This is a genomic window from Fulvivirga sp. AWR4_260 (assembly GCF_056158185.1).
On sequence record NZ_JBSWSU010000015.1, the window covers coordinates 1,499,459 to 2,422,204 of the forward strand.

General features: G+C 36.9%; 717 protein-coding genes, 4 tRNA genes, 1 pseudogene, 2 CRISPR repeat arrays and 1 riboswitch (2 of these 725 only partly in view). Of the genes and pseudogenes, 432 read left to right on the top strand and 290 right to left on the bottom strand.

Going from position 1 to position 922,746, the window contains the following annotated elements:
• From hisB to cysS, 11 genes are all read right to left on the bottom strand, one after another.
• Positions 1 to 978: the 5' portion of a bifunctional histidinol-phosphatase/imidazoleglycerol-phosphate dehydratase HisB gene (gene hisB, locus ACXACQ_RS12930; RefSeq protein ID WP_474976365.1), read on the bottom strand. 144 nt of this gene lie to the left of the window's left edge; the window shows 978 of its 1,122 coding nt (coding positions 1–978); it begins with the start codon at positions 976 to 978; its stop codon lies off the left edge, out of view.
• Positions 975 to 2,009: a histidinol-phosphate transaminase gene (gene hisC, locus ACXACQ_RS12935; protein ID WP_474976366.1), complete on the bottom strand. Its 1,035-nt coding sequence runs from the start codon at positions 2,007 to 2,009 to the stop codon at positions 975 to 977. The genes hisB and hisC overlap by 4 nt, the downstream gene beginning before the upstream one ends.
• A gap of 4 nt (positions 2,010 to 2,013) precedes the next feature.
• Positions 2,014 to 3,300, bottom strand: coding sequence for a histidinol dehydrogenase (gene hisD / locus ACXACQ_RS12940; protein ID WP_474976367.1), 1,287 nt, complete (start codon positions 3,298 to 3,300; stop codon positions 2,014 to 2,016).
• A 17-nt stretch (positions 3,301 to 3,317) separates the two neighbouring features.
• On the bottom strand, positions 3,318 to 4,178 hold the full coding sequence (gene hisG, locus ACXACQ_RS12945; protein WP_474976368.1) for an ATP phosphoribosyltransferase: 861 nt from the start codon (positions 4,176 to 4,178) through the stop codon (positions 3,318 to 3,320).
• A 232-nt stretch (positions 4,179 to 4,410) separates the two neighbouring features.
• Positions 4,411 to 5,391 (bottom strand): peptidoglycan DD-metalloendopeptidase family protein, encoded by a 981-nt coding sequence (locus tag ACXACQ_RS12950; RefSeq protein WP_474976369.1) that lies wholly within the window; start codon positions 5,389 to 5,391, stop codon positions 4,411 to 4,413.
• A gap of 4 nt (positions 5,392 to 5,395) precedes the next feature.
• Positions 5,396 to 5,923 carry a molybdopterin adenylyltransferase gene (gene mog, locus ACXACQ_RS12955; protein ID WP_474976370.1) on the bottom strand — a complete coding sequence of 176 codons (528 nt, stop codon included), beginning with the start codon at positions 5,921 to 5,923 and terminating at the stop codon, positions 5,396 to 5,398.
• Positions 5,920 to 6,948: an oxygen-dependent tRNA uridine(34) hydroxylase TrhO gene (gene trhO, locus ACXACQ_RS12960; RefSeq protein ID WP_474976371.1), complete on the bottom strand. Its 1,029-nt coding sequence runs from the start codon at positions 6,946 to 6,948 to the stop codon at positions 5,920 to 5,922. Before trhO ends, mog begins: the two co-directional genes overlap by 4 nt.
• Positions 6,949 to 7,061: 113 nt before the next feature.
• Positions 7,062 to 7,685: a hypothetical protein gene (locus tag ACXACQ_RS12965; RefSeq protein ID WP_474976372.1), complete on the bottom strand. Its 624-nt coding sequence runs from the start codon at positions 7,683 to 7,685 to the stop codon at positions 7,062 to 7,064.
• On the bottom strand, positions 7,678 to 8,691 hold the full coding sequence (locus ACXACQ_RS12970) for an amidohydrolase family protein (protein ID WP_474976373.1): 1,014 nt from the start codon (positions 8,689 to 8,691) through the stop codon (positions 7,678 to 7,680). Before ACXACQ_RS12970 ends, ACXACQ_RS12965 begins: the two co-directional genes overlap by 8 nt.
• Positions 8,692 to 8,789: 98 nt before the next feature.
• Complete coding sequence (gene yidD / locus ACXACQ_RS12975) at positions 8,790 to 9,026, bottom strand: membrane protein insertion efficiency factor YidD (protein WP_474976374.1); 237 nt, start codon at positions 9,024 to 9,026, stop codon at positions 8,790 to 8,792.
• Between the two features lie 19 nt (positions 9,027 to 9,045).
• Complete coding sequence (gene cysS, locus ACXACQ_RS12980) at positions 9,046 to 10,545, bottom strand: cysteine--tRNA ligase (protein ID WP_474976375.1); 1,500 nt, start codon at positions 10,543 to 10,545, stop codon at positions 9,046 to 9,048.
• 235 nt (positions 10,546 to 10,780) lie between these two features.
• Between cysS and ACXACQ_RS12985 the strand changes: the two genes are divergently transcribed.
• Positions 10,781 to 11,989, top strand: a complete 1,209-nt coding sequence (locus tag ACXACQ_RS12985; RefSeq protein ID WP_474978479.1) for a multidrug effflux MFS transporter — start codon at positions 10,781 to 10,783, stop codon at positions 11,987 to 11,989.
• A 10-nt stretch (positions 11,990 to 11,999) separates the two neighbouring features.
• A complete protein-coding gene (locus tag ACXACQ_RS12990; protein WP_474976376.1) occupies positions 12,000 to 12,593 on the top strand; it encodes a riboflavin synthase in 594 nt (197 codons plus the stop codon).
• On the opposite strand, the gene ACXACQ_RS12995 is transcribed toward ACXACQ_RS12990, so the two are convergent.
• Both ACXACQ_RS12995 and hemF read right to left on the bottom strand, forming a co-directional pair.
• Positions 12,577 to 13,152: a phosphatase PAP2 family protein gene (locus ACXACQ_RS12995; RefSeq protein ID WP_474976377.1), complete on the bottom strand. Its 576-nt coding sequence runs from the start codon at positions 13,150 to 13,152 to the stop codon at positions 12,577 to 12,579. The two genes, ACXACQ_RS12990 and ACXACQ_RS12995, sit on opposite strands and share 17 nt — an antisense overlap.
• Before the next feature lie 10 nt (positions 13,153 to 13,162).
• Complete coding sequence (gene hemF / locus ACXACQ_RS13000) at positions 13,163 to 14,056, bottom strand: oxygen-dependent coproporphyrinogen oxidase (protein ID WP_474976378.1); 894 nt, start codon at positions 14,054 to 14,056, stop codon at positions 13,163 to 13,165.
• Positions 14,057 to 14,225: 169 nt separating this feature from the next.
• On the opposite strand from hemF, the gene ACXACQ_RS13005 reads away from it, so the two are divergent.
• A complete protein-coding gene (locus ACXACQ_RS13005; protein WP_474976379.1) occupies positions 14,226 to 16,322 on the top strand; it encodes an alpha-ketoacid dehydrogenase subunit alpha/beta in 2,097 nt (698 codons plus the stop codon).
• 5 nt (positions 16,323 to 16,327) lie between these two features.
• Here ACXACQ_RS13005 and tamL (ACXACQ_RS13010) read toward each other — a convergent pair whose 3' ends face one another.
• On the bottom strand, positions 16,328 to 18,742 hold the full coding sequence (gene tamL, locus ACXACQ_RS13010) for a translocation and assembly module lipoprotein TamL (RefSeq protein WP_474976380.1): 2,415 nt from the start codon (positions 18,740 to 18,742) through the stop codon (positions 16,328 to 16,330).
• An 18-nt stretch (positions 18,743 to 18,760) separates the two neighbouring features.
• Here tamL (ACXACQ_RS13010) and ACXACQ_RS13015 point away from each other — a divergent pair, with 18 nt between their 5' ends.
• Positions 18,761 to 19,510: a TrmH family RNA methyltransferase gene (locus tag ACXACQ_RS13015; protein WP_474976381.1), complete on the top strand. Its 750-nt coding sequence runs from the start codon at positions 18,761 to 18,763 to the stop codon at positions 19,508 to 19,510.
• 17 nt (positions 19,511 to 19,527) lie between these two features.
• On the opposite strand, the gene ACXACQ_RS13020 is transcribed toward ACXACQ_RS13015, so the two are convergent.
• Both ACXACQ_RS13020 and smc read right to left on the bottom strand, forming a co-directional pair.
• Complete coding sequence (locus ACXACQ_RS13020; RefSeq protein WP_474976382.1) at positions 19,528 to 20,052, bottom strand: YfiR family protein; 525 nt, start codon at positions 20,050 to 20,052, stop codon at positions 19,528 to 19,530.
• 227 nt (positions 20,053 to 20,279) lie between these two features.
• Entirely contained in the window at positions 20,280 to 23,825 is a 3,546-nt protein-coding gene (gene smc, locus ACXACQ_RS13025; RefSeq protein ID WP_474976383.1) for a chromosome segregation protein SMC, read from the bottom strand.
• Between the two features lie 100 nt (positions 23,826 to 23,925).
• On the opposite strand from smc, the gene ACXACQ_RS13030 reads away from it, so the two are divergent.
• From ACXACQ_RS13030 to ACXACQ_RS13040, 3 genes are all read left to right on the top strand, one after another.
• Entirely contained in the window at positions 23,926 to 24,423 is a 498-nt protein-coding gene (locus ACXACQ_RS13030; RefSeq protein ID WP_474976384.1) for a hypothetical protein, read from the top strand.
• 225 nt (positions 24,424 to 24,648) lie between these two features.
• Positions 24,649 to 24,972 (top strand): hypothetical protein, encoded by a 324-nt coding sequence (locus ACXACQ_RS13035; protein ID WP_474976385.1) that lies wholly within the window; start codon positions 24,649 to 24,651, stop codon positions 24,970 to 24,972.
• Between the two features lie 47 nt (positions 24,973 to 25,019).
• Positions 25,020 to 38,510, top strand: a complete 13,491-nt coding sequence (locus ACXACQ_RS13040; RefSeq protein ID WP_474976386.1) for a T9SS type B sorting domain-containing protein — start codon at positions 25,020 to 25,022, stop codon at positions 38,508 to 38,510.
• Between the two features lie 108 nt (positions 38,511 to 38,618).
• Here the strand turns inward: ACXACQ_RS13040 and ACXACQ_RS13045 are convergent, their stop codons facing one another.
• Positions 38,619 to 39,623: an acyl-CoA reductase gene (locus tag ACXACQ_RS13045; protein WP_474976387.1), complete on the bottom strand. Its 1,005-nt coding sequence runs from the start codon at positions 39,621 to 39,623 to the stop codon at positions 38,619 to 38,621.
• A 113-nt stretch (positions 39,624 to 39,736) separates the two neighbouring features.
• Between ACXACQ_RS13045 and ACXACQ_RS13050 the strand changes: the two genes are divergently transcribed.
• Positions 39,737 to 40,084 carry a 4Fe-4S binding protein gene (locus ACXACQ_RS13050; protein ID WP_474976388.1) on the top strand — a complete coding sequence of 116 codons (348 nt, stop codon included), beginning with the start codon at positions 39,737 to 39,739 and terminating at the stop codon, positions 40,082 to 40,084.
• 39 nt (positions 40,085 to 40,123) lie between these two features.
• Here ACXACQ_RS13050 and ACXACQ_RS13055 read toward each other — a convergent pair whose 3' ends face one another.
• Positions 40,124 to 41,038 (bottom strand): DUF58 domain-containing protein, encoded by a 915-nt coding sequence (locus tag ACXACQ_RS13055; protein ID WP_474976389.1) that lies wholly within the window; start codon positions 41,036 to 41,038, stop codon positions 40,124 to 40,126.
• 168 nt (positions 41,039 to 41,206) lie between these two features.
• On the opposite strand from ACXACQ_RS13055, the gene ACXACQ_RS13060 reads away from it, so the two are divergent.
• The 4 genes from ACXACQ_RS13060 to cas6 (ACXACQ_RS13075) all read left to right on the top strand — a co-directional run bounded on the left by ACXACQ_RS13060 (position 41,207) and on the right by cas6 (ACXACQ_RS13075) (position 45,031).
• Positions 41,207 to 41,563 carry a DUF3276 family protein gene (locus ACXACQ_RS13060; protein WP_474976390.1) on the top strand — a complete coding sequence of 119 codons (357 nt, stop codon included), beginning with the start codon at positions 41,207 to 41,209 and terminating at the stop codon, positions 41,561 to 41,563.
• A 72-nt stretch (positions 41,564 to 41,635) separates the two neighbouring features.
• A complete protein-coding gene (locus tag ACXACQ_RS13065) occupies positions 41,636 to 42,739 on the top strand; it encodes an AI-2E family transporter (protein ID WP_474976391.1) in 1,104 nt (367 codons plus the stop codon).
• Positions 42,739 to 43,836 (top strand): redox-regulated ATPase YchF, encoded by a 1,098-nt coding sequence (gene ychF, locus ACXACQ_RS13070; RefSeq protein WP_474976392.1) that lies wholly within the window; start codon positions 42,739 to 42,741, stop codon positions 43,834 to 43,836. Before ACXACQ_RS13065 ends, ychF begins: the two co-directional genes overlap by 1 nt.
• A gap of 394 nt (positions 43,837 to 44,230) precedes the next feature.
• Positions 44,231 to 45,031: a CRISPR-associated endoribonuclease Cas6 gene (gene cas6, locus ACXACQ_RS13075; protein WP_474976393.1), complete on the top strand. Its 801-nt coding sequence runs from the start codon at positions 44,231 to 44,233 to the stop codon at positions 45,029 to 45,031.
• A gap of 31 nt (positions 45,032 to 45,062) precedes the next feature.
• On the opposite strand, the gene ACXACQ_RS13080 is transcribed toward cas6 (ACXACQ_RS13075), so the two are convergent.
• A complete protein-coding gene (locus ACXACQ_RS13080; RefSeq protein ID WP_474976394.1) occupies positions 45,063 to 46,271 on the bottom strand; it encodes a type IX secretion system plug protein in 1,209 nt (402 codons plus the stop codon).
• Between the two features lie 177 nt (positions 46,272 to 46,448).
• On the opposite strand from ACXACQ_RS13080, the gene ACXACQ_RS13085 reads away from it, so the two are divergent.
• Entirely contained in the window at positions 46,449 to 47,000 is a 552-nt protein-coding gene (locus ACXACQ_RS13085) for an RNA polymerase sigma factor (protein ID WP_474976395.1), read from the top strand.
• On the top strand, positions 46,984 to 48,777 hold the full coding sequence (locus ACXACQ_RS13090) for a hypothetical protein (RefSeq protein WP_474976396.1): 1,794 nt from the start codon (positions 46,984 to 46,986) through the stop codon (positions 48,775 to 48,777). The genes ACXACQ_RS13085 and ACXACQ_RS13090 overlap by 17 nt, the downstream gene beginning before the upstream one ends.
• Positions 48,778 to 49,289: 512 nt before the next feature.
• On the opposite strand, the gene ACXACQ_RS13095 is transcribed toward ACXACQ_RS13090, so the two are convergent.
• The gene (locus tag ACXACQ_RS13095; protein ID WP_474976397.1) at positions 49,290 to 51,206 is read right to left on the bottom strand and encodes an ABC-F family ATP-binding cassette domain-containing protein; all 1,917 of its coding nucleotides are present in this window, start codon (positions 51,204 to 51,206) and stop codon (positions 49,290 to 49,292) included.
• A 98-nt stretch (positions 51,207 to 51,304) separates the two neighbouring features.
• Here ACXACQ_RS13095 and ACXACQ_RS13100 point away from each other — a divergent pair, with 98 nt between their 5' ends.
• From ACXACQ_RS13100 to ACXACQ_RS13115, 4 genes are all read left to right on the top strand, one after another.
• Positions 51,305 to 52,483, top strand: a complete 1,179-nt coding sequence (locus tag ACXACQ_RS13100; RefSeq protein WP_474976398.1) for a PQQ-dependent sugar dehydrogenase — start codon at positions 51,305 to 51,307, stop codon at positions 52,481 to 52,483.
• 64 nt (positions 52,484 to 52,547) lie between these two features.
• Entirely contained in the window at positions 52,548 to 52,847 is a 300-nt protein-coding gene (locus tag ACXACQ_RS13105; RefSeq protein WP_474976399.1) for a DUF6970 domain-containing protein, read from the top strand.
• A gap of 261 nt (positions 52,848 to 53,108) precedes the next feature.
• On the top strand, positions 53,109 to 54,641 hold the full coding sequence (locus ACXACQ_RS13110) for a PhoX family protein (protein WP_474976400.1): 1,533 nt from the start codon (positions 53,109 to 53,111) through the stop codon (positions 54,639 to 54,641).
• 70 nt (positions 54,642 to 54,711) lie between these two features.
• Positions 54,712 to 56,526 (top strand): cytochrome-c peroxidase, encoded by a 1,815-nt coding sequence (locus ACXACQ_RS13115; RefSeq protein WP_474976401.1) that lies wholly within the window; start codon positions 54,712 to 54,714, stop codon positions 56,524 to 56,526.
• Positions 56,527 to 56,528: 2 nt separating this feature from the next.
• On the opposite strand, the gene ACXACQ_RS13120 is transcribed toward ACXACQ_RS13115, so the two are convergent.
• From ACXACQ_RS13120 to ACXACQ_RS13165, 10 genes are all read right to left on the bottom strand, one after another.
• Complete coding sequence (locus ACXACQ_RS13120) at positions 56,529 to 57,218, bottom strand: lycopene cyclase domain-containing protein (protein ID WP_474976402.1); 690 nt, start codon at positions 57,216 to 57,218, stop codon at positions 56,529 to 56,531.
• Positions 57,219 to 57,635 (bottom strand): sterol desaturase family protein, encoded by a 417-nt coding sequence (locus ACXACQ_RS13125; RefSeq protein ID WP_474976403.1) that lies wholly within the window; start codon positions 57,633 to 57,635, stop codon positions 57,219 to 57,221. It abuts the gene before it with no gap.
• A 56-nt stretch (positions 57,636 to 57,691) separates the two neighbouring features.
• Positions 57,692 to 58,168, bottom strand: coding sequence for an SRPBCC family protein (locus tag ACXACQ_RS13130; protein ID WP_474976404.1), 477 nt, complete (start codon positions 58,166 to 58,168; stop codon positions 57,692 to 57,694).
• Between the two features lie 2 nt (positions 58,169 to 58,170).
• Positions 58,171 to 59,625 (bottom strand): SDR family oxidoreductase, encoded by a 1,455-nt coding sequence (locus ACXACQ_RS13135; protein WP_474976405.1) that lies wholly within the window; start codon positions 59,623 to 59,625, stop codon positions 58,171 to 58,173.
• Positions 59,622 to 60,920: a cryptochrome/photolyase family protein gene (locus ACXACQ_RS13140; RefSeq protein ID WP_474976406.1), complete on the bottom strand. Its 1,299-nt coding sequence runs from the start codon at positions 60,918 to 60,920 to the stop codon at positions 59,622 to 59,624. The genes ACXACQ_RS13135 and ACXACQ_RS13140 overlap by 4 nt, the downstream gene beginning before the upstream one ends.
• An 18-nt stretch (positions 60,921 to 60,938) precedes the next feature.
• Positions 60,939 to 61,073 (bottom strand): hypothetical protein, encoded by a 135-nt coding sequence (locus tag ACXACQ_RS13145; RefSeq protein ID WP_474976407.1) that lies wholly within the window; start codon positions 61,071 to 61,073, stop codon positions 60,939 to 60,941.
• A 119-nt stretch (positions 61,074 to 61,192) separates the two neighbouring features.
• On the bottom strand, positions 61,193 to 61,690 hold the full coding sequence (gene idi / locus ACXACQ_RS13150) for an isopentenyl-diphosphate Delta-isomerase (RefSeq protein WP_474976408.1): 498 nt from the start codon (positions 61,688 to 61,690) through the stop codon (positions 61,193 to 61,195).
• Positions 61,691 to 61,698: 8 nt separating this feature from the next.
• Positions 61,699 to 62,535, bottom strand: a complete 837-nt coding sequence (locus tag ACXACQ_RS13155) for a phytoene/squalene synthase family protein (RefSeq protein WP_474976409.1) — start codon at positions 62,533 to 62,535, stop codon at positions 61,699 to 61,701.
• Positions 62,532 to 64,007: a phytoene desaturase family protein gene (locus ACXACQ_RS13160; protein WP_474976410.1), complete on the bottom strand. Its 1,476-nt coding sequence runs from the start codon at positions 64,005 to 64,007 to the stop codon at positions 62,532 to 62,534. The genes ACXACQ_RS13155 and ACXACQ_RS13160 overlap by 4 nt, the downstream gene beginning before the upstream one ends.
• Before the next feature lie 16 nt (positions 64,008 to 64,023).
• On the bottom strand, positions 64,024 to 64,530 hold the full coding sequence (locus ACXACQ_RS13165) for an RNA polymerase sigma factor (RefSeq protein ID WP_474976411.1): 507 nt from the start codon (positions 64,528 to 64,530) through the stop codon (positions 64,024 to 64,026).
• 561 nt (positions 64,531 to 65,091) lie between these two features.
• On the opposite strand from ACXACQ_RS13165, the gene ACXACQ_RS13170 reads away from it, so the two are divergent.
• On the top strand, positions 65,092 to 67,635 hold the full coding sequence (locus ACXACQ_RS13170; RefSeq protein WP_474976412.1) for a GEVED domain-containing protein: 2,544 nt from the start codon (positions 65,092 to 65,094) through the stop codon (positions 67,633 to 67,635).
• 219 nt (positions 67,636 to 67,854) lie between these two features.
• Here the strand turns inward: ACXACQ_RS13170 and rplI are convergent, their stop codons facing one another.
• From rplI to rpsF, 3 genes are read right to left on the bottom strand one after another with little or no spacing between them, the layout of a single operon-like run.
• Positions 67,855 to 68,298 carry a 50S ribosomal protein L9 gene (rplI, locus tag ACXACQ_RS13175; RefSeq protein ID WP_474976413.1) on the bottom strand — a complete coding sequence of 148 codons (444 nt, stop codon included), beginning with the start codon at positions 68,296 to 68,298 and terminating at the stop codon, positions 67,855 to 67,857.
• A gap of 19 nt (positions 68,299 to 68,317) precedes the next feature.
• The gene (rpsR, locus tag ACXACQ_RS13180; RefSeq protein ID WP_474976414.1) at positions 68,318 to 68,569 is read right to left on the bottom strand and encodes a 30S ribosomal protein S18; all 252 of its coding nucleotides are present in this window, start codon (positions 68,567 to 68,569) and stop codon (positions 68,318 to 68,320) included.
• On the bottom strand, positions 68,566 to 68,934 hold the full coding sequence (gene rpsF / locus ACXACQ_RS13185; RefSeq protein WP_474976415.1) for a 30S ribosomal protein S6: 369 nt from the start codon (positions 68,932 to 68,934) through the stop codon (positions 68,566 to 68,568). The genes rpsR and rpsF overlap by 4 nt, the downstream gene beginning before the upstream one ends.
• Positions 68,935 to 69,065: 131 nt before the next feature.
• On the opposite strand from rpsF, the gene ACXACQ_RS13190 reads away from it, so the two are divergent.
• Positions 69,066 to 70,127 carry a hypothetical protein gene (locus tag ACXACQ_RS13190; RefSeq protein WP_474976416.1) on the top strand — a complete coding sequence of 354 codons (1,062 nt, stop codon included), beginning with the start codon at positions 69,066 to 69,068 and terminating at the stop codon, positions 70,125 to 70,127.
• A complete protein-coding gene (locus ACXACQ_RS13195) occupies positions 70,124 to 70,915 on the top strand; it encodes a DUF547 domain-containing protein (protein ID WP_474976417.1) in 792 nt (263 codons plus the stop codon). Before ACXACQ_RS13190 ends, ACXACQ_RS13195 begins: the two co-directional genes overlap by 4 nt.
• Before the next feature lie 30 nt (positions 70,916 to 70,945).
• Here the strand turns inward: ACXACQ_RS13195 and ACXACQ_RS13200 are convergent, their stop codons facing one another.
• Positions 70,946 to 71,881 carry a coiled-coil domain-containing protein gene (locus ACXACQ_RS13200; protein ID WP_474976418.1) on the bottom strand — a complete coding sequence of 312 codons (936 nt, stop codon included), beginning with the start codon at positions 71,879 to 71,881 and terminating at the stop codon, positions 70,946 to 70,948.
• A gap of 117 nt (positions 71,882 to 71,998) precedes the next feature.
• Between ACXACQ_RS13200 and ACXACQ_RS13205 the strand changes: the two genes are divergently transcribed.
• The gene (locus tag ACXACQ_RS13205) at positions 71,999 to 72,580 is read left to right on the top strand and encodes a methyltransferase (protein WP_474976419.1); all 582 of its coding nucleotides are present in this window, start codon (positions 71,999 to 72,001) and stop codon (positions 72,578 to 72,580) included.
• Positions 72,581 to 72,745: 165 nt separating this feature from the next.
• Complete coding sequence (locus ACXACQ_RS13210) at positions 72,746 to 73,186, top strand: ferritin-like domain-containing protein (RefSeq protein WP_474976420.1); 441 nt, start codon at positions 72,746 to 72,748, stop codon at positions 73,184 to 73,186.
• A gap of 82 nt (positions 73,187 to 73,268) precedes the next feature.
• Here ACXACQ_RS13210 and ACXACQ_RS13215 read toward each other — a convergent pair whose 3' ends face one another.
• Positions 73,269 to 73,523 carry a DUF4235 domain-containing protein gene (locus tag ACXACQ_RS13215; protein WP_474976421.1) on the bottom strand — a complete coding sequence of 85 codons (255 nt, stop codon included), beginning with the start codon at positions 73,521 to 73,523 and terminating at the stop codon, positions 73,269 to 73,271.
• A gap of 195 nt (positions 73,524 to 73,718) precedes the next feature.
• Here ACXACQ_RS13215 and ACXACQ_RS13220 point away from each other — a divergent pair, with 195 nt between their 5' ends.
• Genes ACXACQ_RS13220 through ACXACQ_RS13230 form a run of 3 tightly spaced genes read left to right on the top strand, consistent with a single transcriptional unit; the run spans position 73,719 to position 77,930 of the window.
• A complete protein-coding gene (locus ACXACQ_RS13220; protein WP_474976422.1) occupies positions 73,719 to 74,009 on the top strand; it encodes a GNAT family N-acetyltransferase in 291 nt (96 codons plus the stop codon).
• A 32-nt stretch (positions 74,010 to 74,041) separates the two neighbouring features.
• A complete protein-coding gene (locus ACXACQ_RS13225) occupies positions 74,042 to 75,244 on the top strand; it encodes a Pycsar system effector family protein (protein WP_474976423.1) in 1,203 nt (400 codons plus the stop codon).
• 31 nt (positions 75,245 to 75,275) lie between these two features.
• The gene (locus ACXACQ_RS13230; protein WP_474976424.1) at positions 75,276 to 77,930 is read left to right on the top strand and encodes a BamA/TamA family outer membrane protein; all 2,655 of its coding nucleotides are present in this window, start codon (positions 75,276 to 75,278) and stop codon (positions 77,928 to 77,930) included.
• A 99-nt stretch (positions 77,931 to 78,029) separates the two neighbouring features.
• Here the strand turns inward: ACXACQ_RS13230 and ACXACQ_RS13235 are convergent, their stop codons facing one another.
• A complete protein-coding gene (locus ACXACQ_RS13235; protein ID WP_474976425.1) occupies positions 78,030 to 78,350 on the bottom strand; it encodes a phosphoribosylpyrophosphate synthetase in 321 nt (106 codons plus the stop codon).
• 316 nt (positions 78,351 to 78,666) lie between these two features.
• Here ACXACQ_RS13235 and ACXACQ_RS13240 point away from each other — a divergent pair, with 316 nt between their 5' ends.
• From ACXACQ_RS13240 to ACXACQ_RS13435, 40 genes are all read left to right on the top strand, one after another.
• Positions 78,667 to 78,933, top strand: coding sequence for a YtxH domain-containing protein (locus tag ACXACQ_RS13240; RefSeq protein ID WP_474976426.1), 267 nt, complete (start codon positions 78,667 to 78,669; stop codon positions 78,931 to 78,933).
• 50 nt (positions 78,934 to 78,983) lie between these two features.
• Positions 78,984 to 79,169 carry a CsbD family protein gene (locus ACXACQ_RS13245; RefSeq protein WP_474976427.1) on the top strand — a complete coding sequence of 62 codons (186 nt, stop codon included), beginning with the start codon at positions 78,984 to 78,986 and terminating at the stop codon, positions 79,167 to 79,169.
• A gap of 78 nt (positions 79,170 to 79,247) precedes the next feature.
• Positions 79,248 to 80,153 carry a mechanosensitive ion channel family protein gene (locus ACXACQ_RS13250; protein ID WP_474976428.1) on the top strand — a complete coding sequence of 302 codons (906 nt, stop codon included), beginning with the start codon at positions 79,248 to 79,250 and terminating at the stop codon, positions 80,151 to 80,153.
• Positions 80,154 to 80,180: 27 nt separating this feature from the next.
• The gene (locus ACXACQ_RS13255) at positions 80,181 to 80,612 is read left to right on the top strand and encodes an arsenate reductase family protein (RefSeq protein WP_474976429.1); all 432 of its coding nucleotides are present in this window, start codon (positions 80,181 to 80,183) and stop codon (positions 80,610 to 80,612) included.
• 208 nt (positions 80,613 to 80,820) lie between these two features.
• The gene (locus ACXACQ_RS13260; protein WP_474976430.1) at positions 80,821 to 81,723 is read left to right on the top strand and encodes a mechanosensitive ion channel family protein; all 903 of its coding nucleotides are present in this window, start codon (positions 80,821 to 80,823) and stop codon (positions 81,721 to 81,723) included.
• A gap of 15 nt (positions 81,724 to 81,738) precedes the next feature.
• The gene (locus ACXACQ_RS13265; protein WP_474976431.1) at positions 81,739 to 83,088 is read left to right on the top strand and encodes a dihydrolipoyl dehydrogenase family protein; all 1,350 of its coding nucleotides are present in this window, start codon (positions 81,739 to 81,741) and stop codon (positions 83,086 to 83,088) included.
• Between the two features lie 4 nt (positions 83,089 to 83,092).
• Positions 83,093 to 84,112 carry a DNA topoisomerase IB gene (locus ACXACQ_RS13270; RefSeq protein ID WP_474976432.1) on the top strand — a complete coding sequence of 340 codons (1,020 nt, stop codon included), beginning with the start codon at positions 83,093 to 83,095 and terminating at the stop codon, positions 84,110 to 84,112.
• Positions 84,113 to 84,117: 5 nt separating this feature from the next.
• Positions 84,118 to 85,434: a DUF2254 domain-containing protein gene (locus tag ACXACQ_RS13275; protein ID WP_474976433.1), complete on the top strand. Its 1,317-nt coding sequence runs from the start codon at positions 84,118 to 84,120 to the stop codon at positions 85,432 to 85,434.
• 189 nt (positions 85,435 to 85,623) lie between these two features.
• Positions 85,624 to 85,995 (top strand): hypothetical protein, encoded by a 372-nt coding sequence (locus ACXACQ_RS13280; protein WP_474976434.1) that lies wholly within the window; start codon positions 85,624 to 85,626, stop codon positions 85,993 to 85,995.
• A 45-nt stretch (positions 85,996 to 86,040) separates the two neighbouring features.
• Positions 86,041 to 87,198, top strand: a complete 1,158-nt coding sequence (locus tag ACXACQ_RS13285) for a baeRF7 domain-containing protein (RefSeq protein ID WP_474976435.1) — start codon at positions 86,041 to 86,043, stop codon at positions 87,196 to 87,198.
• 151 nt (positions 87,199 to 87,349) lie between these two features.
• On the top strand, positions 87,350 to 87,913 hold the full coding sequence (locus ACXACQ_RS13290) for a type 1 glutamine amidotransferase domain-containing protein (protein ID WP_474976436.1): 564 nt from the start codon (positions 87,350 to 87,352) through the stop codon (positions 87,911 to 87,913).
• 92 nt (positions 87,914 to 88,005) lie between these two features.
• The gene (locus ACXACQ_RS13295; RefSeq protein WP_474976437.1) at positions 88,006 to 88,440 is read left to right on the top strand and encodes an Ohr family peroxiredoxin; all 435 of its coding nucleotides are present in this window, start codon (positions 88,006 to 88,008) and stop codon (positions 88,438 to 88,440) included.
• The gene (locus ACXACQ_RS13300) at positions 88,440 to 88,889 is read left to right on the top strand and encodes a pyridoxamine 5'-phosphate oxidase family protein (RefSeq protein ID WP_474976438.1); all 450 of its coding nucleotides are present in this window, start codon (positions 88,440 to 88,442) and stop codon (positions 88,887 to 88,889) included. Before ACXACQ_RS13295 ends, ACXACQ_RS13300 begins: the two co-directional genes overlap by 1 nt.
• Positions 88,890 to 89,006: 117 nt before the next feature.
• On the top strand, positions 89,007 to 94,004 hold the full coding sequence (locus ACXACQ_RS13305; protein ID WP_474976439.1) for a translocation/assembly module TamB domain-containing protein: 4,998 nt from the start codon (positions 89,007 to 89,009) through the stop codon (positions 94,002 to 94,004).
• Positions 94,001 to 96,304: a translocation and assembly module lipoprotein TamL gene (gene tamL / locus ACXACQ_RS13310; protein ID WP_474976440.1), complete on the top strand. Its 2,304-nt coding sequence runs from the start codon at positions 94,001 to 94,003 to the stop codon at positions 96,302 to 96,304. The genes ACXACQ_RS13305 and tamL (ACXACQ_RS13310) overlap by 4 nt, the downstream gene beginning before the upstream one ends.
• A 136-nt stretch (positions 96,305 to 96,440) precedes the next feature.
• Positions 96,441 to 97,136 carry a YiaD family glycine zipper/OmpA-like lipoprotein gene (locus ACXACQ_RS13315; RefSeq protein WP_474976441.1) on the top strand — a complete coding sequence of 232 codons (696 nt, stop codon included), beginning with the start codon at positions 96,441 to 96,443 and terminating at the stop codon, positions 97,134 to 97,136.
• 75 nt (positions 97,137 to 97,211) lie between these two features.
• Entirely contained in the window at positions 97,212 to 99,167 is a 1,956-nt protein-coding gene (locus tag ACXACQ_RS13320; RefSeq protein WP_474976442.1) for a BamA/TamA family outer membrane protein, read from the top strand.
• Between the two features lie 184 nt (positions 99,168 to 99,351).
• Positions 99,352 to 99,525, top strand: a complete 174-nt coding sequence (locus ACXACQ_RS13325) for a hypothetical protein (protein WP_474976443.1) — start codon at positions 99,352 to 99,354, stop codon at positions 99,523 to 99,525.
• 7 nt (positions 99,526 to 99,532) lie between these two features.
• On the top strand, positions 99,533 to 99,742 hold the full coding sequence (locus ACXACQ_RS13330) for a hypervirulence associated TUDOR domain-containing protein (RefSeq protein ID WP_474976444.1): 210 nt from the start codon (positions 99,533 to 99,535) through the stop codon (positions 99,740 to 99,742).
• A 5-nt stretch (positions 99,743 to 99,747) separates the two neighbouring features.
• Entirely contained in the window at positions 99,748 to 100,122 is a 375-nt protein-coding gene (locus ACXACQ_RS13335) for a HepT-like ribonuclease domain-containing protein (protein ID WP_474976445.1), read from the top strand.
• A 49-nt stretch (positions 100,123 to 100,171) separates the two neighbouring features.
• Positions 100,172 to 100,612, top strand: coding sequence for an Hsp20/alpha crystallin family protein (locus ACXACQ_RS13340; RefSeq protein WP_474976446.1), 441 nt, complete (start codon positions 100,172 to 100,174; stop codon positions 100,610 to 100,612).
• A 462-nt stretch (positions 100,613 to 101,074) separates the two neighbouring features.
• On the top strand, positions 101,075 to 102,382 hold the full coding sequence (locus tag ACXACQ_RS13345) for a cytochrome c3 family protein (RefSeq protein WP_474976447.1): 1,308 nt from the start codon (positions 101,075 to 101,077) through the stop codon (positions 102,380 to 102,382).
• 36 nt (positions 102,383 to 102,418) lie between these two features.
• Positions 102,419 to 105,520, top strand: coding sequence for a TAT-variant-translocated molybdopterin oxidoreductase (locus tag ACXACQ_RS13350; RefSeq protein WP_474976448.1), 3,102 nt, complete (start codon positions 102,419 to 102,421; stop codon positions 105,518 to 105,520).
• Between the two features lie 61 nt (positions 105,521 to 105,581).
• Positions 105,582 to 106,949: an NrfD/PsrC family molybdoenzyme membrane anchor subunit gene (gene nrfD / locus ACXACQ_RS13355; protein WP_474976449.1), complete on the top strand. Its 1,368-nt coding sequence runs from the start codon at positions 105,582 to 105,584 to the stop codon at positions 106,947 to 106,949.
• Positions 106,950 to 107,477, top strand: a complete 528-nt coding sequence (locus tag ACXACQ_RS13360; protein WP_474976450.1) for a DUF3341 domain-containing protein — start codon at positions 106,950 to 106,952, stop codon at positions 107,475 to 107,477.
• Between the two features lie 16 nt (positions 107,478 to 107,493).
• Positions 107,494 to 108,126 (top strand): c-type cytochrome, encoded by a 633-nt coding sequence (locus ACXACQ_RS13365; RefSeq protein ID WP_474976451.1) that lies wholly within the window; start codon positions 107,494 to 107,496, stop codon positions 108,124 to 108,126.
• Between the two features lie 37 nt (positions 108,127 to 108,163).
• Complete coding sequence (locus ACXACQ_RS13370; protein WP_474976452.1) at positions 108,164 to 109,540, top strand: quinol:cytochrome C oxidoreductase; 1,377 nt, start codon at positions 108,164 to 108,166, stop codon at positions 109,538 to 109,540.
• 42 nt (positions 109,541 to 109,582) lie between these two features.
• Positions 109,583 to 110,653 carry a cytochrome c oxidase subunit II gene (locus ACXACQ_RS13375; protein ID WP_474976453.1) on the top strand — a complete coding sequence of 357 codons (1,071 nt, stop codon included), beginning with the start codon at positions 109,583 to 109,585 and terminating at the stop codon, positions 110,651 to 110,653.
• A gap of 11 nt (positions 110,654 to 110,664) precedes the next feature.
• Entirely contained in the window at positions 110,665 to 112,545 is a 1,881-nt protein-coding gene (locus tag ACXACQ_RS13380; protein ID WP_474976454.1) for a cytochrome c oxidase subunit I, read from the top strand.
• A complete protein-coding gene (locus ACXACQ_RS13385) occupies positions 112,526 to 113,593 on the top strand; it encodes a COX15/CtaA family protein (RefSeq protein WP_474976455.1) in 1,068 nt (355 codons plus the stop codon). The genes ACXACQ_RS13380 and ACXACQ_RS13385 overlap by 20 nt, the downstream gene beginning before the upstream one ends.
• On the top strand, positions 113,583 to 114,473 hold the full coding sequence (cyoE, locus tag ACXACQ_RS13390) for a heme o synthase (protein WP_474976456.1): 891 nt from the start codon (positions 113,583 to 113,585) through the stop codon (positions 114,471 to 114,473). The genes ACXACQ_RS13385 and cyoE overlap by 11 nt, the downstream gene beginning before the upstream one ends.
• 9 nt (positions 114,474 to 114,482) lie before the next feature.
• Positions 114,483 to 115,076, top strand: coding sequence for a cytochrome c oxidase subunit 3 (locus ACXACQ_RS13395; protein WP_474976457.1), 594 nt, complete (start codon positions 114,483 to 114,485; stop codon positions 115,074 to 115,076).
• Positions 115,077 to 115,093: 17 nt separating this feature from the next.
• Entirely contained in the window at positions 115,094 to 115,864 is a 771-nt protein-coding gene (locus ACXACQ_RS13400; protein WP_474976458.1) for a cytochrome c oxidase subunit 3, read from the top strand.
• Between the two features lie 24 nt (positions 115,865 to 115,888).
• A complete protein-coding gene (locus ACXACQ_RS13405; protein ID WP_474976459.1) occupies positions 115,889 to 116,221 on the top strand; it encodes a cytochrome C oxidase subunit IV family protein in 333 nt (110 codons plus the stop codon).
• Between the two features lie 115 nt (positions 116,222 to 116,336).
• Entirely contained in the window at positions 116,337 to 116,828 is a 492-nt protein-coding gene (locus ACXACQ_RS13410; RefSeq protein WP_474976460.1) for a hypothetical protein, read from the top strand.
• Entirely contained in the window at positions 116,812 to 117,336 is a 525-nt protein-coding gene (locus ACXACQ_RS13415) for a DUF420 domain-containing protein (RefSeq protein WP_474976461.1), read from the top strand. Before ACXACQ_RS13410 ends, ACXACQ_RS13415 begins: the two co-directional genes overlap by 17 nt.
• A 40-nt stretch (positions 117,337 to 117,376) precedes the next feature.
• Entirely contained in the window at positions 117,377 to 117,646 is a 270-nt protein-coding gene (locus tag ACXACQ_RS13420; RefSeq protein ID WP_474976462.1) for a hypothetical protein, read from the top strand.
• On the top strand, positions 117,606 to 117,995 hold the full coding sequence (locus ACXACQ_RS13425; protein ID WP_474976463.1) for a DUF983 domain-containing protein: 390 nt from the start codon (positions 117,606 to 117,608) through the stop codon (positions 117,993 to 117,995). Before ACXACQ_RS13420 ends, ACXACQ_RS13425 begins: the two co-directional genes overlap by 41 nt.
• Before the next feature lie 73 nt (positions 117,996 to 118,068).
• The gene (locus ACXACQ_RS13430) at positions 118,069 to 121,722 is read left to right on the top strand and encodes a sensor histidine kinase (protein ID WP_474976464.1); all 3,654 of its coding nucleotides are present in this window, start codon (positions 118,069 to 118,071) and stop codon (positions 121,720 to 121,722) included.
• Positions 121,712 to 125,146, top strand: coding sequence for a hypothetical protein (locus tag ACXACQ_RS13435; protein ID WP_474976465.1), 3,435 nt, complete (start codon positions 121,712 to 121,714; stop codon positions 125,144 to 125,146). The genes ACXACQ_RS13430 and ACXACQ_RS13435 overlap by 11 nt, the downstream gene beginning before the upstream one ends.
• On the opposite strand, the gene ACXACQ_RS13440 is transcribed toward ACXACQ_RS13435, so the two are convergent.
• Both ACXACQ_RS13440 and ACXACQ_RS13445 read right to left on the bottom strand, forming a co-directional pair.
• The gene (locus tag ACXACQ_RS13440) at positions 125,143 to 125,892 is read right to left on the bottom strand and encodes an ABC transporter ATP-binding protein (protein WP_474976466.1); all 750 of its coding nucleotides are present in this window, start codon (positions 125,890 to 125,892) and stop codon (positions 125,143 to 125,145) included. The two genes, ACXACQ_RS13435 and ACXACQ_RS13440, sit on opposite strands and share 4 nt — an antisense overlap.
• A gap of 2 nt (positions 125,893 to 125,894) precedes the next feature.
• Complete coding sequence (locus tag ACXACQ_RS13445; RefSeq protein ID WP_474976467.1) at positions 125,895 to 126,623, bottom strand: MlaE family ABC transporter permease; 729 nt, start codon at positions 126,621 to 126,623, stop codon at positions 125,895 to 125,897.
• Positions 126,624 to 126,762: 139 nt separating this feature from the next.
• On the opposite strand from ACXACQ_RS13445, the gene ACXACQ_RS13450 reads away from it, so the two are divergent.
• From ACXACQ_RS13450 to ACXACQ_RS13475, 6 genes are all read left to right on the top strand, one after another.
• On the top strand, positions 126,763 to 127,467 hold the full coding sequence (locus ACXACQ_RS13450) for an SDR family oxidoreductase (RefSeq protein ID WP_474976468.1): 705 nt from the start codon (positions 126,763 to 126,765) through the stop codon (positions 127,465 to 127,467).
• Between the two features lie 70 nt (positions 127,468 to 127,537).
• On the top strand, positions 127,538 to 129,523 hold the full coding sequence (gene ispG, locus ACXACQ_RS13455; protein WP_474976469.1) for a (E)-4-hydroxy-3-methylbut-2-enyl-diphosphate synthase: 1,986 nt from the start codon (positions 127,538 to 127,540) through the stop codon (positions 129,521 to 129,523).
• Between the two features lie 21 nt (positions 129,524 to 129,544).
• Complete coding sequence (locus tag ACXACQ_RS13460) at positions 129,545 to 129,757, top strand: DUF6728 family protein (RefSeq protein ID WP_474976470.1); 213 nt, start codon at positions 129,545 to 129,547, stop codon at positions 129,755 to 129,757.
• Entirely contained in the window at positions 129,754 to 130,110 is a 357-nt protein-coding gene (locus tag ACXACQ_RS13465) for an MmcQ/YjbR family DNA-binding protein (RefSeq protein WP_474976471.1), read from the top strand. Before ACXACQ_RS13460 ends, ACXACQ_RS13465 begins: the two co-directional genes overlap by 4 nt.
• A gap of 138 nt (positions 130,111 to 130,248) precedes the next feature.
• Entirely contained in the window at positions 130,249 to 131,022 is a 774-nt protein-coding gene (locus ACXACQ_RS13470; protein ID WP_474976472.1) for a hypothetical protein, read from the top strand.
• A gap of 9 nt (positions 131,023 to 131,031) precedes the next feature.
• Positions 131,032 to 132,519 carry a YfcC family protein gene (locus tag ACXACQ_RS13475; protein ID WP_474976473.1) on the top strand — a complete coding sequence of 496 codons (1,488 nt, stop codon included), beginning with the start codon at positions 131,032 to 131,034 and terminating at the stop codon, positions 132,517 to 132,519.
• 43 nt (positions 132,520 to 132,562) lie between these two features.
• Here ACXACQ_RS13475 and ACXACQ_RS13480 read toward each other — a convergent pair whose 3' ends face one another.
• Positions 132,563 to 133,600, bottom strand: a complete 1,038-nt coding sequence (locus ACXACQ_RS13480) for a GMP reductase (protein WP_474976474.1) — start codon at positions 133,598 to 133,600, stop codon at positions 132,563 to 132,565.
• A gap of 79 nt (positions 133,601 to 133,679) precedes the next feature.
• Positions 133,680 to 134,702 (bottom strand): endo alpha-1,4 polygalactosaminidase, encoded by a 1,023-nt coding sequence (locus ACXACQ_RS13485; protein ID WP_474976475.1) that lies wholly within the window; start codon positions 134,700 to 134,702, stop codon positions 133,680 to 133,682.
• Between the two features lie 219 nt (positions 134,703 to 134,921).
• On the opposite strand from ACXACQ_RS13485, the gene ACXACQ_RS13490 reads away from it, so the two are divergent.
• Positions 134,922 to 135,149 carry a hypothetical protein gene (locus tag ACXACQ_RS13490; protein WP_474976476.1) on the top strand — a complete coding sequence of 76 codons (228 nt, stop codon included), beginning with the start codon at positions 134,922 to 134,924 and terminating at the stop codon, positions 135,147 to 135,149.
• Between the two features lie 54 nt (positions 135,150 to 135,203).
• Here the strand turns inward: ACXACQ_RS13490 and ACXACQ_RS13495 are convergent, their stop codons facing one another.
• On the bottom strand, positions 135,204 to 135,623 hold the full coding sequence (locus ACXACQ_RS13495) for a response regulator (RefSeq protein WP_474976477.1): 420 nt from the start codon (positions 135,621 to 135,623) through the stop codon (positions 135,204 to 135,206).
• Positions 135,607 to 137,088 (bottom strand): sensor histidine kinase, encoded by a 1,482-nt coding sequence (locus tag ACXACQ_RS13500; RefSeq protein WP_474976478.1) that lies wholly within the window; start codon positions 137,086 to 137,088, stop codon positions 135,607 to 135,609. Before ACXACQ_RS13500 ends, ACXACQ_RS13495 begins: the two co-directional genes overlap by 17 nt.
• A gap of 397 nt (positions 137,089 to 137,485) precedes the next feature.
• Here ACXACQ_RS13500 and ACXACQ_RS13505 point away from each other — a divergent pair, with 397 nt between their 5' ends.
• Positions 137,486 to 137,935 (top strand): hypothetical protein, encoded by a 450-nt coding sequence (locus ACXACQ_RS13505; protein WP_474976479.1) that lies wholly within the window; start codon positions 137,486 to 137,488, stop codon positions 137,933 to 137,935.
• A 54-nt stretch (positions 137,936 to 137,989) separates the two neighbouring features.
• Here the strand turns inward: ACXACQ_RS13505 and ACXACQ_RS13510 are convergent, their stop codons facing one another.
• Positions 137,990 to 138,913 carry a right-handed parallel beta-helix repeat-containing protein gene (locus ACXACQ_RS13510; RefSeq protein WP_474976480.1) on the bottom strand — a complete coding sequence of 308 codons (924 nt, stop codon included), beginning with the start codon at positions 138,911 to 138,913 and terminating at the stop codon, positions 137,990 to 137,992.
• Positions 138,914 to 139,183: 270 nt separating this feature from the next.
• Positions 139,184 to 139,306, bottom strand: a complete 123-nt coding sequence (locus ACXACQ_RS13515) for a hypothetical protein (RefSeq protein ID WP_474976481.1) — start codon at positions 139,304 to 139,306, stop codon at positions 139,184 to 139,186.
• Between the two features lie 74 nt (positions 139,307 to 139,380).
• On the opposite strand from ACXACQ_RS13515, the gene ACXACQ_RS13520 reads away from it, so the two are divergent.
• On the top strand, positions 139,381 to 141,597 hold the full coding sequence (locus tag ACXACQ_RS13520; RefSeq protein WP_474976482.1) for an amino acid permease: 2,217 nt from the start codon (positions 139,381 to 139,383) through the stop codon (positions 141,595 to 141,597).
• Positions 141,598 to 141,750: 153 nt separating this feature from the next.
• Here ACXACQ_RS13520 and ACXACQ_RS13525 read toward each other — a convergent pair whose 3' ends face one another.
• Both ACXACQ_RS13525 and ACXACQ_RS13530 read right to left on the bottom strand, forming a co-directional pair.
• Complete coding sequence (locus ACXACQ_RS13525) at positions 141,751 to 142,989, bottom strand: sensor histidine kinase (RefSeq protein ID WP_474976483.1); 1,239 nt, start codon at positions 142,987 to 142,989, stop codon at positions 141,751 to 141,753.
• A gap of 90 nt (positions 142,990 to 143,079) precedes the next feature.
• Positions 143,080 to 143,817, bottom strand: a complete 738-nt coding sequence (locus ACXACQ_RS13530) for a TerC family protein (protein WP_474976484.1) — start codon at positions 143,815 to 143,817, stop codon at positions 143,080 to 143,082.
• Between the two features lie 161 nt (positions 143,818 to 143,978).
• Here ACXACQ_RS13530 and ACXACQ_RS13535 point away from each other — a divergent pair, with 161 nt between their 5' ends.
• The gene (locus ACXACQ_RS13535; RefSeq protein WP_474976485.1) at positions 143,979 to 146,141 is read left to right on the top strand and encodes a TIM-barrel domain-containing protein; all 2,163 of its coding nucleotides are present in this window, start codon (positions 143,979 to 143,981) and stop codon (positions 146,139 to 146,141) included.
• Between the two features lie 183 nt (positions 146,142 to 146,324).
• Positions 146,325 to 150,398 carry a hypothetical protein gene (locus ACXACQ_RS13540; RefSeq protein WP_474976486.1) on the top strand — a complete coding sequence of 1,358 codons (4,074 nt, stop codon included), beginning with the start codon at positions 146,325 to 146,327 and terminating at the stop codon, positions 150,396 to 150,398.
• Between the two features lie 14 nt (positions 150,399 to 150,412).
• Here ACXACQ_RS13540 and ACXACQ_RS13545 read toward each other — a convergent pair whose 3' ends face one another.
• Entirely contained in the window at positions 150,413 to 151,180 is a 768-nt protein-coding gene (locus ACXACQ_RS13545) for a class I SAM-dependent methyltransferase (RefSeq protein ID WP_474976487.1), read from the bottom strand.
• 285 nt (positions 151,181 to 151,465) lie between these two features.
• On the opposite strand from ACXACQ_RS13545, the gene ACXACQ_RS13550 reads away from it, so the two are divergent.
• Genes ACXACQ_RS13550 through ccoS form a run of 3 tightly spaced genes read left to right on the top strand, consistent with a single transcriptional unit; the run spans position 151,466 to position 154,891 of the window.
• Entirely contained in the window at positions 151,466 to 152,326 is an 861-nt protein-coding gene (locus ACXACQ_RS13550) for a universal stress protein (RefSeq protein ID WP_474976488.1), read from the top strand.
• Between the two features lie 21 nt (positions 152,327 to 152,347).
• Complete coding sequence (locus ACXACQ_RS13555) at positions 152,348 to 154,726, top strand: heavy metal translocating P-type ATPase (protein ID WP_474976489.1); 2,379 nt, start codon at positions 152,348 to 152,350, stop codon at positions 154,724 to 154,726.
• Between the two features lie 3 nt (positions 154,727 to 154,729).
• Positions 154,730 to 154,891 (top strand): cbb3-type cytochrome oxidase assembly protein CcoS, encoded by a 162-nt coding sequence (gene ccoS / locus ACXACQ_RS13560; protein ID WP_474976490.1) that lies wholly within the window; start codon positions 154,730 to 154,732, stop codon positions 154,889 to 154,891.
• A gap of 49 nt (positions 154,892 to 154,940) precedes the next feature.
• Here the strand turns inward: ccoS and ACXACQ_RS13565 are convergent, their stop codons facing one another.
• Positions 154,941 to 155,465, bottom strand: a complete 525-nt coding sequence (locus ACXACQ_RS13565; RefSeq protein WP_474976491.1) for a DUF4136 domain-containing protein — start codon at positions 155,463 to 155,465, stop codon at positions 154,941 to 154,943.
• Positions 155,466 to 155,569: 104 nt separating this feature from the next.
• Between ACXACQ_RS13565 and hemN the strand changes: the two genes are divergently transcribed.
• Both hemN and ACXACQ_RS13575 read left to right on the top strand, forming a co-directional pair.
• Positions 155,570 to 156,934 (top strand): oxygen-independent coproporphyrinogen III oxidase, encoded by a 1,365-nt coding sequence (hemN, locus tag ACXACQ_RS13570; protein WP_474976492.1) that lies wholly within the window; start codon positions 155,570 to 155,572, stop codon positions 156,932 to 156,934.
• 150 nt (positions 156,935 to 157,084) lie between these two features.
• On the top strand, positions 157,085 to 157,927 hold the full coding sequence (locus ACXACQ_RS13575) for a universal stress protein (protein ID WP_474976493.1): 843 nt from the start codon (positions 157,085 to 157,087) through the stop codon (positions 157,925 to 157,927).
• A gap of 34 nt (positions 157,928 to 157,961) precedes the next feature.
• Here ACXACQ_RS13575 and ACXACQ_RS13580 read toward each other — a convergent pair whose 3' ends face one another.
• Together ACXACQ_RS13580 and ACXACQ_RS13585 are read right to left on the bottom strand one after the other, a co-directional pair.
• Positions 157,962 to 158,870, bottom strand: a complete 909-nt coding sequence (locus ACXACQ_RS13580; protein ID WP_474976494.1) for a helix-turn-helix domain-containing protein — start codon at positions 158,868 to 158,870, stop codon at positions 157,962 to 157,964.
• Positions 158,871 to 158,885: 15 nt separating this feature from the next.
• The gene (locus ACXACQ_RS13585; RefSeq protein WP_474976495.1) at positions 158,886 to 159,611 is read right to left on the bottom strand and encodes an SDR family NAD(P)-dependent oxidoreductase; all 726 of its coding nucleotides are present in this window, start codon (positions 159,609 to 159,611) and stop codon (positions 158,886 to 158,888) included.
• 405 nt (positions 159,612 to 160,016) lie between these two features.
• Here ACXACQ_RS13585 and ccoN point away from each other — a divergent pair, with 405 nt between their 5' ends.
• The 10 genes from ccoN to ACXACQ_RS13635 all read left to right on the top strand — a co-directional run bounded on the left by ccoN (position 160,017) and on the right by ACXACQ_RS13635 (position 170,756).
• Positions 160,017 to 162,170, top strand: coding sequence for a cytochrome-c oxidase, cbb3-type subunit I (gene ccoN / locus ACXACQ_RS13590; protein WP_474976496.1), 2,154 nt, complete (start codon positions 160,017 to 160,019; stop codon positions 162,168 to 162,170).
• Positions 162,171 to 162,368: 198 nt separating this feature from the next.
• On the top strand, positions 162,369 to 163,340 hold the full coding sequence (locus tag ACXACQ_RS13595) for a cbb3-type cytochrome c oxidase N-terminal domain-containing protein (protein WP_474976497.1): 972 nt from the start codon (positions 162,369 to 162,371) through the stop codon (positions 163,338 to 163,340).
• A gap of 23 nt (positions 163,341 to 163,363) precedes the next feature.
• Complete coding sequence (ccoG, locus tag ACXACQ_RS13600; protein ID WP_474976498.1) at positions 163,364 to 164,776, top strand: cytochrome c oxidase accessory protein CcoG; 1,413 nt, start codon at positions 163,364 to 163,366, stop codon at positions 164,774 to 164,776.
• Positions 164,777 to 164,818: 42 nt separating this feature from the next.
• Positions 164,819 to 165,253 (top strand): FixH family protein, encoded by a 435-nt coding sequence (locus ACXACQ_RS13605; protein WP_474976499.1) that lies wholly within the window; start codon positions 164,819 to 164,821, stop codon positions 165,251 to 165,253.
• Positions 165,254 to 165,260: 7 nt separating this feature from the next.
• A complete protein-coding gene (locus ACXACQ_RS13610) occupies positions 165,261 to 165,959 on the top strand; it encodes a sulfite exporter TauE/SafE family protein (protein WP_474976500.1) in 699 nt (232 codons plus the stop codon).
• Between the two features lie 102 nt (positions 165,960 to 166,061).
• Positions 166,062 to 166,529: a hypothetical protein gene (locus ACXACQ_RS13615; protein ID WP_474976501.1), complete on the top strand. Its 468-nt coding sequence runs from the start codon at positions 166,062 to 166,064 to the stop codon at positions 166,527 to 166,529.
• Between the two features lie 224 nt (positions 166,530 to 166,753).
• Positions 166,754 to 167,125: a hypothetical protein gene (locus tag ACXACQ_RS13620; protein WP_474976502.1), complete on the top strand. Its 372-nt coding sequence runs from the start codon at positions 166,754 to 166,756 to the stop codon at positions 167,123 to 167,125.
• Between the two features lie 293 nt (positions 167,126 to 167,418).
• Positions 167,419 to 168,705, top strand: a complete 1,287-nt coding sequence (locus tag ACXACQ_RS13625; RefSeq protein WP_474976503.1) for an acetyl-CoA hydrolase/transferase family protein — start codon at positions 167,419 to 167,421, stop codon at positions 168,703 to 168,705.
• 190 nt (positions 168,706 to 168,895) lie between these two features.
• The gene (locus tag ACXACQ_RS13630; RefSeq protein WP_474976504.1) at positions 168,896 to 169,465 is read left to right on the top strand and encodes a YceI family protein; all 570 of its coding nucleotides are present in this window, start codon (positions 168,896 to 168,898) and stop codon (positions 169,463 to 169,465) included.
• Between the two features lie 22 nt (positions 169,466 to 169,487).
• Entirely contained in the window at positions 169,488 to 170,756 is a 1,269-nt protein-coding gene (locus ACXACQ_RS13635) for a hypothetical protein (protein WP_474976505.1), read from the top strand.
• Positions 170,757 to 170,872: 116 nt separating this feature from the next.
• Here ACXACQ_RS13635 and ACXACQ_RS13640 read toward each other — a convergent pair whose 3' ends face one another.
• The 11 genes from ACXACQ_RS13640 to ACXACQ_RS13690 form a co-directional block, all read right to left on the bottom strand.
• Positions 170,873 to 172,279 (bottom strand): alpha/beta hydrolase family protein, encoded by a 1,407-nt coding sequence (locus ACXACQ_RS13640; RefSeq protein WP_474976506.1) that lies wholly within the window; start codon positions 172,277 to 172,279, stop codon positions 170,873 to 170,875.
• On the bottom strand, positions 172,276 to 172,800 hold the full coding sequence (locus ACXACQ_RS13645) for a M23 family metallopeptidase (RefSeq protein ID WP_474976507.1): 525 nt from the start codon (positions 172,798 to 172,800) through the stop codon (positions 172,276 to 172,278). The genes ACXACQ_RS13640 and ACXACQ_RS13645 overlap by 4 nt, the downstream gene beginning before the upstream one ends.
• 25 nt (positions 172,801 to 172,825) lie before the next feature.
• A complete protein-coding gene (locus ACXACQ_RS13650) occupies positions 172,826 to 173,419 on the bottom strand; it encodes an NADAR family protein (protein ID WP_474976508.1) in 594 nt (197 codons plus the stop codon).
• Between the two features lie 73 nt (positions 173,420 to 173,492).
• Complete coding sequence (locus ACXACQ_RS13655) at positions 173,493 to 173,960, bottom strand: nuclear transport factor 2 family protein (protein WP_474976509.1); 468 nt, start codon at positions 173,958 to 173,960, stop codon at positions 173,493 to 173,495.
• 505 nt (positions 173,961 to 174,465) lie between these two features.
• Complete coding sequence (pckA, locus tag ACXACQ_RS13660; RefSeq protein WP_474976510.1) at positions 174,466 to 176,076, bottom strand: phosphoenolpyruvate carboxykinase (ATP); 1,611 nt, start codon at positions 176,074 to 176,076, stop codon at positions 174,466 to 174,468.
• A gap of 179 nt (positions 176,077 to 176,255) precedes the next feature.
• Positions 176,256 to 177,587, bottom strand: coding sequence for a hypothetical protein (locus tag ACXACQ_RS13665; protein ID WP_474976511.1), 1,332 nt, complete (start codon positions 177,585 to 177,587; stop codon positions 176,256 to 176,258).
• Positions 177,588 to 177,590: 3 nt separating this feature from the next.
• Entirely contained in the window at positions 177,591 to 179,705 is a 2,115-nt protein-coding gene (locus ACXACQ_RS13670; protein ID WP_474976512.1) for a hypothetical protein, read from the bottom strand.
• Between the two features lie 29 nt (positions 179,706 to 179,734).
• A complete protein-coding gene (locus ACXACQ_RS13675) occupies positions 179,735 to 180,400 on the bottom strand; it encodes a hypothetical protein (protein ID WP_474976513.1) in 666 nt (221 codons plus the stop codon).
• A gap of 211 nt (positions 180,401 to 180,611) precedes the next feature.
• A complete protein-coding gene (gene pckA / locus ACXACQ_RS13680; RefSeq protein ID WP_474976514.1) occupies positions 180,612 to 182,222 on the bottom strand; it encodes a phosphoenolpyruvate carboxykinase (ATP) in 1,611 nt (536 codons plus the stop codon).
• Positions 182,223 to 182,318: 96 nt separating this feature from the next.
• Positions 182,319 to 183,590, bottom strand: coding sequence for a hypothetical protein (locus ACXACQ_RS13685; protein ID WP_474976515.1), 1,272 nt, complete (start codon positions 183,588 to 183,590; stop codon positions 182,319 to 182,321).
• Between the two features lie 162 nt (positions 183,591 to 183,752).
• The gene (locus tag ACXACQ_RS13690; RefSeq protein ID WP_474976516.1) at positions 183,753 to 184,520 is read right to left on the bottom strand and encodes a universal stress protein; all 768 of its coding nucleotides are present in this window, start codon (positions 184,518 to 184,520) and stop codon (positions 183,753 to 183,755) included.
• Positions 184,521 to 184,757: 237 nt separating this feature from the next.
• Here ACXACQ_RS13690 and ACXACQ_RS13695 point away from each other — a divergent pair, with 237 nt between their 5' ends.
• Both ACXACQ_RS13695 and ACXACQ_RS13700 read left to right on the top strand, forming a co-directional pair.
• Complete coding sequence (locus tag ACXACQ_RS13695; protein ID WP_474976517.1) at positions 184,758 to 185,570, top strand: energy transducer TonB; 813 nt, start codon at positions 184,758 to 184,760, stop codon at positions 185,568 to 185,570.
• Between the two features lie 7 nt (positions 185,571 to 185,577).
• Positions 185,578 to 186,183, top strand: coding sequence for a hypothetical protein (locus ACXACQ_RS13700; RefSeq protein WP_474976518.1), 606 nt, complete (start codon positions 185,578 to 185,580; stop codon positions 186,181 to 186,183).
• Positions 186,184 to 186,221: 38 nt separating this feature from the next.
• On the opposite strand, the gene ACXACQ_RS13705 is transcribed toward ACXACQ_RS13700, so the two are convergent.
• The 3 genes from ACXACQ_RS13705 to ACXACQ_RS13715 all read right to left on the bottom strand — a co-directional run bounded on the left by ACXACQ_RS13705 (position 186,222) and on the right by ACXACQ_RS13715 (position 189,382).
• Complete coding sequence (locus tag ACXACQ_RS13705; protein ID WP_474976519.1) at positions 186,222 to 186,809, bottom strand: hypothetical protein; 588 nt, start codon at positions 186,807 to 186,809, stop codon at positions 186,222 to 186,224.
• Between the two features lie 70 nt (positions 186,810 to 186,879).
• The gene (locus ACXACQ_RS13710) at positions 186,880 to 187,953 is read right to left on the bottom strand and encodes a response regulator (RefSeq protein WP_474976520.1); all 1,074 of its coding nucleotides are present in this window, start codon (positions 187,951 to 187,953) and stop codon (positions 186,880 to 186,882) included.
• A 34-nt stretch (positions 187,954 to 187,987) separates the two neighbouring features.
• Complete coding sequence (locus ACXACQ_RS13715; RefSeq protein WP_474976521.1) at positions 187,988 to 189,382, bottom strand: PAS domain-containing sensor histidine kinase; 1,395 nt, start codon at positions 189,380 to 189,382, stop codon at positions 187,988 to 187,990.
• Here ACXACQ_RS13715 and ACXACQ_RS13720 point away from each other — a divergent pair.
• Together ACXACQ_RS13720 and ACXACQ_RS13725 are read left to right on the top strand one after the other, a co-directional pair.
• Positions 189,381 to 189,830, top strand: coding sequence for a universal stress protein (locus tag ACXACQ_RS13720; protein WP_474976522.1), 450 nt, complete (start codon positions 189,381 to 189,383; stop codon positions 189,828 to 189,830). The two genes, ACXACQ_RS13715 and ACXACQ_RS13720, sit on opposite strands and share 2 nt — an antisense overlap.
• Before the next feature lie 224 nt (positions 189,831 to 190,054).
• A tRNA-Arg gene (locus tag ACXACQ_RS13725) sits at positions 190,055 to 190,128 on the top strand.
• Positions 190,129 to 190,432: 304 nt separating this feature from the next.
• Here the strand turns inward: ACXACQ_RS13725 and ACXACQ_RS13730 are convergent.
• Complete coding sequence (locus tag ACXACQ_RS13730) at positions 190,433 to 190,894, bottom strand: Lrp/AsnC family transcriptional regulator (protein ID WP_474976523.1); 462 nt, start codon at positions 190,892 to 190,894, stop codon at positions 190,433 to 190,435.
• 203 nt (positions 190,895 to 191,097) lie between these two features.
• Here ACXACQ_RS13730 and ACXACQ_RS13735 point away from each other — a divergent pair, with 203 nt between their 5' ends.
• Genes ACXACQ_RS13735 through ACXACQ_RS13750 form a run of 4 tightly spaced genes read left to right on the top strand, consistent with a single transcriptional unit; the run spans position 191,098 to position 195,347 of the window.
• On the top strand, positions 191,098 to 192,102 hold the full coding sequence (locus ACXACQ_RS13735) for a DUF1852 domain-containing protein (protein ID WP_474976524.1): 1,005 nt from the start codon (positions 191,098 to 191,100) through the stop codon (positions 192,100 to 192,102).
• Between the two features lie 41 nt (positions 192,103 to 192,143).
• Positions 192,144 to 193,163, top strand: coding sequence for a methionine synthase (locus ACXACQ_RS13740; RefSeq protein ID WP_474976525.1), 1,020 nt, complete (start codon positions 192,144 to 192,146; stop codon positions 193,161 to 193,163).
• Positions 193,164 to 193,221: 58 nt separating this feature from the next.
• Positions 193,222 to 194,214, top strand: a complete 993-nt coding sequence (locus tag ACXACQ_RS13745) for a bile acid:sodium symporter family protein (RefSeq protein ID WP_474976526.1) — start codon at positions 193,222 to 193,224, stop codon at positions 194,212 to 194,214.
• A 50-nt stretch (positions 194,215 to 194,264) separates the two neighbouring features.
• A complete protein-coding gene (locus ACXACQ_RS13750; protein ID WP_474976527.1) occupies positions 194,265 to 195,347 on the top strand; it encodes an alkene reductase in 1,083 nt (360 codons plus the stop codon).
• Positions 195,348 to 195,841: 494 nt separating this feature from the next.
• Here the strand turns inward: ACXACQ_RS13750 and ACXACQ_RS13755 are convergent, their stop codons facing one another.
• Positions 195,842 to 196,849 (bottom strand): zinc-dependent alcohol dehydrogenase family protein, encoded by a 1,008-nt coding sequence (locus ACXACQ_RS13755; protein WP_474976528.1) that lies wholly within the window; start codon positions 196,847 to 196,849, stop codon positions 195,842 to 195,844.
• Positions 196,850 to 196,936: 87 nt separating this feature from the next.
• Here ACXACQ_RS13755 and ACXACQ_RS13760 point away from each other — a divergent pair, with 87 nt between their 5' ends.
• On the top strand, positions 196,937 to 197,302 hold the full coding sequence (locus ACXACQ_RS13760; RefSeq protein ID WP_474976529.1) for a winged helix-turn-helix transcriptional regulator: 366 nt from the start codon (positions 196,937 to 196,939) through the stop codon (positions 197,300 to 197,302).
• Between the two features lie 403 nt (positions 197,303 to 197,705).
• Here the strand turns inward: ACXACQ_RS13760 and ACXACQ_RS13765 are convergent, their stop codons facing one another.
• Positions 197,706 to 198,707 carry a zinc-binding alcohol dehydrogenase family protein gene (locus ACXACQ_RS13765; protein WP_474976530.1) on the bottom strand — a complete coding sequence of 334 codons (1,002 nt, stop codon included), beginning with the start codon at positions 198,705 to 198,707 and terminating at the stop codon, positions 197,706 to 197,708.
• Between the two features lie 103 nt (positions 198,708 to 198,810).
• Here ACXACQ_RS13765 and ACXACQ_RS13770 point away from each other — a divergent pair, with 103 nt between their 5' ends.
• Positions 198,811 to 199,233: a winged helix-turn-helix transcriptional regulator gene (locus ACXACQ_RS13770; protein WP_474976531.1), complete on the top strand. Its 423-nt coding sequence runs from the start codon at positions 198,811 to 198,813 to the stop codon at positions 199,231 to 199,233.
• 119 nt (positions 199,234 to 199,352) lie between these two features.
• Here ACXACQ_RS13770 and ACXACQ_RS13775 read toward each other — a convergent pair whose 3' ends face one another.
• The 6 genes from ACXACQ_RS13775 to ACXACQ_RS13800 all read right to left on the bottom strand — a co-directional run bounded on the left by ACXACQ_RS13775 (position 199,353) and on the right by ACXACQ_RS13800 (position 206,930).
• Positions 199,353 to 199,919, bottom strand: coding sequence for a DUF2652 domain-containing protein (locus tag ACXACQ_RS13775; protein ID WP_474976532.1), 567 nt, complete (start codon positions 199,917 to 199,919; stop codon positions 199,353 to 199,355).
• 14 nt (positions 199,920 to 199,933) lie between these two features.
• A complete protein-coding gene (locus ACXACQ_RS13780; protein ID WP_474976533.1) occupies positions 199,934 to 200,653 on the bottom strand; it encodes a siderophore-interacting protein in 720 nt (239 codons plus the stop codon).
• A 7-nt stretch (positions 200,654 to 200,660) separates the two neighbouring features.
• Positions 200,661 to 203,789: an efflux RND transporter permease subunit gene (locus ACXACQ_RS13785; protein ID WP_474976534.1), complete on the bottom strand. Its 3,129-nt coding sequence runs from the start codon at positions 203,787 to 203,789 to the stop codon at positions 200,661 to 200,663.
• 7 nt (positions 203,790 to 203,796) lie between these two features.
• Positions 203,797 to 204,897 (bottom strand): efflux RND transporter periplasmic adaptor subunit, encoded by a 1,101-nt coding sequence (locus ACXACQ_RS13790; protein ID WP_474976535.1) that lies wholly within the window; start codon positions 204,895 to 204,897, stop codon positions 203,797 to 203,799.
• The gene (locus ACXACQ_RS13795; protein WP_474976536.1) at positions 204,869 to 206,221 is read right to left on the bottom strand and encodes a TolC family protein; all 1,353 of its coding nucleotides are present in this window, start codon (positions 206,219 to 206,221) and stop codon (positions 204,869 to 204,871) included. The genes ACXACQ_RS13790 and ACXACQ_RS13795 overlap by 29 nt, the downstream gene beginning before the upstream one ends.
• A gap of 103 nt (positions 206,222 to 206,324) precedes the next feature.
• Complete coding sequence (locus ACXACQ_RS13800; protein WP_474976537.1) at positions 206,325 to 206,930, bottom strand: TetR/AcrR family transcriptional regulator; 606 nt, start codon at positions 206,928 to 206,930, stop codon at positions 206,325 to 206,327.
• A gap of 529 nt (positions 206,931 to 207,459) precedes the next feature.
• Between ACXACQ_RS13800 and ACXACQ_RS13805 the strand changes: the two genes are divergently transcribed.
• The 5 genes from ACXACQ_RS13805 to ACXACQ_RS13825 all read left to right on the top strand — a co-directional run bounded on the left by ACXACQ_RS13805 (position 207,460) and on the right by ACXACQ_RS13825 (position 214,247).
• Entirely contained in the window at positions 207,460 to 207,891 is a 432-nt protein-coding gene (locus ACXACQ_RS13805) for a hypothetical protein (protein ID WP_474976538.1), read from the top strand.
• A 176-nt stretch (positions 207,892 to 208,067) separates the two neighbouring features.
• The gene (locus ACXACQ_RS13810) at positions 208,068 to 209,150 is read left to right on the top strand and encodes an efflux RND transporter periplasmic adaptor subunit (RefSeq protein WP_474976539.1); all 1,083 of its coding nucleotides are present in this window, start codon (positions 208,068 to 208,070) and stop codon (positions 209,148 to 209,150) included.
• A 25-nt stretch (positions 209,151 to 209,175) separates the two neighbouring features.
• Entirely contained in the window at positions 209,176 to 212,337 is a 3,162-nt protein-coding gene (locus ACXACQ_RS13815) for an efflux RND transporter permease subunit (RefSeq protein WP_474976540.1), read from the top strand.
• Entirely contained in the window at positions 212,321 to 213,769 is a 1,449-nt protein-coding gene (locus ACXACQ_RS13820; RefSeq protein ID WP_474976541.1) for a TolC family protein, read from the top strand. Before ACXACQ_RS13815 ends, ACXACQ_RS13820 begins: the two co-directional genes overlap by 17 nt.
• Before the next feature lie 187 nt (positions 213,770 to 213,956).
• A complete protein-coding gene (locus ACXACQ_RS13825) occupies positions 213,957 to 214,247 on the top strand; it encodes an ArsR/SmtB family transcription factor (RefSeq protein WP_474978480.1) in 291 nt (96 codons plus the stop codon).
• Between the two features lie 56 nt (positions 214,248 to 214,303).
• Here the strand turns inward: ACXACQ_RS13825 and ACXACQ_RS13830 are convergent, their stop codons facing one another.
• Complete coding sequence (locus ACXACQ_RS13830; RefSeq protein WP_474976542.1) at positions 214,304 to 214,945, bottom strand: NAD(P)-dependent oxidoreductase; 642 nt, start codon at positions 214,943 to 214,945, stop codon at positions 214,304 to 214,306.
• Positions 214,946 to 215,044: 99 nt separating this feature from the next.
• Here ACXACQ_RS13830 and ACXACQ_RS13835 point away from each other — a divergent pair, with 99 nt between their 5' ends.
• The 3 genes from ACXACQ_RS13835 (at position 215,045) to ACXACQ_RS13845 (ending at position 218,304) form a co-directional block, all read left to right on the top strand.
• Positions 215,045 to 216,055 (top strand): 2-hydroxyacid dehydrogenase, encoded by a 1,011-nt coding sequence (locus ACXACQ_RS13835; protein ID WP_474976543.1) that lies wholly within the window; start codon positions 215,045 to 215,047, stop codon positions 216,053 to 216,055.
• 162 nt (positions 216,056 to 216,217) lie between these two features.
• A complete protein-coding gene (locus ACXACQ_RS13840) occupies positions 216,218 to 217,348 on the top strand; it encodes a T9SS type A sorting domain-containing protein (RefSeq protein ID WP_474976544.1) in 1,131 nt (376 codons plus the stop codon).
• Positions 217,349 to 217,404: 56 nt separating this feature from the next.
• A complete protein-coding gene (locus ACXACQ_RS13845) occupies positions 217,405 to 218,304 on the top strand; it encodes an alpha/beta hydrolase family protein (protein ID WP_474976545.1) in 900 nt (299 codons plus the stop codon).
• 232 nt (positions 218,305 to 218,536) lie between these two features.
• Here ACXACQ_RS13845 and ACXACQ_RS13850 read toward each other — a convergent pair whose 3' ends face one another.
• The 3 genes from ACXACQ_RS13850 to ACXACQ_RS13860 all read right to left on the bottom strand — a co-directional run bounded on the left by ACXACQ_RS13850 (position 218,537) and on the right by ACXACQ_RS13860 (position 219,952).
• Entirely contained in the window at positions 218,537 to 219,025 is a 489-nt protein-coding gene (locus ACXACQ_RS13850) for a DUF6567 family protein (protein WP_474976546.1), read from the bottom strand.
• 84 nt (positions 219,026 to 219,109) lie between these two features.
• The gene (locus ACXACQ_RS13855; RefSeq protein WP_474976547.1) at positions 219,110 to 219,619 is read right to left on the bottom strand and encodes a metallophosphoesterase; all 510 of its coding nucleotides are present in this window, start codon (positions 219,617 to 219,619) and stop codon (positions 219,110 to 219,112) included.
• A 24-nt stretch (positions 219,620 to 219,643) separates the two neighbouring features.
• Positions 219,644 to 219,952 (bottom strand): hypothetical protein, encoded by a 309-nt coding sequence (locus ACXACQ_RS13860; protein WP_474976548.1) that lies wholly within the window; start codon positions 219,950 to 219,952, stop codon positions 219,644 to 219,646.
• 228 nt (positions 219,953 to 220,180) lie between these two features.
• On the opposite strand from ACXACQ_RS13860, the gene ACXACQ_RS13865 reads away from it, so the two are divergent.
• A complete protein-coding gene (locus ACXACQ_RS13865) occupies positions 220,181 to 220,642 on the top strand; it encodes a DinB family protein (RefSeq protein ID WP_474976549.1) in 462 nt (153 codons plus the stop codon).
• 56 nt (positions 220,643 to 220,698) lie between these two features.
• On the opposite strand, the gene ACXACQ_RS13870 is transcribed toward ACXACQ_RS13865, so the two are convergent.
• The 13 genes from ACXACQ_RS13870 to ACXACQ_RS13930 all read right to left on the bottom strand — a co-directional run bounded on the left by ACXACQ_RS13870 (position 220,699) and on the right by ACXACQ_RS13930 (position 232,751).
• Positions 220,699 to 221,742, bottom strand: a complete 1,044-nt coding sequence (locus tag ACXACQ_RS13870; RefSeq protein WP_474976550.1) for an NAD(P)-dependent alcohol dehydrogenase — start codon at positions 221,740 to 221,742, stop codon at positions 220,699 to 220,701.
• Positions 221,743 to 221,825: 83 nt separating this feature from the next.
• Positions 221,826 to 222,710: a helix-turn-helix domain-containing protein gene (locus ACXACQ_RS13875; protein WP_474976551.1), complete on the bottom strand. Its 885-nt coding sequence runs from the start codon at positions 222,708 to 222,710 to the stop codon at positions 221,826 to 221,828.
• Between the two features lie 588 nt (positions 222,711 to 223,298).
• Positions 223,299 to 223,862 (bottom strand): cysteine hydrolase family protein, encoded by a 564-nt coding sequence (locus tag ACXACQ_RS13880; RefSeq protein WP_474976552.1) that lies wholly within the window; start codon positions 223,860 to 223,862, stop codon positions 223,299 to 223,301.
• A 138-nt stretch (positions 223,863 to 224,000) separates the two neighbouring features.
• Positions 224,001 to 224,258, bottom strand: a complete 258-nt coding sequence (locus tag ACXACQ_RS13885) for a hypothetical protein (protein ID WP_474976553.1) — start codon at positions 224,256 to 224,258, stop codon at positions 224,001 to 224,003.
• 276 nt (positions 224,259 to 224,534) lie between these two features.
• Positions 224,535 to 225,005, bottom strand: a complete 471-nt coding sequence (locus tag ACXACQ_RS13890; RefSeq protein ID WP_474976554.1) for an OsmC family protein — start codon at positions 225,003 to 225,005, stop codon at positions 224,535 to 224,537.
• 75 nt (positions 225,006 to 225,080) lie between these two features.
• Positions 225,081 to 226,469: a tetratricopeptide repeat protein gene (locus ACXACQ_RS13895; RefSeq protein ID WP_474976555.1), complete on the bottom strand. Its 1,389-nt coding sequence runs from the start codon at positions 226,467 to 226,469 to the stop codon at positions 225,081 to 225,083.
• Between the two features lie 95 nt (positions 226,470 to 226,564).
• The gene (locus ACXACQ_RS13900) at positions 226,565 to 226,720 is read right to left on the bottom strand and encodes a hypothetical protein (RefSeq protein ID WP_474976556.1); all 156 of its coding nucleotides are present in this window, start codon (positions 226,718 to 226,720) and stop codon (positions 226,565 to 226,567) included.
• A gap of 349 nt (positions 226,721 to 227,069) precedes the next feature.
• The gene (locus ACXACQ_RS13905; protein ID WP_474976557.1) at positions 227,070 to 228,626 is read right to left on the bottom strand and encodes a methyl-accepting chemotaxis protein; all 1,557 of its coding nucleotides are present in this window, start codon (positions 228,624 to 228,626) and stop codon (positions 227,070 to 227,072) included.
• A 219-nt stretch (positions 228,627 to 228,845) separates the two neighbouring features.
• The gene (locus ACXACQ_RS13910; protein ID WP_474976558.1) at positions 228,846 to 229,628 is read right to left on the bottom strand and encodes a YoaK family protein; all 783 of its coding nucleotides are present in this window, start codon (positions 229,626 to 229,628) and stop codon (positions 228,846 to 228,848) included.
• Between the two features lies 1 nt (position 229,629).
• Positions 229,630 to 230,112, bottom strand: coding sequence for a hypothetical protein (locus ACXACQ_RS13915; protein ID WP_474976559.1), 483 nt, complete (start codon positions 230,110 to 230,112; stop codon positions 229,630 to 229,632).
• Between the two features lie 3 nt (positions 230,113 to 230,115).
• Positions 230,116 to 230,604, bottom strand: a complete 489-nt coding sequence (locus ACXACQ_RS13920; protein ID WP_474976560.1) for a hypothetical protein — start codon at positions 230,602 to 230,604, stop codon at positions 230,116 to 230,118.
• An 87-nt stretch (positions 230,605 to 230,691) separates the two neighbouring features.
• Positions 230,692 to 232,059 (bottom strand): sensor histidine kinase, encoded by a 1,368-nt coding sequence (locus tag ACXACQ_RS13925; protein ID WP_474976561.1) that lies wholly within the window; start codon positions 232,057 to 232,059, stop codon positions 230,692 to 230,694.
• Positions 232,056 to 232,751, bottom strand: coding sequence for a response regulator transcription factor (locus ACXACQ_RS13930; protein WP_474976562.1), 696 nt, complete (start codon positions 232,749 to 232,751; stop codon positions 232,056 to 232,058). The genes ACXACQ_RS13925 and ACXACQ_RS13930 overlap by 4 nt, the downstream gene beginning before the upstream one ends.
• Positions 232,752 to 233,209: 458 nt before the next feature.
• Between ACXACQ_RS13930 and ACXACQ_RS13935 the strand changes: the two genes are divergently transcribed.
• Positions 233,210 to 233,374 (top strand): hypothetical protein, encoded by a 165-nt coding sequence (locus tag ACXACQ_RS13935; RefSeq protein WP_474976563.1) that lies wholly within the window; start codon positions 233,210 to 233,212, stop codon positions 233,372 to 233,374.
• A 153-nt stretch (positions 233,375 to 233,527) separates the two neighbouring features.
• Complete coding sequence (locus ACXACQ_RS13940) at positions 233,528 to 234,907, top strand: tetratricopeptide repeat protein (RefSeq protein WP_474976564.1); 1,380 nt, start codon at positions 233,528 to 233,530, stop codon at positions 234,905 to 234,907.
• Positions 234,908 to 234,914: 7 nt separating this feature from the next.
• Here the strand turns inward: ACXACQ_RS13940 and ACXACQ_RS13945 are convergent, their stop codons facing one another.
• Positions 234,915 to 235,547 carry a response regulator transcription factor gene (locus tag ACXACQ_RS13945; protein WP_474976565.1) on the bottom strand — a complete coding sequence of 211 codons (633 nt, stop codon included), beginning with the start codon at positions 235,545 to 235,547 and terminating at the stop codon, positions 234,915 to 234,917.
• Between the two features lie 228 nt (positions 235,548 to 235,775).
• Between ACXACQ_RS13945 and ACXACQ_RS13950 the strand changes: the two genes are divergently transcribed.
• Positions 235,776 to 236,561: a DUF3050 domain-containing protein gene (locus ACXACQ_RS13950; RefSeq protein ID WP_474976566.1), complete on the top strand. Its 786-nt coding sequence runs from the start codon at positions 235,776 to 235,778 to the stop codon at positions 236,559 to 236,561.
• 96 nt (positions 236,562 to 236,657) lie between these two features.
• Here the strand turns inward: ACXACQ_RS13950 and ACXACQ_RS13955 are convergent, their stop codons facing one another.
• Together ACXACQ_RS13955 and ACXACQ_RS13960 are read right to left on the bottom strand one after the other, a co-directional pair.
• Positions 236,658 to 237,896, bottom strand: a complete 1,239-nt coding sequence (locus ACXACQ_RS13955) for a hypothetical protein (RefSeq protein WP_474976567.1) — start codon at positions 237,894 to 237,896, stop codon at positions 236,658 to 236,660.
• Positions 237,897 to 237,924: 28 nt separating this feature from the next.
• On the bottom strand, positions 237,925 to 240,249 hold the full coding sequence (locus ACXACQ_RS13960; RefSeq protein ID WP_474976568.1) for a TonB-dependent receptor: 2,325 nt from the start codon (positions 240,247 to 240,249) through the stop codon (positions 237,925 to 237,927).
• A gap of 394 nt (positions 240,250 to 240,643) precedes the next feature.
• On the opposite strand from ACXACQ_RS13960, the gene ACXACQ_RS13965 reads away from it, so the two are divergent.
• From ACXACQ_RS13965 to ACXACQ_RS13995, 7 genes are all read left to right on the top strand, one after another.
• Complete coding sequence (locus ACXACQ_RS13965; protein ID WP_474976569.1) at positions 240,644 to 242,173, top strand: pyridoxal phosphate-dependent decarboxylase family protein; 1,530 nt, start codon at positions 240,644 to 240,646, stop codon at positions 242,171 to 242,173.
• A 47-nt stretch (positions 242,174 to 242,220) separates the two neighbouring features.
• The gene (locus ACXACQ_RS13970) at positions 242,221 to 243,552 is read left to right on the top strand and encodes a lysine N(6)-hydroxylase/L-ornithine N(5)-oxygenase family protein (RefSeq protein ID WP_474976570.1); all 1,332 of its coding nucleotides are present in this window, start codon (positions 242,221 to 242,223) and stop codon (positions 243,550 to 243,552) included.
• Positions 243,552 to 244,739, top strand: a complete 1,188-nt coding sequence (locus ACXACQ_RS13975; RefSeq protein WP_474976571.1) for an MFS transporter — start codon at positions 243,552 to 243,554, stop codon at positions 244,737 to 244,739. The genes ACXACQ_RS13970 and ACXACQ_RS13975 overlap by 1 nt, the downstream gene beginning before the upstream one ends.
• A 17-nt stretch (positions 244,740 to 244,756) precedes the next feature.
• Positions 244,757 to 247,201: a GNAT family N-acetyltransferase gene (locus ACXACQ_RS13980; protein WP_474976572.1), complete on the top strand. Its 2,445-nt coding sequence runs from the start codon at positions 244,757 to 244,759 to the stop codon at positions 247,199 to 247,201.
• A gap of 82 nt (positions 247,202 to 247,283) precedes the next feature.
• Entirely contained in the window at positions 247,284 to 247,883 is a 600-nt protein-coding gene (locus tag ACXACQ_RS13985; protein WP_474976573.1) for a nitroreductase family protein, read from the top strand.
• A 26-nt stretch (positions 247,884 to 247,909) separates the two neighbouring features.
• Positions 247,910 to 248,995: a heparan-alpha-glucosaminide N-acetyltransferase domain-containing protein gene (locus tag ACXACQ_RS13990; protein WP_474976574.1), complete on the top strand. Its 1,086-nt coding sequence runs from the start codon at positions 247,910 to 247,912 to the stop codon at positions 248,993 to 248,995.
• A 94-nt stretch (positions 248,996 to 249,089) separates the two neighbouring features.
• The gene (locus ACXACQ_RS13995; RefSeq protein ID WP_474976575.1) at positions 249,090 to 249,770 is read left to right on the top strand and encodes an SGNH/GDSL hydrolase family protein; all 681 of its coding nucleotides are present in this window, start codon (positions 249,090 to 249,092) and stop codon (positions 249,768 to 249,770) included.
• On the opposite strand, the gene ACXACQ_RS14000 is transcribed toward ACXACQ_RS13995, so the two are convergent.
• Positions 249,767 to 250,219 (bottom strand): MarR family winged helix-turn-helix transcriptional regulator, encoded by a 453-nt coding sequence (locus tag ACXACQ_RS14000; protein ID WP_474976576.1) that lies wholly within the window; start codon positions 250,217 to 250,219, stop codon positions 249,767 to 249,769. The genes ACXACQ_RS13995 and ACXACQ_RS14000 overlap by 4 nt on opposite strands.
• Before the next feature lie 436 nt (positions 250,220 to 250,655).
• Between ACXACQ_RS14000 and ACXACQ_RS14005 the strand changes: the two genes are divergently transcribed.
• Entirely contained in the window at positions 250,656 to 251,228 is a 573-nt protein-coding gene (locus ACXACQ_RS14005; protein ID WP_474976577.1) for a hypothetical protein, read from the top strand.
• 28 nt (positions 251,229 to 251,256) lie between these two features.
• Here the strand turns inward: ACXACQ_RS14005 and ACXACQ_RS14010 are convergent, their stop codons facing one another.
• Positions 251,257 to 253,212 (bottom strand): cellulase family glycosylhydrolase, encoded by a 1,956-nt coding sequence (locus tag ACXACQ_RS14010; RefSeq protein ID WP_474976578.1) that lies wholly within the window; start codon positions 253,210 to 253,212, stop codon positions 251,257 to 251,259.
• Between the two features lie 748 nt (positions 253,213 to 253,960).
• On the opposite strand from ACXACQ_RS14010, the gene ACXACQ_RS14015 reads away from it, so the two are divergent.
• From ACXACQ_RS14015 to ACXACQ_RS14025, 3 genes are all read left to right on the top strand, one after another.
• The gene (locus tag ACXACQ_RS14015; RefSeq protein ID WP_474976579.1) at positions 253,961 to 254,425 is read left to right on the top strand and encodes a helix-turn-helix domain-containing protein; all 465 of its coding nucleotides are present in this window, start codon (positions 253,961 to 253,963) and stop codon (positions 254,423 to 254,425) included.
• Between the two features lie 168 nt (positions 254,426 to 254,593).
• On the top strand, positions 254,594 to 255,106 hold the full coding sequence (locus ACXACQ_RS14020; RefSeq protein WP_474976580.1) for a hypothetical protein: 513 nt from the start codon (positions 254,594 to 254,596) through the stop codon (positions 255,104 to 255,106).
• 18 nt (positions 255,107 to 255,124) lie between these two features.
• Positions 255,125 to 256,426 carry a M64 family metallopeptidase gene (locus ACXACQ_RS14025; RefSeq protein ID WP_474976581.1) on the top strand — a complete coding sequence of 434 codons (1,302 nt, stop codon included), beginning with the start codon at positions 255,125 to 255,127 and terminating at the stop codon, positions 256,424 to 256,426.
• Between the two features lie 61 nt (positions 256,427 to 256,487).
• Here ACXACQ_RS14025 and ACXACQ_RS14030 read toward each other — a convergent pair whose 3' ends face one another.
• The 7 genes from ACXACQ_RS14030 to ACXACQ_RS14060 are packed head-to-tail and all read right to left on the bottom strand — an operon-like array spanning position 256,488 to position 267,931.
• The gene (locus tag ACXACQ_RS14030) at positions 256,488 to 259,508 is read right to left on the bottom strand and encodes an AsmA family protein (protein WP_474976582.1); all 3,021 of its coding nucleotides are present in this window, start codon (positions 259,506 to 259,508) and stop codon (positions 256,488 to 256,490) included.
• A 45-nt stretch (positions 259,509 to 259,553) separates the two neighbouring features.
• A complete protein-coding gene (locus ACXACQ_RS14035) occupies positions 259,554 to 260,315 on the bottom strand; it encodes a LytR/AlgR family response regulator transcription factor (RefSeq protein ID WP_474976583.1) in 762 nt (253 codons plus the stop codon).
• The gene (locus ACXACQ_RS14040) at positions 260,290 to 261,342 is read right to left on the bottom strand and encodes a sensor histidine kinase (RefSeq protein ID WP_474976584.1); all 1,053 of its coding nucleotides are present in this window, start codon (positions 261,340 to 261,342) and stop codon (positions 260,290 to 260,292) included. Before ACXACQ_RS14040 ends, ACXACQ_RS14035 begins: the two co-directional genes overlap by 26 nt.
• A 10-nt stretch (positions 261,343 to 261,352) precedes the next feature.
• Positions 261,353 to 262,369 (bottom strand): hypothetical protein, encoded by a 1,017-nt coding sequence (locus ACXACQ_RS14045; protein WP_474976585.1) that lies wholly within the window; start codon positions 262,367 to 262,369, stop codon positions 261,353 to 261,355.
• A gap of 7 nt (positions 262,370 to 262,376) precedes the next feature.
• Entirely contained in the window at positions 262,377 to 265,490 is a 3,114-nt protein-coding gene (locus ACXACQ_RS14050; protein WP_474976586.1) for an efflux RND transporter permease subunit, read from the bottom strand.
• Positions 265,491 to 265,502: 12 nt separating this feature from the next.
• The gene (locus ACXACQ_RS14055) at positions 265,503 to 266,561 is read right to left on the bottom strand and encodes an efflux RND transporter periplasmic adaptor subunit (protein ID WP_474976587.1); all 1,059 of its coding nucleotides are present in this window, start codon (positions 266,559 to 266,561) and stop codon (positions 265,503 to 265,505) included.
• 8 nt (positions 266,562 to 266,569) lie between these two features.
• Entirely contained in the window at positions 266,570 to 267,931 is a 1,362-nt protein-coding gene (locus tag ACXACQ_RS14060; protein WP_474976588.1) for a TolC family protein, read from the bottom strand.
• A gap of 377 nt (positions 267,932 to 268,308) precedes the next feature.
• Here ACXACQ_RS14060 and ACXACQ_RS14065 point away from each other — a divergent pair, with 377 nt between their 5' ends.
• From ACXACQ_RS14065 to ACXACQ_RS14075, 3 genes are all read left to right on the top strand, one after another.
• Positions 268,309 to 269,373 (top strand): sensor histidine kinase, encoded by a 1,065-nt coding sequence (locus ACXACQ_RS14065; RefSeq protein WP_474976589.1) that lies wholly within the window; start codon positions 268,309 to 268,311, stop codon positions 269,371 to 269,373.
• Positions 269,370 to 270,095 (top strand): LytR/AlgR family response regulator transcription factor, encoded by a 726-nt coding sequence (locus tag ACXACQ_RS14070; protein WP_474976590.1) that lies wholly within the window; start codon positions 269,370 to 269,372, stop codon positions 270,093 to 270,095. Before ACXACQ_RS14065 ends, ACXACQ_RS14070 begins: the two co-directional genes overlap by 4 nt.
• Positions 270,096 to 270,300: 205 nt before the next feature.
• A complete protein-coding gene (locus tag ACXACQ_RS14075) occupies positions 270,301 to 271,179 on the top strand; it encodes an FKBP-type peptidyl-prolyl cis-trans isomerase (RefSeq protein WP_474976591.1) in 879 nt (292 codons plus the stop codon).
• 52 nt (positions 271,180 to 271,231) lie between these two features.
• On the opposite strand, the gene ACXACQ_RS14080 is transcribed toward ACXACQ_RS14075, so the two are convergent.
• Both ACXACQ_RS14080 and ACXACQ_RS14085 read right to left on the bottom strand, forming a co-directional pair.
• Positions 271,232 to 271,672 carry an RrF2 family transcriptional regulator gene (locus tag ACXACQ_RS14080; protein WP_474976592.1) on the bottom strand — a complete coding sequence of 147 codons (441 nt, stop codon included), beginning with the start codon at positions 271,670 to 271,672 and terminating at the stop codon, positions 271,232 to 271,234.
• Between the two features lie 61 nt (positions 271,673 to 271,733).
• The gene (locus ACXACQ_RS14085; RefSeq protein ID WP_474976593.1) at positions 271,734 to 273,062 is read right to left on the bottom strand and encodes an ATP-binding protein; all 1,329 of its coding nucleotides are present in this window, start codon (positions 273,060 to 273,062) and stop codon (positions 271,734 to 271,736) included.
• 487 nt (positions 273,063 to 273,549) lie between these two features.
• Between ACXACQ_RS14085 and ACXACQ_RS14090 the strand changes: the two genes are divergently transcribed.
• Positions 273,550 to 276,435 carry a rhamnogalacturonan lyase family protein gene (locus ACXACQ_RS14090; protein WP_474976594.1) on the top strand — a complete coding sequence of 962 codons (2,886 nt, stop codon included), beginning with the start codon at positions 273,550 to 273,552 and terminating at the stop codon, positions 276,433 to 276,435.
• Between the two features lie 147 nt (positions 276,436 to 276,582).
• On the opposite strand, the gene ACXACQ_RS14095 is transcribed toward ACXACQ_RS14090, so the two are convergent.
• Positions 276,583 to 278,526: a sialate O-acetylesterase gene (locus tag ACXACQ_RS14095; protein WP_474976595.1), complete on the bottom strand. Its 1,944-nt coding sequence runs from the start codon at positions 278,524 to 278,526 to the stop codon at positions 276,583 to 276,585.
• Between the two features lie 209 nt (positions 278,527 to 278,735).
• Between ACXACQ_RS14095 and ACXACQ_RS14100 the strand changes: the two genes are divergently transcribed.
• The 3 genes from ACXACQ_RS14100 (at position 278,736) to ACXACQ_RS14110 (ending at position 283,436) form a co-directional block, all read left to right on the top strand.
• Positions 278,736 to 279,323, top strand: coding sequence for an adenylate kinase family protein (locus ACXACQ_RS14100; RefSeq protein WP_474976596.1), 588 nt, complete (start codon positions 278,736 to 278,738; stop codon positions 279,321 to 279,323).
• Between the two features lie 145 nt (positions 279,324 to 279,468).
• The gene (locus ACXACQ_RS14105) at positions 279,469 to 282,720 is read left to right on the top strand and encodes a T9SS type A sorting domain-containing protein (protein ID WP_474976597.1); all 3,252 of its coding nucleotides are present in this window, start codon (positions 279,469 to 279,471) and stop codon (positions 282,718 to 282,720) included.
• 77 nt (positions 282,721 to 282,797) lie between these two features.
• Positions 282,798 to 283,436 carry a CatA-like O-acetyltransferase gene (locus ACXACQ_RS14110; RefSeq protein ID WP_474976598.1) on the top strand — a complete coding sequence of 213 codons (639 nt, stop codon included), beginning with the start codon at positions 282,798 to 282,800 and terminating at the stop codon, positions 283,434 to 283,436.
• Here ACXACQ_RS14110 and ACXACQ_RS14115 read toward each other — a convergent pair.
• Positions 283,433 to 286,168, bottom strand: coding sequence for a tetratricopeptide repeat protein (locus ACXACQ_RS14115; RefSeq protein ID WP_474976599.1), 2,736 nt, complete (start codon positions 286,166 to 286,168; stop codon positions 283,433 to 283,435). The two genes, ACXACQ_RS14110 and ACXACQ_RS14115, sit on opposite strands and share 4 nt — an antisense overlap.
• Positions 286,169 to 286,639: 471 nt before the next feature.
• Here ACXACQ_RS14115 and ACXACQ_RS14120 point away from each other — a divergent pair, with 471 nt between their 5' ends.
• Positions 286,640 to 287,296: a pyridoxamine 5'-phosphate oxidase family protein gene (locus tag ACXACQ_RS14120; protein ID WP_474976600.1), complete on the top strand. Its 657-nt coding sequence runs from the start codon at positions 286,640 to 286,642 to the stop codon at positions 287,294 to 287,296.
• A gap of 76 nt (positions 287,297 to 287,372) precedes the next feature.
• Here ACXACQ_RS14120 and ACXACQ_RS14125 read toward each other — a convergent pair whose 3' ends face one another.
• The 6 genes from ACXACQ_RS14125 to ACXACQ_RS14150 all read right to left on the bottom strand — a co-directional run bounded on the left by ACXACQ_RS14125 (position 287,373) and on the right by ACXACQ_RS14150 (position 301,274).
• On the bottom strand, positions 287,373 to 289,076 hold the full coding sequence (locus ACXACQ_RS14125; RefSeq protein WP_474976601.1) for a basic secretory protein-like protein: 1,704 nt from the start codon (positions 289,074 to 289,076) through the stop codon (positions 287,373 to 287,375).
• Between the two features lie 182 nt (positions 289,077 to 289,258).
• The gene (locus tag ACXACQ_RS14130; RefSeq protein WP_474976602.1) at positions 289,259 to 289,780 is read right to left on the bottom strand and encodes a cupin domain-containing protein; all 522 of its coding nucleotides are present in this window, start codon (positions 289,778 to 289,780) and stop codon (positions 289,259 to 289,261) included.
• A 16-nt stretch (positions 289,781 to 289,796) separates the two neighbouring features.
• Positions 289,797 to 291,164: an amidohydrolase family protein gene (locus ACXACQ_RS14135; protein ID WP_474976603.1), complete on the bottom strand. Its 1,368-nt coding sequence runs from the start codon at positions 291,162 to 291,164 to the stop codon at positions 289,797 to 289,799.
• Between the two features lie 314 nt (positions 291,165 to 291,478).
• Positions 291,479 to 294,517 carry a glycoside hydrolase family 48 protein gene (locus ACXACQ_RS14140; protein WP_474976604.1) on the bottom strand — a complete coding sequence of 1,013 codons (3,039 nt, stop codon included), beginning with the start codon at positions 294,515 to 294,517 and terminating at the stop codon, positions 291,479 to 291,481.
• Between the two features lie 115 nt (positions 294,518 to 294,632).
• Entirely contained in the window at positions 294,633 to 296,870 is a 2,238-nt protein-coding gene (locus ACXACQ_RS14145) for a cellulase family glycosylhydrolase (protein WP_474976605.1), read from the bottom strand.
• 216 nt (positions 296,871 to 297,086) lie between these two features.
• The gene (locus ACXACQ_RS14150) at positions 297,087 to 301,274 is read right to left on the bottom strand and encodes a hybrid sensor histidine kinase/response regulator transcription factor (RefSeq protein WP_474976606.1); all 4,188 of its coding nucleotides are present in this window, start codon (positions 301,272 to 301,274) and stop codon (positions 297,087 to 297,089) included.
• Between the two features lie 432 nt (positions 301,275 to 301,706).
• Here ACXACQ_RS14150 and ACXACQ_RS14155 point away from each other — a divergent pair, with 432 nt between their 5' ends.
• The 14 genes from ACXACQ_RS14155 (at position 301,707) to ACXACQ_RS14220 (ending at position 312,184) form a co-directional block, all read left to right on the top strand.
• Positions 301,707 to 302,579: an AraC family transcriptional regulator gene (locus tag ACXACQ_RS14155; protein WP_474976607.1), complete on the top strand. Its 873-nt coding sequence runs from the start codon at positions 301,707 to 301,709 to the stop codon at positions 302,577 to 302,579.
• A gap of 205 nt (positions 302,580 to 302,784) precedes the next feature.
• On the top strand, positions 302,785 to 303,498 hold the full coding sequence (locus tag ACXACQ_RS14160) for a pirin family protein (RefSeq protein ID WP_474978481.1): 714 nt from the start codon (positions 302,785 to 302,787) through the stop codon (positions 303,496 to 303,498).
• Positions 303,499 to 303,658: 160 nt separating this feature from the next.
• Complete coding sequence (locus ACXACQ_RS14165) at positions 303,659 to 304,555, top strand: helix-turn-helix domain-containing protein (RefSeq protein WP_474976608.1); 897 nt, start codon at positions 303,659 to 303,661, stop codon at positions 304,553 to 304,555.
• Positions 304,556 to 304,642: 87 nt separating this feature from the next.
• Positions 304,643 to 305,065 carry an ester cyclase gene (locus ACXACQ_RS14170; protein WP_474976609.1) on the top strand — a complete coding sequence of 141 codons (423 nt, stop codon included), beginning with the start codon at positions 304,643 to 304,645 and terminating at the stop codon, positions 305,063 to 305,065.
• 127 nt (positions 305,066 to 305,192) lie between these two features.
• Positions 305,193 to 305,732, top strand: a complete 540-nt coding sequence (locus ACXACQ_RS14175) for a hypothetical protein (RefSeq protein ID WP_474976610.1) — start codon at positions 305,193 to 305,195, stop codon at positions 305,730 to 305,732.
• Positions 305,733 to 305,831: 99 nt separating this feature from the next.
• Positions 305,832 to 306,458, top strand: coding sequence for a LysE family translocator (locus ACXACQ_RS14180; protein WP_474976611.1), 627 nt, complete (start codon positions 305,832 to 305,834; stop codon positions 306,456 to 306,458).
• A 3-nt stretch (positions 306,459 to 306,461) separates the two neighbouring features.
• Positions 306,462 to 306,830: a DsrE family protein gene (locus ACXACQ_RS14185; protein WP_474976612.1), complete on the top strand. Its 369-nt coding sequence runs from the start codon at positions 306,462 to 306,464 to the stop codon at positions 306,828 to 306,830.
• Between the two features lie 164 nt (positions 306,831 to 306,994).
• Positions 306,995 to 307,852, top strand: a complete 858-nt coding sequence (locus tag ACXACQ_RS14190) for a hypothetical protein (RefSeq protein WP_474976613.1) — start codon at positions 306,995 to 306,997, stop codon at positions 307,850 to 307,852.
• Positions 307,853 to 307,862: 10 nt separating this feature from the next.
• A complete protein-coding gene (locus ACXACQ_RS14195) occupies positions 307,863 to 308,204 on the top strand; it encodes a hypothetical protein (protein WP_474976614.1) in 342 nt (113 codons plus the stop codon).
• Between the two features lie 73 nt (positions 308,205 to 308,277).
• The gene (locus ACXACQ_RS14200; RefSeq protein ID WP_474976615.1) at positions 308,278 to 309,225 is read left to right on the top strand and encodes a bifunctional helix-turn-helix transcriptional regulator/GNAT family N-acetyltransferase; all 948 of its coding nucleotides are present in this window, start codon (positions 308,278 to 308,280) and stop codon (positions 309,223 to 309,225) included.
• 3 nt (positions 309,226 to 309,228) lie between these two features.
• Positions 309,229 to 309,522: a hypothetical protein gene (locus ACXACQ_RS14205; protein WP_474976616.1), complete on the top strand. Its 294-nt coding sequence runs from the start codon at positions 309,229 to 309,231 to the stop codon at positions 309,520 to 309,522.
• Between the two features lie 159 nt (positions 309,523 to 309,681).
• Entirely contained in the window at positions 309,682 to 310,200 is a 519-nt protein-coding gene (locus ACXACQ_RS14210; RefSeq protein ID WP_474976617.1) for a hypothetical protein, read from the top strand.
• A gap of 331 nt (positions 310,201 to 310,531) precedes the next feature.
• Positions 310,532 to 310,810 (top strand): hypothetical protein, encoded by a 279-nt coding sequence (locus tag ACXACQ_RS14215; protein ID WP_474976618.1) that lies wholly within the window; start codon positions 310,532 to 310,534, stop codon positions 310,808 to 310,810.
• 63 nt (positions 310,811 to 310,873) lie between these two features.
• Complete coding sequence (locus tag ACXACQ_RS14220; RefSeq protein ID WP_474976619.1) at positions 310,874 to 312,184, top strand: DEAD/DEAH box helicase; 1,311 nt, start codon at positions 310,874 to 310,876, stop codon at positions 312,182 to 312,184.
• Here ACXACQ_RS14220 and ACXACQ_RS14225 read toward each other — a convergent pair whose 3' ends face one another.
• Positions 312,185 to 313,096, bottom strand: a complete 912-nt coding sequence (locus ACXACQ_RS14225) for a DUF6263 family protein (RefSeq protein ID WP_474976620.1) — start codon at positions 313,094 to 313,096, stop codon at positions 312,185 to 312,187.
• Between the two features lie 123 nt (positions 313,097 to 313,219).
• Between ACXACQ_RS14225 and ACXACQ_RS14230 the strand changes: the two genes are divergently transcribed.
• From ACXACQ_RS14230 to ACXACQ_RS14255, 6 genes are all read left to right on the top strand, one after another.
• Entirely contained in the window at positions 313,220 to 314,317 is a 1,098-nt protein-coding gene (locus tag ACXACQ_RS14230; protein ID WP_474976621.1) for a YARHG domain-containing protein, read from the top strand.
• Positions 314,318 to 314,417: 100 nt separating this feature from the next.
• Positions 314,418 to 314,519, top strand: a complete 102-nt coding sequence (locus ACXACQ_RS14235; protein WP_474976622.1) for a tyrosine-type recombinase/integrase — start codon at positions 314,418 to 314,420, stop codon at positions 314,517 to 314,519.
• Between the two features lie 95 nt (positions 314,520 to 314,614).
• Positions 314,615 to 315,106, top strand: a complete 492-nt coding sequence (locus ACXACQ_RS14240; RefSeq protein ID WP_474976623.1) for a hypothetical protein — start codon at positions 314,615 to 314,617, stop codon at positions 315,104 to 315,106.
• 246 nt (positions 315,107 to 315,352) lie between these two features.
• On the top strand, positions 315,353 to 316,351 hold the full coding sequence (locus ACXACQ_RS14245) for a ParA family protein (RefSeq protein WP_474976624.1): 999 nt from the start codon (positions 315,353 to 315,355) through the stop codon (positions 316,349 to 316,351).
• On the top strand, positions 316,348 to 317,211 hold the full coding sequence (locus ACXACQ_RS14250) for an SIR2 family protein (RefSeq protein WP_474976625.1): 864 nt from the start codon (positions 316,348 to 316,350) through the stop codon (positions 317,209 to 317,211). The genes ACXACQ_RS14245 and ACXACQ_RS14250 overlap by 4 nt, the downstream gene beginning before the upstream one ends.
• A 353-nt stretch (positions 317,212 to 317,564) precedes the next feature.
• The gene (locus ACXACQ_RS14255) at positions 317,565 to 318,359 is read left to right on the top strand and encodes a hypothetical protein (protein ID WP_474976626.1); all 795 of its coding nucleotides are present in this window, start codon (positions 317,565 to 317,567) and stop codon (positions 318,357 to 318,359) included.
• Positions 318,360 to 318,586: 227 nt separating this feature from the next.
• Here the strand turns inward: ACXACQ_RS14255 and ACXACQ_RS14260 are convergent, their stop codons facing one another.
• The 5 genes from ACXACQ_RS14260 to ACXACQ_RS14280 form a co-directional block, all read right to left on the bottom strand.
• Positions 318,587 to 324,937 carry a PKD domain-containing protein gene (locus tag ACXACQ_RS14260; RefSeq protein ID WP_474976627.1) on the bottom strand — a complete coding sequence of 2,117 codons (6,351 nt, stop codon included), beginning with the start codon at positions 324,935 to 324,937 and terminating at the stop codon, positions 318,587 to 318,589.
• A gap of 169 nt (positions 324,938 to 325,106) precedes the next feature.
• Complete coding sequence (locus ACXACQ_RS14265) at positions 325,107 to 326,660, bottom strand: RagB/SusD family nutrient uptake outer membrane protein (protein WP_474976628.1); 1,554 nt, start codon at positions 326,658 to 326,660, stop codon at positions 325,107 to 325,109.
• Positions 326,660 to 330,028 (bottom strand): SusC/RagA family TonB-linked outer membrane protein, encoded by a 3,369-nt coding sequence (locus ACXACQ_RS14270; RefSeq protein WP_474976629.1) that lies wholly within the window; start codon positions 330,026 to 330,028, stop codon positions 326,660 to 326,662. Before ACXACQ_RS14270 ends, ACXACQ_RS14265 begins: the two co-directional genes overlap by 1 nt.
• 108 nt (positions 330,029 to 330,136) lie before the next feature.
• Entirely contained in the window at positions 330,137 to 331,192 is a 1,056-nt protein-coding gene (locus tag ACXACQ_RS14275; protein WP_474976630.1) for a FecR family protein, read from the bottom strand.
• 126 nt (positions 331,193 to 331,318) lie between these two features.
• Entirely contained in the window at positions 331,319 to 331,927 is a 609-nt protein-coding gene (locus ACXACQ_RS14280) for an RNA polymerase sigma factor (protein WP_474976631.1), read from the bottom strand.
• A 224-nt stretch (positions 331,928 to 332,151) separates the two neighbouring features.
• Between ACXACQ_RS14280 and wrbA the strand changes: the two genes are divergently transcribed.
• Positions 332,152 to 332,763: an NAD(P)H:quinone oxidoreductase gene (gene wrbA / locus ACXACQ_RS14285; RefSeq protein ID WP_474976632.1), complete on the top strand. Its 612-nt coding sequence runs from the start codon at positions 332,152 to 332,154 to the stop codon at positions 332,761 to 332,763.
• Positions 332,764 to 332,801: 38 nt separating this feature from the next.
• Here the strand turns inward: wrbA and ACXACQ_RS14290 are convergent, their stop codons facing one another.
• Positions 332,802 to 333,887, bottom strand: a complete 1,086-nt coding sequence (locus tag ACXACQ_RS14290; RefSeq protein ID WP_474976633.1) for an agmatine deiminase family protein — start codon at positions 333,885 to 333,887, stop codon at positions 332,802 to 332,804.
• Complete coding sequence (locus tag ACXACQ_RS14295; RefSeq protein WP_474976634.1) at positions 333,877 to 334,752, bottom strand: carbon-nitrogen hydrolase; 876 nt, start codon at positions 334,750 to 334,752, stop codon at positions 333,877 to 333,879. Before ACXACQ_RS14295 ends, ACXACQ_RS14290 begins: the two co-directional genes overlap by 11 nt.
• Before the next feature lie 453 nt (positions 334,753 to 335,205).
• Between ACXACQ_RS14295 and ACXACQ_RS14300 the strand changes: the two genes are divergently transcribed.
• Complete coding sequence (locus ACXACQ_RS14300) at positions 335,206 to 335,940, top strand: DUF4395 family protein (RefSeq protein ID WP_474976635.1); 735 nt, start codon at positions 335,206 to 335,208, stop codon at positions 335,938 to 335,940.
• A 58-nt stretch (positions 335,941 to 335,998) separates the two neighbouring features.
• On the opposite strand, the gene ACXACQ_RS14305 is transcribed toward ACXACQ_RS14300, so the two are convergent.
• Both ACXACQ_RS14305 and ACXACQ_RS14310 read right to left on the bottom strand, forming a co-directional pair.
• Entirely contained in the window at positions 335,999 to 339,442 is a 3,444-nt protein-coding gene (locus ACXACQ_RS14305) for a PKD domain-containing protein (protein ID WP_474976636.1), read from the bottom strand.
• A gap of 150 nt (positions 339,443 to 339,592) precedes the next feature.
• Positions 339,593 to 342,508: a two-component regulator propeller domain-containing protein gene (locus ACXACQ_RS14310; RefSeq protein ID WP_474976637.1), complete on the bottom strand. Its 2,916-nt coding sequence runs from the start codon at positions 342,506 to 342,508 to the stop codon at positions 339,593 to 339,595.
• 280 nt (positions 342,509 to 342,788) lie between these two features.
• Here ACXACQ_RS14310 and ACXACQ_RS14315 point away from each other — a divergent pair, with 280 nt between their 5' ends.
• Genes ACXACQ_RS14315 through ACXACQ_RS14330 form a run of 4 tightly spaced genes read left to right on the top strand, consistent with a single transcriptional unit; the run spans position 342,789 to position 349,930 of the window.
• Positions 342,789 to 345,872: a SusC/RagA family TonB-linked outer membrane protein gene (locus ACXACQ_RS14315; protein ID WP_474976638.1), complete on the top strand. Its 3,084-nt coding sequence runs from the start codon at positions 342,789 to 342,791 to the stop codon at positions 345,870 to 345,872.
• Between the two features lie 5 nt (positions 345,873 to 345,877).
• Positions 345,878 to 347,356: a RagB/SusD family nutrient uptake outer membrane protein gene (locus ACXACQ_RS14320; protein WP_474976639.1), complete on the top strand. Its 1,479-nt coding sequence runs from the start codon at positions 345,878 to 345,880 to the stop codon at positions 347,354 to 347,356.
• 18 nt (positions 347,357 to 347,374) lie between these two features.
• Entirely contained in the window at positions 347,375 to 348,802 is a 1,428-nt protein-coding gene (locus tag ACXACQ_RS14325) for a PKD domain-containing protein (RefSeq protein ID WP_474976640.1), read from the top strand.
• A 9-nt stretch (positions 348,803 to 348,811) separates the two neighbouring features.
• Entirely contained in the window at positions 348,812 to 349,930 is a 1,119-nt protein-coding gene (locus ACXACQ_RS14330; RefSeq protein WP_474976641.1) for a glycoside hydrolase family 16 protein, read from the top strand.
• A 74-nt stretch (positions 349,931 to 350,004) separates the two neighbouring features.
• Here the strand turns inward: ACXACQ_RS14330 and ACXACQ_RS14335 are convergent, their stop codons facing one another.
• Positions 350,005 to 352,338, bottom strand: a complete 2,334-nt coding sequence (locus ACXACQ_RS14335; protein WP_474976642.1) for a PKD domain-containing protein — start codon at positions 352,336 to 352,338, stop codon at positions 350,005 to 350,007.
• Positions 352,339 to 352,703: 365 nt separating this feature from the next.
• Between ACXACQ_RS14335 and ACXACQ_RS14340 the strand changes: the two genes are divergently transcribed.
• Positions 352,704 to 353,237 (top strand): DUF4920 domain-containing protein, encoded by a 534-nt coding sequence (locus tag ACXACQ_RS14340; protein ID WP_474976643.1) that lies wholly within the window; start codon positions 352,704 to 352,706, stop codon positions 353,235 to 353,237.
• On the opposite strand, the gene ACXACQ_RS14345 is transcribed toward ACXACQ_RS14340, so the two are convergent.
• Together ACXACQ_RS14345 and ACXACQ_RS14350 are read right to left on the bottom strand one after the other, a co-directional pair.
• Entirely contained in the window at positions 353,234 to 353,605 is a 372-nt protein-coding gene (locus ACXACQ_RS14345; protein ID WP_474976644.1) for a hypothetical protein, read from the bottom strand. The genes ACXACQ_RS14340 and ACXACQ_RS14345 overlap by 4 nt on opposite strands.
• Complete coding sequence (locus ACXACQ_RS14350; RefSeq protein ID WP_474976645.1) at positions 353,602 to 356,046, bottom strand: penicillin acylase family protein; 2,445 nt, start codon at positions 356,044 to 356,046, stop codon at positions 353,602 to 353,604. Before ACXACQ_RS14350 ends, ACXACQ_RS14345 begins: the two co-directional genes overlap by 4 nt.
• A gap of 132 nt (positions 356,047 to 356,178) precedes the next feature.
• Between ACXACQ_RS14350 and ACXACQ_RS14355 the strand changes: the two genes are divergently transcribed.
• The 33 genes from ACXACQ_RS14355 to ACXACQ_RS14515 all read left to right on the top strand — a co-directional run bounded on the left by ACXACQ_RS14355 (position 356,179) and on the right by ACXACQ_RS14515 (position 392,308).
• Complete coding sequence (locus tag ACXACQ_RS14355) at positions 356,179 to 356,727, top strand: KdsC family phosphatase (protein ID WP_474976646.1); 549 nt, start codon at positions 356,179 to 356,181, stop codon at positions 356,725 to 356,727.
• A 3-nt stretch (positions 356,728 to 356,730) separates the two neighbouring features.
• Positions 356,731 to 357,567, top strand: a complete 837-nt coding sequence (kdsA, locus tag ACXACQ_RS14360; protein WP_474976647.1) for a 3-deoxy-8-phosphooctulonate synthase — start codon at positions 356,731 to 356,733, stop codon at positions 357,565 to 357,567.
• Positions 357,568 to 357,603: 36 nt separating this feature from the next.
• A complete protein-coding gene (locus ACXACQ_RS14365; protein WP_474976648.1) occupies positions 357,604 to 358,554 on the top strand; it encodes an SDR family oxidoreductase in 951 nt (316 codons plus the stop codon).
• A 27-nt stretch (positions 358,555 to 358,581) separates the two neighbouring features.
• The gene (locus ACXACQ_RS14370; protein ID WP_474976649.1) at positions 358,582 to 359,373 is read left to right on the top strand and encodes a polysaccharide biosynthesis/export family protein; all 792 of its coding nucleotides are present in this window, start codon (positions 358,582 to 358,584) and stop codon (positions 359,371 to 359,373) included.
• 67 nt (positions 359,374 to 359,440) lie between these two features.
• Positions 359,441 to 361,771 (top strand): GumC family protein, encoded by a 2,331-nt coding sequence (locus ACXACQ_RS14375; RefSeq protein WP_474976650.1) that lies wholly within the window; start codon positions 359,441 to 359,443, stop codon positions 361,769 to 361,771.
• Between the two features lie 13 nt (positions 361,772 to 361,784).
• A complete protein-coding gene (locus ACXACQ_RS14380; protein WP_474976651.1) occupies positions 361,785 to 362,783 on the top strand; it encodes an NAD-dependent 4,6-dehydratase LegB in 999 nt (332 codons plus the stop codon).
• Positions 362,783 to 363,664: a glycosyltransferase family protein gene (locus ACXACQ_RS14385; RefSeq protein ID WP_474976652.1), complete on the top strand. Its 882-nt coding sequence runs from the start codon at positions 362,783 to 362,785 to the stop codon at positions 363,662 to 363,664. Before ACXACQ_RS14380 ends, ACXACQ_RS14385 begins: the two co-directional genes overlap by 1 nt.
• Positions 363,642 to 364,700: an N-acetylneuraminate synthase family protein gene (locus ACXACQ_RS14390; RefSeq protein ID WP_474976653.1), complete on the top strand. Its 1,059-nt coding sequence runs from the start codon at positions 363,642 to 363,644 to the stop codon at positions 364,698 to 364,700. The genes ACXACQ_RS14385 and ACXACQ_RS14390 overlap by 23 nt, the downstream gene beginning before the upstream one ends.
• Before the next feature lies 1 nt (position 364,701).
• The gene (locus ACXACQ_RS14395; protein WP_474976654.1) at positions 364,702 to 365,508 is read left to right on the top strand and encodes a cytidylyltransferase domain-containing protein; all 807 of its coding nucleotides are present in this window, start codon (positions 364,702 to 364,704) and stop codon (positions 365,506 to 365,508) included.
• Positions 365,505 to 366,491: an N-acetylneuraminate synthase family protein gene (locus ACXACQ_RS14400; protein ID WP_474976655.1), complete on the top strand. Its 987-nt coding sequence runs from the start codon at positions 365,505 to 365,507 to the stop codon at positions 366,489 to 366,491. The genes ACXACQ_RS14395 and ACXACQ_RS14400 overlap by 4 nt, the downstream gene beginning before the upstream one ends.
• Positions 366,488 to 367,516 carry a nucleotidyltransferase family protein gene (locus ACXACQ_RS14405; protein WP_474976656.1) on the top strand — a complete coding sequence of 343 codons (1,029 nt, stop codon included), beginning with the start codon at positions 366,488 to 366,490 and terminating at the stop codon, positions 367,514 to 367,516. The genes ACXACQ_RS14400 and ACXACQ_RS14405 overlap by 4 nt, the downstream gene beginning before the upstream one ends.
• Positions 367,516 to 368,154 carry an SGNH/GDSL hydrolase family protein gene (locus tag ACXACQ_RS14410; RefSeq protein ID WP_474976657.1) on the top strand — a complete coding sequence of 213 codons (639 nt, stop codon included), beginning with the start codon at positions 367,516 to 367,518 and terminating at the stop codon, positions 368,152 to 368,154. Before ACXACQ_RS14405 ends, ACXACQ_RS14410 begins: the two co-directional genes overlap by 1 nt.
• Positions 368,147 to 369,556, top strand: a complete 1,410-nt coding sequence (locus tag ACXACQ_RS14415; RefSeq protein ID WP_474976658.1) for a lipopolysaccharide biosynthesis protein — start codon at positions 368,147 to 368,149, stop codon at positions 369,554 to 369,556. Before ACXACQ_RS14410 ends, ACXACQ_RS14415 begins: the two co-directional genes overlap by 8 nt.
• Positions 369,546 to 370,976 carry a hypothetical protein gene (locus ACXACQ_RS14420; RefSeq protein ID WP_474976659.1) on the top strand — a complete coding sequence of 477 codons (1,431 nt, stop codon included), beginning with the start codon at positions 369,546 to 369,548 and terminating at the stop codon, positions 370,974 to 370,976. Before ACXACQ_RS14415 ends, ACXACQ_RS14420 begins: the two co-directional genes overlap by 11 nt.
• Positions 370,966 to 371,679, top strand: a complete 714-nt coding sequence (locus ACXACQ_RS14425) for a CatB-related O-acetyltransferase (RefSeq protein WP_474976660.1) — start codon at positions 370,966 to 370,968, stop codon at positions 371,677 to 371,679. The genes ACXACQ_RS14420 and ACXACQ_RS14425 overlap by 11 nt, the downstream gene beginning before the upstream one ends.
• A 31-nt stretch (positions 371,680 to 371,710) precedes the next feature.
• Positions 371,711 to 372,580, top strand: a complete 870-nt coding sequence (locus tag ACXACQ_RS14430; protein ID WP_474976661.1) for a glycosyltransferase family 2 protein — start codon at positions 371,711 to 371,713, stop codon at positions 372,578 to 372,580.
• A 16-nt stretch (positions 372,581 to 372,596) separates the two neighbouring features.
• Positions 372,597 to 373,430, top strand: coding sequence for a sulfotransferase family protein (locus ACXACQ_RS14435; protein WP_474976662.1), 834 nt, complete (start codon positions 372,597 to 372,599; stop codon positions 373,428 to 373,430).
• A gap of 4 nt (positions 373,431 to 373,434) precedes the next feature.
• Positions 373,435 to 374,583 (top strand): glycosyltransferase family 4 protein, encoded by a 1,149-nt coding sequence (locus tag ACXACQ_RS14440; RefSeq protein ID WP_474976663.1) that lies wholly within the window; start codon positions 373,435 to 373,437, stop codon positions 374,581 to 374,583.
• Positions 374,584 to 374,591: 8 nt separating this feature from the next.
• Positions 374,592 to 375,230, top strand: a complete 639-nt coding sequence (locus ACXACQ_RS14445; protein WP_474976664.1) for a class I SAM-dependent methyltransferase — start codon at positions 374,592 to 374,594, stop codon at positions 375,228 to 375,230.
• On the top strand, positions 375,227 to 376,306 hold the full coding sequence (locus tag ACXACQ_RS14450; protein ID WP_474976665.1) for a glycosyltransferase family 4 protein: 1,080 nt from the start codon (positions 375,227 to 375,229) through the stop codon (positions 376,304 to 376,306). Before ACXACQ_RS14445 ends, ACXACQ_RS14450 begins: the two co-directional genes overlap by 4 nt.
• Positions 376,307 to 376,345: 39 nt before the next feature.
• Positions 376,346 to 377,458: a glycosyltransferase gene (locus tag ACXACQ_RS14455; protein WP_474976666.1), complete on the top strand. Its 1,113-nt coding sequence runs from the start codon at positions 376,346 to 376,348 to the stop codon at positions 377,456 to 377,458.
• Positions 377,448 to 378,392, top strand: a complete 945-nt coding sequence (locus ACXACQ_RS14460) for a GNAT family N-acetyltransferase (RefSeq protein WP_474976667.1) — start codon at positions 377,448 to 377,450, stop codon at positions 378,390 to 378,392. The genes ACXACQ_RS14455 and ACXACQ_RS14460 overlap by 11 nt, the downstream gene beginning before the upstream one ends.
• 151 nt (positions 378,393 to 378,543) lie before the next feature.
• Positions 378,544 to 379,629, top strand: coding sequence for a hypothetical protein (locus ACXACQ_RS14465; RefSeq protein WP_474976668.1), 1,086 nt, complete (start codon positions 378,544 to 378,546; stop codon positions 379,627 to 379,629).
• Positions 379,626 to 380,621: a polysaccharide deacetylase family protein gene (locus ACXACQ_RS14470; RefSeq protein WP_474976669.1), complete on the top strand. Its 996-nt coding sequence runs from the start codon at positions 379,626 to 379,628 to the stop codon at positions 380,619 to 380,621. Before ACXACQ_RS14465 ends, ACXACQ_RS14470 begins: the two co-directional genes overlap by 4 nt.
• Positions 380,614 to 381,762, top strand: a complete 1,149-nt coding sequence (locus ACXACQ_RS14475) for a glycosyltransferase family 4 protein (protein WP_474976670.1) — start codon at positions 380,614 to 380,616, stop codon at positions 381,760 to 381,762. The genes ACXACQ_RS14470 and ACXACQ_RS14475 overlap by 8 nt, the downstream gene beginning before the upstream one ends.
• A complete protein-coding gene (locus ACXACQ_RS14480; protein WP_474976671.1) occupies positions 381,755 to 382,360 on the top strand; it encodes a sugar transferase in 606 nt (201 codons plus the stop codon). Before ACXACQ_RS14475 ends, ACXACQ_RS14480 begins: the two co-directional genes overlap by 8 nt.
• The gene (locus ACXACQ_RS14485; RefSeq protein WP_474978482.1) at positions 382,360 to 382,959 is read left to right on the top strand and encodes an acetyltransferase; all 600 of its coding nucleotides are present in this window, start codon (positions 382,360 to 382,362) and stop codon (positions 382,957 to 382,959) included. Before ACXACQ_RS14480 ends, ACXACQ_RS14485 begins: the two co-directional genes overlap by 1 nt.
• Position 382,960: 1 nt before the next feature.
• On the top strand, positions 382,961 to 383,581 hold the full coding sequence (locus tag ACXACQ_RS14490) for an acetyltransferase (protein WP_474976672.1): 621 nt from the start codon (positions 382,961 to 382,963) through the stop codon (positions 383,579 to 383,581).
• A complete protein-coding gene (xrtF, locus tag ACXACQ_RS14495) occupies positions 383,578 to 384,105 on the top strand; it encodes an exosortase family protein XrtF (RefSeq protein WP_474976673.1) in 528 nt (175 codons plus the stop codon). The genes ACXACQ_RS14490 and xrtF overlap by 4 nt, the downstream gene beginning before the upstream one ends.
• Positions 384,106 to 384,538: 433 nt before the next feature.
• The gene (locus tag ACXACQ_RS14500; RefSeq protein WP_474976674.1) at positions 384,539 to 385,663 is read left to right on the top strand and encodes an aminotransferase class I/II-fold pyridoxal phosphate-dependent enzyme; all 1,125 of its coding nucleotides are present in this window, start codon (positions 384,539 to 384,541) and stop codon (positions 385,661 to 385,663) included.
• 52 nt (positions 385,664 to 385,715) lie between these two features.
• A complete protein-coding gene (locus tag ACXACQ_RS14505; protein WP_474976675.1) occupies positions 385,716 to 390,164 on the top strand; it encodes a T9SS type A sorting domain-containing protein in 4,449 nt (1,482 codons plus the stop codon).
• 1 nt (position 390,165) lies between these two features.
• Positions 390,166 to 390,372: a hypothetical protein gene (locus ACXACQ_RS14510; RefSeq protein ID WP_474976676.1), complete on the top strand. Its 207-nt coding sequence runs from the start codon at positions 390,166 to 390,168 to the stop codon at positions 390,370 to 390,372.
• A gap of 16 nt (positions 390,373 to 390,388) precedes the next feature.
• On the top strand, positions 390,389 to 392,308 hold the full coding sequence (locus ACXACQ_RS14515) for a polysaccharide biosynthesis protein (RefSeq protein ID WP_474976677.1): 1,920 nt from the start codon (positions 390,389 to 390,391) through the stop codon (positions 392,306 to 392,308).
• 89 nt (positions 392,309 to 392,397) lie between these two features.
• On the opposite strand, the gene ACXACQ_RS14520 is transcribed toward ACXACQ_RS14515, so the two are convergent.
• From ACXACQ_RS14520 to sucC, 3 genes are all read right to left on the bottom strand, one after another.
• Positions 392,398 to 393,309, bottom strand: coding sequence for a DUF6089 family protein (locus ACXACQ_RS14520; RefSeq protein ID WP_474976678.1), 912 nt, complete (start codon positions 393,307 to 393,309; stop codon positions 392,398 to 392,400).
• Between the two features lie 127 nt (positions 393,310 to 393,436).
• Positions 393,437 to 393,510, bottom strand: a tRNA-Arg gene (locus ACXACQ_RS14525).
• Between the two features lie 16 nt (positions 393,511 to 393,526).
• Entirely contained in the window at positions 393,527 to 394,738 is a 1,212-nt protein-coding gene (gene sucC / locus ACXACQ_RS14530; RefSeq protein WP_474976679.1) for an ADP-forming succinate--CoA ligase subunit beta, read from the bottom strand.
• A 130-nt stretch (positions 394,739 to 394,868) separates the two neighbouring features.
• Here sucC and ACXACQ_RS14535 point away from each other — a divergent pair, with 130 nt between their 5' ends.
• A complete protein-coding gene (locus ACXACQ_RS14535) occupies positions 394,869 to 395,519 on the top strand; it encodes an ABC transporter ATP-binding protein (RefSeq protein WP_474976680.1) in 651 nt (216 codons plus the stop codon).
• Between the two features lie 19 nt (positions 395,520 to 395,538).
• Here ACXACQ_RS14535 and mtaB read toward each other — a convergent pair whose 3' ends face one another.
• The 3 genes from mtaB to ACXACQ_RS14550 form a co-directional block, all read right to left on the bottom strand.
• The gene (gene mtaB / locus ACXACQ_RS14540) at positions 395,539 to 396,858 is read right to left on the bottom strand and encodes a tRNA (N(6)-L-threonylcarbamoyladenosine(37)-C(2))-methylthiotransferase MtaB (protein WP_474976681.1); all 1,320 of its coding nucleotides are present in this window, start codon (positions 396,856 to 396,858) and stop codon (positions 395,539 to 395,541) included.
• A 53-nt stretch (positions 396,859 to 396,911) separates the two neighbouring features.
• Positions 396,912 to 397,808 (bottom strand): DNA/RNA non-specific endonuclease, encoded by an 897-nt coding sequence (locus ACXACQ_RS14545; RefSeq protein ID WP_474976682.1) that lies wholly within the window; start codon positions 397,806 to 397,808, stop codon positions 396,912 to 396,914.
• Between the two features lie 136 nt (positions 397,809 to 397,944).
• The gene (locus ACXACQ_RS14550; protein ID WP_474976683.1) at positions 397,945 to 399,666 is read right to left on the bottom strand and encodes a phospho-sugar mutase; all 1,722 of its coding nucleotides are present in this window, start codon (positions 399,664 to 399,666) and stop codon (positions 397,945 to 397,947) included.
• Between the two features lie 356 nt (positions 399,667 to 400,022).
• Between ACXACQ_RS14550 and ACXACQ_RS14555 the strand changes: the two genes are divergently transcribed.
• Complete coding sequence (locus ACXACQ_RS14555) at positions 400,023 to 400,427, top strand: hypothetical protein (RefSeq protein ID WP_474976684.1); 405 nt, start codon at positions 400,023 to 400,025, stop codon at positions 400,425 to 400,427.
• A gap of 46 nt (positions 400,428 to 400,473) precedes the next feature.
• Here ACXACQ_RS14555 and trpS read toward each other — a convergent pair whose 3' ends face one another.
• Entirely contained in the window at positions 400,474 to 401,442 is a 969-nt protein-coding gene (trpS, locus tag ACXACQ_RS14560) for a tryptophan--tRNA ligase (RefSeq protein ID WP_474976685.1), read from the bottom strand.
• A 260-nt stretch (positions 401,443 to 401,702) separates the two neighbouring features.
• Between trpS and ACXACQ_RS14565 the strand changes: the two genes are divergently transcribed.
• Together ACXACQ_RS14565 and ACXACQ_RS14570 are read left to right on the top strand one after the other, a co-directional pair.
• Entirely contained in the window at positions 401,703 to 402,809 is a 1,107-nt protein-coding gene (locus ACXACQ_RS14565; protein WP_474976686.1) for a DUF1573 domain-containing protein, read from the top strand.
• Positions 402,810 to 402,908: 99 nt separating this feature from the next.
• Complete coding sequence (locus tag ACXACQ_RS14570) at positions 402,909 to 403,370, top strand: DUF4268 domain-containing protein (protein ID WP_474976687.1); 462 nt, start codon at positions 402,909 to 402,911, stop codon at positions 403,368 to 403,370.
• 38 nt (positions 403,371 to 403,408) lie between these two features.
• On the opposite strand, the gene ACXACQ_RS14575 is transcribed toward ACXACQ_RS14570, so the two are convergent.
• A complete protein-coding gene (locus ACXACQ_RS14575; RefSeq protein WP_474976688.1) occupies positions 403,409 to 405,157 on the bottom strand; it encodes a thiamine pyrophosphate-dependent enzyme in 1,749 nt (582 codons plus the stop codon).
• An 82-nt stretch (positions 405,158 to 405,239) separates the two neighbouring features.
• The gene (locus ACXACQ_RS14580) at positions 405,240 to 406,448 is read right to left on the bottom strand and encodes an acyl-CoA dehydrogenase family protein (protein WP_474976689.1); all 1,209 of its coding nucleotides are present in this window, start codon (positions 406,446 to 406,448) and stop codon (positions 405,240 to 405,242) included.
• A 77-nt stretch (positions 406,449 to 406,525) separates the two neighbouring features.
• Here ACXACQ_RS14580 and ACXACQ_RS14585 point away from each other — a divergent pair, with 77 nt between their 5' ends.
• The 7 genes from ACXACQ_RS14585 to ppk1 all read left to right on the top strand — a co-directional run bounded on the left by ACXACQ_RS14585 (position 406,526) and on the right by ppk1 (position 417,080).
• On the top strand, positions 406,526 to 407,488 hold the full coding sequence (locus tag ACXACQ_RS14585) for a tryptophan 2,3-dioxygenase family protein (protein WP_474976690.1): 963 nt from the start codon (positions 406,526 to 406,528) through the stop codon (positions 407,486 to 407,488).
• A 30-nt stretch (positions 407,489 to 407,518) separates the two neighbouring features.
• Positions 407,519 to 409,354 carry a toxin-antitoxin system YwqK family antitoxin gene (locus ACXACQ_RS14590; RefSeq protein WP_474976691.1) on the top strand — a complete coding sequence of 612 codons (1,836 nt, stop codon included), beginning with the start codon at positions 407,519 to 407,521 and terminating at the stop codon, positions 409,352 to 409,354.
• A 26-nt stretch (positions 409,355 to 409,380) separates the two neighbouring features.
• Positions 409,381 to 410,952, top strand: coding sequence for an NAD(P)/FAD-dependent oxidoreductase (locus tag ACXACQ_RS14595; protein ID WP_474976692.1), 1,572 nt, complete (start codon positions 409,381 to 409,383; stop codon positions 410,950 to 410,952).
• A gap of 1 nt (position 410,953) precedes the next feature.
• Positions 410,954 to 411,319: a CoA-binding protein gene (locus ACXACQ_RS14600; RefSeq protein WP_474976693.1), complete on the top strand. Its 366-nt coding sequence runs from the start codon at positions 410,954 to 410,956 to the stop codon at positions 411,317 to 411,319.
• Positions 411,320 to 411,702: 383 nt separating this feature from the next.
• On the top strand, positions 411,703 to 412,563 hold the full coding sequence (locus ACXACQ_RS14605) for a substrate-binding periplasmic protein (protein ID WP_474976694.1): 861 nt from the start codon (positions 411,703 to 411,705) through the stop codon (positions 412,561 to 412,563).
• A gap of 279 nt (positions 412,564 to 412,842) precedes the next feature.
• On the top strand, positions 412,843 to 414,798 hold the full coding sequence (gene gyrB / locus ACXACQ_RS14610; protein ID WP_474976695.1) for a DNA topoisomerase (ATP-hydrolyzing) subunit B: 1,956 nt from the start codon (positions 412,843 to 412,845) through the stop codon (positions 414,796 to 414,798).
• A 74-nt stretch (positions 414,799 to 414,872) separates the two neighbouring features.
• Positions 414,873 to 417,080, top strand: coding sequence for a polyphosphate kinase 1 (gene ppk1, locus ACXACQ_RS14615; RefSeq protein WP_474976696.1), 2,208 nt, complete (start codon positions 414,873 to 414,875; stop codon positions 417,078 to 417,080).
• Positions 417,081 to 417,100: 20 nt separating this feature from the next.
• Here ppk1 and ACXACQ_RS14620 read toward each other — a convergent pair whose 3' ends face one another.
• On the bottom strand, positions 417,101 to 418,000 hold the full coding sequence (locus ACXACQ_RS14620; protein ID WP_474976697.1) for a Ppx/GppA phosphatase family protein: 900 nt from the start codon (positions 417,998 to 418,000) through the stop codon (positions 417,101 to 417,103).
• 96 nt (positions 418,001 to 418,096) lie between these two features.
• Between ACXACQ_RS14620 and ACXACQ_RS14625 the strand changes: the two genes are divergently transcribed.
• Together ACXACQ_RS14625 and ACXACQ_RS14630 are read left to right on the top strand one after the other, a co-directional pair.
• Positions 418,097 to 419,104, top strand: a complete 1,008-nt coding sequence (locus ACXACQ_RS14625; RefSeq protein ID WP_474976698.1) for a homocysteine S-methyltransferase family protein — start codon at positions 418,097 to 418,099, stop codon at positions 419,102 to 419,104.
• A 155-nt stretch (positions 419,105 to 419,259) separates the two neighbouring features.
• Entirely contained in the window at positions 419,260 to 421,440 is a 2,181-nt protein-coding gene (locus ACXACQ_RS14630) for a bifunctional alpha,alpha-trehalose-phosphate synthase (UDP-forming)/trehalose-phosphatase (RefSeq protein ID WP_474976699.1), read from the top strand.
• Between the two features lie 243 nt (positions 421,441 to 421,683).
• Here the strand turns inward: ACXACQ_RS14630 and ACXACQ_RS14635 are convergent, their stop codons facing one another.
• From ACXACQ_RS14635 to pfkA, 4 genes are read right to left on the bottom strand one after another with little or no spacing between them, the layout of a single operon-like run.
• Positions 421,684 to 423,465, bottom strand: coding sequence for a glycoside hydrolase family 15 protein (locus tag ACXACQ_RS14635; protein ID WP_474976700.1), 1,782 nt, complete (start codon positions 423,463 to 423,465; stop codon positions 421,684 to 421,686).
• The gene (locus ACXACQ_RS14640; RefSeq protein ID WP_474976701.1) at positions 423,462 to 424,439 is read right to left on the bottom strand and encodes an ROK family protein; all 978 of its coding nucleotides are present in this window, start codon (positions 424,437 to 424,439) and stop codon (positions 423,462 to 423,464) included. Before ACXACQ_RS14640 ends, ACXACQ_RS14635 begins: the two co-directional genes overlap by 4 nt.
• Before the next feature lie 3 nt (positions 424,440 to 424,442).
• The gene (locus ACXACQ_RS14645; RefSeq protein WP_474976702.1) at positions 424,443 to 425,138 is read right to left on the bottom strand and encodes a hypothetical protein; all 696 of its coding nucleotides are present in this window, start codon (positions 425,136 to 425,138) and stop codon (positions 424,443 to 424,445) included.
• Complete coding sequence (gene pfkA / locus ACXACQ_RS14650) at positions 425,135 to 426,118, bottom strand: 6-phosphofructokinase (RefSeq protein WP_474976703.1); 984 nt, start codon at positions 426,116 to 426,118, stop codon at positions 425,135 to 425,137. The genes ACXACQ_RS14645 and pfkA overlap by 4 nt, the downstream gene beginning before the upstream one ends.
• A gap of 63 nt (positions 426,119 to 426,181) precedes the next feature.
• Here pfkA and ACXACQ_RS14655 point away from each other — a divergent pair, with 63 nt between their 5' ends.
• On the top strand, positions 426,182 to 426,898 hold the full coding sequence (locus tag ACXACQ_RS14655; RefSeq protein WP_474976704.1) for an NUDIX hydrolase: 717 nt from the start codon (positions 426,182 to 426,184) through the stop codon (positions 426,896 to 426,898).
• A 2-nt stretch (positions 426,899 to 426,900) separates the two neighbouring features.
• Here the strand turns inward: ACXACQ_RS14655 and ACXACQ_RS14660 are convergent, their stop codons facing one another.
• The 3 genes from ACXACQ_RS14660 to ACXACQ_RS14670 all read right to left on the bottom strand — a co-directional run bounded on the left by ACXACQ_RS14660 (position 426,901) and on the right by ACXACQ_RS14670 (position 429,744).
• Entirely contained in the window at positions 426,901 to 427,266 is a 366-nt protein-coding gene (locus ACXACQ_RS14660) for a methylglyoxal synthase (RefSeq protein ID WP_474976705.1), read from the bottom strand.
• A gap of 3 nt (positions 427,267 to 427,269) precedes the next feature.
• Positions 427,270 to 428,226: a transketolase family protein gene (locus ACXACQ_RS14665; RefSeq protein WP_474976706.1), complete on the bottom strand. Its 957-nt coding sequence runs from the start codon at positions 428,224 to 428,226 to the stop codon at positions 427,270 to 427,272.
• Positions 428,227 to 428,358: 132 nt separating this feature from the next.
• The gene (locus ACXACQ_RS14670) at positions 428,359 to 429,744 is read right to left on the bottom strand and encodes a vWA domain-containing protein (protein ID WP_474976707.1); all 1,386 of its coding nucleotides are present in this window, start codon (positions 429,742 to 429,744) and stop codon (positions 428,359 to 428,361) included.
• Positions 429,745 to 429,921: 177 nt separating this feature from the next.
• Between ACXACQ_RS14670 and ACXACQ_RS14675 the strand changes: the two genes are divergently transcribed.
• On the top strand, positions 429,922 to 431,271 hold the full coding sequence (locus ACXACQ_RS14675; protein ID WP_474976708.1) for an FAD-binding protein: 1,350 nt from the start codon (positions 429,922 to 429,924) through the stop codon (positions 431,269 to 431,271).
• A gap of 58 nt (positions 431,272 to 431,329) precedes the next feature.
• Here ACXACQ_RS14675 and ACXACQ_RS14680 read toward each other — a convergent pair whose 3' ends face one another.
• From ACXACQ_RS14680 to ACXACQ_RS14695, 4 genes are all read right to left on the bottom strand, one after another.
• Positions 431,330 to 432,181: a transketolase gene (locus ACXACQ_RS14680; RefSeq protein ID WP_474976709.1), complete on the bottom strand. Its 852-nt coding sequence runs from the start codon at positions 432,179 to 432,181 to the stop codon at positions 431,330 to 431,332.
• A gap of 84 nt (positions 432,182 to 432,265) precedes the next feature.
• Entirely contained in the window at positions 432,266 to 432,721 is a 456-nt protein-coding gene (gene bcp, locus ACXACQ_RS14685) for a thioredoxin-dependent thiol peroxidase (protein ID WP_474976710.1), read from the bottom strand.
• Positions 432,722 to 432,723: 2 nt separating this feature from the next.
• Complete coding sequence (locus ACXACQ_RS14690) at positions 432,724 to 434,634, bottom strand: M23 family metallopeptidase (protein ID WP_474976711.1); 1,911 nt, start codon at positions 434,632 to 434,634, stop codon at positions 432,724 to 432,726.
• Positions 434,621 to 435,232, bottom strand: coding sequence for a fumarylacetoacetate hydrolase family protein (locus ACXACQ_RS14695; RefSeq protein ID WP_474976712.1), 612 nt, complete (start codon positions 435,230 to 435,232; stop codon positions 434,621 to 434,623). The genes ACXACQ_RS14690 and ACXACQ_RS14695 overlap by 14 nt, the downstream gene beginning before the upstream one ends.
• A 122-nt stretch (positions 435,233 to 435,354) precedes the next feature.
• Here ACXACQ_RS14695 and ACXACQ_RS14700 point away from each other — a divergent pair, with 122 nt between their 5' ends.
• Positions 435,355 to 436,155 (top strand): M48 family metallopeptidase, encoded by an 801-nt coding sequence (locus ACXACQ_RS14700; protein ID WP_474976713.1) that lies wholly within the window; start codon positions 435,355 to 435,357, stop codon positions 436,153 to 436,155.
• Between the two features lie 28 nt (positions 436,156 to 436,183).
• On the opposite strand, the gene ACXACQ_RS14705 is transcribed toward ACXACQ_RS14700, so the two are convergent.
• Together ACXACQ_RS14705 and ACXACQ_RS14710 are read right to left on the bottom strand one after the other, a co-directional pair.
• Positions 436,184 to 436,996 carry an exonuclease domain-containing protein gene (locus ACXACQ_RS14705; protein WP_474976714.1) on the bottom strand — a complete coding sequence of 271 codons (813 nt, stop codon included), beginning with the start codon at positions 436,994 to 436,996 and terminating at the stop codon, positions 436,184 to 436,186.
• A 6-nt stretch (positions 436,997 to 437,002) separates the two neighbouring features.
• Positions 437,003 to 438,373 (bottom strand): UDP-N-acetylmuramate--L-alanine ligase, encoded by a 1,371-nt coding sequence (locus ACXACQ_RS14710; protein WP_474976715.1) that lies wholly within the window; start codon positions 438,371 to 438,373, stop codon positions 437,003 to 437,005.
• Between the two features lie 378 nt (positions 438,374 to 438,751).
• Between ACXACQ_RS14710 and dnaB the strand changes: the two genes are divergently transcribed.
• On the top strand, positions 438,752 to 440,302 hold the full coding sequence (gene dnaB / locus ACXACQ_RS14715) for a replicative DNA helicase (RefSeq protein ID WP_474978483.1): 1,551 nt from the start codon (positions 438,752 to 438,754) through the stop codon (positions 440,300 to 440,302).
• A gap of 161 nt (positions 440,303 to 440,463) precedes the next feature.
• Positions 440,464 to 441,456 carry a zinc-binding dehydrogenase gene (locus ACXACQ_RS14720; protein ID WP_474976716.1) on the top strand — a complete coding sequence of 331 codons (993 nt, stop codon included), beginning with the start codon at positions 440,464 to 440,466 and terminating at the stop codon, positions 441,454 to 441,456.
• Between the two features lie 7 nt (positions 441,457 to 441,463).
• On the opposite strand, the gene ACXACQ_RS14725 is transcribed toward ACXACQ_RS14720, so the two are convergent.
• A complete protein-coding gene (locus ACXACQ_RS14725; RefSeq protein WP_474976717.1) occupies positions 441,464 to 441,787 on the bottom strand; it encodes a tetratricopeptide repeat protein in 324 nt (107 codons plus the stop codon).
• Positions 441,788 to 441,879: 92 nt separating this feature from the next.
• Here ACXACQ_RS14725 and ACXACQ_RS14730 point away from each other — a divergent pair, with 92 nt between their 5' ends.
• The 5 genes from ACXACQ_RS14730 (at position 441,880) to recQ (ending at position 447,823) form a co-directional block, all read left to right on the top strand.
• Positions 441,880 to 442,617, top strand: coding sequence for an electron transfer flavoprotein subunit beta/FixA family protein (locus tag ACXACQ_RS14730; protein WP_474976718.1), 738 nt, complete (start codon positions 441,880 to 441,882; stop codon positions 442,615 to 442,617).
• 34 nt (positions 442,618 to 442,651) lie between these two features.
• Positions 442,652 to 443,608 carry an electron transfer flavoprotein subunit alpha/FixB family protein gene (locus ACXACQ_RS14735; protein ID WP_474976719.1) on the top strand — a complete coding sequence of 319 codons (957 nt, stop codon included), beginning with the start codon at positions 442,652 to 442,654 and terminating at the stop codon, positions 443,606 to 443,608.
• Positions 443,609 to 443,611: 3 nt separating this feature from the next.
• Positions 443,612 to 444,217, top strand: coding sequence for a bifunctional nuclease family protein (locus ACXACQ_RS14740; protein ID WP_474976720.1), 606 nt, complete (start codon positions 443,612 to 443,614; stop codon positions 444,215 to 444,217).
• 63 nt (positions 444,218 to 444,280) lie between these two features.
• Positions 444,281 to 445,573: a NupC/NupG family nucleoside CNT transporter gene (locus tag ACXACQ_RS14745; protein WP_474976721.1), complete on the top strand. Its 1,293-nt coding sequence runs from the start codon at positions 444,281 to 444,283 to the stop codon at positions 445,571 to 445,573.
• Between the two features lie 87 nt (positions 445,574 to 445,660).
• Positions 445,661 to 447,823 (top strand): DNA helicase RecQ, encoded by a 2,163-nt coding sequence (recQ, locus tag ACXACQ_RS14750; RefSeq protein ID WP_474976722.1) that lies wholly within the window; start codon positions 445,661 to 445,663, stop codon positions 447,821 to 447,823.
• A gap of 39 nt (positions 447,824 to 447,862) precedes the next feature.
• Here the strand turns inward: recQ and pckA (ACXACQ_RS14755) are convergent, their stop codons facing one another.
• Positions 447,863 to 449,488 carry a phosphoenolpyruvate carboxykinase (ATP) gene (gene pckA, locus ACXACQ_RS14755; RefSeq protein ID WP_474976723.1) on the bottom strand — a complete coding sequence of 542 codons (1,626 nt, stop codon included), beginning with the start codon at positions 449,486 to 449,488 and terminating at the stop codon, positions 447,863 to 447,865.
• A gap of 222 nt (positions 449,489 to 449,710) precedes the next feature.
• Between pckA (ACXACQ_RS14755) and ACXACQ_RS14760 the strand changes: the two genes are divergently transcribed.
• The 3 genes from ACXACQ_RS14760 to ACXACQ_RS14770 all read left to right on the top strand — a co-directional run bounded on the left by ACXACQ_RS14760 (position 449,711) and on the right by ACXACQ_RS14770 (position 452,335).
• Positions 449,711 to 451,243, top strand: coding sequence for a peptide MFS transporter (locus tag ACXACQ_RS14760; protein WP_474976724.1), 1,533 nt, complete (start codon positions 449,711 to 449,713; stop codon positions 451,241 to 451,243).
• Between the two features lie 134 nt (positions 451,244 to 451,377).
• A complete protein-coding gene (locus tag ACXACQ_RS14765; protein ID WP_474976725.1) occupies positions 451,378 to 451,923 on the top strand; it encodes a SiaB family protein kinase in 546 nt (181 codons plus the stop codon).
• A gap of 10 nt (positions 451,924 to 451,933) precedes the next feature.
• Positions 451,934 to 452,335, top strand: coding sequence for a DUF1987 domain-containing protein (locus ACXACQ_RS14770; RefSeq protein ID WP_474976726.1), 402 nt, complete (start codon positions 451,934 to 451,936; stop codon positions 452,333 to 452,335).
• Positions 452,336 to 452,422: 87 nt separating this feature from the next.
• Here the strand turns inward: ACXACQ_RS14770 and groL are convergent, their stop codons facing one another.
• Both groL and ACXACQ_RS14780 read right to left on the bottom strand, forming a co-directional pair.
• Positions 452,423 to 454,051 (bottom strand): chaperonin GroEL, encoded by a 1,629-nt coding sequence (gene groL, locus ACXACQ_RS14775; RefSeq protein WP_474976727.1) that lies wholly within the window; start codon positions 454,049 to 454,051, stop codon positions 452,423 to 452,425.
• A 56-nt stretch (positions 454,052 to 454,107) separates the two neighbouring features.
• Entirely contained in the window at positions 454,108 to 454,386 is a 279-nt protein-coding gene (locus ACXACQ_RS14780; protein ID WP_474976728.1) for a co-chaperone GroES, read from the bottom strand.
• Positions 454,387 to 454,623: 237 nt separating this feature from the next.
• On the opposite strand from ACXACQ_RS14780, the gene ACXACQ_RS14785 reads away from it, so the two are divergent.
• Entirely contained in the window at positions 454,624 to 455,340 is a 717-nt protein-coding gene (locus tag ACXACQ_RS14785) for a hypothetical protein (protein WP_474976729.1), read from the top strand.
• Positions 455,341 to 455,390: 50 nt separating this feature from the next.
• On the opposite strand, the gene secG is transcribed toward ACXACQ_RS14785, so the two are convergent.
• The 7 genes from secG to ACXACQ_RS14820 all read right to left on the bottom strand — a co-directional run bounded on the left by secG (position 455,391) and on the right by ACXACQ_RS14820 (position 462,287).
• Entirely contained in the window at positions 455,391 to 455,750 is a 360-nt protein-coding gene (secG, locus tag ACXACQ_RS14790) for a preprotein translocase subunit SecG (protein ID WP_474976730.1), read from the bottom strand.
• 12 nt (positions 455,751 to 455,762) lie between these two features.
• Entirely contained in the window at positions 455,763 to 456,764 is a 1,002-nt protein-coding gene (locus ACXACQ_RS14795) for a tetratricopeptide repeat protein (RefSeq protein WP_474976731.1), read from the bottom strand.
• A 56-nt stretch (positions 456,765 to 456,820) separates the two neighbouring features.
• Positions 456,821 to 457,351: an LptE family protein gene (locus tag ACXACQ_RS14800; RefSeq protein ID WP_474976732.1), complete on the bottom strand. Its 531-nt coding sequence runs from the start codon at positions 457,349 to 457,351 to the stop codon at positions 456,821 to 456,823.
• On the bottom strand, positions 457,338 to 458,624 hold the full coding sequence (locus tag ACXACQ_RS14805) for a sigma-54 interaction domain-containing protein (RefSeq protein WP_474976733.1): 1,287 nt from the start codon (positions 458,622 to 458,624) through the stop codon (positions 457,338 to 457,340). Before ACXACQ_RS14805 ends, ACXACQ_RS14800 begins: the two co-directional genes overlap by 14 nt.
• A 9-nt stretch (positions 458,625 to 458,633) precedes the next feature.
• On the bottom strand, positions 458,634 to 460,094 hold the full coding sequence (miaB, locus tag ACXACQ_RS14810) for a tRNA (N6-isopentenyl adenosine(37)-C2)-methylthiotransferase MiaB (protein WP_474976734.1): 1,461 nt from the start codon (positions 460,092 to 460,094) through the stop codon (positions 458,634 to 458,636).
• A 57-nt stretch (positions 460,095 to 460,151) separates the two neighbouring features.
• Complete coding sequence (locus ACXACQ_RS14815; RefSeq protein ID WP_474976735.1) at positions 460,152 to 461,456, bottom strand: anthranilate synthase component I family protein; 1,305 nt, start codon at positions 461,454 to 461,456, stop codon at positions 460,152 to 460,154.
• Between the two features lie 87 nt (positions 461,457 to 461,543).
• Positions 461,544 to 462,287 carry a YceI family protein gene (locus tag ACXACQ_RS14820; RefSeq protein WP_474976736.1) on the bottom strand — a complete coding sequence of 248 codons (744 nt, stop codon included), beginning with the start codon at positions 462,285 to 462,287 and terminating at the stop codon, positions 461,544 to 461,546.
• 96 nt (positions 462,288 to 462,383) lie between these two features.
• Between ACXACQ_RS14820 and ACXACQ_RS14825 the strand changes: the two genes are divergently transcribed.
• The 9 genes from ACXACQ_RS14825 to ACXACQ_RS14865 all read left to right on the top strand — a co-directional run bounded on the left by ACXACQ_RS14825 (position 462,384) and on the right by ACXACQ_RS14865 (position 480,074).
• A complete protein-coding gene (locus ACXACQ_RS14825) occupies positions 462,384 to 462,902 on the top strand; it encodes a gamma carbonic anhydrase family protein (protein ID WP_474976737.1) in 519 nt (172 codons plus the stop codon).
• Positions 462,903 to 463,222: 320 nt separating this feature from the next.
• Complete coding sequence (locus ACXACQ_RS14830; protein ID WP_474976738.1) at positions 463,223 to 463,786, top strand: hypothetical protein; 564 nt, start codon at positions 463,223 to 463,225, stop codon at positions 463,784 to 463,786.
• A gap of 12 nt (positions 463,787 to 463,798) precedes the next feature.
• Positions 463,799 to 464,557, top strand: a complete 759-nt coding sequence (locus ACXACQ_RS14835) for a rhomboid family intramembrane serine protease (protein ID WP_474976739.1) — start codon at positions 463,799 to 463,801, stop codon at positions 464,555 to 464,557.
• Between the two features lie 72 nt (positions 464,558 to 464,629).
• Entirely contained in the window at positions 464,630 to 465,262 is a 633-nt protein-coding gene (locus ACXACQ_RS14840; protein ID WP_474976740.1) for an OmpH/Skp family outer membrane protein, read from the top strand.
• Between the two features lie 141 nt (positions 465,263 to 465,403).
• On the top strand, positions 465,404 to 468,571 hold the full coding sequence (locus ACXACQ_RS14845; RefSeq protein ID WP_474976741.1) for a cyclic nucleotide-binding domain-containing protein: 3,168 nt from the start codon (positions 465,404 to 465,406) through the stop codon (positions 468,569 to 468,571).
• Between the two features lie 111 nt (positions 468,572 to 468,682).
• Entirely contained in the window at positions 468,683 to 471,808 is a 3,126-nt protein-coding gene (locus ACXACQ_RS14850; protein ID WP_474976742.1) for a WD40 repeat domain-containing protein, read from the top strand.
• Positions 471,808 to 472,878 carry a porin family protein gene (locus tag ACXACQ_RS14855; protein ID WP_474976743.1) on the top strand — a complete coding sequence of 357 codons (1,071 nt, stop codon included), beginning with the start codon at positions 471,808 to 471,810 and terminating at the stop codon, positions 472,876 to 472,878. The genes ACXACQ_RS14850 and ACXACQ_RS14855 overlap by 1 nt, the downstream gene beginning before the upstream one ends.
• Entirely contained in the window at positions 472,875 to 474,089 is a 1,215-nt protein-coding gene (locus ACXACQ_RS14860; RefSeq protein WP_474976744.1) for a hypothetical protein, read from the top strand. Before ACXACQ_RS14855 ends, ACXACQ_RS14860 begins: the two co-directional genes overlap by 4 nt.
• 105 nt (positions 474,090 to 474,194) lie before the next feature.
• The gene (locus ACXACQ_RS14865) at positions 474,195 to 480,074 is read left to right on the top strand and encodes a PKD domain-containing protein (protein ID WP_474976745.1); all 5,880 of its coding nucleotides are present in this window, start codon (positions 474,195 to 474,197) and stop codon (positions 480,072 to 480,074) included.
• A gap of 58 nt (positions 480,075 to 480,132) precedes the next feature.
• Here the strand turns inward: ACXACQ_RS14865 and ACXACQ_RS14870 are convergent, their stop codons facing one another.
• The 3 genes from ACXACQ_RS14870 to ACXACQ_RS14880 all read right to left on the bottom strand — a co-directional run bounded on the left by ACXACQ_RS14870 (position 480,133) and on the right by ACXACQ_RS14880 (position 483,890).
• Positions 480,133 to 480,462, bottom strand: coding sequence for a hypothetical protein (locus ACXACQ_RS14870; RefSeq protein ID WP_474976746.1), 330 nt, complete (start codon positions 480,460 to 480,462; stop codon positions 480,133 to 480,135).
• A gap of 123 nt (positions 480,463 to 480,585) precedes the next feature.
• On the bottom strand, positions 480,586 to 482,508 hold the full coding sequence (locus ACXACQ_RS14875; protein WP_474976747.1) for an ATP-binding protein: 1,923 nt from the start codon (positions 482,506 to 482,508) through the stop codon (positions 480,586 to 480,588).
• Between the two features lie 20 nt (positions 482,509 to 482,528).
• Positions 482,529 to 483,890 carry a sigma-54-dependent transcriptional regulator gene (locus tag ACXACQ_RS14880; RefSeq protein WP_474976748.1) on the bottom strand — a complete coding sequence of 454 codons (1,362 nt, stop codon included), beginning with the start codon at positions 483,888 to 483,890 and terminating at the stop codon, positions 482,529 to 482,531.
• Positions 483,891 to 484,203: 313 nt separating this feature from the next.
• Between ACXACQ_RS14880 and ACXACQ_RS14885 the strand changes: the two genes are divergently transcribed.
• Entirely contained in the window at positions 484,204 to 484,680 is a 477-nt protein-coding gene (locus ACXACQ_RS14885; protein ID WP_474976749.1) for a hypothetical protein, read from the top strand.
• 4 nt (positions 484,681 to 484,684) lie between these two features.
• Positions 484,685 to 485,245 carry a rhomboid family intramembrane serine protease gene (locus tag ACXACQ_RS14890; RefSeq protein ID WP_474976750.1) on the top strand — a complete coding sequence of 187 codons (561 nt, stop codon included), beginning with the start codon at positions 484,685 to 484,687 and terminating at the stop codon, positions 485,243 to 485,245.
• Positions 485,246 to 485,298: 53 nt separating this feature from the next.
• Here ACXACQ_RS14890 and ACXACQ_RS14895 read toward each other — a convergent pair whose 3' ends face one another.
• Positions 485,299 to 486,336, bottom strand: a complete 1,038-nt coding sequence (locus ACXACQ_RS14895) for a hypothetical protein (protein ID WP_474976751.1) — start codon at positions 486,334 to 486,336, stop codon at positions 485,299 to 485,301.
• A 241-nt stretch (positions 486,337 to 486,577) separates the two neighbouring features.
• Between ACXACQ_RS14895 and holA the strand changes: the two genes are divergently transcribed.
• The 16 genes from holA (at position 486,578) to ACXACQ_RS14975 (ending at position 512,837) form a co-directional block, all read left to right on the top strand.
• On the top strand, positions 486,578 to 487,600 hold the full coding sequence (holA, locus tag ACXACQ_RS14900; RefSeq protein ID WP_474976752.1) for a DNA polymerase III subunit delta: 1,023 nt from the start codon (positions 486,578 to 486,580) through the stop codon (positions 487,598 to 487,600).
• A gap of 156 nt (positions 487,601 to 487,756) precedes the next feature.
• Entirely contained in the window at positions 487,757 to 490,783 is a 3,027-nt protein-coding gene (locus tag ACXACQ_RS14905) for a tetratricopeptide repeat protein (RefSeq protein ID WP_474976753.1), read from the top strand.
• Positions 490,784 to 490,814: 31 nt separating this feature from the next.
• On the top strand, positions 490,815 to 492,479 hold the full coding sequence (locus ACXACQ_RS14910) for a TonB-dependent receptor (protein ID WP_474976754.1): 1,665 nt from the start codon (positions 490,815 to 490,817) through the stop codon (positions 492,477 to 492,479).
• Between the two features lie 134 nt (positions 492,480 to 492,613).
• Positions 492,614 to 493,480 (top strand): SPOR domain-containing protein, encoded by an 867-nt coding sequence (locus ACXACQ_RS14915; RefSeq protein WP_474976755.1) that lies wholly within the window; start codon positions 492,614 to 492,616, stop codon positions 493,478 to 493,480.
• Positions 493,481 to 493,488: 8 nt separating this feature from the next.
• A complete protein-coding gene (locus ACXACQ_RS14920) occupies positions 493,489 to 494,169 on the top strand; it encodes a MotA/TolQ/ExbB proton channel family protein (RefSeq protein WP_474976756.1) in 681 nt (226 codons plus the stop codon).
• An 8-nt stretch (positions 494,170 to 494,177) separates the two neighbouring features.
• Positions 494,178 to 494,567, top strand: a complete 390-nt coding sequence (locus ACXACQ_RS14925) for an ExbD/TolR family protein (RefSeq protein WP_474976757.1) — start codon at positions 494,178 to 494,180, stop codon at positions 494,565 to 494,567.
• Between the two features lie 3 nt (positions 494,568 to 494,570).
• A complete protein-coding gene (locus ACXACQ_RS14930) occupies positions 494,571 to 495,461 on the top strand; it encodes a hypothetical protein (protein ID WP_474976758.1) in 891 nt (296 codons plus the stop codon).
• Positions 495,462 to 495,515: 54 nt separating this feature from the next.
• Positions 495,516 to 496,808, top strand: a complete 1,293-nt coding sequence (locus ACXACQ_RS14935; protein WP_474976759.1) for a bifunctional folylpolyglutamate synthase/dihydrofolate synthase — start codon at positions 495,516 to 495,518, stop codon at positions 496,806 to 496,808.
• Positions 496,808 to 497,470 carry a tRNA (guanosine(46)-N7)-methyltransferase TrmB gene (gene trmB, locus ACXACQ_RS14940; protein ID WP_474976760.1) on the top strand — a complete coding sequence of 221 codons (663 nt, stop codon included), beginning with the start codon at positions 496,808 to 496,810 and terminating at the stop codon, positions 497,468 to 497,470. Before ACXACQ_RS14935 ends, trmB begins: the two co-directional genes overlap by 1 nt.
• A gap of 726 nt (positions 497,471 to 498,196) precedes the next feature.
• Positions 498,197 to 501,226: a SusC/RagA family TonB-linked outer membrane protein gene (locus tag ACXACQ_RS14945; RefSeq protein WP_474976761.1), complete on the top strand. Its 3,030-nt coding sequence runs from the start codon at positions 498,197 to 498,199 to the stop codon at positions 501,224 to 501,226.
• Between the two features lie 23 nt (positions 501,227 to 501,249).
• Positions 501,250 to 502,782, top strand: coding sequence for a RagB/SusD family nutrient uptake outer membrane protein (locus ACXACQ_RS14950; protein ID WP_474976762.1), 1,533 nt, complete (start codon positions 501,250 to 501,252; stop codon positions 502,780 to 502,782).
• 58 nt (positions 502,783 to 502,840) lie between these two features.
• Positions 502,841 to 506,167: a VCBS repeat-containing protein gene (locus ACXACQ_RS14955; protein ID WP_474976763.1), complete on the top strand. Its 3,327-nt coding sequence runs from the start codon at positions 502,841 to 502,843 to the stop codon at positions 506,165 to 506,167.
• Positions 506,168 to 506,277: 110 nt separating this feature from the next.
• On the top strand, positions 506,278 to 509,508 hold the full coding sequence (locus ACXACQ_RS14960) for a VCBS repeat-containing protein (RefSeq protein ID WP_474976764.1): 3,231 nt from the start codon (positions 506,278 to 506,280) through the stop codon (positions 509,506 to 509,508).
• A 27-nt stretch (positions 509,509 to 509,535) separates the two neighbouring features.
• Positions 509,536 to 510,870, top strand: coding sequence for a vanadium-dependent haloperoxidase (locus ACXACQ_RS14965; RefSeq protein ID WP_474976765.1), 1,335 nt, complete (start codon positions 509,536 to 509,538; stop codon positions 510,868 to 510,870).
• Between the two features lie 24 nt (positions 510,871 to 510,894).
• Positions 510,895 to 512,520: an alpha,alpha-trehalase TreF gene (treF, locus tag ACXACQ_RS14970; protein WP_474976766.1), complete on the top strand. Its 1,626-nt coding sequence runs from the start codon at positions 510,895 to 510,897 to the stop codon at positions 512,518 to 512,520.
• Positions 512,520 to 512,837, top strand: coding sequence for a hypothetical protein (locus ACXACQ_RS14975; RefSeq protein WP_474976767.1), 318 nt, complete (start codon positions 512,520 to 512,522; stop codon positions 512,835 to 512,837). Before treF ends, ACXACQ_RS14975 begins: the two co-directional genes overlap by 1 nt.
• A gap of 32 nt (positions 512,838 to 512,869) precedes the next feature.
• On the opposite strand, the gene ACXACQ_RS14980 is transcribed toward ACXACQ_RS14975, so the two are convergent.
• Positions 512,870 to 515,563: a family 43 glycosylhydrolase gene (locus ACXACQ_RS14980; RefSeq protein WP_474976768.1), complete on the bottom strand. Its 2,694-nt coding sequence runs from the start codon at positions 515,561 to 515,563 to the stop codon at positions 512,870 to 512,872.
• Between the two features lie 294 nt (positions 515,564 to 515,857).
• Between ACXACQ_RS14980 and ACXACQ_RS14985 the strand changes: the two genes are divergently transcribed.
• Positions 515,858 to 517,357 carry an alpha-amylase family glycosyl hydrolase gene (locus tag ACXACQ_RS14985; protein ID WP_474976769.1) on the top strand — a complete coding sequence of 500 codons (1,500 nt, stop codon included), beginning with the start codon at positions 515,858 to 515,860 and terminating at the stop codon, positions 517,355 to 517,357.
• A gap of 9 nt (positions 517,358 to 517,366) precedes the next feature.
• Here the strand turns inward: ACXACQ_RS14985 and ACXACQ_RS14990 are convergent, their stop codons facing one another.
• A complete protein-coding gene (locus ACXACQ_RS14990; RefSeq protein WP_474976770.1) occupies positions 517,367 to 517,900 on the bottom strand; it encodes a YfiT family bacillithiol transferase in 534 nt (177 codons plus the stop codon).
• An 86-nt stretch (positions 517,901 to 517,986) separates the two neighbouring features.
• Between ACXACQ_RS14990 and ACXACQ_RS14995 the strand changes: the two genes are divergently transcribed.
• A complete protein-coding gene (locus tag ACXACQ_RS14995; RefSeq protein WP_474976771.1) occupies positions 517,987 to 519,414 on the top strand; it encodes a PP2C family protein-serine/threonine phosphatase in 1,428 nt (475 codons plus the stop codon).
• Here the strand turns inward: ACXACQ_RS14995 and ACXACQ_RS15000 are convergent.
• Complete coding sequence (locus tag ACXACQ_RS15000; protein WP_474976772.1) at positions 519,411 to 520,625, bottom strand: pyridoxal phosphate-dependent decarboxylase family protein; 1,215 nt, start codon at positions 520,623 to 520,625, stop codon at positions 519,411 to 519,413. The genes ACXACQ_RS14995 and ACXACQ_RS15000 overlap by 4 nt on opposite strands.
• Before the next feature lie 167 nt (positions 520,626 to 520,792).
• Positions 520,793 to 520,907, top strand: a riboswitch (SAM riboswitch).
• Positions 520,908 to 520,992: 85 nt separating this feature from the next.
• Between ACXACQ_RS15000 and metH the strand changes: the two genes are divergently transcribed.
• From metH to ACXACQ_RS15015, 3 genes are all read left to right on the top strand, one after another.
• Complete coding sequence (metH, locus tag ACXACQ_RS15005) at positions 520,993 to 523,665, top strand: methionine synthase (RefSeq protein WP_474976773.1); 2,673 nt, start codon at positions 520,993 to 520,995, stop codon at positions 523,663 to 523,665.
• A 75-nt stretch (positions 523,666 to 523,740) separates the two neighbouring features.
• Positions 523,741 to 524,694, top strand: a complete 954-nt coding sequence (gene metF / locus ACXACQ_RS15010; RefSeq protein WP_474976774.1) for a methylenetetrahydrofolate reductase [NAD(P)H] — start codon at positions 523,741 to 523,743, stop codon at positions 524,692 to 524,694.
• A gap of 98 nt (positions 524,695 to 524,792) precedes the next feature.
• Complete coding sequence (locus tag ACXACQ_RS15015; protein WP_474976775.1) at positions 524,793 to 525,188, top strand: Hsp20/alpha crystallin family protein; 396 nt, start codon at positions 524,793 to 524,795, stop codon at positions 525,186 to 525,188.
• A 27-nt stretch (positions 525,189 to 525,215) separates the two neighbouring features.
• On the opposite strand, the gene ACXACQ_RS15020 is transcribed toward ACXACQ_RS15015, so the two are convergent.
• Genes ACXACQ_RS15020 through ACXACQ_RS15035 form a run of 4 tightly spaced genes read right to left on the bottom strand, consistent with a single transcriptional unit; the run spans position 525,216 to position 530,959 of the window.
• On the bottom strand, positions 525,216 to 526,430 hold the full coding sequence (locus ACXACQ_RS15020; protein WP_474976776.1) for a hypothetical protein: 1,215 nt from the start codon (positions 526,428 to 526,430) through the stop codon (positions 525,216 to 525,218).
• Between the two features lie 33 nt (positions 526,431 to 526,463).
• Positions 526,464 to 527,366: an outer membrane beta-barrel protein gene (locus ACXACQ_RS15025; protein ID WP_474976777.1), complete on the bottom strand. Its 903-nt coding sequence runs from the start codon at positions 527,364 to 527,366 to the stop codon at positions 526,464 to 526,466.
• 38 nt (positions 527,367 to 527,404) lie between these two features.
• Positions 527,405 to 529,132: a DUF1501 domain-containing protein gene (locus tag ACXACQ_RS15030; RefSeq protein ID WP_474976778.1), complete on the bottom strand. Its 1,728-nt coding sequence runs from the start codon at positions 529,130 to 529,132 to the stop codon at positions 527,405 to 527,407.
• Positions 529,133 to 529,156: 24 nt separating this feature from the next.
• Positions 529,157 to 530,959: a DUF1800 domain-containing protein gene (locus tag ACXACQ_RS15035; RefSeq protein WP_474976779.1), complete on the bottom strand. Its 1,803-nt coding sequence runs from the start codon at positions 530,957 to 530,959 to the stop codon at positions 529,157 to 529,159.
• A gap of 154 nt (positions 530,960 to 531,113) precedes the next feature.
• Between ACXACQ_RS15035 and ACXACQ_RS15040 the strand changes: the two genes are divergently transcribed.
• Both ACXACQ_RS15040 and ACXACQ_RS15045 read left to right on the top strand, forming a co-directional pair.
• Complete coding sequence (locus ACXACQ_RS15040; RefSeq protein ID WP_474976780.1) at positions 531,114 to 531,959, top strand: hydroxymethylglutaryl-CoA lyase; 846 nt, start codon at positions 531,114 to 531,116, stop codon at positions 531,957 to 531,959.
• A gap of 78 nt (positions 531,960 to 532,037) precedes the next feature.
• Positions 532,038 to 532,670, top strand: a complete 633-nt coding sequence (locus ACXACQ_RS15045) for a tetratricopeptide repeat protein (RefSeq protein WP_474976781.1) — start codon at positions 532,038 to 532,040, stop codon at positions 532,668 to 532,670.
• A gap of 78 nt (positions 532,671 to 532,748) precedes the next feature.
• Here the strand turns inward: ACXACQ_RS15045 and dprA are convergent, their stop codons facing one another.
• From dprA to ACXACQ_RS15080, 7 genes are all read right to left on the bottom strand, one after another.
• Positions 532,749 to 533,855: a DNA-processing protein DprA gene (dprA, locus tag ACXACQ_RS15050; RefSeq protein ID WP_474976782.1), complete on the bottom strand. Its 1,107-nt coding sequence runs from the start codon at positions 533,853 to 533,855 to the stop codon at positions 532,749 to 532,751.
• A gap of 9 nt (positions 533,856 to 533,864) precedes the next feature.
• Positions 533,865 to 534,203 carry a MerR family transcriptional regulator gene (locus ACXACQ_RS15055; RefSeq protein ID WP_474976783.1) on the bottom strand — a complete coding sequence of 113 codons (339 nt, stop codon included), beginning with the start codon at positions 534,201 to 534,203 and terminating at the stop codon, positions 533,865 to 533,867.
• 7 nt (positions 534,204 to 534,210) lie between these two features.
• The gene (locus ACXACQ_RS15060) at positions 534,211 to 535,392 is read right to left on the bottom strand and encodes a CapA family protein (RefSeq protein WP_474976784.1); all 1,182 of its coding nucleotides are present in this window, start codon (positions 535,390 to 535,392) and stop codon (positions 534,211 to 534,213) included.
• A gap of 52 nt (positions 535,393 to 535,444) precedes the next feature.
• The gene (locus ACXACQ_RS15065; RefSeq protein WP_474976785.1) at positions 535,445 to 536,251 is read right to left on the bottom strand and encodes a hypothetical protein; all 807 of its coding nucleotides are present in this window, start codon (positions 536,249 to 536,251) and stop codon (positions 535,445 to 535,447) included.
• A gap of 49 nt (positions 536,252 to 536,300) precedes the next feature.
• Positions 536,301 to 537,674 carry an alpha-amylase gene (locus ACXACQ_RS15070; protein ID WP_474976786.1) on the bottom strand — a complete coding sequence of 458 codons (1,374 nt, stop codon included), beginning with the start codon at positions 537,672 to 537,674 and terminating at the stop codon, positions 536,301 to 536,303.
• A gap of 132 nt (positions 537,675 to 537,806) precedes the next feature.
• Positions 537,807 to 538,781, bottom strand: a complete 975-nt coding sequence (locus tag ACXACQ_RS15075) for a peptidoglycan DD-metalloendopeptidase family protein (RefSeq protein ID WP_474976787.1) — start codon at positions 538,779 to 538,781, stop codon at positions 537,807 to 537,809.
• Between the two features lie 37 nt (positions 538,782 to 538,818).
• Positions 538,819 to 539,805, bottom strand: a complete 987-nt coding sequence (locus ACXACQ_RS15080) for a M23 family metallopeptidase (RefSeq protein WP_474976788.1) — start codon at positions 539,803 to 539,805, stop codon at positions 538,819 to 538,821.
• Positions 539,806 to 539,968: 163 nt separating this feature from the next.
• Here ACXACQ_RS15080 and alaS point away from each other — a divergent pair, with 163 nt between their 5' ends.
• The 4 genes from alaS to ACXACQ_RS15100 are packed head-to-tail and all read left to right on the top strand — an operon-like array spanning position 539,969 to position 546,695.
• Entirely contained in the window at positions 539,969 to 542,590 is a 2,622-nt protein-coding gene (gene alaS / locus ACXACQ_RS15085) for an alanine--tRNA ligase (protein ID WP_474976789.1), read from the top strand.
• 11 nt (positions 542,591 to 542,601) lie between these two features.
• A complete protein-coding gene (gene gatB, locus ACXACQ_RS15090; RefSeq protein WP_474976790.1) occupies positions 542,602 to 544,056 on the top strand; it encodes an Asp-tRNA(Asn)/Glu-tRNA(Gln) amidotransferase subunit GatB in 1,455 nt (484 codons plus the stop codon).
• A 7-nt stretch (positions 544,057 to 544,063) separates the two neighbouring features.
• Positions 544,064 to 545,203, top strand: a complete 1,140-nt coding sequence (locus ACXACQ_RS15095) for a redoxin domain-containing protein (RefSeq protein ID WP_474976791.1) — start codon at positions 544,064 to 544,066, stop codon at positions 545,201 to 545,203.
• On the top strand, positions 545,193 to 546,695 hold the full coding sequence (locus tag ACXACQ_RS15100) for an HNH endonuclease signature motif containing protein (protein ID WP_474976792.1): 1,503 nt from the start codon (positions 545,193 to 545,195) through the stop codon (positions 546,693 to 546,695). Before ACXACQ_RS15095 ends, ACXACQ_RS15100 begins: the two co-directional genes overlap by 11 nt.
• A 35-nt stretch (positions 546,696 to 546,730) precedes the next feature.
• Here the strand turns inward: ACXACQ_RS15100 and ACXACQ_RS15105 are convergent, their stop codons facing one another.
• Together ACXACQ_RS15105 and ACXACQ_RS15110 are read right to left on the bottom strand one after the other, a co-directional pair.
• Entirely contained in the window at positions 546,731 to 547,606 is an 876-nt protein-coding gene (locus tag ACXACQ_RS15105; protein WP_474976793.1) for an endonuclease/exonuclease/phosphatase family protein, read from the bottom strand.
• Positions 547,603 to 548,619 carry an endonuclease/exonuclease/phosphatase family protein gene (locus ACXACQ_RS15110; RefSeq protein WP_474976794.1) on the bottom strand — a complete coding sequence of 339 codons (1,017 nt, stop codon included), beginning with the start codon at positions 548,617 to 548,619 and terminating at the stop codon, positions 547,603 to 547,605. Before ACXACQ_RS15110 ends, ACXACQ_RS15105 begins: the two co-directional genes overlap by 4 nt.
• Before the next feature lie 193 nt (positions 548,620 to 548,812).
• Here ACXACQ_RS15110 and ACXACQ_RS15115 point away from each other — a divergent pair, with 193 nt between their 5' ends.
• The 13 genes and pseudogenes from ACXACQ_RS15115 (at position 548,813) to ACXACQ_RS15175 (ending at position 561,650) form a co-directional block, all read left to right on the top strand.
• Positions 548,813 to 551,539, top strand: a complete 2,727-nt coding sequence (locus ACXACQ_RS15115) for a TonB-dependent receptor (protein ID WP_474976795.1) — start codon at positions 548,813 to 548,815, stop codon at positions 551,537 to 551,539.
• A 46-nt stretch (positions 551,540 to 551,585) separates the two neighbouring features.
• Positions 551,586 to 553,004 (top strand): choice-of-anchor J domain-containing protein, encoded by a 1,419-nt coding sequence (locus ACXACQ_RS15120; protein WP_474976796.1) that lies wholly within the window; start codon positions 551,586 to 551,588, stop codon positions 553,002 to 553,004.
• Between the two features lie 18 nt (positions 553,005 to 553,022).
• Positions 553,023 to 554,717 (top strand): DUF5689 domain-containing protein, encoded by a 1,695-nt coding sequence (locus tag ACXACQ_RS15125; RefSeq protein ID WP_474976797.1) that lies wholly within the window; start codon positions 553,023 to 553,025, stop codon positions 554,715 to 554,717.
• Positions 554,718 to 554,883: 166 nt separating this feature from the next.
• Complete coding sequence (locus ACXACQ_RS15130) at positions 554,884 to 555,099, top strand: hypothetical protein (RefSeq protein WP_474976798.1); 216 nt, start codon at positions 554,884 to 554,886, stop codon at positions 555,097 to 555,099.
• 199 nt (positions 555,100 to 555,298) lie between these two features.
• Entirely contained in the window at positions 555,299 to 555,463 is a 165-nt protein-coding gene (locus ACXACQ_RS15135) for a hypothetical protein (RefSeq protein WP_474976799.1), read from the top strand.
• A 170-nt stretch (positions 555,464 to 555,633) separates the two neighbouring features.
• Positions 555,634 to 556,224 carry a hypothetical protein gene (locus ACXACQ_RS15140; RefSeq protein WP_474976800.1) on the top strand — a complete coding sequence of 197 codons (591 nt, stop codon included), beginning with the start codon at positions 555,634 to 555,636 and terminating at the stop codon, positions 556,222 to 556,224.
• A 165-nt stretch (positions 556,225 to 556,389) separates the two neighbouring features.
• Positions 556,390 to 557,082 carry an RHS repeat-associated core domain-containing protein gene (locus ACXACQ_RS15145; protein ID WP_474976801.1) on the top strand — a complete coding sequence of 231 codons (693 nt, stop codon included), beginning with the start codon at positions 556,390 to 556,392 and terminating at the stop codon, positions 557,080 to 557,082.
• Positions 557,083 to 557,592: 510 nt separating this feature from the next.
• Positions 557,593 to 558,090: a hypothetical protein gene (locus ACXACQ_RS15150; RefSeq protein WP_474976802.1), complete on the top strand. Its 498-nt coding sequence runs from the start codon at positions 557,593 to 557,595 to the stop codon at positions 558,088 to 558,090.
• 159 nt (positions 558,091 to 558,249) lie between these two features.
• On the top strand, positions 558,250 to 558,555 hold the full coding sequence (locus tag ACXACQ_RS15155) for a hypothetical protein (protein ID WP_474976803.1): 306 nt from the start codon (positions 558,250 to 558,252) through the stop codon (positions 558,553 to 558,555).
• A 271-nt stretch (positions 558,556 to 558,826) separates the two neighbouring features.
• Positions 558,827 to 559,579, top strand: a pseudogene (locus ACXACQ_RS15160) (hypothetical protein); the annotation flags it as partial.
• Positions 559,576 to 560,076 (top strand): hypothetical protein, encoded by a 501-nt coding sequence (locus ACXACQ_RS15165; RefSeq protein WP_474976804.1) that lies wholly within the window; start codon positions 559,576 to 559,578, stop codon positions 560,074 to 560,076. The pseudogene ACXACQ_RS15160 and the gene ACXACQ_RS15165, both read left to right, overlap by 4 nt.
• 193 nt (positions 560,077 to 560,269) lie before the next feature.
• Positions 560,270 to 561,028: an RHS repeat-associated core domain-containing protein gene (locus ACXACQ_RS15170; protein ID WP_474976805.1), complete on the top strand. Its 759-nt coding sequence runs from the start codon at positions 560,270 to 560,272 to the stop codon at positions 561,026 to 561,028.
• On the top strand, positions 560,994 to 561,650 hold the full coding sequence (locus ACXACQ_RS15175; RefSeq protein WP_474976806.1) for a hypothetical protein: 657 nt from the start codon (positions 560,994 to 560,996) through the stop codon (positions 561,648 to 561,650). Before ACXACQ_RS15170 ends, ACXACQ_RS15175 begins: the two co-directional genes overlap by 35 nt.
• 163 nt (positions 561,651 to 561,813) lie before the next feature.
• On the opposite strand, the gene ACXACQ_RS15180 is transcribed toward ACXACQ_RS15175, so the two are convergent.
• Together ACXACQ_RS15180 and ACXACQ_RS15185 are read right to left on the bottom strand one after the other, a co-directional pair.
• Positions 561,814 to 563,475: an RICIN domain-containing protein gene (locus tag ACXACQ_RS15180; protein ID WP_474976807.1), complete on the bottom strand. Its 1,662-nt coding sequence runs from the start codon at positions 563,473 to 563,475 to the stop codon at positions 561,814 to 561,816.
• Positions 563,476 to 563,637: 162 nt separating this feature from the next.
• A complete protein-coding gene (locus ACXACQ_RS15185; protein WP_474976808.1) occupies positions 563,638 to 565,296 on the bottom strand; it encodes an RICIN domain-containing protein in 1,659 nt (552 codons plus the stop codon).
• Between the two features lie 575 nt (positions 565,297 to 565,871).
• Between ACXACQ_RS15185 and ACXACQ_RS15190 the strand changes: the two genes are divergently transcribed.
• From ACXACQ_RS15190 to ACXACQ_RS15205, 4 genes are all read left to right on the top strand, one after another.
• Positions 565,872 to 566,051 carry a hypothetical protein gene (locus tag ACXACQ_RS15190; RefSeq protein ID WP_474976809.1) on the top strand — a complete coding sequence of 60 codons (180 nt, stop codon included), beginning with the start codon at positions 565,872 to 565,874 and terminating at the stop codon, positions 566,049 to 566,051.
• A 77-nt stretch (positions 566,052 to 566,128) separates the two neighbouring features.
• The gene (locus tag ACXACQ_RS15195; protein ID WP_474976810.1) at positions 566,129 to 566,830 is read left to right on the top strand and encodes a TVP38/TMEM64 family protein; all 702 of its coding nucleotides are present in this window, start codon (positions 566,129 to 566,131) and stop codon (positions 566,828 to 566,830) included.
• A 430-nt stretch (positions 566,831 to 567,260) separates the two neighbouring features.
• Entirely contained in the window at positions 567,261 to 569,663 is a 2,403-nt protein-coding gene (locus tag ACXACQ_RS15200; protein ID WP_474976811.1) for an Ig-like domain-containing protein, read from the top strand.
• 63 nt (positions 569,664 to 569,726) lie between these two features.
• Positions 569,727 to 572,129, top strand: coding sequence for an Ig-like domain-containing protein (locus ACXACQ_RS15205; RefSeq protein ID WP_474976812.1), 2,403 nt, complete (start codon positions 569,727 to 569,729; stop codon positions 572,127 to 572,129).
• A 60-nt stretch (positions 572,130 to 572,189) separates the two neighbouring features.
• Here the strand turns inward: ACXACQ_RS15205 and ACXACQ_RS15210 are convergent, their stop codons facing one another.
• The 3 genes from ACXACQ_RS15210 to ACXACQ_RS15220 are packed head-to-tail and all read right to left on the bottom strand — an operon-like array spanning position 572,190 to position 574,524.
• A complete protein-coding gene (locus tag ACXACQ_RS15210; RefSeq protein WP_474976813.1) occupies positions 572,190 to 572,783 on the bottom strand; it encodes a hypothetical protein in 594 nt (197 codons plus the stop codon).
• 7 nt (positions 572,784 to 572,790) lie between these two features.
• Positions 572,791 to 573,588, bottom strand: coding sequence for a metallophosphoesterase family protein (locus ACXACQ_RS15215; RefSeq protein ID WP_474976814.1), 798 nt, complete (start codon positions 573,586 to 573,588; stop codon positions 572,791 to 572,793).
• Between the two features lie 27 nt (positions 573,589 to 573,615).
• Positions 573,616 to 574,524: an outer membrane beta-barrel protein gene (locus ACXACQ_RS15220; RefSeq protein WP_474976815.1), complete on the bottom strand. Its 909-nt coding sequence runs from the start codon at positions 574,522 to 574,524 to the stop codon at positions 573,616 to 573,618.
• A 314-nt stretch (positions 574,525 to 574,838) separates the two neighbouring features.
• Here ACXACQ_RS15220 and ACXACQ_RS15225 point away from each other — a divergent pair, with 314 nt between their 5' ends.
• From ACXACQ_RS15225 to ACXACQ_RS15235, 3 genes are all read left to right on the top strand, one after another.
• Entirely contained in the window at positions 574,839 to 576,611 is a 1,773-nt protein-coding gene (locus ACXACQ_RS15225; protein WP_474976816.1) for an AMP-dependent synthetase/ligase, read from the top strand.
• Between the two features lie 58 nt (positions 576,612 to 576,669).
• Positions 576,670 to 577,047: a SpoIIAA family protein gene (locus ACXACQ_RS15230; RefSeq protein ID WP_474976817.1), complete on the top strand. Its 378-nt coding sequence runs from the start codon at positions 576,670 to 576,672 to the stop codon at positions 577,045 to 577,047.
• Positions 577,048 to 578,023: 976 nt separating this feature from the next.
• The gene (locus tag ACXACQ_RS15235) at positions 578,024 to 578,473 is read left to right on the top strand and encodes a hypothetical protein (protein WP_474976818.1); all 450 of its coding nucleotides are present in this window, start codon (positions 578,024 to 578,026) and stop codon (positions 578,471 to 578,473) included.
• 122 nt (positions 578,474 to 578,595) lie between these two features.
• On the opposite strand, the gene ACXACQ_RS15240 is transcribed toward ACXACQ_RS15235, so the two are convergent.
• The 4 genes from ACXACQ_RS15240 to ACXACQ_RS15255 all read right to left on the bottom strand — a co-directional run bounded on the left by ACXACQ_RS15240 (position 578,596) and on the right by ACXACQ_RS15255 (position 580,944).
• Positions 578,596 to 578,793 carry a hypothetical protein gene (locus ACXACQ_RS15240; RefSeq protein ID WP_474976819.1) on the bottom strand — a complete coding sequence of 66 codons (198 nt, stop codon included), beginning with the start codon at positions 578,791 to 578,793 and terminating at the stop codon, positions 578,596 to 578,598.
• A gap of 422 nt (positions 578,794 to 579,215) precedes the next feature.
• Positions 579,216 to 579,638 (bottom strand): hypothetical protein, encoded by a 423-nt coding sequence (locus tag ACXACQ_RS15245; protein WP_474976820.1) that lies wholly within the window; start codon positions 579,636 to 579,638, stop codon positions 579,216 to 579,218.
• 20 nt (positions 579,639 to 579,658) lie between these two features.
• The gene (locus ACXACQ_RS15250) at positions 579,659 to 580,240 is read right to left on the bottom strand and encodes a chorismate--pyruvate lyase family protein (RefSeq protein WP_474976821.1); all 582 of its coding nucleotides are present in this window, start codon (positions 580,238 to 580,240) and stop codon (positions 579,659 to 579,661) included.
• A 5-nt stretch (positions 580,241 to 580,245) separates the two neighbouring features.
• On the bottom strand, positions 580,246 to 580,944 hold the full coding sequence (locus ACXACQ_RS15255) for a class I SAM-dependent methyltransferase (protein ID WP_474976822.1): 699 nt from the start codon (positions 580,942 to 580,944) through the stop codon (positions 580,246 to 580,248).
• Between the two features lie 684 nt (positions 580,945 to 581,628).
• Between ACXACQ_RS15255 and ACXACQ_RS15260 the strand changes: the two genes are divergently transcribed.
• The 4 genes from ACXACQ_RS15260 to ACXACQ_RS15275 all read left to right on the top strand — a co-directional run bounded on the left by ACXACQ_RS15260 (position 581,629) and on the right by ACXACQ_RS15275 (position 585,116).
• Entirely contained in the window at positions 581,629 to 582,516 is an 888-nt protein-coding gene (locus tag ACXACQ_RS15260) for an alpha/beta fold hydrolase (protein WP_474976823.1), read from the top strand.
• A gap of 108 nt (positions 582,517 to 582,624) precedes the next feature.
• The gene (locus ACXACQ_RS15265; RefSeq protein ID WP_474976824.1) at positions 582,625 to 583,824 is read left to right on the top strand and encodes a porin; all 1,200 of its coding nucleotides are present in this window, start codon (positions 582,625 to 582,627) and stop codon (positions 583,822 to 583,824) included.
• Between the two features lie 87 nt (positions 583,825 to 583,911).
• Positions 583,912 to 584,628 (top strand): SDR family oxidoreductase, encoded by a 717-nt coding sequence (locus ACXACQ_RS15270; RefSeq protein WP_474976825.1) that lies wholly within the window; start codon positions 583,912 to 583,914, stop codon positions 584,626 to 584,628.
• 47 nt (positions 584,629 to 584,675) lie between these two features.
• Complete coding sequence (locus ACXACQ_RS15275) at positions 584,676 to 585,116, top strand: hypothetical protein (protein ID WP_474976826.1); 441 nt, start codon at positions 584,676 to 584,678, stop codon at positions 585,114 to 585,116.
• 32 nt (positions 585,117 to 585,148) lie between these two features.
• Here the strand turns inward: ACXACQ_RS15275 and ACXACQ_RS15280 are convergent, their stop codons facing one another.
• The gene (locus ACXACQ_RS15280) at positions 585,149 to 588,769 is read right to left on the bottom strand and encodes an RICIN domain-containing protein (protein ID WP_474976827.1); all 3,621 of its coding nucleotides are present in this window, start codon (positions 588,767 to 588,769) and stop codon (positions 585,149 to 585,151) included.
• A 694-nt stretch (positions 588,770 to 589,463) separates the two neighbouring features.
• Here ACXACQ_RS15280 and ACXACQ_RS15285 point away from each other — a divergent pair.
• From ACXACQ_RS15285 to ACXACQ_RS15300, 4 genes are all read left to right on the top strand, one after another.
• Positions 589,464 to 592,172, top strand: coding sequence for an outer membrane beta-barrel protein (locus ACXACQ_RS15285; protein ID WP_474976828.1), 2,709 nt, complete (start codon positions 589,464 to 589,466; stop codon positions 592,170 to 592,172).
• Positions 592,173 to 592,268: 96 nt separating this feature from the next.
• Positions 592,269 to 593,042: a prolipoprotein diacylglyceryl transferase gene (locus tag ACXACQ_RS15290; protein ID WP_474976829.1), complete on the top strand. Its 774-nt coding sequence runs from the start codon at positions 592,269 to 592,271 to the stop codon at positions 593,040 to 593,042.
• A complete protein-coding gene (locus ACXACQ_RS15295; protein WP_474976830.1) occupies positions 593,002 to 594,396 on the top strand; it encodes a radical SAM protein in 1,395 nt (464 codons plus the stop codon). The genes ACXACQ_RS15290 and ACXACQ_RS15295 overlap by 41 nt, the downstream gene beginning before the upstream one ends.
• On the top strand, positions 594,393 to 594,599 hold the full coding sequence (locus ACXACQ_RS15300; RefSeq protein ID WP_474976831.1) for a hypothetical protein: 207 nt from the start codon (positions 594,393 to 594,395) through the stop codon (positions 594,597 to 594,599). Before ACXACQ_RS15295 ends, ACXACQ_RS15300 begins: the two co-directional genes overlap by 4 nt.
• Before the next feature lie 30 nt (positions 594,600 to 594,629).
• Here the strand turns inward: ACXACQ_RS15300 and ACXACQ_RS15305 are convergent, their stop codons facing one another.
• A complete protein-coding gene (locus ACXACQ_RS15305) occupies positions 594,630 to 597,416 on the bottom strand; it encodes a carbohydrate-binding protein (protein WP_474976832.1) in 2,787 nt (928 codons plus the stop codon).
• 351 nt (positions 597,417 to 597,767) lie between these two features.
• Here ACXACQ_RS15305 and ACXACQ_RS15310 point away from each other — a divergent pair, with 351 nt between their 5' ends.
• Together ACXACQ_RS15310 and ACXACQ_RS15315 are read left to right on the top strand one after the other, a co-directional pair.
• A complete protein-coding gene (locus ACXACQ_RS15310; protein WP_474976833.1) occupies positions 597,768 to 598,184 on the top strand; it encodes a hypothetical protein in 417 nt (138 codons plus the stop codon).
• A gap of 107 nt (positions 598,185 to 598,291) precedes the next feature.
• Entirely contained in the window at positions 598,292 to 600,193 is a 1,902-nt protein-coding gene (locus tag ACXACQ_RS15315; protein WP_474976834.1) for an endonuclease, read from the top strand.
• Between the two features lie 31 nt (positions 600,194 to 600,224).
• On the opposite strand, the gene ACXACQ_RS15320 is transcribed toward ACXACQ_RS15315, so the two are convergent.
• A complete protein-coding gene (locus ACXACQ_RS15320; RefSeq protein ID WP_474976835.1) occupies positions 600,225 to 601,403 on the bottom strand; it encodes a glycosyltransferase family 2 protein in 1,179 nt (392 codons plus the stop codon).
• A gap of 220 nt (positions 601,404 to 601,623) precedes the next feature.
• Here ACXACQ_RS15320 and ACXACQ_RS15325 point away from each other — a divergent pair, with 220 nt between their 5' ends.
• The 3 genes from ACXACQ_RS15325 (at position 601,624) to ACXACQ_RS15335 (ending at position 605,381) form a co-directional block, all read left to right on the top strand.
• A complete protein-coding gene (locus ACXACQ_RS15325) occupies positions 601,624 to 603,051 on the top strand; it encodes an MBG domain-containing protein (RefSeq protein ID WP_474976836.1) in 1,428 nt (475 codons plus the stop codon).
• Positions 603,052 to 603,055: 4 nt separating this feature from the next.
• The gene (locus ACXACQ_RS15330) at positions 603,056 to 604,066 is read left to right on the top strand and encodes a PorP/SprF family type IX secretion system membrane protein (protein WP_474976837.1); all 1,011 of its coding nucleotides are present in this window, start codon (positions 603,056 to 603,058) and stop codon (positions 604,064 to 604,066) included.
• A 100-nt stretch (positions 604,067 to 604,166) separates the two neighbouring features.
• Positions 604,167 to 605,381: an OmpA family protein gene (locus tag ACXACQ_RS15335; protein ID WP_474976838.1), complete on the top strand. Its 1,215-nt coding sequence runs from the start codon at positions 604,167 to 604,169 to the stop codon at positions 605,379 to 605,381.
• A 52-nt stretch (positions 605,382 to 605,433) separates the two neighbouring features.
• Here the strand turns inward: ACXACQ_RS15335 and ACXACQ_RS15340 are convergent, their stop codons facing one another.
• Genes ACXACQ_RS15340 through ACXACQ_RS15360 form a run of 5 tightly spaced genes read right to left on the bottom strand, consistent with a single transcriptional unit; the run spans position 605,434 to position 609,304 of the window.
• On the bottom strand, positions 605,434 to 606,027 hold the full coding sequence (locus ACXACQ_RS15340; protein WP_474976839.1) for an HAD-IB family hydrolase: 594 nt from the start codon (positions 606,025 to 606,027) through the stop codon (positions 605,434 to 605,436).
• 1 nt (position 606,028) lies between these two features.
• Entirely contained in the window at positions 606,029 to 606,901 is an 873-nt protein-coding gene (locus tag ACXACQ_RS15345) for a decaprenyl-phosphate phosphoribosyltransferase (RefSeq protein ID WP_474976840.1), read from the bottom strand.
• Positions 606,902 to 607,264 carry an SxtJ family membrane protein gene (locus ACXACQ_RS15350; protein WP_474976841.1) on the bottom strand — a complete coding sequence of 121 codons (363 nt, stop codon included), beginning with the start codon at positions 607,262 to 607,264 and terminating at the stop codon, positions 606,902 to 606,904.
• Between the two features lie 7 nt (positions 607,265 to 607,271).
• Entirely contained in the window at positions 607,272 to 607,421 is a 150-nt protein-coding gene (locus tag ACXACQ_RS15355; RefSeq protein WP_474976842.1) for a DUF5989 family protein, read from the bottom strand.
• 14 nt (positions 607,422 to 607,435) lie between these two features.
• Positions 607,436 to 609,304 (bottom strand): carbamoyltransferase family protein, encoded by a 1,869-nt coding sequence (locus ACXACQ_RS15360; RefSeq protein WP_474976843.1) that lies wholly within the window; start codon positions 609,302 to 609,304, stop codon positions 607,436 to 607,438.
• 227 nt (positions 609,305 to 609,531) lie between these two features.
• On the opposite strand from ACXACQ_RS15360, the gene opgC reads away from it, so the two are divergent.
• On the top strand, positions 609,532 to 610,620 hold the full coding sequence (opgC, locus tag ACXACQ_RS15365) for an OpgC domain-containing protein (protein ID WP_474976844.1): 1,089 nt from the start codon (positions 609,532 to 609,534) through the stop codon (positions 610,618 to 610,620).
• 131 nt (positions 610,621 to 610,751) lie between these two features.
• Positions 610,752 to 612,974: an exopolysaccharide transport family protein gene (locus tag ACXACQ_RS15370; RefSeq protein WP_474976845.1), complete on the top strand. Its 2,223-nt coding sequence runs from the start codon at positions 610,752 to 610,754 to the stop codon at positions 612,972 to 612,974.
• A 75-nt stretch (positions 612,975 to 613,049) separates the two neighbouring features.
• Here ACXACQ_RS15370 and ACXACQ_RS15375 read toward each other — a convergent pair whose 3' ends face one another.
• Both ACXACQ_RS15375 and ACXACQ_RS15380 read right to left on the bottom strand, forming a co-directional pair.
• On the bottom strand, positions 613,050 to 613,610 hold the full coding sequence (locus ACXACQ_RS15375; protein ID WP_474976846.1) for a hypothetical protein: 561 nt from the start codon (positions 613,608 to 613,610) through the stop codon (positions 613,050 to 613,052).
• Between the two features lie 10 nt (positions 613,611 to 613,620).
• Entirely contained in the window at positions 613,621 to 614,565 is a 945-nt protein-coding gene (locus tag ACXACQ_RS15380; RefSeq protein ID WP_474976847.1) for a sulfotransferase family protein, read from the bottom strand.
• Between the two features lie 109 nt (positions 614,566 to 614,674).
• Here ACXACQ_RS15380 and ACXACQ_RS15385 point away from each other — a divergent pair, with 109 nt between their 5' ends.
• From ACXACQ_RS15385 to ACXACQ_RS15395, 3 genes are all read left to right on the top strand, one after another.
• On the top strand, positions 614,675 to 615,868 hold the full coding sequence (locus tag ACXACQ_RS15385) for a glycosyltransferase (RefSeq protein ID WP_474976848.1): 1,194 nt from the start codon (positions 614,675 to 614,677) through the stop codon (positions 615,866 to 615,868).
• 115 nt (positions 615,869 to 615,983) lie between these two features.
• On the top strand, positions 615,984 to 617,435 hold the full coding sequence (locus ACXACQ_RS15390; RefSeq protein WP_474976849.1) for an O-antigen ligase family protein: 1,452 nt from the start codon (positions 615,984 to 615,986) through the stop codon (positions 617,433 to 617,435).
• Between the two features lie 40 nt (positions 617,436 to 617,475).
• Positions 617,476 to 618,174: a TolC family protein gene (locus tag ACXACQ_RS15395; protein WP_474976850.1), complete on the top strand. Its 699-nt coding sequence runs from the start codon at positions 617,476 to 617,478 to the stop codon at positions 618,172 to 618,174.
• 86 nt (positions 618,175 to 618,260) lie between these two features.
• Here the strand turns inward: ACXACQ_RS15395 and ACXACQ_RS15400 are convergent, their stop codons facing one another.
• The 3 genes from ACXACQ_RS15400 to ACXACQ_RS15410 are packed head-to-tail and all read right to left on the bottom strand — an operon-like array spanning position 618,261 to position 622,516.
• A complete protein-coding gene (locus ACXACQ_RS15400; RefSeq protein ID WP_474976851.1) occupies positions 618,261 to 619,661 on the bottom strand; it encodes a choice-of-anchor Q domain-containing protein in 1,401 nt (466 codons plus the stop codon).
• A gap of 54 nt (positions 619,662 to 619,715) precedes the next feature.
• A complete protein-coding gene (locus ACXACQ_RS15405) occupies positions 619,716 to 621,347 on the bottom strand; it encodes a hypothetical protein (RefSeq protein ID WP_474976852.1) in 1,632 nt (543 codons plus the stop codon).
• Complete coding sequence (locus ACXACQ_RS15410) at positions 621,344 to 622,516, bottom strand: hypothetical protein (RefSeq protein WP_474976853.1); 1,173 nt, start codon at positions 622,514 to 622,516, stop codon at positions 621,344 to 621,346. The genes ACXACQ_RS15405 and ACXACQ_RS15410 overlap by 4 nt, the downstream gene beginning before the upstream one ends.
• Positions 622,517 to 622,632: 116 nt before the next feature.
• On the opposite strand from ACXACQ_RS15410, the gene ACXACQ_RS15415 reads away from it, so the two are divergent.
• Positions 622,633 to 623,964, top strand: coding sequence for a flippase (locus ACXACQ_RS15415; protein ID WP_474976854.1), 1,332 nt, complete (start codon positions 622,633 to 622,635; stop codon positions 623,962 to 623,964).
• 24 nt (positions 623,965 to 623,988) lie between these two features.
• Here the strand turns inward: ACXACQ_RS15415 and ACXACQ_RS15420 are convergent, their stop codons facing one another.
• The gene (locus ACXACQ_RS15420) at positions 623,989 to 625,059 is read right to left on the bottom strand and encodes an acyltransferase family protein (RefSeq protein WP_474976855.1); all 1,071 of its coding nucleotides are present in this window, start codon (positions 625,057 to 625,059) and stop codon (positions 623,989 to 623,991) included.
• 183 nt (positions 625,060 to 625,242) lie between these two features.
• Between ACXACQ_RS15420 and ACXACQ_RS15425 the strand changes: the two genes are divergently transcribed.
• Positions 625,243 to 625,974: an SDR family oxidoreductase gene (locus tag ACXACQ_RS15425; protein WP_474976856.1), complete on the top strand. Its 732-nt coding sequence runs from the start codon at positions 625,243 to 625,245 to the stop codon at positions 625,972 to 625,974.
• Positions 625,975 to 626,041: 67 nt separating this feature from the next.
• Here ACXACQ_RS15425 and ACXACQ_RS15430 read toward each other — a convergent pair whose 3' ends face one another.
• From ACXACQ_RS15430 to ACXACQ_RS15475, 10 genes are all read right to left on the bottom strand, one after another.
• A complete protein-coding gene (locus ACXACQ_RS15430; protein WP_474976857.1) occupies positions 626,042 to 627,118 on the bottom strand; it encodes an SGNH/GDSL hydrolase family protein in 1,077 nt (358 codons plus the stop codon).
• 11 nt (positions 627,119 to 627,129) lie between these two features.
• Positions 627,130 to 634,026 carry a fibronectin type III domain-containing protein gene (locus ACXACQ_RS15435; RefSeq protein ID WP_474976858.1) on the bottom strand — a complete coding sequence of 2,299 codons (6,897 nt, stop codon included), beginning with the start codon at positions 634,024 to 634,026 and terminating at the stop codon, positions 627,130 to 627,132.
• Positions 634,027 to 634,250: 224 nt separating this feature from the next.
• Positions 634,251 to 635,699 (bottom strand): PorP/SprF family type IX secretion system membrane protein, encoded by a 1,449-nt coding sequence (locus ACXACQ_RS15440; protein WP_474976859.1) that lies wholly within the window; start codon positions 635,697 to 635,699, stop codon positions 634,251 to 634,253.
• 20 nt (positions 635,700 to 635,719) lie between these two features.
• Positions 635,720 to 640,978, bottom strand: coding sequence for a PKD domain-containing protein (locus tag ACXACQ_RS15445; protein ID WP_474976860.1), 5,259 nt, complete (start codon positions 640,976 to 640,978; stop codon positions 635,720 to 635,722).
• 166 nt (positions 640,979 to 641,144) lie between these two features.
• Positions 641,145 to 642,035, bottom strand: a complete 891-nt coding sequence (locus ACXACQ_RS15450; RefSeq protein WP_474976861.1) for a hypothetical protein — start codon at positions 642,033 to 642,035, stop codon at positions 641,145 to 641,147.
• Positions 642,036 to 642,046: 11 nt separating this feature from the next.
• The gene (locus ACXACQ_RS15455; RefSeq protein ID WP_474976862.1) at positions 642,047 to 643,180 is read right to left on the bottom strand and encodes a glycosyltransferase family 4 protein; all 1,134 of its coding nucleotides are present in this window, start codon (positions 643,178 to 643,180) and stop codon (positions 642,047 to 642,049) included.
• Between the two features lie 21 nt (positions 643,181 to 643,201).
• Entirely contained in the window at positions 643,202 to 644,110 is a 909-nt protein-coding gene (locus ACXACQ_RS15460) for a glycosyltransferase family 2 protein (RefSeq protein WP_474976863.1), read from the bottom strand.
• A gap of 10 nt (positions 644,111 to 644,120) precedes the next feature.
• Positions 644,121 to 645,284, bottom strand: a complete 1,164-nt coding sequence (locus ACXACQ_RS15465) for a glycosyltransferase family 2 protein (protein ID WP_474976864.1) — start codon at positions 645,282 to 645,284, stop codon at positions 644,121 to 644,123.
• Positions 645,285 to 645,336: 52 nt separating this feature from the next.
• Complete coding sequence (locus ACXACQ_RS15470) at positions 645,337 to 646,476, bottom strand: sugar transferase (RefSeq protein WP_474976865.1); 1,140 nt, start codon at positions 646,474 to 646,476, stop codon at positions 645,337 to 645,339.
• Positions 646,473 to 646,868, bottom strand: coding sequence for a response regulator (locus ACXACQ_RS15475; RefSeq protein WP_474976866.1), 396 nt, complete (start codon positions 646,866 to 646,868; stop codon positions 646,473 to 646,475). The genes ACXACQ_RS15470 and ACXACQ_RS15475 overlap by 4 nt, the downstream gene beginning before the upstream one ends.
• Before the next feature lie 904 nt (positions 646,869 to 647,772).
• Between ACXACQ_RS15475 and ACXACQ_RS15480 the strand changes: the two genes are divergently transcribed.
• The 5 genes from ACXACQ_RS15480 to ACXACQ_RS15500 all read left to right on the top strand — a co-directional run bounded on the left by ACXACQ_RS15480 (position 647,773) and on the right by ACXACQ_RS15500 (position 655,352).
• Positions 647,773 to 650,103, top strand: coding sequence for a PAS domain-containing protein (locus ACXACQ_RS15480; RefSeq protein ID WP_474976867.1), 2,331 nt, complete (start codon positions 647,773 to 647,775; stop codon positions 650,101 to 650,103).
• Between the two features lie 165 nt (positions 650,104 to 650,268).
• Entirely contained in the window at positions 650,269 to 652,932 is a 2,664-nt protein-coding gene (locus ACXACQ_RS15485) for a PAS domain-containing sensor histidine kinase (RefSeq protein WP_474976868.1), read from the top strand.
• A 146-nt stretch (positions 652,933 to 653,078) separates the two neighbouring features.
• A complete protein-coding gene (locus tag ACXACQ_RS15490; RefSeq protein ID WP_474976869.1) occupies positions 653,079 to 653,444 on the top strand; it encodes a response regulator in 366 nt (121 codons plus the stop codon).
• A gap of 118 nt (positions 653,445 to 653,562) precedes the next feature.
• Positions 653,563 to 654,210, top strand: a complete 648-nt coding sequence (locus ACXACQ_RS15495) for an NAD-dependent epimerase/dehydratase family protein (protein ID WP_474976870.1) — start codon at positions 653,563 to 653,565, stop codon at positions 654,208 to 654,210.
• 5 nt (positions 654,211 to 654,215) lie between these two features.
• A complete protein-coding gene (locus ACXACQ_RS15500; RefSeq protein ID WP_474976871.1) occupies positions 654,216 to 655,352 on the top strand; it encodes an MBL fold metallo-hydrolase in 1,137 nt (378 codons plus the stop codon).
• A 69-nt stretch (positions 655,353 to 655,421) separates the two neighbouring features.
• Here ACXACQ_RS15500 and ACXACQ_RS15505 read toward each other — a convergent pair whose 3' ends face one another.
• The 6 genes from ACXACQ_RS15505 to ACXACQ_RS15530 form a co-directional block, all read right to left on the bottom strand.
• Positions 655,422 to 656,342: a DUF6607 family protein gene (locus ACXACQ_RS15505; RefSeq protein ID WP_474976872.1), complete on the bottom strand. Its 921-nt coding sequence runs from the start codon at positions 656,340 to 656,342 to the stop codon at positions 655,422 to 655,424.
• Positions 656,342 to 657,721 (bottom strand): HmuY family protein, encoded by a 1,380-nt coding sequence (locus ACXACQ_RS15510; RefSeq protein ID WP_474976873.1) that lies wholly within the window; start codon positions 657,719 to 657,721, stop codon positions 656,342 to 656,344. The genes ACXACQ_RS15505 and ACXACQ_RS15510 overlap by 1 nt, the downstream gene beginning before the upstream one ends.
• Before the next feature lie 2 nt (positions 657,722 to 657,723).
• Positions 657,724 to 659,985, bottom strand: coding sequence for a TonB-dependent receptor plug domain-containing protein (locus ACXACQ_RS15515; protein WP_474976874.1), 2,262 nt, complete (start codon positions 659,983 to 659,985; stop codon positions 657,724 to 657,726).
• 147 nt (positions 659,986 to 660,132) lie between these two features.
• The gene (locus ACXACQ_RS15520; RefSeq protein WP_474976875.1) at positions 660,133 to 660,897 is read right to left on the bottom strand and encodes a hypothetical protein; all 765 of its coding nucleotides are present in this window, start codon (positions 660,895 to 660,897) and stop codon (positions 660,133 to 660,135) included.
• Between the two features lie 83 nt (positions 660,898 to 660,980).
• Positions 660,981 to 661,568 (bottom strand): DUF2652 domain-containing protein, encoded by a 588-nt coding sequence (locus ACXACQ_RS15525; protein WP_474976876.1) that lies wholly within the window; start codon positions 661,566 to 661,568, stop codon positions 660,981 to 660,983.
• Positions 661,569 to 661,582: 14 nt separating this feature from the next.
• A complete protein-coding gene (locus ACXACQ_RS15530) occupies positions 661,583 to 662,290 on the bottom strand; it encodes an FAD-binding oxidoreductase (RefSeq protein ID WP_474976877.1) in 708 nt (235 codons plus the stop codon).
• A gap of 204 nt (positions 662,291 to 662,494) precedes the next feature.
• Here ACXACQ_RS15530 and ACXACQ_RS15535 point away from each other — a divergent pair, with 204 nt between their 5' ends.
• Entirely contained in the window at positions 662,495 to 663,052 is a 558-nt protein-coding gene (locus ACXACQ_RS15535; protein WP_474976878.1) for a hypothetical protein, read from the top strand.
• Between the two features lie 59 nt (positions 663,053 to 663,111).
• Here ACXACQ_RS15535 and ACXACQ_RS15540 read toward each other — a convergent pair whose 3' ends face one another.
• Positions 663,112 to 663,519, bottom strand: a complete 408-nt coding sequence (locus ACXACQ_RS15540) for a hypothetical protein (protein ID WP_474976879.1) — start codon at positions 663,517 to 663,519, stop codon at positions 663,112 to 663,114.
• A gap of 272 nt (positions 663,520 to 663,791) precedes the next feature.
• Between ACXACQ_RS15540 and ACXACQ_RS15545 the strand changes: the two genes are divergently transcribed.
• From ACXACQ_RS15545 to ACXACQ_RS15580, 8 genes are all read left to right on the top strand, one after another.
• A complete protein-coding gene (locus tag ACXACQ_RS15545; RefSeq protein ID WP_474976880.1) occupies positions 663,792 to 667,925 on the top strand; it encodes a hybrid sensor histidine kinase/response regulator transcription factor in 4,134 nt (1,377 codons plus the stop codon).
• A 292-nt stretch (positions 667,926 to 668,217) separates the two neighbouring features.
• Positions 668,218 to 671,076: a TIM-barrel domain-containing protein gene (locus tag ACXACQ_RS15550; RefSeq protein ID WP_474976881.1), complete on the top strand. Its 2,859-nt coding sequence runs from the start codon at positions 668,218 to 668,220 to the stop codon at positions 671,074 to 671,076.
• A gap of 153 nt (positions 671,077 to 671,229) precedes the next feature.
• Entirely contained in the window at positions 671,230 to 674,292 is a 3,063-nt protein-coding gene (locus ACXACQ_RS15555) for a SusC/RagA family TonB-linked outer membrane protein (protein WP_474976882.1), read from the top strand.
• 10 nt (positions 674,293 to 674,302) lie between these two features.
• Positions 674,303 to 675,895, top strand: a complete 1,593-nt coding sequence (locus ACXACQ_RS15560) for a RagB/SusD family nutrient uptake outer membrane protein (RefSeq protein ID WP_474976883.1) — start codon at positions 674,303 to 674,305, stop codon at positions 675,893 to 675,895.
• A 25-nt stretch (positions 675,896 to 675,920) separates the two neighbouring features.
• Positions 675,921 to 677,354, top strand: coding sequence for a hypothetical protein (locus tag ACXACQ_RS15565; protein ID WP_474976884.1), 1,434 nt, complete (start codon positions 675,921 to 675,923; stop codon positions 677,352 to 677,354).
• Between the two features lie 261 nt (positions 677,355 to 677,615).
• Positions 677,616 to 680,051: a beta-galactosidase GalB gene (gene galB / locus ACXACQ_RS15570; RefSeq protein ID WP_474976885.1), complete on the top strand. Its 2,436-nt coding sequence runs from the start codon at positions 677,616 to 677,618 to the stop codon at positions 680,049 to 680,051.
• 72 nt (positions 680,052 to 680,123) lie between these two features.
• Positions 680,124 to 682,292, top strand: coding sequence for a glycoside hydrolase family 3 C-terminal domain-containing protein (locus ACXACQ_RS15575; protein WP_474976886.1), 2,169 nt, complete (start codon positions 680,124 to 680,126; stop codon positions 682,290 to 682,292).
• A 7-nt stretch (positions 682,293 to 682,299) separates the two neighbouring features.
• The gene (locus ACXACQ_RS15580; protein WP_474976887.1) at positions 682,300 to 684,723 is read left to right on the top strand and encodes a glycosyl hydrolase family 95 catalytic domain-containing protein; all 2,424 of its coding nucleotides are present in this window, start codon (positions 682,300 to 682,302) and stop codon (positions 684,721 to 684,723) included.
• A gap of 145 nt (positions 684,724 to 684,868) precedes the next feature.
• Here the strand turns inward: ACXACQ_RS15580 and xylE are convergent, their stop codons facing one another.
• Genes xylE through ACXACQ_RS15595 form a run of 3 tightly spaced genes read right to left on the bottom strand, consistent with a single transcriptional unit; the run spans position 684,869 to position 689,137 of the window.
• Complete coding sequence (xylE, locus tag ACXACQ_RS15585; protein ID WP_474976888.1) at positions 684,869 to 686,278, bottom strand: D-xylose transporter XylE; 1,410 nt, start codon at positions 686,276 to 686,278, stop codon at positions 684,869 to 684,871.
• A gap of 4 nt (positions 686,279 to 686,282) precedes the next feature.
• Positions 686,283 to 687,617, bottom strand: a complete 1,335-nt coding sequence (xylA, locus tag ACXACQ_RS15590; protein WP_474976889.1) for a xylose isomerase — start codon at positions 687,615 to 687,617, stop codon at positions 686,283 to 686,285.
• Between the two features lie 32 nt (positions 687,618 to 687,649).
• On the bottom strand, positions 687,650 to 689,137 hold the full coding sequence (locus ACXACQ_RS15595) for a xylulokinase (RefSeq protein WP_474976890.1): 1,488 nt from the start codon (positions 689,135 to 689,137) through the stop codon (positions 687,650 to 687,652).
• A 105-nt stretch (positions 689,138 to 689,242) separates the two neighbouring features.
• Here ACXACQ_RS15595 and ACXACQ_RS15600 point away from each other — a divergent pair, with 105 nt between their 5' ends.
• Together ACXACQ_RS15600 and ACXACQ_RS15605 are read left to right on the top strand one after the other, a co-directional pair.
• Positions 689,243 to 689,920 carry an NUDIX hydrolase gene (locus tag ACXACQ_RS15600; protein WP_474976891.1) on the top strand — a complete coding sequence of 226 codons (678 nt, stop codon included), beginning with the start codon at positions 689,243 to 689,245 and terminating at the stop codon, positions 689,918 to 689,920.
• A 259-nt stretch (positions 689,921 to 690,179) separates the two neighbouring features.
• On the top strand, positions 690,180 to 692,150 hold the full coding sequence (locus tag ACXACQ_RS15605; protein WP_474976892.1) for an FGGY family carbohydrate kinase: 1,971 nt from the start codon (positions 690,180 to 690,182) through the stop codon (positions 692,148 to 692,150).
• Here ACXACQ_RS15605 and ACXACQ_RS15610 read toward each other — a convergent pair.
• From ACXACQ_RS15610 to ACXACQ_RS15620, 3 genes are read right to left on the bottom strand one after another with little or no spacing between them, the layout of a single operon-like run.
• Entirely contained in the window at positions 692,143 to 693,288 is a 1,146-nt protein-coding gene (locus tag ACXACQ_RS15610; RefSeq protein ID WP_474976893.1) for a glycosyl hydrolase, read from the bottom strand. The genes ACXACQ_RS15605 and ACXACQ_RS15610 overlap by 8 nt on opposite strands.
• Positions 693,272 to 694,849: a glycoside hydrolase family 43 protein gene (locus tag ACXACQ_RS15615; protein ID WP_474976894.1), complete on the bottom strand. Its 1,578-nt coding sequence runs from the start codon at positions 694,847 to 694,849 to the stop codon at positions 693,272 to 693,274. Before ACXACQ_RS15615 ends, ACXACQ_RS15610 begins: the two co-directional genes overlap by 17 nt.
• A 4-nt stretch (positions 694,850 to 694,853) precedes the next feature.
• Complete coding sequence (locus ACXACQ_RS15620; protein WP_474976895.1) at positions 694,854 to 696,500, bottom strand: sugar porter family MFS transporter; 1,647 nt, start codon at positions 696,498 to 696,500, stop codon at positions 694,854 to 694,856.
• Between the two features lie 551 nt (positions 696,501 to 697,051).
• On the opposite strand from ACXACQ_RS15620, the gene ACXACQ_RS15625 reads away from it, so the two are divergent.
• The 14 genes from ACXACQ_RS15625 to ACXACQ_RS15690 all read left to right on the top strand — a co-directional run bounded on the left by ACXACQ_RS15625 (position 697,052) and on the right by ACXACQ_RS15690 (position 719,471).
• The gene (locus tag ACXACQ_RS15625; RefSeq protein ID WP_474976896.1) at positions 697,052 to 700,072 is read left to right on the top strand and encodes a SusC/RagA family TonB-linked outer membrane protein; all 3,021 of its coding nucleotides are present in this window, start codon (positions 697,052 to 697,054) and stop codon (positions 700,070 to 700,072) included.
• Between the two features lie 18 nt (positions 700,073 to 700,090).
• Entirely contained in the window at positions 700,091 to 701,695 is a 1,605-nt protein-coding gene (locus ACXACQ_RS15630) for a RagB/SusD family nutrient uptake outer membrane protein (protein ID WP_474976897.1), read from the top strand.
• Between the two features lie 79 nt (positions 701,696 to 701,774).
• Positions 701,775 to 702,473 carry an NUDIX hydrolase gene (locus tag ACXACQ_RS15635; protein ID WP_474976898.1) on the top strand — a complete coding sequence of 233 codons (699 nt, stop codon included), beginning with the start codon at positions 701,775 to 701,777 and terminating at the stop codon, positions 702,471 to 702,473.
• 101 nt (positions 702,474 to 702,574) lie between these two features.
• The gene (locus ACXACQ_RS15640; protein ID WP_474976899.1) at positions 702,575 to 706,144 is read left to right on the top strand and encodes an Ig-like domain-containing protein; all 3,570 of its coding nucleotides are present in this window, start codon (positions 702,575 to 702,577) and stop codon (positions 706,142 to 706,144) included.
• Positions 706,145 to 706,519: 375 nt separating this feature from the next.
• Positions 706,520 to 707,131 carry an HD domain-containing protein gene (locus tag ACXACQ_RS15645; protein WP_474976900.1) on the top strand — a complete coding sequence of 204 codons (612 nt, stop codon included), beginning with the start codon at positions 706,520 to 706,522 and terminating at the stop codon, positions 707,129 to 707,131.
• A 120-nt stretch (positions 707,132 to 707,251) separates the two neighbouring features.
• Positions 707,252 to 707,929, top strand: coding sequence for a response regulator transcription factor (locus ACXACQ_RS15650; RefSeq protein ID WP_474976901.1), 678 nt, complete (start codon positions 707,252 to 707,254; stop codon positions 707,927 to 707,929).
• Positions 707,926 to 709,185 carry a PorY family sensor histidine kinase gene (porY, locus tag ACXACQ_RS15655; protein WP_474976902.1) on the top strand — a complete coding sequence of 420 codons (1,260 nt, stop codon included), beginning with the start codon at positions 707,926 to 707,928 and terminating at the stop codon, positions 709,183 to 709,185. The genes ACXACQ_RS15650 and porY overlap by 4 nt, the downstream gene beginning before the upstream one ends.
• Before the next feature lie 81 nt (positions 709,186 to 709,266).
• The gene (locus ACXACQ_RS15660; protein WP_474976903.1) at positions 709,267 to 709,710 is read left to right on the top strand and encodes a PepSY-like domain-containing protein; all 444 of its coding nucleotides are present in this window, start codon (positions 709,267 to 709,269) and stop codon (positions 709,708 to 709,710) included.
• Between the two features lie 9 nt (positions 709,711 to 709,719).
• Positions 709,720 to 710,571: an SdiA-regulated domain-containing protein gene (locus tag ACXACQ_RS15665; protein ID WP_474976904.1), complete on the top strand. Its 852-nt coding sequence runs from the start codon at positions 709,720 to 709,722 to the stop codon at positions 710,569 to 710,571.
• A gap of 156 nt (positions 710,572 to 710,727) precedes the next feature.
• A complete protein-coding gene (locus ACXACQ_RS15670) occupies positions 710,728 to 711,450 on the top strand; it encodes an SDR family NAD(P)-dependent oxidoreductase (RefSeq protein WP_474976905.1) in 723 nt (240 codons plus the stop codon).
• A 43-nt stretch (positions 711,451 to 711,493) separates the two neighbouring features.
• On the top strand, positions 711,494 to 712,411 hold the full coding sequence (locus ACXACQ_RS15675) for a helix-turn-helix domain-containing protein (RefSeq protein ID WP_474976906.1): 918 nt from the start codon (positions 711,494 to 711,496) through the stop codon (positions 712,409 to 712,411).
• Between the two features lie 410 nt (positions 712,412 to 712,821).
• A complete protein-coding gene (locus ACXACQ_RS15680) occupies positions 712,822 to 715,884 on the top strand; it encodes a SusC/RagA family TonB-linked outer membrane protein (protein WP_474976907.1) in 3,063 nt (1,020 codons plus the stop codon).
• A 13-nt stretch (positions 715,885 to 715,897) separates the two neighbouring features.
• Complete coding sequence (locus tag ACXACQ_RS15685) at positions 715,898 to 717,574, top strand: RagB/SusD family nutrient uptake outer membrane protein (RefSeq protein ID WP_474976908.1); 1,677 nt, start codon at positions 715,898 to 715,900, stop codon at positions 717,572 to 717,574.
• Between the two features lie 73 nt (positions 717,575 to 717,647).
• A complete protein-coding gene (locus ACXACQ_RS15690) occupies positions 717,648 to 719,471 on the top strand; it encodes an alkaline phosphatase (protein WP_474976909.1) in 1,824 nt (607 codons plus the stop codon).
• 76 nt (positions 719,472 to 719,547) lie between these two features.
• Here the strand turns inward: ACXACQ_RS15690 and ACXACQ_RS15695 are convergent, their stop codons facing one another.
• Positions 719,548 to 720,279 carry a DJ-1/PfpI family protein gene (locus ACXACQ_RS15695; RefSeq protein WP_474976910.1) on the bottom strand — a complete coding sequence of 244 codons (732 nt, stop codon included), beginning with the start codon at positions 720,277 to 720,279 and terminating at the stop codon, positions 719,548 to 719,550.
• A 101-nt stretch (positions 720,280 to 720,380) separates the two neighbouring features.
• Here ACXACQ_RS15695 and pdxR point away from each other — a divergent pair, with 101 nt between their 5' ends.
• The 3 genes from pdxR to ACXACQ_RS15710 all read left to right on the top strand — a co-directional run bounded on the left by pdxR (position 720,381) and on the right by ACXACQ_RS15710 (position 726,068).
• Complete coding sequence (gene pdxR, locus ACXACQ_RS15700; RefSeq protein ID WP_474976911.1) at positions 720,381 to 721,850, top strand: MocR-like pyridoxine biosynthesis transcription factor PdxR; 1,470 nt, start codon at positions 720,381 to 720,383, stop codon at positions 721,848 to 721,850.
• An 84-nt stretch (positions 721,851 to 721,934) separates the two neighbouring features.
• A complete protein-coding gene (locus ACXACQ_RS15705; RefSeq protein WP_474976912.1) occupies positions 721,935 to 722,582 on the top strand; it encodes an FMN-dependent NADH-azoreductase in 648 nt (215 codons plus the stop codon).
• Positions 722,583 to 722,817: 235 nt separating this feature from the next.
• Positions 722,818 to 724,959: a CRISPR direct-repeat array (repeat unit 30 nt; unit sequence GTTCTAATCGCACCTAACAGGAATTGAAAT).
• 914 nt (positions 724,960 to 725,873) lie between these two features.
• On the top strand, positions 725,874 to 726,068 hold the full coding sequence (locus ACXACQ_RS15710; protein ID WP_474976913.1) for a hypothetical protein: 195 nt from the start codon (positions 725,874 to 725,876) through the stop codon (positions 726,066 to 726,068).
• A 21-nt stretch (positions 726,069 to 726,089) separates the two neighbouring features.
• On the opposite strand, the gene ACXACQ_RS15715 is transcribed toward ACXACQ_RS15710, so the two are convergent.
• Positions 726,090 to 727,943, bottom strand: coding sequence for a tetratricopeptide repeat protein (locus tag ACXACQ_RS15715; protein WP_474976914.1), 1,854 nt, complete (start codon positions 727,941 to 727,943; stop codon positions 726,090 to 726,092).
• A 102-nt stretch (positions 727,944 to 728,045) separates the two neighbouring features.
• Here ACXACQ_RS15715 and ACXACQ_RS15720 point away from each other — a divergent pair, with 102 nt between their 5' ends.
• From ACXACQ_RS15720 to ACXACQ_RS15830, 23 genes are all read left to right on the top strand, one after another.
• Entirely contained in the window at positions 728,046 to 728,798 is a 753-nt protein-coding gene (locus tag ACXACQ_RS15720) for a LytR/AlgR family response regulator transcription factor (RefSeq protein WP_474976915.1), read from the top strand.
• Between the two features lie 113 nt (positions 728,799 to 728,911).
• Positions 728,912 to 729,961, top strand: a complete 1,050-nt coding sequence (locus ACXACQ_RS15725; protein WP_474976916.1) for a hypothetical protein — start codon at positions 728,912 to 728,914, stop codon at positions 729,959 to 729,961.
• A 39-nt stretch (positions 729,962 to 730,000) separates the two neighbouring features.
• Positions 730,001 to 732,805, top strand: a complete 2,805-nt coding sequence (locus ACXACQ_RS15730) for a hypothetical protein (protein ID WP_474976917.1) — start codon at positions 730,001 to 730,003, stop codon at positions 732,803 to 732,805.
• Positions 732,806 to 732,834: 29 nt separating this feature from the next.
• A complete protein-coding gene (gene cas7d, locus ACXACQ_RS15735) occupies positions 732,835 to 733,782 on the top strand; it encodes a type I-D CRISPR-associated protein Cas7/Csc2 (protein ID WP_474976918.1) in 948 nt (315 codons plus the stop codon).
• Complete coding sequence (gene cas5d, locus ACXACQ_RS15740; protein ID WP_474976919.1) at positions 733,782 to 734,450, top strand: type I-D CRISPR-associated protein Cas5/Csc1; 669 nt, start codon at positions 733,782 to 733,784, stop codon at positions 734,448 to 734,450. The genes cas7d and cas5d overlap by 1 nt, the downstream gene beginning before the upstream one ends.
• Positions 734,443 to 736,488: a type I-D CRISPR-associated helicase Cas3' gene (cas3, locus tag ACXACQ_RS15745; RefSeq protein WP_474976920.1), complete on the top strand. Its 2,046-nt coding sequence runs from the start codon at positions 734,443 to 734,445 to the stop codon at positions 736,486 to 736,488. The genes cas5d and cas3 overlap by 8 nt, the downstream gene beginning before the upstream one ends.
• 38 nt (positions 736,489 to 736,526) lie before the next feature.
• On the top strand, positions 736,527 to 737,324 hold the full coding sequence (gene cas6, locus ACXACQ_RS15750; protein WP_474976921.1) for a CRISPR-associated endoribonuclease Cas6: 798 nt from the start codon (positions 736,527 to 736,529) through the stop codon (positions 737,322 to 737,324).
• Between the two features lies 1 nt (position 737,325).
• Positions 737,326 to 737,826: a CRISPR-associated protein Cas4 gene (gene cas4 / locus ACXACQ_RS15755; RefSeq protein ID WP_474976922.1), complete on the top strand. Its 501-nt coding sequence runs from the start codon at positions 737,326 to 737,328 to the stop codon at positions 737,824 to 737,826.
• Positions 737,827 to 737,828: 2 nt separating this feature from the next.
• The gene (gene cas1b, locus ACXACQ_RS15760; RefSeq protein ID WP_474976923.1) at positions 737,829 to 738,833 is read left to right on the top strand and encodes a type I-B CRISPR-associated endonuclease Cas1b; all 1,005 of its coding nucleotides are present in this window, start codon (positions 737,829 to 737,831) and stop codon (positions 738,831 to 738,833) included.
• The gene (cas2, locus tag ACXACQ_RS15765; protein WP_474976924.1) at positions 738,834 to 739,094 is read left to right on the top strand and encodes a CRISPR-associated endonuclease Cas2; all 261 of its coding nucleotides are present in this window, start codon (positions 738,834 to 738,836) and stop codon (positions 739,092 to 739,094) included.
• A gap of 204 nt (positions 739,095 to 739,298) precedes the next feature.
• A CRISPR array of direct repeats spans positions 739,299 to 740,844; the repeat unit is 30 nt; unit sequence GTTCTAATCGCACCTAACAGGAATTGAAAT.
• A 288-nt stretch (positions 740,845 to 741,132) separates the two neighbouring features.
• Entirely contained in the window at positions 741,133 to 741,633 is a 501-nt protein-coding gene (locus ACXACQ_RS15770; RefSeq protein WP_474976925.1) for a hypothetical protein, read from the top strand.
• 128 nt (positions 741,634 to 741,761) lie between these two features.
• The gene (locus tag ACXACQ_RS15775; protein WP_474976926.1) at positions 741,762 to 742,301 is read left to right on the top strand and encodes a sigma-70 family RNA polymerase sigma factor; all 540 of its coding nucleotides are present in this window, start codon (positions 741,762 to 741,764) and stop codon (positions 742,299 to 742,301) included.
• Positions 742,302 to 742,343: 42 nt separating this feature from the next.
• A complete protein-coding gene (locus tag ACXACQ_RS15780; protein ID WP_474976927.1) occupies positions 742,344 to 743,294 on the top strand; it encodes a CE1 family esterase in 951 nt (316 codons plus the stop codon).
• Positions 743,295 to 743,399: 105 nt separating this feature from the next.
• Complete coding sequence (locus ACXACQ_RS15785) at positions 743,400 to 744,308, top strand: SDR family oxidoreductase (RefSeq protein WP_474976928.1); 909 nt, start codon at positions 743,400 to 743,402, stop codon at positions 744,306 to 744,308.
• A gap of 21 nt (positions 744,309 to 744,329) precedes the next feature.
• Positions 744,330 to 745,250, top strand: a complete 921-nt coding sequence (locus ACXACQ_RS15790; RefSeq protein WP_474976929.1) for a helix-turn-helix domain-containing protein — start codon at positions 744,330 to 744,332, stop codon at positions 745,248 to 745,250.
• A 67-nt stretch (positions 745,251 to 745,317) separates the two neighbouring features.
• Positions 745,318 to 747,003 (top strand): RluA family pseudouridine synthase, encoded by a 1,686-nt coding sequence (locus ACXACQ_RS15795; protein ID WP_474976930.1) that lies wholly within the window; start codon positions 745,318 to 745,320, stop codon positions 747,001 to 747,003.
• A gap of 178 nt (positions 747,004 to 747,181) precedes the next feature.
• On the top strand, positions 747,182 to 747,895 hold the full coding sequence (locus ACXACQ_RS15800) for a hypothetical protein (RefSeq protein ID WP_474976931.1): 714 nt from the start codon (positions 747,182 to 747,184) through the stop codon (positions 747,893 to 747,895).
• A gap of 105 nt (positions 747,896 to 748,000) precedes the next feature.
• Positions 748,001 to 748,870 (top strand): AraC family transcriptional regulator, encoded by an 870-nt coding sequence (locus ACXACQ_RS15805; protein WP_474976932.1) that lies wholly within the window; start codon positions 748,001 to 748,003, stop codon positions 748,868 to 748,870.
• A gap of 76 nt (positions 748,871 to 748,946) precedes the next feature.
• Positions 748,947 to 749,684 (top strand): SDR family oxidoreductase, encoded by a 738-nt coding sequence (locus ACXACQ_RS15810; protein ID WP_474976933.1) that lies wholly within the window; start codon positions 748,947 to 748,949, stop codon positions 749,682 to 749,684.
• Positions 749,685 to 749,975: 291 nt separating this feature from the next.
• A complete protein-coding gene (locus ACXACQ_RS15815; protein ID WP_474976934.1) occupies positions 749,976 to 751,013 on the top strand; it encodes a serine hydrolase domain-containing protein in 1,038 nt (345 codons plus the stop codon).
• A 224-nt stretch (positions 751,014 to 751,237) separates the two neighbouring features.
• Complete coding sequence (locus ACXACQ_RS15820) at positions 751,238 to 751,558, top strand: hypothetical protein (protein ID WP_474976935.1); 321 nt, start codon at positions 751,238 to 751,240, stop codon at positions 751,556 to 751,558.
• Positions 751,559 to 752,338: 780 nt separating this feature from the next.
• Positions 752,339 to 769,897, top strand: coding sequence for an Ig-like domain-containing protein (locus tag ACXACQ_RS15825; protein WP_474976936.1), 17,559 nt, complete (start codon positions 752,339 to 752,341; stop codon positions 769,895 to 769,897).
• 15 nt (positions 769,898 to 769,912) lie between these two features.
• On the top strand, positions 769,913 to 770,836 hold the full coding sequence (locus ACXACQ_RS15830) for a PorP/SprF family type IX secretion system membrane protein (RefSeq protein ID WP_474976937.1): 924 nt from the start codon (positions 769,913 to 769,915) through the stop codon (positions 770,834 to 770,836).
• Between the two features lie 163 nt (positions 770,837 to 770,999).
• Here ACXACQ_RS15830 and ACXACQ_RS15835 read toward each other — a convergent pair whose 3' ends face one another.
• The 11 genes from ACXACQ_RS15835 to ACXACQ_RS15885 all read right to left on the bottom strand — a co-directional run bounded on the left by ACXACQ_RS15835 (position 771,000) and on the right by ACXACQ_RS15885 (position 779,956).
• A complete protein-coding gene (locus tag ACXACQ_RS15835; protein WP_474976938.1) occupies positions 771,000 to 771,515 on the bottom strand; it encodes a DoxX family protein in 516 nt (171 codons plus the stop codon).
• Positions 771,424 to 772,176, bottom strand: a complete 753-nt coding sequence (locus tag ACXACQ_RS15840) for an SDR family oxidoreductase (protein WP_474976939.1) — start codon at positions 772,174 to 772,176, stop codon at positions 771,424 to 771,426. Before ACXACQ_RS15840 ends, ACXACQ_RS15835 begins: the two co-directional genes overlap by 92 nt.
• A gap of 1 nt (position 772,177) precedes the next feature.
• Positions 772,178 to 772,660: a DUF1097 domain-containing protein gene (locus ACXACQ_RS15845; RefSeq protein WP_474976940.1), complete on the bottom strand. Its 483-nt coding sequence runs from the start codon at positions 772,658 to 772,660 to the stop codon at positions 772,178 to 772,180.
• A gap of 11 nt (positions 772,661 to 772,671) precedes the next feature.
• A complete protein-coding gene (locus ACXACQ_RS15850; RefSeq protein WP_474976941.1) occupies positions 772,672 to 773,409 on the bottom strand; it encodes an SDR family oxidoreductase in 738 nt (245 codons plus the stop codon).
• A 143-nt stretch (positions 773,410 to 773,552) separates the two neighbouring features.
• Positions 773,553 to 774,449 carry a helix-turn-helix domain-containing protein gene (locus ACXACQ_RS15855; RefSeq protein WP_474976942.1) on the bottom strand — a complete coding sequence of 299 codons (897 nt, stop codon included), beginning with the start codon at positions 774,447 to 774,449 and terminating at the stop codon, positions 773,553 to 773,555.
• The gene (locus tag ACXACQ_RS15860; RefSeq protein ID WP_474976943.1) at positions 774,450 to 775,451 is read right to left on the bottom strand and encodes an aldo/keto reductase; all 1,002 of its coding nucleotides are present in this window, start codon (positions 775,449 to 775,451) and stop codon (positions 774,450 to 774,452) included. It lies immediately after the preceding gene.
• Positions 775,452 to 775,593: 142 nt separating this feature from the next.
• Positions 775,594 to 776,511, bottom strand: coding sequence for a helix-turn-helix domain-containing protein (locus ACXACQ_RS15865; protein WP_474976944.1), 918 nt, complete (start codon positions 776,509 to 776,511; stop codon positions 775,594 to 775,596).
• Between the two features lie 21 nt (positions 776,512 to 776,532).
• A complete protein-coding gene (locus ACXACQ_RS15870; protein ID WP_474976945.1) occupies positions 776,533 to 777,354 on the bottom strand; it encodes a helix-turn-helix domain-containing protein in 822 nt (273 codons plus the stop codon).
• Between the two features lie 68 nt (positions 777,355 to 777,422).
• The gene (locus ACXACQ_RS15875; protein ID WP_474976946.1) at positions 777,423 to 778,298 is read right to left on the bottom strand and encodes an SDR family oxidoreductase; all 876 of its coding nucleotides are present in this window, start codon (positions 778,296 to 778,298) and stop codon (positions 777,423 to 777,425) included.
• Between the two features lie 14 nt (positions 778,299 to 778,312).
• Positions 778,313 to 779,347 (bottom strand): SDR family NAD(P)-dependent oxidoreductase, encoded by a 1,035-nt coding sequence (locus ACXACQ_RS15880; RefSeq protein WP_474976947.1) that lies wholly within the window; start codon positions 779,345 to 779,347, stop codon positions 778,313 to 778,315.
• Between the two features lie 252 nt (positions 779,348 to 779,599).
• Positions 779,600 to 779,956 (bottom strand): EthD domain-containing protein, encoded by a 357-nt coding sequence (locus tag ACXACQ_RS15885; RefSeq protein ID WP_474976948.1) that lies wholly within the window; start codon positions 779,954 to 779,956, stop codon positions 779,600 to 779,602.
• 183 nt (positions 779,957 to 780,139) lie between these two features.
• Here ACXACQ_RS15885 and ACXACQ_RS15890 point away from each other — a divergent pair, with 183 nt between their 5' ends.
• From ACXACQ_RS15890 to ACXACQ_RS15915, 6 genes are all read left to right on the top strand, one after another.
• Positions 780,140 to 780,715: a Crp/Fnr family transcriptional regulator gene (locus ACXACQ_RS15890; RefSeq protein ID WP_474976949.1), complete on the top strand. Its 576-nt coding sequence runs from the start codon at positions 780,140 to 780,142 to the stop codon at positions 780,713 to 780,715.
• A 94-nt stretch (positions 780,716 to 780,809) separates the two neighbouring features.
• Positions 780,810 to 781,151, top strand: coding sequence for an EthD domain-containing protein (locus ACXACQ_RS15895; RefSeq protein WP_474976950.1), 342 nt, complete (start codon positions 780,810 to 780,812; stop codon positions 781,149 to 781,151).
• A gap of 50 nt (positions 781,152 to 781,201) precedes the next feature.
• Positions 781,202 to 782,134 (top strand): alpha/beta hydrolase family protein, encoded by a 933-nt coding sequence (locus ACXACQ_RS15900; protein ID WP_474976951.1) that lies wholly within the window; start codon positions 781,202 to 781,204, stop codon positions 782,132 to 782,134.
• A gap of 194 nt (positions 782,135 to 782,328) precedes the next feature.
• Positions 782,329 to 782,865: a hypothetical protein gene (locus tag ACXACQ_RS15905; protein WP_474976952.1), complete on the top strand. Its 537-nt coding sequence runs from the start codon at positions 782,329 to 782,331 to the stop codon at positions 782,863 to 782,865.
• 68 nt (positions 782,866 to 782,933) lie between these two features.
• Positions 782,934 to 783,539: a TetR/AcrR family transcriptional regulator gene (locus ACXACQ_RS15910; protein WP_474976953.1), complete on the top strand. Its 606-nt coding sequence runs from the start codon at positions 782,934 to 782,936 to the stop codon at positions 783,537 to 783,539.
• Between the two features lie 171 nt (positions 783,540 to 783,710).
• Positions 783,711 to 784,196, top strand: a complete 486-nt coding sequence (locus tag ACXACQ_RS15915) for an SRPBCC domain-containing protein (protein ID WP_474976954.1) — start codon at positions 783,711 to 783,713, stop codon at positions 784,194 to 784,196.
• Between the two features lie 118 nt (positions 784,197 to 784,314).
• Here the strand turns inward: ACXACQ_RS15915 and ACXACQ_RS15920 are convergent, their stop codons facing one another.
• Positions 784,315 to 784,740, bottom strand: a complete 426-nt coding sequence (locus ACXACQ_RS15920) for an ester cyclase (protein ID WP_474976955.1) — start codon at positions 784,738 to 784,740, stop codon at positions 784,315 to 784,317.
• A 146-nt stretch (positions 784,741 to 784,886) separates the two neighbouring features.
• Positions 784,887 to 785,747 carry a helix-turn-helix transcriptional regulator gene (locus ACXACQ_RS15925; protein WP_474976956.1) on the bottom strand — a complete coding sequence of 287 codons (861 nt, stop codon included), beginning with the start codon at positions 785,745 to 785,747 and terminating at the stop codon, positions 784,887 to 784,889.
• A gap of 197 nt (positions 785,748 to 785,944) precedes the next feature.
• Here ACXACQ_RS15925 and ACXACQ_RS15930 point away from each other — a divergent pair, with 197 nt between their 5' ends.
• Positions 785,945 to 786,763 (top strand): SDR family NAD(P)-dependent oxidoreductase, encoded by an 819-nt coding sequence (locus tag ACXACQ_RS15930; protein WP_474976957.1) that lies wholly within the window; start codon positions 785,945 to 785,947, stop codon positions 786,761 to 786,763.
• A gap of 68 nt (positions 786,764 to 786,831) precedes the next feature.
• The gene (locus tag ACXACQ_RS15935) at positions 786,832 to 787,722 is read left to right on the top strand and encodes a helix-turn-helix domain-containing protein (RefSeq protein ID WP_474976958.1); all 891 of its coding nucleotides are present in this window, start codon (positions 786,832 to 786,834) and stop codon (positions 787,720 to 787,722) included.
• A gap of 30 nt (positions 787,723 to 787,752) precedes the next feature.
• Here the strand turns inward: ACXACQ_RS15935 and ACXACQ_RS15940 are convergent, their stop codons facing one another.
• The 8 genes from ACXACQ_RS15940 to ACXACQ_RS15975 form a co-directional block, all read right to left on the bottom strand.
• Entirely contained in the window at positions 787,753 to 788,841 is a 1,089-nt protein-coding gene (locus ACXACQ_RS15940) for an alpha/beta fold hydrolase (protein WP_474976959.1), read from the bottom strand.
• A 37-nt stretch (positions 788,842 to 788,878) separates the two neighbouring features.
• The gene (locus ACXACQ_RS15945; protein ID WP_474976960.1) at positions 788,879 to 789,715 is read right to left on the bottom strand and encodes an AraC family transcriptional regulator; all 837 of its coding nucleotides are present in this window, start codon (positions 789,713 to 789,715) and stop codon (positions 788,879 to 788,881) included.
• A 57-nt stretch (positions 789,716 to 789,772) separates the two neighbouring features.
• Entirely contained in the window at positions 789,773 to 790,810 is a 1,038-nt protein-coding gene (locus tag ACXACQ_RS15950; protein WP_474976961.1) for an SDR family NAD(P)-dependent oxidoreductase, read from the bottom strand.
• Between the two features lie 142 nt (positions 790,811 to 790,952).
• Complete coding sequence (locus ACXACQ_RS15955) at positions 790,953 to 792,053, bottom strand: porin (protein ID WP_474976962.1); 1,101 nt, start codon at positions 792,051 to 792,053, stop codon at positions 790,953 to 790,955.
• Positions 792,031 to 793,368, bottom strand: coding sequence for a TrkH family potassium uptake protein (locus tag ACXACQ_RS15960; RefSeq protein ID WP_474976963.1), 1,338 nt, complete (start codon positions 793,366 to 793,368; stop codon positions 792,031 to 792,033). Before ACXACQ_RS15960 ends, ACXACQ_RS15955 begins: the two co-directional genes overlap by 23 nt.
• Before the next feature lie 5 nt (positions 793,369 to 793,373).
• Positions 793,374 to 793,721, bottom strand: coding sequence for a hypothetical protein (locus ACXACQ_RS15965; protein ID WP_474976964.1), 348 nt, complete (start codon positions 793,719 to 793,721; stop codon positions 793,374 to 793,376).
• A 253-nt stretch (positions 793,722 to 793,974) separates the two neighbouring features.
• Positions 793,975 to 794,652, bottom strand: a complete 678-nt coding sequence (locus ACXACQ_RS15970) for a response regulator (protein WP_474976965.1) — start codon at positions 794,650 to 794,652, stop codon at positions 793,975 to 793,977.
• Complete coding sequence (locus tag ACXACQ_RS15975; protein ID WP_474976966.1) at positions 794,645 to 795,715, bottom strand: sensor histidine kinase; 1,071 nt, start codon at positions 795,713 to 795,715, stop codon at positions 794,645 to 794,647. The genes ACXACQ_RS15970 and ACXACQ_RS15975 overlap by 8 nt, the downstream gene beginning before the upstream one ends.
• A gap of 327 nt (positions 795,716 to 796,042) precedes the next feature.
• Between ACXACQ_RS15975 and ACXACQ_RS15980 the strand changes: the two genes are divergently transcribed.
• The 6 genes from ACXACQ_RS15980 to ACXACQ_RS16005 all read left to right on the top strand — a co-directional run bounded on the left by ACXACQ_RS15980 (position 796,043) and on the right by ACXACQ_RS16005 (position 803,712).
• Positions 796,043 to 796,942: a GTP-binding protein gene (locus tag ACXACQ_RS15980; RefSeq protein WP_474976967.1), complete on the top strand. Its 900-nt coding sequence runs from the start codon at positions 796,043 to 796,045 to the stop codon at positions 796,940 to 796,942.
• A 726-nt stretch (positions 796,943 to 797,668) separates the two neighbouring features.
• Positions 797,669 to 800,095 carry a TonB-dependent receptor gene (locus ACXACQ_RS15985; protein WP_474976968.1) on the top strand — a complete coding sequence of 809 codons (2,427 nt, stop codon included), beginning with the start codon at positions 797,669 to 797,671 and terminating at the stop codon, positions 800,093 to 800,095.
• Positions 800,096 to 800,125: 30 nt separating this feature from the next.
• The gene (locus ACXACQ_RS15990) at positions 800,126 to 801,070 is read left to right on the top strand and encodes a DUF4625 domain-containing protein (RefSeq protein WP_474976969.1); all 945 of its coding nucleotides are present in this window, start codon (positions 800,126 to 800,128) and stop codon (positions 801,068 to 801,070) included.
• Between the two features lie 84 nt (positions 801,071 to 801,154).
• Positions 801,155 to 802,084, top strand: coding sequence for a DUF4625 domain-containing protein (locus ACXACQ_RS15995; protein WP_474976970.1), 930 nt, complete (start codon positions 801,155 to 801,157; stop codon positions 802,082 to 802,084).
• 244 nt (positions 802,085 to 802,328) lie between these two features.
• Entirely contained in the window at positions 802,329 to 803,156 is an 828-nt protein-coding gene (locus ACXACQ_RS16000) for a hypothetical protein (RefSeq protein WP_474976971.1), read from the top strand.
• A 64-nt stretch (positions 803,157 to 803,220) separates the two neighbouring features.
• Positions 803,221 to 803,712, top strand: coding sequence for a DUF4625 domain-containing protein (locus ACXACQ_RS16005; protein WP_474976972.1), 492 nt, complete (start codon positions 803,221 to 803,223; stop codon positions 803,710 to 803,712).
• 166 nt (positions 803,713 to 803,878) lie between these two features.
• On the opposite strand, the gene ACXACQ_RS16010 is transcribed toward ACXACQ_RS16005, so the two are convergent.
• Positions 803,879 to 804,856, bottom strand: coding sequence for a helix-turn-helix domain-containing protein (locus ACXACQ_RS16010; protein WP_474976973.1), 978 nt, complete (start codon positions 804,854 to 804,856; stop codon positions 803,879 to 803,881).
• Positions 804,857 to 804,957: 101 nt separating this feature from the next.
• Between ACXACQ_RS16010 and ACXACQ_RS16015 the strand changes: the two genes are divergently transcribed.
• Both ACXACQ_RS16015 and ACXACQ_RS16020 read left to right on the top strand, forming a co-directional pair.
• Positions 804,958 to 806,199, top strand: a complete 1,242-nt coding sequence (locus ACXACQ_RS16015) for an MFS transporter (protein WP_474976974.1) — start codon at positions 804,958 to 804,960, stop codon at positions 806,197 to 806,199.
• A 143-nt stretch (positions 806,200 to 806,342) separates the two neighbouring features.
• Complete coding sequence (locus ACXACQ_RS16020; protein ID WP_474976975.1) at positions 806,343 to 807,920, top strand: FAD-dependent oxidoreductase; 1,578 nt, start codon at positions 806,343 to 806,345, stop codon at positions 807,918 to 807,920.
• Positions 807,921 to 808,085: 165 nt separating this feature from the next.
• Here ACXACQ_RS16020 and ACXACQ_RS16025 read toward each other — a convergent pair whose 3' ends face one another.
• Entirely contained in the window at positions 808,086 to 808,412 is a 327-nt protein-coding gene (locus tag ACXACQ_RS16025; RefSeq protein WP_474976976.1) for a winged helix-turn-helix transcriptional regulator, read from the bottom strand.
• Between the two features lie 112 nt (positions 808,413 to 808,524).
• Here ACXACQ_RS16025 and ACXACQ_RS16030 point away from each other — a divergent pair, with 112 nt between their 5' ends.
• The 3 genes from ACXACQ_RS16030 (at position 808,525) to ACXACQ_RS16040 (ending at position 810,592) form a co-directional block, all read left to right on the top strand.
• Positions 808,525 to 809,298 (top strand): SDR family oxidoreductase, encoded by a 774-nt coding sequence (locus tag ACXACQ_RS16030; protein ID WP_474976977.1) that lies wholly within the window; start codon positions 808,525 to 808,527, stop codon positions 809,296 to 809,298.
• 211 nt (positions 809,299 to 809,509) lie between these two features.
• A complete protein-coding gene (locus ACXACQ_RS16035; protein WP_474976978.1) occupies positions 809,510 to 810,082 on the top strand; it encodes a Crp/Fnr family transcriptional regulator in 573 nt (190 codons plus the stop codon).
• Positions 810,083 to 810,139: 57 nt separating this feature from the next.
• A complete protein-coding gene (locus ACXACQ_RS16040) occupies positions 810,140 to 810,592 on the top strand; it encodes a DoxX family protein (RefSeq protein ID WP_474976979.1) in 453 nt (150 codons plus the stop codon).
• Positions 810,593 to 810,596: 4 nt separating this feature from the next.
• On the opposite strand, the gene ACXACQ_RS16045 is transcribed toward ACXACQ_RS16040, so the two are convergent.
• Together ACXACQ_RS16045 and ACXACQ_RS16050 are read right to left on the bottom strand one after the other, a co-directional pair.
• The gene (locus tag ACXACQ_RS16045) at positions 810,597 to 811,457 is read right to left on the bottom strand and encodes a helix-turn-helix domain-containing protein (protein ID WP_474976980.1); all 861 of its coding nucleotides are present in this window, start codon (positions 811,455 to 811,457) and stop codon (positions 810,597 to 810,599) included.
• A gap of 97 nt (positions 811,458 to 811,554) precedes the next feature.
• A complete protein-coding gene (locus tag ACXACQ_RS16050; protein WP_474976981.1) occupies positions 811,555 to 811,974 on the bottom strand; it encodes an OsmC family peroxiredoxin in 420 nt (139 codons plus the stop codon).
• 382 nt (positions 811,975 to 812,356) lie between these two features.
• On the opposite strand from ACXACQ_RS16050, the gene ACXACQ_RS16055 reads away from it, so the two are divergent.
• From ACXACQ_RS16055 to ACXACQ_RS16085, 7 genes are all read left to right on the top strand, one after another.
• Entirely contained in the window at positions 812,357 to 813,184 is an 828-nt protein-coding gene (locus ACXACQ_RS16055; protein WP_474976982.1) for an alpha/beta fold hydrolase, read from the top strand.
• A 156-nt stretch (positions 813,185 to 813,340) separates the two neighbouring features.
• Positions 813,341 to 813,919, top strand: a complete 579-nt coding sequence (locus ACXACQ_RS16060; RefSeq protein ID WP_474976983.1) for a DUF308 domain-containing protein — start codon at positions 813,341 to 813,343, stop codon at positions 813,917 to 813,919.
• Positions 813,920 to 814,379: 460 nt separating this feature from the next.
• Positions 814,380 to 815,138: an SDR family oxidoreductase gene (locus ACXACQ_RS16065; RefSeq protein ID WP_474976984.1), complete on the top strand. Its 759-nt coding sequence runs from the start codon at positions 814,380 to 814,382 to the stop codon at positions 815,136 to 815,138.
• Positions 815,139 to 815,201: 63 nt separating this feature from the next.
• On the top strand, positions 815,202 to 816,128 hold the full coding sequence (locus ACXACQ_RS16070) for a helix-turn-helix domain-containing protein (RefSeq protein ID WP_474976985.1): 927 nt from the start codon (positions 815,202 to 815,204) through the stop codon (positions 816,126 to 816,128).
• A gap of 143 nt (positions 816,129 to 816,271) precedes the next feature.
• Positions 816,272 to 817,009: a helix-turn-helix domain-containing protein gene (locus ACXACQ_RS16075; RefSeq protein ID WP_474976986.1), complete on the top strand. Its 738-nt coding sequence runs from the start codon at positions 816,272 to 816,274 to the stop codon at positions 817,007 to 817,009.
• Between the two features lie 104 nt (positions 817,010 to 817,113).
• Positions 817,114 to 818,058 (top strand): NAD(P)-dependent alcohol dehydrogenase, encoded by a 945-nt coding sequence (locus tag ACXACQ_RS16080; RefSeq protein WP_474976987.1) that lies wholly within the window; start codon positions 817,114 to 817,116, stop codon positions 818,056 to 818,058.
• Positions 818,059 to 818,230: 172 nt separating this feature from the next.
• On the top strand, positions 818,231 to 819,124 hold the full coding sequence (locus ACXACQ_RS16085; RefSeq protein WP_474976988.1) for an NmrA family NAD(P)-binding protein: 894 nt from the start codon (positions 818,231 to 818,233) through the stop codon (positions 819,122 to 819,124).
• Between the two features lie 75 nt (positions 819,125 to 819,199).
• On the opposite strand, the gene ACXACQ_RS16090 is transcribed toward ACXACQ_RS16085, so the two are convergent.
• Complete coding sequence (locus tag ACXACQ_RS16090; RefSeq protein ID WP_474976989.1) at positions 819,200 to 820,066, bottom strand: DMT family transporter; 867 nt, start codon at positions 820,064 to 820,066, stop codon at positions 819,200 to 819,202.
• A 300-nt stretch (positions 820,067 to 820,366) separates the two neighbouring features.
• Between ACXACQ_RS16090 and ACXACQ_RS16095 the strand changes: the two genes are divergently transcribed.
• The 7 genes from ACXACQ_RS16095 to ACXACQ_RS16125 all read left to right on the top strand — a co-directional run bounded on the left by ACXACQ_RS16095 (position 820,367) and on the right by ACXACQ_RS16125 (position 825,907).
• Positions 820,367 to 820,930, top strand: a complete 564-nt coding sequence (locus ACXACQ_RS16095; RefSeq protein ID WP_474976990.1) for a Crp/Fnr family transcriptional regulator — start codon at positions 820,367 to 820,369, stop codon at positions 820,928 to 820,930.
• Between the two features lie 73 nt (positions 820,931 to 821,003).
• Positions 821,004 to 821,330: a DMT family transporter gene (locus ACXACQ_RS16100; protein WP_474976991.1), complete on the top strand. Its 327-nt coding sequence runs from the start codon at positions 821,004 to 821,006 to the stop codon at positions 821,328 to 821,330.
• Between the two features lie 14 nt (positions 821,331 to 821,344).
• Positions 821,345 to 821,863 (top strand): GNAT family N-acetyltransferase, encoded by a 519-nt coding sequence (locus ACXACQ_RS16105; protein ID WP_474976992.1) that lies wholly within the window; start codon positions 821,345 to 821,347, stop codon positions 821,861 to 821,863.
• 211 nt (positions 821,864 to 822,074) lie between these two features.
• Positions 822,075 to 823,712, top strand: coding sequence for an ABC-F family ATP-binding cassette domain-containing protein (locus tag ACXACQ_RS16110; protein ID WP_474976993.1), 1,638 nt, complete (start codon positions 822,075 to 822,077; stop codon positions 823,710 to 823,712).
• 251 nt (positions 823,713 to 823,963) lie between these two features.
• Positions 823,964 to 824,446: a hypothetical protein gene (locus ACXACQ_RS16115; protein WP_474976994.1), complete on the top strand. Its 483-nt coding sequence runs from the start codon at positions 823,964 to 823,966 to the stop codon at positions 824,444 to 824,446.
• A 259-nt stretch (positions 824,447 to 824,705) separates the two neighbouring features.
• Positions 824,706 to 825,017: a DUF3784 domain-containing protein gene (locus tag ACXACQ_RS16120; RefSeq protein ID WP_474976995.1), complete on the top strand. Its 312-nt coding sequence runs from the start codon at positions 824,706 to 824,708 to the stop codon at positions 825,015 to 825,017.
• 230 nt (positions 825,018 to 825,247) lie between these two features.
• Positions 825,248 to 825,907 (top strand): porin family protein, encoded by a 660-nt coding sequence (locus tag ACXACQ_RS16125; protein ID WP_474976996.1) that lies wholly within the window; start codon positions 825,248 to 825,250, stop codon positions 825,905 to 825,907.
• A gap of 828 nt (positions 825,908 to 826,735) precedes the next feature.
• On the opposite strand, the gene ACXACQ_RS16130 is transcribed toward ACXACQ_RS16125, so the two are convergent.
• The 3 genes from ACXACQ_RS16130 to ACXACQ_RS16140 all read right to left on the bottom strand — a co-directional run bounded on the left by ACXACQ_RS16130 (position 826,736) and on the right by ACXACQ_RS16140 (position 829,107).
• Positions 826,736 to 827,422: a hypothetical protein gene (locus ACXACQ_RS16130; protein WP_474976997.1), complete on the bottom strand. Its 687-nt coding sequence runs from the start codon at positions 827,420 to 827,422 to the stop codon at positions 826,736 to 826,738.
• 174 nt (positions 827,423 to 827,596) lie between these two features.
• Complete coding sequence (locus ACXACQ_RS16135; protein ID WP_474976998.1) at positions 827,597 to 828,340, bottom strand: LytR/AlgR family response regulator transcription factor; 744 nt, start codon at positions 828,338 to 828,340, stop codon at positions 827,597 to 827,599.
• Positions 828,341 to 828,351: 11 nt separating this feature from the next.
• On the bottom strand, positions 828,352 to 829,107 hold the full coding sequence (locus ACXACQ_RS16140; protein WP_474976999.1) for a sensor histidine kinase: 756 nt from the start codon (positions 829,105 to 829,107) through the stop codon (positions 828,352 to 828,354).
• 873 nt (positions 829,108 to 829,980) lie between these two features.
• On the opposite strand from ACXACQ_RS16140, the gene ACXACQ_RS16145 reads away from it, so the two are divergent.
• From ACXACQ_RS16145 to ACXACQ_RS16155, 3 genes are all read left to right on the top strand, one after another.
• Entirely contained in the window at positions 829,981 to 830,574 is a 594-nt protein-coding gene (locus ACXACQ_RS16145) for an SMI1/KNR4 family protein (RefSeq protein WP_474977000.1), read from the top strand.
• 262 nt (positions 830,575 to 830,836) lie between these two features.
• Positions 830,837 to 831,295 carry a hypothetical protein gene (locus ACXACQ_RS16150; RefSeq protein ID WP_474977001.1) on the top strand — a complete coding sequence of 153 codons (459 nt, stop codon included), beginning with the start codon at positions 830,837 to 830,839 and terminating at the stop codon, positions 831,293 to 831,295.
• A gap of 153 nt (positions 831,296 to 831,448) precedes the next feature.
• On the top strand, positions 831,449 to 831,913 hold the full coding sequence (locus ACXACQ_RS16155) for a hypothetical protein (protein WP_474977002.1): 465 nt from the start codon (positions 831,449 to 831,451) through the stop codon (positions 831,911 to 831,913).
• A 259-nt stretch (positions 831,914 to 832,172) separates the two neighbouring features.
• On the opposite strand, the gene ACXACQ_RS16160 is transcribed toward ACXACQ_RS16155, so the two are convergent.
• On the bottom strand, positions 832,173 to 833,807 hold the full coding sequence (locus ACXACQ_RS16160) for a lytic polysaccharide monooxygenase (protein WP_474977003.1): 1,635 nt from the start codon (positions 833,805 to 833,807) through the stop codon (positions 832,173 to 832,175).
• Positions 833,808 to 834,217: 410 nt separating this feature from the next.
• Between ACXACQ_RS16160 and ACXACQ_RS16165 the strand changes: the two genes are divergently transcribed.
• Positions 834,218 to 834,601 carry a hypothetical protein gene (locus ACXACQ_RS16165; RefSeq protein WP_474977004.1) on the top strand — a complete coding sequence of 128 codons (384 nt, stop codon included), beginning with the start codon at positions 834,218 to 834,220 and terminating at the stop codon, positions 834,599 to 834,601.
• 410 nt (positions 834,602 to 835,011) lie between these two features.
• On the opposite strand, the gene ACXACQ_RS16170 is transcribed toward ACXACQ_RS16165, so the two are convergent.
• The 5 genes from ACXACQ_RS16170 to ACXACQ_RS16190 all read right to left on the bottom strand — a co-directional run bounded on the left by ACXACQ_RS16170 (position 835,012) and on the right by ACXACQ_RS16190 (position 838,298).
• Positions 835,012 to 835,089: transfer RNA gene (locus ACXACQ_RS16170), tRNA-Val, on the bottom strand.
• 94 nt (positions 835,090 to 835,183) lie between these two features.
• Positions 835,184 to 836,068: an ATP-binding cassette domain-containing protein gene (locus ACXACQ_RS16175; protein ID WP_474977005.1), complete on the bottom strand. Its 885-nt coding sequence runs from the start codon at positions 836,066 to 836,068 to the stop codon at positions 835,184 to 835,186.
• Positions 836,065 to 836,739 carry a molybdate ABC transporter permease subunit gene (gene modB, locus ACXACQ_RS16180; RefSeq protein WP_474977006.1) on the bottom strand — a complete coding sequence of 225 codons (675 nt, stop codon included), beginning with the start codon at positions 836,737 to 836,739 and terminating at the stop codon, positions 836,065 to 836,067. The genes ACXACQ_RS16175 and modB overlap by 4 nt, the downstream gene beginning before the upstream one ends.
• 41 nt (positions 836,740 to 836,780) lie before the next feature.
• Positions 836,781 to 837,545, bottom strand: a complete 765-nt coding sequence (gene modA, locus ACXACQ_RS16185) for a molybdate ABC transporter substrate-binding protein (protein WP_474977007.1) — start codon at positions 837,543 to 837,545, stop codon at positions 836,781 to 836,783.
• Between the two features lie 6 nt (positions 837,546 to 837,551).
• Positions 837,552 to 838,298: a DUF2490 domain-containing protein gene (locus ACXACQ_RS16190; protein WP_474977008.1), complete on the bottom strand. Its 747-nt coding sequence runs from the start codon at positions 838,296 to 838,298 to the stop codon at positions 837,552 to 837,554.
• 137 nt (positions 838,299 to 838,435) lie between these two features.
• On the opposite strand from ACXACQ_RS16190, the gene ACXACQ_RS16195 reads away from it, so the two are divergent.
• The 3 genes from ACXACQ_RS16195 (at position 838,436) to ACXACQ_RS16205 (ending at position 840,232) form a co-directional block, all read left to right on the top strand.
• Positions 838,436 to 838,708 carry an Rdx family protein gene (locus ACXACQ_RS16195; protein ID WP_474977009.1) on the top strand — a complete coding sequence of 91 codons (273 nt, stop codon included), beginning with the start codon at positions 838,436 to 838,438 and terminating at the stop codon, positions 838,706 to 838,708.
• A gap of 130 nt (positions 838,709 to 838,838) precedes the next feature.
• Positions 838,839 to 839,798 (top strand): hypothetical protein, encoded by a 960-nt coding sequence (locus ACXACQ_RS16200; RefSeq protein WP_474977010.1) that lies wholly within the window; start codon positions 838,839 to 838,841, stop codon positions 839,796 to 839,798.
• Between the two features lie 107 nt (positions 839,799 to 839,905).
• On the top strand, positions 839,906 to 840,232 hold the full coding sequence (locus ACXACQ_RS16205; RefSeq protein ID WP_474977011.1) for an MGMT family protein: 327 nt from the start codon (positions 839,906 to 839,908) through the stop codon (positions 840,230 to 840,232).
• Positions 840,233 to 840,239: 7 nt separating this feature from the next.
• Here the strand turns inward: ACXACQ_RS16205 and ACXACQ_RS16210 are convergent, their stop codons facing one another.
• Positions 840,240 to 841,235: an MBL fold metallo-hydrolase gene (locus ACXACQ_RS16210; RefSeq protein ID WP_474977012.1), complete on the bottom strand. Its 996-nt coding sequence runs from the start codon at positions 841,233 to 841,235 to the stop codon at positions 840,240 to 840,242.
• Between the two features lie 582 nt (positions 841,236 to 841,817).
• Between ACXACQ_RS16210 and ACXACQ_RS16215 the strand changes: the two genes are divergently transcribed.
• From ACXACQ_RS16215 to ACXACQ_RS16265, 11 genes are all read left to right on the top strand, one after another.
• Positions 841,818 to 844,427, top strand: coding sequence for a KR domain-containing protein (locus ACXACQ_RS16215; RefSeq protein ID WP_474977013.1), 2,610 nt, complete (start codon positions 841,818 to 841,820; stop codon positions 844,425 to 844,427).
• Between the two features lie 30 nt (positions 844,428 to 844,457).
• On the top strand, positions 844,458 to 847,688 hold the full coding sequence (locus tag ACXACQ_RS16220) for a beta-ketoacyl [acyl carrier protein] synthase domain-containing protein (protein WP_474977014.1): 3,231 nt from the start codon (positions 844,458 to 844,460) through the stop codon (positions 847,686 to 847,688).
• A 1-nt stretch (position 847,689) separates the two neighbouring features.
• Positions 847,690 to 849,165: a class I adenylate-forming enzyme family protein gene (locus tag ACXACQ_RS16225; protein WP_474977015.1), complete on the top strand. Its 1,476-nt coding sequence runs from the start codon at positions 847,690 to 847,692 to the stop codon at positions 849,163 to 849,165.
• A 32-nt stretch (positions 849,166 to 849,197) separates the two neighbouring features.
• Positions 849,198 to 849,836 (top strand): methyltransferase family protein, encoded by a 639-nt coding sequence (locus ACXACQ_RS16230; RefSeq protein WP_474977016.1) that lies wholly within the window; start codon positions 849,198 to 849,200, stop codon positions 849,834 to 849,836.
• A 23-nt stretch (positions 849,837 to 849,859) separates the two neighbouring features.
• On the top strand, positions 849,860 to 850,510 hold the full coding sequence (locus tag ACXACQ_RS16235) for a methyltransferase family protein (RefSeq protein WP_474977017.1): 651 nt from the start codon (positions 849,860 to 849,862) through the stop codon (positions 850,508 to 850,510).
• Between the two features lie 2 nt (positions 850,511 to 850,512).
• Positions 850,513 to 851,496, top strand: a complete 984-nt coding sequence (locus ACXACQ_RS16240) for an NAD-dependent epimerase/dehydratase family protein (RefSeq protein WP_474977018.1) — start codon at positions 850,513 to 850,515, stop codon at positions 851,494 to 851,496.
• 14 nt (positions 851,497 to 851,510) lie between these two features.
• Positions 851,511 to 854,234 carry a PEP/pyruvate-binding domain-containing protein gene (locus tag ACXACQ_RS16245; RefSeq protein ID WP_474977019.1) on the top strand — a complete coding sequence of 908 codons (2,724 nt, stop codon included), beginning with the start codon at positions 851,511 to 851,513 and terminating at the stop codon, positions 854,232 to 854,234.
• 39 nt (positions 854,235 to 854,273) lie between these two features.
• Positions 854,274 to 855,173, top strand: coding sequence for a UbiA prenyltransferase family protein (locus ACXACQ_RS16250; protein ID WP_474977020.1), 900 nt, complete (start codon positions 854,274 to 854,276; stop codon positions 855,171 to 855,173).
• A 529-nt stretch (positions 855,174 to 855,702) separates the two neighbouring features.
• Positions 855,703 to 856,434 (top strand): hypothetical protein, encoded by a 732-nt coding sequence (locus tag ACXACQ_RS16255; RefSeq protein WP_474977021.1) that lies wholly within the window; start codon positions 855,703 to 855,705, stop codon positions 856,432 to 856,434.
• 97 nt (positions 856,435 to 856,531) lie between these two features.
• Positions 856,532 to 857,068 (top strand): Crp/Fnr family transcriptional regulator, encoded by a 537-nt coding sequence (locus ACXACQ_RS16260; RefSeq protein ID WP_474977022.1) that lies wholly within the window; start codon positions 856,532 to 856,534, stop codon positions 857,066 to 857,068.
• Positions 857,069 to 857,138: 70 nt separating this feature from the next.
• Positions 857,139 to 857,522 (top strand): hypothetical protein, encoded by a 384-nt coding sequence (locus ACXACQ_RS16265; RefSeq protein WP_474977023.1) that lies wholly within the window; start codon positions 857,139 to 857,141, stop codon positions 857,520 to 857,522.
• Between the two features lie 120 nt (positions 857,523 to 857,642).
• Here ACXACQ_RS16265 and ACXACQ_RS16270 read toward each other — a convergent pair whose 3' ends face one another.
• Positions 857,643 to 858,029: a DUF3037 domain-containing protein gene (locus tag ACXACQ_RS16270; RefSeq protein ID WP_474977024.1), complete on the bottom strand. Its 387-nt coding sequence runs from the start codon at positions 858,027 to 858,029 to the stop codon at positions 857,643 to 857,645.
• Positions 858,007 to 858,804 (bottom strand): HipA family kinase, encoded by a 798-nt coding sequence (locus ACXACQ_RS16275; protein WP_474977025.1) that lies wholly within the window; start codon positions 858,802 to 858,804, stop codon positions 858,007 to 858,009. Before ACXACQ_RS16275 ends, ACXACQ_RS16270 begins: the two co-directional genes overlap by 23 nt.
• A gap of 676 nt (positions 858,805 to 859,480) precedes the next feature.
• Here ACXACQ_RS16275 and ACXACQ_RS16280 point away from each other — a divergent pair.
• Positions 859,481 to 861,265, top strand: coding sequence for a glycosyl hydrolase family 28 protein (locus ACXACQ_RS16280; RefSeq protein ID WP_474977026.1), 1,785 nt, complete (start codon positions 859,481 to 859,483; stop codon positions 861,263 to 861,265).
• A 574-nt stretch (positions 861,266 to 861,839) separates the two neighbouring features.
• Positions 861,840 to 862,310: a hypothetical protein gene (locus ACXACQ_RS16285; protein WP_474977027.1), complete on the top strand. Its 471-nt coding sequence runs from the start codon at positions 861,840 to 861,842 to the stop codon at positions 862,308 to 862,310.
• Positions 862,311 to 862,391: 81 nt separating this feature from the next.
• Here ACXACQ_RS16285 and ACXACQ_RS16290 read toward each other — a convergent pair whose 3' ends face one another.
• Positions 862,392 to 863,225, bottom strand: coding sequence for a helix-turn-helix domain-containing protein (locus ACXACQ_RS16290; RefSeq protein ID WP_474977028.1), 834 nt, complete (start codon positions 863,223 to 863,225; stop codon positions 862,392 to 862,394).
• 103 nt (positions 863,226 to 863,328) lie between these two features.
• On the opposite strand from ACXACQ_RS16290, the gene ACXACQ_RS16295 reads away from it, so the two are divergent.
• From ACXACQ_RS16295 to ACXACQ_RS16325, 7 genes are all read left to right on the top strand, one after another.
• A complete protein-coding gene (locus tag ACXACQ_RS16295; RefSeq protein WP_474977029.1) occupies positions 863,329 to 863,889 on the top strand; it encodes a sugar O-acetyltransferase in 561 nt (186 codons plus the stop codon).
• 70 nt (positions 863,890 to 863,959) lie between these two features.
• On the top strand, positions 863,960 to 864,952 hold the full coding sequence (locus ACXACQ_RS16300; RefSeq protein ID WP_474977030.1) for an alpha/beta hydrolase: 993 nt from the start codon (positions 863,960 to 863,962) through the stop codon (positions 864,950 to 864,952).
• A 697-nt stretch (positions 864,953 to 865,649) separates the two neighbouring features.
• Positions 865,650 to 866,228: a DUF6896 domain-containing protein gene (locus ACXACQ_RS16305; protein WP_474977031.1), complete on the top strand. Its 579-nt coding sequence runs from the start codon at positions 865,650 to 865,652 to the stop codon at positions 866,226 to 866,228.
• A gap of 232 nt (positions 866,229 to 866,460) precedes the next feature.
• Positions 866,461 to 867,063 (top strand): toll/interleukin-1 receptor domain-containing protein, encoded by a 603-nt coding sequence (locus tag ACXACQ_RS16310; RefSeq protein WP_474977032.1) that lies wholly within the window; start codon positions 866,461 to 866,463, stop codon positions 867,061 to 867,063.
• Positions 867,064 to 868,236 carry a toll/interleukin-1 receptor domain-containing protein gene (locus ACXACQ_RS16315; protein WP_474977033.1) on the top strand — a complete coding sequence of 391 codons (1,173 nt, stop codon included), beginning with the start codon at positions 867,064 to 867,066 and terminating at the stop codon, positions 868,234 to 868,236.
• A complete protein-coding gene (locus ACXACQ_RS16320; RefSeq protein WP_474977034.1) occupies positions 868,218 to 868,814 on the top strand; it encodes an SLOG domain-containing protein in 597 nt (198 codons plus the stop codon). The genes ACXACQ_RS16315 and ACXACQ_RS16320 overlap by 19 nt, the downstream gene beginning before the upstream one ends.
• Before the next feature lie 5 nt (positions 868,815 to 868,819).
• Positions 868,820 to 869,299, top strand: coding sequence for a TIR domain-containing protein (locus tag ACXACQ_RS16325; protein ID WP_474977035.1), 480 nt, complete (start codon positions 868,820 to 868,822; stop codon positions 869,297 to 869,299).
• 987 nt (positions 869,300 to 870,286) lie between these two features.
• Here ACXACQ_RS16325 and ACXACQ_RS16330 read toward each other — a convergent pair.
• The gene (locus ACXACQ_RS16330; RefSeq protein ID WP_474977036.1) at positions 870,287 to 870,439 is read right to left on the bottom strand and encodes a hypothetical protein; all 153 of its coding nucleotides are present in this window, start codon (positions 870,437 to 870,439) and stop codon (positions 870,287 to 870,289) included.
• A gap of 273 nt (positions 870,440 to 870,712) precedes the next feature.
• Between ACXACQ_RS16330 and ACXACQ_RS16335 the strand changes: the two genes are divergently transcribed.
• The 5 genes from ACXACQ_RS16335 (at position 870,713) to ACXACQ_RS16355 (ending at position 876,327) form a co-directional block, all read left to right on the top strand.
• Positions 870,713 to 871,192 (top strand): hypothetical protein, encoded by a 480-nt coding sequence (locus ACXACQ_RS16335; protein ID WP_474977037.1) that lies wholly within the window; start codon positions 870,713 to 870,715, stop codon positions 871,190 to 871,192.
• 173 nt (positions 871,193 to 871,365) lie between these two features.
• Positions 871,366 to 873,120 (top strand): hypothetical protein, encoded by a 1,755-nt coding sequence (locus ACXACQ_RS16340; protein ID WP_474977038.1) that lies wholly within the window; start codon positions 871,366 to 871,368, stop codon positions 873,118 to 873,120.
• Positions 873,121 to 873,674: 554 nt separating this feature from the next.
• Positions 873,675 to 874,466 carry a hypothetical protein gene (locus tag ACXACQ_RS16345; RefSeq protein WP_474977039.1) on the top strand — a complete coding sequence of 264 codons (792 nt, stop codon included), beginning with the start codon at positions 873,675 to 873,677 and terminating at the stop codon, positions 874,464 to 874,466.
• Positions 874,467 to 874,952: 486 nt separating this feature from the next.
• Positions 874,953 to 875,813: a hypothetical protein gene (locus ACXACQ_RS16350; RefSeq protein WP_474977040.1), complete on the top strand. Its 861-nt coding sequence runs from the start codon at positions 874,953 to 874,955 to the stop codon at positions 875,811 to 875,813.
• A gap of 256 nt (positions 875,814 to 876,069) precedes the next feature.
• Entirely contained in the window at positions 876,070 to 876,327 is a 258-nt protein-coding gene (locus ACXACQ_RS16355) for a helix-turn-helix domain-containing protein (RefSeq protein WP_474978484.1), read from the top strand.
• Between the two features lie 91 nt (positions 876,328 to 876,418).
• Here ACXACQ_RS16355 and ACXACQ_RS16360 read toward each other — a convergent pair whose 3' ends face one another.
• The 14 genes from ACXACQ_RS16360 to ACXACQ_RS16425 all read right to left on the bottom strand — a co-directional run bounded on the left by ACXACQ_RS16360 (position 876,419) and on the right by ACXACQ_RS16425 (position 901,100).
• A complete protein-coding gene (locus ACXACQ_RS16360) occupies positions 876,419 to 876,769 on the bottom strand; it encodes a hypothetical protein (RefSeq protein WP_474977041.1) in 351 nt (116 codons plus the stop codon).
• On the bottom strand, positions 876,770 to 879,463 hold the full coding sequence (locus tag ACXACQ_RS16365) for a DNA/RNA non-specific endonuclease (RefSeq protein ID WP_474977042.1): 2,694 nt from the start codon (positions 879,461 to 879,463) through the stop codon (positions 876,770 to 876,772).
• Positions 879,447 to 881,711: a fibronectin type III domain-containing protein gene (locus ACXACQ_RS16370; RefSeq protein ID WP_474977043.1), complete on the bottom strand. Its 2,265-nt coding sequence runs from the start codon at positions 881,709 to 881,711 to the stop codon at positions 879,447 to 879,449. The genes ACXACQ_RS16365 and ACXACQ_RS16370 overlap by 17 nt, the downstream gene beginning before the upstream one ends.
• A 7-nt stretch (positions 881,712 to 881,718) precedes the next feature.
• The gene (locus tag ACXACQ_RS16375; RefSeq protein ID WP_474977044.1) at positions 881,719 to 883,806 is read right to left on the bottom strand and encodes a fibronectin type III domain-containing protein; all 2,088 of its coding nucleotides are present in this window, start codon (positions 883,804 to 883,806) and stop codon (positions 881,719 to 881,721) included.
• A complete protein-coding gene (locus tag ACXACQ_RS16380) occupies positions 883,806 to 888,368 on the bottom strand; it encodes a hypothetical protein (RefSeq protein WP_474977045.1) in 4,563 nt (1,520 codons plus the stop codon). Before ACXACQ_RS16380 ends, ACXACQ_RS16375 begins: the two co-directional genes overlap by 1 nt.
• A 27-nt stretch (positions 888,369 to 888,395) precedes the next feature.
• Positions 888,396 to 888,854: a lipocalin-like domain-containing protein gene (locus tag ACXACQ_RS16385; protein WP_474977046.1), complete on the bottom strand. Its 459-nt coding sequence runs from the start codon at positions 888,852 to 888,854 to the stop codon at positions 888,396 to 888,398.
• 22 nt (positions 888,855 to 888,876) lie between these two features.
• Complete coding sequence (locus ACXACQ_RS16390) at positions 888,877 to 889,323, bottom strand: lipocalin family protein (RefSeq protein ID WP_474977047.1); 447 nt, start codon at positions 889,321 to 889,323, stop codon at positions 888,877 to 888,879.
• A 24-nt stretch (positions 889,324 to 889,347) separates the two neighbouring features.
• The gene (locus ACXACQ_RS16395) at positions 889,348 to 891,036 is read right to left on the bottom strand and encodes a hypothetical protein (RefSeq protein ID WP_474977048.1); all 1,689 of its coding nucleotides are present in this window, start codon (positions 891,034 to 891,036) and stop codon (positions 889,348 to 889,350) included.
• Complete coding sequence (locus tag ACXACQ_RS16400) at positions 891,029 to 892,498, bottom strand: PorP/SprF family type IX secretion system membrane protein (RefSeq protein ID WP_474977049.1); 1,470 nt, start codon at positions 892,496 to 892,498, stop codon at positions 891,029 to 891,031. Before ACXACQ_RS16400 ends, ACXACQ_RS16395 begins: the two co-directional genes overlap by 8 nt.
• A 1-nt stretch (position 892,499) precedes the next feature.
• Positions 892,500 to 894,956, bottom strand: coding sequence for an FG-GAP-like repeat-containing protein (locus ACXACQ_RS16405; protein WP_474977050.1), 2,457 nt, complete (start codon positions 894,954 to 894,956; stop codon positions 892,500 to 892,502).
• Between the two features lie 22 nt (positions 894,957 to 894,978).
• Positions 894,979 to 899,610, bottom strand: a complete 4,632-nt coding sequence (locus ACXACQ_RS16410) for a T9SS type A sorting domain-containing protein (protein ID WP_474977051.1) — start codon at positions 899,608 to 899,610, stop codon at positions 894,979 to 894,981.
• 225 nt (positions 899,611 to 899,835) lie between these two features.
• Positions 899,836 to 900,129, bottom strand: a complete 294-nt coding sequence (locus tag ACXACQ_RS16415) for a hypothetical protein (RefSeq protein WP_474977052.1) — start codon at positions 900,127 to 900,129, stop codon at positions 899,836 to 899,838.
• 25 nt (positions 900,130 to 900,154) lie between these two features.
• Positions 900,155 to 900,424 carry a hypothetical protein gene (locus ACXACQ_RS16420; protein ID WP_474977053.1) on the bottom strand — a complete coding sequence of 90 codons (270 nt, stop codon included), beginning with the start codon at positions 900,422 to 900,424 and terminating at the stop codon, positions 900,155 to 900,157.
• 466 nt (positions 900,425 to 900,890) lie between these two features.
• A complete protein-coding gene (locus tag ACXACQ_RS16425) occupies positions 900,891 to 901,100 on the bottom strand; it encodes a hypothetical protein (protein ID WP_474977054.1) in 210 nt (69 codons plus the stop codon).
• A 278-nt stretch (positions 901,101 to 901,378) separates the two neighbouring features.
• Here ACXACQ_RS16425 and ACXACQ_RS16430 point away from each other — a divergent pair, with 278 nt between their 5' ends.
• Entirely contained in the window at positions 901,379 to 901,828 is a 450-nt protein-coding gene (locus ACXACQ_RS16430; RefSeq protein ID WP_474977055.1) for a helix-turn-helix transcriptional regulator, read from the top strand.
• Here the strand turns inward: ACXACQ_RS16430 and ACXACQ_RS16435 are convergent.
• Positions 901,818 to 903,185: a tetratricopeptide repeat protein gene (locus ACXACQ_RS16435; protein WP_474977056.1), complete on the bottom strand. Its 1,368-nt coding sequence runs from the start codon at positions 903,183 to 903,185 to the stop codon at positions 901,818 to 901,820. The two genes, ACXACQ_RS16430 and ACXACQ_RS16435, sit on opposite strands and share 11 nt — an antisense overlap.
• 108 nt (positions 903,186 to 903,293) lie before the next feature.
• On the bottom strand, positions 903,294 to 903,491 hold the full coding sequence (locus ACXACQ_RS16440) for a hypothetical protein (RefSeq protein ID WP_474977057.1): 198 nt from the start codon (positions 903,489 to 903,491) through the stop codon (positions 903,294 to 903,296).
• Positions 903,492 to 904,300: 809 nt separating this feature from the next.
• On the opposite strand from ACXACQ_RS16440, the gene ACXACQ_RS16445 reads away from it, so the two are divergent.
• The 3 genes from ACXACQ_RS16445 (at position 904,301) to ACXACQ_RS16455 (ending at position 907,056) form a co-directional block, all read left to right on the top strand.
• The gene (locus tag ACXACQ_RS16445) at positions 904,301 to 905,203 is read left to right on the top strand and encodes a hypothetical protein (RefSeq protein ID WP_474977058.1); all 903 of its coding nucleotides are present in this window, start codon (positions 904,301 to 904,303) and stop codon (positions 905,201 to 905,203) included.
• A gap of 77 nt (positions 905,204 to 905,280) precedes the next feature.
• Positions 905,281 to 905,436 (top strand): hypothetical protein, encoded by a 156-nt coding sequence (locus ACXACQ_RS16450; protein ID WP_474977059.1) that lies wholly within the window; start codon positions 905,281 to 905,283, stop codon positions 905,434 to 905,436.
• Between the two features lie 3 nt (positions 905,437 to 905,439).
• Positions 905,440 to 907,056 carry a recombinase family protein gene (locus tag ACXACQ_RS16455; RefSeq protein ID WP_474978485.1) on the top strand — a complete coding sequence of 539 codons (1,617 nt, stop codon included), beginning with the start codon at positions 905,440 to 905,442 and terminating at the stop codon, positions 907,054 to 907,056.
• Here ACXACQ_RS16455 and ACXACQ_RS16460 read toward each other — a convergent pair.
• Positions 907,019 to 907,090 (bottom strand) — tRNA-Arg (locus tag ACXACQ_RS16460). The two genes, ACXACQ_RS16455 and ACXACQ_RS16460, sit on opposite strands and share 38 nt — an antisense overlap.
• 349 nt (positions 907,091 to 907,439) lie before the next feature.
• Between ACXACQ_RS16460 and ACXACQ_RS16465 the strand changes: the two genes are divergently transcribed.
• Positions 907,440 to 907,727 (top strand): hypothetical protein, encoded by a 288-nt coding sequence (locus tag ACXACQ_RS16465; protein ID WP_474977060.1) that lies wholly within the window; start codon positions 907,440 to 907,442, stop codon positions 907,725 to 907,727.
• Between the two features lie 2 nt (positions 907,728 to 907,729).
• Here the strand turns inward: ACXACQ_RS16465 and ACXACQ_RS16470 are convergent, their stop codons facing one another.
• On the bottom strand, positions 907,730 to 908,485 hold the full coding sequence (locus tag ACXACQ_RS16470) for a DeoR/GlpR family DNA-binding transcription regulator (RefSeq protein ID WP_474977061.1): 756 nt from the start codon (positions 908,483 to 908,485) through the stop codon (positions 907,730 to 907,732).
• Between the two features lie 185 nt (positions 908,486 to 908,670).
• On the opposite strand from ACXACQ_RS16470, the gene ACXACQ_RS16475 reads away from it, so the two are divergent.
• The 8 genes from ACXACQ_RS16475 (at position 908,671) to ACXACQ_RS16510 (ending at position 918,844) form a co-directional block, all read left to right on the top strand.
• Positions 908,671 to 910,236, top strand: a complete 1,566-nt coding sequence (locus ACXACQ_RS16475; RefSeq protein WP_474977062.1) for a glycerol-3-phosphate dehydrogenase/oxidase — start codon at positions 908,671 to 908,673, stop codon at positions 910,234 to 910,236.
• Between the two features lie 35 nt (positions 910,237 to 910,271).
• Positions 910,272 to 911,762 carry a glycerol kinase GlpK gene (gene glpK / locus ACXACQ_RS16480; RefSeq protein WP_474977063.1) on the top strand — a complete coding sequence of 497 codons (1,491 nt, stop codon included), beginning with the start codon at positions 910,272 to 910,274 and terminating at the stop codon, positions 911,760 to 911,762.
• A 1-nt stretch (position 911,763) separates the two neighbouring features.
• Positions 911,764 to 912,495 carry an MIP/aquaporin family protein gene (locus ACXACQ_RS16485; RefSeq protein WP_474977064.1) on the top strand — a complete coding sequence of 244 codons (732 nt, stop codon included), beginning with the start codon at positions 911,764 to 911,766 and terminating at the stop codon, positions 912,493 to 912,495.
• Between the two features lie 54 nt (positions 912,496 to 912,549).
• Positions 912,550 to 913,638 carry a formylglycine-generating enzyme family protein gene (locus tag ACXACQ_RS16490; RefSeq protein ID WP_474977065.1) on the top strand — a complete coding sequence of 363 codons (1,089 nt, stop codon included), beginning with the start codon at positions 912,550 to 912,552 and terminating at the stop codon, positions 913,636 to 913,638.
• A 356-nt stretch (positions 913,639 to 913,994) separates the two neighbouring features.
• On the top strand, positions 913,995 to 915,020 hold the full coding sequence (locus ACXACQ_RS16495) for a TRAP transporter substrate-binding protein (RefSeq protein ID WP_474977066.1): 1,026 nt from the start codon (positions 913,995 to 913,997) through the stop codon (positions 915,018 to 915,020).
• Entirely contained in the window at positions 915,020 to 915,496 is a 477-nt protein-coding gene (locus ACXACQ_RS16500; RefSeq protein ID WP_474977067.1) for a TRAP transporter small permease, read from the top strand. The genes ACXACQ_RS16495 and ACXACQ_RS16500 overlap by 1 nt, the downstream gene beginning before the upstream one ends.
• Positions 915,486 to 916,778, top strand: coding sequence for a TRAP transporter large permease (locus tag ACXACQ_RS16505; protein WP_474977068.1), 1,293 nt, complete (start codon positions 915,486 to 915,488; stop codon positions 916,776 to 916,778). The genes ACXACQ_RS16500 and ACXACQ_RS16505 overlap by 11 nt, the downstream gene beginning before the upstream one ends.
• Positions 916,779 to 917,047: 269 nt before the next feature.
• Positions 917,048 to 918,844, top strand: a complete 1,797-nt coding sequence (locus tag ACXACQ_RS16510) for a PP2C family protein-serine/threonine phosphatase (protein WP_474977069.1) — start codon at positions 917,048 to 917,050, stop codon at positions 918,842 to 918,844.
• Between the two features lie 28 nt (positions 918,845 to 918,872).
• Here the strand turns inward: ACXACQ_RS16510 and ACXACQ_RS16515 are convergent, their stop codons facing one another.
• The 5 genes in view from ACXACQ_RS16515 to ACXACQ_RS16535 are tightly spaced (at most 49 nt apart) and all read right to left on the bottom strand, a layout consistent with a single transcriptional unit that may run on beyond the window.
• Positions 918,873 to 919,403, bottom strand: coding sequence for an NADPH-dependent FMN reductase (locus ACXACQ_RS16515; RefSeq protein ID WP_474977070.1), 531 nt, complete (start codon positions 919,401 to 919,403; stop codon positions 918,873 to 918,875).
• A 4-nt stretch (positions 919,404 to 919,407) separates the two neighbouring features.
• Positions 919,408 to 920,151, bottom strand: coding sequence for a head GIN domain-containing protein (locus ACXACQ_RS16520; protein WP_474977071.1), 744 nt, complete (start codon positions 920,149 to 920,151; stop codon positions 919,408 to 919,410).
• Positions 920,152 to 920,156: 5 nt separating this feature from the next.
• Positions 920,157 to 921,263: an acyloxyacyl hydrolase gene (locus ACXACQ_RS16525; protein ID WP_474977072.1), complete on the bottom strand. Its 1,107-nt coding sequence runs from the start codon at positions 921,261 to 921,263 to the stop codon at positions 920,157 to 920,159.
• A 40-nt stretch (positions 921,264 to 921,303) separates the two neighbouring features.
• A complete protein-coding gene (gene kdsB, locus ACXACQ_RS16530) occupies positions 921,304 to 922,038 on the bottom strand; it encodes a 3-deoxy-manno-octulosonate cytidylyltransferase (protein ID WP_474977073.1) in 735 nt (244 codons plus the stop codon).
• 49 nt (positions 922,039 to 922,087) lie between these two features.
• Positions 922,088 to 922,746 carry the end of an NfeD family protein gene (locus ACXACQ_RS16535; protein ID WP_474978486.1) on the bottom strand. It continues 664 nt past the right edge of the window, so only the last 659 of its 1,323 coding nucleotides appear in the window; its start codon lies off the right edge, out of view; the stop codon is at positions 922,088 to 922,090.

Consider the following 922,746-nt stretch of genomic DNA (forward strand, 5'->3'; position numbering starts at 1 on the left):
CTTGGCGGCATCAGAAAAGGATTTGAAGAAGTGGTAGAACATTTCTGTAGGCATTTTTCCAACCATTTCCCGATTAAATTCAGCCTCCCAAACGATCCAGTTTCTGCCTCCAAAGTCGATGGCCACTTGTGCTAAAACATCGTCCATGGGTAAGCAAAAGCCATAGCGTTCAATGCCTTTTTTGCTACCTAGTGCCTGAATGAATGCTTCTCCAAGTGCAATGGCTGTGTCTTCAATGGTATGATGTTCATCTACATTCAAATCGCCATTTACTTTTATGTTCAGATCCACAAGGCCATGTTTAGCTATTTGCTCTAGCATATGATCAAAGAAGTCGATGCCAGTGCTTATCTCACTTCTGCCGCTTCCATCCAGGTTTACGGTAATAGCAATATCAGTTTCTTTGGTGGTACGGGTGATGCTGGCCTGTCGGGGCTTTTCTTGCAATAATTCGTAAATAGCTTGCCAGCTGGTAGTTACTAGTGCGCAATTAGCTTCTACATCAAACTCTTTTATTTGATGTTGCAGGCTGCCATTATTGATGAAAATTCCTTGAGCACCCAGGTTTTTGGCTAATACTACATCTGTAATTCTATCGCCAATGGTGAAAGATTTTTCTAAATCATACCCACCGCCAGTGTATTTGCCAAGCAAAGCTGTTCCTGGTTTCCTTGTGGGCTGGTTATCCTCTGGCCTGGTTCGGTCTATGATAATATCTTTGAACACTATCCCTTCATTTTTCAGGGTTTCAAGCATGCGGTTATGTGCCGGCCAGAAAGTGTCTTCAGGAAAAGTATGAGTTCCCAAGCCATCCTGGTTAGTCACCATCACCAGCTCATAGTCCATTTCACGACAGATTTTACCTAGCCAAGTGAAAACGCCAGGGTAGTATTCCAGTTTTTCAAGGCTGTCAATTTGCTCATCTTCTGGTTCAAGAATGAGGGTTCCATCTCTATCTATAAACAAGGCTTTCTTCATAACATGTAATCTTTAATGGCGGTGATTAGTTTTTTGTTTTCTTCGGCTGTACCAACGGTAATTCTCAGACAATTGTCTCCAAAGCGCACTTTTCTGCGGTCTCTAACTATGATCTCTTTTTCAATCAGGTAGTCAAACAGTCCTTTGGCATTTTGAAATTTAACCAGCAGGAAATTGCTATCGGATGGAAATATGAGTTCAGTTATTGAAAGAGAACTGAGTTGCTCTTGTAGCCAAGCTCGTTGTTCCAAGATTATTTGTATTTCTTGCTTTACCTTGTCCTCATTATTCAAAGCCTCTAAGGCAGCTTTTTGAGTAAGTGTGTTGATGTTGTACGGAGGCTTTACTTTATTGAACAAGCTTATAATTTCTTCTGAAGCGAAAGCCATTCCTAACCTTAGGCCAGCCATGCCCCAAGCTTTGGAAAATGTTTGCATGACAATGAGATTAGGATAAGCCTCTAATTTTTGGATGAAACTGGTAGAGCGTGAAAAATCAATGTAAGCCTCATCTACAACCACGATTCCCTGAAAATCGCTGATGAATTTTTCAATTTCACTAATATTGAGTGCGTTTCCTGAGGGATTATTTGGAGAGCAAATAAATGCTACTTTAGTCTCTGAGTCTACAGCCTTTAGCATCTCACCGGCTGAGAATTCAAATTGATCACTCAGTTGTACTTTAATTACCCCCACATTGTTAATGCCAGCTGACACCTGATACATGCCATAACTAGGATCAGAGATAATGATTTTATCTAAGCCAGGTTCGCAGAAAATTCTTATGATCAGATCAATGGCTTCATCACTTCCATTCCCCAAGAATATTTGATTGGGTAAAATACCTTTTATAGGAGCTAGCTTTTCCTTGATAGCCCGCTGATAAGGATCCGGGTACCGGTTTACCTCGGTCTCAAAGGGGTTTTCGTTGGCATCTAGGAATACCTCACCATTGCCGGTAAATTCATCTCTGGCAGATGAATAGGGGAGAAGAGCCTGAATATTGCTTCGAACTAAATTTTGTATGTTCATAGAATTAAGCGCCTAGTTTTTTTAACCTTAAGGTAACAGCATTTTTGTGAGCCTGAAGTAATTCTGCTTCTGCCATGGCTTCTATGGCTGGTCCAAGATTTTTAATGCCTTCCTCAGATACCTGCTGGAAAGTAATTTGTTTCATGAAGCTGTCTAAGGATACACCGCTGTATGCTCTGGCTGCTCCATTAGTAGGTAAAGTATGGTTGGTTCCTGAAGCATAGTCTCCGGCAGATTCCGGACTATAATTGCCAATAAAAACAGAACCTGCATTTACTACTTTTTCAGCAAGCTGTGGAGCATCATTGGTGGCCAAGATGAGGTGCTCAGGAGCGTAAGCATTGCTCACGGCCATAGCTTCTTCAATGTCCTTTACCAATATGAACTTACTATTTTTTAGGCTCTCTTTAGCAATTTCGTTTCTAGGTAAATCTTCTAACTGATCTTCAATAGCTTTTATGATGTTATCTATGGTGTTTTCATCTGGAGAGATAAGTACCACCTGACTGTCTTTGCCATGCTCTGCTTGAGATAATAAGTCGGAGGCAACAAACTCAGGCTCGCAGCTGCTGTCAGCTATTACAGCCAGTTCTGATGGTCCTGCTGGCATGTCTATGGCTACCCCGTCCATACTTACCATTTGTTTTGCTGCGGTAACATATTGATTGCCAGGTCCAAATATTTTGTCTACCTGCGGAATGCTTTCAGTGCCATAAGCCATAGCGGCTACTGCCTGTGCACCCCCAACTTTGAATATTTTGCTTACTCCAACAAGTGCCGCTGTGAATAGAATAGCCGGTGCCACTGTTCCATCAGCCGAAGGTGGAGTGCAAAGCACTATTTCTTTACTGCCAGCTATTGTAGCAGGAATGCCTAACATCAATACCGTTGAAAATAAAGGTGCCGTTCCGCCTGGGATATAAATACCTACTTTCTCGATGGCTACGGCTTTTCTCCAGCATTTTACTCCCACAGAAGTTTCAAGAGGCTGCTCGGCTCTTTTCTGGCTTTCATGAAACTTTCTGATATTTGAGGCTGCAGTCTCTATCGCTGCCTTTAGTTCATCAGAAATCTGTTCAGAAGCTTCTTTTATTTCTTCTTCGGTAACAGCAAGTGTATCTAGTTTTGCTTTGTCGAATTTTTCGTTGAATTCGAGAAGTGTTAAATCTCCACCTTTTTGTACTCGCGTGATGATGTTTTTAACAGTGCTTTCTAAGAAGTCCGTTTCAAAAACTGGCCTTTTTAGTATTTCCTTCAGCTCGTTCTGGGTAGGATATTTTATAATATTCATGTTGTAGGCTTCTTAAATTAGATAATCATTTTTTCAATAGGTACTACCAAAATCCCTTGCGCACCCAAGTCCTTTAGTTGATCAATGATCTCCCAGAAGTCATTTTCGTTGATTACCGAATGTAAAGAAGACCAGCCTTCTTGTTGAAGGGGTGTTACCGTAGGACTCTTCATTCCTGGTAATACTGCAGTAATGGCATCTATAGATTCATTAGGAGTGTTGAGTAATAAATATTTATTGTTTTTAGCGGTATTTACTGCTTTAATTCTGAATATGAGTTTGTTCAGTAGTTGCTGAATCTCAGGATCTAGCGTTTTGGTAGATACTAGTACGGCCTCTGATTTCATTACGGTTTCCACTTCTTTGAGGCCGTTGCTGAGTAGGGTACTTCCAGTACTCACTATGTCAACAATAGCCTCTGCTAAACCAATGCCAGGAGCAATTTCTACTGATCCACTAATTTCGTGTATCTCGGCTTCAATGTTTTTTTCTTTCAAGAACTGCTTAACAATATTAGGGTAGGAGGTGGCAATTTTTTTGCCGTTTAGAGATGCTGTGCCTGCATATTCTTTTTCTCTGGGGATGGCAATGCTGAGACGACACTTGGAAAAATCTAATTTTTCAATTACGGTTATCTCTTTTTGTTTTTCTATATACACATTTTCACCTACAATGCCTACATCTGCCACTCCATCTTCTACATACTGAGGTATATCGTCATCTCTTAAGAAAAGTATTTCGGCAGGAAAGCTGTAGCAAGAAGCTTTAAGTCTGTTGGGGCCATTGCTAAAACTAAGTCCACACTCTTTTAATAGTTTTACCGACTGCTCTTGTAGTCTTCCTGATTTTTGAATGGCAATTCTAATTTTCTTGGTCATGATTATTAGTGGTATAAAAACAAAAAAGGCTTACCGCACGGTAAGCCTTTTTTGTTTTTCGTTTAATATTTTATTTACGCTAAAACATATATCTCCCATGCATCAGATCGATGTTGAAATGATGGTGGTGGTGATGATATGTAGTTGCTATGAAAGTCATTTTTTTCTTCTTATGCCGCTAAGTAATACAATAGTTTTGAACTAGACAATTATTTTTAATATTAATTTTATGTTACATTCCAAGTGATTGGTTTTCTATAGAGGCTAATTCTATCACTTTTTCGTATTCTTTGGCATTTAAATCATTGAAGAAGTAATGTATAGGGTTGATCTTTTTATCGTTTTTTATTACTTCATAATGTAGGTGAGGCGCTGTGCTGACTCCTGTGTTACCTACATAACCTATCATTTGCCCTCTTTTAACTTTCTGCCCCTCTTTCACTATAAATTCGTGCATATGAGCATAATGAGTTTTATACCCAAACCCATGATCTATTTCAATGTGCTTGCCATATCCACCAAAGCTAATTTGTGTTTCAGAAACTACACCATCAGCAGTGGCATAAATAGGGGTGCCTATTGGCGCTGAGAAGTCAATGCCAGTATGCAACTTCTTTACTTTATAAATTGGGTGTATCCTATAACCAAATCCAGAAGCAATTCTAATTAGCTTTTTGTTGGAGATAGGCTGAATGGCCGGTATAGCAGCTATCATTTTAGCTTTGCTTTCGGCCATATCTAGTATGTCATCATAGCTCTTAGATTGGATATATATTTTCCTTCGAAGTTTATCTACTTCTTCGTTAAGAGCAATAATCGTTTCTTTATGTTTTATTTTTTTATTTTTAATTTCTTTATACCTGTCAACGCCACCTATTCCAGCATCTCTGATAGATGCATCGATAGGTTCTGCCCCTAGTACAACACGGTATACATCGTCATCTCTCTTTTCAAGAGCATTTAGTATTTGGTTAAGTTTTGTTACTTCTTCGTTTAAATTCTCGTAAAAGAACTCTAGCTCAGAAACTTCATGTTTGAGCATCACTTCTTTTGGAGATTCGAAATAACTATTGTATAACATTAATAAGCCAACTGCAACTGCCACGACCAGAGAACTCAACCCCAATAGGTTTAAGATAATATCCTGTTTTTTAACTTTTACTCTTTCGTATTTACAGGTTTCTGTATCGTAATAGTATTTTATGCGTGCCATAATATTATTTAGGTCTGAAAATTTTCACTACCTGGTTATCACATTCAATAAATGGCCCTTCTATAAGATCAATGCAATAGGGTATGGCTGGAAAAACAGCATCTAGGCATTGTCTAATAGCTTTTGGCTTGCCGGGTAAATTTACAATTAAGGTATTGTTTCTTATTCCCGCAGTTTGTCTTGATAGTATGGCTGTAGGCACATATTTCAAGCTTTCTGTTCGCATTAACTCACCAAAGCCGGGCATCATCTTCTGACAAACGGCTTCTGTTGCTTCTGGAGTAACATCTCTTTTTGCAGGTCCTGTTCCCCCAGAAGTAATAATTAAGCAGCAATTCTTTTCGTCTGCCATTTCTTTCATTTTTGCTTCGAGTTGATCTTGCTCATCGGGTATTACCGCATATTCGCTTTCCCACTCTGAAGTTATATATTCGTTTAATGTTTCTACTATAGCTTTACCCGGAATATCTTCATAAATTCCTTGGCTTGCTCTATCAGAAACATTAATAATTCCTATTCGGGCTTTGCTCATTTCTTAAAAGTGAGTTTTTCTGATCTACCTTTTTTAAATACTTGTCTTCCTAAATTACGACCCGATCTTAGTTTCTTTTGCTCTTCTTCGGGTAAATGTATAGTATCTACACATTCATCAGAACAACAGCCTTCATATTTTTTCGCACACTCATCACACTGAATAAATAGTAGATGACAGGCATCGTTTTTACAGTTGGTATGATCGTCACAAGGTTTTCCACACTGATGACAATTGCTAATGATATCTTCAGAAATTCGTTCGCCCAGACGTTCGTCAAAAACAAAGTTTTTACCTATGAATTTATTTTCTAAGTTCTGGTCATTTACCTGACGAGCGTATTCAATGATTCCCCCTTTTAGTTGAAATACATTTTTAAAACCTCTGTGCTTGTAGTAGGCACTTGCTTTTTCACAGCGGATGCCTCCTGTGCAATACATCAATAAGTTCTTGTCTTTATTTTCTTCCAGCATTTCTTCAATAATAGGAAGAGACTCGCGGAAAGTATCAACATCGGGTGTTATGGCGTTTTTAAAATGGCCTACCTCTGTTTCGTAGTGATTTCTCATATCGAGTAAAATCGTATTCGGGTCTTCAGCCAACTTGTTAAACTCTTCTGCTGTTAGGTGAACTCCTTTGTCGGTAACATCAAACGAATCATCTTCCAAGCCATCAGCTAGTATTTTTTTACGTACCTGAATTTTAAGTTTGAAGAATGATTTGCCGTCATCATCTATAGCAATGTTAAGGTGCGCACCGTTTAATTCAGCAGACATATTCATGTATGCTTCGTAGTTTTCTAAGTTCTCTTTAGGAACACTGATTTGCGCATTAACGCCTTCATTGGCAACATAGATTCTACCTAATACACCTAGTTTGGTGTAATCTACATAAAGTTTATCTCTGAACTCCTGAGGGTTGGGAAGTTTAACGTATTTGTAGAATGAAAGCGTAACTCGTTCAATATCGCTTTCTTCGATTTGTTTTTTGAGGACTTTTCCGTTTACTCGATTATGTAATATCATTTTGCAAGAATGATTTAGTTAAAAAATGAGTTGCAAAGTTAACATTTCAAAAAATAATTAACAATGCAAAATGCTTTATAACCAATCCATTCTGCTTGAGTAAAGTAACCGTGTTATCTTTTTGGCTCTAATTCGCCACGTAAGAGTTTGTTGTATTCTTCGCAAGTAAGGTTGCCATGGTCGTCACAGTATTGGCATGACTTGTAAATATCTCCAAATGAGCCTTTAGTAATGATTACTGTTTTTCCTTTGCATACAGGGCAAATTACCTTGCCAGAAGGGCCACAGTCAATATCATAATTTGATGTTAATATTTCTTGTGCTTCAGCTTGCTCAGTTTTTTTAACATCAACAAATGCTACTTTCGACTTTTCTAAATATTCAGCTGTCTCATCATAATGCGAGCCTTTGGTTCCCTTTAGTTCTACATATTTGTTTAGCCAATCAATACTTTGTCGATACTTGCCTAAATAGTAAGAGTTTTTGCCGAAGTAAAAGCATAAGTCTGAAGGTACTACTTTTGAATTTTTAAGCACGTACTTGAATTTTTCGTTGGCGGCTTCATACTCCTGATTTTCCATCAGGTCAACACCCTCATCCATAACTCGCATTACTCGCGCATGCTCTGCTTGTTTTTGATCCATAATTTGCTGCTGAATTTTCTCTTCTTGAGTTAGCTGTGCAAATAGTGGTGTGGTAAAAAATATGAGCGCAACAAAAAAAAGTAACTTATTCATTAATGTAATTTGTCTTGTCTAAATTAAGCCATTCTAAAGTAGCATTGCAAAAAATATCTTCAACGGTTTCTTTAGGTAGATTCATGTCTTCAATAAACTTGCCAATCTCCAAATCTCCTAAAGGAAAGGGGTAGTCAGATCCCAATGTTACTCTTTTTGATCCTTGTATATCAAGTACATAGTCTAGCATTTTAGCATCATGAGTGATGCAATCTACCCAAAATTTACCTAAATAGTTTCTGGGGTTGACATTATTATCAATGGCCACCAAATCAGGACGGCAGTTGAAGCCGTGTTCTATGCGGCCTATGGTAGATAGGAATGATCCACTGGCGTGTACAAAGTTGAACCTTAAGTTTGGTAAGCGCTCCATTGTGCCGGAGAAGATAAGTGAGCATATGGCGCGCGAAGTTTCTGCTGGCATGCCCACAAGCCATGGAAGCCAGTATTTACTCATGCTAGACATACCCATCATATTCCAAGGGTGTACCATTACGGCCATATCTAGCTCTTGGCAAGCTTCAAAGATGGGGGAAAATCTTTCTTCGCTTAGATTTTCATCATTGATATTACTACCTATTTGTATTCCAGGAAGGCCTAATGATTTGCAACGCTCTAGTTCTTCAATGGCCAAGTCAGTGTCTTGCATAGGTAAGGTGGCCAGACCAATGTAGTTTTTAGGGTATTCATTTACAATGCTTGCAATATGGTCATTAAGAAACATAGAAAGGTCAAGGCAATGATCGGGTTTGGCCCAGTAAGAAAACATTACGGGTATCGTACATATTACTTGTACCTGAGTATTAAAGGTAGCGTATTCTTTTTTTCTAAGTTCAGGATCCCAGCAGTTAGCTTTTATTTCTCTAAAAAACTGATTGCCTTTCATCATTTTGGCAGATCCTTGAATGTGATGCTGTAAATAGATGAAGTCTCCATACCCGAATTTTTCAGTCCAATTCGGCATATGTTCTGGAATGATATGGGTGTGCATATCTATTTTTAGCATACAGTGTAGAGTTTAGTAGGGTATTACAAATATGTAAATTATTGTTGGTAACCCAAGGGAAATGCAAGCTGAGCGGCTAAGAAATAGATTTGAGCTAATTAATTTTTATTAGGATTTTTAGGCACAGGGTCATGTCCACAACCACCCCATGGATGGCATCGGCTTATTCTTTTCATGCCCAGCCATATGCCTTTTATTGGGCCCCATTCTTGAATAGCTTCTATAGTATATTGAGAGCAAGTAGGGGAGTAGCGGCAGTTAGAGCCTAAAAGTGGGCTGATGGCTAGTTGATAAAACCTTACAGGAAGAATCGCTATGGTTTTAAAAATATTCATCAGCCCATGAAATGGTGTATTAATCAATGGAGAAATCAGTACCTTCTTTACTGTCTTTTAAGGTTACGCCTAATGCTTTCAGGTCATCTCTAATTTTATCTGAAGCAGCATAGTTTTTAGCGGCTTTGGCCTCGTTACGCATATTAATGAGTAGTTCAATAACTCCATTTGTGAGGTTATTATCGTTTTCGGCTTCTTCTTTTAAGCCAAGTACATCGTTAATTACCCCTGTGTAATGTTTTATCAATTCGTTAAAAGTGGCTTCTGAAAATTCTTCAATTTTAGTATTGCCTACTTTTATATTGTTCATCAAGGTGGTGATTTCAAATAACACAGCTAAAGTTTTTGCTGTATTGAAGTCATCGCCCATGTTGGTAAATAATTGTTCAATTAGCTCTTTAGCTTTATTTTCTGAGTTATCATTGATAGTGCCTTGGGTGTAAGTAAGGTTTTTACTGATTTTGTACCCTTCCATCAGTCTTTTATACCCTTTTTCAGCGGCTAGCAACGCATCGTTAGAAAAGTCAAGTGTACTGCTATAGTGAGATTGTAGCATAAAGAACCTCACTACCATAGGGCTGTAGCCTTTTTCTAAAAGCTTGTGATTGCCTTCGAATAATTCTTGAGGGAGGAATGAGTTACCCAAAGATTTACTCATTTTTTGGCCGTTGACAGTAAGCATATTCGCGTGCATCCAATAATTTACAGGGTCTTTTCCTGAGCTTCCTACAGATTGAGCTATTTCACATTCGTGATGAGGGAAAGTTAAGTCCATACCTCCACCATGAATATCAAAAGTTTCACCCAGATATTTTGTGCTCATTACAGTACACTCCAGGTGCCATCCCGGAAAGCCCTCTCCCCAAGGAGAGTTCCATCTCATAATGTGGCTAGGTGATGCCTTCTTCCAGATGGCAAAATCAATTTTATTGCGTTTCTCGTCTTGGCTGTCTAATACTCGGCCACTATCCATCAATTCTTCTATCTTTCTTTTGGATAATCTGCCATAGTTATGGGATTTGTCGTATTTGGCTACATCAAAGTATACAGAACCATTAACTTCGTAAGCCCAACCTTTTTCGATCAGGTCTTTTACCATATCAATTTGTTCTACAATGTGGCCAGTAGCAGAAGGCTCTATACTTACAGGTAGTATATTGAATTTCTCTAATACATCATGAAATCCCAAAGTATATTTTTGAGCTAATTCCATTGGCTCAAGCTCTTCTAAACGAGCCTTTTTAGCTATTTTATCCTCTCCTTCGTCTGCATCATTTTCCAAATGTCCCACGTCCGTTATGTTTCTTACATATCGTACCTTGTAGCCTAGATAACTAAGGTATCGATAGACAATGTCAAAGCTTAGGAAGGTTCTAACATTGCCCAAGTGTACGTCACTATAAACGGTAGGGCCACATACGTACATGCCAACTCTATCTTGATGGATAGGTTTAAATACTTCTTTTTGACTGCTAAGGGTATTGTAAATATTAAGCGGGTATTTTTCCTTTAGTGACATGTATATTTTATGCTAAGAATTTTTTACTAGAATATAAATAGGTCGTAAAATTAAGCTCATTTCTTTAAATATGGCCAACAATCGCTAATTAAATAGATGTAATGCTTGGTAATTGCTAGGTTTGTAGATGTAAGATTACTTTCATTAACGATTGATTTACAACCTTGTGATAGTACGATCGTTGAATATGATTGTTACATCTAAAGAATTGAAGGAAAAGGAATTTATGAAACAAATGTCTAGATATCAGTATTTTATGCTGATATTAATTTTAGGGCTTCTTTGTACGATAAGCCCATTTTCAATAGATATGTATTTGCCGGGCTTTAAAGCAATAGCAGCAGATCTTAATACTACTATTGATAAAGTACAACTTTCGTTGACCAGTTATTTTGTGGGGATAGGTTTAGGGCAGTTGATTTACGGTCCGTTACTAGATAGGTTTGGTCGTAAGGTGCCACTTTACGCTGGTTTGGCTGTTTATGTTATAGCATCTATTCTGTGCGCATTTACAGATTCAGTGGAGTCATTAATATTAATGCGTTTTATCCAAGCTATAGGAGGCTGTGCAGGAATGGTAGCGGCACAGGCCCTAGTTAGGGATTTATTTCCTGTTGATAAAACGGCTCAGGCTTTTTCTATGCTTACCTTAGTTATTGCCGTTTCTCCCATGATAGCACCTACCGTAGGAGGTTATTTAGTTACTGCTTATGATTGGCACTCTGTATTTATTGCGCTAGGAATAGTGACGGTGTTAATATCTATAGCAGTTTATTTTGCGCTGCCAGAAGGGCAGTTGGCTGATCGAAGTATGTCTTTACGGCCTAAAGCAGTATGGGATAATTACATATCCGTGCTCAAAAACCGACAGTTTTTAATTTATTCGTTTGCGGGAGGAATAGCCACAGCTGCTCCATTTGCATATATTGCAGGTTCGTCTGATGTGTTTATGAATATTTATAAAGTATCCGAAAAACAATACGGGTGGATCTTTGCCCTATTGGCATTTGCTATGATTGGGTCAACTCAGCTGAATCATGTTTTATTAAAGCATTTTACTAGTAGACAAATTATTAAGTTTGTAATGTTTTATCAGGTGATTACAGGTACTATATTGGTGGTGTTAGCAGCATTAAATATGCTTAGTATCACACTGATTATTGTGCTACTATTTATTTATTTAACAGGTCAAGGGTTGTGTAACCCTAATGCTGCAGCTCTTACTTTGGCTCCCTTTACCCAAAGGGCAGGTAGTGCTTCGGCATTAATGGGAAGTATAAGAATGACTGCTGGAGGCTTAGTGACTGCATCTGTTAGCGTATTGCATGATGGTACTACTATGCCTATGCTTATGGTGATGCTAATATGTGTTACTGCGGCATTATTTATTTTTATAATAGGTGAAAAGAAAGTAATTGGTTCTGCAAAAAGTTCAGTTGCATAAAATTTGAAATATGTTTACAGGTATAATAGAAACCTTAGGTAAGATAGAAGACATAACGAAAGAAGGTACTAATATTCACTTTGGGGTGATGTGCGATTTTTCTAACGATTTAAAAATAGATCAGAGTGTAGCTCATAATGGTGTTTGCCTTACTGTTACAGAAGTTAAGGATGGTAAACATTATGTTACAGCTATACAGGAGACACTGGATAAGACGAGTTTAGGTGCGTTAAAGGTTGGTGATGCTGTTAATATAGAACGCTGTATGCTGAATAATGGTCGGTTCGATGGCCATATCGTTCAAGGCCATGTGGATATGGTAGGTACAGTTAAATCTATTAAAGAACAAGATGGTAGTTGGATATTTGATTTTGAACATGAGTATTCTGAAAAACACTTTACGGTAGAAAAAGGCTCAATCACCATTAATGGGACAAGTCTTACATGCTTTAATTCTCATGATAATGGCTTCACTGTTGCTATAATTCCTTATACCTATGAGCATACCAATATGCAACATTTATCAGAAGGTGATAAGGTGAATTTAGAGTTTGATATTGTAGGGAAATATGTACAGAAAATAATGTCTAGGAGACAGAATTAAACTTCTTATTGATCACTTTCTTGGTTAAAAAGTGAAACAAAGCGCTGAAAATGCAACCTACTATGGCGCCTACTATAATGTCACCAGGAAAGTGAACTCCAAGATAAATGCGGCTGTAACTTACTACAGCAGCCCATACAAATAAAGTCCACGCGTGTTTGAAATATGGCTTAAGCAGCAAAAAGAAAAATAAGGCTACGGAAAATGAGTTGCCTGCATGAGAGGATGAAAATCCATATTTGCCACCAGTATAGTTGTTTACAATATAAACCATATGCTTAAGGGTTGGGTCTCTTGATGGTCTGAATCTTTCAAAGTAGCCCTTCATAAAGCCTGAACAAAACTGATCTGTAGCCGCTACTGCCAGAATAAGGCCAATAATCCAAAATATAGCCTGTATACCGTACTTTTTTGCGGTTAAGAATATCAATAATAGATAGAGAGGAATCCATATGTACCTGTCAGAGATCCAAAACATAATTGGGTCTAGCCAGTCTTGGTGTAGTCCGTTGAAGAAGAAAAATACTCTGTGGTCAAGTGCTATTAGCCAATCTATCATAAATCAATATTTATACCCAGTTAATGTCTTTTTTTAGTAGAGATAATGTCTGTTCTTCTTTACTGTTAGTTTCTGGGGTAAAATCATACACCCAATTGGCCTGTGGTGGTAAGCTCATTAAGATGGACTCTGTTCTTCCATCAGTATCTAATCCAAATTTGGTTCCTTTGTCCCAGACTAGGTTGAATTCTACATATCGGCCTCTACGCAATAATTGCCATTTTTTCTCCTGCTCTCCAAAGGGTAAATCCTTATTGTTTTGAATTAATTGAATATACGTAGGTGCAAATGTTTTTCCAACATCGAGAACGAAATCAAATAGGCTGTCTTTACTGCCTTCATTTTCTCCTAATCTATCAAAGAAAATTCCACCAATTCCGCGAGTTTCTTTTCTGTGCTTGATGTAGAAGTAATCATCTGCCCACTTTTTAAAACGGGTGTAATATTCACTATTATATTGATTACAAACCGATTGCAGCTGGGAGTGGAAAAATTGAGCATCAGATTCAACCACATAATGCGGAGTTAAATCTATTCCACCACCAAACCACCAAGTGCCATTACTCATTTCGAAGTATCTCACATTCATGTGTATTATTGGAACCATGGGGCTATTTGGATGTATAACTATAGATACACCAGTTGCAAAGAAATCTGCAGGTCCTAAATTTAACGCATCCAAGATATTCTGAGGTGTTTTACCTTGTACCGCGGAGAAATTAACACCACCCTTTTCTATCACATTCCCATCAGATATAACCCTAGTTCTACCTCCACCGCCTCCGGGTCGTTCCCACAAATCCTGAAAGAATGTAGCTTTTCCATCTTCTCTTTCTAGCGCAGTGCAAATACTATCTTGTAGTTCTTTAAATTTATTGGCTATTTCCTCTTTTGTAATGCTCATCGGGCAAAACTATTGAATCTTTCTTGCAAATAATACATCTTCCTTATTAATCGGAGATAGTGTTGTCCTTATTTCTATAGGGCTGAAGTGCTTGAAATTACCTATTTTTGTTAATGCAAACGATCGTTAGTTTGTTTCATATAAAACCCATCATAAACAACCACTTTATATGCAATTTAGCGAGGTAGAAAAAGAAGTTTCAGAGGAACAGCTGCAAGTAGATGACCTTTTAAAAGCTTATTTATTAATGTGTACTGCTAGAAAGCTTGCGCTCCATTACGATGAAAATAGAGAGGTATGCAGTAAGTATGTACACAGTACGTCACGAGGCCATGAGGCTATTCAGTTGGCAGCCGGTTTACAACTAAAGGCACATGATTTTGCCAGTATTTATTACCGTGATGAATCCATTCTTTTAGGGATGGGTATAACACCTTACGAGCTTATGTGTCAGTTAATGGCCAAGAGCGATGACCCTTTTAGCGGTGGGCGAACTTATTATTGTCACCCTTCATTAAAACGTGAAGGTATGCCTACAATTCCGCACCAAAGTTCAGCCACAGGCATGCAAGCTATACCAGCCGCAGGAATGGCTCACGGACTCAAATACCTTGACTCTCAAAATTTGTTAAATAAAGATGAGCCTCCTGTAGTGCTATGTTCTTTAGGTGATGGTTCTGTTACTGAGGGGGAGGTGTCAGAAGCATTACAGATGGCTGTTTTGAAGAATTTACCAATTGTATTTTTAGTTCAGGATAATGATTGGGGTATATCTGCTACGGGTAAGGAGATGCGGAATATGGATGCATATGAATTTGCTGCAGGCTTTAAAGGGCTAAAGCGAATGAGAACTGATGGAGCCAATTATGTGGAGTCTTTTAAAGCTGTGAAGAAGGCATTTACTTATGTGAGAGAAGGCAAGGGGCCAATTTTATTGCATGCTAGTTGTCCATTGTTGGGGCATCATACATCCGGAGTTAGAAAGGAATGGTATAGGGGGGATGTTGACTTGAAAGAGCATTCTAAATTAGATCCGATTCCTGTTTTTGAAAATATTTTGATTAAAGAGGTTGGTATAACCAAAACGCAACTTAAAAATATTCAGAAAGAGGCAGACCAATGGGTAGAAGACGATTATATAAAGGCATTAGCGGCCGATGAACCTGCTGCATCAACCTTAATGCAGCATGAGTTTGCTCCAACTCCAATAACAGAAGAAAAAGGGGAGAGGCATCCTGAGGGTGCGCAAAAAGTGGTAATGGTGGATGCTGCACTGCATGCTATTGATGATATTTTAAGAAAACATCCAGAAGCTCTGTTTTATGGACAAGATGTAGGGGGTACACTTGGAGGAGTATTTAGAGAAGCTGCTACACTGGCCAATAAATATGGCGATAACAGGGTTTTTAATACCCCCATTCAAGAAGCTTATATTATAGGTTCCACAGCAGGAATGTCGGCAGTGGGAGCCAAGCCAATAGTTGAGGTTCAATTTGCTGATTACATCTGGCCAGGTATTAATCAATTGGTAGAGGAGTTATCGAAAAGTTGTTATCTATCTCAAGGCCAATTTTCTATTCAGTCATTGATAAGAGTGCCAACAGGAGCTTATGGAGGAGGAGGTCCCTACCACTCAGGAAGCGTGGAGTCTACTTTGCTTACTATAAGGGGCATTAAGATTGTTTACCCGTCAAATGCAGCAGACATGAAAGGGTTAATGAAGGCCGCATTTTATGATCCAAATCCTGTGGTTATGCTAGAGCATAAGGGATTGTATTGGTCTAAAGTTCCTGGCACTTCGGAGGCCAAGACTTTTGAGCCAGATGAGGAATATATTTTACCATTAGGGAAAGCCAATGTGGTTCAATGTGCTAGTGAAGATGCTGTAAATGATGGGGAAAGTTGTGTGGTGATAACGTATGGAATGGGGGTTTATTGGGCTAAAGCTGCTAGCAAGGATTTGCCGGGAAGGGTAGAAATTATTGACCTAAGAACTCTGAATCCGTTAGACTGGGAGATGATTTCGCACCAAGTTAAAAAGCACGGTAGGGTAATGGTACTTACCGAAGAACCCCAGATGAACTCATTTGCAGAATCTCTTGCCGGTAGAATTTCATCTCAGCATTTTGAGCTTTTGGATGCGCCTGTGAGCATTATCGGAGCTGCTAATTTGCCTGCAATACCGTTAAATGTAAACTTGGAAAAGGAAATGTTGCCAAATGCCGATAAGGTAAAAGAGCAGTTGAAATTGCTTTTGAATTACTAAAGAAATTAAAAAGGGTAGCCGATTCCTATATTGATTACAACGGCTTCGGCTGCTCTTGGTGTAAATGGAGGGTCATAATAGCCTTTAGAGAGGATGAAACGTTTTCCTTTGGCTCTCGCAGGATCATAAACTTTTAGTCCTGCATCAAGTCTTAAAACCAAAAATGAGAAGTCAAAGCGCAGTCCTAATCCTGTACCTATAGCGATCTCTTCCATGAAACGGTCTAGCTTGAATTGAGAGCCTGGCCTTGAAGGGTCTTCTTCTATAGTCCAGATGTTGCCAAAATCAATGAAAGCAGCATAATCGATGAAACCAATAAGGTTTTTTCTTAGCTCTAAGCTGCCTTCAAATAATATTTCACCTTGCTGTTCAAAGTTATAGTTTACCCTATTTGATACCGTATCTACAGGAGAATATGACCCTGGTCCTAATCTTCGAGGCCGCCAAGCTCGTATTCCGTTACTTCCACCCGCAAAAAAGTATTTTTCATAAGGAAGTATCTTATTACTGCTATATGGCTTTGCTATACCGAAGTTAACTCGGTAAGCAATGGTGGTATTTTCATTGATGGGGTTTATTTTTCTTTTATCAGCATTGAATTTAATGTATTTATAATATTCTAAGCCTTCGTTTTTCAATGGCTGAGTACTCACTAAATTTAAGCTGGTACCACCACTTTCTAGGTATAACCTAAAAAAGCCAGAGTTTTTGAAATTGATACCATAACTATTAGTATTCCATGTAGCACTTAGGCTCATACTGCTCACGAAAGAAGGTTTAAAAGTGTTAATTAACCTATTGCCTCGCCTTTCTAACGATCGTAAAGTGTCTCTAAACTGTGTGCTAAGCTCAGAATTGATAATACTAATGTCTGTGGTAGTGAAGTTGAATAATGTTTGCTTTTCTGTTTGCCATGAGTATGTATTAGAGAAATTCAGGTTTTCTCTAACATATTCAGGCCTATCTGTGTAGGTGTAACCAGCTACTAATCTTGTTTTGGGGTTAATCCGGCCCAATTTCTCCTTTAGTTCAGCGCTGAAAGGGAATACGAATTGAGGGAAGGTTAGGGTGGCATTGACACCTCCTTCTACACTAGCATATACATCCTGCACCTCGGTAGCAGGAGCCACGCCTTCAATACCGATTCTACCATTGAGTTCAAGTATTTCTAAGCCTCTAAACACATTTCTTTTTTTGAAAGATAGATTGTAAAATGGACCAGGAAATCCTTGTGTTACATTTATTCCTATCTCGTTTGTCCACTGATATCTGCTAAGTGGGCTGGTGTAAATGTTAGCGATTAACTCATCTCCAATGGAATCATAATTGATATTAATGAATTTGAAGTGGTCAAGGTTGGCTAATTGTCTCTGTGTGCTAAAAGTGTTTCTTTTACTATAGACGCTATCCTTTTTAATGAAAACCCTTCTGCTTAAAATCTTGTTGTTATATAGCTTTTTATAATATTTAAATGTGATTCCCTTATATTGATCAGATTTTCGAGCTGAATCTAATAACATACCCTCATTTGCGTCTGTAGTAAAGTTTATTGAATCAACATGGTAAAGTTTGTGTTCTCCGTTGCTAGGCTCATTAACAATGGTTTGAATTGCAATTAACCTTTTTGCTTTAAAAGCAGTGTCAACATTGAATTCAACGTACTGACGGCTAAAATTCATGTAGCCATTATCTTTTAATAATTCATCTATTCGTTCTCTTTCTGCTCCTAATTTGGCTTGGTCGTAATTGTCTCCCTCTGAAAGTAGGCTTTTATCTTTACTCATTTGCAGAAGTTGAGTGATGGAAGAATCACCTGTTTGAAGCATTAAAGTATCTATGGTGTAGGGCTCACCTTCATGTATTTTATACCTTACCGTAACTTGCTTGTTAAAATGCTTTACGGTAGTATCTATTTTAGCTTTAAAATAACCTTTTGAGCTTAAGTAGAGCTTAAATCTATCTATAGTTAATTTGGTTAACGAAGAATCATAAGTGGCTATTGGCTCTCCCCATCTCATCCATACATTACCTTCCTGAATGGTTTTGTTGATTTTTGCTAAACGCTTTCTTTTTTTGCGTTCTAGCTTCGCTACTTTGTTTTTGTCATCACCGGCTTTTATTACCTTTTTATTCCATTTGTTTCTGGTGGCTTCCCTTTTGTTTTCATATTTATCAATATCATATTTTTTTACCCCAAAATAATAGAACCAAACATAAGGAGAGAATGGAATGATGGGGAACTGACGGTTGGGTTTTTGTGCATATAACTGTATAAGATCTTCTTTATTTACCTTATTACTACTTTTTATTTTCTGTTTATAGAGTAATTTCTGATCTTCTTTAAGATATTTGGTGCCCAAACAACCGGATAGCATCAAGCCAGTTAGGAATATTAGAATAAAAGAAAGTGCTATCCTCAAAATTTAATAGAATTAATAATGGTCTCTAAAAGTACTGCGAAGTTCATTAAATCCTTGCAATTAAAGAAATACAGGAAGCAAGAACAATGTTTTTTAGTAGAGGGAAAAAAAAGTGTGTTAGAGGTAATTAATTCTGATTACCAGATTAAGCAGGTTGTGGCTACCAACGATTTTATTGATACTCATGGAAATCAGCTTCGTGATGTGGAAGTTTTAGAGGCAAAAGAGAGTGAGTTGAGTAGTCTAGGCAGTTTTAAGTCTAATAATATGGCGCTGGCAGTAGTTAGGATGAAAAATGAAGAAGTTGAATTTAAAGCAAAAGGAGAAGGTTATATTCTCGCTTTAGATGATGTTAATGATCCTGGTAATTTAGGAACAATATTGCGTGTAGCTGATTGGTATGGAATAAAGCATATTATAGCTTCTGAAAACACTGCTGATTTATATAACCCGAAAGTTATCTCTGCCTCAAAAGGCTCTTTCTTAAGAGTAAACGTATATTATAAGGATTTAATGACTGTTTTGCCAAGTTTAGAGTTGCCTGTATATGGAGCTCTTCTCAATGGGGAAAACGTACATAATAAAAAGTTTACAACTGAAGGTGTGTTGTTGATGGGGAGTGAAGCTAATGGTATTTCAGCGAAACTACTTCCTTTCGTAAGCGAACGAATTACGATACCAGCTTTTGGAGAGGCAGAATCTTTAAATGTAGCCATGGCTACAGGTATCATATGTGATAATATAAAGAGGAGCCTTACTACAGAGTAAAGCTCCTCTTGTGCAATTTAGATTAAAATAGCTAGATCTATTAATTTACTAGATACTTTCAATCCTGACTTTTCTACTACCTGTTTATTGATTTCAAATCGAAGTTTTCCTTCTTTATTAATTAAATTTATAGCACTTCCCTTTTTTGCTAAACCCTCTTTTTCAGTCACTATCAGTGTTTTTTCGTCATCTAATGAGGCTATCTGCTCTTCATTTAGTTCCTTTTCTTTCGAAACAAATAACAAGTTGCAATCTTCCACATCAGCTATTGAATAAAACCTTTTAATAGTCACTTTTTTTGAAGTTGAACGTTCAGCAGCGGTTTCATTAAAAATTTCAACTAGCTCTTTATTGTCAGTGATGATACCTATAACAAGCTCATCACTTTCATCTGGCCATTGAATATACTTAGCTATTGAAAAAATAAACAGACTCTTAACTCTATGCTCTTCTTTTGGTGGTAATTCTGCATTTACCTCGAAGGAAGTTAAGGTTAAAAATGTTGTTGTGATTAGTAAAAAAAATGCGGTAATAGTTTTCATCTTGCGTTGTTGTAGGGTGAATATTTATAAATCAAATATGGCAGATGAAAAAGGATATTGTCTCAGGGGTATTTCTGAAGTTTATAAATAGGTGAAAAGTGGGGCGTAATTAGCCTATTTTGAGACCTTAGGCTTATGATCTAATTTTTATGTAATGATATTGGTTGTCAGTAAGTTATTGTATGAGGATACCACCTGAAAAGGTATATCGGGGAAAACCCCGATATTTAATCAACAATGTCAGAAAGTTCTCTTAAGTCTACTGGTACCACTCTAGATACTCCTTGCTCTATCATAGTAATACCGTATATCACATCAGTACTCGCCATAGTACGTTTGTTGTGTGTAACTATAATAAATTGAGATTCTTTGGAGAAAGTTTTAATAATGTTATTGAATTTGTCAATATTAGCATCATCTAATGGAGCATCTACCTCATCAAAAATACAGAAAGGAGCTGGCTTCAAAAGATAAATAGCAAATAGGAGAGAGGTTGCTGTTAGTGTCTTTTCTCCTCCTGAAAGTTGGTTAATAGTAAGAGGCCTCTTACCTTTTGGCTTAGCAATAATATCTATACTAGATTCTAATGGGTTTTCAGGGTCACTTAATCTTAAGTCACAGTCGTCTTCCTCTGTAAATAAACTTCTAAACACCTTCACGAAATTTTCTTTAATCTGCTCATAAGCCTTAATAAAGGTTTCTTTCGCTACAGAGTCTATTTCTCCGATGGTGGTTAAAAGAGATTCTTTAGCATTAAATAAATCTTCTCTTTGTGTGGTGATAAAATCATTTCTTTCTTTTATCTCTTGATAAGCCTCCATGGCCATAGGATTAATAGGGCCCATCTTATCAAGTTTATTTCTTATCTTTTCTACATTGTCACGAAGCTCTTCATCAGATAGCTTTGGCTCGTCTGTCTCTTCTTCGTTTTTGAGTATTTCACTAGGTTTAATATTAAATTCAACGGATAGCCTTTCTTTTACCGAGTTGAGTTGAAGTTTGGTTTCGTTCAATTTATTCTGAAGCTCCATTAATATTGTGTCAATATTTTCTTTGCTTCGTTGAATCTCACGACTATTTTTTTCTATGGTATCAATTTCACCTCTTGATGCGTAATAATCCTTTTCAGCTTCATTAACTCCGGCTTCGATACTATCTTTTTCCTCATACATTTCAATGAGTTCGTCATCATTAGTTTCAGCCTTCTCAAGCAGTTGTTTTATCTCTGCATCATTTTGTTTTAACTCGTTTTGATTTTTTTCAATACGACTTTTGCTGTTTTCAAAAGTATCAGTCTTATACTCAATTTCTTGTTCTAAGCTTTTTACTTTGTTTTCCTGCTGATGAAAGAATATGTTTTGCTCATTAAATGCAGATGACTTTTCGGATAAAGTTTCTGATTCTTCTTGAAGCTCTTCTGTTAGATCAGCTAACCTTCTTTCGTCTTTAATGAGATCCTGTTCGGTAGTTTCAGCCTTAGGTTTGTTTTCGTCAATTTGCTCCCTTAGCTCCTCTATTTTCTCTAAAATATCTTCTTTCCTAGTGTCAGCATCCGAAAGCATTTTAGAGAACTGTTCTTGTTTGGTCTTTATAGAAATATACTCCTCATTAATATATTTAATTTCTTCTCGGAGTTCCTCTACTTCTTGCTTTTTTGTATTGTTTTTCAGCTGTTCTAGCTCTTTTTGCTTCTCGCTTAAGCTTTGGCTGATTTCATTAATTTTCTTGTTAAGATCTTTTATCTCTTTTTCGAGCTTTTCTAAGTTTTTAGCTCTTCCTATTTTTTTTCCTTCAAATAGACCTACAGAACCACCCGAAATGCTATGTTTTCTCTTAGTTACCTTTCCGCTGAGGGTAATAAATATGTTGTTTTCATCTTTAGGAATATTGTTGCTATCTCCTTCCACTATGTATACCCCATCCAAAATGAAGCTCATGAGCTTGCGGTATTTTGCATCATACTCCATTATTTCCGTAGCAGGAAAAGCATTGTCGTATAGCGCAGCGCCAGTAGGGGTGAATTTATCAAAAGATTCAAGGATGAAGAAATTTGCTTTACCTCTAGCCGCATCACTCAAAATATTAATAGCCTCATACGCATCAGCCTCTTTTTCTACTATATAGTAATTCAGAAAAGGTTCCAAATAATTCTCTATCGTAACCCTGTATTTGTCTTCACAAGTTAATATGTCAGATAATAAAGGCGCATTTTTATTCCAGCCAGCTTTCTTTTTCAAGAATTTAATGGCTTCAGGAAAACCTTCTAAATTTTCTACAAGAGACTTGGTAAGGTTGTATTCGTTTTGACGAGCATCTAACTTTCTGTTGGTTTGAGTTTGCTCCTCTTTTATTACCTCAATTGTTTTAGTGGTGGATTCAATTCTGTTTTGAAGATCATCCTCTTCACTTATAAGTTTTTGATGAAGAGCATTTTTTACATTCAGTTCTTCTGATAATTCTGATACCTTGGTGTCAAATTCTACCAAACTTGCACTTTGTTCGTTAGTATCAGAGGCTGTTTTTTCTAATTCTTGCTTTAAAGATGAAAGCTGAAGCTCTTTTATCTCAACCGATTTTTTAAGCTGATATACCTCTTCTTGTTTTGTCTTCTGAGCTTTACGAATAGAGTCCACTTCTTCTTGCAAGCGAGTGGTGTTTCTTTTCTGAACTTCAAACTCTTCTTTTAAACCTCCTAATTTATAAGCTACTTCGTCTAATAAACGTTGTGCTGAGGCTTTTTCTTGCGTTAATCCTTCTAAGCTAAATTTAGCTCTTTCATTACTCTTTTTATCTTGCTCTATCTGATCGCGTAGCGAAGCTGATTTGTCATTTAAAAACCGTAGTCGCTCATTCTTAATTTTCTTTTCACTTTCATATTGCCTGATTTTTCCCACATGCTCGTTTAAAGCTTTCTGTCTTGATGAAAGTGCTTTTTCCTTAATAATTAATTCAGATTTTGCTTTTTCAAGCGTAGCCTCTTTTTCGCTCACTTGCTTATTGAGACTTATTTTCTTGTCATTTTCAGCTTCTACCTGTTTCTCTAGAGTTTTTTCGTTTTCCATAAATTTCTCTATGGAAAGTCGAGCAAGGAGAATACTAGACCTTTTATATTCTTCTTTTAATTTGTAGTATTTCTCTGTCTGTTTAGCCTGCCTTTCAAGAGATTTCATATTTTTCTCTATTTCAAAAAGCAAATCCTCTACACGCTCTAAATCAGCATCTGTGTCTTGTAATTTTTTAAGAGTTTCTTTTTTCCTTTTCTTAAATTTTGAAATTCCCGCAGCTTCTTCAAATAACCCTCTTCTAGAATGATCTTTATCATTAAGAATATCGTCCACCATTTTTAACTCTATAATGGCATAACTGTTAGATGCGATACCTGTATCTAAAAATAGATTGGTAATATCTTTTAACCTGCAGGTTACACCATTCAAAAGGTATTCACTTTCTCCTGATCGGTAATACCTCCTTGTTATGGTGATTTGCGAATATTCTGTAGGAAGTAAATTTTTGGTGTTATTAAAGGTAAGTGAAACCTCAGCCAACTGTGTGGGTTTTCGTTTGCGTGTGCCATTAAAAATGACATTCTCCATCTTCTCAGAGCGCAAAGTTCTACTACTTTGTTCTCCCAATACCCATCTTATAGAATCAACAATATTTGACTTTCCGCACCCATTCGGACCCACAATGCCAGTAATTCCCTCATCAAAGTTAATTGTAACCTTATCGCCAAAACTCTTAAATCCTTTTATCTCCAGTCTGGAAAGTTGCATCTATTCAGTAATTGTTTAAAAAATACAAATGCATTTTGCCTTTAATAATCAAGGCAAAGACGACAAATTTAAAATTAAAAATTATAAATTTGTTATAACCATGGATAAGGAATTAATAATATACCTCGTATTTATTGCCATAGCTATTATTAGCAGGTTTTTAAAAGCCAATAAAAACAAAAAAGAGATACCTCCGCAACCAAGGGGAGATCAAAAAGATGCACCAAAGAGTTTTGAAGATTTGCTAAAGGAATTCACGGCTGAAAAGGAAATAGATTCAGAGCCCGAATATTCCCATGAAACCAACACAGTTTCATTTGATGAACCCGAAACATTAGAAACTACAACTTCTTATGACGACATTTGGGAAGATGAAGAAATAAATGAAAAGTACAATGACTTGGTGAGGAACCAAGACCGGTTCAAAACTATTGATGAGCAAGTAGATTTAGACCAAGAGTTGAAGCCTACATACCTTAAAGAAGATACCACGGAAGAAGAAAATACTGTAGCCCAAAGTATTTTTGACGAGTTAAAAGATAAGGATGGTGCTCGTAAGGCTGTTATATACTCAGAGATATTCAGTAGAAAGTATTAAATAAAGTTTGTAAAGTTCAATTTCAGCTCCATCTCAGAAATCATCTAACGAAAAAAGTCATTTTTTCTTATAATTTATTGTCTCAATATTTAAATTGCCAACTGAAAAGTTCTATTTTGTTGGCAAAATTTTTTAATAAGATCTTAATTGTAATATTGTGGAAAAGGCAAAGCTTGGTTACTTTGCGCCACTTTTTTATATATATCATTATAACTTTTCTAGCGCATGAATTTATTTCTACTCCTATTAATTAGCTGCTTTTCCTTTAACCATTCTACTGGAGTGGATGATGGTCAGTGCCCTGATCTTAATTTAACGTCAGAAGTTGTGTATAATGAAACTAACGGATTATATACTATAAGTGTAGATGCAAGTGGTGGGCAGGAGCCTTATAAGTATGTGTTTATAAAATCTGGAAAAGGAAATAAAATGTTAAATCCGGATAGTTATTCAGACAATTATATAACGCTGAAATCAAAAGGTAGTTATTGGTGTGTTGTTTATGATAAAAATGGTTGTAGGAGTAAAATTCAATCTGAGGTAAAATGATTTTGAGGAAAAATACAGGTCAATTGAATTTAAGGAAAAATGTCGTTATGAAGAAGTTAATTTGGTCACTGTTTTTGTTGACTTTTTTCTTGGGAGTTGCTAATTCAACTTTCGGGCAAACCTTTAATTATACTAGTCCATCTTCATCATTTAGTGTAGATATTTTTGTGTCGCATCCATGTGATGGCCAAGAGAATGGTTATATTGAATTTACAGTCTTAAGTGCTTCTGGTGGAGCTCTAAATATTAGTATTTTTGGGCCTAGAAGTCAAGGTCCTATTAGGAGGATTTCCGTTGGAAATACTTGGCGTTTTGATGATAATGGTAATGGACTTCCTTTTGGTAATGAAACGGATACGCCTCCGTATGATTTATTTATGTCTGATGACGATGATGCAATAAGTACGCCTCTTGATAGTTATGATCCTCTAAATTTGTATGCATTATCTGATATAACAATAACAGATAATACAACTGTTGATAATACATCATGTATATCTCCGAATGGAACGATCGATTTTACTGTAGGTGGTGGATCACTTGATATAGGATATGATTTAAACTATACAATAACTGCAAATAATGGATTACCAGAATTGCCTTTTAGTGGCTCTACAGATGGTTCTGCGATAGATATATCTACAGTAATAGGAGCATCTGGATTGCCTGGAGGGACTTATACTATAACGGTAGATGATCCTAATTCCATTTGTGGAGCAACGAATTCATTTACAATACAAGATCCTGTAATAGATATTTATAATATTGTCACACCTTCTTCAATTACAGTTTGTGAGAATGAAGATGTTATTCTAGACTTAGATGGTAGCCAAGTGCCACCTGCACCTGAACAAGTAGAATATACTATAAAAGTAAACGGTGCATTAGTTGGTTCTACAATGGTTGTAGGAACAGGAAATGCTATATCATTAACATTGCCAAGTGGTAGCTTTAATAATGGTGATGTGTTGACAATTGAGGCTGATAATGCTAATTGTCAGGAAGTTGATATGAATGGCAGTGTAGTGGTAAATATTGAACCATTATCTATACCAGACTTCGTGTACGATGGTACACCTTATTGTATAACAGATGCGAATCCACTTCCTACGTTTATTAATGGGGGAGTAGCCGGAACATTCACATCGAGTTCAGCCTCTTTAGTTATTGATTCAAGCACAGGAGAAATAGATTTGAGTTCTAGTGTTGCAGGCACTTACACAATAACTAATACAATAGCCGCTACAGCTACATGTCCTGAAGTATTTTATACGTTTGATGTAACTATAACAGAACCTCCAGTTGCAGATTTTGAATATTCAAGTGCCAGCTATTGTAATAGTGATACTGATCCATCTGTAACATTTTTAAATGGAGGAATATCGGGTACATTTACGGCTTCTTCAGGGGGCTTAGTAATAGATGCCTCAACAGGAACGATAGATTTATCCGCTAGTACAGGAGGTACATATGTTGTTACAAATACAATAGCCGCAGCAGGCGGTTGTCCTGTAGTTACTTACGATTTCACTGTTAATATAGAGGAGTCGGCAGTGCCAGACTTTATGTATGATGGTACACCTTATTGTATAACAGATGCAAATCCACTTCCTACATTTTTAAATGGAGGAGTAGCCGGAACATTCACATCGAGTTCAGTCTCTTTAGTTATTGATTCAAGCACAGGAGAAATAGATTTGAGTTCTAGTGTTGCAGGCACTTACACAATAACTAATACAATAGCCGCTACAGCTACATGTCCTGAGGTATTTTATACGTTTGACGTAACTATAACAGAACCTCCGTTAGCAGATTTTGAATATTCAAGTGCCAGCTATTGTAATAGTGATACCGACCCATCTGTAACATTTTTAAATGGAGGAATAGCAGGTACATTTACGGCTTCTTCAGGGGGCTTAGTAATAGATGCCTCAACGGGAACGATAGATTTATCCGCTAGTACAGGAGGTACATATGTTGTTACAAATACAATAGCCGCAGCAGGCGGTTGTCCTGTAGTTACTTACGATTTCACTGTTAATATAGAGGAGTCGGCAGTGCCAGACTTTATGTACGATGGTACACCTTATTGTATAACAGATGCGAATCCACTTCCTACGTTTATTAATGGAGGAGTAGCCGGAACATTCACATCGAGTTCAGCCTCTTTAGTTATTGATTCAAGCACAGGAGAAATAGATTTGAGTTCTAGTGTTGCAGGCACTTACACAATAACTAATACAATAGCCGCTACAGCTACATGTCCTGAAGTATTTTATACGTTTGATGTAACTATAACAGAACCTCCAGTTGCAGATTTTGAATATTCAAGTGCCAGCTATTGTAATAGTGATACTGATCCATCTGTAACATTTTTAAATGGAGGAATAGCAGGTACATTTACGGCTTCTTCAGGGGGCTTAGTAATAGATGCCTCAACAGGAACGATAGATTTATCCGCTAGTACAGGAGGTACATATGTTGTTACAAATACAATAGCCGCAGCAGGCGGTTGTCCTGTAGTTACTTACGATTTCACTGTTAATATAGAGGAGTCGGCAGTGCCAGACTTTATGTATGATGGTACACCTTATTGTATAACAGATGCAAATCCACTTCCTACATTTTTAAATGGAGGAGTAGCCGGAACATTCACATCGAGTTCAGCCTCTTTAGTTATTGATTCAAGCACAGGAGAAATAGATTTGAGTTCTAGTGTTGCAGGCACTTACACAATAACTAATACAATAGCCGCTACAGCTACATGTCCTGAAACTTCTTTTAATTCAACCGTTATAATTGAAGATGAGGTTGTTGCTGATTTTCAATATACACAATCTACTTATTGTAATTCGGACACTGACCCTAGTCCCCAGTTTATTAATGGTGGTGTAGCAGGTACGTTTACGGCAAGCACTGGAGGATTAGTGATTAACGCCTCTTCTGGATTAATTGATTTGTCGGCAAGTGCAGCTGGAAATTATACAGTTACTAACACCGTTACGGGTACAGGAGCATGTGGAAATGATGTCGAAACATTTGCATTAACTATTGAAGCTGCACCAGTAGCAGACTTCATGTACGATAAAACGTCATATTGTTCTTCGGATATAAATCCCTCACCAACATTTATAAATGGAGGAGTAGCCGGTACATTCACATCAACTCCAGGTTTATCTATTAATGCTAGCACAGGAGAAATTGATTTAGCCAATAGCACACCGGGTGCGTATACTATAACAAATACAATTGCTGCTTCTGGTTCATGTTCTGAGGTTTCTTATAATTATTCTATTCAAATACAGGATGCCCCAGTCGCGGACTTTGAGTATGCAGAAACAGCATATTGTACATCGGATACAAATCCAACTCCTACATTTATTAACGGAGGTACTGGAGGTGTTTTTAGCTCAACTTCAGGGCTTGTTATAGATGCTACATCAGGAGTGATAGATTTAACGTTGTCATCACCAGGTAATTATATTGTAACCAATACAATCTTGGCCTCTGGTGCATGTAGCCAAATAGATGCTACTTTCTCTATTACAATTCAGGCAGCACCTATCGCAGATTTTGAATATAGTAATTCACCATATTGTTTAGGTGGAGGAAATGAAGCTCCTACATTTATAAATGGAGGAGTAGCAGGTACATTTACATCTTCTTCAGGTTTAATATTAAACTCAACTACTGGAGAGGTAGATTTAGCTAATAGTTTATCAGGGACATATACCGTAAGGAATACCATTAATGGTACTGGTGCATGTGGAGTGGTATTTTATGAGACTAGTATAACATTGCAAGCAGCCCCAATTGCTGAATTCAATTATTCTGATGCTCAATATTGCCAAGGAGCTGCAGACCCATCTCCTATATATAGTACAGGAGGAAGTGCTGGTACATTTACTGCTGTTCCTGGAGGCTTAAGCATAAATGGAGCAACGGGAACAATTGATCTATCTGCTAGTGCTGTTGGAAGTTATACTGTAACTAATACGATTAGTGCTACAACTACCTGTCCTGAAGAAAGCCATTCAATTACTGTTGAAGTAATCGCTTCACCAATTGCTGATTTTGAATATGCATCTTCTCCTTATTGTATAGATGCTGCTAACCCTGTGCCTAATTTTATTAATGGTGGAGTAGCAGGTGTATTTAGCGCAGATGCAGGAGTAACTATAGATGCTGCTTCGGGAGAGATCGATTTGTCAACGAGTTCACCAGGTGTTTATAATGTTGTTAATACAATTTCTTCTACAGGAACTTGTTCTGATGTAATATATACGACTACTGTTGAAATTTCATCTCCAATAAGTGCAGAGTTTGAATATACAAAAATACAATATTGCCAGGGGGAGACAGATCCTACACCTATAGTTATTAATGGAGGACAACTTGGTTCATTCAGTTCTACTTCAGGATTAGTAATTGATGCTAGTACAGGAACTATAGACCTGTCTGCTAGCACAGTTGGTAATTATACCATTACTAACACGGTTGCAGGAAATGGTACATGTTCGGGTAATACTTTTACGTTTGATATTGAGATCATACCATCACCAGTAGCAGACTATAATTATTCGCAATCTCAATATTGTCAGAGTGATGCTGATCCTTCTCCAAATTTTATAAACGGAGGTATTGCAGGTGTATTTAGCTCCACTTCAGGTTTAAGTATTGATGCAAGTGGAGTTATAGATTTAAGTGCATCGGTTCCAGGTACTTATATCATTACAAATACAGTTAATTCAGGAGGCACATGTCCTTCTTCTTCATATGATTTTACAGTAGAGATAATTAGTTCACCAAAGGCCGATTTTCAATTTGCAGAAACTATCTATTGTTTAGGTGGGGCCAATCCCGTGCCTAGTTTTATCAATGGAGGAGTAGCTGGTACTTTTACAGCATCAGGTGGACTTTCTGTGAATTCTGCGACAGGAGAGGTAGACTTATCTTCTGCTGTTGCGGGGAATTATACAATTACGAATACAGTAGGAGCCAGTGGGGCATGTCCTACTGCTGTGGCAAGTTTTGATATTGAAATTATAAATGCTCCTGTTGCTGATTTTACATATACTGAAATACAATATTGTCAAAGTGCCATTGACCCTTCTCCTAACTTCATTAATGGAGGAGTTGCGGGTACTTTTACATCTACTTCAGGTCTTGTAATAGATCCTTCCACAGGAGATATAGATTTATCAGCAAGTACTCCGGGTAATTATGTAGTAGAGAATACAGTAAATGGAGGAGCAACTTGTAATGATGTTACTGCCTCTTTTAGCATTGAAATATTGTCGGCCCCCGTTGCTGATTTCTTATATGATGATTCTCCTTATTGTTTAGGAGCTGGTACTAATCCTGTGCCTACATTTATTAATAATGGAGTGGCCGGTACTTTTTCTGCCGATGGAGGGTTAATAATTAATTCTACCACAGGAGAAGTAGATTTAGCGGCCAATGCAGCCGGAACATACGAAGTAAAGAATACTATTGCAGCTTCCGGTTCTTGTCCAGGAGTTGAGTATACTTTTACTATTGAGTTAATCAACTCGCCTGTTGCAGATTTTGAATATGCTCAAGCACAATATTGTCAAAGTGAAACAGATCCAACACCAAGCTTTATCAATAGTGGTGTTGCAGGTACATTTACTTCTAGTTCTGGGTTAGTGATTGATTCAAATTCTGGATTAATTGACTTAAGTGCTAGTTCTGCAGGTACGTATACAGTTACAAATACAATTGCTGCTAATAGTACCTGTCCGTTGGTGTCTTTTGATTTTACAATTGAAATACTAGGAAACCCAATAGCCGATTTTGAATACGCACAATTACAATATTGTCAAAGCGATATAGACCCGCTTCCTTCATTTATTAATAATGGAGAGGCAGGTATCTTTACTTCTACTTCAGGTTTGGTAATAGATGCATCGACAGGTGAGGTAGATTTATCCGCATCGAATGTAGGTGTTTATACTGTCACTAATACTGTAACAGGAACCGGAACATGTCCTGATGCGATTTATACATTTGATATTGAAATTAATTCCTCGCCAATAGCAGATTTTGAATATAGTCAAAATCAGTATTGTCAGAGTGATACGGATCCAGCTCCTGTTTTTATAAATGGCGGAGTGTCGGGTTCTTTTAGTTCTAGTGCAGGATTAAGTATAAATAATGCTACAGGGGTGATAGATTTGGCTTCTAGTACTCCAGGGATTTATGCGGTTATAAATTCTTTACCAGCAAATGGAACATGTAATGCTTCTAGTTATAGTTATACAGTAGAGATTATAGGTACTCCGTCTGCAGAGTTTGATTATTCTGATTCACCATTCTGTTTGGGAGGGACAAATCCATCTCCCAATTTCAATAATGGTGGTATAGCAGGAACTTTCACGGCTGATGGTTTAGGCTTAAATATTAACCCTACAACTGGAGAAATAGATTTAAATACAAGTACTGCAGGTACTTATACTATTACCAATACTGTTTCAGGAACAGCGGGATGTCCTGCTGTTGATTATTCTTTTACCGTAGAATTAATCTCGTCTCCTGTGGCTGACTTTGAGTATGCTGCTAATCAATATTGTCAAAGTGATGTTGATCCATCACCGAATTTTATAAATGGTGGAGTTGGCGGAGTATTTACTTCAACAACAGGTTTGTCGCTGGATACGAACACTGGGGTGATTGATCTTTCGGCTAGTGATGTAGGGACTTATGTGATTACAAATACAATAAATGCCAGCGGGACTTGTCCTGAAGTTAGCTATCAGTATACTGTGGAGGTAATAACATCACCTGTTGCGGATTTTGAATATAGCGAGGCCACTTTATGCGCAGGCGGAACAAATCAATTGCCTGTATTTTTAAATGATGGTATAGCAGGAACATTTACTGCAATTCCAGCAGGGTTATCAATTGATGGTGCTACTGGGGAAATTGATCTTGCAGCTAGCTCTATTGGTTCTTATACAGTTAGTAATACAGTCGCTGGTGCAGGTAGTTGTGCAGATGCAGTATATAATTTTAATGTTGAAATTATTTCAGCTCCTGTGGCTGATTTTGAATATGCACAGGCACAGTATTGTCAAAGTGAAGCAAATCCATTACCTAATTTCATTAATGGAGGGCAAGCCGGGGTGTTTACTTCAACTACAGGTTTAGTAATAGATGGTTCCACAGGAGAAGTTGATTTATCATCTAGTACTCCCGGTACATATATTGTGACGAATACGATACCAGCCACGTCATCATGTAATGAAGTGAGTTATACATTTAATATAGAGGTATTAACTTCACCAGTTGCAGATTTTAATTACGATAATTCAGTTTATTGTTTAGGAGGAGTTAATCCATCACCGGTTTATGTGAACAGTGGAGTAGCAGGTGTATTCTCATCTACGTCAGGTTTAATACTTAATTCGGCAACAGGAGAAATTGACCTTTCGGCTTCTACTGCTGGCGTATATACTATAACAAATACCGTTATTTCTGGAGGAGGATGTCCTGATGCTGTATCATCTTTTGAGGTGACTCTGCAAGCGCAACCATCAGCGGAATTTTCTTATGCTAGTTCAACCTACTGTAATAATGATTCTAACCCTGTGCCTACATTTATTAATGGAGGAGCGGCTGGTACCTTTACGTCAGGAGCTGGGTTAATCGTTAATAGTTCAACGGGGGAAATTGATTTAATCAATTCAACACCTGGAACTTATACTGTTACGAATACTGTAGCAGCTAATGGAGCATGTAATCAAGCTAGTTTTGACTTCGTGATTACTATTGATCAAGAATCAGTAGCAGACTTTGAATATAATGATAATGAGTTTTGTAATGCTGCAGGAACAATAGATCCTGTATATTTAAATGGGGGAGTAGCTGGTACTTTTACAGTATCACCTGCCGGTATAGCCATAGATGCTACTACCGGTCAAATTGATTTAGCATCAAGTACCGCAGGTTCTTATATTGTTACTAACACTGTGTTGGGCAATGGAGGATGCTCTGATGATATTGAACAATTTGCAATAGACATATATGATGCTGTTCAAGTTGATGCTGGAGCCGATCAAACCATATGTGAGGGTGACATAGTTACTTTGAATGGTACAATTGGAGGTAGCGCTTCGGCTACGAATTGGAATACCAGTGGAGATGGTACTTTTGCAAATGGGGCTAATCTTTCGACTACTTACACTCCAGGGGCTAATGATATAATTAATGGAAGTGTGCTACTTACGCTAGTTACAGATGATCCTTCAGGCCCGTGCTTGGCTGATTCTTCATCAATGACAGTAACTATAGATAGGGTAATTGTTGATGCGGGCAATGATCAGACTATATGTACGGATGGAGTAGCAGTCTTATCGGGGCAAGTTTCAGGTATAGTTACCACAGGCTTATGGACTACATCTGGTGATGGAAGTTTTGATGATCCAAACAATGCAAATGCCACATATACACCAGGCGCATCTGATATTGCTACAACAACAGTAACTTTGACATTAACGTCTGATACACCGTCTAATGGATGTCCAGGGAATAGTGATGATTTATTGGTGACTATTTCAGATGTTGGTGCTACGGCAGATGCAGGAGATAATGGAATAACATGTACCTATGAACCTTTTGATTTTGCATCTAGAGTCAATATATCTACGGCAAGCGATTACAGTACTTTACTTTGGACTACAGATGGAGCAGGTACATTTAGTGATGCGGGCGCATTAAACCCTATATATACTCCAGCAGTAAGTGATGGAGGGAAGACTCTTAACTTTACTTTATCAGCCCTGACAAATGGTAGCTGTCCTGATGCAGTGAGTACGATGACAATTGATGTCAACAATCCACAAGGGGTTCCTGATATTTATACTTTCTTAACTTGGCAAGCATATGTTTATGACAATTCTGGTAGTCCTTTTCCTCCTTTTCCTTCTTTTGATATAGCAGACTACAGAGGGTATGTTACATCAGTGGATATGGGAAGCTATAATGTTAATTCTTCTTATGATAATGCCAGCGATCAGTTTGATTTAAACCTAGGGACAGACCCAATAGAAGGTAATAACGTTTGTGGATCTTACGCTGATGATTTCGCATTATCATTTAAAATGACTAAGTCATTAACGGCAGGCCTTTATAGGTTTACTATAGGAGCAGATGATGGGGTGAAGTTTTTTAGACGTAGGATGGGGCAGCCAGCAACAAGAGAAGAAATTACTTTAGATAAGATAAATAGTACAGATCTAGACCCTGATGTTGAACACCCTTACACGACTTATACCGCTTTACTTTGTATAGAGTCTGGAGCATATGATTATGAATTGCAATATTTTGAAGGAGATCAATTATCTAGAATTTCATTTGCATATGAACTTCTAAATGTAAACGCTACATTGGTGGATTCAACTCATCCATCTACATGTAGTGCTACGGATGGAAGTATTACAATAAGATTTGAAGACTTAGGAACAGGTGTATTTGATGTATTGTATGAAGATGTAAATAACGTTACTCAAACGCTATCATCACAAACTGTTAATTTGGATACTCTAATAATTACCAATTTGAATGCAGGAGTATACAATAACATTCGGGTTAATGTAAGTAATTGTACTACTCTTGGTGATGTGGATGTCACTTTAAGCGATCCAGCTTCACCTATTTTGAGCATTAGTTCTTTCAATGATCCAACTTCATGTGGAGCGAATGATGGTCAGATTAACTTATCATTGATTAATGTATCAGATGGTAATTATGATTTTAATTATACAAATGCTTCAAATGATGTGATTACTATTAGTAATGTACCTGTGGTATCTGGAGAAGCTCAAATACTTGGACTATCAGCCGGAACTTACAATGATATAATATTAGCAATAGGTGCTTGTGTTAGTAATGATGTAGATGTTATTTTAAATAATCCTGCAGCTCCATCAATTACAGCTATCAGTAAAACAGATCCGACAGATTGTGGTTTACAAGATGGCTCATTAGAATTAACGGTAGCTAATTTATCAGATGGTCTTTATGATATTAATTATAAAGATGCGCTTGATGATCCTCAAATTATCTCAGATGTAAATTTAACCGGAGGTTCTGTAATAATAAATGGATTGCCTGCTGGTGAGTATAATGAAATAACAATACAATCTGGAAGTTGTGTTAGTGGAGAAGATATAAGTGAGATATTAGTTGATCCTGTTCCTTATTCAATTTCTATTACTGACCTTCAAGATCCATCTAGCTGTGGTGCAAATGATGGTGAATTAGAGTTTACCATAACTAATTTGCTTGATGGAGTTTATGATTTTGATTATGTCGATGGTGCTAGTAATATAGCTACAATTCCTGCTGTGCAAGTAACATCTGGGATCGCTAGAGTAACTGGTTTGGGTGCAGGAGCTTATAACAATATTACCTTAACTGTCGGTAACTGTACTACTAATGATAACTTAAATGTATTCTTATCTGATCCAGTGCCATTTAGCATAAGTTTTGATAATAAAATAGATCCTTCAGTATGTGGAGCAACAGATGGTCAAATCCAATTACAATTAAGTAATGTTCCGGATGGAAATTATGATTTCATGTATGATGATGCAGCTGGGAGTACTCAGACTATAGTTGGTGTTGATGTAAATACGGGTTCTGCTCTTTTGATAGGACTGGCTTCAGGCGAGTATAATAATATTAGAATTACTATTGGTGCATGTACTAACAATGATTTAGTGAATGTAACGCTTGATAGTCCGGTTAGCTTTAATCTGACGTTAGCAGGTTCTAGTAATCCATCGAGTTGTGGAGTTAACGATGGCTCAATATTGCTTGACTTAACAAATGTTCCGGATGGGACTTATGATTTTGACTATATTGATGATAATAACAATGCGCAGACTATTACAGGTGTTGTGGTAAATGCCAATCAGGCAGAATTGACTGGTTTGTCTGCAGGCATTTATAATAATATTACTTTGACAATTGCAGGCTGTACTTCAATTGAGGATATAAGTGTTGAGTTAACTTCTAGTGCTGCTATATCTATTACTTTTGATGGTAAGACAGACCCTACGAGTTGTACTAATGCCGATGGATCTATACAACTGTCCTTTAATAATGTAGGTGACGGTATCTATGATTTAGATTATGTTGATCAGAATGCTAATCCTATGGTTTTTAATTCTGTATCAATCGCATCAGGTTTGGCCTTAATAGATAATTTACCAGCAGGTGAATATAATAACATCAGTCTTACAATAGGTAGCTGTTCAACTGTTGAGGATATTGATGTGACTTTAATTGCTCCAGTTACATTTACTCTCAGTGCGTTAGTTCAAGATATTACTTCATGTGGAGGTAGCGATGGTGCTATTGATTTAACAGTAACTGGAGGTTCTGGCAATTATTCGTATACTTGGACTGGCCCTGCCTTCACTGCATCAACTGAAGACTTAGCTACTTTATCTAACTTTGGTAATTATACTGTAACTGTTACCGATATTAATACTGGGTGTAGTGATTCCGAAACTTACCTTGTTTCAAGACCCGGTGGTTGCGGAGGAACTGGCTGTGGGGCATTTACTAAGATTGAGCCTATAGCTGTGAGACCTACGTGTGAAAATAATGACAAAGGAAGTTTGTCATTCGATATAGAAGGTGGTTCCGGTACTTATTTTGTTGAGATGTTTGATACGCAGGGTAATCCATTTAGTTCTCAGGCAACCAAACCTTCATTGGTAGTATTTGATAACTTATCTCCAGAGACATATACTTATACAGTTAGAGATGTAATTACCGGAGAGCTTTGTGATGACGGTAGATCATATAAATTGGCTCCGAAAACTACTGTTGTTGCTGAAATAGTATCTGGAAGTATTGTAGGCCCTGAATGTTATGGTGATGCGAGTGGTAGAGTGACAGTACGTGTGACATCTGGCGGAAATGCTCCTTATTATTATGCAGTTAATGGATCTCCTATCGCAGGTACTTTGGCTGGCTCAGAGTTTGAGTATACAGGGTTAATTCCTGGTGATACGCAGATTAGTTTATTAATTGGTGATGATGCTAATGACCCTTGTCCATTTGAGCTGTTGGTTGATTTACAAAATGCTAATCCACAAATAGATTTTGATGCGGACGTTACCGGTGTTTCTGCATGTAATAGTGTTGATGGAGTAATCGCTGTACAATATCCTCCAACAGGAGGAACTGGAACAGGATGGGAGATTGCTATAGCAGAGGCATTTGGTTTCCCTACTAATTATCGTCCATTCAATACTGCAAGTGATGGTGTATTTGAACAGTTGGCATCTGGACTATACACAGTTTATATAAGAGATAATATAGGATGTGAGGTTACAAAGGACTATGATCTTGTAGCACCAAATGAAGTAAATATATCAATCTCAGATGTGCAAGATCCAAATTGTTCAGGTTCAGGAGCGAATGGTGGGTTTGCTATTAGCGCATCAGGAGTACCAGGTCCATTTGTATTAATTGTGACAGAAGGTAATGATGATAGCGATATAATATATCAGGATAATGACTATGATGGAAGTAGAGAAGTGTTAACTGGTTTGTACGCGGGGATTTACAATATAACTGTTGATCCATCGAGCAATGCTTACTGTCCAAGTAAGGTTACTCAATCACTTAATGGAGGGCCTAATCAAGTTTCTTTTGACTATAACTTGATTTGTGCAAATGCTGAAAATAATAGCTTTGATCTACTATTATCAGATATACAAGGAAGTAGTGATCCTACTGAATTATTTACTCTTGAAGTATTAGACAGAAACACTAACGTGGCTATTTTTAGCCCGCCAGCTTTCTCTCCTAATTTAGATAATGAGAAATTGTTTGAAGATTTAACTATTTTGAATGCTAATGCGGAGTATATCTTGAGATTAAGTCAATTCCAATCGACTTGTCCGGATCCAATAGTTTATAGACATCCTGAAAATTTATTAGTGCCAGGAAGATTAACTGCGCATATTGGTAACGAAACAAGTTCTTTGCCTGATAGGTATACTGGATCTTTTGATGTATTGAATTTCTCAGGAGGTATACCAGCATATTTAACTAGAATAGAATTGGATTCTGCGGCATTACCGGGTCAATCATTCATTACTGATTACGATACTGTAAGAGTGAATAGTAACTTTGATTATGTGATGGGATACAACGAAATTCCTGCCGGTAGATATAAAGTGGAAGTTACAGATGAATCAGGTTGCGTAATTGTATTAGATGCACTTGTTCCATTGAATACGGACATATTTATTCCAAACATATTTACTCCAAATAATGATGGTAAGAATGATGTATTCTATATTAGGAATTTGCCTGATGAAGATGTTCAGCTAATTATTAGTAATAGGTGGGGTAAGGAGTTGTATAGAGATGAAAACTATCAAAATAATTGGGATGGGGGAGAACTGTCTGATGGAGTTTATTTCTATAAAGTAGATACAGGTGAAGGAGTTTACAATGGTTGGATTGAAATACTTAGAGGACAACAACCATAAAGAATAATAAGTATAAAATAAAACAGGCCAGTTCATTTGAACTGGCCTGTTTTATTTTATACTTTAATTAATGGCGGATGTGGTGAGCTAAAGTTTTATATAAAACTGTTATAAATTTACTAAGAATGACATGGTGTCAATATTGTCAGCATAATCATTTACTGCTGGAAGTTGAGCGTCTCCAAAAGCTTTTGAATTGATATTGTCTAACTTTCCTACTATACACTGAATTTTAGCTTCGTTAGTGTTAAGCTTATCTTTTAGATTGTTTAGGTTATCATAATATTCGTAGTAGAGTACTGAAATAGGTGAAACCATTTGCTCATCTTCTTTTAGCATTAAAAAACCATTGTCATAATGCTTAATGCCATTTACCAAATAAATTGATTTGTTATAGTCATAGTTATTGTTGTACTTATGGTGGTGTATTACATCTTCATATAGGGCAATTCCTTCAAAAAAATTATTGAAATTGTATCCATTAGGAATGTATAGCTTTGATACGTTTCTACAGCCTAAACCATAATAAAGGAATATATCTTTTCCTAGACTTTTTAAATCGTTAGAGGTTTCGTTACCTGTTAATATGGCCGCTGAAGTTTTATTTTTTCTAATTACATGTGGATATTTTGAGAAGTAGTAATCAAAATATCTGCTTGAGTTGTCGCTGCCAGTGGCAATAACAGCATCCATATCATTAAGTCTTTCTCTAACTTCTATGAATTCTTTGAATTTACTGTTAATGGAGATGAGTGTATCAATAATAAAAGACATTAAAACTCTGTCATTACTACTTAGTTTAGCTAATAGTTTATTGCCGCTTATGAGTACCGTGAGTAAATCATGAAAGCCTACCAATGGAATATTGCCGGCCATCACGACTCCAACTTTAAGTTGCTGGTCTTTAATCTCATAGTTGTTAACCCACTCATAGAGTTTTTCTTCATGGAGTATGTAAGCAATACCTACTAACGCATTTTTGATATTATCTTCAGTAAACCAGCTATTTTCTGCTCTTGCTCGAATCGTTAAATTTGCAAGAGTATTCTCGGATAGAGCATTGATTTGTTTTCCTAATTCAATAAAAGCTTCTAATCTTTCCTTAATCTTCATCTAATAAACCTTTATAGTAACGTTTGCGTTATGCGTTTGATAGGTAATATTTACTTATTACTTTTGCAAAGATTCAAAATAAGATTGAAAGAAATAAAAAAATAGCTACTTGAATGGCAATAATGATAACAGACGAGTGCATCAACTGTGGTGCATGCGAACCAGAGTGTCCTAACACTGCAATTTATGAGGGTGGTTTGGAATGGAATTGGAGCGGAGGAACCGAGCTGACTGAGGTGGAATTAGAGGATGGTAGTGTAATGGAAGGTAAAGAGGAACAAGAGCCTCTTTCCGATGAGTTTTATTATATAGTACCAGGGAAGTGTACCGAGTGTACGGGGTTTCATGAGGAACCACAATGTGCAGCTGTATGCCCAGTAGATTGTTGCGTTCCGGATCCTGATTACGAAGAGAGTGAGGAGGAATTGATAGCCAAGAAAGAATGGTTGCATAACGAATAGGAAAAGAGGCAAAATTGTATAATATCAATTTTGCCTTTTTTATGACATCCTACTTCTTTTGATTAAATAGGCATTTAGTATTTCATCGAAAGAACTGTTAACATCAGCTTCAATAAAATCGATCTTCAACTGCGCGCATTTAAGTTTCAGATCTTTATAGTATGCTTCCATCTTTTCGGTATAGAAGCTTTGCACCTCAGAAGGGTGCAGTTTTATTTTTTCATTGGTCTCTAAGTCTATGAACTCATGGGGCCTTTCGTCAAATTCAAAGTTGTATTCTGTGCTTTTATCCGAGACATGAAAAAGCAGGATTTCATGTTTTTTGTGTTTTAAATGTTGCAGGCTTTTGAATAACGCTTCTGAATCTTCTTCGGAGTCAAACATGTCGCTAAAAATAATGATTAGCGATCTTTTATGGCTTCTTTCAGCTATCTGATGTAGTATGTTAGCAACCGCAGATTTCTGCTGTACATTTTCAGCTTCATAAAGCTCATTCATAATGGTAAGGATTTTACGTAAATGAGCAGATGTTGATTTTACAGGAGTGAGTAAATCAATATGATCAGAGAACGTAGCTAGTCCTACAGCGTCTCTTTGCTTCTGTAGTAGTGTGGCTATAGCAGCAGCGCAAAGCAAACTGAATTTAATTTTAGCTTTGCTTTCTTTAGGATAATGCATAGATGTAGAATTATCAACAACTAGCAAACATCTTAAATTTGTTTCTTCTTCGTACCGTTTGGTATATAGCCTATCCGTTTTTGCATAAACCTTCCAATCTATATGCCTTGTGCTTTCACCATTATTATAAAGACGATGCTCTGCAAACTCTACTGAAAAACCATGGTATGGAGACTTGTGTAATCCAGTAATAAAGCCTTCGACCAATTGGCGAGCAAGAAATTCTATGTTTCCTATGTTTTTTGATTCACTAAAGTCTATTTGCATCTCTTTCATTGATTATTAGCATATAAAGAAACTAAAAACTGGTGGGTAAACGATTTAAATTTTAAATTGTTTTACAATTAATAAATATAGACTTGCATTAAACGCAATTATTATACTATATTTAACTCGGATTTATGTAAAGTATAAGCAATTAATGTAAACTAAACTATTAGGATTGTGGAAGAGAATAATACTAATGAAAGAGAGGAGATATTTTCTGAAAGAGTACGTGCAGGAAAAAGGACTTATTTCTTCGATGTAAAGGCAACGCGTTCGAATGACTATTATCTAACAATTACTGAAAGTAAAAGAAGGTACAAGGATGATGGGTTTACTTATGAAAAGCACAAGATTTTCCTTTATAAGGAAGATTTCAACAAATTTGTAGATGCCTTGAACAACACTGTCAATCATGTTAAAGATGAATTGCTACCTGATGTTGATTTTACACAGTTTGACAGGTCTTTAGATGATGAAGAGGAATCCCTAGAAAGAAACGGTTCGGAAATGGATACCGAGCTTAGATGGGATTAAGTTAAATAATTATCACATTAAAAAAGCCCTTGAATTTCAAGGGCTTTTTTTATTTTTGTTAAAAATAGAATTATGTCAGGTAAGCCTTTGTTTTATTTGTTTTTAGCTATTGGTGCTTTAATTTTTCTAAGCTGGTTCTTTTCTGATATATTTATTTATACGGTAATAGCAATAGTTGTCAGTAGTATTCTTAGGCCACTGACACAATATATTGCCAATACTCAATTCTTGGGGTTAAGAGTTCCTCGTCTAATAGCGGTAATATTTTCTTATATTATACTAGTGATGTTTTTAACATCATTTGTAATCTTATTTATCCCTTTGATATCAGAGCAGATTGAAGTGATATCTAGACTTAACTATCAAGAACTTTATAATAACCTAAGTGCACCTCTAAAAAATGTAGAGATATTCTTGATCAATAATAACCTCACCACTAAAGAAAATGGTTTTATTGTTGATAATTTAAAAGAGAACATAGTTACTATAATATCTAATGTGCAATTTGGAAACGTAATTAATGATATAATTGCTGTTACAGGAAGCATTTTAGTTGGAATATTGGCAGTTAGTTTCATCTCGTTTTTCTTGCTTTATGAGATGGGCTCTATGCGAAAGAAGCTAATAAGTTTAGTTCCTAATAGATATTTTGAGGTAACGATAGCAGCATACAACAAAATAGAAAGGTTGCTTTCTAATTATCTAATTGGTTTGCTTTTTCAAATTTTCGCCATATTTAGTATAGCTTCTTTAGGGCTTAGCATATTAGGGATAAAATATGCACTTACTATTGCACTATTTGCGGCAGTAGCTAATTTAATTCCTTATTTAGGTCCGTTATTGGGGGCTTGTTTTGGGGTTATAGTAGGAGTTTCAACAGGAAATGATCTTACTACCACTCACCATTACTTATTTTTAATTTTGAAAATTGGTTCTGTATTCGCTACAGTACAGATAGTTGATAATATATTTCTCCAACCTTTAATATTTTCAAAGAGTGTAAAAGCGCATCCTTTGGAGATTTTTATAATTATATTTGCAGGCGCTTCTATAGCAGGGATACCAGGTATGATATTGGCCATACCAGTTTATACGGTAATAAGGGTATCGTTTTCCGAATTGTATCAGGGGTATAGAAGTTATACTGTATTTAAAACTCAGAAAACTAAAATTTAATGGCACTGAAATGTGGAATAGTTGGATTGCCAAATGTGGGCAAATCTACTTTGTTTAATGCGATATCAAATAATAAGGCAGAGGCAGCAAACTTTCCTTTCTGTACAATTGAGCCTAACGTAGGTGTAATTCCTGTGCCTGATGACAGGCTGCAGGTGCTTGAGGGATTAGTTAATCCACAGAGAGTAATGCCTACTACAATGGAATTTGTAGATATTGCAGGATTGGTAAAAGGAGCTAGTAAGGGAGAGGGGTTAGGTAACCAATTTTTAGCAAATATACGCGAGGTTGATGCAATAGCGCATGTAGTAAGATGTTTTGAAGATGATAATATTGTTCATGTTGATGGTAGGGTAAATCCTGTTACTGATAAGGAAGTTATTGATACGGAGTTACAGTTGAAGGATTTAGAATCTGTGGATAAGAAAATTCTAAGGATTCAGAAAATCGCAAAAAGTGGAGATGCTAAAGCGAAAAAAGAACTATCCATTTTAGAGCAATATAAAAATTGTTTGGAGTCTGGTAAAAATGCTAGAAGTTTAGAGATTGACGAAGAGGATAAGAAAGCTGTGGCTGACTTGCACCTATTGACCGCTAAGCCTGTTATTTACGTGGCTAATGTGGAAGAAACTGCCTTGCCAGATGGAAATCAGTTTTCCGAACAATTGAAAGAGGCTGTAAAAGATGAAAACGCTGAGGTTATTGTTGTTTCAGCATCAATAGAGGCGCAGATAGCCGAATTGGAAGACCCTGATGAGCGAGCCATGTTTTTAGGAGAATATGGTTTGAAGGAATCTGGGCTTAATAAGCTTATAAAAGCAGCTTATACCATATTGGATTTAATTACATATTTTACTGCAGGCGTACAAGAGGTTAGAGCTTGGACGATAAAAAAAGGATGGAAGGCTCCTCAAGCTGCAGGAGTGATTCATACTGATTTTGAGAGAGGTTTTATAAAAGCTGAAGTTATAAAATTAGATAATTATCAACAGTTTAAAACAGAAGCAGCTTGTAAGGAGGCCGGAAAAGTGGCCGTAGAAGGGAAAGAATATGTTGTTCATGATGGAGATATAATGCATTTTAGATTTAATGTGTAGGAATAATCCTAAAAACATATAAAAAGTAAATTATGTTACATGCTTTTATGTTATAATAGTATGTAATGTTTTAATGAGTCTTTTAACAATTTGCAATAAAAAAGTTGCTTTATGTTGTTAAAAGGCTCATTTTCTTTTGGTTAATATTATATTTGTATAAGACCAGACTATTTTGTTAGTTTAGGTCTATGATCTATAAGTAATGAATGAAATAATTATTACATCAGTTTTTAGAATAAGATTTTATACATTATTTTTAGTAAAATATTTTTTTAACCATAATAATCTGGCTTAAGATTATTCGGTCAACTTCTTTCTAACCAGATGAGTAGTTATTTGTTAAGAAGTTGGTTTTATATAAAGCCCTGATTTTTTGTCTATAATATAGGTCAAGTTGAGAGTTCGAATAATTTTTGTATTAAAAAATAGGGGAAATCACGTTCCATTTCACCATCAATATTTACTGGCTCAGTTAATAAAGGGTATTTTGGTGAAAGGAGGCAATGAGAAGTTTATTAATTATGCTTTTTATAATTTCTCCGGATTAAAGGGGCAGACTAAGATTAGCCGTAAAGGGCTTCATTACTATTCTTCCCGTGTTACTCTAGTGCTTTCAAGTCCTAGCAAGGAATTTATTGACTATTTTTTAATGAACTTGTTTGAGTTTGAGCAAGTGGAGCTAGGAGGATTGTTTTTAAAGCCAGAAATGGTTGAGCTAGAAGAAAGTGTTACGTTTGAAGATTCAGTGAAATTTATCTGCATATCTCCATTAGTAATTTTGAATTCATCTTTTAACGATAGCTCGGCTAAACGTTTTATTCCGCCAGAAACAGATAGCTTTTCAGATTTATTATATGAATCTACTATTAAGCGCATGCAGGATGCAGGCATGTACACTGATGAACAAATATCTGATTTTTATAAATTTCAATTAGTTCCTGATAAGGCATATATCTCGAGGTTAACTTCTAACCAGAAGAAGTTTGCACGTATATATCCGGTTTATGATCAGGATGTTAAATATGAAGTGCGAGGCTATACTTTTCCGTTTACGTTATATGCGGCTAAGGAAGTACAAGAATTTGTGTTTAACTGCGGTCTTGGAAAATTTACCCATAAAGGGTTCGGAATGTTAGATGTAGCTAATTCCAACCCAAATAATAGGGTTCTTAAATATGAATTTAATTACGCTTAGTCTTAGACTAAGCGTAATTTTTTTGCTCTTTCTAATTTTTGTTTACAGGGTTCATTACATAATGAGCGTAGCCAATAAGTAAATCTCCTCTTAGCGCTGGCGGTTGATAGTAAACCAATATCTCATATTCGTTTTCAGTCTCAAAATGGTTGCCTTCCAAATAATTATAATTAGCGCTGTCACTCTCTACATAGTACTGGTAATCATAATAGCCTTGCTTTAATATGATTTCTCCCTTGTAACTTTTAGATTGTTCATCGTATTTCATAGGGTTGTCTAAAGACCAGTTATTCATTTTTCCCATTACAAAAACATTTCCATTAATAGGTGCATCTGGTTGTAAGGTAAATTGAGTAGTGACATAGTCTGATTGTGTTTTACCATTACCAGTATCGGTATTGGCTATATAATAGTTACCATTTAACTCATCATATTGAGTGTATCTTTGATACTCTCTTGGCTTATCCACCATTATTTCCACAGTGGAAGGTCTTGTTCTTAAGTTTGTTTTTTGCACATTTTGCCCCGGATATCTTAGGCTTTTCATGTCAAAGAACCTAAACTCGTTTCCTGCAGGGAAGTTATTTTGAAAATTATAAAATTTATATTCTAATTCGCTATTAATATCGTTAATAGCAGATGGCTTTAAGTCAGTGATAGCATTATCCCATCTCTGGTTTTGTCTTAAGACTACTTTAATATTTTGCATTGGATTTTGTAATGGATAATCACCGTAGTTTATCGTGAAATCTAATTGTTGATTAGTCCTTTTCATTGAAGTTAGTCCCACTAAATTGCTGTTAAGCGTAATGCCAACCTGATTACTATAAATCATAAACCTTTTGGACAGAATAAGGTCGCTGTCATCACTACCTCTATAAACTACCAGTAAATAATTTCCAGGTAATTTAACCTGTGGCACTTTAAAGGTGTAGTGCACATATGCTATTTTGGTGTCTACTGATAATTGGTAATTGTTAATGTTGAACTCATTGTAATCATAGAGATAGTCTAGGCTTTTTATGCGGGAGGGTTGCCAGCTACTGGTGCACTTAATAATTTTCACTCTATAATTCTCTTGAGACTCTACCAGGTCGTCAAATTCTAATACTAAATTATTGTTATTAATAGCTGCTGCTGCTGGGGCTGTTTCAGCTAGTGTTCCTCCTTGTGGGTAGAGTTGTACTGTTCTTATTTCAAATTCATAGGTGGCGTCTTTGTATAGAAGCTTCTTTGCCACTAATTTATTGGGCGTATGATTAAATAATATTGAACTGAAAAACGTAAAAAGAAAGAGGAGTCTGATCATGGGATAATATTTGTATTTAATTTTATATCTTATTACTAAGATATCCATTACAACCTTAATAAGATAAGGTGTGTCATATATAACAGCGCGAATAGCTAATTATTATTAATGAATTCTGAAAAAGCACTAATAGACGGGTGTTGTAAGGGAGATAGAAAATCTCAAAGGCAGCTTTATGATCTTTATTCAAAAAAGATGATGGCTGTTGCTATGCGCTATTCTAAGTCAGATCAGGAGGCTGAAGATGTGATTCAGGAATCTTTTATTAAAATTTTTGATAAGATTTCGACTTTTCGAGGAGAATCCAGATTCGACTTTTGGATAAAAAGAATTGTAGTGAATACAGCGCTCAACCACCAGAGGAGCAAATTGTATTTATTTCCAATGACGGATGTTAATGATGTGAAACTGCATGAGGAGAGTAGTTTTTCATTGGCAGACTTTCATTTTAAAGAACTTTTGAAAATGATACAGGCATTGCCTGCGGGGTGTCAGGCTATTTTTAACTTATATGCAATAGAAGGTTATGCGCATAAGGAAATAGCTGAAATGATGGGGATAAGTGAGGGAACCTCTAAATCTCAATACGCAAGAGCGAAGTCGCTCTTGAAAGAGCAATTTGAACGAGAAGATAAACTTAGCTATGGACAAGCAAGATAGAACGGAATTTGAAAATCAATGGGCCGATGCATTTAATGATGCAGAAATTGATGTTTCCGATAATGTTTGGGAGAAAATAGAGATGAACGTGCTTCATGCTGATAATGAAAAGGTAAAACGTAGACTTTTGTTTTTTCAGATATTGGCAGCAGCTTCTATTGCTTTTGCTCTATCGGTATCGGGAATTGTGACTTATAAATATTATATAGAAAAAGGACAACAGATTGATGGAAATAACAACAATCTGTTGGGGAATAACAGTACAGTTGAAGCTAATGTGGAAGATGATATGGTTAGTGTAATTACTGAACCAGTAACCACTAACTCCAACTTAGAAGCAGGTACGAAATCTTCTAGAGATAATTTAACGAGCACAAATGGCCCTCGCTTCGTAGATGAAACAAAAGCCGCTGAAATAACAAGCAAAGAGCTTAGCGATGTAGCAGCCCCTCATGGAGAAAATAGTGTGAGTAGTGTAACAACTGATCATAAGAAAGAAAGGGGACAGTTACAGCTTAATTCTGTTGGTGATGATAAAGGAAATATAGCTGCTACACCGTCAATAGAAAATAATTTCTCTGACTTGCAGCAAGAACAAGGAGAGGGTGTATATACCTCTCGGATTATGAGAAATTATAAGTTGAAAGAAGCGCAAGACTTAGGGGATGTAAACAATTTAGTGGTTAATAATATAGCGTATAATAATGGTACTGTAGGGAGAATGAAATATGGTGGAAATATAATGTTAGACTCAGATGGAGCTGTAAATAAACCATATGCTATAGGTGTGAATGATGATGTACACAGAGCTTACGCGGTAAGAAATAGAAATAGTAAAGATGCTGAAGTTAGCGCTGAACATGGAAATGGAGCTGGTAAATCATATTTAAAATATAAGGGAGATGAGGTGCCTCTTTTATTAGATTCTCGTTCTGCTATGCTAGAGGTTGATTCATCTTTATTAAATCGAGAGATGGAAATGGTACCTTGGTTCTCTTACGCGCCAGCTCAAGAAGAAGAGGTAAATGAAGCGAAGGAAATGTGGGCAGGAGTTAATTTCTCGGCAGGTAAATTTGATCCTAATACTGGCGGTGTAGGAGGAGCTAGTGTGGCTCAAATGAATTTTGAAGGAAATAGCATTAATTATAAGCGTAACCCTGTGTTTGGAGGAGAAAGTAGCGGTCAGAGTATGAATGTGGGAGTTAATGTTGGTACGAAGATTGCCAAGAGGTGGGTGGTGCAAGGTGGTGTTGGCTACCAGCAGCAACAATCTAGTAGTACATCAAATGTAATTGCTACATCAGGTTATAGTGTAGCCGGAAAAGATGAAAGTAAGAAGACTGTGAAAAGTTTTAATAGCCTTCAGAATGATGATGCGGGCACCGAGTATTTATTTACATCGCCATATGAGGTGGTGAATACTTATGAGCTTTTTGAGGTGCCTATTCAAGCGGGGTATGTACTTATAGATCGTAAGTTTAATGTAACCGTACTGAGTGGTATTTCTAATAACATACTCATTAAGAATACATTCGATGATCAGGGTGAAGGCCTTGAGAAATTAACAATGAATGCGGGTAGTGAAAGCTTGTATAAAACCTATCAGATTAGTGGATTACTTGGCTCAGAGTTTAGTTATGAGTTCGATGAAAAATATATTTTGTCTATCATGCCTCAGGTTAGGCAGGCAATAAACTCAATCACTAAGTCAGAGGCGGATTTTGACAGTAGACCAACGATTTGGGAAGTAGGTTTCAGATTTAAGTATATTTTTTAATTTTTTATTCCAACCTATTAAAAAAAGATAGTGTCTAAGAAGTATACAACTTCTAAACATTTGAAAGTATGAAAAGAGCTATTATTAAAAATATATCGAAGGCAATATATTATCAGGTGGTTTTTCTAATCGCTTTATTAATATGGGCTGGTAGCATGCTTTGATGAAATAATATTTTGATGTTGATGCGGATTTAACATTCGAAAAGAATAATAAAAGGGTAATTTTCTTGAGTATTAAAAATATTATCTTTTATTAATTATAAAATAATATTAGATTTGCATCCGTTTTAGAAATTACTATTGTAACACACATAACAAATTATAAATACGAACTAAATTTTTATGAAAGCGTATCAATTGCAATTAAGGAAAATGATCTGGCGTTATACTATAGTTTTTGGGGTTAGCTTATTAATTATGTTCTTAATATAATCCTAAAGCTTTAATTGCTATTAATGAAATGAATAAAATAAGAAAGGCTCTCCATTTGGAGAGCCTTTCTTATTTATGTTAATCTTCGAGTTCGTCAATTTCAATAGCTAAACTTTCCCAGGTTTCATTAAGCGCTTCTAGTTCCGTTTTTAGTTTGTCGTATTTTGTATTATACTCTAAAAGCTTATCCGGATTCCCAAATATTTCAGGATCAGCCATCTTTTCTTCTAGTTCATTTACCTTTTCTTCTTGTATTTGAATGGCATCTTCTGTCTTGGCTAATTCTTTCTTTAAGCTTTTAAGCTTAATCTCACTGTCGGCAGTACGAGGAGGCTTTTGTTTTTTTTCTGCTGGCTTTTTCTTTTTTGCTTCAGGTTTGGCCTCATTGCCGTTATTGCTAGCATTCTGTTCTACCCAATATAAGTATTCTTTGTAGGTGCCAGGGTATTCTTTTATTTCTTGATCTTCAATATACCATATTTTGTTGGCCACATTGGATACAAAGTGCCTGTTGTGCGATACAGTAATAAAAGTACCTGTATACTGTTGTAAGGCTTGTATTAAAATGTTTTCTGATTGAAAATCCAAGTGGTTTGTAGGCTCATCAAGGAGTAAGAAGTTAGCTTCTGAAATTAATGTCTTAGCCAGTGCTACTCTTGATTTTTCGCCTCCAGATAATACCTTTATCTTTTTGAAAACATCATCGTTAGAAAACAAAAAGCAGCCCAAGACTTGGCGGAGTTGTAGCTCAGATTTATCAGTGCCAGCTTGTTTTAGTTCTTCTAAAATTTCATTATCTACTTGCAGAGATTCTAATTGGTGCTGTGCATAGAATCCCATGTGCACGTTATAGCCTTCTTCTCTCTTTCCTTCTATTTTTTCAGATCCAGCAATTATTCTCAGCAGAGTAGATTTCCCTTTACCATTAGCACCGATCAGGGCAATTTTATCTCCTCTTTCTATGTGTGCAGTGGTGGTTTTAAGGATTTGGAGGTCTCCATAGGCTTTACTTACGTCATCTAATCTTACTACATGTCTGCCCGACTGTTGCTTAAAATCGAATTTGAAGTTTACTACAGCATTGGTGTCTATGACTTCTTCCACTTTATCCATCCTATCCAGTGCTTTTACTCTGGATTGCACCTGACGAGCTTTAGTAGCCTTAGCGCGAAACTTCTCAATAAATCGTTCTGTTTGCTTTATCTTTTGCTGTTGGTTCTCAAATGCGTTTTGTTGTATTTCGGTCCTTAATTCTTTTTCTTCTAGGTAGAAGTCGTAGTTGCCTTCATAGGCTGTAAGCTGAGCATTACTAACTTCTACAATTTTTGAAATTGTATTATTTAGGAATTCTCGATCATGAGATACAACTATTACAGCGCCTTCATATGTTCTTAAATAGTTTTCTACCCACTCTATAGAAGGTAAGTCCAAGTGGTTGGTAGGCTCATCGAGCATTAGTAATGATGGCTTTTCTAATAATAGCTTGGCTAGCATTACACGCATTCTCCACCCTCCAGAAAACTGCTTTAAAGGTTTTGTAAGGTCGTCTGTCTTAAAGCCAATACCTTCCAATATTTCTTCAGCCTTGGCTTGCATAGAATAACCTTCCAGCCTTTCAAATTTTTCTTGAAGCTTAGTTAGCTTTTCTACTAAGTTATCTGAGTAATCTGTTTCTAATTTTTTAATGGTGGCTTCAATGGCTTTTTGAGTATCTACAGCTTCTCCAAAAGCCATCATAGCTACGGAAAGTATGCTGTCTTCTGACTGGTAAGAAAGTAAGTCCTGGTTCAAGAATCCAATACTACAATCATTACTTTTACTTATGTCGCCATTATCAGCTTGGTAGTCGCCATTGATTAGTTTTAATAGCGTAGACTTACCTTTTCCGTTAAGACCGATTAAACCTATTTTGTCTTTAGGCTTTATATGAAGAGAGGCGTCTTCGTAAAGAGCTCTGCCCCCAATGTAATAAGAAAGGTTATTAATAGATAACATGCTGCAAAGTTATTTGAAGCTCAACAGATAGTAAACCAATTTGGCTGATAGTTTTAATTCGATTTATAAAAACCTTATTTTAGATAAAAATCAAGAGTATGAAATTAAATCATTTGATTGTTTATATAGTAGCTTGTTTGTGTTTTTCGTGCGGAACCTCTAGTCATGATGAACAGAAATCAAATGAGGATACCACCGAATTAATAATGGCTGATAAGCCGGAGGTTGAAGGATCAAAAAATCAATTGGATTTAATAAACCTCCCGGAAGGATTTAAAATTGGTGTTTTTGCTGAAGTTGAAGATGCCCGTTCGCTTGCTGAGAGTCCATCGGGTGTTGTATATGTTGGTAATAGAGCCGAAAGCAAAGTATACGCACTGAAAGATGCTGATGGAGACGGTGTGGCAGAGGAGAAGTATATTATAGCTGATGGATTGAATTCACCTAATGGCGTGGCCTTTAAAGATGGAGACCTTTATGTGGCCGAAATTAGCCGAATTTTAAAATTTAAATCTATTGAAAAGGATTTGGCTAATCCTCCAGCTTACGAGGTAGTTTATGATAAATATCCAAGAGAAGGACACCATGGATGGAAATATATTGCTTTTGGACCAGATGGTAAACTATATGTGCCTGTAGGTGCTCCTTGTAATAATTGTAAAAGTGAAGATGAGATTTTTGCTACTATTACAAGGATGAATTCTGACGGATCTGGTTTTGAAATAGTAGCAAAAGGTGTACGTAATTCTGTTGGTTTTGATTGGAGTCCAGATGAAGGTAGCCTCTGGTTTACAGATAATGGTAGAGATAATTTAGGAGACGATTACCCTCCCTGCGAACTGAATAAAATGACGAAAATAGGAAGTCATTTTGGATATCCATTCTGCCATGGTGGAGATATTGCTGATCCTGTTTTTGGATCTGAGCGTTCTTGTTCTGATTTCGTAAAGCCTGCATTTAAATTTGGTGCGCATGTAGCTCCTTTAGGAATTGAGTTTTATACGGGGGGCATGTTTCCCGAAACTTATAAAGGTGATATTATAGTGGCTCAACATGGCTCTTGGAATAGGTCTAAGAAAGCAGGATATCGATTAATGCATGTGAAGGTTGAGAACGGTAAGGCTATAAACGCAGAGGTGTTTGCTGATGGTTGGTTAAATAATGCTACACAAGATAATTGGGGGAGGCCTGTAGATGTATTGCAGCGTTCTGATGGATCGCTTTTAGTTTCTGATGATTATGGTCATAAAATATATCGTATTACATATGAAAAATAATGTACTAATATACAGTTGGTTTTTAGTGTGTCTACTAATTTTTAACTGCAAAACTGAAGCACATATGAATGGTTGTTATGAAAAAAATGCAGTGCAAGAACTGAGTTGGTTGAAGCAAATAGTGGATAAACATCAAGAAAGTGATTTGAATCGAGAGGCCGTAATTTATGAATACAGTTTTAAAGGAGAACAAGTATTTTATGTAAATATGTGTGTGAATTGCCCAGATTTTATGACTATGGTGTACAACTGTAGAGGCGAGGTGATTTGCCAATCGGGAGGAATAATGGGAAGGAATACGTGTCCGGATTTTGAAGAAATGGCAAAGGATAAAAAGCTGGTCTGGAGTAATTCTAAAAAATAATAAGTGAAAAATAAAGAGGGCTTCTATTAAGAAGCCCTCTTTATTTAAAAACATTCTAATCAATGATGTTGAGGTAATATTTTATTAATCCATCTGGAAAGGTGATAGCATTATTTTTTATGTAATAAATTGAATGTTTGTTGTTTACGCTATAAATGGCTTAGATGAGGATTTCATTTAAGCTTAATGAAGTGGTTAAAATGGAGTCATATGCAGCAGGTAATATTGCAGTGACTTTAATCAACTGACAAACAAACAAAAATGAAATTATCTAAGAAGTTATTTTTAAGCCTATTAGTCATGGCAGTAGGAACTTCTTCAATCTTGTCTTCTTGTGAAGGAGATAAGGGCGAGGTGGGGCCACAAGGAGATCAGGGAGAGCAAGGACCTCAAGGGCCTGCAGGAGAAGATGGGGAAGATCTTACTTATGCAGACGTAGACATCGATACCATAGAATTTACTTCTATTACACCTGCTTTTATAACTGTTAAAGATGTTTCTGATGTAACAGTTAAGACCTTATTTAGTAGTGAAGATCAACTGCCATTATCATCAAATTATGTTTTTGGAGGTTCGGCTGATGGAGCTGGCCTGGTAGATATGGGTGATAAAGGGTATTGGTACTTTGTGAACAATGAAGATAATTATGCAATCTCTAAGATAGTTTTAAATAAGGATTTAGTGCCAGTGCATGGTTCTTATGTCTTAAATTCTTCTGCTTCAGGCACAAGGTTGTGCTCAGGCTCTATGGCCTACCCTGATATACATGGTTTTGGCCCCTTGTTTTTCTCTGCAGGAGAAAGTGGAAGAGAATCTCAGATCAAACGAGTAGATGTTTTAACCGCTAATGCCGGGTCAGCAGGTATACCAAGACCTATTACAGAATTTGGTAGGTGGAATGCTGAAAATGCCGCACCAATACCTTCTGCTGCTTTGGCTTCATTAAACGGAGTGAGCACGATGGTTATCATTGGTGATGATGATGGTAGCACTGGTAACTTGGGCATGTATGCGTCAGGATCTACTGGTGATTTAGTAAATGGCAGGGTTTATTTTCTTAAAAGAGATAATGAAAACCAAATAGAAACTCAGATGGAAGAAGGCGAGACTTATGACGTAACTTGGGAAGTTATAGAAAATGCTGCCGCTATGTCTGGAGAACAAATTAACAATTATATTAAAGATAATGGCGGTCTCGAGTTCGGTAGAGTAGAAGATGTAGACTACAGAAAAGGCAGTGGAGATGCTGGTCGTGAGGTTTGGTTTAATGTTACAGGTACTGATGGAGACAATAATGTTTCTTTAAATGGTAGGGTGTATAAATTGTATTTTGATGATGTAAATGATTTTACTAGTGCAAAGTTAACTTGTGTTATAGATGGAGATGTAGATAACAATGGAGCTATGTTTCATAACCCTGATAACATATGTGTAACAGAAAACTATGTTTATATTCAAGAAGATCCTAATGGTTATAATAGAGGTAATGCTCCTAGTAACGGGCAAGCGCATGCGGCTTACGTTTATCAGTATGATATAGCTAATAATACCATCAAAGTAGCTTTTGAAATAAATCAAATGGAGTCATACGGAGGGGGAGCACCAGGTGACTGGGAGTATGGTTCGTTAATAGATATAACAGATATCGTAAAATCAACTACACCTAAATTTATGTTAGGGGTGCAGGCTCATAAATGGCACGATGCCAAGTTTAAAGGTGCTGATGGTGGGGCCATTAGACCAGGTGAAGACCAGGGAAGTCAAGTGTTATTGATTGAAGGTCTTGGAAGATAATTTGTATCTACTCTTAATCTAATATACGTTCAAGAGGTAGGGGAAACCCTACCTTATTTTTGTTACTGCCGTGAAATATATCCTTCCTCTTATTATTCTTATCATTGCTTGCACCTCTGATAGACCTGTGAGCCATGATAATGCGAAAGTATTAAGCCAAATAGAAAGCCATTATAAAAAATCATTAGCCGATTTTTATCGTTCTACAGAGCAGCTAAAAACTGTTATTAAAACCGAATATAGAGATTCTGTAAAGGTAAGAAGTGCTTTCTATAATGCTCGCTTAAAGTATAAAGCGATAGAAACCATTGCAGAATTTTATAATCCGGATTATTGTAAAAGACTCAATGGGCCACCTGTTGATAAGGTAGATACTGGTGCTCCTGAGCGCATAATAGAAGCTACAGGATTGCAGGTCTTGGAAGAATACCTTTTCCCTAGCTATAATAAGGAAGTAGAAAAATTAGCTTTTACTGAGGCGGAGAGAATTTTTTACACTGCTGAAGTTTTAAGTAGAGAGAGCGAGGCATTAGTGCTTAATCATCAAAATGTGATAGAGGCGATTAAAGTAGAGTTCCTTAGATCAGTATCTCTGGGTATATCTGGTTTTGATAGTCCGCTTGCTTTTTATTCTTTAGAAGAAGCTCAGGCTATATATGATAATATTAGGCAGTTGATATTTATTTATGAGCCTTTAATTTCGGAGGAGTTAAAAGCCAAGTTGCGTGTGTCTTTCGATAATATTCATGAATACTTAAGTTCAGGAGATTTCAATAGTTTTGATAGGTTGCATTTTATTAAGCATCATTTACAGCCTTTGTACAGGTTAGTTTTTGACTGTCAAAATGAACTGGATATACCCAATAATCATATTTCATCTGCCATTAATTTTAGTGAGCCGGTATTGTTTGGTGCTCAATATTATAACCTGAATTACTTTGAGGGGCTTATGCCCAAAAATATCGATCATAAGGAGTTGACTCATTTGGGTGGTATGCTTTTTTATGATCAATCTTTAAGTAAAGAAAATGATAGGTCGTGTGCTACTTGTCATGTGCCGGCATTGGCTTTTACTGATGGACTTGCCAAAAGTATTGGGCTAGACAATAAAGAAATTATTAGAAATGCTCCAACATTGCTCAACTCGGGCCTTCAACAAGAATTATTTTACGATTCAAGAGCTAAAAGTCTTGAGACACAAATTGAAAATGTGGTGAATAATAAAAATGAACTTCATGGTTCAATGACTGAGATAGTGAAAATGTTGAAAGACAATGGGCACTACGATAGTATGTGGATTAAAGCATTTAACGATGGTGAAATAGATGCGAAAAAAGTAGAACTGGCTCTTGCTGCATATGTAAGATCATTGACCTCTCTCAATAGCCGTTTTGATCTATATTTGAGGGGAGAGGGGCAGTTGGATCGCCAAGAAATACTTGGGTTTAATTTGTATATGGGGAAAGCAAAATGTGGAACATGCCATTTCGCTCCACTTTTTAATGGTACAATACCTCCATTTTATACTGAAAATGAATCTGAAGTAATTGGCGTTTCAAAAACATCAGCAATGAAAACCTTAGACTTAGATTCGGGTAGATACCATATTTATGGAGGAGCGTTGAATTTATATGCTTTTAGAATACCCACCGTTCGGAATGTAGAGCTAACAGCGCCATACATGCACAATGGAGCTTTTACAACGCTAACCCAAGTAATTGATTTTTATAATAAGGGGGGAGGGAATGGTTTGGGCTTTAATATGGCGCATCAAACATTGCCTGAAGACAATTTGAATTTATCTAAAGAGGAGCAAGAATCAATAATAGCTTTTCTTAAAACGTTAACTGACAATCCCTTTGATAAACATAATTATTCGCTATAACCTTATTTATTTCTAGATCTAAAAAATTCAAATAAGGAAATATTAGACATGATCAATAGCATGCCGTAAAATGCGTCTTCAATTGGAATAGTACCCATTCTGAGGGCTAAGTTTTCATTGTTGTTATACCAGACCACTTCTTCTTCTATGCCAGTGCCGGTTAAAATACCATTAACGATGAAAAATGGAATTAACGTTACCAAATAAGTTAAGAGCATAGTGCCTGTATAGTGAGGTTTTTTTTTAATAATAACAATTAAGAAAATACTTAAAAGAAAAAATGTGGATGCGGTATACCACTTATCATTATTGAGTACAGCTAAAGTGAGTAGGAAGAATATTAAAAATGGGAATAGCGCAGCACCGACATGTTTAAGGTAATCTTTTTTAAATAAATGCTTAAAGGCGAAATAAGTAAAGGTGCATGCATAGGGCACACAAATAAAGAATAACCATTCTTCAATAGGAAGATGGAATATGTTAAGTCCCATTAAGTATTTTGGGTTAAAACCCCAAACACCAATAGCGGTGAAATACGCATCCCAAACAATGAAGATAGTAGCAACTATTGTCATAGCAGGAAAAAAGTTCTTCCACTCCTTGTAAAAAGAAGCCTTTTTATAAAAGCTAGCTATGAAGGGTATTGAGATAGTTAATATGTCGAGAATTAAGTAAAGGTATTTAGATTCCATTTATACCTTTTTTATATCCTTATTTTCATATTTTTTAGGTGCGTACAAAAAGCCAAATGCCTCACCTTCTTCTTTAGTGTGCTTTTTATGATGTATATGGTGGGCTCTAATCATTCTGTTTAGGTATTTGCTTCTGCTCTTGGGCCACCATTTTATCCGTTGGTGAACAATTACATCGTGAAAAATGAAATAGAAAATACCGTAGCATAAAATGCCTAAGCCAACTGCTACTAAATATGGGTTGTAAGTAACTATAGTAGCGTAGTAAAATAAACTAATGGAGATAACACTAAAAACTACAGCAAATAAGTCGTTACGTTCCAAGGTATGGTCGTGTTTTACATGATGCGATCTATGCCAGCTCCATAAAAAGCCATGCATTATATATTTATGGGTAAACCATGCTACAAATTCCATAAATAAAAAAGTGGCGATTGTTATTATAGCGCAGATTATGATAAGACTTGCTTCCATTAAATTTCTACTGACTTGGGGTTAAATACGGATTCTAACTTTTTAAATCGGTAATCAAATATACTGTTTACCTGTTTTTCTACAAATAAGGAGTTGGCGATACGGCCAAATATGCCAAAGGGTATGGCATAATTAACTTCATCATACATTTCTACTCCACCATTTACCTCTTTAAAATGATGTTGATGGTGCCACAAGGCATACGGGCCGAAGCGTTGTTCATCTACAAAATAGTAAGGTTCATCTACATGGGTGATTTCAGTGGTCCATTTTACAGGCACCATTGGTAATACATTTACCATATATTTAATAATCTGTCCTTGGTACATCTTGTCAGAGACAGAGATATATTTGATGTCAAACTTCATATGTGGAGGTGTAATTTCTTTTAGGTTTTTAGGACTTGAGAAATAATTCCACGCTTCATCAAGGCTTATTGGTAAAAACTGTTTTTTATGTAGGTTATATACTTTCATACTTAATGAGGCTTTGCGTTAACTATGTTTTTGGCCATGTGTGGAAATATGATAAAATGAAACGGTAAAACTGAATACCAATAAATTCTGCCCCATATGCCTAAAGGGCGAAATGTAGCTTTTTGAACGAGTTTTTTGCCATCTTCATTTTCTTTAATTTTAAATTCTAACCATGCTTCTCCCGGTAGTTTCATTTCGGCATATAATAACAAATGCCCTTTTTTAGGATCAGACTTAAGCACGCGCCAAAAGTCTAATGAATCTCCTGCTTTTAATTCATGCTGATCTCTTCTGCCTCTTCTTAAACCTACACCACCAACGGCCTTGTCCATAAAACCACGGATTTTCCATAAAAAATTGGCGAAATACCAGCCTGTAGTGCCTCCTATGGCCCACAGGTTTTGTTTCACAATATCGGTGTCCTTTTCAAATTTCACTTCTCTTATGTCATGAAAGCAGCCGTGATTAGGTACTTCTACAAAGTCCAGAAAGTTGTACCTGAATTTACGGTTCGAAATGGCATCTTTCCAGCTGGAAATGATGTTTTTTTGACTGATTTTACTAAATGCCATTTCAAGCATTTCTTGATAATTAAACAGCTTGAGAGGTACTATTTTCTGAATGCCCTCATTTTCCACTACTACATTGTGCTTCATGCTGTCTACCAAATTTCTGGCTAGAGAAAAAGAGGTAGAGGTCACAAAATATAGCCAAAGTGATGATAGCTTGGGGCTCAGCACTGGCACAGATATGATATTACGGTTTAGCTTACGACTTTTGGCATAGCCATACAACATTTCTTTGTAGGTCATAATATCTGGGCCACCTATGTCAAATACCTTGTCGTAACTCTCTTTTTGTAATAATAGGCCAGATAAGTACTCAATAACATTTCGTATTCCTATTGGCTGGCATTTACTTTTTAACCATTTTGGGGCTACCATTACCGGTAGTTTTTCTACCAAATCTCTAATGATTTCGAAAGATGCGCTGCCAGAACCTATGATTATTGCTGCTCTTAAAACAGTAAGCCCTTTTCCTTCTACCTTTAGTTTGTCTTCTACATTTTTTCGTGATTCTAAATGTTCTGACAGCTCATCGTCATTAGCAATACCACTAAGGTATATTATATGCTGAGCACTGGTGTTTTTAATATAACTGGCGAAATTCTCTGCGCTTCGCATTTCTTTTTCTGCAAAACCAGAATATGACCCGGTCATGGAATGAACAAGGTAGTAAGCAGCATCGATATCTTTAGGTAAACGAGTTAACGAGGAGTCGTCAAGTAAGTCCGCCTCTAATACTTCAACGTGCTGAAGAAAATCACTGTCGAAATCCTCCCAGTCAAATCTTCTTTTATCTCTTACAAGGCACACCACCTCGTGGCCTTCGTTGACCAGTACTGGAAGTAAACGCCTTCCTATATAGCCGGTGGAACCTGTAAGTAAAATTTTCATTTACCTAATGCTGTTTTGTAAGTATCTATAGCCTTTTCTCTCGCAGTCTTATGCTCTACAATAGGAGATGGGTAATCGTTGGTGTCATACTCTTTCACCCATTTTTTTACATATTTTAATTCAGGGTCAAATTTCTTTAATTGTGACTCTGGGTTAAATACTCTAAAATAAGGTTGAGCATCAGTACCTGTTCCGGCTGCCCATTGCCAACCACCATTATTTGAGGCTAGTTCATAATCTAACAATTTTTCTGCAAAATAAGCTTCGCCCCAGCGCCAATCTATCAATAAATGTTTTGTAAGAAAGCTTGCTACCACCATTCGTACTCTATTATGCATGTATCCAGTAGCATTGAGTTCGCGCATACCAGCATCTACTATAGGGTAACCGGTTTTTCCTTCGCACCAAGCCTTGAATTTTTCGTTGTCATTTTCCCACTTTAGGTTGTCGAACTTCTGATGGAAATTATCCTTTACCACTTTTGGGAAATGCCAGAGTATCATTTGGTAAAACTCTCTCCAAATAAGTTCGTTGATGTATGTGTCGCTAAGGTTTTGTGCCTGAGCCGCTAGTTTTCTAATGCTAATAGTGCCAAACCTTAAGTGCACGCCTAAGCGCGATGTTCCATCTATGGCCGGGTAATCTCGGTTTTTAGCATAATTGTTAAGTGTATGTTCACTTACGTTCTCAGATGGAATGGCTATGCTTGATGGTTGGAAACCCATATCATCTAATGTGATGGGGGTTTCAAATTTATGCTTTGCGAAGTTGCTAAAGTATAGAGCTGAAGGTGCTGACTCAAATGACTTTTTAGATAGCTTACTTTTCCATAATTTACTGTATGGGGTGAAAACAACATAAGGCGTGCCATCACTTTTAAGCACATCATCCTTCTCAAATATTACCTGATCTTTATAAGTTTTAAAAGTAATATTATTGTCCTTTAAAAGCTCGTTTATTTTTTCGTCTCGTTCACGAGCATATGGTTCGTAGTCTCTATTAGTATAAACTTCAGCTATATCATACTCTTTTATTAACGCCTCCCAGATTTGCTCTGGCGTTCCATATTTCACTTTTAAAGTGGAATCTTTTTCTTTTAGCTGTTGATTGATCCTGCTAACCTGATCATGAATAAAGCTAACCCTAGCATCAGATTTATTTTCAAGATCATCTAAAATATTTTTATCGAAAATGAATAGAGGTAAAATGGGATACTCACCTTCTAAGGCATTGTAAAGGCCAATGTTATCATCCAGTCTTAGATCCCTACGAAACCAGAATACAGATATTTTCATTGAATTGTTCACGTAATTCTAAATAGACTCAATCCTTTTAATCTCTTTTTGAATGGCATCTATTTCCATTCTTTTTAACGTATAAAGCTGCAATTCACCTTTCCGTTTCATGGTTTTCGCTTCCTTCACCATTCTGGATTTTCTTTTTTCCATCTTGGTCTTTTTGGTAGCAGTCTTATTTTGAAACAGTTTTAGAATTGAAATCATAGCACTATAGAAATGTAGTTTAAATACTAACACAATGACTAGTGCTATGTTTAACTAGGCTTATGTCAACTCATTTTTTCTACCAATATTTTAAACCAAGAAGTGTAGGCATTTGGGTTGCTGCTAATGTCTGACTTCAGGTCTTTTAAAGGTATGTATTTCCATTCCGCCACTTCTTCAGGGTTAATATTAGGGCTCCCTTCAAATTCACCAAGGTATACATGATCTAGTTCGTGCTCGGTCATGCCATGGTCTAAAGCAACTTTGTAAATGAACTTATACGCATATTCTGGCTGAAAACTGATGCCCATTTCTTCCATCAAACGCCTTTTAGTTGCCTCTTTTAATGATTCTCCAGGCCTGGGATGACTACAGCAAGTGTTTGTCCATAGCCCTCCGGAGTGGTATTTATGATTAGCTCTTTTTTGTATTAAAAGGTCACCGTTTTTATTAAATAAGATTACAGAAAATGCTCTATGCAATAAGCCTTTTTCATGAGCTTCTAACTTTTCCATAGTTCCTATTTCATTGTCGCGGCTATCAACAAGTATTACTTCTTCCATTTAAAGGGTTATATGAGATTAAGTCTGTGTTTTAGATAGGTAGAACACAGAAGTGAAAATTTACGTGGGTTGGGTATTCTAATTCGTTGTTTAAGAACATGGTTTGACGGTGTTCTTTTTATTTTTTCAAATAGTTGATAATAATAAACATATGCCAAGTATACGCCAAACTTAGCACAAGAAGGTAGTTTTTTTATCCCTTCAAAACCCATTTTGAAATCTTTCTCAATGTCCTTCTCAATTTCTTTTTTACTGATGTCATTAAATTGATTGATTTCAATCCCAGGGAAATAACTTCGGCCCATTTTTAGGTAATCGGCCTGTAAATCTCTAAGGAAATTTATTTTTTGAAATGCAGAGCCTAGTTTCATAGCGTAGGGCTTAAGGTGTAGGTATTCTTGTTCATTGCCTTTGCAAAATACTTTCAGGCACATTAAACCAACAACCTCTGCCGATCCCAAAATGTATTCTTCATATTTAGCCTGATCGTACGCAGTTTTATATAAATCCATTTCCATGCTGTATAGAAATTGATCAATAAGTGTATGGTCAATTTTAAATGTATTTACCACATGCTGAAAGCTATTAAGAATAGGGTTTAGGCTAATACCTTCCTCTATGGCTGTATAAGTATCGTCTTTAAAGCGGTTGAGTAGCACCTCTTTGTTGTAGTCATGAAAAGTATCTACAATTTCATCTGCAAAACGTACGAAACCGTATATGGAACAAATAGGGTCCCTAATTTCTTTTTCCAGACAACGAATGCCTAGAGAAAATGATGTGCTATATGCATGGGTTGTTAACCTGCTGCATTTCACAGAAACTTCATCGTAAAGTGCTTTCATTCTTTACTATTTATAATTTGCTGAGCTGCTACCTGACCTGAGATTAGTGCTGGAGGCACGCCAGGACCAGGAACTGTTAGTTGCCCAGTATAATATAAGTTTTTTATTTTAGTATTATGCATACTTGGTTTTAAAATGGCTGTTTGCTTTAGGGTGTTAGCTAGGCCGTAAGCATTTCCTTTAAAAGCATTATAGTCATCAATAAAATTTGAGTGAGCATATGATTTTTTATAAATCACATGATCTTTTATGCTGTCCTTCGTTAATTTTTCAAGGCGCTGCATTATAAGGTCATAATATTCTTCTTTTATGCTCTCAGAGTCTTCTAAGCCTGGCGCCACAGGTATTAGTATAAATATATTTTCCATGCCATCAGGGGCTACCGTATCATCCGTTTTTGAAGGGCAGCAGACATAAAATAATGGTGCTTTAGGCCACTTAGGGTTCTCGTATATTTCTGACGCATGTATTTTAAAATCCTCATCAAAAAATAGGTTATGATGAAGAAGGTTTTTTATCTTTTTATTAACCCCTAAATAGAAAATTAATGAACCAGGAGCTAGGTCTCTATTGTTCCAGTACTTTTCATCGTATTTTCTGTATTCCTTAGGAATCAAATGTTGCTCTATATGATGGTAATCAGCTCCTCCTACAAAATATTCATGTTTATAAGAAGCTTGGTGGTTGGTTAATGAAGTAGCTCTGTTATTGGCTATATTAATAGCCGAAATGTCTGTATTGTATTTAAAATCTACGCCTAATGACTGTGCTAATGTCACCATTCCGCTCACAATTTCGTGCATTCCACCCTGTGGATACCACGTGCCTAATGAAATATCAGCATAATTCATCAAGCTGTATAAAGCGGGTGTTTTTTCAGGCATAGCTCCCAAAAAGAGCACTGGGAACTCTAGTAGTTGAACAATCTTAGGGTTCTTAAAGAATGTTTTTATGTATTTAGATATAGACTGAAATACATGGAGTTTAAAAACACCTTTGATCAATCGCTTGTCATAAAACTCGGATATAGATTTACCTGGTTTGTAAACCAAGTCTTCCATACCCACTTTATACTTATATTCGGCTTCTTGTAAAAAAGCTTTTAGCTTATTTGCGCTCCCTTTTTCAAGGCTTTCAAATAGAGCATATATATCTTCTAATTTGGCCGGTATGTCAGTGTAATCGTCTTCACCCCAATAAACTCGATAGGAGGGATCTAGCCTGACTAATGAATAATAGTCTGCAGCTGATTTTCCAAACTTATTAAAAAAGCTTTCAAAGACATCGGGCATCCAGTACCAACTAGGCCCCATATCAAAAGTAAAGCCCTGGGCTTCGAACTTACGTGCTCGACCACCAGGGCTTTCATTCTTTTCGTATATTGTTACCGTGTAATCTTCTTTGGCAAGGGCACAAGCCGCGGCTAAGCTAGAGAAGCCCGATCCAATAATTCCTACATCTTTTTTTTTCATTAATTAATAAGGCTTATTATTTAGCATAAGCTACTAATTTTTTCTGTATTTCTTTTCTGGCGTGAAAAATTCTGTTTTTCACTGTACCGATCGGAATATCTAATTGATCAGCAATCTCATGATATTTATATCCCTCTACATGCATTTGGAATGGTTGAAGTAAGTCTCCTTTAACTTCATTTACACAGTCCATGATATCAGCATATTCGAAAGAACTATCAGGAGAGTTAAATGTATAATCATCAGCTACGTTTAAGTAGTATAACTCTTTAGTGTCATCATGAGTAGTTCTTGCTCTTTGAGCTTTTCTATAATTGTTAATAAAGGTATTTCTCATGATGGTATACAACCAACCTTTCAAGTTTGTGTTTTGTTTAAACTTATCTCTATAAGTTAATGCCTTAAGCACTGTGTCTTGAATTAGGTCTTCAGATTCTTCCTGGTCTTTGGTGAATCTTCTAGTAAACAGTTCTAATGTATCAGTTAAAGATGCAATTCTGTGGTTAAATTCGATAGCGGTCATTTTGTTTTATAAGTTAATCAGACGTTAAACATTTTTACTGATGCGGAGAATTGCTTTAGCTTGGAGAATGAGACAAAACTCTTGATCAGTTACAGGTCACAGTTGAAAAATCGTGCTAAAACTGAAAGAGGTGCTGCTTGGGAGAGGGTGGTGAAGGCTAAATCAGTTAATACTTATCAAAATCAATGTTTTTTTATCTGTAAAATGGGATGCCAAACTTTTAACAGTTGTAGGGTGCCTCGTTTTTTGTGGGGAATTGTGTGGAAAGTAGTGGACATAATTCCACAACTTTTTGGTTAGTAATTGGGGAATTGATTCCCAACTACACCGCAAATTCCTAGAGACTAACAGCAAATATCTATATAAAAGTTAGTTTTTAGAGATGGGTAAAAACATGTAAAAAGGTACATAGTCAGAATTTATTATTGTCATTATGTTTTATTTTAAATAATTACACCTGTTATTTGCGGATGTGTTGTGATTAAATTTGGTTTCTGGTTCAACTCGCTGACCAATTCTTTCATACACATTAATCAATTTTAAACCTAACCGAAACTATTTATGTTAAAACGTTTACTCGTTGGCTGCATGGTCGCATGTAGCTTATCATCGGCCTATGCCCAAAAAAGTGTGTCGCACCGCAGTTGTGCTGCGGAAGAAGTCTTAGCGAAACAAAACCTAGATCCTAAGACCGCAAGAAAAAGACAGCAGATAGCTGATTTAACACGTTCATTTATCGAAAAAAGAAAGAATGGACTTGTGGCTGCAAGAACAGGTGTACTTACAATTCCTGTTATAACTCATGTTATATATAATACTGATCAAGAAAATATCAGTGATGCGCAAATTCAGTCACAAATAGATGTGTTGAATGAAGATTTCAGAAAATTAAATAGCGATGTAGGAAATGTGCCAGATGAATTTGCTGGTGTTGTTGCTGATTTTCAAATAGAATTTGTGAACTCTCAAGTTACTAGGAAATATAGTACTAGAACTAGCTGGGGTACTAACGATGCCATGAAAAAATCATCGCAAGGTGGAGTTGATCCTATTGATCCTGCCCATTACATGAACATGTGGATATGTAATATAGGTGGAGGTATTTTAGGATATGCTCAATTCCCTGGTGGCCCGGCTGCTACTGATGGAGTAGTATTCTCTCCTCAGTACTGTGGTAGCATTGACAAAGAACCAGCTGGAGAGACTTTTTATTTAGATGCTCCATTTGACAAAGGTAGAACTGCTACGCACGAAGTGGGTCACTATTTAAACTTACGTCATATCTGGGGTGATGGAGGATGTTCTGTAGATGATTTTGTGAGTGATACTCCATTAGCTGCAGAGCCTAACTATGGTTGTCCTTCTTATCCATCTAAATCTTGTTCTTCAAATGGCGGATTTACAAGTGATATGTTCATGAACTACATGGATTATGTAGATGATGCCTGTATGGTGATGTTCTCTGCAGGACAAAAAGCACGTATGGATGCTATTTTTGAGCCAGGTGGACCAAGAGACGAATTGGGAACAGCAGAGCTTTGTGAGTTGCCTGCACCAACTGGTTTAGCAGTGGCTAATGTTGAAGATTACAGCTTTGACTTATCTTGGGATGCTGTTTCTGGAGCTTTATCATATGATGTTACTGTTGGTAGCTTATCATTCAATGTGTCCGACACTGAATTAACTGTTGATGGCCTTGAGTCTGGAACAACATACGCATGTAAAGTAAGAGCAAGATGCGAAGAAAGTGGAGGAGTTTTTAGTTCAGCATTAGAGGTGACTACTACTCTTAATAACTGTAATGTAGGACCAGTAACCCTATCAATTGAGTTTGACGAGTACCCAGAGGAAACATCTTGGACCTTAGTACAAGGCGAAACAGTTGTGTATGAAGGAGGGGGTTATTCTGGAGGTTCTATTACTGAGACTTTAGAGTTAGAAGCAGGAATGTATACGTTTTCTATATATGATACTTATGGAGATGGTATTTGCTGTGACTATGGAAATGGATTTTATTCTTTGTCTGATGGTAGTGGTGTTAGTATTATTTCTGGAGGAGCATATGGTAGCGGAGAATCTAAAGTATTCTGTATAGAAGGTGATTTACCTAACGATATTGAGGCGCCTACAGCCCCAACTGAGCTTGTAGCTACTGTTACTGAAACTACAGCTACTTTAACATGGACTGAGTCATCAGATAATGTAGAAGTGATCGGTTACAATGTATACCAAGACGGTACTTTATTAGCTGAGTCTGATAGTCTAAGCTATACTGCATTTAACTTAGTAGCGGGTACTAGTTATACATTCACTGTAGAAGCATTCGATGCTGCAGGAAATGTGTCTTCTGCCACTTCAGTAGAGGTAACTACTGCCGTAGTTGATGTTGAGTATTGTACATCTGCTGGTAATAATTCATCTGATGAATATATTAAGTCATTCACTTTAGGTAGTATCAATAATACATCTGGTAATGATGGCGGATATGGCGATTATACTTCACTTTCAACTAGCTTAACTGTAGGTGCTAGCTATAACTTCACTCTTACTCCAGAATGGACAGGTAAAATATATCGTGAAGCATATGCTATTTGGATTGATTACAATCATGATGGCGATTTTGATGATGCCAATGAAAAAGTATATAGTAAGTCTCTTTCAACAAGTGCATCTATCAGTGGATCATTCACTGTTCCATCAGCGGCTATCTCTGGTTTAACAAGAATGAGAGTAAGCATGAAGTACAACGGTACTCCTTCAGCGTGTGAAACGTTTAACTACGGAGAAGTTGAAGATTATGCCGTTATAATTGGTGGAGCAGCACGTTCAGTGATGTCTCAAATTGTAAACACTATTGATTTTAATGTTTACCCTAACCCAGCATCTTTAGAAGCCAACGTTAAATTTAATGTTTCAGGAGAAGCAAGAGATATTAATGTAGCGGTTTATGATAATATGGGTAAAGTAGTTTACTCAAAAGTATTAGCCGGTTTAGCTGGTAGCCATGAAGAGACTATTGATGTTAGCGGCCTTAAAACAGGTCTTTACCATGTGGTAGTTACAGGGGCTGCGCTTAAAGAAACTAGAAGTTTAATAGTTAAATAATTACAACTAGGTTCAATTATATGGAAAGGACTGCCTTAGGGTAGTCCTTTTTTTATGTCCTAATTAAGCTATTAATTGATGTTATTTATTTATAACCTTTTAAGTGTTATTAGCTTCTTGTCTGAGTATTAGATTACCTAAATACGGATGTTATAGAAAATAGGGCATAAAAAAAGCCTTACAGAAATGTAAGGCTTTTTTAGTAATAATGGATAATGCTTATTCAGCTACTACCACAATTTGGATGTCATGTTGTACATCTCTGTGTAGATCTAAAGTAGCACTGTATTCTCCGATATTTTTGATATTCTCGTTAAAGCCGATTTTCTTCTTATCGATTTCAAATCCTTTAGCTTTAAGTTTATCAGCTACTTGAGTAGTAGTGATAGCACCGAATATTTTACCGCTCTCACCAGCTTTAGTACCGATCTCAATAGTAAGATTTCCGATATTTTTAGCTAATTCTTCAGCGTCTTTTTTAATTTTCTCTGCTTTGTGAGCAGCTTGCTTGATGTTCTCAGCTATCATTTTCGCGTTTGATTTATTAGCGATGATAGCATATCCCTGAGGGATTAAATAGTTACGTCCATAACCTGGTTTAACATCAACTGTATCGTTTTTGTAACCAAGTCCTTGAATATCTTGCGTTAATATTACTTCCATAATAATTAATTCAATCTTATTATTTTAAAGAATCGGTTACATAAGGTAATAAACCTAGGTGTCTAGCTCTTTTTACAGCTTGAGACACTTTCTTTTGGAATTTAAGGCTTGTGCCTGTAATTCTTCTAGGTAAAATTTTACCTTGTTCGTTTACAAATTTCAACAAGAAGTCAGGATCTTTGTAATCGATATATTTTATACCATTTTTCTTAAAACGGCAGTATTTGCTTTTGTTTTCGTTCCTGTTTACAGGTTCGTTCATTAATGTCATTTCGCTGGCTCCTCCTTAGCCTTCTTCTTATCTTTTCTAAATGCACCTTTTCTACGCTTCTCGTTATACTCGATCGCGTGCTTGTCTAAAGAAACAGTTAAGAATCTCATTACTGCTTCATCCCTTCTGAATTCAGTCTCTAACTTGTCTACTAAGGTAGGTTCTGCCGCAAATTCTACAAGGTTGTAAAAGCCAGTAGACTTATGCTGGATTGGATAAGCCAGCTTTTTTAGTCCCCACTGCTCTTCGTTGATGATTTCTGCACCACCATCCGTAATTACTTGTACGAATTTTTTGACAGTATCCTTCATCTGCTCTTCAGACAAAACGGGATTTAGTATGAATACCGTCTCGTAATTTTTCATAGGATTACTAATTAATTGTTAAAAATTTGAGGGTGCAAACTTAAGTAATTTTTATCTAGGAAGGAAACTTGCTTATAAATTTTTATTAGCTATTTTCGTTAGCCTCTTCACTTGCTAACTATTTGTTTGCCATGCGAATTTACACCCTTTTATCTTTATGGTTACTATGTTACTCACTGGTTTATGCACAGCAGTCCAATGATGACATGAAAAATGCGTTATGGCTCCCGATAGATTCAGCTTATACATCTCAAACCAATGGTAATACGGTAGAAATTGACTGTATAGACGAAAAGCTGACAGGTAAATGCATTAAGTATCATAACGATCAATGGTTTTTGTTTACGGCCGATACCTCTGAATCATTATTTATAAATATTAGTGGGCAACGGTGTCGTGATTTCTTGGGAGTGCAATTAATTGTACTGGAAGGGGAGCTTTGTAGCCCTGAAACCTATTCGATACTACAATGTGTTTCTTTGGCTAATCATGATGATGTTTTTATAGAACTGCAGGATTTGACAGTAGGGCAGATGTATTGGTTAAATGTGGATGGTTATCTTAATGATTATTGTAAATATGATATAGAGGTGAGCCATAAGCCAAAGGGTGTCAATCCTATTTATGATGGCTCGTTGTTAAAGGATGTAACAATTGATAAAGTACCTGGGAAGAATGTAATAAAATGGAGTATTCCCGAAGAGCTAGTACCAAAAGTAAGTGTTACTTTGATTTATAGAAAGAGAACAAACGAATTTAAGTACCATCAAATTAAAAACGTACCGCTAATTTATAATGCTATCGGTGAAGTGAAAACGGATTATTCCGTAACCGATTATGTTACTTATGCAGTCGGCTATGAATATAAGCTGGTGGTGGTTATGAATGATAGTAGAAAGGTTAATGTTAAAGACTTCGCTGTTTCTATATCTTATGATAAAACTGCCATAATAAAATTGCCGACTTCTGAGGGGAAAAGGAATAACTATGAGGTGAAGGTATATACGAATAAAGATGAGCCTGAAGATACTTTTACTGTTTCGGGACTAGAAAAACGCTATGCTCACATTTCTATTTATAAACAGAAATACTTGGATCAGGGCATTCACTTTCTAAAAGTGGATGTCGTGTACTCTGCTTACACCGATAGCTTTTATGTAGACCTTGATAATAATATTATAAAGCCATTATGATGAAAGCATTCATCAGTTGCGTAATCATATTTCTGGCGCTGATAATATGTTCTTCATGCCATGAAGAACATACGTATAATCAGGCAGGTGCTGAAATTCCAAGTTATGCTCAATGGGCATATTTATTAAAGAAGCATGTCAACGAAGAAGGATTGGTTGACTATGAAGGTATACTGCTAGAAAGTGAAATGCTAGATAAGGTAGTAGATGAAGTAACACATGTTGCACCCGATACCAGTGCTTGGAGTAATGAGGAGCAACTAGCTTATTGGATCAATACTTATAATATCATGGTAGTGAAATTAATAGTAGATCATTACCCTGTCAGTAGTATTCAGCATTTAAATCCAATTTTATACATACCCAAATATCGCACGGTGTGGACTGATGAGTTCTTTGAAATAGGAGGAAAGCCTTGCAGTCTCGATCATATAGAACATCATATTTTGAGGGTGAAGTTTAACGAGCCTAGAATACACTTTGCTATCAATTGTGCGTCAATGTCGTGCCCTCGGTTAAAAGCTTCGCCATATACAGATTCTACACTCTATGATGATTTGGATGTGCAAGCTCAGTTGTTTGTTAATGACTCTACTCGTAATTATGTATCCGAAAGAGAATTAAAACTATCTAAAATATTCAAATGGTTTAAAGTAGACTTTACTAAACATGGTTCGCTCATAGATTTTATCAGTCAATACACTGAAGTTAAAATTGATAGTAATGTAGAGGTAAATTATAAAAGCTATAATTGGCAGATCAATAAACAAAAAGAGGCCGCTCATTGAGCGGCCTCTTTTTGTTTATGATTATGTGGGTTACTTTACTTCAAATTGTTCTGTACCCATTTTATAACTGTCGGTGTAAATGTCCATGGTATAAATGCCTTCTTCCCACTCACTACCTTTTTGGTATTCAAAAGTCAACTGTTGTTTTGTGTTGTCAAACAGTATTTCCTGACTTGCCGTGTAAAACTCCTCTTTACCATTGTACATAAATGTACCCGAACCTTTGGCTACATCAAATATAACCTGCCCATTACCATCAGTTATTTTAACTATAATGTCTTTGCCCTCAATAGGTGCTACTTTGTTTTCAGCTATGTTGAATACAACTTTCACCTTATCAATTTGTCTGCTTTTAAAAGGAGACTCTCTTTCTTTTCCTCTACTATTTACCGCTAATACTTGCACATTTTCAGCTTTCAATTGAGAAGCCACCGCCACTTTATCTTGTAGCTTTTCCTGAGTTTGTCTAAATCTGTGTATGCTATCAGATAGCTGATTTTTTTCTGTTTTTAAAGTAGTATTTTCAGTTAAAAGCTCATCGTTAACATTTTTTAAACGATTGATCTCTTCATCTTTAGCCTTTAATAGCACTTCGTACCCACCTACTTTATCTTTCAGGTTTCTTATTGTTCTTCGTGAAGCAGTTTGCTGGCGGGCGAGCTCTTTTTCAATGTCAGCCTTAGCCTTTTCAAGTTCATCCACATTTCCTCCGAGCTCACGGATTTGCTCAATTTTAAGATCTAATTCCGCTCTTATGTCAGTGAGCTTTTGCATAGTAGTGGCCAATTCTTCTTCTGTAGAAGCTAGCTCTGTTTCGCGTGCTACACTAGATTGGTGATCGAGGTAAATTTTAACGCCCTGTACTATAATTATAATAGCCAGAATAACAACAACTATTGCAGTCTTGCGATTAGACTTTTTCGATTCCGGTGTTGAAGTGTTATTGTTAGAATTATTTTCAACCATATATGTTAAATGCTTGCAGTTAATTTTTATTTGCTTGTAAATTTATTCTTTCTTAAGTATAAATCAATGAAAAGCGTTTCATTTTGAGCTATAACGCTTTCATAACCCATTAGTTTTATGGCATTAGATGAAAATTATTGGAGTAGCAGGTACAATGACGCAGACACACCCTGGGATATGGGACAGATTACCACTCCAATAAAAGAATATATTGATAGTTTAAAAGACAAATCTCTAAATATATTAGTGCCTGGAGCCGGCACAGGGCATGAGCCTGCCTATATTTATAAAAAAGGCTTTAAAAATGTGAAGGTGATAGATATCTCTGAGTTACCCTTGCAAAAGTTAAAAGCCAATTATCCTGATTTCCCTGAAGAAAACTTACATCATCAAGACTTCTTTCTATTTGAAGGTGAATTTGATTTAATTGTAGAGCAAACTTTCTTTTGTGCGCTAAACCCACAATTGCGAACAGATTATGCTCAAAAGATGCATGACCTATTAAAGCCTCAAGGAATTTTGGCGGGGGTATTGTTTAACTTTGAAGGAGATGATGGACCTCCTTTTGGAGGTAATAAAGAAGAGTACTTGACTTATTTTGAGCCATTGTTTGAAGTGATTAAAATGGAAGAGTGCTACAATAGCGTGGGTAGAAGGGCCGGTAAAGAATTGTTTATTCAATTAAAAAAGCGAGTATGATTGGAGAAACAATTTCACAATGTGTTAATTTTTTTAGACAAAAAAAGAGGCCATTATCCTATAAAACGGATTAAATAACTAGTTAACGCGGTTGGAATAGAATATGCAGATTCATAACTAAAAATAACAAATGGGTGCTATACCCTTAATTAAAAAAATAGAGTTATGGAAACTGAGAAAAAAGCAATACAAAACGTAATAGATATTTGTCATGATGGAGCTGAGGGTTATGAAAGGGCTGCCAGCGAAATTAATAACAACGAGTTTAAAACCATTTTTAATCGACTAGCTCAACAGCGCAAGTTGTTTATAGAAGAATTGAAAAATGACGTGCGTGACCAAGGAATAGAGATTAATGACTCAGGTACAGTAAAAGGTTATTTTCATCGTACTTGGATCGACATCAAAGAATCTTTTGCTAGCAAAGAAGATAAAGCAATTATTGAAGAAGCTAAGTTTGGAGAAAAAAATGCCATAAAAGTGTATGAAGAGGCCATTCATGCTGAAATTCCACAATACATTAGGGAAAAATTAGAAAAGCAAATGCATATGATTGCCGGTACTATAACTCAGCTCAATGAATTTGAATCTGAGTTAGTACATTAAATAAGGACATTGATCTCAAACATAAAAAAGCCAAATGTATTTACATTTGGCTTTTTGCATATATTCAAAGTTGAAAATTAATTCAACGTATCTTGGTTTTTAGTAGGTCTCGGGTCATAAGTCTTACCATACCCACCGCTGCACTGGTTACCACTGTCCACCCTATGACATAACCAATATTATGTTCATTATGTCTTAATGTTTCGGGTGGATTTTCTTTCTTAACTGATTTATATCCGTAGTCAAAACATTTTTTCAATGCTATGCCTGATGCTATAGCTAGCCCCGGAATCAGGTAAGAATTGAAATTATCTTTTCTTTTTAATGGGTTTTTCATAGTAAATATTCTTCAAAAATTATTCCATACCGGTATACTAAGTGGAAATAAGGAATGGGGAATAGGGCTGGGGAATTTTTTCCTCATTATGGATATGAGAAATACTCACTAATTAAGGTGTAAATAGCCTGTAGGGCTAAAAATGAGTTTGGCATATTTTTTACTATATCTACATCGAATCTAATACATCTTATTATGAATTGTTCCGTAAGATTAGACATGGCGGGTAAGAAGTTTACCACCACTATCGATGGCGCTGAATGCTATTTACAGTTTAAGCAAGTAAGCCCTGAAGTTCTTGATTTCGAATATGTACATGTGCCAGAAGCATTACGCTCTCGTGGTATTGCCAGTACATTATTATACAACGCTCTTATTTATATACAGAAGGAACATATGGAAATGATTGCCGGCTGTCCTTTTGTAGAAACATATCTTTCTAAGCACCCCGAATTTAGGTGTGTAGCATGGAAAGAGGCAGTGTAAACCATACTGCTACTAATACTTATTGACCTAATATGACAACAGATCAAACCGAAGAATCACACAACATTATCACAAAAGCAGAAAAGCATGTTTCCTCCTTGTTTAAGGAGGAGCTTTCTGATAAACTATTATACCATAGTATAGCTCATACTTCTGAAGTGGCAGAAATATCGGAAGCACTAGGAAAAAAGGCCGAGCTCAATGATGAGGAGTTAGAGCTGCTAGTACTTTCGGCATGGTTTCATGATACTGGTTATATAAAAAAATATAATGGTCATGAACATGAAAGTGCCATAATAGCTGAGGAGTGGCTCTCTCAAAACGGTTACGATGCAGGTAAAATTGATAAGGTGAAAAAGCTTATCATGAGTACTGTTGTGGGGCATAAGCCCGAAGACTTTTTGGAAGAGCTGATTCATGATGCAGATATGGCCCACATGGGGCGGAAGAGGTTTTTCCGAAAAGGAGAATTGTTAAGGGTAGAGTTAGAGAATTTTTTGGATAAAAAGTATTCTGAGCTTGATTGGGAGAAACATCAATATGACTTTTTAGTAACTAATAACTTCATTACTAAAGTAGGTAAGGAGGAATTTGAAAAGCGTAGGGTCAAAAATATAAAAGAGCAACGCAAAAATATACTAAAGGCTCGAAAGGTAACTATCCGTGAGAATACCGGAAAAGACTTCGGCCGTGGTATTGATACTTTGTATAGAGCCAACTATAGAAACCATATCAATTTAAGTGCTATAGCAGACGGTAAAGCTAATATGATGATTAGCATAAACACCATTTTAATATCTGTAATTGTAACACTTTCTGGTGCTAGCCTTTCTGTTTCACAAGGTTTTATAGTGGAAAATTTAAGGTTTACAGTGCCTATTATGATTTTATTAGTAGGGGCACTACTTTCTGTAGTGTTTGCGGTATTGTCTGCGCGGCCTAAGGTCACTGAGAAAAAAGTGAAGTTAGAAAAGGCAGAGAAAGGAAATAATAGTTTGCTTTACTTTGGTAATTTCTTGGGTATACCTAAAGAGGAGTTTATTCGCTATCTAAATGACCTTAAAAAAGATCAGAAAAAACTATACGAAAGCATGTCCGTTGATATTTATAACCTTGGACTTGTGCTAAAGGAAAAATACAGACTATTAAGTATTTCATATAACATTTTCATGGGCGGCTTAAGCCTTACAGTATTAGCTTTCATATTCATTTTTTTATATACGAATGCACAGTAAGAGAGCTATAAACCTAACCATTAATAAATAAATGATTAAATATATAAGAGGAGGGCTGGCAGTTTTGTTAGCCCCTATGTTTTTTTTATCGGGGTGTAAAGTTTCTAAATACTCTCATAATGAGTCTGTTAAGCAGCAAGCGATCTCTCAGGAGTCTGATTCTGTTACTGTGGTGGCTGGTAGGCTTTATGAGGCAGGAAGCTTCAAGAGATTTATGCTAGGAGATCATTACCGAGAGGTGTGGTTAGCGCCTGTAAAAGTCCCTATAATCAACTTAGAGACAGAAAAAGGAGGCTTCGAAATTCTCAAAAAGGGTGGAGGAATGCAGACCTATTCGCTTAAGCTAAAGGCTAAGAATGGTAAATTATATTCTTTAAGGTCAATACAGAAAGATCCTACACCTACATTGCCCACAGGGCTGCAATACTCTTTTGCTGATGATGTAATTCAAGATCAGATCTCAGCGTCTATACCTTACGCCCCTTTTATACTGCCTCCTATGGAAGATGCTATCGGTATGTATCATACCAATCCGCAGCTTTTTTATATTCCTGACACACCAATATTAGGGAAATACCGAAAAGATTTTGGAGGTGTGCTAGCCATGCTGGAGCAAGATGCTGATGAAGACTGGTCAGATTATAAAGATTTTGGAAATACCAAGAATGCAGTTAGCACCAACTCTGTAATGGAGGAGCTTAGAGATGATAATGATAGCTATGTAGATGATGAAAGCTTGCTAAAGGCAAGACTGTTTGATATTTGGATTGGAGATTGGGACAGACATCAGGGGCAGTTTAGGTGGGCTGAGTTAGAAGATGATGATGATAAGAAATTCTATAGACCTATTCCTGAAGACAGGGATAATATGTTTTTTAAATTCGATGGCTTTTTGCCATGGTGGGCCAGCAGAAAATGGGCACTGAGAAAGTTTCAGGATTTTCAACCCGAAATACGAGATATCTCTGGTTTTAATTTTAATGCACGTCATTTAGATAGAAGATTTCTTACAGAATTAACAGAAGATGACTGGGCTGATATGGCCAATTTCATGCAAGAGAAACTTACTGATGATATTATAGAGAAATCTCTTCATCAGCTACCTGATACTATTTATAATATTACAGGTGATAGGTTGGTGAGAATACTTAAGGCAAGGCGTGATAATTTGGAAACCTTTGCCAGAAATTATTATAAAGTTTTGGCTAAGCAGGTGGATGTTGTGGGCAGTGATCAGGACGAAGTATTTGAAATCATAAGAAAGGAAAATAATAATACTGAAGTCAATGTATATGAAGCAGGTAAGCATGGTAAGAAAAAGAGGCGTTATTTCCATAGGGAGTTTAAATATGGAGAAACAAAAGAAGTAAGAATTTATGGCTTAGGTGATGATGATTATTTCTACGTATCTGGTGAGAATAAAAAAGGTGTAAAGGTTAGGATAATAGGAGGTAAGGGAGAAGACACGTATCAAGATTCGTCTCATGTAGCGGGTTTAGCACGTAAAACCATTTACTATGATGATATAGATGAAGAGAATGATTTGGAAGAAGGTAAGGAAGGTAAGCTTATGCTATCACCTGATGCTGACAATAATGAATACAATTTCACGGAATTTAAATATGATTACTTTGGACCCGCACTCTATGTAGGCCTCAATAATGACGATGGAATATTTTTTGGAGGAGGTGTAGTGATAAAAACACAAGGGTTTAGGAAAGACCCATATGCTACTATGCATAAGATAGTGGCTAATTATGCTCCAAGTACTTCGGCTTGGAACTTTGATTACCAAGGAGATTTCATCAAGCTATTTGGAGATTTGGGACTCAACCTTGATTTATCGGTAAGAGCGCCTAATTTTTATACTAACTTTTATGGCTATGGTAATGGCTCTGAAGAGTTAGATAATGATGATAGCCAATATTACCGTGTACGGTATAAAGATATCACATTTAACCCCGGGCTTACCTATAACATTGGAAAGAAATCATCCATTAAATTTGGTCCGAGTTATCAGTATGCTAAGGTAGAGCATGACACTGATAGGTATATTGATATTATTGGGCCAGAGCTCAACCCTGAAGTCTTTGAAGGAAGTCATTTTGGTGGGTTTGAGTTTAAGGCTGATGTACGTACTACTGATAATTTACAAAAGCCAGAGAAGGGAGTGAGATGGATTACTACCAGCAAATGGATGGCCGAATTTAATAATGATAATAGTAGATTTAGTAAAATAGAAAGCGAATTGAGAGCTTACTACACCTTGGATTTACCTTTCAAAACCACTTTTGCAGTAAGGATAGGAGGCGCAAGTATTGCCGGGGACTATGATTTTTATCAAGCCCCCAACATAGGAGGAAACGCTGGACTTAGTAGACTGGGAAATGTAAGAGGTTATGGACGTAACAGGTTTACAGGCAATAGCAGCGTGTATCAAAATACGGAGGTTCGCATTAGACTTTTAAAGGTGCCATTTTATTATATGCCGTTTGAGTTCGGTATCAGTGGTCACTTAGACCAAGGTAGAGTTTGGTCAGATGTGCCTAATGAGTCGGGTAAGTGGCATCGAGGTGCAGGGGGTGGTGTTTGGATTGCTCCTGTAGGCCGTTGGGTTTTTACTGCGGTGTATACTGAAAGTGATGAAGACAGTAGGTACAACCTTAATTTAGGATTCTTATTCTAAGATAAAAGATATGGGGTGTATAACCCTCAGCAATAAAAAAGGCTCCGATAGGAGCCTTTTTTATTGAGTTGTATATGTGTATCTGATTACTTTATTTATTTAGTGCGATACTGCATCTTCACGGTTTACTTTTTCTAAGTATTCCTCTAATTCCATGGTAGTATCTGCTCCATAAGCATCTACTAGCAAGCCTTTCTCTTCTGCACTGGTTTCAATGGCATATAAAATTGATGAATCAGCAGGGTCAGATTCGCCTTCAAATCTATACTCTTCTTTGATAGTAATTTCTTCAGGAGCATAAGTTTTCTGGTTGCTGTCATTGTGTAATTCTCCGTCTCTATAATTAAAGTCGGCTTTATATCCTTGGTTGCGCAAGTCAGTCATTACTTCTGATAATGGCTTTAAATTATGTTTAGACATATCTATTGATGTTTTTAGTTTTAAATCCTTTAGTAAAATATGTGCTAAAGCTATGCCATAACATTAATCTGTTTGTACATGATATTATAGAGGGATTAGTGCTGGTGCCAATATTTGTATTTCCCCAGAGTGTGGAAAAAATTGTACATCACTTCAATGCTGTTAGCCATAATTGAAATCATAAAACCGCCCATATGGCTATATAGACCTGTTTTTTTATATCAATCAGAATTGGTACATCTTTTTCATAGTACTTACTAAACCTGATAAGAATTCGGGGGTATTGTTAAAAGTTTACATTATAAAACTATCAATTATGAACACGAATATTAAAATAATAGCTGGGTTTGCAGCAGGAGCATTAGCAGGAGCATTAACAGGATTATTATTAGCACCTGAGAGTGGTAGAGATACTAGAAAAAAATTAGGTACTGAGTCAGATAAACTAAGAGACAGTCTAAGTAAATCTTTAGCTGAAACGTTTGATGCTGCTAAGGTTAAATATAATGGCCTTTTAGACGAGTATATCGCAGAAGGCAAAAAGTCATTTACTAAAGTGAAAGATAAAGTAAATCTTAACTAAGGTAGCTGCATAAAAAAGCATTAGATAATATTCACTAAAACATTACAATTATGAACGATTTACAAGTAAAAGGAAACTGGAACGAACTTAAAGGTAAGTTAAAACAGAAATATGGAGATCTCACTGATGATGATTTAACCTTCGCTGAAGGTAAATATGACGAGATGTTAGGCCGTATTCAGAAAAAAACGGGCAAGTCTAAAGAGGAGTTGAAAGAAGAGATTGCAAGTTTATAATTAAAAATAACAGACAGAAAGCCTGAGTCTGCAGACTCAGGCTTTTTTTACTAATACTACCAAAACCAAATAATATTAATGGAAATAGAGCTAGCATCAGCATTTGATAAAGTTACAGATAAGCTAAACACTTGGTTAGAGACATTATTGGGCATGCTGCCTAATATGGCCGTAGCCATCTTGTTATTTATTGTATTTCTTTTTCTCGCTAAAATGGCTCAGCGCGTTTTTATTAAATTATTTTCACGAGCTTCTGCAAATAGAGCGTTAGAAAATCTCTTTTCTACAGTAATCTATTATCTTGTTTTAGGAGTCGGTATTTTCATAATACTTGGCATATTAAAATTAGATAAAACCGTTACATCATTACTTGCAGGGGTAGGAGTTATTGGTTTGGCATTGGGCTTTGCCTTTCAAGATATTGCCGCCAATTTTGTTAGTGGCGTCATATTGGCGTTCCGCAGGCCATTTAGGTTGGGAGATGTTATATCAGTGCAAGACTACATGGGCACGGTAAATAGGACTAACCTGCGTGTTACCACTATCAAAACCTTTCAGGGCCAAGAAGTTTATATTCCTAATAAAGATGTGCTTCAAAACCCGATTATCAACTATAGCATTTTAGGAGAAAGAAGAGTGGACTTGGCCGTTGGTGTTTCATATGGCGATGACTTGGATAAGGTAGAATCTTTAGTTACTGACACCATTCATTCGTTGGAGGGTATAGTAAGACCAAAGGACATGATATTCGATTATTACGAATTTGGCAGCAGTTCCATTAATTTCAATATACGTTTCTGGATAAAATATCCTGATCAGCCTGGTTTTTTGGCCATGAGAAATAAAGCTATAAAGAAAATCAAAGCTGCCTTTGATGAGCATGATATTACTATACCATTCCCAATCAGAACGTTAGATTTTGGAATAAAAGGTGGGGAGGCATTATCTGAAATGAAACTGAAGCTAGAACAAGCCCAATCTTAATAAATTACACATTAAATATTTAGAAAAATGAAAGCTGAAAAAAATGAAATTTTGTTTTTCTATAATTCTGAAAAACAGGAAGATAGAAAAGCATTTGGCTATGCTGAATCTATTGATAGCCATAAATTAAACGAGAGAAATATTATAAAGGATAATTTAACCGAAACTCACATAGCAGAAATAGCTGATGATATGCATGTGACAGTGGCAGAGTTAATAGATAAAAATAGTGAATACTATATGAATGAGCTTAAGGGGAAAGATTATTCATCAGCTGAGCTATTAGATATACTTGAAAGACACCCCGAAGCTATCAAAACTCCCATTGCATATGTGGGGAAAAAGGCATTTTTTGTTGAATCTGCCTATAGTTTTGTTAAGCAAGATATAGAAGTTAAGGGAGTTACTTCAGAGGCAGGTAATGCTTTTGAAAAGCCCGTAGAAGAACGAAATTTATAAAATAGTGGTAAGAAAAAACATGAAAGTAAATATTCGAATATTTATTATTTCATTAATCTGCCTTATCACTGCTATAGCTCTGCGCTGTACCCGTCATGAAGACCAACCAGTGCAGAGCTATAATCCTAAACATACTTCGCACCACAACGAAGATTCAACCCATCACCAATCTTCTACTAAAGAATGAGTGGTAAATACCCAATAACCCATGAGCGATAGTTTCAGATATCACTTCCATAAGTTGTACAGCAATGTTATGGAACATTTACCCGCATTCGTAACAGGCCTGATCCTTCTTGCTATTTTTATACTCATAGGTGCAATGCTTCGCGGTGTGGTAAAAAAGAGAATATCTCGAAAGGTTAAAGATCCACTGCTAACAAATTTCATAGGAAGATCTATTTTTCTCATTTGTTTGATAATAGGTATTATCTTATTTCTTGATCAGCTGGGGTTGACCAAGGCGGCTGGTGGAATACTCGCTGGAGCGGGTGTGTCTGCTTTAATAATAGGCTTTGCATTTAAAGATATAGGAGAAAATTTCTTGTCTGGCTTCTTTCTCGCCTTTAGTCGCCCTTTTAAAATTGGAGATATTATTCAAGTAGCTGACATTACCGGCACGGCAAAAGCACTCAATTTTAGGAATACACATGTGAGAGCTTTTGATGGCAGGGATATTTTCATTCCTAATTCTATGCTTATTAAAAATCCGCTAATTAACTATACCAAAGATGGTTTAATGCGGCATGAGTTTGTGATAGGTCTTGATTATGGAGATAAGATAGCTGATGCCTCACAGGCCATTTTAGATGAGCTTGATAAGCTACAAAATATTACCAAAATGGAAGGTTTAGAGCCTTTTGTTATTATCAACGATTTTGGTACCAGTACCATTAACCTCAAAATATTCTTTTGGATAAATACATATGATTTTCTTGGGTCGACCACTGTTTTGAAAAGCCAAGTAATGCAGCAGGTGGTGAACCGGTTAGCTGCCGAAGGGTATAATATGCCTGCTGATATTGTAGAATTAAAGATATATCAGGAAGGGCAACCGATACCTGTAAATGTAAACATGAACGATAAAACGCAAATTAAAGCTAAGCTTTGATGCACTAATAGATATATGGAAACGCAATTTGATGTAATAGTAATAGGAAGTGGACCCGCAGGAGGGAGCATAGCCGGTAAATGTGCCAATGCAGGAAAAAAGACGGCTGTTGTAGATGTAGAATTTGGTGGTACTTGCGCTTTAAAAGGCTGTACGCCTAAAAAGGTATTAGCTGTTACATCTGAAATTTTGCGGTACGCATGTCATTTGAGTGGTAAGGGTATTAAGCAAATCAATGTTGATTTAGACTGGGGGTCTTTAATGCATTTCAAACGGTCTTTTACTGAATTAATTCCAATGCATACCAAAGAAGCATTTACCAAAAATGGCATTACGGTTATTGAAGGGAGCGCCACGTTTGTAGATGCTAATATTATTGAAGTGGCGGGTAAAAGGTACAAAGCCAAGAAAATTGCCGTTGCAACAGGGGCAGTTCCTGCAGCATTGCCTTTTAATGGAGCAGAGTTGATGATTACTTCTGATCAGCTACTGGAATTAGACCAAGTACCTAAAAAGGTAGTATTTGTAGGAGGAGGATACATAGCCCTTGAGTTTGCTCAAATATTAAGAAAGTCTGGCTGTGAGGTAACTATTTTAGAAGCTAGTGATTTACCTGTGGATAAATTTGATCATTTTTTAGTATCTAAATTATGTGAGTCTTTCCAAATGGATGGAATTGACATCAGAACGAATTTCACTGTGGAGGAGATAAGAAAAGAGAATGACCATTTTGCTGTACAGGGGCATCATGAGCATGGTAATGTATCTATTGATTGTGATTTGGTAGTGCATGGGGCAGGGAGAATGCCTAATATTAAAACATTGAACCTTGAAAAGGCCGGTGTAAAATATTCTAAAAAAGGCATTAGTGTTAAATCAAGCATGCAAAGTGTATCTAATCCAGATGTTTATTGTGCAGGAGATGTGGCAGATACAGGTTTTCCTTTCACTTTGGTGGCAGATTATGAAGGTCATTTGGTGGCTACCAATATTTTGGAAAAAGACAGTGCCAAAAAGAAAACCTCATACCATGGAGTTCCTTATGTGCTTTTTACCGCTCCTAAATTGGCCTCGGTGGGCATGCTTGAAAATGAGCTTATAGAAAAACGCATTAACTATACTACTAAGCAAAAGGATACTAGTCATTGGTTAATTTCAAGAAGCTTGCAAGAGCACTACAGCGGGTATAAAATTTTTATTGGTGAGAAAGGTGAAATATTAGGAGCTCACTTAATAGGGCCAAAAGCTGATGAGGTGATTAATGGTTTCGCCATGGCTATACAGCATAATTTGTCAGCCGATGATATAAAGAAGACCTTCATGAGCTACCCCAGTGCATTTAGTGAAATTCGTAAAATGATTTAAACCTGTGGAAGCTATAGCCAAATGCCCTCCGGAAATTAATTATGTGCCTCATGACTGTCCGGGGTTAAAAAGAAAAAAGCATGGAAGAGGCTTCGCTTATTATGACTGCGATGGTAATAAAATAACGGATAAAGAAACCCTTGAGCGGATTAAGGCTTTAGTAATACCGCCTATGTGGACTGACGTATGGATTTGTGAAAATACCAATGGGCACCTGCAAGTAACAGGGCACGATTTAAAGGGAAGGAAACAATATATTTATCATCCCAAGTGGGTAGAATACAGGCAGAAAAGCAAGTTTTCAAAGTTGGTCGAATTTGGGCATAAGTTGCCATTAATCCGAAAAAGACTAGAGCAAGATATTAGTTTAAGAGGGTGGCCCAAAGAGAAAATTTTGGCTTTGGTAGTGATGATGCTCGATGAACACTACATAAGAATTGGCAATAAACATTACGAGCACGAAAATAAAACCTACGGGCTTACCACTTTGCGAAGAAAGCATATTGCAGAAAAAAACGGTAAGCTTTACCTGAGTTTTAAAGCAAAAAGTGGAAAAGAAAGAAAAATAAAGGTAGAGAGTAAGAAGCTAATAAAACTGATAAAAAAGACTTCTGAGTTGCCAGGCTATGAAATTTTTAAGTTTAAAGACGAAAATGGGAAGAGCCACCCTTTGCATTCACACGATGTGAATGAGTATCTAGAGGAGATTTCTGGCGAATATTTTACGGCTAAGGATTTTCGTACTTGGGGAGGAACCACGTTAGCTATTGAAAAAATGGACGAAGCGGTGGCAGAAATAGAGGAGAACCCTAGAAAAAAATTAGAAACAGCTTTAGTAAAAAAGGTTGCTTCTGTGTTAGGTAATACGGTGGCTGTCTGTCGTGAGTATTATATTCACCCCAAGGTATTAGACACATTGCTTAATGACAATTTAGGTAAGTATACTTCCAAAAAGCTAAACGGAATAAAATACAAAAGCGAATTAACAGACAGTGAGCAACTTGTATTGAAAATAATAGACTAAGCTACATGCGTAAATTACAGCGGGTATTTTTTAAGTTCTACTTAAATATTATAAACAGTATAGCCTTTTATCCTTCTCTTATAGCTATAGGGTTTTTACTGTTTTCATTTGCTGTGATGACCTTAGAGTACCAGCCTTTTATGATCGAACTCAAAGAGGCTATAAGTATTATGCTTGTACAAGGTACTGACAACGCCAGAAGCATACTTACTACCATAGCAGCAGGAGTTATTTCGCTTATGGTCTTTAGCTTTTCTATGGTAATGGTAGTGTTAAATCGTGCTTCCAGTACCTTGTCTCCGAGAGTTATTCCAGGGCTTATTACCAATAAACCTCACCAGATAGTGCTAGGAGTATATTTAGGCACTATTATTTATAGTTTAATATTAACCGTTAACATCCAATCGGCCGAAGCTAAGCATCAGATTCCGAGTGTAGGTATATTCATTTCTATGCTATTTGTGGTGGTGTGCTTGGCGCTGTTTGTTTATTTTATACATTCCATTTCAAGGTCAATTCAGGTAGACAATATCCTTGAAAAGATATTTTATGATACTAAAGAGCAGCTTAAAGCTGCAGGCAAAATAGAGAAAGAAGAAGTTCCTCACACTGAAGAGTGGCATACTATAAAAACGAAATATCCTGGATATATAAAGCAAGTAAAGGCCGACTCGCTTTTGAAGTTCTGTCAGAAACATGACCTGAAAGTGCAACTTACTGAACCTATAGGAACTTTTGTGGTTAAAGGTTTTCCTTTTCTAAAAGTAAACAAAGAGTTGGATAAGGAAGAGGAGTTGGATATTATCAATTGTTTTGTTTTTTATGCTGAGGAACACGTTAGAGATCACTACATTTTTGGATTTAAGCAGATAAGTGAAATAGCCGTAAAGGCCTTAAGTCCCGGAATAAATGACCCAGGTACCGCTATAAAGGCTATAGATATGCTTTCTATTTTGTACATAGAACGAATGATACGTAAGGAACGGATTTGCTTAATGTCGGACGACAAGCAACCGTACCTGTTTTTTACCCCAGTAAGTTTTTCTCAGCTGTTGTATAATCATTTGACCCCCATTCGTGAGTATGGGAAAAAAGATGCTTCTGTAATGCTCAATTTATTCGAATGCCTAAAGAATATGGCATTTGCAGATAAAGACAATAAGGATTATACCGAAATACTGGTTAAATACCTTAATGGGATGGCCAATTCATGTAAAGAGTATATTACTGATGGATTGGATAAAGAGCAGGTCAATAAGAAAATAGATAGTATCAATAGTTTGCTAGGAAACGATATTTCTGTAGAAAATATAGGACAGTAAACTGTGTAAACAATCGGCAAGTTTCCATTTGCCTATCATTTAAACCCATTTTTCTTTTACTCAAGTCTTTTTTTGATTCTTGGCACAGTATTCAACCCTTTAGATAAGTATGAAGAATTGAATATTAAAAGCCTTGCCTTAAGAAGTACCTGCTTCTGTGCGCAATGCATGACTACAAACTTTACGCACATGAAAAATTTAAACAATGAAATTCGCTTAAAAAATATCCTTAGCTGCATAGATGAAATAGGAAATTACTGCCCCGATCTCACTTACGAAGAATTTTGTGATGAAGAAATAAAGATGCCAGTGTATAGAAATTTAACCATGGTGGGGATAGAGGCGGACAATATTCAAGGTAGACACCCCGCATTAACTATACTTAAAAGTTTTAGAAAGGCAGACTTTATAGATGGTATTGGTAAAGACGCATATGCTGTTTATAGCTTTATAATGAGGGATTTGAGCAATCTGAGGCAGTCTTTGGTGAATACAGAGATTAGGGAAAAAGTAAGACGATTGATCAGGAGACCTCGATTGATGAGTGCAGGAGCCGCTTAGGTATACTATTTGAAACTTCTTAGGTATAATCTAAAAATCAACATTATGGATATATTTAAGAAAACAGATTTTATAGAATTATCAGAAATACAAAAACCACATTGTGTTTCTATTTACATACCAACAGAAAGAGACGGAGTAGAAGAAAGTAGATATAAGAACCGTACTCGTTTTAAGAATCAGATAAAAGAAGCCAATCAGCAGCTCCAAGTATACGGACTTACTAAAGGAGATGCTGATTTGTATTTGCAGCCTGCGAATGATTTGCTAGAGAATGAAAACCTCTGGACTGACTTATCTGATACGCTGGCCGTTTTTGTATATAGTGGTGAGATTAAATCCTTTGTTTTACCTATCCACACAGAGGAGTTTACTTACGTATCTAACCACCTTTACTTATCTCCATTAGCACCTGCATTGCGCGAAGATGGGCGACACTTTATATTAGCCCTTAGCCTTGGAGATGTGAAGTTTTATGAAGCTACCCAACACACAATAACACCAGTAGAAGTTGAAGGGTTGGTGCCTCAGGCGCTAGAGGAGACTGTAGGTGAGGAGTTAGAGGAGAGTGCCTTGCAGTTTAGAAGTGATAAAGGAGGACAAGGTGAGGCCATTTTTCATGGACACGGAGCCGGCAATGAGTCTGAGAAGAAAGAAGAAGCTCTTAAGTATTTCAGAGACATTAACGCAGGACTTTTACAAATGCTTCATGATGAGAAAGCTCCACTAGTTGTAGCATGTGTTGATTATCTTTTTCCGCTATATCAACAAGCCAATACTTACCAAAACTTAAATGCAATGCATATAGCAGGCAACCATGAGCATACTAACTTGCTTAAGTTAAAAGAGATGGCTTGGGAACTGGTGAAAGACCATTTTAATAATGAGGAAATCACGGCAGAGAGTCGGTTTACTGCAGGTTTGGACAATGGTAAAGCAGTGTACAATCCTGAAGAAGTGATTCCGGCTGCTATCATAGGACAGGCAGAAACATTATTCATAAAGCGAGGACATCATATTTGGGGTACCTATTCGCCAGATAATCATAAGGTGTCTATAGATGGGGTACACAAGTTGGGTAATGCTGACTTGGTAAATAAAGCAGCAGTAGAGACTATAAAACATGGTGGTAGTGTGTATGAAATAGAGGATGCCAATGAAGATGATGTAGATGTGAAAGCAGTTCTGAGGTATCAAATGTAAAATATACCTCAGAGTGTGAATGGTATTCACCAATTATAATATGTAAAAATGATGCTCTTCTTGCTTAAGCCTTAAAATACGATGTTGGCATCATTTTTACACCTCTTTAGTTAGAAAAGAGATTTTCTAACCAAACTAAAACGTAATAGATATGAATTTATTAGAAGATAAAAAAGTAGCAATATTAGTAGCAGATGGATTTGAAGAAGTAGAATTTACTGAACCAAAAAAAGCACTAGAAAAACAAGGGGCAACGGTTCATGTAATTTCCCCAAATGACAAAAAGGTGAAAGCTTGGGATAGCACTGATTGGGGAAATGAATATGATGTAGATAAAAATTTAGATGCAGCACTACCTAGCGATTATAATGCTTTGCTCCTGCCAGGAGGGGTACTCAATCCAGATCATTTGAGAGCCAATGATCAGGCTGTAGATTTTGTGAAGCATTTCTTTGCAGAGGGCAAACCCATAGCAGCTATCTGCCATGGCCCTTGGACCCTCATTGAGACCGGAGCGCTGAAAGGTAGACAAGTAACTTCATACAAGTCTATAAAAACAGATTTAATTAATGCTGGGGCAGAGTGGAAGAACGAAGAAGTAGTGGTAGATCAGGGGTTGGTTACAAGCAGAAACCCTGATGATATACCTGCCTTTTGTAAAAAAATGATTGAAGAATTCTGTGAAGGAGTTCATGAAGCACAAAAAACTCTGTAATCTTTTGTAATTGACAGAGTGTTGAATTAGCTGTATGCGATTAATACAGCTAATTTTTTATCAAATTTTATATAACTAAAAATCGAATAAAAATGCCAACCTTATATACAGCAGAAGTTACGGCTCAAGGTGGTCGTGGCGGAGAAGTAAAATCACAAGACGGAGTATTGAATCTTCAACTGGCTAAGCCCGATTCTATGGGGGGAGATGGAGCCGAAGGTACTAATCCAGAGCAATTATTTGCAGCAGCATGGGGACCTTGCTTTCTTGGTGCTTTGGGCAGTGTGGCCAAAAAGGAAAATGTCGACCTTGGTAACACAAAAATTGTGGTTAAAGTATCATTTAATCAGGAAGATGATAAAAAATATGGCTTATCTGCAGCACTTAATGTGATAGATGAGTCAGTAGAAGATGATGTGTTAAATGAATTAGTGCACAAAACACAGCAGGTTTGTCCATATTCGCGTGCTACAGCGGGCAATATTGATGTAGTATTAACTGCCAATAAAATAGAAGTAGAGGTATAATGTTACTGCATAATGGCATAGAAAAATTAAGAGAAAGTATAGCTACTATTGAGATAGCTATGCTTTCTACTGTAAACGAAAATCATGAGTTGGTAAGCAGGCCCATGTACACTTTGCAGTTAGATCATGAAGGGGTTTTGTGGTTTTTTACCACTAACAATTCGCCTAAAATGAGCGAAATAGAAAACGATAACCACGTAAATATTAGCTATGCGGATCATAATACGCATACTTATGTATCGTTATCTGGCACAGCAGTGTGCAAAAAAGATGAAGAACGAAAAAAAATATTTTGGAACGAAATACATGAAGCATGGTTCCCAAATGGCGTAAATGACCCTAATTTGTGCTTGCTTAAGGTCACTATGAAGTCGGCCGAAATTTGGGATCACGAAACAGCAACCATGGTTAAGGTGTTAAACAATCAAGACGTCATGCAGGAGGTATAAACATAAGCTTCTGATATTTCATGATTTAGAGGACCGTCTTATCTTTAAGATGGTCATTTTTTATTTAAAAAGTAGTTACACTTATTGTTGGGCCAGTTTACTGGTAGTTAATTTTAAATGAGTAAAAAGGGAGTAAAGGGGATATTATTAAAAATATTTAAAATCTTAGGATGGATTGTTTTAAGTGTAATTCTGTTATTGATAGCAGTTGTTTTTCTAATAAGACTGCCTCAAGTACAGCAGTTTATCACTGATAAAGCCATTAGCTTTTTTAATGATAAGGTTGATACCGAAGCCCACATCGATAGGCTGTATGTAGGTTTTCCTAAAAGTATAGTTATTGAAGGTATTTATGTGGAAGATCAAAAACAAGATACCTTGGCTTATGCTGATTATATTAGCATCAATACAGACCTGTGGGGGCTGCTAGATAATGCCTTCAAAATAAACGACTTGGAGGTACAAGGTCTTGTGGCTAATATTCATAATAGTGACTCCGATAGCCTTTTTAATTATCAGTTTATTATAGATGGCTTTACTGCAGTAGATTCCACAGCCCAACCTCAAGCTGATACCACTGCAAGTGAACCTTTTGAGTTCTCGATTGAAGAAATAGAGGTTGCAAATACTAGAATAGCTTATTTGGATAAGTTTAATGGCACCGAATTAGCATTAAATATTGGCGATTTATATACCTACATCTCTGAGTTTGATCTGCTCAACTCAAAAATATTAGTAGATGACATAAGGTTGAAAGACAGTGAAGGAAGTTTTAGAATTACTAAAGCATCAGAATCTGCTGATACCACTAGCTCCGAAATGATGGATATCAAAGGTGAAAACCTGATGGTACAAGACGTGAAATTTACTTTTGAAGATATTCCTGGTAAATTAAAATTAGATACCCGACTGGGCAAAATAGAAATAGTGGCTGACAGTATGAGCCTTGCAAGGCAAGTATATGTAGCAAAGAAAATTAATGTCGATAACTCGTTCATTTCTTTTGATCAGTTTGCGGGTAATGATACGAATGCAGAGCAGGCAAAGCCGGCAGATACCACAGCATCTTCACCTTTGCAATTGCTAGCAGGGGTAAAGGGGGCTAATATTACAAATACTTCTATCCGTTTTTATAACCACAATTATGATCCAGTAGAAGGTTTTGATCCTAATCATTTATGGATCCAAGAATTGAATACCAGCTTAAATGATATTGTATTCAAAAATGGCTACGCTAATGGTGTAGTTGAGAAGCTTAATGCTATAGAGAAGGAGGGGATGAGGGTATCAGAGATGCATGCCGATTTTAGTTATGGTGAGCAAGAGTCTTATGCTAAGTCGTTTAAATTAGTTACAGATAGGAGTGACCTTGCAGGTGACGTTACTATCATGTATTCTTCTTTAGATGCCATAAGTCAAAACCCGGCAGATTTAGAAGTTGATGCTAAACTGAAACCATCAAATTTAAATGTAAATGATGTATTTTATTTTCAGCCAGCTTTAAAGACGCAGTTAGCTACTTATATTAAAAATAACCAAAATGTAAAGTTTAAAGGAGATATTACAGGGAAAGTGAATAACCTGAAATTCAGTGGGGTTGAACTAAATGCATTAAATAATACGAAGTTGGCATTTTCTGGTGGGTTAAAAGGTTTGCCAGAGGTGCAAGATCTCATTTTTAATATTAAACTTAAAGAGCTTTCTACTTCTGAGAGCGATCTGCGATCGGTAGTAGCTGATACATTAATACCAGAAGATATTACCATCCCCACTAAGTTAGTGTTAACGGGAAACCTAAAGGGGAAAATGTCCGATTTTCAGACTCACCTAAATATTAGCAGTAGTTTAGGAGCAATTGATGCCAATGTGGGCATGAAAACATCTAAGGACAGTATTTATCAATATTCGGGTATAGTAAAGGTAGATAGCTTTAATGTGGGTAAGTTAATACAGCAAGAAGATCAAATAGGATACCTAACCCTTAATATGGAGGCTAATGGTGAAGGTTTTTCTATTGAAGAGCTTAATACAGAACTTAAAGGTGAGGTCAATTCTTTTGAGTACAATAATTATACATATCAAAATGTAGAGATTAATGGTAAGGTGGCAGCCAAAGAGTTTAACGGTAATCTTTCCATGGATGATCCTAATGCAGACTTTACATTTGAAGGACTAGTTAATTTAAACGATAGTGTACCTCAATATCAGTTTACTTTAGACCTGCGAACATTGGATTTGTATGCGCTTAATTTTACTAAAGAGAAGTTAAAACTACGAACACATGTGGTGTCCGATGTCAGAATGGCTTCAGTAGATAAGATTAATGGTAAGCTACAAATAGATGATTTTGTGATGGGGAAAGGTACTCATGTGTATAGAATGGATACTTTTTTATTAGAAAGTAAAACCACCGCAGATGAGACTGATATAAGTATAAGATCAAATGTATTACAGGCCAACTTTGAAGGTAACTTTGATATTGTGACGTTGCCGCAGGTGCTGCAGCAGCATTTTAATAGGTATTATAACCTTACCGGTGTAGAAAAGGTAGATAAGCTAACGCCTCAGAGTTTTACATTTGATATTGATATCTTAAGGCCAGGCTTCTTCTCAGACTTGTTGGTGCCCGAGCTCAAAGAGTTAATCCCGGGAGATATTAATGGAAAGTATAACAGTGAAGAATGGATGCTGGATATCAACATTGATATCCCTAAAATTGACTATGCAGGCAACCTAATTGATTCATTGGGTATTCAGATTAACTCAGATGAATATGCTTTAACCTATTCTACAAAAGTAGCACATATGGCTGCAGCGGGGTTAAATGTGGATAATATTGACTGGGAAGGAACAGTAGAGGCCGATCACATCAAAACTGAATTTATGGTAAATAATGAAAAAGGTGATGTGAGGTACATGTTCGGAGGTATATTTATCAGTAGTCCTGAGTATTATCGTTTTCAATTTACCCCAGGCGAGTTCATCGTCAATTATGCCGAGTGGGAGGTCAAACCGAGTAATACCATCGATATTTATCCTAGCGGATTATGGGTTCAAAATATGACGCTGCGTGATAGTGTTCAGCAAGTGGAAGTAGCCTCTGAAGTAGTAGAAGGTGATACCCTGTTAAATGTAAATATCGATGCCTTTAATTTAGCACGGTTAGGAAAAATTCAACAGATAGACCAATACTTTTTAGGAGGTATTTTAGATGGTGAATTAAAGTTGAACATGGCGAGCGACAAATTTGCTTTTACGTCTAACTTGGGCATAGATGATTTGAGTTATAAGGGCGATACCCTAGGTAATCTTGCTCTCGATGCCAATAACGAAAATGGAAATAAATATAACCTAGATTTATCGCTGACTAATCATGACAATAACCTTAAAGTGGGAGGATATTATTTAGCTGATAGTGTTCCGGAAATTCACCTTGATATGAACCTGGAAAACCTAGAGTTGGCATCTATTGAAACCTTAACCATGGGACAGCTTTCTGAAAGTAAAGGTAGCATTTCTGGTAATTTAAAGTTAAGAGGTACGCTGGCAGATCCAGACGTGATAGGGAAATTAAGGTTTAATAACGCCTCCTTTAAAGTCACTTATTTGCAAAGCGCATTTAATATTGATAATGAAACTATTGATTTTACTAAGTCAGGTATTGCTTTTAATAATTTCAAAATAAGAGATAAGAATAGCCATGAGGCTAATATAGATGGAGCTATTACTACTACTGATTACTCATTTTATAATTTTGATTTAAACATTAATTCAAACAAGTTTTTACTTATCGATACAGGAGAGAAAGATAACAGTCTTTATTATGGTCATTTAGAACTAAATAGTAAAGCCAGTATCACAGGTGATTCAAATTTACCAAAAATCAATCTCGATGTGAGTATGAGCGAAGGTAGTGAATTAACCTATGTATTGCCGGAGGAGGAGATTAAAGAACAACAAACGGAAGGTATAGTCACATGGTTTGATGCAGATGTGGTTAATGATCCTTTTTATCAAGAGTTTGATAGTGTAAATATAAAGAGAGATACTACCGAAGCTCAGATTACGGGTATAGATATAACGGCTGATATAAAGATCAACTCAGGCAATACGCTGAATGTAGTCATTGACCCAGTAACGGGCGACCGATTAACTGTTATTGGTACGGCCTCTCTAAAATTAGGGATTGAGCCTAATGGTGATATGAGCCTTGCCGGTAGGTATGAAGTGAAAGATGGTAGTTACAACCTCAATTTTTATGGGCTTGTAAAAAGGCAATTCAACATTCAAAAAGGCAGTTATTTACTATGGACCGGTGATGTAATGAATGCGCGTATGGATATTTCAGCTGTGTATAGTGTAAAGACAGCACCCCCTGCAGATATCTCTAACTCCGAAACGTCTAATCAGAAAATACCCTTTTTGGTGTATACAGATATAAAAGGGGAGCTACTACAGCCAGAAATTTCTTTCAGGCTGGGAATAGAAGATGGTTCTAGTGCTTCGCAAAATTTGGTCTCATGGGTGAGTCAGTTAAATACAAAATCAGATGAGCTAGATCAGCAAGTTTTTGGATTATTGCTGTTTAAAAACTTCTTATTAGGAGCTTCTACCAATAATAACGACAATGTAGCTCAGTCTACAGCACGAAATAGTATAAGTAGAATCTTAAACACACAACTTAGTAAGCTATCTAGCAAAGTAAAAGGGGTAGAGCTTTCGCTCAACCTAGAGTCATCGGGTGCAAGTAGTACTTCAGATGATCCTCTGGCCAATACTCAGTTAGAGTTAGGGCTCTCTAAGCAGTTATTTAATAATAGGGTAGTGGTAAAGGTGGCAGGTAATTTCAACTTGGATAATACCCAACAACAAAGCCAGCAGCAAAGTGTAAATGATTTTGCAGGAGACTTACGTATAGAATATAAATTAACTAAAGATGGTAGATATAGGTTAGTAGGGTTTAGAGAAAATGAATACGATAATCTGTTTCAAGGAGGAGAAGATATAGTGAAAACAGGTGTGGGGGTGATATTTGTGCGAGACTATGACTCTTTTAAGGAGCTGTTTAGTGTAAAGGAAGAAAAGGAGAATAAATCTAAAGAATCAAAAAAGTGATTAAAAGAGCTCAAATAGGCTATTTTATAATATTTGCTATCATCTTTTCGGGTTGTAGTGGTGTGAAACACCTCGAAGATGGACAAAATTTTTACGGAGGCACAGATATAGTGTTGAAGACTGAGCGCGAACTCAAAAAGAAAAACGAAATTAAAAATGAGCTCATGTCTTTGGTAGCTCCAGATCCTAACGCTAAGGTTTTAGGCTCAAGGCCCAAAGTATGGTTTTATAATTTGGCTGGAGAGCCTAAAAAAGACAAGGGGTTTAAGCATTGGATGCGAACCAAGCTAGGCGCACCCCCAGTGCTGATGGAAGATGTTAACATTACCCGAACGGCTCATCTTATAGAAACTCGATTGAAAAATGAAGGTGTGTTTCAGGCCCGTGTTAGCTATGAAACAAAAACCAAACACCGAGAAACGAAGGTGAAGTACTATGCTTACTTAAGCAGACCTTACCGGTACGATTCTATTTATATGCCTGAAGGCAACAGTACGCTTATCAATAGCATTAAAGAGCTACACGCACAGACAGTACTCAAAAAAGGAGAACGATATGATCTCAATGACCTTGAAGAAGAGAGAATGAGATTGCAAAAGGCTTTGAAAGATAGGGGCTTTTATTTTTTTGAAGACGATTTTATTTTATTTAGAGCCGATAGTACAGTAGGGAATAGGAGAGTGAATGTTTACCTTACTATCAAAGATAAAACTCCCGAAAAAGCAAAAAGGATATATACCATAGGCGAGGTAGATGTATTGCCAGATTATGAATTTGACTCCTCTGACACTTTAAAGGGAGGAAAAATTCAAATTATAGATAGCATTAATTACATCTCAGATTCTGATGAGTTTAGGCCAGAAACCATCACTAATAATGTGAAGCTTAGAGTAGGTGACATATATAATAAGGAGAATGAGGATATCACCATTGATAGGTTACTGCAGTTAGATGTATTTAAGTACGTGAATTTAAATATAACGGAGTCTTCAGATAGCACACTGAAGGTAAATGTCTATTTAACACCCTATAAAAAGAAATCTATTAGATTTGAGATACAAGGGGTGTCTAAATCTAATAACTACGTAGGCCCTAATTTCAATGCCAGTTACCGGAACAGGAACGCCTTTAGAGGAGCAGAACTTTATGAGTTAAGTTTAAATACTGGGTATGAGATTCAGATATCGGGCAATAACGGTGCGCAAGGTACTAATAGCGGAGCGGTAAATTCATATACAGTGGGGTTACAAAATACATTTACCATTCCACGGTTTATAGTGCCCTTCCATTATAATTTCAATTCATTTAAATACGTACCTCAAACGGTATTTAAAGCAGGGTTTTCCGTTCAGAAACGTCAGAATTTTTTCACATCTTATAACGCTAACTTAGGGTATGGTTTTAGCTGGAATGAAACACCAACCAAGAGGCATGAATTTTACCCTATAGATATTGATTTGATTCAGTTAAGTAATACTTCTAATGAATTTGAAGAATACTTAAGGGCTAATCCATTTTTAGCGCGCAGTTATGCAGAGCAATATATTTTAGGTACTAAATATTCTTTTTATTACAATTCTCAAGGCAGAAAAGAACGTAAAACCCGCACAAGCAATTATTATTTGAACGCCAATTTTGATGTGTCAGGTAATTTAATGCAACTTATACAGTCATCTACTAACACTAGTGGTGAAGAACCTTATGAGGTGTTTGGTTATCCTTACTCTCAGTTTATACGAGGAGATATCGACTTTAGGTACTATTTAAGGCTCGATGATAAGAATAAGATAGCAACAAGACTTATAGCAGGTATGGGCTATGCCTATGGCAATTCGCAAACCTTACCGTATAGTAAATCATTTGCGGTAGGAGGTAGCAGCAGTTTGAGGGCTTTTAGGGCCAGGTCTGTAGGTCCAGGAACTTTTGAACCAGACACTACCACTTTATTTATAGATCAAATTGGAGATATCAAATTAGAAGGTAATGTAGAGTATAGGTTCGATATTGTAGGAGCATTTAAAGGAGCGGTATTTTTGGATGCGGGTAATATATGGACATTACGTGACGAAGAAGAAAGGCCTGGCGGTAAATTTGATGTCAATCAGTTTTACAAACAGTTGGCCTTAGGAACAGGTTTTGGTTTCAGATTCGATGCCGATTTCTTCGTTATCAGGCTGGATGTAGGTTATCCTCTTAAAGATCCTGCTAAACAAACACCATCCAATACCACTTATGATGATCGTAATAGATCGGAGTTGAGTAAGCTGGTTTATAACATTGCTATTGGGTATCCATTTTAATTGTCGTGGAATTTTTTACACAAATGTATCACTATCTATATGCTAAATTGTGCGTAAAGCGTACTTTCGTACAGTTATTATAGATGGTATTTAATTTGGTAAGTATTAGTAAATCAAAAAAAACAACTTGAAAATTATGGAATCAGTGAAAAATAGAATAACATCCTTAGCAATGGCTGTTTTATTATTAACAGTTTTTGTTGCAGGGTCTTATTTAATGTCAGGGTGTCAAGCTAGTAATACTGCTAAAGGAGGTGCCTTTGGTGCTGCTGCGGGTGGAGCTATAGGCGCTGCTATAGGTAGTGGATCTAACAACACTGCAGTAGGGGCCATCATAGGAGCAGCAGTAGGAGGTACAGCAGGAGCACTTATTGGTAGAAAAATGGATAAGCAAGCCGAAGAGTTACGTAGAGACCTTGAGGGAGCACAAGTAGAAAGAGTTGGAGAAGGAATTAAGATTACTTTTAATTCAGGGCTTTTGTTTGATACAGACTCGTACACGTTAAAGTCTGCTACAAAACAAAATTTAACAGAATTGGCTTCTACCTTAAACAAATACCAGGATACTAATATTATTATAGAAGGACATACTGACAATACTGGTTCTGATAGTTATAACCAGAAGTTGTCTGTTCAAAGAGCTAATTCTGTTTCTAGCTATCTCGTTGGAGAAAACGTAGCAAGCACAAGAATTACTACTCAGGGTTATGGTGAATCTCAACCTATAGCTGATAACAATACCACTACAGGTCGCCAGCAAAACAGGAGAGTTGAAGTAGCAATTTTTGCTAATAAAAAGATGCAAAAAGCTGCTGAAAGAGGTGAGCTATAATCAAAGTTAAAGATATTGTACATCCCAATTCAGCCATGACTGAATTGGGATTTTTGTTATTTTAATCATATACTGTTGTCGTTTCGTAAATGTATTATATGGTTTTTTCCTCTGCTAATCTCTGCAACGGGATATGGCCAAATACCTATAGGCATTTATCCGGAAATGGACAGTGTACTTGTAAAAGGAAAGTCTTTCCTTATTTTAGGTGACTCTTCCATCTTTGTTGAAAAAGATACCGTTTTTATCCTACCAGATTCTATTGCCCTTCAAATAAAAAAGGATGAAACCCCTCGCTCTAGTGATTTTTACCTTAGGCTGAAAGAGAAGTTTTACAAAAAAAGATTTACAAAAGAACTTTACGATCTACTTTTTGTAGATGTCAACCGTAATAATAAGCCTAAGCAAACTATTACGCCTCCTAATATCAATGACCTTTATAAGGACTATGAAGGTAAAAGAATTAAGAGTATTGATATCAAAAAATTAGAAGTCTTTGGTACCAGTATTAATGATACCACCAAGCATACTAAATCATGGGCCATTGGCATGGCTAATAGTTTGCATGTATACACACGTAGTTATATTATTAAAAATAATATATTCTTTACTACAGGAGATCAAATAGATCCGGAGCTTATAAGTGATAGCGAGCGGGTTTTAAGGAGCTTATCTTTTATTAAAGATGCCAGAATATTTTTGGTGGATGATGAAGAAGACCCTGATTTGGTTAACGTACTTATAATCGTAAAAGATGTATGGTCTATTACCGGGGAGATCAGTATAGATGGCATAGACGCTTCTGATTTTGCTGTAATTGATCGTAATTTTCTTGGTTTAGGGCAAGAGTTTAGAAACGAATTTCTGTATGATACCGATAATACTCCTGTAGTTGGCTACAACGGTACTTATACTGTCAATAATATCAATAAGACATTTATAACAGGTGAGCTCAACTATGCTCAGTCGGAACCTTTAGATAGGTTTGGAGTCAGGTTTTATAGAAACTTTATTACACCGGAAATTAAATACGCTGGAGGAGCGGAGCTAAGTACCAATAAAGTACAGCAAGAGAGGGTTTACAGAGATACTACCATTCAGTATTACATTGATTACAACTTAAAAGATTTTTGGTTGGGCAGGTCATGGCTTATTAAAGAAGATGAAGACCTTGGGCGAACTAACTTGCAGTTGGGAGCATCGTTTAAACAATGGAAGTATAACGATAGACCAGTGATTTCTGAAGATACCAATCAGATGTTCTTCAATAGAGAGCTTTACCTGTATTCTATAGCGCTCACACGTAGAGATTATGATAAAAGTAGCCTTATTCTTGGTTATGGACGGACTGAAGATATTCCAAATGGTTATCTTTTAGAGTTTACTGCCGGTAAAGAAAAAAATCAGTTTTACGATCGTTATTATTATGGGGTAAGAACTGCCGTGGGGCAGTATATTCCGCGAATAGGTTACTTGCGGCCATCTTTTGAGCTAGGAGGCTTTATGCATAATGGTAATGTAGAACAAGGTACTGTTCGCTTGCAACTCAATTATTTCAGCTATCTATATAGGTATCATAAAATTAACTTCAGACAATTTTTTAGCTTTAACTATATCCGAGGCATTAATAGATATGAAGATGAGTTTGTTAACATCAATAATAAAAATGGTATAAGGGGATTAAGTGATACCTTTTTGCGTGGCACTCGCAAAATAAATTTTACTTCCGAAACTGTAGCTTTTACTCCTTTCTATTTAATAGGTTTTAGATTTGCAATTTTTGGTTTTGCAGACATAGGTTTAGTCAACTCTGACCATGCTCAAATATTAAAGAATAAATTGTATCAAGGCTATGGACTAGGACTTAGACTGAGAAATGAAAACTTGGCCATTAGTGCTATTCAAATTCGCCTAGCCTACTACCCACTATTGCCCAACGGAGGTTCTCCCATTGGTTTTGACATTACCGGGTCTAGCTCATTCCGCTTGCCAGACTTTAGGGTAAACGAACCTGCCCCAATAGAATTTTGATGTTTTTACACATCATGTGGAGCTAGATACTCAGCACTTTACTTATAATTAGCCCTAATGTCCGCCTTTCAGGCTTTCTTTCACTGGCATGACTTTTACTCCTATATATATGAGTATGCATTAATAAGAATCAATAAAAAATTCTTATTCGTGTAGACGATTATAAACTATAAGCTAGTCAACTATGAAAAGAATAATATTGATATTAACGTTAGGCGCGGCCTTTTTAGGAAGCATACAAAGTTGCCAACCAAAACAAGATACTATTGATGATAAAGGAGCTGTAAAAGGCGATACTTTAGATTCACGCCAAGGTAAAGGAGAGGGAGAAGTAGGTGAAGGTGTTTATGGTAGGTAATTAGGTAATGATAAGAGAAGGATCTAATGTAAAATGGAAATGGGGACAAGGTACTGCCGAAGGTAAAGTGAAGCATTCTTACGATGAAAAGGTGACTAAGACAATAAACGGTCAGCAAATAACTCGAAATGGTAAACATGGAGATAAAGCATTGCTCATTTTACAAAGTGACGGAACTAAGGTGCTTAAGCTCGAAAGTGAAGTAGAAAAAATATAGTAGGTATGGAAAAGGAAGAACAACAATTACACTTAAATAACATAATCAAGGGAATAGAGGAAGTCATTGAATTGACTAGAGACTTAGAATATCACCAATTTGAACAAGAGGAACAGATCAAAGAAGAGGTATATTCGAATATACAAATGATCGGTCAGGCAGCTTATGAATTAAGTAATCATGCGGAGGAAGCTGAGGACTTAAATTTTGATACCGATATTCTATCAGGTTTTAGAAATGCCCGATATAACGAAGAAATGGAAATGGATCATCATGCCATATGGTCTATAATTCAGTCTGATTTACCGTTAATTAGAGATGAAGCCATTGAGGCCTCTGCTAAGTTGGGTGTGCCAGAGTCAAGTGATGAGATATTATAGAAAAGCGGTTGTTGATCGTTTAGTAATTTTTAAATAAAAGTAAATTATCATGTTATACGATATAGAAAAAAGTAAAAAAAGAACTTCATTAAATGGAGGTATTTGGGATGATTTTATGAACAGAGATCTTTTTGAGGATTCTTCAAGGACTACGGCCAGCTCCATTCCGGCCGTAAATATTATTGAAAATAAAAAAGAGTTTCTGCTAGAACTCGCTTCCCCGGGTATGTGCAAAGACAACTATACATTAGAAATTGATAGAGATGTACTTACCATTTCGGGAGAGTTGAAAAATAAAAACGTAGAAGCTGAAACTAATTATACAAGAAGGGAGTTTAGGTATACTTCGTTTAGCCGTTCTTTTATGTTGCCAGAATATGTAGATGAAGACAAAATAGCAGCTTCATGTGCTGATGGTATACTTACCATCCATATTCCCAAACATGAAGGTGCAGCTATAAATCGGAAAAGAGAGATTGCAATAGCATAAATTATAAAAAATATTGCGCTACACTCTTTGTCTATACCAAATTTTTACTAAGGGTATTGATTAAGTTTTGGAGTTAGATAACATGGCCAATAGCCGGTTTTAGATGGGAGTGTAGTTAGCTCTATTAATAATTATAGAAATACTTTATAAGGCTTAATAAAAAGATAAATTAGGCTGTAAAAAAATATTTTTAGACCTATAAATTAAAACGGTTTCAGAATCCGAAAATCCTTCCAAAAAACGCTCATATTTATTTATAGAAATTCTAAATAACACCGTAAAACCGTTTTTTCTGGGTCAAAAAGCCGTTTTTGAGCACTTGTAACGGTAAAAGGTTTTCTTTTGTTGCAAAGTGGGTCAAAAGCAGGCTAAAATATGTTTGAAATAAAACAATCCAATAGTAGATTTGTGCCGGGTTAAGACATGCAAGTGGTTGCATGGAGAGTTATAAAATACATTAACATGGCGCAAAAAAAATCACTGTTACGCGTTTTTTTAGCATTTATACTAACAGGTTCAGTTTTATTTTCATTTACATCCTATGCTCAGGATTCAACTGCCACTGCAGCGGAGTCTACAGAAGCCTCGGGTGGAGGGGGTGATGCTCCTAGTGAAGTTCCAACAGATGAAAGCAGAATATCTGAAGGAAAATCTTTATTCGAGGGTAACTGTAAAACATGTCATAGAGTACATGAAAAGTTAGTAGGTCCTGCTTTAAAAGACGTTTATAACCGTGCACCTTCAATCGACTGGATTGTTGACTTCGTACATAATTCATCAAAAGTTATTGCGAGTGGCGATGATTACGCAAACAATCTTTACAATGAGTTTAACAAAACTCAAATGACAGCATTCCCAAGTTTTTCAAGAGATCAGATCTTGTCTATCATGGGATACATCAAACAACAAACAGACAAAGGGCCAGAAGTAAAAGCTGCTGCTCCTGCGGATGCTGCAGGCGGAGAAGCCGCTGCTGCTGGTAGTTCTATTCCAGAGAGTTATCTGGATGCGATTATGGTTGGTTTGATAGTAGTACTTATTTTAATACTTGTAGTATTATTATTAATAACAACTGTTCTACAGAAATACTTAAATCAAAGGGAAGACCTTGACGCTGAAGATAAAGAGATTGTAAATAGTACATTCAGCCTTTCATCTACAGTGAAGAGTCGTCCATTCATTTTCTTAGTTACTTTCATTTTTACAGCTATAATGTTCAAGGTAGTAATACATAACTTGTACGCTGTAGGTGTTCAGCAAGGATATGCGCCAAAGCAACCAATTGCTTTCTCGCACAAAATTCACGCTGGTCAGTACGAGATAGATTGTAACTACTGTCACACGGGAGTTAGAAAGAGTAAGAGTGCTAACATACCGTCTCCTAACATTTGTATGAATTGCCATAGCGCAGTAAAAACTGAGTCTCCTGAGATTCAAAAGATATATGCCGCTATTGAAAATAATAAACCAATAGAGTGGGTTAGAATTCACAATTTGCCTGATTTAGCCTACTTTAACCACTCTCAGCACGTAAAAGTGGGTGGCATTGAGTGTCAAACATGTCATGGCCCTATCGAGGAAATGGAAGTTGTTAGACAGCATTCTTTATTGACTATGGGCTGGTGTATTGATTGTCACAGAAAGACAGATATCAACAGTAAAGGCAATGAGTATTATGATAACTTAGTAGAGTTACATAATGAGGAGAGTAAAGAAGCTCTTAAAGTTGAAGATATCGGTGGTCTTGAATGTTCTAAGTGCCACTACTAAAAATTGATTTGATAAGATTCCATCCATAGATAGATTATGAGTGATAATAAAAAGACGTACTGGAAAGGTATTGAGCAATTATCGAATGATCCTGATTTCGTAAAAAACGCAAATAGCGAATTTCCTGAATTCCTTCCAATAAATAAAAATAGTGAAGAGGGTGGAGGAAGTAGCAGAAGAGACTTCCTTAAAATGATGGGTTTTGGCGTTGCAGCTGTTTCGTTAGCAGCATGTGAGGCTCCTATCAGAAAGGCCATTCCTTATGTTAATAAGCCTGTTGATGTGGATCCTGGTGTTCCTAATTATTATGCATCAACATACGTTAACGGAGGAGATTACTGCAGCATTGTAGTAAAAACTCGTGAGGGTAGGCCTATTAAAATAGAAGGTAACAAGTCTTCTAAAATCTCTAAAGGTGGTACTAGCGCTCAAGTGCAAGCTTCAGTGTTAACACTTTATGATAATGAGAGATTAAGAGGTCCTAAGGTAAATGGAAAGAACGGTAAGTGGGAAGACCTTGATAAAGAAGTAATAGCAAAATTAAGTAGCGTAGCTGCTAAGGGAGGTCAAATTAAAATAGTAAGTAATACTATATTAAGCCCTACTACGCTAGATGTAATAGAAGAATTTAAAGCTAAATACCCTACTACGGAACATGTGACTTACGATCCTGTTTCTTATGATGGTATATTAAAAGCTAATGAGGAATCTTTCGGACAGAGAATGATTCCTTCTTATGATTTTAGCAAAGCCGATGTTATTGTAAGTTTCGGAGCTGACTTCTTAGGTACTTGGGTTAACCCAGTAGAGTTTACTCATCAGTACAGTAAGAGTAGACAAGTTGGTGAAGGAAAAAACACTATGTCTAGACATTACCAGTTTGAGGCTAACCTTTCATTAACTGGGGCTAACGCTGATTACAGATTCCCTGTAAAACCTTCTGAAGAGGCTAAATTAGTGGCTGAGCTATATCAGGCATTAGGAAATAAAAAATCTTCTAATGAAGGAATTAATAAAGCGGCTAAAGATTTAAAGAAAGCACAAGGTAAATCATTAGTAGTTTCTGGTTCTAATGATCCTGCAGTTCAGGTTGTAGTAAATGCAATCAATAACTTACTAGGAAGCTACGGAACTACTATAGATGCAGCAACGGCTACCTATTATAAGAAAGGTGACGATACAAAAATGCAAAAGTTTGTATCTGATGCTAAAGCTGGTAGAGTAGGAGCGGTTATTTTCTATAACTGTAACCCACTTTATAACTACTATGGTGCTGAAGATTTAAAAGCAGGCTTATCTAAGATATCCTTAAAAATATCTACATCAGAAAGACCTGATGAAACGGCAAAAGAAGTTGATTTTGTTGCTCCTGACCATCATTTCTTAGAGTCATGGAGTGATGCTGAACCTAAAGCAGGAACATTCAGCTTTATCCAACCGTCAATAACTCCTATTTTCAAGACAAGGCAAGTACAAGAAAGCTTATTAACATGGGCAGGTGTAGAAATTGAAGATTACTACACTTACTTAACTAAGGCTTGGGCAGCTAAAGGAGTTAGTGATTTTGACGAAGTATTATATGAAGGCATTTATGAAACAGCCAAAACAACTACCACAGAAGAAGGTGATGTAGTGGCTACAGCTGCTGCAGTATCATTTGCTGGTAATGTTAGTGGAGCTATAAGTGCTATCAACAAAAATTATAAAGCCTCTGGTTTAGAATTGGCTCTTTACCAAAAAGTAGGTTTAGGTCATGGAGATCAGGCTAATAACCCTTGGTTACAAGAACTTCCTGATCCTGTAACCAAAACTACTTGGGATAATTACCTTACTGTTTCTCAAAAATGGGCATCAGAAAATGGTGTTGAATCATTTGAGGGTAAAACAAGTATGGCCAAGCTTACTGTAAATGGTAAGTCTGTTACTCTACCTATCTTAATTCAACCTGGACAGGCCGATGGTTCTGTAGGTTTAGCAATAGGATACGGAAGAACAAGTGCAGGAAAAGTGGCTAATGGAGTAGGTACTGATGCCTTCCCTTATGTGGGTACTTTAAACGGAACAGCCTTCTATAATGTATTAGGCGGTGTAGCTGTAGAAGTATTATCAGAGACTTACCAAGTAGCTCAAACACAAACTCACCAAACTTATATGGGACGTGAGAATGTGATACAAGAAACAGTACTTTCAGAATACCAAAAAGATAATAGCGCTGGTCGTTATCACCCAGAGGTGTCTACATGGCAGTCAGAAAATGGTAAGGTGGCATCTGGAGCATTAAGCTTATGGAAAGGTCATGAGTATAACAACCACCATTGGGGACTTGCTATAGACTTAAATACTTGTACAGGTTGTAGTGCATGTGTGGTATCATGTCACTCAGAAAACAACGTACCGGTAGTAGGTCGTCAAGAAGTAATTAACAGAAGAGATATGCACTGGTTACGTATCGATAGATACTACAGCAGTGATGCAGCTCCTAATGATTTAGAAGGATTGGAAAAAGCAGCAGCTAACCCTGAAGTTACTTTCCAACCAATGATGTGTCAGCACTGTAACAATGCTCCTTGTGAGACTGTATGTCCAGTAGCTGCTACTTCGCATAGTACAGAAGGTCTTAACCAGATGACTTATAACAGATGTATTGGTACAAGATATTGTGCTAACAACTGTCCTTATAAAGTAAGAAGATTCAACTGGTTCAAGTATCATGACAATGCTAACTTCGAAGGAGTTAACAGTGCTATGAACTCTGATTTAGGTAAAATGGTATTGAACCCTGACGTAACTGTAAGGTCAAGAGGTGTAATGGAGAAGTGTTCTATGTGTGTTCAAAGAATACAATATGGAAAACTTGAAGCGAAGAAAGAAGGAAGAAGACCTGTTGACGGTGAAATAGAAACTGCATGTTCAAGCTCTTGTACAGCAGGTGCTATCGTGTTTGGTGATATGAAAGATGAGAATAGCAGAATCTTTAAGTTATTGAAGATTAAGCAGAAGGAAGAGAATTACATCACTGAAAGTGAAATTCATAACCCTAGAGCATACCATGTATTGGAAGAGCTAGGTGTAAGACCTAATGTTACTTATTTGACTAAGATCAGAAATAAGGATTTAGGAGATAAAACAACAGCTTAATAAATTAAAGTTAACTGGCAACAGGGGACTATAACTGATAAATAATTTTAACGAAGAGAATATGCAAGTTACTTCATCCGTTCGCGAACCATTAGTAACCGGTGGAAAAACCGTTCACGATGTTACGGAAGATATCTGCAGACAAGTAGAAGGGAAACCAACTACATCATGGATGCTTGGTATGGCCATATCATTGGCCACACTTTGTGTCGGTGCTTATGCTGTATTCATGTTATTATGGGAAGGTATAGGTGTCTGGGGATTAAATAAAACAGTAGGATGGGCCTGGGATATCACCAACTTCGTATGGTGGGTAGGTATCGGTCACGCAGGAACACTTATTTCTGCAATCCTTTTATTATTCAGACAGAAATGGAGAATGTCTATTAACCGAGCTGCTGAGGCGATGACTATTTTTGCGGTTATCTGTGCGGCATGTTTCCCTGGTTTGCACATGGGACGTCTATGGTTAGGATTTTACTGGGCACTACCATTACCTAACGCATTTGGTTCGTTATGGGTAAACTTTAACTCACCACTACTATGGGACGTTTTTGCAGTAAGTACTTACTTCACTGTTTCATTAGTATTCTGGTATATTGGTCTTATTCCTGACTTTGCCTCTATTAGAGACAGAGCTACTAATAAGATTTCTAAAATGGCTTACGGAGCATTAAGTATGGGCTGGGATGGAGCCGCTAAAACTTGGATGCGTTACGAAGCTGTATCTTTAATATTAGCAGGTTTAGCAACTCCATTAGTACTTTCTGTACACACTATTGTATCTATGGACTTTGCTACTTCAGTAATACCTGGATGGCACACTACAATCTTCCCTCCATACTTCGTGGCAGGTGCGATTTTCTCAGGGTTCGCCATGGTATTAACATTAATGCTAGTAGTAAGAAGGGCTTTCAAATTAGAAGATTATATAACGATCAACCATATAGAAATGATGAACATCATCATTATCGTAACAGGTTCGATTGTAGGTATAGCTTATATTACTGAGTTCTTCATCGCATGGTATTCAGGTGTTGAAGCTGAACAGTATGCATTTATTAACCGTGCATTTGGTCCTTATTGGTGGGCATATGCTACGATGATGACATGTAACGTAATATCTCCACAGTTATTCTGGTTCAAGAGATTAAGAACAAACATCGCAGCTACATTCATCTTATCAATTGTAGTAAACATTGGTATGTGGTTCGAGCGTTTTGTAATTATCGTTACATCATTACACAGAGACTTCTTGCCTTCTAGCTGGGCAATGTTCTATCCTACGATTTATGACGTAGGGGTATATTTGTTTACTTTTGGTTTGTTCTTTACTCTTTTCTTACTTTTCTGTAAGTTCTTCCCTGTAATCAACATGGCCGAAGTGAAGAGTATTATCAAGTCATCATCTTTAAAAAGGAATAAATAAATGGAGAGCAATAAAAACTTTGTATTAGGAATTTATGATGATGAAGATGTTCTCTTAAGTGCCGTTAAGAAGGTTCGAGAGAGCGGAGTCAAAATAAAGGAAGTATATTCACCTTTTCCTGTTCACGGGTTAGATGAAGTATTAGGCTATGAAAGAACAAGGTTACCAAGAGTAGCATTCATGTTTGGCCTATTAGGAACTTCTTTGGCATTAACAATGCAATTTTGGATGTTAGGTTATGACTGGCCAATGATTATAGGTGGTAAGAACTTTGTTTCTTTACCTCCATTCATTCCTGTTACATTTGAGTTAACAGTACTTTTATCAGCTTTAGGTATGGTAGGTACTTTTATGATCATTAGTAACTTGAAACCATATGGCAAGGCTAACTTATTAGATATTAGAATTACTGATGATAAGCATGTAATGGCAATAGATTTGGCCAGCAACAAGCTTAGTCAGGATGATATCAAATCCATAATAGCGGATACAGGTGCTGCTGAGGTTAATTATAAAGAAGTAAAATAGGAATATCAATTATAGCATGAATATATATAGACATATAAAATTTGCTTTTGGTTTGGCATTGGGCGCTTCTTTAGTGTCGTGTGCGGCTGGAGGCGATGACCAAGGATTTGAATATGCTCCGAATATGTATCATTCTACTCCTTATGAACCATTATCGCAGATAGTGGATAAGGATGCTGGTACAATGGCAGAAGCACTGGATGCTGTAGAGGATGGTCATGGTGAATATTACAATTCAAACCCATTGAACCCAAATGGAATGACTATGAGGGTACCACCGGCACATACAGTAGCTAGAAATAAGAATGGTTTTTTACCATACCGTATTCCTAAAGACAGTTTAGAGTACGCATCTAGGACTTTAAAGAATCCATTAGCGGATACAAAAGAGGTATTAGAAGATGGTCACCAGTTATTCAATAGATTTTGTGAACACTGTCATGGCGGAGCCGGAAAAGGTGATGGTTTAGTAGCAGAGAAGTTTGCTGGTGTGGCTAACCTAACAGGTGCCGCTTACCAAGATATAACTGAAGGACATATTTTTCACGTGATTACTTGGGGTAAAGGAAGAATGGGAGCACATGCTTCTCAGCTTAGCCCTGAAGAAAGATGGAAAATAGCTAAGTTTGTTAAAACCCTTCAAAAGTAATTAGTTTAAATGCTTAAGGCATAAAATGCAAATTGAAATGACTGAAGAAAGATTTTCCTTTACCTCTGGAGCGAGAAAGACTTTAATGATAGTCGGAATTGTAGGCGTAGTTCTTCTTATTATTGGCGCTATCGCTAATATGGGAGGTGGTCACGGACATGGTGACGAGCATGCAATGATCGATACAAATAATACCAGCTTATTGGCCAATGCTGATGATGAGCATACAGGGTCGGCACATGCAGAGCATGGAGCTGAAGCTGGTGAGCACGAAGCTCACGCTGGTGGCGAGCATCACGAATCACCAGTATGGATTAGAAAAATATGGACTAACTTATGGATCAATAATGTATACTTTGCAGGGCTCGGTATAATTGGATTGTTCTTTGTGGCAATACAATATGCGGCTCAGGCTGGTTGGTCTGTAGGATTTAAGAGAGTATCATTAGCTATGGCACATTGGTTACCAATTGCCGGTGTTTTAATGGTAATTTCTTGGTTCTTGGTTAAGTCTGATGTTTTCCACTGGACGCATGCAGATCTTTACGGAGAGCACGGTGATGAAATTATTAAAGGTAAAGCAGGTTTATGGTACTGGCCGTTAGCGGGAGGTACTTTTCCTATCTTCTACCTAGTAAGAATGATTTTGTTCTTTGGACTATGGTTCATGTTCTTTAAGTATATTAAAAAGGAGATGCTTGAAGAAGATATTAACGGTGGTGTTAAACACTGGAATAAGGCAAGATATTATTCTGCAGTATTTTTAGTAATATTCGCTGTATCATCTTCTATAGCGGCTTGGGACTGGGTAATGTCAGTGGATCCACACTGGTATAGTACCATGTTCGGTTGGTATGTGTTTGCTAGCTGGTGGGTTACAGGGTTATCTGTGATAGCTTTGATCACTGTATTGTTAAAGCAAAATGGATATCTTTCTATCATTAATGCTAACCACTTACACGACATTGGTAAATTCATATTTGGGTTTAGTATTTTCTGGACTTACATTTGGTTCTCTCAATTCTTATTGATTTACTATGCTAACATTCCTGAAGAAGCAGTTTACTTCATTCAACGTTTAGATTCGCATAATTACTCTTGGGTATTTTTCACTAATTTGATATTGAACTTTATACTACCATTCTTCCTTTTAATGACAAGAGATGCGAAAAGACATATGTCTATTCTTAGATTGGTATGTCCTATTATAGTGGTAGGTCACTGGTTTGATTTCTACTTAATGATCACTCCTGGTGTAATGAAAACTGATGGTGGTGTTGGTTTCATTGAAATAGGTATGTTCTTAATATTTGGTGTTGCGTTCTTATTTGTAACGTTAAGTAGCTTAACTAAAGCACCGTTGTTTGCAAAGAACCATCCTATGTTAGAGGAGAGTTTGCATCATCATATATAACTAATTTAGAGAGTATAAAATTTAAGATTAATATATAGGGATATGTTCAACGTAATTATTGCTATAGGTGTCGTTCTTCTTTTGGTCATCCTATTAGTATTATTCAGAATAGGAACACTGGTCAATGTAGTAAAAGGCACGGATAAGAAGGTAGTAGGAGCTAGTAATAAGGTAAATGCCGGCTTATTGTTACTTTTCTGTTTCTTTGCTTTTGGTCTGTTCTTTTGGTATTCATTCACATATTTTGATGACTATACTTTACCAATAGCATCAGAACACGGAAAGTCGGTAGATTTCGCTTTCTGGATTACCATGGCAGCTACAGGTATTGTGTTTGTGTTAACTAACGTTTTATTGTTCGTTTTCAGTTACAAGTATCAGTATAAAGAAGGAGCAAGAGGTAAGTTTTACCCAGATAACACCAAGCTTGAAATTGCGTGGACAGTTGTTCCTGCAGTTGTTTTGGCTGCGTTAGTATTAACGGGTTTAAAAGCTTGGAATAATATTACAGCGAAGGCTTCAGATGATGCTGAGGTAGTAGAAGTAATGGGTTATCAGTTTGCCTGGGGTGTAAGATACCCGGGTTTAAAAGATGGCAAGTTAGGTGATTATGATTATAGATTAATTGATGCCAGTAATCAGTTTGGTATTGATTTAACTGACGAAAATTCTTATGATGATTTTATGCCATTAGAACTTCACATCCCTAAAGGGAAAGAAGTATTATTGAAAATCAGAGCAAGAGACGTTATTCATAGTGTATTTATGCCTCACTTCAGAGTTAAAATGGATGCTGTACCTGGTATGCCTACTAGGTTTAAGTTTACTCCAACTAAAAGTACTGAAGATATGAGGACTGAATTGGGAGATCCTGAATTTGATTACTTTATTACATGTACTGAGATATGTGGTAGAGGTCACTTTTCTATGAAGCTTAAAGTAGTGGTAGATGAGCCTGAGGCTTATGAAGCTTGGAAGGCTGAGCAGCCTACTTGGTTAAGCTTAAATGAGGATTACTTGGAAAAAGTACCTGAGGATAAAAGAGAGCTAGCTAAGATTAAAGCTGGAATAGAAGAAAAGGAAGAAAATACAGAAATTGAAGCTTCATTATAAGTTAAAATATTATGGCAACTGCTGATTTACATATTACAGAAGAAACACATCATGGAGGTCATGACCATGAGGAGCATCATGGTAATTTCCTGACCACGTACATATTCAGTATGGACCATAAAATGATTGCCAAGCAATACCTGCTTACAGGTATTTTCTGGGCTTTGATTGGTGGTTCATTATCTATCATATTTAGATTACAATTGGGTTTTCCTGATGCTGAACTAGGTTGGCTAAAACCTATTTTGGGTGAATGGATTACTCCAGAAGGTAAAATAGACCCTGAGTTTTATTTGGCCTTAGTTACAATGCACGGTACTATTATGGTATTTTTTGTATTGACTGCTGGTCTTTCAGGAACCTTCTCTAACTTTTTAATACCATTACAAATTGGAGCCCGTGATATGGCCTCTGGTTTTATGAATATGTTATCATACTGGTTCTTCTTTTTGTCTAGTGTGGTAATGTTTGCTTCATTGTTTATCGAAACAGGACCAGCATCAGGTGGTTGGGTTATTTACCCTCCATTAAGTGCATTGCCTCAGGCTGTTAACGGTTCAGGTTTAGGTATGACAATGTGGTTGGTAGCCATGGCATTATTTATTGTCTCTAGTTTACTAGGAGGTATTAATTACATTGCTACGGTAATTAACTTGAGAACAAATGGCATGTCATTTTCTAGATTGCCATTAACAATATGGGCGTTGTTCATTACAGCGGTAATTGGTTTATTATCATTCCCAGTATTATTTGCAGCAGCTTTATTATTAATTTTCGATAGAAGTTTCGGAACAAGTTTCTTCTTGTCTGATATATACATTAATGGTGAAGCATTACCTAACCAAGGTGGTAGCCCTGTTTTATTCCAGCACTTGTTCTGGTTCTTAGGACACCCTGAAGTGTATATCGTATTATTACCTGCTTTAGGTATTACTTCCGAAGTAATTGCTACGAATTCTAGAAAACCAATATTTGGATATAAGGCGATGGTAGGATCTATACTCTTCATTGCAATATTATCTTTCGTAGTATGGGCTCACCATATGTTCGTTTCAGGTATGAATCCTTTCTTAGGATCAGTATTTATGCTATTAACATTGATTATTGCTGTTCCTTCTGCGGTTAAGGTGTTTAACTACTTAACTACATTGTGGAGAGGTAATATTCGATTTACTCCTGCCATGTTATTTGCCATTGGTCTTGTTTCATTCTTTATCTCTGGTGGTTTAACAGGTATTTTCTTAGGAAACTCTGCTATTGATATTCAGTTACATGATACGTATTTCGTTGTGGCTCACTTCCACTTAGTAATGGGTAGTGCATCTTTCTTCGGTATGATATGTGGTGTTTATCACTGGTTCCCTAAAATGTTTGGTAGAATGATGGATAACAGATTAGGTTATATCCACTTCTGGTTAACATTTGTAGGTGTTTACATGGTATTCTTCCCAATGCACTATATCGGTATCGCTGGTTATCCTAGAAGGTATTATTCTTTCACTAACTTTGATACATTGAACGCATTTACTGATTTGAATATGTTTGTTAGTATAGCTGCTATTCTAACATTTACATCTCAGTTGGTATTTGTATTCAACTTCTTCTACAGCATGTTTAAAGGAAGAAAAGCATCAGCGAACCCATGGCAAGCCAATACACTTGAATGGACTACTCCTGTAGTACCAGGACATGGTAACTGGCCAGGAGCAATACCTCAAGTTTATCGTTGGCCTTATGATTATAGTAAGCCAGGTGCTCCAGAGGATTTTATCCCTCAGCATATTCCATTTTCTATGACTCCTGAATCTAACTTACCTCATGAAAATGACATGATTAAGTTAGAAAAGGATAATGATGTGAAAGTGGTTGTTGATGACAACAAAGGACATTAATATAAAAAGTAGGTACAGACTGATCAAAAAGGTCAGTCTGGCTACTTTAATAGCAATATACGTTCTGATCCTCGTAGGAGGGATAGTTCGTAGTTCGGGTTCAGGAATGGGATGCCCAGATTGGCCTAAATGTTTTGGTAATTATATACCTCCAACAGATGCCTCTGAATTACCCTCAGACTATAAAGAAATCTATTCTGCCAAAAGGGCGAAGAAGAATATTAAGTTTGCCAAGTATCTTTCTGCTATAGGATTCGATGAATCTGCCCAAAAAATACTTGATGATGCATCTATTCTTCATGAATCAGATTTTAATAAATACAGAACCTGGACAGAATATGTAAACAGATTAGTAGGAGTGACTATAGGTTTTTTAATACTTGCTACTTTTATTGTTTCTTTGAAATTTTGGAAAACGGACCCACCAATATTTGTTTGTGCTTTGTCATCGTTAATATTGGTAGTGTTTCAAGCTTGGACGGGCTCAATAGTAGTTTCTACTAATTTGGTACCATGGACTATTACATTTCATATGCTGTTGGCTATCGTAATAGTAGCATTGCTGGCATATATTGTTAATAAGACCTCTAATGAAGGTTTAAACATCAGCCGTGGTAAAGGCATTATCGAATTTGTTTTGATTATGTGCCTTATTTTGAGCTTAGTACAAATAATATTAGGAACTCAGGTAAGAGAAAATGTTGATGTAGTGGCATCTTCTTTTGATTACAAAGAGCGTAATCTTTGGATAGAAAATTTAGGTGTCGATTTTATCATACATAGATCTTTTAGTTGGGTAGTGTTGATTTTGCATGTTTTACTTTTTATACAATTACGTAAAAATGCTGCATTGTCAAAATTAAGTTATGGACTATTTAGTGTAGTCTTCATAGCTATTGTTTCGGGTGTAACCATGGCATATTTAGGTATACCAGCATTTGTACAACCGATACATTTATTATTGGGAACTCTAATTTTCGGTATACAGTTTTTACTGTTCTTAAAAATTAGATCTAACAATACGGATAAATTACAATATGATAGTTAATAACGCTTATAAAATCGCCTTGATAACAGAGAAGCTGAGATGTTATGTTGAGTTATTGAAGATGAGACTCTCGTTCTTAGTGGCATTTTCTTGCGGGTTTGGTTATATTTTAGGTGCAAAGTCGGCCGTTAATTGGATCGACCTGTTAATGTTATGTTTTGGGGGATTTTTAATTTCTGGAGCTTCAATTACGATAAACCAAATTATTGAAAAGGACCTGGATAAGTTAATGTCCAGAACAATGAATCGTCCTTTGCCTACCAATAAAGTATCAGTTAACGAAGCCATTATATTTTCGGCATTCATAGGTTTAACTGGTTTAGGTATTTTGTCATTATATGCCAATGGGTTGACCGTATGGCTTTCTGTATTATCAATGATACTCTATAGCTTTGTGTACACTCCATTAAAAAGAGTGGGACCTATAGCGGTATTTGTAGGAGCTATTCCTGGTGCTTTGCCTCCATTATTAGGTTGGACAGCGGCTACTGGCAGTATCACTTACGAAGCATTGATTATCTTTGGTATTCAGTTTATATGGCAATTCCCTCATTTTTGGGCTATTGCATGGGTAGCGGATGAAGATTACAAAAAAGCGGGATTTAAATTATTACCTAGTGGCGGCAAAAAAGATCTTAACACTGCGGTGCAGATAATGATATATACATTGTTTTTAATACCATTGGGATTATTACCAGCTAAATTCGGAATTACAGGAATTGATTCTGCAATAGTGGTAACCATCTCTGGGGTATTATTTTTATCGCAAACATTTTCTTTGATGAGACACGGTAATAGGAAGTCGGCATTAAGAATAATGTTCGGATCGTTTTTATATTTGCCAATAGTTCAAATAGCTTATTTGTTAGATAAAGTATAAGGAGGGGACATGGATACAACAGCGAATATTAAGATAGTAGAAAGTGCCAAGAAGCCTTTGGGGATGCATCCTCAAAAGTTTGCTTTGTGGTTATTTTTAATAACAGTAACGATGATCTTTATATCACTTACTAGTGCGTATATTGTTCGTCAGGCCGAGGGTAATTGGACTATGTTTGAGTTGCCAAGTGCCTTATGGGTTACTACAGGTATTATATTTTTAAGCAGTATTAGCATGCACTGGGCATACTTGGCTGCTAAAAAGGATAATTTAAGTATTGTTAAAATAGCGGTGGTAATTACTGCTGTTCTAGGCCTTTTGTTTACTGCCGGCCAGGTGTATAGCTGGAAGGAGCTCAGTGATCAAGGTTTATATTTTGTGTCTAATGATGTATCAGTATCTTTTTTGATAGTGCTTACATTTTTACACGCAGTGCACTTAGTCAGTGCCATTATTGTACTAATTGTATTATTAGTTTCCACCTTTAAGTATAAAGTGCATTCCAAGAATTTAACCAGAATTCAGATGTGCTCTACCTACTGGCATTTTTTAGATGCATTGTGGATTTATTTGTTTATATTTTTATTATTGAATCATAATTAGAGATTTAAAAAGTCATTATGTCAACTACCGCACAGACGATTGATAGCCCAAAAGGAAATATTTGGGATGGTGGTCAGTCACCGTTAAAGGCAAGTTATGGAAAACTAATGATGTGGTTTTTCTTGCTTTCCGATGCATTTACGTTTTCTGCTTTATTAATTACCTACGGACTTGTTCGCTCTGCTCATAAGGCGTACGAAGGTCCTATGGATGCGTTTACATTTTCTAAGGAATACTGGCCTGTGCCGGAAAAGGTATTTAACGCTGTACCATTTTTACATGGTGTAGATTTACCTTTGGTATTCGTAGGTATAATGACATTTATACTTATTATGAGTAGTGTAACTATGGTATTGGCTGTAGAGGCAGGCCATAGAATGGACCGTAAAGATGTAGAGAAATGGATGCTTTGGACAATCATAGGAGGTTTAGTTTTCTTAGGTTGTCAGGCTTGGGAGTGGTCTCACTATATAATTGGTACTGAAAGTGGTACTGTAATGAAGTTTTTAGAGAATGGAAGCTGGGTAGAAAAGACGATTTTTGGAGCTAATTTGTCAGTTAACCAATATGGTCCTTCTGATTTCTCTGCATTCTTCTTCTTTATTACAGGATTTCACGGAACGCACGTATTCAGTGGGGTTGTTTTAAACTTCCTTATCTATTATAACACTGTAAGAGGAGTATATGACAGAAGAGGTCATTATGAAATGGTTGAAAAAACCGGTTTATACTGGCACTTTGTGGATCTTGTTTGGGTATTTGTATTTACCTTCTTTTACCTTGTTTAAGTTAGACTTTAAAAATTAATTATAATGCATACTGAAGAAACAACGCATGTGCAGGTTCAGCCTGTAGATAAGGCAAAAGTGAAGAAGATATGGATGACGGCTCTCATCCTTGCTGTTATCACAGCTTTAGAGTTCTTAATAGCGTTTACTGTTCCATTAGAAATGGAAATGCTTAGAATAACTATTTTCGTGGCCATGACTATAGTTAAGGCCGTGTATATAGTTGGAGAATTCATGCACTTAAAATATGAAACTAAGGTTTTAATGTGGTCTATATTGGTGCCATTAGTCTTTATCGTTTGGATGCTTATTGCATTCTTATATGAAGGTATGGCTATATTTGATGTGCGTTATTAAAGCTTAGAAAAAATATATTCAAATATATAAGGCTAGTGTGTGAACTCTAGCCTTATTTTGTATCTGCACTTAGGAGATGAAGAATAGAATCATACAATTTAGTTTTTTAGTTATAATGCTGGTAATACCAGTAGCGATTTTTATTTTTTTAAAATTATTCGGTTCTAATAAGTTTGATATCCCTGTCTATTACACTGATGCCGATCAGTCCATAACCAAGCGCTGTACTGACCTGAAATTTCCTTATAAAGTAGAAGGTGTTAAGAAGGCTACTTTAGTCTATTTTTATAGTAACACTAATGATCAGGTGCACGAGTTAGAAAATGAATGGCTGAGGTTTGAAGATACCTTTGAAGGAGCTGTTCCTGAATTAATAATTTATAGTCGTGTGGCAGTAAAGTCTGAGGTTCTTGGAGATTTTGTTAAAGTAAGTGATCAAGAGTATAGAAACTTACTTACCTGCAAATACCTATCGCCTGCAAGTAGGAAATTTATCTTAATTGATACACATGGACAAATTAGGGGGTATTATGACCGAGATTTGGATGAACAAGATAGAATGATTGTTGAATTAAAAATTCTTATAGAGAATGGAGACAATAAATAAAGAGGTCAAATACAAAAAGTTAATAGTTACGCTATCTATAGTAATACCTGTGGCGGTGGCAGTGCTATTTAAAGTTAGAATAGAAGGTGTTGATTTGTCGTTTTTGCCTCCTATTTATGCTGGTGTAAATGGCGTAACAGCTATTTTGTTAATGGCTGGTTTTGTTGCTATTAGAAGAAATAATGTGAGCTTACACAATGGATTAATGAAGCTCTGTATTGGGTTGTCAGCAGCATTTTTGGTGATGTACGTGTTATATCATATGACTAGTGATTCTACGGCATTTGGCGGGGAAGGAACCATCAAATATATTTATTATTTCATATTAGTGACACATATTGTGCTGTCTATTGCAGTAATCCCATTAGTACTTTTTACTTTTGTAAGAGCATTAGCCGAGCGTTTTGATAGACACAGAAAGTTGGCAAGAATTACCTTTCCTATTTGGCTTTATGTAGCGATTACCGGAGTGGTAGTTTATATTATGATTAGTCCTTATTATGTCTAATTAAGAACGTTAGATTCATTATTCACGTTAATATTTTATGATGAGTAAGCTTATAAAATTAATATACAGCATAGGTCTACTAATGATATTCTCCATTGGTTCATCTTATGCACAGTGTGCCATGTGTAGAGCCACTGTAGAAAATAATGTAAGTAATGGAGATGTAGGAATAGGCGCAGGGCTTAATTTTGGCATTTTATATTTATTTGTAGCTCCTTACATATTGATAGGTACGGTGGCATATTTATGGTACAAACGAAGTAAAGCTGATGCAAAAAAAGAGCAGTATAAGCGCCATGTTGCATGGTAAATGCCCTCGATGTAGAGAAGGTAATATGTTTAAACATGCGGCTTTTAATGTAAAACACTTTGCTGATATGCATGAAGATTGCCCTAAGTGTGGGTTGCATTATGAGCGTGAGCCAGGATTTTTCTTTGGAGCTATGTACGTAAGCTATGCCTTTTCTGTGGCCATATTTGTAACAGTAGGAGTTGCGCTTAGTGTTTTGGGTGATTTTGGCCTACTTACCTATATTCTCACCACTACATTCACGGTAATGGCTTTATTACCCGTGCTGTTTAGGTATTCAAGAATACTTTTCCTTTATGGCTTTGGGGGTGTAGGTTACGATCCTGATTATGATAATAATTCTAAATGATTATATTTAGTGTGATCTAAATAATTCATTCATATTGCATCATAAACGCTTATACCTTTTATATTTTTTTTCATTGTTACTCATTGTAGTAGCAATAGCTATTCATTATAATGTTCATACCGAAAAACGGGTATCAAAACGATATATAAAGTCTGTAGAGCAGGGGTTGTCAGAACAGTTAGACCGCCTGCAGCAGGCAGTAGTCCCTTTATTAGAGAATGTAGAAACCAATCAGGTTTTTCAATTTTCTTCTATTCCTTCTTCTAAAAGCTTATTTTACCTTTATAAAAATGGCGAATTACTCTATTGGTCCAATAACGAGTATGTACCAGAATACAGAACTGTTAAAGGAGATTATACAGTAAAACTTATAAGGACTTTAAGGAAGGACTTCCTAAGTAGACGATGGCATATTCGAAATTCTTCTTACGAAATTATAGGGCTTGTGCCTTTAAGGAGTAATTATAAAGTAGATAATAACTACGTGCATTCTGGTTTTAACGATGAGGTTTTTACCAATAATGACCTTACCATTTTTGACTTAGATGAAAAGAAAGGAACTCCTGTTTGTGTAGAAGATCTGGGGTGTGTATTTAATATTGAGTTTGGACCAAATTACTATGTTGATTATGATGTTTGGAATGTAATTGTTGTCCTTATTTATGCTGTAGGGGTACTCTTATTACTCGTGCCTATTGTTATTACCACACTGAAGTTACAAAAAAAGGGGACCGAATATGCCTTCTTATTTCTGGTGGTAAGCCTAGTGGTTTTAAGGTTGGGGATATTATTTAGTGGCATACCTCAATCTATTATGGAGGTAACATTATTCAATTCTAAATATTTTGCCTCTTCAGTGTTGAACCAGTCGTTGGGTGACTTGTGCATAAACGTATGCTGTATTTTTGTGTTCATAGTGTATTTGTTTTGTTTTTACAGCAAACTTAAAGTCCTCAAAAAAATATATCGATTCAATTTACGAAGAAGGATCTTTATTTCGGGATTGATATTTGGCTTAGTATTAACGGTTTTTTTGTTACTGTTAGTAGTTATACAAACGGTTTACCATAATTCGCAATTGAGTTTAGACATCGAAAATAGTATCATTTTTGATGTTAACCGTGTTTTTGCAATTATTATAGTCATATTATGTTCTGCAGCTTGCTTTCTAAGTTTTCACATAGGTGGTCGCATTATCAGGTTTCTTTTAGGCAATGTATATCTCTCATATATCTCATTTGCTGTTGGAGCTTTGGCTTTTGCTCTCGTAAACATTATTATACAACAACGATTTGCCGTGGTGATCATAGTTGTGGCTGTCCTTTATTTAGTGGTTTCTATCACCAAATTGCACCATGCGCTGGGGCAGCTTAAGTATAAGAGTTTCCTTTATGTGTTTTTTGTTTTATTAGGCAGCTCTCTAATTACATCATGGGCTATTTATAGCTTTGAAAGTGAAAGAGAAAATGAAAGGAAGGTCAAGTTTGCAAATCAGTTTTTGATAGAAAATGATGCTTTGGCCGAATTTTTATTGAGTGAATTAAATAATAGTGTGCAAGCTGATGTATTTATTCAAAGTAGGATTTCGAGCCCATTTTTGAATAAGGACGTAGTAAGGTCGAAAATTAAGCAAGTTTATTTAAATAGCTATTTTGACAAATATAACATTGACATCTATCTGTATAATGCCAATGGAGAATTGTTTGAAGAAGATGTGCAGCAAGATACACCAGGTAAAATAGAAGAATTTATTAGTGAAGATTATCAAACTAATTATAAAGGAATCTATTTTATCAATAAGCTAGGGCTTAATGCTTCTAAACGGTACATCGACTTTTTAGAGATTAAAAAACGAGGTGTATTGGTAGGTTATATTATTTTAGACTTGAATTTAAAACGAGTTATTCCTGATAATGTATACCCGGAGCTTTTAGTCGATAACAGGTATTTATTTCCGTATCAAAATGCTAACTATAGCTATGCCGTATTCATCAATGGAGAGGTACGGTATCATGCGGGTAGTTTTAATTATAATCTTGATTTTGATAACGGTTTACTAAAGAATAATGAGCTTTATAATGATGGAGTTTTATATAATCATTATAAGCATATTGCTGTTCAGGATAATCAAGGCAGGGTGGTGGTGATTAGTAACTACAGCTATCCCTTACGATATATTGTTTCAAACTTTTCTTTTTTCTTTCTCATTCAGGTTTTTATACTGCTAGTTTTAACCGGAAGTTATTCTATTTATTACCTGATTAAGAAGATAACGCTAAATTATTCTACTAGAATACAGCTGTATTTAAACATGGCTTTTTTCTTGCCTCTTTTTGCGGTAAGTATTACCACTCTCAGTTTAATTAATTCTTCTTTTAAAAAGGAAGTAAATGAAGAGTATTATCACAAGGCAGAAAGTATTAGTAATAATTTGAGTGGTGACTTGTACGAATACGTAAAAAACAGAGCCTCAGGAAATAAAGATCAATTACGTCAAAGTCTTTCTGCCGCTTCTAAATTTGCTGGTGTAGATGTTAACCTATTCAGTATAAAAGGGAAATTATTAGCGAGTAGTCAGCCGCTTATCTACGAAAATGATTTATTATCTGATTATATACATCCCATTGCATATTCTAAAATTAAGGAAGAGGGGGAGAATGCTTTTGTAGAAAGAGAAGTAGTGGGAGAATTAAATTATAATACTACATTTTATGGTATAAAATCATCAGAAACGGGACAGTTAATCGGAATATTGAGCATTCCATTTTTTCAATCAGAGTATGCTTTAGAACAGAATCAGGTTGAGGTATTGACCAATGTGATGAATATCTTTAGTATGATATTTATAATATTTTTGTTGGTATCTTATTTTGTTTCCAAGTGGTTGACCTTTCCTTTGGTGTTGATTACCCAAAGGCTAAAGAAAACTACCCTTACAGGGTTTAATAAGCCTTTAACATGGAAGGCTGATGATGAAATTGGCCTGATGGTGAGGGAGTATAACCGTATGTTGGTTAATCTGGAAGAAAGTAAAAAGGCACTGGCAAGAAGTGAAAAGGAGTCTGCATGGAGGTCCATAGCGCAGCAAGTGGCCCATGAAATAAAAAACCCTTTAACCCCCATGAAGTTAACGCTACAGCATTTGAGTAGGCGCTTGACCAAGGAGCATTTGCAAGATGGTTTTGATAAGCCTGTCAACAGCTTGCTGGCACAGGTAGATACTTTAAATGATATTGCTTCATCGTTTAGCTCTTTTGCTAAACTTCCTATTCCTGAAAATGAGGTTTATCAGGTAAATGAGGTCATTGCTAATACCGTTAATTTACTGACTAATGCTGAGGGGGCTGATATTCAGTTGGCACTTCCTGAGGAGGAACTGTATACAAGAGGAGATGCACCTTTGATGAGCAGAATATTAACTAACTTGATATTAAACGCTATTCAAGCCTCTAAAGGTGAACTTTTGACTATTAGGATTGAGTTAAGAGAATTAAGCGAATTTAAATTAATGTTGTTTGTAGCTGATGACGGTGTGGGCATTGATTCCTCCATTCATAATAAAATTTTTATGCCCAATTTTACTACAAAAGAGACCGGTTCAGGAATAGGTTTGGCTGTAGCTAAACATGGAATAGAACATGCCGGTGGTAAAATCTGGTTTGAAACCGAAATGGGTGTAGGCACTACATTTTATATTGAATTACCTATCGTTAACCATGAGGTTTAAGGCGTATGTTATTACACTACTCATTTTTTTAGGATTCTCTGCTTATGGGCAAGATGTAACTAAGCGCTGTAAATGGATTAAAACGAATACCCCTGTACTTTTAGATTCATTGTCTCCTGTGCCGGGCTCTCTTATCATTTCGGGTAGTGCCTCAGCAGTTGAGCATGAGTATGATTATAACTCTGGTCTGGTGAAAGTTGAGTCGCAGAGTGACTCAGCATTAATTTGCTACTCGGTGTTGCCCTTTAGTCTTTCTCAAAAACACTATCATAGGGATTTAAGTGTATATGATAGCGGTGCGTATTTTAAAGATCCTGTGTCCACAGAGCAGGAGTCACTTTTAGGAAGAGAACAGCTTTTTGAAACAGAAGGTTTAAATAAGAGCGGTAGTATTAGTAGAGGTATTTCTTTCGGAAATAATCAGGATGTATTTGTTAACTCTACTCTTAACCTTAACCTTGATGGTAAACTTACAGACGACCTTTTTATAAGAGCCGCAATTACTGATCAAAATGTGCCCTTTCAGCCGGAAGGTAACACTCAACAGCTACAAGATTTTGATAATGTTTTTATTCAGCTTTATAATGATAACTTTTCTATCACTGGTGGTGATATAGTACTAAAAAGTGAGCCTTCATACTTTTTGAAATATTATAAAAACGTGCAGGGTGGCATAGCTCAAGTTGATTATAAAATAGGAGATACAGAAATATCAAATAGAGTAGGCATTTCTGTAGCTAAAGGCAAGTTCTCTACGGTGGTGATTGAGCCAATAGATGGTGTGCTGGGGCCATACCAGATACCCGGACCTCCTGGACAAAGTTATGTGATAGTATTGGCCAATTCAGAGAAGGTTTTTCTCGATGGTACCCAACTGGAGAGAGGTTATAACTATGACTATATAATAGATTATAATAGTGGTGAAATTACCTTCACCAATAATGTGTTGATTACGGAATTTTCGCGTATTCGTGTTGATTATGAATACTCAGACCAGAATTATAGTCGATCAATACTAACTGCTAGTCATTATCAGAAAACAGGTAAGTTAAAATTGTTTGTTAATGCATACAGTGAGAAAGATAATAGAAATCGTCCGCTTTTGGTTGATTTGAGTGTAGACGATAAGGTTTTATTAAGTGAAGCAGGAGATGACCCCAACAAGGCAGTAATACCAGGGGTTGACAGCGTAGAATTTAGTAATGAAAGGATTTTATATGCACTACGTAATTCGCCTAATATTGAAGGGCAAGTTTATACCTATTACGAATACAGCACTGATGCTACGGAAGCTTTTTATCAACTTACCTTCTCTAATGTGGGTATAGGGAATGGAAATTACATACAAGCTACCACTACGGCAAATGGAAAGGTTTACCAATGGGTGGAGCCTGTAGCAGGCGTGCCTCAAGGAACTTACGAGCCGGTTATTCAGGTGCCCCCGCCTAACAAGAAACAAATGATCAACATAGGAGCTGATTATGGCATTAATGAATATGAGAACATTAGCGTAGAGATGGCTTCTTCAACTTATGATATGAATTTGTTTTCAACGTATGATAGCAATGATGATGCGGGTAAAGCCATTCGAACTACTTTCAGCAGTAAGGGGAGAGCCTTGAAGCCTTTGAAGAATTATAAGTTTGAATATTTCTCTAGTTTTGAATTTGATGATAAGTATTTTAATCCGATAGATAGGATTAGGTATATAGAATTTGATCGTGATTGGGGCTTAGACCCGTCATTAACACTGTCAAAGCAAAATGATTTGATTATTGCTACTGGAGTTAAGTTTGAAAAATCCTATAATCAATCATTTGGATATGATATTTCATATAGAAGTAGGGGGAGTGCTGTTGATGGTTGGCAACAAAAAGCATTTGCAAATCAATCATTAGGGAAAATTAGACTGAGAACAGCCGCTTTTAACCTTAAAAATAATCAGGATTCTGTAAAGGTGAATTGGCAGCGTTTTTCTACTGATGTGTCTTTTCAAACTCCTTATATCGTTCCGGGGTATAGATTTACAAGTGATCATAATCAAATTAGTGCTAATGATGCTGATTCTGTAGTGAATAGCGCTATGTATTATGATGAGCACGCATTTTACATTAAAAATGGAGATTCAACCCAATGGCAATTGAATTTAGAACATGCTTTTAGAGAAGATAAGATGCCGTTGGAAGGCAAAATTGAACCTTATACATATTCAAATACGAGTAAATTGAATGTAGGAAGAGGTTGGGATAATCACAACTTGGATTTAATGTTTGTGTACAGAACCTTGGAGTATAAGCAAACAGGGAAATTGGATGAAACTATTTCTGGTAGATTAAATCTTAGCAATCAACTGTTGAATAGACACATTACCTCTGATTTGACTTACGCCATTTCTAATAGCAGAGAATTGAAGCGCGAGTTTATTTTTATTAAAGTAGCCTCAGGGCAAGGAACTCACACTTGGCGTGATTTAAATGAAGATGGAGTTCAAGATTTGGGAGAGTTTTTTGAAGCAATAAATGTAGATGAAAGAAACTATGCGAAGATATTTACTCCTACTAATGAATATGTAACTGCTTTTCAGAACTTACTGACCTATAGAGTTACTATGGAGATGCCTCGGAAATGGAGAGATGCTAAGGGTATTAAAAAAGTATTGGGCAAGTTGTCTAATGTTTCTTCATGGTCGGCCAATGTGAAAACCACTGACGATGATTTGAGTACAAGGGTTGTTGGGTTTCTTAAAGATGTGAATAATGATGAGCTTTTGGCACAGAAGAGCTCCGTTAAGTCAACCATTTTTTTTAATAGGTCAAATTTGAAATACGGGGCTGATTTCGGGTTTTATAATTTAAGGCAAAAGCAATTATTAATTAATGGCTTTGAAGCTCGTGACAATACGGAGTATTCATATAATTTCAGAGTTAATTTGTCTAGGCAATATAGTTTGAGGTTAGGAGGAACTCATGGAGATAAAGAAGTGACTTCTGATTACCTAGAAGACAGGAACTACCTCATTGATTATTATACTTTAAGTCCTGAGTTGTCTTGGCAGCCAAGTGGTAGCTTTCGTATAACGGGTAAATATCAGTATCAGGATAAATACAATAGCCAAGTTAACGAAAATAGGCAGTATGCAAAGTTTAATGAACTGTCTTTAGATGTTAAGTTTAATAAAGCAGTAACCAACTCCTTTAATTTACAAATGCGCTGGGTAGATATTGATTTCAATGGTGAAGAAAACAGTGCCTTGGGCTATGATATATTAGAGGCGTTAAGGCCAGGCCAGAATGTGACCTGGGGTTTATTTTGGCAACAAAAAATAGCCTCGGGGTTGCAGTTAAATATTAGTTATAACGGTAGAAAGTCAGAAGATTCAGACATAGTTCATGTAGGCAGGGTTCAGGTAAGTGCCTTGTTTTAGTTTTGTTTTAGCTTACGCATTACCTTGTTGGCAAATACAAAGTCGTCAAACTCCTTCACTCCACTATACATAATTTCGTTTTTGTTTCCTTCCCAGAGCTTTAGGCCTTTGTATAAGAACATGATTTTTTCTCCTATTCCCAGTACCGAGTTCATGTCATGAGTCACCACTACAGTAGTGATGTCATACTCTTCTGTAATTTCCATGATTAAGTCATCGATCAGAATCGATGTTTGAGGATCTAAGCCAGAGTTAGGTTCGTCACAAAATAGGAAACTAGAATTATTAACAATGGCTCTTGCAATACCTACACGTTTTTGCATACCACCACTTATCTCAGAAGGCATTTTATTATTTTGTCCTTCTAAGCCTACTCTTTCTAAGCAGAAATTAACACGGTCAATTTTTTCTCCTTTAGGCATAGTTGTAAGCACATCGAGTGGAAACATTACATTTTGCTCTACAGTTTTAGAATCAAATAGAGCGCCACCCTGAAATAACATGCCGATTTGCCTTCTTATTTCAGTTTTTACATTTCTGCTAGCATTGGTAAATTCATTGTCATCATAAAAAATATGACCTTCATCTGGCTGTACTAGACCAACCAAGCATTTTAAAAGTACACTTTTACCTGTACCACTAGCACCAATAATAAGGTTAGGTTTACCTCTTTCAAATACTCCGCTTATGCCTTTAAGAATCTCTTTGTCTTTAAAGGATTTCTTTATGTTCTCTATCTTAATCATAATTAAAGTAGTAATTGAGCTAGTAGATAATCGGCAAGTAAAATGGCAATTACGCTTTGTGTAACCGCTGAAGTACTGGCTTGCCCTACTTCCACAGCGCCACCTGTGGTGAAGTAACCTTTGAATGAAGATATAGAAGCAACCAAAAATGCAAATACAAAAGACTTTATCAAGGCAAAGGTTACCGTGTATTCATTAAAATCAAACCTAATGCCGTAAATATAGTCAGTGGCTGTAATTACATGTGATAAAATACCGGCTAAGTACCCACCAACCATGGCTAAAAGACCCGCTACTATTACCAGCATGGGGTACATTAGCATTGATGCTACTATTTTTGGTAACACTAGATAAGACGAACTATTGATTCCCATTACTTCTAAGGCATCAATCTGCTCTGAAATGCGCATTGTTCCAAGTCCACTGGCCATGCTAGATCCTACCTTACCTGCATAAATTACACCTATAATAGTTGGGGCTAATTCCAATATGGTCATGTCGCGCACTACTAGAGATATAACATAGTCAGGAATAAGCGGATTAATTAAATTATAGGCAGTTTGAATAGTAGTAACGGCCCCCATAAAAAATGCCACTAAAGAAACCAGAAAAACTGAGTTGATTCCTATAGATATACATTCCTCCATGATCAACTTAAAATAAGTTTTGAAGGATTCCATTTTCGAAAAAAGTGAACCGAGAAATATAAAATACCTGCCGAGTGTTTCCATTAATTCTGATATATTATCGCTAACCTAGGGTTAAATCTTTACCTTTATCCCGTCAAAGTCAAAAAGAAGGTAATATTATCATTAATGCCTTGTCTTTAAAAATGTTTTGATAAAAAATAATAAAGATTATTAATCTGATATGAATAAAACTGCAATTATCACTGGTGGCACCAAAGGTATAGGTAGAGCATTGGTAGATATTTTTTCTGAAAATGGATTTGATATAGCTGTTTGTTCCAGAAACTTAGAGGAACTACATGCGCTAAAAGATGAAGTCACTAACAAGTACAATAACAATGTATATGTGATGCGTGCTGACTTATCAGAAAGATCGGAAGTGGAATATTTCATAAAATATGTGAAAGAGCATGCTAAGTCGGTAGATGTGCTAATAAATAATGCAGGGCTATTTATTCCAGGAGAAGTGCATACCGAAAAGGATGGTACACTGGAGAAAATGATAGAGACCAATTTATATAGCGCTTATCATATGTGTAGAGGATTTGTAGAGGGTATGAAGAAACAAAAGCAAGGTCATATTTTTAACCTTTGCTCTACGGCCTCATTCGTGCCTTATGTTAACGGAGGTTCTTATTGTATATCAAAATTTGCATTGCTAGGGATGACCAAGGTGCTGCGTGAAGAGATGAAAAATTGTGGAGTAAAGGTGACTGCAGTAATGCCAGGGGCAACTTTTACAGCCAGTTGGGCAGGCACGGACTTACCTGAAGAGCGATTTATGGATGCTGATGATGTATCAAAGGCAATTTGGAATGCTTACGAAATGTCTGATCGTACTGTAATAGAGGAGATTGTAATGAGACCGCAGTTAGGAGACATTTAACAGTAACCTCATTTAAGAAGTAACAAAATAATTAATTATCAGTTAACTTTGCTTAGTAATTCTTAAACGCATGTTAGATTCGGAAATAATTAAGACAAAGCAATATTGTAATAGTTTAGTTCAGTATTCACGTAGGCTAAGCCGTGAGGTCAAAATTGGAAATGTTGCATTAGGAGGAAATAATCCTATTAGAGTGCAATCAATGACCACCGTAGATACTATGGATACTGAAGGTAGTATTGCTCAGGTAATAAGAATGGTTGAGGCAGGATGTGAATATGTTAGAATTACTGCACCAAGTATTAAAGAGGCTCAAAACCTAGAAGAAATTAAGAAAGGATTGAGAGCTAAAGGTTATGAGGTGCCACTAATAGCTGATATTCACTTTACTCCCAATGCTGCAGAACTTGCTGCCAGAATTGTAGAGAAAGTACGTATTAACCCTGGTAACTACGCTGATAAGAAGAAATTTGAGCAGATAGAGTATACTGATAGTAGCTATAATGCAGAACTAGATAGAATACGAGAGAAGTTTACTCCATTGGTAAATATCTGTAAAGAATATGGTACCGCTATGAGGATAGGTACTAACCATGGCTCGCTATCTGATCGTATTATGAGTAGATATGGAGATACACCTTTAGGTATGGTGGAATCTGCATTAGAGTTTTTACGTATTTGTGATGACTTAAATTACCATGACATTGTATTGTCTATGAAGGCAAGTAACACCCAGGTCATGGTACAAGCGTATCGCTTATTAGTAAATAAGCTTAGTGAGGAAGGGTTACAGCCTTATCCACTACATTTAGGAGTTACAGAAGCTGGTGAAGGAGAGGATGGACGTATTAAAAGTGCGGTAGGTATAGGACTATTATTAGAAGATGGACTAGGTGATACGGTACGTGTTTCTTTAACAGAAGAGCCCGAGAAGGAAGCGCCTGTTGCTCAAGTAATGATAGATCGATATGGAAACAGGGTGTCTCACAAAACAATTGCACCTGTTGAAAATAACCCTATTGATCCTTTTCAATATAAAAGAAGAGATTCAATAGAGGTCAATAATATTGGTCATTTAAATGTTCCGCGTGTTATAGCGGATTTAAGTAAGCTGGCACCAGAGTCTTATCACGATTTAAGAGCTATCGGTCATTTTTATCTGCCAGAGCCAGATAAGTGGAGAATGAATGATCTTGGGGCTGATTATGTGTATTCAGGAGACAGGGCTATTCCGTTTATGCTTCCTAATGGGTTAAAAGAAATTTTAAATTACGATACTTGGTTAAGCGTTAAGGAGGACAACAATAAAGTACCGTTGTTTACAGCTCAGCAATACAGATCTAATGAAGTTAGGCATGCATTTCTCAATTTTATTAATGTTCAGATCACTGATCTAGACGATACATTTTTAGAGGCCCTAAAGTCAGATGCTCATGCGGTTTTAATACTAAACACAGAAAATGAACATGGGTTGGCTGAGCAAAGGAGAGCCTTTGTTAAGTTGATTAATCATGGGGTGAACAATCCTGTAATCATAAAAAGAGCCTATCATGATCTTTCTGATGATCAGTTGCAGATATATTCGGCTACTGATATGGGCGGTTTATTAGTAGATGGTCTGGGAGATGGGGTAATGATGGGCGTTGAAAAGACATCTGATAAATCAAAAGATGAGTTTTTATCGTTAGCAGATAAATATAATAATATTGCTTTCGGTATTTTACAGGCGGCTCGCACGCGTATGACTAAAACGGAATATATTTCATGTCCGTCATGTGGAAGAACCTTATTTGATCTTCAAGAAACCACAGCCATGATTCGTAAACGCACTGATCACTTGAAAGGTGTTAAAATTGGAATAATGGGCTGCATAGTAAACGGGCCAGGAGAAATGGCCGATGCTGATTATGGTTATGTGGGATCAGGGAAAGGCAAAATTACGCTTTACAGAGGTCAGGAGGTAGTAAAAAGAGGTGTGCCTTCGGAAGAAGCGGTAGATGAACTAATAGAAATTATCCGTGAAGACGGGAACTGGATTAATAAAGAACAAGGTTAAGGGCATATAAATAAAATGGCCATGGCAGAGAATACAGAGAATAACATAGAAAGAAAAAATAGTTTTAAAGACTATTTTCAGGTAGGAGAGGTATTTGGCTACTTTTTTCGTAAGAAGGATCCTAATAGACCCACCAATATAAATTTAAAGATGATGCATGGAGTAAATAAAATCTCCATTATTATGTTCATCATCGCTTTAATTATTCTTATAAGCAGACACATTTTTAAATGAACATAGAGCAGTTCAGAGATTATTGTTTGGCAAAGGATGGTGTAACCGAAGGTTTCCCATTTGGAGAAACTACTCTCGTTTTTAAAGTAGGTGACAAGATATTTGCCCTAGCTAATGTTGAACTGTTTGAAAGTGTAAACCTTAAATGTGACCCAGAAAAAGCAGTAGAACTAAGAGAAATGTATAGCGAAGTGCTTCCTGGTTATCATATGAATAAAAAGCACTGGAATACGGTGCTTGTGAACGGATCTCTTTCTGATAATTTTATTATAGAATGTATAGATCATTCATATGAGTTAGTTTTTAATGGTTTATCTAAAAAAATACAACAAGAGGTAAGAAGTAACGTTTGAGTTAATACTTTGACCTACTATTTTTTAATTTTGCTTTAAATTATAGCTTTTTGAAGCTACCTTAGGAGTTTGGTAAGAAATATGCTTGGTAAATATCAAAACAGAATTAAACATACTAAGGCTACTTTTTAGGATTGCATGGCGAAACTTTACTATTGTATTATAGGATTTCTGATTATTATAAGTGTACAGGCTTGTACTGAACGCATGATCTGCCCTGCATATCAAAGTGCATTTATACATGATGAAGAGGCTTTGGCCAGAAGGTTTAGCTATTTTGATGAAGATACCATGCCCAAGGTATTGGAAGCCAGCAAAGATAGATACCTAGTTATAGAGCCTACCTCATATAAAAAGAAAGTTAAAAGCCTACAGACTATTCCAATGGAAGATGTTTACCCTGTGGAGGAGGATTCTACAGAGTTTGATGATGATGTTTTGTGGGCTGAAAGAGAAGGCTATGATTCTACTGCTGTAATAGCCGTAGATACCCTAGATGCTGCTCTGGCAGATAGCATATATGTGATTTCAATTAAGAAGGAAAATTTCAATATAGATCAGGAGTTATACTTATGGTATTTGAAAGATTATCTGGTATATCCTGATGTGCGTTTGCAGATGGAAACAGATGCTGCTGAAGAACAGGCCTTACAGCAAGCAGAGAAGAAGGAAAAGAAAGGTGTTTTTGGGTTCTTTAAAAATATCTTTAAGAAGAAAAATAAATCTGATAGCACTGAATGGGATGTAGAAACCTCTGCAACCAACTTGGATGATGGTAACTCCAAAAAGAAGAAAAAAGGTTTTAATCTATTTAAAAAGAAAAATAAAAGTAATGATACCGGAGATCTAAAAGAAGAAGATGATGAGCCGGATATCCAATCAGATCCTGATGGTGATGATGATGATTTTTAATTTTTTATTATGAAGTTTTCTCTTCGTTTTCCCACTCCGTATACAGTTTTATTTATTGTTATTATTCTTTGTGCAGTAGCTACATGGTTGCTGCCTGCTGGCCAGTACGATAGGCTCAGTTACAATGAAGATAATAATACCTTTGTAATAAAATCTGTGGCAGGAGATACTACCCTTGAGGCCTCTGCAGCCACTTTAGAAGAATTACATATACCTATAAGTATTGATAAGTTTAAGAATGGTAGTATAAAACGAACCATTTCCGTACCTGATACTTATCATAGTATCGAATCAAAACCACAAGGCTTTAAAGAAATATTATTTGCTCCTATAAAGGGAATGTATGATTCTATAGATATCATACTTTTTGTTTTGATAATAGGAGGGTTTATTGGTGTTTTTAATGATGCAGGCGCTTTTGATGAAGGCATAGGTTACCTTGCAAATAAGCTTAAAGGGAGGGAGGGGCTTCTCATTATCATAGTCACCACGCTAATAGCCATAGGAGGAACAACCTTTGGTATGGCAGAAGAAACCTTTGCCTTTTACCCCATATTAATCCCTGTATTTATTGCTGCAGGATATGATATGCTTGTGCCTGTAGCGGTCATTTTTGTAGGGTCGTGCATTGGTACTATGGGCGCACTGATTAATCCATTTGGTACTATTATAGCTTCTGATGCTGCGGGTGTAAGTTGGACTGTAGGCCTTTACAGTAGGCTTGCTATGTTGCTAGCGGGTACTACACTCTCCATTATTTATATATTACGGTATGCTAATAAAGTAAAGAAGAACCCGGTAAAATCTTTAGTTAAAAATAATCTAAGAGAGGAAGAAAAAAGAGCTATTGAGGAGGTGACAAGTTTAAAAGCCAGTACAAAATTGTTATTGGTGTTGTTTGCTTTGACTTTCTTAATAATGATATATGGTGTGGCAGCTTTAGGGTGGTGGTTTGAAGAAATGACAGCACTATTTTTGGTGGCAGCCATAGTGGTAGGACTTATTCAGCGAGTAGGAGAGCAAGAATTTGTGAAAGTATTTATGGCTGGAGCTAAAGATTTACTAGGTGTTACTTTTATTATAGGAATTGCCAGAGGGGTAACTTTTATCCTTAATGAAGGTCAGATTAGTGATACAATATTATTTTATGCCATCGGAGCAGTAGATAATATGCCGGTGGCATTATTCATGCCTGCCTTGATGGTTGTCTTTATGCTGATGACATTGTTTATTTCTTCATCTTCTGGATTAGCTGTGGTGAGTATGCCTATTATTAGCGCTCTATCTCCTGTAATGGGAGTGCCACCGGAAGAGATTGTAAATGCATATCTTTTTGGATTCGGAATAATGACTTTTATTACACCTACAGGTCTTGCCCTCCCTTCATTGGCAATGGTTAATGTGAACTACAACACTTGGTTGAGGTTTATTACACCGCTTCTTTTAATGCTCTCATTATTGGCTACACTAATATTATGGGCGGGAGTTTATATATAGAATAAAACAAAAAGGGAGCATTTAAAATGCTCCCTTTTTTGTTTTATTCTAACCAGTCGTTGTGCTGTTCTTCTACTCTAATAAATGTTGTGCGCTTAGTTAATTCTTTTAGTTGTTGAGCTCCTACATAGGTACAGGTAGATCTTATGCCACCGAGTATATCCGTTACAGTATCATGTACTGCTCCTTTGTAAGGGATTTTAACTGTCCTGCCTTCAGAGGCCCGGTATTCGGCCACACCTCCAACATATTTTTTCATGGCAGTGTCAGAACTCATTCCATAAAAAGATTTGAACTTTTCTCCATCTTGTTCTATAAGCTCACCACCGCTCTCATCATGGCCTGCAAGCATGCCTCCTAGCATTACAAAGTCAGCGCCAGCTCCAAAGGCTTTTGAGACGTCTCCGGGAGCTTTGCAGCCGCCATCGGAGATCACCTGTCCACCAAGACCATGAGCAGCATCAGCACATTCTATAATGGCCGATAGCTGAGGGTAACCTACGCCAGTTTTAATACGAGTGGTACATACTGAACCAGGGCCTATACCCACTTTTACTATATCGGCTCCAGATAGTAATAATTCTTCTACCATCTCACCAGTTACTACATTACCAGCCATGATCACTTTGTCGGGGTACTTTTCACGCGTACGTTTAAGGTAGTCCACAAAGTGCTCAGAGTAACCATTGGCAACATCTATACAAATAAATTTTAGATGAGGAAACGCTTTTAAAATAGCATCTGTTTTGGCTGCATCTTGCTCACCAGTACCAGTACTTACAGCAATATGGTTAGCCATGCTTTCGTCCTCATTACTGAGGTAATGCTTCCATTCCTCTACAGAGTAATGCTTGTGTATTGCCGTAAATAATTTGTGTTCAGCCAAAGCGCTGGCCATTTCAAAAGTACCAACGGTGTCCATATTGGCCGCTATTATAGGGATGCCTTCCCATTCGTGAGTAGCATGTAAAAATTTGAACTTTCTAACTAAAGAAACTTCTGATCTTGATTTTAATGTAGACCTTTTAGGCCTTATCATTACGTCTTTGAAGCCGAGTTTAACATCAAGTTCAATGCGCATATTTCAATGATTTTTAATTTCGAAAATAGAGCCTTTTGGCTCTTTGCCAGCTGGTTAAACGGAGAAATTAACGAATGGTTTACTCATAATATTCAAATGCATCGATAATATCAAGATAAACACCATCGAAACCTGCATTAAGAATCATTTTTAAGTAAGAGTTGTCATTTCCGTACATAATATCTTGCCAGTCACTATTCCAGTATTTTACTTTATAGTTTCCTTCCCATTCTGGATTTTCTTCATCAAGCCAAGCAGGAGGGTTGTTGCTCCATGAATCATTCCAGTAATATCTGTAATCCTCGGCCTCGCCAATAGACATATAACTAATCACTAATCGCTTGCCACCATTTTTCTTATTCTTTAACTGAGCAATTTGTGAAGCACTAAATGTAGTGTTATCATTAAAGAATAAGTCCATGATAAGTACATCATAATTAGTGTTTGTAACAGCGTCTATAAAGGCTTTTTTGCTGTTGAAGTTTTCAGGGTTAATCAGGTAAAGAAAATTCTTAGCATCGGCTAGTGAGCTGATGTTATTAGCATTTTCTTGATGAATAGTAGCCGGATAATCCGGTATTTGGTTCAGGTCTCTTTCATCAGCAGCAAATGATACATATCCTGCATTGTCACTTAATGTATAAGAGTTATCCATTTTACTGTGCGTAGAACAGTAGTTGGTAGCTAAAATAGTGTTACCTGCGTTTTTAGAAATATCTAATAAGCCTTCTAGGTATTCGCTATCTTCAGTGTTGGTGGCTTGATTGTCTTCATCATAGCCATAGTACAAATCTTCTTGACCATTACCATCAATAGCAGTTAAATATGCTGTGTTAGGACTACCATCTTCTTCTCCATTATTTGATACTAGTTCTATACCATTTTGTGGTATTACAGAAAAGTTAGCATTGGTTTGTTTTCCGTATTGGCTAATACCAATTACAAAGTTGCGCATTTCCTGGCGGTGATCTATTGCTAGAGATGCATCCGGAGAAGTGGGTGTAGTAGCTTCTGGTAGTACTGATGAGGCATCATCATCACTACTACAAGCGTTTAAACCAATTAAAGTTAAGCCGATTGCGGCAATTTTGAGTGTATTCATGTTAAAGGGTTATAAATTGAACTTTAAATTTGATATATGTAATTGTAATTAATAGGTTAAAAGTAACCTTACAGACACTACGAAAAGGTGAGGTGAAATAGTATTTTGAAACGGGATAATTTATTTAGTTTAATTATAAATTGTTCGTTTTTAGCCTGTTTGGTAAACTTTTCAGCAAATTCATGCTTTATAGTTGTATATTGAACAAAAAGTAAAACTATGGAAAATGTATGTAAAAATTGTAACCATTGGGCGCCAGATGCGGCTGTGGTTGCTGGTAAAGAAAATTACGGAGAATGTAATAAGCTAAGTCATATAGAGTCTAAAATGGATCCTGATTTTATTATTCCTGTTTTAAATGACGGTAAAGCTGTAGACAAAAATGCAAAAGCTATTGAATATATCACAGGAGCTGCTTTCGGATGTAACCAATTTGCGGAAGCATAAACGAAATCACAAGACGAAGTAAAGGCCGCTCAGTATCATACTGATGCGGCTTTTTTATTGTTTAGTTTTATAATATTTTTGAATCACCTCTTCTAACATAGCCTTAGTCAAAGGTTTGGTTTTAAAATCCGTAATGTCTAAAAATTCTTTCGCTCGCTCTCTGTCTTCGGGGTTTTGAGATGTTGTGAGCATAATTACCAAAAAACCTCCTTTCTGTTCATCAGGAAGCTTTTTATATTCGTCGAAAAATTCCCAGCCGTTCATGCCAGGCATGTTAATGTCTAAAAATATGAGATCGGGGCGGGGCTCACTTTTAGCATCGTCACAATTTGTTAAATATTCTAAGGCCTCTTCTCCTGATTCTCTGGCCACCACATGTTCTACTAATTGGCTTTTTTTAATTACCCTTTCGTGAATAAAGTTGTCATCAGGATTGTCATCGATTAATAGTATACAATTAATGATTGGCTTCATATAGATTTTTATATAATGTAAAATAAAACTTGCTGTAATGCTCAGGTACCGATTCTACCCACATTTCACCATTATGTAATTCCACTATTTTTTTACAGTTTGGTAAACCAATTCCAAAGCCTTCATAGGTGTTATGATTATGAAGCTTTTGAAACATTTCAAAAATACGGTCAAAGTGTTTTTCACTTATGCCAATGCCATTGTCTTTAATGCTAAATAAGAAGGTGTCATTTTCTTCTTTTACATCTATGGTTATAATTGGGGCAATATCTTTTTTTCTGAACTTAATTGCATTGTTTATTAAATTTTGAAATAATTGCCTTGCTTCCGTTTCATAGAGCATTAATGAGGGTAAGTTGTTGATGATTAAAATCTCTGCATTTGTTTTTTGTATTTGATGTTGTAAATCATTGATGATTTCACTGATGACGGCATTTAAGTTCACCAGCTTTAATTCTTTATTTCTACCTAGCCTGCTATATTCTAATAATGACTGAATCAAAACACTCATGCGGTTAGTGGCTTTGTGCATAGCATCAATATACTTTTTGCCATGGTCAGTATCATATATGCTAGAAAAGTCTTCTTTTATGACTTGTAAATAATTAGATACCGTTCTTAGTGGTTCTTGTAAATCATGTGAAGCGATATATGCAAACTGTTCTAGCTGTTTGTTTTTCAGCTTTAGTTGCATTTGTTCTTTGTATATCTTTTCCTGCTTCAGGTGCTCAGAAATGTCTATAATAGAAGCCAGAGTTACAGTGCCTTCTTCTGATTCAATAGAATTGAGCCCAATTTCGACAGGTATTTCAGTTCCGTCTTTTTTTAAGGCAAACAAAGATCGGCCTGGGCCCATTCGTCTGGTTGTTGGAGATTTTAAATACTGTGTTCTATAGGTAATGTGAGAAGAATGGAATCTTGCAGGTATTAAATTCTCTATTGTTAGTCCAATAATTTCAGCATAACTATACCCAAACAATTCTGTTGCCGCTTTATTGGCAAGAGTAATCACCCCTGTTTTATTTACTAATATCATGGCATTGGGAGATGCCTCTACTACCAGCTTAAAGCTTTTTTCGGCTTTTTTTCGTTCAGTAATATCTATGATAGAGGCCAATGTTAGCGTTCCTTCAACTGTCACCAAGGGATTAAGCCCTATTTCTATCGGTATTTCTAGGCCATCTTTTCTCATGGCAAATAGTTCGCGATCGCCACCCATAGCTTTCACTGATGGAGATTGGAAAAAATGATCACGGTATTGTGGATGCTTGTCTTGAAAGCGGGCTGGGATGAGGATTTCTACGTTTTGACCAATAAGCTCTGTACGCGAGTAGCCAAATAGTTTTTCTGTACGGTCATTTACGTAGGCAATTTTACCTTCCTTGTTTACTAATACGATTGCATTTGGAGCCGATTCTACAATCAACTGGAAAGTTAATTCGGTATACGGAGATTTTTGAGTCATATAATCTGCGTTTAAACTCCAAATAGATGATTACTAGATCAATACTAAGTGATGAGTTAAGTCATCTTGTATTAATTTATTGTAGTTGATTGATTGCCAGCTGTGGCTGACCAATCCAAAGTGTAAGTAAGGCTCGTATATACTAAAAATAACATATTTTAAGTATTAAACTAGCTTTGGTAGATCTATTTATTGTGATAACCATATGAAAGAGGTGTTATTAAGAACTTACAGCCAAAAGGTTACCGAGCTTTATAAAATCTTATAAACCAGTAGTTAGTGAGTAAATATTTTTATGCATATGATTTTAAATAAACTTTTAAAACCAGCCGTTTTTGTCGCTTTATTTTTTGCGCTATTGAGTTGTGATAAATTAGATGATTTAACACAATTCGAAATGAAATACGAACAAAGTGTGGTCATACCGAGTGCCTCTACATTAAACTTGCCTTTTGATATATTTACACCAGATGTAGAGAGCAATTCCGAATCGGAATTTGAAGTAAATGATACGAGAAAGGATATGATAGAGGAGATTAAGTTAACCTCTATGAACTTAGTAATTACTTCTCCTTCTGATGGAGACTTTGGGTTCCTTAAATCTATAACGGTTTATATTTCTGCTGATGGGTTAGACGAAATAGCCATTGCTTCAAAAGACGAAATAAGTGATGGCGTAGGTACCACGCTAGAGCTCGATACAAGTGATGATGACCTTAAGGAATATATTAAAAAGGACAAATTTAAACTGAGACTTAACACCGTAACAGATAAAGTGATAAAAGAAGATTATCATATAGATGTAAAATCAGTGTTTTTTGTTGATGCGAAAGTGTTAGGAATATAAAATAGTAAAAGAAGGCTTAGATGTAAGCCTTCTTTTTTTGGTTGTTTAGGTTAATTAATATATTCTTACCCATAGGCCTTTTCCATTACCTGTACCACCACTTCCTGAGGTGGTGATATGGCCTACATTTCCATTTCCATCGTAACCGGCAGCTTTGTTATAGCTCGATGTACAGTTGGTAACAGTGTGTGCTACATTTTGCCCTGCGCTACCTAACTTAAAGCCATTTCCATCTCCATTAGTGCCATAGCCGTTGTTTTTAGCTGTACAGTTGGTGATGTAAACGGTATAAGGTTGGTCGTAAAGATCCCAGCCGTCATCAGAGTTTTCTTCTGCCCAGCAGTGGTCAAATTGGTTGCCTGCACCGGCAGAAAGCTTACATGCAAAACCATCGGCATTTTCACCTCCATTGGCTACATCATAATTGTCATATGAAGTGCAATAGTTTATGCTGTTGTGATGCGATCCATTGTAAATTTGTAAACCGCTATCTTGGTTGCCGTGGGTGGTAACATTGTATACCCAGTTATAGCCTCCATGCTGAAATACAATACCACAATCGGGAGAGTTTTTGATAGTCATATTACTAATATTCCAGTAACTACCATTTACCTTAACTCCCCATCCTGAAGGAATTTGGCTACAATCTAGTGTACCTCCGGTAAAGTTGATTTTGCTACTAGAGGTTCCACTCTTTGCAAGTTCTAGGGTTTGGGTGAGCCTAATAGTACCACTAACAGTAATGATATCACCAGGGCTAGCGCTAGAGATAGCGGAGCGTAAATCTGATTCACTAGTAACGGTGGTGCTTCGAGCATTCTTGGTGCTTAAAAGAGCCAGGTTTTGTTGATTGATGAGTTCTAGTTCTCTGTCTGATTTGGCCTGTGAATCAGGCTTTACGATTTCAGAATCTTGGGAGCAGCTGAATATAAATAAACAAGCTGCCAAATACCACATGGAATTTTTTAGCGATTTCATGATTATACGGGGTTAGATTGAATAATAAATAAAAACAGTAGTTGTTTTATTATTCAAATGTCTGAATTACAGATGGTTTTTGGAATTCAATCAGGAGAGTGTCCTTACTTGGGATAGAATGACAACAAGTCTCATTAATTAAATGTATTAATTACATTTAATTGAGCGTGCGTAAATCTTTGTGCAAGATTTGCACTATAAAATGGTACTTATAAAAGTAGATTAGCTGGTAAATAATGGGAAATATGCAATAAAACTTACATCGTTTTTTTAGTTGCTGATCATTTCATAAATGAAATAGCCAATAATCATTACGATCATAGCTGCATACATGAGCAAATCTACGCGTACATACTCTTTATATTGGCGATACATTTCTTTGATCTTTTTCATGTTACAAAGATAGGTTTTTAAATTATTTTCTTTAATTAACAGCTGCTTTAGCGTTTAGTAATTTTATTTTTAATATGAGTCAAACAAAAAGTAGTGGTTTTGGTACCGGGCCAGTGTTTTTCACAGCTATTTCTACCATTCTTGGAGCTATAATGTTTCTGCGTTTTGGATATGCTGTAGGAAGTGTAGGTTTTGCTGGTACTTTGGGGATAATATTTTTCGCCAACTTGGTAACTATACCTACCGCTATGGCTATTGCAGAGATAGCTACAAATCAAAAAGTTGAAGGAGGAGGTGAGTATTATATTATATCTCGGTCATTTGGGATCAATGTAGGCGCAGCTATAGGTATTGCCTTGTTTTTATCTCAGGCGATAAGTGTTGCTTTCTACACCATTGCCTTTGCTGAAGCTTTTACTCCTGTGTTCGATTATGTAAATCATCAATTTGATCTTGATTTACACGATAAGCGTATTATTAGCTTGCCGGCTGTTATTCTTTTGAGCCTGTTAATGCTCAAAAAAGGAGCAGATTTAGGTATGAAGGCTTTGTATGTGGTAGTAGCGATGCTATTTATATCACTTATATTATTTTTTGTGGGTGATACAGGTTATTCTGCCGGAGAAGGCTCTTTAGAATGGACAAAGCATATTGAAAACCCAAGTACATTCTTTACTGTATTTGCAATAGTATTTCCTGCATTTACAGGTATGACTGCAGGAGTTGGGCTTTCTGGAGATTTAAAAGACCCCAAAAAGTCTATACCAGTGGGCACCTTGGCGGCTACGGTGGTAGGTATGTTCATATACATTTTTATTGCCTATAAGCTTGCCGTTTCTGCCTCACCGGCTGACTTGGTAAATAACCAGCTTATAATGATGGATATTGCAGCTTTTGGGCCTATTATTCCTATAGGCTTAGCAGCGGCCACTATATCTTCCGCATTAGGTAGTATAATGGTGGCACCCCGAACCTTACAAGCACTGGCTGGAGATAAAATTTTTCCTGTAGATAAACTCAATCAGTTTCTGTCAAAAGGCAAAGCCAAAACTAATGAGCCGATTAATGCTACTTTGATAACTAGCATTTTGGCAATTGTTTTTGTGTGCTTGGGTGATGTGAATGCGGTAGCAGAAGTAATCTCTATGTTTTTTATGATTGCATATGGATCGCTTTGTTTGATTTCGTTTTTACAGCATTTTTCTGCTGATCCTTCATATAGGCCTTCATTTAAATCTAAGTGGTATGTATCTCTCCTTGGAGCCATTTTGTGTGTGTACCTAATGTTTAAGATGAATACTCAGTATGCTATAGTGAGTATAATTTTTATGGTTGGTGTATACTTTTTTGTTACCCATGCTAATTCTTCCAAAGAAGGTATGGCCAAGATTTTTCAAGGAGTTATATTTCAGTTGAGTAGGCAGCTACAGGTGTTTTTACAAAAAGCGGAGCGTGGCGAAGAGAACTGGAGGCCGTCTGTTATATGTATATCTCCTGATTTCTTTAAAAGACATACTGCTTACCAGTTTATGAAGTGGATTTCTCATCGTTATGGCTTTGGTACTTACCTGCATTATATCAATGGATATATTTCCAAAGAAAGCTACTTTAAAGCGAAAGAGGAGATTCGGAGGGTGTTGAAAATAACAGAGTCTAGTAAAAGTAATGTTTTTGTAGATACACTTATTTCACCATCTTTTACCAGTGCAGTGGCTCAGGCTATTCAGCTACCTAGTATATCTGGTAAAGAAGTGAACATGGTGTTTTTCGAGTATAGCAAGGATGAGACTAAAATGATTACTGAGGTAGTAGACAATTTTACTTTAGTGAAGTCAGCTGAATTAGATATATGTATTCTAGGTTCGTCAGATAAAGAATTTGGTTTTCATAACAGTATCCATTTGTGGTTAACTCCCAACGATTTAAAAAATAGTAGCCTTATGATTTTACTAGGGTATATTATAATGGGGCACAAAGATTGGCGAAATGCAGAAATTAAAATTTTTGCTGTAGTTAACGAAAAAGACATGTCAGAGCAGGAGGAAAGTTTAGTGTCTCTAATAAAGACAGGTCGTTTGCCGATATCTCCTAAAAACATAGAACTGATAAAAAGTAAGCCGGATGTAAAGGTGAAGTCCATAATCAATGAAAAATCTCAAGATGCCGATTTAACTATTATTGGTTTTAGAGCTGAGGCTATAAAGCAAAAAGGTGTGGAGGTTTTTGAAGGATATGATGATATTGGCAATGTGTTGTTTGTAAACGCTTCGAAAGAGAAAGAAATTCAATAAACATAGGCTGATCAGCTGATTTTTCATGATGTATATCAATTGATTTTTGTACCTGTTGTTTATAAGGCAGTTAGAAGACGAGAAACATCAAATAAAAAAGCACTTCGAGATGTTCGAAGTGCTTAAGATATGATTAAGTGAAGTAATTACTGGCTATAACTGAGTCTTAAATTTTACATAGAAACTGGTGCCTCTTCCAATTTCACTTTCGCACCATATTTCGCCATCCATGGCATCTACATATTTTTTTACGATGGAAAGCCCTAAACCTGTAGAACTTTCATTTCCTGTAGGGCGCGCACTTAATTTTTGATATTTTCTAAACAGTTTCTGTTGATCATCTTTACTAATTCCTGGGCCTTCATCTTTTATTCTCAAAACTGCACTTTGGTTTTCTGAAAATAAACTTATGTTTAAAGTACTTCTCCTTGGAGAAAATTTAAGTGCATTTGAAATAAGATTTTCTACAATTTGATTTATTAAGTTTTCATCTGCCTCTACCGTAATATCGTCAATTATATCATTGTCTATCGAAATTTCCTTTTCTAAGGCCGAAAGTTCAAATTGCTTGAGGCAGTTGGATAAAACATGAGATAAATTAAGTGGTTTGAAATTAATATTTAGTTTCTTAGCCTCAATAGCTTCTACATTCAATATTTTGGCGATCATTTCATTTAGCTTGCCTGCTATAGACTCTATTGTGTCTAAGTACCCAAGCGTTTCTTTATCAAATTTATCGGGGTTAAGTTTTATCACACTAATAAGGCCTTGTATTCGGCTAAGTGGACTTTTTAAATCATGCGCCACAATGCCTATTAAGCTATTCTTTTCATTGTTTAAGCTAATTAATTCAATGTTTTTCTGTAGGATTTCGTCTTTCTGATTTTTTACTTCATTATGCATTTTGCTAATGGTCTCATTGGCCGTGTGTAAGTAATCAGCTTGGTCTTCCAATTCTTGGTTTTTAGCCAAAATGGCATCATTAGCTTCTTTGAGCTTCTGTGTCTGATCTGTAATGTGCCTTTTTTGCTCTATTAGCTCTTCATTTTTATGCCATATAGCCTCGTAGGCTTCTTCCAAACTATCCGCCATTAGCAATAATTCTTTTCTTTTATGTTCGAGCAGAAATTTATCGGACGTAATTATTTCATTATTCTTCTTTAAACGCCCCACTTCAATTCGTAGGTTTTCCACTTCTTTCTCTAGTTTTTTTACATGTGCCGGGTCAACATTTTTTTTCTCAGCACCATTAATACCTGCTTCATAAAGCGAAATAAGAGATTGCAATTCCTGATCATGGGAACTGGTAGCCAATTGTTTTAATTCAACAATGAAATCCTGAAGTGAAAGTGAAGATCCTATATTTTTTCTGCTTTGGTTTTTCTCACACATCTAATTTATATAATATTCCACAGAATTTTTATTAAAAGGTAAGCCAATAAGACTAATTATACTATCGTGTGTAAGAAAAATGAGAATTATCTACTCTTTTATTTTTTTGTTGAGTTTAACAGGGTTTTGGTGCTTTCTCATGCGAATGTTCAGAAACTCAACGACTAAGGAGAAGAAAACAGCAAAATAAATGTAGCCTTTAGGTACATGGTGATGCATGGCTTCAATACCCAACATAAAACCAATGAGTATAAGAAACGATAAAGCTAATATTTCTAGTGAAGGATGTTTGGATATAAAGTCACTTATTTTTTTAGAAAATAGCATCATAATAGCAATGGCTATTATAACTGCAATGATCATTAAAAGTAGTTGATCTGTGAGTCCGATTGCAGTTAATATAGAATCAAACGAAAAAATAATGTCTAAAACTACAATTTGAAATATTACAGCAGAAATTGTCGGTGCACCTTTAATTTTGTGTCCATGTTCTGCTCCTTCCATTTTATTGCCAATTTCTCTTGTGCTTTTAAATATTAAAAACAACCCTCCGGATAGGAGTATTATATCTCTTCCGCTAAAATCCATATTAAAAACGGAGAACAATGGTTGAGTGAAAGAGGTGATCCACGTAATGCCTAGCAATAATGCAACACGAAAAATAAGAGCCATGAGTAAACCAATATTCCGAGCTTTTGGCTGCTGGTGTACAGGAAGCTTATTAGAAACTATGGAAATGAAAATGATATTGTCTATTCCTAATACAATCTCCAAAAATGTGAGAGTTAAAAGTGCTATCCAAGCCTCTGTATGTAAGAATATTTCCATAATACAAATGTAGGTAATTATAATATTATTTAGAGCTCTTGCTAAGCGGTTATAAGTTGGTCAATTTCAATTAGTTCATTTATTTTCTATTTAGGACGTTTGTATAACTTCTGATGTTCGCTATATTTATTTCGTGAAAGCTTATGAATAAAAATTATACTATGAATTTTACTAGACTAGGTAAGTTATTGCCTCTATTAAGTTTGTTATTGGTATATACATCATGTACCAAACAAGAGAAAAAAGAGGATAACCCTAATGAGATGCTTGTCGAAGATGACATTGCAATTTTTTATCCTGATTATTTTGATTCAACTCAAACACTACCATCTTTAGCTATCATTAAAGACCTGAAGAAGGTGGCTTCGTTACCGGATGATTGGAAAGTGAAGCCAATTTTTACGAAGACCGATAGCGGTAGTAAGGTGAGTTTTGCTATTCCTGAAGGTACCGATTTATATGGTACAGGTGAGGTTACAGGAGATTTGAGAAGAAATGGTACTAAAGTAACTTTATGGAACACTGATAATTTTGGCTATGCCAAGTTTAATGGAAAGCAGTTGTATCAGGCTCATCCTTATGTTTTAGGGGTTAGACCTGATGGTTCTAGTTTCGGAATTGTAGCCGATAATACATGGAAGCAGACTATTGATTTAAAAGATTCTATCGTTTTTAATTCTGCTGCTCCATCTTTTAGAGTTTTAATTATTGAAAAAGAAACTCCGCAGGAAGTAGTTACTACTTTGGCTGACCTTACAGGTAAAATGAATTTACCTCCTTTATGGTCACTGGGATACCAGCAAAGTAGATATTCTTATTATCCAGAATCTCAGGTAAGAGAAGTGGCTAATGAGTTTAGAAGTAGGAAAATACCATGTGATGTTATCTGGATGGATATCAATTACATGGAAGGATTTAGAATTTTTACTTTTGAAAAGAAAGGTTTTCCTAACCCTAAAGCGCTTAATGAAGACTTACATGATTTGAAGTTTAAATCTGTTTATATGATTGACCCAGGAGTGAAAAAAGACTCTGCTTATTGGGTTTATCAGCAAGGCTCTGAAGGCAACCACTGGGTTATGGATGAAAATAGAAAAGAGTTTAATGGCGAAGTATGGCCAGGGCAGTGTGCTTTTCCTGATTATACAAGACCAGAGACAAGAAAATGGTGGTCGGGACTTTATAAAGACTTTATGGCTCAAGGAATTGATGGTATTTGGAATGACATGAATGAGCCAGCCGTTTTTGATGGCCCAGATGGAAGTATGCCAGTTACTAATATTCATAGAGGTGGTGGAGACTTACCCGAAGGACCACATATGAGGTACCACAATGCCTACGGATTACTTATGGTGAAAGCTAGCCGTGAGGGGATTCAGGCAGTAAATCCTGAGTTGAGACCATTTATTTTGTCTAGAGCTAATTACTTAGGAGGCCAAAGATATGCTGCAACGTGGACTGGTGATAATAAGTCTACCGTGGAAGATATGAAAATGTCTATACCTATGTCTGTGAATTTGAGCCTTTCAGGACAACCGTTTAACGGGCCCGACATTGGAGGCTTTACTCAAGATACCAATGAGGAATTATTAGCTCAATGGATGGCACTTGGTGCGTATTATCCATTCAGCAGAAACCACTGTGGTATAGATGCTGTAAACCAAGAGCCTTGGGCCTTTGGTAAGAAAACAGAAGATGTGTCTCGTACAGCTATTAACAGAAGATACAGATTGTTACCTTATTTATATACTTTATTTCATGAAGCTGCAGAAACAGGGATGCCAATTATGCGACCAGCCTTTTTTGCAGATTCTAAAGACCTTAAATTAAGAGGTGAAGATGAAGTGTTTATGCTTGGAAATGATCTATTAATTATTCCTTCTTGGTCAGAAGAACATAATTTACCTGCTGGAGATTGGGCTTCAATCAAGTTTGAAGATTATGATGATGGCTATCAGGCAGATGTGAAGTTAAGAGATGGTGCTGTTGTGCCGCTTGCTAACTTGGTGCAAAGTACAGTAGATTACTCTACAGATTCTTTAACATTACTTGCAAACCTTGATGAAAAAGGAATGGCCACTGGTAGTTTCTACGATGATGAAGGACAGGGCTATGGATATAAGAACGGAGAGTATGCTTTAACGGATTTCAATATTTCAAAAACAGAAGATGGTGCTTATAAATTAGAACTATCTAAAAAGGCTGGTAATTGGAATAAAAATAAAGTATATAAAATAGGTGTAGTGAAAGATGGTGAAGTAGAATATAGCGACTGGCAGGATAGTAAAAATTTAACTTTTAAAGTAGTTACTAAAGGAAGTTAATTAATAATATTCAAAAAAATTAGTAAACAAAAGACCTATAGCGTAATGTTATAGGTCTTTAGTGTATAAAGACATTTTATTTTTTAGAGTTGGCAACGCATTATGGGGCTAAGGCATAAGTATTTTAATTTACGGTCATCAAGACGATCAAGGAGAGGGTTATTGATCTCCCTTACGTTGTTTGTGATTGTTTTTATAATAGCTGTGCTACTCACATACCAAAAGATCATTAATTACTATGCTTATGATTTGTTTGGTAAAACGCTGAAGCGCACCATTGAGCTGCGTACCGATGGCCTGTATCAGATCTCTTACGATAGCATTCATGTTGACTTTGTAAGGCAACGTGCTACTTTGTATGATTTGCAAGTAGACATTGATAGCACTAAGCTTAACTTGCAAGACAAGACGCAAGCATTATTTTCTGCACATGTGCCGCGGGTACATGCTGATATTGTCAATTTATTAAGCGTTATTTTTAGTGATCAGCTGAAGCTTAAGGCTATTGTTATGGATAAGCCAGAAGTATGGATTGCTAAGCAAAGTAAGGAAGGAAACACCGGCATAAGTAGAGAAAGTGGTGATATTTACAAGGTGGTGAGTAATCAGATTAAAGAATTTAATCTGGGGAGATTTTCATTAAAGCATGCCAAAATACATTACAAAAGAGATATTGATGCCCAAGGGTACTCTTTTGTGGCTAATGACATTTCGTTTGTAATCAAAAACTTTGGATGGAGCGATAAGAAAAAAAGAAATCATAAATTCTATAGCGATAACCTTACCTTACTGGTAAGAGATCAGACTTTTAAATTACCAGATTCCCTGCATCAGGTTACACTCGATTCAGTGTATATATCTACTGATGCTTCAAAAATAAAACTTATCAATTTACACATGTATCCTCGCAGTGATAAGTTGATTGATAAAGAAAACGATAATATAAATAATGCCTATTTTATAGAGGTGCCTAAGTTGGCGCTAGAAGGAATTAATTTTCATAAAGCCTATGAAGAGAATATTTTAGCCATTCAGCAAATAGATTTAATGGCGCCCAAATTGGCATTAGACAACCTGCATAAATCTTCACACTCTAATAAACGTTCTACAGAGGAGCTTGCCAAATTAATGGCCCAGCTTTTTAATGTTATAGAGGTAAGCAAAGTAAATGTAGATGAAGGGGAAGTAAATATACTGAGAGACCGTGAGTCTAGTTCTTCCCGTTTTAGAGCGGATAAGATTTTTGCACATGTACAAAATGTGCGCTTAGACACACTTACCTATAAAGAAATAGCGTTTGATAGTGCCACAGTAGGGCTTAAAAACTACCTGTATACTTTGCCTGATAGTATTCATACCATGAAGGTGAAAAGCCTTTTTTTTACAACTACTGATAAATCTAATATACAGATAGACTCTCTGGCAGTTTTTGATAGATTGTCTAGTTATGAGAAAAATGTGCGGGGTGGAGTGGTCAACCTAACGGCACCTCATCTTAATATAAAAGGGTTTGAGTTTGATAAGTTTATTGATAATAATGAACTGGTCATGTCAAATGTGACCATTGATAGCCCCACAGTAAAAGGCTACCTGAAAAATAAACCCAGTATGAAAAAGAAGAAGCTAGACTTGGGTAAGCAAGTGGGAGATATCTTTAATTTCTTGTACACTGATAGTATTAAGGTAGTGCACGGAGAAATTGGCTTGTATAAAAAAGGGCAGAGGATTGTTTTAGCAGAAGATGTTAATACCACCATAGGTAACATTATTAATGGCAAAGGAAAAAGCAATCTTTACCCTGATAGCATTTCTATTAATTTAACAGCAGAGAAAGTACAATTTGATGTTAATCATAATCAAGCGCACTTGCAAGGGCTTAAGGTGCATCAGCACAGAGGTGTTACTATTAATGCTGATTGGATAGATTTTTCTACCGGTTCTACCGATAGGTTTAAAGCTAGGCTCTCAGGGCTTACACTAAAAGAGCCGGGTGTCTCCCTAATAGCGGAGTCGCCATATAAAGCCCTTAATGGTTTGAAGGTGGCTAATTTTGATGTGGAGGTAGATCTAAAGGCACCGCAGGTTAACCATAATGAAGAGGTAGAAGAGCAGATAAAAGAAAGGAATCTTAAGCTTTTGGACTTTGGGAAAGGCTCAGTTTCTATTAAAAATGGTGATAATTTCAAACTAACTACCAAAGTAAATCATTTTAAGGTTAAGGAACTGAAATTGAAAACAGGCCTATCTCCTAAAATAAATGGACTAGAGCTTGGGCTTGTAAATACGCTGCTAGTGACCAAATTGGATACCGTAAGCTTTAGAGAGATTAGCATCTCAGAGCGTAAAAATTTATTGTTAGCCAAAACGGTGATGGTGCATGGTAAAAATAATATTTCTGCTAATGCGGTGGCACTGGATGGTTTAAGAGTAGGAGAGTTGGTTAACAATAAAAAGCTATTTGCCTCTAATTTGGACGTAAAGAAGATGAATGTTTACCTCTCGGCAAGGCGGGAGTCTAAGCCAGTACAAAATAGCGATGCCAATGTATTTGAAACGGTAAGAGGTGCAATAAATAAAGTGTTACCAGAGGTTAAAATTGATCAGGCCAATTTTGAAGGTTTAAGTATTCAAAAGACAAGCCAGTTGATGATTAATAATGCCAATCTTGTTTTACAGCGTATTAGCATAAAAGAGAAGGCCGATGCCATGACAAGAATTCCTTTTGCTCAGGTATTGAACGGAACTATAAACTATTTAGGCATTAAAGATAGTACCACCAACCTTCAGGTAGGTGGGGTTAGAATCAACAGTCAGCTAGATAGGGTATACACCTCAAAAGTTGAATTGACAAAAGGAGAAGATGTAATTAAAATTCCTGAGATCAATTTTAGCTTGCCCGATATGTATGAGCTTGTCAATAATAAAAGGCTATATGTAAACAGTGTAAATATTGAAAAGCCCGATATACTTATAGTAAAAGATGAAGTAGGGCAAGGCAAAGGTTTTATCCTAAAGGAGGATGGCTTTGATGAAATTAAAATAGATCAATTTGCAGTCAATAATGGTACTTTCCTCCTTAAAAAAACTAAAAAGAGGGATTTTAAACTTAATGATTTTTCATTGTCGCTGAAGAAAGTCTTTATAGATCAGACCACAAACATCAAAAAGGATTTAATATTTTATGAAGCTTTTTCGGGTTCAGTACGAGATTTTACCATGGATACTAAAGATGGTCTCAGTGCTATGAATTTTAAAAGAGCAGACATCAATTCTTTAGATTCTTCAATAGTAATTAGTCAGCTAAATTTCCAGCCTAAATTTGATAAGGAAGGTTTTATGAAGCGAAAAAAATATGAGTGCGACTGGATAAAAGCTGATTTAAATAAAATTCACTTTTCAGGAGTAAATATTAGTAGGTTGCTCAATGATGAGGAGTTAGACTGTAAATTTTTAGAAATTACAGATGTAGACTTACAGGTTTATAGGGATAAGAATATGCCAGATGGCCCTTTGGTGGAAAAACGCATGTATCAAACTGCATTAAAGAAATTTAAGATACCGGTTAATATTGAATATGCCGCACTAAAAAATGTGGATATAGTATATACTGAGTTTGCAGAAAAAGCATTGAAGCCTGGCTATATAAGCTTTAATAAGCTTAACGCAGATTTTGTAAATGTTACTAACCGTAAAGACTTAATTGCGAATAACCCTTTTATGAAGGTGCATACTACCGCCAAAGTAATGAACCAAGCAGATTTAGAATTAAATATCAATTTTAATCTTAAGAGTAATAAGCAAGAGTTTACACTGAGAGGAAACCTGGCGGCTACACCATTGACTATCTTTAACCCTATAACGCGCTATAATGCTTTTATAGATGTTAAAGAGGGTATGTCAAACAGCCTGCAATTTGAGGTGAAAGCAAATAAGAATGTAGCCTATGGCACCATGTTATTTAGGTATGAAGATTTGAAAGTATCTATCCTAGACAAACAAACGGGATCATCATCAAAGTTGGGTAAATCCATAGTTTCGTTCTTTGCCAATACCTTTGTGATTAATAAAAATAACCCACATCTATTTAAGTTTAGAGAAGGTAAGATTTACTACAAACGCAACCCGAATAAATCATTGTTCAACTACTGGACCAAAACTTTCTTAAGTGGTCTTATTGCCAGTATTGGGGTTAATAATAACCGTAAAGAATTTGAAAGAATGGTGGACGGAGAGTATACCACTAATAGTGATGAGTAGTATAACTAACCATCCTATTTTTTTGTTGCAATAATTCTTATACGTACATAATCAGCATACCACTTATTGTTATAAAATAGAGCGGTTTGAAGAGCCTCTTGCACTTCATTAGTTATTTTTAGAATATCCTCTGTAGGAATATTATGAAAAAAATGCTGTCCAAACATAGTTAACCAGTCTTTAATACCTGTATCGGAGTCACTAAGTTTGGTAGGTCGTTCATACAGCCGCGCCATTGTAGTGGAAAATCCTGCTTCTTCTAAGGCTGTAGAATATTCGGCAATAGAGGGGAAATACCACGGGTTTATTTCAGCTTCCTTATGGTATCCATTTCTTCTCATGGCATGTTTTAATTCATAAATAATTGATTGCACATTGCCTTTACCTCCAAATTCTAAAACTAACTTCCCATTAGTTTTAAGGCTGTCGTACATGCAGCTGATCGCTTCTCTGTAATTTTTAACCCAGTGTAAGGTAGCATTACTGAAAATGGCATCAAAGGGCTGCGAAAAACGAAAGTCCGAAGCATCACCCACTTCAAATTGTATATGAGGATAATTTTGTTTTGCCATTTTGATCATTTCAGGAGAACTATCAAGTCCAATCACTTCGGCTTTCCTTTCCGCTATGCTATTGGTCAAAAAACCAGTGCCACAGCCCAGATCCAAAATTCTATCTGTAGGTTTTGGTTCCAATGATTCGATCAGCTCTTCACCGTAGTTATAGACAAAAGAATGTTTAGTGTCGTATAAGTGAGCATCCCATTTTGAAGGGGTTTCCATGTATGCTTGGTTATAGTATAAAAAATAAGTGAGTCAGACGGGGTAGCTCTAAGATATTATTTTCTTTTAAATAAGTATGCTTATATCTCCTTAATAATAAGTGGAGCATTGCATATGGTGTTTAAAGGCGGTTTTTCTAATTAAAAGAGAGCGATAAGGATTTACGATATGTGGAAAGTATAGTTTGAAAATAAGGCTGATCTTAATCATGTTTTTTGCTGATGCTAGTGCTGTTTTTTACATTCTTAAAACCTCATCTTTGAATTGTACTTAACAGAATAGGTCATGCAACGATTACTAGTTCCCATCGATTTTTCAGAGCAAGCCCAAAATGCGCTTCAGTTTGCAAGGGATATTGCACGCATGCACGAAGACGTTGAAATTACGTTATTGCATGCCATAGAGCATCCAATAGAAGGGTATATGGATCCTAGCGGTATCGCTATTACCTCTGGAGTAGAGGCAGACCTAATAGGAGTGCTTAGAGATAATGCAACTAAACAAATGACTACGTTTATTGGAGAGGTGTATAAAAGTAATATAGACATGCTTGTTAATGTTACCTCAAAAATAGAAATGGGTACACCCTACGAGGTCATAAGAGAAGAGTTATTACTTGGCGATTATCAGTTAGTGGTAATGGGCACAAAAGGTGCTAGCGGATTGAAGGAGCTGCTAGTAGGATCTAATGCCGAAAAGGTAGTGCGAACTGCCAACTGTCCGGTAATTACAATGCAAAATCACGTAAGTGCAGCACAAATCAGAGATATAGTTTTCGCTACAGCTACGTTAGATGACGTAACTGAAGAGTTGATAACTAAGGTTAAAAATTTGCAGAATTTATTTGATGCCACGCTGCACATCGTAAGAATAAACACCCCTAATAACTTTGAAAGGGACTATGTCGTGCACAAAGCCCTTAAGCATGTGGCACAGCGTTACATGCTTAAGGACTTTACACTCAACATTTACAATGATGAGTATGAAGAGCAAGGAATCTTATCTTTTGCTCAGCAAGTAAATGCAGGGTTGATAGCCATGGGCACGCACGGACGCACTGGTTTTGCTCACTTGCTTTCTGGCAGTATAGCCGAAGATGTAGTTAACCATGCGGGGCAACCCATCTGGACTTATCATATGAAGTAGAATTGTATTTTGTAATTTGAAATGTTAAAAGAGGCATTAGTCACGGAAAAGCTTATTTGCCACCACTGTGGAGAAGAGTGCAAAGATGAGCACTTGGAATATGATGAATATCATTTTTGCTGCAATGGATGCAAGGCAATATATGAGCTTTTTCAGGCTGATGACCTGCGCGAGCTGTACGAGCAGCGCAACAAGTCTAATCCTCATTTGGAGGGTAAATATGACTTTTTAACTAACGATGAAATAAGTAGCAATTTGTTGACTTTTAAGTCAGCAAAGCATAATGTAATACTTCTGTCGTTGCCCGATATACATTGCAGCTCATGCGTATATGTATTGGAGAACCTGACGGACTTTCAGGAAGGGGTGATTAGTTCGAAGGTGAACTTTGTAAAGAAAACGGCAGAAGTGCATTATGATCCAAGAATATTAACCTTACAAGAGGTGGCCGCTTTGTTGTCTTCAATAGGCTATCCGCCTCTTTTTAATGCTGAAGAACCTGTTAGTGAAAAAGCTGCTATTCTAAATAACTCTTTAACCCTGAAAATAGGAATAGCAGCTTTTTGTTTTGGTAATATTATGATGCTCAGTTTCCCTGAGTACCTTGGTATAAAAGAAGAGCTAACTCACGGGTTTGATCGTTTTTTTAATTACTTAAATCTTGCCCTATCACTGCCGGTATTAATATTTAGTAGTAGAGATTATTTTATATCTGCCTTTAAGGGGCTAAGATCAAAATTCATTAATATAGATGTGCCTATAGCACTAGGCATTGCGGTGCTGTTTATCAGAAGTTCTTATGAGGTTATTACAGCTTCAGGAGCAGGTTATTTTGATAGTTTGGCAGGCTTGGTGTTTTTCTTGTTAATAGGAAAATGGTTTCAAAGTAAAACATACGAAAACCTTTCTTTTGAGCGTGATTATAAAAGTTATTTCCCGCTAGCAGTTATGAAACAAACTGAAAATGGAGAAATAGCTGTGCCTATTAAAGATTTGCAGCCGGGAGACACCGTGCTGATCCGAAATCAAGAAATAATACCAGCTGATGCACGTTTGGTGAGTGAAAGTGCTTTAATCGATTATAGTTTTGTGACAGGAGAGGAGCGAGCTATTGAAAAACACTCAGGAGAAGAATTATTTGCAGGAGGAAGGCAGGCAGGAGGACGTATTACCATTGAAATTACCAAGGCCACTTCTCAAAGCTACCTAACTAGCTTATGGAACAATAAGTCTATGAAGGAGGCAGAAAATACCAGATCATTTTCTGTAGATAAAATAAGTAAACACTTTACATTAGTTATTTTGGCTATAGCATTTGCTTCAGCTATAGTGTGGTCGTTTATTGATATAAGCAAAATCTGGATAGTTTTTAGCTCTGTACTTATTGTGGCCTGTCCATGTGCTTTGGCACTTTCAGCACCATTTACTAATGGTAATACCATTCGAATTTTGGGAAGAAATAAATTCTATTTAAAAAGTGCAGAAATAGCAGAACAGCTTACCCATATTAGTAGTGTAGTTTTTGATAAAACAGGTACTATTACTTCGCCAGAAAGCACTATTCAGTTCGATGGAAATGAACTGACCGATGAGGAAAAGAGCGTGTTGAAAATATTGGCTTCAGGCTCTACACATCCATTAAGTAAAAGAATTTATGATTTCACTATTAGCAGCGATTGGCTAAGCATCAAAGGTTTTAGTGAAGAGCCAGGGAAGGGTACCAAGTGTAAATATGACAATAAAGAATATAAGTTAGGTTCGGCCAGCTGGGTAGGAGTAAAAGATACTGTTAGAAATGGACAGGTTGCTTTTAGTGTTAATGGTCGGCTGTTGGGATGGTTTGCTATTAATCATTCCTATCGTGCTGGTCTGGCTTCGCTTATATCAAGTTTACATAAGAGGTATAAACTGCACCTGCTATCGGGTGATAATAATAAAGAAGAGAGGCGTTTGCGTGGTATAGTGCCGGAGATTAGTGAAATGAGGTTTGAGCAAAAGCCTATAGATAAGTTAAATTATATAGAGAAATTACAAAACAAGGGAGAGCAAGTATTGATGCTTGGAGATGGGTTAAATGATGCCGGAGCTCTGGGTAAGAGCAATGTGGGTGTAGCTGTTACCGAAGATGTATCTACTTTTTCTCCAGCTTGTGATGCCATATTAGAAGGCAGCGAGTTGTGTAATTTAAATACGTTTCTTAAATACACCCACAGGGCTAAATATATTATCTACGGTAGTTTTTTGATTTCTTTTTTGTATAATATCGTAGGCCTTTCGTTTGCAGTTACAGGGAATTTGACACCTATATTTGCCGCTATATTGATGCCTTTAAGTAGTATTTCTGTAGTGGCATTTACAACCTTTGCTGGTAATATGGTAGCCAAGAATTTAAAACTTTAGATTATGTCTGTAATATTTGTTTTAATATTAGTGAGTATGGTAGTGGCCGGAGGTTTCTTGTCGCTTTTTATTTGGGCAGTAAGGTCGGGGCAGTTTGAAGATACCATGACTCCTTCTATGCGCATGCTGTTTGATGATAAAAAGAAGCGCAAAAAGAGTAAATGACTTAGGCAAGAGCACGGGCAGGGTATTATCAAGTTTTAATTGAATATTGCTATTCTACCTTTGGTAGTTTTTTCATAGTGTTTTTAATGCCGCGAACCATTTTTTTGTGAGAAAACTCACTGTGTATTGACATTAGTTTCTCGCTAACAGATTGCCATACAATTTTGTCTGTAGTATTGTCTATGGCTTCAACTCTTAGCGCTCCTTTCATGAAATGATAATAATCAGGCTGTTTGTAAGGGTTCCAATAAGCCAGATCTTCTTCGTTTACCCACCCTTTTTTAGTAGAGTCTTCAGTTATAAGAACGTGGAAGTTCAGCATGAGATCAGAGTTCTCATCTTCTTGTACATAGCCTTTTTCATACATTACTTGTGCTATGGTGTTGGCTATGGTATTAATAATAGTGCTGTCGTTAAACTCTAATGGACCATCGTAAGTAGGGCTACAATTATTTACCCAGCACCAAGTTTTGTAATCACTAAAACGAGCATTAGGAGATTTTTTAGTGCTGATTTTATAGTCGATACAGCTCATAAAAAGGAATAGTATGCCGCAGGTGATGAAAAAACGCATAAGGCTAAAGGTAATTAAAATATGATATAAAGATATGATGAATGTCAGCTATTCACTTGAGCGGAGTCATTAATTTTTATTAAAGAATGGGCATACTTTGTAACATGAAGATAACGGATGAACTCATAGAGAAATACAATGTACCGGTACCTAGGTATACTAGTTACCCTACAGTGCCGTATTGGGAAGAAGCACATGTGGACCAAAGTCGTTGGTTAAGAGCTACAAAAAAGGCGTTTGATGCTACTAATGATTTACACGGAATAAGTCTTTATATTCATCTGCCTTACTGCGAAAGCTTGTGTACTTACTGTGCATGCAATACAAGAATCACCAAAAATCATACTGTTGAAGAGTCGTATATCGATGCCGTGCTGGCGGAATGGGCAGTGTATTGTCATGCTTTTGTAGATAAGCCTATTATAAGAGAAATACACCTTGGAGGAGGAACTCCCACCTTTTTTAGTCCGGAAAACCTGACTAAGCTCATAGAGGGAATCACCACTAAGGCGGAGTTGCACCATGAATATAGTTTTTCTTTTGAGGGGCATCCTAATAACACCACTTACGAGCATTTGCAAAATCTATACAATGTAGGATTCAGAAGGGTGAGTTATGGTGTTCAGGATTTAGACTTTAAAGTACAGAAGGCTATCAATAGAGTGCAGCCTTATGAAAACCTGCTTAGAGCTACTGAAGATGCCAGAAGCATTGGTTATACTTCTATAAATTTTGATTTGGTATATGGATTACCATTCCAAACAGAGGCTAGTGTAGCTGATACCATTGAAAAAACACTGGAGCTGAAACCTGAGAGAATAGCATTTTATAGCTATGCTCATGTGCCTTGGAAAAGGCCAGGGCAGCGTGCCTATACAGAGCAAGACTTACCCGACAAGGGGATAAAAAGAAGATTATACGAATTAGGTAAAAAGTTATTACTTGATAGAGGATATATAGACGTAGGGATGGATCACTTTGCGCTTCCTGGAGATGAGTTATATAAAGCTTATCAGGTAAAGACAATGCATAGAAATTTTATGGGATATACGCACTCTCACACTGAGCTTTTGATTGGCTTAGGCGCAAGTGCTATAAGCGATGTGGGCACTGCTTATGCCCAAAACCATAAAACTGTAGAAGATTATAAGGCGCATGTTTTTAGCGGTGGCTTGGCATTAACCAAGGGTCACTTTTTAAATGATGAGGATTTGACCGTGCGCTCATTTATATTAGATATTGCCTGTAAAGGCGAATTATTTTGGGAGAACGCTCCTGAAATTATTGATCTCAACACACTTATACAACTCAATGTAATGGCTCAGGAGGGGTTACTAAAATTGTATGATAACGGATTGCGAATAACGGATCTTGGTATGGCGTTTTTAAGAAACATTTGCTCAGTATTTGACAAAAAGCTACGTACCGAACCTCGTAATCATCTTCAGCAATTTAGTAAAGCCATCTGACTTACGTTTCTTTTCTTCACTAAACAGGCCTTGAGTAGACAGGGCCTGTTTTTTTATGACCAAAATCATAGCAATATATCGGGGTATTTAATTGATTATAACTGATAAAAGTGCGATTTTATAGTAATGAATAAACAAAAGCTTTCTGTTATGAATACAAAAAAAAATACGGTTTTAGTGCCTCTGAATTTTAGCGAATATTCTCAGAAGGCATTAGCACTGGCTGCTGAAGTGGCCGGTCGTTGGCGCGCAAAGTTACTGATCTTACATGTGGTAGATATACCCGATTACTATGAGGTAGGAGGGGAAGAACGTAATAACTTTTTAAAAGCTGTAACTAATAATGTGAAAAGTAAGCTGGAGATAATGGCAGGGCAGGCAGCGCTCTCTGGTGTAGATGCCCATGTAATGGTAAAAGAAGGGAAAGTTGGTGCAGCTATAATAGATGTTTTAAATCAAGAGCAAGTAGCATTGGTGGTGCTTGGGTCTAAAAATTACAACCGAATGGCCGAGGTGTTAGCTGGCTCAGCATCTGAGCGCATACTGCGGTATGCTACCTGTCCCGTACTAACGGTGAAGGATGAAACGGTGATGGCTGGCTTAAAAAATATTGTGTTTGCTACTGATTTTAAATCTACTCCGCTATTTGTTAGTGATCAGTTAAGAAAACTCCAATTGATCTCTGGGGCTAAGCTTCATGTATTGAAAGTAAATACTAGAGAAAGCTGGATGTCGGATAAAGAGGCCGAAAAACATATGGAAGCTTTTAATGACATTCATCATTTTGATAATTATACCTTCCATGTTACCAATAGCGAAACGGTAGAGGATGGTATTATTCATTATTATAAAACTGTAAACGCACAGCTGGTGGCTATGGCTATTCATACCTTGCATGATCAGCCTTCTGTGGTGAATAACTATTTTATAACCGAAAAGGTACTGCAAAGCATGCCTGGCTTGCTATGGACTTGTCCTCAGCGTATGATTTGATTGTGATAAGAGGGGCATTTGCCTCTCTTTTTATTTAGTTAAAACTCATTCTAAATTCTTGAGGAGTGATACCCGTTTTGCTTTTAAATAATTTGCTGAATGATTGTGGATGCTCAAAGCCTAAATCAAAAGCTATTTGATTAATGGTGAGTGCTGTGGTAGATAGCTTTTCTTTGGCTAAGCTGATAAGCTTATTTTGTACAAATGTTTTCGTGCTTTGGCCTGTTAAAGTTTTAAGTAACCTGCTGAGGTAATTGGGGGAAATATTTAGATGATCGGCAATTAATGTTATTGAAGGAATACCCTCTGATGAAAGTCTTTCACTATTGCAATAGTCATTCAGGAATATTTCTAATGTATTGAGTACTAAGTGATGGGGCTTTTTGCGGGTTATAAATTGTCTTTGATAAAACCTCTCCGCATATTTTAAAAGCAATTCTAACTGGGCTATTATTATTTCTTGGCTATAGCTATCTATATTGGTTTGGTATTCTTGTTTTATGATCTCAATAATATTGATGATCAGCTTTTCTTCCTTTTCGGAAAGAAACAAAGCTTCGTTAGTAGCATAGCTAAAAAAATCATAATGCTTAATATTTATTGCTAGTGATGTATTCCATAAGAAATCTGGGTGGAATAGAATAAGTGAGCCGGTAAGCTGATCGTTATCGTCAGAGGCAAAAGAGAATACTTGATTAGGAGCAATAAAAGACATCATGCCTGCGTCAAAATCATAATTTTGCTGTCCGTAGCGCATTTTACCTTTAAAATCTCTTTTAATGGCGATAGCATAAAAAGAGAAGGCAAAAGTGATTTCTCTATTTTGTGTAGAAATATTTTTTAGGTCAACCACGCTTATAAGCGGATGGTCGGGACCTTCAATTTTCAGCAGCTGATGATATTCTGATATCGACTTTACCTTTATTAAAGTATTCTCTTTCACTGTAGTGCCATTTTATTACCAAGGCAAAGTACCTTCTTCACTAAAGAACTTACCTGTAGGCCCCTCTTTGCCCAAAGTGGCTGTTTTCACTATTATTTGAGCTGCAAATTCTGGTGTTCTTGTCCCTCTGAAATTGTTTAAATCCGTAGCAGTAGCACCTGGGTTGGCGCTGTTTACTTTAAAGTTACTATCTTTTAATGTATGAGCCAATGCTATTGTATAAGAGTTAAGTGCCGTTTTTGAAGCCATATATGCTACAGGTTTAATATTAGCATGTTGCCATGTTGGGTCACTCTGTAAAGTAAGTGAGCCTAGGTCACTGGTTACATTCACAATGCGCGGCTCAACTGATTTCTTGAGTAAGGGGAGAAATGCCTGAGTGGTTAATATAGCTCCGTACAAGTTTACATCTAATACCTCTTTGATAGTGTCTATAGTTACATTTTCAGGGTCTTGAGCTTGGCCTATTACTGAAATTCCTGCATTGTTGATCAGTACATCAAGTACTTCGGTTTTACTTTCCAAAGCTTTTTTTGCGAGAGTTATAGAGTCAGGATTAGCTACATCTATTATCAAAAGCTCTATGTTGTTAACACCCGTTTCATGAAGTGTTTTTATAGCTTTTTCTCCATTTTCTTTATTTCTGGACCCTAAATAAACGTAGTATCCAAGTTCGGCCATTTGTTTGGCAGTTTGAAGCCCAATTCCTTTGTTGGCACCAGTAATTAATACTTTTTTCATATTGTGTGAAATTTGTTTTGACAAAGGTCATTCCATACACAGTTAAAATATTAATCAAATCTATCCATCTACTCATCAAAACTGACTTTTTACAGCCTTTCCCTGAAGGTATAAATGAAATAATATAATCCTTGTGCTAATTATTGGTTAAAGTCAATTGGTGCAGGAGGCAAATTCGCATAGCACCTTATATACATAAGGTTTTGGTGTATTTAATGACTTAGTTCTGAGTGAAGAAACTCTTATAAATAACCTTTCTAAATAATGGTAACTGTATTTACAGTGCTTAATTCACGATTAGTATTTAAAACTGATAAAAATCAACTTTTGCCCTAACCTATATCAATATACCCCATCGAGCAGGTAGTTAATTTCACGTTGTAATTAATTAAGAATAAATTGCTTATGGAACTTGAAAAATTCAGTTATGATAATAAGATCGTCAAGGCTTTTATCATGGCTACCGTTATTTTCGGTTTAGTGGGGATGCTGGTCGGCCTTACAGCAGCCATTCAGCTATTTTACCCCATTTTTAACTTCGATACTCCATATACAACTTTTGGTCGTATTCGTCCTTTGCATACTAATGCTGTAATATTTGCATTCGTGGGAAATGCCATGTTTGCAGGAGTTTATTATTCTATGCAGAGGTTATTGAAAACACGTATGTTTTCAGATTTACTGAGCTGGATTAACTTTTGGGGTTGGCAGCTTATCATCTTGGCAGCTGCTATAAGCTTGCCTCTGGGTTTTACTACTTCTAAAGAGTACGCAGAGTTAGAGTGGCCTATTGATTTGGCTATTACACTCATCTGGGTGGTTTTTGGTATCAACATGATTGGTACTATTCTTAAAAGAAGAGAGAAGCACATGTATGTAGCTATCTGGTTTTACATAGCTACGTTTGTTACAGTAGCAGTGCTGCATGTAGTAAACTCATTTGAATTGCCGGTGAGCTTTATGAAAAGTTATAGCTGGTATGCTGGTGTGCAAGATGCATTAGTGCAATGGTGGTACGGTCACAATGCTGTGGCATTCTTTTTAACCACTCCTTTTTTAGGTTTAATGTATTACTATTTACCAAAAGCTGCTAATAGGCCAGTTTATTCTTATAAGTTGTCGATTATACACTTTTGGTCTTTAATTTTTATTTACATATGGGCAGGCCCTCACCACTTGCTTTATACATCATTACCTGACTGGGCTCAGTCTTTGGGTACTGTGTTCTCTATTATGTTAATAGCTCCTAGCTGGGGTGGTATGCTTAATGGTTTACTTACTTTAAGAGGAGCTTGGGACAAGGTAAGAGAAGACCCTGTTTTGAAATTTATGGTGGTAGCCGTTACAGCTTATGGTATGGCTACTTTTGAAGGACCCATGCTTTCATTGAAAAATGTGAATGCCATAGCTCACTTCACTGACTGGATTATTGCTCACGTTCATATTGGAGGTTTAGGGTGGAATGGTTTCCTTACTTTCGGTATGTTGTACTGGTTGGTGCCTAAAATGTGGGGTACAAAGTTATTCAGTACTAAATTGGCCAATGTTCACTTCTGGATTGGTACCCTAGGAATTATATTCTATGCGCTTCCATTATATGTAGCAGGTATTACTCAAAGCTTAATGTGGAAAGAGTTTAATCCTGATGGATTTTTAGAGTATAAAAACTTCTTAGAAACTGTAGTGCAGATATTACCCATGTATATGCTACGTGCTATAGGTGGTGGTTTGTACTTGTGCGGTGCTATTTTAATGAGTTATAACCTTATTAAAACAGCTAAGCAGGGTAGCTTCATTGCTAATGAAGATGCAGCTGCTGCTCCTTTAGAAAAGCACAAAAAAACTGTTGGAGGACACTGGCACAGTGTTTTGGAAAGAAAACCTGTATTGTTTACCGTATTAACCGCTGTGGCCATTCTTATCGGTGGATTAATAGAAATGGTGCCTACCTTTTTAATAAAAAGCAATGTTCCTACTATTAGCAGTGTACAGCCATATTCTCCACTAGAGTTACAAGGTAGAGATTTATATATAAGAGAAGGTTGTGTGAGTTGCCACTCTCAGATGGTAAGACCTTTTAGGTCAGAGACCGAAAGATATGGTGAATACTCTAAAGCAGGAGAATTTGTTTATGATCACCCATTCTTGTGGGGGTCAAAACGTACTGGGCCTGATTTACATAGAGTAGGACATAAATATCCTAATAGCTGGCATTTTAAACATATGCTAGACCCCGCATCTGTATCCGAAGGTTCTATTATGCCTCCATACCCTTGGTTGTTTGAGTCAGTAATAGATAAAAGTACTACTGCGGCTAAGATTTCGGCTATGAGAAAGCTCGGTGTGCCATACCCTGAAGGGTACGAAGAAATTGCTAATGCAGAGCTAGATAAGCAGGCAGAAGAAATAGCTAAGAGCTTAAAAGAGCAGATAGACGAGGAGGTGATGCCTGATGCGGAAATAGTGGCACTAATAGCTTATTTACAACGCCTTGGTACTGATATATCAGTGAAGCCAGAGCAAATGCAGTCATCAGATTTAGAAGCATCAAACCAGTAAAACTATGTTTAAGCATTATTTTGAACAAGTGCATAATGTGGAGGTTTGGCCCATTATCTCTTTAACAATATTTTTCATCTTTTTTATATGTCTAATCTTATGGGTTATTCAGGTGGACAAATCATATATAAAAACTATGAGTGAGCTACCGGTTGCAGATGAAAATGATGAATTGTCTCATACCAAAACACTACAATCATGACCTTAAAAAGTAAGTATAAGAAAATCGCTTTCATGGCCCTGTTGATGAGTTTTGGTGGCTTTGGGGTATATGCTCAGGAAGCAGCTATAAAAACGGCAGACCCAGTGTCTTTTTACATAGTAATGGGGTTTGTATTTGTTACAGCCCTTATAGTATTGCGCGTGTCTATGGTGATACTAAACCTGTTGAAAACCTTTGTAAGGCTAGAAGCCAAGAAAAAGGCCGAGGCCAGAGGGGAGGTTTTTGAAGAAGCTAAGCCCGACAATTGGTGGGGTAAATTTATTACCAAAGCTAATGATGCCATTCCTGTGGAAGAGGAGGAGAGCATTATTTTAGATCATGATTATGATGGTATTAAGGAGTTAGACAATCACTTGCCACCATGGTGGAAGGGCATTTTCTATGTTTCTATTGTGTTTGGTGTGGTGTATTTATGTGTTTATCATGTATTTGGTACTATGCCACTGCAAGTAGAGGAATATGAGTTGGCCATGACCGAAGCACAAGAGGCCGCATTAGTACGTCAGGCCAATGCTCCTGCAAGCAACATTGATGAAAGCAATGTAGAACAGGTTACTGATCCTGCATTACTAGCCAAAGGAGCACAGGTGTTTAAAAATAACTGTGCGGCATGTCATAGAGAAGATGGTGGTGGCGGTATAGGCCCTAACCTTACTGATGACTATTGGCTGCATGGAGGTGGTATCAAAAACATATTTTCTACCATTAAACATGGTGTGCCAGAGAAGGGGATGATTTCGTGGGAGCCTTTATTGTCTGCGGATCAATTGCAAAACGTGGCATCGTATGTAATGAGTATTCATGGTAGCAACCCTGCCAATGCTAAAGATCCTCAGGGAGAATTATATGTGGAAGAAGGAGGGGAGTCAGCCCCTGCAACTGAAGGTGTAGATAGCACCGCAATAGCGGCTCCCGCAGATAGCGCAGCCATAGCCATTGCGGAATAATAAACATTAGCCCAATAAGATCAATGGAAAATTTATATGAATTTGATCAGGAGTTTAAAGATACAATAGCTACTGTAGATGCTGAAGGGAAAAGGGTTTGGGTGTATCCCAAGAAACCTTCTGGTCAGTATCATAAAATGCGAAGCATTGTAGCAGTAGTTTTATTGACTATACTGTTTGCCGGGCCATTTTTAAAAATTAACGGCAGGCCGTTTTTATTGCTTAACATATTTGAACGCAAGTTTGTAATCCTGGGCCAGGCTTTCTGGCCCCAGGATTTCTTTCTTCTGGCGCTACTCTTAATTACTTTTTTTGTCTTCGTTATTCTGTTTACAGTAATTTTTGGACGGATTTGGTGCGGATGGGCTTGCCCCCAAACCTTATTTATGGAAATGGTTTTCCGTAAAATCGAATATTTAATTGAAGGAGATGCTAACCAGAAACGTAAGCTTGACCAGAGTAAATGGACAGCTGAGAAAATCCGTAAGAAAGGACTAAAACACTTAGTTTTTGTGGTAATAGCCCTTGTTATCTCTCATACAGTAATGGCCTACCTTATTGGTATAGATCAGGTTAAAGAAATAGTGTCTCAATCACCTACAGAACACTGGGCAGGTTTCATTGGACTAATGGCATTTACGGGCATTTTTTATGCTGTTTTTGCTTGGTTTAGAGAGCAAGCCTGTGTAGCGGTGTGTCCTTATGGCAGGCTGCAAGGAGTACTGTTAGATAAAAAATCTATAGCTGTAATGTACGACTGGCTCAGGGGTGAGCCTAGGGGTAAAATGAAGAAAAAAACTGGTGATGCACCCAAAGGAGATTGTATAGATTGTAAATTGTGTGTGCATGCTTGCCCTACCGGTATAGATATAAGAAATGGCACTCAGTTAGAATGTGTAAACTGTACTGCCTGTATTGATGCCTGTGATGATGTGATGTTGAAAATCAACAAGCCAAAAGGGTTAATAAAATACTCATCTTATGAGGCTATAGAAGAAGGTAAACAAAAAATATTTACCAAAAGAGCGGCTGCGTATTCTGTGGTTTTAGTTTTTCTTTTAGGTGTTTTAGGGTTTTCTCTAAGCACTCGGTCAGATATAGAAACTACCATTTTAAAAGTACCGGGGCAGCTATATCAAAAAACTGATGATGGTTATATAAGTAACCTCTATAACATACAGTTTGTCAACAAAACTTTTGATGAAATTACTTTAAGACTAAAGGTGGAAAATAACCCGCAGGCTATTATTACCAAAGTAGGGTCTGATTCAGTAATAGTGCCGGCCAATGGTCTTGCAGAAGGCGTTTATTTTATCAAAATACCCAAAGAAGAGGTGAAGTCTATGAAGACTAAGTTGGAAATAGGAGTTTACAAAGGTGGCGAGCAGATAGAAAAGAATACTGCTAATTTTTTGGGCCCTATGAGAGGTAAATAAACATATGCTGATTGAATAATAAGAATTTAAACTAATAAAGATATGAGCTGGGGTATAAGAATAGTTATTGCATTTACTTGTTTTGTAGCATTAGTGGCTACCATGGTTACTATAAGTATGAAGCAAGATGTTAGCCTGGTAGCGCAAGATTATTACGTGCAGGAAATTGCATATCAAGATCAGATAGAGAGAATAAAAAATGCACAATTAAAGAATGACGACCAGTTACTAGTTAAGCTAGATAGGGCTAATGGTCTATTGTCATTAAGTATGATCAATAAAAATATCGCTGAGGGCGAAGTCCATTTTTTCAGACCATCTAATGCTACATTAGATAAGAAATATGTGCTGAAATTTAATGATGCCGGTCAGCAGAATTTTGATCTACACCATTTTCAAAAAGGACTTTGGAAGTTAAAGATCAATTGGAATAAAAACGGTAAAGAATATTACGAGGAGCAGACTATAGTAATATAATCACAAGATGGATAGTTATATAATACCGGGATTTGTGGCTGGCTTTTTAGGTAGCATACATTGTGCTGTTATGTGTGGCCCACTGTCAATGGCAGTAAATGGTCAGCGTAATTTTTTGCAGCAGGTATTTTATAATACAGGTAGGCTAGTGACTTATGTAGGGTTAGGCATAGCCTTTGGTTTAATGGGGCGTGGGCTTTCCGTATTTGGCTGGCAGCAGGGGGTCTCAATAGTTATGGGGCTCGTGGTGATTGCTTTTGCTCTTTTTCCTAGGTTTCAGCATAAATTGTTGCAATCACCAATGCATCAAAGCATTATTCAACCATTACGCAGAAGCTTACAATCTGTGTTGAAGAATAAAAACCCATTTACCTTTATGGCTATTGGCATGCTCAATGGCTTATTGCCATGTGGATTGGTGTATATGGTGCTATCAATGAGTGTAGCTAGTGGCACAGTGGAGGGGGGCGCTCTAGTGATGCTTGGTTTTGCTTTGGGTACTTGGCCCATGATGTTGGGGGTAACCAAGCTATTTGCGGTCCTGAAAAAGAATAATACGTTTTCCTTGCAGTATATTATACCCTCATTGGCTGTAGTTATGGGTACATTGCTAATTCTCAGGGGGCTATCATTAAATATTCCCTATGTAAGCCCTGTTATATCTACCCTGGGGCTCGATTGGGGCATGTCGGGTTGCGGCATGTAAGCTTGAGTCTAGTAATAGTCCTTTGAATTAATTTTAAAATAAGGTAGCTTCATTGTTTTATTTATGTGGATACTGGGGTGCTCACCCTTATGATAAATAGCAATGAAAAAAATAATAATTTGGTTACTCTTTATATTAGCCTTACTAATGATTTCAGTAATGGGGTATTCTGAGGAATGGTTCAAACTCAAATCAAGTTTAATTTTGCCATATAAGTCAGTGGTAAGTGCTGGGTTTGGAGGATTGCTTTATTTATTCAGAGCCATGTATGTACAAAAATGTGTTCATAAAAGATGGGATAAGGAATGGGAATTATGGTATTATTTAAGGCCATTTACAAGTCTTTTGAGCGGAATAGGAAGTTATATTTTTTTAAAAGCTGGAGTATTAGTTTTAAATGCGGAGATTGAAATCTCAACCTCATCATTTGGCTTTATGGCTGTAGCATTTATTGCGGGCTTAAACGTAGATAAATTTGTCGATAAATTAGAAGACCTAGCTAAGGCCACATGGGGAGTGGATAAAACAAGAATGAATTCGAAAAAACAGGATGACGAAAAGCCTACTTAATTATTGATGATTGCTGTATGTTTTATGGCAAAGAGTTAACTGAAATACAGTAATTCGTGTGAATTAATATTTAAAGACTAAGTTTTTGCTTATAATTAGGTTTCTGATGAGGGAAGATATACTTTAAACAATTGAAATTCAGTTTCATATTTAATGAGGAGATATAGAAACCTTATGATGAAAATGGAGTTATTAGAATATAAATTTAACAAACCTTTATAATAATGAAGTACCTAGTGTTATGTGCTTGTCTATTTGTTTGTAATTATACATTGGCTCAGGTAGATACTACCACTTTGAGACAAGATGTGAGGCAATCTGAGATGTTAAACGCTAATCTTTTTATAGGCGATGTTACAGATGAAAATCAACCTCTTTACATCTACTTTATTGAGGGTGTGGCTTATGAAGATACCGAATTAACAGGAAAGGCCTTACAGCAAATTAACCTCAACGACATTGATGCCATAAGTATAATTACCGGAGATGATGCCTTTGATACTTATGGTGAGAAAGGTAAAAATGGAGTGATAGAAGTTTCTCTAAAAAATGAGAAGGTTACCGATAAGCAATATTTGAAGAAATGGAAAGGATAATTCTATTGTGCGTAAAAGAAATTGCGAAGGCCTTAAGTTAATTAAGGCCTTTTTTTTGCCCATGCCTATTATATGCTCACTACTAAATGTAGGTAAATATCTAACTATCAGTAGGTAATTTTATTTTTGAATATGACCTCTCGTTGAAATTATGACCGTTTTCAGGTTGCTGACTGATTCAGGTCATGTTCTGGTAAGCGCTTAGCTAATACATTTGTACTAATTAAAAGCACATGCAATAGCAGCATATGCTGATGACTTTATGTTAAGTATAACCAAAATTGATGTCACTGATGAATAATACATTAAAAATTGTAAGTGCAGAGGAAGCAGTTAAGGATATAAAATCGGGCAATAGAATTTTGATTCAAGGTGCAGCCATGACCCCAACGGTGCTGGTAGATGCCTTATGTAATAGATATAAAGAGCTTGAAGATGTAGAGGTAATACACATGCACACTGAAGGAGAGGCATTATACAGTGTAGAGCCTTATCGCGAAGCTTTTAAAATCAACAGTTGTTTTGTAGGTAAAAATGTTCGTGAAGCTATTAATTCAGGACATGGCGATTATATTCCCATTTTTTTAAGTGAGGTACATTTATTATTCAGAAGAAATATTTTACCTCTCGATGCCGCTATTATTCAAGTTTCGCCTCCCGACAGGCACGGATACTGCTCTTTGGGTACTTCTGTGGATGTAGTAATACCCGCATTAGAAACTGCAAAAATGGTTATTGCACAGGTTAACCCAAGGGTGCCGCGCACGCACGGTGATGGTATCATCCACGTGAGTAAGATAAATTATGCTATAGAGGCCGAAGTGCCTATTTATAGTTCGCATATAAAAACTCCAACAGAGATAGAAGAGCGCATAGGGCGCCACGTGGCTGGTTTGGTTGAAGATGGAGCTACCTTACAAATGGGGATAGGTGGTATACCCAACGTGGTATTGGCTAACTTAAAAGATCATAGAAGGCTGGGTATTCATACAGAGATGTTCTCCGATGGTGTTTTACCGCTAATAGAGGCAGGAGTAATTACTGGAGAGGAGAAGAAGGTGAAGCCAGGGAAAATAGTGAGCTGCTTTGCTGTGGGCTCTCAAAAGCTGTATGACTTTATGGATGATAACCCATTGGTAGATATGAAAGAAGCGGCCTATACCAATGATACTTCTATCATTAGAAGAAACCCAAAAGTTACGGCCATAAACAGTGCCATAGAAATTGATTTGTGTGGACAGATCTGTGCCGATACAATAGGAAAATTCCAATATTCTGGTGTTGGTGGGCAAATGGATTTTATCAGAGGAGCATCATTATCTCCAGGGGGTAAAGCCATATTTGCCATGCCTTCTATTACTAATAAGGGCATTTCTAAAATAGTGCCTTACCTTAAAGAAGGAGCAGGGGTAACCACTACCAGAGCTCACGTTCACTATGTGGCTACAGAGTATGGGGTGGTAGATTTATTTGGTAAAAACCTCAAACAGCGCGCTCATGCACTCATTTCTATTTCGCATCCCGATCATAGAGAGTCACTTGAAAGAGAAGCATTTGAAAGATTTCATGCGCTTGTATAGATAAAGAATTATTCCGTTAACTAGTGTAGAGAGGGTGGATTAGTGGAGCCAAAAGAGGCGCACTTTCCATCCTTCTTTTTTTTGCACTCAGCCAAGATTATTGCCGTCTTTAATCATGTTTTCTGCTGACTTAGGTCATATTCTATGCTTTAGTTTCAGAGTATCATTGTATTAACAAAACACTAGCACAATGATACGCAGAACTTACATTACAATTTTTTTAGTTGCTATGGCTGTTGTTGCTACAGCACAATCTCAATACACCGTTAACAACAAAGCTTCAGAGCTTGAAGTGACCGGTACCTCTACCTTGCACGATTGGGAATTGAAGGCTGAGAAGCTAACAGGTAAAGCCTCAGTAGAAATAGGTGGTGATAAGTTAGATATTGCATCACTAAACTTTTCAGCGGCCACTGAGGGGCTGAAGAGTGATAAAGATGCGATGGACAATAACGCCTATAAAGCATTGAAAAGTGATGAATACGCAAACATCACCTATACATTGGTTAAAGCAGAGCAAGTAAAGGGAAGCGGTAGCGCTTATACCTTATCTACATCTGGCAAGCTAACTATTGCTGGGCACAGCAAAAGCATTAATATGCCCGTAACAGCAACTACCAGTAGCAACAGCATTTCATTCAAAGGATCTATCACCTTTAAAATGTCAGATTTTAAAGTGGAGCCCCCAACCCTCTTTATGGGAACGCTCAAAACCGGAGATGAAATTACTATTAACTTCAATGTAACCTATTCTAAATAACCATTTTTAACAGTACAACACGATGAAAACTTCTATAAAATTAATTTTAGGTGCCGCCTTCATAGGTTTGGCAGGCGTGGCACAAGCTCAGCAAACACCTCAAAATCGTAATTTACAGTTTGAAAGACCTGCGGGTAGAGATGGGCTGAACGTATTTGAAACTTCAAAAGAAGATACTGTACAATATCAAGGACTCAAAGTGAGAGTGGGAGGTGATTTTGCTATGCAGTTTCAGGCATTGGATCAAGAGAATGCAGGCGACTCATTGGTAGAGCTGGGGACTAACTTTAACTTGCCATCAGCCAATTTGAATGTAGATGTACAATTAGCAGATGGTGTGAAAATGCACTTACGCACTTATCTTTCTGCAAGACACCACGAAGAGTCTTGGGTGAAAGGTGGACATATTCAGTTCGATAAATTAGACTTTATTAAACCTGGCTTCTTAGAAGGGCTAATGAAATTTACTACTATCCGCATTGGACTTGATGAATTCAATTATGGTGATGCGCATTTTAGAAGATCAGATAATGCCAGAGCAATTTATAACCCTTTTGTAGGTAACTACATAATGGATGCCTTTTCAACAGAAGCCTTTGGTGAAGTTACCTTACAGAAAAATGGTTGGTTAGGGGTGATAGGGATTACTAATGGTAAGCTCAACCAAAATGTAGTAGTAAACGATGCTAGCGATAATAAAATATCATTTTTTGGTAAACTAGGCTATGATAATCAACTGAATGACGATTTAAGATTAAGATTAACAGGGTCTTGGTACATGAACCATGGAACAACAACTGGTGCTTACCTATATGGAGGTGACCGTGGAGGAGCTAGATATTATTATGTAATGCACAGTGAAGTATTAGGAGGATCTGACTTTGATGGTAGATTTAACCCTGGCTTTAGTGAGTTGACAGCTATACAGGTCAATCCTTTTGTAAAGTATAAAGGCCTTGAATTCTTTGGGATTTACGAATTAGCCAGTGATGCTGCTGATAACGGAGGTTCTTTTACTCAGTTGGCAGGTGAAGTACTATACAGATTTGGTGCGGAAGAGAACTTTTATGTAGGAGGTAGATACAATACTGTAACAGGGGAGATGGTAGACGGTGCTCCAACACAGACAATAAATAGATTTAACGTTGGTGGAGGTTGGTTTTTAACCAAAAATGTGATGGCGAAAATAGAGTACGTAAATCAAGAGTATGACGATGCCGGCTGGAATGGCACTAAATATGAATCAGGTAAATTCAACGGATTTAATGTAGAAGCTGTAATTGGTTTCTAAATGATGATTCGAGGTTTAGGTTGATTAATAAAATAAAAAGGGAGTCGGTAGACTCCCTTTTTATTTGCATAAATATATCGGTAAAATAGCTTCTTAATCCATTATAGCACATTTTGCTATTTGCTTTCAGTGGTTTGGCGGATCCAAGTGGAAATGGTATTCAAAACTAGCGGGTTTACAGTTTGTTGAATTGTTCCATATTCTGCTGGGGTGCAAGTTTCACACTCTTGAAATAAATGGTTAAGATGAGGGAACACTTCTACCTTTACTTTTTTATTTCCGCTGCTTTTTAAAGCTTTTTCAATGGCCTCTGTATTCATTTTGGCCAGTACTTGCATGTCTTCTGCTCCGTTCAAAACCAATACAGGACATTTCACATTTACTAATGCTTCTTTTGGGTTGTATTTTATGAAGTAGACCATCCAAGGCGAACTTAAAGCACTAGCTTGTTTGGTAGCGTAACTTTCTTTGTTAAGGCCATTAGCCTTTATAAAATCCGGCTTCTGTTCTGCTACCTCTTTAAAGTAACTCTCAAGTTTGGAGTAAATCTTCTTTTGCTTATTGTTTTCTTTTACAATCTCAAAAGCCTTACTGCTGATTTCTAACTGACTTTTAATCATACTCTCGGTTGCCCCATTGGCTTTGGCTATTGCTTCGGTTTGGCTCACTAAAATTTCGTCTCCTGCTACCCCTGGGCTGGCCATAAGCACTACAAAATCTACAGATTCTGGCACAGCAGCAGCTACCATAGAAGCCACAATGCCTCCCTCGCTATGCCCTAATAGGCCTATGTTATTCTTCTTTACTTCTTTTCTTGTTTTTAAATAGTTTATGGCTGCTTTCACATCTTTAGTAAAGTCCTGTGTAGTAGAAATGTCGAAATTTCCGGTGGATTTTCCTGTGCCTCTGTCATCAAACCGTAATACAGCTATGCCTAAATTAGTGAGATGGTTAGCTAATACTAAAAATGGTTTATGACCAAGTATTAATTCGTCTCTATCTTGCTGACCACTGCCACTGATAAGGATTACTGCAGGGAAGTTGTTCCCATTTTTGGGGTAGGTGAATGTTCCTGCTAAATCAATGTTGTCTTCAGAGTTATGAAAAGTGATGTCTTCAGCATGGTAGGGAAAAGGTGCAACAGGCTCTTGAGGCTTGGGCTGCACGAAGCTATCAAACCCTTTTTGGCTGAAGTTAAGTTTGAAACTTTGCCCGGCCTGTGTAAAAGTACCATTGATAGTGCTATCACCGCTCATAGTGCCGGAGTAATTTACCATCAATTGATTAATTTCAAAATACAGTTTACTATCATTAAACCGTACTATATCTACAGGTATATCATATACATTCTGCATGGGACTATCAGCTTTAGCAGTTAGTCCACCATTTTGTTGGTCTACATGTAATACAAATTTCAGTGGCATAGAGGGGATTTCTATAATCCCGTTCCATGTGCCTGTAATTTTTTGAGCATAACCAATAGCAGATATGATCAATAGAAAAGAAAGTATAAGATATTTCATGAGGTTTTATTTTGGCCAAAATATGTGATTGGATTAAGATAGAACATCTTTTTCCAACCTTGTTTGTCAGTGTCTACACGCCAAATATATGGAACTAGCGTTGTAATTGAATAGTGAAGGTGCGCAGGCTTACCTTTGGCATTGCCCGTGTTACCAACACTTCCAATTATGGACTTATGATTTACAAAGCTGCCAGTGGAGGTAGAAATTTCATTTAGATGGGCGTAGTAATGTATTCGCCATTTTGGGCCAAGTATAACTACTATATTGCCACCCATTTTTATTTCTCCAGTATAAAGAACTATGCCTTTTGTTGAAGATTTAATAGAGGTATTGGCTTGCGCAAATATGTCTATCCCCTTATGTGTAACGGATTTACCCCATGGGTAGTACCAAAAAGATTCTGGATGATAGTCTTTGGTGGTGGCTCCACTTACAGGGTTAGTAAGGTGCTGAGGAATAAAAAAGCCCCCGATGATGATGAGGGCTAGTATAATAATGGTAAGATGTTTTTTTCTCAATTTTTTATTTTATATAACTGATTTCTTAGCTGTTAATTATATTTTCAGGCCAGTTTGTAATTACTAAGTCTTCTCTCAGCTGTGTAAGTATGCAGCCGAGCCAGTTAGTGCCCTGCCAGTTGGCTTTGTGTTCTATTAGTGGATTGTCTTCTGCCAGTCCTACACCCCAAATTTCATCATTAGGAGATGCTTCTACTAATAATTTACCATCAGTTTTAAGTAAATCGGACTTTAGGTCTAAGTTTTGACTGAATTTGTAGTAATTACCTTCGTAAACTATTCTTTTGGCATTTTCTTGCCACACATCTAAGTCAAAGTTTTGTACTTGTCTGCCAAGCTCTTTTTGCTTTTTTACATTATTGGTAGAAAGTATTTTGGCAGCAATGTCATAGTCTTCAAATAGCAGTGCTTTATTATACATCATGTACTGCTCGGCACTTGTAAAGTCTAACCCCATAGCATGAAAACTTCTCTTGTACCATTGCGAAAAAGGAGATTCGTTTTTCCAGAAGAAGTGAAACTCTTCATACTCTTGATAATTATCTAGTTCTATTAGAGCATTGATATCTTCGTTGGTGGAGTCGAGGTGTAGTCTTTGAGACGCTTCTACAGTATTCATGAGGTTAGAGTTTAATGGTTATCAAATGATCAAAGGGCGAAGAATCAATGAAGATCTACCTCACGCTTTGAGGTTAATTTCTGTTCTGAATATATTTTTGCAAGCCTGCGTTGGCCTGTGCATTGAGTTTCTTTTTAAACATTTTGGTCCAGCCGAGGGTATAACCAGAAAAGCCTAAAGCTTGTTTGGACCATCGGTATAGATTAAATGTATCAGTGTGTTTTATGATTTTTCCGTCTTCGAAAATAAAGCTGGCTTCAATAATGTTGTGAACTCTTTTTCCAGTTCTGGAAAATGTATAAAATGCTTCCCAGTGAGCACTTCCTGTGTTACCATTAGCTTTAACGTTGGAGTGAGTAACTTTAAAATCCTGTCCTTTTTGCGATTCGCAAAGCATTCTCCACATATTTCCCACTTGCTGTCCTTTGAGTTTGCCAAAGGCAGGATCTTCGAATTCAATGTTGGGGTGGTAACAGGAAATCATTCCTTCGGGATCAAGATTATTAAAAGCCTCGTAAAATTTCTCTACAGTAGATTCCATCGGGTTTGGGCTGATTTATATATTAAATTAATGTTATTTTAATAAAAATAAAAATAAAATACTGCTCGGTGTTGGTTTTGCGGTATTCTAAGTTATTCTTGTGAAGCAAATATAAGCAATGTTTTATGTGCTACTGGCGCTTATTGCCTAATTACTTTCTATGATGTGCTTTCAGCAGCTGGGGTTAATTTTATAAAATATAGCCCCGCAGGCAGTTAGTTAAATTCCATACACAGGTAAAATCTAGTAAGGCTTTGGGGCGTATGAATAAATTATAACTCTTTCCAATTTGAGAGGGTACATAGGTTTTAGTCTAGCGAAGTGTGTTGAATTAAATCTATATTCTATCACAGACCATTAATTATCCATAGTATTTGAATATGATACCTTAGGTGTAAGAAGGGGCGATGTTATGGTGGAGTGGGGGTCTCATGTAGCAAGAAAAAATCCCCGGGAGCATGAAGCCCGGGGATTTATCTAATCACCACAGTCTGTCTGGTAGGTTTTAGGCGTGATCAAGTTGAGGAGCACCAGACAAAATCTCCTCATTAGCGTATTCTTCGTAGTTTTTAAAGTTTTTGACAAAATCGTCAGCCAATTTTTGAGCTTTAAGGTCGTATTTGTCTTTGTCGGCCCAAGTATTTCTAGGGTTGAGAATTTCAGGAGGAACGCCAGGGCATTGTATAGGGAACCTAAGACCGAATATAGGTTGTTCGTCAAAAGTTACGTTATCCAGTTCTCCATTGAGTGCCGCAGAAATCATTCTTCTGGTGTGTTTAAGCGGTAGTCTGCTTCCTTCACCGTAAGGTCCTGCAGACCATCCTGTGTTCACTAACCAAATGTTCACCTCGTGTTCTTTAATTTTTTCACCTAGCAGCTCAGCATATTTGGTAGGGTGCAGTGGCATGAAAGGAGCTCCGAAACAAGCAGAGAATACACTTGCAGGTTCTGTCACTCCAGCTTCAGTACCAGCTACTTTGGCGGTGTAGCCAGAAATGAAGTGGTACATGGCTTGGCCTACCGTAAGTTTGCTGATAGGAGGTAGTACCCCGTAAGCATCGCAGGTAAGGAAGAAAATATTTTTTGGATGTTTACCTGTAGATGGTTTTTTAGCACCACTGATGTAATCTATTGGGTAAGAAACCCTGGTGTTTTCAGTTACTTGTTTGTTGCTGAAGTCTACCACGCTGGTTCCGGGTATAAACCTTGTGTTTTCAAGTAAAGATCCGAACTTGATGGCATCGTAAATTTGGGGTTCAGACTCTCTTTTAAGGTCAATTACTTTTGCGTAACACCCGCCTTCGAAGTTGAATACACCGTTGGCAGACCATCCGTGCTCGTCATCACCGATCAGGAATCTTTCAGGGTCTGCAGATAAGGTTGTTTTTCCTGTACCAGAAAGGCCGAAGAATATGGCAGTGTCATCCTCTTTGCCGGTATTAGCACTACAGTGCATAGAAAGTACGTGTTTTTTCTCAGGCAAAAGGAAGTTAAGTACGCTGAATATTCCTTTTTTAGATTCACCGGTGTATCCAGTGCCACCTACTAATATTATTTTTCTTTTGAAGTTAATGATCGCGAAGTTTTCAGCTCTGGTGCCATCAATGGCAGGGTTTGCTTTAAACTCTGGCACTGCCACTATGGTAAAGTCAGGCTCAAAGTTTTCTAGTTCTTCTTTTTCAGGTCTAATGAACATGTTGTAGCAGAACAGGTTGTGCCATGCTTGTGTGTCAATAACTCTAACTTTAAGTCTGTAGTCTTTGTCAGCGCCAGCATAAGCATCTCTAACGAAAAGCTTAGTGTGTCCAAGGCTTGCAATTACTTTATCGAAAAGGAGGTCAAATTTAACGGGATCAAATGGGATGTTGATGTCCCCCCACCATACTTTATCGCTGGTAATATCATCTTTAACAATGTATCTGTCTTTGGGTGATCTGCCGGTAAATTTACCAGTGTCACACATAAGCGCACCTGTGCTGGTAAGCACACCTTCACCATTTTTCACGGCCTCAGAAATAAGCTCAGCAGGAGTAAGGTTCCAAACTACACCCTTAGCATTGGCAAGTCCTAAGTCTGCCAGGCCATTGAATATTGATTCTAGATTTGATCGTTTCATGGTATTAGAGGTTTCGTTTAATTGTTACTTAAAGTACGCTCTTTTCTTTACCAAAAAACATGACCAATTAAGGGTTGAAACATGATAATAGTCAGTAATTATTAAGTAAATCTATTAAATGCTGGCTGTCAATAGGTTTATTTAAATAATTGGAGATGCTCGTGTGGTGCTGTATTTAATTAATTTAACATTTCGAATAATTGAGTGATGGTATTGATGTCTGTATTATTAAATTTTATTTCACCTTTAATTTGGAATCTGTTTCGGTCATTGTTGATGCCATTGAAATATAAGGTGTTGATAGTTTTAGTCACCTCAGTTTTAGGAATAATGTTATTTTCTGCGAGTTCGCTAACGTTAATGTTTAATTCAGTAAAGTAGTCTGACGAGGTAGGGGGTGTCAGTGCTTCATTTTTGTTGTAAAAGTGAAGCAAGTCATTGTTGTAATTATAATTTAGCTGATAAAGTGGTAGCACCTCTTTTTTTAAAGTGTTGCTAGTAATTATACCTGATTGTTTTAGGTAGTTGGTCATTTTATCAGTGTTGCCTTCTATGTAAACGTCTAAAACCGGTACTGTATCTTGTTTTGTGGTGAGAGTCTCTACCTTTTCGAAGTCATCATTAAATTCGTAGGTGATAATAGTGTCGTTTTGAATGGTAGTGCCATTTATGCTTATATTTATTAGCCCTTCTTGATATTGAGCCAGTTTATCTAGGTCGATGTTTTTGTTGCCCCATGTGATATCTCCAAACTGGTGAGGTTTGAAATTGATGTTGAGGTAAGCGAAAGATGAATTTTCTGCTTTAGCTGATTTATTTACTTTAGGTATTTCTATGAAATCGGGCACTACGCCAGTAAGAAAAAATGCTATGGATCCATTATTGAAATTGATACTGCCGGTTTGGTTGCGAGACCAGACGTTGATACCATTTTTTTCGCTTTTTAGGTATTCATAAGCCTTTTCGTGTGTTTTTATTTCTTTGTTTTCTTCTAGTAATAAGGCTAGTTGCTTGCTCACATCTTTACGGTTTGTAGATATTGCAAAGGTGATTTTGTCATCGTTATAAGTTGCTTGTAGCGTGTGTTTATTGTTGGAGAGGTAGGTATAACCTTGATCTTTTTTAAATACGTTTAGCTTTAACTTTTTGGTAATGTAGGCGTGTGCTTGGGCGCTGTCTTCAATTTGAAGCGATGTATACCATGTAGAGTTATTGTTAGGGAGGCTATAAATGAAAATATTAGCAGGTAATGAAATTCCTTTATCTTCTTTGTCTGAGTCTTCATCATCCTCATCGCTATCAGTGGCTGAGCTTAAGTAATAGCTTGGGTTGCTTAGTGTATTGAGTGCTATTTTTTGCAAAATTTTGTCTACACTAACCTTAATAACACAGGTAGCATTTGGAGGTACGTGTGCGTTATACGAAACGTACTGTCGGTATTGCAATAAAGCCCATAAAGAAAGAAGCAGCAGTACTACTAATACTGCTGCTATTTTAAAGAATTTTTTCATCTATTACTTTTTCGCCAGATTATTTAACATGTTAATGAAATACGCGATAGCGCTGCTATGTCCATCAGGTACATCCATAACCAACTCACCTTTTAAAGTGTTACCCTTCATCTTATAGCTATTCAATTTTATGTTTGATGAATTGGAGGTAATATACTCAAGATTTTCATTGTTTGTAACGCCAAGCATTGTTTTTGATGGCACACTCTTAATAGTGGCAGGCACATCTATAAACATAGACAAAGTACTTTTCTTAATGTCTTTTTTCTTACTGCCAGATATTTTGGCTTTGAAATTATTATTTACAATACTTTTCATTTCTTCCTTGGAAGTAGAGATGAAAAGGATGTCTTTATGAATGCTGAAGAACAATGGTATTGGCGATTTGAGAGATTCGTTGAGTTGGAAAAAGCCTTCTTCAGCTAATAGCAAGCTTTTGTTGTTTAAGTATTGCGTTAATTTTTGAGTGAAGTTGTTGTCTTTTGTAGAAACCATCCACAGAAACTTAGGCAGGTTTTCGGTCTTTGTTTTTTCTACTGTTTTGTAGTTAAACTCTTCATCATATTCATAGTCCATGTAGGTCACTTCTGTTTCCTCCAAACCTTCAAGAATAAAAAGCATATCTCCAGGCAAAATTTCTGCTACGGCTTCTTCATCTAGCAGCAATTTAAAAGTTTCAATACCTAACTTAATTTCCTCAGCATACTTTTGATCTAGCATACCAATGTATTTTGACTCGATAATTTCTGGGTATGCCTCTAAAAAGCTCTTTGTGTCTACATTATAACTTATATACCCCAATAGGTTATTTTCATTTACATATTTAAATAACTTATTGTTTACCTTATGCTTGGTCATACCTCTGTATAAATCAGCTTGATCTTCAGATATTTCTACTGCAGATGTTATTCTCATACTTTTATTTTCTAAGAATACATTTGCAGAAAATGACTTGTACTCTTCAAGTAACTCAGGGGTTATTTTAGGAGTGCCATACATAGGAGAAGGCATGTTTTTAGATATTAGCAGGTAAGCTAATTCTCCTATATTATTACCCCAGAAGTTGATCGCAGGAGCGCCTTTTGATTGCGATTTATATTCAGCATTTGCATTAATGTTTTGTGATGGTTTTACAAATAAGGTTTTAATTCTTTCGGAAGACCAGGTAGCGATCAAAGCATTAATTTTTTCTAGTGGATAAGTAGGCGTTTCTGCATCAAATACAATGTCGCTTTTTACCTCTAAGTCTTCGCTGTGTAGCGTAAGAGCATTGATCAGTTCATTAGCATGAGCAACGAAATCTTCATCATTGACTTCAGCTAGGTTTTTTTGCAGGTAGTAATTCTTGTTAGCAATAAAATTATCTAGTTTTATAGCATCAGAAGGGTAAATGGGTGATAATTCAGCAATGTATAATTTTACTCGGTCAGCATCATCATCCATTTGCTGTAATGTTTCCTCCGAAGGATTTTCTATTGCCTCTTTAACGCTTTCGGCAAATTGAATATAATTATTAACATAAAGCTGTAAGCTATATTCAATTATATATGGTTTGGTGTTGTAGTTTACTTCTTCACCAATTTCTACTTCTGTTTTTTCTTCCTCTTCTTCCGCGTCTTCAGTATCTCCATAATCGTAGTCATCGAAGTAGCTGAGTGTAGGGGTTCCTTTTATTAAAATAAGTACTGAATTGTTCCAGGCACATGAGAACTCATCCTCATTTTTAATAATATAGGTATCGTTATTAATGGTTTCTATTTCCATTTTTGCTGCCGTCATTACCTCTTTTAGGGTGGCAGCATCTTTTAAAGGAATAAAAAACTGAGAGTAACTAATGCTGTCAGTATAGTGTTGATAAAAGGCCGCTTTGCCTTTTAGGTCTATCCCTATTTTTTCTAAAGAAGTGATTTCAGCGTTAGTTTTTTTAGATATAGACTCTAGCATTTCGCTGAATGCAGGAATATCTTTGATTGCCGACAGAGCATCATCTGTGAAAAATTGACTGCCATCAAACGTGGCCACTACTTGTGCATCTTTAGGTACATAAGTACTCATGTCTTGTGCTCTTACTTGAGACAAGCTGCATAAAATTAATAGTATATAAAAAAGTTGTTTCATTTGGTATAATTATAAAAATGTCAGCGCCTTTATTTTAAAATAATTGTGTTGTTTAAATCCGTTTGCCCATAAATCAATTCTTTTGCGGGTATTTTTTGCATTAAAGCTTTTTTAGATTTAGATATTTTTGATTGTTTGTTTGAAGCACTAACGATATCGTCTTCAAACCTATAGATTGAAGTGTAGGTGGCTTCATTAAAAATATCTTGATCTTTTTTGTTTAGTTTGTCAAACTCCTCTTTCGCTTTAGCATTATAGGTGTGTTCTCTGTTAAATTTTCGCTCAGAGCTGTTGTAAGAGAATTTGTTTTGAATAGGTTTGATCTTAATTCTGCCATTTAGCTCGTCAGTTAGAGAGTTAATGTTTTCTATTGACTTGAAATCGCAACTGATACTAAATATGTAATTATCAAAATCTATTCTCTTCTTAACATTGGTAAGCCCCTCTTTCTCTTTTAAAAAAATAACGGCATCATCAATGGCTTTGGTAATGTCCTCTCTGTGCGGGATTTTATGACCATTAACACTATCCATTAGTATTATAGAGGCTAGCTTAGTTTTACTTTGGCTCAGGTTAACTGTCATAACCATGGAGCCAGTTCCATCATGATTTACTGTAACTTCTTCTATAATATCAAAGCAGGAAGATAAACTTATGGACATGATAAAAACCATTAAAATGGTCTTTATTCTCATGTTATTGCTGATGTTTAAAAATTTGTAATTCAATGTTTATTTCAGCTTTTAGTTAAAAAATAATGTAAAATTATGATATAAATTTATTTTTTAGAACTTAATGGCAGGGTATTTTATAATTATTAAACCCAGAGGGCTCTTTTTTTAAAAAAAAGAAATCCCCGGGATATTATCCCAGGGACTCATCTAATCACCACAGTTAGCCCGATAGTTAGGCAATGTCCATTGCAGGAGCACCAGACAAAATCTCCTCATTAGCGTATTCTTCGTAGTTTTTAAAGTTTTTGACAAAGTCATCAGCCAATTTTTGAGCTTTAAGGTCGTATTTGTCTTTGTCGGCCCAAGTATTTCTAGGGTTGAGAATTTCAGGAGGAACGCCAGGGCATTGTATAGGGAACCTAAGACCGAATATAGGTTGTTCGTCAAAAGTTACGTTATCCAGTTCTCCATTGAGTGCCGCAGAAATCATTCTTCTGGTGTGTTTAAGGGGCAGTCTGCTTCCTTCACCGTAAGGTCCTGCAGACCATCCTGTGTTCACTAACCAAATGTTCACCTCGTGTTCTTTAATTTTTTCACCTAGCAGCTCAGCGTATTTGGTAGGGTGCAGTGGCATGAAGGGAGCTCCGAAACAAGCAGAGAATACGCTTGCAGGTTCTGTCACTCCAGCTTCAGTACCAGCTACTTTGGCGGTGTAGCCAGAAATGAAGTGGTACATGGCTTGGCCTACCGTAAGTTTGCTGATAGGAGGTAGTACCCCGTAAGCATCGCAGGTAAGGAAGAAAATATTTTTTGGATGTTTACCTGTAGATGGTTTTTTAGCACCACTGATGTAATCTATGGGGTAAGAAACCCTGGTGTTTTCAGTTACTTGTTTATTGCTGAAGTCTACCACGCTGGTTCCGGGTATAAACCTTGTGTTTTCAAGTAAAGATCCGAACTTGATGGCATCGTAAATTTGGGGTTCAGACTCTCTTTTAAGGTCAATTACTTTTGCGTAACACCCGCCTTCGAAGTTGAATACACCGTTGGCAGACCATCCGTGCTCGTCATCACCGATCAGGAATCTTTCAGGGTCTGCAGATAAGGTTGTTTTTCCTGTACCAGAAAGGCCGAAGAATATGGCAGTGTCATCCTCTTTGCCTGTATTAGCACTACAGTGCATAGAAAGTACGTGTTTTTTCTCAGGCAAAAGGAAGTTAAGTACGCTGAATATTCCTTTTTTAGATTCACCGGTGTATCCAGTGCCACCTACTAATATTATTTTTCTTTTGAAGTTAATGATCGCGAAGTTTTCAGCTCTGGTGCCATCAATGGCAGGGTTTGCTTTAAACTCTGGCACGGCCACTATGGTAAAGTCAGGCTCAAAGTTTTCTAGTTCTTCTTTTTCAGGTCTAATGAACATGTTGTAGCAGAACAGGTTGTGCCATGCTTGTGTATCAATAACTCTAACTTTAAGTCTGTAGTCTTTGTCAGCGCCAGCATAAGCATCTCTAACGAAAAGCTTAGTGTGTCCTAGGCTTGCAATTACTTTATCGAAAAGGAGGTCGAATTTAACGGGATCAAATGGGATGTTGATGTCTCCCCACCATACTTTATCGCTGGTAATATCATCTTTAACAATGTATCTGTCTTTGGGTGATCTGCCGGTAAATTTACCAGTGTCACACATAAGCGCACCTGTGCTGGTAAGCACACCTTCACCATTTTTCACGGCCTCAGAAATAAGCTCAGCAGGAGTAAGGTTCCAAACTACACCCTTAGCATTGGCAAGTCCTAAGTCTGCCAGGCCATTGAATATTGATTCTAGATTTGATCGTTTCATGATTTTAGTGCTTTTTGTTATTGGTTTGAATATCCACCTTTTTATGGCTCTGTGGTATGATGAATGCTGGTATTTTATATGAGTTAGATCAGTTTCTTAACCTAGCTTTATTTGATACTGTATGAGTAGTAATCCTCTGCGTTTTTCTGCTGTTATTTCCTTTTCCTTTTCATAAAAAACAGGCCTGTTTTGGTAGCCAAAGGTTATTTTGCTGTGGCCATCGGGTAGGTATGTATTTAGTGAAAAGTCGTAAAACAAGGAAGAGGAATTCAATGCATCATAGTCGGCATATTGTATTGAAATGGATGGCTGGTAGCTGTGTTGATTGATAGTTTTTAAAATACCTAGTTGAGCTTCTATAATTTCACCTGAGCCGGCAGCAGGGTACCTGTTTCCCGCTCCATTAAAAGCTACGTTTTCATTATATGAAGCTGATACCGCATTGGCCCCAATATTTCTTATATAACCTTTGCCAAGGTGGGAGTGGATGTATGCAGCGTAGAAGGTAATAGAAGATTTGCTGGTTAGTGGCATGTGACCAAAAACATCCAAGGCTTCCATGTGGATAGATTTGTAAAGGGTATCTGTGCCCGATAGTATGCACATGGCTTTGTTTTGGTATAATTCGCCAATGCCTATATTAAAAATATTTTTATTATGACCGTAGGTGGCTGGCGCAAAGGCTGATTTTTGAGCTTCGGTGTCTCTGAATTGAAACTTAATATAACTGGATAGCTGCACGGAAGAGTAATGCATGGCCGGGTTGGCCTTGGTAGAGCTAATGTTTAACTCACTATTGGTGTTGTAGGGGGTGGCGAGCACTGCTCTATAGTCAATTTTGTTTGTTTTTCCATATAAGAAGAGGCTGGGTCTGCGCATCATATCATCATATATATTAATTAGCGGAAGGGCATTGTAGCTAATATCGGAGCTGAGTTGGCTGCTTGTAGCTGGTGAAGCATAGCGCGAGAGGCCAACCCATGCACTTTTGCCTACGCCTATGTTTATGGCTTTAGTGAGAGAATAGCAAGCGTAAACATCTAGCAGCTTTAGATTAGATTCTCTAGTGTTGAAGTTCATGTTGTTTTGACCTGCCTGTACAACAAAACTTAAACGATCCGTTATTTGTCCATAAATTTGAAATCGTAATCTTCTAACTGAAATGTCGTAATGATAATCTTTTTCGGTGCCATTAATTATGGTGCCCGGGTTGAGTTGTGTGGCTCTCATCCATAGCTGGGCAGATCCTTTAATGCCTATATAGTGCTGTTTTGTGGTGTCTAAATAATGCCTGAAAGTTTGAGCATATAGAATGTGCGAAGAGGTTATTAGCATTAGTGCTATAGTGTAGTGGTGTAGTGGTTTCATGGGGTTTGGGGTTAATTTTAGGTCAGGTATACATTATAATAAGTTTAGAAAAAAGGCCCACGCCAGTAGAGTGTGATGAGCGTACTCCATAGGCGTGGGCCGAGAATTGCAAGCCAAAAAAAGAACAATTAAGATGAAATGAAACAATCTTATTTTATGTGTCTAGCACAAGATGAACATCGGTATTTTTACAGTTTCTACTAGTTTGTAAATTAACTGGCCTTCTGATGTCATCTTATTGTCACCGTGGTCTCTGCTTAGTGTTACTAGCAGGTCTGCGTTTTCTTCTTGGGTGAATGACTCCACGGCAGTGACTAAATCTTTATCATTTATAGCCACATAGTCATGGTCAACGTGCTCTAAGAAATACTCCAAGGTACTTTCAGAGTTGTCTACCAATACAGGTTTTTTCTCTCTATTGATGTGAAATATTGACATTCGCGCCCCAAATTTTAAAGCTATATCCATCAATGTTTTATATACGCTAGACATTTTTATTTCTTTAAAATCATTAGCGTAGGCGATATGGTGTAGCTGATGATCCTTATATTTTTCAGGAACAGCTATTACCGGGCAGTCAAATGCTTTTAATAGTAATTGAGATATAGAAGTTTCATCAGCATTGAAGTTGTCTTTCAAGCCCATTATCACTAAGTCTGCCTGATGCTCTTCGGCAGTTTGAGTGAGCTGTTTTACTGTATCGCCATTATAAATATGAAACTCGAAGTGCGCGATATTATTGGCTACAGTTTTAATGAACTCTTTAAATTCATTTTCTATTTCTCCATCAGATTTAGAGTGGTCTTCTTTTACATAAGCTAAGATGAGGTTTGCAGGTTCTCCTCTAAATATAAATTTGGCATAGTTTACCGCATTTCTACTGGCTTCTGTAAAGTCTATGGGGATGAGTATTTTGCGTTGCTTTTCCATGGCTATAATATGTTATTTAGGTGATTAAACAAATTTTTTTTGAAGCTGGTAAGCTTCGTTTGCTTAATGCAATCTACCTATAGAAATATAAAAAATGGCTGATGTCCGTCACCTCCGAAATTGATATTTGTCAGCTTATAATACCTGATGTAGATCACATTCTCAGGTGTTGAAAGGTCATGTTTTTTGTAAGTATTAATAATCAACTTCGGGTATCAATCACAAACAATTACGATCATGTTAGTCGCGGAAAAAACCATAAAAAGTGCCATCGGTCAATATTATAAGGCCGCCAGCGAAGATGCACAGAGAAGAGCCGGTGAACAAGCGAAGTTGATAGATGATTTAATGGCAATAAAAAGAGAGAAATACCAACAAGGTAAATCTTTGAAGTTTTTATTTTTTACCATTGGTCTCTGTATGAGTATGGGGCTTGCAATAGCAGTGTTTCAATGGAAAACATACGATAGCGGTGATGCCCTTGAAGTAGCTACAGGAAGTGAGCCTATGGAAGAGTTGATAGACATTCCATCTACTCAGCAGCCACCTCCACCACCTCCCAAACAAGTAGTGCAGCAGCCAAACATTGTAGAGGTAGAAGAGGTAGATGAGCTTAAAGAGGAAATAAAAATTGATTTTGACATTGACATAAGTACTGAAGAGGTGATAGAGCAGATAGACAACAGTAACTTGCAGCTAGAGGATATACCTGATGAAGAAGTGGCCGAAGAGATTTTTACTATAGTAGAGACAAAGCCAGAGCCAACCATGGGTATGACTGATTTTATGAAATATATTTATGAAAGCATAAAATACCCTCCACAAGCTTTAAGAGCCAAAGTACAGGGTAAGATTTTCGTTCAGTTTGTAGTTAATTCTGATGGTAAACTCAGCGATTTTAACGTACTTAAGGGTATAGGAATGGGCTGTGATGAAGAGGCGGTTAGAGTACTGCAAAATGCCGAACCTTGGAAGCCTGGCAAGCAAAGGGGAAAACCCGTAAAAGTAAGAATGGTACTTCCTATCAATTTTGTGTACAGAGAAAGATAATAGAGCCATGTTAGAGCAATTGATAAAACCCTATTTAGATAAGTTTCAGGAAGAAAAAGGTTTCTTTACCGGTGACAGGGTAAAGCGTCTCTACTTCAAAAGTCACTTCGATAACAAAGAAGTCTCTGAGGTGATGCTGAAAATTAGCTTGATTGAAAGTGAAGCATTGAGAACTGTAATGCCAGATGTGCATCATCTGGCATGGGATATCACAGAATTAAACTTGGATGAAGCACTCAGAAATGGTGGCGAAGATGCGGTGAATCAACTTATGAGCCTCTATAAAGGTAGTGCAAAGGCTGAATTTTTAGCCTTCTGTAGTAACTACTGCAATTGGCACAATAGTAATGCTTACCCTGTATATAGCACTATAACCATTAGCTTAATTAAACAGTACTTGGATTTTTCATTAGAGGAGAGCTGCCATAATTATGGGTATTTCAAAAACATAATGGAAGAGGTTAGAAGGGCGCTGGGTATTGAGGTTTTGAATTATCATGAGTTTGATAAGTTCATCTGGGTATATAGCGATAGACTTCAGCAACCAGAAGTAATAGAGGAAGTTAAAAAAGCGTTAAAAGTTAAACGTGTAAATAGTTCAGGAGAGGTTTAATGTGGTCTTTCTTGTTGAATAAAATAGCTACTAATTAATTATTCTATTGAAAGGATGAGATCTAGGTTAATTGTAATCAGCTCATCTACCTTTACAAGGCCCATAAATAATGAAGGAGGTGTTAATTCAAAATCCTTCATATTGAATTGGGCCTTTATTTTTGTCATTATTTTTTCTCCCCCCATTTTTTTTGCTTCATAATTTAGAAGATACTCCTTGTCTACGCCTGCTAGTGATATTTTTACTTTAGCAGTAGAGTGGCAAGTTACCTCTTGGCTTAAAGGAATGAGTTGAAGAGTTAAAAGCTCAATGGTTATAAATGGAAAGTCTTGCGCCTGAAGTGTTGCACGCAGGTCGTTAGTCATTTTTTGATTATGGCAATCAAAATTGAATATATTGAGGTGTATAAAAGTACTGTCAAATGATAGTTTATTTTCTAAGGCTGTGTAAGTAGCTTTAATGGGGGTTGAGGAGAAGTGCTGGTTAAGTTCACAGCTAAATGTGTTGACATTAGAACGGCCATGTATGCTAAATGTGCTTTCATTTTCAATAATAACGTTGGGGTGGTGTTGTGCACTAAGGCTAAAAATAATAAGCTGAAGAAGTAGGGGAGCAAGCAACTTCATAGATGTAAATTAAAAAATGTAGAATAGGGGCTTTAAAAGAATAGCCCCTTTGGATTGTATGTTTTATTTTTTAGCGAACCACATGCCAGCGCTGTATTTGTGCTAGCTTGTCAAGGTTTAGTATTATTATTTTGCCTCCTTGGGTCTTCAGTATTTGCTCTTCTTTAAAATCAGAAATAACTCTTATTACTGATTCAGTAGCGGTGCCTACCATGTTGGCCAGATCGTCACGAGAGATGGTAAGTTCAAAATTAACCACGCTGTTAGGGTTGAACTTTTCACTGATGGCTATTAAAGCCTCGGCTGTTCTCTGTCTTACTGAATTATAGGCAAGGTTAAGTAGCTTTTGTTCTTTTTCAGAGACTTTATTAGAGAGTATTTCTATGAATTTTTTAGCCACTTCTCTATTGCTGTACACTAAATCGAAAAATTCCTCTTTCGGAATACTGATGATTTCAGACTCCTCCATTGTCTCTGCGCTGTCAGGGTGCTTTTTATTTTCTAGTATGGGTTCGTATCCAAAAAAATCTCCCTTAGTGTAAATGCCGGTAATGAGTTCTTTGCCGTCTTCATTAGTGCGTATACTTTTTACCTTGCCTGCAGCCACATAAAATAGATTTAAGGCAGATTCACCTTCTCTGTATATATCGTGCTTCTTTTTATAAGTTCGAGGTTTTTTGTCGGTATGTAGGTGGTTAAGATCGTGTACATCTTTTACATCCTTAATAAACTCATTGAACCCTTCTGCATTTTCACTGTAATCTTTTTTTAGCGCATTGGCTTTTTTTAATCTTATTTCAATAGCTTCTAGGAGCTCGGTGTCTTCAAAAGGTTTGGTTAAATAATCATCGGCACCAAGGCTCATGCCCTTTCTGATATCTGTTTTTTCTGCTTTTGCGGTTAAGAATATGAAAGGGATAGCAGCTGTAGCCTCCTTTTTCGATAGTATGTGCAACACTCCATATCCATCTAGTTCAGGCATCATTATATCACAAACAATTAAATCGGGCATTTCGGCAAGTGCCACCTGCACACCTACTTTTCCATTTTCTGCTTCAAAAGCCTGATAGCCATCGAGCTCTAATATTTCGGCTATATTTTCTCTGATTTCATTATTGTCTTCAATAATTAATATCTTTTTCATTTAGCTGGTTGTTTGTGAGTTTTGCAATATGGATTTAATACGGTAAAGTTATGGTAAAAGTAGTACCAATGTTAAGTTCACTATTAAAATCTATAGATCCTTCAAGCATATCTACATACTTTTTTACAATATTGAGGCCAAGGCCAGTACCTTGAATATTGGTGGCGTTTTTTGCTCTAAAAAATCTTTCGAACATATGCCTTTGCTCTTCTTCTGGTATGCCAATGCCGTGGTCGGTAACAGAAATGTGAATTAAACCTTTTCCTTTCTTAAGGTCAATATTAATTTCTGTATTGGGTTCAGAGTATTTTATTGCATTGCTGATCAGGTTAAACGATATGTTTTTTAGGATTTTACTATCGCTTTCTATTACAAAAGACTCTGGAGAGGCATTAAGTGTAATGAACTGACCTTCTTTTGCCAATGGGGTAAGCTCATCTATAATATCTGCCATTAGCTCTGGTAGGTTAATCTGAGATTTTAAAAGCTCTACCTTGCCTTCTTCTAGTTTTGATAAACTTAAAAAGTCATTTAAAATGGCCGTTAAGTTACTGATGGACGATTTTATTTTTTGCACATGGCGTTGGCGTTTCTCTTCAGTGCCAGGGGCGGTGTATCGTTCTATCAAAGACGCAGAGCTCAGTATGGTACTTAGTGGTGTTCTAAACTCATGAGATGCCATAGAAACAAATCTAGATTTCAATTCATTGAGTTCGCGTTCGCGGCCCAAGGCTATACGAGCTTCATCTTCAGCTTTTTTTGTAATGCCTATTTGTTCTTCAAGGTCAGCGTTGACCTCTTCTAATTTATGTATTGTTTGATCCAGCTCTTGGGTTCTTAAGTTTACTCGTTTTTCTAGCTCGGCTGCATAAATAATAAGCTGCTCTTCTGATTTCTTTAAAGCTTCTTCTATTTTTTTTCTTTCGGTTATATCTATTGCGAAAGCCAATGAATGCATTACACCATCTATTTCGGCTTGGTTAAGACTTATTTCTACAGGGAAACTTTGCCCATTTTTTTTTATCCCCAAAAGGTCCCTTCCTTTTCCCATTTGCCTGGGGGTAGGGTGCTTTTCATATTCTTTTCTGTATTTTACGTGTTCACTTCTGCCCCCATGCGGAACCAGGTTGTCTACGCTTAAGCCTATTAGTTCACCCTCTTCATAGCCAAATAAATGGTGAGAAGCCTTATTAGCCATTACAATTATGCCTTTATTACAAACTACTACTATACCTTCTTCGCAAGCTTCAAAAATAGCTTTGTAAGTGTCTTTATGGGTGTTTTTCACGAGATTGGAGGTGTTGTTTAAGGTTATTGTATTCAAAAATATGATAAAAATCAGTAAAGGCCTTGACTCAGACACATAATCAATGGTAAATCTACTTTTTATTTTAGTAGAAAAATTAGGAGATATTGATTCTATAACCATGTTTAAACGTATAATTTATCCTACTGACTTCTCTGAGTCGTCAATTAAGGCATTCTCTTTTGCTCTTGATATAGCTCAGGCGTATCAGAGTGAGTTAATTGTGCTGTATACCTACCGTTTAATTTCTGTAAATGGTGATGTTGAGGGGAAAAATAATATCTCCTTAAAGAGAGAACAGGAGCATGCTGCCATTCAAAAATTTAATTATTTGATGGAGTGTTACCCTGAAGTATTAAAGCTTGATCATTCTTTTTTATCTGAAGTTGGTTTTGCGGGTGAGAGAATATACTCTGCCGTTAAAAAATTTAATGCAGACCTATTGGTAATGTCTGAAGGATTACAACGCAAGCTGCAAGAGCGCTGGGATTATAGTGATGATAATTTGATAGAATCATTGCATTGTCCTGTGCTTTTAATCCCCGCTAAACAATTTTCTATGGTTGGATGAAATTTTCTTATAAACTATAAATATTTGATAATCAGATTATTGACCGAAACTCTGAAATTAAATCCAAAAAAAAATAGAAAAAAATTTAGCGGGTGTTTGCAGTTTAAATTCGTTTGATTACATTTGCACCACATTAAAGAAAAGGACGCTTGAAAAGGCAACTTCTTTAACAGAGAGAAGCTATCAGAAGAAGGGTTTTGGTGGCTTGTTTTAACCAAAAAAATGGTTCCGTAGCTCAACTGGATAGAGCAACTGCCTTCTAAGCAGTAGGTTCGGGGTTCGAGTCCCTGCGGGATCACAAAAAGGAATGCTTCTTAGCATTCCTTTTTTTTTGTCTTATCTCCAATCCTTCTTTTAAGTGCTTTTATTTATTTAGTAGTCAGGGTTCCATTCATTGGTAGCGTAGGTGTATTTGGGTTTACCAATGTTGCTTATACAGAAGTTCAGGTGTATTTTGAAATTAAAAACGGAAGAAAACTTATTGCTCTGACTGAAAGAATAAATAAAGTGATGCATCATTAGCCACTTGATATTATAAGTAGTTAGTAATGCACCTTAAGGTCGGCAAGCCCTAGTTGTATATGATTGGAAGATTTTTCAATTTAAAGAGGTACGGCATAGTCGTGTTTTATAACTCCCATCACAAAGGTACTATGCGCACTTCCAATATTTCTAATTGAGCCCAAATCATTGAGTACAAAATCTTGATAATGCTTCATGTCCCTCACCATCACCTTTAGTCGAAAATCATAATTGCCCGAGATATTATAACACTCACATACATACTTTGAAGCTGTGATGTCTTGGACAAATTGATGACCTATTTCTTTAGTGTGTTCTTTTAGGGTAATATCACAGAAAACGATTAGTCCTTTTCCAACTTTTTCGGCTTCTACTAATGCTACGTATTTTTTTATTATCCCTTCTCTTTCCAAACGTCTGATTCTTTCATAAACAGGAGTTGGAGATAGGTTAACCTGTAGTGCAATTTCTTTCGTGGTTAATTTTCCGTTTTGCTGAAGCAATTCTAATAGCTTCAGATCAATCTGATCTAAATCTGACATAGATAAATTTTCTTTTGATGAGTTAAATGTATAGGTGTAAAAGATGATTTATCTTTTAATTCCTTATTTATAGATTATGTATCTTAATTTGATGTTAAATTTAATTAATTAATCTTTTATTTTGACCTTTGTTGGAGATTAAAACTGAAAAAGAATACACGGCCGTTCTATTATAATATTCGATTACAAACCCAATGAAAGCCATGAAAGATACTCAGACTACACTCAAGAATGATTTTGTTTTTACGCTGAAGAGCACTTTTTTAGATGAAAACTACCACCCCTCAAGCCAAACGCGGCTAACCACCAATTTTGCAAACTTAGCAAGAGGAGAAAAGCGCCAGCAGAATTTACGCAATGCCTTAAATATGATTAATAATCGATTCAATGCATTGGCTCATTTGGATAATCCAAAAGGCGACCGTTACCATGTAGAACTTGAAATCATCACCGTAACGATGAGTATCGATGATAACAATGGGGTTAATGATATGCCAATGATTGAAGTTCTCAAAACGAATATTTTTGACCATAAAACAGGTCAACAAATAGAAGGCATTGCCGGAAATAATTTTTCTTCTTACGTGCGTGATTACGATTTCAGTGTTTTATTAATCGATTATAATAAAGACAAACCTAATTTCAGTGTCCCAGAAGATTTTGGTGATTTGCACGGAAAACTTTATAAGCATTTTGTGAGCTCAGACACTTATAAAGCGCACTTTAAGATGCCACCCATCATTTGTTTAAGTGTATCGAGCAATAAAACTTATACGCGCACTGATTATCAACATCCGGTTTTAGGAGTGGAGTATGTGCAGAATCAGTATTCTCTCACTGATCAATATTTCGACAAAATGGGCTTAAAAGTTCGTTTTTTCATGCCTCAGAACAGTGTGGCACCCATGGCTTTTTATCATTCCGGAGATCTACTTACTGATTATACTGATCTTGGACTCATCAGCTCAATTAGTACAATGGAGGCTTTCCAGAAGATTTATCGCCCTGAAATTTACAACGCCAATTCGGTGGCAGGGAAAGTCTTTCAACCAAGTCTTACACACGAAGATTATTCACTGACGCGCGTGGTTTATGACCGCGAAGAGCGTAGCCGACTAGCCGTAGAACAAGGTAGATATGCTGAAGAGTACTTCATTAAGCCTTATAAAAATACATTAGAACAATGGTCGGCCAATTTCAACCTTTAATAAATACAACCCATTAAAAATATTATATGACTAAGAAGTTATTGCTTCCAACATCAACAGTTGGAAGTTTACCTAAACCTGCCTGGCTTGCGCCCCCCGAAAAATTATGGTCTCCTTGGAAATTAGAAGGCGAACAGCTGATAGAAGGCAAGCAAGATGCGTTGCGAATCTCTTTGCATGAGCAAGAGTTAGCCGGAGTTGATGTTATTAGTGATGGAGAACAAACACGCCAGCACTTTGTAACTACATTCATCGAGCATTTAAGCGGGGTAGATTTCGAAAATCGTAAAATCGTAAAAATTCGTGACCGCTATGAAGCCAGTGTTCCTATGGTTATAGATGAAGTTGCACGTCAAAAGGCGGTTTTTGTGGAAGATGCTAAATTTTTGCGTAAGCAGACTGATAAGCCTATAAAATGGGCATTGCCTGGGCCGATGACAATGGTGGATACTTTGTATGACGACCATTATAAAAGCCGAGAAAAATTGGCGTGGGAATTTGCCAAAGCTCTAAATGAAGAAGCAAAGGAACTTGAAGATGCAGGAGTTGATATTATTCAGTTTGATGAGCCTGCATTTAATGTTTTCTTCGATGATGTAAAGGATTGGGGAATGGAAGCATTGGAAAGAGCCATTGAAGGTTTAAACTGCGAGACAGCGATACATATATGTTATGGCTATGGAATAAAAGCTAATAATGATTGGAAAAAGACCTTGGGTTCGGAATGGAGACAATACGAAGAAATTTTTCCTAAAATTCAGACTTCCAATGTTGACATAGTTTCATTAGAGTGTCATAACTCGCGAGTACCTTTAAATTTAATGGAACTCATTCGTGGGAAAAAAGTAATGGTAGGTGCAATTGATGTGGCAAATAATACTGTAGAAACACCTCAGGAAGTAGCCAATACACTTCGTAAGGCTCTTGAGTTTGTCGATATCGAAAATCTTTACCCTTCCACCAACTGCGGTATGGCACCTTTGTCGAGAAACGTAGCAAGAGGTAAGTTGAGTGCTTTAAGCGCGGGAGCAGAGATTATACGCCAAGAATTTGGAATTTAGTTCCCATTTATTAATTATCAATAATTTTGGGGCAACCAAAAAATATAGAAAGAGAACATTGAAGAAGTTATTAGGATTATTAAGCAAAGTAGGTTTCGATAGTTTTTTATTAATGATAGGCGTCATGATTCTACTGGCCTATTTTTTGCCGCAGCCTGGACTGGTCAAAGAACCTGTTTCGCTGCAAGAGATTGCCGGTGTTGGCGTTTCATTTATTTTCTTGTTTTATGGCTTAAGGCTGAGTGTTGATAAGTTAAAAGCCGGGCTGGCTAACTGGAAAATGCATATTGTTGTCCAATTGACAACCTTTTTGTTTTTTCCGCTTATCGTTTTGGCGTCCCGCCCCTTATTCACGAGCAACGATTTGGAGTTGCTTTGGTTAGGGGTATTCTTTTTGGCGTCTTTACCGTCCACAGTTTCCTCTTCAGTTGTAATGATTTCTATTGCTAGGGGTAACATTCCTGCTGCCATTTTTAACGCAAGTATTTCAAGTTTGATAGGAGTAGTGGTTACCCCGCTATGGGTGGGGCTCTTTATTGCGTCTGCAACAGGTGATTTTGATGTTAGTGAGATCATTATAAAGTTGTTTGTTCAAGTCTTATTGCCTGTTATCATCGGCATCAGCCTGAATTCCCGTTTTGGCGCCATAGCCGAAAAATACAAGAAGCAGCTCAAGCGATTTGATCAGGCAATTATCCTTACTATCATTTACACCTCGTTTTGTAAGTCATTTTCCGAGCATCTGTTTGAAGGCTTCACCGCCCTTGAACTTGCTGGACTCGCAGTAGGGATGATAGCTTTATTTTTTACCGTATTCCTTTGTGTAGGGCTGCTTAGTCGCTTGTTTGGTTTTTCGGTTGAAGATCGTATTACCGTTTTATTTTGTGGGTCTAAAAAATCATTGGTACATGGCACCGTTATGTCAAAAGTGCTCTTTCAACAGGCTACAATTACCGGTATTGTGTTGTTACCGTTAATGCTTTACCATGCCTTACAATTGATTGCTGCGAGCATCATCGCTCAATCTATGGCCAGACGAAAAGAAGTATAAATGCAAAGATAACGGAGTGGCTTCTCCTGTTCTTTGGCTAAAATATCAATATGAAACTTTTAGAAAAAATACAATTAGGCGATGCTAGTCTAAAAAACAGAATGGCCATGGCAGCGATGACCAGAGGCCGTACTGAAGAAAATGGCTTAGTGGGCGATATGACGGTAGAATACTATGCCCAAAGAGCAAGCGCAGGTTTACTGTTTACGGAAGCCATTCGGATTAGTGAAGACGCTACCGGAAGTCCACTCACTCCGGGTATTTTTACGGATCAACAAATAGAAGCTTGGAAGAAGGTTACAACTGCGGTACATGACAAAGGCTGTGTTATTGTAGCACAGCTTTGGCACACCGGCCGCATGGGGCATTCTATAGACAAGGGCGGTAAACTTCCTTTGGCGCCATCACCATTGGCTATTCGGGGAATGCAGCACTTTACCTCCCAAGGCAAGAAAGATTATGAGGTGCCTCAGGAAATGACAATCTCGGAAATCAAACAAACTGTAAAAGACTTTGGTCAGGCAGCAAAAAACGCTATAGCCGCTGGCTTTGACGGGGTTCAGCTTCATGCTGCCAATGGCTATCTTCCTAGTCAGTTTTTGGCTGAAAGTGCTAATCAAAGGACAGATGCTTATGGTGGTAACATGGCTAACAAAGCTCGCTTTATATTAGAGGTGATGCAGGAGCTGATTAGTGCTGTGGGAAGTGAAAAGGTGGGAATTAAAATATCACCATTCAATCCTTATGGTGATATAAAACTAGATAATCTGGTCGATACTTATATGTACTTAATTGATGAACTCAATAAGCTAGATTTTTCTTATGTGGAGCTTATGAGGTGCAGTCCAACTTCTGCTTCTCCTGAAAATAATGGCAGTGTTGATGAAATTGATTTATTTGGCAGGAAGATTCGACAGACAGTGATTGCTAATGCTGGATATGATAAGGTTGCTGCCGAAGCAGAACTTGAAAGAGGCATTGCAAAGCTAATTTCCTTTGGCAAATTATACATTGCAAACCCTGACCTGCCTGAGCGATTTGAAAAAAATGCTAAGCTTACTGATCCGGATTGGACAACAATTTATGGGGGAGGGAAGCAAGGGTACATTGATTATCCCTTATTGAAGGAATGATGCTTCACTCAGATAAAAGCAAACATAGAAGTGAAATCTGAAAGGAATGCGAACCTCTATTAAAACAGTATAATGGAAAACGCTGAGAACAAGCGAGAGACATTTTTGGTATTGACTGTAAGCAATATGATGAAATATAGTGGTAACTAATAATTATGTAAGGTGACAATAGAATAGGAGCAAAGACCGGCTCTACTCACCATTTAGAGTCAATTTACAGATAATTAGATTCTGACTGAAATGGCTACAGACTTTAAGCCCTAAGCTTGTAGAGATATTAATCTAAAACACAGATTATTATTAAGGTTACAGACGTAATGAGTGAGAGGAAAATTTCAAGAGATAGAACCCAAAACCTTTTTTTGAAAATCGAAGTAACTACTAATACCTTGAATAATGATTAAATTAATTCAAGTTTAGAAAAAGTGTCTGAGGCGGATCGCAACAGACACTAATTTTCTTTACATACTGATCATTATGATGGATAAAGGATTTTAGTCTACCTCTAGTATCACCTTACCAATTTGACTATTCTCCTCCATGAACTGGTGGGCTTCACTTGCCTTTGTTAAAGGAAATGTCTTGCCAATCGTTGGTGTTAAATCCCCTGAATTTACGCCTTCATTAATGAACTCTATTGCTGCCCTCGCTTTATCTTTGGCCATCAATAATTCGGTCATATCAAAGCCGCGGATAGTTAGCTTTTTAGAAAGCACCTCAATTGTTGACCAACTGGAATATTCCCGGCTTAGCGCACCGTAAACTATTAGTCGACCTCTTATCGCAGTGGCGGCAATCAATTTTTCGAACTGGGATCCACCAACAGCATCTAGTACAATTTCCACACCGTTGCCTGTTATTGAAAGTAATTCAGTCGTAATGTCCTGTTCACTGCTGATAATCACATGAGATGCGCCAGCTTCTAAAAGGGCTTTCTTCTTATAGCTTGAGGTAGTGATTGCTATCGGTATTCCGCCTATTTTTTTAACCATTTGTATAATAGCTAAACCAGTGCTGCTCGAAGCCGCATTAATTGCGACATACTGCCCTTTTTGTAAACCTCCTACGTCTATTACTAAGCCATAGGCAGCAAGAAAACTTACCCATAAACCTGCGGCCTGTTGAAAGGATAATCTTTTTGGGTATTTTTGAACAGCATAAGCAGGTAAAAGTATAAGATTACCGTAGGTGCCATAATTGTCATTTGAAAAAGCACCCATTACACTCACTTCATCGCCTGGAGACAGGTGCTGTACATCGCTGCCAATGGACTCCACTATCCCAGCTGCTTCAAAGCCAATCTTTGAAGGGAAAATGGGCTTTTTGCTGTACACTCCCTGGCGGTAAGAAAGGTCAACTCGGTTCAATCCGATGGCTTTAACCAATATTCTGACCTCATTTGAATCAGGAGCAGGAACATCTATATCTGTTAAGTGTAGTACTTCCGGGCCACCAACTTCATTGAACATTACCATTTTACCAGATTTTGTTTGTATATCCATATGTTGTTGTTTTTTACAATAGTAATTTTAAATGGCTACTTTTACGATGGAGATGTTAAATGTGCGATACATACAATAAAGTGCGTAATGGCTAAACTAAAGGAGAATTCAACTAATAATCACAATAGGAGATTAATGGCCGATTGTGATATGACCTATGCTATGCAAATAATTGGAGGTAGATGGAAATTACTGATTTTGGCAAGTCTCAACAAAGGCCCTATACGCTATGGCGATATAAAGAAGAGCATTAGTCAGATCACTGAGCGTATGCTAACTTTACAGCTTCGAGAAATGGAGCAAGATGGTTTGATTGCAAGAGAGGTTTTTCCTGAGGTGCCTCCCAAAGTCGAATACACATTGACAGAACTTGGGAAGGCGTTAATACCAATAATTAAGGATTTAAGTGCATGGGGTACCTCAGTTCGTGCATATCACGAGGCAACATCATAAAATGTACAAGTACAACCTAATCATCCCTTAAGTGGATGCTTACAAAACTGATAACTTTCTTTGAATGTATGATGGTTGAATACATTTATGGAAATCTACCTAATGTTTTTGTTAGAGTCTTGAGCGAGAATAAGGTGGAGTAAGAATTACTTTTCAAAGGATGTAAATACCGAAAATTGAATATAATATTTTGATGTAAAATCAATGTAACCTACTCATTAGTGCTTATGCTACCAATATATCAGCCAAAGGCTTAAGTTTTCTATTATTTGAGTCATCATATGGTTTAAAGTAAAGGAAAGGGCTGCAAAATTAACTGATTTGTAGCCCTTTTTTATTTTGCTTACTACTGCCAAACGCTTTGGTGCAGTGGATGAGGAAGTTAATGCATAGAATATCCTTTCTATGATATATCCTCAATTACTATCTTACCTATATTTTTACCCTTTTCTATTAAAGTATGTGCCTGTTTTATAGTTTCTTCTGTTAAGCCTTTTAGTCGCGTCTTAACTGTAGTTTTTATTTTGCCATTATCAATCAATACTCTTAATTGATTTAGAAATTTTGATTGTAACTCTGGCTGGTGTTCTTTCAGTATCCTTGTGAATATCATTTGCCAATGAATAGAGAATGAAGATGAATGAGTAGTGACCTGGTTTAATGCCTCGGGGCTTTCAATCAGTGATAAATGTCCGTAAGGGCTTAGTATATTCAAAATCCAAGGCATATGGACTGCTGTATGACTTGTAGAAAAAATCTGGTCTATTTGATTAAATCCAATATCTCTTAATTGCTGTTCTATATCTGCTAAATGATCAATTACAAAATCAGCTCCCATTTGTTTAGCCCAGGCTTTGGCCTCCTCACCCGAAGCGGTGGCGATGATCGTTAAATCAGTCTGTGCTTTGAGGTATTGTATGGCTATGGAACCGGTGCCTCCGGTACCTCCAAGAATAAGAATCGTTTTTACATTAGGGTAGGGGATGAAATTTTGATCTAGTATAGCTCCCATGGCTGTTAAAGCAGTTAATGGAATGCCAGCAGCTTCACTAAAATCTAATGACGAGGGCTTGTGAGCCACCACTCGGTAGTCTACAGCTACTAACTCAGCATAATTGCCATCTCTGGAAATATCACCTACACCAAAAACTGTATCGCCTACCGAAAAGCCACTGGTGTGCTTGCCAGTTTTTATGACAACGCCAGAGAATTCCCAACCTAAGATAATTCGTCCACCCTCTGGTGCATCAAATGACTGCCTAATTTTTGCGTCTCCAGGGTTTACGGAAAATGATTTTACTTGAATGAGTAGGTCCTTGTCTTTTATGGTTGGGTCTTCAACCTCCTCTAATTTAATGCTAAAATGCTCCAGCGTATTGGCCTTTTTGTAAATAAGTGCTTTCACAACTAAATAATTTATGTATTGATTTTTAAATGTAAAATTAACTTGCATATTGCAATGCAAATGTATGTTTATTTGCTTGTATTTTGCAAGCTAATTTGTGTTTATGAAAAATATAGAACCACGCTCGGAGTGTCCCATTAGCTATTCTTTGGATTATATAGGCGATAAATGGAGCCTATTGATTATTCGAGATATTATATTCTCAGGTAAAAATTCTTATAACGAGTTCTTGGATTCGGATGAAGGAATAGCCACTAATATTTTAGGAAATAGGCTGAAGTTATTGGAGGCAGAAGGGTTTCTTATCAAAAGAGAGTCTCCTATGAAAAAGTCTAAAAAGAATTATTTTTTGACGGAAAAGGGTATAGCACTTGTTCCGGTTATTGTTGAGTTGGTTTTGTGGGGGAGAATGTTTTCATCAGAAGGAAATAAGCATGAAGTTTTTGAAGAAATAGAAAAAAATAAGGAAGAGTGCATTCTGAAATATCAAAGGAAGTTGAGAAGGCAACTTAAGAGCGAAGAATAGATGTGAAAAATAGGGATATTAAAAGCTTCCAAATTATTGGTTTGGAAGCTTTTTAATAGGTTATGTCATAACCTGATAGACTTGCGGTTAGTTGTTGTCAGACTGATCTTTTTTATAGTCTAAATGTACTTGATCAGGCCCACGGAAGAATTGTACATGCAGGTGTTATATTTATCCGTTTTCACATTTTCATGTTGTTGATGATAATAATCCTTATCAATTGCATTTAAATACTGTTGAGAAAAAAGTATGTAGGGCTGCTGTTTTGCATAATGATATTTCAGAAGTTTATGTGCTTCTACCACTGTGGCACCATAAAGTTTTTTGAATTTACCTATTACATATTCTGAAAAAGATCCGTAGTGTACTATGAACTTTAATGATAGTAGAATGTTTGTTTGCAGTTGCTCATGTAATGATTGCAAACACTCTACAAAGGCATTTTTCATTACCATTGCCTGTTGAATTATACTCGACATGGCTGATGGTGTTCCGTATTTATAGAAAAGTACAGCATCTCCTTCTATTTCAGAAATTTCGAATGCCAATGTATTATGGTCAATAATTGTGCTTAGAAGTTTCTTGGTAATATAGCTGCCCATATCTAAACTATGGCTTAATACAAAGTCAGTAAATCCACTAAAGTCTGGAATTAAAATCACACCCTTTTGAGCTTCTTTTTCCATAGTCTTACTTCATTTTAAAGACCTTTTTTCCCTTCTAACCAAAATCCCTTAGCATATATTTTTCCTTTATGCTGCTCTTGCTTGAGTACTTTTCTGAAATTCTGTATGGCAGTAACATTTCCGGTAAGCACTACATTAGCATCTTTCCATTCATTATTTTTGATTATGGGTAATTCCTTTATTTTTTCTTTATCTCTAAAAACTTGTTGTTTAGAGAAAACAGTATAATTAGTCAATCCTAAAATTTCGGGTATGTCTTTATTTTGCTCATCAAGTTCTATGAAAAACTGATACTTATGGTTGTGTTGTTTTAACTGAGGTAAAAAAGCTACCATTAAGCTTAGCGAAGTCTCGTCACCAAAAATCAAATGTTTTTCCACTGCAGGGTCGTACTGCTTTTGTCCTGCGGGTATGCCCATTTTTATGATATCTCCAGGCAGGAGTTTTCTCATAAAATTGCATCCTGGGGCATCGCCATGGAGGTGAGCAATTACCTCAAGTATGCCGCCTTCACTATCTCCATAGCTTACCGTATAATGTCTGGTGTCTTTTTCGTTTATCCGAAATGAAATGGAATACCCAAGTTCAAAGCGTAATGCTTTAAAATCACCTTTAAACCGTACTTTTTTAAGATGCGGGTTAATGTATGTAGTTTCTACTACTTCAACCATCCTCATCATAGAAGAGGCTAGAGTTTCTAATGCATCGTTTACCCATTTTGGTGCTGTTGGCATAACATTATTATTTTGTGGTTATTAAATTATTGATGGCTTTTGTGTTGTGGTTTTTACGCTTAAATCTTGTCACTAGCTTGTCGAAGGCAGCATAAACAATTGGAACCACAATTAGTGTTAGAAATAATGAGCTAATGAGTCCGCCTATAATTACCCAAGCCAATCCATTGTTAAGTTCGGCACCGGCTCCCTTGGCCAAGGCGATAGGTATCATGCCAATTACCATTGCTATTGTAGTCATTAAAATAGGACGTAAGCGTGCGTGGTTGGCATTTATCAGTGCTTCAAAAGTGTCCTTACCTTCTGCTTTTTGATGGTTGGCGTAGTCGACTAGAAGTATCGCGTTTTTAGCTACTAAACCAATAAGCATTATGATTCCTAAAATGGTAAATATATTTAGTGCATTATTGGTTAGTGCCAGAGCCCAAAGTGCTCCAATAAAAGAAAGGGGAATGGAGAACAATACCACAAATGGGTAGAGGTAGCTATCATATAAAGCTACTAATATCAGATATACTAGCACTATGGCAGCTAATAATGCAATACCTAGTGTGCCAAAGCTGTCTGATTGATTTTCCATATCTCCACCCCAGATGTAGCTTACGCCATTTACTTGAGGAATTTTGGTAAAATTAGCTTCCCAGTCTGCTGCAATATCTCCGGCAGGTCTGCCTGCAGCCTGTGCAGAAATGGTTACGGCAGCACTTTTGTCTCTGCGTTCTAAAAAGCTGGGGCCTGTGCCTTCGGTAATAGCCGCAAATTGGGAGAGTTTTACTCTGTTATTTTCAATGTTTACAAAAGAGATATCCTCTACATCGCTCACCGATAATCTATGACTTTCATTATACCTGATATCAATGTTGTATTCATATGCTCCGGTGCGGAATTTTCCATCGGTATTGCCATTAAAGGCTGTTTGCATTGCTAACCCTACTTGCTGTAATGTAATGCCTAGGGCTGCCATTTTATCGCGGTCAATAGCTACTTGTATTTCGGGATTTCCCTTTTCTGCACTGGTTTTTATTTGTGTGGCTCCTGGAATTTTAGCTAATGCATCAAGTGCTTTTTTTGAAAAGCTTAAGGCATCTTTATAATCCGGAGCTATAATCGTTAATGATATGGGGGCATCGTCAGCACCGCCTACTATGCTAACAGTAGCTGTTTTTATTTTTACCCCGACCAATGCTTTTTGCAATTGCCGTTTTACCTTGGCTGCAAACACAGTGGTTTTGTCTTGGCGCTCCGATTTATCTACTAAAGCAACCGTAATTTCTGATTTATAGGGCGTTTCTTGCGTGCTGAACGTGCCGTCACTACTTTGTCCTACAGTGGTTACTAACCGGGTTACTTCAGGGTGCTGGTGTAGTAGTTTTTCAGCTTTTTGAGTGGCTAGGTTGGTGGTTTCTAAAGATGCATCTTTGTTAAGCTCTAGTTGCACTACAAATTGACCACGATCTACAGGAGGAAGAAATTCACCTCCTATAAAGCCCATTGCCAAAAGGGAGCATGAGCCTATAAATAATATGAGGACCACTATTGAAGTTTTACCTTTATTAACCAAAGACCATTTCAATAATTGGCTGATGAAGTAAGTGAATTTATCCAACCCTTTTTCAAAGCTCAGAATTATTTTTTCAAAGAAGTTCTTGCCTGTAATTTGGCCTAATTTGCCGAAACGAGAAGAAAGCCATGGTACAATGGTAAATGAAGAAAGTAATGAAAATAGGGTGGCCAGTATTACTGTAATGCAAAATTGGGCAATTAGATCAGAGACTAATCCGGTACTCATGGCGATAGGTAGAAATACCACCACAATTACCAAGGTGATGGCCGAGACGGTAAAGCCGATTTCTGTAGTGCCATCATAAGCTGCTTGAACGCGATTTTTTTGCATTTCCATATGGCGGTATATATTTTCTAGCACCACAATGGCATCATCTACCAATATGCCCACTACCAGAGAAAGGCCTAAGAGACTCATTAGGTTAAGTGTATACCCTAATAAGTACATACCAATGAATGTAGCTATGAGGGATGCTGGAATGGAAACCATTACAATAAAGGCATTACGGATAGTGTGCAGGAAAAATAGCATTACTACTGTCACCAGCACTACTGCTAATATTAGATCGTGCATAACGGCATCAGAGGCTTGTAAGGTAAATTCGCTGCTGTCATCCACTACAGGTAATTTTACTTTGTGGCTGGCATATTGTGCTTCTAGTTGCTGTAAAGTTTTGTGTATAGTTTTACTCACTTCTACCGCATTGGCATCTGATTGTTTCATCACCTGCATGATGATAGCATCTTGGCCATTAACACGAGCTACTTTGTTGATGTCTTTTTGAGTATCTCTTACCTCTGCTACATCGCGTACGCGTACTTGTACTCCATCTATTGAATTGATAACTAAATTTCTTAATTCATCTACGTTTTTATATTTCCCGGATAAACGGATGAGCATACGATGGTTGCGTGTTTTTAAATTACCAGTTGGATAATCAATATTGGAGGTTAAAATAGTGTTAACTACCTCTGGTAATGTCAGGTCAAACCCTTTTAGTTTTTCAGGGTCAATATTTACCTGTATTTCTCTTTCAGTACCACCTATTACGTTTACTTGGCCTACACCTCTAGTGCTGGAAAGTATTGGTTTTATTTTTTTGTCAAGCAAGTCATAAAAGTCAGTTTCACTCATGTTAGCCGTAGCTCCAATAGTGATGATGGGCAAATCACTAAGAGAAAATTTACTGAGTGATGGAGGATCTACATCTTCAGGTAAGTCTTTTTCAATAGCATTTACTTTACGCTGTGCTTCGTTTAATGATTCATTTTCATCAGCACTTGATTCTAGCGTTAGCATGACGGTAGAAAGCCCTTCAAAAGATTTCGATTCTATTTTCTTTACATTTTCTACAGAAGATATGGCGTCTTCAATTTTTTTAGTTACTGAATTTTCCACTTCACTGGACGAAGCGCCAGGGTAACTGGTGGAGATGGTAATTAGATTTAAGCTGAATTTTGGTAATAATTCATAGCCTAATCTATTATAACTGTATAAGCCACCTAAAATGAGAATAGTGAACATCACCACTACAACACTGGGGCGTTTGATAGGTATTGCTGCTAGTTTCATGTTGCTGTTATTGAATGATTTGAATTGCAGATTGATCTTCTAAATTGATCTGGCCGCTGGTTACGATAATATCACCAACTTGTAATCCATCAAGAATTTCTACTGTGTTGTTCAGGGTTCTTCCTGTTCTTACCTGTTGTAAGTGGACCTTGCCATGATTGACCACATAAACTTCACTTTCGCCTAAACCTTCAGTAAATGCATTTCTAGAAATGACCTTTACCGGTTTGGTTTTATCTATAGGTTCATTAAAAGTAGCAGTGGCATACATTCCGGCTTTTATGGGGTGTGTAGCACTATTTTGTAAGGTTATCTGTACTGGGAAGTTCAGTGAACGATCGGATTTTGCAGCTATAAAGGTGATTTTACCTGTAAAAGTAGTGTCGGGGTATACGCTTAATTTTATCAGCGCATTTTGACCTATATTGATATGAGACACCTGAAGTTCGGGTACGCTTACCTGAAGCTTTAAAGTTTTGATGTCTACAATTTCAAAAAGTGAAGTGGTAGTATTTACTACCGCTCCTGTTTCAATAGATTTTTTATTGACATAGCCGCTTATGGCTGCTTTTATTTTGGTGTCTTCTATGTTTAGATTCGCATTTTCGAGTGCGGTTTTAGCGTTGTTGAGCTGCAGTTGCATTTGCTCCAATTGCTCCTTGGTAACACCACCTGTTTTAAAAGCGCGTTTGTAACGGGCGTAGTTCTCTGAGGCATTCTGATAATTGGAGTTTGCATTTTGATAAGTAACATTGGCTTGGTCCTTTTTAAGGTAAGCTAATGTTTGCCCCTTGCTTACATAATCTCCCTCTTTGGCTAGGATTTTTATAATAGTGCCTGAAGTTTCTGGAGTTATGATTAATTCCTTGTCAGCTGTAAAGGTGCCGTTACTGCTATAGGTCCATTGTGGCGCTACACGTTTTACGGTATCTACTTTGATACTAACAGCATCATTTTTCATAGTGATGATGGCTGTTTCTTTTTGGTTCAGTTCCTTGTTGGAAAGTAGTGTGTATATTGCTCCAAAAAGCACTAAAACTAGAATTATAATTGTATATGCTGCTTTTTTCATTTCTATTTTATTGTAAAAGGGTGTGTAAATTGCCATTCGATTTTAGGTACTCTAGTTCTGCTAGTCTATAATCGAGTATGGCTTTGTTGTAATTATTCTGAGCTTCTATAAGAGAAGTTTCTGCGTCTAAAACATCGGTTAGTGGGGCGAGCCCATTGGTGTAATTGTTTTGGATATCTGCAACTACCTCTTTGGCTAGCGCTACATTTTGTTGTTGTTTTTCAATAGTAATCTCTGTGTTTCTGATTTGATTTCTAGCGTTTTCATAATCGGCAAGCAGAGATGATTTTTGGTCTTCTATGTCCAACTGAACTTTAGTGATATCAACCTGAGCTTGTTTAAGTTTAGAGCGTGTTTTGAAGCCCGAAAAGACTGGAATATTGAGGTTGAGTGAAATGCCGGAGTAGTCGGTCCAGTATACCTGTTGGTTTTCATCCTTTCCTATAGGGAATGAATTGCCCAAGCCTTGGTAATGATACTGAGCGCTGAGGTTAAGCGTGGGATAATATGCTGCTTTTATTTGCTTTAAGGCATAGAGGCGCAATTCTTTTTGTTTTAAGAGAGATTGATAAGTGTTGAGTGATGTGACTTCAAATTCTTCGTTAGTAAAATGAAGTAGCGGTGGGGGAGGAGCTTTTAGGGAAATGGCGGTTTGTATGGGTAATCCTATCAAGTATTTGAGTGTGTTTTTACTGATTTGGATAGAGTTATGAAGTTCTTGGCGTGTTGCATCGAGATTGAGAAGTTTTACCTGAATACGTTTTACATCTATGCCTTTAGCTAGTCCATTATTCAACTGATTTTGAATGACTTGATGAATTTTTAAGGTGTTTTGATAATTTGTGTCTACAGCAGCCAAGTTGGCTTGCATAATGAAGGTGTTATAATATTGAGATGCCACTTTCTCAATCAGCAATTCATCAGTGAGTTGTTTGTTTATTAAGTAAAAGTCGCGAGTAGTTTTTGCGGCCTTTAACCCAATGAAAACTGATTGATCAAATAACTTTTGAGTGAGGTCTATTCCTCCGTCTGCATTCCATTTTTGCCCTAATGGAGCCATTATTACAGTGCCCGGCTCACCAAGAATTTCTCCTGGTAATGCTGTTTCTTGAAGAATGGGATTATTAGTAAGGTTGCCATTTAAGGAAACAATAGGCATTATTTCAGCCCTTTTTTCCTGTATTTGGTATTCGCTTAACGTTATGTCTAATTGTCCTTTTTTTGCCTCAGCTTTGTTTTTCAGCGCATAATTCAAAGCTTCTTTTAATGTTAGCTCCACTGATTCTTGCGCTTGGAGTGTTATAGAGGTATTTAGAAATACTCCTGCGAAGAGGAGTAAAAGTTTAAGTTTTTGCTTCATTATCTATATTGTTTAATCCGACTGTTCGGTATGTTTAATGATAAAATAATATTATTTCGCGCTACAAAACCGACCATTCGGTTTGTTCTTATGTAAATTTTTTTTACGTTTTTAGGCTTTCATAGAGGCTGCTCCATACTTCTTTCACTTCATTAAAAAGTTCATCAGAACTGCTAATCATCACCATGTGCATTGCGATGCCATCACTGCTGTATACAAATTGTTTTGCCAAATTTTTAGGTGAAAATTTATCTGTAATTTCCCCTGTAGCTATGGCCTTTTCAATTACTTTTTCCCAAACCTGTAGTTCTTTTTGTATCCTGCTTTTTTGTTGTGCCTTTACTTCTGGTAATAGGCGGAGAGCATCAAATAGGATGTAATATATGTTATTAGGAAAATCACCATCAAAAGTCTCCTCATACCAACTGTGCAGCACCTTATCTTTGTCTTGTTGAATTTTTAAATTGGCCTGATAAAATGAGAGCAAGGAGTCAGAAGGTAACTTTTCATAGTCTAAATGGAGCATTTGACTGAAATAAACGTTTATTACTTCTTTAAAAACTTCCTCTTTACTTCTGAAGTAATGATAAAACGCTCCTTTAGAAAAGCCAGAGCCTTTTACAATTTCATTCATAGTTACTTCTTTGAAGCCTTTTTGCAAAAAAAGTAGCAGTGAAGTCTTTAATATATGTCCTTTAGAATCCTTCATGAAACCGAACGTTTGGTATGTAAAGGTAGTAAGAAAATTTTCTTCACCAAATGTATTGTTCAATTTTTGAATAGAGCCAGTTATTATAGGTAATACAGCAAGTAGTTTACTTCTCTATTATTTTACAGTAAAAGCAAATGTCTCCTGCTGGGGACTCTTTAATAATAGTGTTAATTTACTGCCGTCTTTCTAGTGTAGATAATTTAGGCTTTAATAGAATGGGGCATATGGCAAGCCTGCATTGGTATGAGAGTAGGTGTAAAATGTTCTATATTTTGTATTGTAGAGGGATTTTTACTAAAGATTATCCTATATGAATCCCTTATTAGAGGTGTTGGTTACATTTGTGTGAGTGGTAAATCATTTATTTACAGTAAGTTATTTTGATTGACTATGTTTGTGTGGATTGCAAAAAAAATAATTTTTGATGGCGGTTTAGAGCGCATTTGATATGATTTGGTTGCATTTAACATATAATTAACAAATTTGGATTTGTGTGTATAATCCACTTTGCTTAGTTTTGACCTCGATGATGAAGTTGTTAACCAAATGTGTTCTATCGCTAAGCGTGCTGCTGCTGACATTTACGTGCCAGCTGAATGCTATGCATAGTAACATTGCGGAGGTTTCATCATACACTCAACAAACTGAAATTGACCCTCTAATTCATGAGGCCGCAGGCCTTACCACAAAGGCCAATAGCGATCTTATTCACGAAAGATCCCATGGCACTAAAAAGAATCATGATACATTAGATGTGGCGGAAAATGAAGTTGAAGAAGATGAAATAATACTTACTAAAAAACTGCTTGAGGTGAGTAACTATTTCATTACTTTATTATTTGCACTGCTTTCAGTTTACTTACTACTAAATATTAAAACACGCTTACCCATCGGTAAGCTTTTTTATTGTCTACCTACTAATAGGAGACATCTTATCTTTCGGGTTATTATTATATGATGCACCCGCATTAGGCGCTCCTCATGTCGCCTAATCATCTCATTATTACATTTTTATTAATGCATGCTTTTTAAGGTTGGTTATCCTTTTAAGCGTCTTATATGTGTATTCTACTATACACAACACTTTATATAAATTATCCAAGTAAACCGTATTGCTATAAAGGCAAAATTATTATGAAGAGAATTCTCATGCTTATGAGCTTGTGTGCCTTGTTGTGTCACACAGGCTGTGAATCGAAAAAAGAAGAAAAGGAGAACGAAAGTAAATTTTCTGTTACTAGTCCTATAAAAATGGACACTTCTACCACTAAAGAATATGTGTGTCAGATACGTTCTATACAGCACATTGAGTTGCGGGCACAAGAAAAAGGTTATTTGCAGAAGATTTATATCGATGAAGGACAGTCGGTTAAAGAAGGGCAATTGTTATTTAAAATTATGCCTAAGGTATACGAAGCTGAAAAGTTAAAAGCGGAAGCGGAGGCTCAGGCAGCAGAAATAGAATTAAAAAATACTCAGGCGCTTGCTGATAGTAATATAGTGTCGCAGAACGAACTGGCAATGGCCAAAGCAGAATATGCCAAAGCTAAAGCAGAGTTGGCATTAGCTGAAGTACATTTAGGTTTTACTGAAATAAGAGCTCCATTTAACGGTATTATAGATCGATTTCATGTAAGACAAGGTAGTTTGGTTAATGAAGAAGACTTGCTTACAAACCTTGCGGACAACAGTGAAATGTGGGTTTACTTTAACGTACCAGAAGCAGAGTATTTAGAATATATGTCTAAAGTGAAGGGGGATAGTACTATGAATGTGAAGCTTAAAATGGCTAACAATCAGCTGTTTAAGTATCCTGGAGAAGTGAAGACTATAGAGGCTGACTTTAATAACGAAACTGGTAACATTCCTTTTAGGGCTACATTCCCTAACCCCGATGGATTATTAAGACATGGAGAAACAGGTAATATTTTAATTAATGTGCCTTTAACACATGCATTGTTAATACCCCAGAAAGCCACTTTTGAAGTGCTAGAGAAGAAATATGTGTTTGTGATAACAGAAGATCATAAAGTAAAAGCGAGACCAATCGAAATAGCTGCTGAAATGCCTCATTTATATGCTGTAAAAAGTGGATTGGCAGAAAACGATAAGATTCTTTTAGAAGGACTTCGTCTGGTAAAAGAAGGTGACGAGATAGAATATGATTTTATAGAACCTCATTCTGCGATAACTAGCTTAGATCTATACGCAGAATAAAAAAGTATCCTGAAAATCAGAAGACATGTTTAAGAATATTATACATAGGCCGGTTTTTGCGATTGTAATTTCGGTCATCATAGTTTTTGTAGGTACACTTGCCATTAAGCAGTTGCCTATATCGCAGTTTCCCCAAATTGCACCAACCACGGTTAACGTGGCCATTGCTTATCCTGGTGCGAGTGCTGATGTATTAGTGAAATCTACACTTATTACATTAGAAAACTCCATAAACGGGTGTCAGGGAATGAGATATATGGCTACAGATGCTACCAGTGCGGGTGAGGCCACGTTGAGGTTAATTTTTGAACCAGGTACTGACCCTAATCAAGCGGTTATCAGGGTGAAGACCCGGGTTGACCGGGTAATGCCTTTGCTGCCTGAGCTGGTGCAAAGAGAAGGGGTGGTAATCACACCTATTCAGCCAAGTATGTTGATGTACGTTAACTTGTACTCTAAGGAAAAAGGTCTGGATGAAAAATTTCTTTATAACTACGCCAACGTAACCATGATTCCTGAAATAAACAGGATAAATGGTGTGGCTAGTGCGCAAATACTTGGTAGCCGTAGGTACGCTATGCGTGTTTGGTTAGATCCAGACCGTATGAGAGCGTATAACGTATCTGTAGACGAGGTGATGGATGCCATGGCAGAGCAGAGTATTGTGGGGCGTCCGGGTCGTTTAGGTCGTAGTTCAGGTATTGAAGCGCAATCATTAGAATATGTACTTACTTATAAGGGTAGGTTAAGCAAGCCGGAAGAATATGATGATATCATCATCAGGGCAAATGCAGATGGAGAGAGCATCCATCTTAAAGATGTGGCCAGAGTAGAGTTGGGTAGTGAGTTCTTTGATATTTATTCTAACCTCGATGGTCATCCATCGGCATCTATCGTATTGAAACAAAATTATGGTAGTAATGCTAGTGATGTAATTGAATCAGTAAAAGATAAGTTAAAGGAGATGGAGGAAGCATTTCCTCCAGGAGTGGATTATAAAATCAGTTATGATGTTTCTAAGTTCTTGGATGCTTCCATTGAGCAGGTAATTCATACACTTCGAGATGCCTTTATTTTGGTGGCTTTAGTAGTGTTTATTTTCTTAGGAGACTGGAGGTCAACATTGATCCCGATTTTGGCGGTGCCAGTATCATTGGTAGGAGCGTTCTTCGTTATCCAGTTCTTTGGTTTATCTATTAACCTTGTTACGTTATTCGCATTAGTACTTGCCATTGGTATTGTAGTGGATGATGCCATTGTGGTGGTGGAAGCAGTTCATGCTAAAATGGAAGAAGAGCACCTTAACCCTTACAATGCGGTAAGAAAAGTAATGGGCGAAATTAGTGGCGCTATCATAGCTATTACAGCGGTAATGGTGTCAGTATTCTTACCTATCTCGTTCATGTCAGGGCCTGTGGGTACTTTCTACCGTCAGTTCTCTATTACTATGGCTAGTTCCATTGTGATTTCGGCACTTATAGCACTTACACTTACTCCGGTACTTTGTGCCATGTTATTGAAAAATACACATGGACAGCCTAAAAAGCGCAATATTCTTACCAGAAGTTTAGATAGCTTCAATAGAGGTTTCGATAAAATGACAGGTAGGTATACTAACCTGTTGAGGAAAATTGTAGATAGAAAGACCGTTACTTGGGGTATATTATTACTATTCTGTGTAGGTATTTTCTTTATGAATAAAATACTGCCAGGTGGATTTATTCCTAGTGAAGACCAAGGTACTATTTATGCCATTATACAAACACCTCCTGGTGCCACACTAGAAAGAACTAACGAAGTATCTCGTAAGCTACAGAAGATATGTGAGGAAGTAGAAGGAGTGGAGTCTGTATCGTCACTAGCCGGTTATGAAATTATGACGGAAGGTCGTGGGTCTAACGCAGGTACATGTCTTATCAACTTAAAAACATGGTCTGAGAGAGAGCACTCTGTAACTGAAATTATGGAGGAGTTAGAAGAGAGGTCTAAAGGATTAGGAGCTATAATAGAGTTCTTTGAACCACCGGCTATTCCTGGTTTCGGTTCATCTGGTGGTTTCTCAATGAGACTTTTGGATAAAACTACAACTACAGATTATCAAGATTTCGATAGAATAAATAAAGACTTTATCGAAAAACTGAAAGAGAGAAAAGAGCTAACAGGGGTGTTTACCTTCTTCGCAGCTAACTATCCTCAATATGAGTTGGAGATTGACAATAAAGCTGCCATGCAGAAAGGTGTATCTATAGGTAAGGCTATGGAAAACCTAGATATCTTAATTGGTAGTACGTACGAACAAGGCTTTATTCGCTTCGGTAGGTTCTTCAAAGTTTATGTTCAGTCAGATCCTAAGTTTAGAAGATTGCCTTCAGATGTATTGAACCTATTCATTAAAAATGATCATGGTGAAATGGTGCCTTATTCTTCATTCATGAAATTGAAGAAAACACAAGGGCCTAACGAGATTACAAGATATAATATGTATAACTCTGCCGCCATCAGGGGGCTTCCTGCTGCTGGTTACACCACTGCAGATGCTATCCAGGCTATTAGAGAAGTGGCAGCTACCAGCTTGCCTAGAGGGTATGACATTGCTTGGGAAGGTTTATCGTACGATGAAGCGCAGAGGGGTAATGAATCACTATACATTTTCCTAGTAGTATTAGTTTTCGTTTATCTAGTTTTAGCAGCACAGTATGAGAGCTTCATTCTGCCATTGGCTGTAATTTTATCGCTGCCTATGGGGGTGTTTGGGTCGTTCTTAGTGCTAAAAGCAATGGGACTTGCCAATGACATCTATGCGCAGGTAGGTTTAATTATGCTTGTGGGGCTGCTCGGTAAAAACGCAGTGTTAATTGTAGAATTTGCCGTGCAGAAACACCAAGAAGGGGCTACCATACTTGAAGCTGCTATTGAGGGAGCCAAAGTGCGTTTCCGTCCTATTTTGATGACTTCGTTTGCATTTATTGCAGGTTTGATTCCTTTAGTAATTGCCCATGGCGCAGGTGCTATTGGTAACAGAACCATTGGTTCTTCTGCCCTTGGAGGTATGCTTTTCGGTACTATTTTCGGTGTAATTGTCATACCTGGATTGTACTTTATTTTTGGAAAACTAGCCTCGGGTAGAAAGCTGATAAAAGATGAAGACGAAAATCCTTTAAGTGAAGATTATGTACATAACAAATAAGAGAAATTTATATAAATGTGTAGGAGTTATTTTGGTGACGTTATTTGCTGCGTCATGTAAAACTCCTTCCAAAGTAGATGATACGCCTCAAACAGATGTCCCTGCGAGTTATGGTAGCTCGCAGGCTACTGATACGGCTACGGTGGCACAGCTGAAATGGAAAGAGTATTTCTCTGATCCTTACCTCAATGCATTGATTGACACAGCCCTGAATAACAATCAGGAGTTGAACATTATGATGCAGGAGATCCAGATTGCTAAAAATGAAGTACGCGCTAAAAAAGGAGAGTACTTACCATTTTTGGGGGTTAGAGCAGGCGGAGAATTAGAAAAGGTAGGTAGATATACGAGCCAGGGCGCTAATGATGCAAACACAGACATTAAGCCGGGCGAGGAATTTCCTGATCCATTGGGAGACTTATCTTTAGAGGCCTTTGCTAACTGGGAGTTAGACATTTGGAAAAAGCTAAGAAATGCTAAAAAATCAGCTTTAACACGTTACTTGGCAAGTGTTGAGGGTAGAAACTTTATGGTTACTAACCTGATAGCTGAAATAGCAGACTCTTATTATGAGTTGTTGGCGTTAGACAATCAGTTGGCTATAGTACAGCAAAATATTAAAATTCAAAGTAATGCGCTTGAGATCGTGAAGCAGCAGAAGGTGGCTTCCAGGGTTACCGAGTTAGCGGTGCGTAAATTTGAAGCTGAGGTTTATCACACGAGAAGTTTACAGTTTGATATTCAGCAGGATATTATCCAAACTGAAAATAAAATTAACTTTTTGGTGGGGCGTTATCCTCAGCCAATTGAGCGTGATTTCGAAGCGTTTAAAAACCTTGTTCCTAGGACTGTACAAGTAGGAATACCCGCGCAGTTATTGGATAATAGACCTGACATTAAGCAAGCTGAGTTAGAGTTGGCCGCTGCTAAGTTAGATGTAAAAGTGGCAAGAGCTAGATTTTATCCATCTCTTGGTATTTCTGCAGGCGTAGGTTTTCAGGCTTTTAAATCGCAGTATTTGTTCACAACCCCAGAATCTTTAATCTATTCGGTGGCTGGTGATTTGGTAGCGCCTTTAATTAATAGAAATGAAATTAAGGCTGTCTACAACAGTGCCAATGCTAAGCAAATTCAGGCGGTTTTCAATTATCAGAAAACTGTTTTAAATGCCTATGTAGAGGTGGCTAACCAAGTAGCACGAATTGATAACCTAGAAAAGAGTTATGATTTAAAAGCTAAGGAAGTGGAAGCTTTAACGAGTTCCATTACCATATCTAATAACCTTTTCAAATCTGCAAGAGCTGATTACATGGAGGTTCTTTTAACTCAGAGAGATGCTTTAGAGAGTCGTTTTGAGTTAGTGGAAACCAAAATGCAGCAGATGAATGCAGTTGTGAACATCTACCAAGCCCTAGGTGGTGGATGGAAATAGTATAGAATGAAGTGCAAATAAATTGTGTTAAGGGTAGGATTCGGTGGTAGTTTATCAGCTGGATCTGAAAGCCTCCTGGGTCTTGATCTTGGAGGCTTTTTCTTTAGCGCTATAAAGTGGATTTATTTATAAGGCTTCATGGTTTCTTAATGATATTATTGATATGGAAGATATAGTGAGTTGAATGATGAAAAGAGATGTTTTTCAGGCTATTGCTGACCCAACAAGGCGTGCTATACTTGTGCTCATAGCTGACCAGGCAATGACCCCAGGTGCATTAGCGGAGCATTTTGATACTACCAGACAGGCAGTATCAAAACATATTCGTGTATTAAGCGAATGTAATTTACTAGAGCAAACTAAAAAAGGAAGAGAGATACGTTATGCCCTAAAAGTAGATAGAATGTGCGAGGTAGAGGAGTGGATCGCTCCATTTATAGAGCTGGCTATATTCAAGTTCTTGGATGAAGACCAATAGAGGCTACTATTAAAATTTGGGATATAGCCGCCATACAAGTGGCGGCTATATTTAAATTAGTTGTTAAAAAGGAAAGGAGCCTCTCTTTTGTAGGTATTGTTATTGATATGTTTTAATACAAAATCCACTAAATTTTTTACACTGATTTTATCTGATTTACAATCTTCCAAGCTCGCGTTGTAAGGTGTTAATTCTTCAGCAAGTGCTATCATAGGCAATCTTATTAAAGTCCAGTTAATCTGAGATTGGTCGAGTAGTTCATATTCCTCTTGCTTGTTTTTAGTTGAGGCAGGAAAAGTCTTGTGCATCCAATCTGTTGCCGATTGGTTTTGTGGTGACTTATGGTCTGCAGGTGTATCCACGTTTAATCCGGTGATAACTATATATCTTTCGATTTTAAATTTTGCCATAGCATTAAGGATATTTTTAGTGCTTGTTGTAAATATTTTAGGATCACTCGGGGGAGAACCCAATCCCAAAAAACTTATAACTACATTGCAACCCTCTACTAATTTCAATACTGACTTAGAGTCAGTTGCATCTCCGTGTATCACGTTGAGGAATTGATTTTTTTTAGGAGCCTTTTCTAGATTCCTTACCAGCATATTAAAAGGTATTTTTTGATTTAATAGCGTTTGGGTAAGGTATTGCCCTGATTTGCCTGTGCCTCCGATTAAGGCTATTTTTAGATTTTTCATTTTATCTCTTTATTGTTAATAGAATATAATCTCCCCTGTCCACTCATTGGAGCGGAGATAATAATGCTAGGGTGTGATATTTTATAAAGAGATTTTAATATGCTGAAGATAGTATATTATCATCAGTATGTAAAAGTTAAAATGATAACTTTACTCGATTTCTTAAAGCGAAAAGACCGTATGAGCATTGTTATAATCTTTAATAATAAGAATCCAGAGCCATGGCGTAAGGCATTGCAATCAGCTTTGCCTAATGAAATTGTGGAGGTTTATCCTGATGTGAAAAATAAGGAAAGTGTCACGTTCGCTTTAGTTTGGAAGCCTGATGATAATGTTTTCTTACAATTCCGCTCATTGAGGTATGTGCAATCAGTGGGTGCGTCAGTAGATCATATTATAAAATCTCAGCAGCCAAACGATGCTATTAGTATAGCCAGAATAGTAGATAGAAATCTAAGTAATGACATGTATGAGTATGTATTGGCAGTGATGTTGAGCGAGATGAAAAATCTAACACATTATCAGCAAAACCAACGCAGCAAAGAATGGGCGCCTATTGCTTATGAGCGGATGACTGATATACATGTTACCATACTGGGGTTGGGCGAAATAGGGAGGTACGTGGCTGAGAGGTTGGCCTACGTTGGTTTTAAAGTAAAGGGATGGGCAAGAACAAGCAAGGTCATAAAAAATGTAGATGTTTTTGCGGGTGAAAGTCAGCTTAATAATGCCATTGGCGAAGCTGATTTTTTGATTAATCTGTTGCCTCTTACTCATCTCACGGAAAGAATTTTAGGTTTAAAAACTTTATCGCAAACAAAGAAAGGTGCCTATGTAATTAACGTGGGTAGGGGAGAGCATATAGTAGAGGCAGGTCTAATTAAGCTTTTAGATAATGATCATTTGTTAGGAGCAACACTCGATGTTTTTGAATATGAGCCTCTGCCTAAATCAAATCCTTTATGGGAACACTCCAAAGTCAAGGTTACTCCCCACATTGCTAGTATTACGGATGTAAAAGCCGTGATAGAACAAGTTATATTTAATTATAAAAAATCGCTATTAGGACAAAGTATGATGAATGCTGTGTCTTGGGAAAAGCAGTATTAATAGTAATAATTTATTCCACGTGACGGAATGAACGTTTCCATTTTATGGAAAATAGGAGTGGTGTTCCTTTGTAAGGGGCAGATATTTAGTTGATTACATTTTTGGTCCGTTTGGTATAGGCTTTGGTTTACGCTGTTTAACCATCAATCAACCATAACCAAAATGTTTAGAATTATACTCTTCTTCGCTGCTACAGCACTAGCTATGCCTGTATTTTCTCAAACTATTATTTCTTCAGTTGATAATTACACAGGTTTTTGGAAAGATAATGCAAGTTGGATTGGAAATGTTGCTCCAAGCTCTACGGTCAGTGATCCTCCCGGGTCGGTAATGAATATTTATGGTTATTTAAGTCATGAGGGAGACTTGTCATTGTCGGGTAGAGGAACCATAAATATTTATGATACTCTTTGGGTTTCGGGCGATTTAGTTTTAAAAAATAAAGTTGTAGTTAATGTGGCTCGTGGTGGCCTGTTGATAGTTACTGGTAATAAAACTATTACTTCTACAGCTGAATTATATAATGATGGAACGGTAGTAGTTCAAGGTGCATTAACAGCTTCTGGTAGCTCTAATATATACAACGAATTAAGTGTTTTTAATACATATTATGCATTTAATGGAGTTACTCAAAACGGAGGAGCAAGGTTTAATGGTAGTAAGTTTGTTGTCGATGGATTTTTTAGGAGTGAGTTATTTATGATATTGAATAACATAGTATTGTTTAATTTTTTAAACGCAGGTCCATTGCCAGTAGAGTTTGTGTCATTTAATGCTTTGGTTGAGAATGATGCAGTGACTTTAAACTGGGCTACGGCAACAGAGCAGAATAATGATTACTTTGAATTAGAATATTCAACAGATGGTGTTAATTATAATGCTATATCGCGAGTTGCAGGCGCAGGAAATTCTGATGAATTGATTTCGTACCAGTATACCCATGAGGTCAATTACTCCGGTAATATGTTTTACAGAATCAAACAAGTAGATTATGACGGTGCTTTTGAATATTCTAATGTTCGAAAGGTAAAATTGCACACAGGAAGTTTTGGTGTTAATGTTTACCCAAATCCAACAACAGGTATATTAAATGTAGCACTCAGAGGAGGTGCAAACGAAACAGTTAGCGTTGAGGTTATTACCGCTACAGGTGAGGTTTCGGTGGAGCCACTAATACAGGATAGTTTTCAGTCACAATTGATTTTAGATTTAAGAGCTTACCAAGCAGGGGTGTATAGAGTGAAAGTGCAGTCAGGAGATAAGAGCAAAGTCATTGCTGTATTGGTTCAGTAAAGCCAATTAACGATCAATAGTCTTTAGTTTTAAGTATTAAAATAGTATTTTGTTATATGCAGCTTAGCAGAGTACTATTTTTTATTGCGGTCATATTTTTCATGAGCTGTAGTGGTTCAGGTAAGAGGCATGGCGCCTCCGTTATTATTAATGATTTTTATGAGCTTTATAAACCTAATGAAGAAGTAAAAGCTGTGCTCGTTTTATTTGGAGGCTTTCCTGAAAGCCCTAAAGACATTGTGAAGGAATCGGGGCTGGTCGTTGATGGTTTAAAAGAGAATGTAGCTATACTTTGTGTGAATTTTAATAATAAATTATGGTTAGACTCCATAGGGGAGGCGCAACTTGTGGGGCTGATAGAGCACGCATTCGAAGAGAATGACCTACCCGAAAGTGTATTTATTGGTGGTTTTTCTAGTGGAGGCAATATAGCTTTTGATTTGGCAGGGCATTTATGTGCTGTAAATCACCGATTAAAGCCCGAAGGGATTTTTCTGATAGATTCTCCTGTGGATCTTTTTGCTTTATATGAAAATGCTCAAGTGATGATCGTTAATCATCAGAATGATGAAATAGCGGAAGAAGCTAGGTTTTTAGTACACATGCTTCATGATGAATTGGGAAGGCCAGATATGGCCATGGATCAGTATGAAAGTAAGTCGCTCTATACAGCATACACTAATCATATTGCATTAAACTCTTGCTTGAAAAATGTTAAAATGCGGCTTTATACTGAACCTGACATAAAATGGTGGTTTGAAAACAGAGGCTTAATGTATGAAAATACCAATGCTTACTCCATATTAAAGATGACCGAGCAGTTGAAATTAGCAGGTTTTACGCAAGTTGATTTAATTCAAACACAAAATAGAGGTTATAGATCAGATGGAACAAGGCACCCACATAGCTGGAGTATTGTAGATCATCAGGAACTATTTCAATGGATTTTAGAATAAAAAAATAGCCCTCGAGAGGGCTATAATTAGTTCTATTTTTTTACAATACTATCTTTATTTACATAGAATTTCACAAGCTTTTGATTTATATTGTAGAGCCTTAATAGGTAGTTGTTACCTTCTTTATGTAGTAATTCTGCTGTAATAACTTTACCGTTGTAGTCAAATTGTGCTAATTCAGTTTTTGGAGATTGAGATAAGTGCAATGATGAAAAGTTGATGTTTTCGGTGATTAAGTGCAGCTTTTAGCATTCTTTAATTTTATCCAGCGGGTTTTGAAATTATTTTTTCCGTCAATGTATTGAACAATACACCTCCTGCCATCTATACCTATGATTTTTCCTTTACGTGATTGGATACTGACTGAATCTGATAATTTAATTTCGCTACCGTAGATGCCAGAAAAGTTTTGAATGTTTCTTTTAGTTTTTTCAAAATCTTGGTCTTCATTGCTAAAGTCTATTACTTCGGCAGATAAGGTGACTTTTGTAGTGGTAAAAGGGAAAACAAGGGTGTGTTTAAAATCGACAGTCATGTTGCCTAAGGCTTCACCTTTAGCTAGTGGTCGATTTGAGTATAAATTGCGCTTTGCTTCTAGCACTAAAGCATCTTTGTTGAAAGATCCTATGCCTAAAAATTTGGTGGTTTTTGCGGAGCCATAAGCAAAGTCGATACTTGAGAAGTTATCGTTAGTTATCATGGCGGATCCTCCACTTGTCATTCCAATGTGATATTAGCATGAGGTAAAGAGTATTACAGATAATAGTAATGTAAAGATGGTTTTCATAGTTGAAAATGGTTAGTATTAGGCTTGTTCTAAAGTGAAAATTGTTATTTCTGGGCGCACATTGTATCTTATTTGCCATGAGTGCCCAAGTGCTCTATTGATATATAATGTTCTATTGTTAGATAGTTTTATTTCTCCCGAAGAATATTTGGGGTTATTCACTGGAAGTACTGGGGGTTGTAAAAAGGGAAGTTTACATTGGCCTCCATGGGTATGTCCAGAAAGAATCCAGCCGTCATAACCATTCCAAATATCAATGTCGCAAACATCGGGGTTATGGCATAAGACCAAATTTGCTTCTTTAGGGATATAGTTTTTCATAGTTTTCTTGGGAGCGAAATTAAGTCCCCAATAGTCGTCAAAGCCGATAAAGTTCAGGCCATGGAGGTTTATTTTTTCATTTCTCAAGACTTTTATTCCTGTACTTTCAAGTTCATGGCAAATATTATTAGCTACGTCTGCCTCCGCCCAATTGTAGCCATAATCATGATTGCCCAATATGGCTAATGTTCCTAGTTTGCCTTTCACAGCATATTGCAGGACTTCTCTTAGTTAAGAAATCTGTTCTTTGTTTTCATAGCTAACGTAGTCTCCGGTATACACCATGAAGTCTGGGAAAAACTTGTTCGCTTCTTTAAATGAATCTATTATAAATTCATAATCAAATCTGTTGCCAACATGAATGTCGCTGATCTGCATTAAAGTCTTCCCTTTTAGCCTTTCTGGAAGGTTTTTGATAGGCATTGTTTTATTTACAAATTCTAACCTAAAGGGTTCTACTTGCCATGCATATAATCCATTGGCTGCCCCAAAAGTGGCTGATCCTACTATTGTTCTTTTAAAGAATTTTCTTCTCTGCATTTGCCTTGTAAAAGTAATCTTATTTTAAGATTTTATTAACGTATATCCTGTTTTATGGTTTTAGAATTAAAAATAATTAAGTTTGCTTGACTCATAAATGATGCCAAAAAATACAATTAATTATGGTTTTTTTTAACCTATTGATGCTCAGTTGAATGTAGTTTTGTGAGTAGAGCATAATTGATTAATAATTAGTTTTATTCGTTAAAAAGTAAAATAGCTAGTGAAATGAAGGATACTTTTAAAGCTTGGAAAACCAGCCGTGAGTTAACATTAAAGTTTATTGAGGGGTGTGATCTGAAACAGCTGAACTATGTGCCAAATGGCTTTAATAATAATATTATATGGAATTTTGCTCACCTTTTGGTAGCGCAACAGAGTTTGGTGTATAAAGGCTCTGGCTTATCAATGAATATTAGTGAAAAATGGGTAAAGGAATATGGGCCAGGGTCAAAGCCTCAAAGTGATGTATCCTTACAGGAGTTGACCCAGTTAAAAACAGAGTTTTTGGGCGTAATAGACCAAACCATTGATGACTATAATAAAGGTGTGTTTACTTCATATGAACCGCGCACGACTGGCACAGGTTTTTATATAGCTAATGTAGTTGATGCTATTCATTTAAATAATTATCATGAGGCTTTGCACTTTGGTGTAATGAGAAGTTTGAAACGTCTATCTGAAAGCTAGTAGTAAGAAGAAGATGTATTAAAGTGATCATGACTTTAATACATCTGGGATATCTGTTATTTTAGGCTATTCATATCAATGACAAACCTATACCTAACATCTCCTTTTTCCATTCTGTCAAATGCATGATGTATATCTTTAATGTCAATTAATTCTATGTCTGAAACTATATTGTTTTCTGCACAGAAATCTAACATTTCTTGAGTTTCTTTAACTCCACCAGCGCCTGAGCCTACTACTGCTTTATTGCCCATAGCAAAGTTAAAGGCATGAAGTTGGAATGGTTTTGAGGGCATTCCAACCAAGATTAATATACCTTCTGTTTTTAATAAACTCATGTAAGGTGCTATTTCATGGTTAGCGGCCACGGCATCAATAATGAAGTTCAAGCTGCTAGCAGCAGCCTTCATTTGCTCTTCATCTTTTGAGACTACAAAGTTAGTGGCACCTAGTTTTAATGCATCATCTTTTTTGTCTGGTGAAGTGCTGATGACAGTTACTTCAGCTCCCATGGCCACACCAAATTTTACGGCCATGTGCCCCAAACCTCCTAAACCTATTACACCTAGCTTATGGCCTTTGCCTATTTTCCATTTTTTAATGGGGGAGTAAGTGGTAATGCCCGCACATAATAATGGGGCAACAGCTGCCAAGTTTAATTTATCAGAAACTGAATAAGTGAAATCTTCGCTTACTACAATGTTATTGGAATAGCCTCCATAGGTGGGCTGTCCGTACTGATCTATACTTCCGTAGGTGATTACTGGTTCTACCGTACAGAAGTGCTCTTGGTGATTTTTACAATCGTCACATTCTTGGCAAGAATGAATCATTACCCCAACAGCTGCTAAATCTCCCGCTTTGAATTTGGTTACTCCTGAACCTACTTTGCTTACCCTGCCTACTATTTCGTGGCCAGGTACCATAGGGAAAATACCCGGAGCCCAATCATTTCTGATTTGATGAAGGTCAGTATGGCAAACACCACAGTATAAGATTTCTATCAAAACATCTTTAGGTGTTAATTCTCTACGTTCAAAATCCCACGGTGCTAAATCTGAAGTTTCGCTTTGTGCGGCATATCCCTTGGATTGTATCATAATTACTGAATTTTTGTTCGATACAAACGTAGGTTGATTCCTTTATGCATAGCATAAAGGAATCAAATCAATAATTATAGTTTTCAAAGATTCTTTCTGTAGCTTAGCGGGGTGCTGCTGGTGTGTTTTTTGAAGAAATTATTAAAGTAGGAGGCGTATTCAAAACCTAAAGAATATGAAATTTCCGAAATAGTCCAATCTGTGTTTTTTAATAATGACTTAGCCTCAATAACCAACTTATCGTTGATGTGCTCTGTTGTTGATTTTCCTGTTATTTCCTGTAAGGCAGCGTTTAAGTGGTTGACATGCACTGCTAATTCCGTAGCATAATCTTTTGGTTTTTTTAGGGTGACAGCATGGTTGGCTGACATAGGAGGGAATTGAGATTCTATGAGATTGAAAAACCTCTCACTAATTCTTGTATTGGCGGAGGAGGGGCAAGTGTAAACTTGCTGCGGATATATTTTTAATGCTTCTAATAATAAGATATTGAGATAGCTTTTTATTAGGTCGTACTTGAATGAGAATTCATTATTTGACTCGTTTCTAATACTGATGAATATGTTTTGAAAGAAAATGCTCTGCTCAGAATTCAAGTTAATTAATGGGGGTAATGATGATTGAGCAAGGTAAAGTTTTTGAAGCGTGGTGTTAAGTACTGGCTCGATAAATTCTTTAGTGAAAACGCAGAAGTATCCATCTGCATCCTGAGGGTCATCAATAGCTTGCCATGAATATGGTGTGCTTTGGTTAGTAAGTACTAAAGCAGGTCTGTCTATAAAAAAATGCTCATTCCTGTAAATGAGATTGCTTTTCCCCTTGGTTACAAGGCTTATTTTATAGAAGTCTTTTCTGTTATAAGATGACAGAGAACATTTGCCTTCATTAATTCTTGCTGCTTTGAAGTTAGATGAATTGGTGCTTAATGTATTGGATAAATCTGGATGGGAGGTGAATTGCTTTTTCATAATGAAAATTATAAATATCAAAGATATTGATAATCTTTTAAAACCTTTATTCAATAGTCTTAATTTCCTTTTGTCTCTATAAAGGGGAAGCTAGTAGCTATTGTGCATTTGCCGAAGGTAAAAGTGCCATTGTTACACGCTGTACATATTATGACTAGTGCTGCTATATTATAAACTGGCTGAGATGCTGAATTTGGAACTAGTATGTAACAAAAGGCGCTAGATCAAAAAGAATATCTGAACTTAGTATTCACGTCATGTCAGACCATAGTCTAAATGATTTTCATTTTGGCTTAGTAATGCCAAAGAATAAGAAAGCCAAGCAGTATGTAGAAACTTAAACGGCACACAAAGACATGAGTTAGTTCTGCGGGCATCAACGACAGATCAATCACTAAAATTGCTGTTACAATTGGTATAGATAAGAACACCTCAATTATCATTGGTCTGTTGATTCCAAGCGAGTAATGTTCTAGATGTTAAGATGATGTACTCCTAGATTACTGCTTTTGATAATTTTCGTTCACTTTTCAATGGTAGCTAACGATTAGGCTATGAATCACTGGGCGTTCTATATTTTTGAGCAATTTATATGTGTTGCTCATATTTTTCCTCAAAATATTGTTGAGTTGTCTTTACAGAAGCATAAAAATAGTTTAAAGCAGCTAAAAAACTATTTTGAACGTCTTCCGCTTTTACGATTTGTTCATTAATTTCTTGGTTTTTTGTTGCACAAGCATCTCCAATCAATACAATATTAAAGTCAAAGTCTTTTGCAGCTCTTGTTGTTGCATCTACGCACATATGAGTCATCATGCCACATATTACCAAATCTTTTATATTTTTAGTTTTTAAATAATCAAGTAATTCGGTTTCTCTAAAACTATTTGGAAAATGCTTGACGATGACTTTTTCTTGTTCTAAGGGCTTTACGTTGTCATGTATTTCAGCTCCTTTAGTTCCTTGGATAAAAAATGTTGCTGTTGGTCTTGTTGCAATATGTTGTATGTGAATAATTGGTAAACTATTTTTTCTAAACTCCTCAAGAATCATCTTTGCATTTTTACTTGCTTTTTCAGAACCTACGAGCGACATAGCTCCATTTTCAAAGTAATCATTCTGTATGTCTATAATTAGCAGTGCTGTTTTCATATTTTGTCTTATTTGATATTCATTGTGAATGAAAGGTTTACGAGTTGGTGTGCTTCTGCTTAGCAGTGGTTACTGCTCATTGCACTCTATTTAAACTATTAAATAGAACTGAGGAAAGAAGCTTCTAATTTTGTTTTTTTAGTCGGTTATTGCTCTATAAATCCATACGGCCAAGAAAACAACTACAATACCAAACATAGCTATTGCGCCAACGCCAGCTACTGTATTCAATAAAAATGCTAGCCCGGCTCTACTGTATTGTCCCGCGTATTTTTCGTCTTTTATCCTTTTAATTTTCTGCCTGTCACGGTACCAGATTAAGAGACAGATCCAGCCAATGGCCGATAAGACAACTTCAAATACAATAAAGATAATTGTTTCTATGACTATTTCCATTTTGGTTCAGTTTGTCAATGGTTATGTTGTATGCTCTATAATATTCTAGTTAAGCTAACTGCATTTTAATGAGGTTGAGGGGCAGTGTGTCACAAGCATGAGTATGTTATTATTAAGATACCAAAATATTCCTGAGGGTGAAAGTTTCGTATAGTAAGAAGCCATTGCCCCAAGGGTTTCATTATCATAGATTCTCTAATAGGTCCAGAGAATTTGGTTTAAGAATTAGACTTTAGTTCAGCCTTATAAGTATATATTTTTTGAAAAAATGTTATATCAATCTTCCACAATTATGTTTGGAGTATTACGGATAGGGAAGTTGCATGAATTGGCAATAAAGCAATATTTATGAGCTTCTTGGTGTAATGTTATAGCGAGATCTCTTTTGTCTTTTTCCTTTATAGTTACTGTAGGTTTTAGCATTACTTCACTGAAATGGCCAGAGCCATCGTTGTTTTCCTGCATAGTGCCGGTGGCAATGTCCGAGTAGTCTGTAACGGTTATTCTGGCTTGGGAGCACAGGTGTAAATACCACAGCATATGACATGATGATATGGAGGCTAAAAATAGTTCTTCGGGGTTATGTTTATTGGCATCTCCTCTAAAGGCAGGGTCTGATGATCCCGATATCTCAGGCTTATTGTTGATAGATATGCTGTAATCTCTGCTGTATGATGAGTAACTTTTTGTTCCTTCTCCTAAGTTTCCTCTCCAGGTAAGAAGAGTGTTGTATTGGTGCGACTTCATGATTTTATGTAAAAGTTATAGTCGCACTAATTTAATATTAGTTAGGAATAATTTAATGCATAAATGGTGCTTTCTTTACTCACTTTTGAGTACATGAAGAGCCATTTGTATAGTGTCATTTATTCTTGCTAATTCTTTCTTTCTTTTCCAGCTTATGAAGTAGATAGTTGCTAATGCTGAGATAAGTGTAATTATGATTAGTCCCACGGATTTTAAAATCATATACTTTTCATTGGTGATTTTTGCCTGTTTTACTTCAAAGTGATGACTTTCAATTTCTTTGGCTAAAGCCACTTTTAAATTATCTGAATCTATGGATTCTTCAAACTTCTTTTTTAATTCTTGTTGCTGTTCTTTCAGGTCATTTACCATAAAAAAGTCTTGATAATTTACTTTGTGGCCAGCGTCAACAAGTGCTTTTTGTGAGTTAGTGATTAAGTCCAAAGTCTTGTTGAGTGGTTCGTTAATGACTTCTGTATTGGCCGCAGCGATAGCTTTTTTATATATAGCAATGGCTTCAGTGTGGTTGTTTAATCTTGCCTGTAACTCTCCTTTTATATTCAAACTTTGTAATGACGATCTTTCTGATAGGTTTCCTTCTCTAGCGCTCAAGTCTGCTTTTTCAAGCCAAAAAATCGTTGATTTGTAATCTTCCAGAAACATGTACGCTTCGGCTATATTATACTCAGAACGGCTAATCAAAGATTTGTCACCAGTAAGCTCAGCTTTGTCTAGCGATAGCTCATAGTTTTTTATAGCTTTTTTAAAATCACCCTCTTTTATATTTAACCACCCAATGGCGTTATATATTTCATTTATAGCATGGTTGTTATTGCTCGATTGGTTTAATAATTCCAGTGCTTTGTTGTATAGTAGGTGTGCCTCCTTATAATTAGGAGTATTTTTTAAGGTAAATGATAAAGCTAAATTTTTGTAAGTATTTGCAGCATATTTGTCATCATTAATGGCGGAATAGACATTTACTGCTTTGTTAAAATATTCAATGGCTTCTTCGTAGCTGTTCATGCTATAAAAAATATACCCAATATTGTTGTAGTCATCACCAACTCTAGCCGTTTCTCCAATTTTTTCATTTATGTCTATGGCTTTTAAGTAAAAGTTCAACGCTTTAGGCATGTTGCCATTGGCTCTGTTAATAAGACCTAGGCTATGATATGCCCTCGCTTGATAATAGGTGTTGTTTTCTTCTGTAGCTAATGTCAAAAGATCTTTGTAAGATGCCTCTGCCTTCGTAGCATCGGTTTGCTTATTGATATTGCCTAGTTTTAAATAGGCTTCAAGCCTAAGTGCTGTGGCTGCGCTTTCATCTTCAGTAATGCTCTGTAGTGCGGTTGCAGATGAGGGTAAGTCCTTTTGAGGATTGATAGAATCTTGATTATTACAACTGGAGAGGGAGATAATAATGAATAGAGAAATTAGCTTTAAAGTTGTTGAGGTTTTCATCGGTCTAGGTTAATTATGACCTTGCTAATTTCTCTAATATTTGATGTTCGAACAATTTTAAATGTTCTGTTTACTTACATAGATGCTTGTTCATGCTAATCTCTGTCTGCTTCTGTAGCATCGCCTACAGTGTCTTCAGAATACTCATCTTGTAATTTTGGTTTTATGTCAGAATTTTCGTCACTGCATGACATTACGCATCCTGAGAAAATGATTATAAAAATTCCGAAAATTAAGCTCTTGGTTCTCATATTTAGGTTGTTTAAAGTTTATGTATTAGAGAAAATTCGAGTTACGACTAAGAAGTCTAAACTTTATTTATCTCCAAAAAAAATATTTATTGAGATTAATAAAGATACTCGTTTTTACTCTGATTTGTAATTAAGATAGCTTAAAATTTGAAATAAGAGATTATTTGAAAGGAGTTTTTTTTATTTAGAAGGTATAGGCTTTAATACTTGGTTAATTTTTAATCTGAAATATTACATTGCACGAAATTATTTTTCATGAAAACATAATTAATTCTTAATAAGAGGAGCGGAGTTGAAAAAATGAAATATGTTAAAACAAGAAGGCCGCTGTTAGCGGCCTTTATTTTGTTTAATTAAATTTATAGTCATCATCTAGTTTATAGAAGGCTACCGCGTCTTTAAGAATATCTGACTGGCTGCTGAGTTCGTCTGAGTTTGCTGCCAATTGTTCTGCGCTTGCTGCATTTTGCTGAACAATATTGTTGAGCTGCTGAATAGCCTGATTAATTTGATTGGCACCTTCATTTTGTTCTAAGCTAGCACCGCTTATTTCGGCTACTAGGTTGCTGGTTTTTTCAATTTCAGGCACTAGCTCACTGAGCATTTTGCCTGCGTTGCGCGCAATTTTTTCACTCCCATTAGATATTTCATCTATTTCTTTGGCGGCATTTTGGCTTCTTTCCGCGAGTTTCCTGATTTCTGATGCTACTACAGCAAAACCTTTTCCGTGCTCACCTGCTCTTGCTGCCTCTACAGCGGCATTCAGTGCTAGTAGGTTAGTTTGTCGTGCAATTTCTCCAATAATGGAGTTTTTATTAACGATCATGCTCATGGAATCGACCGTTTTTATAACTGCTAGGTTAGATTCTTCAACCTGTTTGTTAGAATTGCGTGCTATCTTTTCTGTTTCTTGTGAATTTTCTGCGTTTTGCATAATGTTAGCTGCCATTTCTTCCATAGAGGAGGATATCTCTTCTACTGAACTGGCTTGTGTGTTAGCACCTACCGACATTTGATTGGCTGAAGAGCTCAGCTCAACACTGGCTTTATTTATTTCAATAGCTCCTTGTTTAACGGCTTGTATAACCTGTCTTTGTTTATTCACCATATCTTCCATTTTTACCAAAAGGAAGCCTATAGGGTCTTTAGGATTGTACTTGTCTTTATCTATTTGGATTCTTAGGTCACCATCAGAAATTTTCTCTACTACTGACACCGCTTCATTTAAAGGTTGTGAGATGCTCGATTTAAGGTAAAGTCCACCAGCCAGAATAAAAACGAAAGAAATGAACACAATGATCATTGAGTTTCTAAAAATATTATCACTCAGGTTAATGCTTGAATTGTAAGCGTCTTCAGATGCGGTAAGACTAAGGTCTGTGTATTTATCCATGGCGGATCTCATGGGTTCGAATAAGCTTTGGTATTCATTGTAATAAATTTCAGAAGCAGCATCAAAATCATGTTTTTTGAGGAGCGCGATAATTTTGTTGCTTACTGAAGTGAGCTTTCTGTGGTTTGTTCTGAAAATATCGTCATACTTATCGTATTGATTGTATTTTTCTAATTTGGTAAAAGCGGATATTTCATAAAATTCAGAATACCTTTCATACACCTGTTCTAAATTAACATCAATCTCACTTACGGTAGACTCGAAAAGATCGGGGGTGTTTTGAACAGTAGTGGATAAAGTTTGTGAAATAGCTATGCTAGATTGGTAAGCGTCCCTGTCTGCCTCTATTAAATAATCGATGCTTAGTAGATTGTCATTATATATTTTATCAATTTCATCTTTCAGGCTTTGAGTTTGTAGGGTGTTGTAAAACGCTCCAGAGACGGAGATGAATAATACCAAAGTGAATACTCCAATTATTCTTTGGTTAGTAGTAAATTTCATCTGAGACATATAGTTGTATTTTAAGGTCGCGCATGAGTAGAAATAATGTTTATATTTTAATATAAACAAATTAGATTTCACGTACCAATAGGCATGCCAGAGATATAAAATCTTTCTTTATGATATGATTAATGAGGTTTATTAAAAAGGAAAACTTTCCCAATTAGAGAAAGTTTTCCTTTTTTGTGTTTGTATGATCCAGCTTTATCTCAGTAATGATAGTAACCGTTATATGGTTTCATATTTTTCTTTCCTGTTTCTTATTTTGTGGTAGGTATTGATGAAAATCGGTTTTTTGCTCATGTACCTCAATACCTTTATTTTATAGAAATCATAAAATATAACAAAAAGAAGAAACAGGCATACGATATAGAAGACGTTATACTTAATGTTAAGGTATATGAGGCCTGCAGTAACTCCCCCTGTGAGGTAAGAGACCATTATACTAATCTGTATTTTTGCTTTTCCGATAAGGAGTTTGTTTTCTCTAAATTCTTTTTTAGTAAACATAGATGCGAGCATCCCCAAATCCGTTGTTAAGCCAGTGAGATGGGTTGTTTTAACGGCAGAGTTAGAAATGGATGCTGTTAAGCCATTTTGTAAACCCATGGCGAACAGCATTAGTGCTACCAGCATTTCTGTTTCGGCTAGTGTTTCTTGGTAGAAAAACTGAACGTAGCTTCCCGTTATCAGTAAGCATATTATTTCGATGGTTATAGGTGCCGAATGGGCTAGGTATGGGTGATTTTTGTTAAAATGAATTATAATTAGGTTAGAAACAAAACCACCGAAGAAGAATAGGAAGATCCATCCTGCAACTACTCCTGTTTGGTACCAGTTACCTTTGGCTATTTCTCCTGCTAATACAGCATAATGTCCGGTTACATTAGATGTATAGGCAAAAAAGATAATTACGGATATTACGTTTACCATGCCCGCGGAAAATGCTGTTAAAGCACCAAGCTTAATATTATCTCTGAGCGATCTGCTGTTGCTGAATTTTCTTAACATGTTAGTTTTTGGATTTTTCAAAAATCATTTTCACTACACCACGTGCTTGCAAGTCAATGTTGAAATGTAGTTCGAGTTGATTTTCAGTAAGTTTTTGTACTTGGTAGTGTTCTATAGCTCCATTGGCACCGGTCAGTTGTAGAATGTGACCGCGCCCTTTTAACCTCCAGTTTAAGTGGTGTGGAGGACCATTTTCTTTATGAAAGAGTAGCCTTCCCGGAAACTGAAATTCCCAAATTTCTGCTTCATGAATCACTAATTCTTTACTTATCTCGCGTTGCTTTTGCTCGTCAATATGAAAAGTATCTTCGGTTTTTCCTTTATGGTCTACTTTTTCGTATTTCCATGCCACTTCTTTCCATACACCAAGTATCTGTTCTTCTGGGGTTTTAGAGCATGTCATAAGGGTGATGAACAAAACTATAAGTCCTCCGAAAAATAGCGTGTAGTATATGCCGATATGTTTAGAGCTTAAAAGTTTCATTGGTTATGGAATGAAAAAGAGTTCTGATAATTGGTTTTCAGTAATGATCATATCTGTGCTATTATCCCATTCCAGATTTTCTAGTGGGGTAGGAGAGTTAAGTATTAACTCAGAAAGATCGAAGCTTCTGCTGTGCGGGTATTTGTATATGTAGCTATCATACATGAAACTTTTGCATATGGAGCGAGCTTCGCAATAGTTATTAAATGCTGCTTGCGAGTTCCATGGTATTAATTCAATTTTTAATGATTTTAAAGTAGATGCATAAGTGTTTTTTATGAATTTGCATGCAGCAATAAAATCTTGAGATAGAAGTGAATTAATTAATTCTTTCTCATTGTAAAATAAAAGCTCAGTTATTGAGTCTGGCTTTAGAAGGCCGTGCGCTAGAATTAATTTTACAGGGGTTATTCCGCTGTATTTAACAACGGTTTTAGCGAGATTTAGAGATTTTACTGAAAAATCGGTTGGGATTAAAATAGTATTGCTCATAAGCGCTTTCTAGTGACTTAGCTCTGAACAAATTTATCTTTGGCTTATTAAAACGGTTTAAGGGTGAGATTAAGATGAGATTAAAATTTAATCAATATCACAAGGAAGTATTACTTGTACTGTGGTTCCTTTATTTACCTGAGAAGAAACTAATATTTCTCCCTGGTGTAATTTTATGATGTTTCTGGCTAAGGGTAGGCCTATGCCATAACCTTCATGCTCACCCGTGTTCGAGGCTCTGAAGTAAGGGTCGTAGATGAATTTTAATTCTTCTGCCGGAATCCCTATACCATCATCTTTAATGATGATGATGATTTTATTGTCAGCCACACCAATCCCTATTTTTACGGGAGCATAGTTAGAATATTTGCAGCCGTTTAAAATAATATTAGAAAAGGCAAGGTGCAGTAGTGGTTCATTGGCTTTTATTTTTAGCAAATATGGGTTTTCTGGCAGTAAGCTAAAGTCCATTATTATTTTGCACTCAGGGGCTATCTTTACCACAGTTTCTTTTACGTCTAATAGCAGCTGATCCATTCTAATGCGCAAAAACTTCTGTCTTTTGCCGTCAAATCCAGTTTGTGCTAGCATTAATAATGCCTTGGTTTTCTTTTCGAGCTTCTCAGCTTCTAGTAAAATAGTAGATAAAGAGTGTATGTACTCTTCCTTTTCTCGGGGCTTGCTTAGTGTAACCTCGGCCTCGCCCATGATAGAGGTCAGCGGTGTATTTAGTTCATGAGAGGCATTGCTAATAAAGTTCTTTTGGGTCTCAAAGGAGGTTTCTAGTCTAGTGAGCATATCGTTAAAAGTATTGCTCAGGTCATTGATAGTGTCTCTTTCATTTTTAGGGGCAGGAAGTCTTAAATGTAAGTTTTCTAGGCTGATTTCTTTGACCTTATTAATAATGTCGTTGATGGGTTGAATAATTCTTCTGGAGAATAAAAATGATATTATAAGTATCAGCAAAAAGGCAATGGCCAGAGATGTGAAGAGTAAGTTTCTTAGGTAATAGATGTGGTGAGAAATGAAGTAATTTTCAGCAGAAATCACCACCATATACTCTTCATTGTCTTCGGTGAAGTATCTTACGGCATAGTAGAAGGTTTTTTTATCGTTATACTGCGCTAAGCCTTGCTGGTATGCCTCATCTATAAAGGCCGGTTTGAAGTTGTTAAGTTCAGATCTCCATTTCTGATTATTAGTGATTTTTATAATGTATATTTTTTCGTCTTGAAGTTTTTCTAGATACTCTTGGCGTAGCTCACCTAGTATATTAGAGTGGTGCGGGGTTTCTAATTCTGATTTTGCTGTGGTAATGGCCCTAATCTCCAGTCTTTTGTAGAAGTCTGTGAAGGCGTAGTTAGAAATAGAATAATAGATAAACGCACTGAATAATAGCGTGTAGCAAATAAAAACAGTAAGTAGTATATATATGATTCTATTCTGAATTTTCATGAAGCTTCTTTTAAAACATATCCCATACCAATGATAGTATGGATGAGCCTGCTGTCGTTATTTTTTTCTAATTTTTTTCTCAAATAATTAACATACACATCTACCACATTGGTACCCATATCAAAGTCTATTCCCCAAACTTCTTCTAAAATGTCTATTCTTGAGAGTACTCTTTTTTTGTTTTTGATAAACATTTTCATTAGCCGAAACTCGGTAGAAGTAAGGGATATTTCTTGATTATTTCTTGTTAAAATTTTAGTGTCATCATTTAAAATAAGGTCGGAAAAGGTGTATATATTTTCGCTTACTGGTACGTTTTCGTCACCATATTCACCACGCCTGAGAAGCGTTCTTAACCTGGCAAGTAGCTCTATAAATTTAAAAGGCTTGCTTAAATAATCATCTGCTCCGGAGTCAAGGCCAAGTACCACATTTTCGGTACTTCCTAGGGCGGTTAAGAATAATATTGGTGTTTTTATTTGCTGGGATCTTATTTCTTTGCACACATCAAGACCACTTTTGCCGGGAAGCATAATATCTAAAATGATGATATCAAATTCATTGTTTAAGGCGAGGTTTAGCCCTGTGTTTCCATCCATTGCTATGGTTACTAGGTACCCTTCTTCTACTAAACCTTTATTAATGAAAGAACAAACATTGTTATCATCCTCTACTAATAATACCTTTTTCACCTTTAATCTTTATTGAAGTTCTAAAAATGCTTTTATAGAGCAACTGTAAATATACTCTAAGACTGAGCCTTAAGAAACGAAGAGCCAATCTATTTGTTACTTAAGCTCTGCTATAGTAAGTGTGTTTTATTTTGTCAAAACAAGTAAAAGAGAGCTCTTTTATATGATTGAAAGCAGAAAATGAGTGGTTATCAGTGTGTTATAGTTATATCTGTGATGTAAGTTTTAGGGTACTATTTGTATAAATAGTTTTTGAAAATTAAAGAAGGAGTATTCTATTACTAGTCTATAGTTGAAGAATAAAATGTTAAATGCTAATCAATATAATTGGGTTTCAATTATGTGCGATTTACGGTAAATGTGAATACAAAAGGGTACAGGAGTGCTTTTAGTGTGTATATAGATTAGATTGGTTCGTTAAGGCCTCCTATAATTGTACAAATATAAATTTATTAGCTATGAAACTAAAGAATCTACTTCTAATCCTTTCTATATGTTCTGCCGCAATGATCATTTCTTCGTGTGAAGATGATTCAGACAATATTTTGCCTAAGCCAGAAAAATCTTCTCAGCTAAAGATGATGACTGGAGGTAATAAAACAGAAAGCGTTAGAGAAATATAAAATTATTTTTCTCATTATTTTACTATAATGTAAGATATTGACTGGAATGTGTTTGTGTAGTTCTCAATTAAATATTCTATTTGAGGATAAAATAATTTAATTGAAACAACCTTAACCTTGGTCCTTTCATTTTTTAAGAAAACAATCTTATTAATGGCATGCGCGTGCGTGTTGTTAATGGGTTGCAACGATAATAATTTACATCCAGAAAAACCGACATTACCTTCAAGCAAAGTAGAGTTGGAATATATGCTGTATGGAGAAAAGTCTGCATCAGTAAAATATGACATCTTATATGAGTTGGCCTGCTTGCATTTGGATAATAATACGGATGCTGCTAAGAAATACGTAGGCGAGTGGTATGAGTTGAGTAAAGAGCAAGACGATTTACTTTCTTTATCACGCGCCTCATTTATGCAGGGGCTCATATATAAAATTGAGGGCGACTACTTGCCGGCAGTGGCCTACTACCTGGAGGCTGTGGATGGGTTCGAGAAATTGAACGATTTTAACCGTTTAGCTCCATCTTTAAATAATCTCGGTGATGTATTTAGCACTGTAGGTAATTTTACATATGCCATCAAGTTTTTTGAGAGTGCTCGTGATTTATACTCCAATCAACAAGATTTACACAAATTGGTTCTGGTAAATATTAATTTAGGCATATGTGAGTTTTCTAAAGAAGAACCAGATTATACCAAAGCGGAGAGTTATTTTAAATCTGCCATAAATTTCATAAAAAAGCTAGAAGAGCAGCATCATACTTACTACCTAAATAGGGTTTATAATCAAATGGGAACCATGTATTATAAACAAAAGGAGTATGCAAATGCTATTTTTAGTTATCAAAGTTCTTTAGAGTATTTGGTGAATAGCAATGCCAATGAAGAGGAGTTGGCCATTGGGTATGCCAATATTGCTGAGGTGTATTTAGCCAACAATCAAACTAAAGAAGCATTTGGGTGGATAAACAAAGCCTTAGACCTTATTGAGTTTCTTGATGGTGGCCAGGCAAGCATTGATATTTACAATATAGCAGGGCGAGTGTATGGTGCCAATAACTATTCCAATCAAAGTATTGAGTATTTGGAAGTAGCTATGGACATGGCTGATAAAGAAATTATCAATGAAAGTTTGCAAGAAACTTTGAAGTTACTGAAGGCTGCATATGACAAAAAAAGAAATATTGGTGAAGCTGTAACAGTTACACGTTATGCTAATTTACTAGATGCCTTTGCCGCACAGGAGTCAAAAGAGCACGAGTTAGTAGAGCAAACTAATTATAAGGCATTGCAGGCTGCTTTAAATAGTACTATAGAGTTAGAGTCAGCTATGAAGGCCAAGCAGCAAGAAACAGGGTGGAAGCGTGTATATAGTTATTTGGCTATTGCTGCTTTGATGCTAGCGTTAAGTATTGCTATTGTCTTAGGAATGCGAATTAAGAAAGCTCAACTTTTACAAGCCAAGTTAGACAAAGAGCTGAAGAAGGGGCTACACGTATTGAATAACTGGAATACCTACAAGTCAAATTGATATAGGATTAAGTTTCTACCAGTCCATTTTCCATGGCATAAACTATTAGCTCTAATGGGCTTTTTAGATTTAGCTTCTTCAGTATGTTCTTTCGGTGCGAGTTAATCGTATGAATACTCACATGAAGCTTTTCTGCTATTTCTGCCGTTTTATTACCTTGAGTAATAAGTGCTAATACCTCTTTTTCTCTGGGAGATAAAGTATTAGAAACAGATGGCGTATTGTAAGAGTTGTCAATTACAGCATCTAAAACTTTATTACATAAAAACCTTTCACCTTTTAAGGCACTTTTTATCGCTGTGGTAATTTCATCTTGGCTACACTGTTTGGTAACTATACACTTTACACCAACTTCTAATAACTGCCGCATAGCTGTTTTTTCTATAGAACCCGCTATAAGTAAAATTTCTGTATCGGTGTTACTTGCTATATCTTTTAAGGTAGTGGCGATCTCGTCATCGCTTTTATCAAACTCATGTATTAATAGCTTTGGTCTATGTGTAATTACCTGAGAGAATAACTCTTTAGCGCTTCTGCGAACAGTATGATAGTTAAATACAGAAGTGCATAGCGTATGCAAGCCTTCTTGTATTAAAAAGTCATTACCGGTGAGTAGTACAAGGGTAGGTTGTGATGTCATTGTTTAGAATAAATCTAAACAAAAATAAACATTATTTAGACATATTCTAAACAAGAGGAGGGTGATTTTAAAAAAAATTATTCTTTTAAAAATAGATAAAAGAGCCTCTATGTTTTTATGAAATTAAATTGCACTTCTTGAAGTTACCTCCGAGCTTTGCTTAATATATAAGTACATATTTAAGGATTTAAAGTTCAGGAAGTTATCCGTTAAAGTGACAAAGGATTTATGAAGGAATTAGAAATTATTGAAAGGGAATTGCAGCCATTTAAAGAAGCCTTAACTAATCATCAGTTGTATAAGCACTTGAAAAGCATTGATGATATTAAGACTTTTATGTCGTGTCATGTGTATGCAGTTTGGGATTTTATGTCATTATTAAAAGAATTGCAAATTGAACTGACTACCACGCAGGTTCCATGGGTACCTGTAGAAAACCCAGATCTCTCCAGGTTTATAAATGAAATAGTATTGGGGGAGGAGAGTGATGTAAATGAGATAGGAGAGGTGAAGAGCCATTATGAAATGTATCTGGATGCGATGGATCAAATAGGTGCAGATACTAAATCTATCAATGAATTTATTGAGCTTATTAATGCAGGAAAATCTGTAGCAGAAGCGCTTGATGTTACTAAACCAGAGCAAGGTGTAGTTGATTTCGTTAAATTCACTTTTGATGTTATAGGCACGAAAAAGCCTCATATGGTGGCTTCAGCGTTCACCTTTGGTAGAGAAAACCTAATTCCGGATATATTTATTGAGATTCTTAAAGAGGCAGATACCGATGAGGAGTCACCTTATAATAAGTTAATATATTACTTAGAAAGGCATATAGAGCTAGATGGTGATGAACACGGACCTTTGGCACTTAAAATGATAAGTGAGCTCTGTGATGAAGATAATCGTAAGTGGTTAGAGTGTATAGATATAGCGAAGAAGGCACTTCAGAAACGTATACAGCTATGGGATACTGTAGTAGAGAAGATTAAACAGAAAAATGCTGCTTTGGCGTAAGCTAATTGTATTTAATAGGTATTAAAAAAGGGTAGCTCAGCTACCCTTTTTCGTTGGTGAAGTCCTAAGACTTCGATTGTATATGAAAAGTGATCTTTATTCTGTTTCAAGAGTATAGAAGCCGTCAACATCCCCGCCCAAAATTTCAGCACCTTGAGTGGCTGTGGCATTGTCTACATCTACTTTATATATGAAAACTCCATCAACTGTAGTTAATTTTACATAGGCATATCCATCTTTTTGCGTAACGTTTAAGCGAGTTGGTCCGCCAGCGTATAGAGGAGCGTTGTCTACATAAGTGATCGATTTGGTATTTAAATCTAATATGGATAACCTTAAACCCATTTCGTACCATTTATTGGTTTCTTCAGTCTCTTTGGTAGCATAGATTCCTGCTAATACTTTATTGTTTCCGAGGTAGTAAGTATCGTTTACTTTTAATCCGTCAGTAATATTTTCAATATCAAAGAAATAATTTTGATCAAATGCACCATTCTTAATTCTTAAAATAGCAGATGGCTTTTCTTTTGTTTCAACACCAGACGCTTTCGAAGCAGTAGATACTGTGTAAATGTCTCCATTTTCTGTTTCAAAAATATGTCCTGATCCAGCATACACACCTATTACACCTGAGCGAGCATCTTTTAAAACAGTATCGAGCTCTAGAGAAGGGTAGTTAAATACTGCACAAAATGCAGTATCTGCATTGCTAGATGCCCAAGTTTGACTTGTGAGGTCTATAAGCATATAAGGCATATACAGTTTATTGTCTTTTAAGTGTATGCCTGTAAAATACGCTTGCTCTTGTGTGGCGCCTATAAGTTGTGTGTCAAAAACATTAGTTTGTGCCTTTTGTACCGAAGTTCCGTCTTTAGGGTTTATTTCATAGAAAGTGGCCAACTGAGAACCATCTCTTGGAATATTCATTCCTAATAAGGTATTTTCAGATACTTGCTCTATTAAATGAAGTTGAGGAACTGATATTTCATTTTCAGCCTCTAACTCACCGTTATCATTTAGTAAATAAGAAGTAGCTATATTTTCATCCTGGTAGCCTACAGTAAATAGTCTGTTATTGATTTTTTCATAGTAATGGAAACCAGTAAGTTCTATACCTTGTCCAATAACAGAAACTGTTCCTGAATCTAGGTTCTCACTGCTGATTAAATAGTCAGTAGTTTCTGATGCTGCACCTTCGCCACGAACAGCAAATACGAATTTTGATCCTTCAAAAGTTGCAGAGGGACCACTATCGTCATCACCGCAGGCTACGTTTAGAGCAACAACTGCAATAAATAACAGTAATTTGTTGGCAAGAGTAAGTAAATGTTTCATTAATTTATTTTTAGTTTAATGGAGTTAATTAAATTTTATTTAAAAAGTATCGTAGTTTAAGATAGAAAGCTCTTCCGGGTTTTTCTAACCTGAAGTTATCATATAAAATACTATCCGTGATATTGTTGCATTCGCCAGAGATATTGTATTTTCCATTACTTAAAGAGTAAGCAAAAGCTAGCTGGTGCGACCATTGTTCTGGAATGCTGTTCTTTGAGTCAGGGTCTCCGAGTACATCCCATTTTAAATAGTATTGATGGTTGTAGGAAAGTCCATAAGTAATACTAAAATGATCTTGGTCTTTTAATAAATCATCAAATTGGTAAGATACTGATGAGTTGCCATAAAAGTATGGAATGTTTGGTAGCCTTACCTCATATAAGGGGCTAACTTTACCAGGCTGATCTGGCTCATACTTATCGTTGTTGACTAAATTTTGATAAGTAGCATTCAAAGTTATCCTTAGTTTATCATTATAAGTATAGGTTATTTGGCTTTCAGCTCCAGAGTTTTTGGCACTTCGTAAATTGACGGCTACATTTTGGTTGCCTACAATCTCATTTCTAATAAAGCCATCCGCATTTCTGTAAATGAAATTCCCTTCAGCTTCTAGCATATGCTTTATGCCTAACTTAGTTCTAAACCTAGCTCCCACATTCAGGTTTTTACTCTCTTCTGGTTTAAGTTCAGGGTTTGCAGCTATTCTAATGCCATCACCGAAGATTTCGTCACCATCTGGTAGGCGACTGGCCAATTCGTATGATGCTTTTAACTGCCATTGTTTATTAATGTGATAGGAGAGTGCAGCACCATAGCCTAATTTATCGTAAGTAGGGTCCACTTTCTCGTATCTTGGGTCATCATAACTATCTACTTTTCTAAAGTATTCGCCTTTCAAACCAAAATATTTCACAAAGACGTTGGCATTCAGTTTTTCTTTAAAATTGTAACTGTAGCCTAAACCAAGTATGTTTTTCGTTATTGTTTGAGGAAATGCGTAAGCCTGATTATACGGATTAACTTCATCATGCCCTTTTCTGTCATACTGACTCCACACGTGGTTGAGGTCTATTCTATGTTGTGTGCCCAAGTTGTAAGAGATGCCCGCCCGCAGTAGTTTTAGGTGGTTTTTGAATGTATAAAGCGTTTTTATTAACTCGGCAGCTGTTGTGTCATTTAATTCTTTGTAGGATTGATCCCAATAATAAGTTCTGGCGGTAGTATCTATATTTTGAATTTCCCCATTGTTGTAAGAGCCATATAGGCTTACATTTAGTCCTTTGGTAAATAAATCTGCTTTGTCATATTTGATGCTTGGCATCACTGTGCTGGAGGTTCTTTTTACTTTTCCAAATACCTTATCCATGGTAGAACCGGTCTGAATATCCTTATCCGACTCAGAAAGGATAATACCTATCAATAGATTATCAGCATAAGATTTACCAACAAGCCCAGCATCTAGTTTGATGGTTTTAGAGTCATATGTATCGTGAAATCTTTCTGCATCAAAAGGTTCACTAAACTTACCATTGCTAAGAGGTACTCTTACATTGTGCACGGTGTAGTTATTGTCACTATAATTTTGGAATATGTTGGTTCTTACGGTTAGGCCTTTTTTAGAAGTAAAAGCAGCATTGATGGAAGACCTGTGTGTGTTAAATGAGCCGTATGAGTAAGATGCGTCTATATAATTATAAGAAGACTGATCTGTAATTAAATTAATGGCTCCACCCAATGCATCAGCGCCAAGGTGCACAGGTACCACTCCTTTGTATACTTCTATGCGTTTGGCTACATTAACAGGTATATTATTCAGGCTAAGCGATTCCCCAAAATTATCCATAGGTACGCCATCAAGGAAAAATTTAACCTGGTTGCCCGAGTAGCCATTGAGGAATAGGTTAAAACCGGAGCCAACTCCACCTTGTTGTCGTATTTGCACGCCAGGAATTTTTTGTAATACCTGATTTACGTCTGCAATGTTATTTTTTAGGAGTTTGGCGTCAATTGCGTTAACCACATAGGGCTGTTCTTGAACTTCTCGGGCTTCACTTTTACCCTCAATCTTTATCTCGTTAAGTGTTTTAGTGTTTTCTGAGAGCACAAAGTTAACTGTAGGGGTATCGGTGGTGATAGAAACATCTTTTTCAATGCTGTTATATCCAATAAAACTGCATATTAAAATAACTTGTTTTTCCTTTGGCGCTGCAATAGAATAGCGGCCATTAGCGTCAGTATTAGTTCCTTTTGCCGACCCCTTTATAGATATAGTTGCATAAGGCAGTGCTTTTCCCTTATTATCAGTAACTCTGCCTACAATAGTTTGCGCACAGACTGAACTGATACAGGCCATTACTAAAAAGAGGGTTAATAAGGGTTTGCTCACAATAATTATTATTTAGACTAATTTTAAATAATAATGCAAAGATAATTTCTATTCTTCCTTAATCAATAGCTATAAATAGTGCTTTTAAATCACTACTAGTAGTTATTAGTTCTATTAATGCTTAATGTTTTAATATATTGATTTCAATAGAATTAGCCTAAAACTACTATTGATAATGCTTAGAAAGGGCTAGTAATAGTTAGCTATTATTAGTTACTAAATACACTAATAATAGCGATTGCGAGTGAAGCATTGGCGCTCTACATTTGCTTCATAATTTATTTAGTCTAATTCTAAATAAGTGATAAATATTATCTAAACAATCGCAATACCACAGTTTCAACCTATTAAAATCTCTAACATGTTTCAGGAAAAGTATGGAGCCAATGTTGCTGATCTGCCAAAGGGAGATCAGCTATACAAGTATATTTTCAGTGATCTCCCAGAGAACAAGGCGTATTATCAAAAAAGTATTAACCAAACAGTAAATGCCGTACTAGAGCATTTAGAAACAAGACCCACACCATTTACAGGTGTTTCTATCAATGAAGTAAAGGAGCGTTTCAATAAAGTTTTTATTGATGACACCAGCATGGGCAATTCTTTACAAGAGGCACTTGATGAGTTAAAGGAGCTTTATATGAATGATGCTATTTCATTCCATAATAAAAAATATGTAGCCCATTTAAATTGTCCGATATTAACTCCTACGCTAGCCGCGGAGGTAATTATTAGTGCTATCAATACCTCAATGGATACTTGGGATCAAAGTGCTGGAGGAACTTTTATAGAATTAAAACTAATAGACTGGACCTTAAATAAAATAGGTTATCCTCAAAATAGTGATGGTGTATTTACTAGCGGGGGTACCCAGTCCAACATGATGGGACTACTGCTGGCCAGAGATCATTTTATACATAAACACTATGATATAGACCCTAAAATGGATGGGCTGCCTGCCGAGGCTAATAAATTCAGAATTTTCTGCTCTGAAGTAAGTCATTTTAGTTTGAAGAAAAATGCCTCTTTATTAGGCTTGGGGCAAAAGTCTATCGTGGCTGTGCCTGTTGACGAGTCATTTAAAATGGATGTTAAAGCTCTAGAAGCCGCTATAGAAGCAGAAAAGAGCGTGGGCAATATTCCAATAGCAGTAGTTGGCACTGCTGGTACAACTGATTTTAGCTCAATAGATCCATTAAAGAAGATAGCTCAGGTAGCCGAGGATAATAATATCTGGTTTCATGTAGATGCAGCCTATGGTGGAGGTTTGGTATTAAGTGACAACCATAAGCACAAACTTAGCGGAATTGAATTGTCAGACTCTACTACTATTGATTACCATAAGACATTTTTTCAACCGGTAAGCTCAAGTGGCTTTTTCATGCGTGATAAAAGTTATATTGATTATATCAAGTACCATGCAGACTACCTGAACTCTAAAGAGCAGGAAGATGATGGAGTGCCCAACATGGTTAAAAAGTCTATTCAAACCACAAGAAGGTTCGATGCGCTTAAATTGTGGATGACGTTAAGAATTATGGGGCGTCATAAGTTAGGGCAGTATGTAGATGATATGATAGATCTGGCACAGAAAACCTCTATAATGCTTAGAGAGAGAGGAAAATTTGAAGTGCTTAATCATCCGGAAATCAGTGCCATAGTATTTAGGTACAATCCTTTGCCTCAATCGCAAGCAGACCTTTGTGGTGTAAATGCCTACATTAGAAAAGCCATGTTTAATGACGGCAATGCCTTGATAGCAAGTACTAAAGTAGATGGAAAGGTCTACCTGAAGTTTACTTTGCTTAACCCCATTACTCAGCTTAGCGATATGGAAGAAATAGTAGAAATTATTGAAAAGCACGGACAAGACTATTTCAGAAATAACTAATCATTAATCATTACCAATCTAGATCAATACATTAAAACTTACATAAAATGAATAAGGATATCATATACGATTTTGCAGGAGTAGGCGTTGGCCCTTTTAACTTAGGCTTAGCTTGTCTAACTGATTCTATCGATGAACTTAATGGTATTTTCTTCGATCAGAGAGACAGCTTTAACTGGCATCCTGGTATGATGCTTCAAGACACAACACTTCAGATTCCTTTCATGGCTGACTTAGTGACCTTGGCTGACCCTACTAGTCCATATAGTTTTCTTAATTTCCTTAAGAAGCAAGGCAGAATATATTCTTTTTATATAAGAGAAAACTTTCTTGTGCTAAGGCATGAGTACAATAAATATTGCCAGTGGGTAATTCAGCAGCTTTCTAACCTACATTTTAATACTGCTGTTTCTAATATCACTTATGATGCCGATAGCAAGCTTTATTTGGTAGAAACTACAGATGCCAAAACAGGTGCCAAAACAGAGATAAGAGCTAAGAAACTGGTTCTTGGTACCGGAACAGCGCCTTATTTACCTCAATGTTGTGATGGGTTAGAAGGCGATGCGCTGCATACTGCAAGCTACCTTAATCATAAAAAGCAATTACAAGAAAAGAAATCGATAACAGTTTTGGGCAGCGGTCAAAGCGCAGCCGAAGTTTATTATGATCTTTTACAAGATATAGATACGTACGGGTATGAGCTGCATTGGATTACTCGTTCGCCAAGATTCTTCCCATTAGAATATAGCAAGCTTACTCTTGAAATGACATCGCCTGAGTATGTTGATTACTTCTTTAATTTGGCTCCATCTAAAAGAGATCACCTCATTAGTAATCAAAAACATTTGTATAAGGGCATTAACATGGACTTGATCGCCAGTATTTTTGATACTTTATATAATAAGAGACTGCTCAGCGATATCAAAGTAGGGTTACGGACTAATTCTGAACTTACTGATATTAGTTATGATAAGGCTACAGGCAAATATTATTTAGAGCTATTTCAGCATGAACAAGAAAAGGCTTTTGCACATGAAACCGAAGGGTTAGTTTTTGCTACAGGTTATGCTTATCGTCAACCAGCTTTTATAGATGGCATTAACGATCGTATAAAGTGGGATGATAAGGGAAGATATGATGTTAACCGCAATTATACCATAGATACTGACGGAGCAGATGTTTTTGTGCAAAATGCAGAGCTGCACACCCATGGTTTTGTAACTCCAGACTTAGGCATGGCTTGCTACAGAAATTCATATATCATTAAAGAAATTACTGGTAAGGAATATTATCCTGTGGAATCACGAATTGCATTTCAGCAGTTTGAAGTAACAGAGCAAGAAGCAATTGATAAATCTTTAGAACTGGCCCACTGATGACATTAAGGTTCTTTCTAATAGCGATGACGCTGCTGGCGGTGGTAAGCGATTCTATGTTGCATCCTTTCTTTCCGCAGTTCTTTTCTGAAACCTTTGGCGTTACAGATCCAAAGCATGTGGGCTACTATATAGCCGCCATGTGCCTTACGGTAATGTTTGCGTTTCCTTTTTGGGCATATGTAGCCAGAAAAGTGCCGGAATTAAAATTATTGGTGTACACCCAGCTGGCAGCTGGCTTACTTTGTCTCTATTGCTTTTGGAATACTTCCTTAATCTGGTTTTGGGTAGTGTCTTTAACCATGATTGTGTTTAAAGGTAGCTATCTTTTGATTTACCCTTATGTGATGAGCCTTGAGCAAAAAGAAAATCATACAAGTACTGTGGGTTTACTTTCTGTGGTGGTTCATTTCGGGAGTATTGTAGGTGCCATATTTGGAGGCTTATCTGTGGATTCATTTAACCCGAAATTCATTTTTCTGGTAATGGCTGCAGGAGACTTTTTTCAAATGGCAGTGAGTTTTTATTTAATCAAAAGTGACAAGTACGATACTAATCATACCTCTCCGGAGCCAGAAAAAAATGAAGCTGGTATTATGCCAAAAGGTTTTATTCTGAAGCTGGGCATAATAACCATGATTTTATACGGTAGCGCTTATATGATAAGGCCCTTTTTCTCGCTTTACTGGGAGCAGATTTCTATTTACGATAGCAAGCTGATTTCAGGTAGTATCTATGCTATACCGGGCTTAGTTGCATTATTGGCATTGTGGCTAGAAAAGAAGTTAAATGTTGGTGATAATGCATTTAATGCCATTATACCCTCACTGCTTTTGGGGGTAGTAGGCCTTTTGCTTCAAGGATCACAAATAGAGTTAGTAGTGATACTTGGCAGATTGATATATGGCTGGGCCATTTATCAAAGCATAGTAAAATTTGATGTGTTGCTATTTAAGCTGAGTAACCCCAAAGCCTATGCCACAGACTATAGCAAAATTCATTTTTTTCAGAATCTAGGAGTTTTAATCAGCTCTTTTTGTGTAGGTCTGCTGGTAGATAATTTTGGTTTGCAAATACCATTTTTGGTTGCAGTAATAGGCTTTTTGGTTACGCTAGTGCTGTATTATTTGTCATTTAAAACTGCCTATTTCTCGGTTAAGCAAAAACATGCGGCTACGAGTAAATAGGTGAAATAATATCAAACATGAATTCACAAAACGAAAATATAATTAGCCGAAAGGCAGTGTATAATAAACCCATACAAGGTATTGGTACTTTTTGTCTTTATCAATTCGATTTAGAAAATGATAGTGCCTATATCCACGATTGGGTAAATAGAGATTATGCCAAATATTGGGATATGCAAAATACTTCGCTACAACAAGTGAAAGATGCGTATTTGGAAATTATAAATGGGCATACTGAAGTGTTTATGGGCTATTTGAATGGAGAGCCTGCATTTATGTTGGAAAAATACAACCCAGCAAAAGACCTTATTGGTAACTACTATAATGTTGAGCCAGGAGATAGAGGTATGCATATACTGATAGCTCCTGCCTCTAATCCATTGCCAAATTTCACCTGGCATGTTTTTACTACCATAATGGATTTCATTTTTAGCGATAAAAACGCTCAAAGAATTGTAGTGGAACCAGACATTAGAAATGAGAAGATACATGTGTTGAATAAAAAGGCAGGCTTTGAATATCAGCACCCTGTAGAGTTACCTCATAAAACAGCTCACTTGGCTTTTTGTATTAGAAATAATTATGAAATGGCCATAAAAAAAGCACAAAATGAAGCCTCTAAGGCCGTTCAATTCACGAAAATGAATAATAACCCTGGTCATGCAGTGTCTCATTTAAGTGCAGAGAAGTGGCAAAAGGCTAACCGATTGCTCATTAGAAAGGGCATAGCAGAGTTTACCCACGAACTTATATTTAAACCAGAATTAATTACTCAAGAAGGAGTGCAAGGACATTACGCTCTGAAATCTGACAAAGCTGACACCATTTATTATTTTAAGGCTCAAAAGCTACATTTAGACCATTGGTCAATAGATGAAGCTTCTATTGAGAAAAAAGTAAATAATGAATCTCATGAGTTAGATGGCCTTGCCTTCATTCTTGATTTTAAAGATACATTAGGTATACCGGCAGAAATGCTTCCTACATACCTAGAGGAGATTACTAGCACGCTTTACGGTTGTGCATACATGCATAGCAAAAATACGCTTTCATCTAATGAACTTTTAGAAGCAGATTATCAGGCAATAGAACATGCTATGACGGCTGGCCACCCTTGTTTTGTGGCTAATAACGGACGCATTGGGTTCGATGCTAATGATTATAAGGTGTATGCACCTGAGGCAGATCAACCATTTAAACTAGTATGGCTTGCAGGGCATAAAAGCAGAGCCAATTATGCAGGAGTTGAAGGCTTGTCGTACAAGCAGCTCATTACAAAGGAGCTTGGCGCTGATGTAGTAGACCAGTTTAATGCAAAGCTCACCGATATGGGAGTGGATGCCAATGATTACTTTTTTATTCCTGTGCACCCGTGGCAGTGGTTCAATAAACTGGCAGGAGTGTTTTCTCCTGATATTGCTAACAAGCAATTAATATTTCTGGGAGTAGGCGAGGAGGAGTATTTGGCTCAGCAGTCTATTCGAACATTATTCAATATTACCAGCCCGAGTAAATTTTACGTAAAAACAGCGCTTTCTATATTAAATATGGGCTTTATGCGTGGTTTATCACCGTATTATATGGGCGGTACACCTGCCATAACAGAATGGGTAGAAGAAACGCTGGGCACAGATGAATACTTAAAAAGTCAGGGCTTCGAAATGTTAGGTGAAGTGGCTACAATGGGGTACCGTAACTTATATTTTGAAGAGCTTGGCCGCACCAGTGCTTATAATAAAATGCTGGCAGCGCTATGGCGCGAAAGTCCGGTCAATAAATTGGCAAAAGGACAGAAATTAATGACCATGGCTGCCTTGCTACACATAGATAGTGATGGCAACTCGCTGGTTGCGGAACTTATAAAAGCTTCAGGTCTTAGTGTAGAACAATGGTTAGAGGCTTATCTCAAGGCATACCTTAAGCCGCTACTGCATTGTTTCTATTATTATGATATTGTTTTTATGCCACATGGAGAAAACCTCATCCTTATTTTGGAAGACAATGTGCCGGTTAAAGGTATAATGAAGGATATTACTGAAGAAATGTTAGTAATTAGTGAAGGAGCCACTTTGCCTGAAGAGGTAAAAAGAATACATGCTCCTACGCCAGATGACGTAAAGTTACTTTCAATATTTACAGATGTATTTGATTGTTTCTTCAGGTTCTTATCCACGATTTTGGTAGAGCAAAACATATGTGAAGAGGATGTATTTTGGAAGGCTGTAGCCAAAAGTATACACCAGTATCAAGCTGAATGGCCTGAGTTAGCCTCTAAATTTGAAGCGTATGACATTTTTGCTGATGATTTTACAAGATCATGCTTAAATAGGCTTCAGTTAAAAAATAATAAGCAAATGGTAAACCTTGCTGACCCAGTGGGGGCATTACAGTTTTTTGGTAAGCTGGATAATCCTATTGCTCAATTCAGACATCAAACATCAGAAGAAACCACATTGATCTAGATGGTAGGGCAGGGGGAGTAGCCTTTTAAGGCTACCCTTCTGCTTGTTTTAATTACTAATAAGTATCCTGAATTATAATCATATGGTATCAGTATCAACAGATGAATCGGTAAATCAAAAGGTTATCACAGATGCAATAAGGCAGCGCAGAAGCATTTTTGCCGATGCGTATGTAGATAAAGAAATACCAAAATGCATACTGGAAGAAATATTGACTAATGCTATCTGGGCTCCTACTTATAAAATGACAGAACCATGGAGGTTTATAGTCCTCCAAGGGGCACAGCGCAGAAAATTTGGAGAGTTTATGGCTGAGTATTATAAAAATACACTTCCTGAAGACCAGTTTCCTCCTAAAAGGTACGAAAGGGTGAAGCACTATCCATTAAAAGCTGCTTGCATGATAGCGCTAATTATGCCCAGAAATACTAAGGTGGAGGAGTGGGAAGAAATAGCCGCGCTCTCTTGTGCAGTACAAAATATGTGGTTGAGTTGTGGTGCTTATGGTATAGGAGCTTATTGGGATACGTGTAAAGCTTGTATAGAATACGGCAAAGAATTAGGCATTGAAGAAGATGAAAGGTGCCTGGGCTTTTTCTATATGGGTTATTATAATACAGAAGAAAAAAACACCCAAAAACGAAGAACGCCAATCACCGAAAAAGTGACTTGGTTGAAATAATCTTAAAATCAGTACACTAAAATTAAATGGAAAAAAAGTCAACAAATCGAATTCTTGCCATAGATTTCGGTAGAGGAATGAGTGTTTTGGTGATGATACTTGTGCATACCCTTTGGGTGTATGGTAGTATTGAAACACAGAGGGATTCAACCCTTGGCCATGTGATACACTTACTAGGCAAAGGTACAGCCATGTTTTTGGTATCTATGGGGATTTCATACGTTTTGTCCAGTAGGCAAAGCTTAGGTGGATCTATAAAACGAGGCTTTCTTATATTAGGCGCAGGCTATTTAATGAATATTCTCAAGTTTATAGTGCCGTTAGAGGTATTTAATACAATGCCAGATGGATTTGTACAGGATTACGGCTGGACCAGACCATTAAGCTCTGGACAACTGTTGTTTTTAACTTCTCTTGGAGATATTTTACAGCTGGCCGGCTTGTCATTATTTTTTATGGGCTTAGCCAATGCTTTTATAAAAAACAAATATGGCTATGCTATAATAGCACTTTTAGTAGCTATTCCGTCTCGTGAGCTTAGCGGTATATCATCAGATATTTACGGACTTCACTATATATGCGAATTATTCTTTAGCGATGCTTGGCATGTGTATTTCCCGGTATTCCCATGGATGTCATTCATATTTGCAGGTATGTTTTTTGGTAAATGGTATCAAGAAAAATCGCACGATCAGGAGTTTATGTTCATGAAAATGCTTCAAATAGGAGCAGTACTATTGGCCATTGGTATAGGTCTTTGTTATATGAATTTCAGCTATCACTTTGGAGATTTCTTCCATCTGGGGCCTGGAGGGGTATTTTATTTATTAGGGTTGAACTTGATCGTTTTCTGGGTAGTTCATTTCTTTATCAAAAAGGCAAAACGCACAACCAAGTTTTTAGCTCTAGTTTATTATTGTAGTAAAAACGTTACTTCAATGTATGTGATACAATGGACTTTGGTTTTCTGGGGTACCATGTTTTTTGGGTATAAACAGCATTCTCCATTAAGTACAGCCTTAATAATGCCTGTAATTATGCTGGCAACATTTGGAGTTAATTACATATATAATTTAGCTACTACCAAAAGAAGAAATGTGGCTTCAGCTTAAAGAAAATAAGATGTTTTTTTAAATAAGTAGCCAGCCGGATGCTGAATATACCCTATTCTCATCCGGCTTTTTATTTAAATCAGTATCTTAAAGTATGAGAAAACTGTCAATAATTCTATACTTATTCATGAGCGTAACGATGAATACTATGGCTCAGGATTGGGCAAATTTGTCTAAATACAGAGAGGCTAATAATGAATTGAAAACGGAAAGATATGCTGCAGGTAGGGTGGTGTTTATGGGGAATTCTATTACTGAAGGTTGGGTAAATACATCTCCTGAATTTTTTAAAAAGCATTCATATATAGGTAGAGGTATTAGTGGTCAAACCACACCGCAAATGCTGCTTAGGTTTAGACAAGATGTTATTAATCTTTCTCCTAGTGTGGTAGTAATTTTGGCAGGCACTAATGATATAGCAGGTAATACTGGGCCATCAACTTTAGAAATGATTATGGATAATATCAAATCAATGACCGATTTAGCTTCATCCAATGATGTACAAGTAGTGCTTTCTTCGGTTTTGCCAGCATATGCGTATTCGTGGAGGCCGGAGATTAAACCAGCAGAAAAAATTGTAGCCCTAAATGAAATGATTAAAGCCTATGCCAAAGCCAATGACTATATTTATTTAGACTATTACAAAGCTATGGTTGATGATAGAGGTGGTTTGCCTAAAGAATATAGCAATGATGGAGTACACCCCACCGCAGCGGGGTATAAGGTAATGGAACCCTTAGTGGTTGATGCCATAAAGCAAGCGCTTAAAAATTAGGCTTCGCAGGCTAATGTTAGTCTATCATAAATTCCATCAAGTAATTCTGTTGATGATACTAGTATGTCTCTAGGAATTTCTCGCTGCATATTGTCATATAACTCCCTGAAAATAGGAATAAATATGTTTCGAAGCTCGTTCCCTTTTGCCGTGAGTAAGATAATCTTATTTCTTCGGTCTTTATCATCTTGCTGTCTTGTAACCAACTGTCTCTTAGTTAAATGATCGATAAGATAGGTGAGACTGGCTTTATCTTTTAAGGTTGCATCTGCTATTTCTTGTTGATTAACTGCATTTTTATTCCATAAGTAATGCAGCACTTCTAGCATCTCATAAGTAATGTCAATATCCTGCTCTCTTATAGCTTTTAAGATGAACTGTCGGGTGATGTGTTTTACGCGTAAAACAGATTTTAAAAACTCACGTGCTTCTTCCAGATCGGGAGTCATAGATGTATTTAATTTGGATTTATTATAATAACTAGTGGGGAATGTTGGCAATTTAAAACTGTACCAAAATCCGTTCTATATGATAAAATTGGTTTAAGTTTTAACTAATTTTAATTTTATTACTTTTTTATTGTTAAACAAATATAAATAAGGATTATTTAATTAATGCGTTTTGAGCTCGAATATCTCTCAAAATATAATATTATTTATATTTTTCCTAGGTTAATTCTCTCTTATGTCGCTTTTGCTACTATATCTTTCAGCAATATTTGCATTTATTAATCTCCTGCATCTTTCCATTTGGCGGAAATTGCTATTAAAATGAAACTTTTCATTAGCTGATTTTATTGTAATCCTCTGATTATTAGGATGGTGATTCTGTGGGTATGCTTTTGGTATTTCATGACTTGAACCAAACTAAAAACATTTAAGAGTTATGAGATACTTCCTGCCTATAGTTGTATTATTATTTAGTAGTTGTCAGTTTAGTATAGAAAATCCATTTAAAGAGGATCTAGAAAAAACATATTTGATTAAGAAAGGAGAGCACCAGTCTAATAGAATACCTCAACAATACGATTCTTCTGTGCTTAGGTTTGATGCTATGTTTGATTACTCAGCCATGTATGCTACTGACGATTCTTCAAATCAAACTGATATTAATAAGTTATTGGGCTTTTCAGATTGTGGAAGTAATCATAAAGAAAATAGTGCAAGGTTTGGTTGGAGATGGTATAATGATGAGTTGCAAATATTTGCCTACTGTTACATAGAAGGTAAGCGTTACTTTGAGTATATAACTGATGTAGCACTAAATCAGCTGAATAGTTATTCTATTACTATAACTGATAATGGCTATTTATTTGCCGTAAATGATGCGCATGAATTTGAAATGAAACGAAACCAAAACTGTGGCAATGACAGTAAATATTTGTTGTTTCCATATTTTGGGGGTAATGAGCCAGCCCCACAAGACATTATGGTTAGGATAGTGCGGTACGAAAAATAGAGGGGAAATATTCCCCTCTATTACATTGTTATTTGACCACTATTTTTCGATCTGTTTTAATTTCAGTATTAGAAATTAACAGGTGATAGACACCAGGTTTCAGATCAGAAGGAAGTTGTATCTCTATCTGATTTAAATTTACAGTGTTAGCGTATACTTCTTTACCCACCATGTCCATAACTTTTATTGATGTTTTTATGGCATTGTGAGTAGGTAATGCTATTGTAAATCTGTTTCCATTGATCGGGTTAGGAAATACACTTACTTCAGCAGCTGTATTTACAGCACCCATACGAGCAGAACCTGAAACGCCCCAAGTGAAAGCTTCCCATCCGCTTACTGAGCTTCTGTTGCACATCATTGGTGATGTGCCATTTTCACTGCTTACGTATTGGTTGTTGAAGCCTTTTAATGCCACTTGCCCGTTGCTAAGGTTTTCCCAGGTGAAAGCTTCCCATCCACTCACCGATGTGCTGTTACATGTTAAAGGATTTGTGCCTCCTCCATTGCTTACATAATTACCATTACTTCCTTTTAGGGCTATTTTACCATCAGAAGTAGCTTCTACGTAAAATAGCTCCCAGCCACCTACAGAGGCTCTATTGCACATCATGCTTGCAGTACCATTTTCTGATGATACATACTGGCCGTTATATCCTTTTAACCAAATAGTTTGTCCAATAGGAGCGCCACTACCCGAACCGCCACCGCCATCATCGTTACTACCGGTGTATTTTACAGCATTGTAAAAATCTTCATGCCATGTAAAACCAGGTACGCCATTGCCTATGTTGTTTTGACAGAAACTAATCATGTTATTATAAGCATTGGCAGGAGGTGTACCTCCATATTTGATATAATCTCTAACTGCATTATAAGCAGAGTTAGGGTTGATGGTCCAAAGGCATTTGTCATGGTACATTTTTTTGAATGACCAAGGGAAGTAGCTTACATTATGGTTTTGACACCAATCAGTCATAGAACGCAATACTGTGTTGTTGTTTTCACCGTACTCGCCCAACATAAGAGGAATGCCTAAACGGTTTGTTACGTCTAATCTACCATTAAGTGCATCCGGGCTATCGGCATAGTGGTGTGTTTGGTAAACCAAGTTGTTGTCCCATTTGGCAGTAATGCCAGTTTGGCTTTGAGTGTACCCGTTTTGCCAGTCTAGCTTAGACATATCAGATCCCCACCAACTGCCTTCGACTACTATTATATGATTATTGTCTACTTCTCTAATGGCATTACGCATAGTAACCATAGAGGGCATAAGCTCATACTCTCTGCCTCCTTGTGGCACGGGCTCATTGATAAGGTCGTAGCCCCAAACTACAGGCTCATTTTTATAATAGTTGGCAATATGCTTCCATACTTTAGAAGCAATGTTTACATTATCACCATCCCAAAACGTAACAGAGCCTCTTGGTTGACTGGAGTTAGAGTTGACATTGTCACTATGGTCTCCAGGGTTTTGATACCCAGGAGCTGCGTGCATATCTAACAGCACGTACATGCCATTATTGCGGCAGTACTCAATAACTCTATCTAGGTATTGAAAACCCCTGTCAGTTACGTTGTAAGTGCCATAATCCCAGAAAAGGTTAAAGTGGAAAGGCACTCTTACAGCGTTAAAGCCATTGTTTTTTAGGTCTACTATAGCTTGTTCATTAACATAGTTTAGTCTCCACTGGTGCTCAAATTCTATAGCTTTCCCTAAATCGTCACCAAAAGCGGATTTAATGCTATTGAAAAACTGTGTATGTGTTCTGTATTCGAAATCTCCCATCATTAGGTATCCTTCCCACAACAGCCAGTTGCCTAAGTTAATACCCCTAAAAAAGATAGGATTGCCGTTACCATCTACTATTTGAGTGCCCTGTGTATGTACATACTGAGCATGTAATTTTGTAAATGAAGACATTAACAGCATGCATAGTAATAGCATGATGCCAAGCCCTCGCTTAGCGTTAAAGTTTTGCATAATATTATTGGGTTTAGTTGAACTTTAGTAAACATGGTAACTCTCATTATGAGGCTGCAGCTGAGTTACTCAGTTTTACTTCTAAGTTTTAGTATGACAATTATACCCTTAGAAAATGGCAGATCGAAACTTCACTCTACACTTAAAACACTACAGCTTTCAAAATCGCTACGTCATGTATACTTTTTGTGTTTTAATTTCCTGTTATTCAATTAATTATGTGTTAATTTTAATGATTAATCTAATGGTGTAATGTCCGTTTTTAGCTGTTTTAGGAGTGTCTCTAATGGTTTATGCAAACGTTTTCTGTGTTATTGATGATATAAATAAAAGTAATTGAAGCGTGGTGGCTAAAAAAATTGATTTCCACTTTGAGATACCATTGGATTAGTGGTTGGGGCTAGTCACTCTCGATGTTTTTACTGCATGCCTGTAAGCTGTAAATTGGAGATGCAGAACTTAATAGTGTAAAATATGAAATGAACCCCTTTCATTTGTGGAGCATTAGACAAGAGTATATTTGCTAGGGTGAGGCTATGAGCAGTTAAATACTAGTAAACGAAATCCTTGCCTTGAGTAAATTTGCTGTATTTATCATTATGCTAAAAAAGTTGACTAACAATGCAGGTATCATTGCTACGAAAACGAGGATCTGAGATTATTTGATAAAGTATCCTAAATCAACATTGGGGTAGGGTTTAATGTATTTATAAAATGTGATTAAATTAGTGCCTGATAACTGAGGTAAATGGAAAATAACAAAATAGGATTAGGCACTAATTTAAAAAGGTTAAGAGAAGAAGCTGGCTACAGCCAAGAGGAACTGGCTATAAAAATTGGCGTTCAGAAGGCTGCTATCAGTAAATATGAAAAAGGGCTTACAGAACCTAAATTGACCTACCTTATTCTTTTTGCAGAGCTATTTAATGTTACACTAGATGAGTTGATACTGGCTGATGGTTATACACTTGATATTAATAAAAATCAGAGCGCAAATAAAGCTCCTGCTTTGTTTAATACACCGCAGGCAAGACCAAAAATCAGTGTGCAGCAACCACCTGTAGCCACAAATGTTACTCAGGGTAGCAATGTGGAGAGATGGGAAAAGAGGTTAGATGACCTGATGGAAGAGAATAAAATGCTCGTAAGAGAAAGAGATCAGGCGCAAAAGCAGCTAATATTTTGGTTAGAAGAGGCTTTAAAGAAAAAATAACGATTTGTATTTTTCATAACTGCATTTTTTGGTATTTCGGGTTGAAGTTGATCATAATTTTCATTTACTTCATCACTTCACCTAAACCTTAAATACCTTGATTAATTGTTCTATTTTGCCCCAAATGTCTGTTGACTGCATTTTTACACCCGAATTAAGTGCAATTCAATGAGATTCCCTTCATTCATAGGCAGTGTGTTTCTTGTAATTTGTTTGGTAGGATGTAAAACCACTAAAACAACCACACACACTTTGTCAGTACCATCTGGCTCTAGCACGGTAGAGAGCGAAACATCACATCAGATCATGATTATAGAACTGGCTGTGTCTGCGTCAGGAAATGATGAGCCAGACAGTATAGACCTTAAAAATATGATGATTGTTGAGGGGTTTCTGAAAAGTGAAATGCCAGATGCGCCAACAGTTCCGCAAGGAAAGTATAGGTGTAGTTTACTGGCCGAAAATGGAAATTTGATAAAAAGCATTGTAGTGGATAATCCTTTGGTGCAAACCTTGGAAATGCCTCCGCGCGATGAAAATGATGATTTTGTGGAGGCTAAGTTGAATTACAAAAAAGCATCAATGGTATTAAGAGTTAGGTATAATTCGAAAATGAGTAAGCTACAAGTGGAGAAGGGAGGCGCTGGTAATGTTTACATTTTCGACTTGAAAAACCAGTAATTAACAACCTAACCTTATATGAAAACTAATTTTACAAAAATTCTAATCATCCTATTTGTTGGACTGCAGGGCTTGGCTAATGCGCAGCAGTTTGAAGTAAGGAAGATAAAAAACAGTGGAAGTAATGATAGCAAGGTGAACATTGCCATTTTAGCTGATGGATACACGAGTTCGCAACTAAACAAATTTTGGAACGATGCACAAACTGTTGTGACTGGCGTTTTTAGCGAATATCCGTTTAGCGGATTAAGCAGCAGCTATAATGTATTTGCAGTTGGTGCCGTCTCTAATCAAACAGGAGCAGGAACATCGCCAAGCAATAAGGTAGACAATTATTTTGGATCTACTTTTTATGCCGATGGGGTTACACAGCGTTTACTTTACCCTTCTAATTCATCGCGAGTATGGTCTGTGGCAGCATCTCATGTGCCTACTTATGATGTGGTGCTGGTAATGGTAAATACTACCACGTATGGCGGTGCTGGAGGAGCATTTGCATGTATATCTACACACAGCTCTGCTATTGATCTTTTCTTGCACGAATATGGACATACCTTTGCTGGTTTAATAGATGAGTATTGGTATAGAGGGCAGGAAGGACCTAATATGACTCAGAATTATTCTAACCCACGCTGGAGTCAATATATTGGCCAGAGCGGAGTGGGAGTGTATCCTTATGAAGAAAATACCTCATGGTATCGTCCCCATCAAAACTGTAAGATGAGGTATTTGGCGGGCGATTTTGATTTGGTGTGTGGTAATACTTTAATTAATAAAACTAATGACCTTGTGGGGGGCGGTTGCTCTGCAGCGCCTGCTACACCAGAAGGTTTAACGGCACAAGGTAATACAGTAAGTTGGAATGCTCAGCAGGGGGTAACTAATTATAATTTACTGAGATGGACTGGTTCAGAATGGGTTACTGCTGCTACGCCAGCTACAAACTCTGCTACGTTGGGCATTACAGGCACTTATTATTTTACCGTTTCTGCCAGTAATGAATGCGGGACTAGTGGCTACAGTAGCTATCAATTATTGACTTTGTCCAATGGTTTGGCCAGAGAAGCAGTTGAAGATGAAGTGGATGAATTGAACATTTATCCTAATCCGGTAGACCAAAAGCTGCATGTGGATTTAAAATCATCTTTAAATGCTACTGAAATAAAACTTTATAATCTGAATGGTGAAGTAGTTGTTAATCAATTTGTTACTGGAATGTATCGGATTGAAATGGACTTAAATGCGATAAGTGCAGGAGTTTATATAATAAAGGTATTTAGTGATGATCAGGTGATAAGTAAAAAAATTGTAAAGCAATAAAATTAATGGACCGAGCCCTGTAATAGATACAGTTCTCGGTCCTGAACACACAAAATGGATCTTAATTGAGCAATTTTAAAATGGCCGCTCGTTTTTTAATTACAGATGAGTCTGCCTTAGCTTGCAACCGCTCTTTGTCTGAGAAAAGGTATTTATACTTTGCTTTGGTGATTTTTATATTATAATCATCTATGTTTCCACTTACATCTACACCGGCCTTAAATGGCATTGGCGATTTTAATACACTGATATGATAGTCGTATGACATGTCTAGGTTTTGAATGCCACCTACAGCCACTCGGTACCTATCTACGGTTATTAAAGATGGTAATATTTCCATGGCTTCATCCTTCACTATAAATTCAAAAGCTGCAGAATCTACAAAGTTTCTATCCTTGTTTTTGAACATTAAGGTTTTTGATAACTGCTGGAAATTCTCATCATCTAATATCACTAGGTTTTTACCTGCAATACGCCCTATGGCCGCTACAGAAGGAAGCTGTACTTCCATTTTGCTATCAAGTTTGCTTTTGCCTTTAACTTTAAAATTCACATGCCCCTCAAAAGATTTGGTCATAGGCAGTAAAGAATCCAATTCAGGAAGCAGCGTTACCAAGTTAGAGAGGTCTATATCGTCAAGGTCTAAGTCAAAATAAACATCAGCATTGGTGCTATCTTTAGCTACATAATTAACCGTAGCTTTTAGGTTAGCAGCCATGGTCTGCATTATTAGGTTTTGAAGTTTTACATGCTGATCTTCAATTTTTATAACTCCATCTATGTTATTAATATCCAGGTTTCTATAATGCACTTTGTCTATTTTACTGTCAAAAGTAAAATGCACTCCTTTTGGTATTACTATAAGAGGGAAGGCGATAGTGTCATTAGGAGTTTCTTCCTGTTGTTGTGCAGTAGTGGCTAGGGTAGTTGTGGAGTCCGTTTTGTTGGCCTGATCCTGAATATTGATTAATTCATTGACATCTATGTATTTTGAATAAAGAGAAAGCTCTGCTTTTAATGGGTGTTTCTTTAAAAACACTTTATCTAAGTCATATACTTTACCTGTGAGTTCAAAATCTGAGTTTCCTATGTTTAGATGTGCGTGTGCTAATTCTATAAAACCCTCCCTGAGCTGCACAGAGGTAGAAGGCAGCTGCATCCATTTTGGGAATGCAGGGGTGAAAATGTAAACCTTAGAAAAAGCAATGTCTCCGATGGCAGGCCAGTGCTTAGGGCCTTTTTTCACTATCTTAAAATCATACTCACCTTGTGTAATTCCTACAAAGTTTTCTAAGTATTTAAGTCCTATTGAATCTATATTGAAGGTGGTAGATATTTGTGGTTGCAGAAGATTTTCTGCTGTTGGTCCAAAATCAACCGTAGAGCGTATATTACTAGCTTTCACCTTTATAGTATCAGCAAGGTTAACCTTGGTGCCCTTAATGAAAATGGAAGATTTTACTTTCGAAATAGCAGTAGAGTCTTTAGCAGGAAGTGCACCAAAGCCCCAGTACAGTGAATCTGTTTCTAGAGTAAGGCTGTTTTTTATGTTAGCTTTTAGCCCTTTCACTTCAAGTAGTCCTCCTAATAATTTATTGTCATTCTTGAACTTCTGGATTTGCCCAAACCTTAAGTTTAGTTTTGGTAGCTCTGCTATTATACTGTCTTTTTTATAATTGATTTTTATGCTAGTAAGGTTAGTGTGTCCTTTTAAATCTATTTTTCCGTAGTCTTCATTCAAAATGTCATTTTTAAATGCTTTGCCAGTTACATCTATTTCTAAGTTACCGGCTATCTGTAGATCAGGAACTAGAGGGAAAGCCTTGTAAATTTCTTGAAGGTTTATATGTCCTTTGCTGTTAGCGTTGATGTCTGTATTCCTAAATAAATCTTGAGCCGAACCAGTGAGGTTAAGTTCTGATTTGCCCGCTCTAAAATGAAATTGATTAACTGTTATTTTACTCTCTTTATTAGTTGCCGAAGCATGAAAATCTATGTCGGCTTCTAGTTGGTCTATTTTAGTAGGGTTGTTTAGTGTAGAAAGTGAGCCATTTTTTACTAGCAGCTTAGCGGAGATATCGGGGCGTTTGTGGTGCCCATAAATGCCATTTACATTGGTGCTAAAGTTTACGGTTCCTGATGTAGTGAGCCCCCCTAAGTTAGTTTCCATTTGCTTGGGTAGTAAGCCAAGTACTGTTTCTAACGAAGGGACATTTAAGTTGCTTTCAAGGTTCATTTCCACCTCATGTGCATCGGGATGGTGAAGAAAATGGCCTTTCAAATCAAAAGCAATGTCTTTTATTTTAAAACTGGTGTTGTTGAGAGTGGCAGTATGTTGGGTTTTATCTATTGCAATTTCTGTTGAAAGTTGAAAGGGTAAATTATCAACTACTTTACCTTTTTCGTTGATAAAAGAAATGCTTTTGGCCTCTATTTGGGTTTTTAAATAACTGTTATTTTCATTTCTACTTACTTTTAAGTCTATGTTGAAGTCCTGAAGATGCGTGTATATTTTCGTCAACATGTCTTTATAAGTAACTTGGGCATGTGTAACCGATAGCTTTTGTAGATTAAAGTCTATGTTGAAGGCTGCCGTATCAGTTTTTTGCTGTGTAGTATCTTCAATTGCTGTACTAGGTTTTAAAATATCCCAATTGGTATTGCCCTCAGCATCCATACTTGCATGTATAATAGGACTATCTATAAGTACATGTTTTATCTTAATTTTTTTGTCTTTAAGGTAGGCTATAGGGTTAAATGCTACTTCACAGCTTTTGAAGGACAGTAATGAGTCAATACCAAATTTGTACTGAGAGCACAATAAAGAGTCTGTAAATTGGCATTCTCTGGATAAGGTTCCATTTTTTATTTCAAGGGTGAACCTAGGGAAAGACGAAAAGAAGGTCAATTCTATTTTTTCGGCATCAAGTTCTGCATTTAGTTGCTCATTAGCTTGCTCTATAATTATAGGTGTAATTTTTTCAGGAGTAAAAATTACGTTTAAAGCTATACTTATCGATAAAACTAAAAGTAAAAGCAGTGCGATAGTGACAAAGGCCAAGTCGCGCATTATTTTTTTCATTAATATTTTCATAAAGGTGATTTCAATAGTAAGAGTAAATGGGGTTTAGATGCCTTCGAGCCATTTAAAAAATAGTGGAGCTTTTTCTTTACTTACGGTCACACTTTCATCTTTGGCTACCTTAAGGTTAATCCATAATTTACGGCCTAAATGGTTGCTAACATCTATGATAGCATCTCTGTGTATTAGCGTCTGTCGGTTGGTACGAAAGAAATTCGTATCAGTTATTTTTTCTAATTCATCTAAAGTCTTTCTGATGATATATTTCTCTTTATTAAATGTGGTAAGGTGAACGATATTATCTTTCAAGTAGAATAAAGCTATTTCTTGTACTTTTATAGGCAGTATTTTGTCTTTGTAGTGCACCAATAAAGTTAATGGCAAACCCGAATTTCTGGATTCAAACAATTGGTTGAGCTGGCCATAAGAAACTTCACTTTTTTGTTCGTAGCCTGTTATATTTCTGAACTTAGTTAACGCAGCCTCTACAGAATGTGAGGTAAATGGTTTTAAAAGATACGCGATACCATTAGCATTAAATGCACTTAGTGCGTATTCATCATATGCCGTGCAAAATATGACGGGTATGGTAAGGTTTATGGTTTCAAAAATTTCGAAACTTAGCCCATCGCCCAGTTGTATGTCACTAAAAATTAAATCAGGCATCTCATTATTTTTAAAGTAGTCCATACCCGATTTTACCGATAGTATTTTGGCTACTATGGTAATGCTTTTATCTAATTCCTGAAGAGTTTCTGCTAAGTCTTCGGCAGTAAGTCTTTCATCCTCTATTATAACTATCTTCATCTTTTAATAATTTGATGCTCACTGAAAATTGGTTATTAGCTTCTTTTATTAAGATATCATCTCCCGAAAGTAACCTGTAGCGTTCTCTTAGATTGTACAGGCCTTGGCCTGTAGATATTTCATTGATATGCTTTGGTTGCAAGTTATTACTTACTGTTACATACTGCTGATCTATTCGCACATGAATATAAAGGGGCTTTTCTTCTGTTAATTCATTGTGCTTAATAGCATTTTCTAATAATGTTTGAATGGCAAAGTATGGCACAAATTTACTATTCCCCATTAAGTGGGTGTTGTCAAATTGACATTTAAGCGATTCGCCAAACCTCAACTTTTGCATAGCTATGTATTCATTGCATAGGTTAAACTCATAATCTAACGTTACCAATTTTGAGGTAGGGTTTGAAATAGATTCCCTTAAGAAGTTAGCCAAATGCACCAAGTATAGTTCACCTTTTTCTAGGTCTTTTTTGTATAAAGATTTTACCGTATTAAGGGCATTAAATAAAAAGTGTGGATGTACCTGCTGTTTTAGTAACTGGTTGGAGGTTTCACTTATGATAGATTTTAATTTCAGGTTTTCAATTTCAGCATAGAGCTTAGAATTTTGAAGGAAAATATACTTGTAAAGAAAACTGAAAATAAAAGTACTGATCCAGCTGGTGAGCAATATTATAATGGCCACTCTAGGATTAAACCACGTGTTAGTTGGTATTCTTGTTAGTGGCTTAAATAGTAGTGTTATTAAAAAATGGATACTGGGGTTTATAGCGTAAAGAGATAAATACCTGAATTTTGTAAACTGTTTTAGAGAGCTGTTACTTAAATCAAAATGTTTTGAGTTTAAGGTGATGAATGTGATAAGACCTTCAATAAATAATAAAGTAAGCCCCATCACGGAATATATAACCGCATTGTACGTGGGCATTTTACTTATAGAGAAAAATATGAATGAGATCAGGTTAATTAATAGGGAAACAATGAAGTTTACCTTTAATAAATCTGAAGAAAGTGGTCTTTTATTCATATAACAGTACTTATTTGTCTAATCCTTTCCAAAACGGCAAAAATGACACATCGAACTTAATATAAGGACTTATTTTTTGTTCATTTTTAACAAAAGGGTCTGTCGATTTATTTTGCTCTAAAATTTTGGATGACATAACAGAATTAGCCCCTGCTGCAAGAGTAAATATCATCTTGTTAGTGATTAATCGTTCGTATGCCAGCCCGGACTGTAATTCTAAAGTAGAGAAAACCGAATTATAGGGTAGGGGAGATTCTAGTTGCATTAAAGCCAAATTACCGGTTAAGTTATTGGAGAACATCACAGCTGCTTTGTCATTGCATTGTTTTCTAAACGTAACACGCGATGGGTCAATAAAAATATCCATAGAAGCATTGAAACGGTGCTGATAGCTAATCATGGGTATAATAGGAAATGGAGCAGAGGGATCTAGAGATAGTACAAATCCAAGCAGTAAAGAAGTGTTTTCATTCTTCTTTACTGGAGCCATAGCCAGTCCTGTGAAAATAACTTTGTTTTGTCCGCTCTCTGGGTCTATTATGCCTGATACTATAGCGTTGGAGATAATGGGCAAATGGCCTATAGTATCCATACGAGTCATAATAATGGAGCCATTGATGACTGTTTTGTCAATATCTACTTTTTCTTCATTAAAAGCAGGGGTATAGCTTTTCATTTTATCTAAATGAAAAGTTTGATGCTTGAAGCCAATATTTGAAGAAAACTTATTCTTCTTAATATGGAAGGCTGATGCAGTAAACTGTCCTGAATATCGCATGGCCATGAGCTTCGCATCAAAAATATCACTTCCGTCTAATTTGGAATTAAAATCAGTAGATGATATAGCTTCAGTAGAAAAATGTGCTTGTCTTAAAGATGGATTCTTTAGTGCCATCTTAGACATATATACGAGGGTGATCGAGTCTTTATAATGCTTTATTTGAGCTGCAGTAGGGGCTTGCCCTACTGCACTCAAACTTATTAATAATGTGAATATTAATAATGTTATTTTTGGGATCGAATTCATAGGTTAACTAGGCGTGTTGGGTCGTAATGTTAGGAGTACTTTTTGAAAACCTTTCTTTCAGGTTTTCGATAATGATGTACATGGCAGGTACTACAAAGAGTGTAAATACCATTGAACTTGAAAGCCCTCCAATAATAACCCAGGCCATTCCATTCTTAATTTCTGCACCAGGGCCACTAGCTATAGCTATGGGTAGCATACCCAAGATCATAGCCAGCGTAGTCATTAATATAGGACGCAATCTTTCTTTGCCGGCTTCTAATAATGCTTCGGTTACAGATTTGCCCTCTTCCTTTAATTGGTTAGTAAAGTCTACAATTAAAATGGCATTTTTGGAGACTAACCCAAGTAGCATTATTACCCCGATAATAGAAAATATATTTAAGCTCTCCATGGTAAGTGCTAAGGCTAAAAATGCCCCTATAAGTGCTACGGGTATCGAAAATAATACTACAAAAGGATATATAACGCTTTCGTAAAGAGCAACCATAATCAGGTAGACCAATATAATAGCCGAAAGAAGCGCAAGTCCTAAACTACCAAAGGCCTCTCCTTGATTTTTTACATCGCCCAAATACTCAATAGAGATGCCCTTAGGTAGCGTCATTTTGTTAATGCCTGCTTTAATATCATTGGCCACAGAGCCTACAGGCCTACCAACTACATTGGAGTTAACAGTGATGGAGCCCATTCTATCACTACGTTGTAGTACACTTTCGCCCAGAGCGTATCCTACTTCAGCAAACTCACTGAGCATAAAAGTTTGTCCATCATTATTAGTGAAAGATAAGTTTTTAACATCGGTGATGTCAGACTTACGCTCTGGCTCCATACTAATGTTAATGTCATACTCATTGCCATATTCTTTGAAGGTGTTCTGCTTATTTCCGCTGAAAGCATTTTGTAGTGCCCCTCCAACCTGCGAGGCATCAATTCCAAGTATGGTCATTTTATCTCTGTCGAGCTTAACCTCTATTTCCTGCTTTTGGTCTTTTACAGAGAGCTCTACAAACTGGGTGCCTGGTACTTGGGTCATCAGTGCCTGTATAGCTTCTGCTGTCTGCCTTACCTTGCCCAAGTCTATGCCTAATACTGCTATTTGAATAGGCGCTTGCCCGCCTCCACCAGTAATAGAAACAGCCGAAGAAGTGACTTTAACGCCTGGTGTGGTGGCAGTGATTAGTTTTTGCATTTTCAAACCAAAGGCTTGAGAGCTGATGTTTCTTTCTTTTTTATCTACAAGAGAGACTGTTAGCTGCGATAGGTTGGCATTATTGGTAGTACCAGCCACACTACCACTCACAAAACCTACGCTAGAGAATACCTGAACTACTTCGGGTTGATCTAAAATGATTTTTTCGGCTTGCTGTGTGGCTAAGTTAGTTTGGTAGATAGAAGCCGTAGGCTCCAGCTCTAAGTCTATGTTTAATTCACCCTTATCTGATTCTGGAATAAATGCAAAACCTATAAAGCCATAACCTATAAGCGTAAATGACCCTAGTATTAGTAAAATAACAGCAGATAATAACCAACGTTTTTTGCCAAGTAAATAGGCCAGTAGCTTGGCGTAATCATTTTTTATATTTGTAATGAGGCCTTCAAAGCCAAGATTAATTCTTCCCCAGAGTGAATCCTTGGTGAGGTGTTCGAGTTTTCCAAAACGACTGGCGAGCAACGGAGTCATAGTAAAGGATACAAACAAACTCATTAGCGTAGAGAAAACTACCACTAAAGAAAACTCTTTAAGGATATCACCTATTAACCCACCGCTGATAGCTAAAGGCAAAAATACCACCACATCAACCAAGGTGATGGCCATAGCCGTAAAACCAATTTCATTTCTTCCATCGAGGGCAGCTTTTCGCTTTTTAGATCCCATTTCCATGTGGCGGTAAATGTTTTCTAACACCACTATGGAGTCATCTACCAGAATACCAACTACAAGAGAAAGCGCCATCAGCGTCATCATATTAAGTGAGAAGTCGCACAGGTAGATAGCTATGAATGTGGGAATAATGGAGCAAGGCAATGCTACCATCACAAATAATGAACTTCTAAGGCTATGCAAAAATGCCAGCATTACTATACCTACAATGACCACAGCTAAGCCCAAGTCTTCCATTACGGCATTGGCACTGGCTAGTGTATAGGTGCTTTGGTCGTTGCTAATTTCGAATTTTAACTTCTCTTCTGCGTAGCTTTTCTCTAGTTCCTCAAATTTTGATTTTATTAAATCGCTTACGTCTACAGCATTGGCATCACTTTGTTTTACCACTTGAATACCTATTGATGGCAGCCCATTGATATGATTAATGGCTGTGATTTCTGCCGTGGCATCAACCACATTGGCTACATCTTCAAGGTAGATGGTGCTAAAGTGATTTTGGAGTATAATAAGTTTTCTTATTTGCTCAATAGAAGAGAGGTTAGCATCAAACCTAATGGCTACCGTTTGTGCCTGTGTTTCTACTTTACCGGCAGGAAAAGATTTATTGGCCTTGGTAACAGCTTGTGTTACTTGGCTAATATTGAGGTTGTACGCTTTAAGTTTCTCAGGAGAAACATTGACTCTTATTTGTCTTTCTGTACCTCCAATGATGTTTACTTTACCCACGCCTGGCAGGTTTTGAAGTACAGGCTTTATTTCATTGTCCACCAGGTCATAAAGTGAGCGAGGTGATCTTTCTGAGGTAATTCCAGCTCTTATTACAGGTACTTCATCAAGGCTTATTTTAGATACCAAAGGTTTGTCTGCATCTTCAGGGAGGTCGTTTATTATCTGGTCGGCCTTGCGCTGGATGTTGCGCTCGGCTTCGTCAAGGTCAGCAGTGCTTTTGAGGTTAATACTTATTTGTGATACACCCTCTTGAGATTTGCTAGAGATTTCATCCAAACCTTCTACAGAAGCAAAAGCATCTTCTAATTTTTTAGTTACAGAACTTTCAACTTCAGAAGCTGAGGCCCCAGGGTAGGTGGTAGTTACACTTACTGTGTTTACTGTGATATCTGGGAGCAGGTTATAGTTAAGTTTAAAATAACACATTACCCCAAAAAGTATGAGCACAGTAAATATTACCAGTATTAATAACGGTCTTTTAATTGCAATTTCTGAAATAGACATAATAAGATGTGGTTATTGAGCAACTTTAACTTCGGTGCCATTTTTTAAATTAATTTGACCTGTGGTGACAATAATGTCTCCATCATGAAGTCCATCTAGTATTTCTACTCTATCTACAATGCTGCGGCCTGTGGCCACCTGAGTTAAAGTGGCGGTACTATTTTTGACTAAATAAACCGTTGGTTGCTGCTGGTTTTCTATGAGTGCAGCCCTGTCAATGGTTAAGGTTTTGTCTTCAAGTGTTTGAGATAAGTCTACATACACAAATGTGCCCGACCTTAAAGCATATTTATCTGAATTGTTGAGCGTAATTTCTACAGGGTAATTATGAGCATCATCAGCTTGTGGGCTAATAAAACTGATAGTGCCCTTAAAAGTTACCCCAGGGTATATGTTAGTGGTAATGCTCACTTGCTGATGGAGTTCTACCTGATATACTTCAGTTTCTGTAAGGCTTACTTTTACTTTTAGAGTGGAGAGGTTAACTACGCTCGTAAGCTCATTTCCTGCATTGGCAAAAACTCCTTCTTCTAGTTTTTTGCTAGCAATGGTGCCTGTTATCGGTGCTTTTATATGGGCATCGCTAATTTTTTTTCTGAGCTGAGCCGCTTCGTTTACTGCCAGATCATAATTTTCTTGTAGTTCCAACACTTTTTCTTCTGTGGCTGCATTGCCTTTATAAAGCTCTGTGTAGGTTTCTAAATCTTTTTTGAGCTTAGTGATTTTTGTTTGTGTTTTTTCTAATTCAAGTTGGTTAGACTTATTATCTACTATGGCCAATACTTGACCTGCTTTTACCTGATCGCCCAGCTCAAACATTACACGTTGTACTATGCCACCCACAGGCAATACTACATTGCGTTCATTTTCACCTATGATGTGACCTGTTTTTTCAATGGTATATTTTATTGGCGTATGGTGCGCGGTATCAGTTTTTACAGGTATTACTATTGAGGTTTTGTCTTCAGCCTGATTTTGTGCATTGATTTTCCTTTTGTTTACAAATAGCTGGAAACCAATTAATATGACTACAACCAATACTATTATGACTATGATGTATTTTCTCTTCATGGTATAATTTATTGCAATGTGTTATGGAAATTTTTTAATGTGCCTTTAGCTTGCTCTAGTGATATGATTGCCTCATAGAATGAGTATAGAGAGCTGACATAGTTTGATTGAGACTCTTTAAGCGTGCGTTGAGTATTTAACCAATCTGTTAAATCTGTAGTGCCTTTGTGGTATTGTAAGTCCACCGCTTTAAAAACTGACTCTGAAAGCTCTAAGGTGCGTAAGTCATTATCCATATTAGCCTTAGCTTTTATCAGTTGGTTGTTGGCATTTTCATATTCCATAGTATATGCCTGCTCGTCAAGTTTTAGATTGCCCTGTGCTGTTAGTAGTTGGTAATGGGCTTGCTTTACTTGGGCACGTTTCTCAAAACCTGTAAATAGTGGTACGCTTAGTTTTAAGCCTATCGCAGAGTATTCGTTAAGGCTGCTAAAACTTTCAGATACATTGTCGCCAAAGCCTACGCTTCCATATTTAGCATAGCCAGTGAGCTTAGGCAATCCTTTTAGTTTCAAGCGTTGCTCGTCTATCATTAACTGCGATATGTTATTTTCCGAAAGCTTATAATCAGTTCTGTTCTTTACCTGATATTCAGTTTCTTCAATACTATTTTCTAAAATGGGTATTAAGGTTTTTAAAGATGTGGTGTCAATTTCAATGGCATCAGTTAAAGGGTATCCCATTTCTAACTTGAGCTGATTCTTAGAATTTTGTAAAGTATTCTGAGCTGCATTAAGCTGCGACATAGCATTGAGGTAGTTGACCTTAATTTTATCACCATCAACTTGTGTAAGCACCCCTTTGCTTACCTGTAGCGAGGCTATTATATCTTGCTCTTTGTACATATTGAGGTTAGCACTGAGGTACTCTACCTGCGCTAAGCTTACTAATACTTGTGAGTAGGCTGATGAAATATTGTAAATAAGCTTTTCATCATTTTGAGTTTTGTTAAGCGCAGCCTCTTGCTCTACATATTTATAAGCTTTAAAGGAGGTGATAAGCCCTTGGTCATAAATGGTCTGATCTAGCTGTGCAGATACATTGAGGCTATACTGTTTGGTGAATGCTACACGCTGATCTTCTGCAGCGCCTACCAATGCACCCGGTATTACAGAAGTCTGTACTTTTAGGTTGTCATCGAAAGCTCCGTTAAGGTTGATGTGTGGCAAATAGGCCGATTTACCTTGCTGAATGGAAGCTTCGGCATCTAAGATTTTATTGTTATAAATGCGGTTGCTTTCATGGTTGGCAAGGCCATAGTCGATACATTCTTTTAATGTTAGCGCTTGCTGTGCTTCTGCGTGTGTCCAGCACAGAAAAGCTAGTAAGCTAGCTACAAAATATTTAGCGTATTTAAATTTATTGTTCATAACAACTCAAAAATGAAATCTTTTATAGGTCTATTAAAGTGGTTAACTTCTGAACCAGACAAATGAAGTGCTGAACCAGAAAAAAAATAGGCTTAATCAAATGGGGTAAGCGGGTGATTTAATGCTACAGTTATATGCTATCATGCGATGATTGAAATAGTATTGATTATGAGTTTAGGTTCAGTCATGCTGCAAACCTAAAATAGTATGAATCATTATTTAGGATAATTAGACCAACCTAAGATTAAATTATACGAAATCAATTAATTATATTTCGTATAATAAATGAGAGGTTTCGTATAATAAAAAGGATTGTTTCTCTTTAGGAAAGGTAAGTTTGTAGATTGAAGTAATTGCTAAATAAAACCTAAAACGATTTGCAGCAAGACGAATGGCATATAGAGGAAAGTGACTTGATTCTAAACTTTCTAATTAAAGATAAATATAGAATATATAGGCATTTACTAAGTGTAGTGGGTTTTTTGCTTGTTTTTATTTACTCCAATATAAAGAAAGAATATGCAGGAGCTTATGATACATATAGTATGCTGATTATGTATTCAATTGTGATGGGCATGTTTTACTTTAACATGTACAAGCTAATGCCGGACTTTCTTTATCAAAAACACTATGGTAGTTATTTGCTTAGCTTGGTAGGGTGTTTAACGGTTGGTTTTATTGTATCTAAGGTATTGCATAACTGTTTTATTGAATCTCATAGAATAGTACCAAGAGAAGTGAGTTTGACGCTTAAAATTCAGTTTTTATACTTTTTGGTTTATTTAATGCCTTTTATTTTTTCATCTACAGCGCTTAAGATATTGCAGCGGTGGGTAATAGATAGGTCCAAAATAAAAGAATTGGAAAATAGAGCATTAAAAATTGAGTTAAAAGCCTTGAGAAATCAAATTAACCCTCACTTTTTATTCAATATGCTTAATAACCTGAATGTTCTTATTCAAAAAGATCAGGAAAAAGCATCTCTTATTACTATTAAACTTTCTGATTTTTTAAGGCATCATTTATATGAAAATAACAAACCTGCGGTGTTTCTTTCTGGGGAGGTAAATTTTATCAAAGACTTTTTGGAATTAGAAAAAATTAGACGTGATGATTTTAATTATTACGTAGCAGTAGACCATTCTGTACAGCGCTCGGTACAGGTGGCACCTAATATATTCACCGTTTTTGTAGAAAATGCTGTTAAACATAGTGTTGACCCTGAGCATAGTTCTTCAATAGAAATTCTCTTTACGGTAGAGCAAAATAGTTTGGTTTTCGACTGTAAAAATTCTAAATCTAGAGAATTTGCCGTACCTACTAATGGTTTAGGCTTAGATAATGTAAAACGCAGGCTAGAGCTCATGTACGAAGACCGGTATATGCTAAATATTAAAAATGAAGATGCTTATTATCAGGTTTTACTAAAATTACCATTATGAATTGTATAGTTGTGGACGATGAGCCTTTGGCCCGAGAAGGTGTGGTGGCATTGATCGAAAAACATGCTAACCTTAATTGTTTAGCGGTGTTTAACAATGCCATAAAAGCAGAACAATTTCTACATAATAATGAAGTAGACCTTGTTTTTTTGGATATAGAAATGCCTGGGGTTAATGGTTTAGATTTCGCCAGAAATATTGATAACTCCAATACACTAATCATATTTACGTCTGCCTATAAGGAGTATGCCATAGAGAGCTATGCCATTGATGCTATAGATTATCTCTTAAAACCTATTCTGATTTCACGCTTTGATAGGGCTGTTAAAAAGGCTTTTGCTTTTCATAAACTTATGAAAGACGAAGCCAGTGAGGTGAGTGACATTACGGGCGAGTATCTTTTCATCAAATCAGACAGGAAATACTTCAAATTGCTTTACAACAATATATTATTCATTGAGGGCTTAAAGGATTATGTTATCATTCACTTAAATGATGATAAAGTAATAACCGCTATGAATTTAAAAACAATACATAGCCGGTTGCCTCATGACCAGTTTTTAAGGGTAAGTAAGTCATATATTGTAAATGAAAGCAGTATAGATTCTTTTGATAATAATACAATATACATTAGAGAGCATGAGCTGCCAATAGGGAAAGTATACCACGATGACTTTTTTGAGAAGTTTTTAGGGAAAGATTGGCAAAACCATAATCGATAGCATGATATAATTATTCGCAGCAAGTCCCAACCCTTTCACCTTCAAATGTGTCTAGTATTTAATTCAACGTTCTCCACGTTGATACTTATTTTATAACATTAGAACAAACAATTTATTTGAATGGTGTGAATTATAATATGTTTTACGCTAAATATGCAGCTTAGAATAGTGTAGTGCACCAACTTGGATAATAAACTTACCCTATATGAAACAAAACAATTTTAAATTAATCATTCTGCTTTTTACTGTAATAACTGGCGCCACTTTGACTTCGTGTAACGATAATGATGGTGTTAGTGATGCTGAGCAATACGATAAAGAACAGGCTTTAATCAGTGAGTATCTCACAGCCAACGGGCTTACTGCTAAAACCGATACTTCTCAAGCCAAATTAAAATATATTATTAATACAGAAGGTACCGGAGACTATGGTACCAGAGATAGCGTTGGGCTGGTAGATTTAAAAGGTAATTTACTAACAGGTGAGTCTTTTCTTGATATGGATAGTACATACTTGAGAATTGATTACCAATACTGGATCACAGGATATTATTTATTGATGCCATACTTAAGAGAAGGCGGAGAGATGAGCATGTTTTTACCTTCATTCTATGCTTACGGAAAAGGTGGGTCTACAGATGGTAGCGTACCAGGAAATACACCAATTAAAGTAGACGTAAAGTTGAGAGAAGTGGTATCTTCATTGGAGTATGAGCAAAGAGTAATAGATGCATATTTGGATGAAAATAACCTTACCGCGCAGATAGATAGTGTTAAAGGCCTAAGATATATTATAGAAGAGGAAGGTACCGGTAATAAACCGACTATTTATGATGATGTAAAAGTAGACTATGAAGGTTATTTATTAGGATTAGATACGTCTTTTGATGATGGAACAGACGTGCAGTTTGATTTAACTAACCTAATTGATGGTTGGAAAATATTAATGCCTTATGTGAAAGAAGGCGGAACCATTACTATGTTTATACCTAGTAAGTATGGTTACGGCTCTGCAGGCAGTGGTTCTATACCAAGGTATGCTACTTTAAAGTTTACCGTAAAGCTAAAAAGTATAGTGCTTTAAATAATTGGGAAGTCGGTAATGCCGACTTCTTTTTTTTGTTCAATGTTTGGGATTAAGCGTTGCTGAGTTTGAGCTTTCCTAGGGCTAGGTCTTCATTAAAGTGACCAATAGAGGTGGTTTTTAGCATGGTGGAGATGTCTTGTCGGATCTTCTTAAAGTCTTCATGTAATGGGCACGGATTTTTTTCAGAGCAATTTGCCAAACCCATGCCACAGCCTGTAAATATTTTCTCTCCTTCTAAACAGGCTACTATGTCGGCTATGGGTCTTTCCAATCCGCTTTCACTAAGGTAGAATCCTCCTGACGGCCCTTTAGCAGAGCTGATAATGCCTTTTTTGCTTAACTCTTGCAGCACTTTAGCTAAAAAGTGCTCGGGAGAATCTACCTTTTGAGCTATTTCTTTTATGCCTACTTTTTTTCCTTCTTGAGAATTTTGAGCAATATAGAATACAGCCCTCATAGCGTATTCGCAGGTTTTGGAGAATACTCCCATATATAAAGTGTTAAGTGGATGAGGGTATACGCACTTTAACTAGTTTAAGTTTTGATCTTTTCTAAGATATTTTACCTTCTTTAGCTAGTTCACGCTTAATTCCTGTAATAATATCTTGTTCATATACTATATTTTCTTCCCTTTTAAGAGTCATAAGTGAGCAATATCTTAGTACGTTACCAATAGATGCGCCAGAAATTTCATAGTTTTTAGCTAAGTCTCTGAGTTTAATGCTTTTTTCTAACGTAAGATCATCAGCGAAGGCTTTGCGCCATAGTGTATACCTTTCTTCTACTCCAGGCATAGGGAAGTATATTACTGATTGAAAGCGCCTGAGAAATGCTTTGTCCATATTAGCTTTTAGGTTAGAGGCCAAAATGATCATTCCCGGATAGTCTTCCACTCGCTGTAGTAAGTAAGACACTTCTTGGTTGGCATACCTGTCATTAGAGCTGTTTGTCTGCGTTCTTTTGCCAAAAATCGAGTCTGCTTCATCAAAAAAGAGTATCCAGTTTTTGTTTTCCGCAGTATCGAATATGTGCTTGAGGTTCTTCTCAGTCTCGCCTACATACTTTGATACCAACATAGATAAGTCTATATGATATACTTTCATGCCATGCTTATTGCCCATGAGTGTGGCAGTGAGGGTTTTTCCTGTACCCGGAGGGCCATGAAACAATGCCCTGTAGCCTCTTTTGAATTTTTTGCTCAGGTTGTTCATTTGTTCCAAGTGACTGTGGTGAGACAACCACGCAAAGAGCTCGTCTAGCGATTCTTCGGTATCGTAATCCAAAACAAGGTCTTCCCAAGTGAGCTTTGTTTCCAATAATTTGGCGGGGAATCTACCGCTGAAGTTAGGCTTAAATTCTGTTTTATAGAAAATAGTATGTAAGCATTCATCAGTAGGTACTATTCTACCTGTTAATGGAGGCTCATCTAGCGGAGTAGGGTGGAGGTGTAGCAGGTTGTGTTTGTATAACTTATTATCGTTGTCAAAAATATTTTGTAGCTGAATACGCTCGCTGATGCTATTGCCAGAGCACAGAAACATAGCCGTTTCACCAGTAGGTAAAAAGGCACTGGTATTTTGACTTATACGGCCTCCAATTTGCGTAAAGGTGGTATTGGTAAAATTGTTCTTTAGGTAAAGCGGATCTAGGATTTCTGCTTTTAAATAACTGCTAAGTGAGAGTAAAAGCGTTATTCTTTCGTATGTGTTTAACTGTGTTTTTACCAAAAGTTGCTCGTAGCCTTCTTGCGAGTCAGCATCGGGTAGCTCAAACTTACAACTTAGCTCAGCTTCAGGAGCCTCGCATAATTCATTTAGCCTGATAGTAATCAGATTTTCTAGTTGCTCGAAGTCTTTTTCAAGCAAAGTGTGATTGTTCATAAAAACTAGGAATTAGCATTATGGGGAATACAATAATAGTAATTTAGATTAAGTTTAAGAACTTGTTTTATTTTTATTTACTAAGACTTAATGAGTTTTTTGTCTTGTGCTTTGTTCCCCACCTCACTTTTGTGAAATAGCAAAGAAATAATCTTTAAGGTTTAGCAGAGGAGTTTTTTAACTGATGTAAGTCATGAGTGTGCTGAGTGAGTTATAAATCCACCATATAAGTGTATAAAGTACAAATAATTGAAAGTTGTAGTATTAGCAGAGTAGTCTCTCTTATAATTAGTAGTAATGACCTCAATCGCCTTCTTTTAATGCAGCAACATGTAATGAATAAACTGGTACGCTGGCTAAACTAATGTTAAGGGCTATAATGTAGGTTTGAAACACACTAAAAGCAAAAGCATATGTTGTAGAAATCTATTGTACATCATCTTTTGTCTTTGAGTTGGCCATAAGTTCAACCTACAATTAACAACTCATGATTAATTTATTTAAAAAACAGTCTCCCTATTTCGAGGGGAGAGGGATTAGCATTCACCAAATGCATAATGTTGCTTTTGCGGCATTGTTAGTTTTATTGTTTTCAGTGCAGCTGAAAGCACAAAAGCATGTTGAAAGCCTCGATAGGGGTCTGGTAGCTGTAAGGGTAAATACCAGCAAGGTATTTGTTTCTTGGCGTATGTTGGGTACTGACCCTACAAATGTATCATTCAATTTATACCGCAATGGAGTGTTGCTCAATAGTACTCCCATCAGTAATTCTACTAATTATGAAGATAACACCAGCGCTAGCGGTACTTATTCTGTACGCCCTATAATAAACGGATCAGAGCAAGAAGCTTCTAAATCAGTAGGCGTCTGGTCTCAGCAATACCTCACACTAAATTTAAACAGACCGGCCGGAGGTACTACCCCCGATGGTGTTTCATATACATACAGTCCTAATGACTGTAGCGTAGGAGACCTGGATGGTGACGGTGACTATGAAATTATTGTGAAATGGGATCCTTCTAATTCTAAGGATAATAGTCAAAGTGGATACACCGGTAATGTTTATTTAGATGCGTATACTTTGGAAGGAAATCAGCTTTGGCGAATTGATTTGGGTAGAAATATTAGAGCTGGTGCTCACTATACGCAATTTATGGTTTATGATTTGGATAGTGATGGCCGAGCTGAAGTGGCATGTAAAACTGCAGATGGAACCATAGATGGGCGTGGAAACGTGATAGGAAGCTCAAGTGCTGACTATAGAAATTCTAGAGGTTATATTTTGTCAGGGCCTGAGTACTTAACCATTTTTAATGGATTGACTGGTGCAGCAATGGCTACAACTAATTACCTACCAGCAAGAGGAAGTGTTAGTAGTTGGGGTGACAGCTATGGCAATAGGGTAGATAGATTTTTAGGTGGTATCGCTTACTTAGATGGAACTAGACCGAGCCTTCTCATGTGTAGAGGGTATTATACCAGATCGGTGTTAGTAGCTTGGGACTGGAGAAATGGTCAGCTCACAAGAAGATGGACATTTGATTCTAACAGTTCAGGAAACAGCGCTTATGCAGGCCAAGGAGCACACAGCCTTACTGTAGGTGATGTGGATAATGATGGCAGAGATGAAATAGTTTACGGAGCTGCTACTATCGATGATAATGGTACCGGCTTATATTCTACTAGGTTGGGGCATGGTGATGCTTTGCATATGTCAGATATGAACCCTGATAGACCAGGACAAGAAATATTTATGGTGCACGAAGAGCCTGGAAGTTACGGTTCTCATGGAGTAGAGATGCATGATGCCGCTACGGGACAAATTTTATGGAGCCAATCAGGAGGAGGAACTGATGTAGGTAGAGGCGTAGCTATGGACATAGACCCAAGATACAGAGGATATGAATCGTGGGCTTCTCGTGGTAGTCTTGCAGCTAGCAATGGTCAAATTATTTCGTCTAGCCGACCTTCTCCTATAAATTTTGCTGTTTGGTGGGATGGAGACCTTATCAGAGAAATTTTAGATGATACTAAGATAGATAAGTGGGATTATAATAATTCACAAACAAGCAGACTGTTAACAGCTTATAACTATGGTGCTGCCTCTAATAATACAACTAAAGCTACGCCATCATTATCAGCTGACCTGCTAGGAGATTGGAGAGAAGAGGTAATTTGGAGACATAATAACAATCAACAATTACTTATTTTTACCACCACTATACCTACTACAAATAAGCAATATACGCTAATGCACGATACACAGTACAGAACGGCTGTGGCTTGGCAAAACTCGGGATATAATCAACCTCCACACCCAGGCTTTTTCTTAGGGTATGGTATGGCTGCGGCTCCAGTGCCAAATATAGTGGCAGTGGGTGGTGATAGCTCTCCGTTTGTGCAGCTAAGTGCCGAGGGTAGTAATAACGCTATTGAGTTAAACTGGAGCTCACTAGGCATTGCTAACAGCTACCAAATATATAGAGATACTGATGCAGACCCCTCAGGCAGAGTGCGTATTGCAACGGTATCTAATAGCTACTCAAACTATATAGATAACAGTGTTGAGAATGGAAATACGTACTATTACTGGGTGAAAACAGTAGATACTTCTGGAAATACCATAAATTCTAATGTAGCAAGCGCTACAGCTGGAGCTAATGTGTCAGCAGGGGTTTACATCATTAAATCTAAAATGAGTAATATGGTGTTAGATGTGGCAGGTAATAGTACCGCTAGCGGAGCTAACGTACAGCAGTGGGGTTATGCCGGACAAACGAATCAGCAGTGGCAAGTGACACCAAGAGGGGATGGTTACTATTCAATAATAGCGGTACATAGCGGCAAAGGCTTTGACATAGCAGGAGCCTCTCAGGATAATGGAGGAAATTTACAGCAGTGGGGAGCTGGAGAAGAAGACTGGCAGCAAGTCGCCTTAGAAGCAGTTGATGATACTTACTTTAAAATTGTAGCCAAGCACAGTGGAAAGTGCTTAGATGTTTATGAGCATTCTTTAGAAGCTGGTGCCAATATTGTGCAATGGGATTGTCATGATGCAGATAATCAATTGTGGTCATTTGAATCTATTAATGGTGTTAACAATGCCCGTAAGATAGAGTTAGATAATAGTTCTGAAAATTTAATTACATTTTATCCAAATCCATCTGACAAAATGCTACACTTGCAGTTAAGTGGAAGTGAAAGGTCTATGACTTTTAGTATTATTGATGTTAATGGTAAGGAAGTGAAAATAGGCACGCTTAATTCTGAACATACGCAAATAGCGGTAGCAGAATTAAATGCTGGAGTTTATACTATTATCATTAAAGATGAGCACGTTACAGAGCACCATAAATTGGTGATTAATCATTAAATAAAAGAAACTGCAAGTAACTCGGCTATTGCATAATAAGTCTGTTTTGGGTGAAATAAGGCTTTATATTAGGTTTAAGTGAAAGTTTAGCCTGTAGTGACTTGTATAAAGAGGCCTTCTCGGTATTTCGAGAGGCCTCTTTTTGTTTTATTCTGTGGTATGTACTTCTTGCCAGTCATCGGTTCTGAAAGGAACAGCCGGAAGCCTAGAAGAGTTAGTGAGGTTGCACGCAGGGTTATCAGCCCAGCCATATCTTACGGCTACTGGTTTTTTTACCTGTTTGGTACTTAAAATCACCTTGTTGTCTACTATTTTGGCCGTTGCCCAATAAAATTTATGGTTTTTGCCTGCTATAGCAAAGCCCTTAACAGGAGCATTGTCTGTGGTCATAAGTTGGCTCGTGGTATTGAAGTACAATTCAACTGTAGCATCAGATATTTTAAAATTATGATAGGTTGGACCAGATGCAACGACATCTTTATTATAGGTTTGCTTTTCAGCAATTAGCGCTAGTCTTCTACCTACTTCTTGCTTATTTTTTGGATGTATATTGTTGGCCTCACCAATGTCTATTATACAAGCCATACCTGTATTGGGAAGATGTGTGGTTAGTCTCTGGGCTTCTCTTAGCTCAGCCCAATCACTTTGTACGGGCTCTTCTTTTCTTTGCTTGTAATTGGCTAGTTGCACAAAGTAAAATGGCAGATAGCCCATTTTCCATCTTATTCTCCAGTCATTAATCATAAGTGGAAATAAGGTTTCATAATCATTGCCAGCTGTAGCATTATCTTCTCCCTGATACCAAATAAAGCCTGAAATGGCGTAAGGTATAATGGGGTTAATCATTCCGTTAAACAAGTAGGATGGGTACCTATGATAATTCTTGATTTCCGGTACAGTAGGTTCTAGGCCTGTTTTATATTTCCATTTTCCTGCTAGCGATACTTTGTGGTTGCCGTTAGTAATGTACATATTCTCTTCAGGAAGGTTGAAACCTCCGCCTCCCCATAGCACAGCCATTCTTACTGTTATCTGATTGGTTTCTTTAACTAACTCAGCAGGTATTTCATAACTATGGCTTTTATTAGCATTCCAGATGTTTTTACAAATTTCGTTTCCATTAAAATATAATGAATAGTTCATTTCAGGATGCCCTAAGTTGATCGTTAAGGAGGAGCCTTGCATGTCTGCAGGTAATTTTATTGCTTTTCTAAGCCAAACCATGCCTTCGTACGGAGCTAATCCCCAATCTTTGTACACGGTAGGCATGTTTACATATTCCCATTTGCTGTCGTCAAAGGAAAGCGAGGTGTAGTGCTTATCAGCTTCATTTTTAACATTGTAAACTATTTCCCAAAATTTCACTAAATCTAAACTGTCTTGCTCCATGTGCCCGTTAGTAATACTGTCGTTAGCCATTACCTTATTACGAGTTATGGGAGAGGATAGCAGCATTTCTCTGCTAGTCCATGCTTCTACGGGCGTACCTCCCCAGGTAGATTGAATAATGCCCACAGGGATATTTATGTCTTTATTAATTTTTCTTGCGAAAAAATAGGCTACTGCAGAATATGATTTCACACTATTACTATCGCAAACTGTCCAGTCACCTTTTTCAAAATCAGCCCGTGGGGTAATCTGTTTGTTGTGTTCTATTTGTATGAATCTTATGTGCTTATAATCGGCATTTTTAATTTCACTTTCAGCATTAAATGATTGCTGTACCTGCCACTCCATATTAGATTGACCCGATGCCACCCAAACATCACCTATAAGTACATCTTCAAATGTTAAGGTATCAGTACTAGAGGCTATTTGCAGCTGATATGGTCCTCCGGCAGGCAAAGATGGCAGCTCTGCGTACCAAGAACCATCATGGTCGCATGTGGTAGTTACACGGTTTTTGTCAATAGTTAACGATAATGTATGGTTGGCCTTATAGCTCCCCCAAATGGGAATCGTTTTGTTACGCTGCAGTACCATATGATCATTGAAAATCTTTGCTGCCGTAATTTGCGCGTAAGCCTGATGAGATAAATTAATGGATATTAGCAGAATTGCTAATATGGAATATTTAGTGATTTGTTTCATTGTAGTAATTAGCGTTGGAGTGTAGCAAATATATGTTATTAAATGTATTTGATACGTTTATGGCTCTAAACATTCGAAATCGAAATAATATAAGGTAATTAGCTCCTATTGCTCGTTTTATTGTGTAAATTAATTAAGAAGGTTACACCGATGATTAATCTTGTAATGCACAGCAATTTTATCTGTTTGATGCAAGTTTTGTACTAATAATGAAGAAATTAGGAGGTGATATGACTATTTATCTTGTTATGGGGCCGCCATTCTGCGGTAAAGGAACACAATGTGAAATGGCAGAAAAACTACTGGGGTATAAGCACATTTCAACAGGGGCTCTATGCCGATATGCTAAAGAAAAGGGAAGCGAGTTGGGAAATAAAATAGCAGAATATGAAGAAAGTGGAGATCTGGTGCCAGATCCTACTATCAATGAGTTAGTGTTAACCCACCTGCTGGGATTAAATAAAAACGATACCATATTATTAGATGGATATCCCAGAAATTTGTCGCAAGCAGAAAAGTTAATCGATTTTGTGAAATCTCATGGTATTTTTATTAGAGCAGTGATAAATATTAAAGTGGGAAGAGAAGAACTCATGCAACGTGCTCATAATAGAGCCCAGGCTTCTGATAGGCAAGATGATAAAGATATAAATATTCATAGAAAAAGAATTGAACTTTTTGAAGATGTTACCTTGCCAGTTATTCAGAGAATGACACAATTTGCTCAGGTTTTTAATGTAGATGGTATGGGGAGTGTTGAAGATACACATAAGGTTATAATGGACTGTTTAAGATAGGTTAAAGTATAAATTTATAATTTAATTATTGTATTTATGTTGTAGTATCTGTATGTAAGTATAAATCATTTTCTGGTTTGATAGCTTCCTAAAGGTTAGTTAAATTAAATAGTATCACGTTGTATTAATTAAAATACTATTTATTATGAATCGCCTTAGTTTACTTTTAGGAATGTGTTGTTTGGTGTGTTCTACAGGCTTTTCGCAGAAGGTAATTCTTGCAGAAAACTTTGAAGTTATACCCCTTTCTGATTCTTGGTTTCAGACCAACTCAGCTATAACTACAGATAATGAATGGGCTAATTTAAATCTCAATAGTTCTCTTTCTGCAGGAACTCGTGCAGTAGGAGTAACCAATAACGGAACTACTCATGCTTATGTTAATGGAACATCTGATCATTCGATATGGGTAACACCTAATTGGCCATCATCCATATCAAATTATGCTGTTAACGTGCAATACGATTATATTGCCGATGGTTTTAATTTGGCTCTTATTACGGATTTCATGTCTGTGTATTTAGTTAACCTTAATATGGTTACATACCCATCTGCCGTTAACCTTAATGGTTCTAATTCTATTCAACTGGCCTATTATTATAATAGAGATACATGGTCTAGGGCTTCTATAACATTGTCTGCCGCTCAAAAGTCATTTATAAATGCTGCTGGTAATAATGTAGCACTACTATTTAACTGGCGCAATGATGCTCTTAACATTGATCTGCCTCCAGGTGCATTCGATAATGTTTCTATAACAACTACTCCTAGTGTTCCGCAGCCTCTAAATGGTGCCTATACAGTAGGCAGGATAAAAAACAATGATTTTGTTAGTATTACTAGTGCGGTTAACTACCTCAATGCGTATGGATTAAGCGGTGATGTTATCTTTTATCTTACAGATGAAGATTATAATGCCAGTTTTGAGACTTTTCCTTTCATAATAGGAAATGGTACCACTAACCCATTTCCGGGTATGGGTACACATAATATTACATTTAAACCCCTGACAGGAAGTGCTGTAACACCAACCATTACAGGCAGTAACTTTACTGTTAGTCCTTATGGTGTTTTTACTTTTTATGGAGCTAACAATATTTCTGTGGATGGGTCAAATATTGAAGGAGGTACTTCCCGTGACCTCACAATTGTTTCGCAAGATGCCAGCACCACATTTATAGCTCCCATATTTTTAGGAGGCGTTAATGAGACTACAAGCCTTAGTGATATTACAATTAAGAATACAAACCTAACGACTAATTCTACCCAATATGGATTTGGAGTAATAGCTTCATTGTATGCAAACCCAAGTGTAGAAGCTAAATTTGATAACATTAGCATAACTAATAACGATTTTTCGACTATGAAAGAGGCCATACATATTGATGGGCTTGATGCATCTGGGTCTTTTTATACCACCAACAGCTTAGCTACAAACGTTACCGTAGCAGATAATGTAGTCCAAACCAATATCAAAGAGCGTGGAGTTCATTTTCTAGGTGTAAATAATGGGAGCATTGCAGGAAATCATATTGGAGGGTTTGTTCAAACTGATGATTATGTTGATGTAGGTATCATGATAGACAAAAACTCACAAAATATTAGTGTAGAAAAAAATCATATCTACTCCTTGGGTTATAGTGCCAATACTACAAGTGCTTTTGCTGCACACGGCATAGAGGTGAATACTGGTGTGCTAAATGCCAATGTAGAAGTGAAGAATAACGTGATCTATGACATCGGAGGCAATGGTGCTAGCAATAGTATTACAAATGATGGAATTTATAGAAATCCGGCAGCAGTAATGTTAGGGATGGGAGGTGAGAGAGGGTCCACTTTAATAGATGCCCAGTCGGGTATTAATGTATGGAATAACTCTATACATTTATATGGAAATCAGATGGATTTTGCTACCGCCAGTTCAGTAGGTGTATTTGCAGCTTCTAATACTACGAGTATAGATTTACGAAACAACGTAATTAAAAATACCTCTGGCGGAAGTTTAAGCATGGCCGGCAAAGCTCATGCATTAGCCGTATATGCGCAAGGCAGTTCTGCTCAGTTTTCTCAGTTAAATTATAATGCATATTTCGTAAATGCAGGCACTTCCAAAACTACAAATTATGTTGGTTTATTGGGCCCATTGTCCAATATTGCTCTCAACGGGACAATAACCATGAGCGAGTGGAGGAGCAATACCTCAATGGAAAGTAGCTCGGTTTATGGAGAGCCTGGTTTTACTAGCAACACCAATTTAGAACCTAGCATATTAAATGCTAATAGTTGGAATATTCATGGTATGGGTACGCATATAGCTAATGTTACTAATGACTATAAAGCCAACGGTAGGCCTGCTACTGTTTATGATGGCGCACCAGATTTGGGCGCTTATGAATTTACCATGCTTCCGGCAGCAGTGGAGCCAAGTGCCAGTGTGCAACCTGGGCCACTAGCTGTTAGCACTCCTTATGTTTTTAGCTTTAATCAAAGAGATTGGGTTTCCATCACCTTCTTGCCAGGCTCTGATTTGCCTGATGACTTAACGGTGAAATTTTATAGTGGTGTATGGGCTGCAAATCGTGAAAGCTACGATATAAGTAATTTTTATTTTGATATTATCGCTACTGAAAATGGTAGTACTAATTATTTATATAGCCTGTCTATTTATTATGATGAACCTTACTTAGGCAGTATCAATGATATTGTTAATGATTTGCCAGTCATTGCCCAAGATCCTTTAGGTGTTGGAGATTGGTCGGGAGATTTGGCCATATTAGATGCTGCAAACAGGAAGCTTACTGTGAGTAACTTAACCTCATTTGGGAGAACAACTATAACCACTGACGCTAGCCCACTTCCTATAGAGTTAACATCTTTTAATGGTGAGCTTCAAGGTGATGATATATTATTGAGCTGGACCACGGCTGAAGAGTTGAATAATGAAAAATTTGTAATAGAGCGTTTAAAACTATCTGGAGATGAATTGCAATGGATACCTATAGGAGAGAAGTTGTCCCTAGCGGCCAGGGGAGAAGAGGCGCAAGCTTATAATTTTGTTGACTATAGCGTAGAGTACGGTGATAATACATATCGCTTAAAGCAAGTAGATTATGATGGTAAATTCTCGTACAGTGGTATTGTTACTGTCACTTATGTGCCCAAATCATATTTTAAAGTATATCCAACAATTGTAGAATCTAGCATAACGGTTATAAATTCAATAACCGACCAGCCTTATGAAGTGGTATTGAAAAATCTATCTGGCGTGGAACTCAGTTCATGGAAAGGGATAAATGGAAAAGCAGAGCTAGAGCTGGTAGGATATGCTGCAGGGGTGTATTTAATAGAAATTAATAGTGAGGGACATAAAGAATGGCATAGGATAGTATTAAAATAACTTATTTATAATAAGCTAATTTGGATAATCATATTTATTTAAGGAATATCGCTGGCTCATTATAATTCCTAGGTTTTATGATTATCCGCACTATTGACAAAGACAATTGGAAGAGAAAAGAACATTTTGAGTTTTTTAACGATTTTGATGAGCCTTTTTTTGGGTTGGTCTCAGAGGTAGATTGTTCCAAGGCTTTTAAATATTGTAAGGCGAACGGCATATCTTTCTTTTCATACTATATGTATCATTCACTTTATGCTGCTAATGAAATAGAGGAATTTAAGTATCGTATTAATAATAATAATGAAGTTGATGTGTATGATGCGGTGCATTCTGGGTCCACTATAGGCCGGCCAGATGGTACTTTTGCTTTTTCATTTGCTCCTTTCAGTAAAGATTATGACACATTTGCCCAAGGGCTAAGCGCTGAAATTGATAGGGTGCAGCACTCTACAGGCTTGAGGTTTAATGATGAAGCCAAAAGAATGGATTTGATACATTACTCCACTTTGCCATGGCATCAATTTTCTGGCTTTACTCATGCCAGAAATTTCAAATTTAAAGATTCAACCCCTAAAATAACTTTTGGTAAGGCACATCAGGCTGATGGTACAATGAAACTACCTGTTTCTGTAAATGTTAACCATGCTCTTATGGATGGCTATCATGTAGGGAAATATTATCAGTTATTTCAGGAGTTGCTCAATACGCATTAATCTTCATCTATAGGATAAGTGTCAGGGTCTAATTCATAGGCCCTAATGGCATCTTCTATAGACTCGGTGTGGCAGTGCAGAAACTTATTCACTTTTGACCTTAAAAAGTAGGCATGTGGGTGATGGCTGTTCAATGCTATTAAGTGCTCTAGCTCAGTTTTAGATTTCTTATATTCCTGATTTTTATAATAAATTAATCCTTTGGCATAATATGCCTCTTCATGGTAAGGATCAAGCTTTATGGTCTGTGTGTAGTCCGATAATGCATCATCTTCATCGGTTTCTATTAATGCGCGGTTATAATATGCCTGCGCATATTCTGGATCAGCGTTAATAGCTCTATTGAAATCTTCCTTAGCTTTGTCATTAATGCCCAAGTTATGATACACCAAGCCTCTATTAGAGTATGCAATCGCACTTTTATCATTAATAGCTAAGGCTAGGCTATAATCTTCAATTGCTTTTGATGGGCGGTTTTGCTTCTTATGAATATTGCCTCTATTGATATGGGCATCTTCATAATGAGGGTACAATAGTAGCGCATGGTTATAATCATCAAAGGCTTCGTCTAGGTGGCCCATATTCTCATTGAGCACACCCCTGCTGTTGAAATATATATGGTTTTCTGGTTCTAGATAAATAAGCTTATCATAGTCTTCCATGGCTTCTTCGTATAAACCCAGGTTCTTTTTTAAAAACGCTCTGTCTAGATAGGCTTTAGTATAATCGGGCGCCAGGTCTAAGCAGTTTTGAAAATCCTCTAGTGCTTTGTGAGTGTCACCGTTATTTAAATAAGCTTTAGCTCTGTTATTATAAGCTTCAAAATCGTCTGGTACCAGTTTTAATAAAGTAGTATAATCCTTAATAGCATCTTGGTACTTTTCTAGGTTAGCATTAGATAGTGCTCGGTTAAACAGTGCCACCACATTAGTAGGTTCTAATGCTATAGCTTTATTACAGTCATGCAAAGCTCTGCTATAATCTTTTACAGTAATGTATACACTTGCCCGGTTAATGAATGAGCGAGCTTCGTTAGGAGAAATAAGTATGGCTTGGTTGTAGTCTTCTATAGCCGCGAGGTGATTTTGTAGTTTGCTATAAATGAAACCTCGATTATAGTAGTAGAGAGAAGCTTCAGGGTTTAAAGAAATGGCAGCTTCCAGATCAGCAATGGCTTTGTCATACTCTTTTATATAGGAATAATTATTTCCTCTTAAATTATACGCATCTGCATAAAATTCATTTAGTTGAAGCGCAAAGCCGGCATCGTGAATGGCTCCAAGGTAGTCTCCTTTTTTCTCTTTGCAAAGTCCTCTGTTATAATACAGTATATACCAGTCTGGGTATAGTTTAATCGCTTTTTCGTAATCAAACATAGCACCTTCATAATCACCATAGTCTACTTTAGAATTGGCTCTGGCATTGTAAATGGACGCATTCATAGGGTCAAAAAACAAAGCATGCTCAAAATCATCAAGTGCACCTATCCAATCTCCTAGCTTTGATCTTGAAATAGCTCGCTGGTAAAGGGCTTCGCTGTCATCACTACGATACTCTAAGGCTATATTGAAATCATCTATAGCGCCATGGTAGTCTTCAAGTTTACTTTTGGCCAACCCACGATTGAAGTAGGCTGTGCCTTCCCCATGTTCGTTTACTGCATAGTCAAAATCGTGTAAAGCATCCTGAACTTTGTTTAGCTGAAGCTTGGCACACCCTCTATTAATATAAGCCTGTGTGTAGTGGGGGAGGTAATTTAAAGTCATGCTATAGTCTTCTACAGCTCCTTTAAAATCTTCCATCATTTCCTTAGCTAACGCTCGGTTGTAATAAGTTAAGGCAATGTGTGGGTGAGCGTAATTTAACGCTTCATTAAATTCTATTATAGCAGCAGAATAGTTGCCTAGCTTATATTGTTGTAAACCTTTGCTTGCATAGGCCTCCGCTTTGTTGGGGTTAATATCAATGGCCTTTTCAAATTGAATAATAGCCATTTCATGATTTTTTAGAGCAGAGTAGCTGTTTCCTAGTTCAAGATAAACATTATAGTCGGTATCATTGAAGGTTAAAGCATTGTTTAATGAGTCTATTGCTTGCTCATATTGCTTTAGCTTGTTCATTACTGCGCCATAAGCTAATAGATACTCCGCATTATTTTCATCTAATGCCAAGGCTATTTTTAGGTCTTTTTCAGCTTCTTTATAATGAGATTCTCCTATGTGATTTTGCGCTCTTTCAAAATAGGCAAATGCCCTTTTGGGGTGAAACTCTATATACTGGGTTAAATTCTTATGTGCCTGGTCATAATGCTGAGATAAATGCTGTGCTATGGCTTTAAAAAACAAGGGGGTTTTGCTACTGGCAGTGTTATCTAATGCATTATAATAATTTATAGCCACATTACTTTGCTTGTTTAGCAAGTACAAATGAGCTAAGCTGAGAGCCTTTTCAGTGTGCTCTATTGGCTTTAAGCGGCCAATTAGAGTATTTATGTCTTCCTTAGATAGTGGCTGGTTAACTTGTAGCCAACTCCAACTTTTATATGCAGTAAGGCATTTTTCCATAGCTGAGTTTATTAAAACTATAGCTGAGCTATCATTCTCTTTTTGACACTGCACACTGGCTTCAAAAAGTTCACTTTGCCATTCACTGTTTAATGTGATTTCATTCTCTTTTTCCTTATTGGGTAGGGTATTAGCGTTGTTTGTAGGAATAGAGTTTTTGTCAGACATATATTGTTGGTTGGTTTTGCGAAACAAATATGTTGAATCCGTTATAGAATGGCCTCTTTTTGATGGATTTTTTTAAAAGAGTTATAGCTTCTATCTGTAAAAGCATACCACGGTTTATATATCCATCGTTGATTTTGCCCGTTAGTTAACTTCGATTTTTAATGGTATAACAGAGTCTGTAAATAGATTATTCAAAGATATTTCATCATGTCCATAGCTTTTTTAGTTGTTAAAAAGCCTTTACATTGGTTGTGTTTAATTGCTCTTACTTATCTAATATGTTATAAATCATTTTAATAAGTAATACGATTTTCTTGCTATTAATGAAATGATATTATATAATTAATAATTGATTATATGTGCGTGTAGTGTTGAATGAGTTATATCACATACTTGCCAGTTTTATGATGATACCAATGAATAATATTATTAAAATCAATTAAGCATTTGTTTACCTAATTATTAACCATTATGAGTGAATTGTACGGAGCTCAACAATTGAAATTACAGCATGAATTTGGGACTGAAGGTTTAGCCGCACGAGAAAAAGAATTGATTGTTGCTCATGAAATTAGCGACATGGATAAAGGCTTTATAGAGTCTCGAGATATGTTTTTTTTGACCACTGTAGACCATAGGGGATACCCTACTTGTTCTCATAAAGGTGGTGCTCCAGGTTTTATGAAAGTGCTGGACAATAAAACCATTGCTTTTCCGAGTTATAATGGAAATGGTATGTTTATGTCATTAGGCAATATATTGGAACATAGTAAGGTAGGGTTGTTGCTGATTGACTTTGAGACACCACACAGAATAAGAATACATGGCGAGGCAACTATTGATAGGCAGGATCCACTGCTAGCAGAATTTATTGGGGCAGAAGTGGTAGTAAGGGTAGAGGTGAGTGAAATATTTATCAATTGTCCACGTTATATACACAGGTTTAAAAAAGCTGAAACAAGTAAATATGTGCCGACAGAGCAAAATCTGAATCCGCCAACTCCACATTGGAAAAGAATTGATGCCATCCAAGATGTGTTGCCCCAGAAAGATTTAGAAAAAGTAGCTGATTTGGGTACTATCACCTTAGATCAATACGGAGAATTATTACAAAAAGGTGAAGGTTAAATAAGAACTATTAGTCTAGTTGATAAAATTGATGAGTGAATAAAAGCTCCTGCTAGCAGGAGCTTTTATTGTTTATTTATTCTTTAAAGAATTTTCTGTATTCTTTGCTACCATCAGTGTTGGATATAATAAGCATGTACAAGCCTGGTTTTAGATCCGAAATGTTTACTTCCATACTGTCAACAGCCTGCTGCATATTGATTTCAGTTTTACTTGATTTTTCAGTGGAATAAACAGCTACATTTTGTACTTTTTTACCTTCAGAAGCTTTTACGTAAAGCCTGTTGCTCGCAGGGTTAGGATAAACCTCGTCATTGGCCACTGTTCGTGCTTGTAAAGCATTGGCAGATAAGTACGCCTGATATTGGTCCCATAGAGACTGTACGCTTTCGCCTAAAATATTTTGACAGGCAGAATCCCAAGACCATGTGCTGTAATCTCTGGCCGACTGATTTAACTTAATGGCGAAATCAGGATCTTTGTGATCGGCTAACCAATCAATGAAAAAACCTGAATATTCATATCCATAAGTCCAATGCCCGCCCAAGCGCGGATATCTTTGTGGCTCAAAACCGGTAGTGTTGATTCTTACGTAATCAGCTAAGCCTTCAATAAAACCATAAAAATCGGTGCCGTAAGCATAATCTCCCGCATTTTTAGGTTCCCATTGATACCCATGTGTGCCCTCGTGTGCTAGTATTCCTTTTAATTCTTTAGCTACTGATTCGTAACTGCCTCCGTTATTGTTATAAACGTTTTCTAAATGGTTGGCACTTACAGCAATAAATATTTCTGGCGGACTTCCCCATTTTCCGGCTACACCATCAGTGTCTTCTAGTATAAGGTTAAGTTTAGTGAAATTCACTCTGGCGTCTGCATTGTTCGCATATATTTTTTTACATATCTCTAAACACATTTCGCGCATAGCATCCGCAATATTGGGCAGTGCGGTATTTAATATGTCCGAGCCAGTAGTGTAGTCTGCTTGGTTATCAAAAACTACAGTAGGGTATACGAAATTTTCCCAGCCTTCTAAATCTTTTTCAATTTTTAAAGAAGAGGTTTTGTCATTCCAGCTGTGTGCTACAAGGCAGCTTTCATCGTTTGAAAGTACAATTGAATTTCCTCCAAAGTTGTCATTTTCAAATAAGGTGATTTTAAAACCTTGTTTTACTTTTAAAGAAGATACATCATTAGATAATGCACCGGCTGCTTCTAACTCGCTTGTGGTATATTCACCAGTAGCAAGGTCTATTTGATAGCCGTCATAGTCACAATGTTCAAATAATGAAACTCCTATTTCCAGCTCAAAAAGTTCTAACTCGGCCAGTTGTAAAATATTGCCACTATTATTTTCCAAGTTGAGCCTAAAAAAACTATAAGCCTCAGTGTTGGTAAAACTATAAGAGTTTTTTTGCATTCGTGATGCAAAGTCTTCTCCACTACGGCTATCAAGGGTTGTCCAAGAATTGCCATCGTTAGAGGCTTGTAATGTCCAGCTTAAAGGGTCTCTTTCGGGAGCATCGTTGGCCGAGGTTAGTGAGTAGCTGTTGATAACTACAGCTGATGGAGCTGCAAACTGTACCCATGCAGCATTATGAAAAGTCAAAAATTTTGAGTTTGATTGATTGTCAATCAGCTTTTCAATACTCTCATAAGTAGGAGAATCATCATACTGTGTGGTGATAGATCCATTGGATGTAATGTCTGTTTGAGCAAAGGTACTGCTAGCGGGTATAAGCATACCAAGGCCCACCAATGGTAAGAGAATTTTTCTCATATTAAATCGGTTTAGTGAAAATGGTTTAGGTATTTATTTAGAGAAGGAAGATAGGATTATTTTTAATGAACAAAAAAAAATACAACGCGTTATTCGATGAGGTTACCGATAACGTAGGTGGATAGGCGGATGGTTATGCCAGTTGAAAATCAATGATATAGCAGAATGGAGGAGGGGCTATATTATTTCCAAAACTTTAAAAGTCCTTCCTTTTTACCAAAAATAGGATCGGTGTCAGGCTTTTTTAACGATTTGAGCTTCTGTGATATTAACGGTAATTTACCAGAGTTTATTTTTTGAAGGTCAGGCATTATGCCATTAGGATAGGCGCCTACCACGGCAAAAGTCTCAGAAGAACTGATGGATTTATGCGCTACACCAGCAGGGATGATGATGACATCACCAGTTTGAATTCTTAATATTTTACCTGTTACACCTCCCAGTTGTAATTCAGCTTCGCCCTGATAAACTCCCAGTACTTCATGGGTATTACTATGGAAATGATGATAGTCGTATATTCCCCATTTCCAGCTGTTGGTCCATCGGTTTTGATTAAACCTTGATTCTAGCCATAAGGCTCTTTTTTCACCTTCGTCATTAAAAAGGTAGCGATAAATCAATACCGGATACCTACTATTGGGAACTTCATCGTTTTCTTCAAACAAATGTTGTTCTATTTTAACTATTGTACATGTAGCGTTCATTGTAGTGTTGTTTTATTTAGCTCTTTGTTTGTGGAGGGCCATTACTCACTTTTTTACCATTTTGATAGACTGATTTAATGGTTCTAGTATTTTTTATGTTATTCTCAGGGTTCTTATTTAATATAATAAAATCTGCGCTTTTTCCCACCTGTAGAGTACCCGTTTTATCTTCAATTTTTAAAAGTTTCGCTGAATTTTTAGAGGCAATAGTAATCGCTTGTATGGGTGTAAGACCTGCATTTACCATAAGTTCTAACTCCAAATGCTCAGAAAAGCCCTGTGCCCTTTCTGGCTGAGCGCCCGAGTCTGTACCCAGGGCTATGAGTACGCCTGCATCATAAAGTTTTTTAAGGTTGATAGATGCTATTTGGAATGCGCGTTTCTTCATGATTAGGTTTGTAGTATCGGGCGAGCTAAGTTTTGCCTGTAATGAAGAGTACACTCCTTGTTCTAGTGAGTTTTGGAAGAACTCCTCCTCCCACCAAGGTATTGGTTCTGTAGAATTATAGATGTAAGCATATTTATCAAGTGCTAAAGTAGGTATGTACATGACTTCATGCGATTTGATGTTATCTATGGTGGCTTCGTCTAATTCTTTATCTCTTATGCTGTGCGCAATAATGTCAACTCCAGCATCAACTAAGTTGTTGGCGTCTTTGAGGTTATACACATGAGCGGCTACTCTCAGTTGTTTTTCGTGGGCATGGTTGATAATAGCATTGTAAATTGTAGGAGACATTTTCGGAGCTTTGCCATGATTGTCGTCAACCCAAATTTTTAATACAGCAGGGTGCAGTTGGTTAACTTCATCTACATCTTCAATGGCTTCAACTTCTGATTTAGGTCTATAAACCATGTCCATGCCGTAATCTTCGGGAGGTAATCCATTTGATACCCCAAATCCGTATCCGGCACTGTATAACAATGCTCCTTCAAATAATCCTTTGTTTAAGGAGTCGTAAAATTGATCTTTGAATAATACGGGCCTATCTGTACCTAATGCTAAGACGCAGTTTACACCATAAGATTGGTACTTATTGAGTTGAGATAATACATTGTCTCTGGTGTAATTTTGTTCTGTAGTGCTAGTCCCTTTAAGGTTGCCTACATGAGCATGTGTACAAATGAGTGACGGTATTATGGTTTTGCCAGTTGCGTCTATTGTATGCCCATCCACTTTCGGAAGGTCTTTGCCAATCATAGCAATTGCTCCATTTTCGATCAGCAGATCTGCCTGAAATGACTCCGAACCAGTTCCGTCTATTATTACAGCTCCTTTTATGAGCAATTGTTCGGTGTTAAGTTCTGATGATATGTGTTTGCAGGCTGGTAATATGAATATCAAACTGCATATAGCAAGTAGTTTATATCTTATATTATTCATAGCTTAAATATAACAAGTGCATATAGCGAATGTTCTTTTGCTAAACAGGCTGATCGAAAAGATTGTAGTTCTGCTCAGCTGGCTTTGGTACTTAGTCAAGGAGAAGATATTATACCCATTCTTGGTACAAGGAAGAGGAAGTACTTGCGGAAAATGTAAATAGTATACCGGTATCAGTAACCGATGAAGATAAGCTTGAAATTGATTGCTAATACCCTAATGCGGGAGATCGGTACAGCGAAGCATTAGAAGGAATTTGTAGACAAAAAAGAGTGATAAAAGGCCACCTCAGGGTGGCCTTTTAAATTTTAATCTTATTTGATGAAGACTGGTAGTGACGTTACCTTTCCTTCTTGAATGATTTTTACTAAATACATACCCTTGTGAAGTCCGTGGGTAGGTATCTTAATAGTTCCAGATTCTATTTTGCTATTCACTTGCTTAGTGATTTTACCAGATAGGTCTACTATGCTAATTTCTGCATTAGAAGAGATTCCTTGAATGATAAATTCGTAAGAAGCTGGGTTAGGGAATAATTCAATTTCAGTAGATGAAGTAAGGTCAGTATTGCCAATTCTTCCTGCGCTGCTACCGTTGATTTCGAAATGTGCCCAACCTACATTAGCCTCATATTGGATATAATATTTTCCATCTATTTTAGGAGGCATGCTATTAGACCAAGTATTAGTGAAATCAACACCGTTAATAGTTACAGAAGTTGTATTCCATGAGTTTATAAAACTCACAGTGCCTGATGTTACCCAGCATAAGCTACCTGCTCCATTATAAGCATACGAAAGTGTAATAGGAGATGGGTTGTCACATGCGCCACTAGGTGCTTCAGTTACTGATATAGCTACAGTTTCAGACGATGTCAATTCACCATCGCTTACCGTTAAGGTAATGGTGTAATTTCCTGCAGTTGTATATGTTTTGCTTGCAGTTACGCCTGTAGCAGATGTGCCATCACCAAAATCCCAAGAATAAGTGAGGTTATCACCGTCAGGGTCAGATGAAGCAGAAGCATCTACTGATACTGTTAAAGGAGCATCTCCAGAGGTAGGAGTAGCACTAAATGCTGCTACTGGAGCATCGTTGCCTGGGCTTGATACTTCTATATCAATAGTAGCTTGTGCTGATAATCCTGAGTCATCAGTTACAGTAAGTGTAGCTGTATACGAACCTATGCTGGTGTAGGTGTGAGTGGGAGCGGCACTTGTTGAGCTTGTTCCATCACCAAATGTCCATAAGTACGTAATAGGGTCTCCATCCTGATCGCTAGAGCTACTGCCATCAAACATTACAGTTAATGGGGCATCTCCTGTGGTAACATCAGAAGAAGCAACAGCAGTAGGTTTGTGGTTGACGTCAGTTCCTTCTCCAAAAAGTAATCCGTAGATTGCATTTGCTACCGCTACATCAGCCTGAGACCAGAAACGGTGGTAAGTAGTAGTATAATCGCTTCCAGAATTGTATGCTGCTTCTAATGCAGGGAAATCTGGGTCATTTCTATAGTCCGAACGGATGTCTAAAAATTTAATTCCAGGCTCAATTTCGTCTCCATTGGCCATTTCTCCTTGCCAGCCATTTGGCACATATACTTCTTGCTCAAAGAATCTGTTGTAGTCTCCTCTACTTTCTGGGTTGGCTACACCAATGCCATCTTCTTCGTAATAGTTATCCCAAACTCTATCTAATAAATCCTTAGCTAGGCCTTGTGCCTCCGTATTAAGGGTTTCGTATTTTTCTGTAGCTGCTGCATAGTAAGTTAGAGCTCTTGCAAGACAACCAGTAACACCTACATCTTGAGTGTAATTTTCTATACTTACGTGAAGTGAGCTGTTTGGTGTAGGGTTAGAAGGATTCCATGTGTTAGGAGCTCCTGACCAATTCAATGTAGAAGGAATTTGATAGCCATTACTAGTAATTTCTACTGAATTAAGTACCCAGTCCACCCAGTTATCTAATACATCTTTCGCTCTTACGTCATTGGTGATGTAGTAATATTCTGCAACACGCTCCATAGACCATGCTTGCCATCCAAACCATTCGTTACTGCCAGGGTCGCCATATACAGGGTGCTCTACATAAGCCATGTCATAAAATGTAGGTGTACCTGCAGGGTAGGCACTGTAATCTCCATTCCAGCTGTTAGTAGCACCACCGGCTATTGCACCTTCAGCTGATTGTAACCATTGGTAAAACTCTAACTGACGGTCTAAGCTTGTACCCCAGTCTTTAGCTCCATTTGGAGTTACAGGCTTTAATGGGTCAAATTCACTTAGGGCATAAGCTGCCACAGGGTTTTGGTAGCCAAAGTGGTTGTGGCTACAGCCTATTCTCCAAGCCCAGTTTTGAGAGGTGGAGATAGGGCCTCCCCAAGCATAATACCATGACATTAGATAGTGAGCACTTTCATAGCCAGTGGCTCCAGGTGCTGATGCACTTTGCACACCCATAGGCTTAAAGTATTTGTCAAACATAGCTAACCTTAGGAAGTCACCCATTTTGCTGGCATCAGCCACAGGCAAGGTGTTTTCAGGGTTTAAACCTTGCTCTTCTGCCCATAGGTAAGCCCAATACATTACTTGTACTGCTCTGGCATCTGCATCAGGAGCGTTGGTATACTTCCATTGCTTAGCAGGAGCCTGACCTTCGTCAGTGAATAGATCTAAATAGCCATACTGGCCTCCATAGCTGAAGTCATCCCAAGATGGTTGAGGTACTGTTTCCCATACTGACTCCTGAACACCTCTCTGGAAGGTATTGATGTAAGAAGGAGTACTTTCTCCATCAGCTTTGTTTCCATAGCCATAGAAGTTATCACTGTCTAATAACCAGTGCATTCCGTATACTCTAGATCCATAAGCAGAAGAAAGTTCTGAAGACACCGGGTCTTGCCCCACTGGTATTCCTGATTGCAATGGTGCAGGGTAATAAGATGGTAACGGAAATTCTGCAGCATAAGTAGCAGGAGAATTAGGGTTATAATTACCTGCTGTAGGCTGTAAGTCAGTAGTAGGGATGATATTGTCATCCATATTAGCCCAAGCGTCATTTAATGGTTGCCAGTCGCCTTCAATTCTACCATAAAGTGCTTCTAGCCAAAGCCAATAAGAATATGTTTCACTCACTGTTTCGTGCCCATAATCAGGAGCCTCTACAATTAAAGTTTCTACAGAGTGATAAGGAACACCATCAGGGCTAAAATATCCATTAGAGGGATTGTGTATTTTGTCTCTTAAAGACATAAACCGCTGAAGGTATTCATTGGTTTGTTGTTGCGCCAAGACCAAATAGGGGGCAAAAGCGCACAGCAAGGTTAAAGAATAGGTGATTAATTGTTTTTTCATAGTTGTCTCGTTTATTTATGAAATAGTTAGTTGTTTTAGTTAAAGCCACACTTAGACAGTAGTTGAGTTGTTTTTTTAGTTGATTGTGTGCTTAAATACTTTATTGAATTATGTTTTATTTTATGATTAGTTTTTCTGTGGTGATTAATTGATGCTTTTCATAAAGTTGGATGGTATATATTCCGTTAGGTAGCTCATCTATATCTATGCTGTTGGAGTCATTGAGCTTTTGATTAATAACTTTTTGACCGTTAGCATTGATGATAATGACGCTATATTCACTCGAGTTCTGAATCTTGAAAAGTAGCTTGTTTTTGGCTGGGTTCGGATAGCTCAGCCCATGCTTTTGGTCCGTTAAATGAGACATCCTACTTGAAGTAGAATTCTCATTTAACTCCATGTGTGAGTATGCAAAGTTACCCTTATAATGAATGTAGTAGTGATTATTGATTCTGTCAGGGAAAGTAGCCCCATACGTATTTGTGAAGTCTACTTCATTAATTTCAATGCTTTCCGCATTCCATGAATTGATGTATTGAATTGCCTGATCTGTAACCCAGCAATATTCTCCTGTACCATCGAAGCTAAAAGGTAAATTAATTTCAACAGGGTTGCTACAGCTCCCTTCGTTAGTCATTCCTTGTTGAATAATTTGTATGTCAACTGTGATGTCTTCTGCTTGAATTTCAATGAAGCCCTCTCTCGAAGAGTCACTGTTATTTTCTTCCACAGTAAAGGAAAGCGTGCCATTGGCATTGCCCGTAAAACTGTCGAGTTCTATCCATTCAGAGGCTGAAGTTGCGCTCCAAGTGGTATTGCACATAATAGAGGCAGATAGTTCTATTTCAGGGCTACTTAAATTGAAACTCTTCGGTGAGGCGTTAAGATATACGCTGTCATTAATTCCATTTTGAGAAATAAATAGTGTTTCAGTAAGGTTTCCTGAAGTGAAAACGATAGATGTTGACCTGGCATTACTTGTTGTATTGGCGGTGCTACTTATTGTAATGTCGCTATTTCCATTTCCAGAAGTTGCTGATAAAGAGATCCAGTCCGCATCATTAGTGGCCTGCCATGAGTTGTTTGCGGTTATGCTTAGTGAAGTTGAGTTTGCTTCGGTATTGAAAGTAATATTTTCTTTAGATAAGCTCAGTATATCACTAGGCGTTGATGATCCGTTAGGGATTTCTGCTGCCAAGTATGGAGCTAGCTTTTCCATTTTCCAAGTCACAACGTTGGCCCATTGCGTATCTAGTAGACCTCCGGTATCACCAGAGTTTGGGTTCCAGCACCAAAAAGTCCAGCTATAATCGTTGCCCATATATTCTAAAAAGCTGTCAAACCATATTTCATCTTTACCTTCAGCATCTCTAATGCCGAATTCTCCCACGAACATTGGGGCAATGTCTTGCTTGTAGATAAAAGCAAAGTGGTCTTCCCATATGGCAGGCATATTAGCCGGGAAATTAGGCACGTTGAACCAGTCTTGAGGAAAAACAGTAGGTCCGTATTCATGCGGAGAGTAAACTAATTTTGACGGGTTGGATAGCACAATAGGGTATTGTATGGCTCCCTTTAGGTTGCCTCCCCACCAGTATACATCTCCATTGAAGTCTTCAATGCCTTCTACCATGATTAAAACATCAGGGTTAACTTCTAAGATGGCATTTCCACACCTCTCTGCTGCTTTGTTCCAATCGGTGGCAGGGTTGCTGTTCCCCCAAGTGGCTGCGTCATGAGGCTCATTATTAAGGTCCATGGCTACTACAGCATCTACACCTTGGTATCTTTCAGCTATGAATACCCAGTCTGATATCCATTGGCTCTCAGGATAATTAGAAGTATACCAAAGATCTTCATTCATATAGCCTCCGGGCTCTCTTGAATGATTATCTAAAATAATCTTCATGTTATTGTTCTGGCACCAATCTACAATGATGTCAAGTATTTCTATTGGTTTTGTTTTTGTAGCTTCTTCAGCATTCATGGGGCTTACGCCCGTATAAGGGTCTGTACCAAAGCTATTGACCTTTGCGGTGGCTTCTGGCGCTAGCATGGCATTACACCAAGGGATTCTTATACAATTAAAGCCTTGGTCTTTGATCTGCTGGAGCATGCTTTTACAATCTCGTGCCCACAAGCCATGAGGCACTAATTCGTTAGTCTCAAAACCGAACCAGTTGACTCCCGTAAGCCGTACGGTATTGCCTTGGCTATCTAGTAGCTTGTTGCCTTCAGCAGTAAGATAGTTTTGAGCTCCTGCAGGTAATGATAGGAATAAGCTAAAAATGAGTAATAACAAACAGTACATAGACTGTCGTGGGGTAATTAATAGTGGGTAAGGCGTTTTCATTTTTCGTGAGGTTTAGTTAATCGAATTTAATCACCTCATTATTGCATTACAGACACTATTTTATCTTTCACTATGATTATTGTTGCGCACTTGTACTATAGTCTTCTTTTAGGATTATAGTCTTCTTATGTAGTTTAATCATACTTATAACAGGATTATATGAGCCTGTTATAAGTATGATTTCGTAATAAAGTTAAATTATGTAAGAAAGGCGTCTTAGCCTAGGTGCATGTAGTCAGTAGGGGATTGGCCATATAAATTTTTAAAACATCTGGCAAAATATCCTGGGTCACTGAAGCCCACACTATATGCTATTTCAGCAATGGTAAGGTCGGAGCTAGTGAGTAATTGGGCTGCTTTTTTGAGCCTCATGTTTCTGATGAGGATACTTACTGAGTGGCCCGATTCTTTTTTGACTTTTTTGTATAAATGAGAGCGACTGAGGTGCAGTATTTCAGCTAACTTTTCAGGGCCAAAGGTTTCATCGTGCATATGCTTATTAATAACCCGCTGTAGGTTGTCTAAGAAAGATGTTTTGGTTTTATCATTTTCCAGAGCAGGAGAATGGTTGAGAATAGTATGCGCAGAAATCTTGTCCTTTAGTTTAATGAGATTTAATAGTTTGTATCTCAATAAGGATATGTTAAACGGTTTGCATATGTAATCATCAGCTCCTACTTCAATACCCTTTAACTGATCTGAATCGCTGCTTTTGGCGGTAAGCATTATTACTGGGATATGGGCCGTTCTTGGATCTGATTTTAATTTCTGACACAGCTCTATGCCATTGATCTTGGGCATCATTACATCAGAGAGAATAATATCGGGCTGTATTTCTGTGGCTAACTTAAAGGCATCATATCCATTATTGGCTTCCCTTATGTTGAAGTTGTAACTCAAATCATCTTTTAGATACCAACGTAAATCGTCATGATCATCAGCTATTAAAAGTAAGGGTAGCTGACTGTTGTCATTGGTTTCTTGTGTTGAAATGGGGGCGTTAGAAATATTTTGATACGGATCAGGGCTTTTAAATATATGGCTGGAGTAAAAATGTTCGCTGATAGGAAGCGTTATTTGGAAATTAGCTCCTTCTCCGTGTTTACTAGTAATCCTAAATTGCCCTTTGTGGATGCTTACTATTTCTTTTACTATTTCTAAACTCGCAATTTTTTCGTCAAGTGATTCAAATGCGCTATGCTTGGGCTTTTCAAAAATATCTTTCAGTTCGTTTTTGGTTAATCCAGTGCCTGTGTAGCTGAGGTTGAGCTTGGCTGTAGCAATATTATGGGTATCTATAGTCAGTTTAAATGATACCTGACCACCATTATATGCGTAGGTAAAGCTATGCGAAAGTAAATTGTATAGTATTTTCTCTAATTTATCTTTATCGAAGAAGGCTATATGTTGTTCAACATTAAATTCGTGAGTAAACTCTATGTTGTTTTGATCTGCAGTGTAGAAGTAAGCTTCGGTAATTTGTCTGCAAAAATCTATAATATCATCTTCTGTAATTTCTAAAGGATTAGACGCTGATTCCCCATTATAGCTGGTGTTAAATTCATTTAAAATGTGGAGCAGCCTCTTAGTGTTCCTATTCATTAATGCGAGGTAGTCTTTTCTTTTTCGTTCATCTAATTTTTCGTCATCAGCTATTATTTTCTCTAGCGGTTCGTTAATAAGCGCCAGTGGAGCTCTTAGTTCATCAGAGAAGTGTGAAAGGAAACGAATTCTGAGGTGCTCTTTCGCTTGTTGCTCACTAGCAGAAAGAGCTTTTTGCTTTTCTTGGCGTTTTATTTTTAAAGTATTTAGCTTCCAGCGCAGCCATAATATTAATATAAGAGCGGAAATTAACACGTAAAATAGAAGCGCAGTAGCGGATAAATAAAAAGGAGGAGAGATGGTGAAGTTCAGGTTAAATATATCGGCTGAATCAATACCATAGAGGCTATACTTTAGTTGAAGTGTGTATTGGCCGGGAGGCAAGCTGCTGAATGCAATATTGTTTTTGTTGCCTATGTTTCTCCAATCGCTGTCTAAATTGGTTAATTTATAACTGTAGATAATGTCTTCGGGATTATTAAATGTAATTGCATTGAAGTCAATGGAGATATTGTTGAGTTCACTAGGAATGGTGAAGGTGTAATCATTCTGCGGGTTGAACACCTTGACACTATCATAATTATTAAAATAGGTTAGTCCATTAACATTGATTGGGATAGTAGGAGCTTTAGCTATCTTTTTATTAGGGTCAATTATTGTTAATCCTTGATTGCCTCCTAAATAGAATTTTCCGTTTTCACCCACTTCGGCCGCTTGGTGTATGATTTCATTGTTGTTGATGTCATAATGATTTTGGTAATTAATAAAGTGGTTGCGGCTTTCATTGTACAGGTAGATGCTATTTTTTGTAGTAACCCACAGGTTGTGATCTTTATCTTCTAAAATGGCGGTGATGTTGGGCATGTCAATACCTTCTTCTACTCCATAAGTCGTAAAAGATCCGTTGAAGGTGTCCGATGCTTTGTTTAAACCATTTTCAGTGCCTATCCATGTGTTGTTTTTGCTGTCGGTAAATACACATCTTACCTGATTGTGGGTTAGGTTGCTATTTTCCTCGTTGTATGTGGTAAACGAATTTTCATCGAGATTATAGTTGCTGATGCCCGCAACAGAACCTATCCATACCGTTTGGCTTTTGTCTATGGTAAGGGTGTAGGTCCAATCGTTAGATAAGCTGTGTTGCCAATTGAGGTAGTCTGCATTAAAAAGTACTAATGAGTCTTTAGCAGGTTTATAATATGCTACTCCTGCACCGTGTAAGCAGAGCCACAAGTTTCCAGATTCATCTTGAGTGATGTCCCTTACATCTATCTTTTTGTTGGTAGCAGCTAAATGGCTATTAAAATGTGAACTGAAAAAACTACGCGAAGAGGGGTTGTATACCTGTAAGCCGCCATCATAAGTGCCCACATAAATATTGTGCAGGTTGTCTTGAAATATAGAATAAACAGATCCTTTGCCTAAATTACCTTTGGCAGAGCCGGGTAAAAAAGTGGCTATTTCATTATTACTTTGTTTTAGTATTTGAATTCCACCGGCATAGAAACCTATCCATAAATTGCCTTCATGATCTTGTAGTATAGCTGAAATGCTTTTCTTTTCAAGCTTGTCGTATTGGCTATTATGGCTGGTGTTGTTGTCAAAATAGCCAGAAGAAAGCATAACAACCCCATGCTGATCCATACCAATCCAAAAGTTGTTTTCATCATCTTTAAACATACACTTGCTAGATAAGTAAGATAGTGAAGTCTTGATGAACTGCTTGGTGGCCATGGGAGCTTTCTGGTCAGCAGCTATGGTAAATGTGCCCATGTCGGTGCCTACCCAAACCTGTTGTGAGTTGTAGGCGTTGAGACTTTCTATACTGGTATGTGTTTCTGAAAATACTACTAGCCGCTCTTCTTTTTTGTTTACATCGTAACGAATCAAATTGCCTTCATTATCGCCTACCCACAAAATTGAATCTTTAAAAAGCAGAGCATTGATGTTTTTTATGGGTTCACCGTTTTTTTTATGTAGCTCTATATTCTCTAAATAGTTGCTGCTAGGGTTGAAATAGGAGAGACCATGATTGAGGTATCCTATCCATAGGTTGCCTTTTTTATCTGCAGCTAGGCATTGTATGTGTTCTGCATGGCGTTGGTTTTTAGAGTAGTTAAGGATAGTGCCAATATGCTTGTCTGTGGCCTCCGCTCCAATAAGATGGTGCAGTGAAGAGGTGAATTGTGTTACATTTTGGAATACTACATCTTGCAGGCCACTAATTTTATTTATGATGTTTTGGGGTATTACTGATTCTAGTTTTTCAATGCAGCTCTTGTCAATCAATATTTCCGTTTCATGAAAATACCTTTTGAAAGATTGATTTTTTTCATCGAATAAGTTTAGTCCCATACTTGTACCCACCCATAAATTATGGTTGGAATCTTCATTAATACAGGTTATGAAGTAATCTGTTAATGTGTTTTGGTCATAATCTTTATGGTTGTATCTAATAAATTGGTCTTTTTCGGGCACGTATAAGTTTAAGCCTTTTGTTTTCGTACCTACCCAAAGGTTGTTTTTATGATCTACAAATTGCGTAGTAATGTAGTTGTCAGAAATAGAGGTGGAATCTTTTTTATGAGTGTATTTTTGAAATTTTAATCCATCAAATCGATTTAGTCCTTCAGTGGTGCCAATCCATAAAAGCCCATTGTATGTTTGAGCAAAAGAGGTAATTATGTTTCCACTAAGGCCATTTTTGTTTGTATAACTTTTTATATTATCCGGAAATACTTGAGCTTTTAAATTAAGCTTCAAGCCCGCAATAAAGATTAATAGTATACCTATATATCTCATCTATTTTTCAGTTGTTATTATGTCGCTAAGCGACTTTTGATAAGTTAGTTAAAGCCACTACAACCGAATGGAAAAGCGCAGCTGCTAGTGAGGCTTTAAAAGCTTGCTTTTGTTAGTAATAGATTGATGAAAAAGCCAAAAGATAGAGGAGCCTGCGGGCTCAATGAGGTTAATTAAACTAAGCATAAATTTAGGTAGTAGGTTGAACGTTTATTATATAAGTTAGACAAAATAGAAATGAAAAAACAATATTAAGAGTGATTTTTACTTTTAATATTTTGAGGTTTATAGCGACCTAAATACTTGATTAAGCCTATTTTTAAATTTCCTAAAATTGTCACTTAAAAATGCAGAGATGTAATGCTTTGATATAGAGTTGTTTCTGCTTGGTTGAAGACATAGTGCGGGAGTATATTGTTAAGTTATTCAAATATGGATCCAATAAAAGTTTATAATAATGTAAATAAAAAAGATCCCGGAAAAGGTTTCGGAATATCTCGCATGGAGATTATATATGAGAAGCACCATGGGCAACCAGATGAACCCCACCGGCATGATTACTACACTATATTGCTAGTGAAGCAAGCGGCAGGAAAACACATTATTGATTTCAGTGAATATGAACTTAAAGGTGCTCAGGTTTATTTTTTAGCTCCGGGTCAGGTACATCAGCTCATTGAGACTGAAGCATCGTTGGGGTATTCACTTGTATTTTCTAGCCAATTTTTGGTTGACAATAACATTCCGGCCAGTTTCATAGCTGATCTCAATTTATTTTATGCATACGATCAGAATCCTCCTATTTTACTAGATGAGCTGTCTTTAGAGAGGTTATTAAAATACTGCGAGGAAATGGAGCAGTTTAACATGTCTGATGATAAATTCAAAGAACAGGCTATAGGCGCGGTTTTGAAGTTATTTTTGATATGTTGTAATAACTTGTGCTCACTGCCTCAAAATGTGGCACATAGCCAATATGTAGAGGCCGGTAACTCTATTCTAAGAAATTTTAAACAGTTAGTGGAAACTCATTTTACCGATTGGCACTCCACATCTCAGTATGCCGAAGCGCTGAGTATAACGCCAGATCATTTAAATAGGACAATTAAATCTTTGATAGGAAAAACTGCTAAGGAATACATTCAGGCACGCATCACTACCTCCGCAAAGCGTATGCTATTTTTTTCTGATTTGAGTACTAAAGAAATAGGTTATAGCCTTGGTTTTCAAGAACCGGCACATTTTAGTGCCTTTTTTAAAAAATGTACAGGAGAGAGTCCATCTTCATACAAAAAAAATAGCTGATATCGGATTTTTATAAGTCATTACCGATTTCTTGTAAGTAAATATTGTTAGAGCAGTCTCATCTTTGAAGAGTTGATAAAGCAGCCATATAAATGTTGAAAGGAGGATAAAAATGCTCAAGACAAAGAATATAAGGGTAAAGCACTCAGATTATGAGTTAATGATGAAATCAGTAGAACAACATAAAGATACAAAGGAGGATAAAATGAATACTATTTTGCACAAGGCAGGTACTAGGGGACATGCTAATCATGGTTGGTTAGATAGTCATCATACTTTTAGTTTTGCCAATTATTATGACCCACAAAGAATACATTTTGGAGCGCTAAGAGTACTTAATGATGATGTAGTGGCAGGTGGAAAAGGCTTTGGTACGCACCCTCATGATAATATGGAGATTATTAGCATACCACTTTCTGGTGATTTAGAGCATCAAGATAGTATGGGAAATGTAACGGTAATAAAAGAAGGCGATGTGCAAGTGATGAGTGCGGGTACCGGTATTTTTCATAGCGAATACAATAAAAACCCAGACAAGGAAGTGCGGTTTTTGCAAATATGGGTGTTTCCAAATAAAAAAAATGTAGAGCCTAGGTACGATCAGATAACCTTAACTAGTGGCAATACCAAAAATCAGTTTTATCAGATTTTATCTCCTAATACTGATGATGATGGTGTATGGATTCATCAAAATGCCTGGTTTCACTTGGGTGATTTTGATGAAAATGCTCAACAAACCTACCACTTAAAACAAAAGGGTAATGGTGTTTATGTGTTTGTGTTAGAAGGAGAGGTGTCTATCCACAACCAAAAATTGAGTAGGAGGGATGGCTATGGCATATCAGACACTGATAGCTTTGAGATGACTGTAACACCGGGAGCTAAGGTACTTTTAATGGAAGTTCCGATGCAACTTTAATATACCAAGCGAGTAAATGTAAGGGAGGCAGCTAATTTGCCTCCCTTTTTTATTGATATGGTTTCTTTTTTACTGTATTTAGCTTGACAAACACTACCTTGACTTGATATGAATTAAATACATTCACAAATTGTAAATGAAGCGATAATTCAACATTTGAATGGAATCATTAGAGGAGTTTTATAGGTCGAAAATGGGTGAATTACCTAGTGAGATAATTCATAGAGTGGGTAAGTTCAATGTATTTACAATGGATGCCTATGTTAATCCTGAGTCAGCATATCAGATGCCTTATAGCCGGAAAGATTTTTTTAAAATAGCGCTTATAAAAGGTGAAAACACAGTGCATTATGCAGATAAAACTATTGACATAAAAGATAACATGTTAATGTTTGCCAACCCTATGATTCCCTATAAGTGGACACCAGAAGATTCACCTCCCGCAGGTTATTTCTGTGTTTTTACTGATGAGTTTTTCAAGGGCTATGGAAATATTAACGATTATCCCATTTATAGGCCTGGTGGCATGCCATTGCTAGATTTGCCTACCAGCGAATACGATAAAATAGCAGATGTTTTTAGGTCTATGTTTGATGAGATGGAGTCTGATTATGCCTATAAATTTGATGTTTTAAGAAACATGGTTTTAGAAATTATTCATGATGCCATGAAATGGGAAAATCTCAATGTACCAGTGTCTCAAAAATCAAATTCTAATGCAGCTGAGCGTGTTACTTCTATTTTTATGGAGTTGTTGGAAAGGCAATTTCCTATAGAATCTCCTATGCAAAGGGTGCAATTAAAAAATGCTAGTGACTATGCAGATCAACTCAATATTCATTTGAATTATTTGAATAGAGTTTTAAAGAAGACTACAGGTAAAACCCCTTCGCAAATAATAGGACAAAGGTTTGCTGCAGAGGCCAGAGCTCTATTGAAACACACCAACTGGAACATTAATGAAATAGCACTTTGTCTGGGGTTTGAAGACTCTTCTTATTTTGTTAAATTTTTTAAAAAACATACAGAAGCCACACCAAGAAGTTACAGACAATAAACTAGTTTGAAAACCACCATTTTAGGTTTCTTAAAGTCTATCTACTCACGCACGCTCGCAGTTACTTTTGCATTAAATAAAAGTAATATGAAAAAAGAAAACTTATCAAATACGGGCTTAACTATTGAGGAAGAAAAATCAGTGAGAACATTATATAATGCATTTAACACCAAAGATGCGATGGCATCTTTAAGTGCTCTGTGCGAAGACTGGCAAGATATACCTTTACCTCCGGGACAAAGAGCCGGAGCAGTGGGTTTGATAGACTTGATCAAAAATGTTACAACAGTTTTTCCTGACATTCAGATTAGTATAAAGGATATAATAGGTAACAATCATATGGCGGGCGTAAGGGCCGAAATGTCTTTTACCTTCACGCATGATTTTATGGGTATAAAGGCTACAGGCAAGCACGTGAATGTAGCCTTGCATGAGTTTCATGAATTTGAAGATGGCAAAATTTTAAAAACTTGGCACCTTGAAGATTGGATTAAACTAAATTCAATGTAATTATCTTAATAATATAATTATTCTAATAAATAAAAATAGATAAAAAACATAGTCTCCCTTTCAAATCAAAATTACATTTACTATATTGCAATATATTTAATTATATAATATAAAATATAATAAAAAGATGAAAGAGGGTATTTTTAATGACAATAGTAGGGCTACATTTTTATATTCTTTTGTATTTGTGGCTTTAATAACTATTTTATTTTTGGGACTTTCTATTAATATGATTCCTGTGGCTATGTTTTCGGCTCTTATCATTATAGGTGCTTGTGTTCTTTTAGGAACATTGCTCTACTTTACAGAAAGAAATGATGGAAGTAAAACCTATCAGTGGTTTTATTATAGCATATTGTTGACTGTTTTTGCAATGTTTTTAACCGTAGTGGTTTCTGGTTGGCAAATGTCGCTAACTGAGAAAAAAGGAGATAGGGTAATTGCAGCTATTGAAAACTATAAGCAGAAATACGGAGAGCTTCCAAAAGCATTGGAAGAACTTGTTTCTACTAATGAAGTAGAAGAATTACCTTCATCATTTGTGGGGTTGAAGAGTGGTGATTTCAAGTATGTAAAAATGGATGATAAATTTAGATTAGAATATCATGCAGCATTCGGAATGAATTCTTTTTATACTCCGGACCAAGGTTGGGACTCTGAAGAGTAAAAGAATATTTGCTCACCTTATATAGTAATTTGGTGGCGGTTGTAAGCTGAGTTGTACTTATTATGTATATTCACCGTAAATATGTTTGAATATTTATTTATGGGAATACAAAATTTAACAACTTTTCTTATTGCCGCCACCATTTTTGTTTTAACTCCAGGTATAGATACCATTTTTATCTTAAACAAAGCACTGCAGCAGAGCAGGAAAAATGCTATTTGGGCGGCTATTGGCGTAGTTTCAGGTGGCATGGTTCATACATGTTTTTCCGCACTGGGGCTGTCTGTTCTTCTGGCTAATTCTGCTATTTTATTTTCTATAATTAAATATGCCGGAGCTGCTTATCTGGTATATCTAGGAGTAAAATCTATTTTTAGCAAAAAGGTTGAATATAAAATGGCCAATTCACCTAAGGCCGATACCATTTCAGCTAATTACTTCTCAGGTTTACTTACCAGTGTTTTCAACCCTAAGGTAGCGCTATTCTTCTTAGCGTTTTTTCCTCAATTTATAGAGTTTGAAGCTATTAATGAACCTACACCATTCTTTGTACTAGGATCTATTTACTCGATTTTAGGCTTAATATGGCTGTTAATAATAGTGTTTGGTGCTTCAGTTTTTTCTGTGAAATTAAAGGAGTCTCCTTATGTCAGTAAAATTATGAATAGGTTCTCAGGAGTCGTGTTTATTTTGATGGGGTTGAAAGTGGCGTTATCTAAGAAATAGTTGATGACAGGAAGTGAATTAGCAAGTCATAAGGTGGTAATGCAGGTGAGTGATGTAGATGCTGCAGAACAATTTACAATTATAGGTCAGATAAAGAATATACTTACCGCATTGCCCGATTGTAAGATAGAAATTATTACCAACGGAAAAGGAGTGGAGTTACTTTTGGAAGACAGCTGCAATGTGTTAGACTATATTCAAGAATTGCACAAAAAGAGGTCAGTACGGTTTTCTGCATGTTTTAATACATTAAATCGGTTGGGGTTAGATAATGTAAAGCTCATTTCGGAAGCCACTGTAGTACCTTCAGCATTGGCAGAGATTATATTACTTCAAGAAAAAGGCTATTCATATGTGAAGGGTGGAAGTTAGTAATCTTGCATTGATATAAGTACATTTATACTTTTGGTATAGTAAAGTACTGATTTAATCAATGTGAAATGATGCATGTCATTGAGTTTAAAAGTAAGAGTATACTTTTAATAGTCCCTTTTTTACTGTGTTTGCTTTCTTGCAAAACTTTAACAGACAGTCAGTTGTCTACTGTTAAAAGCTATGCAGCGGCAACTAAAGAATACAGTGCTTATCCTAATGAGTTAGTAGATGCATATGTTGATTATCAAAGATCATTATTTGCATTGTCGTCTCCACTTACAGCAAATCCGAAAATAGCGGCAAAAAAAATTAAGCGTAATGCTGAATTTAGCCATGCTTTAAAACTCGAAGCGGTTAAGTTAAATGCCTCATTTAATATTTTAAAAATATATGCAACCAACCTTGAGGCCTTAGCCACTACCGATGCGGATGCCAGTCTTAAAGAAAATGGAGACATCGTAGGAGTTGGACTTGATACGCTCATTTCTAAATACAATAGTCAATTTGAAGGAGATTTGCCTGTTGGTTTTGGAAAAATAGTTTTTGATGCATTGGCGTTTGCTGGTAAACAGGCCGTAACGCACAAGAGGTCTGATTACATTAAGCAGTATATGCATGAAGGGCAGGCATTAATCGATTCTATTAGTAGTTTAAGTAGTAATTTTTTTATTACTAAGGTGAAGAATGAGTGGTTGGTTGGCCTTGACGATGAGCTGGAAAGTACCCACATAGCCTTAAGAACACAGATACTGTCAGATACGGTAAATTATGGAAATTTGGTTTACGATATTTTGAAAATAGATGAGCGGGTGGCTGAAAAGTATGATCAATTATATGAACTAAGTGAAGCTAATGACAAACTGATAAGTACTATAAATGGAGCTAGTAAGGCACACCGTGCGGTTCTTAAGGAAATTCAGACTAAGAAGAAGCTCAAAACATACGCAAAAGAGCTTGGTGCCTTGGCAAGTGATGTGTCCGATTTGGCAGTAGAAATAAAGGATTTTACAGACCTGTAAATATAAATTTATGAATACCGAAAAACTCAATGGTATAAAAGAAATTAGGCTAGTACTTAATGAAACTAGAAAGCAAATTCCGCTTATGGCTGTAGGTAGTACAGAGCGTGATATGTTGGAAGAGGCGGCCTACGAAATGGAGGAATTAATACTGAAGTTGGTTAACGAAGATATTAAAGAGTTAGCTGAAGATTTGAAAACTACGCAAAAGAGAATGTCTGCACTGGCTAAAAAGGTGGCTAAAGCTAATGCCGATATAAAAGATATAAGTGTGAAGTTTGAGAAGGTGGCCAAGATAGTAGGCGCATTAGTTACTATAGTTCTAACCGCTGGTTCAGTTGGGTTATTATAATTTTTTTGAAGGTTTTTGTTTTTAGATGCATTTATTTAACTAGATTAGTAACTGGTTACGTAATTAATAATTTATGTTTTATCAAGAAGCAGGAAAAATGGTAATAGGTAGTCGTTTGAGACTACTTACTGATTTGATCACAGAAGATGCCAAGAGAATTTATAGCCAATATGGTATGGATATTAATCCCAAATGGTTTCCGATGTTTTATGTACTTGCAGAAGGCAAGCAATTAGGAGTTACAGACATAGCCCAGTTAATAGGACATTCGCACCCTTCGGTAAGTAAAATGGTTAGAGAAATGAATAAAGCAGGGTATGTGAAAGAAACTAAAGATAAGGCTGATGCTAGAAGAAATTTAATTTTACTTACCTCAAAAGGAGATGAGGTAAATGAAAAGTTAAAAGAACAGTACATAGATGTTAACGGGGCTATAGAGGAGCTAAGTAAGCGTACACGCAATGATTTATGGGAGGCAATAGGCGAATGGGAATATTTGCTAGCAGAAAAAAGTCTGTATAAGCGTGTAATGGACCATAGAAAAAACCGAGAAGCTAATCAGGTGAGATTGGTGAACTTTGAAGCAAAGTATGAATCAGCTTTTAGGGATTTAAATATTGAATGGATATCCAAATTTTTTAAAATGGAGGAAGCAGATTACCGTTCATTGGACGACCCTTATTCGGATATTTTGAGTAAAGGCGGAGCAATATTAGTAGCACTATATGATAATGAGCCTTATGGGGTTTGTGCCCTAAAAAAAATGGATGATCCGGAATATGATTATGAGCTTTGTAAAATGGCCGTGAGTCCAAAGGCTCATGGCAAGGGTATCGGCTATAAATTAGGCCTGGGTATACTTCAAAAGGCAAAAGAACTAGGAGCTAATAATGTTTACCTTGAAAGCAACACTATTTTGGTTCCTGCCATAAACCTATATGAAAAATTGGGGTTTAGAAAGGTTGTGGGGCATGCCACGCCTTATGAAAGGTGCAATATTCAGATGGCTGTTTATCTTTGATCTATGAGAAATTGGAGAAGGTCTATTGTATTAAATGTCATTGCTTTAATTGCTATTATATTGGTGTATATTTTATCGCCAGCTTCAGATGTAACAGATAGCGAACTTTTCAATTATAATAGCAGTGTAGTGCTTCCTTTTTTATCCACCAGTCTAATTTTAAATATATTGGGGTGGGTACTTTTTATCATTTTTTTATTTCAATTGAAAAAAGTACAGGCAAATAGTAAACAGATGACCATAGCGGGAATATTAAATGTCCTGCCTACACTATATTTTGTTTGGCTGATGCTGTAAAAAATTAGATAAGTACGTTATGAATTTACATAATAGTAATTGATTTTTTCTATGTAAGTTTGTTGAAATATCGATACGCAAATTGAATGCTAAAAGGATTATGGCGTGAAAATTGTAAGACGTAACGTTAATTGAATTAACTAAAACTTTTTAAATCAAATGATGAAGAAAATTGCAATCATGTGTTTCATGGTTTTGGCTGGAGTAACATTTGCAAGCGCGCAGGCACCACTGCAAGTAGGAGAGAGACAGCTTAACGCTGGTTTTGGATTCTCTGGTTGGGGTGTGCCTATTTATGCTGGTCTTGAATATGGAGTATATGATAATATCACTGCAGGAGGTGAACTTTCTTATAGAGGATATTCTGACCATTGGTATGATGCGAATGGTGATAGAAGAAGTTTCAATCACTCTATTTTTGGAGTTTCTGCTTTTGGTAACTACCATTTCAATGAGTTATTAGAAATACCTAGTGAATTTGACTTCTACGCAGGAGTGAACTTAGGAATATACATATGGTCTTCACCTTCTTATTATGATGGTAGCCATTCTTCTGGTTTAGGAGCTGGTTTGCAAGTGGGAGGTAGATACTTCTTTGATGATGACTGGGGACTTAACCTTGAATTAGGAGGAGGAACAGCATCAGGTGGTAAATTTGGAATCACTTATAAATTCTAAAACCATCCAACCATAAAACAAAAAAAGGAGCATTTAGTGCTCCTTTTTTTGTTTTAGCCTTTTATAATTTATAACCCTGCCTTAGCTTATAATTTGAGGTGATTAGATTGATTGCTTAACGTTATGTAATTATTAATTAAGACTTAATATTTGTGATATGTATAATTATAAAATATTATAATTTATATTAAAATATTTAGTTGTAAACTGTTTGATTATCAGTTAGAAGTGATTTGTTGGTGGCAATATAATACTGATCCTTATCATAAGTTATTCAAAAAGTGGTTAAACAATAATATATTTGTTGCACCACTATTTACTTATTTGAGTCATGATTATAACAGACAAAAGACTTAAGGACGAACTGAATGTATTTGATTTTTTAGAATTGATTATTATTTCTGCAACTGACTTAAGTGAAAGAGGAAAGTACATTCAGCTTACATCTGGTAATTTGGAGTCTGCCTCTAGAACAACAAGAGATACAATCAAATATTGTGAGGAACATGGATTTATCAAGATAGATCCCGTGGGCAAACGTTGTTCTGAATATTTCATTACCGAAAAAGGTTACGCCTTTTATAATGCCAATAAGAATAAAGAAGCTTAACCTAATTTTACTTTATTTTAATAACTATTAAAATCTCCCTTACTTAATACCTAATTTTGCTGCATGCAGTGGAACGGTATATCACATAATAGTATATTACAGAATTTAGGCTTTGATTCATATAACGATTTACAAAAGGAAGTACTTTCTGTAAGTAAGACATCGCCTCACCTTATAATAAGTGCCTCTACAGGAAGCGGAAAAACCGTAGCCTATCTTACAGCGGCCTTAGAAAAAGTAAAACAAGTCAAGGGCGTACAAATATTAATCATTGCGCCTACGCGTGAGTTGGTACTTCAAATAGAGACCGTTGCTAGGCAGATGAAAACCGGCCTTAAAATTAATGCCTGCTATGGTGGCCACTCTACAAAAGTTGAAAGGTTGAGTTTAGAGCCTGCGCCAACTCTCTTAATAGGTACACCAGGAAGGTTGGTAGATCACATCCAAAATAGAAATATTGATCTGCAAACGGTAAAGCATCTCATTTTTGATGAGTTTGATAAATCTCTTGAATTTGGCTTTGGAGATGAAATGAGTTTTATTTCAAAAAAACTTTCAAAGTTAGCGTCATGTATATTGGTTTCGGCTACCAGTGAGTTTGATTTGCCCAATTATTTGCCGGTAAGTAAGTTTGATACTGTTTCACATCAAAAGGAAGAAACCCTATTAAAACAAGAGTATGTAAACGTTTCTGATGCAGAAAAAACCGAAGTGCTGATAAGGCTAATTAAAGGTTTAAATGACAGTGAAAATGCAATAGTTTTTGCCAACCATAGAGAAGCCTGCAACCGATTAAGTGAGCACTTAGATGATTTACACTACCCATATAGCTTATTTCATGGAGGCTTAGAACAGGAAGATCGTGAGCTAGAGCTGGCTAAGTTTAGAAATGGAAGTACTAAAGTGCTAATAGCAACAGATGTGGCCGCACGGGGTATTGATATTCCATCTTTAAGTTATGTAATTCACTACCAGTTACCCAAAGACGATAAGACGTTTATACATAGGAATGGTCGCACAGCCAGAGTAGCAGAAAATGGTACAAGCATTTTATTTGTCACTTCTAATGAGCATTTGCCTGAGTATGTAAAAGAAGCTACTTTAAAAATTACTAGTGATGCAGATACTCATTTGGTTCTGCCAGATTATGTCACATTACATATTAATAAGGGCAAAAAAGATAAAATTAATAAGATTGACTTGGTAGGATTCTTTCTTAACGATAAGGGGATGGAAAAAAGTGATATTGGCCTTATAGAAGTCAAAGATTTTTACTCTTATGTGGCTGTAAAGCAAGAGAAAATAGAGCTTATTAGTAACTTCTTTAAAGGCCAAAAAATAAAGAAAAAATCGATTAATATAACAGTGGTATAATTAATCGGTAATTGTAGTCTCAGACTCAATAGTCATAGGTATGCTCATGCCATTAGGCATGTTAGCATTGCCTTTTAACTTAGAGGTTCCTTTCAGGTTTTGTTTTGCTGTAGTTTCTATAACCCAACCTGTAGATTTATCTATTTTGATAGTGCTAGTAATGCTACCCTTGAGATCATAAGCCATTTGCATGCCCTGCATTTCAGAGTAGTTTTCTTCGTCAGTGTCTAGAGTACCTGTGCCGGTGATAAGGTAATAGTCTTCGCCAGCTTCTTTTAAAGTGTACGTGCTATTAACGCTAGCAGGCATTTGGCCTTCTAAAACAGAAGTGCTAGTCCAGCTTTCGCCAATTTTCACCTTTTTGTCAGGGAAAATTGCAGTAGAAATTTCTAAGCTTGTTTTAATTGTTTTTGCTCCAAAAGCTTGTTTTAGTTGTGCTTTCATTTGTTCTTTTTGAGCAGCAGGCATGTTTTCAAACTTAGAGTCGAAATCACTAAATAGGTTATCAGTATTCTTAACTTCTAATATTTTTCCTTTATCAGACATTACTACAGTGAAAACTTTCCCCTTCATAGAGCTGAGGATTTGAGACATTTCATTGTCTTCTTTTTCAGAACTGAAATCTACTGTCATTTGAGGCATCACCATACCAAGAGCTAGGCTTAAATAGCTTACATCAAAATTGTAATTATTTCCCTCTATAGATTTTACTATATATTGTACGTCACCGTCCACAGTCATAGTCATGTCAATAGATTGGCCCGCCATAGTTTGGCTAATATTCATTTTAGAAGAACTTTTTTGCAAGTACTTTTCGCCTTGCTTTAAATGAAGACCAAGGTCTAGTTTTTGGGCTTGTAGGCTCAATGCAGAACCCAATAAAATAAGTGTATAGATTATTCTCTTTTTCATATGCAGTTTGGTTAGATCCGCAATTTAATGAACTTACATTATACTAAGATTATTTCAGCACAATTTTCTATAAGCTAATGTAAAATAAGTATAATTATTTATATTGATGTTTATTTTATGATTATGCTACATATGAGAGTGAAGTTTTTAATGATCTTGTTGTTAAATATTATATGCTTTTCAGTACAGGGAAACGATGGAGCTTTTTATGCCTCCGGTAATCAATTGGTTCCAAGCAGGGAAACTGACATTGTGATTAAAAAAGAGGTATTAAGCCTAAAACGAACAGCGGATGATTGGATAGAAGTTAGGGTAGAGTATTATTTTTATAATAATGCAAAAGAAAAAACTATTTTGATGGGGTTTGAGGCTCCAGCTCCAAATGGAGATGTGGATTGCCTTCCTAATAAAATAGGGGATCATCCTTATATTAAAAACTTTACCGTTGATTTAAATGGTTATCATAAGGATTATGATGTGAGTTTTGTCCCATTGGAATCATATTTTAAAAACGGGTTTGTTAATTCAATAAGTAGAGAAGATGCAGAAGCAGGTTCTGACTATAATTATGCGGATTTTAATTACGTATATTATTTTAATGCCACATTTGATCATGGGCTAAATCACATATTGCATACATATAAATATCAGATGGAGTCTTCTGTTATGGGAAAAAGTTTTGGTTATATATTAACTGCGGCAAATAGGTGGGGCAATAATGGTATTGATGATTTTACTTTAAAATTAGATATGCAACCGTTTCAAGATTTTAGTATTCATAATAATTTTTATGACGATATATCTGATTTTAGGCTGGATGGAAGTATAGAACAGTTGGATGATATATCAAATTTCTATGTGAATGATGGCATTGTCAGCTTTCGTGTCAATAATTTTCATCCTGAAGGCGAGCTCGGCATAGTTTTTCCAACTTTTAATATGTCAGCTTTTGACAGTAATTCGCACCAATTGCCCGTGGGGTTTGAAGCTATAAAAAGCGTGACAAACTCTAGAAATGAGAAGTCACTTAAAATATTGAGGAATTGGCCTTGGGCAGTTCGAGGGTATATATTTTCTACAGAAGAAATTAGAAATTATTATGAAAATATACCATGGTATCAACCTAATGAAGGTTATAAACCCAAGGGATCAGATTTGTCAGTTGACGAGGCTAAATGGCTAGAAGAAGTAAAGTTGAATGGTAGCCAAATAAGTAAATAGTATAAGGTTTACTATGAGATAGTGCTGAGCCAACAGGTATTGTGAAAAAAAAGGCCGTAGAAGAGTGTTAAATAACCAAAGGTATTATCTAAAACAAGATGTGAATGATATAAAGCATAAATGTATAATAGGCTTATTATATTCAGCTGGCTTGCGAAGAAGTGAGTTGCTACATCTTAAAATATCACATATAGATATGTAGTTATACCTTAATGAAATTGATTGAAAATCCTTTAGATTGACCACCATGATAGAAATAAGGGAATGTTTGTGTCCTTTATATAATTGATATATGCTATGAACGCAAATCCAAGCACATACCTACTTGACGAACGGAACGGTAGATTCCTACTGTATCTGGGTGAATATTCATCCGAACAAGGAATGTTGCTGCTTCCAAGAGAATTGAAGATTTCGAACATCTCACTTGGAACAAGCGATTACAAGAACTTGAGCTGGGCAACCGAAAGCGACTTTCCAACTTTTAGAACATCTGGCGAACTTTCAGACTTCCTGAACTCAAACGAAGTTTGGTTTTTAACCTTTGAAGTGGATTTTAAGGATTACGGTTCTTTAAAAACTCATGATGACGGAGAGTGTCATTTTGAACTTCTGAACAAGTCTGATGTAATCGAACTAATCAAGAAGTCAACTCCTGAACAACATTCTGACCTAATTCTTGCGAAACTTCTTGAACTGCCTAACAAGTACCTGACAGTCAACTCCAACGGGAAACTTCAAGCATATCATACTTTCGACCAATATCTGAACGAAAACCAAAGCATATAACAGACGCTGATCGGGCATATGTCTTAGCGCTTTCTGGCTGATTTCAGCGCGACTCGACCGTGAATCTGCCGCTGGGATACGGCAGTGCTTTCTACTATTTTTTGCTCGCAGGAGTTTTAGACTTTCGGAACGCAGTGCCATTTGGAACCGTTGCGAGCTTCGGCAGATTTCACTACTTTCGTGCTATTCACTAGCTGCGGACATACGCCCGATAGCTGGTCGTTAGGTAGCATAAAAAGGACACATATGAAATCAATAGTAGTATTCAATAATAAAGGAGGAGTCGGAAAAACAACTTTACTGTGTAATGTTGCTGCCTACTTACAAAAGGTAAAGAGTAAAAAAATTATGATTGTCGACATGGATCCACAGTGCAATGCTACTGCATATATGTTTCCATTTCCTCAAATTGAAGAAATATATTCAAAGTCAAAAAAAACGATTTATGAAATAGTTAAGCCCTTACAAAGAGGTATTGGGTTTCAAAAAGGTGAGTTACCAATATTAAAAAGTCCACATTTTGATGTAGATGTAATTGTTGGTGACCCTGATCTTTCTTTGAGTGAAGATTTTTTAAGTAAAGATTGGCTTGATGGAAAAGCTGGTGACTTTAGAGGTTTACAAACTACATTGATGTTTAGGGACTTATTGTCAAAACTAGATGATTATGACTTTGTATTTTTCGATGTTGGACCTTCTCTTGGTGCACTTAATAGATCTGTTCTAGCAGCTTCGGATTATTTTATAGTCCCAATGTCATCAGATATATTTAGTATTCAAGCATTAGAAAACATTGCTAAATCACTTAAGGAATGGAAAAAGCAACTCACCCGAGGACTTGAAGATTTCAAAGAAAAGGAAGGGGAAGCTTTTTTAATTGATCAAGAAGAGGTTAGTTGGCACATTCAATTTGCAGGATATATTACTCAACAATACACTGCAAAAACGGTCGGAGGCAAAAAACAACCGGTTAAAGCATATGAAAGAATAATTAAAAAAATTCCTTCGACTGTCAATAAACATTTGATGGCTTTGAATTCCGCTGAGATAACTAAGCCTAAAATTGGAGAAATCACAAACCTACATAGCCTAGTGCCTTTATCTCAAAATAGCAGTGTTCCAATTTTTGCTTTGAAAGCAGAGCATGGAGTAGTCGGAGCTCATTTTAATAAAGTGAAAGAATTTGAAGATACTTTGGAGGAGATCACAGTGAATTTATTAGAAAATTTAAATACGCTGTCATGATAAATTGGCCAGAAAGTCTAATTGAAGATATTGCTCGCAGAAAGTGCGTACTTGTGCTAGGTTCAGGAGTTTCTAAAAATTCAACAAATGCTGCAGGCGAAAGACCTAAAGATTGGAATGAATTTTTGATGCATGCATCCTCAAATATTATTGGGAAAACTGAAATTAGAAAACAAATAAAATCAGGAGATTACCTTACAGCATGCGAGCTAATAAAGAAAGAATTAGGCAGGGACGATTATAATACTTTGGTCAGAACTGAGTTTTTAACTCCAGCTTTTGAACCAGCGAAAATCCATGAACACATTTTTAACCTGGATTCAAGAATCGTAATTACACCAAATTTCGACAAAATCTATGACACTTATGCAAATACAGCTTCTCATGGCAATATAATTGTGAAGAAATATACGGAGACGGATATTGCTGATAGTATTAGAAGACCAGAACCGTTGATTATTAAAATACACGGTTCAGTTGAGTCCCCTGATGACCTAATATTCACAAGAAAAGATTATTCTGAAGCTAGGACCAAACATCGAGACTTTTATCATTTAATTGACGCTCTTTCAGTAACTCATACTTTTGTATTTATAGGCTGTGGAACAAACGATCCTGACATTCGGTTGATTCTAGAAGATTATTCTTTTCGGTTTGCTAGAAACAAAAAACATTATATCGTTATGGCTAAGAACGCTGTTCACTCTAAGGTTAGAGAGATTATTAGTGAAACCATGAGTTTGAAGCCATTACTTTATGATCCAAAAAATCATCATAACTTACTAACGATCTCTCTAGAGAAACTTGTAAATGATGTGGAACTTAAACGAGAAGATTTGGCGAATACTAGAAAATGGTAAACGCTACCTAATAGTATAGACGGCCGTGAGCTATAAACCCACGGTGCGCCTCGCACACCACGTAGCGTACTAGGCTCGTACTACGCAGTTCATTGAATCACAGGTTGAAGTTTTTGATAATATTCCAGCATACCTCACAGCAAATCACCTCACGGCTTGCTAACACTAGGAGAGACGACCCCCGCGCATAAAGTACTTTCAGCCTCTCAAATAATTTGGTACCTTCGATATCTGATGCCCATGCTGGGCACGCACATATGCTAAAATTTATAGGCTTATTGAGTTGACCGCAAAGGCTTTAGATGTGAACCTATGGATTTAGGCCGGACGTTACCAATAAGCTGAACCGACTATTGAAAATACTGCTTCACATAATAATTATTGCTTTCTTAACTGTTGTTACTCAAATTGGAGGAATAATTTATTTGATTGCTATTTTATTGATTAAGAAAAATGCAGAAAAGAAACGCTTGAAGCGGATTGGAATTTTCGCATTTCTATATTCGCTTACAACATTTTTAATCATTCCAAATGTAGCACCGATTTTCGGACGTGAAAAAATAAAAGAATCGGAAATTTTAAAGGCTCATTCTTTCTTTTACAAACTTGCCAACAGAAACTATGTGAGACCTGAATTGAATAAATCAGTTGGACAAATTGCAGCCGAATTTGAGCGACAAAATACAGGAATAAAAGTGCTCTATCTTGATGCGAATTTTCCTTTCATAAACAAATTTCCACTTTTGCCCCATTTGAGTCACAACGATGGAAAAAAAATTGATGTTTCTTTGGTTTACGAAAATGATAACGGATTATTGACAAATAGAAAGCCATCAGTCAGTGGATATGGAGTTTATGAAATACCAACCGAGAAAGAGTATGACCAAGCCGAAGTTTGCAGGAAAAATGGGAATTGGCAATATGATTTTTCTAAATATCTGACTTTAGGCACAATCAATGAAGATATTGAGTTTTCCGAAAAAGGAACTCGACAATTGGCAAATATGATTTTAAAACAAGAAAACATTGGCAAGTTATTTATTGAACCACATTTAAAAACCAGATTGAATTTGAATAACGTAAAAGTAAGATTTCATGGATGTCAAGCAGTGAGACACGATGACCATATACATTTTCAATTGGAATAAAGAAAAAAGCTTATTGGTCACAATGGCTATAAGTAATTGCTTGTTCTGGCCAACTTAAGAAAATCCGAGAGGATTTTTTAACTTGGTGTGTACTTGCAAATTTAAGCGCTAATCTGGAGTGTCTACCTTGGATGGTACTAAAAAAAAGAGAGATCGTAAATGATTAGATTTGAAACTCAAATATCAAAAAAGGCTGCCAAGTGGCAGCCTTTTTTGATAGCTTAAAATTATTCTACTATTAACCGTATCATTTCGGATTTGGTACTAGATTGATATTTAAGCATGTAAACACCAGACTTTAAATTTTCTATATTAATGTTGGTGTTTGATTCATTAACACTTAATTCTTTCACCAAATTGCCAGTAACATCATATATAATGATACGGCTTGGTGATTGTAATTTACCCTTCACCGTCAAGCTAATTTCCTTGCTGGCAGGGTTAGGATATACTGTTAATTGCTCATCAACATTGCCGTTCGTGGCTATTCTTGCAACAGTGCTTATAGGCTCTAGTTGCCATTGTGCACTTTGCCATTCTGGATAAGCGTTGCCATACTGAGCATAACCTTGTAGGTTTTCTACATGTATGTAAGCTTGTTGCCAAGCATTTTTAAATCTAACGTATCCTTCTCCAGCATCTTCTACAGCCCACTTTGAACTATACCAGCCGGAAGTTCTTGCTGTACATTGAACTTGACCTGTTAAGTTTTCTATGTGCATATATTCACCAGTGGCTACGTTTTTAATTTCCTGATAGCCTTCTCCTACATCTTCTAACACCCACTCGAAATTGCTTCCAGAGGCAGAAGTGTTGTAAGCCACAAGATCTCCACCATCACTTAAATAAGTGTTTTGCCATCTGTTTTTGATATGGTATGCCGTAGCGTTGTCACCACCACCGCCATTGTCATCAGCATTTTCAATCGTAATGGTAATATCATCACTTGCGGTGAGGCTGCCATCAGATACAGTAAGTGTAAACACATACACATTTCCGTTGGTTAAGCCAGTTACACTTGTAGTAGCAGCATTTGCATTAGTAATATTGGCTGCTGGGCCACTTGTTTGACTCCATGTGTATGATAGAGCATCACCATCACTGTCAGCACCTGTTCCATTAAGAGATGCATTAGTTGTGCCAGCAGAAAGGTTTTGGTCTTGTCCTGCATTGGCAGTAGGAGCATGGTTAGTTGGCTCATTACCTGTTCTAACTTCAAAATCACCATTGTTATTATAGTAGGCAATATCTTCGTTAGCTATGTTGCTAAAGGTTGTGTTGGATAGTTGTAAAAAGCCATCAAAAGTATTGTTTGAAGAGAAATTGGCAACATATATTCCATGTCCGCCAGTTTCACTATCTCCGTTATTATATTGAGAGCCATTGTTTACGTCTAATGCTACACCAGTACCGTTAATATTTACGTTGTTAAAGTAAATTTCATCTATTACATGATTGTTATCACTAGGCATGTAAGAGTGAATGAATACGGCATCGTGCTGCGAGTTGATAATGTCTATGTCAGTAAAATTAGCAAACCTTAAGTCATATGACTGACCTTGCGTAGGAGTTACTAATTCTAATTCTATAGCTCCGAAGCGATATGTCCAGATATTTTTGGTAGTACCACAACCTATAACCGTTACATCATGGATGTTAATGGCTTCTGATGAATTTGAGCCAAACGGATATGCGGGGAATTGAGTATTTAATCTAATTCCAGGGCCAGCAAAATTATCCTTAATTAATAAATGGTGAGCCTCGTGGCTATGTCCACCAAAGAAACCAAGGCCTGCAGCTCTTAAATTGTTCTCTACCGTGTTATATCTAAAAATATTTCCAACGCTAGGAGTAGGAGGTACGGCTTCCAGGTAATTTACAGACCAAACAGCCATAGCATCATCAATACAGTTTCTGAAACTAGTATGCTCTACCGTGGTATTTCTTGTTCCTTTGGCAAGGTTAACACCATCTGCATATACGTTTCTGATTCTACAGTTAGATATTACTAACCCATCAGTTACGTTCCATCCGTTAGATTGCATTGATGAAATCCAGAATCCGGTTTCGAAATGCTCAGCCCAAACGTTGCTTATAGTAGAACCACTACCAAGACTACCATTAATAGCTTTATTGCCGGCAATTCTTGAATTAGTAGCACTGTTCATGTAGAAATCTTTAATATGAACATTATTGGCATCAAATAAGAAACCTGCTCCGTTTTCAGAAGTACTGCTGAAATATACTTCAGTATGCCACATACCAGCACCTTGTATGGTTATGCCATCGTTAGGTATCCAAATGTTTCCACTAGGAGAACCATTACCTTGTCCATTGATAAACCTGCCAGCAGGGATATAAATACCTTTAATGCTAGGGTCTCCATTGGCTAAATCCAGACATGTTCTGAATGCCTGTGCATCGTTTGATTCATCATTAGGTGTAGCTCCATAATCCATAATGTTGAGGTAGCCAGCAGGTTGAGCTATAGCTCCTGGTATAGTTTCAAGCTCTATGAAATCTACCGCGTAACTGAAGTTATCACCATTATCTTTTTGGATTTTAACAACATCACCGTTATTCAGGGGAGTATTTAATTGGAAGTGAACTTCATCAAACCTCATGCGTGGCTCAGGGTTGCCTCCCTGCGGATTGTTAGAAGGAGTACCATTCGTAGAAGGACTCACATCGAAATATTGCCATGCCCAGTAAGAAGATAAACTGATGTCTCTTACTTTGCTTCCATTTACATACAGAGCCAATGAGCCTGTAGCGTTATCAGGGAGTGAGAATCTAAGTGTTAACCCATCCTGAGACTGACCATTAACGGTCCATTGTACATAACTGCCATTGTTATTTAAGCTCACGAATTTTCTATCAGTAGCTTCGGATGCTAATTGAGCCATATCGTAAGAGGGGCCTACTACTGCAGCTCCATTGCCAAAAGTACCGCTTTCTGACTCGTATCTTGTATAAGCAGCATCATAATAACCTCTGTCTTGTGCCATATCTGGTTCAGTGCTTACAGTCACTTGCACCTCGTCTGAAGCACTAGCACCATCGTTATCAATTACAGTTACTTTAAATGTATATGCTCCCTCAATTAACTCAGAAATGCTGATGTTGGCCGTGTTGTTAGCCGAAAGGTTGGCTGTGCTAGGGCCTGCTGTTTGTTCCCAAGTGTAGCTTGCAATATCACCGTCTTCATCGTTTGCACTAGCCGATAAGGTCGCTGTATTGTTAGGTAATTGAACCGCTACATTAGATCCTGCGTTTACTGTTGGAGCTTGGTTGCTACCCACCTTAACTACCACTATATCGGTTACCGTGGTGCCTTCACTAGATACCGCTAATTGGAAAGTGTAAGTGGTTCCATTAGTAAGTCCTGAGACATTAGCAGTTGCATTATTAGCATTAGCTATGGTAGCATTAGGGCCATCTAATTGAGACCAAGCATACGTTAAACTCCCAGGTCCAGAGCTAGCAGAGCCATCTAATGAGGTGCTGGTAGATCCTTTTGGTAGTGTAATATCAGCTCCAGCATTGGCTACTACTACCTCACCGCAGGTAGTTAAAAATACTGATCCGAAAAGGCTAGGGTTAGACCAAGCCATATCTGTAGTGGAGAATGCAGCTACTTGAGCATCTCTACTGCCACCTGCATCATCATCATCAATAATTACATCTATACCTATTGCATTCCCTACTGTTGGAGTAACACCAATAGTTGACCATGGAATGGCAACTTCAAGCGCATAACCATTGGATGTAGCAAACATGCTATGTTGAATACCAGTAGTGTTCTGCACAGAATTATCACCAACATGGATAGTGTTATCATTCCAACGGAAGCCTAATTGAAAATCGTTAAGACCATCGTAGCTGGTTCCTTTGCTGTTGTTGCCATCAATGAAGATGTTCATTACGTCATCGTTCCACCATTCTCCACCAGAATCATTATTTAAGCTATTATCACTAGCTTGCACTAACAAGTATAAATTGTTATTGTCAAACATGGCTTTATAGCTGCCATTAAAGTCATTTGGTAAAGAGCCAATAGTAGTGTTTGATATAGAAACGCCCTCTAACTGATTCCAAACAGCATCAATATTTCCATCAATGGCAGGTGTAGCATCAGTTAAACCAATATTAGGGGCACTGCAAGGAGGATTGTCGTTGTCTGCAATGTTTATTGTAGCTGAGGTAGTACCTCCAAGTTGGTATCCACTTCCGGGTTGTAGTGTAAGCGTTAAGGTTTCAGCTCCTTCAAAATCACTGTCGTTATTTGGTGTAATCGTGATTGTTCTTGATAAAGATGAGGGTGATAATGTTAAGCTTCCTGTTAATGCAGGTGATGCTACATAATCACTGCTACTAGCTGTGCCTTCAATTGAATAGTTTACATTGATGTTTTGAGCTATTTCAGCAATAGAAATAGTAAATGTTCCTACATCGCCACTTTCGCTTGCAGCATCATCGCTTGCCACAATATTAACTGCAGCTACAACATTAACGGTCACCTGATCAGAAAAACCACCTTGTTCTGATGTTACAGTAAGGGTGGCAGAACCTGTTCCATGGGCTACAATTTGACCTTCTACAGCATCATAAGTAGCAACACTATTATTTGAGCTGCTCCATGTCACTGTTTTATTGGTTGCATTGGCAGGGCTGAAGCTTACCGATAAAGGTTGTGTAGCCCCTGCAACCATATTAACCTCTTCTTGAGGCAATGAAATTCCTGTAAGGGGAATATTTTCATTTTGGATGACTAAGTTATAGCCCTGCTGAGATTGATATATGGCTGGGTCTCTTTCTATATTTTGCATAGAAAGGTTGTTGAAAACACTTGTTCCCTGACCTGCAAATACCATCACCGCGGCCCCTTCTAAAGGAATGGTGTACCTCGAATCTGTATATGGGTCTAGGCCGGTTCCATTGATGCTAATATTATCGAAGTTGGCATTTACTGATTGTGTGCTACCTATTTGTATCCCGTGTCTTTGGGCGTTAATGATATCGATATTCTCAAAGAATACATTTTGAATAGGATAGTTCGTAGCATTGATTTCAATAGCTCCTCTTTCAAAATCCCAAAGGTCATTGCTAGTACCACAACCTATAATAGTGTTTTCATAAATTCTGATGGCTGTTGTATTTTCGAAATGGTAACCAGGGAAATCTGTAGTTAACCTAATTCCTGAACCAGCAAAGTTGTCTTTTATAATACAATGATGAACTTCATGACCATTGCCACCAAAAATAGCAGCACCTGCAGCTCTATAAGTATGCTCTACAGTATTGTATTTAAATATGTTGTTTACACCTTCAGGGGCTGAAAAGTCACTGTTGGGCCATACAGCCATGGCATCGTCACCATTAGACCTGAAATTACAATGAGAAACCGTAGCATTAGAAGTACCTTGACAAAGGTTAATGCCATCAGCGTAGTTATTACGTATTCTGTTTCTTGTAAACTCTAGGTTGGTAGTTACATCAATTGGATATGGAGGATCATAACCTGCTATCCAAGCGCCACATTCAAAGTGAGTTATCCATACATCGTGAATGCTAGAGTTGCTACCATAAGTACCCATGAAGCCTTTATAAGTAACGTACTGGCCGTTTAAAAATCTTTGATTATTAACAGTGTTGAGGTAGAAATTGCCTATGTCCATATTAGAACAGCGACCTAGTATACCACCACTGAAAACGGCTTCGGTAGAGAAATAGATTTCAGTGTACCACATACCTGCTCCTGTGATGGCTATATTTTGCGTTTCTACAACAAACTTTTGAGAAAGCATAAACCTACCTTCGGGAATGTAAAGACCTGTGCCTGCATTCTGTGCCGCACTTAGTGCTGCTTGAAAAGCCGCTAAATCATCATTGTTGTCATTAGCTATGGCACCATATTCAGTGACAGAAACATAGCCTGCTGGTTTTTGTATTGCAGGTTCTACTTCTTCTAGCTCCACAAAGTCTACTCCATATTCGAAGGAATCGGCATTTGATTTTTGAATTTTTAATACATCACCAGCAGATAGCGCATTATCAAGTATGAAATGCACTTCATCAAATCTCATTCTGGGTCTGTCACCAGGATGATCTTCTGGTTCTTGTCCTGGAAAATATTGCCATGCCCAGTAGGAGGTAAGGTCTACTGTCTTTACTTTGCTGCCGTTAACATATACATCCAGTGAGCCATTTTGACCTTCTCCACCAGCGGCATCAGGCATAGTGAAGCGCATAGTAACTCCATTGGCAGGCTTATTTACTGACCATTGAACATACGATCCATTAGATGGTAAACCAACATATTTTTGGTCTGAAGCTTCTGCAGCAATAGGCTCAGCTAAAAACTCAGGATCTTCATAATATTTAGCACCACTACCGTAATTGCCACTTTCGGCTTCGTAGCGGGTATATGGCATTTGGTATGCCCCGCGCGGTAAACCATCGCTCTGGGCAAAAATCTGACTACTTACTAACGTAAGCAGTGCCGCACTGCTTAAGCATTTTGCCCATATATTGCCGGCAAAATGGCGTGCAGCATTGGAAAACGTATTTGTTTTCATAATTTTAGGTTTAGTTGAACAGTTTATTTAACTATTTAAAGCCAAATTTTAGGCTCGAATGGCAGTCTCGCACACTGCCATTTTTTTTAAGTCAGCTATAAACAATTGGGGTGTATTGGATTTAGTTTTATTTCATTGGCTATATATTTTATTCATAAGGGTGTAAAAATTATTTACTCATAGTAGCGGGGTTAAAATATTGTGTCAGGTTTGGGTTTAACAGTATCTCTTGCTGTGGTATGGGAAATACCCAATTGCTTTCATCAAATAAATCTCTAATAGGTAAAAAGTCTCCGGTGGCTTTTTTCGAAGGTCTATTAGCTTCTCCTAATAATCCTCTTCTCTGTAAGTCCCAGTAGCGGGGGCCTTCACCTGCTAGCTCTAATTTTCTCTCATTAAACACTGCTTCAAAAAAATGCTGCTTGCTTAAACCTGATGCTAATTCTGGTAAACCGGCTCTTTTTCTAACTCTATTAATGGCCATATAGGCATTAGGAGATGGTCCGTTGATTTCATTTTCAGCTTCTGCATATAGCAGCAGTATGTCTGCAAACCGATAAATAGTAATATCTCTAAATATTGAATTGTAAAAACCTCTTTTTACTGAGGATGAAACCCATTTATTGTAAATAGGCTTTCCGTACCGTGATTGGTTATACATTACAATTTTTCCGTCATGGTCGGAGCTGGGCCAAGAGGTAAGAAATGTTATTGGTTTTCTAGGGTCAGACTCAGGGTAGTTGTTATAGAATGCAATTTCTGCATTAAAATCTTGCCACCCCGGAGCAGTACTGTCGCTATTGACCCAGTCTTCAGGGCACATTCCGTGTGCCAGCATGCTGCCTAATTCTGCACTTCCTGAGTTGACTTCTTCTTCTGAGAAAACAAATTCAAAAATACTTTCATTGTTACCGTCATATTTCTCTTCCCTATTCCAAAGTGATGCAAAGTCTTTAATGTCTTCCAAGCCATCATTGTTAACATCTAACGAAAAAGGCCCTAGTACAATGTCTGATGCTATTTGTAGTGCATTTTTATATTTGGTAGCGTCATTAACCGGCCACCCGGCCCAGCTCATATATAAATATGACAAAGCCGCTTTAGCTGCCCATAATGTAGGTCTGCCAATATCATTTCCCCAATCTGAAGGGAGGTGTTGTTCTGCATATTTAAGGTCGCTCTCTATTTGCTGATAGAGGGTGACTGTTTTTGCTCGCAATTCGGTACCTGTGCCGTGCGAGCTTAAAATTAATGGAACAGCACCAAAATTTCTCGTTAGAATAAGGTAGGCGTAACCTCTTAAAAACTTCATTTGGGCAGCATAAATTAACTTCTCATCATCGTCAATATTTGCTTGATTGTAATGTTCTAAAAATGTGTTTACGTTATAGATGGCTTGCCAATATTCTCGCCAGGTTTTGCGGTAGAAAGCATCACTTTCATCATTAGGTGGGTTAAATGCGTCTACTCCTATATGATTCGGCTTGCCAGATCTTGTTGATATATCATCACTCATTAAAAACTGATAAAAATAATGGTTCATCAATGCGTGATAGGTAAAATCTTTATAAGCCCCCATTATAGCGGCATTTAGGTCTTTTTCATTGCTATAAAAATTATTTACTGATAGATCATAATCAGAGGTGTAGTCAAGCTCTTCATTGCACGTAATCAGTAGAATAGGTATTATAAATAAGGCGATATAGTGTCTCAGTTGTTTCATCAAAATTTTGCTGATATGCCTATTATGAAAGATTTGGATAATGGAATGAGCCCCATGCCTTGAATACCTGGATCAATATCATTACTTAATTCAGAAGTAATTTCAGGGTCATATCCGCTGAAAGCAGTGAAAGTATGTAGGTTTTTACCACCAATATAAATCCTTAAGCTTTGGAGTCTTAGCTTATTGACTATAGCAATAGGAAGGCTGTATCCTAAGGTAACGTTTTGGATTCTGGTGAATGTTGCATCTTCTACATACTGACTGCTGGTCAGCTTATTGGCATCGCTACTGCCGGTGAAGCCCGGAATTTCATTGCTAGGGTGGGAGGGAGTCCATCTGTTTAAAATATCTCTGTCTGTAGGTTGGGCAGTTTCTAAAAACCAGCCCATACGCACACCTTTAGAAAGGTTAAACACTTGCCCGCCTACTTTCCCATATACCGATACACTCAGGTCAAAGTTATGGAATACTAGCTGACCATTAAGTCCCCAGATAAAATCTGGATTGGCAGACCCTATGATTGTTTTATCATTGGCATCAATTACACCGTCCTCATTGATGTCTCGGTAGATAGGATCTCCTGGCTTCAGCCCATATCTGGAGGCATCATCTTCTTGGCTTAATTGATAAATTCCCTGAAAATCATAGCCATAAAATAACCCTAACGGACTACCAACTTTTAAAATACTTACGATGCCGCCTCCTGTGCCTTCGTAAAATTGAGAGCCTAGCGATATGTCTCTTGTAAGCGGTACTCTATTTCCATCCTTGTCAAAAGTGTAGCCTAGGTCTAAAACTTTATTTTTATTTAAGGATATATTACCATCTACTTGCCAAAATATTTGTTGTGAGGGTTCACTTTTCCAATCAAGTGAAATTTCAAAACCTTTATTTTCTATGGCTCCAATATTATCTATTAGCGTGTTGACTCCAACATAGGAAGGTAATTTCCTTTTCAAAATCAGGTTGTCTGCTTTTTTGTAATAGAGATCTACAGAAGCGACAAGCCTACCCTGTAGCATTTCTAGGTCAAGGCCGGTGTTAAATTGCTTATTTGTTTCCCAAGTGAGGTTTTTAGCGCTGGCAGTGGAAGTAGGAACAAAACCCAGCTGTGGTTCTCCATTAGAAACAGGATACGAAAAGTTGGAAGCAGGCCAATCGGCTTTTTCATCGTCCCAGCCAGGGAACATATCATAAAATCCTATTGTGAGCTTATTGGGGTTGCCTACATTTTGGTTACCTGTTATGCCATACGATATTCTCAATTTCATGAGGTCAATGGTTTCATCCATAAAGGACATAAAAGGCTCTGATGAGATTAGCCAACTAGCACCCATGGACGGGAAAAAACCCCACCGGTGGCTAGCATTGAAGTTGGAGCTACCATCATACCTACCAGTAATGGTAGCGTTATACTTACTCTTATAGCTGTAGTCAGCCCGAAGCATGTATGAACTGATCTTTTCTTTCCAGCCTGCAGGGGTTGTAGTAACGCTACGGGCAGATGATAATGCGTTTTCCTCTAATGCTTCAGAAACTAAATCAGCACCGGTGATATTAAGCTGCTGAATATCTAAAGCCTGATATTCTTCTACAGCATCTATTTTTAATGAGTGTTGATTGAAAACATTGCTGTATGTTAGCTGATTAGTGATGTTGTATCGGGTGTTTTGGCCATCAAACCATTTAATGTTAGTGGATTCACCCAATATAGCAGGGCTAAAAGTTTTGTTAACTCCATTGTAGAGCTCTGAGCCTACTTTTGTTTGCCAGCTTAAGCTATTATTGAGATGGAATTTGATGTATGCATTAGCGAAAATTTTTCTTTGATCTGCTACGTATTTTCTTAAGTCGGCTATAATTACTTCGTTTCTGTTGATGTTACCTACACTGCGCGGAGATGTTAAAATAATATTGCCGTTACTATTAAAGTAACTGGTAGTGGGGTCATAGGTTAAGGCATTATCTAATTGAACTATACTGCCTTGTATGTTTTCTTTGTTGAGGGATATATTGCTTCCTATTTCAATTTTATGATTGAGGTTATGTTCTAGGTTGGCTCTGAAGCTGTATCTATCATAAATTCTATTTTTTACAATGGCGTTTATTTTAGAATTATTGGCCGAAATAAAAAAAGTAGTCTTTTCAGAACCTCCACTAATAGATAAATTATGGTTATGGCTGGTTGTGTGTTCATTGAGGGCCTCGTGCTGCCAATCAGTGCCACCGCCATTGGATAGTCTTTCAATTTCAGTTTCAGAAAAAATTGGATTTCCATTGTTAGCCATGTTTTTAATATTGGCTTGCTGAGCAAATTCGGCAGGTGTAAGTGTGGCTATGTGTTTGGCAGGAGTTTCATGGCTGAAATAAGAATCAAATTGAATGTTTAAAGCATTGGGCGTCCCTTTTTTGGTGGAGATTAGAATTACCCCATTGGCACCTCGAGACCCATAAATAGAAGTAGCTGATGCATCTTTAAGTATGTTAATAGATTCAATATCATTTACGTTAATGGGGGAGATATCGCCTATAATTACACCATCTAAGATGTATAACGGGGCATTATTAAAGTTAATGGAGTTACTTCCTCTAATTCTCATCCTCATACCCGTAGCAGGATCTCCTGATGATTGAGTGAGTTCCAAGCCTGCTGCTCTGCCCTGTAGGGCATAATCTATATTAGTAATCGGTTGTTTCTCATAGCTTTTATGGTTTAATGCTACAATAGTACCAGATACCTCAGCTTTCTTTTGAGAACCATAGCCTACTACTAATACTTCATTAAGGCTAGTAATGTCTTGTTCTAAAGTGATTTCAAAATAATTTTGGGTACTAATATTGACTTCTTGCGGAACATACCCAATAAATGAAATTATGATTGAGGAGGAGTTTTGAGGTGCTTTAATATTAAACCTGCCTTGATAATCAGTTACTGTTCCAATGCTGGTGTCTTTTATAACTACTGCGGCACCCGGCAATGTATTCCCTTCTGTGTCAGTAACAGTACCTTCTAATGAAATAAAAGGAATTTCATTTTCAGAAGCATTTCTGACACTGATGGTGTTGTTTATTTGCTTAAACCTAAGAGCAGTAGTACTCATAATTTCTTCCAATAGTTCAGGTAGTGATGTGAAGCCCTTGCTAATTGTGATTTTTTGATCAAGATCTATAGATGCATTATAGAAAAAATGCATGCCAGTCTGTTTTTCAATAGTTTCAATTAGGGTTTTTAATGTATACCTGTGTTGTGTTAATTGAAATTTTTCATTTACAATGGGGCGTTCTTGTGCCAGCCCACCTTCTATAAAAAGGTGAGAAAAAATGAAATAACAGGTTAATATGACTGTGATTAGTGATTTAGCCATTTTGCGCTTATAGTGACTTTTGCATTTTTGATTACTCTGACTTGCAAATTTTCACTATAGCACAACGGCACGGCATGTGGTGTTTTAAGGATACTATAATTAGTATCCTTAATGGTTGATCGTATCGTTTTCATGTACAGTAGGTTTAGGGTTAAACATAATATTCACCTTCTCATGTTGAATATCAAATTTAAAATCTAAAGAAAAACCAATGGTAGTGAGCACATTCTGCAGGCTTTCATTATCAAATTGACCTGAGCATGTTAAAAGACGCTGGGGGGCATTCAGAACGTCTATTTTAACTCCATACCACCTTTCAATAGATTTTATAACTTCCTCGAAATTTGTATTATTAAAGTAGAGTACATCATCTTTCCACAATAATACATTTCTGGAGTCAATTTTCTTCTTTTTAAGGATTTGATCTTCAGTTATATAAGCTTGTTCTCCGGGGGTTAATAATATATTAGATTTTGTTTTAACATCAGAAACATCAACTTTACCCTTTATTAAAGTAATTATAGGCTTATTATAATTAAAATGATGGATGTTAAAGCTGGTGCCGATGGCTTTTGTAGATACGTCTCCTGAGTGCACAATGAAAGGCTTACTGTCATTATGTTTTACTTCAAAATAAGCTTCTCCCTCAAGGTATACCTCTCTGTTAGAAACATTATATGCTTCTTTATTATAAGATAGTTTACTGCCTGAGTTTAAGTTTATTTGAGTACCATCGGGCAGTTCAATAAATGATTTGTCTCCCATGGCTGTAGTTTGCACTACAATATTATTAGCGCTATGATGAGGTAGTAAGTAGTAGGCTACTATTAAAATGCCAATAAGAGATGCGGCTATTGCCATGATTTTTTGCCAGCTAAAACTAACTCCCACCTGTGCGGGAGCACTGTTTGAGTTGTTATCTATATTTTTCAGAATTTGTGACCATAAAGCCTTTTTCTTATCTTCTTCTACTTCTACATCTACATCTTTAAATCTTAAAGCCAATAATATCGATTTGGCCTCATTAAAGGCATCTTCGTGCTCAGGGTGCTGGCTTAGCCAATCGGGCCATTGTGAATGTGGGTTATTTAAAGGACTTAAAACCCACTCACAAAATGAGCTGTCATTTAAGAAATATTCTGTATCGTATTTATGGTTATTCATGGTGTAAAAATGCCATTTGCTGGCCTTCATTAATATAGAGATGCTTACTATCTGTACCTTATCAAATAATTTAATTTTTTTTATGTCATTTAATAAAAGTGATAGAGTACATTGCTGTTGGTTGGGTTATAGGTTTTTTGTTATTATGAAATATGCAGAGATTAAAAGCAAAATCAATGATGTTTTTACTTTAAGTGCTTTAATGGCTTTAGACATCAACACGTATACTGCCTCTACAGAAATTTCCATGACCTCGGCTATTTCGTCATAATCCATGCTTTGAAAAAATTTTAGATAAATAGCCTCTCGTTGTCTTTTGGTAAGAGACTGCAGGGCAGCCTTAAGTTTCTGTTTTAGCTCCGATTGGTAGCTTTGGGCAATAAACTTATCTTCAATGTTTTCTGCCAAGAATTCAAATTGATGGTCTTCGTGATTCTGATCTTTTCGTTGTTTTACGATGGCCTTTAAAACTCTTCTTCTGTAGGAAATGAGCAAGTAGTATTTTAAAGATCCCGAAATGTTTAATGCTTGTTTAGATTGCCAAATATCAACAAAAAGGTCATGAATATTGTCTTCAACAATGTTTTCGTCTTTAGTCAATTTTGTGCCATAATTAAATAGCACGGGCATATACTTCTCATATACTTTACTAAAAGACTGTAAATTTCCATTCCGGATTTCATCCCACAAGATTAGATCGTTTTTGTCAGGATCAGTAGGGCTTAGGTTGGTCATATTACGGCTAAAAAATATTTGGCAAAGGGGTAATTTAATCAATAAGATAGCCGTAAACTACTATATATATTTAATAAATAGTAGACAAATATATGTGGAAAAATGACTGAATCGTATGCGGATTGAAAAAGTACTTTTTATTAGAGGAAACATTCATTTTTTCTTTAACAAAAGCATAATATCTGTGTTTAATGTTTAAACAAGTTTTGATAAACGCAACGAGTATGAAAACATTAAAGGCAACAATAATATATTATAGTAGTACAGGCACTAATTATAAATTGGCCCAATGGGCCGAAGGGGCAGCTAAAGAACAAGGCATAGAAACAAGGTTAAGAAAGGTGAAAGAGTTGGCTACAGAGGAGGCAATAGCTAAAAACCCGGCTTGGAAAAAGCACTATAAAGCCACTGAGGAAATACAGGAGGCTTCGTTGGATGATCTTGAGTGGGCGGATGTAATTATTTTTAGTATGCCTACCAGATTTGGTAATTTACCCTCTCAAATGAAACAATTTATTGATTCTACTGGGCCTTTGTGGCAGCAAGGTAAGTTGGTTAATAAAGTAGTTACAGCGATGACAAGCGCCATTAACCCTCATGGAGGCCAAGAAGCGACTCTTTTAAGCTTATATACTACTATGTATCATTGGGGAGCGATAGTGGCTGCACCTGGTTATACAGATGAGGTGCTCTACAAAGCAGGAGGTAATCCTTATGGAACCAGTGTTTCTGTAGATATGGAAGGCAATATTCAGGGAGATAATGAAGTAATTCAAAAGGCTGTACAACACCAAGCCAAAAGGGCATTTAGTATTGCACATAAATTGCAAGAGTAGTAAATAAAAAAAGAGAAGCTATGGCTTCTCTTTTTGTTTTATACGCTTGGCTCTTGCTGACTCAGACAATGAAAAGATCCTAAGCCCCAAATAATATCCCAACTGTCGAGGCCTATTACTTCGCGGTCTTTAAATGCGCTAGCAATAATATCCAAAGCTTTACTATCATTCTTATCTCTAAAGGTAGGTACTATCACATGCTTATTGCTGATATAGAAGTTAGCATAAGAAGCAGGAAGTCGCATTTCTTCATAAATTACCTCATGCGGCATAGGTAGTTCAATAATGTTGAGCTGTTTGCCATTTATAAGTCGAGCTTTCTTTAGTAGCTCTAGATTTTTTTGTAATGGGAGGTGGTTTTCGTCTGACTTATTTTCTTCTACGGCAGTTATTACCGTGTCTTCATTTACAAACCTAGTAATGTCATCTACGTGTCCATCTGTGTCATCTCCAACTATGCCATCACCTAACCATAATATTTGTTCTATGCCATAGTAATTGGCCAGGTATTTTTCAATTTCGTCCTGGGTTAGGTGAGCATTTCTGTTCTTGTTGAGTAAACAAGATGTGGTGGTTAGCACCGTTCCCTTGCCATTGAAATCCACTGCGCCACCTTCCATAATAATACCAGGATGAACAACCGGGATTTCAAAATGCTCAGCAATTTTTGTAGGTATAATATCATCTAAGTCATAGGGAGGGTATTTATCTCCCCATGCATTATATCCCCAATCAACAATGACCTTTTTATACTTTTCAGCTTTTGTGTTAATAAGGAATGCAGGGCCATGATCGCGACACCAAGCATCGTTGGTAGGGTGAATAAAGAATTCTACATTCTTCAAATCAGTGTTATTCTTGATTAGAAACTGTAGTGCCTTCTCTTTCATTCCCTGATTAACCACATTTATTCTTACCTTTTCACTTTTAGCTAATATCTTTATAAAATCAGCATAAACAGGGTAAATAGTGTTTATTTTTCCTGGCCAAGAAGCCTCTTTATGTGGCCAGCTTAGCCATGTGGCTTCATGCGGAGCAAATTCTGCAGGGAAGAAATACCCTAACTCAGCCGGTGTTTTTCCTGCTGGTAGTTGGGGTAGGGCTGTTGCTGTTTTATTCTTCATCCAAAAATCTCTTAGTAATAGGTTGGTACGAATCTATTCTGCGGTCTCTCAAGAAAGGCCAATGCGTTCTGTATTGATCAGACTTAGCTAAATCTAATTCTTGGACATGGTTTTCTTCTTCGCTATGCGAGGCTTTGTATAATACTTTGCCAAATGAGTTGGTCACAAATGAACCGCCCCAAAATTTCATTTCACCTTCATTGCCTACTCTGTTTACAGACACTACAGGTACACCGTTAGCCACAGAATGGCTTCTTTGTATGGTGTGCCATGCCTGATATTGCTCATCATTAGTGTCAATATCTTGGTCTTTGTGCCAGCCAATAGCAGTAGGGTAAAATAATATTTCAGCACCTTTCAAGGCTGTAATTCTAGCACCTTCAGGGTACCACTGATCCCAACAGATAAGAATACCAATGGTGGCAAACTTTGTTTTGAATACTTTATAACCTAAGTCACCAGGAGTAAAGTAAAATTTCTCATAATATCCCGGATCATCGGGGATATGCATTTTTCGGTATTTGCCCAAGTAAGTGCCATCAGCATCTAGCACAGCAGTAGTATTGTGATAAATTCCTTGGGTTCTTTTTTCAAAAAGCGAGGCAATAATTACTACCCCTAGTTCTTTTGCTACCGCTGAAAGTTCGTCAGTAGATGGACCAGGTATAGCTTCTGCAAGCTTAAAGTTGTCATAATCTTCAACATCACAAAAATATAAAGAGCCAAATAGCTCTTGTAAACAGATGATTTGTGCTCCATCTGCAGCAACTGTTCTTATCTTGTCAATTGCTTTATTTAGATTCTGTTGTGGGTCTGAAGTACAAGACATTTGTACCAACCCTACATTAACTTTTTTATTGGTCACGTTATACAATTTAGGTTGTAAATATAGTATATCTAACTACTAATATTTTTAATGGCAATAAAAATTCGATGAACTGAAAATTCATTGCAATAAATGGCTATCAGGCCGCTATAGTCCATAAATTGAATTCAAATCAATGATTTTTACACCTTAAATTGTTGATTTTTAACTGGTTGAAATAAATCATAGTTGAGGTGTAAATGGGACTAGTTATCCTATATTGAGAACACTTTTCTACAAGCTTTGTAGCCTTTAATCTTATTTTCGTTAATAAGTGTTAATTTTTTTGATGAAAGAATGGTATTTAAAATTGATGTGATTTTAAATTACAAACATCAATGGTGTTATATAGTATAATGAAGAGGTGATGAATGATGCTAAGCTATGGTAAAACGGTTTTTTAATAAAATTGGGTACGAAATATGCTCATTGAGTTAAAGAGAAGTAAATGAAATGAATAGATACTTATTACAACAAGGATATTTACAATGTAGCTTAAATGAACTTAACGACATTAATTATAGCGTTAGGTTAATGCCATCTTTTTGTATGGTAATGGCCATTGTAGGATTATATTTTAATCAGCCTGTTGTTCACTTTTGTTTATTTTGCATAGGTAGTATCGGTTTTCTGAGTAAATCTTATCATCCTGTTGATGGACTTATTAATCGTATTACAAATCTTTTCGGTAAAAACACATCATTACCAGTTAATCCTAGGCCGAGAAGATTTGCGTGTATGATGGGGGCTTTGCTCAATTTACTAATAGGTGTGTTCCTTGTTAATGAAATGTTTTATTGGGCTTTAGCCGTCACTGTATTATTGGTTTCATTACTGGTAACGGTTGTATCTACACATTTTTGCTTAGGTAGTTGGTTGTACGAACTATTATATGAAAAATGGAATAAAGAGGAGCATATATCAGTGCTAAAAGCAAGAGAATTGAGGCTTGGAGGAGCGCTGCTTATCGATGTTAGAACTCCACAAGAATATCAGAAGCATAGTGTAAATGGAGCTTTGAATATACCATTATCCATTTTAGCAGATCATTCAATCTATAGAAATAAGGAAGTAGTTATTTATTGCAGCAGTGGTATGAGAAGTGCGCAAGCTGTAAATATGATTAATTCCAAAGGGTGGGGAAGGGCGTATGACCTCGGTACGTTTGATCATGCCCAGTTATTATAAAATAAAAATGCGACCCAAAAAATGAGCCGCATTTTAATGCTTATTTAATTTTAAAAGACTAGTTAATTCTAACTTTAAATCCTTGAATTTCAGGATTTTTGGTTTCTACTTTTATGATGTAAAGACCTGATGAAAGTTGAATGTCATCTAAAATTTCATCTTTAGTATTGCCGTCAGAAAGTGCATCTTTGATTTTTCTTCCATGGAAATCATAGACTTCAACTTTTTTCTCTCCGTTATCATCAAATTGATCTTCAATTTGTTGAGCCAAAGGAATATCCGCTACTCTGGCATTACCGTTAGAGTACCTTTTAGAAATATAAATTTCTGGGCACTGATCCACTGCACCTGGGTTGGCTGATGCAGAGTATGCACTTCCATACCATACAAATTCATTGCTACCACCAGTAAATTTAATGTCGGCTAGTCCAAAGACTGCAGCTCCAAAACCAGCTCTTAATTTAAACTCAACATCAGATACTCCACCGGCTAATTTTCCTGAGCTATGTTTGAAGTCACTTAAAGGAATGGAAACTTTAACCCAATCACTACCCACATTAGAAACATATTTTCCTATGGTCACCAACTTAGCTTGATAGCTAGCAGTCAGCACTACATCCATATTATTCCAATTAGGGTTGCCTTCAATTTCTTTGATATAGAATGTTAGTTTATTATTACCTCCAGAAACTACAGGTAAGTTGTACCCCTTGTCTTTTCTTGAGTTATAATACATGGCTAACACTTTACCACCTGCATCTTGCGTGGTTACTTCAGCGAACACACTTGGCGAATACGTGTTGTTATTAGAGTTGCTTCCACTATTTCTCTTTGAGATATAGAAATCAGAGGTTTGGTCTACTGATCCGGCCTGACCTGAAACGGTGTAGGCATCACCATACCAAACGAACTCTCTCGTACCCCCGGTAAATTTAATTTCATCTAAACCAAAAACAGAAGCTCCAAAGTTTGCTCTCATTTTTAGCTGCACGTCAGATACTCCTATAGAAAGTCTGCTAGCATCTAAATTAAAATCGCTAAGTGGAATACTTACCTCTACCCAATTAGCTCCAATTTGAGTCACATAGTCGCCTATGGCCACACCTTTTCTTTGATATGTAGCAGTAAGCTGCACCTCCATGTTGTTCCAGTTGGGGTTACCAGAAATTCTTTTCAACTTAAAAGTAAGCTTGTTGTTTCCTGTTGCTGTTACAGGCATTATTACATCAGTGTCTTTTTGGTTGTTATAATAAAGGACCAAAGCTTTTCCTCCAGTGTCTTTTGTTGTAGCTTCTAACCAGCTAGTAGAATTGTTGTCATCTGGTGTTTGGCTTGAACCACTCGATTTTCTCGCAGAAATGTATATGTCGCTATTTTGCACCACAGCGGCAGCAGATCCAGAAGTAGTATAATCATCTCCGTACCATACAAAAGCCTGTGAACCACCTGTAAATTTGATTTCATCAATTCCAAATACAGAAGCACCAAAACCTGAGCGCATTTTTAATTGGAAGTCAGATACTCCAATAGATATTCTGCTGGCATCAAATCCAAAGTCGCTAAGCGGTATAGTTACATCTATCCAGTTGCTACCTATGTTACGTACGTAGTCACCAATGGCCACTCCTTTTCTTTGGTAGGTAGCGGTTAATTGAGCTTCCATTTTTTCCCAGTCAGGAGTGCCCGAAACAACTTTTAACTTAAAGCTGAGCTTGTTATTTCCTGATGATGTTACTGGTAAGATAATATTGTTATCCTTTTGTGCATTGTAGTAAAGAACAAGGCTTTTACCACCTGCATCTTTGGTGGTAACTTCTAACCAACCTCCAGTGGTAGAGCCACTGCCACCATCATCATCGCTATCATCATCATTGTCGTCAGATGAACCGTCACTTTTTCTTCCAGAAATATAGAAGTCACTGGTTTCATCTACTGACGACTTGTTACCTGATATAGTATACTCATCGCCATACCAAACAAATTCACTAGAGCCTCCTTTAAATACAACTTCGTCAAGACCAAAAACGCTTTTTCCAAATCCACCAAGCATTTTTAGTTCGAATGATGAAACACCATCATTTAGCTTGCCATTGTCGAACTTAAAGGCGCTTAAAGGTATGCTAACCTGAGTCCAAGAGCTACTTACGGCACTCACATAGTTTTTTATAACCACTGCCTTTGTCTGGTAGCCAGCAGTTAATCTTACTTCCATATTTCTCCAGTCGGGATTACCCGATACTTTTTTTAATAGAAAAGTAAGTTTATTGTTGCCGGTAGCTGTAACGGGCAGCATGGTAGCTTTATCTTTCTGATTGTTATAATATAAGCTCACTACTTTACCTCCGCTATCCTTGGTAGTGAGTTCAAGCCAGCTTCCATCGTTATCCACCGGATCGCTAGGAGCAGGGTTTACAATAACTACTACATCGTCAGTATCTGATAGCGAATTATTATCAGTAACTTTTAACCTGAATTTGTATGTACCTTGCTTCAGACCTTCTAGTTTTAGGTCTTTAGAAGTTTTGTTGGTCAATGTAGCCGATGGTCCACTCAATTTGCTCCATAAATAACTTTTTATAGTGCTACTGCCACTTGTACCTTTGCCATGTATGGTAAGGGTGGTAGTAGGTAGCTGAATACTAATATCATTGCCTGCACTAGCTACAGGAGGTGTATTGTTAGTGTCATCATCATCATCATTACTACTGCTTCCTTTTTTCTGCTTTAGTAACCACTCATACAAGTTTGGGTTGTGTACTGAGTGATCGGTAGCGTAGGCACGAGACCATGAATTGTGTTTTACACCTTCGTATGTTGTGAATTTTAATGCTGCTTTAGCCTTAGGGCTAGTACAACTTTTAACAGCATTGAACATGTTCAACCCTTTATTATAGGCTACAGTAGGGTCTTCATCTCCGTGAAATGCCCATACTGCCATACCTCTTTCTGAGATAGTACAGCCTTTGTTCGTACTTCCCCATGAAGCTATAGGTGCTATTGCCGCAAACTGATTGGGGCTATTATAATCGCTATACGCATATGACCATACACCACCACCACCGAGGCTTAATCCTGTTAGGTAAACTCTGCTTTTGTCTACTTTGTAATTGCCACTGTTCAATACATGGTCCACAACAACGTCTACATAAGCAGGAGACCAAAGTCCTTTATTGCTAGCTAATTGAGGAGAAATTACAATAAAGCACTCTTCTTTGCCATTGACAGTAAAACACATGTCTTGGCCTTGTTTAATTTTTTTTGGAGGGCCGTTTTTGGCGACTTTATTATTTAAGTCCGAGGCACTGCCATCTCCACGTTCTCCTATACCATGCAGAAAGATGATTACAGGGAACTTTTCATTGGAATTGTCATTATAGCCGGGCGGCAAATATTCCAAGTATCCGATTCCGTCCACTTTCTTTGCAGTCTGTTGGGCCATTACCGGATAATTGAACATGCCTAACACTGCCAGTGTAAGACACAGGGTTAAAACGTTTTTCATAACCAGTCATTCAAGAGTTTCTTAATTCATTTGCCGCAAATATATCAGACTGATTTAAAGTGTTTTGCCTATATAAGATTAGTAATAATATATCTCGATGAGTGGGGATATGCTACGTTGAATTTTATCACCAATTATGTGGAATTTTTTTCAAAACTTTAAAATGAATTCTTGAAGGTTGACAGAACGTTCTAATTCCAATTTTTTTCTTAATCTATAACGACATATTTCAACGCCTCTTACCGAAATATTAAGTAAATGAGCTACTTCCTTTGTAGACAGGTTCATGCGCAAATATGCGCTTAATTTCATCTCCTGTGGACTTAAATTCGGATATGCTTTTTTAAGCCTATTGGTGAAATCTCCATGCACTTGATCAAAGTGGAATGAGAATTGTTCCCAGTCGTCATCTTGAGAGATATTTCTATCAATATCACCTACAATTTTCTTCAGCTCTTTTTTTACTTCTTGGTTTTTGCTTCGTTTAGAAATACTGTTAAGGTTACTTTTTATATTAGCAATAAAACCATTTTTGTTGATGATGTGCATGGTGGAAGTTGCTAACTCTTTGTTTTTATTTTCTATTTCGCTCTGAAGCTTATCATTTTTAAGACGTTGAATTTCTTCTTCACTTTGCTTGGTAATGGTTTCAATTTCGGTATTCTTTTTATGAATCTCTTTCTTTTGGTGCATAGACATCGCCTGCTTTTCTTTCTTGTGTTTTTTGTCAAACAGGTAGAATGATGTGAATAAGGAGCTAAGAATAAAGATTACGTAAGTGAAGTACGCTAGTGTAGTTCGATACCACGGAGGTAGAATCACGAAAGAGTAGGAGGCTGTTTCGCTAACTTTACCATAAATGTTCTTAGCTTTTACGTGAAACGTATATGTGCCTTCCGGTAGGTTCGTATACTCTTTATCTGTTTTTGTGGTCCACGGGCTCCACGATTTTTCTGAGTTTTCGAGCCAGTATCTATATTTCGTTTCTCGCAAACCGTCTACATATGGCGAACTGTATGATATTTGAAGTGAATTTTGCTTATAAGGCAATTCCTTGATGCAGTTTTTAGGTTGTATGTTAGATATTTCATTGTTATTTCTAAACATACCATTAAAAAGCTCGCCTTTGTGATCACCAGTAAGCTCTACCTTTCTAATCAGTACACTAAAATCTTGCTGCGTGATGTCGGTGCCGTTTACATTATAAAGTATAAAACCTTCTTTGGCTCCGAATAATATTTGGTTAGTACTTAGTACAGATATATTTTGCAGGTCATCATTAAGCATATTTTTTAGCTTATTAAATACACTGCTTTTTTTCTGAAAATCACCGCCAGCATCTTTTTCCAGAACTCCAATCTGTTTTGATGACAGGTAGTAAATATTCTGAAATGGATCTTCAGCTAATGTAGTGATCTGAGCATCGTCAAAAAACTGACTAAAAAATTCATCTTCTACAAATCTGTCAGATTTAGGGTCGTATCTATAAATTTGATGCTCACTAGTGAATACAAGTCTATTGCGAATGTTATAGACATTGATGAGTAGTTTACTGGGGAGTCCATCTTCAGGGCCATAATACTTGAGGCTGGCTACAGAGTCTAAAGCATCGTTTAGTTTTAAACGAAACACTCCTTTGTAGCCATGAGTCATCCAAATGTCACCATTTTCATCCTGCTCCATCACCCTAGATGATTCGCTAAAACCTTTAATGGTGTTTTGGAATACCAATTTCCCGTCAATTTCTTTTAGTAATAGCAGACCATTATATGTCCCTTCAATAAAGTAATCGGGGTGATTTTTTAACCTCATAAAGGTCCAAGCACCATAAGACTCTTTGATGAACTCTGCTTCTGTACCTTTTACTTCGAAAGCCCCTCTGTGGTGGCCCATGAGTAGGTGGCTCTTGATTTTATCAATAGAGTATACCTGACCATCGCTGTTTTGTACAAACTCAAAATTTTGATCAGAATTCAAGTCTTTATAATAAAGACCATTATTGGTGCCGAGATATAGCTTTTGGCCATCTAAATAGCCGTCATACCCAGTGCCTGGTAGCCCTGCTTGTTCGTTTATGTATCTAAAGGGCATTCCTAGCTCCACGTAGGTAATCCCGTTATTGTGACCCAGCCATAAGTTACTTTGGCTATCTTCAAACAGGCTGAGAATAGTGCGGTTGTTTAATCCCTTAGTTTTGTTGATGTGAAGAATTACTTTGCCACTAGCATTACAAATGATAATACCATTGTTTTGAGTTCCGAGAGCAAAATCTCCATTTCTAAGCCTTATAGCACAGTTAATGGTTGATTCTTTAATAATGTCAGGCTCTGCCGTTAACCATTTTTCCAGTTTGTTGCCGTCATATAAATAAATGCCTTTATCTGCTGTGGCTATCCATAAATTTCCATTAGAAAGACCTATAATTGAGCTTATGCGGGTGTTTATTAACTCTTCAGTGCCTGAAAGGGTTTTCATTTCACCATTAGATAGGTATGATAGGCCGTACTGCAGCTGACTTATATAAAGCTGATGGTTAGTGTAAAAGAAGTTTTCCGGAGCACTGTTAAAATCAATGATGTCAAACTTATTACTCTGTTTATTATAAATAAAGATGTTTTGGAAAGTGGCGAAAATAACTTGGTCAGTATCAAGGAATACCCTCCACGTTTCATCAAAGTTCCTATATTTTTGTGGTAAGCTATCAGCTAATGAGGTAAAGGTAAGATTACCTGATTTTTCAGGGAAGAAATATCCAAAATCACCTTGGCAGGCTACAAATATTTTTCCTTCATTATCAAGAGCAATGTGTCTTACTTTTACTCCTTGGCCGGGTACACATGTTCTCCAAGTAGTACCATCATATTCTAAGACCCCAAAGTTATTGGCTATATAAATTACTCCATATTTGTTCTGAGCAATGGCCCAGTTTTGAATACCCGCATTGTATTCACTTGAGGGATAATACTTTATAAAAGGTAGTCCTAGGTTATAGTTTTGAGTACTACCTGTTAAATAACCTGCCAGCATAAAAGCAAGCAAGAAGACTCTTTTCAATAAATTGGGCATAGTTTATAGTGGGTTGAGGCATAAAACTAAATAATTGCCGATGTAATTCAAATTTTTTTTTGTTGTAATGTGATGTATACTTTAAAATGCCTTATTTCAATACAATTAACTCTTTTATTGACTATAGGTGACCTATAGAGTAGGTTTCGATGAGGGTAAAAAGTAGTGTGATGTATTATTGATGTAGTGCTGATTTTGTACAGAAGCACTAAAAAAGGGTAATTGCATCTTCGAAATGCAATCGTTTTCGGAAAAACCGAAATTAACTAAACTATTTACAATGAAAAAAACACTACTCACTTATTTGTTTTTTCTCATGGCAATTGTGCTTCATGCGCAGGGTCAGCAAGTGTCTGGTTTTGTGTATGATGATGCTGGGGAGCCCCTGCCCGGGGTGAACGTACTTATAAAGGGTACAACAAAGGGAACTGTGACCGGAATTTCTGGTGATTATACTTTAGCTGTAGATGAAGGAGCTACTTTGGTTTTTAGCTTTGTAGGTTACCTTACTAAAGAAGTTGAAGTAGGTGCGCAATCTAAAATAGATGTTACATTGGGTGCAGATATTAAAGCACTTGATGAAGTAGTAGTAGTTGGATATGGAACTTCTAATAAAAAGGAAGTTACAGGATCAATTGCTGCTGTTAATGGAGACAAATTACAAGCGTTAAACCCACAAAGGGTAGAGCAAGCTTTACAAGGACAGGCTGCTGGTGTAAATATTACCTCTGCGTCTGGTTCTCCTGGTGGAGCTTTAAATATCAGAATTAGAGGTCTGTCTACCAATGGAAATAATAATCCATTGATTTTAGTAGATGGTGTTCAGTATTCTACTGATGGATTAAACTCTTTAAATCCTTCTGATATTGAATCAATCAACGTACTAAAGGATGCCACCGCTGGTATATACGGTGTAAGAGCTGCAAATGGTGTAATTTATATCACTACCAAAAAGGGAAAGAAAAATGTTGCGCCATCATTTACTTTTAATGGATATTATGGTATTCAGGAAACTTCTAACAAGATGGATTTATTGAATGCTCGTCAGTATGCTATTTTAAAGAATGAAACTTATGCTTCAGCCGGACAGGCTCCGTTATTTGAGAATGTGAATTTGGGTAAAGGAACGGACTGGCAGGATGAGGTTTTTGGGAGAGCACCAGTTCAAAATTATGGAATTACCGTTACTGGTGGTTCAGAGAAAACTACTTATTCAGTAGGTGGTTCATTCTTAGATCAAAAAGGTATAGTAGGTGATGATAAATCTAGCTTTAGAAGATATAACGCTAGATTAAACTTTGTAACAGAGCTTGCTCCGAAAGTAACTTTAGAAAATGTATTGTTATTTGCCAATGAGCAAAGAAGGACATTACCTGAAAATTCTATTGGTTCAATATTATACAATACAGTGAATGCTTCACCTGTAAGATCAACGAGAAGAGAAGATGGTTCTTATTCTTTGCTTGAGGAGGTAACTGAAATTGTAAACCCATTGGCATTGATTGATAACACATATAATCGTGCTATTACTAATAAAATTACTGGAAAGCAGGAAATTAGATATGAAATAAACGATGTATTAAAGGCAACAGCAAGAGCTGGTTATAATTATGCAAATGTTACTACTAAGGACTTCATGCCTCCGGCATACTATGGTAGTGGTAAATCAAATAACTCTGTAGCAAATGCCAATATGGATCCATTGACTATTACAGTGGGCGATTTGGATGTGCCATATTCTAATACTGTAAATCAGGGTAAAGAGACTTATTTAGATTATACTATTGAGGGTTTCCTAAATTATGATAATCTGTTTAATGAAGTACATGGATTAAAAGCTACTGCTGGTTTTTCTATGTTCGGAAGAAACATGAATGGTCTTTATGGAACTGCTTATAATGTGCCTTATGGCAAGTGGGAAAATGCTGAAATTAGATTAGCAAAGAGTCCATCAACTATTAATAATACCTCATCTTCTCGTGCATTAAATAGATTAATTTCGGGTTTCTTAAGAGCAGAATATGACTACATGGGAAAATATCTATTTTCTGCATTAATTCGTAGAGATGCTTCTACCAATTTCGGTGAAAATAATAAGTCGGGAATATTCACATCATATAGTGGTGCATGGGTAATAACTGACGAAGATTTCTTTGATGTTGACTGGTTGCAGTTTGCTAAGATTAGAGCAAGTTATGGTGTTTCAGGAAATGACCAAATTGCGGACTTTGCTTACAAGGAGAACTTAACAGGTGAAGGAGTTTATCCATTTAATGATGCATCTCAAATTGGTACCGCTATTGGCCAATATGGTAATAAAGATTTGAAATGGGAAACTACACATCAGGCTGACTTTGGTTTAGATGCTACAGTTCTTAAAGGTGACTTAGACGTTACACTTGATTATTATATCAAAACAACCAAGGATTTACTTTTTGCGCCAGAAGCTTCTGCTTTGATAGGTGCTTACGGACCTGGAGGATTGATGCCTATTATAAATGCTGGTAGTGTGAGAAACTCAGGATTAGAGTTAGCGCTTAGTTATAATAAAAGCATAGGTGATGATTTTAGTTTTAATGTAAATTACAACCTTACTACAGTAAAAAATGAAGTAATTGAAATGCCCGATGGTGTGCCATTTCTACAATATGGAAGCTTTAGCGTAGGAGGTGATTATACTTCTAGAATGATGACTGGGCAGCCTTTAGGTGTTTTTTATGGCTATAAAACTGATGGAGTATATCAAACTGAAGAAGAGATTGCTTCAAGAGGAGTTACACAGGCAAATGCACACCCTGGAGACTTAAGATTTAAAGATATAGACGGAAACGGAGAGATTTCTTTTGGTGATGATAATGACAAAACTGTTATTGGTTCTCCAATACCAGATGTTACTATGGGATTAAACTTGGGCGCGAATTATAAAAACTTCGATTTATCTATGAATTTTTACGCTTCCATCGGTAATGATATTCTAAGAAACTATGAAAGACAATTACCGAAAGCAAATCTTATGGCTTATAGAATGGATAGATGGACAGGGCCAGGAAGCACCAATGAAAATCCTCGATTGACAAACGAAGAAACTAATAATAACATTATTTCAGATTATTTTGTGGAGGATGGATCTTTTTTAAGATTAAAGAATATTCAAATAGGTTATAAAATTCCTTCGGAGTTATTAAAGCGTATAGGAGCAAACCAGTTTAGAGTTTATGCTTCAGTTAGTAACCTATTTACACTTACAAAGTATATGGGGTATGATCCAGATTTCAATTCAGGTAGTTCAACTGCGCCCGGTGTTGATTATGGTTTTTATCCTCAGCCTCGTACTTATATGTTGGGTGTTAATTTAAAGTTTTGATAAAGATGAAAAGTATATATAAAATAGGATCGCTAATCTTAGTATCACTCCTATTAACAACTAGTTGTAATGAATTTGTAGATGTTGATCCTCCAGCTCAGGTAGATAAAGAGGATTACTTTCAAGCTCCTGAAGATTACGATCAGGCTCTTATAGGAGCTTATGATTTGCTGCAGACCAGTTATTTGATAAATTGGATTGGTGAGATAGCTTCAGATAACTCAATTGCAGGTGGCGAAAGTGTGAATGATACCAAAGGGCTTCATGATATCGATCAAATGTTGCATAACGCTTCTACTCAAGAGTTAAAAACTCTATTTAGGTATTTGTATGCTGGCGTTGCTAGGTGTAACTATATTTTCGAAAATAAAGATAATATTGAGTTTGAGGGTAAAGAAGATATTTTAGCACAAGCCAAATTTTTGAGAGGTTACTATTATTTCCAATTAGTGAAATTTTTTGGTGGAGTTCCTTTACTCGTTGATCTTACTGTAGATAGATCTGAAGTTGCCAATTATGATAGGGCTACTGCTGAGGAGGTTTATGCTCAGGTAGAAATGGATTTAATAGAGGCTTCTGAGATTTTACCATTAACTCCTGCTGAAAAAGGTAGGGTAACTAAAGGAGCAGCTTTAGCATTGTTAGGGAAAGTTTATTTGTATCAAGATAAATTTGACTTGGCAGCAAGCACACTCGATCAGGTAATTGAATTAGGACAATACTCATTATTTGATGACTATTCAACTATGTTCCTTTTGGAAAATGAAGGTAACAACGAAGTTGTTTTTGATATTCAGTATATCGGAACAGAAGGAGGCTCATACGAATGTCTAGTTTGTTTAGAAGGAAATGCAGCTGTAGGATTTCAGGGTATAAGAAATTACAACGGCCCGTATTACTCTGATGGTAACGGTTATAATTTGCCAACACAGAATTTAGTAGATGAATTTGAAGATGGGGATCCTCGATTAGGAGCTAGCGTATTGGATATAGATGAATTTATTGCTGCGCAACCTAATGCAGATGAGATTACTTATGGTGTAGGAGCTGGCGGACATACTGGATATTATAATAATAAGTACATAAAGCGTACAGAGGAACTAGGAGCAGCAGATAATGATTTAACAAGTCCTCTTAATTTTCAGGTAATTAGATATGCAGATGTTCTTTTAATGGCCGCAGAAGCATATAATAGAAAAAGTGCACCTAATGATGGTACGGCTAGAGATTATTTAAATCAAGTGAGAGCCAGGGTAAACATGCCTAATGTAAATCTTTCTGGCAATGCGTTAACAGAAGCTATTTATCATGAAAGAAGGGTAGAGTTTTCAGGAGAAGGTTTGAGATTTTTCGACCTTGTAAGAACAGGTAAGGCAGCTCAAAGTATTGAAGGTTTCCAAGTGAATAAGAACGAGTTGTTCCCAATTCCTCAAGCTGAAATCAATACTTCAGGAGCTGGATGGGCACAGAATGATGGCTATTAATGATTAGATGATATTACTATGAATAAAATTATTAAGAATTTAACCATTTTACTTGGCATAGTAGCTGTCGTTATGGCTTGTCAAGATGATTATGAATTAGACAATACCGCTCCTAGTGAGTCTAGTGCGGAGTTTACAATTACTCCCTCTGATGAAACTCCTAATAAGGTGATTTTTAGTACTTCTTCAGAAGAGTTTATCAAATATTGGGATTTAGGTAATGGAAGTACAGGAAGCGGAAGTGAGATAATGGGGACTTACCCAAATGCAGGGGTATATTTAGTAAGTCTAACGGTATACAATGGAGCTGGAAGTGTTACTAAAACCAAAGAAGTAAATATACTTCAGGACGATCCTACATTATTAGATAACCCTCTATATAATAATTTAACAGGAGGTATCGATGCTATTGCAGGGAGAACTTGGTATATAGACTCAACAAAAGCAGGTCATTTTGGCTTGGGACCAAATAGTAATTATTGGCCAGAATATTATCAGGCGGAAGCTAATGCTAAGGGCGGATATGGTTTATATAACGATCGTTTTACTTTTAAACTTGCTGCTTATGGCTTTGAGATGAATACACAAGGTCAGGTATATGTAGATGATATGCAAGCATCTAGTTTTCCTGGTGCTTATAAAGCAGGTCCAGATGATAATGATTTTACTGCTCCATATGAAGGTCCTGAAAATTCAACTTGGAGTATGGTGGATCAAGATGCTGAAGGTTACCCTGTTTTAACATTAAGTAAAGGTAATTTCTTAGGTTTTTATACTGGAGTTAATTCTTATCAAATTCAAGAGATAGATGAGAAACATATGCTTTTAAGATATAAAGATGCCAGTAATGAGGCATTTAGATGGTACTTGAGATTGATTCCTACTGATGCTCCTACAGGGGAAGATCCTGATGATGGACCCGGAGAAGAGCCTACAGACTGTACCGCAGAAACAGGAGAGTCATTAGATGCTTCAAACGGCTTTAATTTTAATTTACAATCAGATATTGCGTTCGGTGGGTTTGAAGGTGTAACTGCCGAGAGAATTGAGAACCCTTTTAAGACCACTGCTAACCCTAGTTGTTATGTTAATTCATATATTAAGGCAAGTGGTTGTCAAACTTACTCAGGGGCGGCCTATGCACCATCTCCTGCTATCGATTTTTCAAATGCAAATCAGAAGATTTTCAAAATGAAGGTTTACGCTGTAAATCAAACTACAGATGTTACTTTAAGATTGGAAAGACAACCTTACCCTAATGCAGACCCTTCATTGGAGAGAGCCGCTACCATAACTCAAATTGGTGAATGGCAAGAATTAACTTTTGATTTTTCTGATGCTGCCTCTGATTTAACATTCAGTAGCATGATTGTGTATTTTGATAAAGATCAGCCATGTGATGATGATGTTTATTATTTTGATGATTTAAGACAAGTTCAACAATAACCTATGAACATGAAAAAATACATTTTTCTAATTTATACATTAATAGTCTTCACCGCTTGCGGTGAAGACTCAGATAATGAGACATTGGTATTGCCGTCTAATTTGGAAGTATCAACCACTACCGAAGGTATGGAAGTGATATTTTCTGCGCATGCTGATAATGCTAATTTTTATACCTTTTATTTTGGAGAGAATGAGGCTACGTTGCCAGAAGCTGTATCAAATGATGGAGCCGCCTCTTATACATTTGATGCATATGGAACATACGATGTAGTGATTCGTGCGCATGCTTCTGATGATCAATATACTGAAGTAACCGAGCAAATTATATTACAGGAAGAGGTTGAAGAAGATGATGATGAAGACCCGGTTGAGGAGCCAGAATCTGATATTCCTAGCCTTGATGGAATGCAGTTAGTTTGGTCTGATGAGTTTGATGGAAGCTCTTTAGATGAGTCTAACTGGACTTTTGAAATAGGTAATAATAATGGGTGGGGTAATAATGAGTTACAATATTACAGAGAAGAAAACACCGTTGTCTCTGACGGTGTATTAACAATAACGGCTAAGAAGGAGAATTACAATGGTTTTAACTATACTTCTTCTAGACTTAAAACAAAGGATAAGTATTATTTTAAATACGGAAGGGTGGATATTAAAGCCCAGTTGCCACAAGGACAAGGTATTTGGCCTGCTTTATGGATGTTAGGACAAAACATTGATGAAAAACCTTGGCCTGCATGTGGTGAAATAGATATGATGGAAATGGTTGGCGGAGAAGCTGTTGACAACCATGGTGATAATACTGTTAACAGCACTTTGCACTGGGAGAGTTCGGGACAAGCAGCAAATTACGGTACTTATACGCGTTTACAATCAGGCATATTTGCAGATGATTACCATATTTTTACCACTATTTGGGAAGAAGATAAGCTTACAAGTTATGTAGACGGAGTATCTTATTTTGTGATAGATATTTCTCCTGAAGATTTAAGTGAGTTTCATGAAGATTTCTTTTTACTAATTAACTTGGCTGTTGGTGGTAACTGGCCTGGTAGCCCTGATGCAGAAACTACTTTTCCTCAAGAATTTAAAGTAGACTACATTAGAGTGTATCAGCCTGAATAGTAAAGTTCAGTCATAAATAAGTAATAAAGGCCATCCAATTTGGATGGCCTTCTTTTTTGCACACCAGTAATTAATTATCGAATAATTACTTTAAAAGCCTTTAAGCCTGTGTTTTTACTAGAGGTTCTAATAAAATACATGCCAGTGCTTAAAATAGCATCATCTAATATTTCAGATTTTGTAATACCTGATGACTCAATTGATTTTACTTTATTACCCTTTAAATCATAAACGTTAACTGTAAATATTTTTCTTGATGCTTCATTATTATCAATGAAAGCTACTTTTGCCAAAGAGTTCATTAATCTATTAGAGATATAAAGGTCTGGACTGTCTAAGACTGATTCTTCTGCACCAGAAATCTCATAATCATTACCATACCATATGAATGGTGAGCTACCTCCGGTAAAGCTTATTTCATCAATCCCAAACACTGCAGCGCCAAATCCATATCTGGTTTTTAAATCTACTCTAGATACCCCGCCTTCAATTTTTCCTTGAGAGTGAGAGAAGTCCGATAATGGTATGTTAATTTCTACCCAATCACTTCCGATGATATCAATTATATAATCACCAATTGAAACACCTCTAGTTTGGTAAGAAGCAGTTATTTCAATGTCAATATTGTCATAATTAGCAGAACCATTGATTGTTTTTAGCTTAAAGCTTAAAGTATTATTTCCTCCTGAAGTAACATCCATATTAATACTTTCATCTTTTAGCGCATTATAGTATAGTGCTAATAATTTTCCTCCCACATCATTGGCGGTAACCTCAAGCCAGTTACCAGATTCTGGTTCATCTTCAGGAATGTCTCCTCCAGATGTAAACCTGCCCGATATATAAAACTCAGGAACTTCTATTACAGAATTTATATCTCCAGATAGCGTATAACTATCGCCATACCATATGAATGGAGATGTACCTCCGGTAAATATAATTTCATCTATGCCTAAAGTAGATGCTCCAAAATCAGATCTCATTTTAAGTTGAAAACTGGATATTCCAGTATTTAATTTGTCGGGGTCAAAGCCAAAGTCGGCCAATGGAATGGTTACGGTGGTCCAATTAGCAGCTTCGCTAACATAGTTACCTAATGTTACAGTTTGGGTTTGATAACCTGCAATTAGTTGAACATCCATTCTGCTCCAATCAACATTACCGGCTATCTTTTTTAAATTGAACTGTAAAGTATTATTTCCCGAAGATGTGGCTGGTTGCATTTCGCCATTTGATTTGTCGCTATTGTAATATAGGGCTAGCGTTTTGCCTCCTGCATTAGTTGTAGTCAATTGTAACCAACTACCTTCACCAATGATAGGCGCTGGTGATACAATTACATATACCGCATCAACTGCCGATAGACCATTTTCATCCGTAACTGTTACTTGAAATTTATATGAGCCAATTTGTAAATCGCTGATTGTTAGTGTTGTTTGGTTGGTGCCAATTAGTGTACATTCTGGGCCTTGTAGTTTTACCCATTCATAGGTTGCTATTGTGGAATTGTTACTAGTGGCAGTAGCGGTTAATGTGGTTGCAGTGGTAGGTAGTTCAATATTGAGGTTATTACCTGCATCAACCCTCGGAGGAGTAGGAGAAGCATCGCTATCATCTAAAGAGTGTTTAAGGAGCCATTCATAAACACTTTCTGGATGTAGTGAATGGTCGGTTTTATACGCTCGTGACCATGAGTTATGTCCAACATTTTCATAAGTGGTGAAACGTATATTTGCTTCAGTAGGATTGTTTGTACAGTTGTAAACCGCATTATACATGGCTAAACCTTTAGAGTATGCTACAGTGCCATCATTATCTCCGTGAAATGCCCAAATGCCCATTCCTGTTTCAGCAATGGTACAACCTTTACTATTTACTCCCCATGCAGCAATTGGTGCTATTGCCGCTAATTGATTAGGTTGATTGACAGAGTTGTAAGCGTAAGACCATGTGCCACCTCCACCAAGGCTTAAACCTGTCAAATACACTTTGTTTTTATCTATTTTGTAATTACCACTATTGAGTACATAATCTACGATTACATCTACATATGAGGCATACCAAGAATCTTTGTCGCTTGATAGCTGTGGTGATATTACAATGAAGCATTCTTCTTTTCCGTTCACTTCAAAACACATATTATGTCCATTTTTAATGTGTTTAGGAGGACCATATTTAGTTACTTTGCTAAGCAAATCTTCTTCGCTTCCATCTCCTCTTTCGCCTAAGCCGTGTAAAAATATCATTACCGGATAAGTTTCGTCACTAGAATCATCATACCCAGGAGGAAGATGCTCTAAAAAGCCGATGCCATCATACTCCTTGGCTGTTTGTTGACCTAATGATGCATTAATGTTGCTGATTACTATTAATGCTGTAATACACAAAACGAAAAAGTTCTTCTTCATAACCAATAAATCAAACATTCTAACTTGTTAACATTTTTATGTATTGTAAATATATTTTTTGATATTCCTTTAGTAGCAAGGGCAGGAGGTAAGGTAGTATAATAGTCGATGAAATGCGTATTGCAGCGATAAGCTTTATAACAATTTGAAAAACAGCAAAAAAAGGTCGTTTTTGGACATGGTTAGATATGTCAGTGAATTAAATCGAGAAAAGGAATTATTTGTAATACATGAATTTTTAAAGAATGAATTTTTGAAATACCCAAGTATGTGATAGGTTAAAATTTGATATATTCTATTTTCCTTGAATCTTAAAAAGTGTATTTTGAAAGCTTAAATTTAAACGAAGACCAAAAATCACTAATATGAATAAAACTTACATGAAGTTAAATTTGAATTTATTGTTTTCATTATTTTTCATCTCCTTATTATTATGTAATTGTGCTGGTGCGGATAAAAAAGATGAAAAAATAGCAGTGCAGCAAGAGGTTGATTTGGAATCGGGTACTGGTTATTATGGTGATAAAATTAATAAAGAAGGGGTGGTTTTAATGCCAGAAATGATGTCTAGGTTTTCAAATAATGATTCTATGGCTATAAAAGTAACCTCTACTATAACAGGGACATGCAAAAAGAAAGGGTGTTGGATGACCATTTCAAACCCTGGAAAAGAAGATATAAGAGTTACATTTAAAGATTATGGCTTTTTTGTGCCTAAAGAGGGTGTAGAGGGTAAAACAGTTATCATTGAAGGAGTGGCAAAGAAGGAAGTTACAGATATTGAGACCCTCCGACATTTTGCCAAGGATGCAGGTAAGTCGGAGGCAGAGGTAGCTGCAATTGATAAACCTCAAGAAGAGATTAATTTTATTGCTAAAGGTGTTATAATTGAAGATTAGGGGTTATAATAATTAGATCTTTTACTGCTAACTAATAAGCTTCTGAGTGCTGCTCCTGTAGCAGCACTAATGCCAGTAACAAACCCACCAATGCTTGCAGAAAGTGCCATTACACCCAAGTGTGATAAGTGAAAGATCTTGCTCATTCTTTCGGTAAGTATAGAGTGTGTACTGGCATCTATATAATATGCAAGGACAAACCAAATAATAAAAATGGTCATAAAGCCAGAAATAAAGCCTACCCAGGGTTTAGATATAAGAAGCGAAGTACTAACGAATGCTATCACGGCTAAACACCAGAAAGGTAAAAAGTAGTTGAGCACTATTGATGTCAGCGCTATGATTAAAATATTAATGATGGTTTTCATTTGTTTGCAGGGTAGAAGGTTTGACTATAAATCATGTTAGGGTTAAGCGAGTTGACTGTAAAGGTAACTGGAAGGTACTCCCCATCTTTCCAAAGGTCAATCATATTGTCGTATAAAGGGCTGCCAGGATTGCCAGATTGACCTCCGGGGTAAACAACCCATGCCTTTGGAGGTGACGACATTTCAACAATAAATCTTTGTGAAGGTCCATGATTCTTTTTGGTAGAATTAATGGCTTCGGCTACCCCATCAACCTGTATGTTGTATCTGCTAAAACCTGCTAGAGATTTATTTAAGTCAGCTAGGTGTTTTACAAATGTGCCTTTGTAGTTGCCCCATTTATTTTCTACTCCATTATCTTTTTGCCAGTCAAGTATTTCTTGTTGTGAAATTTTGAACGCTTTATTGATTACTGCAGTAAGTGATTCTTTTTCTTTTGAGCTCTGAATATCGACCCACTCATGGTTGCTAAGGTTTTTAATGAATAGATAGCTGTTATAGTCACCCGGAGGTCTTAATTGCGATCCGCTCGTAAGTATTTCATCCCATAAAAGAGTTTTTAGGTTGCTCCACCATGCTTCAAAGTAGGTAGGGGCATAATCATTGGCTCTATAGTTATAATCCCATTTTTGAAGAAGCGTGATGGCTTTTTGTTCTGTAGCGTCTAACTCTTCTATGTTAATGGAGTCTAAAAGTATGGGGAGCACTTCTTCAGCAAGAATGCTGTAACTGTTTAATTGTATGTTTTTGAGGTCTTCAATATTTAATTTATCATTATCCTCAAGCAGTCTATGAATAATACGGTTGCGGTAATACTCATTATTAGCATTGTATACCCAATAAGGATATAGAGAGTCTACTGAATGCTGGTTGGCAGAGCTGACAAAACCTCCTTTAGGGTTCAGTTCGTAAGGGTTTTCATTTTTTGGTATATCTTTTTGCCAAATATGAGTGGGGTTGTTTCCATCCATTATAAATTTACCCTGCCCAGTCCATTTTGCAGTATATTGCCCTTGTACTTTTAATGCTATGTCACCTGACGTGCTGGCAAAGGCAATGTTTTGAGGAGGTGCATCCCAGTTGGTAATAGCTTTAGCATAATCACCATAGCTTTTTGCACGGTTAAGATCTAACAAGGCTTTTTGTACTTTTGACGCTTTGTGTCCTATCCATGTGAGGGCATAACTTTGATTTTTATTGTTGCCAAAGTTTTTGTCATAAACAACCGGTCCGTGTAAAGTGTAGTATACGGTATCAATAAAGTCCTTGTCACCTCTAATTTTTATGGTTTCTAATCGTATTTTACTTTTTTTCCATTGGTTATTGTATTTATATTCTTTTTGAGAGTCATCTTTAAATTTAATATTATACCAGTCTCTATTGTCTCTAGGTGCATTGGTGAATCCCCATGCTACAGATTCGTTGAATCCTATGGTTATACCTGCAGCTCCTGTAAAAGTGAAACCATATACATTCACATCTGGCGACTGTAACTGTGCCATAATCCATAAGGAGGGTAGGTTCAGTCCTAAATGAGTGTCATTACATAAAATAGGGCGACCACTATAAGATTTACTACCTGAGATTACCCAATTGTTGCTACCATTGTCCGCATCAGGCTTAGGTAATATGTTATTGACTAAATCCGTAGGTAAATCTATCTGTGGTGTATCTAATGGTAACGTGGTAAAGTTCCAAAGGGAGTCCGGATTTGTTGTTATCACGGGTTCTACCCCTTCAGGACTTTCAGGAAACAGTAGGTTATAAGTGGTAAGCCCGAACAGCTTTATGAAGTTAGAGTCTTCAAAATCTTCATCTCTTCCAGTAAGGTTATCTACCATAAACTCTAAAATTAAAGCAGATTTGAAAGGCGTCCATTTTTCTGGTTCGTACCCTAGTAGTTTATATTCTAGAGGTAAATCTTTGTAATTTAACGATGATATATATTGGTTTACTCCATCTGCATAAGCTTCAATGGCTACCTTTACTTTTGGATTAGCCAACATGCTGGCGTATGTTTTTTCAGCGCCATACACCATACCTTTTCTTCTTTGCTTTCTATCAAATTCCAAACCATTTTCACCAATAATTTCAGATACTCTACCTGCCGCAGCATGGGTTTGAAATTCCATTTGCCATAATCTATGCTGTGCTATTACATAACCTTGTACACTGTATAAATCTCTATTGTTACTGGCATAAATGTGAGGAACAGCATTAGAATCATATTCGACCATCACCTTGTCAGATAAATGCTCTAAGTCTATTTGTTTGGAATATTCTAAACTGTCCGATTGGGCATTTTGCCAAAAACCATGGTTGGGGTCTAGTAGTTTGCCCAATGGAGGTACGGGAACGTTATATATGACTATTCTATTGTTGAAAAAATAGATGATGAAAATAGTCAGTAGTAAGAGTGTTGAAAATTTGATTAGCTTCATTATTACCGATAAATAGGAGACATTTTTTTCTTATTGCGATAGATTTTCAAAGTTTAATCTAATTATAAAAGCTAAAAATATTAAAGGTTAGCAAAAATATTACTGTTATATTTGATCGATTTATAACTAAGAATGGAAATTATTTTGAAAAAATACTCTCAATCTCAGATTGAGAAAGCTAAAAATATAAAAGCAATTATTTTTGATATTGATGGGGTAATGACTGATGGAGGCATTATCTATACAAATTCAGGCGATGAAATAAAACACTTCAATGTTAAAGATGGCCAAATTATTAAGCATTTAAAAGCAAATAATATTCTGGTAGGTGCTATAACAGGCCGTGAGTCAGATTTAGTGGCTAGAAGATGTAAAGAATTAAATCTCAATTTTTTCTACCAAGGGGTGAAGAATAAATATGAAATTTGTCTTAACCAACTAAAAAAATATAATTTAGAAGCTGAAAACGTAGCATACCTAGGTGATGATATCATAGATATTAAGCTGATTCAAGCAGTTGGTTTAGGTGTAGCTCCCAGTGATGCACTAAGTTATGTACGCAGCATGGCTGATTTGGTTACAGAAGCCAAAGGTGGCTGTGGTGTTTTAAGAGAGACTTCAGATTTTATATTATCTGCTCAAGGATTATTAGAAGGAATTATTAAATCGTATTTGGAATAACGAATGGATATTTTTAAAGAGAAAATGAAGATTGCCAATCATATTGAATTAGGCGGGGATGATTTAGTGCTTTTTGCAGGGCCGTGTGCAGCTGAAAGTTTTGATATATGTATGGAGACGGGTACTAAGGTGAAGGAGGTTTGTGAAAATCTAGGGATTAAATATGTTTTTAAAGCATCCTTCGATAAAGCTAATAGAACATCGGCTGGGTCATATAGAGGAAAGGGTATAGACGGAGGTCTACAAATTTTAGAAAGAGTTAAGAAGGAATTGCAAGTGCCTTTAGTTACTGATATACATGAATCATATCAGGCCAAAGAAGTGGCTGAAGTGGTAGATGTATTACAAATACCAGCATTTTTATGTAGACAAACAGACTTATTGTTAGCAGCAGCAGAAACCGGAAGGGCAGTTAAAGTGAAAAGAGGCCAATTTATGGCTCCAGAAGACATGCAGTATGCGGTTAATAAAGTAAGAAGTACAGGTAATGACAATGTGTGTTTAACCGAAAGAGGCGTGTCTTTTGGCTATCATAACTTGGTGGTTGATATGAGAGGGCTGCCAATAATGCGGCAATATTCTCCCGTAGTATTTGACGTTACGCATAGTGTACAACAACCTGGTGGTGCAGGTGGAACCTCTGGCGGACAACGTGAGTTTGCTCCGTTTTTAGCGAGAGCTGCAGCCGCTGCAGGTGTAGATGGCTTTTTTATTGAAACTCATCCAGACCCATCAAAGGCATTAAGTGATGGGCCAAATATGATTCCATTAAACGAAATCGAATCATTTATTACTATGCTAAAAGAAGTTTGGACTGTAGGTAGGAAGTATACTAAATAGTTAAGAGTTAGAATTTCGGAAAAGGTAAGATAAAAAATGAAAGTTATTATCACAGGTGGAGCTGGTTTTATTGGTTCAAACTTAGTTGAGGTTTTATTAAATGATTCAAGAGTGAAGCATGTGAGGGTTATTGACAACCTCTCTAATGGTTACTATTCTAATATCAAAGAGTTTATAGATCATCCAAAGTTTTCATTTTACGAAGATGACATTAGGGATTATGATCGAATGATAGAGTTGACAGAAGGTTTTGATGTCATATCTCATCAGGCAGCTTTAGGGTCAGTTCCACGTTCCATTGAAGACCCTATGATTTCAACAGAAGTTAACGTGTTAGGTACGGTAAATATTCTGCATGCTGCAGTAAAGAATAAAATTGGTAGAGTTATCTTGGCCTGTTCTTCGAGTACTTACGGAGATAGTAAGGCACTGCCAAAAGTGGAAGATGTAATAGGGAGTCCACTTAGCCCATACGCAATTACTAAATATGCTGTAGAGCTTTATGCAGAGGTCTTTAAAAAGACCTATGGTTTAAATTATATTGGCTTTAGGTATTTTAATGTATTTGGACCTAAGCAGAATCCTAAAAATCCTTATGCGGCAGTTATTCCATTATTTTGCCAGGCATTTATTGATGGCAAATCCCCGGTTATTAATGGAGACGGTCATACTTCGCGAGATTTTACATACGTAGATAATGCTGTTCAAGCTAATGTTAAAGCTATTTTTACGGAAGATAATCAAGCATTGAACCAAATTTATAATGTAGCGTGTGGAGAACAAACCAGCCTCAATGAAATGGTGGAAATGTTAAAAGATATTTCAGGGAGAGAGATAGACGTTAAATATGGCCCCGAACGAATAGGGGATGTGAAGCATTCTAAAGCTGATATTACTAAAATTGAAAGAGGCTTAGAATATCAAGGTAATGTTAAGTTTAAAGAGGGGTTAGCATCTGTGTATGCTTGGTATCAGAATAACATGTAACCAATGAAAGGTCATTTAACACATATTATGTCAAGAGTATTCTACTTATTTTTATTGTTAATTTTTGTAGCTTCTTGTGTTCCCAATAAAAAACTGGTTTACCTTCAAGAAAAAGATGAACTTAAGCATTTAAATGAAATACCGAAGGATTCAGTGTTAAGAACTCATCAAATGGATGTGCAAGAATACAGAATACAGCCCTTAGATGTATTATACATCAACTTTGAGAGTATTACTGATGAGGAATATGATTTTTTCTCCAAAGTGAATCCTAATACTGGAAACATGGGGGGCGGAAATAATATGAGTTTGAGAGGTGTGATGGTTGATGTTGATGGCAATGTAGAGTATCCAGTAGTGGGTAAAATTAATATTTCAGGATTAACTGTATTTGAAGCTCAGGATAAAATGCAGGTTATCGTTAATAAATACCTCTCAGATGCAGTGGTGAGGATTCGGCTCTTAAACTTCAGATTTACCGTATTAGGAGAGATTAATGGAGAAAAAGTAGTTACTTCTCAAAATACCAGAGTGACTATGATGGAAGCGATTGGTTTGTCTGGAGGTTTTACAGAGTTAGCAGATAGGAGCAATGTGAAAGTTATTAGGCAAAGAGGGAATACCTCCGAAATATTCTATGTGAATTTACTGGAGGAGGAATACATTGAGTCTGAGTATTATTATGTACAGCAAAATGATGTTATAATAGTTCCTCCGTTGAAGCAACGTGCCTTCAAAAGATATTTTTCTCAAAATCTAGGGGTAATTACCTCCACTATTTCATCAGTAGTTTTAGTTATAACGCTTTTAACTAGGTAATTGAGCTATGAGTACACCTGATTTGAATGAGTTGAATGACACTGTGAAGTATTCTAGTAGTAGCGGTATGCAGATTAATTATTTAAGGGTTCTCACAAGGGCTGCTAAACATTGGTATGTTTTTGTGCTGACCTTACTGATTGCTTTAGCTTGTGCATATCTATATAATAGGTATAGTACTGATATTTATCCTGTTAAAGCTTCAATTATAATTAAGGAAAGCGATGAGAATGCAGGCGCTAAGTTTCTGTATAATAATGCTTTGGTAAATCCATATCGAAATTTTTATAATGAATTGTACATATTGAAATCATACCCTTTATTACAAGGTGTTGTTGAGGAGTTAGGGTTTACTGTTAGCTTATATAGGGAGGGAAATATTAAGACTGTGGAGCAATATGATGTGGATTTTCCAATAAAAATAGAGCCCATACATGGAAAAAATGAACCATGGGGGAAGTCCTTAGGTTTTACTGTTTTAGATAATAATAAAGTTAGATTGGAGGAAATCAATGAGGAAAAAAGTGAAAGTATAATCTTTAATGAAGGTGTTAATTTCCGCGATACAATAGATATTGACGGCTATAAATTAATTTTTAATAAAATTGCTCCGATCAGTAATTCATTAATTAATAAACTGTTTATTATAAAGTTCAATGATCCTTTTGCACTTGCTAAAAGTTATGCCAATAGACTTGACGCCAGTTGGGCTCAACAAGGAGCTTCTGTGGTTAACCTATCTATAAATGGAGCTGTTCCGTCAAAGGAAATTGCTTTTATTAGTAAATTCATTGAAAAATACCAGCAATATGATGTGGATAAAAAGAACTCGGTGGCTACTAAGTCAATAGCTTTCTTAGATGCACAGATAGAGGATATTAAGGATTCTTTACAATATTTTGAAGACGCCATTTTAAGGTTTAAACAGGATAATTTATCAGTAAGTGTTGACGAGGAAACTACTAGGTTGTATGAAAGATTAGAGACATTAGAATCTAATAAAGTAAATTGGTTGTTGCAGAATAGTTATTTTGATTACATCACTGATTATCTTAAATCTGGGCAGAATTATGATAAAATAGTTACACCGACAAGTGTGGGTATTACAGATGCGGTGCTTGTGGGCTTAATTAATGAATTAATTCAGGTAGAGGGGCAAATTGCTGAATTTAAGAATAGAGGGTTATATGATCAAAATCCATTATTTAAACAGAAATCTGAACGAGTCTTACAGCTTCGAAAAGCGATTCTGGAAGGAATAAAAAATTACAGGTCTACGCAAAGAATTAATCTTAATTTTGTTAATAATCAAATTGATTTATTGGAAAAAGAGATGAGAACTCTGCCGAGATTGGAACAGCAGCTCTTGACCATTCAGAGAAATTATTCTCTCCAGGAAAATTTATATACTTTTTTATTACAAAAGAGAGCAGAGGCAGGGATATCTAAAGCATCAACTTCCTCTGATATTATTGTTGTTAATCCACCTATGGTATCAGGAGCCAAGCTAAGCCCAAAACCAATACAAATATTTGGGATTGCTACTGCCGTAGGTTTGTTAATTCCCCTTTTAGTTTTTTTTGTTATTGAATTAGTGAATAATAAGGTTCAATCTAAAGATGATATAGAGAATATAACTACTATACCATTTATAGGGGGGATTGGGCACAATGGGTTAAATACTAATTTGGTGGTCTACGAGAAGCCTAAGTCGTCTGTCGCGGAAGCATTTCGAGCTTTGAGATCAAACTTAAACTATTTTACTCAAGGAATGGAAAAAAAGGTATTTATGGTTAATAGTTCGATTAGTGGAGAAGGAAAAACATTTACAACTATCAATCTAGGTACCGTGCTATCCATTTCTGGTAAACGAACCTTGATAATTGGAGCAGACTTGAGAAAGCCAAGGTTATATGATGACCTTAAGTTGACTAATCATATAGGTTTAAGTAACTATCTTTCAGGCATGAATACTTTTGAAGAAGTTGTTCAAAGTACTATAATCGATAACTTGGATCTGTTAAGTGGAGGCCCAATACCTCCAAATCCTAGTGAATTAATTATGAGTGAAAGGATGGATTCCCTAATGTCTATTGCAATGGATAAATATGACTTTGTGATTTTAGATACGCCACCCATTGCTTTGGTTACTGATGCCTTTATTTTGTCAAAATATATAGATCATACAATATTTCTAGTGCGTCAAAATTATACTCCCAAGCCTGTGGTGAAAACAGCTCAAGAATTATATGAGCAAGGAAAGATACAGAAAATAAGTATTCTTTTTAACGATATAAAAAAGAGCGGGCCAGGTTACGGTTATGGTTATGGTTATGGCTATGGTTATGGCTATGGTTACGGTCAAAAGAATGATGGTCAGGGTTATTATCATGATTAAATATTTGTAAAGAATGAATTTGTTGAAAAAAAATATACTAGTCACAGGTGCGGATGGTTTCATAGGAAGTCATTTGGTAGAAAAATTAGTTGAAGATGGATGTAAGGTAAGGGCATTTGTTTACTATAATTCTTTTAGTTCCTGGGGTTGGCTAGATACTTTACCAAAACAGGTATTAGATCAAATTGAAATTTTTTCGGGCGATATTAGAGATCCCAATGGTGTGAGAACAGCTATGAAGAATATTGATGTTGTATTTCACTTGGCGGCTTTAATTGCAATACCCTTTAGCTATCATTCCCCTGATTCTTATATTGATACCAATATTAAAGGCACCTTAAATGTTATTCAAGCGGCAAAGGATTTGGGGACAGAACGTGTCTTGGTGACCTCTACGTCTGAAGTCTATGGGACTGCGCAATATGTTCCTATTGATGAAAGACATCCTAAGCAGCCGCAGTCTCCTTATTCTGCATCAAAAATTGGAGCTGATTGCATTGCAGAATCGTTTTTTAGGAGTTTTAATTTACCAGTAACTATAGTGAGACCTTTTAATACATATGGGCCAAGGCAGTCTGCTAGAGCTATAATTCCTACTATTATATCTCAGTTATTAAATGGCAGTAATGAAATTCAATTAGGAGATCTTCGTCCAACACGTGACCTTCTTTATGTAGCAGATACGGTGAGCGGATTTATAGAAATAGCTAAATCAGAGAAGACTATTGGAGAACATGTTAATATTGCTACAGAGTCCGAAATAAGGATGGATAAACTGGCTCAAGAGCTTATTGATATTATTAATCCTAAAGCTGTAATAGTAGCAGATGAACAACGTATTAGGCCTGAAAAAAGTGAGGTTTTTAGATTATTTGGATCTGCTCATAAAATTAAACAGTTGACTGATTGGAAACCTGAGTATGACATTAGAGTAGGTCTTAATAAAACAATAGAATGGTTTTCAAATGAAAATAATTTAAGGAATTATAAATCGGATATATATAATATCTAATGGGTAGGAATCTCATAGTCACTGTATACCATGATCAAATAGCTAACTATTTTGGTGAATTTTTGACATCCTTTTCATGTGACCCTTCTTCAGAATTTGAAGTCTTAATTTTTGACGATTCAGAAAGAGGAATTAACCTTGATCTACCGAAGTATAATTTAGATATACAGATTATTAAACTTCCCAGATTATCTCTATTAGAAAATAGATTATGGATTTTTAATTATTTAAAGGACAAGGATTGTGATTATATACACTTTTGTGACGGTGATGATACATTTGAGTTGAATTATTTAACTGATACGGTTCAGTGTTTAAAAAGAGTAAATATTGTAGTTCATGATTTTAATTTAATGAATGCTTCAGGTAGCTTAATTGAAAAAAACTGTTGGTCTAATAGACTAGGTGCTGAGTTCTTTTTCGATATGAATTTTATTGCAGATAAAAATATTGCTGGTCTTGGTAATACTTCAATTAATAAGAAGTTACTAAATCAATTATCTTTACAAAAAAGTGAATTAGTAACTATACCTGATTGGTTTATTTTTACGCAGATTTTGATAATTCTTGAAGAAAATGCTCTTTTCGTTAAACAGCCTACCTTTAATTACAGACAACATAACAATTTAGGAGATATTAAAAATGGCTCTTTTAGTAAATTAAGTAAAAGTATTAAACATGTAGTTAATCATTTTCAAGCGTTAACTCAAATTGGTATTCCTATAAAGAACGAATTAGAGTTAAGACTTTGTGATTTGTCGAATAACTTTACCGAAGAGTTATATAGTTTGTATGTTAATCAAAGACAAAAGAAACATTTTTTCTGGTGGGAAGAGGTGTTTTTAACCTTAAGTTATTATGAAAATAGAAATACAAGATAGATTTATTGAGAACTTTGGAAAGCCTTTTGTGATTGCAGAAATTGGATCTAATCATAATGGAGATATGCATCTGGCAAAAAGGCTTATCGAAAATGCAAAGCAATGTGGTGCTGATTGCGTGAAATTTCAATCATGGAGCAAGGATACCATTTTCTCAAGGAAGACTTATAATGATAATTACTTCATTGCGGATGATTACCGTAATAGAGAAGACCATACTTTAGAATCAATTGTAGAGGAATATAGCATATCTGCGTCAGAATTACTACAAATGAAAGAGTATGCCGATTCTGTGGGGATCGTTTGCACCAGTACACCGTTCTCTGTATCGGAAGTAGATTTTCTGGTGGATGATTTGAAAAGTCCTTTTATAAAAATCGCATCAATGGATCTTAATAATTATCCTTTTCTTGATTATATCGCACGAAAAGGTAAGCCAATTGTTCTATCTACTGGTCTTAGTGAGTTATATGAACTGGATAAAGCTATCAGAACTATTGAGGAGGCAGGTAATTATAATATTATAATTTTGCATTGCGTTTCAATTTACCCTCCTAAAGATGAGCAAGTAAACCTAAGACGAATTGAAACTTTACAAAAAACCTATCCTAATTATCCTATTGGTTTTTCTGATCATACACTCGGGTATGAAGTCCCTTTGGCATCCGTGGCATTGGGTTCTTGTATGATTGAAAAACATTTTACCTTAGATAAAAATATGGAAGGTTGGGATCATAAAGTTTCTGCTGATGAAAATGATTTAAAAGTGATAACTTCTGGTGCAGAGAAAATATGGAAGGCGTTGGGTACTAATAGAATATCTGTTCAGGAAGACCAAGAAAGAAAAGCTTCTTTTAGAAGAAGTATCGTGCTAAAACAGAACCTTAAGAAAGGGGAAGTAATTACTCGTAATATGGTTGATTTTAAAAGGCCCGGAGAAGGCATCTCACCAGAACATTTGGAATGGGTAGTAGGGCGAACGGCTAAGGTTGACATAAAAGAAGATTATCCTTTGTTAAAAGAATACTTAGTTTAGGATGAAAAAAACCGTAGCATGTATTATTGCTAGAACTGTTTCTAAAAGATTGCCTTTGAAGGTTCTAAGGAATATTACTCCCGATCATAGTATGCTTGATTTTTTGATTGATCGATTAAAATTAGTTGATCAGATTGATGATATATATATATGTACATCTACAGAAAATGTGGATGATATATTAGAGGATGTGGCAATCAAAAACGATATTAAAATATACCGTGGGAGTAGTTCCAATATATTAGAGCGAATGATATCTGTTGGCAGTAGCGAAAAAGCAGATTATCTAATAAGAATAACTGGTGATAATCCGTTAACATCATACGAATATATTGATCGGCAGATAGATCTGATCACGCAATATGAGTTAGATTATATCAGGTTGGTTGATGTGCCCATTGGTGCAACTGCCGAGGTGATGACTTTGGATTCATTGATTAAATGTTCTCAATTAATGAATCCAGAGTTTAGTGAATATCTTATGCTATATTTATTTGAACCTAAGAACTTTACTTGTGGCGTTCTTAAACCTTTTATTAATAATTATTCTGCCAGTTCTATAACTGTAGATACTCCAGATGATTTACTGAAAGTAAAAGGAATTCTTAATGCTGCTAAGGTAAAAGCAAAAGAACTTTCATTAAGCGAAATTGTAAATTACTTAGGTTTAATCGAGAATGGTCTACCGGAGAAATCCAAAGAAGATATACATATAAAACTTCCAGAAAATAAATCCATGTTGTTAAGTGATTTTATTAAGGATATGGATCGTAGAAAAGAGGAATCAGTAAATTTCACAATGCCTTGAAAAGTTACTTTTACATAGAGACTGCTTTCCACCATCAAGGAGATAAGGAATATCTTTTAGAATTAATTGATAAAGCTTGTGAAGTTGGGGTAGATGGGGTTAAACTTCAAGTTTTGACTAAGTCTTGTGAGTTCATTAGTACCAGACATAAGGATTTTGAATTGCTCTCCAACTTTTGTCTTACAGAAAAGGAGTGGTTAGAAATTTTTAGACACATAATATCAAAGGGCTTAGATATTATTCTTATGCCTCTAAATCATTCTACCTTTGATTTAATAGAAGATATTCCAATTAGATATATAGATATTCATTCAGTTTCTTTCAATGATCAGGTTTTGCTTAATAAAATCAAAGAAACAAAGATAGATGTGTTGCTAAGTATTGGAGGTCGTTTTTTTGATGAAGTTGAGAGATTAGCTTCATTTTTTGAGGAGCAACTAAAAGGTTTGTTGGTTGGTTTCCAAGGTTTTCCATCTAATCTTGAAGATGTTAAGTTGAGTCGCATACCTTATTTTAAAAATAAATATCCCGATTTAAATATTGGCTATGCTGACCATAGTAGGTATGATGAATTTAATGCGACCCAAAGTTTGATATATGCAAGACTTATGGGAGCAACAGTGTTTGAGAAACATGTGACATTGTCTGAGGGTGATTTATCAAGAGTTGATGCTGTGTCAGCAATTTCTTTCGAGAGGTTAAGTAGTGTTATTAAGGAAGTAAGGTATATAGAGGACATAGTTTTAAAGGATACTGAGATTCTGAAACATTCGGATGCTGAAAAAAAATACAGAGAGCGAGAATTGAAAGTTGTAGCTACAAGAAATTTATCTAAACAAGATAAAGTCTCTATTGATGATCTTGCATTAAAAATGATATCAGAGGATAGTGAATCATACAACACGATAGATGATCTAGTTGGAAAGAGTTTGACAAGAAATATTAAAAAAGACGAAGTTATTTTAATTGATGATATAATATGAATTGTCTAGTTCTAAATAGTGAAATTACACTTGAGGTGGCTATTAGAATGCTTGACGAGAATGGTAATGGTTTTTTACCAGTGACAGATTCAGAGAATGTGTTGCTAGGAGTTATAACTGATGGAGATTTAAGAAGAGGTATATTAAATAAGCAATCCTCTGTAGAATCCATTATGAACACTCATCCTATAACAATGCCTGCTGATACTCCATCAAGTGTAGTTCGAAAAAAACTTAGAGAAATTCATCGTAGGCAAATGCCTTTGATTGATAAGAAGGGGAAGCTTTTAGATGTAGTTGTACTAAATGACTTTGAGGTTTCTTCTAAGAATAATTGGGTGGTGATTATGGCTGGTGGACTTGGTAGTCGATTAGGAGATCTGACTAAGGACACACCTAAGCCCATGTTACCGCTTGCCGGTAAACCTATTTTACTTCATATAATAGAAAGTTTTATGGAGTATGGATTTAAAAAATTTGTTTTATGTGTAAACTACAAGGCTCATAAAATTGAAGAATATTTTGAAGATGGAAGTGAACTAGGTATTCAAATAAGATATACATACGAGGAAAAAAGAATGGGTACTGCAGGAGCCCTAAGTTTGCTTGAATCAAATATTGAAGGTGATTTCTTTGTAGTGAACGGAGATATTCTTACCACTCTTAATTTTGAGGATTTTCTAAATTTCCATACTCAAAATCATTCAATGGCAAGTATGTGTATTAAAAGGCATAGCTTCCAAGTGCCATTTGCTTGTGTTGGATACGATGAAGGAAAAAACTTAAAAAGTATATCTGAGAAACCTGAATACAATTTTCATATAAATGCAGGCTTGTATTTATTAAATCATTCTGTTTTGAAATTTATTCCTAACGATTCTTATTATGATATGCCGGAGTTGTTTGAGAAATTGGTGAGTGATAATGAGGTTGTTAAGGTGTTTAGTATGGAAGACTATTGGCTAGACGTGGGAAGACCGGATGATTACAAAAAGGGTAATAATGATTTTAATGTAAGTAAGTAATGAAAATCTTGATAGTATCTGATTCTTTAGCCTTACCCAGAGAACACCCCGAGTTATGCGAACACCATTATACTTGGCCATATTTATTGGGCCAAGAGCACGAAGTTTACCAATTATCTATGGGAGGGGCTACTATTTCAGAGATTGTAAGGCAATTGGAATACCATAAATTAGTAAAGGCAGACATAGTTATTGTTCAATCTGGAATAGTTGATTGTGCTCCTAGAGCCTTAAAAAGAATAGAATTAGAATTAATTAATAGGATACCATTAGTGTCCTCAAGAATTCAGAACTTAATAAAAAAATATAATTATGAGCTAAGGAAAAAAAGAAAGATCACTTACACATCTGTAAAGAACTATGGAGATAAGGTTCATAGAATATTTGATTTGTTTGAACGCTCCAGGGTTTTTTTCATTTCTATTCTTCCTGGTAGAGAAGGTTATGATGAAAAAGTTCCGGGTGTTGTTAAGAACATCAAGCTATATAACTCTATTCTTAATAAAGAATTAAACAAAAGCTCATTGATTGATATTTCTAACATGCCAAAGGAAGGTGTTATGAGTGACTATATTCACTTAAATAAAATAGGGCATAATTATATTTATGAATTGATAGTAGAAAAGATAAATGCTTAAAAAACTTTTCTCTCATACAGCGATTTATGGTTTGGCTCCTCAGGTAACGAAAGTTGCCTCTTTTTTTTCTTTGCCTTTTATTACCCGAGATTTGACAGGCGTGGATTATGGAGTTTCTGGTGTTTTAAATGCTTATACCGGTGCTATTAGTGTATTGGCAGCACTGGGTTTAAGAGTTGTGTTGGTCAACAGCTTTTTCAAATCGTCAGGCCACTTTAAGTGGGTGTGGAGGCAAATCTATGGTTTTTTGACATTGTGGAATTTTATCTATGCACTGATATTAAGTGCTATAATCTACTACATCATACCTAAGGAGGCTGAAGCTAATCGATGGTTGATTATAGCACTAAATGGAGCTCCACTAGTTTTTTTTGGCCAAACCTCAACTATTTGCACCACCTATTATCAATTGAATCAAAAGCCTTTACAAATTGCAATAAGAAGTGTTATTTTTGGAATTTTAACAATAGGACTTAATTTACTTTTCATTACAAAATATAAGATGGGTTATATGGGGTGGTTTTGGTCCTCATTTATTGTAGGCATATTATCTAATGTTTCATTTTATTATCCACTTAATTATATACTAAAAATTAAACCTATTTTTAACTATAAATGGCGTTTGATAAAAAATTCTTTAAGGGTTAGCCTACCTATGATTCCCCATTATTACTCTAGTTATTTGTTAGATAATTCAGATAAAATGGTGATGGATATGTTGGGTACTACCACTCAGCTAATAGGTAAGTATAATGTGGCTAATACTGTAGGAAGATTTACCAATTCACTAGGAACTGCGAGCGGATTAGCGGTTGGGCCTCTATTGAACAAATATTACAAAGAAAAGAATGATGAGGCAGCTAAATTGTTAATTTACGTACTTCAGATTGCCTTTTTTATAATAACATTTGGCCTTTGTCTATTTATGAAGGAAATTTTCTCTTTTTTAATTCGTAATGATGATTTGGCTCAAATGTATCCTCTCGGTATTTTGATAGTTATGGCTTATAACTACAGGCCAATGTATTTCGGAGCTAATTCGAAGCTAATGTTTTATGAAAAAACTAATGTACTATGGAAAGTTACATTTGGGGCGGGTATAATTAATGTTTTTCTAAATTTTGCCTTCATACCATGGTTTGGCTTTGAGGTTGCAGCGATGACGACTTGGATTTCTTATATGTTTATGGGGTATATTGGTTATTACTTTAAAGTTTATAAAAGTATCACTGAGGTCAAGTATAACCCTTTGAGATGGTTGGTTACGACTTTAATTTTAACTATTTGTGCCTACTACTGTGTAGAGTTGCCTGTAATAATTAAAGTAGTAATCGCGTCAGTAACAACATTAGTTGGAGTTATTTGGATTTTGAAGTTAAATAAGAGGTTAGATGGATTTTAGAGACCGACAAGATTTAATAATTAAAATTAATGAATTAGAAAAAGAGTTTCCTGTTCATACTTGGAAAATTTTAAACATAGATGTCTGGCCCTTAGTTAAATGCTTGATTTTTTTTGAAAACTTTAGGAAAATAGGTGATAATAATAACCTTAGTAAACCTGAGAAGTATAGAATTTTTGCTTTATTTTCAAGGTTTTTAAGGTATTTTAATGCTAAAGTGTTTTTGTTTTTCCTTCATCCAAAGGAAGTAAAGTACATTTTTTCTGGGGCACCTTCTCATCGTGTTTTATATAAGGATAAATGGTACAATAGATACTTTGATCCTATGATGGATTATTTAAAAGATAAATCTGTTAAATCTTACATTATTGAGTATAAAACGCTTTTACCTAATTTATATTCATCGAAAAGAATAATTGCTGCAAGCAGAATTCTTCCAGCCTTCCAAATAGACAATATTAATATTCAACAAGAGTTTGGGGATAGTCTTTGGGAGAACCATGATTTTCGTAAAAAGTTATTGAACCTCTATCCCTATTCTTCGGACAAGTTTCTACAAAATATTAAACAAAAGATTTCTGCTGTTTTAAAATGGAAAAAGTTATATACTTGGTTTTTCTCTAGGTCTAAACCTAAGTATGCTATTGGTCTTTGCTATTATAACAATGCTATGCATGGTATGATGTTAGCCGCTCGTTCAATGGGCATTTGTTGTGTTGACATGCAACATGGAACTCAAGGAGAATTACATGCTATGTATAATTTTGATAAATCGCCTGAAGGTGGTTATAATATACTCCCAACAGAATTTTGGACATGGGACAGAGGTTCAAAGAATGATTTAGATAAGTGGGGTAATAAAGAATATATCGTGAGGGTTGTAGGTAACCCTTGGCTAGAATTATTATCACCAGATGAAATGGAATTAGGTGTTAAAAAGAATTTGATCCTCTTAACTTTACAGCCTTTATCGAACCCTTTAGAAGATTATATTTTGTATGCTATTAAGGCCACTGTAAATTCATATGATTGGTATATAAGGATGCATCCGAGAATGTCAGATATCGATAGGAATATCCTTGAAGATAGGTTAAGAGAATTGTCAATTTTTGAAGATGTAAATATTAATGATGCATCTTCATTGCCACTTCCATTACTTTTAAGAAACGCCAGTTTGCATATATCTAAATACTCTGGATGTATAGCGGAAGCGGCCCTTATGAATGTGAAAAACCTTATTTTGGATGAAATAGGTGTTCGTTCGTATTCTGATTTCATGAAAAATGGTTTAGCTACAGCTTTTTTAGAAAAAGATGCACAAGGCCTTAAGTTGATGATTGATAAACATTGCAAAGGTAATTTAGTAGAAACTAACAGTTTTGAATTGAATAGTTATAGAAACATTTTAGATGATATTTGAGAAAATTTATAAAAGGATAATTAATAAAATAAAGTATAAGATATTAAGTGATCCTAATTTCAGTAATACTCTCAATTTATTTGGTAATTCGAAGATTCATAAATCTGTAAAATTGGTAAATTGTAATATCACAGGTAATGTATCGATAGGTGAAGGGTGTAAATTGATAAATGGAGTTAATATACTGAGTAATAGTGAGTTAAGTGTGGGTAGGTTTACAACCATCAATGGTCCTAACACTATGCTCAGGTGTGAATTTAATAAAATAATTATAGGTTCTTTTTGTAGCATAGCAAGAAATGTCGATTTTCAAGAGTATAATCATTATTTTGATCGGGTTTCTTCTTATTTCATTCATAAAAATATTATTAATGAAGGTCGAAAAGAGGATATATGGTCGAAAGGAGATATCGTAGTTGGCAATGATGTATGGATAGGTACACAATCCATAGTTTTAAGTGGGGTGAAAATTGGCAATGGATCAATAATAGCAGCTAATAGTACGGTGACAAAGGATGTGCCGCCATATGCCATTGTCGCGGGATCTCCGGCTAAGGTGATTAAATATCGTTTTAATGAAGATATCATTACCCAATTGGAGTTGTTAAGATGGTGGGATTGGGATCTTGATAGAATTAAGAAGAGCAGGGCTTTGTTTGAGTCAAAAGTCGATAGTATAGAATTTCTTAATAGATATTTATAACCTTATAATATATAGAAGTTTATAAAATAACATGGATTGTTTGTTTTCAATTATTTTACCTACTTATAACCGCTCTAATTATATTGAAAAGGCGGTTCTTAGCGTCATTAGTCAAACATTTCAATCATGGGAGTTACTAATTATAGATGATGGTAGTGATGATAATACTTCAAGTGTTGTTCAACCCTACCTCACTGATGGCAGGATAAAGTATATTTACAAGGAAAACGGAGGGGTTTCTTCAGCTAGAAATTTGGGGATTGAGCATTCTTCAGGAATTTATATTAGTTTATTAGATAGTGATGATAATTATTTTCCTGATTTTCTTCATCAGACTTATTTGAAGTATTCTTCAAGGCCTGACCTTGGATTTACATGGACAGGTGTACGGTTTGTTTCTGCACTAGAAAAATTTGATGAGGTATGGTCACCTAATTTTAGAAATAAAGAAGAGGCGTTGAAGTCTTTTGTGATTAAAAGAAGGATTGGTACAGGCTATGGAGTAACGATTCCTAAAAAGGTTTTTGAAAAGGTGGGGGTATTTGATGAAAAAATGAAAGCAGTAGTAGATACAGATCTTTTCATCAGAATATTGAGAGTTTATGAGGCACAAAACATCCCTGAGATTTTAGTTGAGATCCACCGACATTCAGAAGAAAAGTTGATGGTACCAAGTTTGAAAAGGCTTCATGGCTATGAAATTATTCTTGAAAAACATAAGGATATTATACCGGTTAGCTCCCAAGCTTTTTTTAATTTTAATGTTAAGATAATTGTCACATATCTACAGTTAAAGTATTTTCGAATGTCTTTAATGCATACAAAAAAGGTGATTTACAAATCAAGAAGACTTAAATTCTTATTTGTTTTTATTTATCATTTATTTAGAAACATAATATAGAGTTTGAAATAACATTATGAAGGTTGATTTTTTGATTTTAGGAGCTCAGAAAGCGGGTAGTACTTGGGTATATCGTAATTTAGATACACATCCTGATGTTTATTGTCCTTCAGAAGAGTTACATTTTTTCTCTAATGATGCGGAGTATAATAAAGGGTATTCTTATTACCATGAATTATTTGATCCTAAAGATTTCTCAAGGATCATAGGAGAAAAAACACCAGAATATATGAATGTTATATCTTCTTACAATCCTAAGGTAAGCCTTTCTACCCATTTACGTGTCTATAATTATAACCCGAATATGAAGTTTGTTATTGTATTAAGGGAGCCTATAGCGAGGTTGAAATCAGCAATGAATCATATGCTGAGAACTAGAAGAATGAGCCCTTTTGATAATGCATATGATATTATTTTTGGTTCAAAGAAGTATAAAGGGGAGGCATTTAGCTTAATAGAGAATGGGTTTTATTACCAGAATTTGAAGAAATATTTATCACAATTTGATCCAAATCAATTTTTAATATTGTTTTTTGAGACAGATATTACTTTACATTCTACAGAAACTTTGCAAAGACTTTGCTCTTTTTTAGAAATATCTTATTCATCTGATTATTTTCCAGACAAATCAGAAAAGAAAAATGAGTATAAAATGTCGAAACCTTCGTTAGTATTAAATCACTTTTTTCCTGCTTTACGTCAAGTTAATAATCGCTTAAATCATATTTTTAAGCCTTTTAAGCTTCAATTAGACAATAAGGTTATTATACAGCTTCAAGAGATTTATTCAGAAGAAAACGAAAATCTTAAAAAACTGGTAGGACCACTACCGAAAAATTGGAGATATTAATAGAGTGAAAATAATTTATTACACTACAGCTTATTACTCTACTCATGGAGGTAGCTTACATTCTCAAGCTTTTGTTAGAGAAGCCAGAAAGCATAAATGCGTAGACCGAATAATTGTTTTTCCTGAATATAAACGTTTCAATAATAAAATATCTGAAGGACTTGGAAGGAGTAAACTAAGATTATGGCTTCGTAAATTAGCACTGCTTCAGGTGTTTTTTTTTTATAGGAGAAATGATTTTCATTATACTAGATTAGTTGAATTTATTGAAGAGCAACAGCCTGATATTCTGCATATCAGAATTGATGCTAATTTTTTACAGATTAATAAAATTCGAGCAAGATATCCTGATTTGGTAATATCAACAGAGGTCAACTCCTCTTGTTTTGAAGAAGGTTTTAATAATATTGCATTTAAATCGTATTTCAAGAGATTAGAGAGAAATGCTCTATGCAAAGCTGATTTCAATTTTTTCGTTTCAGACTTTTTGAGATTAAACATTATGTCTCAAAAGGTAAAAGGGGTAAGAGACAAAGTAGTGCACAATGGTGTAGATGAGATATTTTATCGTCTAGGCGGTATGAACATAATAGAAGATAGTGATGATCTAATTCTTATATATATCGGCACTATTGACCATCACAAAAAAATTAAAGATTTAATTCAAGCATTTTATCTTCTGTGTGATATATATCCTCATATTAAATTACATGTTATTGGAGATGGCCCTGCTTTAGAGGAAACAAAAATCTTTTCAAAAACTTTATCCGTGGAGGATCGAATAGTATTCTTTGGGTGGGTTACTCATGATAAAATACCAAATGAGTTGGCTAAGGCTCATATTGCAATCCATCACTATGCTGAGAAATATATGAGCCCTTTGAAATTATTTGAATATATGAGCATGGAGTTGCCAGTTGTTGGACCAGATACTCCCTCTGTTTTGGAAGTTTTTAAAAATGAAGAACACCTTTTAGTGACGAATGGGGAAGTTAATGATATTGTTAAGAAGCTTCAAAAGCTTATTGAAAATAAAGCATTTTCTCGAGTTATAGCAAGAAATGGTCATCAGTTAGTCGTTGATAACTATACATGGGAACATAATTGTGATTTTATAATAAATAACTTAAATTATTTGCTAAAGAATAAATGATTTAAGTTATGAAAAAGTCAATTTTGCAACCCACATGGACTAAAAGCTCTAAGTCCGATCGCTTTAAGCAGTTAGAAGAGTTTTTTTATGATAAAGATGTTTTAGATATAGGTTGTGCAGTTGGTTATAAGAGGGGAGATTGGATGCATAAAGCAATTAAGGATAAGTCTAGAACTATATTTGGATTAGACTTGGATGTAAATGCAGTTCGAGAAATAAAGGAAAACGGTTATGATGTGGAATTCGGTGATGCCCAGAATTTTAGTTTGAGTAAACGTTTTAATTTAATTCATGCAGGAGAATTGCTAGAACATTTAAGTAATCCTTCAGGATTTTTGCAGGCAGTAAAGAGGCACCTAACTGTTGATGGTGTGTTATTATTAACAACGCCTAATGCTTTAAGAATATCGAATTTTGTTTATGCAGCTTCTGGTGGATTAAGAGTTAATGCAGAGCATACCTGTTGGTATTGTGAGTACACTCTGTCAACTTTACTTGAAAGGGAAGGGTTTAAAGTTAAACAGTTGGGCTACATAAAGCATACAACCATAAATGTATGGAGAAGAATGGCTCTTAAATTTAGAACTATGATTTTGCCAAAAAAAGTAGCTTTCAATACGCTTTTTGTGGTTGCCGAGATTAAATGAAAATCCTTCAAATTATACAAAAACCTCAACTCAGAGGAGCAGAAATATTTGCTTCCCAATTATCAGTAGAACTTGAAAAGTTAGGTCATGAAGTAGATGTCTTATATCTTTTTGATATGCCTGAAGTAGCTCTTGAATACCCACTGAATTACTTTGGGCTGAATGCTAATATCAATAAACGATTTACTGATTTTAAAGCGTACAAAAAGTTGGCTTCTCTTATTAGAGATGGAGGGTATGATATTGTACAAGCCAATGCTGGAGATACATTAAAATATGCTGCCTTATCAAGACTAATTCATGGTTGGAAGAATGCATTGGTATTTAGGAATGCCAATAAAATGGGAGCGTTTATAAAATCTCCTATTCATAAGAAGTTAAATCAATTTTTTTTAAAGCAAGTAGATCATTTTATATCTGTTTCAGAAAACTGTAGGCAGGATCTTATTCAGTTATATAATAATGCTGAGAAATGTTCAACAACTGTGACTATTGGCACATATACATTTGATGAAGTAGATACTATACCTTCCTATATTAATAATGTATGGATTAATGTAGGAAGCTTTGTGCCGGAAAAAAATCAAGAATTTCTTATTGAGATTTTTGCTGAGTATTTAAGGAAAAATGATGATACGCAGCTTTGGTTAGTGGGTGATGGTAAATTAAGGAAAAAGCTTGAGTCGAAAGTACTTGAATTGGACATTGTAAATGCTGTGAAATTTTTAGGATATAGGAAGGATGTTATTAGTTTAATTAAGGCCTCAACTATTATGGTCATGCCATCAAAGATAGAAGGTCTCCCAGGGGTTATTTTAGAGGCGTTGTCTTGTGGTAAGCCAGTCATAGCATCTAATGTAGGAGGAATTCCAGAAGTAATTGTGAATGCTGAAAATGGATATTGTATCCCTACTTATAATGTTGATGAGTATCTGTCAAAAATAGAGACTATACTTAGCGATGAAGACCTTTATAATACGATGTCAGTTAACGCAAAAAATCGAATAGATGACCATTTCCTTAATGAAGATATTGCCCATCAATTTGAGGACGTCTATAAGTTTGTTGCAAAATAAAAGCTTTTCGCTACAGTAACTAATCCCTATCTTCGAGCCATGAAAATCAAGGTGCTGCATGTTATTAAGTCTTTAGGCAGAGGCGGAGCTGAAATGCTTTTACCAGAGACTTTAGCTTTACATAATAAAAAACAATTCGAATTTCATTATATATATTTTCTTCCTTGGAAAGATCAAATGGTGGAGAGCATCGAGAAAGAAGGAGGAACGGTTACGTGCTTTAATGCTAGCAATAATATTAAGCTAATAGCAAAAAGGAGCGAATTGGTTCAATATGTGAAACAGAATGGAATTCAGCTTATCCATGCTCATTTGCCTTGGGCTGGTTTTCTTTCTAGGTTAGTAAATAAGCTTAATGGAATACCTGTTATTTATACTGAGCATAATAAGCAGGAGAGATATCACAAAATTACTTTTGCATTAAATAAAATCACCTTTCCTTGGCAAAATAAAGTTTTGGCAGTTTCTGGTGATGTGCATGAATCTATACTTAAAAATATAGGAGACAGAACTAAAATAGAGACTCTACTTAATGGAGTCAATACAGATAAGTTCAAGCGCTTACCTGTAGAAGTACAAAGGTCGTTTAAGCAAGAGCAAGGGATTCCGGAATCAGCGTTAGTAGTCGGAACTGTGGCTGTTTTTAGATTTCAAAAACGTTTGAAAGAATGGATGCAAGTTTTTAGTGATGCAGCAAAGTACAATCCTAATTTATACGGAGTTATAGTGGGAGATGGCCCTTTAAAAGATGAGCTTCTAGAGGAAAGAAGGAGATTGGGTTTAGAAAATAGAATCTTAATGCCAGGCCTCCAAATTAATACTCGTGATTGGTTTTCGATTATGGATATTTTTATGATGACATCTGTTTTTGAGGGGTTACCAATAGCATTGTTAGAAGCCATGAGTATGGAATGTGCAGTGTTGACTACTGATGCAGGTGGCATAAAAGAAGTAATTGAAGCCGATGAATCAGGAGTGATGGTAAGCGTTGATAATTGGAATCAATTATCAAATTCATTAAAAGACATTAATGAGTCGCAAATTGAAAAGTTGGGTAAAAATGCCAGGCAAAGAGTTGTTGATCGTTTCAGCCTGAATAATATGGTAAGTCGGTTAGAGCAAATTTATAAAGAAGAGTCTAATGGAAATTAGGAAGGCTACTAAAGAAGATATTGAAGAGGTTGTCAGTTTATTGAAATTAAGCCTTGGAGAATCTTTAATGCCGAAGTCAGTGGAGTATTGGACATGGAAGCATATAAATAATCCGTTTGGTGAGTCCCCAGTATTGCTTGCAATAGAAGGTGGAAAAATTATAGGTGTAAGAGCATTTATGAATTGGCAGTGGAAAAATGAAGAGAAGATCTATAAAGCAATTAGGGCGGTTGATACTGCCACTCATCCAGAACATCAAGGAAAAGGAATATTTAAAAAGTTAACTTTAGGCTTGCTAGATGATTGTAAGGAGCAGGGAGTAGATTTTGTTTTCAATACTCCGAATAACAAGAGCAAGCCGGGGTACTTGAAAATGGGCTGGGAGGCGGCGGGAAAATTACCTGTGAGACTAGGGTTTAAGAGGCCCATTAACATAGTCAAAAATAAATTGTTTGGAGGAGCTGAGACCGATTTTATTCCGGTTAAAGATAAAAAGTTTGATGTAGCTAAGTCGATAGATAAATGTGAGTTATCATTTTCTAAATCTTCTAAGGGCTGGAAAAGTAATTATTCGAAAGCATATTTATGTTGGAGATATGTGGATATACCATTGATTAAATATGGAGGCTTAGGCAGTGAAGAAGCATTAGTGATATTTCGGCTTAAACAAGGAGGTTTTGGAATTGAATTACGTATTTGTGAAGCTTTTGGCTCTTCAAAAGAGGTTGAAAGTATAATTCAAACGATATATAAAAAATGTAATTTCGACTATATATCAATAGATGCATTTAATTCTTATAAATTGCCTTCTCTTATCAAGAAGGTGTTAAGTAATGGCCCAGATGTTACTGTTAGGCCTTTAAATGCTGAAGTGACTGATTTTGTTCAATATAATCTATGGAGCCCAGTATTAGGTGACTTAGAAGTATTTTAGGAAAATAGCTAGAAGATTGCTTTACGGTATACTAATTATATTCATTTCATATTTTTTATCTCAACTGATAATCAATAAGGTGTTTCCTCCCGTTAGAGGAAATGAAAGAGATCGATTGATTTTAAATCGTTTATTCTTCTATCACCTTTTTTTGTCTTTTGTTTACTATTTGTATGCAGTTCTCAATCCCTCAGATTCCAACTATTATTATCAGAAGGTAATAAATTTTTTTAGAGGCCCAAATTGGTCAGATTTCTATGGTACAAGTACTACTTTTATAGAATGGACAGGTTATCCATTCATTCATTATTTAGGTTTCTCTTATGAAGCAATGATGGCTTTGTTTGCTTTTTTTGGTTGGATCGGGTTTATTTATTTTTATAAGTTTTTTAAAGAGCAAATTAATTTCCGAAATGAGATTTTAGGCTATGATTTACTAATCCTAATATTTTTGCTTCCAAACCTTCATTTTTGGTCAGGTTCTTTTGGTAAAGGGGCATTTATTTTTTTAGGAATAGCACTCATATTCCATGGTATGAGTAAGTTGAATGAGAGATTTCTGTATTTATTTCTGGGAGCCATTCTTACTTATCATATCAGGCCTCATATTATGTTCGTTATACTAATATCAGCAATAATAGGCTTTACGTTTAGCTCCAAGGGAATAGGATGGGGAGTGAAAATTTTGATGATAATGATTTCAGGAGCAGCCTTTGCTTTTATTTATCAGGATGTTTTAAGCATGGTAGGTATCGAAGAAGGGGAAGAACTCACACAAGGTCTTGATCTAACTCACCGGGCCACTGAGCTTCAAAAAGCTACGTCAGGAGTAGATATTACCAATTACAGTTTGCCTCTTCAGGTATTTACATTTTTATTTAGGCCTCTGTTTGTAGATGCTCCTGGGATGTTAGGAATTATTGTTTCGTTTGAAAATGTATTTTTGCTTTATATAACCATACTCTTTTTGTCCAGAGGGGGCCTAGGGTTTCTTATTAGAGGTGATTTTTTGGTGAAAACCGCTTTTCTAAGCTTTATTACCGTTTCTATAGCACTAGCTCAGATATCAGGTAATCTTGGTATCGCCATTAGGCAGAAGAGTCAGGTAATGATGCTTTTTCTTTTTGTGATCATTAAGCTCATGGATGAAAAGCAGATGAATGAGTATAAGAGGAAGTATGCTATACGGCAAAGGGAACAAATGATAAAAAAACAACAAGAGATTTTACAACAATGACCGGAGGTTGCTTAGTCATATCTTTAGATTTTGAATTGCACTGGGGAGGTTCTGAAAAATGGACCTTAAATGATTCTAAAAAGCAATATTTTGAGAATACAAGGAAATGTATCCCAACTCTACTTACCCTTTTTGAAAGCTCAGGAATAAGTGTGACGTGGGCCACAGTAGGTTTTCTCTTTTTTAAGGAGAAAAAGGAATTGTTAGCGAATCTACCTGAAGTGGAACCAACTTATAATGATAGTTCTATCTCAGCGTATAATTACCTGAAAAATAATTGGGTAGGTGATACAGAAGAAGAAGATCCATTTCATTTTGCTCACTCTCTTTTAGACTTGGTTAAAGCCACTAGAGGTCAAGAGATAAGTACCCATTCATTTTCTCATTATTATTGTAATGAAGATGGACAAACAGCCGAGCAGTTTTATTCAGATCTACAAGCGGCAAAAAGGGCGGCTCAAAAATTTGATGTTGTACCTAAGTCTTTAGTGTTTCCTCGAAACCAATATAATGCAGAGTATCTAAAAGCTTGCAATAGAGCTGGAATTGAAATAGTTAGAGTAAACCCTTTAGATTGGTGGTGGCAAATTGATAGTACTCAATCGGAGTCAAAATGGAAGAGATTAAATAGAGGAGCAGATGCTTATTTTTCAATAGGAGGTAAAACTTCATTCTCACTGAGTCAAATTAAAAAAGAGGAGGGAGTATGGTTATTACCCGCAAGTCGTTTATTGAGACCTTATAACCCTAAGGAGCTCTTTTTGAATGATTTAAAAATAAAGAAAATCAAAAAGGAGATGACCTTAGCAGCTAAAAATAATGAGGTCTATCACTTATGGTGGCATCCCCATAATTTTGGGAACTATACTCAAGAAAATATTAATGGACTAGTTGAAATTGTTAATCACTATCAGTTTTTGAATAAAGAGTATGGTATGAATAGCAAAAGTATGGGAGAAATGGCTACAATATTGAATAATCAACATGGCTAACAAGTTACTTAGAATTACTACAGTTCCTATTTCTCTTAACATTCTTCTTAAAGGTCAACTCAAGTTTATGAGAGAAAATGGCTTTGAAGTTATAACTACTAGTGCGGATGGAGTAGAAGTAGCAGAGGTAAGGGAAAGGGAAGGTGTAAGTCATATCATAATTCCGTTTACACGTGCAATTACGCCATTTCAAGACTTGAAATGTCTTCGTATGGTGGTTAAAGTTATTAAAGAAGAGAAACCGGATATTGTACATAGTCATACTCCTAAGGCAGGGTTGTTAGGCATGATGGCCGCAAAAATAGCAGGAGTCAAGCACCGATTACATACTGTTGCAGGTTTGCCGTTAATGGAAGCTACTGGTGGTAAAAGAAGTATTTTGAAATTCACTGAAGCAATTACTTATGCATGTGCTTCGAAGGTTTATCCTAATTCATTTAAGCTTCAGGAATATATTTTGAATAACCTGTCTATAAATAAGGATAAGTTAAAAGTAATAGGGAAGGGTAGTACCAATGGAATTGATTTAAACGTCTTTAATAAGTCTTCGGAAATTATTGATAAAGGAGAATGGTGGAAGAGTGAACTAAATATTCCAAATGAAGCCTTTGTTTATTTATTTATAGGAAGAATTGTTGGAGATAAAGGAATAAATGAATTGGTTAAGGCATTTATACAATTAAATGATAAATCATCTTATCTTGTGTTGGTGGGGCCTTTCGAAGAGCTGGATCCGCTATCGAAAGAAACCATGGATGCTATTGCCAACAATAAAAATATTATTGCTCCCGGTTTTCAATCGGACGTAAGACCATTTTTGGCATTTACAGATGTTTTTGTTTTTCCTAGTTATAGGGAAGGATTCCCCAATGTGGTTTTGCAAGCCTCTGCTATGGGAGTGCCAACAATTGCTTCTGATATTAATGGGTGTAATGAGATAATAAATCATGAAGAATCAGGATTACTCATACCTACAAAGCAAGTGCCTCCATTATATAAGGCAATGCAATTACTTAGAGATGATGAAAAGAAAAGAACTGAAATGGCGGGAGTTGCCTTAAAAAATGTTCATGAAAATTATGATCAGCAATTTGTTTGGAGCTGTTTAATTAAAGAGTATAAAGAACTACTTCATGTATAAGCAATTCTTAAAACCATTAGTTGATCGGCTCGTAGCTTTAATAGCATTTATTTGTTTGTTTCCTGTCTTCGCGATAGTGACGCTGCTTTTAATTGTGGCGAATAAAGGAAAAGCTTTTTTTACGCAAGTAAGACCAGGTTATAAAAATCGGATTTTTAAAGTCATCAAGTTCAAAACTATGACTGATGAACGAGATGCAGATGGTAACTTGCTGCCCGATAAAGATCGTCTTACCGCTGTGGGCAGTTTTGTAAGGAAAACCTCATTAGATGAAATTCCTCAGCTTATCAACGTGATTAAAGGTGATATGTCATTTGTCGGTCCTCGTCCATTATTGGTGGAGTATCTTGAGTTATATGATGAGGTTCAAATCAGACGACATGATGTAAAACCAGGTATTACTGGTTGGGCACAAGTGAACGGGCGCAATGCCATAAGTTGGCAACAGAAATTTACGTATGATGTATGGTATGTAGAGCATCAATCGTTTTGGTTAGATATAAAAATCTTATTTTTGACTGTCTTTAAGGTCTTTAAAGCAGAGGGTATTTCTGCTGAAGGACAAGTGACAATCGAAAAATTTAAAGGTAATAATTGATGTTTTTATTTGGTGCCAGTGGCCATGCTAAGGTCATATTAGACATCCTTAAGCTAACTAATGAACCTGTTACAGGTTTTTATGATGATGATCCCAATAAGAAGGAACTCTGGGGGATTCCTGTATTGGGACATACCGATGACTTTAAGCCCAATTCAGGCGATAGCATCATTACTATTGGAGATAACAACATTAGGAAGAAAGTAACACAACAGATATCGTCTTCATATGGCAAGGCAGTGCATCCTACTGCTGTGATTGCTGAAAAAGTAGCACTGGGACAGGGCACAGTGGTCATGGCTAATGTAACAGTGAACCCTGATACACAAATAGGAAACCATGTTATTCTTAATACTTCCTCCTCAGTAGATCACGATTGTATAATCGAAGATTTTGTTCATATAGCTCCTAACGCAACTCTGTGTGGCGGTATAAAAATAGGAGAGGGGACACTAGTTGGTAGTGGATCAGTAGTCATACCTAATGTTACTATTGGTAAATGGGTAACTGTAGGTGCAGGATGCGTAGTGACTAAAGATATACCTGATTATGCTGTGGTGGTTGGTAACCCTGGTAAGGTCATAAAATATAATCGATAATATGAAGCCTATAGCTATATATGGTGCCGGAGGTTTAGGGCGAGAGGTATTCACTATTATTAATGCCATTAATGAAGTAAAACCAACATGGGATTTTATCGGTTTTTTTGATGATGTGTTGGAAGGTGCTAATATACTAGGAGATATAAATTCATTAAATGGTTTTAATGATCCGTTTCATTTGGTCGTAGCTCTGGGAGACTCTTTACTTAAAAAGGAGCTTGTTAAACAGATTGTAAATGATAAGGTACAATATGCTACATTGATTCATCCAAGGGCAACAATCTCCAGTGAAACTATAAGTATCGATGAAGGTACTATTATATGTGCCGGAGCTGTGCTAACGGTTGATGTTGAAGTAGGGAAACATGTATTAATTAATTTGAACGCTACAATTGGGCATGATTGTAAAATTAGGGATTATTCGTCTATTATGCCCGGGGTCAATTTGGCAGGAGGGGTTGTGTTAAATGAGTCCGTATTGGTAGGTTCTGGAGCAAATATACTCAATGGCATTGTTGTAGGAAATAACGTTAAGGTAGGTTCAGGAGCTGTTGTTACCAAAGATGTTAAAGACGGTAAAACGGTTGTAGGAGTTCCGGCTAAACCAATTAGTAGATGAATTTTCAGGATTTTAAACCATCAATAATATTTATAGCTAAGTTTTTACTTAGCTATATCATACTTAATTTATTATATGGCTATTATGTAAGTAGTTATTCTCCAAGCCCTGATAAAATCACATATTTTGTTTCTCATAATGTTAGTAGTGTATTAAATCTTTTGGGCGAACCTACTCAATTGAAGCCGTATGTGGAGAAACCTGCTATCAGGGTAGGAGTAAAAGGTCAGCGAGGTCTTGAAATATATGAAGGCTGTAATGGAGTGAATGTGATGATAGTATTTTTCGTATTTGCATTTGGTTACGGTAAGTTACGAAAAGCGTTGATGTGGTATATCCCTACAGGTTTGATATTAATTTATATATGCAATTTGCTTAGAGTATTATTTTTATATTATATAAGCAGAAATTTGCCTCATCTCATGTATTTTTCTCATAAATTTATATTCACAGGATGCATATACTTGATTGTATTTCTTTTGTGGTTTTGGTGGGTGAAGTATCTTTACCCTGCTAAAGAATAAATCATGCTGAATGGAGGCTTATCTATTAAACAAGTTGGAATAGTATTACCTAGTATTTTAGGAGTACTGTTAGTCTATGTTTTGCAAAAGCATATACACTTTTTTTTTCAGGGTATATTTTCCTCTAGTTATATAGCCTTTATCGTTAGTAGATTATTTAGATTCGTTTTGAATGATTTGCTAATGATCGCTTTGATATATGGTATTTTTTTAAAAAAGGACTACGTTAAATTCGCTTTCTTTGTGCAAATAGCTGGTATAATATTTTTACTGATGCCTTATTTTATTATTAAATTTTACACTAATTATAATGGGCCATTAGTTTCTTTTCTTCATAGATTAATTGTTAATCCGTTGTTGATGGTAGTTCTTTTAGCATCTTTATTTTACCAAGAGTATCACTCATATAAGAGTTCAAAATAATAGATTTTTTATGAAAGACAGAGTTTATTTATCGTCTCCCCATATGGGAGCGAATGAATTATCGTATATAAGAGAAGCCTTTGAAACAAATTGGATTTCTCCTATAGGACCACATTTGAATCAATTTGAAGATAAAATAGCTGAATATACAGGAGTGAAATCTGTGGCAGCATTAAGTTCTGGTACAGCAGCTATACACTTAGCGCTAATATTATTGGGTGTAGAAAGAGGAGATGAAGTAATATGTAGTTCCTTTACATTTGCAGGGAGTTGTAACCCTATTGTATATCAAGGAGCAATACCCGTGTTTGTCGATTCCGAAAGGGAAACTTGGAATATGGATCCGCAATTGTTGAAGTACACAATTGAAGATAGAATAAAATTAGGTAAAAAGCCGAAAGCCATAATCCTGGTACATTTATATGGTATGCCTGCTCATATCGATGAGATAATTGAAGTAGCCAGAGAGTTTGAGATACCTGTTATTGAAGATGCGGCTGAAGGATTAGGTTCATCATATAAAAATCAGAAGCTGGGTAGTTTTGGGGATTTGAGTATTTTATCATTTAATGGTAATAAAATTATTACTACCTCAGGGGGAGGTGCGTTGTTATCCAATAATGAACACTTTGTTCAAAAGGCAAAGTTTTTATCTACCCAAGCACGTGATAGTGCAGTCCATTATGAACATACACATATTGGATACAATTATAGATTAAGTAACGTAAGTGCAGCGATTGGTTTAGGGCAAATGGAGGTCTTAGATAATCGAGTAACTAGAAGACGCGAAATTTTCGATATTTATAAAAATGAGTTAAATTCAGTAGAAGCAATTGTATTTCTCGAAGAGCCTCAGGGTTATTATTCCAATCGGTGGTTAAGTACAATTTATATCGATCGGAAATATGCAACCGTTGATCGAGAAGATGTAAGGAAGTTGCTTGAAAGTAACAATATTGAGTCAAGACCTTTGTGGAAGCCTATGCATCTACAACCTGTTTTCAAAGACAGTCCTAAGTATGGGGGAGAAGTTAGCGAAGATTTATTTAATTATGGGTTGTGTTTGCCGTCAGGTTCAAATATGAATGATGTAACTCTAAATAGGGTTATAGAATTAATAAAGAGCTTATTTTAGGTTACAAAAGTTGAGACTAATGTATAAACACTGATATTTAAACTTGTAAAAAATGACTCTTGTAAGTTTTTTGAATATGTGGGCGAATAAAATTTTACTTTCATTTAGTTTTTTGATACTTTCTTCGGTTTTGGTGCAAGCTCAAACCAATGGCGATTATCGAAGTCGTCAATCAGGAGATTGGTCTTCATCAACTACGTGGGAAGTTTTCAATAGTGGATGGGTAAATCTTGAAGATGCAGCTGCAGGGCTGTACCAAGATCAAATTCCAAGTGATGTCAGTGGTGCGATACTAATTTCAGCAAATAATACGGTTAATGTAACTTCAGGTACTATCTCCGTTGATCAACTTACTATTGCGGCTAATAATGCGGCCATTTTAAGTGTTAATAGTGGAGCTACCATGATTATCAATAATGGATCTGGAAATGATTTTTCTTTTTTAGCAGGCGGTTTTGGGGGCTTTATTGCAGGAGAGTTAAGAGTTAATGGAGTGGTTTCTTTGGAGGAAGGTGCAGTTATTAATAATTCTATAGCGAACAGGCTTTTTGTTAATGATGGAGGGGTTTTTAGACATAATTATACTACCACTGCTGGTACTATACCTACAGCAACTTGGGCTGATGGATCAACACTAGAAATCGCTGGTTATACGTCCAATGAGGTGCCTCCATCAGGTTTGTCTCAGAGCTTTTATAATTTTGTATGGGATACTCCGAATATATCTAATGAATTTGGTGTATTTGATTTAAATGGCGCTTTATCAGGCACAATTAGAAATAATTTAGAAATAAGAAATACCGGGTATATCTTTTTCGTATTTAGCCAATCGGTGGATTACAGCCTGATGATTAATAATGATTTCATAGTAGAAGGCAATTCCTTAATTGCATTTAATGGATTTGACCCTAGTATAACTCCAGAGGTGACCATTCTTGGAGATTTTATTTATAATTCAAATATTGTTGGGCAACCTAGTTGGTTATCTATTTTATCTACACTTACCCTTGATATTAATGGAAATTTGTTATTGCAAAATGGTGAAATTGACTTGATTAATACCACAGGGGCTGGAACGAGTTCAATGACTATCAATCTAGAAGGGAATCTAGAAATGGCGTCTGGTACCATCTTAACTTGTACTGACGGTGTAGCAGATTTTCACTTTGATGGTGTCAATCAAACTTGTACTATCAATGGGAGTCAAACAGGAAATATTAACTTTGAAATTGATGCAAATTTAAGTTTAGGTACCAGTGTGTTATCTGGAAATGGTTCATTGTTTTTACACGCTGGGGGTACATTAAGTGTTGGTTCTACAGACACCAATGGTGCAATACAATCCGGTCAAGTAGGAGGTAATATTAGGTTAACTGGAACAAGAACATATGCATCTGGCTCAACAATTTTATATAATGGTACATCTGCACAGTTTATAGGTACAGGTCATCCGCAAGGCAATGGTATCACTTTAAGTGTTGATAATGCTAATGGAGTTAGTTTGGCTTCTGATATAACAGTTGGGAATGCATTAAACCTAATTAGTGGAGATTTAAACGTAGGGAATTATACACTTACACTAAATGATGGAATAACAGGAGAAGGTCATATTATAATTATAGCGGGTTCAAGTATAATATTGAATGGTGCAGGTTCTAATGGAGTGTTTCCACTAACAACAGCCTCTACACTGAATAATTTAACGGTAAATCGTTCAGGAGGCGGAGTGGTGTTTGACCAAGACATAACAGTTAATGGAGTATTAAGTATGACTGCAGGTGAGTTAGATTTTAGTAATCAAAGACTGGCTTTAAATGGAACTTATGAAGGGACTGGAGTTTTAAGATCTAACAATGTGAGTATGCTAACGATTGGTGGATCAGGAGATTTTGGAACGATAGCTTTCTCTACTGAAGCGAATCAGCTAAGCCAGCTCACCATTGATAGGACTACTTCAGGAACGGTAAATCTGTTAGGAACATTATTGATTAATAATGCAATTACTTTAACGAATGGGCAGTTTGATATTTCATCAGGAGTCTTGCAAATGGTTAATGGAGCTGATTTCAATAAAAATTCTTCCGGTATTTTAAGTGGTAACAGTCCAGAAGTTACTGTAGGAGAAACTTATAACCTCAATTACTTAGGAGGTACTCAAACAACAGGGGAAGAAATGCCATTATCAACAGACCTTTCTTCTTTAGGAAACTTGACCATTAATTCATCTGGTGTGGTTACGTTAGATCAAGACATTCAAGTTAACGGTGAAGTAACATTAAGTTCGGGTACATTCGGTGTCGGTAGTAATATTGTAACGGTAAAGGGTAACTGGATAAGAAATAGTGGTGCATTATCATCCAATTATTCTGGGTTAATATTATTTGATGGCATTACGAATATTTCAGGTACAGGTACTCCTACGTTTACTTCAATTCAGGCTACAGAGTCAAGTTCATTAGTATTTCCATCTGGCATTGTGAATTTTACTGGTAATGTTCAAATTGATGCTGGAGCTGCTTTTAATGCAAATGGGGGTTCTGTTGTACTAATTGGTACAGCAAATCAATTATTAGCGGTAAGTGGTGCTCAACTGAATAACTTAACTATTAATAAATCTGCAGGCAATGTTTCTTTAAATAACAACTTGTCTATGATTGGAATACTTCAACTTTCAACCGCAACTACTTTAAACACCAATGATCAGCTGACTTTATTGTCTTTGTCAGAGGATCCTTCGCAGAATGCTTCTGTAGCTGCATTACCTGCTGGAGCTTCAATTGTTGGTGAGGTTGAAGTACAGAGGTATTATGGCTCAACATCCTCTGCTGTTTGGCGTTATATTTCTTCTCCGATAACAGATGCAACTATTGCTGAATGGAGCCAGAGTTTTGCTGTTTCTGTAAATTCAATCTACTATTATGACGAGACTGCCAGTGGTTCATCGCAAAATGGATATACTATTTATGTTAATGGCCCGGTAACAGTCGGAAGAGGTTATGCCGCATACTTTTTTGATGGTTCGGCAAAAAATATAAAGGTAAAAGGACCATTGAATCAGGGTACAGTTGATTTAAATGTGACCTATACTGTAAGTGCTCCAGCAGATACTTCTGATGGCTATAACTTAGTTGGGAATCCTTTTGCGTCCACAATAGATTGGGATAACACTGAAGGTTGGACTAAAACTAATATTAACGCCACTATTTCAGTGATGGACGATGAAGCTGGATACTTCAAATACTGGAATGGTACTACAGGGAGTTTAACAGGAGGTAGGTTAGCTCCTGGTCAAGCATTTTGGGTGAAAACAAACGCACCTAGTCCACAATTAGTTGTTAATGAAGCTGCTAAGACAAATACCCGAGCCACCATTTTAAGAGAAGCAGCCGATGAGCTTGAAAATGTATTGACTATAACCATGACGGAAATTCAAACCGGACAAATGGATGAAACATACTTGTTGTTCAATGCTGAGGCAACGGATGCTTATGATAATGATTTTGATGCTGTAAAAATGAATAATCCCAAATTTGATTTGGGTTCAATGAGTAGTGATTCTAGAACTTTGGCAATTAATGTGATGAGTAAGTTAGCCTGTTCAAAAACTATCAATCTTACAATAGCTGATGTTGAAGAGGGAACTTATAAGTTGAATTTCAATGGGGTCGCTTCGTTTAAAGATATCGAAAGTGTTTATTTACATGATAGCTATTTGGATCATTACCTCAATTTAAATGAAGAAGCAGTTTACATGTTTAATATCGATTCTCATCAATTATCAGGAACTAAAAATAGGTTTTCTATAATTTTTGATAAAAGTGAGCCTGCCATACAATTAGAAAATAGGGCTGTATGTACTGCGGAAGATTTGATTTTTTCTTTAGGTAGTATTAATTCTGCAGATTTAAAAATCACTGTTGATGGATATGAGGTCGAATACCAAATTACCACTGAAAATGTTGTTACAATAGATCATGCTAAATTAAAAAGTGGAGCTAATTTAGTAGAAGTAAAATATGTTTCAAGTTGCAATAATCAATCTATGTCTACAACATTTAATGTTGAAAATAAGAGTATAGATTTATCGATTAAATTCGATGGTAAAAGTTTAAAAACTCAAGAAAATGTAATTGGGAATTGGTATTATGAAGACGAATTAATCAGTCTTGAAAAGAGTTATATTGAACCAATAGCAAGTGGAAATTACAAGTTTATGTATGAGCAAGGAGGGTGTAGTAATACTTCTTTATACAACTTAACTTTAAACGAAGATGTGAGTATTGATGTATACCCAACTGTTACTTCTGATTTCATAAATATTCGTTCAAAAGAACAGATTAATGATATAAATGTTGTAGATGTAAAAGGGAAAACTTATGCGTCTTATTTTTCCAGTGATAATGATTCTTATAAAATTAATGTAATGTCATTGCCGTCTGGTGTATATTTGTTAAAGGTAAATACAGATAAGACCTATACCTTTAGATTTATAAAAAATTAGTATGAATACAACTAAGCCTATAATAAAACATTTCAAATGGATACTAGTGTTAACACTTTGTATGACCTGTTATGTTTCAGCAAACGCACAGCCTGGTAATCCAGGAGATACTCCAGATCCGCCAGTACCCATAGGTGGTATAGAAATTTTATTGGTAGCAGGGGGAGCTCTGGGTGTTCGTAAGCTTATAGGAAGTAAATCAAAGTAATTTAAAGTACTCGTTTTTGATTACAAAGTTTTTAATTCAACTAAGAATATTACCTAGATGGGTAATTATAATCCTGGATTTATTTATAGTAGGAAGCGCTACATTTTTGGCGTACCTATTGCGATTTAATTTCGAAGTAAATTTCTTAGGATATTTTAATGCTACTACAGGTATTGTACTAAATGTGACAGCTTGCCTGATCGCATTGTTGGTCACTAAAAGTTATGCTGGTATTGTCCGCTATACTGGGTTGCATGATGGTTTTAGAGTTTTTGCTACATTGGTATTAACTCATTTAATAACTTGTGTTATTAATTTGGGGTATCTAATTATTGAAGGGCGAAATTTAATTCCATATTCAGTTATTCTAATTTCATTCCTAGCGTCTTTTGTTTTTTTGTTTCAATATAGGCTGCTAATAAAAAATATATTTAGCTATTATAGAGGAGGCAAATTTAGTAGAAAAAATAAGGTTGTTATTTATGGCGCAGGGCAACTTGGTATAATCACTAAGCAAGTTTTGGATAGTAGTGAAGATGGTGAATATAAAGTTGTAGGCTTTCTGGAAGATGAGACTAATAAGGTCGGTAAAATTATAAATGGTACGCCCATTTATAACGGAGTTGATAATTTAAAGCAGGTGTTGTCAAGTCTTAAAGTTGATGAATTAATTATTGCAATTCCTTCGCTGTCATTAATACGGAAAAATGAAATAGTAGATATATGTCTTGAGGAAGATGTAAAAGTGAGTTCTATTCCGAAGGTTAAGGACTGGGTGAAAGGTGAGTTGAGTGTAAATCAAATCAAGGAAATAAATATAGAGGATTTACTAGGGAGAGAATCTATTGAATTGGATAATCAGCCTATAAAGGAAGAAATCAATGGTAAAAAAGTAATTATAACTGGTGCTGCGGGGTCTATAGGAAGTGAGTTGGTTCGTCAGATATGTAATTATAATCCCAAATCTTTGATTTTAATAGATCAGGCAGAATCAGCTTTATATGAGATAGAAAGAGAGATTTCGACTAAAGCTAGGGAAGGTATATTATGTTTTTATGTTGCGGATATCTCTAACAGTCGTAGAATGGAGGAAATATTCGAATTCCATAAACCTGATATTTTATTCCATGCAGCTGCTTATAAGCATGTGCCTTTGATGGAGCGTAATCCTTCAGAGGCTGTATTATGTAATGTTTTAGGTACAAAAAACTTAGCAGACTTATCTATTAAGTATTCCTTAGAAAAGTTTGTTATGATTTCAACAGACAAAGCTGTTAATCCTACGAACGTAATGGGCTGTTCTAAGAGGATAGCTGAAATATATGTTAGGTCGCTCTACAATTATTATCGTGCCGTTTCGACTGACTGTACACTCTTTGTTACTACCAGATTTGGTAATGTTTTAGGGTCTAATGGAAGTGTAATTCCATATTTTCAAAAGCAAATAGCTAGTGGAGGCCCTGTAACAGTGACTCATCCAGATATTACTAGGTATTTTATGACTATACCAGAGGCATGTCAATTGGTTTTGGAGGCAGGAGCTATGGGAAGGGGAGGAGAAATCTTTATATTTGATATGGGTAAGTCTATTAAGATTGTAGATCTTGCTAAGAAAATGATTCAGCTGTCGGGGTTGGAGTTAGACAAGGATATTGAAATAGTTTTTACGGGCTTGAGACAAGGTGAGAAGCTTTATGAGGAGTTATTGGCTAGTAAGGAAAATACGGTGCCAACTCACCATGAAAAAATAATGATAGCAAAGGTTCTAGAGTATGAATATGGACAAATTAGTGAATCATTATCGGAGCTAGAACTTCTTTTAAGGCAGGACGATGATTTCGAAATTGTTAGAAAAATGAAAAGTATTGTCCCTGAGTTCAAGAGTAAGAGTTCCAAATATGAATTATTAGATGAAGAAATGATCAAAGCTTCATGAAGATAAATTGGATAACAGGATGATTAGTTGACTAGTCGTCACTAAAAAAAAGGAGATGCGATCGCATCTCCTTTTTTTATTAGTCACCTTTATCGTCTCTTAGGTCTTCTTCTTCTATGATATGATTTCTTACGCTTATACTTTGATGTACTAATGATTTGAGCAGGCAGGTAGTACTCTAGTTTAATATTCAATATAAAGTATCCGTCATTGTCATTTGGGTTGCCACGTATATGTCCCTCTTCTTGACCTAAAGGTGTTAATGGAGGGTTTAGTGCGTGGCGTTTGTCAGCCATTGCTTGGGCTAAAGGATCTTCGAATGAAGAATGTAGTTTGTATGTTGTACTAACATCATCTAAATAATCTGTAAATGTTAACCTATATCCGCCTTCAATCCCAATATTAAAAAAAGGATTAATTTTATATTTAAAGCCCGCACCAAATGGAATTACCAGTGTCATGCGGCTATAGCTAACACCTTCTGTTTGTAGTGGTTGTAGGGCTATGTATTTCCCTGCCTCACTTAGTTCGTTTCCATTCCAGTCAGTAGCAGGAACTTCTCCCTTTGGGTTGAAATATAGAAAACCAATACCAGTGAATACATACGGGTTAAATTGAGGTCTTTGGTAAAATTTAAATCCTTGTGGGAACAGATGCAATAGTCCTGTTGCTGATATTTCAAAGTTGTCTGATCGGAAAGATAGGTTTCTTCGGTTTTTACCCGCTGTATCGGAGTCAATATCATCACCACCCATTCTGAAATATGCAGCTTCTATTCTTCCTGATATATTAGGGTGAAAGTAATATTGTAATCCCAAGTTAACATTAAGCTTTGGGTCTATGTAATCTCCATTATCTTTTAAGTCCCCGAAATAAGTAGATGTTCCTGTGCCAAAAGAAGCTATAAAATCTCTACTGTTGCCTAATTTATAGAAGCTTTGAGCTGCTATATCTAAGGAGGTTATGATTAAAAAAAATGTAAATAGGACAAGTTTGGGCATGAACATATACAGATCTAATACAAATTGACTACAATTTACGGATAATGTTTCTTTTTAGAAAAGAAGTGCTACAAAAGTATTGTAATATAAAATAAAAAAGCTTCACTAATTTTAGTGAAGCTTTACGTGCGCCCGGAAGGATTCGAACCCTCAACCCCCAGAGCCGAAATCTGGTATTCTATCCAGTTGAACTACGGGCGCAACATAGTACTAACTTTTATGCTAGTACTTCTTTAACTTTGGCTGCAGCATCTTTTAACAATATTGCTGAAGCTACTTTTAAGCCAGATTCTTCAATTATTTTAGCACCTTCTTCAGCGTTGGTACCTTGTAATCTTACAATAATTGGTATTTCAATATTCCCAATTTTCTTATAAGCTTCTACTACACCATTTGCAACTCTGTCGCATCTTACAATACCACCGAAGATGTTAATTAATATAGCTTTTACGTTAGGGTCTTGTAGGATAATTCTGAAACCTGCTTCTACAGTTTCAGCGTTGGCACCTCCACCTACATCAAGGAAGTTGGCAGGCTCACCACCAGATAATTTAATGATGTCCATAGTAGCCATAGCTAAACCAGCTCCGTTTACCATACAACCTACATTACCATCTAGTTTTACATAACTAAGTCCTGATTTTCCTGCCTCAACTTCTGCAGGATCTTCTTCTGTTATGTCTCTTAGTTCTTTAAGATCTTTATGTCTAAATAAAGCATTGTCATCAAGGTTAACTTTAGCATCTACAGCTAAAATTTTGTCATCAGATGTTTTCAATACAGGGTTGATTTCAAACATTGATGAATCAGTTGATTCATATGCACTATATAGAGAGTAAATGAATTTAACCATTTCTTTGAAGGCATTACCTTCTAAGCCCAAAGCGAAAGCTACTTTTCTAGCCTGAAAACCTTGAAGACCTACAGTAGGGTCAATCCATTCTTTAACAATTTTTTCAGGTGAGTTTTCAGCAACCTCTTCAATGTCCATTCCACCTTCAGTAGATGCCATGATAACATTACATCCTTTTGCTCTATCAAGAAGAATACTCAAGTAATATTCTTTAGGTTCAGAATCGCCAGGGTAATAGACATCTTCTGCTATTAAAACCTTACTTACTTTCTTACCTTCCTCACCAGTTTGGTGAGTTACTAAGGTGCCTCCAAGGATTCCTTTTGCTTTCTCAGGAACTTCTTCTAATGATTTAGCTAGTACTACACCATTTGAATCCGTTTCTTTAACTTTTCCTTTACCTCGGCCACCCGCATGAATTTGAGCTTTAACTACATACCAGTCAGTTCCTGTTTCTGCATGTAATTGCTTAGCTGCACTCAGGGCTTCTTCTGGAGTGTCTGCTACAATCCCCCTCTGAACTCTAACTCCGTAACCTTTTAATATTTCTTTTGCTTGATATTCGTGGATGTTCATGCTCTCAAAATTTTTGCACGAAAGTAGGCCATTTGCTTATATATTTCAAGTAATCGTGATTTAATATCTTTATTGTATTTATGGGAGGTGCAATTTTGTTATGTTTGAACTATTAAATACTAATAAGCGCATGTTAACAGCCCAGGGAATATATAAATCGTACAAAGAGTTACAGGTATTAAAGGGAATAGATTTAAGTGTAAAAGAGCAAGAGGTTATTTCTATTGTAGGTGCATCTGGAGCCGGTAAAAGTACTTTGTTACATATTTTGGGTACGCTGGATAAGGCTGATCGTGGTAGCTTGGAGATAAAAGGGCGAGAGGTTAATTCACTTTCTAGTAAAGAGAAAGCGGCTTTTAGAAATCAGTATTTAGGATTTATATTTCAATTTCACAATTTATTGCCGGAGTTCACTGCCTTCGAGAATGCCTGCATACCAGGGTATATTCGAAAGGCGAGCCCAGAAGCTGTTAAAAAAAGGGCTAACGAATTGTTTGATATTTTAGGGATATCTGGAAGAAAAGAGCATAAGCCTTCAGAGCTATCAGGTGGTGAGCAACAAAGAGTGGCAGTGGCGAGAGCTTTAATTAATAACCCCGCCATAATTTTTGCTGATGAGCCTAGCGGTAATTTAGATAGCAAAACAGCCAAAGAATTGCACAGTTTGTTTTTTCAGTTAAGAGATGAATTGAATCAAACTTTTGTGATAGTAACTCACAATGAAGAGTTGGCCGATATGGCTGATAGAAAGCTAGAAATGGTAGATGGACGAATTGTTTAATTCATCCATCTTATAAATATTAATGTGTGAGAATTTCTTGATTTAGCTCTTCAACTTCTACAGTTCCGTTATTGTTGATTGAAGTCAATTTTACTTTTTTTAGTTCATTGATGAGAACGGGATCGTACTTGGCGGCTACTCTTACGTAATTATTGGTAAAGCCATGCATGAAACCATTTTCTACATCATCTTCAAATAAAACAATGTCTTCTCGTTGCAAATTTTGTTCGTAGAAATAGCGTTTTTTCTTTTCAGACAAAGTCCTCAACATTTTAGAACGCTTGTTTCTTGTTTTTAAAGGGATTGCTTCCTCCATTTCTGCCGCCATGGTATTTGCTCTTTCGGAGTAAGTAAATACATGCAAATAAGAAATGTCTAACTCGTTTAGAAATTGATATGTGGTAAGGAAATCCTCTTCGGTCTCGCCAGGGAAACCTACAATTACATCAACACCAATACAGCAATGAGGCATAAGCTCCTTTATTTTAGCCACACGGTCGATGTATAGCTGGCTTAAATATCTTCGCCTCATGGCCTTTAATATTTTGTCAGAGCCAGATTGTAGGGGAATATGAAAATGAGGCACAAACTTTTTGGATTTGGCTACAAATTCAATGATTTCGTCATGTAGTAAATTCGGTTCAATTGAAGATATTCTTATTCTTTCAATATCTTCAACTTCATCGAGCGCCTTTATTAGGTCCAAGAATCTATCTTCTCTTTTTCCATTTCTAATACCAAAATCTCCAGTATTAACACCTGTTAGCACAATTTCTTTAACGCCAGATGCCGCTATTTCTTCGGCACTTTTAATAATGTTTTCGATAGTGTCACTTCTACTATTGCCTCGGGCCAATGGAATGGTACAGAATGTACATCCATAATCGCAGCCATCTTGTACTTTTAAGAATGTGCGAGTTCTATCATTGATTGAAAATGCATTATTAAATGTAGTTGCTTCTTCTATTTCTGATGCTAATACCTGAGGTTGTTCAGGTCTTACAAAGCCATCGAGCAACTCAATTAATCGAAATTTTTCTGCTGCACCTAAAACAGCGTCAACTCCGGGTATTTCTGATATTTCTTTTGGTTTTAATTGAGCATAGCAACCTATAATAGCTATGTAGGCATTAGAACTGATCTTTCTAGCTTCTCGTACAATCTTTTTACATTTTTTATCAGCATTTTCTGTTACAGAACATGTGTTGATAATATAAATGTCAGGGGTGTCGGTGAATTCTACCTTTTTATATCCCTTCTCCTCAAATTTTCTTGAAATCGTAGATGTTTCAGAAAAGTTAAGTTTGCAGCCCAGTGTGTAAAATGCGACTTTTTTCATTGGACTGCAAAGTTAGTAATTAAATCGCTAATGCGCAGATTACCCAGTAACTTTTAGTTAGTAGGGCCATTATCCATACGAGATTCAATTAGTTTTTGTATAGAAACAGATACATTGCTAAATAAATCATAGCCTCTTAGAGCCTCTATATTGTCTACAGTAGTTCTATAGTCAGGCCAATTTGTACTGATGTTTTGGTTGTTGGGAATGTCGACAGCAATAATTCTTGTAGTTGAATTGACTCTTGATAAATCGTTTGTTCCTTCAGGTAAAACCAATATTACCTTCCATATATTGCTAGGAACCGTGATTTTCCCCTCGGCTAAGGTAGTGGCATAACCATTTCTTCCTGTACCTCCGGTGCCATAACTGCCCATTATGATGTATAATTCATTTCCCTGTGCTACAAGCTTACGGCAGTAGCTTTCTAGGCTAGCCCAAACCCTTTGGTTGTTGTTGGGGGCTTGAGGAATTATATTAGTCATTAAGAAGGTATTTTTATTGTCCGTGGTATTAAGGGTTCTGTCCGCACTAGGGCAGTTATGCCCCCGGTCAAACCCACTGTTGGTATAGTCACCCGTATTTACGTGATACCAATCTGATGGAATTGATGAATCAATAGTGAAATTGTTTGATCTGGCCGATGAGCCTAACCAATCTTCATTAAGATGCCAGCTTACCCAATTGGGTGTGCCTCTATCTCTGTGATATGACATGGCATATTGATTTTTTTTGATGAGGTAATTCCAGTAGAAATAGGAGTTGTTGGAGGCGTTGCTGGGGTTGCCCATGAGTAAATTGTCATCTTTGCCATATCGGGCTTCTGTACTCCCTGCTTCGGTTTGAGTACCCTTTGATTGTTGTGTGGGTCTGACTATTTCTTCTGCACAAGAAAATATAACAGCGGACAGTGCTATTAACGCTATGCGTTGAGATTTGAAAAAATTCATTTAGTATTCTATTTAGGTTGATGCCTGTCAATATCTAAAATAAATACTAAATATAAGAGGAAAATATGTTATAGAAATATTAATTATTTAAGGAGGGAGTAAAAGTCGCATACAAAGGTGTATGCGACTTTGTATATTATAGACTCATTAAGTCTTTTTCTATTTTGATAATTAGCTCATCTAATTCAGCGTTTATTTTAGTGTAATCAGAAACATCTTTCATTTCTTTATTTACACTAATATAAAATTTGATTTTTGGCTCAGTACCAGAAGGTCTTGCTGAAATTTTATAGCCTTCTTCAGTGAAAAACTGTAACACATTAGATTTTTCGTAATCTATAGTTTTAGAGGTATTGTCTACAGTATTTAAGTCAGTGCTATTTTTGTAATCAATTACTCTTGTAACTTTTGATCCCCCAAAGCTTTCTGGTGCTTTATCTCTAAAGTTTTTCATCATTTGCTGTATTTCCTCAGCGCCTTGCTTACCTTTCTTGGTAATGGAAATTAACTTCTCCTTGTAGAAGCCACACTCTCGGTAAATTTCAAGAAGCAGGTCAAAAACAGATTTGCCTTCTGAACTTGCATAAGCACACATCTCTGCAATCATGGCACAAGAAGCTACAGCATCTTTATCTCTTACAAATTCTCCAATAAGGTAGCCGTAACTTTCTTCACCACCAGCAATGAAGGTACGTTCGCCTTCATTTTCTCTAATAATTGAAGCAATGTATTTGAAACCTGTTAATGTGTCGTATGAATCTACTTTGAAGTAATCAGCAATTTTCTTAATTAACTCCGTAGTTACAATGGTTTTAACAATGTATTCATTGCCTTTATATTTGCCTAATTCAGCCCATCTTTTCAAGATGTAATATATTAACAAACTACCTGTTTGGTTTCCATTTAGTAGTTGGAATTCGCCTTCGTTATTTTTTACAGCTATTCCTACTCTGTCAGCATCAGGATCAGTGGCCATTACTAGGTCCGCATCAACTTCTTTAGCCTTGTTTAATGCTAATTTTAATGCTTCTGCTTCTTCTGGGTTCGGATATACCACAGTAGGGAAATTTCCGTTCGGCTCAGATTGCTCTTTAACTACATATACATTTTCGAACCCATAATTTTTTAAGCACTGTGGTACTACCGTTACGCCTGTGCCATGAATAGGAGAGAATACTATTTTTAGGTTTCTTTGAGAAGCAACAATATCCGGAGATAACGATAAATCTTTTATTTCATCTAAATATAACTTATCAATTTCACTACCTATGGCGTGAATAATTTCTTTGTTAGCAGTGAATTTCACATCGTTGATACTGCTAATTTTATTGACCTCATCTATTACGTTCTTGTCATGTGGTGCTACCATTTGGGCTCCATCATTCCAATAAGCTTTGTATCCGTTATATTCTTTGGGGTTATGAGATGCAGTTAATACCACTCCGCTATGACAGTTAAGATGCCTAATAGCAAACGATAACTCAGGGGTAGGTCTTAATTCTTCAAAAAGAAAAACTTCTATGTCATTGGCTGAGAATACGGCAGCTACAGTTTCTGCAAAAAAACGACTATTATTTCTGCTATCATGAGCTATGGCTACTTTTACTTGCTCGTTAGGGTAAGTCTTTAATAAATAGTTAGCCAAACCCTGAGTAGCCATTCCTACTGTATATTTATTCATTCGGTTAGATCCCATGCCCATAATACCACGTAAACCTCCAGTGCCGAACTCTAAATCTTTATAAAAGGCTTCAGTTAAAGCTTCTTCATCATTCAGTAGAGCTTCAAGCTGTGCTTTTGCTTCATCATCTATGTTACTTTCAAGCCATTTTTGAGCTTTTTCTTTGATCTCACTCATGAATTGTAATTGATATTGTTTTGGAAAAAATGTTTGTAATATGTGCTTAGAACAGTAAAACCGTTAGGCCAATCTAATTGTTTAGAATCACCTGTTAATTTAACTGACATGTCAATTATAGAATAAAATTAACCTGAATTTTGGCTAAAGTACTATTAACACTTAATAATTTGTTTTTGCGAAAATAAAAAATATAATTAATTAGCTTGATGATGGGATTATAATTTTCAGTATATCAAAACTTTTTGCTCAAGTCTATGTTTCATATTGCTGATGTATAAAGATTAGAACGATATATTTTGGATGTTTATTCAAGTCTTTTGACTTTTGCAGACGCAAATATAAAATTCAGAAAAATGGATATAAATAAGCTTGATCAGGACCTTACTCTGCTAATTGAGAAGAAGATAGAATTAGAGAAGGTTGATTACAGTAGTGAGAAATACGATGATTTAGAAGAGGCTCTTCATGATCTTGAAGATGATTTCTTAGAGGAGTACGGAGATTATTTAGAGGATGCTTTTCACGAAGTGCATGACGAGTTTTGTCCTGATAGTGATGTGCTTTTGCCGATTGCTTATTTGCCCAATAAGGTGAGCAAGGTAGATGATAAATTTGTTACTACTGCTGACCAGGGAGTATATGTGGAGGTTGATGATTATGCAGGAAAAGATACTAAATTACTCTTGTTGCCACAGCCCACAAGAATTATACTTCATATAGATGCCAATAATAGCGAAGTTGTTTGGACTGCCAAATAACCGAAATATAATAAAAGGGTGAAGTTAACTTCACCCTTTTATTATATTAATATCCTAGTTTTATTCTTACCTTTTCAAGTACAGTTTTAGCTATCGCTCTAGCTTTATCCTCACCTTCTTTTAGTTTTTGATCTAGCTCGTTAGTGTTTTCCATATAATAATTGAAAATTTTACGAGGCTCTTCAAATTTAGCAAGCATTAATTCATAAAGCTCTTGCTTAGCGTGGCCATAACCGAAGTTTCCGGCCAAATATTTTGCTCTTAATGCTTCAGTTTCTTCAGTAGTGGCAATTAGTTTGTATATAGCATATACATTGCACGTATCAGGGTCTTTAGGCTCTTCTAAAGGTGTACTGTCTGTTACTATAGCCATAACTCTTTTTCGGAGCTGTTTTTCAGGTAAGAAAATATCAATGGTATTACCATATGACTTACTCATTTTCTCCCCATCAATACCTGGTATAGTCATTACATTTTCATCTATCTTAGACTCAGGCACTACAAATGTTTCACCATATTGGTTGTTGAAAGAAGTAGCAAGGTCTCTGGTAATCTCCAAGTGTTGCTTTTGATCTTTACCTACAGGCACCATATTGGCATCGTAAAGTAGTATGTCAGCTGCCATTAATACAGGGTAAGTAAAAAGTCCTGCGTTAACATCCGCTAGTCTGTCAGATTTATCTTTAAAAGAATGTGCATTGGCCAACATCGGAAAAGGAGTCATACAACTCAAATACCAGGCTAATTCACAAACTTCAGGAATTTTAGATTGTCGGTAGAATATGTTTGAAGAAGTGTCAAATCCAAAGGCAAGCCAAGCTGCGGCAATTGCATTTACATTTTCGATTCTTATTTCTGCATCTTTAATTGTTGTTAAAGAGTGGAGGTCTGCAATAAAGAATAATGATTCATTATTTTCTTTCTTCGATAATTCTATTGCTGGTTTAATGGCCCCAAGTATGTTGCCTAAGTGAGGTCTTCCACTACTTTGTATTCCTGTGAGGATTCTCGCCATGGTCGATTGTTTTTTGTACAAATAAACGGAAAACCTGTTAATTTTCTGTAGGGATTGAGGGTAGTAAAGTGAAAATGCGTTTTATTTTTTGGTTTTCAGAGGTTTATAATCCACTGTGATTCGCTTTTTAGCTCTGGCCTCTAGAAAAAGCGCTGGCTTTTTTCGGTTTTTAACTGTTATTGACTTGTTAATTAGTGAAAGCGTTATATTTAAGCATTGGATTTTTATTACTTTTACAAAAACTAAACCTTCTATTTACTATGAAATTGAAATATATTCTTATACTTATTTTAGGTGTTGCAGCTATTCAGCCTGTAATGGCTCAGCAAGTGGAAGAGCTGGTTTTTACGGAAAAAACGTATGATTTTGGTAAGGTGAAGGAGGCTGATGGACCTATTATTCATGAGTTTAGTTTTATGAATAAGGGGATGGAGCCCATTAAAATTACCAATGTAAAAGCCTCTTGTGGGTGTACTACACCTGATTGGAGTAGGGATGTTGTAAAACCGGGAGAAACAGGTTTTGTGCAGGCGCAGTATAATCCGCACAACAGACCAGGATCTTTTAATAAAAGCTTAACAGTAACTCTCGAAAATAAGAGTGAACCTATTCGTTTGTACATTAAAGGTCATGTAACTCCAAAATCTAATTCGCCCGAAACAGAATTGACTACGGATTTAGGGGCAATAAAGGTGAAGCACCGTTCTTTTAATATAGGAAAGGTATATACCTCTGAAGAACCTACTGTGAAAGAGTTTGAGGTTTACAACGATTCAGATAAACCAATTAATTTCAAAGATAAAATAGACGCGCCAGATTATATTAAGATTGATTTTGTGCCTAACACATTAAAGCCTAAGGAGCAGGGGGTGATGAAAATCTCTTACTTTGGAAATAAGAAAAATGATTATGGCTTTAGCTCTGATAATGTGAGATTTTTTACAGATGAGGCACCTGAGAATGCTGATAAATCAATAGCTATTTATGCCACAGTGTTGGAATATTTTCCTCCAATGAATCAAGAAGAAATACAGAGTGCCCCTAAAATTAAAATAATGGCTCCTGTTTATGATTTTGGTACTGTAAAAGCTGATAAGGAGGTGAAAACAACTTTTACACTTGTAAATAATGGTAAAAATGAGTTGAAAATTCGCCAAGTAAAGTCTAACTGTAGTTGTACAATGGGTAAAGTGAAGAAAGAGACTTTAAAATCAGGTGAAACAACCGAACTTGAAGTTGTTTTTAACTCAGAAGGTAGAAGAGGAAATCAACAAAAATCAATTACGGTTTATTCTAATGATCCTATAAACTCAGCACAGAGAGTTACTATAAAAGCTTATGTAGATAGAGAAGAGGACAGTAAGTAACCATTGCACAAGTTAAACTTATATATTGAGCCGCCAGTAATATGGCGGCTTTTCTTTTTTATAGAGTTTATATATTTGTGGGATAGTGAGTATTAAAAAATGTATAGTAAAGAACAAGTTTCAAAATTAAGACAGGAATTCTGGACCACTTTTGGGAAATATATTTCTCCACATTTGTCTGCAGAAGGATTAAAGGTAAACTGGATAAATTATAAAACAGGTATAAAGGATGTCTATTTCAGAATGCGTGCAGATAAAAAAACAGCATATATTGGAATAGAAATCACTCATCAGGATGAAGGCCTCAGAGAATTGTTTTATGAGCAGTTTTTAGAGCTTAAGTTAATGCTTGAGATGAATATGGAGGAAGAGTGGATATGGGACACTGAAGCTTATGATGAGGTTGGCGGTGTAATTAGTAGGATTTATATAGAGATCGGTGATGTGAATATTTTTAATAAGGATACATGGCCTGCGTTAATATCATTTTTTAAACCAAGAATAATAGCCTTAGATGCTTTCTGGGCTGATGGGAAATACGCTTTCGATGCGTTGAAATAAGAGCTAGCCTTTAATACTAGCTCTTAATATGATTTTTATTATTTAGCAAAGTAAGCCTTTATCTCACTCATAATATTTCCCCATTGTTTTTCATCCCCTTCTAATGCCAGTATAGCTTCTTTAGCTTTGGATTTGCCAAATCCATAGGCCTCTTCGAGAGTGATCTTTGGAGGTAAGGTTAATGCTCCGGCTGTTACTACCGCATCTATTACAAATGGCTTATCAGAGTCTATGGCTCTTTTAATGGCAACGGGGATGTCTTCAGCTTTTTCTACCCTCATGCCGTCAGCGCCACACGAACGAGCATAAGCTACGAAATCAGGATTTTGTAACTTAAGAGCTTCATCTGCCATAGGAAAACCCGCCTCTTCCATTTCCATTTTTACAAAACCTAATTCACTGTTATTGAAAATGATGATTTTGATAGGGTAGTTATACCTAACCGCGGTTACAAGGTCTTGCATACTCATGCCGAAGGCACCATCACCCACCAGTCCCCAAACTTGCCTGCCTGGATATGCCGCCTGAGCTCCCAAGCAAGAAGGAAGGCCTACAGCCATAGAGCCATGATTAAAACTTCCAATAATTCTTCTGTTGTTATTAAAAGTCATATACCTCACACCCCATACTACAGATTCTCCAGTGTCCATAGAGAAGATGGCATCGGTAGAGGCCTGGTTGTTAAGTTCGGCAGTGAATAAATTCGGTAAAAGTGGGGTGTGATCATTTTTAAGACTACTTTCTTCTTGCATTTTTTCTAACCACTTTTTATGAGCGCTTTGATGACTTAATAGAAAAGTGCTGTCTTCATTTACTTTTACGCCTTTATTAATTCTGTTTACGGTATTGGCAGCATCGCCAACAATGCCATGTGAGATGCTAGTTCTGTTCCCTAAGTTTTCTGGTCTAATGTCAATCTGAAGTATTTGTTTGTCGTGAGGCAAGAAATTGCTGTATGGAAAATCTGTGCCGACCATGATCAGGGTATCGCAATTGAGCACAGCGCTGTAACCCGGGTGGTTGCCTATGAGGCCAGTAAGTCCTACCACATTATCTATACTTGAGTCGAATACATCAGAAGCTTTTAAAGTATGCACAATAGGGGCCTTAAGTTTAGTCGATAATTCTAGAACCTCAGCTTTGGCAGTTCTAGCTCCACAACCAGCTAATATTGTAGTCTTACCACTTGCATTTAGCAGCTCTATTGCTTTAATAATATCAGTATCATCGCAAACTAATTTTGAATTAGACCTCATTATAGGGTGGTCAAAATAAGAGGCGTCTATTTTTTCTGTGGTGATGTCATGGGGTATTTCCAGTCTAACCACGGCCTTATCCCATAAGGCTATTTGTAAGGCTTTTGTAACTAATCGGGGAGTTTGATCGGCAGTTCTGATGATACCCTGAAATGCACAAATATCATCAAAGATTTTTTTAAGGTCTGTTTCTTGGAAATAATCAGTGCCAATATTGCTAGTAGGTACCTGCCCAGTTATGGCCAATACAGGAACTCTAGCTTTCTTTGCATTATATAGGCCATTGATTAAATGCAACGCACCAGGGCCTACTGTGCCGGCACAAACAGCAATGTCCTCTGTTAACTGCGCTGAACCATAGCAGGCAAAGGCTGCATTTTCTTCATGTCTTACTGAAATCCATTCAATATCATCATCTTTTTGAATGGCATCAGCAAAGGTGTTAAGCGCGTCACCTGTTACTGCCCAAATTCTTTTTACTCCTACTTCTTTTAATTTATGAATTATATATTCTGCTACTGTCTTTTTCATAAGCTTAAATGTTTATGATAATAACAAGTAGCAGAACAACATGTTAGCTCTGAAAGGCTAAAATTACACTCCAATTGAAGTTTTAGGAAGAAAATGCAGGTATGCCAGTAATTTCAGCGCCTAAAATTAACAGGTGTATATCATGAGTGCCTTCATAAGTGATTACTGATTCTAAATTCATCATATGTCTCATAATAGGGTAATCACCTGTAATGCCCATTCCTCCGTGGATTTGTCTGGCTTCTCTGGCTATTTGAAGTGCGGTGTCAACCGAATTTCTTTTCGCCATAGATATTTGTGCAGTAGTAGCTTTGCCTTCATTCATCATTTTTCCTAGCTTCCAGTTCAATAGTTGGGCTTTGGTGATCTCAGTAAGCATTTCTGCTAGCTTTTTCTGTATTAATTGAAATGAGCCGATAGGTTTATTGAATTGATGTCTTTCTAAAGAATATCGCCTTGCAGAATCGTAGCAATCCATAGCAGCACCAATCGCTCCCCAAGCAATACCATAACGTGCACTGTCTAAGCACATCAAAGGGGCGCCTAGTCCATTTTTTCCTGGTAAGAGGTTTTCTTTAGGAACTTTTACATTGTCAAAAACTAGCTCGCCAGTACAGCTGGCACGTAACGACCATTTGCTATGTATTTCAGGTGCAGTAAACCCTTCCATCCCTTTCTCTACAATCAGACCATGGATTCTTCCGGCTTCATTTTTGGCCCAAACTACTGCCACATCAGCATATGTAGAATTGGAAATCCACATTTTTGATCCATTTAATAAGTAATGGTCTCCTTTATCTTCGAAGTGAGTAGTCATGCCGCTAGGATTAGAACCATGATCTGGCTCTGTAAGACCAAAGCAGCCCAACCATTCTCCTGATGCCAGTTTGGGTAGGTATTTGTTCTTTTGCTCTTCTGAACCAAATTTATAGATAGGATACATGACTAAAGACCCTTGTACTGAGGCTGTGGACCTCATTCCCGAATCTCCTCGTTCTATTTCTTGCATTATAAGCCCGTAAGAAATGTAATCAAGCCCACCGCCTCCGTATTGTTCTGATATGGTAGGCCCAAAAGCACCTATATCGCCAAATTTCTTGACTATTTCGGTGGGGAAGTGAGCGTTTTGAGCCCATTCTTCAATGAAAGGACTTATTTCTTTTTTTACAAAATCGCGGATAGAGTTGCGAATGAGCTTGTGTTCTTCGGTGAGCAGGTCATCAATGTTATAAAAATCTGGAGATTCAAATAAATCATTCGATGCTTTTTTATTCGATGCGTTTATAGTCATGAGCGTTAATGATTTGGGTTATTCATTTATTAGTATCAAATTTACGCAACATTTAGCTAATTACCTGTTGAAGAAGTATGCAGAAGTCGGAGGTTGATCCCAAGATTTTGGATCAAATTAAAAAACTGGAAGAAAAGTACGAAGCCATGGGGCAAAATTTGTCAGCCTATTTAGATGGTCTTTTGTATTCAGATTACCTAACCTATTGGGATTATATCCATCTAGATACCTTGTTGAGTCTTCAAAACCCCAAAACTGGTATTGAAGATGAGATGACATTTATTATTTATCATCAGCATACGGAGTTGTTTTTTAAGCTCATACTGTGGGAGATAGAGCAGTTAGCTAACCATCCTGAACCTGATGAAGCTTTCTTTATTACCAAGTTGTCACGCATGGTACGTCAGTTCGAGGTATTAGAGAATTCTTTTATGGTAATGATGGATGGCATGGATAAGGAGCAGTTTCTTAAGTTTCGAATGTCTTTATTGCCCGCTAGTGGATTTCAGTCAGCACAATATAGGCTGATAGAATTGAGCTCTACTGATATACATAACTTAGTAAGTTATGAGAAAAGGGATATGGTGCTACCTGATGATATTATAGAAACGCTACTGGATAAGATCTATTGGCGTGCAGGAGCTACAGAGCTGGCTTCAGGTAAAAAAACACTTACACTTAAGCAGTTTGAGCAGAAGTATATGGATACTTTTATCAATAGAGCGCGTGAATATGGAGGAAAAAATCTACTAAGAATATATCAACGCTATTTTAGCCAATCTGAAAATCCTGAAATAATTAAGCTATTGAGAGATTATGACTATGCGGTAAATGTAGCATGGAGGTTGGCGCATTATAAGTCTGCTGCCAACTATTTACACAAAGATGCTCAAGATATAGCCGCTACAGGCGGTACCAATTGGCAAAAGTATTTGCCTCCAAGATTTCAGAAGATTGTATTTTTTCCTGAATTATGGTCTGAACAAGAATTAAAAGAATGGGGCAAGCCATGGGTAATGAAAGAAATATTTAAATCTTGAAAAGGTTAAAATTTCGTATTTTAAATAATATTGAAAATTATAGTTCTGAAGTATTTAAAAACATATTACACCATTTGTCTATGGTTGGGCATGGCATTGTCTGTTTGTGCACAGCAAACGCATTATACTTATCATGATCAAGAGAAAACCCAGCTTAAAGAAATATACCATGTAGACGACTCTGCCAAAAATTTACTTCAGGGCAAGTACATGTCTTATTACATTAATGGAAACATAGAGTCTACTGGCCAATTTGATAAAAACGAAACGGTAGGAGTGTGGGAGTTTTACTATGAAACCGGCATGTTAAAGATGCGCGGTAACCTTCAAGGGAAAGGAAGTGATGGACTGTGGCAATACTTTTATGAGAATGGAGAAAAAAGTATGGAAGGCCATATTGTCAATGAGAAGCGTGAAGAGGAATGGAAGATATATTATGAAAGTGGAGCGCTGAAGGAGAAAGGTGATTTTAAAAATGGAATGAGGGAAGGACTTTGGCATACTTACTATGAAGATGGCACCATTAAAGGAAAAATAGATTATAGTTTTGGAAAAGGGACTTTTACTGAGTTTTATTCTACTGGGGAGAAGAAAGGAGAAGGGCCAAAATCCGATGACGATAATGTAGGTATTTGGAAATATTATTTTCGTGATGGTGCAATACAGGCATGGGGACAATATGAGTCCGGAAAAAAAGTAGGTGAGTGGGTATATTATCATCATGCAGGAGGTATTTCAGCTAAAGGAAGTTTTAATGATGGTAAGCCTGAGGGTAAGTGGAATTATTTTCATGAGAATGGTACGGTAAGTTCATCCGGTGCTTTTGAAAATGGTCGTAAAAATGGTGACTGGTCAGTGTTTTACCCTGATGGTAGCCTCAAAGGCAAAAGTAATTTTGAGGCTGGAGAAGGAATATATACCGAGTATTATGCCGATGGCAATATTAAGATTGAAGGTCCTATCAAGGATGATAAGAATAACGGCTTATGGAAGTACTATAACCCTGATGGATCACTTAAAGGTGAGTGTGATTTTGTAGAGGATAACGGTATGTATTTTGGTTATTTTCATAATGGTGATTTACAGACTAAGGGACCAATCGAGGAAGGACGAAAAGCGGGTAAATGGGAGATTTATAATAAAGATGGTTCGCTTTCTGGTTATTATAGACCCGTTTATAAAAATAATTTTTTTGATAATACTCAGCATGGTTATGCCGGTAAGAAGGTGCGTTATGGGGTGGCAGAGTATCGATACAAACAAAAAAGATTTAAATATTTTGATAGTAAAGTAAATGAGTTCCAAGGGGTGATAGTAGGGGGCAATCCTGTATCATCATTAGTGGGGCGAGTGCCAGTGGCTATAGAATACTATATGCAAGAGCGGTTGGGGTATGAATTGGAAGTAGAAGGTATTAGAGACCCTTTTTATATAAGGGATAAGAAGGTGCCTATAGACGAAAAGTACAAAAGAGGGTTTGATATCGCGTTAAGACAAAAGTTTTATAACCCAGCAAACTTTGGTTTATGTTATTTTGGGCATGAGTTGCGTTATACTAATCTAAAGCATTTTGCTAATCAATTAGATGTAAATGAGACAGGAACTGATATTAGGGCAAAGGCAAAGGAACATCAGGTGGAATATAGTTTGATGCTGGGGTGTAGGCTTATGCAGCACACCAGGTCATCTGGCTTTACTGCAGATGCATTTGTAAGTATTGGGGCTGGTTATAGATCTTTTAATGTAGAATCACCACAATATGAAAGAGCATTTGATAATTTACCTCAGGGAGATATTACATTTGCTTATAATTTTGGTTTAAATATAGGGTATACTTTTCCCTTTAATAATCGTAGACGAAGATAATTTAAGGATAAAAACCTTACATAATTTTGAGTAAGATAGTTGAATTAAAACTTCGGCCAGAGGAAGCCTTTGACGAAGTACGTTTTGCAGATGTGCTAAATAAGAAGTTTCAGACTAAGTCACATCGAATACTAAAAAGATCTATTGATGCCAGAGGGAGTTCCGTTTGGGTTAAAGTAAAAACGGAGTTGTATTATAAGGAAAACCTGCCCCCTTTAATTACTTATAAAAAGGAATATCCTAATGTTACTGATAAAAAGGCAGTAATTATTGTTGGTGCCGGGCCAGCGGGGCTGTTTGCGGCTTTACGTTTGATCGAGTTTGGCATTAAACCCATTGTGTTAGAAAGAGGAAAGGATGTGAAGGCTCGTAGAAGAGATCTTGCCGCTATTAATAAAGATCAGGTTGTAAATCCCGATTCCAATTATTGCTTTGGAGAAGGGGGAGCGGGTACTTACTCTGATGGTAAACTGTATACCAGGTCAAAGAAGAGGGGTGATGTACAACGTATATTGGAAATATTAGTGGCTCATGGTGCTCGTGAAGAAATTTTGTTTGATGCTCATCCGCATATCGGTACTAATAAATTACCCAAAATAGTAGCAGAACTAAGAGAGAGTATCATTGCCGCTGGAGGGGAAGTTCATTTTGAGAGCAGGGTTTCAGATATTATTCTTGATAAAGATGAAATGAGGGGGGTAGTACTGGAGGATGGTAATAAAATAACTGCTGAAGGTGTAATACTTGCTACAGGGCACTCTGCAAGAGATATATTTCAGTTACTAAATGATAGAAATGTAAACATTGAAGCTAAACCTTTCGCCTTGGGCGTAAGGATTGAGCACCCACAAGCCCTTATCGATAATATACAGTACAGTTGTGGTGCCAGTCGCGGAGAGTTTTTGCCAGCGGCATCATACGCATTGGTAAATCAAGTTATTCAAGGAGCATATAAAAGAGGTGTTTTCTCATTTTGTATGTGTCCGGGTGGTTTTATAGTGCCCTCCGCTACAGCACCAGGAGAAGTTGTTGTGAATGGAATGAGTCCATCAAGGCGTGATTCACGTTATGCGAATTCGGGTATAGTAGTAGCTGTAGAGTTAAGAGATGTTAAGGCATATAAGCAGTATGGTGAATTATCAGCCATGTATTTTCAAAAGCATATCGAGCAAATGGCTTGCGAGATTACTGGTGGTGGACAAGTTGCTCCTGCTCAAAGAATGGTAGATTTTGTAAATGGCCGAGTAAGCAATGGTTTACTCGATACCTCATACCAGCCAGGACTAGAATCAGTAAACATGGATGAGGTGCTGCCAAGTTTTATTACAGATGGGTTAAAGTCGAGCTTCAAGGCTTTTGGCAAAAAGATGAAAGGATATTATACCAATGAGGCTCAAATAATAGGAGTGGAGAGCAGAACGTCATCTCCAGTAAGAATACCACGAAACAAAGAAAGTCTTGAGCATGTTAGTGTTAAAAGGTTTTATCCTTGTGGCGAAGGAGCAGGCTATGCCGGAGGAATTGTTTCTGCTGCCATGGACGGTGAAAGATGTGCTGAAGCAGTTCTTCAGCAGTATTTAGGAAAAGATGTGAACTAACATGAAAAAGACAGTAATTATAGGGGCAACTAATAACCCTTCTAGGTATGCCTATTTGGCTGCCGAAAGACTGAAGGCTAATGGTCATGAGATAGTGCCCATTGGAATAAAAAAGGGGGAGGTTTTAGGAGAGCAAATACAAGATTTACGGGCAAAACCTGAAGTAGAGGCAGTTGATACTGTGACTTTATACATTGGTCCTCATAATCAGCCTGAATGGTATGATTACATTGTGGGGTTGAAGCCTAAAAGAATAATTTTCAACCCAGGTACAGAAAATCCGGAATTGGAGCAGCTAGCAGAGCGTAATAAAATTGAAGCGTTACGAGCATGTACACTGGTGATGTTAAGTGCGAAGAGTTACTAATAAACTTAAGGGGTTGCTATTAAGCAACCCTTTTTTATTGCCAGTCAAATAGGGATTGTGTCGAAGTTATTAAAGAAAACCTTCTGTCATTATCTAATATCATTTTTGAGTGTCGGCTAAGAATCAAAAATGATTTCAACTATAATTAATTAGATTTTCCATTCCTGAATCATGATGTTTATTGGTTTCATTTTGGGAATAAAATTCCGTTTGTGAGATAAATTGCAAAATATTCTCTGGTAATAAAATGCTGTTGTTAATATAAAAGAATCAATAATCTTGAATTACGCCTGCTGTAAATACTTGAAATTCAAAATAGAAAACGATTTCGTATAACTGGCGTAGGTTTTGTTTAGCTCGGAATGACACTAAACAACAATTCAATGAACAATACCAAACTCAGGTTTTTATTTTTTAGTATTTTTTTGATATCCAGCTTGCCAAGTATGGGGCAGCAAACTTTTAAAGGACAAAGCTGGGCTGAAGTAAAGTCAGCCGGCCAGGGTACATTATCAGTGGTGTATCATCCAATGGCCAACTTAATAGAGGAAAGTTCTGATGGGAAAATAGAGGGAGTGTGTGTGGAATTGTTAAATGATTTTTCTCTGTATGTACAACAGAAATATGGCGTATCACTAAATATTAGATACTTAGATAAGGAAGTTGTTTTTACGAAATTTATGAGTAAAATAGAAAACTCTCAAAATGTATTAGGGGTATCTAGTATCACTGTTACGAAAGAACGCAAGGACAAAATAACTTTTACGCCCCCGTACCTTATCGATCCTGTGGTTTTACTTTCTAATAAAGCCACCGGGGATTTATCTTCATTAGACGATATCGCTACTAAATTTGCTGGCTATGATGCCATGGCCATTGGCGGCAGTTCACACCGAGAAAGTTTAGAGAAGATCAAAAGTAAGTTTAATCCTGATATGAAAATTGTTACATATCCTACAGAAGATGCTGTTATTGAGCAATTGAAAACGAACACTAATAGTTTTAGTTTGCTGGATTATACTGAGTTTATCGAAATTGCTAAACAAAGGATGCCCATAAAAAGACATATGTTAAACCTAAAGGCATATGATGAAGAGGTGGCTTTTGCCATGCCAAAAGGGTCTGATTGGAAAGCGGTATGGGATGAATTTTTAACTCCAAAATATCGAAGCAGTATCGGGTATAGGAAAATTATTGTAGACCATTTGGGATCGCCCTTTTTAAACCTGATAACACAAATGTAAGTAGTTTTAAACGATTGAATTTCTTAAAGAGGTTAAGCATGCTTAACCTCTTTTTTGTTTTAAGCAAGTAGTATTGTTTGAAAAAATGAGTAAATAATATTTTAAGGCTTTAATAAGGCTGTTAACTATTAATAAAGCTGAAAAAAACGTAAGAAAAGAGCGCTAAAAGTTGTAGTTTTGAGAGACTTTGGATGATCCATATGTGGCGCTAAAAAGGAAAATATATTAATTGAATTGGCGTGACATTGTAGGGATGTTTTTTAAAGGAAAATTTCACAGATGAGCGAAAATAAAGAAAGTAAAAAAGAGTATTCAGCGGGTAATATTCAGGTACTGGAAGGTCTTGAAGCGGTTAGAAAAAGACCTGCCATGTATATTGGAGATGTAGGCGTAAAAGGTCTGCACCACCTGATTTGGGAGGTAGTTGATAACTCTATTGATGAGGCCTTAGCGGGGCATTGTGATGAAATTTTTGTTACCATTAACGAGGATAACTCCATAACTGTAATGGATAACGGTAGGGGGATTCCTACAGATTATCACGAAAAAGAAAAAAAATCAGCTCTTGAAGTAGTAATGACTGTGCTGCACGCAGGAGGTAAATTTGATAAAGATACATATAAGGTTTCTGGTGGTCTTCATGGTGTAGGTGTTTCGTGTGTTAATGCGTTATCTACAGATCTTAAAGCTACCGTACATAGAAATGGAAAGGTTTATGAGCAGGCCTACAAAATAGGTGTTCCTCAGCACGATGTAAAGGAAGTTGGTACTACAGATAAAACCGGTACCATTATTCACTTTAAACCTGATAATACTATTTTCACTGCTTCAGAGTATAACTATGAAACAGTAGCATCTCGATTGAAAGAACTCGCGTATCTTAATGCTGGTATCAAAATCCACCTAAAGGATATGAGAGAGCTGGAAGAAGATGGTGAGCCAAAGAATGATACTTATTTCTCTGAGGGAGGATTACAGGAATTTGTTTTATTCCTTGATAGCGCTAGAGAAGCACTTATTCCTGATGCTATTTTCATGGATAGCGAAAAGGGAGATACTCCTGTTCAAGTAGCTATGAGTTATAATACATCTTATAGTGAAAATGTTGTTTCTTACGTAAATAACATTAATACCATTGAAGGAGGAACTCACGTAGCAGGTTTTAGAAGAGCCTTGACAAGAACCTTAAAAGGATATGCAGAGAAATCTGGATTGCTTGATAAGGTGAAGGTTGATATAGCAGGAGATGACTTTAGAGAAGGCCTAACGGCAGTAATTTCTGTAAAGGTAGCAGAACCTCAGTTTGAAGGGCAGACCAAAACTAAGCTGGGTAATAGTGAGGTTAGTGGTGCTGTAGATGTAGTAGTAGGGGAAATGCTCACCAATTACTTAGAGGAGAATCCCAAAGAGGCTAAGCAAATAGTACAGAAGGTTATACTAGCAGCACAGGCACGTCATGCAGCGCGCAAGGCTCGTGAAATGGTGCAGCGTAAGAATGTAATGAGTGGTACAGGGCTTCCTGGTAAGCTGGCCGATTGTTCTGATAATAATCCTGAAATTTGTGAAATATACCTAGTGGAGGGAGATTCAGCAGGTGGATCAGCTAAGCAAGGTAGAGATAGAAAGTTCCAAGCTATATTGCCTTTGAGAGGTAAGATCCTTAACGTAGAAAAGGCCCAAGAGCATAAAATCTACGAGAATGAGGAAATTAAAAATATGATCACAGCTTTAGGCGTGAGTTTCGGAACAGAGGAGGATGATAAAGCGTTAAATATGGAGAAGCTTCGTTATCATAAAGTAATTATTATGACGGATGCTGATATTGACGGTAGTCATATTCGTACTTTGATATTAACTTTCTTTTTCAGGTATATGCATGCATTAATTGAAAAAGGATATTTATATATTGCTTTACCTCCGTTATATTTATTAAAACGAGGCCGCGAAGAAAGATACTGCTGGACGGAAGAAGAAAGGTTGAGGTTAGTAAGCGAAATGGCCAAAGATGGTAAAGAAGATTCTGTAAACGTACAGCGTTACAAAGGTTTGGGAGAGATGAACCCTGAGCAGTTGTGGACTACTACAATGGACCCAGAATTTAGAAGTTTGAAGCAGGTGACTATTGAGTCTGCTGCTGAGGCGGATCATTTATTCTCTATGCTAATGGGCGATGAAGTAGCCCCTAGGAGAGAGTTTATTGAGCGCAATGCAAAGTACGCTAAGGTGGACGTATAATTTAGTATAAGAAATTAAACCAATCAATAATAAAGGGTTTCAAGTGATTGGAGCCCTTTTGTTGTTATATACATATGATAGTTTCTGAAAGAGTTAAAAAACAAATAGTACAAAGTGATTATGTAAGCCGTGATTTAAGTTGGATCAACTTTAATTACCGTGTTCTTGATCAGGCAAAAAACACTGAGAAAGATTTAATCGAAAGGCTTAAATTTCTTTCTATTACCTCTTCTAATTTAGATGAGTTTTTTACTATCAGGGTGGGTAGTTTGTATAATTACCTCGATTATAATAAACAGCGAATTGATTACTCTGGACTTAGAGAGGTGCCTTTTAAAAAGGTGTTATTAGGCCGAGCCAAAGAATTTGCAAATAAGCAACAAGACTTATATCTCAACGAGCTAATGCCTCAGTTTTCTAAGGCTGGCTTTGAGATTATAATGTATAAAAGGTTGAGTGCGGAGGAGAAAAAGAGAGTGATAGAGTACTTTGAGAGTACTATTTATCCTATGCTTACTCCTATGGTATATGATAATTATCATACTTTCCCAATATTAAGTGCTAACAGATTTGTGCTTGGAGTAGTTACTTCAAGTATTGAGGATGGGTTAAATAACAAAAAGCTTAGTTTCATACAGGTGCCGGCTAATTTGCCACGTTTCTATGAAATAGAGAAAGACGATAAGATTTACTTTGTTCCTATTGAAGACATTATAAGAAGTAATGCACATTACTTATTTAGAAATGTTAAAATTCAATCTATCAACTTGTTTAGAATTACTCGTAATGGTGATTTTACCTTAGATGAGAGTGATGATATAGAAGCCAACTTTCTTGAGGAGCTAAAGCAAAAGTTAAAAACAAGAAGAACAGGGCGTGTGGTTAGGATTGAGGTTTCGGGGAGGCCTGATTCTTGGATGATGAAAGTATTGAAAGAAAGATGGAGTATTGACGAAGATAATATCTTTCATACTAAGAAAAAAAGCCTCATGGATTTTACAGGCCTCATGCAAATTGTGGCTCATCGTAATTTTAAAGGGCATCATAACGATATGCTCGAGCCCGTACCTCCACTGAGCTGTCCGGATATTCGTAATGAAAACATATTTAATGTATTAAAGGAGCAAGATGTATTGTTACATCATCCTTATAATAATATAGAGCCAGTAATTGACTTGCTGGAGCAGTCTGCGGAAGACCCAGGAGTTTTAGCTATCAAAGTTACTATTTATAGGCTGGCTAAAGAAAGTAGGGTGACAGCGGCATTATTAAAGGCTGCAGAAAACGGGAAGCACGTTTCTGTTTTATTTGAAGTAAAGGCAAGGTTCGATGAGGAGAATAATTTAAGGGAAGCGAAGCGACTTCAAAAGGCTGGGTGCTTTGTGATTTATGGCTTTAGCAGTTACAAAACTCATACTAAATTATTATTGATTGTAAGGAAAGAAGAAGAGCATGTAACCAGGTATGTGCACTTATCTAGTGGTAACTATAACGAGTCTACCTCTAAATTATACACTGATTTAGCGCTTTTAACTACCAATGATGTCTTAGCTAATGATGTCTCAGAGTTTTTTAATGTAATAACCGGGCATAGCATGCCTGATGTATATAAAAACCTCATAACTGCACCTAAGGATATGAAAAAGCAGTTAATAGACATGATTAGGTATGAGGCTGATAATGCTAGAAATGCAAAGAGCTCTGGAATAGTTATAAAAATGAATTCACTTCAAGATAAAGAAGTGATAGATGAACTTTATACTGCATCGCAAGCAGGGGTACCCATTAAGTTAATAGTTAGAGGTATGTGTTGCTTAAGGCCAGGGCGATTAGGCTTGAGTGAAAATATTCAGGTCCTATCTATCGTTGGGCATTTCTTGGAGCATTCAAGAATATATTACTTCCATAATCTGGGCAAATCTAAGGTGTATGTAGGCAGTGCTGACATGATGGTAAGAAGCTTTGAGCGTAGGTTAGAATCACTTTTCTTAATTACTGATAACCTGCTCAAAAGACAAGTGATTAATATTTTGCAGTACAACCTGAAAGATAACGTTAATAGCTATTTGATGTTGGAAGATGGATCATATCAAAAGAAGGAAGTACAAGAGGGAGAGGAGGAATTTAATATCCACAAAGAGTTTTATAAAGTTAGCAAAGACAATCTTCAAGACTTGGACTTAACTTTTGAAGAACCACTAAAGAAAGTGGAGGAGAGTAAAGTGGAAGAGGAGGAGCCTGCAAAAGAGCCCGAAGAGAAAAAGGAAATAGAGAGTAATTAGTAAGTAGATAAAGTTCACTTTTAAGTGAACTTTATCTTTTCTTTAGAGGCATTTCTTTCATAAAGGTGTTGCATCATTCCATCTTTTAACCCCACATCGGGTACAATTATATTTTTAGCATTGGCCCATTCCATCACCGAGATATAAATTTCTGAAGCGGGAATAATTACATCTGCTCGGTCGGGGTTAAGCTGCAGATCATTAATTCTCTCACTCATAGACATAGAGGCAATGTACTTTTGCACTTCTTTTACTTTTGATAATGAAAGCTTTTCGCCACGCACTTTTTGAGCTAGTTCAAAAATTTTATTGATGTTACCTCCAGTACCTACGGCAGTTATAGCTTCGGTATGTTCTTTCATTTTTTCTACCACCCATTTGTTCATGTTTTTCCAAATAACGGGGCTGTCGTGATGCTGTAGTCTACGTACCGAACCTATTTTGAAAGAACGTGTGGCTATTTTCTTACCTCCTTTGAGTATGTTGAGCTCCGTGCTTCCTCCTCCTACATCAATATGCAGATAGTTTTTTCTTCTATCTAAGAAAGAGCTGATGGCATTGTTGATTAAAGATGCTTCTTTTGCTCCATCAATAATTTTAATATTAAGGTTGATTTCTTCTGCCACCTCTTTCACTATATCTACACCATTGGTGGCCTCGCGCATGGCGGAAGTGGCGCAGGCCATGTAATCATCTACCTCATATAAGTCAATTAAAAGCTTGTAAGCCTTCATTAACTTTTTAAATTTTAACTTTTTAGCATTGCTAATGGCTCCAGTGGTAAATACGTCCTGACCTAAGCGTAAAGGAAAGCGTACGTATTCCATTTTTTTAAAATTAAGCTGGCCTTTACTATGTATGGTAGAGGTAACTTGCATTCGTATGGCGTTGGAGCCTATGTCTATAGCAGCTAGTTTCAAGTGGCGGTTGTTTTTTGTTTAAAAATAAGAATATCCGCGTTTATACTATAACTTTGAATAATTCTTTACAATTTTAGTTGCAAAAGTATTGCAGATATGAATATAACAGATAAACTTAAGAAAAAGATATTAATACTCGATGGTGCTATGGGTACTATGATTCAGCGCCATAAGCTTACTGAAGATGACTTTAGAGGCGAGTATTTCAAGGGACATAACTGTGACTTGAAAGGTAATAACGATTTATTATCCATTACAAGACCTGATATAATTAAGGATATTCATAGAGCTTATTATGCTGCGGGGGCAGATATTGCTGAAACGAATACTTTTAGTGGCACTACAATAGCTCAGGCAGATTATAATCTTGATGCAGAAGCGGTATATCAAATCAATTATCAGTCGGCCAAAATAGCCAAAGAAGTAGCGGAAGAGTTTACTGCTGCTGAGCCTGATAAACCTCGTTTCGTTGCTGGGTCTATAGGCCCCACAAACAAAACAGCTTCGTTATCTCCCGATGTAAATAACCCAGGTTATAGAGCCATTACTTTTGAAGAATTAGCCAACGCTTACAAATTTCAAGCTAAGGGACTAATTGAAGGAGGATCAGATTTGTTACTTGTAGAAACTGTTTTTGATACTTTAAATGCAAAGGCTGCGTTGTTTGGTATATCTGAATTGTTTGAAGAAATAGGAGGAGAATTACCTATAATGGTGTCAGGTACAATTACCGATGCCAGTGGTAGAACACTATCGGGGCAAACCACTCAAGCATTCTTAATTTCCCTTGAACATATGCCGCTTTTAAGTATAGGACTTAACTGTGCTTTGGGAGCGAAGGATCTAAGACCTTATTTGCAAGTATTAGATAAAGAATCATCATTCTTTGTTAGTGCGCATCCAAATGCAGGCTTACCTAATGAATTTGGTGAATACGATCAGACTCCAGCTGATATGGCAGGTCAGATTGAAGAGTTCTTAAAAGAAGGTCTCATAAACATTATTGGAGGTTGCTGCGGTACTACTCCAGACCATATACAGGCTATAGCCGAAATGGCAGCCAAGTACCAGCCACGAGAAGTGGGAGAGGTAGCTGAGCTCTAAATACCATACAATAGATAATTTAAGGCTAAATTCGATTGATAAAGTTAAATAGGAGGGGAATTAAAAGGGAAAATCAATAGAACATTCAATCGGTTTGTTGTTAAACTTATGTAACTTATAACCAAAACCAAAATTTTGTATTTCTAATCAACTCTATGGCTAGAACAATAATAGTATCAAACAGACTTCCAATAAAAGTACAGCGAGATGATGAAGGTGAATTAACTTATAAACCCAGTGAAGGAGGGCTGGCTACGGGCCTAGGATCTATTTATAAAAAAGGCGATAATGTTTGGGTAGGATGGCCTGGTTTATACTTTGAAGAAGATGACCATGAAGGGCAGCAGGAGGTAACTGACAAGTTGCATTCGGAAAACATGGAGCCGGTATATCTCTCTGAAGCTGAAATTAAGCTTTATTATGAAGGTTTTAGTAATGAAACCTTATGGCCTACATTTCACTATTTTAATCAGTATGCTCTTTATAAGCGATCTTACTATGAGGCTTATGAAGAAGTAAATCAGAAGTTTTGTGATGCTGTTTTAAGTTTAGCTAATCCTGATGATACCATCTGGATTCACGATTACCAGTTGATGTTACTGCCTGATATGATCAGACAGAAGTTACCTGAGGCAAGCATCGGCTTTTTCTTGCATATTCCGTTTCCTTCCTTTGAGGTGTTTCGTTTGTTGCCGTGGAGACGCGAGTTGTTAGACGGTGTTTTGGGAGCTGATTTGGTAGGTTTTCATACCTATGATGATATGCGTCACTTTTTAAGTGCCGTCAGTAGAATTTGTTTTATTGGAAACCAGCAAGGCCAAATTACTAAAGATAGAAGAAGTATAGTTGTAGATTCGTTCCCTATCGGAATAGATTACGATAAATATGCTAGTAGTTCTGCTGCACCTGCCACGCTAAGTAAAGAAGTTAAATTTAGAACTTCTATGGGTGATCAGAAATTGATGCTTTCCATAGATAGGCTCGATTACTCTAAGGGCATACCCGCTCGTTTACAGATCTTTGATATATTTTTAAGTAAATACCCAGAGTATAAAGGTAAGGTGTCCCTTATCATGGTGGTAGTACCATCTAGAGATCAGGTAGAGAAGTACAAGGATTTAAAAGAAGAGGTTGATTTATTGGTAGGTAGAATTAATGGTAAATATGGCTCTATGAACTGGACGCCAATTCATTATTTTTATCGCTCATTCCCGTTAGATGACCTATCAGCATTTTATCGCATGGCCGATGTAGCTTTGGTTACACCTATGCGCGATGGAATGAATTTGGTTTGTAAAGAATATGTGGCCAGCAAGCTAGATAAGAAGGGTGTCCTTATTTTAAGTGAGATGGCCGGTGCATCAAAGGAACTTAGTGAGGCGCTTATTGTAAATCCTAACGATAAACATCAGGTGGTAGATGCTATTTACCAAGCATTAAAAATGCCTGTTGAAGAACAAGAATTGCATATGGATTATATGCAAGAAACCATTAAGAAATTTAATATTCACCACTGGGTTAAATTATTTTTAGAGCGTTTGGAAGGAGTAAAAGAAGTTCAAAAGAAAATGTCAACTAAAGTGCTTGATGACAAGATGCGAGCCAAAATAGTAGACAGTTTTAAAGAAAGTAAAAAGAGTCTGTTCTTTCTGGATTATGACGGTACGCTCTCTCCTTTTAATAGTGACCCGCAAAAGGCTGCACCTGATGCAGAACTAATAGATTTGCTAACAAAGTTAACTGCTAAGGAGAATACAAATGTTGTCATTATCAGTGGACGTGATAAAACAACACTTCAAGCTTGGTTAGGAGACTTAGATGTAGAGTTTGTAGGTGAGCACGGTGTATGGTTAAAGCAAAGAGGCGAAGATTGGAAAACCGTGGAAAACCTCGATGCCAGTTGGAAGAAAAAGATAGGACCTATTTTGGATATTTATACAGATAAGACTCCTCGTTCTTTTATAGAAGAAAAAGACTATTCACTAGTATGGCACTACAGACAAGTAGAGACGGGCTTAGGAGAGTTAAGAGCCAGAGAGATAATTAGTCACTTAAAGTACATTTCTTCTAATATGAATTTAGAAGTATTGGAAGGAAATAAAGTAGTGGAGATTAAAAATCTTGAAATCAATAAAGGTAAGGCTACTAAGAGATGGATGGATGGTAAATCTGATTTTATCATGGCCATTGGAGATGATTGGACTGACGAAGATACTTTTAAAGCAATGCCAAAAGAGGCGTATACTATCAAGGTAGGTGACTTAAAGTCAGCTGCAAAATATAGTGTAAAAGATCACTTAGCAGTGAGAGAGTTGTTAAAATTACTGGTAGAGTAAAAGCGAATTAAAAATAAATGAGAGGCCTGAATTGAGAAATTCAGGCTTTTTTTATGCCTTAGTTAGTAGATAATTAATAAAAGGCAATGTTTTTTGAAGCTTAGGGTTTAAAGCTTTCAATCCATGAGAATAATTTAGTGGTGCTAAAGATGCTATGGATTGAGATTTAACCATAAACCAAAAAAAAAATAAGGTCTGTAATGCTACAGACCTTATTTTATATATTGTTTTATAACGTGTCTTTTATAAAAAGTTAGGCATATCTAGCTTTCTACTGATGCGGTAAGCAGCATTTACCAAGCCTACATGACTGTATGCTTGAGGGAAGTTACCCCATTGACTACCATTTTTAGCGTCTACATCTTCACTTAATAGACCTAAGTGGTTGCTATATTTTAACAGGCTTTCGAAGGTCTCAATCGCTTCATCTATTCTGCCTACGCAAGTAAGCGCTTCTACATACCAGAATGCACAAATTAAGAATGTCGTTTCAGGTTCTCCGAAATCATCGGCATGTTTATACCTGTAGAATAAACCTTCTTTTGATTTAAGTTCTTTTTCTAACTCTCTTAGGTGAGTGTCACATGCTTTAGGGTCATTTTGCAAATACCCCATCATAATCATCTGAAGATTACTAGCATCGAGGTTTTTAGAGCCTATTGCTTGGGTGTAAACACCTCTGGCAGGGTCGAAGCATGCATCAATTTTTTCTGATGATAATTTCGCCAATTTTTCTGCTAACGATCTAATCTTCTCGTCACCAAATTTATCAGCTATTTTTTGTGCCGCTTTGGCGCCAGCCCAATGAAACAGATACGTGTAACAGTGGTATTGGCTCAATGTCCTGAATTCCCAAAGGCCTGCATCTGGCTCATCCATCAGGTTGTCTATTTTAGACAGTATGTCGTATACCAGATTCAAAGAGTCAGAGCGTTCTAAGTTAATGAATCGTCTGTCTACATATAAAGGCATTAAAGAAGCCAAAATCTGCCCATATACATCATTTTGGATGTGTGTATAAGCTTGGTTTCCTATTCTTACAGGAGTGTTCCCTTTATAGCCTTTTAGCTCTGTAATTTGCTCTATTAATTCTCCTTCACCAGTTATACTATATAATGGTTGGAAGCGGTTTTTAGATTTTACAGAAATGTTAACAATATAGTTGAAGTATCTTTCTAGTTCTTCAAAGTGACCAATATTGTTAAAAGCCGTTAGCGTATAATATGCATCTCGCATCCAGCAATACCGGTAATCCCAGTTTCTTCCACTACCAGGAGACTCTGGCAAACTAGTAGTACCTGCAGCTATAATAGCTCCGGTATCTTCATATTGGTGTATTTTAAGGGCTAGTGCAGACCTGTTTATTTCGGCCTGATGGAAATTACTAACACTCATATTTTTAACCCATCCTCTCCAGTATCGCTTAGTTTTATCAAGAAAACTTTCGCAAGTACTGGCTAGTGGAGCCTCCAGCGGAGCGCCCCATGTAAGGGCCATGTATTTTACTTCATTCAATACTATTGGTCTTTCTTCTACAATGTATGACAAAGAAAGATCAGTAGTAAGTCTTACTTCTTTTTCAAGACCTAAGTATTCAATATGGTTGCTTGCTTCATACTGAGAAGGTTTTAGCTTACCATATTCTCCTGTAGGAAAACACTTCACTCTTATGCGAGGAGCGTTATCTAAAGGTTCCACCTTACGAATTAACATTATAGGCTTAAAGTACCTGTCGAATTGCTGAAAACGAGGTGCAAAGTCTGTTATTCTGTACCTACCCTGCGAAGAGGTAATTTCAGTACAAAGAATGTTAGTATTCTCTAAATAGTATTGATGAGATTCAATGATATCTCCATCTGGCTTAATAGAAAATTCTCCACCGTTTTCATCATCGAGCATACCTCCAAAGATGAAGCTGCTATCAAACCTTGGCCAGCACATCCATTCAATATTAGTATTTTTATGAATATGCGCCTGGAAAGAGCAGTTGCCTATAAGGCCGTAGTCGTAGGTGTGTTTGGTCATATTTTAATAGAAGGTTTCGAGTTTAAATATTTAACTACGAGGCTACTTGCACCCAAAATAGGAGCGCTTTGGTTTTGTAGTTGAGATGGCAACACCTTCACTTTACCTTTGTATATAGGCATAAGGTTAGCTTCCATATGTCTAATAGTAGGGGCAAAGATTAAATCACCTGCTAAAGATAAACCGCCAAATAAGAATATGGCTTCTGGGTTAGTGTGAGCTACTGTATCAGCTAATTTACTACCAAGAATTTTACCAGTGTATTCGTAAGCCTCTTTGGCTACAATATCACCTCTGTTAGCAGATTCGGTTATCATTTTAGTGTTAAGGTCATCAAAACTAATGCCTCTTAATTCACTATTAACTGTGAAATCAGCTAAAAGTTTATAAACAGTACGTTTAATCCCTGTGGCAGAAACATACGTTTCTAAACAACCTTTTCGCCCGCACCCACAATGTCTACCATTAGGGTTAATAGTTACATGGCCCAGCTCTGCGGCAAAACCATCGTAGCCATATACAAGTTCACCGTTGCATACTATACCAGAGCCAAGTCCGGTACCTAGTGTAATCACGATGAAGTCTTTCATGTCTTTTGCACCGCCATAAATCATCTCACCCATAGCAGCAGCATTAGCATCATTGGTGATCATTACCGGAACGCCTAAGTCTTCCTTCATAATATCAACCATAGGCACTATGCCTTTCCAAGGTAAGTTAGGAGCATGCTCTATGGTACCTCTGTATACGTTACCGTTAGGAGCACCTACACCTACTGCTTTTATTTTAAATTCTCCTTCAAGTTGAGTGAGACCAGCTTTGATTGCATGATTTAATTTGTAGATGAAATCTCTAAAATTTTCATGTTCTTGCGTTGAAATCTTATTTTGATATAAAACTTCGCCATTGTCCGATACAATTCCGAATTTAGTATTGGTTCCACCAATATCAATTCCGACAATTACTCCATTCATGATCTAAGGTAGTGTTTTAATGTGGTACGAAATGTTCGCATATGCAGGTTGATACCCACGTTTTAAGCGGTCATATTCTTCCACTGGTTTTAAAATATCCTGAAATATATGTGCTAATGCACTTCTAAAATGGGGTTTTACAAACAGAAGGTTTGAACTACGAGTGAACAAGTGAACAAGCGGTTGTAACATCATTACTGTTTTAATTCTTCTGAATTTAATCACAGAAAATGCATTTTCCACCTTTTTACTGAATTGATTTAGTACTTTACTAAAGGAATGCGCGCTCTTAAATTTCAAATCTTCTTTTTTACTGCATTTCTCTATACTATAGCATTGGCAGGTATAGGCTGAGTTTATACCGGCATTGAGCCATAAAGAAAGTGAGTGTGTTATACCTATGCCGAAAGTCGACATCCAATGTTGTTTTAAGTAACACATTGGAGTAGTTGGTTTTATAACGCCAAAAGCAGGTTGTAAAACGTACCTTGATTTATACTCGGCACTGTAAACATACGTTTCAGTAATATTGTTTAACTGATCTGATATTTCAGGGACAGGTTTAATTGAATTAACTATTATATTTTCAATACCATCGAATAAGGCACCAGTAATGTATACACTAAAAGATGACTCTGCTATACATTGCTGTATAGCTAAGCCACTTTTGATGTTATTGCTGATACCCTTGGTGATCATATTGCTAATATCTTCGCTAGTTGTACGGCTTCAGGGTCAATCTCGTGTCGTTTGTTATCCACTTGATCAAAGCCAACATAGACTAATTTATTATCTTTTACGCCAATCATGACGTCATTTTTACCATTTAATAAGCCTTCTACAGCTCCAACTCCTAATCTTCCGGCCAGCACCCTGTCAAAGTAGCTTGGTGAGCCTCCGCGTTGTAAATGACCTAGTATGGTAACTTTTACATCGTAATAAGGAGCCTTTTGCTTCACTTGTTCGGCTACTTCCCATACTGATCCGCTTTTTCCGCCTTCAGCTACTACCACTAAGCTCGACTTTTTGTTCTTGTCTGCACCAGCATCCAATTTGTCGATAAGCTCGTCAACAGTCATGCTGTCTTCTGGCATCATAATAGCTACAGCTCCACCAGCGATACCACTGTTTAGTGCTATGTATCCACTGTGTCTTCCCATTACTTCTATAAAGAATAATCGGTTATGAGAAAGTGCCGTATCACGAATTTTATCTATTGCTTCTACAGCCGTGTTGGTGGCGGTATCATAGCCAATGGTGTAATCCATGCCTGGCAAATCATTGTCGATAGTACCTGGCAGGCAGATAGAAGGTACACCAAATTCTTCATAGAATTTATGAAGACCGGTAAAAGTACCATTACCACCAATAGCGACTAAAGCGTCAATATCTCTTGATTTTAAATTTTCGTAAGCTTTTTTACGGCCTTCAGGCGTTCTGAATTCTTCACTTCTAGCTGATTTGAGGATGGTTCCACCTCTTTGAATGATGTTACTTACAGAACGTACATCTAATTTAACGATATCGTTATCTATCATTCCTTCGTAACCACGATAGATACCAAATACATTCTTTTTGTAGTATACACAGGCTCTTACGACTGCTCTGATGGCAGCATTCATACCAGGAGCATCTCCACCCGAAGTGAATACAGCGATGTTTTTAATTTCAGTACTCATGAAATATTTTCTATATTAGACAAACCAAAGTTAGTGTAAACGTAACACTTAGGCAATATACAATTGACATTACATACATCAAATAAATATAATCCCCATGTTTCCGTTGACTGCGCCATTTTTGGATTTAATGACGAGGGGCTAAATATACTACTAATTAAGCGTAAGCAACAAAATTCTGTAATGGCATTACCAGGAGATTTGATAAAAGATGATGAAAATCTCGATATGGCGGCCAACAGGGTGTTATTTGAACTTACAGAATTAGAAAATATTTTTTTAGAGCAGCTTCATGCTTTTGGAGACCCTGATAGGGTGAAGAACATGGACGATGAGCAATGGTTGAGGGAGGTAAGGGAAGAGCCCGGGGCAAGAGTAATTACCATTGCATATTATGCCGTAATTAATGCTAAAGATTTTGCGCCTAAGCCATCATCTTTTGCTGATGAGGTCATATGGAAGCCTGTTTATGAGCTGCCCCAGTTAGCATTTGATCATAATTTAATTGTAGATCGTGCTCTGTACTATTTGCGCAATAACCTAATGCGTGAGCCGCTAATTACTTCTGGGTTGTTGCCTGAAAAGTTTACTTTAAGAGAGCTTCAAAATTTATATGAAGCTGTGTTAAACGAGTCGATAGACAAGCGTAATTTCAGAAAAAAGGTGCTGGCTTCTAAATTATTAATAGGGCTGAATGAAAAGGAGGTAGGCGTAGCTCATAAACCAGCCCAGTATTATAAGTTTGATTTAGAAAAGGTGAAATACAGCAGTTGGATATGATCTTAAAGTTTACTCCATCCTTCAATTAAAAGATTGCCTGTAGCTGGGTTGGTCGCTATTGGAATATTGTTAACATCACAAATCCTCATTAGCATTTGCACATCGGGCTCGTGCGGGTGTTTGCCTAGCGGGTCTCTAAAGAAAATAACCATGTCTAGGTCTGAAGTGGCCGCCATGGCAGCTATTTGAGCATCACCACCAATTGGGCCTGAAAGTAGCTTTGTTACTTTCAGACCCGCATTAGCAACATGACCACCAGTGGTACCAGTGGCAAAAAGTTCAACGTTTTCTAACTTGTCTTTATGCTTTAGAAGAAAGGCTACCATTTCAGCCTTTTTTCCGTCATGTGCTATGATGGCAATTTTCATGTTTTATTGCTTTCTTGAGATAGCTTTTAAGGCTGCATCCACAATGCTTTGTGGAGATAAGCCATATTTCTCTAATAATTCTTCAGGGGTTCCACTCTCTCCAAATGAATCTTGAACGGCTACCATCTCTAGTGGAGTAGGTAGGTTTTGGATAAGAGTTTGGGCAATACTGTCTCCTAAACCACCATTTATTTGGTGCTCTTCTGCACTTACCGCACAACCTGTCTTTTTAACAGAGGCTAAAATAGCTTCAGTATCCAAAGGCTTTATAGTGTGAATATCGATGATTTCAGCATTAATACCTTTCTCAGCCAAAATAGCTTCAGCTTCTATTGCTTGCCATACCATGTGACCAGTAGCAAAAATAGAAACGTCAGCACCATCTATTAGTTTGTTGGCTTTTCCTATAATAAACTCTTGATTTTCAGGAGTGAATACAGGCCATTTCGGACGACCGAATCTTAGATACACAGGACCGTCATGCTTAGCAATGGCAATAGTTGCAGCCTTTGTTTGGTTATAATCACATGGGTTAATTACAGTCATGTGAGGAAGCATCTTCATCATACCTACATCCTCAAGGATTTGGTGAGTAGCACCATCTTCTCCTAATGTAAGACCAGCGTGAGATGCACATATTTTTACGTTCTTACCTGAGTAAGCTACAGATTGTCTTATTTGATCATACACTCTACCTGTAGAGAAGTTAGCAAAAGTACCTGTAAAAGGTATTTTACCTCCTATGGTCATCCCAGCGGCTAACCCTATCATGTTAGCTTCAGCGATACCTACTTGATAAAATCGCTCAGGAAATTCTTTTTTAAAATCTCCCATTTTTAAAGATCCAATAAGGTCAGCACATAGCGCTACTACCTGGTCGTTAGTTCTTCCCAGTTCTAAAAGACCGGCACCGAAGCCAGATCTGGTATCTTTTTTCTCTGTAAATGTTATTTTAGTCAAAACAGCGGTTTTTGAAGAGTGTACAATTTTTAAAATGCAAATTTAATAGTTTAGTTGAAAACCCTGTTATAAAGGTGGTTTCATTTTTACGTTTTAATATAACTACTTGCTAAAGCTCATAAAGAAGTGTTGCTAGTTAAATAAGTTGACCAACACTGACCTGCCTTCTAATACTTTTATAGTTTTTATGGCCGTGTATTTACTGCCCGGGGCTTTGCTAGCTCTAAAAACAATTTTATATGTGCCAGGCTGAATGGTAACAGATATTTTTGATTTTTGATGATCTAGGTTATATACCCATTCTTGCTCTCCGTTTTCTTTTATTTCATAAACACTTCCATATCCACCAGCATTATTGGTGATGTTTAATATTCCCGGATCGGGCAGGGTGATGTTTGCTGTTTTGCTTTGCTCTATTTTAATGTTTTTAAATTCTCTTCTTGGCAGTGTGAGTACCTCTACGTCATATTGGCCTATCAGATAGTTTTGATTGGAATTAATGTCTTGGATATGTACAACATGATTTCTGTTATGCTCTCTTATTATTGCTCTTACACCTTGAGGGTAGGCGCTGGCGCTCCCTTGTGTTAGCTTAAGGTTGCCTTGCGGACATTTAATCCTGATTACATTGTGCTGCCCTGGCTTTAAAACTACATCTCTTTTTATGGCAGGTGGTAGGGTATTGGCTACCACATCGTAAGTAAGTACTGGGTCTAGCTGAATGCTATCGGGTTGCCCATTTTTATCCAAATAATGAACAAAGTCAAATGATGGTTCATGGGTAAAGGCATTGATAAAAGATACATTTATATTGGTTTCTGTAGGTCGGTTATTGGCGTCTAGCAGTTCTACACTAGCCGAGGTTTTGTCCAAACTTGTAGATATGGCCTTTTGTAAGGCTTTTTGAAATGATGCAATGTCTTTGGCATCGTAATACTCGCCTATACATTTAAATTGGTCTTTGAAATTTTGCCCCATGCCTATACCAATGATAAATGGTTTCAGGAAAATACCTTTTTTTTGTAATGCCAATGACACTGCGCAGGGATCGCCATCGCAAGATTCTATGCCATCGGTAATAATAATTACAATGTTCCTATAGCCCTGCGATGAAGGAAAATCGTTGGCTGATTGTTCTAGTGAATAGGCAATAGGGGTGGTGCCTTTTGGTGCTATCATTTTAAGCTTGCGTATAATTTGGTCATGGTTGTTTTTTGCAAAACCAACCTCTAACCTTGTATCTTTGCAGTTTTGGCTAGCTCTTTGGTAAATATGACCATACGCTCTAAGGGCTAATTCTAAATGAGAATCGCTTTTTAAAGAATCTACTAAGTTAGCGAGTAGCTCTTTTGCTGCAGTAATTCTGTTGGTTTCTCCCCAACCGGCAAGCATACTTCCCGATCCATCTAAAAGAAACATAATTCTAGTATTGTCAGGTATCTTTTGTTGTACCTGCTGGGCAGGCAAAGTGATAACGCCAATGAAAAATAATAGTACAATTAGGAAGAGATGTTTCATATTTAAATTTACTGAAACAAAATAAAATATAATAGGTTAATAGATTGCTTGTCGGTGCCAATGTAAATAGTACAAATATTGCTGATGATTATCATTAGTAGCAAACCCCTTCTTTGCTATATTTACATGACTACATAAAGACAATCATATACCTGATAATTAGAATTAATAGCAGAAATGGCTAAAAGATATAATGAAGAAGAGCTATCAGGCTGGGGTAATATTCCCAAGGCTGAATGTAAAGTGGCTTATCCCTTAGAGGAAAGAGACGTAAGGGCTATACAAAAAGATAAAGGCGTATTAGCTCGTGGAAAAGGAAGGAGTTATGCTGATCAGGCCACTAATTCGAGTAATTATATTATGAAAATGGAGCGAATGAACCATTTTCTTGATTTTGATGAAGCTACAGGTCTTCTTACTTGTGAGGCGGGAGTAACTTTGGATGAGATTATTGCCAGTTTTGCTCACAGGGGATGGTTTCCTTTGATTAATCCCGGAACTAAATTTGTAACTATAGGTGGCGCCATAGCTAATGACATTCATGGCAAGGCACATCATGTAGATGGTTCTTTTGTAAACTGTGTGCAGTATTTTACCATTATGCTTGCCGATGGTAGAATTGTGACTGCCAGTAGAGAAGAAAATAGTGATCTGTTCTGGGCTAATTTTGGTGGCTTAGGCTTGTTAGGTACTATCTTAACCGCCTGTATTCAGTTACGAAAAATAGAGACTACATACTTTGTTCAAAAGTCTATAGAGGCTAAGAACTTAACTGAAATGCTTGAAGCAATTGATGCTAATGATAAAGAATACAATTATTCTGTAGCTTGGATTGATTCATTGGCTACAGGAAAGAAACTAGGGCAAGGGGTTTTAATTGTAGGCAATGAAGCTAAGCTAGATGACTTACCTGCCAAGTTGAAAAAAAATCCTTTAAAGCCAGGGGCTGAGTCAAAGCTCACGGTGCCATTTTATATGCCTTCTTTTACGCTAAATAAGCTTTCTGTAACTATGCTCAATAAGGCGCTTTACATTAAACAGAAAGGCGGCACAGGTGTGGCGCATTACGATAGTTTTTTCTTTCCTCTTGATATGATTAATGAATGGAATAGAGGATACGGTAAGAGAGGTTTTATCCAATATCAGTTTGTGGTGCCAGAAGAGGGAGGTAAAGAAAGTATAAGGAAGATACTTACTGAGATTACCAAAAGTGGATGTATGCCGTTTTTAAATGTTCTTAAGAAGTTTGGAGAGGGAGATGGCGGCTTGCTGTCTTTTCCTATGAAGGGATATACCTTTGCTATTGATTTTCCTATTACGCCAATGCTTAAACCATTTACGAAAAAACTTGATCAGATGGTGGTAGAGGCTGGTGGTAGAATATATATGGGTAAAGATGCTTATTTAGATGAAGCTACTTTTAAGACCATGTATCCACAGCATGAACAATGGATGCAGGTAAAGGCAAAATATGACCCTCAGAATGTGTATACTTCTGACCTTGGTAGAAGGATAGGGTTAGTGTAAAACAAAAAAGGCTAAGTTTTAACTTAGCCTTTTTTGTTTATTTTTATTGTGATATTAATTAATAATCACCCAAAGTCTCTTCTAGCTGACCTAATGCATTGGCTAATTGCTCATCATTAGGAGCAACACCGTGCCATTTGTGTGTACCTACCATAAAGTCTACTCCATGTCCCATGTCAGTAGTCATAAGGTTAAGTACCGGTTTTCCTTTTCCTGTTAAAGATCTTGCTTCTTCTAATTTTACAGTAATAGACTCCATATCATTTCCGTAGCTTTCTATTACATGCCATCCAAATGATTCCCATTTAGCTTTTAAATCCTGAAGATCTAAAACATCTTTAATAGGACCATCAATTTGCTGACCATTATAGTCAATAGTAGCTATTACATTGTCTAGCTTATTATGAGCGGCATACATAGCAGCTTCCCATACTTGGCCTTCTTGCTGCTCTCCGTCACCCATAAGTACATATACCTGACGGTTGTCTCCATCTAATTTTTTAGCTTGTGCAGCACCTAAAGCAACAGATAGTCCTTGCCCTAAAGATCCTGAAGCTACACGTACACCTGGTAAATGCTCTTCTGTAGTAGGGTGGCCTTGTAGTCTGCTGTTAAGCTTTCTAAATGTAGCTAGTTCTGATACCTCAAAGTATCCACTTCTTGCCAATACGCTATACCATACTGGTGAAATATGACCGTTTGATAAGAAAAACAAATCCTCTCCTTTACCATCGGGGTTGAAGTTCTTATCATGCTTCATGATGTGGAAATAAAGTGCTACTAAGTAGTCTGTGCATCCTAAAGAACCACCAGGATGACCTGATTGTACTGCGTGCACCATTCTTAAAATGTCTCTACGTACTTGAGAAGCTACCTTTTTTAACTCTATGATATCAGGCTCGGTACTCATAATTTAATAGGAATATTGATGTTGCTAATTTTCTGAAGTTGCGAATTTAATTAAGATAAATATTATAAAGAAGTAAAGTTTTAACTATGCTTCAGAAAGTATCTGTGCAGTGTGCTCTTTTGTCTTTACTTTTTTGATGATATCTGCAATTTTACCTTCCTCATCTATTATAAAGGTGGTTCTGGCAGTACCCATATATTTTCTCCCATACATTTGTTTTTCAACCCAAGTACCATATTTTTCGTGCACTTGCTTTTCAGTATCTGCTAATAAAGTAAAAGGCAGCTCTTGTTTTTCTATAAAGCGTAGGTGAGACTTTTCAGTATCAGAACTAATGCCTAAGATAACATAGCCTGCTTTCTCAAGTGCACTATAATTGTCTCTTAAATTACAAGCCTGAGCTGTACAGCCAGGTGTACTATCTTTTGGGTAGAAATATAAAACCACCTTTTTTCCTTTGTAATCCGATAATTTTATTGGATTGCCATTTTGATCGTTTACTTCAAAGTCAGGTGCTTTATCGCCAATTTCTAATGCCATAATTAATATATTTTTGAGGTATATTGATTTTTATTATTTGAATTATCGATTACTATAACTTCAACGTCTCCATTGAAATTAACACTTTTGTCAAGCTTTTCTGACCATATGATGTTAGTCTTATAGTCGTAGTTCATTAAAACCCATTCGTTATTGACAAGGCATTTGTATTCTTTAATGCCTGATTTGTCGTCATAAATCTTGAACCTCAACCGGTCTTTATTTACTTGAATAGGGGTGATTACCGGAGGAATCGTATCCTTTAAAATTTGAAAATTTCCAAAGTCTCGTGTAGAAAAGGTGATTTTGTCATAATTCCAAGTTCCGCCTTTGTAGTAAGTACGTCCGCTTGAAGATACTGCATAAACTGCATATTTATCAGCGTCTTTGTAGCTGATTTGCGGCTTTAGGGTTACTGCTATATAACTTTTTAGTGGAACTAAGTTATCTCCTAGTGAGAAGGTTTCCTTATCTAACTCTTGGTTATAATCGTATGAGGTTTGTAAATACAGCGTATCAAATAGGTCCTTATCTGTAAATGAGACATCCATATGCTCACTGTAATATTTATAGGCTGTGCCCGGAGGAACCATATCTTTATAATTGAGCACTACATTTTTGTTGTTGATGTCAGCAGAAAAGGGGAGGCCTTTTCGCATGTCCCACAGGTATACGCCCAAAGTCCCATTTACCACATATGCAGGTTGTAAAGCAGTTATCTCTGGCGTGTAAAGGTTTATGCCGCTTTCGGCTTTGTTGGTGATAGGGCTATTGATGACAAGTGTATTTTCAATCAGTTCATGGCCTATTTTAGGTAGCTTACTACTTACTATAGACTGAGGAGTAGCTTTAACGCTTTGAATTTTAAATGTTAGGCTTGAGGTGTTTCCATAGCTATCAAACATTTGGATATTCACCTGATGTACGGTATCATCTTTAAACTCAATTTTGCCTTTTTGAGTATCAGTATTGTAAAAATGTAGGGTGTTTCCATCATCTACATATAGTTTATGAAAACGTTCTCCAGTGGTTTGTTGAATAGCATAATCCATGTGCTTGAGGATGTTTCTTTGCTCATAAAAAGAAAACGTGCTGATGTCTTGTGAGAAGACAGGTTTGTCATCCACATTCATGTTGATTTCGCTTATACCACATCTAAATCTGGTGCCATCAAGCCTGTCATAAGCATATATTTCTATGCCTACTTTGCCAAGTACATTTACCGGAGTATTAGAGTAGTAGTTATTACCTACTTTCTTTACAGGGATAGTAACTTTTCCAAACTGGCCATTAATTCTCGCGTCAATATCAAGAGTTTGTAACACTAAGTCCATTAATAAAGGCGAAGTATTATCTACTATTTCCTTGAAACCGTATTTTAATGGGTTCAAAGGCTTGTTGTTGGCATCTCTTATGTCGAAATGTAAATGAGGTCCTCCCGAACCTCCGCTATTTCCTGAGAGTGCTATTGTGTCACCCTTGGTAATAGGAAACTGACCTTTTTTAAAATATAGATCTATGTCAAAGGATTTTTTTCTGTATTGAGCCTTGGTAAGATATTCTCCTACGGGGCCTACTATTTTTTCAAGATGTCCATACACAGAAATATGACCATTGGGGTGCGTAATATATATAGCATTTCCATATCCGTAAGGAGAAATGTCTATTCGGGACACATACCCATCCGCAGCCGCTTGAACATAAAGTCCGGTTCTGCTCTCAGTTCTTATGTCTATACCTGTGTGGAAATGGTTAGACCTCAATTCTCCCATGGTGCCGGCTAGTGTATTTCTATGTCCTGGTTTTATAGGGAATAGATAATAGCCATCTTCTCGAGATTGAGCAGAGGTAGCTAACGAGCTAAATAATAAAAATGCTAGTATTAAAAGTGAATTATAATTATTTGATTTCAAATTCCAGTAGTTTCTCATTCTCTATGTAAGCAGCTAATTTATTCCCAATTTCAACAGGTCCGACCCCCTTCGGAGTTCCGGTAAATATTAAATCTCCTTTTTTTAATGTTATAAATTTCGATATGTAGGCTATGATATAATCTATCTTAAATATCATCAAAGATGTATTGCCTTCTTGTTTCATTTCACCATCAATCGATAAGCCGAAGTTTAAATTGTTTAAATCGCCAAATTGATCTTTCGGATAAAATGAGGAAATAGGGGCGGAGTCATTAAAGCCTTTAGCTAAGGTCCAGGGCGTGCCTTTTTCTTTTGCCTTTTGCTGAAGGTCCCTTGCCGTAAAGTCTATGCCTATGCCTATTTCATCATAATATTTATTCGCAAATTTTTCCTGAATGTGTTTGCCCTCTTTACAAATTTTCACAACCAGCTCCACTTCATAATGGACATCCTTGCTAAATTCTGGATAGAAAAATGGCGCATTCCCTTTGAGAAGTGCCGTGTCTGGTTTGGTGAAAATTAAAGGCTCATCAGGCTGTTCATTATTAAGCTCCTTAATATGATCCACATAATTGCGACCAATAGCGAGTATTTTCATCTAATAACTATTTATAAAGAGTTCGGTTATTATATTTAAAGTCTTTGACTAGCAATTTGTTATTGTCTAGGATAAAGATTTAGCAAAAATGTTAAACTTTTAATGAGGTAAAAAATATTAGTATGATAAAAAAAATATTATTTCTGCTAATGGCAGGGCTGATTTTATATGGTTGTGCAAGCGTGCCTGTTACTGGAAGGAGTCAGTTGAATCTGGTATCTAACTCTGAGATTTTACCTATGAGTTATGACCAATATCAACAAGTACTTAAGGATAATAAGCTTTCTGCTAATCAAGAATATATTAATATGGTGAAAACCGTAGGGAAGAAGATACAGCATGCTGTAGAGCAATATATGGCTGAACAAGGGCTGTCTTCTCAGCTAAATGGTTACTCATGGGAGTTTAATGTGATTGAATCAGAAGAGGTAAATGCTTGGTGTATGCCAGGAGGTAAAGTGGCTTTTTATACCGGAATTATGCCTATATGCCAAGATGAAAAAGGTGTGGCTGTTGTTATGGGACATGAAGTGGCACATGCTGTAGCTAACCATGGTAGAGAGCGCATGAGTGAGTCGTTGGTGGCTAACTTAGGTTTAACATCTTTAAATGTGGCTTTGGGAGAAAATCCTAGTCTTACTCAGCAGCTGCTATATCAGTCAGTAGGTATAGGTACTCAATTAGGAATGCTAAAGTTTTCAAGAACCCACGAGTCTGAGGCTGATCACATAGGCTTGATATTCATGGCTATGGCAGGTTACGATCCGCATGAGGCGCCAGTTTTCTGGGAGCGTATGGAGGCTAATAGTTCAGGAGCAAGGCAGCCTGAGTTTTTGTCTACTCACCCTCACCCAAGCACTAGAATTGCTGACTTACAAAAGGAAATACCGGAAGCAATGAAATATTATAACGAAGCAAAATAAAAAAGGGGATTTTAAATCCCCTTTTTTATTATTTTCCAAAATTAGAAAATGCCTTGAGTTTGATCTCTGTTAGCTTTTTCTTAGTATCTTGTGGGAAATCACCCCTCATCATCCATTCATAATAGTTGGGTTCTCTCTCTAAAACCTGAGTTACTGGTCGGTTACGATGCTTACCAAAGTTAAAGCAAGGGATGCCTTCAGCGTTAAGTACTATACGCCCAGCAAGGTCCACCATGTTAGTAGAAGTTAAATCATGCAATGTTTGCATATCATTAACTATTACTCCCAGTTTATTGCCTAAGTTATCAACTACTTCTTGTCCATCATATTTTTCTACCTGAGCTTCTAATACTGCTAAAGTTGCTAATGTATCAGCCTCTGCACTATGGGCACCTTCTAATGTCTTATTGCAGTAAAATTTGTAGGCAGCGGAAAGTGTTCTTTTTTCCATCATATGAAAAATTTTCTGAGCATCTACAAGTTTTCTTTTGCTTACATCAAATTCTACACCTGCTCTCAAAAATTCTTCAACAAGTAAAGGCACATCAAATTTTAATATGTTAAACCCAGCCAAATCAGAGCCCTCTAAAAACTTAGCCATACTCTTGGCTATGCTTTTAAAAGTGGGAGCATCTTTTATATCCTCATCATAAATGCCGTGTATCATGCTTGTTTCGGCAGGGATAGGCACTGTAGGATTAATTTTGTGAGTTTTAATAATATTTTCTCCATTAGGCATAACCTTAACCACCGATATCTCAATGATTCTATCAGTAACCACATTTGTGCCTGTGGTTTCTAGGTCGAAGAATGTTAATGGATTTTTTAAGTTTAATTTCATCTAATTCTAATCTAAAAGTTCTTTAGCTAATGCTTCGTAATCTAGGCCATTAAAGTTGCCAGAAGACATTAGTAATAAGTTTTTGTCTTTCCAGTCTTGCCCTTTTAAGTATTCTACCATTTCAGTGGTTTCTGTAAATACTTTTATGTGTCTTTCATCAAAAGCACTAATGATATCTTCTTTACTAATAGGCTCTAGTTTTTTATGCTCTATAGTTTTAGGGTTAAAGTAAACTATGGGCCTGTATGAATAACTCATAGAACCTTTGTACTGTTTCAAGAAACTTTTATTTAAGCTACTAAAGGTGTGTAACTCTAAGCAGGCTACAAGCTCTCTTTCCGGATATTGCTCTCTGAGAGCCAGCGTGGTTGCTTTTACCTTCGAAGGCGCATGAGCAAAATCTTTATAAACGGAAGACCTATCGTTTTCTTTAACTATTTCGAGCCTTTTGGCAGGGCCTTGAAAACTTTGAATTGCCTCATAAAATTGGTCTTCTGTAATACCTATTTTCTTCAATACTTCTTTAGCTCCATTGATATTTTGCAGGTTATGCTTGCCAAATACATTAATGGGGATGTGCTGTGAATCTCTCGTTAGAAATGTTTTGCCACCATCGATAAAGTGAGGGTGTGCTTTGTAACCTATAGCATGCACATCTTCGCGCTCTTTTTTGCCTATTACTGAGGTCATGGCATCTTCTTCAAAATACACTAAAGAACCTGCCTTGGGAGAAGCATCAGCAAAATGATCGAATTGGCTAACGTAGCTTTCTTCTGTAGGGAAAACGTTGATGTGATCCCAAGAGATACCACTGATCAGACCAATGTGGTGATGGTACTTTAAGAATTTTGGTGTTGGGTCTAGCGGTGAAGTAAGGTATTCGTCACCTTCAATTATTATTACTGGCGCGTCAGACAATTGCACCATAGTTTCGAAGCCTTGTAACTGCGCTCCTACAGCAAAATCAAATTTTCTATTGAAGTGTTTGAGTACATGAATTATCATTGAGGTAATGGAAGTTTTTCCATGGCTACCTGCAATAACTACACGTTGTTTATCTTTAGACTGTTCATATATATAATCCGGAAAAGAATATACTTTTAAACCTAACTCTTCCGCCTTTATAAGTTCGGGGTTGTCCTTTCGTGCATGCATTCCTACTATTACAGCATCTAATTCGCTGGTAATATTCTCAGGGTTCCATCCTTCTTCTTTAGGCAGCAAGCCATACTTTTCTAATTTACTATAAGACGGTTCAAAAATCTCATCGTCAGATCCTGTTACCTTATATCCTTTGTTATGAAGGGCGATAGCAAGATTATGCATAATGCTTCCGCCAATAGCTATGAAATGAATGTTTTGCAATTCTGTCTTCATGAGGTCTTTGGTTAAGGCTCAAAATTAAGATAAAAATTATAAAACGGAGATGATTTTATGTTTTAAAGCGTTGTGAATAGTAGTGTGGATAAGTGAGAAAAATGTAGATAACTCTTTAAGTTTTCAACATTAAATTCTATTTACTGTGAGTATCTATAGTCTTATGTGTGGAAAAACTGTTTGCTACATATATATATAACCTAAGCGGAGGGTGTGCACTTTACTTTTTATCAACACTAAAAAAAAGTGTTGCAGAATTCACATGGAATTGGTAGAAGGTAATTTTCTTTTTACGTTTGAGGTTGAATTCAGAAGTAGTAATTAAATCGACTAGAAATATAAATGGAAAAAAAATCAACGGCATTAAGAGTGGGGCCTATGACAGGCAGAGGCGGAAGAGATGTGACTCAGGGTTTAGGAAAACTACCACCTCAGGCAGTTGATTTAGAGGAAGCCGTTTTAGGAGCATTAATGCTTGAGAAAGATGCTTTAACTACTGTTATTGATATTCTTAGGCCAAACAGTTTTTACAAAGATGCCCACAAGGAAATTTATGGTGCTATAGTAGAACTGTTTAATAATTCGGAGCCCGTAGATATGCGGACGGTGGCTAATCAGCTTAGGAAAAATGGCAAGCTGGAGATGGCAGGTGGTTCCTATTATTTGGCAGAGTTGACGTCTAAAGTGAGTTCGGCAGCCAATATCGAATATCACGCTCGTGTGGTGACGGAGATGTCTATCAAGAGAGACTTGATAAGGGTGTCTTCTGAGATTCAAAACGATGCCTATGAAGATACTACCGATGTATTTGAATTATTAGATAAAACGGAAAGGTCGCTATTCGAAATCTCGGAAGCCAACATTCGTAAAAACTACGATAATATGCGCTCCCTCATGGCTCAGGCTATTCAAGAGTTAGAGGAGAGGAAGAATCATACCGATGGATTAACAGGAGTGCCCAGTGGTATGTCAGCTTTGGATAGAGTTACCTCTGGTTGGCAGCGGTCCGATTTGGTTATTATTGCGGCTCGTCCTGCGATGGGTAAAACTGCCTTCGTGCTTTCTTGTTTGCGAAATGCCGCGGTAGACTTTAACCAAGGAGCAGCCATATTTTCACTTGAGATGTCGTCCGTTCAGCTTGTAAACAGGCTTATCTCTGCGGAAGCAGAACTAGAAAGTGAAAAGATTAAAAAGGGTAGTCTTGCTGATTATGAATGGCAACAGCTGATACATAAGACCAATAAGTTAAGTAATGCACCTATTTACATTGATGATACTCCCGGGCTTTCTATTCTGGAAATGAGGGCGAAATGTAGACGTCTAAAAGCTCAGCACGATATTCAAATTATCATTATAGATTACCTGCAGCTTATGAGTGGAGACTCTGGTAAAGGTGGAGGTAACCGTGAACAGGAGATTGCATCGATTTCACGGGCCTTGAAAGGTATTGCTAAAGAATTAAACGTGCCGGTAATTGCACTTTCTCAGTTAAGTAGGGCCGTGGAGACCAGGGGTGGAGATAAGAGACCACAGCTTTCCGATTTGAGGGAATCAGGATCAATAGAGCAGGATGCCGATATGGTAATGTTCCTTTATAGACCAGAATACTATGGTATTACAGAAGATGAAAACGGTATGCCAACTAATGGAGTGGGAGAGGTGATTATAGCTAAACACCGTAATGGTTCATTAGAAAATGTGCCGCTTAAGTTTATCGGTAAATTTACCAAGTTCTGTGATTTGGATACCCCGGGCTTTGCAGGTAATGAGTTTCCTGGAGGAAGCGCTATTCCATCCGAGTTTAACGATACTTCGGGTACTATTACTTTAGGTAGTAGGCTAAATGAAGATAGCAATGGCGGACAGCAGTCGGGCGCTTCAGGCTTTGGTTATGCACCAGGCCCTGATGATCAGGATGCACCATTCTAAATAAGAGCGTTTTCTAAAAATATTTATAAACTTTCTGAGCTGTTCATTACAAAATGAACAGCTTTTTTTATCTTTAGTTATATAGAACTAGGTTAAAACCATAACGGGTGATATCAGTTTACTCGGCTAACCTAGGAGTTGTAATTAAAAATAAAATGCAAATGAAAGCATTAGTTTTAAAAGGGCCGGGGCAAATAGCCATAGTAGATATGGAAAAACCCAAACCAGGCCCCAAGGAAGTGTTGTTGCAAATGAAAGCAGTGGCGCTCAATAAACGTGACCAGTTTATACGGGAGGGTAAATACCCAGATATTCATTTGAATGCTGTGCTGGGTGCAGATGGCGTAGGAGAGGTAATAGAAGTTGGTAGCGATATAAAGAAAAGCTGGAAAGGAAAGCATGTGATGATTAACCCCAACCGTAATTGGGGGGATGATCCTAAGGTGCAGTCAAGAGAATATTCAATATTAGGAATGCCTTCTCATGGCACTTTTTCAGAATATTTAGCTATTGGCCAAGATAGGATACATGAAATACCTCCCCATCTTACTATTGAAGAAGCTGCTGCGCTACCACTGGCGGGACTCACAGCATATAGAGCATGCTTCTACCATGGTAAAATCAAAGAAGGAGATAATGTTTTAATTTCTGGTTTTGGTGGAGGCGTGGCACAATACGCATTCCAGTTTGCCTTAGCTGCGGGCGCTCATGTATTTGTTACCTCCGGTAAACAAGAAAAGCTAGACCTTGCCATGAATATGGGGGCTGCAGGCGCATTCAATTATAAATTGCCCAACTGGCATAAAAACCCATGGCAGACAAAAGGAGGTTTTGATGTGGTAATTGATAGTGCCGGTGGAGATCAAATCAATAAATTTATCAAAATAATGCGTGGAGGTGGTCGCATTGTCTTTTATGGAGCTACTAATGGCTTACCCAATTCAGTAGATTTATACCGTATGTTCTGGAATCAAATAACCTTGCAAGGTTCTACTATGGGTAACGACCAAGAGTTTGTAGATATGCTGCAGTTTGTCTCAGATAAAAAGGTGAAGCCATTATTAGATTCAGTAAGACCATTTGACTATATCGAATCCGCTTTTGATGATATCGCCCAGCCATTTAAGACTGGAAAAGTCGTTATTAAATTTTAATGCTTAATTAATCGTCTTCAAAAAGCATTTCATTATAGGCGTTTTGAAGCTCTCTAAGCAGTAATGCGTTGTTTTGCGTTTTGGCAATGCTAATACCTTTAACAAAAATGCCTTCTGCCTTGTTTCTTTCTTCGAAAGCAAGGTAGAGTTTTGCAGCATGGTAATAAGTGGGCAAATAATCGGGATGGTTTTCTAATAGAATATCGAAGTATTCCATGGCTTTTTCAGGGCTGGTTTCTTTGTATTCTGTAGCGAGTGCATAAAGTGTGAAGGCATCATTTGGGTCTTCTTCTAAAAACTTAAGCAGTTGCTTTATACGTGGAGAATTCATTTTAATTCAATTTTTATTTGCTTCATTATTCGTTATCTTCGCTGCAAACTTAGTACGATAATTACGAAGTATATAAATAGACCTCAGAATAAATGAAAATATTAGTTTGTATTACGCACGTGCCAGACACAACTTCTCGTATCTCTTTCACTGATGGTGATACTAAGTTTGATGCTAATGGTGTACAGTTTATAATTGGACCCTACGATGATTATGCTCTTGCAAGAGCAGTAGAGCTTAAAGAGCAAAGTGGTGGTTCTATTACCGTTTTAAATGTAGGTACTGCCGAAACAGAGCCTACAATAAGAAAAGCTTTGGCTATTGGAGCTGACGATGCTATAAGAGTGAATGCTGAACCTACAGATTCGTTCTTTGTAGCTAAAGAAATTGCTAACGTAGCTAAGGATGGAAGTTATGATTTAATTCTAATGGGTAGAGAGTCAATAGACTTTAATGGAGGAATGGTTCACGGAATGGTAGGTGAGTTACTAGGACTACCGTCCATATCGCCCGTTATGACTTTAGATATAGATGGAGATGTGGCTAAAATGGCCCGAGAGATTGAAGGAGGTAAAGAATATTTGGAAGTGAAGCTTCCATTTGTTGCGGGGTGTCAAGAGCCCATAGCAGAGTGGAAAATACCTAATATGAGAGGTATTATGTCTGCCAGAACTAAACCTTTAAATGTAGTGGAGCCTTCAGAGAGTGCTACCAGTACTACTTTAGAAAAGTTTGAATTACCACCAGCAAAAGGAGATGTGAAAATGATTGATGCGGATAACGTATCAGAGCTGGTAAACTTGTTGAAAAACGAAGCCAAGGTAATTTAATTAAATCTCTTCACCCTAACTAAAGAAATTAAATATGTCAATTTTAGTATTTGTAGAAAGTGCAGAAGGGCAAATAAAGAAAACATCTATAGAAGCAGTAGCTTATGCTAAAGCTATGGGCGAAGATGTGATCGCACTTGCACTTGGAAATAATATAGATCAAGCTGAATTAGAGTCATTAGGAAAGTATGGAGCATCGAAAGTGTTACATGCTGATGACGAAAAATTAAATCAAGGTGTAATTCAGGCATATGCTACTATCATAAGTGCTGCTATGGATAATGCCGGTGCTAATGTGCTAGTTTTAGCTAACTCATCATTAGGAAACCCAGTTTCTGCAAGAGTAGCTATTAAGCAAGATGCCAGCTTAGTGTCAAACGTTACAGCATTACCAGATACTTCTGCTGGTTTTAAAGTAAAAAGAAGCATTTACACCGGTAAAGCATTTGCCAATGTAGAGCTTACTAAAGACAAAAAGATTTTAGCCATTAAGAAAAATGCCGCTGAAATAGTAGAAGGTGATGGTACAGCTACTGTCGAAAAATTCAGTCCAGAGGCTGGTGCAGATGATTTTAATGCGAAGATCACTAAGGTAGATAAAGCTGAAGGAGAGGTTTTACTCCCAGAAGCAGAAATAGTGGTATCAGGAGGTAGAGGACTTAAAGGGCCTGAAAACTGGGGTATGGTAGAGGAGCTGGCAAAAGAACTAGGTGCAGCTACAGGATGTAGTAAACCAGTTTCTGATATGGATTGGAGACCTCATCACGAACACGTAGGACAAACAGGGGTGAAAGTTAGCCCTCAATTATATATTGCCATAGGTATTTCTGGAGCTATTCAACATTTAGCTGGAGTTAACTCATCTAAATATATTGTTGTTATTAATAAAGATCCGGAAGCACCTTTCTTTAAAGCAGCTGACTACGGTATAGTAGGAGATGCCTTTGAAGTAGTACCTAAATTAACTGAAGCATTAAGAGCAGCCAAGTAATTAGTGGATAAGATAAAATTAGAAATATTAGGATTATCTTCCAGTCAGTCGCAATCAGGATCTTTTGCACTGGTATTAGGGGAGACTGAGGGAACCAGAAGATTACCCATTATAATAGGAATGTTTGAAGCTCAGGCTATAGCTATTGAGATAGAGAAAATCATTCCTAATAGACCTATGACTCACGACTTGTTTAAGTCTTTTGCTCAAGGTTTTGGGTATAAAGTGGAAGAGATTATAATATCAGACTTAAAAGAAGGTGTATTCTTTGCCAAAATTATTTGTAGTAATGATGGTAAAGAAATTGAAATAGATGCCAGACCCTCTGACGCTATTGCAATAGGCCTAAGGTTTGATTCTCCTATATATACATACGAATCAATATTAGCAGAAGCCGGAATTGTTTTAACGGATGAAAATGAAGATGATATCGCTGAAATAAAAAGCGAAATCAAATCTTCTGCTAAGAAAAAAACTGCAAAAGCTGAAGGGGATGATTTAAAAGACTTTTCAGTAGATAAACTGAATGAGCTGCTTGATGATGCTATCGATAAAGAGGATTACGAGAAAGCAGCGAAAATCAGAGATGAATTGAGCAGAAGAAACTAATTTTTTTAATATTTCTATGGAGGTCTTCCTTTTAAGGAAGACCTTTTTATGTGCTTTAACTAAATGGATTATTTAAGAGGACTAATTGGGCTAGTGCTGTTAATAGGCATTGCCTTTGCTTTTTCAAAGAACAAAAAAGCGATTGACTGGAGGTTAGTAGGGATTGGCGTTTTACTTCAACTGATATTCGCCTTATTAATTACTAAAGTAGGATTCGTAGCAGATGGCTTCGATTGGATTAGTGGTAAATTTGTATTATTCTTAGGATTTGCCAATGATGGGGCTGAATTTCTATTTGGAGATTTGGTTAAAGCCGATAAATTCGGGTTTATTTTTGCCTTTCAAGTATTACCTACCGTTATTTTCTTTTCTACCGTATCAGCAGGGTTATACTACCTGGGTGTATTACAAAAAATTGTTTTTGCTATTGCCTGGATAATGTCAAAAACTATGCGTCTTTCAGGGGCTGAAAGCCTCTCTGCAGCTGGTAATATCTTTTTAGGACAAACAGAAGCTCCTTTGTTGGTAAGGCCATTTGTTAAAAATATGACCACCTCAGAGTTAATGTGTCTAATGACAGGAGGTATGGCTACCATTGCTGGAGGTGTACTTGCCGGTTATGTGGCATTTTTAGGAGGTGATGACCCCGTTGAACGAGCGAAGTACGCTGCATATCTGTTAAGTGCTTCAATAATGAATGCTCCTGCGGCTATTGTACTTTCGAAGATAATTATGCCAGAGGAAAGACCCGATGAGATTGATACTCATTTGAGAGTTAATAAAGATAGTATGGGAGTCAACCTTATTGATGCCCTTGCTAAAGGTGCTTCTGATGGTGTTGGTCTGGCTATTAATATTGCAGGGATGTTGTTGGCTTTTATAGCTGTAATATATGCAGTTAACTGGGTTTTGGTAGATGGTATAGGTGATATTACTGGTCTTAACGAATTTGTTGTTTCTAGTACAGGAGGGACTTTTAAGGGATTTTCTTTAGAATATATCCTAGGACAAATATTTCGTGTTTTTGCCTTTATAATGGGGGTAGAATGGTCAGAAACCATCCGTGTGGGTAGTTTGCTGGGCCAAAAAGTAGTAATAAATGAATTTGTAGCCTATCTGGATTTGGCACACATGAAAAGTGCTGGTGAACTTAGCCAGAAGTCAATAGTAATAGCAACTTATGCGCTATGTGGTTTTGCTAATTTTAGTTCTATAGCTATTCAGATTGGAGGTATTGGAGGAATGGCTCCTAATCGTCAGGGTGACCTTTCTCGTTTGGGTATGCGTGCATTATTTGCTGCCACACTGGCCACTATGATGACCGCTACCATTGCAGGTGCACTTTTTGGAGGATAAAAGATTATAGTCTTTAATAATATTTAGGGGTAGGTTTCTTCTTATAATGACTGTGCAATTCAGCTCATTATTGGTTTAATTTGAACCATGAAGAAGCCTACCCCTTTACACGTCTTAAATCAGTATTTTGGATACTCCGAATTTCGTGGTCAGCAGAGCGAAATTATTGATTACGTCTTAGGAGGTAAAGATGCCTTAGTGCTGATGCCAACCGGAGGCGGTAAATCTCTTTGTTACCAAATTCCTGCATTGATCTTCGAAGGGCTAACCGTAGTTATCTCCCCTCTCATAGCTTTAATGAAAGATCAGGTAGATGCACTTAAAGTCAATGGTATATCTGCCGCTTACCTTAATTCAACACTTTCTGTAGATCAACAATCAGAAGTTTTTAAACAGGTGAAAAATGGTGAAATTAAAATGCTTTACCTAGCCCCCGAAAGGCTTGTGGGTAAGCAGTCGGATTTCATTTCTTTTTTAAAATCTGTTCAAATATCCTTTATTGCTATTGATGAAGCTCATTGTATAAGCCAATGGGGGCATGATTTTAGGCCGGAGTATGCTATGCTTGGTGAGATGAAGGCTGAGTTTAATGATGTGCCGATGTTGGCACTTACAGCCACGGCCGATGAGCATACTCGTAAAGATATTCTTAAGCAACTTAAACTAAGAACAGGACGAACGTTTCTCTCTTCTTTTAACAGAGAGAATATAAAATATACAGTGCTGCCTAAGCAAAAGAGTTATGATCAGTTATTGAATTTCCTAGATCTACATACTGATGAGGCTGGCGTAATATATACATTGTCACGAGCATCAACGGAGTCTATTGCTCAGCGGCTTAATGATGATGGTTATAATGCTAGACCATATCATGCTGGGTTAAGTAATGATATTAAAGCCCAGAATCAAGAACTATTTGTTAGAGATGAAGTAAAGATAATAGTAGCCACCGTAGCATTTGGAATGGGCATTGATAAATCTAATGTTCGCTTTGTAGTTCATATGGATTTACCTAAAAATATAGAAGGCTACTATCAGGAAACTGGTAGGGCGGGGCGCGATGGGTTAGCTAGTGAAGCACTGTTGTTTTATAGCTATAGTGATGTGATGAAATTGGAAAGCTTTGTTGCAGTTGATGGTAATGATGAGCTAACGGGACTCAACCGTACTAAGCTAAAAAAGATGGCAGAATATGCCGACTTAAGGACGTGTAGGAGAAAATACCTGCTCAACTATTTTAATGAAGACTACGATGATCATTGCAATAACTGTGATGTTTGTTTGCGTAATGCTGAGCGAGCGGATGCTACTGTTATAGTGCAGAAGGCCCTATCTGCGGTAATTAGGCTAGGGGAGAGGTATGGCCAATCTTTTGTAATTGATTTTTTAAGAGGTTCAAATTCTGCTAAAATTAAGCCTGAGCATAAGTCAATAAAGACATATGGTGTTGGGAAAGATTTGTCTAAGGCAGACTGGAACCATTACTTTAAAGAGATTATTCATGAAGGATTGTTAGCACTTTCAACAGGCCAATATCCCATATTGACATGTACTGAGGAGGGAAGAAGTTTTCTGTTGGAAAAAAGAACGATGTCCTTGGCCGAACCTGCAAAGGCACTGCTCAGTGAGCCTCATTCTGTAACGGACCTTAGTTATGATAAAGGTTTGTTTGAAAAGCTAAAAAGCGTAAGGTATCAATTCGCTCAGAGAGATAATTTGCCTGCTTATATAATACTTTCGGATGCTTCTTTGGCGGAGTTAGCCAGTTACTTACCTACCTCTAAAGATAATCTTGTTAAAATATCAGGGTTTGGCGAAGTAAAGATCCAAAAGTATGGAGAGGCATTTATCGCTGCTATTGTGGATTATGCGAAGTCCAATGGCATGAAAACTGATTTGCTCAAAGGTGCGCGCATAGCAAGGAAAACCAAGAAGAGTGAAAGTAAGGGTACTTCTTATCTTTTAACTTTGGAGCTTTTTAAATCAGGTAAGAATCTAAACATGATAGCTGAAGAACGCGAATTGGCAATTAGTACTATTGAAGGGCATCTCAATCAAGCAATATTATCAGGAGAGCTTGAAGTAAATACATTAATTTCTGATAAATTATATGATGAAATCAAAACGGCATTAGTAACTCACGGAAGCACAGGATTGAAAGCCGTAAAGGAAAACTTAAGAGATGAAATTACTTACGGGGAAATCAGGGCTGTAAGTAATCATTTACAATTTTTGGATAAAAGTAAGTAAAAAGGGAGCCGACTACGCTCCCCTTTTATGACGACAACTTTATTTGGATTGGAATTCGAAGTTTTGTACAGGCGAAGCACTCATAATTTCTTCACTAGCATAGTCTTCAAATTTCTTGAAATTCTCTATGAATGAACTGGCTAAATGATTTGCCTTATCGTAGTAACCTTCATCGTTTTGCCAAGTTTCTCTTGGGCTTAAGACTTTTGAAGGTACATTAGGGCATACAGCAGGTATTTCAAAATGAAAAATAGAATGTTTTCTGTATCCTGCATTGGCCAATGATCCATCTAATGCAGCAGTAATCATGGCTCTGGTGTACTTCAATTTCATACGGCTGCCTATGCCATATGGCCCACCAGTCCAGCCGGTGTTTACTAACCATACATTAACATCATACTTCTCCATTTTTTCTCCAAGCATCTCAGCATATTCCGTTGGGTGAAGAGGTAAAAATGGTGCTCCAAAACACGCACTGAATACAGTCTGTGGCTCGGTAATACCAGCTTCCGTTCCTGCTACTTTCGCTGTGTAGCCAGATATAAAGTGGTACATAGCTTGAGCCTTATTGAGCTTAGAAATTGGAGGTAATACTCCGTAAGCATCACAGGTAAGGAAAAATATATTTTGAGGTATACCACCTACTGAAGGTTCTACTGAATTTGCTATATGATATATTGGGTAGGCAGTCCTTGTGTTTTCAGTAACCGAAGTATTAGTGTAATCAATTCTTCGTGAGCCAGGGATAAAGCGAGTATTCTCCACTATAGCGCCAAATTTTATGGCATCAAATATTTCAGGTTCCTTGTCTCTTGTCAGGTCTATTACTTTAGCGTAGCAACCACCTTCAAAGTTGAATACATTTTTGTCAGTCCAGGCATGTTCATCATCACCAATTAGTCCCCTGTTTTCATCAGCACTCAATGTTGTTTTTCCTGTACCCGAGAGACCGAAGAATATGGCTGTATCTAAGGTTTCTTTGCCAATGTTTGCAGAGCAGTGCATAGGCAAAACCTTATTTTCTGTTGGCAATAAGAAGTTCAGTACTGAGAAAATTCCTTTTTTCATTTCTCCGGCATAGCCCGTCCCACCTATTAATATCATCCTTTTAGTGAAATTAATAACTGCAAAATTATCTTGCCTAGTACCATCAGTATTAGGATCAGCTTTAAAATCCGGGTCGCAAAGAATAGTAAAGTTAGGGTCGAAACTTTCTAATTTATATTCTTCTGGACGTAAAAACATGTTATGGCAGAATAGGTTGTGCCATGCCTTTGTGTTTATTACCCGTAGATTTAGTCTGTACGTTTTGTCTGCACCTGCATAGGCATCTCTTACGTATAAGTCTCTTCCTTCTAAGTTTTTAATCATTTTTTCGTAAATGATGTCGAACTTATCCGCGTCAAAAGGAATGTTGATATCTCCCCACCATACCTTGTCCTTTGTAATATCATCTTTTACAATAAATCGGTCTTTAGGAGAGCGCCCCGTGAATTTACCTGTATCACACATTAATGAACCATTATCGGCCAATTGACCTTCATTGTTCGCTAGTGCTATTTCTACTAATTCTGCCGGAGTTTGATTCCAGAAAATTTTATTGGCATTTTTTATTCCATAAAAGTTAATGCCTTTGACCTGCGATTTTAAGCCTATTTCTTGCATTCTTTTCAAGTAGAGTTTTAAATACTGAGGTTTTAATAAGATTTATGTAAATGTAGGAAATTAAAAAGGCTAAGAAGAACCTTTTTTGAAAATTTAAATCGTTTGCAGTAATTTTTATTATCTCATTTATAATGAATTGTGTTTAATCCTGATAATTTGCTTATCTAACTTAACAATGGTAGTTTTATCGGTATTTTGTTTAATAAAAAGAAATTGTAATATATGTCTAAAACGTTTTTGGGGCATCCAAGAGGATTAGCAACGCTATTTTTCACTGAAATGTTTGAGCGCTTTAGCTACTACGGTATGCGTGCGCTTTTAATGCTATTTATGATTAAATCGGTAGCAGAAGGAGGTTTAGGCTTTGATGATAAAACATCTGGAGCTATATATGGCCTTTATGTTATGGGTGTTTATATCTTGGCACTGCCCGGAGGTTGGCTTGCCGACAGGCTTTTTGGTTTGAAAAAGGCCGTTTGGTATGGAGGTATTATCATTGCTTTAGGACATTTTACTATGGCTATACCGGGTTTATTAGACCTTGCTGGTATGGGTAGTGAAGGTGTTACCCAAATGGATACTGTACCTTTCTTTTTAGGTTTAATATTAATATGCGTAGGAACAGGATTATTAAAACCTAATGTTAGCTCTATGGTAGGTTCATTATATGTTAATGACTCTGGAGCAAGAAGAGATGCTGGTTTTTCTATCTTTTATTCTGGTATTAACTTAGGAGCTTTAGTGGCACCATTAGTGACAAGTCCATTGGGTGAATTTGTTAACTGGCATTTAGGTTTTGCTGCAGCAGGTTTATTTATGGTATTTGGTTTAATTCAATACAGAGCTACGGAAAAGTTTTTAGATGGAATCGGAGATTCCCCTGTAGTTACCACACCTGAAGAAGTAGCAGGGCATACCAATTTGGTGAAGTGGTTGAGAGTAGTTGTTTTAGCAATTATTGGGTTTTTAACGCTTTCTTTCCTTAATATTATTCCTATAGACGCTATCTTCTTAGCTGATTTCTCAGGGGTAGTAATAGTGCTAGTAGCCTTTTTATTCTTAGGATATGTTCTTCTTCTAGGTGGTTTAGAAGGCGCTGATAAAAAGAAGGTGATCGCCATTGGTGTTGTATTCATATTCTCAGCTATGTTCTGGTCAGGTTTTGAGCAGGCAGGTTCTACATTAAATATATTCGCTGATAGATTTACGGACAGACATATTTTTGGTATTGAAATAGCTGCAGGTGTATTCCAAGCTATCAATCCAATGTTTTTAGTAATCTTGGCACCAGTATTTGCCTCTATGTGGATATGGTTAGCCAAAAGAAATTTAGAACCTAGTAGTCCTGTAAAATTTGCGTTTGGTCTTATTTTACTAGGAGTTGGGTTTTTAATAATGGTATTTGCTGCAAAGGTGGCTGTTTCTGGAGAACTCGCTGCACCTGGATGGTTAATCTTAACCTATATGTTCCACACTTTTGGAGAGCTTAGTTTAAGTCCTGTGGGATTAAGTTTGACAACTAAACTAGCACCTAAGAAATTTTATAGTCAGATGATGGGGATATGGTTCATGTCTGTATCGCTTGGAAATTTGATAGCCGGTAGGATAGGAGGTGAAATTTCTGGTGATGGCGAAGATGCATTGCGTCAAATGCCAGATCAATTTATGATGATCGTTATTACTACAGTGGCTTCAGGAGTTTTATTACTTGTGCTTTACAAGCCTATAAGCAAATTGATGGGCGATGTGAAGTAATTAAATGTAAGTTTTCCATATAAACCTACATTGCCAGAACATAGTGGAAGATACGATTGTTGTACAATATATAGGTTTATATGGTTATTATGTTTTACTTTAAAGGGAAACCTTATAATTGATTGAATTAAAAAGTGACTTCAACTTCAAATATTAACGAAAGCTTTCGCGTAGGACAGAAAGATGTGATATATCAATATCAGGGAGAATGGCAGAATGAAAATTTGGATGATATCCTGATAACTTTTGAAGATATATTAAATAACAAGGTTACCGCTAAAGTTGTGCGAAGAAAATTATTCAATCTCGCAATAGAACTTACTCAGAATACATTTAATTATATTAAAACATTAGGGCTCAATTATAAGAGTGCTATATTTACTGTATTGCATGATTCTAATGGTTCATATAAGCTGTCTACCACTAACTATATTCATACAAACGATATATCTAGTGTTAGGTCCAGAATAGAAATGGTGAATGCCTTAGATGAACTGGAATTAGATGAATTGTATAGAGGGGTTTTAGAAATAGGTAGTTCTAGCAAAAGCGGTGGTGCTGGCCTAGGATTTATCCAATTGGTGAGAAAGTCAGGTTGTAAATTGAATTACAAATTTAGTACCGTAACTGACGGCTTTTCACGTTTTACCCTTGAAGTAACATTTCCTTTTTTTAATTGATTAATTTCAGATGGACAATTCAGATGTTATAAGAGCTGAAATGAATAATTATTCTTTAGTAAGAACTCCCAAAACACCAAGAATCTTTTTTAATGGGACCAATGGTATTTTCGAAATCACTGGTCGTTCCATTCCTGAGAACTCTATTGATTTCTATAAGCCCGTGTTAGAGTGGCTTGATAAGTATATTAAGCAACCTAGTGCCGAAACGATTTTAAACATCAATTTGGAGTACTTTAATACCAGCTCGTCTAAATGCTTGGTTGAGATACTAAAAGTACTTGAAAAGGTCTCTAAATCGAATAAGGTGGAGGTGAATTGGCATTATGAAGAAGATGACGAGGATATGATGGAGTCTGGAGAAGATTTTAGAAAAATAGTAAATATTCCGATTAATCTGGTAGTTGTTTAGCTACCATGTTTTTTTGGTCATTAACATAATAAAAAAGGGAAGTTGAATTCAACTTCCCTTTTTTATTACTATCAGATGATGTTCTTATTACATCATTCCAGGCATGCCACCACCGGCAGGCATAGCAGGTCCTTTATCCTCTTCAGGAATATCAGCAACTACAGCCTCAGTAGTTAATAACAACCCTGCAATAGAAGAAGCATTTTCTAATGCTAATCTCGTTACTTTTGTAGGATCGATTACACCAGCCTTAATTAAGTTTTCGTATTTGTTATCTCTTGCGTTATAACCGAAATCATCTTTTCCTTCTCTGATCTTTTGAACGATCACAGAACCTTCTTGTCCAGCGTTAGCTGCAATAGTTCTTAAAGGAGCTTCGATAGCGAGTCTGATAATGTTAACACCAGTAGCTTGGTCTTCATTGTCAGTCTCAATGCTTTCTAACGCATCAATAGCTCTGATAAGCGCTACACCACCACCAGCTACTACACCTTCTTGTACGGCAGCTCTAGTTGCGTGTAAAGCATCATCAACTCTATCTTTAATTTCTTTCATTTCTACTTCAGTAGCAGCACCTACATAAAGGATAGCCACACCACCAGAAAGCTTAGCTAATCTTTCTTGTAATTTTTCCTTATCGTAGTCAGAAGTAGTGTTTTCGATTTGCTGCTTAATTTGGTTTACTCTCGCTTCGATTTCCTCAGCCTGACCAGCACCGTTAACGATAGTAGTGTTATCTTTATCGATGTTGATTTTTTCAGCAGTACCTAAATATTCTAAAGTAGCACTTTCTAATTTATAACCTCTTTCTTCAGAAATTACTGTTCCGCCAGTTAAAACAGCGATGTCTTCAAGCATAGCTTTTCTTCTATCACCGAAACCAGGAGCTTTAACAGCAGCGATTTTCAACGCACCTCTGATTTTGTTTACTACTAAAGTAGCTAAAGCTTCACCGTCTACATCTTCAGCAATGATTAATAAAGGTTTACCTGTTTGAGCAGCAGCTTCAAGTACTGGTAATAATTCCTTCATTGCAGAGATTTTCTTATCGTAGATAAGGATGTAAGGGTTGTCTAACTCAGCTTCCATCTTCTCTGTGTTAGTCACAAAGTAAGGAGAAAGGTATCCTCTGTCAAACTGCATACCTTCTACAGTTTTAACTTCAGTTTCTGTACCTTTAGCTTCTTCAACAGTAATTACACCATCTTTACCTACTTTTTCCATTGCATCTGCAATCATTTTACCGATTTCAGAATCGTTGTTAGCAGAGATAGTACCTACTTGAGCAATTTCGTTAGAAGAATTGATAGTTTTTGATTGAGATCTTAAGTTCTCAACAACAGCAGTTACAGCCTTATCAATACCTCTTTTAAGATCCATTGGGTTAGCTCCAGCCGCTACGTTTTTAATACCGTGACCGAAGATAGCCTGAGCCAAAACAGTAGCAGTAGTAGTACCATCACCAGCATCATCAGCTGTTTTTGAAGCTACTTCTTTTACCAATTGAGCGCCCATGTTTTCAATAGGATCTTCTAATTCGATGTCTTTAGCAACAGATACACCGTCTTTTGTAACTGTTGGCGCTCCGAATTTCTTATCTAAAATTACGTTTCTACCTTTAGGTCCTAAAGTAACCTTTACAGCGTTAGAAAGTGCGTCTACTCCTTTCTTAAGTTTTTCTCTCGCTTCAGTATTGAATGATATTTCTTTAGCCATTATATTCTAATTTTTTAAGTCTGAATGAAATTAGTTAGTCTCTTATTATAGAGTAATTAAACAATTGCAAAGATGTCAGATTCTCTCATTATGAGATATTCCTTACCGTCAACAGTAATCTCTGTACCAGCGTACTTACCGTAAAGAACCTCATCACCTTCTTTTACAGTCAAAGGCTCATCTTTCTTTCCGTTACCTACAGCTATAACTTTACCTTTTTGAGGCTTTTCTTTTGCTGTGTCAGGAATGATGATGCCAGATGCCGTTTTTTCTTCAGCAGCAGCAGCTTCTACTAAAACTCTGTCCGCAAGAGGTTGAATATTTACTTTTGACATTTTCGTTATAGATTTTTGTTTAAAACTTTTATATCTGTTTTCTGTAGTCTGCTATTGCACGTTTTATGCCAATCATTTCACCTAAATATTTAGCGACATTTTTGCAGAGTTTCACATTAAAATAGGCTCTAACGTGTCAGAAACATGACAGGACGGAGGTGGAAGAAGGGTGACATTATGACTGAGTTGACATGAATTGTAATTTTTGCTATTTTATTTAATTAAATGAATGGGAAAATGAATAAATTAAATGATGACTGGTTAACGCAAGGTCTTATAGACTTTGAATACAAAAAGTACGTATTGCTGTCATATTTGCAAACTGTCAAAGAGTCGTTTAGTGATCGGAGGCTTTACCCTTTTCTTGGCGAGCTCGTGCATCATTATAATAATCTTTTGTTGTTTGAGAAGAATAAGCAGTTGATGCAGGGGCATTTCCCTAAAGAGGTAGATGGCATAGATCTTAATGATTTTAAGTTGACCTATAAGCAAATTAGCGAGGATAGTGAAATAATGTCTGAGCTAAAGGAGATTGTTGAGTTTGCTAAGCCCTTATTACAATCGCACTTATATGAAGGTAAAGAGATATACGAATATGTAGAGAGCCAGTGTGAGTTAATACCTATTGGCTTAATGCCATTATATACTGACGAAGGTTATGTGTTCATTAAAAAAACGGCAAAGAAGAAGGTGAAATTATTTCGTTATTCAATTCAGGTGGTGCATAGTGGGCCAGATAATTTTAGAGCCATTAATACTACTTATATAGATGAGGTAAGTAAGGGGGTAGGCACTACATATGAGGGTATAAAACTAGAATTGATTAGGAGATTTAAGGAGCTGCCAAACCCTGCTACATTTTTAATTCAGACCAAACAGTCTTTTCCATTTGCTTCAACTATAGAGCCCATTGCAAAACGAATATTGGTACAATACATTTTAAAAAGGGCATAAAAAAAGGCTTTTGAATTTCAAAAGCCTTTCATTGATGTTGTCTATTAAAATTACTGAGCCGAGTCAGTAAGATCTAATTCTTCAGTTGTTCCAGCATCGCTAGCATCAGTATCGATAGTAGGTAATGCAGTTCCTCCTTGCTCTTCAGCTCTATCTCTGAATTCGTCAGCAGGTCGTTGGTTTGTATCAATTAAGAATTTTGTAGAAAGAGTCAAAACAAAAATAGCAATTGCAAAGCTCCATGTTAATTTCTCTAATAAATCACCGGTTTTCTTTACACCGATCATGTTACTGGCTCCAGATCCGCCAAATTGGCTAGTAAGACCTCCTCCTTTAGAGTTTTGAGCTAATACTACTAAGATTAGTAATACACAAGCCAGAATAATTAAACTTAATACTAATATAAACATTGTTTGACTCAGTTAATTTTTCAGTTCTTCTATACAGGACGCAAAGTAAGCTTTTTTTTGCGGAAATTTCCAAATTAATTTCTTATAAATGTCTATCGCTTTATCTTTCTTACCTTGGTTAATAAGTATTTTAGCAAGGTTTTCAGAAACTAACTCTTCATTAAATTGAGTGCTTCCTTGAGACAAATCTGACTGATCTTCACCGCTATTAGCTACCTTTCCTTTTATGCTAGGGTCAGCGATGATGAATTCATCTATAATTTTATTTTGCTCTGCCTGAATTTTTCTTTTTTGCTCTTTTTTTTGGAGGTCTTCCTCACTTTCGGGCGTGCTAGCTTTGCTCTTTTTTGCAGTTGTTTTTTTGCGAGTTACTTTTTTTGTAGCTCCTGCTGCTTTTGCTTTAGCAGTAGTTTTTTCTTTATCCGCTGCTTTTGTTTTGGCAGTGGTCTTTTTTCTTGTAGTAGTTTTCTTAGCAGTGGTTTTAGCTTTTGTTACCCGCTTTTTTGGGGCGGGTTTAACTTCTTCTTCTGCTAATGTTTCTTCTATCTCTGTTTTTTCATTCTTAGCTTCTTTGTGCTCTTCCTCCCATTCTAAGTACGAAGCCTTACTTTGTTTTAATGCCTCTAAGTCAGCAAGTATCTCGTTGCTTATAGGTGACTCATCAGGAAGTACAGTAATGAAAGTATTGTCTTCTTGAGGGGGTATTTCAGTAACGGGTGATTCTTGCTCGTCATAAGCACTATCAGTCTCGTTTTCAGCTTCTAGCGGGGTGTAAGGTGAAGAGTCATTTTCAATTACTCTTTTTAAAACAGTACGATCAGCAATATACAAAGCAGCATAGTGCAAGGTTTCCGAAGCTATAACGGTATTCGCATCATGGTGTGCCTTTGATAGCAATACATGAAGCATCTGGCTATACGGATAGTCTTTCACTAAATCGTGCAGCTTATTCCTTTCTTCTGTAGGAATATTGTGATAGTTTCTGAGTAAATGAATGAATTTGTTTTTATTCAAAGTAGCTTAGTTTGATGACTTTGACTCTAACTTAGTGAGTAAAAATATAATTAATTTTACCAATTGGCAACCGAGGCATTGAATATATCTAAAATAATCTGATCAAAAATTTCGTCAAGTAGCTCAGCTTCAATGGTTGTAAGGTTTTGGTCACTGTCAAAATCCTTGTAGAAGGAGAATGTTTTGTTTTCGAAATCAAATTGATCATCAGTAGTATTTACATAGGTAGCTTGTACGGTAATGGTAAGCCTTGTTAGGGCCGAAGTGTTACCTGTAAAACTATCGTTGTTTACTGCAGTAGGGGCAATAGGAGAGAGTCTGTATCCGGTAATGGTACCCTCTAATTGCAATTCTCCATCTTCATCAACTAAACCTAAATTGGTATTAGAAAGATAATAATCCTTCAGTTTGTTGGTGAAAGTCTGGCTCATATCTGGAGGCCCACCTTCTGCATCGTTATAAAACATTTGGATGGAGATGGTTTCTGCAGTAATAGCCACTCCTGTAAAAGAGTAAACACCACAAGCTGTAAGTAATGCTACTGGCAATACTAATAGCAGTGATTTTAATGACTTAAAGGTCTTCAAGTTCGTATTGTTTTATTTTTCGGTAAAGGGTTCGTTCCGAGATACCCAAATCTTTAGCGGCATATTTTCGCTTATTGTTATTCTTTCTTAGTGCCTTGATGATAAGTTCTTTTTCCTTTTTTTCTAAAGAAAGAGAATCGTCATCTTCAGTTTCATGCGTGATATCTTCTATATCACTACTTGTATGACTGAAAGAACTGTCTAAATCAGAATTTTTGATGTTAAGCAAAACGGGTTCGTCCGGTATGTTGGCAGAGCTATTATGGGTTAGACTATTATTATCTAAATCTTCAAAAAGCTCGCTATGATCTTCAATAATTTGAGTTGCAGAGCCTTCGTTTTGAAGTGCTTCTAACACAAATTTCTTCAGGTCATTCATGTCCTTTTTCATATCGAACAAAATCTTGTATAACAAATCTCGTTCCGAAATGCCCTGTGAACTGTCAGAAGGATCTTGATATAAAGCCGGAAGCCTTTGACCATCTTGAGGTAAATATTTAATTAATGTTTCTTTATCTATTAATTTTTCGTCAGTAGATAATACCGATATCTGTTCTGTGAGGTTTTTTAACTGCCTAATATTACCCGGAAATCTGTATTGTAATAGGGTTTCTTTTGCGTCATCAGTAAGCGAAATGGGCTTTACTCTATATTTTTCAGCAAAGTCGGTGGCAAATTTCCTAAAGAGTAAATCTATATCATTACCTCTATCTCTTAATGGCGGCACATAAATAGGCACAGTGCTAAGCCTGTAGTAAAGGTCTTCTCTAAATTTGCCTTCACTCACAGCTTTCATCAGGTTTACATTGGTAGCCGCTACTACTCTAACATCCGTTTTTTGTACTTTAGAAGAGCCTACCTTAATGAATTCTCCATTTTCGAGTACCCTTAGTAGCCTAGCCTGTGTGGCTACAGGCATTTCACCTATTTCATCTAAGAATATTGTACCTCCGTTGGTTACTTCAAAGTATCCTTTTCTTGCTTCATGAGCGCCAGTAAAAGATCCTTTTTCGTGCCCAAATAATTCAGAATCTATAGTGCCCTCAGGTATAGAACCACAGTTGATGGCAATAAACTGATTGTGCTTTCTTGGACTTAGGTGATGAATTATTTTACTGAAAGATTCTTTTCCACTTCCACTTTCTCCGGTAATTAGTACCGACATGTCAGTGGAAGAAACCTGTACAGCTACTTGTATAGCATGGTTCAGTAAAGATGAATTACCAATTATGCCAAAGCGTTGTTTTACACTTAGAATTTCTGAATTAGACATATATGAAGTTTAATCTACGATTTTACCGAAAAGAGTAGCTGCCGAACAGTCTTCTACAAGCACGTTTACATAATCACCTTTTTTATAGTCTTTTTTAGGGAATATAATTACTTTGTTGGCGGTGTTACGTCCTTGTAAATCGTCAGCGGATCTTTTAGAGAATCCTTCGATTAATACTTTGTGTACTTTTCCTATATCTCTTTTATTTCTTTCTAATGAGTGTGCCTGTTGCTTTTCAATAATCTCACTTAGGCGTCTTTTTTTGATGTCAAGAGGAATGTCATCTTCATACTTCTTAGCTGCCAATGTGCCTGGTCTTTCGCTGTAAAAGAACATGTATGAAAAATCGTATTTTACGTAATCCATTAATGTTAACGTCTCCTTGTGCTCTTCTTCAGTTTCAGTACAGAAGCCAGCTATCATATCAGAAGATATACCACAGTCTTCACCTATTATTCTTCTGATGGCATCCACTCTATCAATATACCATTCTCTGGTGTATGTTCTGTTCATAATTTCCAACACACGGGTGTTTCCACTTTGTGCAGGAAGGTGTATGTAATTACAGATGTTTTCGTAATTATTCATAGTATGAAGTACCTCATCTGTAATATCTTTGGGGTGCGAAGTAGAGAACCTTACTCTTAGTTCGGGGCTTACATTCGCTACCATTTCAAGCAAGTTAGCAAAGTTTACTACATCGGTGATGCCCGCTTTTTCTAACTTAGCCTTATTGTTTACTTCTTCAGACCATTTGTATGAGTCTACATTTTGTCCAAGAAGGGTAACTTCTTTATAACCGTTTTTGAAAAGCTCTTCAGCTTCTTTTACAATAGAATGAGGGTCGCGGCTTCTTTCTCTTCCTCTGGTAAAAGGTACTACACAGAAAGAACACATATTATCACAACCACGCATGATAGAAATGAATGCTGTGACACCGTTGGAGTTCAACCTCACGGGACTAATGTCTGCATATGTTTCTTCTCTTGATAAGAAGGTGTTAACCGCTTTTTGACCATCGTCAACTTTTCGTACCAAGTTAGGTAAGTCTCTGTACGCATCAGGGCCAACTACCAGATCAACTATTTTCTCTTCTTCTAATAGTTTGTCTTTTAGCCTTTCAGCCATACAACCCAATACACCGATCATCATTTCGGGGCGGTCTCTTTTAACGGCATTAAACTGTGCCAAACGATGTCTCACCGTTTGTTCTGCTTTTTCTCTAATGCTACAGGTATTTAAGAAAACAACATCAGCCATATTGAAGTCAGAAGTAGTGTCGAAGCCTTCTTCTTTCATTATAGAAGATACTATTTCACTGTCAGAGAAGTTCATCTGGCAGCCATAGCTTTCTATATATACTTTACGCTCTTTTCCTGTATCTTCTTCTTTTGAAACTTTGTAGGTTTCACATGCTTCCTGGCTAGCATCAGGATTCAAAATATCTATGTCTTCAATCACATTATCCATAGTTCACAGATTAATTAAGATGCAAAGTTAATAATAAGGTTTGAAAGTGACATAATGTCAGTTGTCAATATTTGTTATTTTTGGAGACCCAAGGCACGAAAGCAGTGCCTTGGCTTTTAAAAGGCATTCTTCGTATTCTTTTTCAGGCTTGGAGTCATAAGTTATAGCGCTGCCTACGTGAAATGATAAACGCTTGCTGCTACTATTATATAAAAGACTGCGTATAACTACATTAAAATCAAAGTTGCCTTCTGGAGTTATGTAGCCGATGGTGCCGGAGTACAAGCCTCTGCGCGAAGCTTCATAGTGTTCTGCCAGTTGCATGACCTTAATTTTTGGAGCGCCTGTCATACTTCCCATCGGGAATGCATTTTTAATAGCTTCTACAAAATGTATTTCAGGTTTTAATGCCCCTTTAATAGTTGAAATCATTTGATGTACTTGCTTAAAGCTGTAGATGCCAAACATTTCGTCTGTAACTACACTGCCGCTTTTGCAGCTCTTGGCAAGATCATTACGTACCAAGTCTACAATCATCATGTTTTCGGCTAGCTCTTTTTCATCGGTTTTTAAAAGTTGGATATTTCTCTGATCTTCTTCAAATGATGAGCCGCGTGGTGCAGTACCTTTTATAGGCTGCGAGGTTAGGGTGTTATGGTGTTTTTTTATAAAGCGCTCGGGACTCGCACATATATTAAAGTGCTGGTTGTCAAATTTGTAAAAAACACTAAATGGGGTAGGGGAGATTTCTTTGAGTTTGAAATAAAACTCTAAGGGTTTTAAATCATACTGGCCCAAAAACTCTATGCAATAATTGATTTCGTAAATATCACCTTCTAATATGTGTTTTTTTAGTTTGTTTACGGTGTCAATGTATTCATTTTTGGAAGTACGGCTTTGTATAAATTCTAGTTGGTTCGCAGAAGAATTTAACGCTTGCTGATGTTTATTGATATTTTCTAATAACAATTCAGGATTATCGCTTTGTATGCTAACCTCTTCGTTATCGAAGGTTATCAAATGCTGTGGTTCGTAAAAATAGAATAAAGGTGTTTTTAGCGTATCATCGTTTTGGCTACTTAAGTTTTCTATTTCATTTTTTAAATCGTAAGCAAGATGCCCTACGAGCCAGCATTGATGTTTTTGGTGATATTCTTGGATTTGGTTAAATGAATTGCTTCCGTTGTAGCTTATTTTTCTTTTGGCTCCAAATGCCACCATCTTTGGAAATGCTCCGCTGGGTATATTGGTAATGTTATTATTGTCGAATGCCGTGCAATCTTCAAATTGAGCAGCATATGACATAGTTTGCCTGTAAAAGGCATTAATATCAATAGGGGAAATGTGTAAGGCTTTGTTCAAGAAGTTTTTACTGCAAATAAAAGCAAAAAAATAAGCCTGCTCAATAAATGAACAGGCTTTATATCAGTTGCTATAGGTTACTATAACTTACATGCTTGCAGCTTCGCTAGCTTGTATATCAAAAGCAACGTTTACAGTGTTGTAGATAAACTTGTCTTTAGTTTTGTCTACTACACTAGCTTCGTCACCATAAGAAAGACCCCAAAGAGTTCTATCAAGGTTAAATTTAGCTTTAGCTTCGATTTTATCGTTAGCCATAGTTACTACTGCAGGGAAAGAAATACTTAAGGTTTTTCCTCTCATAGTTAAGTTACCAGTTACTTTATGAGTAGGTGACTGTACCATAAATTCTTTAGCGCTAGCTGGCTTGTACTCTGAGTCAAACTCTTCTTTTACTTTAATAGAGTCAGAAGTGTTGTAAGGCTCTACAGAAGTAATTACGAATTTAGCTTCAGGGAAGCTATCAGTGAAAAAGAAAGCGTCAGATTTTAAGTGATCAACAAGCTTATCGTGCATTTCTTGATCATCTTTCAAATCAGTGCTTTTTAAGCCTGTAAGGTCTAATGTGATAGTACCGCCTACAATGTTTTCGTTTTCAACAGCGATATCTCCTGAAGCTACAGGAATAGTCCCATCATGTTTGCCTGTTGGCTTACTTCCTATCCACGTTACAGTACTTGCATCAGTGCTAACTGCATACTCATGAGAAGCGCTCACTTCTTCTACTTCTTTTGCTTCTGAAACCTCAGCATCAGTGCCTTCTTTCTTCTGACCACAAGAAGCTACAAAAGCAGCCATTGCCATAAGTATTAAAAACTGAATGTTTTTCATTTCTGTTCTTTTAAGTTGGTTAAATTGCGTTATATAGTAATATACAACAAATGTATAAAATTATCCAACAACTAAAATAGGTGTTCAAACATTAAAATGGCTGTAATAAAAAAAATTAATGATAAAGCCCCGAAATTTGGGGTGAATTGCTTTTTGGCTGATAACGCCACAGTAGTAGGTGATGTAGAAGCAGGAGATAATTGTACTTTCTGGTTTAATGCAGTGGTAAGGGGAGATGTAAACAAAATTATAATAGGAAATAACACTAATATTCAAGACGGGGCCGTTATTCACTGCACATATAATAAAACTATTACCACTATAGGTAATAATGTTTCGGTGGCCCACAATGCTATAGTGCACGGCTGCACTATAGAAGATAATGTATTAATAGGTATGGGAGCAATAATTATGGATAATGCTATTGTACGTTCTGGGGCAGTGGTTGCGGCAGGTGCAGTGGTGCTGGCTGGTACTGAAGTGGAAGCGAATAGTATTTATGCTGGTATGCCTGCAAAAAAAGTGAAGGATACTAGCGCTGAGATGATAGCAGTAATTAAAAGAACAGCGGAAAACTATCCAAAGTATGCGAGTTGGTATAAAGATGATGAATGATTTTTCTGATTTTGAATATAATAAAGAACGTGCTATTACTATTTATTAATTTAATTATAGTATAATCGGCTGGCTCAATTTATATTAGCGCCATACAATTGCGGTATTAACGAGGCGTTATGCCTTAGGTTTTTAAATGCTTCATGGAAATAGGAAATAAGGTTTATTTATAACTTCCTGTAAATCAGTGATTAGCAATATTTAAATAAAAAATTTATTTCCAAATAAAGGACACTTAAATGCTTGCTAGTAATTGTAATTTGAATTAAATTAAGAGAATCAATAAGACGAAATAATAGGTAGAAGTCATTACTTAAATTATGAGTTATTTAAATAAAGGATATGACCCGGAGGTCATACAGGCATATAAAGATAAGATGCAGAAGCAAAATCAGAATTACTTAATTGTGGAATCTGATGATAATTCTGAGGAATACGTAAATTTTAACTTTATAGGAATGTATGAAGGGAAAGAGGTAATTTATGATGCAGTAATTTATACGTTAAGGTTGCATCATAATAGCGAGCTATATGAGATAGCAGAGCATCGAGCAGCACAGCATTTTCCTGAGTTCAGGAAGATAAAGTACGAGGAAGATGAGAATGGAGATTTAGAATTGCTAGATAGCCTAGAAGAAGAAATTGGTCTTTTTATGGCAGAGGTAATGACAGAGCTGGAGGAAGATGAAGAAGTAAAAGTGAAAGAGCATGTAGAGCTAGACCCTAACGTAAGCTTTGGAGTTGGTTTGGATGCAGGTTTGAATGAGGAGAAAATCTCCAACAAACTTATTTCTAATTTCGTTATTAAGTATAATGAAGATACATTGAAATTAGATGAAACACTTTACACCTTCCAGACTGAGGATGAAGAAGTGATGAAATAAAATTATATTATTATGACAAAAGCGGGTTTGAAATTTAGAAGAAGTGTTTATTATACGCTCGCTTTTGTCATGCTCATATGGGCAATAAAAATAATTGAATTCGCCATAGGTACAGATTTTGGTGACTATGGAATTCTACCCCGCACACTAAGTGGTTCTGTAGGTATTTTTACAGCACCATTGATACATGGAGATATGTATCATCTATTAGCTAATACATTTCCAATATTATTTTTAGGGATAGGGCTATTTTACTTTTATGATAGAATAGCATTAGTAGTAATTTTGCTCATCTATTTTATGAGTGGTTTTTGGGTTTGGGTAGCTGCACGCGAGGCTTATCATATTGGAGCTAGCGGCTTGGTGTATGGAATGCTTACTTTTTTACTTTTAAGTGGATTTTTAAGGAGAGACCCGCCATCGTTAGCCATTAGTTTTATTGTTTTATTTCTTTATGGAGGCTCTTTTATAACAGGAGCCCTTCCTGTTGATAGTGCCGTTTCTTGGGAGTCTCACTTAATGGGGGGCATTGCCGGTATATTCTGTGCTATTTACTTTAGGGCCTATAAAAATCCTAGAAAACAACAAGTTGAAATTCTTGATGCGCCACTAGAGATAGAATCTAGTATGCCTGAGTATATTTATCATTACAAAGAAGCGGAAAATAACTCTACCGAAGTGGTTGAAAATAAAGAGGATGCCAAGCCTATAGCATTTGTTTACCGTGTAAACTCACCTTATAATACTTCAGACAAAGGAACTAACCCTTAAAAAAAATAATTTTAGCAATTTTCTATAATCTTTACTTTCTTTGCTTCCATTTGAAATTAAAATCTATAGAAAGTGAAAAATTTATCCCTTGTTTTAAACGTAGTTCTAATCGTTGCAGTAGGAGTATTATATGTATTACATTTTAACGGAGAAGGAAAAGACGGAGCTGATCAATCTAGCATAGTTGAAAATGCAGAGTATTCCGTGGCTTACATAAATGCAGATACTGTACTGCAGAATTATCAATTTTTTAAGGACAAGCAGGCTGAACTAGATGTAAAAAGCAAGAAGCTTCAGACTGAATACCAAACCAGAGCTCAAGGATTACAAAAAGAGTTAAATGAATACCAAAGAAACATTAATAACTTAACCATTGGCCAGGCGAAGGCTGTGGAAGAAAGTTTAATGAAAAAGCAGCAAAACTTAAGAGTATATCAGGATAACCTTTCTCAGCAGCTAATGAATGAAGAAGCAAAAATTAATCAAGAGTTATATGAGAAAGTAACTAAATTCTTAAAAGATTATAGTGAGAAAAACGGTATTGAGTTAGTTGTGAAATATAATCAGGGTAGTGATGTTTTATATGCTAATGATAGCATGAATATTACTAAAAGTGTAGTTAAAGGGTTAAATGATGTATACGCTACTGAAGGACAAGAAGCAGATACAACAACTCCAAAGACTGATTCTACAGAGACAAAGTAATTAAGTAATAGATTTTATAAAGAAGAGCTCACTTTTATAGTGAGCTTTTTTTGTGCCTTATTTTGTATTATTGGCTTTTGTGTTTTAGATTCGGATGAAGATTTAATTAACATTAAGCCTTATTTTTTAGCCTGTTAGCGTATGTTGAAAGCCTTATTTTTAGCCTTGAATGTAAGACCTGGAGAAGAGAAACAGGTTTTGCTATTATTAGGTAAAGGTTTTTTTATGGGGGTGTTTTTGGCTACTTATCAAATAAGTGCAGAAACACTTTTCCTTAATAGGCTCGAAATGTATCTAAAAGAAGCCATTATGGTTTCTGGTTTTTTAGGTATAGTTATTACAGCTTTATTTGCTCACCTACAAACCCGTGTTTCATTTGGTAAGTTGGCATTGGGTAACTTACTGGGGATTTTTCTTTTTACAGCAGTCATATTTTTAAGTTTTAAAATGACTGACCATACATGGCAAGATTATCTCATATTTCTAATGTTTTGTATGGTAGGACCAACGCTTGCTTTATCACTGTTAGGTTTTTGGGGTGTTTTTGGTAGATTATTTGATTTACGTCAATCCAAAAGAATAATAGGAGGTATAGATATAGGGCAGTTGTCAGCTTCTATAGTTACTTCATTTTCAATACCATTATTAGAACCATTTATTCCTGATACGTCTAATTACTTAATTATAAGTGGATCTAGCGTTTTAGTTTCGTTTATATTTTTACTCATTATTACTCGAAAGTATGACCTTTCAAAGGCCGAACAAAGTAAGATGCCTTTAAAGGAACGAGAGACAGGAGTTCGTCATTTGGTAAAGGACAAATATGTGAGGTTGCTGTCTACGTTTCTGCTCTTTTCTATGGTTGCATTTACATTAGTGCAGTATAGTTTTCAAAATGTGGTGGCTCAGCAATACCCTGATGAGAACGAGTTAAGGAATTTTTTGGCCATTTTTAATGGCTCCATTCTTGTATTGAGTCTTTTGCTACAAACCTTTGTAAATGACCGAATTATTGGAGAGTATGGTCTGAAGGTGTCTCTTTTAATACTTCCTATAATACTTTCTGTATTTACAGTAGGAGCTATAATTGTAGGAACAGTCTTCGGTTTTATTTACACAGTAGAGAATCAGTTTGTTTGGTTTTTTCTTTTTATAGCTTTAAGTCGATTATTTAATTATTCTTTACGAGACTCACTAGAGAATCCAACTTTTAAACTCTACTTCATGCCGTTGGATAATCGTATTCGTTTTGATATACAAACTAAGGTAGAAGGAGTAGTTAACGAAGCCTCAAGGTTTGCCGGAGGGGTTTTTATATTAGGACTTTCGCTATTATCCTTTTTTGAATTAATACACTACTCGTACGCGTTGATGGCCATATTACTGGGCTACTTTATTATTATTGGCAAGTTGTATGTAGAGTATAGAAACAAGATACGGTTAAAACTTCAGGATCAGCAAAACTCATTGGATGAGATGGCGCTGAGCCTATCAGAAAAACTGCACAATAAACTTATCAGTAGTCTTTCTCATGAAAGCATGCAGAAGGTGGTGTTTTCTTTTAAATTATTAGAGAAAACCGAGCCTCAAAATGTACCTAAGTATATAAATAACTTAATGAAGCATAAGGCTGCAGAAATTAGGACTTTTGCTCAGAATAAAATGAATGAAATGAAGGGGTTGGCGCTTTCAGATAGGTACGTTTTCAATATGAATGAGACCGATCAGGTGAAAGATGGCAAACAGGTAGTGAGCGGAACAGATATACTTGAGTTATTAGAATCAGGAGACGTAACTAAAAAACGTTTGAGTAAACTGTGTAAGTCAGAAAACGCTGAAGACAGACAATATGCTACTGAGCTTTTAAATAATAGCAGTGATGCTGAGAATACCTCTTTTCTGATAGAGCTACTTCATGACGTAGATCTGCGGGTAAGGAATAATGCCATCAAAACAGCGCAAAAGAAATTTAATAACGAAGTGCTTAATGCGCTAATTGAAAACCTTAATTACGCCACCTTCAGTATTCAGGCTGCAAATACATTGACAGTAATTGGAGAAGGAGCTTTACCCGTTTTAGATGGAGCATTTTATAAGAGTGGGCAGAGTAACCAAGTAATGCTTCGTATTATTCAGATTATAGGTAGGATCGGAGGAGAGCAAGCCAAAGAGTTGCTCTGGCGAAAAATAGATTATCCTGATAAGGTGATTGTATCACAGGTGCTGTTGGCCTTAGGTATTAGTGACTTTAAAGCTAGTATCGTTCAAATTCCACGTATTAAATATGCCATTGAGTCTGACATAGAAGACATAGCTTGGAATATTGGCGCCATTATAGACGTAGACTCAGAGAGTTTTGGACGTGAGATAAAACGAGCTCTCGAAGAAGAAATTCAATATGATATTAAGCATATTTACATGCTATTATCCATGCTCTACGATAGTAAGTCTATTCAATTAGTAAAAGAAAATATTGACAGTAAAACTAATGAAGGAGTTTCTTATGCAATTGAGTTGTTGGACATATTCCTGTCTGAAGATCTAAAACAACGTATCATTCCGGTTTTAGATGATATTACCTATTTTGAAAAAGCTAAAAAGCTGGAGTTATATTATCCCAGAGAAAAGCTGGACAGTAGGCTGGTTTTGAAATTTTTGTTGAACAGAGATTTTTCCCAAACCAATAGATGGACAAAATCATGTATTATCTACCAAATTGGGTTGATAAAAGTCTCAGAATTTACGTTTGATCTTATTGCTAATTTGTTTAATCCAGATGAACTGATCAGGGAGATTTCCGCTTGGTCTCTTTACCAGATCAGTCCTGCGCTATATGCTGAAAATGTAATCCGATTAAATCCCCATGATAAACGCGAACTAGATGAACTTATACTTTCATTTGATAAGCGTAGAGTGAAATGGAAATCTCTCAAATTTGAAAAAATATTATTTTTAAAAAGCATCTCTGTATTCAATGGAATTTATGGCATTACGCTAGCTAGTGTGGCCGATATTATAGAGGAAGTACTTATCAAAGAGGGTGAAACATTTACGATTGATGATCAATACAATAATAATTTTTATATAGTATTTAAAGGATCAATTAATTTATACATCAACGGTGAAATAAAGGGCGATACAAAAGCTGGGGAATTTATTGGTGAAATGGTAAACTCTGAAAAAAGCGTTAGATCTAACCTAATCATAGCCATTTCTGATACTGTTCTTTTTAAGATAAGAAAGGATAATTTTTATGAATTGCTAGCGGACAATGTTGATTTAGCACATAAAATGATTGAATATGCATAGTGTTGGTCACGCCTTTTTTTGTTTTTTAGGTTTAATAAGTTTATTTTAAGCCTTTTAAGCTAATTTCTTTACTCTACTGTTCTATATAAATTTTTTTACTGCAGTTAACGAATGCTAAATTACGATACTAAGCTTGAGGATCACGATGGTAAGTTGGGTAGCAATAGCATTCAAGGAGACTTGGTTTTTACTAACCCATTTCCAGGATTAAGGCCTTTCGGACTTAATGAATCACATCTATATTTTGGAAGAGAAAATCAGGTTGACGAAATACTCGTTAAGCTTGCTTCTAATCATTTTGTTACTGTAATAGGTTATTCTGGTAGTGGTAAATCATCATTAATATACTGCGGTCTTATACCTTCTTTATATGGAGGCTTTATGCCTGGTAAAGCTTCAGCTTGGAATGTGATAATTGCCAGGCCAGGCATGAGTCCATTAAAAAATTTGGCTCAGGCTATATTTAATGTTACTAATACTGATGACCATATTACTAAGTCAGAAGAAAAATTAAATATATCTATAATTAGCTCAATGCTAAAGGGCGATACAGAGTCCTTAATAACGCTTACTGAAACTATTAAAAATAGATCTAAGCAAAATACACTCATATTTATAGATCAGTTTGAAGAGCTATTCCGATATATGAGTGAAGGGGGTGAGCAGGCGGAAGAGGAGGCTAAAATTTATGTTACGTTGCTTTTAGAAGCCTGTAGAAATACCAATGTAGATGCATATGTATCTATTTCTATGCGTTCTGATTTTGTTGGTCAGTGTTCTGCATTTCCCGGCCTTACTCAAATGATAAACCAAAGTAATTACTTGGTGCCTCAGATGAGTAGAGAACAAAAGCGATTGGCCATAGAAGGTCCTATAGCTGTAGGAGGAGGAGAGATATCGAATCGTTTGACCAAAAGATTATTAAATGAAATAGGTGATAATCAGGATCAGTTGCCCATTCTTCAACATGCTCTTATGCGTACTTGGGATTACTGGGTGCAAACAAGGGAAGAAAATGAACCGATTGACATTAGGCATTACAATGCTATAGGAAGAATTTCCCAAGCCTTATCCCAGCATGCCGATGAAGCTTATGATACGTTATCACCAACGGAGAAAAGCATTGCAGAGGTTTTGTTTAAGAGTCTTACCGAAAAGATAAATGATAATTTTGGTATTAGGAGAGCTGTAAAACTGGGGTTGGTAGTAGAGTTAACTGGAGCTCACTTTAATGAAGTAGTGGAGGTAGTAGAGAAATTTAGAAAACCGGGGCGTTCATTTTTGATGCCTCCCTCGCACGTAGATTTGAGTGAAGATTCCATTATAGAAATATCGCACGAAAGTCTCATGCGAATCTGGACCCGTTTAAAGGCATGGGTAGATGAAGAGCATGAGTCTGCACAGATGTATAGAAGACTTTCTGAGGCTGCAGCCATGTATCAAGTGGGGAAAACAGGTTTGTGGCGTCCCCCTGACTTGCAATTGGCTTTAAATTGGCAAGGCAAGCAGTTGCCTACAAGAGCCTGGGCGCAAAGGTATGATGAGGCTTTTGAACGTGCTATTGTTTTTCTTGATACTAGTAGGATAACGTATGAAGCAGAGCAGCGTAATCAGGATATGCTTCAGAAGAAGTTGTTGAAGCGAACCAGAATGGTGGCTGTCTTTTTTGCTTGTGCGGCTGTAGTGTCTATTTTTCTTTTTGTATTTGGTATTACCAGAAATATTGAGGCCAATAAGCAAAGAGATTTGGCCATGTTTAGCGAAAAAGAGGCCAGTATACAGAGAGATATTGCTATTGCTAATGAAAAAGAAGCTAACGACCTGAGGCTAGAAGCTACTAAGCAGGCTTTGTTTGCAAGAAAAGCTGAAGAGCGAGTTAGAAGAGCACTTTATGAGGCTGAAGAGCAGCGAAATTACGCTCAGGAACAATTTGAGATAGCACAACAACAAAAGAAAATAGCCGAAAGTGAGCGGCATATGGCTCAGGACTCGAGGCAGAAAGCTGAGTTGGAGTTTCAGAGGGCGGAGACGAATTATACTAGGGCTCAGAAGTTGTTATACTTGTCCATAGCACAATCAATGGCTGTAAAATCACTGAGTATAGAAGAAAACAACTTAAAGGGGTTGTTGGCTCAGCAGGCATTTATTTTTAATAAAGAATATGGAGGGAGGATTTATGACCCTTATATCTACAATGGTTTATATTCTGCTCTTAAGCAAATTAATGGAAAGACTTATAATGCTATCAGTGGTCTGCAGCGTAATTCTATAAAATCTGTAGTTTTTAAGCATGGAGACAATACATTCTTCAGCACAGGTAGTGAGGGTAAAATTGTAGAGTCAGCGTTGTTTTCACAAGCGGGTACGCATGTTATAAATTCTCATCCATTTCCAAACAGGGTGCTGGCCATTAGCCCTGATGACCATTATTTGATTAGTGGAAGTGACTCTGTGAAGGTTAATGTATTTAACCTAAAATCTCCAGAAAAATTAATGCAAATTGACGGGCATTTGAGTTTTATCAATGATTTTGTCTTCATCAGTGATGCTACTTTTATTTCAGCAAGCAATGATGCTACACTTAGATTAAACTCGATTAAAACTTTGAGTAGTGAAGAATTCTTAACATTAGACGAGCCAGTGTTGGTTATGAGTCTAGCAAAGGAACGTAATAAGTTGGCTGTTGGTACGCGAAGTGGAAAAGTACTATTAATAGACTTAGTTTCTAAGAAGATAAGAACCATTGCGGAGGCAGATAATGATCCGGTTCATGCTATTAATTTCAATCCGAAAAATGGCAATTTGGCTGTTGGAAAGGAGAGCGGTGTTATTAGAATATTGAAAGCAGAGTCATATACAGCCCTGCGGGAGTTCAGTGTAAATAAAGCCAGAATAACGGCATTAGAATTTGATAAAACAGGAGAATTACTGGCATCGTCTAGTTTAGATAAATCAATACATTTGTGGGTAACATCTAAGTTTGATGAATTGCCCATTGATATGGCAGGTAATGAGGTATATGTATGGGATGTGAAATTTAACCCTTCAGGAGAATACCTGATAGCAGCCTGTGCAAATGGTAACTTACGCATTTGGCCAACCAAGCCGAGCATTTTAGCAGGGCAGATGTGTGAAGCCTTAGGAAGAAACATGACAGATGATGAATGGATAAAATATGTTGGGCATGATATACCTATTGAAACAACTTGTATAGAAAATTTATTAAAGGGGTATTAATGAGTAAGATTTCATATATACTTATTTGTACATTAATGATTTGCTCAGCGCATGTCATGGCTCAGTCATGCACTGAGACTTTAACCACCGTAAGGACTGAATTTGAAGCGGGGCATTTCTATAATTTACCTACCTTGGCCTATCCTTGTTTAGAAAGCGGTTTTAATAGAGATCAAAAGCGAGAAGTTTATTGGCTATTGGTACAAGCCTACTTATATACGGATAGACCTCAGCAGGCTGAAGATAGTTATTTGCAATTACTGAAACTGGATCCGGGTTTTCAGATCGATAAAGAAAATGATCCCATTGATGTTATTTACTTAAGTGAAAAATTCATTACTGATCCCATATTTACACTGCATGCCAGAGCCGGTGTTAACAATACATATATAAATGCATTTAATGATTATGGTGTAGATAATGCTCAGACTAATGATGAATCTTATAGATCTAAGTTAGGTTTTCAATTTGGGCTTGGAGGTGAGTACAATATTAGCAATAAATGGAGTTTAGGAGCAGAATTAGTATTTCATTTTAGAAAATTCATTTATAGTAATGTTATTTTTAACATTGATTATCAAGATCTTGAAGAGCATCAAACTTCTTTATCCTTGCCACTTTATGTGAAATATACTTTAAATGTTAAGAGATTTTCTCCATACGCTTTATTGGGCATTGAGGTAGATAGGTTGATCACCAGTATGGGAAAGATGAAATTAGTGGATAGAGAGGGAGATTTTTCTGAGTTTTCTGTTACTGGACCTGAGTTTAGTCTGGGCGATCAACGGAAAGATTGGAGAAGTAATTTGCTTTTAGGGCTGGGGAGTACATACAAAATTGGATACAATTATCTCTTTGTAGATGTAAGATACTCCTTGGGTCTTAGTAATCAAATAAGGCAAAGTAGCCAGTATACTAATGATATTTTGTTGTATAAATATGCCTATGTAGATGATGATAAGCTCATGAATAATGTAGCTATTTCTATAGGCATAATAAAGCCTCTCTATAAGCCAAGACGAATAGGAGAGAACGAAGGCTTTTTGAAAAATTTACTAGGCATTAAATGATCAAGTATAATTTAATTATTACAGTCTTTTTGACCTTATGGCTATTTGCATGTGAAAATAGTGATGAGCACTTTGAAGACTATTTTGTAAAATACTATGGTGGCGAGGGAAGTCAACAAGGTGTGGCTCTTGAAGTGACTGAGAATGGATTTTATTGCTTGGGAAATACTATTGTAGAGGATGTATCTCATTTATTTTTGTTGAGGTCAGACCTAAAGGGTAATCAACTCTGGGAGAAGACTCTAGAAGGCACCGAAACCATGACTTCAGTGGATTTTTCAGTAGATGCAGAAGGGCTTATTACAGTGGTAGCCAACTATATTAATAATGGTCAGTCAGATATCATTATTTACCGGTTAGATGCTCAAGCCAATAAACTAGATAGCCTTGTTTACGGTAGTACAGCATTTTCTGAATCTGCAGTGAGTCTGACACCTTTGGATAATGGTGATTTTATTATAATGGGTTCTTCTACCGAGGTAGACACGAATAAACCCGGCTATAATGCTGATACCGATAAGTCTGATATCTTTTCCATTAAAATCACAAATAATTTAGAATTATACCCTTCAGCGGATTGGCGTAAAATTTATGGTTTTCCGGGAGTAGATCAGGGAGTGAAGATTATAGAGCGAAATGCAACATCTTTTTGGTTTTATGGCACTACAGATAGGCCGGCTAATGCCAATACAGAGCTAAAAAATAATAACAGCTTTTTGTTCGCTGCATCGCAGGGAGGATTACCTCTTTCTAACCCTGTTTTGAGGTTGTTTGGTACGGCTAATCAAGATGAGGCAAATGATGTTATCATGACGCAAAGCGGTGATGTGGTATTATTGGGAACCAATGTAAATGGTACCAGTTCGCATTTGTTTTTTACTAGGCTATTAAGCAATGGTGTGCAAATAACTTCTAAAGTTATATTAGATAATAGAAATTTAGGAGGGGTTAAATTAGCAGAAGGAAATGATGGTAATTTTATTGTACTAGCCGAATCTGCATCTGCCGACTCTAATTTAGTGTTGCTAAAGGTGGATGGTGAAGGTAATGACAGATGGATACAGAATTTTGGAGGGCTGGAGGCTGATGTAGCTGCTGATATTCAGGTGTTAGAAGACGGTTCCATAATGGTGCTCGGTACTATCAATCTCCAAAGTCAAACCAAAATACTATTGGCAAAAGTGACACCTTCCGGAGAGTTAAAGTATTGATTAATAATATATGAGGTGCATCGTATATATGATTAAAATTTGTTATATTTTGAAGTTTAACTTCGGATTCTATAAATGAACCTTCGTGTTTCAACCATATTTTTTGTGAAGCTATCTTTACTGCTTATTTTTCTAATACCTATCATGGCTTATGGTCAGTGCGGTTTTTACGGATTGAATTCAAGCTATTGTTCTTCTGATGCAGATGTTGAGCTCAGCGAGTTTGGTAGTGGAGGGTATTTTTCTGGTGCAGGTGTAAGTGGCAACATGTTTAGTCCTTCGGCCGCAGGTGCAGGAAGTTTTCAGATAAATTATTATAATACTAACTATTATTCCATTGATCAAACGGGCAGTTTTAGTTGGGACAATACAACAGCTGGCTGGAATTCGGTAATATATGGAGGTGGATTATTACAGGACACTGATGATCAACTCTCTTCAGCTGTTAATTTAGGTTTCCCATTCTCATTTTTTGGCAATACATTTTCAGAAATATATGTGTCATCAAATGGTAGCATATCTTTTAACAATTACGTAGAAGGGGCATATCAAGACCTGAGTATTCCTTCTAATGATTTGCCAAATAATTTAATTGCGATGGTCAGGAGTAACCTTGACCCAAGTGCGACTTTAAGCGATAAAATCCAATACAAGACTACAGGCATAGCTCCCAATAGGGTATTTGTGCTCAGTTATGATAATGTACAACGTTATGGATCAATATTAACTGTTTCTGTACAGTTAAAATTATATGAAAACAGTAATTTAATTGAGATTCATACTTCTCAAAATAGTTCAATTACTGAAAAAAGTACTCAAGGTATCGAAAATTCTGATGCCAGCAATTCTTATGTAGTGTCTGGTAGAAATAATCAACAATGGTCTGCATCAAATGATTATGTAGCCTTTGTACCATGTGCAACATCAAAAATGGTAACGGTATACGAACAACCTTCTGCTGTGGCGGGTGTAGATGATGAGGTTTGTGATTTAGTATTTAGTTTAAATGCAACCTCAAGTGCAGGTACGGGCAGTTGGGCCTTGCAAAACAGTTCTACCGGTGGAACTGCGAGCTTTTCAAATAATACTAATGCCATTACTGATGTGACAGTATCTAAATATGGCGACTATGTTTTTAGGTGGACAGAAACCAACGGTATATGCAGCGATTATAATGATGTAGAAATAAGATTTAAAGAAACACCTACTGCTAATATTAACGAATCGAGCACTAATATCAATGTATGTGGGCAACAGTATAATATCAATGCAATCCAGAGTGTAGCGGGTAGTTCTGCCGCATGGAGTGTGATAAGTGCTAATGCAGCTGATGTATCGTTTACTAATTCATCTAGCTTTATTACTTCACTTACTAGCGCTGCTTATGATACATATTCTCTTTCGTTTACAGAAACAAATGCTTCATGTGATGATACGGATAATATAACCATTACTTTTAATGAGGTTCCTGCGCCTAACGCAGGCACGGATATAGAGGCATGTGGTTTGGCTACCACTTTGAGTGCCCTGCCCAGTGTGGGTTCAGGGATTTGGACTCAGGTCAGCAGTACATCAGGAGGAGTAAGTAGCTTTAGTGCCTCATCATCAGCTACTACTGATGTAGCAGTAAGTAGTTATGGTACGTATGTTTACCGGTTCACAGAAAGCAATGCGGGCTGTACTGCTTATGATGAAGTGTCGGTAACTTATTATAACCCAACTACGGCCGATGCGGGTAATTCATCAGTAGAAGTTTGTGATTTACAATATCAATTATCAGGTCTGCAAAGTCAGCCAGGTAGTTTAGCTTCATGGTCAGTGGTGGCAGGTGATGCTGCTGATATTACTTTTAACAATGCTAATTTGTTTAATGCCATAGTATCTTCAACTCAACAAGGTATTTATACATTGAGGCTTACAGAAACTAATGGCTCATGTGTTAGCTATGATGATATTGAAGTTACCTTTAGAGTGCAGCCTGAAGTTGAAGCAGGTGCAGATGCAGAGGTATGTGGATATGGAAGGTTTTCTCCATATTTATTGAAAGGCGTAATTGATAATGGTACAGGCCTATGGAGCCAAATTGATGGACCTGGAGTTAGTTCATTTGCAGATCCATCAGAAAGCATAACCGATGTAGATGTAAACTTACCTGGAGTATATACCTTCCAGTTAATGGTTGAGAATGGAGGATGCACAGCTAGCGATGAGGTGGTTATAGATTTTCAAGAAGAGCCAATGGCAAATGCAGGGGCGGCTAGTTTGGAGGTATGTGGCCTTATGGGGGCACTCTCAGGTGTACAAAGTGTGGCAGGGAGCACTGTAAGTTGGTCTGTCTCCTCTGGTAATGCGGCAGATATAATATTTAGTAATCAAAATACTTTTAACCCACAGGTTAGAAGCACCTCTTACGGTACTTATACTTTTACAATTACCGAAACTAATGGCAGCTGTTCATCTACAGATGATATTATTGTAGATTTTTTACAAGTACCATCGGCTAATGCAGGTGCTGATGGAGCTACTTGCGGCTTAACCTTTTTGTTGAGGGCCATGCGTAGTGTTTCCGGCTCTACTGGAACTTGGTCTAAAGTTGCTGGCATTGGTAATGTAACATTTAGCGACCCTAATGCTCCGGTTACTACAGTTGAAGTGGTCGGTTATGATAATTATGTGTTTCGCTGGACAGAGACTAATGGTAGCTGCTCTGATGCAGATGAGCTTAGCGTGAATTTCACCAACCCACCAGTGGTGGATAATTTAAGTGGCAATAGAAGAATTTATTGTGAAGGAGATATGATTTCTTTGACAGGACAAATAGGAGGAGGAGCTACTTATGGATATTGGTCTTTAATATCAGGGGGTAGTGGAACCATGAGTAGTAGCTCTTTGGAAGATGGAAATGTTATTAATGCCTCATATATTCCTGCTGAAGGGGAAAATGGTAGTTTAACTTTTAGGTTAACCACTAATGATTCAGACCTAGCAGGGCCGTGTATGCCAGATTATGAAGATATTGTGATTACTGTAAATCCAGCAGCATTAGTTGATGCAGGTAGTGATATTGAAGTTTGTGAGGGAGATGAAATAATATTGAATGGTACTTTAGAGGGATCAACCTCAAGTGTAACATGGAGTGGTGGTGAGGGTAATTTCAGTGATGTAAATAATCCTAATAGTGCATACATTCCATCTAATAATGAAATATTAAGAGGGAAGGCAATGTTGGTATTAACCACTAATGATCCGGATGGCGCAGGACCGTGTGGCATAACATCAGATGAGGTGGTAATTACTATTCATGAATTACCAGAAGTTCAATTAGCCAATCTTAATTCGGTGTATGCCGAAAATGATGATGCGGTAGAGCTAAAAGGTTATCCATCTACCAACGGCACGTATGATTATAGTGGGCCAGGTGTTAGCAATGGTTTTTTCTATCCTAGTAATGCAAATGTAGGGAATGGTGTTCCTAATAATATAGTCTATAGGTATACCAATAATTTTGGATGTACTAATAGCGATACGGTAGAAGTTATAGTAAATCCAGCCACTGATATCAACTTTGGAATCAGTTCTACCGGCAGCTGGGAGCCTGTGTGTTCTGAGAGCGGCCTTATACGACTTTATGGTATACCTTCAGTAGCATCAGGAATGGATGGAACAACTTTTACCTGTATAGAAAAAGCAGAGGTAATAGCTCAAGTGGGAGGCTATTATTATATAGAAACATCTGATTTATCTTCCGGAAATTATACCATCAGGTATACCTATGTTAATTCCGATATGGTTACTAATGTACAGGAAAAAACACTAAAAGTACTTGCGGCACCATTAGCAGATATATTAGTAGAAAATTCATGTATTGAAGATTCAATAGCTTTCACGGACAATTCATCTGTAGCAACTACACCTTTTCAAACTGACATTGATGGCTGGAGTTGGGATTTTGATGATGGTAATGGGAGTAATGAGACAGACCCAAAGCACTATTATGATGCTTCAGGAATATATACCGTGTCGCTTGAGGTAAAAACTGATCAGGGATGTAGGGGTGTGGCCACCCAAGTGGTGAGGGTGGGTGAAGTGCCCGAAGTTGATTTTGGTTGGTCTGCCATATGTAATGGGGAGGCGACTGAATTCTTAGATCGATCTGATCCTGGAGATATTAGCTCCATTGATACCTACAGGTGGGAGTTTGGTGATGGGCAGGAGGTGAGCGGATCAGCTGGAGAGCAAATACCATCCGGCACACATGGAGATAATACTTTTGGATCCTTTGAAAACCCCTCTCATGAGTACGAAACCATAGGAAGTTATACTGTAAGGTTAACCGTAAGTACTAATGATGGATGTGAAAGCAATATAGAGCAGGATATTTTTATTCTACCATTTAATACACTTACCCCAGTTAGTGATTCTGCATATTTTGAAGATTTCGAACAAAATAGCGGTGGTTGGGCTGCCAGTAGCACTGATGATAAAAGTGATGCAATATCTTGGATATATGGTGAGCCAAATGGTAGTGTTATTAAAGATGAAGGCAATAATGCATGGTGGACAGGAGGTAATAATGGTAGGTATTATCAAGATGAAGATTCTTATTTAAATGGGCCGTGTTTGGACCTTTCTAACTTAGACAGACCTATGATTAGCATGGATATTTGGGTTAACTCTAAAGAAGGGATAGATGGTGCGGTACTACAATATTCATCTAATGGTGGTATTTCTTGGATTAATATAGGTGACCTTAATGAAGGTATCAACTGGTATAATTACCAAGGTATAACTAGTAGTCCTGGAGATTCAGGCGAAAATAACGCTACAGCAGATTTTAATATTGGCGATAAAGGTTGGACAGGAGATACTGAAAGTTGGGTAAAAGCAGGTTTTAGTTTAGACAAAATACCATCGGACGAAAGAGATTTCATAAGGCTACGATTTGCTTTTTCTAGTAACGCTTCGCCATTAGATTCTTCAAATGGTTTCGCTTTTGATAACATCTATATAGGAGAAAAATCTAGGAAAGTATTATTAGAGCATTTTGTGGATAGCCACATCAATATCAGTAATCAATCTGTGGAATATTTAAAGACTTTGGCTAATCAATCCGAGGCTGATCCTAATGATTTTGTTAGAATTGAATATCACATCAATGATTCGGGATTAGATCCTTTAAATGCTGATAATGATGGAGATCCAAGTAGTAGATCATTATTTTATGGAGTGTCTCAGGCGCCACAAGCAGTTTTGGACGGGAATCAGTTCAATGGAAATCCATTCGATATTAATATAGATTTAATTGATAAAAGAGCCTTGATCCCTTCAGTGTTTGACATATCAATTACCCCACTTTCTACAGGTATTAATAATTTATCAGCACAATTAACCATACAGGCAACTCAATCTCTTGATGCCGATGTTATCGTAAATTTAGCAGTGGTAGAGAAAGAAGTGTTAAGTGAAGGTAATTCTTATTATAATGTTTTGAAGAAATTAGTTTTTGGAGGTGAAGGTAAGGTCCTTAATGTAGATTGGACTAATGGCACTTCTCAAACTCTTACAGGATCATTTGACATTAATGTACCTATTTATAATCCTGACGATTTATATTTTATAGCTTTCGTTCAAGATGTTATAACCAGAGAAGTGTACGCCACTGCTGTTACTGAAGCACCAAGGAAAGAATCGGGCACTGTCACAGGAGTGAGTACTAAAGGCGGTAAAATGAAAGATATAAGTATTTACCCTAACCCTACCACGGGCGAGGTATATTTAAAGAAAAATACTAGTCCCCTTAGTTCTGGTCTCTGGAAAGTAATTAGCCAGACTGGGGTAGAATTGCAAGAGGGTGTGCTGGATTTTCATGATGGTATCCAAAAGATTGATTTAGGGAGTTTATCTCCGGGCATCTATTATATTATTATATCTTCGGGTAATAGCGGAGTCGCATACCATAAAATCACCATATTAGGGGCTCAATAAAAAAGCAGGGCAATTAATACCCTGCTATAATAAACAACAACCTACACCTAAACTAAAACTAATTAATCCACTCTTTTATCTTTATAGCCAAATCATAGGCTTCATCTTCATTTAAAATTGACGTTTGCTGTACCTTCTGAGAGTCCAGATATGCTTTGAGGTTAATTTCACGTAAACCGTTTTTATAAATATCTGGTAGTTGCAAATCAGAATCGTGTATTAAAATTGTTGGATTAAGATTGGAATACAATGTGGTTTCATCCATAGAGAAGAAGTTAAAAACTTTTCTATGAAGAATTTTTTCCAATACAAGAGCTAAAAATGTAGAATCGTATCTACTTGAATTGATTAAAAATAGTGTTTCGTTTCCATGCTCCATAACCTTCAAATCTGTTCTGTGTAAGGTTATTCCAATTGCATGCCATTTGCTAAAATGCTAATTATCGGCTAATTACGTTGATTTAGCGAAAATAACAATTCCCATAGTGGGATTCAGTACCAATTTGGAGACTTAATCTAGTTCTTGTTCAATGGTTTTTTGTAGTTCTTTGTATGCTTTTTGGCATGTTTCTGCCAGTGTATTAACGAGTGAAGGGATCTTGTCTGTGTTCTGATTTTCTTTGCCGTAAGTCTCTATTTTTTTGATAAGTTCTTTCAGACTTTCGATACCCATAAAGGTAAATGAAGGCTTTATTTTATGTGCTAATGAACCTACTTTATGCCAATCGGCTTTGTTGATCCACTTTTGCATTTCATTGATGGCCTGCGGGGTATTTTCAAGAAAAGTTTCTATCATGTCTTTTATAAAGACTTTATCATTGTTGCAGACGTTTCTTAAGTAGGTGAGGTCGGTAAATTTAGCCGGTAATGTTTTTTGTTGGTTTTTTAGATTTAAAGCGTCAACTCTCTTCGCAAAATTGTTTATCACCTTGAATAAATCTTCTGGTTGAAAAGGTTTAGGAAGGTAGTCATTCATTCCTATTTGAATGCACTTTTCATTATCGCCTTTAATGGCATTGGCAGTAAGCGCAATAATAGGGATGTTACGTTTATTCTCAGGCAGAGTGCTTCTGATACTTTTGGTAGCTTCGTATCCATCCATAATTGGCATTTGAATATCCATTAGCACAATGTCATACCAATTGCTTCGTAGTTTCTCTAAAGCTATATACCCATTTTCAGCACTGTCTATATCACATTCCCATTTTTTTAATATGTTGTGTGCATATAGTCTGTTGATGTCATTGTCTTCAACCAATAATATTTTTAATCCATTAAAAGAGTGTTTTGGGGTGGCTTTAGTGGTAGATGGCTGCACTAAATCCTCTACCTTACCCGAAATATATGGAATAGTAAAAATGAAAGAAGTGCCTTTGTTTTCTTTACTTTCAACTCTTATAATACCGCTTTGTAACTCTACTAATTGCTTTACAATAGATAAGCCTAAGCCAGTGCCGCCATACCTTCTGGTTACACTTTCATCGGCTTGAGTGAAGCTTTCAAATATATGGTGAATTTTCTCTTGTGGTATGCCTACACCAGTGTCTTCAACAATAAACTGTATATGACGTTTTTTACCCTCTGTTTTTATGAGTGAAACCTTAATGTTGATTTCTCCAATATGAGTAAATTTCACTGCATTACTGATCAGGTTAATCAATATCTGATTCAGCCTTACCGGGTCCCCTAATAATATAGAGTCGGCCTCCTTAGTAATAGAATAGTTAAGGTCTATACCCTTTTCCTGAGATTGAAACAGAAAGGTGTCTACCACTGCCTTTAGCTGATACTTGATGTTAAATCCAATCTTTTCAAACTTTAGCTTGCCAGATTCTATTACTGATAAGTCTAATATATCGTTGATAATAACTTTTAAATTATCAGCTGAGTTTTTGATGGCACCAAGGTATTTAATTCTATCCTCTTCACTGGTTGCCTCAAAAAGAAGATTGACCATACCAGCGATGCCATTGATAGGGGTGCGTATCTCGTGGCTCATATTGGCAAGAAACTGTTCCTTTGCCTTTTGTGCTCGTAATAGCTCCTCAGCATCTTTTTTTCGCTGAGTAATATCACGGCAGTCCAATATTAAGCCTTCTATTCCTTCCTTATGTTTTAGGTTAATGGAGTTAAACTCTAAGTACTTATAAGAGCCATCTTTGCATAGAAACCTGAATTCTACATTTTCATCATATGGCTTTTTTATGCTGTTTTTAAATTTTTGTTTAAAAACTTCTCGGCTCTCTGGCTCTACATATTCGAAGAATTTTTTTCCTAAAAGGCTGTCGGGTGCATGCCCTAAGGTCTCTTCCACAGAAGGGTTGTGATAAAGGATGGTACCTTTATAATCTACAATAACAATTATATCTGACCCATCTTCTACAACCGCTTTGTAGAAGGCACCTTTGTTAACATACTGTTTTAAATTCTCCATCAATTATAAAGCGTACTGATCTATAAAGCTTCTTCTTCCATTTCCTTCAAGTATCGGTATATGGTAGATTTACCTATGTCTAGTTTTTGCGCTACCTGAAGCACATTATTGTCATATTTGTCTAAGTAATAACGAATAATTTTAAAGGTATAGTCTTTAAGAGTCATTTCTTCAAACAAGAAATTGGTTTCTTTGCTTATACTATTAAAATTGATGTCTTCAGGGGCCACTTCATTATTGTTTGCCATTACAGCTGCCAACTCTATAATGGAACGGAGCTCCCGCACATTACCCGGAAAAGGATAATTTAATAATTTGTCTTGAGCTTCATTGGTTAACTGCAGTGTTGGGAGTCCATTTTCTTTTGAAAATGTCTTTAAAAAGTGTTTGGCTAAAATTATTACGTCTTTACCTCTGTCTCTTAAAGGAGGTAAATGTACTGGTAAACCCAATAGTCTATAATACAAATCTTCCCTGAAATTACCTTTCTTCACTTCTTCGGCCAGATCACGGTGCGTAGCCACTATTAGGCGTATGTCTAACTTTATAACCTCATTACCCCCAATTCTGGTGACTTCTCTTTCCTGAATTACTCTTAGTAACTTGGCTTGTAGACTAAGGTCCATTTCACCTATTTCATCCAGAAATATAGTGCCTCCTTCAGCTTCTTCAAATTTACCGATACGCCTGGTGTTGGCTCCGGTAAATGCACCTTTCTCATGACCAAAAAGTTCGCTTTCCATTAACTCACTAGGAATAGCAGCAATGTTAACTGCAACAAATTGCTTCTTTTTACGCTTCGAATTGTAATGAATGGCCTTGGCTACTAGTTCTTTACCAGTACCTGTTTCGCCTGTAATAGATACTGTAATATTTGTAGATACGGCTTTTTCTAATAATGAAAATACCTTTTTTAAGGGGCCACTATTGCCTATAATGCTTTTGCCAAATTCGTACTTTTCGGATATTTCTTGTTTAAGATGATCTATCTCCTTAATGAGAGAAACATTTTGCCGCGCATTATTGATGGTATTGAGCAGCCTGTTTTTAGTATCTTCATCTTTAGTTATATAATCATATGCTCCTAGCTTTAATAGTTCTACGGCTGTACCTATTTTCTCTTGAGCAGAAATGATAACCACATGAATATTAGAATCATGTCCCTTAATTTCTTTCAGTACTTTTTCACCAGGCATATCTGGAAGTGTATAATCCAGCGTTATAATGTCAGGCTTTAGGTACAAGTTTTCGAGACATTCTTTACCCGTTTCGAAGCTAGTTACCTCAAAATCAGGGTTTAATCCAAGAACATATTGTAAAAATTTAGTATAAGCAGGATCATCCTCCACAATGAATATTTTCATCGGTTCCTGTTCGTACATATAGTTATTTGGTTAGTTTCTTATAAAATCTAATATAAGTAAATTATTGCAAAGAAAACTCACCATCTCAAATCAGATGATTTTTTACAATACTTATTTATTAACACTTATTAATTGGTTACTTTCAGGCTAAGGTATTGAATATATTTTTGATTAATAATTAGGATTTATTGGGAAATGGAAGATTTTAAAACCAACCCATAGTCGAAACGTTACTTATATTAAAGAGATTAATTTTTAAAAGCAGATGGCCATTGAGCATTTGCTCAATGGCGTTTTTTAAAATATTTGTTTAAAATAAATTGGCTTAACTATGATGAAAGAATTTAAAGATCTAACTCCTGAAGAAGAAGAATTAATGTTGAAAGTGCCTTTGTTGGTTTCGATATTAATTGCAGGAGCAGATGATGAAATTGATAAATCTGAAATAAAAGAGGCAGTAAACCTTAGTAAAATCAAAACAAATAAGGCAAGGGTAGACTTGTTAGATTATTTTCAAATAGTAGGAGAGGACTTTGAGGATAAAATGAAAGTAATGATCCAAAAACTGCCAGTGCATGCAGAGCAAAGAAATCCTTTGATTATTGAAGAGCTTACTAAAGTAAATGACATATTACCTAAGCTTGATAAGCATTTTGCATTGGAGTTTTATGAAAGCATTAAAGATATGGCGAAGAAGATTGCCGAATCGTCAGGCGGTTTATTAGGTTATATGGCAGTCGGTTATGAAGAGTCTAAGTTAATAGGTCTGAATATGATTAAAGACCCTATAATATATCACCAGGCCTAGTAGAATGACAAAAAATGGTCGTACAATCTTGGGGAGTGCTATTGTGCCCCTAAGATTTTTATGCATAATGTGGGTGGTGTTTACGCTCGATTTCCTTTACGGGTATAGCTTAAGTGTTTTTGGGGTAAAACCTAGAACTATTGAAGGCCTTATAGGAATTGCAACAGCTCCCATGCTACATGGTAGCTTTTTGCACATTATGTCCAATACATTTCCCCTTTTGTTTTTAGGCATAGTATTATTTTACTACTACCATCGTATTGCTTATAGGGTGTTTTTAAGCTGTTATTTTTTTACTAATATTTTGGTGTGGATATTTGCCAGAGAAGCTAATCATATTGGCGCCAGCGGTTTAATTTACGGCATTGCCTCTTTCCTAATGTTTTACGGTTTCTTTAAAAGAGATTTTAAATCAATATTTATATCAGTGGTGGTGATATTTATTTATGGAGGTATGTTTTATGGGTTATTGCCTAGTAATCCTAATGTGAGTTTTGAATCACACATAGCTGGGGCAATAGTTGGTTTATTAACCGCTAATAATTTTAAAAATACTAAGGCATAAAAAAAGGAAGTTCTTAAGAACTTCCTTTTTTTATTTATGCAGTGCAACCTAAATTAAGGTTGTACTTTGATTTCAATTGAAATTTTTGACGTGTATTCTTTGTCTGTAATCGAAACAACTTTAATTAACCCTTTTTTACCATAATCATCAACAAATGCAATTACATCGTCTACAGCTAAACCTTTAATTGTTTCATTGTCAGATGATGATATGCTAATTGAATTTAGGTCGCTTGATTTAGAGGCAGACGCAAAATCTACATCAACTTCCTTGAAATAGAAGTGATTTAATTCATCTTGAGGAGTACCAGTTAATGTAGCAATGCCTACCAATGGAGTTTCGTCATTATTATCATTATCGAATAATTCAGGATAAGTAGAGGTGGAAGCAAAGCTGTGTTTATCACTGCTTAACCAGTAATAACCGAAATCCCAATAAGCAGCATATTCAGTTCCTTCACTAATTTTGTATTTTTTACCGTTAAAGACTGAGATAAAAGTTTCAGAACTACCATCAGCAAGAGGAGCTGCCAAAATAGTAGTACTGTAAGTAGCTAAATCAGCTGTTCCGTTATTACCACCATAGTTTAAAGTGATTTTACCAGGACCTGCTGATAATCTTTGCTCTTGATCTCTGTAGTCACCTCTACCGCTAGTAGCCCAGAAAGTATAAACTACAGTACCGCTACCTTCACTAGGTACAGGTAAATCAAATGCAAAAGTGAATTCTTCTGAGTACTTAGAGCTAATATCGATAGAACCATCTCCTTTGGCATCAATTTCTACTGAATCAGCTAAGTAATCTTCTAATTTGAAGATTTCATCACCAGTACCATTGATATTTCTTAAAATATAAAGTCTTCTCATGCTTTTGTCAGAAGAAACGAAATGTACAGCCACTTCTATTTCTCCTTCGTTACCACTTACACTTACTGAAGGATCATTAGATTCATTATCCATTACCTCTAGTATAGGAGTGTTCTCATCGATGGGGTCAGTTGGAGTAATCTCATCGTTGTCATCACAACTTGTTAAAAATGCACTTCCTGCAATTGCAGAAAATAGTAAGAATCGTTTGAACGTTTTCTTCATAGTCTAATTGTTTATAAATTTTAGTTGATAAAATTCTTTCAGCATAAATTGTTCCAAACTTAATGCGTATTTACAAGACAACGTAACCCACCAAAAAGTTGGGTCAAAAAGTATATAATTTTAAAATTATCAATAAACATTGATCCTATACAATTTATTGCCCGGATATTTCTGAACGGGAAATTAGTCATTAAATTCTAATCTGCTAATTTTGTCTCGTTAATAATTTTTAAGTCTTTTTATGGCCATTACACCCGAAAGTATTCTTGCAGATTTGAAGGGCAAAAAGTATGCCCCAGTTTATTTTTTACAAGGAGAAGAGACCTATTATATTGATTTAATATCTGATTATATAGAAGATAATGCTTTAAATGAAACCGAAAAAGGTTTCAATCAGATGGTGCTGTATGGACGTGATGTGCAAATGAATGAGGTACTTACGAATGCTAAAAGATTTCCGATGATGTCGGAAAAGCAAGTAGTAATAGTAAAAGAGGCTCAGAATATAAGTGATATCAATAGGGAAGGTGGCCAGAAGATTTTAATAGACTATTTGAAAAATCCTGTGGGGTCTACTATTCTTGTTTTTAATTATAAAAATAAAACCTTAGACAAGAGAAAGGCGCTGGGTAAGCTTATAGAAAAGCATGCTGTGGTGCTCACTACTAAAAAGCTTTATGATAATCAGGTGCCAGCATGGGTTGATACTTATGTAAAGGGTAAAGGTTTTAAAATCAATCCGAAGGCCACACAGATGTTAGCGGAGTCTATCGGTAATGATTTGGAGCGACTTAGCAATGAGGTAGACAAAATTTTAATCAATTATAAAGAGCCTGTTCAAATAGATGAGAGCATTGTTCAGCGATATGTTGGTATCAGTAAAGACTATAATGTTTTTGAGCTTCAAAAGGCGCTAATTACCAAAAACGTGGTTAAGGCCAATCAAATTATTAATTATTTTGAAGCCAACTCCAAGAAAAATCCAATTATCCCTATTATAGCAGTGCTTTTCTCTTTTTATAGCAAGCTTTTAATGGCTATGCATACTTCTGATAAGTCAGAAAGAAACCTGGCCTCTGTACTTAAGGTAAGTCCATATTTTGTTAAGGACTATCTGATGGCATTGAGAAATTATTCGGTTACACAAATTGTGGATAATATTAACCACATTAAACAGGCTGACCTACACTCTAAAGGAGTGGGCAGTGCTTCAGTTAGTGAAGGACAAATACTTAAAGAGTTGGTTTACCGTTTATTACACTAGGAGAGTGTATTTCAACTATCATATTCGCCAATAAAAGATAGTTTTGGTGAGATTGATAACTTTTTATTTCCTATTCGTTATAGATATTAATTACCATAAAGTAATACATCGAAATTGATATATAAATATATGCGATTATACTACTGTATGCTACCCATGTTATTGTTATGTACTGTAGCAATGGGGCAAAATACATTATACCAAAATCAGGCTGAAGTTTACTATAGAGATGGGCTGGAGCTGTTGGATAAGTCAAACTATACTGCAGCCAGAGAGAGTTTTGAGAAATATGTGCAGGTGGCAGATGACAACATCAAGAAAAAAGACGCCCGTTATTACATAGCTTTTTGTGCTTTGAGTTTATATAATCCTGATGGGGAGAAACTGGTAGAGGATTTTATTGATAATAATCCTAATAACCCTAAGTCTATTACAGCATATTATGATTTAGGTAATTTTTATTTCAATCAGGGGAATCATAAAAAAGCTGTAGAATACCTCTCGAAGGTACGGCTATCAGCTTTGAATATGAAGCAAAGAAAAGAAACTCAATTTAAATTGGGCTATTCTCATTTTTCTCAAAGGGAGTTTAAAGAAGCATTGAGCTATTTTGACCTCCTCAAAAAAGATAATCCATATGCGGCTGCATCTAGCTACTACGCTGGTTATGTAGAGTTTGAGCAAGGGAAATACGATGCGGCTGTTACAGACTTAAGAAGAGCAGAGAAAAACGATGCCTATAAACCTGTAGTGCCGGGTATGATTGCCAATGTTTATTATAAGCAAAAGCGCTATGATGAATTAATTGAATATAGTAAGTCGATTTTGTCTAGTACCAATGTACAACAAACAGACTTTTACTTGCTTACTGCTGATGCTTATTTGAATAAGGAAAATTATAAAATGGCATCGGAGTATTACGATAAGTACACCGACAAAATTAAAAATCCGTCTGTAGATGTTAGGTACAGAATAGGTTACGCTAACTATAGAACGGGCAATAATGAAACGGCTATTAGTAATTTAAAGCAGTCAGCATCTGACAGAGATAGTATAGGTATTTACTCTTCTTACTATTTGGGTATTCTTTATTTAAAAGAGGGAAATAAGTTATATGCTCTCACAGCATTTGATAATTCGAGAAAGAATAATATCAGCAAAACATTGAAAGAGGAGGGAGCTTACCAGTATGGAAAGATCAATTTTGATTTAGATAGGTCTACAGAAGCTATTGAGACTTTTGAAGATTATATTCATACTTATCCTGAAAGTAAGCATATTGATGAGGTAAATGATATGTTATCTGAAGTGTACTTAAACTCTGATAATTATAATTTGGCCATTGAACATATAGAAAAAATGCGTAATGTGAATTACGCCATGAAAAAGGTATATCAAAAAGCCACTTTTCTAAAAGGAGCGGAGCAGTTCAATAAAGGTGATTATCGAGCATCTATTAATACCTTTCAAAAATCATTGAAGTACCCAATTGATGATGAATATACCTACAAAGCCAACTTATGGATAGCTGAAGCGTACTCAGTAGCACGTAAATATGATGAAGCTATGAAATATTATGGAGCTATTGTATATGATAGTAAGGGTAGAGCTTCATCTTCAGGGTTAAAAGCCCGATATGGTTTAGGCTACGCATTTTATAATACCAAAGATTACCCTAAGGCATTAGTCCAATTTAAAGAATATGTAAAAGCACTCGAATATAGCGATGATAAAGAGTATTATGATGATGCTTTACTAAGGTTGGCCGACTGTTATTATGTAACCAAGTCTTACAATAATGCACTTACTTATTATAGTAAAGCTATTCAATACAATAAGGCGGATAACGACTATGCCCACTTACAGGCGGGGATAGTTATGGGGTTAGAAAATAATGCCAAAGGTGCTGAAGGTGAGTATAATTATATTATTAACAACCAGCCTTCTTCCCGATACTACGATGATGCCTTGTTTCAAAGAGCTCAACTGAATTTTGAAAACGGCCATTTTGACAAAGCCGCAGTTCAGTTTGAAGAATTGATAAAAGAAAAACCAAGTAGCCAGTATGTGCCTTATGCATATATGAGAAGTGCTTCTTCTTATTATAATTTACAGGATTATGATAAATCAATCCATAATTACGAACAAATTCTTGAAAAATACCCTACGCATTCTATTGCATCAGAGGTACTACTACCACTGCAAGAAGTACTTAATATAAAAAGTAGGTCAGGCGAGTTTGATAAATATTTGGCGATGTACAAGAATGCCAACCCTGACGAGAAGGGTTTAGAGAAAGTAGAGTTTGAAACTGCTAAAAATCAATATTTCAACTTAGATTACAATAAAGCTATAACTTCATTTAGTAGTTATCTCAAGTCTTACCCTGATAATGCCCGAAGTGATGAGGCCAGGTACTATATGGCTGAATCATACTACAGATTGACAAAGTTTGATCAAGCATTAGACATTTATAATCAGCTATTATCAAAGAGCTCATTCAACCAGCTTAGTAGAGTGCTCAACAGAGTGGGCGAAATTGAATTTAGAAATGGAAGGTATGAAAACGCTAATTACTTCTACTATAAGTTAGAGCGAGAGGCCAATACCAAGAAGGAACAGTATTATGCATGGTCAGGACTTATGGAATCATATTATTTGTTAGGCAAATACGATTCTGTTACACACTATGCTCAGGTAATATTAGACAGAGGTAATGTTAATATCAGTTCTCAAAATAAAGCATCATTATATTTAGGTAAAGCAGCATACGCTAAGAAAGATTATGAAACTGCTAAAGATGAATTTATCAATACTTTAAATACTGCTAAGGATGAAAATGGAGCTGAAGCTCAGTATTTGTTAGGTAAAATATTCTATGAGACAAAAAGCTACCAGCAATCTATAGAAGCGCTTATTGAACTCAATAATAGTTTCAATGTGTATGAAAGCTGGGTAGGCAAGTCTTACCTTTTATTGGCTGATAACTATGTAGCTCTTGGCGATTATTTCCAAGCGAAGGGTACGCTTAATTCTATCATAGAGAACTTTCCTCTTGAGTCTGTAAAAAAAGAAGCTAAGCAGAAGCTGGATAGGGTCAATAAGCTAGATGCCGATAAAAAGGCAAAAGCTGAGCAGCCACAAGACAGTTTAACAGTAGACATGGAAGAGGTAGAAAACTAATTTATTGAAGTAGAGAAATTCCGAAATTCATATGAAGAATAATATTATATATATCCTGATGTTGGTAGGGTTACCATTGGCTACTCAGGCACAAGATGGTTGGGAAAATGATGGTGAAATTGAAGATGTTGAAATAGAGATTGTAAAAGACAGGGAAATTACCTTGCCTGCTGCTAATAGAAATTTCGAGAAGATTCCCCCAGCATCTACCACCACAAAGAGAGAAAATATTGAATACTTCTTTAACAATATCAACTTTACTTTACCGGACCTAAATGTGAGGATGAGGCCCTTGAAAATAAAAGATGAAAGACTTCAAAAACTATATGGTAATTATATAAAAGCTGGGTTTGGTAATTTTGTTACGCCTTATTTAGAAGGTTATTTCAATAATAAGCGCAGTAAAGATTATAGCTACGGAGCGCATTTTAATTATTTAAACTCTAAAAAAGGACCTGTAGATGATGAAAATAGCGGATCGGGATCTCTCGATTTAGATGTTTTTGGTAAATACTTTACTAAGGCAGTAACGCTTAGCGGTGATATTGGGTATAGCAGAAGAAATTATCATTTCTATGGCTACCCTGATGGGGCGGAGATCAATGATGAAGATTCTATAAAACAATATTTTAATAATTTCTACTTAAAAGGTAAGCTAGAGAGCTCCAATAAAAAAGCTCCCTTTCAATACGCATTAGAAGCACAGGTGGATCTATTAAAGGATAATTATGTAGCCAAAGAGAATGAAGTGCAGTTTGCAGGGTATGGTAAATATAAATTCGATAAGAATACTTTCGTTAGGGTAGATGCAGACTTGGCTTTAATGAATAGAAAATTCACCATTTTTGATGAAGAGAAAACTCAAAACAGAAATTTGTTTAGGTTAAAGCCAATAGTAGGGTTCAAATATGAAGACTTTAAGTTAGAAGCAGGGTTTAATGTAGTAGTGGAGAACGATACGCTTGGAAGCGCAGATAAATTACATTTTTACCCCATGGCAAAAGCTACCTACGGACTTACAGAGAGCATAGATGTATATGCTGGTATAAGAGGAGATGTTCAGAAGAATACTTTAAGGTCTATCTCAATGGAAAATCCATACATAATGGATAACGTGCCGGTATTCAACGCCAATAAGTCTTTTGATTTATATGGTGGTATTAACGCTAAAGTGAATAATAGAATGGGAGTGGAAGCAGGCATTAGTATAGCAAATTACAAAAACATGTACTTTTTTGTGAACGATTCTATTGATCAATCACGATTTGACATTTTGTATGATAAAGGAAATACCGCAGTAGTAAATCTATTTGGTCAAATGAGTTACAATACTTCAGATAAGTTCAGGTTAACAGCCAGAGGTGATTATTGGGGTTATGGCACTGATGGTATAGACGAAGCATGGCACAAGCCAAATTATAAAATTACTGCCATGGCTACTTATGATTTGTACGACAAGTTTTTATTCAATTTAGAAGCATTTACCATTGGAGGAATAACTGCCAGAGGAGAGAATAACGAAGCGGTAAGCTTAGATGCGGCTTTTGATTTAAATTTTAAAGTAGATTATTTGATTTCTGATAGGTTTTCTGTTTTCTTACAATTCAATAATATCTTTAGTAAGGAATACGAACTTTATTATAGATACCCTACCAGATCTTTACAGTTTATGGCAGGCCTTACTTATAACTTTTAGGACATTTCTTCGATTTTGAATTAAAGAAAAAGATTATTATTGTAAACTTGCAAGTTGTGAGAAATTTGTCTCACTGGAAAATAAAGTTATTTTTGTATTTATTTAATTAAGAGGAGAAGACTAACTATTCGACCATGGCCAACGGAGAAAACAAAGACGAATTAGAGGACAATGACAACTTAAATCAAGGCGGCAACGAGAATATTAATGATGCCGATGATAACTTTGGTTTACCTGAAATTGACTATGAGCCAATTAATAGAACTACTGAGGAAGAAGAACCTGATGAGGTTCAGCCAGAAGAAGTAAAAGAAGAAGAAACTTACATACCTGAGGAAGAGACTCCTGCTACCTACGAAGAGACACCATATGAAGAAGAGGTAGTAGCAGAAGAAACTTACGAAGAAACTGTTTATCAGGAAGAGGAAATAGATTATGAATCAGAGCCTCAAGGTTATGTGCCTGGAAGCTATGAACCTGAAGAGAATAAGAGTAATGCTGGAATTATAATAGGTATTATTGTAATAGTTGTTCTTTTATTAGGTGCTGTAGGGTATTATTTCTTTTCATATAAGCCAGCACAAGTTGAAAAGGAACAGCAAAGAATAGAAGCTCAGAAGAAAAAGGAAGCTGAGGAAAAACAAAAGGCTGCTCAGGCAGAATTAGAGAGGCAAAGAGCATTAGAAGAGCAGGCTGCCGCAGAAGCTGCTGCCAGAGAAGCTGAAGATGCTAAACCTAAAATTGGTTCGGTTGAGACAATTTCTTCAAGAACAGGGCGTTATTATATTGTTATTGCCAGTGCTCTTGATGGTGATCTGGCCATGGATCATGCAAAGAAGTTAACTAAAAAAGGAATTAGTTCTTATATCATAGAGCCTTTTGGCAAAAGCAAATTTCATCGTATAGCTGTAGGCAGTTATGAGACATGGGCAGAGGCCGACAATGCGGCTAATGACTTCAAGCCTGAGTATGGTGATGATGTTTGGGTTGTAAGATATTAAATCAATATATGATATTCGCACAAATTACTACAAGTGTAGATACGGTAGCCAATGTGGCTCATGAACCGGAATCTGTTTCAGTATTGGATTTGTTATTTGATGGGGGCTTTATGATGGTTCCCATTTTAGCTTTATCCATAATGGCTATTTATATTTTTGCTGAGAGAATGCTCACTATTATGAAGGCCGAAAAAACTCCTGATGGTTTTATGGGTAAAATAAGAGACTTGGTGGAGAAGGGTGATATTAGCGGAGCAAAAATCTTATGCCAAGAGTATGATTCTCCTACAGGAAGAATGATTGAAAAGGGCTTGTCTAGAATAGGTAGTCCATTGAAAAATATAGAAGTAAGTATTGAAAATGTAGGTAAAATAGAACTTTTTAAGTTAGAAAAGAATCTATCTTTAATGGCTACTATTTCAGGGTCTGCGCCTATGTTAGGTTTCTTAGGTACTGTTATCGGTATGATTCAGGCCTTTATTGCTATAGCTCAAGAAGAAGGTTCTGTAAGTCCTAAGTTGCTTTCAGAAGGAATTTATACAGCCATGGTAACTACTGCAGCAGGTTTGTTTGTGGGTATTTTGGCATACTTGGGATATAACTATCTTGTAGCCAAAGTTCAAAAAGTAGTGCACAAAATGGAGTACAACTCTGTTGAGTTTATAGATTTATTACAAGAACCTAGATAATTAGCAGTATGGCTCTTAAATCTAAACATCAGGTAGAACCCATGTTCAGCATGTCATCAATGACTGATATTATATTTCTGTTATTGATATTTTTTATGCTTACATCATCATTTATTACACCTTCTGGGTTACCTATTAACTTGCCTACCAGCAAAACCGCTACAGTAGAAATGCAGAAACTATCCGTTACAGTGACTGCAGATTTACAGTATTTTGTAAATGATAAAAAGGTAAGCCGCTCTAGTTTAGAGCGGGAACTAAAAAGCAAGTTGCGGGGTAAAGAAGGTATAGTTGTACTTCATATAGATGAAAGCGTACCTACTAAAAATCTGGTAGAAGTGGCAGGCATAGCTACTGCCTTAGAAGCTAAAGTTTCTATTGCAACAAAAACAAATTAAAAGATGGCAGTGAACGAACAGGAAGAATTAAAGAATAAGAGAGCAGGATTGATCATATCAGTATCAATCCATGTAGTTCTGTTATTGGTTTTTCTGTTTATAGTAGCCTGGAGAGAGCCTGATCCTCCGCTGCCAGAATACGGTATTGAACTTAATTTTGGTTTAGATAATGTAGGAACAGGAGAAATACAGCCTGAGCAACCTGCTACGCCATCAGAATCAGAAGAAGAAGCTGCACCCGAAGAATTACCCGAGCCCAGCGAAGAGGTGGTAGAAGAAACCCCGGTGGAGGAGATGGCCGCGGAGCCTGTAGAAGAGGTAGTAGAGACTTCTACTAATGTGCAAGAAAGCCCCGATGTGGTTGAAAAGGAAGTAAAGCCAAAAAAAACTGAAGTCAAAAAGGAAGTGGAGAAAAAGGTAGAAACACCTAAGGAGACCGCCAAGCCTGTCGAAAATAAAGAAGTTACCAAGCCTGCCAACGGAGCTAATGGCACAGATGGTGAAAATAAAACGCCTCAAAATGCTAATCATGGAGATAATGAGAATGAAGAGGGTGATAAAGGTGACCCGCAAGGATCGTTAGATTCACGCGCATTATATGGTAACAGAGGAGGTGGTGGAGGATCCGCACTGGATATGACAGGATGGATGTGGGATTACATTCCAAAACCTAAGGATAGTTCTAATGAAAATGGTAGAATTGTTTTTGAGGTTAAGATAGATGACATGGGTGAAATTATATCTGTTAAAACATTAATTAGAAGCGTGAGTCCGGCAGTGGAAAAAATATATAGAGCAGAAGTGGAAAAGCTTACTTTTAGCAGAACCTCTGACAACACCATAGCGGCACCAATTTCTACAGGTAAAATTACCTTTGTTATTAAATCAAAATAAAACTTCTAATTACCTTCGCAGCTCTTACACCTATCAATTAATATAGCTTGCGAAATGGAAGGTATTACTCGTTTTTCTAATTATGATGAGGTTATACACTTTATGTATACCTCATTGCCAATGTTTCAGAAGGTTGGTGCATCTGCATATAAAAAAGACCTTACCAATACTGTTAAATTATTAGAGGGTATTGGAAATCCTGAGCTTAAATTTAAATCTGTACATATAGCAGGAACTAACGGTAAAGGTAGTTCTTCTAATTATATAGCTGCCATACTACAATCTGCGGGCTATAAAACAGGACTTTATACCTCCCCACATCTTAAAAATTTTAACGAGAGGATAAGAATAAATGGTATAGAAATACCTGAGCAGGCAGTATTAGATTTTATTAATCAGAATGTAGGTATAATAGAGGAAGTTAAGCCTTCATTTTTTGAACTAACAGTAGCTATGGCATTTCAATATTTCGCTGATGAAAAAGTGGATATAGCTGTGATTGAAGTTGGAATGGGAGGAAGGTTGGACTCAACTAATGTCATTCACCCTGAAGTGAGTTTAATCACTAACATTAGTGAAGATCATCAGCAGTGGCTTGGTAATACTCTAAAGGAAATAGCATTTGAAAAAGGAGGCGTGATTAAGAAAGGGGTGCCTGTAGTCATTAGTGAGCGACAAAATGAGGTAGATGAAGTTTTTGGAAATCTTGCTACGGATAAGGATAGCAAGATAAGTTTTGCTTCTGATATCTACCATGCTAGTTATACTGAGGGTATACTGATGGTAACAGGCAATAATCAGGATATAAAATTCGAAATGCCGCATGCTGGGAAATATCAGGAAAAGAACATGCCGGGTGTGATCAGTGTAATCGAGGTCTTAAGAGAGAAGGGATGGAGTATTGATGCTGAGGCTTTGAAAAGTGGAATAAAGCACATGACTGATATCACTGGCTTGAAGGGGCGTTGGCAGATTCTAAATGATAGTCCGCTAACCATATGTGATGTTGGGCATAACTATGCAGGTGTAGAGTTCATTGTAGAGCAATTTAGGGATCTTGATTACAATAAATTGCATATAGTTTGGGGGACAGTAAACGATAAGGATATTGATAAAGTACTAGAGTTACTGCCTAAAGATGCTTCTTATTATTTTTGTGAAGCTGATATTCCTAGAGCCATGCCAGTGGAGCAGTTAGAGCGACAGGCACATGCTAAAGGCTTGCGTGGGCAAAGTATTAAGAGAGTGAGTGATGCCGTAGATGCAGCCAGAAGAAATGCAGGAAATGATGATCTAATATTTATCGGAGGCAGTACCTTTGTAGTTGCAGAAATAGATGTTTTATAATGAGTAGAAACAAGATGGCACGTTTTGCCGCTAATGCAGAACGACACAACGTAATAGAGCCGGGTAAAAGTATTATAGAAGAAATTAAAGGAAATTGGCACGAGACCTATTTTAAAAATTCAAATCCAATTACGCTAGAATTAGCTTGCGGTAGAGGCGAATATTCAATAGGGTTGGCTCAGCGTTTTCCTAATAAGAACCTCATTGGCATAGACCTTAAAGGAGACCGAATATGGAAGGGGAGTGGTATAGCCCTAGAAGAGGGAATTGAAAATGTCGGTTTTTTACGAGTGCATATACTTGAGTTGGCTAATTATTTTGAGCCTGGTGAAGTAGATGATATATGGATTACCTTTCCTGATCCGCGCCCGAAAGATAGGGACATTAAAAGAAGGATTACACACGGAAGATACCTTGATATATATAAGGGAATATTGAAGCCAGAAGGTAATGTTTTCTTTAAAACGGATAACACAGGTTTATTTGAATACACCTTAGAAGTACTCAATGAACGTAATGATATTAAAGATCTGGTGCATACATTCGATTTATATCATTCTGATTTAAAAGAAGAGTGTTATGATATCAGGACCAGATACGAAAAGAAGTTTAGTGCAGAAGGACATGATATTAAATATTTACGATTTAAGTTTAAGGTATAATGCTTTTGGCATGTCATATTAAATTGTAATTTTGCATTACCTGCAAGGTCGACAAGTTTTTTAAACCTAACATTAAAAACAATACCGAGTGAAGCCTTTGTTCTAGGCCAGGCCTCATCCCTTCGGGGACCTCGTTCATTCAGGTTAACAGTGGACGGCCGAAATCGTAGGGCAGCTCAAATCCTGTCTTATCGGGGGTTTAAATAACCACGAACCTTGTAGGTTTTTTTACCTTTTCTTATTTTTCTCCTCGCTTTTTGTTAGTCTGCCTGTTTTTAAAACATAATTGCATTGTTTTTTTGCAAGGTTACTGTGGTATTATGCCTTTCTATTTAATTGATGGTATCCTTTTATATTTATGTTTTGATTCAAAAATGATAAATATTTAATTTTTCTTACATTCCATATTACTGTTGTGTAATAAACCTTGACATATCAGGTCAATATATAGTAAACCGGTTTATTGCATATTAATTCTCATTCTGTATAGGTAAGGTTTATAATTTACAACGATTTATAGTTGATTAAATTCAATAATCCTATTAAATAAATTACATGCAATCGTTTGCGGGGTCGATTGTTGTTATTTTTGAGCATATTATTACTTAAATTACTATCGTGTAAAGTGTATATGTACACAAAGTGATTTAAAATGTTGATTTTGAATTGAATATTCATTTTTGAAATCGATTGAAATAATGGAAATGTTTAATTAAAGTAAACCTCATGAAGAAAATTTTACTTAGTGTTTTATGGGTTACTATTCTTTCTCTCTGTATGAGTCACTCGCTATATGCACAAGAAAGAATGGTATCCGGTAAGGTAACTTCTAAATCAGATGGAAGTTCTTTGCCAGGTGTTAATGTCCTTGTGGAGGGAACCTCAACAGGGACGGTAACCGATATTCAAGGTAATTATTCCATAAAAGTAAGGGATAATGCCACCTTGAATTTTTCATTTATTGGCTATGCTACTCAGTCGGTAGCGGTAGGTACTAGAACATCTATTAATATTCAAATGACAGATGATGTTACCGAGTTAACAGAAGTTGTTGTTATAGGATATGGTAGTGTAAAGAAGGAAGATGCTACAGGATCTGTAGAGGTGTTAGGAGAAGAAGAATTCAATAAAGGAATCCAAACTTCACCAGAACAACTTATTCAAGGGCGAGTATCGGGAGTACAAATTACCTCAAGTAGTGGCCAGCCGGGCGGAGGTTCTAATATTAGAATTCGCGGAGCATCATCTATAAGAGCCGGAAATGGCCCATTAATAGTATTAGATGGAGTGCCTTTAGATGGAAGAGATATAAGTGCGGGTGCAGATGTAGGTGCAGGTAGAGCTAGCGCCAAAAACCCGTTAAACTTTATCAATCCTAATGATATCGAGACTATGAACGTATTGAAAGACGCTTCTGCCACTGCGATTTATGGTTCAAGAGGAGCTAATGGTGTAATCATCATTACTACTAAGCAAGGGAGTAGAGGAAAGCCAGAGTTAACATACTCATCTGCTTTTAGTGTAAATCAAATTCCTAAGAATAGAAAGTATGATTTGTTATCTGCATCTGAGATGAGAGATCAGGTATCAAATTCTAATGTGCTTTTTGGTGCAGATGTTGATGCATTCGATGAAGTAACAAGAACAGCTTTTACTCATGATCATAACTTGGCTTATGGAGGTACTACAGAAAGCGGTGGCCGATACAGAATTTCACTTGGCTACCAAGACCAAGAAGGTGTAATAGAGCATACAGGTATGGAAAAGTATAATGCTACCATTAATATTTCTCAAAATGTATTCAATGACCGAGTTAAATTAGCAAGTACTTTAATTACCAGTTATATAGAGGATGAAACTACCGCACTATCTGATAACGTGGGTGCAGAAGGAGATTTAATGATTTCTGCCTTAAGATGGAATCCAACGCGTCCTTTCTATGATGATAATGGCAATTTTACTCAGCCTAGTGATAATGAGAGGAATCCATTAGCATTTTTGAACTATTATGATGACAATACCGAAACATCGAAAATATTTGCTAACATTTCAGCTACTGTTAAACTTATTGAAGGGTTAGATTATAAGTTTAACTTAGGAATTGATCGTTCTGAGTCAGAACGTAAGATTGGAGTTTCCAAGCTTATGAACGCAAATTTTGCAGGTAATGGGCAAGGAGCTGAAAGAAAAGGAGGTATTGGTAATATTGAGAATATAGAGGCTGGGTCAGTTTTGGCAGAGCACACCTTTACCTATAATACAACATTGAGTGAAAGTGTTAAGTTTAACGCCCTAGCGGGATATTCTTATCAGAAATTTACCAGAAATGGAAGCAGTCAAAGGGCTACTAACTTCATAAATGATGATCAGAGGTTATACGTTAATAACCTTAATTTCGGAAGTAATTTTCCTGCTAGTTCTAACTCTTCTTTCTATGAGCCTAACGTAGAGTTGCAGTCTTATTTCGGAAGGGTGAATTTTGATATGTATGATAAGTTCTTGGTGACAGCTACATTTAGAACTGACGGATCGAGCAAATTCGGTAAAAATAATAAATATGGTTATTTCCCTTCTGCAGCCTTTGCATGGAGGTTGGTAGAGGAAGATTTTACTCCTGAATTATTTACTGATTTAAAATTAAGATTGGGTTGGGGTATTACCGGTAATCAGGAGTTTCCTGCAGGTTCGGCCCAAGACCAATATAAGCCACTACCGGATGGAACGGGAATCCAACAAACCACGGTGGGTAACCCTGATTTGACTTGGGAGCAAACTACTCAGTATAACTTTGGTTTAGATTACGGATTTTTTGATAACAGATTAACTGGTTCTGTAGATTTATATTACAAAAAAACAGAAGACTTATTATTTAGATTAAGAGCAGCACAGCAAGCTCCTGATGTATATGTTTGGAGAAACTTGGAAGGTGTAACTGTTGAAAACAAAGGTATTGATATCACTATTGACGGGGTTGTAATTGATAAACAAGACCTAACACTTGATGTAGGTGTTAATATGAGCTTCTTCCACAACCAGATCAATAATGTATCTGATATTTTTACTACCGGTATTCAAACAGGGGAGATCAATGGACAAGGTTTAACAGGGCAGAGGTCGCAGTTACTTTATGACGGACAGCAATTATATGCTTTTTACCTACCTATTTTTACCGGCTTTGATGAAAATGGAAGCTCCACATTTGCAGACCTTAATGGAGACGGGCAAAATACAGCCAGCGGAATAGAGAAGCCTGGCATTGGTGACCGTACCTTTGTAGGTTCTCCTAACCCAGATTATATACTAGGTATTAGAGGTGCATTAAATTATAAAAACTGGGACGCTAGCGTGTACTTCAACGGTGCATTTGGCCATCAAATTTTTGATAATACAGCACTAGCTTTATTTAGTCAATCTGCATTAAATGGGGGAGCTAATGTTGATAAGCGTGTTATAGGCTTAGGACAAGATCCTTCTGACCCAGCTGTACCATCTACAAGATTTTTAGAGGATGCTGATTACTTAAGATTAGCCAACTTAACTGTTGGGTATAACTTTAAAACCTCAAATATCGAATGGATTCAGTCTTTGAGAGTTTTTGCTACAGGGCAGAATTTATTTTTAATTACTGGTTACGATGGGTTTGACCCAGAAGTAAATACCAATAAAGCGATAGATGATGTGCCTTCATTTGGTATTGATTATGCGTCTTATCCAAGAGCAAGAATGTTAATGCTAGGCCTAAATGTCAAGTTCTAATGACGTTAATAAAAGATTTAACTATGAAAAAAATACTTAACTATATTATATGTTTAAGTTTTCTGGTTCCAATGGCCTGTACGGATTTGGAAGAGGAGCTTAATGATGGAATATCTGATGCGGGAGCGGTTGATTTACAGCAATTATTGAATGGTGCTTATTCTAACCTTCGTGACTTACAAAGTCAGGATAACCTTTTAGTGCTTACTGAGCACCCCACAGATGAGATGGCAGGACCAACTAGAGGTAGAGACTGGGATGATGCTGGAATTTGGAGAGTGTTACATACGCATACCTGGACCACTTCCCATGCATATATCAACACTGTTTGGAGAACTTTAAATAAGAATTCGTACAACGCAAGTCAAATTATATGTAAAGGAGCTACGGGCCGTATTAAGGCTGAGGCTACGTTTTTAAGGGTTTTTAATGATTTTCTTGTTTTAGATAATTATGGTAAAATTCCTCGCAGGCCTTGTGGTGAAAATTTATTGCTTCCACCCTCTCAATTGTTAAATAGAAAGGAAGCTATAGATATCCTTATTTCAGAGTTAGAAGAGGTCTTTAATGATCTTCCAACGGATCTTGGAGCAAGCATTGCTACACAAAATGCGGGGCATGCTTTGCTTGCTAAAATGTATTTAAATAGAGCGGTATACTTAGCTACTGGTGATAATAATGCTGCAGAAGAAGGGCCTTATAACTTTGAAGTTTCCGATATGAATAAAGTTATATCTCACGTGAATAGTCTTTCTGGTTATGAAATTGATCCTGAGTATTTCGATAATTTTATTCCACAGAATGGCAATGAATCCTCGGAGCTAATATTCGTGTCTGAAAATACCTCTGGAATAGCAGCTGGTAATATTCGTGCTTATTGGTTTATGACATTGCATTATAATCAAAACCCTAGCGGTTGGAATGGTTTTGTTGCTTTAGCGGATCTTTATAATCGTTTTGAAGAAGGGGATCAAAGAAGGTATACAGAGTTAGATTATTTTGAAGAGAATAAAAGTGGTCTTAATGCTGGTTTTTTAGTAGGTCAGCAATATGATTCTATAGGAGAGCCATTGTCAGATAGAAACGGTAATCCTCTGGCATTTACCAAAGAGTTTAGCTTAATAGAATCAGGACCTAATTTAGAAGTAAAAGGAATTAGGGCTATTAAATACCCACCAGATTTTGATACCCCTGGAGACCAAGCTGATAATGACTTTGTATTACTAAGGTATGCAGACGCTAAACTAATGGAAGCGGAGGCAATAATGAGAGGTGGTACAGCGGTAGATCAATCGGCTTTAGAAATTGTTAATGATATAAGAGACAAGAGAGGTGCTAGCCAATTGGCATCACTTACAGAGCAAGAACTGTTAGATGAAAGAAGTAGAGAATTGTATTGGGAAGGTTGGAGAAGAAATGACCTGATCAGGTTCAATGCCTTTTTAGGTACATGGCAAGAGAAGGACAGTCGTTCAGATAAAACACGGTTGTTATTCCCTATTCCGGCCGAGGCTATTTCTACTAACCCTAATTTACCTCAAAATCCTGGATATTAATTATCAAATTTTATAGTTTAATATGGCCGCTTCGTAAAGGGAGCGGCCTTTCTTAATTATGCATCTAGCCAGCAGACTCCTTATTATTCTCCTATTCTTCTTTGGATGTACCAAAAAATCTGATGACAAAAAAACTCCATTATTCACCTCTCTGACCCCAAAGTCTACAGGTATAGAATTTATTAATAAGGTTGAAAATACAGCTGATTTTAACATTTTCTTATATCGTAATTTTTATAACGGAGGAGGGGTCGGTATTGGAGATATTAATAATGATAACCTTCCTGATGTTTACCTTACGAGTAATATGGGAGAGAATAAGTTATACCTCAATAAGGGAGGATTTCAGTTTGAAGATATTACAAAAAAAGCGGGTGTCGGCAGTGTAAATAAATGGAGTACGGGAGTAGTGTTTGTTGATGTCAATAATGATGGTCTGTTAGATATTTATGTCTGTAACGCAGGTTATAGAAAAAATACTAACCAGAAGAACGAGTTATATATCAATAATGGAGACCTGACTTTTACCGAACGAGCAGAGGAATATGGACTTGCTGAAAATGGCTATACCACTCATGCGGCCTTCTTTGATTATGATAAAGATGGTGATCTGGATGTATATATTTTGAATAACAGCTTTATACCGGTACATACGTTGAATTATAGCAATAAGCGTGAATTACCTGCAGATCAGTGGCCGGTTAAGGATTTTTTGAGAGGGGGAGGAGATAGGCTATTGAAAAATGAAGGAGGCAAGTTTGTGGAAGTTACGTCAGAGGCCGGAATATACAATAGCTTAATTGGGTTTGGACTTAGTATAACCATAGGAGATGTCAATGGTGATGGATGGGATGATATTTATATTTCTAATGATTTCTTTGAGCGAGACTATTTATATATCAATCAAAAGAATGGTACTTTTAATGAAGAGTTAGAAACGCAAATTGGACATGTTAGTGCGTTTAGCATGGGAGCCGATATTGCTGATATTAATAATGATGGACATCAGGATATTTTTGCTACGGATATGCTACCTGATGATGAGCAACGACTAAAGGCAACAACTTCTTTTGAGCCATATAGCGTGTACGAGTTGAAATTAAAGAGAGATTTCTACTATCAATTCATGCAAAATACATTGCAGCTCAACCAAGGCAATGGTCACTTTAGTGAAATCGCTCATTATGGAGGAGTGGCAGCATCTGATTGGAGCTGGGGTGCACTAATGTTTGATGTTAATAATGATGGCTTTAAAGACATTTATGTAAGTAATGGGATTTATCACGATATAACTGATCAAGATTTTATAGATTTTTTTGCAGATGATATGATTCAGCAAATGGCATTATCTGGGGGCAAGAAGGAAGTGAATGATATAGTGAATAAAATGCCCTCAAAACCAATTGTTAATAAGCTTTTTGTTAATAATGGTGATTTAACCTTCCAAGATTTATCTGATTATACAGCGGTTGAAAAGACCTTTTCTAATGGTGCAGCTTATGGAGATTTGGATAATGATGGTGATCTTGATTTAATAGTAAGTAATGTTAATCAGCCTGTTTCTATATTAAGAAATAACACTGTTTTGGGAGCTGATGCTCACTATTTAAAAGTAAAAGTTGTGGGAAGTGCCTTAAACACCTTTTCCGTAGGAGTCACTGTTGCTTTGTATTCTAATGGCAATAAATACGTTTCAGAGTTGATGCCTTCCAAAGGCTTTCAGTCTTCTGTAGATTATCCTTTGTTTTTTGGTCTAGGCAAGGTCAGTAGTATTGATTCAATGGTAGTTAACTGGGCAGATAATTATCAGTTGATTATGTCGGAGGTGCCAGTGGACACCTTATTGGTTGTAAATCATAAAAATGCCTCTTCGAAACCATTGATGGAAGGTTTAGATGATAGACCACAGCGTGATTCACGTTTTAAGCTGATTAAGGATAGCGTTTTTATCCAACATAAAGAAGACCGTTATGTGGATTTTTATAACGAGGGTTTGGTGATAGAAATGCTAAGCCATGAAGGGCCTAAAGGAGATGTGGCTGATGTAAATGGCGATGGTATTGATGATATATTGATAGGTGGAGCCAGAGGGCAAAGTGCACAACTTTATATAGGTAAGCATGACGGTTGGCAGCTAAAGGAGCAGTCAGCATTTGAGCAAAATAGTTTATTTGAAGATACTGCTATTAAGTTTTTTGATATTGATAATGATGGAGATAAGGATGTGTTTATTGGCTCAGGAGGTAATTATGATTTGCCAGAATCTATGCCAATGCAGGACAGGATATATGTTAACGATGGCCAGGGTAATTTCACCCTTCATGCAGCGGCTTTAAATAACAATGGCTATAATACAGCTGTAGCATTACCTTATGATATTGATAATGATGGCGATTTAGATCTATATGTGGGGAGTAGAAGTGTACCTCAAAATTATGGAAAAAGTCCTAAAAGCTATTTTTATATCAACGATGGTGTAGGAAATTTTAAAGATGAGATTAAAAAAGTAGCTCCTGCATTGGAGCAGGTAGGCATGGTAACGGATGCTGCGTTGGTTGATATTGATAATGATCGTCAGCCTGAGATGGTGGTGGTAGGTGAATGGATGAGTCCTATTATATTAAAAAATAGTAATGGTAAGCTCACTCCTGTAAAAACAGGGTTGGAGGACTATTCTGGTTGGTGGAATGCGGTAAAAGTAACCGACATAGATAGTGATGGTGATAAAGACTTAATTATCGGTAATAGAGGTGAGAATTTCTATTTTACTGGCGATTTAGAAAACCCTGCTAAGCTATGGTTGTATGACTTTGATAATAACCATACCGAAGAAAAAATTATTACACATCGTGTGGACGGCAGGGACGTAACTGTGCATATGAAGAAAGAACTGACATCTCAAATTGTTAGTTTAAAGAAGCAAAACCTGAAACATAAAGAATTTGCCACTAAGGCCATTCAAGATTTATTTAAACCAGAAATATTAAATAAGGCACAAGTGAAATTGGGTAATTGGTTTAAGTCGAGTATGGCTATTAATGATGGAAATGGCAATTTTACCATAAAGGCCTTACCTCAGCAAGCTCAACTTTCAAGTGTAAATGCCATTCATATTCTTAAAGCACAAAATGATGTATCTGATATAGTACTAGCGGGGAATAATAGTTATTTTTTACCTCAATATTCTAAGTTGGATGCGAGTACAGGGATTTTGTATGCTAATCAGTCAGGGCACTTGATACTTAAAGAAAATAGTATAATGCTTGATGGAGATGTGAAACAAATTTTAAAAATTATAAATAATAATAAAACCTATTTGTTGTGTTTACGCAATGATAAATCCCCAATGCTTTATCAGGTAAATGCAGCGAACCCTTCAATGTGATTAATAAAATGTGCTATAGATATTTGTTTTTTTGCTTTGTTCTCTTTCTTATTAGTTGTTCAAATCCCAAAGAAGACGAGAAGCTCTTTAAACTTCATAAAGGAGAAAGTGTGGGCCTTGATTTTGAAAATATTCTTACACAGGCTGTAGATTTTAATGTTTTTAGCTACATGTATTTCTTTAATGGTGCAGGCGTTGGTGCAGGTGATTTTAATAATGATGGGCTTACAGACCTCTATTTTGCCAGTAATTTAGGAGAGAATAAACTTTTTATTAATACTGGCGGTATTTCGTTTAAAGAAGTGACAGAAGATATTGGTGTTTCTGGTGACGGAGGTTGGTCTACAGGAGTTTCTGTAGTAGATATAAATAACGATGGTTTACTAGACCTGTATGTTTGTCAGGTGGGCGATTTTAGAAAATTACACGGAACCAATAAGCTCTATATTAATCAAGGTGTAAAAAATGGATTACCCCATTTCAAAGAACAGGCAGCAGAGTATGGGCTTAATTTTACTGGTTTTAGCACCCAAGCCAATTTCTTTGATTATGATATGGACGGTGATTTGGATATGTATCTGCTTAATCATTCAGTACACGAAAATGGCACTTTTGGTCAACGCAGGTCTTTTCTCAATAAGAATCACCCTACCTCAGGAGACAAATTATTTAATAATCAGGATGGCCATTATGTAGATGTTACGGATAGTGCAGGCATCAAAAGTATGGTAATTGGATATGGTTTAGGTGTGGTCACTGGCGATGTAAATAACGATGGATGGCCTGATATTTATATAGGTAATGACTTTCATGAAAATGACTACCTCTACATTAATCAACAGAACGGAACTTTTAAAGAAGAACTGACCGGAGCCATGATGCATACCAGCCGTTTTTCAATGGGGGTTGATATGGCTGATATTAATAATGATGGTAATAGCGACATCATTTCACTTGATATGCAGCCTTATGATCCCGAAATATTAAAGAGCTCATTGGGAGAAGATGATTATTCCACCTTTGACTTTAAATTGAAATACGGGTATAACGTACAGTTTGCTCGCAATAATTTACAGCTCAATAATGGTGATGGCTCTTTTAGTGAAATTGGAATGTTTGCCAATGTATCGGCTACGGACTGGTCTTGGTCGTCTTTATTTGCCGATTTTAATGCAGATGGCTTTAAGGATCTGTTTGTTAGTAATGGTATTCCAAGAAGAATGAACGATATCGACTACCTCAATTTTCGTGAAAACAATACAGATCATAAATGGAAAACGGGTAGTGATCAAATGAGTAACAATGATCTTGAGTTGATTGAAAAGTTACCTCAGATTAAAATTCAGAATCGTTTTTACCTCAATAATCAGAACTTAAGGTTTAGCGATGTTTCAGATCAAGTGGCAAATCACTCCACTTCGTATTCTAATGGAGCCATTTATGCTGATTTGGACAATGATGGAGACTTAGATATTGTGGTTAACAATATTGGAGAATCTCCTTTTCTATATGAGAACTTGAATGGTAGAAAAAGTGATCAGGGTAAATCATTTTCTTTGGTTTTAAAAGGTAATGATGAAAATGTAAATGCAGTCGGATCAAAAGTATATGTGTATAAAGGTCAACAGACCATAATTCAAGAGTATTATCCTGTGCACGGATTTATGTCTAGTATGCTTACACCTTTAAGTATAGGAGTGGGCGATGCTTCATTGGTAGATTCTATATTACTAGTTTGGCCAGACCAGACCTATCAAAGATTAGCTCCCCGCTATGATACCTTAAATTATGCCAGCTGGAAGGGCGGTTTAACACATTTTTCTTTTAGAAAAGATCAAAGCCAATCTCCGGTGTCTTTTAAAGATGCATCAGAAAGTAAAAAATTAACCTACCAGCATAAAGAAAATGGTTTTATAGAGTTTGATCGAGAGCGGTTAATACCTTTTATGGTATCGCGTGAAGGTCCGGCAATGGCAGTTGGTGATGTTAATGGAGATGGATTGGATGATACATATTTTGGAGGTAGTAAGTGGGAGCCATCTGCGGTGTTTATTCAAATGCCTGACGGTACATTTTCAGAAAAGGATAATGTTATATTTCATCAAGATAGCACATATGAAGATGTTGATGCTTTAATCATAGATATTGATAATGATGGAGATAATGATTTAGTTGTAGCCTCAGGCGGTAATGAATTTTGGGGTAGTTCTGAATACTTAAGTCAAAGGGTTTATATCAACGATGGTGATGGTAACTTTTCCAATAAGCAGTTTATCGGAGATATTAAATTGACTGCCAGCGCTGTGGTGGCTAGTGATGTAAATAATGATGGGTTAATAGATTTATTTATAGGAGGTAGGGCTGTACCTAATAATTATGGTGAAGTGCCAGCATCGTATTTAATGATAAATAAGGGAAATGGACATTTTGACGATGAAACCGATCATTACAGTAGTAAGCTTAAAAAAGTAGGTTTTGTTAGAGATGCTCAATTTATTGACCTTAATAAGGATGGTAAAAATGATCTGTTGCTAGCCCTAGAATGGGGCCGTGTCTCTGCGTTTATAAGTGATGGAGATAAATTTAATGAGATCAATATTTCAGAGCAAAATGGATGGTGGTCGTTTGTGTACGCTCATGATTTTGATGGAGACGGAGATATAGATGTTCTTGCAGGTAATGTTGGTGAAAACAGTAGGTTTCAACCCAGCGAGCAAGAGCCATTGCGGTTATATGTTTCAGATTTTGATAATAATGGTAAAACCGATCAAATACTAACCTATTATCTCCAAGGGCGTGAAATTCCCTTTGCTAGTTACATGGAGTTAACGAAGCAGATGCCATTTTTGAAAAAGAATTATTTATATGCTAAAGATTTTTCAAGAGCATCTATCTCCGAATTATTATCAGAAGACAAAATAGATAATGCTGAAGTACTTACTGCAGCTAACTTAAAAAATATGTATTTTGAAAATACAGGTGACATGAATTTTACAGGTCATGCGCTACCTCAGAGAATGCAATTTTCTACACTTAATGCAGCTCAAGTATTCGAGTATGATGATGAGGGACATGAAGCTTTAATAGTAGGAGGTAATTTTTATAATAACAATATAGAAATGGGGAGGTATGATGCTAGTTATGGTAATATCTTATTTGTTGGTGCGCATGGAGAAATGAAAGTTTCAGCTCTGGATGGTGTTTCAATTAAAGGACAGGTAAAACATATAGAGCGTATTCTTATTCAAAATGAGGCCTATTTTATCGTAGCTAGAAATGATGATAAATCACTGCTTTTTAAAGCAAAGTCGCTCGCACCATTAATGTTAAAGAAATACTAATAAATGTACCAATATAACCTACCTGATATGAATGTTAAAAAACTGAGGTATTTGTTTGTGCTATTGGTGTTTTTCTCATGCGGAGAGCCCCAAAAACAAGCTCAGATTAATGCTGATGATTTACATCAAGCTATGCAAAAACTAACTGATGTTATTGTTCATGATATATTTTCTCCACCAGTAGCCAGTAGGGTATATGCTTATCCGAGTATAGCATCATATGAAATTCTAGCGCTTAATGATTCTTCCTACAACTCGTTGGCAGGTCAGTTAAACGGTCTCACACCTATACCGTTACCCCAGCATGAGATCGATTACAATTTGGCTGCAATTAATGCATTTATAATTGCAGGGAAAAAACTCATCTTTTCGGAAGATAAAATAGAAGAGTATCAACAAGAATGGCTCAAATCAATTAAAGAACAGAATTTAGATGAGAATATTTTTAACAATTCTATAGCTTATTCGCAAGTGGTAGTGGATCATATTTTTGCATGGGCCGATAAAGACAATTATAAAGAAACTAGAACATTTCAAAAGTATAGTATTAGCGATGATCCTGACAAATGGCAGCCGACACCGCCCGGTTATTTAGAAGCCATAGAGCCGCACTGGAGTAAAATAAGACCTTTTGTTATCGACTCGGCCAATCAATTTCAACCAGATAGACCGACCACATTTGATGCTACTGAAGGTTCTGATTTTTATAAAGAAGCATATAAAGTTTATGAAACAGGCAACAACCTTTCTGATGAGCAAAGGGAGATTGCAAGTTTTTGGGACTGTAACCCTTACGTAATGAATGTGCATGGACACGTGATGTTCGCTACTAAAAAAATCACACCTGGTGGACATTGGATCGGTATAGTTAAAATTGCATGCAAAAAGGATAAAGCTGATCTAATGAAAAGCAGTGAGGCGTATACACTTACTTCTTTGGCTTTGGCCGATGGTTTTATTAGTTGCTGGGATGAAAAATACAGGAGTAATTTAATAAGACCAGAAACGGTAATTAATAAATACATTGATGAAGACTGGATGCCGCTACTACAAACCCCACCATTTCCTGAATACCCAAGTGGACATAGTGTAATCTCTGCAGCTGCTGGTGTGGCTTTAACGTCTATTTTTGGTGAAAATTTTAACTTTTTAGATAGTACGGAAGTTAAGTATGGGATGTCGGCACGAAAATTTGAATCATTTAAAAAGGCTTCTGAAGAGGCTGCTATCAGCCGTTTGTACGGAGGGATACACTATATGCCAGCCATTGAAAATGGTTTTAAAGAAGGTTCGGCAGTAGGTGAGTTTGTTATAGGTCATGTTGCTTTAAAACAGGAAACGAACATTTCATTAGCTAATTAATTATAAATTATTATCAATCACTCTATGAATAAGTGCATTTCAAAATATAGGTTTTTATTAATGCTCAGCTTTATTGCCTTGGTAGGTTGCAATACTCAGGAAAGCGGTACTGAGGAGGCTAAGGAGGAATATAACTTTTATAATTCTCAATTATTTAAAGACGTGCAGCTGTCTGGAGTCTTTAATGATTCCAAAACTTTTGTGGATTCAGACCCTTTGAAATCATATCAGGAGATTGAAAGTATATATGATGGTGATAAAAGCGGAGAACATTTTCAGATGGTCGATTTTGTTCATAAATACTTTAAGCTACCAGAGAATGCCGCAACTCATTATGTGACGGATACCACTGTTTCTATGAAAGAGCATATTGTGGATTTGTGGCCAGTTTTAACGCGTTTGCCCGATACTGTTTCGGCACACTCATCACTTATACCCTTGCCTAACAGTTACATAGTGCCAGGAGGTAGGTTCAGAGAGATATATTACTGGGATAGTTTTTTTACCATGCAAGGATTAATGGTTTCTGGTCAGCAAGAAATGGCTAAAAACATGGTTGATAATTTTTCTTATTTAATTAAAGAGGTAGGCTTTATCCCAAATGGTAATAGAGATTACTACAGAGGAAGGTCTCAGCCTCCCTTTTATGCTTTAATGGTGGATTTATTGGCCTCTAAAAATAGAGACTTGTTTGTAGAATATTTGCCTTACATGGTAAAGGAGTATGAGTTTTGGATGGAAGGGAAAGATCAGTTAACGGAAGAAAATAACACCTATAAAAGAGTTGTTTTACTTGACGATTCTGTAGTGCTTAATAGGTATTGGGATAACTACGCTATGCCTAGGCCAGAGTCTTTTAAAGAGGATTATCATCTGGTTCACGATAATCACCTAGACTCAGCCAGTACTTACAGGCATTTAAGAGCAGGAGCTGAGTCTGGGTGGGATTTTAGCAGTAGATGGCTAAAAGATAAAAGTAACCTTAAGACTATTCATACCACTGATATTATTCCTATTGATTTGAATACTCTCCTTTATTTCATGGAGGTCAAAATTGGCCAGGGCTATAATTGGCAAGGCAATTTAGAGAAAGCACAATATTATCTCGATCAAGCACAAAAACGCAAAGAGGCAATAGATAAGTATCTCTGGAGTGAATCATCTCAGTTTTATGTAGATTATGACTTTATGGTTAAAGCTGAGACAGGGGTTTTGTCCATGGCGGGTGCTTACCCTTTATACTTTAAGATTTCTACAAAGCCCCAGGCAAAGGCGGTGGCAAAGCGTTTGATGGGAGAGTTTCTAAAGCCGGGTGGTTTTGTGACTACACTGAATAAAACAGGGCAGCAATGGGATGCTCCAAATGGATGGGCTCCACTGCAGTGGATAGGTATTAATGGGTTGTATAACTACGGATTTGGCAATGAAGGAAATGAAGCCGCCAACAGGTGGCTTAAAAGAAATGATGAGGTATATGAGGCCACAGGAAAAATGATGGAGAAGTACAATGTGCTTGATACAGGGCTATTAGCTGGTGGAGGAGAATATCCGTTACAAGATGGTTTTGGGTGGACTAATGGGGTGGCTTTAGCATTGAAGAAAATACTGAAAGAGAAAGAAGTAGTTGAAGACATGACAACACACGAGTGATGAAGAAAAAAGTAAGTTTTATTGATGCATTGCCTAAAATTGCATCAATAATTACCCCATTGATAATAGCGGTTATTGGCTGGAAAATTAACGCTACTATTATGAATCGTGAAATCAATAGTAAATATGTAAAACTGGCTATTGATATTTTGAAAAGTCCCCCAGATAGAACTGATACTACTTTAAGAAGGTGGGCTATTAATGTATTAGAAAAGTTTAGCCCAGTAGAAATGCAAGATTACCCTTCTTTGGAAAGAAAAATGATCCAAAACACCTTGATCAATGATCAGTTAAATACCCTAGAGGATAGGAAATGAAAAAAGCCCACAACTAAGTGGGCTTTTTTATACTATTTCTTGATGAATTTAGTCACTATGTTATCTTCAGATTTAAGAATGTAAACCCCCGGTTTAAGGTCTTCAACATTGATTTGATTCATATTTAACTCTACGCTTTTAACTAAACGTCCGTCTGTAGAAAAAATCTGCATGTGAGAACCAGTATGTTGGTTGCCGGTTAAAGTTAATGTAGAAGTTACAGGGTTTGGTGAGTAAAATACTTCACCTGTTTCTTTGGTTGCTATGCTTTTCTTTAGGTTGCTGGCAGTTCCATTAACATGAAAGTTGTTAAAAGAGGTTCTAGCGGCATGTGATCTCATACCTACTCTTCCATTAATGAATGGCTTGTTATCGCTAAAGTTTATAGCCGGAGTAGTGCTGTTATTAACAAAAACCTGAATGTTATTATCCATTACCCTTACATCTAGGTGATACCATTGTCCCGCTACAAATGATTGAGCACTAGAAGCTAATTCTTGCCAAGCATAATTTTCTTTACCTAGTACCAAATTACCGGGCTGCATGCCTATATAATAACCTTGGAAAAAGTCAGTACCTAATTGTGAGTCATTACCAGCACCACCATTGGCAGGGTTGTTAACTCTTACCATAAGACCAGCATTACCTGTAGAAGGACAAACAATGTCTGCACTTACAGTATAATTATGCCATTCTCTTGATCCCATCACACGCTTACCAAAATCAGGAGAGTAGGCTGTTCCATTTGAAATGGTCCAATCGCCATTACTATAATTCCAAAGTCCACTATAACCATTGTCAAAATTATCAGCACCGTAAGCTGTGGCTGTTGTAGATTTTGCAAAAGTTAAAGTATAAAAGTCAAATTCCCCTTCTACTGTTTCTAGTTTCAGGGTATGTTCTCCTGATGGCAGGTAAAGGTTTTTGATGTTATGCGTTACCCAATTGTCCCAGTCTGTGGTGCTAGGTAACGAAATGATGCCTGATACATCAGCATTGTCACAAAGAATTCTAACTTTAGATGTAGTGTATGTAGTGGCGTATCTCAAGCCTAAATTATACACACCTGATTCTTGTACGTTTATTTTGTATTCATACCATTCATTAGTGGCGTTCCATCCGATATTGTACCCACCTTCAGGATTGACTCTGATATCTACATTGCCATTTCTATACTGACCTCCGATGTTACCTTCTGAGTTATCAAAGGCATTGGTATAATGTACTGCTTGTATTTTACCAGGAATAGGCTTAGGGAAATTGTAAATGGCACTTCCGTTTACAGCATTGTTAAAAGCCATGTAACCGAAATCAGCGTGGTCATTGAAAGTGGTAGCACCTATTTTTCCGCCACCTAGAGCTTCATTACGAGTGAATTTTAACATACCATCAACAAAAATCTTGAAAGTGTTACCACTTTTTTCTACCCTCATAGAGTGCCATCTTTGGTAATCATATCCTGGAGGCAAGTTGATGAATTGCTCACCAGTCCAGCCACCATTAACTTTAAAGTTCACTTCTATTCTGTTGAGCATACTGCTGAGTACGGCTTGCCCGAAATTATTCTCATCAGTATAGCTGAAAATAGCTCCAAATCTAGCATCATCAGCGCCTCTATCCATTTCTTTCATATTGAACTCTGCAGTATATTCATTAGCACTGCTGGCAGCTGAAACTTGTCTAAACCATGTGGAACCTGTTTTATTGTCTTGCCACATCAATTCTTGATTGAATATGCCCCAAGCTCCACCATTTACATTTTGCCAATTGTTTCCAATGTCTGTTCTGTTCCATCTATCGTAAAATGTAGGTAGGGCAGGAGTTCTTTGCTCCCAATTGGTAGGGCCTAAAACACTCAGTTGATCTCCGTTGAAGGCCACCGGATCCATATTTAACTTTCGGTGAGGGCCAACAATAGAACTAGGTCCAAGTAGATTATGGTAAGCAATATACCATGTGTCTAAGTCTGGCCCTATAATGTTGCAGCTGTGGCCTAGGCCAAAAAAGTTATCTTCACTATGTAGTACTATAGGCTCTTCGCTTTGTTTGGTGTATTGGCCTAAAGGTTGCTCGCTAGTAGCACAGTAAACACGGTACCCTTTGCTAAATACATGGTTTCCTGTATATACTACATAATACAATCCGTTTCTTTTAAATATGGTTGAGGCTTCAGTCCATCCACCACTGCGTGCATTGATGTTGATGGCAGGCCCGTCTACAGCTAACATACTGCTCATGGTAGCAGCTTGTATACCATCACCACCAGCATATGAGAAATATTTGCTTCCATCGTCATCAATGAAAACCGTTCCATCTATGGTTCTGCCAAAATTACCTGTTCTTAATACGAACGGGCCTGTAGGAGAATCACTAGAGAGTACATAATGACCTTGACCGGCAGGAGAAGTATACATGTAGAAAACACCATTCCAATAATTTACTTCTGGAGCGTATGCGCCTCGGGTTACTGCTTCGGTAGTGACAAGCCCCTCATAGTTCCAGTTGGTCATGTCCCAGCTACTCCAACATTTAACGCCAGTTTGGTCATCGCGAGTACTGCAGTATAGGTAGTATTTTCCCCTGAATTTCAGCATGTAGGGATCTCCAATGCCGTATTCGCCCCATTCTTCAGGGAGATTGCGCGGGTTGGTGACCTGTGCAATCGACTGATAATTGCAGAGTAAGGTAGTCACTGCAAAAATGACAAGATAAAATAAATTTTTCATAAAGTATTTAGGTTGATTATTTAACTCTATAGAGCATAGTAGGGCAGTAATCTCATCCTTTTTTGCTGAAAAAAATCAAATTATTGGCTAGCTTGAGTTGATAATCGTCCTAAATCATTATTTTAAGCTTGTAATTAAAGATATAAGCTATTCATTATTAGTTAATTAATTGTAAAGGTTACACTAATTTGTTTGATTTGCGATCCTATAATAAATTAAATATTCATGTTGAAAAATGTTTTCCTAGTATCAATTGTCTTATTCTGTTTTGGTTGTTCTAAAAAGACTGAGGTAATGAAAGAATCGTTATTGCAATCTGCTCCGCAAAATGCCGTGACTTATGAAATTTTTGTTCAATCATTTGCCGATTCTGACGGTGATGGCATTGGTGACCTTAATGGTGTAACCAGTAAATTACCTTATCTAGAAGAATTAGGTATAGAGGCGATCTGGCTCATGCCAATAATGCCTTCGCCATCTTATCATAAATATGATGTTATCGACTACAAAGGCATACATAAAGATTATGGCACTATGGATGACTTTAAGAATTTAATAAAAGAAGCTCATAATCGTAATATTAGAGTTATTATAGATTTAGTGATAAACCATACAAGCTCAGAGCACCCGTGGTTTAAAAGTGCTTTAGAAGGGGAGGATAGTCCATATCGCGATTTTTTCGTGTGGGCCAATGCTGATGAAGTGAAGAATGATATAGAAAAGGCTGAAACGCGTGCTGACTCAGATAATATAAGGCAGTGGCATTATGCTAATGGCGATAGCACCTCTGCATTATACTACGCGTACTTTTACGGAGGTATGCCTGATTTAAATTATGATAACCCTGCGGTGAAAGATACTATTTTCGATATAGGGAAATTTTGGTTGAAGGATGTGGGAGTAGATGGATTTAGATTAGATGCTGCTCGCCATATTTTCCCTGATGATAGGGCAGAAGATAATGCTACTTTTTGGGTAGAGTTTAAAACAGCCATGGAATCAGTTAAGCCAGATGTGTACACTGTAGGTGAGGTTTGGGATGAGACAAGTATGCAACTGCCATACGCAAAAGGGTTGTCTTCACTTTTTAGCTTTGATATTGCCTATCATATTGTCAATTCATTAAAGGATGGCAAAGATGAGGTGTTTAAAAATACCAAGGGACAAAGTGATTTGATTAAGTCAATGATTGATGTAAGAAATCAATTTGCGAAAGTAGACCCTAAGTTTGAGATATCTACATTTTTAACCAACCATGATCAAAATCGTGTAATGAGTGAGTTAAATAGTATCTCAAAAGGTAAAGTGGCAGCTTCTATTTTGCTGACGCTACCGGGTGCTCCGTATATCTACTATGGTGAAGAGTTGGGTATGAAAGGTAAGAAACCAGATGAATATATACGTGAGCCATTTTTATGGGATGTGGTAGCTAATGACTCATTACGTTGTAATTGGTTGAAACCAAAATATAATGTGGATGAAAAGATTAAGCCTTTGGCTCAGCAGATGAAAAATGATAGCTCTATGTATGCGCATTATAAGCGAATGACGCATTTTAGAAGGTCTCATTCGGCACTCATTAATGGAGATTTACAAGATGCACAAAATCAAAATGAGGCTGTTATTAGTTATATCAGGGCTGATCAAAAGGAAAAACTATTGGTAGTTCACAATATATCTTCGAAAGAGGTGAGCTACGAAGCCCCAGAAGGAGCAACTTTGATACTTAGTACTAAGGAAGGTAAGGGGGGGAAGTCATTGCCTGCACTTTCAACATTTGTATGGAAATATTAAGGTTGGTAATTACCAACCTTTTCTTTCTATTAATTTATTGATATGCTGGTAGTGGTGCTCACCATGCCAAGCGTACATGCCTATGGTGGCTTTTAGGGTAAACTGCTGATTGCTTTCTGGGTTAACGAAGGTTCTATCTAGTTGCTCAGGAGTTAAATGGCTCAGCAGTTGCACCCATTTGGCATGTAAACCAGTAAGAAAAACAAGAGCTGTTTCTATAGGGGTGCTAGTATAGTCAGTAAGGTTGGCCCACGCTTGCTCATTGTAAGTTTTAATGGTGGGGTTATTTTCAGTTAGCGCCCATTTGAAACGGATATAACTATTGGTGTGACTATCGGGCAGGTGATTGATCACTTGCCTTACAGTCCATCCTTCAGGACGATAGGGTGTATTGAGCTGCTCGTTGTTAAGTGGACTCACCAAATGGCTAAGTTTATTAGGTAATGACTCTATCTCTCTGATCCACATAGAAATGTCATCATCAGTGATAACAGAAGGTAATTGGCATTTTCCGATAGGGTATTTTAAGAGCTCTAAATTCATCGTAAAGGATGTTAATTTAATGACTGATTAAGTTGCATAATGCATTTGACAATTATACCTTAAAGTCTTCTATTTAGGTGTAAAATATGAGGATAAAAGCTGATATAGCTAACTTTTGGGACAAAATACTGAATATTGGAGTGACAAACCGACTATCTCCAATTCAAATTAGAAAGGTTCGGTTAATTAATGGTATTTTAGGTGTAGGTCAGATTCTCTTTACACTGTTAGTGATTAAGAGCTTCATTATGGGGATTCCTCAGGAGTGGAGTGTTCAGCTAATAGGAAGTGTTCTTTTTACGGTTCCAGTAATATTAAATAGACTGGAAAAGTATCGTTTGGCTAAATTACTATGTCTTCTTATTCCATATTTATACCTTAGTTTTCTCTCTATTTATTGGGGTACAGAACGGGGTTCTCACCTAATTATATTAGCTTGTATTGGCCTTTCGGTAGTTTATTTTGAAGACCGGTGGAAGATTGTAGCCCTGATAGTTTTTGCAGCCATGTGTATTATGGTAGTGGAGATTTATAATTTCTCGCATCAGCCCTATTATATCACTGAAAAAATACATGTCGCACATTTGGTTAATATAATAATAACCATCACGTTGCTTGCCGTAATTGCGGGTATATTTAAGAAAGAAAATTATAAATACCAGCAAGAAATTAGCCTAAGCAAGGATAAAATTATAAAGCAGCATACTGAGTTGATGAAGCTGAATATTGAATTGAAGGATTCATTGAAACAGCTAAATGAGCAGAATAAATATGCGCAGACCATACAAGAGTCAATTTTACCTCAAAAAGAGGACTTGGAAAGAATGCTTCCTGAACATTTTATTCTCTTTAAACCTCGCGATTTAGTGAGCGGTGATTTTTATTTTGTAATGGAGGCCGAAGGAAAGCTGTTTATTGCGGCTGTTGATTGTACAGGGCATGGCGTGCCTGGGGCTTTTATGAGTATGATTGGTTACAACATGCTTTTAGAGGCTATTGAGTTGAAGCATATTTATGATCCTGCAGAGATTTTGTCTTACCTTCAGGCTAGGATATCATATGCACTGCGTCAGCAGCAAACCAATAATAGAGATGGTATGGATATTTCTATTTGTGTAATAGATAAACAGGCAGATACTCTTTTGTTTGCTGGAGCGAAAAACCCTATGTTAATTATACAAAATGACACTTTAGTTAAAGTGGAGGCAGACAGGGTGTCTATTGGAGGTGTTACAGGGCGAGAAAATTACCAGTTTAAAAACTACTCTTTCAAAGCCAGTGAAGTAAGCAAATTTTACTTATTTACTGATGGTTATAGAGATCAATATGGCGGAAAAGATCATAAGCGTTTTATGAGCAGGCGATTTAGGCAAATGATTGTTGATATTCATCATTTACCCTTTCAAGACCAATGTCACAAGCTAAATCATTGTTTTGAGCAGTGGTCAGAAGGGCATGAGCAGACAGATGATATTTTGGTAATGGGAATAGACCTATCTGCTCTTAATGCTTAAAGTGTTACCACAAAGGCTTTAAGCTTATCAATAGTTACATGTTCCATTATAACTATCTTAAACCATTTGGGGTTATGATGATTGTCAGGTACAAGTCCAAATTTTTCAGCTTTTTTAGCATCTATTGATGAAGCATCGATAGTTACAATGTTAGAATAGGTCTCTCTGTAAAACTTAATATTCTTCTTGCTGAGCTCATTACATAACCATTGTGTTCTGTTGAGAAGTATTAATATTTTTTCACTCCACCCATATGGGCCATATGTCATTAATATCATCCAAACGGCTACGGCATTGGCGCCACTTCTGCTACCAATTAAAGTAGAATCTTCACCTTCTATGTAACTGGCCTCTTTGGTGTTGGCATATTTCATAAACCCTTTTTTGATTAAAAAGATACCTGTGCCATAGGGTGCTTGCAGCATTTTGTGGGCATCAAGGGTAACAGAAGTTACGTAAGGGTTGCCAAGGTGCAGGTCAGTGTCGGGCGAAGAGAAGGGGTAGAAGAAGCCCCCATAAGCACCATCTACGTGTAGCTTGTAATTACAATTAAGATCTTCTAATACCTTCGCATAAGTATCAACCTTGTCTGCAGAGCCAAACATCGTGGTCATCATATTAGCCACCACCACGAAGTATTTCGCGCCACTACTTTGCTGATTTTTAATAGTGTCAGATACAGCTTCTTCAGTGATTTGCCTATCATGGTCTACAGGCACAAAAGCAATCTTTATGTTAAAAACATTGGCAGCTTTGCTCATAGAGTAATGACTGTCTTCAGAACATAAAATGCATATTTCATCATGTTTAGCATTATGCTCGGCAAGAAAGAAGTTTCTATAAATCCAAATGGCCTGCATATTAGCTTCTGTACCTCCCGAAGCTACATAGCCATCATGATCATTAGCTTTACCATGCAGAATGTCTTCAGCACATATGTCAATCAATTCTCGTTCTATTTCCTGAGTGCCTTTAAAAAAACTCTCTGATTGGTCCAATGTATGACAACCTATATGGTTAGGGTTGTGAATAAGCGTTGACAGATAAGGGGCGTTGCTAAGGAAGGGTACATCTTGATAGAAAACCTGTTTGTCTAAATGTGAAGCGGGTACTCCAAGAATGTTAGAGTCATAATAATTTACATTTTTAGATAGACAGTTAAAAACTTTATTCTTTATTTCTTCAGTAGAAAGCTTAGTCCAGTGATTCATAGTGAATTATAGTTTAAAAAGTAATTATGCGGCTAATATAGGAAAGTTTAAAACAAAGGGATAAAGAGTAATGGTTAGTTAATTCCTAAAATCACATTTATTGCGATTTGATTTTTTCTTAAAAAAATTATTATAGATTTGTACAATCGAATAGTTCTTTGATTTGGATCTTATCAAGAAAGGCAGAGGGATATGGCCCTGTGAAGCCTTAGCAACCGGCCGAAATTTTGGGAAAGGTGCTAAATCCATCTTTGTTTATTTAATAACAAAGGAAGATAAGTTAGAATAAGCTTGACACCATTATAAAATAAAATATTAAAAAGCTCTTCTGACTTATCAGAAGAGCTTTTTTTATTTATACAATTTAATGACTAATAATAGCGTGTCATACTTAAAACTTAGTGGATTAGAACCATTAGTAGTTACTCCTGAATCCAATTTCGTGAATGTAGGAGAACGAACTAATGTTACCGGTTCAAGAAAATTTCTCAGACTTATACAAGAGGATAAGTACGAAGAGGCTTTAGAAGTAGCTAGAGATCAGGTAGAGGGCGGAGCTCAAATCCTAGACGTTAACATGGACGAAGGGATGCTTGATGGAAAAGAAGCCATGGTTAAATTCCTTAACCTAATAGCTTCTGAGCCAGAAATCTCCAGAATACCCATAATGATAGATAGCTCAAAATGGGAAATTATTGAGTCAGGCCTACAATGTATTCAGGGTAAGGGTGTAGTTAATTCCATTAGTTTAAAGTCTGGCGAAAAGCTATTTTTGGAGCAGGCTAAGAAAATTAAAATGTATGGAGCTGCGGTGGTAGTTATGGCTTTTGATGAAGATGGCCAGGCAGATTCATACGATAGAAGGGTGGAGATTTGTAAAAGGTCTTATGACCTTTTGGTAAGTGAAATTAATTTTCCTCCTCAAGATATTATTTTTGACCCTAACATATTTCCTGTGGCTACCGGAATGGACGAGCACAGGAAAAATGCTTTAGACTTCTTTAATGCTACTAAATGGATTAGAGAGAATCTTCCTGGAGCCAATGTTAGTGGGGGTGTTAGTAATGTTTCCTTTTCTTTTAGGGGTAATAATGTAGTGCGTGAAGCCATGCATAGTGCATTCCTTTATCATGCTATAAGAAACGGCATGAATATGGGTATTGTAAACCCAACAATGCTTGAGGTCTATGATGAAATACCTAAAGAGCTTTTGGAGTATGTAGAAGACGTGTTGCTGGATAGGCGCGATGACGCTACAGAGCGTCTTTTAGAATATGCTGAAAAGGTAAAAGGAGATGTAAAACAAAAGTTAAAAGATGATACTTGGAGAAGAGGGACTGTGGAAGAGCGGTTATCGCATGCCCTAGTGAAAGGGATTATCGAGTTTATAGATGCAGATACTGAAGAAGCATACCAGAAACTAGGCCAGCCTCTATTGGTAATAGAAGGTCCACTTATGGCAGGAATGAATGTGGTGGGAGACCTTTTTGGTAGTGGTAAAATGTTTTTACCACAGGTAGTGAAAAGTGCTCGTGTAATGAAAAAGGCCGTGGCTTATCTGGAGCCGTATATGGAGGAGGAGAAGAGGCGTAATAAATCTACTGAAACCGCAGCAAAAATTTTGCTAGCCACCGTTAAGGGTGATGTGCATGATATAGGTAAAAATATTGTAGGTGTTGTACTGGCATGTAACAATTACGACATCATTGATATGGGAGTAATGGTGCCCGCTGAGAAGATTTTAGAGAAGGCACAACAAGAAAATGTAGCAGCTATTGGTCTAAGTGGCTTAATTACTCCATCGTTAGATGAAATGGTGCATGTTGCCTCAGAGATGGAGCGATTGAATTTGAATGTGCCTCTATTGATAGGAGGAGCAACTACCTCAAGGGTGCATACTGCGGTTAAAATTGATCCTAATTATAGCGGAGCAGTAGTTCATGTGCTAGATGCTTCTAGAAGCGTGCCCGTGGTAGGAGAGCTTATCAGCAAGAATACCAAAGAGAAATTTCATAATAATATAAAAGCTGAATATGAAGAGGTAAGGATTGGCCATGCCTCTAAGAAGGATAATAAAAATTACATTCCTTTAAAAGCAGCACAAGATAATCGTGTAAAAATAGATTGGGAAGCATACCAACCTTTAGAGCCTAACGAAACAGGAGTTAAAGTTTATAACGACTATCCATTAGCGGAAATAAAGAAATTTATAGATTGGACACCATTTTTTCAGACTTGGATGTTGAAAGGTAAATTTCCGAAAATATTGCAAGATGAGGTTATTGGGGTAGAGGCTACTAAGCTTTATAATGACGCTTTGGCCATGCTTGATGATATCATTGCTAATAAAAAGTTAACAGCCAATGGTGTAGTGGGGGTTTTTCCTGCTAATGCAGTGGGTGATGATGTTATTTTACATGATCATGATACCAAATTTCACTTTTTAAGACAGCAGGGTAAAAAAGGAAAAAATATACCTAATATTTCATTGTCTGATTACGTTATGCCTGATGAATATGGCAAACAAGATTATATCGGAGGTTTTGCGGTTACGGCAGGTATAGGCATAGAAAAGCTTATCGAAACATATAAGGCGCAGCACGATGATTACAATGAGATTATGGTGAAAGCCATTGCAGATAGATTAGCAGAGGCTTTTGCTGAGCTGATGCATCATAAGATAAGAACAGAGCTGTGGGGGTATTCAGATGAGGCTGAGCTTACTAACGAAGATTTCATCAGAGAGAAATATCAAGGTATAAGACCTGCACCAGGTTATCCTGCATGTCCTGATCATACAGAAAAGCCTATTCTTTTCGATTTGTTAAATGTGAAAGAGAACACGGGTATTTTCCTTACAGAATCTAACGCCATGTACCCAGCTGCTTCTGTAAGTGGTTTTTACTTCAGTCATCCTGATTCTAAATATTTTGGACTTGGAAAAGTGGAGCGCGATCAAATAGAGAACTACGCAGAGAGAAAAGGAATGAGCATAGAGGATGTAGAAAAGTGGTTAGGACCAAACCTCTCTTATAAATAAAAAATAGAACCTAGATTAATCAACAATAGATCAAAATGCTCGCCTCAATAGAGGTTGCCTAAAATTACAACAGATATGAAAATAACTGAGCATATTGCTAACGCCAAGAAAACACTTTTTTCGTTTGAGGTGCTACCTCCATTGAAAGGAGAAAATATTAATAACCTGTTTAATCACATTGACCCGCTAATGGAATTTAACCCTCCGTTTATAGATGTGACCTATCACAGGGAAGAGTTTATATATAAAAAGAGAGAAAATGGCTTGCTAGAAAAGAGGTCTATAAGAAAAAGACCGGGTACTGTGGGTATATGTGCGGCCATTAAAAATAAATATAATGTAGATACCGTACCGCATATTATATGTGGAGGTTTCTCAAGGGAAGAAACTGAAAATGCATTGATTGACCTTAATTTCTTAGGGATTGATAATGTGCTATTACTTCAAGGTGATGCCATAAAATCTGAGGGCGCATTTGTGCCAGAAGAAAATGGCCACAAGTTTGCCACTGATTTAATTGATCAGGTAGGCAAAATGAATAAAGGACTTTATTTAGATGAGGATTTGCTCAATGCCAACCCTACTGATTTTTGTATGGGAGTGGCTGGCTATCCTGAAAAGCATTTTGCTGCACCAAACTTATCTACTGATTTAAAATACTTAAAAATGAAAGTGGATAAGGGTGCTGACTATATCGTAACTCAAATGTTTTTTGACAATAAAAAATTCATTGAATTTGTTAAAAAATGTAGAGAAATTGGTATTAAGGTGCCTATTATTCCAGGCCTTAAGCCAATTACTACTAAGAGGCAAATGAATATATTACCAAGAATATTTTATATAGATCTGCCAGAGGAGCTTTCTGATGCTATAGAAAAGTGTAAAACTAGCGAGGAGGTAAAACAAGTAGGTATAGAGTGGACGATTCAGCAATCTAAAGAACTAGTAAAGTTTGGTGTGCCTGTGTTGCATTACTATTCGATGGGTAAATCAGGATCTGTTTATAAAATAGCAAAAGAATTATTTTAATGTCAAAATGGCCTGATTTTTTTAAGATCAGGCCATTTTGACTTATTTCTAGTTCTGGTATATGTTTTGACACCATTCAGTCAAACAACGGAGGAATTATGAAATACAATCATGATAAAGGTTGGATAAGAAAGGTGTTGAAGAGTGCTGATATAATGAATACTTTTAATGGAGGAAGTACATCTCCCCAAACAAAAGTTACTAAAGATGATAAGCAGTATATCTTAAAAGCCAAGTTTCCTGGGGTGAAGGTAGAAGATTTAGAAGTAGAGATTATGGATGGAAACTTACTGATTTATCATAATGTAAACTTCAGGCAAAGTGAGGACGATGAATTTATGGTACCTCATGTATTAATTACCTATCCTATTGCTCGTAATATCGACTATGATAATATTGCTGCAAGTTATGAAAATGGGATATTGGAAGTAACGCTGCCATTTAATGAATTGGAATCTGGCTTCTATAAGCACATAGAAATTGAAAAAGAATAAAAAAAGGCCTTCTATGAAGGCCTTTTTTTATTCGATGATTTCTTTTAAATCATCTTCTGACAACTTGAATAGACAAAGTCTAGAAAACCTTCCTGATAAATAGGTATTTCCCAATATTATCAAACCATTATCTTCGGTGGTAGAGAAGTTGGCTACTTCGAACCTATTTCCTGCTCCTAAATATTTGGTGCCTAAAAGCTCTCCTGTGCTGGAAGCAAATGCCATTAGCACTATCTGTCCATTTTGAGTCTGAGATGCGTACATCGTAATGTCCATGTCGTTAATGCTAATTTGCTTTACTACAACATGTGCATCTTCTACTAATTCAGGGAATAAATTTCCAGGATAGTCGTGCGAGCTGGTAGTGCCAGAGAAATCCACATTTTGCCTAGGTATAACGTAGTTGTCTCCTGCATTGTAGCGAGATAAAGCGAAAATATCGCTTCCAAGATTTATTACAGAACTGATGGCTGCATCAGTAGTGTTGCCTTGCACCACTCCATTAATCGTTTCAGTGAAATTGGTGAATTGTAAAGACATGGTGTAGTTAACAAAACCATTAAAATAATACACACCATTATCCATTCGGCCAGTGATGTAGGGTAGGGGCTTTCCTGTTCTTGTGAGGCTCTCTATTATAGGGAGTTCTGTGCCTTCACCGGCTCCAATGTCAAAACCTTGAGACTTGGATACTTCTCCGTTTGCGTTAATTACAGAAAAAATACTTTGTTTGCCACCATAATCGTAGCTAAGCATTAAAATTTCCTCTCCATCCACAGACGCATGTAAAGGGGCTGTAAAACCTATTGCACTATCAATTTCTACAGTACCAGTCTGGTCGATAGAAAATAAACCACTTACATGATTGATAGGGTTCATGGCCAAGAAGTAAAATTTATTATTAATTTTCATTAAATCACCAACCGGGTTAATGAAGTCATTGCCAAAATCTTCTTGAGACTCAAACTCACCATACCTATCAGTTTTTAAGGTGTAAACTCCCGTATATGGACTTTTATTATTGTCAGTTGAATCTTCACTATTGGTGATTCTAAAAGCGCCTAACACAATATAGCCACCATCTTCAGCTTGCTTTACATCTATAGGGATATACGAAGCTTGAAACTCGTCATTATCATATATTTTAAAAAATGATTTTTCGGGCTCTGCTTCATTGTCTTGTATGTCACAACTAAAAAGTGCAGCTGATATGGATAGAATATATAAAATATATCTTTTCATTATTAATTTAAATCTTTGGGCTTTAAAACTGAATTAATTAAATGCATCGTATTTCTTACTAATAAATCTTAGAGGGAATAGTAAGCCAAAATTCATAGAAATATTGCGCATCTCTGTGTCATCAGGCACATCTCCTAGGCCCACTAATTCATTCTGGTTATACCTGTTTTTTACATTGGCTATGTTATGCATTCCATATCTGTAAGTGACATCAAACACTATTCTTAGATTCCAGTAGTCAAAGCTGAAGCCCGCACCGCCAGCAATTCCTGCAGATGATTTTAGGTATTGGTCTTTATTGCCATACGTGTCATTTTTGGTGGCAAACGGCCCCACAAAACCAGAAGCATTATCAATACCGTTAGTTTCTATGCTTTTGTAAGCGCCCACTAAAGTGCCATAATACCCTCCAATTTGAAGAAAAGGCCTTAAATTTCCTCTTGTTAAATCGTATTTGATGAAAAGAGGAAACTCTATATAATCTAATTGCTGCTCTATGTCATGCTCCAGTGTTAATGTATTTACGGGGTCTGTGGCATCTTGCCATGCATAAGCATTAGAGTAAGTGAATTTATGTCTTGCATAATTAGGTTGCAAACTGAATGAAAACCCCTTATGGTATAAGGTGATTTCAAGTCCTGCCTGACCTCCCATTTGTGCAGTTTCAAAAGACTTATATGATTTTTTTGTAATCTCAGCATTATAATTTAGGGGGCTGAATGAAGAATATTGGTGTATCACATTCATATCTGTAAGGTTAGCCCCCGCCCTAAAGCCTAGCCACCACTGGGTATTTAAAAACTTGTCCGATGGTTTAGCTTTTTTTGTTTTGTACGATGGGTACATTTTCCCTTTTTTCTTTTGGGCATATATTGCGTTATGAGAAAATAATATAACCGCACACACACTTATTAAAAGTGCTAGAAATTTTTTCATTATAAAAAATAGGTTAGAAGTTGCTCAAATTAAAATCTTTATTTTACGATTAGTTTTTTGGAGGTTTTCAACAGACCTGCATTGATTTGCAGGATGTAAACCCCTGATTTAATTCCCGATAAATCTACTTCCATACTGTGTTCTCCAGCTTGCTGTGTTTTAGAAACTAAGGTTTTTACTAGCTGGCCTCTGCTATCCAACATGGTGAGGCTTACATTTAACTCAGCGTTAATGTAATAAGATACCTTGGTTGAATTTTTTGCAGGGTTAGGGTACGGATCATTGAGTCTGTATCTACTGTTAAAGAAATCTTCATTGCCAGTAGTTAGCTTTTCTTTTATAAGGTTGAGAGGAGTATACATGCCTTCTTCACCCTCTACCTTTTCTCCATCAATGAAGTTATCGAACAATACATTGCTTACAATATCTTTATCTACCTTCATCCAATCCATCAGCACGCCTGCATATACCTGCCTGTAGTCAAATTGCATGGCTATGTTGCCATCATCACTTTTAAGGTCATGGTTGGTGCCCACTACGCCTGGTTTTACGTGTTTTCCAAATAAAAACATTGGCCCTCCTTTTCCGTGGTCTGTACCATAGCTTCCGTTAGATTCAATTCTTCTTCCAAACTCGGAGATAGTCATACTAAGCACTCTATCTTCTACGCCTCTAACTCTTAAATCTTCTTGAAAGGCACGCATGGCTGAAGTTACGTGATACATTAAAGCAGCATGCAACCCCATGGTAGGGTCTCCAATTTCTACTTGATCAGCATGGGTGTCAAAACCACCAATTTTTACCAAGTACGCTTTGGTTTTAGCGCCTCCCGCTACTAGTCTGGCCACTAGTTGTAGTTGGGAAGAAAGCGAATTGTATTTATAGGCTTTTGGGGCGGCAAAAGTATAGGCTTCCGGATAGGTAACTTTAGTAGCACCTACGCTATTAAATACCTCTAGAAGTCTGGCAGCGTAATCTTCAGTTTTATCTTCAAGGCCCAATATCCACTCCATCTCCTTGTAGTAAGGAGAATCTTTAAGAAACGCAGGGGGCATTCCTCTTGGGTCTATGTTTGTGTCTTCAAAACCTGCAAGGCTTTCTACTAACTGCTTAAAACCTTCAGGACTACCAGGTAAAGAAATAGATGTAGGGATATTTCCTTGCTGATGGAACATTAATGATACATCACTGCCAATTTCAATGGCTAATGGATCCTTCATTTCCGCGTTGGGGTAGTCGTCAGGATACTGCATGCCATCTACATTATATTTTGATGCTAAGTATCTGCCTATCCAGCCCGAGTCGGTGTACCTTGCGTAGCCGCCACCCATTAACCAAATGTCTTGACCTCTAAAGTGAGATCCATTATTGTGTGGGTAGGATACACCTTGTACTATAGACATGCGGCCAGAGTCATATAGGTCTTTAGCGGCATACATGTCTGGGTGAAGACCTACTTGATCTTCAGGTGCAAGTGTAGAATCCAAAGGGATATATCTACGTGCGCTATTTTTAGCAGGGATAGCTATATTGGCTCGTTTTTGATAATATAAATCATATTGCTCTATAGGAATTACAGTGTTTAACCCATCGTTTCCTCCATGGAGCTGTATAATTACCATTACCCTATCTTCATCATCTTCACTAAATTGAGTCAACTGAAATAATTGACTGTCTTTTCCCATCACCTTTACAGGTAAATGATTAAGGCTAAAAACTCCTCCAGATGCTAGGGGTACGCTTTTTACAAAACTTCTTCTTTTCATGTTTACTGTAAATAATGGTGAATGTTAAAAAAGTTGAAATTCAGGTGTTTGTAATATTGCGTTGAATAATCGTCTTAAGTATTCACCTGTTTCTAAGTAGCTTGCTGGGTTTTCGTAAAATTGTTGCCACGTATCTTGCTTGTTGGTAACCGAAGCACTGTCATCATAGTCAGTAAACTGCAGAAATGATTGCAAGAAAAACCTCAGCCTTTCTTTACTAATGGTAGCCTGAGCATTGTCATTGTCAAAATCCATATTTTCAGCCATAGGAAAAATATATGGTAAGATTTCCAAAATGAGTTCTTTGCTATTGCTGGCTACATTGTCGAAGTTGTCTATCACAAATTGTCGATAGTCTAATGGAGGAATATATTCATTTTCGTTTTGTAGCTTATTAATATAATCGTAGCGCTGAGTAAGGTAGTTGGTGCTTATCCAGTTTCTGTTATACACCGGAAACTGATGGTATGCCCCATATCCGGCTACTTCATAAGGTTCATATAGATCAAGGCCTTGTAAGTTCATTTCTCCTTTTAGCGAGCTTACAGCTTCGTAGAAGTTGATATAAGGCTGCTCATAAGGAGGTAATTCTTGTCCTAAGAATATTCTTGCACCTAAAACTAGGTCCAGCGGAGATTTAATTATACCTCCGAATTTGTCATCAGTAATTTCGGTTGCGGCATCATAAAAATGCTTGCTGGTAAATATTTCTTTTAAAACATAGTAAAGCTTGTAGTCATTATCTACAAATGTTTGAGCGAGGTCAGCGATAATCTCATCGTCCAGTGGTTTGTCTATGCTATAGTAGATGAAAAATCTGTAAAGCTTTCTACATATCTGTCTAGCAGTCTCTTCTCTTTCATAAATCATGTCTACCATCTGACTAATTTCATCAAGCATACTTTCTTCTCCTATAGCTCCATTTTCCAATGTATCAGGGGTGGGAGTTATGGTCTGATCGTTATAGTATGAGCTAAATTGCTTCTGAGTTGCATCTGTAGTATGTGCTGTTGGAGCTGCTATGCCTCTTGGCAAACCAGTGTATTCATCTATATTTTCAAACTGATTATCGAACTGAAAGCCTGTTAAAACTCTCGCTGCAGCTTTTACATCTTGTTCTTTAAAGGTAAGGTAGTCACCAGCTTCTGTCGGAGGGTTATTGGTTACCTCTGCCTCTAAGCCACGCCCTATGGTGTATAGCTCAAACATTTCACGAGCATAATTTTCGTTAGGGCTACCTTTTACATTAAGGGTTCCGTCCAAAAATACTAGCATGGCATTGTCCACACACACTTTTTTGGTTAGTTCTTTAAAGTTTCTAGGTGCTATTTCTTGCGAAGTGTTACCGGTCTCCTTATCAGTAACGGTTACAGTTGGGTCTAGTCTATCTATAGCAAAAAGTCTAAAAAGTGCATTTTGAAAGTATAAAGCTCGGCTGTTACTTACTTTTCCTTTCATAGTGGTGAAGTGGGTGTGGAGAAAAAGTGTTATCTTTTCTCTCAAAGCATAAGCTAGCTTTTCATTGCTTCCATTAATGCCATTGCTATGCATTTGCCCAACGAACCATGATACTACATAATTAGTCAAATCACCATCTCCAGTATTAGCATCTGTGGTGCCTGTAGTGATCCATTCTGCATTAGTCTTGTCATCTACAGGTAATGGTGGATCAGGAATGGCTGTATCAAAAAGTATGTTTACAGCCTGTTCGGGTGTTAGGTCAGCAAAGTCATCAATTTGCTGCTTGGTCGCTCCAAAGGTGGCCCTTCTCAGTAGATGGGCGGCACGTTTCACACCGAGGGTAGCGGTCAACTTTTCTAATGACATATTGGTTATAAGTAAGTTTAAAAATACAAGCTAAAGATTTATATTGTAATTAGTAAAAAAAAGTAAGTTAAATGAACAAAATTATCCATAAGCTGTTAGCCGGCATTTAACTGTAACTTGTACATTATTAAGTAGAAGACTATAAAATAAGACAATGAAAATAATAGAATGCCCCAGAGATGCTATGCAGGGCTTGAAGCATTTTATTCCTACTGATAGGAAAATAGAATACATCAATAAATTATTAAGTGTTGGTTTTGATACTATAGACTTTGGGAGCTTTGTTTCACCTAAGGCCATTCCACAAATGAAAGATACCGCAGCGGTATTGAAGGGCTTGGATCTGAGTAAAACCAGAAGTAAGTTATTGGCCATAGTTGCAAACGAACGAGGAGCGAAGGAGGCTCTTCAATTTGAAGAGATACATTATCTCGGTTTTCCATTGTCAGTGTCTGAGACCTTTCAAATGCGTAATACCAATAAAAGTATTGATGAGGCGTTAGACTCTTTAAAAAAAATTAATGACCTTGCTGTTAAAGAAGGCAGGGAAGTGGTGGCATATTTATCAATGGGCTTTGGTAATCCTTATGGAGATCAATATTCAGAGGAATTAATATTAAAGTTTACAGATATACTTTATGCTATGAATATAAAAATTATATCTTTGGCGGACACAATAGGCGTGGCCAATACTGATCAGATAGAAGCATTATACAGAGGATTAAGTAATGAGTTTGCGGATGTGGAATTTGGTATTCATTTGCATTCTACCTATGATCAGGCTTATGAAAAAATTGAAAGTGCGTTGCGGGCTGGGTGTCAAAGATTTGACGGTGCACTGAAGGGATATGGAGGCTGCCCTATGGCAGAAGATGAGCTTGTTGGAAATATTCCAACAGAAGTCATTCTTTCCGTTTTGGAGAGTAAAATTCCCGATATGGGATTAGATTATAAAGCATTTCAGCAAGTCTTACAGGTAACAAGTGCCTATATGGCTTAAAAACTGTATTTTTTAAAATGGCGAATATTTTCGCATCTTTTTTGTAAACTATTGTTCAATCGTGAAAAACAGAGAAAAATGATAAAAAATCTTCTATTGTCAGCTGTAGTTATTTGTAGTGCTCTTACGCTTAGCTATGGACAGGGAGCGAAGGAATTTACCGAAAAGGGTAAGTCGCTCTATGAAAAGCGTGAGTACATGCAAGCAGTAATTAGTTTTAATGCGGCAATTGAAAAAGACCCAAGTTATTACCAGGCGTATTATTTGCGAGGTAAAATTAAAGAGGCATTTGATGATTTACACGGTGCCATGAAAGATTTCAATTTATGCCTAGAAAAGAATGATCAGTATGCAGAGGCTTTTTATTCAAGAGGTATGATAAAATTCAAGTTACAAGATTACTATGGTGCTATCGCTGATTACTCAGAAGCCATTAAGTTAAACGGAGATCTTTTAGATGCATATTACAAAAGGGGACAGGCGAAGCAACAATTAGAAGCATATCAAGATGCTATCAACGACTGTTCTAAAATCATCGAATTAAATTCTAAAAATGTAGATGCCTACTACTTGAGAGGGATTTTGAGGTTGGATTTTGGTCAAATTCAAGAAGGTTGTTTGGATTTAAGTAAGGCAGGGGAGTTAGGAGACTTAAAAGCTTATGATGTTATACGTGATAAATGTAATCACAGAATATATGACAGTGAGTAAAAAATGCTAGTAATTTAGTCGGGGTTTTTCATGATTTAAGGCTTGAGTTTTACTCAGGCCTTTTTCATTTTATGCACCTTATATCGTTAATTTATATCGCTTGCCCGGTAGTGCTGATACCAGCCCAGAGAACTCCATATGGAGAAGAATAGAAGCCAGTTCGTTAATAGGAATTTGCGTATGCCAGCTAATGTTATCTACCATCATAGGTTCAGTGGCTGATTTTAATAACTCATAAATGGTTATTTCCTTATCTGAAAGTTGACTGATGTCTATGGTATTGCTTTTTGGAGGATTGCTTTGCTCTGTATCCCAATTCATAATGTATTCAATATCTTCAACACTATTTAAGAGGTGTGCCTTATGTGATTTTATTAAATGGTTGCACCCTTCTGAATACGGAGCATCTATATGACCAGGAACAGCAAATACGTCTTTGTTGTAGCTATTGCCTATTTCTGCAGTAATTAATGCGCCTCCTTTTTTAGCCGCTTCTATAACAATTATTACATCGGCCATACCTGCTATAATTCTATTCCGTGCAGGAAAGTTGTGCGCATCAGGTTTAGCTCCTATAGCTTGTTCAGTTAATAATCCCCCGTTTTCAATCATTTTGTTAGCTACATCTTTATGTACACTAGGGTAGATGATGTCAACTCCACTAGCCATTACTCCTATGGTTGGTATGTTGTTTTGCAGGCTTATTTTATGAGCTTGTATATCAATGCCATAGGCTAGTCCACTTATAACTAACGGATTGTACTTTGCGAGGCTTTCAATAATTTTTTTAGTAACGGCTTTGCCGTATTCAGTACATTTTCGTGTACCAACTATTGATACAATTTTGCTGTGATTTAGAGATGCAGAGCCTTTGAAGTAAAGCAATGCAGGAGAGTCATTAATTTGCCTTAATCTTTCAGGGAATTCGTTGTCGGTGTATAAAAGTAACTTAGCTCCCGAGTTATCAATTTTTTTTAATTCTTCATCTGCTTTGGCATAGCCAGATTTTTGTAAGATAGCATTGGCTGTGATATTACCAATGCCGGGAATTTTTAGTAATCTTCCTTTAGGGAGTTTAAATACATCTTGTGGTGAGCCAGCATAGCTAATGAGCTGCTTAATAGCAAAATTTCCAACACCTGGAGTAAAATATAATGCTAGTTGAGCAACTCTGTTGTCATGCATAAAGATGTTTTAGGGTATTTGCTGCTTTAGTTCTTGCAGAAACTCTTTAACCTTGGTTAAAGAATCAATCATCTCCATTTTATCTTTTATAAGGTCTCCATCATTCTTTAGCAATTCTTTTGCTCCTTGAAGTGTGTAACCTCTTTCTTTTACTAGATGGTAGATTAGCTTGACATTTTCAATGTCCTCCTTGGTAAACTGTCTATTGCCCTTTCTATTTTTCTTTGGTTTTATTATGTCAAATTCTGTTTCCCAGAATCGAATGAGGGAAGTGGCTACGTTAAACATAGCAGCTACTTCGCCTATGGCATAATACTTTTTCTCTATGGTTTTTTCTTTGTAGGGCATTCAATTATTAATTCTCAATATAAGTAATTATACCGCTATCGTCAATTTTTGTTTTAGATTCTGGGAAATCTTTTTCAAGCAAATCCTGAATTTTTAAAATCACCCTTTTATCGCGGTCTATTCGCGGGCCTCCTGGTGCTATTTGTTTTATAGGCACTATTTGTCCGTATAAAAATTCTCCTTGGCTGTTAGTATAAACTTTAGCAATTGGAGCTATGCCGTTTACCCCACGAAGGTTGAACCTTGCATAGGTACAGAAGTTTCCTAAACTATAAGCAATAAACCTTTTTTTGTATACCTCCATGGCACGAGTAACGTGTGGGCCATGTCCAAAAATGATGTCCGCGCCTGCATCAATCATTGAATGCGCAAATAAATATACATTGCCTCTATTCTCCCCATAGAAATATTCGTTTTTTCTAGGTACATGTTCGTATTTGCTTCCTTCAGCACCGCCATGAAAACTAACAATAACTACATCGCTTATAGAATCTAGGTGTTGAACAATTTTCTCGGCACCAGCTATGTCATTAATGCTCATGGTGCCTGTATTAGGAGCAAAGGCGGCAAAACCATATTTCATACCATCAATCATGAAGGTAGTATAAGGCTGAGTTGTCTGGCCGGCATGTTTAATGCCTACCGAGTCTAGTACTTTAGCCGTATTTATTCTTCCGGGGTTACCAAAATCCCCAGCATGGTTATTAGCAGTACTCATTACATCAAAGCCAGCATTTACCAAATTGTTTATTAAATATTCTGGCGATCTAAAAATGTAACATACAGAAGGATCTTTGCAGTATTTTGGATTGCCTCCCTCATTAAGAATTGTGCCTTCCAAGTTTCCGAAGGTTACATCTGCATTTTGTAGTATGCTATCAACCTCTGTAAACAAGTTTTTCCCTTCGTTTGCAGGTAGATAATTGTTAGGGTAATTAGTTCCCATCATTATATCACCCACGCCTACAAAGCTAATGGTGTCTTTTAATAGCCTGTGTATTCCTATTTCTACAGAATCAGGTATTTGCACAATGAGAGTGTCTTTTTTTACTCTGTTTTTAGCGGTGTCTACTCTGTTTACTAAGAGTGAATCAAGGGTGATTTTATCATTATTTTTAGAAGTTGGTTGAGTTACTTTACACGCACTCACCAAAATTAAAATACAGCAAGACCAGAGTAATTTTTTCATAGCACTAAAATTTGGGGCAACAAATTAAAGCTAAAGATTTTAATATCAGAAGTTAATTGGCAGTAAAACTTAAATTTTTTGTAAATATTTTTTTATCTCGGTCTGCTACGTCCAGCAGATTAATAAAATTTGGAGATGCCTCAAAGCTGCTTAACTCTGAGTTACTTATGTATTTGAAGTGATGAATTAATCTGGAAGAGGGGGGTAGTGTGTCTGTATCAAATGAAGAGGTAAGTTGAAATTGTGATTGGTTTATTAATGGAGAAGCTATAGTTACTTTGTTCCTTGAATGGTTGACTGCTTTTACTTTTATGTGTAGTGTGTCCTTAAAAAGGTAGGATTGAAACCTTATATTAAAACCATCTTTATTAATTTCATTTCCAGTTATATCTTCATTTGTTAGATTAAACAACTTAATTTCCCCATTGCTGCCATGTTCGTGAATATATTTATTGTATTGCGTGTCCGATAGGCGATAGTTAATTTCTTTGCGATTACAGTTCATAGTAAAAGAAATAGGGAGATCTCCTTTTAGCCCTGTAGCATAAAAAAGTTTTTGATCAGTGATAGGGTAAAAATGATAAGCAGTTGAGGTCTCGCTTAGCGAGTCTATGCTGGTGTAAGCGGAATGAAAACCGTTTTTATTTGAAAAGGATGGGGGAGTAGCGGAAGCCTTTTTGGAAATAACAATTATTTCACCAGAAGAAGGGTTTGCAATAATAGTTGGAGAGTTAATAGAATCAGTAGAATGGTATTTTAGCGTGTGGTGGGGGTAGTTAGCCTCCAAGTTTGTATTTGAGGGCGGGTTGCAAGAGATAACAGACAGTAAAGGCAGGAATAATTTAATAATGGTTTTCATATGAAAAGTTAACCTGACAGAGGCTATTTCTGTCAGGTTAAGTATTAGTTTATAACGTAGACCAGATAGTATAGCTATTTGCAGGACATTCAATTTTTACCCATTGATCTCCTTGGGTTGTAGGTTGCCAATTAGAATTTCCAGTGTAATCTTTGATTATAGTATTACTCCAGTTGGTTTGTATCCATCTTTCAACGCTCTGATCAGAGTCATTAAGGTAAACTACTAAACCAGGAGCTCCATTTCTTCTGGCAATATACTCATCATTATCAGCATAGAGAATGGAAGTAGTTCCAACGGCTTTGTTATTATGAATCCATATGAGGTTGATAAGTCTTTCTTTGTCTAGCCACTCTTCATAATCACGATAAAATACAGTTGGGTATCCTTCATGCGTCATGATATAAGCGTATGCATGCATTTTGTCCCATACGATGTCTGTATCGTGATTGGTTACAAATGTAACAGCTTTTTCAGGGTCTCTTTTCCACAGCATATCAGCATTTAGCTTGGTTAAATCATTGCCATCAAATGCTTCGTCTAGTTTATAGTACAGCGCAAAATCGAATGCCGATGCAGTTCGGTCTGTGCTATTTACCCAATCTTGTAAAACTTGAGCATTGCCATCCCAGTTTTCACCTACAGCAAAACCACCAACGCTATTCACCCAGTCTCTTACTACCCAGCCTCCAAAGCCTTTGACATAGTCGAAGCGCCAGCCATCGAAACCTAGCTCATTTTGAAAGGTTTTTGCCATTCCATCTTCTCTATTCCATAGCCAATCCTGAACGTATGGGTTGGTATGACAAACATCAGGAAAGCCTCCAAAATAACCCTCGTCACTGTCTCTGTAGCTGCTAGGGTGAAAGTCATTATAACTTCTGTAGAATTTACCTGAGGCCGGATTAAAATCAGTGTAGGTGTTAGTGCCTGTGTTTGGGTTGTATTCAGATGCTCCACCACTATTGTGGTTTAGTACTATGTCAGCATATACCTCTACTTCATTTTGATGAGCATTATTAATTAGATTAACTAGTTCGGCTTTTGAACCGAAGCGTGTTTCTACAGTTCCATTTTGATCATAATTTCCAAAATCGAAGTAATCGCTTGGGTCGTAGCCCATGGAAGTGGCTCCGGCCATAGCTTTAGAAACGGGAGGCAACCATATGGCCGATATACCAGCACTGCTCCATTCAGCCACTTTACTATTGATAGTGTTGTACCAATTACCTCCTGCAGGCACATCCCAATAAAAGGCTTGCATAAGTACACCGCCTCCAGGACCAAATTGTCTTGCTTCAGTTAAGTTGTTGTTTGCTGTCACATCAACTTCTGGGGCAGATTGTTTCTCAATGGCGGGTTCTGTACATGCCATCGAAAGGGCAATAAGACTCCATTGCCACTTAAAATTTAATTTCAACATAGGTTTAGGATTTAAATTGACCTGAAAGATGCTCAATATCTAAATAAAACCAAACCTATTTTGGATGAATGTGATGAGGAGGCGATAAACAAAAAAAGAGCCGGAGGCTCTTTATAAATTTTCGTGTTATTTTTAGTCTAAAGGAATTGTTTCCTTCTTGCTTATTTCGATTAGTTTTTCGTACTCTTCATTTCCTAGGTCTCTCTGAAAAAAGTTGATAGGATTAATAGGTTTGAAGTTATACAATACTTCGTAGTGCAAGTGAGCTCCCTTTGAGCGGCCGGTGTTACCTACATAACCAATTACTTGCCCGCGTTTTACTGATTCACCCTGATTTACGATGTATTTAGTTAAGTGTGCGTATCGTGTTTGATAACCGTAGCCATGATTTACAAATATTACATTTCCGTATGATGACGATCGGTAAGAGGAAGTTACGAGGCCGTCACCAGTGGCATAAACAGGAGTGCCAATAGGAGCGGAGAAATCTAGGCCATCGTGGTTCATCCATTTATTGAGGATGGGGTGAAAGCGTCTACCAAATGTGGTATGCAGCCTAGTTAATTCTTTGTTGTTGATGGGCTGAATAGCTGGTCGTGAGGCCCACATTTTTTCCTTTTCAGTAAGGACTTTAGATACTTGGTCGTATGATTTACTTTGTATGTAAAGCTTTTTTCTTAGGTTATCTAGCTTTTGCGAGGTGTCAAATATCAGTTCGGGGTCTTCTACTCCGTTATCTTCTAGCTGCTCTAGCTTGTCATGGCCACCCATACCGCCTTCTCTGACTGTAGTGGCTATTGGTTCGGTATCTAAAATGACACGGTAAATCTTGTCATCTTTAAACTGAAGTTCCTTAGCCTTGGTGTAGGCTTCTTCAAGCTCTTCGTTTAACACATCCCATTCTAATCTTATTTTTTGATTCTTAGATTTTAGAATAGATTCTTTAAGCGGAGTGAAGTTAGTACGATACAAATATATTAACCCAAGGGCTATGACGAATGACACCGATAGGAAACCTATAACGTTCCATATCATGGCTTTACCCGTAACCTTTATGGGTTCGTATTTGCACGTTTCAGTATTATAGTAATATCTTATTTTAGCCATTAACTATAAAGTAAAAAGTAAAGTTAAAAAAATAACATTAATCTAGCGACTGATTTTCTCTTTCTGCTAAATTAATTAATTCACTGTACTCATCTTCGTTCAGACCTTGCACCAAAAAATTTATAGGATCAATCTTTTTCCCATCTCTAATCACTTCATAGTGAACGTGTGGGGCAATTGAGCCTCCAGTGCTGCCTACAAATCCTATAACATCGCCTCTTTGTACAGTTTGCCCTTCTTTTACATCAATATCACCTAAATGGGCATATTTAGTTTTATAACCGGAGTTATGAATTATTTCAATATAGTTACCATAACCCGTCTGTAATACGCTTTTATCTTTAACGGTAACCACCTTGCCTTTACCTGTGGCATAAACAGGTGTCCCACGTGGTGCTGAAAAATCTATTCCGGTGTGTTTAACTCTTGCCTTGTGAAATGGGTTTATACGCATGCCAAAGCCAGAAGTTAACCTGGTTAAATCATTATTGTTTATTGGCTGAATTGAAGGTATAGAGCTTAATTTTTCAGTGTTTTTTTTAGCAAAGGCAATGATTTCGTCAAATGACTGGTTTTGTATTCTTGCTTTTCTTTTAATTTTATTTACCTTTTTAAAAGTATTTAAAACTAATTCCTTATCCTTCATGCCCTTTTCCATAATGCGTTTGTATTCTTCCGCACCACCGTGGCCAGCTTCTCTGACTGTTGGGGGCAAAGGTTCTGCCTCATATATTTTTCTGTAAATATTGTCATCGCGCTCTTGAAGGGCGTTGATAACTCTATTTACTTCCACCATTTCATTTTGTAAATCCTCGTAATAGGAGGTAAGTTCTTTATTCTCTTTTTTAAGTTGTGCTTCCTCTGGGGATTCGAAGTAAGTATTATATACTAACACTATTATAACAGACATGACTAATGCCACAGAAAGGAAGCCTAACATGTTTAGTACTACATCTGAAGAGGTAACTTTCGCTCTTTCGTAGCGGCAGGTTTCAGTATCGTAGTAATATTTTATTCTGGCCATTATTATCTAAGCTAAAATCTATTATTTTTGTGCACCTGTCCGTAGAGGAGAGGTATTAATAAATTGACAACGTGAAAGTTAAAGCTTTGGTTTAACTGCAATATATTAATTTTCTTAAAAAAAAGTATTTCGCGCGCAAAAATATCAAATTTTTCTACAATCAATGGATTCTAAATCAATAAGGAAAAAATTTCTCACTTTTTTCAATCAGAAGCAACATCAAACAGTGCCATCGGCACCTCTTGTAAATAAAGATGATCCTACTTTAATGTTTACCAATGCTGGAATGAACCAGTTTAAGGATTATTTTTTAGGAAACGAAAAACCTGAACACTCTCGTGTGGTAGATACTCAAAAATGTCTTAGAGTATCAGGTAAACACAACGATTTGGAAGAAGTAGGCTTAGATACTTACCACCATACTATGTTTGAAATGCTTGGTAACTGGTCTTTTGGCGATTACTTTAAAAAAGAGGCTATAGAGTGGGCTTGGGAGCTGTTGACTGAAGAATTTCAATTACCAAAAGATCGTTTATATGTATCTGTGTTTGGTGGTGATGAAGGTGATAACCTTCCAGTGGATCAAGAGGCATACGATTATTGGAAAAAAATTATTGATGAGGATAGGATTCTTTATGGTTCTAAGAAGGATAATTTCTGGGAGATGGGTGATACAGGACCATGTGGGCCATGTTCAGAAATTCATATTGATTTAAGAAGTGAAGACGAAATAGCCAAACAACCAGGAAAGGAATTGGTGAATGAAGATCATCCTGCAGTGGTGGAAATATGGAATTTAGTTTTTATGGAGTTCAATAGATTGGCTTCAGGGGAACTTAAGTCTCTGCCAGCAAAGCATGTTGATACCGGAATGGGGTTTGAAAGACTTTGTATGGCCATTCAAAAGAAGGCTTCTAACTACGAAACCGATGTTTTTACTCCTTTGATAAACTTTTTGGCTAATAAGGCTGGAGTAACTTATGGAGAGAATGAAAAAATTGATATAGCGATTAGGGTAATATCTGATCACGTAAGAGCCATCTCATTTGCTATTACTGATGGACAATTACCATCTAATACAGGAGCGGGATATGTTATTAGAAGAATTTTAAGAAGAGCGGTAAGGTATGGATATACATTCCTTAATCAGGATAAACCGTTTATTTATGAATTGGTGCCGATATTGGTAGATCAGTTCGAAGAAATATTCCCTGAAATAAAAGCGCAGCAAGAGTTTGTAACTAAAGTTATAGAGCAAGAAGAGGTTTCATTCTTAAGAACATTAGACAATGGACTGAAGAAATTGGAAAGTGTAACTGCTCAGATGAAAGCGGAAGGAACTGAGGTTTTGGATGGTGCTATAGCGTTTGAATTGTACGATACGTTTGGTTTTCCATTAGATCTTACTTCGCTTATTGCCAGAGAAAATGGGTTTACGATAGATGAAGAAGGATTTAAGTCTGAAATGGCAAAACAGAAATCTCGTTCTAAAGCTGATGCGGCTAAAGAAACTGGAGATTGGAATATCGTTAAGGCTGGTGAAGATGTAGAATTTGTGGGTTACGATGATTTAATGGCAGATGCCCATATCTTGAAATACAGAACTATAAAGCAAAAAGGAAAGGATATTTACCAAGTAGTATTGGATAAAACACCTTTTTATGCCGAAAGTGGTGGTCAAGTGGGAGATAGAGGATATTTAGAGGCTGATGGGGAGAAAGTGCATGTAATAGACACTAAGAAGGAGAATAATTTAATTATTCATCTTACGGATAGACTTCCTCAAAATGTAGAGGCGCGCTTTCAGGCGGTAGTAAATGTAGAGAGAAGAAGGTTAACCATGAACAACCACTCTGCTACACACCTTTTGCATGCAGCTTTGAGAGAAGTTCTGGGAGGCCATGTAGAGCAAAAAGGATCTTTAGTAAATGAAAGCTTATTAAGATTTGATTTTAGTCATTTCCAAAGAATGACAGATGAAGAGATAGCTTCAGTTGAAAAAATAGTGAATCAGAAAATTAGGGAGAATATTGCCTTAGATGAACAGCGCAATGTGCCTATTGAAGAAGCAAAATCGATGGGAGCGATGGCGCTCTTCGGAGAAAAATATGGCAAATTCGTAAGGGTAATTACTTTTGATAAAGATTACTCGGTAGAATTATGTGGAGGAACGCACGTAAAGTCTACAGGGCAAATAGGCTTTTTCAAAATCACTTCCGAAAGCTCTATTGCTGCAGGTGTGCGTAGAATTGAAGCTATTACCGCAGAAGCTGCAGAAAACTACATTAACGATCAACTTCAGTTGATAGAAGAAGTGAAGGGCTTGTTGAAAAACCCGAAAGACTTGAAGTTAGCGGTAAGTGTTTTGATAGAACAGAAAAACAAGCTAGAGAAAGAAATAGAGTCACTGAATGCCGGAGAAGCTCAAAATATAAAACAGAATTTATTAAATAAGGTCGAGTCTATCAATGGGATTAATGCTATCATAGAGCAAGTAAAAGTGCCTGCGGGAGATGCATTAAAAACCATTTCATTTGAACTTAAAAATGAAGTAGAGAACTTATTTCTGGTTTTAGCTGCAGAAGTTGATGGTAAACCTCAAATTTCGGTGGTTGTGGCTGACAATTTGGTGAAAGAGAAAGACATGAATGCGGGAAGTATTGTGAGGGAGTTGGCGAAAGAAATTAAAGGCGGTGGCGGAGGGCAACCTTTCTTTGCTACTGCTGGTGGTAAAGATATCTCGGGCTTACCAAAAGTTTTGGATAAGGCACGCGAGATCATTTAATTTAAAACACCATGGACAAATCAATAAGAGAGAAGTACATCGCTGTAATAGGACTTGAAGTACATGCGCAGCTTCTTACCAAAACCAAAATCTATAATTCCGATATTAACGGCTATGGTGATGCTCCTAATACTAATATAGGAGTTATCACCCTCGGCCATCCGGGAACCTTACCTAAGTTGAATACCAAAGTGGTGGAATACGCCATTAAAATGGGATTGGCGTGTAATTGTGAGATTATTAGGGAGCAGATTTTTGATCGTAAAAACTATTTCTACCCAGATTTACCTAAAGGGTATCAGCTAACACAAGATAGAACACCCATCTGTGTGGGGGGGCATGTAAAGGTGTTTCCAAGAAATGGTGAATCTCGAGATGTAATTCTTAATAGAATTCATATTGAAGAAGATGCAGGCAAGTCTATACACCTTGCTGGAGAACCTGATACACTAGTAGATTATAACAGGGCAGGGGTTCCTTTAATAGAAATTGTGACAGAACCGGATATACGAACATCGGAAGAGGCAGCTTCCTTTTTGACAGAAATTCGTAAGCTGGTTCGCTATTTAGATGTCTGTGATGGTAACATGGAAGAAGGTTCTTTACGATGCGATGCCAACATTTCTGTAATGCCTGTAGGCTCTACTACTTATGGTAAAAAGGTAGAGGTTAAAAATATGAACTCTATTCGTAACGTTCAGCGCGCTATAGATCATGAAATAGAAAGACAAATTCTTGAAGTAGAAAAAGGGAATGAGATTTTTTCTGAGACAAGAACCTTCGATGCTAATAATGGAACTACGTCTGGTATGCGTACTAAGGAGGAATTAAATGACTATCGTTACTTTCCAGACCCTGACTTAAGTCCATTACACGTAAGCGATGAGTGGTTAGAGGCTATTGCCGCAGAAATGCCAAGCTTACCAAATGAACTCCAAGAAAAGTATATTAAAGAATACAGTTTACCAGAGTATGATGCACAAGTATTAACTGATACTAAGGAGATTGCGATTTATTTTGAGGAACTTTGCAGTAAGACATCTAATTATAAAGCAGCTTCAAACTGGATAATGGGGCCTGTAAAGTCATATTTAAATGAAGCATCAATTGATATAGCTGAATTTAAATTATCAACTACTAATTTGGCAGAGTTAATTGCTTTAGTAGATGATGATAAGGTAAGCTTCTCGGCAGCTTCACAGAGGCTGTTTCCTGCGCTTATTGAGGCGGAGAACACTTCAGCGTTAAAATTGGCTGAAGAAATGAATTTATTGCAAGATAGTGACAGTGATAGTGTGGCAGCAGTAATAGATGAGGTGCTAGAGGCATTCCCAGATAAAGTGAAAGCTTATCAGAAAGGTCAAAAAGGGCTGATTGGAATGTTTATGGGCGAAGTAATGAAGAAAAGTAACGGAAAGGTAGACCCAAAAATAGCCAATGAGCTATTAAGGACTAAGCTTAACTAAAGATATTATGAATAAATCAATTCTTTTAGGTGGATTATTGCTGTTTTGTGCATGTTCTGGTTCATCTCAAACAGATTCTCAAATTGAAGGTGCAATTACATTATCTGGTAAAGTGGGACATCCTCAGGAAGGCTATATTATCCTTGAAAAATTTCAAGATAATTCAGTTATACCTGTTGACACTATAGAATTAGCCGATAATTATACCTATTCAAAAGAAATTAAGATTAACGGAGCTGATTATTACCGATTAAATTTTTACGGTATGCAGGCGATACCTTTAATATTGGATGACGAAGATATAGAAGTGAATGTAGACGGCAATAACCAGAAAGGATTTGCTGAAGTGAAGGGTTCATCTGACCATAATTTTATAGAAGGGGTTCAGAAAATGTTTCAGGATTTTCAGGGAAGTCCGGAGGTGCAAGAGCTAAATAATAAATTTCTTACCGCTAGGCAAGAAGGTGATAATGCAGCGATGGAAGAGGTGAGATCAGATTACCTTAAGCTAGATGCAAACTTTAAAAATAAAATTAAGCAGAAGATAGATTCTTTAGGGGCCTCTTTGGGAGTTATTGAAATTATGAAGAGTGGTAATTTTCTTGATAAAGATAAAAACCATGATTTCTTTGCTGAGTATGCTGATTTAGTGAAAAAGGAAATGCCAAATTCACCACCAGCACAGCAGTTTGTAAAAGAGGTAGAAGATAGTAAGAAGCTGGCTATAGGGCAGGTAGCTCCTGAGATAGCATTGCCTAACCCAGAAGGAGAAGTGGTTAAACTCTCTTCATTAAGGGGCAATTATGTGATGATTGACTTCTGGGCTAAATGGTGCAGACCTTGTAGAATGGAAAACCCTAATGTAGTTAAGCTATACAATAAATATAAAGACAAAGGTTTTGAAATTTATGGAGTTTCGTTAGATCGTAAAAAAGAGGATTGGTTACAGGCTATAGCACAAGATGGCCTCACCTGGACTCAGGTTTCTGATCTGAAATTCTGGAACTCAAAGGCGGCTAAAACTTATAATGTAACCGCTATTCCTTTCACCTTATTGCTGGACCCAGACGGGAAAATAATTGGCAAAAACTTGAGAGGGCAAGAACTGGAAAACAAGTTGGCAGAAATATTTAATAATGAAGGTTAAACAAAACAAAAGAGGATGGTGCTATCAGGTGAAGGTAGCACTATTTTTTTTCCTCACATCTAGTAATTTTTTAAGCTATGCACAAATACCTACAGGGTATTATTCAGCTGCAGAAAACAAGAGCGGTTATGAGCTGAAGACAGCTTTACACAACATAATAGAAAATGGGCATCAAACGCGTGGTTATGGTGCAATTTGGGATTTTTATACGAATTATTCGTTAGATAATTATTATGAAAAGGATGGGACTATACTAGACATATATAGCGAAAATCCTTTGGCGGCTGACCCTTACAATTTCGTGAAATCTACTAACCAGTGTGGTAATTTTGTTAGTGAAGGAGATTGCTATAATCGAGAACATACTTTTCCAAAAAGTTGGTTTGGAGGTTCTATTGATCCGATGTATTGTGATGTAAATCATATTATGGCTACCGATGGTAAAGTAAACGGTATGCGTAATAATTATCCTTATGGCGAAGTGGGAGGTGCTACTTACACTTCGGCTAATGGGTCGAAATTGGGAAGTGGAGCTAGCGATTTGGGTTACTCAGGAACGGTTTTTGAACCTATAGACGAGTTTAAAGGTGATGTAGCCAGAGCCTGGTTATATATGGCTACAAGGTATGAAGATAAAGTGGTTTCTTGGAATAATAATACAGGGGCTGCAGATGTGCTTGATGGCACTTCTGATCATGTTTATAAAACTTGGGTTGTTAATATGCTGCTTAAATGGCATAAAAATGATCCTGTTAGTCAGCGAGAAATAGATAGAAATAATGGAACTTACGAGTTTCAAGGTAATAGAAATCCATTTATTGACCACCCTGAATATGTAGAATCAATCTGGTCTTCAGATGATAATGGAGGAGGATCTGGAGGTGGAGGTAGTAACAATGGTGACGCTACAGTTACAGTTGCTGAAAGAATGGCAGATTTTGGATATTTGATACATAATGGAAGAACTATTCAGTACTTTAACATTGAAGCTTCAAATTTAACTACAGCTATAACCATTGTTACACCAGAGTATTTTAGTGTATCTACTTCAGGCGACTTGGATAGCTTTACTAACCAAATAGAGCTAGAGCCTAGTGGCAATGGAGCAATTAATACTACAATCTATATTCTTTTTGAGCCTGGTAGTGATAATACCAATTATGACATTGATGATGCCATAAGGTTAACTTCTTCTGAGTTTGACACTGTGTCAATCAGAATTACCGCTACTAGTGATAATGTAATTAGCGGTATAGAAGATGGTTTAGATGCAGCTGTGGATATTTACCCTAATCCGGCTGTGAATAATTTATATCTAAAAGGAGTGAGTAGGGTTGACTATATAACAGTCTATACTGTTACAGGTTTACCGTTTAAGCTGTTAGATGCAGCTTCAAGTTATGATTGTAGAAACTGGCCTAGAGGGTTATTCATTCTAAATGCTGTAATGAAGGATGGATCGAGAAAGGCGTTTAAGGTGCAAATACAATAAATAAAAAAGGGAGATTAAAATCTCCCTTTTTTATTTTAATCAGCTTTAAAACTTGCTATCAGAGGTCTGTGGTCTGAAATGTTTTTCTCATAATCAGGATAGCAGTTATCAATAGCTAAAACATTTACCTGATTAAAATTGTCGAATAGTTCATTAGTAATAAGTATATGATCTAAATGACTAGGCCAGCTTGGGTAACTCCAGTTAGCAGGATTCCCTTTGGCTATTTCCATGTCAGTGAATTTATAATTAGTACTGTCATTAATAATATTGGAGAATTCACTTCTTTCTAAAATTTCACCATTATAATCTCCAACAACGATCACATTTTTATTTGCTAGGTTATTGTCAATGTGTTCTTTTAAATAATAACTAGCCTCAGATCTCTTATCTACACCATCGCTACAACATTTTAGATGTAGAGCTATTACTGTTGCTTCTAGTCCGTTTTTGTGCTTAACAGTTACTTGTACACCAGGCCTAGTGTTAATAGTTTCTATTCTTGAAGTAGAACTTATTTCAGTGATTTCAGAGGTTTTAAATAAAAACCCGAAATTTAGTGAGTATGGCACATCTTCTACTATGGCTTCGTACCCATCTAAGTCATCTCCTATGGCCATAAAGTCTTCTACATTCATAATTTCGATACCAACCATTACATCAGGGCTTATTTCTTTTATAAGCTCTTTTAGTTTTTCAATGTCGGTTTGTTCTGCTGAAAAGTGCTCTATGTTCCATGTAAGCACATCTAGGTTGTTTTCATCAGTGGTCACAAAACAAGGGGCATCAGAATCTCCATATTCAGGTTCATCATCTGGTATAACAATTACGGTGGTGTCATCATCAGAGCAGCTGAATAGAGTTAAGCTTAAGAGCAATAATGTTAAATAGTAAAAATTTGTGCGTTTCATTTACCTATAGTTATTAATGAAGGGAAGTGATCACTGTATCCTCCCTGATATTTGCCGTATGAAAATGTTCTAAAAGGAGCACCTTTATATTGTCCTTCTTGCACCCTCATCCACGCAGGGCCAAAAGGAGTATATGAATCAGGTAAATAGTAATAATTATCTGATTTGCCTTTTAACAGCGACTGAGAGATTATAATTTGATCAAAAAGATTCCAAGTGCCTTTGTAGTACAAAGTGCCATATCCCTTTTTAAAGGTATCTTCAGATGTGTTGTACAATTGTCCTTTTTCGAGCTTACTGATTTTATTGTCAGTATTGAGGTATTTGCTAATGCTCTTGTTGCTAGGGTCATCATTAAAGTCTCCCATAATTATGATTTTAGCATTTGGGTTAATACTTTGAACCGAATCCACCGCATGACGTAGTATCTGGCCGGCAATCAGTCTTTTTTCTTCTTTGCCTCCTCTGCGCGATGGCCAATGGCATACTACCATATTTAAGGTGTCGCCATGAAATAAGCCTTTTGTCCAAAGCATATCTCTGGTTTTAAATTCGGGGTCACTCTCATCTATAAAAGGAATTCTTTTTACCACGAAAGGTTGATAGCTCTTTGGTTTATAGATTAAAGCCACATCTATCCCTCTCAAGTCAGGACTATCAAACTGAACTATTTGATAATGATTGCCTATCAGCTCAGGAGTTGTTACCAGATCCTCCAAAACTTTTCGGTTTTCAATTTCAGCAACTCCCAATATATCGGGGCCACCAGCCATAGCCTTTATTACCGAAGCCATATGCTGAAGTTTTTCATGATAGCGTTCTTGCGTCCATTCATTTTTGCCTTCAGGCAAATATTCTTCATCCTTAATGGCAGGATCGTCTTCAGTGTCAAATAAATTTTCTAAATTATAAAACCCCACAAGGCCGATAGGGGTAGGAGAGTTTTGGGCGCTTAGATGGTTGTAATTTACTCCTAAGCAGATGGTTAATAGTAATAAAAATCTTCCCGTCATACTCAATGTAAAATAATGATGAAATGCAAGTTTAGGTAAAATCCGGCAAAAATAATTCAATGTAAGAAAGTTAATGATTTAATAACATAGCTTTGTAATTGCTTAATAATGATAATATTAAGTTTGTAACCTTTTTGGGAAGACAGTGCTTGTCTCTTAGATTGGATTTAATTATTTACAAAAACTATTCTAAATGGTAAAAAATTTACTAGTTCTCTTATTAGTTACTTTACAAACTACACTGTGGGCTCAGAATGGAAGCATTCACGGTAAAGTGTTAGATAAAGAAACAGGTGAGCCATTAATTGGAGCATCAGTAATTGTAAACGGTACCACCAAAGGAGGCATTGCAGATCTTCAAGGAGAATATCTGATTAAAAATGTGTCTGTTGGGAGCCATATAGTAAAAATTTCATATGTAGGATATGAAGACTTTTCTTTAAAAGTAGAGGTGAAAGAAGGTGAAACTTCAGAAGCTGCGGCAGTACAACTTGCATCTTCAGCGGTTGGTTTGCAGGAGGTTGAGGTGTTTGCTTCTGTGGTTGATGACAGAAAAACTCCAATAGCCGTAACCTCTATCAGCGCAAAAGATATTGATGAGCGTTTTAGTGGAGAGTCTTTGGCTGACATTATGCAGAATACTCCAGGAGTATATGCCACGCAGGGTAATGGAGGCTATGGCGATCAGGAGGTTTATATTAGAGGTTTTGATCAATCTAATATCGCGTTTTTAGTAAACGGTATTCCTGTTAATGACATGGAGGATGGTAGAATGTACTGGTCTAACTTTGCAGGATTGAACGAAGTAACTCGTCAAATGCAGGTACAAAGAGGCTTGGGAGCTTCTAAATTGGCCATAAGTTCTATAGGAGGAACTGTAAATATGATTACTAAGCCCTCTTCTAATAAAGAAGGAGGCAAGATAGAATACCAATTTGGTCAGGGAGCTTGGAATCAGCGCTTGAGATTTACTTACCATACGGGTGAATTTGGAAAAGGTTGGTCTGCAAGTTTTCAAGGATCAAGAACTACTACCAACTCAGCAATAGAAGGACGTGATAGTCGCAAAGGAGGGAGCATGGTGCCCGGTGCTTATGTAGATGCTTGGTCATACTATTTGTCTATTTCTAAGAAGATAAATGATAAGCACCAATTGATGTTTTGGGGTTTTGGTGCGCCAATAGATAGAGGTTCGGCACTTATTGTTGATGAAGAAACCAGAGAGACTTTTAATATAACTGATCCCAATGTAAACAACGCACTTGGTTATTATAAAGGAGACCTTTATAACGTTCGTCAAAATAAATTGCATAAGCCTTTAATGGCCCTTTCTCATTATTGGGATATTGACGCCACTACGCATGTGAGTACTTCTGTTTATGCATCTTTCGCTGATGTATATAGTACTCAGCCGGTAGATGCTGAGAATTCAAGATTTTTACCTTTTAGAAATCCTAATAATCCAGATTTCGGATCTTATGGAGTTGATTTTAATCAAGCATTCACCACTGATGGTCTTATTAATTTTGATTATTTATCCTCTTTTAACCAAAACGAAGCAACTGTTTATAATCCAAATGGGGATATAAATACACCATCATATACAGGTAGAGTTTCAAGATTTTATTCTGAGGCTAGATACAATAAGCATAACTGGTTAGGTTTAATTTCAAATGTTAAGAAGACTATAGGGAACGTAGACTTATTGGCTGGAGTTGATTTAAGAAGATACAGAGGGAGACATTATGCTGAGGTATACGAGCTTTTTGGCGGAGACTTTATTTATAACAAAAGTTCGTATGGCGATGATATGAATAAGCTTGTGTCTAATGACATAGCTAAGGTGGGAGATAAGACCAATTATGATTATGATGGTAATGTAGATTGGGCTGCTATTTTTGGTCAGGCAGAATACAATGGAGATAATTATACAGCATTTGCAACGGCAAGTGTTACTAATACTACTTACGAAAGAATTGGTCGTTTTTGGAATGGAAGAGATATCTATACTACAAATTCTCTTGGGGAGAGTTCTAAAAGAAGCTTTACTACTTACACTTTAAAAGGTGGTTTTAGCTACAGACCTACAAACCGTCATAATGTATATATTAATGGTGGGTATTTCACAAGACCTCCATTTATGCAAAATGCTTTTGCTGATAGCAGGTATAGCAATCTTTATAGAGATGGAATCACTACTGAAAAAATTGCCTCTGGAGAAGCAGGCTACAGTTATAGAACAAGTAGAGTTAAAGCCAATATAAATGTTTATTATTTAAGATGGATGGATCGTACTACTACATATAACTATGATTTAGGCGATGAGAATAATGAAAACTTGCTTAGTTCTGATGTGCCAGGAGTGATCAATGGATTGAGATCTGTACACAAAGGTATAGAAGCTGATTTCTCTTATCAGTTATTCCCATCATTTGATATAGGAGGTTATCTCTCATTAGGTGATTGGCAGTGGGATAATAATCCTACCACGGTATATCAAAATGAAGCAGGTGAAATTTTAGATCAAAAAACTTTAGATATTAAAGGCATTAAAGTGGGTACTTCTGCACAAACTTCTGCGGGTATTAACTTCCATTATAGCGGTATTAAAGATATGTACATTGGTGGTCGTTTAAATTTCTATGATAGAATTCCGATTAGCTTTAGTCCTGAGGATTTATTAGAAGGTTACATTACCAGAGATATCATTAGCGAAGAGTACCCTAGCTATCAGACGCTAAACTTATATGTGGGAAGATATTTTGATCTTTCAGATAAAATATCTGGTCGTATCACTGCTAACGTTCAAAATGTTACGAATGAAAAGTATGTGAGATGGGCGAGTTACTACTCTAATATAGTTCAGAACGGATATGGATATCCTAGAACTTTTAATATTGGCCTATCAGTTCAATTCTAATTGAAGCTTATTTAAATTGACTTAATATCTCTTATTAGCAACAGATATGATAAAATATACATTTCTATTTTCTTTATTAATTGCACTATTTACCTTTTCGTGTAGAGATGAAGAAGATTATATAACAGATGCCGCTACGGCTAATTTCTTTCCTTCAATTGCCGATTCTTTATATGAAGGGAGTGGACCGGAGCGCGTAAAAATAGTTCTAGAAATTAGTAAAATCTTAGGGAAAAGTGGCGGAAGTGTTGTGTTAGATGTATCTAACGCAGGTTATTTAAACCTTGAGCCAGCCCCTGATGAAAACGATCACATTACCTTCAATTTTTCAGGTAATAAGACTAAAGATTCGGTTTACGTAAGAGTCAATAATGATGAAATTTCTACAGATTATATATCTCAGTTCAGAATAGTAGATGTTACAGGAGGTATTGAGGGAATAGGTCCACAAAATACTTTCTATCTATATGTAATGAATGAGGATATGGTTTTTGAAGAGGATTTTGAGGCAGGTTTAGGTAATTGGACAACATATACTCATTCCTTATCTAATTCATGGAAAATGGATGATTTTAATGAAAATAACTTTGCTGTAGCCTCAAATTATGATAGTGATAGTTTAACAAATACTTGGTTAATATCTTCCAGTTTCAATTTTGATAATTATTTTGGGGAGTATCTCACTTTCCAAACCACAACTGGATATAATACAAGTAATAATCTTTTAGAGGTTTATGTAATCCAAGACTATAATGGAGGAGATCCTGATGATGCTACTAAGATTAAACTGAACCCAGCTTTAGATCCTAAAAGAGGCTCTGGTTATGGTACTTTTACTGATTCAGGGGTATTAGATTTATCAAATATTGAAGGAGAAGGATATATAGCTTTTCACTTTGTAGCTGTGGATGCACAAGATGGAGCTCAGTGGCAGGTAGATAATGTAAAACTGAGTGGTGTTTTAATTAAAGAGGATAACTCTATATACTCTGAAGAGTTTGATAATTGTGATGCGCTCAACTCTTTTACGGCCTATAGTGTTTCGGGAGACGAAACTTGGGAGTGTATTGATGAGGGACAGTCTGGAGGTGGTGTAAGAGCCAGTGGATATGCCAATGGAGTAAATAATATAAATGAAGATTGGCTTATCAGTCCATCAATTTCGCTCGAAGGTTTAACTACTCCGTATTTTTCAATAGATGTCGATAAACGTTTTAAAGGTAGCGACATTCAGTTTTTAGTGTCTACAGATTATGATGGCTCGTCAGCACCTTCTTCAGCCAATTGGACAGAAGTTCAAGGAACTTTAGATACTAATATTGATGCCTATAATTGGGTGTCAACAGGTAGTATTTCCTTAAGTCAATTTGCAGGTAGCCAAGTATACATAGCTATAAAGTATACAAGTACAGCAAGCGCTGCGGCTATGTGGAGTTTAGATAATTTTGTTGTTACCAGAAATTAATTCAAGCATAACTGTAATATGATGAAAAATTCAACTTTATTAAAAACTAAGCGCGTATTCAACTATTTGTTAGGTGTGATCGTGGTGCTGACTGCATATAGTTGTAGTGACGATGATGATATGCTTGAGCCTGTTGAAGCTACCTTTATTAAAGATTATACAACTGTTACTAATAAAGATGTAATTCCTATAGTATTAAGTGAAAATGCGTTAAATGGAGGAAGCTTTACTGTTGAACTTACTGGCGGTACTTACGGAACTGACTATACCACTTCCCCTTCTGCAGAGAACGGTACAATAACTTTTGATGTAGACGCTGGTGATAAATTTCTAGCATTTGATATTGTAGTAAAGAATGATAATGTAAATATTAAAGCCACTATATCAAGTGCTAGCGGTGGAGTAATTTTAGGTAAGACTTTAGTGCAGGATTTAAGACTTGTACTTGATGAGGGAGGAGAAGAGGAGCCAGGAGAACCTGGAGAGCCAGAGGAGCCAGAAGCTCCTGAAGTAACGAAGACTATTGCCGAGGTTAGAGCTCTCTACAGTGGTAGCGTCATTGAAGTTGAAGAAAGTGATATTATTTACGGTATTGTTACTTCCATAGTGGGCCCTACTAATAATCAGAATATTTATATCCAAGATGGAACAGCTGGTATAGTTGTGCGTTTTGATGAAGCGCATGGTTTTGAGCAAGGCGATCAAGTTTGGGTCGATCTTTTAGGGGCAAAAATTAAAGACTTTAATGGTTTGTTACAAATAGAAGTCCCCTTAGTAAATGGAGGATTGGCTGGAAAACCAGGTCTGCCTGCACCTAAAGCGATTACTATTGCCGAATTAAATTCTGGAGACTATGAAGCCCAATATGTTCAAATAAGTAATGTTACTTATAAAGCTGCAGATGGTACTGTAACGTTCAGTGGTGCTCAAAATATTACTGATGGATCAAACTCTGGGGTTACCTACGTATCTGCAGGTACACCTTTTAAGACAGATGCGTTGCCTCAGGCTACTGTTAATATCAAAGGGCTAGTGGGAGTTTATAATGGTACATTCCAATTAATGCCACAATTAAGGACTGATATAGAAGAACAAGGAAATGGAGGTGGCGGAGGCAGTGATTTAACTTTGTTTTTCTCTGAGTATGCTGAAGGTAGTTCTAACAATAAATATCTAGAGATTTATAACCCAACTAATGAGATTATAGATTTGAGCGGTTATGGATACCCTAATGTTACCAATGGAGCAGAGTCAGAAGGAAATTATGAATATTGGAACTCTTTTCCCGAAGGAGCACAAATTCAACCGGGAGGAGTATATATTATCACACATTCATCTGCAGATGTAGATAATATATTGCCTAAGGCAAATGAGACTTCAAAAAGGCTTAGTAATGGGAATGATGGTTTTGCTTTGGCTAAAGTAGGAGATTGGAATGATGCCAATGAAAATGGGCTGATAGATGCAGGGGAAATGACTAATTATGAAATAGTAGATATGATAGGAGATTGGCAGGCTGACCCAGGAAGTGGTTGGGACGTAGCTGGTGAGTCTGCAGCTACAAAAGATCATACATTAATAAGAAAGCCATCTGTTACTCATGGTAATGGTGGCGACTGGACTACTTCTGCTGGTACTGATGCTGATAATTCAGAGTGGATAGTGAAGCCTATAGATGACTGGGACGATTTAGGTCAACATACGATTAATTAAGCTAAAGCTTGAATCATATAAAAAAGCCACTGCCGGAAGGTAGTGGCTTTTCTTGTTTATATTTCACCGTATATTTTGAATGGAGAATGATTGCGGTTCATTACCTGAAAAAACCATTTATGTGTTGCTTTAATGTTAAATTTATATGTAATATAATTACATATAAATGAGATTGGTACATATTCTAATAGCTTTAAGGAGTATATTTGAAGGAGTGCTAGGTCTAGCCATTGAGGAAAGAAGCATAAACCGCGAGGAGTTAAGATACCGATATCAAGGTGACTTTGCCGAAAAAGACGAAGAAACAGGCTGGAATAGTTTTGATTTAAGGATGTATGATCCTGTTATTGGCAGGTGGATGCTACTGATCCTAAAAAAGTAGGCTTTTCATCTTATATTGAGATAGGTAACAATCCTTTAAAAATGTATGATCCGGATGGGCGAGATCATTTGGGAAATAAATCTTTTAAGAATGGTCAGTTCCTAGGTGATTTAGTTGGTGTCGCTATGAGTGTGCCGAAGTATATTTAGGGAAAACTATAGCTACAGGAGGAGCTATAGGAGGGGTAATAACACCTCCAATGGGAGGAGGGGCTCTAGCAGCTGGTGCAATTGCAGTAGGTGGGGTAGCCATTGCTACAGAAGGTGTGGTCACGACTGGTATAGCGTTAGTAAATATTCATAATTCTTATCATAAATTTGCAAAAAGAGGTAAGAATAATGGTAAGTTAACTCCTGACGACTAGATCGATTACGCCAGCAGCGCCAGAATGGTACTATCAGTAAAAAGGACGCTCAAAAACTAAAAGACACGAAAAAAATACAGGAGAAAGAGGTTCAAGACATAATAAAGGTGGTAGTAAAAAATAAAAAACTTGCGCAAAGATTAATTTCACTTGAATATCCAATAGCTAGCATGGCCCTGAGGGAGGTGTTGACTAATTCAAGTGCTAGAAATCAGTTAAGCATTGAAGATGTTATTTATATTCTTAATATACCTGAAAAGTCCTTAATAGGTGACTTCCTGATCGAATATGCTTATTTTACCGAAGAGCAGAGATCATTTATTGAGTCCTATATTATAGCTAATCTTAATGATGAAGACAGAGATTTTGTCTCTGATTTAATAGATTTTGCCACCATAGAAAGTTTGAATTTGCCTTATCAGACATGCATTAATTTTCTCAAAAATAATGCTGAAGAAGAAAGCTATGTAGTATCTTCAGTATTGTCCTATTTAATAAGTCAGCCAAAGTTCAATTACATAGAAAGATTATTTGTTGCACTGACTAATATACTGGAAGATGGAAGCTTTTATCAAAATGCACAGCTAAAAGCTGCATTTTGTCTATTTCGAATTACTCAAGACAAAAAGTATTTGCAAGAAATCATTAAATTGACTGAAGAAGGTCAATCAATGAATAAAGAATTACTAAAAAATATGTTATCAATTGATTTTAATAGGAGTAAGTATTTTTCTGTACGAGAATTAGAAAAATATAGATAGTAGCTACCCCCCAACTGGTCGTAGCGTCCGCTAAGACCAATCTGTGCATACAGGTAAGATATAAGATGCAGACTTTTAAAAGAGGTCTGGTTTTTTTAGAATAAGCCAACGTGGTAGAAGCGGAAGCTAGCATGTATTCTTATCGATTTAAGGCTTATATTTAAAGTGGGATTAGGGCTAGCCATAGAGGAAAGAAGCATAGACCGAGAGGAATTTAGATACGGATATCAAGGTGACTTTGCAGAAAAAGACGAAGAAACAGGCTGGAATAGTTTTGAATTCAGAATGTATGATGGGGGTATTGGGAGGTGGATGACTACTGATCCTGCTGGGCAATACTATAGTTCTTACTTGGATATGGGCCATAATCCGGTTAGTTTGATTGATCCTGATGGGAGTTTCTCTAAATTTGGAGCATGGTGGAGAAATGGATTTAGAATGAACGGTGTATGTGAATCAGGAGGAGAGTGGGGGTATTCTAGATCTTTTACTTATACAGATCATTCCGAATTTGGTACCTTAACAGCTGTTGGTTATGAATTCATTTACCAATCAGATGGGCTGTCTTTTTTTAGAAATGTGGATGTTTTATTTTGCGGGAATGTGGAAGCAACTGGAAGCTATGGGCTACTTAGTTATGGAGATATAGGGGTGTCTGGTTATAAAATTGATCTTTTATCTACGGATGTGATAAATTGGAAAGCTGAAGCAGAATACAGTGTTAATAATTTAGAAGGAACATATGGAGACAAAGTTACATGGTGGGGGTCAGATGATAATAGTGATAAAGTGGCAATAAATCATTTAGCTGTTGTTGAGGTCCCATCAATTGGAGGAGTAAAGATAACAGTGCATTAATATATGTTTTTAGAGAAGGTGATTATGTTTTTGTTCTGGTGTGGGCTGCTAGGCTATATAAAGAATATTTTGCATAGAAAGCTATATACTAGACTAGGCAAAACTAATTCTAAGAATAAGGTTCATTACGGATCTTTTAGTAAATTCAATACAGATTCATTCTGGGACTATAATCTGAATGAGATAATGTTCTTTTTCCCTTGGTTTGTTCTAAATAATACAAGTGGAGATTTTGTGGCGAGAAATTATAAGATAGCGATAAATATTTTAGTTACTTTAATATATACTTCTTTGTTTATTGCTCTTTATAATATGGGAAAAGTTGCCAGTTAGTGTGAGTTTCTCTGGCTGGTCCCCAACTGGTCTTAGCATCCGCTAAGACCAATCTGTGCATACAGGTAAAATAGAAGAACCAGACTTATATCAGGGTCTGGTTTTTATTAGAATAAGCTAATGTGGTAGAAGCGGAAGCTTGCATTTATTCTTATCGATTTAAGGCTTATATTTAAAGTGGGATTAGTTTTAGTCATAGAGGAAAGAAGCATTAAATACGGGTATCAAGGTAACTTTGCTGAAAAAGACGAAGAAACAGGCTGGAATAGTTTTGAACTCAGAATGTATGATGGGGTTATCTTTATGTACGGCCATGACCGCGGAAGGTTTGCAGATGGAATGCGATCTTGGGCCGATGGTGTACGGGATAATGTAATGACCAATACCCAATTTATGCGTGATTGGTCACAAGAACAAAGTAATGCTCTCACAGAAGCCAATAGAATAGTAAATTCCGCTATGCAACCTGCTATTGCTGAACGGGTTGGCGTGATGAAAGATTTGTATACTATTCAAGCGATGGCAGGTGGTTCGGGAATGGATAGCGGCTTACGGTTAGCAACAAATACTTTGACTCTGCAACCATCAGTTCCCTCGGTTATAGGCAAAGGCTATGAAGCTATTGCTAAACTAACAGTTCATATAAAAAAAAACATGATTACGAAGAGTCCTTAATGCTACGTCAAAGGGAGATTGGGTTAAAGTTTATGAAGTAGGAAGGATAAATGAAGCAAAGGTAGAAACACACTACTTTAGAAATAACAGGAATGGTAAAGTCTTTGACGTGAAACAGAAGTATAATAACTGGCATCAAAGGCAGTTTAGAAGGTTGTTATGAAAGATTTAATATTCTCAGTAAAACAACAGCACGATGGCTGTAAAATTTTCCAAACTGCTATGCAGGATTGGCCAAATCATGTTGATACAGCTTCTCAATATATTGTTGAAATTGAGAAACTAATTAATGATGGAGTTTCAAAAAAAGAAATTGAGAAATTTTTAAATAACGTTGACTACAATAAAAACGCATGGGAGGCAGAATCACTAAGTCAATTGATTGAACTTTATGCTATTTTTGATAGCAACATAACTCTGCGGGAGATTGAGCGTAATTTAAATTGTAAGAATATTCAAGAGTAAGAAATATGGTTGTTATTAGCCCCAACTGGTCGTAGCGTCCGCTAAGACTAATCTGTGCATACAGGTAAATATAATATGCAGACTTTTAAAAGAGGCCTAGTTTTTATTAGAATAAGCTAACGTGGTAGAAGTGGAAGCTCGCATGTATTCTTGTCGATTTAAGGCTTATATTTGAAGTGGGATTAGGGCTAGCCATTGAGGAAAGAAGCATAGACCGTGAGGAATTTAGATACGGATATCAAGGTAACTTTGCGGAAAAGACGAAGAAACAAGCTGGAACAGTTTTGAATTGAGGATGTATGATGCGATTGTGGGTAGGTGGGCAACGATTGATCCTAAAAATCAATTCTTTTCGCCTTACAATGGCATGGTTAATAATCCAGTTAATGGAGTTGATCCAAACGGAGGTGAAGTGTTAGATGACTATCATATTGATTCGGATGGGAATATTTTGAATGTAGTTCGGACGGAGGACACTTTTGATAGAATTATTCAAGATGGTAATGAAATTTATAGAACGGCAGAAGGGACATATCTACAGAATTTTACGAGCATGTTTAATGCAGTTGTGAACAATACTGAAATAACTTTTACGGATTTAGCTCGAAAAATTAAAGGTGAGTATTTTTATAAGACTGGTGGTTGGCTGAAATCTTATGACAGGCTTAAAGCATTTAATGATATGGTTACTGATGGTGCTGTGATGGATTTAAAGACACATGGTATGGGTTTTAAAGAATTGGGAGAATATTCTATATATGGTGGAACAATTTTTAGGTATGATGATTATGGAAACTATAATTATGGAGTAGCAGCTCAGGCCTTTGAACTAAGTCAATTTATTGCCCAATTGGGAGCTGGGCTAAATCAATTGTCTAAAGGCTTTGAATGGGCTTATATAAAAAGTGGTGATTTACACGGCTTACCGACAATACGAAGAAATAGTTATCCATTAGGATGCCCCGGTTCTTATTTTGATGAGGCAAGAGACAATTCAAGGATTAATCAAGGCTATAGAAGATGAGATTTTTTATTTACTCTATTCTTAGCTTATTTTTTTCTTCATGTGGATTTAATGAAGGAGGAACAAGGATTGAAATTGATCCTAAAGATTTGTCTCGTGTCGATTCAATAATGCAAAGTCAGGTTAGTTTAATAAAAAGCTTAAGAAAACCGGATTCTGTCCGTGTTGCTGGCTGGGAATTTATTAATGATGTTTTTTATTTAAATAACATTGCAGATTCTTTAATAACTGCAGAATTTTTAAGTGAATGGAACTTATCTAATGAGGATTACAAGATTTTGAAGCAAGGTTCATCAGAATTAGTTGAATATGGATTTTGCGGAGCTGTTAATGTTGCCTATGACCACACACTAGCATTTATGTATGCCTGTGATTTGACAGGTTTTGATGTGAAAGAACGTATAATCATGTTAAAACCACAATATTTAGATGGTAGCTTTCGAAAATCATTCAAAGTTGTGTTAGCTGAGAATCAGTATATGGTTATGGGATATTAGCCCAACCTAGCGCGCGTAGCTAAGCTGTACGCGTACCCCAACTGGTCGTAGCGTGCGCTAAGACCAATCTGCGCATACTGGCAAAATATAAGATGCAGACTTTTAAAAGAGGCCTGGTTTTTATTAGAATAAGCTAATGTGGTAGAAGCAGAAGCTCGCATGTATTCTTATAGATTTAAGGCTTATATTTGAAGTGGGATTAGGGCTAGCCATTGAGGAAAGAAGCATAAACCGCGAGGAGTTTAGATACGGATATCAAGGTGACTTTGCGGAAAAAGACGAAGAAACAGGCTGGAATAGCTTTGAACTCAGGATGTGTGACCCGGTGATTGGGAGGTGGATGGCTACTGACCCTGCTGGGCAATACTCCACTTCATATATGGGTATGGGCAATAATCCAGTGAATAGAGTTGATACTGATGGAGGTTTGGATGATTCTCCTATATACGGAACCGACAGTAAGTTTTTAGGGGTAGACAGTGAAGGTTTTTCTGGGGATGTTATAATAATGAAAGAAACCACATATAATGCTTTGACAGGAAATGGAGCAAGAATTTTAGACCATGACTTCGTTACAGGTTTAGCTGAACATGGAGTTTTTGTTAATTATTTGGCTTTGTCATTAATGAGTCTCAAGGCACGTGCGTCAATTTATACCCACTTGCTTAAGCAAATGAAAGATTTAGATTTTTCAAAATTGTTTAATGGTAGTGTTTCCATCTATAATAATAGATCTAGAAATAATATCCCACAAGGATTTAATTCACCAGATCGTGTAGGTCGTTATCGTGCAAATCCGAATCAAATGAAAATCAACATTAACAGTAGGAGTTTTGATGAACTTTCAACCGTTGAGATTATCCAGAATTATTTGGGTATACACGAATGGAAAGGACATAATATACTTAAATTTAATAATGGCATTGATCATTATAAAGCATATGATTTATAACAAAAGCATTCAACATTTAAAATGTTGCCTTCTGGCTTACAAAAGGAAATCATCACAAGAAATGATCCGTCATTCAGGTAGAATATTAATGGTGGCATTGTTATCATTGTTTGCCTTTTCATGTGAGAAGACAAACGATAATAACAATATTAAAGTCAATTTTCTTGAAGTTGACATTGACTATCATTTCATGAATTATAATCTTTTTAAGAGGTCAGAAAGAAATTATAAACCTGAGTTCTTATCATTTAATATTGAAATATTAAATAAATCAGATAAGCTGTTAGATGAATTCCTTTTTACAAAAATTAATCAAAATGATAGCCTTGCAGCATTTTACTTAGCTTCTAATAAAGATACTGTGAGATTATTTGCTTCAAACAGAAAGTTAGAGTTATCTCAAGGAGAAAAGGTAGAGATGAGTTTAGAACTGCCCTTTGAATTCTATAATATTTTGGAAGAAGAAATTACTGAAGCCTCAAGAGAAGGGTCAGCTAATAAGATAAAAAAAATGAAGATCCTTTTTTTAAAAAAAACAAACGGATTTTTCTTACCTATAACATCGGAAACGACTTTCTCAAAAGTCAATTTGATATGTTTAGATTCAGTAATTATATTTTAAATTGCCCTTCGATGCCCAACTGGTCGTAGCGTCCGCTAAGACCAATTTGTGGGTGTGGGTAAAACAGAAGAACCGGACTTTTATCACGGTCTGGTTTTTATTAAGAATAACAAAAAAGGAGCTATGCAGCTCCTTTTTTGTTTAAATGATGTCTATAAAATAATTACATGCCCATAAGGCTAGTAGGTATTCTTATGGCTCTAAGTCTATAATAGTCTGGGTCTATACCTCCATTTTGGCACCAGTCCACACCACAGGCAGAGTAGTTTAATGAATATGTCATTAACAACTCGTTTTTGCCGTTGTTGTATTGCGGGTGTACATTAGGGGTGTAATATCTGGCCCAGTTTCCAGCATATCTGTCTGTAATTTGATATACTTTTTTGAGAGGCGAATAAGGTCCCCAAGGGTTATCAGCATACGATGCATAAATCCACCTTTCGTTATTATCCTCACCTTCACATCTCAAGAAGCCTTGATCCATAGAGATCATTACATATTTGCCATTAAATTTAGTTACAGCTACTGTGGCTTTTACTGATGCTACAGGTACGGGTGTGGTTACATCTTTACCAAATAAGAAACCTCCATAAAATTCCCACTCAAGAGGCGTGTTTACGTTAAACCTAGCGCAGAATACATCATTTTCTAATCCGTAGTTTTTACCTTTAGTTCCGAATACATATACATAGTTATTATCCTTAACCATGCCTGATGTGTAGTTGATATCTACTTGGCCAGAAACGCCTTTTACTAGCTTTCTTTCTACTCCCCAGCCTTTTCTGTCAGCGCTTTCAGTCAATACATAGATAGACTGGTCTAGTGCTTCTAATCCGCTACCTTCACCACAGTGCATATATACTTTGTTTCCAATCTCTACACCATTGCTTGGCCACGCGAAAGTATGACCAGGCTGAATGTCACAGATTAACTCGGGTGCATACCCATTGGGAGTTTCCATGTTTAATGTAGCATTAGGATCCCAATTGTTTGGTGGTTGTATTAAAATAGAGTTTCCGTAAGAGAAGAAATGGTTGCAGTAAAAGGTGAAATTATCTTGAAATGAAAATCCATCAAAAGCATCTTGCGTTACCCAAAGGTTTTTCCCTGCATTCGGTCCCCAGCTTAATGCTATACTACTTCCTTGGTCCCAAGCCACAGATCCTAAATCTTTGTTGTTTCTTTGGAAGAATCTGATTACCTGATCATCAGGGTAGCTATCTTGCTCTAGTGGGTTGAAGTACCAGTCCTGATTCCAGCCTTGCCCAAGGGGTGCTTGTACTACAGCTACATCGTTATCTGTTCCTGCATTTAATAATGATAATGCAAGTCCTGAGGCCTTATTAATAATATTGAAATATCCGTCAGCTCCGGGTATGGCTCTTAATTGAAATAGTTGAGGATCCATGTTGTTCCTATTCCATTGTTGTAGCTGAAGGTTAACCTCATTTCTGCCTCCATCTACATCTAGGGCTTTTCCGCTATAATGGTTGATTATTTCGTAATAACGAATACCATTTTCGGTCTTTTTGTAGTTAAATAGCCATTTTTGCCATTTTGCAGGCCCAAATGGTGCGGCATATTGTACTAGCTTTGATTTGTTGTCATACTTACTTTCATAAGGGCCACCAATTTCTAGGTATTTATCAGTGAGCCTGCTCTGAATGGTATATGTTCCATAATCAGCAGGAGCCACCCTTGCCGAGCTATTTTGCGATGATATTGAGTGTTGATTCAATTCATCATTTTTAGTTTCTATCTGCACATCTTCACAGGAAGCCAAGGCTATTGCCATGCTTATCGCATAGATAAAGATTCTTTTCATTTTAGGTTTAGATTAATATGTTGGTTATACATGTTATGGCTTGCAGCCGCATCATAGGTAGTGATGCATATTTGTTCGGTTGATATAATGAAGAACCAGGTTGAGTCATTGAATACTCAACCTGGTTTCTTTTTAATTCTATTTTACCAGCAATAAAGTAGATTAAATTCCTATTAAGCTATAAGGTATTCTAATAGCTCTCAATCTGTAGTAGTCTGGGTCAATGCCACCGTCTACACATGCATCTTCCTGACAAGCAGAGTAATTAAGTGAGTATGTCATTAACATCTCATTTTTGCCATTATTATATTGCGGATGGATGTTAGGGGTATAGTATCTCGCCCAATTGTCTTCAAATCTATCGGTAATTTCATATACCTTTTTTAGTTGGGTATATGGTCCCCAAGGGTTATCGGCCCAAGCACTGAAAATGTATTTTCTATCTTCAGGGTCACATCTGTTAAAACCTTGATCCATAGAAATCATTACATATTTACCATTTACTTTGTTGATAGATACAGTGCCGTATCCTTCAGTAACGGGAACGCCATGAGGGTTTTTATCAAAGATAAAACCATTATAATATTCCCATTCAAATGGGGTAGAGGTGTGGAAACGAGCTACATACACATCATTAGCATATCCGTAGCTTTTTACTTTGGTACCAAACACATACACATAGCCATCATCTTCTTTAACCATACCATGGGCATAACCAACTTCTTGCTGGTTAGATAAACCCGGAATTAGTTTTCTTTCTACTTTCCAGCTGCTTCTATCACCACTTTCAGTAAGTACATATAGTGACTGCTGAGTACCCACTAAACCATTTCCTTCACCACAGTGCATGTATACTTTATTATCAATTTCTACACCATTACTTGGCCAAGCAAAAGTATTTCCAGGCTGTACATCACAGATTTGTTTAGGCCTATCTATGCCAGGTCTTAATAGGTTAAGAGCATCATTAGGGTTCCAATTTTTTTCATCGTGAATAAAAATGGAGTTACTATAAGAGAAGAAGTAATTACAAGGGAATCTGTAGTCATCCATAAAAGAACTGCCATCCCAAGCATCTTGTGTTACCCAAAGTGTTTTACCCGCATTGGGTGCCCATTTTAATGGAATACTACTTCCTTGATCCCAAGCCACAGATCCTAGACTTTTGTTATTTCTTTGGAAGAATCTGATAACTTCATCATCAGGGTAACTTTCTTGAGGTAATGACTGAAAAGCCCAATCCTGATTGTAACCTTGACCAAGAGGCGCCTGCACTATAGCTACATCATCTGCAGTGTTGTTATTAAGTACAGTTAATGCTAATCCTGAAGCTTTATTAATGATGTGATAATAATTGTCAGTACCTGCAATTAATCTTAATTCGAATAATTGAGGTGCAAATCCATTACGATTCCACTGTTGTAATTGAAGATTTACATCTTTTCTTCCTGCATCAACATCAAGTGCTTTGCCGCTATAATGGTTTACTATTTCATAATAACGAATACCATTTTCGGTGAATTTGTAGTTGAATAACCACTTTTGCCAAGTAGGATTTCCAAAAGGAGCGCCAAACTGCACCATTTTGGTTAAGTTATCATACTTGCCTTCATATGGTCCTCCAACTTCCATAAACTTACCAGTAAGTCTATTTTGTATGGTGTAGGTACCGTACTCGGCAGGTGCTACTCTTGCTTGGATAGCACTTTCAGAAGCGTTAACCGCTTCCGCTTGTTCTTCAGTGCGCGTTTTTACGTCCGCTTCACTGCACGATGCTAGCATTAATGCTAATGACATCGCATAGACCATTAACTTTTTCATTGGGTTAGGTTTATAATTGTACAATACACTGTATAATTCGAGGTATTAGCGAAGGTTGCTGAATCCTTTTAGCTAACGAATGCTACAGTGAAAAATTAAATATTCTTAGGGAAGATGGTTTGTTACAGGTTGTAGATGAGTAAGATAAGGCATTAGGGTTAGGTTAGTTGGGTTTTAAATTGTTGGCAATGTAGTTAAATCTTCTACTAATTTCAAAATGAAATTTCATGATTCAATATTTTCGGAGGTTTATTGATTGTGATTTAACTAGATGAATGTACGCACTTGAAAAATAAATTTCTAGTATGGGAGAGTAATAGTTTATTTCTTTCTATAAACTGAATAGAATTCTCATTGATCTCAATTCTTGAGACGTAACATGTGTACCATTTAAAGGAGAAAAACATATTCTTATGTAAAATTATCAGTAAAATTTTCCGATTTAAACCAAAATTTCTCATTTTGAGAATCTGTATAACATTTGAATTACTATATAAATGCCAATTATGGCCTTGAGAACGGTTTAGCAATAATTGGTATGATTGATGTAATATTTTTTTCAAAATTGAGACACTATGGAAAATAATAGAAGGAGATCGAAGATTAGTGCATATGGCCTTAACTCATTATCAGAAAATGAGAAAGTCGATTTTTTAATAAGTTTAGATGAGACATTAGAGAAGATCAGATATAGAGAAATTTCTATAGCCCAAGGCTTTATAGAAATTACCAGAAAATTTAATAGCGATAATTAAATTGCCACTATTTTCTCTGGGTTAGTAGTATAAACATTCAACCTCACTGAGTAGTTAATAATCTTAAAATTGACTACATGAGGGAGAATAAGTCTAATTCAAAGAAGAGTAAATTACCACTGTATTTGTCGGGTGCTATATTTTTAGCAGTGGTTTGTAGTTATTTTTTTATTCCCTCTGTTCAGCAGTTTTGCAAGGAAGCGTGGCATGTACTACTAAGTGAAGATAAAGATGCCACTCAGCAATGGGTAAAGCAGTTTGGTTTTTGGGGACCGTCTATAATTGTGCTGTGCATGATTGTTCAGATGTTTCTAATTGTTATTCCCTCGCCTTTACTTATGGTTGTGGCAGTACTTGCGTATGGTAAAATTTGGGGTAGCCTTATTGTATTCTTTTCAGTTTTTGTGGCTTCTAGTATAGGGTATGCTATAGGCTTTAATTTTGGAGCTCCTTTAATACAGCGCTTGATAGGAGAGAAAACTGAAAGTAAAATCACAAATTTTGTTGAATCTTACGGTTTTTGGGCCGTAATAGTAACAAGAGTCAGTCCCTTTTTGTCTAACGATGCTATCAGCTTTGTGGGAGGTATTATTAGAATGGGCTACTGGAAGTTTATTGGTTCTACACTAATAGGTATTGCCCCATTAACTTTTCTTATTGCCTACCTTGGAGATAATACGGATCGCTTGAAAACAGGTTTAATATGGGGTTCAGCGGTTTCACTGCTATTGTTCTGTATTTATGTTTGGTGGGATAAGCACCGTAAGGCAAATTCGTGAATCTCCCGATAATACATTTGTCAACCATCGTTAATAATTGCCATTTAGCTATGATAAAATGCAGGTCAGCTAATAAAGTTGAATTTATCTATTTAATTAGATAATTAGTAACCTGAATAAATACTATTTCGTATTTGCTCAAACAACCAAAAACCTATACCCAAATTTATAATGACCTTATTCAACCTAACCCAAACCCCCGACATACCGCTCTGGTATGAGGTAAAATATTCAAGTTTTATTGCCTGTTTATTGCATTTAGGCGTGCTGATCAATCTACATTATCCCATAGTGTGTACGATAACGCAGCACGCCAATTCTATTTAATTTCGTAAAGAGTCAGATTATTCTGTTTTGATATCAGCTATACCAACTAAGGCTGATATTGTATGGCAGGGTAATATTTATTTTCCATATAAATTAAACCAACATGAAACAAGTTTATCAAACTTTACCTCGCCCTAAGAGCTTAGTGCGGCTTGCAGGTGTTGTAATTATTCTATTTAGCAGCATGCATTTGATATCTGCCAGAGATATTGACTGCAGTGGTTTGCCAGAATGGAGTTCAAGCGCTGTATATGTTAGTGGTGATGAAGTAGTTTTTGAAGGAGTTCGCTACAAAGCAAATTATTGGACTCAAGGAAATAATCCAGCACAAAACTCCGACCCATACGAGCAATGGGCCAATTTAGGAGCATGTGATGGAGGAGGAGGTACTTCTAACCAAGCTCCTAGTGTAAGCCTTTCTGCTTCTGCATCATCTGTAGAGGTAGGTGCTACCGTAACTTTAACGGCTTCAGCTAGTGATAGCGATGGTAGTATTGCTAAGGTAGAATTTTATCAGGGTGCTAATAAATTAGGAGAAGATTCAAGTGCTCCTTATAGCTTTAGCTGGTCGGCTGCTAGCACAGGTAGCTTTAGTTTTACAGCTAAAGCATACGATAATGATGCTGCGGTAACTACTTCCTCTTCAGTAAGTGTAGCCGTAACTACCGGAGATAATGATGGTGGTGATAATGGCGGTGGCGGTGCCGGGTGTGATGGTTTGCCTTCTTACAACGCTGGTTCTAGCTATACACAAGGACAAGAGGTATCAAATGCAGGAGGCGTATACGAGTGTAATATTCCAGGATGGTGTTCATCAAATGCTTCTTGGGCTTATGAGCCAGGAGTAGGTCAGTACTGGGAAGATGCATGGAGTTTTGTAAGTGAGTGTGATGGAGGAAACAATGGAGGAGGAGATAATGAGTCTCCTTCAGTAAGCATTTCTTCTCCCTCATCAGGTAGCTCATTTGATGCAGGAAGTAATATTACAATAAGTGCTAATGCTTCTGATGCTGATGGCAATATTACGAAAGTAGAATTTTATAGAAATGGAGCATACATGGGAGAAGATACAAGCAGCCCATATGCTTATACATGGAGCGGAAGCTACGCAGGTAATTATTCTTTAACTGCTGTGGCATATGATAATGGTGGAGCTAGCACTACTTCTGCTGCTGTTAATATTTCAGTTATCTCTGATGGTGATGGTGGTGGAAATGGTGGCGATATACCAAATAAAATTATGGTTGGATATTGGCACAACTTTGAGAATGGTTCGGGTGTAGTTAAACTACGAAATGTATCTCCTAAATGGGATGTGATCAATGTGTCTTTCGCTGTTCCTTCAACACCTATAGGCAATCACATGGTATTCGAGCCAGATAATGCTATTTATACTTCAATTCAAGAGTTTAAGGATGATGTAGCTTATTTAAAGGGTCAAGGTAAAAAAGTTTTAATCTCGATAGGAGGAGCAGAAGGAGCGATTCACGTAACTAATGATCAAGAAGCTCAGGCTTTCAGTAGCACAATGATAGAAATTATCAATAGCTATGGCTTTAGCGGTATGGATATTGATTTAGAAGGAACTTCACTTTCATTAGCTGGTGGTGATAACGACTTTAGAAATCCTGTATCCGATAAAATAGTTTACTTCATTAAAGGAGCTAAAACTATCATCAATAACTATGGTGATGACTTTGTATTATCAATGGCTCCGGAAACGGCTTTTGTTCAAGGTGGTTACAGCCAGTATGCTAGCATTTTTGGTGCTTACCTTCCTGTAATTTATGCTTTAAGAGATAAAATGGATTACATCCATGTGCAGCATTATAATAGTGGTTGTATGTTAGGCTTAGATGGTAAGTGTTATTCACAAGCTACTGCTGACTTTCACGTGGCAATGGCTGATATGCTTTTAAGTGGATTCCCTGTTGCTAATAACCCAGTAGACTTCCCTGCATTAAGACCTGACCAAGTAGCTATTGGTATTCCTTCTTCACCTCAAGCTGCGGGTGGTGGTTATACTCAGCCTTCTGAGGTGAAAAAGGCTTTAGATTACATCATTAAAGGACAATCTTTCGGTGGTAGCTATACTATGCAGAACGGTGGTGGTTACCCTAACTTTAGAGGTTTGATGACTTGGTCTATTAACTGGGATTTATTCAATGGTAACGAATACGTGAATAACTACAGACCATATTTGGATGGTGTAATGAATGCACGTATCGCTGCTGAAGAAACTCCGGTTGTAGATGCTGCATTTAAGAGTTACCCAAATCCTTTCACAGGATCAACTAAAGTGTCTTTCGTAATGGAAGCCAAAGGAGCTGCTACGCTTACTGTGTATAGTGTATTAGGCGAGAAAGTAGTAGACCTTAAAAATGAAGTTTTAAGTGCTGGTAATCATATTGTAGAATGGAATGCTGCTGGTGTTCCTTCAGGAATGTATTTTATCAGGCTTTCTGTTGCGGGTAAAACGCAAACATTTAAAGTGTATAAAAAGTAGTTGTTGTAGGTTTTGCAGCTCGGGTTAGCAATGGCTCGGGCTGTAATTTTAAATTATACTACCATGAAAATATTAAAAAAATTAGGAATAGCAGCCATAATAGCTTCATCTTCAATAGGTCTTGTAAAGGCAGATGTTGACTGTAATGGGCTGTCAGAGTGGAGCTCAACCAAAGCGTATGTTGGTGGCGATGAAGTAGTTTATGAAGGCATAAGATACAAAGCCAATTATTGGACTCAGAATAATAACCCTGCACAAAGTTCAGACCCATATGAGGAATGGACAAACCTAGGGTCTTGTGATGGCGGTGGAGGTGGTGACACCAATACAATACCAAGTGTTAGTTTAACATCACCTGCTGCAGGTAGTACTTTCACTGCAGGAGAGACTATCACATTGTCTGCTTCTGCCAGTGATGCCGATGGAAGCGTAAGCAAGGTGGAATTTTATCAAGGAGGCGTAAAGTTGTCCGAAGACACATCATCTCCTTATAGTTATAGCTGGGCTAGTGTTGCAGCGGGTACGTATAGCATCACGGCTAAGGCTTATGATAATGATAATGCCGTGGCTACTTCAGCGTCTGTTACTATTACAGTAAACACTACTGGTGATAATGACAACGGTGGTGGCGGAACAGGCTGTGATGGTTTACCTTCATATACAGCAGGTAGCAGTTACACTCAGGGACAAGAGGTATCAAATGCTGGAGGTGTTTATGAGTGTAATATTCCAGGATGGTGTTCTTCTAGTGCCTCTTGGGCTTATGAGCCAGGAGTAGGACAATACTGGCAAGATGCATGGTCTTTTGTTAATGATTGTAACGATGGAGGAAATGGTGGTGGAGATAACGAAAGCCCGTCTGTAGCCATAACAGCGCCTAGCGCAGGTAGTTCTTTTACTGCAGGAACTCCAATAACCATATCTGCTTCGGCCTCTGACAATGATGGAACAATAGCAAAAGTAGAGTTTTATAGAAGTGGTGTGTATATGGGAGAGGATACAAGTAGTCCTTATTCTTATACATGGAGCAATAACTATGCGGGTAACTTCTCTTTAACTGCTGTTGCCTATGATAATTCTGGTGCAAGTACTACATCTTCTGCTGTAGCTATTACCGTAATATCAAACGGTGATGATGGCGGTAATGGAGGAGGTTTACCAGCCAGAATTTTGAACGGATATTGGCATAACTTCAATAACGGAACCGGCTTTGTTAAACTTAGAGATGTTTCTGATAAGTGGGATGTTATTAATATATCATTTGCTGAGCCTACAGTGTCAGCTACTGACGGAAATATGGGCTTTGCCTTAGCTAGTGATGCCCCAGGAGATTATTCTGAGGCTGATTTTAGAGCAGATATTCAATTGTTACAGAGCAGAGGAAAGAAAATAATTATTTCCATTGGTGGTGCTAATGGTGCAGTAAGGTTAGAGTCTGCATCTGCAAGAGATAAATTTAAAAATTCAATGATTGCTATCATTGAAGACTATGGATTTGATGGTATGGATATAGATTTTGAAGGCCATTCTTTATCGTTAGATCTTGGTGACGATGACTTTGCTAATCCTACTACGCCATTAATTATCAATACTATTGATGCTATTGAAGGTGTTTGCGATCATTTTGGTGATGATTTCATCTTAACTATGGCTCCTGAAACATTTTTTGTTCAGTTAGGGTATTCTTTCTATGGTGGTATTTCTGAGGGAGCTGACCGAAGAGCAGGTGCTTATTTACCTGTGATTCATGCTTTAAGAGATAAACTTACCTTCTTGCAAGTACAGTATTATAACTCTGGTGCCATTACTGCATTGGATAATACTTATTATAACATGGGTAACTCAGATTTCTATGTATCATTGGTAGATATGATTTTAAAAGGTTTTCCATTAGCTAAAAATGGTAAATTCTTCCCTCCATTGCGTCAAGACCAAGTGTTGCTAGGGGTTCCGGCTGCTAATGGTGCTGGTGGTGGATTCATAGGTCAAGATGGTGTGAAGAAGGCGCTAGATTATCTTATCAAAGGGCAGTCTTTTGGTGGTAGCTATCAATTATCTCAGACTTATCCTAATTTGAGAGGTCTAATGACTTGGTCAATTAACTGGGATATGTTTGCAGGAAATGAATTTGCAGATACTTTTAGACCTTATTTAGATCAATTGTCTAATAATATTACTGCCAAGAAATTAGTAAATCAGCAAGTGGTAGATAATACTGAAATTAAGGCTTATCCTAATCCATTTGAAGGAACTGTAACTATTAGCTTTAATATGGAAAAGCAAGGTAATGCTTCAGTGGCAATTTATGATCACCTTGGAAAAAAAGTGGAGGAGCTGGTAAATAGAGAATTTAAACAAGGTAAACAAGAAGTGAAGTGGAACTCTGCTTCATTACCTTCAGGTTTATATTTCTATGAAGTAAAAACAGATACTCAATCAGAGGTTATTAAAGTATATAAAAAATAATCTCGTAGATTTAGTTCGTTATAGTGTGTAAGGGCTGCAAGTGATTGCAGCCCTTTATTTTTATAATCCTAGCTTTACGCCCAGCGATAGACTGAAGATGTCAGTTACACTTAAATAGTCCATATTTTGTAAATAACTAATAGCTTCTAAGTCATACGTGCTTAACTCATAGTAAAGAGATATATTTTTGAATTTAGCGGCTTGGGGTAATGTTTTAGTAACCTTTCCGCCAAAAAACGCTCCAAATCTTAGGCTACTGGCCCACCAGTAATAGCCTTTAGGGTAAACATCAGGTAATATTGTATCGAATTGACTACCGAAAGAATAGCTTAAATAAGCGCCAATAGAAAAAGGTTTTAAGCTGTAGTTATCATCTATTTTTATATTCCATGGGTAGTAAGTTGTTTTACCCGTAACGGCTATAATGTCGTCTCCACCAATTTTTTTAGGTAAATACCCTACATAAAGATCAGTTTCCATTTTTTCTTTGGCATGTAAATAACCTGCACCTATAGATATAAAGCCTATATTTCCTGCAAATTGTGCCTTATAATGGTCTGGCACATACCACGGCCTTGCTTCATTTTGAGCGTAGCTTTTGCTGCTTATAACAGCAAAAATTAATAATAATAAAATTGTATATTTTTTAGACATAAGGTAGTTAGTAATCAATTCTGTTAGCTTCCAATCCGGTATCCCATAATTTTAGCATTACATAGCCTTTCTTTTGCATGCTTGTGGTTACAAAATATCTAATGCCGTCTCCATAATACTCTTTGTCTAAAAAGCTATGCGTGTGTGCATGTAATGATATTTTTACATGAGGGTTTTCTGCAAGCATTTTTGCATACTTAGGAGCTAAATCCTGATCAAAGTCTTGATCAAAGGGAGGTACATGAGAAACAACAATAAGATTTTTGTTGTCAGGGTTGTCATCTAACTGTGTTTGCAGCCAATCGAGGTCTGGCACTTTACCATTAAAATTATACTCACGTGAGTTAGTATTGAGCATAATAAACTTGTAGTTGCCATATTCAAATGTATAGTTTTCACTACCATACATTTTACGGTACACTTTTCTTCCGTTGGCTAATAAATCATGATTACCTACTACAGTAAGGTATGGAACTTTTAGATCAGACATAATATCATTTATCCACTGATATTCTTCTTCTAATCCAAAATCAGAAATGTCTCCGCCATGTAAAACAAAATTTAAATTGTCAGTTTTGTTGGCGTGGTCTATAAACTCGTCAGCTTCATCATAAAATCGCTGAGTGTCGCCCATAAAAATGATACGCATAGTATCAGGGGCAGGAGAGGCCGTAATTTTTGTAATGTTTTTATCAGTAAGGCCTTTTTCGTCATCATCTAAGATGACTTGATTTGGGTTATATTCAAAGCAGGCCGATGTTGATATCAACAGGCCTGCCAGAATAATTAAATTTGACTTTTTCACTAAGTGTTTAAAAATTGGTTTTAAACCTTAGAACGTAAATTTTAATCCAATGTTTAGTCCAACTCCACTTGCATTAACATATTGTGTTGGAATAGTTGTAGGTTGGCTATCATCTTCAGCTCCTACAGTATAATCATCTTCGAATTTATATTTTTTTGTAGAGGTTGGTACAGCTGAAATTATTTCAGTTCCATCAGTTTTGAAAGATTTGATCTCAGCCTCATCACTTTTTAGTGATAAGCTTTTAAATTCAACCTCACCAAAGAATTGCATGGTTTCAGTTAGTGGAATATTAACACCAATAGCAGCATGATAACCTAGGCTAAACTGTGGCGTAACTTCTGTTTCTGCAGAAATAGCATTGGCTTGGTAAGGATTGCTTGCATTTTCATCAATAACGTCAGTATTGATAGTTAATTTTCCTGCAACAGGAATTAAAAAACCAACACGAGCATAAGGGTTGATGCCTTCAAAACCAGGAGTTACTACTAATGCAGGAGCTAGGTCAACACCTCTAATGTGTGCTTTTTCTGTGGAGTAAACTCCAAGAGGAGCAGCATCTAATTGGCCAATAGTTTGCTCTTTGCCATGAAAGTAATAGACTCCTAACTCAGCACCAATGTACTGGTTGAACATGTAACCTGCTACAGCTCCTACTTTAAAACCTTCACCTAAAGTACCTCTTAATGATTCAACAGATGTTTGACCTGTATTTGATATGCTAACTTTAGTAGAGGCTTCAATACCCGTCAATCCAATAGGATCGGCATCATTGTATTGAGAAGATGAAGCTTTTATTGAGTAACCTCCTCCAGCTCTTACATAGAATCCTTGGGCTTGAGCAGTATTGTTGTTTGAGTATAAAAGCGTAGCCGCGGCCATAATGCCGAGGGCTCCAGCGATTTTTTTTCCAATTTTAACAGTAGTCAATTTCATTTGAGTTAAAGTATGGTGATTATAAATTTAAAACGTTTGCTACCTAACATTTGGTAGGTAAGCAATGCTCAAACTTACTTATAAGATTGAATATTAAAAGTTTTTCATCAAAAATATTATATCACAAACTTTGCAATGCTTTTCAATTGGCATAGTACTTACCGAGGAATTAATAACACATATGTAGTTAACTCTGCACACTTTACTACATAATTTATTAGCGAGATAATCTTCATAATTGGCTAAATAAGGCTATTTTATACTAGTATCTGTTCTGTTAACATATCGGTATAATTTTTCTAAGTAAACAAGCCATGGAAAAAGTAAAATATCAATTAGAAAAATTGGTAGACATTCCTGCCCACCAATTAAAATATTTCCCTCAAGAGGTGATGCTTGCCTCTAAAAGTGATTCTGGATGGGCTGAGTATAGTACTCAAACTGTTGTAGAAAATATTAATAAAGTTAGTGCCGCACTCTTGTCTTATGGGATTAAAAATGGTGATTGTGTGGCTATTATCGCTTCAAATTCGCCTCAATGGAATTTCATTGATTTTGGATGCCAGCAAATTGGTGTTATTTCAGTGCCTCTTTATTCAAAAATGTCAGAAGATGAATACATACACATCTTCAACGATGCTAAAATTAAGTTGGCCTTTACTGATGATCTTGAAATTTTTGAGAAGCTAAAAACTATAGCGGCCAGTATACCTGCCTTAAATAAGACTTTGATCATAGGTGATGATCAAAACATGGCTTGGAAAGATTTTATTAATGTTTCTGATCCTGTGGGTGTTAATGAAATAGAGGAAAGAAAGGCAGAGATAGATGAAGAGGATGTGGCTACTATAGTTTATACCTCTGGCACTACGGGTAAGCCTAAAGGGGTGATGCTGACGCATAAAAACATGGTGTCAAATGTAACGGCTAGTATAGACCTAATGCCTGTTGGCGATCAGGGAAAGGCGCTGAGCTTCTTACCTTTAAATCATGTGTTTGAAAGAATGCTAAACTACCTGTATATGGTGAAAGGTATTTCCATTTATTATGCTGAAAGTATAGATACGATTGGTGAGAATATAAAAGAGGTTAAGCCTAATGTTTTTGCTACTGTGCCACGGTTGTTAGAAAAGGTTTATGAAAAAATAGTGGAGGAGGGAAAAAATCTTTCTTTTCCTAAGAAGGCGATTTTCTTTTGGGCTCTGCGCTTGGCACAAGTTTTTGATTATGATAAAAAAGGCTGGATTTACACTCAACAATTGAAGCTGGCAGATAAGCTAGTGTATCGCCAATGGCGTCAGGCTTTAGGCAATAACATTATTGGTGTTATTTCTGGAGGTGCGTCTCTTAATGAACGTGTTAACAGGGTGTTTAGTGCTGCAAAAATTCCCGTAATGGAAGGCTATGGTTTAACAGAAACTTCACCAGTAATTACAGTTAATAGGTATGAGGTTAAGGATAGGAAAATTGGCTCGGTAGGACGCCCCATTGAAAATGTGGAAGTCAGAATAGCAGAGGATGGTGAGATTCTGTGCAAAGGGCCTAACGTAATGAAAGGCTATCATAACCTGCCAGAGCGTACGGCTCAGGTCATCAGAGATGGGTGGTTTCATACCGAAGATATTGGTGAACTCGAGGATGGATTTTTGAAAATCACAGATAGGAAAAAATCTATGTTTAAGACTAGTGGAGGTAAATATGTGGCGCCTCAGACTATAGAAAAAGTAATGAGAGATTCGCATCTGATAGGCCAAATAATGGTAGTAGGGGAGGGACAGAAAATGGTCACGGCTTTAATTGTACCAGACTTTCCTAACCTGAAGAAATGGTGTGATAAACATGCTGTTACCTTTCATTCTAATAGTAAAATAGTAGCAGATAAAACGGTGATAAAGAAATATGAAGATATTATATCTAACAAAAATCATAAACTCAATCATACAGAACAGATAAAAGATTTTAGGTTAATTGGGTGCGACTGGTCCGAAGAAACAGGCGAGCTTACTCCTACGCTAAAGGTCAAAAGGCCAGTTGTACAAAAGAAATATAAAGAACAGATAGACAGTATGTATGAAAACGATAATTGAGCTTTATACATGGTCGATAAAAATAGATGATAAACATTAAATAAAAACGAGAGAAGTCATGATAAATATAATCACAAAAGAATATGAAGACACCGTAGCCATAAGAATGACCGGTGAGTTGACTCCAGAAGATTATGATTTGATCACTCCATTGTTAGAGTCAAAAATGGAAGAGTTTGGGAAAATTAACTTGTATTGTGAAATCGAAGATGTAGAATCAATGAAGCCTGGAGCGATCTGGAATGATTTGAAATTCGATATTAAGCACTTTAATAATTTTAAACGTGTGGCTATGGTGGGTGATAAAGGATGGTTGGAATGGATGTCCAAATTTGCCAAGCCTTTTACAAGTGCTGAAATCAAATTTTATGAAAACAAAGAAAAGGCACAAGCGATGCAGTGGGTTATAATGGATAGGGAAGAGGTACACCATTAAGAAAGTTGTAATTTTGGGATCCTTCATTGCTGTAGGGTCCCAAATATTTTAAGCTATCGCTGGAGATTACGCCCTATGAACTCAGAGAGAAAGGACTTAAATATACTTTAACCTTAAAAGTTTATAATAAAGAACTTGGTTTTTTATGCTTAGTCACACTGTTGCGACTAAACGTAAAAAGATTATTTTACAATGCTGTATGCATTAGGTGTTCGGTGATTTGTGTAACAGTAATGACCATTAGAGAAATCAGAAAATTGCTGATATGGTCTTAAAAAAATGGTTTGAAGGCAAAATGCATCGTTTTGGCTCAATGTAAGTAGGAAAATTAATTGCTTTCTTCTGATTTATATTAACCGTTGTGGGATTTTAGGTATGAACCGAGAGATTAAAATATGTGATGAATGTGAGAGTGAGTATTTCGCAGACTCATCAAAAATGAAAAAACTATGTCCTGAGTGCTCTTATTATTTGTATGGATTCGAATGTTGTAATCATATTTTTTCGAATGGCCGTTGTACAAAATGCTATTGGAATGGGGTGAGTTCCGATTATGTCAATGGACTAAAGTCTAAACAGTAAACTCCAATTTCTATCAATTTGAGAAACTTCTATGTTTTTAAAATGATAGTTAAAGGAAATGAATGAGTTTTAGAATATGATTGCTATCAAAACTGAAAAGTGGAAAGAGGTCGGATGCAACTTTGGAGAAAAATATGATTTTAAATAGAATGCACTTGAAAGGACAAAACGAACCGAAATAGCCATATGGTCCATTTATAATGAAGTGCTTGTTGGATCTGGAGTATTTTTAGTACCTTATTTCTAACATTTGTTTAGCGGACTAAAAACTAAATAACATTAAGACTAAGTTTAGGCAGAATGAGGTCATTCGTTTTGCAGAAGAATTAATGTGAGATTAAGATTTTAGTGACTCATAACATGAGTACATGGAATATACAAGTCAGTAAAAAGTATGATCGAGAAGTATTTTTCAATTTTTTTTATAGCCTTAATATTAGGATGCTCTTATGAGCCAACTCAGAAAAATTATCAGGCTACTTACGATATTCTGATCAGGAATGTTGATCACTCTATTGTTAGTAAACGTCTATATTTTGATGATTTAATAAGTTCTGACAGTGTGTATTTATTTATGGAGACTGGTTTTGAAGTTAATTATCTCAGTATTTACATCAACAATGAACTACAGCTTCAAGAAACAATTAGCACCTTCGGGCATCTGGGATTGAGTGAATGTTATACCTTCAACAGATCAAGAATATCAACAATAGGAATAAGAATTGACGATGGGCAACTGCTTCAAATTGAACCAGCCCCCGAACAGAACATTTGGAGAGTTAACTATATAAAGGATAGTATACTAGTTGCTTTCAATTCAAAACACGCTCCATTTTATGATTGAAACACCTTGTAGTACTGAGCGAAATATATTTTCTAGGTGTGTGGAATTTTCACAACCAGAGCTTGATATCATGGTTGAAAATAGAATAGAGAAAAGGCCTGTAATTTCAGGCCTTTTAATTTTTATTGTCTAGTGCATGTACCTCCAGAACTTGTAAAGGTATCTTCTGTATCCTTTACGTCTTCTTCAGTGCCACACATTTCAACGACATTGCCAGAACTTTCGCATTTGGTACATACTTGATCATCATCATCATCGCCACACGAAGTTGCTAGGCCTAATGTTGCGGAAAAGATAAATAAGTAAAATAATTTTTTCATAATCGTTAATTTTAAGTTTGAATTTGCATTATAGTAATATAAAATAGATTATAAAAGTAAACTTATTTTTTCTTGATGAATTTTGCCCTTGATTAAAGGTGTAGGCATTGTTAGAGGGATTTAATATAGAATATGTATGATCTACTTAAGAGGAAGGCGTTAGTGTTGTAGAATCAGAGGGGTATTTTTATTCAATAATATGTAGAGGATAACACTAGCTGTTATTATGCTATTGCGTTAAACCTAAACCTATAATGGTTTAGGTGGTAGTATAAATAGTCGGTTATCTGAGTTGCGTCTCAGTCTAAAAAATGTTGAATAGAACTAATGGCGTGTAAAAAAATGTGTGAGTTGGTGCCGCAAGTTCTAAGATACTTTGGGGGAGGTGTTTCCTCCCCAATGCTTACAGTTTAGAATTAGAGTTACCCCTTACTTGCTTCTTTGAACCACTGTTTTGCCTCATCAATGCTAGGAAACATTCTAATGTGCAGTGTTTCACCTCCAATTTTAGTTGATTGATTGATGTAGTTTTTCACAGCCATTTCACCAAATACGTTATCAGGAACAACAAAAGCTACAAAATTAATTCCAGCAGCTAATGCTTTAGGGTTCCAAGTGTCTGCTACCCAATCAGTATCTTCTTTCTTTTGTACAGAATGCGCTCTAGTATCAGCTAACCACATAATGGGCTTGCCTTCAGGTTTGTATTGTACACAGTAGTCTAACCCTTTTAATAAAAAGGAACGGAACTCATCACTTTTCATAAATCCGGTAAATTTTCCAATGACACATGGGGTAGTTGCGTCATATTCCAGAACCCCCTTGCTTTTTTCTAAAAGAATCATAGTTACTTAAGTTTAAATTGCTATTTTAATTTCAGTTCTTTTATAGTTGGTAAAAAGGCCTCAGTAATTAGCACAAAAGGTTTATCTACTAGGTTAAAGGTTGATTGCCGGCTCCAAACAGGAAGTGACAGCAATTCTCTTTTTCTTTGTGCAAAAATGCCCTCTGGCTTGTAAGATACAAAAGGTAATTGAGACATGGAAAAAGAACTTATTCTAAATGGTGACCTTGTAATAGCCGGATTGTTATACAAAAGGTTCTCGCCAATAGGTTTGTCTCCTAGTTCATCAAATAATGTTTTATACTCTGTGTACATTCTCAAAGGAACGGCCGTGCGCGCAAATACCTGAGGCACACCGTCTCCCAGTAAATATACCTGTCTAATGTAAGCATAATGACCATTGATATGTTGCTTTTCAAAGTCAGTCAATACGCCTATACCTTCGCGAATTCTTATGAGACTAAATTTTTCATAAGATCTTCTTATTCCATCACTAAGTCTAAATGCTTGTGGCGTAAGCCAAGGCTCGATGTTAGCAGGAATATCTAAAGTAGATATTTCTTCAATTGGAGTCCATACGGGGTTGGTGGTGTTAATTTTCATAAGCTTCATTTTTGTGCTATCATACCTACTCTTTCTCTCCCGTCAAATTTGATCCACTCCGGAAGGTGGTTCATGGGGTCTCCGAATAGAGATAGCTGTTCAATTTTAAAATATGGTGAAAAAACTCTATTTAAATCTTCTGCATCAATATGATTGATACACTGTGGGAGTTGGTCGGCAATAGGGTTGTTTTTGCTATAGTTTGGTAGGTTGTCAATAAAGCCGGCCCACGGGTGACCGTTTTCTTTTTTCTGCTCATATATAGGAATGTAACTTTCGCAGTGCTTTAAATAGGGGGTAAAGCTTACTACATAAAGTCTTCCGCCAGGTTTTAACCACGAATGAATCTTTTTCGCGGCTAGTTCTATTTCTTTGGGTGAGAGAAATGGAAACACCTGAGATATATATATGGACTGAAAATGATTTTCTGGAAAATCAACATGGGGGAAGGTGCATTCTAATGTAGAGAGACGATGTTTGTACGCATCATTAACACAGCGCTTCAGCTCTTCGAGGTGATCAGGGTTAATGTCTAAGGCTACTACTTCAAGTCCTTTGGCTAGTGCTGGTATGGTGGCAACTCCGTAAGCGGCACCTATATCCATTACAGGACCTTCGTTAAGGTGAGATTGTTCTATGAATTTTTTGCCTATTTCAGGTAGTTGATACGAAAACCCTCTTTTGTTTTTTGTCGCTGTTGTCATTATGAAGTGCTGGTTATTTAATGCCTTACTATTATAAGACCTATTTCAACACGAATCTTTTCTTATACTTCCAAAAAATCACGTACAGAAGTTCTATGTTAAAAAAAGCTTGCTCTAGTGGCAATATTAGTTTAAATAAGTATTAAAAAATTCAATAATTATAAATATAATCTAATTAAATAATAAATAAGTAATTTAATTAAGAAAAAAAATTTTACTTTAGATAGTACTGATAATGGATGAAAAGTGTATTTTTGAAGAGTTATTTTTAAAATAAGTGCAAAACATACATAGCACACCCACTTTTTAGATTATAACATATGGGGAAAAAACAGCCCATTCTTCTTTATACAATACTTGTTGAAGAGATAACCACCTTTTTCATTTTTATTGTGTTTTAATTAGTAATAAATGTATTTATTGAAGTAATATTTTTGATAATTTATTTATATTTATTCCTAATTTAATCGGGATTTAAAAAATTGTTGTGTTTTTGTGAATTTTCTGAATATGGCTATGAGGTTGATTGATAGGCAACTAAATCGTTGTTGATACACCAATTAGTTGAATTAGACGAATGGGAGCCTAAGGTAAGATATTCGTAGAGTTTAAGTTTACCCTGAGTTTTTAATAAAGGTATTTTTGGTATAACAATTAATCATTACAAAATACTAAATACCAAGTATGAAAACATTAAAACTACTTACCTATCTGTTTATAGTCATATTTTTATATGGGTGTGATGAGGCTCGAGAGGATGAGGTTTTACCTGTGGCTTTAGGTGAAATGAGTGCTTCATCAGATGATTCTTCCCCCTTGGGGCAGCATCATCATCACCCGCGTAAAAAGAAGTTTTTATTGGTGCACGGAGCATGGCACCCTGAAGGAAGTTGGTCTCGTATTGTGCTTGGTTTGGAAGCCAATGGGCATGAAGCTCGCACGGTGCAGTTGCCAGGACTAGGTACTGATAGAACCCCCCTCGATCAGGTGACCCTAGGTACTCATGTAAGTGCAGTAATGGATAAGATGAGAGAGATGGGACCGGGAATAACCTTAGTAGGTCATTCTTACGGAGGCGTGGTAGTGTCTCAGGCAGCTCAAAATCTGGCCTCATACATTAAAAAAGTGGTGTATGTTTCTGCGTTTATGCTAAAGGATGGTGAAAGTCTTTTAGATGTGGCTAGCCAAGATACTGAGTCCGTTGTAACACAAAACGCCATAGTGGCTGGTGAAGGTATATTTTTACCTCGCAACACATGGGATAATGCCTTTTACAACGCGGTGTATCATTGTAGCAATATTCGGAAAAAGGAAGAGGTCTACTTTTTGAAAACGCTGTTAGTGCCACATCCTTATGTGACTTTTAATACTCCTGTGCATCTTGGCTGTGCATATAACCGGCTAGAGAAGGTGTACGTATCATGTCTTGATGATCATGCCATAACGCCTAGCGCTCAATGGCGGATGTATCATCGTTTCCCTGGCGTGAAGGTTTTTAAAATTTTTAATGCAGATCATTCACCATTCGTTTCTACCCCCACTATATTAACGAATATTTTGCAGGGTTTATAAAAACCTTAAAACACACGATTGTTAAAATCAATCGGTGTGTTTTTTCCTTCTTTTCTCAATTCCTTCCTGTTTTGCCTCCTTGCTTTGTTCCAAAATAAATTTTGGAACATGAACAAAGGCCTGAAATATTTAATACTTAGTAATACTTTGTTGCTCGCGGTTGCTGCGGTAAATCATTTATCGGCTCAGGAGCAAGAAAAAAACAATGCCAAATGGTATGATAGAATCCACTTAGGTGGTTACATGCAAATACGCTATAATAAACTTTATGAGTCTAATCATGAGCTGAGGTGTGAGCAGTGTGATGAGTTTTGGGGGGCTGAAGGTGGTGGTTTTTCATTAAGAAGATTAAGGTTTAAACTCTACGGTTATGTTTCTCCTAGAGTATTTTTTTATTTACAACCCGACTTTGCCAAATCTGTAGGAGAGAATATTAATGTGGCCCGTGTGAAAGATGCTTATATAGATATCGGGTTGGATGAAGATAACGCCTTTAGACTTAGGGTGGGGCAGAGTAAAGTGCCTTTCGGATATGAAAATATGCAATCGAGTAGTCAAAGGTTGCCTCTAGATAGAGATGACGCATTAAATAGCGGAGTAAAAGATGAGCGTGATATGGGGTTGTACTTGTATTGGGCGTCTCCAGACAAACGTAAGCTAATGCATGAGCTGAAGAAGTTTAAACATTCTGGAGATTATGGGGTGTTTGCTTTTGGGATTTATAACGGTCAAACGGCAAATCATCCTGATGTGAATAATCAATTTCATGTAGTGACACGCTTTTCTTATCCTTTAAAACTAGGTACCCAAGTTTTAGAAGCGGGAGTTCAGGCTTATAAGGGTAAGTTTGTACTGTTAGAGCATACTGAAGGTGTGGTGGTTAATGACAACATGGAGTATAATGATGAGCGTGTGGCTGCTTCATTTGTTTTGTACCCCATGCCATTTGGAATACAGGCGGAGTACAATTTTGGTAGCGGGCCGGAGTATGATAAAAGGACTAACTCGATAAAAGAAAAACCATTGCAGGGAGGCTACATTACCTTGTCCTATGATATGGAGAAGTGGGGGCAGCATTTTATACCTTTTACCAGGCTGCAATATTATAACGGAGGAAAAAAACAAGAACTGGATGCTCGAAGCTATACGGTGAGAGAGTGTGAGACAGGAATAGAGTGGCACCCACTAGAGCATTTTGAACTGGTGATGGTTTATGCTTTGGCAGATCGAAGATATGAAGATGCGGTGCATTTGAGTAATCACCAAGTAGGTGGGGTGATACGCATGCAGGCACAAATGAAGTTTTAAATAAGTTTCTGCAAAATTCCATAACCTCCATTTTTATCTTTCGTTATATTCCTACAGACTATATAACTATAAAAACCAACGATTATAATGATTGATTTAACAGGAAAAGTTGCATTTATTACAGGAGGAAGTAAAGGAATTGGATATGGTGTAGCTCAATCTTTATTGGAACAAGGAATGAAGGTGGCTATCACTAGTAGAAGCCAAGCTGCAGCAGATAAAGCTGCTCAGGATTTGGCTGGTTATGGAGAGGTTTTGGCTTTAGAGGCAGACGTGCGAGACTTGGCTTCTCAGCAGAAGGCTATAAAGGCAACTGAAGATAAATGGGGGCAAATAGATGCATTAATTGCTAACGCAGGCTTAGGTCACTTTGGCTCTATAGAAGAGTTAACAGCAGAGCAATGGCAAGAAACGATAGACACGAATCTTACAGGAGTATTCTATAGCGTAAAGGCAAGTTTAGATGCACTTAAGAAAAGTGAAGGCTATATTATTACTATTTCTAGTTTAGCAGGTACTAATTTCTTTGCTGGAGGATCTGCCTATAATGCAAGTAAATTTGGTCTTACAGGTTTTAGCCAGGCTATAATGCTCGACTTAAGAAAATATGGAATAAAGGTATCTACTATTATGCCTGGTTCAGTGTCTACTTATTTTAATGATCATACACCAAGTGATGCTGATAGCTGGAAAATCCAAATTGAAGATTTAGGTCAAATAGTAGCAGATTTACTTCAGATGCACCCAAGAACGTTGCCTAGTAAAATAGAGGTGAGGCCTACAACTCCGCCTTCTGCTAAGTAATGACATTTGCCTCTATATGAGGTGTTGAATTATATAAATTGTTTTCTATGAAAAAGCTAGTGATTAACTCATTTATTATAGTGGCTTTGGCTGCATGCCAGCCTGCAAAGCAACACAATGAGGCCAGTTCTAATGAAGGGGATAGCGAAGGTACTAGTCTCGTAAGTCAGAAAGAAGAGACTTTTTCTATTAAAGGACAATGGTATACCAAAGGTAATGCCGGTTTAGAGCCTTACTGGATCGAGTTTAGGCCCGAATCCAAAGAGTATTTTGAGTGGCTTGCTGAAGGCAATATGCCAGATGTGGTTACGGGTACATATAAACTAGAAGAAGGAAATAAGCTTACTTTACATAATGATGAGTATGACGAGAATATAGTTTATAAACTTCAGGTTATAGACGATAAGTCACTCACTTTGGTTCCTATGGGGCCTAGTGCAGGGAATCTCACTTTTTTAAAAGAGAATTACAGTATTCAAGAGGAGTAATAAAAAAGAGGAGCTAATGCTCCTCTTTTTTATTACAGCTTATTGAAACGTAAGCTGGAGCTATTTTTTTGTGTTTTTAATTGAAGAATGTATACTCCTGATTTTAGTTGGCTGATATCGATGTTGTTATCTTGCAACTTGTCTCGTTTAATTATTTCTCCAATGGTATTATATATCACATACTGGCTGTCATTGTCAGCTCCTTTTATGTGAAGCATTTGCTCTGCAGGGTTAGGGAATAAAATAACCTCTTTATGAGCAGCTGTCTCTTCACTAATTCTGGTAAATGAATTGTCCGCTTTTTTAATATTAATCCAGTTAAGGTTCCATCCTCCAGTTTCGGCAAATGTGCCAAGATCGTAAGTGCCTGCGTTTATGCTGAAGGTTTTTGAGATAGTGGTCCAGTTTTGCCAATCGCCTGTGTTGGGCACGTTTATCGATCCTAAAACCGTGCTGCCGGCATTTAGATCTACACTAATGACTGAACCAGTACTAGCGCTTGCTACTCTAAATTCTAATGTATATTGTCCGGTTTCTGGGATAGTGATATTGCTGTAAACCATCCAATCTCCAGTGTCAGTATAGGCTACGTTTTGGCCTCCTTCACTACAGTTTTCATTCTGTATCCCCGACATATTGCTATAAGTTTCAGCCTCTATGTGTTTAGACCAAGCTAAAGGCTGTATTGGTATAAGCTTCCATTGTCCGCACCTTTGGTTGTTGTCATCATATTGACCTATGTTGGCTTCAGCTTCAGTGCTAGCGTAGGCTACTTCTATAATTTTATTACTATGAGTAGCTCTTAACTTGTAATAGCCGTCAGTGGTAGCTTCAATTTTGAAATGCTGATTGCTTCCATTGAGGTATTCCCATTGTAGTAAGTTGGCAAAGTTGTCTTGGCTAAAATCATCTACATCGGCTGATTTTCCTGTGGCTACACAGATAATGCTGTAGACACCCGGAGAAACTTCAGTTAACCTAAACTGCTGGTTGGGGTTGCCAGTAGGGTAGTATTGTAAAATGTTAGTACCATTAGCAGGGTTTCCATTTTCAGCCACATCCATTACCAGGCTACTTCTTCTATTTTCAAGATTGTAAACACCGCCTAAGCCAGTCACTCCAGGTGCTATAATTCTTAATGACGAAGTTTTGTCGTTCCAATTGGTTTGATTGTCGCCAAATAGTTCCTCTACTAAGCAACTATTCGAAGCGCTAATTTCAATGGACTCACCTTGGAAGTTGTTGTCATTGTACAGCATTACCTTGTAGCCTTCCGGTAATTTTATTGATGAAATATCATCGTTAGCAATACCTAAGCTGTAAAGCCTGTCAAGGTTATAATCTCCAACTTCAATTATAACGCCTTTGCCAGTGTAGTTGCAATCTTTGTAGGCAATAACTTTATTGCTGGCTAAGGATAGATCTGTTTTGGCTGAAAGCAGACCAACGTCAATAAACTGCTCATACTCGTTTTGATGGCAATGCACCGCTATCACATTGCTTCCTGTTAAGTTGATAGCATTTTTGGCTTCGTTGCTTATAGGAAAAGCGTGGTAGTTTGTGTTCCAACTTTCTCTTTCAAATGCCAATACACCGTTTATATATACCTCCACATCGTCATCATAAAATACTGATACTTCTGCATATTTTAAATCACCTTTTGATAATACGCTGCCATCAAAAGATTTACGTAGCCAGATGTCAGCGCTTTCCCAGTTAGTGTTTACATTGGCATTAGGGTTATTGATTTTTCCAAATCCACCTTGTCCACTGGCCCACGCAGCATCATTAAAATTAGAGCTGTTCCAATCGGCTGAGGGAGGATTGGTGGTGTATTTCCATGTTTGAGGCGTTGCTTTAGAGGTGGGTACTAAAGCTGCTTTTTCTAGTTTTGGTGCTTTAATGAGTCTTTGATTTACCGCTTTAATCCTCGCAGGGTCAACTTTCCAGCGCCTATCGTATGTTAAGAAACCATTGATTTCATTTTCTACATCTGTTATTTCTGTATAAACAGCACCGCTTAAGTCGTTTAAACTTTTAAATCCCTCCAGCATATCCACGTAGTTGGAGTAAACTTCAACTAATTCATCGTCATTTACCACTTCTCCATAAGGATTGCCCGGGTTGCCCCACATGTGGTCTGGTGATCTTAGTCCAATACCGCCATATTCACCACAAACTACTGCCAAGTGATCGCTAGATGGAGATGATGGAGGCGGATAGCTGTGTTCATCTCTAATGTCACCAGCTTCAGAAAATGGCCCGCCACTGCCTTGGTTGATGATACGAGTAGGGTCTAAACTTCTTACAATGCTCACTCTTTGATCGGGGTCAAAGGAACCTTGCCACTCATTAAAAATAACCCAAGATATGATGCTAGGACTATTATAATGTGTTTCAATCATTCTTGTTAACTCAAGGTCAAATTGCTCACGTTGTACTTCTACACCTTCAGGGGTATCATAAGAGTTTGCCGAAGGCATATCTTGCCAAACCATAAGGCCTAGCTTATCGGCCCAGTAGTACCATCTTTGTGGTTCTACTTTTATATGCTTTCTTGTGAAATTAAAGCCTAGAGCTTTGGTAGATTCTATGTCAAATTTCAAAGCGTCATCAGTAGGGGCAGTATAAATGCCATCAGGCCAAAAGCCTTGGTCTAATGGTCCGAACATGAATATTTGTTCATTATTAAGATAAACCACGGGAGTATCTGAATTTTTTACGATAGCTATTTTACGCATACCAAAGTAGCTGCTTACTTCGTCTACTACAGCACTGCCACTTATTAGCTTTACTTCTAAGTCGTAGAGGAATGGACTCTCGGGAGACCAAAGTTTAGGGTTGGGGATAGGCAGTGTTATTTCACTATTAACGGTACCTGTATAAGTGGTTACTATTGAGTTTCCTTCTTTTACAGTAATATCGGCTGTAAGGCCCGTGCTGTTGCTGTTTACAGATAGTGTCAGTGTGTTATTATCAATGTCGGGTGTCATTTTTAAGCCAGTGATGTGCTGGTCGGCTACAGGCTCTAGCCATACTGTCTGCCATATACCTGTTACTGCGGTATACATAATGCCGCCAGGTGCAGTGGTTTGTTTGCCTCTGGGCTGACCATAGTCACGCGTGGGATCATATACTCTCACTATCACTTCTTGCTCTCCACTAGCACTGATATAATCAGTGATGTCATGAGTGATTTCATCATATCCCCCTTTGTGTATACCAAGGCTGTTCCCGTTGATGTAAATTTCTGACTCCCAGTCTATTGCTCCAAAATGCATAATTATGCGTTGGCCATTCCATTGAGAAGGCACAGTAAACGTTTTTCTGTACCACACACGCTCATGGTGTTCGGTAATGCCTGAAATGGTTGACTCCACTGCAAATGGAACAATGATGTCCCTTCCTAGAGTTTGATTGTGAGGAACTGCATCTCCAACACTGCCTACTTTAAATTGCCAGTGGCCATTCATGTTTAGCCAGTTTTTACGCACTAGTTGAGGTCTTGGGTATTCTTGTAATGGACTGTTTTTGTCTACCTGATCTGTCCAAGGGGTTTTGATTGGTGTTATTTTCGGTTGCCATTGTGCAAGCAATGAAAATGGCCATGATAGTAGTGTAAATACTATCAGTACCTTGCTGAATTTTTTCATACTTAATTAGGGTTTAGTTGATTTTAAATGTTTCGAAATCTGAGGGGTAAGAAAGGAGGAAGGCGAAATTGACTTATTCGCCTTCGGATGGTTTGCTGCTGTGTGTCATTTAATAGGTTTAGGTTTAATCTAAAGTTATGGTTTTATATGTGTGAATTAAATATAGCCTGAAGCACTGCTCGTTAGAAAGCTAAATTTTGAAGCGTATTTTCTTTAATTGATATAGCGGATATTAATTGTTCGTAGAAATACCACATCCTAGATTATTATTATTTGTTCAATAATAATAGCCTCAAATTAAGGTAGATTATCATTCACAAGTTAAAAGAGTAGATGTATAGTATTGAGAGGGGGAAAGGCACGTTTTTTAGTAGTAAGAAAGCTTATGCAATGTTTATAAAGTTATATTTTCATTACATAAGTATTTATTTTGAATAAAACTGATGTTGAAATTTTAGCTGTTTCGATTTAGTAGCCTTGATTGATAGAAATACCTCTGAAATAAAATAAATACAAAAGACATGTGTTATCCGTGATTGATGGGCAACTTCCATTGCATGGTAACCGTTTGTGTAAAGACCTCAGCATGAGTTATAAATAATGATTACATTTAAGTAATTCGATTTAGCATACTTTGTTGTCGAGGCGCTGAAAAGAATAAAACGCGAACTTGGAATCTATTTTTTTGGTCTTTATGAAACATTTAACAATTCTTCTTTTTCTTCTAATTTTTGCTCATTTATCACATGGACAAACATATACAGTCCAAGGAAAAATTGAGGATAAATTAGATCATTCATCTTTCCCTGGAGCTACAGTGGTATTGCTTAATTTGCCAGATTCAGCCAATGAGTATGGAGTGACTACTGGTCTTGAGGGTGACTTTACTTTGCAGGGAGTGAAGGCTGGTGACTATCTATTGCAGATCAATTTTATGGGCTATAGCACTTATAATAAAAATTTGAATGTAAATGGTGATTTGAAACTGGGCACGTTGGGGCTGGAGCAATCTACCACTACGCTAAAAGAGATAGAAATAGTGGGGGAGACGATGGTAGGAACTCAAAAAGGAGATACTACTGAGTTTGGAGCGCAGTCATTTAAAACTACTAGAGATGCCAGTGCGCAAGACTTGGTGACAAAGATGCCTGGTATTACTGTAGTAAACGGAGAAATACAAGCGCAAGGAGAGGCGGTACAAAAGATTTTAGTAGATGGTAAGCCATTTTTTGAGGGAGATGTGAAGACTGCACTACAAAACTTGCCTTCAGAGGTAATAGCTGCTATACAAGTGTATGATAAGAAAAGTGACAAGGCAGAGCTGACCGGTTTTGATGATGGAGAACAGGTTAAAACAATTAACATCATCACAAAACCCGGTAAAAAAAGAGGGCAATTCGGGAAAGCCTCGGCCGGTTATGGTACTGATGATCATTATCAGGCTGCAGCTAGTGTAAACATGTTTAGCGGTGATCAGCGAATAACTTTTACTGGCTTAAGTAATAATATTAACATGGTTAATTATAGTGCTGATGCTAACAGCCAAGGAGAGCAGCGAACCCAAAATGGTATTATCAAAACAAATAATTTTGGGGTTAATTATTCAAATGAATGGAATAAGTTAAAGCTGGCAGCAAACTATAATTTCAGTAAACGCGATAACGATGGGAGCAGCACCAAACAAAGAACCTATATTTTAGCTTCTGACTCAGGTCAGGTGTATAACGAGCGCAGTTTTGATAATAGAATTAATACGGATCATTATTTACACGCTAGACTAGATTATGAGATAGACAGTAATAATGTAATCAGGTGGAGGCCATATGCAGCTTTTAGACACGATGAAAACCATGACTCATTTTTTGGAGATACTGACACCGATAATGGTTTGTTGAATAGTACGGATAATGAGTCTAACTCTAAAAATAGTGATTATGACTTTGGCAGTAATCTTTATTATAGTCACAAGTTTGATAAAAAGGGCAGGAGCATAACTTTAGAGCAAACGTTGGGGTATCACACCAATCAAGATGATGCCGACAGAGTAGCAGAGAATATATATTATAACAGAGAAGATAGTGTGCAGTTACTCAATCAAGTAACGGATAGAGAAAGAAATGCTTATGATTGGGGAGCGGGAATAATGTATACAGAGCCAATAAGTGAAAGTAGTATGTTGGCAGTAGAGTATCATTTGAGTAATAAAATCAATGATTCTGATAAAAGAACGTATGACGATAACAATGAGACATATGTGATGGATACCACCTTGAGTAATACCTTTAATAGTGGCTATTTTACGCAACGTGGTGAATTACAATATAAATATCAAGATGATAAGTGGAGGGTTCAGTTAGGGGCTCAGTATCAGCAAGCTGATTTGAATAACGAACAAGAGTTTCCGAAAACTTATAAAACAGAGCGAACATTTAATTCTGTGTTGCCATCTGTGAGGTTAGACTATCAGTTAGCTAAGAGCAAAAAACTGGAGCTAGATTACTTTACTTGGACCAACTCGCCATCGATAGGTCAGCTGCAAGAGGTGATAGATAACTCTAATCCGCTGCAATTAAGCACGGGTAACCCAACGCTAGAGCAGGCCTATAACCATTGGGTACGCGCCCGATATAAATCAAATACTGACGAGGGAAGAACATTATATAGTTCTATAGAATCATCGGTAGTGTCTAACTACATTACTAATGCAACTACTATTGCTTCTGAGCCAGAATATGTGGGTAATGTGTTTTTAGAAGAAGGTACTCAGCTCACAAGGCCAGAAAATACAGAATCGTATTATAGTTTTAAGTTGTACAGCCACTACGGTACGCCTATTGAGTGGGTAAAATCTAACCTTAATATAAGAGGTATGGTTGAATATAGCCGCAGACCCGGAGTTATAAATGATGTGATCAACCACTCTAACAACACGCATTTCATGGCTGATTTTTCTCTTAGTAGTAATATTAGCGAAAAGGTAGATTTCAATATCTCTACCAGATCTGATTATTTTATTGCCAATAATTCATTGCGTCCAGCGCTTAATAATGAATACATGACTCAGTACACACATGTGAAATTGAATTGGATATTTGGCCCATCATTTATTTACCGAACAGATGTAGGACACCAGGTAAATACTGGCCTTGCCGATGGTTTTGACAAAAGCTATGTGATTATGAATATGAGTTTTGGTAAAAAAATACTTAAAGATGATTTGGGAGAACTGGCTGTAAACGTATATGATTTACTAGATGAGAATAATAATGTTGGAAGATCGGTAACAGAGACGTATATTGAGGATCGACAGTCAACTGTGCTAAACCGATATTTTATGTTATCATTTACTTATAATATCAGGCACTTTAGCCGTGGGGCCAGTGAGAAGGATTTTAAAATGTAATTGACCGATTACGTTGAAACCGATAAAGCTTAAGCAATAAATTAAATAGAAGGGTGTTTTATTTAGCTTAAGCTTTTATCTTCACTTAAAAAGTTAGTGAAAATTCCTTTTGAGCCTCATCTTGGCAATTGGCCAGTCAATATTCATTTGATTACTGAATATTTGGCTTTTTTTCTGGCTTACCGATATTACTCTTACCTAAGAAGACAACAAGAAGATAGCATTTCGACCTCACACCGGTTATCTATTATATTAGGAGCAGCTATTGGAGCTTTTGTAGGTTCTAGGTTGTTTGGCTTTCTTGAAAACCCGCTTATAAACACCTCTGCAGTTGATATTATTGCTTTCATGAATCTAAAAACTATTATGGGAGGGTTGTTTGGAGGGTTGCTTGGAGTGGAGTGTGCAAAGAAAATGATAGGAGAGAAGCAGCGTTCTGGCGATTTATTTACCCTTCCTATAATTCTTGGTATTTTCATTGGCCGTATTGGATGCTTTTTGTCCGGTATTAATGAATTTACCTATGGTACTATTACCACCAGCTGGTTGGGTATGGACCTTGGTGATGGTAACCTAAGACACCCATTAGCTTTATATGAATTGGTTTTCCTTATTCTACTTTTTGCGTTGTGTAAATTCTTATGGCAGCAACTCAACTTGCGTGATGGCTTGGTTTTTCAAGTTTTTATGATACTTTATTTTTCATTTAGATTTTTGATTGAATTTATTAAGCCAAACTTATTTTATGTTTTAGGACTTAGTAGTATTCAATGGTTATGTTTAATATGTTTGCTTTATTACTATCAAACTATAACTGAAGCAGTAAGGTATGCCTACAAGAAAATACACATACTACGATTTTACCGTTAGCCTTTGTCATGAGTGTTTGAGGCGGGTAGACGCAAAAATTGTGTTCGAAAATGATAAGGTTTACATGCATAAAAGGTGCAAAGAACATGGTTTTTCTAAAGTACTTATTGCAGATGATATAGCGTATTATAAAAATATTAGAAATTATAATAAGCCCTCAGAGACACCATATAAATTTAACACGGACACTCATTATGGTTGCCCTTACGACTGCGGGTTGTGTACAGACCACGAACAGCACTCTTGCCTTACAGTAGTAGAGGTTACAGACAGGTGTAATTTGTCTTGTCCTACTTGCTATGCAGGTTCTTCGCCTACATACGGCAGGCACAGAACCTTAGAGGAGGTGAAGAAAATGCTTGACACGATAGTAGAAAATGAGCGTGAGCCAGATGTAGTACAGATCAGTGGAGGAGAGCCGACAATTCACCCTCAGTTTTTTGAAATTCTCGACTATGCCAAGACATTGCCTATTAGACATATAATGCTCAATACCAATGGAATTGAAATAGCCAAAGATTTTGAGTTTGCTAAGCGTTTAGCAGGTTATGCTCCTGATTTTGAAATTTACTTGCAGTTCGATTCTTTTAATGAAGAAGTACTGAAAAGCATGCGAGGGGCAGAAATGACTAAGATAAGAGCCAAGGCTTTAGAGCATTTGAATCAACTCAATTTATCCACTACGCTGGTAGTAACACTGCAGAAAAATCTTAACGATGGAGAAATTGGTGAAATCATAGATTTTGCTTTGAAACAGAAATGTGTGCGTGGAGTTACTCTGCAGCCCACACAAATTGCCGGAAGGTTAGAGCATTTTAGCCCTGATAAGGATAGAATTACACTTACAGAAGTCAGGAGAAAGATATTAGAGCAATCTCCAGTGTTTAATTCTGATGATTTAATTCCTGTTCCTTGTAACCCAGATGCTTTAGTAATGGGATATGCGCTGAAATTAGGAGAAGAGGTTTTCCCACTGACCCGGTATATTAACCCTGCTGATTTGCTAGATAACAGCAAAAACACAATTGTTTATGAGCAAGATGAACAGTTGCATGGTAAAATGATAGAACTGTTTAGTACAGGTAACTCTAGTGATGAGGCTACTGAGAAGTTACATAGTATTTTGTGCTGTCTTCCTCAGATTAACGCGCCAGAATTGTCTTACAATAATTTATTTAGAGTTATTATTATGCAATTTGTAGATGCATATAATTTTGATGTGAGGTCAATTAAGAAATCGTGTGTGCATATAGTGGATAAAAATTATAAAATCATTCCATTTGAGACTATGAATTTGCTATATAGAGATGATAAAAAAGAGCAGTTAAATAAACTTCAAACAGAAATGGTATGATTTTACTTGAAGTAAACAGTAGTGGGCTAGAAAGTTTTGTTGTTTTGATATTAGGGGTAATGTTTGGTCCTCCTTTTATTTTAGGGCTTTTGGGACTGATATTGAGACTAAAATATAAAAAGACTGGTAAAGTTTTGCTGATCCTGTCGGTGGTTTACCTTTTGGTGGCCGGTGGAATTTGCGGTACTTTATTGTCATCATAAAAGAGGAGTCCTTAAGACTCCTCTTTTAATTTAATGTTTTTCAAAACGCTTGGTTACTGTACCTTGTTCGCCACTTATTTTTAGTAGATAAATACCTTTTTTCAAGCTGCTCACATCAATAGTAGTAGTTGTTAAGCTTTGCTGGCTTATGAGTTTACCCATAGCGTCATAAATAGATATTTTGCTGTTCATTATTTCCATAGTTGACTTCAATACCAGCCTATCGGTAGCAGGGTTAGGATAAAGTTCTAGAGATGCATTGGCTAAGGCATTGTTGCCATTAATCTTGGCCTGTGCTATTGCTGAAATCTGTGTTATTTTTATCCAATTGATATTCCAACCACCAACTTGAGCGTAGATGCCAAGATCATATGTACCTGCATTAATATTGACAGTGTGAGATACCGTAGTCCAGCTTTGCCAACCACCAGTGGCAGGCACAGAAACTTCTCCTAGTACTATGGAACCTGCATTTAAGTCTAAACTTAATTTGCCTCCGCTTTCGCCACTGGCGATACGGTATTCTATCATAAATGTACCAGATTGGGGTATGTTAATATTCGTATATGCCATCCAGTCAGCGGTTTCTATATAGCCTACGTTCATTCCTCCATTGGTATCTGTGGTGGCTTCTGTCTGTACACCAGACATAGAACTGTAGTCTTCAGCTTCAATAAGTTTAGAGAAGCTGTTAGAAGCCTTTCTTACGCGTGCAGATGATACCCAATCATTAAGCTCATTGTCTACTAAGCAGTTGTCATCACCAGATAGAATATAACTTGCTCCAGTGAAGTTGTAATCTTCATAAACCACCACTTCATAACCGGGTTCTATTTTTATGGAGCTGACATCATCGTTTTCAATGCCCCTGCGGTTTAGTTCAAACATATCATAATCACCGATAGGTAAACCTACAGCATAGCCGGTATAGTTACAATCGGAATACATGGTGGTAACAAATTGTGGAGTAACTTCAATATGGAAGTCTTGTGTTCTCACGCAGCCTGAAGCAGAGGTGTAAGTAGCTGTATAGGTACCGGAATTGGCCGATTGCATATTGTTGATAGTTACTTCTCTTTGGCTACTTGAAAAGTTAGGGCCTGTCCAACTCCAAGTGCCTTCGTTAGCAGGCTCTGGAGATAGTTTTACTGATCCTCCAATAATGATCTCAGCAGAAGCAGTTTGCTGTATATTGCCTCCATTTACCGATAGGTATGGAGTAATAGGGGTAGAGTTACAAGTTACTAGTAATGAGGAGGTGCTATCATTCCAGGTATTGCTAACCAAACAGCTAGCGCTGGAAGTTAACGTTAACGACTCGCCATTGAGGCTACTGCCTTTGTATAGAACTACTTCGTAGCCTTCTCCAATTTTTATAGAAGAGATATCTTTGTTATTGATACCTCTTACTTGCAAGTCTTGCAAAGAATATTCACCAGCAGGTAAATTGATAGCCTTGCCAGTGTAGTTACAGTCTTTATATACTATAGCCGTAGGTGAAGTTATAGATACTTTAGCAGAGCTTACAGCATCATTAAAGCCGCCCACATAATTACTGTTGGTAGTGAGTACCAAAGAGTCGCCAGAAAAATTGTCATCTTTAAATAAAACTATTTTATAACCAGGATTTACTTTAACGGATGATATCTGGTTGTCGGGCATACCTATAAATTCAAGATCGGCAGCGGTGTAGTTTCCTATTTGAAGACCTGTAGAATAGAAGGCATTATAGTCGATATCTCTATATATAGAAACGGGATCAGGGTATTTGCTTTGTCCGCCAGGAGTATTGCCCAAGTCTGCAAATGCTCTGGCTGCAGAGGCCTGATAAAGCAAGGCTGTTTTTCCTCCACTTTCAATGTCACTCCAGTCTTCAGGGTATCTTCCTGCTGGATCTTTGCAGTTATCGTGTAAAAATTTGCTGTAACCCGCTGCAATGTTTAACCAATTGATGTCACCATCTAGGTTGTAAAGCTCGACATATGCAGCAGTCATATCATGTCCGCCCCATTGTCCCGTTTCATGAAGAGAGTGAGTAGCGTAGTCAATATAGACCGTTTCCATGGCCAATCCCATATGCTTGGCATCATTATAATAACTGTTGTTGCCAGTGATTTGGTAAAGTCTTATTGCTGCCTGAGTGATTACTGCATTTTCATAGCCACGGTATCCACCGCCTAGCCCAAACCTATTGGCATGCACCCAGTTGTATAATCTTAAAGCGGCATCTAAGTAAGACTGTTCTCCTGTAGCTTGGTAAATCATTAAATTAGTTACCATGGTAGGGGCTGTGGCGCAGAGACAGTGACCAGGTTGACCTTCTTGCCATTTTATACCACCATTGGGCTCATCTCCGGCAAAATTTTCACCACTCATACTAAAGGCTATCACTTCTTTTGACCTGTTGAGGTATGTAGCATTATTAGTGAAAAAGTATAATTCCATTAGAGCCTTTGCTATCCACGCGTTATCATCGTAATACCGGTCTCCACAGTAATTGGCGCCTGCATTATATCCCCATATATTGTTATGGTAGCACCAGTATTTATCATGTATCTCATTGGCTAGAGCCTCGGCCTGTGAAATTTTACGTGCTGCAATAAGAGCATGTAATTGTACGCCTTGGGGCCAGTTAAAGGCAATGCTATTGTTTTCCATGTTTTCCCTGTATAGGGTGCTGTTAGCAAGCCTGAAATCTTGTTCTATTTGGGAAAGGGTTTCTTCCCCCCATTGCTTAAAGGTACTACCTGTTTGTGCATATACTTTTAATTGTATTGCACAGAGTAACAGTGTAGCGAGTAAAGAAATTTTTCTCATTACTAATTAGGTTTAAGTTGGTTATAAATAGTTGTGGTTATTACCAGACAACTATTAAAAGGTAGTTTATTATAGACATAAATGCGGATTAATCAAATCATTAATTAATCGATTTAGTGATTGAATTGAAGGGTATTTTAAGTGTTGTGGTTATATTTTTATTTGTTCATCTAATTATTATAATTAGTTTTCAAAAATGATGATTGTGTGATTTTTATATTATTGATAATCAGTGGTGTTAAGGAATTGATATACTTATAGTAATATTAATTGAAAATATTTAATGAAAATAATGAATTTATTATTAAATTAATTATGCCATTAACGATTGATTAATCAAGACCAAACCAAATGACTATAGAAGAGCAAATATTAACAGAGACCTACGCTGAAGTTTATTATTTAAAAGAAAAGGAGTTAGGTAAGATTGTGTGGAAGGGGCGTAAGAGCTTATCGCAAGAAGAGTATAAAAAGCCATTTACCACACTTATTGATTTAGCTAATTCTGGCTCTCCAGTAACTAAGTTTATTTCAGATACACGCGAGCAGGGTGTGGTTAATCCAGAAAACAGAAAGGCATTTGAGTTTGAAATATTACCTGCAGCCATAGATGGAGGCTTAAAAAAGGCAGCTGTAATATCAGAGGCAAACGTTTTTAAAAGGTATTATCTGAATTTGCTATTGTCCGCAGTTAATAAGTTTAACTTGCCCTTTAAGATTTTTGGAGATGAAGAATCGGCCATGGCATTTGTAATGGAAGAAAAGTAAGGCGGTAAAGGTTTGATTGTTAATGTATTGATAATTTATATTTTTACTATTTTTTGTTAAAAGTGTATTATATTGTTTGGCAATTATCAACCTAACAAAATAATTACATGAAACAAAAACTTTTACTTACGGCATTTTTATGCTTTATGCTGTTTAATGCCACACTGGCTCAGGTTTCAAATGGAGATTTTGAGCAATGGTCTGGTAGCAGCCCTTCAGGGTGGACCACCATTGATAATGGCATATCAGTGGCTAAAACTACATCAGTTGTTAAGAGTGGTAGCGCCTCTGCCAAGATTACCGTAAATACCACTACACAAAGTTCAACCGACTTTTTACAAACTATAAGCGTTACTCCCGGTACTTCTTATACGTTTTCCGTGTGGGTATACATTACAGATGGATATGTACGCCCACGGCTTTATGTGGATGGCTATCGTGATTATGGTAATACTGCTTTAAAAAATACTTGGCAAAAAATTTCTTACACTTATACACCTACATCATCATCGATAGTGGTTGGGCTAAGATTTTACGATGTGAGTGGTTTTGATGGCTCTGAGGTGGTATATGTTGATGCATTTGAACCTTCTACTTCTGGTGGAGGAGGTGGTGGTGGATCATCTTGCTCTGGCACGGCACTTACATTAAACCTTACCACTGACAACTATGGTAGTGAAACCAGTTGGGAGCTGACCACTTCTACAGGCACAGTACTATATAGTGGTAGCGGCTATGGCAGTAATGCTGATTATACTGAAAACTTCTGTTTGGCTAGCGGTAGCTATAAGTTTAATATTTATGATTCATACGGAGATGGTATTTGCTGCTCACATGGTAATGGTAGCTATACCTTGTTCTCATCTTCGTCTACCTATGCTTCAGGAGGATCTTTCGGCTCATCGGCCACAACCTCGTTTAGTATTGGTTCAGGAGGAGGAGATGATGGAGGAGGAGACGATGACTATTCTGGTTACTATGCTGATGCTTCTGGCTTGACCGGTTATAGTTTAAAAACAGCACTCTACAATATTATAAAAGGTCATACTACCAGAAGGTATAGTGCATTGTGGAGCTTCTACTCTGCCAATGAACTGGACTATTTTTATGAAAATGATGGAAGTATATTAGATATGTATTCAGAAAATCCGAATGGAAATGACAGTTATAATTTTTCAAAAGTTAGTGATCAGTGCGGTTCATATTCGGGGGAGGGCAGTTGTTATAATAGAGAACATTCATTTCCTAGAAGTTGGTTTGGAGGAGAAGTAGAACCTATGAATTCTGATATTCACCACATTTTTCCTACAGACGGATATGTAAATGCTAAAAGAAGTAGCTACCCTTATGGAGAGGTAGGAAGTGCATCATACGTTAGTGATAATGGTAGCAAAGTGGGTAATGCAGCATCTGGTCTAGGTTATTCAGGAACGGTATTTGAGCCTATAGATGAATTTAAAGGAGATTTTGCACGTGCCTATTTTTATATGGCCACCAGGTATGAGAATGTCATTGGCGGATGGCAAAATAACACCTCTTATGGTAATGCTATTCTTGACGGATCTAGTAATAGAGTATTTGAAACTTGGTTTATCTCCATGCTTATGGATTGGCATAATGCTGATCCTGTGAGTAGCAAAGAGATAAGCAGAAACAATGCAGCTTATAGCTATCAGGGTAACAGAAATCCTTTTGTTGATCATCCTGAATTTGCTTCTAAAATATGGGGAAGCTATGCGTTTTCTAGGTTAAGTAAAGAAACGGATGTTATTGAAGCGGCTCAGTTATTAGTGGTCTATAATCAAGGGACTATTAGAATAAAAGAAGGTACAGACTTGGTGAAGGGCATAGTTGTATTTGATTTAACAGGGAAGGTATTGGCAGAAAGGCATTTTGCAGAAGCGGCATCGCGGCCAGAAGTGAATCTTATCTTATCATCCAATAAGCTTTATGTAGTAAAGGTAGAAACCGAAAAAGGCATTGTCAGTCAACTGGTGATGGTTAAATAAAATGAAAAAGCCGGCTTTAGCCGGCTTTTTTTTATGCTTGTGCTCTTTTTGCTTTTTCCCATACTGCAGATTGACTGCCTTTGATGTACCTGAAAAATCCTCTGAATACAGCGTAGTTCATCATGCTGAAGTAATAAGGGATAAAGAATATCTTAAACTTTAAATTATTGTTCTGCATAATCCAACCGATGGCAGAGAAGAGGTAAAATGCCAACTGAGCCACCATAATGGCTTGGTATATGGGGATGTTTTGTAAAGCCAAATATAAGTTAGCCACAAATACGGTTATTAAACAAATGGGAGCTAAAGTCCAGCGTAAGACACGGTGCGAAATATATTGAAAGCTGAGAGTACCGTATTTAAAGAAATTAAGTAGAGGCCATAGTTTTACTATTGCCTGAATGCCACCTGCAGCAATTCTAATTTTTCTTTTCAATTCTTCACCTACAGAAGCAGAGCCTGTTTCCATAGCGTAAGCTTCTGGTTCATATACCACTTTGTAACCGTCCATGGCAATGGATAATGAAATGTAGAAATCCTCGATTACAATGTTAGTTTCCACAGGGTTGAATAATTCCGATCTAACAGCGAATAATTCTCCTGCAGCTCCTACAACAGAGTGTAGTTCAGAATCCCAAGTTTTGAGCTTAGACTCATATTTCCAATAAAAGCCCTCGCCAGAAGCTGCTGCGCCATCTTTTTCTTTACTTAGTACCCTCTTTTCGCCTGCTATTAGTCCCACATTAGGATCTTGGAAATGACGAGCAATATTTTTCATTGCATCATCATTTAATAGTGTGTTGGCATCAGAAAATACAGTAATAGGAGCTTTAAAATGTGGTATCATTCTATTTACTGCCGCAATTTTACCAGCTCTTGCAGTACTATGATGATGCTCTACCTCAGGGTATTCTTTTATAATGTCCATGGTGCTGTCGGTAGATCCATCGGTAACTATAAGTACCCTCAGTTTATCTTTTGGATAGTTAAGGTTGAGTGAGTTTTCAATCTTTTCTCTGATAAAATCTTCTTCATTGTAGGCCGCAATAACGTGCACTATTTCAGGGTAGTAATCAGAGGGGGTGGAGGCTTTGCCTTTAAATATCCTTTTTAATTTTACTAGTGCAAATAGGAAAATACCATACCCTAAATAAGAATAGAAAATAATAAATAAACTTAGCCAAAAGCAGACAATTGCAAATTCTTTCATTGAGTAGAAAATAAAATTTATACCAAAAACGGGAGTTATGTTTACATATCAAAATTTTACTAACCGATACCTATCAAATATGTTAAAATTTTCATGAATTAAATTTTTAATGATGATAACATCTTTTGTTCATTTAACTCTAAAACAAAATGGAATGAGCTTCTGTTAAGATTTCAATAACTCTTATTAAAACATAAGAGCCCAATAACGAAATCTATTAATGAAGAATTTTTATCTAACATTTTTAACTCATCTTTTGATAGGTATCAACTGTGTTTTCGCACAGGAATTTACCAGTACGCCTGTTAAAAATGCCACTTATGGAGAGGCTTATAATTATCATGTTACAACGGACCGGAATGAACAAATCTACGGAGATTATCCGACTTGGTTGACCTTGCAGAATAATCAGAATGGTGAAGCTGATTTAACAGGTACACCTACCGAGGTGGGTACGTTTGATGTTAATTTAAAGTTTAATATCTGGTTTTTTACATATTCCCAATCATATCAATTGACAGTGGGTAAAGCTGATGCAGGTATAGTTATCAGTGGTTTACAAAGCACATATACAGGTAAGCCACAGACTATAAATGTTAGTACTTCTCCTGCTAATTTGGGGTATACCGTTTTTTACAACGGAAGCACTGACTTACCGGTAGAAGTAGGGCAATATGATATAAAGGTTGTAATAGATGATCCTCACTATAAGGGAGAAGAAAGTGCTCTATTAACAATAAACAAAGCAACGGCTACTATTACTTTTTCTGACTTACAAAAAGAATACAATGGAGAGCCCCAACAGCCAACTATAACCACTGTACCAGAGGGCTTAGATTATACCTTAACCTTTGATGGGGCAAGTGAAGCGCCTAGAGAAGAGGGGAGTTATAAGGTGATGGCTACCATAGAAGACGATACTTACATGGGCTCTGCTAGTACAACATTTACCATTGTGCAAATGGAGGAAGAAAACGCGAAGCCAGTTATTAGTAACGTAGAGAAGCAACCATTAATGTATGTTCAAGGTGATGGTGGTAGGTCAATTTCAGAGACTTTGATAATTAATGACTTCGATAATGCCTATATGAAGTCTGCTACTATTAAGCTAGAGGATAATTATAATTCAAGCGAGGATGCCTTGAGTTTCGATAATTCCAATTTTCCAGAGATTGAAGCTCAGTGGGATTCCAATACAGGAACTTTAACGCTTGAAGGCGAAGATACGCGCTCTCATTACGAATCAGCTTTAATAAATGTAAAGTATAGTAATTCGGTTTTAGGAGAAACGGATATTGTAAGTAAGCGATTGAGCATAATCGTAAATGATGGTTTTAATAATAGTGATCCTGTGAGTAGGGATATAGAAATCACCATTTTGCCGGATATTGGTTTGGTAAATGCTTTTACACCTAATAATGATGGGATTAATGATACTTGGGATTTTCAGAATTTGGATAGGTATGAATCCATAAATATTTCAGTTTATGAAGACAACGGGCAGGAAGTTTATAAATGCAGCGGCACAGATTGTCAATGGGACGGTACTTACCAAGGTAAAGAGTTAAGCGGAGGGGCCTATTATTACATTATCAGTCTTAATGGAGGCAAAAGGGAGTATAAAGGTATAGTAACAGTTCTAAAATAATAACATGAAAGCATTATACTTAACAATAATAGCAGCAATAGGAACTGTATTTACGGCTACTGGTCAACAGCGAAACTTCACACAGTTTTATAGCAATATGCCTGCATATAATGCAGGGTTTACAGGTATTGAAAAATATACAGAAGTGAAGGCTGCATACAAGCAAAACTGGTCCAACTTTAGTGATACTGATGGTCATTACTACGTTTCTATTTTCGGTAATATTGGAGGGGCCTCTACCGAAACGGTAAAGAATAATTCTTTGCGTATAAGTAATCCCAACGCTTATAAGAATGTGGCAGTGAATACAAAGCTCAGGCGCAAGCACGGCATAGGAGGGATAGTAGAAGCTCAAAATCTTGGTCCTTATAAAGACTTAAAGGTTAATGTAAATTACGCATACCATTTGCCTGTGAGTAAAAAATTGATGTGGGCATTAGGAAGTTCTATAGGTATAGATATGCAACGAATAGACTATTCTAATCTTACGGTTAGAAATGAAGCCGAAGATTTATTTTATCAGAACCTTTTAAATAGCTCTGAAGGCAAACAGCAAGTGCTGAATGTTAGCTTTGGGTCTGTAATATATTCCTCTACGTTCTATTTTGGATTGTCTGCTAATTCTGCAGTGCAAAATGTGGTGAATAAAGATAATAACTTATCTGAAATAGTACCAGAGAAGCAATATGAGGCCGTAATTAGCAATAATTTTCAGGTAGGACCTAAATTTGAATTACAGCCAATAGCAAGAGTCTACTATAGTGACCTTTATGACTTTGTGGCCGAAGCTAATGTAAGAGCAAGGTACAACCAGTTGATATACGTAGGGGCAGGGTATAAGCAGGACATATCCGCTTCATTGCTATTTGGTATAACCATGGAGAGTAAGCTAAACATCAATTACTCTTATGACTATTTTTTAAACAAAGTAAATAATTACAATAATGGGGTGCATGAATTAAGTGTTGGCTTAATTATATTTAATAAGTACTCTTCAGCAGCTAGGCTTTGGTAAGTCAAATACATTGAAAATGATAAAATATTTTTTGTACTCAATTATATTGTTTCAAGGTTTCATTTCGCCTTTAAAGGCACAGAGTTATAAATTCAGTCAGGTGCAAAAATTGAGCACTGACGTAAATACTGACACAGAAGAGCTGATGCCTTTGTATTCTCCAACGGAAAAGAAACTTTATTTTTCAAGAGCGTTATACGATAAAAATACAGGAGGGAAGTATGCCGGAATGGACATTTGGGTGAGCGAACGCCAAGGGTATGGATGGGAAAAAGCTACCAATGATGTGCATGAATGGAATAATAAAGAAAATAATGCTGTCATTGGATTAAGTAATGATGGTAAAATAGTTTACCTAATACAAGCCTACAGTAAAACCAATGGAATAGCGTTTTCTAAATTAATTGGAGGGAAATGGACTGAGCCAGAAGTTATTCCATTAAAAGGATTACCGAAAGATGGCTTTAAGGGGTTCTATATGAACCAGAGTTATGATGTATTGCTGATTAGTATGCAGGGTAAAAATGCATATGGCAAAGAGGATTTGTACGTCAGCCTCAAATCTGTAGATGGTTGGTCTTTACCTCAAAATTTAGGAAGGACTATTAATACTGAGTCTTATGAGATATCTCCTTTTTTATCGCCCGATGGTAGAAAACTGTTTTTTTCTAGTGCCGGCCATGGAGGTTATGGAGATGCTGATATTTTTATGTCAGAAAGGCTTTATAATAACTGGGATGTATGGACTAAACCTGTTAACCTAGGTAAGAACATTAATACACCAGGTTTTGATGCTTACTTTTCCATTTATGGAGATTCGTTAGCGTTTTATTGTAGTAATGTCAAATCAGACTACGGCAATATTTACTCTGCCAAAGCGGTGCTTCAGACTTATAAACCTTTAGATAATCTTAATTCTATATACGGAACGGTTAATGACACATTGCCTAAGTCATATTTAACTGAGCAAGAGACAACGGAGGCTTTAGGGTTATTGGTTGATATGAGGTTGAAGTTTAATCGTGATTCTTATGATTTAGGCTTTTCTGCCAGAGAAAAGTTATCATATATTGTTAATAGACTAAAAAGATATCCTCAAATTAAAATACAAATTGAAGGTTATGGCGATTTCAGAACCTCTAATGATGTTAATGAGAAATTAGGGAAGCGTAGGGTGGAGGAGACCATTAAACAGCTGCAGGCAGATGGATATAGCGGAGAGCATATTTTTATTAGCGGTATTCATGTGGCTGACGTAGATAAAGATCATGCCAGTAATGTTTATTTAAGACTATATAGGACTAAAGAGCAATAGCTTATCGGTGAAAGAAATATTAAGGTGAAAAGCGGTTATTAAACCGCTTTTTTTATTCATGAAAATGCCTGTAACCCGGATGTGTGGCCAAGGCCAACATTTCGGTATCACCAGAGGTGTCTCCATAGGCATGAATTATTTCATATTCGCTAAGGTCAATAGCCTTTTTTATTCGCTCAGCCTTTTCCGGGCCATTACAGTTTTTTCCTGCTAATTTGCCGGTAATTTTACCTTCCTTAATTTCTAATTGGGTGGCTATAAGTTTTATGTCCTTAGGCTGTGACCAGCCTACAATCCAGTTGCTTGCCGATGCTGAAACAATATAAATGGGAGTCCCTTCTTGTTTTAAAGTGTTGATTTCACTTAATGCTTTTTTCCTGATAAGAGATGGAATAATTTTTTCTCCAAACTCTTTTGCCTTTTGGTCGAAAACCTCCGCACTTTCATTTTTAAAAAAGTGAGTGAGCATGCACTCTTTTGCTTTTTCGTTAGACAAAAGCTTTAATTTCATGGCCACCATAACGGGGCTAAGAAGAAGAAAACCAGTATAAAAACTGGTTTTTCCTTTATAAAACTTTATAAATTCTAGCATGGTGTCTTTGGTGGTAATGGTGCCATCAAAGTCAAATAGCGCTATCTTTTTCATATTAATTGGCCCAGTATATCATGATGAAAAACATGAAAATCCAACCTAGAAGAGTTAAAACTATAAACTTGTCTTTATACAAAATGGCAGTTGGAGATCCACTGTTTTTTTCAACAATAGTGATCTGTAGGTACCTCATTATGCCTGCAATTACGAATATTGAAGTCAAGAATAAATAATTTGACTTAAAACGCTGGATAATTTCAGGGGATACACTGTACATAATATATGCCACTATAACCACTGCAGAGAGCATAGTGAGACAAGCGTTTATAAACTCAAGATTGTACTGAGAGCTTGATTTTCGAACTTCAGTGCCTCTCACTTCGGCTATTATTAGATCGTCTCTTCTTTTTGCTAATACTAAGAAAAGTGCAAGTAAGAGTATCATTATTATTAACCAATGTGATACATAAACATCTGCGATAAGACCTCCTCCCCAGGTTCTTAATACAAAGCCCGAAGCCACAAGAAACAAATCTAAAATAGCTATATGCTTCAAGCCCAAGGTGTAAGTGATGTTGATTACTATATATGTTAATATCAAATAGAAATAATCAACATTAAGTAAGTATGAGCCCAAAAGTGCGGCTATAGATAGTATTACTAAAAGAAATATGGCCATAGGTATGGTCACGGTGCCTTTAGCAATAGGCCTTTCTTTCTTTTTAGGGTGTAGCCTGTCAGCTTCTACATCCATAATATCATTTAATACATAAATGCAACTAGCAGCGCAACTGAAATAGACAAAACCCAAAAATACGTGCAGTAGCTTATCTACAATGAATAATTCTCCTGCAAAAAATATAGGGAGAAATAAAAAAAGGTTTTTGGCCCACTGTTGTGGGCGCAATAATTTTATAATCGCGAGCATTTACCAAATGTTTTCAAGGTCTTTAGAACTGTACTCATGATTCCTTTCAGTGTATAAAGAAGATTTCTTTCTTTTTATCTGCAAAGGATCATTTGAGAATAAGCGTGATAATGCCGCAATGGGGAATAAAAATAAATAAAATACAATACTCAATAATATTCTGGTATTGACCCATCCTAAGGCCATGGCGAGTTTCATCCATAACCAATCTACGGCTGTTGCTATTTGAGGCACTAGTGCACTCAGTATACTTATAATTAAGGCGGCATATATTAATGCCTTGAGGTGTAGTATAAAAGAAAAGACTAATAGACCGCCAACTATAATAAGTATATTCTTATACTTTTGCTGTTCTCCTTCCATGTGTTGTTTAAAATAATGTATAAATAAAAGGTGCTATGGCAGATCCGCCACCAACAACAATAAGTACTGCTATTATTAATAAGAGGAGTATAACGGGGGTTAACCACCATTTTTTTCTCTCTCCCATAAATCTGAATATATCTCGTAAAAATTCCATATCATGTATTACTATTAATCTAAAACAAATTCTTCTTGCCATTCAGCCTTTTCTTTCCATTCGGGCTGTTCTTTTTTGATGAAAACATAGTTATTCATAACTAAAACATCCATTTCTGTTCTCATAAAGCATCTATATGCATCTTCTGGGGTGCATACTATAGGTTCTCCTCTTACATTAAAACTGGTATTTACTACCATTCCGTAACCGGTTTTTTCTTTAAATGCGGAGATAAGCTTGTGATATTTTTCGTTAGTATCAGCATGTACTGTTTGTATCCGTGCCGAAAAATCTACGTGAGTAATAGAAGGAATATCTGACCTTACATAATATAGTTTTTCTTTTAACGGTAGCTCCGTGTAATTTTCGGGTAGCTGTTTCCTTCTTTTTTCAACCACAGGCTGCACTATCAGCATGTAAGATGATGTGCCTTCTAATTCAAAGAAATCTGCAGCATCTTCAGCCAATACTGAAGGGGCAAATGGCCTGAAAGATTCTCTGTATTTAATTTTAAGGTTGAGCTTCTTTTGCATTTCTTCATTTCTAGGGTCGCCTAAAATACTGCGCCCTCCTAAAGCCCTTGGTCCAAATTCCATTCTACCCTGAAACCAGCCTACAGCAGCTCCTTGGCTTAATTGATCGGCTACGTTATTATAGAAATCAGTGTCGTTTTCTAAGTGGTGGAATACGGCTTTATACTTTCTACTAGTTTGCTCTATCTCTTTGTCAGAGTATTCTGGGCCCAAGTAAGAGCCTGACATTAAATCTCTAACAGGTAAGCCCTTCACTTCCCTAGGCTTATCGTAGAAAATATGATGAGCGGCTAAAGCAGCCCCTACAGCACCTCCTGCATCTCCTGAGGCGGGCTGTATAAATATCTCTTTAAAAATATTGGACTTTTGCAGTTTGCCGTTAGCCACACAGTTGAGTGCTACACCTCCAGCCATGCATAAATAATCTGAGCCTGTAAGCCTTTTGGCTTCTTCAGCCATTTTAATTACTATTTCTTCAGTGATGTTCTGGATAGCAAGCCCTAAGTCACAATGTTCTTGTTCTAATGGAGCTTCGGGCCTTCTTGTCTTCATGTTGAAGAGCTTTTCCCAAGCATCTTCCTTTACCATCCTTAGGCCTGTAGCATAGTTAAAGTACTTTTGGTTTAACCATAAAGAGCCATCTTCCTTAATCTCTATTAGTTCTTCGCGTATGGTTTTTTCGTATTCCTTTATTATAGGATGGTTTTGTCTTCCGTAAGGAGCAAGCCCCATGAGTTTGTATTCTCCAGAGTTAACCCTAAAACCCAAGAAATAAGTAAATGCAGAGTACAATAAGCCAACTGAATGCGGGAATTTCAATTCTTTTAAAATACTTAGCTTATTTCCTTTGCCATGGCAGATAGATGCTGTGGCCCATTCTCCAACACCGTCAACCGTTAATACGGCAGCATCTTCATATACTGATGGGTAATATGCACTGGCAGCGTGAGATAGGTGGTGCTCAGGGAATAGAAACTTGATTTTCTTTTTGTCATAATGACCAACCTTTTTCAGTTCGTCTTTTATTAACTTCTTAAGAAACATTTTTTCTTTCGCCCATACCGGTATGGAAGTAATGAAAGATTTTATACCTTTTGGTGCAAAGGCATAGTATGTTTCTAATAGTCGTTCAAATTTAAGAAGAGGCTTGTCATAAAAAGCAATTGCGTCCAAATCATCAATTGATAGCCCGCTATGCTCTAAACAATATTTTATTGCATTTTCCGGAAAGCCGGGGTCATGTTTCTTTCTTGTAAAACGCTCTTCCTGAGCGGCTGCTATTATTTGGCCATCCATAATAACTGCCGCAGCAGAATCATGATAAAAGGCTGAAATCCCAAGTATATTCACTTATAAATACGTTTTGTCTAATCCAACTAATAATCCCTACAAAGGAAATGTTTTTCAAAGTAATAATTTTTTAGCCATTATTGTTTTTAGATTGTAGCAAAATTTTCTGATTTTGAAATTTCATTGTATTTATATACTATCAGAGAAATATAGATTTATATAAGTTTTTTATTATCTGCGTTATTCAAGTAAATTGCGTAAAACTTTGCCTTGAGTTGGATTAAACTATGAAACAAAGAGTATATTTCGTGGATTTTGCCAGAAGCTATGCCATATGCCTAGCCCTGCTAGATCACTCCTTTAATGATTTTGATATTTGGTCTCATTATGCATTTGAAAAACACGCCATTGTAAAGGTATTTACAAGTTCGGCTACTCCTACCTTCCTTTTTTTATTTGGAATGATGCTGGAGTTAGTTTACTTCAAAAAATTAAAGAAGAGTGGGTTTCAAGGTTTGTACCCTTCAATATTTAAAAGAAGCTTTCAGTGTTACTTAGGTAACTTTTTAACCCTTGTGGCTGGTATATTAGGAGGTATGCTTACTGTTCAAAGGGCATTTGGCTGTGCTATTTTTGCCGCGAATAGCCACTATGGCAATATTCTCAAAATGTATGCAGTGTTATTGTTACTGGCAATACCGTTGTTAGCTTTAAGGCAGAAAAAGGGTGTGTGGGCAGTAGTTTTAGTGGCTCTCTCGTATTGGGTTTTATATCCCCTTCATCCTATTATTCAATCAGATCATCCTAATATTAATATATTCTTATCTACCGTTTTTGGTTTTGGGTATGGTACAGGTCCAAGTATATTAAATGCGGTAAGCATAGTGGCTTTAGGTATGCTCTCTGCTAGTTTCATTTCTTTTGAGAAACCTATGCAATTTATTAAAGCAAATTTGGCTATGTTGGGGGTACTAGTGATGGTGGCACTTGTGGCCATATACTTTGTTAATGATCCTGATTTTATACACAACTACCTTACTAATGTATATAGGAGGGCTAATCACCCTATATATTATTTAGGGTCTACTTCTCTGGCTATTGTTAATGTTATTATATTCTCTCTCATAATTCCGCTATCTGCTAATATTAAACCATGGACCCAAAACCTTTTGGTGTTTGGAAGAAACTCATTAAGTAGTTTTACCTTGGCTAATATTATTTTAAACCTTATCTTTTTTCAAATACATGATAAAGAATGGAGCATGATTGCCCCGTTTTCATTTATAGTATTGGTTTTCGTGCTTCTTTTTGCTTACGAGAAGTTTGAAAACAATGGAAAGAGCTTGAGATTTAATCCTAATAAAACGTCTGGATAAAATTTTATTTTAACATTTTAACAACTCAATCGTTGTTGTTAAATGATTCATTAATCTTATGATTCAGCTAAGAAAATTTGCCCAGAGTTTTTAATATTATTTAAACCAAAAAAAAGAAAAGTACAAAGCGGATGGATATTGCTTATTTATTGAAGGTAATTTGGAGAAAAAAGTGGCTCATCATTGGCCTTCCAATAATTTCCAGTGTAGCGGCATTTTTATTTACCATGAACATGGAAGATAAATTTATAGCTACCACTCAAATATCTACAGGTTTCACCACTGACGAAGGAATCAATGTTTCTGAAGAAAGATTCAACTTACGAGGAGTAGATGTAAAGTTTAGTAATTTATTAACCACAATGAAATCGGGTATATTATATAACCTTGTTTCGTATGATTTATTATTACATGATACTGATCCTAAGGGTGACCCATTTCGCTATGTAACTGAAGGAAATATTAGTTTCTCTGCTGCAGAAATAGATACAGCAAGAAATATATTAGATGAGAAACTAGATGGATTTGAGCCTATTACTGTTAATGAAACTCATTCTGGGTTGCTTCGTAATCTTAGAAATTCGTATGGTTATACTTATGATTTCATCAGCAGTAATATGGAAATAAAACGTGTGCCTAACACGGATTATATAGATATTAGCTTTGTTTCTGATGATCCTGATTTATCAGCTTTTGTAGTTAATACTTATGTAGACCAATTTTTAAGATATTACGCTTTAAGTAAAAATGAAATTTCAGGTGAATCTGTTGAATTTTTTGAAAAGCAATTAGCAAAAAGAAAATCCGAATTTGAACAAGCCACAAATCAATTAAGAAGTTTTAGAGAAAGAAACAACTTGCTGAATATTGGCACTGAAGGAGAAAGTAGATTGGCTCGTATTTCAGAATTGGAATCAAAAAAGGATCAGGTACAGCAAGAATTATATACATTACAATTAGAAGAGAGCAAATGGCAGCGTTACTTAAATGATTTTAATGGTAATGCCAGCACCACTAATGAGGTAAATAACGAAAAGCTCGTTGAGCTTAATAATAAAATTGATGAGCTTAACAGCAGATATGCTAAGTCGGGCTTTAAAGATCAGCAACTGGCCGATTCTTTAAGTAGGCTACAAAGAGAAAAAAGAATAGAGCTTAATTCTGTAAGAAAAAGTGATAGAACTGTTACCGATCAAGTTTATTCTAAAGCAGAAGTAGAGGAAAACCTGGCGAATACCAGGATTAAGATTAGAGGTGCGAGTAGAGAACTTTCTAATTACAACACTCAAATAAGCTCTATTAGTGGAAGTATGCCTAATTATGTGGCTAATGAAACTCAACTGAAAGAACTTCAAAGCAAGGTAGAAGCGTCAGAAAAAGATTATAATGAGGCAAGAGACAGGTACGAACAGGAGAAGGTAAAGCAGTTGGCATCTGGTAGCTCTGTAAAGCAAACGTATAGAGCAGCTCCTCCGGCTAGCCCTATGGCTTCTAAAAGAATCATTATTATAGCTTTGGCAGGTATTGCTACTTTCGGTATCTGTGTTTTTGTAATAGTGTTGTTAGAGGTGTTAGACACCAGTATAAAAACTCCTATTCAATTTCAACGAGTGGTAGACATGGACTTGGCAGGTACTATTATAAAGGTAGATACCAAGAAGTTGAATTTCCATACTTTGTTTGCTCAGCAGCATAAAGACGAGCAGTTAGAATTGTTTAAGCACTTCCTTAGAAAGACAAGGTATGAGATTGAAAATACTGGAGCAAAATCATTTATGGTTACAAGCCCTAAAGTAGGAGAGGGTAAAACATTTACCATATTTGCTTTAGCATTTGTGTTGAGCCTAATTAAAAGAAAGGTGCTAATCATTGATACCAACTTCAAAAACAATACCTTAACCAAGTGGTTGAGTACGCCTAAGAAAAATATGAAGTTGCTAGAAAAGCGCAATGAACCTAAGATGAAGTTGGTAGATGAAAAGGGTTCCGCTACAGATACTGATGATAGTGCTGTTAACTTAGTGACACCTACTAAATACCATAATATCTATTTGATAGGAAATGCCGGAGGCTATGATTCTCCCGAGGAGATTTTCCATGACAGGGATTTTAATGATTTGATGGTTGCATTGAGAGAAGAGTTTGATTATATATTTATAGAAGGAGCGTCTTTAAATGAGTACTCGGACTCTAAAGAGCTTATGAAGTATGTAGATAAAGTGATTCCAATATTCTCTGCAGAGTCGTCTATTAAACAATTAGATAGAGATTCTATTGATTATCTCTTGAGTATGGAAGACAACCTGGTAGGAGCTATACTTAACAAGGTAGATATGGAAAATATTAATGTGTAGAACCAACTGGGTTTTACCTATATAAAAAAGGGCCACTTACTTAGTAAGTGGCCCTTTTTTATAATCAATGTTTTTTTATTGAGTAGAATTTAATACTTTATTTTGAATTTGATCTTTCTTTTGTTCTACCAATTGCTTGGCAATGGCTCTACCCATGTTAGCATCCATGGTATTCATCAATTCATTATTTTCAATATAAGCTAAAGCCTTCTTAACTTGATTAAGGGTAGCATTTTTGTTAAATGCTGGTCTTAACTTTTCGGGGTCAAAGGCTGAAATATGTACATGTTTTACAGCAATATCAAAGACCTGATTAGTGCTGGTAAGTTTACTTGTTTGAAGCTCACTAACCATGTCTCTTACCTCTTGTTCCTTTATCTCGTCTATAGCCTTTAATAGTTGATCAATAGTTATACCTGACTCTTTAGAGTTGGTAATAATATGATCTAGCTTCTCATTTACAGTATCCGAAACGGTTTTTATAGTTTGCTGATACTTGCTAGGTATAATTGATGGATATTCTTTAGTAATAATAGCCCGAGCAATTTGCCTGGGTAATACCACTTTATAAATGTACCATCCGCCAATGCCAGCAATTATAATAACTATTAGTATTGTGGTTAAAAATCTCTTCACATCAGTTTATTTATGCCAGCCAGTGACTTAAGTCTTTGCCTGTTAAAGCTGCTAGTCGTTGTATATCATCTTTATAAATGTCATTAGTTATTTTAGCTTTTAAAGCAGGGTCTAGCTTAGGCCTATGCAAATTCTTTTCTGTAATAGAGTTGAATTTTTTCCTCATCCAAGGGTTTTCCTTTAGCTTTTCGAAAGAGCGTCTTGGTATTAAGCTTTTAATACCTTTTTTTATCACACTGTTCTGGCCTATAAGTTTGTCGTAAAATTTATTTTTAATAAAGCCAGACTTATTATATTCTATAGACAAGTCTAGTTCATAGGAGGCATCTACCCCCACAAATTGGAAAATATCTTTTAGTACACCGTGAGCATCGTTTCTTAATTCATCGAATAGATATACTTTAATGTTTTCTTTAGGGAAGTAATCATAGAATTTGCTTAAATTCTTGTAGTAAAACCCCTCCTTAACCAAATCGTTTCTTTCCCACCATATGGTGCTTTTGTCTAGGCAATCTTCAAAGTTTTGAGTAGGCAACTCATTCTCTCTTGCCAAGTGCAGGTAGCGAGAATAAAGCCTTTCTGCAGGCTGTCTAAAAATAGCGATGAGCTTAGCATCCGGCACGTAATGCTTAATGCGCTCTGGCGCATCTTTATGATATAAATACGTATTAGAAGTCTCTCCTTTGATTTGGCCTTGCTCGGCCTCTTTAAAAAGGTTAATGTAGCTGTCTATATCGGTTACTGATGATTGATAATGCTTAAGTTCGTCTTTATCGTCAAAGTCAATCTCATTCATCAATTCATAACCAAAAAAGTTAGGCTCCTTTACCTTACTTACATAAATAGATGGATGTTGTTTTAGGTAGTTGTCAACTGACGTGGTTCCTGACTTTCCGGCTCCAATAATCAAAAAATCAGGCAAATAAGCTTTATCAATTTCTGTAGTTGTTGGCATACTTTAGTTAAGAGGTTAAATAATATATTAATATTAACTACAAACAATTATTTATTATAAAGGTTAAATATATTATTTTTCTGTCTTTATAGTAAATACCTTTGCTAATATGTTCGATATAGTATTTATGGCTTTGGCCAGGTGGGATGGACCTTATTCATCTACTGCTTATTCTATTGCAAAAGAGCTATCGCGTGAAAATCGTGTTTTTTATATTGAAAATCCGCTTACATGGAAAGATTTTATAGCTTCGTTTAAGAAACCTATTATAAAAACTAGGTGGAAAGCGCTGCTCTTTGGAAGAAGCATTTATACTACACCCGAAAAAACTCAATTATACATTGTAACCCCTAGGTTAGTTTTGCCTATCAATTGGATGTCGGACGGTAAGCTGTATCGTTTCTTTCTTAAATTGAATAATGCCATATTTAACAGGGCTATAAAAAAGGCATTTAAAAAGTATAATATAAGTGATAATTACATTGCCTTAAATTCATTCAATCCATTTTATTGGCCTACGAGTAAAGGATATCCTAAGCCTTTTTTACACATATATCAATCTGTAGATAATATATCTAAGTCAGAGTATATAGGTAAACATGGGCCTAAGCTGGAAGAGGAGTATGTGGCAAATGCAGATTTGTCCATTACCACTTCAACTCAATTGAAAACTGAGCTGTCGAAATTTGGTAAGGACGTTTATTTGGTGCCCAATGCTGCCGATATTGCTCTATTTAAAACTGCACATCTAGACAATTTAGTGAAGCCAGAGGTTTTTGCAGGTATCAATAAGCCGGTTATACTTTATACAGGTAATATTTGTCAAAGGTTAAACTATGATCTTTTAAATGCCATTGCGGATAAACATCAAGATAAAATATTACTTATGGTTGGGCCTACTTCTATAGATAATGAGGGACTGAAAAAACTAAAAGCAAAGAAAAATGTTATGTTCACAGGTCCTAAAAAATTAGAAGAGCTGCCTGCATTTTTGAAATACGCTGACTGTGCTATCATTCCATTTTTATGTAATGACCTTACTAAAAGCATTTATCCATTAAAAATCAATGAGTATTTGGCTTCGGGTGTGCCTGTGGTTACTACTAATTTTTCGGCAGATATCAATAATTTTAAAGAGGTGATTTATTTGTCTCAAGGAGATGAATTTGTTGATAATATTGATTTAGCCATAGCGGAAAGTTCAGAGGAAGGTAAACAAAATAGAGTAAAAGCTGCTTCTAATAACACTTGGGAGGATAGAGCCAAGCAAGTGATAGATATTGTAAATAAATATACAGCATGAGGAAAAGGAGGAAAAAGGAAAAGAAAAATCATATTCCAGACATAATCAAATTTTTAGCCATCGGTTATGTGGTTATGGTTTATCTAGTGATTTTTATGAAAATTATATTCTTACAATGAGTCAGCCATCGAAAATACTTAAGAATAAGAATACATACGTAATCATTATCCTGTCACTATTAGCTCTACTGCTTCCGTATTTGATGGTTAGTATTTCCGTCTACGTGGGGCACTTTGTATTGTTAAGCTTATTTGCATTGCCTATATTTTTATTAACTCTTAAAGATTACAGGTATACTATATTTACGCTCTTTTTTTACGGTTCTACCTTGTTTTTAATAGATAGACTTGTAAAACCACAAATTCCCTTCGGTATTTTATTTGATGCACTTATAGTTATAGCATTTGTAATGATGCTCATCCAACAAAAGGGTAAAGATAAGTTTCAATGGAAAACCGAAGCACCTATAACTATAATTACGCTTCTGTATTTTGCTTATTTTGCTTTAGAAATAGCAAATCCTGAAGGATCAATAAAAGGTTGGTTAAATTCTGTTCGTTTTTATACTTTATTATTGTTATTTTATATTTTCATTCATTATTTCTCTGATAAAGACAAAGTAAAGTATTTTTTAAATACGTGGATGGCTGTCTTGTTTGTGGTAGCAGGCTATGGCTTATTTCAAGAATATTTCGGTCTTAGAGATTTTGAATGGAGCTGGATATATGAAGTACCCACCAGGTACGATTTATATTTTATATGGGGTAAGATGAGGAAGTTTTCTATTTTATCTGACCCTTCGGCTTATGGTCTTTTTATGGCTTTTGGTTGTTTAGGTACTATGATGCTGGCCTTTGGACCATATGTATTATGGAAGCGGGCTTTGTTCGCAGTGTTTACTGTTTTCTGTATGCTGGCCATGTCTTATGCCGGTACCAGAACAGCTTATGCCATGGTAGGAGCAGGAGGAGGTTTGTTTATATTACTCAATATGGGCAATCCAAAGGTACTTGGAGGTAGTATTTCTATTGTAGTAATACTTTTAATCCTGATCTTTGGTCCATTTTATAGTGCACCAGTGCAAAGGCTGAGGTCAACCTTTAATCCATCAGAAGACGCTTCTATGGGCGTGAGGGATATTAAAAGAATCAGGTTTCAACCTTATATACAGTCGCATCCATTAGGAGGCGGTATTAATACTGCAGGTGCTAATGGTCTAAAATACGCCCCTGGGCACAGGTTAGCAGGTAATTTTGACCCGGATAGTGGTTATTTAAGAACAGGTATGGAAATGGGCTGGCTAGGGTTGTTTTTGTTTCTGTTGCTAAATGGTACCATAGTGGTTACTGGTGTTCAGAACCATTTTAAGTTAAAGGATGCAATGCTACGAAATTATAATCTGGCATTTGTTATTCCGTTTTTTGGGTTGTCGGTAGCTCATTTTACGCAAGATGCCATGTTACAAAAACCTGTGAACCTTTTGGTAATTGGTTGTTATGCTTTAATGATAAAGCTTAGAGACATAGACAAAGAACAGACAGAGGCCGAGGCGTTACAAAACAATTAAATAATTAGAATTACAAACACATACATAATTACACTAAAAGATGAAGCACATTATTTACATAGTATTGTTATTTGCTGTGGTATCAGTAAAAGCTCAAACTACTGATTATAATAAAATTATTTTACCACAATCATCTACTGATGTTGAGTTTGCTGAAAAGCTGGTTCAGATTGCATGGAATAACCATCCTGACAATGACGTCATAGAAAAGCAAGTAGACGTAGCTGTGTATGATTTGAAGAGGTCGAGAAGACAATGGTATGATATCGTTAAGTTTCAAGGTAACTTAAATGAATTTAATATTGATAACTCAAGAGATGTTGATAACAGATCACAATTCTACCCTAGATATAACGTAGCTGCTACGGTTTCTTTAGGAATGTTCTTTACCATTCCGGTGGACAATGAGCAGAATAAGGTAAAGGTTTCTATCGCTAAAGATATGGTCAACAGTAAGAAAATTGAGATAAGAAGAGTTGTGATGCAGACATACAACACTTACGTAATGTATAGAGATATCTTTAATATTCAATCAGCTGCATTTCAAGATGCTGAAGTGGCACATCAGAGCGTGGAAGAATCTTTTAGCAACGGAGAAATTAAATATGCTGATTATGCACTTAGTGTAAGTGCCTACAATAACAGCAAAATATCTAAGATACAATCGCAGAATGATTATCTAAATGCAAAATTAGCATTAGAATCTTTAATAGGTATGCCTTTAGAAGATGTTCAGTAAAAAGGACATTATTCTTTAATGGAGTAAAAATAAAGGGTTAGCGAAAACTTCGCTAGCCCTTTATTTTGTTGAGTTTCTATACTTTATTAATACTCGTAAGCACCTACATCAAAACCTTTACCTCTTGGTCTTGGATTGCCCATAATATCAGTAGTAATCCCAAATTTAGTGAGATCTTCGCCTGCATCTATAGCTGGAGAATTCTCATTTAAACGAAGGTCTTTTTTTCCTACATTAAGAAAATCTATATCTCCAGAGTTGGTCATTAGTAGGTTATCTGAAAGTGTTAAAGGCACTCCGGTTTCGTGTAAGAGTGTGCTTTCAGATTTGCCACCACATATAAGGTTATTGATTACTCTCTTAACACCACCACTCTCATCGTAAAATCTAAATCCTTCTTCTTTGCTGTTTACCACAGTGTTGTTAAATATATTGAAATACCCGTTAGTAAGCCTTTCGTTGTATTTACTGTTTAAGAAATCAAGACCAATGTCACCAGCATCTACAATAATATTGTTGTAAATGTCAACATCACCAAGCCCTTGAAAACGAATACCTGATCCGGCTCCGCCTAAAATCTGATTATTATAGAATTTGCCAGTTACTCCTTCGCCAAGGAAAAGGCCTTCATCATGAGCAGCCTCTTTGTGGTTTCCATAATTTTTTATGATGTTGTCATGCACTTCTACATCCTTATCAGCATTTTTTATCTGTATGCCATCATATCCAGTGTTTTCTACTCTGTTATTCATCACTTGAATGTGCTGAATAGAGTGGGAGTAAGTTATACTAGGGCAGTCAGCCTCTTTTCTTCCTGTATAAAAGCCATGACCAATGTAAAGTCCTTCTCCGCCTGTATCATGAATGTAATTATCTCTGATGATAACATTTTTCATAATCCACGCTTTTCTTGATGGATCTTCAAATACATCGCATGCTTGGTAAGGGCTGGTTTTAATACCCATGCCAGCAAAGCCATTGTTATTACCAACGCCATTCTTGGCGTTTCCGGCTATTTCCACATTCGCGATTTCAAAATCAGTAGTGAAATGCTCCATGCTCAAAAAGAAGCCTTTGTTAGTGCTAATTTTGATGCCATAGTTGCTACCGCCACCATCGCCAATGAGTTTGAAATTTTTAGAATCTTCAAACTTAATTCCGAAAGCTCTGTCAGACTTAACCACAGCCATGCCACCACAGTTTCTTACAATAACAGGGTCTTTGGCTGAGCCTGTTATGTTCTTAAATAATAAACTGTTGTATTGCTGTCCGGTTTCTAAACAGATAATGTCTCCGGGTTTAATTTTAAGCTCGTCTCCGTTGTTTTCGTAGCCAGTAACAATGTACGTACATTTTTGACAGTCAAAATCTGCAAACTTTACAGGTTCTGTTATGCCTTCACTATCGTCATCTTTACAACTGGTAAAGATGAGTGAGCTAAAAAGTGTTAAAAATAAAAATGATCTTAATGTTTTTAATGAGAACATTATGAACGCAGGTTTATGTGATTGTTTTGGGTGAATGAATATTAAGCAATAATACTATTTATTCTTCCTAGTATAAACCTCAATATAGGAAAATTCCGGAAGTCTAGGCGCTAAAAACTTAAATTCTATGTCGTATGTATCTTTTATACAATTTTGAACATCATATGAATAGAAGTTATTTAGATCCGGGATATCTTCGAATAAAATGAGATCATACTCACTACTATGTATTTTCTCGCAAAATAGTTCCACCTCTCTATCAAAAAATGCGACTCCTTGATGATACCACAATGGGAATTTATCACCAGTTTCGGTCTTGTAAGGAAGTATATATGCTAATTGCGTTAACTCAGACATGTTTAACACGCGTAGCTTCTTTCCTTTTTCTTTAACGATAGGCATGGCTTGAATATTTTTAATGCCCTTAATAGTTTCATCTGGTAGCTTAATTCGTTTAAAGGTAGGGATGTCACTAAGGCGCCATGCTTTCCTGGACATTTTACCTGAGTCAGACTCATGAAGGATGTAGGTGTTTTTTGAAACGACCTCTTTATTATTGCCTTTATCTAGTACTCCACCTATTTTGCCTTTAAAAAACCTTGTCCAGTAGACATTTGACCACCATAAACCTGCGAAAACTACAATGATTAAAAGACTAGGAAAGTGTTTAAAGTTTAAATAGGGCTGAACTTGAATAAGTATAAAAGCTATGGCAAAAGAGTGAAAATAGATATTACCATCTATAGGAGTGTATGATGTTACTTGAATCACCGCAGCTTGAGCTAAAATAAATAAAGTAAGGATGGATAAATAAAACTTATCGGACTTTAAATACGCTTTACCTTCGTGTTGTAAATGATAAATGATTATTAAAGTCACCAGTAATAAATAGAATTTGATCCAACTTGATGCGCCTAAAAATTCGTTAATGAGATCAAAAATAGTTAATCTACTAAAGTGAGGACTCTGTCCATAGTTAAACCAATATCCAAAATCGTAAGATAAGAAGGGGACGATTAAAATGGCTAATACAACTACGTATGAGGCTGCATAGAATGCTATTAGCTTATAGTTTTTGGTTCGGTATATCTCAAAAGCTAAAAAGCATAAGCCAAAAATAAACGCAAAGCCACCAGTGTCTTGTTTGGTTAAAAAGGCCAATGCAGCAAAACCTGCTGCCGCTAATATTTTTAGGTAGTTATAAAAGCTTTTGGGCTGTAATACTGCATCTAGAATAAAAAAGAAACTGATAAGCTCAAATACAAAAACCAAGTGATTATACCATGGCCAGAAGTTGAACATGGTGTAAGAAAGTGCATATATGGTAAGCACTATTACTCTTATTCCAGACTCTAAGTTAAATAATCTCAATATTTTACTAAGTGTAAAATTGGAGATGATATTTATAAAGGCTTGTACTATAATGAGCGTAAATACATTGGGACCAAAAATTTTGAAGAAGATGGCTGGCAATATCCAAAAACCATAGCCCACAGGCATGCCGAAATCTCTATACGGAATTTGGCCTTCCATAACTCTGTAGGCTCCTTCCCAAGCAAGAAATAAGTTGATGCGATAAGGAAATGTAAAGAATAGGGGTATACAAGCGGATCCTAAAATGATAAGCCATTCTAGTACTTCAATTTTTTTAGCTTTTATTTGAGCTAATACGTCATGTGTTGTCATTCCTTAAGTGACTTATAAGTATATATTGTGTAAATAATGGGTAATGATACCAAACCCAGAAAGCAATAAAATAATAGTGAACCAACCCATACTTCATAATGGACTCCATATTTACTAGGACCCATAAAATTGTATATGTTAGTAACTAACCAACTTCCTGTGGCACTAAAAATAACAAATAATACTATAGTATAAGTTATATACCATTTTCTTTTTATTAATAAAGATATATTATTGATGTTTTTCTTAATGATAAATAATGATAACGCAATTACCCATGGAAATAAAAGAAAGAGTAGCCTTATCTCATTTAAAATTCCGAAAACTATAGTAGTACTTACTATCAATAATAATGCGTATGGTGCTGATTTTGTTATTACATTATTTAATGAATTTGACTTTTGGATTAAGGCAATGAGGAAGAAGCCCCAAAGCCAGTTAAAAGTCATAAATGTAAAGCCTGCAGCTTCGGGTATATGGTGTATGTTCCATGATACACCTTCCCATGTATCGTAGTGCTCAAGCCCTAGGTATACTCTCATAACTAACCAAGCTATACCTGGTATAGCAGTGAATACAAATTTGTTGATCCATTTCTCTTGTGAGAAGAAAAAATAAGTAAAAGGCAAAATCAGTAAGGTTTCGCGAGTAAGCGCCCCTAGTATAGCCATGATCACATAGCCCCATCTATTGCCTTTAATAATAAATATTAACCCCCATAGTAAGAAAGTAAAGCCAAGCATGTCTTCTCGGGTGTGTACCGGTAGCGTGTAGGCGAGTATTACTGGCGGGCAAATGTAAAATAAACACAAGCCCAAGTAGCACCAGTTGATGCTGAACTTTAGTACTTGTAGAAATTTGAAAAGGGAAACCGCTGTGGTAATGAAAAAGAAAAGGCTTACGCAATAATATACTGTATAAAACCTGGCAGAAGATTCCCCAGAGCTAATATCATATATGCTTTTAACAATTTCTGAGAAAAGCATTCGGTATTTAAAGGGAGCTTCATCAGCTATCTGCCATTCGTATAGCTTTTGAGGGCTTGATTGTAATTCCTTAGATAAGGAAGCAATAGACTCTATGCTACCAAAAAGGAAACTGTTAGTAAGCCAAAAAACTAAAGCAGATGACAGTATAACTAGGAGATAAGGAGTATATCTTTTGGTCACTTTTTTAAACAAAATATAAAGTTCTAAGTTAATGGAATTAAATCTCCAAATTAAATAGCTTTGGTTTATTCTTCCACATTATACTTAAATAATACTACTCCTAAATTGTTTTTAAAATGAGTGATAAAAAATCTTATTGGATAAGTTCTGGTAAGCTGTCCTTAATGGAAAGGGTGTTTATGTTGATTTTTGGATTGCTCACTTTCTACTTGCTTGTGCGCACAGTAGATAAATCAACTTATGGAGCATGGATGCTTTTTCTAACTACTACAACGCTGTTAGATACCGCAAGAAACGGTTTTCTTAAAAACCCATTAATGCGATTTATTAACACGGTTAAGGATGAAGATAAAAGCAGTCTTCAGGCATCTTCTTTTGTTATGAACGTAATATTTTCTGTGGTTACTAGTTTGCTATTAGTACTTGCTGCGGAATTTCTTGAAGATGCATGGGGAATACCCCAACTGCAGAAAATGTTTGTTGTATATGTATTTACAGCCATGTTTATGGCTATATTTTTTCATTGTGAATATGTGCAAAGGGCGCATTTTCGTTTTATGGGTCCCATGCTAGGGTATGCATTAAGAAGCGGACTTTTCTGCCTTGTGGTTATTTATTTTTATTTCAGCGATAATAAGGTAGATCTTTTTTATTTAAGTATTTATTACAGCGCTGCTACTTTTATAGCAACCATAGTAATGTGGTGGTTTTGTCGTGATTTGCTAGGGTATAAAGTGCGTTATAAAAATTTGTGGGCATCCAAATTGTTTGGTTATGGCAAGTATACCTTTGGTACAAACGTAAGTGCTGTACTAATGCGAAACGTTGACAGCTGGATGCTGGGTTGGTTAATTACTACCGAAGCGGTGGCCACATATAATGTGGCTATACGTATAGCCAACCTATTTGAGGTGCCATTGATGGCATTAGCTTCTATTATGTTTCCACAGGCTACTAAAAAGGCAGAAGAGGAAGGTGAAACTGTGGTGAAAGAATTGTATGAGAAGTCAGTGGCCCTGATAATGCTAATTACCATTCCTTTTGTAGTGGTAGTGCTATTGTTCTCTGATTTCATTGTAGAGCTAGTAGCCGGAAACGACTATGCCGGATCTGCAACAGTTTTAAATATTACTATGCTGTACGGTCTTATTATACCATTTAACAAGCAAATGGGAATATTACTTGATGCTGTAGGTAAGGCCAAAATTAATATGTTTTTTACCATGACATTGGCCATTTTGAATGTAGTGCTTAACTCAATATTGATACCAACTATAGGGTTACTAGGCGCTGCGTACGCCACTTTTGCAACTATGATAGTGGCGCTATTTATATCTCAGACTTACTTGATTAAAAATTATGGAGTAACTTGGAGTAGCCTCATTCACTACATGAAATATTACACCATAGAGATTTATAATCGGTTTATAAAACGACAGACTACATAAATAGGCGAGGTTTTAGGCGGTAAATTAACTGCCTAGAACCATTCTACTATTTTTCCCCATTACTTTCTGTACCGTGGCTATTATTATCATACAAATGGAAATAATGGTTACAACATATAACACGTAGGTAAATATATTGAGCGAAGTAATAGGCAGTAATCCTTTATTGAAAAGAAATTGGAACGCATTAATTAGGTATAAGTGCAAAAAGAAAATACCAAAACTGAAATCTCCAAGTTTAGTGAAAATTAACCATTGTCGGTTTTCGTAGATTTTGAATAATAGGAGTAGCACAAAGCACAGGTCTAAGGCCTTGATTTTACTTAAGTTAAAAACAAAAAACTGCTCAGCTGAATCTCGTAGTTCTAAATACCTATCAAAGGGAATGATTTCTTCCAGTTCGAGAATACTCATAATAACATAAACTACAGAAGTAGTAGTGAGCAATGGCGTAGAGATAGTGAAAAACTTTTCTTTAAACTTACAAGTCCACATACCAATAAGATAAATAGGCATGAAATGAACCAGAGAGGTTAGAGCGTCTGATTTATAACCAAACTGAACCGTGAAAAAACCCAAAATACATATGATGGGAATGAGGTAATCAAAAGCCTTGGTCTTGGCAAATTGTAATAGGGGATAAGACAGAAAATAGAAAATAGTAATCATTGGAATGAACCATAATATACCCGAATGCCTTCCTGTTCCTAACATATATACTATTTTTGAAAAAGTAGACAATTGATCGAATGAAGGCGTCATCCACCAATGGTTGCCATTATCGAGAAATAGTTTATCTAATATTGCCGGAATTGATACTATCAAATAAGGTAGTATTACATACTGTGCTTTTTTAATTAAATAAGTTTTATAATTGAACTTTTTATGGCACAGATAATAAAAAAGAAACCCTGAAATGAAAACAAATAGCACCGTGCCATTGCTTGATATAGTAAGGATGGCCTTGCGAAGCTTTTCATTGTCCCAGGGTAGTGAAATTACGGAATGAACCGCAACGATAAATACAATGGCCAGACCTCGAAAATAGTGTATGTAATTTAAAAATGTTTTTCCTTTTAAAGCTGTTTCAGCCATTGTTAATCAGTCGGTTGTTGATAATTTTAGAGCGACAAAAATAGTTATTTTAATTGCAGAAATAATATTATTTAGGACGAATGGTCAAATAATTATTATGCCCTCCTCAGGTAAATATTAACTATATAATTACTTGATTGTTTAAAGATTGATAATACTTAATATATAAATATATTCTAACTAATGGATAACATTCTGATTCTCGGAGCGAATAGTGATATTGCACAAGCAATAGGTGTTCTGTATGCAAATAAAGGCTATTCAGTTACACTGGCGAGTCGTAATTTAGATGCTCTGCTCAAAGTGAAATCTGATATACAAATAAGGCACAATGCCGTGGTGGAAGCCTTGGCTTTTGATGCCACAGATTTTGGCAGCCATCAGGCTTTTTACGATTCACTTCATGTAAAACCAAAAATTGTTGTTTGTGCATTTGGTTATTTAGGAGAGCAAGAAATGGCACAGCGAGATTGGGATCAGTGTAAGCAAATTATTGATGTAAATTTTACGGGTGCTGTATCCATTTTAAATATTGTAGCTAACGATATGGAGAAGAGAGGAGAGGGGGCTATTGTAGGTATAAGTTCAGTTGCAGGAGATAGAGGTAGGCAGAGTAATTACTTGTATGGCGCATCTAAGGCTGCATTTACTAGCTATTTATCGGGCCTAAGAAATAGGTTGTTTAAAAGCAATGTGCACGTGGTGACCTTGAAACCAGGGTTTGTTAAAACCAAGATGATAGATGGTATTACAACTCCTGCTCCGTTAACGGCTAAGCCAGAGGAAGTAGCTCGAGCGGTATTTAAAAGTGTTAATAAGAAAAAGAATGTTACTTATACTAAAGGTATGTGGAGGTTTATAATGATGGGAATCACCAATATCCCTGAAACAGTATTTAAAAAGATGAGCTTATAAATAAAAAAAGAGTAGGTGCTGCTATCAGTTCCTACTCTTACAGGAAAATGTGTCGGGGTTTTCCTGCTTAATTATTTAAATGTTTAATCTTGTCAAGCTCCTCTGCTATAATTTTGTTTCCATTGCTCGATACGTGGCAGAAATCAACAAAAATGTTTTCATTGCGATCAAACTTATCGCTTAAGTCATAAACCCAAGGATAATTCTTCGATCTGATTTTTTGCTGGAATAACTCGTAAACATGTTTAAAGTTAAGACCTAGCTCTTCATCTAGTTTGAGGTAATCCGTTTTAGGGTTACTAATGTAGGCTGCAGGCTGCAATATAGCTATAAATTCTCCACCTCGCTTTGTTACCAATTCATGCGCTATCTCCCAATTGGTAAGCATGAAATTAGCTATTTCTTCAGCTTTTTCCTCATCACTCATGCAGTTATATAGCTTGCTTCTGTCAATTTCAGAGTGCTTTTGAATAGTAAGTAAAATGTTCTCTGAAAATATTTTACTGAAAATTTTGAATGCAAAATGAGAGTTTTTAACGTATAGCCTATCTCTGAACATGGGCACCAGTCGATGACCCGGAACGGGCACATCACTTGGGCATAAAAAAGCAGCGTCATTTACTCCATCATAAAAGACTACTAAGTCTGCCGATTTGCCTTGCTCTAGTAAGGTAATAAGTGCATCCAATTCTTGCCTAGAATTATAGGCCAATTGCCCGTGGTTGAAAACCTTTACATTAGGGTTGAGCTTATTATAAAGCGCAGGTATAGTGTGGTTATCGTCCGATGCTTCACCCCACATAGTTGAACCTCCAAAAAAACGTACAACGCTAGCAGTATCTACGGTATTATCAGGAGCCTGATGTACTCTTATACCCTCGTTATTGATAGTGGTGGTCTTTCCTTTGTAAGGTAAGGTTTGCCAGCCTACAAAGGGTTGATAGGTGTGTTGTATCCTACCATAATCCTTGAAAATTTCTCGGCCCCATTCTCGGTTGTCTTTATAGTTTGGGAGTTCAGAGCGAGAAGGGTCTGCGGTGGATCTTAAATATACACCGCAGGCCCAGTTAACTATTGCAAGTAAAACAAATACTATTATTAGGTTGATGAAGACGTATTTAACGCCTTTTACTATTTTCTTCACTAGATTTAAGGTTATTCGATAATTAGCTTTCTCTGTAATATTAATCCGTCTTGGTTAATTCGTACAACATAAATACCAGGAGAAAGTTTATCCTTTGTTGTTATAGAGATACCGTTGCTAAAGCTTTCTGAACTGAAGTTTTTAGTCATCAATACTTTGCCCATAACGTTTACTAATTCAACATGGATGTCACTGTATGATTTAGTCGTTCCTTGAATATTAAAGCTTTTGTAAGCAGGAGATGGGTTAGGGTAAACCAGCAAGGTTAAATTTTCGTCTCCCAAAGGTTCATAAACTTCGGTTACCATATATTCAAAATCGTCAGAGATTTGAGTACAGATTCCGTTAGATACTTCTACATTATAGGTGGCGTCTACACTTGGTTTGAAAATATTACCCGTTTCTCCATTAATGGCTTCTCCATTTTTGTACCATTGGATATATGAAGTTTCAGCATCAGTACTAAGTATTCCATTGTCGAAGGCAATGGTTGGAACAGCCACTTCATCAGAAATGATTTTAACCTCAATCGTAGTGTCAGACTCACATCCGTATGCATTTACAGCTGTTACGCTATAGAAATCTTTATAATTGAGAGGCGTAGTAACAAGTGTAGAAGCGTGTTCTCCTTCTATTATTTCATTATCTACATTCCTCCATATATAGGAGCCATTCTGTCCAGCTCCACTGGCAGTAAGGACTATGTTAGAGTCCACACATGCGGAGATTAACTGATTTTCTACATTAGTAATAGGTGTGGTAGTGTATCTTACAGTTAGTGCCTGCGTAAGGTTGGCTGCAGAGCAACCTGCCTGTGTAGCGCTTATTTTTATGGTGTTAACGCCTTCAGAAAGTGAACTTTTATCAATAGCTATATCAGTATCTTTACCATTGCCGAGGACATAAACATCAGTGGTGTTACCATTTATTAGAGGCTTGTATTCAACACCAGGTTGAGAGTTTTGGATATTAATTAGCACCTCGTTATCTGTAGAGCAAACCACTGCTGGTGCCGAAATAGTTTTATTAATGGCCAAATTGTCTTTGATCACTCTTACATAAAACCTGTTATGGTAAGTGCTAGGTTGATCAATTGATGCTTCAAAAGAGTAATCAGTGTAATTATTAACTAAAAGAGATTCTTCTTTTAGGCTGTCTATAAGTTCTACAGTTCCAAGATCGAAATCTCCAATATTTCCGAAGGTAATATGATACACACCAGAAGGTAGACCTTTACTATCATTATTGCCAAATAAGTTAAGTGGAATAATACTAGTGCAGAACTCATCGCTAAGTGAATTTACAGCTAAACTAATATCATCAGAAGAACGAGTTGAAATATTGAAAAGTGAATTATTTCTTTTTGCACCATCCTTTAGCTTGTTATATGCATTTTCTCCATCAGGCATGAATTTCAGCAAAGTATAGTCTTCATAAACATCATTTTTCAATTTCACCGAGAAAGCAAAATAAATGTTGCCCTTTTGTCCTGTTCTGTAATACTCAGTGTTGTCAGCAGCCTCATCTTGTGTTTTAGCTATTTCACTTACTGATAAACTAGGGTTAGAAGTAGATGTTTGCACCCAGAACGATTGGCCAGAAGGTATTTTTCCATTTTCTAGCTGTCCTAATCCTGTTTCTCTATCCCAAGTCATGAACTGTTGTACAGTAGAATTGCTATTTTTCATGATACTAACCACGCTTCCAACACCAGAAGATGTCCAACCTTGGTTGCCCCATTCAATGGCACTTGCATATGGATTTCCTAGTAGGTTCCAGCCATCGCTAGATGATGTAGTGCCTGGGTTAAGCGTAAAGTGGTATTCGCCTTGTACAGTTTCTCCTTTTGATATTAGGGTAGTAGGCGTGTTGGCGCTTCTTACATAAATAGAATACCCTTTTCCTAATTCGATAGGAGCGGTGTTGTCCTGGTTGCTACTTGGGTAGGTAATCCACCCACCATCAGGTTCATCATAATAATATAATGAAGGATTGTAGTTGGAATTGAAATCGCTACCAGTAAAAGAACCAGAAACCGGAATATAATTCTGAAGGTCGGCTACAGTATAGTCGTTAACAGGAACAGCAATATATCTCCATATTTTGCTGTTTCGAGATGCTATATATCTTTCTACTTCTACTTGACCTGTAAGGCTACCATTTTCAATAGTTTTTATTGCAGCATCATAGTCAGCAGTTGATTTTAGTGTTAAATGATCGTTAGTGATGACTTCTCCATTAACTATTTTTAAACCATCCGTTAAGTCTGTTTGCTCCTCGAGGTATAAAGAGGAAGAAGCCAAGTCAGTTGTTAATGTATGGATTGTATGTTTGTCAATGTCTAGCCTTAAGTGCGAGGCACTAGTGGACGAAGAAGCGATGTTAAGGTCTCCGTTGGAAATAGCTAACGTACCATTTTCATTGTTAGGGTTAATATTTCCTGCCCCCGTTATGGTAATGTTGTTATTGCCTGCATCAAACTTCGAATCATCGTTTAAAATAAGCCCACCACCATTTAATGAACCTAAAGTAACTGTTACAGGCGCTTCACTTTGGTTGACAAGTTTAACTTTACCAGTAGCCGTTTCTATACTATAGAAATCAATGTTAGCATTGATATTCACCTGAGAAGAATCAACCGGGGACATTATCAGTTCCACCTGATTGTCTAATGATGTACGTCCCATAGTGCCATTAATTGTAACATTACCTGACACTTTTAGGCTGCTTGTATTGCCCGGTAAGCCTTTTAACGTGATTCCGTCCGCTATATCTAAATCACCAGCTACAACAGTAATTCCATCAGGAATATTTTTTATACCCGTGTCGTTTAGTGTAAGATTACCATATGTGGCATTTTTAACACTAGTATAAGTATTATAAATGACAGATGACGATGGCGATAGGTCTACAAAATCAGGTGCATTTTCATTGTTTACATTAATAATAGCATTGGCATTGGCAGATACTTTGCCTGTAACAGTGCTATTGATATTTAGTGTAATGTTATCATCTACGATTAGCCTAGAAATTTTTCCTCCTATTTCTAAAGGTTCATCTATGTCTACTGTAGATCTATTAGTAATTATAAAATACTGACCGTTATGAGCAAAGCTGCTAGGGTGTATTCCACTTCCTGTTTTTTCTGTACTCCAATTATTTAAGTTGTCCAATTTTCCAGAAGCAGTGCTATAAAATATTTCTGGGGCGCTGGTTTCAAGAAATACAGAATCGCTAAACTCAGAGTAATTTTCATTAGAGTCAAAAGCTCTTACTTTTAAGTAATAGCTTGTTGAAGGTTCTAGCAGATTAGTAGAGAAGGCCGGCTTGTTGCTGGAGCCTAAAATGGTGTTGTTGGCATATATTTCATAGCCTATAACCTTAACATTATCAGTTGATGCGGCCCAAGTAAGCCCTACATTGGTGTAATTACGAGAAATAACGTTTAGGTTAGTTGGTTTGCTAGGAGGTATGTTGTCCTCTGATGTGGTTGCACTTGCCACATTTGAAAAATCAGAAACACCTTGTGTGTTAGCCGTTTTAACTTTATAGTAGTAAGTAGTATTAGGTGCTAATTTAGTATCTGTATAGGTTAATATATTACCGGCTGATTTGCCAATATACTTAAATGTGCCAGTTTGGCTATTGCTTCTATAAACTTCAAAACTGGTAAGTACGGCATTTAATTTATTTGATACTTGAGTATAAACATAGTTATGTCCAGCATCATTTAGTTGAGTGCCATCTGAAGTGTAAGATGCCTTTATGTTATTATCGTTATTGGTATCTACTAACTCGGAGTATATATCAATGGTATATTTACCAAAAGCAGACTTTATTGAATCAGCTAAAACTTTCAACTGATTTCTTTCTGCTTGCGAGTTCATAGAGGCTGGTTGTGAAGTAGTGAAGTATACGGAAGTACCACTTGCATCAGCTTTAGCTTTAATCTCTCTATAATAACCCATTATAGTATTTATTGAAGTGCCATTGGCAATATCTTCAATCGGTAAATTAACTATAATAATGTTGGGGTTAAATGTCAATGCCGCGTTGATATTCCTACTGATGTCAGGAGTAGGTGTGCTGCCATTAGGTCTTATGTCTTCGGTTGTAAAGCCAGCTTCAGCCATGTTTGTTAATACATAGTCTTCGGTATTATCCTTTAGCCAATCATCAAGAAGCTCCGCCCAACTGGTATTAGATGTGGAAGCACCAACTCCAGAGGCTGTAGAAGATCCCAATATTACTATTTGTACTTCATCTGGCTTGTCACCTTTATATTGCCAATCTAATTGGATAGATGTTAAATCTATAGTAGACGCAGTTAGGTTAGTAGGCTTGTTAGGAGGTCTGAAAACTATATCATCACCACTACGATACACTTTGCCAGGGATTATTTTCCAAGCGTTATTGGTATCAGGGCCTTTATATTCTAAGTGTAGGTATTGGCTTCCTGTTTGTTCAAAATAAGTTACGGTAATAGGGTAGAAGCCTACTTCAAAATCTAATGTTTCAGGAGTATCGCTGCCATATCCACTACCATGAAGCCCATCGTTATCAAAAACCATGTGATCGTTATCAAAGCCTCCAATGTAAACACGGCTTCCGTCATCAGATTTAGTTCTAAATTGATATTGACCAGCATTTTCTATAAATACAAATCCATCGAACTTGAAATTGAAGAAGTCATTTTGCACTCTTTCATTAATGTTTACCTGCCCTGTATGTCCTGTAAACTCAGGTATTGACCAATTGATCTCATCTAAGCTATTCCACTCTCCTGTAGAATGCTCATAACTTAAACCGCTAACTACAGTAGATACACTTATTTGGTTACTAGGATCAGAAATGTTTCCATCGTAGTCTACAGCTTTTACAGAAATGATAAAGCCTTTATTGGCGGCCAAGCCGCTTAGCACGAAGTTAGGCGCGTTACTACCGGTAGCCACAGAGTCAGAACCAAAGTAAACGTAGTATTGGTCTATTCCAGTGTTGTCGTCTGCTGGTGTCCATGTTAGTGATAGACTGTTGATAGAATGAGCTGCCAATGCTAAGTCTGTAGGTGGACTAGGGCGCTCATCGTCATTTGAGGTTGATCCTTGTATGTTCTCTGTGTATGGAGAAACCTCATAAACGCTTATTGCTCTTAATTTATAATAATAAGTGGTGTTAGATTTTAATCCACTGTCTTCATAGGCAATTTCATCCTCATCCGTAGTGGTTAAATATGTATAAGGTCCTGTAGGGCTAGTGGCTCTATATATTTCAAAACCGGTTTCGCTTATAGAATTGTCCTTCCAAAACAATTGAATGCTTGAAGATGATAGTACTTGTAAGGTTATGTTAGATGGTGCGGTTAAGGTTTGAGGCGCATTCATCGTTATATGTAATGGATCAGATTCAGTACTTGGGCATCCGCTTAGAGTTTCGCTGTAGGTTGTATAATCCCCTGCTGTTCTCACAGTTAAATGATTAGTAGAGTCTGATAAGGTATTCTGATTGTCTTTTGACCAGTAATAAACAGTATTCTCATGATATGGAACTTCAAGAACTACACTGTCTATACCGTTGATATCAGGTAAATGCGGAGTTCCTAATGCAGTAATTAAAGGCACTTCAGGAGTGCTTTCTTTAACTACGACAGGTTTAGACCACTTGTTCCATTCGCTTTCGGTAGGGTTGGCGCTACTTCTACTAAACCTTGCTCTGTAGCTGCCGGGTTGATTAGCCATATATTGAGGAGAAACGGCATCAGATATTATTTGGCCATCTCTTTCCCATTGGTATGCAGCCATACCAAAACTCACACCTAACTTTACTCCTTTACCATTATTGGCACATATGGAAGTGTCTCCATAGTAGACATGTATGTCTGATTTATCATATTGTAAAAACCATGAATAGAAGTCTTTTTCTTTAAAAGCTCTAGTCCATGTATTATGAGCATTAGATTCATAATACGTGTATCGAGGTGTTCCTCCTTCTTTTTTGAAGTATTTTAATAGTGTTTCAGTCTGTTGAGGTGTTGGTCCTGTATCTTGGCCTCCTTGAAATACCCAAAGTGGGCTTTGAGTTAATGATGTATCTCCATCAAACTTTACATTGGTGGCTGCAGGAGACATCAGTACTGTAGCTGCAAATAATGAAGGGTCATTGTGCATAGCAGTTACTACATGTTGAGCTCCATTAGATAAGCCATATATGTATACTCTATTAAGATCTATGTTTTCATTTTCTAATAGCATATACACGATTCTTATCGCAGATTGTACTTCTGAACCATTCCAGCCATTTAAGTTTTGGGGAAACAAAACAATACCAGGGAAAGATTCTGGATCTAAATTAGGGTCATCTGGCTTTAATGTGCCTGCTTTTTTAATAGCTTCTAAGTTATCTTTTCCTCCAAGTGCTAAATGGTGGTCATTGTTCAATAGGCTTGGTTCTGAGTTCGGCCCCGCTTGTGGAGTGTTTTTAACGGGATCCCATTGAAGTGTTCCAAAATGACAGTTATTATTTCGACAGTTACCTCTTTCAGCGGCACCATGTAGCATGACGAGTAGGGGGTAGCCAGGATCGTAGTTTTTATCATAACCTTGAGGGTAGGTTATTCTATAGTTCATTCTAAAATCAAAAGTAGTACTACCAGGAGTATATTTTAAATTTCCTTGCAGGTATTCGTCACTATCAAAGCCTGCCATAGGATAATAGCCCGCTACTGTGTCACCAGCGGTGCTATTTCTAAAGCTAAACGTGCCTGGAAATAGCGTATAATTACGCAAAGTCAGGTTTATTTTTCTACTGGAGTTGAAATTAACACCGTGTTGAAAATTAGGATATACTTGCGAAAATACTGTTCCGCTAAATAATATCGAAGCGATAATGGATAGGAGTAAATACTTTTTCATAAGCCAAAATAGATGTCATTTGGTCTATTAACATTTAAATCCCTTTAGAGTTTTGCTTTAAATAAAAAACATAACTTTAAGGTGCTAAATCTTACTTTAGCAAATGTATAAATATTTTAATTATAAATATAATGAATGGAGATTTTGATGCAAAGCAGCCGTTTAATAGCCTTTGCATCATTAAAATATCATGCATTATATCTGTTTTGTGAATTTTCAGTACATTAATCGCCTATTTTTAGTATCCAGGCTTTTGAAAATTCACCATAGCTTATGGTTTTTACTCTTTTTAGAGAGGTTATACTCAAAGGTAATTCTTTTTTTGGTGGGAAACTTACATAATAGTAATTCTTTTCCTTATGATAATTGACTTCAACTATATATCCTTCTGAGATAGCTCTCTGTGCATAACTTCTAGCATTTTGTTCGTAAGCAAAAGTACCTACTACTACATAAAACCCAGGTTTCATTCCCGTGCGCTCTTCTACTGAAAGTTCATTTTTGGGAGCGGTAGCCACTGTTTCCTCCACAGGCGGTTCAATGCTTTCCTCGTTATTATTAGAGAGGCTTGTTTCGTTTTGAGCAGTATCTATATTGTCACTCGGTTCTACCTTTTCGTTTGAGGCGGGAGTAACAGAAGATGCAACGTTATTATTTTCTATATCATCTATTTCTACCTCTGGCTCACTGTCTATTGCAATGTCGTCTTCAGTAATGGAGGTATTGGTTGTAGGGTAAGAAGGCATTGCTTTTGCCATTCTATTCTTTTTGCCTAGTTTAATTTTAAGTTGAAATTCGTGTGTGCCTTGGCTAAATCCACTCACTTGATCGTTAGCCAGTTCATATGCGTAGCCAAAATCAAACTGATCATTAACTTTCACTCCAAGCATAAAGAAGGGGCCATAATCTTGTCTATATCCTGCTCCAGCTCTTACTATTTCTTTTAAATGTGCTATGGCTGCTAGTTCTACTTGTGAATCGAATGAGTTGTTAGTTCTATAAAGCACCCAAGGTTCAATGGCTAAATCATAGCTTAAGTTTAGTTTATACCGAACAGAAGTAGTGGTGTATTTTAGTTGTTCAGAACCGGGAGTCTCTACTACAAAGCTCTCATTGGCGCTATAATCAGTATTGAATAACTGCGGCAAGGTAAAGCCTATTTGTAGGTTTTGGTGTTGGTATAATATTCCAAAATTACCTGCAAGGGCTGTAGAGCTATTAGCTACTACTGGATCAGCGGTGTTTTCTACTTTATCAAGATCTACAGAGGTGTACTCTACACCTGCAGAAAGTCCGAAGGATATGTGATGATTTATGTCTGGTTTATTACCAAAGTAAATATTGTATCCTACGGATGCCATGCCTCTGGTGGTACTTAATACTCCCCTCTTGTCATTTTGAGCAAAAACCCCAAGGCTCAATTTGTGATCAATAGGATGAGTAAGATTTAGAGTGGTAGTTATAGGGGCATCATCTATACCGGCCCATTGTTGTCTATACCCCAAAGCCACAGTGGTATACTGAGTCGTACCTAGGTAGGCTGGGTTAATCAGGTAAGGATTAGAATAGTATTGGTTTACTAATCCATAGCGCTGTCCTTTGGCTTGGTGAATACTACACAATAGCATAGCAGAAAAAAAGAATAGCCTGATATTTGAAGTTGAAATTTTCATTTTGGGGTTGATCTTAGGCATTATCTTATAATAGTTACGCTTCCTGTCATTAAGTTAGTGTCAGATGAATTAGACCTGATCACATAGTAATACACTCCATCAGGCAACTGGCGTCCATTAACTGTTCCGTCCCAATTGTTTTGATAGTCTTTAAGTTTGAGTATTTCTTGACCGGCTCTGTTAAATAGAATAATGAGATATTCACTAGAGTTTGAGTAGTTATCAATAAGCCAGAAATCATCAATATTATCACCATTAGGTGAGAATAATTTGTGAGGGTGAGGCAATGCCTCTTCACCTTGCACGAGTACATTTACTTCATCATATCCTGAAGCATTGTTTAAATCTTTCACCTCTACCTGAAAGGTATAAGTCCCTTCTCTTAATTGGCTAATGTTAACCACGTTACTGTCTGCATTATCTAGCACTGCTCCGTTACTTCCTGGGAGTAAGCTCCAGTGGTAAGAGTCGATAAAACCATCAGGGTCATTTCCAAAAGCTGTTAAAGTAACTGCGCTTTCTGGGGCTTGTATGGTTATGTCAGGGCCAGCATCTACAGTAGGGGGAAGGTTGCCAGGTTCAAGCTCTTGGTCCAAAACGGTAAGCTGCATGTCATCGCTTTTAGTTAAGCCATTTTCATCTGTGGCTGTAAGTCTAAAAATGTAGACACCTTCCGTTAGTTGACTTAGTTTTAGATCTGTGGTTGTTTCGTTCTCCATCACAAATCCTGATGGACCAGACACTTTTTTCCACAAAAGTTCTATTACTTTAGAGTCATCGCTGGCAGAACCTATTATAGTTATACTGTTATTAGGTAATTGTAGTGTCTTGTTAGGTCCCGCACTTACAGATGGTGGAGTATTAATGATTGCAGGGAGTACTTCCACTTTAACTTCATCTGTATCCTGAGCTCCCAGGTTATCTCTTACAGTTAGTTTAAAGGTGTAAATGCCTTCTACCATATTTGATACTGCTAAAACAGAAGTGTCTTGCCTAGCCATGGATAAAGTTGGCCCCGAGGCTTTTACCCATGAATAACTCACTATTGTACCATCTACATCTGTACCCGAGCCTATAATATTAATGCTGTTGTCTGGTAATTTTATGCTTATATCAGCTCCTGCATTAGCATGTGGTAGTAAATTGCCTGTAGTGGGGAGTACATTTATCACAATGTTATCACTGTTGGAGGCGTTATTATTGTCGGTAACAGTGAGTTTAAAGGTGTATGAGCCAGCTTCTAAGTTAGTTAAGAAGGTACTTAGAGAATTCTGGTTAGAAATAGTCGCATTTCCGGCTGTTACTTGAGTCCATAATACAGAGGTGATAGACCCATCAATGTCACTCGCAGTTCCTTTTAAACTGATAGAGTTAGTGGGTAGTTTTATAGTTCTATCAAGGCCTGCGTCTACCAAAGGTACTTGATTAACATTACTAGAGAGAACAGTTACCTTTACATCATCAGATGCAGTGGCGCCCTCACTGTCCATTACGGTAAGCCTAAAAGTATATACTCCCTCGATAAGGTCTGATAAGATTAGCGTAGCGCTGTTTGTGCCTGAAACTTGGGCTGTGGGGCCCGAAATTTTCCTCCATTCATAACCTGCGATATTGCCTTCAGGGTCATAACCTGCACCATAAATGGCGGTGTTATTTATGGGTAATCTTACAATTATATCATTACCAGCTAAGGCGGTTGGGCTCTGATTGATATTTTCATTGTAGACAATAACTTGCATTATGTCAGTATCAATGGCACCATCTTCATCTTCTACAGTCAACTGAAAACTGGCTACTCCTGCACTTAAATTGCTTATAGATAAATTTTGAGTATTTTGGCCGTTTAAAGTGGCTGGCTGGCCGTCAATTTGCTCCCAGCTGTAAATTAAAATAGTTCCGTCCGCATCACTTCCTTTTCCATTTACTGTTACCTGATTGTTTGGCAAAGTAAGGTTCACATCTGGCCCTGCATCTGCCGTAGGAGATTGGTTAACGTTGGCTGGCAGTACATTTACAGTCACTTTATCAGTGGCGGTAGCGTCATCATTATCTTTAACGGTAAGTCTAAATATGTATGTTCCCTCCAGCATGTTAGTGACAGTGAGCTCAGCTGTATTTTGGTTCGATAGGGTAGATGTGGGGCCAGATAGCTTGCTCCATGTATAAGAAGCAATGTTGCCGTCTGGGTCACTTCCAGTTCCTTTTAGAGTTACGCTGTTGACCGGCAAGGTGATGGTTTTGTTATTGCCAGCATTAGCCACGGGCGGCTGATTAATGGACTCTGGTAATACCGTCACTTTTACCTGATCAAAATCTTGAGCGTTATCGTCATCAATAGCTTTAAATTGAAAGGTGTATTCACCCGCTGTTAAATTTTCAATGGTTACCGTATAGCTTGATGCATTGGTCATGGTAATTGCATTTCCTGAAATTTGAGTCCATTCTACGGATGCAATAGTTCCATCAGAGTCCGTAGCACTACCTGTTAAGTTAATGGAACTTACTGGTAAGGTGATGGTTTTGTCTTGGCCAGCAGAAACTGTTGGCCCTTGGTTTACCGCTGCATTTACCTTCACGTTAACTTGGTCAGAATTGCTTGCTCCATCATCATCGCTTACGGTAATCTGGAAAGTATAAATACCTTCAGTAAGGTTAGATAAAGTTGGATTTAAAATATTGGAATTGTCTATGGAATATGATGGCCCTGTAATTTGTGTCCAATTGATGGTTGCAATAGTTCCGTCATTGTCCTGAGCGCTACCATTTAGTTGTGCTGTGGAGGTAGGCAAGGTAATAGTTATATTATTCCCGGCATCTACTATAGGTGCTACGTTTGCAGCATTTACGGTAACATTAACTTCATCTGTATTTATCGCCCCATCATCATCAGTTACTTTCAGCTCAAAGGTATATAAACCTTGAAGAAGATCTGACAAGGAGAGGGTAGCTGTGTTATCACCACTTATGGTTGCGCTTGGGCCAGAGGTCTTTATCCATTCATATTCAACTATTGAGCCATCGCTATCAGTACCGCTTCCAGTTAATTGAATGGAATTATTGGGAAGTGTTAACGTTTTATCGGGACCTGCATTAGCTATCGGACTAGAATTAACATCTTCTGGTGCTACGGTGAGCATGACATCATCGTACCCAATGGCTCCGGAATTATCATGAACATTTAAGCGGAATATATATTGTCCAGCGCGTAAATTGGTGATGTTTAACGTAGCTGTGGTTTTGCCATCTAAAGTAGCAGCTGGCCCTGATAGTTTTTTCCACTCATAAGATACAATAGATCCATCTTCATCTGTTCCACTACCAATGATATTCAGTTCAGTTTGTGGTAATGTAATGTAAATGTCTTCTCCTGCATTGGCTGTTGGTGGTATATTCACTGGCGCACTATGAACTGTTATTACCACTTCATCGTTAGCTTCAGCTCCACTGTTGTCCGTTACGGTAACCTTAAAAGTATACTGTCCTGCAGTGGATAGGCCATTAATGGTTGTATTAGCAGCATTAGCATTGCTAATAACAGGTTGTACTGGGCCATTGATTAATTCCCAGTAGTATTGAGAAATAGTGCCATCATTGTCGCTAGCCGTGGCTGATAATGTGGCCGTAGTGGTTGGTAGAGTTATAGCAATGTCATTTCCCGCATTAACACTGGGGGCTTGATTACTATTGATTACGATTACACTTACGATATCTGAATCGGAATCGCCATCATCATCAAAAACAGTTAGTGAAAACTCGTATGTGCCAGCTTGCAGGCCTGATACTTGTAATGCTGGTTGGTTGATACTGTTTAAAACTGCTGTGGCTCCTGACTTTTGTGTCCATGCGTAAGAGACTACTGTGCCGTCTGGGTCAGTTCCCGACCCCGTTATGGTTACAGCGTTAGTGGGTAAATTAATAGTTATATCCTCTCCTGCATTGGCGATAGGAGGTAAATTATCTGCATCTAATACGTTTACAGTTACCTCATCAGTTGCCGTGGCACCTTTATCATCAGTAACGGTTAAAGTAAATGTATACTTGCCCACTTGCATATCAGTTACATTCAATTGTGCTTTGTCATCATTATTAAGTGTAGCAGAGGGGCCAGAAGTTAGTTCCCAAAGATATGACGCAATTGTTCCATCGGCATCAGTACCAATACCAGTTAGGGTTATTGAATTGGTAGGTAATTTGATGGTTTTATCATTTCCTGCATTAGCAATAGGCGAAATATTACCGGCAGTTACGGTTACTGTTACTTCATCAGAAGCTTTATTTCCTTGAGAATCTGTGCCTTCTAGCTTAAAGGTATAGATACCAGCGGTAGTAAGGCCATTTACAGTGGTTATAGCACTAGTGGGGTTGGTTATAGTGCCATTGAAGGAGCCAACTTTGCTCCATAAATAGGTGATGGTGCCTTCACTTACGCTTCCAGATCCGTTTAAAGAGGTAGAGGTTACTGGCAATGTAATTTTGCGATCAGGCCCAGCGCTTACGCTAAATGAAGCTTTGCTATATTGCATGAACCACTCGTATAAATTAGGGTTATTGTAAGTGTGGTCGGGAACATACGCTCTACTCCACATGGCATTATCATGCCTTACCCCCGGATACAGTGAAATTAGTGCTGTGGGATCAGCCGCAGGGTCAGTACAAGCATTTATGGCATCTACCATCCTCACGGTTTTATTATAACTGATGGTGGGGTCATCAATGCCATGAAAGGCCCAAACGGCTATTTTGTTAGGAGTATATTTGGTACAAGCATCTGTAGTATGGTTGTCATAACCGGCCACAGGAGCGATGGCTGCTGGCATTTCTGCATGGTGCTTTACAAAAAACCAAGAGGCGCCACCTCCTAAGCTAAGTCCGGTAACATATATTCTATCTGTGTCTATTCTTAAACCAGATTCGCTGTATATGTAATCTACAAACGAACTAACGAAGTTTTTGGGCCAGTTAATTTCACCACTAGGTAATTGGGGAGAGATAATTATAAATGGAAAGTTTTCTCCTTTTTCTGCATAGTAAGGAGCTCCAAATTTTAAGACCTTGTTTAAATCTGTAGTTCCATTTCCACGTTCTCCTAATCCGTGAAAAAATAATATAAGAGGGTAGTCTTCAGTAGTGGCGTTATAATCCTGAGGTAAGTATTCCCAGTAGCCCACTCCATCAGGACTCATCTTGGCGGTTTGGACTTGAGCTATTGAGGTGGTAGCAGTAAGCCCGATAACCATTACCAATAATATTAGCTGAAATGGTTTAGCTATTAATAACATGTTAGTAAGTTGGTTGATTTGATGCTATAACTATAAAGGCAAAGGTATATCTCTGATCATTAGAAATCAACCAGTAACCATTTACAGCATTAAAAATTAAGTATTACATTCCAAGATTAAAGCCAACAGTAAATTTAATCTATTTTATAGTAATATTTTAACTTTATTAATAATTAAGTTTATAAATGTTTCCTCCGATAAGATTCATTTCTAATTCATCAACTATATAAAGTTCGTTAGCCTTATTGAAGAATACGCCTGCTTTGTGAGATAGGTTGTGTAAACTTATTTGTTTAAAATCACCTTTCGAAAATTTTGTAGAGGTGAAATTACTTATAAATATAACTTTACTATGAAACAGAAGTACAATTGTACTTCCATCTTCTGTAATATCAGCTCCTGTAATCCAATTGGAATACATGCTTTCACCTTTTAGCTTAAAGGAGTCAACCTTTTTTGCAGTGTAATTACCAGGTTCTTTTGGTAGTGAATACACATTTATAACACCATTATAGGGCGTAGTTCGATTTTTAGTGAAAAGATATAAGGAATCTCCTAAGTAGATCATGGCATCTACATCGAAGTTTAACTGATCTTGGCTTGGAGGAAAATCCTTTTGATCTTCGTACTTATAATTTATTAACCTTCCCTGAGTTATTTTGTTTTCAATTTTATCAGGGTTTGTAATTTTAATGATTTTAAGGTTTTGCTTATCATTATTGTTATTTCCGAAGGCTCCGATGTAAAGATTGTCTTCTTTGTCTTTCGCTAAATCTTCCCAACCTGCATTTTTTTGATTTAGGTAAACGGTCTTTACGAGATTACCGGTTGAGTCAACTCCATAAAGTACGGGTAGACCCCCGTCATTATGAGTCCAAAAAATTTTATGATTGAAAGAGCAGAGACCTGAGGCTTCTTTAATGGATTTGGGCAGTTTACCCATTTTGTGAAACTCAAAATCTTCTATGTAACGGATATCCACTGTAGCGGTATTAGCTACTTGACCACTAGAGTGGATATATAAAAAAATCATAAGAAATGATATCACATACTTCATGTCTAATGAAGTTAATTGTTTTTAAGTACTTCCTTATAAATTTCTATGCACTTGCGTGCAGTTTCTTCCCATCTAAACTTTTCAGCTTGCTTTATTGATTTCTGTCTGTATGCTTCGTAGAAGTCTTCATCATCTAACAATTTTTTTAATCCTTGAGCGATAGCATTGGAATCAAACGGATCAACCAAAATTCCAGCATCACCAGCAATTTCTGGCATAGATGATATATTGGAAGTGACTACGGGTGTTCCGCAGGCCATAGCCTCAAGCACCGGTATTCCGAAACTTTCTCTAGTAGATGGAAATATAAATGCAGATGCTAAATTATATATGTATGGAAGGTCATGATTACTTAGGTAGCCTGTGCTAATGATTTTGTCATTAAGTTCTGGATGCCCAATTTCATTCAAAATAGTATTTACATAACCCGGGTGCGTATCAGATACAAATAAGGGGATGTCATAACCACTTTTTATAAGTTTTGAGTACGCTTTTAGAATATTAACAGTATTCTTACGAGGGTCTTTGTTTATAAAGGCGAATAAAAATTTTTCTGGTAACTGGTACCTCTTGCGAATAGGCTCAAGTACGGTATTGTCATTAATTACTTTAAAATGATTGCCTACTGCATTATGGATGGTTTGAATACGGTTAGGATCAAGTTTGAAGTAATTGATGATGTTTTCTTTTTCATAATTAGATACTGTTGTAATTTTTGCAACAGTATTAATAATACGAGGAACATTCCATCTTCGATAAAGATTACCAAACCTTTGATACCATGTTCCTTTTGATAGGTTAATGCTCTCAAGGAATATAACATCGTGAAGGGTTAATACCACAGGTACATCACAATTCAATGGAGCAGTATTGGCGGTGCAATGCAATAAGTCAAGATTATATTTTTTTACGGCATTGGGTAGTAGAGATTGCTCCCAGATAGGGTAGGGGCTTTTCTTTAATACTACAGTATGAAAGTTTTCTTGCTCTACAAAAAGCTTTTGGTCATCGTCTTCTTTTACAAAAAGGAAGTATTCATTTTGGTGATCTATTTTTCGAAGACCCTTAATTAACTCAAGAGCCACTATGTCCATTCCGTGTTTATTTTTCCGGAAAAGTCTTTGTGCTTCTATACCTATTCTCATTTAACGGCTATTAAGGTTAGGCTATTTTTGAATTGTATTGATTTTTTTTACGTTAGCGTGTGTCAGGTTCCAAGTTACCCCTTTCCAAAAAGCTTTTAAATGCTCCTTTTCTCCTTTCAGCAAATACTTTACTGAGTTCTTAGGTATAGAAAAGAATGAGTAAAAGGCAATCCACGAAAGCTTTGCAAGGCCTTTAGTGTTTCTACGCAGAAAAATCAGCCTATTTCTAGTCATGTAATAGGTCTTGAACGGAGAAGCTGGCCCTATAGACATCGATTCTTTATGAAAAACCTTTGAGTTAGAAATGTACCAAATTTCATAACCTGCCCTTTTAATACTTTCACACCAATCTATTTCTTCGTAATATAAGAAAAAAATCTCTGGCATTTTTCCAACTTCATTTATTACCTTTCTGGGTATCATCATGGCTGCACCATGTGCTAGCTCAGTTTTTATAGAAGTATCATGTTGCCCTTTGTCTTCTTCTTTAAATCCTTGCCTAAAACTTCGGCCAGTGTAAGGGTTAATGGCACCACTACCTACATACTGTAAAATGTTAGTGTCAAAGTAAAGGATTTTAGGGCAAGCAATACCCATTTTTGGATTTTGTTCTAGCGCCTCTACTAGTGGTTGGATAAAACCAGGCTCTACCTCTGTATCATTATTGATAAAAAGGAAATATTCACCTTTTGCTTTGTCAATGCCCAAGTTATTACCTCCTGCAAAACCAAGGTTTTCTTCACTTTTTATAAATATGGCTTCAGGGAAGTCTTTTATTACTGCATCTATATGATCGTTTTGAGACCCATTGTCCACTACTATGACCTCAATGGGATCATAGGTTACATTTCTGAAGCTTAAAAGGAAATCCCTAGTGAGCTCAGCGTTATTATAATTGATGGTAATAACGGAGATTAAAGGCTTAGGCATTTTTCTTTATTTAATCGTTAGAGTTGTTGGTGCTATGAGGAGTGTGAATAAAAGTCTTATTCGCTCCTTTTAGTTTAAATAAAATCCTCAACATTTTCCAAAAAATTACTGGTAACATGAAGATGGAAGTTATCATTTGATAATTGTAATATCTTCTAGGTATAGCCAATAATACGCCTAGTACTAGTATGGCATATGTTATAAGCCAATATACAGGGTGGAAATATTGGGGAAATTCAAAACTCAATAAATAAATGAAAAATGTTAGAGAGGTGTGTAAGCCAATATTAATAAGCCTCGGCAATTGAATATTTCTTAACAAAGAGCTGTTTAAATATGTAATTCTCCCTTGAAAAAGACTCTTAACTCCTCTCCAGAAATATTTTCTAAGATAATAGAACTGGCTAGAAATCCACCTTGTTCTTTGGTTTTCAAAAACCTGCTGTTGCTCTACTTTTTCGTCATAGATTACAGCATTTTTAGCATATTTAACTCTTGTGCCCTCGTTTACTAGTCTTAATTCTAACTCACGATCAAAGCCTCCTATAGAAACCATTTCGCCTAATATTCTTTTTAGAGTAGAATATTTGAAAGACATACCAGATCCCTTTAATGATGCGGATAAATGAAGTGCAGTACTTCCTTTACAGAAAATACTGTTATTAATTTCTTCACTTAAGCCATCGAGGAATGATAAGGTATTATTTTCATTTTTTGCGGCTCTATGTCCTTGTATAGCATCATGACCTTGTAAGTGAATGTCGTTGATTAATGAAATGAAGCCAGGGTCCATCACATTGTCAGCGTCTAGTATTACAGCATAATCGTAAACATCACCACATCTTTTCATTGCTTCGTTTAAAGCTTTTACCTTGGTGCTTTTTTCAAATGATACTACTTCTGTCCTTACCGGAAGTGTAGCCAGGTTGTCTAATGTGCTTTGCTGTAGAGTATCTGCAATAATGACTACATCATAATAATCTTTATCGTAGGTTTGGTTTAAAGCTTTTTCTGCTACTTGAAATATTACTCCATCTTCTTTATAAGCAGGAATAAATACTACAATCTTATTTTTTTTAGGGTTATTGGTATGCTTAGGTTTACGGTAAAAAAGGCCTGAAAACGAAAATATAAAAGTATATAATGCTGCGTAACAGAAATATGTCAGTAACACAATTTCTATTATTAAGAAAATAAATTCCAAAGGTTTGATATTTGTTAGTTAATTAAACTTGTTCTTTTTGAATGAGGGCTGTTGGAGTTTTTAGCATAATTTTCATATCGTAAATGAATGAATTTTTGCTTGCGTATTCCATATCTAAAGAAACCCTTTCTTCCTCAGACATATCATCTTTACCTCTTTTTGTAATTTGCCATAATCCTGTAATGCCAGCAGGAGCTAAAAATCTTAAAGCCCATTGGTCTTGAGTTAATTTTTCAGCTTCGTAAAGAGGGAGAGGTCTATTGCCTACTAAAGACATATCTCCTTTTAAGACATTAAATAATTGTGGTAGCTCATCTAAACTTGTTTTTCTTAGAAATCCACCTAGTTTGGTTATTCTAGGGTCGTTTTTAACTTTGAAAAACACAGAGTCTGATGATCCGTCACCATTAGCACCGTATTGGTTCATATGCTTCATCTTCTCAACCAAGCTGTCGGCATCTTGTCGCATACTTCTGAATTTGTAGAAATCAAAAATTTGATAACCTTTACCTGCTCTTTTCGAAATGTAGAATATAGGCCCTTTAGAGTCTAATTTAATGGCTAACGCAATAATCAACAAAATAGGACTAATGCATAATAAAATAGTGGCACTAACGAAAATGTCAAAGGCTCTCTTTAATGACCACATTTTAAACGAGTCATTATTATGGAGTACTGCTACAGGTTCTTGACCTACTTCCTCTTGTTTTTCGTTGCTTAGTTCTTTTAACTTACTTAAGAAATCAATTCTTCTTCCTAAATCTTTGGCGCTAATGCTATCTGTATAATAGTCTTCAGCACCAATTCTTATGGCTTGATCTCTTTCCTTTTCGTCAAACTGTTCTGCCAGAAATATCATTGGTACATCTTGCAGAAGAGTAGATTTAATATCCTGGAAGGGTAGTAGAGCAGCAATTTTAATATTGGAGTTGACCACTATTACTTCAGGTAAATCACTAGAAATAGCAGACTTCAGCCAGTTTAAAGCTTCTAGCGGACTTTCTATGTTGTTGACATAGTATCCTTCTAGCCTCAAATCTAGGCAAAGGTTATCGCATGCCCCTATAAACAGAACATTAGCCTTAGTACCTGCATGCTTGGTTTGTGCATTGGACGTGGAGCTTTTCATTTGGTGAAAATTCAATATATTATCGTTTTTCATATATTAATACTCTGCTTTCTCTTATCATCTATCAGTTTAGTGATAACCTGAATAAGTTTTTCAGGATTAAATGGTTTTACCAAATAATCATCAGCACCAGACTCAAGACATTGTTTCTTTGTCTCTTCATCTTGCCTTGATGATATCACTATTATCGGAATGCCGGCATAAAGACCATTGGTTTTTAAATTTGCCAGAAAATCTTTGCCATCAATAATAGGTAAATGTATGTCGGTAATGATTACATCAGGACTTCCATATTTACTCATGTGTTTTAAAGCATTGCCCACATGACTGAAGGCATCTACTTCAAAATCTTTTTCTAGCATCTTTTTGATGAGCCATCTCATAGCTTCATCATCGTCTATTAATAAAATTCTATCTTTTTTCATTGAGCCAACTATTAATAATGAGTGATCTCCAACTTATGTGTGTAGCGTTTGTCCACAGACCTTAAAAAAATTAAAAACTTCATAGCTACCGTATTTTATTTAAACTTCATTTTATTAACCGCTCAATTAAAAGCTATTCTATTATTTGAAAATGTGTTCATACTGCTGATTTTTCAATCAATTCAGATAACAGGTTTTCTAACCGATGGTTTAATGTTTTGTTCAAAATTAAATTTACGATACTGTAATTTAATGGAAAATCTAAACCTTAACACATCCATAATAGTAATGTTTCAAAAGCTTTTAATTAACCTTTTATTATATATTAACTTATAAAATACATCCAGCTTAAAATCAATGTGTAACCGTTGATTAATACATAGATTTTAAATTAAAACAACATTAATAATACTTTAGAAATGTTATATCAGTAATGTTTGTAGGTTTTAGTCTGAGGAATGAGGGACTTCCTTAATTATGTTACAAAGTAATATTTCCGTTTGAATAATTCATAATATTAAAACGATATTTTTATCTCATTTCTAGTATTCATACGAATTCTAAATTTTACGGAGGCAGTAAATAATTCATTAAATCGTATAAGTAATACGGAATTTCGTTTTTTATTTTAAAAATACGAATCTGTAAAAAAAACAAGCTTATGGTTGAAATCACCCTTTATTAAATCATAATATAAATCTGAATCGATTGCAATTGATTTTCAAGGGCTTTAAATAATCATTTGATTTAATTTTTATCGAAATAAGCGGTGTTAGATAATAATCATTATATTAGGGAAAATTAACTACTAATAAGTGCAGCTGTAAAAGGTATAGAAGAGGGGTGAAGCACAGTATGAATTAACATAATAATTACAGCGTATCGACAAACTTTTAAAAACTTTATGCCAAAGATTCCCTTTACTTTAGACGAGAAATTGACAACAGAAGTAGAAGAAAGAAATTACCTGTTGAGTTCATTGTTAAAACACACAGATGATTTCATTTTGATACTAGATATCAATGTGCCTAAAGTAACCTTTGCGAATCAGAAGGCCGTAGAAACCCTGGGGCACGACAAGTTATATATATATAAGAGTGAAGCTTCTATTTTTGATGATGCCATTCATCCTGATGACCAAAACAGCTACCTAGAGCATTTGAAAGCCTGCCAGCACATGAAGCCTGAGTCTACAGCACAAATACAGGTGAGGCTTAAAGGAGCTGACTCGGAATATCATTGGTATAAGCTTAAACATATACCTTATAGATTAAATGATGCTTGTGAGGTGAGTCAGGTATTGTGCTTGGGCAAAATAGTTTGGAGAAATAAAAACAGGGCAGATGCTTATGCCGAATATATTAATAAGCTTAAGCAGTCTGGAGAGCTGTTTGATGCTGTATTTAATGCCTCTTTACATGGTACGCTTATTCTTAAAAGTATAAGAGATCAACAGGGTATTATTCAGGATTTTGAAATTATACTTCAAAATGAAGTGAGTAAAGAAATATATGGTAGTAATGTAATAGGGGAGCATTATGGCGTGTTGTTTCCGAGTATTAAAGATGACCATATATTTAATCAGCTCGTATCTGTAGTTGATTATAATAGAGTGGTGAATACAGAACGGCTGTATATAGGCCCTAGTTATAATGGCTGGTTTCATTGGTCTGCGCTTAAGTTAGGAGATGGCTTGGCTTTATGCTTTGAAGATATTACTAAACGAAAGCAAGTAGAGCAGGAGTTAGAGTATGAACAAGGCAGGTTGGAAGAGGCCAATGAAATAATTAAGATTTTATTAAATACCACCAAGACCGGCATGGGACGGTGGAATTGGCAGGACAATCGTACGAACTGGGATAAAAAAGCTGTGCGGATCTTAGGCTTTTCAGGTGAAGAAGAACAACGCTTTAGCGATGGTTGGATGAAAAGAATCCATCAGGACGATAGGGCAGAGGTGGCCAATCGTATTTTAGAATGTATGGATAAGGGAACGGACTTCTTAATGAAATACAAAGTGGTGCATGATGATGGTGAAGTGCGGGAGGTTTTGGGTGCAGGAAGGATGAAAAAGAACTATCAAGGGAGGCCTATAGATAGCATATGGCTCGTTACTGACATTACGGAATGGAGTAAACCGCAATATAGAAGTTTGGATGATGCTACTCATTTTTTAAGTAAAGTGGCAGAAACTATCCCTGATATAGTCATATTGTTTGATTTGGAGACTGGTACCATTAAATATATTAATCAAGATACTTCTACAATTACCGGTTATCCTTCTACCATTCTTGAAGCGATGGATAAAGAAGAGCTCCTTTATTTGGTGCACGATGAAGACCGTAAAAATTTCTTATCATTTTTACTCAATTTTAGTAGAATTGATGATTCCGCTATTCAGGAAGTAGAATACAGACTGCGTACCACTTCTAACAAGTATAGGAATGTACATTTTAGAGGCAAGGTTTTTAAAAGGAATAAGGTGGGGCATGCTGTTCAGGTAATCTGCACATTAGAAGATGTAACTGAAAAGAATAAAGCTATTAGTGCTTTAATTGAATCAGAAAAGCTTTCTATGAAAGGAAGTATGGCCAGAACTATTACCCATGAAGTGAGAGGGCCGTTAAATAATATCAACCTTACTCTGGAGCTGGTTCAGCGTCAGATGAATCATAGCCCACAGGCAGAGGATATAAATGATTACATTGGCATAATTCAACGCAGTACTTTCAGAATTAATGAGTTAGTAAACGAATTGTTATCAGAGCATGAAGATGTAAACGGGCATTTTGAGCGTGTGGATCTTTCGAAAGTGGTTGATGAAGCCTTAGTAATGGCTCAAGATCGGATATTCCTTACGGGTATCAACGTGGTGAAGGAGTATCAAAAGAAGTGTTTTATTTGGGCGCATAAAGAACGCCTACGTATTGCTATATTGAACCTGATAGTTAATGGAGCAGAGGCAGTAGAGCGCTGTAAAGGAAGAATTACCATTGCAGTTTTTGAAAGAAATAATAAAATTATGCTGTCCATTGCTGATAACGGTTGTGGAATAGCAAAAGCAGATATATCAAAAATTTTTAACAGCAGTTACACCAATAAGTTAGAAGGTATGGGCATTGGCCTGAGTACTGTAAAAGGTATTTTAAAGGCTCATCATGCAGATATTCATGTAAATAGTAAAAAAGATGTGGGTACTACCTTTATCCTCAAGTTTGATAAAATTAACAATTAACACATGTTTTGGTTAACATAAAAGAGCCACTAGTTTTTGCTGGTGGCTCTTTTGTTTATATAACTAATGACTTGTGAAAATAAGTAATGTTTTCGCTGTACCTTGCATGTTGATATATAAATGTTTATCTCATAAAAATGATAGGCATTGCTAAAAGATACCTTTATGAAGTTAGATGAAATTGGAGCAGTAGCCCAGGTAAAGCATTTTTTGCCTGAAGGGGTAGGGATGAGTAAGGAGATATCGGAGTATAATTGGGAACAAACTTCATGGGGGCACTTAAATAATTGGCCTGAATCATTAAAGGCACAGGTTTACCTGTTACTCAATACTAAATCTCCGCAACTATTGGTGCCCACTAATGGTGAAGGTTGGATTTATAATGAAGCACTATCGTTGCTCATTTCTAATCAGAATTTAGGCATAAACTATAAAGGCACTAGTGATGCCGATTTGTTTTTATTTACTAATACGGTATTGGTAGCCTTAAGTAATTTAGGTAATAATATTCACTCTGAGTTTATTGCTGAGAGTTATGGTACCAGTTATACTGTGGGCGTCACTTCGGCCTTATATGGGCATGCAGCCCTGATCGAGTTGACTTTAATTAATGCCGAAAATGATAAGTTAACGGAACAAACTTTAGAAAGAAATACATTTGAAGTTTATGCTGAAGCCATGCCGCAAATGGCTTTTATCTCTGATAGGAAAGGTAATATTATATATTTTAACCAGCGCTGGTATGATTATATTAAGGGAGTAGAAGACACCGAGGGCTGGGGCTGGAAAGACCAGAATATACATCACCCTGATGATTTGAGTCGAACTATCGAAGTTTGGCAGCGCTCCTTAGATAGTGGTGAGCCATACGAAATAGAGTATAGGCTTAGAAGGTACGATGGCGAATATCGCTGGTTTTTGGGGCGAGCCATGCCTTTATATGATGCTCAAGGTAAAATTAAAATTTGGCTTGGAACCAATACCGATATTCATCAACAGAAGATGGTAGAGGAGCGGTTGAAGGACAGTGATGCCAGATTAAAGATGGTGGCCATGGCTACACGTGATATTGTATGGGATTGGGATATGGAAAAGGATTTCGTGTGGTGGAATGAAAGCCTTTATGAGTCATTTGGCTTTAAGCATGGTGAAGGCGAGAGCAAATATGAATGGTGGCGTTCAAGGGTGAATGAAGAAGATATTAAGGAAATCGAAAGGGCTATATCAAAGCTTACCGGAAATCATGAAACCTTTTGGTCGGTAAAATATAGGTTTAAAAAGGCTGATGGCGAAGTGGCTCATGTCTTAGATAGAGGTTTTGTAATGTATAATGAGGCTCAAAAACCTATACGTATGGTGGGGTCTATATTTGATATGACTCCTGTTATTAAGTTTCAAAATGACCTAAAGGAAAGCGAAGAGCGTTTTCATATGATAGCCAATAACATTAGCCAACTAGTATGGAGAACTAATGATAAAGGGGAAGTGATATGGTTTAATAATAGGTGGTATGAATTTACAGGAAAGACATTTGACGAAACACAATCTTGGCATTGGCTGTCATTAATTCATCCAGATTATAGCAAGAAGGTAGAAGCAAAGCTAAAACAGGCTATAGAGGCGGGAGAAACCTGGGAAGATACATTTCCATTACTAAATAAAGATAACACATATAGATGGTTTTTATCGCGCGCTATTCCCATAAAGGATAGAGAAGGAGGAATATCTAATTGGTTCGGAACTAATACTGATATTACCGATTTACGAGATGTTGAAGAGGAGCTGAGAAAAACAAATCAATATAATAAAGCGCTGTTGGAGAGCTCGCCAGATATCATTAAAGCCATAGATACAGAGGGTAGGCTTTTATCTGTTAATCAGCATGGTCTCGAAGCCTTAAAACTTGAGGACATCCACGAATTGGACGGTAAAAACTGGCTGGAGCTGTGGTCAGGAGCGTATATGAAATCAGCAGAAGAGGCTTTTTTGATGGCAAAGAATGGAAATGTGGGACATTTTCAGGGGGTGCGCGAATTAGTGAAAGATAAGCTCCAGTGGTGGGATGTCCTCGTGGTACCGATATATGGTGAGGGTAAACAGATAGAAATGATTGTGTCATTTTCACGAGACATTACCAAAATTAAAGAGCTAGAGCACCAAAAAGATGAGTTTATAGGAATTGCTTCGCATGAGTTAAAAACACCTTTGACTAGTATTAAAGGAAGTATTGAGATTATTCAACAATTTCTTGCTGATGAAGCCTATGATATGACCGAATATTTTTTGAATAAGGCCAATTTACAAATAGATAAAATAACAACTCTTATCAATGATTTGCTTGATGTTTCAAAGATACAATCAGGGAAATTGGCTTATTCTTTTGCGCATATTACTTGTGGTGATATTATAGAAGACTGTGTGGAGCAGTTTGCTGTTCAGTCTAAAAAACACTGCATAGATATAGTTGGTGATCTTAAAACACCTATTTACGGAGACAAAACACGGTTAGAGCAAGTGGTGAGTAACCTGCTCTCTAATGCAATAAAATACTCCCCAGGATCTAATTCGGTAACGGTAGAGATAAGTCATTTAAAAGAAGAGATAAAGATATCAGTTACAGATAAAGGCATTGGTATAGCCGAAAGCAAGAAACCCTTTATTTTTGATAGATTTTTTAGGGTAGAGAAAACTTCTAAGCAATTTCAAGGGCTAGGTTTAGGACTTTATATCTGCACAGAGATCATTACAAGGCACGATGGTAAAATAGGTGTAGAGAGTGAAGAAGGCCGAGGTTCTACTTTTTATTTTACTTTGCCCATTAAATCTTAAAAAAAATGATAACCTTTTTCAACTACTCATGTTATAAGCATAAATGACCTATTACACGCTGTAATAATCATTTTTTCACAATAGTGATAAGATTTTAAATTAAAGCATATTGTTTATTAGCTACCTAACAGAGGAAATTTAGCCACATGAAGCAGACCATTCTGGTATTTGATGATGATGAAGATATCTTGGAGATATGTAAGCACATATTAGAAAGTAAAGGATTTAATGTATTTACTAATAATAGGTGTGATTATGTAATAGAAGAAATAGAAAAGCATTCTCCAAATGTGATTATTATGGATAATTGGATTCCGGAAATAGGAGGTGTAGCAGCTACTCAGCTAGTAAAGAATCATCCAGAGCACCATATAGTACCAGTTATTTTGTTTACGGCTAGTAAAGATATTGAGAAGTTAGCAGCCGATGCTCAGGCCGATGCATACTTGGAAAAGCCGTTTTCACTTAAAGAAATTCAAGATAAAGTAGCCTCTGTTTTAACTACTGCTTAGTAGTATCGTTTCAAAAGTCCATTTGTAAAATTATTTATTCAGCTATTACAGATTGAGCTGTACAACAAAGTGACTTAATTTTTTTACCAGTTATTTTACTTGTCAAATGATGTAAATTATGAAAGTAATAATAACAGGAGCAACCGGTATGGTTGGAGAGGGTGTGATGCTGACTTGCCTTAATCACCCTTCTATTACAGAAGTGTTGATGGTAAGCCGCCAACCTATTGACCACTCCCATCCTAAAATAAGAAATTATATTGTAGAGGATTTTTTGCAATTGTCTGATTCCGATCCTCAACTTAAAGGGTATGATGCCTGCTTCTACTGCGCGGGCAAAAGTGCTGTTGGGCTAACAGAAAACGAATATCATCAAATTACGTATGATACAACCATGGTATTTGCACGTGCAGTACTTCAAAATGATCATATGGTGTTCAATTTTGTTTCTGGGGCACACACTGATAGTACTGAAAAAGGCAAAGCTATGTGGGCAAGGGTAAAGGGTAAAACTGAAAATGCTTTAATGAAATTACCATTTAAAAGTGTTTTCTGCTTCCGCCCGGGCCTTATGAAACCATACCCAGAACAGCAACAGTTTAGAGGTTATAACAAATACATCAAAGTACTATATCCTGTAATGAAGTTATTCTTTCCTGCATGTACTATTAAAGAAATAGGAACGGCTATGATCAATGTAGTAGAAAATAAATACAGCAAAAATGTGCTTGAAGTGGCAGATATTAAGGCGGCAGCTAACATGTAAATAAGATGAAAAGAGTTTTTAAGTTTTTTAAATGGATGATGATTGTATTATTTAGTATCGTAGTAATAGTAGCTGCTATTACTTTTTTTTATATGCGCCAAGCAAAATTTGGAGGTAAGCCAGAGGGGAAAAGGTTAGCAGCAATGGAGGCTTCATCACACTTTAAAGCGGGTGTTTTTGAGAATAAAAGTCATACACCTACGCTTACCGAAGGCTATTCTATGATGGGTATTTTGAGCGATCAATTATTTAAAAAAATGCCTAGAAAAGAGCCTAAGGATACTATTCCTAGTACCAAGAAGGATCTTAAATCGCTTAAGGAGTCAGATAATGTGTTGGTTTGGTTTGGGCATTCATCGTATTTTATGCAGATAGATGGCAAAAGAATTTTAGTAGATCCTGTATTTAGTGGGAGTGCCTCTCCAGTACCGGGTACAGTAAAGGCATTTGCTGGCACAGATAGATATAAGGTTAGTGATTTACCAGATATTGATTATTTGTTTATAAGCCACGATCATTACGATCACTTAGATTATGAGACAATCAAAGAGCTGAAAGACCATGTAAAACATGTGATTTGTGGATTAGGAGTAGGGGCTCACTTTGAAAGATGGGGCTATTCTGAAGAACAAATTGAGGAAAAGGATTGGTATGAGAGCGTTACGTTTGATAGCGGTTTTGATATATATATGACACCGACAAGGCATTTTTCTGGCAGAGGCTTTAAAAGAAACAATACTTTATGGGGATCTTATGTATTGAAAACACCTACAAAAAAAGTATACATAGGCGGGGATAGTGGTTATGATACGCATTTCAAAAATATAGGAGAAAAGTATGGCCCGTTTGATTTAGCATTTATGGAAAACGGACAGTACAACATAGCATGGCATGCTATTCATATGTTGCCGCATGAAACCTTAATGGCGGCCAAAGACTTAGGGGCAAAAAGAATATTTCCAGTACACTCGTCCAAGTTCGCATTAGCTATGCACGCTTGGGACGAACCACTGAAGGAATTAAAAAAGCTCAATGCTTCAGAAGGTTATAATATACCCATGATTACGCCTATTATAGGGCAATTAGTAAATCTTGATGATGAAACTGCTACTTTTAATGCGTGGTGGGAAGGCGTAGAGTAGTATAGAATTTGGATAGTGCCTCGCTTAGCCAGCAACCTAATACTTGCTGGCTAATGAGGACTTTTGGTTTTATTGTTGAGCCAATGGCTCGGCTTGAATTATAAAAGGCGTAATTGCCTCGAGTATAGCTTTTTTAGAAGCTTCTTTGTTTTCTGATTTATAATCAGATGCTAAATCGAACAATCTCTGATATAGAAATTCATTTTCGACTTTAGTTTTTAATTTTAGCACATCTTGCTTTTCATAAATGTCATTCCAAGTAGCTCTAACTAACGCCCAGTATTCTTGGTTTTTATCCCAATACTCCTTGGCTGCACTACATTTTTGATCATCTACTTTGGTGTAGTAATTCATGCCTTTTTCATATGCTAATACTGTGTCGTTATTATCTTCTCTCAATATTTTAGCATTATCTTGCTCATGAATCCAGCCATTTTCTATGATTTCATGACGGGTTTTACGTCCCATAACATTATAGTCGTGCCTTTTAGTGTATTCTCTTCTAGGTAGAGGAGCATCCGTGGTGTTTTCCCAATAATCTTTGTTATTGAGGTGTACCCAAGAGGCTACGCCTTCATATCTAGGACCATCGTCAACCTGATATACTTTTTGAGTCCATGTTCCTTTGGCTTGCTTTGGAGTTAGCTTTACCTTTTTCCAGGTTTTGTCTTTCTCATATTCATACAATGCCTCGTTTTCATAAAGCCAGTCTTGTCTCCAGTGTTTAATCACCATACTTTTGTTCACTATTAGCAAGTGCTGGAGCGATAGTTTCTTCTTATCTTCTTCTGCTAAGGTTACCCACTCTAAGGCCTCGGCTTGGTAATTGGCATGAAAGGTATAAGCTGAGTCAGGAGAGAAGGTCTCTGCAAAATTGAAGCTTACACGGTAGCACCCACACATGGCTTTGATGGAGCTGACGTCCTGTTTGTTTTGCGCAGATACTTTAATGGAAAATGCGCATAATGTAATTAAAAGGAGTTTTTTCATTATTGAAGAAGCTTATATTTTAATGATGTATGTCCTCTTTCGTTTTCATTATTGGTCATAGACTCAAATGAAATTTTGTAGAAGTTTCCTTTAGAATCTTGAAGTACGTAAAATATATTTTTTAGTACTTGTGCAGACGGACGAGTTTCTCTCCATGAAGAACCTATAGAACTAGCTGCGTAATTGAATTGTAAACTAGCGGCATCAGCTTTACTGAATGAGTCGTAAGTAACCTGTTCTGTAACTTCTACTGACGCTACTTGTACATTACCAGTATTTATAACAATATAGTCTAAGAATCCGTAAACAATTTCTCCTCCTTGATATGGGTATCTTAAAGAGTATTTGCTATACATAATATCCCAGCTATCTGATTGTGGTACTTCAGTGTTTACCCCTTTATCTAAGTCAAATGGGATGATGTCATGTGTGCTAGATTTTGCTATTTCTGTTGTAGTAAATGTTGTAGCATCAATGTCAGCATGCTGGATAGTATAAGTGTTGGCATTGCTGAAAATTTTAACTTTTTTCCAGTTACGGCTGTTTCCATCTCTTTTAACGATAAATACCGTAGCATTTTCTTCTGACGAAGATATGGTTCCAAAAGCAGTTTTAGAGAGGTCGGCACTTTGATCATCTATCCACTGGCTGGCATCTGTAGACATGTAATTAGGAACTACCATTTGAGTAGCAAAGCCCACGGTATCATCACTGGTAACTGCGGTGAGGTCTGTTTTATCTATTGGTCTTGCCATTACATATCCTGCACCGTTAAGAAGCACATTATTGCTCTCTCCTGAGTAAAAGCCTAAGTCCCACGATTCTACAGAAACAGTGCTAGTGGTGTTTTTACTAAAGTCAGCAAATACCTGATTAGAGAAGTCACTGCCGGCATTAAGTAACAACACGCCTTCTTGAGAAGTATAATTTTCCGAAAATTCTATTGAAATAGAGCTGTTGTTTCCAATGCTAAAATTGTCATTAGTAGAAAGAATTTCATAAGTAAGTTTATGAGATTCCTCAATCTGTAAGTTAGATGAAGCATATACCAAGTAGCTAACTTCTTGGTCTCCTGATACAAATGGTAAAGTTAATGTGTTGTCAACCGTAGCTGGGTCTGTGTAGAAATCATTGTCTTCACCATAAATTAAATCTGTGTCAGATAAAGAAAGTTCAATGCTACCATCAAAATTTACAGCACGAGAAAAAATGATTTTCACCTCCAAAGGCTCAGTATCATTGATGCCGGCATCGGTGCTAGAGAAGTTAGCCGTTATAGGTGCGGGTGATGTGCTGTCATCATCATCTCCACATGATGTTAGCAGAAATATTGCTAAAGCAGAGCATGCAATTTTAAAATAAGTATTTATTTTAATCATAATTATTTATTTGAATGTAAATGAAGTTTAACTGTTAAAAAGTAAGACCTACCGTATCCAATAGAGGTTTGGCCAGTGTTGTCGCTATGGGCATCTGAGGATGAAAAGTTGTTTTTAGCAGATGTTGTATTTGTAATATTTTTACTCCCCAATGTGAGTGTGGCGTATTTAAATAAAGGCTTGCTAATAGTAATATCTAGTAGATGATAACCATCCCTGGATTCTATTTTAGGATCAGTATTGCCTTCGTCCGTTATGGTGGCAAAATAACTTTTGTACTTGCCGTTGTATTTGTAATAAGCGCTTAAGGTTAAGTCTATTGGTTTGAGCTTATAACTGAGGTTAGTGTTAGCTTGGAAGTTATACAAAAAATGATCTACGCTATAGTCTTCTGAAAGCTCTTGATACCTGCCAATATACCCTAGTCCGGAGCTCATGTTGAGCGAGTGATGTTGCCACGAGAAGGTGAGGTTAGAACCTAATGTTTTGTACTTAGAAATGTTACTATAAGTCGTAACCATATCGGGGTTATTGTCCGAAGGGGTGATATATCCTATTTGATCGTAGATAACATTGTAAAAGCCATTTACACCTAAACTAATCCCTTTTTGACCTAAATCAGATTCAACATTTAAATCAAAATGATGTGAATGTTCGGGGTCTAATTCGCTATTGCCAAGTATATTATGATTGCTATCTATAAATTCATGGTAAAGTTCTCGTAACGAAGGTGCTCGGTATCCTCTTCCATAGCCGGCTCTTATGTGCAGGCGCTGTATAGGGGTGTATTTTATATTTACAGATGGAGTGGGAGCGGTTTTATATTGAGAGTTGTAGTTGAACCTTATGCCTGCCCTTAAACCTAACTTTTCATTGATGCTTACCTCTGTAGAGGTAAATACAGCTAAATTGTGAATTTCCTTTTCTCCATCATTTAACGTGGTGCCTTCTGCGTTTTCAAAAGTTGCTTCAGCACCAACCTGAGTACTCCAATTTTTATGCTTGTTGTAGGTGTAATACGCTTGAGTATATATGTCTTTAAAAGAAATGGTATCCTGTTCATCAGGGTTAGTATCTGTTTTTTCGTTAGTGGCTAAGTTGGTTCTATACTGGTGAGTATGTCTTTCATAGTCGCTAAATGAAATCACCGTATGAATAGCATTTTTGCCTAATGCATAATCACCTTGAATTTGATGTGTCCACCTTTCAGTTTTGTATTCTTCATCAGTAGCTTGAGGATCATAAAGCTGCGTTATCACTTCTTCTCCTAAATTGGTGATGGTTTCGTGTAGTGAAGTGGCTTGGTAAAATAGCTTTAAATTGTTGTTTTGAAATTGAATTAGTGCACCATTATTCCACTGTTCTTTTGGGTACCACATTTTGTTACGTTCGTTGTATGGTAGGTCTCCAGTCCAACCTCCATACTTTCTGAAATTACTATTGAGCCTGGCATATAGTTTATCAGATAATTGTGCTCCTAGGTTGATAGATGGGTTATGAATACCTTCATCAAAGAGACTATAGTCCTTAGCTACTGTCTCCTCATGCAAGTTAATAGTGGCTTCATATCGATGTTTTTGCTTTTTAATGGTGATAATATTAATTACACCGGCTATAGCATCAGCACCATAATTAACAGCCATTGGCCCTTCTATAACTTCTATGCGCTCTACGTTGGATAGATCAATTTGATTCAGGTCTATTTCATTGGCTACGCCACTTCTACCACTAATAGGAACGCCATTCAATAAGATTTTAACGTTTTGTCCTGCTAGCCCTTGTATGCTAATGCCTGATGTTCCTAAGGCATTGTCTCTACTAAATTGTACATTGAGTTGTGTTTGCAGTACTTCTTTCAATGATACTGCAGCTTGGGAGGCTATTCGCTCTTTATCAATTAACTTAACCTGATAGATGGAATTGTCTATTGAAGTTTCTAGATGCTGACCTGTAATTACAACATCATCCAAATACTGAGCTAAAGGAGTTAATTGTATCTCTGTATTGCGGTCAGATATATTGGTATCAATTGGTGAATAACCAATATGGCTGGCTTTAATATGATATGGTGGGGCAAAAGGTATATTGACCTTTCCTAATTTGTTAGTGACTATAAATAAGGCAGAATCTACTGTAGGGGTGTTTACCTCAATAGCCACTGAGCCTACTGGTTGCCTTGTTTCTGTATCTATAAATTGGATAGAGCTTTGCGCTATGGCTAAGTGTGCAAATGCTGATAAGGTTATGAGTATTAAATATTTCATTATTTAGATTAATTCTAAATAATGCAAATCTATACCCTCTAGTGATACCTTACAATCGCTATATATCAGGAATTTATATCACTAGTAATAATAGTACTATAGATAGTGATTTTTAAAGGAGATTAAAGATTAACTGATTTGGACTACCTATTTTAACGTCTTAAAATTGAACTCGTTAACTAATTGGCGGATAAATTTACCATCTTCTCTGGTAATATGGGACAAATAAAGTGTTTCACCATTATTAGTGATAGTTAAAGTTTCTGGTAAATCTAGTATTGAATTTCCTGTGAAAAACTTCACAAACATCAGAGCATTCATATAAGCAGCAATAACTGTTGGGTGTTTATCGTCAAAAAATAGTTTTATTGAAGGTCTTATAGTTCTTGCTTTGGACCATACTATTCCTGCAGGAACAACCCCAACTTTTTCTTTCTCCGCTACTTTTTCATATTCTTTAGTAATCTGGGTCTGCATTAAAGGGTTGCTGTCATATGCCCAGGTCATGAATAATATTGGTTTAGCTCCTTTTGACCTTATTAAGTCAATGAATTTTTTGGTATACTCTTCAAATCTTTCCGCAGCTTCCAAAGTACTTAAGCTGTGGTCTTGCAGTACTACATAATCATATTTTTCTTTTTCTAATAACTCTCTGGTTTTAGAGTTCCATTCGCTATTCCAGTGTTGCTTAAGATTAATGCCGGGTATTGTAGATTGGCGAGCATTGATATTAACACCCATGGCTTTACCAAGAGCTTCTACCATTTCTGGTGTATTCCAGTAATAAGTAAAACTATTGCCAACAAAGAGTATTTTAATTTCTTCGTTGTTCTGCGCCTTAGCAGTAGAAAGACTAATGGTGTATATTAGAATTAAAACAGATAGTAGTTTGATATGTTGAATTCTGAGCATAATGTCTTTAGGAATTACTTTTATGTAAATATAGAGTATTATGCTCTGGCATTTAATTACAGGTGAGTAAGTTTAACATGGGCTTATTTTAAATAATGAATAAACCCTACCGGAGGAGAACTTGGAGATTTCTCAGGTTCTACAGTAGTATGCTCATTGTCATTAATGGAGTGTAAATAAGATTGGGTAAATAATATATAAGGTAAATGTTTTACATAACGATATTTTAGTAATTGATGTGCCTCTACAACTGTATTACCATACAACTTAGTGAAGTTGCCTACTTGGTATTCACAAAATTCTCCATAATGCACGATGAATTTAAGAGACAGATTAATAGCAGTAGTCAACTCTTGTTCTAGTCTGTGTATGCATTCAACAAATGCAGCTTCCATTTGCTTGGCTTGTTTCATAATTTCAGAAAATCGGGGAGCCATGCCGAACTTATAAAATAATATGGCATCTCCTTCCACCTCCGATATCTCTAAATCAAGAATATTGTTATGCATTAGGGTGTTTAAGAGTTGCTGTGTAATATACCTTCCTCTTTCCATGGGTTGATTCATTACAAATTCGGTAAAACCGCTAAAATCTGGTATTAGGATTAAACCTTTGCTGATGCTATCTTGCTGGTGCAGAGGGGATTCTACGAGTGATATGGCTTGTAACATAATGATGTAGCGTTTTATAGACCAATTTTTCCTTTGGCCCAGTAGGGGTGAGTGTATATTTGGTTTTTATTTACACCAATTGATTTTACCACTTTTAAACTGTGCTGTATCAACTGGGCTCCGCCTGTCAAATAAAAATAAGGGGCATCAAATAGAATATTTTTCATAGCACTATTTACTGCTGGCTCCAAGTAGCAGTTGACATTTTCTTTATCCACTATATAGACATTACTTAATGGCAGGTGTTGGATAGCATGCATGTTTTCGCTTGTGGCTGCAATTATTGAAGTAAGCTCTGAGTTTTCATTCATACTTGAATTAAAACTAAGGCATAGACCAATTCCTGTTTCATCTGTAATGATCCTTTGATGTTTAATATTTTCTTTTAAAACTTCTTTTCCTCTTGGAATTAGCATTTCTATTACATCACCTACATGTATGTCGGTAACAAAGTTGGCACCAGGAGCATTTCCATGTTTATGTACTATTAACTCAAAAGTAGCCGAAGAGGTATCCCAATTAAATGGGGTATAATTTCTGAAGTCTCTTTCACTTACTCTTAGTGCTATGGCATAACCAGGTGAATATTTTAAGGTAGAAATAGGGCCTTCAAATTTCATCTGTACTAGTTCATTGCTGAGTTGGGTATATTCAACTAATTCAACTTTAATAAATTTATTATGTAGTATACTAACCATAGTGTTAGCTAACCACTTGTTCATTGTTGGCATTGCTTTAACTTTTAATGTTAAGCCAATGACTTCCGGAAGAAACTGACAAATTGTTTCCTTATTGCGCTTATACTTATTAAGTCGCACGATGGAAAAAAATATTTTAAGCGATTTGAAAAAAGATTAATTTATTTTAAAAATGGGCAGAGGTGAAATTGCTTTAAGTGATATTTAAATAGTTTCTTCATTACAAAAATGAATGCCATAGTTGGATATAGCTCTCCGGCTGGTGAGATTAATAAAGAAGATAGCGGTCGTAAGTTTGGTTATGACATGCAATTAGGTAGTGGTACATTAGATCCATTTTTTGGTACAACTTATATTACGCAGTCAAATGTTCTTTCTTTCGGGACTCAGTATATTTTTAAATTAAGAAAGGGTTACAATGCTTTTAATTATAGACTAGGTTATGATTTTGATTTCAACACCTGGTTAGCGATAAAAGCCTCTCATCATTTTAGTTTTTCAGCAGGTCTGAATTATAAAAGTATTGGTAGAATAAAGGGAACTGATGAAGAGATGGGTGATGAAGATTATATTATTAACAACAGCCTTAACTCTGGAAGAACGCAATTAGATGCTAGTTTTGGTACTAATTATTACGTGCCTAATGGATTTTTGAAAAGATTAAGATTTGCATTACAAATACAGTTTCCAATTTACCAAGAAGTAAATGGAATACAGTTACAGAACCCGCTTACAGGTACATTTGGAATGGCCTATAGCTTTGGAGGGGGAAAGAAAGAATCCTAAGCGTTATTTGTAATAATGAGCACTCGCTGTGAGAAAATTTACTGAGTTATTCTAGCTAGTTAAATTTTCTCATAGGTAAGCTCTTCATGACAACCTCCTTCCACATCTTGTTCTATCACAAACTTATTATTCTCTAAAATAAATCTGCTGATCAAGCACGATGTAGAGCCAGTGTTATTATCAACAGTTAAGCAGATTCTTATAGTATCGTTTGCTTCTTGATAACTGCCCTGATAAGTAATTCCGCCTTTATTGTGCGTGATAATATTGTTTTCCTTAATTACCAAAATTGGACAATTAATAGCATCACACTCCCTTGTTCCGTTGTGGGCTTCATTAACGCATTCAGTAGTTACGGTGGAGCTTAATTGCCACCTTCCTATCAATTTAGTGCCTTCATCTTCATTGCAAGAGATACACGAAAGGAATAGTATAACTAAAAAGTAGGTTAAAAACGATTTCAACATGCTGTTCATCATTTAAAAAATATGTACAATATAATAAGCCGAAAAAATAATTTAAAGAATTAAGTTATTAAAATTCTATTATTTCTCGGGTGAAGTAGAAGTAATTAAAAATGGAAAAATCATTTTGCGTTGTTTCAAGTGTAAAGTGTACCTTTAAATCTGGTACATAATCATAGGCGGTTTTAATAATTGGACAGATGTAATAATCTAACCACTATGATGTGTTATGAACATGTTTAAATCATATTAATTTTTTTAATAAATTAGTAGGTGTGAGATGGTTAATAACTAAGTTCTATTTTTTGTTTTCACTTTTGACTATTGGCCAGTTAGCCATAGCTCAACTTCCTGTACCTTATAAGTTTGAGTCTTTAAATGTGAATGATGGTCTATTACATGGCCAGGTAAATTGCATATTTAAAGGTAGCAGAGGATTTTTATGGGTAGGCAATATTACAGGCTTGAACTTATACAATGGATATAAAATTACCACTTATAGAAATGACCCTCGAGATAGCACATCTTTATCTACAAATGATGTAACTAACATCTTCGAAGACCCTGAACAAAATGTGTGGGTATCAACTTTTGATGGGATTAATATTTATGATCCTGTTCATAAAGATTTTAACCATAATGTGAGTGAATACGCACATTTATACAAATTGCCCAATGATTCTGTCACTAATATCATCAGGTTTGATACCGAATTTTGGTTTTTAAACCATGGTGGAGGCATTACAAGGTATAAAAAACAAGACAATACATCTATTAACCTAAGGTCTTCTCAAAGCAAAACCACCATTGTAAGTGATGATGTTAGTGCATTAACTAAAACTAATGATTCCACAGTATGGGTGATACATACCAACGGAATTATAGAAAGTATAAGCAACATCTCTTTACAAGTAACTGGTAGTTATAAGCCACTAACCATGTATTTCAATGGTGATGAATATAATTATCAGATGTATGCTGATAGTAATGATAACTTGTGGATATATCAGCCTAATAATAGTATAGGGCTATTTTGCTTTAATACGATTACCCACGAGTTATCTCATTATTCGAAGTCTACCGCAGGAATAAAATTGAATAATAATTTCGTTAGAGGAGTAGTGGAAGAATCACCAGGCATGCTTTGGGTTGGTACAGATCATGGCGGTATAAATATTATTAATGTAGAGAATAAAACTGTTACATACGTTGAGCATCACAACGAAGTAGATAATAGCTTGTCACATAACAGTATCTACTATCTGTATAAAGACGATGAAGGAATTATTTGGGTAGGTACCTACAAAAATGGGGTTAATTATTATCATCCTAATATTAAGCGTTTTAAACATTATAGGCATCTAATATCTGAAAGTTCGAGTTTACCTTTTGATGATATCAATAGGTTTGTTGAAGATGATAAAGGCAATTTATGGATAGGGACTAATGGAGGTGGACTTATTTATTATGACCGTGAAACACAAACATATAAGCAGTATAAAAATGACCCGTTAGACCCTAACTCTATCAGTAGCGATGTGATAGTTAGTTTATTGATAGATCGATCTGGTAGTTTATGGATCGGAACTTACCTAGGCGGGTTGAACCGATTTGAAAATGGAAAGTTTGTTCATTACCAGCACAACCCCAGTGATGCTAATTCTATTGCTGATAATAATATTTGGGAATTATACCAAGATCATGAAGGAGTGATTTGGGTTGGAACGTTGTCGCAAGGACTGGAACGCTATGATTCATTGTCTGACAGTTTTGTACACTATCAAGGTAAAGAATTTAAAAACCATTCACATTTTATTGAGAAGTATATTGCAGCAATAGAGGAAGATGATAGAGGCAATATGTGGCTTGCAGGAAATGATGGCATTGACATTATTAACCTAAAAGACTCAACGGTAAGTAACTTGATAAGCCAGCCTGAAAAAAGCAATACGCTTATAAATAGCATGGTAATAAGCCTCTGCGCTGGTGATAATGGACAAATGTGGGTAGGTACTCAAGAAGGACTACAATTATATTCGCCAGAAAGGGGAATGTATAGGTTGTATACCACTGAAGATGGACTACCGCATAATACTATCCTGAACATTATAAAAGATGACACTAGCAATTTATGGGTCAGCACCCCTAATGGCATAGCGCATATTATTTTTAAACCTGAAACAGAGTATAGAAGGCCAAAGATTGTCAACTACGATGAAACAGATGGTTTACAAGGCAAGGTATTTAATGAAAATGCAGCTTACAAAACCAAATCGGGGGAATTGTTTTTTGGAGGCCCCAATGGGTTTAATATTGTTGATCCTGATGATTTAGGACTGGAAGAACAACTGCCGCATTTAGTATTTACTGGGTTCTCTTTGTTTAACAATGAAGTTAAAGTCAGAGAAGAAAAGAATGGCAGAATTTTACTGCCGCGTGCCTTGCCTTATATGAACATGCTCACACTCAAGCATTATGAAAATGTATTTACATTAGAATATGCAGCATTAAATTATTTACATGGCGATAGAATAAGGTATAAATATAAGTTAGTAGGGTTTGATAAAACTTGGCGATTAGGAGGGGAAGAGCGTAAGGTAACTTATACCAACTTAGATGCAGGAGAGTATACTTTTAAAGTAATAGCGAGCAATCAGGATGGGCTATGGAGTGAAAATGGCATAGAGATAAAAATAAAGGTATTACCTCCTTTTTGGTTAACTATTTGGGCCTATATTTTTTACGTGATAGTAGTGTTAGCTGTGCTCTATTTGGTGAGGGGAATGATGCTTAAAAGGCAAAGAGCAAAGTTTGATATAGAGCAGGAGAGGAGAGAAGCTCAGCAACGCCATGAGTTAGATTTACTAAAAATAAGATTTTTTACTAATGTAAGTCATGAGTTTAGAACACCTCTTACCTTAATACTAAGCCCTCTTGAGAAGTTGTTACAGGCATCTGATGAAGATGAAAAGAGGCAGTTTCAACTCATATACCGTAATGCCAGAAGGTTACTTAATTTAGTAAATCAACTTTTAGATTTTAGAAAACTGGAGGTTGACACCATTAGCCTTCATCCTTCTGAAGGAAGGATTATAGCTTTTATAGAAGAGGCTGTATATTCTTTTTCGGATTTATCTGAGAATAAAAACATTACCTTGTCATTTGAAAATACAGCAGAAGAATTTTTTGCTTCATTTGACATGGATAAATTGGAGAAGATCTTATTCAATCTCCTGTCTAATGCTTTTAAGTTCACGCCTGAGTATGGCGCTGTTAGGGTTAAAGTATTGAGTAACGAGCTAAATGATGGATTTAAAGAAATTGTAATATCAGTTAGCGATTCTGGGATAGGAATTAGCAAAGAGCAGCAAGAACGTATATTTGATAGGTTTTTTAGAAGTGATACCCCCGGCAGTGTGGTTAACCAAGGAAGCGGTATAGGGCTATCCATAACCAAAGATTTTGTACACATACATGGAGGAAGAATAGAGGTGGAGAGTGAACTGGGGGAAGGCACAACTTTTACAGTTAGTATTCCGGTTAAAACTAGTGAAGTTGAAAGTCAGGCTTCAGATATATACCCACAAACGGACCTGCCACAGCCTAGCGAAAAAATACACCAACCTATTTTTCATAATGAAGATACTCCGCTGATTTTGTTGGTTGAGGATAGTGAAGACTTCCGGTTTTATCTCAAAGAAAACCTAGGAGTTCATTTTAAGTTGGTGGAGGCGAGAAATGGTAAGGAGGGCTGGCAGCATGCTTTGAGCCAATTGCCGGATTTAATAGTTTCGGATCTTACTATGCCCGAAATGAACGGCATAGAGCTTTGTAAGAAAATTAAAAGCGATCCCAGAACTTCTCACATACCGGTAGTGCTACTTACTGCGCATACTGCTGATGACAAAAAACTCAAAGGGTTAGGTATTGGAGCAGATGATTATGTTACCAAACCATTCAACTTCGAAATATTGCTATCGAGGATTAAAAACCTCATTACTCAGCGGCAGGCTATGCAACATGCATTTTCTAAGAAAATCAGTGTAGAAACTAGTGAGATAGAAATAACATCATTAGACGATCAACTGATTCAAAAGGCCATCAAGGTAGTTGAGGATAATATCGGTAATGCTAATTTCTCTGTAGAGCTACTGAGCAATGAGCTGGGCATGAGTAGGGTGCACCTTTATAAAAAGCTAGTTTCGCTAACAGGAAAACCACCTGCAGAATTTATAAGAAAAATCAGATTGGATAGAGCTGCTCAGTTTTTACAGAAAAGCCAGCTTACGGTAGCGGAAGTGGCTTATAAGGTGGGCTTTAATAATCGTAAATATTTTAGTAAGTATTTTAAAGCTGAATATGAAATGACGCCCTCTGCTTATCTAGAAAAATTTAAGTCAAAAGACTGATTTTAACCCTCAATTTGTCTCGTCAATGTTTATTAAACGTGCTCTCTAATTTAGGCTCGCTTATACCTATATTTTGAACTATTTACTAAGTGCAACGCTCTGATTTCATTTACTTAGTTCTATTGTTAAAAGAGATTAAGAAATCTTCTTAAACAATCTTTATTTCGGGTATTTAACAAATTAGACCTATATCTGAAACAAATTATACCCTTCATAATGTCTCATAATTCATACCTTGGCCACTGCAATCGATTGATAAATCAATAAAGCATTTGAGTAAAGGAGACTTATAATGAGAATTGTTAGAGCGAGTATATTAATAATATTAATGACAGTTAGCCTAGTAGCATGGAGTAAAAAAACTCCTGTTCTTAAAGGTTATGATAAACAGCCAGACGGAATTGTGATGCAGATGAAAACTGCAGACAATAAGAAGCTGGAGTATGTTAAACTTCGAGTAATATCGGATAAGATCATTCAGGTGCTTTCATCTGAAAAGAAAGAATTTTCTAAAGAGCCAAGCCTAATAGTAATTAAAGAGGGAGCTATTGAGGACTGGAATTTTGAAGAAAAAAAGGGTGATTTAATAGTAGAGACTAAAGCCATAAAGGCCGTAGTTAATCACACCACAGGAGCTATTTCATTTTATGATAAGAAAGGAAATGAGCTGTTGTCAGAGTTAAATACAAGTACAGTAAATAATCCTGCAGCCAATGAAGCTAAATATAAATTGGTGAAGTACTTTAAGTCTGAGCCTAATGAGGCTTTTTACGGTTTGGGTCAGCATCAAACAGGGTTAATGAATTACAAAGGGTATCAGATAGACCTCACACAGTTTAACTCTACCGCGGTAGTACCATTTGTGGTTTCTAGCAAGAAGTATGGTATTCTTTGGGACAATTACTCTATCACTAAATTTGGTGATATCAGACCCTATAAAGAGCTTTCTGCTTTAAAGCTATATGATAAAAAAGGTGATTTGGGTGGTTTAACAGCTACTTACGGTTATCAAGACGCAAGTCAGAAACCATTTTTGGTGCAATCAGAAGATCATATTTCATATGAGTATTTAGGTTCTTTAAAAGCATTGCCTTCTGGGTATGATCTATCCAAAGGTAAGGTCACTTGGGAAGGAGATATGCAAAGTGATAAAACAGGAGAGCATACTTTTCTTTTGCCTTCAGCGGGTTATGTAAAAGTTTGGATAGATGGACAACTTTTGTTGGATAGATGGAGAGAGGCTTGGAATCCTGGACCTGCTATTTTTAGACATAAAATGGAAGCAGGTAAAAAACATCCAGTAAAAATAGAATGGATTCCTGATGGAGGCCAGTCTTTTATTGCACTTCGATATTTAACACCTGTTCCTAAAGATTTAACCGAGACATTTGGCTTAGCCTCTGAAGCAGGAAAGGAAATTAATTACTATTTCGTGGCGGGAGAGAATATGGACGAAGTGATTAGTGGATACCGCCAATTGACAGGTGCAGCGCAAGTAATGCCTAAGTGGGCTATGGGCTTTTGGCAAAGTCGTGAGCGATACAAAACTCAAGATGAAATCATGACTACAATCAAAGAGTTTAGAGAAAGGAATATTCCTATTGATAATATTGTTTTGGATTGGTCATACTGGAAGCAAGATGAGTGGGGAAGTCAAGAGTTTGATCCTGCACGCTTTCCTGATCCCAAAGGAATGATATCAGAGTTGCACGATAAATATCATGCTCACTTTATGATTTCTGTTTGGCCTAAGTTCTACGAGGGTATAAATACTTATAACCAGCTCAAAGACAAAGGTTTGTTATATATGCAGAACATAAGAAATAGAGAAAAAGATTGGATTGGTAAAGGTTACGTGTCTACTTTTTATGATGCTTACAACCCAGAGGCCAGAAAGCTTTTCTGGAATATGCTAAACACGCACTTGTTTACCAAAGGAGTTGATGCATGGTGGTTAGATGCTACGGAGCCAGATATCCTGTCCAATTCATCAATAGAACATAGAAAGACTCTTATGACTCCAAATTATTTGGGAAATTCTACCGAGTACTTCAATCCATATTCTTTAATGAATGCAAAAGGTATTTATCAAGGACAGCGAGAAGAAGCACCAGATCAAAGGGTGTTTATCTTAACGCGTTCAGCCTTTGCAGGCTTGCAACATTATGGAGCTGCCACCTGGAGTGGAGATATTTCTTCGCGTTTTGATGAGTTAAAAAGACAAATACCAGGAGGACTTAATTTCTCATTATCAGGCTTACCTTACTGGACTACAGATATCGGTGGATTTTTTGTGGAGGATAAGTATGATAGACCAGAACCTAAAGGTGAAGCATTAGAGCTTTGGAGAGAGTTAAATACACGTTGGTATCAATACGGAACTTTTACTCCTTTATATAGAGCGCACGGACAGTTTCCTTTTAGAGAGGTATTTAACATAGCACCGGAAGACCACCCGGCATACAAATCTATCGTGTTTTATGACAAGCTACGTTATAGACTGATGCCATACATCTATACCATTACAGGAGATGTTTATCATAATGATTATACGATTATGAGGGCATTAATAATGGATTTTAACAATGATGATAACGTAAAAAACATTGATGATCAGTTCATGTTTGGACCTTCATTACTAATCAATCCAATAACTTCTTATAAGGCCAGATCTAGAGAAGTATACTTGCCAAAAAGTGAAGGCTGGTATAACCTTTATTCGGGCGAGTTTTATAAAGGAGCACAGCACATAGAAGCTCAAGCACCGTATGAGCAAATGCCAATTTTTGTAAAAGCAGGTGCTATCATTCCGTTCGGTCCAGAAATTCAATACACTTCAGAGAAAAAGGCTGATCCACTAACACTTTATATTTATCAAGGTGCCAATGGTGAGTTTGATCTATACGAAGATGAAGGTACCAACTATAACTACGAGCAAGGTAAATACTCCAGAATTGCTTTTAACTACGATGACAGCAATAAAACGCTATCTATAGCAGACAGAAAAGGCAGTTTTGATGGTATGTTAAAAGAAAGAACCATAAGAATCATAACTATAAAACCAAATATGCCTAAACCATTAGACTTTGATCAGAATGTGGACAAAGAGATTCATTATACTGGTAAAGCCATGAAGGTAGAATTAAAGTAAACGCTAACACATATAATTATGATACATGTATATAAATACCGATTTAAAGTCATTAACTCAAATGGTATTCGTTTATCAGCTGCCCTAAGAGGCAAGTAATAAAGTGAAGTCATAAACCTTTAATTAAATGACTGACTATTAAATCTTATGAATATGAATAAACTACTACTTATAATTATGTCATGCTGCTTTTGCAGCATGGCTTATGCACAGCATACCATAAAGGGAAAGGTTACCGCTGATGGCGAAGCCATTCCTGGCGTGAGTATTGTTTTGAAAGGGAGCTCTAAAGGAACTACTTCTGACATCAATGGTGGGTATACATTAGATGTACCATCTGGCGATGTAACACTTGTTTTTTCATTTATTGGCTATACCACTCAGGAGGTGCCTGTTAATAACCGTACCATCCTAGATGTCAACCTGCAAGAAGACATTACAGAATTACAAGAAGTGGTGGTTATAGGATACGGAACTCAAAAGAAGAAATTGGTAACAGGATCTACTATTAATGTAGGTGGAGAAGACTTAGAAAAACTAAGTAATACCAATGCACTTCAAGCCCTTCAAGGTCAAACCGCAGGGGTAAATATTACTTCAACTTCGGGCCAGCCAGGGTCGGGTTTTAAAGTGAATATTAGAGGTGTAGGTACAGTGGGTAATTCTGATCCGCTATATATTGTAGATGGTATTCCTATGAACGATATATCTTATCTTAATAATGCCGATATAGAATCTATAGATATTTTAAAAGATGCAGCAGCTGCGGCAATATATGGTTCCAGAGCTGCTAATGGAGTAGTGTTGGTTACTACTAAAAAAGGTAGTGAAGGTAAGGCTCAGTTAACATTTGACGCGTATTATGGGGTGCAAACGGTTGCGAACAAATTAGACCTGTTAAATGCAAAGGAATATGCTACAATTATTAACGAACAAGCTATTAATAGTGGTGTTGCTCCTTATTTTACTAATGCTCAAATAGATGCCATGGGAGAAGGCACTGATTGGGTAGACGAAATCTTAGTTGACAATGCCACTACTGAAAATTACTCATTAGGTTTACAAGGTGGAAATGACAAATCTGTATATTCTACATCATTAAGCTACACAGGGCAAGAAGGAGTAGTAGGAGGTAAAGATTACTCTAACTACGAAAGATATGTGTTTAGAGGAAACTCAGAGCATACTTTATATGATGGTTTTCTAAAAATAGGAGAGAACCTAACCTTTAGTTATATAAAGCAAAATGGAGTAGCTGATCAAGGGCAGTACTCTAATAGCTTTAGGTCTGCTTTTAACGTAAGCCCTTTAATGCCGGTTTATGACGAAAATGGTAACTTTTACGACAACTCTGATGGGCTATTAATAGATAAGGGATCGCAGGCTAACCCATATGCTGAATTGGTTTACAATAACCAAAATGAAACCAATACACAAAAGTTAGTAGGTAATGTATATGCAGAGATAGAGCCTATACAGAACTTAAAGCTAAGAACTAACTTTGGAGTGGTAAATACCACAGGCCAAACCAGAGGTTTTACACCTATATATCAATTATCACTTTACAGCTATAACGATACTACAGTGGTAGATCAGGGATCTAGCAAAGATTTAACATGGAACTGGGAAAATACTGTTAGTTATAAAAAGCTTATAGGACTTCACGATGTAGAGGTTTTGGTAGGTACATCAGCTCAAAAATGGAATGGATCAAGTTTAGGAGCATCTAATGCCAATTCCGTCTTCAACTCATTAAAATATGCCTACTTAGATAATACTACTTATGCTAATGGTGTAAGAATGCAGGTAAATGGATCGGGTTATGAGCGCATGCTTCAGTCGTACTTTGGTCGCGTAATTTATAACTATGATGAAAAGTATTTAGTAAATGCTACTTTCAGAGCAGATGGATCTTCAAAATTTGCTAAATCTCACAGATGGGGGTATTTCCCATCAGTCTCAGCAGGTTGGGTGGTGACTAACGAAGATTTCTTCCAAGATCCGCCAGCATCTATCGACTTCTTAAAAATTAGAGCTAGCTGGGGACAAAATGGAAACAATTTCATCGATGATTTTCAGTACGTAGCACCTATAAAATCTAGTGATACTAATTATACCTTTGGTAATCAGGAAGGTGTGCTTACTCCAGGCGCTTACCCAAGTAGACTTTCTAATTTAACCATACAGTGGGAAACTTCAGAGCAGCTAGATTTAGGTTTTGATGCGGAGTTTTTAGATAGTAGATTGTTTTTGAACTTTGATTGGTACAAGAAAACTACTAAAGATTGGTTGATTCAGGCTCCTGTACTAGCTACTGCCGGTGCTGATGAACCATATATCAATGGAGGAAATGTAGTTAATAAAGGGGTAGAGCTTGTATTAGGTTGGAGAGAAACAAAAGGCGATTTTCACTATTCGATAAATGTTAACGGAGCGTATAACAAAAATAAGGTACAATCAATACCTACGAGAGACCAAACAGTTCATGGTGAAACCAATGAGTTGTGGAACAACGCTCCTGAATTTTACCGAGCTCAGGCAGGGTACCCTATAGGTTATTTCTGGGGATACGAAACTGGAGGTGTGTTCCAAACAGAAGCTGATGTTCAGGCATATAGAAATGCAGAGGGCGAATTATATCAGCCTACAGCAGAACCTGGAGATTTAATTTTAAAAGATACAGATGGCAATGGAGTTATCAATAGCGATGATAAAACGAACATAGGTAACCCTAACCCAGATTTTGTGTATGGTTTCAATATTTCGGTAGATTACAAAGGCTTTGATTTAACTATCAACGCTAATGGAGTAGCAGGAAATCAGGTTGTTCAATCTTATAGAAGTGTAACAGATAAATTTTCTAACTATTCACGAACGATACTCGACAGGTGGCATGGAGCAGGAACTAGTAATACGCTACCAAGACTAACTGAAGACTCGAGGAATTACAGTCAATTCTCAGATATCTACGTACAAGATGGAGATTTCTTAAGAATTAACAATATCACACTTGGCTATAACCTTACGGACCTAATTAAGGTGGAGAATATTAGCCAACTAAGGGTGTATTTAACTGCGCAAAACCTATTCACATTCACCAAGTACAGCGGTATGGATCCTGAAATAGGCTACGGACAAACCTTTGCCAGAGGAGTGGATCTGGGGTATTACCCAAGACCAAGAGTATTAATGGCGGGAATCAATGTTAAGTTTTAATCCTAAATCAATGAAGAAATTATATATAATAACAGCGCTTATTATGGCATTGAGCAGTTGCTCTGATGATTTTCTTGATGCCGATCTTTTAACGCAGCAAACGGAGGAGGATTTCTATCAAACACCTAAAGACGGTTTACAAGCGTTGGTTGGTTGTTATGATGGCTTACAACAGGTTTGGGCTGCAGGCGTGGGACTGCCTGTTGCTACAGCAGTATTATCGGATGATTGTTTTGGTGGTACAGGGGCCTCTGATGGCTTTAGTTATCAGTTGCTAGATGAATTCGATCCTGCCAAATCACCGTCAGATATAAACATCTTTGAACAGAACTGGATCGCTTATTACAAGGCCATATATCGTTGTAATAAGTTCTTAGAGAATATGGATAGAATTGATTGGGGAGATAATGAGGCTTTGAAACAACAATATACAGCTGAGACCAAATTTATCAGAGCGTATTGCTATTTTGATATGGTGAGGTTATTCGGAAATATTCCCTTATTGGAAGAGGTGTCAGTAGAAAACGTACCGCCAGCAGATCCTAAAGATGTATATGCTTTGGTGGCCACTGATCTACAATACGCTGTTGATAACTTAAGTGATGAGGCTTGGTCTGAAAGCTGGGCAAGATCTAATGATGGTAGGGTTACAAAGTGGGCCGCAGAGTCTTTGCTAGGTAGAGTTTTCCTTTATTATACTGGGTATTTTGGCGAAGCTAGTTTACCTACGCAAGGGGGAACTATTACTAAGGCTCAGGCATTGAATTATGTAGAAGATGTTATTGTTAATAGTGGACAAGGGTTGGTAGAGGATTACGCCTCTTTATGGCCAGCAGCCTCTGTAACAGACTATGCAGGTGAAGGAAATAAAGAAACAGTATTTGCTGTAAAATATACTTACACTAGTGATTATGACGGTAACACTGACGGTAACCACTGGATGGTTTTATACGGGTTACGTAATGTTAATCCTTACCCTTACGGTCAAGGCTGGGGTGCAGCTACCGTAAACCCAGAATTATGGAACTTGTACGATGATGCTGACACTAGAAAGGTAGCCTCTATAACTTCTATTGATGATGAGGAGATAGAATATGACCCAGCGGTGCAGAGAGAATATACAGGGTATTTTGTAAAGAAATATTCTCCTATGTCTAACAGCGCAGGTCAAAGTGTGGCCGAAGCATTAGGAGCTACTAATTTTCAGATAGGTCAATTTCAAGATTATGTCTCTATCAGATATGCTGACGTACTTCTGATGGCTGCTGAGCTGGGTAGTGGCAATGCGCAAGATTATTATAATCAGGTAAGACAGCGCGCACTAGGTGATGCCTTTACTCAAAAGGCCGTTACGGTTGATGGTTTAAGGAAAGAAAGACGTTTAGAGTTTGCTTTTGAAGGTATCCGTTACTGGGATTTATTAAGGTATGGTATGGATGTAGCTACTAGCGCCTTGAGCATGTCAGGTGTAGAAGTACTGAATGGAGGAACCCCAACAACATTAAATATTACGTTCGATCCTGCTACAAAAGGTCTTCAGCAAATACCATATAACCAGATTACATTGTCTGATGGTGTACTAAAACAAAATACAGGTTGGTAGTTCGTATTCATTAAACATAGATATCATGAAAAATTTAAAAATAATATTCACCATGTTGTTTCTATGGACTGCGCTAGTGAGCTGTAGAGATGATGATCAGGAATTTGGAAATAGGATGAGTAAGGATGATCTTAACTTTGAGATCTTTCAAAATCCGGCTGACCTGAATATGGTCATTTTAAGAAGTAATAACGAAAAAGTTATTCCATACTGGTATACGCCATTAGGAAAATCTACAAGAGTACAAGATACTGTGCTGTTGCCTTTTGCAGGTACTTATAAGTTTGTTTATGGGGCAGAGGGACAAAGTGGCTTAACCCTGTCTGATACGGTGGTATTAGAGATTACTACCAGAAATTTATCATACGTAAATGATCCACTTTGGACTAATTTAACAGGTGGAGGGCCAGGTTTTGAGAAACAATGGCTGTTAGATACTGAAGGAAAATACTTTGGTGGACCCCTTACATTTTTTGGTACAAACAATGGCTGGCTTTTAGAAGGTGATGTGGCATGGGATGGTGGAGATACAGGATGCTATGGTGAAGATTGCTGGACATGGGATCCCGGTGTGGATTGGATTTATGACAATGACGCTATGACTGAAGGAGACTATGGGGTAATGACCTTTTCTCTAAAAGGAGCTGCAAGCTTTACAGCTGTTAAGCCTATGGAAGGTGATATTACAGAAAACGGCAGTTACTTTCTTAATGTAAATAATAAGACCTTAACCATTAACGATGCCAGCATTTTAAGAGGATATAAGCCCGCTAAGAACGGCCTCAATGGTGTAAGCAATTGGAGTAACTATACAATTTTTGAATTAGACGAAGATGTATTGAGACTTGGCGTAATAAGAGATCAGGATGTTGACGGTGAAGGAAAAGCTATGCTGGTGTACAACTTTATTTCTAAGTCATATGATTCTGCGTGGCAAGACGAACCAGAAATTCCAATGCCAGACGAAGGGTTTAACCCAACTTTTGAGCCTGGAGAATTATTAAATATGCTAACCGGAGGCAAATCCTCAGGGAGAGTGTGGAGGCTTGATGCCGATGGTAATCCTATTGACTGGTTGGCTTCAGGTATTGGATGGACCTCTAGTTATGCCGATAGTTACAGTTGGGGATGGAATGATGACTGGGCTACAGCAGCTTCTAACTCTTATATTCAATTTGATCAATTTGGAGGCGTACAGACTTATATCTTGAGCCAAAATGGAACACAAACTACCAGTTCATTCACCATAAATGAAGAAACTAATGAGATAGTTCTTGCAGATGCTAACCTCTCTTTAATAACAGACGGAGATAATGGAAGTGGCCTAAACCCTACAACAAATGTAATTAAGGTGATTAAGGCATTTCCTGATAGCTATACTGAAAAAGGAATTTGGTTTGGAACTAGCTACAATGAGGAAAAAGATGAGTGGTTTGTATTTCATTATATTTTACAATAAAGTGTAGGTCTTTAATGGCTTATAATTCTATTCGTGGCATTACAAATAGCGAATGGAAATGAAATAAGATTTTTCAAAGAACTTCATGGGGAACCCCGGCAGTGAGTAAACGATTTAATGATTTAGTTAAAGCTGCCGGGTTCTATATAATTGCCTAAAATTAACAATGAAGTTTATAATTTGTGAGCTTACTTAAAAGGCTGGTTGTTTACTCATATGCAGTTTTAATCAGCCATAATTTTTAATGATTGCTATTAACTAATGATTTATAATTTGAGCTGTATTACTCGCAATACCATAATTTTTTTTATTCTACTCATTGTAGTCAGTTGCCATAAGCAAGATGCTCCTACTAGGGAGGTGGCTGATTTTGATCAACATTGGAGCTTTTCTCTTTCTGATAGTACACTAGATGCAACGGCTATTGATTTTGATGATTCGCAATGGCGTACGTTAGATTTGCCTCACGACTGGAGTATAGAAGGTGCTTTTTCTGAAAATAATCCGGCAGGGACAGGAGGAGGTGCTTTGCCTGGAGGTATAGGTTGGTATAGAAAATCTTTTCAGATTAATCCAGAAGATACCGCAAGGCTGATATTTATAGATTTTGATGGAGTCTATAGAAACAGTACCGTTTGGATTAATGGGCACAAACTAGGCAATAGACCCAACGGTTATAGCTCATTTAGATATGAGTTGACTCCATATTTAAAGTATGGCAGTGAGCAGAATGTAATAGCAGTACAAGTCAATAATAGTCCTCAGCCAAATTCAAGGTGGTATTCAGGATCTGGAATTTACCGAAATGTGTGGTTAGTAAAAACCAATAAGGTGTTTGTAGATCATTGGGGTACTTATGTAACCACGCCCGTGGTAACAGATAGCTTGGCTAAAGTGGCAATAGAAGCAACCATAAATAACCGTTCGAGCTTTAAAAATATAGAAATTGAGCATCAGATAGTCGACCAAGCAGGTGTGTTGGTAACTGGCTCGGGCAAACAGCCAGTTGAATTAAAAGATGGCGCCAACCTTTATAATACTTCCTTAGCAGTGTCGAACCCACATTTGTGGAATACCGAAGATCCATTTATGTATAAAGTCATTACCAAATTATATGCTGAAGGAGTAGAGGTAGATCAATACAGCAGTCCACTCGGTATTAGGTATTTTAATTTTGATGCAAAGCAAGGTTTTACCTTAAATGGAGAAAAGTTGAAAATACGAGGTGTTTGTAACCATCACGATTTAGGTGCTCTTGGTGCAGCTATAAATACCAGAGCCATGGAACGACAGCTAGAGATAATGAAGAAAATGGGAGTGAATGGTATTAGAACTTCGCATAATGCCCCTGCTCCAGAGTTGCTGCAGCTATGTGATAGTATGGGTTTTATTGTAATGGACGAAGCCTTTGATATGTGGGCTATGAAAAAAATGGAATTTGATTATAGCCACGATTGGGAAAAATGGCACAAGCAAGACTTACAAGATTTGCTGAAAAGGGATAGAAACCACCCGAGCATATTTATATGGAGTATTGGCAATGAAATACCAGAGCAATGGGATAGTACAGGTGTTACTATAGCCAAAGAGCTAGGTGAAATTGTAAAATCTTTAGATAATACCCGTCCTATTACTTCAGCTCTTAATGACCCGCAGCCTAATAATAATATTTATAAATCCGGAGTGTTAGATCTTGTAGGATTCAATTATCATCATGAGCTGTTTGAGAAATTTCCTGAAAACTTTCCGGGAGAAAAATTTATAGCCACAGAAACTACTTCCGCTTTGGCCACTAGAGGACATTACGATATGCCTTCCGATAGCATCAGAAGGTGGCCCATAAGATGGGATATTACGTTTACTGAGGGTAACTCCGATAACACCGTTTCGGCTTATGATAATGTAAGTACCCCCTGGGGCTCTACTCATGAAGAAACATGGAAACTTATTAAGAAACATGATTACCTGTCAGGTATGTACATCTGGACTGGTTTTGATTACTTAGGAGAGCCTACACCGTATACTTGGCCATCACGGAGCTCATATTTTGGAGTGGTAGATTTGGCTGGTTTTCCTAAAGATAGCTATTTTATGTATCAAAGTGAGTGGACACAAGATACCGTCCTACATGTATTTCCTCACTGGAACTGGCAAGAAGGTGAAACTATTGACATATGGGCCTATTACAATCAGGCTGATGAAGCTGAGTTATTCTTAAATGGGGTAAGTAAGGGCATTAAAAGTAAAGAAAATGACGATTTACATGTAATGTGGCGCTTAAAGTATGAGCCTGGAGAGGTGAAGGTTATAACGCGGAGTAATGGCAAAACGGTGGCAGAGGAAATAGTGAAAACAGCTAAGTCACCTTACAAAATAGAACTAGAAGCTGATAGGAGTTCCATAAATGCTGATAATAAAGATTTATCTTTTGTAACGGTCAAAATAGTAGATCAAGAAGGGAATATAGTGCCTAATGCAGATAACCTTGTGAATTTTAAAATTGAAGGACAAGGTCAAATCATTGGGGTAGACAATGGAAACCAAACCAGCTTAGAGTCTTTTAAAGATAATAAAAGAAAAGCTTTTCATGGTTTGGCTTTAGTTATTGTAAAGTCAACAACTGGCAAAGGAAATATAAAGCTTAGCGCAACCTCCGAAGGGTTGAAGTCTAGCGAATTAACAATTGTAGCTAAATAATATCAGAGAAAAGTAGGGCGCTTATTGGCGTCACTACTTTTCTCTGATTTTGTTTGAATAAACATATTCATCATGGATAAATATAGATCAGTATGTATTCTGGCTACTATCTTGTGTTTTACCTTTTATTGTTTTCAGCTCCAAGCCCAATATCAATATCCATTTCAAAACCCCGAATTATCTTCTGAAGAAAGAATAGACAATGCCCTTTCTTTAATGACAATAGAGGAGAAAGTTGAATGCTTGAGTACAAATCCTAAGGTAGAGCGTTTGGGTATAAAAGGAAGTTGGCATGTAGAGGGGCTTCATGGCCTTGCATTAGGAGGGCCAGCAAAATGGGGTGGAGACACTGCTGTTTATACCACTATTTTTCCGCAAGCGATTGGCTTAGCCGAAACATGGAACCCTGAGGTTATGAATAAGGTAGCCACAATAGAAAGTACAGAAGCAAGGTACATATTTCAAAATGCAAAGTATGATAAAGGAGGTCTTGTAATTAGAGCTCCTAATGCGGATTTGGGACGAGACCCCAGATGGGGAAGAACGGAGGAATGTTACGGTGAAGATGCTTTTCTAACCTCGAAAATGGCAGTAGCTTTTATTGAAGGGTTACAAGGAAAAGATTCTAAATATTGGCGTACAGCATCATTAATGAAACACTTCTTAGCCAACAGTAACGAAAATGGTAGAGACAGTTCCAATTCTCTTTTTGATGAAAGGTTGTTTTATGAATACTACTCGTTACCTTTTTATAAAGGGATTACCAACGGAGGTTCAAGGGCCTTTATGGCCGCATATAATGGCTATAACGGTATACCTATGGCTGTTCATCCTGTAATAAAACAGGTGACCATTAATGATTGGGGACAAAACGGTATTGTGTGCACTGATGGTGGCGCTTTTAAAATGTTGGTAAATGCTCACCATTATTATCAAAATGAAAGCGAAGCTGCCGCAGGAGCGTTACATGCTGGTATTAATCAGTTTTTAGATGATTATAAAACTGCTGTCAATAAGGCTATTGAAGATGGCTATATTACAGAAGAGGAGTTAGACGCTGCATTGCGAGGAGCATTTCGTGTAATGATAAAATTGGGGCTTTGGGACCCGCAGTCTATGGTCCCTTATAGTAAAATAGGAGATAGCGACACACCACCTTGGGAAGAGGTGGCACAAAAGAAAGCAGCCAGAGAGGTAACAGAGCAGAGTATAGTACTATTGAAAAATGAAAATAGTAAGCTGCCTTTAAACCCCGATAAAGTGAAAAAAATTGCAGTCATTGGCTCCGCTGCCAATTCGGTTTTTCTAGATTGGTATAGTGGTACTCCTGCTTATTCCATATCACCTTATGAAGGTATTAAAACATTGCTAGGGGATAAGGTAGAGGTGAGAACTATCGATGATAGCAGCAATGAACAAGCAATGCTCGATTTGGCTCAGTGGGCTGAAGAAGTGATTTTGGTGGTAGGGAATCATCCCTATTGTAATGACAGGAGTTGGAAAAAATGTGAGACGGAAAGCTTTGGAAAAGAAGCAGTGGATAGGCGTTCTATCATTTTGGAAGAAGAAGAATTAGTAAAAAAAATCTATACGGTAAATCATAATACTGTCATGGTTTTAATGTCAAGCTTTCCATATGCCATCAACTGGAGTAATGAAAATTTACCAGCCATTCTACATATGACTCATAATAGTCAGGAAACAGGCAGTGCCTTAGCCAACGTGCTTTTTGGAAACTATAACCCGGCTGGTAGACTAGTTCAAACATGGCCAAAAGAAATATCTCAATTGCCCGATATGATGGATTACAATATCAGGAATGGCCGTACTTATATGTATTTTAAATCAGAACCCTTATACGCATTTGGTTATGGTTTAAGTTATACATCGTTTAGATATTCAGCATTGAAGATGCCTACTGTATGGCAAGCTGATGATGTTGTTAACATCAAATTTAAGATTAAAAACACAGGTAGCATTGATGGAGATGAAGTGGCACAGGTATATGTGAAGTATTTATCATCCGAAGTGGAAAGGCCAATTATGGAACTGAAGGGATTTCAACGGGTAAATATTATTGCAGGTAATAACGAAGAAGTGACTATAAAGGTAAAGGTTGATGAACTTGCTTATTGGAGTGTTAAAGAGCAAAAGTTTACAGTAGAACCAGGTAAAGTGGAGGTGATGGTTGGTAGCTCTTCTGACGATATTAAACTAACTAAAGTGATAACAATTAAATAGTTCTTAAATGAGGTATAGGAACATATATTTATTATTAACGCTATTTTTTATTGTAAATAGTACAGCTCAAGCTCAAAATAGCTTTTTTAAATCGCCTGAGCGTGGTTTTACAAGTTGGAAACCTGCCGTGAAATGGGAAAATGCGCTATTGACAGGTAATGGTACGTTGGGGGCTCTAGTAATGGGAGATCCACATCAAGAAACCATTATAGTTAGTCATGGAAGCCTTTTTTTGCCCATTCATAAATCGGATTCGCTTATTAATCAGGGAGCAAAGCTCGATCTAATGAGGTCGTTAATTAGCAAGGGAGAATATCAACACGCAGCAGACATACCAGCCCAGTTGAGGGTTACAAATGATTATGTAGATGAGAGAGAGCCTTTTTTGCCAGCTTTTGATGTTAAAATAGAACAGGAGTCTGGCAATATTATTCGCTATGTGAGGTCTGTAGATTACAATACAGGAGTTGCATCAACAGCTTGGGAAGATAACAATGGTCAATTTCAAAGGAATGTATTTGCATCAAGAGCAGATAGCATTTTGGTTATAAATATGCAATCGGATCATAGGTTTGATGTAGTTGTTAACTTTCAGCATAGGCCTATAGAATGGAATCAGTGGTCATTTATCAATAATTACATTAACGAAATGTCATCTGATACCGAACAAGGTCAATGGTTGACTTACAGAAGTAGTTTTAAGAAAAGGTATACAGGAAGTATTCAGGGGTATGAAGGTGTAGGTAAGTTGATAGTAGATGGTGGTACGACTTCTTCTAAGGAGGGTAAAATTTATGTGGAAGGAGCTGAGCAGGTGACTTTGTTAGTTAAGTTAGGGGTGAATTATAATTATAGTGAGTCTTTAATTGATACATATAAAAAGGAATTAAATACAAAGGCTGAAAGCTATAATCAATTGCTTGAGCGCCATGCTACTATCCATGGTTCAATTTTTAGTCGTATGAAACTAGATCTTAATGCAGATCCCGCATTAAAGCAGTTCAATAGCGAAGAATTAATACTGAATACAGATCAGCAAGGGGTATCTGCAGCCATGATAGAACAGGTGTTTGATGCAGGAAGGTACAATATTTTGAGTAGTGCTGGGCAGTCACCTCCCAACTTACAAGGAGTTTGGGCTGGCGATTGGATGGCTCCGTGGGGTTCTGGTTATACTCATGATGGTAATCTTCCGTCTGCCATGGCGGTAGTTATGCCTGGCAATATGCCCGAATTAATGAAAGGGTATGTTCAGTATTTAGAACATTTTACGCCTGAATTTAAGACCAATGCTCTCCGTTTGTTTAAAGCTCGTGGTATTAATCTACCAGCACATACTACCACTTCTGGCTGGCCTACTGATTTTAATAAAACTTGGTGTCTTTCCTTATGGACAGGTGGAGCAGGCTGGGCGGCAGACATTATGTACGACTATTATAACTACACTCAAGATCTTACATTTTTGAGGGCGCATGCATATCCATGGCTAAAAAATACAGCGCTTTTTTATGAAGATTTTTTAATAGAAGGTGAGGATGGAAATTGGATATTTACTCCCTCTTATTCCCCTGAAAATAACCCCGCCAACAGTAACAGTCAAGTGGCTGTAAACGCTACAATGGATATTATGATTGCCAAACAAGTATTAACACATGCTATTGAAGCAGGTAAGTTGATAGGTGAAAAAAATAGACGACTTAAAAAGTGGCAGCAAATGATAGACAAGATGCCTGATTATATGGTAAATGAAGAGGGTGTTTTAAAAGAATGGGCTGTGGATAGCCTTGAAGAAAATTACGAACACAGGCATGTATCTCAACTTTATAGCCTATTTAATGGAGCGGATGATGATATTTTGTCCGATTCAATTTTATTTCTTGGTGCAGAGCGTTTGATAGACAAGAAGTTGGAATTTCGTAGAAAGGAAAATGGGGGAGAAATGGCTTTTGGCCTTGTGCAACTAGGGTTAAGTGCAGCAAATATGGGAAATGGTACTCAAGCATATGATGCTGTTAAGTGGTTATCGTCTAAGTATTGGTCTAATAGCTTCGCATCATATCATAATGTAAAAGGCTTATTTAATATGGATATCAGCGGTGGTTTGCCTGCCTTGATTATAAAAATGATTATTACCTCTGACCATAATACTATAAACCTACTTCCGGCTATACCTGGTGAATGGACCAATGGGAGTTTGCAAGGGGGTTTATTATGCGATGGCTTAAGTTATGATGCGGTAGAATGGTCTGAAGAAGGTGTTTCGCTCTCTTTGCGTTCGCAGTCTAACCAAAAGGTAATTATTAAAACGCCATATCCAAGTGAGATTCAAACAAATAATCTGGCTATTAGGTCGTTAAACGATAGAACATTTGAATTGAAAATAAAAAGTGGTGAATTAGTAACCTGTAATTTTCGCTACATTCTTAATTAGCAAACTATCTATACTCAATCAGAACTGTATAATTATAATACACGTTCCATAATTAATATAGTGATGAATTTGAGATATATAGATAAGGGCCTTCAGCAATGAAGGCCCTATTTTTTTGTAAGTTATGATTAAGTATTGGTCTTAGTTAAGACTTCCACAAAGATTCCATTTCTTCTAATGTCTTACCTTTCGTTTCAGGCACATATTTCCACATAAATATGGCAGCAAAAATAGAAATGATACCATATACGTAGTATGCAAAGCCATGGTTAAACATAGCCGTTAGTGTGGTGGATTTATCCATCATAGGGAAAGTCCATGAAACTAAGAAGTTAGCTACCCACTGAACAGCTACCGCTAAGGCCATAGCTTTACCTCTAATTTTATTAGGGAAAATTTCAGCTAGCAGCACCCATACTACTGGCCCCCAAGAAACAGCAAAAGAAGCTACATAAAGCATCATTGAAATCAATGACCATACGCCCATATTAAATGTAGTAAATGATAGCCCCAGCATCAGCATGCTTATGGCCATACCCACAGCTCCTATGATTTGTAAAGGCTTTCTTCCTAGCTTGTCTACTACTATAATGGCTATTACAGTGAATATTAAATTTATTGCACCAACAATTATCGTTTGTAGCATGGCTGCGTTGGTACCTGCTCCTGCACTTTTAAATATTTCTGGAGCATAATATAATACCACATTTATGCCTACAAATTGTTGAAAAACAGAAAGCAAAAGCCCTATAATAATTATGAAATACCCATAAGAGAATAGTGGGCCAGATTTGTTATCACCTAGGCTGTTTTTAATTTCACTCAATACTTTCAGCCCTTTTTCTTGGCCATTGATTTTTTGTAAAGTAGCGCTGGCTTCGTCTTCTTTGCCTTGCTGCACTAACCAACGAGGACTAAAAGGAACCGTAAATAATAGCACAAAAAATAGTAAGGCAGGTATTATTTCAGAAGCAAACATCCATCTCCAGCCTACAGTATTTAGCCATGAAGCATCACCTTGCTGAGCAATAAAATAATTAACGAAATAGACTACCAGCATGCCAAATACTATGGCAAATTGATTCCAAGAGACTAAATTGCCCCTTTTCTCTGCGGGAGCCATTTCTGCAATGTACATGGGAGAGAGCATAGATGCTAAACCAACACCGATACCACCCAGAATTCTATAAAATATAAAATGACCTAAAAAGTTGCCTTCACCAATTTCACCAAAGCCTAACTCAGGTACTGATGAACCAAGAGCGGATATGGTGAAAAGTATGGCAGCAAGCATTAACGATCTACGCCTTCCTAGTTTTACAGAAAAATAACCACCGCTCAAGCCTCCAATAATACAGCCTATCAAAGCACCGGAAACTACAAAGCCTTCCATGGCGTTAGCCTTAAGCTCTGTGTAGCCTAGTGGATCTATAAAATAACTGCGGAGTGAGCTTACCGTCCCGGATATTACGGCAGTATCATAACCAAAAAGTAGCCCCCCTAAGGTGGCTACTAAAGTTATTGTAATTACAAAGCTTTTATTATAACCGTTCATACTATTATATAAACTGGTTGATGATATTTTCAAATTGCTCTTGCTTACCACTAGTCAAAGATACTTCTCCTTGTGACTGCGCAATTTTTGCCAGATCATCTAATGTTAATTTCCCATCTTCAAAAGATTTGCCATTGCCACTATCAAATGTAGAATATCTATCTTTTAGTAATTGAGAATAGTTAGAGTCAGTAAGGATTTTATCGGCAGCCAATAGTCCACGAGCAAAAATATCCATACCACCTATGTGCGCATGAAATAAATCCTCTAGATCTGTGGAATTACGTCTGGTTTTAGCATCAAAGTTAATTCCGCCACCTTGTAAACCTCCTACTTGTAGAAACACCAACATTATTTCTACAATTTCATAAAGGTTATTAGGAAACTGGTCTGTATCCCAACCATTTTGATAATCACCTCTGTTGGCATCCATACTACCTAGCAGGCCTGCGTCACCGGCAATTTGTACCTCGTGCTGAAAAGTATGCTGAGCCAAAGTAGCATGGTTAACTTCAAGGTTGAGTTTAAAATCATTGAGTAGATCATACTCTCTTAAGAAACCAATTACAGTAGCCGCATCAAAATCATACTGATGTTTAGTTGGCTCCATAGGTTTAGGCTCTATGAAAAAGTTACCTTTAAAACCCTGGGCACGAGCGTAATCTTTAGCCATATGTAAAAACTTAGCCAAATGATCCAACTCACTTTTCATTTTGGTGTTTAGTAAACTCATGTAACCTTCACGACCACCCCAGAACACATAGTTTTCACCGTTAAGTTTAATAGTGGCATCTAGTGCATTTTTTACTTGAGCGCCTGCATGGGCTACTATTTTAAAGTCAGGGTTGGTAGCGGCACCGTTCATGTACCTTGGGTGAGAAAATAGATTGGCCGTTCCCCAAAGTAGCTTTACGCCTGAGTCATTCATTTTTTGTTTGGCGTAGTTGGTTATGATTTCTAGCCTTTTTGCTGATTCACTGATAGTGTCGGCCTCATCTACTAAGTCAAAATCATGGAAACAGAAGTAAGGAGCTCCTAGTTTAGTAATAAACTCAAATGCAGCGTCCATTTTATCCTTAGCTTGCTGTATAGGGTCGGTAGAAGATAACCACGGGAATGATTTGGTAGGCACCCCAAATGGATCTCCTCCAGTACCACAGAAGCTATGCCAGTAGGCAATGGCAAAACGGAAATGTTCTTTCATAGTTTTGCCTGCTACTACTTTATTCTCATCATAATATTTAAAAGCAAACGGGTTGTCCGATTCTTTGCCTTCAAAGTTAATTTCTCCAATACCTTTAAAGTATTCTTTGTTACCTATTATAGTGCGTTTACTCATGTTTAGCGTATTTAATGTTTATTTAGCGTTCGTTATTTCTGTAATAAATCTTGTAAAAGGCTTTTCCACTCTTGGTATGCCTCTGTGTAATTATCTATAGATGTTGCTGGTTCGTATATTTTAAGAATATCGTCTCCTCTGGTGGCTTCTTCTAGTGTACTGAATTCTTTACACGCATAAGCCGCACCTCGTGCAGCACCTACAGCTCCTGTAGTTTCTACCATTTCAATAGGTGCATGGGCAAGGCTTGCTATAGTTTCACTAAAAATGTGGGATTGAAACAGGTTGTCATTACCCACGCGTAATTTATTAATGTCTAAACCCAGTTCCTTAAGTACTTCTATGCCATACATAAATGAAAAAGCAATGGCTTCTAAAGCAGCCCTGTAGAAATGTGGCTTTTGATGTCTGTTAAACTGCACATTGAACATATGGCCTAAAAGATCGCGGTTAGATAACATGCGTTCAGCACCGTTTCCAAATGGAATAATTCTTAGCCCTTCAGCCCCAACAGGTATTGTTTGCGCTAGCTTTTCTAAGTCATTATAACTTTGATCTTCACTAGCCATGGTTTGTTTTATCCAGCGATACTGGCTGCCCGAGCCATTGATACAGAGCAAAACACCTATTCGTTCATTTTCCGAACTGTGGTTAACATGGGCAAAGCTGTTTACTCTGGCATGCTCATCGTATACGGGTTGCCCTTGCACACCATATACCACTCCGGAAGTTCCGCCTGTAGCTGCCACTTCACCAGGATGCAGCACCCCCAGAGAAAGTGCATTGTTAGGTTGGTCACCAGCTCTATACCCCACCATTATGCCAGGCCTAATACCTAGCTCTGCAGCAGCAGTAGGTGTTACTAAACCCTGATTACCGAATGTGGGTACAATGGTACCAAGTAAAGCTTGGTCGAAACCCATGAAGCTTAGCAGGTCTTTAGAGATTTCGTGGTTTTTAAAATCCCAAAATATGCCTTCGGATAGACCTGATACCGTTGTAGTGGCTTCGTTAGTAAGACGTAAGGCTATAAAATCTCCAGGTAACAGTATTTTATGGATTTTTTTATAGTTTTCAGGCTCATTTTCTTTTATCCATTTGAGCTTAGCAGCCGTGAAATTGGCCGGTGAGTTAAGCAGCTGTTGTTGGCATTTGTCATGACCTATGCCATCAAAGGCGGCCTCTCCATAAGGTACCGCACGGCTATCGCACCAAATGATGCTCGGCCTGATCACTTTATGATGCTGATCCACAACTACTAGCCCATGCATTTGATAACTTATACCAATACCATTAATGGCTAAAGGATCAATATTGGTCTTATCGATAAGCTCTTTAGTAGCCAAACATGCATTAGTCCACCATAATTCTGGATCTTGTTCGGCCCAACCCGGTTCGGGGCTCATAATTTCCATTTCTTGCTTTGGGTAGCTAGAAATACCTATTTTTTTATTGGTTGATGCATCTATTAAAGCAGCTTTGATAGATGAACTCCCTATGTCAAAACCTAAGTAGTACATTTATTTATATGAGAAGTTTAGCTAAAGTTAACATCTTATAGTCACATTGACTATCTTTAGTTTAACTATTTTTCACTTTACTTTGTAAAAACTCTTGAACAACCCATGAATGATAATATAATGGAAGATTTAACCATTGACTGTGTGGTCTTTGGGTTCACTGATAGGCTGAAAGTTTTGTTAGTGAAGCATGCCAGTGGCATTAGCGAAGGTAGGTGGGCCTTGCCTGGGGGATGGATTACTTATGATGAATCTTTAGATGAAGCCGCTAACCGAATTTTATATTTATTGACCGGAATAGACAAGCTTTTTTTGGAACAATTAAAGGCTTTTGGTGCTGTAAACAGGTTTCCGGATAGGCGAGTAATCACAGTGGCATTTTATACTTTAATAAAAGATAGTGATTATGCCGTGGTAGCGGGATATACGGCCTCCGAGGCTCAATGGTTTTCTTTAGACGAAATACCTGATATGCCATATGACCACAAAGATATTTTGATGCATGCTTTGGAAGAGTTAAAGGGTAAGGTAAAAAGAGAACCTATAGGTTTCAATTTACTGCCAGAAAAATTTACTCTGCATCAATTACAGAATCTTTATGAGTCTATACTACAGATTAAATTGGATAAGCCAAACTTTCGAAGAAAGATATTGGGTATGAAGCTATTGGTAGACTTGAATGAGAAACAAACCAATGTGTCCCATAGAGCCGCTAAATTATTTAAGTTTGACGAGGCTGTTTATCAAAAATATAAGGAAAATAAATTCCTTCTCGACTTTTAGTACTTCATAAGTACTTCATTTTGTGTAATTATTACATGCTATGCTTCATGAAGCGGCAAAATATTGTTATTTCATGATTATTGATTTGCATATTCTTCTTTAAATCATGTATATAAATTTTATGTAATTCTTATCAGATGTATGCTTGAGTATATTCTGAAATAAATAGTATATTTATTGTTATGGTCAAATTGACCATAAATATTTGTTTTATTATTTCACAACGATGGTGAAGTGGTAATGGCGTAAGATAAAATATATGTATTTGTTAGGTTATGATTTAGGCAGCTCATCTGTGAAAGTATCATTGTTAAATGCAGATACCAATGAGGCATTAGGCACTGAGCAGTATCCAGAGGCAGAAATGGATATTATTAGTAGGCAAAATGGCTGGGCAGAGCAACAGCCAGAGGTGTGGTGGCAAAACTTAATTATGGCTACGCGAAAGCTGTTTGCTAAGTTAGATGTGGACACTGCGGACATTAAAGGGGTGGGATTGTCTTATCAAATGCATGGCTTGGTGCTATTAGATAAAGATTTAAATGTTTTAAGACCAGCTATTATTTGGTGCGATAGCAGGGCGGTAGAAATAGGCAAAGCTGCCTATAATGATCTTGGAAAGGAATATTGCCAGCAGCACTTGCTTAATTCACCTTCTAATTTTACAGCCTCTAAGCTCAAGTGGGTGAAAGACAATGAGCCCACTGTATATTCACGTGTATATAAATGCCTGCTACCGGGAGACTATATTGCATATAAATTAACGGGTCAATTGAGTACTACCATATCGGGACTTTCTGAGTGTATCTTGTGGGATTTTAAGCACAAACGCCTGGCTACCGAAGTGCTTGATTATTATGAAATATCTTCTGATTTACTATGCGAATCTATACCAACATTTGGAATTCAAGGGCGGCTTACCAAAGAAGCAGCGGCATATACTGGCCTTAGAAAAGGTACACCCCTCAGTTATAGAGCGGGTGACCAACCTACCAATGCTTTAGCTTTGAATGTGATGAACCCCAATGAAATAGCCGCAACTAGTGGCACATCGGGAGTAGTTTATGGTATTATGGATCAGCCAATGCACGATAATTTATCTCGTGTAAATTCTTTTGCGCATGTAAACTATGAGCACAACTTTGATAGGATAGGAGTATTACTTTGTCTTAACGGTGCGGGTATTCAATATAGTTGGATGAAAAACCAGATAGCCAGGACGGATCGGAATTATAAAGATATGGAGCGGATGGTATCTTCTGTACCTGTTGGGAGTAACGGCTTGTGTATTTTACCATTTGGTAATGGCGCTGAGCGAATGCTAGAAAATAAAAATATTAATAGCCATATTTTTAATATACAGTTTAATAGGCATGATAGAGCTCATCTGTATAGGGCAGCTCTTGAGGGAGTCGCCTTTTCGTTTGTGCATGGGGTGAATATATTAAAGGAACTCGGTCTTGAAGTGGGCGTTTTAAAGGTGGGTAATGATAACATGTTTCAATCAGAAACTTTTTCTATGACGATTGCTAACCTGTTAAATTGTAATATAGAAGTGATTGATACCACTACTGCTTTAGGGGCAGCCAGAGCAGCCGGTGTTGGAGCTGGGGTTTATAGCTCTATAGATGAAGCATTACAAGGAATAAACCCACTGGCAGTTTATAAGCCTAATTACGATACTTCATCATGTCAAAGGGCTTATGCTTATTGGCAATCCTGCTTAAAAAAGGTATTGCCTGAAAATAAAAGCCATGTTAAAGATGCCCACAGAGAGGTGCTTTGGGGCATGGAGGAAAAGCTAGAAGAAAACTCTAAAGACTTGATGGAAATGCATATGAAAATGCAAATACGAGATGAATTTTTACAAGACGTTAAAAATGATCTGAGACTATTGCCGGGGGCTAATGGCAATATTCAAAAGCAGATTGAAAAGATTACACGCAAGATTGACTGGCAGCTGGATAAGGAAAATAGATGGGCGGATTTTGAAGAGCATTTCAATATGGTTCATGGAGATTTTTTCAAAACCCTCAAAGCAACTTACCCTGAGTTATCACTTTCCGATGTCAAATTGTTGGCCTTATTAAAGGTTAAAATGAATACAAAAGATATAGCCAATCAGCTCAATTTGTCTGTGCGGGGTGTGGAAACACGTAGATACAGATTGAGGAAAAAGCTTAAGCTAGAAAAAGGAGCTGTTTTAGGTGATTTTATAGAAGTTATTTAATGCCTAATTGTTCATATAATTCAGCGGTGGCCTTTAGATATTTTGGCTTTCCTGTTATTTGCTTCCATTTTTTGGTGATAAAACTGCTGGTCTGAAGGCGAGCATCAATGTTTTTAAAACTTGGGTTCTCTTTCCACATGGGTTGTGATTTCCAATAGGAATTGATGTAACTTACTGCTTTCACCGTTTCAGGGTTTTCATCAATAGTTTTGAAAAATGGGATAAACCATTTTAGCCATACTTCTTTTGCTTGCTCTGTATCACTTAAAGCTAAAGGTTTGGTTAATCCATCAAACTTTACCGTTTCGCTACCTATGCTAGGAGATGCTTCAGCAATAAAAACGGGTTTGCCTTTTGATTTGGCAAAGGTGATCATTTTGGCTTCTTCAAAGCGTGAAAAGAAGGAATAGGCGCACCAGTCTACATATTGATCTCCGGGGTACCAATGTTCTAAATCATCTAAGCTGCTTACCCAGCCAGTAGATTGCCACACGAAGGCTACATTTTTTACTTGTAATGAATCATAAATATGATGAATCCTTTTATAACTTTTAAGGTAGTTATCATGGTCGTAATGGTTCCACAAGTGGCCATCAAATTCGTATCCAACCCTGAGGAAAACAGGCCTCTTGCCAAGGCTTTTTATAAACTGGCCAAGTTTGATAATGCTGGAGTCTTGCTGGCCTTTAGCTATTTCATGTTCATGGTTTACTAAAGAAAGGCCAATGGCTAAAGCCATATGATTAAAATCAGAATCGGCCAATTGTAAACTCATATTGCTAGGACCATCGCCCCAATTGGCAGTGGAATAGATGCCGTCAAGACCTTGAAGCTGATACCCAAAAGAGGAGTCTCCAGGCATTAAATTAGTATACATAGTGAAGCCTGCTGGCTTATCAAAATGATCAAGATAACCATCGTTATACTCTTCTAATCCTCCAATGGCTGCTAATTCCTGTCCTACAAAGAGTATTACTTTGCCATCTTCAGGCTCAAACTTGGCAAGTGCTCGGGGTGTATGGAGGCTATCAACTGTTTTATTGGAAGCAGTGCGCTTCTTTTTGCAGCAGGCAAACGAAAGAATAACCAGTAGAGAAAATAGAAATAAGCTTTTAAAGGAATTATGCATACTCTTCATACTCAAAATATTTGAAGTCAGCATGTAATTTTTTTCCGGTTAAATCCTGACAACATAGCCCTACAAACATACCTGTAAATGCTGGTTGATAAACATTTTTTTCATCTCTAACGTAATCATCGGAAAGGATCGAAGCATCTAGTATTGGGCCAATTTTCTTATACTCATTATTATCAATGCTATAGTAGAATTGAAGTTCATTATAGGCTATTACCCCTTGTAATCTTATAGCAGAATTATGGTTAATAGGGATTATCTCTTGTTCTGTGATTTTGCTTTTGTCATAGGTTATAATACTGATTATTCGTTTTTGCCCCTGTTTAGTGATATAGAGGTAATGAAAGTGGCAGGTGTTATAATAAAATATGAGCCCAGCCATCTGTTGGAAATTTTCTGGGGCAAATTCCAAAACTGTTGTGCACTTCACTTTAAAATGCTGAACTCGCCTGGCCACCAAACTTTGGTGATGTAGCGAGCTTAATGACTCTTGTCCTTTTAATCTTAAATAAGCTGGTCTTTCATTAATGGATAGCCATTCTTCTGTAATTGGTATTCTTAAAGATTGCAATTCATTATTCCATTTTTTGAAATGGTAATGTCTACTAATTAATTGATTATTATAGTCTTTAACTAATGGTAAATCTACTTCTACAGGAGCTATGGGCGATGATGATGATAAGGCAGGCCATTCACTATCGGGCCATGTTAATTTGGTTATGCAAGTCTCTCTTCCGAGTGTACATCTTCCTTTAGTGGTTAATGGCCTGCCTGCAAGGTATACCATGTACCAGTTACCTATGCTATCGTCAACTATGTCTGCGTGACCTGTTTTTTGAAGCGGTGCATTTGCATTATCTTTTGCGCTTAAAATTGGATTGTTGGGGTGTGGCTCGTAGGGACCAAAAATATGTTTTGAGCGTGATAAAGTTACTGCATGCCCATATTCTGTTCCGCCTTCAGCAGTCAATAAATAGTAATATCCATCCTTTTGATATAGATGTGGCCCTTCCGTGCAACCTAGTGGCGTGCCATCAAATATATGATGAACTTCGCCTATGAGCTGTTTTTTTTCGGTACAGAATTCTTGGAGCACTATGCCTCCAAAAAGCTTTTGCTGATTGTGGTTAACCAGCATACTTATATAATATGATTTGCCATTGGTATCATGAAACAAAGAAGCATCAAAACCCCTGCTGTCTAAGTATACAGGAGTGTCCCAAGACCCGTGAATGTCTTTGGAAGTAGTCAAATAATTATGGGTGTCTTTCCAAGCTCCTTTAAATGAACGCACATTACTATATACCAGATAGTAGGTTCCATTTTTGTAGGATAAACATGGCGCCCAAACTCCGCAAGAATCAGGGTTGCCACTTAGGTCTATCAGCTCTTTACTATTGAGCGGGTGATTTAATAATGACCAGTTGCCAAGATCTTTGCTGTGATACAACTGTATACCAGGAAACCATTCAAATGTACTTGTAGCCAAGTAGAAGTCATCTTTCACTCTAATAATAGAAGGGTCGGGGTGAAAGCCTCTTAAAATGGGATTTGTAATAACCATAATATCAATTGATTACTAATTCCTTTTCTATTTCCTCTAAAGATTTCCCTTTGGTTTCTACTACATAGCGGATTACAAAAAGCACGCAAGCAATCATAAAACCAGCAAATATAAAAAACGTAGTAGCTGAGCCTAACATCATTAGTTCTAAGGGAAATATGGTAGCTACGCTAAAACTTGTTAGAGCATTTAACGATCCTACTATTGATATAGCCAAGCCTCTTACATGGTTGGGGAATATTTCGGATAACATGGCCCACATTACAGGGCCTAGTGAAATAGAAAAACCGGAGATAAAACCAAGAATACCAAATAAAACCCAAGTAGAGTTTATATTAATGGTATTCTTTAGTATTAAGGGTTTGTATAAATTGGCGTATAATTCTTGACTAAAAGAGGAGCGGGTACCAGAAGAGCCCTCATGGTTTAACAGGTATTTAAAGTCGTTTTCTATGGTGTTAAAAAAGGCTACTTCATGGTCAAAAGTCTGGTTTTCATGTTTAGTTAGCGCCTTATTTAATACTTGTAAACTTTGGGTGTAATTAATGGTCTCGGTATTATTCTTATGATTAGCTTTTGCTTCAGCTAATATTTTATCAATGTTTTTGCGGTTTAAATCATAAGTAGCCTGGTAGAATGCTACTGCTGTGAGCGTGAGAAAAGCTGCCATTATGGAGCAGCCGAGTATAAGTAAAGGTTTACGACCAGCTTTATCTATAAGTAGCATAGATACTATAGTCATAATAACGAATATCACTCCCACAATAGTAGCTTGCAGGAAGGCGGCATCGGTACCACCTCCAGCAGTTTGAAATATCATTGGAGCATAATATAGTACCGCATTAATCCCACTTACTTGCTGGAAGAATGCCAATGCAAAACCAATGATTAGAACCGTTTTCATTTTTTTATTAAAAACATCTTTGAAAGATGCTTTATGCTGATTACGGGTTTGTGATAAGCTTTCTTTTACATTATTATATTCCTTTTGGGCGTGTACTTCTCCACCAACTTTGGTCATGATGGCTTTAGCTCTTGCATCATTACCTTTACTAATAAGCCACCTTGGGCTTTCTGGCACCAAAAAAAGCAGCAAGAAATATAAAAGAGCAGGAAAAAAGCCTACTCCCAGCATCCATCTCCAGTTTACATCCGGATCTTGCACCTGTTGTAGAATGTAGTAATTACTGAAATATGCAATGGAAAGCCCCAGTACAATATTTAATTGATTGATAGTTACTAATTGGCCTCTTTTTGATGGAGGGGCTAGTTCAGCAATATAAATAGGAGCGATAAGAATGGCTACACCAACACCAATGCCAGCTACGAACTTGCAAGCAATAAACAACACTATGTTAGGAGAGAGGGCAGTGCCAGCTGCACCAATCATAAATAGTAATGCTGTAAGTAAAAGTGTTTTTTTTCTACCGATGAGATCACCAATGTAACCAGCTGTTAGATTGCCTAGAATAGAACCTAGCAGTATGGCACTCGTACTTATGCCCAACAATAATGCATTGTTACTAATATTAAAAGTGGCCTTATAAAAGTTGATGGCTCCTGAGTTTACTACACCATCGAACCCGAGTAAAAATCCACCCAGGGCCACTATGGTTGCAATAATAAAAGTATATAGCTGACTTTTTTTCATTGAAAATAATAATGCATCAAGAAATCGATTGCGTAAAGGAAATCAATAATCTGTAAATATTTGAGTCCTTAACTACTACAATCATTCGTCACCTTTCAAGAATTAAAAAGACTCAAACCCTTAGCATTTTAATATTTGAGCATTAGTTAAGGTTGAATCCTTGGAGGAGCAGGCAGGAGTGACGTAGTTATGAAGCAGCCTTGGCGAATGGATGCAGTACCATTTTTTATGGAATGATGCTCGCATTTTTTCTTCTTTGTGCTATGGAATCGTTCTCAAATTCAATATCTCTTTTTCCGGTTTAAGTTGAAGTGATTTTAGACAACGATAATACTCATTGATGAAGATAATAAAGTGGTGTTAACCCATAAATGTTGCATAAGCAATTCGGGGTTGTGTGGTTAGCACCCTTTATTTTTTATACCCAATACATTACCTCATAATTTCAAATTACTTCAGCATTTTAATAAAGATAGAGAGTTTAGAAACCTCTTATTTCGAAACTGGCTTTAACTATGAAATCGTTTGCAGTAACCTTAAAACCTAAACCTATGAAATATTTGTATTTATTGGTATTTAGCCTCACATGTAGCTCTCTTATGGCTCAGCAAACCATTAGAGGCTTAGTCACTGATGACCGTGGCGAGGCGCTAGTAGGCGCTAGTATAATTGTACCATCTACTACTATTGGTACCATTACGGATTATAACGGAAGGTATACCTTGGAAATACCGGACGGTTATGAGAGGTTGAGCGTTAGCTTTATTGGCTTTAAGCCGATGGAGGTATCCATTAGCAATCGCACTGAAATTGATATTACTTTAAATGAAGACATAGAGTCATTGTCAGAGGTAGTAATAATTGGTTATGGTGAGCAATCGACCAAAGAAGTATCTACTTCAGTAGCTACTGTAGATAAAAAGACCATAGAATCTTTACCGGTTTCACGACCTGAACAAGCACTGCAAGGAACAGCTCCCGGGGTAACTGTTCAACAGAACAGTGGTTCTCCTGGTTCTCCTTTAACGGTGCGCATGCGCGGTGTTGGTACAGCAGGAAGTGCCCAGCCATTGTATTTAGTAGATGGACTTCAGGTGCCTGATCTAACATTTCTCAATGCCGGTGACATTGCAGACATATCTATATTAAAAGATGCCGCTGCTTCAGCAATATATGGTGCCAGAGGAGGTAATGGCGTGGTGTTAGTGCAAACCAAAAAAGGGGAGTACAATGAAAAAATGAGGTTGAACTTCTCGGGGTATTATGGCGTGCAAAATCTAGCCAATAAACCAGATTTGATGAATAAGGATGAATATATCACTTATTATAATCAGTATCAGTTACAAAATGGTGGCGCAGAAATTACTCCAGAACAAGCTACTCAACTTCCTGATACGGATTGGTATGATGAAGTTTTTGATGATAATGTACCTATGCAGAATTATAGCCTATCGCTCTCAGGCGGTGGGGATGTTTATAAATATTATTTGTCAGGGGGCATTTTTGATCAGGTAGGAATGGTAGGAGGAGAGGATAAATCACGATTTAATAGAAAAAATGTCAAAGCTTATTTTTCTGTAGATGTGCTGGATAATTTAACCATGAATGTCGGTGTGGATGCCATCAGAACCAACAGGAATTATTTGTTCGAAAATCAGGCAGGAACGGGTGTAGCCATCATGAATTATCTGAATGCTATACCAGCCATATACCCGGCATATGATCCTGCTAATCCTTCAGTACCCTTTCATATGGGTGATTTAAACAATCCTATTGTAGTTAATGGAGTAACTTTACCTGCGGTGGGAGCCGCCCTAAACCCTCAAGTGAGTCTGCAACTCAATAATAACAAAACGGTATCTGACATTAAAGTTTATAATATCGGAACCACCTATAAACCTACTGATAAAGTAGAGTTGAATGCTAGCTTTGCCAGATATGAAGATATAAGCAGAGACAGAAACTTCTATCCATACTATGACTATAGGCCTATCCAAAATCTGTTTAATGAAACAGCTGACTACACTGAAACCAATTACAGGAACATCTATAATCAAACCGAAGGTAATATCAAGTATGATTTTAATACAGGCATTTACCATCACCTTGATGCACTTGCGGGGTTTTCTGTGCTTACCAGCTCAGGTGAAACGGTGAGTAGATCAGGTTCTGACTTTCTGGTTAATTCATTTGATGATATAAACTTTGCTTTAATCAAAGACCCTTCTTCTATTATTAATAACAAGCCATCAGCTTATGAAACAGGTTTGTTATCTTTCTATGGGCGCATAAACTATAATTTTAAAGAAAAGTTTTTGTTGGCTTCTACCATTAGAAGAGATGCATCATCTAGGTTTGGAAGTGAAAACCGGGCAGGTGTATTTCCTTCCTTTTCATTAGGGTGGGTGCTTTCTGAAGAATCGTTTTTATCTAGCACAAAACATATTGACTTACTCAAGATTAGAGGCAGCTGGGGAATTAATGGTAACGATAATATTGCCAATTATCAGTTTAGCACAGTGGTCAATCCTGATTCTGGCCCTTCGTTTGGAGGTATCAATACGCCAGGGATTAGTGCAGGATTTTTGGCTAATCCTGCAGTGAAATGGGAGCAAATTAGTCAGACCAATATAGGTATAGACTTAAATGCTTTCAACAATACTTTCGGCATTACATTAGATTATTACATCAAGCAAACATCTGATATGCTTGTGCCAGTAGGCACTCCACTTTATGTGGGGCTTAATTCTGCCGCAGCCAATATTGCAGATGTGAAAAATACAGGTTTAGAACTATTACTTTCCTATAAGAAAGTATATCAGAGTGATTTCAAATGGCACACCAATCTCAATTTTAGCTATAATAAAAATGAAGTAACTAGTTTGGGTAAAAATGGTCAGCCTTTAAATGGTGGTAATATCGGTTTTATTTTTACTGATCCTATTACCCGTACCGATGTAGGTCATCCTATAGCTAGCTTTTATGGTTACGAAACAGTAGGCATTAGTGATAATGGTAATTTGATTTTTAAGGATAAAAATGGAGATGGAAATATTACCAATGCAGATAAAACCTTTATAGGAAGCCCTTTCCCTAAATTCACATTGGGTTTTACACTGGGAGCGGAGTATAAAGGTTTTGACCTTAATGCATTCATCTATAGTTCTGAGGGTAACGATATTTATGATGCCACTACTAGGCTAGATGCATCATATTCTAATCGACCTACTTCTTACTTAAGTGAAGGTGCGCCAGCTAATATACTTGGAGTAGGTGGTACAGGCACTAGTCAGACCGAGGTAAGTGATTTTTACGTCAAAGATGGTTCTTTTACGAAGTTAAAAATCTTAACGCTTGGCTATACTTTACCATCTTCAATGTTAGATCAGATGCCTGTAGAACGATTCAGGGTTTATCTCACAGGTCAAAACCTCTTTACTTTTACACATTATAAAGGTGTAGATCCGGAAATAGGGCAGGCTTCATCTCAGTCAGTACTAGACATCGGCATTGACCGAGGTTTCTACCCACAGGCAAGAGTTTTTATGGCCGGTTTTCAACTCACATTTTAAGTTTCAAATTTTAATGTAATGATAAGACTTAAGGGATATAAATATATAATTATTGCCATAACAATCATTGTAAGTGTTATTGGCTGTAGTACAGATGATCTTCTGGAGAAAAAGCCTATTACTGAGCTGGATGCCAGCACCGCTTTGAAAACGCAGGAAGATTATGTTGCACTAACTAACGCTATTTATGATGTTTTACAATGGCAGGTCATTGATGGAGCGCAGACCCATATGTACCCCGTAATGTTTCAGGATATACGTGCAGATAATGTCATTTCGCAATGGGATGCTTTTTGGGTAGCAGGTGCAGCATTTGATGACTTTGATAAGATAAATGCTAATAACCTAAGTGTGCAGGCCCTATGGACTAAATGGTATGCATTAATAGCGAGAGCCAATAGCAGCTTGCACTTTATTAATACTTTCGATGGGTTTACCACTGAGGGATTAAGAGAAAGGTTGATAGGGGAGGCCAAATTTTTAAGGGCATTTGCCTATTTCCGTTTGGTCAATAATTTTGGTAAGGTACCACTGATTACTGAATATATTACTGATGCCAATCAGAACTTAAAGATTCCAAGAGCAGAAATAAATAAGGTTTATGAGGTAATTACTTCCGATTTACAAGAGGCTGTATCGGTATTACCAGCATCGTATGCCGCTGAAGATTTAGGAAGAGCTACTCAAGGTGCAGCTTATACATTATTAGCTAAGGTATCTTTATACAGAAAAGACTATGCGAGTGTAAAAACATATGCTGAGGAGGTGATGTCTTTAGGTTATAGCTTGGAAGAGAACTTTGCAGATAATTGGAGCTTAAGTAATGAATATGGTAAAGAATCCATCTTTGAAATAGGTTATGCTGATGGCTATTCTAATATTCCTTTTGAAGGAGCATCAGCTACTACCAACCAAGGAAGTAGCTCATATCAAATGTTTGGCTACATATTTAATGGTGCAGCTCCTGGATTTGGAAATGCTGTGCCAAGAAAAGGCCTGTTAGATATTTATGAAGACGGAGACAAAAGGAAGGATGCCACTTTTATATATCCAGAAACGAACCTGCCAGATTTAGGACCTCAATCATGTGGGTGCTTGGTGTACAATAAAGATGGAAGTTTAGTCTATGGCGATGCAGGAAACGAGTCTCAATGGATGGGTACAGATGTTTATAACTACTTCTGGCGTAAGCCTGAGGCTCTGGCTAGCAGAGCTACTATGCGTAAGTATCATATTCCTTCGGCTGTAGCAGCGGGGCTACTCAACTTGGGTAGTTCTCCACTTAATGAAAAAGTATTTAGGTATGCTGATGTTTTGTTGATGTATGCCGAAGCATCAGCTAATGGTGCCGGAGGCAATGGCCAAGCTGCCTTGGATCAGGTAAGGCAAAGAGCAGGATTAGAAAGCGTGCCACTAACGATGGAGAATATAAAAATGGAGCGTAGAAGAGAATTGGCAACTGAAGGATGGGACAGGTTCTTTGACCTCATTCGCTGGGGAGATGCGGCAGAAAAATTGGCTTTCAAAAATTTTAAGCCGGGCAGGGATGAATACTTACCCATACCACAAAATGAAATAGATTTAGTAGGCTCATCAGTGCTTACACAAAACGATGGTTATTAGAATAATAATACTTTGCATATCAAAATGTGTTTTTTCTCTATAATCAGGCTTAATTTAGAAGAAAAATTAAGATGTAAATATGTCTCAAGAATTTTCTATCCCTGATGATGTGATAAAGACGCTTTCGATAGATACAGTAATTTTCTCTTTTGAAAAAACTGAATTATATGTATTACTGGTAAAACACGCTCAAGGAGTGAGCAAAGGTCAATGGGCACTTCCTGGTGGATGGATCAAGTATGATGAAAGTGTGCCTGATGCGGCTAATAGAATATTAACAGCGCAAACAGCCGTATCTAACATTTATCTGGAAGAGTTAAAGACCTTTAGTGAAGTAGATAGGTATCCGCAAAGCAGGGTAATTACGGTTGCTTTTTATGCCTTGGTGAATAAAGAACACTTAGAACCAAAGCCTGGAGCAACCGAAAGTGACGCCAAATGGTTTAAGGTTAGAAATATACCACAGTTAGCATTTGATCATAATAGTATACTGGACTATGCTTGTGAGCGATTAAAGCATAAAATACAGCATGAGCCAGTTGGATTTAACCTTTTGCCAGAGAAGTTTACTTTGCTGCAAATCAAAGAGCTTTATGAAGCCATTTTGGATGTGGAACTAGATAAATCCAATTTTAGAAGAAAGCTCATTAAAATGGATTTGTTAGTAGCTTGTAATGAAAAAGAAAAAGCAGTGGCACACCGGGCGGCTCGCTATTACAGGTTTGATGAAGATGTCTATAATCGCTTGAAAAAGAAAGGCTTCGTTTTCGAAGTATAAATATCACTCCGTGTAGTAAACCAGTGGATGCGTAGTAATGCATATATCATATGGTCATAATGACCTTAATTAATTAAGCATGAAACTAAACCTCTACTGTTATGAAACACCTAAAATTTTTAATGCCCTTGCTGATGCTCTGCATCATATTTCAAAATGCAGCTGGTCAGCACTTCAACCCGGGGCCGGGCAAAACCATTTCATTGATAGGCCAAACTTATCGGTCTGAATATTTAGATTACATTTCTGCCACTGGCATTACACCTGCTGGCACCTCACATTATGCTTCCTTTTATTTGGGTAGAATAGAGCAAGGAGATGATGATCCTAACGCAGCATTTTTAGATTATGTAAGGGAAAATAGCCTTGGCGAATATGCTTTGGTGGCACTTTCTATTAAAGACAATACTGCTGCAGGTGGTTACGGTCAAATGATTGAGCCTGCATGGCCTGCATTTAATAGTAACGCCATATGGGAAGCTACCGAAGATATTACCACTGGGCAGTGGAACGCTCAGATTGATGCCTTTTCAGATATTATGAAAAGTCGTGGCGATACTAAGTTCTTTTTACGAATTGGTTATGAAGTAAGTTTGTTGCTGTTCGCCAATAGGTCTGAATCTTATGCTACAGATGTATTGAACAAGTACGCCAGTCAAGGAATTAATGCACTAGAGCATGCTGATGAGGTTGTAGAGTGGGATCTACAATCATACAGAGACGCTTACAACTATATTGCTAATAGAATTCGTAATGTAAATGGCGTTACTAATGTTGATTTCGTTTATCATCCAGTAAGAGGGTATTGGGATACTTATTGGCTGTACCCCGGAGATCAATTTGTAGATTGGTTTGCCCTATCAGTATTTAATAATGATGTTTGTTTACCTTTCGGTAACACCACTAATTGTCCCAATGATACAGCCGATGGTAATTTACTCAGCTCGTTCGATTTTGCTCGTCAGCATGGTAAACCTCTGATGATTGCCGAATCTGCCGCCAATGCTCCAGCTAATCAAACCGCAGCGGGCTTTAATGAATATTTAGACAGAATAACAAGTCTCATTGAAAATCAAGATATAAGAGCCTGGGCATACATTAACTCCAATTGGTCTGAAGATAAAAATGGTGATGGTCAAGGAGATTGGGGACCGGAATGGGGTGATTCAAGGGTTCAGAAATTTACCAACACCTTAAATAAGTGGAAGGGTATTATGAGCGATGACAGGTATATCAACTTAGGTACAGGTGGAAGCTCTGCTCCCTCGGCTAGTTGGGTAAATCCTACACCTAATGCGGGTGCGTCATTGCAAGAAAATGCTTCTATCACTGTAGGTGTGGAGGCAAGCGATACAGATGGTATTGCCAATGTTAGACTGTACATCAACAATAATTTTGTAAGAGAAGAGGTAAGTGCTCCTTATGAATGGAATGCTGCAGGACAAGACGATCCTTTATTGCGAAATTTGACTTTAGGAAATTATACTTTGCAGGCCATAGTTACTGATAATTCTGGAGCTACCACTACCATAACTCGTACTTTTACCGTTTCTGGTGGTAATTCAGGAGGAGGGGATTGCAAATCAAGTACATGCCCAGCTTCGCATCCATATTTGTTATGCGGTCAGTGTTGGGAAAGTGCACAGCAAGCTGAAAGTGGAGGCTGCACTGAAACTTGTGATAATGATAATGGAGGAGGTGATGGAGGAAACAACGAAGACTGTACTTCAGATTCATGTCCAGTCTCTCACCCTTATTTTTTATGTGGTCAATGTTGGGCCAGTCAGCAGCAGGCAGAGAGCGGTGGTTGTTCTGAAACTTGTAGCAGTAGTGACGATGACGGAGGTAATACCGTGAGCATGTCGTGGATAGCACCTACACCTGCTAATAACAGTGTGTTGTCACTAGGTACCAATATTAATGTAGCACTGCTGGCACAAGGTAATGTGATCAATGGAGTAAGTTTTCTTCTCAATGGACAAACGGTAGGAGTGGATAATAGCGCACCTTACGAATGGAACTTTAATGGGCTGGCAGTAGGTGCTTATGTTGTGGTGGCGCAGGCTATCATTGATGGTGTTGAAAAATCGATAACTACCACATTCAGTATTCAAAATACCAACCCTGGTAATGTTATAAGTGGGAAGTTTACACCTCAGGCAGGTAAAACTCTGTTGGCCATAGGTCAGGATCTGAAGGGACTTGCCGGCTATCGTTATGGAGATATTATGCCTGCTGATTATGATTATAGCCTCGGAGCTGGTGAAGGAGGAATGCCTGAACCAGGTGCAGCCGTGGCTTATATTTCATTTTACTTACTCACTACCCCACAAATAGATGGTATTAATTATGGTGCCACCGGCATGGATAATGATGGTAATTTTACAGGAGTAGATACTGATTGGGGTGCAGGGCCGCTCAATGCCAGTAGTACGGCATTAGGATGGAATCATTCAGCGCTTATTTTGGCAATGAGCATTACTGAAAATTGGGATCAGAATGGACTGCAAGGCATTGCTAACGGTGCTTATGAGGCTAATATTGATAAACTCGCTACATTTTGTAAGAAATTTCCAGATAAGAAAATATACCTGCGCATAGGTTATGAATTTGATGGCAGATGGAATGGTGTAGATGTGGCCGGAGGACTTTATCCTGCTGGTTATCATAAAACAGGAGAGTATAAAGCAGCATGGAGGCATATTGTTGAGGGAATGAGAACAAGAAACGTTACTAATGTTGCCTATGTTTGGCAGTCAAGTAGTTCTCCGGTAGATGATGTGCTGGATAGTTATTTTGATCATGGGGGTAATTTTGAGGCAGCTCATGAGAACATTGCAGATTGGTATCCTGGTGATGAGTATGTAGATTGGTGTGGCTTTTCATGGTTTATAGCACCTGCTGAGGCTGATCAAATATTTGGTTTCGACCAAGTTGCAGGTTTGCCCAATCAAGATGATTTGGCCAATGAAGTATTAAACTTCGCGAGACAGCACAATAAACCTGTAATGGTGGCAGAGGCTACACCACAGGGATATGACCTAGAAATATCAGAATATGATCCTACACCTTCTTTAGTTTCAAGAGCAGCTACTGCATATACTTATGAGGGAGCTAAAACATTGTTTACTGAAGGTTTACAAGCGGCTCAGTCTCAATTTGCTCCTGGTACATGGTTTGGTAATTTCTCTGCCGATGAAGCTTGGGCAAGGTGGTATGCTCCATATTTCAATTATATACATCAAAATGCTGACGTGATTAGAGCTGCAACTTATATTAATACCAATTGGAATGAACAAACGAAATGGACATATCCTTATAATGAAGGTTATTGGGGCGATAGCAGGGTAGAAGCCAACCAAACGATAAAATCATTGTGGTTAAACGAAATTAATACTCCTTTTTGGTTATTAGGTTCACCTCAAATTGGGAGCCAGCTTAGAAAAAAAGGTGCAGTATCAGTTAAGGAAGAACCTATGATTATATATCCTAACCCGGCAAAAAGCATCATAAATATAAAAGGTGTGCATACCGGAAATATCGAGATATATAGTAGCAATGGAATTGAAATGTATAATGGAAAGGAGAATTCTATTGATGTTGGAAGTTGGCCAGCAGGGTTGTATTTCTTAAAATCTAACGATCAATATTTGAAATTTATTAAAGAGTAATTTAATAATAAAGCCATGCCTCTCCGGATGCATGGCTTTAACTTTTTTATACCAATTTTAGAGGGTAATCTATAGTTAGTTTAGACTCAAGATTTATTTCAGACCAATTACACGCAATCATTTTTTAGTAAATGCATTAATCATTTTGAAGAATAGCGGATTTATACCAAATTGGAGTCACGTACCATTCACACTTGGGAAATAGGCAAGGAGACAAGGCCATAATGAGGAAGTAGCAGCCGCAAAAAGTATATAGAGGAAGGTAGGCATTATAGATTGCTATTTTGTAGTTTATCCTCAATCCAGTAACAACGATTTTAGTTAGTTTTGAATGTATTTGATTGATAGTAGATTGTCAATATTTATATTTTGCTTATGAAACCATGTATTATTGATGTTGTAGCAGGTTATGTAAAGTCCGAGATTTTTGATAAAGCTGAAGTGTCTTGCTTATTTCATAATGCGGAACACACCCAAGAGGTGGTAGAAACAGTGCAGCTGATAGCTGCCAATGAAGGCTTAACCCAAACACAGACTGAAATATTGGTAATAGCTGCTTGGTTTCATGACACAGGTTTAACAGTATCCTTCAAAGATCATGAAGAAATAAGTATGGCATTGGCTGCCAATTTTCTCTCAGCAGCGTGTTATAATGCTGAAAATATTGCGGCCGTATTGTCTTGTATAAAAGCCACTAAGTTTCCCCATAATCCTACAGAGCCTCTGCAACAAATATTATGTGATGCAGATATGGCCGTTATTAGTAAGCCCGATTATTGGAAGAAGATCATAAAATTAAAATCAGAACTAGAAAAATGCCTAAATGTGACATACCGTAATGATCAATGGTATTTTCAAAATGTTCATTTTTTAAGTGGTCACAGGTTTTTCTCTAATTATGGTATCAACATACTGGAGAAACAAAAGCAAGATAACTTAGATCATAATATAGGTATGCTCGAAAAAGAATACCTTAAAACCAGCTAGTTAATGAGGGTAATGCAGATGAAAATTAACCTTTTACTATGTTATTAGTTTAAGTTTTATTGGGGTATTTACTCGTTTCCCAAATTATTCCAGTTTTAGATTATAGCTTGCGTTCAAAAAATGAAAATTTTAATCATAGAAGATGAGCCTGAAATGATAGATAATTTAGTTTCATCATTGGTGAAAGAGAATTATCTGGTGGAGGTGGCTAATAATTTTGAAGAAGCTATGATTAAGGTGGGAGTGTATGATTATGACTGCATATTGCTTGATATTACTTTGCCCGATGGTAATGGGCTTGAGATTTTAAAAAAATTAAAGCAAGATGGTAAAGAAGATGGAGTAATTATTATTAGCGCCAAAAACTCCATTGACGATAAAATAGAGGGACTAGACCTTGGTGCAGATGATTATTTGCCTAAGCCTTTTCATATGTCAGAACTACATGCCAGAGTAAAATCAGTATTGAGAAGGCGGAAGTTCAATGGTAAGAACGAGTATACCTTAGGAAACGTGCTTTTTGATTTGGATGCACGTTCAGTTTATATAAATAAAGAAAAACTTGAACTCAATAGAAAAGAGTATGATGTACTGGTGCATTTAGCCACCAACAATACTCGGTTAGTAAGTAAATATGCACTTGCAGAGCATGTATGGGGCGATAATATAGATGAAACGGATAGTTTTGAGTTTATCTACAGCCAAATAAAAAACCTTCGCAAAAAACTAAAGGATGCCAACTCTACCTTAAAAATAAAAGCAGTATATGGTATTGGGTACAAATGTGAGGTAATATGAAATTACTAAATTACACCACTTCATACCTGGCCATACCTCTACTGATAATCCTTACCTTGTGGGCTGCCATATTTTATTTTTCTATGCTAGATGAAATTTACGATAGCATGGATGATGGCCTAGAAAACCAAAAATTATTGGTAATGCAAAAAGTGGCATCAGACTCGAGCGTTCTTTATAGAAATGAATTTGATGATGGGTATTATAAAATACAACAGGTATATGGAGATAAATACCTTCCATATAAAGATGTGTATCAAGATACGCTCATGTTCATGCAAAACGAGCAAGACTTTGAACCTGTAAGGATGCTCACTACTGTGTTTAAATACAAAGACCGGTTATACCAGTTGAGGGTCATTACCAGTATGGTGGAGGAAGATGATCTTATTGAAGATTTAGTTTACTCGCTAGTATGGCTTTACTTAGGGCTTGTGGCCACAATACTTATCTTAAATAATTTCTTACTAAAGAAAATATGGAAGCCCTTCCATTTGATATTAAAATCAATGAAGGGGTTTAAATTGGGCGTGTCATCTGATATAAAACCAGTAACCAGCAAAATAGACGAGTTTGAGCAACTCAATGATGCAGTAATGAAATTGGTAGCATCAAATCTCAAGGTATACTCCTCTCAAAAACAGTTTATAGAAAATGCTTCTCATGAGTTACAAACGCCCATAGCCATCATGCGTAATAAATTGGAGTTTTTAGCCGAAAGCGATGGTTTAAAGGAAGAGCAAATGTTGTTGATTGACCAGATGATGGGTAACATCAACAGGATGAATAACTTAAACAAAACATTGTTGCTTCTATCTAAGATTGATAATAATCAGTTTGTTGATCGGGAAGCTTTGAATGTAAATATGGCTTTGGATCAATTGGTTGAGGAGTTAGAACCTTTATCAGAGCAAAAAGACATAAGCGTAAATACACATTATACCGATACAATAGATATTACCTCCAATCGTGAGTTACTCAATATTCTCATTAGTAACCTATTGAAGAATGCTATTATCCATTCAGAACATGGAAGTACAATCCATATTTACATAACAGCCAATGAGCTTGTTTTTGAAAATAATGGTGCAGTTGCTTTAGATAGCTCCAAAATATTCGATCGGTTTTACAAGCAAGGAAATAAGAGAAATTCAACGGGTTTAGGGCTGGCCTTAACCAAGAGTATAGCCGATAAACTGGCTGTTGAAGTAGTTTATGAGTTTCAAGGTAAGCATGTTTTTAAGGTCATTTTTTAACTGATTATTGTATTCCAGCTTCCTTCCTGTTTTGCCTTATACCTTAGTGTCATAATATTATTATTAACTAAAATTATGACTATGCAATATTTAACATTGATAATTCTTTTGACCTCTGTAGCCCTTTTTTCATGTGCCTCTGATGATGATTTGCAAACAGCAGAAGTGCCATCTGTAGTGCTTAATGCCTTTAACTTACATTACTCAAACGCTAATGATATAGAATGGAAAAAGCGGCAAGACATTTATAATGTAGAATTTGAATGGCATCAAACTGATTTTGAGGCCTTCTTGGATAATCAAGGAAACATTTTGAAGGAGAAAAAAGAACTGCAAACAGCAGCTGTGCCTCAATCACTAGTAAATGCTATTAGCGAAAATTATAAGGAGTCGAGAATTGATGATGTAGATGAGATAACCGAACAAGGTGAAGTTTATTATCAAGTAGAGCTCGATGGACCTGTTGATCAGGAAATAATTGTGGACAAAGATGGCAATGAGGTAAATAAAGATTATTGGGATTAAATGAGAATAATGATGAAACCAATTGTATGGGGGAGTTTGTCTGTAGTGGTAGTTCTGGGTTTCTTTTTTTACAGGCCAGTGATGTCTTCAAAAGCGAAGAGCTCTGAGCACATAAGTATAATTAACGAATGGAAATTGCCAGAAGAGTTAAAGGAAGTTTCGGGTATAGAATATTTGGGAGATGGAAAATTCTTATGCATACAAGATGAAAAAGGAATACTCTACTTCTATGATGCAGTACGTAAAAAGATTTATGACCAAGCTACTTTTGCCGATGACGGTGATTTTGAAGGCTTAACCGTGGTGGGCAATACCGCTTTTGTAGCTAGGAGCGATGGTCAAATTTTTGAAGTGAAAAATTACCTCAACCACCCTGATGAAATCAAAGAAATAGAAACTTTTTTTGATGCTAAGAACAATGTGGAGGGGATAGGAGTGGATGTAAAGAACAAAAGGTTGCTGATTTCAGTAAAGGATAAAGATCCATTTAATGATACCTACAAGGGCATTTATGCCATGAGTTTAAATACTCAGCAAATATCAAAATCTCCAGTGTTTAGAATAGATTTTGATAATAAACTGTGGTCTGGAGATAAAAAAGGTAGTAATAAAGTGTTTAATCCGTCAGATATAAAGGTTAACCCTAACGATGAAAACCTTTATGTATTAGACGGGAAGCATCCTCAACTGCTCATTATTTCGCCCAAAGGAGAACTGTTAAGACTTTATAAATTGGATGAAGATTTGTTTGAGCAGCCCGAGGGAATCTCGTTTTCAAATCATGGAACCATATTTATTTCTAATGAAGGTAAGCACCATCAACCGAATATTATAGAGTTAAAATTAGATAAGCCTAGTTAAGCTTATTTATTCTTCATAATAATTAAACCCCCACCTAACCAATGGGGGTTTTGCTTTTATATAACTATCACAGATATGATTAAGAGATGCTATGATTTGGATAAGTGTTTAGTGCAATGAACAATCAATTTTGCATACGGTACATATAAATTATAGATGATGAAGAAAGTGTTAATTACAGGAGCTAACAAAGGGGTAGGTTTTGAAACAGCAAAGCAATTGGGAGAACTTGGTTATTATGTTTACTTAGGCAGCCGAAATAAAGAAAACGGCCAAAAGGCAGTATCTCAATTAAACGATCTGGGAATTAAGAATATAGAATGTATAGAAATAGATGTAACCAGCGGTGATTCCATTTCTAAAGCAGTTGAGTATGTAACGAGTATTACTGATTGTATTGATATACTCATTAATAATGCTGGGATAGGAGGTGCAGAAGAACAAAATTTGGCCGATTGTGGAATTGAAAAAGTTAGAGAGGTGTTTGAGACCAACTTCTTTGGAGCCATCCAAACAGCACAAGCCTTTTTGCCGTTATTGAAAAAAAGCATAGAACCTGTATTAATTAATGTGTCTAGTGAAGTAGGTTCTTTGAGTATGCATATGAGCGAGGATAGAAAGCCGTCATGGAGCAGATATAATGTTTACGCAAGTTCTAAGACCGCTCTTAACGCCTTTACAGTAATGCTCTCGCATAGCTTGTTAAAAGATAATGTGAAAGTGTATAGTGTTACACCGGGCTACACAGCCACAAATTTAAATAACTACGAAGGCTTTAAAACTGTAGAAGAAGGGGCCATGCCTATTGTAAGGTGCGCCACTACGCATAAATATCCGTCTGGGTCTTTTTTGCGTGCCGAAGGAGAGGTAGCTTGGTAACTATTGCTTAGGTATCATTTTAATAGAGAATATTGATTACGACATGTCAAAAGTATATAGAGTCAAAAGTATAAGTGAGTTTCATAAGCTGAGAGGGCTGCCCGAACCTGAACATCCATTGATAAGTATAGTCAACTATGCCGATGTACAATTGACCGTGGGCGGCTATGATGTGAGCTGGGCATTTGATTTTTATTCTGTATCACTGAAGCGTAATCTGTATGGTAAACTCATCTACGGTCAACAATCATATGATTTTGATGAAGGCGTAATGTTTTTCCTCTCGCCAGGTCAGGTCTTTAGCATTGTAAAAGATAATAGTACTAATGCACTGCGCTCAGGATGGATGTTGCTGATTCATCCTGACTTTTTATGGCATACATCATTGGCTACAAATATTAAAAAGTATGAATTTTTTGATTACAGAGTAAATGAGGCCTTATTTCTCTCAAAGAAAGAGGAAGATACCATGATGGGCATTATTCAAAATGTAAAGGAGGAGTATAAAAACAATATTGATAAGTTTAGTCAGAACATTATAATATCGCAGATAGAAACATTACTCAATTATGCCGATAGGTTCTATCAAAGACAATTCATTACTCGGAAAAAATCCAATCATCAGGTGCTGGGCAAGCTAGAGGAAGCTTTGAGCAAATACTTGAAAAGCGATGCGCTAATCCAAAATGGATTGCCAACCGTTCAGATGATTTCCGAAGAACTGAACCTTTCGTCTAGCTATTTAAGTAATTTATTAAAAGTACACACAGGGCTTAGTACCCAGCAGCATATTCATGAAAAGGTGATAGAGAAGGCTAAAGAGCAACTTTCAACCACTGAAAAGTCAATTAGTGAAATAGCCTATGAACTTGGTTTTGACTATCCACAATCTTTTACTAAACTGTTTAAATCCAAAACTAGTATTTCTCCATTAGCATTTAGAACTTCATTTAAATCATAAACCATTATCTAATGGAGTGATTTTACAGAGCCAATCAATGTTTAACTCATTTATTTATTGATAGTTACTGCTTTTTGATGAAGCAGTGCTGTCATTATATCATTCCCTCAATAAAAGTTACATTCCCGTATAATTATTAAGCGTGTATTATGTGATTGAAATATAATTCACATGGTTTAATTGTATGTTAAAACATGAAAGGTGAAATGAGCGTGCTTAAGGCGCTTTAATCATCTGGTCCAGTGTATTTCTTTCATTTTTTTATTATTAGCATAACAAAACCATGCTTTTGTTAGCATTATTGTAATATAAGTTTAATTCTGAATTTCCTTCCTAGAGCTTTAAATCGGCCAACATTGTGGTAATTATTGATCCTGAACAAAATTATTACTTAACAAATCTAAAAGCGTATGGAAGGAAATTATCTACCTTTTACAAAAGCTCTTACTTTTCTTAGCCACAGGCGATTCAGCTTATGTTTGATAGCATTGTTGGGCTTAGGCATTAATGTAGCCCTCCCTGTGCAGGCACATAACATCAAAACATCAATAGTAGAGACTATAAATGTTTCTGGTGTGGTTACTGACGAAGATGGCAACCCACTGCCGGGGGTAAATATAGTGGAGCGTGGCACCAGTAATGGAACCATTACAGATGCTAGCGGGAAATACAATATTTCTGTAGCCTCTAATGAATCGGTGCTTGTATTTAGTTTTATAGGTACTGCCGCACAAGAGGTGAGGGTTGGCAATCAAACGAATATCTCTATTCAGTTGATGAATGACATTACTACGCTTAATGAGTTGGTAGTAATGGGATATGGCACGCAAGAGAAAAAAGATGTAACCGGTGCAGTTGCTTCTGTAAGCAGCGAAAACTTTAATAAAGGAGTGGTGAACTCGCCACAAGAATTATTACAAGGTAAAATAGCGGGTGTTAATATTGTATCTGCCAGTGGAGAACCTGGAGCCACTCAAAATATGACCATCCGTGGTCCTGGTGGGGTAAGAAGTGGTAATAATCCACTTTATGTAGTAGATGGTATTCCTTTGGATAATTCTAATGCCGTAGGAGCTTCAGATCCTATGTCGTTTATTAACCCGGCAGATATAGAATCTATAGATGTATTAAAAGATGCTTCTGCCACAGCCATTTATGGTGCACGTGGAGCCAATGGTGTGGTAATGATTACTACTAAGAATGGTAAAAAAGGTCAGGCAAAATTAAGCTTCAATAGCACTGTTGGTGTTTCTAAAATAGCCAGAAAAATAGATGTATACGAAGCCGATGAGTTCAGACAAGTGGTGTCAGAAATAGGAGGTGACCTAATAGACGGTGGTGCATCTACTGATTGGCAAGATGAGGTGACCAGAACTGCCATTACGCAAAATTATAATGTTGCCCTTAGTGGAGGAACAGAAAATACACAGTATTATGCTTCCGTTGGCTATCAAGACCAAGAAGGAGTGATTAAGAAAAGTGATTTTAAAAGATACAACGGGCGTTTGAAAATCACTCAAAATTTGGTTGAAGATAGAATTAAGGTAGATATGAACCTTAATGCCTCAAGGATAGATAATGTGAGACCTGATTACTCAGGAATTATTGGTAGTGCGTTGGCAGCAAACCCTACTTATGCTCCGTACGATGAAAACGGTGAAATAGCATACTATGGAGATATTACTAATCCGTTATTTTCAGTAGAACAATATGGAGATTATACTAGTACTGATAGAATTATCGGTAGCATAGCACCGTCAATAGAAATTGTAAAGGGACTTACCTATAAAATGAATTTGGGTGTAGATGTATCGCGCACCACCAGAGATGAGCAATGGTTGCCCAATTCTATTTATGATCAAGAAGGAAGGTTAAATTCTACCTTTTACAATAGAGACAATACCTTGTTGGAGCATTATTTAACGTATGATTTTACGAATGGAGCGCACCATGCTAATATTTTGGCAGGTTATTCTTATCAAAAAGTGAAGCAGCAGGAAAGGTGGTGGAGTATAAGCAGTTTTCCTGAAAATGGTGTGGATCCAAGATATAACCCAGGACAGGGTCAAATAATAGATCTTAGCCAAGGTGATGGATACAGGGCAAGTAACAAGCCTGACGGTTATGTGCAAAAAAATGAATTACAGTCATTCTTCGGTCGTGTTAATTATGACTTGTACGATAAATATCTGTTTACAGCTAACATTAGAGTAGACGGTAGTTCCAAATTTGGAGAGAACAACAAATACGGAACTTTCCCATCATTTTCAGCTGGTTGGAGACTTTCTGAAGAGCAATTTATGAGCAGTTTGCCTTTCTCTGACCTGAAATTAAGGGCAGGTTGGGGACAAACTGGTAATCAGGAAATACCAGGAAAGCTTAGTCAGGAATCTGTGGAGCTAACTACAGAAGGTGGAGTGAGTTACCCTTTCAGTAATGATGGTGATTACCCAGCAGGTATTAAATACAACAGGTACGCTAACCCTAATCTTAAATGGGAGGTGACCACACAAACCAATATTGGTCTTGATTTTGGATTGTTTGAAGGGGCGCTTACAGGTTCAGTAGATTACTTTAATAAAGTTACTTCTGATGTACTTTTAGAAGTATCCGCCTCCGATCCTTTAAGACCGCAGTCTGCGGAATACTATGCCAATATTCCTGACATGGAAATAGTTTCTAACGGGGTGGAGATAGCCTTAGACTATAAGCATAATGTATCCGGAGGGATTAGATACGGTATAGGTGCGAATGCCACATTCCTGAATAATGAAATCAAAAACTCTCCGTTTACTGTAATTTCTACAGGTTCAGCTTCAGGTGGAGGTTTAACAGATGCTTTAGTTAACGGCTATGTAAATGGCGAACCTATAGGTACATTCTTCTTATTAGACTTTATAGGTATTGACGAAAATGGAGAAAGTCAGTATAGAAATATTGATGATGAAGAGGCAATAAACGATAAGGATAGAATTGCAGCCGGCAGTGCTTTGCCTAAAACTAATTATAACTTCTATGGAAACATTGGTTTCAAAGGCTTTGACTTATCCGTTAACTTTAATGGTGTTTCGGGCAATAAGCTATACAATAATACTGCTAATGCCTTGTTTACAAAAGCACGCTTGTCTAAGTCACTAAACACTACATCGCAAGCTGCAGCTTATAGCAATGAGTCTAATAGTAACTCTACCACCATCTCTACCAGATACTTGGAAGATGCGTCTTACCTACGATTAAATAACGTCACTTTGGCTTATACTTTTAACACCGAGGCATTAAATATTGGTAATTGGATTAAGGGTATTAGGCTATCCGTAACGGGCCAGAATCTATTTGTAATTACTGACTATAAAGGTTATGACCCAGAGGTGGATACAAAAAAGAATGTGGGCGGCTATCAGTCATATGGAGTGGATTACCTGAGTTATCCAAAAGCCAGGTCTGTTGTATTTGGGCTTAATGTTTCGTTTTAATTGAAGATCAGTTATGAAAAATAAATTCTTTATATATACTTTATTAGGGGTAGCTTCTTTATTTAGCTGCACCGATCTGGAAGAAGAGATTCTCGATGAATCTACGGATGTAACGGGTGAAGGAGGTTCTGGAGTAATCAGTTTGTTATCGCCAGCCTACGCACCATTGCCAGAGTTTTATCGTCATATCAACTATTTTACGCTGCAAGAAGTAACTACAGATGAAGCCATTCTTCCTTATAGAGGAGGTACAGACTGGGGAGATAATGGTAAATTTTTAGACTTACATAAACATACTTTTACAGCAACTAATGGAGCCATTAATGATGCATGGAACTCTATCACTACAGGCTTAACATATGCTTCTTCTGCTGTTATTAGATTAAGGGAAGATAATAAATCCGAAGATGCCATGTTCTTGGCAGAAGCCAGGGCTCTAAGGGCTTTTTATAGCATGAAGAGCTTAGATCTTTTCGGAATTGTATTTATGAAAGATGATGCCGATGAAGAATCGCACGTGCTTAGAGGTGTAGAAGCTTTTAATTATGTAGAAAGTGAGCTTTTGGATGTAGTAGATCAATTAGACAACACCACTGGACCTGGTCGTATTACACAAGATGCAGTAAAAGGTTTGTTGGCCAGATTATATCTTAATGCAGCCGTGTACCGCGATGTATATGCAGCTAACTATGATTTTAGTGCAGAAGATATGGCAAATGTGATCAAGTATACTACAGAATTGATTGAATCTGGTCGTTATGCTTTATCTGCAGAATATTTTGAGATTTTTGATGATGAGAACCATACCAATAGTGAAATTATTTTTGCTATTGATCAGAGAGCTGACCTCAATGGTCATAATAGAATGGCTTATTTTTCATTATCAGGAAATCAATTTCCTTTGCCGGCATTTCCGAGCGCCAATGGTACTGATGGAGCGGCTATTACTTCAGATTATTATGAAACATGGGAAAATGCATATGCACCTTTAGATCCGGCACAAGCTGACCCAAGATTTCATAAGTATAACCTTGATACTACAGTTACATGTATTTCAGCTGAAGACTTTGAAATAGACAGAGGTATACTTAGAGGACAGCAATATGGTTTGAAGAATGATGCTAAAGGCACTCCTTTCTATAGATGTGATGGTGATAACTATGTAGTGGATAAAATTTACAATGTTACCCGCTCTAAGCCAAATGAGCCTGTTATTTTCACCAAGAAGATCGATTTTAGCTTAGAAGGCAGTGATTATAGCACCGGTTACCGAGTAGAAAAATACGAATTCAGTAAGAAATCAGATACGGGTAGAAATAAAGGAGAAGCAGACCTTGTAGTGCTAAGGTTGGCAGATATGTACCTGATGCGTGCTGAAGCTAATTTGCGAAGTGGTAATAATGGAGCGGCTTTAACTGATGTTAATGCAGTGAGAGCAGTAAGAACGGCACGTATTACAGCGCCAGCATTAACTAGCATGGATTTAAATTTACTTTATAGAGAAAGAGGGTTTGAATTTTACTGGGAGCATCAAAGAAGAACTGACATGATCCGATTTGGAAAATATGAAGATACTTGGACAGAGAAAACAGATAAAGATGTTAATAAAAGGTTGTTCCCTATACCTCAATCAGCTATTGATGCAGCTTCAAATACTCCCGGTTATTTAGAACAAAATAAAGGGTTCTAACCATATCATAAACAATTTTTTAATGGACACTTACATAATAGGTGTCCATTATTTTTTGCTAAAGCTAATACCTATGAAGAAGTTATTACTATTCACATTTTTTTGTAGTGCTGTTTCAGTACTGTATGCTCAGAAATACCCAAGCTCTATAATTTTTGCTCATAATGATTATGTTCAAACTATGCCTCTAACTGAGGCTTATCAGTATAGGGTGGGTTATATAGAAGCAGATATTTTTTTAATGGATAATGAGCTTTTTGTTGCGCATACTGAAGAGGAAATAGAGCAGAGCCAAACATTAGAGAAGATGTACCTAGATCCTTTGAGCCAATTAATAGCAAAGAATGATGGTCTGGCGTATGCTGATTCTCAACAGGAACTCACATTAATGATAGACTTAAAAAATGAGGGCGAGGCCTCACTTCGAAAGTTAGTAGAACAATTGGAGCATTATCCATCTTTAATTAATTGCCCTACTTTTAAAGTGGGTGTTAGCGGGGCTATGCCTGAGCGCAAACAATGGTCTGAATTTCCTTCCTACATTCATTTTGATGGACGACCTCACATAAAATATACACCTGATCAACTTCAAAGGGTGCTTATGGTCAGTACTGATTTTGGAAAATTAACCGCTTGGAATGGCAAAGGAGTGTTGACAGCGCAAGATGCCAATCAGGTGACCGAGGTGATTAATCAGGCTCATGAATGGAATAAAAAAATAAGATTTTGGGGGGCTCCTGATTTTACTAATGCATGGATTGAACTTAGAAAAATGGGTGCTGATATTATAAATACAGACCATGTAAAAGAACTTTCTGCATTTATAAACACATCAGATAAAAATACTTTTAAGGCGGATAAGGTGTATCAAGTCTATGAGCCGAAACATAAGTTTAAAAAGAAGCCAAAAAATATCATATTATTGATTGGTGATGGTACAGGGCTTGCACAATGGTATGCCGGCTACACTGGTAATGGTGGTGCATTGAATGTATTTCAAATGAAGAGCTTGGGCTATGCTGTCACCACTAGTGTAGACAGTTATATTACTGATTCTGCTGCTGGAGCTACCGCTATGGCTTCTGGCCAAAAAACTAATAACAGGTTTATAGGTGTAGACGAACATGGAGAAGTATTACCTCTTATTACTAATAAACTGGATGAGCATGGTATCCATACAGCCATCATTTCTAATGGTAATATTACAGATGCAACTCCAGCAGCATTTTACGCTCATAATAGCGAAAGAGGTAATGCTGAGGCGATAGCCAAAGATCTTACAAAAGCTAATATTGATATTGTGATAGGGGGTGGTGTTGATACTTTTAGCGAAAGAGAAGATGGTGATAATTTAATAGCAGCGATGGAGAATAACGGCTATCAGTTTAGTAGCACATTTAATGATAAGGTACAACCGTCTTCTGCAAAGCATTTGATACTTGATAAAGCAGTTACTCGATCGATGAAAAAGGGCAGAGGTAGTTTTTTGGAAAAGGCATTGCGCTATTCAGTAAAAACGTTTCGGGAAAAGAAACAGCATTTTTTTATTATGGAAGAGGCTGCTCAAATTGATTGGGGTGGACATAGTAATGACTTGAACTATGTTGTGGAAGAGGTCTTGGACTTTGACAAGGCTATTGGTGCAGCTATGAAAATGGTAGATGAAGATCAGGAAACATTACTGATAGTTACGGCTGATCATGAAACTGGGGGTTTGTCTTTAATAGGGGGTAGTATTGCCAATAAAGAAGTGATTTCTAATTTTAGTACTAATGACCATACAGGAATTATGGTGCCTGTTTTTGCTTATGGGCCTGGTGCGGAAGTATTTCAAGGGGTATATCAAAATACTGACATCTATCATAAGATTTTAGCTGTTCTGAATGTAAAAGAATAAGTAAGGAGGCATAACACGCCTCCTTCTCCGGGTTATTTAAGTATAAATTTTTGAGTTGCCATATTATTTTATTGGGTTATTGGTGTTCCCAATTTTGTAATCGTTCTAAGTAGAGGTATGATTCTACAAATGCTTCATGCTCTGGGCTTGTCATTTTTTTCAATAGATTCAGTGAAGAAATGTAAGTAGCAAGATTACCATTAGAAGACATGAATTTGCCATCTTCTATAAAACTTACTGTAGCATCATCTTGCACAATAAGCTCTGGATAGTCTTTTTGCAACTGCTCACCTCCACCAATCCATGTTACTATTTTTTTACCTTTAGCAATGCCTGAGGCTCCTATAAGTTGCGCTCCACCACAGTTACTTACTGTGTAGGTGGTCTCCTTGTTTTTTTCTTTAATAAAATTGAGGATGGCCTTGTTGTGCACTTGCGTATACATGTCGTAAGCACTGGGCACAAACAATACGGTCAACTTAGGAGCATTGTCAAAAGTGTAATCGGGTACCAGTCGCAGCCCTTCTTCGGTGGTAATGGCCTCAGCTTTTTCGGCAATAGTGACTACATTAAATAGCTTTTTATCTGTGTTTTCTGTGTGCTTGGTAAAAACATCAGCCGGAGCGGTAACTTCTGTAGTCAATACGCCATCATACATGATAATGCCAATCGTGGGCAAGGAACTGTCCAGAGGCGCCATGTAAGGAGGCGTTTTTGTTTCCTCTGCTTCTTGTTTTTGTTGTTGACATGCTGTAAAACATGCGCAAATCAGCAATATAATAAAGGTATGTATATATTTATTGAACATTGAAAATGGGTGTTATTTGAGTAACATTTAAATCTGTTCGCAAAAGTATAAATATGTTGGGCTATTTTAGTGATCCAATTATAATAATAAAGATGGCCCAGATGATTCCTTATAAATCCCTTTTGAGTTTTGATAGAGAATTGGAAATCCCTGTTTATCTGCAAATAACTAATCAGCTAATTACATTAATTACACAGGGGCATTTAAAGCCTGGCACATCATTACCCAGCACCAGAAAGCTTTCAGAATTATTAGGCTTGAATAGAAATACCATTAAACTGTCCTATGATGAATTGGAACTTCAAGGGTGGGTAGAGGCGAAGAGCCGCAAAGGTGTGTTTGTATTGTCTGATTTGCCAGACGTTCAGCATGGGAAATTAGAGCAATATAATACCACTGAACAAGCTGCAGATTTTGAGTGGAATAAAGTTAAAGGTAAAATTAATGATGCCATTAATTTTCAGGACAAGGTAATGACGCTTGATGACGGTTTTCCTGATGTGAGGCTCACACCTATTGATATACTGATGCGTGAGTATAGAAGCTTGTCTAAAATGCATTATGGTATTCCTTATCTTAAATATGGTGATGTTAAAGGCTCTATTAATTTAAGAAATGCTATTAGTGACCACCTTTCAGTTACTAGGGGTTTAATAGCTTCTGCCGATGATATATTAATTACTAAAGGGAGCCAAATGGGCATTTATTTATGTGCTCAACTACTCATACAGCCAGGAGATAAAGTAGCTGTAGGCATGTCTAATTATTTTACAGCTGATGAGACTTTTACTAAAGCAGGAGCGGAGCTTGTGCGCATTCCGGTAGATGATGCAGGCATTGATATCAATGAGCTAGAAAAAGTGCTAAACCACCAAAAGATTAAAGCCGTTTACATTATCCCGCATCATCATTGGCCCACTACAGTTACACTTTCTATGGATAGAAGGCTGAAGCTTTTACAACTGGCCAAACAATACCGATTTGCCATTATTGAAGATGATTACGATTATGATTTTCATTATCGTAATAAGCCATACATTCCCATGGCTAGTATTGATCATCATCAGCATGTTTTATATCTGGGGTCTATATGCAAAACCTTTGCGCCAGCCATACGCGTGGGGTATTTGGTAGGCGCTAAAGATTTTATTGATGATGCTGCGGATACCCGTAGGCTCATAGACCATCATGGCGATACACTACTAGAGGAAGCCCTGGCGGCCATGTATAAAGATGGTGAGATGGACAGGCACTTTAGAAAATCTATTAAAGCCTATAAACTCAGAAGAGATCATTTGTGTAACCAGCTAGACCAAAGGTTTTACAAATGGATTCACTATCAAAAGCCTGATGGCGGCATGGCCGTTTGGGCTAAGTTTAATAGAGATATTGATCTCAATAAAATAACCGAACAAATGTTAAAGGATGGTGTAAGAATGATTCCTCCACAATTTTATAATACTGCAAACTTTAATGAAAACGGTATGCGCATAGGATTCACCTCACTTACCACTGAAGAAATGGATGAAGTACTCAATAAACTGTATCGATATTTGAGTGAATATTACTAATTGGGCCATCAGCAAATTGAGAACTGGGTGAATAAGTTTGAATATTGGCGGCATAGCTTAGCGTAAAAATAAAAACGTTAAACAATGAATAAACTATTAGTAATCAACGCCAGTGCGAGAAAGGAAAGGTCATATAGCAGAAAACTGGCAGATACATTTACAACATATTACCAAAGTGTGAATGAAGCGGTAGAAATTACCAATAGAGATTTGTATGACGGCCCTATAGCTCATTTAGATGAAGCTTGGATAGTAGGCGCCTTCAAACCTAAAGACCAAAGAACATCAGCAGACCATGAAGCACTGGCACTAAGCAACACTTTGGTTAATGAGCTTAAAAGCCATGATGCTATAGTAATAGCTACACCTATGTATAATTGGTCTGTGCCCAGCGTACTGAAAGCATATATTGATCAGGTAATAAGGGTAAATGAAACCCTAAGTATAGACCCTGAAAATGCAAAGGCACCATACAAAGGGCTTTTGCACAACAAAAAGGCTTATTTAATATTGGTACGTGGCGTAGCAGGGTATGAAAGTGGAGAATTACATGAGCAGTGGAATTACCAGACGGCTTACTTGAAGACCGTATTGGGAATGATGGGCATAACAGATGTAGAAACAATTATAATGAACAATGCAGCCACACCTAATGCAGAAGCGGAGTTTGGAGTAACAGTGAAGGAGATAGAAACACTGCTAGGAACCAAGAAAAATGTAGCGCAGGTATAACTTATTTGTAAGGCTAAACTATTTCATTTGTCGTCTGTCTTCATTAAATTCGATCATAATTGATGGACTTAATATTAGTTGATTTATTATGTAGCTGAAAGTCAGCTGATTAATAAGTCGTCTGTCTCCGGGTAAAATTGTATCATCGTAGGTAGACGACAGATGACATCATATGCAGCTCTTTGAAATGCCGTACATTAATCATAAACCCTGATTTTGTTTATAATCGATCGGGGTTCTAATCGCACCTAACAGGAATTGAAATCAATCTCTGAGTAGAAAGTTTTACTAACATTGTCCTGTTCTAATCGCACCTAACAGGAATTGAAATTAGCATCAGCCTGCTTTTGCAATGCTTCTCTGTTCCGTTCTAATCGCACCTAACAGGAATTGAAATAATCTGAATTTTCTTTAAACTCATCAGGGTCAAAAAGTTCTAATCGCACCTAACAGGAATTGAAATGAGGCGCTGGTTCCTATGAAAGTTTTGCTAAAGAAAGTTCTAATCGCACCTAACAGGAATTGAAATTTCCATACAAACGTGTTAAATTGCTCGGATTTCATTGTTCTAATCGCACCTAACAGGAATTGAAATTTTACAAAGGAAATAAAAAAGGCAAAGGGTCAGAGAGTTCTAATCGCACCTAACAGGAATTGAAATAATATAGCGGCATACTATTGGCTAGTTGTAGAGAAGTTCTAATCGCACCTAACAGGAATTGAAATAACATTTATACCCTTTGTCCTGTTTGATTGAATCAAGTTCTAATCGCACCTAACAGGAATTGAAATAAAGAGGACGAAAAAGTAAACAAATTCAAACAGCTTGTTCTAATCGCACCTAACAGGAATTGAAATAATATGGAACTTCAAAAGGGGTGTTATTGTAAGCGAGTTCTAATCGCACCTAACAGGAATTGAAATACTATACAAGTCATTTAATTATCGTTTAGTTAATTAGTTCTAATCGCACCTAACAGGAATTGAAATGAGAAGATCATCATAGTACGTTTGTTTGGTCAGACTGTTCTAATCGCACCTAACAGGAATTGAAATAGCTCTAACAGTTACTAAAGCAGAGTTTGTTTGTATGTTCTAATCGCACCTAACAGGAATTGAAATAAAATTGAAAAAATACAAGAAGAGGAAGCAATAAAACGTTCTAATCGCACCTAACAGGAATTGAAATTAGTAGATTCTATTATTCAGGCAAGTGGAGGAACTGAGTTCTAATCGCACCTAACAGGAATTGAAATAGTAAAATATAGAGCTTATCAGTGCATGCGTCTGCAGTTCTAATCGCACCTAACAGGAATTGAAATGTGTGTCTGGAATTAGTTTTGACACAATCGAAGGTGTTCTAATCGCACCTAACAGGAATTGAAATGTAATAACTCTTGAGATGAAGCAACATAAAAAACCTGTTCTAATCGCACCTAACAGGAATTGAAATGAATCATTAATATCATAATCCCCGTTATTTTGATCAGTTCTAATCGCACCTAACAGGAATTGAAATAAATGATAATATGTATGAGAGAGTATAGGGTGTTTAAGTTCTAATCGCACCTAACAGGAATTGAAATTTGTTTTCCCCTGTGTATTTGTCGCTTGAATCGGCCGGTTCTAATCGCACCTAACAGGAATTGAAATTGGGTGCATATTGTAAGACTTAAGTCCGCTTGTTGAGTTCTAATCGCACCTAACAGGAATTGAAATCTTATACGTAAAAGGCAGCTAACCAATTTGTTAGAGTTCTAATCGCACCTAACAGGAATTGAAATAGAGCTTTGTTCTATAATTCTTATGTCCTTGCTAACGTTCTAATCGCACCTAACAGGAATTGAAATCGATCTGTTACATATTCATCATATGCGCTATATGTGTTCTAATCGCACCTAACAGGAATTGAAATTTAAAAATACTCCAATTGAAAAATCTTTATCTGGGGTGTTCTAATCGCACCTAACAGGAATTGAAATTAAAGCTGTAGAAAACATTGAATTTGAAAAGAGCGAGTTCTAATCGCACCTAACAGGAATTGAAATCTGCAAGCTGAGGAAAATAGTAGCACAAATCTGACAAGTTCTAATCGCACCTAACAGGAATTGAAATCCTACTCAAAAAGTTCGCTAGCAGGGTTTTAGCTGAGTTCTAATCGCACCTAACAGGAATTGAAATTGATTTAGTATGTATTCAATGGCGGCCTGTTCATGTTCTAATCGCACCTAACAGGAATTGAAATCCGTTTGCTTCACCACGTCAACAGTTTCATCTTCTTGGTTCTAATCGCACCTAACAGGAATTGAAATCTTCTCAAATGCACTTAAAAAGGCTGTATATTTGTGTTCTAATCGCACCTAACAGGAAATCGTATCGTAGCGGAGATTCGCGAGAGGATGTGCGGCATGGAAATGGGGATGAGCAATTGAATCTTTGAATCAGCATTGATGTCTTAATTTTGTCACTGTTCTAATTCTACCTAAAAGAAATGGTGCCTATGATGCAGGGTATGGGCATTAAAATTTAAACCTCTCTTCAAATACCACCTTTAATTGATAGCTAGTTTGAAATTCTAGTCTATCATACCTCTAATAATTATTATACGGCATTTTATACTTTCCTATTATTCTATCTGTAGAAAGTATATTTTCTTTTTACTATTTCAAAATTCACCTCAATTGTCATTTCGATATTATTGATTAATATAATCGAACAACTACTACTGCTATCAAGTTTGATTTAGCAGCTTATCCTATCCGTACATAACATTCCGTATGGGCATCTCTCATCTATGGTTTTATGTTCACATACTTTCATGATCAGCTTGAATTAAACTCGGCACAAAGAATCTGAATATTTTCAATTTTGCCAGTATTTGAGTAAATACATGTAAAGTTTATTGGTATTTATAATATTGATATACAGCTGATTATGTGTTTTTTGGATGTATTTTTTGCATGTGCAGCATGTGCTATTAAGTGGTGAAAAAATCCTTTTAGAATTGTAAAAGTTCCTAACGGCAATGTGCCTAACGGATGCATCTAAAAGATTTTATAACCGCGGAAATATAGAATCTAATAAGCACTGACATACTATGTTATTAACCTTTCATCAAGGTATAGAATGGTTGATAAAACTAAGCAATGGTATGTCGTAGAATAGCAATACTAGCCTTAATAATTGTAATGGAAGAGCAATTTTTCTTGCTAGTCGCTATTCATCTTCCTTTTGCCTCATGGAGCATTTAATCAATGTTTCACAAGCCTGTATGGCAAAAAGAAAGACAACATGAATACTGTTAAAATTGTAATGTTTGTTATGTTATTAACTACCATTTTTTCATGCAACAAAGAAGAAATAAAACCAAATGAAAATAAGTTGGAAGAAACTTCAAGATATGCCAATGACCTTACTGGAGATGATGATTTAGGGGGGGGAGTAGATGAGGGAGATCCGATAATTCACGAACGCAGGAGAAATTAAGATTTAAGGGGGTAGTCAGAGCTACCCCCTTTTTTTAAATTTTATATAAAAATCAGAGGTGTTGTTATCTCCATAACTGTAATGGCCTCTTAGTTGCCGAGCTAAAAGATTAATTATACTACTGCCTTCATTATTCTCCTTAGCAGTGATTCTACCTTTGCCTCCATCTTTTATCGTAAGTTCTATTTCATCATTATATTCCTCTAAGCAAAAAGATAGGTGCAGGTGTCCTTTATTATCAGCACTATACTTAATGGCGTTTATAATTATTTCTGTAATAATTAATGCAAGCGGATTAATTTGCTTCTCATGAATGAACACTGGGGTGATTTGCTTATCGATGGTTAGTTTTTTATGACCAATACCCATGCTAAAACATAGGTTTTCGGTCAACTCTATTATGAAATTATCTATTCGTGTTATTTTATTCGTGTTAGCTTTTTTTGTGTTTAGGTGTCTGTATACAATGTTTAAGGTCTTAATTTGATTTTTGATGTGATGCAATGTATTAGTTTCATTATCAGTTTTTTGGTGAGATATAAGACTACTGAAAATGGTAAGCAAATTATTGGTTCTGTGGTTAAGTTCTTTAAAATGTATTTCAGCACTCTTGGCAACAGTAGCCCTGTTGTAAGCATAAAAGAGAATGATAATCAGTGCTAAAATAATTAATAGCCCCGCCCATCTATAATTGACAATATCTTGTTCCCTTTTTATTGTCTCTAAGGTGTAGGCATTTTTCCATTCATTTACATTAAATATAGCTTCGTATTTGAGGCTTATATTCTTGTTTTCATTAGTAATTAGTGAGTCTTTAACCAAAATAATTTCATCGCTTATTTCAAGTGCATCTAAATATAATTCGGATTGTATAAGTAGTTTTCTTTTTTGTAGAAGATAATTGTGTCTGTCATATAAAGAAGGACTAAATAGTGATGATAAAGAATCTGCTTTTTGAATATATTTTAATATTTGATTTTTATTATGTAATACATCATATAGTCTTAATACCTCTATATAATTTTTAAACAATGATGCCTTATTATTTGATTTCTGGAGTACTTCTTGTGATTCAAGTAAATGCTTTTCTGCTGATGAATATTCTTTTTTTTCATAATAAGCTTTGCCAATATTAAGATGAGAAATGGCTATTTTCTGCGGATCAAATTTCAACTGTAAACTACTGTCATAATATATAATGGCTGAATCGGGTAATTTTTCTTCTAAGTAGAAATTACCAATATTATTGTATACCGCAGCCAGTTGTACTGTATCCTTAATTGATTTTGCTAGTTCCAAAGATTTGTTGAAAAATAGCAAAGGAGACTTATTACCTGCATGCCTAAGGGTAGTGGCTAAGAAATTGTAACCTTTCATGAGGTTTATTTGGTCTGCATTTTTTGATAAAATGGGCAATGCTGTATAGTAGTAGACTAACGCTGAGTCATACATATTAAGTTTACTATAGATCCAACCTGCATTAAGTAACTCTTGAGCATATAGGTTACTATCAGAATTTTTAAAAAGCTCTACGGCCTCTAAGTACAAAGGTAGAGCATCAATGTATTTGTTTTCGCTAAATAAAGTGCTGGCTAAATTGCTGGTACATTTACCTTGTTCTATGGTATTTTGTTCTTCTTTAGCCAAACGTATACAAGCCTTAAAATTTAATGCAGCATCTGTCAATTCTCTCTTTTTTAGATGTGCAATACCTTTTTTATGTAGTCTTTTTGATGGAGGTAAATCAGTAGTGTCTTTCTTGTCAAATTGAATACTTGAGGCATTGGTATGCAGAGGAATTAGGACTATAATGAATATGAGGAGAAACAACTGAGATGTTCTCAAGGCACTTAGAATAAAAATAGGGGAGATCATGTTGTTGATATTCAGTTGTTTGTGTTTTTTTAAGACTTAATCTAAAATAAAACAGAATGCAGTATTAAATTTATACCAATATTAATCAAATATTAATTAAAAATGGGAACCTCAGAAGGCGTAAAAATACTGTTGGTTGAAGATGATTTTTTAATTGCAGATAGTCTTATTGAATGTTTAGCTACGTTAGGGGATTATAGCATCGTACATTACGATAATGGAGAAGAGGCAATAGCCAACTTTTCAGCATTAAACCCTGAGGTAGTGATCATGGATATAGAATTGGCTGGGAAGTTAGATGGTATCACTACAGTTCAGAGGTTGCATCAAAAGTCTAAGGTGCCCATCATATTTCTTACAGATTATGCTAACCCGGAAGTGATGAGGAAGATATCTTACTTGGAAGTGGTTAATTTTCTTGTAAAACCATTCGATGAGTTGCTGGTGGCAAGTAGTATAGAAAAGGCCTTATCAATAACCAATAAGACGAATGAGCAAACCAAAGCTCCATTAATGGAAGGCTATATTTTCGTTCATGAAAAGGATGGTCATTATGAAAAGCTGGCCATAAATAATATTATGTATTTGATCGCAGGAGGTTCATATTGCTCCATTTATTGTAAAGCAGGCAAATCGTATGTTTCTGTGGCAAAAAACATGAAAGCTATTCAAGAGAGTATAGCTGAAAATGCTCTAGACCCTAGTAAGTTTTTGCACATCCACAAGTCGCATACTGTTAATGTTGATTGCATTACAGGTTTTCAAGGAAATCAGGTGATTTTGGAAGATGGAAAGAGGTTGGACATAGGCAAAACCAAACAGCAAGAGATTAAGGCTATGTTTAAGATGCTGTAGTTATATACTCTGAATCTTGTCTTTCACAAAGTATATCTTGCCATTCACAAATCAAATTCTGGTGAGGTAATATTTAGCTGCATATTGGCTTCATAATAACAAATGAAGTCGAAATGGCAGAAGAAAAGTATCCTGTTGATGCATGCCTGCATCTATTTAAATTATTTGCTGAAGAGCATAGTCTCGATAACACGCCTGCTGGTCTTGACAGACTGTCTGAAGAAGATTATATACACCTTTATGATGAGAAATATGTAAAGGGCAAATATCTTAAAAACCGTTTTTACGATTTAAAGAAGGCTAGTAAAGAAGGAGAAAGCTCCATTAAAGTCAACAAGCTTTATTTTGATGTCATAGCAAAAAAGCTCAGGTATGACAATATGGATGATTTCCTTTCTAGAAACAATTTTAAAAGGGAAATTAAAATTCCAGACCCAAAAGTAAATCATAGTCAATTATATGATCGAAATCCTGTTGAAGGTACAGAATGGATAGATAAATACGTCTTAGGAGCACGAGTACTTCCAGCGCTTTTGGGAGTGATGCCTGTACTAATTATTATTTATATAGCCCTAATAAGACCCGGTGAAGTATCATGGGTGATTTTTCCTTTAAGTTTTTTCTTGTGTTTAATCATTGCTTGGGGACTAAGTGGCTGGCTGGCTACGATAGGCAAAAAATGGGAAAGCAAATTATTCTTTCAAGGAGGAAATAAAGGCTTTGCTACTGCATATATGATGCTCTATGATATTAGGTCTAAATATAATGAAGAGCAAAAAGTACAGTACAGGCAAAAGGTAGAGCGCTATTTTGATATTACTTTTCCAAGTAAAGATGCAGAATCAGAAGATGATACGGAAGCATTAAGAAAACTCCATAATGCTGCATTTAAGATTAAAAATGTAGTGAAGTCTGTAATTATTCGATCTGCACTTATACGATACGGATTTCTCAGAAACCTAATTCCCTCAGCCATTTTATCTCTCTCATTGTGCCTGCCAGGCTTAGCATATGCATGGTGGGAAGCTGACCTGGTACTTATCCTACTATTGAGTCTATATGCTTTTGGTTCAGCCTATTACATTATAGTGTACGACAAGCCTATAAGGAGAGCTTCAGAGGCTTATGGTAGGTACCTCATTGACGAATTTCTGAGTAGATAATTCTTCTCACCTCAATTTCAACATAAAATTCAATTTACCATGCAATATAAATTAATAGAAAAGTACTTCGAAACTGAGCTATTTCAGTCGGTAGTAATAGATTATTTCGATACTGTTTTAGGAAGCCTAATTTCTAAACACGCATCAACTTCTGCTAAAGGCTTATTTGTGGTTAATGGGAAAGAATATGCCAATTACTACGATATGCCCTATCATATCCACATTTTAAATGGTCTTATTCCGGCTCTGTATGTTTACGAAAGGTTAATGGTAGAAAGGGGATTTGAAAAAGACCCTGAAGCTCAGCTTTATTTAAAGGTATTTATGCTTGGGTTTACTTTTCATGATGCCAATAAACTATTAGGAACTCAACAGACTAGTGATAGGTCTGATTTAGAGGTGGGAGTGGCTGAGCTTGATGCATATGTGGCTGAGCTGAATGTTACTGCTTTTCTTCCAGACTATGAATTATACAAAAGCAATGTTTATTACTTGGCGTTAGCTACTGAAAATGGCAGTTGGGTAGCATCTGAGGATTATCCAATTACATTGAACAGAGATGAAGTAGACACGGTGATGCGTAACCTATGCCACTTTGCCGATGGCATAGCTTCCATTCAAAATGAAAGCCTTGAGTCTATAGAAGCTTTACATAGCAATGTAGAAAAGAAATTAAAGCTTATTGCTAAAGAGGCATCTATGCGTGTTTCCTATGTTAAAGTTAGACATAATCCATACACTCTTTTAAGTCAAAACTTACTGCAGGTAACCAGAAAGATTCTGTTAAAGAATAATAAAAAGGTGTTGTTGGCTATTAGAGAGGGGTTTGTTTTTTGGGGAGACCCGTTAACAGAAGATGAGTATGAAGCTATACAAGTAGATTATGCTAGTGCCAGCTCAGATGACATTAACTACTTATCATTAACCAAAATTGACGCTCAAAAATGCAAATTTGGATTTATAGGTTCAGCCCCATTTTCACGAGAGGTACTAGAATCTATTTGCGAAGAGAAAGGAAATCAATTTCTGTCATTATCACCAAACGGGAAGGAAAAAATACAAGATTTCGACATCTTTTATGATTTCACCAAACAGCTAATTAATACGTACAACTTACCCGTAGAATGCAAAGACCTTGACGGTAAATTGGTACTAAGTTATTTTCAACAGATAGAAAGTGAAGAGGATGAAGCGTTTAAAACCATTTATAATTTACATAAAATTCAATGGTTAAATACAAAGGTAAATGCCAAGTGGTTAAACGATTTTAAGGCTTGGCAAGAGGAAGATCGAAAATTACCTTTACCTATAACCATTGATGACGAAACCCTGGATAGCATTCCCAAGCTGCTCTCTTGGATTGGGAGTAAAGTTAACTCAGTTAGCTCCTTATACAAGACATACATCAATTTCATAAAGACTTATATTGTTCTTCAAGATGAAGATACAGACGATTATATAGATCAATTGAGTGAAGATATTATCGACTCTTTAGAAGTTCATGACAGTGGTGATTCTGTTAAACAGCAGTTGTTTGATCAATACTTTGAGGCTCCAGGGAAATCAAATTTAAGGTTTCTTGATAGTTATACACCGGAGGTTCCTGAAAAGAAACAAATGTGTGCTTTTACTGGAGGGGCGGGTAAAGTGCCTTACACAGCTGTTGTGGCTTTTGCCATGAAGGCTCGTGGTTTTAGTAATAGGTCTGTAACAGCATTGGGCAACACACAGAGCCATATTTCTAAGTTGTACGCAGAGGAGAATAAATTAAGGTCTTCACTGTATAGCGTAAGTGATGCTAATTATGTGCTGTATCACGATTTTTTCGAAGCGCGATTAGACATAGATCGTGACATTGTTACAAGTAGCATAAAGGCTAAAGATGAGCTTAAGCTTTTAGAAGATGGTAGGATTGAATTCGATAAAACGGCTAAGTTCCAGTATAACCTTTACAATCTCGATTTTATAAAGTTAGCGCCTAAAATAGAACCGGTTTTCTTTTTAGTGAGGAAATGTCTGCGTTTGGTCAAGCACATAGGACTCAGAACTTACATTTCGGGCATCATGTCCCCATATACCCCCCACAAATCAGTTTTCTTTTATGATAATCCACCTAAGTTTTTAAAGCTATTAGGCTGGCATAGCATCAGGTTGGTTGAGGTTGAAGAGGTGCTCGATGAAATGTATTTGATTTTGCTTTTTGGCAAAGATAGAATAGAGAGCAACCTGCTTAAAATCGCCCATAACAGAGGAGCATACTTCACACTCTATTACTTATTTAATGATGAGAAAATGAAGGATAAGCTCTTTAAAACACTTGAAAATTTCTACAAAAAATATCCACATAAATTTAAAGGAATGACAGTTACAGAAAATTTAGTAAAGCTGGCCGTGAAGATAGATGTCGGCTATAAGAGCGGTGCTGAGGAGACATGGATGATCAGGACCGCAATGGAATACTTAAGAAAGTACCACAAGCAAGGTAACAGCAGAGAAGATATCATACAAAAGATATGCGGAGAAATATACCGCAAGTTGAGAATGGAAAAGCAAGACATGGATGATATTAAAGCTTTTGCTACAGCGGTTTATGATGAACTGTTTGTGAAAGACTGGAAAGGAGAAATACCAGCTGTAAATATTGAAAAAGACTGGATATATCAGTTTGCTTTCCTTTATCGCGAATACTCTTTGCAGCATATGCGAACTAAGAAAGCTATCAACCTACAAAGAGAGCTGATAGATAAAAAATTAGAAGTAAATGAAGAGAATGTAAAAAAACTATTGCCAAAAAGTATGCAGAAATACGCTGTAGACTATTTGCAAACTATTGAAGCTCTTTAAATTAAAATCACTTATAACATCATAAAAATATGAAATCATTATTTGACCTTATACCAGAAAAGTACTTTGTATCTAGCCTTAAACAAAATGCACTTGGTTCTATAAAAATAGTTGTCCTTAGAGAAATAGTGGGTAATGCCATTATCAGAAGTAATTACCCAGATGAGACCATTACTTACAAACTATCACCAAAGCGCGATGTGGTAGAAGTACCTGCCAGAAAACTAAAAAGCAGAGAGAAATTACTAGGATTAAAGCTATGTAGAGAGTTTAATGCAGTGGATAGCAGTCTGCGATACAATGTTATCAAAAAGAGTGAACAACTGGCTAACCCTAACTCGGTTCTCTTTGGCGACAGTGTAACAGAGAGCGGTGATGCGGTAGCGCTTACTAGTAGAGCAATATACGATTGGGCTTATTCACTTAGGGATATTACACAACTTACGGGCACCATGCAGCATAATGCTTTAAGTGAGGGGGGCACTATGTGGAATGAAGAGGAAGGTAAATTGAGACAATCTCTTTTTCAGGTGCAATATGTAAAACCAGGCACCTTTTTGCCTCATTTTATCACACTAGAAAATGTAACTCCAGAGCTATTTGTACATCTTATGTTATGTGTCATGAATGAGTCACGCTATTTTGCTCAGAGCACTACTACAAGCACCGCAAATGTTAAAAATCATATTTTGGGCGTTGGAATTTCTGATTTTGAAAAAGCTGTTAATAGCTATTCTATTAGTAAAAATTGGGATGGTAATGAAGTCAACAAAGAAAGTATTTCTGAGGCTATCAATTCTGCCATGATAGCGGAGTATGGCCAAGATAACTACCTAGATGGTAGCAGTATTACAGGTCTCATCAATGATTTATGGTTGGATAGAGAGGTAATGAGCAATCTGTATGCTAAAGCGCATCAGGATTGTGAGCAGTACTTGAAAGATATTGCCATTATTAAAAGTGGAAAAACTAAATAATGGTAACGAAAGTATTAAAACTAACGCTGCTGAATCACCTCTTTTATTACACAGAAGTATCAGGAGGCAGTACCTCAGCAGCGGTTACTGGCGATTTTTTGGGTGATTTGGCATTGAGTTACGCATTTAATAATGCGTTGGGGAGAAGAGATTATACTTTTAAAAAGAAACCCTCATATACTGATGTAAAGGATTTTGGCTTTTATTGTACGGTAGCAAAGCCTGTTATTAAGCATGATAAAACCGAAGCTTATATTCAAAATACTCTATTCAATGTTGATGGATATGTAGATGTTAAAGCCATTGAGAAATCAGGCAAGTCACCTTTTAAAAATTTCAGGCAGGTACAGGGCATGGTAGTAGGTGCTGAATTTGAAGCGCTATTTATAGCTAAAAATGATATGGAGTTACCACCAGTGATTAGGATGGGGAGGGCGTTAGAAACAATGGTGAGAGTAGAAGAGGTTGCTTCATCTAAAGAGCGTGAATTTTGGTTGAATGCGTATTCTTTAAAAGCAGTATTTAATAATCTTGATGCAGTCACTAATATTTTGGTGGAAGGCGATAAGGTGAATTTTTCATTCATACTGGAAAATTATAACCTGATAAAACAGCTGAATGAACAAGAGGTAATCAGTGCTTTCAAACCAACTTTTGAAGATGGATAAGTTTAGCATAAGCATAATGCCTCAATATGTAAAACAGACTGATGAGGTAGAGTTAATTAATGGTAAAAGCTGTCATTTGCATGAAGTGCAAAAGAGGTTCAAACTTAGCTTTTCTAATTTGCCAGAGTTTACCATTATTACAGCTCCTACAGGAACAGGTAAGAGTTATGCTTTTCCGTTTCCCGCTCTAAATGCTAAGAAAGAAAGGAAAGGTATAGGCGGTGGCATTAAGGTACGTGGCCTGATAGTGTTACCAACTAATGCGTTGATTAGGGAGCTGACAGCCAGCTTTTCGGCTACGTATCCTCAATTGAATATTGGTCAATTAACAGGAGCGGAGCTGTCAAAATACGGTGATAAAGGATATTCTCGATGGAAGAGAGCAATTGAAATTGCTGAGGACAGTGATTTGCTCATAACTAATCCTGATATCATCAATTTTGCAATGCATGGAGGCTACCACCAGTTGGCAGGTCATAATAAAACTGGAGATACCCGTTTTAGTAGGTTCTTGAGCCTATTCAGCTACATTGTGTTTGATGAATATCACCTTTATGATGAAGCTCAGATAGCCAATATTTTCACCATGATTAAATTGAGGAAAATATTTCTTCAGCATTTTGACCCCGAACTAAACGCTTCGAGCCGTACACTGAGGTTTATTTTTGTATCGGCTACACCTGAAGCTGGCTTAAAAACACTGATGGACAATGAAGGCTATAATTATGAAGAGATAGTAGAAGAAATAGTGCAGGAGAAAGAGAAGGCCAGGCCTATTCATGGACAGTTAGAAGTAGAGTTTATAGATAGCTCCAATATGCCTGAATTAGTGATGCACAAACTTCCTGAATTGAGAGAAGTACTAAAGAAAGAGCGTGTTTTGCTCATCCTTGATCAATTGAGGGAAGTACAAGAATTGGCCGATATCCTACAAAGGGAGTTGCCACAAACCATTATCTACCAAAGTACTGGCTATGTGGCTAAGGAAGAGGAAGAATCCAAACTCATTAAGCAGGCCAATTTGATCTTAGCAACCAATAAAGCGGAGGTAGGTGTCAATTATGATGTAACCTATTGCATTATGCAACCAGGAAAATTCTATCAAAATTTTGTGCAACGTTTTGGTAGGGTTTCTAGAGGTGAAATGGATGGTAAAGTAGTGATCTGTACCGATAGAAGGTACCATAGGTTTGCTAAGCAATTGCAAGAGGCTACCAATTGGTCTTATTATGATTTTCTGAATGTGATGAGGGATGAATTACAAGGCAGGAAGTTTTATACCGAAAAGGTGCCTCTTTATTTAGGAGAATATCTATGGTCTATTAAAAACAGTATATATCGCTTCCAAGACTATGACATTTATAAATACTTTAAAAGAAGGCTTTCCGAGCTAGGATTTGGTAATGGGTTAGTAGAGAGTAGATATAAATTATATGAGGCCATAGAAGCATCCATCAACGAATTGGTAAAAGATGCCATGGGTTTGGATAAGTTGCCATACAATGAATATGCATGGATAAAGCAGGGAATATATACTCGGCTGGAAAAAATGGCTCCAAGGACTAATCAGTGGCTGTTATGGTGGAGAAGTTTCGTCAATACCTACCTTACTTTCAGAGATGGAGGCTTAGTAGTAAAAATATACGACCTAAAATATCATAAAGAGCTTGAGTATTCTCTGGATTGGATACTTCAGCATAAAATGATTGAGAGTATTAAGGTAGAGCAAGAAGAACCTTTTAAGATCATTCAATATGAAGTGAAAGATTTAAAGGATCGCGATAAAGATTTGCAATATCAAGTGAGCACGCTTCCTAATGTGGGGTTACAAGGTAATAATTTTCTTACCTATAAAGATATGCAGGAACCTGGCAAGGCATTTCTGAAGGCGACAAAGGCCGTTAAAGATAAGCTTAGAAGAGGCGCAGCAGATAAGGAACAACTTACCCTATGTGACAAGATTACTTCGCTAGCTAAAACCTTTGATAGAAAGAGGTTAACCATTCTGGATATTCAAACAGATGACACTATTATTTAATTAGGGCATTTATGCTTCAATTTTAAACCACAAAAGTTATGAGACTTCAATTAACATTTAGTATAGATCATACAAATAGATTCTTACCAATTAATTACCAATATCATTTATGTGCGTGGGTATATAAAAGCTTGCAAATGGGAAATGATGAATATTCCAGATTTCTTCATAATAAAGGATATGGAAATGAGAATAAAAAGTTTAAGCTTTTCAATTTTGGAATGCTTGATATAAGACCATTTGTTCTCAATAAGGAAAGAGAGGAATTAGAAGTGTTAGGAGAAGAGGTAAGCTTACCAATAAGTTTTCTATTACCCGAAATGGCTCAACATTTCATTAATGGAGTTAATCAAAACGCTGAAATCTTTATTGGAGATAAGGGTAGAGGCATTAAAATGAAATTAAAATCTATACAAGTTTTACCTGCGCCACTAATGATGAGAAATATGCATTACAAGCTGATTTCTCCGTGTTGTGTGAGTAGGCCTGCTTTGGGTAACGAGCGTTACTCACAGTATCTAAGTCCAAATGACACGGAGTATGTTACTAGGTTAGTGGCCAATTTAAAATCTAGATATACAGTATCTCAAAATGTATTTTCAATGGCAGGAGATCATGATGATGAGTTGAGTGAACACATTGAAATCAAGATGACATCAAATAAGTATATCTCTAAATTGATCAGCATAAAAGGTCAATCAGAAAAGCCTATAAAGTTAAGAGGGTGGCTTTTCTCTTGCGAAGTGAGTGCGCCAGTGGAAGTGCAGGAAGTAATTTGGAATACAGGATTGGGCGAAAAGTGCAGTATGGGCTTCGGAATGGTGGACCTAGCCTAAAGTGTTAATTACAGCTACACATATTAATTATTATCATGTTTGCTGCCGTAAACTTTGGCTTTTTAGTCATGGCGTTCAAATGGAACATACTTCTGATGCTGTGGCGGAAGGTAGTTTATTACATGAGAATAGTTATCCTCAGAGAGCAGCTAAATTTACAGAATTAGATTTGGGGATAGCTAAAATTGATTTTTATGATGCTAAAAACCGTGTGATACATGAAGTGAAAAAAGGGAAAAGTATTGAAGAGGCCCACTTGTGGCAAGTCAAATTTTACATAGTACTCCTTGAAAGAGCCGGTGTAGAAAATGTATCTGGCTTATTGGAATATCCATTGCTTAAGGAAAAGTCTAAGGTTGAAGTATCTCCTGATGATCGTTCATATATCTCAAAAGTAGAAAAGGAAATTGTTGAAATTGTAGGTAAACCCGAAGTGCCGAAGCGTATTCATAAATCATTTTGCAAAAGATGCAGCTATTACGATTTGTGCTGGATTGATTAATAATGAAGAAAAGTTACTATTTATTTAACCCAGGGCGGCTTAGCCGAAAAGATAACACATTAAAGTTTACGCCAGTAGATGAAGATGGTAAAGCGCTAATGCCAAAATATATTCCCATAGAAAATGTTGCCAATTTATATTCTTTTGGCAGTTTAGATACTAATTCTGCTATGATTAACTTCTTAGGTAAGCAGCATATCAATGTACATTTCTTTGATTATTATGAACATTATACCGGTAGTTTTTATGCAAAAGAATATCTTCAGGCTGGTCGACTTCAGGTGGCTCAAACTCAGCATTATTTAGCTAATCATCAGCGACTAGAACTTGCAAGAGCTTTTGTAACAGGCGCAGCTGGCAATATCCTTAAAAACTTAAAGTATTATCATACTAGAGGTAAGGAACTTACCGCATACATTGATACTATTGAAGCTTGGGTTAGTGAAATAGATAAGTGTAATCGAATAGATCAACTGATGGGAGTGGAAGGTAACATTAGGCAATGCTACTATTTGGCTTATGATGAAATACTGAACGGATTAAAAATGGAAGGCCGGAGCAAACAGCCTCCTAAAAATGAAGTAAATAGTCTTATAAGTTTTGGTAATATGCTTTGTTATACTGCTTGTCTTGATCAAATATATCATACGCAGTTAAATCCTACCATTAGTTATTTACATGAACCAGGAGTTAGAAGGTTCAGCCTTGCGCTTGACCTGGCCGAAATATTTAAACCCATGTTGGTAGACAGAATCATTTTTACAGCCATTAATAAGCAACAGATAAAAGCTTCTGACTTTCATGCAACTACTGGAGGGATAACCATTAAAGAATCAGGGAAAAAGGCCTTTCTTAAATTGTGGGAGGAAAAATTGGGACAAACTATCAAGCATAGATCCCTTGACCGACATGTTAGCTATAAGCATTTAATAAAATTAGAGTGCTATAAGCTTTGTAATCATCTACTGGGCATAAAGCCCTATCAACCTTTTAAAGCTTGGTGGTAAATGTATATAATACTAATGTATGATATTGGAGAAAAGCGTGTAGGTAAAATGCTAAAACTATGCAGGCGTTATCTGCATTGGATTCAAAACTCTGTTTTTGAAGGTGAATTAACAGAGGTGAAATTAAAACAATTAAAAGCCGAAGCTAAAGGTATAATGGATGAAAGTGACAGCCTTATTATTTTCAAAAGTAAAGATGAACGCTGGCTTGATAAAGAGGTAGTTGGCGAAGAAAAAAATAGAATTGATAACTTTCTTTAGTCGTCTGTCTCTACTAAATTATGTCTAAAATGAAAGTTGAAATTTTTGAAATGTTTTAACTTATTGAATATCAATTAATTGAAAAGTCGTCTGTCTCCGGGTAAAATCGTATCATCGTAGGTAGACGACAAATGACATCAAAATGCGTTCTTTGAAATGCCGTACATTAATCATAAACCCTGATTTTTTTTTTAAATCGATCGGGTTCTAATCGCACCTAACAGGAATTGAAATAAGTCAAATACTTATTTTGCTCTTCTTCATGCTCTGTTCTAATCGCACCTAACAGGAATTGAAATTTAAGTTTTTTAAATGACAGTTTCATTTCTTTTAGTTCTAATCGCACCTAACAGGAATTGAAATTGAAAAGTAAATTTTGCCCGGAATTTCCTGCCGAGTTCTAATCGCACCTAACAGGAATTGAAATCTAACATCCTGATAGCCTCCAACATCCTGATAGCCTCCAGTTCTAATCGCACCTAACAGGAATTGAAATTGACGATAAGGCAAAGACAATTGAAAACCTTTTCGGGTTCTAATCGCACCTAACAGGAATTGAAATTTTTCTAAAACAACCTCTTTTCTTGATAACCAAAGAGTTCTAATCGCACCTAACAGGAATTGAAATGCATTTTCTATTGTATCACCTAAATCAAAAAAGCAAGTTCTAATCGCACCTAACAGGAATTGAAATTTAAAGATGTTTGTGATAAAGTTTTTTGTGACCCTGGTTCTAATCGCACCTAACAGGAATTGAAATTATTGGAAACACTGTTATGAAGTAGCACAACACGCAAGGTTCTAATCGCACCTAACAGGAATTGAAATTTACTCTTTAAATTTTCTATTCAAACTAATTGAAGGTTCTAATCGCACCTAACAGGAATTGAAATCTGGTATTTGGAGCGCCACAAAAGCAGCAATTAAGTGTTCTAATCGCACCTAACAGGAATTGAAATTTGTCTCCGCCTTCTTGTCCGCCTGCTGCCTTTTTAAGTTCTAATCGCACCTAACAGGAATTGAAATGAAAGTCTTAAGTTTCAAGGTGTTACGGTAACAAAAGGTTCTAATCGCACCTAACAGGAATTGAAATCGAAGTAATCGCTTCTCTTGCTGTTTTTGCTGTGTGTTCTAATCGCACCTAACAGGAATTGAAATCAAACTGCTGAAGATTTAAACAAGAAGCTTCAAGAAGGTTCTAATCGCACCTAACAGGAATTGAAATTAGAAATAGAGGGAATGAGACCAGAAAAAATGCAAGGTTCTAATCGCACCTAACAGGAATTGAAATATTACTCTTCAAATGTATCTCCAAGTCAAGCAATAGTTCTAATCGCACCTAACAGGAATTGAAATTGCAAGCATTTAATAAAAACTTTTTAAAAAGGGTAAGTTCTAATCGCACCTAACAGGAATTGAAATGGAAGTGTTAGGGGTTCAGGTTTACGGGTATGATAGTTCTAATCGCACCTAACAGGAATTGAAATGGGCTTTATGGAAATGGGCTTATTATCGTATTTAGTTCTAATCGCACCTAACAGGAATTGAAATTTGTGATTAACCCCTAATACCCAAAATGCAACACAAGGTTCTAATCGCACCTAACAGGAATTGAAATAATTCGTGCGATTGTACAGTTTTATAACGCAACTTAGTTCTAATCGCACCTAACAGGAATTGAAATTTATCTTTTTATAAATCCTGTTTCACCTCTTTTAATGTTCTAATCGCACCTAACAGGAATTGAAATGCACCTATTCCAGCAGCACCCCCAACAATCGCACCTAACAGGAAATCGCAGCGTAGCGGAGATTCGCGAGGGGAAGTGCGGCATGGAAGTGGATATGAGCGATTGAACCTTGAGTTATTTAGGTCGATAATTGTTATTTTAAATATTTGTTGTTTAGATTTTATGACATTTATAATGATTCATGTTTTAATTGGTGTATTTTGTGGTTTAATCTACTTGCTTGGTAGTAGCACTTTTGCTTAAACGGATATCATTAATATTGCCTAATATTAAACTTACGCTGTTATTTTGGAAGACGTTCATTCTAAACAATTTAATTGTCCTATTGAATTCGATCTCAAACTTGAGCCTACAGATTTAAAGAGAATATCAAATTGGCCGCTTGGTATGGGATACTTTATGGTCATAGTATTAGTAGGGCTGTTCTTTCTGAGTGAATTCGCAGTTGTTGAAATCATCGTATTCTTTTTTGAAGATTATATGGCTGAATTTGTCAAGCACTTGTTTTTATTAGGTGTTATTTTCCTTTCAACAGCCTATATCTTAAGATTTTTGAGCTGGAGAAAAGGCAGTCTAAAAATTGATGACGATCGGTTGGTAATTAATGGCAGTAAAGAATTTTACCTTAAATACGATGGTGTTTCTCGTTTGAAATATAGAAAATTTAAAACGCTAGAAATTAGAACTAGATATTATCCGGTGAGAATTAGGTTTAAAAACCGCGATCAATATATGTATATCGGACAGTTGTTAGAAAAAAAGAACAGACAAATGATGTACAACAGCTAAGCAAATCCGCTTTGCTTAATATGGTTATTATTTTCACCTTTCTTCTCTATCAAGTAACAAGTGGCTTCATTTAACGCCAAAACTAAATTGAGCTTGTTGCGTACGAGATCCTATATATTTAATGCATTATGGAGCCGGAATTACAGTTAAAATTATACAACCAAATAGAGAGGTACCTTAAAAAGCTTAAGGTACAAGATGAAATTCTTGAGGATATCCGTTCGGATGTATTTTTGAAAGCTCACCAGTCTATCGATAAGTTGAAGGATAAAGAAAAATTAACTTCATGGTTAAACGTTATTACTTTTAATGCCATTAAAGATTATTACAGGGCAAAGCAAAATTTATCAGAAGGCTTATCTGAACATTTTGTTGTAGAGGAGCAGAACATCAACGAGGAAGGTAATGAGGATTTGCTCAAATGTATAGAGCTTATTATTATGACATTGTCTAAAGAGCAGCAAGAGGTAATGATGGAAGTAGAGATAAACGGAGCTAGCCAAACTGATTATGCATATAAAAATAACATTCCATTAAGCACTGTAAAAAGTAGAGTGCAAAGGGCAAGGCAAAGTATTAAAACTACGGTGAAGCAAAGTTGTATATTAGCAACGGATCACGAGGGTAATGTCTTAGATTATGTAAAGCCAAAAAATATGATAAATTGATGCGTCTTTTTTCATTGTGAGCGTCTATTAAGAAAATTCACAATGAAAAATTTGAAAAGAATGCTTACAATAGGCGTTTTAGTAATTCTGGCATTAATCTTCAGCCTTTATTTATACTGTTATCGGTGGAATGTAATTAATCCAAACAAAGCCGCTAGCGTTGAAATTGATGGTAAAATCAGGTCGTTTATATACCATGTGCCTAAAAATATAACAGAGCAGCCGGCTCTTATTATTGCATACCATGGGTCTAAACTGAAATCATTTATGATGCAGATATTTACTGGCCATGAATTTGATCTTTTGGCTGATAAATATCAAAATGCTATTGTGGTTTACCCTCAAGGTTATGGTAGCAACTGGAACGATTGCAAAAAAGATGCACCCTATCCCGCCAAACAAGAAAATATCGATGATGTTGCTTTTACAAAAGCAATGTTAACTTTTTTCCAAGATCATTATAATATTGATCAGGCTAAGACATTCGCCATGGGCTATTCCAATGGAGGACAAATGGTGTATCGTTTGGCGCATGAGCTTCCCGGTGTTTTTACTGCCATGGCCACAGTAGGAGCCAGTCTTCCTACGGATGACAATAACTTATGTAAGGCAAAACCCTTACCTATGGATATGATGATAATTAATGGGAAGCAGGATGCTATTATACCTTATAACGGAGGAGAGGTTTTTCTCGATGGCAAAAGTTTTGGAAAGGTCAAAAGTGTACCTGATAATATAGCCTATTGGAAAGATGCCAACCATGTAATGGAAAGCCCCGTGCAAATCAGGGATTTTGGTACAAAGGGTATTACTACGGCAACGCAGAAGCTTTATCAATCTGCTGAGGGTACTCGCCTCCAAGAAGTAATTATTAATGATGGTGGCCACAACATTCCCAATAGAAATTTCCGGTATACCAATAAACTGCTTGGCCATATGAATGCCGATTATGATGCTCCGAAAGAAATATGGGATTTTTTCATGAAGGAATGATTTCTTCATCACTTAGTCATATCCGTTGATGTAGCTCTAGGTTCAGTTAATTTGGTTCATTTTATGGCCAGAGCAGCTAGTAGCTTTGCTAAAAAATAGATAGATATGAAAGTAGTGGTAACAGGGTCTTTAGGTTATGTGAGTAATCCTCTTATTAATAAGTTGGTAGCGAATGATCATGAGGTAGTGGTGGTTACTCGGGATGAAAATAAGGTAGACGCAATAAAAAAGCTCCATGCTACACCGGCCGTGGGTAGCATGGATGATGAAAATTTTTTGGTCAATACATTTACGGGTGCAGATGCTGTTTATTGTATGTTGGCGCCTTATGGCAATTTTTCTGATCCTAAAAATGATGCAAACGCCATTGTAGAAAGGGCAAAAAAGTATGCCTATTGTTATGTGTCGGCTATTCAAAAGGCAGGTGTTGAACATGTGGTTTATTTAAGTAGCATAGGCGCTGAAAAGGCTTCTGGCAACGGTTTGATAAAAGTGCATTATTATGGAGAGCAGATTTTCAGAACTTTACCAGATAATGTAAGTGTCAGTTTTATCAGGCCTGCCGGATACTTTAAAAACTTGTTTTTGTACATGCATCAAATTAAAAATGAGGGTGTTATAAAGTCTAATTATGGAGCAGGTGATGAAGTGGCTTGGGTTTCTAATTATGATATTGCAGAGGCCATTGTCAAAAGTTTAGAAAGTAACGTAGGAGGGAAGCAGGTACACAATGTTGTAAGTGAAATAATCAGCTGTAATGCTTTGGCGAGCATATTGGGCAAAAGTATTGGTCTGGATGAGTTGACATGGGATATAATTTCAGGCAAAGAGCAGTTGGATATTTATATGCAGCACGGTATGAACGAAAGCGTGGCTACGCAATTTGTAGAAATGAATCAAAGTATTCATACAGGTAGTTTTTATGATGATTATAATGCAAATAAAACCGAATGGGCAAGTTCGCGCTTAGCTGATTTTTCAAAGGAATTTGCTGATATGTATAATTCTTTATGATGTAAATTTTAGTTTTACTATATGTCTAGTAAGGTGCCATTTAGAATAAAAAATATTTCTCAGCTCATGGAGCTGTTAGGTATTAATTATAGTTGCAATTCTAAAATAGGCATCGTTAAACTGGATGAATTAGAAAAGCTACCTGAAGCATTACAGCAGGCAAGAGTATTTGATTTTTATAGTATAACATTAAAGCTGAATGCTGAAAAACGGTACGATTACGGTCAGCGACAATACTCAAACTTACAAGGAGGAGTGATGTATTTCATGGCTCCGGGGCAGGTACATGGCCCTGTTTCTGGTAACGAGTACACTGGTAATAATACTTCTGGGTGGGCTTTATACATTCACCCAGAGTATATGACCAACACTCATCTAAGAGAGAAAATAAAAGGCTATGAGTTTTTTTCTTATGCTATTAACGAAGCACTATTCTTAAATAAAGAAGAGGAGCAGTCAATGCTTCAACTGTTTGAAATTATAGCTAATGAGTTAAAAGTAGGGAAGGATGCGTTTAGTCTGGAGATAATTATTTCTTTTATTGAAGCACTACTGAACTATAGCAATCGGTTTTACCATCGTCAATTTCTTATGCACAAGACTGAAAAAGATAGTATTTTAATTCAGTTTGAGGCAGCATTGGAAAAATGCTTTAATAAAAACAGCCTTGATTTAAATGGATTGCCAACAGTAAAATATTTGTCCTCCCAACTTAATCTTTCGCCCAATTATTTAAGCAGTTTGCTGAAGTCTGTTACGGGTAATAATGCACAAGAACACATTCATGACAAATTAATTTCATTGGCCAAAGAGAAGCTGATGCATAAGGAGCAAACTATAAGTGAAATAGCTTTTTCTCTTGGGTTTGAACATGCCACTTCTTTTAGTAAATTCTTTAAAAGTAAAACTCATGTTACGCCTAAAGCATTCAGGGGTTTGTAGAATTTTCTGAAGCAAAAGGCGCAAGCTTTTCATTTTTAAAGTAATAAGCAGAACTTTGCTGCATAGCATGGAACTGAACAAACACATAAGAACCTTTATTGCATCTACAGAAGGTATAGAGCTGCCGAAGAAATTTACATTTCCTTTTTATTATGAACCACACCCTTTGGTGAAAATTGCAGCTGCGGAGCTTCAAGCAGAAATTGCCGATGGAAGGCATAATCATAATTTTGGTTTAGATAAAAGTAAAGAAGGCTTACCCATAGGGAAAATGTTTGGTGTTTTGGTAATAAAGGATAATCAGGGTCAATTGAGGTATCTAGCTGCATTTTCAGGGCAGCTGGCTAACAAAACACATCATGAAGGTTTTGTGCCTCCTGTTTATGATATATTAGATGCTGCAGGTTATTTTAAAGAGGAGGAGAAAGAGTTAAATGCTTTTAATAGGGAGATAGAAGCCATTGAAAATTCTAAGGAATATGGCGCAGCAAAAGATTTTCTTGAGCTCCAAAAGAAGACTTCAGTAGAAGATATAGCACGAATAAAGGCAGAAATTAAGGTCGGTAAGGCAGAAAGAAAAGAGGTAAGGCGTAAGGCAGAAAGCAAAATGAATGCAGAGGAATTGTTAAGCTTGCAAGAGAAGTTGTCAGACGAAAGTAGAAAGGAGCAGTTCACGCTTAAGGATTGTAAGACCTATTGGGAATACAAAATAAAGGAAGCAGAAGAAGCACTACAGCAGTTTACTGATGAAATAAAGGCCTTGAAAGAGGAGCGTAAGAAGCGTTCAGGTCAGTTACAAAAGCGACTTTTTACAGATTATAAATTTCTAAATGCAAAGAAAGAAACGAGAAGTTTGCTTTCCATATTCAGTGAAAAAGAACAGGCTATTCCACCTGCTGGGGCGGGAGATTGTTCAGCGCCTAGGTTGCTAAACTTTGCATTTGAGCATGACCTTCAGCCCATAGCCATGGGGGAGTTTTGGTGGGGAGCGTCTCCTAAGAGCGAAGTTCGTAACCATCAACAGTTTTATCCGGCTTGCCGTAGCAAATGTGAGCCTATTTTAGCACATATGCTGCAAGGCTTGGAGGTGGAAGAAAATCCTATGTTAAAGGCTTCCGAAAGTATAGGTTCTTTAGAAATAGTTTATGAAGATGACCACATGTTGGTGGTCAATAAACCTTCGGAATTTTTGAGCGTACCGGGTAAAAATGTATATGACTCTGTATTTACAAGAATTGAAGCATTATACCCAAGTGCCACCGGGCCGTTATTGGTTCATCGTTTAGATATGTCTACTTCAGGATTGTTAATGGTGGCAAAGTCCAAAAATATTCATAAACAACTGCAGTCTCAGTTTTTAAGGCGCACGATAACTAAACGATATGAAGCCTTGCTTGACGGTGTATTGGAGCAGAATTCAGGAGTAATCAACTTGCCATTGCGTGTAGACCTTGATAATAGACCTCAGCAATTGGTTTGCTATGAACATGGAAAAAATGCAGTAACTAAATGGGAGAAAGTGCGAGAAGTAAACGGAAAAACGCTAGTGCATTTTTATCCTATAACGGGGCGTACGCATCAGTTGAGAGTGCATGCAGCTCATGCATCTGGCCTCAATACGCCAATAGTGGGAGATGATCTTTACGGTACTAGGTCTAATAGGCTTCATTTGCATGCGGCTTATCTTAAATTTATTCACCCAGTCACCAATGAAGAAATGGAGATAAGTGCTCCTGCTAGTTTTGTTTCATAGGTGGATGACAGAAGCGTATTCAACTCCACAATCTAAATTATATAACGAATTAATTCACTAATTTTCTTATTAAGCAAATGGAGGTGAAGCATGAACAAGCCTTGTTAAGGGTAATAAATAGATATGTGTAATATTATTATTCTGCTTATTTTTGATAAATATTTTTTAAGTTAATCGTATGAATATAAGGTACTTGGTTGTTGTAGTGGCTGTTCTAATATGTTGCTCTTGTTCTAATAACAATTCCATGTCTAAAGAGAAAATGGGCGCAAGCCAGCAGAGTAGTGATAGTCTTGTCCAAACAAATGCAGGCGCAGATGCTGCTGAAAAGTTTGAGGCTGGACAAGACAGTTTGCGAAAAGAGCTTATTAAAACTAAGTCTCCTAATTTCTTGATTGGTAGTATGGTGGAAGAGCTTTTTATAAGGGATTTAGTTGAAGTGACTTATAATGATCTTACTTTTAACATACCCTTAGATTTACACAGTTTTGATGGTGGGGCACCGGATTGTTATTCCACTGACTTGAATTTTAGTTTTCTTCACAACCATCAATTTATATGGCCAGATACTATTGATGTGAAAATTTATGAACATGGCTGTGTTGATGCTGAGTATACTGCAAAAGGAAGTATGGTAAAAGCAGAGCAGGGGCCTGACTATGTCAATTATTATTCTGAAGGTCTAAGAAGTAACTTGGTGATTTTAGCTAAAGACAAATTCAAAAACTATCTCTACTATTTTACTGATGTAGAAGCCAAAACCGTTCAAGTGTCGTTGTTATCAAGTTTGTTGGAGGAATCTATGGATGACAATGCTCTTATTGCAACGCCATATCGATCCACTAAACTTACAAGAAATGAATACGAGTATTTTTTAAATTCGAGTCATTAAAAGTGATCAATAAATTTTGGTTTTGACCTGATAATAGTAGTCTCAATAGGCAAAGGAGTTTATCAGAAATTAACCGTGTATAAATATAGTGACAATAGTTAGCCTATGGAAGAGACCGAAAATCTGTTAAATGATATAAGGCAGCATCAGAAACTAAACATTAGAGTTAGTGCAAATGGCGATACCCATTTACCACCTCAAGCTTTAGAAAAACTGTTAAAAACCCATAGAGTATCTTTCTACTTTTTTCTGTTTGTAATTAAGGGTACATCAGCTCACAAAATTGATTTGCAAGAGCAGGTGGTCAATGATGGTCAGTTGCTTTTTGTTTTACCCAACCAGATACATACATTGCCATCAAATAAGAAGGATATAGAATACTTTAAGGTGAGCTTTGATGAGCACTGCTTGTCAATGCTTCCTCAAAAATTCTCTTTTTTGATTAACCCTTTAAACACTCAACTAATCTCTTTTGATGAAGGTGCTAAAGAGCGGGTAAAAGCGCTTATTAGTAATTTGAATCAAGTGTTGCATCTGGCGGATGAGGATAAAAATGCTAATATCATCTTGGCGCATCTTAATTCTATCATGACAGAGTTTGATACAGCTTATTTTAAACATATAGATCAGGAAAATACTCATTCGAGGAAAATTGAGAAATATATAGCTTTTAAAAGTGCAGTAGAAGAGCATTTGACAGAACAGCCTACAGTGAATATCATAGCCGATAAATTATCGGTAAGTACTAATGCTTTGTATAATATTGTGAAGGAATTTTCTGGGGTATCGCCAAAGGAATTTATTACTAATCGTTTGATCTTAGAAGCACAGCGTATATTACATTACTCTAATGTTACAGTAAAAGAGTTGGCTTATCAACTTGGCTTTACTGATCCAGATTATTTTTCACGATTGTTTAAAAAGAATACAGGAAAAACCGTTAGCCATTATTTGACTGATATACAAGATTTGTAGGGTATATGAAGTGATTAGTCCTGCTAAGAGTTCAGCCTGTTAGCTGACCTTTGCTGTCTCATTAAAAAATATAAGAATGAAGACAGCATTAGTAACAGGAGCAAATAAAGGCATAGGATTAGAAACTGTAAAGCTACTTTTAGAAAACGGAGTCTATGTTTATTTAGGTAGCCGTGATGTACAGCAAGGTCAAAAAGCGGTAGATGAACTTAAGGCATCAGGTTTAGAAAATGTAGAAGTAATAAAATTAGACGTGTGCAATGGTGAGTCAGTGGCAGAAGCAAGGAATATTATCGGATCGAAAGTAAGTGTTTTAGATATACTTATTAATAATGCCGGTATAAGCGGAGGGCAACCTCAAAATGCATTTACAGCCACTATTGACCAATTTCATACGGTTTATGAAACTAATGTGTTTGGAGTAGTTCGGGTTACACAAGCATTTGTAGATCTTATGCATAAGTCTCAGGCTCCAAGGATCGTAAATGTAAGTTCAGGACAAGGATCTATCGCATTAGCCTCAGATGTAACATCCAAATATTATAATTTCAAGGGAGCGGTTTATCAGTCGTCCAAAGCAGCATTAAATATGTATACCGTTAATTTGGCTTATGAATTAAAAGACACACTGTTTAAAGTAAATGCGGTTTGTCCAGGTTTTACCAAAACTGATTTTAATGGTAATCGTGGTACGGGTACCGTACAAGATGCAGGAAAAAGGGTGACTAAATATGCGTTGCTAGATGCAGATGGTCCTTCAGGTAAGTTTTTCTGTGAAGAGATTAACCCTCAATCTGGTGAAATTCCTTGGTAGGCATTTATTATGGATATCTGCAGTACTATTTAATGATTAATCAACTATTAAGGTATATGAATGCGGATTGTAGAAAGCTATTATAATCCGTATTCATATAAGTTTCAATTGATTTCTGCCGTGTTTCTTAACTAAGTCCTTACCGTTAAACAGTATTGCTATATTGAGTTAAGTGACACTACACTGGTATAACTTTCGTGAATCTACAATTTGACGTAATTTATTATATTGCACTAATTAAAAGATGGTTATTGTAGTAAAAAGTAATCTGAGGGTACTTATTAGAGTCAAATGACAAAGCTAAAGGCAAAGCAAATATTTAGAATTATATTGTTCGTAAGTACAGCTGTATCTTTATACTATGTTCCTTGGCCAATTGTAATGGCTTGGTTAGCTCCTTTGCCCGATTCAGTACAGGAGCAAGTAGATAAAGCTGCTGATTATGGCTTTGATGGCATTGTTGTTTGCGTAAATACAAAAGATAATCATTCGGAATTCTTTACAGCGGGTTATAAAAACAGAGAAAACAAAATACCAGCTGACCCACACGCACTATTTAAAATTGCTAGCGTAAGCAAGCTCTATACGGCTTTGGCTATCACAAAATTGGTTCATGCAGGAGATTTATCATTGGATAAGACCGTAGCAGACTATTTTCCTAAAATAGCCGATAGTATCGAAAATGCTAATGAAATAACCGTGAGAATGCTGGTACAGCACCGCAGTGGTATTCCTAATTACACAGATACTAAAAACTATTGGATGTATCCAAAGCAAAGTGATGACGAGCGCTTGGCTTTAGTCCTTGGCTTGCCGGCTAATTTTGAACCAAATACTAACTACGAATACAGTAATACCAACTATTTATTGCTTTCCAAGTTAATAGAAAAGACCACCGGAGGGAGTAAATTCGAATACATAAAAGAAAAGATTTTAATTCCACTCGATCTTTATCATACCTATGGTTCCATTAAAGAAGTCAATTTGGATGAAGTTATGAGCGGCTACTACGTTGGCTATGATAATGATTTAAAAACTGATGATAATGGACTGATGCTTGCCACCGCTGAAGATTTAAGCCGCTTTATTAGAGCCTTAAATGATGGTTCTGTTTTCACAGATAAGGTGGAACAAAACCTATATACTTCCATTTATAAGTATGAGCACACAGGCTTAATTCCTGGCTATCAAACCATAGCAAAGTACCATCCTGATATTGACGCGGTGGTGATACAATTTACAAATACTGTGAATTTTGATGGGTATAACTGGAGTATGTCGGAAATCATGTACAGCAGAATAGTTGAGATATTAAAAGACGGCAAGTAGTCACATAACTTACCTGAGTTTATTAGCCCCAAATGCAAATGCCCTCCAACCTATAGACTGAAAACTTAGTTAATGTTCTACGCAGCGGAATGTAGTCCCTATTTAAGAAATTTCTAAAAATAGTTTTATCGGTTTAGTAGACGATTTAGCCGTCTTAAATACTCAAAAACAATGTTTAAAATGATGTGGCAAAGATATTGTCTTGTACAATTAAAAGATTAGCTATGAGTTGTTTACTGACAAATAAAGTGTTTACAAAGGTTTTATTAATTGGCGATGGTAGTGAGTGGCGTAATGTAATGTTCGATTATGTAAATAGAACCTACTACCAACCTAAAGTTATTATAACAAGAGGGTTAGATTATGCTTTAGAAAAGATGGATTTGACCAGTCCATTGTTTGAATTTACTCCTGATGTGGTGTTTATCAGCCCTTCTACTTTTTGTCAATTTTCAGAAGTTGAAATAAAGATACTAAACGAGAAATTGAAATCTCTTAAAACCACTTTAGTAATTCCATTAAGCGCATCTTGTTTTACTAAATAAAATATAGATTTTGATATTCGAAATTGCTTTGGCATTATCACAATAACGTGTAAGTCTTGGTAATTCAAAACACTTATAAGTTCTGCCGTTTTATCAATATAAGAACACGATGCCTGTGTCCTGATATTACATGAATTACTCTTCGCTGGTCTATGAAGCGGAATTTGTTCCATTTCACGGAAACACTGCTCTTTTATTATTTTCCCCTAATAAGCTTAAGCTTAGTCCCTAAATTTTGCTTTAAACCATTTAAAGTACGTTTTCAAATCTAAATATTCTGCACAATATACTTTTCAATGCAAGGAGTTGATGCTGGCAATCTTTTTGCGAAAATGAAATGATTATGTTGAGTGTAGTTCCGAGCATTAAAAAGTAAAGATACTTATGCTATGACCTCAAAAACTCTTGAAATAGTGCCTAATAGTGAGCCTTTCAGTAAGATGTTTTTTGAGTTTCATGCATAAACCGGCAAAATGAATCTTGTGTGGTCATTGTACAGATGTACCTTTTAAAGGCTTAGTTGAATAATTTGATTCATTGTTTCTCTTCTACTATATCAGCTCAGATCTACCTTTCATTTTAGTTGAATTAATATTATTTGTTTAGTTCACGTCATGTTTTAAAAGTGCAAAATCAACTATTAAAGTATTTATTATTTTAAAAACATCTTTTAATAGTCTGGTTTTTTGCCTCTGTAATATTTTGTTGTTGATGATTATTATAGGCAAAAAAAAACATGCTTAAATTATAGAAATAAGAGCCTTTTTTAAAATTTAACCTATGCGCAAACATCTACTCACCATTTTTTTACTAATCGGATCTTTTTTTTCAGCTCGTTCAGAAGGTACTAAAGAGTTGCAGCCTCAAGGAGAGGCTCCAAGTGGTACTTTATGTGCCCCCACATTTTCAGGAAACAGCGATTGGGGTGTTTATGGAGCCAATGATGATGAGAGGATTCATGTCACCATCAAAAACTTCGGAGAAAGAATCTATATGGGTTTTGGTAAACCTTTTGATGGTATTAATAACTTCAACGGGCCGCGTATAAATAATATTCGCTTTAGAGTGGTTAGAAGCAGTGATGGCGTGATAGTATATGGAGGGGCAGCAGGACAGCTCTTACCTGCTCCTGGTGAAGCAGGTTACATCGATGATTATAATGAAGCTGCAGCTGGCCCAACAGCCTTGGTGGGGGCAGCGGGTTACGTTCCGTTAAGTTTTAGTCCTACACAAATAGGTGATTATTACATTGAGTTTAGTCGAAATGGTGATACTGCAGGAGATGGTAGCTTTCCTTCTTGGACCATGAAATATTTGGATGTAACCGTGGCTTCGGGAGCTCAAATACGAACAGGAAGGTTGTGGTCAAAACTTTGGGAGTTAACCATGATGGAGTTTGGAGATGGCGTTAGCGAAAATGGTAAAGCTAGGTCTAAGTTTTATGCGTATACTGCTGATAGTGTGGTGACTACGCTTGATTTAAATGGTATGCGACCTTATTTGTTTACAGTAATGTGTAATAAATCAGGGGTGAGTACTGTGGGGGCATTTGAAGAAACAAGAAAATCAGTAGAAACTAGGTCTGTATTTGCCGAATACCCTTTGTTTCTGAATAATCCGGATGAAGATTTATTCCCTTCTGGTGAACCAGCATATTTAACATCAGAGCCATATATCACTGGTTGCCCTACTGAAGAGTACAAAATTATCTTTGCTACCAATAAGGTGGCTTATGCGGAAATTTTGATTGATTTGGACGGAAATCCAGGCCCTAATTATAACACCGAAGATGTAATTATAGTAGGCAATTTAAATCCGGGTGAAAATGTCATTTCTTGGGATGGTAATAATGGTGATGGCCTTCCCGTACCCGTAGGCACTAAATTTACTGCTCAGGTAAGTATCATTTCAGGGCTTACTAACTTTCCTATTTACGATGCAGAGTTCAATGAAGAGGGATTTGATGTGGGGCTAGAGCGACCTGCAGGTTCAACACCGCTGATATATTACGATGATCAAAATATAACAGAAGCTGGTGCTGGTGCTACACAGTTAGATGGCGAAGTTTCTCCAGGTCACGTATGGACTAACTCTAATTATGGAGATGTCAATACAATTAATTCTTGGTGGTACACCTATTCATTAATTGAAAGTTTTACTTACGAAATAGTAACCAATTGTCCGCCAAATATAATTGATGATTCATATACCTTAAATGAAGATGAACCTTATCAGGCCAATGTGTTGGATAATGACTCTGATCCTGATTTGTCGGATAATATTGTATTGCAGACGGTACCTGTGTCTGGGCCGGCCCACGGTACTGTAGAAATGAACCCAGATGGCACCTTTACTTACACGCCTACAGCAGAGTTTTCAGGGACAGATAGTTTCGTTTATGAGGCGTGTGATAACAGTGGCTTGTGCGGACAGGCTACAGTATCGCTTACTATTAATGCCGTGAATGATGCTCCATATGCAATTAATGATGTTAAAAATACCGCAGCCAATACAGTTACAACCGGAACTGTATTGGCCAATGATTATGATACAGAGGGCAGTCCATTAACGGTTAATCCTACGCCAGTAACTCCTCCGGCACATGGTACATTAATACTTCAAGCTAATGGTAATTACACTTATACTCCTAATAATGGTTATGAAGGCCAAGATAGTTTCGTTTACGAAGTATGTGATGATGGAGCACCCACAGGTACGACTGAATGTAGTGTTGCCACTGTCAATATATCTATTGGAGCAAGTGTTAACCAAGCACCTACTGCCACTAATGATAATTTTTCAGTTAATGAAGGCGTAACATTGTCCGAGAATGTTTTAACCAATGATACTGATGCACAGGGAGATGGTTTACAAGTAAATACAGTCCCAATTGTTAATGTAAAATATGGTAACCTTACTTTAAATCCTGATGGTTCGTTTGACTATGTTCCTAATGAAGGATTCGTGGGTGATGACTCTTTTACTTATGAAGTGTGTGATGATAATTCACCTTCACTTTGCAGTCAGGCTACGGTTAATATTGAGGTGCTAGAGGTAAATGAAGCTCCTTTAGCAGTGGATGACTATTATTACACAGGATTAGATGAAGTGGTTGGAGGTAACCTATTATTCAATGATTCGGACCCTGATGGAAATCCTATTAGTATAAATACCAGTTACCCTTATTCATTATCAGGTACGGGAGTATTGCATGTTAACGCCAATGGAACGTTTGATTATACTCCGGGTACAGGAGAAACCGGCCTTGTTACTTTTGAATATCAGGTATGTGATAATTATGATCCACAAGCATGTAGCATAGCCACAGTTACACTTAATATAGGTGCGGCTAATAACGCCCCGGTAGCGGGTAATGATGCTAGGTCTACCAATGAGGAGACAACACTCAATGGTGAAGTTTACAGCAATGATTATGATCCGGATGGTGAGAATTTAACATTCGCTTTAGTAGGAGGCACTGAACCTGATCCCGCTACGGAGGGCACCTTAACTTTTAATAGCAACGGGACATATACATTTGTGCCAGCAACTAACTTTAATGGCCAAGTTACCTTTAGATATAATGCGTGTGATGATAATCCCTCTTCTTTATGCGATGAGGCTACAGTAACAATTACCGTATCACCTGTTAATGATGCCCCGGTGGCTACTGCATCGTCTACTTCAATGAATGAAGATGAAATATTAAATTCATCATTAGTATCATTGGTTACTGATGTAGATGATGATACCGAAGATTTAACATTTAGTTTGGCAAATGGTAGTTCTGCTGCAGCGAATGGAGTTTTAACAATTAGTAGTAATGGTAATTATAGCTATGAGCCTAATGAGAATTACAACGGTATTGTAGACTTTGACTATCAAGTTTGTGACGATGGTAACCCTCAGTTATGTGATAGTGAGACTATAACTATAGATGTAATTGCTGTTAATGATGCTCCTGTGGCTGTAAAAGACAGTGTTTCAACACAACAAGACGTTGATGTATCAGGCAATTTATTGACCAATGATTCTGATGTGGATGGAGATCCTATTGCAGTTAATAATTTCGGAACTTTTAATTTAATCGGGATAGGGACTTTAAATGTTAGTGCCAATGGTGATTTTACATTTGACCCTGATGCCAATTTCACTGGATTGTTTACACATGAATATCAGTTATGTGATAATGTGCCTGAGTGCGTAAATCAAGATCTGGTTATTTACGTTTACGAAGCTAATACACCGGTTGCCACCGATGACACGTTTGATGTTAATCAGGGAGATACACAAACTGGCAATGTCCTCACAAATGATTTTGATCCGGAGGGTCAAACATTAGAAGTGACCAATGCCGGTACATACAATAGTGCTGAGGGAGATTTAACTATTAATTCTGATGGAACGTTTTCCTTTGTTCCTAATGCTAACTTTATAGGAGAGTACGAATTTATATATGATGTATGTGACATTCCTGGAGTTGGCGCCCCATCATGTACTAGCGCAAGTTTAATTTTAACATACAACGGTACTCCTTCAGCTCAGGATGATTTTACATCCACAAATAGCGATACACCTGTTAGTGGTAATGTTATAACAGCGAACGATACAGACCCGGAAAACGATGAATTAACTATTCAATCTCCGGGTACATACAACTTGGCAGGAGGAACTATAGTCATTTATGCCAATGGTAGTTATACCTACACTCCCAATGCAGGAAATACCACTGGTGACAGCTATACTTATACTGTTTGTGACGATAAGGGAGCTTGCTCTTCGGCAACATTAAATATTACAATTAATGCCGCACCAGAGGCTGTGGCTGATAATGAAACGGTTAACGAAGATGAAACGCTCAGCGGGGTTAATGTTTCTGCTAATGATAGTGATGCTAATGATTTAGCGGCTGATTTAAGTTATACCATCTACGATGGAGGATCAGCAGTTGATAATGGCTCTTTAGTATTTAACCCTGACGGTACATATTCTTATACTCCTGATGATAATTTTTCAGGAACGGTCTCTTTTCAGTATCAAGTGTGCGATGATAATAGCCCTGTTCCTGCTTGTGATATTGCAACGGTTACTATTGACGTTTTGGAGGTGAACGATGCCCCATTAGCTGACGATGTGTACGAATCCGGTTTAGCAGGGCAACCAATTACTTTTTACCTTTCTGTAGGGGTTACTGATGTGGACGATACTAGTCATACATACAGCATTCCTGATGCGGGTAATTTGGGAGGTAATGCCGGGGGTAATTATGATCCGAATACGGGGGAAGTGAATTTAACACCTAATGCAGGTTATACCGGTCAGCTGTACTTTACTTACGAAGTTTGTGATGACAGTAATGATTGTGCTCAGGCTATGGTTTATATCACCGTTAATCCTAATGGAGGGAATGCTGCGCCCATTGCAGGAGACGATTTCTATACTGTAAATGAAGATGATGGGTTGTCGGGAGATGTGTCTGAAAATGATGGTGATCCTGATGATGGACCAGCATCATTAACTTATTCGCTTATTGATGGAGGATCTGCCGCTGTAAATGGCTCCCTTTCTCTTGGGACCAATGGCGCTTTCACATATACTCCTAACCCGCAATATAATGGTGTGGTGAGTTTTATGTATCAGGTATGTGATGATGAAAATCCTAACGCCTCATGTGACAATGCTGAAGTAACAATTACGGTGTCTCCGGTTAATGATAATCCTTTTGCATCTTCTGATGCCAATAGTATTATGGAAGATCAAGTTTCTGTTAATCAGTTTGATGGTAGTGGTGGATTATTATCTAACGATACAGATATTGATGGAGACGACTTGGAAGTATTGTCAATAGATGCTTCGGGCAATGGGGTCACTATTGGTGATTATGGTACATTATATTGGCAGCCGGATGGGACTTATGTATATGAGTTAGATAATACTAACCCAGCAGTGCAAGGGCTGTCTAATGGCGCTACCTTGTCAGAGACTTTTACATACGTGGTAACGGATAATAATGGAGGTATGGCCAACAGCAACTTGGTAATAACAATAAATGGGCAAAATGATACTCCTCAAGTTCAAGATGAAACTGTAGCTATAGATGAAAATTTAGCCAACGGAACAAGTGTTATTATTGTTGATGCGCAAGATGGTGATAATGATATTGTTAATTATGCTATAACCTCTGGTAATGATTTGGGAGGCTTTGCTATAAACGCAGCTACTGGTGAAATTACAATAGCCCAAAGCAGTGTAATAGACTTTGAAGTTAATACCACCTTTACTTTAGAAATAACAGTTACTGATGATGATGGACTAAGCGACATTGGTTTTATAACCATTAACATTAATGATCTTAACGATAATTCACCCGTATTAACTGCCACTAGCGAGACCATTCAAGAAGGCAATACATTTGTAGAAACCGTATCAGCTAATGATGCAGATAACGGTGATACTCAAACCTACTCTTTGACAGGCGTTGATGCCGGTTTGTTTAGTATTAATTCTTCCACAGGAGACTTATCGTTTTTGAATGCTCCAGACTTTGAAACCCCTTTAGATAATGATGGAGATAATGTATATCAGTTGACTGTGGTGGTAACAGATGCTGCAGGTAATACAGATAATGAAGCAATAACGGTTACTGTTACCAATTTGGTGGAAGTAGCGAACTTCACTATCGATGCAATAAGTGATGACAACATCTCCGAGAACAGCATTTATACTGGTCCAACGCCAAGCTTAAGTGGAGACAGCCCCGTGGGCAGCGTGACCTATAGTGTAGGCGGTGCTGATGGCGGCTTGTTCACTATCGATGCGAGCACCGGAGTGGTAACTTTGGCCGCTCAGGACTTTGAAACTCCTTTAGATAATGATGGCGATAATGATTATGAAGTAACGATCACTGCTACCGATGCAGATGGCAATACGGCCAGTGAAAGCTGGGTGGTGAGTGTCACGGATGATAACGCAGAAGTAGCGAACTTCACTATCGATGCGATAAGTGATGATAATATTTCAGAGAACAGCATTTATACCGGTCCAACACCAAGCTTAAGTGGAGACAGCCCCGTGGGCAGCGTGACCTATAGTGTAGGTGGTGCTGATGGTGGCTTGTTCACTATCGATGCGAGCACCGGAGTGGTAACGTTGGCTGCTCAGGACTTTGAAACTCCTTTAGATAATGATGGCGATAATGATTATGAAGTAACGATTACTGCTACCGATGCAGATGGCAATACGGCTAGTGAAAGCTGGATCGTAAGTGTCACGGATGATAATGCAGAAGTAGCGAACTTCACTATCGATGCAATAAGTGATGACAATATTTCAGAGAACAGCATTTATACCGGTCCAACGCCAAGTTTAAGTGGAGACAGCCCCGTGGGCAGCGTGACCTATAGTGTAGGCGGTGCTGATGGTGGTTTATTCACTATCGATGCCAGCACCGGAGTGGTAACTTTGGCCGCTCAGGACTTTGAAACTCCGCAGGACAGCAATGGCGATAATGATTATGAAGTAACGATCACTGCTACCGATGCAGATGGCAATACGGCCAGTGAAAGCTGGGTGGTGAGTGTCACGGATGATAACGCAGAAGTAGCGAACTTCACTATCGATGCGATAAGTGATGATAATATTTCAGAGAACAGCATTTATACTGGTCCAACGCCAAGCTTAAGTGGAGACAGCCCCGTGGGCAGCGTGACCTATAGTGTAGGTGGTGCTGATGGCGGCTTGTTCACTATCGATGCCAGCACCGGAGTGGTAACTTTAGCCGCTCAGGACTTTGAAACTCCGCAGGACAGCAATGGCGATAATGATTATGAAGTAACGATTACTGCTACCGATGCAGATGGCAATACGGCTAGTGAAAGCTGGATCGTAAGTGTCACGGATGATAATGCAGAAGTGGCGAACTTCACTATCGATGCAATAAGTGATGATAATATTTCAGAGAACAGCATTTATACCGGTCCAACGCCAAGCTTAAGTGGAGACAGCCACGTGGGCAGCGTGACCTATAGTGTAGGTGGTGCTGATGGTGGTTTGTTTACTATCGATGCGAGCACCGGAGTGGTGACATTGGCTGCTCAGGACTTTGAAACTCCGCAGGACAGCAATGGCGATAATGATTATGAAGTAACAATTACTGCTACTGATGCAGATGGCAATACGGCCAGTGAAAGCTGGGTGGTAAGTGTCACCGATGATAACGCAGAAGTAGCGAACTTCACTATCGATGCGATAAGTGATGATAATATTTCAGAGAACAGCATTTATACCGGTCCAACGCCAAGCTTAAGTGGAGACAGCCCCGTGGGCAGCGTGACCTATAGTGTAGGTGGTGCTGATGGTGGTTTGTTTACTATCGATGCGAGCACCGGAGTGGTGACATTGGCTGCTCAGGACTTTGAAACTCCGCAGGACAGCAATGGCGATAATGATTATGAAGTAACAATTACTGCTACTGATGCAGATGGCAATACGGCCAGTGAAAGCTGGGTGGTAAGTGTCACCGATGATAACGCAGAAGTAGCGAACTTCACTATCGATGCGATAAGTGATGATAATATTTCAGAGAACAGCATTTATACCGGTCCAACGCCAAGCTTAAGTGGAGACAGCCCCGTGGGCAGCGTGACCTATAGTGTAGGTGGTGCTGATGGTGGTTTGTTTACTATCGATGCGAGCACCGGAGTGGTGACATTGGCTGCTCAGGACTTTGAAACTCCGCAGGACAGCAATGGCGATAATGATTATGAAGTAACAATTACTGCTACTGATGCAGATGGCAATACGGCCAGTGAAAGCTGGGTGGTAAGTGTCACCGATGATAACGCAGAAGTAGCGAACTTCACTATCGATGCGATAAGTGATGATAATATTTCAGAGAACAGCATTTATACCGGCCCAACGCCAAGCTTAAGTGGAGACAGCCCCGTGGGCAGCGTGACCTATAGTGTAGGTGGTGCTGATGGCGGTTTGTTCACTATCGATGCGAGCACCGGAGTGGTGACTTTGGCCGCTCAGGACTTTGAAACTCCGCAGGACAGCAATGGCGATAATGATTATGAAGTAACGATCACTGCTACTGATGAAGATGGCAATACGGCCAGTGAGAGTTGGGTAGTAAGTGTCACCGATGATAATGCAGAAGTCGCGAACTTCACTATCGATGCGATAAGTGATGACAACATCTCCGAGAACAGCATTTATACTGGCCCAACGCCAAGCTTAAGTGGAGACAGCCCCGTGGGCAGCGTGACCTATAGTGTAGGTGGTGCTGATGGCGGCTTGTTCACTATCGATGCGAGCACCGGAGTGGTGACATTGGCTGCTCAGGACTTTGAAACTCCGCAGGACAGCAATGGCGATAATGATTATGAAGTAACAATTACTGCTACTGATGAAGATGGCAATACCGCCAGTGAAAGCTGGATCGTAAGTGTCACCGATGATAATGCAGAAGTAGCGAACTTCACTATCGATGCGATAAGTGATGATAATATTTCAGAGAACAGCATTTATACCGGTCCAACGCCAAGCTTAAGTGGAGACAGCCCCGTGGGCAGCGTGACCTATAGTGTAGGTGGTGCTGATGGCGGCTTGTTCACTATCGATGCGAGCACCGGAGTGGTGACATTGGCTGCTCAGGACTTTGAAACTCCGCAGGACAGCAATGGCGATAATGATTATGAAGTAACAATTACTGCTACTGATGCAGATGGCAATACCGCCAGTGAAAGCTGGATCGTAAGTGTCACCGATGATAACGCAGAAGTAGCGAACTTCACTATCGATGCGATAAGTGATGATAATATTTCAGAGAACAGCATTTATACCGGTCCAACGCCAAGCTTAAGTGGAGACAGCCCCGTGGGCAGCGTGACCTATAGTGTAGGTGGTGCTGATGGCGGCTTGTTCACTATCGATGCGAGCACCGGAGTGGTGACTTTGGCCGCTCAGGACTTTGAAACCCCGCAGGACAGCAATGGCGATAATGATTATGAAGTAACGATCACCGCTACCGATGCAGATGGCAATACGGCCAGTGAAAGCTGGATCGTAAGTGTCACCGATGATAATGCAGAAGTAGCGAACTTCACTATCGATGCGATAAGTGATGATAATATTTCAGAGAACAGCATTTATACTGGCCCAACGCCAAGCTTAAGTGGAGACAGCCCCGTGGGCAGCGTGACCTATAGTGTAGGTGGTGCTGATGGTGGTTTGTTTACTATCGATGCGAGCACCGGAGTGGTGACATTGGCTGCTCAGGACTTTGAAACTCCGCAGGACAGCAATGGCGATAATGATTATGAAGTAACAATTACTGCTACTGATGCAGATGGCAATACGGCCAGTGAAAGCTGGATCGTAAGTGTCACCGATGATAACGCAGAAGTCGCGAACTTCACTATCGATGCGATAAGTGATAATAATATTTCAGAGAACAGCATTTATACCGGCCCAACGCCAAGCTTAAGTGGAGACAGCCCCGTGGGCAGCGTGACCTATAGTGTAGGTGGTGCTGATGGCGGCTTGTTCACTATCGATGCGAGCACCGGAGTGGTGACATTGGCCGCTCAGGACTTTGAAACTCCGCAGGACAGCAATGGCGATAATGATTATGAAGTAACAATTACTGCTACTGATGCAGATGGCAATACCGCCAGTGAAAGCTGGATCGTAAGTGTCACCGATGATAATGCAGAAGTAGCGAACTTCACTATCGATGCGATAAGTGATGATAATATTTCAGAGAACAGCATTTATACCGGCCCAACGCCAAGCTTAAGTGGAGACAGCCCCGTGGGCAGCGTGACCTATAGTGTAGGTGGTGCTGATGGCGGCTTGTTCACTATCGATGCGAGCACCGGAGTGGTGACATTGGCCGCTCAGGACTTTGAAACTCCGCAGGACAGCAATGGCGATAATGATTATGAAGTAACGATCACTGCTACTGATGAAGATGGCAATACGGCCAGTGAAAGCTGGGTAGTAAGTGTCACCGATGATAACGCAGAAGTCGCGAACTTCACTATCGATGCGATAAGTGATGATAATATTTCAGAGAACAGCATTTATACCGGCCCAACGCCAAGCTTAAGTGGAGACAGCCCCGTGGGCAGCGTGACCTATAGTGTAGGTGGTGCTGATGGCGGCTTGTTCACTATCGATGCGAGCACCGGAGTGGTGACATTGGCCGCTCAGGACTTTGAAACTCCGCAGGACAGCAATGGCGATAATGATTATGAAGTAACGATCACCGCTACCGATGCAGATGGCAATACGGCCAGTGAAAGCTGGGTAGTAAGTGTAACGGATGATAACGCAGAAGTAGCGAACTTCACTATCGATGCGATAAGTGATGATAATATTTCAGAGAACAGCATTTATACCGGTCCAACGCCAAGCTTAAGTGGAGACAGCCCCGTGGGCAGCGTGACCTATAGTGTAGGTGGTGCTGATGGCGGCTTGTTCACTATCGATGCGAGCACCGGAGTGGTGACATTGGCCGCTCAGGACTTTGAAACTCCGCAGGACAGCAATGGCGATAATGATTATGAAGTAACGATTACTGCTACCGATGCAGATGGCAATACGGCCAGTGAGAGTTGGATCGTGAGTGTCACCGATGATAACGCAGAAGTAGCGAACTTCACTATCGATGCGATAAGTGATGATAATATTTCAGAGAACAGCATTTATACCGGTCCAACGCCAAGTTTAAGTGGAGACAGCCCCGTGGGCAGCGTGACCTATAGTGTAGGTGGTGCTGATGGCGGCTTGTTCACTATCGATGCGAGCACCGGAGTGGTGACATTGGCCGCTCAGGACTTTGAAACTCCGCAGGACAGCAATGGCGATAATGATTATGAAGTAACGATCACTGCTACTGATGAAGATGGCAATACGGCCAGTGAAAGCTGGGTAGTAAGTGTAACCGATGATAACGCAGAAGTAGCGAACTTCACTATCGATGCGATAAGTGATGATAATATTTCAGAGAACAGCATTTATACCGGTCCAACGCCAAGCTTAAGTGGAGACAGCCCCGTGGGCAGCGTGACCTATAGTGTAGGTGGTGCTGATGGCGGCTTGTTCACTATCGATGCGAGCACCGGAGTGGTGACATTGGCCGCTCAGGACTTTGAAACTCCGCAGGACAGCAATGGCGATAATGATTATGAAGTAACGATCACTGCTACTGATGAAGATGGCAATACGGCCAGTGAAAGCTGGGTAGTAAGTGTAACGGATGATAACGCAGAAGTCGCGAACTTCACTATCGATGCGATAAGTGATGACAATATTTCAGAGAACAGCATTTATACCGGCCCAACGCCAAGCTTAAGTGGAGACAGCCCCGTGGGCAGCGTGACCTATAGTGTAGGCGGTGCTGATGGTGGTTTGTTTACTATCGATGCCAGCACCGGAGTGGTGACATTGGCCGCTCAGGACTTTGAAACTCCGCAGGACAGCAATGGCGATAATGATTATGAAGTAACGATTACTGCTACCGATGCAGATGGCAATACGGCCAGTGAGAGTTGGATCGTGAGTGTCACCGATGATAACGCAGAAGTAGCGAACTTCACTATCGATGCGATAAGTGATGATAATATTTCAGAGAACAGCATTTATACCGGCCCAACGCCAAGCTTAAGTGGAGACAGCCCCGTGGGCAGCGTGACCTATAGTGTAGGCGGTGCTGATGGTGGTTTGTTTACTATCGATGCCAGCACCGGAGTGGTGACATTGGCCGCTCAGGACTTTGAAACTCCGCAGGACAGCAATGGCGATAATGATTATGAAGTAACGATTACTGCTACCGATGCAGATGGCAATACGGCCAGTGAGAGTTGGATCGTGAGTGTCACCGATGATAACGCAGAAGTAGCGAACTTCACTATCGATGCGATAAGTGATGATAATATTTCAGAGAACAGCATTTATACCGGTCCAACGCCAAGCTTAAGTGGAGACAGCCCCGTGGGCAGCGTGACCTATAGTGTAGGCGGTGCTGATGGTGGTTTGTTTACTATCGATGCCAGCACCGGAGTGGTGACATTGGCCGCTCAGGACTTTGAAACTCCGCAGGACAGCAATGGCGATAATGATTATGAAGTAACGATTACTGCTACCGATGCAGATGGCAATACGGCCAGTGAGAGTTGGATCGTGAGTGTCACCGATGATAACGCAGAAGTAGCGAACTTCACTATCGATGCGATAAGTGATGATAATATTTCAGAGAACAGCATTTATACCGGTCCAACGCCAAGCTTAAGTGGAGACAGCCCCGTGGGCAGCGTGACCTATAGTGTAGGTGGTGCTGATGGCGGCTTGTTCACTATCGATGCGAGCACCGGAGTGGTGACATTGGCCGCTCAGGACTTTGAAACTCCGCAGGACAGCAATGGCGATAATGATTATGAAGTAACGATCACTGCTACTGATGAAGATGGCAATACGGCCAGTGAAAGCTGGGTAGTAAGTGTAACGGATGATAACGCAGAAGTCGCGAACTTCACTATCGATGCGATAAGTGATGACAATATTTCAGAGAACAGCATTTATACCGGCCCAACGCCAAGCTTAAGTGGAGACAGCCCCGTGGGCAGCGTGACCTATAGTGTAGGCGGTGCTGATGGTGGTTTGTTTACTATCGATGCCAGCACCGGAGTGGTGACATTGGCCGCTCAGGACTTTGAAACTCCGCAGGACAGCAATGGCGATAATGATTATGAAGTAACAATTACTGCTACTGATGAAGATGGCAATACCGCCAGTGAAAGCTGGATCGTAAGTGTCACCGATGATAATGCAGAAGTAGCGAACTTCACTATCGATGCGATAAGTGATGATAATATTTCAGAGAACAGCATTTATACTGGCCCAACGCCAAGCTTAAGTGGAGACAGCCCCGTGGGCAGCGTGACCTATAGTGTAGGTGGTGCTGATGGCGGCTTGTTCACTATCGATGCGAGCACCGGAGTGGTGACGTTGGCTGCTCAGGACTTTGAAACTCCGCAGGACAGCAATGGCGATAATGATTATGAAGTAACAATTACTGCTACTGATGAAGATGGCAATACCGCCAGTGAAAGCTGGATCGTAAGTGTCACCGATGATAATGCAGAAGTAGCGAACTTCACTATCGATGCGATAAGTGATGATAATATTTCAGAGAACAGCATTTATACTGGCCCAACGCCAAGCTTAAGTGGAGACAGCCCCGTGGGCAGCGTGACCTATAGTGTAGGTGGTGCTGATGGTGGTTTGTTTACTATCGATGCGAGCACCGGAGTGGTGACATTGGCTGCTCAGGACTTTGAAACTCCTTTAGATAATGATGGCGATAATGATTATGAAGTAACGATCACTGCTACCGATGCAGATGGCAATACGGCCAGTGAAAGCTGGGTGGTGAGTGTAACGGATGATAATGATAATGCTCCGGTATTAACAGTTTCGGATACAGAAGTTGTAGAGGGTAATGTTTTGGTAACTACAGCATCTGTTACTGACCTTGATGATGGTGATAGCCATAGTTTTTCATTGACCGGTGACGATGCCAGCCTTTTCGATATCGATGAAAATACGGGTGAAATTACTTTCATTGATGCACCAGATTTTGAAAATCCAATAGACTTTGATGGTGACAATATTTATGTGATTAATGTGGTGGTGGTTGATGATGCTGGAAATTCTGACTTCGAAACTATAGAAGTAAGTGTCACTAATTTAGATGAGGCTCCAGTTATTTCATTAGATGAAGATAATAGCAGTGGTGGGGTTGATGATGGTAATTTTTATGTTGAATATAATTCGGGTGATGCAAATAGTAATGTGACGGATACTGACGTTTTCATTGAAGATGTAGATAATTCTGATATAAGCAGGCTGGTAATAGGGGTTGATGGTATCCAAGATGGAAGTTCTGAGATCATAACCATAGGCGGTGAGACATTTAACTTAGCCAATCCTCAAACAGTGGTAGTTAATATTGGTACAGAAAGTTATAATGTTGATTATAATACTAATGACTCTACATTTAATATTACTGATGCTTCAGGAGGAGGGATGGATATAGATGCACTAGAAGGTGTGATAGCCACTGTTCAATACGGGCATTTGGATGATGAAAATCCTACCGAGGGTATAAGAACGCTGTTATTTACTGTGTATAATAATCTGGCTTCAAATACAGTTAAATCTGACATACAAGTAAATGATATATCTGCACCAGCTGAGCCTACTATTAATAGTTTAATATCTAATAATTCTTCGCCTACCATAACAGGTACTTTTGATGAGTTGTCGTCAGAATTATTTGAAGTAACGGTGAATGGAATTAAATATACTTTAGGAGCTAACCCTGAATTAACTACTGATGGAAATGGTAATTGGGCCTTGAATTTGGGCTTTAACTCTTTGACAGATGGTGTTTATGATGTAGTAGCTAGTTCAACAGATGCTAATGGTAATAATGCGGTTGATAGTACAATTGATGAGTTGATTATTGACAGCGTTGCTCCGGCTAGGCCTACAGTTAATACCTTAGTTACTAATGATAGCTCTCCGATTATCACAGGTACTTTTGATGAGGCTAATACAGATTCATTGGCCGTTGTAATTAATGGAATAACCTACATACTAGGTGTTGATACAGAATTAAGTAGTGATGGCCTAGGTAATTGGTCTCTAAACTTGAGTACGACAGTACTTCCAGACAGTACATATGATGTTGTAGTATCTACCACAGATGAGGCAGGAAATACTAGTGTTGACGCTACTATAAATGAGTTAGTGATTGATACACAAGCCCCTGATACTCCTACAGTGAATGCACAGGTTACTAATAATTCATCACCTATTATAACGGGTACTTTTGATCACCTGGATACTGATGTATTAATAATCACTTTTATGGGCAATGATTATGAATTAGGAGTGGATACTGAATTATCAGTGAGTGATTCGATATGGACATTAGATTTAAGTGCTGAGACTTTGGTAGATGGAACTTATGAAGTGATTGTTTCAACGATAGATGCGGCAGGAAATTCTTCCGCAGATGAAACAAGTGACGAACTCATTATTAATACTTCTGGACCGTTAGGCCCTACGGTAAATGATCAAGAGACAAACAATGCTTCACCAATAATAACAGGAACTTTTGACGAAGCTAATACGGATTCCTTAACGGTTGAAATTAATGGCGTAGTATACACATTGGGTGTTGATCCGGAGTTGTCCAGCGATGGAGCCGGGAATTGGGAGCTTGATTTGAGTAATGAGACTTTGGGCGATGGAATCTACGATGTACAAGTTAATTCTACTGATAGTTTAGGAAATACATCATCGGATGTAACGGTTGATGAGATAATAATTGATACTCAAGCACCTGCCATTCCGGAGGTTACCCCATTAACCACTAATGATTCAACACCTTTAATTGTAGGTACCTTTGATGAGGCCAATACTGATTATTTTTCAGTAGAAATAAACGGTGTCACTTATGTTTTAGGTGTAGATGCAGAATTGTCAAGTGATGGGGTAGGAAATTGGTCGCTGGATTTAAGTGGTGTTTCTTTATCTGATGGAGTTTATGATATTACGCTTACAGCTTCAGATAATGCTGGCAATATAGCCAATGATATTACTACTGATGAATTAGTAATAGATACATCAGGCCCGGGCGTGCCTACTGTAGATGAACTATCTACTAATGATAGCTCGCCAATTATCACAGGTACTTTTGATGAAAATGCTGCAGATTCCTTGATGGTGACCGTAGATGGTGTGACCTATACGCTAGGTGTTTCTTCAGAGTTAACAAGTGATGGAGAAGGAAACTGGACACTTGACTTGAGTGAGGGTAGTTTGCCTGATGGTGTTTATGACATAGAAGTGGTTACAGTTGACGGAGCCGGCAATACTATAACAGATGCAACAACCGATGAATTAGCTATAGACACTACTTTGCCGGTGGCTGCAGATGATTTAGGTTTTACTGTAAATGAAGATGAAGCTTTAACGATTCCGAATTTGCTATTGAATGATACAGATGTGGAAGGCACACTAGAAGTCAGTTCAATTATACTTGTTGACCCAGCAGATACTTTAAATACAGGAAATATAAATTCTCCTTTATTAATTGATGGCATTGGTAGCTATGCATTACAGCCAAATGGAGAAGTTATATTTACTCCTTCGGAAAATTATAATGGGCCGGCTGACATTAATTATTATGTGAGTGATAATTATGGAAACGTCTCTAATGATGCAATTATTGAAATCGCTGTGTTACCAATTAATGATCAGCCTGTGGCTGTCAACGATACTATTTCGTCAGGATTTACGGCTATAGATGTATTATCGAATGATTATGATGTTGATGGAGATTCTCTGATACTTAGTACTGAATTGATTCAATCTCCAACTCATGGAGTTGTTACCATAGATGCATCAGGTAATATTGTTTATAACGCTAATAATGGTTTTGAAGGTATTGATAGCCTTGCTTATGAGGTTTGTGATAACGGAAGTCCTTCGCTTTGCAGTAGTGCTGTAGTGGTACTGCTGGTAGGCAGTCAGGTTGATACTGATGGTGATGGAGTGATAGATGTTCTAGATCCTGATAGCGATAATGATGGTATACCAGATAGTGTTGAAGACGATAATGAAGATGGAGATAATAACCCAGCAACTAATGCTACAGATTCAGATGAAGATGGAACTCCCGATTATTTGGATACAGACTCAGATAATGATGAAATTCCGGATTGGTATGAGGCGCCTATGGGGGCAGAGCCATCAGGTGAAGACAGTGATTCTGATGGAATTGATGATGCATTTGATGAAGATGAGGGAGGCAATGGCCTGAATTACGAGCCTAGGGATACAGATGCTGATGGAAAACCAGATTATAAAGATGATGATGATGATGATGATGGCCTATTGACTATCGATGAAGGTAGAGATGGAGATTGTGATAGAGATAATATTCCAGATTACTTAGATAGTGATAATTGTAGGTTAGAGCCAATGAAAGGTTTCTCTCCTAATGATGATGGCAATTTAGATACCTGGGTTATCATTGGAATAGAGGCGTACCCTGATAATGAGGTTAAAATCTTTAACAGGTGGGGTAACCTAGTTTGGGAAACCAGTTCTTATAACAATGATAATAATGCATGGGGTGGTGACACCAACGGCAAGTTGATACTGTCAGGCTCTTCTGTTCCGGATGGAACGTATTTTTATGTAATAGACATAAAAGATGGAAGAGAACCACTAAGTGGATATATGGTATTGAAACGCTAGAAAAATTAAGAAGATATGAAAATCGCACAGATAAAATATATCCTACTATTGGTGTTAATTATAAGCGGGGCTTCTGTACAAGGCCAACAGCAGGTAATGTATACTCAATATATGTTTAACGGGTTAGCCATAAACCCGGCCTATGCAGGCAGCCAAGAGTCTCTAAGCCTTACCGCATTGGCACGTGAGCAGTGGGTTGGCTTAGAGGGTGCTCCCAGTACTCAGACTTTTTCAGCTCATGGTCCGCTATCTAATGAACGTGTATCACTAGGGTTATTAGCTATTAACGATAAAATAGGTGTCACCCATCAGTTTGGAGTGTATGGAATTTATGCTTACCGCATTCCAATGCCCAATGAAGGTAAGCTGTCTATGGCTGTTCAGGGTGGTATCAGTACCTATAGAGCTGAATATAGTGAGCTAGGGTTGGCCAGTGATCCCACGTTTGGTAGTGGTGACATTGCAGAGACTAGCCCTAATTTTGGTGCAGGTATATATTATTCTACCTCCCGTTTTTATTCAGGCATATCCGTGCCGCAGTTAGTAGAAAACGAAGTAGACAAAGATAATGCTGATTCCGATTCACGTCAGGATCGTCATTATTTTATTAATGCAGGATATGTATTTGATCTAAATCCAAGATTGAAATTTAAACCTAATTTCTTAGCTAAATATGTTTCTGGTGCACCAGCCGAGTTTGATATTAATGCTAATTTTCTAATTGATGAATTGGTTTGGCTTGGTGTCTCTTATCGTAGTTTTGATTCTTTTGATGCATTGTTTCAGCTAAATATTAAGGAACATTTCAGTATTGGTTATTCCTATGATTTTGCTACTACCACAGACTTACGAAGAGTTAATTCCGGGTCTCATGAGTTGATGTTGAGTTATAGGTTTGCCACTGAGAAAACAAAGGTGTTGTCGCCTCGGTATTTTTAGAAATGAAACGGTCTTGAACCATAGAATTACTGGTTACGCATAAGGCACAGCACTTTAGGTTTGTGTCGCAGAGTTTGAAAATGTTTTTCATAAATCCCCTTACTTACAAGCATAACATTGTACTTGTGAGTAAGGGGATACTTATTTAATCATCATAGTGATTTTATGACTGCTTCAATGGAAGGTTTGTTGAAAGAAAATAATCTATACTGAACTTGCCCGCTCCATGGCGTATAACAAAACTTAAACTTATGAAATAGAGTATAATAAGTTCAGTATGTATGTTGGTAAGGTGCAGTTTATGGATAAATATGAGGGCTATAAGTAAATTTATCATGATGTATAGGCTTGCTAATTTACTTTTGAATCCAATGATCAAAAATATGCTGCCAATAATATCAGCACCGGACGCGAAAATGAACCCCAATTTGTTGCCGATATGAAAAGGATCGGGAAACCAAACTAGCATTTCTTTATAATTCGTCATTTTCTCTACCCCATGATTTAAAAAGAGCATTCCTCCAATGCACAGTCTTAAAATAAGCAGATGAAGGTTAACATGATTTGATGACAATAGGCCCATCTTATTATTGGGTTGCCCCTCCATTGACCAACAAATGTTGTCCATTAACAAAAGAAGACATCTCACTGGCAAAAAACTCAGCAACATTAGCGACATCTTCCACTTCAGCCAACCTGCCCATCGGACAGCTGTTTATTAACGATTCACGGAGTTCGGGATAAGATTTAGGATCAGCGAATATGCCTGAGTGATCTACAGCAAAAGGAATGATACTATTTACTGTGATACCTTTATTGCCAATTTCTTTAGACAATACATCTACCATATAACGAGGAGTAGTTTTACTACCACCATATATGGACATACCTGGCACTGGAAAAGCCGTGGTACTGGAGGCTATATATATAATTCGTCCATTGTTTTGTACATGCTTTGCTGCCAGTTGCATGGTGAAATATGCCCCTTTGGTATTAATTGAAAATAACCTGTCATATTGTTCTTCAGTAAAATCAACCACTGGCGTTTCTACCATTTCAATACCGGCATTGGCTACCACAATATCTATTTTGCCAAATTTATTAATGGCACTTTCAAAAAGGAATTCTATATCCTTTACTTTACTAACATCGGCCTTTACCGATATCACCTGAGCTCCCATAGCTTTGATGATTGATTCTACCTCATCGGCAGAAGATTTGTCTCTAGAGTAGTTGAGTACTATATTAGCTCCAAGAGCAGCATATCGTTCTGCTATAGCCTTCCCAAGACCTCTTCCTGAACCTGTTATAATTGCTGTTTTATTGTGTAGTGAATTCATATTACTGAATAGTTTCTTGATTATTATTTATGTGAATTAATCTTATGCCGTAGTCATTTATAGAGGCGAATACAAAACCTGCTATAATTGGTGTAACCAATTCCATAATGGGCATTAGCTTTATTTCCGGATGTATACCAAAAAATATAATGAGACCTATGAACCATGCTGGAATGTTGCCGAGACCTTTAATTTTTGATAAATAGGCCAAAGAACCTATAAGGATAAATACAGTAAAAGGGAAGCCCAATGCCCCAAGTACAGGTGTTATATTTTTGGCCACCAGACTAATACATATACCCATAGCAATGCCGGCAGTAATTTGAGATAGGCTCGTTACAGCTGCGCGTATGCTTTTACCAAAGATGTAGTAGCTTACCCAGGCCAGAAACATTACCCATGTAGGCCAGCCTGCTGCGAATGAAATTGATACTGCAATAGCTCCGCAAAGTCCCATGATTAGGGCTGTGAATAGTGTTTTCATGTTTTTTTTGTTTATGCCATTCCCCCGTTTGTACCTATGTTTTGAGCATTGATCCACTTGGCATCATCGCTGGCAAGAAATACCAATACTTTAGAGATGTCATCCGGCTCGCCAATCCGACCAAATGGGTTAAGTGATGCCAAGTGATCTACTACTTGTTGTGGTTTTCCTTTCATGAATAATTCTGTATTTGTGGGCCCTGGAGATACTGAGTTTACATTGATACCGCGACCTATTTCTTTCGAAAATACACGAGTGAGTTGCTCTACTGCAGATTTAGTGGCTACATAAGTTCCATAAGTAGGCAGCATTAATCGATTTACGGTGGTAGAGATATTGATAATGCTTCCGCCATCATTGAGCTTTTCAGCAGCTTCGCGTAGGGCATTAAAAACTCCTCTTACATTAATATCGAACTGACGGGTGAAATCATCATCAGTGGTTTCCTTTATAGGTTTGGTGATCATTATACCTGCGTTATTCACAAGTACATCAACCTTTCCAAAATGTTCAATTACTTTATCGAAAAGCGTTTTTATTTGTGCCGGTTGGCTTACATCCGCTTGGATGGCTATGGCTTTACCTCCACTACTAATTATAGTGTTTGCCACTTCTTCTGCGGCATTTTTGCTTCCTGCATAATTTACGGCCACGGACGCACCAGCTTTAGCTAGTTTAAGAGCCATATCAGCGCCTATTCCTTTTGAAGCTCCAGTTACAAGGGCAACTTTTCCTTTTAGATTTTCCATTTTTACTTTTGTTTATTAATAATTACAATACAAAAGTAGAAGGAGGAGAGGGGAGGATTCTTGCGGATATTACAGCATGTGTTGCAAATTGTACAGGTATAACCTTAGAAGTGAAGCTCGGGGGGAGATAAGGCAGGAAAAGGTTAATTCAAGCTACTCCTAAATTGAAGTGGAGTGGATTGTGTTTTGGATTTGAATAGCTTATTGAACGATTGCGGGTATTGAAAACCTAAATAGTAAGCTATTTCGCTTACAGACATCATGGTGGTGCCCAGTAGTTCCTTTGCTTTATCGATTATTAAATGCTGAAGGTGTTGCTGGGCATTTTCTCCTGTATGAATACGAAGCATATCGCTAAGATAACTGGGTGACAGGTTAAGTTCGTTTGCAATATATTGAACAGTGAGCAGACCATTTTCGAGCGGATTTCCGTTTTCCAAGTATTCGTAAACGATATGCCGGAACTTATCCAGCATATCGTGATTCACTTTTTTTCTTGTTATGAATTGCCTGTTATAGAAACGTTTGGCGTAGGTAAGCAATAAGTCTATATGAGAAATGACAATTTCACAGGTGTGTCCATCTATATGTGAAATTTCATCATTTATTCTATGCAGTAGATCAACCATATTTTTTTCCTCTTTTTCCGAAAGGTGTAGCGCCTCATGTACTACATACTGGAAGAAGCCATATCTTTTTATAGAATTGGCAAGGGGGTGCTTTATAAGTAGGTCAGGATGAAACAGCAATATAAAGCCATTGGTTTGTTCCATTTGTTTTGGTTCTAGTGATTGAATTTGAAATGGAGCGGTAAAACTCATGATGCCTTTGTCAAAATCATAATAATGCTGTCCGTACTTTATAGCACAAGTCACTCCCTTTTTTAGGCCTATACAATAATAATGAGAATGGAATTTTCTCCAATGCTCATCAAAATGCACCTTTACATGCGTTAGGTCTATAACGCTTACTAATGGATGAAATGGAGGCGCAATACCTAGTAAACGGTGAAATTCAGATATAGAGGTTATTATGTTCATTTAATAATCATTCATGGCCATACCAAACTCATCATAAGGATTACCGGTGTCCGTGCCTAAAGGAATGATACTCTCCAACGTAGATAAATCTTCACTGGTAAGGGGTACATTGGTAGAATCTATATTTTGTTCTACGTATTTAATTCTTTTTGTGCCAGGAATTGCAATGACTCCCTTGGAGCGTACCCAAGCCAAGGCCAGTTGCGAGGTAGTTATCCCTTTTTGTGTTGCTATACTTTCAATAGCTTCTAGTAGTTCAATATTCTTATAAAATTGATCTCCTTGAAAGCGCGGTGTGGTTCGTCTGAAGTCATTTTCCGGAAAATCATCTGGTGAGCGAAATTTTCCAGATAGAAAACCTCTGCCTAGTGGTGAATATCCGACAAAACCAATAGCTAATTCTTGCAATGTCTGTAACACGCCATACTCTTCTACTTTGCGTTCAAATAATGAATACTCACTCTGTACCGCAGTAAGAGGGTGTACACTATGAGCTTTGCGAATAGTATCAGAAGAAACTTCAGATAGACCAATGTACCTTAACTTGCCTTCTTCAACTAGTTTGCCCATGGCTGCTATAGTTTCTTCAATAGGAGTGTTTTTGTCTAAACGGTGCAGGTAATAGAGGTCTATATAATCTGTTCCTAAATTTTTTAGTGAACGCTCTACGGCCGTTTTTACATAAGATTTTGTGCCGTTAATATTCCATGTGGCAGTACCATCTTCTAAGAGTTCATGCCCAAATTTTGTAGCAATTATATACTGATGACGATTGCTCCTAACAGCCTTTCCTACTAATTGTTCGTTAATAAACGGACCATAAAGGTCGGCAGTATCCAGGAAGTTGCCTCCTAACTCAAATGAACGATGAATTGTACTTATAGCTTCGGCTTCAGTAGCTTTTCCATACATGTCTGCGCCATGAAAACCCGTCATGCCCATGCAGCCAAGTCCTAATTCAGGTACTAATAGTCCTTCATTTCCTAATTTAACTTTTTTCATATTTTACTTTTTTGGTTGCGCTAAATTAGAAATGGTCATAGTCTTAAAAGTATCTATATTCGGGAAGGGTGTATTCAAATTCTAGAAGTTGATGCAATTATTGAAGGAAGATCTATCGGGCGGATTTAAATATCATTACTTATTAATCCTGCTGGCGAAATTCAACAGGACTTAGTGATGTGTTCTTTTTAAAATAATTGCTGAAATGAGCCGTTTCAGCAAAACCTAATCGATAACTTATTTCTTTTACTGATAATTTTGTTTTCTTCAGCAAAAGCTTAGCCTCGGTGATATTTTTCTCCGTGATCCATGCAGTAATGGGCTTCCCTGTTTTGCTTTTTATTACATTGCTTAGGTAATTAGGGTTAAGGTGCTGGGCATCAGCATAATCTTGTACTCGAAAAATGTCTTCTGTTTTGCCTGCATGGATATCTCTATAGTGTTTGTCTAGCAATTTTTTGAATTCTTTTACTATTTGAGAGCTTCGGTTACCTTCATATATGGGATCGTAGTCTTTCCAGAAATAGTCCTTAATACGATATAATAATACTGCTAGCAAGTGAGCTATTATTCTATATTTATCGTTATTATGCGTTATATATTCAGTATAAATATCCTGATATAGTCGATCCGCTATAGTAAAAAACTCTGTGGTGATAACTTTTGGACTAATCGTTTCTGTGAGTAGAAATGGGAACTCTTCAAATACCTGATGCCCCAGGTATTTGGTTAAGAAAAATTCATCAAAAGTAATGAGGTAAATATCTTCTATGATCTCCCAGCTAAAGGTTCGGTAGTTGCTGGGATTAGTAAAATAGATGGAATGTGCTTTTACCTCAAAGTGCAAATTGTCTATGGAGTATTCTCCGCGTCCGTCTTTCACAAATAAGAAAGAAAAATAATTAGGCCGAAAAGATGGAGATTGATAAGGGAGATCAAATCCCGTTTCTTTTAAATTATGAATAGTAAATCCTTCCGTAGAATCTGCTTCAAGAGTAAGCCCCAAATGATGGTACAATTCACGCAATGAACCTGTTTCTGTAGTGTCTTCCGTTTTCAATATAAATAGTTAATTATTCCCTTAAAATGTGTTGTTTCCTTTTATCTCTGTAGGTGCATGCCCATATTGTTTTTTAAAGGCGTAAGAGAAATGAGATAAATTTTCAAAACCTGTTTCCAAATATACATCTACAGGTTTTCTACCATTATTAGTAAGCTGATGGTAGGCCAGCTCTAATCTTCTTTGTGTAATCCATTTTTGAGGAGTCATATTAAAAGCTTTTTTAAAGTCTCGTTTAAAGGTAGTGAGGCTTCTTCCTGTTAAATAAGCGAATTTTTCTAAATTCATATTAAACATGAAGTTTTCTTCCATAAAATCAGGAAGGTTGATCTTGCCAGGTTCAGAAAAATCAGAAAGGATGCTATCAATGCTAGGGTCTATGCTGCGCAATATGGATATAGCCTCCTCTATTTTAATACTTAAAAGGTTTTCGGGTAATTTATTTTCAAGTTTAAAGTAGGGCATTAGTGAAGCGAAAAAACTCTCCAAAAGGGGGTGTGCGGAAAAAGGTTTAATTCTTTGTGAGGGAGGCTTTCTGGTAATAGAACATTGTTTTTTTGTGTAAAACTGCTTTAATCTTTCTTTGGTTAATGTCATTACTACTGACCTGTATAGTTCTCCATCTTTCGGATATTTTATCAGTGTACTAAGTTGGTTTCGGGGAAACAATAGCATATCTCCGGGGCCAAAAGTATAAGTGCTATCAGCCTGAATTACTCTCATTTCACCAGAAATTATACGTACGAAGGAATGGTTTTTCAGGACGATTTCGTCTTTAAAGTATTTATCCTCAATACAAGAGAGTACGATTTCAGCATACTTGTTTTGTTGTGTCTCTGCCATAGAAAGATGTGTAATTGAAAATCATATTGGGGTAACCGTGGGCGCCCCAATATGATTCCGTGTTACAGTTATTTAACTTTTAACAATTCATCAATTTCGAAATTACCATATACTTGCTTGTTGGACTGTTCCAAAAGTTCATTATTAGGGGCTACTATGTTGCCCAGCCCCATATGATCTACAATAGTTCTTATAGGCCTTCGGCCATGTGGAGTATTAATCAATGTGCTAATGGCTTCTGCCACTTTTATCGGGCTTTGATCAGGGTTAGCAGCAAATACCTCTTCAAATGAAGCAAGAAAACCCTCAGGCATTTGGGCTACAGGACCATAATCTTTTAGCCTAGATTTGTCACTAGGCTGAGTGAGCGAATGAATAAAGGCTGTAGGAAATCCTCCTGGCTCTACAATACATGATTCAATGCCGAGCTGAGATATTTCTATCCGATAACTTTCTGCTAATGCTTCGGCTGCCCATTTTGAAGGACCGTAAGGTCCCTGAAAGGGTACGCTTAGCCTAGCGGTAAGGCTGGATATTAATATTAAAAGTCCATTTTTCTGTTTTTTCATATGTGGAAGTACCGCTCTGGTCATTCTCTGTACTCCAAAAACATTGATCTCAAATATTTTCTTCCAGTCTTCGGGTGTGTAAGCTTCTTGAATGCCCAAAGTCCCCAACCCAGCATTATTAATGAGGACATCTATTTCACCAAATACATCGATGACCTCATGCACACCGGCCTCTACACTTGCATCTTCTGTTACATCAATTTCAACTACATGTGCACCTAAGGCTTGAAGTTCATTGGCTTTGTCCTTGTTTCTGTTGTGTATGTCTCTTAACGAAGCCGCCACTTGGTGACCGTCTTTTAATAATTTTGCTGCGGTAAGCATTCCAAAACCACCACCAGCTCCGGTAATGAGTATATTTTTATTGTTTGACATATTCCTAGTATCCTTTAGATGTTAAAAGAAACTTCAGTTAATTTTTCGCTCAGAGTCCAGAGCTGCTTAGCATAAGCTTCATTGAGCGCAAAGTCTGCTACGCCTATTAATTGACGTATATCCTTCATGCGCTCAGCAAAATCTCCCTGATCTTTATTAGCTTGCTTATCGACTAAGGCTATGTCTGTGTTTTCACAATATACGCCACTTAGCTGATCAAGTTGCGGGCTAGTGGCACACCATACCGTTGTAGATGCACCTTGTTGTAAATTTTTTAAACCTTTTTCTGGGTCGTGTATAACTTTATTGTTGGAGTCAAATACCCCCAGGTTTTGGAGTTCTTCATTTGTCAAATGTCTCTTCAGGTCAGTATCAGCTATAGCTCCTGGGTGTAATGAAAATGACTGTACACCAAAGCGTCTACCTCTTTTGTCGAGTTCTGTGGTAAACAGGATATTCGCTGTTTTTGATTGGCCGTAACCTAGAAGCGTCTCATATGTTCGTTGTGTGAAATTTGGGTCCTCAAAGTTGAATGGAGAATAATGGTGCCCCCATGAAGAAACATTTACTACACGTGCTCTTTTGGCTTTGACCAAAGCAGGCCAAAGTAATGCAGTGAGCTGAAAATGCCCCAAATGATTGGTGGAAAGTTGCGATTCGTAGCCACGTGCATCTCTTTGTAGTGGCACCCACATAATTCCTGCATTGTTTATAAGTAATTCTAATGACCTGTCAGAATCTAGAAAATTTTGGGCAAATGCATGAATAGTATCCGGATCCATCAGGTCCATGCTTTCTATTTCTACATTGTCTATGCCTGCCAGGTTTTGTTTTGCTTTTTCGAGATTTCGCGCAGGTACAATTACATGTGCTCCTGCATCCACAAAGGCCTTCACTGTTTCTAAACCTATACCGGCATAACCACCAGTGACAATAGCTGTTTTTCCGGAAAGATCTATGTCTTTAATAACATCACTTGCTGTGGAAGCTACATCAAACCCCGAACCTATGGGGTGCTGTAATGCTCCATCATAATTATTTTGTCTCATTGATTTTTATTTTAATACATATTTGTTGTGGAGACAAAAGTATGTGGATTCGATACGGGCAACTTTGCTTAAAAGGCCCATTTTGCTTTGTTTTAAAGACCACAACAGTCAGCTGCTTTTGTAAGTATTTCTAATGATACAGCTGTGTGGGGGTAAAAGTAAGAGGGGAGTGGGGTGGTCTTGTATTACGAATTTTAAGAGCTCCGATGTATCTCATGATACTTCGAAGCCTTTAAAATATTGCAGTTTAAATTATATCACCTCATTTTCTACGGAGATAAGAAAGCTACATTTGTGAATGTCTATAAATTTCTCTTCATCAGGTCGTATGATTTCAAGGTATTTCTCATCAGTAAAGACTGTGTAAAGAGCATCCATGTCTTCCAACCAAATTTCAGTTATTCCATCATAGGCAGGGGCTGGTAGGCCATCTGGGTTTTTAGTTAAAGAGTGACATTGTACGTATTTTTTAACATGCTGTTTAACCACCGGAATAGAAGAAAATAAATCTGCGTGATTGGTCTTGTGATAGTGCACAAACTGTTCATGCGTTAGTTCATTTTTCTTGGCGAGTAAGATGCTTAGTTTTATCATGACTATAAATTTCATTTGTTTTTTGATGCTACAAAGCTCTTCACAAACAGATCGTTAAATCATTGACTTTGGTTAAGAAAAGAAATGGGAGGTATGTTTATTTGAAAAATTTGGTTGGAAATAAGAGTCTGCTTTTTAGGTAGAAATCAATTGTAGATTTATAAAAATGAACAGTGTTCATTTTGTATGTTTGCATTCATGGAGCAATTTAAAGCAGCGGTACAATCAGTATCAGGGATTTCTGATAGTGATTTTGACCTCGTGATACCATATTTGGTTGATATGAAGGTTAAAAAACACGATAATCTTTTAAGCGAGAGAGAAGTGTGTAAGCATGTATTCTTTTTGAAGAAAGGTTTAATGCGCATGTTTTATGTAGACCATAAAGGCAATGAGATCAATTGCCGATTTGTAGATGAACAGCATTTTTTTGTGGATTTTAGTAGTTTTCTATCTCAAACACCATCTAACTACTATTGGCAAGCCATGCAAGATTCGGAGGTTTTGGCTATTAAGTATGAAGATGTACATGGTCTTTATAAAACCTGTTCTGCTTGGGAACATTTTGGAAGATTGATGGCGGAAAATGTATACAAAACTGCTAATGAGAGGGTTGAAATGTTACTGTTCCTATCTCCTGAAGATCGTTATCAATATCTACTTAATAAATCTCCTAATTTATTCAACCAAGTATCGCAGTTTCATATTTCTTCCTATTTAGGAGTGAAGCCCGAATCACTTAGCAGGTTAAGGAAACGGCTATTGAGGCGTTAATTTCTTAACCAAAGTCAACGTTGTGAGCACTATGATAGTTGAAATTTTGCCCTGCGGGTAAAATTAAAATTAACCCTGCTCGCAACCACTAGATATGATTAAACTTACTATTCTTTTAAAACGGCATCAACACCTTAGTCATGAAGATTTCCTCTGGAGTTATAAGCATGAGCACGCAATGCAGTTCAGCGCACTATCTGTTGTGAAAAAATCAGTGATTTCGTATGACCAATATCATTCATTGCCCATAGCTATGCCCGGCATTCCAGTACCTTTTTATGATGCTATTGCTGAGTTATGGTTTGAAAATGCAGCTGCAATGTTTAGTGTTTTCACCTCCTCAGAATACTTAGAAAAGGTAAGGCCCGCAGAAAAGATACTGTTGGATATGAATAATTGTGCCGTTCTTATTTCGGTCCATCATAAAATATTTTAGCCTCTATAATGATGAATTTATTGCAATTTATTAATAATCAATATTTTACAATGATAGAAAATAGATTAAAAGCCCCAATGCAGGTGTTATCGATCAGTCCGATTACTATACCAGCCCCCAATCGTGTAGTCAACCTTCAACTGCGCGTTTCTATGCCTGCCCAAGGAGATAACCACCCGGTTATCTTGTTATCCCATGGACATGTGAATTCCAATAATTTGACCTCGTTAAATGGAAATCTACCACTGATGGATCATTGGGCATCGTTAGGTTTTGCTATTATTCAGCCCACACATCTTAATTCTAGAACATTAAAACTACCGAAGGAGCAACCAGGGTGGCCATTATTTTGGGAGTCGAGAGTAGAGGATATGAAAATGATATTGGATAACCTCGATTTGATTGAAGATAATTTACCTGCAAGTGCTGGTGTATTGGATAGGAATAATATAACTGCAGCAGGAGTATCATTGGGTTCACATACAGTGGCTATGCTGTTGGGTGCTGAGCAAACCAGTCTCGATACTAATGAAATCATTAACCTAAGAGATTCTAGAGTTAAAGGTGGTATAATTATGTCATCTCTAGGTGGGGGTGGAGCCAACCTCAGTGAATATGTGAAAAGTACATTTCCTTTTTATACCAGTATCAATTTCTCTACTATGAAAATGCCGGCCCTCGTGTTTTATGGAGATGAAGACCATTCACCGGAGTTAACACATCGTGGTGCGGAGTGGCATGCGGACCCTTATCTGTTGAGTCCCTCTCCAAAAGCATTGGTACAGATGATTGGCTGCGGGCATTATTTAGGCGGCATCATTGGTTACGATGCCGCAGCCACTACTGATGAGGATCCTGAAAAAGTTGCATTGGTAGCCGAACTAAGTGCAGCCTACCTGAAAGACATTTTGTATAATGATGGAAGCTGGGAAGCTGTAAGTGAAAAGGTTAACCCGAAAATGGCAATTATACAGAATAAATAGTGGCTTGGTTATCCCTAAAAGTGAAAGACACATCATTATGTTGATGTGTCTTTTTTTATAAAAAATGCACATTAATAGCTACATGAGATTTAAAGCCGATCTATTTATTTCTTAACCAAAGTCAATGAAATACGTCTGCACTTCGGCTCATATTTGCTTTATAAATAATTGTAAAACAAAACAATGTAATGGTTATGAAATCATCAATTTCCAATCAAAAAACAACTGACAGCAAATATAGTACTCGGTTTTGTGCGCGCTTTCCTATTAACTTACCCGTCAATCAGATAGATATGTATAATTGGGTAACCAGCATGTCTGATGATGATTATACTTCATACTCCAAGGCACACAAAGCCATGGGGAGCACTTTTAGAGATGGTGTGTTTTATACCATGAATGTAGAAAATGTAGGTAATGAAACACTGGTACAGCATTATGAATTGAAATATCACACACCTTTACATGTGCAGTTTTATTCACCAAAAACATATGCCTATATCTGGAGGTGGATTCCGGCAGTGGTAGGTGTACCTTGGGAAATGCAAGTGGTGCCAGTAACGGACTCTACTTCCGAGTTGGTTTGTTTAATAGGAGTTGATTTTCCCAATATGTTTTTGAAAATTGGTTCATGGTTTAATGGATTGAATGGATATTTTCTGAAACGACATTTAAAAAAAGAAGGAGAGGCCTTTGCTAGAGATATAGAAAAGAAATTTAAAATGGCATGAGCTGATTGAGAGTAAGATTGAAGAAAAAGATATTGTTCATTATTTTTATGGCAAGTAACTAAGCTAACATGGGAGTAAAAGCGAAGAAAAAGCGCGAAAAGAAAGACATGAAACAGGCCATTCTAAATACAGCTACAGAAATGTATCTGAAGGAAGGCTTTGATAATCTATCTATAAGGGCTGTTGCTCAGCGGATGGAATACGCTGTAGGCACCATGTACCTCTACTATAAGAATAAGGCAGAGTTGATCCAAACTATTATGGAAGAGGGGTTTAATAAAATGATCAAAAATTTTCGTTCTGTCAGTCAGGGTAATGACCCCTTGGTTAATCTAGAACAGATTATGATTGCTTATATTGATTTCGCCTTGAAAAATCCTGAATATTACGACCTAATGCTCATCAGCTCTAAGCCAAGTGATGTAGGCATGGAAGATGAATGCTGGGAGAATGGATTAGGAGCATTTGATATACTAGTGGAAAGTATTCAGACCTGTATTGATCAAAAGCTTTTAAAATATGATAATGCAGAGACTGCGTCATTGCATATTTGGAGTTTCTTACATGGGTTGTCTTGCCTATACCTTAAAAAACACTTACTTCCATTTGGTGATCCGGATCAGGATTACTTACAACAATCAATAAGGCAGTTTTTAACTACCCTTAAATCATAACACTTTACATTAGATTTTAAACGAACAACTAAGCTGTATTAGTCGCTCAAACCTGTGCGTTAAAAATGAACAGCGTTCATTTTTATGCTACACACTGTAGAGTAGAAGACCGCTTGGTGTTGATTGGTGAGCTGGACATAATTACCATGCTTAGTATGAAAAAGATAAAAAATGAAAACTGATAAAATTAATTTCCCTGCCGCTTTTACACCTGAAAACAGTCCGATATTTGTGCATAATGAGATAGAAATCTATGCCTCTCCCCAAAAGGTGTGGGAACTATTGGTTAATGCTACAACATGGCCAGAGTGGTATTTCAATGCTGCTGATGTGGTGTTATTCCCTCAGAAGGAAAGCGTACTAAAAGCAGATACCGCTTTTAAATGGAAAACTTTTGGCAATAACCTTCAATCGCAGGTAAAGGAGTACCTGCCTCTACAGCGGATAGCATGGTTAGCTAAAGGAACTGGAATTCGTGCGTATCATGCATGGTTAATAATTCCTATGCCGCATGGGTGTAAAGTTATAACTGAAGAAACGCAACATGGATGGATGTGTCGTTTGGGTAAGGTTTTGTTTCCCGACAGAATGTACAACTATCATCAAATATGGCTACAAAGCTTAAAGGAACAATGTGAATCAGGAATTAGTAGCTGAAAGTGATATGATTTTGTATAATGAAAAGGAGTGCAGTTATCTATACTGACTGAAGCTGAGTAATACACTGCGCTACTTTTAATGAGATGATACTGGTGGTTAAGGTTTTATTAATACGCTATTTCTTGTAACCTTTTAGCTGGGCTATTATTGATGGAAAGGTATTGATGCCCCAATGTTCGTAGTATTTACCATTTTTGATTTTTACCATGTCCATCACTTCAATATTAACTTTTATCCCTGTGGGATTTATGCCTAGTAATTCTCCGGTATGAGTGCCGCTGATTGTTTTTCTAGTAGTTACTATGTTGTCTTCTGCCACCTGTTCGTAAATAGCTACGCGTAGACTAGTGAAAGCAGGACGTAAAATTTTATTAAAGGTATGTAGCATGCCCTCTGGCCCATTATCACTACCTAGGGGAGCTGAATGGTTAATAAATTCCGGATCAAAAATCAGGTGAGTGATACTTGTATTGCCATTTTCTATAATTTCTTGGTTGAAACGCCTTACAATGGCTTTGTTTTGCTCTAATAATGAATTCATAATGTATTTTAGATGAGGTTTAAATATAAACTTATAGGGTAAGCCTTATTTAGGGTAGGCTAGCCCATTACTTTATTTATGTTTATTCCTCAAAACTAGGCAGTGTATTGCTGCAATAGTTTGATCTAAACGTTCTGTTAGTATCGCTAAACGTCCAAATGTTGTGCATGATATGCTGAAGGGGTACAGCCGTAGCGGGCCTTAAACGCTTGTGTAAAACTAGAATGGTTTTGATACCCTACTTGTAAGTAAATGCTCGAAGGAGTGTTGGAGGGTTGTTTAAGCAACTGGTGGGCTAATTCAAGCTTTTTGCTGATGAGCCATTGCTTAGGAGTGGTGTGGTAGAGCTGATGAAATTTGCGCTTGAAACTTGAAAGGCTCATGTGGCATAAAAATGCTAATTCTTCCACTGTTATGTCATTGCAGATATGTTGCTGCACAACCTCTTGAATACGAAGTGTCGGTTGCATATTTGTAGCGCTTCTAAAAACGGATAATATATTGGGCTGTCGTTCTGCGAGATAGTATAGTAATTCATAAAGTTTCAATTCCTTGAAGGCAGCAGGAAATGATTTCTGTTGGGTTAGCAATAGTAAAGCAGAAGTATACTGAGATAGGAAATTGTCCTTACGAAAAATGATGTCTACAGTGTTTGTTTTGGCTTCGGTTAGTTCAAACTGTAAAAGAAAACGAGTCAGGATTTCATTGTCAAAATAGATAACCAGACTTTCGAAATTTTTATCCTCTGCAATAATTTCTGAAGTAAGCATGTGCCCTTGGGGGAGTAGTACTAATTCTTGATCTGAGATGGTTTCTATACCAGAGGGGTGCAATATTGTTTTAGAGCCACTAATTAATATATTGATCATGTGCATGTTAAGCACTATTTTGTTTTTTTGGCTAGTCTGAGAGGTGCTATGATGACGTATAATTACCTCATGAGGTTGATAATCATCTTTGCAGATGAAATGGTCAGGCAGTTCGTATGTTTGTGGTGTTTTGCACATGCAGTACAATTATAACAGTGAATTTAGCATTTAATTTTTTCGAATCGAGCAAATTAACGTTACAAAGAAGTATTCTCAAAGCCACTGTGTAGGACAAGGCTAAATGGCCGTAAAAATGTGACAACTCTCCCTACTTATGTATAACAATACAGGGTAATGACCTGCCTAGTTTTGTATCTCAATTAATAATAAAGATTATGAGTAAAACGATTTTTATAACTGGAGCTGCACGTGGTTTTGGTCGACTTTGGGCCAACGCATTTTTAGAAAGAGGCGATAAAGTGATTGCTACAGCTAGAGATACCAGCAAGTTGAATGACTTGGTTGAAAAATTTGGAGAGAACATTCTACCATTAAAACTGGATGTAACTGATCGTGCGGCTGGTTTTGCCGCAGTGAGTAAAGCTAAAGAGCATTTTGGCAGTATCGATGTGCTTATTAATAATGCAGGCTTTGGGCTTTTTGGAGCTATAGAAGAGAGTTCAGAAAGTGAAGCTAGGGCACAGATGGAAACAAATTTTTTCGGCCTCTTATGGCTTACACAAGCTGTGCTTCCTGTAATGCGTGAGCAGGGTCATGGTCATATAATACAATTGTCTAGTGTTTTGGGATTAGTTACAGCGCCTATACTTGGTCTCTATAATGCTTCCAAATTTGCAGTAGAAGGTTTAAGTGAATCATTGGCTGAAGAGGTTTCTGGCTTTGGTATAAAAGTAACGCTTGTAGAGCCCAATCAATACGCCACCGACTGGGCTGGAGCTTCATCCACCCAATCTAATACATTAGAAGTATATGATGAAGTAAGGAAAAATTTCTTTGCACGGGTAACGGATGATACTATAGGAGTGCCAGAGGCCACTACCGAAGCTATCATTTCATTAGTGGATAATGCAAATCCTCCATTACGTCTGTTGCTGGGTAAAGTAGGACTTCCTTGGGTAAGCCAGGCCTATGAACAGCGTGTGGCTGAATGGGATGCTTGGAAAGAAGTTTCATTTACAGCACATGGCAAATAATACCTATTACGTATGTATTAGAAAACGAATCTGCAATTTCGTGGATTTGTTTTCTTAAATTGTAATTTATGCAGCACTATAGCAATTTAATAGAAATGCACAGGCATAATAACATGCCTATGCCAGAGAGCCCTTTATTTAGTGCCTTTAAATGTACTGAAACTTGCTCTACAGGGTCAGCAGAGTTTACCACAGACTTTTATATGATTGGTTTTAAAAAGCTTAAGTCTGGAGTTTTTAAATATGGCCGCACTAAATATGATCATGATATGGGGTGTTTAAGCTTTATAAAACCGCGGCAAGTGATTCAGTTTCAAGATTTGGAACTTGAAGAAGATGGTTTTTTAATCTTTATTCATGAAGATTATCTCGTAGGAAATTCGCTTTACAAAGAGATAGACAACTATTCTTATTTTGATTATGAAGTGAATGAAGCGCTGCATGTTTCTACAGCGGAGGAAAGTATCATTTGGGATCTATTTAATAAAATATACAGGGAGTCGCACGGCAATCAAGATGAATTTAGCCAGAGTATTATCCTTGCTCATGTAGAATCAATGATTAAATACTCGGAGCGTTTTTATAAGCGGCAGTTTATTAATCGCTCTAACCTTTCAGGAAAAACAATCTCTAAGTTTAATGATATTTTAAAAAAGTATTTTTCCAGCCAAGAGATACGGCTCAAAGGTTTGCCCTCTGTAAGTCTGGTGGCTGAAGAACTTCACTTGTCTTCTAGGTATTTGAGTGATCTGTTAAAACAGGAAACAGGAAAGACCGCAATTGAATTGATTCACATTTACCTTATTAATGAGGCTAAGAATAGAATAAGAACAGCTGACCTCAATATATCAGAAGTAGCATATGATTTAGGCTTTGAAAATTTGTCTTATTTTTCTCGTCTTTTTAAGAAAGAAACTGGCCTTAGTCCTACAGCGTTTAAAAAACAGCTGCTCAATTAAGGCTTATTATGCTTCATAAGAATAGTTTTATTATTGCTTTAGAAAAAAACTATTCATGATTTGAATAAACTCCTTGGGCTTGTCCAAATGTACTACATGCATGGCATCTATCTTTTGGTAAGTGCCATTTTGTAATAATGACATGGCAGTGTCAGCATTATTTTGATCCATAGCTCCATCCAGAATGCCATCCTCTCTAATTTCAAAATTAGCATGGAGCAGCAGGGTAGGGCACTTTATTTTCTTAAGAGCCTGCGCATGGTCAAAATTCTTATTCCACGTGCCATCATAAAAGGCATTACCAAAGTGAGGGTCGTATAAAGACATGCCTCTAAACATCATGCGTACAACTAAAGGAAGAAACCGAATTTCTACAGCTTCATTGGGATGAGCTTTTTCATAGGTTTCTACCATAGATAAGAGCTTTGGAGCTATATCTTTGCCTGCATATCTATTGATGAATTTAGAGCTGTTCTTGATCCAATAATTTAAAAAGGGCTCGTTGCTTTTTTCTTTAATGTAGGCATGACTTGTTTTGAAAGACCGATAAGCAATGGTTTGTTTTATTGCAGGATATTCTGATGAAAAAAGAGGCGGATCTTCTAATAAAACCGCTTTTACCAGCTCCGGCTTGTTGGCAGCCAGCCATACGGCTAGTAAACCACCAGATGAATTACCAGATACAAAGGCTGGTTCCTGCACTTGCTTTTCAATAAATGCCGATAAAACCTGACCAATGCTATTGGCATTCATGGTGGAGTTGGGCGCTTCAGTTTTGCCATGCCCATTATAGTCTACTACATAAATATGATACGATTGAGATAGTTCGGGTAATACCCTGCTGTAATCAAACCAATCCATGAGCTGAGCATGTAGCAAAACAAGCGAAGGACCGTTGTCTGGGCCTTCTACAAAACATAGTTTGGTGCTGTCAATTATAATAGATTTTGCTACGAACCCCGCTTTGGCAACCTTTTTATGATAAGGATCGGAGTAGTTCTTTACCAGTGGCTTAGCTATAAATGTACAACCAGAAAGTAATATGGCTGTTAACAGCACTAAATAATAGCATTTGAATATTACTTTTACTGTAAGCCTATGTTTTAATTGCAATAACATTAAATTCTTAATTCTATTTGGATGAAATAAGGTATAATTAGTCTAAATCATGCGTATGGGTGTTTCTCTGAGACAATTCTTTAGGAGTTATTCCAAATTGCTTTTTGAAAGCGTAAGAGAAATGTGATAAATTTTCAAAACCAGTTTCTAAATATACTTCTGTTGGCTTTTTATTTTTTTCACTTAGCTGATAGCGCGCAAGTTCTAATCGTTTTTGTGTCAACCATTTTTGCGGAGTAGTATCAAAAACCTTTTTAAAATCCCGTTTAAAAGTTGTTAGGCTACGGCCTGTCAAGTAAGCAAATTTGGCTATTGGCATATTGAACATATAATTACGCTCCATAAATTCTGTGATATTGATTTTATGAGGCTCAGAAAAATCAGACAATACATCATCAACGTTTTTGGTTAGAGAACGAATAACTGTAATTGCTTCTTGTACTTTCAAGGTTGATAATTCATGAGGTAGTTTATAGTTCAATTCAAAATATGGAAGAATTGAAGCAAAAAAGCTGTTCAATAATGAGCTTTTGCTAAATGAAATTATCGATTGTGTTTTGGTATTTTGATGGACTTCGTTTTTGGGGTTGTTGTAAAATTTCCTCAAGATGGTATTAGATAGCCTTACAACAATGGCCTTGTATGGCAAGCCGTCTTTCTCATATTTTATTAAAGTAGCCAGTTCGTTTCGGGGAAAGAGGTGTACTTCACCCGCATTGTAGATATATGTTTTATCTGATTGAATTACCTTTAATTCGCCCGATAGCACCTTAACGAGGCAATGTTCTTCCATTATCATTTCACCTTTGTAGTGAAATGCTTCACTGCATGTAAAAACGATTTCAGAATTGCTATTTAATTGTCGTTTGGCCATGATGCAATTTAACGATAAACAGTAAGGCCCAGCTGTATTGGGCCTTACTTATTACAATTATATAATATCAAATTTTACACCTGTTAGTTCTTCACTCACTGTCCAAAGCCTTTGTGCGGCCTCTGGAGCTAATGCAAAGGGCGCAATTCCCTTCATCTCAAACATGTTTTCTTTCCATTTGCCACTATTGTAAAAGTCTGAATCAAACTCCGCCACTTCTACATCTTCTAGGTACACTCCGCCAATATCGTTTAACTGCGGACTAGTGGCTGCCCAAACGGTTGTGGCTGCTCCTTGCTCTACTGTTTTCTGAATTTTCTTTTGAGCTTCTTCCATTTCGGGGTTAGGATTTCCCTCTTTATCTACGGCTCCCATAGTTACATAATCATCGAAGGTAAGGTGTCTTCCTAGGCTGGTCTCTAGTATTAGTCCGGGGTGAAGAGTGTAAGCGCGAATACCAAAACCTTTTGCTTTTGCATCTAATGCTAAAGTAAAGAGAATGTTGGCTGTTTTTGCTTGGCCGTAAGCTTCAAATTTATTGTATTCTCTCTTGTTATAATTAATGTCTTCAAAGACAACAGGTGAAAAGTAGTGCCCAGAAGAAGAAACATTGATTACTCTAGCTTTCTCAGCATTTTTTAAGGCAGGCCAAAGTCTCGCTGTTAGCTGGAAATGTCCTAAATGATTTGTAGAAAATTGACTTTCATAACCTCGTGCGTCTCGTTGTAAGGGAGTCCACATTATACCTGCGTTATTAACGAGCATGTCAAGAGGTCTACCAGAAGCTAAAAAAGATTCAGCAAAAGCGTCAATGGATTTAACATCAGTCAGGTCCAAAGTTTCTACTTTTACATTCACTATTCCGGCTAAATTCTTATTGGCTTTGATGATGTCTCTTGCAGGCACAATAACTGTAGCACCTGCCGAAGCTAATGTTCTTGTGGTTTCTAAACCAAGTCCATTGTAGCCTCCTGTTACTATAGCTGTTTTACCAGTTAAATCAATGTCCTTTATTACATCTTTTGTTGTAGATCTGGAGTTGAACCCTGAATCTATAAGCTTTTGCAAAGCCCCATTATAATTATTTTGTCGCATATAGTTTTTAATTTTAATAGGCCAAAAGTAGATTGTCATTTTACTAATTACTTTGTTTTAAAGTCCTATGAACTTTGTTTATAGGGGCATAGGCATATGTGAAAAATATGGGTATCACTATTGGCATGGGCTATTTATAGCCCTACTCTGAGAATTTTATAGCAATAGAAGTCCCTAGAATAAAATTGTGACTTGTTTTGATAGTTCTGGCCTCAAAAACTTGGTCTTTACTCTTTAGCCAGCGCCCCTCTACTCTGCATACAATGTTTTGGCTAGGTAAGTAATCAAGGTTCAAAGAAAGCCCTAGGGTTTGGAACCCATTAGTTGTTTCGGTGGCTATTATAATGCCGGTTTTATCCTGGTAATATTCTGCCCTAATAGCACCACGCCAATTGTTGTTCATTCTTAACTGTCCTATGATTAAAGGGCTAAGCCAGAAGTCTAAGGAAGAACTGTTTTTTGATCTTTCCTGCGCGCCAATATCAAACCCAGCGAGGAAGAAGAGTTTTTCTGTTAGCTGAAATTGAGTGTAAAAATTGTTAAAATATCGAATTCTTCTGGTGCTATCGGGGTCGTCAGTACCAATAAAAGTGCTCCAGTTTATAGTAGTTTTGTTCGTTGGTTTAAAATTAACTTGAGTACCTACAGATGGTAATGAATTCCCTTCTAGCCTTTGAATACGCTGCCATCCGTTTATAATCAGGGCGGCTAATTCCAATGTGGGGGCTGGGTTAAAAGTCAATTTTGCACCTGATAGAAAATAAGGTGAATTTTCTGCTGCTAGTGACCTTGTCAAGGTCATATTATCCATAGAAATGGCACTTTCAGCCCCAATATGAGAGGGTAAAACACCTGCATCAAGCCATAGGTTATTTTTCTTATTGAGCGAGATGCCAATATTGGCTTCATAGATACTTTTCAATAAATCTGGTTCTGAAGCATAGTTGTCATTAGCGTATGTACCTGTTTGCAGGGCAAAATTGGCACGATATTTTGGATGCTCTATGTCTAATTTTATAATACCCAAATTTAAATTGAATTCATTGTGTCTATTGTGGTTGAATAAAAAATGCTGTCTTTTAGCAGCTTTAGGTTGGTTGAAGTCATATACATAAAAAATGTCTGCAAAACCAGAAATATGCACTTGAGGCTTTTGTTGCCAAATGCTGTCAACCTGAGCCGATACTTCGAAACTCATAATGAGTATTGAGATAATGATCTTAAACTGCCAAATCGCCTTCATCTTCTATATATTTAATTTTATTTCTCCTTGCCAAAATCGCCAGACCAAATGTCAATAAACCAAGCCTACCTATGAACATCACAAAAATGATTATCACTTTCCCAAAAGGGCTTAGATTGCCTGTAATTCCAGTACTTAAGCCCACTGTGCCTATGGCTGATGTGGTTTCAAATAGAATTTGGTCCAGCGGAAAATCTTCTGTAAAAGCAAGTAATAATGTAGAAATGAAAATAACCGTAGCATAAAGCATGAAGGTAGATGTGGCTACGTACAGGCGTTCTAATGGTATTGCTTTGCCGAAAAAAGTCACCTGTTTGTTATTTCTAAGTCTGTTCCACATGATGGCCATTAAGGCTGTTAAGGTAGTAGATTTTAACCCTCCACCAGTACCAGAAGGTGAAGCACCTATATACATTAATAAAGTAACTACTAGCAAAATACTGATTGAAAAACTCCCAATAGGTACGGTATTAAAACCTACGGTAGTGAGTGCGGTCATGGCTTGAAAAAAAGACACCATTAATTTGCTTTCATGCATGTGACTTACTGATGGTTCAAAAAAATAGATCATGGTAGTGCCTGCAGTAAGCAGCACCATAATGACACCGAAAATAGTTTTGGTTGTAAAGGTGATACGTTTTGTCTTGCCTGTAATTCTATTCCATATATCAGTAACTACTATAAAGCCCAAAGAGCCGCATATGGACAGTACTGAAATTATTGTGTTGATGGCCACGTTACCCGAAAATTGCTCAAAACTATCGTTGTAAAGACCAAACCCTGCAGTACAAAAGGCCGAAACACTATGATAAATACTGCTCCAAATGGCAAAGTTAGGTTCCACGCCTGCCTGAATGAAAGCGATATAAAAACACAATGAGCCAACGGTCTCTATTATAACAGTGAAAATGATGACAGATTTCAGAAAATCTTTCAACTCCAAACCTTTAGGCATTGTAAATTCCGCATTTAATACTCGCTGATGCCAATGTGTTAGGGGCGTTTTCTTTGAAAGCAATATAAATGAGGTGAAAGTCATATAACCAATACCTCCAATTTGGAACAGTAGCATTACGATGTACTGACCAAAACTGTTATAAGTGTCAAACACGCTTACAGTTACTAAGCCGGTGGTTGAAATGGCCGATGTAGCTATAAATAAACTGTCTAATGCTGTAACTGCTTGCTTATGCAAGAATGGCACGCATAGTATGCCCCAACCGATTAGTGTGTAGGTGAAAAAACCAAACAGTAAATTTTGCTGGGGAGAAAGTGATAACTGAAACTTTCTGTATTTTTTAATTACATTTTTCATATGGCTCAACTGGCTGAAATTGCCTTTTTAAGATATGTGAGATGGTCTTTGAGGTGGGTAAGCGTAAAAATAATTTGGTGCTTACTCTTCACAGGTATTTTAATGTTTTGATATAGTTCCTTAGTTAATATGACTGCATTTAAGTAACCACTCACAGTTTTTTGTAAGTCATTAGCTTTTCTGGCATTTGCAATGCGATCTAATCCGCCTTTAACTATTTCGTTACATTGAAAGAGTTGTTTGGCGCTGTTGGGGTGGTCTTGTTCGTAATGTTTTGTAAATTCTGCTACAGCAAAACAAACCAGAGCAATTGCATCTGCCATTTTCTTAGTAATGGATACTTCACTATTCATTGGTGATAAACTTTGGAAATGGAAAAATCATTAGTAGAGGGAGGTAAACAGCAGGCTTAATAATAATGATTATAGGTGTATCATATAGATCACGGCATAACCATCTTAAATGGATGCTACAGTTGTGCCTTCAGTGCTACTAATGATAAAATCTCACTTCATTTCTTTGTTTTTTTTGATGCTACAAAGGTGAGGTGAGATAGATAAGTAAAAAATCAAGAATGGAGTAGTCCGAATAAAGATTATATAAAGACTATTGAAAACGATAGCCTACACCACTTTCTGTGATGATATGCTGAGGATTATTAGGGTTTTGTTCTAATTTCTTTCGTAGGGTGCCAACAAATACCCTTAAATACTGGGTTTCTGTTTGATAGCTATAGCCCCAAATGTTTTTTAAAAGATATTGATGTGTTAGTACTTTACCTTCATTTTTAATGAATAAGGCCAAAAGATTATATTCAGTAGACGTTAGCTTTATTATTTCATTACTTCTGGTTACAATTCGGGCTGCTAAATCAATCTCAATATCACCACAGGTTATGGTAGAATTGTTTTCTGTGTTTTGAATCCTTCTAATGGCAGAACGAATTCTGGCTAGGAGTTCACCGGTGCGAAAAGGTTTGGTCAAATAGTCGGTAGCTCCGTTGTCAAGGGCTGTAACAATGTCGTTTTCGCTATCTTGTACAGATAGAATTATAATGGGGTTATTGTACCATTCTCGTAATTCTAACAAAATGTCATGTCCACTTTTATCGGGCAACCCAATATCCAGTAATATTAAATCAGGTGGGTGATTGGCTGATAACATCAGTCCCTCTTTCCCTGTGCTGGCTTGAACTACTTTATAGTCGTGGCTCTCCAAGTTGATTTGGAGAAGCTTTCTAATTTGTGGTTCGTCATCTATTATAAGTATTTCTGCCTTATTCATTTTCTAGATTTTTGTTATCAGCGAATTCGCAAGGTAATTCAATGGTGAATTTAGCTCCACCATCACGTAGGTTCTCTATTGCTGCAGTACCATTCATAGCCTCAGCAAATCCCTTTACTATAGAAAGTCCTAAACCCGTTCCTCCTGCTGCAGTGTTTTTAAGGCGATAAAACTTATCAAATACAGCATTAATTTCACTTTCAGGAAATCCTGGGCCGTTGTCACAAATGGAGATAACACAATGTGCATCAGAGCTATCTAATGTAATGGAAATGGTTGTGCCTTTAGGAGTATGTTGAATGGCATTGTGGATGAGGTTGTAGAGTATTTGTTCTGTCAAACCACAATCAATTTTAACTAATGGCAGGTTATCATTGGCAATAAAAGAAATGTGATGCTCCTTATTGTCATTTTCATTGATGGCAGAGAAAACCAGTTCGTTTAAATCGCACCAATCTATTTTAGGTTGTATAAAGCCAGCTTCTAGTCTACTCATGCTGAGTAGGTTTTCTACTTGTCTGTTTAATCTAAAACTGGCAATTTCAATTTCTGTATATAGTTCGTTTCTATTATGATCAGAAAGCTTTGTAGGATTGTCTTTGATGGTGTCGATAGCTCCAATTATAGTAGAAATAGGGGTTCTTAGTTCGTGTGAAAGTGAGTTTAGTAAAGTGTTATATAATTTGATGGCTTTTTCTTTCTCTTGCTCATCTCTTTCTTTTCGTTCTACTTCACGGATTTTATAAGTGAGAACCGCATTTATTGAAGCTATAACAAAATACATTAAAAACATCAATCCATCTTCGGCAGTGCTAATGTGTAAAGTAAACGTAGGGGGGATGAAATAGAAATTCCAGATGAGCGCACTGATTAATGCTGAAAGTAGAACAGGAAGTATGTCAAAGAGAATGGCATTGACAGACACTACCAAAAGTAAAATGAGTGCAACAGCCCTATAGCTAATGATATCAACGGTGAAAAAACAAATAACAGAGGTGAATACAATTAGCAGTATGCTAATTATGTATTGATTTTTACTACTGTATTTTCTCGTTTTAAACAAGTTCAAATTTTTGTACAAAGCTAATTATTATGTTATAAAGATTTTGTAAAGATGTTATGCCTCATATCATAGATGTCTTGAGTTATGTTTGGTTCGTAACTCTTTTTGCTAGAGTTATTTGTATAAACATCGAGAGCATTTTAAAGGATGTGGTAATACAATGTTTTGTGATAAGCAAAGTTTTTATATGTATAGCATCAGGTATGGAATATAGAGTAAAGGAATGGTGAAAGCTTTAAAGTGAGACTTAGATCATCGATTTTTTAATTCTGATATTATCACCTAATATTATCCATCAGATTTTGTTACCAGACTTTATTTTATGCAATGGAAAAAATCATTACAATAGTTGGCTTTTTAGGCGCAGGCAAAACCACCTTGCTAAAATATTTATTAGATGAATATATAAAAATAGGTTGGAGTCCATTCATTATCCTGAATGATTATGAAAATGCAAATTTAGATATTCAGCAATTTTTTGATAGTACAGATCCAAGCTCGGTTAAAGCATTAAGTGGCAGTTGTATTTGCTGTAATGGGATTATGGAACTTAGAGATTTAGTAAACCGGATTCCTGCAAGAAAGAATGGTATCACTTTGATAGAGGCGAATGGCACGTCTGATTCGTGTTCTTTAATGGGCTTTTTGGGTGTAGGGATTAAAGATCAGTTTCATCCTCCTATTCAAATATCAGTGGTGGATGCCAAAAATTGGCAGCAAAGAGGCGAGCATAATGAGCTAGAAGCTAATCAGGTGCAGGTATCGTCAATGTTGGTGCTCACGCACATAGACAGTATTACTGCTGAGCGCAAAGACCATGTGGTGAAAGACCTTAGAAGGCTTAATCCATCAGGTACAATTGTGACCATGGATGAGGTTAAAGTGCATGTTTTGCCTCAACTATTACCGTCAGATAATCGACCAGGAAAAATGGATCATTTGAAAGCTCACTGGGCCTCTTGTTCCGCAGATTTACCTGTTTTACCAAGTATAAAGAGCATTGAATTCATATGTAATGAGTTACCTAAAGAAATTCTAAGGGTGAAGGGATGTACCAAAATAGGAGATGAGGATAACTATACATATTTTGAGAGAACTCCCGATGGACAAATTTATATTAGACCGTATAATGGCGAGCCTGTTACAGGAGCTAAACTTCTTACTGTGGGGTTGGGCAGTGAGTTATCCCTGCTTCAAAGCGTTATTGAGCGAAGCATTGTTGTCTAACAAATAACTTTAAGTATGTGTAAATTGATAAAATAATTTAAATGCAACTGTGTTGCGTTTAATAATCTTATTTGTACCTTCGCGTCAATGAGAGATTTTTTCAATCTACATGTATTATCAATTAAAAGTAACATCACCAGAGGTTTATCCATGCTTTTGGTGATGCTTATGCTTTTTAGCTCATTTAACTCTACATTGACGTTAATTAGCTTTAAAGTGAATTTTGATACTCATTTGATACATTGTAAACAAAGCTTTCACAATGCCAATATTTGTCAGGCAAGCTGTGTATTACAGAAATTGTTTTCGTCACAACAAGAATCTGTTGATGACATAAACGATTACGCAGGCTTCTTTCTCTCAGAGCTGTTTGTAATTAGTGAGCAGTATATATCTTTCTCACACATGAGCTTGTTTTGGGTTTTAAAGTATTCAACCAGCAACTTTATATTTTACTGTGCCCCTTATTTAAGTAAGCTCATAACACCTCCAAAATATTCTTAACGGTAAACTACTTACTTCAAGTTTACCTATCATCTTCAACTTACATTATAGACACTCTTAACCCGTGTCGCCTTGTGAGTCTTTTCTTGTTTTAGTCTCAATCTTTCGCTCATATGCCAAGTTATATAGCTTTTGCATGGAGTGAGGATAGCGGCTGCCTTATAATTTTTATCAAATATTAGTGCGGGCATACTTGCCAAAAGCATAAGAGATTAACTAGTCATGAAGAAATATCTTCTACTCCAATATATATTATTGTTGAGTGTGCATACGATGCAGGCTGAGATATGGCCAAAGGAATGTAACCATAAGATAAGTGGACAAATTATTGACAATGAAACAAAAGAACCTATTCCTTATGCTACAATAAACCTTGAAAATGAAGAAAAAGGTATAATAGCTGATAATGAAGGCTACTTTGTGTTGAACAATTTATGTGCTGGAAAATTCTCAATTGTTTGCTCAAGTATGGGATATGAACCATATCAAGTTGATGTGCAGGTTGAAGAGGACACTTCTCTTAAGATACTTATGAAACCTCAATTGATGACTCTCGATGAAATTGTGGTTTCTTCAAATTATGTACAGCAAAGGGAAAAGGAAGAATCGTTAAGCGTAGAAGTTGTTAATAACAATTTTCTAAAACAAAATCAGGGAGGGAGCTTGATGAATTCCCTTGATAAGCTTGGCGGAGTAAGTACTATAGATATAGGCTCTGGTCAGTCAAAACCAGTTATAAGAGGATTGGGCTTTAATCGCGTAGTGGTAGTTGAAAATGGTGTTAAACATGAAGGTCAGCAGTGGGGCGCGGACCATGGCTTAGAAATAGATCAGTATGCTGTAGATAATGTAGAGGTCATTAAAGGCCCAGCATCATTGAAGTATGGCTCTGATGCAATTGGAGGTGTTATAGATGTAAAACAAAATAAGTTACCTCAAAAGAATACACTATCAGGAAGTGTTGACTTAACCGGTAAAACTAACAATAACCTCATAGGTACTTCTAGAGCTCTAGCAGGCAGAAAAGAGGCATTCTTTGCCACGCTAAGAGCTACATGGCTTGATTATGGCGATTATAAAGTGCCCATTGACAGTGTAGATATCTACTCATATCGAGCTCCTCTATATAAGCACCGTTTACGTAACACGGCCGGTCATGAACACAATGTGCACAGTTCATTTGGGTATGTAAAACCCTCATTTCAAAGTAGGTTTTATGTTAGTAATGTTAAGAGTAAGAGCGGATTCTTTGCCAATGCGCATGGGCTGGAGCCGAGAAATATAGACGAGGAATTTCATGATCGCTCCGACAGGGATATTCATCATCCATACCAACAGGTCAACCACTTTAAGGTAATCAACAAAAGCCAGTGGGAGTGGAATGGTTATAGACTTAAAAGTGAGCTTGGCTATCAGCGAAATTTTAGGCAAGAGTGGAGTCAATATGTGAGTCATGGTTATATGCCTCCAGTGTATAATGGGGAAAATGGCTTCGATCCTCAATTGGAGCGTGAGTTTGATAAGAGGGTATATTCAGTCAATTTAGAACTGGCCTACAATCAATCGGATAAGCTTTCTTTTACCACCGGATTTAATGGTTCCTACCAAGATAATAATATACATGGACGAGGTTTCATAATTCCAGCTTTTCGTCAGCTTAATTTGGGAGGCTATATTTTAGCTAAGCAAGTACTCAATAAGAAAAGTACCCTTCAAGCCGGCATAAGGTATGACTATGGCCATATTGGAATTGACAGGTATAATGACTGGTTCACTTCACCAGTAATTTCCAACTCGGACACCACCTACCAACACTTGTTAAGAGCCGAAGAGTTGAATAGAGATTTCAGTAATATATCCTGGTCTGTCGGGTATAATCATAATACCGAGCACTGGTCTTTAAAGGCTAATATTGGGAAAAGCTTTCGTATGCCCATAGCCAAAGAACTGGGTGCTAATGGAGTAAACTACCATCGTTTTAGTTACGAGGTTGGAGACCCCAGCCTTTCTCCAGAATTATCTTATCAGTTTGACGCTGGGGTAGAGTATAGTACTAAAAAATTGGCCATAGGCATAACTCCATTTGTTAATTATTTTTCCAACTATATTTATCTCAACCCCACAGCTGAGCACGACAGGCTATACGGTAATGGCAATCAGGTTTTTTACTATTCTGAAAGCAAAGTGCTGCGCTATGGAGGTGAAGTGCATGGGCATTATGAGATTTTGAAATCACTAAAACTAGGGTTGATAGCGGAGTATGTTTATGCAGAACAGTTATCAGGAGAAAAGAAAGGGTACACCCTACCGTTTTCACCTCCTGCATCAGCCATTTTCAGTTTAAAATATGAAAAAAGCAAATGGCGTTCATTGGAAGACAGCTACATATCCTTAGACTATAAGATTACTTCTGCTCAAAATAGAATAGTACCCCCAGAAAACACCACTGCTGGATACCAGACTGTAAACTTAGGTGTAGGATCTGGCTTAAAGCTGAAAAACCAAACTATCAGCTTTAATATGCAAGTCCAGAATATATTTAATACCAAATATTTCAATCATACCAGCTATTACCGCTTGATCAACGTCCCCGGAGCCGGACGTAATTTCATACTTAATATTAGCATACCATTTTCGATACATATATAAATATTTTGTAACACTTTGAATTTCAATTTAATGAAACAACTTTTTAATAAGCAGGTCGCTTTGTGTTTTCTTATATTATTTGGCGTACTAACTGCCTGTAGTGATGATGATGAGGAGGTGGTAAAACCCTCAGCTCCAACCATGAGTGACGTGGAAATAGGCTATGGTAACAATCATCAGGGAGTAATAGGACGTGACTTTCATTTTAATGCTGAAGTGGTTGCGGCCGGTAGCATTGACTTAGTTAAGATCAATATCAAACCTAAAGCCGATGAGGAATATACCTCTGATTGGTCTTTTGAAATTTCTTGGGATGAATTTAAAGGCCTTAAGAATAGCACCATTCATAAGCATTTTGATATTCCTGAAGATGCGCCTGAGGGAAATTTTGATTTTATAGTAACTATTAGCGATGAAAACGGAGGGGTTTTGGAAGAAACCTATGATTTTGAAATAATTGATGCTAAGAATCTTTCTGTAGACCCGTATTTATACATCTGGATGATCACCACCGACCAAGGTGATTTTCATTATGTAAATGAAACTCTTGAAAACCCTGAAGAAGTCGAATTCTCTAAAGATGAAATTCTAAAGTCTGATGCTACCATTAACAATGTGAAAGGTGATGGTAAGATGTATTTAGTGCTTATAAGAAAAGACGCAAACCATCTACCTGAGACTATTGATGCTATTGATTTTTCTAAAGTGATAGTATACGATGTTTTTGAGCATAAAGATCAGGAAGAAGTAGATTCTTTTGTCAATGTGATCTATGATGGTCAAGGAGGCTACGAACGTCCCTCCCCAGAATTTACCATTGGTACATCTGCTGATAATAACAGCCCCGAGGCTAACCCTATTGCAGGAGCTAAGGCATGGACTAATGGTGAGTATTATTTAGGTATGATATACACAAACACGAGCTATAATGTAAGTGTGCATCATTACGTAGAGGTAACGCTCAGCGGATTTTAACTAGCCACCCCAAGTAGTGGAGAGCTCTATTGCCTCAATTGATAATTCTACACCTAAAATTTTATACTAATAAAACTTATACTAATGAAAATCAACAAAACTTTACTATTGCTATTATTTGCTCTAGGTCTATTTTTTACTTCATGTGAAGATGATGACGATAATGAAGTAAAACCAATATCGACTATTGATGATATAGAAGTAGGGTTAAGTAATAATGAAATCGGTGTAATTGGCCAGGATTTCCATTTTAATGCAGCAATAGTGGCTGGAGATAAAATTGATACCGTACGCATTAAAATTGAACCAAGAACAGGTGAAACGTATGAATCTGATTGGTCTTTTGAAATCAAATGGGATCAATACAAAGGAGTTAAAAACGCCACTGTTCATAAGCACTTTGATATACCTGTAGATGCTGTAGAAGGCACTTATGACTTTATTATTTCAGTAGAAGATGAAAACGGAACTATACTGGAAGAGGTAAGAACTATAAATATCTATTTAGAGGGAAATCTGCCTGTAGCTCCTTATTTAAGGCTTTTTAATATCATGAGGAACAATGATGTCATGTATTATAATGGCGAATTTGCATCTATTACAGATAATCCTCATGTAATAAGCAGAAAGGATACCCTTCAATTTCAGGCTATCATTGGCGGAGTAAAAGAAGATGGTATCATGTATCTACTACTCATAAAGAAAAGCTTAGGTCACCGACCAGAAACGGTTGAAGATATAGATTTTTCTAAAGCAATTGTCTATGATATGCATGAGCATAAGAATGCCGAAAATGTATTCGATTTTTCCAATTTCGAAGCAGACATGGAAACCTTAACTATACTCAGGCCTCTTCCTCGATTTGTTATTGGCGCAGAAGAAGATCAGAATGGAGCCATTGCAGGAGATAAAGAGTGGGAGTCTGGAGAGTATTACTTAGGAGCAGTCTATAAAAATGCTACCTATAACATGAGTTTCTACCATTATATAGAGATTGAGGTATCATTAGATTAACTGCAGGTATTTTTAATAGCATCACCTTATTCAAAGAAGTGTTATGAGCATTAATGGCGGCATATGCCATGTTTATCGCTTCATATAAACCTATTAAGATCCTGTTAGGGATGTCTAAAGATGAGTGCACTAACCTCTATTCATTAACATGTAAATATTTACTAGCAGGCGAGTATAGTCTGCTAACACACAATTTAATATTAAATAACACCTACTTGAGAGGTAGGTAAAAAACTTTAAACGTATGAAAATAAATTTGACAAACCACATTAAGCTTTATGCATTTGTTTTTCTTGGACTATTTATCGCTTCTTGTAGTGAGGATGATGCTGTAGCTCCTATTACCAATGATGGTTCAGATAAGTTTGACAACATAGAAATAGGCAATAGCGAGTTTAAAGTCCCTCAGTTTAATGTTGATCTGCACACGGAGTTTGATTATGAGGGAAGTAGTAAAGTACAAAGCATACATTATGATATAACTCCAGTGGATGTATCTACCCCAGGCAGTGCCGAGGTAAAATGGCAATTGTCCGATCATTTAGTTCCTGAGAGTTATTATGAGGGACAGTTAAATCCACATATACATTATCATATTTACTTTGACCCTGATAATCAATTCGCTCCAGCGCAAAGGCCAGCCAAGGGTATTTATAGCATAAAGATTACGGTGCAAGAAGAAGATGGTACTGTAAGTTCTATAACTAAAGAATTTGAAATTGTTAAGAAGTTCTCAAATGTAGAAGTGGGAAGCAATAACGAGTTGAAGGCTGGTAGTGATGATTTGCATATAGAGTATTCTTATGATGCCGGAAGCAATACTATTGAGGAAATGAAGTTTGAGCTATGGTTTGAAGAATGGAGAGAAGGACAAAATGTGCCTGTGGGAAGCTGGGACAGTATTGTGGTTACACTATCTGAAGAGGAGTATAAGAATTCATCTGACATCCATTATCATATGGCTATTGATTCTGAATTGCCTTTGGGTGATTACTGGTTAAATATTTATGTGAAAGAATCAGGTACAAGTGAGGCTGTAAAGCTATCGGTTCCATTCAGCGTGGTTAACTAATTGTCCTTATTCAAATAAAGAATACAGGTTGCCAAATAGTTTTTGATATTAAACTTAAAAATGCATGAAAAAATTATTGTTTTTAACATTTATCACATCAATGCTATTCTTTTTTAATTCTTGTGAAGATGATGAGGAGGTGGATCAGGAAAAACCACAAATTGATATTGGCTATGTGGAGGCTTTTCCATTGGCTTGCGATACCCTATACTTTGGCGAAACGTTTAATTTAAAGGCCATATTCACTGACAATATAGCTTTGGGGTCATTTAGTCTTGATATTCATAATAACTTTGACCATCATTCGCATAGCACAGAGGTGACAGAGTGTGATTTAGGAGATGAAAAAACTCCAGTAAATCCTTATGTTCTCATTCAAGATTTTGAAATCCCTGAAAGAGCTAACAGGTACGAAGCTAATTTAAAAATTAGTCTACCGTCAGGTGATGAAAATGGTGAATATGATGAGGGCGACTATCACTTCCATATCAACTTAGTGGACGAAACAGGTTGGTCAATGCAATCTGGTGTTGGCATAAAGATAATGCATCGCTAATTGCATCAATATGCATTGTAAAAGAAGTTGGTATAGCCTTAAACATACTATACCAACTTCTAATTATTTTAATAACACTAAATTCTCTACTCTATCGGGGGAAAATAACAATTGATGATTATGAACATCATCATATGGAAGGGGATGATGGTAAACCGCATACAGGCTACTTAAAAATTACATTACTTTGGCTATATTTCTTTGGCTTCATGCCAATGTGTTTTTCAAATAACCTTGAAAAGTGACTCAGGTTTGAAAAGCCCAGGCGATAACCAACTTCTGATACAGATAGCTTTTCTTCCTTAATTAAAAATGCTGCTTCTTTCATTCTAAAATTCTGGTAATAATTGTAAACGCTATGTCCAAAAATCTGTTTAAAAAGTCGTTTAAATTTAGTCTCGCTAAAGCCTGAAAAGTTGGCTAATTCACTGATTTGAGGGGGTGTATCTATATTAGAGAGAATCTTGTCTTTTATTAGATATATCTTTTTTACATCCGCAGTATTTAGAGAATGTATGTTTGTATTCTGTCGTTTTAATAATTCTACAAAGAGCAGGTAAATAAGCTCTTCTGATTTTATTTTATAAAAAAGATATTGTAATTCTTGAGCAGGCGTTTTGGTTATAATGTCAATGGCTACATCTTGTATTTCTGGGGAAATTATTTCCTCAAATAAAAATGGCTGATTACTTGACGTGATGGTCTCTAAAAAATTGTTCTCAGTTTCTGGGTTAATCAGCTCTTTCAAATAATCGGCATTAACAGTAATTACTATTGAGTTAATTTTTTTGTTAGCTGGTAGAAACTCGTAATTAAATCCCTTAGTAGTTACTTGCACAGAAGGTAGTAACCTACCTTGCACTGATGGCTGAAATGGTTTATGTTTTGTATCAGCTTCCGTGGTATGATAAATATTATGGAAGGCAAACACTACAAAATCTGATTCCTCTTCGCTCATACCTCTGTCTAATACAAAATCTGTAGTCAATTCATATTGCCTCACTACTAATCTTAACTTAGAATTAATAACGTATCCTTTTATATAGCCTGTACCCATGTCTTCAGGAATAAGCGTAACCTTATTTTGAGGCTTTGCATACAGAACTCTTTCCTTTTCTGTGGTCGATTTCGAATACTGTTTCATAAATGGACTATTTGGGCTATTTTTTGACCAAATGTAGGTATTTTACTTTGATATGGTCATTTATATTTGGTGGATTTAAGGTTTAACATAACACCACATAAATGAAGAAGAAAACAGGAACAAAGTTTACAACTTATCAAATTTTCATAGTTACGATATTAAGCATATTACAGTTTGCTATTGTTTTAGATTTTATGATTATCGCTCCATTGGGAGATCTGTTGATGAAAGCATTAAACATCACTCCGTCTCAATTTAGTGTAATTGTTTCATCTTATGCTTTTAGTGCTGCTATAGCAGGTATTTTAACAGCGGGTTTCGCAGATCAATATGATCGAAAAAAAATATTAATATTTTTCTCTTCAGGGTTTATCATTGGTACATTTTTATGCGGCATTGCCACTACTTATTCTATGTTGTTGATAGCACGGGTCGTAACAGGTTTATTTGGTGGCGTAATAGGGTCAATTTCATTTGCAATAGTTACCGATATGTTTGTGCCAGATCAGCGAGGCAGGGCAATGAGCTTTATTCAGATGGCATTTGCTGCAAGTCAGGTTTTAGGTATCCCCTTAGGTATTGTACTGGCCAATAATTTTAGTTGGCATATTACATTCATTATGATTGTATTGTTGTCTGTAATTATTTTAGGAATTGCCATTTTTAAGCTCAAGCCTATTAATGAACATTTAAACACCATATCAGACAAAAAACCATTACTGCACCTTTGGCATACAATAGCAAACAAAAAATATCAGACCGGCTTTTTAGCCATTGCGCTATTGTCAATAGGTGGATTTATGCTTACTCCATTTATTAGCTCTTTTTTGATAAATAATATAGGAGTAACACAATCGGAATTACCCTTAGTATTCATGATCACGGGTGTTTTTTCAATGATTACAATGCCGTTCATCGGTAGGTTGAGTGATAAATTATCTCAATTCAAACTTTTTTTAATAGGCTCTATTCTGTCGATATTAATGATCCTTATTTACACACAACTTTCAGTGGTGCCATTATGGGAGGTTATTGTTGTAAATATTTTGGTTATGGTAGGTCTGATGGGAAGAATGATCCCTGCTCAATCTTTGAACACACTTGTTCCTGAGTCCACAGATAGAGGTGCTTATATGAGCCTTACTGAAGCATTAAAACAGATAGCAGGTGGTTTAGGAGCAATTATAGCTGGAGTGGTTGTTAAACAAACCACCATTTCTAGTCCACTGCTGCATTTTGATACATTGGGCTATCTCATAACAGGCATTAATATGGTTAGTATCCTTTTAATTTACAAGATTAGCATATATGGAAAAAGGCGAAAGAATAATGCTTTGCTGTAAATGATTGCGGTTTCATCTACTTCAATTTTCTATTGATATTTGGTCTTTTTGGACTATTTATTGAGCTTTTATGAGTATTATATCCAATTATGGTCATGTACTTTTGTTTTAATATTCGATTAAAATAATTAAAAAACAAAAACATGGAACCTCAAATAAAAACACAAGTAATCATTCTTGGAGGTGGTATTACTGGATTATCTGCCGCACTATACTTAAAACAACAAGGCGTTGAGTTCATTTTGGTTGAAAAACACAAGGGTACTTCTATTTATCCCAGAGCAAGAACTATTGACGTAAGAACAATGGAACTTTTTAGAGGGCTTGGATTAAGCGAGGTGTTACAGGAAGGAGGAAAGGATTTAGCTCCTGCTTGGGGGATTTTAAAGGGAGAAAATATGCTAGAGGCCATAAAAAATCCTGTAGAGAAAATTGTCCCGGATCAATTAATAGCCGCTCAAAAAGAAATGAAAGCACTGGCTGAAAAATCACCAGAGAAGGTATGCCGTTGCACGCAGGATATTAGTGAAGCCATTATTTATGACAAGGCATTTGAGCAAGGTTCTGACCTTCGTTTTTTCCATGAAATGGTATCATTTGAACAAAATGAAAATAATGTAAAAGTTTTAATTAAAGACAGAGCAACAGGTAAAAATCAAACTATCGTAGCCGATTATTTGATTGCTGCAGATGGTGCTAATAGTGCAGTAAGAAGCCAGTTAAATATTCCTACCTACGGTAATATAGAGGGCACTCATTTCCTGAATATATATTTCGAGGCGGATCTTGAAGAGGTAGTAAAAGGTAGGGAGTTTAGCCAGTTTTTATTAAATACCCAGGAGAGAACGGGCTTCCTCCTGACTATCAATAACAAAAATAAGTGGGCATTTCATTTGCGATATTATCCGGAAAAAGGAGAAACGTTGGAAGATTATCCTAATGAGAAATTAGTTAATATTCTTCAAGAGGTGTTGGGCATTTCGGATGTAAAGATTTCCCTCATAAAGGTTTTACCTTGGCAATTAACAGTCAGAATTGCGGAATACCTCCGGGATAACCGTATTTTTCTTGCTGGCGATTCGGCTCATACCATGACACCTTATGCAGGGAAAGGAGCTAACACTGGTATTCAAGATGTACAGAACTTGTCATGGAAGCTTGCTGCAGTGCTAAAGAAACAGGCTTCAAAATCTTTATTGGAGACTTATAATACGGAGAGGCAACCTGTGGGAGCACACTACGCCACCATATCAGGAGAGCTGGCTGATACAAACGGATTAATAAGAAATTCTCTTATGGTAACAAAAGGGAAAGATCTATTAGGACTTCCTAATTATGGATATGTATCATCTGCTGTAATCAGAAATGAGGATTTGCCTTTTACCTACTTTACAGGCGAGCCAGGTACAAGGCTGCCACATCTTTGGCTTGATGAGGAATGTAAAACGTCTTCTCTGGATTGGGCGAAAGGCGATTTTATATTGATTGCCAATGCACATGAAGACTGGAAAACAGAATGTAACATGCTGCTACAGCAGTTAAAAGTAAATATTCGTGTCATTCATATTGATGATCAGGAAATACTAGGAAAATGGAAATCGATTACCGGAACTTTAGATAATGAAGCATTATTAGTAAGGCCAGACGATTTTGTGGCTGCTAAAGTAACTCCAGGTATTTTAATGGCTACATTAAACACAATTTTGGGGAAAGTATCTTAGGGGAATGCTTGCTATGAGGTGTCAGGGTATAATATGAAACCCTTATAAATGTCACTAAAGGTAGATTTTGTTCTCAATCTATTATAGAAAATGTTGAGACAAGTATTTTATATCATGGGGGATGATTTTATTTTTATTAACAATTTAAAAGCTGGGCATTAGGTTTTAATTAACGTATTTCATCCCCCAATTATATAATTCGTTAATGATAGGCTCTAGTTCTTTCCCTTTTTTAGTTAAAGTATATTCTACAGTAGGCGGTACAGTGGCGTAGACCTTTCTGGTTACTATCTTATTTGCTTCCATATTTTTCAATTCTTTTACTAACATTCGTGTATTAATGTTGGGTATAATTCGCTCTAACTCGCTAAACCTGTGCTTGCCGGCAAACAGTGCATAGATTATCGACATCGACCACTTACCACCAATTACAGTCAGGATTTCTTGCAGCGTGCATCTTTCTTCAGTTTTTTTTGATTTTTTTTCTTTCATAATTAGCTAATAGGCTCAAAACTTTACTATGTGGTATTACTTGACATTCGTGTAACTACTTTCAAAAGTAAAGTATTGTACATTATTTTGCTCAAAATTTTAAAGAAATAAAATGATGAAGACATTAAATGGAAAAGTAGCTTTAGTAACAGGTGGCACAAAAGGAATAGGAAAGGCCATAACCACCGGGTTAATAGAGAAAGGAGCGATTGTAGTGGTAACAGCTCGCACTGAACCTCAGAATAATGCAGAAAGCTATCATTTTATAGCCGCAGACCTTACTTTGCCAGAAAGTACTGAATTGGTGGCTACTCAAATATTGGATAGATATGGAAGAATAGATATTATCGTTAATAACGCAGGGGCTAATTTAAGCCCGGGAGGAGGTTATAGCACGCTTAATGACCAAGATTGGAACAACGATTGGCAGTTAAATTTTATGGCGGCTGTCCGTATAAATAAGCTTTTATTACCAACCATGATTACTCAAAAAAGTGGTGTAATTATTAATATTTCGACAGGAGCAGCAAAACAACCTATTTGGGAAATGACCATGTCATATTCATCTGCCAAAGCAGCATTGAATGCTTATAGCAAAGCGCTGGCAAATGAGGTAGGTAGCAACGGAGTGCGTGTAAATACAGTTTCTCCTGGAGTAGTAAAAACACCATTGATGTTAGAGTTTGTCGAGAATATGGCCAAATCTTCCAATATAACGTCTGATGAAGCCTTTGATGCCGTAATGAATGCTGTAGGAGTGCCGTTGGGCAGGATGGCCGAACCGAAAGAAATTGCAGATTTGGTGTCGTTCCTAGCTTCTTCAGAAGCTCATTATATTACTGGAGCCAATTATTCTATTGATGGCGGAGCTTTGCCTACTGTATGATAAGAGAAGGTTTGACTTGAGTTTTAGCGAGGTGAAATATGACTCTATTTCGAGTGTACGGCACCTCGTGATTTAGTTTTGGATGGCTCACCTCAAATGCTGTAACGAGTGGAATAGTATAGTATAATTTTGGTATCTTAAAATCGGTATTTATGCTATAAGTTTAAATTAGTGCAGAATTAGGGTTGTAGCTCTAAAACTTAAAAAATGAATGGAACAAATCAGGCAATACTTCGAGCGCTCAATTCAGCAAAAAATATGCGATAAAGAATGGCAGTTTTTTGTCTCTAAGCTGATAAGGAAAGAATTTCCTAAGAAATACGTTTTATTGGAATTGGGCCAAATAGAAGACTGCCTTTCTTTTGTGGAGGTAGGGATAGTACGTCACTATATTCCTAAAATAGAAAACGACCTCACGTTTACATTCGTATTTGCCAATGATTTTACTAGTGGTTACGACTCTTTTCTCACAAGAACACCCTCTACGTACCAAATACAAGCCTTAACCAATACAGTGTTATGGCAAATAACACATACTGATTTGCAATGCATATATAAAGAAACTGAAGTAGGCCATTTGATTGGTCGAAAAGCCAGCGAAGGATTGTTTTTGAAAAAGTCTAAACGTGAGCTTTCTCTTTTGAATGAGAGTGCAGAGCAACGTTATGTCAATTTGTTTACCGATCAGCCGCATCTTATTAAGGAAATACCTTTGAAATATCTAGCGTCATATGTTGGAGTGACCCCTCAGGCTTTAAGTAGGATACGCAAACGCATTTCTTAACCGAGGTTCATTGTTTCGTTTTGCCAATGTGGTGACTTTTGTCATAAAACAATTGAAATGAAACCTATAATTGTATTGATTTCTGTATTTGCCATTTCATTGGCGATAAACAAAATTTTTCAGGGAAGTTATGAATTCGCTTTTTCTGCCCGGTTGGCTATGTCCATCATGTTGTTATTTACAGCTATGGGGCATTTTGCTTTTACCACAGGAATGTCTATGATGCTGCCTTCTTTTATTCCACTAAAAGAAGAGGTAGTTTACTTTACAGGTGTTGTAGAAATAGCAGCAGCCATAGGACTGTTTATTCCAAATTTTAGATTGGTTACGGCCTGGCTGTTAATCATGTTTTTCATTCTAATACTTCCTGCTAATATTTATGCATCTATAAAACATGTTAACTTTCAAAAAGGAACTTTTGATGGCAACGGACTTAATTATTTGTGGTTTAGAGTACCATTACAAGTGTTGTTCATCGTTTGGGTGTACATGTCGAGCATAAAACGGTAAGGTTTTAAGGGGTTTTGCTCTGAAAATTCTTTGTTGAGCGATAGTCCGTTGGAGTAACTCCAAACTTATCGTGGAAGCTTTTAGTGAAATTGGCCAAGTCATTGAATCCACAATCAAAGGTAATATTAGTAATTCTTTCATCTGATGCTAGCAGTAGTTCTGCTGCTCTTTCTAGCTTTTTACTTTTGAGGTAGCTAGCGGGTGAGTCATTGTATAATTTCTTAAACTCTCTTTTAAAAGAAGAGAGACTAAGGTTAGCTTTTGCGGCTAGCTCTTCTACATTGACTTGAGAAAAGAGGTTGGCTTCTACAATTTGTCTTATACTATACGTGATAGGAGAAAAAAGCTGTGATAGTATTACCTGTACAGTTTGCGCATTTTGGGTTTGAGATAATAGTAGAACAATCTCTTTTAACTTTAAAATCAAGATTTCATCATTAACCAAAGAAGGGTTTTCAAAATAAAACAAAAGCCCTTCAATATATTTTTGAATTAAAAAATCATTTTTTACTCCAGTATTAGATTGATTGGATATTTCGTCATGTTTACGAAAAATTAATGGTAACTCTTTGTCGTATATCTTCTTTAATATGTCGATGTGAAAAGTAACAATTACAATTTCCCCATTGCTACCATTGAGGTCTTTTATTTGTTTGCCAGGGTGTAGGCAATTTAACAGTAATGCATGATTAGCAGGAATGTCTTTAGATACATCCTGAAATTGAAATTGCATATCTCCATTTCTCATGTACAAGAAACATGCTTGCTCGGCAGTAGGAAAGGCAAAATCAAAAGGAGGGGTTATGACCACTTTTTGAAGAAATTGCTTACCAAACAAATCAATTTTTTTATAATCAATGACCATGCTTAGGTTTAAAGTAGTAAAGTTAATAAACAATGCCTATTGCAACCTGACTAAGTTATGCAGTATTACAAGGCATTGTTACTAAAATAATCAGCTTTTAGTCTATAGAAATATGTGCTTCTGAACTAATATTAATGCTCAGTGCCTTTGATATAAGACAATTGCTCTCTGCCTCTTTTGTTATGGCTTCAAATTCTTTATGGCTAATGCCCGATACATTGGCATAGATAGATAAATGTACTCCTGTAATATTGAAGTCTTCCATGGTTACTGTAGCTTCAGTATTTAAAGACCTTGGCTCTAGGCCTTTTTCTGTTAAAGCAAAACCAACGGCCATAGTAAAGCATCCGGCATGCGATGCTGCTAGTAGTTCTTCAGGATTAGTGCCTATTTCATCATTTTCAAAACGTGTTTTAAAGCTGTAGTTAGTTTTGTCTAATGCCTTACTTTCTGTGGTTAATTGACCTTTGCCGGTTTTAATAGTTCCTTTCCAGTATGCTTTTGCTGTTCGTTTCATTACGTGCTGAGTTAAATGCTATTGCCATTATTGGCAGGTACAAAATTGGTTTGCTCAGCTAATTATGAGTTGGTCAATTGGCTCAAAAATTTGATCATTTAGGCCAGCGATCTACACTTTCAATTACTAACTATTAATGTTCTTTTAAAACTGCTGTTCTTATGAAATTGGTCTAAATACACAAACTAATGGCCTTTTTCTCAAAATGCCAATACTCAAAATGCTTCAGGTTTGCATGGTAAATAGTTGCTTACCCTTAAGTTATAGTTGAGCCCGATTAGGTGGTGGTGGCATTGTATTGAAAAATCAATGCAGCCCTTACATCACCATATAAACCTCGCTATACACAAGGGATTAAAATCAATAATTAAAAGATAGAATAATGATGAAAATGATTAAAGGAATTGCACTGTTGTTGATGTTGGCATTCGCCTTAAATGCGTGTTCTGATGATGATGATGGGGCTACAAAAGAAAAGCCTTCTACTTATGTATTGGTGCATGGTGCATGGCAAGCGTCCTTTGTTTGGGATAAAGTAAAAGCCAAGTTAGAAGAAAGCGGTAATAAAGTGGTTAAGGTGGAGTTGCTTGGCCATGGAGATGACCTCACACCTGTTGCAGAAATAACTTTTGAAGGATACGTAAAGCAGGTCACTGATGTTATTGAATCCTTACAAACACCTGTGGTACTGGTGGGGCATAGTCTGGGAGGAGCCATAGTCACTCAGGCAGCGTGCAAATTGCCTGAAAGCATAGATAGGCTGATTTATGTGGCTGGTTTTATTCCCAAAAGCGGTAGTAGTGTTTTTGAATATTCGGGTATGGATGAAGGAACTTCTATACCATCGGCTTTGGAGTTTTCTGAAGATGGAAGTACGGTGACTATAGCCAACCCTAAAGTTAATATGCATGATATATTCTGTCAGTATGGCTCTGAAGAGGACCTTGATTTATTGGAGCAAAAACTTCGTCCAGAGCCTGAAGTGGCAGCGGGCACGCCACTCAATTATAGTGCTGAAATTTACAAGAGCATTGCTAATAAATACTATGTGTTCACCACTGAAGATAAGGCAATTAGTTATCCGTTTCAGCAGCAAATGGCGAGAGAAGCTAAAGTCACTGATACTTATGAAATAGAAGCCGGACATAGCCCTTTTCTTTCCAAACCAGATGAATTAGTAATGATCTTTAATGCTATAACTCATCAATAAACGGGGTGAATAGAGGCTTTGGCTAGTTGTGTAAGCAGTGGGGGATTTTGGTGTGCAGCAGCATATTGAGCCAAAAGAACAAATGACTGAGCTGATTTACTAAAGGCTATATCTCTTTACCAGCCAATTTTGTACTGCATTAAATATAGTTAAATCATGAGTAATAATAATGAATCATCAGCAAGCAAGCTGCATGGTGCTGCGGCACTTAGAAATATCTATTTCCTACGGGTGGCTTTTTCTGTAATATGGGCTATCTCACTCGTTGTGGCCCTAAAGTCTAATGCAGTAATCGCTAATATATTGTTTGTCGTTTATCCTCTATGGGATGCAGTAGCCATTTGGCTAGATCTTAAAGCTAGCACCTCTAATGCTTCAAAAACGCCACAGTATATTAATTTAATAATTAGTGTATTAACGGGAGTTGCGGTGTTACTGGCGCTGCGAATAGGAGTGCCAACAGCCATGGTAGTGATAGGCACCTGGGCTATAATAGCCGGACTCATGCAGCTGATTTTGGGACTAAAGAGGCGACAGCAGATAGGAGGGCAGTGGCCGATGATTATTAGTGGTGCCCAGTCAGCTATAGCAGGTTTGTTTTTTATTATAAAGGCCAATGACCCTAAAATGGGTGTTGCCAGCCTGATAGGTTACTCCTTGTTTGGGGCTTTTTATTTTCTCCTAACTGCAGTGAGTTTGCACTTCAAAATAAAGAAACAGGCACAAGTACAATAGTAGACAGCTGTTACATAAGTAGAAAGCCAATAGGTTGAAATCTCACTTTCAAATTAAATTAATAGATAAAGCCAGCAATTACTGTTTGCTGGCTTTATCTATTTTTAAGTAGAATATAGAAAGGAACAAGTGATTCTAGTTGCATCTAAGTTTATGTAAGATGCTGCAGATCATTTTTTATGCCTGAGTGCCAACATTAAACTATACAAACCAATGTGGCATTCCGATCATAATTCGTAGTATAAGTGTTGGCATGAAGTGTTTTGGATATGATGTTTTATTCAGTAGGCTACAAGCTAAGATGTAGTACTTCAGTTTTGTTACTAACTAAAGGTGAGTGTGTTATAAATAAGATAAAACCTTGTTTTGGCTAAAACAACCGTAGGTTTGGCTAAAGACATTTTTGATTACCTGCAGACATTTGCATTGTTAATTATTTATAAATTTAAAAACACAGAAGATGTCAAACAAAATAGCTTTAGTAACAGGTGGCAGTAGAGGTTTAGGTAGAGATATGGCTATCAACCTTGCAAAAAAAGGAATAGATTTAGTGATTACATATCATTCTAATAAGGGCGCTGCCAAAGAAGTAATTAAAGAAGTTGAAAATATAGGTCAAAAGGCTATAGCTCTACAGCTTGATGTAACCGAATTGTCAAGTTTTGACGAGTTTGTTATTACCTTAAAAAATTCGTTAAACACCAATTTTAATACAGACAAAATTGATTATCTTGTTAATAACGGAGGTTTTATTTATTTCAGTTTTATTAAGGATGTAAACGAAGCACAACTAGACGATTTGTTTAATGTTCACTTTAAAGGTCCTTTTTTCTTAACTCAAAAGTTACAAGAAAGTATCAATGATAATGGTGGAATTGTCAACGTTTCTACAGGGTTGGCTCGTTTTTCTAAACCTGGATTTGGAGTTTACGCAGCTGCGAAAGGCGCCATGGAGACAATCACAAAATATCAGGCTCAGGAATTAGGCCAAAGAGGTATAAGAGTGAATGTAATTGCTCCTGGACCTATTGAAACAGATGTGATGGGCGGAGTAGTGAGAGATAACAAAGAAATGAATGCTCATCTTGCTTCTGAGACAGCACTCGGACGTGTAGGACTACCTGACGATATCGGCTCTGTTGTTGCTTTTCTCTGTACTGAAGATTCTAAATGGATAAACGGTCAGCGAATTGAAATTGCTGGTGGCATGATTCTTTAAATTTACCAAAGTAAACAGTGAATGATACCGTACTTTCATTCACTGTTATATTCTAAATATGTGATGAAACAAATCAGAAAAGTTAATACCATTTCAGACTATCATAAAGTTAGATGTCTGGAAAATCCTAAGCACCCACTTATTAGTTTGGTGGATTACTCCCAAATAGTGGATTTGGCTTATGACAATAACAGTAGTTGGGTACATAATTTCTACTCCATTGCTATGAAGAAGAATTTGGATGCCAAAATGGTATACGGGCAGCAAGAGTATGATTTTGATGAAGGAGTAATGTCTTTTATGGCACCTAATCAAGTACTAAATATTGTGGTAAATAAGGAAGGTGTTAATACAAGTAGATCTGGATGGTTGTTATTTTTTCATAAAGATTTTATATGGAATACGCAGCTTGCAACTACCATTAAGAAATATGAATTTTTCGATTATGGAATTAATGAAGCATTATTTGTCTCTGACAAGGAGCAACAAATCATGGAGTTGATATTTCAGAATATTTACAATGAAATAGACACTAATATTGATGCATACAGTCAAAATATAATCATAACACAAATAGAGTTATTGTTAAACTATTCAGAACGATTTTATAACCGACAGTTCATTACCAGAAAGAAAAGTAGTCATCATATTTTGACACAATTAGAATCATTATTGAACGACTACTTCAATAGTGATGAACTAATAAATAAAGGTTTACCTACCGCTCAGTTTGTAGCTGAATCGCTAAATATATCGCCCAATTATTTAAGTGGCTTACTCAAATCTCTTACGGGCTCTAATACCAGACAACATATACATCAAAAGCTTATTGAAAAGGCTAAAGAAAAACTTTCTACTACCGGGCTTACCGTCAGTGAAATAGCCTATGAGTTGGGCTTTGAACATGTACAATCTTTCAATAAATTGTTTAAAACTAAAACCCAGCAATCACCTTTGGAATTTAGAGCTAGTTTTAATGGCACAGCATAAAATTGAAAAGCATCTTAAATTTGAGCAATTTTCCAAAATCTGAACAAATGGAGTTAGTAATTACAGATATGCTTTTAACTTAGAAGGAATAAAATTTCCGTCTTTGCTGTTGGTAAGCAGAGTACCGAGTTTATCATGTAGTTATGTCCAACATTTCAAATCCGTTCGTGCTTGCTTTAAAAGCTCGCAATTTAACTGTCGAAATTCATCATCATTCTGCTTTTCAAATGGTTTTGTCAAACGACAGGCCATTCAATTCTACTATTAATGGCGTACTATGCGAGAAAATTCATGGTTTTATCATTAAACCACAGGTGAAACATCATTGTGTAGCAGAAACAGGAACACTTAATGTGGTAAACATTGAACCTTATTCCAATATCGGATTAGAACTGTCGCGCAGATTTGAGAATAATGAAGACTATATTGTCTTTAATTCGCCATTAGAAGCCAGTGCTTTTTTCCATTTGGAAACAGAAACCTTTGATGTTTATGCAATTATTGAAGCCTTACTTACCAAAATACCTGCATTGAATTATGACGAACGGGTTTCTAAAATTATAGAATACATCCATTCTAACTTTGCTAATCAGGGTATTACGCCACAAACATTTGCCGACATAGTTTTTCTTTCTCCGTCTCGTTTGGCTTCATTATTCAAAGAACAAACTGGCAGCAGCTTGTCAAGATATTTATTATGGACAAGGCTGCGCCAGGCAATAATTCTTACCCTTTCAGAAAAGGAAAGAAACCTTACTGACATTGCTCATGATACTGGTTTTTATGACCAACCCCAATTCAATAAATACATGTATGAGATGTTTGGTATGCCACCCAAAGCCCTAAAGCATAACAGTGATTTGATAGAAGTCTATTGGTAGTGGTAAGAGCAATTGCTAAACCAAACATAGTGATCTGATACAAGTTTGCTGCAAGCCCATTTTTCACCTTTGCATTGTTAGTTTAAACATTTAAAAGGAGCAAAATGAAAGCAATAGCATATAATAAATTTGGAAATACAGATGTTTTAAAAATTGTAGACGAATCAATACCTGCAGTAAAGCCTAATCAGGTTTTAGTAAAAGTTAAAGCTGTTTCTATTAATCCAATGGATTGGAAGATCAGGAAGGGTGAAATGAAGCTCATGTCTGGATCTAAATTTCCGCGTCATACTGGGGTTGATTTTGCTGGTATTGTTGAAGCTACTGGCCATTCCGTTACGGCCTTTAAAAAGGGAGATGAAGTTTTTGGAGTAGTAAAAAATAACATGAAAGATGGTGCCTTGGCTGAGTATGTTGCGGTGCCCGCCTCCTTGGTTTGGAAAAAACCTGTTGGTTTAAATTTTAAGCAGGCTGCTTCTATTCCTATTGTCGGTACCACTGCGTTGACAGCTATGGAGAAGATGGGTAACATTACTGCTCAAACAAAAATTCTTGTCAACGGTGCCACTGGAGGATTTGGTATGTTTTTACTACAATTACTCAGAGAAAAAGGAGCTCACGTAACGGCAGTAACTAGCACAAAAGCTATCACTAATGCAAAGAGATGGGGAGCAGATGAAGTTATAGATTATACCCAGAAAGATGTGCTTACGCAAAAACAGACCTACGAAATCATTATTGATCTGTCAGGGAAAATGAGTTATGCGAAAGCGAAAAGGATAATGAAACGCAGGTCCCGGTTTTTAAATGTTACGCCTCAGCCTATTGAAATCCCTACCTCAATTTTCAAGAACCTATTTACAGACAAAAAGCAGATCATGGTACTGTCTTCTCCTTCGGTAAAGTATATCGATAAATTGATCAAGGCAATAAACGAAGGTTTACAAATAGAGGTGAGCCAAGTTTTTCCTTTGGAGCAATCCATTGAGGCGTATCAGTACGCTGAAAAAGGAGGTATCATCGGTAAAGTCGCTATAGAAGTCAGCTAAGCTCTTCTAGGCAGATATAAATAATCATTTGCGTCTGGTGACGAGAGGAAGTGTATCGGTAATCGACAAGTCTAAATGAAGAGGGCTGAGTATTCCATAACAGTGATCTGATACAATTTTGTGGCCATCGCTTTATCCACCTTTACATCATCAAACATTAAAATTAAAAGAAATGAAAAAGAACATAGTAGTACTTGGTGCCACCGGAACAGTAGGCAGTAAAGTTTCAGAAATCCTAATAAACGAAGGTCATCATGTCACTCTGATAGCCAGACAGCCCGAACGGTTAGAAAAGTTTCGCAGTTTGGGAGCAAATATTATAGCTGGTGATATAAACGATGTTGAAATGTTGGGCAATGCGTTCAAAAATACTGATAGTGCATTCCTTATTTTACCTGACAATGTAAAGGCGGAAAATACCCGACTTTATCAAAGGCAGGTTACGAGCCAGTTGATCAAAGCCATTGAAGAATCAGGCATCCGTTATATTGTAAACATGAGTAGCCTGGGATCTCACATGCATGAAGGCAATGGCATGATGGCAGGAACCGGAGAGCAGGAGGTTCGACTCAATCAATTGAACGATGTTAATGTGCTGCATATTCGATCAGCGTATTTTATGGATAATTTCCTTAGAACTATTGGCTTGGTGAAAAGTCAGGGAATCAATGGAACTGTTGCCGATGGAGACCATGCCATTCCTATGATTGCCACCAAAGATTTGGCTAAAGTAATAGCTGCTCATTTGGTGAATCTTGATTTCAAGGGTAAGAGCGTAGAACCCGTGATGGGCCCCAGAGATTACACCTACCGTGAATTTACCAGCATTATCGGCCAAGCTATTGCGAACCCTGAATTGCCATACGTTCAGATACCGGTGGAGAAGGCCAAGGAAATCTTTTTAGGCAATGGGTTTTCAGAAGATTTTGTTGGTAACCTGATTGAGATGGGCACTGCGGTAAAAACAGGATTCATGAACTATCAAAAGAGAGATGAATCCACAATAACTGCTACCACAGCGGAAGACTTCGTGCAGGAGGTGTATAAGCCAATTTATAATAGCTAGCATAGAAATGGGGAAGTAGCTGTTAGGGCATAGTTTGTATGCAATAGCACTAACAGCTACTTATCTAATATTTGGTTAAGTATTCTGTCTCTTAAGATTAATTTCAGCTATAAGCATAGCAAGAGTGATGAGGCTTCCGCCAATTAAAATCTCACTGGTAAACTTTTCGTTTAAAATTATGATACCCGCAATGGTGGCAAAAACAGGTTCAAATAAGTACGTTAAAGCTATTTTTTCCTCTGCTAAATATCTTTGCGCCACATTTTGCACTCCATACATAAAGGCAGTGGCTGGTAGAGCCGCAAATAAGACTCCCGTCCAAAAACCATTGGTATCAGGCAGCCACGTAGTACTCTTATCTAATAACGCAAATATAAGGCAGCCAAGGGCACAAAAAAGCATGAGTAATATAACACTGGGCATGGGTTTTTCTTCATTAGAAAACCTACCTACTTGCAAAACATAAAAGGCAAATGCAAGGGCACATGCTGTCATCCATATATCACCTGTGTTTAAACTTAAACCGTCTCTAACAACAATGATGTACAGGCCTGTTAATGCAAGGGCGCAGGCAATCCATATTTTTGGCGCTACCTTTCTTTTATAAACCAAAAATTTCAAAACCGGAATTAAGATTACATCTAGGCCGGTAATAAATGCAGCATTAGAAACGGTAGTATATTTTAGGCCAATGGTTTGCAGTATGGTACCTGTGAGTAGAGGAATACCAATCAAAATACTTATGCGCAGCGTTTTTTTTGTAATATACCGTAGTTGTTTGTAGCATATAGCTGCTAAGAAAAATGCAGCAACAAGAAATTTGTAATATAAAAATACAAAAGGGGAACCGTCACCCACTCCGGATTTTACAAATGTGAAAGACACGCCCCAAAAGGCGGTACCCAAAATTAAAAAGAATAAATAGAGGTGTTTTTTCTGCATACTAATAGGTTAATTTTGAGACATTAAACTATTAGAGTATGCGCTGTGAAGTGCAAAAGAAAACTAATACCCCCAATTCCTTCTCTAATGTTAGTGTATTAGCTTGTTGTTTTCTTATCCGCACCAAAGATATAAAACATTTTTATTAAGCAAAACCTAGCACTAAAGCACTTATGAAATGGTTAGTTTTCGGATGTAGCTCTTAAAATTGCAGCGTTTTCTGTAAATAGGTAAATATTTAATGCAAGTAGAGGAAGATCACCATAGTAAGCTGAGGTCAAGATAAGGATACAATAAGAAATGGATATTGAGCAAATTTTAGATAAAATTCACCCCATCAATTCTTCATCCAAATTGAAGTTGATTGAGCATTTTGAGGAAATTAAATTACCAAAGAATCAAATCATTATACGTTCGGAAAGAATAGAAAGGAATATATTTTTTATTAAAAAAGGGATAGCTCGTACTTTTTCAGACGTTGATGATAATGAAGTTACTATTGCGTTTGGTGAAGAAGGAGACTCCATAATATCACTTAAGAGCTATATTCTTAATGAGCGAGGCTACGAAAATATAGAGCTGTTAGAAGACTGCGAACTTTACAAAATTAGCTCTTCAAACCTGCTCAACTTATATGCCTCGGATATTGACATTGCTAATTGGGGTAGGAAATTTGCCGAGCAGGAGTTGATTAAAGCGGAGCAAAGGTTCATCTCAAATCAACTAGGAACAGCAACAGAGCGTTACTTAGAACTCCTGAAAAAACACCCCACTTTGATCCAAAGGGTTTCTTTGGGGCTTATAGCTTCATATTTAGGCATTACACAGGTGTCTTTAAGTAGAATAAGAGCAAATATCATATAGCATTCATTATTTATCATTTGTTAAATTTTTCTTCAATTCATATTAAGACCTTTGTTTCAAAATATAGAAGGTTGTGAATTGGATTGTATTAATTATTGCGGGTTTATTTGAAGTTGCTTTTGCATTTTGTTTAGGAAAGGCGAAGGAAGCATCTGGCAATGAAATGTATTTTTGGTATGCTGGTTTTTTGGTTGCTCTTATGGCTAGCATGACGCTTTTGATTAAAGCAACCCAAACATTGCCCATCGGAACTGCCTATTCTGTTTGGACCGGGGTAGGGGCGGTTGGCACTGTACTTTTAGGAATATTAGTGTTTAAAGAACCTGCCACGTTTTGGCGCATACTATTTCTCACCACTTTGATAGGTTCAATTATTGGGCTAAAAGCCGTTTCTAACTGATTAATAAAAAAGCAATGGAGGTATTTATTAGAAAAATAACTGTCAATGACATTCATGAGTTAATGGAACTTGGAAAGTTGACCTTTTCTGAAACTTTTTCTTCAGCAAATAGTGAAGAAAATATGAGAGAGTATTTAGAAAATGGCTTTTCAGCAGAAAAGTTAACATCAGAATTAAATGATGAAAATGCAGAATTTTACTTTGCTCGATTTAATGACCAAAACATTGGGTACTTAAAAGTAAATGTAGGAGAATCTCAATCAGAAATTAAGGATAAAGAGGCGCTGGAGATTGAAAGAATTTATGTGTTAAAAGAGTTTCATGGAAAAAAAGTAGGACAAATTCTTTTTAACAAAGCTGTAGAGTTGGCAAAAGAGAGAAGCATGAAGTACGTATGGCTAGGTGTTTGGGAGCAAAACCCCAGAGCCATTCGGTTTTATCAGAAAAATGGCTTTAAGGCCTTCGATAAGCATGTTTTCAAGCTAGGCAGTGAAGAACAGACGGATATAATGATGAAGCTGAATCTAGATTGAAAAGTAGATCAATAAATAAAACGGAAGTAATTCACTGCCTTGGATACACTACATTTAGCAGGTGCCACGTGGATTATTCGTGCTAGGGCTTACAATGCCTGAAGTTCTGTCAATATTACGGTAAAGTGGCTGATCAATTTTCAAAACAAAATTTCTACTAATGATTACTTCCCAATCCTGATCTGTTAGCTTTGTAGCAAATTTTAATAGTATGATTTCAGTAGATGCCGTAGGTGTCGAGTTTAGCGGCACCACCTTATTTAATAATGTTACATTTAATGTCAATAGCAATGACCGTATTGCCCTTATGGGTAAAAATGGTGCGGGTAAATCAACCCTGCTGAAAATCATTGCTGGGGTAAATAAGCCTACTCATGGTAAAGTATCGTCTCCTGCGGATGCTGTAATTGCCTACTTGCCTCAGCACTTGCTCACTGAAGATGACTGCTCTGTATTTGATGAAGCATCTAAAGCTTTTGCTAAAATAAATAATATGAAAGTGCGTATAGATGAGCTTAACCACCAGCTCGAAACGCGCACAGATTATGAGTCTGAAGCTTATAGTAAAATTATTGAAGAGGTATCTGAGCTGAGCGAGAAGTTTTATAGCATAGAAGAGGTAAACTTTGATGCCGAAGTAGAGAAGACATTGCTGGGATTAGGTTTTGAGCGTGAAGACTTTACTAAACCTACAAATGAGTTTAGTGGAGGATGGCGTATGCGTATAGAATTAGCCAAAATACTTTTAAAGAAGCCCGATCTTATATTGCTAGATGAGCCAACCAATCATCTGGATATAGAATCGGTGCAGTGGCTAGAAAACTTCTTGAAAAATAGCGCCAAGGGAGTAATTGTAATCAGTCACGATAAGGCCTTTGTGGATGCACTGACTAACCGTACTATTGAAATTACCAGAGGTCGTATTTATGACTACCGCACCAATTATTCGCATTACCTAGAACTTCGTAAAGAAAGAAGAGAGCAACAGCAAAAGCAGTTTGATGATCAGGCCAAACAAATTGCCGAGATACAACAGTTTATAGATCGTTTTAAAGGAACTTACTCTAAGACGCTACAGGTACAATCTCGTGTGAAAATGCTAGAGAAAATGGAGATTGTGGAAGTAGATGAAGTAGATACATCTAGCCTTAATATTAAGTTTCCTCCTGCACCAAGATCAGGTAAATATCCTGTTATTGTGGATGGACTTAGCAAGTCATATGGTGATCATCTGGTGTTTAAGGACGCTACATTTACCATTGCACAAGGTGATAAGGTAGCCTTTGTAGGTAAGAATGGTGAAGGTAAGTCTACTATGGTGAAAGCTATAATGGGTGAAATTGACTTTGATGGTACCTTGCAAGTAGGGCACAATAGCAAAATTGGTTATTTTGCTCAGAATCAGGCTGCCTTGCTAGATGAGAACCTCACCGTATTTCAGACGGTGGATGAAATAGCACAAGGAGATGTAAGAACTAAGATTAAAGATCTGTTAGGAGCTTTTATGTTTAGTGGAGATGCGATAGAGAAAAAGGTGAAAGTGCTTTCTGGTGGTGAGCGTACAAGGTTGGCGATGATTAAGTTATTGCTACAACCAGTTAACCTATTGATACTCGATGAGCCTACCAACCACTTAGATATTAAAACTAAAGATATTCTTAAAGACGCGCTTAGAGACTTTGAAGGAACTATCATTTTAGTTTCACACGATCGTGACTTTCTAGATGGCTTAGCTCAAAAAGTATTTGAATTTGGTAATAAACGCATCTTGGAGCATTTTGAAGATATCAATGGCTTCCTTCGAAACAAGAAGATGGAGAACCTGAAAGAGATAGAAAGACCGAAATAATATTTATTTATAGTAGCACGAGCCTCTTGCTCGTGCCAAATTCCTAGAGTGTATTAGTGGCTACTGTGTAGCCATTTTTTTTGTGCTCCGCTCAAAATAAATAAGTTAAAAATTCACTCAATAACTTTTGTGCATTGTAGCTCACATACACAAGTTAAAATAATACTTCCACTTAACTTAATATTATATTTGGCGTGTTGGGGACGTAAAGGTTTCTTTATACTGATGTTGTGGGTGATGTTTATCAAAGTATGGTCATTGGAAATAAGTTTGAATTTGCGGTTGAATACTCCTTTGCGGACAACTATCCTAAAAACATGGGATATGGAAAAATATGGGTTAAGGATAAATTCATCGGAACAAACAGGGATTTGATTTTTCTAGGAGGCTATTTGCTCGGCACCTTGGCCGAATTTAGAAAAGCGAAGGATTTAAATGTAGAGCTAAAAAACTTAACTAAAGAGAAACTCTTTGATCTGTTTTGCAATGATGTAGAAGGCCAATATCAAAAATATCATGTAGGAGGTTCGACTTTCACTGATGACTTCAGTATCTGGACTTATAAACTTAATGACACTACATACTTTCTATGGAGAGTGTTACGAACCGACTTTTTTGAAGACTTGCATGGATATAGTCAAGATGTTTTTTTAGAAAGCATATTGACCTACAAATTGAACAGTGTAATGGATGAACTTGAGATGGAATTCAAAGATAAAGGAATAATTAACTAACGCTTCGAAACTAGATTACTGCTCATAAAGGCTTTCGCCCTCTACACTATTTTGATGTTTTAATATCAAAACGTCTATACTCGTTATACCAGAAATGATGTAAACGAATAGGGTTTCATCGATCATTATATTTTCGTGGCGATAGGAAAGTCCGCTACAAATGTTAAATTTAAATCAAGGCATGGTCATGAGCGGTAGTAGCGATTAGTGCTGCTACGAACTTATCAGATGACTACAAGCCATTGGAGTAGAAAAAAATATGATTGGAATAGCAATTCTTTTTATCGTTCTAGGAGTTTTGATCAAATACGGGAAAATGTATTGGTTGATTGCTGGCTATAACACTAAGCCGAAAGAAGAAAAAGAAAAATACAATATTGAAAGAATAGCAAATGTATTTCGAAACGTAATGTTCGGGATGGCTTTTATCATCATTTCTGGATATTTTGTCTATAAATTGACTGGCAATACTAATATTCTAAATTATTCCTTTTGGACTCCAATGATTGTTGGAATACCTTACTTACTCATTGAATCGAACTCTAAAAAGAATCAAGGAAAAATAGATTGAGTTCAAAGCAGAATTAGAGTTGTAAATAATAAAAAACATAGCCCAATTTTCTGGGCCTTCCTGCTCTAACAGCCAGCGGTATATCTTACGCACTGCGCATAGAGCACTTCATTATATTGAGCGGTGAGCTTGATTTTATAATACTTTAATTTTCTTAATTGGAAAATATTGATGACTTTTAATGCTTGAATTAGTAATAAATGCTCTTGATATTTTATAATTAATTGACTGTGAAATACTTAATAACTGCTTTTGCAGTAGCTTTAACTTTAAATGTTTTTGCACAATCTCATGTAGTCGGAATTGAAGCAGGATTCACTAATATGACTGTTAATGGACGAAGTGCGTGGAGTGGTTGTAATAGCCATAAAGCCATGGGCTTCGGCCTGATTTATGAATATCACTTCAAAGATCATTTTCAAATGGCATCTGGGGTGTCGTACTATGAGAAAGGTGTAGAGGATCAAATTTCAGTTATGAAAGCCAATGGCGATTTGATTATTAATGATGCAACAATTGTTAATAGTTATAATTACCTGTCCATTCCGGTGAAAGCTGGTTACAGGTTCGGAAATAAAATTATTGGATTTGCTAACATTGGTCTGATGCCATCAGTATTGCTTCACGCAGAAGTGATCGAACCACGCGCAGGAGAGCCTTTTTCAGAGAAGACATATAATATAACCAATAAGGTTTCAAAATTTGATTTATCCGGAATTGTTGAAATGGGAGTCGACTACCAAATATACCGTAAGTTATTTATTGCTGCCACAATTTCTTACCAACAAGGAATTACAAGCATTACTAATGAAGATTACTTTAACGAAAGCACAATAAGACACCACGGCACAGCTTTCCTATTTGGAATTAAGTATAACTTAAAAGACTGATCGATAAGATTATTTTTCGCTCATTATTGAAGCGTCTCAATGAGAGAAAAACAATGAAGTGCATTCTGTATCAACTACGGAGTAAAAATGGATCGTCCCATGAGAGAATTATTTAAAGTCTATTGGTGAATACAGATCTGTTAATAGAGGGTAATCCGAGAGTCTCTTATAGGAGAAGATTGATTCAGTTTACTTTACATGCATGATTTTCCATAAAGAGGATGGATTTGGTAATACGACAATTACTGAATCCTTTGACGAGTAGTATATATCATATCTGTGTCAAAATAATTCACCTTCCACCAGTCGAGAAGGCGAAGGGTAATTTCGCCTCTGCACTTCACGACAAACCAACTAGATTACTGCTCATAAAGGGCTTTCGCCCTCTATACTATTTTGATGTTTTAATATTAAAACGTCTATACTCGTCATACCGGAAATGATGTAAACGAATAGGGTTTGATTGGTTTGTGAAAGTCTCGTGGTTAAAAAGGCACAGCAAGAGAGATTTACAAATACATTGGCAATTAAAATGTAGAAAGCTAAGGGGACTGGTTAATTAGCGCAAAATATAATCTTACCCGTGTAATCAGACTTTTAACAACATGGAATTAGATTCAATGCTTTTAAAGAATTGCAAAATGGCTTTCACAAGACAAGCTTTTATCCCAGAGGCACGCCTCTGAGATAAAAGCAGAAATAATAGGGGCATATAAATTCTTTTATTCAAAATAAAAACTTCTTTGATATACTTCTAAAAGAAATTGTTTATTGAAAAGTGGTGTTCCAGTAAGGATTATTATAATGTATCGTTTTGCAAATTGCTTTTTAATATGACCATCCCTTAAGTGACGATATCCAATCATTAAAGTCCTCTACTACAGGTTGGCCATTAGCCAAGAAGCCAGTCAACACCCAATGTAGATTTGTTATGCTACTTCGAAATGCAATTTCACGTCCATAAAAGCAAGAATCCTCAAATATTCTAAGTTCCGAGTTTGCTCCCAACTGAAAGGAGGAAATTTGATCATTAGCCCCATCTAACCATTGGTCCTGAAAATAAGAAGTATTTACTTGGCGAAGGTCTACCAGCTCATTAGAAAAGTTAATGTCCCTATAGAAGAAGAAGGATGCCGTACCATTTGGACTATACCAATCTGTGCATTCCATAGTTCTTTCATGGGTATTTTTGTCTTCTCTTTGCGATGGAGAAATGTATTTAATATGGATCTCTTTACCATCTTCAGTTATCTGACTAATCTGTAACAGGCCTCCTTCCTCGTTGTTCAAAGTTTCTTTAAAATTTACCAAGCTATTTATATCCCCCTTTTCGCTTAGAATTTTATACTCATTATCCATTTCGTAAATGACAGTGAATGTTTGCTCATTCATCTCATAATGATGCGTGATTTCCGCTGTTTCGTTATTTAATTTCGATACCCCTTCATTTTCATTACATGCAGTAAAGAAAGGAATTGCAGCTAATACCGTAAAATATCTGATAATTTTTCTCATAACTATTGCTTTAAATTTTTAATTATAAATGATTATGTTTTATCCGGATAATCAAAAATTGATTAAATAATTTATATTTTATAGTTAGTTCTATAATTCGCGACAGTTAAGTGAGAATTCGTTTATGTAATTTTAGAACCTGAGAAATATGTGTGTTAGATAGAGGTGATTGATTTATGCATAGTGCTGGAGTGTTTCTAATCTTCGAAGAAACGATTCTTTTTTTCTTAAAGAAAGTGGTATGTGGGTACCGTCATTCAAGATTAAGGTGCCACCGTCTTTTTTCTCGTAACGATTAAAATAATTCAGATTGATTAAATGAGATTGGTGAGTGCGAAAAAATATTCTTTCGTCAAGAAGTCGCTCGTATTCCTTTAAGGTCTTGCAAATTAATAATTTACGTGAGTCATTTAAATAGAAAAGAGTATAGTTGTTATTGGATTCACATCTGATAATATCATTTATGTCTACTAGATATATTGATTCATTATCTTTCAAAAGAATTTTATATTTTTTTTCTTCTCTCTTTAAGTTTTCGATCAGATTTTTAATGCTTATAGAGGGCTGAATACATTTGGCTTTAGCCAATGCAGACTTTAATTCCAATGGATCAATAGGTTTTAACAAATAGTCGATGGCGCTATATTTAAATGCCTTTATGGCATAGTGATCATAACCTGTGACAAATATGATCTGAAAGTCCGGTGGTCCATAACTGGCCAATAAATCAAACCCGCTGCCATCTTTCATTTCAACATCTAGTAACAGTATGTCGGGTGAGCAACTTTTCAGTAGTGCTAATCCGGTCTTTACACTATTTGCTTCGCCTATAACTTTCAGTTCATTAGCATTTTTAAATAACAGGTTCTTAATATCTTCTCTTATAGTGTCATCGTCATCTATTAAAACTACATTCATGGCGCTCAATTTTATTGGAACTCAATCTGCACTAGCACACCCTCAGGCTGATTATTTTGCTTGCTCCAGTTTTGAATAGTTAATTGAATTTTTTGGTGTTGAAATAAGTTTAATAGCTCAATTCTTTCATTAATAATTCTAGTTGAAACGGACTTTCTATTTCTTTGTCCATCATCTTCCTCCATTCCGCCACCATTATCTTTAATTATTACCATAATTGATCTAGTGGTTTTTACCAACCTAAGGTGTATCCATGCATCTTCCAGATGATTATAATTGCCATGTTCTATTGCATTTTCTAAAAATGGCTGCACTAGCATAGGTGGAATAACTTCCATTTCTATGTCTATGCTTTCATCTACCTCTATGGAGTAGTCAAACCTGTTATTTAGTCGTCTTTTGTTGATCTCAAGATAGTCACCTAGCATTAACAGTTCTTCTTCTATAGTTATTTCATCTTTTCGAGAATGCTCTAGTATCTCTCTCATAAGCCTTGAGAAAGTGGTGAGGTAGACGTTGGCAGCTTCAGCGTCATTTCGTAATAGTGAAGATTGAATAGCCATCAAAGCATTGGAAATGAAGTGAGGATTGAGCTGAGAAAGGAGGGCTTTATGTTGTATTCTTTTAATTTCTAGGTTTTTCTGGCGAGCTATAATTCTTTCATTATTTTGATTAAGCCTTTTGAAGTATAATACCACAGCGAAAACACCACTAAACAAAAAGGCTACGTTTAAATACCCATAATGTGTGGGTTCATAAATACTCAAAATATAGTTAGGGGTGTAAAACAGAAAAATAGACAGAAATAAACTAAGGTAATGTAGGTATTGATTTTCAAAAAACAATAAACACAGTAAGGGTATCAGTATATAGAAATATTCGGAGTAAAAACCTTGATAGCTAATGTTTGAGTTAAGGAAGAATATGGACAGAAAAAAAACGGTGAGAATTACCCTGACCTCAAAGTGCCTTTTCTTTTTATTTAGAAGCAAGCAGAATGTGAGAGCTGTTATGCTCAAAAGTAGAGAAATATGTTTAATGGTATCTGATGGAAATTGGTATAGATTGAGAGCAAAGAAAAAGCACGAAATAAACATGCCTATAAAGATCATTAAATTAGATAGACGAATTTTCTTTTTTTCAATAGATGAAAGCCCTTTGCTCACACCAATATTTAGTATTTCCACCGATAGTATGCTGTAGTTTTTTGAAAAATGATTGATCAAAACAGATATTAATATAATGATAAATTTTATAAAATTTATTTTTTCAATAGATTTAAATAACATGATCTGTTAATATTTATGTCATTTAATATTTATTAACATGAGATATACTTCATGGTAGTATGGATGAAATTTTAATGAAAGATGTTTACTTGTCTTAGCGTCAGTTATTTAAATAGTCTTTACATTGTATGCCTGCAAAACTCAGCCTCAGGTGGATGCGGTTGCGGAGTTTACTGCTGAAAGAGTGCATTTAATATATTGAAAAGGGCAGTCAGTAAAAGGGAGATAATCCGGTCAGTGACCTCTATGTGATTAATTAAAAATCCTTTAGATTGACCTGCATAATAGAAATAAGTGAATATTTGTGTCCCTTATATAATTGTTATATCCTGTAACACCCTAGAGCAAAATATGGAAATTATTGAACGCTTTGTTGATTTAAATTTGGATTCACTTGCCTCTATTGCAACACCTGAATGGGATCCTTTTTACATCTCAAAAAAAAGTCTAACTGATAACAATTTCATAGATCCAGAAAAGGAAGAAATTGAAGGGCAGATTGCTTGGAAGGCAATTCCCAGCCTAATTGAAGATTCAGAGATTTCAAAACTTGAGCAAGAATTGAAGTTTAAACTTCCAGATAGTTTCAAGTACTACCTGAAGTACAAGAATTTTTTCGAATTGGACGTTCTCTCTAATGTGTTAATGTTCACGCCACTGATACCCGAAATTTGGGCAAAAAAAATCTTGGATTCGACTTTTAATGGTTATCCTAGAGAATTCATCTACAACAAAGGGCTAATTCCTTTTGCAAACTATTCAGATTGGGGACTGACTTGCTTCAACACTAATAATTCCTCTGAAGGTTCAGATTATCAAATTGTAGTTTGGGATCACGAGAATCCAGAAGAATTTGAAACCAAAGCAATAAATTTCGTTAGTCTATTGGAATCCATTGTTGATAACTACGAGAATAACAAGGATGGTGTATTAATAATAGAATAACAGGCTATAACAGTTGCTAGCATGAATGCGCCAACTGCCACTTTACAAGCTTCTGTGCAAACATCACCATGAAATCTGCCGCTGAGAATCGGCAGTGCTTTTCACCTTCTTTTACTCGTAGGATTTTTAGGCTAGCAGAACGCAGTGCCATTTGAAACCGTTGTGAGCTTCGGCAGATTTTACTACTTTAGTACTGTTCACCAGTTGCAGACATACGCCCGATAGCTGTTCATCAGTTGCAGTTGCTGTAGATGTACAAATTATGGAAATAAAAGAAATTGAATTCTCTAAACTGCGACACGGTTATCTGATAGTCAAGAAATTCTTAGAAAAAACATCTGGCGAAAATGTAAATAGACTAGATAAGCGAGTAGCAGAAGACCTAAATCTATTTGGTGATGATAATTTATTTCTTCTGGTAGAATTTGTAGAAAGATACGAACTGGAATTTGAAGGCTTTGAGTACGAAAAGCATTTTCATTCTGAAGGTGAATTATTTAATCCAACAACAGCCTTACTAAACCTATTGAAGTTACCAATTTGGTTGCCTCTGAAAACCATAGAATTACTAACTCTCAAGAAGATTAAACTGACTAAACCTAAATTTGAGAAACCTAGAAGGGAAGTTACTGACTTAACATTTAAGGATATGATCACTTGGTATTTAGAAGGAAACTACGTGACATCTGAACAGGTGAAATATCAAATAAAATCCACATAACAAATGCTGTTTTATCTCTCAGGAAAGTTTTGTGTGAATTATAAAGTGCGCTCTAAGTTTTAACTTTAAACCAAGGCGTGGTTATATGCGAAATGGGGGATTAACGCCTCCTAATCTTTACTCATCATAGCTTCGCGCTGTGTATCATTTGCAATGAAAAAACATCAAATCATATTTGAGAAAATTAAGAAGTTTCTCTCTGAACAATTCGGGCAGGATTTAAACGAATATGAGGATGGCTCTTACTTGACAATCGGTGAAACTGCAATATGGATTTCTTCTAATGACCATGAATTAACTGTTGGATATGGAGCGGTACATCAGCATTTTGATCCCGAATACGATGACATTCAAATAGCGATTGATAGATTTTTTAATCTACTAACCAAGAGACAGCGAACTACAAAGTATTACAAAGGGAAATTCCTATACAAAAACAAGATAGATTTGATGCTAAATGATTCTGATTTCGAAAATTTAGGAACTTCTATGACTTGGTTATTCCCTTATTGGAAAAAGACTACAGAAGAAGTGGAATATGAAGAAAATTTAATCGATTTTTCTAAAATCGAAAAGGAATTAAAAGAAATAAAAGACTACGCGGCACGCAGTGAATAATGCATGCAAGGCAAGTAAAATACACAAATCGTTAGCGGTAAGGTTTTGTGAGCATGATGTTTTGCAGCCTAAATGGAATATCTACTAAGACTCCTCCAGAAAAGACTTTTGGGTATTAGACAAATAGGCGCTCCTCAGGAAGTGGTAATTGTGACCTAGCAGAAATTATTATTCAAAATAAAGAAAAACCACCTTCTACATTGAATAGAAGGTGGTTTGAATTCAACTCAATTAATTTAACATATGAGCTGATTGTGTGCTATTTAACAAGAAGCCTGAGTGATTTGGTCTTCATTTTAGGGTTCGTGATTTTTATGAAGTAAATGCCTTTTCTCATGTCAGAAACATCAATTACCTCACTCAATGTATTTTCCTGAACATCAAATGACTTGATACACGTGCCCGACATGTCAGTAATATTAATTACACTGCCAATAAGATTCATGTTAGTCCTAATCTCTACCGAAGTTGACGCAGGGTTAGGGTACATTTCATACTTTAACGCACCTGAAGCCTCCAGATCAAACGAAGCTTGATTGCCACAAGTAGTAATGTTTTTAGCCAGATTACTGAAACTGTTAGCGCTTCTTGCGCTGGAAGAGCCATCATCACAACTAGGCGCATCTGCTGAGTTGCTAAAGTAAATGGTATGAGCCTGATTAGTTGATACGAGTACAAAATTAGCACCATCCATTATGGCGTAATAAGTGCCGTCTAGACCATCAAACCCAGAGCCAGTAATGGTTATTTGAGGTTCTTCCGTATTAAAACTCTGATTAGAAGCAGGCAGTAGGTCTACATACCAGCTCGGAGTGCCGTTGTTGGTGTTAAATGAGAACTGATATAATCCATTATTAACCAATGACCAGTTGATCATGAACATGGATATGTTGTCAAGGTTAGGTCCTCCTTCACCCAGCACATGCACATTTTGATAAGTCTCGATTAGAGGAGGTAAAGAATTATCCAGAGGTGCTCCAAAGGTACAATGGTTTGCATTACAATCTAGGTCTTCTTCAAGATTGATGGTGGCCGAAACTTCGCTGCTTAATTCGCCATCACTCACTGTTAGGGTAACGTTAGCAAAATCCAAGTCACTGTAAATATGAGAAACTATCGCTCCACTGCCTGTGGTACCATCTCCAAAGTCCCAAGTGTAGGTCAATTCATCCCCATTAGGATCATACGTTTCCGAAGCATCAAAGTCTACTTCAGCCCCACCGCAGCGGCCATTGTCACTTTCAAATGTAGGCACTGGAGGCAGGTTAATTCCGGTATCCATACCAAAATCCACATCACTGGTAGAATAAAAGGCCTCTGCGCTTAAAGACCGTTGCCAAATGGAATAAATGACATGTTTACCCGTTCTCACTGGCAGTACCACATCTATATTATCTATAGCAGAAGCACTCCTAGGATCTGTGCGCACCAGAAGCTCCAGACTGTTCCATGTTAGCGGCTGATCTGGAGTCCAGTCGGCCTTTGTGATATACACCTCGTAGTAAAGTGTTTCATGGGGTGCTGAGTTGGTCCAAGTGACAGTAAATGGTCCTGGAGTAACAGGTGTCGCAATCCAGTCATCACGAACCTGGTCGAGCCCGCCATACTTATCAGGCCTACCTGCACTGGCTAGCTGACCATCAGGAATGATTTGTCGGTGCATGTCATTTGCATCCATTCTGGCTACTTCATTCCAATCATAAAAGGCCTGAGTGCCATATTCTTCAATAGAAGCAATGCAAGCGGGTGAATCAGGACTTTGTGGATCTTCTTGATAGCAAATCCACACCCGACTAGCAGGGTAGGTGACCGTACCATGTGCCAATGCATATTGCAATGGTAAGGATAAGAGAATCAATAGAATAGCAGTAAATATGCTTGTGTAGGTTTTCATGTTTTTTGGGTTTAGGTGTATAATTATCTTTATATAAGATAGTTATATATGGTGTATTTTAAAAGTGAAAAAGCTAATTTCTCTAGAGTTTACCCCTTCCTGATTCGATGGCTCAGCCACTAAGGAATTTCATAAGTAGGAGTGACAATGGCATGTTCAGGACTGATTTAGTCCTTCATGCACAAGTTTTAAATTTCCTGGTGATGAAATAAAATGGCATTTATCAGATTAGATGGAAAACGAACATGCATAGCATGATAGGGGAGAAAGGCATGATTCTAATAGATCAACGGAGTGTAACAGACACGTAGTGAATATCTCTATGAAATTAATTAAAAATGCTTTAGATTATATAATTATAATAGAGGTATGGGAATGTTTGTGTTCCTTATACAATTGTTGTGCATAATATGAAAAACCAAGCTTTGAAAACAATATTACTAATCGGAATTATGCTTTTAACTTACTCTTGCGGAATAAATAAAAATGTAAAATCTGACTCAAATTCTGAATTACCAAACGAGCTTTTCCAACGTTGGAAATTAGATTACGGAATAGCGAACGGAGAAAAAATAAGCAGACTTCCAAAACCACCAAGTAATGACTACGAATTCAAACAGAATGGAGAGTATCTTTTATATAATTCAGACGAAACTTATATGACTGGAACGCGGGAATATAATAGCAGTGAAAAAACAATTTATACAAAAATTGATGACGGAGAATTAAATAGAAAAGTAGCGAATTTGAAAGCGGAAAGTATAACTCTTATTCCCGCAGGAAAAACAGTTTAAGGAACGCCTTTTGAAAACTTTCGATTTTATTATGTGCCGAAAGGTGAATAAAAAAATACTATGCACAATCATGTAGACGACCGTGAGCTGTAAACCCACGATGCGCCTCACACACCACGTAGTGTACGGACCTGGGACTTGGTTCTAAAAGCTTCATGTCCTATTCCTTCGCTGTAAGTTTTAATACGAATAGTAAATTAACTTATTGAAATTATTGGACTTATCAGATAATGGTAAGAAGCAAAACTTGCAGCAACTGCTATTTCCAGAAGGGATTTTATATTACAGAAAAAACGATACACTCCGAACCACACGAGTAAATTCATTTTTCACCGTAATGCCAACAATATCAGCATTTTGCAGTATAATAAAAAAAGGGATAAACAGTCTTAAAACTATTTATCCCTTCGTGGTGGGCGCTGAGGGATTCGAACCCCCGACCCCCTCGGTGTAAACGAGATGCTCTGAACCAGCTGAGCTAAGCGCCCCAATCGTTATGGGAGTGCAATTATACTGCTTTTTTATATTTATACAATATCGTTACATGAAAAAAGTGATAAAAATCTTTAAAATTAATTTAACTCACTGATTATAAGGATTTAGGGATTCTAGCAAGGTGTCGGTTAAAGATGTGTTTAGTGATATTTTATCCCCTGCTTTGTATTCTATGTTCTCTTCCCTGCGAATTGTAAATATTTTTCCTTGACAACTAATGGTTAACTGAGTATAGGAGACCTCTTTTTCTACTTTAATTATTTTACCTATTAAGGAGAAGTCTTCTTTTGGGGTGTTGCTTACAAATAATTGGTGTGGGCTTCCTGAGTTAATAACCTTGCCTTGTTTAATAGAAAATACTTGATCGCATAGTTTATACACTTCTTCTATATCATGACTTACCAAAATGGTGGTGAGAGAAAATCTATTATGCACCTTTACTATAAAGTCTTGCAGCCTTAGTCTAATGGCGCTGTCGAGTGCAGAAAGGGGTTCGTCTAATAATAATAATTGTGGCTTTCTTACTAATGCTCTGGCGAGAGCCACCCTTTGCTTTTCACCTCCTGATAATGAGGTGGGGTAGAGGTGGAGAAGCTTACCTATTTCTGTAATCTCTATGAGTTCGTCAAGTATGGCAGTATCATTATGTTGCTTGTCCATACCAAACTTTAAATTGCCCATCACAGTCATGTTAGGGAAGAGTGCGTACTCTTGAAAAACATAACCGATATTGCGTTTCTGTGGCTTTACATTAACTCCATTTTTAGTGCTTAGCCAAGTATTGGATTGGTAGATGATATTACCTTGATCTGCTGTTTCTAAACCGCTGATTATGCGAAGTATTGATGTCTTTCCTGCACCAGAAGGACCATATAATCCTATAATTTGACCTGTATTAATCTCTAAGTTTACGTCAAGGTTAAATGGGTGTGCATTGTCTTTGAATGCCTTCTGTAGTTTTATTGCTATCATGACCTTAAGCGTTTGAAATAACCAGAGTTAATACTATGTACAGTAAGCAAAATAATGAAGGTAATTGCAAATAAAATCATGGAATAGAGGTTAGCTTGCTTATAATGCATGGCTTCTACATGGTCGTAAATAGCAATGGAGGCTACTTTTGTTTCATTAGGAATATTGCCTCCAATCATTAAAACTACACCAAATTCACCCACGGTATGAGCAAAACAAAGGATAAGCCCTGTATAGATAGCTTTCTTAATGTTGGGCAATAAAACATAAATAAGGGTTTGCCATTTTGACTTACCTAGTAAATAAGACGCTTCTGTTAAGTGTGTGGGCAGCGATCTTAAGCCCGATAAAATAGGGTGCACCATAAAGGGCAGACTATATACTAAAGAGGCCACCACTAAACCTGTGAATGAAAACACCAATTTTATATCGAAATGCTGTAGCAGCCATTTGCCCGTAGCGTGCTGTGGGCTAAAAGCTATTAGTAAGTAAAAGCCCAAGACCGTGGGAGGTAGGACTATGGGCATGCTTACCAGTGTTTCGGTGATGGTTTTTATAAATGACTTACCCGTAGACAGCCAATATGATAATGGAATTGATATTAAAAATAAAACCAATGTTGTTATCAGAGCCAATTTGAAGGTAAGCCATAAGGGACCTAAATCAATCATGTTTAGCTTAACGCTCGTATATTTATTTGGTTTTACAAATATTAATTAATTCCGTAACCGTACTCTTCAAGTAGTTTTTTGGCTTCATGGCTGAGCATGTAATTGTAAAAACTTTCGGCAGCGGGTTTAACGCTTTCTCGTTTAATAATAGCCATACCTTGCGCTATCTTAGAGTATGCTTCAGGTGCTATTTCTATCCATTTTCCCTGATCTTTTATTTCAGGAGCTAAAACTACCGATTTGGCAGTAAAACCATATTCTGCAGAGCCACTCATAATGTATAAGTTGGTTTGTGCGATACTTTCTCCAAATACTAGCTTGCTTTCAACCTTGCTTCTTAACTTGTAATAATCTAAGCATTGCATGCTCGCTACCCCATATGGAGCACTCTCTGGGTTAGCAATGGCTATGTGGTTTACGTTGTCTGTGTTTAGGTTTTCTATGGTAGGAGTAGTGTCCGCCTCGGCAGACCAAAGTACTAATTTGCCATAAGCATAGACAACCGGTGATGCCGTAGTTAAGCGTTCATCGTACAATGAAATGGGGTATTTCATATTGGCAGCTACAAAAATATCATAAGGAGCTCCAGCCTTTATTTGTGCCGTGAGCTTACCTGATGAATTAATTATCAGATCGCAGTGAATGCCCGTTTTCTCTTCGAATTTTTTCGTTATAGCCAACATAGCATATTGCATATTGGCTGCAGTAGCAATAGTTATTTTTTCTTGACCAGAATTTTTACGTTCACATGCCGATATTAAAAAAACTAACAATAGGCATATCACTGATAATTTAGATTTAAGCATATTCTATTATTTTGTCAAGTTGATGTCGTGTTTAATTTGCACCCATATAATATTGGTGTTTTTATAATGAGCAGCTTCACTTTGCGAGGCAAATTCGTAATTATAAATAACAGATAAGTCTATTGAAGGGGTAACGGGAATGCTTGGACCAATTAAAATTCTGTTTTTATCAAATACGTTATTAACAATGTCTTTCCCTGCGTTAAACATAATCTCATCACTAACCGAAAGGGTTAATTTCTGATCAGGATTTTTAGATGATATGGTAAAAAGAGGAATGTGTACGCCTATGTTGTACCTAAACCTAAAACTATAGCTGTCAAATTCTGATGTGGTGGATTTATTGAACCAGCGCTCTTCTATTCTCCATCTATGAGATAGTGAAAAATGATTTAACGGTGTTTTTAAAGTTGCCTCTTGATAAAGCCTGAACTCCCATTGTGTTTCTTCTCCATCTTTTAAGCTTTCAAAATATCCGACTCCCATGCTGGCCCATGCATTACTTCCTATATTGTGAGCCAAGCTTGTCCTAGCCAGAAAGGTAGAGCCTTCGTCAAAATTGTCGCGCCATCGATAGCCCACATCCGACTTAATTTTAACCTTGTCAGAAAGCGTTAAGCTATTATAATATTGTAGCCATTGCTGGTTTTCTTTTGTTATTACTTTTTCTTGTGCCAGAGCAGGTTTTAGTAAAAACGATAAGAGAAAAGCCATGCTTATGGTGAGTAATCTATGTAATTGAACTGTTTTCATCGTGCCTATTTAATATGGCGAAGCTATCAAATGTAGGTGAATGTAGACCGGATGTTTCAATAGTTTTATTTTATCTAGCTCATAAAACTTTGTTTCGTTCAATATCTGGTAGCTTTACACTCCTCAAATTGTTAGTTATGAAACCTAGAGTAGAAATCACCTATTGCACCCAATGCAGATGGTTATTAAGAGCCGCTTGGATGTGCCAAGAGTTGTTAAGCACCTTTGAACAAGATTTAGGAGAGGTTGCTCTTGTGCCTGGCACAGGAGGTACTTTTAATGTAAAGCTAGATGGTGAGTTAATATATTCACGAAAAAAACAAGGCCGTTTTCCTGAATCAAAAGAACTAAAACAGTTGATAAGAGATAGAATAGCTCCCGATAGAAATCTAGGGCATAGTGATAGGTAAGCATGAAGGTGTAAGTTTATTGTGTTGATAATCAGATTTTTAATATTGTTGGGTGATAATGTTGCCGGTGATGAAGTAGTCTTTTACAGAGTAAAATCTTAATTTAAACTGTTGATATAGATTGCCTAACATGAAAACAACTGTAATAAATGTACTATCTGTTATACTAATCCCTATGGCTTATGCTATTATTCTACGACTTATTTTTGGGGTAGAGTCGTGGAGTAAATTATTCGGTGTAATGACCATTAGCTTTTTAGTGACAGTGCCGCTAGTTACTGGTTTTCAGACTGTTTATCTATCAAAATATGAAAAGACTAAAAGTCTTCCGTACTGCATATTTGCACCTTGGGTCCCCATATTGGCCTTTTTTATAATTACGCTATTATTATCAATAGAAGGGTGGGCTTGTTGGGTAATGATATTGCCTGTATTTCTTATTGTTTCTTCACTTGGAGGGCTTACTGCAAGAAGAAAGAAGGCTCAGAAAAACGACAACAAATTGAAAATGTCAGCAGTCCTTTTACTGCCTTTTCTACTGTCTCCATTAGAAATGATGGTGAAAGACATTCCGGGCACCTATAACGCATATACTTTTATTGATATTGAAGCGCCTGCAGAGGTAATTTGGAATAATGTAACTAGAGTAAAAGAAATTAGTTTAGCAGATGATAAAGGGTATTTAACTCAATTTTTAGGCTTTCCTAGGCCACTTAGGGCAGAACTTAATTTTGAAGGAGTGGGGGCTTATCGTGAGGCTATATTCACCAAAGGTTTAGTGTTCCATGAGACAGTTACTGAATATGAAGACAATAAAAAGATGGTTTTTAATATTAAAGCTAATCCTCATGAAATTCCGGCTACCACATTAGACGAGCATGTGGTAATAGGGGGTGACTTTTTTGATGTACTTAATGGCACTTATGAACTTGAACCTTTGAGCAATGGAGTGCATCGCCTTCATTTATATAGTCATTTTGAAGTTAACACTACTTTTAATTTTTATGCTGGCTGGTGGGCTAAAATGATTATGAAAGACATACAAAACAATATTTTGCAAGTACAAAAGAAACGCGCTGAAGCTAAGTAGCAGTCATGGTTTGTGAACCATGATTGATTGAGTGTAGCATATAACAACTTATTTTAACAACAAAATCATTTGATTTTCAATGAAGTTATTTCATCAAACAATTTTAGATGAGTAAGATAGAAGAAAGTACATATCAGGCTATTCTGGAGTTAACATTATTAATTCCTAGTGGCAGGGTAACTACTTATGGTACAATAGCGAAGGCTGTTGGCATGCCAACAGGAGCAAGAGTGGTAGCCAGAGCCATGGGGATGAAGTTAAAAGATCAACCTGATGTTAAAATTCCTGTACATCGAGTGGTTAGTAGCCAAGGCGTGTTAAAAGGAGAGCATAGTTCGAGACAAGAACGGTTGGAAGAAGAGGGACACGTGATCAAAAACGATAAAATTGTTGACTTTAAAAGTAAGTTTTGGGACCCTCTTCTGGAAATATAACCACCATTTAAAAAGATTCAAAAGGCAGCCTCTCTCCAATTCTCATCCATTTTATCTTACTTAAGATTTCGGGGTGCTCAGCCTTCAAAATTTTTTCGGGATAAAATATAGGCTCATCACTTAGGTCGAAAGTGCCATAATGCATGGGTATCCAATATTTGGCTTTCAGATCTAGGAATGCCTGTTTGGCATCTGCTGGGCCAGTATGTGCGGGGTGCATAAACCAGATGGGCTCATAAGCGCCAATGCCTATCATGGCAATATCAATATTGTAATCTTTTCCAATATCAGAAAAATGTGGGCCATAACCGCTATCACTACCAAAATAAATGGTTTTGCCCAGTTTGTTATCGCGAATCATGTAAGAACCCCATAAGTTTTTATTGGTATCTGTGAGCCATCTTCGAGTCCAGTGCTGACTAGGTAAATAATCAATAGATAAATGCTCGTGTGTTTCATATTGTTGATACCAGCCAGCTTCTTGTATTTCGTTTTTTATGCCCCATCTTCTAAGCAGACGACCAACTTCAAGTCCGGTGAGAATAACAGCATTAGGGTTGAGCTTACACACTTGCTTTACACTGGGTTTATCTATATGATCACGGTGATTATGTGAAAGCATGAGGTAATCTACATTGTTAAGCTCATTAACATTAAAGGGTACTTCAGTATATCTCTTCATGAATCTGCTATTAGTGAGCACAGGGTCAATTAGCAGGCGAATGCCATTCATGTCAATAATAAAAGAAGCATGTCCTAAGGGGATAATTGCATTTTTCTTTTTATCCGTTAAGTTTTCTATTTGTTGAAAATGTAAAGGCGATTTTTGCCCTTTCTTTAGCTTGCTCAGTGGCTTAGGGCCAGTCATCCACTTCCATGCTTCACCAAAAGTTTTGATGTTATCACCATAAATGTTTGTATACCTACCTTCACTGTTCAATTCATTCCCCGACCAATCAGGTTTAACAAATTTCAGATTACTATTATATTTTTTAAAAGTCATAGCAAGTCAATTTTATCGGTTTAGCTTGGTTCTGGTTTACGTAATTATTACTGTATAGTTGTTTTAGCCATAGCAATAGTTTGATTATGCCGGAGCAGGTAAAGTCTGCTGTGTGTGTTAATGATTGGGAAGTGAAACAAGTAATTTTAATTATGCCTATAAAGAGAGCAACTTCCTTTTAATAAATACATTTTTAAATGGTACATGCTTTACACTATCTGCATGTAACAATGAATTTCAACATATGCTCCAAAGGACAGTTTTTAGACTTAAATTTTGCTGAAATGATCGCTTTTAATTCATTTTTTGCGCAACAAACTATATTTTGTTATTTGATTATGTTTCATTACTAAACTTAACTTTCCTATGTAATAACGCAATAATTAATTAATTTGTGTACTTAATACCCAGATCAAAACCAGTGTCATGATAAATTATTGATATCGAGAAATTTACCATCTCAAATGGTAAATGTGACTTTTACCCTTATTCAATCAATGGTCCAATTTTCGAAAAATTTACATGTGCTTTTACAATTTTTAACCTCCAATAAATGGTAAAAACATAAAATAACCGCCTAATATGTCAACTTACAACCAATCTAACCTATTAAAACATATCATTGAACAAAACACGAGTGCCTTAGAAGATTTTTATGTCTCGCAGCAGAAAATTTTACAGCAGCTTTCAATGAGTGTTAACGATAATCTATTAGTCACAAAAGCCATTGTTAATCATAATAAGCAAGCCTTTGAGAATTTCTTAACCACTAACCTGTCAATTTTAAATGATGAGCAACCATTAAAAATTGACAGTGAATTAAAAAATGCTTCTTTAAATATATTAGATGATGGGTGCGGTAACGTTGCGCTTGAGCCAACTGAAAAAATTACCGATAATGACCTTAATAACAACCTTGAGCAATGGCTTGTGGAGCGGATTGCCAAAATGATAGGCTTATTGCCTAAATATGTTTCCGTACACGCTGATTTACAAAATGAACTCGGGCTCGATTCGCTACGAATGTTGGACCTATGGGCCCAATTTATTCATGATTTTCCCGATTATGAGAAGTATAGAGATTGTTTGTATGACAGCAACAACATTGCCGATTTTGTAAGGCACATTGAGGAAAAAGAATCTCAGGAGGGTGAGGCTAAGGGTAATGAAAATGGTTATAGCTGGATAGTGACGGAAATTGCAGATATGCTCGGGCTGCCTGTCGGTTTAATAGAGAAAGATGCTCACCTTGAAGATGACTTAGGTTTTGATTCTATAAGAGTGGTGGAGTTGCAACATAAAATCAATGAGCGTTACCCCGCACTAGAAAATAAACCTATTGATTTATATAGTATCGCTTATGTTAAAGATGTAGAGCGTATACTCAATGAAATTGACGCTAACTTAGAGAAAGAGGCTGCGCTGCACCCATTTTCTGTGGCTTTAAAAGCTGAGTTGGAAGTTGTGAATGGGGCGCCAATAAATGAGACGGACGGGTTTTATGAAAATAGCCAATTGAATGCATTTTTGGTAGAATCCGCATTAAATAACACTTTTAAAGAATACCATAAGCTTAGCCAGTATTCTAATGCCTTGATGAACTGTGGATCTCTAAAAGAGATAGATTCTTTAATAAGCAGGCTGCCTCATCATCTTTTTACAGAAGATGTCAACTCTGATAACGAAGCGGTGCAGCGCCTAATTTGGCGGCAAGGAGTTCAAAAGGTTGACTTAAAAAGCACGGACCACAAAGGAAGGTGCATTTTATTCTTAGCTACTGATGGAGTTAAAGATTGGGAACACTTGGGCAATGAACAAGACCTAATCTCTATTGTGGAGCTAGAAAAGGAATCTTGGTGTGTGCAAGGAAAAAAATATGCTGCCGCTAATGATGCTGAAATACGTGAGCTTTTTACAGATTTAAACCTTGGCTCTAATGATAATTTAGTTTTTGTAGCCAACAAAAAAGTAGAAGAATATAACTCTTCTATGCTACAGCCAGGTTGGGAGTTTTTAAAATATATGAGAAGAATAGCTAGTATGTCATTTCTTAATAGAAACGATATTGGCTTTACGCTTTTGGTGGAGCAGTCTTCTATACTATGGCAGGTAGCTGCACGCGGTGTAGCAAAAGCAATTTATAAAGAGTGGCCGCACACCAATATCAAAACCATTAACTTTTACGACAAACCGTCTTCCTGGAAAGCAGCAGAATTACTAAACATACTTTGTCATGCTCCCTCTCGAAATGATTTGGTATTAAAAAATGGACAGTTATATCAGTCGGAGCTTGTTAATGACCCGGACCAAGAAGGTGCTGGTACAGCTTTCCCTCTTTCGGTGGAGCCTCACGAAGTGATACTTTTACTCGGTGGAGCCAGTGGTATTACAGCTGAAATTACTAAAGCGTTGGCAGGTCGATATGCATGTCATTTTGTATGTGTCGGCCGTACCGAAAAACCAAAAGAAGAACCATTCTCAGGAATACATGTAGATGCCCTTACTATTCAGGATATTATGGATAGTGAAAGTGAATCGAGGTCTCCAAAAGAACTCCAAAAACAATTAACGCTGATAAAAAGACAAAAGTCCATTTTTAGAACACAGTATAAGGTAGAAAAAAATGGAGGTACTTTTCATTATTTTAATGCTGATTCTGCACAGGCCACAGATATTTATTCTTTGATTGATAAATGTCAAGAGATAGGTCCAATAGCAGGTATAGTGCATGGTAGCGGGTTTGCGATAGATACGGTTATAGAGAGAAAAAGCAAAAAGGAATTTAAAGGTGTATTTGAAACCAAAGCTATGGCCGCATGGCACCTTTATGAAAAGTTGAAAAATACGGATACTCTCAAGTTTGTATTTTTTATGAGCAGTCTATCGTCCGTTTATGGTACTCAAGGGCAGGCAGATTATGTGTCTGCTAATGATTTTCTTAATGAACTTGCAGCCATATGGAATAAAGAGGCCAGTTACATGGTGAAGTCATTAATATGGGGTGTTTGGTCAGAAACGGGGTTTGTAAAAGACAATTCTTCTATCCTAAAAGTATTGCAAAACAGCGGTATGCAAGGGATAAGAAATGACCAAGGTGCCGAAGCGCTATGTAATGAGCTTAAAAACAATGGTGAAGATACTTCTATAGTTTTTACTACTTCATCGTGCCTTGATCACGTGCGTCAGAGATAATCATTCATAAATAAATATAATCATTAAGTTATGAATGAAATACCATTTGTAGTAACAGCAATGGATGGTATTTTTCCTGGAGCTCAGAATGTTGAAGCTTTTTGGAAAAATATTTTCGCATCTAATATCGCACCTCTCTCATCAATGGAGAGAATATGGCAAAAGGATAGCAATGAATACTTAAGCAATGAAGCCTTAAAGGATAAAACCTATCTTGATAAGGCGCATTTATTAAGTGGATTTCCGTTTCTTGATTTTAATAATCCCACTAGGCAAGAAGATGCAGGAAAGTATATATGCGGCCAATTAATACAAGGGCTTAGCAAAGCAGAAAGGGCAACTACAGGATTAGTATTAGCGGCACAGTGGCCTCCTTTATCGTACATAGAGAAAGATGCAAATTTGGCATTAAAGCACTATGTAGACTCAATAGAAAATGCCGATGGCGTTTCTTATTCAATAGAGCAGCAGGTAGAATTTATAGGAGGTGAATTAGGAGGACCCAAGTTTTCGGTTGATGTGGCCTGTGCCTCTTCTATATATGCCCTATCTCAAGGAATGGCTATGGTGGCTTCAGGGCAAGCAGAACGCTGTGTGCTTATTGGTCTTAATTTAAATATGTCTTTAGCTCTTTTTACAGGCTTCTCACAACTAGGCGCTATGGACAAGACAGGCAAGCTAAATGCATTGCTTAATCAAGCGGGAGGAACCCTATTTGGCGAATCTGTCTGCGGTATAATTATAGAACCAGAACCCGTGGCCATAGCACGGAATGCCGATATTTTAGGTAGCATAAAAGGACTAGGTCTTTCTGCTGATGGAGCTGATAAATCTATATTTTCACCCGGTAGCAAAGGCCAACAGTTGATGTTAAGCAGAGCCTATGGTGAGGAAGGTCTTGTTCCAGATTATATTGAGGCACATGGGACAGGAACACCCGTAGGTGATGCCAGTGAGCTTGGCGCTCTCAATCATTATTTTGAAAATCAACTTATACCGGAAGATAGCATAGTAGTAGGAGCCGTTAAAAGCCTAGTTGGCCATTCATTGGCAGCAGCAGGCATGACTTCTATAATAAAAGCCTTGCTAATTTTAAAACACAGAGTGCTTCCCCCACATATACCAGGGCAGCCACATGAGCAGCTTAATGGTCGAGCCTTACGAACCATTCTGCAGCCTGTGAAGGTGAAAAAGAGACAGACAATGAATGTTGGTGTTTCTTCATTGGGATTTGGTGGCGGCAATGGACATGTGGTACTGGGCGAGTATGTGTCTTTGAAAAATGAGGTTAAACCTATAAAGTTAGCCACGCATTACACCTTTGACCTAGTGGATATAGATTTTCAATGGGGTAAGGCCAACTCATCGGCAGCTACCATTGATTTCTCCAGCCAGGCTTTATTTCCGAAAGAGATGCTCATTGAGACTAAAGGTTTGAGGTCAGGGCCTAATTTCTTAAAAGACATTGATGCTTTTAATTTGCTGTCTATAGATATATCAAGAAGGCTCTTTCAGCATAACGAATTTTTACAACACAGGGAAGATACAGGAGTGCTTATGCACGCTAATACTGGTGGCGAAATGTTTATGAAAATCAATAGGCGTTTGGCAGCATTGTATAGTAGGGAACAAGGTATTGGTGCCAATGAGTTAGCAGAAAAACTAGGGCCACAGATGAATAATGACATTATCGCATCTACACTGCCAGCCATGTGCTCGGGCTACACTGCGCTCCATATGAATACTACGGGCTTTCACATGACCTCATCAGGGTATTTTGACCAGTTCTGGTCTTCGTTGATAAATTCGCTATTTATATCCAAGCATCAGAATGGCGGTTTAATGGCCGGGTGCGGACAGCATCGTAAAGAATTAATAGAGCGTGATAAGCAAAAGAATTTAAATGAATACATCATGTGGATGTGTTTTAAGGGAGGTTTGGCCGATGCACCTCTAATGAAGCTGCATTATTTCAGCACTGAGGACTTTGACATAATTGCACGTGTGCTAAACAAGCAACCCGATGACTTAGCCAAATCTACTTATAGGGGTGAGCAGGCTACACCAGATCTTGTTTTGAAATGCTTATACGGACAAGCAGATTACATGATATTGCTACCAAGCGGTATGAACGGAGCCATTGTATTGGAAAAGAAACAAGCGTTTATAGCTAAGGAAACTAAAAAAATTGAATGGCCTCTAGGTATTAAGTTTGATACGTTGGCTTCTGCCATAAATATTGAAGAGAATCATTCAATTGATAAGGTAGAAAGTGAGTTGTATGAATTGATTAGTAGCAATAACCAAAAGGCACTGAGTCACTTTTTAAATGCCCAGAGAGAGGCAATTAAAAAAGTAAAAAGTATAAAAGAAAAGGCTGAACCACGTATATCTGCCTACAACAATGTAGTGGATAATGTAATGGTGGATGAACATGGTTTTAGAGCTATGTTGCTAGTTAATGAACAACACACCTACTTTTTTGATCATCCATTAGATCATGTCCCTGGGGTGTTAATGTTGGAAGGCATACTTCAAACCTTAAACGAATTTATAGAGCTACATGCATTGAATAGTGCAAAGGAATACTTCGTAAGCAGTGTCAATTTAAGGTTTCACAAGCTTTGTGATAAGGCTCTACCTACGCACATAGAAGGTAAAAGGTTAACAGGCAAAGGTGACTGGCGACACCTTCATGGTGCAGTAAAGCAAAATGGAAGTTCGGTGTGTAGCTTCAATATTCAACTCAAGTCTTCTTCGCTTTCCATTGGAGACATGTCAGTTGATAGGCATGAATTGCCAGAAGCTAAGCTTTTACACAAGAGGTTAGTAGATAATGTTTTGGTTGGAGGAGCAAAGCATGAAGGTAGGGAACATTCAATAAAAATAGTAGCCCCAGTAGCTGGCCACTTGTTTTCAGAAGGAAGCAACCGATGGTATTCTACATGCTTTTTATTAGAAGCATGCAGGCAGTTTCTTACTTTATTGGCTCATGATGTTTATCAGGTGCCTATGAATAGACCTATGCATATTGCATCTATAGCACTTAACCTTTCTCAGCCGGCTTGCAGACAGCGAAACTTAATGCTTAAACATGTAGAAGTAGATGCCGATAACACTCAAAATTATCAAGAGCTTAAAGTAGCGGTCTTTCAAGATGGTAATAGAATAGGTGAGTTTGTGAATAGGTTTGTGTTGCTGGAGCCAACTACTACCGATAATAAAAATGATTTGTCTAATGAGGTCATAAAAAGAAGATAAAATGATTCATCAAAATTATATCAATAACTTATTAGAAAGAACCCAAAGACACCCAGAGCGCATAGCCATTAATGAGGTGGGTAGTGGTATAGAGTTGAATTATTTTCAGCTCAAATCTGAAGTGGAACGGTTCATTGCTTATTTTAATCATATAGGCATTGCTAAGCACGACAATGTGCTGCTGCTCTTGAATTCTAATTTACAAACTCAGGTAGCATTTTATGCGCTGAGCTCTATTGGTGCAGTAGGTGTTTTTCTAAATACAAACCTGCACACTACAGAGATGGAGGTTATACTTGATAATGCTCAGATCAGTTTTTGTATAGCAGGAAATGACAATTATGATAAGTTTAAAGACTTTCTGTATTCAAGAAATGAATTAAAAGCAATAGCATTACCTGATATGGCAATTGATAAAGCAGTTGTCGAGGAAGTTACTCCTAAATTAAAGGTGTATAAGGGCGTTTCAAATGAATTGAAAAGAACAGAATTGCAGACTATAGATACTAATTTGGTGGTGTCTGTGGCTTATACATATAAAGGTAAAGGTAAGCCTATACCAGTACCTCATACAATGGATAATTTTAGTGCCGCACTTCGGGGGGTGGCAACCACCTATCGTGCACTGCCATCGGGTGAAAAAAAACAAGTGTTAAGCATTTTGCCTTTATACTCTATTTTCGGTCTTTTTATGACTGCTCTTCTGCCCATTTACAGAGGGGGAACTATCATTTATGCAGCAGATCAAATTTCTCAATTACCTGCTGTTATAAATATGTATAAACCTGATTTTTTACATGTTGTGCCTTCTCTGCTTAAGATACTTCAGTCTATGCTGCCAAAGGCAAATGTAGAGGGGAATGGGATGCTTATCATGGCAGGAGGAGCTTATTTAGACCCTGCGTTACAACAAGCATTTACTGAGGCTACTGGCATTGAGGTAGCCAATGGTTACGGCACCACTGAAATTATGCCATACACCACTAATTATACTACACATGCTGAAGGAAGTATTGGTAAGGGAGAGATGGAAAATACTAAAGTGGAAGTAAGAAGTAATGGTGAAATAGTAGATGCCAATATATTAGGAACCATATACATCAAAGTGCCTTGGCTACCATTGACCAGTTGGAATAACGATACATCATTATCAGAATTTATTGAAGACGGATGGTTTAATACAGGTGATATGGGCTATAAAGATGAACATGGCAATTTATATGTAGAAACTATACAGCTGGCCTTTACTAAAATAAAAGGGATGATGGTAGATATGAAAGAAGTTGAAACAGTGATTGAAAGGCTTCCGCAGGTAGAAAAAGCCAAAGTCTTCACAAAGAGAGGTCAATGGCATGAGACTGAGCTAGTAGCCCATGTAAAAGGAAACTTAGAGTCTAAGGCCGCTCTAAAAAAGTATCTACAGCAAAGTATTGCCAATTACAAAATCCCTAAGGCTATAGAAATTATCAATATTTAAATAATTACCTGAATCAATAATCAACCTTATCAATGAAAAGAATATTTGCAGCCATGCCACTTATTACGACCATACTTGGTGCAGGTGGCTTGGGTTATTTAGCTATCACGTTTATCATGCGGCAGTCCGTGGGCCCAATGCTTATCGCAATTTTAGCTTTTGTTTTGTATTGCTACTGGATGATGTGGGAAAGCAAAATTTCAGTGGATGAACTAAATAAAAGTACTGAGCACAAAGATTATCATACCATGGAATTGGCAGCCATAGCCAAAATCACTACGCTGGCGTTGGCATTTTTAGGAGGAAGTACTATTCACTATTATTTAGCTATTCCAGGAATCTTTATTATGGTTTACGGTATGAGGTTACGCCAGTATGCCATTATAGCGCTAGGAAAGCAATACAGTCATAGGCTTCGTATTCCTAAGGGCGTGTGCGAAGATGGACCTTATAATTTTTTAAGACACCCTGCTTACATTGGCACATTTATACTGCATATCGGCTTTGTAATGGTCTTCTTTAATCAATGGGCGGTGCTTTCAGTCATAGTGCTGTGGGGCGGAGCTGTGCTATTACGCACACTGGTAGAAGAGAGTATGTTTAAATCTCACCCTGAATATCAGAAATACGCTGAACGTGTAAAATATAAATTAATACCAGGAATCTGGTAAAACCTAATTAACCCTATCAACCTATGGAAAATTCTAGAAATTATGTGCCACAATTGGCATCAATTGCATTCATATCTATTATTATTGGCTTAACCGCATACACTGTTTTATCTAATGCTTTTACCCCCGGCATGAAGCTTTTTGTAGCTTTTATTGGTCTGTATCTTTTGTGGCTGGGGCTAGAGTTTAAAACGGCAAAATCAGAAACACAAAAAGGTAAGAACACTGCCGATTTTGGCACCTGCGAGATATACTCTCTGGGACGTGCTTTTACACTCATTACAGGTATAATATTTTTTCAGCAACGCGGAGCTATCACAGACTTTCATATCGCGGGTATCATATTGTTTGTTACTGGATTTAGTTTCAGGTTATATGCTATACATACTCTTGGTAGGTATTATTCTCACATTGTAAGGAAAGTAGATGGCCATCAGATAATTACAAGTGGACCTTACGGTGTGGTGAGACACCCTGCCTATACCGGCATGATACTCGCCAACGTTGGGGTAACTGTGTTTTTCTTTAACTATGTAACCTTAGGTGTATTTGCATTAATACTTATTCCATCTATTGTAGCAAGAATATTTATAGAAGAAAAAATGCTTTTTGATATACAAGGTTATAAAGATTATGCCCATAGCCGCAAACGCATCATACCTTTTATTTGGTAGCTATGAATATTGTTTTATTAGGAAGTAATGGATTTGTTGGCTCTGCTATAGTTCGGAAGTGCGCCCAGCAGAATGGTGCGCCTATAAATGTTCGTGCGCTGGTAAGGCGAATGCCGAGCCACAAGCAGCCTCATATTAATTATTATGAAGGGGATTTGTTTAACATACCAGCAGAACTTTGGTTTGATGAGCCATTTGTTATTGTTCATTTTGCAACCAAACAGCGAGATTTGGACAACACAGGGTTTTATACCAATAATGTGGAAGGTACAGCTCATTTCCTTCAAGCTATGCATGGCCAGTGTCTTGGGGTAGTATATGGAAGTTCTATGTCTGTTTATGGAGATGGGGCGCAAAAGAAAATAACCGAGGCCTCACCGTTAAAACCATTTACTCCATTGGCTAAAAGCCGTTTGGAAACAGAGAATTTAATTACCTCTACAATGAAAGAGGCACAAGGGTGGGCATTTTGCTTAAGGCCACGTTTTATTCTTGGTAATGGAGATAAATTTACCATTCAAGGAATGACAAAACTTGCCCGGCAGGGGCTCAAAATAGGTACAGGTAAACAGCGGTTTAGTATTATAGATGTTGATGATTATGCTCACATCATACTTAATCTATGCCAATTTATTAATAATACTAAGGGAGCTCCTAAGCAACTGGCATTGAATATTGGCTATAATGAGGGCTTAAGTTTAAATGATTGGATAGGACACATAGCCAAAAGGAAGGAACTGCAATGGCCTAAAAAAACAATTCCATATCATTCTGTAATCCCGAAGTTACTAAGTTATGTGCCTTCAAAAAAGCTGAAAAGTATGGCCACTCAGCTTGGTTTGGTAGGAGCTGATCATACGGGTGATACCACAAAACTAAGTACGTTCATAGCTCAGGACGAAATCCAGAAACCCCTACTAGAAGTGATTGACAATGCGTTAAACACATGGGATACAGAGCTGAATAAGCTTAACCATCAACCATAAGACCGAAATCAACCATGAAAAATATTGTAACCATATCAGATACTCTTACTGAGTTAGAAGTAGGAGGAAAGTTTGTGAAGCAATCCATTATGTTTAAGAATGGATGCGATGTACCTCCATTTTTTTGTCTTACCAGCAAGTTTTATGAACAATGCACTGCCTCTTTGCAGGTGGAGATACAGAAATTAATTGATGAAATAGATTTTGACAACCACCAGAGTATACAGCAGGCCTCGTTGGCCATTGAAGAATGCATGTTAACTTATGAGTTTACAGCAGCTCAAAAGAAGAAAATTTATGCAGAATTTGACAGCACACATGGTGCTGACGCTTTTGTGTCTGTGCGTGCTTCTACTGTCAGTAAACGTCATGGTCAAAGTGAAGATTCGGAAACCAATGCTTTTGCAGGTATGAGCGAGTCTTTTCTATACGTGAGAAGAGATGAGTTAGAAGAGAAAATTAAGCGATGTTGGGCATCGGGCTTTTCTACAGAATCGCTTATATATAAGCAAGTTCAAGGGTTTAACCTCATGGATTTTGGTGTAGCTGTGGGAGTGCAAAAAATGATCTTCGGTCAAAAATCATTTGTTATGTTTACCTGCAATCCACAAACAGCCGCCAAAGATACTATGGTGGCGGGTGCTTATGGCATTGGTGAAGGGGTAGTGCAGGAGGCGGTGCCGGTAGATCATTTCTCGTATAACACGCTTACCGATGTGGTACAGCCGCATATAGTCTGCAAAAATGAAAAGCTAAGTTTTGATACAGGAAAAGGTGCAGGGTTAACAAAAGTAGCTGTTGAAGAAAAGCTGCAAAACCTACCGTGCTTTACAGATGAACAAATACGTGAATTGGCAGCTTATGGTAGTAAAATAGAAGCTATATTCGGCATGCCTCAGGATATAGAAGGTACTATTGATGAAAACGGTAAAGTCTGGATATTACAATCGAGACCTATAGTCTTTAATTTTGATAGGCAGCTAATATGGACTAACGCCAATGTTACTGAAAGTTTTCCAGGAGTAACTACTGCGCTCACATACACTTTCTCTAAGTTCTTTTATCGGGTTATATTTTATGATGTTTACTACCGCTTGGGAGTTAAACACGAAGTTATACAAGATAATTTTGAGAAGCTGGATAGAATGATTGGCTTTTTGAAAGGTCGCGTCTACTACTGTCTTACCCATTTTTATTTACTACATAAGCAAACACCATTATTCCCATTAATGAAAAAGGACTGGGAAAAAATGATGGGTTTTGGCGCTTCATATCACACAAAGGAAAATGCCATGAAGGCATTAATGAAGAATGTTCGCTTTGTAACAGCTGTTATCAAGAACTTAGGGGCTACTGTTAACCATAACAGGAACATGCTTTATTTCCATCATTGGTGGGAAGACCTCATAGCTCCATACAGAGGAAAGGATTTTTCGAAAGAAGATCCCTTGGAAACAAAGTTATTGTTTTATAAGATATGGCGCAGTGTCGGCAAGGAGTGGGGGATTACGCTAACCAATGACAGTTATTTGCCCATAGTGAATGGTATGGTCACTAAGTCTTTTGAAAAGGCTGGGCTGGCGGAAAAATACCCAGGTCTGATGACTGATTTGCTGTGCTACGGTGGGCGTTTGAGAAGTGTAGATATTATGCTTAGCGCGGTCTCTTTGGGTGAATATGTTCGTAACACCCCTGAATTGCTAGAATTATTTAAGTCAACAACAGATTTAGAAGAGGTTAGTCACTTGATAAAGGCTAGGAAGTTAGACAAGGCATTTTGCGATAGATTTGAATATCATATGCATTATTATGGTGATCGTGGCTTGCAAGAGTTGAAAATGGAGCAGCCAGCTTTGCGAGATACCCCCATAGAACTGGTAAAGATGGTGAAGCAGTATGCTTTGCAGAAGGTAACTGAGGAGGAGGTTAGAGATAAAGAACGTAAGATACGTGAAGACGCAGAGGTGACACTAAAGAAAGCTTTGAAAGGAAGGCCAATCAAGAGGTTTATACTCCGCATGATGCTTGGCTGGCTTAGAGACTTGATACGCAACCGAGAAAATTCAAGGTACAGTAGATCCGAGCTGTTTGGTTTTAGCAAGAATGTATTTAATGGCATAAGCGCGCAACTGGTAAAAGCGGGAGTACTTAATAAACAAGAGGATGCTTATCACCTTACTATGGATGAACTTTTTGGGTATATCGATGGCACTGGTGTAACCGAAAACTTACAAGCGCTAGCAGAGGTACGAAAAATGGAATTTGAAGAAAATAAAAAATGTAATACTCCAGAGCAAATAACCACCATGGGTGCAGTAAGGAGTAACACACTTACCAAAGTAGAAGAGGAAAATATTTCTAGTGACGGTGAGTTAAAAGGACTGCCATCCGCTTCTGGTAAAGTAAAAGGCATAGCCAGAGTTATTGATGATCCTTCTAAAGTAGAGAAGATTAATGAAGATGAAATATTAATTGCCAAAGAGACCGATCCGGGATGGTTGTTTTTAATGATATCTGCCAGAGGGATTATCGCTGAAAAGGGTTCATCTCTTTCTCATACAGCTATAACTGGGCGTAAGTTTAATATCCCCACCATAGTAGCGGTAAAAAACGTGACTAAAATTATTAAAGATGGTGCGCTGATTGAAATGGATGGAGGAACGGGAGTTATTAAATTACTAGAGCCAGGTAATCAGATCAATGGGGTAGAGGTAGAGCATGCCACTGCTAATGTATAAACCACAATTCATTAATATTACTTTGAGTTTTTTGAGAATATGATTAATAATTTCTTCAGATTTCAAGCGGTTGTTTTTAAGCCCACTGTACATATACTGTTTTCTATTTTCTGGTACTTCGCTTTAAAGGCTTGCCTGTTATTGGTTAATGGAGCAGACAATCATTCATTGTTTGCTTTCTATGACGTAGTGGCTGTTAGTACCATATATTTGGTGCTATTGTTTTTACGGGTAGCAGATGAAATCAAGGATTATGAGTATGATAAAGAGCATAATCCTGAAAGGCCTTTAGTACAAGGTTTTGTTACCGTCAAGGACCTCTACGTTTATATGGTGATCATAGCAGTTATTACTATGGTATTAAATGGTCTGGCCTATGCAGTTATACCATGTAGCATACTGGTGCTTGATTTTGTCTATGGTTATGCTTTGATAAAAATAGAGAAAGTCTTTCCAAAGCCCACATCTAACATGTTTGTGAATTTAATCATTACATATCCGGTAAATGTATTGCTCAGCGTATACTCCTTTTTTCTTATTTGTTATCATGAATTGATAGAGGCTACTTGGGTGCTGGCTATGCCTATTTTGGCATTTGCGTTGGGGTTTCTGTATTATGAGTTTGCAAGAAAAACTAAGTGGCCCCACATGGCTAGTTTAACCGAGAAATTATATAGCAGGAGTATAGGTGGCGTGAATGCCGCTTTACTTTTATTGGCCGTGGGTACAATGGCGCCAGTAGTTATTCTACTTGCCCTCAATCCTAGGCTTGAGTATTATTATGCCATTGTGTTTTTGTGTTGGGTGCCTGCTTTTTTAGGCGTGGTTAAGTTTTTAAAAAATAGACAACAGCAAGGAAGTATAAAAACCGGGTTTGTGTACATCTCCGTATTTTATCTAAGCATTTTATTGGTGTATGTTGTAGATAATGTCATTTAATAAGCAATAATGGCAAAAGAGGGCATTTGATGAATTTGGTGGTACTTAAGACCATAAAGAGTGAAAGTTTTTAGGCCTTCGAGCATAGTATTACTGTCATATCAGGTTTTGTACCAATCATTCAAAGCTTCTCTTTTGCTTATTGTAATGAAGTTTTGCATGAAAAATCTTAATTCAATGTTATATTAATTATTTTAATAGTTATATATTAGTGTATTCAATTTAATTTATTGTTATTTAATAGAGATACGCTTAAATAATGTTTGAATTAATTTTTAATATTTTGGGATACGGTCTCTTGGTAGTGCCGGGAGCGTGGCTGAGGTGGTGCTTTCTAACAAAAAAATATACTTACAAAAAAGTGCTCGATCAGGATCCTGTCTTAAATGGGTTTATGGGGGTATTGTTATATCTAATAATTGGCTTCGTAATATATAAGTTGAGGCAACTTTAATTAAATCACTTATTTGTTTAATGAAATACAATAAGCCTGTACAAAGGCTAAGATTGTTCTGTTAATTATTTGTTAATGAGAATAGCCCTTACATTTACTGATAGAGTAGCGCTTGTAGCTAAGAACATCCATTTCCTGTATGTTTTCATTCCAGTGGTTATTATATGTGTGGTAGAAGTTGAATGTATTAATCGGTCTGATTTTCAATGTTTTGAAAAAATGTTTGAAGATTTGGATTATACTGAAGGTCAGGTGGTAGGTGTAAAAAAGACCAACATAGTTATAAATGATATACGGGTAAAAGAGTATATGTACCAATTTTTTGAGAGTGGCAATGTTCAAACTGGTTCTTCATTCGGTTCGTCTGATTTAGCAGTAGATGATACTGTGCGTATAGAGTTTGTTGCAGATGATATTACCGTTTCTAGAATTGTAGATATGAATCATTCGCCACTACCTTTTTGGGTAAGCTTAATTATTGGAATATTTTTTTTAGTAATTTTATGTGTTTTAATTTCTTTGTTAAGGGGGATTCGTGAATACTTTTTAATTTTGAATGATTTTAGTATTACAACTGGTAGGTGGATAGAAGCGGAAGATAGAAGCTCTCATCACGGAAAGAGTTACAGAATTAAATACCTATACGATCATGAAGGTATAATCCATTATTATTACACTTACACTCCATCTCCTGATAATTATGGTGAAATAGAGACTCTAATTTACTCGAATAAAAATCCCGAGAGTTCTTGCTTGCTTATAGATTTACCAATTAAGTTGCAAAATAAAATTTCAGAAAAATCATAACTGGGTATACAATTTTGATAGAAAAAATCATGTATTTGCAGTTTTTAGTGTATACTAATTGCTTTATTGATCACTAAAGCTTCGTAAAAGAGATTTCATGAATAACGATGAATTGAAAGAGCTTTATAACTTTCTCCTCAGCTCTTATGATGAGCAGTACTATAAGAAGAGGGAAGTACTTATGGCTGAAGGAACTACTTCAGATAATTTTTATTATTTGAGAAGGGGCATTCTTCGTGGTTGGACGCAGCATGAAGGAAATGAAATCACGTTTCAGTTTTTATTTGAAAACCATATTTTTTGCTGTACCCAAAGTTTCTTTTATCGTTCGCCAAGTTTATATACCATAGAGGCTGTGGAAGATGCAGTGGTGTATTCAATAAGTAAGCGCCAAATTGAAGAGTTAAGTCAAAACAATAGATTTTTAAATCTCTTGAATAAATATTTAATTGATCGATTAAGTGAATATCAACGTCTTTTGATTTCAAGAATCCAGGATAAGCCAGAGGTAAGGTACCGAAATTTAATGGCCAATAACCCGGAGTATATTTTACGAATACCACAACATTTAATAGCATCCTATTTAGGCATTACTTCCTTGAGCTTAAGCCGAATAAGAAACCGCGAAGCTTGATTTCTTAACAATTGTTATCGTTTGGCATGTGTCATGGCGCCTATGTTTGTAATAATTAAAATAACAAACTATGGAAAATTTTATTAAATCAGTTTTTAAAGAGGTAATAGAAAGTCCCGTCTATGATGAGGCCTTGATTGATAAATACTTCAGTGACGATTTTCATCAATCGGTAGATGGTCAAATATTAGATAATCAAACTTTTAAAAAGCATATTTTTAAGTTAAAAAGTAAGACACTTAAGCAGCGTATTACTTTTCTTAATATTATCAGTAACGATACGCATATTTTCACCAATCATTTGGTTGAGAGTAAGCTTAACAATGGAAATGTGGTTAAGCATAAGGTTTTAGCCGAATTTTACATAGAGAATGGAAAAGTGAGGCATTGCGATGAACTGACAATACTTGTTGGAGGAGATCATATCAATAAAAATCTTGCTTCGGAAGTTTAATTTAAGTCTTAAACTTTACCTCTTATAATAATGGCCTAGTTAATAACGAAGCATAGAGCCAAATACAGACTTTGAAGGTAATAATAAGTCAGAGGTGTTTTACTCTGACTTTTATCATCATCACATCAATACCATTTCATTATGCAGGCGCTCTAGCGTGGTTTTTGCCTCTTTGCAAAAAGCTGGGTGCACCGGTGCAGCCTGGAGTATTGTACTTCTGGTAGCAGTAAGCCATCTAAACCTTTCGGCTAAGGGAAGTTGACCTATAGCTCCACCTGCTTTACTTCCCTCACAAATGAGCTTAATAGCATTAGCATAGCGCATGACCAACTGCATGTCAACTTCTGGGAATAAAGCCAAAATCCTAGATTCCTCCCAATGAAACAGACATTCCAAGAATCGTTCATCCTTGCAATATAGTATGGTGCCGATATTGATAAACTCTCCACGCTCTACCTTTGGCATAAGGCGTATGGTCGTATATTCATATAAGTGATAATCTTGCATTTTCTGCGTCTTTTATGAATGATTGAGAATTTTCTATTCGGTTAAGTAAAAACGCTTTATAAGCATCTCTATGTGCTTCTTTGGAGTCAAAGATGTGCTCATCATTTAACCAATTGTCAGGAATACAATTTACAAGCTTACCTATAAATTCAGGGGTAAGAAGCGCTGCAAATTGCCGGTCTACTGCTTCCAGCTCTGTAGCTTTATTAAGTAAAACGTGATTTTTTATTAATGAAAATGGCTGATCTCCATTTTTATTATTCCAAGAATGGTGAAAATAAAAGGCAGCCCCATGGTCAATTAACCAGAGTTCTTTGTGCCAATATAGCATATTAGTGTTGCGCACGGTCCTGTCCACGTTCATGATTAAGGCATCCAACCATACAATTTGAGACGCCAGTTGGGCATCTATTTCTGTCGCAACAGGGTCGAACGTAATAGAGTTTGAAAGATAATGCAGCGCTAAATTGACTCCTACGCTATTTTGAAGTAAATCTTGAATTTCTTCATCGCCTTCCATCTTGCCAAAACCATCTTGCAGGTCAATAAAAACAATCTCTGGAACATTAAAACCCAGCTTTCTGGCTATTTCTCCTCCTATAAGCTCTGCAATGAGCGCCTTAGTGCCTTGGCCGGCACCTCTGAATTTTAATACATATAAAAAATCGTCATTGGCTTCTACTATGGCCGGCATAGAACCTCCTTCCCTAAGCGGAGTCACATACCTTGTGGCATGCACGTGACGGAGGTTTAATGGATTGTTTTCTGGTGTCATCTGCAGATAAAATTTCAGCTTGGGCAAATATGAATGAAACCTGAAGATAAAAAAAGCCTTCACAAGAAAACTGATCATATGAGACTTTGTCTACTTATGGATTCAATAATATGTTTTAGATTCGGTTTAAGAAATCCCTAAAGTACAAGCCAGTTCTGTACTTTAAAGTACATCCTTCCTATAGTTTCATCTCTAGTTGCAACTTGGACTTACCTTCCAGGCTTTTTCAAATTTGGAGAACACAATATTTCGGACTGTTTATTCATTTTTTATGGAAGCTAATGAACATAATTATTCTTAGTCATTCGTTGAGAGCTTTCATGCTCTGAGATAATTTTGGTATATTAATGGCAGTATAGAGCCATTTTGTCCGCGCACAATATCCGTATGCATAGGCCTGAACTTAGTTTTGTTAATAAATTAGTAGGATGCTTTATGCATTGGGATAGGCTTAATGCACTCTATTTCAATGCGGTATAAGTTTGCCTCATGAATGGAGAAATAGCTATGCCGATTCATGCAATGAACCAGATGGACAAGAGGAGAGAGGTTGGAATGTAGAGTTCGTAAAGGCATGAGTATAGCAGAGCTATATACACAAATAGGGTTGAATTAATGATAAAGAAATAACCGCAGAATAAATAAATACACTACTTAAACCATTAAATAAAACATTATGAAATTGAAACTGCCAGTTTTAATGATTCTAACAACATTTATGTTAGGGGCATTAAACGTTCGAGATGCTCATGCCTTCGGTACTTCTTATTATGAAGGTGAAAATTATACCAGCAAATCAGCTGATTGTACAGTGGAAACATCAAATTTTCCCTATGTGGGCTCAGGTTACTTAGATATGGGGGGAGAAGGTTCATATGTAGAATGGAATAATTTATACTGTAAAACACCAGGAAATCATACTTTGCTAATTAAGTACGCCAATGCCAGTGGAGCTAATCGTCAGTGTGAGTTAACGGTCAATGGTGTTGTTGTGAAAAATATGGTGTTCCCTTCTCATTTTGGAGATTGGAATTATTACTGGATTGGTAGGGTTACTGTAGACCTTAAAGAAGGGCTTAATACGGTAAGACTTAGAGCAAATACCGCCAACGGAGGCCCTAATATTGATAATATAGCTGTTTCTAGTGATGAGGGGCTGTGTAGTGCGCCAGGAGCGCATTTTAATGTGAGAAATTATGGCGCCAAAGGTGATGGAGTTACTGATGATACGCAGGCTATACAGGCTGCAATAAATGCCTGTACTGCAGGTGGTTCTGTTATTTTATCTGATGGTGCATTCATGTCAGGTCAAATAAGGTTGAAATCGAATATGACTTTATGGATTGATAAAACGGCAAGGTTAAAAGGCATACAAAACAATTCGCTATACCCTCCAGTAACAAGGCATGCTGATAATGCCAATGTCTGGCTACCGAATGTTATTGGTGGTGGAGGCTGGGAGCTTAAAGAAGCATTCGTTTATGTAGAGGGAGCAACCAATGTAACCATAGCTGGTGGGGGTGCCATTGATGGTAATGGAGATTGTCCTATATGGGACCATACCAAAGATGAGACATTGAGGCCAATGGCTTTGTATGTAGCCTATTCATCAAATGTGAGGGTGGCTAACCTCGAGATTTTGAATAGTGCCATGTGGGATTTTGTTATTTTAGAATGTAATAGTGTGATTGTGGATGGGATTAACATCAATACATCGCGTTACGGGGTAAACAAAGATGGGATTGATATCTGTGACTCTCACGATGTAACCATTACCAATAGTACAATTTTGTGTCAGGATGATGCCATATGCCCTAAAAGTGGCTCTAGTAGAGGTGTAAATAATTTAACCATTAAAAATGTATCAGTAAACGGTACTACTGGCAATAAAATAAAGTTTGGAACATTGACCTACGGTGGCTTCACCAACTGTTTGTTGCAAGACATAGCGATAAACGGATCAGGGAGAGGCGGTTTGTGTGCCATTTCTCTTCAAGGGTTAGATGGAGCAGATTTTTCTAATATAACCTTCGATAGGATCAATCTCGCCACTTCTGCAAACGCTTTTTTTCTACTGCATTCAGCAGGTAAACGTGGGCATAGGCCAGTAGGAGCTCCTGCTAAAACTGGCAGCATGTCTGGTATTACCTTTTCGAATTTAGATTTCAGAAACATTACTGATAACATCGGCAGCTGTATAAGTGGAATTAACTTGAACGGTAATATTTACAAAGTAAAAGATGTAACCTTTAATAATGTAAAGGTTAACTCGTTTAAAGGTGGTGCAACTAGCGTGCCTGGCACGCCTGGCGAATACACAGGAAATTACCCTGAATATAATGTTTTTGGAAGGCTTCCTGCTTGGGGATATTACGTTAGGTATGCCGAGAATGTTAACTTCATAAATTGTAGCCAGACAGTATCTCCGTCAGATGTAAGGCAGGCAATAGTAAAAGAATAAGGGTTTTACTAAATATTTCAATGAAAGCAAGTATCATGTAGACACCCTAAAGCTTTAACGTGTTAGGGTGCCACTAAAATGTTCTTCACTCTAGTTCTTTCTGAGTGTTTGGGAAAGGAGGAGATGATGATATTTGACCTAAATAAGCATTACATTTTATTTAACGATAAAGGATTAAGTAGCACTGCCCAAATAAGCAGTGCTATTTTTCTTTTTATAAGTTTTGTAGTATTTCATTATTTAAAAAAGAGCTCTTTAGATAACAAGACAGGCAGTAGGTAAATATCTGCTGCCTTTTCTGTTGATAGCATCAGAAATTGAATAAGAAATATGAGTTAAAATAAAAGTCATTTTGAGGAAGCAGAAATGTAGGTATTAATTTTCTAAGGCCAACATGTAAAGGTGGCGTCTGAATAAGTTGAATGATCTTAAGCAACCCATCCATACGCAATAATATAAAGATTAGGTGCCATAAAATTTATTGAAGCGCATGGTAAAATATTATTTGACTTAATCTAATATTAGATGCGTAAAGGGTATAAATTTTTAGTTATACGGATGTTCTGTAATTAATATGAATAAAATAAAACTTATAATGGGATTCTTAATTATCGGGCTTGGCATCTGCTCTGATATAACAGACTCGAATAACTTGGATAGTGATGGTTATGATAAAAAAGATGAAAGAGTTGAAGTTCTAAAAAATCAAATCAAAAGTTTTAGCGAAATCGAAAATGCCGAATTCGAATTATTTAATGTAAACGGATTTTCGAATGGTCGAACAATAGTGCCAGGTGCATCATCATTGGACTACAAATTTGCCATAAAAGCGAATCCTTCTGATTTAGACAAATGGACCGCAGGATTGATAAAAATTGAACTTGATCGTAGTGATAAAGATTGGATGGATAGGATAATTGAGAAAAGAGTAGATGGCTGGAAAACTAAAACGGAATCAGAATTCTATACAAGAAAGGGTGATAATGTAACGGTTGCAGTTTGCAGAACAGAAGGATTTATCTTTAAACGAGTGATAAATAATTGAAAAAGAATCAGGCGGTAATGGAGTAGAGGGCCGTAATCCCAACCTTAAGGGCAATATGAGTGGTAGCCACTCTTTGCTGTTTTAATGAAGCCGATTGCGATACTCACTTGGAGTAACACCTAAAAGCTTTTTAACGTAGCGTGTAAAAAATGACCGACTTGAAAAGTGCATTTTATCAGCGATTTCTGCAATGTTCAAATTCTTATTCTCCAATAGCAAAATGATGCGCTCTTTGGCATAACGTTGGATCCATTCAGAAGCCGTAATGTCAGAGTTTTTTTTACATACAAAATTTAAATATTTGGCGGTTATATAAAGCTGATTGGCATAAAATTGAACTTCACGTTCCTTGAGGCAGTGCAGCTGCAACAAATGCATAAATTGCTCATATAATGTTCCAGACTGCAAACTGCGCTTTCTACGTTCATATTCATTAGTAAAGGTGTGCCACATTTCAAGGATAAAAAGTCGCATTTGCAGCTTCAGGGCTTCATGATAAAAACGATGCTGTTTATCTTGAAATTTGTTGTGTAATAACTTAAAATTAGTCAAAATCCTTTCCATATCATCTTTCCCATTCAATTGTTTTACAGGGTATTGACGTGAATGCAAAATTGCATCAATACTCAAATTTTGATCAGGCACATTGTCATTCAATAACTGTTTGTCTACAAGTAAAACTGTTGATATAAAACCTTTTGAAAATTTTAAATTCGACAATTGGCTGTCAGCAAACCAAAATACAAACTCACCTTTATTGCAGATCATGTTATTTCCATTAAATGAAAAGGTCATGTTGCCACGATGACAAAGCAAATGCGTGTGGTAGTGGCGTTGAAAATCAAGTGGAAGGTCCTTATGATTTACCAATTTGAGCATAATGATGCGAGGAGAGTTTTCTTCTGATGGATCCATTATCGGCTACAATTAAATAAGTAATATTTGATACTATTTGCGAAATATTTGTAACAAATGTAATAAACACCTTCTATAAGTTTGCATTGTAATTATTGGAGCAATGAAAACTACGAATATTTTCAACCGCCTAAAGAATGGCGAAACCATATTGACAAATGATCAACAAGCCTACAAAATGCGTGAGGCTTCAATGGCCACTAAAGAACTGTTGTTGAAGATGAACAGTTCAGCGAACCCAAATGAAATCAGGACTTTATTGAGTCAGATTACCGGTTCAGAAATTGACGAAAGTGTTGCTGTGTTTACGCCTTTATATATCAATTACGGCAAACATACGGCAATAGGGAAAAATGTATTTATCAATTTTGATTGTGTTTTTCTTGACTTAGGAGGAATTATTATAGAAGACGATGTATTAATTGGGCCAAAGGTGAGCTTACTTTCCGAAGGACATCCTTCAACCCCAAAGGAAAGACATTCGCTTATTCCGAAGCGCATCCGAATTAAAAGAAACTCTTGGATTGGAGCAAACGCAACGATTTTGCAAGGAGTAACTATAGGTGAAAACGCTGTTGTAGCTGCAGGATCGGTAGTGTCAAAAGATGTTCCTGATAATGCAATGGTAGGAGGGGTGCCTGCAAAATTCATTAAAACAGTTTAAAATAAATATAATGAAACATATCATATTCATTGCAATTTCTTCCCTACTGTTAGTTGGGCAGACTTGCAGTATGAAAACAGTAGCACAGATAAAAAAATCTAAAGCAATGGAAACTACAGAAGAACACTATACTTTTAAGTTAAATGATAATGTTACTAGGCAAAAGGTAACGTTTAAAAATAGATATGGAATTGAGTTGACGGGCGATTTATATCTTCCTAAAAATGGAGGGAATGATTTACCTGCAATCGCAATTAGCGGGCCTTTCGGTGCGGTAAAAGAACAGTCTTCAGGACTTTACGCCAACGAAATGGCATCACGAGAAATTGTCAGTTTGGCGTTCGACCCCTCCTACACAGGCGAAAGTGGTGGGGAACCTCGAAATGTAGCATCGCCTGATATTAATACAGAAGACTTTAGTGCTGCAATAGATTTTCTTGGATTGCATAATAAAGTTGACCGAAATAAACTCGGTATCATTGGAATTTGTGGTTTTGCGGGATTTGCATTGAATGCTACAGCGGTGGACAAGCGCGTAAAAGCAGTAGCCACAACCAGTATGTATGACATGTCAAGGGTTAATGCAGAGGGGTATTTTGGTTCACTTACACCAGAACAACGCACAAAAATGTTGGAAGAAATGGGTTTGCAACGTTGGGAAGATGCCGAAAATGGTGCGCCTAATTATCCTGAAAATGGATTAGGGCAGACCAACGAAAACTCACCACAATTTGTGAAGGAATACTATGATTACTATAAAACTGAAAGAGGGTTTCACAAGCGTTCAATAAATTCAAATGCCGCGTGGACAGCTACAAACTCAATTTCTTTTATGAATATGCCAATCTTGACTTACATTAAGGAGATATCGCCAAGACCGATGCTCATTATCGCAGGAGAAAACGCGCATTCAAAGTATTTTAGCGAAGATGCATACCATTCAGCATCCGATCCCAAAGAGTTGATGATAATTCCTAATGCTGTGCACACGGATTTATATGACCAAATGGATAAAATTCCATTCGACAAATTGGAATCGTTTTTTAGTGAAAGCTTGAAATAGTAAATCGCAGAGCATCGCAATCCTAGTGATTGTGGCCGCCAAAAACTATTCGCTAATATTTAGTGTATGAGAAAGACTACAACAAAAAAAGGCAGCATATTTTTATGCTGCCTTTTTTTGTTGTAGCAGGAAAGGGGGAAATATCGAACTATTTCATAGATGATTTTAAGCTTTTTGATGAGTTGAAAGTTTAATCTGATGCTATCTGAATCTATAATTACTCTTCAGTTAATGTCAGTAGTTTTTGATATACCCTATAAGTTGATGATTGTATTCAAATCATTTAAAAGAAGGCTAGATGTAGCGATTCATCACGCAAAACTCCAACTTAAGGATGGCTTATATATTGGTTGAATAATCTTTAATAATTACAGACTTAAGCAACACCAATGAGAAGTGAATATTATACGCATAATATCCGTATAATATACTGCTAAATTAAATCACTCATTTGCAGTAAAATATGGTTTAATTAATTTAAAATAGATAATACTGCGCTATAAATTAATAGTTTTACTTAACTTAATATTATTATTGGTGTATAAGGGACATAAATGTTCCCTTACACGGATGTTATCTCCAATAAACTGAATGGACAAAAAAAATATCAATCGACTTCCAAAATAAAAAAGCTTCATATCAAGAGCTCGAAAGAACAATTGAGGAGTCTATTGATTCTCAAATCGCAATTAAGAATGTGATTGTAGATGAAAATATTCTAAAGCATTTGGAATCAAAATTTGAGGCCAAGTTAGTCTATTACATTGTTTGGTCTAAAATTTTAATAATTGAAGATTCAATAACAACAGAACATGTAATTTCTCACTTTGATGAATTCTGGCAATGTTTTGTGGAATTTGATAAAAAAGCCCATGAAATGATGGATATGATGGTGAGAACCTTTGAAATTGACCTTAATGATTCTGCTCAAATCTGGGATCTTAAAAGAAATAAAAGCAAGAATCAGAGAGGGCGAATTAATAAATTATGGAACTACTATTTTCATGGTGCAGAATGTGCTTTCGAGAACGTGAAGACTGGACAATATCTTGATGTCAAAATCATTTATGGCAGAGAGTACGGAGTAATTGACAATTTCTTCCTTTACAGGTTTATAGAAACTACTGAATCCTTAAAATATCAGTTTGAATTATTACAGGGAAAAAGTCAAAATTTGAGAAAGGTCATTAATGTATTCAAGCAAGAAGGATATCTAATAAATAGACCTAACTATGATTTTGAAGAACTAATTCTGAACAGAGAAAAAAGGAGATAACACTGTATATAGCAAATAGGGCGTTCATGGGTTACGAAAGTTCAGTCCTATTTATAATCCCCGCCAAATCGTTGATTTGGCTTTTAAGAATGAATAAATTAAAAACAAAATACAACGCTTTGGCTCAGTGCAAACTTGAAAGTTCATCGCTTTCTACTGCCCTACTTGCCATATACTAAACGTTAGCGGCAATTAAAGAGAGTGTATAACTCAATCAAGTAAATTACTAAGAATGATATTTGAAAAAGGACATTTTAGAAGTTCACGAATAGAGAAATCTTTCATTAATGAATCGTTAAGAGAAACGAGAACATTTAGTGCTAAATCTGCTTATGATACAAAAACAACTGTATTTCTCTCTCACAAACACAAAGACTTAGGAGAAATCAAGGAAGCTGCGGGCGTAATTGAATTTTTAGAAGATATTGGTGTTAAGGTTTACATAGATAGTATGGACAATAAAATGCCAGAACAGACATCAGGCGAAACAGCGGCAAGAATAAAAGATATTATTAAATATTGTGACAAGTTTATTTTACTTGTTACCGAAAAAGCTATTGAGTCTTTTTGGTGCAATTGGGAATTAGGAATTGGTGATGTTCATAAATTTAAGCGACACATTGCAATCTTACCTGTTAAAGAAAGGGGAGAGTATAACTTTGAATATAAGGGAAACGAATACTTACAAATTTACCCTCACATTGATTATGAGGACGGAACAGGATATTATAGAGATGGCAAAAGAATTCCCGAAGGCTATTATGTTGCAGAACCTCAAAATAAAGAGGGAATTCGTTACATCAACCCATTGAAAACATGGTTAAATAGAAATTGAATGACAACAAGTTATCAGATAATAAAAATTGGAGATGATAATCCTTTCTACAAAGAGGTTTTAGACACCTTTTACAATCATATTGATGAACTTGGGTTGCCGAAAGATTCTATTCTTGAAATTGATGAAAATAATTTAAGAAGAGACTATAAAGCAAATGCTCCAACATTCTGTCTTTACTTTGGAAGCGATACAGGTTCTTTTAAGAATCTTGACTTACTTGAGATATTAATAAATGATGCTAACCTAATCCTCCCAATTGTTTCGGATTTAACCCAGTTCACAAACCAGATTCCAAAAGATCTACACAGCGTAAATGGTTTTGAACTTGCCTCACATAACGACATTGAAAAGCTGGTATCTAGTGTTTTGGAGGGGTTAAGTTTGTTACGACTTTCAAGACGTTTATTTATTAGTTATAAAAGGGATGAATCCTCAACTGTAGCCATTCAATTATTTGAACAATTAGAGAAAAATGGCTTTGATGTATTCTTAGACACCCACACTATTCGACCTGGAGAGCCCTTTCAAGAAGAACTTTGGCATAGGATGGCTGATACAGATGTTTTGGTTCTCCTGAATACACCAGGTTTCTTAAAGAGCGACTGGACAACTCAAGAGTTGGCTAAAGCTAATGCTATGTCAATAGGAATCTTACAATTGATCTGGCCAACACATAAATTGGAGAGAGAATCTGAACTAAGTATGCCACTTCAACTGAATGACACTGATTTTGGTAATAGCAGTTACTCTAAACCTTCCAGTTATCTAAATTCAAATATTATAGCAGCAATAATTAATCAGGTTGAATCGCTAAGAGCAAGAAGTCTAGCGTCAAGACAAGACAACATTATTACCGAATTTATCGCCTCTTCTAAAAGAGTTGGCAAAAAGGCTACTTTGCAATCCGAAAAATTTATCACAGTTAAGAAAAGTGATGATAAGGAATTAGTGATAATACCAACCGTAGGTGTTCCACAAGCTTTTACCTATAATCAGTCTGAAGAATTGGTTGCAAGAATTAAGTCTAAAAATGTTGAAGAAGTATTCTTGCTTTTCGATCATAGAAATATAAGGGAAAAATGGATTAAACATCTGGATTGGTTAGATAACTATCTTCCTGTAAAAACAATTAAAATAATAAAGGCAGAAGAATGGCTAAAAACAATTTAAATAAAGTTTTTTTATCTGCGAGCATTCCCTATCCGGACAGGGACAGGAAATATTTTGATACAGCTGATGTCGTATCAATTAGAGATGCCGTGAGAGCGTTAGCAACTGTAGTGATACCTAAGGCACACCTAGTTTGGGGAGGACACCCATCAATAACACCTTTAATTCGTTATGTTATGGGAAGAATGAAAGCAGATTTAAAAACCCATATTACTCTTTATCAGTCTATGTTTTTTGAAGACAAATTCCCTCCTGACAATTTTTCTTTTGAAAATATAGTATTAACTGAAAGGCAAGACACTTTGAAAGAAAGTATAGAGCTAATGAGAAATCGAATGATTAGTGATAATGACTTCAAAGCTGGAATATTCATTGGGGGTATGGAGGGGATAAATGACGAATATATAATGTTCAGAGAAAGTCATCCAAATGCTTTGATTTTACCTGTCGCAAGTACGGGTGCAGCAGCGAAAATACTATTTGAAAGTCAACCAGATAACTTTGACCACAGATTATTGAATGACTATGCCTATATGGCATTATTTAGAGAAGTATTAAATGATATAATTAAAAATTAAATATTATGCCAAAGAGAATTTTTTATAGTTTTCATTTTGATAATGACGTGATGAGGGTGCAGCTCATTAGAAATATTGGTTCAATAGAGGGAAATAAACCAGTGACTCCAAATAAATGGGAGGAAATTAAAAACACTGGTGCTAATAAAATTAAAGAATGGATTGAAGATAATATGAAAGGTAAGAGCTGTGTGGTAGTCCTAGTAGGCGAAGATACAGCGAATCGAAAATGGGTAAAGTATGAAATAAAGAAAGCTTGGGAAGACGGTAAAGGGTTACTTGGCATCTATATACATAATCTAAAATGTGCGAGAAATGGTTACGGTAAAAAAGGTGTTAATCCATTTGATCAGTTCACTTTTGAAAATGGCAAAAAGTTATCCAGTGTAGTAAAGTGCTACAATCCCAGTTCGGTTGACACCTATAATGATATTAAGAATAATATTGATAGCTGGATTGATGATGCAATTGAAAAAAGAAAGTAAAGGCCGCTAATCGTGTAGACGGCCGTGAGCTTTAAGCCCACGGTGCGCCTCACACACCACGTAGCGTACGGGTCTCGTACTACGCGGTTCATTGAATCTCGGGTTGTATTCCTTCTGTCTGCTTAAGAAAAGGCTATAAAGGCTCAAAGACCTGTATTCCTAATCGAATTACGACACGATTCAATGTTCAGTCCTTCATTATTTAGTGAGGCCTCCTTGGTTTTCAAGGCTCGTTACCAATAACTACTATGACCTCGGCTGACTTCTCTCTACACAACCCGTGAGCGAGAGACCTCCCCAGGTAAGGGCATATTCCTTCACCCAATATCCACTGGATCTACTGCATAGGTGCTGAGTGGCTAACCACTTTGGGACGTCAGTATGATGTGCTACCTCATCCGACTCATACAGCCTCAGTATCCAGTTCCTGTTCGTTGGAACCGGGATTTGCAGTCTCGCTTCCTTCAGTGCATGCCTCACGACAAACCATCTTGCGACTTGCTAATGCTTCGGGACAAGACTCCCGCGCATAAGGGACTTTCACCCTCTGGAATAATTTGGTATCTTAGATACCATATGCCCATGCCGGGCACAATCGTGTAGACGGCCGTGAGCTTTAAGTCCACGGTGCGCCTCACACACCACGTAGCGTACGGGTCTCGTACTACGCGGTTCATTGAATCTCGGGTTGTAATTCCTTCTGTCTGCTTAAGAAAAGGCTATAAAGGCTCAAAGACCTGTATTCCTAATCGAATTACGACACGATTCAATGTTCAGTCCTTCATTACCTAGTGAGGCCTCCTTGTTTTTCAAGGCTCGTTACCAATAACTACTATGACCTCGGCTGACTTCTCTCTACCCAACCCGTGAGCGAGAGACCTCCCTCGGTAAGGCGAATATCCTTGTGTCTATCCCTGTTGCATTTACTACTTCGGTACTATCCCTATAGGGCGCTGGACTTCGGCAGATGTGGTTACCTCATCCGACCTAATAGCCTCTGTAGCAATTCTTGTTCATCAGTACAGACACCGCAGTCTGGCTTACTTCAGCGCATGGGTCACCCCAAGCCACCTTGCCACTTGCTTGGCTTCCGGGCACGACCCCGGTGCTTACGGGACTCTCACCCTTTGGATCACTCAATTTCTTGAGCTATATTCACCATTCAAGGCACACCACAATCGCTGATCGGGCATATGTCTAGGTGCGTTCTGGCTGGTTTCAGTGTGACTTGACCGTGATATCTGCCGCTGAGAAACGGCAGTGCTTTCTACAAACCTCTGCTCGCAGGATTTTTAGACTTGCGGAACGCAGTGTCATTTGGAACCGTTGTGAGCTTCGGCAGATTTCACTACTTTAGTGCTAATCACTAGCTGCGGACATACGCCCGATAGCTGGTCGTTAGAGCTTATTAAAATGCAAAAATTCAGAATAATAACATTCTTCATTGTACTTACTTTAGCAAGTAGTTGTGCTGTTGGAAAAGATAGAAGCGCCTTGCTGAATGACAGTTTAGGAATTGAGAACTATGTGTTACTGAATTTTGAGGATTATAATGGTCTTATTACCGAAAAGAATGCTGATTCATCAGCAGAGCTTACGGAAGATGATTTTGCCGTATTGAAATCAATTACGATAGAATTTCTAAAGCAGGAGAATAGACTTGCGGAGACTGAGATTCACAAAATAGAAAATACAGATAAGCCAGAATCTTATTTGTTCCAGATTTTGCCAATTATGGATGCTCAAAAGCATAAATTAGTATGGATCAATGGTATCCATAAATCCCTCCTAGATAAAGGCCAGGATTTAAAAAAATTGATCGTTATTGCTGATGGACCAAATGTAAATTTCAACTTTTGGATAGATTTATCTGATAAAAAAATTGTGAAATAAACAAGCTCTAACAAAATGCAATAGCTAACCCTATTTCAGAAGGGCTTGGAAGCTTATTCTTCCAAGCAATAAAATTGATAACTCAAAAAAGAAACGCAAACAAGACCGGGCCAGCTATTCGCATCGGTCGTTGTGTGTAATTTAACCGAACCCCGAAACAGTGTAGTTTTTATATGGAAAATTGGTATCCTAAAATATTTGACGATGTAAAGGAGTTTAGTCCTATAAAGGGAGATTATTTGTTTGTAAGTGAACTTGTAACTCATGAATTAAAAGGAGGAATTCAATCTTCAAGAGATTATCAAAGCTTGTTAATAAATCCTGAGTTAATCAAATTTATAAATCCGAAGGAAATTAATCATGCAACAGATAGTTCTGTACATCCGATATATGATGAGGATTACGAATATAAAGGAAGGTCATCTGTTTTCATTTCTAATCATGAAGGTTTAGAAAATGTCAGCCCGTTTGTCTATTCTTGGGAATCAGCTAATAATATTACCTTTCAACCAGACCCAATGTTTCTTCAAACATATGGATTAACACCAAGATTAACAGAGAAAACGATTCACTGGGATGACCTTAGCAGACCTTTAATGGATATTGTTACATTAATTCCTAAATCTGTTTATGATTTCCCGAATTATTCGCAAAGCTATGTTCAGGTTAGAAAGGATTATTTACAGGATTATTTAAAATTAACAAAGAAATCCTTGATACAGGTTTATTGTGAGACTAGGATATTAGAATGTAATCAAGAACTCGAAGGATTATTAGGGGAAAATGGATATTTTGAAAGGACAACAAAGTATAACCATTTTAGAATTAACAAAATATCAGAGAATAAAATATTTACTGAGGTAACTGGATATCGACAAATAAAACTTGGCGATAAAGTTCCATTTAGTAAATGGGATAAAAAAAAGAAAGTCTTTAACTGGCCAGGATACACAGAACCTATCTCTAGAAAAAATGCCAAGCACTTTGATTATGTATTCGTATCAGATGAAGTTTTAGATATTTATGAGAAAGACGAAAAATATGAAGTTTATCCATCAGGTGGAGTTGAATATATGAATCAATGGTCAGTTTCTAGAGCTTCACGAGTAGGTAGGAATCATATTCAACTTGAATTATTTAAACTATATGAAGGAACTCCAACGGATGTAATTGCTCATTGGAATAAATTTGCAGTTAACAAATCTGTAGTTGATTTCGATAAAGAAAATATTGTTGATAAGGCTAAAAGTTTAGTTTTTACATACATAGATTTTGCAGAAAGCCTATCTCAACTAATTTTTAATTATTTTGGAACTTATCTCAAAACCGAAGAATTAATTAGGTTAGATAAGGAAAAGCTTGAATATTATGGATGGTACACGGAAGAAACTATAAAACCGCTTACACATCATCTAAGTCATAAATTAACCAAGCAAGACTTTTTGTTTCGTATCAAGAAACTTCATCATTTCTTAGTTGAAAATATAGTTGAAAGAAAACTCAGATATATTGCTTCTGATATTTTTGGTATTGATTTAAACAAGTTCAAGAGGAATCCAGAAGAAGTCATCCGCAGCATTAAACTTTTAAATATCATATTGAACTACATTCGGGTAGCTGAAGAAACAGGGTTAAATCTCAAACAAGACTCAGCTGAAATTAATAATCGATTAGAAAATGAACTAATTGAAATGAAGTTGATTAAACATTTAAATGCTATAAATAACCTTAGACAATTGGATTCACATAAGGGCGGGACTAATTCAGATGATAAGTTGGTTAAAGCTATAGAAGTATTTGGATTGGAAAAGAATCAAGTGCATGATAATTATTTAGATGCATGCGAAACAATTTATGATAAAACAGAAAGTGAATTTAGAGAATTAAGAAAAACTACACACAATCTTGTAGACGGCCGTGAGCTTTAAGCCCACGGTGCGCCTCACACACCACGTAGCGTACGGTTCTCGTACTACGCGGTTCATTGAATCTCTGGTTGAAGTTTGAGGTAATAATCCAGCATGCTTTTATAACCTTTCTTTCTTAGTCGTGATACGGTAATGGTAGTTCTAAGAATAGGACTTTGGGCTACCGCCCAGCCTCCCATTCTGGTTCTACTCCAGGCATAAGCCTGACCCTGTTTTACGCCTAATCGGATGAGGTTTTTGCGTTTTCGCTCTGGCTTTTTCCAGTCGTGCCAAATACAGTATCTCAGTCTATTGCGTAGCCATTCGTTTAATTCCTATTCTTTGCAACCGAGGTTTGTAGTCTCCCTTCCTTCAGTAAATACCTCAAGGCAAACACTCTTACGACTTACTAATGACTCTCACGCATAAGTGACTTTCATCCTAGGTAATAATTTAGTATATTAATATTTAAATGCTCATGCGGGGTACGTGCATCACATATAGCCAATATCAATGTTTTTTGAAAGCGCTCTGGTTATATAAAACACTGCCAAATCGTTGATTTGGCTTTTAAAATGAATAAGATAAAAACAAAATACAACGTTTTGGTTCAGGGAAAACTTGAAAGTTTATCGCTTTCTATGGCCCTCTACAAATCTTTAGGCAATATTATGAACACATTTTCATCGATATATCAGTACTACAAAGAGGATCTTGGCGTATTAAAACTGATTTACACAACAAAGGGCAAAAAATTGTTACTCTTTTCATTAATAATTTATCTATCTGTGTCGGCTTTCTCTCTCTATCTAATCAATCTGCACCACAATAAAATATATGTAACATTAACTCTGGGAGTGACAGCAATTCTTCTTATTATACTTAATGAATACCATAAAAGTTCAGTGAACCAATTAGGAATTGAAACACAAAAAGGAATATTAAAGCCTTGGCCAAGCAATAAGTTTTATGAATATAGAATACAACAACTGACTACTTATTTGAAGCAGCAAGCTATTATAAAAGGAGATTTGGAGGATAAGTACCGATTAAACCTACTTGCTCAAATTGCCTCGAAAGAAGCTGAGCTAGCAAAACGAAATCTAATTTTAAATAGTAGCATATTTTTAGTTCTTTTTGTACCGCTTTGGAATCAATTTTTAGCATGGATATATAGACATTCCAGTATTAAATCGTATGACTTGGCAAGACATACATTCGAAGAAATCTTTGGAGTTATAGCCATGATTTCTTGTTTTGTATTAATCCTTAAATTATTATTTGGAGTAGTATACAACTTTGAACGTCTAAATTATTTGAAATTTCAATCTGCTATAGAGAATATTCAACTAAACATTGCATCGTAAAGTAGGCAAAGGAAAATCTCACCCCTGAAAGCGATACGTCAACCTCTCGATTCATATGGCTCATATTATGCGAACGTTATTAGTGTTAAATCAAACTAATTTTTGCCCCAATCTCCAATGATAAAACAGGTTTGGATATGAATTCATTATATCTCTGAGCACTGTGATCATCTTGAGCTTGCTTGCTCTAAGCTTTTGTACTTGTTAAACATTTATTTAATCAAGCGTTGGTGCAGGTAATAGAATACTGCCTTAAGGCTTGTATTAAATAATAAGAATAAAGACGGTCAAAATAAAGAACAATATCTTTACCTGCATATTGAAATTCTAGGGAATCATTTATTAAAACAAATAGATAAGTAGGTCGGCTAATCTGATTCAAATTTAGTAAATACACCTCTCACATCATTTGGTTTACAGGGGTAGTCTTTAATGATTTAGTTTAAGGTAATTTTAAGAATTGTAATTTTTATTGAATTTAATATTATGTGGTTTAATGAGTTAGTTGGTTTTAAAGAACTGTCACCTGAACAAGTTCGAAAGAATATAGAAATTGAAGGAAATATGATGACTTCGAAAGTAAATGGTAAGTCATTTCAATTTGGCCACCTTGAAATTCCTACATTAGAGCAGTTAAGGCTACAAACTAGCACAATCAATTTTGAAGGGCAAATGAGTATTAATGAGGTAGTAGGAAATGTACAGGAACTTCACTGTGATCCTGTAAATAAACATGTATTGTTTCAAGCTGCTTCTCAATTTAATTTATTAGAGATGGTAACTCCTCAAGTTACGCCAGAACAAGGCATTGACATCTACGCTCATGACTATACTCAGGGCCCTGCTTGTGCCATTGCTTGCGGTGCAGGTACTATATATAGGAATTACTTTGTCCCTCTAAATGGCCAAGTTGGGCAATCATCTTCTAATCAAATAGATTGTCTAGAGCTTATAGGGAAAGAGCTCAACAATAAAGAACTTTTACTTTGGAAAATGTCCAATGGATATGCCTTGGTTAATCAGCAGGGGTTGTTAAACATTAACTCCCAACTTAGTAAACTATCGTATGAGCGCAGAGAATTACTTAAGGGCAAACTCAAAATAGGTATACAGTGGGATACACAAGTAACTATTATTGAACATCAACAAATAGTTACTCAGGTTTACTGTTCTGCCTTACCTTTAGCCTATTTAAATATTGAACCTATGTACTGGGAAAGTTTCGCACGGTTAATATTAGAAGCTACGTATGAGGCCACATTGCATACTGCTTTGCTCAACTTAAAAAGAACGGGAAGTAATAAAGTATATTTAACATTAGTGGGTGGGGGGAGCTTTCGGCAATGATATGAACTGAATATTAGAGTCTCTTGAGCTGGTGGTAAATAAGTTCAAAAATACTCCGCTAGATATTAGCGTAGTTAGTTATGGCACCTCTAATGATAATGTATTAAAATTAATAAAAGGAATATCATAGATTAAAACCGTAAACGATAAATGAACAATAAAACATAATATCAAAATCATTTTAAGTCATTAAAGTGCTTTAAATCAAATATTAATTTATTGTGGCTATTGACATGGAGCAGCTCTTTATACAAGAATTGAAGGAGGTAAAACGGAACCTTCTATCAATGCAGTGGAAAGGATTGCTAAAGCTTTAGGCGTGAAGCTCTCTGAACTGTTTTCCAGTGAGGAAGATTTACAGGATATTAATTCGCAAGACGCTACTGCAGTGGAAAAAAATAAACTTATTTCGAGCCTTTCGGATGAAGAAAACCCAACGGTATTCTCCATCCTTGATGCATTTGTAGATAAAAAAATTAAGGACACCCTTGCGAGTGTACTTAATGATGTTTAATTATTTAGATGAATTCTAAATTAATGCTTTTTCAATAGAATTTAAATGTACCTTATAGTACACTTTTGTGCCATTTAGGCAACATCTATAATCAGGCGTTCAATCGATCAACTTCATCCTGTAATTCCTGATCCCAGATATACTCAATATTCATTTTACCCTCTGGATAGAGCGTGTATTTTGCCCGATTCCAATCCTTATGAATAGGTGCTTCGTCTTGAGTTATTCGATAGAGGTCTTCAATGTAGCTTTCATGGAGTTCAAAACTGAAAATATCTAGCCACTTTTTTTCATCATTTTCAGTCAGGTAAAAGCCTGTAAACCCAACGTTGCCAACTAACCTTTTAATTTCAAGCACTGCATACTTGAAGTTTATACTCTCTGGTAGAATATCAATAATAGAGTTAGCTATTTGATTAAAAATCTCTTTCTCTGTCCGCATCTATTGATTAGTAAAAGTTTCTCTGAATGGTTGACCGTCAATAGTGTAGTCAACTCTAAAGCTTGAAGGTCTTTGTGAAGTCCCTTCAAAAATGGCCTCAACTTTGATTTTAACATCTTTACCTTGTACCATAGCATCAGCCCAAGTATTCTCCATCTGTTTCCATGCTCCTTGATTAAGGTTAGCCGATTGAGGAAAAAGGTTGATTTGCTCCCCTGGGCCATAGAATCGAGAACCTACAATATGACCTCCCTGATCTGTACCTCTAACTCCATCCTTTACATCTACTGCTTTGATCTGCTGATTACCTAAACGAATCCTTACTACATCATCTAAATCAGCATCCGTTCTTAAAACACGACCTAATTCATCTGTTTCATAAATGAATCCATCTACATCATATTTAATGTTCTTGACAAGTGGCACACGGTTCAATAAGGCATTACCAGATTCACCAGATACTTTCCTTGCAGGAGCTACAATTTTATCACTGTATATCGTTCCTAGTTGCTTTCCACTTCCATTAGCTACGATCATTCCATCACTAGATTTAGTGATTTTCCAAGACTTTGGCCAGTTGGTTACATCTTCTAAAAGATCTATGTTTTTTCGGATCGCATCTGGAGCTTCAAAAAGTTTACTCCACGCGTTGACCAACTCCAACAATTTGTTATTGCCTTGAGCATCTTCTAAGAAGTCACTTACCCTGTCTCCTAAAGTGCTAACCTTTTGTTGAACACTCTCGTCAAGCTGTTTGAAATAACTCATCAAGTGATCAGGAAGTACTACGCACTCATTATGCACTAATACCCCTGATGTGCCAGCAAAGTAACAATTTAATTCGGCTACTTCAAAGTTATATACAGTAACTAAAGTATCCTTTATTGCTATTTCTATTACCTGTTGTTTTTCTCCACTAGCTAAAGGCCACAATTCCATTCCTTTGGATAAGTATTGTGCCGCCACCCATTGGTCTTTTACATAGAATCTATGCTCTGGGGTAGTAACAATGGTATCTTGAGACGTATATAAGGTTAATAGTTTACCTGTAGTTCTTTTGAATATATGTTTTACCTCTCCACTGGAGATTTTCTTGGTGTCTACATTGAAAGACTTCACATAATCTCCTACAGCTATATTTTCTATAGATTTGCTTGAACCATCACTCATTACGATAGGGGTACCCTCGATAAAGCAAGCCCCTATAATTTTATTAATGAGGTTAGGATCTAAGCCTAGGTATTCACAAACGGTTTTTACTTGGCTGGTTTCTACTATTCCTAGCCTGGCCAGCCCTAAACCAAATTGAGCGGGCTTGCCAATAGCCATATTTTTCAGACTCATAAAAACCTTACCGCCCAATTTAAGGGCTTTTTGTGTAAGGTAAGCACTTAAAGCACCTCTAGCACATTCTTTACTAAATCGTCCAAATGTCAAGTTTTTATCTAACTCACCGTTTTCAGTAATTCCGTCTAGCAAACAAGATACGGATACAGAAAAATAAGTATTTTCATATAACGCTTCCGTTCCTGATGCCAACACAGAATAACGGTCAATCTGACTTGCAGCCTCACTAACACTTGCACCATCAAAAGCGACAAGAAATGCAGTTTGAAGGGCAGCATCTACTGTCATACCAACAGCAAAATCACGAGCTTTTTCAGCCCCTAATTCTTCAATAATCGCTGGCCCCAAAACACCAATTACCGCTGGCACCATAGCTGCCATACTGGCCGTTCCGAAAGTTCGGTTAAAATTCTGCATCCACTCAGTCTCGTATCCCAAGCCCTCACCAATTTTCTTAGTTCCCCTTAGTAAGCATGGGTTATCTTCTATTAGCTTTTTAAAAGGACTCCCTTTTTGAAGCCATGGATGATTGGCGTATGAGGAAAGTAAATTTTGTTGTATTTCAGGGGTACAAGGTTGCTCTGCTACTTCAACATCATAAGGAGCGCTTTTGAGAATCTCAATGGCAGCATGCACATAATTTTCAAGGGAATATTCTATGTTCTTAATGAAACTGTATGCCTCTTTATTAGAAGCATAGTGCTGTTTTAATAATCCTCCTTGAGTGGCTGCATTAGCGTTGTAATAATGACTCCCCAAGCCATAAATTTTTCTTTCTACACTATTGATAGTGTGATGTTCGGTATAGTATTGAGAAAAGGTGAAAATCACATGGCTCTCACTGGTAGATAATAGTGGCTTAGCCAGTATAGTACCCACATATGATTTTTCATAAGCTATGGCTTCTTTTATAATGTCATTAGTATTGACCTGACCTGTAGAAGTGAGGTATGTTGTCGTATTATTAGAAGCAATAGCACCGTATTGATCATTACTGACGACCGGCAAAGCACCCAGCCCTCTTAAACCAATATAAAACTTTGTATTACTGGTGGTATTATACTCAATCAAAGTATTATTGATTTGAGTTAGTTTGCTATTGCTCAATACACTGCCATGCTGCTCTATCCATTGATCATCAACTATGATGTAATTGTTTTTAAAAGTCTTACCAGCAAGATCATTTATTGCATTTTGATGTATTGCCTTACTGAAGTTGTCACCAAAACTATCATGACTATCCTCTGTGTGGTCAAATGAAGTACTGTAGGACTTCGTACCACATAAAACCATTAAGGCTATTAATAGGCTTAATAACAGCTCAGGTATTTTAATCAAGTATCTCATTTACTTTAGCAGTTTCAAGTTCTTTAATTCTTTCTGTAATAAAAGCCTTTTGCACTTCTTCTTTTTCCTTTTCAAAATCAGCATAAGTGCTATATACAGCCTTTATGCTGTCAGCTATTTTTTGTTGAAATGATATAAATGCATCCTTTTCTTTAGATGATAGTAAATATTGCCAAGCCAGCTTGTTAGATTGGTATTGTAGCAAATCTTTGAAATAGGCTGATGATGCCTGTGAGTAGGTGTCAAGCTCTGGAAGCTTGGAAGTTAAATCGGAATAATCACTTTCAGTCACTGTCACTGAACTCACCTCAATATTTTCAACAGATAAGTTACTGGAATAGGCTTTGGTGTCTATTTTATTAATGTCTATCGTAGTTTTCACAAGGTCTTGATTGGCTAATTTTACTTGGGCTGCTAGTGTTTTATCTTCTGTGCTGCGTTGCAATATTCTCTCATTGACTATACTTAATATCAATTTTCCTAAATCATCCAGCTCATTAGCATCCACACTATTACTCTCTCCGCCACCTGCACTGCCAGCTCCCTTAGTTACATTCCCATCTTTATCTACGGTATAGGTATTTCCAGCCTCATCTGTGATTTGGGTAGGGATATTTTCTCCTGTTGCTTCATCTTTTTCGGGGGTAATGGTTTTTGTGGTGCCATCTTCTTTTTCTATAATAATGTCACCGGCATCGCTGATGCTTACACTGGCAATTACGCCATCTACTTCTATGGTAGTTCCTTCAAAAGGTGGTGTTGCATCATCGCTGCCGCCATCTTCTTGTAGCACACCATCACCATCTAGGTCAAATACCATGGGACTGTTAGCGTTAAAGACTGTCTTTACAGTACCTCTGATCATCTGGTAATCAGTATTGATATAGATATTTTCAAATATGACCCTGACTTTTACATTGTTGAGCCAAGGCATTTGCGCATGACCTTTTCCTGTATAATATCCATTAGATCCTTCCACATTAATCACCCTTACATCAATATCACCAGCCTTAAAGGTTTGTCCATATTCAAGTTGTTGTAGAGGATTTTTATTTTCAAGGTCTATGGCTCCCGGATCAGCACCACAGGTATAGTTGGTCACAGGTATTTGTGAGGTAGCAGAAGTAACGGTGGCCGTTCTTCCTCCATCTATGCTACCGCAAAAGGCACTCACCTGAAATTCATATTCACGGTCAGGTGTAAGTCCATCAATAGTAGCTTCATTCAGGTAAGTGGATTGTGTTTGCCATTCTTCATCACTGTCTTTTTCACGATAGTATACCGTAAACTGTGTCTGGTATGGTTCGGCCTGCCAGCTTACTTTTATTCGTGTGCTGCTCACTGTAGAGGCCTCTACTACAGTAGGTGGCGTACAGGCATCACCATACACGAAGCTGTGTACCTGGCTATAACCATTGTTTTTAAACAAGTCTAATTGTTCTATGCCGCTCATCGCCTTGGCACGCACACGGAAAGCATAATGCCTCCCAGGCACTAGAGGAGGCTCGGCCAAGCCATAAATCAAAGAGGTGCTATAAGTGGTAGTCTCAAAAATAGGAGGCGTAGATTGTATGGCATTGTTAGGGTCTCTGCCTTCTGGCCATAGCTCTACGAGTTGAAATTCATATTCAGTGGCAAAGGCAGCATTGGGGGAGCCTGTGTGCCTTGGTGTCCATTGAAAAAGTACTGTTTGAGGTTCCTGCGCCCTTACCTTTTCACCGTTCATAGGCAGGTTGATCATAGGAGGATCATTGAGCATTAACCAGGCTGAGGCTGAAGCTATATTAGAAACTTCTGCTCCCAAGTTATACTCCAACAGCTGAAAGCTGATGCGGTAAAAACCTTCTGGCAGTGCATTGCCTTTGGTGAGTCGGTCTCTGCTGATGCCTTGAAATATAAGATTTTCAGGGCTAAAATAAGGTGCTAGGTCTGCGGCACCCAGCATCTCAGGAAGTCCGCCCTGTAAATAGAGGGGCTGAGGTCTATAGTCAGGCCTGGTGGTAATGGTAATGCCCACTCCCTCAATAGTTAATTTTAGGCGTGCCTGTAAATCTTGCTTGTTTAAATCTTTCAGCAAGAGGTTGAGCGCAATTTTATTATTGTCTACCGCAGCATAATCTGAAAGGTATAAAGAATAGGGCGGCACCAATTGAAAAGTAGCCTGTACGGGGTATGACTGGGCGTGTAGGCCACGCAAACCCATGCATAAACTTAAAAATAAAAGGAAGCTATAGATGTACTTTCTCATGAATGCTTTAATTAACCTTTACTATAATCTCATCACTTAGTTGGGCTGTAGATCCATCATTAAAATCAATGCCCACACGGTAGTGATATACTTTCCCTTGTTCTACTTGAGTATCTACATAGGTATGACTATCGGCATTTACTGCTTTTAGTGGGCTCATGGGAGCGTCTTCCTCAGCCCTGTAAATCATGTAATGGGTAATGTTTTTTCCTTCGTATTCCCAACCTAGCACTATGGTATTTTCTTGCTGTTGGTAATAAAGCTTCTCTACACCCTTTCTCACTTTTACGGGTAGAGGTGTAGAAGAAAGGGGTACCGATGGTGGTGACTCCAAGCCAGAGTGATCAATGCTGATCAAAGTATACTGATACGTTTTTTCTTGGCTTACCTGTGCATCACTCCAAGTGGTATCTACTTTAGCCATTACTTGCACCAGCCTCCATTGAGGGTCTGCATCACTTCTTCTGTAGATTAACTGGTCTTTTAAGTCTGCACTACTGCTTGGTATCCATGCCAAGGTGATGCTCCCTTGGGTGGGGGTAATCCTTGTGAATACCGCACTCACTGGTGGCTGATTGTCAGGCCTCTCTACTTCCAGTGCCTTGGAGTAAACAGAGGGGTTAAAATGTTTATCTATCGCCACTAGTTTATAGTATACCTGTGCTGTAATATTATTCGTACTTAAGGTATCATAATAGAGCGTATCACCAATGGTAGCTGAACTGATACGGATGTATTCACCATCTTCAAAATTGCTTCTGAATAAACGATAGCCTTCCATATCCCTTTCGGTATTAGCTTTCCAATGTAGGCTTACAATTCCTGTGGTGTCCATGGTTCCTGCCAAACCTTGTGGGGCTACAGGAGGAATACTATCGATCAGTTGTACAAGATATGGCATAGAGGCCAACTGCTGTCCGTATTTACCTACCAAGTTGATTTGGTAGTAATTAGTAGGCAGTGGATTGAGGTCTTGAACGCTACGCTGGTTTAGCCCGATGTTATCTTTGATCAACTCAAAGCCTGATCGATCATTTTCTGCTCTTAATAATTGAAATTTCTCTACCTGATAATTATAGCGCTCATCAAATTCCCATTGCAGCGTTACCTTATTGTTCACCAAAGTATGAGCGCTGATAGCTGGGCTTGCCTCTAACTCATCTCTGCCCACACCTGATACCTCATCGGAATAAGGGCCATAGGCACCAAAGGCCGTAAGCCCCCTGATGCGGTAGCGATAGTTCACATTGTTTTGGGGTAGGGAATCGATAACATACATCTCATGTTGAAACTCCTTATTGCTAGCGGCATTAACAAATGGAATATCAGAGATGGGGGTAAATTCACCTGAAGAAGTCGCCCTTTCTACCTGAAAGGCAGTGTAGGTGGTGGTGTAAATTTCCCTGTCCCAAGTAAGGGTAACCATAAGGTCAGTGAATTCAGCAGTGGGTGTAGCGGGTACGGGTAATGGCACGGCTTCCTCCAAGCTGGTGAAAACCATCCCTGAAGCGATCTTCAAAATATTTTCAGGCACAGCACTGTGAATGCGATATAAGTACTGTTCGCCTGCCTTCACTTGTTTATCTTCATAGTATAAAGCCGACTGACGAGCGGCCTCTACAGACATGTCTGCTGCAAATAAGGCAAATGAAAACCGCTGTTCCAGCTCCCTTGACTTATTGATTACTTGCAGGATATCACTTCTGTAATTGTCGGATAATTCAAAGGTCTCTCCATAAATGGCCTGAGCTGCAATAGCAGCGTAATCATCTTTGTCTACCAAGGCTTCCCATGCTGCTAAAGCCGCTACAGGATGAGGCGTACTCCATAATTTGATAGTTTCAGGGGAGGCCAGCTTTTTGCCCTTACGGGTGATGGTCACCCTTTCTAAAGTATAACCATATTTATTGAGTAGCTCCCAAGCTACCGGTGAATCAGGTGCCCACCTGAGTAGAATACGACCATCTTCAGGCTGGGCGATAGCTTTAATACTAGCGGAAGACTGCTGGGCACAAACTGGCTGTGCTGTGAATATCACTATGCCCAGTAGCCATCCGAATAGATTCAATATTTTCATGTTATGTAGCTTCTTCATCAGTTGATAATAAATGAGATGGTGCCTCTAGAGCGAATAATATCCGTTCCTGGTAGGCGATATCCTACTTCTACCTTGTAAGTAGTGCCTGTGGCTATGCCTGGAAAAGGAGTAGTGATAATCCGCTCCATCCAACCACTGCCATTGCTATAGCTGACAGTGTTAGCAGCCTGCTGCCTTAATTCGGAATAATCCTGATACATGATAAAGGGCAGGTTATACACGATGGTGCTGTTGCCCGGTGAACTCATCGGCACTACGCCATTCACCATATCCTCAGTCAGCCTCATGCCCTCATCATCTTGTTTAATATACAGGGCTTTATAAGGTGGAATACCATAAGGCTCTTCAGCACGTGTTATGTTTAATCCATCAATAGGGAATGGAGCAGGATAAGCTAAAGGCTTAATCATATTATTGAACCAAGGAATATCCAGATCTGCACTAAAACTCACCAATGGCTCATAATAAGTACCCCTATTGATCTCAAAAGTGTCGAAAGTCTCATTACTAGTGATGGCCGCTTTTAGCTGATGGATTGTAGGTCTAATGGGCACTCTCCAGGTATTGTTAACGCTTATAGCTCTAATTTTATCTTCAAAGGTATTATACTGACTGGTTTGGAATACCGCACTAAAGATCACTTTTTCCTGATACTGCTGAATGGTACCTGTGGCGGTCTTGGTTTTGGTTTGAGCAGTAGAGCCATTATTCCCTAGGGTAAGGCTAACATTTCCTTCTTCGACATTGCTATCAATACCATCAGAAGTGTATAATGGTGTATTCACTAACTCAATAGCATAAATGGTGTTGGTGTTAAGGCCTTCAGGCAGTTGAAAATCTACCTGATTGTTGGCGTAAGTAAAATCAAAAGGCAACTCCTCTCCATTACTTGTTACTATGCGGCCGGTTTGTTTCCAGTTTTCTGCTGGTGTAAATAGCGCTTTCATTCCACTAATCAGATGAATGTACCCCTTGTTATATTCTTTCGGGTGGAAGTGTAACTGACCGTTCATTGGATAGCTATAAGCCACATTTTCTTCTGGCAAATAATCCGGAGCTTTGCCGGTGGTAAACATGCTTTCTTTTCTTTCTATTACCTTTTCTCCATTAACGACCACAGGTATCCAGGTGTCATTCTTATTTTCTTCAAAGCTCACCTGCACGATGAATTTAAGCTGTTTTTCTCCCGGTAGTATTTCTGAGGTTTTATAAGAAACTACATCATGAAGGTTGTTCCAACTGATTTTACCCGCTAAAGGAGTGTTGCCATCCATGATCTTGATTTCATCCAGCTTAATTCTAAAAAGCTTGCGCTCTTCATCCAAATCTACCATTTGAAAGACTTTATCCACTTCCATATTAAACACCCCTTGGGCAGCAGTAAATACATTGACAGTTTTCTCTGCTTCTCCAGGAGTCAATTGACTAATAACAGCGAGGCTTTCAAGTACTGAGCCGGCCTGTAGTTCACATTCTTCTCCTATAGTAACTTCGAATTTACAATGCCCACTCACCAGACCATTCATCACAGAGAAGTCACCACCAACTACTCCTTTCATCCAAAAAGGATTTGGAAGCTTGGCTTGCAGTATAGCGCCTGCGGCAATTTTAAGGATTTCTAGCTTTCGTTTTTTGCCAAACAGCTTCACTTTAATACCTATTTTACCCATGAAGGCAGCAAAGGCCTGTCCATTGGCATACCAGCCATTGATCCCGATAGGAGAGTTACTGCCAACACAGGTAGTGCTACCATAATTTTTCAGCATCACATCAAAGCCAGCGGTGGCAGCAAAACGCCCATAAAACATAAGAAAGCTCTTATCACCGGTGTCCATCCCGAACCTAGAGCCAAAGGCAATGCCTTGTCCTTCGCCTACCGCATTAAGGTCATCCATATAGGTCATCATATCTTCTCCGGTATTCAGTACTTCTTGTACCAGTTGCGGTGGAGCAGGGCTACCTGGAATGTAATCACCCATCATAAAATAACTCTTAGATTTAACGAGCCCTAAGAGCTGTAAACCGATAGGATCATCAGGGCTTCCTACGTGGATGTACCAATCATCGGGGCTTGCATGTAGCACTGCCCAGCCAGCCCTGTTATTGTCTCCAATGCCCTTGATGATGCCATAGGCAACATTGACAAAAGTTTCAAAGTTGCCATGTAGTGTGCGGTTCGCTACATCATATTGTATATCGATGTGAGCAGATATGGCCGCTTTAGGCATCAACGAGTTCGCCATTCCACTGACCATATTCCCAACCATACCAGAGAGTCCGGGCATGCTAATGGTGATCATCGGGGTTAAAAAGTAACCATTGCCTTTGAAGTTAGCCTCTCTAAGTCCTCCGCCTTCATTGAAATCAAATTTCAAAGTAGCATCTCCATTAAATAATGATTCGCTTGGCTGTGGCGTAGCTAGTAATACAGTAGCCTTCAGGCCTAAGCCTGCCGTGGAGTCAGGGGCATAGTTAATACCAGAAAGGCTCATACCTCTGCCATAAGTGGACTTAGTAGAAGGTGTGACATGGTAAAAAGCCCCACCTCCAAAAGCATTAAATTCTACGGCTCCAAAGCCCATGCCTGGTGGTAGTGGTGCCAGTGCATCGGCAAACCAATAGTGAGTATTGTTTATTTTTCCAAAAAGCCCCACCGCTTTAACACTAATGGCTCCCTGCATAACACTCATCGCCACATCTCCATTAAAACCATTGCCATAGGTAGGGTCATCTTTAAACCATGCTAAAGAGCCTTTCAGCGCAAAGGCTCCTTGGTCAAAGGCAATGCCGATTTTACTCACTTCAAGGCGATCAAATTCCCAGTGAGGGGCCTGATAGGCTGTAGGGGTTTCTGTAGAAAGACCGGGAGTTTCTTCTTCTTCCCCCTGCATCTTACTAATGATAGTAAAGCCAGCTTGCCCCCCTAAACTTCCTGCGCCTTCACCATCTCCTGTCAGCGCCACCATGGCTGTAAATGAGAGCTTCATCTCATCTTTTGTAGTGGTGCCATATATATCGGTAATTCCTATATGGAAACTTCCCAGCTTATCTTTTTCTTTAGACTTTTTGGAAAAGGAGAAACCTCCAATTGAAATCTGTGGGTCTACGGTCTGTAAATTTAAGCGTTCAAAACCAAGGCTGGTCACTGTGAGTTCATTACTCACACCAATATTCATTTGTCCATTGAGGCTGGCTTTAGGTAAAAACTTATTGTCTTTAATCCTCACTTCTATATAAGAACTAGGAAATAGCTCTACCTCGGTGCCCGCTATAAAATTGAATTTAATTTTTTCTGATGCAGGCCCTGATACGCTAAAGGTATATTCATTATTGGCTGCAATAACGGCTTTATAATTTAGGGGCTTATCTTTTACTACCGGCAGCTTAATGTCTCCTTCAAAGCCTGCCATGGTGATGGTGTTAGATACAATGTTTAATCTAAAGGCATCAACAGAGAAAGGCCATTTGTCCATGCGCCCTTCATTTTGGTCTAAGAGCCGCTTTACCTCAGCAATGGCAGAGAGGCCTTGCTTATCGATAACAGCATTATAAAGCGATATTTTAGTTTTTTCTTTGCTCCCTTTTTTGGTAAAGGGGGCAGGCAGTTGTAAAGAAACTTCTTCTATATAAATTCCTTTCCATAATCCTTGTTGTGCAGCAAGTTCATAATTGTCGGGATAGTTCATCCCTGGCAAAGCCCTCAGGGTACTGTTATCAATAATGGCTTTTTTTACAGTGAAAACGAAGCCATCCAAATGTTTTAAACGAAAGGCTGGAAGGGTAATTTCAGCAATCATGTCATTCCAATCTGTAAGCACAGTAGAGAAATGTCCCTTTACTCTTTTTTCTTGATTGATAGCAGCAGAATCAGGTACGAAAAGGTCTCTGCTAAACTCTACATCAGCCTCTATGCCCATAGCTTTAAAGCCATTGCAATCCCATTCAATAAAAGTGTTATTTCCTAATAAAGTAAGTAAGGTCTTGGGGCCTAAATTCATACTGTGCGCGCCCAGTAGCCTAAGCTGAGCACCGTTAGATAAGCCTCCTTTTTTACTGAATTTTATTTTATGACCGCCAAAAGCGAGCTTTTCATCACTATCGGGCACTTCAAAAATCATGTAAGCACTCAGATAAGCACCATCAGGCTTCATTTCAAAACCGCTAACTACAATGGTGTATTTTAAATTGCCAATGGTCTTTTTAATACCTACTGGTAAATCTAGGATGAGGGTTTCATCAAAGGTTTCTACAAACCTTTTATTTTCTTTTACATAATGATCCACTTCAAAGGCACGTAGTCGCTCTGCTTCCAAAGTATCACTTAAGAGTATTGGAGTTTTACCAAAGTCTACATCTTTATCTAAAGCTTCAAGGGTGGGCAAATCGAAGGATCTGCTCATTACATTGGCATATTTACTCACACTCATCTGATGATAACTGGCCTTGTGTGATACAGGTAAGTCTTTCCCAAAAGTGGAATGTGACAGGGAATCAACTGGAGTCGCGTTCCCTGAAATTACTGATGCTATAAATAATATAATGAGCAGAAACCTTTTCATAAAAATAATATTGTGCTTAATAAATTATTAAAGAGCCTTAAAAACACTTTCAAATAGTACGGTATCGGCAATATCTTCATCATACCCCTTATAAGACCAAGTCATCTCATCTTCATCAATCTGTGAAAGCGTATGCGACTCATTCAAGTCAGTGAGAATAATTGTTTTACCGTTTTTTGTAAGAGAAAAGGGTGTTGAATAATCTTCATTGCTGTTGCTGTCGCAATCATTATCTCCATGAATGACAGATAAACTTAAGTTGACATTGAAAAGATAGATATCATCTTCATAACAATCCGTAACCCCTACATCTTCACCATCTTCATAAGACTCTATAAGTTGCCATGATTTTGTGCTATTGTTGGTCAAGTAGATAAGCGTTTGATCATAAGGGGTAGGCTCATTATCGCCATCATCGTCACTACAAGAAATGAAGGTCATGGCAGCTATCACTACTAGAGTTGAAAATTTTAAAAATCGATTCATGTGATTATTTTATTTGTTGAATTTATTTTGAAATGTATTCCCATACCCAGCCTGACGAAACATCATTTTTTCTATATGGCAGTTCTAATTGTAAAGTATCTGCATTGAGCTTTATAATGATTTGATCCTCGGAGTTGTCTCCATTGGTAAAGGTTACTGTATCCATGGTTTCATTAATCGTCCAAAGTACTTCGTAATTTTTTCTTTCTGGATCACACGAGTCTCCCATCACCGTATAAGTGTACTTGCCATTAGTTAAAAAACGGTTCTCATCATCTTTCCTACAATCTTCCAATTCTCCATCAGGAGTTACAGAGGTGATAAACCTGTTTTCGTACCAAACTGTAGAAGTGAGTAAATTTAATTTTTCATCTTCAGGGCTGATCTCATCCTTATCATCATCACTACAAGCAGTAAAAGTCAAGGCTGCCATAAGCGCCAAGGAAGAAAATTTTAAAAATCGATTCATTGTCATCTGTTCTATTAATTGAGTTTAAAAATTAAAGCTATATCCAAGTGTTCCGGTGAACTCACTAAAGTCTGGACTTGTGGCAATCTCCACTGTCCTTCGAAGCATCACCATGTTTAAGCTGATGTTATGTTTTTTCTTTAAAGTGTAATTGCCGTTCACCCTTAGATTGATTACTGTATTGGCTAGTGCCCCATTTTGATAGGTGTTATTCCCCCCAAGGGTAAGAGTCGTATTCAGCTTTCTTTCAAAAAAAGTACGCCTTACCGCTATGGTTGGGCCTATCATAGTGCCGTTGGTTAACGCGCTTTCATTTCTGGATCCATTTAAAGAAATAGCCACCGAAGTGTTGAGTGGCACCCAGCTAATATTATAGGCCAAATTCATGTTATAAAACCTTGTGCCACTGTTTTGTTCTGCTCCACCTTGATCATCTGAAGCATCTTGAAAGGTGGTATTCACATTCAGGCTTTCTCTTTTTTGTTTGCCTGTAGAAAGCATATATACCATCGTCAAGGTGGCATTTTGCGATATTTGGGTGAAGTCCAGCGTGTCTAGGTTATCATAAGGAGTCAACTGATTAATATTATCAAATTGAGACCTGATGTTGGTATAGGTCTGAAAGTTAGAATAAGAGGCATTCAGGTTAAGCTTTTGCGTGGGACTATAGGTAGCATTGATAGCACCCAGCCAACGCCTCATGGCGCTAACTTTATTGTCATCGAGGTTATCACGTTGTAAACCACTGTTTACACCCATGTTTACTTTACCGCCAAACATTGTCCAATTCACCTGTGCGGTAATGTTTTCTAAATCGTTATTAAAATAATAAGCGCCCAAGGTTCTATACCCCGGATCTATTCTTTCATAAGTCACCCCAGCAGAATACCCTGCTCCCTGATAATTAAGTGCTCCCTTATAGGCGTGGTAGTAGCTGGATGAATACCTTGGGGTATACAATCCACCTGCACTATTAAAAGGAAAGGGGCTATTGCTATTTTCTTCTACACCGGTATCACGAGTAAGGGCACTGGTAGCATATTCAGCACTGAGGCTCAACTGGTCTATGAGTTTCTTGCTAGCACTAATGCTCAATACCAAATTCTCTTCTGGAAATAAGCCCTCAGGAATGCTGTCTAACGATTGTGCATCATCAGCAGCCCTAAACAAGGTGCCGGCCACAAAGTCGTTGCCTTCACCATATTTTAGCTGTAGGCCATAACCCATTCGCTGAAAAGCCGCTTCTTGCAGACTATCCGCTTCTACAGCTTTAATAAGTCTTCCGTACATGGATTTAATGCTCCATTTATTAGTGGGAGTGGCTTCTACTCCAGCACCCAAAAATTGATGCCCGTTGAGGGTATAAGGGGAGAAATTCATGCTACTCCACCCTAAATGAGCCGTAATCCACTTGTACTTTGGGTGTAACCCGTACTGATTAAAAGGCTGCTGAAAGCTGGTATTTTGGTTGGAGACACTAAACGAAAAAGGCACACTCCACCCATAGAGGTTAAAGGCCAGTTGTCCTGTTAAATAATAAGCATAAGGGTCTCTACGCTGATCAATACCATGGACTGCGTAAAAAATCTGATTCAGACTTATTCCTCCATTTACCTTTAAGGGGTCACTTTTACCTACCTGCTGCAAATCCTGAGCTTTGGCAAGCAGACAGCAGCAGGTGAGACACAAGAGTAGTATTATTTTTTTATTCATAGATAATAAATTCTACTCTACGGTTCTTCGCTCTATTTTCTTCTGAATCATTGGCGACTAATGGTGCTTTATCTGCTTTAGAAGTAGCCTTCAGGCGTTTGGCATCTATGCCCTGACTGATCAGGTAGTCGATCACCACCTGAGCTCGCTGCATAGCCACCTTTTTGTTCGCACTGGCAGTGCCCACATCATCTGTATGACCAATAACTTCTAAATATGTATAGGGCTGTGCTTGTAGCAGACTTACAATCTCATCAAGATAATCGGTAGCCTCATTATCCAGTTCACTTTTGTTAAAGCCGAATTTAAAATCCTTCCTTAAAGCAATGTGATAATCGGCTGCTGTGCGTGGCGTTTGACTCACGTTACCCGTTACATTTTCTCCTTCCTCAGCTTGTGCCTCAGGCCTTTCAAACTGAATATCTTTCACTGAGCCGACCTGATATTCCGAAGGGGCTATAGTTGTAGTTTTAGAAGTCTTTGATTTCAAAAGTCCTCTAAAAGTAAAACTCACTTCTAAGCTATTGCCTGTGATTTGGCCATAACTGCCCGTAGGCACCTCATAGCTAAAGCCTACAGCAAACTGTGGTTGCTGTATTTGTAGGCCAAGGGCAACTTGTCCTTGGTCTCTATAGCCTCCGTACATTTCTATGTAGCCATCTTTTATGATATCAAAGGGATTTTTGTTCTCGAAATATTTTCTGGCCACTAACCTTGACTGTACAAAGTGATTGTTGTTTTCATATCGATAATGTGCGGCTGGGCCAATTTGCCATTGTACTCCTTCAAAAAGTGCCCAGTAACCTTGAACGCTGTATACTTGTGATAACTGATAGTCGCTATTGCCCCACGCTACCTCAGGGCTATTGAGCTGGTAGGCACTGACTCCTAAATAAGCACGATTCCGCCCCATATCATCATGTAATCCCCAATTCAAGCCACCTGATATAGACAGGTAACCTGTTTTATCAAAGCCATTGACTTCACCTGTGGGTAAATTAGGATCAAAGCCATAGTAACTGTCCCACTGACTGGCGGTGTAAATAGCGCCCTCACTAAAATATTGTTGGTGCCATGCGGCATTCACTCCAAGGCTAAGTATTTGGTGTGGGTTCAGGTGGATGTGATGAGCATAACCCCCTTGTAGGCCATTAGTGATGTATTGTGTCTCTGTCCCTGTTTGTCCATGCATCAGCGCAAGGCCAATACCACCTTTAATTTTTCCTGTTGCACTAAGAAGAGGAAATTGTCCATTCACGGCTGATTCACTGGCCTTTTCTCCGTTAGTGAGCGTACGTTGTCTGTACTGTGCTGTCAGCTGCCATGAGGTTTGTAGACCTGCCCATGCAGGATTGGTGAGGATGCCAGCCCTTTCAAATTGACTATACGTGAGCTGCTGCGCATGGGAAACACTCACTAAGACTAAAAACAATATCGGTATTAAGTAAAGCTTTCTCATCATCTTATCTCACTAGTCTAAATGTTCCTTGTTGTTTACCTTGATAAGAAAGGGGTATTCCATCAACATACGTCCCTTCCAGCTTCCATACATAGAGCCCAGACGGCATCTTTTGCCCTTCATAGGTACCATCCCAAAACTCTTCTAAGCTATTAAGCTTTATGAGTGTGTTGCCAGAGATATCATACACTTCAAGGTGAATTTCTTTAATGCCAGTGCCATAGGCTTGAAATATATCATTGCTGCCATTATTGTCTGGACTAAAGTAATTGGGGATAAATAGTGTTGCTTTTACTTGTACCTGTACACTATCAGTGGCACTACATCCATTAGTGTCTGTTCCTTGCACATAATAGTAGGCGCTTATTTGTGGCCTAATCTCTAATGGATTAGTATTCCATACATCTTGCAGGGCTTCACTAGACCAAAGGTAACTTTGAGCCCCTGAGGCGGTGAGTAAAGTCACTTCATTTTGTCCTACCGAGATATTGTCACCTGCATCAACCTGCGGCAAGGCATTCACCCTAATGGCTACCTGAGCGGAATCTACCAGACAATCTTCCATATATACTTTCAAAAGATATTGCTGGGAAGATAAAGGGGCTACTTGAGGGTTGGCTATATCTTGACTGCTAACAAAGTTTTTTCCAAACCATTCATAGCGATAAGGCAGTAAGCCTCCTGATGCTGTGGGATGTCCTCCTAATAAAAGGGTGTCGCCAATGCACATGGCTTGGTCGCCACCACTATTGATGATGGTGGTAGGATTGGCTATTACCTGAGTAAATGCTTCTTTCACGCATCCTAAAGCACGCTCAACGCTTAATGTAATTTCTACGTTTTCATCTCCAGGTACATAAACCGTATCTTCACTAGAGAAGGCGGTCTCTTTCGCATTAAGGTACCAGTGCACTACATCTCCTTGCTTTTTATCTTCATAAGTCAGCATTACTTCGCGGCCACATTGTAACCGCTGCTGGGCAATAGCAATATCATAACATATATAAAACTGCTGCTCTTCACTAAAAGCGCTATGCTGAAGGCTTTGATCTACAGCTTGCACCGCCCAATAATATTGTCCTTCTTTAAGTTTGTTAATGGCATATTCATTCTTATAGATATCACCTAGAGTAGGCAGGTATGATGTGCCGTCCTTATAGTTAGTCAGGCTGCTTTTGATATTTCCACGGCCTTGGCTGCTTCCTAAGTACAGCTTGTAGGTGAGGCCTAGTGCCTTCGTTTCAGTATCACTACTCGCTGTCCATGAAAATACAGCTGTATCGGCCTTTGTATTTACCGTTAGCCCTTCAGGAAGGGTAGGCTTTTGATTCGTGTTACTCAGGTTGTTTTTGTATAAACTACTTACTGATGAAGTTACAGAATACCCTGTCACAAAAAGGTCTGTTTGCAAGTCCTTGTCGTAATCAACCCATGATGCTTCTCCTGAAATAATACCTGCTAGTGGTGTGTTGCTTTGTATAAAATTACCTTGATCGTTGTTATACAGCTTAGCGATGAAGTCTTGTCCTTGCAAGCCACTAAAATATAAGTCTAAATCACCATCGTTATCATAATCACCAAAAGCCCCAACACTCAATGCTATAGCCTCCAGGTTTTGGTGGAGTTGAAAATTAGTGCCAGTGGTGTTGAGGTAAAGCTGATTGTAATAGGTGCCATAGCGGATGCCACTGATCCATAAGTCGGTGAATCCATCTTGATTAATGTCTCCACATTGCCATTTTCCAGAAGCTAAGCCTGGTAATGAAGTGGCTGTAGTGGTAAATTCTCCCAGGTTGTTCTGATAATAAATCACTACGGGCTGATTGTTGTTATCAAGGCCATTGATAATGATGTCTTGCCAGCCATTTTTGGTGAAATCAGCAATTAAGATATTGCCTTGGCTTAAACCTTCAAAAGTGAGGTTACTCTCCACATAGTTTGAGCCTTCATATGTATACAGAAGGGTTTCTCTAAGGCCTTCATTATTTACTCCATTAATTAATATTTCCGCATTTCCGTCATTGTTATAATCGATTGATTTTACCGATCCATAGCCAAGCCCCTTTAAAGGCTGTAGCAAAACATACTGACCATTTTCTTCTTGCAGGTAAATGGTGCTTTGCATTTGGTTGGCCTCATTCACTCCGGAGAGTATAATATCAGGTCTATTGTCATTATTGAAGTCAAATACTTCAATGTCACCGTCAGATAAACCAGGGAAACCAGTGCCCATTGGGCTGAAAGTGCCATCTTTATCATTGATATAAATATCAGTATACTTGGTGTTGTCATTTCCAATGCCCATCATGATCACATCCATCCACTCATCACCATTAACATCAGCCCAAGTAGCTGCTCCATTGCCAAGGTCAGGCAGCTTGTCATCTACTAAGGTGAAGCTTTGGGCATGTAAATAGACGTGAGCTACCAAAGCCAGAAGTAGTGTTACTCCTTTTCTCATATTCATTAAAGCCATTTAATGTTTATTCTATGATTATTTTTAATGTTTCGGTTTGGTCTTCAACCTGTAGAATAAGGAAGTAGACTCCCGTTTTGAGGTTGTCATAGGCATAAGGAATGTCATATTCCTGCTGCCCACTTTCCTTGTGCAGGTCTATCTCTCCCTGTCCTTGCAACTGTAAAAACCTAAGTTGAATGTCCATAGCCTTATGCAACTTGACACTGGCAGTAAACTTTCCGGTATTAGGGTTGGGGTATATTTCAAAGGATTCAATAGTTTCTCCTTGATAGCCAAACTTATCAGGGGTAAAAACACCATCCTTATCACTTACCACTATTGATTTGGTCATACTGGCTTCACAGCCTGACAGGGAAGTGTTTAATGTGATGGTATATGTTCCTGGTCTTGGAAAAATCACTTGTTGATGATATCCGTATTTTTCAAGCGTGATGACTTCCTCAGGAATCTCCCAAGACGAAGAAGATGGCTCCGGATAAGATACATTGACCAGTACTACTGTATCCCCGGCAATGGCTTCGGTAAGCACTAAATATTCTGCTTGAAGTATTTCATTGTTGATCGCTAAAGTGTATTGTCCGGTGCCTTTACAGCCATTAAAGTCAGTGACTTCCACACTATATTCTCCTGCCTGCGTTGCTGACAAAGTTTGCTTTGTGCCCACAAGTACTCCTTCATACCTCCACTCATAGGTGCTGCCAGCATGTCCTGCATCTAGTACAGTACCTTGCCCTTCGCATATTGTGCCGCTATCACCAAGGTCAACAGTTAATGGGGTAGGATTGAGAAGCTCCACACTGTATTCAGCACTGCAACCATTTTCATCAGTAACTATGATGCTATAATTGCCCCAGCAAAGGTCAGTTCTTTCACTACCAGTTACTCCATCGTTCCAAAGCAAACTATAAGCACCAAAGCCACCCACTACGCTCACTGAAATGGCTCCATCACAAGACCCATGGCAGGAAGGAGGCGTACTTTGATCTGAAATGATTATTGGTTCAGGGCTTTCAACTGTAACGGTAAAATAATTCTTACACCCTGCTGTATTTTCAAGTTGGATCAAATAATCCCCTGAAGCCAAATCATATCTTGTGGCTTGGGTACTTCCATCAGGCCACATCAATTGATCTGTTGCATTCAATACTATTTCTACCGAGCCATCATAGGCTTGATAACAGCTTACAGGAGAGGAAACAATCTGGACAGGCTCGGGTGCATTGGTATTGGCTATACCAAAAGTTTTTGTTAGTGTACATCCATTGGCATCGGTAATGAAAACCGTATAAGTACCTGCTTCCACTTGACTAAGCACAGCAGCAGCCCCTACAGTTTGTCCTTGAGCATTTTCCCATCGGTACAAATAAGGTGACTTACCCCCTGAAGTAATTACCTCTATTACGCCATCGGCCATGTGACATGCGGTAGCCTGATTTTGCACTAAGTTAATGGTAAGGCCTGTGGGAGAAGAGAGGTGCACTTCTTTCGTAAGTGGGCAAGTGCCTGCGCTATCGAGAGTCACCACCTGATAGTCTCCTTCTGGTAAATTGTAAAACGCTCCACTGGTTTTCCAGCTTTGGCCATTATCTATTGAATATTGATAAGGAGGTTGTCCGCCTGTAGCCTGCAGCGTAAAAGCACCATCTGAAGCGCCATAACAGGTGATGTCATTTTTAGCAACTAACTGCACTTGCATGGCAGTCGGAGCTTTAATATCAATGCTTAGTGTATCAGTACACCCTTTGGCATCTTGCGCGTAAAAGCTATAATTTCCTGCTGGCAATTGGCTATACACCGCATTGTCATAATTGGCAGCTTCTCCCAGTTTACCATATTTATAGGGTACATTGCGCCATCCTCCCGAAGCCTGTAAACTGATAGAGCCATCGGCAAAACCAAAGCAGCTGGCTTGGGTCAATTGATTATAGGACAGCGATAATGCAACCGCTGGCTCTTCAATGGTAAACGGACTTCCTGAACGCGGATAACTACACCCGTTATCGTCCTGAACCACTAAATAGTAAAGTCCTGCTGTAAGCTTTTCAACACTTGCTCCTTCGTTGTTATTCTCCAGAGTGTCTTTAGCCATCACTTGTTTATATTGATCCTGCCATTGTAAGTAATAAGGGGCAGTGCCTCCTTCAATGGTAGCTGTGACTTGTCCATTGTCATCTCCTTTACACATCAATTGAGATACCGCTAATGCTGTATTTAATTTATCAGGTTCAGGCATATAAAGCGTGTCATAGCCTTTACATCCATAATAATCTTCAATCATCACCTGATAATCCCCTGAGATAAGCGCATCGAAAACTGCACTGTCCACAGGTGCACTAGTAGCATGAGTTTTCTCAAAAGGGAAGTCCAGGTTTTCAGGTACAGCTAAATGGGTGATGGTATAATCATAACTGTAAGGGCTGTAGGGCAATCCCTGATTTCCTTTCAACCCCATGCTTCCTGTGGCACTGCCAAAACAGGAGGCTGCCATCAGCTGGTAATCTGATAATATTACAGGCTGCGGCTGAGTGAGTGTGGTAGTCGTAGATAATTCGCAGCCATTAGGATCGCGCAGCCATATTTCATAGTTCACATCTGCACTCAAGTCACCAATAAATGCTTCATGAGATACGCCTTCACTTTGGCCTCTTAGCGTTTCATCTATATACAATGAATACGGGGTAGCGCCTCCATTGAGGATAAAATAGAGACTGTCAGTACTATTAAAGCATCTTACATCATAACTCTCCGAAGGATCATTTGGATTCGGATAATTATTTACCGGACTTACTTCTGTAAAGGATAAGGGCTCAGGCCTGGAGAGTATAATCTCTTGAGTGCCTTCATAGCGGCAAGCGTACCGATCTTTAATTTCATAGGTATAGGTGATGGACTGCTGAGTATTATCGACCGCGGGTAGACTCGTAAAAACAGAATCCGTACTTTGCTCATCAAATCCATCGGAAGAAAGCACCCTGAAGTTATATGGAGGAGTGCCTCCCTCACCAGAGAGCGTGATAATGCCATCAGTAGACTCAAAACAAGATACTTCAGTGCCTCCAATATATTTATAAGTCTCGGCTGAAGCCTGCGGAAGCCGATCGGGTTGCTTAATGACTATCTCATCTTCAGAATAACATTGCGTGGTGTTGTTTTCATCTTTTACTTCAACGTATAACGTATATTTTCCTGAAGATAAATGATCGAAAATCACGGGGTTAGATTCACTAATTGGAGTTTGAGGAGATGCATTACCGCCATGATCATTATCAAGGGTAAAATATAAATTTCGGTTATCATCTATTTTCTTTATCTTAATATATCCGGTATCATCTCCTGTACATAAAATATGCTGTATTTCAGCATATTCATTATTAAAAATAGGGTCATCCATTGTAAACAACCTTTCATTTTGGTCTGTGGGCAAGCCTATGATTTTAGGAGGGGGAGGGAAAATGTCAATGGCTCTTGATGCTTGACTATAATATATATTAGTAACATTGTCATAATAATACACCTTGGCAGTATAGTACCTGGTTTCATGCTTGCTCACTTCTGGCACTGGTAGTTTGATGGCATATAGTCCATAAGTAGAAGTACTATAAGTAGTGGCTATTTTTGTGTATTTAAGGTCTGTAATAGGCACCTCTTTGTAGCATTCATCATCATTACATATATAAGTGCAGTCCCCTTCCTTAGGCTCTGTTTTTCCACATAATATGCATGCCTTAGCTATTTCATTGATACAATTTTGATCGGCAACCGTTTTATATCCTATAGTATGTCTTGCTCCGTTTTTATTTTCATACCATTCTATTTTCTGGATACCTCCCTGAAGAGGGTAGCTGCCAGGAATCCATTTTATAAAATATCCATAATCGAATCCATTCGTTCCACACACAATACTCGAAGTTGAGGGAGTGTTGGGGGTGTCATTGAAATCTTTTGGGTAGAAAAAGGAGGGACTATGCATAACGGGTGGTGTAATTGTATAGCGTATTTTAAAACTATATTTACCTCCCATCTCTGGAGCATTATAAGTCCAAATACCTGAACCAATTTGTGCATCTATTGATAATGACTCGTCAAACTGTACTCTTTGGTGATCATTATCGTCTCTACAATTTTCCCCCCAAACATTACAACCACCACAATCTGAATCATAAGAAAAGGGATCTCCACCACAGTCTTTTTCAAACCCCTCAAATTTTATATCAAAATCATAAGTAAATCCGGCTTGATAATCATATAGCCCGCTATAAACAGTGTAAGGCAATGCTTCTCCTAATCGAGTTGGTAAGTTATTGTTGCTTTCGTTGAGGCAAGTACTTTTTGGAAAATCATCTACACCTATGCCGGAACCACCTTGGTATTGGTAGTCTTCTTCGGTTTTTAGTTTGCTCCATATTTTCCAGCGATATTCCAACAAGCCGTCTCCATCAGGCCCCCCATAGCCACATACTTCTATTACTTCAAGCTTAATTTGATATTTTCCTTTCCCATAATTCGGGCCGTCATTTTGCCCAAAAGAGAATTGTGAAAAACTCAATAACAATAAAAGCAGTGTGCCTCTTAAAAATAATAGGCGTAGTAAATCCATTAAGCTCTTGCTGCTTAACAATTCGTAAAATATTCTCATAAAAGCCAGTTTCTATAAGACAAGTATTATAATATCAAAAAAGTAGGAGTAATGGTCAGGTTACCCTTAAGTTTAAAAAATACATTCGAATTAAATCATTATAAATCAAACAAACAATTAAAATAATTATATTTTAATAAAATATTTGTAATAATAATTTATTTCAAATTCAATAAGTGTTATTAAAGTGCTATTATATTCTTGGGTAAATGAAAAGGTAACCTTTTATTCTTCAATAACTTGTTTCATCCTTTTTAGCTGCACCATACCCCTGAAGCTTTTGAGCTGAATGATTTGCTCTTTAAACTGGCTATAGAGCATCGTTACCTGATGTTCGTAGGGCTTTAGGAAATGAGCATCACTCATAATGGCCATGAGTTCTTCGTCATATACAGTTTTAGCAAATTCCATGTGGCTTGCCTCATACCGCTTAAAGAGCTCTTCCATGGTGTCAATAAGCTGATTGTGTACTGATAAAAATCTTTCGTACTGATTAGCATTAAATGTTTTACTTGTCATGGTGATGTGGTTTAAATGAAGAAATTTATTGATGAAGTCTATGGCTATAGTTTTTTAAAAAGGTGATATGATTTTGCATTTTATCATACATCTCTTGAAATTCACCTTCAAAGGCAGCCAGAAATTCCTTAGGCTGTGGGCTGGTATACAAACACTTTTCATTGATAGTGGCCACTAGTTCTGTATTAAGCTCAATATAAGCGTTCAGCTGCTTCTGCATATCCATTATAAAAGCATCTAAAAGGTTTCTTAATTCCTTAACCTCTTTGGATTGGCTATTTTCCTTTTCTTGCATAATTTAAGATTCTGATTTATTCAATAGGATAACTTCTTTGTTCCAAAGCCTTAGGGGAAAATGGCGGAACCTTTTCCCCTGATAGGCTTATCCTTAGTCCCCCTGGACTTTGGCAATAGTTAATACATGTATCAGGCATGAGCAGCAAGGAGGGAACGTTTCTCCTTACCTTTCATGCCTGCCTGAATTCAAACACCGACATTCAGGATTTATCATTCATTTTAGCAGTTAGTAGAAAATGGAGGGTAGTGCTGAGAAGAACTCACACTGCCTTCCTTATATCAGCATTACAATAAGCTTTTTATTGACCATTAGTGCAGCGGCTGTCAGATTACATGCCGCTGCCGCTAATGGTGTTCAACCTAAACCCGCCCTTCCGTTTGAAGGGCTTGAATAACCTTTATGATTCATAAAGGATGCCTTTCGTTGCACCCCTGCAACGAAGGGACTTTTCAACCTAAACCGATTATTTTTTGGGCTTTGTATATTCATAGCTTCCGGTAGTTTTGTTGAACCTGATTCTACCTCTTATCGCACTTAAAATATCCAGATAGTTATAGACTTGCCTGCTTGACACGCGAAGGGTATCGGCAAGCTCACTCACACTACCTGTTTCTCCATTCTTTATCACCTCATCTAATAAAAAGATTCGTTCTACCACTTGTTGTAAAGCCACCTGAATGGGTTTGTATTTATTTATTATTCGTTTTAATTTATAATTCAAATATACGCTTGAAACTATTAAATATTCATCTCAGGTAATTAAATATGCGGTTTTGTTGATTTTGTTTGTGGTTTTAATGATGAGTGCCATTTTGTATGTAAATTGAAATGGCAGTTCATGTAATAAAGAATTGCAAATTTTACCGGTAGGACAAAGGAATGAACCAGTAGTTCATTTCAATTGAGATGGATTATAATTACTTTTGATTTTGGAATAAATTAAGATACCTCGTGGCATTAAGAAACAACAGAATTGCTGAATTACGTAAAAAGAATGGCTACACGCAGGCTCAAATAATAGAGAAGATCAGTGAGGTTACGGGAAAGAGTTTTAGGCAAGCGACCATATCGACATGGGAAAATAATAAGGCTTTACCTGAAATGGATATTTTAATGATCTTGGCAGACTTATTTCATGTATCGCTCGATAATCTTTTTGAACGCCCCGTGACTACCTATCAAGAAGAAGGGGTGTTTAGCAGTGAAGCTTTAAAGGAGAAATTGGTGACTCTAAAACAATTACAACAGCAATATCACCAAAGCCATACTGCTGATATTTATAATCAAATTACACAATTAACTGCTGAGGTAGCTAGCCATGCCATTGCCACTACAGAGAAATACGAGGAGCTAAAACTCAAGTTTGAAGAATTTGCCGAATTTCTGAAGTTTAGCCATTAAGCGGTAGAGACACCATTTCTCTGAGCACATCAAGCCTACCTCTTAGTCTTTTCAAATCTTTATCAGTACGTACCCACTTATAAACAAATGCCACAGTAATAAGCAATAACAATACTGAGGCAATAATAAACATCAATTTATAGTCAGCCTCCTGAGCTGTTTGCTGCTTCTGCTCATCAAGCTGAATGGTGCGCACTAATGCTTCGTTCAGCGCGTTGAAATTTGTCTTTTTCTCTAAATCCTTTAAAAGGTGATCTTGGATATCGTCATATGCCAGTGTATTTAATAAATGGCTCGCCTCTAAGTTCTTGCCTGAAGCGTACAAATAATCAAATGAGGTGCGTATTTGCGATAAAGATTCTTGCAATGGTAGATTGATGACATCTTTATTGGAGATTTCTATAGCATGCTCATAAATGGCAATCGCCTCTGAATGTTGGCCTTGTGCCTGAAATAGTTTACCCTGAATGTTCAGCGCTCCCGTTAAAATTTGCTTATCTATATCAATTTTTTCTGAAATGTCTAGGGCAGCCGTCATATATGTAGATGCCATCTGGTAATTCTCTAAAGCGGTTTCTACTTCACTTAGGTTAGCATAAATATAAAACTCCTTTTCAGGCTGATTACTGAGGAATTTTAAAGATTCAGTATAATGATTTATCGCCTGTTGGTATTCACCTTTTTTATAAAACATAGCGCCCATTTGGTAATATATCAAATGGAAATAACTCTCTTTTAAATCTTGTGGCAGTTGGTCTGCTAGTAACAGTGTTTGCTTGAAATGTTCTTCACTGGATAAAAATTGAGGGTCAGGCATGCTATATAGGCATATCGCTTTATTATAATTTGATAAAATCAGATTTTGAAATTTTCCTTTTGATTTATAAACTGGGATGGCTGTATCGAAAAAATCTATAGCATAAATATAGTTGCCACCTTCTAGGAATACGATTCCTAAATTATTAATCACATCTGCTACATCCTCTGATAAATTAAGTGATTCATAAAGTTTTAATGACTGTAGGTAGGCATCAGTTGAATTAATAAGGTCTTTGTGTTCTAATTTCAGTAGCCCAATATTGAAATACGTGTCAGCCAATATTTTTTGATCATCCATTTCTTCAGCTAATTCTTTTTCTTTATTTAAGTAGCTTAAAGTTTGATCAAAATCCTTACTCCATGTAGAAGTATGCAGCTTTTTGTATACTTGAAATTTTTCAGTATTGGTCAGATTTTTATCATTCAATAATTCATGTAATTCACTTGCGTTAGAAGATAAGTTTAATTCTGGTTCAATGTTGTGTTTTGAGCAGGCAATTAAACTTATTAATGTTAATACAAGTAAAGAATACTTCATACTGGCTGAGGTTATAGGTTAAGTGCTTCAAAGCTCCCAACAAACTCATTGTTCAACAAACCAATATAAAGTATAATCTTACGTTGAATTATTTTTCAAGGAATCTTATTATTTAGGTCCTATACTAATCCCGCCAGGTCCGGTAGTCAAATTTTCTGCTTGATCATTTTTTACCTTAGGTACTATATTTTCAGAGTCATCTGAGCATGCAGAAAAGCTTAATAATGAGCCAAATAATATCGCTGCAATAAGAATTTTGGTGATTTTCATAGTTGTAATTTTAGTATGCACAATATTACCAGCCATTCATGAAAAATGAAATTTCATAACCACACCTTAATTACCTCTGTAACGTCTAAAGCCAACATTTGAGAGAGTGACTGAACTAGTAGTTCAAAATTACATCTACCCGATTTATGGGCATATAAGCCGCTGTTTTGGGGTGGTAAGTATGAGTAAAATTATAATGCTTCACCTCTGATATATAAATATTGAGGCTTCTTTATTACATGGGTTTTAGCACGTTTTATATACGTTTAAATTCATTTTTAATAATGGATAGTTTATAATCTGATAGATTTCAGCTTTTACTCTGGAGCTCTTCTTATTTAATCATGATTGTTATTTGTAATCATGTGTAATAAAGTGTAATAATGTGTTTTTAGCGCGTTAGTTATCTGTGAATTAAGTTTTCGGGAGTGGAACGATGTTATGAATCTGTATCTTTTAATGAAATGTAGCCCATAGCTATCAATGACCATAAAGGTAAATAATGAGATTCGCAGGTGTGGCTAAGTAAACTTCATTCACCTTTAATGCTGTAAACCCAACTTTGAGAGAGGAAAATTCAGCAAGGATAGGCTGTTTTTTGATGTAAACATGGCGTTTATAACCTGTAAACAGGCTGTAAACTTGGTTGTAAACAGACTTTGTTTACAAGTAAGGGTCGTGTCCGGAAAAAACCTGTTACAATCTTAAAGAAAATGACCTATAAAAATATATCATGGTTATTGAACAGCAGAACATTGAGCATGATGTATTTTAATAATTGTTACAAATTGAAATAATTATTAAAATATCTTTGAAATTAAATTGTTTCTTTCTTATCATTGATCATGGATAAGAAATTAGACAGTTACTTTGGAGGCGCTAGTTTAGCCCTGGCCATCCAGCTGCATCAGGAGATGACCCAAAACAAATCATTTACAGTGAAAGAGACCGGTTATTTATCCCTTTTACTAAAAAGATGGGCGGAGAAAGAGGTGCTGGATAACTATTGGGATAAAGATCAAGGCCATAAGAAATTCACTTACATAGAGTTCATTTGGGTAAAGATTTTAGGAGAATTAATAGCCATGGGAATAGCGCCTGCCACTATAAAAGCTATGAAAGAAGACCTCTTTGAGGATATTCCTATTTCTATTCTCCAAGAGATGTTTAAAGCTAATCCTGAACTCATCAACCAGCTTACTGATGAAGGTGAGCGAGAACAGTTAAAAGAGTTGATTTATAGTGAGGAAGTATTAGATGAGGAAAATGACAACCTGAGTTTTAATCTACTCACGCAGCTTGTATGTGAAACTATTCTACACAGACTACCAATATCACTTTTATTATTTACTGATGGCACTTGGCTGCCATGGTACGAAAATAAGACTGACATATTAGATGAGGAAGACTTGCGTAAAGTAGCATTTGACACTCATGTGAAAGTGAGTATTTCCAAAACAGTCAAAGATTCTTTCCTATCTGAAGGCTCTGATTACCTGCTATCATACCTCAATATATTTACCTCAGCAGAAATGAAATTACTTAAAACAATAGGCTCGGGGGAATATGATAGCATTACCATTCATTTTAAGAAAAAGAAAATGAATAGTCTTGAGCTAACCAAAAAACAAGATGTAAAAAGACGAATTGTGGATATACTCCAAGATTCCGCTTATCAAAACATCGAAGTAAAAACGCATGACGGGTTAATTACTTCATTAACTAATACCGTAAAAGTGCGATTATAACTACCTTCATAGAAGGGCAACACATGCAGAAGCACTTCACTTGTAATACCAAGATGGTGCTTACCACCATGTAAACATTGAAATCAAATAATAAAAAAGAAAAACTAACGGCTGAGAAATTGAAAACATTCGATGGTCTAGAGGATTTAAGTGAGACTGAAGCAGAAGCAATAACATCATCACTGAATGAACTTGCCGCCATTTTTGCTGATATGATATTGAAAAATAATTAAGCTATGAGTAAGAAGCCAACTGAAGACCTAACACTATTTGAAAAACACTTCTCTAAAAAAAGTAAGAGTAATAAAATTCCTCAGAATGATTTATGTGTAATCTATACTCGTGTTTCCACCAAAGAGCAGGAAGATAACACAAGTTTGGCATCTCAAATGAAGTTCTGCTTAGATTACGTTGAAAAAAGTAAGCTTAATCTCGTGGAATGCTTTGGAGGTAAAAGTGAAAGCGCCTCTACTGAAGAGCGAGAAGCGCTGAAGCAAATGCTGAATTTTGTTCGCAAAAGAAAAATATCCAACATTATAGTTTATAAAGTGGATAGGTTTTCACGGTCTGGTGCTGGCGGAATATCTCTTGCGGAAGAACTTAAAAGCAAGGGACATATAATACACTCAGTGACACAACCAGGTGACTCTACAACGGCTGTGGGAGGATTGAATCAGAATCTTCAATTTTTGTTTAGCAATTATGAAAAAGAAGTTATAAAGGAACGCTGTCAAAACGGAATTAGAGATCACTTGTCCAATGGTTATTGGACAGGCAATTGTCCTTTTGGTTATACTCAAGTTGGTTTCAAGAAAAATCAAAAATATATCATTAATGAAAATGGCAGACTGATCAAGCAGGCATTTATATGGAAATCACAAGGGAAAACGAGTGAAGATATCTTAAAGCTGCTAAGTAATAGAGGAGTGAAATTATACTCGCAGCACTTATCAAAAATTTTCAGAAACCCTTTTTACTGTGGGCTCATCGCACACTCGGCACTTAATGGGGAGATGAAAATAGGGAGGCATCCTGCAATAGTTAGCAAGGAGCTGTTTCTAAAGGCCAACAAGGTTCTTCAAGGTAACCCTCAAGGATATAAGCAAAGTGAAAACGAACAACACCTAATAAATGTGCCTCTTAAAAATTTCGTAAAGTGTGATAAATGCGGAACATCATTAACTGGCTACGAAGTGAAGAGTAAAGGTTTATTTTATTATAAGTGCAATAGTAAAGGCTGTAAGTGTAATAGGAGCGCTAAGGCAATGAATAGCTTATTTGAGAAATTTTTATCTCAATATATGCTTTTGCCTCAGCTATCAGCCCCATTAAAATTTGCTTTAGAGTATTACATAGATGCTATGAGCGAAAGTACTTTACAAGATTCTAAATTATTAGAAAAGCGTTTAAAAGAAGTTCAGAAGAAAATCGATACGATTGAAGAGAGATTTATCTTAAAGGAAATTACAGATGAAATGTATCACAAATTTATTCCCAAATACAAAAAAGAAAGGGAGCTTGTACTTCAGGAATTAGATAAATACAAAATTAATTTATCGAACCTGAAAAATAGAATAGATAGCATCGCTCAAACAACCTCTAACATACTGAATATGTGGAAGGTAGGAACATTTGAAAGTAAATTAAGATTGCAAAATCTAGTATTTCCAAGCGGAATACGATATGATAGGCAAAATGATGATTATCGAACTTTAAGAGTTAATTCAATTTTTGTGCTAACTCGCTATATAACAGAGAATTATAAAGACAAAAAAATAGGGGTAAATGATTTTTTAAATCAATTACCCCCTTCAGTAGCCCCGACAGGAATCGAACCTGTATCTGGAGTTTAGGAAACTCTTATTCTATCCATTGAACTACGGGGCCGTTTATTTGGGAGTGCAAATTTATATAAAAATTACATTCGACCAAGGTTAGCGATGCCTTAATTGAAAATCACTGTAAATTGTTTAATAGACAAGTTACGTAGCCTCCCCTTAATAAGGGGTAAATATATTCATTATTACTGTTTATGTTAAATACAACGTCAGGAATATTCCAAATAAATAAAAAGCATGGCCTAAAACAAAAGTTGTATTATGTAGTTGTATCTACTTAAATGACTAAGCTTAAAGACATTAGCTCAGTCTTATTTAAATATTTATAATTATTTTATTGAATTTATAAATATTTTTAGCTTATTTTAACCTAAAGACAATAATCAAATAATTACTATATGGATCTAAAATATAAATCTTCGGGGCCTAACATTCAGGACAAGAATGATTTATTGTGTAAAAGGTTAGATCTTTTAATTCGTAGAAATGAAAGTTTGCTGGAGAAATTTCAACAGGTAAATATGGAATTTGTTAGCAGGGCTTACGAAGACCACCTAATAGAATTAATGGACGAAAAGAGCTTTTTAGGGGTTTTTGAAAACAATTTTAAAAATGTTTTAGAGCAGGTTAAAACAAATATTGAGGCCTTAAAACAAATGCAGATTGAGGTTGAAAAGGATAAATAGCACTATTCCACTACTGTAACTTTTATTTCCATTTCTTTCATCTTATCGATTACAGCCTTTGAAAGTGTTCCGTTGGTAACAACTTCATCTACTTCGCTAATATCACATATTTTACAAAAACTTCTTTTTCCAAATTTTGACGCATCGGCAAGTAAAATAGTTCTTTCAGCTGATTTCATCATTTCTCTGTTTAAGTGAGCCTCCTCCAAGTTCGTGGTTGTTAAGCCATGTTCTAAGTCTATTCCATCGGCACCTAAAAACAATAAATTACAACTCACTTCTTTCAGTATTTGCATGGCTAAGGGCCCAACCACCGAAGATGAGCTATGCCTGATGTACCCACCTAGTTGAAGGGTTTGTATGTGTTCATAACCTGCTAATACTTCTGAAACCTTAACAGATGAAGTAATAACAGTAAGGTGTTTGGCTGCGCTAAGGTATTTGGCTAACATTTGCACGGTAGTGCCAGAAGCTATGATAATACTATCACCTGTTTTTACCATCTGAGCACCAGTAGATGCTATGGAAGACTTCTCTGTTACATATATCTTTTCCTTTTCTACCACAGGCCTATCTTTTATGTATGGGTTTTCTAATGAAGCCCCCCCGTGCGTCCTAAAAAGCAGCCCTTTGTCTTCTAATAGTTGTAAGTCTTTTCTTATAGTAACTGCCGATACGTTAAGCAATTCACATAACTCAACAACTTCTACATATTTGTCTTCCTGTAATTTATTTAGTATTTCCTGATGTCTCTTCATGGCGTTTAACGTTAAAGCGAAATTAAACGAAACTTTTCGAATGTCCAAAGACTAAAAATTGATCACTCAAAAAACTAAATAGCTCCTGTTCTGTTAATTTGTAAAGGCATTAACTTTCGATATTCTTCGAATAGTTTTGTTTTTAGTAAAATTTAATTAGCTTTAACGAAATTAAAGGAAAGAAAATGAATATATATTCTAGGGCATCGATCAAAAGCAAGTTACAGGACAATGGCAGTTGGGATGTGGTAATTATTGGTGGTGGTGCAAGCGGGCTTGGAATAGCACTAGATAGTGTGACCCGCGGATACAAAACTTTACTTTTGGAGCAGGTAGATTATGCCAAAGGAACCTCTAGTAGAAGTACCAAACTAGTTCATGGAGGGGTTAGGTATCTTGCCCAAGGGAATATTGATTTAGTTAGAGAGGCATTATACGAGCGTGGACTGCTGTTAAAAAACGCACCGCATTTAGCTCATGACCAAAAATTTATTATACCTAATTATAAATGGTGGGATGGCATATTTTATACTGTAGGGTTGAAGGTATATGACATACTAGCCGGTAAGTTGAGTTTGGGTAAATCTATTCATATCAATAAAAAGACAACCGAAGCGAGACTGCAAACTATCAATAAAGAGGATTTAAGAGGTGGGGTTGTATATCACGATGGACAATTTGATGACTCTAGGTTGGCAGTAAATGTCGCTCAAACGTGTATTGAGCATGGAGCCACTATCCTCAACCATTTTGAAGTGAAAAACTTATTAAAACAAGGAGATAAGATCAGTGGAGTAGTGGCGGAGGATATGGAAACTAATGAGCTCTACAATATTAATGCTTCAGTAGTTATTAATGCCACAGGTGTTTTTACTGATGAAATAATGCAAATGGATAATCCAAATGCAGGCCATATGATTAAACCTAGTCAAGGGGTACATCTGGTTTTTGATAAATCGTATTTACCTGGTGATGATGCTATTATGATACCTAAAACTGATGATGGCAGGGTGCTGTTTTTAGTGCCATGGCATGATAAGGTGGTTGTTGGAACGACTGACACTTTGCTTGAAAGTCACAGCCTAGAGCCTAAAGCACTTGAAGAAGAAATAGAATTTATAATCAACACCGCCAATAAGTATTTAAACAAGTCAGTTTCACGAAAGGATGTACTGAGCATATTCGCAGGTTTACGTCCTTTGGCGGCCCCAAAAGGAGACTCACAGAAAACAAAAGAGATCTCGAGGAGTCATAAGGTTTTGGTTTCTAAGTCAGGTCTTGTTACTATTACTGGAGGTAAATGGACCACATTTAGACGCATGGCTCAAGATACTATCGATAAGGCTATTTCTCTTGGGAAACTACCACAGAAGGATTGTAAGACTAAAACACTTCCTATTCACGGAGCTAATAAATCCATTTCTGAATCTTCTCACTTATCTGTATACGGAAGTGACATCGATAAGCTTCAGGCTTTGATTGCTGAAAAACCAGAGCTGGGCGAAAAACTGAGCCCAAGGCTACCATTTTTAAAGGCAGAAGTAGTGTGGGCGGCAAGGCATGAAATGGCTCGCACCGTAGAAGATGTATTGGCTCGCAGGGTACGTGCGTTATTCCTAGATGCCAGAGCCGCGCATGACATGGCTCCAGAGGTAGGTCGACTTATGGCAGAAGAATTGAATAAAGATGAGCATTGGATGCGATATAATGTTGAAAAATTCCAAAACTTAACTAAACAATACACCTTGTAATATATTGAAGAAACGTTAACTACTAATTACTACTCATGGAAAAATATATTTTAGCCTTAGACCAGGGCACTACTAGCTCTCGGGCTTTGCTATTCGATAAAAAAGGCAACATAATATCTGTAGCGCAGAAGGAGTTTACTCAATACTTCCCTCAGCCAGGATGGGTGGAGCATGACCCCCTAGAAATATGGAGCACTCAAGCCGGCATGGCTGCAGAAGCTGTAACCAAGAAAGGTTTAAATGGCCAAAACATTGCGGCCATAGGTATAACCAACCAAAGGGAGACAGTAGTGGTATGGGAACGTAAAACTGGCAAGCCTATCTATAATGCTATAGTATGGCAAGATAAGCGCATGGCCAAATATTGCAATGAACTTAAAGAAGATGGCCAAGAAGATTTTATAAAGGAAAAAACTGGCCTAGTAATAGATTCTTACTTTAGTGCTACTAAGGTAAAGTGGATTCTTGATAATGTAGATGGTGCACGCGAAAAAGCCAACAATGGAGAATTAATGATGGGTACCATTGATACGTGGTTAATATGGAACTTTACCAAAGGAGAGCTTCATATTACCGATGTGAGTAATGCCAGCCGTACCATGCTGTATAACATCAATACCATGCAGTGGGATCAAGAATTGTTAGATTTCTTTGGAATTCCCAAGAGCATGCTTCCAGAGGTTAAAAGTAATAGTGAGGTATATGGACATACAAAGACCACCGTTTTTGCAAGCAAAATACCTATTGCCGGCATAGCGGGAGATCAGCAGAGTGCACTCTTCGGGCAGCTTTGTACTCAAAAAGGTATGGTAAAAAATACCTATGGCACTGGGTGCTTTATGCTAATGAATATCGGCAATGAGCCTATTAAATCGAAAAACAAGCTTTTAACTACAGTAGGATGGAAACTCAATGATGAGGTAACCTATGCACTAGAGGGTAGCATTTTTGTGGCTGGAGCCGTAGTACAATGGCTGCGCGATGGTTTGAAGATAATTTCCAAATCATCAGAAGTGGAGAAATTAGCTAATTCTGTTGAGCATACTGATGGGGTTTATTTTGTACCTGCATTTGCAGGGTTAGGAGCTCCGCACTGGAATCAAGATGCCCAAGGTACCATTTTTGGTCTCACCAGAGGCACTACGGATGCTCATATAGCCAAAGCAGCATTGGAATCAATAGCTTATCAAACTATGGATATACTTAAAGCCATGGAAAAGGATGCCGAAATAGACATTGCAGAGCTTAGAGTAGATGGCGGGGTAACAGTAAATGATGCATTAATGCAATTTCAGGCTGATGTACTGAATACCAAAACCATACGCCCTCAAATCATAGAAACTACAGCTATGGGTGCTGCATATTTTGCCGGATTAGCTGTCGGATATTGGGATAGTTTAGATGAAATTCAAGACATTTGGCAAACCGATATCGCTTTTGAGCCTACGCAAGAACGTGAAGAAATTGAAAAAGGAATAAAGGGATGGTATAAAGCAATTAAAGCATTAGAATTCTGGACCCAATAATATGACACCATTTATAGCTGAAATTGTAGGCACCTATTTACTACTTCTCTTAGGAGGTGGTGTAGTGGCTAATGTTTTACTAAAAAACACTGCCGGTAATAATGGCGGTTGGATCGTAATTACTACCGGATGGGCGCTGGGGGTTTTTGTAGGGGTAGTAGTGGCAGGCCCTTATAGCGGTGCACATCTAAACCCTGCAGTAACCATAGGACTCGCTATGGCAGGCACATTTGACTGGGCGCAGGTGGTTCCGTTTATCGGAGCTCAATTGATAGGAGCTATGCTAGCGGCATTTACCGTGTGGCTTACATATAAAGACCATTTTGATGCAACAGATGATGCAGAGGCAAAAAAAGCGGTATTCTGCACCGCACCTGGTATAAGGAATATTTTCAGAAACTTATTTACTGAACTGGTAGGTACTTTTGTTCTGGTTTTCACTGTATTAAATTTCACCGATGCCTCTATTACAGATAGTGGCTCTGCTATAGGGCTAGGCTCATTAGGAGCATTACCGGTAGCTTTTTTAGTATGGGCAATAGGTTTATCCTTGGGTGGGCCCACAGGCTACGCTATTAATCCTGCTCGTGACTTGGGGCCTAGGTTGGTGCATGCGATGTTGCCCATGAAGAATAAAGCCAATAATGACTGGAGCTATGCATGGGTGCCCATTGTCGGACCTATTTTAGGTGCAATTGTAGCGGCATTACTGCATGGCTGGCTCAGTTTATAAAATATCATTAACCAATAATGGTACGGGCTAAATCATATTCTTTAGATTAGTGACATGAAATGTTACCTTTCTTGTTTGTTGATAGTATTCGCAATTGGTGCTTCACATGCTCAGCATGATGTAAACTGCATGACTGTCCCAGAGAAAGGAATCCAACAGTTTGTTACTCAAAATAATAAGCAGAAAAAAGAAAAGAATACTGATTTTTCAGGTATGGCATTAATTTCTGGAGGCACTTTCACCATGGGTGCCTCCGATAAATTGGGTAAGCCAGATGAATACCCTCGTCATACAGTGGAATTAGCAAGTTTTTATATAGACAAAACTGAGGTCACTAATGCGCAGTTTAAAAAATTTGTAACTGCTACAGGCTATATCACTACAGCAGAAAGAATGATCGACTGGGATAGCTTGAAGTTATCTCTACCCCCAAACACCCCTAAACCTGCCGATAGTTTGCTCATGCCTTCATCTCTTGTATTTCATCAAATAAACAAGGAGATAACTGAAGGAAGCGTAGCGCAATGGTGGAACTGGGTAAGAGGCGCTGACTGGAGGCATCCCGAAGGACCTGGTAGCAGCATTGACGGTAAAGATGACTACCCTGTAGTTCAGGTCTCATGGGAAGACGCGAATGCTTATGCGGAATGGGCAGGGAAAAGATTACCAACTGAAGCTGAATGGGAATTTGCCGCTAGAGGGGGTGTGGGTAATGAAATCTACCCTTGGGGTGAGACACCTATTGACGAAGGCGAAGTGAAGGCAAATACTTGGCAAGGCACATTTCCCTCTAAAAACACCATGAAAGATGGTTTTATGCGATCTGCACCTGTGAAAACTTATGCACCAAACCATTATGGCTTATATGATATGGCAGGTAATGTTTGGGAATGGTGCTATGATAATTATCAAGCTAATTATTACTCTACATTCAAGGATAAAGTAGCGCACAATCCACTTGGCCCGGATAAAGGCTTTGATCCATTGGAGCCTTATGGCAACAAAAAGGTAGTGAGAGGAGGGTCTTTTTTATGCAACTCATCTTATTGCGAGGGGTACAGAGTATCATCACGAATGAAAACCTCGCCAGATACTGGTATGGAACACACGGGGTTCAGGTGCGCAGCCTCTATTACAGACTAACGCTAAATACCTCAATTATTTCAATCCTGTTTCAGGCTAAATATGTACAATATTTGGACTATACCGGTTCATGTTGTACATTCTAGCCAATTTAAATCAATTACTACATTTAGATTCATTTTTCTACATAAACTAGGTAGTTTTAATGTATGAGAAATTATAAATTCCATATGGATTTCCTCAATCGTGTGCAAAAAATAAATATTGAATAAAAAGATAAAAAGGCAGTTTTAGAACTAATAATGGGCATATATGAGAAATTAATTTTGTTAGCATAAATTAAATGATATATTTGTTGTACAATCGATTGCACAAAATCAAATTTGATACCTATGTTATAATCGCTTTTACTACTTATGATTACTCTACTACGCCATTTCTCACAAACGATTCCATTATCAAACAGAAGGTTTTCTCTTTCTTTAGCATTACTAACTATTCTATTATTAATCACTTCTTGTGAGCAAAATTCACAGGTAAAAGTAATTAAGCTCGGCCACGGATTGGATGTGACCCATCCCGTACACAAAGCCATGTTACGCATGGCTGATGCTGTAGCGTCAAAATCGGGAGGAACCCTTAAAGTTAAAATATATCCAAGTCAGCAGTTGGGCACTGAACGTGAATGCCTCGAGCTTTTGCAAGTTGGCAGCTTGGGCATGACAAAGGTGTCTACTGGGGTTTTGGAAAACTTTGCTCCTGGAATGAAAATTTTCGGTTTGCCCTTTTTATTCCGTGACCGCGAGCATTATTATAATGTATTAGATGATGATTTGGGCAAATCTCTTTTGGACGAGAGTCAGCAATATTGGCTGAAAGGACTAGCCTACTACGATGCCGGTAGCAGAAGCTTTTACACTATAGATAAGCCCATCGATAAGCCTGAAGATTTAAAAGGATTAAAACTAAGGGTGCAAGAAAGTGCTACCTCTATTGATATGGTAAAGGCGCTTGGAGGTTCTCCTACGCCAGTTTCTTGGGGTGAACTATATACTGCTTTACAACAGGGTATAGTAGATGGTGCAGAAAATAACCCGCCCAGCTTTTACCTCTCACATCACTATGAAGTTTGTAAGTATTATAGCCTTGACGAACACACCTATTTGCCAGATGTGCTCATTATTAGTACCGTAGTGTGGGATAAGCTGAGTGACAATGAACGCCAATGGCTTCAAGAGGCAGCTAATGAGTCGGTGGTTTATGAAAGGACTATATGGCAAGATGCTGAACAGGAAGCGCTAGAGGCTGTACAGGCAAGTGGTGTAACAGTTATAAGGCCTGATAAAAAGGCTTTTTCAGACAAGGTACAGTCCATGTATAAAGAGTATAGAAAAGACGCCAGAACTAGTAGCCTAATTGATCAAATTGACAATATTAAATAATGAGAAAGACAATAGATAAATTACTTACTTACCTGCTGGTATCTCTCATGTCAGTAATGGTGCTGGATGTATTGTGGCAGGTATTTTCTAGATACATATTACTTTCTCCTAGTTCATTCACTGATGAGCTTGCCCGCTTTTTATTAATATGGATAGGAGTGCTTGGCGCAGCCTACGCTTCTGGACAAGGAAGTCATTTGTCCATCAACTTGATAGCAGAAAAGTTAACCGACAGCCAGAACAAGAAGCTGGAAATAACCAAAAATATTCTTATAAGTCTCTTTGCTCTATCTGCGCTAATAATAGGAGGGGGCCGGCTGGTATTTATTACTTATATCGTGGCTCAATATTCACCTGCATTAAATATTCCATTGGCTTTAGTTTATGCAGTTATACCGGTTAGCGGTTTGCTCATAGTATATTATAAATTATCGGATATCGTGTCTACTAAAAATATCAACATACATGACCACTGAAGTTTTAATTCTCGTTTTAAGTTTTTTGATTCTACTAGGTATAGGGTTGCCAGTGGCGTGGAGTATAGGCATATCAACAGTATTTACTATGCTTGTTTCCATAGACTCTATATCTGCTTTTACTACAGTAGCCCAGCGAATGGCTACAGGCCTAGATAGTTTCGCGCTGCTGGCTATACCATTTTTTGTGCTGGCGGGCCAAATTATGAATCAGGGAGGTATCGCCAATCGACTGATAGAATTTGCCAAGGCACTGGTGGGGGCTTTTCCTGGAGGCTTGGCTTATGTTAATATTATTGGAGCAATGCTTTTTGGTGCTATATCTGGTTCTGCAGCAGCCGCGGCCTCGGCCATAGGCGGCATTTTGGGACCCAGAATGGAAAAGGAAGGTTACCCCAAAGAGTTTGGTGCAGCCATTAACATTACCAGTGCTACCACAGGACTAGTAATACCTCCTTCTAATGTTTTAATTGTATACTCATTGGCCAGTGGGGGCGCCTCTATCACGGCACTATTTCTGGCTGGTTATATTCCGGGCATCATTACAGGTTTAGTGCTGATGTTGGTTGCTGCTTATTGGGCAAAAAAGAAGAATTATCCTACGGGGCAAAAAACATCTGTGAGAGTATTAACCCTCAAGTTCATAGACGCATTTCCAAGTTTATTTTTGTTAGTGGTGGTAATAGGAGGTATTGTAACAGGGATATTTACAGCAACAGAAGCCTCTGGTGTGGCTGTACTCTACACGCTGGTGCTCTCACTTATATATAAAGAAATGTCTAAACAAAGGCTTTTTGAGGTGCTTATCAAATCTGTGGCCACTACTAGCGTGGTGCTACTTTTAATCGGAACTTCTATGAGCATGTCATGGGTAATGGCCTACGCTGATATTCCTCAAAGTTTTAGTGAAGCTTTGTTGCAGCTCAGTGATAATAAGTATGTGATATTACTTATTATAAACTTAATCTTATTGTTCATTGGCGTATTTATGGATATGACACCAGCAGTGCTCATATTCACTCCTATATTCTTACCTGTAGTTAAAAACCTTGGAATGGATCCTATTCACTTTGGGATTATCATGGTAATGAACCTATGCATAGGATTATGTACACCTCCAGTTGGTTCTGTACTATTTATAGGAGTAGGAGTGGCCAAAACCAGTATCCAAAAAGTGATTAAGCCATTGCTTCCTTTATTTATAGCCATGATCCTTGTATTATTACTAGTGACTTACATCCCTGGCTTAAGTATGTGGCTTCCTCATGCTTTTGGCTTTTGATGATTGTATTTACAATACACTGCTGCTAAAACATTTTATTTAAAATATTATAGACTAAATAATTGCTAAAACAGATAGGGAAATTTTATGCTGAAGTTGACAATGGTTTTATAAAATAACCCTATCTTTTAGCTTTTATTGTATTGTAACAGTTATCAATCTTTTTGTAAGGTGTAATTGTGTTCATAATCAGTACAGTAATTTTTTACTAGTATATATTTGGTTTTAAGTAAAATATGATGGGGCTAAAAGCTTCAATTGGCGATACAATGAAACTGTTTTTTAATCTTTTTACGTTTACAATTTTCTTATGTGGATTTACCTTAACGACAAGCTTTGGGCAAAATCAAAGTGATCTTAAAAGCAATCTGGATAAATACATAAAAGAAAAGGACAACGGCAAAGCTGCTTATTATTCTTATGAGTTGGCTAAGGCTGAGTATGCTTTAAATAAGCAATCGAGCGCTTTACAATACTTGGATGATGGCTACACTTATGCCCGAAAGGCTGATGATGAGGTTTTACAATATCTTATTTGTAAGCTTGAAGGTAATATTTACCTCAAACAGGCCAATAGTAGCAAGGCATCTAGCAGTTTTAAAAAAGGTTTAAAGTCAGCTAAAGCCATAGGCAAAAATGAATTTATAACTGATGCCTCCGTTGACTTAGCAGAGGCATATGCCGATCAGGGTAAGCATAAACGGTCAATTGATCCTTTAGAAGAGGCTTTATCTTTAGCCATATTGGATAAAAACATAGCACTGCAGCAAAAGTGTTACTTAATGTTGGCTTCATATCATAAAGAGCTTGGCAACGATGATAAGTATAAGGAGTACACTACGTTGTATGACCGCTTGGCAGGAGCCAGTGATGAAGAAGCTTCAGAATCTTCATCATCAGGAACGAAATCAAGAACTAAGCGATGGAGTGCCTCATCTAGTCCCTATCAGCAGCTTGCTGAACATATCAAAAAATTAAGAACTGTAGAAGACTCACTTTTAGCTACCAGATATACCCTTGAAGAAAAGGAACAGTCGCTAAAGGAAATGGAAGAGGTTACTGAAAATCAGCAATTGGAAATTGATGTACTTAATAAGGATAAACAATTAGCTGAATTAGAAATAAGTGAGCAGAAGGCCAGACTGAAGAATGCAGTACTTATACGCAATAGTATTATCATAGGTACTTTATTGGCTCTGGCACTAGTATATGTAATTATAAGAAGCTACAGGAAGAAAATAGAAGCTAATAAAGAAATCGACAGGCAAAATAAAAACATCCAGAGTAGCATTAATTATGCAAGAAGAATTCAGGAGGCTATGTTGATGACTGAAAGCGAACGCAATAATTTACTACCTACATCATTTGTACTATTTAAGCCTAGAGACTCTGTGAGTGGTGATTTTTATTGGTTCAGTCAAATAAAGAGCTGGTATGATCCCGATGTGGTTTTTGCTGCAGTTGATTGTACGGGACACGGCATACCGGGAGCTTTTATGTCCTTAATCGGAATCAATACTTTAAATAACATTGTTAATCATGGAGAGGCAGAATCGCACCAAATTTTAGAAATGTTAGATGCTGAAATCAGAAAATCTCTTCAGCAAGATACAACTGGTAACAAAGATGGTATGGATATAGCACTTTGTATTTACAGAAAGGAGAAAGGGGTGGTAGAGTTTAGTGGAGCTAAAAATCCATTAGTATATGTGCAAGACAATGAATTACATCAAATAAAAGGCGATAGAAGGGCTATTGGAGGTCCTAGGCCAAAGAAAAAAGATCCTGCTCCATATAGTAAAAACATTGTTACTATTGATAGACCTACAATGCTGTATCTTTTCTCTGATGGCTACCAAGATCAGTTTGGCGGAGAAAAGAAAAGTAAATTTATGACTAAGAAGTTTAAGGAATTACTACTTAGTATTCATCATTTGCCAATGGAAGAACAGAAGTACATTCTTAATCAGACCATAGAAGAATGGAAGGGGGATGAACACCAGACAGATGATATACTGGTTATGGGAGTGAGGTTAGACAACCAATTTGAAGAAGATATAGATTAGAAAAAGGTGCTTTAAGCACCTTTTTCTATTAAAAAGCGATTAATTTATCTGCTTGTTCGTTAATAAGAGTAATATAAAGCTCGTTAATGATTGAGCCTTCCTGTAAGTGCTTGTTTATTAGTGCTAATCTTGGTTTTTGTGGCAACACATACATACCGCAATAATTGAAAATGTCAGTCAAATGACTGAGTGCCATTCCTGCTCCTTGTGGCCCAGAGCTGACACCAATAACACCACACTTCTTATCTTTAAAAGTCGATGGATAATCCATACCATCTATAAATGTTTTAAGCACACCAGGAAAAGAACCGTTGTATTCAGGCACTACAAACACATACTTAGTGTAGTTATTCATTAAATCTTTAAAGTGATTGAACTCTGTATTGGTGCCAGCCTTTTCATAGAGAGCACTAAAAGCAAAGTCAGGAGGCAAATCTCCTAAATTGATAATTTCACTCTTTATGTTTTTCTGCTTTAATAACTCCTGATAAATTCTTGAAACCTGATATGAAACAGCTTCATTTCTATTTGTTCCACAAATGATTAATATATCTTCCATTATTTCATTCTGTTTTGTCAATTAATTCGCCTAAGTATTCATCGTCTAATAAGATAGACGAGGGCTTTGAACCTTTTAAAATTATGTTACCGCTAGACCATATTGTGGCGTCCAGTTTTTGAGTGACATGAAGTATAATGTCATTGGTTCCACGGTGCTTTACTTTGGCTCTATCTGATTTTAATGATGTACCATCAAATCTACCATCACCAGAAGCGAAGGAAATATCTAAATCAACTACTTTTCCAGATATATAGAAGTTAGTTAATGAATTACTCACTAAATAAAGTTTACTTAAATTTATGTTTAAATATACATCACCACTACAATTCTCTGACAGAATATTTAACTTATCTAGTTTTAGAGTTCCATAAGATTTTATATAACCTGAGCCATTCATTAAAATTAACTCCAAGTTATTGAAGTAAATATCTATCTGCGGAAAATCATAATCACGCACCCAATTGCAGCCGGTGTTATTAGTAATTGTCAATCTATCATCAACTACCTCAAAATCAATATCACCCATGAGGTTTTCTCCTGTGGTTAATATAACTTTTTGAGAATCGCTCTGATGTAAAATTACATTCAGTTCGTTACTCACGGTCAGTTGACTGAAAGTCTCCACATCTATGCTCACCGATTTTTTATCTCCAGATTTTTTCAGACAATTGGGAGCATTGGCATCATCACAGCCTAAGTTAAGCACGCTAAGTACACCTATTAGCAGCAATATGGTAGTTTTCATGTTTTTCATTTAAATCGATATCCTCCTGCAAATTCTAGAGCTTCTGCACGAGCAGCGTGTGATTTTACTGACATTGACACGTAAAAGTGTTTGTTAATGTATCTTCTTAATCCTAGTCTCAGGTATAGCTTACCAAAATAGTCATATTCATCTCTTATATAATAACCTGCTTGTGTAATGATGGAAAGGTTACTTACAAAAAGTTCGTGACCTACAGCAACCCCCAGCCTTGTCCAGCCAGGGAGAGATCCTCCTGCAGTTCTAATTTCCCAGTCATAAGTGATGTCCTTTTTCATTGACCATGACGCGAAATATTCTAGACTTAACCCTATGGCACTTTTATGGTTCAGGCGCTTGTCTATGGTGGAAGTTAATATTATAAATGGATGCTGTCCGGTACCTCGCCTAGAATATGCATGAAACCCGGAAGAGATACCTGCTGAAAACCCAATGTTTTTTTCAATAGGTTTTTCTTCTATGCTTATATAAGATGCTGGTTTGTATTTAAATAAATAATTAACTCCGACATTAGCAGTTACTATATTTATACCTGAATTAGGTCTTTTTAATGACCCATTGGAAAAGTGGGTTAATGAAACCGAGCTTTGTAAGCTCGTTCGTGGTGACAAAATACGTTTGTAGCTAGTTTCTAATATGACTGAAGCATTAAAGTCAGTACTTAGTAAGTTATTCTTATTATTATTTTCTTTTTCATACTTTTCAGTATTGTACTCTATTCCCATGCCTATTTTATAGGCAAATTGATTTTTAGCGTCTTTGTTTTTAGTTAGATAAACCTGATAGTGGGGTATTAGTGCAAAAGACTTTCCGATAATATCATTTTTATAATCGAGATAAATGAAAGTTAAACCAATATCGGGATAATTAAATCGCTGTTGCCAAGCTTTATTTCCAAAAGTCTTCCTATTGTAGGTTATTCTTATCCCTTGAGGGTGATGAGTGATAAGGTGTGCAATATCTTCTTTATGTTTTAGAATGAATCCACCGCTGTAATCAATACCAATAGAATGCTGTGGTGAACGCCTAAATTGAGCATTTGAAGCACCCATTGCCCAACAGTAAATAAACAAGAAGATTAGAATTTTTCGCATGCGTTAAACTATAAGCATGCGAAAATATAAAATTCAAAGCTTAGTTAAAATTTTTAAGCTTTTTCAAATCTTCTGGAGTATCAATACCTATGGAGTCAAATTCGGTTTCAGCCACTTTTATTTTAAGGCCGTTTTCGATCCACCTGAGCTGTTCTAGAGACTCAGTCTGTTCCAAATAAGATTGAGGAAGCTCAGTTATCCTTTTTAAAATATCAGCACGATAGGCATAAATTCCAATATGTCGAAAATAACTTCCGTGCTCTAACCAAAGGTCGTTGGTAGCATTTCTGTTATACGGTATTGGATTACGACTAAAGTAAATCGCTTCTTTATTAATATTAAAAATGGCCTTAACCACATTTGGGTTAAAAAGATCTTCCTGCTCTGTAATTTGTTTTATTAATGTGGCTAGCTCTGTCTCACCATCGAGTAAACTGCCCACTAAATCTATTTGTTCTGGAGCAATAAATGGTTCATCACCTTGTATGTTAATTACATAATCATACTCACCACCATAATTAATGAATGCCTCATAACACCTGTCAGTACCGCTCGCATGTTCTTCAGCTGTCATCACAACATTACCACCAAAAGACTCTATCTCTTCTTTTATTTTTATGTGGTCAGTAGCCACCACCACACTCGATAATGTTTTGGCTTTCAGCGCTTGTTCGTATACGCGCCTCACCATAGTTTTTCCATTGATGTCTGCCAAGGCTTTAGCCGGGAAACGCGTAGAGTTATATCTTGCAGGAATAATTCCTAGAATTTTCATATCAAATTGTTTATGCTAAGGCAAATCTAGTAAAATGCTTGTTATTAATTTAAACTACCTCTTTAACCTTGAGCGAAGTGCCTTCATCACTGATTACTGTTATAGATGTGCCTTTTTCTATGTATTCACCCCTTGTGTATGCATCATAAATTTCATCTTCAACGATAACTTTTCCGCTAGGTCTCAATATGGTATATGCTGCTCCGGTTTTGCCAATCATACTTTTATTAGCATTGAAACTAGAAGTGTAGCCATCATTTTTATCCATAGTAGAGGTTAATGCTATACGTTTAAAGGCTGCGCTTTCGGTAAATTTAACACCGCCTATTAACAATGCCGCAATGGCCCCAAAAAATCCAGTAATAGTTACGGTTATCGCCATAAACAGTTTATCTGAAGCTACAAATGTAAAATCAAAATAATCGTTGTTCAGCATTACTAATATTAATGCCGATAGCGTAATTACTATGCCTGATACTCCGGCCACTCCAAAACCGGGAATAACAAAAACCTCTAGAGCTATTAGCATGATACCTATAAAGAAGGCTATGATTTCCCAATTGGCCGCCAAGCCATTTAAATAGTACGGCACGAAATAAAGTATAGCAGCAACCACCGCAGCAGCTATAGGAAAGCCAACACCGGGAGTTTGTAGTTCAAAATAAATGCCGCCAATGATAATCAGAATTAGAATTCCGCTAATAAAGG

Bases quoted from the DNA above. Each gene is read 5' to 3' on its own strand.
- hisC (WP_474976366.1), bottom strand. From the start codon at position 2,009: ATGAACATACAAAATTTAGTTCGAAGCAATATTCAGGCTCTTCTCCCC.
- hisD (WP_474976367.1), bottom strand. From the start codon at position 3,300: ATGAATATTATAAAATATCCTACCCAGAACGAGCTGAAGGAAATACTA.
- hisG (WP_474976368.1), bottom strand. From the start codon at position 4,178: ATGACCAAGAAAATTAGAATTGCCATTCAAAAATCAGGAAGACTACAA.
- ACXACQ_RS12950 (WP_474976369.1), bottom strand. From the start codon at position 5,391: ATGGCACGCATAAAATACTATTACGATACAGAAACCTGTAAATACGAA.
- mog (WP_474976370.1), bottom strand. From the start codon at position 5,923: ATGAGCAAAGCCCGAATAGGAATTATTAATGTTTCTGATAGAGCAAGC.
- trhO (WP_474976371.1), bottom strand. From the start codon at position 6,948: ATGATATTACATAATCGAGTAAACGGAAAAGTCCTCAAAAAACAAATC.
- ACXACQ_RS12965 (WP_474976372.1), bottom strand. From the start codon at position 7,685: ATGAATAAGTTACTTTTTTTTGTTGCGCTCATATTTTTTACCACACCA.
- ACXACQ_RS12970 (WP_474976373.1), bottom strand. From the start codon at position 8,691: ATGCTAAAAATAGATATGCACACCCATATCATTCCAGAACATATGCCG.
- yidD (WP_474976374.1), bottom strand. From the start codon at position 9,026: ATGAATATTTTTAAAACCATAGCGATTCTTCCTGTAAGGTTTTATCAA.
- cysS (WP_474976375.1), bottom strand. From the start codon at position 10,545: ATGTCACTAAAGGAAAAATACCCGCTTAATATTTACAATACCCTTAGC.
- ACXACQ_RS12985 (WP_474978479.1), top strand. From the start codon at position 10,781: ATGTCTAGATATCAGTATTTTATGCTGATATTAATTTTAGGGCTTCTT.
- ACXACQ_RS12990 (WP_474976376.1), top strand. From the start codon at position 12,000: ATGTTTACAGGTATAATAGAAACCTTAGGTAAGATAGAAGACATAACG.
- ACXACQ_RS12995 (WP_474976377.1), bottom strand. From the start codon at position 13,152: ATGATAGATTGGCTAATAGCACTTGACCACAGAGTATTTTTCTTCTTC.
- hemF (WP_474976378.1), bottom strand. From the start codon at position 14,056: ATGAGCATTACAAAAGAGGAAATAGCCAATAAATTTAAAGAACTACAA.
- ACXACQ_RS13005 (WP_474976379.1), top strand. From the start codon at position 14,226: ATGCAATTTAGCGAGGTAGAAAAAGAAGTTTCAGAGGAACAGCTGCAA.
- ACXACQ_RS13015 (WP_474976381.1), top strand. From the start codon at position 18,761: ATGGTCTCTAAAAGTACTGCGAAGTTCATTAAATCCTTGCAATTAAAG.
- ACXACQ_RS13020 (WP_474976382.1), bottom strand. From the start codon at position 20,052: ATGAAAACTATTACCGCATTTTTTTTACTAATCACAACAACATTTTTA.
- smc (WP_474976383.1), bottom strand. From the start codon at position 23,825: ATGCAACTTTCCAGACTGGAGATAAAAGGATTTAAGAGTTTTGGCGAT.
- ACXACQ_RS13030 (WP_474976384.1), top strand. From the start codon at position 23,926: ATGGATAAGGAATTAATAATATACCTCGTATTTATTGCCATAGCTATT.
- ACXACQ_RS13035 (WP_474976385.1), top strand. From the start codon at position 24,649: ATGAATTTATTTCTACTCCTATTAATTAGCTGCTTTTCCTTTAACCAT.
- ACXACQ_RS13040 (WP_474976386.1), top strand. From the start codon at position 25,020: ATGAAGAAGTTAATTTGGTCACTGTTTTTGTTGACTTTTTTCTTGGGA.
- ACXACQ_RS13045 (WP_474976387.1), bottom strand. From the start codon at position 39,623: ATGAAGATTAAGGAAAGATTAGAAGCTTTTATTGAATTAGGAAAACAA.
- ACXACQ_RS13050 (WP_474976388.1), top strand. From the start codon at position 39,737: ATGGCAATAATGATAACAGACGAGTGCATCAACTGTGGTGCATGCGAA.
- ACXACQ_RS13055 (WP_474976389.1), bottom strand. From the start codon at position 41,038: ATGAAAGAGATGCAAATAGACTTTAGTGAATCAAAAAACATAGGAAAC.
- ACXACQ_RS13065 (WP_474976391.1), top strand. From the start codon at position 41,636: ATGTCAGGTAAGCCTTTGTTTTATTTGTTTTTAGCTATTGGTGCTTTA.
- ychF (WP_474976392.1), top strand. From the start codon at position 42,739: ATGGCACTGAAATGTGGAATAGTTGGATTGCCAAATGTGGGCAAATCT.
- ACXACQ_RS13085 (WP_474976395.1), top strand. From the start codon at position 46,449: ATGAATTCTGAAAAAGCACTAATAGACGGGTGTTGTAAGGGAGATAGA.
- ACXACQ_RS13090 (WP_474976396.1), top strand. From the start codon at position 46,984: ATGGACAAGCAAGATAGAACGGAATTTGAAAATCAATGGGCCGATGCA.
- ACXACQ_RS13095 (WP_474976397.1), bottom strand. From the start codon at position 51,206: ATGTTATCTATTAATAACCTTTCTTATTACATTGGGGGCAGAGCTCTT.
- ACXACQ_RS13100 (WP_474976398.1), top strand. From the start codon at position 51,305: ATGAAATTAAATCATTTGATTGTTTATATAGTAGCTTGTTTGTGTTTT.
- ACXACQ_RS13105 (WP_474976399.1), top strand. From the start codon at position 52,548: ATGAATGGTTGTTATGAAAAAAATGCAGTGCAAGAACTGAGTTGGTTG.
- ACXACQ_RS13110 (WP_474976400.1), top strand. From the start codon at position 53,109: ATGAAATTATCTAAGAAGTTATTTTTAAGCCTATTAGTCATGGCAGTA.
- ACXACQ_RS13120 (WP_474976402.1), bottom strand. From the start codon at position 57,218: ATGGAATCTAAATACCTTTACTTAATTCTCGACATATTAACTATCTCA.
- ACXACQ_RS13125 (WP_474976403.1), bottom strand. From the start codon at position 57,635: ATGGAATTTGTAGCATGGTTTACCCATAAATATATAATGCATGGCTTT.
- ACXACQ_RS13130 (WP_474976404.1), bottom strand. From the start codon at position 58,168: ATGAAAGTATATAACCTACATAAAAAACAGTTTTTACCAATAAGCCTT.
- ACXACQ_RS13135 (WP_474976405.1), bottom strand. From the start codon at position 59,625: ATGAAAATTTTACTTACAGGTTCCACCGGCTATATAGGAAGGCGTTTA.
- ACXACQ_RS13140 (WP_474976406.1), bottom strand. From the start codon at position 60,920: ATGAAAATATCTGTATTCTGGTTTCGTAGGGATCTAAGACTGGATGAT.
- ACXACQ_RS13145 (WP_474976407.1), bottom strand. From the start codon at position 61,073: ATGGAAAAAAGAAAATCCAGAATGGTGAAGGAAGCGAAAACCATGAAA.
- idi (WP_474976408.1), bottom strand. From the start codon at position 61,690: ATGGAAGAAGTAATACTTGTTGATAGCCGCGACAATGAAATAGGAACT.
- ACXACQ_RS13155 (WP_474976409.1), bottom strand. From the start codon at position 62,535: ATGAAAGCACTTTACGATGAAGTTTCTGTGAAATGCAGCAGGTTAACA.
- ACXACQ_RS13160 (WP_474976410.1), bottom strand. From the start codon at position 64,007: ATGAAAAAAAAAGATGTAGGAATTATTGGATCGGGCTTCTCTAGCTTA.
- ACXACQ_RS13165 (WP_474976411.1), bottom strand. From the start codon at position 64,530: ATGACCGCTATCGAATTTAACCACAGAATTGCATCTTTAACTGATACA.
- ACXACQ_RS13170 (WP_474976412.1), top strand. From the start codon at position 65,092: ATGTTAAAACGTTTACTCGTTGGCTGCATGGTCGCATGTAGCTTATCA.
- rplI (WP_474976413.1), bottom strand. From the start codon at position 68,298: ATGGAAGTAATATTAACGCAAGATATTCAAGGACTTGGTTACAAAAAC.
- rpsR (WP_474976414.1), bottom strand. From the start codon at position 68,569: ATGACATTAATGAACGAACCTGTAAACAGGAACGAAAACAAAAGCAAA.
- rpsF (WP_474976415.1), bottom strand. From the start codon at position 68,934: ATGAAAAATTACGAGACGGTATTCATACTAAATCCCGTTTTGTCTGAA.
- ACXACQ_RS13190 (WP_474976416.1), top strand. From the start codon at position 69,066: ATGCGAATTTACACCCTTTTATCTTTATGGTTACTATGTTACTCACTG.
- ACXACQ_RS13195 (WP_474976417.1), top strand. From the start codon at position 70,124: ATGATGAAAGCATTCATCAGTTGCGTAATCATATTTCTGGCGCTGATA.
- ACXACQ_RS13200 (WP_474976418.1), bottom strand. From the start codon at position 71,881: ATGGTTGAAAATAATTCTAACAATAACACTTCAACACCGGAATCGAAA.
- ACXACQ_RS13205 (WP_474976419.1), top strand. From the start codon at position 71,999: ATGGCATTAGATGAAAATTATTGGAGTAGCAGGTACAATGACGCAGAC.
- ACXACQ_RS13210 (WP_474976420.1), top strand. From the start codon at position 72,746: ATGGAAACTGAGAAAAAAGCAATACAAAACGTAATAGATATTTGTCAT.
- ACXACQ_RS13215 (WP_474976421.1), bottom strand. From the start codon at position 73,523: ATGAAAAACCCATTAAAAAGAAAAGATAATTTCAATTCTTACCTGATT.
- ACXACQ_RS13220 (WP_474976422.1), top strand. From the start codon at position 73,719: ATGAATTGTTCCGTAAGATTAGACATGGCGGGTAAGAAGTTTACCACC.
- ACXACQ_RS13225 (WP_474976423.1), top strand. From the start codon at position 74,042: ATGACAACAGATCAAACCGAAGAATCACACAACATTATCACAAAAGCA.
- ACXACQ_RS13230 (WP_474976424.1), top strand. From the start codon at position 75,276: ATGATTAAATATATAAGAGGAGGGCTGGCAGTTTTGTTAGCCCCTATG.
- ACXACQ_RS13235 (WP_474976425.1), bottom strand. From the start codon at position 78,350: ATGTCTAAACATAATTTAAAGCCATTATCAGAAGTAATGACTGACTTG.
- ACXACQ_RS13240 (WP_474976426.1), top strand. From the start codon at position 78,667: ATGAACACGAATATTAAAATAATAGCTGGGTTTGCAGCAGGAGCATTA.
- ACXACQ_RS13245 (WP_474976427.1), top strand. From the start codon at position 78,984: ATGAACGATTTACAAGTAAAAGGAAACTGGAACGAACTTAAAGGTAAG.
- ACXACQ_RS13250 (WP_474976428.1), top strand. From the start codon at position 79,248: ATGGAAATAGAGCTAGCATCAGCATTTGATAAAGTTACAGATAAGCTA.
- ACXACQ_RS13255 (WP_474976429.1), top strand. From the start codon at position 80,181: ATGAAAGCTGAAAAAAATGAAATTTTGTTTTTCTATAATTCTGAAAAA.
- ACXACQ_RS13260 (WP_474976430.1), top strand. From the start codon at position 80,821: ATGAGCGATAGTTTCAGATATCACTTCCATAAGTTGTACAGCAATGTT.
- ACXACQ_RS13265 (WP_474976431.1), top strand. From the start codon at position 81,739: ATGGAAACGCAATTTGATGTAATAGTAATAGGAAGTGGACCCGCAGGA.
- ACXACQ_RS13275 (WP_474976433.1), top strand. From the start codon at position 84,118: ATGCGTAAATTACAGCGGGTATTTTTTAAGTTCTACTTAAATATTATA.
- ACXACQ_RS13280 (WP_474976434.1), top strand. From the start codon at position 85,624: ATGAAAAATTTAAACAATGAAATTCGCTTAAAAAATATCCTTAGCTGC.
- ACXACQ_RS13285 (WP_474976435.1), top strand. From the start codon at position 86,041: ATGGATATATTTAAGAAAACAGATTTTATAGAATTATCAGAAATACAA.
- ACXACQ_RS13290 (WP_474976436.1), top strand. From the start codon at position 87,350: ATGAATTTATTAGAAGATAAAAAAGTAGCAATATTAGTAGCAGATGGA.
- ACXACQ_RS13295 (WP_474976437.1), top strand. From the start codon at position 88,006: ATGCCAACCTTATATACAGCAGAAGTTACGGCTCAAGGTGGTCGTGGC.
- ACXACQ_RS13300 (WP_474976438.1), top strand. From the start codon at position 88,440: ATGTTACTGCATAATGGCATAGAAAAATTAAGAGAAAGTATAGCTACT.
- ACXACQ_RS13305 (WP_474976439.1), top strand. From the start codon at position 89,007: ATGAGTAAAAAGGGAGTAAAGGGGATATTATTAAAAATATTTAAAATC.
- ACXACQ_RS13315 (WP_474976441.1), top strand. From the start codon at position 96,441: ATGGAATCAGTGAAAAATAGAATAACATCCTTAGCAATGGCTGTTTTA.
- ACXACQ_RS13325 (WP_474976443.1), top strand. From the start codon at position 99,352: ATGAAAAGAATAATATTGATATTAACGTTAGGCGCGGCCTTTTTAGGA.
- ACXACQ_RS13330 (WP_474976444.1), top strand. From the start codon at position 99,533: ATGATAAGAGAAGGATCTAATGTAAAATGGAAATGGGGACAAGGTACT.
- ACXACQ_RS13335 (WP_474976445.1), top strand. From the start codon at position 99,748: ATGGAAAAGGAAGAACAACAATTACACTTAAATAACATAATCAAGGGA.
- ACXACQ_RS13340 (WP_474976446.1), top strand. From the start codon at position 100,172: ATGTTATACGATATAGAAAAAAGTAAAAAAAGAACTTCATTAAATGGA.
- ACXACQ_RS13345 (WP_474976447.1), top strand. From the start codon at position 101,075: ATGGCGCAAAAAAAATCACTGTTACGCGTTTTTTTAGCATTTATACTA.
- ACXACQ_RS13350 (WP_474976448.1), top strand. From the start codon at position 102,419: ATGAGTGATAATAAAAAGACGTACTGGAAAGGTATTGAGCAATTATCG.
- nrfD (WP_474976449.1), top strand. From the start codon at position 105,582: ATGCAAGTTACTTCATCCGTTCGCGAACCATTAGTAACCGGTGGAAAA.
- ACXACQ_RS13360 (WP_474976450.1), top strand. From the start codon at position 106,950: ATGGAGAGCAATAAAAACTTTGTATTAGGAATTTATGATGATGAAGAT.
- ACXACQ_RS13365 (WP_474976451.1), top strand. From the start codon at position 107,494: ATGAATATATATAGACATATAAAATTTGCTTTTGGTTTGGCATTGGGC.
- ACXACQ_RS13370 (WP_474976452.1), top strand. From the start codon at position 108,164: ATGACTGAAGAAAGATTTTCCTTTACCTCTGGAGCGAGAAAGACTTTA.
- ACXACQ_RS13375 (WP_474976453.1), top strand. From the start codon at position 109,583: ATGTTCAACGTAATTATTGCTATAGGTGTCGTTCTTCTTTTGGTCATC.
- ACXACQ_RS13380 (WP_474976454.1), top strand. From the start codon at position 110,665: ATGGCAACTGCTGATTTACATATTACAGAAGAAACACATCATGGAGGT.
- ACXACQ_RS13385 (WP_474976455.1), top strand. From the start codon at position 112,526: ATGACAACAAAGGACATTAATATAAAAAGTAGGTACAGACTGATCAAA.
- cyoE (WP_474976456.1), top strand. From the start codon at position 113,583: ATGATAGTTAATAACGCTTATAAAATCGCCTTGATAACAGAGAAGCTG.
- ACXACQ_RS13395 (WP_474976457.1), top strand. From the start codon at position 114,483: ATGGATACAACAGCGAATATTAAGATAGTAGAAAGTGCCAAGAAGCCT.
- ACXACQ_RS13400 (WP_474976458.1), top strand. From the start codon at position 115,094: ATGTCAACTACCGCACAGACGATTGATAGCCCAAAAGGAAATATTTGG.
- ACXACQ_RS13405 (WP_474976459.1), top strand. From the start codon at position 115,889: ATGCATACTGAAGAAACAACGCATGTGCAGGTTCAGCCTGTAGATAAG.
- ACXACQ_RS13410 (WP_474976460.1), top strand. From the start codon at position 116,337: ATGCTGGTAATACCAGTAGCGATTTTTATTTTTTTAAAATTATTCGGT.
- ACXACQ_RS13415 (WP_474976461.1), top strand. From the start codon at position 116,812: ATGGAGACAATAAATAAAGAGGTCAAATACAAAAAGTTAATAGTTACG.
- ACXACQ_RS13420 (WP_474976462.1), top strand. From the start codon at position 117,377: ATGAGTAAGCTTATAAAATTAATATACAGCATAGGTCTACTAATGATA.
- ACXACQ_RS13425 (WP_474976463.1), top strand. From the start codon at position 117,606: ATGCAAAAAAAGAGCAGTATAAGCGCCATGTTGCATGGTAAATGCCCT.
- ACXACQ_RS13435 (WP_474976465.1), top strand. From the start codon at position 121,712: ATGAGGTTTAAGGCGTATGTTATTACACTACTCATTTTTTTAGGATTC.
- ACXACQ_RS13440 (WP_474976466.1), bottom strand. From the start codon at position 125,892: ATGATTAAGATAGAGAACATAAAGAAATCCTTTAAAGACAAAGAGATT.
- ACXACQ_RS13445 (WP_474976467.1), bottom strand. From the start codon at position 126,623: ATGGAAACACTCGGCAGGTATTTTATATTTCTCGGTTCACTTTTTTCG.
- ACXACQ_RS13450 (WP_474976468.1), top strand. From the start codon at position 126,763: ATGAATAAAACTGCAATTATCACTGGTGGCACCAAAGGTATAGGTAGA.
- ispG (WP_474976469.1), top strand. From the start codon at position 127,538: ATGTTAGATTCGGAAATAATTAAGACAAAGCAATATTGTAATAGTTTA.
- ACXACQ_RS13460 (WP_474976470.1), top strand. From the start codon at position 129,545: ATGGCAGAGAATACAGAGAATAACATAGAAAGAAAAAATAGTTTTAAA.
- ACXACQ_RS13465 (WP_474976471.1), top strand. From the start codon at position 129,754: ATGAACATAGAGCAGTTCAGAGATTATTGTTTGGCAAAGGATGGTGTA.
- ACXACQ_RS13470 (WP_474976472.1), top strand. From the start codon at position 130,249: ATGGCGAAACTTTACTATTGTATTATAGGATTTCTGATTATTATAAGT.
- ACXACQ_RS13475 (WP_474976473.1), top strand. From the start codon at position 131,032: ATGAAGTTTTCTCTTCGTTTTCCCACTCCGTATACAGTTTTATTTATT.
- ACXACQ_RS13480 (WP_474976474.1), bottom strand. From the start codon at position 133,600: ATGCGCATTGAACTTGATGTTAAACTCGGCTTCAAAGACGTAATGATA.
- ACXACQ_RS13485 (WP_474976475.1), bottom strand. From the start codon at position 134,702: ATGAATACACTCAAAATTGCCGCAATCGGCTTAACTTTAATTGGTTTA.
- ACXACQ_RS13490 (WP_474976476.1), top strand. From the start codon at position 134,922: ATGGAAAATGTATGTAAAAATTGTAACCATTGGGCGCCAGATGCGGCT.
- ACXACQ_RS13495 (WP_474976477.1), bottom strand. From the start codon at position 135,623: ATGAAGCCAATCATTAATTGTATACTATTAATCGATGACAATCCTGAT.
- ACXACQ_RS13500 (WP_474976478.1), bottom strand. From the start codon at position 137,088: ATGACTCAAAAATCTCCGTATACCGAATTAACTTTCCAGTTGATTGTA.
- ACXACQ_RS13505 (WP_474976479.1), top strand. From the start codon at position 137,486: ATGAAATACGAACAAAGTGTGGTCATACCGAGTGCCTCTACATTAAAC.
- ACXACQ_RS13510 (WP_474976480.1), bottom strand. From the start codon at position 138,913: ATGAAATCGCTAAAAAATTCCATGTGGTATTTGGCAGCTTGTTTATTT.
- ACXACQ_RS13515 (WP_474976481.1), bottom strand. From the start codon at position 139,306: ATGAAAAAGATCAAAGAAATGTATCGCCAATATAAAGAGTATGTACGC.
- ACXACQ_RS13520 (WP_474976482.1), top strand. From the start codon at position 139,381: ATGAGTCAAACAAAAAGTAGTGGTTTTGGTACCGGGCCAGTGTTTTTC.
- ACXACQ_RS13525 (WP_474976483.1), bottom strand. From the start codon at position 142,989: ATGTGTGAGAAAAACCAAAGCAGAAAAAATATAGGATCTTCACTTTCA.
- ACXACQ_RS13530 (WP_474976484.1), bottom strand. From the start codon at position 143,817: ATGGAAATATTCTTACATACAGAGGCTTGGATAGCACTTTTAACTCTC.
- ACXACQ_RS13535 (WP_474976485.1), top strand. From the start codon at position 143,979: ATGAATTTTACTAGACTAGGTAAGTTATTGCCTCTATTAAGTTTGTTA.
- ACXACQ_RS13545 (WP_474976487.1), bottom strand. From the start codon at position 151,180: ATGGAAACCCCTTCAAAATGGGATGCTCACTTATACGACACTAAACAT.
- ACXACQ_RS13550 (WP_474976488.1), top strand. From the start codon at position 151,466: ATGCAACGATTACTAGTTCCCATCGATTTTTCAGAGCAAGCCCAAAAT.
- ACXACQ_RS13555 (WP_474976489.1), top strand. From the start codon at position 152,348: ATGTTAAAAGAGGCATTAGTCACGGAAAAGCTTATTTGCCACCACTGT.
- ccoS (WP_474976490.1), top strand. From the start codon at position 154,730: ATGTCTGTAATATTTGTTTTAATATTAGTGAGTATGGTAGTGGCCGGA.
- ACXACQ_RS13565 (WP_474976491.1), bottom strand. From the start codon at position 155,465: ATGCGTTTTTTCATCACCTGCGGCATACTATTCCTTTTTATGAGCTGT.
- hemN (WP_474976492.1), top strand. From the start codon at position 155,570: ATGAAGATAACGGATGAACTCATAGAGAAATACAATGTACCGGTACCT.
- ACXACQ_RS13575 (WP_474976493.1), top strand. From the start codon at position 157,085: ATGAATACAAAAAAAAATACGGTTTTAGTGCCTCTGAATTTTAGCGAA.
- ACXACQ_RS13585 (WP_474976495.1), bottom strand. From the start codon at position 159,611: ATGAAAAAAGTATTAATTACTGGTGCCAACAAAGGAATTGGGCTTCAA.
- ccoN (WP_474976496.1), top strand. From the start codon at position 160,017: ATGGAACTTGAAAAATTCAGTTATGATAATAAGATCGTCAAGGCTTTT.
- ACXACQ_RS13595 (WP_474976497.1), top strand. From the start codon at position 162,369: ATGACCTTAAAAAGTAAGTATAAGAAAATCGCTTTCATGGCCCTGTTG.
- ccoG (WP_474976498.1), top strand. From the start codon at position 163,364: ATGGAAAATTTATATGAATTTGATCAGGAGTTTAAAGATACAATAGCT.
- ACXACQ_RS13605 (WP_474976499.1), top strand. From the start codon at position 164,819: ATGAGCTGGGGTATAAGAATAGTTATTGCATTTACTTGTTTTGTAGCA.
- ACXACQ_RS13610 (WP_474976500.1), top strand. From the start codon at position 165,261: ATGGATAGTTATATAATACCGGGATTTGTGGCTGGCTTTTTAGGTAGC.
- ACXACQ_RS13615 (WP_474976501.1), top strand. From the start codon at position 166,062: ATGAAAAAAATAATAATTTGGTTACTCTTTATATTAGCCTTACTAATG.
- ACXACQ_RS13620 (WP_474976502.1), top strand. From the start codon at position 166,754: ATGAAGTACCTAGTGTTATGTGCTTGTCTATTTGTTTGTAATTATACA.
- ACXACQ_RS13625 (WP_474976503.1), top strand. From the start codon at position 167,419: ATGAATAATACATTAAAAATTGTAAGTGCAGAGGAAGCAGTTAAGGAT.
- ACXACQ_RS13630 (WP_474976504.1), top strand. From the start codon at position 168,896: ATGATACGCAGAACTTACATTACAATTTTTTTAGTTGCTATGGCTGTT.
- ACXACQ_RS13635 (WP_474976505.1), top strand. From the start codon at position 169,488: ATGAAAACTTCTATAAAATTAATTTTAGGTGCCGCCTTCATAGGTTTG.
- ACXACQ_RS13640 (WP_474976506.1), bottom strand. From the start codon at position 172,279: ATGAAATATCTTATACTTTCTTTTCTATTGATCATATCTGCTATTGGT.
- ACXACQ_RS13650 (WP_474976508.1), bottom strand. From the start codon at position 173,419: ATGAATACTGTAGAAGCGTCTCAAAGACTACACCTCGACTCCACCAAC.
- ACXACQ_RS13655 (WP_474976509.1), bottom strand. From the start codon at position 173,960: ATGGAATCTACTGTAGAGAAATTTTACGAGGCTTTTAATAATCTTGAT.
- pckA (WP_474976510.1), bottom strand. From the start codon at position 176,076: ATGAAACGATCAAATCTAGAATCAATATTCAATGGCCTGGCAGACTTA.
- ACXACQ_RS13665 (WP_474976511.1), bottom strand. From the start codon at position 177,587: ATGAAAAAATTCTTTAAAATAGCAGCAGTATTAGTAGTACTGCTGCTT.
- ACXACQ_RS13670 (WP_474976512.1), bottom strand. From the start codon at position 179,705: ATGAAACAACTTTTTTATATACTATTAATTTTATGCAGCTTGTCTCAA.
- ACXACQ_RS13675 (WP_474976513.1), bottom strand. From the start codon at position 180,400: ATGAGAATAAAGACCATTTTAATGGTTTTTATCATGTCCATAAGTTTA.
- pckA (WP_474976514.1), bottom strand. From the start codon at position 182,222: ATGAAACGATCAAATCTAGAATCAATATTCAATGGCCTGGCAGACTTA.
- ACXACQ_RS13685 (WP_474976515.1), bottom strand. From the start codon at position 183,590: ATGAAACCACTACACCACTACACTATAGCACTAATGCTAATAACCTCT.
- ACXACQ_RS13690 (WP_474976516.1), bottom strand. From the start codon at position 184,520: ATGGAAAAGCAACGCAAAATACTCATCCCCATAGACTTTACAGAAGCC.
- ACXACQ_RS13695 (WP_474976517.1), top strand. From the start codon at position 184,758: ATGTTAGTCGCGGAAAAAACCATAAAAAGTGCCATCGGTCAATATTAT.
- ACXACQ_RS13700 (WP_474976518.1), top strand. From the start codon at position 185,578: ATGTTAGAGCAATTGATAAAACCCTATTTAGATAAGTTTCAGGAAGAA.
- ACXACQ_RS13705 (WP_474976519.1), bottom strand. From the start codon at position 186,809: ATGAAGTTGCTTGCTCCCCTACTTCTTCAGCTTATTATTTTTAGCCTT.
- ACXACQ_RS13710 (WP_474976520.1), bottom strand. From the start codon at position 187,953: ATGAAAAAGATATTAATTATTGAAGACAATAATGAAATCAGAGAAAAT.
- ACXACQ_RS13720 (WP_474976522.1), top strand. From the start codon at position 189,381: ATGTTTAAACGTATAATTTATCCTACTGACTTCTCTGAGTCGTCAATT.
- ACXACQ_RS13715 (WP_474976521.1), bottom strand. From the start codon at position 189,382: ATGGTTATAGAATCAATATCTCCTAATTTTTCTACTAAAATAAAAAGT.
- ACXACQ_RS13730 (WP_474976523.1), bottom strand. From the start codon at position 190,894: ATGTCAGATTTAGATCAGATTGATCTGAAGCTATTAGAATTGCTTCAG.
- ACXACQ_RS13735 (WP_474976524.1), top strand. From the start codon at position 191,098: ATGAAAGATACTCAGACTACACTCAAGAATGATTTTGTTTTTACGCTG.
- ACXACQ_RS13750 (WP_474976527.1), top strand. From the start codon at position 194,265: ATGAAACTTTTAGAAAAAATACAATTAGGCGATGCTAGTCTAAAAAAC.
- ACXACQ_RS13755 (WP_474976528.1), bottom strand. From the start codon at position 196,849: ATGGATATACAAACAAAATCTGGTAAAATGGTAATGTTCAATGAAGTT.
- ACXACQ_RS13760 (WP_474976529.1), top strand. From the start codon at position 196,937: ATGGCTAAACTAAAGGAGAATTCAACTAATAATCACAATAGGAGATTA.
- ACXACQ_RS13770 (WP_474976531.1), top strand. From the start codon at position 198,811: ATGAAAAATATAGAACCACGCTCGGAGTGTCCCATTAGCTATTCTTTG.
- ACXACQ_RS13775 (WP_474976532.1), bottom strand. From the start codon at position 199,919: ATGGAAAAAGAAGCTCAAAAGGGTGTGATTTTAATTCCAGACTTTAGT.
- ACXACQ_RS13780 (WP_474976533.1), bottom strand. From the start codon at position 200,653: ATGCCAACAGCACCAAAATGGGTAAACGATGCATTAGAAACTCTAGCC.
- ACXACQ_RS13785 (WP_474976534.1), bottom strand. From the start codon at position 203,789: ATGAAACTAGCAGCAATACCTATCAAACGCCCCAGTGTTGTAGTGGTG.
- ACXACQ_RS13790 (WP_474976535.1), bottom strand. From the start codon at position 204,897: ATGGCAATTTACACACCCTTTTACAATAAAATAGAAATGAAAAAAGCA.
- ACXACQ_RS13795 (WP_474976536.1), bottom strand. From the start codon at position 206,221: ATGAAGCAAAAACTTAAACTTTTACTCCTCTTCGCAGGAGTATTTCTA.
- ACXACQ_RS13800 (WP_474976537.1), bottom strand. From the start codon at position 206,930: ATGAAGGATTCTAAAGGACATATATTAAAGACTTCACTGCTACTTTTT.
- ACXACQ_RS13805 (WP_474976538.1), top strand. From the start codon at position 207,460: ATGATGAAGTTGTTAACCAAATGTGTTCTATCGCTAAGCGTGCTGCTG.
- ACXACQ_RS13810 (WP_474976539.1), top strand. From the start codon at position 208,068: ATGAAGAGAATTCTCATGCTTATGAGCTTGTGTGCCTTGTTGTGTCAC.
- ACXACQ_RS13815 (WP_474976540.1), top strand. From the start codon at position 209,176: ATGTTTAAGAATATTATACATAGGCCGGTTTTTGCGATTGTAATTTCG.
- ACXACQ_RS13820 (WP_474976541.1), top strand. From the start codon at position 212,321: ATGTACATAACAAATAAGAGAAATTTATATAAATGTGTAGGAGTTATT.
- ACXACQ_RS13825 (WP_474978480.1), top strand. From the start codon at position 213,957: ATGAAAAGAGATGTTTTTCAGGCTATTGCTGACCCAACAAGGCGTGCT.
- ACXACQ_RS13830 (WP_474976542.1), bottom strand. From the start codon at position 214,945: ATGAAAAATCTAAAAATAGCCTTAATCGGAGGCACAGGCAAATCAGGG.
- ACXACQ_RS13835 (WP_474976543.1), top strand. From the start codon at position 215,045: ATGCTGAAGATAGTATATTATCATCAGTATGTAAAAGTTAAAATGATA.
- ACXACQ_RS13840 (WP_474976544.1), top strand. From the start codon at position 216,218: ATGTTTAGAATTATACTCTTCTTCGCTGCTACAGCACTAGCTATGCCT.
- ACXACQ_RS13845 (WP_474976545.1), top strand. From the start codon at position 217,405: ATGCAGCTTAGCAGAGTACTATTTTTTATTGCGGTCATATTTTTCATG.
- ACXACQ_RS13850 (WP_474976546.1), bottom strand. From the start codon at position 219,025: ATGACAAGTGGAGGATCCGCCATGATAACTAACGATAACTTCTCAAGT.
- ACXACQ_RS13860 (WP_474976548.1), bottom strand. From the start codon at position 219,952: ATGCAGAGAAGAAAATTCTTTAAAAGAACAATAGTAGGATCAGCCACT.
- ACXACQ_RS13865 (WP_474976549.1), top strand. From the start codon at position 220,181: ATGAAGGATACTTTTAAAGCTTGGAAAACCAGCCGTGAGTTAACATTA.
- ACXACQ_RS13870 (WP_474976550.1), bottom strand. From the start codon at position 221,742: ATGATACAATCCAAGGGATATGCCGCACAAAGCGAAACTTCAGATTTA.
- ACXACQ_RS13875 (WP_474976551.1), bottom strand. From the start codon at position 222,710: ATGAAAAAGCAATTCACCTCCCATCCAGATTTATCCAATACATTAAGC.
- ACXACQ_RS13880 (WP_474976552.1), bottom strand. From the start codon at position 223,862: ATGAAAACAGCACTGCTAATTATAGACATACAGAATGATTACTTTGAA.
- ACXACQ_RS13885 (WP_474976553.1), bottom strand. From the start codon at position 224,258: ATGGAAATAGTCATAGAAACAATTATCTTTATTGTATTTGAAGTTGTC.
- ACXACQ_RS13890 (WP_474976554.1), bottom strand. From the start codon at position 225,005: ATGAAGTCGCACCAATACAACACTCTTCTTACCTGGAGAGGAAACTTA.
- ACXACQ_RS13895 (WP_474976555.1), bottom strand. From the start codon at position 226,469: ATGAAAACCTCAACAACTTTAAAGCTAATTTCTCTATTCATTATTATC.
- ACXACQ_RS13900 (WP_474976556.1), bottom strand. From the start codon at position 226,720: ATGAGAACCAAGAGCTTAATTTTCGGAATTTTTATAATCATTTTCTCA.
- ACXACQ_RS13905 (WP_474976557.1), bottom strand. From the start codon at position 228,626: ATGTCTCAGATGAAATTTACTACTAACCAAAGAATAATTGGAGTATTC.
- ACXACQ_RS13910 (WP_474976558.1), bottom strand. From the start codon at position 229,628: ATGTTAAGAAAATTCAGCAACAGCAGATCGCTCAGAGATAATATTAAG.
- ACXACQ_RS13915 (WP_474976559.1), bottom strand. From the start codon at position 230,112: ATGAAACTTTTAAGCTCTAAACATATCGGCATATACTACACGCTATTT.
- ACXACQ_RS13920 (WP_474976560.1), bottom strand. From the start codon at position 230,604: ATGAGCAATACTATTTTAATCCCAACCGATTTTTCAGTAAAATCTCTA.
- ACXACQ_RS13925 (WP_474976561.1), bottom strand. From the start codon at position 232,059: ATGAAAATTCAGAATAGAATCATATATATACTACTTACTGTTTTTATT.
- ACXACQ_RS13935 (WP_474976563.1), top strand. From the start codon at position 233,210: ATGAAACTAAAGAATCTACTTCTAATCCTTTCTATATGTTCTGCCGCA.
- ACXACQ_RS13940 (WP_474976564.1), top strand. From the start codon at position 233,528: ATGGCATGCGCGTGCGTGTTGTTAATGGGTTGCAACGATAATAATTTA.
- ACXACQ_RS13945 (WP_474976565.1), bottom strand. From the start codon at position 235,547: ATGACATCACAACCTACCCTTGTACTACTCACCGGTAATGACTTTTTA.
- ACXACQ_RS13950 (WP_474976566.1), top strand. From the start codon at position 235,776: ATGAAGGAATTAGAAATTATTGAAAGGGAATTGCAGCCATTTAAAGAA.
- ACXACQ_RS13955 (WP_474976567.1), bottom strand. From the start codon at position 237,896: ATGAAACATTTACTTACTCTTGCCAACAAATTACTGTTATTTATTGCA.
- ACXACQ_RS13960 (WP_474976568.1), bottom strand. From the start codon at position 240,249: ATGGCCTGTATCAGTTCAGTCTGTGCGCAAACTATTGTAGGCAGAGTT.
- ACXACQ_RS13965 (WP_474976569.1), top strand. From the start codon at position 240,644: ATGTTTCAGGAAAAGTATGGAGCCAATGTTGCTGATCTGCCAAAGGGA.
- ACXACQ_RS13970 (WP_474976570.1), top strand. From the start codon at position 242,221: ATGAATAAGGATATCATATACGATTTTGCAGGAGTAGGCGTTGGCCCT.
- ACXACQ_RS13975 (WP_474976571.1), top strand. From the start codon at position 243,552: ATGACATTAAGGTTCTTTCTAATAGCGATGACGCTGCTGGCGGTGGTA.
- ACXACQ_RS13980 (WP_474976572.1), top strand. From the start codon at position 244,757: ATGAATTCACAAAACGAAAATATAATTAGCCGAAAGGCAGTGTATAAT.
- ACXACQ_RS13985 (WP_474976573.1), top strand. From the start codon at position 247,284: ATGGTATCAGTATCAACAGATGAATCGGTAAATCAAAAGGTTATCACA.
- ACXACQ_RS13990 (WP_474976574.1), top strand. From the start codon at position 247,910: ATGGAAAAAAAGTCAACAAATCGAATTCTTGCCATAGATTTCGGTAGA.
- ACXACQ_RS13995 (WP_474976575.1), top strand. From the start codon at position 249,090: ATGAGAAAACTGTCAATAATTCTATACTTATTCATGAGCGTAACGATG.
- ACXACQ_RS14000 (WP_474976576.1), bottom strand. From the start codon at position 250,219: ATGACTCCCGATCTGGAAGAAGCACGTGAGTTTTTAAAATCTGTTTTA.
- ACXACQ_RS14005 (WP_474976577.1), top strand. From the start codon at position 250,656: ATGAGATACTTCCTGCCTATAGTTGTATTATTATTTAGTAGTTGTCAG.
- ACXACQ_RS14010 (WP_474976578.1), bottom strand. From the start codon at position 253,212: ATGCAAAACTTTAACGCTAAGCGAGGGCTTGGCATCATGCTATTACTA.
- ACXACQ_RS14015 (WP_474976579.1), top strand. From the start codon at position 253,961: ATGGAAAATAACAAAATAGGATTAGGCACTAATTTAAAAAGGTTAAGA.
- ACXACQ_RS14020 (WP_474976580.1), top strand. From the start codon at position 254,594: ATGAGATTCCCTTCATTCATAGGCAGTGTGTTTCTTGTAATTTGTTTG.
- ACXACQ_RS14025 (WP_474976581.1), top strand. From the start codon at position 255,125: ATGAAAACTAATTTTACAAAAATTCTAATCATCCTATTTGTTGGACTG.
- ACXACQ_RS14030 (WP_474976582.1), bottom strand. From the start codon at position 259,508: ATGAAAAAAATAATGCGCGACTTGGCCTTTGTCACTATCGCACTGCTT.
- ACXACQ_RS14035 (WP_474976583.1), bottom strand. From the start codon at position 260,315: ATGAAGATAGTTATAATAGAGGATGAAAGACTTACTGCCGAAGACTTA.
- ACXACQ_RS14040 (WP_474976584.1), bottom strand. From the start codon at position 261,342: ATGAATAAAAGACCACTTTCTTCAGATTTATTAAAGGTAAACTTCATT.
- ACXACQ_RS14045 (WP_474976585.1), bottom strand. From the start codon at position 262,369: ATGAATTCGATCCCAAAAATAACATTATTAATATTCACATTATTAATA.
- ACXACQ_RS14050 (WP_474976586.1), bottom strand. From the start codon at position 265,490: ATGTCTATTTCAGAAATTGCAATTAAAAGACCGTTATTAATACTGGTA.
- ACXACQ_RS14055 (WP_474976587.1), bottom strand. From the start codon at position 266,561: ATGAAGAGAAAATACATCATAGTCATAATAGTATTGGTTGTAGTCATA.
- ACXACQ_RS14060 (WP_474976588.1), bottom strand. From the start codon at position 267,931: ATGAACAATAAATTTAAATACGCTAAATATTTTGTAGCTAGCTTACTA.
- ACXACQ_RS14070 (WP_474976590.1), top strand. From the start codon at position 269,370: ATGAATTGTATAGTTGTGGACGATGAGCCTTTGGCCCGAGAAGGTGTG.
- ACXACQ_RS14075 (WP_474976591.1), top strand. From the start codon at position 270,301: ATGAAACAAAACAATTTTAAATTAATCATTCTGCTTTTTACTGTAATA.
- ACXACQ_RS14080 (WP_474976592.1), bottom strand. From the start codon at position 271,672: ATGGGAGTATTCTCCAAAACCTGCGAATACGCTATGAGGGCTGTATTC.
- ACXACQ_RS14085 (WP_474976593.1), bottom strand. From the start codon at position 273,062: ATGAACAATCACACTTTGCTTGAAAAAGACTTCGAGCAACTAGAAAAT.
- ACXACQ_RS14090 (WP_474976594.1), top strand. From the start codon at position 273,550: ATGATTAATTTATTTAAAAAACAGTCTCCCTATTTCGAGGGGAGAGGG.
- ACXACQ_RS14095 (WP_474976595.1), bottom strand. From the start codon at position 278,526: ATGAAACAAATCACTAAATATTCCATATTAGCAATTCTGCTAATATCC.
- ACXACQ_RS14100 (WP_474976596.1), top strand. From the start codon at position 278,736: ATGAAGAAATTAGGAGGTGATATGACTATTTATCTTGTTATGGGGCCG.
- ACXACQ_RS14105 (WP_474976597.1), top strand. From the start codon at position 279,469: ATGAATCGCCTTAGTTTACTTTTAGGAATGTGTTGTTTGGTGTGTTCT.
- ACXACQ_RS14110 (WP_474976598.1), top strand. From the start codon at position 282,798: ATGATTATCCGCACTATTGACAAAGACAATTGGAAGAGAAAAGAACAT.
- ACXACQ_RS14115 (WP_474976599.1), bottom strand. From the start codon at position 286,168: ATGTCTGACAAAAACTCTATTCCTACAAACAACGCTAATACCCTACCC.
- ACXACQ_RS14120 (WP_474976600.1), top strand. From the start codon at position 286,640: ATGAGTGAATTGTACGGAGCTCAACAATTGAAATTACAGCATGAATTT.
- ACXACQ_RS14125 (WP_474976601.1), bottom strand. From the start codon at position 289,076: ATGAGAAAAATTCTCTTACCATTGGTGGGCCTTGGTATGCTTATACCC.
- ACXACQ_RS14130 (WP_474976602.1), bottom strand. From the start codon at position 289,780: ATGAACGCTACATGTACAATAGTTAAAATAGAACAACATTTGTTTGAA.
- ACXACQ_RS14135 (WP_474976603.1), bottom strand. From the start codon at position 291,164: ATGAATAATATAAGATATAAACTACTTGCTATATGCAGTTTGATATTC.
- ACXACQ_RS14140 (WP_474976604.1), bottom strand. From the start codon at position 294,517: ATGAAAAAACAATTAATCACCTATTCTTTAACCTTGCTGTGCGCTTTT.
- ACXACQ_RS14145 (WP_474976605.1), bottom strand. From the start codon at position 296,870: ATGAAAACGCCTTACCCACTATTAATTACCCCACGACAGTCTATGTAC.
- ACXACQ_RS14150 (WP_474976606.1), bottom strand. From the start codon at position 301,274: ATGAGATATATAGGTATACTATTAATCTTTATTGCGGGCTTGAAGCTT.
- ACXACQ_RS14155 (WP_474976607.1), top strand. From the start codon at position 301,707: ATGGATCCAATAAAAGTTTATAATAATGTAAATAAAAAAGATCCCGGA.
- ACXACQ_RS14160 (WP_474978481.1), top strand. From the start codon at position 302,785: ATGAATACTATTTTGCACAAGGCAGGTACTAGGGGACATGCTAATCAT.
- ACXACQ_RS14165 (WP_474976608.1), top strand. From the start codon at position 303,659: ATGGAATCATTAGAGGAGTTTTATAGGTCGAAAATGGGTGAATTACCT.
- ACXACQ_RS14170 (WP_474976609.1), top strand. From the start codon at position 304,643: ATGAAAAAAGAAAACTTATCAAATACGGGCTTAACTATTGAGGAAGAA.
- ACXACQ_RS14175 (WP_474976610.1), top strand. From the start codon at position 305,193: ATGAAAGAGGGTATTTTTAATGACAATAGTAGGGCTACATTTTTATAT.
- ACXACQ_RS14180 (WP_474976611.1), top strand. From the start codon at position 305,832: ATGGGAATACAAAATTTAACAACTTTTCTTATTGCCGCCACCATTTTT.
- ACXACQ_RS14185 (WP_474976612.1), top strand. From the start codon at position 306,462: ATGACAGGAAGTGAATTAGCAAGTCATAAGGTGGTAATGCAGGTGAGT.
- ACXACQ_RS14195 (WP_474976614.1), top strand. From the start codon at position 307,863: ATGAATACCGAAAAACTCAATGGTATAAAAGAAATTAGGCTAGTACTT.
- ACXACQ_RS14200 (WP_474976615.1), top strand. From the start codon at position 308,278: ATGTTTTATCAAGAAGCAGGAAAAATGGTAATAGGTAGTCGTTTGAGA.
- ACXACQ_RS14205 (WP_474976616.1), top strand. From the start codon at position 309,229: ATGAGAAATTGGAGAAGGTCTATTGTATTAAATGTCATTGCTTTAATT.
- ACXACQ_RS14210 (WP_474976617.1), top strand. From the start codon at position 309,682: ATGATGAAGAAAATTGCAATCATGTGTTTCATGGTTTTGGCTGGAGTA.
- ACXACQ_RS14215 (WP_474976618.1), top strand. From the start codon at position 310,532: ATGATTATAACAGACAAAAGACTTAAGGACGAACTGAATGTATTTGAT.
- ACXACQ_RS14220 (WP_474976619.1), top strand. From the start codon at position 310,874: ATGCAGTGGAACGGTATATCACATAATAGTATATTACAGAATTTAGGC.
- ACXACQ_RS14225 (WP_474976620.1), bottom strand. From the start codon at position 313,096: ATGAAAAAGAGAATAATCTATACACTTATTTTATTGGGTTCTGCATTG.
- ACXACQ_RS14230 (WP_474976621.1), top strand. From the start codon at position 313,220: ATGCTACATATGAGAGTGAAGTTTTTAATGATCTTGTTGTTAAATATT.
- ACXACQ_RS14240 (WP_474976623.1), top strand. From the start codon at position 314,615: ATGAACGCAAATCCAAGCACATACCTACTTGACGAACGGAACGGTAGA.
- ACXACQ_RS14245 (WP_474976624.1), top strand. From the start codon at position 315,353: ATGAAATCAATAGTAGTATTCAATAATAAAGGAGGAGTCGGAAAAACA.
- ACXACQ_RS14250 (WP_474976625.1), top strand. From the start codon at position 316,348: ATGATAAATTGGCCAGAAAGTCTAATTGAAGATATTGCTCGCAGAAAG.
- ACXACQ_RS14260 (WP_474976627.1), bottom strand. From the start codon at position 324,937: ATGAAAACAAATACGTTTTCCAATGCTGCACGCCATTTTGCCGGCAAT.
- ACXACQ_RS14265 (WP_474976628.1), bottom strand. From the start codon at position 326,660: ATGAAACAACTGAGACACTATATCGCCTTATTTATAATACCTATTCTA.
- ACXACQ_RS14270 (WP_474976629.1), bottom strand. From the start codon at position 330,028: ATGGCTAAATCACTAATCACAGTCATATTAACCTGTTATTTCATTTTT.
- ACXACQ_RS14275 (WP_474976630.1), bottom strand. From the start codon at position 331,192: ATGAATAACCATAAATACGATACAGAATATTTCTTAAATGACAGCTCA.
- ACXACQ_RS14280 (WP_474976631.1), bottom strand. From the start codon at position 331,927: ATGACCAACCTAAGCCCTACTGATCCTGACAAAAACGATCTAATCTTG.
- wrbA (WP_474976632.1), top strand. From the start codon at position 332,152: ATGAAAACATTAAAGGCAACAATAATATATTATAGTAGTACAGGCACT.
- ACXACQ_RS14290 (WP_474976633.1), bottom strand. From the start codon at position 333,887: ATGAAGAATAAAACAGCAACAGCCCTACCCCAACTACCAGCAGGAAAA.
- ACXACQ_RS14300 (WP_474976635.1), top strand. From the start codon at position 335,206: ATGAATAGATACTTATTACAACAAGGATATTTACAATGTAGCTTAAAT.
- ACXACQ_RS14305 (WP_474976636.1), bottom strand. From the start codon at position 339,442: ATGAAAAACGTTTTAACCCTGTGTCTTACACTGGCAGTGTTAGGCATG.
- ACXACQ_RS14310 (WP_474976637.1), bottom strand. From the start codon at position 342,508: ATGCCCAATTTATTGAAAAGAGTCTTCTTGCTTGCTTTTATGCTGGCA.
- ACXACQ_RS14315 (WP_474976638.1), top strand. From the start codon at position 342,789: ATGAAAAAAACACTACTCACTTATTTGTTTTTTCTCATGGCAATTGTG.
- ACXACQ_RS14320 (WP_474976639.1), top strand. From the start codon at position 345,878: ATGAAAAGTATATATAAAATAGGATCGCTAATCTTAGTATCACTCCTA.
- ACXACQ_RS14325 (WP_474976640.1), top strand. From the start codon at position 347,375: ATGAATAAAATTATTAAGAATTTAACCATTTTACTTGGCATAGTAGCT.
- ACXACQ_RS14330 (WP_474976641.1), top strand. From the start codon at position 348,812: ATGAAAAAATACATTTTTCTAATTTATACATTAATAGTCTTCACCGCT.
- ACXACQ_RS14335 (WP_474976642.1), bottom strand. From the start codon at position 352,338: ATGAAGAAGAACTTTTTCGTTTTGTGTATTACAGCATTAATAGTAATC.
- ACXACQ_RS14340 (WP_474976643.1), top strand. From the start codon at position 352,704: ATGAATAAAACTTACATGAAGTTAAATTTGAATTTATTGTTTTCATTA.
- ACXACQ_RS14345 (WP_474976644.1), bottom strand. From the start codon at position 353,605: ATGAAAACCATCATTAATATTTTAATCATAGCGCTGACATCAATAGTG.
- ACXACQ_RS14350 (WP_474976645.1), bottom strand. From the start codon at position 356,046: ATGAAGCTAATCAAATTTTCAACACTCTTACTACTGACTATTTTCATC.
- ACXACQ_RS14355 (WP_474976646.1), top strand. From the start codon at position 356,179: ATGGAAATTATTTTGAAAAAATACTCTCAATCTCAGATTGAGAAAGCT.
- kdsA (WP_474976647.1), top strand. From the start codon at position 356,731: ATGGATATTTTTAAAGAGAAAATGAAGATTGCCAATCATATTGAATTA.
- ACXACQ_RS14365 (WP_474976648.1), top strand. From the start codon at position 357,604: ATGAAAGTTATTATCACAGGTGGAGCTGGTTTTATTGGTTCAAACTTA.
- ACXACQ_RS14370 (WP_474976649.1), top strand. From the start codon at position 358,582: ATGTCAAGAGTATTCTACTTATTTTTATTGTTAATTTTTGTAGCTTCT.
- ACXACQ_RS14375 (WP_474976650.1), top strand. From the start codon at position 359,441: ATGCAGATTAATTATTTAAGGGTTCTCACAAGGGCTGCTAAACATTGG.
- ACXACQ_RS14380 (WP_474976651.1), top strand. From the start codon at position 361,785: ATGAATTTGTTGAAAAAAAATATACTAGTCACAGGTGCGGATGGTTTC.
- ACXACQ_RS14385 (WP_474976652.1), top strand. From the start codon at position 362,783: ATGGGTAGGAATCTCATAGTCACTGTATACCATGATCAAATAGCTAAC.
- ACXACQ_RS14390 (WP_474976653.1), top strand. From the start codon at position 363,642: ATGAAAATAGAAATACAAGATAGATTTATTGAGAACTTTGGAAAGCCT.
- ACXACQ_RS14395 (WP_474976654.1), top strand. From the start codon at position 364,702: ATGAAAAAAACCGTAGCATGTATTATTGCTAGAACTGTTTCTAAAAGA.
- ACXACQ_RS14405 (WP_474976656.1), top strand. From the start codon at position 366,488: ATGAATTGTCTAGTTCTAAATAGTGAAATTACACTTGAGGTGGCTATT.
- ACXACQ_RS14410 (WP_474976657.1), top strand. From the start codon at position 367,516: ATGAAAATCTTGATAGTATCTGATTCTTTAGCCTTACCCAGAGAACAC.
- ACXACQ_RS14415 (WP_474976658.1), top strand. From the start codon at position 368,147: ATGCTTAAAAAACTTTTCTCTCATACAGCGATTTATGGTTTGGCTCCT.
- ACXACQ_RS14420 (WP_474976659.1), top strand. From the start codon at position 369,546: ATGGATTTTAGAGACCGACAAGATTTAATAATTAAAATTAATGAATTA.
- ACXACQ_RS14425 (WP_474976660.1), top strand. From the start codon at position 370,966: ATGATATTTGAGAAAATTTATAAAAGGATAATTAATAAAATAAAGTAT.
- ACXACQ_RS14430 (WP_474976661.1), top strand. From the start codon at position 371,711: ATGGATTGTTTGTTTTCAATTATTTTACCTACTTATAACCGCTCTAAT.
- ACXACQ_RS14435 (WP_474976662.1), top strand. From the start codon at position 372,597: ATGAAGGTTGATTTTTTGATTTTAGGAGCTCAGAAAGCGGGTAGTACT.
- ACXACQ_RS14445 (WP_474976664.1), top strand. From the start codon at position 374,592: ATGAAAAAGTCAATTTTGCAACCCACATGGACTAAAAGCTCTAAGTCC.
- ACXACQ_RS14450 (WP_474976665.1), top strand. From the start codon at position 375,227: ATGAAAATCCTTCAAATTATACAAAAACCTCAACTCAGAGGAGCAGAA.
- ACXACQ_RS14455 (WP_474976666.1), top strand. From the start codon at position 376,346: ATGAAAATCAAGGTGCTGCATGTTATTAAGTCTTTAGGCAGAGGCGGA.
- ACXACQ_RS14460 (WP_474976667.1), top strand. From the start codon at position 377,448: ATGGAAATTAGGAAGGCTACTAAAGAAGATATTGAAGAGGTTGTCAGT.
- ACXACQ_RS14470 (WP_474976669.1), top strand. From the start codon at position 379,626: ATGACCGGAGGTTGCTTAGTCATATCTTTAGATTTTGAATTGCACTGG.
- ACXACQ_RS14475 (WP_474976670.1), top strand. From the start codon at position 380,614: ATGGCTAACAAGTTACTTAGAATTACTACAGTTCCTATTTCTCTTAAC.
- ACXACQ_RS14480 (WP_474976671.1), top strand. From the start codon at position 381,755: ATGTATAAGCAATTCTTAAAACCATTAGTTGATCGGCTCGTAGCTTTA.
- ACXACQ_RS14485 (WP_474978482.1), top strand. From the start codon at position 382,360: ATGTTTTTATTTGGTGCCAGTGGCCATGCTAAGGTCATATTAGACATC.
- ACXACQ_RS14490 (WP_474976672.1), top strand. From the start codon at position 382,961: ATGAAGCCTATAGCTATATATGGTGCCGGAGGTTTAGGGCGAGAGGTA.
- xrtF (WP_474976673.1), top strand. From the start codon at position 383,578: ATGAATTTTCAGGATTTTAAACCATCAATAATATTTATAGCTAAGTTT.
- ACXACQ_RS14500 (WP_474976674.1), top strand. From the start codon at position 384,539: ATGAAAGACAGAGTTTATTTATCGTCTCCCCATATGGGAGCGAATGAA.
- ACXACQ_RS14505 (WP_474976675.1), top strand. From the start codon at position 385,716: ATGACTCTTGTAAGTTTTTTGAATATGTGGGCGAATAAAATTTTACTT.
- ACXACQ_RS14510 (WP_474976676.1), top strand. From the start codon at position 390,166: ATGAATACAACTAAGCCTATAATAAAACATTTCAAATGGATACTAGTG.
- ACXACQ_RS14520 (WP_474976678.1), bottom strand. From the start codon at position 393,309: ATGCCCAAACTTGTCCTATTTACATTTTTTTTAATCATAACCTCCTTA.
- sucC (WP_474976679.1), bottom strand. From the start codon at position 394,738: ATGAACATCCACGAATATCAAGCAAAAGAAATATTAAAAGGTTACGGA.
- ACXACQ_RS14535 (WP_474976680.1), top strand. From the start codon at position 394,869: ATGTTAACAGCCCAGGGAATATATAAATCGTACAAAGAGTTACAGGTA.
- mtaB (WP_474976681.1), bottom strand. From the start codon at position 396,858: ATGAAAAAAGTCGCATTTTACACACTGGGCTGCAAACTTAACTTTTCT.
- ACXACQ_RS14545 (WP_474976682.1), bottom strand. From the start codon at position 397,808: ATGAATTTTTTCAAATCTCAACGCATAGCGTTAATAGCACTGTCCGCT.
- ACXACQ_RS14550 (WP_474976683.1), bottom strand. From the start codon at position 399,666: ATGAGTGAGATCAAAGAAAAAGCTCAAAAATGGCTTGAAAGTAACATA.
- ACXACQ_RS14555 (WP_474976684.1), top strand. From the start codon at position 400,023: ATGGATATAAATAAGCTTGATCAGGACCTTACTCTGCTAATTGAGAAG.
- trpS (WP_474976685.1), bottom strand. From the start codon at position 401,442: ATGGCGAGAATCCTCACAGGAATACAAAGTAGTGGAAGACCTCACTTA.
- ACXACQ_RS14565 (WP_474976686.1), top strand. From the start codon at position 401,703: ATGAAATTGAAATATATTCTTATACTTATTTTAGGTGTTGCAGCTATT.
- ACXACQ_RS14570 (WP_474976687.1), top strand. From the start codon at position 402,909: ATGTATAGTAAAGAACAAGTTTCAAAATTAAGACAGGAATTCTGGACC.
- ACXACQ_RS14575 (WP_474976688.1), bottom strand. From the start codon at position 405,157: ATGAAAAAGACAGTAGCAGAATATATAATTCATAAATTAAAAGAAGTA.
- ACXACQ_RS14580 (WP_474976689.1), bottom strand. From the start codon at position 406,448: ATGACTATAAACGCATCGAATAAAAAAGCATCGAATGATTTATTTGAA.
- ACXACQ_RS14585 (WP_474976690.1), top strand. From the start codon at position 406,526: ATGCAGAAGTCGGAGGTTGATCCCAAGATTTTGGATCAAATTAAAAAA.
- ACXACQ_RS14600 (WP_474976693.1), top strand. From the start codon at position 410,954: ATGAAAAAGACAGTAATTATAGGGGCAACTAATAACCCTTCTAGGTAT.
- ACXACQ_RS14605 (WP_474976694.1), top strand. From the start codon at position 411,703: ATGAACAATACCAAACTCAGGTTTTTATTTTTTAGTATTTTTTTGATA.
- gyrB (WP_474976695.1), top strand. From the start codon at position 412,843: ATGAGCGAAAATAAAGAAAGTAAAAAAGAGTATTCAGCGGGTAATATT.
- ppk1 (WP_474976696.1), top strand. From the start codon at position 414,873: ATGATAGTTTCTGAAAGAGTTAAAAAACAAATAGTACAAAGTGATTAT.
- ACXACQ_RS14625 (WP_474976698.1), top strand. From the start codon at position 418,097: ATGAATATAACAGATAAACTTAAGAAAAAGATATTAATACTCGATGGT.
- ACXACQ_RS14630 (WP_474976699.1), top strand. From the start codon at position 419,260: ATGGCTAGAACAATAATAGTATCAAACAGACTTCCAATAAAAGTACAG.
- ACXACQ_RS14635 (WP_474976700.1), bottom strand. From the start codon at position 423,465: ATGACCAAACACACCTACGACTACGGCCTTATAGGCAACTGCTCTTTC.
- ACXACQ_RS14640 (WP_474976701.1), bottom strand. From the start codon at position 424,439: ATGAATGGAGTAATTGTCGGAATTGATATTGGTGGAACCAATACTAAA.
- ACXACQ_RS14645 (WP_474976702.1), bottom strand. From the start codon at position 425,138: ATGATCACCAAGGGTATCAGCAATAACATCAAAAGTGGCTTAGCTATA.
- pfkA (WP_474976703.1), bottom strand. From the start codon at position 426,118: ATGAGTACTGAAATTAAAAACATCGCTGTATTCACTTCGGGTGGAGAT.
- ACXACQ_RS14660 (WP_474976705.1), bottom strand. From the start codon at position 427,266: ATGAAAATTGCCATCATAGCACATGACGGAAAAAAGGCTGAAATGGTA.
- ACXACQ_RS14670 (WP_474976707.1), bottom strand. From the start codon at position 429,744: ATGAAACATCTCTTCCTAATTGTACTATTATTTTTCATTGGCGTTATC.
- ACXACQ_RS14675 (WP_474976708.1), top strand. From the start codon at position 429,922: ATGGCTAAAAGATATAATGAAGAAGAGCTATCAGGCTGGGGTAATATT.
- ACXACQ_RS14680 (WP_474976709.1), bottom strand. From the start codon at position 432,181: ATGAGTACCGAGCCTGATATCATAGAGTTAAAAAAGGTAGCTTCTCAA.
- bcp (WP_474976710.1), bottom strand. From the start codon at position 432,721: ATGGCATTAGAAATTGGCGATAAAGCACCTGACTTTGAAGTAAACGAT.
- ACXACQ_RS14695 (WP_474976712.1), bottom strand. From the start codon at position 435,232: ATGAAAATACTCGCTATTGGTCGCAATTATGTGGATCATATTAAGGAG.
- ACXACQ_RS14700 (WP_474976713.1), top strand. From the start codon at position 435,355: ATGATAAAAAAAATATTATTTCTGCTAATGGCAGGGCTGATTTTATAT.
- ACXACQ_RS14705 (WP_474976714.1), bottom strand. From the start codon at position 436,996: ATGAAATTAAACTTAAAAAATCCATTAACATTCTTCGACCTAGAAACC.
- ACXACQ_RS14710 (WP_474976715.1), bottom strand. From the start codon at position 438,373: ATGAAGACAGAATTGCAAAACATTCATTTCATAGCTATTGGCGGAAGC.
- dnaB (WP_474978483.1), top strand. From the start codon at position 438,752: ATGACAGGCAGAGGCGGAAGAGATGTGACTCAGGGTTTAGGAAAACTA.
- ACXACQ_RS14720 (WP_474976716.1), top strand. From the start codon at position 440,464: ATGAAAGCATTAGTTTTAAAAGGGCCGGGGCAAATAGCCATAGTAGAT.
- ACXACQ_RS14725 (WP_474976717.1), bottom strand. From the start codon at position 441,787: ATGAATTCTCCACGTATAAAGCAACTGCTTAAGTTTTTAGAAGAAGAC.
- ACXACQ_RS14730 (WP_474976718.1), top strand. From the start codon at position 441,880: ATGAAAATATTAGTTTGTATTACGCACGTGCCAGACACAACTTCTCGT.
- ACXACQ_RS14735 (WP_474976719.1), top strand. From the start codon at position 442,652: ATGTCAATTTTAGTATTTGTAGAAAGTGCAGAAGGGCAAATAAAGAAA.
- ACXACQ_RS14745 (WP_474976721.1), top strand. From the start codon at position 444,281: ATGGATTATTTAAGAGGACTAATTGGGCTAGTGCTGTTAATAGGCATT.
- recQ (WP_474976722.1), top strand. From the start codon at position 445,661: ATGAAGAAGCCTACCCCTTTACACGTCTTAAATCAGTATTTTGGATAC.
- pckA (WP_474976723.1), bottom strand. From the start codon at position 449,488: ATGCAAGAAATAGGCTTAAAATCGCAGGTCAAAGGCATTAACTTTTAT.
- ACXACQ_RS14760 (WP_474976724.1), top strand. From the start codon at position 449,711: ATGTCTAAAACGTTTTTGGGGCATCCAAGAGGATTAGCAACGCTATTT.
- ACXACQ_RS14770 (WP_474976726.1), top strand. From the start codon at position 451,934: ATGGACAATTCAGATGTTATAAGAGCTGAAATGAATAATTATTCTTTA.
- groL (WP_474976727.1), bottom strand. From the start codon at position 454,051: ATGGCTAAAGAAATATCATTCAATACTGAAGCGAGAGAAAAACTTAAG.
- ACXACQ_RS14780 (WP_474976728.1), bottom strand. From the start codon at position 454,386: ATGTCAAAAGTAAATATTCAACCTCTTGCGGACAGAGTTTTAGTAGAA.
- ACXACQ_RS14785 (WP_474976729.1), top strand. From the start codon at position 454,624: ATGAATAAATTAAATGATGACTGGTTAACGCAAGGTCTTATAGACTTT.
- secG (WP_474976730.1), bottom strand. From the start codon at position 455,750: ATGTTTATATTAGTATTAAGTTTAATTATTCTGGCTTGTGTATTACTA.
- ACXACQ_RS14805 (WP_474976733.1), bottom strand. From the start codon at position 458,624: ATGTCTAATTCAGAAATTCTAAGTGTAAAACAACGCTTTGGCATAATT.
- miaB (WP_474976734.1), bottom strand. From the start codon at position 460,094: ATGGATAATGTGATTGAAGACATAGATATTTTGAATCCTGATGCTAGC.
- ACXACQ_RS14820 (WP_474976736.1), bottom strand. From the start codon at position 462,287: ATGAAAAACATTCAGTTTTTAATACTTATGGCAATGGCTGCTTTTGTA.
- ACXACQ_RS14825 (WP_474976737.1), top strand. From the start codon at position 462,384: ATGGCTGTAATAAAAAAAATTAATGATAAAGCCCCGAAATTTGGGGTG.
- ACXACQ_RS14830 (WP_474976738.1), top strand. From the start codon at position 463,223: ATGAGTTATTTAAATAAAGGATATGACCCGGAGGTCATACAGGCATAT.
- ACXACQ_RS14835 (WP_474976739.1), top strand. From the start codon at position 463,799: ATGACAAAAGCGGGTTTGAAATTTAGAAGAAGTGTTTATTATACGCTC.
- ACXACQ_RS14845 (WP_474976741.1), top strand. From the start codon at position 465,404: ATGTTGAAAGCCTTATTTTTAGCCTTGAATGTAAGACCTGGAGAAGAG.
- ACXACQ_RS14850 (WP_474976742.1), top strand. From the start codon at position 468,683: ATGCTAAATTACGATACTAAGCTTGAGGATCACGATGGTAAGTTGGGT.
- ACXACQ_RS14855 (WP_474976743.1), top strand. From the start codon at position 471,808: ATGAGTAAGATTTCATATATACTTATTTGTACATTAATGATTTGCTCA.
- ACXACQ_RS14860 (WP_474976744.1), top strand. From the start codon at position 472,875: ATGATCAAGTATAATTTAATTATTACAGTCTTTTTGACCTTATGGCTA.
- ACXACQ_RS14875 (WP_474976747.1), bottom strand. From the start codon at position 482,508: ATGGAGAATTTAAAACAGTATGTTAACAAAGGTGCCTTCTACAAAGCG.
- ACXACQ_RS14880 (WP_474976748.1), bottom strand. From the start codon at position 483,890: ATGTACGAACAGGAACCGATGAAAATATTCATTGTGGAGGATGATCCT.
- ACXACQ_RS14885 (WP_474976749.1), top strand. From the start codon at position 484,204: ATGATGAAAGAATTTAAAGATCTAACTCCTGAAGAAGAAGAATTAATG.
- ACXACQ_RS14890 (WP_474976750.1), top strand. From the start codon at position 484,685: ATGACAAAAAATGGTCGTACAATCTTGGGGAGTGCTATTGTGCCCCTA.
- ACXACQ_RS14895 (WP_474976751.1), bottom strand. From the start codon at position 486,336: ATGAAGAAAACGTTCAAACGATTCTTACTATTTTCTGCAATTGCAGGA.
- holA (WP_474976752.1), top strand. From the start codon at position 486,578: ATGGCCATTACACCCGAAAGTATTCTTGCAGATTTGAAGGGCAAAAAG.
- ACXACQ_RS14905 (WP_474976753.1), top strand. From the start codon at position 487,757: ATGTTATTGTTATGTACTGTAGCAATGGGGCAAAATACATTATACCAA.
- ACXACQ_RS14910 (WP_474976754.1), top strand. From the start codon at position 490,815: ATGAAGAATAATATTATATATATCCTGATGTTGGTAGGGTTACCATTG.
- ACXACQ_RS14915 (WP_474976755.1), top strand. From the start codon at position 492,614: ATGGCCAACGGAGAAAACAAAGACGAATTAGAGGACAATGACAACTTA.
- ACXACQ_RS14920 (WP_474976756.1), top strand. From the start codon at position 493,489: ATGATATTCGCACAAATTACTACAAGTGTAGATACGGTAGCCAATGTG.
- ACXACQ_RS14925 (WP_474976757.1), top strand. From the start codon at position 494,178: ATGGCTCTTAAATCTAAACATCAGGTAGAACCCATGTTCAGCATGTCA.
- ACXACQ_RS14930 (WP_474976758.1), top strand. From the start codon at position 494,571: ATGGCAGTGAACGAACAGGAAGAATTAAAGAATAAGAGAGCAGGATTG.
- ACXACQ_RS14935 (WP_474976759.1), top strand. From the start codon at position 495,516: ATGGAAGGTATTACTCGTTTTTCTAATTATGATGAGGTTATACACTTT.
- trmB (WP_474976760.1), top strand. From the start codon at position 496,808: ATGAGTAGAAACAAGATGGCACGTTTTGCCGCTAATGCAGAACGACAC.
- ACXACQ_RS14945 (WP_474976761.1), top strand. From the start codon at position 498,197: ATGAAGAAAATTTTACTTAGTGTTTTATGGGTTACTATTCTTTCTCTC.
- ACXACQ_RS14950 (WP_474976762.1), top strand. From the start codon at position 501,250: ATGAAAAAAATACTTAACTATATTATATGTTTAAGTTTTCTGGTTCCA.
- ACXACQ_RS14955 (WP_474976763.1), top strand. From the start codon at position 502,841: ATGCATCTAGCCAGCAGACTCCTTATTATTCTCCTATTCTTCTTTGGA.
- ACXACQ_RS14965 (WP_474976765.1), top strand. From the start codon at position 509,536: ATGAATGTTAAAAAACTGAGGTATTTGTTTGTGCTATTGGTGTTTTTC.
- treF (WP_474976766.1), top strand. From the start codon at position 510,895: ATGAATAAGTGCATTTCAAAATATAGGTTTTTATTAATGCTCAGCTTT.
- ACXACQ_RS14975 (WP_474976767.1), top strand. From the start codon at position 512,520: ATGAAGAAAAAAGTAAGTTTTATTGATGCATTGCCTAAAATTGCATCA.
- ACXACQ_RS14980 (WP_474976768.1), bottom strand. From the start codon at position 515,563: ATGAAAAATTTATTTTATCTTGTCATTTTTGCAGTGACTACCTTACTC.
- ACXACQ_RS14985 (WP_474976769.1), top strand. From the start codon at position 515,858: ATGAAAGAATCGTTATTGCAATCTGCTCCGCAAAATGCCGTGACTTAT.
- ACXACQ_RS14990 (WP_474976770.1), bottom strand. From the start codon at position 517,900: ATGAATTTAGAGCTCTTAAAATACCCTATCGGAAAATGCCAATTACCT.
- ACXACQ_RS14995 (WP_474976771.1), top strand. From the start codon at position 517,987: ATGAGGATAAAAGCTGATATAGCTAACTTTTGGGACAAAATACTGAAT.
- ACXACQ_RS15000 (WP_474976772.1), bottom strand. From the start codon at position 520,625: ATGAATCACTGGACTAAGCTTTCTACTGAAGAAATAAAGAATAAAGTT.
- metH (WP_474976773.1), top strand. From the start codon at position 520,993: ATGACTAATAATAGCGTGTCATACTTAAAACTTAGTGGATTAGAACCA.
- metF (WP_474976774.1), top strand. From the start codon at position 523,741: ATGAAAATAACTGAGCATATTGCTAACGCCAAGAAAACACTTTTTTCG.
- ACXACQ_RS15015 (WP_474976775.1), top strand. From the start codon at position 524,793: ATGAAATACAATCATGATAAAGGTTGGATAAGAAAGGTGTTGAAGAGT.
- ACXACQ_RS15020 (WP_474976776.1), bottom strand. From the start codon at position 526,430: ATGAAAAGATATATTTTATATATTCTATCCATATCAGCTGCACTTTTT.
- ACXACQ_RS15025 (WP_474976777.1), bottom strand. From the start codon at position 527,366: ATGAAAAAATTTCTAGCACTTTTAATAAGTGTGTGTGCGGTTATATTA.
- ACXACQ_RS15030 (WP_474976778.1), bottom strand. From the start codon at position 529,132: ATGAAAAGAAGAAGTTTTGTAAAAAGCGTACCCCTAGCATCTGGAGGA.
- ACXACQ_RS15035 (WP_474976779.1), bottom strand. From the start codon at position 530,959: ATGTCATTAGAAAAGTTGACCGCTACCCTCGGTGTGAAACGTGCCGCC.
- ACXACQ_RS15040 (WP_474976780.1), top strand. From the start codon at position 531,114: ATGAAAATAATAGAATGCCCCAGAGATGCTATGCAGGGCTTGAAGCAT.
- ACXACQ_RS15045 (WP_474976781.1), top strand. From the start codon at position 532,038: ATGATAAAAAATCTTCTATTGTCAGCTGTAGTTATTTGTAGTGCTCTT.
- dprA (WP_474976782.1), bottom strand. From the start codon at position 533,855: ATGCATGACAACAGAGTTGCTCAACTAGCATTATATTTTACTCCAGGT.
- ACXACQ_RS15055 (WP_474976783.1), bottom strand. From the start codon at position 534,203: ATGCCCTACAAAGAAAAAACCATAGAGAAAAAGTATTATGCCATAGGC.
- ACXACQ_RS15060 (WP_474976784.1), bottom strand. From the start codon at position 535,392: ATGAAAAAATTACTCTGGTCTTGCTGTATTTTAATTTTGGTGAGTGCG.
- ACXACQ_RS15065 (WP_474976785.1), bottom strand. From the start codon at position 536,251: ATGAAAACCATTATTAAATTATTCCTGCCTTTACTGTCTGTTATCTCT.
- ACXACQ_RS15070 (WP_474976786.1), bottom strand. From the start codon at position 537,674: ATGTTGAAATTAAATTTTAAGTGGCAATGGAGTCTTATTGCCCTTTCG.
- ACXACQ_RS15075 (WP_474976787.1), bottom strand. From the start codon at position 538,781: ATGGCTAAAATAAGATATTACTATAATACTGAAACGTGCAAATACGAA.
- ACXACQ_RS15080 (WP_474976788.1), bottom strand. From the start codon at position 539,805: ATGGCCAGAATAAAATATTACTACGATACTGAAACCTGCCGCTACGAA.
- alaS (WP_474976789.1), top strand. From the start codon at position 539,969: ATGGATTCTAAATCAATAAGGAAAAAATTTCTCACTTTTTTCAATCAG.
- gatB (WP_474976790.1), top strand. From the start codon at position 542,602: ATGGACAAATCAATAAGAGAGAAGTACATCGCTGTAATAGGACTTGAA.
- ACXACQ_RS15095 (WP_474976791.1), top strand. From the start codon at position 544,064: ATGAATAAATCAATTCTTTTAGGTGGATTATTGCTGTTTTGTGCATGT.
- ACXACQ_RS15100 (WP_474976792.1), top strand. From the start codon at position 545,193: ATGAAGGTTAAACAAAACAAAAGAGGATGGTGCTATCAGGTGAAGGTA.
- ACXACQ_RS15105 (WP_474976793.1), bottom strand. From the start codon at position 547,606: ATGAAACGCACAAATTTTTACTATTTAACATTATTGCTCTTAAGCTTA.
- ACXACQ_RS15110 (WP_474976794.1), bottom strand. From the start codon at position 548,619: ATGACGGGAAGATTTTTATTACTATTAACCATCTGCTTAGGAGTAAAT.
- ACXACQ_RS15115 (WP_474976795.1), top strand. From the start codon at position 548,813: ATGGTAAAAAATTTACTAGTTCTCTTATTAGTTACTTTACAAACTACA.
- ACXACQ_RS15120 (WP_474976796.1), top strand. From the start codon at position 551,586: ATGATAAAATATACATTTCTATTTTCTTTATTAATTGCACTATTTACC.
- ACXACQ_RS15125 (WP_474976797.1), top strand. From the start codon at position 553,023: ATGATGAAAAATTCAACTTTATTAAAAACTAAGCGCGTATTCAACTAT.
- ACXACQ_RS15130 (WP_474976798.1), top strand. From the start codon at position 554,884: ATGAGATTGGTACATATTCTAATAGCTTTAAGGAGTATATTTGAAGGA.
- ACXACQ_RS15135 (WP_474976799.1), top strand. From the start codon at position 555,299: ATGGGAGGAGGGGCTCTAGCAGCTGGTGCAATTGCAGTAGGTGGGGTA.
- ACXACQ_RS15140 (WP_474976800.1), top strand. From the start codon at position 555,634: ATGGCCCTGAGGGAGGTGTTGACTAATTCAAGTGCTAGAAATCAGTTA.
- ACXACQ_RS15155 (WP_474976803.1), top strand. From the start codon at position 558,250: ATGAAAGATTTAATATTCTCAGTAAAACAACAGCACGATGGCTGTAAA.
- ACXACQ_RS15165 (WP_474976804.1), top strand. From the start codon at position 559,576: ATGAGATTTTTTATTTACTCTATTCTTAGCTTATTTTTTTCTTCATGT.
- ACXACQ_RS15175 (WP_474976806.1), top strand. From the start codon at position 560,994: ATGGCATTGATCATTATAAAGCATATGATTTATAACAAAAGCATTCAA.
- ACXACQ_RS15180 (WP_474976807.1), bottom strand. From the start codon at position 563,475: ATGAAAAGAATCTTTATCTATGCGATAAGCATGGCAATAGCCTTGGCT.
- ACXACQ_RS15185 (WP_474976808.1), bottom strand. From the start codon at position 565,296: ATGAAAAAGTTAATGGTCTATGCGATGTCATTAGCATTAATGCTAGCA.
- ACXACQ_RS15190 (WP_474976809.1), top strand. From the start codon at position 565,872: ATGGAAAATAATAGAAGGAGATCGAAGATTAGTGCATATGGCCTTAAC.
- ACXACQ_RS15195 (WP_474976810.1), top strand. From the start codon at position 566,129: ATGAGGGAGAATAAGTCTAATTCAAAGAAGAGTAAATTACCACTGTAT.
- ACXACQ_RS15200 (WP_474976811.1), top strand. From the start codon at position 567,261: ATGAAACAAGTTTATCAAACTTTACCTCGCCCTAAGAGCTTAGTGCGG.
- ACXACQ_RS15205 (WP_474976812.1), top strand. From the start codon at position 569,727: ATGAAAATATTAAAAAAATTAGGAATAGCAGCCATAATAGCTTCATCT.
- ACXACQ_RS15210 (WP_474976813.1), bottom strand. From the start codon at position 572,783: ATGTCTAAAAAATATACAATTTTATTATTATTAATTTTTGCTGTTATA.
- ACXACQ_RS15220 (WP_474976815.1), bottom strand. From the start codon at position 574,524: ATGAAATTGACTACTGTTAAAATTGGAAAAAAAATCGCTGGAGCCCTC.
- ACXACQ_RS15225 (WP_474976816.1), top strand. From the start codon at position 574,839: ATGGAAAAAGTAAAATATCAATTAGAAAAATTGGTAGACATTCCTGCC.
- ACXACQ_RS15230 (WP_474976817.1), top strand. From the start codon at position 576,670: ATGATAAATATAATCACAAAAGAATATGAAGACACCGTAGCCATAAGA.
- ACXACQ_RS15235 (WP_474976818.1), top strand. From the start codon at position 578,024: ATGATCGAGAAGTATTTTTCAATTTTTTTTATAGCCTTAATATTAGGA.
- ACXACQ_RS15240 (WP_474976819.1), bottom strand. From the start codon at position 578,793: ATGAAAAAATTATTTTACTTATTTATCTTTTCCGCAACATTAGGCCTA.
- ACXACQ_RS15245 (WP_474976820.1), bottom strand. From the start codon at position 579,638: ATGATTCTTTTAGAAAAAAGCAAGGGGGTTCTGGAATATGACGCAACT.
- ACXACQ_RS15250 (WP_474976821.1), bottom strand. From the start codon at position 580,240: ATGAAAATTAACACCACCAACCCCGTATGGACTCCAATTGAAGAAATA.
- ACXACQ_RS15255 (WP_474976822.1), bottom strand. From the start codon at position 580,944: ATGACAACAGCGACAAAAAACAAAAGAGGGTTTTCGTATCAACTACCT.
- ACXACQ_RS15260 (WP_474976823.1), top strand. From the start codon at position 581,629: ATGAAAACATTAAAACTACTTACCTATCTGTTTATAGTCATATTTTTA.
- ACXACQ_RS15265 (WP_474976824.1), top strand. From the start codon at position 582,625: ATGAACAAAGGCCTGAAATATTTAATACTTAGTAATACTTTGTTGCTC.
- ACXACQ_RS15270 (WP_474976825.1), top strand. From the start codon at position 583,912: ATGATTGATTTAACAGGAAAAGTTGCATTTATTACAGGAGGAAGTAAA.
- ACXACQ_RS15275 (WP_474976826.1), top strand. From the start codon at position 584,676: ATGAAAAAGCTAGTGATTAACTCATTTATTATAGTGGCTTTGGCTGCA.
- ACXACQ_RS15280 (WP_474976827.1), bottom strand. From the start codon at position 588,769: ATGAAAAAATTCAGCAAGGTACTGATAGTATTTACACTACTATCATGG.
- ACXACQ_RS15285 (WP_474976828.1), top strand. From the start codon at position 589,464: ATGAAACATTTAACAATTCTTCTTTTTCTTCTAATTTTTGCTCATTTA.
- ACXACQ_RS15295 (WP_474976830.1), top strand. From the start codon at position 593,002: ATGCCTACAAGAAAATACACATACTACGATTTTACCGTTAGCCTTTGT.
- ACXACQ_RS15300 (WP_474976831.1), top strand. From the start codon at position 594,393: ATGATTTTACTTGAAGTAAACAGTAGTGGGCTAGAAAGTTTTGTTGTT.
- ACXACQ_RS15305 (WP_474976832.1), bottom strand. From the start codon at position 597,416: ATGAGAAAAATTTCTTTACTCGCTACACTGTTACTCTGTGCAATACAA.
- ACXACQ_RS15310 (WP_474976833.1), top strand. From the start codon at position 597,768: ATGACTATAGAAGAGCAAATATTAACAGAGACCTACGCTGAAGTTTAT.
- ACXACQ_RS15315 (WP_474976834.1), top strand. From the start codon at position 598,292: ATGAAACAAAAACTTTTACTTACGGCATTTTTATGCTTTATGCTGTTT.
- ACXACQ_RS15320 (WP_474976835.1), bottom strand. From the start codon at position 601,403: ATGAAAGAATTTGCAATTGTCTGCTTTTGGCTAAGTTTATTTATTATT.
- ACXACQ_RS15325 (WP_474976836.1), top strand. From the start codon at position 601,624: ATGAAGAATTTTTATCTAACATTTTTAACTCATCTTTTGATAGGTATC.
- ACXACQ_RS15330 (WP_474976837.1), top strand. From the start codon at position 603,056: ATGAAAGCATTATACTTAACAATAATAGCAGCAATAGGAACTGTATTT.
- ACXACQ_RS15340 (WP_474976839.1), bottom strand. From the start codon at position 606,027: ATGAAAAAGATAGCGCTATTTGACTTTGATGGCACCATTACCACCAAA.
- ACXACQ_RS15345 (WP_474976840.1), bottom strand. From the start codon at position 606,901: ATGCTCGCGATTATAAAATTATTGCGCCCACAACAGTGGGCCAAAAAC.
- ACXACQ_RS15350 (WP_474976841.1), bottom strand. From the start codon at position 607,264: ATGGAAGGAGAACAGCAAAAGTATAAGAATATACTTATTATAGTTGGC.
- ACXACQ_RS15355 (WP_474976842.1), bottom strand. From the start codon at position 607,421: ATGGAATTTTTACGAGATATATTCAGATTTATGGGAGAGAGAAAAAAA.
- opgC (WP_474976844.1), top strand. From the start codon at position 609,532: ATGAAACAAAGAGTATATTTCGTGGATTTTGCCAGAAGCTATGCCATA.
- ACXACQ_RS15370 (WP_474976845.1), top strand. From the start codon at position 610,752: ATGGATATTGCTTATTTATTGAAGGTAATTTGGAGAAAAAAGTGGCTC.
- ACXACQ_RS15380 (WP_474976847.1), bottom strand. From the start codon at position 614,565: ATGCCAACAACTACAGAAATTGATAAAGCTTATTTGCCTGATTTTTTG.
- ACXACQ_RS15385 (WP_474976848.1), top strand. From the start codon at position 614,675: ATGTTCGATATAGTATTTATGGCTTTGGCCAGGTGGGATGGACCTTAT.
- ACXACQ_RS15390 (WP_474976849.1), top strand. From the start codon at position 615,984: ATGAGTCAGCCATCGAAAATACTTAAGAATAAGAATACATACGTAATC.
- ACXACQ_RS15395 (WP_474976850.1), top strand. From the start codon at position 617,476: ATGAAGCACATTATTTACATAGTATTGTTATTTGCTGTGGTATCAGTA.
- ACXACQ_RS15400 (WP_474976851.1), bottom strand. From the start codon at position 619,661: ATGTTCTCATTAAAAACATTAAGATCATTTTTATTTTTAACACTTTTT.
- ACXACQ_RS15405 (WP_474976852.1), bottom strand. From the start codon at position 621,347: ATGACAACACATGACGTATTAGCTCAAATAAAAGCTAAAAAAATTGAA.
- ACXACQ_RS15415 (WP_474976854.1), top strand. From the start codon at position 622,633: ATGAGTGATAAAAAATCTTATTGGATAAGTTCTGGTAAGCTGTCCTTA.
- ACXACQ_RS15420 (WP_474976855.1), bottom strand. From the start codon at position 625,059: ATGGCTGAAACAGCTTTAAAAGGAAAAACATTTTTAAATTACATACAC.
- ACXACQ_RS15425 (WP_474976856.1), top strand. From the start codon at position 625,243: ATGGATAACATTCTGATTCTCGGAGCGAATAGTGATATTGCACAAGCA.
- ACXACQ_RS15435 (WP_474976858.1), bottom strand. From the start codon at position 634,026: ATGAAAAAGTATTTACTCCTATCCATTATCGCTTCGATATTATTTAGC.
- ACXACQ_RS15440 (WP_474976859.1), bottom strand. From the start codon at position 635,699: ATGAAAATTTCAACTTCAAATATCAGGCTATTCTTTTTTTCTGCTATG.
- ACXACQ_RS15445 (WP_474976860.1), bottom strand. From the start codon at position 640,978: ATGTTATTAATAGCTAAACCATTTCAGCTAATATTATTGGTAATGGTT.
- ACXACQ_RS15450 (WP_474976861.1), bottom strand. From the start codon at position 642,035: ATGAAGTATGTGATATCATTTCTTATGATTTTTTTATATATCCACTCT.
- ACXACQ_RS15455 (WP_474976862.1), bottom strand. From the start codon at position 643,180: ATGAGAATAGGTATAGAAGCACAAAGACTTTTCCGGAAAAATAAACAC.
- ACXACQ_RS15460 (WP_474976863.1), bottom strand. From the start codon at position 644,110: ATGCCTAAGCCTTTAATCTCCGTTATTACCATCAATTATAATAACGCT.
- ACXACQ_RS15470 (WP_474976865.1), bottom strand. From the start codon at position 646,476: ATGAAAAACGATAATATATTGAATTTTCACCAAATGAAAAGCTCCACG.
- ACXACQ_RS15475 (WP_474976866.1), bottom strand. From the start codon at position 646,868: ATGAAAAAAGATAGAATTTTATTAATAGACGATGATGAAGCTATGAGA.
- ACXACQ_RS15480 (WP_474976867.1), top strand. From the start codon at position 647,773: ATGCCAAAGATTCCCTTTACTTTAGACGAGAAATTGACAACAGAAGTA.
- ACXACQ_RS15485 (WP_474976868.1), top strand. From the start codon at position 650,269: ATGAAGTTAGATGAAATTGGAGCAGTAGCCCAGGTAAAGCATTTTTTG.
- ACXACQ_RS15490 (WP_474976869.1), top strand. From the start codon at position 653,079: ATGAAGCAGACCATTCTGGTATTTGATGATGATGAAGATATCTTGGAG.
- ACXACQ_RS15495 (WP_474976870.1), top strand. From the start codon at position 653,563: ATGAAAGTAATAATAACAGGAGCAACCGGTATGGTTGGAGAGGGTGTG.
- ACXACQ_RS15500 (WP_474976871.1), top strand. From the start codon at position 654,216: ATGAAAAGAGTTTTTAAGTTTTTTAAATGGATGATGATTGTATTATTT.
- ACXACQ_RS15505 (WP_474976872.1), bottom strand. From the start codon at position 656,342: ATGAAAAAACTCCTTTTAATTACATTATGCGCATTTTCCATTAAAGTA.
- ACXACQ_RS15510 (WP_474976873.1), bottom strand. From the start codon at position 657,721: ATGATTAAAATAAATACTTATTTTAAAATTGCATGCTCTGCTTTAGCA.
- ACXACQ_RS15515 (WP_474976874.1), bottom strand. From the start codon at position 659,985: ATGAAATATTTAATACTCATAACCTTATCAGCATTTGCACACTTAGCC.
- ACXACQ_RS15520 (WP_474976875.1), bottom strand. From the start codon at position 660,897: ATGCTCAGAATTCAACATATCAAACTACTATCTGTTTTAATTCTAATA.
- ACXACQ_RS15525 (WP_474976876.1), bottom strand. From the start codon at position 661,568: ATGTTACAAGCCATATCACTCGTAGAATCCCCTCTGCACCAGCAAGAT.
- ACXACQ_RS15530 (WP_474976877.1), bottom strand. From the start codon at position 662,290: ATGAACAAGTGGTTAGCTAACACTATGGTTAGTATACTACATAATAAA.
- ACXACQ_RS15535 (WP_474976878.1), top strand. From the start codon at position 662,495: ATGAATGCCATAGTTGGATATAGCTCTCCGGCTGGTGAGATTAATAAA.
- ACXACQ_RS15540 (WP_474976879.1), bottom strand. From the start codon at position 663,519: ATGTTGAAATCGTTTTTAACCTACTTTTTAGTTATACTATTCCTTTCG.
- ACXACQ_RS15550 (WP_474976881.1), top strand. From the start codon at position 668,218: ATGAGAATTGTTAGAGCGAGTATATTAATAATATTAATGACAGTTAGC.
- ACXACQ_RS15555 (WP_474976882.1), top strand. From the start codon at position 671,230: ATGAATAAACTACTACTTATAATTATGTCATGCTGCTTTTGCAGCATG.
- ACXACQ_RS15560 (WP_474976883.1), top strand. From the start codon at position 674,303: ATGAAGAAATTATATATAATAACAGCGCTTATTATGGCATTGAGCAGT.
- ACXACQ_RS15565 (WP_474976884.1), top strand. From the start codon at position 675,921: ATGAAAAATTTAAAAATAATATTCACCATGTTGTTTCTATGGACTGCG.
- galB (WP_474976885.1), top strand. From the start codon at position 677,616: ATGATTTATAATTTGAGCTGTATTACTCGCAATACCATAATTTTTTTT.
- ACXACQ_RS15575 (WP_474976886.1), top strand. From the start codon at position 680,124: ATGGATAAATATAGATCAGTATGTATTCTGGCTACTATCTTGTGTTTT.
- ACXACQ_RS15580 (WP_474976887.1), top strand. From the start codon at position 682,300: ATGAGGTATAGGAACATATATTTATTATTAACGCTATTTTTTATTGTA.
- xylE (WP_474976888.1), bottom strand. From the start codon at position 686,278: ATGAACGGTTATAATAAAAGCTTTGTAATTACAATAACTTTAGTAGCC.
- xylA (WP_474976889.1), bottom strand. From the start codon at position 687,617: ATGAGTAAACGCACTATAATAGGTAACAAAGAATACTTTAAAGGTATT.
- ACXACQ_RS15595 (WP_474976890.1), bottom strand. From the start codon at position 689,137: ATGTACTACTTAGGTTTTGACATAGGGAGTTCATCTATCAAAGCTGCT.
- ACXACQ_RS15600 (WP_474976891.1), top strand. From the start codon at position 689,243: ATGAATGATAATATAATGGAAGATTTAACCATTGACTGTGTGGTCTTT.
- ACXACQ_RS15605 (WP_474976892.1), top strand. From the start codon at position 690,180: ATGTATTTGTTAGGTTATGATTTAGGCAGCTCATCTGTGAAAGTATCA.
- ACXACQ_RS15610 (WP_474976893.1), bottom strand. From the start codon at position 693,288: ATGAAGAGTATGCATAATTCCTTTAAAAGCTTATTTCTATTTTCTCTA.
- ACXACQ_RS15615 (WP_474976894.1), bottom strand. From the start codon at position 694,849: ATGGTTATTACAAATCCCATTTTAAGAGGCTTTCACCCCGACCCTTCT.
- ACXACQ_RS15620 (WP_474976895.1), bottom strand. From the start codon at position 696,500: ATGAAAAAAAGTCAGCTATATACTTTTATTATTGCAACCATAGTGGCC.
- ACXACQ_RS15625 (WP_474976896.1), top strand. From the start codon at position 697,052: ATGAAATATTTGTATTTATTGGTATTTAGCCTCACATGTAGCTCTCTT.
- ACXACQ_RS15630 (WP_474976897.1), top strand. From the start codon at position 700,091: ATGATAAGACTTAAGGGATATAAATATATAATTATTGCCATAACAATC.
- ACXACQ_RS15635 (WP_474976898.1), top strand. From the start codon at position 701,775: ATGTCTCAAGAATTTTCTATCCCTGATGATGTGATAAAGACGCTTTCG.
- ACXACQ_RS15640 (WP_474976899.1), top strand. From the start codon at position 702,575: ATGAAACACCTAAAATTTTTAATGCCCTTGCTGATGCTCTGCATCATA.
- ACXACQ_RS15645 (WP_474976900.1), top strand. From the start codon at position 706,520: ATGAAACCATGTATTATTGATGTTGTAGCAGGTTATGTAAAGTCCGAG.
- ACXACQ_RS15650 (WP_474976901.1), top strand. From the start codon at position 707,252: ATGAAAATTTTAATCATAGAAGATGAGCCTGAAATGATAGATAATTTA.
- porY (WP_474976902.1), top strand. From the start codon at position 707,926: ATGAAATTACTAAATTACACCACTTCATACCTGGCCATACCTCTACTG.
- ACXACQ_RS15660 (WP_474976903.1), top strand. From the start codon at position 709,267: ATGCAATATTTAACATTGATAATTCTTTTGACCTCTGTAGCCCTTTTT.
- ACXACQ_RS15665 (WP_474976904.1), top strand. From the start codon at position 709,720: ATGATGAAACCAATTGTATGGGGGAGTTTGTCTGTAGTGGTAGTTCTG.
- ACXACQ_RS15670 (WP_474976905.1), top strand. From the start codon at position 710,728: ATGATGAAGAAAGTGTTAATTACAGGAGCTAACAAAGGGGTAGGTTTT.
- ACXACQ_RS15675 (WP_474976906.1), top strand. From the start codon at position 711,494: ATGTCAAAAGTATATAGAGTCAAAAGTATAAGTGAGTTTCATAAGCTG.
- ACXACQ_RS15680 (WP_474976907.1), top strand. From the start codon at position 712,822: ATGGAAGGAAATTATCTACCTTTTACAAAAGCTCTTACTTTTCTTAGC.
- ACXACQ_RS15685 (WP_474976908.1), top strand. From the start codon at position 715,898: ATGAAAAATAAATTCTTTATATATACTTTATTAGGGGTAGCTTCTTTA.
- ACXACQ_RS15690 (WP_474976909.1), top strand. From the start codon at position 717,648: ATGAAGAAGTTATTACTATTCACATTTTTTTGTAGTGCTGTTTCAGTA.
- ACXACQ_RS15695 (WP_474976910.1), bottom strand. From the start codon at position 720,279: ATGTTCAATAAATATATACATACCTTTATTATATTGCTGATTTGCGCA.
- pdxR (WP_474976911.1), top strand. From the start codon at position 720,381: ATGATTCCTTATAAATCCCTTTTGAGTTTTGATAGAGAATTGGAAATC.
- ACXACQ_RS15705 (WP_474976912.1), top strand. From the start codon at position 721,935: ATGAATAAACTATTAGTAATCAACGCCAGTGCGAGAAAGGAAAGGTCA.
- ACXACQ_RS15710 (WP_474976913.1), top strand. From the start codon at position 725,874: ATGAATACTGTTAAAATTGTAATGTTTGTTATGTTATTAACTACCATT.
- ACXACQ_RS15715 (WP_474976914.1), bottom strand. From the start codon at position 727,943: ATGATCTCCCCTATTTTTATTCTAAGTGCCTTGAGAACATCTCAGTTG.
- ACXACQ_RS15720 (WP_474976915.1), top strand. From the start codon at position 728,046: ATGGGAACCTCAGAAGGCGTAAAAATACTGTTGGTTGAAGATGATTTT.
- ACXACQ_RS15725 (WP_474976916.1), top strand. From the start codon at position 728,912: ATGGCAGAAGAAAAGTATCCTGTTGATGCATGCCTGCATCTATTTAAA.
- ACXACQ_RS15730 (WP_474976917.1), top strand. From the start codon at position 730,001: ATGCAATATAAATTAATAGAAAAGTACTTCGAAACTGAGCTATTTCAG.
- cas7d (WP_474976918.1), top strand. From the start codon at position 732,835: ATGAAATCATTATTTGACCTTATACCAGAAAAGTACTTTGTATCTAGC.
- cas5d (WP_474976919.1), top strand. From the start codon at position 733,782: ATGGTAACGAAAGTATTAAAACTAACGCTGCTGAATCACCTCTTTTAT.
- cas3 (WP_474976920.1), top strand. From the start codon at position 734,443: ATGGATAAGTTTAGCATAAGCATAATGCCTCAATATGTAAAACAGACT.
- cas6 (WP_474976921.1), top strand. From the start codon at position 736,527: ATGAGACTTCAATTAACATTTAGTATAGATCATACAAATAGATTCTTA.
- cas1b (WP_474976923.1), top strand. From the start codon at position 737,829: ATGAAGAAAAGTTACTATTTATTTAACCCAGGGCGGCTTAGCCGAAAA.
- cas2 (WP_474976924.1), top strand. From the start codon at position 738,834: ATGTATATAATACTAATGTATGATATTGGAGAAAAGCGTGTAGGTAAA.
- ACXACQ_RS15775 (WP_474976926.1), top strand. From the start codon at position 741,762: ATGGAGCCGGAATTACAGTTAAAATTATACAACCAAATAGAGAGGTAC.
- ACXACQ_RS15780 (WP_474976927.1), top strand. From the start codon at position 742,344: ATGAAAAATTTGAAAAGAATGCTTACAATAGGCGTTTTAGTAATTCTG.
- ACXACQ_RS15785 (WP_474976928.1), top strand. From the start codon at position 743,400: ATGAAAGTAGTGGTAACAGGGTCTTTAGGTTATGTGAGTAATCCTCTT.
- ACXACQ_RS15790 (WP_474976929.1), top strand. From the start codon at position 744,330: ATGTCTAGTAAGGTGCCATTTAGAATAAAAAATATTTCTCAGCTCATG.
- ACXACQ_RS15795 (WP_474976930.1), top strand. From the start codon at position 745,318: ATGGAACTGAACAAACACATAAGAACCTTTATTGCATCTACAGAAGGT.
- ACXACQ_RS15800 (WP_474976931.1), top strand. From the start codon at position 747,182: ATGAATATAAGGTACTTGGTTGTTGTAGTGGCTGTTCTAATATGTTGC.
- ACXACQ_RS15805 (WP_474976932.1), top strand. From the start codon at position 748,001: ATGGAAGAGACCGAAAATCTGTTAAATGATATAAGGCAGCATCAGAAA.
- ACXACQ_RS15810 (WP_474976933.1), top strand. From the start codon at position 748,947: ATGAAGACAGCATTAGTAACAGGAGCAAATAAAGGCATAGGATTAGAA.
- ACXACQ_RS15815 (WP_474976934.1), top strand. From the start codon at position 749,976: ATGACAAAGCTAAAGGCAAAGCAAATATTTAGAATTATATTGTTCGTA.
- ACXACQ_RS15820 (WP_474976935.1), top strand. From the start codon at position 751,238: ATGAGTTGTTTACTGACAAATAAAGTGTTTACAAAGGTTTTATTAATT.
- ACXACQ_RS15825 (WP_474976936.1), top strand. From the start codon at position 752,339: ATGCGCAAACATCTACTCACCATTTTTTTACTAATCGGATCTTTTTTT.
- ACXACQ_RS15830 (WP_474976937.1), top strand. From the start codon at position 769,913: ATGAAAATCGCACAGATAAAATATATCCTACTATTGGTGTTAATTATA.
- ACXACQ_RS15835 (WP_474976938.1), bottom strand. From the start codon at position 771,515: ATGTCGCTAATGTTGCTGAGTTTTTTGCCAGTGAGATGTCTTCTTTTG.
- ACXACQ_RS15840 (WP_474976939.1), bottom strand. From the start codon at position 772,176: ATGAATTCACTACACAATAAAACAGCAATTATAACAGGTTCAGGAAGA.
- ACXACQ_RS15845 (WP_474976940.1), bottom strand. From the start codon at position 772,660: ATGAAAACACTATTCACAGCCCTAATCATGGGACTTTGCGGAGCTATT.
- ACXACQ_RS15850 (WP_474976941.1), bottom strand. From the start codon at position 773,409: ATGGAAAATCTAAAAGGAAAAGTTGCCCTTGTAACTGGAGCTTCAAAA.
- ACXACQ_RS15855 (WP_474976942.1), bottom strand. From the start codon at position 774,449: ATGAACATAATAACCTCTATATCTGAATTTCACCGTTTACTAGGTATT.
- ACXACQ_RS15860 (WP_474976943.1), bottom strand. From the start codon at position 775,451: ATGAAAAAAGTTAAATTAGGAAATGAAGGACTATTAGTACCTGAATTA.
- ACXACQ_RS15870 (WP_474976945.1), bottom strand. From the start codon at position 777,354: ATGGCAGAGACACAACAAAACAAGTATGCTGAAATCGTACTCTCTTGT.
- ACXACQ_RS15875 (WP_474976946.1), bottom strand. From the start codon at position 778,298: ATGTCAAACAATAAAAATATACTCATTACCGGAGCTGGTGGTGGTTTT.
- ACXACQ_RS15880 (WP_474976947.1), bottom strand. From the start codon at position 779,347: ATGAGACAAAATAATTATGATGGAGCATTACAGCACCCCATAGGTTCG.
- ACXACQ_RS15885 (WP_474976948.1), bottom strand. From the start codon at position 779,956: ATGAAATTTATAGTCATGATAAAACTAAGCATCTTACTCGCCAAGAAA.
- ACXACQ_RS15890 (WP_474976949.1), top strand. From the start codon at position 780,140: ATGGAGCAATTTAAAGCAGCGGTACAATCAGTATCAGGGATTTCTGAT.
- ACXACQ_RS15895 (WP_474976950.1), top strand. From the start codon at position 780,810: ATGATTAAACTTACTATTCTTTTAAAACGGCATCAACACCTTAGTCAT.
- ACXACQ_RS15900 (WP_474976951.1), top strand. From the start codon at position 781,202: ATGATAGAAAATAGATTAAAAGCCCCAATGCAGGTGTTATCGATCAGT.
- ACXACQ_RS15905 (WP_474976952.1), top strand. From the start codon at position 782,329: ATGAAATCATCAATTTCCAATCAAAAAACAACTGACAGCAAATATAGT.
- ACXACQ_RS15910 (WP_474976953.1), top strand. From the start codon at position 782,934: ATGGGAGTAAAAGCGAAGAAAAAGCGCGAAAAGAAAGACATGAAACAG.
- ACXACQ_RS15915 (WP_474976954.1), top strand. From the start codon at position 783,711: ATGAAAACTGATAAAATTAATTTCCCTGCCGCTTTTACACCTGAAAAC.
- ACXACQ_RS15920 (WP_474976955.1), bottom strand. From the start codon at position 784,740: ATGAATTCATTATTAGAGCAAAACAAAGCCATTGTAAGGCGTTTCAAC.
- ACXACQ_RS15925 (WP_474976956.1), bottom strand. From the start codon at position 785,747: ATGTGCAAAACACCACAAACATACGAACTGCCTGACCATTTCATCTGC.
- ACXACQ_RS15930 (WP_474976957.1), top strand. From the start codon at position 785,945: ATGAGTAAAACGATTTTTATAACTGGAGCTGCACGTGGTTTTGGTCGA.
- ACXACQ_RS15935 (WP_474976958.1), top strand. From the start codon at position 786,832: ATGCAGCACTATAGCAATTTAATAGAAATGCACAGGCATAATAACATG.
- ACXACQ_RS15940 (WP_474976959.1), bottom strand. From the start codon at position 788,841: ATGTTATTGCAATTAAAACATAGGCTTACAGTAAAAGTAATATTCAAA.
- ACXACQ_RS15945 (WP_474976960.1), bottom strand. From the start codon at position 789,715: ATGGCCAAACGACAATTAAATAGCAATTCTGAAATCGTTTTTACATGC.
- ACXACQ_RS15950 (WP_474976961.1), bottom strand. From the start codon at position 790,810: ATGCGACAAAATAATTATAATGGGGCTTTGCAAAAGCTTATAGATTCA.
- ACXACQ_RS15955 (WP_474976962.1), bottom strand. From the start codon at position 792,053: ATGAAGGCGATTTGGCAGTTTAAGATCATTATCTCAATACTCATTATG.
- ACXACQ_RS15960 (WP_474976963.1), bottom strand. From the start codon at position 793,368: ATGAAAAATGTAATTAAAAAATACAGAAAGTTTCAGTTATCACTTTCT.
- ACXACQ_RS15965 (WP_474976964.1), bottom strand. From the start codon at position 793,721: ATGAATAGTGAAGTATCCATTACTAAGAAAATGGCAGATGCAATTGCT.
- ACXACQ_RS15970 (WP_474976965.1), bottom strand. From the start codon at position 794,652: ATGAATAAGGCAGAAATACTTATAATAGATGACGAACCACAAATTAGA.
- ACXACQ_RS15980 (WP_474976967.1), top strand. From the start codon at position 796,043: ATGGAAAAAATCATTACAATAGTTGGCTTTTTAGGCGCAGGCAAAACC.
- ACXACQ_RS15985 (WP_474976968.1), top strand. From the start codon at position 797,669: ATGAAGAAATATCTTCTACTCCAATATATATTATTGTTGAGTGTGCAT.
- ACXACQ_RS15990 (WP_474976969.1), top strand. From the start codon at position 800,126: ATGAAACAACTTTTTAATAAGCAGGTCGCTTTGTGTTTTCTTATATTA.
- ACXACQ_RS15995 (WP_474976970.1), top strand. From the start codon at position 801,155: ATGAAAATCAACAAAACTTTACTATTGCTATTATTTGCTCTAGGTCTA.
- ACXACQ_RS16000 (WP_474976971.1), top strand. From the start codon at position 802,329: ATGAAAATAAATTTGACAAACCACATTAAGCTTTATGCATTTGTTTTT.
- ACXACQ_RS16005 (WP_474976972.1), top strand. From the start codon at position 803,221: ATGAAAAAATTATTGTTTTTAACATTTATCACATCAATGCTATTCTTT.
- ACXACQ_RS16010 (WP_474976973.1), bottom strand. From the start codon at position 804,856: ATGAAACAGTATTCGAAATCGACCACAGAAAAGGAAAGAGTTCTGTAT.
- ACXACQ_RS16015 (WP_474976974.1), top strand. From the start codon at position 804,958: ATGAAGAAGAAAACAGGAACAAAGTTTACAACTTATCAAATTTTCATA.
- ACXACQ_RS16020 (WP_474976975.1), top strand. From the start codon at position 806,343: ATGGAACCTCAAATAAAAACACAAGTAATCATTCTTGGAGGTGGTATT.
- ACXACQ_RS16025 (WP_474976976.1), bottom strand. From the start codon at position 808,412: ATGAAAGAAAAAAAATCAAAAAAAACTGAAGAAAGATGCACGCTGCAA.
- ACXACQ_RS16030 (WP_474976977.1), top strand. From the start codon at position 808,525: ATGATGAAGACATTAAATGGAAAAGTAGCTTTAGTAACAGGTGGCACA.
- ACXACQ_RS16035 (WP_474976978.1), top strand. From the start codon at position 809,510: ATGGAACAAATCAGGCAATACTTCGAGCGCTCAATTCAGCAAAAAATA.
- ACXACQ_RS16040 (WP_474976979.1), top strand. From the start codon at position 810,140: ATGAAACCTATAATTGTATTGATTTCTGTATTTGCCATTTCATTGGCG.
- ACXACQ_RS16045 (WP_474976980.1), bottom strand. From the start codon at position 811,457: ATGGTCATTGATTATAAAAAAATTGATTTGTTTGGTAAGCAATTTCTT.
- ACXACQ_RS16050 (WP_474976981.1), bottom strand. From the start codon at position 811,974: ATGAAACGAACAGCAAAAGCATACTGGAAAGGAACTATTAAAACCGGC.
- ACXACQ_RS16055 (WP_474976982.1), top strand. From the start codon at position 812,357: ATGATGAAAATGATTAAAGGAATTGCACTGTTGTTGATGTTGGCATTC.
- ACXACQ_RS16060 (WP_474976983.1), top strand. From the start codon at position 813,341: ATGAGTAATAATAATGAATCATCAGCAAGCAAGCTGCATGGTGCTGCG.
- ACXACQ_RS16065 (WP_474976984.1), top strand. From the start codon at position 814,380: ATGTCAAACAAAATAGCTTTAGTAACAGGTGGCAGTAGAGGTTTAGGT.
- ACXACQ_RS16070 (WP_474976985.1), top strand. From the start codon at position 815,202: ATGAAACAAATCAGAAAAGTTAATACCATTTCAGACTATCATAAAGTT.
- ACXACQ_RS16075 (WP_474976986.1), top strand. From the start codon at position 816,272: ATGTCCAACATTTCAAATCCGTTCGTGCTTGCTTTAAAAGCTCGCAAT.
- ACXACQ_RS16080 (WP_474976987.1), top strand. From the start codon at position 817,114: ATGAAAGCAATAGCATATAATAAATTTGGAAATACAGATGTTTTAAAA.
- ACXACQ_RS16085 (WP_474976988.1), top strand. From the start codon at position 818,231: ATGAAAAAGAACATAGTAGTACTTGGTGCCACCGGAACAGTAGGCAGT.
- ACXACQ_RS16090 (WP_474976989.1), bottom strand. From the start codon at position 820,066: ATGCAGAAAAAACACCTCTATTTATTCTTTTTAATTTTGGGTACCGCC.
- ACXACQ_RS16095 (WP_474976990.1), top strand. From the start codon at position 820,367: ATGGATATTGAGCAAATTTTAGATAAAATTCACCCCATCAATTCTTCA.
- ACXACQ_RS16105 (WP_474976992.1), top strand. From the start codon at position 821,345: ATGGAGGTATTTATTAGAAAAATAACTGTCAATGACATTCATGAGTTA.
- ACXACQ_RS16110 (WP_474976993.1), top strand. From the start codon at position 822,075: ATGATTTCAGTAGATGCCGTAGGTGTCGAGTTTAGCGGCACCACCTTA.
- ACXACQ_RS16115 (WP_474976994.1), top strand. From the start codon at position 823,964: ATGGTCATTGGAAATAAGTTTGAATTTGCGGTTGAATACTCCTTTGCG.
- ACXACQ_RS16120 (WP_474976995.1), top strand. From the start codon at position 824,706: ATGATTGGAATAGCAATTCTTTTTATCGTTCTAGGAGTTTTGATCAAA.
- ACXACQ_RS16130 (WP_474976997.1), bottom strand. From the start codon at position 827,422: ATGAGAAAAATTATCAGATATTTTACGGTATTAGCTGCAATTCCTTTC.
- ACXACQ_RS16135 (WP_474976998.1), bottom strand. From the start codon at position 828,340: ATGAATGTAGTTTTAATAGATGACGATGACACTATAAGAGAAGATATT.
- ACXACQ_RS16145 (WP_474977000.1), top strand. From the start codon at position 829,981: ATGGAAATTATTGAACGCTTTGTTGATTTAAATTTGGATTCACTTGCC.
- ACXACQ_RS16150 (WP_474977001.1), top strand. From the start codon at position 830,837: ATGGAAATAAAAGAAATTGAATTCTCTAAACTGCGACACGGTTATCTG.
- ACXACQ_RS16155 (WP_474977002.1), top strand. From the start codon at position 831,449: ATGAAAAAACATCAAATCATATTTGAGAAAATTAAGAAGTTTCTCTCT.
- ACXACQ_RS16160 (WP_474977003.1), bottom strand. From the start codon at position 833,807: ATGAAAACCTACACAAGCATATTTACTGCTATTCTATTGATTCTCTTA.
- ACXACQ_RS16165 (WP_474977004.1), top strand. From the start codon at position 834,218: ATGAAAAACCAAGCTTTGAAAACAATATTACTAATCGGAATTATGCTT.
- ACXACQ_RS16175 (WP_474977005.1), bottom strand. From the start codon at position 836,068: ATGATAGCAATAAAACTACAGAAGGCATTCAAAGACAATGCACACCCA.
- modB (WP_474977006.1), bottom strand. From the start codon at position 836,739: ATGATTGATTTAGGTCCCTTATGGCTTACCTTCAAATTGGCTCTGATA.
- modA (WP_474977007.1), bottom strand. From the start codon at position 837,545: ATGCTTAAATCTAAATTATCAGTGATATGCCTATTGTTAGTTTTTTTA.
- ACXACQ_RS16190 (WP_474977008.1), bottom strand. From the start codon at position 838,298: ATGAAAACAGTTCAATTACATAGATTACTCACCATAAGCATGGCTTTT.
- ACXACQ_RS16195 (WP_474977009.1), top strand. From the start codon at position 838,436: ATGAAACCTAGAGTAGAAATCACCTATTGCACCCAATGCAGATGGTTA.
- ACXACQ_RS16200 (WP_474977010.1), top strand. From the start codon at position 838,839: ATGAAAACAACTGTAATAAATGTACTATCTGTTATACTAATCCCTATG.
- ACXACQ_RS16205 (WP_474977011.1), top strand. From the start codon at position 839,906: ATGAGTAAGATAGAAGAAAGTACATATCAGGCTATTCTGGAGTTAACA.
- ACXACQ_RS16210 (WP_474977012.1), bottom strand. From the start codon at position 841,235: ATGACTTTTAAAAAATATAATAGTAATCTGAAATTTGTTAAACCTGAT.
- ACXACQ_RS16215 (WP_474977013.1), top strand. From the start codon at position 841,818: ATGTCAACTTACAACCAATCTAACCTATTAAAACATATCATTGAACAA.
- ACXACQ_RS16220 (WP_474977014.1), top strand. From the start codon at position 844,458: ATGAATGAAATACCATTTGTAGTAACAGCAATGGATGGTATTTTTCCT.
- ACXACQ_RS16225 (WP_474977015.1), top strand. From the start codon at position 847,690: ATGATTCATCAAAATTATATCAATAACTTATTAGAAAGAACCCAAAGA.
- ACXACQ_RS16230 (WP_474977016.1), top strand. From the start codon at position 849,198: ATGAAAAGAATATTTGCAGCCATGCCACTTATTACGACCATACTTGGT.
- ACXACQ_RS16235 (WP_474977017.1), top strand. From the start codon at position 849,860: ATGGAAAATTCTAGAAATTATGTGCCACAATTGGCATCAATTGCATTC.
- ACXACQ_RS16240 (WP_474977018.1), top strand. From the start codon at position 850,513: ATGAATATTGTTTTATTAGGAAGTAATGGATTTGTTGGCTCTGCTATA.
- ACXACQ_RS16245 (WP_474977019.1), top strand. From the start codon at position 851,511: ATGAAAAATATTGTAACCATATCAGATACTCTTACTGAGTTAGAAGTA.
- ACXACQ_RS16250 (WP_474977020.1), top strand. From the start codon at position 854,274: ATGATTAATAATTTCTTCAGATTTCAAGCGGTTGTTTTTAAGCCCACT.
- ACXACQ_RS16255 (WP_474977021.1), top strand. From the start codon at position 855,703: ATGAGAATAGCCCTTACATTTACTGATAGAGTAGCGCTTGTAGCTAAG.
- ACXACQ_RS16260 (WP_474977022.1), top strand. From the start codon at position 856,532: ATGAATAACGATGAATTGAAAGAGCTTTATAACTTTCTCCTCAGCTCT.
- ACXACQ_RS16265 (WP_474977023.1), top strand. From the start codon at position 857,139: ATGGAAAATTTTATTAAATCAGTTTTTAAAGAGGTAATAGAAAGTCCC.
- ACXACQ_RS16270 (WP_474977024.1), bottom strand. From the start codon at position 858,029: ATGCAAGATTATCACTTATATGAATATACGACCATACGCCTTATGCCA.
- ACXACQ_RS16275 (WP_474977025.1), bottom strand. From the start codon at position 858,804: ATGACACCAGAAAACAATCCATTAAACCTCCGTCACGTGCATGCCACA.
- ACXACQ_RS16280 (WP_474977026.1), top strand. From the start codon at position 859,481: ATGAAATTGAAACTGCCAGTTTTAATGATTCTAACAACATTTATGTTA.
- ACXACQ_RS16285 (WP_474977027.1), top strand. From the start codon at position 861,840: ATGAATAAAATAAAACTTATAATGGGATTCTTAATTATCGGGCTTGGC.
- ACXACQ_RS16290 (WP_474977028.1), bottom strand. From the start codon at position 863,225: ATGGATCCATCAGAAGAAAACTCTCCTCGCATCATTATGCTCAAATTG.
- ACXACQ_RS16295 (WP_474977029.1), top strand. From the start codon at position 863,329: ATGAAAACTACGAATATTTTCAACCGCCTAAAGAATGGCGAAACCATA.
- ACXACQ_RS16300 (WP_474977030.1), top strand. From the start codon at position 863,960: ATGAAAACAGTAGCACAGATAAAAAAATCTAAAGCAATGGAAACTACA.
- ACXACQ_RS16310 (WP_474977032.1), top strand. From the start codon at position 866,461: ATGATATTTGAAAAAGGACATTTTAGAAGTTCACGAATAGAGAAATCT.
- ACXACQ_RS16315 (WP_474977033.1), top strand. From the start codon at position 867,064: ATGACAACAAGTTATCAGATAATAAAAATTGGAGATGATAATCCTTTC.
- ACXACQ_RS16320 (WP_474977034.1), top strand. From the start codon at position 868,218: ATGGCTAAAAACAATTTAAATAAAGTTTTTTTATCTGCGAGCATTCCC.
- ACXACQ_RS16325 (WP_474977035.1), top strand. From the start codon at position 868,820: ATGCCAAAGAGAATTTTTTATAGTTTTCATTTTGATAATGACGTGATG.
- ACXACQ_RS16335 (WP_474977037.1), top strand. From the start codon at position 870,713: ATGCAAAAATTCAGAATAATAACATTCTTCATTGTACTTACTTTAGCA.
- ACXACQ_RS16340 (WP_474977038.1), top strand. From the start codon at position 871,366: ATGGAAAATTGGTATCCTAAAATATTTGACGATGTAAAGGAGTTTAGT.
- ACXACQ_RS16345 (WP_474977039.1), top strand. From the start codon at position 873,675: ATGAATAAGATAAAAACAAAATACAACGTTTTGGTTCAGGGAAAACTT.
- ACXACQ_RS16350 (WP_474977040.1), top strand. From the start codon at position 874,953: ATGTGGTTTAATGAGTTAGTTGGTTTTAAAGAACTGTCACCTGAACAA.
- ACXACQ_RS16360 (WP_474977041.1), bottom strand. From the start codon at position 876,769: ATGCGGACAGAGAAAGAGATTTTTAATCAAATAGCTAACTCTATTATT.
- ACXACQ_RS16365 (WP_474977042.1), bottom strand. From the start codon at position 879,463: ATGAGATACTTGATTAAAATACCTGAGCTGTTATTAAGCCTATTAATA.
- ACXACQ_RS16370 (WP_474977043.1), bottom strand. From the start codon at position 881,711: ATGAGAAAGTACATCTATAGCTTCCTTTTATTTTTAAGTTTATGCATG.
- ACXACQ_RS16375 (WP_474977044.1), bottom strand. From the start codon at position 883,806: ATGAAGAAGCTACATAACATGAAAATATTGAATCTATTCGGATGGCTA.
- ACXACQ_RS16380 (WP_474977045.1), bottom strand. From the start codon at position 888,368: ATGAAAAGGTTTCTGCTCATTATATTATTTATAGCATCAGTAATTTCA.
- ACXACQ_RS16385 (WP_474977046.1), bottom strand. From the start codon at position 888,854: ATGAATCGATTTTTAAAATTTTCAACTCTAGTAGTGATAGCTGCCATG.
- ACXACQ_RS16390 (WP_474977047.1), bottom strand. From the start codon at position 889,323: ATGAATCGATTTTTAAAATTTTCTTCCTTGGCGCTTATGGCAGCCTTG.
- ACXACQ_RS16395 (WP_474977048.1), bottom strand. From the start codon at position 891,036: ATGAATAAAAAAATAATACTACTCTTGTGTCTCACCTGCTGCTGTCTG.
- ACXACQ_RS16400 (WP_474977049.1), bottom strand. From the start codon at position 892,498: ATGATGAGAAAGCTTTACTTAATACCGATATTGTTTTTAGTCTTAGTG.
- ACXACQ_RS16405 (WP_474977050.1), bottom strand. From the start codon at position 894,956: ATGAGAAAAGGAGTAACACTACTTCTGGCTTTGGTAGCTCACGTCTAT.
- ACXACQ_RS16410 (WP_474977051.1), bottom strand. From the start codon at position 899,610: ATGAGAATATTTTACGAATTGTTAAGCAGCAAGAGCTTAATGGATTTA.
- ACXACQ_RS16415 (WP_474977052.1), bottom strand. From the start codon at position 900,129: ATGACAAGTAAAACATTTAATGCTAATCAGTACGAAAGATTTTTATCA.
- ACXACQ_RS16420 (WP_474977053.1), bottom strand. From the start codon at position 900,424: ATGCAAGAAAAGGAAAATAGCCAATCCAAAGAGGTTAAGGAATTAAGA.
- ACXACQ_RS16435 (WP_474977056.1), bottom strand. From the start codon at position 903,185: ATGAAGTATTCTTTACTTGTATTAACATTAATAAGTTTAATTGCCTGC.
- ACXACQ_RS16440 (WP_474977057.1), bottom strand. From the start codon at position 903,491: ATGGCTGGTAATATTGTGCATACTAAAATTACAACTATGAAAATCACC.
- ACXACQ_RS16445 (WP_474977058.1), top strand. From the start codon at position 904,301: ATGGATAAGAAATTAGACAGTTACTTTGGAGGCGCTAGTTTAGCCCTG.
- ACXACQ_RS16455 (WP_474978485.1), top strand. From the start codon at position 905,440: ATGAGTAAGAAGCCAACTGAAGACCTAACACTATTTGAAAAACACTTC.
- ACXACQ_RS16465 (WP_474977060.1), top strand. From the start codon at position 907,440: ATGGATCTAAAATATAAATCTTCGGGGCCTAACATTCAGGACAAGAAT.
- ACXACQ_RS16470 (WP_474977061.1), bottom strand. From the start codon at position 908,485: ATGAAGAGACATCAGGAAATACTAAATAAATTACAGGAAGACAAATAT.
- ACXACQ_RS16475 (WP_474977062.1), top strand. From the start codon at position 908,671: ATGAATATATATTCTAGGGCATCGATCAAAAGCAAGTTACAGGACAAT.
- glpK (WP_474977063.1), top strand. From the start codon at position 910,272: ATGGAAAAATATATTTTAGCCTTAGACCAGGGCACTACTAGCTCTCGG.
- ACXACQ_RS16485 (WP_474977064.1), top strand. From the start codon at position 911,764: ATGACACCATTTATAGCTGAAATTGTAGGCACCTATTTACTACTTCTC.
- ACXACQ_RS16490 (WP_474977065.1), top strand. From the start codon at position 912,550: ATGAAATGTTACCTTTCTTGTTTGTTGATAGTATTCGCAATTGGTGCT.
- ACXACQ_RS16495 (WP_474977066.1), top strand. From the start codon at position 913,995: ATGATTACTCTACTACGCCATTTCTCACAAACGATTCCATTATCAAAC.
- ACXACQ_RS16500 (WP_474977067.1), top strand. From the start codon at position 915,020: ATGAGAAAGACAATAGATAAATTACTTACTTACCTGCTGGTATCTCTC.
- ACXACQ_RS16505 (WP_474977068.1), top strand. From the start codon at position 915,486: ATGACCACTGAAGTTTTAATTCTCGTTTTAAGTTTTTTGATTCTACTA.
- ACXACQ_RS16510 (WP_474977069.1), top strand. From the start codon at position 917,048: ATGAAACTGTTTTTTAATCTTTTTACGTTTACAATTTTCTTATGTGGA.
- ACXACQ_RS16515 (WP_474977070.1), bottom strand. From the start codon at position 919,403: ATGGAAGATATATTAATCATTTGTGGAACAAATAGAAATGAAGCTGTT.
- ACXACQ_RS16520 (WP_474977071.1), bottom strand. From the start codon at position 920,151: ATGAAAACTACCATATTGCTGCTAATAGGTGTACTTAGCGTGCTTAAC.
- ACXACQ_RS16525 (WP_474977072.1), bottom strand. From the start codon at position 921,263: ATGCGAAAAATTCTAATCTTCTTGTTTATTTACTGTTGGGCAATGGGT.
- kdsB (WP_474977073.1), bottom strand. From the start codon at position 922,038: ATGAAAATTCTAGGAATTATTCCTGCAAGATATAACTCTACGCGTTTC.